Origin of the sequence: Pseudomonas sp. CCI1.1 (assembly GCF_034348165.1) — a bacterium.
GTDB lineage: Bacteria > Pseudomonadota > Gammaproteobacteria > Pseudomonadales > Pseudomonadaceae > Aquipseudomonas > Aquipseudomonas paracarnis.
The window spans coordinates 922,019-1,844,764 of the sequence record NZ_CP133780.1 but is presented as its reverse complement, the minus strand read 5'-3'; the positions used below and the strand labels follow the sequence as shown (position 1 = coordinate 1,844,764).

The following is a 922,746-nucleotide window of genomic DNA, read 5'->3' as shown; positions in this document are numbered from 1 at the left end:
CAGGGCGACGGCATGCTCGGCCACTGCGTGGGGCGAATAGGCGGGCACGCGCACGATGGTCAAGCCCAGGCGCTGGGCGGCGGGTAGGTCGACGTGGTTGTAGCCCGCCGAGCGCAGGGCAATCAGGCGTGTGCCGCCCTTGGCCAAGTGCTCCAGCACCGGGGCGCTGAGGTCGTCGTTGATAAAGGCACAGACCACCTCGTGGTGTTCGGCCAGGGCCACGGTATCGAGGTTGAGCCGGGCGGGTTGGAATTGCAGTTCCAGGCCAGCCGGCAGCGGTTCGCCGAGGAAACTCTCGCGGTCGTAGGTTTGGCTGCTGAAGAGAATGACGCGCATTGAGAAGGCTCCCTGCAATTTACACATTGTTGATTCGTTGCCCATGAAAACAGGGTCAGGCGCTGACTCTGGCTTCACTGGCCAGCCGCGCAATCGCCATGTCCAGTTCGTCCAGCGCGGCCATGGCCTTGGCGTCATCCTGCTTGAGCAGGGTTTCGGCGCGTTGGCAGGCTGCTCGTAATTGCGGCACGCCACAGTAGCGGGTGGCGCCGTGCAAACGGTGCACGCGCTCGATCAAGGCATGGTTGTCATTGGCTTCGCGGGCGTGGGTAATTGCCAGGCGATCAGCCTCCAGGGAGGCCAGCAGCATGGCGAGCATATCGGCGGCCAGGTCGGCCTTGTTGGCGGCCAGGCGCAGGCCTTCTTCGTGGTCGAGTACCAAGAGCTGCACGCCCTGGGCCGCACCTTCATGGGTGCGCTCCGGGCCTTGGTTACGCAGCGCCAGGCCGGTCCATTTCAATACCACCTGGGCCAATTGCCGCTCGCTGATGGGTTTGGTCAGGTAGTCGTCCATACCGCTTTGCAGCAGGGCGCGTTTTTCGTTGGCCATGGCGTGGGCCGTGAGGGCCACCACCGGCAGCGGCGTGCCGTGGCGCTCGCTTTCCCACTGGCGGATCGCCTCGGTGCTCTGGCGGCCATCCATGCCGGGCATTTGCACGTCCATCAGCACCAAATCGAACGTTTCCTGCTTCACGGCGTCGACCGCCGCGTAACCGCTTTCCACCGCCTGCACCTTGGCGCCCATGTCTTCCAACAGGGTTTGCACCAGCAACAGGTTGGCCGGGTTGTCGTCCACGCACAGCACCCGTGGCGCACGGCTGGACAACGGCTCACCGGGTTCGCTGCGCGAAGGGCGCGGGCTGATCAGGTCGGCCAGGGAACGGCGCAACTTGCGCGTACAGGCGGGCTTGGCCTGCAATTGGCTGTTGGGGTTGGGCACCGATTGGTTGAACAGCATCTGCTCGGTGGTCGGGCACAGCACCAGCACCTTGCAGCCCAGGTGTTCAAGGTCCCACAGGTGTTGGTTGAGGCGCTCGGGCGGAATGTCGTTGGCCGTGACGCCGAGCACCGCCAGGCTGATGGCCTGTTCGGTCTGGTGCGCACTGGTGATGCCGTTGGTCAGGCTTTCCAGGGTATTGAACGGCGTGACTTCCAGGCCGCAGTCTTCCAACTGATGTTGCAGGGCCTGGCGCGCCAGTTCGTGGTTTTCCAGCACGGCCACACGACGCCCCAATAGCGGCGCGGCGGGCAGGTCTTCGACGTCGTCACGGGTCTTGGGCAGGTTCAGGCTGATCCAGAATTCCGAACCTTCACCCGGCGTGCTGTCGACGCCGATTTCGCCGCCCATCTGCTCGATCAACCGCTTGGAAATCACCAGGCCCAAACCGGTGCCGCCGGGCTGGCGCGACAGCGAGTTGTCGGCCTGGCTGAATGCCTGGAACAGGGCGCGCACATCCTGGTTCGACAGGCCAATGCCGGTGTCTTGCACACTGATGCGCAATTGCACGCTGTCTTCCTGCTCGTCCTCGATCATGGCCCGGGCCACAATGGTGCCTTCGCGGGTGAACTTGATCGCATTACTGATCAGGTTGGTCAGGATCTGCTTGAGCCGCAGCGGGTCGCCCACCAACGCCAGGGGCGTGTCGCGGTAAACCAGGCTCACCAGTTCGAGCTGCTTGGCATGGGCGGCGGGAGCGAGGATGGTCAAGGTGTCTTGCAGCAAGTCGCGCAGGTTGAAAGGCACGCTGTCGAGCACCAGCTTGCCGGCTTCAATCTTCGAGAAATCGAGGATCTCGTTAATGATGCCCAGCAAGTTATCCGCAGACTTTTCGATAGTGCCCAGGTAGTCCAACTGGCGCGGCGACAGCTCGCTTTTTTGCAACAGGTGAGTAAAGCCGAGGATGCCGTTGAGCGGCGTGCGGATTTCATGGCTCATGTTGGCCAGGAACTCCGACTTGATACGGCTGGCCTCCAGGGCTTCCTTGCGCGCCAGGTCCAGCTCGATGTTCTGGATCTCGATGGTTTCCAGGTTCTGGCGCACGTCTTCGGTGGCCTGGTCGATGCTGTGTTGCAGCTCTTCCTGGGCATTTTGCAGGGTTTCGGCCATGCGGTTGATGCCCGACGCGAGTTGGTCCAGTTCCTGGCTGCCCAAGGGTGGCAGGCGTGTCTCCAGGTTGCCGTCCTTGAGCTGGGTCACGGCTTGCTTGATCTGGCCAATCGGCGAATTGATGGTGCGGCTGATACGCAGGGCGAGGGCGGCGGTGCACATCAGGCCGATGGCGATCAGCAGCAGGCTGGCGAACAGGCTGCGATAGCCGCGCAGCAACATGCCATTGTGGGACAGCTCCACTTCGACCCAACCCAGTAGACGGTCGGCCTCATCGGGAATCAACTCGCCCGCCAGGTTGCGATGGCGGCCAAACACCGGCAGTAGATAGCGAGTGGCGTCATTGCCGGTGCGCTGCAACAGGTGCGAACTGTTGCCGGTGGGCGGCTGGTTGAGCATGGTCGGACCGGCATGGGCCAGGGACGAACGGTCGGGCGCCAGGAACGACACGGCGCGCACATCCGGCTGCTCCAGGGACTGGGTCGCGATGCGCTCCAGCAGGTCGGTGTTCTTATGGCCCAGCGCGGGTGCCACCAAGGGTGCCAATTGCTCGGCGATCATTTCGCCGCGTTGCAGCAGTTGGGTCTGCAACTCCGAGAGTTGCATCCAGGTGAAATAGCCGCCCAACAACAGCGCCATCAGGCTGGTCGGTAATAAGGTCAGCAACAGTACGCGGCCTTTTATCCCCATTCTTCTAAGCACGCCACTCTCCTGCTACCACGTTGTTATCAATGATCCACGCCGGCATCCGGCCCGCGCCACCTGCGCAGTGTAGCCATTTGCACGGTCTGGAATCTTGCAAATTAATGACATGCGGCAATCTTCGGGCCATTCGGCGCCGGGTGGCGATTGCCTGTGAACGTTTAATCTTGAATAATCAGTGATTGAGAATGACTTGCAGACGCTAATGACTCCCGCAGCAGTTGGCCTACCCAGTATCCTGACCATCGAAGACGACCCGGTGTTGGGCGCCTACGTGCACGAGCAGCTTGGCCGCAGCGGCTTCCAGGTGACCTGGTGCCAGAACGGCCAGCAGGGCCTGCAACTGGCCCGCGCCCAGGCCTTCGACCTGGTGCTGATGGACATTCTGCTGCCGGGGCTGGACGGTTTGTCGATCCTCACCCATTTGCGCCAGAGCCACGCCATGCCCGTGATCCTGATGTCGGCCCTGGGCGCTGAAGCCGACCGTATCAGCGGTTTTCGCCTGGGCGCGGACGACTATTTGCCCAAGCCGTTCAGCATGGTTGAACTGTGCGTGCGAATTGAAGCGATCCTGCGCCGCGTTGCCCTGGATCGCCGGCCCGAGCCGCCGCGCGCCTCGGTACCTGAACATGCCCGGGTGCTGCACTTTGATGATGAACGCTGCGATGTGTCCTGCCAGGACCAGTGGGCCGGGCTCACGCGCAGCGAATACCGCCTGCTGGAAACCCTGCACCGCAATGCCGAAGAAGTCCTCAGCAAAGCCTTCCTGTATCAGCAGGTGTTGCAGCGCGGGTATGCGCCCCATGACCGCAGCCTCGACATGCATGTCAGCCAGATCCGCCGCAAGCTCAAGGCCATCGGTTACATCGAGCGTGAAGTACGCACCGTATGGGGCAAGGGCTACGTGCTGAGCGGTCACGATGAAGGGCTTTGAGCGATTGCCCGGCAGGCACTCGTTGTTCTGGAAGCTGGCCTGTCTGTTGATCGCCTTCTGTTTGCTGATGATCTGGCTCAGTTGGTCCTGGGGCCGCTACATGGAGCAGCAGAGCGCGTACCTGTCGGACAAGTCGCGGGAGATTCTCACTGGCTATGCCGCGGGTGCCGAGCTGGCGTGGAGCACTCAAGGCAGCGCCGGCGTGGACGCCTGGCTGCGGCGGATGGCCGAGCGCGAAAGCACTTGGGTGGGGGTGATCGGTAACGACCTACAGTCCCTGGGCAGCACGCCCTTGAGTGACAAGGAAAGCCAGCGCCTGACGTTTTTGCGCGGATTGGATTGGCCGGTCAGCCGGCATGTCATTGGCCTGCCCTGGATGAAGGTGCCGTTTCCGGTCGACCCTGGCGCGGGGTCGCTGGTGATCGAGCTGCCGCAGCGTTTTATGCCAGGGCGCTATCAACTGTTCTGGCGGGTGGTCACCAATGGTGTGATTCCCGGCCTGTTTACCCTGTTGCTGTGCATCGGCCTCTACCGGCTGTTGATCATGCCCCTCAATCAATTGCGCGAGCAGGCCAATGCCTGGCGTGCGGACCAACTCAATACGCGGATGTCTCGCGATGCCACCAGCCGCCAGGATGAACTGGGCGAGTTGGGCCGCGCCTTTGACCATATGTCCGAACGCTTGCAGGGCACCGTGCGTTTGCAGCAGCAGTTGCTGCGCGATATGTCACATGAACTGCGCACACCCTTGAGCCGCCTGCGGGTGGCCTGCGACAGCGAGCAAGACCCGGCCAAGCTGCGCGAGCGCCTGGGCCGGGAAATCGACGCCATGCAGCGCCTGGTGGAAGACAGCCTGCAACTGGCGTGGCTCGACAGCGAAACAACGCCGCTGCCCCAGGAAGACATTCAGCTCCAGGCGTTATGGGACATCTTGCGCGAGAACGCGTGTTTTGAAAGCGGTTGGCCCGCATCGCGCTTGCCGTGCCTGTTACCCGCGGACAGTTGGGTGCGTGGCAACCTCAATGCACTGGCCCAGGCCTTGGAAAATATCCTGCGCAACGCCGTACGCCACTCGCCCCAGGGCGGCTGGGTGCAACTCGACGGCTGTCGGGAGGGGGACTATTGGCATATCTGGCTGCAGGATCAGGGCGCTGGGATTGCTGAGGATGATCTGGAGCGCATCTTCGCGCCCTTTACCCGCCTGGACGGCTCGCGGCCCGGCGATGGTGGTTTCGGCCTGGGCCTGAGCATTGCCCGCAACGCCGTGCAGCGCCAGGGCGGTCGCTTATGGGCGGAAAATACCGGGCAGGGCCTGCGGGTGCATTTGCACTTGCTGGCCCGTTAGCGCTCAGCGCCTACGCAGTTTGCGTTTTTTCCACTGGTGCGCCACCCACCAGCGCCAGTACGCCATGGTCAGGCAATAGGCCAGGGCGCCCAATACTACCCCCAATACCACCGAACCCAGCAGGAACGGCTGCCAGAGTGTGCTCAACTGGCCGCTGATCCATTCCCACGTCAGGTTGTCGGGCAAGCTGCGTGGCGGCACATTCATCAGCCAGGCGCCGGTCATATAGGTGCAGATGAACACCACCGGCATGGTGATGGGGTTGGTCAACCACACCAGGCTGATGGCGATGGGCATATTGCCGCGCACCGAGATCGCGAGCACTGCGGCGAGCAACATCTGCAACGGAATCGGGATAAACGCCGCAAATAAACCCACCGCCATGGCACGAGCCACTGAGTGCCGGTTCAGGTGCCAGAGGTTGGGGTCATGCAGCAGCGTGCCAAGAAACTGTAATGACTTGTGTTCCCTGATACTGCTGGGATCAGGCATGTACCGTTTGAATAAGCGCCGGGGCATAAGGGGTCCAGGTCAATTCGAGGGGCAAGTATGCCCGGATTCTATAAACAGAAAATTCAGACTTTGTGACAAAACATCATAGACGCTGTCGTTCAGCCGGCTAAGACTGAGTGGATCACTGGAAAAGGATGATCCATGAAGACAGGGATGTTGGCGTTGGCGCTGGGGTTGCTGGCGTTGCGGTGGTTACCGGTGTTGCCGCCTGGCGCCGGGTTGTTGGCCATGCTGGTGCTGGCCTTGATGCTGTTGCCTTTTCGGTCCTATCCCGTGGCGTTCTTTCTGGTGGGCTTGAGTTGGGCCTGTTTCAGCGCGCAGCGGGCGCTGGATGATCGCCTGCAGCCGGCCCTGGAGGGGCAGACTCGCTGGGTGGAGGGACGTGTGGTGGGCTTGCCCCAGCAGACAGGTACGGGCGTGCGCTTTGAACTGGCCGACGGCCGGGCGCGCAAGGTTCGGCTGCCCAAACGTATCCGCGTGTCCTGGCACGGCGGGCCAGTGGTGAACAGCGGCGAACGCTGGCGTTTGGCGTTGACACTCAAGCGGCCTGCGGGCCTGCTCAATTTCCATGGGGTCGACCACGAAGCCTGGCTGCTGGCCCAGCGTATCGGTGCCACCGCAACGGTAAAAGACGGAGAGCGTCTTGCACCGGCCCGCAATGCCTGGCGCGATGCTGTTCGCCAGCGCCTGATGGCGGTGGATGCCCAAGGCCGTGAGGCGGGCTTGGCGGCGCTGGTATTGGGCGACGGTTCCGGCCTGGCGCCTGAGGATTGGCAGGTGTTGCAGGACACGGGCACGGTGCATCTGCTGGTGATTTCCGGGCAGCACATCGGCTTGCTGGCGGGGTTGATCTACGGCTTGGTCGCGATGCTGGCGCGCTATGGTTGCTGGCCCCGAACCTGGCCGTGGCTGCCGTGGGCGTGCGGTCTGGCATTTGGCGCGGCATTGGGTTACGGGCTGCTGGCCGGGTTCGGCGTGCCGGTGCAACGGGCCTGCATGATGGTTGGCCTGGTGCTGCTGTGGCGTCTGCGTTTCCGCCATTTGGGCGTGTGGTGGCCGTTGCTGCTGGCACTGAACGGCGTGCTGGTGCTGGAGCCCTTGGCCAGCCTGCAGGTAGGGTTCTGGTTGTCGTTTGCGGCGGTCGCGGTGTTGCTGTTGGCGTTCGGCGGGCGCCTGGGGCCCTGGAGCGCCTGGCAGGTGTGGACCCGACCCCAGTGGCTGATTGCCATTGGTTTGTTTCCAGTGTTGTTGGTGCTGGGTTTGCCCATCAGCCTCAGCGCACCTGTGGCCAATCTCCTTGCCGTGCCTTGGATCAGCCTGGTAGTGCTGCCTTTGGCGCTGCTGGGCACGGCGTTGCTGTGGGTGCCGCTGGCTGGGGAGGGGTTGCTGTGGCTGGCCGGCGGTGCGCTGGACGGATTGTTTAAAGGCCTGGGGTTGCTGGCCGCGCAATTGCCGGCCTGGGTACCCGCCGAGGTACCTTTGGGGTATTGGTTGGTTAGCCTGGCTGGCGCGGTGATTTTGTTGCTGCCCAAGGGGTTGCCGTTCCGGGCGCTGGGCTGGCCCATGCTGTTGATGGCTGTATCTGCGCCCAGGGAGTGGGTGCCCCACGGGCAGGTAGATGTGGTGCAACTGGACGTCGGCCAGGGGCAGGCACTGATCCTGCGCACCCGTCATCATACGTTGCTCTACGATGCCGGGCCGCGCTCGGGGCCTGTCGACCTCGGCGCGCGCGTCGTGTTGCCGTCGTTGAAAAAACTCGGGGTAGGGCAGTTGGACATGATGCTGCTCAGCCATGCCGACGCCGATCACGCCGGTGGTGCGGCAGCAGTGGCTCGGGGGTTGCCCGTCAAACGCGTGGTGGGCGGCGAAACCGAGGGCTTGCCAGCCTTTCTCGCCACCCAGCCCTGTACCAGCGGCGAACGATGGGAATGGGATGGTGTGTCGTTTGAGCTGTGGCAGTGGGCGGGTGGGCTTGAGGGCAATCCGAGGTCGTGCGTGCTGCACGTCCAGGCCAATGGCGAACGCCTGCTGCTCACCGGCGACATTGATCGCGCTGCCGAACAGGCGTTTCTGGCATCCCCGCTGGCGGTTCCGACCGACTGGCTGCAGGCCCCGCACCATGGCAGCCGAAGTTCTTCGTCCTGGCCTTTCGTACAACGGTTGGCGCCCACCTCTGTGCTGATTTCCCGCGGTCGCAGCAATACGTTCGGCCATCCTCATCCGCAGGTCCTCGAACGCTACCAAGCACTGGGCAGCCGGGTGTATGACAGCGCCGAACAGGGCGCTGTGCGCCTGCGCCTGGGGGCGTTTGTGCCTGCGACAGTTGCGCGCAGCGAACGTCGTTTCTGGCGCGAACCGTTACCGTAATCAGGCGTTGCCAAGGTCTCGAACCGCGACAGACGGACCTGTAGCCGGTGAACCCTTCTGTTGACCCTATATGGTAAAGTGGCGCACTTTTTCGAGGGGACATTCACTGTGTGGGAATTGGTCAAATCCGGCGGCTGGATGATGTCGCCGATCATTCTGAGCTCCATCGTCGCACTCGGCATCGTCGCCGAACGCCTGTGGACCCTGCGCGCCAGTCGCGTCACCCCCGAGCACTTGCTGGGGCAGGTCTGGGGCTGGATCAAGAACAAGCAGCTCGACAAGCAAAAGCTCAAAGAGCTGCGTGCCAATTCGCCACTGGGTGAAATCCTCGCCGCCGGCCTGGCCAATTCCAAGCATGGTCGCGAGATCATGAAGGAGTGCATCGAAGAGGCGGCCGCCCGGGTTATTCATGAACTGGAGCGCTACATCAACGCCCTCGGCACTATCGCCGCCATGGCGCCGTTGCTGGGTTTGCTCGGCACGGTATTGGGCATGATCGATATCTTCAGTGCGTTCACGGGCTCGGGCATGACCACCAACGCGTCGGTATTGGCCGGGGGCATTTCCAAGGCCCTGATCACCACTGCTGCGGGCTTGATGGTGGGTATCCCTTCGGTGTTTTTCCACCGTTTCCTGCAGCGGCGCATTGATGAACTGGTGGTCGGTATGGAACAGGAAGCCATCAAGCTGGTAGAAGTGGTGCAGGGCGACCGTGATGTAGACCTGGTCGAGGGCAAAGCGTGAAATTTCGCCGTAAGCAACGGGAAAATGTTGATATCAATCTCGCGTCGTTGATCGACGTGGTGTTTATCCTGCTGCTGTTCTTTGTCGTGACCACCACCTTCACCCGGGAAACCCAGTTGCGTGTCGACCTGCCTGAAGCGGTGAGTGGCTCGCCTGCCGAAGACCAGCAAGTCAAGCAGCTGGACATCGCTATCAGCGCCGAAGGGGTGTTTTCGGTGAATAACCAGTTGCTGGAGAAAAATGACCTTGCCAGCCTGATGGAGGCGTTGCAGAAGGAGTCTGGTGGCGACACCCAGTTGCCGCTGTCCATCAGCGCCGATGGCAAAACCCCGCACCAGGCCGTGATCACCGCCATGGACGCTGCCGGCAAGCTCGGTTTCAGCCATTTGCGCATGACCACTGTCGAGGCGGCGAGCGCGCCCTGATGGCCATCTCCGACCGTTTACTCAAGGCATGGTACGAAGGTCATCCAGCACTAATGTTGCTGCGACCGCTGGAATCGTTGTATCGCCGTGTGGTTCAACGTAAGCGTGCGCGCTTCGTGGCGGGCGAGGGCGAGATTTATCAGTCGTCTGTGCCAGTGATCGTGGTGGGTAATATTACGGTGGGAGGCACCGGCAAGACGCCTTTGATCCTGTGGTTGATCGAGCACTGCCGACGCAGCGGCTTGCGCGTAGGAGTGGTCAGTCGAGGCTACGGTGCCAATCCGCCGCAGTTGCCGTGGCGGGTCGAGGCCGGCCACAGTGCCGAGGTGGCCGGTGATGAACCCTTGCTGATCGTGCAGCGCAGCGGTGTACCGCTGATGATCGATCCTGATCGCAGTCGTGCGGTAAAGGCCCTGCTGGCCTGCGAGCCCCTGGACCTGATCCTCTCCGATGACGGCCTGCAGCACTACCGCCTGGCCCGCGATCTTGAACTGGTGCTGATCGATGCCGCCCGTGGCCTCGGTAACCGCCGGTGCCTGCCTGCCGGGCCGTTGCGCGAACCGGTGGAGCGCCTGCAGAGTGTGGACGGGGTGCTTTATAACGGTGCCCTTTCAGACCGTGAAGATGGCTTTGCCTTCCGCCTGCAGCCCACAGCGCTGGTCAACCTGCACAGCGGCGAGCGCCAGCCGGTCACCTATTTTCCGCAGGGCCAGCAGGTGCATGCGGTGGCCGGAATAGGCAATCCGCAACGTTTCTTCAATACCCTTGAAACGCTACACTGGCAGGCGTTACCCCATGCTTTTGCCGATCACGCGCTCTACAGCGCAGAGGTCTTGAATTTTACCCCGTCATTGCCGCTGGTCATGACCGAAAAGGACGCGGTGAAGTGCCGCGCCTTTGCCCAGCCCGACTGGTGGTACCTTGCGGTGGATGCGGTACCGTCGCCGGCGTTCGTCGCCTGGTTCGACATGCAGCTGATGCGTCTGCTGCCCAACCGTCTTTTGCCTTAAAACGTTTTTTTCCAGGAAACACTCATGGACACCAAACTGCTCGATATCCTCGCTTGCCCGATCTGCAAAGGCCCGCTCAAGCTCAGCGCCGACAAAACCGAGCTGATCAGCAAAGGTGCCGGCCTGGCTTACCCTATCCGCGATGGCATCCCGGTCATGCTCGAAAGCGAAGCCCGCACCCTGACCACCGATGAGCGCCTGGATAAATGACCACCGCCTTTACCGTTGTCATTCCCTCGCGCTATGCCTCGACCCGTCTGCCGGGCAAACCGTTGCAAATGATCGGCACCAAGCCGATGATCCAGCTGGTGTGGGAGCAAGCGTGCAAGAGCAGCGCCGAACGGGTGGTGGTGGCTACCGATGACCCGCGTATCATCGAGGCGTGCAAAGGCTTTGGTGCCGAAGCGGTCCTGACCCGCGAAGACCATAACTCCGGTACTGATCGCCTGGCCGAAGTCGCCACTCAGCTGGGTCTGGCACCCGACGCGATTGTAGTGAACGTGCAAGGCGACGAGCCATTGATACCGCCGGGTGTCATCGATCAGGTCGCTGCCAACCTCGCGGCCCATGGCGAGGCGCGTATGGCGACCCTGGCCGAACCGATCGAAGACATCGAGACGCTGTTCAACCCGAACGTAGTGAAAGTGGTCAGCGACATCAACGGCCTGGCACTGACGTTCAGTCGCTCCACCTTGCCGTGGGCGCGGGATGCCTTTGCCAAGAATCGCGACGTGTTGCCGGAGGGCGTGCCATATCGCCGCCATATCGGCATCTATGCCTACCGCGCCGGTTTCCTGCACGACTTCGTCAGTTGGGGCCCGTGCTGGCTCGAGAATACCGAGTCCCTGGAACAACTGCGTGCCCTCTGGCACGGCGTGCGTATCCACGTGGGCGATGCGTTGGAAGCACCGCCAGCGGGTGTCGATACCCAGGAAGACCTCGAACGCGTCCGTCGCCTGCTGGGCGCCTGATGGAAGTTCTGTTTGTATGCCTGGGCAATATCTGCCGCTCGCCAACCGCTGAAGGCATCTTGCGCCATAAGTTGCGTGAAGCAGGCTTGGCTGGCCAGGTTGAGGTGGCGTCTGCTGGCACCGGAGAATGGCATATCGGCAACCCGCCGGACCAGCGCAGCCAGCGTGCGGCGCTGGCGCGCGGCTATGACTTGTCGGGCCAGCGTGCCCAGCAGGTTTCCCGTGCTGATTTTGCCCGCTATGACCTGATCCTGGCCATGGACAACAGTAACCTGCGCAACCTCAAAGCCATGCAGCCGGGGCAGGGCAAGGCGGAGCTGGATTTGTTCCTGCGTCGCTTTGATGGCGAAGTGGACGAGGTGCCAGACCCTTACTATGAAGGTGAGCAAGGTTTCGAACGGGTCCTGGACCTGATCGAACGCGCCTGTGACTTATTGGTGATCGAATTGAAGGGGCGGTTATGACCTTGCAAGTGCGTGCGCAGGTATCGCTCAAGCCATTCAACAGCTTTGGCATCGATGTGAGCGCGCAATTATTTGCCGAGGCCCACAGTGATGCTGACGTGCGCGCGGCCATCGCCTATGCCGCCGCACAGGCGGTGCCGTTGCTGGTGATTGGAGGCGGCAGCAATTTGCTGTTGACCCAGGATGTTCCGGCGCTGGTGTTGCGTATGGCGACACAAGGCATTCGCGTGCTGAGCGACGATGGCACGCGCGTGGTGGTCGAAGCCGAAGCGGGCGAAGCCTGGCATCCGTTTGTGCTGTGGACGCTTGAGCACGGCTTCTGCGGCCTGGAAAACCTCAGCCTGATCCCGGGCACTGTCGGCGCCGCGCCGATGCAGAACATCGGTGCCTATGGCGTAGAGATCAAGGATGTGTTTGCCGGCCTCACCGCCCTGGATCGCCAGACGGGCGAACTGCGGGACTTCAGCCTGGACGAATGCAACTTTGCCTACCGTGACAGCCTGTTCAAGCACGAAGTCGGGCGCTGGCTGATCCTGCGGGTACGCTTTGCCCTTAGCCGCGCCAGTCACCTGACACTCGACTACGGCCCGGTGCAACAGCGCCTGACCGCGCAGGGCATCATCCACGCCACGCCAAGCGATGTGAGCCGCGCGATCTGCAGCATTCGCCGCGAGAAACTGCCAGACCCGGCAGAGCTGGGCAATGCGGGCAGCTTTTTCAAGAATCCGCTGGTACCCCAAGCCTTGGCTGTTGAGCTGCAACGCCAGTATCCGGACCTGGTGGCCTACCCTCAGGCCGACGGCCAAATGAAACTCGCCGCCGGCTGGCTGATCGACAAGGCCGGTTGGAAGGGCTTCCGGGAGGGCGATGCGGGCGTGCACAAGCTGCAAGCGCTGGTGCTGGTCAACTACGGCACCGCCACCGGGCAGGAGATTGCCCAGCTGGCGCTACGCATCCAGCAAGATATCTTCAAGCGCTTCAAGGTCGAGCTGGAAATGGAACCCAATCAGTACTGAGCTATCGGGCCTGAAAATGAAAATGCCCCGTATCTCGCGATACGGGGCATTTTTTATTGCGTTGGCTGATCAGTCGTCGCGGCTCATGATGCCGAAGATCTGCAACAGGCTGATGAACAGGTTGTAGATCGACACATACAGGCTGATGGTCGCCATGATGTAGTTACGCTCACCGCCGTGGATGATGGCGCTGGTCTGGAACAGGATGCACACCGAGGAAAACAGCACAAAACCCGCGCTGATCGCCAATTGCAGGCCGCTGATCTGGAAGAACATGCTGGCCACCACCGCCGCCAGCAGCACGAAGAAGCCTGCGGTGATGAAACCACCCAGGAAGCTCATGTCTTTACGGCTGATCAGCACGTAGGCCGACAGACCACCAAACACCAGGGCCGTCATGGCAAATGCCGAACTGACCACTTCCGCACCGCCGGCCATGCCCAGGTAGCGGTTGAGGATTGGGCCGAGGATAAAGCCCATGAAACCGGTCAAGGCAAACGCCGACACCAGGCCCCAGGCCGAGTCACGCAGCTTGTTGGTCAGGAAGAACAGACCATAGAAGCCGATCAACACGACAAAGATATTCGGGTAACCGACGCGCATCTGCTGGGCCACGTAAGCCATCACGCCGCTGAATGCGAGGGTAAGGGCGAGCAAGCCGTAGGTGTTGCGCAACACGCGGCTGACTTCAAGCTGCTCAGCCTGCGCGTTGCCATTCACTGCGTAATTCTGTTCGCGCATGGCGACACTCCTTCAGTTTTGAAACGTTCAGTCGCAAAGATCATAACAGACGCCTTGTAACAAGCGATGCAGAGAGTTTGACAGTGTGTTTCATTCGGGTATTATGGCGCCCGCTGACACGGGATGGGCTACTATAATCCTGTGATGCACAAGGGAAATTGGCAGAGTGGTTGAATGCACCGGTCTTGAAAACCGGCGGACGTTAATAGCGTCTCCAGGGTTCGAATCCCTGGTTTCCCGCCAAGATTTACACGAAAGCCCCGCGAAAGCGGGGCTTTTGCGTTTCTGGGGTTTGGTTATACCGGGCTATTTAGGCAGTTGGTCTAACTCGAAAGGCCAGGAACACCGGCCCGAATGGGAAGGTACTGACTTCCAGCTCATCCAGTGGATTGAGCGTGTGCGTGCGGCTTCCAGCGTTGCTGTAGATCACGTGGCTGCTGGATACGGCAATGTTGATCTTGCCGGCGGCCGCCTGGATTAGATTCACCTTGAACCCTTCAATCACATCATCACCGATTGTCAGCGTGACATCTGTATCGCTGATGACCAGCATCGACTTGCCTGAATCCGACATGGTCAAGGGCCTGCTGCCGGTGATAGAAACATTGGTGTGCACATGTCCGCCAGCGTGGTAACTGACCATTCTCGGATCAGCGAAGACCCGGGCGAAGGAGCCGACATAATTCACACTGGCGCGCATGTCGTCGAATTGCTCAACCACGTATGTACCAATGCTGCCGGAAACTTCCCCATTGGGGTCCAGAACCCATTTGCGTCCTACCATCAACCCGATCTGGGTATTGGCACGTACACCGGCACGCATTTCTTCCAGAAAGAGCTGGCTGATCTGGCCACCGCCTTTGCCCTGGACATAGGTAAATCGTGCAATGGAATGGCTGTCGCCAGTGGGGCTGCCCTGGGCAGTATCGACCTTGTAGTCGACAAAGTCTGCCGAGACGATGGTGGTCGTGGTGTTGGCGTTTGGCGCCCAGGTAAAATCCAGGACCCTGCCGGTTTTGACCTGCTCTAGAGAGGTGGTGGCTTGTGATGTAGTCGTAGAGCCTGACTGCTTCAAATCGTCATTCATGATACTCATCCGTAAGTGAAGTCGAGGGTCGAAAGTACACGAAGCAAATGACCGCCGTCATCACAGCACTTTTTCTACAAGACTATGCTGTCTTACTGGATCCGTATGGAGCTGTCATCGTGCACGTGCCCTCGCACTGCGTATTCATTACTAAGCACAGTACGGAGCTTTTAGCTTGACTGATTTATTCCTCTCCACGGCAGCCATGGCCTGCCTCATGATTTCAAGCTTGTTTGTTAGGTGAACGTCGAAACTTCTAAAACAGTGCCCTGTCCCAGCTTTCATACCGATGTTTAAGTGCAACCTGCGAAAGCGGCTGAAAAGTCAGCGAGATGGAGTCATTCGAATGAAAATACTGAGCCTTTCGATGCTGGCGGGTGCCTCCATGATGCTAGTCTCTGAAGGCGTTTGGGCTGAGCAATATCTGCCCGAGATTGCCAGCAAAGCGCCTTACAAAAAAGCCTACGCAGAGATGCTCAGTTATCCGGACTGGGTCAGTAAAGCTCAGGGCACAGCGTCGCCAGTCGAGACGGTTTCGGCGGATGGTAAGCGCTTTACGGTAGGCCACATGTGCAAGGCACATGATTGTGCAGACAATCAGCTAATAGTGGTCTTTAACGCAGATGGAACAAAGTCCTGGGGGCTACTCGCGACGCGTCCAGCCGAGGGAGAGGCATTCAGTAAGCAATTGCTGGGTGATCCCGACAGTGTCGTTCAGGGCCTACTGAATAAGTCGTTTGCTGACAACAATCCCGAAGATTGATGACCGGTGTCGCCCTGCTGCGGCAAACGGTGGGTGGGGAGAACGACCATCAGATAAGACATAGCGAACAGCCAGCTTGTTATGGTTATCGTGGATGTTAAAGTCGCACAAATTTTTTGAGGGAACGATATGCGAGGCTTAATCGGAGCATTACTGCTTGCTGCTCTTGGTGGGTGCTCCACATCGCCTATATCTGCCGACATCGCAGACCCTGTGCCATCCACAAGAATGTATGCCTTTACGGAAAAGAACGCGGCTCAGTTGGTGGTGACTAGAGACTCGGGCATCTACGGAGCTGAAGTCCGTTTTATTTTGCATATTGATGGAAAACCGGCTGCCGAGTTTCACCCTGGGGAGGTTGCCAGGTTTGGGCTGGCCCCTGGCAAGCATATTCTTGGTGTCTCGAAATACATGCTTTTCGGCACCTCAAGAATCATCGAATCAGAAATTGATATGAAGCCGGGAGACCTTGTTCGCCGCAGAATTTCTCAGCACGGCAGCAGTTTTTCTTTCACCCCGACTGCCTACTAAACGCCATTCGTCTAACGCCCGGCACTCTCAACCCTGATGCAGCCTCTCAACCCTAAGCGCGGATATCCCGAGCCTATAAACGGAGTGCCAGCATGGAAATCAACGAGAAAGCCCCAGGCAACATTTCCCAGCAAGCGGTTACCCGGGGCACCGATAACGAGACCGGCCATGACCCGCGGCGTGACGAGGACAATATCCCGCTGCCGCCGGATGACGAGGCGCCTCTTGAAGAAGATATGTCGGATGTAGATGCGGCCGATTCAGTAGCTACTGAGCATCCCAAGACCTGAAGGCGTTCAGGCCAAAGAGCCCGGCCCTGTGCCGGGCTTTGTCTGCTGGCCCCCTTGGTCTCGTTCACCTCCTTGTGGCTGTAAGCCGATGCTGATCCGACCCGCACCGCTGCACTTTTTTCCATTTTGCTGATCTACCTCTGTCCCGGCCACCCGACTCCCGCGTGCGGCCCACAGAATCAGACCCGGTGCCGATGGATCGAACGATTACGATTTTTACCACCCGATGGCCGCTGTTGCTGGCTGCGATGTTCGCGCTGTGTGCAGTGGGTTGCAGCCAGCAACAGGGCCGCGATATCGCCAGGCAGTTCAGCGACGGCAAGCCCGATGAATTCTTCCAGACCAGTGTCGACCGCATGGCCACCCTGGGCATGCGTGACAACCTGCAAAGCCTCTACCTGCTGATGAGCAAGCTCTACCTGCGCAACCCCAACCAGTGGCGTCAATCGGGCTACCCGGATGCAGTGACCGCCGCCCGGCAAATCCGCCAGGCCATCGAAAATCGCCAACCCTTGCCCGCACTGGGTGACAGGCGTGACTTGGCCGCCCTGAGCTATTCCTTGAGCCCTGACTTTCGCGGCGACCGCGTCGGCGCGTTCATCTATGCGATTGGCAGCATGCTCGTGACCGCTCACGGTGGGCGCACGCAGTTTTATGTGACCGACTCGATCAACCCGCAGTTTGTCAGCAATGCCGCGCGTAATATCGAAAAAGCCACCTGGTTGCTCAGCCAGCGTCAGGATGCCAATGGTGTGTTGCTGTTGTTTTCCAATGAAATCTCGGAGGAGGGCAGTAACCTCAGTTTTGCCGTTGAGTTCGGCAAGATCGTCGCGCGGTTGGACCTGCTGACCCAAATCCTCGATGAGCGCTACCGGCGCATTGGCCTCAATTACGCACAAAGCCTGTTGCTGATGAATTTCCTGCCGGTGCAATAAGGCCCATCGCATCGACCAATCGGTGCGGTGTTTCCCTTTCCGCTGTAGGAAGCGGCCTATCTTGCCTCTCGCGGCTTGAAACGCTTGCCTGCGGGCAATAGCCTCGGATTTTTCTTAAACACGAGGCCCTCCCTTGGGTAAACGAAAAACGGTTTGGCCCACGGATCGCGAAATACGCTTGCGGTTTATCCTCTATGCGGTAATTGACGCCGCGACCGCCCAGGGCGTGTCTGCCGAGTTATTGCTGCCGGCGCACAAGTTATTGCGTGACTCGCCCACGGAAGACCAGTTGCGCGACACCTTGGGGGCGATTCTCGCCACTGACGAAATGTATGGCTTTCGCTTTCCGCCGGGGTCGGATGCAGATGATCTGATGCGGACATTGGCAACTGCCGATGGTTAAACTGATTCACCCCTGTTTTTGATACGCCCCTGTCCGTCATTAAGGAGTGACTCGAGGGGCGTACCTGCCTTCCCATCACTGTTCGCGTGGTGGGCTCGGCCCGGCACGTTCCCGGATTCCAAGGACCTGCTCCCAATGCTGCTGCGCCACCCCCCGTTTATTTTTGCCGCCTTGACCCTCAGTTCGCTGGTACAGGCCGAAGGCCTGCAATTGGCGCCGGTTGAAGTCACTACGGCTGAGGCCAGTGCCGCAGAAATCGCCCAGGCGCAGCTCAAAAGCGTGCCCGGCGGCACCAATTACATCGATATGGACAGCGTGCAACAGGGACGGGTCAGCACCAACGAGGATGTCTTCAAGTACCAGGCTGGTGTTTACGCCAAGGCGGCCAATAACGAAGGGGTGAAGGTGTCCATTCGTGGCTCGGGCCTGAACCGCGCCCCCGGTGCCCATGCCTCCGGCCTGTATGAAATGTTCGACGGCCTGCCGCTTACCGGCCCAGGCGGCACGCCCTATGAGCTCAAGGACCCGCTGTGGCAAAGCCGGGTAGAGGTGCTGCGTGGCGCCAACGGGTTCGATCAGGGTGCATTGGCTTTGGGCGGTGCGGTCAACTACGTTACCCGCACCGGCTTGGACGCGCCCAAGCTGCAAGTGCGCTATGAGGTCGGCAGTCGCGGCTATGCCCAACGCGAAGTCAGTTCCGGGCAGGTGCTGGGGGACGCCGACTATTACATCAGCCTCACCGATTCGGAGTCCGACGGTTATCAGCACCAGAGCGCTGGTACCGGCAAGGGCATCGCCGCCAACTTTGGCTATCGCTTTAACCCGGACCTGGAAACGCGTTTCTACTTGCGTTATCGCGAAACCACCAACGATTCCCCTGGCAGACTCACGCGTGACCAGATCAGCCATGATCCGCGTGCCGCCAACAGCCTCAATGCCGCCCGCGATTCAAAGCGCTTGCAACCGGGCTCCACCTGGATCGCCAACAAGACCACCTTGCGGTTGGACGATAACGCGCGGGTCGAGGTCGGGCTGGCCTATCACGATTACCCCATGGACCTGCGCGAAGGCACTAACCGCCTCAAAGTTGCCTACACCGATATCAGCGGCACCCTGAATTACATCCGCCAGGACAGCCTGTTCGGCCACGCCAGCACTACCACTCTCGGCCTGCGTACCACCCAGGCGATGCCGAACAATGGCGCGTCGGAATACGTCCGCATCCCTACGGGCAATACCGCCATTTATGCCCCCGGCACCAAGACCCGCGACTACAGCTACCTGGGCTCCGACACCGTGCTGCATGTCGGCAACGAGCTGGAACTGGTGGAGGATCTGTGGCTGACCACCGGCCTTGCCGCGATCTACACGCGCCGTGAAACCCAGGTGACTTACCCCGACGGCCAGGCGCCGATCAGTCAGCATGATTGGGATTATGCGCCGCGCATTGGCCTGCGTTACGACTTCACCCCGCAGTTGCAGGTCTACGGCAACCTGAGCCGCTCGGTAGAGCCCCCGCATGCGTGGTCGATGATCTGGGGCTCGAACAAATACTTTGGCCCGGGCAGTGGGGCGGCCACGGGGTTGCAGCGCGAAGGCGTGAAGCTGCGTAATCAGACCGCCACCACCCTGGAAATCGGCGGGCGCGGTGAAGCCTGGCTCGGCCAATGGGACCTGGCGCTCTATCGCTCGGAAGTTCGCCACGAGCTGCTTTCTGTAGAGACCCAGGCCCAGACTGCCACCAGCAACGCGATCATCGCCGAATCCAACGCCAGCCCCACCGTGCACCAGGGCGTGGAGCTGAGCCTGCTCAGCCCGCTGTGGGACGGCGGTGGCAGCGGTAAGCTCGACCTACGCCAGGCCTACACCTTCAGCGACTTCCACTACCGCGACGACGAGCGTTTCGGCGACAACACCTTGCCCGGCATTCCCAAGCACTATTACCAGGCGCAACTGCGCTACAGCCACCCGACGGGTTTCTACACCAGCCTCAACACCGAGCATGCATCACGGGTAGCGGTGGACTACGCCAATTCCTACTATGCGGCGGCCTACACCACCCTCGGCGCCACGTTCGGCTATGACGCGCCCAAACACGACTGGCAAGCCTGGGTCGACCTGCGCAACCTGACCAACCGCCGTTATGCCAACACCGTCACGCCGGGTTATGACGACAAAGGGATGGACGCGGCGCGCTCCACCCCGGCGGATGGGCGGGGTATTTACACCGGCGTTTCCTGGAGTTGGCGTTAAATCAGCCTTCGTGCTGGCGCAGTCGCTTGTACAGGGTGTTGCGACTCACCCCCAGCTCCCGCGCCAGGTGGGAGATATTCCCGCCCACGGCTTCCAGGCGTTGGCTCAGGTCGAGGCGTTCATCCAGGTGCTCAGGTTTGGACTGCGGCACCGTCGCCTGCAAATCCACAAAAAAATCATCGGGCAGGTGTTCCGCGCGAATCGGCTGCTCCTCGGCCATCGCCAGCGCCACCTGCAACACGCTGCTCACCTGACGCAAATTGCCCGGCCACGGATGCTGCTCAAATAACCTCAGCACCTCGGCACTCAGCCCGGCCCACTGGTTCGGCTCGCGGTGTTGCTGCCACAGTTGCTGGAACAGCGCCTGCTTGTCGGTACGCTCGCGCAACGGCGGCAATTCCAGGGTCAGGCCGCCGATGCGGTAGTACAAGTCCTCGCGAAAGCGCCCGGCCTGCACCAGCTCGCGCAATGCACGGTTGGTCGCCGAGATGATGCGCAAATCCACCGGGAACACCTCGCTGCTGCCCACCGGTTGCACACAGCGCTCCTGCAACACCCGCAACAGGCGGGCCTGGGTCGGCAACGGCATATCGCCGATCTCGTCGAGAAACAGCGTGCCCTTGTCCGCCTTGCGAATCAGGCCAATGCTGCCTTTTTGGTTGGCGCCGGTGAAGGCGCCTTTTTCGTAGCCGAACAGTTCCGATTCCACCAGCTCTGCGGGAATCGCCGCACAGTTCACTGCGATCAACGCCTGTCGGCTGCGGGAACTGGCCTGGTGCAGGGCTTTGACGAATACTTCTTTGCCCACGCCGGTCTCACCGTGAATCAACAATGGAATGTCCTTTTCCAGCAGGCGCTCGGCCTGGCGCACGGCTTTCTCCACGCGCACATCGCCAAAATGCAGGGTCTGGAGGTTGATCGCGGTCGGCGCTGGCGGCGGCGGTTGGTTGAACACCCGCGCCTGCACCGGCATCTGCTTGGGCCGCTTCAACAGGCACTGGAACCGATTGCGTCCCGCCGCCTGCAACGCAAACGGCAACCCTTCGGGCTGGTTGAGCAACTCCAGCAGCGACACCTTGAACAGGCTGTCGATCATCACCCGCGAGAGGCTGATGCCCAGCAAGTTATCCGCACGCCGATTGGCCGACAGCACCTGGCCGCTTTCATCAAAGATCAGCAGGCCGGCCCATTGGCTGTCGAGGTTGCTCAAGCCGGTGTTGAAGGTCAGTTGGAAGTGTTCGCCGCGAAACAGGTTGAGGATCAGCCGATTCTCCACGGTCTGGCTCATCATCTTGACCATGCCCAGGGTGTGGGAGGGCGGCAGGTAACTGTCGCTGGACACATCCAGCACGGCGATGATTTCGCGCTGGGCATCGAAAATGGGCGCCGCGGAGCCGGTCATGAAGCGGTTGGCCTTCAGGAAGTGTTCATCGTGTTCAATATGCACGGCCTGGGCGCAGGCCAGTGCGGTGCCGATGGCATTGGTGCCACTGGCGCGTTCTATCCAGCTGGCGCCGGGGCTGAAGCCACGGGCCAGCGTGGGTTCGATAAACCGCTGGGTGCCCCACGAGGTCAGCACCTGGCCCTGATTGTCGGCCAGCATGATCAGGCAGTTTGAATTGCTGAGGATGTTCTCGTAGTAGGGCAACACTTCCTGGTGGGTGGTCTGTACCAGGGAATGCTGGCTTTCCAGGAGTTGGCGAATGCCTTCGGCGGGCAGTTGGTCAAAGCTGGGGGTGCTCTGGTGATCCAGGCCGTAGGCGCGGCAACGGCGCCAGGATTCCTGGATAAGGGTGTCGTGGGTCAAGGGTTCGGCCATCGTGCGACCTTCTTTATTATTGTTGTCGGGTCTTGCGCCATCTAACGTCAGACATCGAACAATGTGGGAGCGGGCTTGCCCGCGATGGCAATGGGTCAGGCACAGCATCTACAAACTGATGCACCGCCATCGCGGGCAAGCCCGCTCCCACATTTGATCTTCGTCGCGCATAAAGTGTTGTTCACAACTGTTCATTGTCAACCCCGGCAGTGTTCAATTGTTCAGCCGGATTGTTCACTCCCGAACATCACCATTCGACCATCTCCTTACACATCAAGCGCTTGCGGTATTGGCACGAAACTCGCTCTGACAACGGACCAGATTCATTCCAATAATAAAAAGGTCGTGTCATGTCATTGACCCTGGAACATGTCTCCCGCGTTGTCGACGGCCAAACCTGGATCGACGACGCCAACCTGCGGTTCGAAGCCGGTTCTTTCAACGTCTTGCTCGGTCGTACCCTGTCCGGCAAGACCAGCCTGATGCGCCTGATGGCCGGTCTGGACAAGCCCGACAGCGGCCGCATCCTGATGAACGGCGTGGATGTCACGCAAAAGCCGGTGCGCCTGCGCAATGTGTCGATGGTCTACCAGCAGTTCATCAACTACCCGACCATGACCGTGTTCGAGAACATCGCCTCGCCGTTGCGCCAGGCCGGTGTGTCCCAAGAGGTGATCCAGAGCAAGGTGCTGGAAACCGCCAGGATGCTGCGTATCGAGAAGTTCCTGCAACGCCATCCGCTGGAACTGTCGGGCGGCCAGCAGCAACGCACCGCCATGGCCCGCGCCCTGGTCAAAGATGCCGAACTGATCCTGTTCGATGAGCCGCTGGTCAACCTGGACTACAAACTGCGCGAAGAGCTGCGCCAGGAAATGCGCGAACTGTTCAAGGCGCGCCACACCATCGCCATTTACGCCACCACCGAGCCCAACGAAGCCCTGGCCTTGGGCGGCACCACCACCATTCTTCACGAGGGGCGGGTGATTCAGAGCGGCAAGGCCGCCGAGGTCTACCACCAGCCCCAAACCGTCCTCGCCGCTGAGCTGTTCTCCGAGCCGCCGATCAACCTGATGCCAGGGCGCATCAGCGGCAACGAAGTGAGTTTCGCCAACTTCGTGCATTTCCCACTCAATGTTGACCTGCGTCCTATCGGCGAAGGCGAATTCCGCTTTGGCGTGCGCCCCAGCCATATCAGCCTGGTACCCAGTAACGATGATGACCTGGAGCTGGCGGTGACCGTGGAAGTCGCCGAGATCAGCGGCTCGGAAACCTTTCTGCATGTGCGCAGTGAGCACTTCCTGCTGGTGCTGCACCTGCCGGGGGTGCATGAATACGATGTCGACGCGCCGATCCGTGTGTATATCCCCACCCATAAACTGTTTGTGTTCGATGGTCAGGGCCGCTTGGTCCAGGCCCCCGGACGCCGTGTCGCGAGGGTTGCCTGATGGCCGAGATCCATTTGCGCAACCTGGCCCATAGCTACAGCCCTACGCCCGCTGGGCCAGAAGACTACGCCATTCGGGAAATGAACCATGTGTGGGAGCAGGGCGGTGCCTACGCCTTGCTCGGGCCGTCAGGCTGCGGCAAGTCCACGCTGCTCAATATCATTTCCGGCCTGCTCAGCCCGTCCGAAGGCCAGGTGCTGTTCGATACCCAAGTGGTCAACGACCTTACCCCGGAGAAGCGCAATATCGCCCAGGTGTTCCAGTTCCCGGTGGTGTACGACACCATGACGGTGTTCGACAACCTGGCGTTCCCGCTACGCAACCAGGGCATGGCCGAAGCGAAAATTCACAGCAAGGTGCAGGAGATCGCCGAAGTCCTCGACCTGCAAAACCTGCTGAGCAAAAAAGCCCGCAATCTCACCGCCGACGAAAAACAGAAAGTCTCCATGGGCCGTGGCCTGGTACGCGATGACGTGTCGGCCATTCTCTTTGATGAGCCGCTGACGGTGATCGACCCGCACCTGAAGTGGAAACTGCGGCGCAAGCTCAAGCAGATTCACGAGCAGTTCAATATCACCATGGTCTACGTCACCCACGATCAACTGGAAGCCTCCACCTTCGCCGACAAGATCGCGGTGATGTATGGCGGGCAGATCGTACAGTTCGGTACGCCGCGTGAATTGTTCGAGCGGCCCAGCCACACCTTTGTCGGTTATTTCATCGGTAGCCCTGGGATGAATCTGATCGAGGTGCAGGCCAAGGCTGGCGGTGTAGGGTTCGCCACTACCCTGTTGCCACTGTCCGAAGCGTTGCAGCAACGTCTCAACGCCACCGACTACAAAAAGCTCCAGGTTGGTATCCGCCCGGAATTTATCCACGTGTGGGACGAGTACAACCCTGACGCCCTGCAAGCCGACGTCGTCCATGTGGAAGACCTCGGCACCTACAAGATCATGACCCTCAACCTCGACGGCGCCACCCTCAAGGTGCGGCTGGCCGAGGACAAGCCGGTGCCGGAAGGCAAGGCTTCCATCAGCTTCCCCGCGCAATGGCTGATGCTCTACGCCGACGATTACCTGCTGGAGGTGGCGCCATGAACAAGGTGCAGAACAACAAGGCCTGGTGGCTGGTGTTGCCGGTGTTCCTGCTGGTGGCGTTCAGTGCGGTGATCCCGATGATGACCGTGGTCAACTATTCGGTGCAGGACATTTTCGACCAGTCCAGCCGCTATTTTGTCGGGGCCGACTGGTACAAGCAGGTGCTGCTCGACCCGCGCCTGCACGACTCGCTGCTGCGCCAGTTCATCTACTCGGCCTGCGTGCTGTTGATCGAGATCCCACTGGGCATCTCCATCGCCCTGACCATGCCCACCAAGGGCCGCTGGTCCTCGCTGGTGCTGATCATCCTCGCCATTCCCTTGCTGATTCCGTGGAACGTGGTCGGCACTATCTGGCAGATTTTTGGCCGTGCCGACATCGGCCTGCTGGGCTCGACCCTCAACGCCCTGGGCATCAGCTACAACTACGCTGCCAACACCATGGACGCCTGGGTCACCGTACTGGTGATGGATGTGTGGCATTGGACCTCGCTGGTAGCGCTGCTGTGCTACTCAGGTTTAAGGGCCATTCCGGACGTGTACTACCAGGCTGCGCGGATTGATCGTGCATCGGCCTGGGCGGTGTTCCGACATATCCAGTTGCCGAAGATGAAAAGCGTGCTGCTGATCGCGGTGATGCTGCGCTTCATGGACAGCTTCATGATCTACACCGAACCCTTCGTGCTCACCGGCGGCGGGCCGGGTAATGCCACCACTTTCCTGAGCCAGACGCTTACCCAGATGGCCGTCGGCCAATTCGACCTGGGCCCGGCGGCGGCGTTTTCCCTGGTGTACTTCCTGATCATCCTGTTGGTGTCCTGGCTGTTCTACACCGCCATGACCCATTCCGACGCCAACCGCTGAGGCCGCCAACATGAGCAAGCGCAAGCTGATTCCACTACTCGTTTACATCCTGTTCCTGCTGGTGCCGATCTACTGGCTGCTGAACATGTCCTTCAAGAGCAACACCGAAATCCTCGGCGGCCTGACCCTGTTTCCGCAGGATTTCACCCTGGCCAACTACAAGGTGATCTTCACCGACCCGAGCTGGTACACCGGCTACCTCAACTCGCTGTACTACGTGAGCCTGAACACCGTGATCTCCCTGAGCGTGGCGTTACCAGCGGCGTATGCGTTCTCGCGCTATCGCTTCCTGGGTGACAAGCACCTGTTCTTCTGGCTGCTGACCAACCGCATGGCGCCGCCGGCAGTGTTCCTGCTGCCGTTCTTCCAGCTGTATTCATCCATTGGCCTGTTCGACACGCACATCGCCGTGGCCCTGGCCCATTGCCTGTTCAACGTGCCGTTGGCGGTATGGATCCTGGAAGGCTTCATGTCCGGCGTACCCAAGGAAATCGACGAAACCGCCTACATCGATGGCTATAGTTTTCCCAAGTTCTTCGTGAAGATTTTTATCCCGCTGATTGGCTCCGGTATCGGCGTCACGGCGTTTTTCTGTTTCATGTTTTCCTGGGTCGAACTGCTGCTGGCGCGCACGCTCACCTCGGTCAACGCCAAGCCCATCGCAGCGGTGATGACCCGCACGGTGTCGGCGTCCGGCATTGATTGGGGCGTGCTGGCAGCGGCGGGGGTGTTGACCATCCTGCCGGGCATGCTGGTGATCTGGTTTGTACGCAACCACGTGGCCAAGGGCTTTGCCCTGGGCCGGGTCTAGAGGAGTCGATGATGGAATGGATGGCCTGGACCACCCCCACTGCGCTGTTCTTTGGCGGCATTGCCCTGATTCTGGCGGGCATGACCACTTGGGAATTACGTTCGCCGAGTATCCCGCGGCGCGGTTTGCTGCCGATCAGCACCACCCGTGGGGATCGCTTGTTTATCGGTCTTCTCGGTAGCGCCTACCTGCATTTGCTGGTCATTGGCGTTACCGACTGGAGTATCTGGGTGGCGTCCGCGCTCTCCCTTGTTTGGCTGTTGAGTGTGATGCGTTGGGGCTAGCAAGCTCGCTCCTGCAAGCCCCGTTTGAAACTAACCTGGAGGTCTCTATGTTGAATAAAAACAATAAGCTGCGACATAGCATTTCATTGGCCGCCGTACTGGCCCTCAGTGGTTTGAGCGCTTCGGCCTGGGCTGATGCGTATGAAGATGCCGCGAAAAAATGGATCGGCAGCGAGTTCAAACCCTCGACCCTTACCGAAGCCCAGCAGTTGGAGGAGTTGAAGTGGTTTATCAAGGCGTCGGAGCCGTTCCGTGGGATGAAGATCAACGTGGTGTCTGAAACCCTCACCACCCACGAGTACGAATCCAAGGTGCTGGCCAAGGCCTTCAGTGAAATCACCGGCATCAAGCTGACCCACGACCTGCTGCAGGAAGGCGACGTGGTGGAGAAGCTGCAAACCCAGATGCAATCCGACAAGAATATCTATGACGGCTGGGTCAACGATTCCGACTTGATCGGTACGCACTTTCGCTACGGCAAGACCGAGTCCATCACCGACCTGATGGCCAACGAAGGTAAGGATTTCACCTCGCCCACCCTGGACCTCAAGGACTTTATCGGCCTGTCTTTCACCACCGCGCCGGACGGCAAGATCTACCAGTTGCCCGACCAGCAGTTCGCCAACCTCTACTGGTTCCGCGCCGACTGGTTCGAGCGGCCGGAGCTGAAGGCCAAGTTCAAGGAGAAATACGGCTACGACCTGGGCGTGCCGGTGAACTGGTCGGCTTATGAAGACATCGCCAAGTTCTTCAGCGAAGACGTCAAGGAAATCGACGGCAAGCGCATTTATGGGCACATGGACTACGGCAAGAAAGACCCGTCCCTGGGATGGCGTTTCACCGATGCCTGGTTCTCCATGGCCGGCGGCGGCGACAAAGGCTTGCCCAACGGCTTGCCGGTGGACGAGTGGGGCATCCGTGTAGAGGATTGCCACCCGGTGGGCTCCAGCGTCACCCGCGGCGGCGACACCAACGGCCCGGCGGCGGTATTCGCCACGCAGAAATACGTGGACTGGATGAAAGCCTACGCGCCACCGGAAGCGGCGGGCATGACCTTCTCCGAATCCGGCCCGGTGCCGTCCCAGGGCAACATCGCCCAGCAGATCTTCTGGTACACCGCGTTTACCGCCGACATGGTCAAGCCGGGCCTGCCGGTGGTGAATGCCGATGGTACGCCGAAATGGCGCATGGCACCGTCCCCAGTCGGGCCGTATTGGGAAAAGGGCATGAAGAAGGGCTATCAGGACGTAGGTTCCTGGACCTTCCTCAAGTCCACGCCCGAAAAGCAGAAACTCGCGGCCTGGCTCTACGCGCAATTCGTGACCTCAAAAACCGTGTCGCTGAAGAAAACCATCGTTGGCCTGACGCCGATTCGTGAGTCCGATATCAACTCCCAGGCCATGACCGACATGGCGCCCAAACTCGGTGGCCTGGTGGAGTTCTACCGCAGCCCGGCCCGCACCGAGTGGTCCCCGACGGGCACCAACGTGCCGGACTACCCGCGCCTGGCGCAACTGTGGTGGAGCAACATCGCCGCAGCGGCCAGCGGCGAGAAAACCCCGCAACAGGCGCTGGACAACCTGGCCAAGGAGCAGGATGCGATCATGACGCGCCTGGAACGCTCCAAGGTGCAACCGGTGTGCGGCCCGAAAATGAACCCCGAGCGTGACGCGCAATACTGGTTCGACCAGCCGGGTGCACCGAAGCCGAAACTGGCCAACGAAAAGCCCAAGGGCGAAACCGTGAACTACAACGACCTGCTCAAGCAGTGGGAGGCGGCGCGTAAGTAACAGCGCCATCTCAACCCCTGTAGGAGCGAGCTTGCTCGCGAAGAACTCACCGACGCCGCGTTTATTCAGGAAGCACGCGTTATCGTTGACGTTTTTCGCGAGCAAGCTCGCTCCTACAGGCATTTTTTGGTTTTGTGAGCCCTGACAAACGACCGCTTATCCCTCCCAACCCAACCTCATTTGAATTTTCCGCACGCCCCGAGGCTCTGCATTTTAGAAGCGCGTGATGTTGAGCGCTCTTGCGGGGCCACCTTGTGGGAGGCCCGTTGTAACGGACTTTGCGGAAACTGCCATCATGACACTCCTTACAGCGCTGTCAGGCCAGCCGGCCTCTCTCACCGATTCGGCCCAGGGCCGCCATCAACGGGTGTACCAACAGCTGCATGGCGAAACCCGAGACGCCGCCGAACTGGCGCGTGAATACCTGCACGATCACTTGGCCCTGGTAGAGGCAACCGATTGCGACTTGCCAGAAGCGCCTGAACAACTGCTAGCCTGGGTCGAGCAGCGCTGCGCCGAAGTCGCCCAGGCCTATGCCGACTACCTTGAGCAGCGCCGGCAAGGGGGGCCACGGCGGTATTTTCAGAACAAGGCCCATGCACTGTATTTCCTGCAATGCGTGGCACCCACCAAACAGGTCGACGGCGCCTGGCTCTATGGCTTGCTGCGCTATTGGCAAGACCAGCGCTTCGACGGCCTGCTCACCACTTACCTGGAAGAATTGGGCGACGGTGAAGCCGCGCAGAACCATGTGGTGATCTACCGCAAGTTGCTCAGCGAGCACGATGCCGACAGCGAAGCCGGCCTTGAGGATGAGCATTACCTGCAGGGCGCGCTGCAACTGGCGCTGGGTGTGTGCGCCGACGAGTTCCTGCCCGAGGTCATTGGCTTCAACCTCGGTTACGAACAGCTGCCGCTGCACCTGTTGATCACGGCCTATGAACTCAGTGAACTGGGTATCGACCCCTATTACTTCACGCTGCATGTCACCATCGACAACGCCAGCAGTGGCCATGCGAGCAAGGCGGCGCTATCGGTGCTGAACCTGTTGCCGCTGGGCGAGGGCAGGGCAGACTTCTATCGCCGTGTGGCCGCAGGCTACCGTCTGAATGATCTGGGGCCGGGTACTACGTCTGTGATCAAACAGTTCAACCTGCAGGACGAGGTGGTGGCGATGCTCGAACGCAAGCGCGCCTTCGGCCAGCACATGCATTCGGACTATTGCCGCTTCGAAGGGCAGACCGTCAACCAATGGCTGGCCCGGCCTGGGCAGATCGGCGCTTTCCTCAAGGCCCTCGAAGACAAAGGCTGGATCAAGCACAACCAGGACCCCACCAACAGTCGCTTCTGGCAATTGATCGAGGGCGCTGGCGCCGCGATGTTCGGAGTGTTCAGCGGTTTTGAAAAACAACTGATCCATGACTGGATTGCGGGTGAATGGGTTGCCAGCGAACGCGTGCCGCCCGTGCGGCCGGGACGCGGCAGCCGGTTTTCCCGCGAGCAGCATCGTCCAGCGGACCCGGATACCCAGGCTTTGGCGGAGTCATTGTGCAACTTGCCCGATGAGCAACAGCTCAATGCACTGATCCCGTGGCTGTCGGCACGCCGTCATTGCACGCCTGCCGGGCTGTATGCCACTCGCCGCTTTATCCAACTGCGTGCGCGCCTGCGCTAAGGAATGTGCCTATGTCTGCGCAACAACTGGCTGATCGTGCCTTGTTGAATCTGGGCCGGGGGTTGAAGGAGGGTGGTTATCGCTTTATCACGCCAACGCCCTTGACCCATGAGCGTGTCTATCGGCGGCTGGCGACGCCCCTGGCAATGACGCTGCGCGATGTGTTCGGTTGGTCGATGCCGTTCGATCAAGGCCTGTTGCCCGAGGCCCTGCGTGGAGAATTGCAGCAAGCGGATGTGATCGAAAAGCACGGCGCGCTATGGCGCAGCGCAGTGCGATGGTCGAGCCTCGACGAGCTGCTGTTCGCCCATTCGCCTTATCCCACCGACCAGGCGGACGCGGTGTTTTTCGGCCCCGATAGCTATCGCTTTGCCCAGGTAATCGAAGCTTACCTGCAACAACGTTTCGAGCCGCTCAAGCGCGCCGTGGACATCGGCTGTGGCGCCGGCGTCGGCGCGCTGGTGATTGCTAAAGCCCGGCATGACGCCCAGGTGCTGGCGGTGGATATCAACCCCCGTGCCCTGCGCATGACCGCGGTGAATGCCGAGCTGGCCGCGCTGAATAACGTCAGCGTGTACCACAGTGACGTGCTGGCCAGTGTGGAGGGCGAATTCGACCTGATCGTCGCCAACCCGCCGTACATGAAAGATGACCGCCAGCGCGCCTATCGCCATGGCGGCGGCGCCTTGGGGGAGCAGTTGTCGCTGCGCATCGTCAGTGAGTCCATCGGGCGCCTGGCCCTGGGCGGTAGCCTGCTGCTGTATACCGGGGTGGCGATGGTGGCCGGCAGCGACCCTTTCCTGGAGGCGGTCAAGCCACTGCTAGGCAGCGACGCCTACGGCTGGACCTACCGCGAACTGGACCCGGACGTTTTCGGTGAAGAACTGGAAAAGCCCGGCTATGAGCAGGTGGAGCGCATCGCCGTGGTCGCACTGACTGTCACCCGATTGCGCTGAATACCCGATGCTCACCTTTGGCATTGAAGAGGAATACTTCATCACCGACCTGCACAGCCGCCAGATGGTCGGCGAGCCCTCGGCGGCGGTGCTGGCAGCCTGCCGCGAAGCGATTGGCGCAGGCTTCTCGTTTGAGATGTTCCAGGGCCAGATCGAGGCGGCCTCTCCGGTGTTCACCTCCAGCGCCGAAGCGGCGGACTACTTCCGAGCAGTACGCCGCAACCTGGCGCAATCCCTGGCTGAGTTCGGCCTCGGTGTGGTGTGCGCCGGCAGCCACCCCCTGGCCGATTGGCGTGGGCAACAGCCGACCGATCAGGCGCATTTCCGGCAACTGTTCGACGATATTCAATATGTAGCGCGGCGCAGTGTGTTGTGCGGGCTGCATGTGCATGTGCAGGTGCCGCAAACGCTGGACCGTATCGCGGTGATGAACCAGGTGTCGCCGTGGCTGCCGTTGTTGCTGCTGCTCAGTTGCTCATCGCCTTTCTGGGACGGCGCGCCCAGCGGCTTCATGAGCTACCGCCAGGCCGCGTGCGACGAGTGGCCCCGCATGGGCGTGCCGGAGCACTTTAGCGACTGGGCCGAGTACCTGCGCTACCTGGCCCTTTTGCAGCGCATCGGCGCGATCAAGGCCGATGGCAATGGCTGGTGGGGCATTCGCCCGGCGGCGCGTTACCCCACCCTGGAACTGCGCATGACCGACGCCTGCCCACGGCTGGCGGACGCCTTGGCCCTCGCCACGCTGTTTCGGGTGATGGTTACCCATGCCTGCGCGATGCAGCGCCCTGGAGCCAGGTTCAGTGCCGAGGCGCGCTGGCTGCTCAAGGAGAATCGCTGGCAGGCCAAGCGTTATGGGGCCGCTGGTACCTTTGCGTTGGACGACACCGGCACCCTGGGCAGCGCTGAGCAATGGCTGCAATACGCCCGACAGACCTTTGCCGCCACCGCAGAGGCCATGGGCGAGCCGCTGTTGTTCGATACCTTGGATGCCTTGCTGCAACGCGGCAACAGCGCGACTGAGCAGTTGCGCTGGCACGCCCAGGCCCAGGCCAGCGGCGCCGATGCAATTGCCAGCGTGCGCCAGGTAGTCGACCTGCTGTTGGCCCAGACGCGCGGCGACCATTGATCGGGTGTCGCTCTACGTCGAAGGAACACTGAGGGGCTGCTCTGTCCTTAATTAGTAACCCCTCAACGGCAGGAGCGCAGAGCATGCGAGCGATGACTTACCAGGGCGCACACAAGGTGCAGGTGGATACCGTGCCCGATCCGATCATTGAACAACCCGACGACATTATTTTGCGGGTCACCGCCACTGCGATCTGTGGCTCGGACCTGCACCTGTACCGGGGCAAGATCCCGACCGTGGAGCACGGCGATATCTTCGGCCATGAGTTCATGGGTATCGTCGAAGAAACCGGCCCGGCCGTCACCGCCGTGCAACCCGGCGACCGCGTGGTGATTCCGTTCGTGATTGCCTGTGGCGATTGCTTTTTCTGCCAGCTCCAGCAATTCGCCGCCTGCGAAACCACCAACGATGGGCGCGGTGCGATCCTGAATAAAAAAGCCATCCCACCGGGCGCCGCGCTGTTCGGCTACAGCCGCCTGTATGGCGGCATTCCCGGCGGCCAGGCGGAGTGGGTGCGAGTGCCCAAGGCTAACACCGGGCCGTTCAAGGTGCCCGGCACCCTGGCGGATGAGAAGGTGTTGTTCCTCTCCGATATCCTGCCTACCGCCTGGCAGGCGGTGACCAATGCTGGCATTGGCAAAGGCTCTAGTGTGGCGATTTATGGCGCCGGGCCGGTGGGCCTGCTCAGTGCGGCTTGCGCACAAATGTTGGGCGCCGAGCAGATCTTCATGGTCGACGACCATCCGTATCGTTTGGCCTATGCGCAGAAAATGTACGGTGTGATCCCGATCAACTTCGAAGAAGACGAGGACCCGGCTGACACCATCATCCGCCAGACCGCCGGCATGCGCGGCGTCGATGGCGTGGTGGACGCGGTGGGGTTCGAGGCCAAGGGCAGCACCACGGAAACCCTGCTCACTGCCCTCAAGGTCGAAGGCAGCAGCGGCAAGGCTCTGCGCCAGTGCATCGCCGCCGTACGCCGTGGCGGCGTGGTCAGCGTCGCCGGGGTGTATGCCGGGTTTATCCATGGCTTCATGTTCGGCGATGCCTTCGACAAGGGGCTGACCTTCAAGATGGGCCAGACCCATGTGCAGCGGTTCTTACCGGAGTTGTTGGAGCACATCGAGCTGGGGCATCTGCACCCGGAGGCGATCATCACTCACCGGCTGCCCCTGGAGCAGGCGGCGCGGGGGTATGAGCTGTTTGATAAAGCCGAAGAGGAATGCCGCAAGGTGATCCTGCTACCGGGTGGGAGCGACCGGCCGCTGACCGAGCCAGTGGACGAACTGACCCCTGAGTTGCGCGTACAAGGTGTTCCCGGGTTCTAGGCCAATAACCGGAAAAATGTGGGAGCTGGTTTGCCTGCTATAGCGGTGGTTCAGTTGAATATTCAGTGAGTGACACACCGCCTTCGCGGGCAAGCCCGCTCCCACAGGGGATCTGTGCCGGACGCTGATTTTGTGGGCAATGCATGACCAATGTGGGAGCTGGCTTGCCTGCGAAGACGGCATGACAAGCAACACCTATCTACCTGACACCCCACAATCCTACTGTGGGAGCGGGCTTGCTCGCGAAGGCGGCCTGACAGTCAACACAGTTGGAATGTGTACATATCCATTGCTGCGGTAACGGCCACTGTTACTGCACTACCGCTTTCGCAGGCAAGCCAGCTCCCACATGGATCTTCTTTGCTTCAAAAGTGGTATTTCCCACATTAGCCTGTGTCAGGCCGTGGCTTGCGGCTGGATGCGCAGTTCGCCGTCGACATCCTTGACCAGCCCACTGGCCACAAACAACGGCGCCAGGCGTTTGTGCAACTGTGGCTCGACAAACTCCTTCACCGTATCCAGCGCCAACGCACCACTGAGCGGCAGCTCGGCCTTGGTGTACGACAACCATGCCTTCTTCAACGCCATCAACACATCACTGCCCGCCGTCGAAGCGAAGCGACGGTGCAGGGGCTTGGTGTCGAAGGTGAAGGTGTGTTGGAACTCATAACCGCTTTCATCGCCGCCGTTGGCCGTGCAGCGCACGCAGGTGCAAGGGCCGTCGCCGAAGGCGCTGCGCAGGTAGGCGTTGAAGTCCACCACGGGCTTGAGTGACAGGCGCTTATCAACCTCGAACAGGTCCCCGGTCATTTTTTCGTCAGTGTTCAACGTCCATTTCCTCGCAGTCGGTTGCTGTGTTTCAAAGCGCGGCACAATACCAGCCGAGCGTGGGTTTGGGGATTATTTGCGTCGTGGGAGGGTCAGCGGAAGAACTCACCGGGGGTGGAATCAAACTGCTGACGAAATGCATTGATAAAGGCTGAGGTCGATTCATAGCCACACCCCAATGCCACATCCGTCACCCGCTCGCCTTGTTCCAGGGCGGGCAGAGCGCTCAACAGGCGCAGGCGCTGGCGCCATGCGCGAAACGTCAGCCCGGTGTCACTCAGGAACACCCGACTCAGGGTCTTTTCACTCACCTCCAGCTTTCGGCTCCACTCGCCCAACGTCGTCTGCTGCTCGGGATGCAGGTTGAGGCTGCGGTAGATCTGTCGCAGCCGTGGGTCGTGAGGCAGTGGCAACATCAAATCCACCTGGGGTGCGGCGGCGAGCTGATCGAGCAGTACCTGAGCCAGGCGCCCGTCCGGCCCGTCCTCGGTATATTCCACCGGCAATTGGCTGAAGTTGCGGATCAGCTCGCGTAGCAAACTGCTCACCTCCAGCACCTGGCAACGCTCGGCGGCCCAGGCGGTGACGCTGCAATCGAGGTATAAGCTGCGCATTTCCGTATGGGGTGAACTGAACACCCGATGGGGCATGCCGGCCGGAATCCACACCGCGCGCTGCGGTGGTGCGACGAAACGGCCAACGCTGGTCTGGATCTCCAGCACTCCGGAAATCGCGTAGGACAGCTGCACCCACGGGTGGCTGTGGCGTCGCGTCAGCGCACGGTTGGGCAAGGATTCAGTACGCCCGTACACCGGCCTCGGCAGGCTGGAAAGCCCTGGGACACTGCGGCGAACGGCTTTTTCATGTCCTTTAGGCGGCATTTACTGGCTCATTGGCGTTAGTCGGTAACAGGTGGTTACGTTAGAGTCGTCGCGACGCTCTTGGCAACCCCTGGAAGAATTGCTTATGACCCGGCCCCGGTTTCTCCCCGACAACTTCACCCTCACTCTGATCGCCACGGTGATCCTCGCTTCACTGCTGCCCGCCAGCGGCCAGACCGCCGTGGCGTTCGGCTGGGTCACCAACCTGGCCATCGCGCTGCTTTTTTTCCTCCACGGCGCCAAGCTGTCGCGCAAGGCTATCGTCGCCGGTGCCGGCCACTGGCGTTTGCATTTGCTGGTGTTCAGCCTGACCTTCGTACTATTTCCGTTGTTGGGCCTGGCGCTCAAGCCAGTGCTGTCGCCGTTGATCGGCAACGAGCTGTACATGGGCATGCTCTACCTCTGCGCCTTGCCGGCCACTGTGCAATCGGCGATTGCCTTTACCTCCCTGGCCCGCGGCAACATCCCGGCGGCCATCTGCAGCGCGGCGGCGTCCAGCCTGTTCGGCATCTTCCTGACGCCGCTGCTGGTAGCGCTGCTGCTCAACGTGCATGGGGATGGCGGCTCCACAGTCGATGCGATTGTCAAAATCAGCGTGCAGTTGTTGCTGCCGTTCATTGCCGGGCAGATTGCCAGCCGATGGATCGGTGGCTGGGTCGGGCGTAACAAAGCCTGGCTGAAATTCGTCGACCAGGGCTCGATTCTGCTCGTGGTCTACGGGGCTTTCAGCGAGGCGGTCAACGAAGGCATCTGGCACCAGATCCCGCTGTGGGAATTGGGCGGCTTGGTGGTGGCCTGCTGCGTGTTGCTGGCCCTGGTGTTGGTGGCGTCTACGCTGCTAGGCAAGGCGTTTGGTTTTAACCAGGAAGACCGCATCACCATCCTGTTCTGTGGTTCGAAGAAAAGCCTGGCGACCGGCGTGCCGATGGCGCAGGTGCTGTTTGCCGGAGCGAGCATGGGCGTGTTGATTTTGCCGTTGATGCTGTTTCACCAGATCCAGTTGATGGTCTGCGCGGCGTTGGCCCAACGCTATGCCCAGCGGCCGGAGGGCATCCCCGAGTTAATGGGGCAGGTGGATCCGTGATGCACCTCTCATTCGCGGGTAAATAAGCTCAAGTTAACCGGCGTGACGACGACTTACTTCTTAACTAACCCAAGAAGGAGTGTCGGCATGAACGTTCGTCGTGTAGCGGTAATGACTGGCCTTCTGGGGCTGTGGGCAAGTACCTGCGGCGCCGCACAAACCGTGGGGCAGGGCACCATCAGGTTCAGCGGCGCCATTGTCGAGTCAGGGTGTGCGACAAATGCGCGCAGCGGTTCGGTGATGGAACTGCGCGGCTGTGCCCAATCCAGTCGTGGCAGCCGAATCGAGGTGCGCAGTGTGGCGCCGGTTGTCAGTGTCGATGCACCCCATGTGCGGCTGGTGGCGGACAGCGGCAAGGGGCGCTATTACGATCAGCGTTATGTGTTGGTAGACAGCGCCGGCAAGCTCATCCAGTCAGGCAACTACATCATTACCATGACTTCGCCGTAGGCCGCCGGGCGACGATCCGCAGCAACAGCGGTGCGAGAAACCTATAGAATGCTCGGCGGCGGCGCTTGTCCTGGGTGGCCGCTTGATCACCGTCAGAGTACCGCGCCCGTCAATGAGCCTTTCAGCCGCAACCCCACAAGCCAATTGGCAACCGGTCATCGCCCTTGCGCTGGCCGCGTTTGTGTTCAATACCACCGAATTTGTCCCCGTCGGGCTGCTCAGCGCCATTGGTGCCAGCTTTGATATGCCCGTGGCCAGCGTCGGCCTGATGCTCACCATCTACGCGTGGATCGTGTCGCTGACCTCGCTGCCGGTGATGCTACTGACCCGCAACGTCGAACGGCGCAAGCTGCTGATCGTATTGTTCGGTCTGTTTATTGCCAGCCATATTCTCTCTAGCGTCGCCACCAGCTTCGGCTTGCTGATGGTCAGTCGGGTCGGCATCGCCCTGGCCCATGCGTTGTTCTGGTCGATCACGGCTTCGCTGGCTGTACGCCTGGCGCCAGAGGGCAAGCAGGTGCAGGCCCTTGGCTTGCTGGCCACCGGCACATCCCTGGCGATGGTGTTGGGCATTCCCTTGGGCCGCCTGTTGGGCGAGGCCATGGGCTGGCGCACTACCTTCCTGGTGATCGCCGCGTTCGCCGCCGCCCTGGTGTTCTGGCTGGGGCGCACCTTGCCGCTGCTGCCCAGCCAGAACTCCGGCTCCCTGCGCAGTCTGCCGCTGCTGTTCAAGCGTCCTGCGCTGGTGGCGCTCTATGTGCTGACCACAATGACCGTTACCGCGCAATTCACCGCCTACAGCTACATCGAACCCTTCGTCGAAGGCGTCGCCGGCCTGGGCGGCAGTGCCGTGACCCTGATCCTGCTGGTGTTCGGTGGTGCTGGCATCATCGGCTCGTTGTTGTTCAGCCTAGTGCATCGCCTCAACCCCCACCTGTTCGTGATCGGCGCAGTGTCTATCCTCGCCGCGTGCCTGGCGCTGATGCTGCCGTTGAGCGGCGCCGAGTCTTACCTGGTGGGGCTGAGTATTTTCTGGGGCATGGCGATCATGGGCTTTGGCCTGGCCATGCAGTCCAAGGTGCTGGTGCTGGCACCGGACGCCACCGATGTGGCCATGGCGATGTTTTCCGGGATCTACAACATCGGCATCGGCGGTGGTGCGTTGATGGGCAGTTGGGTCGGCAGCCACTTCGGCTTCGCCTGGATCGGCGCGGCGGGCGGTTTGCTGGCGGGGTTGGCGTTGGTGGGGTATTGCCTGGCGATTCGGCGGTTTGGGCAGGGTGGTGCCCCGATGCCAAGCTGATCGCCCCGTATCCACCGGATAACTGCAGACTTAATGTGGGAGCTGGCTTGCCTGCGATGGCGGTGTGTCAGCCACTGCATCTGTTGCTGCGCGACCGCTTTCGCAGGCAAGCCAGCTCCCACATTTGATCTTCACTGCCTTGAGCAATGCGTTCGCTTAACTGACTGTCCTACGCCACCGGAATCAATGGATCCGCCGCCGCCAGTGCCACTGCTCTATCCGCCGCCGGTGGGTAGATCCACACGCTATTGATCTGCTGTTTGAGTTCCTTGGCTTCCTGGCCCACCAGCTTAAGCTGACGGTCCCAGCCTTCGGTGTACACCGCGCCCCAGGCGCCGAGGTCGAGGCAGGTCACGTATTTGGGTTGGCTGTAGGCCATGGGGGCCACGCCGATCAGATCGGCGGCGACGTTGTTGCCGGCGTAGCGGCCCAGGGCGATGGCGTGCTGGCAGGACATGGCAGCGAAGTTGCCCAGCGCGTCTGTGGCGGCGTAGGCCACGTCGCCAGCGGCGAAGATGGCAGCCTGGCCCTTGACCTTGAGGTGGGCGTCCACGTGCAGGCGGCCCTGGGGATCGCGGGTGCCCTCAACCTGTTCGGTCAGCGGGTTGGCGCGAAAGCCGATGGTCCAGATCACGGTGCTTGATTCAATCCGCTGCCCATCCGCCAGGGTCACGCCACCGGCATCCACCGAGGCGACCGAGGTGTTCAGTACCCATTCAATCCCCAGCTCGCGGCTGGCTTCGATGATCGAGGGGCGTATGCCGTCGCCCATCGACGCGGCAATCTGCGGCCCGCGGTCGACCACGATCACACGGATGTTGGCCGTTTCACCCAGCGCCGCACGCAGGCGCGCCGGCATCTCGGTGGCGGTCTCGATACCGGTAAAGCCGCCGCCGGCCACCACTACGGTATTGCGGGCCGGACTGTCGGGCAGATTTTTGAGGGCCTTGATATGGGCCTCAAGGCGCGCGGCGTCTTCGATCTGATCCACATCGAACACATGCGCGATGCCGTCCATGTCTGGGCGGTTCAAGCGGCTGCCGGCGGCCACTACCAGGCGATCGTAGGCGAGGGTGGCCGGGATGCCAGCCGCGTTGCGGTAGGTCACTTGCTTATTAGTGGCGTCGACGCTGTCGGCAGCGCCTTGCACAAAGGTCACGCCCACAGCGTCGAACAGCGCATCAAGCGGGGCCAGCATGGTATGCACATCGGGCTCGTAGAACCGCGGGCGGATACGCAGCTCCGCTTGGGGGGCGAGCAGGCTGATGCGCACATCGTTGCGGTCGTGTTTATCCAGTAGCCGAGCCGCGCTCAAGGCGCTCCACACGCCACCGAACCCGGCGCCAATGATCAGAATGTGTTGTTTCATGGGGTTGCTCCAGAGACCAGATAAGCCGCAAGGCATTGCCGGATCACTGTAAAAGCAGCAGGGCCTGTCCGAAAGGACAGATAACCCTGGATGACTGCCACCTCTGCCGGCCTAGCGGGAAAAACGCTCGCGGTAGTCGCGCGGTGAGATGGCCAGCTGGCGGTGGAAGGTGCAGCGCATGCGTTCTTCGTCGCCAAACCCGCACAGCCCGGCGATCTGCTCGATGCTGCGCTGTGAGTCTTCAAGCATGCGGCGCGCCGCTTCCATGCGAAACAGCTCAATGGCCTTGGCCGGGGTGCGACCGGTTTTTTGCTTATACACCCGGGCAAAATTGCGTGGGCTCATATGGCTCTGCGCGGCCAAGCGTTCGACGCTGAGGTCACTGTCGCGCAGGTTGTCGCTGATCCAGGCATGCAGCGCATCAAAGCCGGCGCTGTCGGCGGTTTGCGCTTGCAGCACCTGGCTGAACTGCGCCTGGCCACCGGGGCGCTTGAGGAACACCACCAGTTCGCGTGCCACTTGCAGCGCCACTTCGCGCCCGCAGTCGGCCTCCACCAGCGCGAGCGCCAGGTCGATCCCGGCACTGACGCCCGCCGAGGTCCACACCTGGCCCTGCTGCACGAAGATCGCGTCCACGTCCACCTCGATGCTCGGGAAGCGTTGCTTGAGCAGCTCGCACATGGCCCAATGCGTTGCCGCGCGGCGCCCCTCCAGCAAGCCCGCCAGCGCCAGCAAAAACGTGCCGCTGCACACCGAAGCGGTACGTCGCGCCTGACCGGAGGCGTTGCGCAGCCAGTCCACCAGCGCAGTGTTGTCCAGCATGGCTTGCTCAATGGCGGGCGCGCCGGGTACCACCAGGGTGTCGATGGCGGCTGGGTCCAACTGCGCCAAAGCCACAGTGTCGACGCTCAAGCCTTCGGCGGTTGGCATCAGCCCGCCCGCCAGGCTGGCATTGTGCAGCACATAACCTTGCAAACCGCGTTCGGCCATGGCCTTGGTGGCGGCCCAGAACACCGTCTGCGCGCCGGTCAGGTCGAGCAAACCCATCTGCGGATACGTCAGGAACACCAAGGTGCGCGGTTGGGCCAATGGGGAGAGTAGGGTCATACGCTGGCCAGTTGCTCGATCTGGCTCAAGGTGCGCAAGTGTGCACCCATGCCCCTGGTAAATGGCTTGAGTTGTTCAAGTTTGGACGTCATGACAGTGGTCTCCGGTAAAGGGGCAGGGCGCTGTTTTACCATGCCCCCCAGACAGTTTAAGCAGTCGCGCAGCGTTTGGTCTCGGTTGAATACTGTTTTGGCCAGGCCCTTCTGCAAACGTCGGTCAGGATTCACCGTTCTGATCGCCTCTGTTTGTTACTATCGCCATCCCGTCAACCGGAGTCGCCGCCCTATGCAACACCAGTGGGATGAAATGCACCGCACCCGCAAGCCCACGTTCGTCCTGTGTGGCGAGCCCCAGGGGGATGTGCTCAATCTCTATGTTCACGGTTACTCGGCGTTCTTCAACCGCCAGCAACTGGGCAACTTCAAGCAGCAGTTGGCGGGTATCGAAGGCTCGACCAACTTGATGCTGTTCTGGCCGGCGGGGCATTTTCTGGAAAACCTGTTTGCACCGTTCAAGGACGTGCTCGCCTCGCTGCTCGGCGGTGGCGGCCTGGGCGCGGCGACGGTGGGCGTGGGCAAGGCTATTGCCTATTTTCTCGACCATTACAAAAGTGTCGAGGCACGGGTGGATGAAGTGGCCAAGACCTTGTTGCCCGAACTGGCCGGCTACCTGCACAACCAGGCGCTGCCGGTGCGGCGCATCAACCTGATCGGCCATTCCCTGGGCGCACGCATTCTGGTCAAGAGCCTGCTGGCCAGCCCCGAGATCGCTCGCGAACTGCCGTTGAATAACCTGTTGTTGATGGGTGGGGCGATCTGTACCTCGAGCCCCTGGGACGAGGTGTCGGCGCCGCTGAAGGGGCGGTTGATCAACTGCCATTCCAGCAAGGACTGGGCGCTGGCCATGAAGCCCGATACCGAGCGTTGCATCGGCCGCTATGCGATTGACGTGACGCCCGCGCTCAAGGCCAAGGTCACCAATGTGCACCTGGCCAGCTTCGATCATGCCGCCTATTGGCCGCAGTTGAAGACGGTGGTGCAGTACACCGATTTGCTGCAGGAACGGCGCGGCATGATCCGTGTGGACTCGCGCAGCAGTGACGTGCGGTTTGCCGAAGCAGACGTGGACCTGTACCCGGCGTTGGTGCAAGCGCGGCCGGAGGAGCTGAAGTTTCTTGCCGAACTGATGGCGCAAAAGCGCAGTACCGCGATTGATGCCAGTGTGCGTGAGCCGTTGAAACTGGCCATTGAATTGCAGCGCATGGGCGGTGATAGCTTTATGAACCTGGCCCGTGGCCATGGCGTGGGCTATCGCCAGATTGCCGAAGATGTGGCGCAACGCCTGGGCATCAAGTTCGACCAACCACTTGAGCATGTGGCGCTTGCCGAGATCGAAGGGCAGGTCGCAGAAACACTGATCGAGCAGTACAAGGACAAACTCAGCCGCGCTGATCGTCAGGCGTTCGAGGCCGAGCTCAAGGCGGCGGCACAAAAAGAGCAGGGGTTGTTCAACCGCTTGGATGTGGGCCGTTCGGCTACCGCAGCCTTGAGCGGCACGGCGTTGGCCGGGCTGACCGGGTTTATCCTGCGGCGCGGTGCGGCCACGGCGATTCCGGTGGTGGGCCAGGCGCTGGCTGCGGCGATGTTGCTGGTCAGCGGCGTTCGGGCGTTTTCCGGCCCGGCGTATTCGATCACCACCTTGGCGGTACTGGTGGTCGGCGTGATCCGCCAACGCATGGAGCGCGAGGCGCTCAACCAGGAACTGGAGCTGGTGGTGCAAGTGGTGGAAGCGTTTGACCTGCCGCGAGACACGGTGATGCGCACCGTCGCCACCGACTGATAAGCTGCTGCCCAAGTCTTGTGTATTTGCCTGGAATACCGCGTGAAATTCAGCCTGCCGAAAATCGCCACCGCCCCGTTCTGCCCGCCGGAAGTGGCCGGCTCTGTCGCTGTTGATCCCAAGGCCTCGTTTTTTAAACGGGTGCTGATGTTCGCTGGCCCCGGCCTGTTGATCTCCATCGGCTATATGGACCCCGGCAACTGGGCAACGGCCATTGAGGCCGGTTCACGCTACGGCTATAGCCTGTTGTTTGTGGTGCTGCTGGCCAGCCTGGCGGGGATGGCGGTGCAATGCCTGTGTTCGCGGCTGGGCATCGCCACTGGCAAGGACCTGGCGCAACTGTGTCGTGAGCGCTACAGCCAGCGCTCTGCTCGTACCCAGTGGGTGTTGGCGGAAATCTCCATCATCGCCACAGACCTTGCCGAAGTGCTCGGCTGCGCCCTGGCGTTTCACCTGTTGCTGGGCGTGTCGCTGACCACCGGCATTGTCATCACTGCATTCGACACGCTGTTGATCCTGGCCCTGCAAAATCGCGGTTTTCGGCGCCTGGAAGCGATCATGCTAGCGCTGGTCGCCACCATCGGCGTGTGCTTTTTCATCGAACTGGTGCTGATCAAACCCTACTGGCCCGACGTGCTCAGCGGGTTCACCCCGTCACTGTCGGCCATCAGCGATGCGGCGCCGTTGTACCTGGCCATCGGCATCCTCGGCGCCACGGTCATGCCCCATAACCTCTACCTGCACACCTCTATCGTGCAGACCCGCCTGATCGGCAAGGACCTGGCGAGCAAGCAGGATGCAGTCAAGCTGGCGCGTATCGATACCATCGGCTCCCTGGCCTTGGCGCTGTTGGTCAACGCCGCGATCCTGGTGCTAGCCGCAGCGGCCTTCTACAAGACCGGCCATACCGATGTGGTGGAAATCCAGGACGCCTATCACCTGCTCGACCCCTTGGTCGGCGGTGCTTTCGCCAGCATCCTGTTCGGTATCGCCTTGCTGGCTTCGGGCCAGAGTTCGACCTTTACCGGCACCATCGCCGGGCAAGTGATTATGGAGGGTTACCTCAACCTGCGCATACCCTGCTGGCAGCGCCGCCTGATTACCCGTGGGCTGGCGCTGATCCCGGCGTTTCTCGGGGTGTGGCTGATGGGTGACGATGCTATCGGCAAGCTGCTGATTCTCAGCCAGGTGGTACTGAGCCTGCAATTGCCCTTTGCGTTGTACCCGTTGATCCGCATGACCGGCGACAAGCAATTGATGGGGCCGTTCGTCAACCGGTTGCCCACGCGGCTGCTGGCGTGGTTTCTGTTCGCGGTGATCAGTGGGGCGAATGCGTGGTTGATCGGGCAGTGGGTGTTCTGAGCCAGGGTTGAGTCAGTGCTCTTTTTCTCAACCCGGCCTTCGAACAGTTTGCGCTCCGTCAGGGGGCGGTCACACTCACCGATCCCAATACGGCACCGTCCCAAAACACTCCACGAAATAGTCGATCACCGTGCGCACCTTCAGCGACAACCTGCGGCTGCCCGGCCACAACGCAGCGATCTGTTGGGGCTCCAGGGTTGTCGCGACCTCGTACTCACTCAGCACCGCCTGCAAGGTACCGGCGCGCAGGCTTTCGCCAATCAGCCAGGACGGAAACACCACCAGGCCCAGGCCTTGTTCGGCGGCGTGGGTGAGGGTGTCGGCGTGGTTGCCGGTGATGGGGCCGCTGACGCTGTACGCAGTCCAGTCGCCTTGGCCGCGGCGGAAGAACCAGCGCTGCTGACCGGTGATGCCTTTGTAGGCCAGGCAATGGTGGTGGGCCAGTTCGTCAGGGTGGCGCGGCGTGCCATGTTGGGCCAGGTAAGCAGGGCTGGCCGCGATGCGAAAGCGTTGCGGCGCGAAGATGCGCGCCTGCATGCCCGAGTCATTGAGCACGCCGATACGAAACAGCAGGTCGGTGCCATCTTGCAGCGGGTCGACGAAGGTGTCGGTTTGCTGGATATCCAGCTGCAACTTCGGGTAGCGCCGGCACAGCGCTCCCAGCCAGGGTGCAAGGTGGCGCTGGCCGAACACCATGGGCGCGTTGATGCGCACCAGGCCGCTGGGCTCGCTGTCTTGCTCCTGCAGGGCCTGGTTCGCCGTCTCCAACTGCTCCAGTAGCAAGCGTGCGTGGCGGCCCAGCAGGCGGCCGGCTTCGGTGGGGCTGACGGCACGCGTATGGCGGTAGAGCAATTGCTGGCCGACGGCCTGTTCCATCAGTTGAATCTGCCGCGAAATGGAGGAGGGCGCCAGGCTTTCGCGGCGGGCCACTTCGGAAAAGCTGCCTTGGTCCAGCACGGCCACAAACAGGCGTAGCGCCTTGAAACTCAGTTCATTCAAGCCCTGCATCATCTCTCCAGGCTGTGCGTTTTACGCAAAGGTGTTGTCCACATACTCCCATTTATCGCACAGCGCGGCCACCGGATAATGCGCGCCATGTTTTTCCTTTTTTGATACACGGGTGATGTATGCAGGCACGTTCTACCGAAGGCCTGGCGCAGGCCAGGCCGAGCAACAACCTTTTACGGCTGCTGCTGTTGCCGTTGGTGATTCTGGCGGGCATGGGCCTGTCGGTGGAGGCCGGGTTGCTCGGGCCATTGGGCGCGCAGGTCGGGCATTTGTGGGCGACGTTGAGCATCTTTGGCGTTGGCACGGCGATTCTGTTTTTACTGCTGCTGTTCAGCGGCCCGCAAAAGGGCCCGGCATTCACGCAGCTGCCGCGCTGGCAGTTGATCGGCGGGTTTCTGGGGCCGATGTATGTAGTGGTGTTGACCCTGGCTACACCGCACATCGGCATCGCGATGACCATGATCGCGATTCTCTCGGGCCAGGTGGGCAAGAGTGTGTTGATCGACCACTTCGGCTGGTTCGGCACCGCGCGCAAACGGGTCAATGGCGAGCGCTGGATCGCGTTGGCGTTGATTGTGGCGGCACTGGTTCTGATTGCACGAGGCTAAGGCGATGAATCTATTTATGTTGTTGGTGATGGTGATTGCGGCGGGGGCGGTGCTGAGTGTGCAGGCCGCTATCAATGGGCGTCTGGGCCAGACTGTGGGAGTGTTGCGCAGCAGTCTGTTGACTTTCGCGGTGGGCGCGCTGACCACGGCGTTGTTGATATTTTTCTTCGAGCCGGCCCAGGCCGTCAGCCTGCTGGAGGTGCCAAAGTGGCAATTGACCGGTGCCCTGTTTGGCGTGGTGTACATGATGGTGATGGTCGGCGCGGTGCCGGTGGTCGGTACGGCCGTCGCCACGGTGGCCGTGATTGTCGGGCAACTGGGCATGGGCATGTTGATCGACAACTTTGGCTGGCTGGGCAACCCGGCGATCGAGCTGTCGGGCAGTCGTATCCTCGCGATGCTGTTGCTCGCCCTGGCGTTGGTGTTCATGTACCGCAGTAATAGCCGCCGGGCCGACTGACGGCGCTGAACCATGCTTGCTTGCCCAGGGTCACTGCTTAAGGTGCGGCGCTCGCCGCATCGGACGACCATGAACAAGGAGTCTGACCATGCCAGATCAAACCTGTGCTTGCCCTCACTGCAAATGTGTACTGGGCGCTGACGCAATAATGAAAGACGGCAAGGGCTATTGCTGCCAGGGCTGTGCCGAGCACCATGCTCACGGTGAACCCTGCGCGGCGGCGACGGGATGCGAATGCGCCAAGTCGGCCCACGGTTGACAGGATTGACCTGCAGGCCCGGGCACCCGGTGCCTGCAGGATGAGTAAAAACAGTTCGCTTGCCGGCGACCAGTCTTTACCATGGTCGCCCGTCCTTGTTTGATGTGTACCGCCATGGCCCTGGCCGCGCCCCCCGACCTTAGTGATCACGCCGTTCCCGTGCAGCCGTTGGCGCGTACCTACCCGCGTGGGTTGTACGTAGAACCGCACAGCCACGATTGGGGCCAGTTGCTCTACGCCATGAGCGGTGTGATGTGGGTCGAGACGCCCCGCGAAGCCCTGGTAGTGCCGCCCCAGCGTGCAGTGTGGTTGCCGCCGGGGGTGGAGCACGGGATCCGTGTGGTCTCCGATTTGCAGATGCGCAATATCTACCTGCGCCCGGCGTTGGCGGCGACGCTGGACAGCCAGGTGCAGGTCATCGAAGTGGGCCGCTTGTTGCGGGAGTTGATCGTGACCTTGGTCGAGCAGGGTGATCACGGTGATGCGGTTTACTATGACGCTGTGGTGGGCCTGGCTCTGTTGGAGTTGCAACGCGCACGGCGCTCGCCTATTCGCATCGCCATGCCGGTGGCGGCGGATCGTCGGCTGATCAATGCGTGCCAGGCGGTCATGGCTGCGCCTTCCCTGGACATCCCGTTCGAACAGCACGCCGAGGCAGCGGGCGCCAGCGTGCGCACCCTGGCGCGGCTGTTCCAGCAGCACCTGGGCATGGGGTTTGCCCAGTGGCGCCGTCAGGTGCAGTTGGCCACGGCGGCTGCGGAGTTGATCCAAGGCCAGTCGGTGAGCGGCATAGCGCGCACCCTGGGTTACTCGCCCAGCAGCTTCAGCGACATGTTCCGACGCGAATTGGGCGTGTCGCCGTCGCAGTACCGGAGTTGGCCGAAATCCTGAAGCACTTGGCCGATACCCACGGTAGGTGCGCCCTAGACTGAGCCCATCAATCCACCGGGCGCAGCCTTCATGAGCTATTTGATTTCCTTGGCCATCGGCCTGTTTGTCGGCGTGATCTACGGCGCGCTGGACTTCCGCTCGCCTGCACCGCCCGCTATCGCACTGGTCGGCCTGATGGGCATGCTGCTCGGCGAAAAGCTCTGGCCCATGGCGCGGCAGTTGGTCAGTGGTTGGTTGTCCTGATCCCTTTTCCCTTCCACGGATGCCCTCTATGAACGCACTGCAATTTACCGACACCGGCGACCTCGCCCACCTGCGCCTGGTGGAGGTGCCCATGCCGGTACCGTCTGCCGACGAAGTGTTGGTCAAGGTCAACGCGGCGGGCCTGAACCCCAGCGACGTCAAAAACGTGCTTGGCCGTTTCCCCTACACCACGCTGCCACGCATCCCTGGGCGTGACTTCGCAGGCGTGGTGGTGGAAGGCCCGCAGGCATTGCTCGGCCAGGAGGTTTGGGGCACCGGTCGTGACCTGGGGTTTTTCGCTGACGGTTCCCATGCCCAATACCTGCGCGTGTCAGCCAAGGGCGTAGCGCACAAACCCACGCACTTGAGCTTTGCCCAGGCGGCCAGCCTCGGTGTGCCCTTTACCACCGCCTGGGACGCCCTGGAGCGCAGCGGCGTTGGCAAGGGCACGCGCTTGCTGGTGATCGGCGCCAACGGCGCGGTCGGCAGTGCGGCGTTGGCGCTGGCGAAGATACGCGGTGCGCAGGTATTGGCGGCCGTGCGCAAGGCCGATCAGCTCGAGTTGTTGCAGGCCCAAGGGCTGGAGGCGATTGCCTTGGGCAAGCCGGAGGAACTGGGCGCGCAAGTGCAGGCCGTGTTCAATGGCGGCGCCGACGTGATCTTTGACACTACCGGTTTCTGGCTGCCTGCCGCGGTGGCGGGGCTGGCACCGTTCGGCCGCATCGCCATCATCGCCGCCCCGGTTGACGGCCACGTGCAGTTACCGGCCCTGGCGCTGTACCGTAAGGGCGGGTCGGTGGTGGGGATCAACTCTTTGCTCTATAGCTGCGAACAATGCGCGGTGATGCTGGAGGCGTTTGGGCGCTTCTTTGATGAAGGCCTGTTGCCGCTGCCTACGGGGTTGCGTGAAGTGGCGTTGGTGGAGGGTGTTCAGTGCTATGCAGAAGTGAACAACGGCAGCCCAGACAAAATCATTTTCCTGCCCTGATGGGATAGAAATGTGGGAGCGGGCTTGCTGTGGCGAGGAAGCTTGCTCCCGCTCGACAGCGCAGCTGGAGCCGGCTTTTTTGGGGGCGCTACGCACCCCAGCGCAAGCAAGCTTGCTCGCCACAGCAAGCCCGCTCCCACAATGTTGATCTTTATTCGGTTTCGGGAACGCCTTTTTCCCACGCCGACCAGTTCTTCACAATCGCTTGGACCAACGGGTTGCCCGTGCGGTACAGGTTTTCCAGCGCCGGTACAAACCCACCCTGATCGGCATACTTGAGCAGGTTGTCCACTTCGCTGTAGCCAGGGTAAGGCCGGTCAAAGTCAGAGCCTGCGCGCACCACGGCCAGACGCTGGATATCCACCAAGCCTTCGCGGCTGGCGCGCAGCAGCGCTTCGTAGGTGGAGTTGTCCTCCTGTTGGGTGGTGCAGTATTCGCCTTTATTGTCGGTGAGCAACTGGGTCCAGACTTCGGCACGTTCGCTCAACCGCGTGCCGGAAAACCAAGTGTTGCCCGCCAGGGTGTCGCAGCGGGTGACTTGCGGCGGCTGGTTGGCCGGGGCGGCGGGGTAGTGTTTGCGCCAGGCGGCGGACTCTGTGCTTTCTGTCAGCTCCACCTTGTGCGACAAGGCAAACGCCTTGGCTTGCAGCTTTTGGTTGAGCTCAAACACTTCGGTCTTGTAGTCCAGCGGAGGTTTTTCGTTGGGCCCCTTGGTGTTGATCCCGATATAGCCCGTCGGCCAGTCCTTGGGCGCATCCCGTGAATCCAGCTCCCACTGCGTGCCGAACTCCACCAGGTAATGGGCCCAGGCGGCGGTACCGATGGTGCCGTGCTTGGGGTTGATGCCGGCGATCCCGGCGATCAGGAAGTAGCTCTGGCGCAGGTCGAACTTGGGCGACAAGGCCAGGGCCAGGGTAGATGCGGCAGCGTTGGTCTGGCCCATGCCGGTCACCAGCAGGCACACGTCCTGGTTGTTGCAGCGAATCACTGGATATTCGGCGGACAAGCCTGGAACGCGTACTTCTTGTTTAAGTTCGAGGCGGTCGATCCAGGTTTGCGCCTCGGGGGCAAACATGGTGATCAGCATCACCTTGGGTTTGATCGGTGCTGGGCTATCCGCCAGCACCATGTGGGGCAATAGGGCCAGGCCGAAGGCCAGCGAGACACGGGTCAATGCGTTCATCTACAGCTCCTTGATCAGAATTGATAGCCCACGCCGGCGTAGTAACCCCAGCCGTCTGAGCGTGCGCGGAAGTTGCCTTCGCCGAAATTCAACTCGCTGCCGTCCTCCCAGTTGCCGCCGTTGTGAAAGTAACGGCCGACCAGGGTAAAGCGCAGATGGGTAAACGAGTACAGCAACACGTTGGTGGCCACCAGGGAGTTGGCGGTGCGCGCCGGGTTGTCCTTGTGCAGGTCCGAGCCGAAATCGTAGTTGGTGAAACCGATGTAGGTCAGCGAGGCGCCGTTGTCGAACTTGCCGATGGGCACGATGTACTTCATCTGCGCTCGGTAGCCGTCCCAGGAATACTCATTGCTGGCGCCGTAGTTTTCCCACTGGTAGCGCCCGTAGAAATTGGCCGACAGGTTGACCCTCGAATGGGTGTCGATATCGGTACCCAGGCCGCTGTACAGGGTGTTGGCGCGGTTTTCCTTGCGGCTGCCGTGGTCGTAGATCCAGTCAAAGGCCACATACCATTCCTTGAATGGGCCAATTGCCAGGCTGCGTCCTGCGAGGTAGTCGATGGAGATCCGCGGTTCATGCTCCATGAACACCGGCGAGCCATGGTCCCACACACCTTTGTCATTACTGTTACCGATGGTGAGGATCTTCGGTACATCGATATAGCCGTACAACTCAAAGGGGCCCTTGCGCCCGAAGTACTCGTATTCCAGGTAGACGTCATCTTGAGGCTTGGGGCCGAAACTGATGTCTTTGCTGCCGATCAGCGTGAGGTCCTGGTTGAACCACTCGGACAGATACACGCCTTTTTTCGCCGGGGGGTTGGCTTCAGGGCTGAGGGTTTCGCCCTGTGCTGAGTCATCCACGGGCTTTTCCTGCGCCAAAATGGGTGCACTGAGTACTCCCGTAACGGCGGCCAGTAGCAACGAAACGCCAAGACCGGCACGAGGCTTTGAGGTGGGGTGCATTGAAAGTCCTTATTCTTACGCGGTTTAAACCCGATTCGACGGGGAGGAGTGAACTTGGCGGTCAAGTTCGTTCCGCAAACGTTTGCACAGGTTGTACCAACTTGGGTCAATGGCTTGAACTGTTTAGAAAAAAGAGCAATTAGCCGACGCTTTGGTCAGGAAAACACTGGGATTTCTGTCATCCTGATGCGTCACCCCTGTGGAGGAACCTTGATGTTCGAACACTACCTGCGTGCCTGGGAGCTGAGTGCTGATGGACAGCCTATCGTCACACCCGGCAGCGACCTGTTGCCGGTCCGCTGGAAAGGCGTGCCGGCGATGTTGAAAATTGCTCATACCCCTGAGGAAAAACTCGGCGGCCGCCTGCTGAGCTGGTGGGCAGGTGACGGCGCGGCACGGGTGTTCTCCCATGACCACACTGCAGTGTTAATGGAACGCGCAACGGGCTCAGGTTCCTTGATGCGCATGGCCCTCAATGGTCAGGACGACGAAGCCAGCCAGATCGCCTGCGCAACTCTGGCCCGGCTGCATGCGCCTCGTGTGTCGCCGCCCGAAGGGTTGGTTGGGCTGGATGAGTGGTTCCGATCCTTGTGGCACGCCGCCGAACAGGAGGGCGGTGTCTTACGCGACTGCGCGGCGACGGCCCGGATATTGCTGGCTGCGCAACAGGAGGTTGTGGTACTGCACGGTGATTGCCATCACGACAATATCCTCGACTTTGGCTCTCGTGGCTGGCTGGCGATTGATCCAAAGCGGGTGATGGGCGAGCGCGGTTACGATTACGCCAATTTGATCTGCAATCCGGACTTGCCGACCAGTAGCGATCCACTGCGTTTCAGCCGCCAGGTTGGGGTTATCGCCCTGGCGGCCGGCCTCTCACGTCCGCGTTTGTTGCAATGGGTGGTGGCTCATGCCGGGTTGTCTGCCGCCTGGTTTCTGGAAGACCAGGAGCGCGAGCGTGCCATGATTGAGTTGCAGGTTGCCCGTCTGGCACAGCAGGCACTGGCTCAAGGGGCGGACGAGTAGGGCGGCGGGTGATGGGCAACCGGGGTGAATAATTGAAGTGCGGCCTGTCGCCGGTACTCACTCGGCGTCTGGTGCATTTCGATACGAAAGTGGCGATTGAAATTCGACAGGTTGGCGTAGCCCACCTCAAAGCAGATGTCCGCCACTGACATCTGGCTGTGCAACAGCAAGCGGCAGGCACGCTGCACGCGGAACTTGCGCATCAGGTCGATAAAGCCGTGGCCAGTGTTGCGTTTGAAAAACCGCGAAAAGCCCGGTTCGCTCATGTCCAGTTGCCGGGCGATGTCCGACAGGCGTACATCGCCGGTCAGTTCCCGCATCAGGTAGTCAAGCGCCTTGTTGATACGTTCGGCGCTGCGCGCATCCAGGGTCGGTGCGTAGCACGGGCTGGCCAGGGTCTTGGCCTGTGAGGGCGGGGCGTTCTTCAGCGTATCGAGCAGTTGCAGAAATAGGGTCAGGCGTTGCAGACCATGGGCATTGCCGATGGCCTCCATCAGCCTGGCGGCGTGTGTGGCGGTTGCTCCGGTGAATTCGAGGCCGCGTCGCGCCTGTTCAAACAACGCCTGTAACTCGCCCAGTTCCGGCAGGGTGGTGCGCAGAGCGAGCAGGGCGGCGCCGTCGAATTGGAGCACCACATCACGCCCGTGCAGGTATTCGCCGGGGGCCAGGTCGCCGATCCAGTCGTGAGGCAGGTCAGGGCCGATCAGTGCGACATGCCCGGCGCTGAACGCACCGATATAGTCGCCCGCCACCAGCTTGCCGCTGCCTTGGCGGATCAGGTGGATTTCGAATTCAGGGTGGTGGTTCCAGCGTGCCAGTTCATAGGGATAGTCATGTTCGAACCAGCGAAAACCATGTTCCGGTTCGGTCAGGATCACCTCAAGCTCCGCAGGGCGATGCTCGAACAGGGTGGCGGGGCTGACGGGCATGATGCTGCCTCTTGTGGTGGTGCAATTTTCCCAAAATACCCGCACTGGCAATCGGTGCGCTAGCCCTGGTTTCGCCTGAGGCTGATACTTTTTTGATCCTGTGCCTCAGGTTAAAAAAGTATCAGCCGCGCATTCGCCAGCCGTTTGTGAGGCGGCAGGCCAAGCTGCTGTAATCGAGGCTCAACAACAAAGGTCGGCAAGCTGTTCTCGGCGGTGTTCACCGGCTACCGGCAATAACCTTCACAGGAGCCCCCATGAAACGACTCGAAAGTAAAAGCGCGCTGATCACCGGATCGGCGCGAGGCATTGGCCGTGCGTTCGCCCAAGCCTACATCGCTGAAGGCGCCACCGTGGCCATCGCCGACATCAACCTGCAACAGGCCCAGGCCACCGCCGCCGAACTGGGGCCCCAGGCTTACGCCGTGGCGATGGACGTCACCGACCAGGCCTCCATCGACGCGGCGATCGCCACAGTGGTGAGCCACGCTGGCAAGCTCGATATCCTGATCAACAACGCCGCCCTGTTCGACCTGGCCCCCATCGTCGACATCACCCGCGACAGCTTTGAACGGCTGTTCTCGATCAACGTCGCCGGCACCCTGTTCACCCTGCAGGCCGCAGCCCGACAGATGATCAGCCAAGGGCATGGCGGCAAGATCATCAACATGGCCAGCCAGGCCGGGCGGCGAGGCGAGCCGTTGGTGGCAGTTTATTGTGCGAGCAAGGCGGCGGTGATCAGCCTGACGCAATCGGCGGGGTTGAACCTGATCAAGCAGGGCATCAATGTCAATGCCATCGCCCCCGGTGTGGTGGACGGCGAGCATTGGGACGCAGTGGATGCGTTGTTCGCCAGGCATGAAGGGCTGGCGCCTGGCGAGAAGAAAAAGCGCGTAGGGGATGAGGTGCCGTTTGGGCGGATGGGCACGGCTGAAGACCTGACCGGCATGGCGATCTTCCTGGCGTCGACGGACGCCGATTATGTGGTGGCCCAGACCTATAACGTCGATGGCGGCAATTGGATGAACTAGCGGTTGACGCTGATCTAACTGTGGGAGCTGGCTTGCCTGCGATAGCGTTGGTGGATTCACTCGCCTCATCGCAGGCAAGCCCCACCTTTGAACTTCAGCGTTCTTGAGAATAGGGTAAGTCAGCAACGCATCGATCCCCGCAGTAAACTGTCCCATACTTCAAGATTTCTACGCTCGCCCGGAGGCGGTCGTACGTGCAGACCACCCGAGAACGACCATGAGCCTTTCGAAAGCTGCCATCGCTTCATTCGACGTCGACGCCCAGAAGAGCTTCACGCCTTTGTGTCCCAACGAGTTGCCAGTGGCCGGTGGCGACGGCATTGGTGCCGAACTCAATTACATGGCCAGTCTCGCCGGCCACCGCATCGGCAGCAAGGACGCCCACACCCCCCACGCACCCTGGGTGGTCGGGCAGCACAGCGAGATGCTGCAACCCACCGGCCTGGCCCATGCCGATGTGACCTGGGTCAGCCACTGCGTGCCCGGCACCGAAGGGTTCACCCTGCTCGATGAGTTGCCCACCCCCTATGACTACGACTACTTCATCTGGAAAGGGGTCGAGCCCGACCTGCACCCCTACGGCGCCTGTTACCACGACCTGCACGACAAACTGTCCACCGGCGTCATCGAGTACCTCAAGGCCCACGGCGTGGCCCGCGTGATCGTCGGCGGCCTGGCGCTGGACTATTGCGTCAAGACTACCGCGTTGCAATTGCTCAAGGCCGGCTTGCAAGTGATCCTGCATTTGCCGGCGTGCCGAGGCATCAGCGAGGAGGGCGGTGTACAGGCTGTCGACGAATTGCTCAAGGCCGGTGCATACATCAGTCGCACCCGCGAAGAACTGGCCCTGATTGCGCAGGGCTGAGCCTCAACGCTCAATCGACCGACTCCACCGCGCATTCCACTGCGGCCGTGCCTGGTTGACCTGGTCCCAATCAATCGAAATGGCGGTCTGCAGATAACTCTGCATGGCCTCCACCCGCGCGCGGGTTTTGTCGGTGGTGGGGGTGGTCGGGTTCGACGGGATCTGGTCACCTTCTTCCAACGCCGGCGCCTGGGCCTCGGCAGTCAGCAAGAACGCTGCGAGCTTCTGCGCCAGTTCCGGCTGGTCATTGCGGGCGATCACGCATTCGGCCACGTTGAGCACCACCGCACCTTCTTTGGGCTGCGCGTACTCCATCGGTATGCCGAGCAGTTTTTGCGTGGCGACCTGGGTCGGGGTCAGGGGGAAGATCGCGGCTTCGTCGGTCTGCACCATCTCGGAGATCTTTGCTGAGCTGGCGATGTATTCCAGCACGTTGGGGCCCACGGTCGTAGACCAGGCCTTGAAACCCGGTTCCACATTGCTTTCATCGCCACCCTGGATGCGGTTGAACATCAGGAAACCATGCAGGCCGAAGGTGGAGGAGGCCAGGGATTGGAACACCACTTTGTCCTTGAAGCGCGGGTCGGCCAGGTCCATCCATGAGGTGGGCGCGGCCCAGCCTTTGTCTTTGAACATCTTGGCGTTGTAGCCAAGACCGGTGACGCCCAGGGTCACGGCCACGGCTTCGTCCTTGATTCGGGCCTTGGCCGGGATCTGTTCCAGTGGCGGGCTCGGCGCGAGCTTGTCGCACAGGCCCATGGAGATGGCGCGGTACATGATGCCGTCGTCGAGGAACATCACATGCATCTGCGGGTTGGCCTGGTTGGCCTGGACCTTGGCAAGAATGTCCGATGAGGTGCCGGGTACGATCACGACCTTGGCGTTATTGGCCTTTTCGAAGGCGGGCAGCACCTTGTCGGCGTACACCCGTTCCATGGTACCGCCGTTCATGCCCAGGTACAGCGTGGGGGCGGCATGGGCCGTGCTGGTGAGCAAGGCGAGGGACAAGCAGGACAACGCGAGACGTGATTGCATGGGTTTTTTCCTCTCAGGCTTGGAAACGACGGATGGAAAACGCTTCGATGGGTTGGCGGCTGGCGCCGTCGCAGACGATCTCTGCCAGGGCTTCACCAACCGCGGGGCCGAGCTGGAACCCGGCGCCGGCAAAGCCGAAGCCGTGGAGCAGGCCGGGTTGGGTACTGCTGGGGCCGATCACCGGTTCGTGGTCGGGCAGGTAACCTTCGGTGCCGCTCCAGGTGCGAATGGCCTGGGCTCCCTGGAGAAACGGGTAGAGTTCGCCGGCATTGCGCAGGATCTCCAGCACCGCCGCCTGGCCCGGCCGGGCTTGCTGTGGGCCGAGGGCAAAGCCGCGCCCGCCGCCGAGGATGCAATTGCCACGGGCGACTTGCCTGGCATAGATGCCGCCGCCCTCGACGCCGGTGCTGACGGTCATCACTCCCCGCAGCGGCTCGGTGACCAGCATTGCCGGGTGCGCCGAGATAATCGGCACCGGCTCGCCCGATTGCGCGGCGACCTTGCCAGCCCAGGCGCCGGCGCAGTTGAGCAGCCAGGGCGCTTGCAAGTGCAGGCCGTTGGCGCAGTGCACCTGGAACAGTCGGCTGTCGTGCGCGATGCGGATCACCTCGGCTTGCTCGTACACCGCAGCGCCATGGCGTTGGGCGGCACGGGCAAAGGCTGGGGACACCAGTCGCGGGTTGGCATGCCCATCATCCGGGCACAACGAGGCGCCCACTGCCACGTCGCCCACCCAGGGAAAACGCTTGCGCAACTCGCTGCGGTCCAACAGCTGCAAGCCCAGGCCAAAGCCACGGGTCTGATCGGCGTAGGCTTGCAGTGCGGCAAAATCCCCGGGGCTGCGCGCCAGCTTCAAATGCCCGCAGCGCACGTATTCACCCTCAATACCAATCAACCCAGGCAGGTCGGCCCACAGTTGGTGAGCGCGCTGGGACAGCGGTAACTGATGCAAGGGCCGCCCCTGGCGCCGCACGCCGCCGTAATTGACGCCGCTTGAGTGCGAGCCACAAAAATCCCGTTCTACCAGTGCCACCCGCTGGCCTTTTCGCGCGAGCACCAAGGCCGCCGAAGCCCCGACGATGCCACCCCCCAAGACGATGACGTCGATCATGGCTGCACCTGCACGCCAAACGGCAGCGGCTTGATCGGCGCCTGGCCACGCAGACGCCCGATCTGTGGGAGGTCGCGGCCGCTGCGCTCTGCTACGATTTCCGCCGCCGCCAACCCGCACATCCGCCCTTGGCAGCGGCCCATGCCGACGCGGCAATGGGCTTTGACCCGGTTGATTTCCCAGTGGCCTTCATCCACCACGGCGCGCACCTCGCCGACGCTGACCTCTTCGCAGCGGCACAGGACCAGTTCGTCCGGCGCCTGCGCGGCCCAGTGCTCGGGGAAGGGGAACGCGGTTTCCAGGCCCTGGCGAAAGCGCTGGATACGCGCCAACTGCCGCTCCAGTGTGGCCCGGCGGTGCGGGTCGACCGCGACGCCGGTATCTTCCAGCAACGCCAGCGCGGCACATTCGCCGGCCATTTGCGCGGCATCGGCGCCCATGATCCCGGCGCCGTCGCCCGCCAGGTACACCCCTTCGACACTGCTGCGCCCGGCGCTGTCACGTTGCGGCAGCCAGGCGCGATTGAGCGGGTTCCAGGCAAACTCACAGCCGAGCAGATCGGCCAATTGCGTTTCGCTGCGCAGGGCGTGGGCGAAGGCCACCGCATCGCATGGCAGGGTCTGTTCGCCGAAGCGAATGCCACGCACCCGTTGGTCGCCGTCGATCTGCTTGAGCATTGCGCCCTGATGCACGGCAATCCCGTGGGCGGTCAGCCAGGCGCGGTAATACATGCCTTTGGCCAGGGTCGCCGGTTGCCTGAGCAGCGCTGGCAAGGCCCGGCATTGGGCGCTCAGCGGCGCACTGTCAAGCACCGCCAGCACCTTGGCACCGGCCTTTGCGTATTGGTACGCGACTAAATAGAGCAACGGCCCGGAGCCACAAAACACCACGCGTTCGCCAATCGCGCAACCTTGGTACTTCAAGGCGATTTGTGCCGCGCCCAGGCTGTAGACACCGGGCAATGTCCAGCCCGGCACAGGCAGGATGCGGTCGGTGGCGCCGGTGGCGACTATCACCTGCGCGTATTCGAGGCTGTCGGCGCGCCCGTTATTGAGCATGTCCAGGCGACCGTCCTCGGCGTTCCACACCAAGGTATCGGGCCGATAGTCGATCAAGGCTGCCAGTTCATCCATGGTGCGGTGCACGGCTTGGGCCTTGCGCGCTTCAAACCCGTAGACCTGCCTGGCGGTGCGTTGAAACCCTGGAGGTTGGCGGCGATAAATCTGCCCGCCACCGCGCGGGCTCTCATCCACCAGGCAAGGTGTGATGCCGTGGTCGAGTAACGTGCGCGCCGCGCTGATCCCCGCCGGGCCTGCACCCACAATCACCACCGGCTTCATGGCTGGCGCCCCGGGTCACGGCTGATCGCCTGGCCGTCTTCAAGCAGGGTCGAACAGGCGCGCACCCGCCGCCCATCGGCCAGCCGCACCCAACAATCCTGGCACGCGCCCATCAGGCAAAACCCGGCGCGGCGCTCGGCACTGAAATCGCTGCCGCGCAGGTGCTCGGCACAGGTCAGCATGGCGGTCAGCAGGGTGTCGCCGAGCAACCCCGTGGCGGGTTGGCCGTCGAGGGTAAAGGCCAGGGCAGGGCGTTGGGTTTCGCTCAGTCGCTTGAACAAGGCCATCAGTGTTTCCCCACCAGTACGCGGTCCAGGCCGTAGACCCGGTCGAGCACAATCATGGTCGCTGCCGTCAGTGCGATGACCAGCGCCGAAACGGCGGCCATCATCGGGTCGATAGACTCGGTGGCGTACACATACATGCGCACCGGCAGGGTTTGCGTGGCCGGCGAGCTGACGAAAATCGACAGGGTCACTTCATCGAAACTGTTGATGAACGCCAGCAACCACCCACCGGCCACGCCAGGCAAAATCATTGGCAGGGTGATCTGCCGGAACAGCGTAAAGCGCCCGGCGCCGAGTGATTCGGCGGCCTGCTCGGCACTGCGATCAATGCCGATGGCCGCCGCCAATACCAGGCGCAGCACGTAGGGGGTGATGATCACCACGTGCGCGAGCATCAGCCAGGTAAAGCTGCCGTTTACGCCCATCAGCGCAAACAGGCGCAGCATGGCCACCCCTAGCACCAGGTGCGGAATGATGATGGGCGACAGGAACAGCGCGCTGAAGAAATTGCGCCCCGGGAACGCATAGCGACTGATCGCCAGGGCCGCCGGCACCGCAATCAGGGTCGCCAGCGTGGCGGCGGTGAAGGCCAGGATAAGGCTGTTGTAGAACGCCTGGATAAAGTCAGCGCGTTCGAACACTGCGCGAAACCAGCGCAGGGAGAAGCCCGACGTGGGCAGGCTCAAGGTGTTCTCTGGCGTGAATGCCACCAGGCACACCACCACCAGCGGCGCCATCATGAACAGCACCACCACCGCATGAAAGCCGAGGGCCAAAGGACCGTTTCTGGACATGCGCTTAAACCCCCAGGGACTTTTTGTAGCGGCCTTCGACCATGCGATTCCAGCTCAGCATGATCAGCAGATTGACCAACAGCAGCGCCACCGCGAGGGTCGCGCCCATGGGCCAGTTGAGTTCCGAGAGGTACTGGTCGTACACCACGGTGGCGACCATCTTCAGGCGTCGCCCGCCCAGCAGACCGGGGATCGCAAAGGAGCTGGCGGCCAGGCCGAACACGATCAATGTGCCGGACAGCACACCGGGCATCACTTGGGGCAATACGATCTTGCGCATCACCGTCGCTTGGCTGGCGCCCAGGGACAACGCCGCCTGTTCGGCTGACGGATCGAGCTTTTGCAGGGAGGTCCACACCGGGATGATCATGAACGGCAGCATCACGTGCACCAACGCGATGATCACGGCGAAGGGCGTATACAGCAGCTTCATCGGACTGCCGCCGAGAGCCTGGATCATTTGGTTAATCAGCCCGTCGGCACCCAGCAGCAGGCTCCAGCCAAACGCGCGTACCACCACCGAGATCAGCAGCGGTGTGAGGATCACTATCAGGAAAATCGAGCGCCACGGCGTGCCCATGCGGCTGAGGATGTAAGCCTCCGGCACGCCGATCACCACGCACAGTAGCGTCACCAGGGCACTGATCCAGAACGTGCGCCAGAAAATCTCGTAGAAGTAGGCGTCGCTCAACAGCGCCCAATAATGGGCCAAGGTCCACTCATCGACCTTCACGCCCACTTGGTAGTCGAACACATTGAACGACAGCACCAGGGTCAAGCCCAGCGGCACGATCAGCAGCCCGGCAAACAGCACCAGCGCTGGCAGCGAGAGCAGGTAACCGCGACTCATGGATGCACCTCATCGGCGGCCAGTACCCGCAGCAAATCGGCCTGCCATTGCAGGCCCACTGCCGCGCCGCCAGCCAAAGGTGCGCTGCCGTCGTTACTGCGCACCACAGTGATTTCGCCCAGGGCGGTGTGTACGCGGTACAGCCATTGGCTGCCGAAAAAGTAGCGGTCCAGCACTTTGCCTTGCATGCGCCCGGTTCCAGGCTCCACCAGTTGGATTTTTTCCGGGCGCAGGCTCAGGGTCAGTTCGCCTGCGCCGCCGTCGTGACGCACTTGGGGTGCGCCGAGCGCATCGTAGTCGCCGGCCAGCAGGTTGGCCTTGCCGACGAAGTCCGAGATAAACCGCGTGCGCGGGTGCTCATAGAGCTTGTACGGCGCGTCGATCTGGGTCACACGCCCGGCCTGCATCACCACCACACGGTCGCTGATGGACAGGGCTTCGGCCTGGTCATGGGTGACCATCAGGGTGGTGATGCCCACCGCGCACTGGATACGACGGATTTCAAATTGCATCTCTTCGCGCAGGTTGGCGTCGAGGTTGGACAGCGGCTCATCGAGCAACAACACCGGCGGTTCGATCACTAGCGCACGGGCCAGGGCCACGCGCTGGCGCTGGCCGCCGGACAGCTCACGAGGGTAGCGCTGCGCATGCTGGGCCAGGCGCACCAGCTCCAGCACGGTATTGACGCGGGTGGCGATATCGGCCGCAGGCACCTTGCGCATCTTCAGGCCGAAGGCCACGTTGTCGCGCACGCTCATATGCGGGAACAGCGCGTAGCTCTGGAACACCACGCCCAGGCCACGGCTGGCGGGTTTCGCGTGGGTAATGTCGCGACCGTCGAGCAGGATCTGGCCTCCGCTGACGTCGACGAAACCGGCGATCATTTGCAGGGTGGTGGTCTTGCCACAGCCTGAAGGGCCGAGCAGGGAAACGAACTCGCCTTGTTCCACCGCCAGGTCAGTGGCGACCACCGCATCGACGGCGCCATAGCGTTTGCTCAAGGCCTTGAGTTGGAGAAATGCCATGTTTGCGTTCCACCTTTATTCAGTCGCGTCTAAACGCGCTTTCTTGTTTTGGGCAGATGCGAAAAGTGCGGTGCCGGTGCGTTGGCGCTCGATCTCAAGTCGGCTGCCGGTTGTTGTTCAATTCGCCCCTGTGGACGCAGATTAGGACGAAGACTAGGATGGGTGGAAGGTAGAATTTCACTCAACGGACTACTATTTTGCGATTTATTCATTGAGCAGAATTACTAACGAGATTAGGTGTTATGGATTCCACTGAGCGAATTGATGGCGGCAAAGAAGTCGGTGCGGGCAGCGTCTCCCGGTTGTTTGCTGTGCTGCGAGCCCTGGGGGAGGTACCCGAGGGCGGCGAGCGGGTCACCCAGCTCGCCCAACAGGTGGGCTTGTCCCAACCCACCACCCATCGTCTGCTGCGCAGCCTGATGGACGAAGGCATGGTTGAGCAGGATGCACGCAGCAAACGCTATCGCTTGAGTCTGGAGTTCTTCGCGTTGGCGGCCAACGCGGGCAAGACCGGCAACCTGCGCGACCTGGTGCGCCCCAGCCTGTTGCGCCTGAGCGCGTCGCTGGGGGACTCGCTGTTCCTGCTGGCGCGCAGCGGCTTCGACGCCATTTGCCTGGACCGCAGCGAGGGTCCGTACCCGATTCGTACCTTCACCGGCGATATCGGTGGGCGCGTGGCCTTGGGTGTGGGGCAGGGCAGCCTGGCGATCCTGGCGTTTCTGCCGGAAGAAGAGCGCGAGACGGTGATCCGCTACAACCTGCCACGGCTCAAGGACTTCCACCTGTACGACGAAGTGCTGCTGCGCTCCGAAGTGGAGAACGTGCGCAAGCTGGGTTATGCAGCACGCAACACCGGTGTGCTGGAAGGTATGGCAGGGCTGGCGGTGCCCATCCTCAACCGCGACGGGTACGCGGTCGCGGCGTTGAGCGTGGCGACCATCAGCGACCGCCTGGGGCCGAGCCGCTTGCCGATGGTGGTGGAGTTGTTGAAGCGCGAGGCGGCGGCCATCGGGCCGCGGCTCAATCCGTTTGACCCGACGTTGCGCAGGCCGTCGCAGACCTTTGGGGGTTAACCCGGGCCTTCACAACAGCATATTGGATCCAGTTACGGTATAACCCTGAGACGCTTTCGTGATTCGAGGCCCCATTTTTCATGCAAAACCCTTTGCAACGTCCGCTGTGGCAAATCTATCTGTTGTTCCTGGCACCGATGGTGCTGTCCAATTTCCTGCAGAGCTTTTCCGGCACCCTCAACGGCATTTACGTCGGCCAGATGCTGGGCACCCAGGCCTTGGCCGCGGTGTCGGGGATGTTTCCCATCGTGTTTTTCTTTATCGCCCTGGTGATCGGCCTGGGGGCGGGCGCCTCGGTGTTGATCGGCCAGGCATGGGGCGCCCAAGAGACCGGAATGGTCAAGGCGATTACCGGTGCCACCCTGACCCTGGGCGCGTTGGTGGGCCTGGTGGCCGCCGTGATGGGCAGCCTGTTTGCGCGCCCGGCATTGCAGGCGTTGGGCACGCCGGTGGATGTGCTCGACGATGCGGTGGGCTACGCCCAGATGATGATGTTGATCATGCCGTTGCTGCTGGTGTTCATCCTCTATACCCAACTGCTGCGTGGCGTCAGCGACACGATTTCGCCGTTGCTGGCATTGATGGTCTCCACCCTGGTGGGCTTGCTGCTCACGCCTGCGCTGATTCGCGGCTGGATCGGCCTGCCACCCATGGGCATCCAGAGTGCGGTGTATGCCGGGCTGGTGGGTAACGCCTTGGCGATGCTGTTTCTGATCCTGCGCCTGCGCCACAAAAACCACGTGATGGCGCCAGACCGCGAGCTGCTTGCCGCCTTGCGCCTGGACCGCGTTATCCTCGGCAAAGTCCTGCGCATCGGCCTGCCGACGGGCTTGCAGATGGTGGTGCTATCGCTGTCAGAGCTGGTCATCCTGGCTTTGGTCAACGGCCACGGTTCCCAGGCCACGGCGGCCTATGGCGCGGTGACGCAGATCGTCAACTATGTGCAGTTCCCGGCGCTGTCGATCGCCATTACCGCCTCGATCCTCGGCGCCCAGGCGATTGGCGCCGGGCGCCTGGAGCGCATCGGGCCGATCCTGCGCACGGGGCTTGTAATCAACCTGTGCCTCACCGGTGGCTTGATCGTGCTCGGCTATGGGCTATCCCACTGGTTGCTGGGCCTGTTCATCACCGACGACAGCGCACGGGTACGGGCCGAACACCTGCTGCACATCATGCTCTGGAGCATTCTGGTATTTGGCTTCCAGGCGGTGATTGGCGGCATCATGCGCGCCAGCGGGGTGGTGCTGATGCCGGTGGCGATCTCGATCTTCTGCGTGCTCTGCGTGGAACTGCCAATGGCCTATCTGTTCAACGCCCACTTCGGATTGGAAGGAGTGTGGATGGCATTTCCGGTGACCTACCTGGCGATGCTGGTGTTGCAGATCGCCTATTACCGCTTGGTGTGGCGGCATAAGCAGATCAAGCGGTTGGTGTGAGGCTCAGCCCGCGCAAAAGCAGCTCCAGGCCTTGCAAGCCTTCCTCCAGCCGTGTACTCGGGTGCTCATCGCGGGCAATCCACAATGCGGTATTGACCAGGCTGCCGTTGATCAACTGCGCCAGTGCGTGGCTGGGGGCCGTAGGCATCAGGCCCGCTTGCATCAGGGCCTCCAGCAATTGGCGCAAGGACTCCACGCAGTGTTGCTGGGAGCCGGTGTCGCCCAGTACCGCCGGGGCATCCTGCAATACAATGCGCTGGATTTCCGGGTCCTGGGCCATGCGCAGATAGGCGCGACAGCGCTCGCAAAAACCACTCCAAGGCTCTACGGCCTGCTCCGAGATGCGTTGCAAGCGCACGTCCATCTCGCTGTCGAGTTGAGCGACCACCGCTGCCAGCAGCCCTTTCTTGTCACCAAAGTGGTGATACAGCGCACCGCGCGTCAGGCCGGCACGGGCAGTAAAGTCATCCATCGAGGTATTGGCATAGCCTTGGGTGGCGAAGGCCCGGCGTGCGCTCGCTATCAGGCGGGCGCGGGTGTCTTCGATCATTTCAGCTCGGGCTCGGCTCATGGGCGTCTCTTGGCTAAGTGATTGACATACGCTGCGTATGCGAAGCATGATCTACCACATACGCGTCGTATGTATTTTGCCCTGATGGATTCAGATAGCAAGCCCAGGGCGTCGAGCAAGAGGTCAAGCAGGATGGCAAACCCCTACGCTGAGTTATTCCAGGTCCCCGGTGCCCGGGCCTTTGTGCTCGCGGGCATGCTGGCGCGCATGCCGATATCCATGACCGGCATCGGCCTGATCACCATGCTGTCCCAGGTACATGGCGGCTATGGCCTGGCCGGTTCGGTGGCGGCGGTGTTTGCCCTGGCCACGGCGATTTGCGCGCCGCAAGTGTCACGTTGGGTGGACCGCTACGGCCAGGGCAGGGTGCTGCCGATTGCCGCGCTGATCGGCGGCGGGGCGCTATTGATGTTGCTGCTGTGTACGCGGTTGCACGCGCCGAATTGGACGCTGTTTCTGTTCGCCGCGCTGGCGGGCTGCATGCCCAATATGTCGGCCATGGTGCGGGCGCGCTGGACCGAGTTGTACCGTGGCCAGCCCAGGCTGCAAACCGCGTTTGCCCTGGAGTCGGTACTCGATGAGGTGTGCTTCATCATCGGCCCGCCCATTTCGGTGGGGTTGAGCGTGGCGGTGTTCCCAGAAGCCGGGCCCCTGGTGGCGGCGCTGTTGCTGGGGGTGGGCGTCACCACCTTTGTGCTGCAACGGCAAACCGAGCCACCGGTACACGCGCATCAGGGCGCGCACGGTCGTTGGCTGATTGCTTCGCCGTCGGTATTGATCCTGATGATTTTGCTGTTGGCCATGGGCGTGATCGTCGGCGTGGTGGATGTGGTCAGCGTGGCCTTCGCCCAGCATCAGGGCCAGCCGGCGGCGGCAAGTATCGTGCTGTCGGTGTATGCCATTGGTTCGTGCCTGGCCGGGTTGGCCTTCGGTGCCCTTAAACTCAAGGCACCGTTGCCACGCCAGTTCCTGTACTGCGGCGTAGCCACGGCGTTGACCACCTTGCCCTTGCTGCTGGTGAGCAATATTCCCGGCTTGGCCGCTGCCATCTTTATCTCCGGGCTGTTCTTTGCGCCCACCTTGATTGTGTCGATGGCCATGGTGGAGCAGATCGTCCCGGCCAGCCGCCTGACCGAAGGCATGACCTGGCTGATCACCGGCCTGAGCATCGGCGTGGCCATTGGCGCCGCGAGTTCGGGGTGGATGATCGACCACTTTGGCGCCACCAGCGGATTCTGGGTGGCGCTGGCGGCGGGGGCGGTGGTAGCGGGCTCGGCGGTAGGGGGGTACCGGCGGTTGGGATAGTCAGCCAATCGTCGGGCATGGCTCTGGGTAGTGATGCTGCAGAAATTCGTTCAGCGCCTGACGCGTGAGATCATTCAATGTCACTTTCTTACGGTTTGCCGCCAGGGCAGCGGCCAAATGCAAGTCATGCCCGACACGTACGTTGAATGAACCTTTGCACGGTTTCTCCGGCGTGTGCCCCAGGCTCTGGCAGGTAGCGAGATAATCATCCACCGCGCCACGGAAGGCTGCGTCCAGTTCAGCCACAGTTTTGCCTTCATAGCTCACCAATGCCTTGATGAACAGGATTTTACCAAACAGGCAGTTGTCCTCGAGGCTGGCTTCGATGGAGCCGATGTAGCCTTTGTGTTTCAGTTGGTTGTTCACTGAATCAGTTCTCCTGATTTCAATTGTTCGATGATCTGGCGCCGAATGTAGTGTTTCAGTTCGTTGCCGGGGTGAGGCTTGTGCAGGGTGATCATTGCACTGGGGTCGCCCATGTCGAACTTGACCCGGCTTCCGGCCCCTTCAATCTGTGTGTATCCCAATCGGCGTAATAACGTGACGAGCTCAGACCAGGTAAATGCCATGTGCTCATTGAGCAGTTTGGCGAGCAGCTTTTCATTCTTGGACACGGCGTTCCCTGCGTGTAACTAAATGTAGTTGCAAAAAGTGGTGTTCGTCAATGCTAGCTCAGCTTCGTGCGGCTTCGCGGGGATTGATGTAACCCCCGATGACAGCCTGTGCGGCGCCCCCCATTCCCCCGCTAATTTTTCCCCGCCCGGTTCGTTTTATAGGGACGACGTGCCTTTGTGCTTCCCGCCTATTGCCCCGGATTCCAAGAAATGAATGCTGAAGACTCCTTGAAACTTGCTCGCCGGTTTATCGGGCTGCCTCTGGAAAAACGCCAACTGTTCCTGCAAGCCTTGCAGAAAGAAGGCGTGGATTTTTCAAGGTTTCCGATTCCGGCAGGGGTGGAGGTGGAGGACCGCCAGGCGCTGTCCTACGCGCAGCAGCGCATGTGGTTTCTATGGCAGTTGGACCCGGCCAGCGGCGCCTACAATTTGCCTGGCGCAGTGCGCTTGAGGGGGGCGCTGAGCCTGCCAGCGCTGGAGCAAGCGTTCGCCAGCCTGGTGGCGCGTCACGAAACCCTGCGCACGGTGTTCCAGCGTCAGGCTGATGAGCGGCTGGCGCAGGTGGCGGTGGAGCCGTCGGTGACCGTCGAGCACCTGGACTTCACCGCCTTGGCCTTTGATGCGCGTGAGCAGGCCGTCAACGCCGCCGCCACCCGTCAATCGCTGTTGCCGTTCGACCTGGAACACGGCCCATTGCTGCGCGTGCAACTGCTCAAGCTTGCCGAGCAGGAACACGTGCTGCTGCTGACCCTGCACCACATCGTCTCCGACGGTTGGTCGATGAACGTGCTGATCGACGAATTCATCCGTTGCTATGACGCCCATGAGCGCAACGAAGCGCCCCAACTGCCAGCGCTGCCCATCCAGTACAGTGATTACGCCCTGTGGCAGCGCCGCTGGCTGGAAGCGGGCGAGCAGGCGCGCCAATTGGAATATTGGCAGGCTCGCCTGGGCGATGAACATCCGGTCCTGGAGCTGCCCACCGACCACCCGCGCCCGGCCATGCCCAGCTACCAGGGCACACGGCATAACTTCGCGATTGCGCCGGCACTGGCCGCGCAACTGCGCAGTTGCGCGCAAAAACACAACGTTACCCTGTTCATGCTGCTGCTCGGTGCCTTCAATGTGCTGTTGCACCGCTATACCGGCCAAAGCGACATCCGTGTCGGTGTGCCGATTGCCAATCGCAATCGCACCGAAGTCGAGGGGCTGATCGGGTTCTTCGTCAACACCCAGGTGTTGCGCACCGAACTGACCGGGCAAACCCGGGTTGCCGAGTTGCTGCAAGGTATCAAGGAGCATGCTCTGGGCGCCCAGGCCCATCAGGAGTTGCCCTTCGAACGGCTGGTGGAAGCGCTGAAAATCGAGCGCAGCCTGAGCCACACGCCGCTGTTCCAGGTGATGTATAACCATCAGCCGGTCGTCGCCGACATCGCCTCGGTCAGCACCGCATCGGGGCTGGAATTGGCCCTGGTGGAATGGCAAGGCCGCACCACCCAGTTCGACCTGACCCTGGACACCTATGAAAAGTCCGGCACCCTGCATGCCGCGCTGACCTACGCCAATGACTTGTTCGATACGCCCACCATCGAGCGCATGGCCCGGCACTGGACCCGCCTGCTGCAAGCCATGGTGCTCGATGGCGAACAGCGCATTGGCGAATTGCCCATGCTTGACGCGGCTGAACAGCAACGGCTGGTCCACAGCTGGAACCAGACCACCGAGGCATACCCGACCGAGCGCGGGATTCATCACCTGATCGAAGACCAGGCGCGTCGCAGCCCCGATGCACCGGCACTGGTGTTCGGTACCACCACCTTGACCTACGCCCAACTGGATGCGCGCGCCAACCAGTTGGCCCATGCCTTGGGCGAGCAGGGCGTGGGGCCCGACGTGCTGGTGGGTATCTGCATCGAGCGCTCCATCGAAATGGTGGTTGGCCTGCTGGCGATTCTCAAGGCCGGTGGCGCCTACGTGCCTCTCGACCCTGAGTATCCCCAGGAACGCCTGGCCTACATGATCGAAGACAGCGGCATACAACTGCTGCTCAGCCAGCAGAGCCTGCTGGCGTCGCTGCCCGTCGCCGGTATCCAGTTGATTGCCCTGGACCAGCCGGCGCTATGGCTCGACGGCTACAGCCGCGAATCGCCGAACGTGGCCTTGCATGCCCTTAACCTGGCCTACGTGATCTACACCTCGGGCTCCACCGGCAAGCCCAAAGGCGCCGGCAATAGCCATCGCGCCTTGGTCAACCGCTTGAGCTGGATGCAACAGGCGTATGGCCTGGGTGCCAACGACGCGGTGTTGCAGAAAACCCCGTTCAGCTTCGACGTGTCGGTGTGGGAGTTCTTCTGGCCACTGATGACCGGCGCCCGCCTGGTGGTCGCGGCGCCTGGCGAACACCGTGAACCGGCGCGCCTGATCGACACCATTGGTCGGCACGCCATTACCACCTTGCACTTCGTGCCGTCGATGTTGCAGGCGTTTATCCATGAGCCGGGCGTACAGGCGTGCGCAAGCCTTACGCGCATCGTCTGCAGCGGCGAAGCCTTGCCCCTGGATGCGCAACAGCAAGTGTTCGCCAAGTTGCCCGCTGCGGCGCTGTACAACCTCTATGGCCCGACCGAGGCGGCCATCGACGTCACGCACTGGACCTGCATCGACGAAGGCGCCGACAGCGTGCCCATCGGCCGCCCCATCGCCAACCTCGGCACCTACGTGCTGGACGCGCAACTCAACCCGGTGCCGGCCGGTGTCAGTGGCGAACTCTACCTGGGCGGCGTTGGCCTGGCGCGCAGTTACCACCGACGCCCGGCGTTGACTGCCGAACGTTTCGTGCCCAGCCCGTTCGTGACGGGCGAGCGCCTGTATCGCACCGGTGACCGCGTGCGCCAACGCGCCGATGGGGTGATCGAATACCTCGGCCGCCTCGATCATCAGGTCAAATTGCGCGGCTTGCGTATCGAGCTGGGCGAAATCGAAGCACGCCTGATGCAGCATCCACACGTGCGCGAAGCCGTGGTACTGGTACAGGGCGGCAAGCAGTTGATCGCCTATCTGGTGCACGCAGGCGAGGCGCCAACGGACCTCAAGGCCTGGTTGCTCGGCAGCTTGCCGGAATACATGGTGCCGACGCATTTCATTGCGCTGCCCAAGCTGCCGGTGACCGCCAACGGCAAGCTCGACCGCAAGGCGTTGCCAGCGCCGGATGCGGCTCAGCCGCAGGCATTTGTCGCCCCCCAAGGCGACCTGCAAACAGCCCTGGCCGCCATCTGGAGCGACGTGCTGGGCGTTGAGCAGGTCGGCCAGGACGATAACTTTTTCGAGCTGGGCGGCGATTCGATCATCTCCATCCAGGTGGTCAGCCGCGCCCGTCAGGCCGGCATTCGCCTGAGCCCGCGTGACCTGTTCCAGTACCAGAGCATCCGCAGCCTGGCCCTGGTGGCGCGCTTCGAGCAGGTCAGCCTGATCGACCAGGGCCCGGTCAGTGGCGAGGTGATGCTGACGCCCGTGCAACACAGTTTTTTCGCCCAACCGATCCCGGCGCGGCATCACTGGAATCAATCTTTGTTGCTTGTGCCCGGTGAGGTGCTTGAGCCTGCACGGTTGGAGGCCGCGCTGGCGCGGTTGATCCAGCATCACGACGCTCTGCGCCTGCGCTTTGTGCAGCAGGCTGACGGCTGGCAGCAGAGCCATGCCGCCGATGTCAGCGAATCGCTGTTGTGGCAATGCCAGGCCAGCACCGACGCTGAACTGGCGGTGTTGTGTGATGAAGCCCAGCGCAGCCTTGACCTTGCCCAAGGCCCGCTGCTGCGCGCCGCGTTGGTGAATTGGGCCGATGGCAGCCAACGTCTGCTGCTGGTGATCCATCACTTGGTGGTGGATGGCGTGTCTTGGCGCATCCTGCTTGAAGACTTGCAACAGGCTTACCGAGAACAGGTGCTGCCGGCAAAAACCAGTGCCTACCAGCGCTGGGCGCAACAGCTGCACCGCCACGCGCAGACCGTCGAGGAGCAACTGTCGTACTGGCAAGCCCAATCCATCGACGCCGAACTGCCGTGTGATCACCCCGAAGGCGGCCTGCAAAACCGCCTGGGTGCCAAGCTGGAAACACGCCTCGACGTCGAGCACACCCGCCGACTGCTGCAAGACGCGCCAGCGGCCTATCGCACCCAGGTCAACGACCTGCTGTTGACCGCCCTGGCGCGGGTGATCAGCCGTTGGAGCGAGCAACCTGCTGCGCTCATTCAATTGGAAGGCCATGGTCGCGAAGACCTCTTCGACGACATCGACCTGAGTCGCACCGTCGGCTGGTTCACCAGCCTGTACCCGGTGCGCCTGCATGCCAAAGGCGAGTTGCCCGAGGCGATCAAAGCGGTCAAGGAACAACTGCGCGCCGTGCCCGACAAAGGCCTGGGTTACGGCCTGTTGCGCTACCTGGGCGCGCCACACGCGCAGGAAAGCCTGGCGAACCTTACCGCGCCGCGCATCACGTTCAACTACCTGGGCCAGTTCGACCGTCAGTTCAACGAGTCGGCACTGTTCGTGCCGGCCAGTCAGGGCAGTGGCCAGGCCCAGGATCCAGAGGCGCCGCTGGCCAACTGGCTGACGCTGGAAGGTCAGGTGTATGGCGGCGAGCTGTCGTTGCAATGGGGGTTCAGTCGGGAGATGTTCGAGGCGGCGACTGTGCAGCGGTTGGCGGATGAGTACGCAGCCGAACTCAAGGCGTTGATCGAGCATTGCTGTGCCACGCCGGCAGGCCAGGTGAGCCCCTCGGATTTCCCGCTGGCACGCCTCACCCAGCAGCAACTGGATGCCTTGTCCGTGGCCGGGCCGGCGATTGCCGACCTTTATCCGCTGTCGCCGATGCAGCAAGGCATGCTGTTCCACACCCTGTTGGAACCCGAGGCACAGGCCTATATCAACCAGTTGCGCCTCGACATCGAGGGCCTTGATTTGCTCGCCTTCGGACGTGCCTGGCAGGCCGCACTGGATCGTCACGACATCCTGCGCAGCAGCTTCCATTGGCTGGGCCTGGACAGTGCTCATCAGTTGATCCAGCGTCAGGTCGACCTGCAACTGCAAGTGATCGAAGACCCCGACGCCGATTTCGACACGCTGGCCCAGGCCGAACGCGAACGCGGTTTTGCCCTGAATGCCGCGCCGCTGTTTCGCCTGACGCTGGTGCGCGGTGCTGGTGCGGCCTGGCACTTTATCTTCACCAGCCACCACATCCTCATGGACGGCTGGAGTAACGCGCAGTTGCTCGGTGAAGTCATCGCTCACTATGCGGGGCAGGCAGTGCTGGCGCCGCTCGGGCAGTTCCGCGATTACCTCGCCTGGCTGCAACAACAGTCCTCGGGCGAAGCGTTCTGGAAAACAGCCCTGGCGGCATTGCCGGCGCCGACTCTGCTGGCGCAAGCGCTGCGCACGCCGGTAGCCGGGGTGGGCATGGCTGACCATCACGTAGCACTGGAGAGCGACTTTACCCGCCGCCTCGCTGAGTTCGCACGCCAGCACAAAGTCACCCTCAATACCCTGTTGCAAGGGGCTTGGAGCCTGTTGCTGCAACGCTACACCGGCCAGGACTGCGTCGCCTTCGGTGCCACCGTGGCCGGGCGTTCCGCACCGCTGCCGGGGATCGAGCAGCAACTGGGCCTGTTCATCAACACCTTGCCGATCATCAGCGCAGCCTCGCCAGCCCAGTCGGCCGCGACGTGGCTCAGCGAACTGCAAGCGCTCAACCTCAGCCTGCGCGACCATGAACATGTGCCGCTCTATGACATCCAGGGCTGGGCCGGCCAGCAGGGCGCGCTGTTCGACACCTTGCTGGTGTTCGAGAACTTCCCGGTCGCCGAGGCGCTCAAGCAAGGCGCGCCGGCCGGCCTGACTTTCGGTCGCCTGCACAACCATGAGCGCACGCACTACCCATTAACCCTGGGCATCGAACTGGGCGCCAGCCTGCGCCTGGAATTCAGTTATGACCGTGCCCAGTTCAGCGAGGCGCACGTGGCGCAGTTGAGCGCCAACCTGCAACACCTGCTGGCGCAATTGCTCGCAGACGCTCACATGCCGCTGGGCAACCTGCGTCTTCTCGACGCCCCTGCGCAACGGCAGATGCTCGCTCTGAGCCGCTCAGCCGCAGCGCCCCAGACCAACGAACGCGTGCACCAGCGTATTGCAGCCCAGGCCGAGGCGACGCCAGACGCCCTGGCTGTACAGGCCGGTGACGCCAGCTTGAGCTACGCCCAGTTGAACCAGCGCGCCAACCGCCTGGCCCATCGCCTGTTGGCGCTTGGTGTCGGCCCCGGCCAACGGGTGGGCCTGGCTTCGCGGCGTGGCCCGCAGTTGATCGTCAGCCTGCTGGCAGTGCTCAAAAGCGGGGCGGCCTACGTACCGCTGGACCCTGAATACCCAGCAGAACGTTTGGCCTATATGCTCGCCGACAGCCGCCTGGACGTGCTGCTCAGCGAAACCGGCTTGCTCGCCGACTTGCCTTTGCCCCGCGGCCTGACCCGCGTGGATTTCAGCGCCAGTGGCGACGAACTGACCGGCTACCCGACGACCAATCCGCCCAATCACGCGGCGGCGGCTGACCTGGCCTATGTGATCTACACCTCTGGCTCCACCGGCCAGCCCAAGGGCGTGGCCATCGACCATGCCGCCCTCGGCCAGTTTTGTGACAGCGCCACGCTGTACAGCCGACTGAGCGCCGAAGACCGCGTGTTGCAGTTTGCGACCTTCAGTTTCGATGGTTTTGTCGAACAGTGCTTCCCGCCCCTGTGTGCGGGCGCGGCGTTGATCATGCGTGGCGATGAACTCTGGGATGCCGGGCAACTGGCGCAAGAGATTGTCGAGCAGGGCGTGACCCTGGCCGATTTGCCCGCCGCCTACTGGTACCTGTTGGCGCAAGAGTGCGCCGAGCACCGTCGCTTCCTGGGCAAGCTGCGCCAGGTGCATGTGGGCGGTGAAGCCATGTCAGTGGAGGGCGTGCGTGCGTGGTACGCCGCAGGCTTGGGCAATGTGCGCCTGGTCAACACCTACGGGCCGACCGAAGCCACGGTGGTCTCCAGCGTGCATGAGTGCCAATTGGCCGATGCCAACGACGCCTACGGCGTGCCAATCGGGCAGGCGATTGCCGGGCGCGGCCTGTATGTACTCGACAGCGGTTTCGAACTGTTGGCCACCGATGGCGTGGGCGAGCTGTGCATTGGTGCTGAGGTTGGCTTGGCGCAACGCTATTTCGACCGCCCGGCGCTGACCGCCGAGCGCTTCTTGCCGGACCCGTTTTGCGCCACGCCCGGTGCGCGGCTTTATCGAAGTGGCGACCTGGCCCGGTATAACCCGGCGGGTGCGCTGGAGTACGTCGGGCGTATCGACCATCAAGTGAAAATTCGTGGCCTGCGTATCGAAATGGGCGAAATCGAAGCCAGCCTGCAAGCCTTGCCCAACGTGCGGGAAGCCGCCGTGCTTGCGCAGCCGAGCGCGACCGGCGTGCAGTTGGTGGCGTACGTGGTGCCAGCCGAAGGCCAAGCGCTGGAGCCCCAGGCACTGGCGGCGCGCTTGCGCCAGACGTTGCCGGACTACATGGTGCCGGGCCATTGGGTGGTCCTCGATGCCTTGCCGTTGAACCACAACGGCAAGCTCGACCGCCGTGCGCTGCCCACACCCGACCTGAACCAGGCCAGCGCCGCCTACGTGGCGCCGCAGAGTCCATTGCAAATCCAGTTGGCGGCGATCTGGCAAGCAGTGTTGCAGGTCGAGCAGGTTGGCCTGGAAGATCACTTCTTCGAACGCGGCGGCCACTCCTTGCTGGCCACCCAAGTGATCTCCCGGGTGCGCCACGATCTCAAGCTGGAAGTGCCGTTGCGGGCCCTGTTCGAGCAGCCGACGCTGGCCGCTTTCGCAGCGGCGTGCGCAGGCGTGCAGGCCGATACCGCGCCCGTGATGCAGGCGGTTGGCCGTGAGCAGCCGCTGGCGTTGTCCTTTGCCCAGGAGCGGCAGTGGTTTCTCTGGCAATTGGACCCCACCAGCGCGGCCTATCATGTGCCCACCGCCTTGCACCTGCGCGGTGAACTTGACGTCGCGGCGCTGGAGCGCGCCGTCGAGGCCCTGGTGCAGCGCCATGAACCGCTGCGCACCACCTTTGTGGAGGCGGGCGAGCACAGTGTGCAAGTCATCCACCCAGGCCTGGCAGTGCCGGTTGAACAACAAGAGGTCGACGCCGGCGCTATCGAGCAGGCTGTCACCGAAGAGATCCAGCGCCCGTTCGACCTGCGCAACGGCCCGCTGATGCGCGTCAAGTTGCTGATCGTCGCGCCTGATCACCATGTGCTGGTCATCACCCAGCACCACATCATCTCTGACGGCTGGTCGATGCAAGTGATGATCGACGAGTGGGTGGCGCTGTACCAAGGCGACGCAGGGTTGCCGGCCTTGCCGATCCAGTACGCCGACTACGCCCAGTGGCAGCGCGACTGGATGGCGGCTGGGGAACAACAACGCCAGCTCGATTACTGGTGCGCTCGTCTGGGGCGCGAGCATTCGTTGCTGGACCTGCCGCTGGGCTATCCACGCCCCGCAGTGCAGAGCCATCGTGGCGCGCGCCGCCAGATTCATCTGGAGCGTGCGCTGCTGACTGAACTCAAGGCCCTGGCCCAGCGTCAGGACGTGACGCTGTTCATGCTGTTGCTGGCGTCGTTCCAGACCTTGCTGCACCGCTACAGCGGCCAGGCACAGGTGCGTGTCGGCGTGCCGGTCGCCAACCGTAATCGCTTCGAAACCGAGCGACTGCTGGGCTTTTTCGTCAATACCCAGGTGCTGCAAGCTGACGTGCACGGGCACATGCCGTTCGACCAGTTGCTGGCCCAGGTCAAGCAACGTGCCCTGGAAGCGCAGGCCCATCAGGACCTGCCGTTCGAGCAGCTCGTGCAAATGTTGCAGCCCGAGCGCAGCCTCAGCCATAACCCGCTGTTCCAGGTGATGTTCAACCATCAGGACAGCCTGCGTTCAGCCCCGGTGCAATTGCCCGGCCTGGCTTTGCAGCCAGTGGATTGGGCCGGTCACAGCACTCAGTTCGACCTGAACCTGGAAACCGAGGAATCGGTGGACGGTCTCTGGGCCTCGCTGACTTACGCCACGGACCTGTTTGACGCGGCGACCGCGGAACGCCTGGCCGAGCATTGGCAAAACCTGCTGCGCGCGGTCCTGCAGGATGCCTCGATGGCCTTGGACGACCTGGCGATGCTCAGCCCGTCGCAATCGCAGCAAATGGTGCACGACTGGAACCGCAGCGACACCGACTACCCACGCGAACGCTGCGTACACCAGTTGTTTGAGGCCCAGGCCGCGGCGCAACCCGACGCCATCGCGCTGCACTTCAATGACGAGCACCTGAGCTACGGCGAACTCAACCGTCGCGCCAATCGGCTGGCCCATCGTCTGATCGACATGGGCGTCGGCCCGGACGTGCTGGTGGCAGTACACGTGGAGCGTTCCCTGGACATGGTGGTTGGCTTGCTCGCGACCCTCAAGGCCGGTGGCGCCTATGTGCCGCTCGACCCGCAATTCCCGGCAGAGCGCCTGGGCTACATGCTTGAAGACAGCCGCGCCCGGGTATTGCTGACGCAACCGCACCTGCTGGGGCACCTGGCGCAGCCGCACGGCGTGCAGGTGCTGATGGTGGAGGAGGCCGGCACAGCGCAGCACAATCCCCAGGTTGCCGTGACACCGGAGCATCTGGCCTACGTGATCTACACCTCTGGCTCCACTGGCAAGCCCAAAGGGGTGATGGTTCGTCACAAGGCGCTGTGCAGCTTCACCAGCGGCATGGCCGGTACGTTGAGTATCGGCCAGGATGCGCGGCTGTTGTCGCTGACCACCTTCTCGTTCGACATCTTCGCCCTGGAGCTGTATGTGCCGCTGAGTGTCGGCGGTACCGTGTTGCTGAGCGCCCAGGCAACGGCCCTCGACCCCGAGGCGATCCTCGATCTGGCCCAGCGTCAGGCGGCGAATGTGCTGCAAGCCACGCCTTCGACCTGGCGCATGTTGCTCGACAGCCCACGGGCTCATTCACTGCGTGGCATCGCCTGCCTGTGCGGTGGCGAAGCGCTGCCCGTCGATTTGGCCCAGCGCATGCTCGACCTGCAAGGCCCGCTGTGGAACCTCTATGGCCCGACGGAAACCACCATCTGGTCGGCGGCTCATCGTTTGCACCAGGCATTGCCGTTCGTTGGACGGCCCATCGCCAATACCGGCTTGTTCATTCTCAATGCCGGTCTCACGCCATGCCCCCAAGGTGTGTCCGGTGAGCTGCTGATCGGTGGTGTCGGCCTGGCGCGCGGTTACCACGGGCAGCCGGCGCTGACCGCCGAACGCTTCGTGCCCAACCCGTTTGGGGCTCCGGGCGAACGCCTGTACCGTACCGGCGACCTGGCACGCTATCAGGCGGACGGCGTGGTGGAATACATCGGCCGTGTCGACCATCAGGTCAAGGTCCGGGGTTTCCGTATCGAGCTGGGTGAAATCGAAGCCTGCCTGCGTGAGTTCGACGGCGTACGCGAAGCCGTGGTGCTGGCCGATAACGACCGGCTGATCGCTTACCTGGTCAGCGCCGCACCGCAGGCGCCGCAGGTCTATAAAACCGCGCTGCGCGAGCGCTTGCCGGACTACATGGTGCCCGCGCAGTGGCTGTTCCTTGACAGCCTGCCGCTGACCCCCAACGGCAAGCTCGACCGCAAGGCACTGCCCAAACCGGATGCCAGCCTGTCGCTCAAGGGCCATGTAGCGCCCGTCACCCCGCGCGAGCAGCAGGTGGCGGCGATCTGGGCCGAGGTACTGGAATTGCCCCGTGTGGGCCTCGACGATCATTTCTTCGAGTTGGGCGGGCATTCATTGCTGGCCACGCGGGTGGTGTCACGGGTGCGTCAGGCCCTGGCGCTGGAGGTCCCACTCAAGGCCTTGTTCGAACAGCCGCTGCTGGGTGATTTCGTGCAGGCCTTGGGCGAGGAGGGCGTCACCGCGCCGGCGCTGATCAAGGCCGATCGCACGCAGCCTCTGCCGCTGTCTTATGCCCAGGAGCGCCAGTGGTTCCTCTGGCAACTGGACCCGGCCGGCGCCGCGTATCACATCCCCAGCGCCTTGCGTTTGCACGGGCCGTTGGACCTGACCGCGCTGCAAGAGAGCTTTGATAGCTTGCTGGCTCGCCATGAAAGCCTGCGCACGTATTTCCGTCAGGACGCCACCGGCGCGGTTCAAGTCGTTGACGCCCAGGGCCGGGTCGATATCGAGCAGGTCGACAGCGACTATGCCGGCCTCAAGGCGCGGGTCGCGCAGGTGGTCGCCCAGCCTTTCGACCTGCTGCGTGGGCCGCTGCTGCGGGTTACCTTGCTGCGCCTGGCCGAGGACGACCACGTGCTGGTGCTGGTGCAGCATCACATCGTCTCTGACGGCTGGTCGATGCAGTTGATGGTCGAGGAGTTGGTGCAGGCGTATGCCGCTAACAGCCAAGGCCAGGACGTGCAATTGCCGGCGCTGCCGATCCAGTACGGCGATTATGCCGTGTGGCAGCGCGGTTGGATGGAGGCGGGGCAGCAGGCGCGTCAACTGGCCTACTGGCGCGAGCAGTTGAGCGGCGAGCAACCGGTGCTGGAGTTGCCGTTCGACCATCCGCGCCCGGCACAGCCAAGCCATCGCGGCGCACGCTTGGGTATCGAGTTGCATCCGGAGTTGTTGGGCAGTTTGCGCACACTGGCGCAGCACGCTGGCGTCACGCTGCCGATGCTGCTGTTGGCGTCTTACCAAGCGTTGCTGCATCGCTACAGCGGCCAGGAAGATGTGCGCGTGGGCGTGCCGATTGCCAACCGCAATCGCCTGGAAACCGAGGGGTTGATCGGCTTCTTCGTCAACACCCAAGTGCTCAAGGCCGATATCCACGGGCAAATGAGCAGCGAGCAATTGCTGCACCAGGTGCGTCAGCGTTCCCTGGAGGCCCAGGCTCACCAGGACCTGCCGTTCGAACAGTTGGTGCAGGCATTGCAACCGGAGCGCAGCCTTAGCCTGAGCCCGTTATTCCAAGTGTTGTTCAACCACCGTGTGAGCGCTGCCGACAGCCATCTGCATCGCTTGGCCGACCTGCACGTCGAAGTCCTGGATCTGGACGAAGGCGTGGCCCAGTTCGACCTGGCGCTGGATGTGGAAGAAAGCTCGACGGCCCTGCGTGCCTCCCTGAGTTATGCCACCGACTTGTTCGCCGTGGCGACCATCGAGCGCATGGCCGGGCATTGGCAGAACCTGTTGCGGGCGATGGTGGTCGACCCACAGCAGCCCATCAGCCAATTGAGCCTGCTGGGCGAGGATGAGCAGCAGCAGATTCTTGAGCTGTGGGACCAGACCGACGCCGGTTTTTCAGCCGAGCGCCTGGTGCACGAATTGGTCGGCGATCGCGCCCGGCAAACCCCGGACGCAGTGGCGGTTAAATTCGACGCGCAAACCCTGACTTACGGTGAACTGGATCGCCAGGCCAACCGCCTGGCCCATGCCTTGATCGCCCGTGGCGTCGGCCCGGAAGTGCGGGTGGCCATCGCCATGCCGCGCAGTGCCGAGATCATGGTGGCGTTCCTGGCGGTGATGAAAGCCGGTGGCGTGTATGTGCCGCTGGATATCGAATACCCACGTGATCGCCTGCTGTACATGATGCAAGACAGCCGTGCGCAACTGCTGCTGACTCACAGCCGGGCGTTGCAGCAACTGCCAGTCCCCGAGGGTCTGGATACCCTGGCGATTGATCGCACCGAAGAGTGGGCCGGTTACAGCGATACGGCACCGGATGTGGCGCTGGACGGCGACAACCTCGCCTACGTGATCTACACCTCCGGTTCCACCGGTTTGCCCAAGGGCGTGGCGGTGGCTCATGGGCCGTTGGTGGCGCATATCATCGCCACTGGCGAGCGTTATGAAACCTCACCGGCCGATTGCGAACTGCACTTCATGTCGTTTGCTTTCGACGGCTCCCACGAAGGCTGGATGCACCCGCTGATCAACGGCGCCAGCGTGTTGATCCGGGACGACAGCCTGTGGCTGCCGGAATACACCTACGAGCAGATGCATCGCCATAACGTGACCATGGCGGTGTTCCCACCGGTGTACCTGCAACAGTTGGCCGAACATGCCGAGCGCGACGGCAACCCGCCGGCGGTGCGGGTGTACTGCTTTGGCGGTGATGCCGTGGCTCAAGCCAGCTACGACCTGGCGTGGCGCGCGCTGAAACCCAAATACCTGTTCAACGGCTACGGCCCGACCGAAACCGTGGTCACGCCGCTGCTGTGGAAGGCACGCAAGGGCGACCCCTGTGGCGCCGTCTACGCGCCCATCGGCACTTTGTTGGGTAACCGCAGTGGCTACGTGTTGGATGCGCAACTGAACCTGCAACCCATCGGCGTAGCCGGCGAGTTGTACCTGGGCGGCGAGGGCGTGGCCCGGGGTTATCTGGAGCGTCCGGCGTTAACCGCCGAACGCTTCGTGCCGGACCCGTTCGGCAAGCCTGGCAGTCGCGTGTATCGCAGCGGCGACCTGACCCGTGGGCGTCCGGATGGCGTGGTGGATTACCTGGGGCGTGTGGACCATCAGGTGAAGATCCGCGGTTTCCGTATCGAACTGGGGGAAATCGAAGCGCGCTTGCGTGAGCAAACCAGTGTCGGTGAAACCGTGGTGGTGGCCCAGGAGGGGCCGACCGGCAAACAACTGGTGGCCTATGTGGTACCGGCCGACGCCAGCCTGGCCGACCAGGTTGAGTTCCGTGACACCCTGCGTCGTGCCCTGAAAGCCGACCTACCGGACTATATGGTGCCCAGCCACTTCGTATTCCTGGCGCAGATGCCGCTGACCCCCAACGGCAAGCTCGACCGCAAGGGCTTGCCGCTGCCGGATGCGAGCCAGATGCAGCAGCAGTACCTGGCCCCGCAAACCGAGCTTGAGCAGCAGATCGCCACGATCTGGGCCGACATCCTGCACCTGCCGCAAGTGGGCCTGAACGACAACTTCTTTGATGTCGGTGGCCACTCCTTGCTGGCGATCCAGATTACCTCGCGGGTGCAGGCCGAGCTCGGCCTGGACGTACCGTTGATGGAACTGTTCCAGACTGAATCGCTGCGCGCCTACGTGCAGGCCGCAGCCACTTTCCGCGCCGGCAGCGTGGAAGATTTTGATGACCTTCGTGACTTTTTGAGCGAACTAGAGGCGATTTGAACCATGCTTTCCAACCCTAATATCGACCTGGTGTCGCGCTTTCTTCGCTTGCCTCTGGAGCAGCGCCAGCAGTTTTACCAGCGCCTGCAAAGCCGGGGCATGAGTTTCGCTCAACTGCCGATTGCTCCCACCCGCCACGACAGCGACACACCGACGTTGTCTTACGCCCAGGAACGCCAGTGGTTCCTTTGGCAACTGGACAAGGACAGCACCGCCTATCACATCCCAGGCGCCCTGCGTTTGCACGGGCACTTGGACCTGGCAGCGTTGCAACGCAGTTTCGACAGCCTGCTAGCCCGGCATGAAAGCTTGCGCACGCAATTGGTCGATGACGGTCAACGCCTGTGGCAGGCAGTGATGCCGCAGGCACGGGTGCAGATCCAGCAGGCGCACGTCGACCAAGCGCAGTTGATGGCGCGGGTGGAAGAGGAGGTGGCGCGGCCGTTCGATTTGCACCAGGCCCCGTTGTTGCGTGTGACGCTGTTGCAACTGGCCGAGGATGAGCATGTGCTGGTGATGGTGCAGCACCACATCGTCTCCGATGGCTGGTCGATGCAGGTGATGGTGGAGGAACTGGTGCAGCTCTACGCCGCCCATAACCAGGGCCATGACCTGCAACTCCCGGAGCTGCCGATCCAGTACGCCGACTACGCGCTGTGGCAACGCGGCTGGATGGAAGCCGGGGAACAGGCGCGCCAACTCGCATATTGGCAGGCCCTGCTGGGCGGCGAGCAACCGGTGCTGGAATTGCCGCTGGACCGTCCGCGCCCGGCGCAGCAAAGCCATCGCGGTGCAAGCCTGCAGGTGCATCTGCAACCGACGCTGGTGGCGGGGCTCAAGCGCCTGGCGCAGCAAGAGGGTGTGACCGCGTTCATGCTGCTGCTGGCGTCGTTCCAAGCCCTGTTGTATCGCTACAGCGGGCAGTCGGATATCCGCATTGGCGTGCCGAACGCCAACCGTAACCGTGTCGAAACCGAGCGGCTGATCGGCTTCTTCGTCAACACCCAGGTACTCAAGGCTGACCTTGACGGGCAGATGCGCTTTGCCGAGCTGCTGCAACAAACCAAACGCCGAGCCCTGGAGGCCCAGGCCCATCAGGACCTGCCGTTCGAACAACTGGTGGTGGCGTTGCAGCCCGAGCGCAGCTTGAGCCACAACCCATTGTTCCAGGTGATGTTCAACCACCAGACCGATGCCCAAGGCGGCCGCGAAGGCCAGCAGTTACCGGGCCTGCGTGTGGTGGAACTGGACTGGGACAGCCAGACCACCCATTTTGACCTGAGCCTGGACACCCATGAATCCGCCGACGGGCTTTGGGCCGCGCTGACCTACGCCGCCGACCTGTTCGACGCCGCCACCATCGAGCGCTTGGCGCAACATTGGCAACACCTGCTGCAGGCGGTGGTGAGCGCACCCCGCAGCCGCCTCTGTGAACTGCCAATAGTGGGTGCCGCTGAGCAACACAGGATGCTCCAGGACTGGAACACCCCCGCCGGTGTCACCCCCTTTGAGGCTGTACACCGGCTGTTTGAAGCCCAGGCTGATCAGCAGCCGGAACGTCAAGCCCTGGCCCTGGATGAGCAGACCCTCAGCTATGGGGAACTGAACCGTCAGGCCAACCGCCTGGCGCATTATTTGCTGGCTCAGGGCGTCGGCCCTCAAGGGCTGGTGGGGATCGCCGTGGAGCGCTCCTTTGCCATGGTGGTCAGCTTGCTCGCGGTGCTCAAGACAGGAGCGGCCTATGTGCCGCTGGACCCTGAGTACCCCCGCGAACGCCTGGCGCATATGCTTGAGGACAGTGGTGTGGGCCTGGTGTTGACCCAATCGCACCTGCATGGGCGCCTGCCGTTACCGGCCCAGGTGCTGGCGGTGGACATCGACCGGGTCCAGGCGCAGTTGGCGTTGCGTGCCGACGATAATTTGCCGGTTGAGGTCGAGCCCCAGAGCCTGGCGTATGTGATCTATACCTCCGGCTCCACAGGCAAGCCCAAGGGGGTTGCCATCAGCCATGCAGCACTGAGTGAGTTCGCTGGCATCGCGGCGGATTACTCGCAGCTGGTTGCCCAGGACCGAGTGTTGCAGTTTGCCACCTTGAACTTCGACGGTTTCGTCGAGCAGCTGTACCCGGCGCTGACCCTTGGGGCCACCGTGGTACTGCGTGGCCCGCAGTTGTGGGACGGTGCCGAGCTGTATCGGCAGATCATTGCCCAGGGCATTACCCTGGCCGACTTGCCCACGGCCTACTGGAAGCTGTTCCTGCAAGATTGCCTCGCAGCAGGCCCAAGGACCTATGGTGCCTTGCGCCAGATCCATATCGGCGGCGAAGCCATGCCGTTGGACGGCCCGCTGTTGTGGCAGCGCGCCGGGCTCGGCCATGTGCGCTTGCTCAATACCTACGGGCCTACCGAGGCCACCGTGGTTTCCAGCGTGCTGGACTGCACTGACCCGAGCGCCGTCAGCGCCGGCGGTGCCAGCCCCATTGGCCGGGCGCTACCAGGGCGTGGCCTGTATGTGCTGGACCGTGACCTGAACCTGCTACCGCTGGGCGCCGTGGGTGAACTCTATATCGCCAGCGCCAATGGCTTGGCCCGTGCGTATTTGCAGCGGCCGGGCCTGACCGCCGAGCGCTTTGTCGCTGACCCGTTCAGCCCATCCGGCGAGCGCCTGTACCGCACCGGCGACCTGGCGCGCTATCGCGCCGATGGTGTGGTGGAGTATGTCGGGCGGGTCGATCATCAGGTCAAGGTCCGTGGTTTTCGCATAGAACTGGGTGAGATCGAAACTGTGCTGCTGGCCCAGGACAGCGTGCGTGAAGCGCTGTTGCTGGCTGCCGACAACCAACTGCTGGCCTATCTGGTACCTGCGCAGACGCTGTCTGAAACCGAGCGCGCCGAGGTGGGCGAACAGCTGATGGCCACCTTGCGCGACCACCTGCCGGACTACATGGTGCCGGCGCACCTGATCTTCCTCGAGCGCATGCCGCTCAACCCCAACGGCAAGCTGGATCGCCAGGCCCTGCCCAAGCCAGATGCCAGCGTGGAACAACAGGATTGGCGGGTGCCGGTCACCCCGTTGCAACAACAGGTGGCGGCGATCTGGGCGGCTATTCTGGGGGCCGAACGGGTGGGCTTGAACCAGCACTTCTTCGAACTGGGCGGGCATTCCTTGCTGGCGATGCAGGTGGTGTCACGCATCCGCCAGACGCTGAGCCTGGAAGTGCCGCTCAAAGCCGTGTTCGAACACCCGCGGCTGGAGGCGTTTGTCGCGGCCATGCAAGCCCAGGAGAGCCCATCGCCAACGGCGCCGGCCCTGCTGTCGGCCGGGCGCGTGCAGCCGTTGCCGCTGTCTTACGCCCAGGAGCGACAATGGTTTCTCTGGCAACTGGAACCCCACAGTGCGGCGTATCACATTCCCAGCGCGCTGCGCCTGAAAGGGCAATTGGACCTGGCTGCGTTGCAACGCAGTTTCGATAGCTTGCTGGCGCGTCATGAAAGCCTGCGCACCCATATCCGCCAGGATCACGACGGCGCGGTGCAAGTGATTGAGCCGCCAATGTCCTTGCCGATCACCCAGGCCGATGCCGATGAAGCCCAGCTCAACGCCAGGGTGCAAGCGCTGATCGCCCAGCCGTTCGACCTGCAAGAAGGCCCGTTGCTGCGTGTCACGCTGTTGCGCCTGGCCGCCGACGAGCATGTGTTGGTGTTGGTGCAGCATCACATCGTCTCTGATGGTTGGTCGATGCAGTTGGTGGTCGAGGAACTGGTGCAGTTGTATGCCGGTTACAGCCAGGGCCAGGACGTGCAGTTGCCGGCGCTGCCGATCCAGTATGCCGACTATGCCGTATGGCAGCGCAGCTGGATGGACGCCGGTGAGAAGCAACGTCAACTGGCCTACTGGCGTGAGCTGTTGGGCGGTGAGCAGAGCGTGCTGGAGTTACCGTTCGATCACCAGCGCCCGGCTGTGCAGAGCCACCGCGGCGCACGCCTGGCATTCGAGCTGACGCCGGAACTCACTCAGGGGCTCAAGGCTTTGGCCCAACAGCAGGGCGTGACCCTGTTCATGTTGTTGCTGGCATCGTTCCAGACCTTGTTGCACCGCTACAGCGGCCAGGAAGAAATACGTGTCGGCGTGCCGATTGCCAACCGCAATCGCAGCGAGACCGAGCGCTTGATTGGTTTCTTCGTCAACACCCAGGTGCTCAAGGCCGATGTGCATGGGCAGATGAGTGTCGAGCAGTTGCTGCAGCACGTTCGGCAACGCGCCCTGCAAGCCCAGGCCCACCAGGATTTACCGTTCGAACAACTGGTCGAAGCCCTGCAACCTGAGCGTAGCCTGAGCCACAACCCGCTGTTCCAGGTCATGTTCAATCATCAGACTGACGTCGGCCAGGCTCAGGTTCAGCACCAATTGCCAGGGCTGCGGGTAGAAGGGCTGGACTGGGACAGCAAGACCGCACATTTCGACCTGGACCTGGATATTCAGGAGTCCACCGAAGGTATATGGGCCACCTTGGGTTATGCCCAGGACCTGTTCGAAGCCAGCACCGTGCAACGCATGGCGCGTCACTGGCAGAACCTGCTGCAAGGTATGGTCGCCAACCCACGACAGCAGCTCAGCCAGTTAAGCCTGCTGGACGCGACCGAACAACAACAGATCCTGCAACTGTGGAACCGCACGGAGTCTGGCTTTTCGGCCGAGCGCCTGGTGCACGAATTGGTCGGCGATCGCGCCCGCGAAACTCCGGACGCAGTGGCGGTGAAATTCGATGCTCAAACCCTGACTTACGGCGAGCTGGATCGCCAGGCCAACCGCCTGGCCCATGCCTTGATCGCCCGTGGCGTCGGCCCGGAAGTGCGGGTGGCTATCGCCATGCCGCGCAGTGCCGAGATCATGGTGGCGTTCCTGGCGGTGATGAAAGCCGGCGGTGTGTATGTGCCGCTGGATATCGAATACCCACATGATCGCCTGCTGTACATGATGCAAGACAGCCGCTCGAAATTGCTGTTGACCCATTCGGCCGTGCAACACCGGTTGCCGATCCCGGACGGCCTCGAAGCCTTGGCGGTGGATCAGGTGCAAGCCTGGTCGGATTACAGCGATGCGGCCCCGGATGTGGCGCTGGACGGCGACAACCTTGCCTACGTGATCTACACCTCCGGTTCCACCGGTTTGCCCAAGGGCGTGGCGGTGTCACACGGCCCGCTGGTGGCGCATATCATCGCTACCGGCGAGCGCTATGAAACCTCGCCGGCCGATTGCGAGCTGCACTTCATGTCGTTCGCTTTCGACGGCTCCCACGAAGGCTGGATGCACCCGCTGATCAACGGCGCCAGCGTGTTGATCCGTGACGACAGCCTGTGGCTGCCGGAATACACCTACGAGCAGATGCATCGCCATAACGTGACCATGGCGGTGTTCCCACCGGTGTACCTGCAACAGTTGGCCGAACATGCCGAGCGCGACGGCAACCCGCCGGCGGTGCGGGTGTACTGCTTTGGCGGTGATGCCGTGGCTCAAGCCAGCTACGACCTGGCGTGGCGCGCGCTGAAACCCAAATACCTGTTCAACGGCTACGGCCCGACCGAAACCGTGGTCACGCCGCTGCTGTGGAAGGCACGCAAGGGCGACCCCTGTGGCGCCGTCTACGCGCCCATCGGCACTTTGTTGGGTAACCGCAGTGGCTACGTGTTGGACGCGCAGCTGAACCTGCAACCTATCGGCGTGGCCGGCGAGTTGTACCTGGGCGGCGAGGGCGTGGCCCGGGGTTATCTGGAGCGTCCGGCGTTAACCGCCGAACGCTTCGTGCCGGACCCGTTCGGCAAGCCCGGCAGTCGCGTGTATCGCAGCGGCGACCTGACCCGTGGGCGTCCGGATGGCGTGGTGGATTACCTGGGGCGTGTGGACCATCAGGTGAAGATCCGCGGTTTCCGTATCGAACTGGGGGAAATCGAAGCGCGCTTGCGTGAGCAAACCAGTGTCGGTGAAACCGTGGTGGTGGCCCAAGAGGGGCCGACCGGTAAGCAACTGGTGGCCTATGTCGTACCACTGGACCGGACGCTCCTGGATGATGCTGTCGCTCAATCCACCGGTCGCGAAACCTTGCGGCGCGCCTTGAAAACCCGCTTGCCGGACTACATGGTCCCGACGCATTTGATGTTCCTTGAGCGTATGCCGCTGACCCCCAACGGCAAGCTCGACCGCAAGGGCTTGCCGCTGCCGGATGTGAGTCAGATGCAGCAGGTGTATGTGGCGCCCGAGAGCGAGTTGGAGCAACAGGTGGCGGCCATCTGGGCCCAGATCCTGGGCGTGGAGCGTGTCGGTCTGGCCGATCACTTTTTTGAATCGGGGGGGCATTCATTATTGGCGATGCAGGTAATTTCGCGCCTGCGTCAACTGTTGGGTCGGGAAGTACCCCTCAGAACAATGTTTGAGCAACCGCGACTGCAGGGGTTTGTCGAGACCCTGTGCAACTCCCATGAATCACAGGCAAGTGTGCTTCAGATCCTGCCGGTCAGCCGTCAACAGCCGTTGGCGCTGTCTTATGCCCAGGAGCGCCAGTGGTTTCTCTGGCAATTGGATCCGCACAGTGCGGCCTACCATGTACCCAGCACCTTGCGCTTGCGTGGCTGGCTGGATCATGCGGCTTTGCAACGCAGTTTCGACAGTCTGGTAGCCCGTCATGAAAGCCTGCGAACGCAGGTACATCAGGACGAAGGGCAGGCCTTCCAGATAATCCGTGAAAACGGCACTGTGGCCATCCTTCATGAGCAGGTCAATGAGGCGGACCTGCAGCGTCGGGTAGAGACCGAGATCGCGCAACCTTTCGATCTGCAGCAAGGGCCGTTGCTGCGCGTAACCTTGTTGCGCCTGGCCGAAGACGACCATGTGTTGGTGCTCGTGCAGCACCATATCGTTTCCGATGGCTGGTCAATGCAGGTGATGGTGGATGAGTTGGTGCAACTTTATGCCGCCTACAGCCAGGGCCAGGACCTGCAACTGCCGGCATTGCCGATTCAATATGCTGACTATGCCCAGTGGCAGCGTGACTGGATGACGGGTGGTGAACGCGATCGGCAAATGGGTTACTGGCAGGCTCTGCTTGGCGGTGAGCCGTCAGTGTTGGAGCTACCCCTTGATCGGCCGCGACCTTCGGTGCAGAGCTTTCGTGGTGCAAGCCTGGAGATCAAGCTTGCACCGGCATTAGTGGAGGGGCTCAAGGCCCTGGCGCAGCGTGAGGATGTCACGCTGTTCATTGTTTTGTTGGCGTCGTTCCAGGCTCTACTGCACCGCTACAGCGGGCAGCAGGATATTCGCGTGGGTGTGCCTATTGCCAATCGTAACCGGGTCGAAACCGAGCGCCTGGTAGGTTTTTTCGTCAACACCCAAGTGCTAAAGGGCGATTTCGATGCGCAGCTGACGGTCACCCAGCTGTTGCAGCAGGCCAAGCACCGGGCGTTGGACGCCCAAAGCCATCAGGACTTGCCGTTCGAGCAATTGGTCGAAGCCCTGCAACCTGAACGCAGCTTGAGCCGCAATCCGTTGTTTCAGGTGCTTTTCAATCATCAGAGTCAAGCGCGTCTAGCCAGTACGAGCCAGCAACTACCCGACCTGAGGATTGAAAGCTTGGAGTGGGGCACGCAAACCGCTCAGTTCGATTTGAGCCTGGACACACAGGAAACCGTCGATGGGCTATGGGCAACCCTGACTTATGCGACCGACCTGTTCGATGCCGCCACGCCCAATCGCATGGCGCGCCATTGGCAGAACCTGTTGCAGGCCATGTTGGATGACCCTCACCAACGTGTCGCTCAGCTACCGCTATTGGAACCTCTTGAGCATCAGGTGATAGTCGAACAGTGGAACGACACGGCGCAGGATTATCGGTTGGAAGACAGCGTGCAGAGGCAGATCGAAGCGCAAGTGCGGCGCACACCGAATGCCCAGGCTTTGGTGTTTGGCGCTCAGACACTGAGTTATACGCAGTTGAATGCACGAGCCAATCGATTGGCGCACCGCTTGATCCAGGCCGGTGTCGCGCCTGATGTGTTGGTAGGTGTGGCGATGGAACGCTCCATTGAAATGGTGGTAGCACTTCTGGCTGTGCTTAAGGCAGGTGGCGCCTATGTGCCGCTGGACCCGGACTACCCGCGCGAACGCCTGGCCTACATGCTGCAAGACAGCAACGTACCGCTGCTGCTGACGCAGGCGCATTTGTTACAGGCCTTACCGGTCAGCGCGCCCTCGCACTGTCTGGTGGTCGAGCCCGACGATCACTGGCTGAGCGAGTATGCCGATACCGATCCTGATGTGGCCGTAGACGCGGAAAATCTCGCTTACGTCATTTACACCTCCGGTTCCACCGGCCAGCCGAAAGGGGCGGGTAACCGCCACTGTGCGTTGACCAATCGGCTGCTATGGATGCAACAGGCTTATACGCTCGGCGCCGAAGATACGGTGTTGCAAAAGACACCGTTCAGTTTTGACGTATCGGTATGGGAGTTTTTCTGGCCCTTGATGACCGGTGCACGGCTGGTGGTAGCGGCTCCTGGAGATCATCGAGATCCATCGAAGTTGGTGGAGTTGATCAATCGGCACCAAGTGACCACCCTGCATTTCGTGCCTTCCATGCTGCACGCATTCCTGCAGGATTCACAAGTGGCCAGCTGTCAGGGGTTGCGCCGTATCATCTGTAGTGGCGAAGCCTTGCCGGTGGGGGTGCAGCAACACGTATTCGCCCAGCTGCCGAATACGGGCTTGTTCAACCTGTATGGACCGACTGAGGCTGCGATTGATGTGACTCACTGGACGTGCGTCGATGAGCATCGTGACAGCGTGCCGATTGGCAGACCCATTTCCAATCTGCGCACTTACGTGCTGGATGCGCAGTTGCAGCCAGTCGCGGTGGGCGTTGCGGGCGAGTTGTACCTGGGGGGCGTCGGGCTGGCACGCAGTTACCATCGACGTCCCAGCCTGACCGCAGAGCGGTTTGTACCGTGCCCGTTCCAGCCTGGCACGCGGTTGTATCGTACCGGCGACCGGGTGCGACAGCGCAGGGATGGCGTGATCGAATACATTGGGCGCCTGGATCATCAAGTAAAACTACGCGGTTTGCGCATAGAGCTGGGTGAGATCGAGGCGCGCTTGCTGGAGCATCCACTGGTGCGCGACGCCTCGGTGCAAGTGCATGAAGGCAAGTATCTCGTTGGGTATGTGGTGCTGCAGGATTCGACACTCGCCTGGCGTGATGCACTGAGCACTCATTTATTGGCACATGTGCCGGACTACATGGTGCCTGCGCAGTGGGTACTGCTGGACCATATGCCACTGAGCCCCAACGGCAAACTGGATCGCAAGGCATTGCCTGCGCCGGATTCAAACTTGCACGAACGGCACTTCGTCGCAGCGCGCAATACGCTGGAGCAAGCACTTGTAGCCATTTGGCGCGAAGTCCTGGAGCTTGAGCAGGTGAGTGTCGAAGATAACTTCTTCGAGTTGGGCGGGCATTCGTTGCTGGTCCTGATGCTCAAGGAGCGCATCCGCAAAGCTGTTGGCGTGGAGCTGTCGGTGAGTCAGTTGATGCTCAATCCGAGCGTCGCAGGGCAGGCGGCTTGCCTTGAGGGAAGCGCTGGCAGTTCGTTGATCGTGAGGCTCAACAGTCAAAGCCGTGGAACACCGTTGTACCTGTTCCATCCCAGCTATGGCTCGGTGCATTGTTACAAGGCGATTGCCCTTGCGTTGCGTGAGCACAGGCCGGTGATGGGGGTGATGTGTCGCGCCTTGGCCGAGGAGGGCAGCGAGGTGCCAGCCTGGGCTGCAATGGTCGAGGACTACACGACGCAATTGTTGAAGGCTCAGCCCGAGGGTCCGTTCCGTTTGGCCGGTTGGTCGCTGGGGGGCAACCTGGCGATGGAAGTCGCCTATGGCCTGGAGCAGGCGGGCCGACAGGTCGAGTGTGTTGGCTGGATCGACGCATCCCCGCCGCAGTGGGTCAAGCCGTTTTGGGATACGGCGGTGATGGTTGACGAAAGAGATATTTCTGCCAATGAACGGCGTGTGGAACTGTTGGAGGTGATGTTCCCTGAGTTCTCCCAGCAGATTCATGCCCACTGGTCCGAGCTGCAATGCTTAGAGGCTGCAGAAGGCGAGCAATGGACTGCATTCAGCCACTGGGCCGAGGAAACCCTGGGCTCGCGTTTTGGCGAGCTCAAGGATGAGTTGCTCAGTGGCCACGAAGCGCAGATTTCCTGGGAGGTTGACCGCATTCTCGGGCAGCGCCTGCACGATGCCGACTTCAAGGCGATCAAGGCACCGATAAGTTGCTGGTGGGCGACCTTGAGTCGTACTGGGGTACATCATCAATTGATTGAGGCGAGCATGCTGGAAGTTGCCGTGCAATCAACGATCGAGCGCTCAGTGTTGATCGAGACCAGCCATGACCGATTAATCGATAACGCAGAGTTCGTCCATAGCTTCGCTGCCGCGATGAGCTGACCAGAGGCCAATATGAAAAGCCCCCAGTCACCTTGAGCGACTGGGGGCTTTTTTATGGCCCTATCTATAATTCGGACAAACAAACCGCCCCGGGCAGTCATTGCCTCGGGGCGTCTGATCCTGCTTTAGAAGTCCCAGCGAGTGCTGAGCATGAAGTTACGGGGTTCACCATAAGCGGCAGAATTGTAGAAGCCGATGTTGGTGTAATAGGACTTGTCGAAAACGTTGTTGATGTTCAGCGTCGCCGACACGTTTTTAGTGAATTGATAACGGGTCATCAGGTCCACCAACCAGTACGCTTCTTGAGAGAACTCCTCGTAGCCACCACGGGGAGAGTTATAGATATTCTGCCAGCCAACGCTCTGCCAGCGAGCGCCACCGCCAACGGTCAACTTGTCAAGATTACCCTTGAGCTTGTAAGTGGTGTACAGGCTGACCTGGTCTTCGGGTTCGAAAGTGGAAATCTTGACGTCTTTGTCGTCACGCACAATCTTGTGGGTATAGCCAGCCTGGAGCTGCCAGCCCGGAGCCAGTTCGCCGGACATCTCCAGCTCGTACCCCTTCGTCACGGCCTGGGTGCCTTTGAACGCGTAGTTCGAGGGGGTAGGTTTCAAGTTGTTGTAGTCATCGTCCGAAACGGAACGGTTGTCTTCATGGATCTCGAAGTAGGCCGCACTGGCGTTTACACGACCATCCAGGAAGTCGGCCTTTACACCCAGCTCCCAATTCTGGCCTTCGTCCGGCTCAAGCAGCTTGTTGTCCCTGTCGCGGTTATAGCTTTCCTGGGGCATGAAAATATCGGTGTAGCTGGCGTAAACCGAGTAGGTGTCATTCAGGTCGTACACCGCACCGACATAAGGTACAAAGCGTCCTGACTCGCGATAGGTAGGGTTGTAGCCGGTCACCGTGTAGTTGACTACCCGGCCACCGAGCAGCAGCTTCAGGTCGTCAGCAAGGTTCAGCCGTGTTGTCATGTACATGCCGGTCTGGCGGACGGTGTCGTCGATTTTCGATTGTGGTTTGCCCCAATCAGGTTGCGGTGCGTTGCCGTGCCAGTTATTGAAGTCCACCAGGTTGGGGGCGAGGTTCCAGTAACCATTGCCATTCCATTCCGAAGCGCTGATGGAACCGCCGAATACCAGTTCATGCTCCCTGCCTCCCAGGCTGAAGGGGCCGCTCACATACAGATCGGCGGAGTCACTGACGGTTTCACCGGTGTATTTGCCCGAAGTCAGCTGTGACTTACCATCCAATCCCGGGGTGTCACCCTGAATGGAACCCATGAGTGCGTGGTAGCCGTTGATCTTGTGATCCAGTTGCAGTTTGGTTATCCAGCCATCCCCCAGGTCGTGCTCCAACATGGCGAAGACGGTGCGGGTGTATTGCTCCCAACTGCTCCAGTCGGCCGCGTTGTTGAACGAGCGCTTGACGTCGTTGCGATTACCCTGGGCGTCGATCAATGGGAAACTGCCCGACCAGGATGAGCCTTTCGGCAGGCTGTCCTGATAATCGCCGCCGACTGTCAGCAGGGTATCGGGAGACAGGTCGAACTCCATGATGCCGTAGTAAGTCGGGCTTTTGCGCTCGTAGCGGTCCATGAACGAGTGTTTGTCCTGATAGGCGGCGACGGCCCGGCCACGGATATTGCCGGTCTCGGTCAGCGGGCCACTCACATCCAACTCGCTGCGGTAGTTGTCCCACGAACCGGCACCCAGCGTGGCATGACCTTGGAACTCAGAGGTCGGCTTTTTGCGTACCAGGTTGATAGTGGCCCCCAGTGAACCAGCACCGGTCAGCAGGCCAGTCGCGCCCTTGAGTACTTCAACACGGTCGTAGATCGCCATGTCGCTCAGCGTGTTCCCCGCCGAGTAAGCCACGTTGCGTGCGGTGGAAGGGATCCCGTCATATTGGAAGTTGTTGATAGAGAAACCACGAGCGTAGTAGTTGCTGCGCTCAGTATCGAAGGCTGAAACGGTAATGCCCGGCGTGTGGCGCATCACGTCGTCGACACTGTTCAGGCCAAAGTCGTCCATGTGCTGACGCGTGACCACGGTCACCGATTGCGGGGTTTCCTTGGGTGTCAGGACCAGGCGCGTTGCGGTGGCAATCGAGCCTGGCGTATAGGAGCCGGTATTCTCGGTGACGTTACCCAGCATGTTGCCAGTGACTTGCGTCGGGCTCAGCTCCAGCCCACCACCACTACCAGCAGCAGTGACAGTCAAGGTATTGCCATTGAGGTTATAGGTGGTCTGGCTACCGGCCAGCAATGCATTGATGGCCTGCTGTGGCTGCATCTTGCCCTTGACGGCGGGGCTGTTCTTGCCCTGCACATCGCCCGGGCTGTAGAGCACTTGCACATTGGTCTGGCGGCCAAATTCCTGCAGTGCGCTCCCCAGCGACTGTGCAGGAATATTCAACTCGATCTCCTGGGCCTGCACATAGCCTGCAATCGGCATCGACACAGCCAACGCCAGGGTACTGGGCAAGAGGTTGATGTTCAGGGCCCGGCGCATGGATAGCGCTTTGCTCAGGGGGCTGAGACCGAGTCGTGCTGGCATGGATGCTTTCTCTTCTATGTTTTAAGTGGGCAATTCTAAGTGTTTATTGAGTTTAGTTCTCATTACCACTAGTGAGACGTTCCTACTTCGCAAAACCGGAAAAAATTATTCCGGTACTTCATGCAGGCTCCATCTCATGCACCACCTGACCGGCGCGCAGGCGCACCAAATGATCGGCGATGTCGAAATAACGGTCGTCGTGGCTGATCACGATGATGGTCTTGCCCAGGCGTTTGAGGTCCGGCAGCAGCTCGGTGTAGAAGATGCGGCGGAAGGCCGGGTCCTGGTCGGCGGCCCATTCGTCGAATACCAGTACCGGGCGCTCCTCCAGCCAGGCATTGACCAGGGCCAGGCGCTTGCGTTGGCCGGTGGACAGGTCAGTGGTGCTGAACACACCGTCCTTGACGCTGACCTTGTGCGCGATTTCCAGGCGCTCAAGGTATTGGGTGGCGCTGTCCAGGGACTGGGTGGCACTGCCTTGTACCAGGTCATCGAACAGGTAATAGTCGGAAAACACCGTGGTGAACAACTGGCGATAATCGTCGCGCGCTGGGTCGGTCACCGCTGTACCGTTGAGCAGGATCTCACCCGCCTGAGGCGGATACAGGCCCAGCAGCAATTTGATCAGGGTGGTCTTGCCGCTGCCGTTCTCGCCGACGACAAACACGATATCGCCTTGTTTGATGCTCAGGTTGATCGGCCCCAGGTGGAACGGTTGGCTGCCTTCAACCGCTGGCGGGCTGTAGCTGACGCCGCGCAGTTCGAGGCTGTTGACCACCGGCTTCGGCGCTTCACTGTCGTCCATCAACAAGTGGGGCTCGGGCGAAGAAAAGCGCTCCGACAGTTCGCTGATGCGCCCAAAGGCAATCTTCGCCTTGCCAACGACGGGCAAATAGCCCAGCAGGTGTTCCAGCGGGCCTTTCATATACAGCAGTACCAGCACGAAGCCGGTAATCACGGTGGGATCGGGGTTGGGATTGTAGGCCTGCATCGCCAGGGCCAGGCCAATGACCACGAAGAACAGCATCGAGCCAAAGGTCTTGGCCAGGATATAGATGTTGACCGAACGCACCTGGATATCGCTGATGCGGTCTGCGGTTTCCTGAATGCGGTGGGTGTTCATGCGAAACCGCCGTGGGCGGTGCATGCGCAGTTCCTTGGCGCCAGAAGCAATCGCATTGTAGTAACGCTGCAATTCATCTTCGTGGCTGCGGGCCAGATCGAAGCCTTGGATGCCTTTGCCACCGGCGATGAATTGCACGGCGCTGCCGATGATGATTGCGACCACCATCATCAGGAACATCGGCACGGACAGGTAAGCCAGGTAACCCAGGCATCCCAGGGTAACGGTGGCGGCGATGGCCAGGGGCGTGAAGGCAAAGGAAAAATCGCTGATGGTGTCCACGTCGTGGGTCAGCACCGGGATCAGGCGGTGAGAGCGATATTGCTCGATCTGCCCGATGGGCGCTGACAGCACTTTTTCACCCAGGTCCTTGCGCAGGGCGGCAATGATCCGTTGCCCGACGTAGTTGGTGCCGATGTCGGAAATGATCGAGCTGACCAGCGCCACCACGCACAATGCGGCGAAGGTCAACACCACACCCTGGGTCATGCCCCCCGCCGAATGCAGGGCATTGTTAATCGTCGCCAACAGCAAGGTAATGGCCAGGCCGCCCGCCATGCCAAGGGCGACGGACACCGTCACGATGGTGCGAAAGGGCCTGAGCAATGCGAGCAAACCTTTGAAGGCGCCGCGCTTGGGGTCGGTCATAAATACTTCCCGGAAAGTGAAAAAGAGGGGGCTGGGCACACAGACCCTTACCCATGACAAACGAAGCTGTGGCGTGACTATTTAGCGCGGCGTGCCGGGCGGTGGCAGTGGGCGATAAATTGCCCGGGGCCTGGTTCGTTCTTGTTCTGTAGGCGCACGTGTATCAATGCCGTGCGTGGCCCTTTGAGCGAGAGCGAAACACATGACGAAAAAGAACCTGGTGTATGTCTGGTCCCTGAGAAACGCCGCCGCCGACAAGGCGGGGCAACCGGTGGCCTATAAAGACCACGAGCGCTATATGAAATCGGTGCTGGAGTTTCTGGTGGGCTCGCTCAACGACACGTCGCTGGGCGAGGCTTACAACCTCGTAGGCGTGGTGTATGACGACGATGAGCACAACCCGCGGGACCAGCAGTTGGTGGCGGACTATGGCTTTGCTTACCAGCCGGGTCGCCAGTGGTTGTACCCGGCGGATTTGCGTGTGCAAGGCACGTTGGTCAATGACCTGCTGCTCAGCGTGCCGTCGACCTATCGTCGCCTGCCACGGGGCAGCGCCGAACATGTCGCCGGCAAGCAGGATTTCGAGCGTCGGCTGCATGACACCCTGGTGGAGTTGAAGGCTGACATCGTGGTGCTGGATGGTTTGCTGGTGATCCTCGACGAACTGGTGCGCCCGGGTGCGCCGTTTGCACGGCGCATCATGAACATTCATCCGGGCATCACCCGCCTCGAGTCGCCTTACGAACGCCGTGGGGCGTACGCCACCTGGAATGCGCTGTACGGCGCACGTGGGCAGGCGATTACCGACTGGGCAACCAAGGCGACTCAGGCGTGCGAGCCGTTGTATTGGACCGGTGCGTCATTCCACTACGTGGATAACGGCATCGACTCGGGAGAGGTGTTCCACGACGTGCTCAAGACCGAGATTTCGCCCGAGGACACCATCCTTGAGTTGCGCTGGAACAACTTCAACAACAGCCTGTTCCCGGCATTGCATGAAGGCTTGGAGCTGTTGGCCAAACAAGGCTGAACCCTGTAGGAGCGAGCAAGAACTAGGCGTCCCCCTCGCTCCTACAAGGTATTAGAGTTCGCGTACTACCCGGAACCCAATCCAATCCCCCCGTGTTTGCGGGTAGATGTTGTTGCGATTGCCCGAGCGTGAAAACACCGGCGCCTCGCCCCAGTCATTGCCGCGAATCTGGTAGGCCTCGCAGTTGGGCTCCACCCAGGCACTGCCATCAGTTGGCGCGCCGACGTAGTTCGGATGCTCGCAATCAGCCACCCGCTCATACACATTGCCGTGCATGTCATACATGCCAAAGGCATTCGGTGGGTAGCTGCCCACGGGCGACGAATAGCTGTAGCCGTCCGCCGGGCCGTAGGTGTTGGCGTGCTGGGCGATGCTGTAGCCCTTGCCTTCGTCGAACGGGAAGGGGAACGGGCCGGTGGTGCCGGCGCGGGCGGCGTATTCGCGTTGGGCTTCGCTGACCATCTGGTACGTGTGCCCGGTCTTCTTCGACAGCCAGCTCACGTACTGCTTGATGTCGTCCATGTCCATGCACACCGCCGGCTGACGTGGCCCCTGGGGGTAGCGCGGCTTGCTGGCGATGCATTCGCGGCCGGGGCGGTCGTCGCCATTGGCGATCTTGACTCCGGTCTGGCGCACGTAGCTGTCCCATTCGCCGGCGGTGATGTGGAAGCGGCTCATGGCGAACGGCTTGGCGAAGGTCACGGCATGCATGGGGCCTTCGTCGGGCTCGCGGCCCACTTCGTCTTCCGGGGTACCCATGGTGAAGGTGCCGGCGGGCAGCACCACCATTTCCGGGCAGTCCTTGCAGTCTTTGAAGACCTTGCCCGGTTGTGGGGCGGCGGCATGGGCCAGGCCGGGCAGCAGGGCGCCGCACAGGGCGGTGAGTGCCAGTGCGGTGAGCGGTTTGAGTCGGGATGGCGTCATGGAGGCGTCTCGTTCAAAGGGAAAAGGGGTCATAACCGCTGGCTCAGCAGGGTCATGAAGCGCTGGATCTCATCGGAGTTGTTAAGCAGGCCCGGCGAGGTGCGAATCACCGGGCCAACGTCACGGTCCACCGCGTCCACCACCACGCGGTTTTTCATCAGGTAGGCCGCGACGGCATCGCTGTCCTGGTTCTTGACCCGAAAGAAGGTGAAACCTGCTGACAGCTCGGGGCTGCGCGGCGTGACCAGTTCGATCTGCGGGTGGGCCAGCAGTTGGTCCTTGAGTTCGGTGTTGAGGGCATGGATGCGTGCCTGCACCGCTGCCTTGCCCAGTTGCAGGTGCAACTTGAAGGCTTCGTCGGCGGCCCAGCGATGTTCGAAGGCGTGGTAGCCGCCTGGCGTCATGGTCGTGGCGAAGTTTTTGTCTTCGGAGAAGGTCGGAATCATCGGCGTGACGTATTTGTTTTCGGTCTCGCGGGCGCACACCAGGCCGGTGCCCCGCGGGCCGAACATCCACTTGTGGGTGCCAGCGATGAAGAAGTCGCAGTGCATAGCGGGGAAGTCGAGGTCTTCCACGCCGAAGCCGTGCACACCATCGACGATATAAAGCAGTCGGTCCGGCTCGTCGCGGTTGCGGTTGTGTTCGTCCACCAGCTTGCCGATCTCACCGATGGGCAGTTTTACGCCGCTGCCGGATTGCACCCAGGTCATGCCCAGTACACGGGTGTTGGGGCGAATGTTGCGCTGGATATTGCCCAGCACTTCATCGGCCGAGACCTGATTGGGGTTTTTGAACAGGCGTATCTTGCGAACCTGGGTCTGCTCCTTGCGTACCCGGAAGTCCAGGCTGAACTCGGTAGCGTAATGCTCATGCACCGTGGTGAGGATTTCCTGGTCGGCGCGCACCTTGATCCCGCCATAGATCATCGCCAGCCCTTCGGACGTGCTGCCGGTCAGGGCGATCTGCGCTGGCGTGGCGTTCAGGTAGCGGCCGGCCCACTCGCGTACCTGGCCCTCACGCTTCCAGGTTTCCTGCAGGTCCCAGTCCATGGCCAGGCCAGGGTTGCGGTCGATCTGTTGGCGGTAGCGTTCGATGGCCTCGCGCACGGGCCTGGGGTGCGAGGCCACCAGGAAGTTGGAAAAATGCAGGTAATTGGGGTCCTGGTTGAACAGTTGTTTCAATCCCGTCCATGGGTCGTTCGTGGCGGCGGCGACTGCCTGAGGCAGCAACGCGGTGCCCAGCGGCAGGCTCGCGGCAAAGACGCCGGCCTGCTTGAGAAATGTACGGCGGTCGGTCATGGACTTACTTCGTGGTGGTTAGCGGTTGGCCAAGGGTTTGGCGGCTTTTTGGACCTGGTCCCACACCCGCAGGAAGTTGCCTCCCCACAGCTTGGCGATATCGGCTTCGGAGTAGCCGCGCTGGATCAGTTCGGCAGTGACGTTGCGCACCTCGCCGACGTTCTCCCAGCCCTGGAGGCCGCCGCCGTCGTTGAAGTCCGAGGCAATGCCGACATGATCGATGCCGATCTTGCGCACGGTGTAGTCGATGGCGTCGCCGAGGTCCTTGAGGGTGGCCTTGGGCTCTTCCTCGAGAATGCCGTACAGCGCGCTGGCGTATTGGCCGAAGCGTTGCTCGGGCCAGGCGGCAATGATTGCATCGCCGGGCATCAGGGCCATGGCCAGATTCGGCAGTGGCGGCAGGTCGAACCGTGCGCGCAAGGTATTGAGCTTGTCCTGGGTCGGCTGGCTCAAGGGGCGCAGGTAGGCGGGGAAGCCCACCACCTGCACCACGCCGCCACTGTTCTTGATCAGTTGCAGTTCCTTGTCGCTGAGGTTGCGCGGGATATCCACTGACGCCCGAGGCGCCGAATGGGACGCCACCATCGGCGTGCGGCTCAACTGCGCGACCTGCTCCAGGGCCTTGGTCGACATCTGCGACACGTCGATGATCACCCCCAGGTCATTGAGGCGATGCACCGCTTGCTGGCCGATCGGCGACAGGCCTTCAAGGGCGTCGGGGGAGTCATTGAAAAACGGCAGCGGGCGCGACGAGTCGGACCAGGCGTTATTGCCGATGTAGCTGAACCCGAACATGCGCATGCCGCGTGCGGCCCACAGGTCCAGCTGGTTCAGGTCATTGCCCAGGGGGTAGGCGTTGAGCATGCTGATAAAAATCGCGAACTTGCCTTCGCCGTGCAAGCGGCGCATATCGTCCGGGGTGTAGGCGATGCCCACCTGGTTGGGAAAGTCGCGCACCATGCCGGAGATGATCTTATAGCGCACCTCCTGCTCGTGGCGGGCCTCTTCGACAAAACCATCGGTGGGTTTGTGCGGAGCGTTATCGCCGTTCCAGATTTCCGGCCAGCCGAAGATCGTCAGCGCGGCGCCCGACAATCGGCCGCGGGCGGCCTTGGCCAGGTCGAACTGGCCGCTGCCATCCTTGTCGGCCTCATTGCCCGCCGTGCCGAAATCCAGGGGCAGGGTGATGTGGCTGTCAAATGACAACAGGCGGTCCTGCATTTCATTGGCCTGCTTGATCACCTCCAGCGAGTAGCCGGCGTTGCCCTTGAACCACTGATCCCAGACCAGCAAGCCAGCCCCGGCGCCGATAGCCAGGGCCAGCGGCAGGCCGATATACAGCGCCTTTTTCGAACGTGATTTTGTCATTGCCATCTCAGTCAGTTGAGGCCTTTGCTATCAGGGAAGGACGAGCGATGACGGGGGAAATTTAGGTGGCGGGGGCAGGGCGGTAAATTTCATCGGGTTGCAAACGTTCTAGCTCTGATCAAGCCGTTTCCTAAGGTAGCCAATGACAATCTCTCGACGTGGGTTCATCGCAGGCCTGGCGCTGACCGGTGCAGCGGTGCCTGCGGCCTTTTATGCCCATCGCGAGTTGACGCGGGAAGACGAGTTTCCCATCACCCCCGGCGAAGCTACGGTCGACCTCGCTGACACCCAGGGCCAGCACCTGGCGAACACCCTGCGGGGCGTCTGGAGCCTGCGCCTGGAAGGCCGCGATGCGGGCCTTGCGCGCCTGCCGCTGCAAGGCCTGGAGTTGCTGCTGGACATCGCTCCCCGTGGGCGTGGCCTGCGCGGTTACCTGGACACCGCCGAGCAGCTGCGTGCGGACGGCGAGCCGCGCTACCGCGTCTTGGGTGATGTGCTGACGGGCGAGGGCGCCGTGCTCTATTGGCGCTTGATCGACCGCGATTCCGCCGGCGGTGTGCCGGCCTATGAATTCAAAATGACCCTAGATGAAGTCTGGGCCGATTTCAGCAATGCCGGCAGCGCCACCCTCAGCGGGCACATCCTCGATCTTGAGCGGCCCTTGGCGCTGACCGAACGCGACAACCGTTTTATCGCCCACAAACAACTGTTCCCCGAAGCCCGCCAGCGCATCGGTCTCAACCCGACCTTGCTGGCCTGGCTGGTTTCCCCCGAGCATCGGCTGTTTCACCAACTGTGGCACGCCACCCGCGACCAGTGGCACAAGCTCTCCGAAGAAAAACGCGAGGCCCTGCGTGGCATCGGCTGGCAACCCGGGCCCCGTGGCCAGGAGCGCGACGCTCGCGGCAAGCGCAAGGACCGCAATGGGTCGGGCATCGACTTCTTCTTCATGCACCGCCATATGCTTGGCACCGCACGCTCCATGCAGGACTTGCCGTCCTGGCCGCAATTTCCCGAGCCGCAACCGCCGTTGGAGCGTGATCGCCTGGGCTTTGTGCGCTACTTCGACAACCACGACGGTTTCGCGCTGCCGCCCTGTTGGTCAGCGCCGGATGATGCCGACTACACCCAGTGGGTCAGCGATATCAAGGCCGCCCAGACCTACCACAGCAATTTCCAGGTGTGGGAATCCCAATACCGCGACCCGCGTTACCTGGCCAAGTTGACCCTGGGCCAGTTGGGCTCGGAAATGGAACTGGGCCTGCACGACTGGCTGCATATGCGTTGGGCCTCGGTGCCCCGCGACCCGTCCAACGGCGCCCCGGTACCCTTCGCCCGTGACCCCGCGGACTTTGCCCCACGTTGGTATGCGCCGGAGAACGACTTTCTGGGCGACCCGTTTTCATCCCATGTAAACCCGGTGTTCTGGCATTTCCACGGCTGGATCGATGACCGCATCGAAGACTGGTTTCGCGCCCACGAACGCTTCAACCCAGGCGAGGTGAGCCGCCTGGAAGTCAACGGCGTAGCCTGGTTTGCACAGGGCCGCTGGGTTGAAGTAGGCGACCCTTGGCTGGGACCGGACACCCATGGCTGCAGTACCACACCGGGGCTGCAACGAGGGCGTTCGATGGAAATGGATCCGGAAGTCATGAAGCTGGCCCTGCGCATTACCTTCGGCGCCGATGAGGACGTGCTCAAGGGGTTGTTCAAGCGCGTGCCGCGGCGGCCGTGGTATGCCCGACATTTGAAGGTCACGCACACGCTTTAAAACGTGTTGCAGGCGCTCTAGGTCACCGATATCGCTGCCGAATACAGCCCGCTGACACTTCGAGGATCCCCTATCTTGTTGATCAGGTATAACTCGTTGAATTCAGACACCGTGTACCCATCGGCCTTTTTGAGCGGCTGGAACAAATGGCTGGTCTGGCCACTATTGAGTGCACGCTCCATACCGCTGCGCATGTCCGCCTCCTTGGAGAATTTGACGAGCCCGAAGTTGGGGTCATAGTAAAACCAGATCTTTTGGTCCTTCGTGATTTTGACGCCAGCGGTAACACCGTGCTTTGAATTGCTGATAAGAAAGGCTTTGGAGGTGGTGGCCGTTGCCAAATCCGAGATGATCCTGTCGCAGGTCGCACTGCGGGTGAGCTGCCCAGAGTGAAAATCATCTCTGAGGGTGTTTTGAAATCTCTCCAGGCTGTCGCGGAACCTTTCAGTATTAGGGTGTTTGGGGTGCGCCAGACTGAGGAAGAAGTTGCTGATCAAGGTGTTTTCCGAGCCATCGAGCATGGCCATAGCCATGGTATTCGCCAACGCGGCGCAGCCGCCCTCGGATGCAACGTTGACCTGGCTCAGGTAATACCCTTGCGGCATGGCGATCAAAGTGCCATGGGCGGCGGTCATGTCATCAGCGAATTTTCTGCTTAGCTCTAAGCTGGTTTCCATTGCTCGTTTTTGCAAATGCTTGAACAGAGCCCCGACTTCGGCAGACGTCAGCTTCGGGTCCAGTATCAGTTCGCGCAATTGATGCATTTTCATTGTCGGTGAGAAGCCGTTGATCCCGTCCGGAGCCCCCCTTGCGAGCGCCTCTTCGAACTGCAATTGTTCTGGCGTCGCGGGCTTGCCGGGCAATGGCTTTGTGGGCGGAATGAGCTTTTCGTAGAGTGTTTTGACTTTGCCTGGCAGCGCCTCCAGCTCGTCGATACGCCTGGACAGGCTACCCAGTACCTCGGGTGACGCGGTGGCGTCCGTGGCCAGTTTTTTCAACTGAGTGATGCCCAGCTCTGCTGAATAGCCAGAAATGCTGGCCGGGGCGAGCGTGTTGTACCCCTGATTGAATGCCGCGTGGCCTGTGGTGGTTGCTTTTGCTGCGTCAACTGCGTCGTTGAAGGCCTCCGGTATGGGTATGCCGGGTTTTGCCGGGTTGAACCAGTTGGCGACCCACTCGCTGAGGGTGCCGTTGATTTCACCCTGGGTTGCCAGGACTCTCGGCGTGAAGCCATTCACCGGCGTGCCGTAGGGTTGACGGGTGATGGGGTCGTAGTGGTGCCACTGATCGTTTTTGAATACCACAACACTATCAACCGAGCGCCCGCCGGAGGTGATCGAACCGAGCAGTGCATTGCCATGCTCCTGGCTGATAGCCTTCAACCAATCATGGGCTTTATCCGTGTTTCGTATGTTGGCCAGCCACGCGGTGCTTTTGGTCAACCCTTTGCTCAGCAGGTTTGCGCCGCCAATGGCCAGGTCAGCCAGCCCGTCCAGAGGGTTGAAGTTGCTCAAGGTGACCATGCCGATGACTTTGCCCGTTCGCGCGACCTTGGTGGCAAGGGATGCGGCACTGCCGGCGACCTTGGTGAGTTTGCCGATATTGGCCGCGCCCGCTGTGAGAAAGCCAAACACATCCAGGGCCAAGTCAAACCCGCCCTCGACGTTGTTGCCTTTTTTAAAGTTTTCAATTGCCGAGCGGAAAGGAATCAAGTTCATGAAGAAATCGTTTACCTGATTGATTTTCTCGTTCGCCAGGTCCTGGGTCGTCTGCCCTCTGGCGTATTTCTTGATATCCGGGTCATCGAGATTGAAATGCTCAACGAAGGCATCAGCAATGTCTTGCGTGCGGTCGGTAGCAAAACTATCAATAGCTGCGTCAGTTGCGCCGGCGCGTTCGTTTGCGTGGTCGGCACTGACGCTTTTGGGGACGAACACGCTGGTGTTGAACGCTACATTCGCCTCCCTGGATTCACGTTCTTTCAGCGCCCACATTTCAATGGGCACGATTTCGCCTTTGGTCGGGTCGATACGGTAGCCGCTGGATTGCCCGTCGCGTTCAATTTTCACCAGCAGGTTTTTTTCATACACCGGGTCGGACTTGCTCCAGAAACCCAACTCAGTGGATGAGTTTCGATAATACGTAACTTTGCCGTACTCAAAGTTTCTACGGTCTTCCAGGGGGAGCTGCGCGATCAGGTGTTTGACCGTCGTGGCGAGGGCGATCTTTTTCTTCTTGATTGTTTCCTCAAAGCGCTTTTCGAAGTTATCGCTCACACCAAATCGGTAGCGGGCGTTCAAGTCGTTGATCGGTACACGTTTGTTCGCGGCTTCAAAGAGATAGGGCAATCTCAGATCCATCATTGCGATGTCGAGCATCGAATGCAGGCCGGGTAGCCATGTGTGTGCCTTGTTCTGCCCTCTGCGCGGAATGTTGCTGGTCTTGATCAGTTTTTGTTTGAACAGATCACCCAGGTCGCCATACCGTTCCACCAGTACGGCCATGGCCATCTTTTCTCGGGTGGGCAATTCCAGATCCAAGGCGGCAGAGGCGCCTAGCATGTCCTGCTGTCGGGCTGTGAAGGTGGTTTTCAGGGTTTCCAGCTCTTGCACGGTGTATTGCGTGTCGTCCTTGCGGGCAATTACGTTATGGCAAACCCCCCAATCTACCAGCGCTGCTGTACGAGCTTGCGCAGCCGCCTCGGGTTGCGCCACCCTTGCATGTTCGCCTTCCTGCATCACTTGGGCAAACGTCATGTTCGGGACTTTCCCCGGCGTACTCGCTTCAATGCTCGCCACGGTAATGACCAGGTTCAGCCAGGCTGGGCTGCCGTGCCTCACGGAGGGCGGTATGTCTTTGATCAGGTAAACAGGGGCCTTCTTGGCCAGCAACACATACGCAGCCACTTTGGACAGCACAGGGCTGATCCTGCCACTGTCGACCAAATGCTTGCTCAACGTATCCAGCACTGTAGACGCGGGTTTGCCCCAGTGGCGCGCGTGCGCCAGGTCAAACCCCGCCACGTTATTACGTTGAGGGGCGGTAATGGATTCGGGGTCCAGTTGCAACTGAATGGCAGCCATCAGGTAGTCGGTGGCGCTGTTGGCAGTGGCGATACCGCCGGATTGCTCCTGCAGGTGTTTACCCAGCGTTTGGCCTGCGGAGGAACTGAGCAGGGCCTCCAGTGCTTGCGCGGGGTCACTTTGTACCTCGGGGGTTAGCGGGTGCTGGGCCAGCAAGGCATCCAGGGCGTTCAGGTAGTCAGACCTCATGGAGATAATGCGTAGTCGGCTCTGCTCAGCCTGGCTCAGGGGTATTGACCACGACAACGCGCCACCAAAATTACCCATCGGCTGCGTCAGGGCTTCCTGTTTCACCGTCTTTATCAGCTCGGTCAGCGAAAGTTGGGTGGTAGGTATCGGCCAGCCCTTGGCCCTGATAAAGCTCTCCAGTGTCGCGCCTTCACTGGGGCGCACAGGGAACGATGAGTCAGGATGAATATCCAGGGGGGCTCTCAAGGCAGCCAGTATCGCTTGAGGCGTGGTGTTCACATCCAATTGCTTCGCGATGTCTCCGAGTTTCGTGGTCAGCGTTTGCAGGTCGTGTCTGTCGCCGAACCCTTCCTTGTAGGTTTTCGGTGCAGGCGCGTGCGTCGCGCCAGCCAAGGCAGGGGGAGTGGTTAGCGGCTCGATCAGCGGTGGCTGGCGAGGTGGCCCATCGGGCTTGGTAGAGTGGAAAGGGACGTCATACCAGTGGGGGTTGGCTTGCTTGGTCGTACTGAGCATGGGCGGGGACCTGTAAGGCGAATATCCAATAGGCAAGTTTCCTGAGGAGTGCGTCTGAATTTCAGACGCATTGTTGGGTGAAGGAAAAAGCTGCGAGAGTTCCGCTCGGGCAAAGGATGGAGTGTGACCAATAGCGACATGCGGTTAGTCGCGTTTCGGTGGTCTGGACACCCTTCAGGCTCGCTCTTGTTCCCGTAATTGCGCACTCATCTCATCGCAACTGCATGACCAGTCGCTGAGCCATTGCGGCATCGGCGGCGAGGTGTCGTCCAACCCCAGCTCGCGGACGAACTCGGAAGGGGGCAGGGTGCCCTTGGCGGAGCGAAACAACCCACGCATCACCACCACGCCGACCACTCGCCCATTGCTGACGAAACGGTGCTCCATCAGGTTCCACTTGTGGTCCCAGCCGAGAATGCGAGTGTGCACTTCGAATGCTTCGAACAGCTTCAATTCCCGGCGAAACTTGCCCCAGGTATCGCCGACTATCGGCATGGCCTTGTGGCGCAGGGCCACGCGAAAGGCGCCGGTGCGCAGCACAAAATCCATGCGCGCCACGTCGGCCAGCGTGAAATATCGGCCATTGGTGACATGCCGGTTCAGGTCCAGATCCAGGGGCCAGACCCGCATGCGCACCACTGTGGTGGCCAGGCCATGGACCGGTTTGCGCCAGGGGCGGCGCAACAGCATATGCAGTAATCGAAACCAGAGATTCATAAAGACGCCAGACAGTTGATCAATGGCTGCACTGTACGGAGCCGGAATCGGCTAAGGTAGATGCGTAAATGACTTATTACATGCGAAAAGTGCAAGCTGGAGTTTTTACATGCACGTCACCTTGCTCCTGGCGGACCAATGCTCCGCTGCCAGTGCCACCCTGGCCATGGAAATGCTCAGCGCGGCCAATCTCTTCGCCGACAGCCCGCCCTTCGAGGTGACGCTGGCGTCCCTGGACGGCCTGCCGGTGACGGCGTGGGGCGGGCAATGCCTGCAAGTGCAGGGTTCACTGGCGCAGATCGCGCATACCGACCTGGTGCTGATTCCCGGTTTTCTCTTTACCCTCAAAGAAGCCATGCCGACGTTCGCCACCTACGGCCCCTGGTTGCGTGAGCAGCATGGGCAAGGCGCTGTGTTGGCTTCGATGTGCACGGCGGCGTTCATGCTGGCCGAGACGGGGTTATTGCACGGCTTGCGTGCGACGACCCACTGGGCATTTGCCGGGTTCTTCCGGCGTCGATATGCCCAGGTCAGCCTGGATGAGCGGCAGATCCTCTGCGAAGAGAATCGGCTGGTCACGTGCGGTGGCGCCACGGCGGCGATGGATTTGATGCTGCACCTGATCCGCCGTTTCGGCTCGCCGGAGCTGGCTCATACCTGCGGCAAGTACTTGCTGATCGATGCCGGGCGCACCGAACAGTCGGCCTATGCGATGTGGTCGTTGCCCAAGAGCCACGGTGATGCGCAGATCCTGCGTGTGCAACATTGGTTGGAGCAGCACTTTGCGCAGTCGTTGGTGATCGACGAGGTTGCCCAGCGCTTTGGCTTTGGCGTGCGTAATTTCAAGCGGCGCTTCAAGGACGCCACGGGCTCTACACCGATTGGTTATCTGCAGAGCCTGCGTCTGGAGCGAGCCAAGCAGATGCTTGAGTCGACACGTATGACGCTCGATAGCATCACGTATGCGGTGGGTTATGAAGACAGTAATTCGTTTAGGCGGTTGTTTCAGCAGCGGGTGGGGATGCTGCCGGCGGCGTATCGCAAGAAGTTCCTGATCGCCCAGGGTGTGAAGACGACCTGATACACCCACGATCCCAATGTGGGCGTTGGCTTGCCTGCGATGGCGGCCTGACGGCGTGTGATGTAGAGACTTTGCAAATCGAAGACGAAAAAAAACCGGCTGATCAGGCCGGTTTGGGGTGTCCCGCCAACAGTGCGGGGTTATACGTGGGTGCTCAGCAGACGCTCGGCACCCCCTTCAGCGAGACCACGTTCCTGCAAGCGATCAGCACCGCCTTCAGCCAGGCCACGTTCCTGCAAGCGATCAGCACCGCCTTCAGCCAGGCCACGTTCCTGCAAGCGATCAGCGCCGCCTTCAGCCAGACCACGTTCTTGCAGGCGATCCGCGCCACCTTCGGCAACACGGGTTTCTATCAGGCGATCCGCGCCGCCTTCAGCGACAACCGGGTGGGCAAAAGCGTTTGCAGCGAGTACCGAGAAAGCGAGGCTAAGCAGGATTTGGCGTTTCATGATGGTGTGCTCCGAGTATTTAAGTTGGGTGCCGTTTGGCATGGGTTTGATGTTACGCGTTGCATTTTTTAAGAGAACTTCATTGCGCTGATGGTGACTATCGATGCCAACGATGGTCCCGCTGGCGGGACCATCACTGCGACCGTCATGGCATTTGCGGCAGTTCGTTGGGGCGCAGGTCAAACACCAGCACTTCGGCGTCTTCGCCATGGCTCAAGCGGATCTGGCGTTCGTCCCGTACGCGTACACCGTCGCCTTCCTGCAAGCGCTGGCCGTTAAGCTCAATGCTGCCGCGCGCCACATGGATGTAGGCGTAGCGATCCGGTGCCAGTTCCAGGCGGGCACTTTCGTCAGCGTCGAACAGGCCGGCATACACCCGTGCGTCCTGGCGCACTTTCAGCGAACCGTTGGCACCCTCTGGCGAGATGATCAACTGCAAGCGCCCACGTTTTTGCGCTTCAGTGAAATGCTCTTGCTGATAGCGCGGTTTGGCGCCGGCTTCGTTGGGCACGATCCAGATTTGCAGGAAGTGCACGCCGTGACGCTGGCTGTGGTTGAACTCGCTGTGGGCCACGCCGCTGCCCGCGCTCATCAGTTGCACATCGCCGGGGCGGATCACCGAGCCGGTGCCCAGGGTGTCTTTGTGCTCCAGCGCACCTTCGAGCACGTAGGAGAAGATCTCCATGTCGCGGTGCGGGTGCTGGCCGAAGCCTTTGCCTGCGGCGACGCGGTCATCATTGATCACCAGCAGGTCGGAAAAACCCTGTTCCTTGGGGTTCCAGTAGTTGGCGAATGAGAAGGTATGAAACGACTTCAACCAACCGTGATTGGCGGCGCCGCGTTCGGAAGCTTTGCGAAGGGTCAGCATGGTCCAGTCCTCAAGTGAGCGCGGGCTGCGAGATGCAGGGCGCTTGCGTTGAGAAGAAGGTTAATGGTTAACGAATGATTGATTAAGAAGATGAAAATAGAATAACTGTCGCTTTCAGGTTGACAGTTAAAGTCGTGCCATAATGCTCGCCGCACTCCTTCTCGATGGACATTTCCCGCTTATGAAAACCGTGGCCATGGCGCTGTTCCCGGACTTCCTGCTGCTCGACATGGCCGGGCCGCTGGAAGTGTTTTCGATTGCCAACCGCTACCTGCCAGCGGCCGATCACTACCAGATCCTGACCATCGGCACTGAGCCCGGCCCGTTGCAGGCCTCCAATGGCGTGAGCGTGCAGACCGACCTGCTGTTGGAACAGGCCCAGGCGGCTTATGACTTGCTGTTGGTGCCGGGCGGCCCCGGCGCCTATAACGAATGCCACCCCGCGCTGTTACCGTGGCTCAAAGCTGCGGCGCCACGGGCTCGGCGTATTGGCTCGATCTGCACCGGCGCTTTTGTGCTCGGCCACGCAGGCTTGCTCGACGGGCACCGCGTGACCACCCATTGGCACTACACCGAGCGGTTGATCAAGGCGTTTCCCAACGCCATCGTCGAAACCGACCGCATCTATTTGCAGGACGGGCGCCTGATCACCTCTGGGGGCGTCACTGCGGGTATCGACCTGGCCCTGTCGGTCGTGGCCCAGGACCATGGCAAGCAAGTGGCGGTGGACGTAGCCAAGGTGCTGCTGGTGGTGATGAAACGCCAGGGCGGCCAGGCCCAGTTCAGCCCGATGACTGCCGCCGTGGCGCCCCAGGAAACCCCGATCACCCGTGTGCAGAACCACGTCCTGGCGCATCTGGATCAACCCTTTACCATCGAGTCCATGGCTGAGTTGGCCGGGATGAGCGCGCGCCACTTTGCGCGGCTGTTCGCCAAGGACGTGCAGATGACGCCCATGGCGTTCCTGCAGGGCGCGCGTATCGACCGGGCCCGGCACCTGCTGGAAACCACCGACCTGCCGCTCAAGACCGTGGCCTTCCACGCCGGCTTTGGCAGCGTGCGGCATATGCGCTTTCTGTTCAGCGAAAAGCTCGGGCTGAACCCTACCCAATACCGACAACAGTTCAGTTAACGACACCCTGTCCGTCTCAGGCACCCGATTGTCCGTATTGCTCCCCGTGCCAGCATTGTCCTGTCATCGCCAACTGGCAAGATAGCGTCGAGCCCATGGAAAAGGATGCGCAGGCACTCAAGCACGGGTGTTTCAGCGCTGTGACGGACATGCAAAATGGTACGGCGGTGAGCTTTGGCCCCTACACCTTTCATCGGCAGCAGCGCCTGGTCAGCAAGGCGGGTTGGCCGGTGCCGCTGGGCGGGCGAGCCTTGGATATTCTCGCGGTACTGCTTGAAGCGCCCGGGCACTTCATCAGCAAGGCGACCTTGATCGAACGGGTGTGGCCCAACAGCGTCGTCGAGGACAGCAACCTGCGCGTGCACATCGCCGCGCTGCGTCGTGCGCTGGACGGCCAACGCTGGATCCTCAATCACCCCCAGCGCGGTTACTGCTTCGCTGCGCCTGCGCAGGACGCGCTGCCGACGCTGCTGCCTCAGCACAACCTGGCTGCACGGCTCAGCCCGGTGAGGGGGCGTGATGAACTGGTGGGCGTGCTGGCGCGACGGTTGGCCGCGCAGCGGTTGCTGACCCTCACCGGTGTGGCCGGCATTGGCAAGAGCACGCTGGCCCTGGCCCTGGCCGAGCGGGTATTGCCGCGTTATCGCGACGGCGTATGGTGGGTCGATATGGCCGCTGTGCAAGCGCCAAGCGAGCTGCTCGATAACCTGGCCAGGGTCTTGCTGTTGCATTCGGCGCCCGCCAGCCTCAACGAACTGGGCCGGCGTCTGGCATCGCGTCAGTTACTGCTGATACTCGATGGCGCCGACCTGCTGCTGGGCGCGTGTCGACAGCTACTGCGTGCGCTGCGTGAGATGGCGCCTGGCATCAGCGTGCTGATCACCAGTCGTGAAGCCTTGTTGGCCCCTGGCGAGTGGGTGGTGCGCGTGCCTCGGCTGGCGATGCCGGCGCCGTCGGCCAATGTCGAACAGGCGATGGCCTGTCCTGCGGTGCAACTGTTCGTGGCGCGCGCGCGTGCCAATCAGCAGGGGTTTGATTTGCGGCCTCAGGATGTGGCGCCGCTGCGCGACCTGTGTCGGCGCCTGGATGGCCTGCCGTTGGCCCTGGAATTGGCGGCGGCCCAGGTGGATGCGTTGGGCATCGGCGGTGTGCAGATGCAAGTACGCACGGGCTTGCAAGTGCTGGCCCGTGGGCGCCGCACGGCGGTGGCGCGCCATCGATCACTGACCGCGGCCCTGGATTGGAGCTACGAGCGCTTGAGCCTGCCGCAGTGCTGGCTGTTTCTGCAATTGAGTCTGTTCAAGATGGCAGTCACCTTACCCACCCTGAGTGACCTGGTGGCCGGTACCGAGCTCGAACATGCCGACCTGTCTTACCTGCTGGCGCGCCTGGTCAACGTCTCGCTGCTGAATGTCGAGCCCGGCCTGGGCCCGCCGCGCTATCGCCTGCTCAACTGCGTGCGCAGCTACGCCTTGGGGCAACTGCGGGACCCGCGCCAGGTCGAGCGTTTGCAACAAGGCTATGCGCCTTGCCTGGGCGCGTTCTCAGGCCGGCCGCTTGTCCTGCAACTCGTCGAGCAGGCAGCGCACGCGCAGTAGATCCCGGGTGGCGAAGCCTTCGCTGAAGCGTGCATGGATTGAACTGAGCAAGTCCCTGGCGAGCTGAATGCGCCCTTGCTGTTGCCACAGTAGCGCCAGGGATGCGCCGCAGCGTAGCTCCCAGGCCAGAGCGCCTTGCTGGTGCGCCAGGCCCAGCGCCTCCAGCAGCAGGGTTTGCGCGGCGTGCTCATCCTCTAGCTGCAAGGCGTACACCCGCAGAATCTCCGGGGCGCACCAGCCCGCAGCGCCACTGCGCGCGCGTTCCAGGGTTGGCACATCCACAGCATGGGTGCCGAAGGTGATCAAGGTGTCTTGGATCAGGCCCAGGCCCTGCCAATCCGGTTGGCCAAGAATACCGGCGTAATGCCCGGCCCAGGTCTGGAACAACTGCACAGAATGCTTGTGCGACTGCTCCAGCAGCAGCCTTTGCAGGGCTTGGGCGTCGTCTTCGGCGCCGTTGTAGCGGGCGATCACCACTCCAGCCAGGGCCAGGGTGTAGCAGATCGAGGTGCCGTGGTTGATCTGTAGCGCAAGCTCCAGCGCCTGGCTGGCGGTGCGCCAGGCGCGCTCGGGAAAACCCTGTAACCACAGGATTCGCGCCAGCACGGTCAAGGAGGCGACGCTCTGGTCGTATTGCACGCCAACCCCGAGGGCAAAGCGGTTCACGTGACCACTTTGGGACATACGCTGCAGCACCTGCTCGGCGTGGTGCCTGGCAAGAGCCTGGTTCCCGGTGTAATGCTGGCCCAGCGCACGCAGCCGCTGGGCGCTCAGGTCCAGCAACGGCTCGGTGCGTGGGTCCAGGCGATCAAACTGCAGGCTCAGCTCCTGCGCAGGGCCATAGCGCCCGGCGCACAGGTTCACCGCCATCAGCCCGGAGACCGAGCGCAACTGGCCTGCACGGTCCTGGTGCATCTCGGCCAGGCGCGCAGCCCCCTCAAACGCCGCGATGGTCCGAGGCGCAGCGCCCATGGCGTGATAGGACAGGCTGCCCAGCGCCAATTGCAGTTGCAGGGTCAATTGCGTGCAGGGCGCGCTGACCTGGCCGATCAGCGCCAGCGCCTGGTCCACATAGCCGCCGTGCTCACGCAGCAACGACAATTCTTGCCACAGCGGCATCGCGCTGACCGTCAGGCGGATAGCCAGCAACTGCGCACCGCCCTCGGCAAAGCCCCAGTCGAGGGCGGCACGCACGTCTTCGCGCAGCGGTGCGTAACGGTCGATCCACGGCTGTGTGGCGATCAAATCCCAATCGCCCTGGGCCTGTTCCATCAGTGCCAGGCAGCGGGCGGCGTGGCGCTCTCGCGTGGCATGCAGCTCGCAGGCCTGGCTGAGCTTTTCCAGGGCATAGGTGCGGGTGATGTCCAGCAGGCGATAGACCATCTCGTCATCGCTGGCCTCCACATTCAACAACGACTTGGCCACCAGTTGCGTAATCGAGCCCAGCACTTCGGCGGGGGCCACCTGCTCTCCGGCGATTACCGCCGCTGCGCTGGCCAGGCTGAAGCCGCCACGAAAGACCGCCAGGCGGCGCAGGCAGATTTGTTCGCACGCGGTGAGCAGGTCAAAGCTCCAATCGAGCGTGGCGCGCAGGGTCTGCTGGCGAGGCAGGGCACTGCGTCGCCCACGGGTCAGCAGGCGAAAGTTGTCTTCCATCTGCACCAGCAGGCCCGGCAAGCCAAACCGTTCGATTTGCGCGGCCACCAGTTCTATCGCCAGGGGAATGCCGTCCAGGCGCTGGCAGATATCAATCGCCAGGGGCAGTTCAGCGTCGCTGAGGGCAAAGCTTTCCTGGTGGGACATGGCGCGCTCGATCAGCAATTGCATGGCCGGGTAACCCAGGGCCTGGGCGCGGTTGCCGGTGGCGGGCGGGCAGGCCAGCGGTTCAAGGCGCTGCACATGCTCACCTTCGGCGCGCAGGGCTTCGCGGCTGGTGGTGAGGATGTGCAGGTGCGGTGCATGGCGCAACAGGGTTTCACTGATGAGGGCAATGTCGTCGAGCAGGTGCTCGCAGTTGTCGATCACCAGCAGCATCTGGCGTGCCTGCAGGCTGCGGGCGAGGCTTGCCAGGGACGCATTCTCGCCCGGCGTCAGGCCGAGCAGGGCGGCCAGGTTGGGCAGGATCATGGACGCTGCACTGAGCGGCGCCAGGTCCAGCAGGTGAATACCGTCGCGGTAATGCCCAATCAGCAATTCCGCGACGCGCAGGGCGACGGTGGTCTTGCCGATGCCACCGGCGCCGGTCAGCGTGATGAAGCGTTGCTGCGGCAGTTGTTGTACCAGGGCGTCGATCAGCGCTTGGCGGCCGATCATGCGTGTGCGGCGCAAGGGCAGGTTATGGCTGGGGCGTTGGGGCGCGCCGTCGGTGGGCAGCGTCATGGGTTCGATGCTCAGTGGCGCAACAAAACTGTAGCCGCGCTGGGCGACCGTGACGATATAACGCTGCCCGGCCTGGCCGTCCCCCAGTGCCTTGCGCAACGCCGCCATGTGCACCCGCAGGTTGCCGTCTTCCACCACGCTTTTGGGCCAGACTCGCGCGATCAACTCCTGTTTGCTCACCACATTGCCGGCGTGCTCCAGCAGGATCAGCAGAATGTCCACCGCCCGCCGCCCCAGGCGCAGCGGCCGGCCGGCCTCAAGCACCAGGCGTTGGCGCGGGTGGATGCGGTAGGGGCCGAAATGCACGGCCTGGTCGCTCAAGTCATTCATGGCTGCCCAGGTTCTGGAGGAAGGGAGCGGCCAGCATATTCCAGGTACGTGCAGACCACTAGGCAGCGATCACATCAGGTTTGCTACGCGAGTGGTGGTTTCGCCAGGTCATCGGGTTGACGCCTTCGCTGCGGGTGAACATATGGCAAAAGTGCGCCTGGTCGCAAAAGCCACATTCCAGGCTGATCTGCGTGAGGCTCAGGGACGAGCCGGTAATCAATTCCTTGGCGCGCTGGATGCGTTGCTGGCGAATCCATTCCTGGGGCGACAGCCCGGTGGTGCACTTGAAGGCGCGGGAAAAATGGCTGCGCGACAAGGCGCAGGCCTGGGCCAGGTCGGCAATCGCCAGGCTTTCGCCGAGGTTGGCGAGGATCAGTTGCTTGGCGATACGCTCACGCCGGGGGCACAGGCCGCCGGTGGGAGATAACCGGGGGGCATATTGCTCGAGTCGGGCCATGACAAATATCCGCAGTCGATGGGAACGTTCCCGGTGGATGGGTGCAGTGTAGACGCGCTTTATCTTGTTGCCCGAGTGCCTGGCTGACGAGTTAATCGTTGTTAATTTCGCCAGGTGCGGTGCTGGAAAAGACAGCACAGCTATGCAATCCCAGGCGTGCAGTGCATGCTTCCCTGGCCCTCTGGAAAACGTTTGGATAGCACCCATGAACCGCAACGATCTGCGCCGCGTCGATATGAACCTGCTGGTGATTTTCGAAGCCTTGATGTTCGAGAAAAACCTGACCCGGGTCGCCGAAAAACTGTTTATCGGCCAACCGGCAGTGAGCGCTGCATTGGGCCGCTTGCGCGATTTGTTCGATGACCCGTTGCTGCTGCGCAACGGCCGTGCCATGGAACCCACGGCGCGTGCACTGGCGATACTCAAGGAGCTGCAACCGGCCATGGACACCATCTCGGGCGCCGTCAGCCGTGCCAAGGATTTCGACCCCTCCACCAGCTGCGCGGTGTTTCGCATCGGTTTGTCCGATGATGCGGAGTTCGGGCTGTTTCCGTCGTCACTCAGCCGCCTGCGCGAAGAAGCGCCGGGCATCATTGTGGTGGTGCGCCGGGCCAATTACCTGTTGATGCCTTCGCTGCTGGCCAGCGGAGAAATTTCCGTGGGGGTCAGCTACACCACCGACCTGCCGGCCAATGCCAAGCGCAAGAAGCTGCGCGATATCCCCTGCAAGGTCCTGCGCGGGGATGACGGCGAGGCGCCGCTGACCCTGGATGATTACTGCGCAAGGCCCCATGCGATGGTGTCGTTCTCTGGCGACCTGAGCGGCAATATCGACCTGGACCTGGCCCGCATCGGCCGCTCGCGTCGGGTGGTGCTGGCGGTGCCGCAGTTCAGTGGGTTGCGGGCGTTGCTGGCGGGGACGCAGATTATCGCGACCGTGCCCGATTACGCCGCGTGCGCATTGACCGAAGGCACACGCCTGCGCGCCGAGGACCCGCCGTTTGCGATTGATGCGGCGGAGCTGTCGATGGTGTGGAGCGGGGTGCATGACAACGACCCGGCGGAGCGTTGGTTGAGGGGCAGGATTGCGGAGCATATGGCGCGGGACGTGTGATGGAGCTGACTCCTCTCCACCTGACACCTCACAGGGCTATGTACTGCCCGCAGAATCAGCGCCAGACGAAGTCCTTGTGGGAGCGGGCTTGCCCGCGAAGGCGGCCTGATGGTCGACACAGTTATACCGAGTACATGCCCCCACCACTCGGCTCCCCGCCTGCGTTCGGCCAGCGTGGTTTAACGGGGCGCCTGAGATCAAGCTCAAAAGCAGCTCGCTTACGCGGGAGAAAAGGCCGTAGGTTTAATCGCCTACTCAATGCATCTTGCTATGGTCCATTTTGCTATGGTCCATGCCATCCAACCCACGGGCTGTCGCTTTCACTTCGACAGCCTGCTTTTCCCCCTTGGCATCTTGCACCGTCAGGGTCAGCGGTACCTGGTCGCCTTCCTTGATCTGGCCGGTCAGGCCCATCAGCATCACGTGGTAGCCGTTCGGGTCGAGCTTGACGGTTTTGCCGGCAGGCAGGGCCACCGAGTCCACTGGGCCCATGCGCATCACGTCGTCCTTCATGCTCATCTCATGAATCTGTACGTCTTTGGCGACCGGCGAGGCGACGCTCAGCAGTTTGCTGTCGCTGTCGGCGGTGAGGGTCATGAAGGCGCCGCTGGAAGGCTGGCCGGGTACGGAAGCGCGTACCCAGGCGTCGGTTACTTGTACTTGGGCGCTGGCGTGGGCGGCGAGGCCCAGCAGGGTGAGGCCGAGGGTGAGACGCTTGAGGTGTTGAACGGCAGTCATTAGCAGACCTCCATGACGGTGAGCAGATCTTCTGCGCACTCTTGAGCGGTAAGGGATGCCTGCAAGCCAAGGCGCAGGTTGCCACGGGTGTCGAACACGAAACTGGTGGCGGTGTGGGAGAGGGTATAGGTGTCGCCGGCGGGGATCTTTTCATAAAAGATCCCGAACTCCTTGGCGGCCACGGCGATTTCTTCCGGGGTGCCGTAGAGCGCTTCGAAGCTGGGGTCGAAGGCCTTGACGTAATTGTTGAGAATCTCGGGGGTGTCGCGCTCGGGGTCCAGGGTGATAAACACCACCTGCATGATCTTGCCATCGCGGCCCATCAGTTTCTTGGCTTGGGCGGCGCGGGCCAGGGCGGTCGGGCAGACGGCCGGGCACTGGGTGAAGCCGAAGAACACCACCGGCATCAGGCCGCGGTACGAGCTCAGGGTGACGGTTTCGCCGTCGGTGTTCTTGAGCTTGAAGGTACGGCCCATGATCTTGTCACTGAGGTCCTTGCCGTACTTGAAGTTCAGCTTGGGGCTGTAGTCACAGCCGCCCAGCAGGCTGCCCAGGCCCAATAGGCCCATGCCGGTCAGCACTTTGCGGCGGGTGAATAACGTACTCATCAACTGTGCATCCTGTGAAACGCCTGTAGGGCCGTGGAGCTGCTCCGCCAGGCTTTGAAAAGGAGTAACGAGAAGGGGACAGAGTCTAGCAACCCTGGCCGGCGCGCGTAATCTGCGACGTTCTGCCACAGGGGCGCGGCGCATTTCGTCCTTTTATGGCTTCGGTGGTAGAGTCGCCGCCATGAAATTGCGCCACTCTGACCGCTCACTGATCGCCTGGGCCCTGTACTTCTGTGTGCTGATGAACCTGTTCGCCTGCGGTTTGGGGCATGGCCAGATGATGGGGCAGCAGCTCAACGGCATCGGCGGGCTGTTCTGTTCGGTGGACGGCGGGCAGTCGCCCATTTCCGACAAAGGGTTGGCAAACCCGTCTTCCAGCAACATCTCGAACTACTTTGCCTGCCCGGTGTGCAACGCGGTTACCGTCGCCCTGGTGTTCCTGATCGGCCTGGCCTGGCTGCTCGGTCTTACGCAAACCCCACGTGTCGCCCATGAGCGGCGCAACAAGGCGCCTCCGCGCTATTCCTGGCCCTCGGCCAACCCCCGCGCTTCTCCCGCATCCTGACGTGTGCCTTGGGCTTCCTGTGACCAGGAGGCATTCTCTCGTCACGATTGTGAGAACACTCTATGAACCCTCAATTGCCTGCCGGCGCCAGCCGCCTGGTCAGTAAGGCGTCGCGGCGCCTGCGTGCGCAACCGGCGCTGCCTGATTACCCGAGTAATTCGCGCTGCTTCGTGCACCTGGATGCACGCCTGCTGCCTCACTGGCATACCTTGTTCGACATCTGTCCGGCGTTGCTCAAGCTCGACCCACCGGAGGGCTTGAACCTGTTTCGCGCCTTCATGACCTGGGCCTATCGCAACCAGCCGCCGCTGGACTGGACCTACCATCTGAACGTATGCCGCTGGTTGCTGAGTTCGGCGTACCGCACACAGATTGATGAGGAACCGATCGAAGCCTTCATGGCCGCCGCTGCTGCGCGCTGGGTGCTGACGGACGACAGCCCGTCGGCAGGCATTGTCCTGAGCTGGCGCGATTGCACGCTGTTCGACTGGAAGCATCACCCTTCGATAGCCGCGCCGCGACCGGCATTGCCGCCGCCCGCCTGGGACTTTGCCTGGTGCCCGTTGGATGCCCAAGGCGCTTTCAGCGGTTGGCTGCCGGTGCCATGAAGCGCCGCGTCCGGTAAGCCTCACGACACCCTCGGAAGCGCCGCACACGGCGCAGCGTGCGGGGCCCGCAGGCTGGCACCGACTTGATGACTAGGCTCTAGGCTTCTTTGGTTTTCAGGTCATCAGGTTATGTCTTCTTTGCATCACAACACGCCCACGCTGACGGTGGTCGACCCGCGAGGGTTGACCGTGCGCAGCGTGGCGTACCCTCGCAATACCGCGCAGCAATCACCCAGCGCGCAGGTCACGCGGCAGGTGTTCGACGCTCGCGGCCTGTTGCAGCAACAGTGGGACCCCAGGTTGTTTGAGTTGCACGCTGCCGACCCCGACGTGCCGCCCAATCTGTCTCATCGTTATAGTTTGGGCGGGCAAGTGCTAAGCACCGACAGCGTGGATGCGGGCCGTCAGACGCGCTTGCTCGGCAGTGGCGGCCAGGTCGTGCAACAGTGGGACAGTCGAGGCACGCGCCAGCGGTTCGAATACGACCCGTTGCTGCGCCCCGTGGCGGTATTCGAGCGCACGGAGGAGGTGGCGGTTGAACGCTGTGTCGAGCGCATGACCTACGCGGGCATGACGTCTACGGAGGCGGCGCGCAATCGTTGTGGGCGCATGATTCGTCACGATGACCCGGCAGGCACTTTGCTCGTTGAGCGCTACGACGTGCAAGGCAACATCACCGAGCAAACCCGGCGCCTTTGCACGTCGCACACCGCGCCCGACTGGCCGCTGCCCATGAGTGAGCGGGATGCACAGTTGCAAGCCCAGACCTTCACCACCACTTGGCAGCACGATGCGCTGGGGCAACGTCTGGAGCAGGTCGACGCGCGCGGCAATCGCCAGCAATCTCAATACGGTGTCGACGGCCAATTGACGAAAAGCGAGATTCTGTTCAAAAGCGGAGCGCGCAAGACCCTGGTGGATCAACGCAGCGTCAACGCCTCGGGCCAGGTGTTGAGCGAACGCCTGGGTAATGGCGTGGTCAGCGTTGCCGAGTATTCGGACACCGATGGACGTTTGACACGCTTGAGCGCCCACCTCAAGGATTCGGCAGGCAAGCGCCTGCAAGACCTCTTCTACAGCTACGACCGGGTCGGCAATGTGTTGCGCATCCGCGATGCGGCGCAGCCGACCCGCTGGGCCAGCAACGTGCAGGTGGAGGCAGTAAGCACATTCGAATACGACAGCCTGTCGCGATTGATCAAGGCCACTGGCCGTGAAAACGCGCGCAATACTGGCGCATCCGCACTGCCGGGCCGAATCACGTTCGGCGCCACAGACGACAGTCTCTGGGGCAGCTACACCCGCTACTATGCCTACGACTCGGCCGGTAATCTGACGCAGATGCGCCATGTGCCCAGCACCGGCAGCGGTTATACCCAACGGATGCAGGTGGGCGAACACAGTAATCACAGCGTGATTGCCCGCGAGGGCGCAAAGGCGCCGGGCCTGGGTAACGGCTTTGACCAACGTGGCAATCTCCAGGCTCTGGCGCCTGGTCAGGCATTGACCTGGAATGGGCGCAACCAGTTGGTTCGCGTCGCGCAGGTGCTGCGTGACAATGGCGAACATGACGATGAGGTGTATCTGTACGACGGCGCCGGCCAGCGAGTCATCAAGCGTCGCGTGGCTCATGGCAAGACGCAGGCTCACACCCATGAAGTGCTTTATCTGCCAGGGCTGGAGCTGCATCGCCACGGGCCGGATGGCGAGTGGTTGAACGTGATGCTCGCGCCGGGCGGGCGCTATTCGGTCAGAGGGTTACAGTGGGAACGGCAGCGTCCCGAGGAAATGCCGGATGAGCAACTGCGCTTCAGTCTCGACGACCATTTGGGCAGCAGTACCCTGGAGCTGGACGAGGCAGCCGGCCTGTTGAGCCAGGAAAGTTATTACCCTTTCGGCGCAACCGCCTGGTGGGCGGCAAAAAGCGCCTTGGAGGCGAACTATAAAACCCGACGTTATTCGGGCAAGGAGCGCGACGCCAGCGGGTTGTATTACTACGGCTTCAGGTACTACGCGCCGTGGTTGTTGCGGTGGATCAGCGCTGACCCGGCGGGGGATGTGGATGGGTTGAACCTGTATGCGATGGTGGGGAACAACCCCATGGGTTATGTAGACGAAGACGGTTTACAGCGCCGCTCGATGCTTGAGGTGGTGACGGTTCTGCTCCTGGTGTTGTTGATCGGGCATGGGATTGGTATAGAGGTTGGATACAGGGTTGAGCTGGCTTACTTTGGGCTGATTTCAGGAGTGGTGGGTGTCGCCTTTTACGCGCATCAACGGCTCAGCACTACTGAAGTTCGGCGCAGAGCGTTCTATGCGCAGTCCGCATTGGCCGGTGCGCAAGAGCTGGGCCATCGGCATGGCGCTACCGAACATGAAGTCAGCGAGTTGGCGGACTTTTTTCTGGAACACCGACTGGCCACCGCAGACACTAAGCGCCTGTCCTACGGACTGACGCCGGCAGCGCGGGGCGGGCTCTATGGGTACATTGGGCCCACCGAGCACCGGGAGCAGGCTGAAATAGCCTCACAAACGGAGCGTAACCCTAGTTTTACGCTTGCGAGGTTGGGGTTTGTCGGGATAGAGCTTCGTGCCCCGGCACGCAAGGTGGGCGCCGGCCCGCGTCCAGCGGCTGGGCTGACCCACACCGAAGTACAACCGCAAACCAGGGTCACGAGCGTGGGTCGCCGAGGCTCCGCTTCTGAAGAGCCCGCCGCGCCACCGGTAAGCTCAGGACCTTCCTCCGGGCTGGAACCTGAGCGACTCGTGATTGACGTTGAGCCTGTTCTCAATGAGCTGCGTGGCGTAGGGGGAGGGATTATCAGGAATGTGATCAACCGCCTGGAAGCCCGCACCCTGGACTTTCATACCGGGCATGCCATGGCGGGCGGGCAGAATGTCCGTAGTTTTGACTTGCCGGGCTATCGCGGGCAGCGCGGTCGTGGCGCCTATCGGGTGATGATCCAGCACGTCAGTGGGCTTAACTATCGGGCGGTCAGGGTGATGAACCCTCACCGCCGTTAATACGCTTAACGTCAGGCCAAAGAGCACGGGCCGTGTAACGGCCCGGCTCTGTTGTCAGTCCGGCGCGTGGGTGTCGTTTTCGTCCTCAGCGATACTGTACCAGGCGCAGTAGGTCTGGCGCCGTGTGTCGCCGTTGGCATTGACCACGCGCACCGGGCGTCCCAACGCGTCATGAAAATGTTGCTCGCTGGGGCGCAAGGTGTTGAAGGCCGCATCGTCGATATAGCCAGCACGGTCGGCAAAGTAAGGTCGCCAGGTGCGCGCCAGGCAACCTTGATTGTCATACTCCACACGGCCGCTGATCCGCCAACGGCGAGTGGCGTCGATTGGCTCGGCACCCGCGCTCAACATACCGGCGTCATCGACTGCAAAGGCCGGGCCTGGTTGCGCCTTTTCCTGGGTTTGCCGCACGCGGCCAAAGCCGTCGCTGAAGGCGAGAGCGACCTGAATCTGCGGGGTTGGCGACGTGCCTTGCCAACGGTCGGCGTGCAGTACCACGACGTGCACCGGCACTTGCCTGGCCGCCTGAATCAGGCGCTTGAGGGTTTGATGATGGGGGAGCGCAGCGCTCAGGCTGTTCAGGCGTGCCAACGCCGAGGCACGAATGTGCCCGCTGGGCAGCAGGTAACCGTTGCTTACCCATTGCGCCTGGATGCTGGCGGGTGGAATGTGCCCCATCCAACTGAACACGTCGTAGAAACACGCGCTTTGAGCGTTGAACAACGCCGCTTTCGGATCAGCCAGAGCCTGCGCCGGGCCCGTATCGGGCGTGCGGATGAAGGGCGTTTGGGCGTCATGGCCGACGGGCTTTCCTTGCTCCTCTCCCTTGAGGCCGGTCGCCAGCAGCTGCCCGTGGGCGTCGTAGTGCGCGTAGCGTTGCGTACGCTGTGCGTCAGTCACCGTCACCGGCAGGCCAAGACGGTAGTCGTACTGCGCCTGGGTCGTGCAGCCGTCCGCCAATTGCACCTTGATGATGTACAGCGCATAGCGGTCGTACTCGGACTGCGTGAACCCATGGCTCAGGCTCGCCTGATGCCGACGAGGCCGATAGAACATTTCAGCCTGGCCGTAACGGGTGTACCCCTGGCCGAGCGACCACAGGGTGATAGCCTCGCCCTGCCCGGGGGCCGGTGACAGGAACGCGGCCATGGCCCGATAGTGCTGTGCACTCAGCGTGGCAGCGACAGGGCGGCCCTCATACACCTCCAGCGCTTGCTGATCGAGTTCGGCTGTCTCGATATAGGCGGGCAGCGCCTGAAAACTTGCGGTGCCGGCCGGCAAGGGGGCGGTGTGCTCCGCCACGCAGTAATGCTGCACCGACAGCCCCCCCAGCTTGCGTTCGGCCGCTGTTCCCAGTGGAGCGGACGGGCCCTGCGCAATGAAGTGTTCATAGCTTATTTTTTCAATTGCTAACGCCTCTTTGCTCAGGACCAGCACGTTGCGTCGTTGCTGGTAGGGCAAGTGCAAGCGCCAGCGCTGCGCGGCGTCAAGGTGAATGAAGCGGGCGCGGGTTTCGTTGAGGTAATACGCCTGCTGCGCCGAATCATGCGCGTCACGCCACCACTGCTGCTCGTGGGCCGGCCCCGGCGGTGGGGCGTCGCTGGCTGTCTTGCGACGAGCGTAGTCGACCACCACGCTGTGCAGATTGCCGGCGTAGCAGTCCCAGCGCAGATTGAGGATATGCCGACAGCATGGGTCGCCCGGTTGGCGCTCGTAGCGACAGGTCAGCGACTCCAGCAACAGTGGCAGCAGCACCGCCGGTTCGCCGGCCTTGGCCGACGGGCTTAGTTGGCGTATGAAATAGCGCTGTTGCTGCACCGAATACGGCACTGCTTGTGGTGGCGAGTCGGCGGCTGCATATACCTCTTCACGCAGCAGGCTACCCGCCAATGCACGCTGCATCGCGCGGCGGGTGGTTGCGCCGGGCGTAGCGATCAGCGTATCTCCTGTGCGCCCGGCCTCCAACTGGCCCAGCAGGGTTGGCCCCAGCGCGGGCGCCTGCGGGTCGCCCGGGTAAAAAGCCTCCTGCGAGGGCTCAAAGGTGTGGAACCAGCGTTTGGTCAACACCCCAGGCGGCGCATCGGCCGTAGGAGGTTGTTCGGTGTGCAACACCAGGCCAAAGCCGATGAACTGGCGTTCCTCACGGTCGTAGCAGGCTTGCCGGTAACGAAAATACTGGGTGGAGCGGTTACGGCTGACCAGATCCTTTTGCTGTTGCCGCTTGACCACCTGTACCGGGAACGCAAGGCTACTGCCTCGAGGCACTCCCAGGGTTTGCCCGTGCTGTTTTTCGTCGAGCCATTCCTGGGCGCTGCTGCGGTAGCTCAGTTGGGTGGTGGCCCCCCGGTTGTTGAGCGTGGCGGTTAACAAATACGGTTTGAGACTGACGAAGTCATACCGCCAGTGCTGGGGTGTCATGTGCGGCACGCTCAGGATCAGGCTGGAACAGCCCAGGCCTTGAAGGTCGGCAAAGCTGACCTGGCATGTCGCGTCATGGCGCACGCCCTCGGGCCAACGCAGTGTCAGTGGCTCCGATGCCAGCCCGCTGCCGGCGCGGTTCATATAGATCTGTATGTGTTCAGGCGCCAGGTAAATCAGGTCCACCGCGCCTGAGCCGTCCAGGTCGGCGAGGCGAATATGCTCGGCATCGAAGCTGGCGTGGTCGAACGCCAGCGTGGCGAAGACAAACCCTTTGCCGAAGCGTCCACGGCCGAGGTTGGGCCAGCACTTGATTTCGTTATGGCGGATGCGCAACAGGTGTTGTTGGCCGCTGCCCAGGGGGTCGCAAAAGGCGATCAATTCGGCCGGCGAATGGCTGAGGGTTGGCAGTCCCTCATCGTCGGGCGCATGGCGCACCTGCTGGCCAGGATCAAACCCGCCGTCCTGGCGCTGAGCGTACAGGCGCACGCTGCGGCTGCCGATCAGAACCAGGTCCAGCCTTCCGCTGCCCATCAGGTCGGCCAGTTGCCCGTGGGGATGGAAAAACTCCTGGGGCATCGCCGCAAAAGGCACGAAACCCGACCATTGCCGCTGCGAGTCGAGGCTGAAAAAACCGCTCAGCCCTGGTTGCGCCACCACCCATTCCAGATGCCCATCGCCGTCAAGATCCGCCAGTGCCTGGCGCGTGGCTTGGGCGGTATCGGCGAGGGGGATGCGTGGCAGGGCCTGCCATGGACCATAGATCAGCGCATTGCTGCTGGCCCGGCCGGGGGCCCTGAGCGGCTCGCGGTAGTACCAGCTTTTATCGGTGCGGTGCAGGATGCCCGGCAAACCGTCGCGGTACAGGTCGACCAGTTGATAATGCTGCCCGTCGTTGATGCCCGCCATGGCGTCGAACGCTTGGTAGCGCGCGGCGTCCAGCGTCGGCACGAAGGCGCTGTAGGCCAGCTCCAGAGGCGGCCAGGCACTGGCGTCCCCTTGGGCGTCAAAGGCCTGGTTGTGCACAGCGTTCAGGCAACTGCCGATGGCGTGGCGATGGGTGTACTCCAGCAATAGACGCCGCGTCAGCACCGGCTCGACGCCCAGGCTCGGCTCGTCGGGGAAGTAATGAAACATCAGCACTTGCTGACACCGCCGCAGGGTGCCGAGCTCAAAGCCATAGGCATAGCTGCTGATCGGGTCGTTGCGGATCGGCCAGGCATGTTGTTCGGCATAGGTCGGCACTTGGCTCAGGCCGGTGTGGCGTTCGCCATAATCCAGCAGCAGTTCGAAGTGCCATTGCTTGTCAGCGAGGGTGTCCGCACGCCACAGCGCCAGATGCTCAAGGGGCTTGAGGTTGCCGTAGCACACCCGCGCCAGATAACGCTGGGCGCGATAGTCCCTGGCGGCGCTTGGCGGCTGGTCGTCTGGTTTGTAGTGGTAATAGATCTGCTCACCCAAAGGGTTGAGGCTTTCCTGCAACAGCCATTGGGCAACACGTAGGCCGTCGTTTGGGTCTGCACAGCGCGCGATCAGAGTCTTGCCGAACAGGTGCACGCAGCCGTCGGCCCCCTGAACCAGCCAGAACCCGGCCTTGTCGCTGTCACAAGACCAATGCTCGATACGGTCGAAGCGCGCTTCTATCACCGGAAAATAGCGCACCACTCGGTGGGGTTCATCCAGGGCCAGGCCGTTATAGTGGTCCCAGGTGATGGCCTGAATTGCGCCGTCGGCATCACGCTCAGGGATCATGTCGATGCCTTGGGGGCTGATGAAACGGTCGTCATCACCGTAGGCCGGTACGCCTTTGCGGGTATCACGGCTGATGGCGCCTGCCGACATCGCCCAGCCGAGGCCGAAGGGCCCGTTGCCTAGGGCGCTGCGATAACCCAGGCTCAGGGCCGGCGTGAAGCCACGGCCCGGCGAAATGGGCAAGGGCACCTCCAGGCACGCCTCACCCCGTGTGCCCACGGCACCCCATTGCGCGCCGGGGCCCTGGATGGCGCCACCGCCCTTGGGCAGCGCAGGAATCTTCGGTTCCAAGAGTTCGGGCGGCCGCACGCTCATCGTTGACCTCCGGTGTTTTTAGCGGTGTAGCGCAGGTGCACGATGATATCGGTGAGGGATTCGAGCAGGGCGTTTTGCCGGGCATGGTTGGGAAAGATCAGTTGCCAGGTGGAGATCGCTCCTGTGTATTCGAACGGCAGGTAACGCTCGTCGCTGTCGAAGTTCAAGGTAAACAGGCCGCTGTCGTTGAGCCCGCTGGACAGGGCGATTTGCTGTTTGGCGCGCAGGTCTTTTTTTACCGCAGCGTCGGTGTGTCTGGCCGCGGGGGTGAGGTACGTGGTATTGGCGGTTTGGGTCAGGATGGCCTTGATGTCTTCATAGGGGCCCAGCGTGGCGGGCAGGGACACACTGACGTGCTTGATACGCCGCAGGTAATGGCCTGGGTAGTCGTCGTCAAACAGCTTGAGGGTCAGTTCAAAGGTCAAGGCGCCGGTTTTTACCAGGTCGGCTTTAAGCGCGGCCCAGGGCATGTCGCGCGTGGCCACAGGGTCTTGGCTGTGCAGATGGCGCAACGACACGGTTTTAGTGATTTCCAGCAAACGTTCGTTGTGGGTGAGGTAGGCGTTACTCATGCTCAGTAGGTTTTGCTTGAGCGCTTCCCCGGCGCTGAAGCCGCGATATTGATGGGTCCAATGCTGGGTTTGAATGAAGTGCTTGTCCCACTGAGCCCGTTCTTCCTGCCAGCAGGCCTCGGCCGCCAGGCACAGCGACAGGGTCGAGTCATAGGCTTGGTAGTAGAAAGTGGAAAGTTGGCCATTGAGCCATTGATACAGTTGGGCGTTGGTAAAGCGTTTGCCGAGCTGGTCGTACAGGCTTCGTGCTTGGGCCAGGCTGGTCTGGGCCAGGCCCAGTTGCAAGCGGGTATGGGCTTGCTGTTCGGTGTAAGCCTGCAGCTGGGCGTCGACCTGGGCCAGCTCAAGGCGTGCCTGTTCCAACGAATGGGCCCACTCGGCGGCGCGTCGGGCAAACAGGTCGGTGCGGTCCAGGTGGGCAGCGTTGGCGCGCTTGTCATTGGCAATGCCTTGGGCCGTCGCGTGCAGGGCGTGAAAAGCGCCCTCGTAGCGCACGCCGCCGTTGGAGGTGCCAAAAATATTCGGTATCAGCATCGCCAGCCCCGCGCCGGCTTGTGCCACGGCGGCGGCGGTGTCCCAGCGCGCACTGTCCTGGTACTCCTGGGTGGCCTGGGCCTCGGCCGGGCTGATGCCTCGCTTGAGCTGCTGTTCGAAGAACGTCACCCGCGCTTCGACCATGCGGCGTCCTGCCAGCAGCGCTTGCTGGTTCCTCGCATCGAACTGTACGGCCTGGGCCTGTTGCTCGACGGCCAGCCTCGCCAAGTCCCAGGCTTGCTGCTGCTGGGTTTCCAGGTACTGGGCCTGCTCTTTGCGTTCGAACAACGACAGTAAGGTCGCCCCCAACTGGATCAGGTTGTCGACCGCTTGCAAGGCGTGTCCCAGCAATACCTGGAAGCGGTAGTGCGCGGCCTGGGCGGTGCGCAGCGACGGGCGCAGGCTGGCGCCGACCGAACCTTGCTGGTACGCGGCAAGCAGCGTTTGAGGCGTCAGGGTCGCGGCGTACAGCGGCAGGCTCAAGGGTTTGCCGGTCAGGTCCAGGTGATGGCGCAGGTTGTGCAGGCGAGATTCGATTTTGTCCCAGCGCAGCAGCAGATCAGGGCTCAGGGATCGACACAGCCGCGAGGTGCCCGCAGGTACTGTCGTGCTGTCGAGCGTGGAAGGGTTTTGCAGTTTGTCCAGGGTCGTGGCTGCCCAGGGATCGACCGGGTTGAGCGGCGGTCTTGGCCCGAGCAAGCCCTTGGCGCGGATGTACCACAACTTGGCGTCGGCCAGGCCGTCACGGGTCATTTGCCGGTACGCCGCATCCCCGCGATTGAGCAGGATGTCGACGTACAACAGGTACAGCGCCTGACGAAAATGTACCGCGCTGCTTGTCGCCAATGGGTGGGGCAGGGCAGAGGCGTTGTGGCGTTGTGGCGCACTGGCAAGCAGCGCGGGCAGGCGCCAAACGTCAGATGGGTGGACGGGATCGAACACGTAGCGTATCCACGTTTCGGCCTCGGCGTATTGCTGCTCCTGGTTCAGGCGTTGTGCCAACAGCCAGGGCAGGTAAAGAAACAACTCCCAGTAATAGGTGCCATGGGGGCCGTGGAAGTCCAGTGGGCTGGGCTTTTCCTCGCCTGGCAATGGCGGCTCGCGCCAGGCATCCGGGGCCAAGGCAAACAGCTCATGCAAACCTGCGCCCGCGGTTTTTGCCAGCAGCCCGGCCACGCAGGTGTTGGTGCGTATGGGCGCTCGTTTGTTTTCAGGCTTATCGATCGACTCGATCGTGGACCCGTCGAAGTCAATGAATTCTGCCGCGCCATAGGGCGGGGTTGCGAGTCGCCGGATAAACGGAGCCAGTGGAATGATGGGGGTGCTGTTATCGGGCGGCAGGGTGAAGGTCGCGGTTTTCAGCGCGTAGCCCAGGATGATGGGGTCGGGGTAATGCACATCGCTTTCCAGCAGCAACACGCCGTGAATCAGCGTCAATGTGGAAGCCGTCGTGTCAGTGGAGTCCTCGTCGTAGGGGTGCAAGGTCGTGGGGGAGAGTTCGATCTGCGCCTCAAGCGTGTGCGTTTCGGAGAGTTCAGTGAACGTGTCGCGCAGGGTGCGCCGAGAAGCGTCTGCCAGGCCGACGAGTACCGTGTTATTGCGGTGAGGGCTTTCCGGTAAAGCGCTGTGTCCTTGTTTGGGATACATCAACACGGGTTTGTACAGGCGTTGTTTCTGCTGGACCTGGACCTTGTCCAGTACTAAGTCGTAGGCATGGCTGCTGGTCTGCGCCTGATTGTTGTAGAACGACAGGGTGACGGTATAGGTGGCGTCTGGCGTATTGAAAAAATAGTCGAAGGCTTCTTGGCTAATGCGTTGGTCGCGCAGATTGAATGTCGTGCTTTTCGGGTTTTCTTCATCTTTTTCAATTTGCGGCAGGGTAAAGGTCGTCGGCTGATTCGCAGCATTTTTTATAAGTTGGGCATAGCTGACGCCGGTCTCATTGCACTTGAGGGTCAAGTCGATGCGCACGTTGGAGAAGGTTGCCAGCTTGGCGCCCTCCAGGAAAATCTCGGCGGTGGGGCCTAACGCCAGCGTCTCGTTCTGGGCAGGACCGCTGCTGCTGAGGGTGATGGTCAAATTGACCAGTGCGTCTGCCTTGCTGAACCTGACAGTGCGGTGCGGTTCGAAGCGTTTCGCCAGGCGGGTGGTGACCTCCAGTACTGACGTTGTTCGGTTGAACCGAATATCGCTCTCAGCCGAAAGACTGCGGATATGCTGTTGATTGTCTTCGTAGTTCCAGCCATGGGTGGTGCCATGGGGCGCGTCGTTGGTCAGGGAGTGGACTTTGACCTGGACCGTGTCGGGCGCCCTGAATTGAAATCTGGCCCTGTTGTGGTGCCCGAACAGGGCCAGGTACCGCCCGGCCAGTTCAGCCTCTTTATGCCAGTAGAACATCCGCCGAGTGCTGCCCTGGGTTTCAAGCCAATGGACGTTGAAGTGCTGATCCAGCCGTACGGCTTGAAAGAAATGCCGATGCACGCCGTTGTGCGGGGAAGCCGTTTGATGGTTCGGCTGTGCGCTCAGGCCCAGGAACAGTGACGGCGGTTGGCTTTTTGAATCGAGTACGGCGATGGACGCAGTGGCGCTCATCAGGTCTTCCGAGCTCAAGTCATCCAGGCCCTGTGCCAGGCTGTATTCCTGAATGCAGGCCTGCGGCACGCTCCAACTGTCATCCAGTTTTTTATAGGAAAAGTACAAGCGCAACTGTAGATAGGTGGTCTTTATCCGGGTTTCCAGCCGTTGCTGGTATTCCTTCTCCGATTCAACATCACCGCGCCCGATCCGGGTGATGTCCCTCGACGACGACGTCGGGTTGATGCATTGGGCCCACACCACGAAGAGGCGCCCGTTGAACACCACCGGGCGAATCGTCTGTTCGGGGACGTTATCGTCAATCGACAGCGGGATCTTTTGCCAGGAGGACCAGGCTGGCGGAGTGGTCGCGTCGCCCGAGGCCATTTTCAGCGTGCGCCAGTAATAGGTGTTTTCCGGACTGGACTTGCCGGTGAAGTAATAAGTGCTGCTGGCAAAGCTGTCTTTATCACCATCGATATAACCATTGAGGGTCTTGATGTTGGCAAGTGCTTCGAAGCGGCTGAGGTAACTGTGGACGGCTGTCTGCAGCGGCGCAGGCTCGATACGAAATTGGTTGAGCTGGTTCTCCAGTTGCCTGAAGTTGTCGCTTTTGCCATGGCGCAATGTAGGGCTCAGGTAGGTGGCCGGGTAGTGCTGAAGTTGCTGGTGGGCACGCCACAGTGAATAGGACAGCAACTGGTCTCGCCACTCGATCTGCTCGACAGCGCTCATGCCCTGTTCGTCGTAGCCGGGCTCCAGGCCCAGGTAAATGCCAGTGATGTACTGCTGCAGGCTGGCAATGGCGCTGGCGACACGGGTGGTGGGCACCGTATGGCGGACCTGGGGGTCGAGCAGCCAATAGGTATAGACATCGTCGACGGTCTTGACGGTATCGGCCACTGCCGTGTCTTCAGGCAGCACGCTGTTGAGGTAGAACCCCAGCATCGCGTCGCGCAGGTGTTCGTTGAGGTGGTGGGTGAGGGTGTCAGACATGGTCATTCCTTGAACCAGGCGAAATACAACGGGGTTAGGGGGCTGTGGCGATCAATGCCGAGCCAACGTGTTGCCAGTCTTCATTCATCAAGGTGGCATGCAGGTCGGCAGCCTTGAGCAAGGCGTTGGCGGAGAGGCCGGTGAGCCTGACGGCTTCATGGCAACGCAGGAGCCAGTCCAGGTCGGCCAGGGTCTTCACCTGTTTGGCAGGCAGGGATTCAACGAGCAGGTTGATTTCATCGACATCCCACTTGAGCAATGCGGCCAGTTGCGAAGTGCAAGCCCCATCGTGAGATACGGCGGAGCCTTCAACGGAGGATGAATTGGCGCGCTGCAAATAAGCGAGCACGCTGTCCTGGGCCAGTCCGTAGGTACTGAGGCAATGGGCAAAGCGTTGCAGCAGGTACAGCGTGCTCAGCGTCAGCTTGAGCAGCGAGGCCGCGGTGTGGTCCGGGCTCAGCCAGTGCGGATGGAGCACAAAGGCCTGCAAGGCCTCACGGCTCACTGCCAGACCCAAGGACACTTCGGCATCCGGCAGGCTCAGCAGTACATTTTTGTGCAGCTCCGTGGTGGATTCGGCAGTGGCGGTTCGGGCAATTTGTCGAACCACGAGTTTGCGCCATTGCAGGTACGCGGAGGCGTCACCGGCAAGGTGTGAGGGGGCGTTGAGCAGCGTGTCGATGTTTGCTTTAAGCGGCTGCATTTGTTGGTAGAACGCGCCGAGCTTCTTGGTCACTGCCTGTCTGGCATCGCTGTGCAGAGCCGTGTTGCGTTCTGGGTTGAGGCTCAGCGTCTGGGCTTCGATAAGCTGCACCAGCCCATTGGGCAGTTCTTTGGGCGGCGCGGGCTTGAGCAGCGGTTGGCTGTGCAGCAGCCCTTGTACGATGAGGGCATGCCAGGCAATGGGCGCCGCTTTGGTGTCAGGCTCGGGCTGGGGCAATGACAGGTCAGCGAGGTCTTCTTGCGCCAACAGGCCATGCCGAGTCAGTTCGACCACCTCATCGAGTTGGGTGATGTACGTCTGCACGTGGGGCGGTGGAGATTGGGCATCCAATAGCAATTGACGGCGAAGTTGATCGACCGTTTGACCCGTGTCGTTGAGCCAGCGGACCAGCCAGTCCATTTGCATCAGCACATCGAGCAGGTCGGCAGGTGCATTCACGCCCGAGCGACGCAGGCTCGGGTTGACCAGTTGGCCGGTGTAATCCTTACCGCCCAGCAGCGCCGCCACATGGTAGCTATCGAGCACTGACAGCCCGAACAACTGCGCGATCCGAGCTTGGCGATACAGCGCGCTATAAAACGTCATCGTCGGGCAAGCAGCGGGTAGATGCTGGCGGGCCTGCTTGATCAGCCAGTGCAACGAATCCGGGGTATCGCTCAGGTGCAGGCCGGTGCAGAGCTGGTGGCGCAGGGTTGTCGGGATTTCCTCCCTCAGCGCCAGGGTCGGCCTGTCCAGCGTCAATGCCTGGCCTGGCAACGGGCCGGGGTTGAACAACTGGTCGTACAGCGACAGGCGAGTACCGGGTGCCCACACCGGTATCTCATCCAGCACGGCCGCAAAGGCTTGCAATGACAGGCTGTAGCGGCGCTCCAGATAGCGATAGACGCCCAGTGCGCGCAGGGTATTGTCGTTGGCGGGCCGCGCCGGGTCGCCCTCGTGTTCACGCCGCACGACGCTCGTTGACAGGGCGTCGAGTGCGTCGAAGGGCAATTGCGTCCAGCGTTGCAGGCGGATCATTCGGTGCAGGCGCTGGTAACGTTCCCATGAGGTATTGCGCAGGCGCGCAGCACCCTTGTCCTGTGTAGTGATCGACAGGGGCGACTGGGTCGCGCCAGCCTCGGTGATCGGCCCGTTCACGTACGCAGCACCGTCGTGCAGGCGCAGCTTGGCCGGCGGCGTTGGCAGGGCGCTTGCCAGAACATTGCTCGACAGCACCGGCACATACTTGCCGCAGGCCAGTAGCGCTTCGGTCTGATCGGCGGTGAGTCCGGTTTTTTGCAACCAGTGGGGCAACTCCTCAAGGGGCTGCTGCTGGGTGCCATAGTGCTGGGTAAAAAAATCCTCTGCCTGTACGTCTCCTGATCTTTTTAAAAAAGGCTCGGTCAATAACACCTGCTGGGCAGGGCTCAGCCCGGACAGCAAACGTTGCGCTTCATAGGCCTCGTGCCTGACCACGCCGTAAGTGTTTTGCGCGCGCTGGCTGGTGGGCAGCTTGAGGCTGATGCGGTAACTGAGTTCGCCCAATTGTGGCTTGTTGCCGGACAAACCGAGCCAGCACTGGCGATGCGCACGTTCGAACGGCAGCACGAAGGGGAAACGTTGCTTGCCGAGCACCTCATCAAGTGAGCGACCGCGGTATTCACGACGGGTTTGTTTGAGGTGAACGTCAATCTGGCGGGACAGGGTTTCGTTGATCATCGAGAGTTGAGGAATCACAGCGCTGAGGCTGCGTTCGTCCAGGGGCAGCGTCTTGAGTTCGGGGCGTCGCTGGTCGAGGGTGACCTTGGGCTGTTTGCCTTTACCGCTTTTTTCCAGCGCTTGGGCAAACAGGTATAACGCCTTCAGGTAGGCGATCGGGGAGTCGATTGCCGCCATGGAAGAGGCCGAACACAGCAGGTGCCAGTCCTCTTTGAACAGGTGGGTATAGGTGGGGGAGTGCGTGTCCATTGTGATGAATCTCCTGAAAGCCCCCGGCCACTGCCAAGGGCAATGGCACGCTAGCATGGGGCGCCAGGCCGGCTCGGTCGGCCGGATCGCTGAGTGAGCGAGGAGAAATCATCGGTGCAAATCGATAGCGCGACAGGGCCTGTGGGTCACTGTCGCGCGAACTTTGCTGCGAGGAGGTAGCCGTTACGCGGCCAGCGGTTTTTTCACCATGGCTTTTTTGTGCGCGGCCTTCATCGCTTCCATCTCGGCCCCCAGCTCTTCGAGCAGCGCTTTACCCAGCAGTTTCTTGGCCTGGGGGAACATCTCGGTTTCTTCTTCTTCGATATGGTGCTCAAGCAGCTCCTTGACCACTTTGACGCGACCGGAAAACTCGGTGGAAGATGGGTCGGTCTTTTTCAAGTCCGGCAGGACCAGCGAGTCGACGGTACGGTGCTCTTCCTTGGCTTCGTGGTACATGATGTCCTGTTCCTTGCCACCCGCTTTCCTGAACGCGGGGTAGAGGATTTCTTCTTCAAGTTGGGTGTGCAGGGTGATTTCCATTTCAAGTTTGGCCAGCAACTCGGTGCGCTTTTTCACCCCGCGTTCAGTGGATTCGCTCAACTGGGTCAGCAGGGTCTTGACGCGTTCATGGTCGGCTTTGAGCAGGTCGATGGCATTCATAGGTAACCTCACGGGGGTGTGCGGGCGTGTCGAAGTGCACGCCTCGTGGTGAGGAAGGTTGCATCAGGCGTACCAACTTTTATGGTTATAAATCATCTTTAAAATCAGATGGTTATATTTTCATGTGCGCTTGTCGGTCGTGCAGCTTGCATGGTCGGGCCGCGTTGAGGTTGCACAACGCACAGCCGGTTGCTGACACTCCAGCGCAACGGGGGGCCATAAAGTGGGGCCAGGAAAATTCTAATGGAACCCTTGGGGCATCTGCTTGACCTAACGCTTAGACTTCAGGAGGTGAATCATGCAAATTGAATATATCTGGATCGTATTGGCGGTGGTTCTGCTGCTCTTGGAACTCTGGGCGATCAATATCGTTTTGCGCAGCACTGGCGGATGGGAGACCAAGGGGTTGTGGGTCGTGGTGCTGGTGTTCGTGCCGCTGCTGGGGTTGATTGCGTGGGCAATGTTCGGACCCAAGCGTGAAATGGCGCAGCAGCGTAAGAGCTGAAGCGGTGAGTGATAAAAAACAGGCGCCCATGGGGCGCCTGTTTTCATTGCGCTAAGCCGATCAGCCGCCGATGGCCTTGGCAATCGCCTGATTGAACGCCGGTAGGTCGTCCGGCGTGCGCGAGGTGATCAAGGTCCAGCCATTGGCCTGGCACTCTTTAACCTCGGCATCCACTACGCTGGCCGCGCCGGCGTTTTCAAGGTCGATGCGCACGCTTTTATAGGCGGTCAGGGTTTTGCCCTTGACCACGCCAGCGTCGATCAGGGTCCATGGCCCGTGGCAGATCGCCGCGATGGTCTTGCCGGCCTGTACAAATTCATTGATCAGGCGCAGTGCGGCAGTATCCTGGCGCAGCGTATCGGCATTCACTGTGCCGCCCGGGATGACCAGCGCATCGAAGTCGGCGCTGACAACATCCGACAGTTGCACGTCTGATTCCACGGTCTGGTCCTTTTCCGTGTCGCCGACAAATGTCTGGGTAGTGCCGCCTTTGCTGGAGGCGTGCGTCACGGTCGCGCCGTAGCCACGCAGCGTTTCCAGAGGCTTGAGCAACTCGTCGCGCTCGATGCCGGTGTTGGAGGTGATGACGAGGATGTGCTTGCCGTTGAGTTGCGAGCTCATGGTCGAGTGTCTCCTTGGGTCATGGATGGTTTAATGGGCGTATTTGGTTTGCAGTTCCTTGGCCATTTTCAGGTGGGCTTCAAGGGTGGGCAGGGTCTTGGTGGCGAAGGCTTTCAGCTCGGGATTGTCCGAGGAGGCCGCTTCTTTCTTGAACAGTTCGACGGTTTTTTCATGGGCCGCTACCTGGTTGTTGGCATAGGCCTTGTCGAAGGATTCATCGCGCATTTCCAGGATGGCTTTCTTCGCCTGGTCGGTGAGCGCGGCGTCATCGGGTACTTCGATATCGAGTTTTTTCGCCAGGGCCATCAGTTCCTGATTGGCCTTGGTGTGGTCTGTGACCATATGCTGGGCGAAGGTCTTTACGTCCGCCGAGCTGCTTTTTTCCAGGGCCAGCTTGCCCGCTTCCACCTCGGTGATACCGCCCTCGGCGGCGTTGTCGACAAAGTCGTTGGAGGTCGCCGCCATCGCGGTGGAAATCGAGCCTGCAATCAGCATGAAGGTAAGGCCCATCGGTTTCATCAGTCGAGTTTTCATGGTGTCTCTCCTTGGAAATGGCGGGATGCCGTTACCTGACTGTTGAATCGAGAGGCGGGTAAAAGGTTTAAAATTTTTTGCGCTTTTTTGCCCAGCGGTGAGGCGAGGCAATTGACTTGAACCAATTCGGATTCCCAGGGTTCTGCTGCATAGGGCCGCCATCTCAGGGGCCTGCCACTGCCAGGAGGATTGCACTGTGACTGATCATAAAACCGCCGATAAAACCCCCGACCCCGTCAGCTCTGAAGACGCGCAAAAAGGTAATGCCCAGGCCACCAAAGGGCAGACGCTTGAACCTGCAAACCCCAAGACTGACACCATCGACAAAGTCGTGACGCCGACCTCGATCAAGGACATTGAACGGCAAACGGATGCAATCAACGAAAAGCTCAACAACGGGCGTTGAACCTGCTGAGTTGATTGGCGGCGAAGGAGCTTGCTCCCGTGGTGGCCTGAACGCTGCCATTGCTGCTTTTTATAAATAAATATAATAATTAGCTTAGATTAAAATGTGATTTTTATTATTTTTGACCATCCCCTAGCCTTGCCTGGAAGTCCCCTTAGGCCATCCAGGAAGATTTGCCATGAGTAGCGTCACGCCGATTTCCAGTGTCTTGAGCAATGTGCGCCAGCGGGTAACACCGCAAGAGTGGGAGGTGCGGGTCAAGTTGGCCGCGGCCTACCGACTGGCGGCGTTGTACAAGTGGACCGATCATATCTACACGCATTTCTCAGCGCGGGTGCCAGGGCCCGAGGCGCATTTCCTGATCAATGCTTTCGGGCTGTTGTTCGACGAAATCAGCGCCTCCAACCTGGTCAAGGTCGATCTGGACGGCACCATCGTCGATGACCCAACGGGCCTGGGGATCAACTACGCCGGCTATGTGATCCACAGCGCCATCCACGGCGCACGCCATGATTTGCAAGCGGTGCTGCACACCCACACCCGCGACGGTATTGCGGTGTCGGCGCAGAAGCAGGGGTTGTTGCCGATCTCCCAGCACGCTATCGCATTCTCGGGGCGTGTGGCTTACCACGGTTACGAAGGGGTGGCGCTGGACCTGGACGAGCGTGAACGGCTGGTGGCGGATTTGGGCGACAAGAGTGTGATGATCCTGCGCAACCACGGCTTGTTGACGGGTGGCGTCAGCGTCGAGCATGCCTTCCAGCAACTACAAAGCCTGGAGCGGGCCTGCAACATCCAGATTGCGGCACAGGCAGCGGGGAATGCCGAGTTGATCTTCCCACCCGCAGAGGTGGTGGCCAAAGTCGAGCAGCAGGCCAAGGTGTTCAGCAATGGCGAAGGCCCGGGCGTGGCGCGGCATTGGAATGCGCTGGTGCGCCAGCTTGAGCGTACCGATACCGACTACAAGAACTGAGTCGGATGTGGATTGGATTGTTCCCACGCTCTGCGTGGGAACACAGCCCAGGACGCTCTGCGTCCCTAAGCGTGACGCGGAGCGGCACACGAGGCATTCCCACGCAGAGCGTGGGAACGATCATCAAAACCTCACGTCAAGGCGATAGTTGACGCGTTGCTGTGCGGCCCGACGGTACTGGCACGGTCCGCCAGGTAACGCGCCGGCGGTTGGCCCATGGCCTTGCGGAACATGGTGATAAACCCGCTGGCATTTTCATAACCCAGGTCCAGCGCCACGCTCTGCACACTTTCGCCGTTGGCCAGGCGCTGCAGTGAAAGGATTACATGCAACTGCCGGCGCCAGCGACCGAAGCTCAGGCCGATCTCTTCCAACAACAGGCGGGTCATGCTGCGTTCGCTCATGCCGATGCGCACGGCCCATTCGCCCAGGGTGGATTTATCGCCGGGGTTGGCCAATAAGCTGTTGGCCAGCCGATGCAAGCGGGGGTCTTGGGGCATCGGCAAATGCAGGGCTTCGATGGGGGCCTGGGCCAGTTCGTCGAGTAACGTCGCCACCAGGCGGCCCTGGGCGCCGTCTTCGTCGTAGAGCTGCGGGAAGCTGACCGCCTTGCCGATCAATTCGTGCAGCAATGGCGACACCGACAGCGTGCAACATTGCCGGGGCAGGGCGCTGGCGGCGTTCGGGTTGATCAACAGGCAGTACACATCCGCTTCGCCGGCACCGCGTGCCGCGTGGGTTACTCCGCCGGGAATCCACAACGCGCATTGCGGCGGCACGATCCAGATACCCGCCTCGATCACACAATGCACCACGCCGCGCAAGGTGTAGATCAATTGCCCGTGTTGATGGTGGTGAGGGGTATGTTCCCAGCGTTCGGACGTACTCGAGGCGCCCACTGCAACAATCGAGCGAGGGATCGCGGCGGCGTCGCGGACCCGGCAGGGGTCGTACTGGTCGAGGCGGTGATGAACCATGGTGAGAACTGCCTTGGCTGGATTGCGAAACATTCTGGCTATTCTGTGCAATGCTGTCCAGCGCCAGGCGCCCTATGATGAGAATCAATCTCATCAAAGGAGCTTTGCCATGCGACTCGACAGTTCAACTTTCCCGGTGGTGAAAATCTTTTTCGACGCGCCTAGCGAAGGTGCGCCGGAAGACGCCTTCCTGACCTTCGAACGTCTGCTGGCCCGTGAGCAGCCCTTCTTGCTGCTGCACGAAAAAGCCGTGGATGAGAACAATCACGAACACGCCCACGAAGAGCGCAAGCGCGCGTCTATCTGGATGAAGAAAAACAAGGCTGCCTTGCGTGCCTACGTCAAAGGCATGATCCAAGTGGAGCCCAGCGCTGCCAAGCGCCTGGCCCTCAAGCCCTTTGCCGTGACGTTCGGCAAGGCCTGGGGTTACCCGCTGCTGGTGGTGGAGTCCAAGGATCGCGCCTGGGCGTTGGCCCAGGATGTGCTGGATACAGAAGTGTCGGATGTGGCGCATTTCTGAGCCTGGCCAAAGCTCGACAGCGTCCACAATTGAACTACCTTGATTGACGAGCCTTCCCACTCGGTATTCAAGCATGCGCACTTTATGGACGCGGTACCTGGCGTTGCTGGAAAACGACCTGAGCACGCAGATTTTCGACAATGTTAAAAATCTGTTGGTCTGCGCATTGTTGTTTGCGGCGGGGACCAACGCGCTGGTGGGACCGCGCGAGTTGCTGATCGGTATCTTCGCCTCCAGCGTCGCGGGCTGGGGCTTGATTGTGCTGTCGACGGTGCTGATGCTGTTGAACGTCAGCGACGGCATTCGCCGCCTGGCCAAATTGCGTTATCACTTGGCGTTGCAACTGTTGTTGATCCTGATCTACGTGGTGATTGCCGAGCGGGTGGTAGAGATTGTGTGGGTGTTGCGCGCCCATTGACGTATCCTCCGCGCCTCGTTTACCACTGATTCGAACAAAGATGACAGGACAAGCTATGCAGGCGCTGCTGGAGTCGATCCTCGACGAAGTGCGCCCCTTGATCGGCCTCGGCAAAGTCGCCGATTACATTCCCGCGCTGGCCGACGTGCCCGCCAACCAACTCGGCATCGCGGTATACGGCAACGACGGCACGGCCTACTGCGCTGGAGATGCAGACACGCTGTTTTCGGTGCAGAGCATTTCCAAGGTCTTCAGCCTGGTGCAGGCCATCGACCATGGCGGCGAATCCATCTGGGAACGCCTGGGCCACGAGCCCTCGGGGCAGCCGTTCAACTCCATGGTGCAGCTGGAATTCGAACGTGGCCGCCCGCGCAACCCTTTTATCAACGCTGGCGCGCTGGTGATCTGCGACATCAACCAGTCACGCTTCGCCGTGCCGATTCTGTCGATGCGCGACTTTGTACGGCGCCTGTCGGGCAACCCGCAGATCCTGGTCAATAGCGTTGTGGCCGAGTCGGAAGCCCAGCACGGTGCGCGCAATGCGGCCATGGCCTACCTGATGAAGTCTTTTGGCAACTTCCACAATGATGTGGACGCGGTGCTGCACAGCTACTTCAACTATTGCGCGTTGCAGATGAGCTGCCTGGACCTGGCCCGAGCATTCAGCTTTCTGGCCAATGAAGGCGTGAGTGCCCACAGTGGCGAGCAGGTGCTGACGGCGCGCCAGACCAAGCAGGTAAACTCGATCATGGCCACCAGCGGCTTGTACGACGAGGCGGGCAACTTTGCCTACCGCGTGGGCCTGCCGGGCAAGAGCGGGGTCGGCGGCGGAATTGTCGCGGTGGTGCCGGGGCAGTTTACGGTGTGCGTATGGTCGCCGGAGTTGAACGCAGCGGGCAACTCGCTGGCGGGGATGAAGGCGTTGGAATTGTTGAGTGAGCGGATTGGGTGGTCGGTGTTTTGAGATCGTTCTCTCTGTGGGAGTTGGCTTGCCTGCGAAAGCGGTGGTTCAGTTGAAGAATCATTGACTGACAGGTCGCCATCGCGGGCAAGCCCGCTCCCACAGGGATCTATGCCTGGCGCCAATTCTGTGGGCAACCCACAACCAGTGTGGGAGCTGGCTTGCCTGCGAAAGCGGTGGTTCAGTTGAAGAATCATTGACTGACAGGTCGCCATCGCGGGCAAGCCCGCTCCTACAGGGATCTATGCCTGGCGCCAATTCTGTGGGCAACCCACAACCAGTGTGGGAGCTGGCTTGCCTGCGATAGCGGTGGCTCAGTTGAAGAATCATTGACTGACTGGTCGCCATCGCGGGCAAGCCCGCTCCTACAGGGATCTATGCCTGGCGCCAATTCTGTGGGCAACCCACAACCAGTGTGGGAGCTAGCTTGCCTGCGATAGCGGTGGCTCAGTTGAAGAATCATTGACTGACAGGTCGCCATCGCGGGCAAGCCCGCTCCCACAGGGTTCTATGCCGGGTGCCGATTCTGTGGGCAACCCACAACCAGTGTGGGAGCTGGCTTGCCTGCGATAGCGGTGGCTCAGTTGAAGAATCATTGACTGACAGGTCGCCATCGCGGGCAAGCCCGCTCCCACAGGGATCTATGCCTGGCGCCAATTCCGTGGGCAACCCACAACCAGTGTGGGAGTTGGCTTGCCTGCGAAAGCGGTGGTTCAGTTGAAGAATCATTGACTGACAGGTCGCCATCGCGGGCAAGCCCGCTCCCACAGGGATCTATGCCTGGCGCCAATTCTGTGGGCAACCCACAACCAGTGTGGGAGCTGGCTTGCCTGCGAAAGCGGTGGTTCAGTTGAAGAATCATTGACTGACAGGTCGCCATCGCGGGCAAGCCCGCTCCTACAGGGATCTATGCCTGGCGCCAATTCTGTGGGCAACCCACAACCAGTGTGGGAGCTGGCTTGCCTGCGATAGCGGTGGCTCAGTTGAAGAATCATTGACTGACTGGTCGCCATCGCAGGCAAGCCAGCTCCCACATTTTGATCCTCATTGTTCTTCGAATTGTAGGTGAGCCAAAACAAAAAATGCGCCCCTTGGGGCGCATTTTTTGCTCGGTCAGCTATGGCCTATCAGGCCGTCGCATCCCAGGCCCGATCACCGTTCTCGTCTTTGATCCGAGTCGGCAAGCCCATCACATCCAGCGCCTTGAGGAACGGCTCAGCTGGCAGTTCCTCGACGTTGGCCATGTGCTTCACATCCCACTCGCCACGCGCCACCAGCAGTGCAGCGGCTACCGGTGGTACGCCTGCGGTGTAGGAGATGCCCTGGCTGTCAGTCTCGGCATAGGCCTCTTCATGATCAGCCACGTTGTAGATGAACATCTCACGCGGTTGGCCATCCTTGGTGCCTTTGACCAGGTCGCCGATGCAGGTCTTGCCGGTGTAGCCCGGGGCGAGCGAAGACGGGTCGGGCAGCACGGCCTTGACCACTTTCAACGGCACCACTTCCAGGCCTTCGGCGGTCTTGACCGGCTGTTCGGAGAGCAGGCCGAGGTTTTTCAGCACGGTGAACACGTTGATGTAGTGTTCGCCGAAGCTCATCCAGAAACGCACGTTGGGCACGTCGAGGTTTTTCGACAGCGAGTGCACTTCATCGTGGCCGGTGAGGTAGAGGTTCTGCGAGCCAACTACCGGCAGGTCGTCGGTGCGTTTGACTTCGAACATGGTGTTGCTGGTCCACTGGCTGTTCTGCCAGCTCCACACCTGCCCGGTAAATTCGCGGAAGTTGATTTCCGGATCGAAATTGGTGGCGAAGTATTTGCCATGGGAGCCGGCATTGACGTCGAGAATGTCGATCGAATCAATGCGGTCGAAATGCTGTTGCTGCGCCAGCGCGGCATACGCGTTGACGACACCTGGGTCGAAGCCCACGCCAAGGATGGCGGTGATGTTCTTCTGTTTGCATTCTTCCAGGTGGTTCCACTCGTAGTTGCCGTACCACGGCGGGGTCTCGCAGACCTTGCCCGGCTCTTCGTGGATGGCGGTATCGAGGTAAGCCACGCCCGTGTCGATGCAGGCACGCAGTACCGACATGTTGAGGAAGGCGGAGCCGACGTTGATGACGATCTGCGAATCGGTCTCGCGGATCAGGGCCTTGGTCGCTTCCACGTCCAGGGCGTTCAGCGCGAAGGCCTGGATATCGGCGGGAACCTTGAGGCTACCCTTGGCCTTGACGCTGTCGATGATGGCCTGGCATTTGGAGATGTTGCGCGACGCGATAGCAATACGACCGAGTTCGTCGTTGTGCTGCGCGCACTTGTGGGCCACCACCTTGGCGACACCTCCTGCACCAATGATAAGAACGTTCTTTTTCAATTGCTTTATCTCTCCTTTATCCGCCAGCTCAGGACAGGCTGGACAGGTAGTCGTCGTAACCAAATTCACGAACCACCTCGACTGTACCGTCGAGTTGTTTCACTACGATGGACGGCATTTTCAGGCCGTTGAACCAGTTTTTCTTGACCATGGTGTAGCCTGCGGTGTCGATGAACGACAGCCGATCGCCGATGGCCAGCGGACGATCAAATTGATACTCGCCGAAGATGTCCCCGGCCAGGCAGGATTTGCCGCACACCATGTAGGTGTGTTCACCCTCGCTCGGCGCCAGTTTGGCGTTGAGGCGATAGATCAGCAGGTCCAGCAGGTGGGCTTCGATGGAGCTGTCGACCACGGCGAGATTCTTGCCGTTGTAGAGGGTGTCGAGCACGGTGACTTCCAGGGAGGCGCTGTTGGTGATCGCCGCTTCGCCGGGTTCCAGGTAGACCTGCACGCCGTACTTCTCGGAGAACGCTTTGAGCCGTGCGCAGAATGCATCCAGTGCATAGCCTTCACCGGTGAAATGGATGCCGCCGCCGAGGCTGACCCACTTGACCTTGTGCAGCAGCGCACCGAAGCGTTCTTCGATGGTGCCGAGCATCTTGTCGAACAGGCTGAAGTCGCCGTTCTCGCAGTTGTTGTGGAACATGAAGCCGGAGATCTGATCGATCACGCCATCGATCTTCACCGGGTCCCACTCGCCCAGGCGGCTGAACGGGCGCGCCGGGTCGGCCAGCAGGTAGTCAGAGCTGCTCACCTGCGGGTTCACACGCAGGCCGCGGATCTTGCCTTCGCTGCGTTCGGCAAAACGCTGCAGTTGGCTGATGGAGTTGAAGATGATCTTGTCGCAGTTCTCCAGCATCTCTTCGATTTCATCGTCGGCCCAGGCCACGCTGTAGGCATGCGCTTCACCTTCGAACTTCTGGCGGCCGAGCTTGAGCTCATACAGCGACGACGAGGTGGTGCCGTCCATGTATTGCTGCATCAAGTCGAATACCGACCAGGTGGCAAAGCACTTGAGCGCCAGCAGAGCCTTGGCGCCGGACTGTTCGCGCACGTAGGCAATCTTCTGCATGTTGACCAGAAGCTTCTGTTTATCGATGAGGTAGTACGGCGTTTTGATCATTTTTGAGAGCCTGCGGCGGTGCCTGCCAAAAAAGGACACGCATTGTGCCCGCACTTGGAACAGATCGAAAGGTTAGCCGGCGGATTTTGCGTGCCACGTTAAGCATAGGGCGTAAGTATGACCGTTCATAAGAATCACCCCGCCCCCTGTGGGAGCGCTCGAGCCTCAGCGAGGCCGCGATGACGCCGGCTCTGGCACCACAAACACCCACAGTAGCGCCGCTAATATCATGCCCACCTAAACATGAGTGAATCTTGTGATGATCTAGAGCAAAATGAGTTTGTCTCAAGACATCCCTCTGCCGACAATGACCGCCATCAATTAGACCATCGGAGTTGTAAGTCATGGCAGTCGCTCATTCCCTCGGGTTTCCACGCATTGGACGCGATCGTGAACTGAAAAAAGCGCAGGAAGCGTTCTGGAAGGGTGAGCTCGACGAAGCCGGCCTGCGCGCCGTTGGCAGTAACTTGCGCAGCACCCACTGGGCGCTGCAACAGCAAGCCGGTATCGAACTGTTGCCGGTCGGTGATTTCGCCTGGTACGACCAGGTGCTGACCCATTCGTTGATGTTCGGTGTGGTCCCTGAGCGGTTCCGCCCGGTCGATGGCCAGGCCACGTTGCATACCTTGTTCGCCATGGCCCGTGGCGTCAGTGACAGCTGCTGCGGCGGTGCCCATGCCCAGGAGATGACTAAGTGGTTCGACTCCAACTATCACTACCTGGTGCCGGAGTTCAGCGTCGATCAGCAATTCCACCTGGCGTGGGATCAACTCTTCGAAGAGGTCCAGGAAGCCCTCGACCTGGGGCACAGCGTCAAGCCCGTGGTGATCGGCCCGCTGACCTATTTGTGGCTGGGCAAGGCCAAGGGCGCTGACTTCGACAGGCTCGACCTGCTCGAGCGACTGCTGCCGCTGTATGGCCAGATATTCCAACGCCTGGCCGAATTGGGCGTGGAATGGGTGCAGATCGACGAGCCAATCCTGGCGCTCGATCTGCCCCAGGACTGGAAGAACGCTTTTGAGCGCGCCTATAACCTGATCCAGCGCGACCCGCTGAAAAAATTGGTGGCCACTTACTTCGGCGGCCTGGAAGAAAACCTTGGCCTGGCTGCCAATCTTCCGGTGGATGGCCTGCATATCGACCTGGTGCGTGCACCGGACCAGTACCCGACCATCCTCGACCGTCTGCCAGCGTACAAGGTGCTGTCCCTGGGCGTGGTCAACGGCCGAAACGTGTGGCGTTGCGACCTGGAAAAAACCCTGGCCATCTTGCAGCATGCCCATGAGAAGTTGGGCGATCGCCTGTGGGTCGCGCCGTCCTGCTCGCTGCTGCACAGCCCGGTGGACCTGGAACGGGAAGACCAGTTGGATGCCGAATTGAAAAGCTGGCTGGCCTTCGCCGTGCAGAAGTGTGCGGAAGTGGCGCTACTGGCCAAGGCCGTTGATCAGCCCGAAGCCCCTGGCGTACTCACCGCCCTGGCTGAGAGCCGCGCGGTGCAGGCAGCTCGCGCCGCATCGTCACGCATTCACAAACCTGCCGTTCAAGCTCGTGTGGCCGCCATCACGGCGCAGGACAGCCAGCGCCAGTCGCCGTTTGCCCAGCGCATCGAAAAGCAACGGGCCGGCCTTAACCTGCCGCTGTTCCCGACCACCACCATCGGCTCGTTCCCACAGACCGCGTCGATCCGCCTGGCGCGCCAATCGTACAAGGCCGGCAAGTTGAGCCACGCCGAATACGTCGATGCCATGCACAGTGAGATCAAGCACGCTGTCGAGGTGCAGGAAAACCTCGGCCTGGACGTGTTGGTGCACGGTGAAGCCGAGCGTAACGACATGGTCGAGTACTTCGCCGAACAACTGGATGGCTACGTGTTTACCCGGTTCGGTTGGGTGCAGAGTTACGGTTCGCGTTGCGTGAAACCCGCAGTGATTGTCGGCGACCTGAGCCGCCCGAACGCCATGACCGTGGAATGGATTCGCTATGCCCAAGGCCTTACCGACAAGGTGATGAAGGGCATGCTGACGGGCCCGGTGACCATGTTGATGTGGTCGTTCCCACGGGAAGACGTGAGCCGAGAAGTGCAAGCCCGGCAACTGGCCCTGGCGATTCGTGACGAAGTGGTCGATCTGGAAGCCGCCGGCATCAAGATCGTGCAGATCGACGAAGCGGCTTTTCGTGAGGGCTTGCCGTTGCGCCAGGCGCAGTGGCAACCCTACCTCGACTGGGCGACTGAAGTGTTTCGTTTGTGTGCGAGTGGCGTGAGCGATGAAACCCAGATCCACACTCACATGTGCTACAGCGAGTTCAACGATGTGATCGAGTCCATCGCCGCCATGGATGCCGACGTGATCACCATCGAAACCTCCCGCTCGGACATGGAGCTGCTCGACGCGTTCGAAGCCTTCGCCTACCCGAATGAGATCGGCCCGGGGGTCTACGACATCCACTCGCCGCGGGTGCCGGATGCCTCGGAAATGGCCAACTTGCTGCGCAAGGCCGCCAAGCGGATTCCGGCAGAGCGCTTATGGGTGAACCCCGATTGCGGCTTGAAGACGCGGGGCTGGCCGGAGACCGAGGCGGCGCTCATTCATATGGTCACCGCCGCTCGCCAACTGCGTGCTGAACTGGCCTGATTCCTGAGCCCGGGCGCGGTTAAAAACTGTGGGAGATTCTATGGTTGAGGGGCAACCCTCAACCAACCTTTGGCTGATATTCGCTTTGCCCTTTCAGTAGAGCGAATACCACCCGAGCAAGCTTGCGAGCCAATATTACCAACGCTTGAGTGGTGCTATAGCCTCGTGCCCTCTGTGCTTGATAAAACGCTTTCCATGTCTCTGTTCGGCTAGCCGCCATCGCGGCGTTATGCAGCAGGCGCCGGGCCTCTGAGTCGCCGCGCTTACTTAAACTACGACGACCATCTTTCTGTCCTGACTTGTTGACGCGCAAATCCATACCAAGAAAGGCGATAAACGCGTCTGAATTCCTGAATTCTCCCCGTTGGAAGGTGGCAATCAAGCGCGCGCCAGTCAAAAAGCCGATGCCTTCGACCTTCAAGCAACGCTTCAACTGCCCCAGCAAACCTGCCTCTTTCAGGCAATCACTGATCATCTTTTCAATTAACCCTTCAAGTCTCTGCATCGACTTCACCTGCTCGGCAAACGAGGCCTTAAGCAGTGGTTCATTCGCCCAGCTTTGCGTCAGGCTGACGCGCGCCTGAACCAAGGCTGCGCGCCGACGAAACAGGCTTAGAAGGTGGCGATACAGCGGCGATGGCGGTGTCCAGGGACGCAGTTCGTCTGCCTCCTTTCTCAAATAGCGGGCGAGCAACTGGGCATCCAAAGCATCGGTCTTGGCCCGGATCTTCAAACTTTCGCGGTAATGCTTGAGCTCATAACCTCCAACCATGTAAACCACGCAACCAGCTTCATGGGCTAGATCGGCAAACTCCAAGTGGTAGATGTTGGTGGCTTCAATTGCGATGGCCACTTTGCAGGACAGCGTTTTCAGCCATTTTTTGATAGCAGCTTTGTTGTTTGCGATCGTTTCCAGTAGATCGGCTTCAGCGTGATAAATCACCAGCTCATTCTTAGCGACATCAACGCCTACGATCGGCTTTGAGACAGAAACTGGCATTGCCATGGGGGCTTCCTCCGGGCTATGTTTTTGAGCACTTGAAGGGCTCACCCAGAGGCGCAGGCTTGTTCCTATCGTCGGTCATAGCCAGATGCATTCTTTATCGGCGCTTGGGTGAAAGGAGGAGGGGTGAAATCTCCCACGGTCTGTACTGCGTCAACAGTCAGAATCGGGCTTCGTCCCTTCTCCTCCCTTCAAGTCCTAGCATACAAGCGGGCTTGCTCGCGAATGCGGTCTTCCAGTCACCGCAGCAGTGGCTGACACACCGTATTCGCGAGCAAGCCCGCTCCCACAGGGGATCTGTGGCAGGCGCTGATTATGTGGGCGATGCGTAACCAGTGTGGGAGCTGGCTTGCCTGCGAAAGCGGTGGTTCAGTTGAATATTTAGTAGCTGACACACCGCCCCGCACAATTAGCCTGCATCAGGTCAGAGGTATTTGAGCCACGCCAGGTCCCGCCGCCGTGCTTTCAGGCCGGCGAACCAACGTACCGGCAAGTACAGGGCAATCGGCAACAGCAGCGCTGCCAGCCACACCGCACCGATACCGTCGAAGCCAAAGTAATTGCCATGGTTGAGGCCAAACAGCGCAACGCAGGCCACATAGAGGATTTTCAGTACATAAAGGTGCAACAGATAAAAGAACATCGGCGCCGCGCCGAACACCGCCAGCACGCCGATCCAGCGCTTATGCCCCGCGCGTTCAAACGCCAGCAGCAACAGCAAGCCAATCCCCAGGGTCAACGCCAGAAACAACAGCGAAGGCGGATACTTGGTGATGTTGAAAAAGCTCATCAGCGTCAGCACGCTGCTGTCATACACCTGCCAAGGCTGCTCGCCATAGCCGTTGAGCGCGCGCAGCAACCCAAAGCCCACCAACGCGCCCACCCCCGCGACCCGTAAATAACGCTGGCGCACAGCCGGCAGCGTGGCATCGGCAAACCATGGCCCGAGGCCGTAACCCAGGGCAATCACACCGATCCATGGCAGCACCGGGTAGGTGGTGCGCAGGCGCAGGTTTTCAGAGACTTCAATCCAGTTGCGTTCATGCAAGATCGTCCACGGCACATGCAACATCGAGCCCGCTGCAATGTGCAACCCATCGAGCAGGTTGTGCCCGGCGATAATCACCAGCGCCAAGCCGATCAGCCAGGCACGCGGTAGCCAGACCAAAGCGGCGAGGGCGATCATGCTGATGCCGATGGCCCAGATGACTTGCATATAGATCACGCTGGGTGGCAGTTGGAAGGTCCACGCGAAGTTGACCAGGGTGAATTCCAGCACCACCAGGAACAGCCCGCGCTTGAACAAGAATGCCGACACGTCGCGACGGCCCTGATATTTCTGGCCGTACAGCCAAGCCGACAATCCGGTGAGCAGCACAAACACCGGCGCGCACAAGTGGGCCAGGGTGCGGCTGAAAAACAACGCAGGCTCGGTGCTGTCTATGCTCATGGGGTCGCTGACCTGGCGGTGCAGCAAGAAGGTTTCACGCACGTGGTCCAGCAACATAAACAGGATCACCAGGCCGCGCAGGGCGTCGATGGACAGCAGGCGTTTGCGTAAAGTCATAGCGTCAGTCATAAGTTAAGGGTCACACGCAGGCAAAATATTGACGTTATTCTATAACATTAAGCGAGGCGCTGATGACAAGCATGACCCCACACTCGGCCGAAGCCGTAATCGCGTTCTGGAAACAGGCGGGGCCCAAGCGTTGGTTCGCCAAGGACGACGAGTTCGATGCGACCTTTCGCGACAGCTTCCACGCCACTCATATGCAGGCGGCGCGGCGTGAACTCGAAGACTGGTTGACCACGGCGGATGGCGCGCTGGCGTTACTGATCCTGCTGGACCAGTACCCGCGCAACGCCTTTCGCGGCACGGCGCATATGTTCGCCACCGACCCGCTGGCGCGGTTGTATGCGCGAAAGATGGTGGACGCAGGATTGGATCAACAGGTTGAACCTCAGTTGCGTGCGTTCTGCTATTTGCCTTTTGAACATTCGGAAGACCCCCAGGACCAGCAACGCTCCCTGGCCCTGAACCAGCAGTTGGATGCCAGCACCTACCACTGGGCCAAGGAGCATGCCGACATCATCGAGCGGTTCGGGCGGTTTCCCCATCGTAATGGGGTGTTGGGCAGGACGAGCACCGACGAAGAACGCGCCTTCCTCAAGGCCGGTGGCTTCGCCGGTTAGGCGTGCTCTGGCGCCAGGCTTCGCTGGGCGCCAACGCGGCGAAACCGCCGCACACCCTTGAGGTCAATTGCCCATCGCAACGCTTCAGTGGCCGAAGGACGCGGGCCCTGGTTGATCGCCTGTTCATCCTTGCCCAGTGCGCTGAGGTAACCCTGCGTACCGCCGCGTTCGCTCCAATAGTGAGTGTGGCTCAACCAGGATTTGGCCAGCCAGCCTTTGCCATTGCCCACGGTCACCGGCAAGTCCAGCACGCCGCCGCCCATCACGGGCTTGACCGGGCCGCCGACGATGTCGCCGAACAGGCCGAAGGGGGCAGGGAAGTACAGGTTGGTCCAGCGCGTGACGGCAAAGGCTGCGGCGTGGTGCAGGTAGTGCGGGGTGAAGGGCTTTTGGCCGAGCATCAGCGGTTGGCGGGCGTTGTAGCCGTAGCCTTGGGTGTCTTCGGTGGGCGGGCAGGCCGGGGCTTCGCGGCGTTCCATACGCTGCTGTAAGTCACTGACGCTGCGGCCCAGCAACAGGCTGGCGTGGGCCATTGGGCTGCCGACCGTGACCAGGTCGGTGATGCGCCAGGGGTTGCCCAGGCCGCGCTGTTCGGCAAAAGCTTCGGTCTGTTGCTGACGAAAATTCAACAGGCTGCTCAGGCTGCCGTCCAGCAAGGCGCCGGCGGCGGGCAGGGCATCCTTGACCACCGGTTGCAGCGGTTCGCGGTTGGCATAACGGGCCGCCAGCTCACGGTTGCTGGGGGTCAGTTGGGTCAGTTGGTCGTGGTATTCATGCCAGAGGTAGCCGACGATGTCATAGGCAATCACGCTGCCCAGGCTGTGACCCACGACGATGATGCGCTCGTAGTCGCCCTGGTTGTGCAGGGCACGCAGCAGGTCTACACCGTCGGCACGGATCTGCTCGCGCACCCTCACGTTCTGCGGGTTGGGGCTGAGGTAGCGTGCGGCGTCTCCCAGGTACGCCAGCGCCGAATAGCGCAGCCCCAGTCCCATGGCCACGAGCAGCAGCGGGATCAGCGCGAAGGGGTTGTCGCTGGGGGGCAATTGGCCCCAGGCCGTGGCCAATGTACCGCTGGCAACCAGCAGCAATAACACCAGCACCGTCCAGCGCGTGCTGCGCCAGATCGGCACGATGGCCTCGGGAATGTCGCGACGCGGGCGCTTGAAGATGTCCCACAGCCAGCCCAGCAGATGGCCGAACTTGGTGCCCTGCATCTTGTGGGCCCAGTAGTACTCATAGAAATCCGTCGAGGTACGGCCCGAGGCCTTCAGTACGCGCAGGTCGAAGTTGCGCGATAGCCGATCCGGCTTGCTCCAGTACAGAGGTTTGCCATCGGGGGTGTCCGTGGGGATCATCGCTTCGACAAAGCCGCGCAAGGTGTCCATTGGGCGCTGCTCGCCGATGCCGTGGATAACCACAACTGCTTGTTTCATGTGCTGTTCCTTCCTTGAAAATCAGCGGTAGCCATAATATTGCCACTAGCCGCGCTATTCCCGCCAGGAATGCCCCCATAAAAACCCTGCATTGTCTTTATCGGCCGGGATCTCGTAGCGTGACGCCTCACCCCAGGAGATTGCCCATGAGCCAAGGCCCGCTGCACCTCTACGTTGATTCGCTGTTTACCAGCCCCTATGCCATGTCGGTGTTTGTCGCCTTGCGCGAAAAAGGCCTGGCGTTCGAGACCCTCACCCTGGACCTCGATGCCGGGCAAACCCAGGCGGCAGATTACGCCCAACGCTCCCTGACCCAGCGAGTGCCGACCTTGGTAGACGGTGATTTTGCGCTGTCGGAGTCTTCGGCCATCACCGAGTACCTGGACCAGGCCTACCCCGAAACCCGCGTGTACCCGGCGGATGTGCAACAGCGGGCGAGGGCGCGACAGGTTCAAGCGTGGTTGCGCAGCGACTTGCTGCCGATTCGCCAGGAGCGCTCGACCCTGGTGGTGTTCTGCGGGCAGAAGAGGCCGCCGTTGTCAGCAGAGGCTCAAGCCGCCGCGACCAAGTTGATCAGCGCGGCGCAAGCCTTGCTGGCGGATAACCGCGAGTACCTGTGCGGCCAGTGGTCGATTGCCGATGTGGACCTGGCGGTGATGCTCAATCGCCTGATCCTCAACGGTGACGCCATGCCAGCGCAGCTGGTGGCCTACGCGCAACGCCAGTGGCAGCGGCCGTCAGTGCGCGAGTGGGTCGAGCTGCGACGGCCCGCGCTCTAGTTGTGCCTGCTGGGCAACACGCCGGTCGAGGTCTTCCCAGTCGGCCATGCCCAGCACGCGCATGGTGTTCAAACCGCGCAAATAACCGCGCAATTGCTCGGCGCTGGCGCTGCTTTTCGCGGCGTCGGCGTGTGAGTTCAGCAACACGGTTTCGTACTCAACCAGGTAGTCGGCGACTCGCTCGCGAAACTCTGGCAGTACCGCCTCGCGGATACGATCGAAGATTTTCTGGTAGGGCTTCATGGCGGGGTCCTTATAGATTTTATGGGCGGCCTGACACTATCGGTTCAAATGATAGTCACCATCAAGGATCACAAGTTCTGTTTTTTCGCCAAACGCGCAGAATCTGCACATCGAGACGCAGCCCAAGGAAAATGCGCGATGAGGACGATTATCCAATTGGCTTTGATGGCCCTGATGCTGGGCACCGCGGTCATGACCACCCCGGCGATGGCCGATGAAGTGCGTACAGGCCATTTGCTGCCACTGGTGGGTAGCGTAGACTCCCTGCAGCGTGCCCAGTCGGTGGGGGTATTGTTCAGTGAAAACACCCGCGACAACCTCAGCTACCTCGAACGCTACCACGCCATGGCGCAGAACGGCGCCAAGGATGCCCTGGATGGGCGGATTCGCGAGGCGTTCGTCAACAGCTCCGACCCGGAACTGGCGATCGACTGGTTGATGCACTCGTTGCAGGGCACTTTTCTCTCGGTGACGGTCTATAGCAGCCTGGATGAGTTGGTGCAGGCGCACCCGGATGTGGTGGTGGTGCTCGATACCCATAACCAATTGCTCACCCAGCGTAATGACCGGGTCGAAGCACGCTTTGTCGCACGCTTCTACGACGCGAACCTGCAATTTATCGCCAAGGCCGAAGGCTCGGTGGATAAGCACGTGCCGTCAGTGTGGGTGCACGACAAGGCGGCGCCGGAGATTGCTGCACTGATCGAGCAACAACGCGATGTACAGCAAGATGCCCTGAAGCAGTTCGATGCGTCGCTCAAGGCCCTGGTTCGCGCAGGTTGATCCGCGATGGTTGTGAACCCTATTTGGTTATTTTCAGGAATGTTTATGCGCTCTTTCTTCGCCTCGGCCCTGGCTTGTGCTTCGTTGCTGCTGACCGGTTGTATCACGGCGCCCAACGCCCCATCGCTGACCCTGCAAACCAACAAGACCCCCGATGGCTATGTGCAATGCGTATTGCCCAAGCTGGAAAAGCACGGCATCACCTCGACCGTCACCCAGAACTCGCGCCACGCCAAGGTGCTGTTGACCAGCAAGATTGCCGCCGATGATGTGCTGGAGGCCTACAAGTCCCAGGACGGCACCAAAGTGTTCCTGTATGAGCGCAAGCCGTTGGCTTCGGCGATCAAACCATCGCGGCTGGAGCAGGCCGCGCAGGATTGCAAATAAACCCGCACACACATAACGCAACCCACCCTGTAACCAATGTGGGAGCTGGCTTGCCTGCGAAAGCGGTGGTTCAGTTAAATATTCAGTGACTGACACGCCGCCTTCGCGGGCAAGCCCGCTCCCACAGGGGATCTGCGCTAGGCGCTGATTCTGTGGGCAATACATAGGAGCGAGCTTGCTCGCGAAAAACTCATAGGCGCCGCGTTTATTCGGGAGCGCGCGTAATCGTTGACTTCTTTCGCGAGCAAGCTCGCTCCTACAGGGTATTGGCCCCATTTGGATCAGGGTTTGGCTTCGTTGCTGAAGCTGTCGACAGTCTTGACCAATCCCTGCGCCGCCAACGCCACCAACTCACCGCCTTTCTCCACAGTAGCCAACGCTGGGTCCGAGCCCATGCGGCCGTCAGGGAAGCGCGCACGGAAGTCCAGGGCTTCACGGATCGGACCAGTGTTGGCGATTTGCGGTGAGTACTCGGCAGACTTGATCGCATCCGGATACGCCCACTGCGTCACGGCAATTTCCGATGGCGTGGCGTGGCTGCCATGCCCCACCGGGAATTGACGCTGGGCCAGGTCAGTGACGCCTTCCAGGTCCCACCAGTTCACCAGTTTCAGCGCAAACCCGGCCGGGCGGCGGGCGAAGCTGGCTTCGGCGTACAGCTCGGAGAACGCCGCTTCAATCGTGGCGATGTTGCCGCCGTGACCGTTCAGGAACAGGATCTTTTCGAAACCATGCCCGGCCAGCGAGCGCACCCAGTCGCCAATCGCGGCGATAAAGGTGGAAGGGCGCAGGGAGATGGTGCCGGGAAAGCCCAGGTGGTGTTGGGCCATGCCGATATTGAAGGTCGGGCCGACCAGGATGTCGGCGTGCTTCTGGGCGTGGTGGGCGATGATCTCCGGGCACATCCAGTCAGTGCCCAGCAGGCCGGTGGGGCCATGTTGCTCGTTGGAACCGATGGGAATCACCACCGTGCGGCTGCGTTCCAGGAACTGCCCGATTTCGATCCAGGTGGAGGTGTGTAGAAGCATGCGACGTTCTCTTTTATCAGTGGGGACAGGCTATCCGCCACGGATTGTACGACTACTCGCCACCTGTTGGGGTTTGCAATTGAGGTAGGTCGATGACTTCAGCCAGCGCTGGTCGGGGTACCACGAAAACATGAACTGCCCGTCCTTGAGCTTGTCCACCACTTGGCGGGCGACTTGCGGACGCACGGCCGGGCAACCCTGGCTGCGGCCGATACGGCCTTCGCGCTTGCTCCACAATGGGCTGACGTAGTCGGCAGCATGAATCACGATGGCGCGGTCGCGGGCCTGGTCATTGAAGCCGGGTTCCAGACCGTCCATGCGTAGCGAGTAGCCATGGGCGCCCAGGTAGCTTTCCTGGGTGCGGAACAAGCCCAGGCTCGACTGGTGGCTGCCCTCGAGATTGGAGAACTGGGTAGCGAAGTTTTCCCCGGACTTGGCACCGTGAGCCACCAGGTCGCGTAGAACCAAGGTCTTTTTGCGCAGGTCGAAGATCCATAGGCGACGGGCGGTCGAGGGCTGGGAGTAGTCAATAACCGCAAGGCGATCGGAACGCTCCTCGCCGTTATTGACCGCGCACTGCACGGCGCTCAGGGCGCTTTTCAGCACGGTGGGATTGAGTTCTGGAGCCGAGCGCGCCAGGCTGCTATACAGGGAAGGAGAGGTGCCATTGGCGGCGAGCGCAACATTGCTCAATAAAGCCAGGCACCCAGTGATCAAGCCCAGGCTGGTTAGCCTGAGCAGGCGTATAAAAGTCAGCATCTACAGTCGAGTCCCCGCTGTGGAGTGGAGCTAAGTCAATTGTTCAAAAAACACGCATGTTACTTGAGCATTTGCCTGCTCGTTGCACCATTGGTCGCTACAGCCGAAACGCTGCCGGTGGAGCCATTACCCGTCACCACCCCTGCACCGGTCGCGCTGGCGCCACTGCAACAGGCGTTGGCGCAGTTGACCAGTGTCTGCCCGCACCTTGCGCCGCGCATAGATGCCGCCGCGTTGGTGCGCCTGCAAGCCTTTTACCAGCAGCAGGGCGATGCGCCGCTATGGTCGGCTGATGAACGCCGGCAAGCCTTGCACAGCCAGTTGCTGATGCTTGCCGACGATGGCCTGGACCCCACCCACTATAGCTTGCCCGCGGCGGATGCCACGGCCAACGTGCTGTGCAGCGATATCGCCAACAGCCAGCAGTACCTGCAAGCCCTGCAGGATTTGCATTACGGGCGTCTACAGCAATCGCGCTTTGAGCCTCTATGGCATTCACAGCCGCCCAGTGGCGATCCTAATGCCGAGGTACTGGCGTTCGCCGCCACCGGCCTGCAAGACATGGCCCAAGCCTTCGATCAGGCGCGGCCCAGCGCCGATTTGTACCGCAGCCTGCGCAATGCCTACGCCAGCGTGCGCCAGCAACCGCTGCCCCACTGGGACCCGGTCGCCGAGGGCGCGTTGTTGCGCCCGGGCATGAATGACGCCCGAGTGCCGGAATTGGCGCGGCGCCTGCACAGCGGTGGCTACCTGGCCCAGTTGCCCAGCGGCAACGGCAAGCAATACCAGGGCGAACTGGTCAAGGCGGTGAAAGCCTTCCAGCTCAGCCACTCGTTGCAGGCCGACGGTGTGATCGGCGCCGGCACCGTGGCCGAACTCAATATCAGCCCGGCGGTGCGTCGTGAACAGCTGCGCATCAACCTGGAGCGCTTCCGCTGGCTGGCCCAAGACCTGGAGCCTGAAGGCGTCGTGGTCAATGTGGCCGCTGCGCAACTGAGCGTGTATCAGAGTGGCATCCCGGTGTGGCAAACCCGCCTTCAAGTGGGCCGGGCCGAACGCCAGACGCCATTGCTCAAGTCGCGTATTACCCGGCTGACCCTCAACCCCACCTGGACCATCCCACCGACCATCATGCGCGAGGACAAACTGCCCGCCATCCGGCTCAACCCTGAATACCTGCGCCAGCAAAACCTGCAAGTGCTCGACGCCGAAGGTCACCCCTTGACGCCCGACCAGGTCGACTGGGCACGCCCCGGCAATATCCTGCTGCGCCAGCAGGCCGGTCCGCGTAACCCGCTGGGCAAGATTGTGATGCGCTTTCCCAATCCGTATTCGGTGTACCTGCATGACACCCCCAGCCAACCCTTGTTCACCAAGGGCCCACGGGCGTTCAGTTCGGGATGCGTGCGGGTCGAGCAACCGTTGTTATTGCGCGACCTGCTGGTAACGCCCGCCGAACGCACCCGCACCGATGAGCTGCTGGCGACCGGCGAAACCCATGAATTCAGGCTGGCCACGCCGGTGCCGGTGCTGTTGGGGTATTGGACGGTAGAAGTGGATCGTCAGGGCGAGTTGGTGTACGCGCCGGATATTTATGCGCGTGACCCGGTGTTGATCAAGGCCATGGGCAGCGTGCTCTAGGGCGCGCTTATTCCGGCATCAGTTGCTGGCGGCATTCCAGCACCAGGCGGGCGCCGCCCAACTCACTGGTGCCCACCTCCAGCTTGAACCCATGCAAGTTGATGATCGCCGCCACAATCGACAGGCCCAGCCCAAAGCCGCCTTGCTGATCACTCTCATCGACCCGATAGAAACGCTGGAACACCGACGCGCGCTCGGCAGCCGGAATGCCTGGCCCGGAGTCGAGCACTTCGATGCGCGTACTGCCCAGGTCGTTGACTGCTCGCAGGATCACCTTGCCCTTGGGCGGGGTGAACTTGATCGAGTTACTCAGCAGGTTGGCCAGGGCTTCGAATAGCAGCGCACGGTCACCGGTAATCCACGGCAGTGAATCAGGCGCTTGTAACACCAGCTCCAGTTCGCCTTCTTCGGCCAGGGGCAGATAGAAGTCATGCAGCTCGCGCAGCAACGGCAGCGGGTCCAGCACCAGGAAGCCAGAGCGACGCTGGTGGTCTTCCAGTTCCGAGATGCGCAGCAGCCCGCGAAAACGTGCCATCAGCGTGTCGGTTTCGGCGATGGCGTCATCGAGCTTTACCGCGTGGGCCGAGTCTTCCTCGGCTTGTTGCTTGATGCGGTAAAGCTGGGCGCGCAAGCGGGTGAGCGGGGTGCGCAGGTCGTGGGCGATGTTGTCGCACACGCCCTTGACCTCGTTCATCAGTTTTTCGATGCGGTCGAGCATGGCATTGACGATGGCGGCAAGCATGTCCAGCTCGTCGCGCCGGTTGGACAGCGGCAACCGGTGCGTGAGGTCGCCGGCGACAATGGCCTCGGCGCTGGCCTGGATCCCGCGAATACGCCGCAACGGGCGACGGCGCAGCAGGTGCCAGCCGGCAGCGCCGGGGATGATGGTCAAGGACAGCGCCCACAGTAGGGCGTGCCAGATAATCCGCGTTACCCCGAACAACGAGCCGTTGGCGCGCACCAACACCAGCCAGCGGCCGTCTTCGGTGTGGGTGGCCACGGCGTCGCAGCTGTCCTTGGGCAGCTTGGGATCATCGGATTGCACGCAATTGGTCAGGGCGTAGATCTTGCCATCCAGCGGCAAGTCGGGTGGCACGGCGCGGATCGGCCCGCTCAAGGGGCGAAATTGCTCATCGAACAGGCCATAGGCGTCCACGCCCTTCATGTCGAAGGTCATGCTGGTGGTCAGCGCTTCCACCAGCTCTTCGCCGTCGAAACGCTGGAAAAGATGCTGGCGCTGCAACAGGGAATGGCGCGACAAGTCGCTGAGGTAGCCTGAGACCTCGTAGTACAGCACCCCCATGAGGATGCAACTCCACGCCACGAACAACGAACTGTACAGCGCCAGCAAGCGGCTGCTGGAAGAGCGCCAGCCTTTAGAGGGGTTCAGCAATGACATAACCCGAGCCTCGTACCGTGCGGATCAGCGGCGTGAGGCCCGGTGGGTCGATTTTCTTGCGCAAACGGCCGATGTGCACGTCGATCAGGTTGGTGCCGGGGTCGAAGTGATAGCCCCAGACTTCCTCGAAAATCATCATCCGCGACAGGATCTGCCCGGTGTTGCGCATCAGGAATTCAAGCAGTTTGTATTCAGTGGGCAGCAGGGTCAGCGGTTGATCGGCGCGGCTGGCTTCGCGGCTGATCAGGTTCAGTTCCAGGTCGGCCACGCGCAGGGCGGTTTCGAATTCCTGGACCGTACTTTTACGCCGCAGCAGCACTTCGACACGGGCGGCCATTTCATCCGAGGCGAACGGCTTGGTCAGGTAATCGTCGCCGCCGGCACGCAGGCCGCGCACGCGCTCGTCGACATCGGAGAGGGCGCTGATCATCAGGATCGGCGTAGACACCCCAATGGTGCGCAACGTGGTGACGATGGCCAGGCCATCCAGCTCAGGCAGCATGCGGTCGAGGGTGATCAGGTCGTAATCACCACTTACGGCACGGACCAGGCCCTCGCGGCCGTTGTCCACCCAATCTACGTCCAGTCCATGGCTACTCAGCTCGGCGACAATCTCGCGGGCCGTTACGGCGTCATCCTCGATGGTCAAAATGCGGGTCATAGGATTACCTGGTGAGCGTTCACACTAGAAGTGACGACATTTTGCCAAGAAGTTGCTGAATGTTTCCTAAATAAAACTTCATCTTCTTAAAGCCGACATCGCACTGTGGGAGCTGGCTTGCCTGCGATGGCGGCTTACCTGCTGGCATATTCGTTGGCTGCCATGCCGCTATTGCAGGCAAGCCAGCTCCCACAGGGGAGTGCATTACGCCCGCCTAATATCGCCGTTTATTGCAACCTGCATGATCTGGCTAAGTTCAATTTAAATAAATCATTGAAATTAAAGGAATTTAATTTTAATCGCAGCTGGCACGCTGCCTGCACTGTCCGTTTTGAGACTTGTAACATCATTTTTCGTGCCTGGAGCAAAACAACAATGATCACATCCTCATCCACGCTGCAAGAGTCAAGCACGCTCTCCGGGGTTTCCTGGGGGGCGATTTTCGCCGGTGCTGCTGCGGCGGCCGCCTTGTCATTGATCCTGGTGTTGCTGGGCTTCGGCCTGGGCTTTTCGGCGGTGTCGCCTTGGGCTGACAGCGGTATCAGCGCCAAGGGCCTTGGCATTTCCACGATTGTCTGGCTGGCGTTCACCCAGATTGTCGCTTCTGGCCTGGGCGGCTATATCGCCGGTCGTTTGCGGGTGAAGTGGGCCAATATGCACGGCGACGAGGTGTACTTTCGCGACACCGCCCATGGCTTCCTGGCGTGGGCAGTGGCCACATTGATCACGGCGATGTTGGTGGTCGGTTCGGTCAGCAGTGTGGTCAGCGGCGGCGTGAAAGCTGGCGCCAGCGTGGCATCGGGTGCCGCCAGCGGCCTCACCCAAGCTGCGGGCAGCGCGGCAAAGGGTGCCGACAGTGGTGACTTCGGTTACTACGTCGACAGCCTGTTTCGCGATGATCGCCCAGCGGCGGTCAGCGATGATGCAGCCCACGCCGTGGTCGGTCGTATCCTGACGCGTACGTTGAGCAACGACGGCCAACTGGCAGCGGAAGATCGCGCCTACCTGGCCCAACTGATCAGCCAGCGCACCAACCTGAGCCAGGCCGATGCCGAAGCCCGTATCGACAAGGTGTATGGCGATGCGCGCAAAGCCGTCGAAGACGCCAAGCTCAAAGCCAAGCAAGCTGCTGAAACCGCAGCGAAAGTGGCGGCCTACACATCCCTGTGGACCTTCGTGGCCTTGCTCATCGGTGCGTTCTTCGCCAGCTTCGCCGCTACCTTTGGCGGTCGCCGCCGGGATGCCGTGGTGTACGTCGAAACCGAAAACTACGTTCGTTAATTCAAGGAGAACATGATGCGCTCATTACTGCTGTGGTTCCTCGGCGTGCCGATTCCGGTGATCATTCTGATCGCGATTTTCATGCACTAATTGTAGGAGCGAGCTTGCTCGCGAAGAACTGCCGGGCGCCGCGTTCATTCAAAATGGCCGCGGCGTTCTTGCGTTTTGCGCGAGCAAGCTCGCTCTTACAGGGGCAGGGGTAGGGCAAGCCCCGTCAGTCGTCGAACCCGACCTGCTCATGAATTTCATCCACCTTCAATTCCAACCGATACGCCACCGCAATGAACAACGCCTGGCACAGGCACAGCGTGGCGCTCAGCGAGCGGAAAGCAAACGAGGAGCCTTCATTGACCAACAGCACCGCATTCGCGCGCTTGGCCAGGGGCGACAGGTTGCTGTCGGTGATGATCAGGGTCTTGGCCTGGTGATGCTGCGCGATGCGCAGGCAGTGCTGGGTCTCTTTGCCGTAGGGCGTGAAGCTGATGGCTATCACCAGATCATTGGCGCGCACGCTGCGCATCTGCTCGCGATAACTGCCGCCTAGCCCCGAGATCAGGTGGATGCGCTTGTTTGTGTGCTGCAGGTTGTAGACCAGGTAGTCGGCCACCGCAAAGGAGCGGCGCACGCCGACCACGTAGATGTTGTCGGCATTGACCACCAGGTCCACGGCTTTCTCGAAGGCCGCATCGTCCAACTCCAGCCCCAAGCGTTCGATGCCCGAGAGGGTGGCGTTGACGCACTCGCGCGCCAGGTCGCCGCCACTGGCCTTCTGGGACTTGTTGGCGATCATGCTGCGGATGCGCTGCTGGTAGTTCTGTACCGGCGTGGTCTTGTGGGTATACGCCTCGCGAAACAGCGCCTGCATCTCACTGAACCCGCTGAAGCCGAAGCGCTGGGAAAACCGCACAATGGCCGAGGGGTGCACTTCGCATTCCCGGGCGATGTCGCTGATGCGGTCGACCATGATCCGGTCGCTCTGCTGGCTCATGTAGCTGGCGATACGCTTGAGCTGGCGCGGCAGGCTCTCGTATTCGTCGGTGATCAGCTGCAACAGGCGTTCGGCATTGATCGGAGGGCTGGCGACAGTTTCTTCCAGGGTGGTCTCGGGATCGGTGCGGGACATGGGCAATCCTTCTGGCGTGTTCGTCTGATGCGCTGATAGGTGGCGCAAGTCTACAGGGTAGGCGCAAAAAAATACCCCGGCATCACGGCCCGCGTGGCCTGCTGAAACGATGCATGGGCGCTGGCGTGCCGCTATCCTGAGGTATTGGAAAAAATATTCCACTAAAAATAATTATGGAATAAATATTGATTGCTGCCACCGGACGTTCTAGTCTGCTCCCACAAAGAGCGTTTGCCGTCGCCACGGCGGCACAGCGCAGGCTGATAAAAATAACAGGAGCCAGCATGGGCCAGACTCGTTTTGCCAGTGGGCGTCAATTGGATCTGATTTGCCTCGGGCGCCTGGGCGTCGATCTCTATGCGCAGCAAGTCGGTGCGCGGCTTGAGGATGTGTCCAGCTTCGCCAAGTATCTGGGCGGATCTTCCGCCAACATCGCTTTCGGCACCGCCAGGCTGGGGCTGAAGTCGGCGATGCTGAGCCGGGTCGGCGATGACCACATGGGCCGTTTCCTGGTGGAATCCCTGGCCCGCGAAGGCTGTGATGTCAGTGGCATCAAGGTCGACCCTGAGCGCCTCACCGCCCTCGTCCTGCTGGGCCTCAAGGACCGCGAAACCTTCCCCCTGGTGTTCTACCGCGAAAACTGCGCCGACATGGCCCTGCGCGCCGAAGACATCAGCGAAGCCTTTATCGCCTCCAGCAAAGCGTTGTTGATCACCGGTACGCATTTCTCCACCGACGGCGTGTACAAGGCCAGCCTCCAGGCCCTGGATTACGCGGCCAGGCACAACGTCAAGCGCGTGCTGGACATCGACTACCGCCCCGTGTTGTGGGGCCTGGCCGGCAAGGCCGATGGCGAAACCCGTTTCGTCGCCGACCAGAATGTCAGCCAGCATGTGCAGAAGATCCTGCCGCGTTTCGACCTGATCGTCGGCACCGAAGAGGAATTCCTGATTGCCGGCGGCAGTGAAGACCTGCTCTCGGCCCTGCGCACCGTGCGGGAACTGACCCCGGCCACCCTGGTGGTCAAGCTCGGCCCCCAGGGCTGCACGGTGATCCACGGCGCAATCCCGGCGCGCCTGGAAGACGGGGCCATCTATCCTGGCGTGCGGGTTGAAGTGCTCAACGTGCTGGGCGCAGGCGATGCTTTTATGTCGGGCTTTCTCAGCGGCTGGATCAATGACGCCAGCGATGAGCGTTGCAGCCAGTTGGCCAATGCCTGTGGCGGCCTGGTGGTATCGCGCCACGCCTGTGCGCCAGCGATGCCGACCCCCGCCGAACTCGATTACCTGTTCAACAGCCCCGTGCCCATCACCCGGCCGGACCAGGACGTGACCCTGCAACGCCTGCACCGTGTCACGGTGCCGCGCAAAGTCTGGAAGCAACTGTTCGTCTTTGCCTTCGACCACCGCTGGCAATTGGTGGAGTTGGCGCAAAAAGGCGGCCAGGCCCCTGAGCGTATCAGCGACATCAAGCAGTTGTTTATCCAGGCCATCGAACGCGTGGAGCGCAAACTCAGCGAGCAGGGCGTCGAGGCGGATGTGGGCCTGCTCGCCGACCAACGCTTTGGCCAGGATGCACTCAACGCCGCCAGCGGTCGCGGCTGGTGGATCGCTCGCCCGGTGGAAGTGCAGAACTCGCGGCCCCTGGCGTTCGAGCACGGGCGTTCGATCGGCAGCAACCTGATTGCCTGGCCCCAGGAACACATCATCAAGTGCCTGGTGCAGTTTCACCCCGATGACGAGCCGATGCTGCGCCTGGAACAGGAAGCGCAACTCAAGGCGGTGTACGAGGCGTCGCTGGTCAGTGGTCACGAACTGCTGCTGGAAGTCATCCCACCCAAGGATCACCCGTCCACCTACCCGGACGTGCTCTACCGCAGCCTTAAACGCCTGTACAACCTTGGCATTTACCCGGCCTGGTGGAAGATCGAAACCCAATCGGCCGAAGACTGGAAAAAGCTCGACGAACTGATCCAGGAACGCGACCCCTACTGCCGTGGCGTGGTGTTGCTGGGCCTGAATGCTTCCCCCGAGTTTCTCGCCGATGGCTTCAAGCAAGCCAGCCAGAGCAGCACCTGCCGTGGGTTTGCCGTGGGCCGCACGATCTTCCACGAGCCGAGCCGGGCGTGGATGGCGGGGGAGATTGATGATGAAACGCTGATCCAGCAGGTGCAGGCGACCTTCGAACAGCTCATCAATGCCTGGCTCAGCGCCCGACAGTAAATACGATCAAATGTGGGAGCTGACTTGCCTGCGATAGCAATCTATCCGTTGCAAATGTACTGCCTGACACACTGCTATCGCAGGCAAGCCAGCTCCCACACAAAGCAGATCCCAGTGAATTCTGAAGATAAAACAAAAGGTGCAGCCATGCCCGCAATCCGAATTGGCATCAACCCGATCTCCTGGAGCAACGACGACCTCCCGGCCCTCGGCGGTGAGACCCCGCTGAGCACGGCCCTGAGCGAAGGCAAGGACATCGGCTACGAAGGTTTTGAACTCAACGGTAAATTCCCCAAGGATGCCAAGGGCGTCGCTGACGTGCTGCGTCCTTATGACCTGGCGCTGGTGTCCGGTTGGTACTCCAGCCGTCTGGCCCACCGTTCGGTGGCTGAAGAAATCGAGGCGATTGCCGCCCATGTCGAACTACTCAAACACAACGGCGCCTCGGTACTGGTATACGGCGAAGTGGCTGACTCGATCCAGGGCTCGCGCATCCGCCTGATCGAGCGCCCGCGTTTTCACAGTGAACAGGCCTGGCAGGCTTACGCCGACAAGCTTACCGAGCTGGCGCGTTTCACCCTGTCCCAGGGCGTGCGCCTGGCCTATCACCACCATATGGGCGCGTACGTCGAATCCCCCGAGGACATCGACCAGTTGATGAAACGCACGGGCCCGGAAGTCGGCTTGCTGTTCGATTCGGGCCACTGCTACATGGGCGGCGGCGAACCCATCGAGGTGCTGCGCAAGCATATCGACCGCGTCTGCCATGTGCATTTCAAGGATGTACGCAAACCCGTGGTGCAACTGGCGCGTAACCAGATGTGGAGCTTCCCGGACTGCATCGTCAACGGCACTTTTACCGTGCCCGGCGATGGTGATATCGACTTCGCACCGTTGCTGGATGTGTTGCTCGCGGCGAACTACAAGGGCTGGCTGGTGGTGGAAGCCGAGCAGGACCCGGCCGTGGCGCCCAGCTATATCTACGCCAAGAAGGGTTACGACACCCTGCGTGCGCTTCTCAACCAGAGGACTTGAGTGATGAGCTTGTTGGTCAAAAGCAGCAAACGCGGGCAAACCATGGTGGCGCTGGAAGCCGGGCGCCTGGAATACGTGGGCTTTGCCGCCTACCGCCTGAGCCTGGGTGAAACCCTGCCGGTCAGTGCGGGCGATCAGGAACTGTGCCTGGTGCTGCTCAGCGGTCGGGTGAATATTGAAGGCGAAGGCTTCCTGAATTCATAGAATAAGCGCAACGCTTGAAACGAGAGGCAGAGAGCCAGCCACCGGTAGAATCCAGGCTCTCACACCGAAGGATTCAAGCGCAGATGACTACGCATTACCGGCAGCTGACTCAGGGACAACGTTACCAGATTGAGGCTGGCTTGAGCGCCGCAGAGAGCCAGGCGAGCATTGCAAAGCGGGTCGGCGTGCATCCCTCGACGATCAGTCGCGAGGTTCGCCGCAACAGCACCCAGAATATCTACAAGGCTGTTTCTGCGGCCCATGAAAGTGATGCTCGTCGAGCGGGTGCGCGCAAGTTTTGCAAGCCGGCGACATGGCTCAGCCATCATCTCCCGGTGTGGCTCAAGCATGGCATGAGTCCGGAGCAGATCGCCCAGCGGTTGAAGCAGGAGCAGCCAAGCCGGGCGGTCAGCCATGAGTGGATTTATCGGTTCATTGCCGCCGAACAGCGCGCCGGTGGTGAGCTTTATACCTATCTGCGACATCGCCGAAAGCGCTACCGGAAACGCTATGGAAGCCACGATCGGCGCGGGCAGCTGCGTAATCGCGTGTCAATCAGTGAACGCCCAGCCGAGGTCGAAAGCCGCGAGCGCCTGGGGGACTGGGAGGGCGATACGGTACATGGACTGGGCGGTAACCTGGTGACCCTGGTTGATCGCAAAAGCGGCTATCTGAGCGCCTATCCGGTCAAGCGCAGAACGCGCCGGCAGGTAACGCGGGCGATCAATCTGATGCTTCAGGGCCATGCCGCTCACACGCTGACGCTGGATAACGGAAGGGAGTTTGCCGGGCATGAACGCATCGCGCTACGGAGCCAGTGCCAGGTCTTTTTTGCAGACCCCTATTCATCCTGGCAACGTGGCACCAATGAAAACACCAACGGTCTGCTCCGCCAGTATTTCCCCAAGGGCAGCGACTTCAGCAAGCTGACCGTCGAAGCCGTCAATCGGACAGTAGCGAGGATCAATCTACGCCCGCGCAAGCGCTTGGGCTGGAAGACGCCGTACGAAGTGCATACAGGGGTGAGCGTTGCACTTATGTGTTGAATTCAGGCTTCAATTGGCAGAACCTGGGGGATCGCCAGTCGGTGTTCGAAGACAAGTCACCGTTCGCCGCCTATTTGCCGCCGGGCACTGACGCCCGAGTCACGGCCCTGAGCGACGTGCAGATTGCCGTCTGCGCAGCGCCGGGTGCTACGGGTTTTGCCCCGCGCTTGATCCGCCCCGAGCAGTGCAAGCGCAGTGTGCGCGGCAAAGGCGCCAATACCCGTTACGTGTGCGACATCCTGCCCGACAGCGAGCCGGCTCATTCGCTGCTGGTGGTGGAAGTGCGCACGCCGTCGGGGCATTCCTCCAGCTACCCGCCGCACAAGCACGACACTGACGACCTGCCGCACCAGAGCTTTCTGGAAGAGACCTACTATCACCAGGTCAACCCGCCCCAGGGCTTCGTGTTCCAGCGTGTGTACACGGATGATCGCAGCATCGACCAGGCCATGGCCGTGGAAAACAGCGACCTGGTGGTGGTGCCCAAGGGGTATCACCCGGTCAGCGTGCCGTATGGCTACGAGTCTTATTACCTCAACGTCATGGCCGGCCCCAAGCGCGCCTGGCATTTCCATAACGACCCGCAGCACAGCTGGCTGCTGGACCTTTAAACGGTTTTGGACGGAGAACAACAACAATGAAGTCGCCGCTACGTTTTGCCCTTAACCGTATGGTCGCGCCTGATTTGCCCCTGGCGGATTTTATCCAGTTGGCCAAAGCCCTTCAGTGCGATGCCATCGAGATCCGCAACGACCTCAAGAACCGCGAGATCGAATACGGCATGTCCGCCAGCCGCGTGCGTGAGTTGTGCGCCGCGCAGGGCATCAAGGTGTTGTCGATCAACGCGCTGTACCCCTTTGATGTGTGGAACGACGAACGCCGTGCCCAGGCAATCGAACTGGCCACCTACGCCCGTGAGTGCGGGGCCCAGGGCCTGGTGATGTGCCCGTTCAATCAGCCTGGTGATACGCGCAACGACGCGCAGCGCGCCGCCGGTTTGCGCACGGCGTTGAGCGAGCTGGCGTTGATCCTGCGCGAGTACGGGATTCTGGGTTTCATCGAGCCTCTGGGCTTCACCGTATCCGCCCTGCGCCGCAAGCGCGTGGCAGTGGATGCCATCAAGGCCATCGGTGGCCTGGATGTGTTTCGTGTGGTGCACGACACCTTTCACCATCACCTGGCCGGCGAGCATGAGTTCTTCCCGGAGCTGACCGGGCTGGTGCACATCTCCGGGGTGGAAGACCGCGAGGCGCCGCTCGACTCGATCCGCGACGGCCACCGCGTGCTGGTGGGCGAGGACGATATCCTCGGGAATGCGGCGCAGATCGACACCTTGCTCAGCACTGGCTACAGCGGCTATTTGTCGTTTGAGCCGTTTGCCGAAAGCGTGCATGGGTTGGCGGATATCCGGCAGGCATTGGGCAGCAGCATGGCGTATTTGCAAAAGCCCTTGCCATAACGCGATCAAAAATATGGGAGCTGGCTTGCCTGCGATAGCGGTGTGTCAGGCAATACATGTGCAACTGATAGACCGCTATCGCAGGCAAGCCAGCTCCCACAGTGGATCGGTGTTGAACACTTCAATTGCAGTCACACAAGGTGCAAGTGATGACCACAACAAGATTGACCATGGCCCAGGCCCTGGTGAAGTTTCTGGATAATCAATACATCGAGGTCGATGGCGTACAGAGTAAGTTCGTCGCCGGGGTATTCACTATTTTCGGGCATGGCAATGTGTTGGGCCTCGGCCAGGCCCTGGAGCAGGACAGCGGCGACTTGGTGGTGCACCAGGGCCGCAACGAACAAGGCATGGCCCATGCCGCCATCGGGTTTGCCAAGCAGCACCTGCGCCGCAAGATCTATGCATGCACGGCCTCGGTCGGGCCGGGCGCGGCCAATATGCTCACCGCCGCAGCCACCGCCACCGCTAACCGCATCCCGTTGCTGTTGCTGCCCGGTGATGTCTATGCCAGCCGCCAGCCCGACCCGGTGTTGCAGCAGATCGAGCAATTCCACGACCTGAGCATCAGTACCAACGACGCCTTCCGCTCCGTAAGCAAATACTGGGACCGCATCAACCGCCCGGAGCAACTGATGACCGCGGCGATCCATGCCATGCGCGTGCTGACCGACCCGGCTGAAACCGGCGCGGTGACCCTGGCCTTGCCCCAGGATGTACAAGCCGAAGCCTGGGACTACCCCGACTATTTCCTGCAAAAACGCGTGCACCGCATCGACCGACGCCCGGCCACCAGCGCCATGATCGGTGACGCGCTGGCTGCGTTTCGCGGCAAGCGCAAGCCGCTGATCATTTGCGGCGGCGGGGTCAAGTACTCCGGCGCCAACCAGGCACTGCAAGCCTTTGCCGAGCGTTTCGATATTCCTTTCGCGGAAACTCAGGCGGGCAAGAGCGTCGTGGTTTCCAGCCATCCGTTGAACGTCGGCGGCATCGGCGAAACCGGCTGCCTGGCGGCTAACCTGCTGGCGCCTGAGGCCGACCTGATTATTGGCATCGGCACTCGTTATACCGACTTCACCACCTCGTCAAAATCGCTGTTCAAGCACCCCGAGGTGAAGTTTCTCAACCTCAATATCAGCCCCTGCGATGCGTTGAAGCTGGACGGTGTGCAAGTGCTGGCCGATGCGAAAGTTGCGCTTGAAGCACTGGCCGATGCCCTGGGCGATTACCGTTCGGGCTGGGGCGGACAGGTCGCTGACGCGAAGGCGCAACTCGACGCCGAAGTGGACCGCGTGCATCAGGTGCACTACCAGGGCGATGAGTTTGTCCCCGAAGTCGACGACCACCTGGACCGTGCCGTCCTGCGGGAATTCATCGAGCTGACCGGTTCGTGCCTGACCCAAAGCGCGGTGCTCGGCGTGCTCAATGCACGCCTGGCCGATGACGCAATCATCGTGGCTGCCGCCGGCAGCCTGCCCGGCGATTTGCAGCGTGCCTGGCGCAGCAAGGGCGTCAACACCTACCACGTCGAATATGGCTATTCATGCATGGGCTACGAGATCAACGCTGCCCTGGGCGTGAAGCTGGCCGAGCCAAGCAAGGAGGTGTACGCCCTGGTTGGCGATGGCTCCTACATGATGCTGCACTCGGAGCTGGCCACCTCGATCCAGGAGCGCCGCAAGATCAACGTGGTGCTGTTGGACAACATGGCGTTCGGATGCATCAACAACCTGCAGATCGGCAACGGCATGGACAGCTTCGGTACCGAGTTCCGCTTTCGTAACCCCGAGAGCGGCAAGCTCGACGGCGGCCTGGTGCCGGTGGATTTCGCCATGAGTGCGGCGGCCTATGGCTGCAAGACCTACAAGGTCAGCACGGTAGAGCAGCTGGAAGCGGCCCTGGCCGATGCGCGCACGCAAACCGTCTCGACCCTGATCGATATCAAGGTGCTGCCCAAGACCATGATCCACGGCTACCTGTCGTGGTGGCGGGTGGGTGTGGCGCAAGTGTCCACCAGTGAACGCACGAATGCAGCGGCAAAAAAACTCAATGAACACCTGGCCAAGGCCCGGCAGTACTAACAACAAGAGGAGTGTTTGCATGTCTTTGAAGCTTGGAGTGATTGGTACGGGCGCCATTGGCCGGGACCATATTCGTCGTTGCAGCCAGACCCTGCTCAACAGCCAGGTGGTGGCCGTCACCGACATCAACCTTGAGCAGGCGGCCCAGGTGGTGGCGGACTTGAAGCTGGACGCCGAGGTATACCCGGACGGCCATGCGTTGATCAACTCGCCAGAGGTCGAAGCGGTACTGGTGACGTCCTGGGGGCCGAGCCACGAAGAATTTGTGCTGGCCGCGATTGCCGCCGGCAAACCGGTATTCTGTGAAAAACCCCTGGCGGTGACGGCCCAGGGCTGCCGCAACATTGTCGAGGCCGAAGTGGCACACGGTAAGCGCCTGGTCCAGGTGGGTTTCATGCGCCCGTACGACCAAGGCTATCGTGCCCTCAAGTCTGTGATCGACAGTGGCCAGATCGGCGAGCCCTTAATGCTGCACTGCGCGCACCGTAACCCCACGGTGGGCGAGAACTACAACACCGGCATGGCGATCACCGACACCCTGATCCATGAGCTGGACGTGCTGCGTTGGCTGCTCAACGACGACTACGTGTCCGTGCAGGTGGTGTTCCCGCGCAAGACCAGCAAGGCGCTGGCGCACCTGCGCGACCCGCAGATCGTGCTGCTGGAAACTGCCAAAGGCACGCGTATCGATGTTGAAGTGTTTGTGAACTGCCAATACGGCTACGACATCCAGTGTGAAGTGGTGGGGGAGAGCGGTATCGCCAGGTTGCCGGAACCATCTCAGGTGCAACTGCGCAGCGACGCGAAGCTGTCCAACGCGATCCTGATGGATTGGAAGGATAGGTTTATCGGTGCTTATGACGTGGAGTTGCAGGCATTTATCGACAGCGCGCTGGCCGGGCAGGTCGGCGGGCCGTCGGCCTGGGATGGGTTTGCGGCGGCGGTGGCGGCGGATGCGTGTATTGAAGCCCAGGGCAGTGGGCAGATTGTGAAAGTCAGCCTGCCGGATCGCCCACACTTCTACGGCTAACTCACTGAAGAAATGTGGTTAACACTGTGGGAGCTGGCTTGCCTGCGATAGCGGTCTATCAGTGGCAGATTCAGTGCCTGACACACTGCTATCGCGGGCAAGCCAGCTCCCACAGTTGCTTGGGTTCCCAAATCAATTCTGGAGTTGAGCATGCGAATCGGACTAGTGGGCTACGGCCACGGTGGGCGCTTTTTTCATGCGCCGCTGATCGCCACCCTGCCTGGCGCCACCTTTGTCGGCGTGGTGACGCGTTCACCCGAACGTCGCCAGCAATTGAGTACTGATCTTCCAGGTGTCAAAGCCTTCGACTCCATCGGCCAGATCGTCGAAGCCGGCGTCGATGCCCTGGTGATTTCCACCACCCTCAAAGGTCGCCCGGCCCTGGTGCTGGAAGCCATCGAGCACGGGGTGGCGGTGGTCAGCGACAAGCCCTTTGCCGCCAACGCCGAACAAGCCCAGGCCCTGATTACCGCTGCCGAGCGTCAGGGCTCGTTGCTCAGTGTTTATCAGAATCGGCGCTGGGATTCGGATTACCTGACCCTGCGCAAACTGATCGACGCTGGCGCCCTGGGCACCATCACCCGCTTTGAATCCCGCGTGGAACGTTACAGTCCGCAGGCCGTGGGCAATGCCAGTGGTGGCGGCTGGCTGCGCGACCTGGGCAGCCATCTGGTGGACCAGGCGTTGCAACTGTTCGGCCCGGTGGAGCGGGTGTTCGCTCAATTGCACTACACACCAGAACATCCCACGGTGGACCACGGCTTCTTTGTCTCCCTCACCCATGCCAATGGCGTGATTTCGCACCTGTGGGGCAACGCGTTGCAGAACAGCCAGGCACCGCGATTTCGCGTCAGTGGCAGCCTGGGTTGCTACACCATCGACGGCCTGGACGGCCAAGAAGAAGTGCTGCTGGCCGGCAAGTCACCGAAAACCGAAGGTGAACACTGGGGCGCCGAGGAGCATCGACGCTGGGGCTGGTTTGAGCAAGGGCCGGAGCGTGAGCGGGTGCCGTCGGAGAAGGGCTGCTGGCCCCAATTCTATCGGCAGTTGCAAGCGGCCGTGGTGGGGCAGGGACCGCTGCCGGTCAATGCCTATGACGCCCTGGAAACCACCCGTATATTGGACGCCGCGCGCCTGAGTGCCGAGCGCCAGCAGGTGGTTTCGACGAAAATAGAATAAAATTCTAAAACAGGTTGATATGGAAATTATTTTCTAATACAGTCTTTTCCAGGTTGCATAAAGTACGTCCCGGAACCTACGGGCGACTCAACAAAAACAAGATCAAAAACAACCAGGTACCGTCAGATGAAAATCTTCAACGCTGTACTGCGAGTTTTACGCCCCCTCCAAGCGCCACGCGGACTGCCCCGCGCTCGGCCGTTCTACTTCTCCTTCCTGAATGTGCTGTGCGTCGAAAACCAGGGCGCGCTGGTGTGCTGCATTCCAGGTGCGCCGGTGGTGCGACTGACAGCCGAGTCCTGATCAACGCAACGTCGAAAAAAACCAACAAGAAAGTGGAGACAGACCGTTCATGAAGACCCCGATCCGTTTTACCGCCCTGGCCTTGTCCATGCTACTGGCCAGTGGTGTGGCCGGCGCCGCCGATCTCAAGGTGGGCGTGACGATGTCCGCGTTCGATGACACCTTCCTCACTTACCTGCGCGAGGACATGGACAAGCAAGCCAAGTCCTATCCAAAAGGCGATGGCGTGCAACTGCAGTTCGAAGATGCCCGCGCCGATGTGGTCAAGCAGTTGAGCCAGGTCGAGAACTTCATCAGCCAGAAGGTCGACGCGATTATCGTCAACCCGGTCGATACCGCGTCGACCAAGAACATCATCAGTGCCGCCACAAAGGCGGGTATCCCGCTGGTGTTCGTCAACCGCCGCCCCGACCAGAAAGACCTGCCCAAGGACGTGGTGGCCGTGACCTCCGATGACGTCGAGGCCGGCCGCCTGCAAATGCAGTACATCGCCGAAAAGCTCGGCGGCAAGGGCAAGATCGTGATTCTTTTGGGCGACCTGGCGAACAACTCCACCACCAACCGCACCAAGGGCGTGAAGGAAGTGCTGGCCAAGTACCCGGACATCAAGATCGAGCAGGAGCAAACCGGCATTTGGTTGCGTGACAGGGGCATGACCCTGGTCAACGACTGGCTGACCCAGGGCCGGGAGTTCAATGCGGTGCTGGCTAACAACGATGAGATGGCGATCGGTGCATCCATGGCCCTGAGATCGGCCGGCAAGGAAAAAGGCAGCGTATTGATTGCCGGTGTCGACGGCACGCCCGATGGCTTGAACGCGATCACCAAGGGCGACATGACCGTGTCGGCCTTCCAGGACGCCAAGGGCCAGGCGGTAGGTTCGGTAGAGGCAGCGCGCAAGATGGCCAAGAAGGAGCCGGTCGAGCAGAACGTGGTGATCCCGTTCCAGTTGATCACCCCGGACAACGTCAAAGACTTCAAGTAGCCCCGACATAACAACAAAAGCTGGCAGGGCGGTCACGGCCGCCCTGCAGATGGAGTACCTCCCTATGCTTGCTCAAGCCGCCACGTCTCAGCCCGCCGCCCACCCGGCGCTGGCGCTGGACGAACCCTACCTGCTGGAAATCCTCAACATCAGCAAAGGCTTTCCCGGTGTCGTGGCCCTGGACGATGTGCAGCTGCGGGTGCGCCCCGGCACGGTGCTGGCGTTGATGGGCGAGAACGGTGCGGGCAAGTCGACGCTGATGAAGATCATCGCCGGCATCTACCAGCCCGACGCCGGCGAGATTCGCCTGCGTGGCAAGCCGATCACCTTTGAAACGCCGCTGGCCGCGCAAAAGGCCGGGATCGCGATGATCCACCAGGAGCTCAACCTGATGCCCCATATGAGCATCGCCGAGAACATCTGGATCGGCCGCGAACAGCTCAATAGCCTGCACATGGTCAACCACCGCGAAATGCACCGCTGCACCGCCGAGTTGCTGGCGCGCCTGCGCATCAACCTCGACCCCGAAGAACAGGTCGGCAACCTGAGCATTGCCGAACGGCAGATGGTCGAGATTGCCAAGGCAGTGTCCTACGACTCCGACATCCTGATCATGGATGAACCCACCTCGGCCATTACCGACAAGGAAGTGGCCCACCTGTTTTCGATCATTGCCGACCTCAAGTCCCAGGGCAAAGGCATCGTCTATATCACCCACAAGATGAACGAAGTGTTCGCCATCGCCGATGAAGTGGCGGTGTTCCGCGACGGCCAATACATCGGCTTGCAACGGGCCGACAGCATGAACAGCGACAGCCTCATCTCGATGATGGTCGGGCGTGAACTGAGCCAGCTGTTTCCGGTGCGCGAAACGCCTATTGGCGAGCTGCTGCTGTCGGTGCGCGACCTGAGCCTGGACGGCGTGTTCAAGGACGTATCGTTCGACCTGCACGCCGGGGAGATCCTCGGTATCGCCGGGCTGATGGGCTCCGGGCGCACCAATGTGGCGGAAACTATTTTTGGCATCACCCCAAGCTCCAGCGGGCAAATCACCCTGGACGGCAAGGCGGTGCGCATTACCGACCCGCATATGGCCATCGAAAAAGGCTTTGCGCTGTTGACCGAGGACCGCAAGCTCAGCGGCCTGTTCCCGTGCCTGTCGGTGCTGGAGAACATGGAGATGGCGGTGCTGCCGCACTATTCGGGCAACGGTTTTATCCAGCAGAAGGCCTTGCGTGCCCTGTGTGAAGACATGTGCAAGAAGCTGCGGGTGAAAACCCCGTCCCTGGAGCAATGCATCGACACCTTGTCCGGTGGCAACCAGCAAAAGGCCTTGCTGGCGCGCTGGCTGATGACCAACCCACGCTTGCTGATCCTGGATGAGCCGACGCGTGGTATCGATGTGGGCGCCAAGGCTGAGATCTATCGCTTGATCGCCTTCCTCGCCAGCGAGGGCATGGCGGTGATCATGATTTCTTCCGAACTGCCCGAAGTGCTCGGCATGAGCGACCGGGTGATGGTAATGCACGAAGGTGAACTGATGGGCACCCTGGATCGCGCCGAGGCGACCCAGGAAAAAGTCATGCAGTTGGCTTCCGGGATGACCGCAGTCCACTGATCTACAGAATAAGAAGGTGATGGGTTATGAACGCAATAACAGACAACAAGCCGGCAACCGCACCGGTCAAGAACCGTCGACGCATGCCCACCGAGCTGAGTATCTTCCTGGTGCTGATCGGTATCGGCCTGGTGTTTGAACTGTTTGGCTGGATCGTGCGCGACCAGAGCTTTCTAATGAACTCCCAGCGTCTGGTGCTGATGATCCTGCAGGTGTCGATCATCGGCCTGCTGGCCATCGGTGTGACCCAGGTGATTATCACCACGGGCATCGACTTGTCGTCCGGCTCGGTGCTGGCCTTGTCAGCGATGATCGCCGCCAGCCTGGCGCAGACCTCCGACTTTTCCCGGGCGGTGTTTCCGTCCCTCACCGACTTGCCGGTGTGGATCCCGGTGGCGATGGGTTTGGGCGTGGGGCTGCTGGCGGGGGCGATCAACGGCAGCATCATCGCGGTCACCGGCATCCCGCCATTTATCGCAACCCTGGGCATGATGGTCTCGGCCCGTGGCCTGGCGCGCTACTACACCGAAGGCCAGCCGGTGAGCATGCTCTCGGACTCCTATACAGCGATTGGCCATGGCGCGATGCCGGTGATTATCTTCCTGGTGGTGGCGGTGATCTTCCACATTGCCCTGCGTTACACCAAGTATGGCAAGTACACCTATGCCATCGGCGGCAACATGCAAGCGGCGCGCACTTCGGGGATCAACGTCAAGCGTCACTTGATCATCGTCTATAGCATCGCCGGTCTCCTGGCGGGCCTGGCCGGCGTGGTGGCCTCGGCACGTGCAGCGACGGGGCAGGCCGGCATGGGCATGTCTTACGAGCTGGACGCGATTGCCGCCGCAGTGATCGGCGGTACCAGCCTGGCCGGTGGAGTAGGGCGCATCACCGGCACGGTGATCGGCGCGCTGATCCTCGGCGTCATGGCCAGCGGGTTTACCTTTGTCGGGGTGGATGCGTATATCCAGGACATCATCAAGGGCCTGATCATCGTGGTGGCGGTGGTGATCGATCAATACCGCAACAAGCGCAAGCTCAAGCGCTGAGTACCTGCCCTTGTAGGAGCGAGCTTGCGTGGGGCGAAGCACCCCCAATAAAAGCCGGAGACTGCTGCGCAGTCGGCGGGAGCAAGCTCCCTCGCCACAGCAAGCTCGCGCCTACAGGGGATCAGGCACTTTCAACCGTTTGTCTCCTATATAGCTCCACAACACTGAATTTCTTGCTATAAACGCACTCCGATGACCGTTCGCCAAGCCCGTCCTGGTGCTTTTGGGGGTTGATCGGGAAAAAATGCCTGTCTTTTCAGTTGCTGCGCCCTCAAGTCGGCCTTAGACTGCCGCCCCTCGTAAATTGAGTGCCGGGTGGCGCTTGGAATGGATGGCGCCCTTCCGAGACCTGCACAGGTCGGCCGGAACGCTCCCTAATTCGCCTTAATGCACGTATTTTTTATAGAGAAATCAATGACAAAGGAAAAGTTGCTGGCCATGCCGGCGGATGACTACATGAATGCCGAACAGCACGCTTTTTTCGAGAAGTTGCTGCAAGACATGAAGGTGGAGCACCACGAGCGCATTGAGCAGAACCGTATCGCCATTGAGAGCCTGGATACCCCGGCCGACCCGGCTGACGCGGCTTCTGTCGAAGAAGAGCGCACCTGGCTGGTAAACGCCATTGACCGCGACCAGCGCATGCTGCCGCAACTTGAGCGTGCCCTGGAACGCATCAAGGAAGATTCCTTTGGCTGGTGTGACGACAGCGGCGAGCCTATCGGCCTCAAGCGCCTGCTGATCAGTCCTACCACCAAGTACTGCATCGAAGCGCAAGAGCGCCACGAGCAGATCGACAAGCACCAGCGTCAAGCCTGATGCGGTGAAGGGGGCGGCTCTCTAGCTGGCCGCCCTGGATCGGCATTGTTGCTGTTTATGCAATGAAGCTATTCCGTGGATAGCTTTTTCCAACTGGAATAAAGCCGTAGCATGGCCAACATTGTTAGCCAGCTAACTAATGCTGCGGAGAAGCTCCATGCAAAACAAAGTCGATGTGGCCGTAATGATCGGCAGTGGCGTACCCCAAACCCTGCGAGCCCTGGGCCAGCGAGCCTGCTGGGTGGTGTTGCTCAACGGTGAGCAGCGCGGCACTGCATTCGCCAGCCGGGACGAGGCGCAGGAATGCCAGGCTGCCTGGCAAGCGCTATTGCGCAGGGAAGCGTCAGACAGCCTGCATTGATCAAGCGCGGGGAGGCTCATGCAGCAGCGCATTGAGGTCATCCACTGCGGGAGCCCATTCTGCGTCGACCTGCAATTGTTCCCTGAGGAAGTTCGCCTGCTGTTCGCTCCAGAATGGCGCGTCGATGAGTTTTACATCATCGGGCAGTCGATGTTCGGCGGTAAAACGTTCGATGGCTTCCTGGCTGGAATCCAGCCCCAGTTGTTCGAACAGGGTTTCAAGGGTTGGGGTGGTGGTGTCCATAGCGTTCTCCATGCGGGCTTATCGTCATGCATGTGAGGGGCAGGGCACGCCAGAGTTCTATCGGATTGTCAGGTATTGAGCGCGCCGCAATCCACGGCAGTTTTCAGTGCCTTGGCCGCCTCTTTGCCAGCCACGGCCGCTGCGTCGGCGGTTTTGAACCAGCGGTCTTTCTCCACCTGGTGCGCGGTGACCTTGTTCAGCGGTGGTTTGGCTCGCATGATGATGACCGCTTGAAACTCACCGTCTACTTCCCTCGCATCGCCGTGGATAATAAATTCGCCAATATCAAATTCCGTCACGTATGGCTTTCCCTTCAAGGTAACTGCGTTGATGAAACCTGACCCGCGGGGGGCAAACTTCCATGGACAGGCCAGTATGGCAGTTGTTGAGGGGCAGTGGCGCGGTAAAGTCATCCAGGCGACGAAACGATTCCGCCGCCTGAGGCGTATAGCTTGGCTTCAAGGGACTTGGCCAGTTCGCAGGCTTTGATGTGATCGCTGCGAAACCCCTTGATCTTGCCGCTGGGCACTTCAAGAATATGAAAAAAGTTCTTTCCTGCGGGTACAACTTGGTAAAGCACCGAATTGGAGTACCCATTCAGGTTCAGCAGGCAGTAGTATTGCTGTTCGTCGGGACATGGTGAACGAGTGTGGAAAGACGTAGCGTCGTGTTGACGTCGTTGCATGCTCAGCTCCTGTCGATCGATCCGGTTAGCTTGTCTGCGTTGTTTCGGGTGGTTTTCACCCTGGTTGCTGTTCTAGTATTGTCGTCGGTAGTTCGTGACTGGTTCCATGCCCAGATGTTTTTTTGTGTTGGGGTGTCGGAAAACTGCATTTTTAATTGGGTTATTCTCTGAAGTCGGCAGACCCGTATTCTCGGGTCGTTGAACCTGTGATTTGCTGTATCGCGGTTGACTTCCCATGAGGTCCGCCGTTGAGGTTTGTACTAGCCTTACGAGTTCTCTTCAGTTTTTTAATGACTCTGTATCGTGTCGTAACGGCCATTTTTTGTGCTGTTCGCTTTCGCGGCCAGTACTTTTTTGATGTGGGGGCGTTTCCTTGGCAGTCAGTAATCTGGATATGCACGCGTTATTCGTGCTGGGTGATTTGCGCGCAAAGTTGGTCAAGCAGTTTCAATCTCGGTTTGTCTACGTCACTGAACAGACGCCGGAAGGTATTTATATCGCCGAAATCGATACCGAAACGGCGCTGGTCGTGGATGACAAGCCACGTCTGGAACTCAAAGTAGGTGACCATTTTCGCGCAGCGGTATTGCCCAGCCGCGAAGGTGGCAAGTTCGAATTGAGGTTTCGCGATATCAAGTTGACCGTCTACGGCCTCGGCGACTATGCCTTTGTGTCGTCGAACGAAGGCCAGGGTATTGTGTTCAAGGAAGGCCACAGCGTGATGCTGGTATTCGCCGCCCATGAGCAATTGCAGGAAGGGTTGACCAAAACCCTGAAAGCCGTGACGGGCAAAGCCGCCAAATGGCGCAAGGGTGAGCTGGTGACCTTCAAGGCCAGCGAGTAGGCGCTGAACACGTTGTGCCTCTTTGTCTTTTGGAACCTCTACTACAGTTGAGTTGACTTAACTATTCAGAGGCTTCGCGCATTTGCAGCAAAGCCGTTCGCCATGACTGCGAAAACGCGAGGTGCAAAGGCATGAAAGGATTGAAGTCACTGCTGGCGATGGGCCTGACGACCCTGAGTCTGTCATTGCCGGTATCGGCCGCCCAGGCGCCGGTGCATTTTGCCGACCTGAACTGGGAAAGCGGCAGCCTGATCACAGAAGTACTGCGTTTTATCGTCGAGAAGGGCTATGACCTGCCCACCGACACGTTGCCTGGCACCACCATCACCCTGGAAACCGCCCTGGCCAAGAATGATATCCAGGTGATCGGCGAGGAGTGGGCAGGCCGCAGCCCTGTGTGGGTCAAGGCGCAAGCCGAAGGCAAGGTGGCGGGCCTGGGCGATATCGTCAAAGGCGCTACCGAAGGCTGGTGGGTGCCGGAATACGTGGTCAAGGGTGACCCCTCTAAAGGACTCAAGCCCCTGGCACCAGATTTGAAAAGCGTACAGGACCTGGCGCGCTACAAGGACGTGTTCAAAGACCCGGAGTCCCCAGGCAAGGGGCGCTTTCTCAACAGCCCCATCGGCTGGACCTCCGAGGTGGTCAACAAACAGAAGCTCAAGGCTTATGGGCTGGACGACAGCTACGTGAACTTCCGCAGCGGGTCGGGCGCGGCGCTGGATGCGGAGATTGCCTCGTCGATTCGCCGGGGCAAGCCCGTGCTGTTCTATTACTGGTCGCCGACCCCGTTGATGGGGCGCTATAAATTGATCCAGCTGGAAGAACCGCCATTTGATGCAGATGCGTGGAAGACCCTGACTGACGCAGACAACCCGAACCCGAAGCCGACACGCTCATTGGCTTCCAAGCTGAGCATTGGCGTGTCGACGCCGTTCCAGCAGGAACATCCACAGATTGCCCAGTTCTTCGAGAAGGTCGAGTTTCCCATCGAGCCGCTTAACAAAGCCTTGGCGACGATGAGCGAGCACCACACGCCGCCTCGGGAGGTGGCCCAGGCGTTTCTCAAGGAACATCCGCAGGTATGGAAGGCCTGGTTGACGGACGATGTGGCGCAGAAGATCGAGGCGAGCCTCAAGTAACCGGCGGTCTTTGTATCGAGCGAAGATCAAGATGTGGGAGCTGGCTTGCCTGCGATGACTGAGTGTCAGACAACATATTTTTATGCTGACCCACCGCTATCGCAGGCAAGCCAGCTCCCACATTCAATTGCATTTCAAGTCAGCGGTCGTTGCAGCGTTAGAACTTGGTGTGTACGGCCAGCTCAAAGGTCCTCGGTGACCCCAGATAATACGCCGGCGACACATGGGCAAACTCCGCGTACACCTCGTTAGTCAGGTTACGCACGCGCCCGGTTACCGTGGTATGCGCATCCAGCTTATAACGCAGGAAGGTGCCGAACAGCGTATAGGCCGGTACGGTCTGGGTATTGGCATTGTCCGCGTACACCTGGGCGACATACCGCGCATCCACCCCACCTTGCCAATCCTCGGCAAAATCGTAGGTCAGCCATAGGTTACCCACGCGCTTGGGCACGTTGGTCGGCGTATTGCCCTTACGCGACACCACCGAGCCGCTGGCGATTTTCTCGTTGAACTCATCGTACTGCGCGTCTACCCAGGCGAAGTTGCCTTCGGCCAATAGCTTCGGCGTGATGCGCAACGAGCTGGCCAGTTCGATGCCCTTGGACGACTGCGCGCCCACCGGGATGCTGTTGGTCGGGTCCAGCGGGTCGGTGACGGCAAAGTCCTTGCGTTCGATCTTGTAGGCGGCGACCGTGGCGGAGCCCCGACCTTCCAGGTAATCGAACTTGCTGCCGATTTCCCATTGCTTGCCCGTGGACACGTCGAACACTTGGGTGGTGGTATTGGGCTGTTCGACGGCGGTGCTGTATTGCACATAGACGTTGGCGGACGGGATGAACTGATAGGTCAGGCCCACCCGGCCCGTTAGCGGCTCCCAACTGCGCTTGAAGTGCCGTGGGTTGGTGGCGGTGATGGTGCGGTGGTTGGTCACGTCCAGGTCGATGGCGTCATAGCGCAGGCCGGTCAGCAGCGAGAGCTTATCCGTCAGTCCCAGACGGTTTTCCACGAACAGTGCCTTGGTGGTTACTTGGTTGGTCTTGTCCTTGACGAAACCTGGCTGGGTACCGGGAATATCATAGAAGTGCCCTGGGTCGTAGTGGTTAGGGTCCACGGTACTTTTGCCCGGCACGTTCAAGGGGCTGTTGGTGGTGCTGTTGACCTTGTACTCAAAACCACCCGACCAGGTGGTGGCAAGGCCGAACACGCTCGTGTCATGGCGCAGTTCGAACTGGTTGCCGTTCTGCTCGCCCTGATGCCGCACCTGATAGGCCGTCGAGCGGTTCACCGCGCTGTTGTCGGCGTTGTACTGGGAGGTCTCCAGGTTGCGGTAGTCGCGCTGGCTGTCGAGGTGGTAGAGGGTATTTTTCAGTGTGGTGCTGTCGTTGATCCGGTAGTCGATGATCGAGCGTGCCCAGATCGTACGTTGCTCATAACGGCCGTCGGCAACGTTGTAGTTATTGAAGCGGTTGTGCTTGTCGATCTTCAGCTCACCGGCCTTGGGGTTGAGTACCGGCGTGCCCCAATACTGGCTGTCTTCATGCTCGTCCTGATACTCCAGCGCCAGGGTGTGGGACAGGTTCGGGGTGAGGTCGCTGAGCAGGGAAAACGCCACGCTCCAGGCATCGCGCTGGTCGCGGTCGATGTAGCTGTGGTTGGTGTTGCGGCTCACATCCAGGCGGGCGTAATGCTGCACCTCGGCACCGGGTTCGGTCAGCGCATGGTTGAGGCCGAACGCCAGACCGGCGGTGTCGTAGCTGCCATAGCTCAGTTGGCCTTCGATGGCCTGTTCCTCGCGGTTTGCCAGCTTGGTCACGTAGTTCAGCGAGCCACCCACTGAGCCTGCGCCGTTGATCAAGGAGGAGGGGCCGCCTACCAGTTCGACGCGGTCATAGATCCACGCATCCACCGGCCGCGCCAGGCCCGTGGCGACATTGATGCCGTTGAACATCTGGGTGATCTGGCTACTGGTAAACCCTCGGTACGAGACAAAACCGCCAAAACCGGGCGGGGCGCTGGCGTTGACACCGGGCAGGGTATTGGCCGCATCGCGGAAGGTCTTGGCGCCGTGGCGCTCGATATCGTTGCGGTTGGCGATGGCCACTGACGCCGGGGTTTCCCGCACGCTCAGGCCCAGGCGCGAGGCCATGCCGCTGGATTGGTCCAGGGCCAGCCCAGGCTCGGCACTTTGCTCGCCGTCAATGGTGGTCGGGGCCAACTCAAGGGCCGAGGCGCAAACAGGCAGGCAGCCGAACAGGCCCGCCAGCAGGGGTAAATGTTTCATGGTTGGAATCCTGAAAACTTGGCTCGAAAACAACGCACTGCTACCCGTACTCCTGACGGAAACGGGGCGATGCAGATCAGTAAGCGCAGGGATCAGGCAAGGGCAGGTGGCGCGCGCGGATTAGCCGCAGGCCAGGTGAAGCGGGCAGGGATGTCAGCGGCAAGCACCACCGCAGCAGGCGGTGCATGGGGTTGCGGCAGGACCGCCACATTCAGGTGGGAGTTGAGCGTCGGGCCCATGCCGCCGGTAGAACACAGCGGGCAACCAAACGCCTTCGACAGCGTTGGCAGGTTCTCGTCCGTCGAGTTGCTGGGCAGCGGCGCCTGGGTACGTGGGTCGACCGTACAGAACTGGCCGCTGATGCCGTTGAGCTGCATCCCCACCCTTTGCCCATGACCAATACTGCAGGCGAACACATTGAACAGGACGCAGCAGTAGAGCATCCAGGCAATGAGTGAACGGTCGGCACGGGCAAGTTTCATGGGGCGGCACTTTATCATCAGCGACCGACGAAATGCCTGCAAAAAAACTCAGGGCGGCTATCCTCATTCGCACATTTTTGTGGAGCGCCGACCATGAGCTTTGTGATTGCGCGGTGGATCGTCGGGGTATTTACCTTCATCAGCATGGTGCATCTGTATTGGGCTGCGGGTGGCAAGCTCGGCAGCCTGGCCGCAATCCCGCAACTGCCCGGAGAGTTTGCCAGCGGGCCCAGGCCGGCGTTCAAACCGTCGGCGCTGGGCACTTTTCTGGTGGCGATGGGGCTGGTGGCGATTGCCTTGCTTGTGTGCCTGCGCGCCGGGCTGTATTTCTCGCCGGTGTCCCATGGGGCGTTGCAGTGGGGCATCAGCGCGATTGCCGTGCTGATGTTTGCCCGAGCGATAGGGGATTCGGAGCTGGTGGGGTTCTTCAAGAAGGTCGGCGGGTCGCGGTTCGCTCGTCTGGACACCTACTTCTATTCGCCGTTGTGCCTGGTGTTGGGCGCCGGCTTGCTGGTAGTCGCCTGGACCTGAGCCTGAGCCCACAGATACCAGGCTGACACCGCGCAATCCAAAGGTGGGAGCTGGCTTGCCTGCGATGCAGGCACCTCGGTCTATCAACCAAACCGGGTCGATCCCTTCGCAGGCAAGCCAGCTCCCACCTTCAGCCGCGTTCGACAGGTAACCCCGAGCGCCACCAAGCCACGCTGGCCGCCATTTGATTCACCTCCAAGTATTTCCCAGACAAAACACACCCCCGGTTTTATAGCGCTTGACCTTCCCAGTATGGCAAGCCGGATAAAAACCCACGTGTCGGTTTGTCTTGAAAATTCCAAGGAGGGTGAACGATGTACACCAAACCAGTCAGCCTGATCACCGGGGTGTTGGCCGTAGCGTTGACGCTGGGCGGATGCTCAGACAATTCACCGCCAGCCGCGGCCGCCAAGCCCCCTGGCGTGCCGGTAGCCCAGGTGGTGGCGCGTGCGGTGACGCCGTTTGTGGAGTACACCGGTTCGTTGACCGCGATCGACCAGGTTCAATTGCGCCCGCGAGTCAGTGGCTATCTGCAAAGTGTCAGCGTGCCTGAAGGGCAGTTCGTGGCCAAGGGCAGTCCATTGTTTGTGATCGATCCGCGTATGTTCCAGGCGGCAGTGAACGCAGCCAAGGCACGTCTGCGCGAGGCCGAGGCCAATGCGTTGCTGGCCCAGGCCGAGCATGGCCGTGCCGAGCAGTTATATGCCAAGAAGGTGGTGGCACGTGATCGTCTCGACACCGCCGTTGCTTCGTTGAACGCCGGCAGAGCGCAGGTGGAGGCCGCCAGGGCTGCGCTGGATACGGCCCAACTGGACCTGAGTTACACCCGCGTCACCGCACCTATCAGCGGGCGTATCGACCGCGCCCTGGTGACGGAAGGCAACTATGTCACCCGTGGGGAAACAGCGCTGACCACGATTGTTTCCATCGACCCCTTGCATGTGTATTTCGATGTGGATGAACGCACCTACCTGCATTCGTTGGCAGCGACGCGGCAACACGCCGGGGCCAAGGGCGAACAAGCCGCCAAGGTCATGGTGGCGATGCTCAACGACACCACCTATGCACGGGCCGGTCGCGTGGATTTTCTGGCCAACTCGGCTGACCGCAAGACCGGCACGGTGCGCGTGCGTGCGGTGGTGGAAAACCCGGATGGGCGCTTGACGCCGGGGCTGTTCGCCAAGGTCAAGCTGGACACCGGCGCGGCGCAACCCCGGGTGTTGATTGCCGACCATTCCATCGGCACCGACCAGGGCCGTCGCTATGTGCTGGTAGTCGGTGAAGGTGATAAAACCGAATATCGCCCGGTGGAACTGGGCCCAGTGGTCGACGGCCTGCGGGTCATCGAACAGGGGCTGCAACCGGGCGAGCGCATTGTCGTCAAAGGGCTGGTGCGCCCCGGCATGCAGGTGACACCGCTGGCCGCCAGCATCGAGGGCAAGCCGCTTGAGGCGCCGCTGGCGGTGGGGGGCGTGCAATGAGCTTCCCACGCTTTTTCATTGACCGACCGATCTTCGCCATTGTCCTCTCGGTGTTGATGATGATCGGCGGCATCGTGGCCTTCTTCCATTTGCCGTTGAGCGAATACCCGGCCGTCACGCCGCCCACGGTGCAAGTGACCGCGTCGTATCCGGGGGCCAACCCGCAGGTGATTGCCGAGACGGTGGCAGCGCCGCTGGAACAGGTGATCACCGGGGTCGAGGGCATGCTTTACATGACCTCGCAGTCGGCCACCGATGGCCGCATGATCCTGACCGCGACCTTCGCCCAGGGCACCAACGCGGACATGGCGCAGATCCAGGTGCAGAACCGTGTTTCGCGAGCTTTGCCGCGTTTGCCCGAAGAGGTGCAGCGCCTGGGCGTGGTCACGCAGAAGACCTCGCCGGACATCCTCATGGTGGTCCACCTGCTGTCCCCCGACCAACGTTATGATCCGCTCTATATCTCCAACTATGCCTACCTGCAGGTGCGCGATGAGTTGTCGCGCCTGCCGGGGATCAACGATGTGCTGGTGTGGGGCGCGGGTGAATACAGCATGCGCCTGTGGCTCGACCCGGACCTGATCGCCGCCCGTGGCTTGACCGCCGGTGATGTGATTGCTGCCGTGCGCGAGCAGAACGTGCAAGTGGCCGCCGGCTCGGTCGGCCAGGCGCCGGACTCTACTGCGGCGTTCCAAGTCACGGTCAATACCCTCGGGCGCCTGACGGACGAAGAGCAGTTCGGCGATATCATCATCCGCACCGGCGATAACGGCCAGGTCACGCGCCTGCGTGATGTGGCCCGTATCGAGATGGGCGCCGATGCCTACGCGCTGCGCAGCCTGTTGGACGGCGAGCCGGCGGTGGCCTTGCAGATCATCCAGAGCCCAGGGGCCAATGCCCTCGATGTGGCGCAGTCGGTGCGCGAGACCATGCAGCGTCTGCAAACCAACTTCCCCGAGGGGCTGGTGTCGCGGATTGCCTATGACCCCACCGTGTTTGTGCGCGCTTCGCTGGAGTCGGTGGCCATCACGCTGATGGAAGCGATCCTGCTGGTGGTGATCGTGGTGGTGGTGTTCCTGCGCAACTGGCGTGCGTCGCTGATTCCTTTGATGGCCGTGCCGGTGTCGATCATTGGCACCTTTGCGGTCATGCACCTCATGGGCTTCTCCCTCAATACCTTGTCGCTGTTTGGCCTGGTGCTGTCGATTGGCATCGTGGTCGACGATGCCATCGTGGTGGTGGAGAACGTCGAGCGGCATATCGAGAACGGCGAGGAGCCGATGCAGGCTGCGCGACGGGCGATGGGCGAGGTCACCGGCCCTATCATTGCGATCACCTCGGTGCTGGCGGCCGTGTTCATTCCCACCGCGTTTCTCAGTGGCCTGCAAGGCGAGTTCTATCGGCAATTTGCGCTGACCATCGCGATTTCCACTATCCTCTCGGCGGTCAACTCGTTGACCCTCAGCCCGGCGCTGGCTGGCCTGTTGCTGCGGCCACGGCATGCGGCCTTGGTGCATGACCCGCGCAGCCTGCGTGGTCGCGCCATGCGGCTGCTTGAGGTGCTGGGCCGGCCGTTTCAGCGAGCGCCACAAGCCTATGGCAATACCGTGCGCAAGGTCGTCGGCCGTCGCGGCGTGGCGCTGTTGGCCTACGGCGGTTTGCTCGCGTTGACCTGGTTCGGCTTCAACGCGGTACCGGCCGGCTTCGTGCCGATGCAAGACAAATACTACCTGGTCGGCATCGCCCAACTGCCGAACGCGGCCTCGTTGGAGCGTACCGATGCGGTGGTGCGACAAATGTCGAAAATCGCCCTGGATGAGCCGGGGGTCGAGAGCGTCGTGGCGTTCCCGGGGCTGTCGGTCAACGGCTTCGTCAACGTCCCGAATGCGGCGGTGATGTTCGTGATGCTTGATCCGTTCAAAGAACGCACCTCGCCGGATATGACAGCGGTCGCCATCGCCGGGCGCCTGCAAGCCAAGTTCGCGAGCATCCCCGACGGCTTCCTCGGCGTGTTCCCGCCGCCACCGGTGCCGGGGCTCGGGGTCACCGGGGGCTTCAAGCTGCAGGTCGAGGACCGTGGCGGCGTCGGGCTGGAGGCGCTGGTGCAGCAGACCCAGGTACTGATGACCAAAGCCACTGAGTCAGGCCAAGTGGCCGGGCTGATGACCAGCCTGGACGTCAACGCGCCGCAACTGAATGTCGACATCGACCGCACCCAGGTCAAGAGCCAGGGCGTGCGCCTGGCGGATGTGTTCGAGTCGCTGCAGGTCTATCTGGGGTCGCTGTACGTCAACGACTTCAACCGGTTTGGCCGCACCTACAAAGTCACGGCCCAGGCCGATGCGGACCACCGCATGCAGGCCGAAGCCATTGGCCGCCTGCAGGTGCGCAATGCCGCCGGGGACATGCTGCCGTTATCAGCGTTTGTCACGGTCACGCCGAGCTCCGGGCCTGACCGGGTGATTCACTACAACGGCTATCCCTCGGCGGATATCTCTGGCGGCGCGATGCCTGGGGTCAGCTCCGGGCAGGCGGTTGCGCTCATGGAGCGCCTGGCCCAGGAGGTACTGCCCGAGGGCGTGACCTATGAATGGACAGATTTGACCTACCAGCAAAAGCTCGCCGGGTCATCGGCCCTGTTTATTTTCCCGCTGTGTGTGTTGCTGGCGTATCTGATCCTTGCCGCGCAGTACAACAGTTGGCTGCTGCCGTTGGCGGTGTTGCTGATCGTGCCCATGTGCCTGCTCAGCGCAATCCTCGGCGTGTGGCTGGTGGAGGGCGACAACAACGTGTTCGTGCAGATCGGGTTGGTGGTGCTGGTGGGCTTGGCGGCGAAGAACGCCATCCTGATCGTCGAGTTTGCCCGCAGCCTCGAAGCCGAAGGCGCCAGCCCATTGGAAGCGGTGATCCACGCCTGTCAATTGCGCCTGCGCCCGATCCTGATGACGTCCCTGGCGTTTATCGCCGGCGTAGTCCCGTTGGTATTTGCCAGTGGGGCAGGCGCCGAGATGCGCCATGCCATGGGGGTTGCGGTGTTTGCCGGGATGTTGGGCGTGACGCTGTTCGGTCTGTTCCTGACGCCCGTGTTCTATGTGGTGATGCGCAGCCTGGCGCTGCGCGTGCAGCGCCAGGGGGCGAGTCCGAAGGTGCAGCTAAAGGAGAGCGCATCATGAAACAGGCGTATCCAGCTTTTCTGTTGTCGTTGACCCTGCTGGCCGGTTGCGGCTCGGTTGGGCCTGATTACTCCGCGCCGGTGCTGCCTGCTGCGCAGCGGGCGACGAGCTTCGGCGCGCCCATCGCCGGGCTTGGTCCGGGCGAGGTAGAGGTGCAGTGGTGGCAAGTGTTCGACGAGCCAGCACTGAGCCAATTGATCCAACGGGCACTGGCGGCCAACCACGACATCGGCATCGCCGCCGCGCGCCTGGACGAAGCCAAGGCGTTGCTGCGCGAAAGCCGCCAAGGCTTCCTGCCCAGCGGCGGCGCTGCCCTGGGCTACGAGCACCGCCAGCGTAGCGAGGTCGAGACTCCCTTCGGCGAGCAGCGCTCTATTGAAACCACCCGCGCGGCGGTGGATGCAGCCTGGGAAATCGACTTGTTTGGCCGCGTGCGTCGCTCGGTGGAGGCGGCCCAGGCCCAGGCGGGGTCGCGTCAGGCATTGCTGCGCAGCGTGCAAGCGAGCGTCGCGGCGACGGTCGCGGCAACCTGGTTCGAGTTACAAGGGATCGAAGCCGAACAGGCGGTGGTCGCGGATATCAGCCAGAGCCAGCGCGACAGCCTGGGCCTGGTGGGGCAGATGGTCAGCGTCGGCGCCGCCACCGAATTCGACCGGCTGCGGGCCGAGGCCTTGTTGCGCAATGTCGAGGCGGTAGCGCCTGACCTGGAGCGACGTCGCGCCAAGTCAACCAACGCGCTGGCGGTGCTGCTGGGGCAAGCGCCCCAGGGGTTCAAGCCACCGCTGGCCCGGCCTGGGCGTGAAACCTTGAACCTGCGCACGTTGCAGGTGGGAGACCCGGCCGGCCTGCTGGCGCGTCGCGCCGATATTGCCGCGGCCGAACGCACGCTGGCGGCTGCGACCGCGCAGATTGGCGTGGAAACCGCTGGCTTGTATCCGGACATCCAGGTGCAGGGTTCCATCGGTTTACTGGCCGGAAGTCTCAGCGCCCTGGGCGATGCGGGCATGCAGTCGAACTTTATCGCGCCGGTGATTCGCTGGTCACTGCTGGACACCGGGCGCGTACGAGCGCGGATTGCCGCCAGCGAGGCACGCACCCAGGCGGCATTGATCGCTTATGACCAGACCGTGTTGCGGGCCCTGCAGGAAACCGATGATGCGTTCCAGGCCAACCGTACGGCCGGCAACGCCCTGGGCTTGCGGTTGTTGGAGGCGGCCGCCAACCGTGAGGCAGCCAGCTTTGCGCGCGAGCGGTTTGCGCAAGGTGAGGGTGTGTACCTGGATGTGCTTGAGGCCGAACGCGCGGACTTCACCAGCCGCCGGGCATTGACGGCGGCGCGCACGGAACAGCGCTTGGCGGTGGTGGGGATCTATAAGGCGCTGGGTGGTGGGTGGGAGATCTGTGAGAGGGCGGGGCAGGCGTGCAAGGGGGCCACGGTGTTGCGCTAACGTGGACCTGTGGGAGCTGGCTTGCCTGCGATAGCGGCCTGACAGTCGTTACAGTTATACCGAGTACATATCCATTCCTGCGGTAACGGCCACTTAGGGTTCCGCTTTTACAGCCAGCCCTTTCAAGGTCTTTTCGTCTTGGCAGCCTTGATTATCCGGTCCGTTGAAACATGCGCATTCACCGCGGTGCCTTTAACCCATGTTTTGGGCTTGGGTACCTTGGGGCCACGGGGGCTTTTCGCAACTTGTTTAGGTTGGATATTTCTGGCAAGCGCCAATAAGTGCTGAGCCAGTTTTTCCAACGGAATGACAGGAAAATGTTCCGAGGGCAGCGCAATCTGCATTCCCTCATATCCACTCCTGACCTGAACCGCTAAATGGTAAATCGAGGCTTCCCATCCTTCAGGCTGGGTATCCCGATGAGCTTGTTCAACACTGCGTTTGAGAACAGCCAGGACGTTGTAAGCCAATACCGCCGTTGCAAACCCCAGTAAGGCAGCCTTTGGGCTGCCAAGGGTTTCGATCTCACTTTCCAGGATCGCTTCCAGTCGCTGGAACATACCTTCAATGCTCCAGCGGCGGCGATACAGTTCGGCGATCTGTTGCGCACTGACGCTCTCAGGCAGGTTGCTCCAGAACATCAAGCTGCTGTCGCCGGAGTCCGTTGGCGAATGAAGCGTCAGTTCGACACGCCGACATTGGTAACCGCCTTTGACCTGGATGATCTGCTCACGCACAGTGCCAGTTTCCACAGGTACTGGCTCTTGCCACTCACCCTCTTGAATCAAGCGTAGATGCTTGGCTTGCTGACGAATGACAAAGCAAGTTTGGACTTGCTCACAAGCCTCCATAACCGGGAGCGTGCAATAAAGCCGGTCAGCCAGCCACACTTGGCCTGGCTCGGCATTGGCCAATAAAGGCAGCACACAAACGCGCTCGCTTGCGTAGGCATCCTCACACGCCTGAAGGTCGACGACCTGATCCAGATCGGGATCGTATGCAACAACCGAAAAACCGGGACGAGCGGCGCCGCGCTCGTTGCGTAAAGCTCCCAGACGTTTTTCAGTGGATGCCAGGTGATTACCGTCCACTACCCGAACCTGCCAACCCGGCAGCATCGCCGTGCAGCCCAGCTCCCGGATGGTTGGAGCCAGGCGCTGTGCACAGCCCGTAATCAGGGCGCGCAACAGAGCAGGCTCGGTACGACTGATCTTGTCGTAGAGAGCCGCCAGGCTGACCGGAAGGTCCTCCAGTTGTCGCGCGGCGGCGTGCAGAGATGGCTTCAAGCCCAATGAAACAAGGGACATTAGCTTGATGATGGTCGAGAACAATAGCTCACGAGAATACTGCCGTTGCCGGTGTTCTTCGAAAACCTGATCAATCCACTCGGGGGCAATAGCCTGCTGCAGCGCCAGTTTGGCCATGACACTGGCAGGTGCTTTTTTTTCGAAACGCGCTAGAACTTCCGCCCACATCGTTTAGGTACCCCCTGAATGAATTTCAGGGGATTTTACAGAAGACCTTGAAAGGGCTGGCTTTTACAGCGGCTCACTTTTGAAAAGCCGGAATGCCGGCCCAGACAAAAGTAAGCAAAACGCTCTTGCCCCACCACTCGGCACCTCGCCTGGGCTCGGTGTGCCCGTAATCCGCCAGTGATTTGGGGGGCCGCCGCCACGCGCCATCCATGGCGCGGGGCGGCTAAACCGGCATCCCTGCCGGTTTACCCCCCAAATCCCTGTCGAATTCCGGCCAGCGTGGTTTGACGGGGCGCCTAACATCAAGATCAAAAGCAGATCAAGATCACAAGCAGATCAAGAGCGACTCGCTTCGCATCGTGGTTACCGTCAAGGCCGTGACGCTTGGCGTTCGGTCTTGCATCCAGTCATTTCAACAGCGTTTCAACACATATATCCATGGAACGCTGCTGCGTCTGCTCATACAACTGCAGCTCATCAATCGTGCTGCGCCCCAGCGCCTGCTCGAAGGCTGCCCGGTTGGAGTTGCCCGCGTAGTGACTCTGCGCCCCATCCCCCAGGTTTGACTGGAAGATTCCCGCCGCACTGACCGGCAGAAAATCCTCGTACACCAGCGGTTCCACCGCCACATGACCGGCGTTGACCAGCGTCTGCAACGTGCGTGGCTGGTCTACCTGGCCGCGTGCCGCCAAGCCCTTGTCGGTGACGAAGTAGCGAAAATACGCCAAGCCCTGCTCGCGCATTTGCGGGTAGTTATCGGGGAAGGCATGGAAGTGCTGTTCCATCAATTGCACATAGCGTTCGGCGTTGGCTTCATTGGGGAATGTGCCGAGTTCGTCGCGGGCGGCGTTCAGCAGTTGGTCGTACAGGGCGCGGCCTTTAGGCGTAAGCGCGACACCGCGTTGTTCGATTTCGCCGAAGCGCGCGCTGTGGCTGCCGTGGGCATCGGTGAAGGCGATGGGTTCGTCCAAGGCCTTGAAGCTGGTCTGGCGTAGCAGGATCGGGCACTGGCGCCGAGGTGGGCCTTCGATCACGGCTTTGGGGGTGATGCCTTTGCCAGGCATCGCCGCCTGCACCTGGTCGATGTCCAGGGTGCGTGGCGTCAGGTGGTTGATGTGCGGGCCTTTGAACGCGACGACGTCGGCGATCAGGCGGTGCTGGTCGCTCAGTTGCTGATATTGGGCGCCGGTGACCGTGGCAGTGTGGTGCCAGCGGAACGTCTCCAGGGCCTGGCGGATAAAGGCCTCGGCATCGCTGGCATTCAAGCCGCCTTGGGTCTCTGCCTGGTCGATCAATGCCAACGCCTCGGCGGTAAAGATCGAGCGTTTGGCCAGGGCGCTTTCGGCGAAGGCACGCAGGTCGGGGTTTTCGATCAGTTCCAGGCGCAGCAATGAGGTGAACACGCGAAACGGGCTGGTTTGCAGCGCATGTTCATGCACGGCGCGAAAGGCGGTGGAGTGAACAGGCACGCCAGCGGGGGTGAGGTCGTAGTAGCCCACCGGTTGCATGCCCATCACCGCGAATAAACGGCTGATGGTTGCCAGTTCCGCAGCGGTGCCCAGGCGGATGGCGCCGTGGCGTTCCATGTCCAGGCGCTGGATTTCGCCGGTACGTTGCAGTTGATGCGCCAGGCCCGGTTCGCTGTCGAGCACGCGGGCATTGGTCTGGGCCACCAGCTCAAGCAGCGCGCCGTACAAGGGCACTTCATCTCGATACATGTCGGACATGGCCTTGGAAAAGCCCTTGCGGATCTCGTCGGGGCTGACATGGGCGGTGGCGTGCATAGAAAAATTCCTGATGACTGGAGCGATGATCGTGGCCTTTGCCCGATTTTGTTGAGCGGCCGGCCGGCTTGCAAACGAAGATTCCTCTGGACTTCATTCTGCAAATGAATGAGTTGACCTTGCGTCCAAGTCTTCATGTGCATGCGGGCGTCATTGCGCTCTACACTGCGCCTCACTGTGTAGGTGAAGGAGGACCCGATGACGGCCAAACCCGCAACCAACCTGCTGGGCACCATTGAAGGCCAGCGCCTGGCAACGCAACACGCCGAACGTTGGCGCGAGTGGGGGCCGTACCTGAGTGAACGCCAGTGGGGCACGGTGCGCGAAGACTACAGCGCCGACGGTGACGCCTGGGCCTACTTCCCTCATGAACACGCTCGCAGCCGCGCCTATCGATGGGGCGAGGACGGGTTGGCCGGTTTCAGTGACAAGGCCCAACGCTGGTGCCTGGGCCTGGCGCTGTGGAACGAGCGCGATGCAATCCTCAAGGAGCGTCTGTTCGGCCTCGACAACGCCGAAGGCAACCACGGTGAAGACGTCAAGGAGCTGTACTTTTTCGTCGATGGCGTACCGAGCCATGCCTACATGCGCATGCTCTACAAATACCCCCATGCGGCGTTTCCCTACGCCGACCTGATCGCCGAAAACGCCCGTCGTGGGCTGGATGATGCCGAGTATGAAATCCTTGATACCGGTGTGTTTGCAGATAACCATTACTGCGATGTCAGTGTCGAATACGCCAAGCATCAACCCGACGATATTTTCATGCGCGTCACCGTGCATAACCGTTCGGACCAACCCACACGCCTGCAGGTGCTGCCCCAGCTCTGGGCGCGCAATGACTGGAGCTGGACCTTCGATGCACCCAAGCCCAGCTTGAGGCTGGACGGCGAGCGGGTTCTGGCGCGTCATCATGAACTCGATGATCGCCACCTCAGTGCCTGGGGCCAGGACGGGTTGCAGTGGCTGTTCTGCGAAAACCAAACCAATCGGCCCAAACTGGACGGGCAACCGGCGCCGGGGCCATTCAAGGATGGCATTAACGATTACGTGGTGGGCGCGGTTGAGTCGGCCGTTCGCCGGGACGCCGGTACCAAGGTGGCCGCGCATTTCACCCTTGAGCTGGCAGGCCAGGAAAGCAAAACCCTTTACCTGCGTTTTGCGCCGGTGGGCGCGCCCGATGTCAATGCGCGCAAACTGTTCGAACAGCGCCGCCAGGAGGCCGATGACTTCTACTCGGTGTTGCAACAGGGCCTTGCCGATGAGGATGTGCGCACTGTGCAACGCCAGGCCCTGGCCGGCCTGCTGTGGTCCAAGCAGCTGTACTATTTCGACGTGAACCAGTGGCTTGACGGCGACCCGGCCCAGCCCGCGCCACCGCCCGAGCGCCTGCACATCCGCAATACTCATTGGCGGCACCTGTGCAACTTCGACATCCTGTCGATGCCAGACACCTGGGAATACCCGTGGTACGCCTCCTGGGATCAAGGCTTCCAGGCGGTGGCCATCGCGCTGATCGACCCTGGTTACGCCAAGCAACAGTTGTTGTTGCTGGTAAAGGACCGCTTCATGCACCCCAACGGCCAATTGCCGGCCTACGAATGGCGCTTTGACGACGCCAACCCGCCCGTGCATGCCTGGGCCAGCTGGCGCGTATATCAGCAGGACAAGGCGCTGACCGGCGTGGGCGATATGGATTTCCTGGAGCGGATCTTTCACAAGCTGCTGTTGAATTTTTCTTGGTGGGTCAACCGCAAGGACGCCGAGGGCCGCAACCTGTTCCAGGGCGGTTTTCTGGGCCTGGACAATATCGCCTTGTTCGACCGCTCGGCCCCGTTGCCGACGGGTTACCAGTTGGACCAGGCCGACGGCACCGCCTGGGTGGCGGCCTATGCCCTGGACCTGATGCGCATCGGCCTGGAGTTGGCCAAGCGTAATGGGGTGTACGTGGATATTGCTGTGAAGTTTTTCGAGCATTTCCTCTACATCGCCGGCGCTATCAACCGCGTCGATGACAGCGCCGAAGGCTTGTGGGATGAGCAGGACCAGTTTTTCTATGACGTGCTGCACCGCCCTGATGGCCAGAGCGAGCCGGTGCGCCTGCGCTCCATCGTCGGGTTAATGCCGCTGTTCGCGGTGCTGGTGCTGGAGCAGCGCGAGCATGAAGGCCTGGAAGGCTTGCGCGAGCGCCTGCTGGGCTTTATGCATCATCGGCCGGACCTGGCCAAGCTGGTTTCGCGCTGGACCGAGCCGGGGCAGGGCAACCGCCTGTTGCTGGCGTTGCTGCGTGGTGAGCGCACCAAGGATTTGCTGCGGCGCATGCTGGATGATCAGGAGTTCTTGTCGGCCTTTGGCGTGCGCGCCCTGTCCAAGGCGTTCGCCGAGCAGCCCCTGGCGTTGAAGATGAATGGCGACACCTTGTGCGCCAGTTACCAGCCCGGTGAGTCCGACTCACGCTTGTACGGCGGCAACTCCAATTGGCGCGGGCCACTGTGGATGCCGGTCAATTACATGCTGATTGAATCGTTGCGCGAGTTTCACCGCTACTACGCCGATAACTTTTCCGTGGAGTACCCGGCGGGCAGTGGGTATCTGGCGTCTCTGGAGGAGGTGGCTGACAGCCTCAGCGAGCGGCTGACGCGGTTGTTTCTAAGAGATGAAAACGGGGTGCGGCCGTCGATGGCGGGCTATGCACAGTTGCAGGAGGACCCGGCCAGTCGTGACCTGGTGTTGTTCCATGAGTATTTTCATGGAGAGACAGGGCGAGGGCTGGGGGCTTCACACCAGACCGGGTGGAGCGCGTTGGTGGCGTTACTGCTGCAACCCAAAAACTGAGCAACCTTGCGGATTTGCTTTTCTGTGGGAGCTGGCTTGCCTGCGATACAGGCACCGCGTTGCGTCCGGCAAATGGAGTAGATGCCATCGCAGGCAAGCCAGCTCCCACAAGGGGTCTTCATTCTCCGCGAGAATGCAGGATCGAGTAGGAGGCGGATTCACATCCGCCGTCCTCTCACACCACCGTACGTACGGTTCCGTATACGGCGGTTCAGGTTATACGGTTAAGTCGGTTTATCGTATCCAGTATCGAGACCAGCCCGAGGCGGTCCCACAGCTTCTTCGGCAACGCCTGATTCATATGGGGCGCTCCCGAGTTCCACCATGGGCCTCGGCCATTGACTGCCGATTTCCACGCCCGCGCCGCATTAAGTCCCAAGCGTATCAAGTTGCGCGCCCTCGTAGAGGGCCGCTTCCATTGACGCCAGACGATACAGCGAAGCTTGTGACGCACCCAGCCGTCCAATTCCTCAAGTGGCCGTCTGCTCTGGCTCAGCTTGAAGTAGCCCGCCCATCCGCGCAGCACGGGGTTTATCCGCTCGATGACAGTCGCCACCTTGTGGCCCCGCGCTTTACGTAGCAGCTCTCTGAGCCGGTCGCGCAAGCGACCCAGGCTCATCGTCGCCACTCTCAGTCTCGGTTGCTGATGCCAGCTCATCCCGTAACCCAAGTAATCACACATCCAAGACCCGGCTACTCGGCTCTTATCCCGATTCAGCGTTAGTTTCAGGCGCTGATTCAGGAAGCGCTCAACACTGGCCATCACTCGTTCGCCAGCACGAGGGCTGCGCACATAGATGTTCGCATCGTCGGCATAACGCACGAAGCGATGACCCCGCCGTTCCAGCTCGCGGTCGAGTTCGTTGAGCAGGATGTTCGACAGCAACGGCGAGAGCGGGCCGCCTTGCGGCGTCCCTTCCTGCCGTCGGCTGGCGATCCCACCCGACATCTCACCGGCTTGGAGGTACCGCCGGATCAGTCTGAGCACGCGTTTATCTACGATTTGGCGCGCCACGTACGCCATCAGGAGATCGTGGTTGACCCGGTCAAAGAATTTCTCAAGATCGAGTTCCACGCACCAGCGATGCCCTGCCGCCACATGGGCGCGGGCTGTCTCGATGGCTTGGTGGGCGCTTCTGCCCGGACGGAAGCCGTAGCTGTAATCCGAAAACAGCGGGTCGAAGATCGGCGTGAGCTGTTGCAGCAGTGCCTGTTGGATCAGGCGATCCACGACGCAGGGAATGCCCAGTTGTCGGGTGCCGCCTTTGGGTTTGGGGATGTCGACGGCGCGTACACCTTGCGGGTGGTATTCGCCGGCCAGCAACCTCCTCTGGAGGATCGGCCAATACTGATTCACGTAGTCCGCCAAGTCGTCGACCGTCATGCCATCGGCACCCGGCGCGCCCTTGTTGCTGACCACGCGCTGATACGCACGTCTGAGGTTGGCCGGTGCAAGCACCCGCGCCATCAGCGTGTCCGGCTCCGCGTTCGTCCACGTCACAGATGCCGTCGATACCTTTGCGCTGTCAGCCGTCATCCTCGGATTCTGTCCGGGACTCGGAGTCACAGTCTTCTCTTGGAGAAATTTCTGCATTTCGGTATTCAACGAGACTCTGACGCCTACTGGCGGCATAACCTGTTCGGCCCTTGGTGGCGCGGTTATTCGCCACTTACTACGGCTTCGGCTGACTTCTGCACGCTCATCCCATCGCCTCTCGACGCTCGGTAGCACACTGGCAAACGTGCAGATCTCCCAGGGTAATTCGCGCGACCTTCCTGCTTATGCCTGTCGGATCTACGTCACAGCGTTCCGTGCAAGTATTGGGCTTTGAAGATTTTGGCCTTCTTACCCCGCTGCGCCGCCTCTATCCGCTTCCTGTTCGTCAGGCCAGCATTTTGCCTCGGGCTTCCTTCAGATTCGCAGTCACCCGCGACACCCTTGCCTCTGGCTAACACTTCCCCTTGCCGGGTGTGTAGAGGACTTTCACCTCCCAGTCACCAGCGTGGCCACCACAGCCAAGCTGGTTGCGCTTGCGCGCAACGCGCCATGCCTGGCGCACCAAAAAAATCCCGCCGGGGAGGCGGGATCAGGATTCAGGGTTACCCGTGAATCAGGAAGGGAACAGCTCGCTCAGCTTCATCGCCAGCATCATGTCGCCTTCGGTGCGCAGCTTGCCGCCCATGAACGCCTGCATGCCGTCGGTGGAGCCGTCGACGATGCCTTCCAGGGTCTCGCTGTCCATCACCAGGGTGACCTGAGCGTCAGGGTTTTCGCCTTCTTTGAGTTCGCAGGTCTTGTCCTTGACCACCAGCGAGAAATTCTTGGTGTCGTCGATACGGAAACCGAACACCAGGTCCAAGCCTTCGGCAGCGCTTGGGTTGAATTTGGCTTTCATTGCTTCTACGGCTTTAGCTACGTCAGTCATGGTTTCGATCCTTAAGGGTAGAGTCCAGTGACCTTGGGGTCACGGTTGGCCACAGTTCATCGGAAAGTGATGAGCTGCGGCGCCTTCAACAGTTGCAAGTGGGCGTGACTGTTGAAGGAAGCCAGTGCCACCTCGCGACCACGGAACTTGAGTTGGTTGAGCGAGGTGTTAACAATTTGCCAGTTCATTTCGAAGGCCTGGGCGGCAGGCATTCGGGTAATCAGGTGGAGCAGGGCGGTGATGGTGCCGCCGGAGGTGAATACGGCGATTTTGTCGGTGTGGTTCGCGGCTTCCAGGATACGCTGCAAGCCACCCTGGACCCGCTCGACAAACCCCAGCCAGCTTTCCAGCCCTGGTGGGTCATAGGTGCCGGCCAGCCAGCGCTCGATGATCAGGGCGAAAATGCGTTGGAACTCGCTGCGGTTCTGCGGGCCGTTGCGCAGGATGTGCACGGCATCCGGTTCACTGCTGAGCAGGTCGGGCAACAGGCCGCGAATGATCGCTTCGCCGTCGAACTCGTTGAACGCGCTATCTGTTTCCAGCGCCGGAACCGGCAAGCCCAAGGCGCTGTACTGATCGAACGTGGCGCTGGCAGTGTGCTGCTGGCGACGCAGGTCGCCGGCGATGCAGCGGTCAAACGCAATGCCCAGGTCTGCCAGGTGGCGACCGAGCACTTGCGCTTGTTCCACGCCAACGGGCGAGAGGACGTCATAGTCGTCTGCACCGAAGGAGGCCTGGCCATGTCGAATCAGATAAATGCTGCCCACGTCCGTTTTCCCGGTACGTTGAAAGTCTGGCGAGGTTATGAGGATGCCTGCGAGCTGTCAATGAAAAAACATACGCTTGTTTTAAAAGCGCGTTGGAGCCCGCCTGCTGGCGGTTTGATCACTGGCTCCTTCGCAGTGGCGTCGGTATGCTGGGGCCATCCGCGCCCGGCGCAGTGCATTTTTTAAGGAGACATATGGATTTTTTGGCCGAATACGCGAGCTTTCTGGCGAAGACCGTCACCCTGGTGGTCGCTATTCTGGTGGTACTGATCAGCTTTGCAGCACTGCGCAGCAAAGGTCGTCGTAAGTCCGCCGGCCAATTGCAGGTCAGCAAGCTGAATGATTTTTACAAGGGCTTGCGCGAGCGTCTGGAGTCGAGCCTGCTCGACAAGGACCAGCTCAAGGCCCTGCGCAAGTCCGAAAGCAAAGCTGAAAAGAAAAAAGACAAGAAGAAGCCCGAGCCCAAGCCGAGGGTGTTCGTGCTGGATTTTGACGGTGACATCAAGGCCTCGGCCACCGAAAGCCTGCGCCATGAAATCACCGCACTGCTGAGCCTGGCCACGCCCAAGGATGAAGTGGTGCTGCGCCTGGAAAGCGGCGGCGGCATGGTGCACAGCTATGGCCTGGCCTCTTCGCAACTGGCGCGTATCCGCCAGGCCGGCGTGCCGTTGACCGTGTGCATCGACAAAGTGGCGGCCAGCGGCGGCTACATGATGGCCTGCATCGGCGAGAAGATCATCAGTGCACCCTTCGCCATCCTCGGTTCCATTGGCGTGGTGGCGCAGTTGCCCAACGTCAATCGCCTGCTTAAAAAGCACGACATCGACTTTGAAGTGCTGACCGCCGGTGAATACAAGCGCACGCTCACAGTGTTCGGCGAAAACACCGAGAAGGGCCGGGAGAAGTTCCAGGAGGACCTGGACATCACCCACCAGCTGTTCAAGAACTTCGTCTCGCGTTACCGCCCGCAGTTGGCGATTGACGAGGTGGCCACCGGTGAAGTGTGGTTGGGCGTCGCTGCCCTCGACAAGCAACTGGTCGATGAGCTGCAAACCAGCGACGAATACCTGGCTACCAAGGCCAAGACCGCCGAAGTGTTCCACTTGCACTATGCCGAGCGTAAGAGCCTGCAAGAGCGCGTGGGCCTGGCGGCCAGCGGTTCGGTGGACCGGGTGCTGTTGACCTGGTGGAGCCGCTTGACCCAGCAGCGGTTCTGGTAAGCCAGTACTGAAAACCAGATAATCCCTTGTGGGAGCGGGCTTGCTCGCGAATGCGGTATATCAGTCAATAGATTTGCTGGCTGACACTCCGCATTCGCGAGCAAGCCCGCTCCCACATTGGTTTTCGGTCATGTCAGGTTAAACGGGGTTTAATCGAGTCCGCCAACTGCGTAAGGATCAGGCAGCACGACACGGCCCCGGCATCCAGAACGCCGAGGGAGCGCTCACCCAAACGACTGGCCCGGCCAATCTTGGCCACCAGGTCCTTGGTCGAATCCCGCCCTTGGGAGGCGGCCGTTTTCATCGCATCGAGTGCATCGCTGAAAGAACGCCCCGACGCCTGCGCCCGTTCAAAGGCTTCTACCGCCGGAATCAATGTATCCATCAAGCACTTGTCGCCCACGCCCGCTTCGGTGATGTCCTGCAGCGAGGTCAAGCCGCCGCGCAGCAGGCGGGCGAAGGTGGCGGCGTCGATGTCTTCACTGCCGCGCACTTCGTCGGCCATGCCGATAAACAGGCTGCCATACAAGGGCCCCATGGAGCCGCCGATGCCTTCCATCAGGCTCAGGGTCAGTTCATCCAGAGCTTCGGCCAGGGTCAGTTGGCGGCCTTCGATCGTGCGGCCGCAATGGGCAAAGCCTTTGGCCATGTTGATGCCATGGTCGCCATCGCCTATAGCGCCGTCGACTTCGCTGAGGTACTCCCGGTTGGCCACGATCACGCTGACCAGGTCGGCGACGATGGCGCTACCCTCATGGGTGGAAAAATGCTGGCTCATGGTTCACTCCGCCTGGGTCATGCCGATGGAGCGGCAGGGTTGGTCGATCAGGGTTTTCAGCTCGGCGTCGAGGCCGAGCAGGGTCAAGGTCACGCCCATCATCTCCAGGGAAGTGAAGTAGTTGCCCACGTAGCAACGGTGAATCTTCAAACCTTTGGCCTTGAGCTGTTTTTCCACCTCGGCGTAGAAAATATACAACTCCATCACCGGGGTGGCGCCGAGGCCAGAGACCAGCACCACCACGCTGTCGTCCTGGCTGAAATCGCGGTCGGCGAGGATCGGCGCCAGCATGCGCTTGGCCATGGCGGCGGCCGGTTCAATCGGGATGACTTCGATGCCCGGCTCGCCATGATGGCCAATACCTAATTCCATCTGCCCGTCGGGAATCTGGAAGTTCGGCTTGCCCACCGCGGCGATGGTGCAGGGCGTAAGGCCGATACCAATCGAGCGGCAGTGGTCGACGGTTTTCTGCGCCACCCGAATCACGCCGTCCAGGTCGTAATGCTGGGCAGCGGCGGCACCGCCGATCTTCCACATGAAGATCTCCCCGGCTACACCGCGACGCTTGGCGATGTCGGCCTTGGGCGCGGACGCCACGTCGTCGTTGGCGACCACCGTGCGGATGCGCATGTCTTTGCTGGCGGCCATTTTCATCGCCAGCTTCACGTTCATGTTGTCGCCCGCGTAGTTGCCATACAGGCATGCCACGCCTGCGCCATGGTCGGCGGCGCGGAAGGCGTCGAAAAAGCTTTTGGCGGTGGGCGAGGAAAAAATCTCGCCAACGGCCACCGCATCCACCAGGCCTGGGCCAACATAACCGAGGAACGCCGGCTCATGCCCGGAGCCGCCGCCGGTGACAATGCCAACGCGGCCTTGGGCTGAGGGCTTGGCCTTGACGATGACCCGTGGGTTGCTTTCGTACTGGCGCAGCTCGGGGTGCGCGACCAGGATGCCGCGCAGCATGTCTTCGACCACTTGGTCGGGATCGTTGATGACTCGATTCATAACGCGGGTTCCTGTGTTCTTGTTCTAAGGGGCGGCACTATTCCACTGTGGGAGCTGGCTTGCCTGCGATGGCGGTGTGTCAGCTGGGGATTTTTTACTGATGCACCGTCATCGCAGGCAAGCCAGCTCCCACAGGGTTTTGTGTTGTTACTCAGATCAGGGTTCGAGCACAACCTTGAGCGATTTATCGCCGCGCTCCATCACTGCAAACGCTTCCTTGAAATCCGCCAGCGCAAACTTGTGGGTCACCACGTCGCGCATGTCGATCTTGCGGTTGCCGATAAAGTCGATGGCCCTTGGGTACATATACGGTCCCAGGTGTGAGCCGAGGATATCCAGCTCCTTGCGGTCGCCAATGATCGACCAATCCACCGTGGCCTCGTCATTGAACACGCTGAATTCGACAAAGCGTCCCAGCTTGCGCAGCATCGCCAGGCCCTGGTTCACCGCCTTGTGGTGCCCGGTGGCTTCGATATAGATGTCGCAGCCGTAGCCATCGGTGATTTCGCGGATTTTCGCCAGCACATCCACCTCGGCCGGGTTCCACACTTCATCGGCGCCCAGGCGCAGGGCGAGGGCGGCGCGTTCGGTTTTCATGTCCAGCACGATGAGTTTTTTAGGGTTGCGCAACCGCACCGCGCCGATGATGCCCAGGCCCAGGGTGCCAGCGCCGGCGACCACCACGATGTCGTCATGGTCGACATTGGCGCGTTCCGCCGCGTGCAGCGAGCAGGCCAAGGGTTCGATCAGGATCGCTTCATCGGGGGCGATGGATTCCGGTACTTTGTGGATGATGCCTTCCTTGGTGAAGATCATGTATTGGGCCATGGCGCCCTGCACATTGTTCTGGAAGCCATACAGGTCGTGCTTTTGGCACATCCAGTACTGGCCGTGGTTGCAAAAGCGGCAGCCCCAGCACGGCACGATCTGCTCGGAGATCACCCGGTCGCCCACGGCCACGCCGCGCTTCTCGGCGCCTGGGCCAAGGGCGACCACGCGGCACACGAACTCATGCCCGGGGATCATCGGTGGCTTCACGTAGCGCGGTTGTTCGGCATCGCCCCAGAACGACGGCGCGCCGCGATAGGTCTTGATATCGCCCATGCAAATGCCGCACAGCTCGACTTTGGTCAGGATCTCGTCGGGGCCGGGGGTGGGCACGTCGACGGTTTCCAGGCGGTAGTCTTCCGGGCCGTGGCAGACCACAGCCTGCATGGTTTTCGGGATGCTCGGGGCGAGTTGTTCAGGTGTGCGTTCGGTGACAGTGGACATGACAAAACCTCACGACATAACGATGAATTACTGAATGCTGTAACCGCCGTCGATCACCATGTTGGCGCCGGTGATCATCTGCGCGGCATCGCTGAGCAGGTACAGCGCCAGCCCGGCGATTTCTTCCGGCTGGGCAAAGCGACCTGCCGGGATCTGCAATTTGGCCCGCTCACCCACCTCGCCGGCCCAGGCTTTTTTACCCAGGGCGGTTTCGACGATGGTGGGGGAGATAGCATTGACGTTCACCTGCGGCGCCCACTCCATGGCCAATACTTTGGTCATGCCGACGATGGCGGCTTTGCTGGCGCAGTAGGCGACGTGACGGTCCAGGCCAATCACGGCGGCCTGGGACGCCAGGTTGACGATGCGCCCGCTGCCCTGGGCGATCATGTGCCTGGCGCAGGCCTGAGCCATGAAAAAGCTGGCCTTGAGGTTGATGTCCAAGGTGGTGTCCCAGGCGCTTTCGCTGACGTCGATGGCCTTGTCCAGCAGCACCACGCCTGCGCTGTTGATCAGGTAATCCAGGCGCTGGAAATGTGCGAACACCTTGTCGACGGTCGGTTGTATCTGGTCGATCTTCCCGAGGTCGACGGCAATGCCCAGGTGCCCGGCACCCAGGCTGGCGGCCACCTCGACCACGGCCGGATCGCGGTCCAGCAGCGCCACCCTTGCGCCGCGTTCCGCCAGCAAGGTAGCGCAGGCCAGGCCGATGCCGGCGGCGCCACCGGTGATCACCGCGCAACGGCCGCTGAGGTCGAAGGCTTGGTTCCAGAAACCAGACATGAATGACTCCCGATACAGATCAAAAGGTAGAACTCGGTCCAATGTGGGAGCTGGCTTGCCTGCGATTGCATCAACCCGGTCTACCTGATGCACCGAGGTGCCTGCATCGCAGGCAAGCCAGCTCCCACAGTTGACTGTGTTTCAAGCCACTGACTACTTACCGCCGCTGACTTGCTTGTACAGCGCATCCGCATTGGCATTGGTCACCGGCACCCAGGGCAGGATGTAGTTCTTGGCTGTGCCGTCGGCCCATTTCACGTCCTTGGCGTAGCGCTCCCAGATCGCCGATTGCGGCTTGTAGTCCTCGCCTGCCAGGGCGCGCAGGGCCACGTCCAGTGCGCCTTGGGATTGGGCCTGGGCATCCTGGAGGAAGGTGGTGACTTCGTCCTTTTTCGCCGCCTGGATCGCATCCGGCATGCCGTCGATAGAGGTAACGGGCACATCCTTGGCGGTGAGGCCATGGGACTTCAAGGCTTGCACGGCGCCCAGGGCCATGTCGTCGTTCTGAGCGATCACGCCATTGATGCCCTTGGGGTGGGCGTTGAGCCAGTCTTCGGTGAGGGTCATGGCCTGGGCGCGGTCCCAGTTGGCGGTTTTCTTTTCGATGATCTTGATGTCCGGGTGTTTGCCCAGCACTTCCAGCTCGCCTTTTTCCCGGTCGATCTGCGCCGACTGGCCAATCGGGCCCTGGATGATCACCACGTTGCCCTTGCCGTTGAGCTTGTCGACCATGGCCTGGGCCTGCAGGCGGCCGCCTTCCACGTCGTCGTTACCCACATACGGCACGCTGGCATCGGCTACTTTCGTATTGGAGGCGATGACCACCACGTCGTTGCTCATGGCGGCCTTGACGGTGCCGACGCCGGCCTTGGTATCAATCGGCACGAACAGAATCGCGTCGTAGCGTTGGGTCACCATGTTTTCGATCTGGTTGTTCTGGGTCAGGGCGTCGTAGTTGCCGTCGAACACGGTCAACTGCACGGTGCCATCCTTGACGGCCGGATGCTCCTTGAGCTCACGAACCCAGTTCTGCATGAACTGCCCCTTGAGGCCATAGACGGCTGCGCCGATCTTGTAGGTCTTGCCGTCGGCGGCCAGGGCGATACTGCTGGCGAGCAGGGAGAGGGCCGCCGCGGCGGCCAGGGTGGTACCCAGTTTCATAAGTAGAACTCCGGTTATTGTTATGGGTCGTTCTTCAGCGTTTCTTCTTGCGCCACACGTCGATCAGTACTGCGAACACAATGATCAGGCCCTTGGCGACCTGCTGGTAATAGGAGGACACGCCGAGCAGGTTCAGGCCGTTGTTGATCACGCCGATCAACAGGGCCCCGAACAAGGTGCCGACAATGCTGCCGGTACCGCCCGACAGGCTGGTGCCGCCGATCACCACCGCGGCAATCGCGTCCAGCTCATAGGAAACCCCGGCCTGGGGCAGCGCAGAGGTAGTGCGTGCCGACAGCACCACGCCGGCCAACCCGGCGAGCAGGCCCGAGACCACGTACACCGAGAACATCACCTTGCGCACGCCAATGCCGGAGGTGCGTGCGCTTTTTTCATTGCCGCCCACCGCATACACATAACGGCCGTAGGTGGTGTAGCGCAGCACCATCCAGAAAATAAGCGCGACCACGGCGAAGATGATGATCGGCACGCCCACCGGGCCGACCTTGCCGATGCCGAGGGCCAGGTAGGCGTCGGGCAGGTCGGTGATCGGGCTGCCGTCGTTGAGAATAAAGGTCATGCCCCGCGCGATGCTGAGCATGCCGAGGGTGGCCACGAACGGCGGGATCGACAGGTTGGCGATCATGAAACCATTGACCACCCCGAGCATCGCGCCGGCAAACATCCCTGCGCTGACCGCCGCCAACAGGCCATAACCCTGGGTGGCGACCATGGCGCTGCACAACCCGGCGAACGCCAGGATCGACCCCACCGACAGGTCGATACCCTTGGTCAGGATCACATAGGTCATGCCCACGGCGAGAATGCCGTTGATGGAGGTCTGGCGCAGGATGTCCATCCAGTTGCGCCAGGTCATGAAGTACTCACTGGAAAACGCCATTACCACGCACAGCAGGATAAACACCAGCGGCAGGCCGAAGCGGTCGAGGGACAGGCGCAGGCGGTTGCGCGGCGCGGCGGTAACGGGGGCAACGATGGTTTTGGCATTCATGAGGCAAGACTCAACAAGGCTTCCTGGGAAAGGGCGGTGTCGGTGCTGATAGTGACCAGCCGGCCACCTTTGAAGACGGCGATGCGGTCGCTCAAGTGCAGCAGTTCCGGTGCTTCTGACGACACCACAATGGCTGCGCCACCGGCCCGCACAAACTGGTCGAGCAGGTGGTAGATCTCCTGTTTGGCGCCTTCGTCGATGCCGCGGGTGGGTTCATCGCAGAGCAGGCACACCGGTTCCGTGGACAGGCATTTGGCGAGCACCACCTTTTGCTGGTTGCCGCCGCTCATGGACGCCACCGGCAGCTCCAGGGAACTGGTCTTGATCTGCAGGCGCTTGACCATCTCCTCGGCCAGTTGCGCCTCTTTGCGTGCGTTGATCAGCGACCAACTCGACAAGCGCTTATAGGCCGACAGTGCAATGTTCGACAGGATGCTGCCGGTCAGCACCAGGCCGCTGTCCTTGCGGTCTTCGGTGACCAGCGACATGCCGGCGTCGATGGTCGCCTTGGGCTGCCCGATGGGCATGGGCTTGCCTTGCAAGGTAACGCTGCCGGCATCCGCCACGGTCAGGCCGTAGATGCAATTGAGGAATTCACTGCGCCCGGAGCCCATCAACCCATAAATGCCGAGGATCTCGCCACGGCGCAGTTGCAGGCTGATGTCGTGGAACTCACCGTTGCGGCTCAGGTTGTCGACCTGCAGGCAGGTGCTGGCCGCGCATTCGCGGCCCACCTTGTGGTCGATGCGCGTCAGTTCCTGGCCGACAATGCCGCGCACCAGGTGGTCGCGGTCGATATCGGCCATGCGCCCGCTTTCCACAAAGGCGCCATCACGGAAGATGCTGTAGTCATCGGCGATCTGCGCCAGTTCGCTCAGTCGATGGGACACGTACACGATGCCGGCACCGCGTGCGGTAAGGCGGCGAATCGCCTTGAACAGGGTTTCGGCCTCGCGCTCGCCGATGGCCGAGGTGGGCTCGTCCATGATCATCACCTGGCAGTCATGGCTGAACGCCTTGGCGATTTCCACCAGTTGCATCTGCGCCACGCTCAAGCGGTGCATGGGGCTGGTGGCGTCGACGTCGAACTCCAGGCTTTCGAGCAGTTCGCGGGTGCGGCGATTGAGGGCCTTGCTGTCGACGATGCAACCGGCGCGGCGCGGTTCGCGGCCCAGCCAGATGTTTTCGGCGACGGTCATGTAGGGGATGGGTTCGAGCTCCTGGGTGATCATTGCGATCCCCGCGGCCAAGGCTTCACTCGGGCGATTGAACTGCACCGGTGCGCCGTTGAGCACAATGCTGCCGGCGTCACGCTGGGTGATGCCCATCAGGATGCTCAGGAAGGTCGACTTGCCGGCACCGTTGCCGCCGCACAGGGCGTGGACGCTGCCGGCGCGCAGAGAAAGGCGCCCGTCGCGCAGGGCTGGCACCCCGGCGTAAGCCTTGGCGACATGTTCAGCCTGGAGCAGTAATGGCGTGGCCATCGGCGTGTCCTCGTGCTGTGAATTCTTATTAGGTCGCACAGTCATGTTTCGCTGTGATCATATGTGTATCAAATGAAATTCTGATCAGTCAATCTCTTTCAATTAAAAGGTGTGATTCTCATCTTTGACGCGGTTATTGCCTTGGTATAGGGCTTTGACTGGCAGGTCAGTTAAATCTCGCTTGACAGTAAGGGGTGAATGCTTGCGAAATGAGTGAGAGATATTTCACTAAGTGATCATTTGATCAGTGGAGTTTGGCGCCATGAACACACCTTTCCCGGTGGCTATCGGATGCGATGAAGCAGGTTTTGAGCTCAAAGAGTTGTTGAAGCGCCATATCGAGGCGTTGGGGTACCCGGTCACCGACTTCGGTACGCATTCAACGGCGCCGGTGCTGTACCCGGACATCGCTCTGGCCGTGGCCACCGCCATCAATGCCGGGCAACAGCGCCTCGGCGTGCTGGTATGCGGCACCGGCATAGGCATGGCCATCTCGGCCAACAAAGTTCTGGGCATCCGTGCGGCCCAGGCCCATGACACCTACTCTGCGGAGCGGGCGCGCAAGAGCAACGATGCGCAAATCCTCTCCATCGGTGCGCGGGTCATCGGTGCGGAGTTGGCCAAAAGCATCGTCAGTGCGTTTTTGGCCTCGGAGTTCGAAGCGGCGCGGTCCGGGGCCAAGGTCGAGCGCATCAATGCGATCGAGCGCGATGGGCATCAGTAGTGGACGGCGCAGGGCAAGAGTCGGGAGAATGCGCCTTTGACGCCGAAACGGAAGCCCGTCCCCATGAGTGACAGTACCCAGCGCATGGCCAGTGATATCGATCAGATGACCGAAGTGGCGATGCTCTATTACCTTGAGAACGTCACTCAGGAGGCCATTGCCAAGCGTTTTGACCTGTCGCGGGCAAAAGTCAGCCGCCTGCTCAAGCGTGCGCGCGATGAAGGGATTGTCGAGGTGCGCGTGCTGCAGCACCCGGCAATGAACAACGAGCTGGAACGGGCACTGGTGGAGCGCTTCAAGCTCGACCGCGCCTTGATCGCGGTCGACCACAGCGACCCCGACACCCAGCGCTCGGCGGTCGCCAGCCTGGTCGCCAACTACCTCAACAAGACCCTGAGTGATGGGATGATCGTTGCCGTGGGCATGGGGCGTAACGTCGGCGCGGTGGCCGATAACGTGTTTCTGCCGGTGACCCGCAACTGCACCTTTGTGTGTGCCATCGGCGGTTCGCTCAAGGCCGGCGAATACATGAACCCTGACCACATCTGCCGGCGCCTGGCCCTGCGCTTTGGGGGCGAAAGTGAAAGCCTCTACGCCCCAGCGCTGGTGGCCAACCCCGAGCTGCGCGGGGTGCTGATCAACAACGACACGGTGCGCTCCACCCTTGACCGCGCACGCCGCGCTGACATTGCCTTGATCGGCATCGGCGACATGAGCGAGAACAGCAACATGGTGCGCATGGGCTGGTTCTCGCCCCAGGAAATCGCCCAGGCGCGCCTGTCTGGCACTGTGGGCGACATGATGGGCTATGACTTTATCGACATTCACGGCCAGCCGGCGGTCAACGCCATCCAGGGGCGCGTGATCGGGTTGACGGTGCAGGAGCTGTTTCGCATCCCGGACGTGGTGGCGATTGCCAGTGAGAACACCAAGGCGGCGGCGACCTTGGGGGCGTTGCGCTCGGGAGTGATCAATACGCTGGCGACCACCGTCACCAACGCCCACACCATCCTGGCGCTGGACGATGCCACTCGTAAAACCTGATACAGATCGTTCCCACGCTCCAGCGTGGGAACGCATCCTGTGACGCTCCGCGTCACCCTTGCGCGGGTGGGACGCGGAGCGTCAAAGGCGGCATTCCCACGCGGAGCGTGGGAACGATCAACACCGAGGTGCCTGCATCGCAGGCAAGCCAGCTCCCACAAGTATTGGTGTGCTTCTGATAGGGGGCTACAGGTTTTGTAATAGTTTTGCGCTGTAGGAAATTTGTATTTCAAATGTAGGATTCAAGTCCTTTTGTCATTTCAGGACTTGCATGAACACCCTCTCGGAGCCTCCCAGTCGTCTTTCCCCAAGACAACCGCTGTCGCTGTTCCCGCTGAAGCACCCCGTATTCCGTCAACTAACCTTGTCTCGGTCGTATGACCGCACTTTGCCGTGCCCGGCGTTCTGAACACTTTAAAGACAGAGAATTTATAAATGGAATGGTTAGCGGATCCTACGGCCTGGCTCGGCCTTGCGACCTTGATTGTGCTGGAACTGGTGCTGGGTATCGACAACCTGGTGTTTATCGCGATCCTGGCGGACAAGCTGCCACCGGAGCAGCGTGACCGTGCACGTTTGATCGGTTTATCCCTGGCGCTGCTGATGCGCCTGGGCCTGTTGGCGAGTATTTCCTGGTTGGTGACCCTGACCCAGCCGCTGTTCGAGGTGTTCGACAAGAGCTTCTCGGGCCGTGACCTGATCATGCTGTTCGGCGGTATATTCCTGCTGTTCAAGGCCACCATGGAATTGCATGAGCGCCTTGAAGGCCATGTGGCGCAGCACAAGGGCAATGTGGCTTACGCGATGTTCTGGCCGATCGTCGCGCAAATCGTGGTGCTGGATGCGGTGTTCTCCCTCGATGCGGTGATTACCGCCGTGGGCATGGTCGACGAGCTGGCGGTGATGATGATCGCGGTGATCGTGTCCATCGGCCTGATGATCGTGGCGAGCAAGCCGCTGACCCGTTTCGTCAATGCGCACCCCACCGTGATCATGCTGTGCCTGGGCTTCCTGATGATGATCGGTTTCGCCCTGACCGCCGAAGGCCTGGGTTTCCATATTCCCAAGGGCTACCTGTACGCGGCCATTGGCTTCTCGATTCTGATCGAGGTGTTCAACCAGATCGCCCGAGCCCGTCGCAAGAAATCGGCGCAGGGCGTGTTGCCGGTGCGTGAGCGTACCGCCCATGCGGTGATGCGCTTGTTGGGCGGCCGCAGCCTGGCGGTGGAAGAAGTGGGTGAAGACGTGGCTGACCTGCTGGGCGAGCCGGATGCTGCGCAGGGGCCGCTGTTTGATCGACGCGAACGGGTGATGATCAGCGGTGTGCTGCAACTGGCCGAGCGGCCGATTCGCACCCTGATGACCCCAAGGGCCAAGGTTGACTGTATCGACCTGGCGGACGAGCCCGAGACGACGCGTCTGAAACTGATGCACTCGTCCTACTCGCGTCTGCCGTTGATCCGTAACGGTGCAGTGGATGAGCCTTTGGGCTTTGTGCACAAGAAAGAGCTGCTCAAGGAATACCTGGCTGGCAACGAGCCGAACCTTGCGCACTTGGCGCGTCGGGCGATCAACCTGCTGGAAAGCTTTTCGATCCTCAACGCCCTGGAGCAGATGCGCCAGGAGTCTACCCACATCGCTTTCGTGATCAACGAATTCGGCGACTTCATGGGTGTATTGAGCATGACGGATATTCTGGAATCCATCGCCGGTGAATTGCCCGATGCCAGCGAAATCGAAGGGCCGGACATAGTCGAGGACGGCGATGGTTTCCGTGCCAATGGTGCCTTGAACCTCAACCTGCTGCGTCAGCGAACGGGCTTCAAGGCTGCGGCTACTGAGGACTATCAAACCTTGGCGGGGTTGGTGATGAGCCTGCTCGACCGCCTGCCGGCGGTGGGCGATAGCCTGGAGCATGAAGGCTGGCGTTTGACCGTGGCTGAAGTGGAAGAGCGCCGGGTGACGCAAGTGCACTTGCGCCCTTGCTCAGGTCATAACGGCTGAAGATGTCTTTTACGCACTGTTCTTGACTTTCCCAAGGGCCGAAGCCTTTGAATATGTCTGCCAGGACGCCGTCCACGTAGACTAAAAGCGTCGGGGTGCCTGTAACGTCAGGGTGCTTCGGCGTATTTGCACAATCCAGTACCAGGCTGACTATCCAGGGATGCTTCCAGGCGGCCTGCTCGAAGAAGTCGCAGGCCTGCGCGCAAGCGGGGCAGTGCTCTGAAAAAAAAAGAATAAACACCGGGCGCGGTGTGTTCAGTACCCGATTGAACCCTTGGGCGCTGGAAATTCTGCGCGTGGCGACTCCCATGTTGATCCTCCTGCCTGCCGTGTTGGTTTTTGCTCACGCTAAGCCGGAGGGTCGTCACCGTCTACTGTCAACCTTCACAGGTGCGCGTCACTTGCACTCGACCCGTCTAGGTGCGCTGTAACACCGTTGTGGGGCGTTGCGTAGCACTGCCATGCGACGACGGCGCAACGCTGTTTATCTCTGCAATCGCTATCACGCTGATCCATAACGCATTTATTACCCCCATAGGTTTCCTCCAGCGTCTGTGGCACACTTTCTGCTGTCTATTCCGTTGTTACATACCAAGTTCCGGTATAGCGGAATACACAATCCCTGGAGTGCTTGTCATGCATCACCGACCTTCCGTATTCAAAGCGTGTGTTTTTCTCGTCGCTGCATCGGCTTCCTTCGCCAGCCTGGTGCAGGCGGCGGACAGCAAGCTCGATGATGTGCTCAAGCGTGGGCACTTGATCGTAGGTACAGGCAGTACCAATGCGCCGTGGCACTTCCAGGGAGCGGATGGCAAGTTGCAGGGATTTGATATCGACATCGGCCGCATCGTGGCCAAAGGCTTGTTCAATGACCCGAGCAAGGTGGAGTTTGTGGTGCAGTCGTCCGATGCACGTATTCCCAACCTGCTCACCGACAAGGTCGACATGAGCTGCCAGTTCATCACCGTCACCGCCAGCCGTGCGCAGCAGGTGGCCTTCACCCTGCCGTACTACCGGGAAGGCGTCGGCCTGCTGCTGCCGGACAACAGCAAGTACAAGGAAATCGAAGATCTCCAAGCCGCAGGTGATGACGTTACCGTGGCAGTGCTGCAAAACGTATACGCCGAAGAGTTGGTGCACCAGGCGCTGCCCAAGGCCAAGGTCGACCAGTACGACAGTGTCGACTTGATGTACCAGGCCGTGAACTCAGGTCGCGCCGATGCCGCCGCCACCGATCAGTCCTCGGTCAAATACCTGATGGTGCAGAACCCTGGCCGCTACCGCAGCCCCACCTACGCCTGGAGCCCGCAAACCTACGCCTGCGCGGTCAAGCGCGGCGACCAGGACTGGTTGAACTTCGTCAATACCGCGCTGCACGAAGCCATGACCGGTGTGGAGTTCCCCACCTATAAAGCCTCGTTCAAGCAGTGGTTTGGCGTGGATCTGCCAGAACCGGCGATTGGTTTTCCCGTGGAATTCAAGTGACCCGCAACAATAGGGGCGTGCCTGAACACGCCCCCTTCAGGTGCTGCTGACCATGAACTATCAGTTGAACTTTGCCGCCGTCTGGCGTGATTTCGACACCTTGCTGGCGGGGCTCGGCCTGGGGTTGCAGTTGGCGTTGCTGTCGATCGCCATCGGCTGCGTGATCGGCCTGTTGATGGCGTTTGCCATGCTCTCCAGGCACCGTGCGTTGCGTATTCTTGCCTCGGTGTATGTGACGGTGGTGCGCAACACCCCCATCCTGGTGTTGATCCTGTTGATCTACTTCGCCTTGCCCTCCCTGGGCATTCGGCTGGATAAGATTCCCTCGTTCATCATCACCCTGTCGCTGTATGCCGGCGCCTATCTCACCGAGGTATTCCGCGCAGGCCTGGTGAATATTCCCAAGGGTTTGCGGGAAGCCGGCCTGGCCATCGGCCTGGGCGAGTGGCGAATTCGCGCTTACATCACCGTGCCGGTAATGCTGCGCAACGTGCTGCCGGCGCTGTCGAACAACTTTATCTCGCTGTTCAAGGACACCTCCCTGGCCGCTGCGATCGCGGTGCCGGAGCTGACCTATTACGCCCGCAAGATCAACGTCGAAAGCTATCGGGTGATTGAAACCTGGCTGGTCACGACCGCGCTCTACGTGGCTGCCTGTTACCTGATTGCCATGCTGCTCCGTTACCTGGAACAGCGTTTGGCTATCCGTCGTTAAGGAAGGGTCCCATGTACGAATCCCCCAGTTGGCTGCATGAATTGTGGATCGCCCGCGAGACCCTTTGGGCTGGCTTTCAGGCAAGCGTGGCGGTCTCGGCGCTGGCGATTGTCTTTGGCACCCTGATCGGCATCGTCGCCGGGTTGATCCTCACCTACGGCAAATTCTGGATGCGCGCGCCGTTCCGTCTGTATGTCGATTTGATCCGTGGCACGCCGGTGTTTGTACTGGTGTTGGCGTGTTTCTACATGCTGCCGGCCCTTGGCTGGCAAATCAGTGCGTTCCAGGCCGGTGCGGTCGGGCTCACCTTGTTCTGTGGCTCCCATGTATCGGAAATCGTGCGCGGCGCGCTGCAAGCCATTCCCCGTGGGCAAATGGAAGCGGGTAAGGCGATTGGCCTGACGTTTTATCAGTCCCTGGGCTACGTGCTGTTGCCCCAGGCGCTGCGGCAGATTTTGCCGACCTGGGTCAATTCCTCCACGGAAATTGTCAAGGCTTCCACCTTGCTGTCGGTGATCGGCGTGGCCGAATTGCTGCTCAGTACTCAGCAGGTGATCGCGCGCACCTTCATGACCCTGGAGTTCTACCTGTTCGCCGGTTTTCTGTTCTTTGTCATCAACTACGCCATCGAATTATTCGGGCGCTACATTGAAAAACGGGTGGCCTTGCCATGAACCAAGCTCAAACCAACCCAGCGCTGCTGGACATTCGTGGCCTGCGTAAACAATACGGCCAGGTGGAAGTGCTCAAGGGCGTCGACCTGTCCATGCAGCGCGGCAATGTGGTGACGTTGATCGGCTCCAGCGGCTCGGGCAAGACCACCTTGCTGCGCTGCGTGAACCTGCTGGAGGAGTTCCAGGGCGGGCAGATCACCCTGGATGGCGAGTCCATTGGTTACAGCGATGTTGGCGGCAAGCGCGTACGCCACCCGGAGCGGGTGATCGCCCAGCACCGCGCAATGACCGGCATGGCATTCCAGCAATTCAACCTGTTCCCGCACCTGACTGCGCTGCAGAACGTTACCCTCGGCTTGCTCAAGGTCAAGAAGGTGGGCAAGGATGAAGCGGTAGCCCTGGCCGAAAAATGGTTGGACCGTGTCGGCCTGCTGGAGCGCCGCAATCACTTTCCCGGCCAATTGTCCGGCGGCCAGCAACAACGTGTGGCCATTGCCCGGGCCATTGCCATGAACCCCAGCCTGATGCTGTTCGATGAAGTCACCTCGGCCCTCGACCCGGAGTTGGTGGGCGAAGTGCTCAGCGTGATCAAGGGGCTGGCGGAGGAGGGCATGACCATGTTGTTGGTCACCCACGAGATGCGCTTTGCCTATGAAGTTTCGGACCAGATCGTGTTCATGAACCAGGGCCGCATTGAAGAGCAGGGCAGCGCGAAAGATATATTCGAGCGGCCGCAGTCGCCGCGCCTGGCGGAATTTCTCAAGAACATTCGTTTTTAACAAGGAGCAACTATATGAGCATTACTCGTTACGGCACCGGCAGCACCGCAGGTGGCGGCCAGCCACGCCCGTTCGCCCGCGCTGTGGAAGCCGATGGCTGGCTGTACATGTCGGGCCAGGTACCTGCGGTGGACGGTGAAATCATCAATGGCGGCATCATCGAGCAAACCCGCCAGACGATGCGCAACGTGGTGGCGATCCTCGAAGAAGCCGGCTACGAGCTCAAGGATGTGGTTCGGGTGGGCGTATGGTTGGAAGACCCACGGGACTTCTGGAGCTTCAACAAGGTGTTCGGCGAATACTTCACCCCGGAACACGCCCCGGCGCGTGCCTGTGTGCAGGCCAATATGATGGTCGATTGCAAGGTCGAGATTGATTGCGTGGCCTACAAGAAAAAGGCCTAACTGATCATTCCCACGCTCTGCGTGGGAATACCGCCTTGGACGCTCTGCGTCCGCGCTTGTGACGCAGAGCGTCACCGCATGCATGCCCACGCAGAGCGTGGGAACGATCATCTGGAACGGGACCGAGTACTGCCATGACCGAAGATACCATCAAACGCCGCGCCAAAGGCCTGGACCGTGCGTTCGATATCCTCGATTTTCTCAAGGAAATCGGCCAGCCCCTGCGCCCGAATGATATTGCCAGCGGCATCGGCAGCCCCAAATCCACGGTCTACGAACTGGTGGCGTCGTTGCTGGAGCGGCGCATCCTGGAGACCGTGGGCAAGGAAGGCCACGTGTACCTGGGGCGTCAGCTGTATTTCCTTGGCCAGGCACACTTGCGTCACTTTGACCTGACCCGCGAGGCCGACCACGCCTTGCAGGAGATCGTCAGCCAGACCCACGAAACCGCACAGATGTGCCTGCTCAACGGGCGCAAATACACGGTAGCGCTGATGCGCGAGGGCCAGCGGCATTTCCGTATTTCTTCGGATATCGGTGAAAACGCCCCCATTCCCTGGACCGCCTCGGGGCGCTTGTTGCTGGGGCATTTGAGCGATCAGCAGATCGTCGACCTGATCGATCCCGACGACTTCATCCTGCCGGACGGCCTGCGCCTGCCGCTGGACACTTTCCTGGCGCAGATCCGCCAGGCCAGCCTGGATGGGTTCTTCTCCTTCGACAGTGTGGCCGACACCTTCACCCATTGTTTTGCCGCCCCGGTGCGCGATGCCCAGGGCATCAGCATCGCGACTCTGTGCATCGTCGCCCCCCGGGCTGATGCGAGTAAAAACTACCACGACTATCGCCGGGTACTGATCGACAGTGCCAACAGCCTGGCCCGGCGCATCAACGAATAGGAGTTTTCCATGTCTGCCCTCAACGCCGTTGAAAAAGGTGCCGCTGCCGTCGGTGCCCATTTGGTTCGCGATGTCAGCCTGCCGGCCCTGGTGCTGCACCGTGACGCCCTGGAACATAACATCCGCTGGATGCAGGACTTTGTCCGCAGCAGCGGCGCCGAGCTGGCGCCCCACGGCAAGACCAGCATGATGCCCGCGCTGTTCCAGCGCCAGATCACCGCCGGTGCCTGGGGCATCACCCTGGCTACCGCCGTGCAGACCCGCGCCGCCTACGCCAGCGGCGTGCGTCGCGTGCTGATGGCCAACCAACTGGTGGGCGCAGCGAACATGGCCTTGATCGCGGACCTGCTGGCCGACAAGGATTTTGACTTTCATTGCATGGTCGATCACCCGGACAACGTTGCCGACCTGGGCCTGTTCTTCGCCGCCCGTGGTCAGCGCCTCAATGTGATGATCGAGTATGGCGTGGTCGGTGGCCGGTGCGGCTGTCGCAGCGAGCAGCAAGTGCGCGACCTGGCCAAGGCGGTCCAGGCCCAGCCGGCCTTGGCCCTCACCGGTATCGAGGGTTACGAAGGCGTGATCCACGGCGAGCACGCCATCAGTGGTATCCGCGCCTTCGCCGCCAGCCTGGTGAGCCTGGCGGTCGAGCTGCAAGACAGCGGCCTGTTCGACCTGCCCACGCCGATCATCACCGCATCGGGCTCGGCCTGGTACGACCTGATCGCCGAGTCGTTCGAAACGCAGAACGCCGCCGGTCGTTTCCTCAGCGTGTTGCGCCCAGGCAGTTACGTGGCCCACGACCATGGCATCTACAAAGAGGCGCAGTGCTGTGTACTCGAACGCCGCAGCGACCTCAACGAGGGCCTGCGCCCGGCAATGGAAGTCTGGGCGCATGTGCAGTCGTTGCCGGAGCCTGGTTTTGCGGTGGTTGCCCTGGGCAAGCGCGACGTGGCCTACGACGCCGGTTTGCCGGTGCCACTCAAGCGCTACAAGGCCGGGATCGTGCCGGCGCAAGGTGATGATGTGAGCGGGTGCAAGGTCACGGCGGTAATGGACCAGCATGCGTTCATGACCGTGGCGCCCGGGGTTGAATTGCGTATTGGCGACATCATTTCCTTTGGTACGTCCCACCCTTGCCTGACCTTTGATAAATGGCAGGTGGGGTGCCTGGTGGATGAGCAGTTGCAGGTGGTTGAGTCTCTGCGTACCTGCTTCTAGACCGAGTCGCGGCTATCGCAGCGATGCGGCGACCCGACAAGCCAGCTCCCACAGTGACCGCGTTTTAACTGAAGGAATGCAGTCAAATGTGGGAGTCGGGCTTGCCCGCGATGGGGCCCTCCAGCACACCTGAGAACTTTGCCATGAACACCCACCCCCGCATCGCCCTCATCGGCGAATGCATGATCGAACTGCAACACCGCGCCGACGGCAGCCTGCACCAGAGCTTCGGCGGCGACACCCTGAACACTGCGGTGTACCTGCGTCGCGAGCTGGGCGATGCCGGCAGCGTTGACTACGTCACCGCCCTGGGCGATGACAGCTTCAGCGATGCCATGTGTGAGCATTGGCACGCCGAAGGCCTTGGCCTGGGCAGGGTCCAGCGTCTGCCTGGGCGCCTGCCGGGCTTGTATTGCATCCAGACTGATGCCCAGGGCGAACGTAAATTCCTCTACTGGCGCAACGAAGCGGCCGTGCGCGACTGCTTCACCACGCCTGCCGCCGAGCCGGTCCTGGCGGCATTGCCGGGCTATGACGTGGTGTATTTCAGTGGCATTACCCTGGCGGTGCTGGGAGACATCGGGCGTGAGCGCTTACTGCAGGCGCTGATCGAAGCCCGCCAGCGTGGCGCCAAGGTGGTGTTCGATAACAACTACCGGCCCAGGCTGTGGGCCGATGTGCAAACGGCCCGTGAGGCGTATCGCAGGGTGTTGGCCGCAGTGGACATTGCCTTGCTCACCGAGGATGACGAACGCGCGTTGTTCGGCTATGAGGATAGCGAGCAGGTGTTTGCGGCGTATCCCTCGATTGCAGAAGTGGTGCTCAAGCGGGGAGCGGATGCGTGCCTGATTCGTTGCGCGGGCGAGCGCTTTGCGGTGCCGGCGTTGAAAGTGGAGAAGGTGGTGGACACCACGGCGGCGGGGGATTCGTTCAGTGCGGCGTATCTGGCCAGTCGGCTCAACGGTGGTTCGCCCCAAGACGCCGCACTGGCGGGGCATCGGTTGGCGAGCCGGGTGATTCAGGTGCCGGGGGCGCTGATACCGAGATGATCACTGATCGTTCCCACGCTCTGCGTGGGAGCGCAGCCCGGGACGCTCCGCGTCCCAGAAACGGACGCAGAGCGTCCAGTGAGGCATTCCCACGCAGAGCGTGGGAACGATCGGATGTGGGAGCTGGCTTGCCTGCGATAGCGGACTGAAGCCATCCACTCAATCGCGGTAAAACACCTGCACCAGGTGATAGCCAAACTTGCTCTTGATCGGCCCGTGCACCACCTTCACCGGTTTCTTGAAGATCACCGCATCAATCGCCCCCACCATCTGCCCGGGCCGCACTTCGCCCAGGTCACCACCGCGTTTGCCCGACGGGCAGGTGGAGTACTTCTTGGCCAGCACATCAAAGGCTTCGCCTTTGGCAATACGCTGCTTGAGTTGTTCGGCTTCTTCGCTGGTTTTCACCAGGATATGACGGGCTTGGGCTTTCATGGGGCTCTACCAGCTGTGCGACGGCGCGCGATTATGCCTGAACTCAGGCCTCGACGCCGATCATGCTACGGATTTTGTTGGCCAACAGGTCAATGGAAAAAGGCTTGGCGACCATGTCCATGCCGTCCTCCAGGAACCCCTGGCGTTCGGCGGCTTTCTCGGCATAACCGGTCATGAACAGCACGCGCAGGCCGGGGCGATGCTGGCGGGCGATTTCCGCCAGTTGCCGGCCGTTCATGCCGGGCAAGCCAACGTCGGTCACCAGCAAGTCCACGCGCAAATCCGATTCCAGCAACGGCAGCGCCGCACGCGCATCCGCCGCCTGGTGAGCGGTATAGCCCAGTTCGTCGAGTACATTGACCACCAGCATACGCACCGCCGGGTCGTCCTCGACCACCACCACCGCTTCACCGGCCAGGGCCACGGGGGCTTCGGTCAGGCTGGTAGGCAGGCTGCTTTCCAGTGCGGTGCCATACAACCGCGGCAGGTACAGGCGCACGCAGGTGCCCTGGCCCGGTTCGCTCTGGATGGTCACGTGGCCGCCGGATTGCTGGGCAAAACCGTAGATCATCGACAACCCAAGGCCAGTGCCTTGGCCGATGGGTTTGGTGGTGAAGAACGGGTCGAACGCCTTGGCGAGGATTTTCGGCGCCATGCCGCTGCCGTTGTCGCTCACGCCAAGCATCACATAGTCGCCGGCCTTGACCGGTTCCAGGGTGGTGATGTCGGTGCCGTCCAGGTAACTGTTGGCGGTTTCGATCAGCAGCTCGCCGCCGTCGGGCATGGCGTCGCGGGCGTTGATCACCAGGTTGAGCAGGGCGTTTTCCAATTGGCTGGCATCGGTGTTCACCGGCCAGGTGTCCTTGCCCAGTTTTACCTTGAGTTCGATATGCGCGCCCTTGGTGCGCCGGAACAGGTCTTCCAGGGACGCCACCAGTTGGTTGGGGTCGGTGGGGCGACGGTCCAGCGACTGGCGTCGCGAGAACGCCAGCAGCCGGTGGGTGAGGGCGGCGGCGCGGTGGGCGGAGGACACGGCGGCATCGGCAAAACGGCCGATATCGTCGCTGCGTCCGGCGGCAATGTAACGCTGCATCAGGTCGAGGCTGCCGATGATGCCGGTGAGCATGTTGTTGAAGTCATGGGCGATACCGCCGGTGAGCTGGCCGACCGCTTCCATCTTCTGCGCATGGCGCAGGGCATCTTCGGCACGCTCGCGCTCGAACATCTCGTTTTGCAGGCGCTGGTTGGCTTCGGCCAGCGCCTGGGTGCGCTGGGCCACGCGTTCTTCAAGGTTCTCGTTGAGGTGGCGCAGGGCTTCTTCGGTGAGCTTGCGTTCGGTCTCGTCGATCACAAAGATGTAGAAACCATTCACTGAGCCGTCACTGCTAAAGCGCGGCAGGTACTTCATCAGTGCATGGCGCGGGCGGCCATCGCGATGAGGCGTCACCGTCATGAAGCTGCACGCCTTGCCCTTGAGCGCGGCGGCAATCTTGTCTGCGCGCCCGGCATACACCTCGTCGCCAAGTACTTCGCGGATGGTTTTGCCGTACAGCTCCTGGGGCGTCTTGCCGTACCAGTCCAGGTAAGCGCTGTTGTTGAGGCGAAAGCGCTGGTCGTGGTCAACGTAGCCGATCAACACCGGCATGGCGTTGATGATCAGTTGCAGCTCGGTCTGGCTCTGGCGCAGGGCTTGCTCGGTGTTTTTACGCTCGGTGAGGTCCAGCGCGGCGCCGAGGAAACGCGCAGGCCGGCCCTGTTGATCCTTGTAGCAGCGGCCACGGGCGAACACCCAGCGCACCTGGCCGTCGGCTTGCAGCAAGCGATACTCCTCGGCGTATTCGGTGCCATGGGTAATGCAATGCTTGATGCTGCGCGTCACCGTTCCCCGGTCCTCAGGGTGCACACCATGCAGGTAGGCGCTGATGGGCAGCAGGCTCGAATCGTTGGGGTCGACGCCATGCAGGTAGGCGAAATGGGCGTCGGCGATGAAACGGTCTTCGCCGATATCCCAGTCCCAGGTGCCTACCGCGTCGGTGGCCGCCAGTGCCAGTTGCAGGCGCTGCTCGGTGTTGTGCTGGGCCTTGAGGCTGGCTTCGGAGCGCTGTTGCAGTTCGAGGGTTTTGCTGCGCCGCTCATTGGTTTCAATGGCCGTGACCAGGATGCCGGCCACCCGGCAGCTTTCATCGCGCACCGGGCTGTAGGTCAGGTCGAGCCATATCTCGGTGTCGCGGCCCTCGCGTTGCAGCACAAAGCGTTGCTCGCTGAAGGTGCGCACCTGGCCGCCGAGCACGGCGTCGTAGACCGGCGCGGCGAAGCTTTCCAGTTCGGGCCAAGTGTGGTGCGCCGGCTGGCCCAGAGCGCCGGGGTGCTTGCCGCCTATCAGGTGGGCAAAGCCATCGTTATAGAGTTGTATGAGGTGTGGGCCCCACAGCAGCACCATGGGCATGGGTGAATGCACGACGATATCGACAGCAGTGCGCAGGCTTTGCGGCCACTCACTGGCCTCACCGAGGGGGCTTTGCGCCCAGTCCAGCCGCCTGATCAATGCAGCGGCTTCGCTACCGGTGGATGTTCCATTCATAAAAAGCCCTGAGCCTGACGCTTTGAAAAATGACAACACCCATTGTCCCAAGGAACGACAACGGGTGGCTACCCCGGAAAAATAGCATGCCTTGAGGGTTTTTCTTCAAAACGCTGTGTCAGCGCTGAAACCTTTCATCTAATCGGCCAGTTCAGCTCTGTGGCGAAATTGCTCCAGTGCCTGGGGGTTGGCCAGGGCATCGGTGTTTTTCACCGGCTCGCCATGCACCACATTGCGCACCGCCAATTCGACGATTTTGCCGCTGATGGTGCGGGGGATATCCGTGACAGCGAGGATCTTCGCCGGCACGTGCCGCGGTGTGGTGTTGGCGCGAATCACCTGGCGGATCTGCTGTTGCAGCGCCTCGTCCAGTTCAATTCCATCATCCAGGCGCACAAACAGCACCACGCGCACGTCGTCCTGCCAGCGTTGACCGATGGCGAGGCTTTCCAGCACCTGCGGGACCTTTTCCACCTGGCGATAAATCTCGGCGGTGCCAATGCGCACGCCGCCGGGGTTGAGCACCGCATCGGAACGCCCGTGGATCAACAGGCTGCCGTTGGCGCGTTGCTCGGCATAGTCACCCTGTGCCCACACGCCGGGGAACTGGCTGAAATACGAGGCGCGCAGTTTTTGCTGTTGCGGGTCATTCCACAGCCCGATGGGCATGGCAGGGAAGTGCCGGGTGCACACCAGTTCGCCTTTCTCCCCGATCAGGGGCCGGCCCTGGTCGTCCCACACTTCGATGGCCATGGCCAGGCTCTTGCACTGCATTTCACCGCGCCGTACCGGCAGCACCGGGTTGCCGATCACAAAGCAGGAGACAATGTCGGTGCCACCGGACATCGAGGACAGGCACAGCTCAGCCTTGATCTCGCGGTACACGTAGTCGTAACTCTGGGGCGACAACGGCGAGCCGGTCGAAATCAGACCCTTGAGGCTGCCCAGGTCGTGGCTCAGGCGCGGCTGCAACCCGGATTTTTCCAGGGTGGCGAGGAATTTGGGGCTGGTGCCGAACACGCTGATTTTTTCCGCATCGATCAGGTCGATCAAGCGTTCGGGGCCGGGATGGAACGGCGAGCCGTCGTACAGCACCGCGGTGGCGCCGATCGCCAGCACCGACACCAGCCAGTTCCACATCATCCAGCCGCAGGTGGTGTAGTAGAACAGGCAGTCCTCGCGGTTCAGGTCGGCATGCAGGCCGTGTTCCTTGAGGTGCGTCAGCAATACGCCGCCAGTGCCGTGGATGATGCACTTGGGGATGCCGGTGGTGCCGCTGGAATAGAGGATATACAGCGGGTGATCGAACGGCACCGCGACAAATTCCGGTTCGCCGCCGGCTTGATAGAAGTCGTCCCACAGCGCGACGTGGGCGTGGGTGGCGTAGTCCCCAGCCTGCGCCTCGGGCTTGGTGTAAGGCACGATGATCAGCTGTTGCAGGGAGGGCAGGCGTTCAAGGATTTCATTGAGCTTGGCGCTCTGGTCGATGCGCTTGCCGGCATAGCGGTAGCCTGCGCAGGTGATCAGCACCTTGGGCTCGATTTGGCCGAAGCGGTCGATGACGCCCTGGGTGCCGAAATCTGGCGAGGAGCACGACCAGATCGCACCGAGGCTGGTGGTGGCGAGCATGCCGACCAGGGTTTGCCAGGTGTTGGGCATGCACGCGGCCACTCGGTCACCTATGCCGACCCCGGCCGCCCGCAGGCTTTTTTGCAGGCCGGCCACGTGTTCCGCCAGCTGCGCATAGCTCAATTGTTCACGTCGGCCGTCTTCGCTGACAGCCACCACAGCAGGATGATCGTCGCGGCGGCGCAACAGGTGTTCGGCAAAGTTCAGGGTGGCGCCGGGAAACCATTGGGCGCTGGGCATCTCCACGTCTTCGATCAGGGTGACGCTGGGCGGGCTGCGAAACTGCACGTCAAAGAACGCGACAATCGCCTGCCAGAAGTCCGGGCGTTGGTCGATGCTCCATTGGTGCAGGGCGGGGTAGTCGTGGAGCTGCACGCCGTGGCGTTGGTTGATGAAGCGGCGGAACTGATCCATGCGCGTGTTGGCGATGCGTTCCGGGGACGGTTGCCAGAGGATGTCGGACATAAGCTGCCTCTTCTCGTTCCCACGCTTCGCGTGGGAATGCCTGACTGGACGCTCTGCGTCCACTTTTGGGGCGCGGAGCGCCCCGGTCTGCGTGCCCACGCAGAGCGTGGGAACGATCATCACGGGTTTACTGGGCCAGCCAGCCACCATCGATGTTCCAGGCCGCGCCGCGCACCTGGGCGCCGGCTTCGCTGCACAAAAACAACACCAGCTCGCCCAACTGCGACGGCGTCACAAACTCCAGCGACGGCTGTTTCTCCGCCAGGAGATCCTGCTGCGCTTGCTGTGGGTCGACCCCGGTAGCCACGCGATCATCAATCTGCTTCTGCACCAGCGGCGTCAGCACCCAGCCCGGGCAGATGGCGTTGCAGGTGACATTGCTGGTGGCGGTTTCCAGGCCCACCACCTTGGTGAGGCCGATCACCCCATGTTTGGCCGCCACATACGCCGCCTTGCCCACTGAGCCGACTTGCCCATGCACCGAGGCGATATTGACGATGCGCCCCCAGCCCTTGGCCTTCATGCCCGGCAAACTGAGGCGTGTGCTGTGGAACACCGAGGACAGGTTGATGGCGATGATCGAATCCCAGCGCTCCACAGGGAAGTCTTCCACCGCTGCCACATGCTGGATACCGGCATTGTTGACCAGGATGTCCACGCCACCGAACTCGTGCTCGGCGTAGGCGAGCATGTCGGCAATTTGCGCGGGGTCGCTGACGTCTGCCGGGTGATGCCCGACCTTGCCGCCAAACGCCTGTACCTGGGCGATCACCGCGCTGGCGTCGCCGAAGCCGTTGAGAATCAGGTTGGCGCCGGCCTTGGCCAGGCTCAGGGCAATCCCTAAGCCGATGCCGCTGGTGGAGCCGGTGACCAGGGCGGTCTTGCCATTCAAAGTTGTCATGAAAACCTCACACAATGCCGGTGGCGTAGAAAGTGCCGATCACCACGAACACCGCAAGGGTCTTGATGATCGTGATGCCAAAAATGTCCTTGTAGGCTTCGCGGTGGGTCAGCCCGGTGACGGCCAGCAGGGTGATCACTGCGCCGTTGTGGGGCAAGGTGTCCATGCCGCCGCTGGCCATGGCCGCGACCCGGTGCAGCACCTCAAGGGGGATATTGGCCGCGTGGGCGGCTGCAATGAAGCTCTCGGACATCGCGGCGAGGGCGATGCTCATGCCGCCGGAAGCGGAGCCGGTGATACCGGCCAGCAAGGTCACGGTGATCGCTTCGTTGACCAGCGGGTTGGGGATGCCCTTGAGCCAGTCCGCCAGTACCAGAAAGCCTGGCAGCGAGGCGATTACTGCGCCAAAGCCGTATTCCGAGGCGGTGTTCATTGCCGCTAGCAGCGCACCGCTGACCGCACTTTTACTGCCTTCGGCCAGCTTGCTCCTGATCGCCGAGAAGCCGAATACCAGCACCACGATAATCCCCACCAGCAACGCCGCCTGCACCGCCCAGATCGCGGTGAGCTTGGCGATTTCGGTGGTCACCGGCGCGCTCATGCCCGGCAGGCTGAGGCTGTGGGTCTTGCCGTACCACTGCGGGATCCAGTGGGTGAACAACAGGTTCATCACCCCCACCAGGATCAGCGGCGACAACGCGAGCCACGGGTTGGGCAGGCTCAGGTTGTCGGCGGTTTCGGGCTCATTGCGCAACTCGGTGCCATAACCTTCACCGGCGCGCTGGGCCTTGTTGCGCTGGCGTGCGAGGTAGAGCATACCGGCGCAAAACACGAAGATCGTGCCGATCAGCCCTAGCCACGGCGCCGCCCAGGCGGTGGTGTTGAAGAAGGTGCTGGGGATGATGTTCTGGATCTGCGGCGTACCGGGTAGGGCGTCCATGGTGAACGAGAACGCACCGAGGGCGATGGTCGCCGGGATCAGGCGCTTGGGGATATTGCTTTGGCGGAACATCTCGGCGGCAAACGGGTACACCGCAAACACCACCACGAACAGCGATACGCCACCGTAGGTGAGCAGGGCGCAGACCAGCACAATCACCAGCATCGCCTGGCGCGTGCCGAGCAAGCGGATCGCGGCGGCGACGATCGAGCGCGAAAACCCCGACAGCTCAATGAGCTTGCCGAACACCGCACCGAGCAGGAATACCGGGAAATACAGCTTGATAAAACCGACCATCTTTTCCATGAACACCCCGGTAAAGGCAGGGGCGACAGCGGACGGGTCGGTGAGCAGCACCGCGCCAAGGGCGGCGATGGGGGCGAACAGGATAACGCTATAGCCACGGTAGGCGGCCAGCATCAGCAGCGCGAGCGCGGCCAGGGCAATGATCACACTCATGGTGTGTCTCCATCGGATTGTTATTGTTGTGGGGTAACACTGGGAAACGCTATAGCTAAATGCGTGCCAAGCGTCTAACTGTTTGAAAAATAACGATTTAATGGATGTTAATTCAGGCGCTGTCTCCATTGTGAGACTGTGTGCTGGCGGGGTGTGATCAAACCAACTCGATTTCCAAAGCACGCGCTGCGGCGCCGTCTGTGACAACGCACAGTCTCTTTTATGAGGCTTTAGTCTCTAGATAGAGAGTTTTTGCGTTTGCGCCGTAGATCGCCATAGCGGATAGACGTCAGACAGGTAGATGGGGGTGCGGTAGTAAGTATAAAGGTGAAAAGGGTGGTCAAGCGTCAATGGCTCAGTGTGTGCCAAGCGTCGCGCCAGGGCAGCACGCAACTCTGGGCGATTGGAGTTAGAGTTCCAGAGGCCGTTCTGGTGTGCAACGCACACCATGGCGTAGGCATTTTCGGCAGCAAGGTCAGTGGCGCAGGCGATGATGCAATCGAGGAGTTCATCGACGAGTGCGTTGGTCGCGTAATGCTTGATCGGGTTGATGCCGCGAATCAGCAGAGCAGGCTCGTTGCCAATGGTCAGGGTATACAGTTGTACATTGCCCACCAGGCGCCCCCGTCGCTCGCTGAAAATATTCAGGTGAAAGTGATCGTCTCTTTCGAACAGCCCGCGGTTGATGTCGGTACAGATACCCGTCGTTGATTTGGCAAAAAAAGACGCTGCATTTTTTGAAAGATAAATTCGGAGGCGGTCATAAGGCTTGCGCTCTTGATTGATGAAATAGCGATAGCCTTGCAAATGCGGTACGAAGCCTCGGTTGAATCGTTTCAAGCCTGCACGCTCTACGTGCCCGCAATGATCCCGTAACTCGCACAGCGTTTGTTGCAGATCACTGATGCCGGCGGTAATTGGCCTGAACAGGGTATAGATCGTCTCTGCGAGCGACGGTTGGGTATCACCTTCATTCCCCGTCGACGAGGGCAATAGCGGATGGTTGCCCAATACGCGCTGGCTGGCTTTTAGATTGTTCAGGTACAGCTCATTTACGAGGGACGAAGGGTCGTCGCAGTCCAGGCATCGTGACAGCCAGTAAGGCGTAGTCAGACCATGTTTCACCGCGTTTTCGAGTTTTTTGGTCTGTGCGATGGCGGCGATTGCGTCAGCGGGGGACATCGCGCCCAGGGTCGTCAGTAAAGTGGCGAGTTCAGTCGGGGTTCTGGCAATTACACTGCGCAGAAGTGTGCGAAGGCGCCCCAGGGTATCTTTGTCGCGTATGTGTTCAAACAGGCTTCCCAGTGCGTCAATTGCGCCGGGGTGGATAAACACGAGCTGGCGAACGTCCGTCAGGATTCTTTGATCGACGAATACCGCCAGTAGACGATCACGGTGGGCGTTGCTGTCAAGCAGGCGCTTGGCTGATGGGTTGCCCAGTACGGTCCACAGCAATTGGAACAATTCCACAGGGCAAGCGGGGCCGCTGGAGTCTGGATGCAGTTGTGCCTGGAGCGAGAGAAAGCGTTGCGCCATGCCCGGGTCGATACCGTAGTGATCCAGGGCCGGTTCCATGTAGCGCAACGCTGCCTGGGCTGAGGTGCGGGCAGTTGCAATGTGCTGCGAGGGGTTGAACCCCTGCAGGGATTGCTCGACCAACAGCATCTGGTGTTCGGATTCCAGTTTTGAATATGCCTCATAGGACTCGGCGTGTTCGGGGTGGGAGCCCGGCTGAAGCTCTTGTGCGAGTACTTTGCCTCGTTTGGGCGGACAGGCCGCCTCCAGGTTCTGCCTGAGTGCGTCCAGTGACACGCTCAAGGTTGAAGCCATGTCGTCCAAGGGGGGCAGGGCACTCTTGAGGCGTCTGCGCATGGCGATCCGTTGTCCTGCAGCCCATTGCCCAGAGGGTTCGAGGGATTGCCGGTCGCCAGTGTGGCCTGTGATGTGCATCGAAGGCTGGGTCTGCAGCATCAGTGCAGGCCAGTGTGGCCGGGCCGCATCCAGTCGCCAAGGCGTGTCGGGGGCGAGCAACTCCACGACCTGCCGGGCGATGGCGCTCAATATCCCTTCATAGCCGTCAGGACCGCATTGGTGATGAGCAATCACAACGTGTAGCAGGTCAGGCAGGTTGCCGGCGCCGTCGATAAAGAAGTAGAACCGCTGGGTGCCAAACATTAATTGTTCGGTCGTATAGGCACTGAACAACGGCGAATCACATTCGCTGCTGTCGCAGAGGGCGACCAACTCGCGAACCCGTTGCTGTTCATGAAAGCCCAGTGACGCGGGCGGTGGCAGTTGCACAAAACCCTGGCGTTCCAGGTGCAGCTTGATCAGTGCAACGAGTTGACTGTTCTGGTGCCGGCGATGCCGGTGAAAGTGATGGTTTTTTGCTTTCGAGCTCGGCACGAAGTCGATTTTTTGCGCTGGCAAAAGAATCGAAAATTGCTCCAGAACCACCTCGTACTGATTCGGATGAGTTCGCGGGTCGACGCTCTCCTTGAGCACATCCGGTCTGATTCTCAAGCGGCCACTGACTGAAATGATGTCTGCCTGGCGAATCTGCGCCGTGGCATCCCGCAGCGCCGCATCCAGGACAATCACTTGTAATGAAAAATAGTGGCTGGCCACGCGCAAGAAGGTCATGCCGCCCAGCTGCCGTACCGCTTCGCAGCGCCCATTAAGGGAAATGACCCGGTCTTTATGCTCAGGCAGCTCATCCGGGTATAAAACCAGCGAAGCGTCAGGTCTGTCAGCGGTTTCAGTAAAGTGGCCCATTACAATGATCGTCCCTGTAAAAAGGTGCATCGACACGGCGACAGTGCCGGTTGCCACTAGGCGATGGTCAGCAATTGATCCAATGCTTGGTGGAAATCCGCCAACAACGCCTGGGCATTCACCTGCGAGATCCCATCGCGGTAATAGGACAGACTGCCGATCAGCCCGCTGTCGGTGCGCACCGTGTTAAGGGACACATCGGTCTTGATGCCTGTGGACGGCACGCCGATCCCCCGCAACGGCGCGTCACCCAATTGGCGCTGCCTTGACGGGTAGTTATGGTGGTTGTACCAGTAGGGAAACCGGGACCCATAGGCACTGGAGCGTGGTGAGCAGTTGGCTTCAAATAAGTGTGGAGGCAACAACGCATGGCCGTAGGCATCGAGCACGCAGTGATTGATCTGCTCAAGAAGGTGCAGGGAAGGTGACCAGTGGCTAAGCTTGGGTCTGATCACCATGGGATGAACGAAGTACCCCACCACCGATTCAAGGGCCGCATCGATCCGATTGGCGACTGGTGAGCGCACATACAGATCCTCGGTGTCGGTGTTTCGGGCCAGTGCCACCAGGAATGCGCTCAGGATGATGGTGTACAGGCTGAATCCGCTGCGATTGCACAGGCGTTCTATAGCGGCGTACTGCGCATCCAGGTTCAATGGGATGACCGCGCTGCGAAACGTAAACGCGTCCGGTCGCTGGCCCGCTCCGCGCAAGGCAAAAGGTTCGGGTAAATGTTCGAGTGCCTGTCGCCAGAAATCCAGATGCTTGTCCAGCAACTTCTCGGTAAAGCGTTGATGCTGGGCATCCGTATAGTCTGAGTAGCTGAGGCAATGCACGATCTGCTCAGGTGCGACGCTGCCCATGGGTGCCTGATAGTGTGCGCATAGCTGGTCCATCAGCACCGCGCCTGACCAGCCATCGAAGGCAATGTGGTGAGCAGTGATAATCAGCACATCATTGGCCTCAGGGCACTGAATATAAGTGGCCCGGATCAACGGGGGGCTGCTCAAGTCGAAGGCGGTCAGTGAAGCTTGCACCACTAGGTCTGTAACGGTGTCGTCGGACTGGTTTTGCGGCTCAAGGTTGATGACGTGAAACGGCAATGGGAAATCATCGATAACGTGCTGCGTGCGACGCCACTGGCCGTGTGTGTTTAGCGTGAAGCTGCAGCGCAGTGCCGGTTGCTGTGCCAGTACCGTAGCAAATGCCTCGCGCACCCTGATCGCTGAACAAGTGCCCTTAATGTAGAACGCCAGCACTACATTTTCCAAGTAGGCCGGGGTTTGCGCGGGTTTATCCAGTATCTCCAACTGAGCCAGCCCGGGCGTCTGTTCACCCACTCGTCGGCGCCAGGCATAAGCGTCGAGCAACATAGCGTTTTCAGCGCCATGGCTGGCACCTTCGCCGAGTAGCGTCACTTGTTGAGCCAGAACCGGATGATCGAAAATATCCTTGGGGCTCAGATAGACGTTGAACAGGTTCGCAATCCTGCCCAGCAGCATCATCACCGAGAGGGAGGTCGCCCCGCGTTCAAAAAAGTGGCTGTCAGAGGAAATCGTTTGCTGATTGAGTACTTCCGTCCAGATGGACTGCAATTGCACGGCCGTCGAGGTTTGCGCGTCGATTTCGGTGGGGCCGGTATCCGGTTGAAAAGCCAGTTCACGCAAAGTGTTATGGTTGATTTTGCCATTGGGCAACAGTGGCAGTTCGCTCAGTGCCTGGATTCGGCTGGGGTGCATATAGGACGGGAGCTGAAGGGAGAGGGCCTGCCTGATGCGTTGCTCAACGGCGTGTGTATCCGTATCGCCCTGTGGCACAAACGCCACGCAAATCTGTTTTTCTGCGCTGACGAGCGTATCAATGTAGGCGGCGGCGCTGTGCACGCCGGGCGTCTGCTGCACGATTTCCTCTATAGCCAGAAGCTCTACTCGGTGCCCGTTGATTTTGTACTGGCTATCGCGACGTCCCAGGTAGTGAAGATCGCCTGTGGTGGAAAAAAAGCCAATATCGCCCGTTTTGTAAGTTCGCAGAGCGTGTCCATCAAGGTTAAGCGATGTAAAGCGCAGCTCATTTTCATGAGGGCTGTTGACGTAGCCAATGGCGACACCCGGTCCCGCAATGACTATTTCGCCTTCTTGATGCGGTAGAGCAACAGGTTTCCCCTGCTCATCCAGCAGGTATACCTGCATACCGCGAATGGGCTGGCCGATGGGGGCAGGCAACGCCCTGTCGGCATCTGGGTTCACCCGCCAGAAGGTCGCGTCTATAGTGGTCTCGGTAGGCCCATACAGGTTGACCAACGGGGTGCGGGTTTTCGCCAGGAACAGGTCCGCCAACTCCCAGGTCAATGACTCACCACCACAAAATACCAGCCGGCAGGGGATGTGTTCGAATTGCCTCAGCCTCACCAGCTCGCGCAGCAGTGTAGGTACAAACTGGGCGATGGTTATATGTTCTCTCTGCAGTGTCAGCAAAATCCCCAGCGGATGCTTGGCATAAGCTGCGGGGAGCATGACGGTACATGCGCCGGCCGCCAGCCCCGTCCATAGCTCCCAGACCGACGCATCAAACGCTATCGAAGTGCGTTGCAAGATGATGTCAGCCTCGTTGACAGCGAACGCTTCTATGAACCAATGCGTATGGTTCAATAACGCGCCGTGGCTGATCAGTACGCCTTTGGGGGCGCCGGTGGAGCCAGAGGTGTAAATACAGTAGGCGCACGTACTGGGTCGTGGCCCGCTGATGTTTTTACGAGGGTAGGCTTGGCTGAAAATTGTGTGTGGGTTGACGGTCGTGGCGCAAAAGCCCTGACGAGGGAATGACTCTGCATCGCTGAAAATACATTCAACCCCGGCGTTATCCAGAATGTTGTTGATTCTGTGCTCAGGGTTGTCGATGTCAATGGGTAGATAGGCACAGCCATGCTTCATTATCCCCAGGCAGACAGCCATTAGCTGGACGGTTCTTTCCATGGCGACTGCAACAATAGCATTGCGTGGAACGTCGTTATGCTCCAGGTAACCGGCAATCAGATCTGCCTGCTGGTCCAACTGTCGATAGGTCAAGTGCTGCGCACCGCATTTGACGGCGATACGATCAGGCGTGGAGTTCACGTGATATAAGATCATGTCTAAGATACTGTCGTAAGTGCCATGATTCATATCAACTTTCTCCTAGGGTAGATAATAGCCGGTGGCGATATTTATCCTGCTGAATAGGCTCTCGCCCTGCAACTACCAAGTTTTGTAGTTGCGCTGACTTCGTTGCGAAGTATGCTTTGTCCATTAGCGCCGCAGCACGGCAGTTTAAGCTGGCGCGGCCTCACTAGAGTGATAAACCATGTTTGCAAGTTATCTGAGCGTTGCCAAAAGCATCTCTTATATGTCAGTGCCCATTGCCGTCGGCATCGTTATCCAATCGTTATATTTGCTTATCGATTTGTTCTTTGTCAGCCACTTGGGGGCAAATGCAGTCGCAGGCGTCACGTCGACTGCCACTGCCGCGCTGCTCACCGGCATGCTTGGGCAACTCTTGGGTATCGGGGCGGTCGCGTTGATTGGTCAGGCACTGGGGGCCGGCCAATTTGCACTGGCGCGACGGATCTTTGTCCATGCGGGCCTGATGGCTGTTCTTTGCAGTTGCGCTGTGGTCGCTGCCGGATACATGGGCGGGGCTCACATGCTTTCCAGGTTGGCCTCGGGCGCGGCGGCCCAAGAGCTTGGCGAGTCCTACTTGAACGGGTACATACCAGGATTGGCCCTGCAGATAGTCATGACTGTCGCGACTTTCGGGTTACGTGCCGCCGGCGAACCCTATGGGCCTTTGATCGCTCAATGTGTTTCGGTCCCCATCAATCTTGTCCTGGCGCCTTTGTTGATTTTCGGCGTGCCGGGTGTCAATGGCTTGGGCACCTTCGGCGCCGGCCTGGCTACAACGGTCGCCACCGGGGTTGCTGTGTTGATAATTCTTCGCAGAGCATTTGATCGCTACCGTCAGTTTGCCCAACCACCAATGGCGTTTCGGTGGGAATACTCGACTGCCAGAAGGATCTTTTCAGTCGGGCTGCCTGCCGGTCTGGAAACCCTCGTTATTTATATGTACACCGCGCTGATGTATTGGGCCGCTGCAAAGTTAGGTGCGCCTGTGCAAGCGGCGATCGGTATAAGCCTGATGCTCATCCAGGCACTTTTTATTCCGTCTGTTTCCGTGGCGCACGGTTGCGTGCCAGTCGCTGCGTACTATATCGGCGCGGGTAACAGGCGAAAGGTCAAAGAAATATACGTTGTCGCATTCGCGCTGGTGACCAGCGTGATGGGCTGCCTGACGTGGGTATGTAACCTATGGGGACATAGCCTGGTGTCGTTTTTTTCCAGCGACCTTCAGGTTCTCGATGACGCAACTTATGTGCTGGCGTGCCTGGCCTTGAATTTCGTCACATCGGGATTAAGCCATATCAATAGTTCCATATTGCAAGCGGCCGGGCGAACCATCTGGTCGCTGCTGGCGATTTGCACGCGTTTGGCAATATTCATCGTGCCGTTGTATCTGCTGATCGACGCTGGCCAAGTGACCTTGCAGCGTTTGTGCCTGTTATCCAATCTGGCGTTTTTGTCCCAGGCACTGGTCAGCAGTTACGCGGCCTACCTTGTTATTAAATATCCTGTTTTCACAGCATCAGTGCCTGAGGCGGCTACTTCACGAGGGTTTGATTCGTTGTTAATGAACAAGGAGCAATAGGACTCATGAGCAACCCAACAAACTTTGAAAACAGATGGCATTCAGCGTCTGAACTAAAGCAATTCGAAAATCGCTACGCGATCAGCTCAACACTCTTGAGAGAGTACAAGATTTTTTTATCGTGTGATGTCATGTTCGACTCATCTGAATTACTCGGATCACTCATTGATACACGCTGCGCCATGGTTATATATACGCCAACTGTAAATGCATTATATGGCGAGGCCACTCGTCGAAAGTTTTCCCAACTCGAGTGTGGCGAGCGGGTGTGTTTTTTCGAACTTGCCGTTACCGAGGAAAATAAAGATATCACTATGTCGCTCGAGGTCTGTCGATTAGCCAAACAGATCAATTTGCCCCGCCATGGCCAGATTATCGCAATTGGCGGCGGCGTATGCCTGGATATTGTCGGCTTTGCCGCGTCCATTTACAGGCGTGGGGTCAGGTGCATAAAAATACCGACGACATTCATTGGCATGATTGACGCAGCAGTCGGCATCAAGAACGGCATTAACTATGAAGGGAAAAAAAGTGTCCTCGGTTCGTTTTATCCGGCGGAGTACACCATTGTGTGTCCCAGCTTTTTAAAAACGCTAGCGGTAGAGCATTTGAAAGCAGGGTTTGCCGAAGCGATCAAGATAGCCGTCATCAAGGATCCAGTACTGTTCCGGCAGTTGGTCAACGTCTCAACGACCCTGCATGAGGAAAAGCTTCAGGGCGGTGTGGGCTGGGACGCGATTGATCGGTCGGTAGCGGGCATGCTGACGGAGCTGTCGGAGAATCTGTATGAGCTTGACAGCTATCAGCGCTATGTCGACTTCGGCCACACATTCAGCCCTCATATCGAGGCAGCGACTGCCTATAAAATCAGCCATGGTGAAGCGGTCGCAATCGATATTGCGTTGTCGGCTGTCATCAGTGCCCAACGCTCGATACTTGCCTGGCAAACCTGCGATCTGATCGTCAATACCCTTAAGAGCGTAGGGCTGCGCGTCAGCGTCCCGGCTGAAGTGAATACCCCGGCACTTTATGATTCCCTGGCCGCGGTGGTTGCCCATCGTGCTGGTGCGCTGAATCTGGTTATTCCCGTCGCGATTGGCGCGGTCGGCTACTTGGAGCAGTGGCAAGAGCTGACGTTTGAGCAACTGCAACAGGCTGTCACTTACCTGGCTGTCAATAATGACTGATCTGGGCTGCGCAACCTGGAGTTTGCCCCAATCCTGCCAGCCTGCTGTGTTGCCCCAACAACTGGTGCTGCATGCTGGCGTTCAGACATTGGCGCAACTGCGTCTTTTGAGGGCATGTCCAGTCAATAATGAACAAGCCCTGAATGTAGGCCTGGGTGGCTACAGCGGTAGCCATAAAGTCAGTGCCATCGGCTTGAACCTGGTTGAGGCGTTCGGACTGAACGAGCAGGGCGCACGCAGGTTTCAAACCGAGTTTTTTGAAAGTGCCGTGCATATTGTCAAGCAAGCGGCGTTTCTGGAAGTGCCTGCCGTTTATATTCCCAGCTTCAACAAAAATGAAATAGTGCAGGCGAGTGACTTCGCCGCGACCGCTACGTTTTTCCGGCGACTGTGCCGCGCCGTTCGGGGACTGCCGGTGATGATCGCCAGCGAAAACAGTCTGTCCGCGGGGCATCAATCAGCACTAGTGCATCAGGTAGATGAACCAAACTTCAGAATCTTGCTGGATATCTTCAACCCGTTGCGTTGGGGACATTCGGTTGAAGAAATTCTTTGTTCAGTCCATCCCTATCTGCTTGATCAAGTGCATGTGAAGGACGGTATCTTGCCAGCGTATGACAATGTTCCCCTTGGGCGGGGTGAGGGCAATGTCGCAGGAATTATCGACACTATTGAACGTCTTGGATTTTGCAATACCTACATTCTGGAAAATAACTACTCCTTGCTGTCCATTGCTGGATTGAATGCGGACATCGCGTTTGTGCGCTCGCGTTTATCTGGTGTGCAAAGAACACCGTAACCGGGGTGAAAGACAAGAGATGTTTGAACAAAAGAAACTGCGTCAGCTGTTAGAACACTCAACGCCAATGGCCAGGGTTTCATCTTGCCTGTCTGTCGACTGGGAGGACCGCTATTGCGTGTTCGTCAATCGCTTGGCCGCTGCGCCGCAAGGCCAGACGTCCCGCCCTAATTCGTCAGCTCCCGGGAGCGGGCCACTGGCCGGCGTAGGGTTTGTTGTCAAAGATAGCATTGACGTTCTTGGGTTTGCGACAACCAACGGCACCGCGGCTCTGAACAACAATTATCCGACGTCTGATCATCAACTGGTCGCTCGTCTTAGATCCATGGGCGGCATCTGTGTCGGTAAAGCCAACCTCGATGAAATGAGCTATGGCTGGGCGTCAGACAACGCCTATTACGGGCAGGTGATCAACCCGACCTTTCCCGAGCATTCTCCCGGCGGCAGCAGCGGTGGATGTGCTGCCGCAGTGGCGGGCGGTGCTGCCTGTTTTGCGGTGGGCGAAGATACCGTGGGGTCTGTACGGATTCCCGCGGCGTTCTGTGGGCTCAGCGCTTATAGAGCGCTTTGCGCGCAGCCGGCCAGCCATGAGGTTTGTCCGTTAACGTCCTCTGGCTACGATCAATTAGGCCTGATCGCCCCCTCGATCGATGATATCTCCAAGCTGGAAAGCCTTATTCATGACTATGAAGAGTTGCCCGTCTTAGCGCCTGGGGAACTTTCTATTGCTGTCGCCGCCAATTTCTCGCTGTCGGCGCTGGCGCCAGAGGTTGAAGCCAGTATGCATGACGCGATCTTCAAGCTTGCCGGCGCCGGCGCCACGTTGGTGATGCATGAGGTGCCAGACTCATTTGGCTCGGCCGCCTGCGCATTAACCACGATTGTTAACTACGAATTTTTACCCGCGTTCAATAGTTATCTGGAGAGCCGGGCAGGTGAACCTGCGACGCTGGAACGACTGCTCGACCACCGACACACCCTGGCCGCCCGCCGCATCAGATCATTGGCACTCCCAACGGGTAGACCAGTACAAGCGGTATATGAGCGTGCCCGGCTCACTGCAAATCAAATAGAACAGGATGTGGTTGATTATTTCCAGCAGACCCAGTGCCAAGTGCTCATCCATCCTACAGTCGCAATCAATGTGGCCACGTCGGACATTCACAGTCACGCGTCGACAGACCCTCTTGCGCTGGCCCGGCATGTATCGGTCGCGACCTGTGCCCGGACCATTGCGATGAACTTTTCCATGACCAGTCCGAAAGGGCTGCCGGTCGGCATTGAAATGTTATGCGCGCCGACAATTGATTCAAAACAGGCACTGGCAATCTGCCGCACTATCGAAACTATCGTTAAAGACTGAACCAGCACGAGGGACAGTAGTAAGCCCTGTCATCCACGTTACGAGGCGAAGTTTTATGAGACTTTTAAATGTTGAAATTGAAATAAATTCGCGGTGTAACCGTAAATGCAGCTATTGCCCCGTATCGATTATGCCGTTTCCGCAAGTGCCACGCTTGATTCAAGAGCACGTGCTATCTGCCTTTATCGAGCGGCTGGTTGAAATAGACTTTGATGGCCGGATCTCATTTCATTTCTACAATGAACCGTTAATCCATAAAGGACTGGAAGAGATAATCCGCCGTATTTTGGCGGCAGTGCCAAAATGCCGTCCTGTATTGTTTACCAATGGAGACCTGCTGACCCAGCAGCGCTATGACTCGTTGATCGAAGCTGGCCTGCAAATGATCGTTATCACCTCGCACAGCGGTAAATCCCACCCGCCCCGGCCCAAACAAGTTGTTCAGTTTTCAGACGATCTGGTGCTGACCAATCGCGGTGGAACCATGGAAGACCTGCCCAAGGCCACCGGCGAGGACGTTTCGCAGCGCTGCTTTGCGCCGACAGAGATGCTAATCGTTACCATCACCGGCGACGTGGTCCTTTGCTATGAGGACGCTCATCGCAGCCATGTCATGGGCAATATCTGCGAGCAATCCATTACCCAGATTTGGAATAGCCACGATTACTCGCGCATCCGCGCTGCGTTGGAAGCCGGCAATCGTCAAGGCGCCTGTGAAATGTGCACGCACTGTACAAACCGCGCGCATACCACGGTGGGTATGTCAGACCGATCCGAACCTTTTTGGGACCTAATTTCCTGAGCACTTGCTCGCAACCAGGCACTTTTCAGTCAACAGGTAAAACCCATGAGTATTCACATCGACGCAACGAGCCGTTCTCTCCACACTCCGGCAGGGGCGACTGTTAGCTGGCCTAAATGGCCTTCACACGACAGTGACACGCTGAAGATCGTCAATGAGGTTCTGGAATCGACACGGTGGACAATCAGTGGCGCCTACACAGGGCAGGAGGCGTACGAACGACGCTTTGCCCGAGCGTTTGCCGACTACTGCGGCACGTTGTATTGCACACCTGTCACCAGCGGCACCTCCGCGCTCACCATTTCGCTGCTGGCGCTTGGGGTCGGGGCGGGGGATGAAGTCCTCGTGCCTGGATTGACCTGGGTCGCTTGCGCCTCCGCCACCTGCAGCGTTGGTGCGGTGCCGGTGTTGGTCGATATTGATCCGATGTCCCTGTCGATGTCGCCGCAAGCCGCCCAGGCGCGGATCAACGCCAAGACCAAGGCGATCCTGCTGGTGCATCCTTATTGCCGAACAGCGGACATCGATGCCTTCCTGGACATTTCCGAGCGCTACGCCATTCCATTGATCGAGGATTGCTCTCAAGCCCACGGTGCAATGTGGCGTGGCCGCAAGGTCGGATCGTTTGGTGCGTTGGGCTGTTTCAGTATGCAACAAGCCAAGGTGCTGACCTCGGGCGAGGGCGGTGCAGTGGTGACCTCGGACCCTGTGCTGGCAGAAAAGCTTGAGCAGTTGAGGGCCGACGGGCGGCTATTTTCCGGTACGCCTGTGGAGAGTCGCTTGGAGTTGGTCGAACGGGGTGCGGTACAAGGACAGAACTTTTGCCTGACGGAGTTTCAGTCGGCCATATTGCTGGACAGGTTGCAGCATCTGGACCAGCAGAATACGCAACGTGAAGCATGCGCAGAAACCTTGCGAGCGTTGTTCGAAGGAGAGGAGGACTTCATTACCTTCCTGCGCCGTGATCCACGCAATACGCGCTGTACCTATTACAACCTGGTGATGAAAGTTGGCCTGAAAAAATATTTCCCGGGCTGCACGATCGATGCCCTCGCCCTTGCCATGACCCAAGCGTTGAATGTTCAGGTAAGCCCGCTTTATCAACCAATGAATTCGTTCAGGCTGTACAACCCGCTATCAAGTCCGAGAATCAAAAACTTTTCCAACAGGCTTGATTTCGAGCCCGCGCGCTATCCATTGCCCCAGGCTGAGTCCGCCCGGCTGGATCACATCACCCTGCCGAACTGGGTCTTGCTTGGCGGCGCCGACTCAGCGCACCGCATCGCGATGGCTCTCAGGGACCTGGCCGCGCAGCCGCACAAGGTGCTCGCCGCTCGGCAGGCTCCGACGGCTGACGCTTTTTAAATTACACCCAAGAGGGTACAGGTCATGAAGACCGTGAGCGTCACCATTGTCGGGCTCGGACCCCGTGGGCTTTGCGTGCTGGAGCGTATCCTGTCGCTGGCGGCGCGACGCCCGCAGCAGCAGGTTCAAATTGTGATTGTGAACAAAGGGCTACCGGGCCAGGGGGTACATGGCCAGACGCTGTCCGACAGGTTCTTGCTCAATACGGTGGCGGGCTTGTTGACCCTGATCCCAGGCGACGAATTCCAACCGTCATTGGTCAAAGACATGTTCGCGGATTTTCTGCCCTGGTTGAAACAGCAGGGCGTAGCGGCGCAAAGTGGCGCCTATGTGCCACGACGCTGGTTTGGTGCCTACTGTCACGCGCTGTACCAGTTGTTGTTGGAGCATTGCCCGGCCAATTGCCAAGTCGAATATGTCGATGACGAGGCCGTCGATATACAACAGGATGGCCCGCAAGAGATCACTCGTCTGCTGAGTGATCGCAGCATTGTCAGCGACTACGTGGTCATTGCCGTCGGCCATTTGCTGCCGGCTGCCAATTGCGCCGAAACGATCACGGACATCTACCAGGCCGGGCTTGATCGCCAGGACATACCGGCCGGTAGCACCGTCGGAATCCAGGGGTTTGGCTTGACGGCCATGGATGCGATCGCTGAGTTGACCCGAGGCAGGGGCGGTGTATTTGCCGACGGTGTTTATAAGGCAGCAGGTACCGAACCTGCCATTGTCCTTTTTTCGCGCAGCGGGTTGCCGTCGCGAGCACGACCGGTCGATGACGGACTCGCTGAGTTCGAACCCCAACTGCGCTTCGATGAGCGAGCTGCATTGGCAATGCGCGAGCAGCATGGTTGCGGAACGATTAATTTCATGACGCAAATTTATCCCTTGCTTGCTCAGGACGTCGCACGGGTCGCACTTGAACAAGATGTACCGGCCGAAACGGCAACGGCGTTGATGAGTCGCCTGCTATGGGCTGAGCTCCCTCAGGCAAGTAGCGAAGAATATGCCGCCGGTGTCGTTCAGTTCATCACCAATGATTTGCACCAAGCCCGCCTTGGCCTGGCGGGCAGCGCGCAAAAGCGCGCCCTTGAAGTATTGATGAGCGCCCGGGAATCGATCAGGGCCATCGTTAATCATGGGGGGCTGGCGCCATCCTCCCATAATTGGTTCTACAACCACTTTGCCTCTGCAATCAATCGCAATGTGATCGGCCCGCAGTATGATCGACAGGAAGAGTTGCTGATGTTGATCAACGCAGGGGTTGTCTCAACGCCACTGGGGCCCGCACCTGAGTTGCATTGGGTATCGGAAAAACGATGCTGGAATGTGCAGTCGACGGTATTTGCCGATCCGGTAAGCATCGACCTGGATCACCTTCTGCAAGGTTACACGGCCCAACCGACATTGAAGAACACAACCAGCGTCCTGTTCGCCGGGCTGATGGAAGGCGGGCGTGTGCACTCACGCAATGGATCTTGGCTCGCCACCCCGGGGGTTGCGGTCAGTGCCGGATCACACTGCATATCGGCCCAAGGCATAGCACAAGCACGGTTGTTCGCTACCGGCGTAATGAGTGAGGGCAGCACCTATTACAACTGGTATGTGCCCACCATCGAGAGTCAATCCAGGCCGTTCGTAGAGGCGCAAAGCATCGCCTGTGCGATATTGGGAGGTGGCGGTCTATGAGCGCAACTGAGCGTAAGATCGCCTGGGTAACGGGTGCCAGCTATGGCATTGGCCTGGCGATCGCCGATGCCTTGAGACAGGCAGGCTACGCTGTCGTGACCCTGCAGCGCAGCGGTGGTGATGTTGACTGCGATTTCTATCAGGCTGGCGATATAGGTCAGGCTTGGAGTGCGGCCGAAAAACTCTCCGGCCCCCCGGACCTGATGGTATTGAACGCTGGCGCCTGTGTTGATGACGATTTCGTCAACACCCACCTATCCACACTGGAGTCGACCTTTGCATTGAACGTCTTCAGCCCCATGTTACTTGCCCGGTTGGCTATTCGCAGCTGGCAGTCGCGGAGCAAGATGGGGCATATCATTTTCATTGGTTCCCAGGCGGCCCTGCCAGGGGCCAGGCAGACGGGCAATACCCTTTACACTGCCGCCAAAGGTGCCCTGCATGCGCTGATCGGGCCGCTGGCCTGGGAGTGTGGCCCGGCCATCAGGATTAACTGCATTGCGCCGGGTGATGTGATGACTCCGGGAGAAGAAAGGAGCCTGCAGGCGAGGTCGGACAAGACTGGAACGCAAGTGGCCGCATTGGTCGATCTGATAGCGGAAAATACGGCACTCAAACGATGGGTGAGGCCTGAAGAGGTGGCCCAGGCGGTCGTGTTTCTCGAACAATGTGGCGCAATGACCGGTACGCTGTTGAACCTGAGTGCCGGCTCTTGCATCCATTGAACGTTCCGATCACAAGCGCGTTACGTGGGGCGATTGCACGGCGATTGCATAACCGCTGCAAGTGGCGTCATTGTGAAGGGTCCTGTGATATCTACCATTTTTGAAGTGCAACGCAATGCCGTCATCGACGGCGTAGGCGGGATGAATGCGTTGGTTGCAAATCAGTTCGACAAAGGACGTTTCTCGCCCCTCTTCAGAATTGAAGTGCGGGCACAGCGCACCGGGCAGCAAGCCCAGTCCATCGATCAGCGCAAAAGCCCCCCCGGAATCCGAGTGGCCGAAATCGAACCAGCATATGGCACCCGCGCTGACGCCACACAGGACCTTGCCCTGGTCCCCGGCGGCTTTCAAAAGATCAATAACACCAAACTCGCGCCAGACCGCCAACATCGCACGGGTGTTACCACCGGCGACGTAAACGATGTCAGCCTTCTCGAACATCGATGAAATCTGCTGCGCATGAGGGAAGGGCGGGGTGAAGAATGCGAGCGGGATGACGGGGCAGCCGACCGCAGCATACTTGTTCGAGAAATCTGAGATTTTCTCCGGGTCATCGCCATTGGCGGTGGAGATATAAAGGACCACGGGCGCTGCTTTTCCGGTCAACGAAATAATGTATTCATCAATCGGTGTCATGCACTTCACATCGTCATCGGACTCGCCTCCAATGACAATAATATTTTTATTCGACATATATTCTGTCCCGCTGTTTTAAAGATATTGTGATTATGTTTACTTCGAATAGAGACTTGTCAAGTCAAGGCCGCGAATTGACTACAATTTACCATAAAAATATCGCATTTAACCATTTGGTTCATAGGCTATTTCTATATCAGATGAGCACCGTATATCGGATTCTCCATTTATTATTAATTTGCAATACAGTCTCTGCGCCGAGAGATAAGGGCTTTTGTAAGACTTTTCCCTATGATCTTGGGCGCTAGGTTTTGTCGAGAACAGCAAGAACCACTGGCGCTGCACAGCATCTACACTTATATTTCACTTGAAATGCGTTCCACGCACGACAAAGTATATGCCATGTTGTCAATGGCGTTTCCGCTTTAAACTCTAATCTTGGTAAAGACTAGGAAACTGACCAGTGTGATCACATTTAATACAGGAGGTGGAGTGTGTATGCATGGATCAGCAGTTTGAGTCAGCGATTTAAGACATGTGCGTGTGAAGAACATGCAACTGAAACCATGCAGGACGTCATCGGTGATTTGGGATTTTACTATTTTTCCTTCGCTGTTCGGTCGGCGACGCCATTCGTAAAGCCGATGACTAAAATTTCCGGGACTTATCCCTTACATTGGGTAACGCGATACCTGGACTTTCATCATTCTAGCAAGAACGAGCTTATTGCGAAGCACTCGAAATCGTCATCGCTGGTCATCTGGGATCATCGCTTACTCGCGGGCGTCGATAAGACACTGTCCGATGAGGCTGTTCGGCACGGCTTAAAGTACGGTTGCACCCTGACCTTACGTGACTTTAATAACTCATTGTTGACCTTTTCTGTGGCTAGGCCCCTGAAAGCGATCAGCGCGAGTGAAGCGCAGGAGCTGGCTTTGAAGCTCAGGGTATTGATTGAAGTTTTCAGTGAAGGGATTGACGTGAAGGAAACCGGTGAGACTAGCGCTAGGGAACCGTTGTTGACGGAACGCGAACGCCAAATATTGCAGTGGACTGCCGAAGGCAAGAGTTCGGCAGAGGTGGCAATAATCCTGAGCATTTGCGCTGATACGGTAAATTACCATTTAAATAACGTTAAAAATAAGCTCGGCGTTTCGAACAAGACCTCAGCAGTTGCCTATGGTGTTGCGCTCGGCCTGCTTTGAGCTTGAGCAGGTATGGGCATGTACTGGATGTCGTCTACTAAGATGTCATGCCCAATGCGACAATTTTTTTGTATAGCGTAGATCGACCAATCTTCAGGCGTCTGGCCGCCTCCACCACATTCCCCGCGCACGCCTGCAACGCCGTGCCAATTACCTGCCGATCAAATCGTTCCCTTGCTGCCGTATAGGTTTCGCCCTCGACCGCCGCCACCTGCCCCCGTCGCACCGGCCTGAACGTGCCAATCGCTGCGCGAATCTCTTCGACGTTCAACACCAGGTCATCACTCAACAGCGCCGCACGCTCCAGCACATTGCGCAGCTCGCGGATATTGCCCGGCCAGGCATGTTGGGCCAACAGCGCCAGGGCATCGCGGTCCAGTTCGTGCTGGCTGCGCAACTCCTCAAGGATCGCCTCGCTCAATGCCGGAATATCCTCCAGCCGCTCACGCAACGGCGGCACCTGGATCGGCAGCACATTGAGGCGGTAATACAGATCGGCACGAAACTCGCCACGCTTGATCGCTGCCTCCAGGTCCATGGACGTCGCGGCAATCACCCGCACATCACTGTGCAGCATCTCGTTGGAGCCCACCGGTTCGAATTCCTTTTCCTGCAACACCCGCAGCAATTTGCTTTGCAGTGGCAGCGGCATGTCGCCGATTTCATCGAGAAACAACGTGCCGCCCTGGGCGATCTGGAATTTGCCGGGGCGACCCTTGCGGTCGGCACCGGTAAAGGCGCCGGGCGCAGTGCCGAAGAACTCGGCTTCAAGCAGGTCATGGGGAATCGCCGCGCTATTGATGCTCACAAAAGCTTTGTGCGCCCGGGGCGATGCGCCGTGGATGGCCTGGGCGAGCAACTCCTTGCCGGTGCCGGTTTCCCCGAGCAGCAATACCGGCGACTCGGCACTCGCACTGCGCCGCGCCCGGCGCTTGACCTCAAGGCTGGCGGCGCTGGTGCCGATAAAGTGCGCAAAGTTGTATTTGCTTTGCCGCGAACGCAGCAGCGAGCGCGTGGAGGCCAGCTCCTGCTGCATGCTCAGGTAGCGCTCGATCAGCGGCGACAGGTTGCGCAGTTCATCGAACAGCGCAAACCCGATCGCCCCGATCACCGCCCCGGCCTCGTCGTGGATCGGCAGGCGCATCACCACCAGTGGGCCTTTGGGAGTGTCCTGGATATCCAGCAGGATCGGCCGGTCGTTGCGCACCACCTGGCGCAGCAGGCTGTTGGAAATCACCTGCTCGCAAGGCTGGCCAATGGCTTGGTCGGCGCTCTTGAGGCCAAAGCGCTTGGCGTAACGCTCGTTCATCCACACGATATTTGCATCGCGGTCGACGATGACCGTGCCCTCGCTGGACTGCTCGATGATCTCGAACAGCGACTGGATGGCCAGGCCGCGAACCTGTTGGTAGTCCTTGAGGCTGGTACTCATGGGTACAGAATCCTGTTAATGATCGTTCCCACGCTCTGCGTGGGAATGCCTACCGTGACGCTCTGCGTCACTTGGCGTAGGGCCAAGACACGACGCGGAGCGTCTCGGGTTGTGTTCCCACGCAGAGCGTGGGAACAATCTCACCTCACAAAGGGATGTGCGCTGCTGCCAGCAGTTCTTTGGTGTACGGGTGTTGGGGCGATTCGAACACCTCATGGCTCGCGCCACGCTCCACCACCTTGCCATCCTTGACCACGATCATGTCATGGGCCATGGCGCGCACCACCGCCAGGTCATGGCTGATGAACAGGTAGGTCAGGCCGTATTTGTCCTGCAGTTCGCGCAGCAGCGCCACCACTTGTTTCTGCACCGTACGGTCCAGGGCCGAGGTGGGTTCGTCGAGCAGCATCAGCGCTGGCTTGAGTACCAGGGCGCGGGCAATGGCGATGCGTTGGCGCTGGCCACCGGAAAACTCATGGGGGTAGCGATGTCGGCTGGCAGGGTCGAGGCCCACGTCCTTGAGCACCTGGACCACTTGCGCATCGCGGTCGGCCAGGCTGCACGGGGCATGCACTTCCAGGCCCTCGCTGATGATCTGCTGCACCGACATGCGCGGGCTGAGGCTGCCATAGGGGTCCTGGAACACCACCTGCATCTGCTTGCGCCATGGGCGCATCTGCTGATGGTTGAGCGGGTCCAGAGCTTCACCCTGAAAGCGGATGCTGCCGCTGGAGTCGAGCAAGCGCAGGATCGCCTGGCCCAGGGTGGACTTGCCGGAGCCGGACTCGCCGACAATCCCCAGGGTCTTGCCGCGCTGCACGCTGAGGCTGATGCCGTCCACTGCGCGCAGGTAGGTCTTGGCCCGGAACAGTCCGCCACCGAGAGGGAATTGCACGCTCAGGTCGTCCACTTCCAGTACCGTGTCACGCGGCTCGCTGCACAGCACGTCGCCCGAGGGCTCGGCATCCAGCAGCAGGCGGCTGTAGGGATGCTGGGGGGCGGTGAACAAGGCCTGGCAGTCGGCCTGCTCGACGATTTCCCCGGCACGCATCACGCAGACCCGCTGGGCGATACTGCGTACCAGGTTGAGGTCATGGCTGATCAGCAGCAGCGACATGCCCAGGCGTTGTTGCAAGGACTTGAGCAGCAGCAGGATCTTGCGCTGCACCGTCACGTCCAGCGCCGTGGTGGGCTCGTCGGCAATCAGCAGTTCGGGCTCGCAGGCCAGGGCCATGGCGATCATCACCCGCTGGCGCTGGCCGCCGGACAATTGATGGGGGTAGGCCTTGAGCCGTTCCTGGGGCTTCTGGATGCCCACCAGTTCCAGCAGTTCGAGGATGCGCGCCTGCGCCGCCTTGCCGCCCAGGCCCTTGTGCAGCAGCAGGGTTTCGCCGATCTGCTTTTCGATGCTGTGCAGGGGGTTCAGGGAGGTCATCGGCTCCTGGAAGATCATGGCAATGCGGTTGCCGCGCAATTTTTGCAAGGTACTCGGTGAGGCGCCGATCAGTTCCTGGCCGCGATACTTGATCGAACCCAGGGTTTGGGTGCCGGCTTGTGGCAGCAGTTGCAGGATAGAGTGGGCCGTCACCGACTTGCCCGAGCCCGACTCGCCCACCAGCGCCAGGCACTCGCCAGGGCGCACGTCCAGGCTCAGGTTGCGCACGACGGTCTGGCCGTTGAAGGCGACGCACAGGTCGCGGATTTCGATCAGGTTCATACGCGGTCACTCATGAGCGGGGGTCGAAGGCATCACGCAATGCCTCGCCGATAAACACCAGCAACGACAGAATCAGCGCCAGGGTGAAAAACGCCGTCAAGCCCAGCCACGGCGCTTGCAGGTTCTGCTTGCCCTGGCCGATCAGCTCGCCCAGGGACGCGCTGCCGGCGGGCATGCCGAAGCCAAGGAAATCCAGGGCGCTCAAGGTGGATATCGCCCCGGTCAAAATGAACGGCAAATAGCTGAGGGTCGCGGTCATGGCGTTGGGCAGGATGTGCCGACGAATGATCTTGCCGTCGCCCAGGCCCAGGGCGCGCGCGGCCTTGACGTATTCCAGGTTGCGCCCGCGCAGGAACTCGGCGCGCACCACGTCCACCAGGGCCAGCCAGGAAAACAGCGCCATGATCCCCAGCAACCACCAGAAATTCGGCTCCACAAACCCCGACAGGATAATCAGCAGGTACAGCACCGGCAGGCCAGACCACACCTCCAGGATGCGCTGGCCGAGCAAGTCTACCCAGCCACCGTAGTATCCCTGCAACGCCCCGGCGGCAATGCCAATGACGGCGCTGATGGCGGTCAGGGCCAGGGCAAACAGGATCGACACCCGTGCACCAAAGATCACCCGGGCCAACACATCGCGGGACTGGTCATCGGTGCCCAGCCAGTTCACCGCCGACGGCGGGCTCGGGGCAGGGCGGGTGAGTTCGTAGTTGGGCGTGTCATCGCTGAAAGGAATTGGCGGAAACAGCATCCAGCCGCCCTCCTGCTTGATCAGCTTTTGCACGTAGTCACTGCGGTAGTCCGCCTGGAACGGCAACTGCCCACCGAACTGCTGCTCGGTGTAGCGCTTGAACACCGGAAAATACAGCTCGTTCTTGAAACTGAGCACCAGCGGCTTGTCATTGGCGATCAACTCGCCGCCCAGGGTCAGGATAAACAGGCCGATAAACAGCCACAGCGACCACCAGCCACGGCGGTTTTTCTTGAAGCGCTCGAAGCGTCGGCGGGCCACGGGGGAGAGGTTGAGCATCAGGCGTTCCTCGCGGCGAAGTCGATACGCGGGTCCACCAGGGTGTAGCAGAGGTCACCGATGAGTTTTATCAAGAGGCCGAACAGGGTGAAGATAAACAGCGAGCCGAACACCACCGGGTAGTCGCGGGACACGGCCGCCTCGTAGCTCATGCGGCCCAGGCCATCGAGGGAGAAGATCACCTCGATCAGCAGCGAACCGGCAAAGAACACGCTGATAAACGCTTGGGGAATCCCCGAGATCACCAGCAACATCGCATTGCGGAACACGTGACCGTACAGCACCCGGCGTTCGCTCAAACCCTTGGCGCGGGCGGTGACCACGTACTGGCGGGTAATTTCATTGAGGAACGAGTTCTTGGTGAGGATGGTCAAGGTGGCGAACCCGCCGATCACCAACGCGGTTACCGGCAATACCAGGTGCCAGAAGTAGTCGGCGATTTTGCCCACGGTGCTCAGTTCGGCGAAGTTTTCCGAGACCAGCCCGCGTACCGGGAACCAGTTCAGCGAGGTACCGCCAGCGAACACCACGATCAGGAACATTGCAAACAGGAACGCCGGCATCGCGTAACCGATGACGATGGCCGTGCTGCTCCACATATCAAAGCTGCTGCCATGGCGCACGGCCTTGCGTATGCCCAACGGGATCGACACCAGGTAGGTGATCAGCGTGGCCCACAGGCCGAGGGAAATGGTGACGGGCATCTTTTCCAGGATCAGGTCAGTTACCGTTGCGCCGCGAAAGAAGCTGTTGCCGAAGTCCAGTTGGGCGTAATTCTTGAGCATCAACCACAGGCGTTCCGGCGCGGATTTGTCGAAGCCGTATTGTTTCTCGATGTCCTTGATCAGCTTTGGGTCCAGACCGCGGCTGGCTCGCGAGCCGCTGATGCCTTCGCCGGATGCGCCGGCTACACCACCGCCGCCAATGCCTTGCAAGTGGGCGATAGCTTGCTCCACCGGCCCGCCGGGCGCGGCCTGCACGATCACGAAGTTCACCAACAGGATGATCACCAGCGTCGGGATGATCAGCAGCAGGCGCCGTACGATATAGGCAAACATCAGTGGGCCTCTCCGCGTTTTTTCAACTCAGCCTGCATTTGTTCGTTCGTCAGCGGGGTGGGGCTGACTTCCCACCAGGTTTCCAGGGCTTCGTCGTTCTTCGCCTCGATGGCCGGGCGACCGAAACGGTTCCACCATGCGGCGGAGGTGCCCGGTGGGTAATAGTTGGGGATCCACAGGTAATTCCATTGCAGCACGCGGTCCAGGGCGTGGGCATAGGTGAGCATCTTCGCCTGGGTATCAGCCTTGACCAGGCCATGGATCAGGGTATCGACGGCCGGGTCCTTGAGCACGATGTAGTTGTTGGCGCCCGAATCGAACGCGGCGGCAGAGCCGAAATAGTTGTACAGCTCCATGCCGGGCGAGGTGGTGACCGGGAAACCCGTGACGATCATGTCGTAGTCGCGGGCCATCAGTCGGTTGACGTATTGCGAGGAGTCGATGCGGCGGATATTCAGGGTGATGCCGATCTGCGCCAGGTTACGTTTGTAGGGCAGCAACAGGCGCTCAAGGCCGTTCTGGACGTTGAGGAAGGTGAATTCCAGTGGCTCGCCCTGGGCATTGACGAGTTTGTCGCCCACAGGTTTCCAGCCGGCGTCTTCCAGCAGGGCCAAGGCTTGCAGCTGTTTGTCGCGGATCATGCCACTGCCATCGGTGACCGGGGCCTTGAACACCTGGGTAAACACCTCGTCGGGAACCTGACCGCGCAGGGGTTCGAGGATCGCCAGTTCTTCCGGGGTCGGTAACTGGCTGGCGGCCAGCGGGCTATTGGAGAAATAGCTCTGCTGGCGGATGTACAGGTTGCGCATCATTTGGCGGTTGGCCCATTCAAAGTCCCACAGCATCGCCAGGGCCTGGCGCACGCGGCGATCCTTGAACATCGGTTTTTGCACATTGAACACATAGCCCTGGGCCGGCTGCGGCATCTCCTTGGCCAGGTGCGCGCGCTGCAGACGGCCATCGTCCAGGGCCGGGCCGTTGTAGCCGATGGAGTAACCGGTGGCGGAGAATTCACGGTTGAAATCATAGGCGCCGCCGCGTAGCACTTGGCGCGCTACTTCGGTGTCGCCGAAGTACTCCAGGCTCAGGTGATCGAAGTTGTACAAGCCGCGGCTGACCGGCAAGTCCTTGCCCCACCAGTCGGGGTCGCGGGTGAAGGTGATGGTACTGCCGGAGTCGATCTTGCTGACCTTGTAAGGGCCGCTGCCCAGTGGCGCTTCGTAGCCGCCGCCGTTGGCAAAGTCGCGGGTCTTCCACCAGTGCTCGGGGAACACCGGCAAAGTGGCGAGATCCAGAGGGAGGGTGCGGTTTTCGTTGCTGGAAAAATCAAAGCGCACCTGTCGTTCGCCTTCGATTTCGACGTGTTTGACGTCTGCAAATAACGTGCGATAGCGCAGGCTGCCTTGGGTCATCAACACGTCAAAGCTGTAGCGCACGTCTTGCGCGGTAATGGGCGTGCCATCGGCAAAGCGCGCCTTGGGGTTCAGGTAGAAGCGCAGCGACAGGCCGTCGTCGGCCCGTTCCATCTTTTGCGCCACCAGGCCATAGACGGTGTAAGGCTCATCCAGCGAGCGCAACGCCAAGGGTGCATACACCCAGCCGTCGACCTGGGACACGCCGATGCCTTTGTCGATATAGGGCAGCACATGGTCAAACCGCCCCACCTCCAGCGCTGAGCGCCGCAGGCTGCCGCCCTTGGGGGCGTTGGGGTTGGCATAGTCGAAATGGCTGAAACCTTCGGCGTACTTGGCGGGCTCGCCGTACACCGTCAGGTAGGTTTGCGGGGCTGCGATCACCGCAGTGCTGGCCATTAGAAAGGCCAGGGTGGAGCAGAGCAGAGATGAAAAAGCCAATCGCATTATCAGCCTTGAGCGCCGGGTAAAGAATAATAAGGATTTGTACGCTAACGGCCTGGGCATCGCCAGTCATCAGATGCACAACGGCCCACCAAAGGGCGGGCCGTTGTTTATAGCATCAGCGCAGATTGAATCAATCCTGGCGGCTGGTGACTTCCAGCAGGTGATAGCCGAACTGGGTCTTCACCGGGCCTTGCACGGTGTTGACCGGGGCACTGAAGACCACGGTGTCGAATTCCTTGACCATCTGGCCTGGGCCGAACGAACCGAGGTCACCGCCCTGACGGCTGGATGGGCAGCTGGAGTTGGCTTTAGCGACTTCTGCGAAATCAGCGCCGCCTTCGATTTGGGCCTTGAGTTCGTTGCACTTGTCTTCAGAGGCAACGAGGATGTGACGGGCGGTGGCTTTGGCCATGGTGAGTAACTCCTAGAGTAAAAAACGGTGAGCGTACCGGATTCAGGCGGTTATTTCTCGGCAAAGTTCCACTGGGTTTTCAGTCGCCGCTGTTTAGGTCATGCCGGTTCAAGGCAGTACGAGATAGTCGTTGCGCTGCACGATCGCTTGGTGCGCTGCTTGCACCAGGTGGATATAGCGGCCGTCCACCAGGTCGATGGGCAGGCAATCGTCGATATCCAGCACCGTGTCGGTGTGGGCCTGGGACCAGTGGCTGAGCATCTGCTGCTTACCTTTGCGCATGGCCTCCTGTTTGTTACGGGCGACCACCAGCAGGTAGTGGTGGGCTTCGCCAAAGCTATTGGCCTCGTAGCCGCCGAGGTTGATGAAGTACAGGCGCGGCGCATCGCCGTGGGGCGCCAGGTGGCTCAGTTCAACCTTCCAGCCGTCGACGCCATCGACGGCCATCCATGAATCGATGTGTACGCCTTTGGGGCTGCCAAACCAGGCGTCGCGTAATTGTGGGTAGGTGGCTTGCAGGGTATCGGCCACTGCGAATACCACATCGTGTACTTCGATCCTGGCTCGCGGGTGCTTTCCCCCGAGCATGACGACAAACAGCATTACCGGTGTTTCCTGGGGAGTGGTTAGAGGGCAACCATACTGCGATTGAGCTGGTTTGTCCGGTTGTGATGAGGCCTGTGTGTCGCGACGCTGAACCTGTGGGAGCTGGCTTGCCTGCGATAACGCCCTGACAAGCAATACCTATCTATCTGACACCCCAGGATCCAACTGTGGGAGCTGGCTTGCCTGCGATAACGCCCTGACAAGCAATACCTATCTACCTGACACCCCACAATCCAACTGTGGGAGCTGGCTTGCTAGCGAAGGCGGCCTGGCAGTCAACACAGTTGGATTGTGTACATATCCATTTCTGCGGTAACGGCCACCTAGGGTTCCGCCCAACGGCGGCTCACTTTCGAAAAGCGCGAAAGTAAGCAAAGCGCTCTTGCCCCACCACTCGGCACCTCGCTTGGGCTCGGTGTGCCCGAACGCAGGCTTGAATCCGTGGGCCGCCGCCACGCGCCATCCATGGCGCGGGGCGGCTAACCCGGCGTCCTGCCGGGTTAGCCACGAATTCAAGCCTGCGTTCGGCCAGCGTGGTTTAACGGGGCGCCTGAGATCAAGATCAAAAGCAGATCAAGATCAACAGCGGCTCGCTTCGCATCGTGGTTACCGTCTTTACTGCTCGCGTTAACCCGTCACTGGGCTGCGCCAGTCATCCGAGCCGAACGTCCCGGCCACTTCGTGAGTCCAGATAATCTTGCGATAGGTGAAGTGCACATCCTCCAGGTGGGTAAAGTGGGCGTTGTCTGGGTCTTGGCAGTTGGGCATGCGAGATTGGATGTCAACGATGGTGGCGCCTTCCAGTTCAATCGTGAAGTAGTGCTCCTGGGTTCCGGCCGAGGAGGTGCGCAGCCACTCCAGGCGGCAGGACACTTCTTCGCCGGTGGTCAGGGCGCTGAACAGCAAGGGTGAGGATTTATCGAAAACCTTGCTGATCATCAGGGGTTTATGCACGCGCTGACCGGTCGGCTGGCCCGATTGCGGGTCGCGGGGAATGATCACCTGATGAGCAAACGCCTGCACCAGAATCTGGTCCTCATGGCCTTCCTGATAAATGTTGCCTACCGAGTCCTGGGTAAATGTGCCTGCCGTAATCAAACCTTGTTTGACACCAGTGATGGAGAGGTACGCGGGTGTGGGCATGACGGGTTTCCTTGCCTGATTGAGTAGGTATTGCCGGGCAGCGAGAGCGCTGAGCGGTCAAGTGCCTTTAACAAGAAGCGTGCCTGAAAGTGTGAGGCTCAATGAAATAAGGGCGAAGAAGACTCAGTGGCCGTTATTGAGAATTTGTTGTAGGGCTGTGGGTGAGTTTTTAGCGCTATTAGTTGCACGCCTATGCGCACTTAGTTGCTCATGTCATGTGTTTTTGTAAATGCAAGGCTGTGGGCGCTTGAGAGTGTTTTCTAGTTGGATAGACTGCGCAAATAACTGCGCATGTCTTTATTTTCAAGCTGCGTAGGATGTTTCTTAAGTTCCGTTCCGTTACTTGCTGATTGTTTTTTTCGTGGCTAAGGTTCGTTCACTTCGATGTGTTTTGAACGGAAGTTAAAAGGTTTTTAACAACGACGTTAATTTTGCCTATTTTGCCTTGGATGGTTGTGTGCAGCCCAAAATAGTTTATTCAGAACAGCTATATGCCTATTGCCAGGAACTTGCCCGGACAGCGTGTTCGCCAAGCAGTTTTGTTGGTAGCGACATGCGTTTTTCAAGCGAGTTTGAGGTGCTGGAAACCGAGTTGGGCAAGGCTCACTCCATTCATGGTGCGGGGCTGCCGGATTGGCAGAAGATCAGCGAGATCAGCGAGTGCATTTTGCGTGAGCATTCCAAGGATCTCCGCGTTGCCGCCTGGTTGACCTGGGCCCTGTATCAGCGTGATTCATTCGCTGGGTTGCTGGCTGGTCTCGGTGTGCTGCGCGAACTCTGCGAGCACCATTGGTCGCAGGTCTATCCAGTTAAGCTGCGTACCCGCGTTGCGGCGTTTGGCTGGTTGGTGTTGCGCCTTGAGCAAGCGTGCGCGCACAACCTGCCGCTCAGTGATCAACGGCCTTTATTCCAGGCGCTGTTGGAACACCTCGAATGTCTCGATCAGATATGGGGTGAACAGCTTGGCAGCGAGGCGCCGCTGCTGTTGCCGGTTCGCCGGCAGCTGTCGGCGCGCTTGGCCCAGGCTGCTGCCGAACCTGGCGACGTCGCGGGCGTCATTGCCCGGGTCAAACCTGCGCCAAGCCCGCTGCCGGCCCCCGAGCAACCGCTCAATAACGAAAAAGACGCGCACAAACGGCTGCGCGCATTGCAGGAGCAGGCTCGGCCTTTATGTACCTGGTGGTTGCGTCAGGATGCGGCCGACCCGCGCGCCTTGCGCCTGGGCCGAACCTTGGCCTGGCTGATGCTCGTCAATTATCCCGACGCCAATAATGAGCGCGTCACGGCGCTGCGCCCATTGGCTACCGACAAGCGCAAGCGCTATCAAGACCGCTTCAGCCAAGGCCATTACGCCGATCTGTTGCTTGAACTCGAGGTCAGCCTGGCCGGTGCAATGTTCTGGTTCGATGGTTTGCGCATGGTCTGGGAGTGCCTGGAGGCCTTGCACGCAGACCTCGCCATGACCGAACTGGAAATGCAATTTGCTCTGCTGCTGCATCGCCTGCCGAACCTGCCTGAGTATCGGTTCGAGGACGGCACGCCCTTTGCCGACTCCGCGACAGGTGAGTGGATCGCATTTCACGTCATGCGTCACCTGCACAAGCCTGAGCCCTCCAATGTCGTCGTCGACAGCGCTGCTCAGCCCTGGGAAGCCGCGTTGCAGGCGGTGATGCCCTGCCTGCGCAAAGACGGGCTCAAGGCCGCGGTGAGTGTGCTCAAGCAAGGGCTGCGGGCGGCGTGTGGTGATCGAGCGCGTTTTCACTGGCACCTGGCGCTGGCCAGGTTGTGTGTGGCGGCCGGCAAGCATGACCTGGCCAGGTTCCAGCTGGAACAACTCGACCTGCAATTACAGCGCACGGGCCTGGAAAGTTGGGAGCCGGAGCTGGCCGTGCAAGTGGGCCAACTGCTGTATCGCTGCTACGACCTGTTGCCACAAAACCAAGCCGTACAAGACGGAAAAGACACCCTGCATCGCCGGTTATGCCATTTCGACCTGGAAGCAGTACTTGAATAGCGCCTCATCAAAAGGAGAAGCACCATGGCCAAAGACGGTTCGGTAGCCCCCAAGGAACGTATCAATATTACCTTCAAACCCGCGGTCGGTAGCGCTCAGGAAGATGTCGAACTGCCGTTGAAGCTGCTGGTGCTGGGGGATTTTTCCCAGCGCGCGGACCCACGCAAACTCGAAGATCGCAAGCCCATCGGTATCGACAAGCACACCTTTGACGAGGTGTTGGCCAAGCAAGCATTGAGCCTGACGCTGAGCGTTCCCAACCGCCTCCAGGATGCAGCCGACGTGGAAGAACTGCCGGTTCAGGTGCGAATTAACACCATGAAGGACTTCAACCCCGCGAACCTGGTGGAGCAGATCCCGCAATTGCAAAAGTTGATGGCATTGCGTGAGGCATTAGTGGCGCTCAAGGGACCGCTGGGCAATACGCCCAGCTTTCGCAACGCTATCGAGCGGGCGTTGGCCAATGGTGACTCTCGCGCACGAGTGCTCGCCGAACTGGGCCTGGATAGGCCTCAAGCCTGACGTTTTCAGTAAAAGGACACTGACACCATGACCACCATTCAACACGGCACGCAACCCGTACAGGTTATCGAAAGCGGTAGCATCCTCGATAACATCATTTCCCAGACATTGCTCAGCGCCGACGACGAGGCTTATGGCATCGCCAAGCGCGGCGTGTCGGCGTTTATCGCAGAGCTGGTCAAGCCACATAATTGTGACGAACCCGTAAAGAAACGCCTGGTCGACCGGATGATCGCCGAGATCGACACCAAGCTCAGCGAACAAATGGATGAGATCCTTCACCATCCGGACTTCCAGGCGTTGGAGGCTTCGTGGCGAGGCTTGCAGTTGCTGGTCGATCGCACCAATTTTCGCGAGAACATCAAGATCGAACTGCTGAATGTTTCGCGCGAGGACCTGTTGGATGATTTCGAAGATTCATCGGAAATTACCCAGTCCGGGTTATACAAGCACGTCTATAGCGCCGAATACGGTCAGTTCGGCGGTCAGCCAGTGGGCGCGATCATTGCCAATTACTTTCTTTCGCCCAGTGCGCCCGATGTGAAACTGATGCAATACGCATCCAGCGTCGCCGGCATGGCCCACGCGCCCTTTATCGCTGCAGCGGGGCCAAGTTTCTTCGGCTTGGAAAGCTTCACCGGGTTGCCCGACCTGAAGGATCTGCGGGACCATTTCGAAGGCCCGCAGTTTGCCAAATGGCAAAGTTTCCGGCAGAGCGAAGACGCACGATATATTGGCCTCACCGTGCCGCGCTTTTTGCTGCGCACCCCGTATGACCCCCTTGAGTGCCCGGTCAAGACCTTCGCCTACCAGGAGAACGTGGTTAACAGCCACGAGCATTACTTGTGGGGCAATACCGCCTATGCCTTTGCCACTCGCCTGACCGACAGCTTCGCGCGCTTTCGCTGGTGCCCCAACATTATTGGCCCGCAAAGCGGCGGGGCGGTCGAAGACCTGCCGCTGCATCACTTCCAGAGCATGGGCGAGATTGAAACCAAGATTCCTACGGAGGTGCTGATTTCGGACCGACGTGAGTACGAGCTGGCACAAGAAGGTTTCATCGCCTTGACCATGCGCAAGGGCAGCGATAACGCAGCGTTTTTTTCCGCCAGCTCCGTGCAGAAGCCCAAATCGTTCGGCATCAGTGAGGAGGGCAAGGCGGCAGAGCTGAATTACCGCTTGGGCACCCAATTGCCCTACATGATGGTGGTCAACCGCCTGGCTCATTACCTCAAAGTGCTGCAACGGGAGCAGTTGGGCGCGTGGAAAGAGCGGACGGACCTGGAGTTGGAGCTCAACAAATGGGTTCGCCAATACGTGGCGGACCAGGAAAATCCCAGTGCCGAGGTGCGCGGGCGGCGCCCTTTGCGCGCTGCGCGCATTGTCGTCAGCGATGTCGAGGGCGAGCCTGGCTGGTACCGGGTCAACGTTACGGTACGCCCGCATTTCAAATACATGGGGGCAGACTTCACGTTGTCCCTGGTCGGGAAGCTCGATAAAGAATGAGCAGAAGCCAGGGCATGCTTGAGCACAACAGCCTTTTCGAACGCCTCGAGCAGGGGGCGTCTAACCCGGGTGCCACCGTGGCGTCCATCGCCGCACATTTGGGGAAAATGCTCAGCACTCGTGCGGGCAGTGTCCAGACGCTGCCTGATTATGGCTTGCCTGACCTCAATGACATGCGGCTCAGCTTGCATGAGTCCTTGAGCCAGTCGCGGCTGCATATCGAACGTTTTATCCAGGCCTATGAGCCGCGGCTGACGAACGTACGTGTCAGGCTGTTGCCGGTTGTGCGTGACTCCTTGTCCCTGGCATTCGCCATTGAGGCTGAGCGGATGATTGCGGGCGTACTGCATCCTGTAGTGTTCCACGCGCGCCTCACGGATACCGGGCGGGTTGAGGTCTGTGCCAATGACGCTTAACCGTTATTTTCAAAGCGAACTCAGTGCGTTGCGCCAACTGGGGCGACGTTTTTCCGAACGTAATCCCGCCCTGGCGCCGTTTCTCGGCGAAGCGGGCCAGGACCCGGATGTCGAGCGCTTGCTGGAGGGCTTTGCATTCCTGACCGGGCGCTTGCGTCAGAAGCTGGATGACGAACTGCCGGAGTTGACGCACTCGTTGATGCACTTGCTCTGGCCCCATTACATGCGCCCGATACCGGCCTTCAGCATCTTGCAATTCGACCCGTTGAAACGCGCCGGCCCAAGCGTTCGGGTGGCTCGGGATACCGCCGTGCAAAGCGCTCCCATCCACGGTGAGCGTTGCCAGTTCCGTACATGCTATCCCACCGATGTCATGCCATTGCAACTCACTGACCTGGAATACAAATGCCAGGGCGAAGGGGCCTGGTTGGATTTGCGCCTGTGCATGAGTGTCGACGGCAGCTTCAGTGAGTTGGAATTCGATTCGCTGCGACTGCACCTGGCCGGCGACCACTACATCAGTCAGGGCCTGTACTTGGGCCTATTGCGTCATCTGGCGGGAATCAGCCTGCAGCTCGTGGATCACGATGGCCTGCCGATCAGCGCCGGCGATGACCAACCCCTGACGCTGCGGCTCAATGCCAACCAGGTCCGGCCAGTGGGGTTTTCCCAGGAACAGGCGCTGATTCCTTATCCGCAGAACACGCTGGAGGGCTATCGGCACCTGCAGGAGTACTTCGCGTTTCCCGAGAAGTACCTGTTTGTCGATGTCGAAGGCTTGGAGGTGTTGCACACGTTGTCTCACGAGTTGCTCCGGCAGGCGCACGGCCTGGTGATGCGTTTCGAGCTCCGCAGTCAGGGCCGCGAGCCCCTGCGTCCTACCTTGGATAACGTAAAGCTGTATTGCACGCCCATCGTCAACCTGTTTACTCAGGATGCAATTCCCATTCGCCTGGACGGTAAACAGGACGAGTACCTTTTGGTACCTGGGGAATACACGCCGGGCAATGCCAGCGTGTATTCAGTGGACCGGGTCACCGGCTGGCGCCCCGGTGGCTTGGGCTATCAAACCTACGTGCGGTTCGAGTCGTTTGAACATGACTGCCACAGCGAGCCTGTGGCGGCACCGCCCAGCTACAGCATTCGCCAACGTTCGTCGGTTCAACATGGTGGACTCGACACCTGGATGGGGTTCGGCAATCGCCGCAAACAGGGCCAGGAAACCCTGTCGGTCGAACTGACCTGTACCAATTGCAACCTGCCACGGCAATTACGTGCAGGCGATATCAACCAGCCCGGCGAACACACACCGGAGTCGTTGACGTTTCGCAATATCACCGCGCCAACGGCGAGCTACGCACCGCCCCTGGACCAGGATTTCCTGTGGAATCTCATCAGCAATATGTCGCTCAACTACTTGTCGTTGATCGACATCAACGCCTTGAAGGCGATTCTCGCAACCTACGACCTGCCGCGTTATTACGACCGCCAGGCGCTGAAGGTCAGCCAGAAAAGACTGGCGGCTTTGCGCGCCATCCATCATGAGGCGACGGATCGCCTGCATCGTGGGTTGCCCGTGCGAGGGGTGCGGGTCGATCTGACGGTCGATTCCCAAGGCTTTGTCGGCCAGGGCGACTTATTTGTATTCGCTTCGGTCCTCAATCAGTTCTTTGCGCTTTATGCCAGCCTCAATTCCCATCACGAGTTGCGTGTCATCAGCACACAAGGAGACGTGTATTTATGGCCATCCCTGACGGGACAACAGCCCCTGCTCTGAATCAACTTTGCCGTGGTATCCGTGAATACACGTTGTTCCAGGCGGTTTTGCAGGTGATCGAGCGATTGCGTGAGGCTCATCCGCTGCTGGATGAGGACGCGTTGTACGACCAGTTGGAGTTCCAGGCCAACCCTGGCTTGGGCTTTGCCGCGCACGATATCGACCGAGTGGAGTTCTTTATGGAGCATGGACATTTGCGCGCACGCCTGCGCCTCAATGTACTGGGGTTATTTGGCGCCGGGTCCCCACTGCCTGCGTTTTATGGTGAGCAGGCATTTGCCGAGCAGCCAGGCGGCAACCCGACTCGAGATTTCCTGGATATGTTCCATCATCGCTTGCACCGGCTGATGCTCCCGATCTGGCGCAAGTACCGCTATCGGGCGTGTTTCCGGGCAGGCGCCAGTGATGGTTTTTCCGAGCAGATGTTTGCCTTGACGGGTCTGGGCGGCACCGCAATCCGTGGCGCTTCCCAGCTCGATTGCAAACGCCTGCTGCCCTACCTGGGCCTGCTGAGTGTGCGTGTGCACTCGGCGGCGTTGATCGAGTCGGTCCTGCGCTACTACTTCAAGCACGACGCGTTGTTTATCGAGCAGTGGGTTGAACGCCAGGTCGAGATCAGCCCGGTCCAGCGCAATGACCTGGGGCGGGCCAACAGTGTGCTTGGCGAGGACCTGGTGCTGGGGCGCCGCGTCGCTGACCGCAGTGGCAAGTTCAGGGTGCATGTCCGCGCGTTGGGGTGGCAGCGTTTTCACGACTTCCTGCCCACGGGAAAGGCCTATCAGCCGCTGCGTTCGCTGGTGCGCCTGACCCTGCGCGACCCATTGGAATACGACCTGCGTCTGGTACTGGCGCAGGGTCAGATCAGGGCTCTGCACATTGGCGAAAACACGGTTTGCCGCCTGGGTTGGACCACCTGGCTGGGGCACGAGCGGGCCGATGGCGTAGTCACGCTAACCCGTAATTTTCATTAGGGATGAATGGACATGATGAACAGGGATTTGCAACGCATGATCGGCGCACTGTCAGCACGGCTGGAAACAGCGTCGGCCCTGGTGGATTTCTGCGGGTGCAACCAATGACCGATAACCTGCCCGGTGGCGGGGCCGACGCGCTGAGGTATGCCGACGCGTTGTCTGCCTGTTTCGCACGCTTGGGGTTCGAGCGTGATGAACACGCGTTACCTGACGGATGTGTCAGCACGGCGGCCCGGCTGAGCCAATCTGACGTCAGCCAATTGTATCTGCTCGATGAAGTGACCGGCCGGCTTGAACTGATCGCCCAACATCTAGCCCAAGTGTCGTCGCTCACCGTCATGCCTCCACGGCCTGGTCAGCATTCCCAACAGTTGCTGCACGACGCCTTGACCCAAGGCACTGGGTTGAGCCTGGAGGATGTGCAAGGCAGCGGCCATGACACAGGTTTTCTGCCCGCATTGGCGACACCATGGCGTGCGCTATTAATCGTGCCGCTGTTCAATCAATGTGAGCGGATAACTGGGGTGCTGGTGTGCGCCCGCCAACAGCCGGCCCAGCTGCAAGGCTACGCCCCCTCGTTGGGGCATTTGGGCAGCTACGCCGTGAACCGGTTACGCGTACTGCGCGGTAGGCAGCCCAACGTCGGCCCAAAGCCCGCAGGCCACAAACCCTTGGCTGGCGCATACGGCCTGATTGGCACCAGCGCGGCAATGGAGCAGGCCTGTCGTTTGATCAGTAAAGTCCTGCACACCCCTTACACCGTGCTGTTGCAGGGTGAGACCGGCACAGGCAAGGAAGTGGTGGCCCGGGCCATACACACGGCCGGGCCGCGCAAGGCCAAGGCCTTTGTCGTGCAGAACTGCGCGGCGTTCCCGGAAGGATTGCTTGAAAGTGAGCTGTTCGGCTACCGCAAAGGTGCGTTCACTGGTGCCGATCGCAATCACGGGGGGCTGTTCGACGCCGCACATGGCGGTACGTTGCTGTTGGATGAGATCGGCGATATGCCGCTGCCCTTGCAAGCCAAGTTGCTGCGGGTATTACAGGAGGGTGAGGTTCGCCCGCTGGGTGCCAGTGCGGCACATAAGGTCGACGTACGCATCATTGCCGCGACCCACCGCGACCTCGCGGCGATGGTCGCCGAAGGGCGCTTTCGCGAAGACCTCTATTACCGACTGGCTCAGTTCCCCATCACCTTACCGGCCCTGCGCGAGCGGGACGGCGATGTGCTGCAACTGGCGCGCCATTTCACAGGCAAGGTGTGCGCGGCGCTGGGGAGGCCACCTGTCGAATGGGCGAATACCGCCCTCGATCAACTGTCCAGCCATGGTTTTCCCGGCAACGTACGCGAGCTCAAATGCCTGGTGGAACGCGCCGTGTTGTTGTGTGACGACAGCGTGATTCGGCCCGAGCACCTGGCACTGCCGCTGGCACCAGAGCCGGCCACTCCCGATGACGTGACGCTGCGCCAGCGGATGGAGCGAGTGGAGCGTACGTTCCTGCTCGACTGCCTGCACAAGAACCATGGCAATCGCACCCGCACCGCGCGGGAGCTGGGGGTCGCCCGGCGCACCCTGCTTTACCGTCTTGCCCGTTTGAACATTCCCTTTGGCGATGCCCGGGAGGAACGGTGAATGGTGCACTTGATTTTTACTGTGGGAGAAACCTGATGCCTGATCGTCCATGGCACGTCGTCGTGCTGGTGATGTGTTTGCTGGGAGGCTGTAACGCTAACTATGTGTTCGATGATGCCGAGTACCATTCCATGGGTGACCCGCAGGCGATCATTCGTGGCCGCTGAAAGGAGGGGGCATGAAGCTGCAGCTTGTGTTTGAGGTCTGCGCGTGCGAAAGCGACCAGAGCCTACTTTTGGCCCGCAAAGTATTTGACGGTACAGGCGGCGTGATCGGGCGTGGTCCTGGATGTGACTGGGTGATCCCTGACGCCAGCCGCGTACTCTCCAGCCATCATGGATTGATCGGTTACCGTGAAGGACGTTATTTCCTCACGGATATCAGCCGCAACGGTATCGGGATGGCCAAGAGTCCTGAGCGCCTGCGCAAGGGGCAGGCACGATTGATCAGTGACGGCGACGTATTCGAGCTGGGGGTGTTGACGATACGTGCGCGATTGCTGGAATCGCCGCGACCTTCCGACGAGCTGCTGGCGCCAGCGGCGGTGCCGATCCCCGATGACGCTTTCCTGTCGCTGGACCCGTTGCATGGCTTGGATCTTGATCGGCAGATGCGGGCCACGTCGGATGATCTGGAGGCCTTGAACAAGAGCGCCGATGAGCAAGCGGTATGGGCAGATCACTATGGGGCCGATTGCGAGCACGTGGTATTGCCGCGGCGGCAAGACCCTTCGATGGAGGTTACCGCGGTACCCGCTGTCGCGTCGACGCTGTCGACCGACGAGGTGTTCTGGTCGCAATTTGCAGCGGTCCTGGGTATGGACCTGACGACCCTCGACACACCGGCCCGGGAGGCATTGGCGATCAAGGTGGCACGCTTGTTTCGGGTGACGATCGAAGGGCTGCAACAAGGTTTGCGCACCCGTGAAGAACTGAATAACGAACTGGGTATGGCGCCGTTCGCCAGTCAGGGCTCCGGCCAGAATCCCTTGAAAGTGTATAGCGACACCGATGCTGCTTTATCCGCGATGCTCGATACCCGGGAGTTGGGTCAACTGCCCGCGGTGCGCGCCATTGCCCAGGTGCACCTGGAACTACAGGTGCATCAGGTTGCGTTGCTGGCCGCTTGTCGAAGCGCCATGCGTAATGCCCGCGCTGTCTTTGAACCCAGCCATCTGTTGGGGTGTTTTGCGTCCCAGGGCAAGCCTGCCGGTTTTTTCTCCGATGGCGGGCGGTGGCGTGCCTACCAGCGTTACTACCAGCGTGTGGTGGCGCAAGAACAGTTGAGTGATCGCCCGTTGGCCGGCGACTTCGCCAAGGCCTATGAGGAGCAGGTGCGCCTGATCTCCAGCCTGCACATTGATTTTCCAGGATGATAATCATGTATCGAGCCACCCTTGTTTCGTTGTTGCTCTTGTGCGGGCTGTTGGCGGGTTGCAGCGCCGTCTCGCCATTTTCCACGCTGACCAAGCTGGACGTGGTGCTGACTGCCAGCGAGCACGTCAACCCGGACTTGCACGGTCGTCCTTCTCCCGTGGTGGTGCAGTTGATCGAACTGCGCCATGGCGTTGCCTTTGAACATGCCGACTTCTTCAGCCTGTATGGCAATGCGCAGCAGACGCTGCCAAAGGACTGGGTCGGCAGCGAGGAGGTTGAGCTGCGCCCGGGTGACCGGCTGGCGCTCAAACTGCGCATCGCTCCCGATAGTCGTTTTGTGGGAGTACTGGCCGCTTTTCGAGACTTGCCCCATGTCCAGTGGCGGCTGCTGGTGCCCTTGACGGTACAGCAACGCAACCGTGTCGAGCTGGTGCTGGACCAGGGCGGTATACGTGTTGCTGACCCGCTCGCCGGTGTGGAGGCGCAATAACATGCAGGTTCATAAAGTTATCTGGCAGGAAGGCATGCTGTTGCGGCCACAGCACTTGCAACACAACGACCGTTATTACCACCAGCAGCTCAATCAGACCCGCCTGCTGGGCAGTGACACCTGGGGTTTGCTCACGTTCGAACTCAATACGCAGTACCTCAAGTTGGGCAAGCTGGTGGTCAACCAGGCCAGCGGCGTGTTGCCGGACGGCAGCCTGTTTGACTTGAATGCTGCCATGGAGCCGCTGGTGGTGCAGGTGCCAGAGGGTTCGGGCGCGCAAGGGGTTTACCTGGCGCTGCCGCTGGTCAGCGGCAGTCACCTTGAAGCCCGCCGGCCTGAGCAAAGTGACGTGTTGGCGCGCTACCTCAGCTGTGAAGTGGAAGTGGGGGATTCCAACGTGGGGGCGGATACGCGTTGCCGAATCCACTGCGCGCGCCCGGACTTACGTCTTCTGTTGGGTGAACAGCCGGGTGACCAGCACTTCATCAAGCTCAAGGTGGCCCAGGTACTCGACGCCAGCGGTGAAGGCGGTGTGAACCTGGATACGGCGTTCATCCCGACGTTTATCTTCGTGCAGGAGCATGGGTACGTGGCGTCGTGTCTCAAGGAGGTGATTGGCCTGCTTGCCAGTCGGGGCGATGCCATCGCGGCGCGCATTCGTGGCGAGAGCACGACCCAAGGCACACAAATCGCCGATTTCCTGATGCTGCAAGTGATCAATCGTAGTGAGCTGGAGCTGCGCCACTGCCTGAGCCAGACGCGGGTGCGGCCTGAAGCGGTGTTCCGTGCGCTGGTGTCGCTGCTCGGGGAGCTATCAACCTTCACCACTGAAAGTAAGCGCGCGCAGTTGGATGTTCACTATCAACACGGCGATCAGGGCGCCAGTTTTCGCGGGCTGATGGCGCAGGTGCGTACGGCACTGTCGGTGGTGCTGGAGCAACAGGCGATCAAGTTGGCATTGCAGCCTCGCCAGTACGGGGTGCTGGTATGCCCGGTCAGCGAGTTGAAACTGCTTGGCACAGCCACCTTCATCCTGGCGGCCACCGCGCAGTGTGAGGCGCAGGAATTGCGCCAGCGCCTGCCAGCCCACCTGAAAGTCGCGCCGGTTGAGCGCATACGCGAGTTGGTCAACCTGCACTTGGCCGGTATCAAGGTCAAGCCTTTGCCAGTGGCGCCGCGACAGATTCCTTTCCATGCCGGCAAGACCTATTTCGTGCTCGATATGAGCCCCCGTGATATCGCACAGCTGGAACAGTCGGGTGGTTTCGCTTTCCACGTAGGGGGTGAATTCACCGGGCTTGAACTCGACTTCTGGGCCATCAGGAACTGAATGCCATGGACAGTGAATACACCCAGGATGAAAAAACCGTCCTGCTCGACCGGGAGACTCATGAGCCTGCCCAGGGGCCGTTGACGGATTTCCCATCGCCGCCGCGCTACGAACAGTTGGAAGACCGCATGATCTACGCCGGCCACAGGCTCGATACGCATAGCTTTCAGACAGGGCTCAACCCGCTGGTAGCCGCAGCCTTGGCGGTATTGTTCGAGGTTATTGGGATCAGGGTCTGCTCCGGCCGTGAAAACCTGGGCACGCTCAACGACCGATTAGTGTTGGCGGTGACTCAGTTCGAAACCCGCGCCTTGCAGGGCGGCGTGGAGAACAGCCAGGTCATGTCGGCGCGCTATGTGTTGTGCAGCGTGATCGACGAGGCGGTGGTGACGACACCGTGGGGGGCGCAAAGCGAATGGTCGAAGATGAGCCTGTTGAGCCGCTTCCATAACGAAACCTTTGGCGGCGAAAAAGTATTCCAGTTGCTGGAGCGCCTCACGCGCGACCCGGTGAAGCACCTGGCGATGCTGGAGTTGCTGTATCTGTGCCTGTCCCTGGGGTTCGAAGGCAAATACCGGGTGATGGAGCGGGGCGTGACGCAACTTGAGGCTGTCCGCGATGCCTTGTATCGCCAGATCAGGCACGTACGTGGGGAGCCGGCGGCGCAAGCGCTACTGCCTGCCCAGCAGCGGACCGACCGGCGCAAGCAGGTGCGGGTCATCCCTGCCACTTGGTGGGTCGGCCTCACCTTGGTGTGTGTGTTGGCGATGTACACAGGGTTTGCCTGGGTGCTGAGCAACGAGCGTACAAACGCGCTGCACCCCCTTCAACTTTCGGCGTCGGATCTGGTCCGCACGCCCTTGTAAACGCTGGGAGCAATGAATGATCGCATTCTTCAAGGGGGTGGGCACCGTGCTGGGCAGGGTTTGGGTGTGGAGCCTGTTGCTGGTGCTTTCCTGCGCGGCAATGGTGTGGTTCTTGGGGCCGCTGCTGGCAGTGGATGATCACCGTATCTGGGCCGGGGCGACTGCTCGGTTGGTCACCATCAGCGGTGTGTTCTTGCTATGGGGACTGGCGATGGCGTTTGTGGGCCCAGGTTTTGCCGCCTGGCGCCAAAGACCAGAACGCGAGGTGCGCCGACAGCCGATGACGGGGGTGGAGGACGAACGCCGGCACCTGCGCAGTCGGTTCAAGAAAGCCGTGCACCTGCTCAAGATATCCCGCCATTATGGAGAGCGTAACGCGCGTTGGCGTCATGAGTTGCCCTGGTACCTGTTGATCGGTGAGCCGGGCAGTGGCAAGACACAGCTGCTGGCGGCAGCGGGCTTGCCGCTGGCGCTGGACCACGCGCAAACGCGGCCGATCGGTAGCAGTGCCCATTGTGACTGGTATTTCGGCGACGAAGGCGTGCTGATCGACACCCCGGGACGCTACCTTACCCAGCCCGACTCTTCAGTGGACGCCGCAGGCTGGATCACCTTGCTGCATCTGCTCCGGTGGCGCCGTCGAGTGCGGCCGCTCAGCGGTGTGGTGGTGACGCTATCGGTCGACATGCTGTCGAGCACCAACGAATACGACTTGGATCATCACGCACGCCATGTACACTCGCGCCTGCAAGAGATCCAACAGACGTTGCATGTGGATGTGCCGATTTACCTGGTGTTGACCCACGCCGACCGATTGCCGGGATTCGCTGAATTCTTCGACTCACCCATTGGAGAAAGTGCCGACAGCGTGTTGGGTCAGCACCTGCAAGGTTGCGCCGACGGTACTGACACAACACAGGTTCGTCAGGCGGTCGAGCAATTATTGCAGCGCTTGAACAGTGAGCTGATTGGGCGACTGCATCAGGAGCGCAATGTCGAGCGACGTGGGCAGATGCTGGAGTTTCCCCAGCAGGCAGCACGAATGGGGGAGCGCGTCAGCCTGTTCGTTGACATGGCGTTTTGCGCACATCGCTACCAACCCATCAACGGTTTGCGAGGGTTCTTCTTGACCTGCGCCGATGGCAGGCACCCGCGCTTTGTGCAGGGTCTGTTCAGCCAGGTGATCTTCGCCGAGGCCGACCTTGCGGGTTTGCAGGCTCAGGAACAACAACGTCTGCGTTGGCGCCAGGGCGCGCAGGCGGTGGCTGCAGCGCTGGTTATTGGCGGTGTCGGCGGGCTATGGGGGCACAGTTACTCAGTCAACCACCAACGCTTGGCGCAATTGTCGGCGCTGACCTCACACCCGCCGCTCGCCCTTGCGGCCGACGATGAAAGCACGGCGCTGTTGGCGCTGTTGGACGCGCGACTGGCGGCGACCCAGGTTTTTCCTGGGCCGGCAGATGTACGCCTGGTGGAGCGCACCGGGCTGTATCAGGGCGAACTGAGCCGTCCCAGCGTCGATCAAGCCTATGATCACGCGCTGCAAAAGCCATTTCTGGCCTGGACAGCCGCCCAGTTGGAAGAACAGGTAATTGCCAGCCTCGGGGACCGGGAGCGGCTGCTCGACGACCTGCGTGCCTACCTGATGCTCAATCTGCGCGAACGCCGTGACACGACCTGGCTGGCAGAACATATTGCAAGCCTTTGGTCGGTGCGGTTTGCCGGGGATATGCCAACACAGAAGCGCCTCAATGTGCACCTTGCGCGGCTGCTGGAGCAACCTTTTGTGGTGTCACTCAACGCGGAGCGGGTGGCCCAGGCCCGTGAAGCGCTGAGGGGCGAATCGTTGGCCGATGGGGTCTATCGGGTATTGCGCGAACAAGCGCGCAGCCTGGAGCCGTTGCGGCTGGCCGAGGGTAAGGTGTTCGCCGCTATCGATCCGCCTGTGCCGGGGTTCTATACCAAACGCTATGTGCAGTACTTTGAGGCGCAGGGCCCGCGGTTGGTAAACGCCATCACCCAGGACAACTGGGTGCTCGGCGAGGGTACCGACCTGGGGACCGAGGACTTGCGGCGCCTGATGGCGGAACTGCAGCAACGTTATTTCAGCGAGTATGCCGATGCCTGGAGCGATGCGCTTGGCCGAGTCAGGCTGCAAGAGACTGACAACCTGCGCCAGGATGCCGAGCAACTGATGAACCTGACGTCGGCGCAATCGCCTTTGATTCGTCTCTTGCAACAGGTGCGTGAAAATACGCGTTTGTTGCCAAGCCATGGACTGCTGGACAAAGTGGCCCAGCAGTCGGCAGACCTGGGCGAGATGGCCAAGTCGAGGTTGACGGCGGGGCAGGCGGGTATTGTCGAGGCTCCGCGGCGCGCCTTGCAGCGCCGCTTTGAGCCTTTGCATCAATTGCTGGATGAGCAGCAGAACCCCGGCGTAGAGCTGACTCAGGCCTTGCGTCTGCTGGATGAAGTGCACCTGCATTTGACGGCCTTGAACCGGGACAGCGCACCCGAGCAGGCCGCCTTCCTGCGTGCCAGGCAGCGCATGGAGGGCCAGCAGGATGCATTGGGCCATCTGCGAGACGCCGCCGCTCGCCTGCCGCTGCCCGTTGCCGGCTGGCTCGAAAGTATGGCGGATGACAGTTGGCGGCATTTGCTGGAACAGGCCTATGTGCACGTCAACCAACGTTATCAGAGCGAGGTGCATAGCCTTTATGCCAAGGCCATTGGCCGACGTTACCCATTCAATGCGCACGCCAGCAGTGAGGTCGCCCTTCACGATTTTCAGGAGTTCTTCAAGCCACGCGGGGTGATGGCGCGCTTTTATGAGGGCTACCTGCGGCCTTTTATCAGTGCCGACGGCAGCCGCTACCGATTGCGTGGGCTGGATGGCCAGAGTTTGCCGGTTTCCCGTGCGCTGCTGGAGCAATTGATGAAGATCCAGGTCATCCGCCGCGGCTTTTTTACCGAAGACGCGGGGGAGTTGTCCGTGCGATTCACCTTGGCACCCTACAGCCTGGACCCATCGGTCAGCCGAGCGATCCTGCGGTTTGGCGACCAGCAATTGGAGTATCGCCACGGTCCGATCGTACCCATGACGTTCCATTGGCCCACCGACGCAGACAATGGGCGCAGCAGCCTCGTCTTGGAGAGAGGCGCGGAGCAGCGCCCCTTGGGCATCGAAAAAGACACTGGAGCGTGGTCGTTGTTCCGGTTTCTGGACCTGCTGCAGAAAGAGCCCGCCAGCGGCCGTAATATACAGATCCTCAAGGCAGACCTCGCCGGCCTGCGCGCCAATTACCGGCTCACCAGCCAGCGTACGCCCGGTCCGTTTGACATGGACACATGGCGCACCTTTCGCCTGCCGGAGCAGCTGTGACCCCGATGGAAGCCCCGTGGCGCAGCGCCGGGCGCACGCAGCGAGGCCTGGCGCGGTTGCGCAATGAGGATGCATTCCTGGACAACCCGAGCACGGGTTGCTGGGCGGTGGCGGACGGCATGGGCGGGTATCGGCACGGGGATGTCGCCAGCCAGTGGATAGTCAGCCACTTGGCTTCAGTGTCGGCTGACGGCAACCTTGACCAGCGTATTCAGGCGGTTCGCAACAAATTGCAGGACGTCAACCAAGGAGTACGACGCGCATGGACAGAACCTGGCGCAACCAATGAAGTGACGATGGGCAGTACCGTGGTCGCCCTGTTGTTGGAGAAGGGCCGGGCGGCCTGCCTATGGGCGGGAGACAGTCGCTGCTATTTATGGCGCGACCAGAGCCTCTACCAATTGTCGAAGGACCACTCGCTGCTGCAGCGCCTCATGGACGAGCGTCAGTTGAGTGTGGCGCAAGCCCAGGCTTACCCGGGTGCCAGGGCCTTGACCCGGGCCGTTGGCGCGCGTTCGCGGTTGCATCTGGAGGTACTGGAACTGCGTACCCGCCCTGGGGATGTATTTTTGTTGTGCAGTGATGGCTTGTATCAGGCCCTCAGCCACGTTGACCTGGGGCGGGCGTTGAGCATGGGCACGCCTCAACGGGCAGTGGAACGGCTATTTGCAGCGGCGTTGCGCCGGCCGATACGCGATGACCTGACTGCGGTTGTGGTGCAGCCATGAACTCGGCAGCTCAAGCCTGCCGTTTACTGTCTGGGCGCTATCACCTTGAACGTGTCTTGGGCAGAGGTGGCATGGGCAGGGTGTACCGCGCGCGCGACCTGTTGCACGAGCAATTGGGCGAACCCTGTTCCAAGGTCGCGATCAAGCTACTCGACGAACCCATTTCCCAGTGCCCCGACGCGCATGTGTTGTTGTACAGCGAGTTTGCGTTGACCCGCAGCCTGAGGCACGCGCATGTGGTACGGGCGTTTTCGTTTGAGGTCGATACACACAGTCAAGTCGCGTTTTTCACCATGGAGTTGCTGCAAGGAGTGACGCTGGACCGCCTGCTGCTGGAGTGCCCCTATGGCTTGCCCTGGCGGGAGTTGCGACCCATCGCCGTGCAGTTGCTGGATGCGCTGGTCTACACCCACCAGCAAGACGTTCTGCACGGTGATGTCAAACCAGCCAATGTCATGGTGGGCGAGGAGGGCGTGCGCTTGTTCGATTTCGGCCTGGGCCAGGCTCAAGCAGGCGCCGCAATGGGTTTGCCGAGTGTCAGCCGCAGTCGTTTCAATGCCTGGACACCTGCCTACGCCGCCCCGGAACTGTTGGCCGGCGGTGCGCTGACCGCCGCTGCCGACCTGTACGGCGTGGCCTGCGTCCTGTACGAACTGGCCCACGGCAAGCGCGTTGGGGAGCGCGCCTCCACGGTCTGTCTGCCCCGGCCCGCGCAGTTGCCCAGGCATTGCTGGGTGGCGTTACAGGCAGCGTTGGCGATAGACCCGCAGCACCGAAGCATAACGGTCGCCGAGTTGCGTCACGTCATGGGGCGCAACCGAGCACGCTGGTGCTTGTAGGGCAAAGGTCAAACGGCCAAGCCGTGCAACTGGCAGTACTGCGCCCAGTCCATACCTGCCATCTGTGCGACTTCTTTATGCACTTCGCGCCGCTGGGCCTCGAAGGCTTCGGTCGAATCGGCCGTCAGCTTGAGGGTCAATTCCCAGGCGAATAATTTTTGCTGTTCAGCGTGTGCTTCGAAAGCCTCATGCAGGCGTTCGGCGCGATACTGCGCCAGGGTTTCGCCCCTGGCCTGGGCTACCAGCGGGTTGAGGCTGTCCAGCTCGGCAGCGACCTGCGGTTGTTCGCGCAGGAATCTGTCCAGCGCAAGTTGGTGCGTATCGTTGGGTGCCGACACAGGTAGACACCTTAATGAGAAGGGTGAGAGTTGCTATCGGACGCGCGTGCGTTGAGGTGATGGCGGGCACGCTTGCGCGACCTGCGCTGCATCCAGTTTTGCAACGGCGCCAGCAAGAAAAACATCAGGTAAGCGACCAGCACCAGGGTCAGGTCTACCCAGGTTTCAGCCACAGGCCCAGTGAACAACTCAATGAGGTTCTTGATTACAAACAGCAACACCACGCTGCACAACCACAGCAGGATGGTGACAAACAGAGGACGCATGTGACTTGAGCGTTTGTCTTGCATAGTGAGGTTCTCTCCTTTGGCCTGTTGTCGTTCCAGGCAAGATTCCCTGAGTGCGTACCCATTATCAGACAGGTTGTAACATCCTTTAACACGCACAAACCGTGCGGATGATACCGACTCAGACAGCCTTAGGGGATGATTCAAGTCAGAAAGTTCGATAAATCTGTAGGGATTTAGTCTAGCAACCCGGCATTCACTGGTAAAAAAGCCGGGCAGGGACGGGGATAAAGGCTTTCGCTTCGGCTATCAGGCCGTGTAGCGTTAGCGGGTGTTTCCGGCCCTGATCTTCAGCGGCAGTCGGTGACAGGCAGAGGACGGCCCATGGCGCACACCCTGTTCAAACTTTTCCTGACACAGCGCCTGGCGGTCCTGGCCAGCACGGAGTCGCTGCGTGCGATTCGGGAGGGGCTGCTGTGGATACTGCCGTGCCTGTTGGTGTCCGCTGGTTTCCTGATCCTGTCCGAATGCGCCCTGGCGCTGGGGTTCGATGCGCAGGTGGTGAGTTTCCTGGCCGGGTTGCATAAACAGATCAGCTCGGTGATCCCGTTGCTGGTGGCGGCCTCCATCGGTTACATGTTGGCGATTCAACACCGTCTGCCACAACTGCCGGTCGCCTTCCTGTGCCTGGCCCATGTAGTGGTCGCAACCTTCGTGCTGCGTGAGTACCCGCGTGCTTCGGCCACGTTCCTACTCTTTATTGCCATTGCTTCGCCCTTGATCAATGTGCCGGCCATCGCCTGGCTGCACCGCTTTCGCTGGACGCGCCTGGTCAACCAGGACCTGGTCGGCCATAACCTCAAGGGCACCATCAACATGGTGATACCCGGCGCACTCACGGCCTTGTCGTTGGTGGCGGTGTTGTCGTTGCTGCTGTTGATCCCCCATGTGGCGCAAATCCAGGGGCCGCAGGTGCTTGATGCGTTGCAGACGCCTTACGGCAGCGGGTTGTTTGTCACCCTGATGAATTCGCTGCTGTGGTTCTTCGGGATTCACGGCGTGTATGCCATGCAGCCGTTATTCGATGCATTGGACCAGGCGGTGGCGCTCAATGGCGCAGCGTTGGCGGCGGGGGAGCCGGTGCTGTACCTGCTCAACAACGGCTTGCTGGGCAGTTTTGCGTTTATCGGTGGCTCGGGCGCAACCTTATGCCTGTTATTGGCGATCCTGCTGTTTTCCAAGAGCCAGTCCATGCGCTTGCTGGCGGTGGCCAGTTTGCCGCTGTCATTATTCAATGTCAGCGAAGTGCTGTTGTTCGGTTTGCCGATCATCCTCAACCCGCGCCTGTTCATACCGTTTCTATTGGTGCCGGCGTTCAACGCGATGGTGGCGTTGATGGTGGTGCAACTGGGCTGGGTCTCACCGGCGGTGGCCAGCGTGCCCTTTACCGCCCCGGTGCTGCTCAACGCGTACCTCAGCACCCATGGCGATGTGGCGGCGGTGGTGTTGCAGATCGTTCTGTTGGGCGCCGGTACCCTGGTGTATGCGCCCTACGTCAGGGCGATTCATCGCCAGTCCAGCGATGGCGGCACGGTGTACCTCAAATCCCTTGACATGACCTTTCGCGGTCTCGAGGAGAAAGGCCGTCTGCTGGAGTTCGATCCGGTGCTGGCCACTCACCAGACATTGGCCCGTCAGGCCGCTGAGTTGAACCGTATTCAACAGATCAGCGATTACGAGTTCTACCTTGAGTTTCAACCCCAAATCTCCACCCGCACCGGTTTGTGCACCGGGTGCGAGGCGCTGATGCGCGCCCGGGACAGCCAGGGCACGGTGCATTCGCCCTGGGAGTTCCTGCAATGGCTGGCGCACGCCAGGCTGATGCCGGACGTAGACGTGTGGGTGGCATCCCAGGCTGTGCGCCAGTATCAGAAATGGCAGAAGGTGGGTTTTGAACTGCCGATGACCATCAATATTTCCAGCACCACGCTCAAGGACGCCGCCTATGGCGACCGCCTGGTGGAAATTCTTCGCCAGGCCCGTGGGCAAGTTTCAGTGGAAATTACCGAAGACGCGCTGGTCAGCGACATCCCGGCCACCCGCCAGACCATCCAGAAGTTGCAGGCCATGGGCGCCAAGGTCTATCTGGATGATTTTGGCACTGGGTTTTCTGCGTTGAGCTATCTGCACCAGTTTCCTGTGGATTTCATCAAGATCGACCGCAGTTTTGTGGTTGCCCAGCATGACCCTAAAGGCGCCCAGGTGCTCACAGGTATGTTGCGGTTCTGCGAGGCCTTGGACCTGGGCGTGGTAGTGGAAGGGGTTGAGACGGCTGAGCAATTGGCCTTTTTGAGTAACGGGCCTGAGTTGTTTATCCAGGGCTGGTATTTCAGCAAGGCACTGCCTGGGGATCAGTTGCCGCGCTTTGTGCTTGAGCGCAGGGCGTTGGTCTGATGGCCGACGCTTATCTAACTGACGCCCTGCGGTCCAACTGTGGGAGCTGGCTTGCCTGCGATGACGGCCTGCCAGTCGACGCCTATCTACCTGACACCCCGCAGTCCAACTGTGGGAGCTGGCTTGCCTGCGATGACGCCCTGACAGCCGACGCTGTTATACCGTGTACATATCCATTCCTGCGGTCACGACCACTTAGGGTTCCGCTCTGACAGCGGGGCACTTTGGAAAAGAGCCGGAATGCCGGCCCAGCCCAAAGTAACCAAAGGGCTCTTGCCCCACCACTCGGAACCTCGCTTGGGCTCGGTGTGCCCGTAATCCGCCAGTGATTTGGGGGGGCGCTTCAGATCAAGAGCAAGATCAAGAGCGACTCGCTTCGCATCGTGGTTACCGCTGGCTGCTACGGAGTTGTGTAATACCTATTGTTTGGTGGCGCCAACCCCCCATCTCCAAGCCTTTGAAAGAATTTTCCTACAGGTGTTGACCTTGCCACTACGGGAACCTTTAGGCTTTTTTCCGAGTACGCCCAACCACAAAAACAAGATTCAGGGGTTATCAATGGATACTGCTGCCCTGCAACAACGCTCGGATTCCGATCTCTTCACCAACGCCTCGCGGCTGATGGTGAATGCCTTGGAACCCAGCGCCAACTACGCCCAAGTCACCCGCGCGCTGGAAGCGCTGCTCGCACTGACCCGGCAAGGCCTGGCGGGAGACGCCCAAGCTTATGCGCACTATCAGTCAGCCCTGCTGCAACTGCACCTCCCCGGTGACCCGCGCACCGAGCCGACCCGGCGCTGGATGGCCAGCGAGGTCTACCGCGTCGAAGATGAGTTCGCCGCCGACGTGCCGGGCTTTAAAGCGTTGCCGGCGGACGAGTTCCGTCAACAGGTCGACGCTGAAATCGCCGCACGCAGCCGGGTCAACCACCCGATGTCGGTGCACCTGTTCCAAGGTACGCCGCCGGTGCAGGATGTGCGCTTTTTCCTGGAGCATCACTGGACCCGTTCCTACAACTTCTACAGCCTGCTGGCCGAGTTGGCCTTTCGCTTCGAAGCGATCGAAGACGCCTCGGTGTTTTACCGCAACTTGTACGGCGAAGCAGGCGCTGAGACACCGGAGCGTTCGCACCCGGCGATGCTCGCCCATCTGATGGAGTATTTCGATATTCCGCTGGCCATCGATTTCCCCGCGCTGCATCCGCTGGAAAAGGCCTACCTGAATAATCGCATTCGCTGTGTGCGCCACACCGATGTCGCCTGGGGCCTTGCGCTGCTCTATGCGGTGGAGTCTGTCAGCTGCGTCAACCATCGGCGCATCTACGAGTTGTTGCAGCGCCTGGATGTACCGGCGCAGCCCAGCGAATTCCACCGCTTGCATGGCACCCAGGATGAGATCGACACCGAAGAAATGTGGGCACTGATTGCCAAGTTCGCCAGCGAGGAAGGCTTTCAACGCACGTTCATGCGCGCACTCAAGCGCCACTTCGAGATCAACAAGGCCTACTTCGACAGCCTGTGGCAGCAGATGCAGGCCCAACGCCTGTCTGCCTGAACGACCTGCGATCCAAAAACAAAAATAATGGAGCACATGATGAGCCCACGTAATTTTTCCCTGTCGCAATTGCAGAATATTCACACGGCCGAAGCCCGTCTGCTGGCGGAAGCCTTGAAACCGGACGCGACGTTCAATCGCATCGAAATTGCCGCCAATATGCTGCGCGCCCTGTGCGAGACCGGCCAACGTGGCGACGCCGCGAATGCAGCGCAGTGCCAGCAATTGCTGTACATCCTCTCGTTGAGCGACGACGTGGCCACCGCCTCGACCCGGCGCTGGCTGGCCAATGCCGTCTATAGCGTGCAAGAGCGTTTCATGCCGTCAGCCGACTTGGCATCGCCCTTGTCCGAGGCCGGTTTCCAGCAACGCCTGGAAGAGCAGATTGCCGCGCAGTCGCGGGAAAACCATCCGATGTCGCAGTATGTGTTTGAAGGCAAAGCCTCTCACGAGCAACTGCAGGTGTTTTTGCGCCACCAATGGTTCCGTACTTATCGCCTTTACCGGGACGCCGCCGACCTGCTGGTCAACCTGACTGACGTGGACGAGGCGGCTGCCCTGGCGCGTTATCTCTACGGCGAGTTGGGCGAAGAGGATGAGCAGCGTTCCCACCCGAAGCTGTTGGCCAAGCTGCTCGCCGCCGTGGGCCTGAATGCCGATTTCGAGGCCCTCTCGACGATGCCCGAGGAAATCGCCTACCTCAACAACCGCGCACGCTGTTTCCGCAACCCCGATGTCGGCTGGGGCCTGGCGGTGTTCTACATCACCGAACTGGTGGTGCCCGGTAACCACGGCAAGCTGTACAACGCCCTGCGCAACGCGGGCTTGAGCCAGGATGACGCGGAGTACTACGAAGTGCACATCAGCCTGGTGCCGCCGCGGGCCAAGCGTGAATGGGCACTGATCTCACGGCGTATTCCGGACCTGGGGTTCCAGAATGCGTTCCTGACGTCTCTGGCCGAGCACTTCCGGCTGGAGCGGGCTTATTACGATGCAGTCTGGGAAGAAGTACAACGCGTGAAGTAGCCCTCCCTGGACAACCCGAGTAACCCGACATGCCAAGTCATATCACTGAATCCCGTATCCACGGGGGCGCTTACTCGTCCCCGGAATTTGCTGCAATCTTCTCTGATGCCAATCAGGTGCAGAAGTGGCTCGATGTTGAAACAGCGCTGGCGGCGACCCAGGCGCAGATGGGCCTCATCCCCCACGAGGCCGCCCGGGAGATTGCCCGGGTAGCCAGCGTGGAACTGCTGGACCTCGATGCGTTGGGGCGCGAGGGCCTGGAAACCGGGCACATCCTGGTGCCGACCCTGCGCGCCTTGCAGGGGTTATGCGCCGATGGGCTGGGCGAATACGTGCATTACGGCGTGACCACCCAGGACATCCTCGACACCGGCCTCATCCTGCAAATCCGCGATGCCTGGGGCCTGGTAGTGCAGCGTTTGCGCGGGATCCGCGGGCATCTGCTCACGCTCGCCCTGCGCCATAAGCACACGGCGATGGTCGCCAGAACCCATGGCCAACACGCATTGCCCACCACGTTCGGCTACAAGGTGGCGGTGTGGGTCGATGAGATTGATCGACACCTTGAACGCTTTGACGAAGCCTACGCCCGGGTGATGGTCGGCAACCTGACCGGCGCCGTGGGCACCCTGGCCGGGCTTGGCCCGCAGGGTTTGGACGTGCAGCGCCGCACCCTGGAAAGCCTCGGCCTGGCGGCGCCGTTGACCAGTTGGCACAGCGCCCGCGACCGCATCCTGGAAGCGGCGTGGCTGCTGGTGCAGGCGTCGGCGACGTTGGGGCGTGTCGCCAATGAGATCTACCACCTGCAGCGCACCGAGATCGACGAAGTGCGCGAGGGGCGGCGAGCCGGGCAAGTGGGGAGTAGCACCATGCCCCACAAGCAAAACCCGTCGACGGTGGACTTGATCAGCGCGCTGTCACGGCTGGTACGTGCGCAGATGGTTGCGCTGACCGATGCGGCTTTCCAGATGCACGAGCGTGACGGCACCACCTGGCGCATCGAATGGGCGGCCTTACCCGAGCTGTTCATTTACGCCGGTGCGTTGCTCGCTCGTATGGAAGGCTTGCTGCTGGCGGGGTTGGAGGTGCGTGAAGCGCGCATGCGCAGCAACCTGGACTTGTTGGGCGGGCTGATCCTGTCGGAGCGCGTGATGCTTGCGCTGGCGCCTCGGTGTGGCAAGCAGACGGCCCATCACCTGGTGCACGACATCGCCCTGCAGGCCCAAGACGCGGGCGTTTGCTTTCGCGACGCGCTGCTTGGCGACCCTCGGCTGCGCGGTTGTTTCAGCCCACAAATGCTCGATGACTTGCTTGACCCGACGGCCTACACAGGGCTGGCGGCCGAAATGGTCGATCTGGTGGCAACTAAAGCACGACCTCGCGCTTCAGGCGATGGCGCTGAAGCACTGATGGCAACCCAAGGCAATACCAATCAGTCCCTGTACGCTACGGAGGGTATGTGATGGATGCGCAAACTTTGGAAACGACAGCTCGTGCGTCTTGCACCGCACGTTCGGACCACCCAGGTTTTGATCATGACGGCGAGCAATGCCGCCACGAACACAGCCACATCCTCGATTCGAAAACCCACGGTTCGGGTTATGCCGGCCCGCAGAGCCGCAAGATTTTTTGCAGTCATTGTCGCCTGCAACGCTGGCTGGACGTGGAAGCCGCGCTGGCCATGGCGCAGGCCGATGTCAACATCATCCCGCGCGAGGCGGCCCTGGAGATCGAAAAGGCCGCGTTGCTATCGGGCATCAATGTGCGCCAACTGGCCGAGGGTGTGGTTGCCACTGGGCATTCGCTGATGCCATTGCTGAGCGCCCTGCAAAAAAATTGCAGCCCCAGTGCCCGTGAATACGTGCATTACGGCGCTACCACCCAAGACATACAGGACACCGCCCAGTCCCTGGAGATGCGCGATGTGCTTGATGCGATGGACCAGGCCCTGGAGACTTTGCTGGGTAAGTTGTCGACCCTGGCCGATGCGCACCGTGACTCGCTGATGGTCGCCAGGACCCACTCGATTCCCGCCTTGCCGACCACCTTCGGGCTGAAGGTCGCTGGCTGGATCGATGAGCTGTTGCGCCACCAGCAGCGCTTGGCCGAAGCCCGCCAGCGTGTACTGGTGGTGCAACTGTTCGGCGGGGTCGGCACCATGGCGGCGTTCGGCCCGGACGCCATGCCGATGCTGGAGCGTTTTGCCCAGCGCTTGTCGCTGCAAGTGCCCCTGACGGGCTGGCATGTGTCCCGTGACCGCGTTGCGGAGTTCGTCAGCACCCTGGCCATGGTTACCGCCTCGTTGGCCCGCGTAGCCGATGAAATCCGTACGCTCAATCGCTGGGAAATCGCTGAAGTGGAAGTGGGCTGGAGCGACCAGCAGATCGGCAGCAGCACCATGCCGCACAAACGCAACCCCGAAGGCTGCGAGCAGGTGGTGGTGTTGGCGCGGCTGGCCAAGGCCCAGGTCATGCTCGCGCTGGACGCGATGATTCTTGAGCATGAGCGCGATTACCGCGGTACGCGGCTGGAGTGGTGCGCGGTCGCGGACGTTTCCCACTACGCATTGATGGCGCTCTCGATTCTGACCGAGACCATCGACGGGCTCACCGTGAATGTGCAGAAGATGGAAGGCACCGCCCAGGCGTATGGCGATGCCATCTGCACCGAAGCGGTGGTGTTCGAAATGGCGCGCAAGCTGGGCAAGAGCAGCGCCTACCAGATCATCTTCGAAGTATCCCAGGCCAGCCAGCGCAATCACGTGTCGATCCGCGAGGCAATCGAGGCCGATGCGCGGGTGCTTGCTGTCATGAGTGACGGCGCCCTGGCACGGTTGTTCGAGCCCAGGACCCACCTGGGCATGTCCGAGCGCATCGTTGACAACGTGCTGGCCAAACTCGCCGGCCACTGATCCCTTAACAGACTTGCAAATTCATCAAGGAGCGACAGATGTCCAACGTTATGGAAGTTGATAAAGCCAAGGTCCAACAGTTCTCGGCGCGGATCATGGAGGATTACGGCAACACGCTGCGCGGTGCCATGCTCTACATCGGCGACCAACTCGGCTTGTTCAAGGCATTGGCCGACGGCCAGGCGGTGACCCTGGAAGAGTTGGCGCACAAGACTGGCTACAACGCGCGTTACTTGCGCGAATGGCTGGGCAGCATGGCCACCGGCAATTATGTGACCTACGACGCGCAAACCCGCCGCTACCAGATGCCGGCTGAATTTGTGCCCGTGCTGGCCGATGAAGACTCGCCGTATTTCGCCGGCGGCATCATTCAGCTGAGCGTGCCGTTCGTGAGCATGGCACCCAAGGTCATCGAAGCCTTCCGCCATGGTGGTGGCTGCGCTGAAGAGGCGTTCCCGCTGGAAACCTGGAAAGGCATGGAGCGCATGACCATGCCCTGGTACAAGCATTACCTGGTCCAGCACTGGATTCCATCCCTGGATGGCGTCGAAGAGAAGCTCAAGACCGGCGGCAGTGTCCTGGATTTTGGCTGCGGTGCGGGCCTGGCGGCGATCACCATGGCCAAGGCCTATCCTGAGGCGCGCATTGTCGGCTGCGATTTCCACCTGCCTTCCATCGAGTTGGCGCGGGCCAACGCCGAGGCGGCCGGCGTGGGTGACCGGGTGCAATTCGAGGTGAACGACTCCGATGCCTTGCGCGGCCAGCAATTCGACTTCGTGACCACCTTTGTGGTGATCCACGATGCCACCGACCCTCAGCAGATGCTCAAGGATTTGCGCGCCGCCACGGCCGAAGACGGTACCTACCTGATGGTGGAGCTCAACCTGTCCGAGGAACTGCACGAGAACATGAACCTGTTCGGGCGCGTCATGTACCCGCAGAGCACCCTCTATTGCATGACCTGTTCGCTGTCCCACGGTGGGGCAGGGCTGGGGGCGTTCATGGGCGAGAAGCGTGCCCGCCAGATGGCTGAGGCAGCCGGGTTCAGCCGCTTTCGTAAAGTGCCTTCGCAGTGGCCACCGATGCCGGCGCTGTTCGAACTCAAGCCTTGATAGAAAGCATCCGCGAGTCGCTTTGCGCAGTAAGGCAATTTAATGGCCCCTTTGTAACAAAATCCTCGCCAAAATCACTTTTATTTTCAGGTGGTTAGGTGAGGATGCAAATGCGCTCTGTGGGAATGATGCTGATTGCCTGCTCCCTGGCCGGCGGCGCGACTGTCGCGCAGGCCAGGGAATTGCGCGAGGGTGACAAGTACATGTGCAGTTGGGGCGCAGGCACGGCCGCCAGGGCCCAGGAACTCAAGTTATCCGGCGTTTCGCTGTACGCGGCCCGGCAGAAGATCCAGACCCTCAAGTTCAGCAAATCGTGGATGCGCATGATGGCCATGGGGATCACCGAGCAGACCTATGACAGCCGCTCAAGGCTCAAGCCCGAGGCGATTCGTCAGAGCTTTTATCAGGATTGCCTGCGCTACAAGGTGGCGCGCAAGTAATTTGTAGCCGACTCACAGGGAGTGAGCGTGGATCACCCTTTGTCTGAAAAACCCTTCTACCTAGTAGTTTTGACAGTAGACGGCATGAAATCTGGGGGAGCTCAATACGGGAGCACATCAACACAGGAGCACCTCATGAGCATACTTAAGATCAAAGCCACAAGTCGGCGCATCACCCATACCTCGGGGTTACTGTTACTGGCGTTGCTGGTGAGCGCGTGCAGTACCGAAATAAATCCCGAGCAACGTGGCGTAAGTTCCGCAAAGAACGTGCCTGACCCTCCCTGTACGGTCGCAGGATATTTCAAGAGTAATGAACCTGGAAAATACTACCAGTGCATATACAGCTCAGCGCAGGGAAGATGGCTTAAAAAGCTTTTTTCATGTCCTTCAGGGCAAAACTTTGATGAAGTCGCGCAAAAGTGCAAATAGCACTTCGCACTCGGTTATCCCACCGCTACACCTTCACCCGCATCGTTGGTGCTGTGGTGATGGTCGGTTTGTTTCCCGCGCCGTACTCACGCAAACACGTTAACGTCCAAAGACCACAAAAAGCAGATCCGCTTAATACGGATCTGCTTTGTCGACCAGCGCCTCTTCTGGCTATACACTTATTTTTTGGACACGAATAGAGTCAAGCTGGGTATTGCCACCATCAAACCTTATATCCAGCTGTATGTTTTCCCCAGCATAAACCGGCCCTATCACTTGCGTCACCCAACTACTCGACGCAGAGGTGGTGAAATATTGAGAGGTGCCGCCAGGGCCACGTAACCATACATAGTTGGTAGTTGCCGCAGTCGCATGACGATACCTAACCGTTATCTGGTATCCCCCCGCACCTGCGCCAGGAAACGCTTTTGTGCAACCCAAATAATATCGAGTCGGCGCGACCAGATAAAACTCCGTACCCGATACCTGCACCTGAATAGGCACACCGCTATTCAATGGCTCCCAACCATTGCGATTAAAATTATCGAAGTCAGTCATATCGTCCAATATAGGGGGGGCGTTCTCAACAATGTAGTTGGTTGAACGCAGGGGTATGCTTTTAGAACGATCAATGTCGCCGCTATACGCCACATCGCACGATATTGTTATGTTATGACCACGAGGCACAGCCTGTAGCCAGCTGCGCACTACCGATTTGTTCCTCAACCCATTGGCAGCTTCCTGCTGGGTGATGACTTCTCCGCTCGCGGTGAGAACATCGAGCGGCGCCATCTGTGCACTGCGACAAGTGATCCATACACGTTGCCTGGCAGCGCTTAACGCCCATTTAATAATTGAGGCCAGCCCATCGCCGACAAAAGTTCTCAAGTCTAGGACATCACCGGGCGCAATATTATTGATCAATGGCTGTGGTAAATCGGCGGGCTGTATCGTATCGACCCTCACCGTCTGCACCTGTGACGGAATCGGGACCGTCACACCCGGCCGTTCTACCGAATACTTCAAGCACACGGTACTGTTCACACTGCGGTGCAAGACCTTGACCGAGGTCAGGTTGAACACCACCGTGCCCCCATCCAACCCATTCTCGACCGCCGTATGGTGGGTACCATCGGCAAAAATCCATTCAAACGTTATGCGATCCCGATTGCTCATACCGGTGTAGCGAACAGTGACCGTCGTATTGTGCTCAATCGGCAGCGGGTCCACCGTCACGTTCGGCCCGGTGTCGGTGGTGCCATTGATAAACGGGTGGGGCAACACGCCCGGCAGGGACTGGATGGTGTAGTGGCGCTCGCGGAACAACACCGCATTGGCCTTGTTGAAACTGCGGTCAAAGCAGACCCAGAAACGGACGGTTAATAGCGTTCCATCCTTGAGCTTGCGCAGTTCGTCCACGGGGGTCGGTGGCAGGATCCCAGTGCGTTCGCCTTCTTCGGTCACGAGGTTGTTGGTGTAGGTGGCCTCGAAGTATGGCGTCTCTGGAACGGTATCATAGGTGCCGCTGTACTCCATCCAGATGCGCTGAGCCCGATGAATGAAGTGCCAGATATTGATCATCGTGCGCTCGGTTCCATTCAACTTGGAGGTCTCGAGCACCGGGGCGTCTCCAATCCCTTCGATGGTCGGGATCGGCAAGGTGGTCAGGTTGAGCAGCAGCAGGTCGAGGATTGGAGAAGGTGTTTCTCGTCCGTTACGTATGAGGAAGTATTGCACGTTGATCCGTTGGCCAAATGGCGCAATATTGGCGCCCACGACTTCAGGCGGGACGGTGAAGTCCACGGTTTTACGGGGGTTGCCGTCTTGGGTTTCACAGTGGCTGCCGATGTCGGGAATGCCGGTCCAGCACGCTCGGATACGGTCGGTCGGTAGCATCTGCGCGAAGGTGACCCGAATGGTCGCACCGGCGGTAACCGCTTCCGGTGCCAATTGGTCGGGGGCTTTGGATGCTTCGAGGACTTCCGGGCAAGGCAGGTCACCCAGCGCCTTACCGACAGTCACTTCGAGTATTTCAGAGCGCAGGGTGCGCCCACCATTCGCGGGGATCATTGAATAGCTCAAGCGAATCACGCCGCCCAGGTTGGTGTCGGCGTAGTGCCGATCCAGCGAAAAGTGCACTGGACTTCCTGCGGTGGCGGGATTCAGGCGGATGTCACCCTGGGTGCTGCCGTCCACAGCCGTCCCTGTCAGGCGCCATGTAAAGACATCGCCATCGTAAGTTTCAGCGTAGGGCAGCGTGATGTCGAGCTGGCCAAACAAGTCATCTGGGTCTAGGTTGTCGTCCTCATCGACCCGGTCGATTTCCGGCCTTGGCATTTCGGCAATACGCTCGCCGAACCGCACATACGTCGACTCCGACTCGCGGATGGCCTGCGTCCCTGTACCCAATGCCCGCATGAGGCCGTCGTCTACCGTGTAGAAAACCCGCACATCGCCCAGCCCGATAAATCGAGCGAAGTTGGCTTGGGTTACGGTACGAAAACGGGTGGGCGGTGGTGGAGCGCCTGCGTTATGGCGTTGTTCGTATTCAACGAGCCCGCCACCCGGTAGAACAGCCTCCAGCCGCAGCCTGACCAGATTATCCGGATCGTAGGGCGTATAGGCCGGGTTCGGATAATTAATGGTGATGTAAGGCTCTTCGGGGTCAATCAAGCCGGCATCGGCCTGCACCACCGTGACTGCCGGCATGTCCGCAATCGTGCCAGAGATCAGGATCGTCAGGGATTGGGACTTGGCCAGTAAGGTGCCCAGCGGGAACTCAAGCCGCCAGGTGATCTTCATCGAGCCTTGGATCAATTGTTTGATGGTGTCGTCATCGACAGGAAACGAAGTCGGCCAACCCGGGTCCGCGCGCTGATCGGTCAGATCGAGTTCAAACGTTGACTCATCGGCGTGAGTACCACTCAAGGTTGCAATGACGCGAGTATTCGCCGGGACAAAACGGCCATCCGGAAGCTGAAAAGGCGTGACTACCTGAACAGCAAAGAATTTCCCTGCATCCTGATCATAATTGACCGAGGTGACCGAGGTGGAGCCGACGAGGAAGCGCGCCCGCCTGAGCAGGCTGGGGTCAAGCTCGGCCTGTACATGCACGGCCTGAGAAAAGTGCTCGACATGCCCGGAGCGGTTTTCCACTTCATCGAGCACCTGATAACGTATCGGTAGGAGGCCGCTGCCGGTGCCGATGACGCTTGCCGGAACTTCCACTTCAATCGGCTTTGCCCCGCTGGCGTGGTCGTCATCGAGTTGGAAAACCACCACCTGCGCGATCGTGTCCCAATACAAAAGAATCTTGTCTCGCACACGTTTACCGGGGTAATCGAGCGTGAACACTACGCCTTGGGCGGCGCGCTCCGGAGTCAAGACTGCGCCGGGCGCTGCGAGGTCGTCCGGCAAGCTGAGCAGCAATTTGTCGTGGTACCCCAGCCCGGGCTGTTCATCCAGGCCAGGTCGCGTGTCCTTGACGAAGACAGTCAGCTCATCTGATGTACTTGGCGTGCCAGGGCCATTACGGACAACGCGTACAAACACAGGAAAGGATAGCCCCCGCGGTATACTTTCCTCGTTGATGGCCAGTTGAAAAAAGTTTTTGCCTGTTTCCTCTGGTTTGACGGTGTGAAAGCCCAGGCGCAACGTACGGCTGCCGTGGAAGTACTCGCAGGTATCACCCGCTTGCAAATTAATCCAGCGCAAAATGGTTACATATAGATAAGTATCGAGATGCCGCACGCCTAGGCCCCTGTCAGCCCCAACCACGTTGAGCACCGGGTTCGAGTAGGCCGGCGGGTCGAGATCATTGCGGGGAGTGGATGAGCTTCGCGCTACCGGAAAGCGCTCCTCGGGGGCATGTAATTTGGACATGGCTGAACTCCTTGGCTGGGGCCTGGACGGCTATGGAACAAGGAAATCAGACGCTTGAAGGGGATGGGCGTCTAGCTGTCAGAATTGACAGTGGCGACAAACGGTAACGCACTGATAGTTTGAAGGTCGTCCATGCCACGAACAGGGGGCATGGTGAATCCCGTTAAAAAAGATATGGAGGTGGTGAGGGTAGTGTCAATCGCAGCTCTTCAAAGAGCTGTTTACAAAACCACGACAAACCCCGTGTGAGTATTTGCATACAATTGCGCACTTCTTCATGGAGGCCGGTATGCAAGTACTGATTCGAACGGCAACACCTGATGACGTCGACACGCTGTGCGCGATTCGCACCTCGGTGGTGCAAAACCACCTGAGCCTTGAACAGATGGCTGGCCTGGGGATTACCCCGCAGGTATTGAGCGACACGTTGCGCGCAGCACCTTGTGGCTGGATCGCGGAAGTGGACGGCCAGGCGGCGGGGTTTTCCATGGTCGACCTGGATGAAGGTGAAGTGTTCGCGATGTTCGTGCTGCCATCCCACGAGAAGCTTGGCCTGGGCCGTCAACTGATGGCGGTGGCCGAGGCGGCCCTGTTTGAGCGCCACGACACGGCGTACCTGGTGACTGATGGGCGTGATGAGATCCGGGCCAATGGGTTCTATCAGCGCCTGGGCTGGTCTGTCGTGGGCCCGGTCGATGGAGATGATGTGCGTTATGAAAAGAGCAGGGCGCCATAAGGCCATGAATGCCCCAGCGCCTTCATCGTCCAACAGCTTGCGCTACTTCGCGGCGGGCGTGCTGGTTGTCGCCGTGTTACTGGGGTTCTATTTTGTTCAGCTCAACGCCAAGGTCGACCGCCAACGTGAAGAAGCCGCTGAACGTTTGGCGCTGTGTCGTCACCTGGAGGCTGTGGTGGGCGCCACCGCTTCGAGTCGTGAGGCCCTTCAAGAAACGTGCAAGCAATTAAGTGAACAATTACTTAAAAGTACGGCACCGGATTAATAACCCTTTTTTAAACGTGGGTTTATGCCCGTTACTTGCACCAAAAAGTAGCACGACTGCCGCCTTCCACCTTAAAAAACATGTGGTTATTGAATGACTTACGACGCTTTCAATCCGACGAAAGGATTAAAATAATCTTGTTACATGTTTTTACAATCGCTACTATAGCCGGGCGTTCACCTCCCACGGTTTATGCATTTTTAAATCCCAAGTTTCCATCAGCTACTTGGGATTTTTTTTGCCCGCGATTTAATCTCGGCCTGTCGTTCATGGCCGGTTACGCCCGACAAAGTGAGGGCTGGTTAACACTGTTGCATTAAATGTCCGGTGGCCGGCAAAACCTTATCTATGCTGCTTGCATCGCCTCAATCGGGTAGAACCCAGGGACGGGGGGCTGATCATGATTTCCATCACCGAATTCAACCGCATCATGGCTTCAGGCTTCCTGCCGCTTGCGTGTGAGTGCTGCCTTAACAGCGACGGCTCACTGCGCATCAGCGTGTTCGAGCCTGCGTCCGGTCGTGTCGACTTGCTGCTGACCCGCGTATCGCCCGAGGGCCTGGACAGCATCCGTGCCATCGCCAACCTGATTGGTGAGTTGCGTGCCGAGATAAAGGCCGGGCGCCGCGGGTTCGCGGCGGTGGGTTAGCGGCTGTCCAGGGCGTCAGAGGCGCCGCAGGAAGGATTTGACGATGTGGCGGGTGGCGTCTGTGGTGTCCAGCTCGTCCAGGGCGCTGTAGGCATACCACTGGCAATCGACAATCTCATTGCACGGCCGTGCCTCGTCGATATTGACCACCGAGGCCTCAAACACATGGTGGACGGTGTCGCGGGCCTTGAGCTCTTGCAGGTACAGCAAGCCGTCCACGTTTAACCCGGTTTCTTCTTCCAGTTCGCGTTCCGCCGCGCCGACAGGGCGCTCGTGCGCTTCGACTTTCCCGCCGGGCAATGCCCATTTTGATCTGGCCTTGCGCACGAAGAGGATATGCCCCTCATGTTCGCAAATGACGGTTGCCCTAATTTTCATCGAATGTGCCCCCGCGCCGAATGAGTGTCATAAAAGTGTAATGCAATTGTCATGCTAAGTGGTTATGGCGCGCCAGGGCCGGTATGTGGATACTGCCCGATTGACGAATACGACCGAGGACATTAGATGAAGACCATACGCTGGGGCATGATCGGCTGTGGCAGTGTCACTGAATTGAAGAGTGGACCGGCTTTCTATAAAGCGCCAGGTTCGGCCTTGGTCGCCGTGATGGGGCGGCGTGCCGAGGCGGTGCGCGATTACGCGGCGCGCCATGGTATTGCCCGTTGTTATACCGATGCCCAGGCCTTGATCGACGACCCCGAGGTGGATGCGGTCTACATCGCCACGCCACCCGACAGCCATCTTGAATACGCCTTGAGGGTGGCGGCGGCGGGCAAGCATTGCTGCGTCGAAAAGCCGATGTCGCTGAATGCTGAACAGAGCGCGTTGATGCAGCGCACATTCGAGCGCGCCGGGCTGCATCTGTTTGTCTCCTACTACCGGCGTTCATTGCCACGCTTTCAGCAAGTGCGCACCTGGCTGCAGGAAGGCCGTATCGGTGAGTTGCGTCACCTGACCTGGACCTTGTGCAAACCCGCTGCCGTTACAGACACCGACGCCAGCAATTGGCGCACCGACCCGGCCATTGCCGGTGGCGGCTACTTTGCCGACCTGGCCAGCCATGGGTTCGACCTGTTCCAGTACCTGGCCGGGGACATCGTCGAGGTCTCAGGCTTTTCCGCACGACAGGCAGGACGCTACGCGGCAGAAGACGCAGTGACGGCCTGCTGGACATTTGCCAGCGGTGCATTGGGCATGGGCTGCTGGAATTTTGTGGCGGACCGCCGCGAAGACCGGGTCGAACTGATCGGCAGTCGCGGCCGTATTCAATTTTCGGTGTTCGACGACCAGCCGCTGCGTCTTGAAGGCGAGACCACCGAGGTGTTGGAAGTGCCGTGTCACACCCATATTCAATGGCACCACGTCCTGAACATGAACGCGCATATTCGTGGCGAGGCCGAGCATCCGTCGCTGGCCATCGAAGCGCTGAAGACCGATATCATCCTGGACAAGGTGTTACACCGTTATTCCCAGCATCCCTAGCCGTGGCAATAGCGTAAGGCTTCACTCTTTTAAAGGAATACCGGGATGAAATACTGGATGGTGGTGTGGCTGCTGATCGCCACCGCGACAACGGCGGCGCCACGCAGCCAAGGGCAGGCGGGTGAGTTTGATTTCTATGTGCTATCGCTCTCGTGGTCACCCACGTTTTGCCTCACGCACCCAGGCAACGAGCAATGCTCAGGTAAAGGCTACGGCTTTGTGCTGCATGGCTTGTGGCCGCAATACGCGCGGGGAGGGTGGCCGGCGTCCTGTACACCGCAGGTGCGCTTGAGCGAGGCAGAAATGGACAAGGGCGCGGCGCTGTTTCCTACCCGCGCGCTGCTCAAGCATGAGTGGGCCAAGCATGGCACCTGCAGTGGGCTGGAGCCGTTGGAATATCTGGAGAAGACCGATGTGGCGCTCGGTGCGGTTGCCATTCCGCAGCAACTGCAGCCGTTCAATACGCCGCCTTCATTGCCGGCCAGTGAGATCGAGGCGCTGTTTCGCGCGAGCAACCCGCGTATGGGTAACCACGGGATGGCGGTGATCTGCAAGGGAAAGGTGTTGTCGGAGGTACGGGTGTGCCTGACCAAGGACCTGGCCTTTGCCGGTTGCCCGCGCAGTGTGAAAAGCCAATGCCGTGGGGGCGGTATTCGTATTCCCGCGCAGCGTTGAGCCGTGCAATCGCCTAGAACTCGCCGGAATACTTCACCGCAGCTGCAGCGCGCGAGGGGACATTCAGGCTGCGCAACAATGACGACACATGGATACGTACGGTAAACGGCGAGATATTCAGGGCCTTGGCAATTTCCTTGTTGGTCTTGCCCTGGGCAATCAGGCGCAGCACTTCCTGCTGGCGGGTGGTGAGGGTGTGGGTGTCGAGGGGCAGCAGGCCTGAAGGGGCGAATTTGACCAGCACTTCGCCTTCGCGGATCGCCAGCAGCGCCTGGCCGATCTCGTCCGGGGCGATGTTCTTGCCGATAAAACCGTCGGCGCCCAAGGCCATGACCTGTTCGATCAGCGCGGGGTCATCGACCATCGACACCAGGACCAAGGTGGTGCGCTTCAGTTGCTGGCGCAGTTCGGCCAGTTGGCTGATGCAGGTCAGGCCGGGAAAGCGCAAATCGAGGATCAAGGTATCGACCTCGCCCGCTTCGCACAGCAACGCATTCACCGTGGCCAGGTCGCCGGCCTCCTGCACCACCGCGCCCGGCAGCAGGCGCTGCACGGTGCGCGTCATGCCTTCGCGAAACATGGGGTGGTCGTCGGCGATGATGATTCGGCCGGTCATGGCGAGCTCCTTCCTGGGGCAAGGTTGTGTCGAGGCATGCTAATTTATTTACCGCCGATGTAGGAGCGAGCTTGCTCGTGAAGCACGCACAGGCACCGCGTACTCCCAGGTCAAACGCGTTATCGTTGACGTTTTTCGCGAGCAAGCTCGCTCCTTCAGATGATAGGTCAAGGATATGACGATGAGCCCCGAGACTAACTCCGAACTCGATCAGGCTAACCTGCGCATCGTGGTGGCCAGCATCGCTATCGTTTACATCGGCGTGCTGGGCTTTTTGCCTGGGCAGTCGCTGGACACTTATCTGCCGGTGATCCTGTATATCTTGCTGTTCCTGCTGGCGTCCATCGTGCTTCGCCAAGTGATCGCACGCTGGCCCGGGCATTATCCGGCGCGGCGGATCTTTGGCATGATCCACGACTACACGGGCACTTCGTTCGGCCTGGTGGTAGGCGGTGAGGCGGCATTGCCGCTGTATGCGGTGATGGTCTGGGTGAACCTGGGCAACGGCATGCGCTACGGTTCGCGCTACCTGGCAATTGCGACGGGGCTGGCGTTGCTGGCGCTGTTGATCGTGTACCAACTCACGCCGCTGTGGCAGGCACAACCATTCATGGTGCTGATGCTGATGATCACCAGCACGGTGATCCCGGTGTATGCCCATATCCTGTTGGAGCGCACGCGCAAGGCCTCCGAGCAGGCGATCGCCGCCAACCTGGAAAAATCCCGTTTTCTCGCCCAGGCCAGCCATGACCTGCGCCAGCCGATCCACTCCATTGGCCTGTTTACCGCCTGCCTGCGCGAAGCCCGTTTGGGCGAGGACGAACAGCGCTTGGTGGACAATATCGACCGCTCGCTGCTTAACGTCTCGCAATTGTTCCGCTCGATTCTCGACCTCTACACCCTCGACAACGGGCGCCTGTTGCCCAAATACCAAGTGATCCACCTGGGCGACTTCCTTGCCGACCTCGTGCGCCAGAACGCCGAGGCTGCTCGCTGGGCGGGCGTGGAGCTGCGCCTGCGCCCCTGTGCCCACTGGGTGCTGGTTGATCCGGCCATGCTGGCGACCATGGTGCAGAACCTGCTCTCCAATTGCTTCAAGTACGGGGCGCAACGACCGGTGCTGATTGGCGTGCGCATGCGTGATGACGGCGTGGTGGTGCAGGTGCACGACCAGGGGCGGGGGATTGCCAAGGAGCATCTGTCAAAGGTCTTCGAAGAGTTTTATCGCGTGCGCCAACTGCGTGACAAGGACGTCGAAGGTGTGGGCCTTGGGCTGTCCATCGTCAAGCGCCTGGGGCAATTGATGGGGTTGCAGGTGAGCCTGCGTTCGCGGGTCGGCCATGGCACCTCAGTAAGCCTGCATGGCCTAGCCTTGGCCACCGCGCCGCGTCAACCGGCCTTGCGCGACGATGCACGCCAAGCCGGGCTGCTCACCGGCCTTAAGGTGTGCCTGGTGGAAGATGACTACAACGTGCTGCTCGCCACCCAGGCCCTGCTGGAGCGCTGGGGGTGCCAAGTGCAGGCCGAGTCCACGGGGCAGGGTTTGGTCAGTGACTGCGACATCATCGTTGCCGACTATGACCTGGGCAACCACGCCACGGGCATCGAATGCATCGACCAGTTACGCCAGCAACGCGGCTGGGCGGTGCCAGCGCTGATCCTTACCGGGCACGACGTGGAGAAAATCCAGGCCGCGTTGCACGATCGTCAGATCGCTATTTTGTCCAAACCGGTACGCCCTGCGGAACTGCGCGGCACTCTGCGAGCGCTCAGCCAGGAAAATATTACTGCATGAACGGCGTCAACCCATTGCCTTTGGCGCCCTTGGGCATGCAGTAGGCCGCGGGCTTCATCAGGCCGAAGCTGGCAATCGCGAACGCGCCGCCGCTGGCACCACTGGGCACGGAGCAGTTGTACTCGCCGGAGGCTGTGTTAGCGACGTAGTAGGTGGTCATGGAGTCGCTGCGCACATTGGAGATACGTTTTACCGGCTCGCCCAGATTGGTTTCCGACAGCTTCTTGAGATGATCTTCGGTGGGCTTGATATTGCTGCAACCGGCGACGCCGATGATCAAGGCGCCCAGCAGGGCAAAGCGAGTGACAGGGGAGTAGAGTTTCATGGTGCTTCTTCCTTGGGGTTGTTTTGGTTTTTCCAACGCGCAACGAACCCGCGCGCACGGAATGCGCGGTGTGGGTTAGAGCGTTGGAAGTGCCGCGGAATATAGCGCTGCCGTGAGGTAGGGTCGATTAGCACAAATGGGCTAATGGCAGTTTGAGGTCACGGAAGGAGCTTGCGATGCTGGAGATAAAACGTGCCACGCCGGACGACGCCGAGCGTGCGTTTGAGATTCGTCGCGAGGCCATTCGCGGCCAATGCATTGGCGCCTATAGCGCTGAACAAATGGCGCTCTGGACCCGAGGTCGCGCCAGTGATGGCTACGGCGCGCTGATGGAAAAACAGTTCTACATGGGATGGTTCAATGGCAAACCAGTCGTCACTGGCATGCTGGATCTTGCCAGCCATGAAATCGGAGCCTTGTTTGTATTGCCCCTATTCAGCGGGCGAGGGTTTGGCAAAGTGATGCTTGCTCACTTGGAGCGTATGGCGCAGCAGCGGGCGATTGAACAGGTTGTGCTGGATGCGACACTGAACGCGGTGAGTTTTTATAGAGCGTGCGGGTATGTGGGCGATGAGCAGGCGGTGTACCGCTCGCCGTCCGGGTTGGTGCTGGCGTGTGTACCGATGGTGAAGCGGTTGCGGGTTATGAGTCCCGTTTGAATGCAGCGCGCAATTGCTCGATCACAGGCTCTATCCCTGGCCCTTGAATCGGCGGCGGGGTGAGGCTCTCGCCAAACTCGCGCCATACGAACAGGGTCAGTTCAGCGCCATCGGTCATGGGTTCGAGGGGGGGCGTCCCGAAAGCGTTCAGCGAGCGATAGCGTTCGTCCCGCCAGAACGCTTGCTCTACCCAGTCATAGACGGGGATGCAATGAAAATGCAGCGGTAAGCCCGGCACATGGCCGTAACGGCTGATATACAGCCATTTTGGCTGGAGCTGGGTTTGCATCACCCGCTGGATATTGGCGAGCAGGCCGCCCAGTTCGGCCAGAGCGGCTTCAGGCATGTCGGGGAGGGCGTCAATCGGCGCCCTGGCGCCCAGCATCAGGTAACCGGGCAGCTTTGAGGTCAGGTGGTGGTTGAGCTGCCAGTGCTCGGTCTGGTGAAGGATAAAGGCTGGGTTGATTTGCATGCGCACGGGTCCCTGTGGGTTGGAGTGGCAGGATACCAAGGGTGAGGCGGTGTCATCCCCTCCAAGTGGCCACGCGCTGTACCTGTGGCGAGGGCGCTTGCTCCCGTGACGCCCCACGATCCAAATGTGGGAGCTGGCTTGCCTGCGAAAGCGGTGGTTCAGTTAAAGATGCAGTGGCTGACACGCCGCCTTCGCGGGCAAGCCCGCTCCCACTGGGGACCGGTGCCAGGCGTAGATCCTTTGGGCGATGCATGACCAATGTGGAAGCCAGCTCCCATAGTTTGATCGTGGGGGCATCCATCAGATCAGCGTTCGTTTCTGAAGCGCCCAGGGGCATTTTGTTCAATACGCTCATCGCCCGGCGCGTTACCGTGATCTCAGCATCGTTGGCATCACACAAGGAACTGTAATGAGCTTGATCCTCTCCATGGCCGCTTTTGCCCTGGCCACGTCCATCACGCCCGGCCCCGTCAATGTGGTTGCTTTAAGTGCCGGCGCGCGTTTCGGTTTTGTCGCCAGCCAGAAACATGTGTTGGGCGCCGCCGTAGGTTTCACCTTGTTATTGATACTGATCGGCCTGGGGCTGCATGAAGTGCTGGTGCGCTGGCCGATACTGATCCAATTGATCCGCTGGGGCGGAGTCGCGTTCCTGTTGTACATGGCGTGGAAACTCGCCGTGGACGATGGTCGGCTGGACGCTGACGGTGCCGACACCGCGCCGTCGATGCTGTATGGCGCGATCATGCAGTGGCTCAACCCGAAAGCCTGGCTGGCGTGTGTGGCAGGCATGGGGTTGTTTGTGGCTGATGGCGATGCGGCGCAGGTGTGGTTGTTTGCCGCGCTTTACCTGGTGATCTGCTACCTGTCGGTGGCGTGCTGGGTGTATGCGGGGACGTTTTTACGCCGCTACTTGAACAACCCCAAAGGTGTACGGCTGTTCAACCGCTCGATGGCCGCGTTGCTGGTGGCCAGTGTGGGTTATTTGCTGATGGCTTGAGGTTCTCGCGGTATTGCCCCGGCGTGGCCGCGAAGTGTTGTTTGAAGGTGCGCTGGAAGTGCGCCTGGTCGGCAAAGCCCGCGGCCAGGGCGACGTCGGCAATCAGTGCGCCATTGCGCAGTTGGCTGCGGGCAAACTGGATGCGTCGGTTGACCATGAAGGCGTGGGGCGTCAAGCCGTAATACTGCTTGAACGCGCGGATCAGGTAAGACGGCGACAGGTCGGCCGCCTGGCAGATGTCTTCGAGTTTCAAGGCCAGAGTGCAGTAAGCGCGGATGTAGTCGGCGGCGCGTTCGAGTTTGTGGTTGACCTCGCGTACCGGTGCCAACGAAGGGTTCAGACGCTGTTGCACCTCGGTGAAGTAACTCACCAGCGTGCTCTGTTTTTGCAGCAGTTCGGCCTGTTCATCCACTAGCGTGCGGTACAGGTCGAGCAAGCCGTGGTACAGCGTGGTGTCGCGGGTATGGGGCGTGTCGAATGGCCGGTAGCCCTGGTCGGTACTGAACCCCAGCTGGTATTGCAGGTCGGTCAGCCAGGGCGTGTCCAGGTACAGCATGTGGTAGGACCAGGGCTGGTCATGGATGGGGTTGCACGCATGCACATCGCCTGGGTTCATCAGCACCACGGTGCCGGCGCTGATTTCGAAGGTGCGCGCGCCATAGTGGTAATAGCTGCAGCCGGTGGTGATCGCACCGATGGAAAAATGCTCATGGGCGTGCCGGGTGTAGGTGACCTTGCGCCCGTCGGCGATGGTGCGCGCTTCGATGAACGGCAGGCGTTCGTCGCGCCAGAAGCGCGGCGTGTCTGCGGGACGGGCGATTGGGCTGAGCGACATGGCGTTATTTCTCCTGCATTTGCACCCGCGTGCCGTCAGGCCGGCACCAAAAAAGCCGCCTTGAGCAACTGCCGGGTATAGGCATGTTGCGGGTCAGCAAAAATAGCCTGGGCATCGCCTTGCTCCACCACCTGGCCTTGCTTGACCACCATCAACTGGTGACTCAGCGCCTTCACCACTGCCAGGTCATGGCTGATAAACAGGTAGGTCAGGTTGTACTTGGCCTGCAAACCGCGCAGCAACTCTACCACCTGGCGCTGTACCGTGCGGTCTAGGGCCGAGGTGGGTTCGTCCAGCAGGATCAGGCGCGGCTTGAGCACCAGCGCTCGGGCGATAGCGATGCGTTGGCGCTGGCCGCCGGAAAATTCATGGGGGTAGCGATGCCGGGATTCGGGGTCCAGGCCCACTTCCTTGAGCGCCGCGATAATCGCCGCTTCCTGTTCGGCGGGCGTGCCCATCTTGTGGATACGCAGGCCTTCGCCAACGATCTCGCTGACGCACATGCGCGGGCTCAGGCTGCCGAACGGGTCCTGGAACACCACCTGCATTTCCCGGCGCAACGGGCGCACCTGCTGTTGGCTGAGGCGGTCCAGTTGCTGGCCTTCGAAGCGAATCCCGCCCTGGCTGCCGATCAGGCGCAAAATTGCCAGGCCCAAGGTGGACTTGCCCGAGCCACTTTCGCCAACGATGCCCAGGGTTTGGCCCTGGGGCAGGCTGAAGTTGATGCCGTCCACAGCCTTGACGTAATCGACGGTATTGCGCAAAAAGCCTTTCTTGATCGGAAACCAGACTTTCAGGTCGTCCACTTCCAGCAGCGGAGGGCCGACATCATTGTTGGCTGGCCCACCACTGGGCTCCGCCGCGAGCAATTCCTGGGTGTAGGGATGCTGGGGCGACTGGAACAGTGTCTCGCAATCGGCCTGTTCAACGATGCAACCTTGCTGCATCACACACACACGATGGGCGATGCGCCGTACCAGGTTGAGGTCGTGGCTGATCAGCAGCAGGGCCATGCCCAGCCGCGCCTGCAGCTCCTTGAGCAATTCCAGGATCTTCAACTGCACGGTGACATCCAGCGCCGTGGTCGGCTCGTCGGCAATCAACAACTCCGGCTCGTTGGCCAGGGCCATGGCGATCATCACCCGCTGGCGCTGGCCGCCGGACAGCTCATGGGGCAGGGCCTTGAGGCGTTTGTGCGGTTCGGGGATACCCACCAGCTCCAGCAATTCCAACGTGCGCTGGGTGGCGACCGTGCCGGTCAGGCCCTTGTGCAGGCCGAGCACCTCGTTGATCTGTTTTTCGATGGAGTGCAGCGGGTTCAACGAGGTCATCGGCTCCTGGAAGATCATCGCAATCCGATTGCCGCGTATATGCCGCAGGGTCTTCTCTTTAAGCGTCAGCAGGTCTTGCCCTGAATACTCGATAGTGCCCGACGGATGCCTGGCCAACGGGTAGGGCAGCAGGCGCAGGATCGAATGGGCGGTGACCGATTTGCCCGAACCGCTTTCACCCACCAGCGCCAGGGTTTCGCCGCGCTTAATGTCGAAGCTGACGTGGTTGACCACCCGGTGGTGGTGCTCGCCGGTGACGAATTCGACACTGAGGTCGCGGATTTCGATCAGATTGTCCGGATTCATCTCATTTCCTCGGGTCGAACGCATCGCGAGCGGACTCGCCGATAAACACCAGCAGGCTCAACATGATCGCCAGCACCGCAAAGGCACTCATGCCCAGCCACGGCGCTTGCAGGTTGGACTTGCCCTGGGCCACCAGCTCACCCAGCGACGGCGAACCTGCCGGCAGCCCGAAGCCGAGAAAGTCCAGGGCGGTGAGGGTGCCAATGGCGCCGGTGAGGATGAAGGGCAGGAAGGTCATGGTCGAGACCATCGCATTGGGCAGGATGTGACGAAACATGATCGCGCCGTTCTGCATGCCCAGCGCCCGCGCCGCGCGCACGTACTCCAGGTTGCGCCCGCGCAGGAACTCGGCGCGCACCACATCCACCAGGCTCATCCAGGAAAACAGCAGCATGATTCCCAGCAGCCACCAGAAGTTGGGTTGCACGAAGCTGGCCAGGATGATCAGCAGGTAGAGCACCGGCAAGCCGGACCAGATCTCCAGGAAACGTTGCCCGGCCAGGTCGACCCAGCCGCCATAAAAGCCCTGCAAGGCGCCGGCAATCACGCCGATGATCGAGCTGAGTATGGTCAGGGTCAGGGCGAAGAGCACCGATACACGAAAGCCGTAGATCACCCGCGCGAGCACATCGCGCCCCTGGTCATCGGTGCCCAGCAGGTTGACCGAGGACGGCGGCGCCGGGGCCGGGACTTTCAGGTCGTAATTGATGCTCTGGTAGCTGAACGGAATCGGCGCCCACAAGGTCCAGGCGTCCTTGGCCTTGAGCAGTTCCTGGATATACGGGCTCTTGTAGTTGGCTTCCAGCGGGAATTCACCGCCGAAGGTAGTCTCCGGGTAGCGCTTGAGCGCCGGGAAGTACCAGCCGCCGTCGAAGTGCACCGCCAGGGGCTTGTCGTTGGCGATCAACTCGGCGCCCAGGCTCAGCACGAACAGCACCAGAAACAGCCACAGCGACCACCAGCCACGCTTGTTGGCCTTGAACCGCTCGAACCGGCGGCGATTGAGGGGGGACAGGTTCATCTCAATGCTCCCGGCTGGCAAAGTCGATTCGCGGATCGACCAGGGTGTAGGTGAGGTCGCCGATCAGTTTCACGATCAGCCCCAGCAGGGTGAAGATAAACAGCGTGCCGAACACCACTGGGTAGTCACGGTTGATCGCCGCTTCAAAGCTCATCAGGCCCAGGCCGTCGAGGGAGAAGATCACCTCCACCAACAACGAGCCGGTAAAGAAGATGCCAATGAAGGCCGAAGGGAAACCGGCGATCACCAGCAGCATGGCGTTGCGGAACACGTGGCCATACAGCACGCGGCGGTTGGTCAGGCCCTTGGCCTTGGCGGTGACCACGTACTGCTTGTTGATCTCGTCGAGAAAGCTGTTCTTGGTCAGCAGGGTCATGGTCGCGAAGTTGCCGATCACCAGGGCGGTGACGGGCAGCGCCAGGTGCCAGAAGTAATCGAGGATCTTGGCGCCCCAGCTCAACTCCTCGAAGTTGTTGGAGGTGAGCCCGCGCAAGGGGAACCAGTCGAAATAACTACCACCGGCAAACACCACGATCAGCAGAATCGCAAACAGGAATGCCGGTATCGCGTAGCCGACGATGATCGCCGAGCTGGTCCACACATCGAAATGGCTGCCGTGGCGCGTGGCCTTGGCGATCCCCAGGGGGATGGACACCAGGTACATGATCAGGGTGCTCCACAACCCGAGGGAAATGGACACCGGCATCTTCTCCTTGATCAGGTCGATGACCTTGGCGTCCCGGAAAAAGCTGTCACCGAAGTCCAGCTGGGCGTAGTTCTTGACCATGATCCACAAGCGTTCCGGCGCCGATTTGTCGAAGCCGTACATCTTTTCGATTTCCTTGATCAGCGCCGGGTCCAGGCCCTGGGCGCCACGGTAGCTGGAACCGGCCACCGCAACTTCGGCCCCGCCGCCAGCAATGCGGCTGGTGGCGCCGTCGAAGCCTTCGAGTTTGGCGATCATTTGCTCCACCGGGCCGCCGGGAGCGGCCTGGATGATGACAAAGTTGATCAGCAAGATCCCGAACAGCGTGGGGATGATCAGCAACAGGCGGCGAACAATATAGGCCAGCATTCAATCGCCTCCGCTCGCCGCATCGGCGCGTGTGTCCAGGGGGACGGCAGGGGTGACGTCTGGTTTGCTCCACCAGGTCGCGGTGCCGACGTCGTAGCGTGGCGAGATCTTGGGATGGCCCAGGTGGTCCCAGTACGCCACGCGGAAGGTCTTGATGTGCCAGTTGGGAATCACGTAGTAGCCGAACTGCAGCACGCGATCCAGCGCCCTGGCGTGGGCGATCAGGCTTTGCCGCGAACCGGCGTCGATCAACTCTTCCACCAACTGGTCGACGGCGGGGTCCTTGAGGCCCATGTAGTTGCGGCTGCCGGGCTTGTCGGCGCTGGAGGATTTCCAGAACTCGCGCTGCTCGTTACCCGGCGAGGTGGATTGCGGGAAGCTGCCCACCAGCATGTCGAAGTCGCGGGAGCGCAGGCGGTTGACGAACTGCGAGACGTCCACCCGACGAATCACCAGGTCGATGCCCAGGTCCGCCAGGTTGCGCTTGAACGGCAGCAGGATGCGCTCGAACTCGGTCTGGGCCAGCAGGAACTCGATGGTCACCGGTTTGCCGGTATTGTCGACCATTTTGTCGTCAACGATCTTCCAGCCCGCTTCTTGCAGCAGTTGGTAGGCCTCGCGCTGTTGGGTGCGAATCATGCCGCTGCCGTCGGTGTGGGACGGTTCGAATGCCTGGGTGAAGACTTCGCCAGGGATCTTGTCGCGCAGCGGCTCGAGAATCGCCAGCTCGTCCGGACCGGGTAGGCCGGTGGCGGCCATTTCCGAGTTTTCGAAATAGCTGCGGGTACGGGTGTAGGCACCGTTGAACAGCTGTTTGTTGCTCCATTCGAAATCCAGCAACAGGCTGATGGCCTTGCGCACCCGCACGTCCTGGAACATCGGCTTTCGCATGTTGAACACGAAGCCCTGCATGCCGGTGGGGTTGCCGTTGGGGATTTCTTCCTTGATCAAACGGCCTTCTTTCACCGCTGGAATATTGTAGGCATTGGCCCAGTTCTTGGCGCTGAACTCCAACCAGTAGTCGAACTGCCCGGCCTTCAAGGCTTCCAGGGAGACGGTGCTGTCGCGGTAGTAATCGGTGATGCGGGTATCGAAGTTGTAGAAGCCCTTATTGACCGGCAGGTCCTTGGCCCAATAATCCTTGACCCGCTCGTAGCGAATCATACGGCCTGGCTTGACCTCCGCCACTTGGTAAGGCCCGCTGCCCAAGGGGACTTCCAGATTGCCCTTGGAAAAATCCCGGGTCGCCCACCAGTGTTTAGGCAGCACTGGCAACTGCCCCAGGATCAGCGGCAATTCGCGGTTGTTGGTGCGCTTGAACTTGAACAGCACGCGCAACGGGTCTTCAGCCACGACTTCATCGACGTCGGCGTAGTAGTTGCGGTACAGCGGGTTGCCTTCCTTGATCAGGGTCTGGAAGGTGAACACCACGTCTTCAGCGCGGATCGGGTGGCCATCATGGAAGCGCGCTTCGGGGCGCAGGTAGAAGCGCACCCAGCTGTTGTCCGGGGCTTTTTCGATTTTGCCAGCCACCAGGCCGTATTCGGTGATGGGTTCGTCCAGGCTTTGCATGGCCAAGGTGTCGTAGATCAGCGGCAGGTTGTCTGCCGGCACGCCCTTGCTGATATAGGGGTTGAGGCTGTCGAAGCCGCCCATGGCCGATTCGCGGAAGGTCCCGCCCTTGGGTGCGTCGGGGTTTACGTAGTCAAAATGCTTGAAGTCGGCGGGGTACTTGGGGGGCTCGTTGTAGAGGGTCAGCGCATGTTGCGGCGCGGCGTGCGCCGCGGTGCACAGCAACAGGCTGGCGAGCAGGGTAGTACGCAAGGACATCATTGGGCTTTCTCCGAAGCTTTCAGCCACCACGCGCTCAGGCCCAGGCTGTAGGGCGGCGTGGTGACGAAGGCGAACCGGTTGCGGTACGCCAGGCGATGATAGTTGAGGTACCAGTTGGGAATGCTGTAGTGCTGCCACAGCAGCACCCGGTCCAGGGCGCGGCCGGCAGCCAGTTGTTCGTCGCGGGTCTGCGCCGCCAGCAGTTGGTCCAGCAGGTGGTCGACCACCGGGTTGGCGATACCGGCGTAATTCTTGCTGCCCTTGATTGCGGCCTGGCTGGAGTGGAAGTACTGCCACTGCTCAAGACCGGGGCTCAAGGTCTGGTTGAGAGTCATCAGAATCATGTCGAAATCGAATTGATCGAGGCGCTGTTTGTACTGTGCGCGGTCAACGGTGCGCAAGCGGGCGTCGATGCCGATGCGGGTCAGATTTTCGACATAAGGTTGCAGGATGCGCTCAAGGTTCGGGTTGACCAACAGGATTTCCAGGCGCAGCGGTTGCCCGCCCTTGTCCAGCAGGCGCTGCCCCGACAGTTTCCAGCCGGCCTCGCTGAGCAGGGCCAGGGCCTGGCGCAGGGTTTCGCGGGGGATGCCGCGGCCATCGGTGTGCGGCAGGCTGAACGGTTGGGTAAACAGCGCGGCCGGCAGTTGGTCGCGGTAGGGCGAGAGCATCAACCACTCATGGCCCACGGGCAGACCGGTGGCCGAGAATTCACTGTTGGGGTAATAGCTCACCGAACGCTTGTAGGCGCTGCTGAACAGCGTGCGGTTGGTCCATTCAAAATCGAACATCAACCCCAGGGCTTCACGCACCTTGGCCTGGCTGAACGCCGGTCGCCGGGTATTCATGAACAGGCCCTGGCTCTGGGTGGGGATCTGATGGGCGATCTGCGCCTTGATCACATCGCCGCGGTTGACCGCCGGGAAGTTGTAACCGGTGGCCCAGTTCTTGGCCTGATGCTCGATGTAAATATCGAATTCACCGGCCTTGAAGGCTTCAAAGGCCACGTCGCTGTCGCGATAGAATTCCACTTCAACCTTGTCGTAGTTATAGAAACCCTGGTTGACCGGCAGGTCTTTGCCCCAGTAATCCTTGACCCGTTCAAACACCAGTTGCCGCCCAGGCGCAACCTTGGTGATGCGATAAGGCCCGCTGCCCAGGGGCGGCTCGAAGGTGGTGGCCTTGAAATCACGGTTTTTCCAATAGTGCTGGGGCAGCACCGGCAACTCGCCCAGGCGCAGGATCAGCAAGGGGTTGCCGGCGCGCTTGAACACAAAGCGGATACGGTGAGGGTTGAGGATATCGACCCGTGCCACTTCTTGCAGATTGGTGCGGTACTGCGGGTGGCCTTCGGTCAGTAGGGTGCGATAGGAGAACGCCACGTCATCGGCGGTGATCGGCTTGCCGTCGTGAAAGCGTGCTTCGGGGCGCAGGTTGAACACCACCCAACTGCGGTCCTCGCTGTATTCCACCGACTGGGCAATCAGGCCATAACTGGAGGTGGGTTCATCGCCCGACGGCGCGTATTGCCCGGTGCCCACCATCAAGGGCTCATTGAGCTCGTTGACGCCGTACTGCAGGAAGTTGGCGGTGGAAACCGGGCTTGAACCCTTGAAGGTGTAGGGGTTGAGCGTATCGAAGGTGCCAAATGCCATCACCCGCAGCGTCCCGCCTTTGGGCGCTGCAGGGTTTACCCAATCGTAATGGGTGAATTTGGCCGGGTACTTGAGTGTGCCGAACTGCGCATAACCGTGGCTCTCGGTGATCGTCGCGTTCGCCGCAAAGCTCAAGGCCAGGCTTATTAGTAGAAGGAGGGGACGCTTCAAGTCAGAGATCCGATCCAGGCGGCTTGGGCTTTATGATCGGTACAGTAACAGCTTGTTCCGGTTGGAAAAAGGCTGTCGGGAAGGCCATGTTGCGCACTGCGAGCTATTGGACGGTGTGAAGGTCAAATGTGGGAGCTGGCTTGCCTGCGATAGCATCACTGCGGTCTGACTGATAGACCGAGGTGCCTGCATCGCAGGCAAGCCAGCTCCCACACAAGCCAGCTCTCCCCGAGGTATTAGCGCGGCCCGGAAACCACCAGCATCTGCCCTGGCTTCAATGCCTGGCCGGTGCGCGGGTTCCAACGCTTGAGGTGTTGCATCTCAACGTTGAAGCGCTTGGCCACCATGTACAGCGAGTCACCTTTCTTGACCTTGTACTGCACCGGTTTTTTCGCCGCGACTTTACGCGTGTCCTGCATCACCAGGGTCTGGCCGACCTTGAGCGCCTGGCCGTTGAGCTTGTTCCAGCGCTGCAGGTCATGCACGTCAACCTTGTTGGCCTTGGCGATCAGCGTGAGGTTATCGCCACTGCGTACCTTGTAGCTGCGGGTACGCCCGGCAACCGCCTTGGTCTCGACTTCGTCGAACACCGGCTTCTTGGGGCGCATGCTCAGCAATTCTTCCGGCTTCATCGTCGAAAGGGTGCTGGTCAGCAGTTGGGCCTTGGAGGTTGGTACCAGCAGATGCTGGGGGCCATCCAGAGTGGTGCGTTGTTTCAAGGCCGGGTTGAGCTGGAACAGTTCGTCTTCGTCGATCTCGGCCAGCGCGGCAACCCGTGACAGGTCCATGCTTTGCTTGACTTCAACTACTTCGAAGTACGGTGTGTTGGCAATCGGGTTCAGGTTGACGCCATAGGCCTCGGGCGCCAGTACCACCTGGGACAAGGCCAGGAATTTGGGCACATAGTCCTTGGTTTCCTGAGGCAGGGGCAGGTTCCAGTAGTCAGTGGGCAGGCCGAGCTTTTCGTTGCGCTCGATTGCCCGGCTGACCGTGCCTTCGCCGGCGTTATAGGCCGCCAGGGCCAGCAGCCAGTCGCCGTTGAACATGTCATGCAGACGCGTCAGATAGTCCAGGGCGGCGGTGGTGGAGGCCGTGATGTCGCGGCGGCCATCGTAGGCGCGGGTCTGGCGCAGGTTGAAGTAGCGCCCGGTGGAGGGAATGAATTGCCACAAGCCCACCGCATCGCTGCGCGAATAGGCCATTGGGTTGTAGGCACTTTCAATCACTGGCAGCAGCGCCAGTTCCAGGGGCATGTTGCGTTCTTCAAGGCGTTCGACGATGTAATGAATGTAGAGGCTGCCGCGTTCGCCGGCATTCTCCAGAAAGGAGGGGTTACTGGCGAACCACAGGCGCTGCTGCTCGATGCGCGGGTTGACGCCGACACCGTCCTGCAATTGAAAGCCCCGACGCATGCGTTCCCAGACGTCCTGGGGTATTTCGGGGCTGGGCTTCTCTGATAGCCAAATAGGTTTTTGCTTGATCTTGGCAGCAAGATTCGGTTTGGGTTGCACGGTGGATTGTGCAGCGTAATTGGTCGATTGGCAGCCCGCCAGAGTCGCGGAAACGGCCACCGCCACGGCTTGAGCCAGGCGGGTCAATGCGTCTGAAGAAATGGATTTACGAATAGATGACGACATTGGCTGGAAGTAAGTTCCGGGCAAAAATGTCGGGCGATTCTAGAAAGCGCTTTGGTTCCGGTCAACCATTCAGAAATTACGTATCAGATTGCATCTGGTTAGAACTTATCTTTCCAAGCCCTCAAGCTAGCAAACACCTCGGCCCCAGAGCGGTTGTCGCGGCCGTTCCGTTCGTCCGCTTTTTGTTTAACGGATGTTTCAGCGGTGCGCAGAAAAGGGTTAGTACGTTTTTCCAGGGCCAGGTTGGAGGGCAGCGTCATCTGGCCACGGGCGCGAAGTTGGGCGACATTTTCCACCCGTTCGGCGATGTCGGCGTTGTGCGGTTCCACGGCCTGGGCAAATTTCAAGTTACTTTGCGTGTATTCGTGGGTGCAGTACACCTGCGTATCGGCGGGCAGGGCGGCCAGGCGTTCCAGAGAGTTGTACATCTGTTCGGGTGTGCCTTCGAACAGGCGACCGCAACCCGCGGCGAACAAGGTATCGCCACACAGCAATACGCCCTGGTGGTAAAAGGCGATGTGGCCGAGGGTGTGGCCAGGCACGGCGTACACGTCGAAGTCCCAGCCCAGCACGCTGATACGGTCGTTATCCTGCAAGGCGACATCCCGCGCCGGGATCTTTTCGTTGGCCGGGCCGTAGACCGTGGCGCCGGTGACAGTTTTCAGTTGCTCCACACCGCCCACATGATCATGGTGATGATGGGTGACCAGAATGTCGCTGAGGCGCCACTCGGCATTCTGCTTGAGCCATGCCAGTACTGGCGCGGCATCGCCGGGGTCGACCACGGCGCAGCGCCGGGTCGTGGGGTCTTGTAACAACCAGATGTAGTTGTCGGTGAAGGCGGGTAGGGCACTGATCTGTATCATTCTTCGATTCGCCAAGCTGAACACATTGGTGCATCTTAGAACGTCTAGGCGAGTTGGAGAATGCAATGACTGATAAAGCGTTCGCCCAGGCCGATCCTGAGTGGCTGGCCCTGATCAGCGCCGCCCGCGAATGGTTGTCCGGGCCGATTGGGCAGTTTTTGCTGGAAGAAGAGCGGCGCATGCTCGAAGACGAGCTGGGCCGGTTCTTTGGGGGCTACCTGGTGCATTACGGGCCGTCGGCCGACACGCCGCCCTCGGCACCGCAGGTGCAACGCAATGTGCGCCTGGGTGCACCGTTGCCGGGCGTGGAGATCGTCTGCGAGGAACAGGCCTGGCCCTTGAGCGAACACGCCGCCGATGTAGTGGTGTTGCAGCACGGCCTGGATTTCTGCCTGTCGCCCCACGGTTTGTTGCGCGAAGCGGCGAGCAGCGTGCGCCCTGGTGGCCATTTGCTGATTGTCGGCATCAACCCCTGGAGCAGTTGGGGCCTGCGCCGTGTGTTCGCCCATGACGGACTGCGTCAGGCGCGTTGCATCGCGCCATCACGGGTGGGCGACTGGCTCAACCTGCTGGGCTTCGCGCTGGAGAAACGCCGCTTCGGGTGCTATCGTCCGCCGCTTGCGACGGCCAAGTGGCAGGGCCGCCTGGCCGGTTGGGAACGCCGCGCAGGGGCCTGGCAGCTGTCGGGTGGTGGCTTCTATTTGCTGGTTGCACGCAAGATCGTGGTCGGGCTGCGACCGGTGCAACAAGTGCGCCGCGAGCCGATCGGCAAGCTCGTGCCGATGCCGTTGGCCAAGGTCAACCGCGAACAACGCGAACCGTAAAACCTCTTTTTGATTTCAGGCCGAATAACCGATGACCGATAGCGTAGAACTCTTCACCGATGGCGCCTGCAAGGGCAACCCCGGCCCGGGCGGCTGGGGCGCCTTGCTGGTGTGCAAGGGCGTGGAGAAGGAACTGTGGGGCGGCGAAGCCAATACCACCAATAACCGTATGGAACTGATGGGCGCGATTCGCGGCCTCGAAGAACTCAAGCGGCGCTGCAACGTACTCCTGGTGACCGACTCGCAGTATGTGATGAAGGGCATCAACGAGTGGATGGTCAACTGGAAAAAACGCGGCTGGAAGACAGCGGCCAAGGAACCGGTCAAGAACGCCGACCTGTGGCAATTGCTCGATGAACAGTGCAACCGTCACGACATCACCTGGAAATGGGTACGCGGGCACATTGGGCACCCTGGCAACGAGCGCGCCGACCAGTTGGCCAACCGTGGCGTGGATGAAGTGCGCGGCTACAAGCAGAGCTGAGTCAGCGACACCGCAGCGGCCGCTCGAGCCGCTGCTTCACCGCCGCCATCGCGTGTGGCGAATCTACCAGCACGGCATTGAGCTTCAGGCAGGCAGACGTTGGCCTGATCACAAACATCCCGTGATTGTTGTCGCTTACAGAGCCAGGATCGCACGGGCGAGTTGTTCGTCCGTGTATCGCAGATCCACTCTCGTCTGGCGAATATGCCGCAAGGCTGACTCTAGTTGAGCACCGCGTATTGCACCTTCGCTTGCGACAAACGATGCGGCATCGGCCTTGGCCGCCAGCACAATCTTGTCGTCCTTGAAGCTGCTGCTGGTGCCGCCCGTGGCACTCATCGACAGGCTCACCAAGGCGTCAGTGGTCATCACGAAACTGGTGGCTTGCGCACCGGCAGCGCTGAGCAGGCAGGGGATGAACAGCCATTTCAGGTTGAACATGAGTCAGGGAATTCCGTATCTGGAGGAGGCGCGCAGGTTAGCGATGAGGGGCGTAGCAATCCGCAGCAAGTTTGCGAAATCTTGTAAATAACTGTTGGGTGTCCACCGGTGGCTGGGTGCCATGGGCGCTTCGTTTACAGAGCGTGCTAATATCCCGCCCCTTGAACTGTACCGAACCGTTGAGAGCTGAACCCTGATGGCCATCCGATCTGTTGTACTCGATACCGAAACCACCGGCATGCCGGTGACCGATGGTCACCGGATCATCGAAATCGGCTGTGTCGAACTGATGGGGCGCCGCCTGACCGGCCGCCACTTCCACGTCTACCTGCAACCGGACCGCGACAGTGATGAGGGCGCGATTGGCGTCCACGGCATCACCGACGAATTCCTCAAGGGCAAGCCGCGCTTCGCCGAAGTGGCCGATGAGTTCTTCGAATTCATTAATGGCGCCCAGTTGATCATCCATAACGCGGCGTTCGACATCGGCTTCATCAATAACGAATTTGCCCTGATGGGGCAGACCGACCGTGCGGACATCTCCCAGCACTGTACGATCCTCGATACCTTGATGATGGCCCGCGAGCGTCACCCGGGCCAACGCAACAGCCTCGATGCCTTGTGCAAGCGCTATGGCGTCGACAACTCCGGCCGTGAACTCCACGGCGCCTTGCTCGACTCCGAGATCCTGGCCGACGTTTACCTGACCATGACCGGCGGGCAGACCAGCCTGTCCCTGGCCGGTAATGCGTCCGATGGCAGCGGTTCGGCGGAAGGCTCGGGCAACCGCCCTTCGGAAATCCGCCGCTTGCCAGCTGATCGCAAACCGACGCCGATCATCCGTGCCAGCGAGCAGGACCTGGCCGAGCATGCGGCACGCTTGGAAGCGATCGCCAAGGCAGCCGGTGCGCCGGCGTTGTGGACTCAACTCACTCAGCAATAACCGCTCATGTAGGAGCAGGCTTTCAGCCATGGGTACTTACACAGTTGCATCTGTGGCGAGGGAGCTTGCTCCCGTGACGGCCTGCCAGCCAACGCCTATCTACCTGACGCTGCGCGATCAAACTGGGGGAGCTGGCTTGCCTGCGATAGCGGCCTGCCAGCCAACGCCTATCGACCTGACGCCCCGCGATCAAATTGTGGGAGCGGGCTTGCTCGCGAATGCGGCCTGACAGTCAACACGGTTGGATTGGGTACATCTCCATTCCTGCGGTGACGGCCACTTAGCGTTCCGCTCTGACAGCCAGCCCTTTCAAGGTCTTCTGTAAAATCCCCTGAAATTCATTCAGGGGGTACCTAAACGATGTGGGCGGAAGTTCTAGCGCGTTTCGAGAAAAAAGCACCTGCCAGTGTCATGGCCAAACTGGCGCTGCAGCAGGCTATTGCCCCCGAGTGGATTGATCAGGTTTTCGAAGAACACCGGCAACGGCAGTATTCTCGTGAGCTATTGTTCTCGACCATCATCAAGCTAATGTCCCTTGTTTCATTGGGCTTGAAGCCATCTCTGCACGCCGCCGCGCGACAACTGGAGGACCTTCCGGTCAGCCTGGCGGCTCTCTACGACAAGATCAGTCGTACCGAGCCTGCTCTGTTGCGCGCCCTGATTACGGGCTGTGCACAGCGCCTGGCTCCAACCATCCGGGAGCTGGGCTGCACGGCGATGCTGCCGGGTTGGCAGGTTCGGGTAGTGGACGGTAATCACCTGGCATCCACTGAAAAACGTCTGGGAGCTTTACGCAACGAGCGCGGCGCCGCTCGTCCCGGTTTTTCGGTTGTTGCATACGATCCCGATCTGGATCAGGTCGTCGACCTTCAGGCGTGTGAGGATGCCTACGCAAGCGAGCGCGTTTGTGTGCTGCCTTTATTGGCCAATGCCGAGCCAGGCCAAGTGTGGCTGGCTGACCGGCTTTATTGCACGCTCCCGGTTATGGAGGCTTGTGAGCAAGTCCAAACTTGCTTTGTCATTCGTCAGCAAGCCAAGCATCCACGCTTGATTCAAGAGGGTGAGTGGCAAGAGCCAGTACCTGTGGAAACTGGCACTGTGCGTGAGCAGATCATCCAGGTCAAAGGCGGTTACCAATGTCGGCGTGTCGAACTGACGCTTCATTCGCCAACGGACTCCGGCGACAGCAGCTTGATGTTCTGGAGCAACCTGCCTGAGAGCGTCAGTGCGCAACAGATCGCCGAACTGTATCGCCGCCGCTGGAGCATTGAAGGTATGTTCCAGCGACTGGAAGCGATCCTGGAAAGTGAGATCGAAACCCTTGGCAGCCCAAAGGCTGCCTTACTGGGGTTTGCAACGGCGGTATTGGCTTACAACGTCCTGGCTGTTCTCAAACGCAGTGTTGAACAAGCTCATCGGGATACCCAGCCTGAAGGATGGGAAGCCTCGATTTACCATTTAGCGGTTCAGGTCAGGAGTGGATATGAGGGAATGCAGATTGCGCTGCCCTCGGAACATTTTCCTGTCATTCCGTTGGAAAAACTGGCTCAGCACTTATTGGCGCTTGCCAGAAATATCCAACCTAAACAAGTTGCGAAAAGCCCCCGTGGCCCCAAGGTACCCAAGCCCAAAACATGGGTTAAAGGCACCGCGGTGAATGCGCATGTTTCAACGGACCGGATAATCAAGGCTGCCAAGACGAAAAGACCTTGAAAGGGCTGGCTCTGACAGCGGGTCACTTTGGAAAAGCCGGAATGCCGGCCCAGCCCACCCACATTTGGATTGCGGAGCCTCAGGTAGATAAGTGTCGGCTGGCAGGCCGCATTCGCAGGCAAGCCAGCTCCCACAGTTTGATCGCGGGGTGTCAGGCAGGTATGGCCCGGCAGGCGGGCCGTCACGGGAGCAAGCTCTCTCGCGACTTATGTAGATACCTCTCGACCACCTGTGAAATCTTCATTCGCCACATCTGCTTCCAGCTTCTACCCTTTGTGCAAAGCCTCCGGAGTAAGAGTGCTCATGTACAAGGACCTGAAGTTCCCCGTTCTGATCGTGCACCGTGACATCAAGGCCGACACCGTTGCCGGTGACCGGGTTCGAGGCATCGCCAGGGAGTTGGAACAGGAGGGCTTCAGTATTTTTTCTGCGGTGGACTACGCCGAGGGGCGGCTAGTGGCCGCTACCCATCACGGCCTGGCCTGCATGCTGATCGCCGCCGAAGGCGCTGGGGAAAACACCCATCTGTTGCAGAACATGGTGGAGTTGATTCGCCTGGCGCGCCTGCGCGCACCCAACCTGCCGATCTTTGCGCTGGGCGAGCAAGTCACGCTAGAAAACGCACCCGCCGATGCCATGAGCGAGCTCAACCAGCTGCGCGGCATCCTATATCTGTTCGAAGACACCGTGCCGTTTCTGGCGCGCCAAGTCGCCCGCGCCGCACGCACGTACCTGGATGGCCTGTTGCCGCCGTTCTTCAAGGCGCTGGTGCAACACACCGCCGACTCCAATTATTCCTGGCACACCCCCGGTCATGGCGGTGGCGTGGCCTATCGCAAAAGCCCGGTGGGGCAGGCCTTTCATCAGTTCTTTGGGGAAAACACCCTGCGCTCTGACTTGTCGGTGTCGGTGCCCGAACTGGGCTCGCTGCTCGATCACACCGGGCCTTTGGCCGAAGCCGAGGCCCGCGCCGCGCGCAACTTTGGCGCCGACCATACGTTCTTTGTGATCAACGGCACGTCCACCGCCAACAAGATCGTCTGGCATTCCATGGTGGGGCGCGATGACCTGGTGCTGGTGGACCGCAATTGCCACAAGTCGGTGTTGCATTCGATCATCATGACCGGCGCGATCCCGCTGTACCTGTGCCCGGAGCGCAACGAGCTGGGGATCATCGGCCCGATCCCCCTGAGCGAATTCAGCCCTGAGTCGATCCGCGCCAAGATCGACGCCAGCCCCTTGACCCGTGGGCGACCACCGAAAGTGAAATTGGCGGTGGTGACCAACTCCACCTATGACGGCCTGTGTTACAACGCCGAACTGATCAAGCAGCAACTGGGCAACAGTGTCGAGGTGCTGCACTTTGATGAGGCCTGGTATGCCTATGCTGCCTTTCACGAGTTCTTCGCCGGGCGCTATGGCATGGGCACCTCGCGCACGCCGGACAGCCCCTTGGTGTTCACCACCCACAGTACGCATAAATTGCTGGCCGCATTCAGCCAGGCGTCGATGATCCACGTGCAGGACGGCGGCGCACGGCAACTGGACCGTGACCGCTTCAATGAAGCCTTCATGATGCATATCTCCACCTCGCCGCAATACAGCATCATCGCGTCGCTGGATGTGGCCTCGGCAATGATGGAGGGCCCGGCCGGACGCTCGCTGCTTCAGGAAATGTTCGACGAGGCCTTGAGTTTTCGCCGTGCCCTGGCCAACTTGCGCCAGCATATAGCGGCCCAAGACTGGTGGTTCTCTATCTGGCAGCCACCCTCGGTCGCGGGCATCGACCGGGTCGCCACGGCGGATTGGTTGTTGCACCCTGGGGATGAATGGCATGGCTTTGGCGACGTGGTCGAAGACTACGTATTGCTGGACCCGATCAAAGTCACGCTGGTGATGCCTGGCCTCAACGCCGGAGGGGCCTTGAGCGATTGCGGGATTCCCGCCGCAGTGGTCAGCAAGTTCCTCTGGGAGCGCGGTCTGGTAGTGGAGAAGACTGGGCTGTATTCGTTCCTCGTGCTGTTTTCCATGGGCATTACCAAAGGCAAATGGAGCACCTTGCTCACTGAGTTGCTGGAGTTCAAGCGTAGCTACGATGCCAATGTCAGCCTGGCCAGTTGCTTGCCGTCGGTGTATGCCCAAGGCCCGGCGCGTTATCAAGGCCTGGGGCTGCGCGACCTTTGCGACCAGTTGCACAGCTGTTACCGTAGTAATGCCACGGCCAGGCACCTCAAACGTATGTATACGGTATTGCCGCAAATCGCGATGAAACCCGCCGATGCCTACGACCAACTGGTCAGGGGCGAGGTGGAGGCGGTCTGCATCGATGCCTTGGCCGGACGCATCGCCGCCGTGATGCTGGTGCCTTACCCGCCGGGCATACCTCTGATCATGCCCGGCGAACGCTTCACCGAGTCAACCCGTTCAATCATCGATTACCTGGCATTTGCCCGCACGTTCGATAGCAGTTTCCCCGGTTTTGTCGCGGATGTGCATGGGCTGCAACACGAAGATGACGGCAGTGGCCGTCGTTACACCGTCGATTGCATCAAGGGTTAAGGAAGTTTATGCAAGCTGTGATGAACCCGAAGTATCCAGGGCTCAGTGTGCGAGTCGCCGACGAAGGTTTTGACGCCTATGTGTGGGGCAACGATTTCAGCTTTGAAGTCAGCGCCTATGGGGTGCCGCAAATGGGCCAGCGCGTCGACCAATGGCCGGTGGAAAAAGTGCTGCCGTACCGCAAGTGCTATGGCATCGACCCGGAAGAATTCGCCAGTTTTCGTGATGCCGCCGACAGCTCGATCTTCATGGCGTACCTGGATGACCGCGCAGTGGGGCATATCGTGGTCAGCACCAACTGGAACGGTTTCGCCCATGTTGACGAGTTGGCTGTGGCGTTACCGGCGCGTCGACATGGCGTGGCCAAGTCGTTGTTGGACGTGGCGCAGTTCTGGGCTCGCAAGAAGAACCTTCCGGGCATGATGCTTGAGACCCAGAACAACAACCTCGGCGCCTGTCGCCTGTATGAGCGTTGTGGCTATGTAATGGGCGGCATCGATCAACTGCGTTATCGCGGGATTGACCCGCAAACCCGCGAGGTGGCGATTTTCTGGTATCGGTTGTTCAAGGCGCAAGTGGAGGCGGTCTGACCTCCTACAGGGGCTTGGTGTCGTTACCAAGCAGGCTTTCGGCTTTCTGGATGACGATCTCCAGCAGCGCATTCAATGCAGGGGAGGCCGCAGCGTCTTTCAAGGTCAGCGCATACAGGCTGACCACTATCGGTGGTGACACCGGGCACGCATCAAGCCCGGACTCGCGTGCACCCAAGGCGGTGAACGGGTCGACAATCGCCAGGCCTTCCCCGGCTTCCACCAGGCCGCGCATCATCGGGTAGGTTTGTACGCGCGTCTGCACCACGGGCACTGGCCGCAGGGCATGCAGCTTGGCGTCCAGCAAACGGCTGAGCGGATCATGGCCTTCAAGGCCGATCAACGATTGGCCGGCCAACTCCTGCAGCGCAATGTACTTTTGCTTGGGCTTGAGCCAGCCATGGGGGGCCAGCAACTGCAATTTGCCTTGGGCCAGCACCGTGCTCTGGATATGGGGGTGTTCTGGGTCATGCAGGCTCAGGCCCACATCGGCTTCATGCAACAGCAGGCTGTTGATGATCTGGCCAACTGGCCGGCTCGACAGGTTGCACGGCATGTCCTGGAAGCGTCGACGCAGCGCGGCAATGCTCTGCGGCAACAGTTGGTTGGCCAACGGCGGTGTGCAGAGGGCGCGCAGGGGCGGAGCATGATGGTGTTTCAAGCGGCTAGCAAGGCGTTGCAACGGCTCCAGGGCTTCATACAGAGTTGTGATTTGTGCCTGCAACTCCAGGGTTTCCCGCGTGGCCTGCAAGCGCCCGCGCACGCTGGCGAACAGCATGAAGCCCAGTTGCTGCTCGGCATCCTTGAGGGTGGCGTCTACATCGCCCACGGGGAGTTGCAACCACTCGGCGGCGGTGCCGAGGTGGCCGGTCTGCAAGATGGCCTGAATCACTTCGATATGACGTAAACGCATGGCCGGAGTCTATGTGCAGTGCGCAGGGGATTCAATGGCGCAGGCCTTCGTGCGCAAAAAAGACTGCCGGGGTCGTCCCGGCCTATGGCGCTCAGCCAGGACCCCATTAGAATGGCGGGTCTGATCAGCAACGACCCCTGCCGGTTTGCCGGTACTTAAAATAAAAAACAGGTCTGGTCTCATATGCCTCTACCCTCGACTTTCTTCGGGGTAACGGCCAAGCAACTCGTGGTCCTGGTGACCGTGGGAGGCCTGGCGGCTTACTTCTTCAATCATCAGGATGAACCGACGCCGGACAATCTCGCACTGGAAGCCTTTATTCGCTCCCAGCAACAGGTGGGCGAGCAGGTGGGCGCAGTCGTGGGGATCAGCCTGATCAGGGAGGTGGAGGCTTACCCCGCGTACAACGCAGCAGGTTACAAGCGCTCGATGTTTACCGTGCAAGGGGAGCACGGCCAGGTGCTGGTGACGCTCAAGCAAGACGAACAGGGCATAGAGATGACGCAGATCCGCCGCCCATGAGCTTCCCCAGCCCAGCCCCCAGGACTGAGCAGGTGAACAAGGCAAGCGCTTACGATGCCAGAGTGGTTTCGGACTCGCGCACGAGAATGGTGCCCGACTGGATCAGTTTGAATTCATCACCTTCCAGCTTTTCTACACGGTCGCCAATGGCCAGCTTGTAGGTCGTGGTGGGCGTCGATCCGGCCAGGTCGCCTTGCGCCGGGTTGGATTCCTGAAACTCATGCACCGAATAAACGCGGCCTTCCGCGTCTCTGGCATGAAACTGTCCAACAAGTACTGCAGCCATCTGTTTAGAACCTCTGGAGATAAACACTCGATTTGCGGTTCTGTAGACCGTCAGGGAGCGGGGTAGTTTACCTATAAGAAAAAAATACTATTCGCTGATATTTTCAGACGCTTCCTACGCGAGTGCTTGCAAGGAAAACGTCGAGGGAATCCGCACAACCCTCTGGTGAACGCGCCGCGAAGCCTCTATAACTACAAGCTCCTTTATTCAGAAGTCGGGAAACCTCAATGAGCAAGGTCTACACGATTGCCGTCCTGGTGGGCAGCTTGAGAAAAGAGTCGATCAACCGCAAGGTCGCCCTGGCCCTGGCCGAACTGGCCCCTGCCAATCTCAAGTTGAACATTGTTGAAATCGGCGACTTGCCGCTCTACAACGAGGACATCGACGGTGCAACACCGCCCGCAGCCTACAGTACTTTCCGCAAACAAGTGGGTTCATCCGACGCGGTGCTGTTCGTCACCCCCGAATACAACCGCTCCGTGCCGGCGGCCTTGAAAAATGCCATTGACGTGGGCTCGCGCCCATACGGGCAGAGCGCCTGGAGTGGCAAGCCCGGGGCGATCATCAGCGTGTCGCCGGGTGCCATTGGCGGTTTTGGCGCCAACCACCATTTGCGCCAGTCCCTGGTGTTCCTGGATGTGTGGTGCATGCAACAGCCGGAAGCCTACCTGGGCGGGGCGGGCAATGTGTTCGATGAGGCGGGGAAGGTGTCGGAAAAGACCAAGCCGTTCCTGCAGGCATTCATCGATGCCTACGGTAAGTGGGTAGAAAAACAGAAGGATTGATTTGGCAATGCGCTCAAATGTGGGAGCGGGCTTGCTCGCGAAGGCGGTGGTTCAGCAGAGACATCATCGGCTGATACACCGCCTTCGCGAGCAAGCCCGCTCCCACAATGGGGTTATCGCAACCAGTTGGTGCGTGCCAGTTCGATAACCTCATCGCCACGCCCGCTCATCACCGCCTTGAGCATGTACAGGCTGAACCCCTTGGCCTGTTCCAGCTTGATGCTCGGCGGCATCACCAGTTCCTGAGTCGCGGTCACCACATCCACCAACACCGGGCCATCGTGGGCCAGGGCACGGCGCAGTGCCGGCTCCAGGTCTTCGGATTGCTCCACACGTATGCCCAAAATGCCCATGGCATTGGACATGGCCGCGAAGTCCGGGTTTTTCAGCTCGGTGCCGGTGTCCAGGTAACCCGCAGCCTTCATCTCCATGGCGACGAAGCCCAGGGACGAATTGTTGAACACCACGAGTTTGACCGGCAATTGCAGTTGCGCCAGGGAAATGAAATCCCCCATCAACATGGTGAAACCACCGTCCCCGGACATCGAGATCACCTGCCGTCCAGGGAACGCCGCCTGGGCGCCGATAGCCTGAGGCATGGCGTTGGCCATCGAGCCATGGTTGAACGAGCCGATCAGCCGGCGCTTGCCGTTCATCTTCAGATAACGCGCTGCCCACACGGTGGGTGAGCCGACATCGGCGGTAAAGATCGCATCATCATCGGCCAGTTCGCTGAGCAAGCGCGCCACATACTGGGGATGGATTGGCCGGCCGGCCTTGGACGGTTGCGCCAGGTCATCCAGGCCTTGGCGGGCCTTTTCGTAGTGCTTCAGGGAGGTATCGAGGAAGCTGCGATCGGTCTTGCGGGTCAGGCGCGGCAACAGCGCGTCGATGGTTTCACTGACGTCGGCGGCGATGCCCAAATCCAGGGTCGCACGACGCCCCAGGGCTTGGGGGTTGCGGTCCACCTGGATGATCCTGGCGTCGGTCGGGTAGAACTGGCGATAAGGGAAGTCGGTGCCGAGCATGACCAAGGTGTCGCAATCGAGCATGGCGTGGTAGCCGGAGCTAAAACCGATCAGGCCGGTCATGCCGACGTCGAACGGGTTATCCCACTCCACATGCTCCTTGCCCCTCAGTGCGTGCACCACCGGCGCGCCGAGGGCGTCGGCCAGCGCCACCACTTGATCGTGGGCACCGGCACAGCCGCTGCCACACAGCAGAGTGACTTTCTCGCTGCTCTGGAGCATGTCGGTGAGGCGCTGCAAGTCCTGCTCAACCGGCAGGGTGCGCGGTGCGTGCAAGGCCGGCCACGGCTTGAGCTTATCTTCCACCTCCAGCAGCGATACATCTCCCGGAATCACCACCACCGCCACGCCTCGGTTGAGGATCGCCGAACGCATGGCACGGTGCAGCACCTGAGGCATCTGCTCGGGGTTGCTCACCAGCTCGATAAAATGGCTGCACTCCTTGAACAGTTCCTGGGGATGGGTTTCCTGAAAGTAATTCAGGCCAACCTCCGATGACGGAATCTGCGCGGCAATCGCTAGCACCGGCACATGGTTGCGATGGCAATCGAACAAACCATTGATCAAATGCAGGTTGCCCGGCCCGCAACTGCCGGCGCACACCGTCAACTCGCCGGTGGCCGCCGCTTCGGCACCGGCAGCGAAGGCGGCGACCTCCTCGTGGCGCACATGCATCCACTCGATGCTGTCCATGCTGCGCAGGGCGTCGGTCAGGCCATTGAGGCTGTCGCCGGTGAGCCCCCAGATACGCTTGATACCCGCTTGTTCCAGGGTGGTCGCCAACTGCTGGGCCAGGTTGATTTTCGCCATGAGGAACTCCAATCGTCAGTGAGGTTGAAAAACTGCTGATCAGTAGGGGACAGTTCAATCACGGCGAATGCTCCGCCTTTAATGTGAAGATTGCGTCATGCTTGCGCGGTATTGCCGCGTACGCCGCGCGATAAACCACTGGTCACAGGCCAATGCCAGCCAGGGCGCAACGTTGGGGTTGGGCAGGCGGCCGCGGCTCAGACGGCGCATCTGGTCGCGCACCACGGCGAGGGTGGCGAGGGCGGCCAGGGGTTTGCGCTTCCATTCCATGGGCCGCAGTTGTGGGTTGAGGTCGCGACCTTCACGCCACTGTTTGATCAGTTGCGGCTCCAGGGTCAGGGCGGTGGCGATGCCGGCCATGGCGATGCCGCTGTCCAATACTTGCTGAACCACCGGCAAGCGGCGAATACCTCCGGTCACCATCAGTGGCATGGTGGCGATGCTCGCCATTTGTGTGGCGAAATCCAAAAAGTAGGCTTCACGGGCCAAGGTGCGGCCGTCCCGCGCCTCACCTTGCATGGCCGGCGCTTCATAGCTGCCGCCGGACAACTCAAGCAAATCGATCGGCAGTGTATTGAGCATCTCCACTACTGCGCGCGCATCGGTCTCATCGAAGCCGCCGCGCTGGAAGTCTGCGGAATTGAGCTTTACCGACACACAAAATGAAGGGCTGACGCTGGCACGTACGGCACGGACGACCTCCAGCAACAGGCGTGCGCGGTTTTCCAAGGGGCCGCCCCAGCGGTCGGTGCGATGGTTGCTCAAGGGCGAGAGAAATTGGCTCAACAAATAACCATGGGCGCCGTGGATCTGTACGCCGGTGAACCCGGCTTGCTCGGCCAGGCGGGCGCTGGTGGCGAAGCGCTTGATGACGTCCTGGATGTCGTCTTCGGTCATGGCCTTGGGTTTGGCGAACATCTTGGAAAAACTGCCCACATCCAGCGCAATAGCCGAGGGGGCCAACGCTTGTTGACCGAGGTTGGCCATGGTCTGGCGGCCCGGATGGCTGAGCTGTACCCAGAAGTGCACACCTTTGGCCCGGGCTACGTCGGCCCATTCACGAAAACTGGCCAGGTGTTGCTCGTTTTCCAGAGCGACACCGCCAGGGCCGGTCATGGCGCGGCGGTCGATCATCACATTACCGGTCAGCAGCAGGCCGGGTTCGCCGTCGGCCCAGGTCTTGTACAGCTGCTTCAAGGCTTTGGACGGTGCCTGATGCAGGTCCGCCATGTTCTCTTCCATCGCGGCCTTGGCGATGCGATTGGCGATGACTTGGCCGTTAGGCAGTTGCAGCGATTCGAACGGTGACATGGGTTAACTCCTGAGCAGGGGAGGTCTCAGGCTAAGCTTAAAGTGAACTTTAATGTCAAGCGGGAGTCGATCACACAGGATTGACGGGCGATGGAACGGTAGGAGCGAGGCGTTCCCCTCGCTCCTGCAGAGTGTCAGCGGCGGCGGAACAGCGGCAAAGGTTCATCGGTGGCCGCTTGATAGGTCACCGAGAAATCCTTGAGGCTTTCCAGCGCTTCGTACGGGTCTTTGTCCGCGCGCAAGGCGAAGGCATCGAACCCGCAGCGGTGCAGGTAGAACAGTTGGTCACGCAGCACGTCGCCAATGGCCCGCAGTTCACCCTTGTAGCCATAACGGTCACGCAGCAGGCGGGCATTGGAGTAGTTGCGCCCGTCGGTGAAGGCCGGGAAGTTAAGGGCGATGACCTGAAAATGCTGCACGTCATCACCGATTTCTTCGGCTTCTTCATCGGCGTCCAGCCACACGCCCAGGCCGCCATCGCGGGCCTTGAGGGCATGGCCGTGCTCGCGCCACAGTGCCAGCGGCACGATCAGGTCGTCGCAGTTGGAGATGCCGTCGAAGCTCGCGTCCTTGGGCAGCAGGTGCCAGGTTTCGTCGACGACTGCGTTGTTCTTAATGATTCGCTGCATAGACACGCTCCTTGAACAGGTCGATGCCGATGCGCTGGTAGGTGTCGATGAAGCGCTCATCTTCGGTACGCTGTTCGATATACACGTCGATCAGCTTGCCGATCACCTCTGGCATGGCTTCCTGGGCGAAGGATGGGCCGAGGATCTTGCCCAGGCTCGCATCGCGGCTGGCGCTGCCACCCAGGGACACTTGGTAGAATTCTTCGCCTTTCTTGTCCACGCCCAGGATGCCGATGTGGCCGACGTGGTGGTGACCACAGGCGTTCATGCAACCGGAGATGTTCAGGTCTAGCTCGCCGATGTCGAACAGGTAATCCAGGTCGTCGAAACGGCGTTGGATCGACTCGGCAATCGGGATCGACTTGGCGTTGGCCAGGGAGCAGAAGTCGCCGCCCGGGCAGCAGATGATATCGGTCAGCAGGCCGATGTTCGGCGTAGCAAAGCCGCCTTCGCGCAGTTCGCCCCACAGGGTGAACAATTGGCTTTGTTCAACGTCCGCAAGAATGATGTTCTGCTCGTGGGAGGTGCGCAGTTGGCCAAAGCTGTAGCGCTCGGCCAGGTCGGCGACGGCATCCAGCTGCTTGTCGGTGATATCGCCAGGGGCAACACCGGTGGGCTTGAGCGACAGGGTCACTGCCACGTAGCCGGGCTTCTTGTGCGCCAGGGTATTGCGCGTGCGCCAGCGGGCGAAACCTGGGTGTTGCTGGTCGAGTGCGGCCAGCTCGGCGTCCTGATTGCTCAGGGCCTGGTACTCCGGGTCGACGAAGTGCTTGGCGACGCGGTGCACTTCGGCTTCGGTCAGGGTGGTCTGGCCGCCGCGCAGGTGTTCCATTTCGGCATCGACTTTCTGGGCAAACACCTCAGGGGTCAACGCCTTGACCAGGATCTTGATCCGGGCCTTGTACTTGTTGTCGCGACGGCCATAGCGGTTGTAAACCCGCAGGATGGCGTCGAGGTAGCTCAGCAGGTCCTGCCACGGCAGGAACTCGTTGATAAAGGCGCCGACCACCGGGGTACGGCCCAGGCCACCGCCGACCAATACGCGAAAACCCAGCTCGCCGGCGGCGTTGTACACCGGCTCCAGGCCGATGTCGTGCACTTCGATGGCGGCACGGTCCGAGGTCGAGCCATTGATGGCGATCTTGAACTTGCGCGGCAGGTAGGCGAATTCGGGGTGGAAGGTGGTCCACTGACGCACAATTTCACACCACGGCCGCGGGTCGATCAACTCGTCGGCAGCGACGCCGGCAAATTGGTCGGTGGTCACGTTGCGCAGGCAGTTACCGCTGGTCTGAATGGCGTGCATCTGCACGGTAGCCAGTTCAGCCAGGATGTCCGGCACATCTTCCAGGGCCGGCCAGTTGAACTGCACGTTCTGGCGGGTGCTGATGTGGGCGTAGCCTTTGTCGAAGTCGCGGGCGATCTTGGCCATCATTCGCGTCTGGCGCGACGTCAGTTGGCCATAGGGCACGGCCACCCTCAGCATCGGCGCAAAGCGCTGCACATAAAGGCCATTTTGCAGGCGCAGAGGGCGGAACTCTTCTTCGCTCAGTTCACCTGCTAAGTAGCGTCGGGTCTGATCACGGAACTGCTTGACGCGGTCCTCGATGATGCGCTGATCGTATTCGTCGTATACGTACATATAGGTCCTGTTCTCGGCAAATCTGCGCGCACGGCCGCGCACTCCCAACGGAGCCGGCGCACGATACCAGTTTGCGTATATGCGCAAAAGTGATGTTTGGGTATATGTAAATAACCAAACTGACTAATGAGAACCGTTATCGCCATACCCACATTTGTCATAGGGAAAACTCTGGTCTTTACTGTGATCGAGTCTTAGTGCAGTCACCTATAAAACCGACAAGAGGCGATGCGATGAGCAATTCCACCAAAGCCCGTAAACCCGACAGTACCGTGGATGCCTGGGCCATTTTATTTTTGATCATCCTGGTGGTGGGAACCGCCGTGTTCTGGGTTAGCCACCAGTAAAGCAGCGGGTTGATTGAACCTCGATTGAATATCTAATTGCCACTATCATGGCGCTCTATGTTCAAGGTTCAGACAACCATGTTGAAGGTTCTGATGGCGTGTGTGTGGTTGCTGGGGTCGGCGTACGGGGCAATCGCCCAGGCTGCGTCGGTGGTGTTTCTCAACCCTGGCCGGTCTTCGGAAACCTTCTGGGTCAGTTATGCGCAATTCATGCAGGCCGGCGCCAAGGACCTCGGCCTGGATTTGCGTGTGCGCTATTCCGAGCGTGACAACCAAGTCACCCTGGCCCATGCGCGAGAGGCATTGCTGGGCACTGAACGACCTGATTACCTGGTGCTGGTGAATGAGCAATACGTTGCCCCGCAAATCATGCGCATGGCCCAGGGCAGCGGGGTGAAATTACTGATCGTCAACAACGCCCTGACGCCCGACCAGACGCAGCTCTTGGACGCCTACCACGACACCCGGTTGATCGGCAGCATGGTCGCGGACGACGAGCAGGCCGGCTACCTGATGTTGACCGACTTGTTGCGCCAACACGGGCCGATCGCTTCTGGCGCAACGCTGGACCTGCTGGCATTTTCCGGTGCCAAGACCACACCGGCGGCGCAGTTGCGTGAACAGGGCCTGCGCCGCGCCCTGGCCGAACATCCGCAAGTGCGCCTGCGCCAGTTGGTCTACGGTGAATGGAACCGCCAGCGCGCCTACGAACAAGCCACGCAGATGCTCAAGCGCTATCCACAATCGGCCCTGGTGTGGTCGGCCAATGATGAGATGGCATTGGGCGCCATGCAGGCCCTGCAAGACAGCGGTCGGGTACCGGGCAAGGATGTGTTGTTCAGTGCGGTCAACAGTTCGCCGCAGATCCTTGCAGCACGCCTGGACGGGCGCCTGAGTACGCTGGTGGCGGGGCACTTCACCCTGGGCGGCTGGGCAATGGTGTTGATCCATGATGAGGCCAAGGGTGTCGATATCGGCGCCCGTGGCGGTCGCAACCGCCAGCAAGCGTTGTTCCAGTTGATCGACTCCGCCCAGGCACGCCGGCTATCGGGCCCCCTGCCATCGGTGGATTTTCGCGCATTGTCAGCGGTGGGCAAGCCCGCATCCTACCGTTACCCATTCAGCCTGCAACTGTTGCTGCGTTAAACCCCGGCCAGGTGCAGCACCAGCTTGACGATGCCAAACAGGGTCAAGGCAAACACCGCCGTGAACACAATACCCAGGATCACGAAATGGCTAGGCTTGCCGTGGGTAAAATCGCGGGCGCGGTTCTTGCCGCTTTGCACACCAAAAGCCGCCGCCATCACGCTGTGCAGCATCTGCCAGAAGGTCGGCGGCTTGTTATCGATTGGGTCGTCCATACAGCCCTCGTCAACGGGGTCATCGTACAGAGCATAGACAATCGGTTACGGCTTATCTTGGGCTGAGCACCTCCAGACCCAGGAATAGCTGTTGGTCCAGCGGCGGCTTGATCTCGGCTTTCTCCAGGTTGACCACGGCCCGGTTGTCGGCACGTGCCCGCTCGATCAGGTCCTTGCGGGTATACAGCCGTTCAGCTTTGGTTTTCAGATGCCCGAAGTCAGGGCTGGCAGGCGGCTTGTCGGCCGTCGCGTAGTGGAAGTGGGCGTACCACAGCACGGCGTCCTCACCTTGTTTGCCTTCCCTGATTTTGCTTTTATCGCGTATCGCATACTCGGTCAGGTAGTCCCCCGCTTTTAACGGGACACGGCTGCGGACCAGGTTGATGTCGACAAAACCGTGTCGCCATAAATAGGCCACATGGGCTGCCCTGGGGCGCTGCAACTTGTAACCGAGGCTGCATGCCTCGCGTGCTTGCCGGGTGGCGGCGGCGGCCTCTTCCTGGTAACGGTCGATCAGCTCGGTGGCACGGGCGTCTGTGGCATGGTCGCGCTTGAGTTCTTCAGCCAGGGTTGTGAATTTTTGCGCATGTTGCGTCAGCATGACATCCCATTCATGGGGGGCCAGGCTTTCCAGTCGGCTGGGGTCGTTGAGTTTGCGTTGTTGAAAATGAATACTGCGATCAATTCCCGCGCGCTCGTCTTTGACCGTTTGTGCCTGTGCCTCTATTGCCCTCAGTGGGCGCTTAAGCGCCACCTCAGCAGGCGGTGCGGCGTGGGCTGGCTCTACGACATTCCAGAACCCCTCACTGGCGTGTTCAAGGTAGGTGGCGAGCGTCTTGCCGGTCAGCGGGTCTTTGATATCGACGAAATTGCCTGGCGCATCCGGCTGGCCGACACGCAAGTCTCCTACCAGGGTCCTCCTGTCGCGGGTGGTGATGACTCTGCGACTCGAGGCTTTGAGTCGCGTGGCGCTGTCGGGGGGCGTGACAGGGGCAAAACCCTCCTCGACCAGAATCGAATGGGCCAGTTGGGTTTCAAGGCTGCTGCGGGCTTGGGCCAGATGTTGCAGGAAGGGCTCGCGGTATTCTTCGCGAATAAACCCTGAACCCATTTCAGTCAATGAGTTGACGGCGTTTTCCAATTGCTCATAGCGCTCCAGGACACTCTTGAGTACATCGATCTGCTCTAGGGTCGAGTAGCCGCTGGTCGTCATCATTTCCGTATGCGCCGACAGGCTGGTTGCCGTGCGTGGGTCGGTCAGTTCACTGACGAAAGGATACTCCGCCAGCTCCCTTGAGCCGTGCGCACGGTTTAATACCAAGTCGATAAACACCAGCAGCGCATGTTGCTTGATGATCACTGAGTGGATGTTTTGATCGGTGGGTCTGTCTTGCAGTAAAAACTGACGTGTTGCCGGGGTAGCTTCCTTGAGCAGCGTCTCGATTTTTTCTGCGGGCTCGATCATGTGTTCGAGCGCCTGGACCTGGCGTTTCTGCAGGTTGATGTAGTCGTCGTAGGCGTCGGTGATGTCATTGGGCAACTCCTGCTTAGTGCGCGCATTCAGCTCGTCATAACTTTCGCCGCGCTCGGTCTCAAGGGTGTCTGACATTCGTTGGGAGAGAGACTCATAAAGCCCGCCCCAGAAGCTGTAAAGGGTTTTGATGGCCCTGTCCCGCGCGCGCTCGTGGGCCGGGTCAGTCCTATCCAGGCTCATCAGCTCGTTGGCCTTGGCCTGGATTTTTTTCATCAGTTCGACAACGGGTAGCCCGTGTCGGCGCTGGTTGTCCAGGGCAATATCCCACTGGATCCTGGCCTGTGCGGTTGCAATGCGGCGTTGCTCATGACGCTTGACCACTTCGGCGTGCAGTTTCGGAATGCTCTTGGAACTGGCCAGCAGCAACCAATCCTTGCGCAGGTTCTTACTCTGTTCGACCAGATTGGTACGGGCGATCGTCAGGGCTCTTTCAGAGGTAAAAGAGGCACCCATCAAGGAAAACATCGTGGCGTTGAGCGCAGTGAGCTCTGAATTCAGAGTCCGCAGGCGTTCGGCACGTTCCTTTTGCCAGGTACTCAATCGGTCACGGGGCATGCCGCCGTTGAGCCTCGCGTGGCGGTCAAGGCGCCAATGTCCTTGGCCGTCGCTTATCAGCCTGAAGCCTGGATGTTGAGGATGTTTGGGGTGCACCAGGTAGACCTCGCCGAACCCCGGTGTCACGCTGACCTGGAACAGCAGCCCGCCAAGGCTGGCGTGCCAGACGCCGTCGATGCGGTAGAGGCCCTTGAGTGCACCGCTCGCTTGCGGGGCCGGCAGTGACGAGGGCCAGGGCACCTGAATATCGAGCATCGCTCTGAGCCGTTCACTGGCTTGAGGGCTGGCCAGGGACCGGCTGAAGTCCAGCACCGTATCACCCGTCGCCGGCGGCTCACCGGGCAGCGACACCACGCCCTCGCGTATCGCTGGCATTTGTTCCGCTTCCGGCGTGCCCGGGGCACGGCGCCAGACTGCCAGTCGCAAACCACGGGCCTCTGTATCAGCTTCCAGTAACGGCCTGCCAGACGCGGATGCGCCATGCAGCAACACCATGGCGGTATTGAGTAGCAGATCGATCAATGCCGATTCACGCGTAATCGGGTCCGTGCTGTCCAACCCCGCCAGATCCTGCTCCAGGCTGGCGACCAGCACCAGGAACCAGCCCGCCAACATGGCTGGGCCGCGTACCAGCGGCAGCAACAAGGTGTTGAACAGCAACCACGCACCTTCCATCAAGACGGCCCAGCGGCTTTCGGTGTTGGAGACTGATTCACGGTCCGCCAAATCGACCAGCGCCCGCGCTGTACTGCCGAACAGATGATTAAGCAGTTGGCCGTTGACCTGCGATTGCAGCCATTCACCGGCACCCTCATCAACCGCCAGGGTCGCCGGGGCGGGTTTCTCGGCCAGGCTGTATTCATCGCCGGGCAGGAAACGAATGATGTGCGGTTCCTTGATACCGCCGTGGGCATAGATGGGGCGGGCTTTCTCCGATAACCAGTCCAGCACGCTGTTTTGCAACTCGCCTGGCTGGGCAATGGCCTCCAACAGCGCCTGGCGGCTGGGGTATTGATGCAGGGCGTCGGCATACAACGGTCGATACAGCAAATGTGGACCCGCACTGATATCGCGTGGCTCGATGATGAACATGTTGTTTGCCTGATCCGGCGAAGCCCCGGCTTTGCGGCACAGAGCCAGCGGGCGCAAGACGATTTCCTGGCCATCAACCACTCTGTCGGCGGGCATTTGCGCCATCAGCGCCTTGACGTACCGATAACCGGTGACGGTCATGCCGTGTTGCTGGCGGATCTTGTATTCCAGTGCCTGCATCGGCAGATGAACCTTGAGTTCACGAGTAAACAGCGACTCCCTGCGCTGGGCATCGGCGGTGTCGGATAACAACAGCTCTTTGAGAGCGTCAGGGTAGGTAGTGCCAATATCAACGCGCTGGATCAGGCCGCTGCTGCCCAACAAGTAATCTTCGTTCAACCAGCCTGGCAACGGTGTTGTCGTGCTGGAGGATAGCTTCAGCGTGCCAGAGGGCTTGCCAGCGAGGTTCTTCAGAGCCAGGTCCGTCAGCGACATGCGCACATGCTCGACAATTCCGGCTCCCCCTGGATAACCGGCGGCCACAGTGAAATCCAACAGCACGGCATCGGGGTCGACGTCGCCGTGATCAGCCTGCATCTGCTTGCGTAGCGCGGCCCGGCTGAACGTGTGGATGTTTTCAATGCCTTCGTTGAACGCGCGGCCCTGGTTTTTTTGCAGCACCTGCGCCATGTCCTGCAGATGGCGATGGTAGGCAAATCGATCAGCGCTGCTGGCTTGTGCGAGCCATGCCGGCAGTCGCTGGCTCACGGCATCGAGCCGTTCGGCGGCGGCGATCGGGACGTCGGTGAAATAGCGTGCCGGATCGGTGATCTTCTCCAGGTGCTGCTCAAGGGTTTTTTCGTCTTGACCCTGGAAAGACAGGGTCTCCAGGTCTTCCAGGTGTGTATTGAGGATCAGCCCCGCCTGTTGCTCAAACACATTGGCGACCGGCTCGTTGCGCCGCCAGGTCAGGCTGTCGAATCGGAACTGCTCCTGCATCTTCGCGCCCCAGGCCTGGCTGAACGCCGCCAGTGAGTCGAACGTGTCGATCTTGCCGGCCACGCTGTACAGCAGCAGCTGTTTTTCACGTACCAGCAGCAGATCTGGGGTGAGTACGCGCACGGTTTCGCCGGCGTCGGCGAGCGTGGTTTCTATGAAATACACATAGGTGGCCGGTGAGGAGCGGGGCAGGCGCTCACGTTGTGCCGGCCAGGCGGCGACCACCGCCAACATGTCACGCTGCGTGTCGGTCAGGGTTGAAGGACCCGCCGCCGCGGCGGTCATCCGACCGTTGAGGAACTCGCTGAGCCACTGCCAGCGACTGTTGCCATGCTCGTCAACCTGGCTCCAGTAGTCGGCCAGTTCATGCTGCATGTACAGATAAAGCGAGGCTGGCAGCTCGTCGATGATCTGTGCGATGACTTGCATGTCGAGACCCGGCAGGCCCTCGGGCTTGATCACTTCGGGTGGCGTCTGGGTGAGGAAGTAGGGACGCTCGCGCACGGAGTGCAGGTCAAGCGTCCGCGGGTTCAGCACATGGGCGATAGCCACTTCCATCAATGCAGGATAGGCGTAACCGCCGGATGGCTGAGGGCTTGCCAGTTTGACCGTCTGCCAGTCCAGCTTCAACGACGGGTAGCGTTCCAGAATACGCTCGCGCAGGGCGTTCAACAGCACTGAATACAAGGCTGGGCGGGTGGTGAAACGCGCATGTACGGCCTGGGCGGGTAATTGGCGAAAGGCCAGGGTTGACGCGGGGGTAATGGGTTCGGGCATGACGAAATCCGTTTCCTGTGTAAAACCGGTTGTTCTGAGCTGCCGGCCCAGCGGACCGGGAATCGGTCCGGCACAGGAAATCGCATTTGGTCATTGCGGGTGCGGTAGGTGATTACCGCGAGCCTATCAATTGCGGTGCTAACGACCCTGCACCGTATATATTCACCACCGAGCAGCGTCTGGAGGGTGATGTTCTGTCATTCCCAATCACAGGAATGACCGAATGTCTGATCTACCCACCCAGCGCTTCGTTGACAAGCAACCGGCAGCAACTTCAGGTTATGTGCGGGAATGAGCCTGATGAAAATCAGGCTGACAGGCTGTGTGTATTTTGCCATTGGCGACAAGTACAGCGACCACCGCAGGACCTGGCCGTCCCCAGGCGGCAGTTATGGCAACAACTGGCCGATGAGCCGGGGCATGAGCGGTTTTTCCATCTGCTCGAACCACTGCACGATACCGAGGCGTACCGGTATGCGACGGCTGATCAAGGGCCAGCGTTTGCTGGGGCTGTCCCGACAATTGTTAAGGAGGTGCAGGCATTACAGGCAACTGTCACCGTAGCGCCACGACCCGGTCCGGCATCGCCGCAACCGGGGCCGTCGACACGGCGGTAACGAGCCGGGCAGGCCTTCAGTTGTCGTAACCCAGGTTCGGCGCCAGCCAGCGCTCTGTGACGCTCAGGTCCTGGCCTTTGCGTGCGGTGTAGCTGGTCACCTGATCCTTGTCGACTTTGCCCACCGCAAAATACTGCGCCTGTGGGTGGGCAAAGTACCAGCCACTGACCGCCGCCGCCGGGAACATCGCGTAGTGCTCGGTCAGGAATACGCCGCTGCGCCCGGCGTGCATTTCACGCGTCTCTGGGTCCAGTAGTTGAAACAGCTGGGCCTTTTCTGTGTGGTCCGGGCACGCCGGGTAGCCGGGGGCAGGGCGTATGCCGCTGTACTGCTCCTTGATCAGTGCTTCGTTGTCCAGTTGCTCGTCCTTGGCATAGCCCCAGTGCTCTTTACGCACTTGCTGGTGCAGCCATTCGGCGCAGGCTTCGGCGAGACGGTCGGCGAGGGCCTTGACCATGATCGAGTTGTAGTCATCGCCGGCGTCCTGGTAAGCCTTGGCCACTTCTTCGGCACCGATGCCGGCGGTGGTGATGAAACCACCGATATAGTCGGTCACGCCGCTGTCCTTGGGCGCGACGAAGTCGGCCAGGGAAAAGTTCGGCTTGCCGTCGGTCTTGATGATTTGCTGGCGCAAGTGATGCAGTTTGGCGATGGGCTGGCCGTCGTCACCGTAGACTTCCAGATCATCGTCCTGCACCTGGTTGGTCGGCCAGAAACCGAACACCGCACGGGCGCTGATGAGTTTTTCGTCGATCAGTTTCTTGAGCATTTCCCGGGCATCGGCATACAGCGCGGTTGCCGCTTCACCCACCACTTCATCGGTGAGGATGCGCGGGAACTTGCCGGCCAGGTCCCAGGAGATGAAGAACGGCGTCCAGTCGATGTATTCGGCGAGGACGTTGAGGTCGATATTGTCCAGCACCCTGGCGCCGGTAAAGGTTGGCACCACCGGGGTGTAGCTGCTCCAGTCGAACTGCGGCTTCTTGGCGATGGCCGCCGGGTAGCTCAGGCGCTCGGTGCGTGCACTACGGTTGGAGGTGCGCTCACGTACGTCGATGTATTCCAGACGGGTCTTTTCGACGAAGCCGGCCTTCAACTCCTTGGACAGCAACTGGGTGGCCACGCCCACGGCGCGGGAGGCGTCGGTGACGTAGATCACCGCGTCGTTGCTGTACTTGGGCTCGATCTTCACCGCCGTGTGCGCCTTGGAGGTGGTGGCGCCCCCGATCATCAGCGGCAGGTGGAAATCCTGGCGCTGCATCTCGCGGGCCACATGCACCATTTCATCCAGAGACGGGGTGATCAGGCCGGATAGACCGATGATGTCGCACTTCTGCTCCTTGGCCACCTGCAGGATCTTCTCCGCCGGTACCATCACCCCCAGGTCGACGATGTCATAGCCGTTGCAACCCAGCACCACGCCGACAATGTTCTTGCCGATGTCATGCACGTCGCCCTTGACCGTGGCCATCAGGATCTTGCCCTTGGCTTCAGGCTTGTCGCCTTTTTCCAGCTCGATGAACGGGATCAAGTGGGCCACCGCCTGCTTCATCACCCGGGCGGATTTCACCACTTGGGGCAGGAACATCTTACCGGCGCCGAACAGGTCGCCGACGATGTTCATGCCGGACATCAGCGGACCTTCGATCACTTCGATCGGGCGCGCAAACGACAGGCGCGATTCTTCGGTGTCTTCGACAATGTGCGTGGTGATGCCCTTGACCAGCGCGTGTTCCAGACGTTTGTTGACCTCCCAGCCACGCCATTCCTCGGTCTCGGCTTCCTTGACGCTGCCGTCGCCCTTGTACTTGTCGGCAATCGCCAGCAGGGCGTCGGTGCCGTCCGGCGTACGGTTGAGTACCACGTCTTCGACGGCGTCACGCAGCTCGGCGGGGATCTGGTCGTAGATCTCCAACTGGCCGGCGTTGACGATACCCATGGTCAGGCCCGCACGGATCGCATGCAGCAGGAACACCGAGTGGATCGCTTCGCGAACCGGGTTGTTGCCCCGGAACGAGAACGACACGTTGGACACGCCACCGGAGGTCAGCGCGTAGGGCAACTCATCACGGATATAGGCACAGGCGTTGATGAAATCGACGGCATAGTTGTTGTGCTCTTCGATACCGGTGGCGACCGCGAAGATGTTCGGGTCGAAGATGATGTCTTCCGGCGGGAAACCGACATCATTGACCAGGATGTCGTAGGAGCGTTTGCAGATTTCTTTCTTGCGCGCTTCGGTGTCAGCCTGGCCGGCTTCGTCGAACGCCATCACCACCACCGCCGCGCCGTAGCGCTTGCACAGCTTGGCGTGGTGAATGAACTGCTCTACGCCTTCCTTCATGCTGATGGAGTTGACGATGCCCTTGCCCTGGATGCACTTGAGCCCGGCTTCGATCACTTCCCACTTGGAAGAGTCGATCATGATCGGTACGCGGGAGATGTCTGGCTCACCGGCGATCAGATTGAGGAAGGTCACCATGGCCTTCTTCGAATCCAGCATGCCCTCGTCCATGTTGATATCGATCACCTGGGCGCCGGCTTCCACCTGCTGCAGGGCGACTTCCAGGGCTTCGGTGTAGTTGTCTTCGCGGATCAGGCGGGCGAACTTGGCTGAGCCTGTGATGTTGGTACGTTCGCCGACGTTGACGAACAGCGAACGGCGATCAATGGTGAACGGCTCCAGGCCTGATAGGCGGCAGGCCTTGGGAATGTCCGGGATCGGGCGCGGCGCGTAACCGGCCACGGCCTTGGCGATGGCTTCGATATGCCCCGGCGTGGTGCCGCAGCAACCGCCGACGATGTTCAGGAAGCCGCTTTGGGCGAATTCTTCGATGACCTTGGCGGTTTCTGACGGCAGTTCGTCGTACTCGCCGAATTCGTTGGGTAGGCCAGCATTAGGGTGCGCCGAAACGTGGGTGTTGGCCTTGTTCGACAACTCCTCCAGGTACGGGCGCAGCTCGCTGGCGCCGAGGGCGCAGTTCAAACCGACCGAGATCGGCTTGGCGTGTGCCACGGAGTTCCAGAACGCTTCGGTGGTCTGGCCCGACAGGGTTCGGCCGGAGGCGTCGGTGATGGTGCCGGAGATCATGATCGGCAGTTCCACGCACAGTTCCTCGAACACCCCTTGCACGGCGAAGATCGCGGCCTTGGCGTTAAGGGTGTCGAAGATGGTTTCGATCAGGATCAGGTCGGCGCCGCCTTCGATCAGGCCCTTGGTGGCTTCGGTGTAGTTTTCCACCAGCTCATCGAAGGTCACGTTGCGGTAGCCGGGGTTGTTGACGTCTGGCGACAGCGAGCAGGTGCGGCTGGTCGGGCCCAGTACACCGGCGACAAAACGCGGCTTGGCCGGGTTCTCGTGGGTTTTGGCGTCGGCCACCTTGCGCGCCAGGCGTGCGCCTTCCACGTTCAGTTCATAGGCCAGTTCTTCCATGCCGTAATCGGCCATGGAGATTCGCGTGGCGTTGAAGGTGTTGGTTTCAAGGATGTCGGCGCCGGCGTCCAGGTAGGCTTTTTCAATGCCGCCGATCACGTCCGGGCGGGTCAGCACCAGCAGGTCGTTGTTGCCCTTGACGTCGTTTGGCCAATCGGCGAAGCGTTTGCCACGGTAGTCCTGCTCCTCGAGTTTATAGCTCTGGATCATCGTGCCCATGCCACCATCAAGGATCAGGATGCGTTCCTTGAGGGCTTGGTGAAGGGCTTGCAGGCGAGCGCTACGATCGGGCATGGGACTACTCTGGTCAGGCATTACGGAGGGCGTGAATCATAGCAAACCTGTGCCGATTTGGAGCATGTCCGGGTTGTGCATGAATATCGCTCATGTTGCTGGCGGTCATGGCCCGGTAGAATCACCGCCATTTCACAGACCGCACGCCTTGAATCGGGACCCGATACATGTCACTTCGTTTGATCGTCAGCGCCGTCCTGGCCTTGATAGCCAGTACTGCGCAGGCAGAGGGTCCCGCTTCGGCGATCTCCTACACCCGCGATATCCAACCGATCTTCACCGAGAAATGCGTGGCCTGCCACGCCTGCTACGACTCCGCCTGCCAGCTCAACCTGGGGAGCGCCGAGGGCGCCGCACGCGGGGCAAGCAAAATGCCGGTGTATGACGGCGAGCGCAGCCAGGCCACGCCAACTACGCGGTTGTTTTATGACGCATTCGGGAAGCAGGCGTGGCAGCAAAAGGGCTTCTATTCGGTGCTGGACGCCCAGGGCAGCCAGGCTGCGCTGATGGCGCGCATGCTGGAGCTGGGGCACAACGCGCCGCTGGCGCCCAATGCCAAGCTGCCCGACAACATTGTGCTGGGGCTCAACCGCGAAAATATGTGCGCAACGCCCGGCGAGTTCGGTGCCTATGCCGGCGCTCACCCCAAGGAAGGTATGCCGCTGGCGGTCACCGGCCTGACCGATCAGCAATACCAGACTTTGCAACGCTGGCTGGCCTCCGGCGCGCCGATTGACGAGCAGGGCCTGGCGCCGAGTGCCAGGGAAGCGTTGCAAGTGCAACAGTGGGAAAACCTGTTCAACCAGCCGGGCGCCCGGGAAAGCCTGGTGGCGCGCTGGCTGTTCGAGCATTTGTTCCTGGCGCATATCTATTTCGAGAACGGCGAGCCGGGGCATTACTTCCAGTGGGTGCGTTCGCGTACGCCCAGTGGCCAGCCGATTGACCTGATCGCCACACGTCGCCCCAACGACGACCCAGGCACCCAGGTGTACTACCGCCTGTGGCCGGTGCAGGGTGTGATCGTGCATAAAACTCACATCACTTACCCCTTCAGCGCGGCGAAGATGGCGCGGATCAAGGCGTTGTTCTACGCCGGCGACTGGCAAGTCACGGCCTTGCCAGGCTATGGCCCCGGCAGCCGGGCCAATCCGTTCGCGACATTCGAAGCCATCCCGGCTAAAGCGCGCTACCAATTCATGCTCGATAACGCTGAGTACTTCGTGCGTACCTTCATTCGCGGGCCGGTGTGCCGTGGGCAGATCGCTACGGACGTGATCCGCGATAACTTCTGGACGCTGTTCCAGGACCCCGACCACGATCTGTACATCACCGATGCGCGTTATCGCGGCCAGGCCACGCCGTTGCTGGCCATGCCCGGGCAGAATGACGACGTGGGCAGTGTGCTGAGCCTGTGGCTGGCCTATCGTGACAAGCGCAACCAGTATGAAGCCTTGCGCCGTGACAACTATGCAGACCTGCCGGCGCCGAGCTGGTCGACATTGTGGGCGGGCAATGACAACGCCTTGTTGAGCATTTTCCGCCATTTCGACAGCGCCTCGGTGACCAAGGGCCTGATTGGCGAGGTTCCGCAGACGATGTGGCTGTTCGACTACCCACTGCTGGAACGCACCTATTACCAGCTGGCGGTGAATTTCGATGTGTTTGGCAACGTCTCGCACCAGGCCCAGACCCGCCTGTATTTCGACCTGATCCGTAACGGCGCCGAGCAGAACTTCCTGCGCTTGATGCCTGCCGACACCCGCGAAGACTTCATGGACGACTGGTACCAGAACAGCGGCAAGCTCAAGCTGTGGCTGGACTATGAAGCGATTGACGATGACAAGGCCAGTGGTTTGCACCTGAGCGAGAAGGACCCCAAGCGTGACTTTGCCAACCAGTTGCTGACCCGCTACGGCCATTTGAACGCCAGCCCCGACCCGATCAACCGCTGCAGCGGCGCGTTCTGCTCCCGCGACGGCATTGACCCGGCCTTGCAGGATGCCGAGCAAGCCCTGAGCCGCCTGACCTCGCGGCCGGCGGCGGGGCTCAAGGTGATCGAGCAATTGCCCGAAGCCACCATGCTGCGCATCGAAACCGCCAGCGGCAAGCGCGAGGTCTACAGCCTGCTGCGCAACCGTGCCCACAGTAACGTGGCGTTCCTGCTGGGAGAGGCGTATCGCTATCAGCCGGGGCTGGACACGGTGACGATCTACCCAGGCGTGCTCAGCAGCTACCCGAACTTCATGTTCAATATCCCGGCCCGGCAAGTGCCTGAGTTTGTCGCGCAGATGGAGCAGGCCAAGGACGCCAAGAGCTTCGAGAAAATCGTCGACCGCTGGGGTGTGCGCCGCAGTCACCCGCTGTTCTGGCAGTACTTCCATGACTTGTCGCGGTACATTCACGAAACCACGCCGGTGGAAGAGGGCGTATTGGACATGAACCGCTATGAGAACCTATAACGAAGTGCATTGATCCGGTCATTTCTGCATGCGGGGCTGAAGCAGTCGGATATTTACCTACATATTGGAAAGGGTATGCCGATGCTGATTTCAGTGCAGTTGTTGCGCGCGTTGGCTGCATGGGTAGTGGTGGGTCACCACGTCATGCAGCTGTTTTTCAACTTCGAGGCCCACAACGCCTTGGAGGACCTGTTGGTCGAAAAGGGCGGCGCCGGGGTGGACGTATTCTTCGTCATCAGCGGCTTGGTGATTTTCCTCGCGAGCGCCGATAAAGCGCTGACACCCTGGCGCTTCATGCTGATGCGCGTGGCCAGGATTGCTCCGGCGTACTGGTTCTATACCGTGCTTTTGGCTGTGCTGGTCACGGCCATGCCCTGGATGTTTCCAGACGTTCAGCTAGAACTGGGTCATGTGCTCCTGTCGATGCTCTTTATCCCCGCGCAAAACCCGGCGGGCTACGGCGTGTATCCACTGCTGGATGTGGGCTGGACGTTGAATTTCGAGATGCTGTTCTACTGCCTGTTCGCTGTTGCGCTGCTGGTGCGTGAAGCCTGTCGGCTGTGGGTGGTGGCGGCGCTGTTGTATCTGCTGTGCTACGTCATTGGCCCCGCCTTTGACTTGGCCGACGGGTTTTACCGTAATGACATTGTCCTGGAGTTTCTCATGGGCGTGGCGATCGGCATGCTCTACCGCCGCGGTCTGTGCCGGTCCAGGCCGTGGCTGGCGTTGCTGGGCGTCGTCGCGGCATTGGCGGCGATCTACCATGGCGTGGATGCCCCGCGCGCGTTGGAATGGGGAGTGCCCAGCGCCGTGCTGGTGATCAGTTGTGTGGCGCTGGAGCCTTACTTCCATGGTTCGCGCTTGATAAAACTGCTAGGAGACTGCTCCTACTCGGTGTATCTGCTTCACGTACTGGTGCTATGCGCTGGGCGCTGGGCCATCGAGCACAGGGCAATAGACCCCTACGCAATGATACCGGTGTGCATCGCTGTCATTGCGCTGGGCGCATGGGCCAGTTACCAGGTGTTGGAGAAGGCTACGCATCGCAGGCTCAAACATTGGTTTGGCATTGATGATGCGTTACCCATCAGGCAAAAGCATTAGGACCGCCGTTTGGCGGCTCAGGGCCTCACGTACTTCCAGTAGGCTTTACCATAGTCCATCAGCAACTCGGTCCCGGCAGGGATATCCCGCCAAGCGACTATGAACACCATGTATTTGCCTACATACACGGCGCCGACATTTTCGATGCCAACGTCGGGCAGATTGGGCACCTTGACCGCATTGATCAGGCTTAGCGTGTTGCTGTTACCGTGGCCGCTGATAGTCGCGCCATGAGTGTGGGTCTGGAATAAATACGTGCCGACGGCCGCTTCACCTTTTTCCAGTATCTCGGTATTGATCGAGGCTTGATCCAAGTGCAGCTTGCCGGTATACGGCCCAAGGACATCGAAGCGTTTTATATCGGTTCTGGCGACGACCGACAGGCCACGCTCTGGGCCCTCCTGCAGTTTCTTGACCTCCAAAAGGCGATCAAGCCGGCGATGATGATTGCCTTCCTTGGCGATCCATTCACGGATACTCTTGGTTGCAGCCTCTTTGACTTCGACGTATTGCAGGCCGGTGAACTCGTCAAAAAACTGGTTGGCGTCGGTGATCTCTATTTTTTGCAACGGACCTTCAAGTTCAAGGGTCAAGCTGCGCCTGACGTCGTTGGGGTCTTGCAGAATTGGCGCATTATTGTTGATTTTATGATCAAAAGACGCCGTGATTGAAGTGGATCGGCGCCGCGTGGGTGTGGCGTCATCGTCCAGCCGCGGACGTTTTGAGCTACCTGCCGTGGGGGGCGCAGGCCGCTTCCTGGCCACGGGCTCGTCCACCGGGCTTCGTTGTCCGAACAGCCACCTTTCTCTACCGGCGCGGGTCATGCTGCCATTGTCATTGACGTAGTCACTCCAGATAACCGGGTTGAGGTTGTTCTGCTCGACAAATGCGTGCATGGACACCCTTGAGTTGGTGGCGTTGTAGTGCTTGTTCCACTCTTGCAGGTGTTCGGGTTTCAGGTCGTCGAATTGTTCACCTCTGGCGTATTTGGCGAGTACTTTGCCTGCCGCTCGATAGGTGCCATCAATGTTTACATGCTCGGCAAAGGCCACCGGGTCCAGGTTATGGTCGGCGGCGAAGCCTTCAAGGGTGAGGCTGTTGCGCTCGCGCTGGGACGCCTTGCTCCAGTGCTCCATATGCTCGTAAGTGACGCAGGTGCGGGCGGTCCCTGCACGGTCCAGCATCTTTCGCCCTCGGGGTGTCAGGGTGTTGCGGCTGTTGACGAACTGCCGAAAGGCGCTGGGGTCCAGGTTGTAAGTGCTGACGAAGTTGTCCATGGTTTTTTTCAGGGCGTCTTCACTGGCCTCGGTCCATTTCAACAGCACTGAGGGCGTTACCACGCTTGGCGCATCCGGCGCGCCGCCCGCGAGCTTGATCGGGCCTGAATACCAATGACCAGGCTCCACCGACGACAGCGTGATCGACAAATCGCGATTGCTCCTCGGATTGACCAGTACGATAGAAAAGCTGGTGTCGGCGCCCGCGGCGGCCTCCTGAATGAACCCATAGGAATTGTCGCGGACCTGGTACACCGCGATTTTGCCCTTGTCATCAACATTACAGATGAACTTCTGGTTGTAGTCCGCTCGGGAGAAGATACCGCGTGCGTCGGGCTTGAGGCCTCTGATCAACTCCGGGTCAACCGCGTACTGACGAATCAACGGGCTGCTGTTGCTGATGACCGTGATCGGCTCTCTAAAGCGCGGCCCGAAGGCTTTATTGGAGGCGGTATCGATCAAGCGATAATCCGGCGCCTCGAGGCTGCCGACGTTGCGCATCGGGACATTGGCGAAGCCGTCCACGGTAAATAGTTGATCGCCCGCCTGCAGCGGCTTCCAGCTGTCAGGGTCAACCGAGCGTATGTGCCTTGCGGCGATCGTCCCATCGCGCAGCTGGGCAATACCCCGTTTTGCCTGGCGCATCAATTTATGTCCCAGCTTGAGCAAACCAAAGCGCGCGAGCCTGAGCAGGCTGGGCAGGGCGGCCAGGGGGTTGAGTTCGTGGAGCGTGGCAATTACCAGCTTCCCGGTCAGTTTCGCGAGCTTAGGCAGCGCCAGGCGCAGCCCGGTCTTGCCTGCGTGGATGAGCAGGCGGGTGGAGCCGGCCACATACCGCCCTACCGGCAACGCGAAAGCTACGATGTCAATGAACAGGCCGGCGACGCCTGACTTGATGCGCTGGGGATCACCGGAGGCGATGTCGTCGATACCGCCCCAAAACGGGATAAAAATCTTGCCCCAGAACGCCAAGTCTTCGAGTACCTCAGCGGGAATGTCTACCTCCCGCGTGTCTTTGCGGGTTTTTTCCAGGAGGGCTTGCTCATCGCAGAAAAACAGCTCGCGGGCAATCATGCTTGCCAGGGTTTCACTGCGCGGCGCATACAGCGTGTTGGGCGCGAACGATGGGATGCGCGGCCCTGCGTCGATGCCAGGCAGTGTCTCGCCGACTTGTTCAACGATCAACTCAGCTTTTTTGCCTGGTCTGGGCGCTTTGTTCTCGCGGTAAGCCTCTCGATCAAACGGTACTTCGGTGGCCAGCCTGTACTTGTCCCAGCTCATGGCGTCGCGTAGCTCTACCACTTTGCCGTTTAGCGGTAGGCTTTGCAGGTCTTTGCGTCGACGCAGCAGGCCGGCGAAGGGGAATACCTCGATGTAGATGGCATGGAGGGGCGAGCGGGGCTTGGCGATGCGTAGGATAAAACCTGTCCGGTAACGAACGGCATCGGTCTTGGCTTTGGTTTCATATTCGATGGGCACCTTGTCCAGGGCTTCTCTTAATGAATACACGGTGATCTCGTCCTGATCCACATCCAGGGTCGCATTGCCCAGGTGCGCAAGCAGTGACTGGATTAAGGTCTTGTAGGCGTTTCTCGGCATCTCAAGGGCGTCGCGAAAGGCTTTGTCGTACTCCATGTCCGAGACAAAGCGCCAACGGCTGGGCAGTTTGAGTTTGAGGTTCTGAATTGCGTTGAACATCTCATATTCATGCTGCTCCAGGGCGGTGACGGCCTGGGTGAGCTCATCCCGTGAGTGGCCCGACGATCGGCTGGCGATCAGGCCGTTGGCCTGTGCCCATTGCACGGTGGGGCCCAACTTGGCCGCTGCGACCAGTGCCTGTTGTTTAATGTCATCGCCGCTGGCGCGAAAGTGTTCCGCCGCCAGGTTGAGCAATTGTTCGAAACTCATGTGGCGCGATGAACCCGGTGCAATCGTTTCGGCCAGCAGAAAGCCGCTTCTGAAATTGACCCAGGTACTGGTGGCAGCGTAGGGGAGGTCATCGGGAATATCGGCCACCCAGACTTCGCTGGCAACATTGGCCTTGAGGACGCACACCGCCAATTGTGCCGCGTCAGCGCTGATCGACAAGCTATGTTCATAGCGGCTGATCAAGGATTGGCGGACCGACGAATAAGACGCGCCAGGCGCGATGAATAGTTTCAATTCGTTGTCGATCAGCGAGTCGGTGCTGGGAATGATCGTCAGCCACAACGCGCGCCACAGTAATTTCACCCGTACCGGGTCTGGGCAGATTTCGTCCTTCTGGCTGCCATACCAGTCCAAGGCCTTGGCAATCCGTTCGCCCAGTGCCAGGTTATCGGGGCTATTGAGCAATTGATCGAGCAGCACGGTGGGGGTGGTGGTGAGCATGTCCTGTTGTGAGGCGGTGAATGTTTCGGGCAATACATGACGGAACAGCGATTGACGGGTTTGTGTTTCGATCTGGCGGATAATCTCCTTGATTTTCTGGTCGGCAGGCGCATCCAGCAAGTGCTGCAAATCGCTGAGGTTGCCTTCGTGTCCGAGTTTTTTCAGGGTGTGATGTTCCTGCAAGACAGCGAGAACCGCTTTCCACTGCTCGCGGGTTTTGGGCTGTGCCGGGATGATCGAGTAATACTTGAGCACCAGATCAAACCGCACCGAACCGTCGCTTTTGAGGCCGTTACCCACACGCCGGTTGATATCCAGCAACACGTCGGCGTCGATGTACCAATAGGTGGGCATATGGCGCAGGATGACCGAATGGTCGGCAATGCTGAACGTTTCGGCAGGGTCGGGTATCGGTGAGCGCGTGCTGCTGAACAAGGTGGAGAGCAGGTCGTAAAGGAAGTCCCGGCCGATAATGGAATCATCCGGTTCGGGCTTTTCCCGCAGGAAGCGCTGAAAGTCTTCATCGGCTTCCAGCTTTGCCAAGACTCGAAAGGCTTCCTTGCACTCGCGATGCAGTTCGCTGTTGTGCGGGGGGCAGTAGTACACCTCGGCGGCGGATGCCGTCAGCGAGCCTTGTGTCGTCACGAAATCAATCAGATGGTCCAAATGCACTTGCTGTTCCGGCAAGCCCTTGAAATAGAAGCTCTGCAATGCGTTATTCATTCAATCCTCACAATCCGTAGTCGAAGAGGATTCACTCTATTGAGCCGGGGTTTGCGGGGGGGGCTATATAGGTAGGCACAGGTTTTCGCAGAAATGGCCAGGTGTCACGATGCGTCAGGCCAACAGGAACAGGTCTTTCCCGACAAAAATACTCGGACTTTGTACCTGCGTAATAATTTGGCGTAAACTGCGGGCAAGCCTGTGAGGAGTTTCCATGACTGCCATAACCATTACCGACGCCGCCCACGATTACCTGGCTGACCTGCTGTCCAAGCAGAACACCCCGGGTATCGGCATCCGCGTCTTTATCACCCAGCCCGGCACCCAGTATGCCGAGACTTGCATTGCCTACTGCAAGCCCGGCGAAGAGAAGCCTGAAGACACCGCCCTGGGGCTCAAAAGCTTCACCGCGTACATCGATGCCTTCAGCGAAGCCTTCCTGGACGACGCCGTGGTCGACTACGCCACCGACCGTATGGGCGGCCAGTTGACCATCAAAGCGCCCAACGCCAAGGTGCCGAACGTCAACGCCGACAGCCCGGTCAACGAGCGCATCAATTATTACCTGCAAACCGAGATCAACCCGGGGTTGGCCAGCCACGGCGGCCAGGTGAGTCTGATCGACGTGGTGGATGACGGTATCGCCGTGCTGAAATTCGGCGGCGGCTGCCAGGGCTGCGGCCAGGCGGACGTGACCTTGCGTGAGGGCATCGAGCGCACGCTGCTGGAACGTATTCCTGAACTCAAGGGTGTACGTGACGTGACTGATCACACGCAGAAAGAAAACGCCTACTACTGAGTAAGGTGTTCACTGCGAACATAAAAGACGGCGCCTCGTGAGCGCCGTTTTTTATTATTTAAATTCATAGAGTTGCAAAATATATCTGATAAAGCAGATCAAGTGTGGGAGCTGGCTTCAGGGGCGATAGAGGTGCGCATGCCCTGCGCGGTACAGCGACGACTCGCTGAAGCTGTCACTGGCCAACACCTGCCCCACCACAATCAACGCTGTCCGCCGAAACCCCTTCGCCGCAACTTTCTCGGCAATGTCACTCAGCGTACCGACCACCCAATCCTGATCCGGCCAGGTGGCACGGTGTACCACGGCAATCGGGCAGTCCGAACCGTAATGCGGCAGCAGCTCGGCAACGATTTTCTCCAGATGATTGACCCCCAGATGAATCGCCATCGTGGTGCCATGTCGCGCCAGGCTGTCGAAGTCTTCACCGGGGGGCATGCTGGTTTTATCGGCGTAACGGGTCAGGATCACGCTTTGGGCGATGTCCGGCAGGGTCAGTTCGGTCTCCAGCAGGGCCGCGCACGCGGCGACCGCCGTGACCCCTGGAATGATCTGGAAAGGGATGCCCAGCTCACGCAAATGGCGTATTTGTTCACCAATCGCCCCATACAGGCTGGGATCACCGGAGTGCACCCGCGCCACGTCCTGGCCTTGGGCATGGGCCGTCTTGATCAGCTCGATGATCTGCTCCAGGTGCAGTTCGGCGCTGTTGACCACCTGGAGCGCCTGATGACCTTCCAGCACGGCGGCGGGCACCAGCGAGCCGGCGTAGATGATCACCGGGCAACTGCGGATCAGCCGCTGGCCCTTGACGGTGATCAATTCCGGGTCACCGGGGCCGGCGCCGATAAAGTAGACGGTCATGGAGAAATCCTGTTGAAAAACGGGCGAGCATGAACACGGCTCATGCTCAAGAGCGGAAATTATCGGGTTTTTAGCCCGCGCAGGCTAACGCAAAGGTGGCCTGCGCGCTTTTTTGACGGGTGATCAGCAGGCGGGCAGGGCTGTCGGACAGCTGTTCGGCGAGGGCCAGGGCGGCGCTTTCGGCCACGCCGTAACAGCCGGTGTGAGCAAAAGCCAGCGCTGAGCGATGGCTCAGCCGATGTTCATAGCCCGCCAGGTGCTCGGCGCTGAAGCACTGCAAGGGCAGGTTCAATCGCTGGGCCAGTGCCAGCAGCCCAGGTTCATCGCGTTTGTGGTCAATGCTTGCCAGCGCGGTCACGCGTGAGCGATCAATGCCGGCCTCGGCCAGGGCGCTGTCGAGCAACGCCAGCAGGCTGTGAACCTCACAGCCCCGCTGGCAGCCCAAGCCGACAACCAGGATCATGCCGAGTATTGGTCGTCGCGGTTGCGGCGGAACAACCAGGCGCTGATCAGGCCCAAGGCCAGCCAGAAAGCGACGTTGGTCAATTGCGAGGCGATCTTGAACTGCGCTTCGAGCGCCTCCGGGGCCAGCATCGAATGTGCCTCAGGTTGCGGCGCGCCGATGACGTGGGGCACGGCAAGAATCGCCAGCCCAAGGCCTTTCAACAGCCAGTTGCGGCCGAACACGATCAGCGCCAGGCCGGCGGCGGTGGAGGCTGCGGTGCCGATCCACCAGGTCTGGCGCAGTGTCAGGTCCGCCGCCGCAGTGCCCGGCAGTTCCGGTGGCAGGCCCAGGGTGGGGGCCAGTACAAAGGTCGCGTAGCCGGCCAGGCCCCAGAGCAGGCCTTGCGCGGTGCGGGTCGGCGCACGCAGCGTGTAGAGGCCGGCGAGCATCAGTGCAAAGCCTACGGCCACCACCAGGTTGCCTCCAGTGGTGGACAACACCCGCTGCCAGCCATCTTCCGGCTCCCAGGCTTGGGCATCGTGGCTGTGGGCTGCAGCGCCAGCGGCGTGCTCATGCACCATTTCGGAGTCTGGCGGGGCTTTTTCAAAGCTTTCCGCCTGCAGAATCAGCGGTGCCACCCAGAAACTTTGCAGCAGGGTCAGCAGCAAGGCAGCCAATAGCCCAGTGAAACCTGCGGTTTGCGCAATACGCTTGATCATGTCGGCAGCTCTCAATGGCACGGGAACGCGGCGCTGTGGCGGGTATCGTGGGCGGCGTTGTGCACTGCCTCGATATGCGAGAACCCGGCGAAATACACCAGGCACGCGCCAAGGATCGACGCACCGATGGCGGCGGTCAGGCGTTGGCTGAGGGTGGCGGTGCTAGTGGCGGTGTGCGAAGTGCTGCTGATGATCGACATGGCGCGTCCCTTTCAGGTGTCAGGGTGAAACGAGCGCATGAAAACCCCACGCGCCAGGCACGCAGGGTTCGAACAGCGCCCGCCCACCGCGGGTTTGTTATCTGAATTTTTCGGGCCGGTCTCCGGGCTTGCGAGGGGCGGCTCATCAAAGAGTCCTCCTGAAAGCATCGCCTTCCCATGCAAAAGCACAGTGGCCATGACGCTTCGCTCGCTTACCGTTGCGGGGGCAGCACCGGACTTGTCATTGGATTTGACGCACCGGTTTCCCGTTTCACCCTGTGAAGGGCACCCGAAACAAGGTGTGTAGGAGAGCATGGTGTGCAGGTCAGCGTCAATTGGATGAGGACACCTACGAAGTGCACGGCGATGAAGTATTTGCAGACGCAATAGGCAGACACGCGATGTATGAAGTGTTTGGGAACGCCTGCGCTTTTTTCGATAACTCAGAAGGAAACCCGGTTTATCTCCCCGCGCAACATTGAAATTAACGGTGGGCTTTATGCGACTTTCCAATACGCTGCAAAGTTTTCATGCGCCGCTTGCTGGCGATCAGCAATCAGCGGTGGCCGATGCGACCCTCAGGCCCAACGACCCCTCTGAATCGAACGTTGATAAACCCTCTTTCACGGTTGATCAGGCCGCGCGTCAAATCACTCGAACCGGCCATCGTTGGTTTGACGCCAATCGCGACGGCATCACGCAGATCTCCTATTCATTCAACAAGCACGCAAGAGGGCACACGGCGTTCAATGCGACCCAGAAAGAGCAGGCCCGGCGCTCGATGCAATCGTGGGAGGATGTCGCGAATGTTTCATTCCAGGAAGGCAGTCGTCGCCCCGAGGGGCTTCTAGCGTTCTCCAATAGCACGGACTACGAGGTCGCCTTCGGCCAGTATCCGGGCCAGGAAGGTAAAGTGCTGATCAATCCCCGATTTGGCACCAATACTAATCCAGCCTTGCACAACCATGGGCGAATGACCCTGACCCATGAAATTGGGCACAACCTGGGCCTGTTACACCCAGGCACCTATAATTTTGGTAATCCCAATTACCGCGATCACGCCTTATATGCTCAGGATACGCGGGCTTACAGCGTGATGAGCTACTTCGATGCACCTGAAGCGGGTAAACACTTCAATGGAAAGTTACCGTCGGCGCCGATGATGGATGATATCGCCGCTGCGCAGCGGGTTTATGGTGCCAATAACACGACGCGCAATTCAGATACCACCTATGGCTTCAACTCCAATGCGGGACGAGACTATCTGGAGTTGAACTCGCGTCACGATACGGCCTTGTTTTGTGTATGGGACGGTGGTGGTGTCGATACGTTGGACTTTTCCAAGTATCACCAAAACCAGACTATCAATTTGCGGGCGGAGTCCTTTTCGGATGTTGGCGGCCTGGTGGGGAATGTTTCCATTGCCAAGGGGGTTACGCTGGAGAATGCAATCGGCGGCTCCGGGCATGACTCGATCATTGGTAACCAAGCAAACAACGTGCTTAAAGGTGGGGCGGGTGCGGATCGACTCCGAGGTGCGGGGGGCGCTGACACCTTCGCTTACGACAATGCCAGCGACTCCACGCCGGAATATCCCGATCAGATTATGGATTTTGTCACGGGTGTGGACAGAATCGATCTGTCGAACCTGCTGGGCAACGCGGGGGTTGATGCCCTGAGGTTCGTCAGGCGGCTGACGGGCAAACCAGGTGAAGCGATTCTGGATTACAACCGTACGACTAACCTGTCTAGGCTGGCCATCGACCTCACAGGGAATGGCCGATTTGATTTTTTCCTCAAGGCTTACGGCCCGATCAATGTGCCCGACATCATCACCGCCAATCCTGGCAGGCAGCGCTACGCCTAGTTGGCCGCTGCCTGGACCGACTTGCCGGTAGGTGCTTGAGCATTGACCGCCTGCCGTGCACTGCGTAGCCTTGCACCCTCGAGGTTCTTCGGCCCAGGCCGAAGCTAAGAAGGGAACGCGGTTCAAGCCGCGGCTGCCCCCGCAACTGTGAAGGGTTCAGTTGACTGCCACGCCACTGCCGATAGGGCGGGAAGGCGCAGTCAGCGTTGGTCGCAAGACCTGCACACCCCAAGCCAGGAGACCTGCCTCGCAACCGATTTTCCAATTCAACCGGGCGGGGTGATCCGGTGACGAAATCCGCTGCTGCGCGCCGCCGCAGGGCCTGTCGTCCCGTATGCCCGCCCCAAAGGGCATTCGATGAAAACACTGGCCAAACTTCCCGTCACCATCGTTACCGGCTTCCTTGGCTCGGGCAAAACCACGCTGTTGCGCCATATGCTCGACAACGCCCAGGGCCGTCGCATTGCGGTGATCGTCAACGAGTTCGGCGAGCTGGGCATCGACGGTGAAATCCTCAAGCAGTGTTCTATCGGTTGCACCGAAGAAGAAGCCAATGGCCGCGTCTACGAACTGGCCAACGGTTGCCTGTGCTGCACGGTGCAGGAAGAGTTCTTTCCGGTGATGCGCGAATTGGTCGCCCGTCGCGGTGACCTGGACCATATCCTCATCGAAACCTCGGGCCTGGCCCTGCCCAAGCCGTTGGTGCAAGCCTTCCAGTGGCCGGAAATCCGCAGCGCCTGCACCGTTGACGCGGTGATCACCGTGGTCGACAGCCCGGCCGTGGCCGCCGGTACCTTTGCCGCCTTCCCGGACCAGGTCGACGCCCAGCGCAAACTTGACCCGAACCTGGACCACGAGTCGCCGTTGCATGAGTTGTTCGCCGACCAACTGGCCAGCGCCGACCTGGTGATCCTCAACAAAAGCGACCTGATCAGCGCCGAAGACCTGGCCCGCGTGCGCCTGGAGGTCGCCGAAGAACTGCCGGCCGCGGTGAAGATCATCGAAGCCAGCAGCGGTCGCCTGCCTCTGGACGTGCTGATCGGCCTGGGCGCCGGTTCCGAGGAACATATCGACGGGCGTCACAGCCATCACGACCATCACCACGAAGGTGAAGACGACCACGATCACGATGCCTTTGACTCCATCTCCATCGACTTGCCCCAAGCCGATGAGGCGCTGCTGCTCGACGCCCTGACCCAATTGGTGGTGCAGCACGGCATCCTGCGGGTGAAAGGGTTTGCCGCGATCCCCAACAAACCGATGCGCCTGCTGATCCAGGGCGTGGGCACGCGCTTTGACAAGCACTTCGACCGTGCCTGGGGCGCTGACGAAGCACGCACCACGCGCCTGGTGCTGATCGGCCAGGAACTGGACGCCGCCGGCCTCGAAGCGCAATTGCGCGCTGCCCTCAGCGTTTAACCATGCACCTGCTCAGGACCCAACCCGGTGGTTTCGTCGCGGACGACAATATAGCCGACCTTGGCCAGACCCCCGCTGAACTGGTGATCCTGTGCAGCGGCGATTCCAGCCTGGCGCTGCTCGCCGAAGCCGCCCAGCAATTGCCCGAGGATTACCCCAGCCTGCGCCTGGCCAACCCGATGCAGGTGCAGAACCATGCCTCGGTCGACCTGTACGTTGACGAGGTATTGCGCCACGCCAAGGTCATCCTGCTGTCATTGCACGGCGGCATCGGGTATTGGCGCTACGGCATCGAGCGCCTGGTGGAGTTGGCCGAACGCGGCGTCACCCTGATCCTGGTGCCGGGTGACGACCGTCCAGACCCGGAACTCAGCGGCCTGAGCACCGTTGCGGCCGAACACCGCGAGCGCCTGTGGCACTTCCTGCGCCAAGGTGGCCTGGGCAATGCCCTGGATTTTTACCACTGCCTGGCCAGTGCCCACCTGGGCCGCGACTATGCCTGGGCCGAGCCGCAAGCGCTGCCGCGCACGGCGATCTATCACCCGCACAACGCCAATGCCCGCCTCAATGACTGGCAGGCCGATTGGCACGCTGATTGGCCGGTGGCTGCGGTGCTGTTCTACCGCTCCCATTTACAGGCGGCCAATACCGGTTTTATTGATGTGTTCTGCCAGCGCTTACAGGCGGCGGGCCTCAACCCCTTGCCTGTCGCGGTGGCCAGTTTGAAAGAACCCGGCTGCCTCACGGTGGTCGAGGACCTGCTGGATGACGTGCAAGCCGCGGTAATTCTGAACACCACCGGCTTTGCCCAATCGAGCCCGGAAGCGCCGCATTTGCGCCCGTTTCGCCGCAATATCCCGGTGATCCAGGCGATCTGCGCCCAGGACAACCAGCCCGGCTGGCAGGCCAGCGAACAAGGCCTGGGGCCCCGCGACCTGGCGATGCACATTGCCTTGCCGGAGTTGGACGGGCGCATCATCAGCCGGCCGATCAGTTTCAAGGACCTGGCCTGGCGCAGCGAGCGCAGCCAGTCGGACGTGGTGTGCTACCGCGCAGCGCCCGAACGCATGGATTTTGTCGCTGAGCTGGCACGCCGTTGGGTCGAGTTGGCGCGGGTGCCCAATGCCGAGAAACGGATTGCGTTGATCCTCGCCAACTACCCGACCCGCGACGGTCGCATCGGCAACGGCGTAGGCCTGGACACCCCTGCGGCAGCGCTGAATATCCTGCGCGCCTTGCAAGCCGAGGGCTACCCGGTGGCGGAGCGGCTACCCGACAGCGGCACCGCGCTGATCCACGAACTGCTCGGCGGCGTCACCAACGATCTCGACAGCCTCGACCTGCGCCCCTGCCATCAAAGCCTGAGCCTTGTGGAATACCAGGCGATGTTTGATCGTTTGCCGGCCTCCAATCGCCAGGCCGTGCTGGAGCGTTGGGGCGCGCCGCAAAACGATCCGATGTGCCGCGATGGCCGCTTGATGGTCGCCGGCCTGCGCCTGGGCCTGACCTTTGTCGGCATCCAGCCGGCCCGGGGTTACCAGGTAGATGCCAGCGCGGTGTACCACGACCCGGACCTGGTGCCGCCCCATGGCTACCTGGCGTTCTATTTCTGGCTACGCCATACCTACGGCGCCCACGGCGTGATCCATGTGGGCAAGCACGGCAACCTGGAGTGGCTGCCCGGCAAAGGCGTGGGCCTGTCGGAGCACTGCTGGCCGGATGCATTGCTGGGGCCGCTGCCGAATATCTACCCGTTTATCGTCAACGACCCGGGTGAGGGCGCCCAGGCCAAGCGGCGCACCCAGGCGGTGATCATCGACCACCTGATGCCACCGCTGACCCGCGCCGAAACCTACGGCCCGTTGCGTGACCTTGAGTTATTGGCCGACGAATATTACGAGGCGCAATTGCTTGACCCGCGCCGTGCGCTGGAGCTGCAAAAAGACATCCTCAAACTGGTGCGCGAAACCCGTATCGACCAGGAGCTTGAACTGGGCAGTGAGGCGGACGCGGCGGTGTGGCTGCCGCGCCTGGATACCTACCTGTGCGACTTGAAGGAATCGCAGATCCGCGATGGCCTGCATATCTTTGGCGAGTCGCCCGAGGGCCGCTTGCGTATCGACACCTTGCTGGCGCTGTTGCGCATTCCCCGTGGCGATGGCCGGGGCCCGCAGTCGAGCCTGCTGCGAGTGTTGGCCAAGGCATTCGACCTGGGGTTTGATCCGCTCGATTGCGCACTGGCCGAGCCCTGGACGGGGCGGCGCCCGTTGGTGTTGCAGAAGATTGACGATCAGCTGTGGCGTACGGCCGGGGATACCCGTGAACGTCTGGAGTTGTACGCGGCGCGCTTGATCGAGCAGGCACTGGAAGGCCCCATCGAACAGTTGGAAGAGCCCGGCTGGCAGGAGGTGAAGGCGGTGATCGAAGGCCTGCGCATCGTCGTAGCGCCACGCCTGGATGCCTGCGGCCCCGCAGAGATGCGTGGCTTGCTCGATGCCTTGAGTGGGCGTTTTGTCCCGGCGGGGCCCAGCGGTGCGCCGAGTCGCGGTCGGCTGGATGTGCTGCCTACGGGGCGTAACTTCTTTACCGTGGACGTACGCAACCTGCCAACCACCACGGCCTGGCGTCTCGGATTCCAGTCGGCCAACCTGATTCTTGAGCGGCACCTGCAAGACCACGGTGACCACCTGCGTCAGCTCGGCCTGTCGGTATGGGGCACTGCCACCATGCGCACTGGCGGGGACGATATCGCCCAAGCCATGGCGCTGATGGGCGTGCGCCCGGTATGGGCCACCGGCAGCCAGCGGGTGGACGATTTCGAGATCCTGCCGATCAGCTTATTGGACCGTCCGCGCGTGGACGTGACCCTGCGCGTGTCCGGGTTCTTCCGCGATGCGTTTGCCAACCTGATCCGCCTGTTCGATGCGGCGGTGCAGGCGGTGGCGGCCCTGGATGAACCCGACGACATGAACCCGCTGGCCGCCAAAGTGCGCAGTGAACGCCAAGCATTGCTTGAGGCGGGCCTGGATGAAGGTGCCGCGGCCAAGCAAGCCGGCTGGCGCATTTTCGGCGCCAAACCGGGTGCCTATGGCGCGGGCGTGCAGGGCGCGATTGACGGGCGCTTGTGGCAGAGCCGCGAGGACTTGGCCGAGGTCTACCTGAACTGGGGTGGCTACGCTTACGGGGGGGCTGACGAAGGCACTGCGGCCCGCGAGCAATTTGCCCAGCGGTTGAGCCAGGTGCAGGCGGTGTTGCAGAACCAGGACAATCGCGAGCACGACTTGCTCGACTCCAACGACTACTACCAATTCCAGGGCGGCATGCTGGCCGCCGTGGAAACCCTGAGCGGCGAAAAGGCCGCCAGCTACCATGGCGACCACAGCCAGCCGGACGTGCCGAAAATCCGCACCTTGAAGGAAGAGCTCAACCGGGTGATCCGTTCCCGTGCGGCCAACCCCAAGTGGATCGAAGGCGTGAAGCGCCATGGCTATAAAGGCGCGTTTGAAATGGCCGCGACCGTGGACAACCTGTTCGCCTTCGACGCTACCACCGCGCTGATTGACGATCACCAATACGCCTTGCTCGCCGATGCCTACCTGCTGGACCCTGATACCCGTGCCTTTGTGCAACAGCACAACCCAGATGCCCTGCGCGACATGACCGAGCGCATGCTCGAAGCCCAGCAACGTGGCTTGTGGCAGGCACCGGGGGCGTACCGCGAAGCCTTGGAAAACCTGTTGCTGGACATAGAAGAAGACAGCTGAGTGATCGTTCCCACGCTCCGCGTGGGAATGCAGCCCGTGACGCTCTGCGTCACAAGAACGGACGCCGAGCGTCCAGCGAAGCGTTCCCACGCGGGAGCGTTGGAACGAGCTATTAAGAGTTGACTATGACTGATACTCCCCATTTCCCGCTGTCCGCCGTGGTCGGCGCCGATGACTTGAAGCTCGCGCTGTGCCTGGCGGCCATCGACCCGAAGATCGGCGGCGTGCTGATCGAAGGGCCACGGGGTATGGCCAAGTCGACCCTGGCCCGTGGGTTGGCGGACCTGCTGGCCAGCGGGCAGTTTGTCACTTTGCCCCTGGGCGCAACCGAAGAGCGCCTGGTCGGCACCCTGGACCTGGATGCCGCGCTGGGCGAAGGCCGCGCGCAATTCTCCCCCGGCGTGTTGGCCAAGGCCGACGGCGGGGTGTTGTACGTGGATGAAGTCAACCTGCTGGCCGACCACTTGGTGGACCTGCTGCTGGACGTAGCCGCCAGCGGCACCAACCTGATCGAACGCGACGGGATTTCCCATCGCCATGCGGCGCGCTTTGTGTTGATCGGCACCATGAACCCGGAGGAGGGCGAGCTGCGCCCGCAGTTGCTCGACCGCTTCGGCTTCAACGTGGCATTGAGCGGGCAAACCTTGCCCGCCGAGCGCGGGCACATCATCCGTCGTCGCCTGGATTTCGACACTGACCCGGCGGCGTTCTGCGCGCAGTGGGCGCCAGCGCAAGCTGCCTTGCGCGAACGCTGCACCCTGGCGCGGGCACGGCTAGACAGTATCGCCCTGGATGACCAGGCGTTGGCCCACATCACCGAGCGCTGCTTTGCCGCTGGAGTCGACGGCCTGCGTGCCGACCTGGTCTGGTTGCGTGGCGCCCGTGCCCATGCGGCGTGGCGTGGCGCTGTCGCTATTGAGCAGGAAGATATCGACGCGGTGGCGGAGTTCGCCTTGCGCCATCGACGTCAGCAGCAAGCGCCTGCAGGCGCGCCGCCCCCGCCGAATGACGGGCCGTCATCGTCACCCTCCGACACCTCGCCCGGCCAAGGCCAGTGGGGCGATATGCCCGCACCCGCCTTGCCCACGGGCGCCCGCCGCGATGTACCCACCTGGCCAAAAAAGCCCTAGGCATCCGCCCCCGAGCTGACACGGGGGCGGATGCCCGGCCCCAGGCGGGGCGATTGAACACCGGCCGGCAGGGCAAGGCCCGCAGCGCACAGCGCGGGGCGATCAATTGGCCGGGCACGTTGCTGGGTGGGCGGCCGCAATGCCGTGAGGACCTGCTGTTCCACCTGCGCAGCCGGTCGGCTCCTGAACTGTGGCTGGTGATTGTCGATGCCTCGGCGTCCACGCGGCGCCATCGGGCGTTGACCGATGCCAAGGGTTTGTTGGCTCAGCTGTTTGACGATGCTTATCGGCAACGGGCGCGCATGGCGTTATTGACGGCCAGCGGGCAATCGCCGAAGTGGCAGGTGCAAGGCTTGAAGGCGGCGAAAGGCTTGGCCGATTGGTTGGGGCAGTTGGGAGCAGGCGGCGGGACGCCGTTGCTGGCTGCGCTGACGGAGGCGGGGCATTGGTTGGCGGCACGGCGCAAGCGCTATCGGGCCGAGCAACAGAAGCTGCTGGTGGTGACCGATGGGCGGCTCAAGGCGACGGGCGCGCTGCCGCGGTTGGAGTGTCCAGGCATGCTGATTGACATCGAACGTGGGCCTATCAGGTTGGGGCGTGCTGAGGAATTGGCGGTCGGATTGCAGTTGGAGTATCAGCACATCGATAAGTTGTAGCGCCTGGGCTATCGCCATCGCAGGCAAGCCAGCTCCCACATTGTGGCGGCGCCGCCGGTTCCATGTGGGAGCTGGCTTGCCTGCGATGAGGCCCTCAATTACACCGCACACCTATCAGCCTGTCCCCGGTACATTCGGCCAAAGATCGGCCACCAGAAACAACCGCTCTGCTTCTTCCCACTCCTCACCGTTCGGCACCATGCGCACCAGCAACTGCGCCGGGGCCATCGGGTCCAGGTCTGCCAGCCAGCCTTTCATCTGCACTTCACTCCACACTTCATCGGCCGGGTAATGCGCGGGCGCCAGCCAGGCATGGCGGGGCAGGGGTTGCCAACGGCCCTCTGGGCGGGTGCTGACAAAGTCTGTCCAGTCGCGCTGATGCAACCAGCGCCCACGCAGATGCTGCGGGTGTGCGCCGAGGGGGGAGTGCGCCGCGCCGGGCCAGGGGTAGAGCAGATAGCCGCCGAGCCACAAATGCGCATCGAACGCTTGGATATCCAGCGCCGCCAAGGCCTCGCGGCTTTCTGCCCGCGCAGAGATTGGCAATTGATGCTCGGCCAGGTGTGCCAGCTTGCGGTCCAGCCGATCATGGCAGCCAGGCCCCAGCCATTGCGTAGCGTCCTGGCCGTTGCCGTCCTGCGGGCCCAGGTAGAGTTTGATCGCCAGTTCCAGGTGGTGCACCCCCTCGCGGTCGCGCAGCAGCATGTCCAACTCGCCCAGCGTGTGCCCGGCACGGCGGATCGGCAGGTTGGCGGCCAGCAACTCCACGCCCGGCGCATGCTGCACCGCAAATTGCCACAAGCGCTCGTAGTACAGGCCCAGGCGCCGGGTACGTGCCAGGCTCAACCACTGCTGCAACGCGCTGCTGTCCTGGTCCAGCTGGCGCAGCCAGGCTTCGAGTTGGTGAGGGGCTTGCACCCAGTCACTGCCCGCCAGCGGATGGCGCTGCGGCCAAGGCGTCTGCGCCAGCATCGGTGGTGCGAGCATCACCCACGCCAGGTCGCGCACCTCGGGGTGGCGCAGTTGGCGGGGCAGGGTGTGCAAGTCGGGGAATGGCGTCATGGTCCGAGCATAGCCTTTTCAGCGCGCAGAAGGTGCCTGAGAACCATTGTCATCAAGGCGTGGCGGCGACAAAGGATTTTGCCTGAGACGGCCTTTCGCCCATAATCGCTCTTTTTGCCTCACCCCAGATCCCGCAGGAGCCCCATGGAGCAATTTCGCAATATCGGCATTATCGGTCGCCTGGGCAGTACCCAGGTGTTGGACACCGTCCGCCGGCTGAAGAAGTTTCTGCTCGAGCGCCACCTGCATGTGATCCTCGAAGACACCATCGCTGAAATCCTCCCTGGCCACGGCCTGCAAACCTCGTCGCGCAAGATGCTCGGCGAGGTGTGCGACATGGTCATCGTGGTCGGTGGCGATGGCAGCCTGCTCGGCGCTGCCCGGGCGCTGGCGCGGCATAACGTGCCGGTGCTGGGGATCAACCGCGGCAGCCTGGGGTTCCTCACCGACATCCGCCCCGATGAGCTGGAAGTCGAAGTGGCCAAGGTGCTCGACGGCCATTACCTGGTGGAGAACCGCTTCCTACTGCAGGCCGAAGTGCGCCGCCATGGCGAGGCGATCGGCCAGGGCGATGCCCTTAACGACGTGGTGCTGCACCCCGGCAAATCCACGCGCATGATCGAGTTCGAGCTGTATATCGACGGCCAGTTCGTCTGCAGCCAGAAGGCCGACGGCCTGATCGTCGCCACACCCACCGGTTCTACCGCCTACGCGCTGTCGGCCGGCGGCCCGATCATGCACCCCAAGCTCGATGCCATTGTGATCGTGCCGATGTACCCCCATATGTTGTCCAGTCGGCCAATTGTGGTCGATGGCAACAGTGAGCTGAAAATCGTGGTGTCCAAAGACATGCAAATCTACCCGCAAGTCTCCTGCGACGGGCAGAACCATTTCACCTGCGCCCCCGGTGACACCATCACCGTGAGCAAGAAGGCACAGAAGTTGCGCTTGATCCACCCGCTGGATCACAACTACTACGAAGTGTGCCGCACCAAGTTGGGCTGGGGCAGCCGCTTGGGAGGTGGAGGCGACTGATGCTCGATCCCGCGCGTAGCTACGACCTGATTGGTGACGTGCACGGTTGCGCTCATACCCTTGAGCACTTGCTCGACCAATTGGGTTACCACAAGCAGGGCGGCACTTGGCGCCATCCGTCACGCATGGCGGTGTTCCTGGGCGATATCATCGACCGTGGCCCGCGCATCCGTGAGGCGCTGCATATCGTCCACGATATGACCGAGGCCGGCCAGGCGCTGTGCATCATGGGCAACCACGAGTTCAATGCGCTGGGCTGGACCACGCCGGCCCCGCCGGGCAGCGGCAAGCAGTTTGTGCGTGAGCACAACCCGCGCCACGCCCGCTTGATCCAAGAGACCCTGACCCAGTTCGAACACCACCCGGCTGATTGGCACGACTTCCTCGGCTGGTTCTACGACATGCCGCTGTTTGTCGATGCCGGGCGTTTCCGCGTGGTGCACGCGTGCTGGGACGACAGTTTTATCCAGCCGCTGCGCGCGACCTTCCCGGATGGCTGCATCGACCCGCACTTCCTGCAAGCCGCCGCCGTACCGGGCAGTTTCGCCTGCAATGCATTCGACCGCCTGTTGCGCGGCACCGATATGCGCCTGCCCGATGGGCTCACCCTGACCGGTGGCGATGGCCTGACGCGTTCGTTCTTTCGCACCAAGTTCTGGGAAGACGACCCCAAGACCTACGGCGACATCGTGTTCCAGCCCGACGCCTTGCCGGAGCCGGTGGCACGCACGCCGTTGTCGTCCACACAAAAGAATTCTTTGCTGCGCTATGGCGTCGATGAACCGCTGTTGTTCGTCGGCCACTACTGGCGCAGCGGCAAACCCGCGCCGATCCGCCCGAACCTGGCCTGCCTGGACTACAGCGCGGTGCTGTACGGCAAGCTGGTGGCGTATCGACTGGACCAGGAAACCCAGCTGGATCCGCGTAAATTCGTATGGGTCGACGTTGAGCGACCAGAGGCCATTCCATGAGTACCGTAGCTGTATTGCGCTTGCCCCTGAGCGTCGACCTGGGTGGTTTCGTCAAGTTGCTGCACCGCATGCAGGTGCCGCACCGCGTCAGCGAGGAGGCCGGTGAACAGGTGCTGTGGGTGCCCGAGGCCATCAGCGACGACGTGCGCGTGCTGTATCAACGTTTCCCCGCTGGCGACCCGGACCAGCAACTGGATATTCCCGAGCAGGCGCCGGTTGCGCGGCCGGGCTTTGTCCAGCAAGTGCGCCATAGCCCGGTCACCGCGCTGGTTTTGCTGGCCAGCCTTATCGTCGCGGCCGTGACGTTGCTCGGCGCTAACCTGCAAACCATGGCCTGGCTGACCTTCCTGCCATTCCGGGTGCTGGGCGAGTACATCCAGTTCACGCCGTTGGCCGACACCCTGGCCTCGGGGCAGTGGTGGCGCTTGGTCACGCCGATGCTGATCCACTTCGGCATCCTGCATCTGGCGATGAACGGCATGTGGTACTGGGAGCTGGGTCGGCGCATTGAAGCGCGCCAGGGCAGCATCAACCTGCTGGGCCTGACCCTGTTGTTCAGCCTGGTCTCCAACTACGCGCAATACGCCTACGGTGGCCCCGGCTTGTTTGGCGGCTTGTCTGGCGTGTTGTACGGCCTGCTCGGGCACTGCTGGATCTTTCAATTATTGTCGCCCAACCCGGCCTATCGCCTGCCCCGTGGGGTGCTGGTGATGATGCTGGTGTGGTTGTTGCTCTGCCTGTCGGGGCTGGTCTCGATGATCGGTTTCGGCGAAATCGCCAACGCGGCCCATGTGGGCGGGTTGGTCATCGGTTGCTTGACGGGTTTGCTCGGCGGTTTGTACAACCGTCGCAAAGCGTCTCTTTGATAAGGAAGAGCCTTATGTCCTCTTTTGCTGAAATGATCGAAAACATCACCCCGGACATCTACGAGAGCCTCAAGCTCGCGGTAGAGATCGGCAAATGGTCCGATGGCCGCAAGCTCACCGCCGAGCAGCGCGAATTGTCGTTGCAAGCGATGATCGCCTGGGAGATCCAGAACCTGCCCGAAGAGCAGCGCACCGGCTATATGGGCCCGCAGGAGTGCGCGTCCAAATCCGCGCCAGTACCGAATATCCTGTTCAAGTCGGATGCGATCCATTGATTGAAATTGGTCGCGGTGCAGTCAGCAAAATGTCGGCGCAGCTCGGTGAGCCGACCGTTCAATACGCCTTTCGCTTAGGAAGCACCGAGGTGCCGGTCAATCCGCTGATCGGTACCCATATCCGCCTGGAATACCTGGGCGCGATTCATTGCAGCCATTGCGGGCGCAAGACCAAGACCAGCTTCAGCCAGGGCTACTGCTACCCCTGCATGACCAAGCTGGCCCAGTGTGACCTGTGCATCATGAGCCCCGAGCGTTGCCATTACGACGCCGGTACCTGCCGCGATCCGGGCTGGGGCGAGACATTCTGCATGACCGACCACGTGGTGTACCTGGCCAACTCGTCGGGCATCAAGGTCGGCATTACGCGTGCTACGCAGTTGCCCACCCGTTGGCTGGACCAGGGCGCCAGCCAGGCGCTGCCGATCATGCGCGTGGCGACACGTCAGCAATCGGGCTTCGTCGAAGACCTGTTCCGCAGCCAGGTGGCCGACAAGACCAACTGGCGCGCCTTGCTCAAGGGCGACGCGCAAGCGGTGGACCTCAAGCAGGTGCGTGATGAGCTGTTCGCCTCTTGCGCCGAGGGCTTGCTGGGTTTGCAGGAACGCTTTGGCCTGCAAGCCATCCAAACCATTGCCGACATCGAGCCGATTGAAATCCGCTACCCGGTCGAGCAGTATCCGACCAAGATCGTCAGCTTCAACCTGGACAAGAACCCGATTGCCGAAGGCACGCTGCTGGGGATCAAGGGCCAATACCTGATCTTCGACACCGGCGTCATCAACATTCGTAAATACACGGCCTATCAGCTCGCCGTGCATCAGTAGAAGGATCCCCAGCATGCGCACCGAACAACCGAAGATGATTTACCTTAAGGACTATCAGGCGCCGGACTACCTGATCGACGAGACGCACCTGACCTTCGAGTTGTTCGAGGACCACAGCCTGGTCCACGCGCAGCTGGTGATGCGCCGCAACCCCGAGCGCGGCGCCGGTTTGCCGCCATTGGTGCTCGATGGCCAGCAACTTGAGCTGTTGAGTGTCAACCTGGCCGACCAGCCGTTGACGGACGCTGACTACCAGCTGACCGACAGCCACCTGACCGTGCAGCCCAACAGTGAGACCTTCACCCTCGACACCACCGTCAAGATCCACCCAGAAACCAACACCGCCCTGGAAGGCTTGTACAAATCCAGCGGTATGTTCTGCACCCAGTGCGAGGCCGAAGGTTTCCGCAAGATCACCTATTACCTCGACCGCCCGGACGTGATGAGCGTGTTCACCACCACGGTGATCGCCGAGCAGCACAGCTATCCGGTGCTGTTGTCCAACGGCAACCCGATCGCCAGCGGCCCCGGTGAAGACGGCCGGCACTGGGCGACCTGGGAAGACCCGTTCAAGAAACCGGCCTACCTGTTTGCCTTGGTGGCCGGTGACCTGTGGTGCGTTGAAGACAGCTTCACCACCATGACCAACCGCGAAGTCGCGCTACGCATCTACGTCGAGCCGGAAAATATCGACAAGTGCCAGCACGCCATGACCAGCCTGAAAAAATCCATGCGCTGGGACGAAGAGACCTACGGCCGCGAGTACGACCTGGACATCTTCATGATCGTCGCGGTCAACGACTTCAACATGGGCGCCATGGAGAACAAGGGCCTTAACATCTTCAACTCCAGCGCCGTGCTGGCCCGCGCCGAAACCGCTACAGACGCCGCTCACCAGCGCGTCGAAGCCATCGTTGCCCACGAATACTTCCATAACTGGTCGGGCAACCGCGTGACCTGCCGCGACTGGTTCCAACTGTCGCTCAAGGAAGGCTTCACCGTGTTCCGTGACTCGGGCTTCTCTGCCGACATGAACTCGGCCACAGTCAAACGCATCCAGGACGTGGCGTACCTGCGTACCCACCAGTTCGCTGAAGATGCCGGCCCCATGGCCCACGCCGTGCGCCCGGACAGCTTTATCGAGATCTCCAACTTCTACACCCTGACCGTGTATGAAAAGGGCTCGGAAGTGGTCGGCATGATCCACACCTTGCTCGGTGCCGAGGGCTTTCGCAAAGGCAGCGACCTGTATTTCGAACGCCATGACGGCCAGGCCGTGACCTGCGATGACTTCATCAAGGCCATGGAAGACGCCAACGGCGCCGACCTCAGCCAGTTCAAGCGCTGGTACAGCCAGGCAGGTACCCCGCGCCTGGCGGTAAGCGAGGCCTACGATGCGGCGGCCAAGACCTACAGCCTGACCTTCCGCCAGAGCTGCCCACCCACTCCGGATAAGGTCGAGAAGTTGCCCTTCGTGATCCCGGTGGCGCTGGGCTTGCTGGACGGGCAGGGCGCCGGCATTGCCTTGCGCCTGGCCGGTGAAGCGACGGCGGGCGACACTTCGCGGGTAATTTCGGTAACCGAAGCGGAACAGACCTTTACCTTCGTCGACATCGCTGAAAAACCCTTGCCTTCGTTGCTGCGTGGTTTCTCGGCGCCGGTGAAGCTCAGCTTCCCCTACAGCCGCGATCAACTGATGTTCCTGATGCAGCACGACAGCGACGGTTTCAACCGCTGGGATGCCGGCCAGCAGTTGGCCGTGCAGGTGTTGCAGGAGCTGATCGGCCAGCATCAGGCGGGCCAGCCGCTGAAGCTTGATCAACGCTTGATCGACGCGCTGCGCACGGTGTTGAGTGATGAAAGCCTGGACCAGGCCATGGTCGCCGAAATGCTCTCGTTGCCGAGCGAAGCCTACCTCACGGAAATCAGCGAGGTGGCGGATGTGGACGCTATCCACGCTGCCCGCGAGTTTGCCCGCAAGCAACTGGCCGACAACCTGTTCGAAGGCTTGTGGCTGCGCTACCAGGCCAACCGCGAGCTGTCCAAGCAAACGCCTTACGTGGCAGAAGCCGAGCACTTCGCCCGGCGTGCGCTGCAGAACATCGCGCTGTCGTACCTGATGCTCAGCGGCAAGCCAGAAGTGTTGGCGGCCACCCTGGATCAGTTCGACACCAGCGATAACATGACCGAACGCCTGACGGCGTTGGCGGTGTTGGTGAACTCGCCGTTTGAAGCAGAGAAAGCCCAGGCCTTGGCGGTGTTTGCCGAAAACTTCAAGGACAACCCGCTGGTCATGGACCAATGGTTCAGCGTACAGGCCGGCAGCACCTTGCCGGGCGGGCTGGCGCGGGTCAAGGCGTTGATGGAGCACCCGGCGTTCACCATCAAGAACCCCAACAAGGTGCGCGCACTGGTGGGCGCATTTGCCGGGCAGAACCTGATCAACTTCCATGCGGCGGATGGCTCGGGCTACCGCTTCCTGGCCGACCTGGTAATCCAGCTCAATACCTTGAACCCGCAGATCGCCTCGCGCCAACTGGCGCCGCTGACACGCTGGCGTAAATACGACAGCGCACGGCAGGCGCTGATGAAAGCGGAGCTGGAGCGCATCCTGGGTGCGGGTGAACTGTCCAGCGATGTGTTTGAGGTGGTCAGCAAGAGCCTGGCGTAACCCTCACTGCCTTAACGCGATCCCCCTGTGGGAGCGGGCTTGCTCGCGAAGGCGGCGTGTCAGTCGACATCAATATGACTGACCCACCGCTTTCGCGAGCAAGCCCGCTCCCGCATTTAGGTCAGGAGGCGTCAGTTTGATAAGCGTCGTAGCTGCGGCGCGTGCGCTCTATCTCTTCGACCAACCGGTCAATGCCCGCCAATCGTGCCCGGTTGTCATGATCCCAGGGATGAAAGCCCGGCTTGAAGTAATGCAGCCACGGCCGGCACATCCGTGGAAACACACCCTTGGGCCCATACAAGAACTTCACCATGCGCCACAAGCCCTTCAGCGTGCCGCCCGAAGTGCGGTCGGCGATCAACAGGCGCACGTGAAAATCCAGCACCACCACCCAGAACAGCACGCTGGTGGTCAGCATGGTGCCGGTGCGCAGCAGGTAACGTGCAGGCCCTGGCTTGATCACCCTGTTCCACACATCGAACGCCACGGCTTTGTGTTCGGTTTCTTCCAGGGCGTGCCAGTACCACATCTGCTGGTAACCCTTGAGTGAGTCGCCAAAGCGCGAAGGGTCGCTCAGCAGGATTTCCGCGAGCATGGCGGTGTAGTGTTCCAGGGCGATGGTCACCGCCAGGTTGAACGACGCCGGCAGGTGTTTTTTCTGCAGGTCGAGGAAGAACTTCAAGCGTCGGTCAAGGGTGTGCGCCGGCAGGCCGGCCGCTTGCAGCAAGTCGTTATACGCCACGTGTTCACGGCTGTGCATGGCCTCCTGGCCGATAAACCCCTGGATCTCTTTTTTCAGTTCGGCATCGTCGATCTGCCCACGGTAGTGGCGCACGCTGTCCATGAAGAACAGCTCGCCCTGGGGAAACAGCAGCGACAGGGCATTGAAGAAATGGCTGACCACAGGCCCTTGTTCGTGCCAGTTCTTGATGCGCTCGGCAGGCAAGGCAAAACGGATATCGCGACGGATCGGCAGCATGGTGCGTGCTCCTGTTCAGAGTCGAGGCTCGTCGTTGGTTTCAAACACGGGCGTGCGCGGCTTGGGCGCCATGCGCTTGCTGGCAAACACCACCAGGGCCTGATAGGCCGCCGGCAGGCAACGGGCGAGCAGGTCGAAGAAATAGGCATCGCGGCCAATCAGCACGCGACGCTTGTTTTTGCGTACGCCTTGCAGGATCACTTTGGCGGCCTGGTCGGCGTCGGTGATGAAGAGTTTTTCGAAATCGGCGCGGGCTTGTTGCTCGCTGTGGATGAGAAAGCCGGTCATGTTCGCGTCGATGCGGCTGCTGCGGCAGATGTCGGTACGAATGCCACCGGGGTGCACACAGGTGGCCGACACGCCGCAGCGTTGCAGGTCGAGTTCCTGGCGCAAAGCTTCGGTGAAGCCGCGTACCGCGAACTTTGTAGCGTTGTAGCCGCTCATGCCGGGCTGGGCGAACAGGCCGAACACGCTGGACGTATTGATGATATGCCCGTCGCCGCTGGCCTTGAGGTACGGCAGGAATGCCTTGGTGCCATGCACCACTCCCCAGAAGTTGATGCCGACGATCCATTCCAGGTCGGCGTAATCCACGCCTTCGACGGTGCTCGACAGCGCCACCCCGGCATTATTGAAGACCAGGTTGACCTTGCCGTGCTCGGCCACGCAGCGTGCTGCCCAATCGTGCATGGCCTGGCGGTCGGACACGTCCAGCACTTGGGTGGTGACAGTGACGGGCGACAAGGTCGAGGTGCGGATCAGCGCCAGGGTCTGTTCCAGGCCCTGGCTGTTTTTGTCTGCCAGCGCCAAGTGACACCCTTCCCGCGCCAGGGCCAGGGCCAATGAGCGGCCCATGCCGGAAGCCGCGCCGGTGATCGCCGCAACGCGGCCGTTGAATGACTTCATGACAGGCTGCCTTCTGTGGTGGAGTGGGGCGTTGCAACCGCTCGCGGCAGGGCGGGCGCCGGCGCCTGGCTGACGCTGTAGTCTTTGAGGGCAAAATGCCGGGTGACCTGCTTGAAGTGCCAGGTCGAGCCGGGCCACAGCGTGGTGTTCTTGCCGGTGCGCGGGTCGAGGTACCAGCTCTGGCAGCCGCCGGTGTTCCAGATGGTGCGCTTGAGCTTGTCCTGCAACTGCTGGTTGTAGGCGTGCTCCACGGCGGGCTTGACCTCTACCGTGGTAAGGCGCTGGCGCTGCATGTGTTTCAGGGCGTCGAGAATGTACGCGACCTGAGCCTCGATCATCAGGATCATCGAGTTATGCCCCAGGCCGGTGTTGGGGCCCACGATCAGAAACAGGTTCGGGTAGCCCGGCACGGTGGTGCCTTTGTAGGCATGGGCGCCATCGCGCCAGGCATCCATCAGGTCGATGCCGTCACGGCCGATGATGCAGCCACGGGGCAACGGGTCGCTGGCCTGGAAACCCGTGCCGAAGATCAGGCAATCGGCGGGGTGCTTGATACCGTCGGCGGTGATCACGCCGTCGGCTTCGATGCGCAGCACGTTGTCGGTGACCACCTCGACATTGCTGCGCGAGAGTGCCGGGTAGTAATCGTTGGAAATCAGCACGCGCTTGCAGCCGATGGTGTAGTCCGGCGTCAGTGTTTTGCGCAGGGAAGGGCGGGCCACCTGTTTGCGCAGGTGACGCAGGGCGATTTTCTGCACCATTTTCATCAGGCGTGGATGCAGGGCAAAGCCCACCACGCGGCCTTCCAGTGCCCAGTAAAGCGCAGCACGCACCAGCTTCTGGGTGAGCGGTACATGCTTGAACAACCAGCGCTCGGCAGCGGAAATCGGCCGATCAGGCTTGGGCATGATCCACGGCGGTGTGCGCTGGAACAGGTCCAGGTGCGCCACCTGCGGGGCGATCTGCGGCACGAACTGGATGGCGCTGGCACCGGTGCCGATTACCGCCACGCGCTTGCCCTTCAAGGAGTACTCGTGATCCCACTGCTGGGAGTGGAAGCGCTTGCCCTTGAAACTGTCCAGCCCTGGGATATCTGGCATTGCCGGGCGCGACAAGCCCCCCATTCCCGACACCAGCACCCGTGCGCTGACGTGGCGGCCGTTAGTGAAGGTCAGTTGCCAGCGCTGCTGTTGTTCATCAAACAGCGCCCGTTGCAGGCCCATGCCAAAGCGCAGGTAGGGCGCCAGCTCGAAGTGCCTGGCGCAGTCTTCCAGATAGGCACGGATCTCGGGTTGCGCCGCGAACTGTCGCGTCCAGTTCGGGTTGGGCGCAAAGGAAAACGAATACACATGGGACTGCACGTCGCAGGCGCAACCTGGGTAGTGGTTGTCGCGCCATGTACCGCCGAGGGTCTGGGCCTGTTCGGCGATAAAGAAGTCGGTGAGCCCGGCTTCCTTGAGTTTGATCGCCATGCACAGGCCCGCGAACCCGGAGCCAATGATGGCGATGTCGATTGAGTCACTGGGGGCATTCATAGGGCTGCCTCGTCAATAAAGCGCTTGGGCATCGGATGTGCTCCTGTTTTTGTTTTGTCTTTTAGATAGAACACCATTGCAAAGGAAAATTGAATTAATTATTTTAAAAAAGATTTTAAATAATCTACCTGAAAAATTCGCCTACGCTAGGGCCTTGTTGCGCATGAGCGATTTGTCCGACGGACGAACGTGGTATGCATGAAGTCTAGGTCCAGGGTGTGGACGATGGCTGGGGCCAGATCAATTCCGGTCGGGTCGCCAGCAGCAGGGAAGCAGAGGACCGAGCTATGGCTGTCGAATGGGTTGTCGCTGCGGGTGTGCTGGCGGGCGCCAGTGCGGCGTTATGGGGCTTGAGTGCCTGGATGACGCGGCGCATTGAAGCGACCGTGCCGATCAACGGGCGTTTCGTCGAGGTGGATGGCGAGCGCTTTCATTATGTCGAAGAGGGCAAGGGCCCGCCGCTGGTGATGATTCACGGGCTGATGGGCAGCAGTCGCAACCTGACCTATGCCTTGTCCGGCCAGTTGCGTGAGCATTTTCGGGTCATCAGCCTCGACCGGCCGGGCTCAGGCTATTCCACCCGGCACAGCGGCACGCCGGCAGACTTGCCGGCCCAGGCGCGACAAATCGCGGCCTTCATCAAGGCGCTGGATCTGGGCAAACCGCTGATACTGGGGCACTCCCTGGGCGGAGCGATTGCCCTGGCGCTGGCCCTCGACCATCCTCATGCGGTGTCCGGGTTGGTGCTGGTTGCGCCCTTGACTCACCCCCAACGCATGCTGCCGCTGGTGTTTCTGTCTCTGGCCGTGCGCCCGGCCTGGCTGCGGCGCTGGGTGGCGCACACCTTGACCCTGCCCATCGGCCTGCTGACCAAAGACTCGGTGGTGAAGGGCGTATTTGCCCCCGATCCTGCGCCGCCGGACTTTGCCACCCGTGGCGGCGGTTTGCTGGGCATGCGCCCCGACAATTTCTACGCCGCGTCCACCGAGATCAACCGGGTCAACGACCACCTGCCGGAGATGGTCAAGCGCTACTCCCGATTGACCCTGCCCATCGGCCTGATCTACGGCGCGCAGGACAAGGTGCTCGACTTCCAGAAACACGGCCAGGCCCTGGCCAGCAAGGTGCCAGGGCTGAAAATGCAAGTGATCGAAGGCCGTGGGCATATGTTGCCGATCACCGCCACCGAGCGCGTGGCGGCGCTGGTGGAGCAGGTGGCCAAGCGGGCTCGACCCGGCGAGAGCGTCCGGCCGTTAAACCCACCTGTCGCCCTGGCGAGCCAGTAACAGTGCCACCTGACTGCGGCGCCTGGCGTTGACGCCTGCCCCTGAGCACCTGACCAGATGGCTGAAAAGAGACTGCTCGGTCACGGAAAAAAGGGCTGGAGAAACTAGTTGACGACCTAACGATTCCGCGCTATTTATTTAAAAAAATTATTTCAATGTGTAATTTGAAATTATTTTTGAAATGCCTAAGAGCGAATAAAATAATGAAAAAAACGCCTTTTATCGCATGCATGATTTCTCGCAGCAGTCAGCGCACCGCTGCCGCATTGCCTACCGAATGTGTGCGGAGGCTGCCATGAACCAGACTCTGGCAGCTGCGACCGTGTGGGCCGACGGCAAACGCCACCTGTGGTGGCTGGGCATTATGCCGCTGGCGACGCCCTTGCTCTCCGGCGCCCTTGCCATCACCACAGGCGTGCAACAACTGTGGTGGGTGGGCGTGCTGGTGATCTTCGGCTTGATCCCGCTGATTGACGGCCTGCTCGGCGAAGACGTCAGCAACCCGCCCGAATCTGCGGTCAGCCACCTTGAATCCCAACGCTACTACCGCTGGATCGTCTACACCGGCGTGCTGTTTGTGATTGCCTCGGTGGTGATCACCGGTTGGCTCGCTGCGGGCGGTATCGACTGGATCATCAACGGCGGCCTGTTGCGGGCCACGGCCACCCTGGAACCCTCGAACTGGCTGGCCAGGACCGCCGCGTTCATCACCGCACGCACTGAACTTCACGGTGCAGTCAGCTGGTTGACGTATGTGGGCATGGCCATGTCCACCGGGGCCGCCACCGGCATTGCCATCAACACCGCCCATGAGCTGGGGCACAAACCCAAGCCCTTGGAAGTGTTCCTGGCCAAGGTCACCCTGGCGCCGACCTTCTATGGCCACTTTTACACCGAACATAACCGTGGCCATCACGTGCGGGTCGCCACGCCGGAAGACCCGGCCAGCTCGCGCCTGGGTGAAAGTTTCTGGGCATTCCTGCCGCGTTCGGTGTGGTTCAGCGCTGTGTCGGCCTGGAACCTGGAGCGCGAACGCCTGCGCAAACTCGGCCTGCCGGCCCTGCACTGGAAGAACGCGGTGCTCAGCGCCTGGATGTATAGCGTGGTGTTGTGGGGCGCAATGATTGCCTGGCTGGGGGCGGCGGTAATTCCGTTCCTGATTATCCAGGGCATCTACGGGTTCTCGTTGCTGGAAGTGGTGAACTATGTCGAGCATTACGGCCTCAAGCGTCAGAAGTTGCCCAATGGTCGTTATGAACGCTGCTCGCCGCGTCACTCGTGGAACAGTAATCGGATTGTCACCAATATCTTTCTGTTCCAGTTGCAACGGCACTCCGATCACCATGCCAACCCCACGCGCAGTTATCAGTCGCTGCGTCATTTTGATGAGTCACCGCAACTTCCCTATGGCTACGCCAGCATGATTGTCTGGGCTTATGTGCCGTACTTGTGGCGGCGTCGCATGGACCATCGTGTACTGAATCACTATGCCGGCGATATCAACCTGACCAATCTTCAGCCGTCAAAGCGTTTGAAGTATCTGGAGAAGTACAGCGGTAGTGCCAAGCCGTTTTGAGATGAAGTAAGCCTTCAGGGTGTACTCGGGATCTGTGTATCGCGCAGGTCCTTGTCGCCCGGCGTTTTGAGTGCAAGAACCTGGTTTGACCCTACAACAATAATTTCAAGGGAAGGACGTACACCATGCAAAGTTCTGCCAAGTTCACCGCCCACATCCTGTTGGCGGCCATGGGTTTGATTGCTTACCACCAGGCTCAGGCTGCGCGTATCGAACCTGCTGGCAGTGCCTTCACTGCCCAAGGACCTATCAGCTTTTCCAAAGGCAAGCTCATCAGTGCCGACTGCACCATCAAGGTAGCCGGCAAGGTTGCAGCCGATGGTTCATCGGTGAATGTCGACAAAGTCGAGTTCGACGGTGGCCTCAAGTGCAGCCGTGTCGAAGCCATCAACTTGCCTTGGGTGTTAATCGCCAAAGATACAAAAAGCGGCTCCATGTCGAAGATCAGCGTAGACGTGCATGCCTTTGGCCTGGGTGGCAAGTGTGGGCCGTCGACGGCCGACGGTACTTGGGATAACGCCACCGGCAAGTTGGAAGCCGCCGATGTTGCGATTGGCGAAGACTGCAAGATCAAGACGGTGTCGATCAAGATGCCGCCCAACTTCAAAGTTGTCGAATAACACGTTCCGACAGTTGTAGCGGTAAATGCATTGAAATTTGGCTGGAAAGGGAAGTTCTGCAGTTTCACCGTGACCTCTCGATCATGGCCATTACCCCTGGCGAAATGAATCGCCATAACATGTGAGGAAAAACAATGAAAAGCTTGAAAACCCTCGTTTGTGCAACTTCGTTTGCTCTGTGCTTTGGTGCCGCCTCCATGGCGAGCGCGGCGTCCGTTTCTCCAGACGGTCCGTTCTCGACTAATGCCGGTACCATCGTGGTGAAGTCGCCCTCATCCTTCGGTGCGGCAGTGACTTGCGGCATTACCTTTACCGGCAACGTTAGCGGTGGCGTGGCTTCTATCAACGGTGCGTCCTTGACCGGCGGCGGCCTGTGCGCACTGCCCACGCTGACTAACCTGCCTTGGGTTCTTACCGCAGCGACGGGCACCACCGGCACCGTGACCAACGTAGGCTACAAAATCTCCTCGATTCCGGCCACTAACTGCGGCCCTACCACCATTGCCGTGGCGTGGACTCCTGGTACCAAAACACTTTCGGCCACCAATCAGTCGCTGACCGGCAACTGCACCGTCGTATCGCTGAATGTTGTTGCCCCGACGCTGACGGTTAACCCGTAAGCATGTGACTCCAGAGGGCTGATCACCCGTGAAAGGCCGATGCCTCATGCGAGGCATCGGTTGGGCAGGGTACTTACGGTGTGCCTGCGGCCACACGACCCACCGGCAGGGGCCGGGCGAAATAATAATAAGGAGCAGCGCATGAATAATAAGAAACAACACGCTCACACGTTACTGGGGTTGGCGCTGTTGGGAGGTTTGATGACCACGGGACATGTGCAGGCGGGCGGCTTCTCCACGCCAACCTACGGTGCGCCTGGCTGGGGCCGTGCGTTTGGCGGCGGTTCATTGTTCAAGAACGACCCCAGTGCCGCGTACAACAACCCGGCGGCCATGGCGTTCATCGATTCAACTATCGCGCAGCAGACTGTCGATTATGCCCGGGTCAAGATCAAATATTCGGGTCAGGCTTTTGACCACAACGGTAATCCTGTGACCAATACGCCGGTATTGGATGATCAGGGCAGCATGGGCGATCCGACGCTCAATAACAATAACGGGGGGCAAGGTGGCTTTACCGCGTGGCTGCCAACCGGTTTCCTGGTGATCCCAATCGGCGACCGCTTTGCGTTTGGCTTGAGCCAGGTGGTCCCCCAGGGCATGAGAACAACTTGGAACGAAGACTCCAAGCTGCGGGATTTTGCAGTCGACACCAAAATTGAGACCGTTGGCCTGACAGGCTCACTGTCGTTCAAGGTCAATGACCAGTTTTCGGTCGGCGGTGGCGCCATCGTCCAGCGCAGCCAGGGATTTGTCAGCCAGAACGTCGACTTGCTGGCAGCGGCGGACGTCTCTCCCGGACTCGGCGGGACCGGCTTTCCGACCGGTGTAGGGCATTCGTTGATGCGTGTGAAAGTCGATAATATCTCGGTCGGTTGGTTTGGCGGTGTGGTATGGAAGCCGACGGCGCAAGACACACTGGGCTTGAACTATCACGCCAAAATCAAAAACAAGATGACCGGCAAATACAATGTCTATACGGATGCTATCGGTCGCAACGCGATGACCAATCCTATTGGACCGAACGGCGAAACATTGGTTGAAATGGCGTATCCGGGGCTGAAGCTTTTCCCGGACGGGGCGCATGCCAGCACTCAGTTGGATATTCCGGCTACTGCGGCGATTGACTGGGTCCACCAGTTCAATGATCGCTGGACATTAGGTGTCAGCGCCCAGTGGACTGAATGGTCTTCGTTCAAAGACCTGACACTCAAGTCGCAAGGCTCGACTATTGTTGCCATCCCGTACAACTACAAGAACGCCTGGATGACCTCGATCGGTGGCGACTATAAAGCCACTGACGAACTTACCCTGCGTGCCGGTGTAGCTTACGACCAGACACCTACCCGTAACTCCACGCGTGACCCCCGGATCCCCGACGGCGACCGCTATTTCTTGGCGTTTGGTGCCGGTTATGACATCAAGGCTGTGCCTGGTCTGTCAGTGGATGCCGCGTATTCGCACCAATTCGTCCAGAAGGTCAATCTGAAGACCAAGAACGTTGATCGTCTCGGAGCCGCCCAACTGGACGGCAAAGCCGAATCGTCAGGTGATGTGGTCAGTCTGTCGGCTACCTACAAGTTCTAAAGGGCACGTGGAGCAGTTGTCGAGCAGGGTTCCCAGTGCACCTGGAGACCCTGCCGGGGCTGTTTAGGCTGTTCTGGTTTCTTATTCCACAAGGCTGAGTCGTTCAGCCTGATTTTTTTCGTCAACACACTAAATAAAAATTTCAAAACATTATTTGAATTTATGATTTGAAGTTTGTAGTGTGGTTTTACGCCCTGAATCAAGTAGAGGTATCCCCATGCTTATCTGGTTATTGGTGGGTCTCGCCGCCGCGATTGCCCTGGCGTATCGACAAGCCGCCGCCACCCTCTGGCTGGGCGCTGGCCTGGTCTGGTTAGCGGCGGGTTATCTGTTCAACGCGGTGGCCGTGCCGGGCATTACCCTGGCGGCGGTATTGGTGGTGGTGCCCGCCTTGGTGCTGGCAATCAAACCCCTGCGCCGCAAGTTGCTGACTACCAAGGCCTTGGGCCTGTTTCGTACGATCATGCCGGCAATGTCCGATACCGAGCGTGCGGCCATCGAGTCCGGCACGGTGTGGTGGGATGCCGAGCTGTTCAGCGGCAAACCCGACTGGCAGCGCCTGCTGCAAGCCGCGCCGGCCAGCCTGAGCGCCGAGGAGCAAGCTTTCCTCGACAACGAAGTCGAAACCCTGTGCGACATCGCCAACGACTGGGAAACCACGCAAGTCTGGCAGGACATGTCCCCCGAGGGCTGGCAGTACACCAAGGAGGCCGGGTTCCTCGGCATGATCATTCCCAAGCAGTACGGCGGCAAAGGCTTCTCCCACTACGCCCATTCTCAAGTGGTGATGAAGCTGTCGACACGTTGCTCGGCGGCAGCTATTTCGGTGATGGTGCCTAACTCCCTGGGGCCGGCCGAGCTGCTGCTGCATTACGGCACCGACGCTCAGCGCAACTACTACCTGCCGCGCCTGGCACGCGGTGACGATATTCCGTGTTTCGCCCTGACCAGCCCGTATGCCGGCTCCGATGCCGGCGCGATCCCTGACCTGGGCATCGTCTGCAAAGGCATGCATGAGGGCGAGGAAGTACTGGGTTTCAAAGTGACCTGGGACAAGCGCTACATCACCCTCGGCCCGATTGCCACGGTGCTGGGCCTGGCGTTCCGCGCCGAAGACCCGCAGGGCTTGCTTGGCGCGCCAGGTTCCCTGGGCATTACCTGTGCGTTGATCCCCACCTCCCATCCAGGGGTAAACAGCGGCCGGCGTCACTGGCCGTTGAATGCGGTTTTCCAGAACGGTCCTACTACCGGCAAGGATGTGTTCATTCCCTTGGAGTGGGTGATCGGTGGTCGCGAACAAATCGGCAACGGCTGGCGCATGTTGATGGAATGCCTGGCGGCAGGCCGGGCGATTTCCCTGCCATCGGCCAACGTCGGCCTGGGTAAAGTGGCGGTGCGCGGTACCACAGCCTATGCGGCGATGCGCAAGCAATTCGGCCTGCCCATCGGCAAGTTCGAAGGTGTACAGGCGCCGCTGGCGCGCATGGCCGGGCATCTGTATGCCTGTGATGCGGTGCGCAAGGTGTCGGTGGCATCCCTGGACGCCGGCGAGAAACCGTCGGTGATCTCGGCCATTGCCAAGTACCACGTCACCGAGCGGGCGCGCATCATCGTCAACGACGGCATGGACATCGTCGCCGGCAAAGGCATCTGCATGGGCCCCAATAACTTCCTCGCCCGTGCCTACCAGCAAAGCCCCATCGCCATTACGGTGGAAGGTGCGAACATCATGACCCGCTGCCTGATCATCTTTGGCCAGGGCTTGATTCGTTGCCATCCCTACGTGTTCCGCGAGATGGAAGCGGCGCGCAACCCCGACCGGCGCAAGGCCCTGGAAGACTTCGACAGCGCAATGTTTGGCCATGTGAGTTTTGTCGTGGCCAACACTGTACGCGCAGCGGTGCATGCCCTAACCGGCGGACGCCTGATTGCGGCCCCGGCCAAGACCGACTCGGCGCTGGCTGCCTACTACCGCCAGGCCAATCGGCTGTCGGTGGTGCTGGCGCTGATCTCGGATATTTCCATGGGCGTGCTGGGCGGTGCCCTCAAGCGCAAGGAAAGTATTACCGGGCGCCTGGGGGATATTTTGTCGCAGTTGTACATCTTGTCTTGCGTGCTCAAGCGCTTCGAGGATGACGGCAGGCCCCAGGCGGACTTGCCGCTGGTGCACTGGGCGGCCCAGGACGCCTTGTTGCGCGCCCACGAAGCCTTGGCCGAAGTGCTCGACAACTACCCTTCAAAGCCCGCAGCAGCAGTGGTGCGGGCGTTGAGTTTTCCGTTTGGCATCCCGCAGCGCAAACCGTCGGATCGCCTGTTGGCGCAGGTGGCGGAGGTGGTGCAGACCCCTGGCGAAACCCGCGACCGTTTGCTGGCCAACTCCTACATTCCCCGTCCGGAAGTCGACAAGCTGGCCTACGGCGAATTGGGTTTCCGTTTGCTGCCCCAAGTGGAGCTGATCGAGGCGCGGCTCAAGCCCGCCATCAAGCAAGGTCTGCTCGGTCCGCTGCCGATCTCTGCCACGGCCTTCACCGACTGGCGCGTGAAGGCGCGGGCGCTGGATTTGATCAGCGACGACGAAGACGCCTTGCTGGCGCGCTATGTGGAATACGCCGACCACGGTATCCAGGTGGACGACTTTCCCCAGGACTTTGGTTTGCTGGAGGCCCTGCAGCAGCGTAAGCAGGCGCTCGAGCCGGTGGCCAAACGGCGCAGCGCTCCGGTCAATTAAGAGAACCCCGGTCCACCTGTGGGAGCTGGCTTGCCTGCGATGGCATCACCTCGGTTTGACTGATACACCGAGTCGTCGGCATCGCAGGCAAGCCAGCTCCCCCATTCGATCGGGTTTACAAGACAGCCATTGTGTTGTGAGTGGAACCTCTATGAGTGACAGCTACCTTTCGTTCGTCAATTCCCCCTGGGGCCGGCGTCTGGCCCAGGCGGTCGGCTTGCCGCAACCCTTGCCCCTGCAACGGCATCGCAGCGGCCAAGCCGGCCTGGCTAATCCTGTGATCATCGCCGGGGCAGGGCGCCTGGTGGCCTCGGTGCAGCGCGTGTTCAGCGCCACCGACACCGTCGCCGCGACCCCGGCGACGCTCAAGGCACCGTCCACGGTCAAGGTGCAAGGCGCGGTGTTCGACGCCAGCGGCGTGACCGACCTGCAGCAGCTGGATGAGCTCTACCTGTTCTTTCACAGCAACGCCAAGCGCCTCGGCCAGCATGGCCGGGTGGTGATACTCGGCACGGCACCCGAGCATTGCGACGACTTGCCCCAGGCCATCGCCCAACGCGCCCTTGAAGGCTTGGTGCGGTCGCTGGCCAAGGAACTGCGCCGCGCGATTACCGTGCAACTGCTGTACGTGGCGCCGGGCGAGGAAGACGCGCTGGACAGCAGCCTGGGGTTTTTCCTGTCGCGCCGCTCCGCCTATGTCTCGGGGCAGGTGGTGCGCCTGGAAAAACCGGTCGATGGCCACGCCGCCATCAACTGGGACAAACCCTTTGCCGGCAAACGTGCCCTGGTCACCGGCGCCTCCCGTGGCATCGGCCTGGCGATTGCCCAGGTGCTGGCGCGCGACGGTGCCCATGTGGTGTGTGTGGACGTGCCCCAGGCCCAGGAAGCCTTGCAGCAGGCGGCGACCAGCGTGAGCGGTTCGGCGTTGCCCCTGGATATCACCGCCGCCGACACCGCCTCACTGTTGCAAACCCACGTCAGCCAATACGGCGCCTTTGATGTGGTGGTGCACAACGCCGGCATCACCCGCGACAAGACCATCGCCAAAATGACCGAGGCCGCCTGGCGCAGTGTCCTGGCGGTCAATCTCGAAGCGCCGTGGCAGCTCAGTGAGGCTTTGCTCGACAGTCAGGGTTTGAACCCTGGTGGGCGCATTGTGTGCGTGTCGTCGATTTCCGGTATCGCCGGCAACCTGGGGCAGAGCAACTACGCGACGTCCAAGGCCGGGGTGATCGGCCTGGTACAGGGCCTGGCGCCGCGTGCGGCAGCCCGGCAGGTCACGGTGAACGCGGTGGCACCCGGCTTTATCGAGACCCAGATGACCGCGAAGATCCCGCTGATGATCCGCGAAGCGGGGCGGCGCATGAATTCGTTGTCCCAGGGCGGGCAACCCATCGACGTGGCCGAGACCATCGCCTGGCTGGCGCATCCGGCGTCGGGCGGCGTCAATGGCCAGGTGGTGCGGGTGTGCGGCCAAAGCCTGTTGGGAGCCTGACCGATGGACTACGTGACACAGATCATCGACCCACCGCCGTCGCGCACGCAGTTGTTGCTCGACGGCCTGCGCGCCTTGCGCAAACCCAAGCCCGACGGTGCGCCGCCATTGCCCACCGCACGCCTGGTGCGCAGCGCGGTGGAGCTTTCGTCGGCCGGTATCGCCGCTTACTCACGGGCGTGTGGTTTTCGTCGCGAGCAGGGCGTGCCATTGTCCTATCCCCATGTGCTGGCGCTCCCACTGCACCTCATGCTGCTGACTCGGCCAAGCTTTCCGTACCCGGCCAGTGGCATGGTGCACCTGGCCAATCGTATTCGTCAGCACCAGCGCTTGCACGAGGGCCAGGCGTTGCGCCTGGAGGTGTATTGCGAGCGCTGGGTGGCCCATCCCAAAGGGCAGGCGTTGAGCATTGCTACCCGTGCCTACAGCCAGGAAACCCTGGTGTGGGAAAGCGATAGCCTGTATTTGCGCCGTGACGTCAGCAATCCGGTGGGTGAACCCTGGAATGACCCTCTGCCACTGCAGGAAGACGGTCTGTTACGCACCCAGCGCTGGGTACTGCCCGCCGACCTGGGGCGACGCTTTGCCAAGGTCTCGGGGGATTTCAATCCCATTCACACGTCGGTCATCGGTGCCAGGCTCTTCGGCTTTCGTCGCGCCATCGCCCATGGCATGTGGACCCTGGGCCGCGCATTGGCAGCGCAACAGCCGCCCGGTGGCCTGGACCAGGCCGAGGCACATTGCGACTTCAAATTGCCGATCTTCCTGCCCGGCCAGGTCGCCCTGTGGCGCCACCCGGCGAGCGGGCCACGGCGCGAGTTCGAAGTGCGCAATTTTGTCGGGGACAGGCCCCATATGCGCGGGCTATTCATTTGGAAAGAGAGCCAGCAATGAGTGACTACAGTTTTACCCCGGCCCCGACCCGCCGCGTGGCGATTATCGGCGGCAACCGTATTCCATTTGCGCGCTCCAACACGGTGTATGCCCACGACAGTAACCAGGACCTGCTGGTCGCCGCCCTGCAAGGGTTGGTGGAGCGCTACAACCTGCACGGCCAACGCCTGGGCGAGTTTGCCGCCGGGGCGGTGATCAAGCACTCGCGGGATTTCAACCTGGCGCGCGAGGCGCTGTTGTCCACCACGTTGTCTGCGCAAACCCCTGCCTATGATGTGCAACAAGCCTGTGGCACGGGCCTGGAAGCCGCGCTGCTGGTGGCGAATAAAATCGCCCTCGGCCAGATCGAGGTGGGCATTGCCGGTGGCGCCGATACCACTTCCGACGCGCCCATTGGCATCAACGAATCCTTGCGCCATACCTTGCTCGCGGCCAATCGCGCCAAAAGCCTGGGCGACAAGCTCAAGGCCTTGATGAAAGTGCGCCCATCGATGCTGTTCAAACCATTGCTGCCGCGCAATGGCGAGCCGCGCACCGGGCTGTCCATGGGCGAGCACTGCGAAGAAATGGCCAAGCGCTGGCAGATCAAGCGCCTGGCCCAGGACGAGCTGACCCTCACCAGCCACCAGCGCCTGGATGCGGCTTATAAACGTGGCTTCTTCGACGACCTGATCAGCCCCCACCGCGGCTTGGCCCGTGACAACAACTTGCGTGCCGATATCAGCCTGGAAAAGCTCGCCGGCTTGTCGCCGGCCTTCGACCGCCAGAACGGCACGCTCACCGCCGGCAACTCCACGCCCCTGACCGATGGCGCCTCGGTGGTGCTGCTGGCCAGTGAAGAATGGGCAGCCGCCCATGGCTGGCCGGTGTTGGCCTACTTGCGCACGGGCGAAACGGCTGCGGTGAATTTTGTCGACGGCACCGAGGGCCTGCTGATGGCGCCGGCTTACGCCGTGCCACGCATGCTTGCGCGGGAAGGCTTGAGGTTTGCCGACTTCGATTTCTTCGAGATCCACGAAGCGTTCGCCGCCCAGGTGCTGTGCACGCTCAAGGCCTGGGAAGACCCGCAGTATTGCCGCGAGCGACTCGGCCTTGACGCCCCCCTGGGCGCCATCGACCGGGCCAAGATGAACGTCAACGGCGGCTCACTGGGTTGCGGCCATCCCTTTGCGGCCACCGGTGGCCGGCAGCTGGCGGCGCTGGCCAAGGCTATCCATGAACGCGGTGGCGGTCGCGGCCTGATCTCGATCTGCGCGGCGGGTGGGTTGGGCATCACCGCCATCGTCGAAAAGTAGCGCTATCAAAAACAACAATAAGGACACTGCGATGAACGCGATCAGCCTGGAACACACCGAACGCATCTGGTTGAACACATACCTGCCTGGCGTGCCGGCGGATATAGAGGCCGGGATCGAGGACTACCCGTCGTTGCGCGAAGTGTTCCTTGAGCACCTGGAAAAATTCCGTGAGCGGGTGGCCTACGTCAGCATCGGTACTGAAATGACCTATGCCGATTGGCGCACCCAGGGCATTGCCTTTGCCGCCTGGCTGCAGGACCAGGGCGTGAAGAAGGGCGATCGCGTGGCCCTGATGATGCCCAACTGCTTGCAGTACCCGATCTGCCTGCTGGGCACGATCCTGGCCGGGGCGGTGGTGGTCAACGTCAACCCGTTGTATACCGCCCACGAGCTCAAGCACCTGCTCAAGGACAGTGGCGCCGAAACCGTGGTGATCTTCGAAAATTTCGCACATACCCTGGAAAAAGCCATGGTCGGCAGCAGCGTCAAGCGTGTGGTGGTCGCGGCCATTGGCGACTTGCTGGGCACCTTCAAGGGCGCGGCAATGAACTTCATCCTGCGCAGCGTGCAGAAGCAGGTACCAGCCTTCAGGCTGCCCGGCTCGCTGCGTTTCAACCAAGTGCTCAAACAGGGCAGGGCCATGCACCATTTACCGGTCAGCCTGCACCGCGATGAACTGGCCTTCCTGCAATACACCGGCGGCACCACCGGTGATGCCAAGGGCGTGATGCTCAGCCACCGCAATATCATCGCCAACCTGCTGCAAGCCAAGGCCTGGGTCGGTGATCAGTTAAACCTGCACAAGCAGGAAACCAACGTGACCTTGCTGCCGCTGTACCACATCTTCTCCCTGACGGTGAACTGCCTGATGTTCATGTGCCTGGGCGGGCGCAATATCCTCATCGCCAACCCTCGGGACGTGAAGCGCGTGCAGATGATCCTGCGCAAGGAACGCTTCAATGGCATCGCCGGGGTGAACACGCTGTTCAATGGCTTGCTGGAAAACAAGGAGTTCTGTGCACGGGACTTTTCCGACCTGCGCCTGGTGATTGCTGGCGGCATGGCCACCCACACCGCGGTGGCCAAGCGCTGGAAGGAAGTAACCGGGCTGCCGATCATCGAAGGTTACGGGCTGACCGAGTGCTCGCCCGTGGTGAGCATCAGCCCCATCGATATTTCGCGCATGCGCGAAATGGAATTCACCGGCAGCATTGGCGTGCCGTTGCCCTCGACCTGGGTGCGCTTTTTACGCGAAGACGGCGAACTGGCGAATATCGGCGAGCAGGGCGAGTTGCAAGTACGTGGCCCGCAAGTGATGCAGGGCTACTGGCAACGGCCGAAGGAAACCGCCGAGGTGCTGGATGCCGAGGGCTGGCTGTCTACCGGGGATATCGGCGTGATGGACGCACGCGGGTATATCCGCCTGGTGGACCGCAAGAAGGACATGATCCTGGTCTCGGGCTTCAACGTGTACCCCAATGAAATCGAGGACGTGGTGGCCATGCACCCTGGGGTCGCCGAAGTGGCCGCCATTGGTGTGGAAGATGCGGTGACCGGGGAGAAAGTCAAGATCATCGTCGTGCGCAAGGACCCGAGCCTGACACAGGAGCAGATTCTTGCGCACTGCCGAGAGTACTTGACGGGGTACAAGCTGCCTAAATATGTGGAGTTCCGCACCATGGAATTGCCCAAGACCACGGTGGGCAAAGTGCTGCGCCGGGCCTTGCGCTGATTGAATGGTTCAGATGACCAAATGTGGGAGCGGGCTTGCTCGCGAAAGCGGCGGTTCAGGCACTGAATGTGCCGACTGACACAGCGTATTCGCGAGCAAGCCCGCTCCCACATTTTAAACCGTGCCCACTTTCACCCAGCGTTCCTCAAGGGCGGCCACTCGAATCGCCGTCGCCAGCCGCTCCACCTCCCAGGCCGCCTCAAAGTCCGTCCCCAGCGCCCCTTGGCCGGCCAGCGCCATGATCAACTCGTGCACTTCCAACGTCTTCAATTCGTTGTAACCCAACTGATGCCCCGCCGCCGGGCTGAATGCCGCATAGCCGGGCAGGGCAGGGCCAGCCAGCACGCGCTGGAAGCCGTCCTGGCCGATGCGATACAGGCGCAGTTCATTCAAGCGTTCCTGGTCAAACGCCAGCGTGCCTTGGGTGCCGCTGATCTCGAAACTCAGATGGTTTTTGTAGCCGTGCTTGAGCCAACTGCTGCTCACCGTGCCACGGGCGCCGTTGGCGAAGCGCAACAGGGCATGCACCTGGTCATCCACGGCAATGGCTTTTGAGGTTGGGCTGCCGGCAGTGGCGGGGCGCTGGCCGTGCACGGTCTGGGTGTCGGCACAGACATGAGTGACCTCGCCCACCAGATAGCGGGCCATCGACAGCAAATGGCTGCCCAGGTCAGCCAGGGCGCCGCCAGCGTGCTCCACTTCGCAGCGCCACGACCAAGGGGAGGCCGGGTCGGCCATGAAGTCTTCGCTGAACTCACCCTGGAAGCTGATGAGTTGGCCCAGTTCGCCTTGGGCGATCATCTGCCGCGCCAACACGATCATCGGGTTGTGCTGGTAGTTGTAACCCACCCGCGTTACCACTCCGGCGGTATGGGCGGCGCGGCGCATAGCGTCGGCTTGTTCAAGGCTGACGGCCAGGGGTTTCTCGCAATACACCGCTTTACCCACCGCAATCGCGGCCATGGCCATGGGGTAATGCAAGTGGTTGGGGGTGGTGATAGCCACGACATCGACCTTGGGGTCAGTGATCAACGCTTGCCAGTCGCCATGAGCCTGGGCAAACCCCCAGGCGCTGGCGCAACGCTGGGCGCGTTCGGTGTCGGCATCGGCCAGGGCGGCCAGCTTGAGCTGCACGGGCAGTTCAAATACCGCCCGAGCGTTGTTGAACGCCAGCGCGTGGGCGCGGCCCATGAAGCCTGTGCCGATCAAGCCGATTCCGAGTTCACGCATCGTCGTGGTCCTTTGGATTATTGTTTTCAGGAACGCCATTAATGGAATAAAAATTCACTAAATTCAATAGATGGAATAAAAATTCATTTCTCCTGATCGTTCCCACGCTCCGCGTGGGAATGCCGCCCGGGGCGCTCTGCGCCCCGCTGTTTGCGCGGTGAGGACGCAGAGCGTCAGGGGATGCATTCCCACGCGGAGCGTGGGAACGATCACGTGGGGCCATCATTTCAGCTGATGTAGCTATATTCAGCACATGGCCAAACGCCGCCAGTTAACAAAAGATAACGTAGCGCCGATTGTCAGACGATTCCAAAGCCCGATAGGATGGCCCCTGCTTCCTCCAGGCGCTCTAGATTGCAGGTTTCAAGGTCCTGGAACAGAAGACGACCTAACAATAATAAATGGGAGAAAGGTCTATGAGTGAGCCTGTCATGGGTTGGGTTGTTTGCCGCCCACGCGCCGCACGCAGGGTTGCGTTGCTGGCCACAGCGCTCTCGCTGCTTGCTGGCAGCGCATTGTCGCTGCCGGTTCTGGCTGCCAGCGATACCCCCGCCGCCGCAGTCTTTGCAATTGAATCCCCCAGGGCCGCCAAAGGCTTGATGATCGACGTGGTTCACGCAGGCAAGCGCCTGGTGGCGGTCGGTGATCGTGGGCATATCCTCTATTCCGATGACCAGGGCAACACCTGGACCCAAGCCAAAGTGCCCACTCGGCAACTGCTCACGGCGGTGTTTTTCGTCGATGACCAGCACGGCTGGGCCGTCGGCCATGATGCGCAGATTCTTGCCAGTACCGATGGCGGCGCCACGTGGACCCAGCAATATCAAGACCTCAAGCGCGAAGCACCGTTGCTCGATGTGTGGTTCAACGACGCCAACCACGGCCTGGCCGTGGGCGCCTACGGTGCGCTGATCGAAACCACCGACGGCGGCAAAACCTGGAACGATGTCAGCGAGCGTCTCGACAACGAAGACCAGTACCACCTCAACGCCATCGCCCAGGTCAAGGGCGCCGGCCTGTTTATTGTCGGTGAGCAAGGCAGCATGTTTCGCTCAAGCGACGACGGCCAGACCTGGGAAAAACTCGAAGGCCCCTACGAGGGTTCGCTGTTTGGCGTGATCAGCACCGCACAGCCGCAAACCCTGCTGGCGTATGGGTTGCGCGGCAACCTCTACCGCTCCACCGATTTCGGCAGCACCTGGGAGCAGGTCCAGTTGAACGCGGCGCGTGGCGCGTTGGAGTTTGGCCTGTCGGGGGCGACCTTGCTGGAGGACGGTTCCATTGTTGTGGTCGGCAACGGCGGCAGCGTGGTGGTCAGCCATGACGACGGCCAGACCTTCAGTGTGTTCAATCGCCCGGACCGCATTTCACTCTCAGCGGTCACGGCAGCAGGCAATGGCAATTTGATCCTCGCGGGGCAGGGTGGCGTGCGGGTTGCCACATCGGCCGGCGCAGAGCTCTCAAAATAATAAGAAGGCGGGGATCCAATGAGCAGTCATCACAACGATAAAGCGACCTTTCTTGAGCGTCTGATCTTCAACAATCGCCCGGCGGTGATCGTCATCTGCCTGTTGGTGAGTATCTTCCTGTTCTGGCAGGCGACCTTGATTCGCCCGTCCACCAGCTTTGAAAAGATGATCCCGCTCAAGCACCCCTTCATCGAAAAAATGATGGAGCACCGCAACGATTTGGCCAACCTGGGCAACACCGTGCGTATTTCGGTGGAAGCCAAGGACGGCGACATCTTCACTAAGGAGTACATGGAGACCCTGCGCCAGATCCACGACGAGGTGTTCTACATCTCCGGTGTGGACCGCTCGGGCCTCAAGTCGCTGTGGAGCCCCAGCGTGCGCTGGACCGAGGTGACCGAAGAAGGGTTTGCCGGCGGGGAAGTGATCCCGCAGAGCTACAACGGTTCGCCGCAGAGCCTCGACCAGTTGCGCAATAACGTGCTCAAGTCCGGCCAGGTCGGGCGGCTGGTGGCCAATGACTTCAAGTCGAGCATCGTTGATATCCCGCTGTTGGAGTCCTACCCGGACCCGCAGGACCAGGGCAAGTTGCTGGCCCTGGACTACCGCAAGTTCTCCCATGAACTGGAAGACAAGATCCGCGACAAGTTCGAAACCCAGAACCCCAACGTCAAGATTCATATTGTCGGCTTTGCCAAAAAGGTCGGCGACCTGATCGATGGCCTGGTGATGGTGGTGCTGTTCTTCGGCGTTGCGTTCGTCATCACCCTGATTCTGCTGCTGTGGTTCACCAACTGCCTGCGCAGCACCATCGCGGTGTTGAGCACGACATTGGTGGCGGTGGTCTGGCAACTCGGGCTGATGCACTTCTTCGGTTTCGGACTGGACCCGTATTCAATGCTGGTGCCGTTCCTGATCTTCGCCATTGGCATTTCCCATGGCGTGCAAAAGATCAACGGCATTGCCCTGCAATCCAGCGAGGCAGACAACGCCCTGACCGCTGCGCGGCGCACCTTCCGGCAACTGTTCCTGCCGGGGATGATCGCCATTCTGGCGGATGCGGTGGGCTTCATCACGCTGCTGATCATCGACATCGGCGTGATCCGCGAACTGGCTATTGGCGCGTCCATCGGCGTGGCGGTGATCGTGTTCACTAACCTGATCCTGCTGCCGGTCGCGATTTCCTACGTGGGCATCAGCAAGCGTGCCATCGCCAAGAGCAAGAAAGACGCGAACCGCGAACACAGCTTCTGGCGCCTACTGTCCAAATTTGCCAGCCCGAAAGTCGCGCCGGTGTCGGTGTTCCTCGCCTTGATCGCCTTTGGTGGTGGCCTCTGGTACAGCCAGAACCTGAAGATCGGCGACCTGGACCAAGGCGCACCGGAATTGCGCCCGGATTCGCGCTACAACAAGGACAACAACTTCATCATCAACAATTACTCCACCAGCTCCGACGTGCTGGTGGTGATGGTCAAGACCAAGGCCGAAGGCTGCTCGCGCTATGAAGCCATGGCGCCCATCGACCAGTTGATGTGGAAGATGCAGAACACCGAGGGCGTGCAGTCGGCGATCTCGTTGGTGACCGTGTCCAAGCAAATGATCAAGGGCATGAACGAGGGCAACCTGAAATGGGAAACCCTGTCGCGCAACCCGGATGTGCTGAACAACTCCATCGCCCGTGCCGATGGCTTGTACAACAACAATTGCTCCCTGGCGCCAGTGTTGGTGTTCCTCAACGACCACAAGGCCGAAACCCTCGACCGTGCCGTGCATGCGGTGCAGGACTTCGCGAAGGAAAACAACAAGGACGGCCTGGAATTCATCCTCGCAGCGGGTAATGCCGGGATCGAAGCGGCCACCAACGAGGTGATCAAGGAGTCGGAGCTGATCATCCTGATCCTGGTGTACCTGTGCGTGGCGACCATGTGCATGATCACCTTCCGCTCCTGGGCGGCGACCCTGTGCATCGTGTTGCCGCTGGTGCTGACCTCGGTACTGGGCAACGCACTGATGGCGTTCATGGGCATTGGCGTCAAGGTCGCGACCTTGCCGGTGGTGGCCCTGGGTGTGGGGATTGGCGTGGACTACGGCATCTACATCTACAGCCGCCTGGAAAGCTTCCTGCGCGCCGGCCTGCCGCTACAAGAGGCGTACTACCAGACGCTGAAATCCACCGGCAAGGCCGTGCTGTTTACCGGCCTGTGCCTGGCCATCGGCGTGTGCACCTGGATCTTCTCGGCCATCAAGTTCCAGGCCGACATGGGGTTGATGTTGACCTTCATGTTGCTGTGGAACATGTTCGGCGCGCTGTGGCTGTTGCCGGCGCTGGCGCGATTCCTGATCAAGCCTGAGAAGCTGGCAGGGCAGAAGGGCAACTCGTTGTTCGCGCACTGATCCTGCTCCCAAATGGCGAGATCGGGCTTGTGTGGGAGCGGGCTTGCCTGCGATAGCATCGCCGCGGTGTCACTGATACACCTCGGCATCTGCATCGCGGGCAAGCCCGGCTCCCACACATCGCTCCCACATGGGTGCGGTGTTCAACCTCTAGGCTACAGCCTGGGCTATCATTGCGGCTTTCCCCAAAATGATTGACTGCCATGACTGCCGACACCCTGACTCGCGTCCTTGCTACCAGCGATATGCTGATCATCAATGGGCTGCACGCCTTTGACTTCGAGCTTGATCAGCAACTGCAGATCCAAAGCATGGATGGCCGGGAACTCAAGCGCTGGACCTTCAGTCCAGAACAGTTGGAGGCGGCTACCTTTGACGAGAGCTTGCAAAGCTGGTTGCTGATCAACGACGACGGTGAACACCGTCTGGTCTGCTTGAGCGCCATCCAGGGCGACAACAATAACGACGAGGACGAAGCAGATGATGCGTAAATTCTGGCCCCTGCTGATGGCAGGCAGTGTCGGTGCGATGTCGGTGCAGGCCGCACCGGCCGATATCCATGAACTGTTGGTCGGCAGCTATACGGCCGGCACCAGTGAAGGGATCTACCGCCTGCAATTCGACAGTAGCACCGGGCAGTTCAGCGGCAAGCCGGTGCTGGCGGCGAAAACCGCCAACCCTTCCTGGCTGACGATTTCCAAAGACCAGAAGCAGTTGTTTGTGGTCAATGAAAACGGGCCCGGCCAGGAAGACCCGGTGGGGCGTGTCAGCAGCTATAGCATCGACCCCCAGAACCACCAGTTGACCCTGATCAACCAGGTGCAGAGCCTGGGCAATGAGCCGACCCATTCCAGTGTGGCCGCCGATGGGCGCTACCTGTTCGTCGCCAACTACTCGGTGGTGGAAGACCCGGGTGGCAGCCTCGCGATCCTGCCGGTGGATGCCAGCGGCAAGCTGTCGGCACCGGTGCAGTTGAGCGGGCACCCGGCCAGCCGTGTGAACCCGGAGCGCCAGGCGTCCAATCATGTGCATTCGGTAGTGTCGTCGCCGGACGGCAAGTATGTATTTGTGCAGGACCTGGGGGCGGACAAGGTGTTTGCCTACCGCTACGACCCCAAGGCCAATCATGAGCTGCCACTGACGGCGGCCGCCCCGGCGTCGGTGCAGTTGCCACCGGGCAGCGGCCCGCGTCACTTGCTGTTCAGCGCGGACGGCAAGCACGCCTGGCTGACCACTGAGATGAGCGCCCAGGTAGCCGTGTTCGATTACAACGACGGCAAGCTGACGCAAACCCAGTTGCTCGACTATGCCGCCGGCCAACCGGTGTCCGACAAAGCCGGTGCGGCGTTGCATGCGTCAAACGACGGCAAATTCCTGTACGTGAGCAACCGTGGCACGGCCAATCAGATGCTGGTGTTCAGCATCGACCCGGCCACCGCGCACCTCAAGGAAATCCAGCGCCGCTCTGTCGAAGGCGACCATCCGCGTGAGTTCAGCCTCGACCCTAGCGGCAAATTCCTGCTGATCGCCAACCAGAAAAGCAATGAAATTGTCGTCGTCGAGCGCGACCCCAAGACCGGCCTGCTGGGTAAAACCGTGCAGAAATTGCCGATTGATGCCCCCAGTGACCTCAAGTTCCTGGTGCGTCAATAAGCCACAGGCCCCGCACTGCGGGGCCTGAGCCTTTGTATTAATCGCAGTGATAACGGCTACTGTTTCAAAGCATTTCTAAGGTTCAACCCTCGGGCGTAAGTTGGGTTCCAAGGCCTTCCCAGGCCACCCAACCAAACGCACACAAGGGTTACCGCCATGAATTTCAATCTCTTCTCGATCATTGCTGCTTCTGCTGTTTCCGCCACCGTGGCATTGCCTGCCGCCGCCAGCGTGGAAGTCACCGGCAAAAAATCCAATGTCACGGCCTATACCCAGAAATACCTGCAACAGAGCGCCAATTTCTATGCGGCGCTGGATCACAAGACCCAGCACTGAGCCACGGTCCAATGTGGGAGCTGGCTTGCCTGCGATGCGGACCATTCGGTATAGCTGATGTACCGAGTCGATGCCATCGCAGGCAAGCCAGCTCCCACATTGGATTGGCCTCAGGGTTTTGCCATCACCGCGATAAACAACGGTGAATCCAGAAACCGCTGTAACCAGGCCTGCAAACGCCGATAGGGCGTGCCCGCAAACCACTCCCGATTCACATGGGCAAACTGGCGCACAAACGGCGCCAGCGCTGCATCTGCCAAGCTCAGGTGATCGGCGAGTAGATACTCACGGTCTGCCAGCAAATCTTCCAGCTTGCGCAAGAACACCTCGCCCTCGGCCCGATAGTGTTCCATCGGTTGCTCCGGGTAGCGCTCGGCGTACTTGTATCGATTCAAATGATGTTTGAACACCTGGTCATTTTCTTCAATCAGCGCATACACCGCCGGATCGCCCTGTAGCCGCCAGTTTTCGGGGTCGTGCTGGGCCAGCGCCCACTGCATGATCTCCAGGCTTTCCTCGATCACTCGCCCTTCGACGCTCAACACCGGCACCGTGCCCTTGGGCGACAGTGCGAGCATCTCGGCCGGCTTGGCTTTCAGGCTGACTTCGACGATGCTCACCGCAACGCCGGAATAACGCAGCGCCAGTCGCGCGCGCATTGCATAGGGGCAGCGCCGGAACGAATAAAGCAGCGCTTCGCTCACTTGACCTCCAACGTGCTCAGGCCATTGCCCTGGCGCTGTACCTGGATCTGCACCGGGATGCGTTCATGCATTTCCTGTACGTGGGAGATCACCGCCACCTTGCGACCCTGGGCCTGCAAACCATCCAGAGCGTCCATCGCCAATTGCAAGGACTCCGGATCAAGGCTGCCAAAACCTTCGTCGATAAACAGCGACTCGATCTTCAAGGTGCTCGACGCCATCGAGGCCAGCCCCAACGCCAGTGCCAACGACACCAGGAAGGTTTCGCCACCGGACAGGGAATGCACCGAGCGCAGTTCATCGCCCATCTCTGTGTCCATCACCAGCAGCCCCAGCATGCTGCCGCCGCGTTTAAGCCGGTAGCGGCGCACCAGTTGGCGCAGTTGCACGTTGGCATGGTGCACCAGCAAGTCGAGGTTGTAGGCCTGGGCGATCTTGCGGAAGGTGTCGCCGGTGGCCGAGCCGATCAGCGCATTCAGGCGTGCCCAGCGCTGCCACTGCTCGTAAGCCTTGGCAATCTGTTCGGCCAGGGCCTGGTTGGCATTCTGGCGGCGCTGGTCTTCGGACTGGCGTGCGCGCAGTTCGGCGCAGTGTTTCTCACCCTCAAGCAATTGCTGCTCAAGCGTTGCCAGGGTGGCGGCCAACTGCTCGGCCTCCAGGTTGCCATTGTGCAGGGCCTGGTGTTCGGCCAGGCGCTGTTCGCGCTCGTGCAGCAGAACCTTGGCTTGCTCGACGGCCTTTTCGCTGCTGTGCAGGTGCTGGCGCAACTGCGCGACCTGGGCTTCATCAAGGGCCAACAGGCGTGCCAGGCCCTGATCATCCAGGTCTGGGTGCAGGGCGCGCCATTCGCCGATGCGTGTCGCAAGGGCTTGCTGCTCCGCCTCCAATGCCTGCTGGTGGTGCTGTTGGGCCTTGAGGTCGGCGGCCAGCTGTACCTGGGCCGTGTGCACGGCGTGCAGTTCCTGGTTGGCGTCCGTCTCGCTTTGGCGCGACTGCGTGACGGCTTGCTCCAGCTGCTGTTGCCACTGCTCGGCGCTGGGGTGGTCCCCTAGCAAGGCGCGGAGTTTTTCCTGGACGGCGTGTTGCTGGTCGGCCAGCTCGGCGACTTGCAGATTCAAGGCGTCGAGTCGCTGCTGACGATGCTGTTGGTGAGTGTGTTGTTTCTCGATGGCCTGTTGGCGCTCCTGCTGCTCGGCCTGCTCATCGCGTTGATGGCCCAACTGCTCAAGGCGCTGGCTGACCTGCTGGTCGAGCTGCATGAAGGTCGCCGCAGGCGCGCTGCGCAAGCCTTCCAGCGTTTCGCTGGGCAACAGGCTGGCGAAGGCGCTGATTTCCGCCTCCAGGCGTTCGCGGTCGCCGGCCAGTTGCCGTTGTTGGTCCACCAGCAATTGCCGGGCTTGCTGGCTGGCGTCCTGGGCCGCTTGCAATTGTTGCTGCAAGCGCCCGGCGTTCTGTTGCAGGTTGAGCAGGGCGCCTTGGCGTTGTTCGTCCTGGCTGATGCTTTGGGTCAATTGGGCCAATTGCTGGGCCAGCCAAGGGCTGCGCTTGGCGGCGTCCTGGGCGAGCAGCGAGGCCGACAGTGGGTGGGCTTGCAGGCTCGGTGCCAAACTCTGCTGCTGCATGGCCAACTGTTCCTGTTGTTGCAGGAACTCTTTTTGCTGAGCGATCAGGCCGCCCACTTCACCGCGCAGTTCGGTAAGTTGTTCCTTGAGGCTGTCGACGGCTTTCTGCGCAGCCGCCTCTTCACTTTCATCATGGCGACCCAGGCTCTTTAGCAGAGCCTCGGGCTGGTGATAGGGGTGTTCGTGGCTACCGCACACCGGGCAGGGTTGGTCATCCTGCAACTGCTCGCGTAATTCCTCGACGCTGGCACTGCGGGCCAGGCGTTGGCGCTCAAGCAGTTGCTTGGTCACCGTCAGGGTTTGTTCGGCAACGGTGAGTTCGGCCTTGGTTTGCAGGCCGGTCTGGTTCAGTTGTTCGCGTTTTTGCGCGGCCTCGGCGAGCCTTTGCGTGAGCGCAGAGGCCTGTTGATCCAACTGTTGCTGGCTGTCCCACAAGCGGGCCAGGTCTTCGAAGGCGCGCTGTTGCTTGCGATTGTCTTGCAGCAGGCTGGCCAGTAACTGGATTTGTTCGGCCACCGCGTGCGGTTCGGCACCGGCCTCGTGGTAGAGCAAATCCAGGGCTTCGCGCTGTTGGGTGAACTGTTCAATGGCGGCGCTGGCGCGCTGTTCGAGCTGCCCCAGCTCGGCCTGGCCTTGGTTGAGGCGATTGCCGATCAACACCAACTGTTGCAGGCGGTCACGGTAGGCGTTCCAGGCATCGCTCAGCGGCGCGAGGGCGGCGCTGTGCTCAAGCTCGGTGGCTAGGCGTTGCAGGCGCTCGGTGCCTTGGGCCTGCGTGTGTTGCAAACCGTCGAGCAGGGCCTGGCCTTCGGTGCAGGCGCTTTCGTGCTGGTGTTTTTCCTCGTTGCGCTTGGCCAGTTCGCGGCTCACGTGGGCGAGGGTGTTTTGCTCTTCGATGGCCTGGCGCAGCAGGGGCGCGGCGTCGGCCTGGTGTTTCAGGGCCGCGGCCAGTGCTGCCTGGGCGGCCACTTGCTGGTGTTGCGCCTGTTCCTGGCGGGTGTGCAGGGCGGTTTGTTGCTCGAGGTGCTGGGCAATCTGCGCCGCCAGGGGCGTCAGCAAGGTGGCGAGTTCTGCCTGGCGCAGGAAGTGATGGCGTTGCGGTGCCAACTGCTCCAGAAGGCTCAGGTCCTGGCGTTGCTGACCTTGGTCGGCCCAGGTCTGCTCGTCGCGTTGCAGTTGCTCCACAGCATGCTGATGGCGCTCCTGCCATTCACGCAGCTCCTTGAGCCAGGTGTGCTGCAACTCCAGCTGCTTGAGCTGGGCTTGCTGGCTCTTGAGCTGCTGCTGGGCTTGGGCCAACTGTTGATCCAGCTCGGCGCGGGCTTCGGGGGCCAGGGGCACCACGCCGGTGGCTTGGTCCTGTAGCTGTTTGTGGGCGTCCTTGGCCTCTTTGGCCTTGTCGAACGCACGGCGGCCGAGCTGGGTGTAGAGCGCGGTGTCGGTGAGCTTTTCCAGCAGTTCGCTGCGCTCATTGTCATTGGCCTTGAGGAAGGCGCTGAACTCGCTTTGCGCCAGCAGCACCGCACGGGTGAACTGTTCGAAGTTCAGGCCCAGGGCCAATTCCAGCTGGGTCTTGTATTCGGTTTTCTGGCTGGCCAGCAGTTGGTCGCTGTCCAGGTCGATCAGGCTTTGTCGGCTGTTCTGTAACTTGCCGCTGGCCTTGTCGCGGGCGCGGTTGGCTTCCCAGCGGGCGCGGTAGCGACGGCCACTGACACCGACAAAATCCACCTCGGCATAGCCGCCGCCAGTGCCGCGGCGAATCAGGGTGCGCGGGTCGCCGATGGAAATGTCCGTGTCGGCATCCGGCATTTTGGCCTGGCCGGTATCACCCAGGCGCGGCACCGCGCCAAACAGCGCCAGGCACAACGCATCGAGCAGGGTGCTTTTCCCCGCGCCAGTCGGCCCGGTGATGGCGAACAGGCCAGCACTGGCCAGGGGCTCGGCGGTAAAGTCGATTTCGAACGGGCCCGCCAGGGAGGCGAGGTTTTTCAAGCGGATGGCGAGGATCTTCATGGCTGTTCGCCCTCCTGTTGCACTTCCTGGAGCAGCACGGCGAAGTCCTTCAAGGTCTGTTCATCCACGTCACTGCCGTAGCTGTCCTGCCAGGCGCGGCTGAACAACTCCTGGGGCGTGAGCTGGTCGAGTTCGATCAGTTGCGCATCGTCTGCCTCTGCGCTGCCGCGTGTGCCGGCATAGTCGGCGGCGATCCGCACCAGGCGCACGGCCTTGCCTTGCAACGCGGTTTCGATCTGCTGGCGCAGGTCCGGTTGCGGCTCGTCGAGGCGCACGCGCACTTCCAGCCAAGGGTGGCGCTGGGTTTCGGCGAGCAGGTCGATGTCGGGCAGTTCACCCAGTTGCTTGAGAATATCGGCCAGGGGCGCAGCTTCCAGGCGTTGCAGGTTGACGGAGCGGGGAATCAGGATCGGTTCACAGCCCACCAGCCGTTCGCCCTGGAACGTCACGTCGAGAATCTGGTGCTTGTAGCCGATTTCGGAGAACGACAGGGGGATTGGCGAGCCGCTGTAGCGAATGCGCTCCTCGCCATTGACCTTTTGCGGCTTGTGCAAATGGCCGAGGGCCACATATGCCACGCTTCGGTCGAACAGTGTGGCGGGCAGCGCCTCGGCATTGCCGATGATCAGGCTGCGTTCGGAGTCTTCGGATATCGACCCACCGGCCATGTGCGCATGGCTGATGGCTATCAATGCCTGGCCTTTGTTGCGCTTGGCATTGGCGGCCGCGATCAGCCATTCATGCACTTGGCCGATGCCGCGCAGGTAATCATCGCCCAGCTGTGCGCCGGTGACTTCCGCCGGGCGCAGGAAGGGCAGCGCCAGGCACCAGGCGGCGATCTTGCCTTTGGCATTGGGCAGCGGGATCAGCAGGCGGTCGGCATCCAGTTGCCCGTCATCCAGCCACAGCACTCGGCCCAGGGCATGGGTGCGCAAGCGGCGCATCAGAGGCGCAGGCAGCTCAATGCGCGAACCGGAGTCATGGTTGCCGGCAATCATCACAATGGTCAGTGTCGGCTGTTGTTCGTGGGCGCTGATGATGAAGTCATACAAGCGCTCCTGGGCCTTGAGCGGCGGGTTGACCGTGTCGAAGATATCGCCGGCGATCAACAGCACGTCCGGGCGCTGTGCCTTGAGTTGGCCCAGCAGCCACTCAAGGAAACAGGCGTGTTCGAAGTCGCGTTCCTGGCCGTGGAGGTTTTGGCCCAAGTGCCAGTCGGAGGTATGAAACAGACGCAAGGCGAACTCCGTGGAGAAGATGAAAAGGAGGGGAGTTTACCTGTTCTGCGTACCGGCTGCTCCAGGCGACGCAGATGTGGGAGAGGACTTGCCGTCGATGGTGCTGGGTCAGCCAGCATCCCTGGCACTGAACCACCGCCATCGGGGGCAAGCCCCCTCCCACAGGGGTTATGGGGTGTTAGTGGGGTTGGGTTGCAGGCAATCCAGCGCACGGTCGGCGAGGGTGCGGGCCATGTCGATCAGGTGAGCGGTGGAACAGGCCATGTCGCGCCGGGTGCCTTTGAGGCCCTCGGCGGTTTCGGTGGCGGTGGTGGCGGCGCAACGCAGTAGCGAGGAGATGCTGGCGATAGCGTCTTCGAAACTCAGGTCTTCGTGGGCGACGAAAATCGGAAAGGGTGGGTCGGGGATAAGTTTGTTCATGGATAAAGCTCCTGCTTGGATTGGGAGCCATTCTTTTGCCGATCTCACACGTCAAAAGGTGGCAGCTATGTGCGGGGTGAGATACCGGAAAACAGGACCCGGCCAGACCGAAGTCTGCCCGCACACAGCCGCCATTGACGGTTGTAGCGCAGTGCACCTGCTGATAACGGGATCTCACACCCGATCGCTGATTTGCAGCGACGAAGCGAAGGCTAGCCAGCGAAATGAGCAGGCGCAAGGCCAAAGGATTGTCTAGGAAACGTCCTGCAAATTAAAGGGATATGGATTGCTGGCCTTTAACAATGCATGTCGAGCGGGCGTGACGAACGAAGTGGAACCACAGGGCGAGTGGCGACCACGCACAACGTGGATTTCTCAATCAACCCCTGAATGAATCAGAGGCCCACCATGTCTTTTTCAGTAAACCCACCTTCCACTAGCGCTTTCACCGCTCTACCAGAGCAACTGGATGCTGAAAGTCGCTCAACCCAAGCTAACCATCGTCAGGCACGAAGCACTCAAACCCAGGCCAGCGCCCCGGACCTGCGCCCGTACGCAAGCGTGAGTGACCGGCAACTAATAGGGTTGATCCGCGATCACTTCCGTGAATTCGCCGCAGGGGCGACAGACAGCTATGTGAACTTCAATGAATTGAAAGAGGCCGCCGGCCTGATCGCCACCGACAGGACGTTCTCACCCGAGGCGCACCACGCGGCCAAGGAGCTACTCTCACGCCCTAAACTGCTGCGCAAGCTGGATATCGGCATCAGCTTCTTCGGTGGCCCCGGCAAGGAGGATGGCCGGTTCGATATGGATAACCTGAACTATCTGTACAAGTTCCCCCATCGGGAATGGAAGGTGCCGCGTCGTAATCACTGAGTGCAAGCAGGCGTCCGAGCAGGCGATGCAGATCAACTGTGGGAGCTGGCTTGCCTGCGATGGCGGAGTATCAGCCAGCACATCTGCCGCCTGTTACACCGCCATCGCAGGCAAGCTAGCTCCCACAGGGGTTTTGTGGTGTTGGTTGAGGCTGGGTTACTTGGGGTAGAGCGGCAGCAAGCTGGTGGTGTCGGTGGCCAGGTCTTGCTCGCGTTCGGCCACGGGGATGGCCTTGATCGCTCGCCATTGATCGTTCCCACGCTCTGCGTGGTAATGCATCCCGTGACGCTCTGCGTCACCGTTGCACAGGGCGTAAAACCTGGACGCGGAGCGTCCGGGGCGGCATTCCCACGCAGAGCGTGGGAACGAGCAGGCTCGGGGGTTACTTGGGGTAGAGCGGCGGCAAACTGGTGGTATCAGTGGTCGGGTCTTGTTCGCGTTCGGCAACGGGGATGGCCTTGATCGCTCGCCATTGATCGTTCCCACGCTCTGCGTGGTAATGCATCCCGTGACGCTCTGCGTCACCGCTGCACAGGGCGTAAAACCAGGACGCGGAGCGTCCGGGGCGGCATTCCCACGCAGAGCGTGGGAACGAGCGGGCTCGGGGGTTACTTGGGGTAGAGCGGCGGCAAACTGGTGGTATCAGTGGTCGGGTCTTGTTCGCGTTCGGCCACGGGGATGGCCTTGATCGCTCGCCATTGATCGTTCCCACGCTCTGCGTGGTAATGCATCCCGTGACGCTCTGCGTCACCGTTGCACAGGGCGTAAAACCTGGACGCGGAGCGTCCGGGGCGGCATTCCCACGCAGAGCGTGGGAACGAGCAGGCTCGGGGGTTACTTGGGGTAGAGCGGCGGCAAACTGGTGGTATCAGTGGTCGGGTCTTGTTCGCGTTCGGCAACGGGGATGGCCTTGATCGCTCGCCATTGATCGTTCCCACGCTCTGCGTGGTAATGCATCCCGTGACGCTCTGCGTCACCGCTGCACAGGGCGTAAAACCAGGACGCGGAGCGTCCGGGGCGGCATTCCCACGCAGAGCGTGGGAACGAGCGGGCTCGGGGGTTACTTGGGGTAGAGCGGCGGCAAACTGGTGGTATCAGTGGTCGGGTCTTGTTCGCGTTCGGCCACGGGGATGGCCTTGATCGCTCGCCATTGATCGTTCCCACGCTCTGCGTGGTAATGCATCCCGTGACGCTCTGCGTCACCGTTGCACAGGGCGTAAAACCTGGACGCGGAGCGTCCGGGGCGGCATTCCCACGCAGAGCGTGGGAACGAGCAGGCTCGGGGGTTACTTGGGGTAGAGCGGCGGCAAACTGGTGGTATCAGTGGTCGGGTCTTGTTCGCGTTCGGCAACGGGGATGGCCTTGATCGCTCGCCATTGATCGTTCCCACGCTCTGCGTGGTAATGCATCCCGTGACGCTCTGCGTCACCGCTGCACAGGGCGTAAAACCAGGACGCGGAGCGTCCGGGGCGGCATTCCCACGCAGAGCGGGGGAACGAGCAGGCTCGGGGGTTACTTGGGGTAGAGCGGCGGCAAACTGGTGGTATCAGTGGTCGGGTCTTGTTCGCGTTCGGCCACGGGGATGGCCTTGATCGCTCGCCATTGATCGTTCCCACGCTCTGCGTGGTAATGCATCCCGTGACGCTCTGCGTCACCGTTGCACAGGGCGTAAAACCTGGACGCGGAGCGTCCGGGGCGGCATTCCCACGCAGAGCGGGGGAACGAGCAGGCTCGGGGGTTACTTGGGGTAGAGCGGCGGCAAGCTGGTGGTATCAGTGGTCGGGTCTTGTTCGCGTTCGGCAACGGGGATGGCCTTGATCGCTCGCCATTGATCGTTCCCACGCTCTGCGTGGTAATGCATCCCGTGACGCTCTGCGTCACCGTTGCACAGGGCGTAAAACCTGGACGCGGAGCGTCCGGGGCGGCATTCCCACGCAGAGCGGGGGAACGAGCAGGCTCGGGGGTTACTTGGGGTAGAGCGGCGGCAAACTGGTGGTATCAGTGGTCGGGTCTTGTTCGCGTTCGGCAACGGGGATGGCCTTGATCGCTCGCCATTGATCGTTCCCACGCTCTGCGTGGTAATGCATCCCGTGACGCTCTGCGTCACCGTTGCACAGGGCGTAAAACCTGGACGCGGAGCGTCCGGGGCGGCATTCCCACGCAGAGCGTGGGAACGAGCAGGCTCGGGGGTTACTTGGGGTAGAGCGGCGGCAAGCTGGTGGTATCAGTGGTCGGGTCTTGTTCGCGTTCGGCAACGGGGATTGCCTTGATCGCTCGCCATTGATCGTTCCCACGCTCTGCGTGGTAATGCATCCCGTGACGCCCTGCGTCACCGTTGCACAGGGCGTAAAACCAGGACGCGGAGCGTCCGGGGCGGCATTCCCACGCAGAGCGTGGGAACGAGCAGGCTCGGGGGTTACTTGGGGTAGAGCGGCGGCAAGCTGGTGGTGTCGGTGGCCGGGTCTTGCTCGCGTTCGGCCACGGGGATGGCTTTGATCGCTCGCCACAGGTCATCACCCAACCAGTATTGACCGCTTTCGCTGTACAGCGCGCCATTCAGGCCATCCAGGGCATCTGACAGCGGCACAAACCGTGCGGCCATGTCGGCCAGGGTTTCGGGTTGTTGCCGCGCCCAGGCGTCGAGGGCCTGGCGGGTGGCGTGGGGGTCGTTGGCCTGGGTGGCGCGCTTGAGGTCGTCGAGCAGGGTGCGTGGGCTGGGACCGGTTTGCGCGGCGCGTTGTACCGCCGGTTGCCGGCGTGCGCGCCACCACAGGCCAAAGCCCAGCAGGGTGGTGCAGGCCAGTATCAGTGTGCTCAGTTGCCACAGCCACAGGCGGTCATCGTCGGGGGCGGTGATGATCGTCGGTGTCGCCGGTGTGTCCACCACCAGGCTGGGGTTCACCGCCACGTGCACGGTGCGCGCCGGCAGGCTGGTGCGTTCCAGATGATCTTCGTGAGTGTTCCACCACACCACTTCCACGGCGGGCAGTTCCAGTTCGCCGGCGCGGGTCGGCACCAGGGCTTCGCGGTCTTCACGGCTGCCGGTCAGGCCGCGGTCGCTGGTACGGTTAGCCATCACTGGTTGGTCGGGGTAGCGGCGCAGGCCGTTGACCTCGGTGCCGGGCAGCGCCGGCAGTTGTGCGCTGGACAGGCCTTCGGCCTCCACGGTAAGGCTGCGGGTCAGAGAGTCGCCGACTTGCACGTGGTCCGGCGTGGGGTTCCAGCCTTCGCTCAAGGTCAGGCTGCGCGCGGGCAACCAGGGGGTGTCGGCGGGGTAGGCGTCCGGTTTGGGTTTGACCGTCAAGGGCAGGGGCGCTGAGCTAACGTGAATCATCTTGCCCGGCTTGGTGCCCTGCAGAGTGTTTTCCTGGGGCGGTCGCGATTCCACCAGGGTAGCGCTGAAGGTCTGCGCCGGAATCACCACAGCGCCGCTGTGTTGCGGGTAGAGGGCGTAGCGGGTTTCGATCACGCCATGGCGAATGCTGTTGATGACCTTTTCATAGGTGCGTGATTCGCCCAGTTGTTCGACACGTGCATCCGGTATCTGCAAGGGCGTGAGGCTGCTGTCGTCATACAGCGACACCGAGTGGTAGACGCGCACGGTCAACAGGGCCTGGGCCTGCACGTACACGCTGGTCTGGTCGAGGCTGGCTTCGATGAACACCGGGGCCAGTTCGGCGCTGGTGTTCTGGCTGGCGCTTTCCACCACTTGCAGGGTGATCGGCTGGGTCTTGAGTGCGCCCACCTGCAGCGGCGGGATCACCACGTTGCCGTTTACCTTGGGCAACAGGGTGATGATCCAGCGGGTGGTGGCGTGGTTGTCGCCGTCCAGCGTGGTGAGTTGGTTGATCTGGCGGGTGCCGCTGACTTCGAACTGCGCGTCCAGGGGCGACAGGTCCGGTTTGCCAAACTGGGTTACATCACTGGATTGCACCGTCAGCTCCACCGTTTCCCCGGAGTTGAGGCGGCTGCGGTCTACGCTGGCGACCAGGTCCGCCGCCTGGGCGTGGCCTGCCGACAACGCGAGCAGGAGCAAAAGGGTAGTGCGGCGGCTCATCGAGTGGTGTCCTGATGTTGTTGCTGTTCGTACCAGAATTTGCGGCGCAACAGCTCGCCGGGGTTGTCCGGGATTTCCTGCAACCATTGCTCCAGCGCTTGGCGGCGCTCGCCTTCCAGGCGCGTGTCGGCAGGGCGCAGTGGCGGCGTGGTGGTCTGCTCGTCACCCAGTTCGCTGCCTGGCACTTCATTGCCACCGGCCTGTGGCGGGGCGTTGGCCTGGGTCTCACCCGTGCCGGCTTCGCCCTGGCCGTGGGACGATTGCTCGCCGCCCTGGGCCGTTTGCGCGCTGGTGCCCGGTTGCGCAGTTTGGCCGGGTTGGGCGGTTTCGTCATCTGCGTTTTTTGCGGGCGGGTCCGGCTCGGGCTGCGCTTGCTCCTGCATCAGCGCTTCAACCAGGGCCTTGTTTTTCAGCGCGGGCTGCAAATCGGGCTGGGCTTCCAGGGCTTGTTCATACGCATCAAGGGCCGCTTCAAGTTCACCGGCCTTGGCCAGGGCATTGCCGCGGTTGTAGTGAGAATAGGCGTCGCTGCCTTGGGCAAACCGCTTGATGGCCTCGGCGTAATTGCCGGCTTCATACAGCGCCACGCCTTGCCATTGCGGGTCCTGGAAGTGTTCGGCGGCTTCGGCCGGGCGTTTGTGCTTGAGCAGGTACTGGCCTTGTTGGTCGGGGCGCAGCCACAGGTCCTGCAGCCCAAAGGCGTAGCTGGGTTGCGGCGCGCCCATCAGCAACAAGGGCAGGCAGAACAGCCAGCCGCGACGCCCGGCGCACGCGGCCAGCAGCAACAACGGCAAGAGCAGCCAGTAACCCTGGTCGGCCCAGCTGTCCAGGCGCAGCCGTTGGCCGTCGTCGCGCAGGGCCTGGGCGCTGTCGAGCATGCCGAGTTGGCGCAGGTCCTTGTCATCCAGGCGTGCCGCACGGTAGCGGCCGCCCATTTCGCTGGCGAACGCCTTGAGGGTCGGGCTGTCGAGACGCGGCACCAGGATCGCGCCCTGGTCGTCCTTGAGGAATTCGCCGCTCTCCTGCGTCACCGGCGTGCCTTCGCGACTGCCGATGCCGAGGATCGACAACGTTGGTGCCTGGGCATTTTGCAGTTGCAGGCGGATGCCTTGGCGCTCTTGTTTGGACAGTGAGGAACCGACCAGCAGTAGGCGCCCCTGGCCGAGGCCGCCTTGCTTGAGCAGGCCCAGGGCTTTTTCCACGGCCAGATCGGCACGATGGCCGGGCTCGGGCATGATCGATGGGCGCAGGGCTTCCAACAGGTTGCGGCTGGTAGCCAGGTCATCGGACAGCGGCACCAAGGTATGGGCGCTGCCGGCATACACGATGATGGCTGTTTGAGCATCGGTGCGTGCTTGCAGCAAGTCATACAGCTTGCGCCGCGCCTGTTCCAGGCGGTTGGGCGGGCTGTCGGTGGCGAGCATTTCCGGGGTCAGTTCCAGCAGCACCACCAGGGGGTCGGAAGGTTTCTGGCTGGCCTGTTCAACCCGTTGCCAACTGGGGCCCAGCAACGCGAGCACGGCCAACAGCCAGGCGATGCCGAGCACCACCCATGGCGATCTACTCTCGCGGCCATTGCCACCACTGAGCAACTCGGCATGGAACGCCGGCGGCAGGATCATCTGCCAGCGCCCGGCGCGCTTTTGCCGATGCCATAGCTGCCACAGCAACCAGCCAAGCAGGGGCAGCAGCAATAGCCACCAGGGGCGCAACCAGTGCGGCCACAGCGCGATCATCGACGCCTCCGCAAGCGCAGGCGCTGTAGGCGCTGGCGCCATTCAGGGTGTTGCTGCAAAAAGATGCCCCTGCTCGATAGCCTATTGAAGGCTCGTTGCAAAGCGTTGTTCGGCCAGCGTTCCTGGATCACCAGCAGCAGGCTCAACACCAACGCCAAGGCCAACGGGCCGCTGTACAGCGCCTGGGCCGGGCGGGCCTGGGTGGGTTGTTGTTCCACGGGCTCGAGGGTGTCGAGGGTGTCCTTGATCTTCAGCAGTTCCTCGCCGTCCCGGGCGCGGAAATACTGGCCGCCGGTGGCCTCGGCCAGTGCCTTGAGCGCCGGTTCGTCGAGGTCCAGGCTCGGGTTTACGCCAAGGATGCCCAGGGAGCCGGTTTGCTCGGGGTCGGCACCGATGCCGATGGGGTAGATTTTTACGCCTTCCTCGGCCGCCAGGCGCGCGGCGGTCAACGGGTCGATCTGCCCGGCGTTGTTGGCGCCGTCGGTGACCAGGATCAGCACGCGGCTTTGCGCCGGGCGTTGGCGCAGACGCTTGAGGGCCAGGCCGATGGCGTCGCCGATGGCGGTGTTCTTGCCGGCAATGCCGATGCGCGCTTCATCCAGCCAGGTGCGCACGGTGCGGCGGTCAAAGGTCAGGGGCGCTTGCAGGTAGGCTTGGCTGCCGAACAGGATCAGGCCCACGCGGTCACCTTCACGCTCCTCCAGAAAGTCTCCCAGCAGGTGCTTGACCAGGGCCAGGCGGCTGACGTCTTCGTCCTGCCAATGCATGTCGGGAAAGTCCATGGAGCCGGAGACATCCACCGCCACCAGCAAATCCCGGCCGCTGGCAGCAATCGGCAAGGGTTCGCCCAGCCATTGCGGGCGGGCGGCGGCGGTCAACAGCAGCAGCCACAGCACCACGAATGGGGCTTGCTGGCGCCAGCCGGGCAGGTTGACCCGGGCACGACGCCGGGCCAAGCCTTCCAGGTCACTGAGGTAACTGACTTTGAGCGCCGGTTCGCCGCTGTCGGCCACGGGCAGCACCAGGCGCATGATCCAGGGCAGTGGCAACAGGACGAAGATCCACGGCCAGGCGAACTCAAACATGTTTGCGAATCCAGGTGTCGACGGCTTGGGTGAGACCGGCGATGGCTTTGTCGTCGAGCTTGCATTCGGGCTTGTAGGCGCCTTCCACCAACACCATCCAGCGCGTCAGGCCGGCGGCGGGGCAGCGGTTATCCAGGAAGGCCAGCCATTTGCGCCCGTTGAGGGTGTGGCTCTGGCTATAAGGGTAGTCATTACGGCAAAGGCGCTTGAGCAGGCCGTTGAGTTGCTGCAACCAGGCGCCCGCTGGCGCTCCGTCGTAGGGCTTGGGCATCAACGCCAACTCGGCCAGGGCGGCGATACGCAACGGGTCCAGCGGTTGTTCGGCACGGGCCACGGGGCGGCGGGCCGGCAGGAAACGACGCAGCCACCACAAGCCCCAACCGAGCAGTGGGATCACCAGCAGCAACAGCCACCAGCCCGGCGCAGGTGGCCAGAAGCCAATGGCGGGTGGGGCAATCAGCGGTTGCAGTTGGTCCAGGCTGCTCATGGTTTTTTAACCGGGCGTTGCGGGTTGAGGTATTCGCGCAGTTGCTCGACCATTTCACTCTGGGTGCTCAAGGGCATCAACAACAGCCGCAGTTTCTGCGCGAGCAGTTCCCAGCGGGCGATACGCGCTTCGGCTTGGGCCTTGTAGGCCTGGCGCAGGTCGATGTTCAGTGTGTCCAGTTCCAGTTGCGCACCTCTTTGTGCGAAACGCAGCAGCCCGGCGGCGGGCAGGGCGTGGTCCAACGGGTCGGAGATTGGCAACAACAGCAGGTCGCAATGGCGCGCCAGCAGGCTCAGCTGTTGCTCGGCGCCTTCGGTGAGGGCGCGTTCATCACAGATCACCACCACCAGGCTGCCCGGGCGCAGTACCTCGCGGCCACGGCGCAAGGCCATGCCCAGGGCATCCGCTTCCGGCTGACGCTCGGTATCCAGGCTCTGGTTGACCCGCACCAGCCGGTTAAGCAGTTGCAATAGGCTTTGCTTGCTGCGCCGTGGCTTGATCTCGTAGTGCTCATTGTCGCCGAACACCAGCCCGCCCACCCGGTCGTTATGGCCCAGGGCGGCCCAGCCGATCAGGCTGGCGGCCTGGGCGGCGAGCACCGACTTGAACATTTGCCCCGAGCCGAAAAACAGCCGGCAACTTTGCTCGACCATGATGAAAATCGGCCGTTCGCGCTCTTCGTGGAACAGCTTGGTGTGCGGCTCCTGGGTACGCGCCGTCACGCGCCAGTCGATGGTGCGCACGTCGTCGCCGGCCTGGTACACGCGCACCTGGTCGAAATCGACGCCACGCCCGCGCAGCTTGGAGTGATGCAGGCCCACCAGCGGGCTACGCTGGCCAGGCGTGGAGAACAACTGCACTTCACGCACGCGGTGGCGCATCTCAATCAATTCACTGAGGGTTACGCGGATACCATCGCTTGCGTTCATCGACTTCAAGCGACGGCAACGACGTCGAGAATGCGTTGCACCACGCGGTCCTGGTCGACACCGGCGGCTTCGGCCTCGAACGACAGGATGATGCGGTGACGCAGCACGTCGAACAGCACCGCCTGGATATCTTCCGGGCTGACAAAATCGCGACCGGCCAACCAGGCATGGGCTCGGGCACAACGGTCCAGGGCGATGGAACCACGGGGGCTGGCGCCATAGGCGATCCACTCGGCCATTTCCGGGTCGAACTTGGCAGGGGTGCGCGTGGCCATCACCAGTTGCACCAGGTATTCCTCCACGGCATCGGCCATGTACAGGCCGAGGATTTCCTTACGCGCAGCAAAGATGGCCTGCTGACTGACCCGGCGCTCGGGCTTGGTTTCGCCATTGAGTGCTTCGCCGCGGGCTTGCTGCAGGATGCGGCGCTCGACGGCGGCGTCCGGGAAGCCGATCTTGACGTGCATCAGGAACCGGTCGAGCTGCGCTTCGGGCAGCGGGTAGGTGCCTTCCTGTTCGATGGGGTTCTGCGTGGCCATCACCAAAAACAGCGGCGACAGCTCATAGGTGCTGCGGCCTACGCTGACCTGACGCTCGGCCATCGCTTCAAGCAAGGCCGACTGGACCTTGGCCGGGGCACGGTTGATTTCGTCGGCCAGTACCAGATTGTGGAAGATCGGCCCCTGCTGGAACACGAAACTGCCGGTTTCCGGGCGATAGATCTCAGTGCCGGTGATGTCGGCGGGCAGCAGGTCGGGGGTGAACTGAATACGATGGAACTGCGCTTCGATCCCTTCGGCCAACTCCTTGATCGCCTTGGTCTTGGCCAGCCCCGGTGCGCCTTCGACCAGCATATGGCCGTCGGCGAGCAGGGCGATCAGCAGGCGATCGATGAGTTTTTCCTGGCCGAGAATCTGCGTAGAAAGAAAGGTTCGCAGCGCAAGCAGCGCTTCACGATGTTCCATCGATGACGGTTCCTGGAAAGATGAGCCTGGGTGTCGTGACAGAACACCGGGCCTGGGGCGTTTACTTTAATGCATCGCGGGGTGCGGCGACTAACGGCTTGATGGGTATTTTTAGCAAAACCCATGGGATAGCAAGCGTCTGGGCAGGTAAAGCACGGTCACTGTGGGAGCTGGCTTGCCTGCGATGGCCTCAACTCGGTCTGGCTGAAAGACCCCACCGCCTGCATCGCAGGCAAGCCAGCTCCCACATGGGGTCTTCGGTGCATTCAGATCCGAATGAAAGTGCCGGTGCCTGTGAGGATGTTCTGCAGCGTTTCCTGCACTTCGGCCATGTCTGCCGCAGCGGTGCTGTGGGTGATCTCCAACTGGTCCTTGCCGCCCAGGGCATCGGCATCGCCGGCCGCCAGTTCGATCAATAAGGTGGTGTCGCCCAGCGTCACTTTCAGCCCATCGAGGGTCGAAGGCTCGTAATCCCAGGTCAGCTCCACTTCATCTTCATCCGGGTAACGGGTGAGCATGAACATTTCGCCGTTCTTGCCGTGACAGCAAAGCATGGCCATGTTGTCTTCTTCGTCGTCGCACGGAGTGGCCATCAGGGCGTCGGTTTTCAGCTGCAGCATGGGGCAATCCTGTGTTGGGGAGGGCAATTGTGCCACTGCGGCGAATTTTGTGCTTCATCCTGTGTCGGAAGTCAGGCATGACCTGACGGGCCGGATCGGTCATTTCTGGTACTGATGGTGTGCAAAGTAGCAAGATTTTCTACCGAAAATCCGAGGTTGCCCAAGTTGCAACCGACACCCTGCTTACCGATGACCGAATATGTCGCAGCGTCGCAAGCAGCGTTCTTCCTACACTCGTTAAGCTGCGCAACGGATGTGCCCTGTGCCAGGCGCCTGACCTGCCCGTCGTATCGTCATCTGGCCAACGGCATGCCGTATGGAAGTTGTATGTGACCTGACTGTCCTGTCCAGCTTCACCCACCTGTCACCCTGATTCGTTTAAGGTGCTTGTCAGCACACCAGCGAACAGAGCTGACGGTCTCCCCGCAAGGGGATAACACGCGACGCTTTCATCAATAACAAGCCCAAGCGGAGTACCACAGATGGCGTTCTTCACCGCAGCCAGCAAGGCCGACTTCCAGCACCAACTGCAAGCGGCACTGGCGCAGCACATCAGCGAACAGGCACTGCCACAAGTGGCGCTGTTCGCTGAGCAATTCTTCGGCATCATTTCTCTGGACGAACTGACCCAGCGTCGCCTTTCCGACCTGGCCGGTTGCACCCTGTCTGCCTGGCGCCTGCTTGAGCGCTTTGATCACACCCAACCGCAAGTGCGGGTCTACAACCCCGATTATGAGCGTCATGGCTGGCAATCGACCCACACTGCGGTCGAAGTGCTGCACCATGACCTGCCGTTTCTGGTCGATTCGGTACGCACCGAACTGAACCGCCGTGGCTACAGCATCCATACCTTGCAAACCACCGTGCTCAGCGTGCGTCGTGGCAGCAAGGGCGAGCTGCTGGAAATCCTGCCCAAGGGCACCCAGGGCGACGGCATCCTGCAAGAATCGCTGATGTACCTGGAGATTGACCGCTGCGCCAATGCCGCCGAACTGAACGTGCTGAGCAAAGAGCTTGAGCAGGTACTGGGCGAAGTGCGCGTAGCCGTGGCCGATTTCGAACCGATGAAAGCCAAGGTCCAGGACCTGCTCGCCGGTATCGACGCCAGCGCGTTCGCCATCGACGGCGAAGAAAAAGCCGAGATCAAGAACTTCCTCGAATGGCTGGTGGGCAACCACTTCACCTTCCTGGGCTACGAAGAGTTCGTGGTACGTGACGAGGCGGACGGCGGTCATATCGAATATGACGCCAGCTCCTTCCTCGGTCTGACCAAGCTGCTGCGCGCCGGCCTCACCGCCGAAGACCTGCGCATCGAAGACTACGCCGTGGCCTACCTGCGCGAGCCGACCGTACTGTCGTTCGCCAAGGCCGCCCACCCAAGCCGCGTGCACCGTCCGGCTTACCCGGACTACGTGTCGATCCGTGAGATCAGCGCCGACGGCAAGGTCATCAAGGAACACCGTTTCATGGGCCTGTACACCTCCTCGGTGTACGGCGAAAGCGTGCGGGTGATCCCTTACATCCGCCGCAAGGTCGCGGAAATCGAACGTCGTTCGGGCTTCCAGGCCAAGGCGCACCTGGGTAAAGAGCTTGCCCAGGTGGTGGAAGTATTGCCCCGTGACGACCTGTTCCAGACTCCAGTCGACGAGCTGTTCAACACCGTGATGTCCATCGTGCAGATCCAGGAGCGCAACAAGATCCGCGTGTTCCTGCGCAAAGACCCCTACGGTCGTTTCTGCTACTGCCTGGCGTACGTGCCACGCGACATCTACTCCACCGAAGTGCGCCAGAAGATCCAGCAAGTGCTGATGGACCGTCTGAAGGCCTCGGACTGCGAGTTCTGGACCTTCTTCTCCGAGTCCGTCCTTGCCCGTGTGCAACTGATTCTGCGAGTTGACCCGAAGAACCGCCTGGACATCGACCCGCTGCAACTGGAAAAAGAAGTGGTGCAGGCCTGCCGCAGCTGGCAGGACGACTACGCCAGTCTGGTCGTGGAAAGCTTCGGCGAAGCCCAGGGCACCAACGTGCTGGCGGACTTCCCTAAGGGCTTCCCGGCCGGCTACCGCGAGCGTTTCGCTGCGCATTCGGCTGTGGTCGACATGCAGCACCTCAACAGCCTGACCGAAGCCAACCCGCTGGTGATGAGCTTCTATCAGCCGCTGGGCCAGGTCTCCGGTCAGCGTGAGCTGCATTGCAAGCTCTACCACGCTGACACCCCGCTGGCGCTGTCCGACGTACTGCCGATCCTGGAAAACCTCGGCCTGCGCGTGCTGGGTGAGTTTCCGTATCGCCTGCGCCATGCCAATGGCCGTGAGTTCTGGATCCATGACTTTGCGTTCATCGCCGCCGAAGGCGTGAACCTGGATATCCAACAGCTCAACGACACCCTGCAGGATGCGTTCGTGCACATCGTGCATGGCGATGCCGAGAACGATGCGTTCAACCGCCTGGTCCTCACCGCCGGCCTGCCATGGCGCGACGTGGCGCTGCTGCGTGCCTATGCCCGTTACCTGAAGCAGATTCGCCTGGGCTTCGACCTGGGTTACATCGCCAGCACCCTGAACAACCACACCGACATCGCCCGCGAGTTGACCCGGTTGTTCAAGACCCGCTTCTACCTGGCGCGCAAGCTCACTGCCGACGACCTGGAAGACAAGCAGCAACGCCTGGAACAAGCGATTCTCACGGCTCTGGACGACGTTCAGGTGCTCAACGAAGACCGCATCCTGCGTCGCTACCTGGACCTGATCAAGGCCACCCTGCGCACCAACTTCTACCAGACCGATGCCAACGGCCAGAACAAGTCGTACTTCAGCTTCAAGTTCGACCCGCGTGCCATCCCCGAGCTGCCCAAGCCAGTGCCGAAGTTTGAAATCTTCGTGTACTCGCCACGGGTCGAGGGCGTGCACCTGCGCTTCGGCAACGTCGCTCGTGGCGGCCTGCGCTGGTCTGACCGTGAAGAAGACTTCCGCACCGAAGTGCTTGGCCTGGTAAAAGCCCAGCAAGTGAAGAACTCGGTAATCGTGCCGGTGGGCGCCAAGGGCGGCTTCCTGCCGCGTCGCCTGCCATTGGGCGGCAGCCGGGACGAGATCGCGGCCGAAGGCATCGCCTGCTACCGCATCTTCATCTCCGGCCTGTTGGACATCAGCGACAACCTGAAAGACGGCGCCCTGGTGCCGCCGGCCAACGTCGTGCGTCATGACGACGATGACCCGTACCTGGTGGTAGCGGCGGACAAGGGCACTGCAACCTTCTCCGACATCGCCAACGGCATTGCCATCGACTACGGCTTCTGGCTGGGCGATGCGTTCGCCTCCGGTGGTTCGGCTGGTTACGACCACAAGAAAATGGGCATCACCGCCAAGGGCGCATGGGTAGGTGTACAGCGTCACTTCCGTGAGCGCGGCATCAACGTGCAGGAAGACAGCATCACAGTGGTAGGCGTCGGCGATATGGCCGGTGACGTGTTCGGTAACGGCTTGTTGATGTCGGACAAACTGCAACTGGTCGCAGCCTTCAACCACCTGCATATCTTCGTCGACCCGAACCCGAACCCGGCCACCAGCTTCGTCGAGCGCAAGCGTTTGTTCGAACTGCCGCGTTCGGCCTGGACCGACTACGACACCAGCATCATGTCCGAAGGTGGCGGTATCTTCTCGCGCAGCGCGAAAAGCATTGCCATCTCGCCACAGATGAAAGAACGCTTCGACATCCAGGCCGATAAGCTGACCCCGACCGAACTGCTCAACGCCTTGCTCAAGGCGCCGGTGGACCTGTTGTGGAACGGCGGTATCGGTACCTACGTCAAGGCCAGCACCGAAAGCCATGCCGACGTGGGCGACAAGGCCAACGACGCGCTGCGCGTGAACGGCAACGAACTGCGCTGCAAGGTGGTGGGCGAGGGCGGCAACCTGGGCATGACCCAACTGGGCCGTGTGGAATTCGGCCTCAATGGCGGCGGTTCCAACACCGACTTCATCGACAACGCCGGTGGCGTGGATTGCTCCGACCACGAAGTGAACATCAAGATCCTGCTCAACGAAGTGGTGCAGGCCGGTGACATGACCGACAAGCAGCGCAACCAGTTGCTGGCGAGCATGACCGACGAAGTTGGCAACCTGGTGTTGGGCAACAACTACAAGCAGACCCAGGCCCTGTCCCTGGCTGCGCGCAAGGCTTACGAGCGTGCTGCCGAGTACAAGCGCCTGATGAGCGACCTGGAAGGCCGTGGCAAGCTGGACCGTGCCATCGAGTACCTGCCGACCGAGGAACAGCTTACTGAACGCGCCTCTGCCGGCAAGGGCCTGACCCGCCCGGAACTGTCGGTACTGATCTCGTACAGCAAGATCGACCTCAAGGAAGCACTGCTCAAGTCGCTGGTACCGGATGACGAGTACCTGACCCGTGACATGGAGACCGCGTTCCCACCGAGCCTGGTGGCCAAGTTCGGCGAAGCCATGCGTCGCCATCGTCTGAAGCGCGAGATCGTCAGCACCCAGATCGCCAACGACCTGGTCAACCACATGGGCATCACCTTCGTGCAGCGACTCAAAGAGTCGACCGGTATGAGCCCAGCGAACGTGGCGGGCGCGTATGTGATCGTGCGGGACATCTTCCATCTCCCGCACTGGTTCCGTCAGATTGAAGCCCTGGACCACCAGGTTTCCGCTGACGTGCAACTGGAGCTCATGGATGAACTGATGCGCCTGGGCCGTCGTGCTACGCGCTGGTTCTTGCGCAGCCGTCGCAACGAGCAAGACGCCGGGCGCGACACCGCGCACTTCGGTCCGCACCTGGCGGCGCTGGGCCTCAAGCTCGACGAACTGCTGGAAGGCCCGACCCGCGAAGGCTGGCAGAACCGCTACCAGGCCTACACCCAGGCCGGCGTACCAGAGTTGTTGGCGCGCATGGTTGCAGGCACTACCCACCTGTACACCTTGCTGCCGATCATCGAAGCCGCCGACGTGACCGGGCATGACGCCGCCGAAGTGGCCAAGGCCTACTTCGCCGTCGGCAGCGCCCTGGACCTGCCTTGGTACCTGCAGCAGATCAGCGATCTGCCAGTGGCCAACAACTGGCAAGCCCAGGCCCGCGAAGCCTTCCGCGACGACGTGGACTGGCAGCAACGGGCGATCACCATTTCGGTCCTGCAAATGGCCGATGCGCCACAAGACATGGAAGCCCGCGTGGCCCTGTGGCTTGAGCAGCATCAGGACATGGCGGATCGCTGGCGTGCCATGATGGTGGAAATTCGTGCCGCAGTGGGCACGGACTACGCCATGTACGCGGTGGCCAACCGTGAGTTGCTGGACCTGGCGTTGAGTGGCCAGTCGGTGTTGCAACCGGCTTGATGCCTCGCTAAACCAAAGGCCCCCGCATCGTGAGATGCGGGGGCTTTTTGTTTGATCTGGAATGCGATCAATGTGGGAGCTGGCTTGCCTGCGATAGCGGCGGGTCAGTTAATAATTTGGTCACTGGTACACCGCTATCGCAGGCAAGCCAGCTCCCACAGTTTTAACTTTACTCACTTGGCGTCAGTGGTGTTTGAGTAGTCGGGTTTCCAGGTGATCCAGGTGCTGGGTCATCAGGGCGACGGCCGTGTGAGCGTCGCGCTGTTCCACGGCATCCACAATCGCCACATGCTCCTGCCACGCGCAATAGGTGCAGGCTTTTACTTCAAATTGCGCAATGATCAACGACGTCAACGGCACCAGGCTGTTGAGAAACTGCGCCAACGGCGCATTGCCTGCCATGTGCGCCAGTTGCAGATGAAACTCTCCCGAAAACCGGATCGCCGGCCCCCGTTGGTCACGCTCAATGGCGTCGCGCTCCTGTGCAATCAGCTCGCGCAGTTGGCGAATCTGCATCGCTGTGGCTTGGGCGCAGGCCAGTTGCACCACGGTCATTTCGGTGAGACGCCGTGCTTCCAGAATCTGCCGTGTGTGCTGGGCATCCGGCGCGGCGACCTGGGCGCGCTGGTTGGGGCGCAGGATGACCACTTGCTGATGGGACAGCTTGGCGAGCACTCGGCGAATCACGCTGCGGCTCACGCCAAAGAGTTCGCCCAGGCCTTCTTCGGTGAAGCGGCTGGCGGGCGCAATGCGTTGCTCAAGGATGGCGTCGAACAAGCGTGGGTAGATATCGTCCACCGAGGGCTTTTTTTCGGGCGTCCAGCGTAGGGACGTGAGGGTGGAGTCGCGTTGCAGGGCGTGAGCGTTCATGGCCGGTCTCCGAAAATCAACTGCCCAGATGGTCGTCCGGGATATTCAAGCGAATGCCCATGCGCAGGCCTTCCTGCAGGATGTGCCGACGCATTTCGGCACTGGCCAGGGCGCTGTTCTTGTTGCGGATGGCGCGTACCACGGCCTCGTTCTCTTGCAGGCGTTCGGCCAGGTGTTCAGGCGAGTTGCGCAGTACCTGGGCGCTTTGTTTGAGCGCGGTGCTGGTTTGCTGCACCACGTTCTGGAAGATCGGGTTGGAGGTCAGGGCGAACAATTCTTCATGGAAGTCGATATAGGCGTTCATGCCGGCTTCGGCATCGCCGGCATCGAGGGCCTCGCGCATGTCCATCAGGGTCAGGCGCAGTTGGCCGATTTCCTTGCTGCTGATGGACTGGGCCACCAGGCCGACGATGAAGGGTTCGAGGGTGTAGCGCAGTTGCAGGATGTCCTCGAGGCTGGCATCGGCCACGGCGTCGCTCGATTGCGGCTCGCTGACGCTGGTTTCCAGCACGACCACGCCTTTGCCGGGCATGGAGCGCACCAGGCCGAGGGTCTCCAGCACGATTACCGCTTCGCGCAGGCTCGGGCGGCTGATACCTAGCTGTTCGGCCAGTTCGCGTTGACCGGGCAGCATTTCACCGCGGCGCCACTGGCCTCGCGCCAAGGCGGCGCGCAGTTTTTCTACCACTGAATTGACGACGGTTGAAGTGCTGATCACGTCGAAGGCTCCTTGATGTTGCTCATACAGTATTCAGTCTGGCGAAGGTCCAAAGTGGGAGCTGGCTTGCCTGCGATGACTGAGTGTCAGGCACTACAGTTGACGCTGACCCACCGCTATCGCAGGCAAGCCAGCTCCCACATTGGATGGGTGTTGTCCTAGAACTCCTGATGCGCCGGCAGTACCGGCTTCTTGGCCTGGAAGGCATAGCCTTGCTGGCCGTCGAGCACCTTGTTGGCGCGCTGGATATCAATGTCTTTTTCCCAGCGTGCAATCGCCACGGTGGCCACGCAGTTGCCGATCAGGTTGGTCAGCGCACGGCCGATGCCCATGAACCAGTCCACGGCCAGCACCAACACCAGGCCGACCACCGGAATCGCCGGAATCGCTGTGAGCGTTGCCGCCAGAATCACCAATGCCGAGCCTGGAATGCCATGGGCGCCCTTGGAGGTGATCAACGATACCAGGAGGATGGTCAGCAAGTCGGTCATCGACAGCGGTGTGCCGGTGGCGTTGGCGATAAACACGATAGCCAGGGTCAGGTAGATGGAAAAACCGTCGAGGTTGAACGAATAGCCGGTGGGAATCACCAGGCCCACGGTGGAGCTGCCGATGCCCAGGTGTTCCAGTTTACGCATGATCTGCGGCAACACCGCGTCGGACGACGCGGTGCCCATCACGATCAGCAGTTCTTCGCGCAGGTACTTGAGCAGCGGCAACATGCGCAGGCCCGACAGGCGCATCACCAGCCCGAGGATCACCGCCACGAAGGCAAAACAGGTCAGGTAGAAAAGCCCCACCAGACTGCCCAGGTGTTGCAGTGAATCGAGGCCATAGGTGCTGGTGGTGAACGCGATGGCACCGAATACGCCAATTGGCGCCAGGCGCACGATCATGCCCATGATGCGGAAGATCACATGGCTCAATTCGTTGATCAGTCGCGAAATCCCGCTGGCCGCTTCGCCCACCAGGTTCAGCGCGCTGCCGAACAACACCGAAAACAACAGCACTTGCAGCACGTTATTATCGGCAAAGGCGCCGACTACCGAGTTGGGGATCAACTCCATCAGAAACTGGCTGGTGCCGCGGATGTGCTGGCCCTTGTCCGCCAGTTCATTCAAACCGGCGGAAGAGAGTTGCTCCAGGTGAATATTGGCGCCGCTGCCGATGCCGGTGCTGAAGGCCATGATCAGGCCGAGCACCAGGGCGACGGTGGTCAGCATCTCAAAATAGATCACCGACTTGAGGCCGATGCGTCCGACCTTCTTCAAGTCGCCCGCGCCGGAAATACCGCTGACCACTACGCAGAACACGATCAGGCCGATCAGCATTTTGATCAGCTTGATAAAGCCGTCACCCAAAGGTTTGAGTTGCGAGGAGAATTCGGGAAGGGCCAGGCCGCAGACGATGCCGAGTATCAGGCCAATCACGACTTGCAGGAAAATCGAACGCGAGCACCATCTGAGCATGGGAGGGATCTCTATTCGGTGCCCTGGTGGTTCCAGGGCTTAATTGTTGTGGTCTTACCGGTAAGTCCAGTGCGGGGCCAGTCTACGCTGGGGTTTTTTCAAATCACAAGTAAATATTTGGCGGTTGGCAGGTCCCGGTCTGACCAGTTGGTCGGTAAGTACGATGCTTGAGCGGTTGGCGGGGATTAATTTTTTTTGCGTATCATCGCCTTGGGCATACGAGGTGATGGATGGATCAATCAGGGCTGACAACCGACGAAGCAGGGCGCATGTATTGCGCCTGGCGCACTGCAGCGCCTGCGTACCTGCATTACCACGACCATGAGTGGGGTGTGCCGGTGGCGGATGACATCGCGTTGTACGAGAAGATCTGCCTGGAGGGGTTTCAGACGGGGATGGCGTGGATCACCATCCTGCGCAAGCGCGAAAACTTTCGGCAGGCGTTCGAGGGTTTTGATTTTCGCCGGGTGGCGCAGTACGGCGAGACGGACATCGAGCGGTTGATGAGCGAGCCGGGCATCGTGCGCAATCGGGCGAAAATCATCTCGGCCATCAACAACGCACGCCGGGCCTGTGAGCTGGTGGAGGAGACCGGTTCGCTGGCGCGCTGGCTGTGGGCGTTCGAACCCGGCGCGCAAGAGCGGCCGGCAGTGGTGGACATGGCTTACTGGACGGCCAATCCGACCTCAGCGGCTTCGGTGCGCTTGTCCAAGGCCCTGAAGAAACGCGGCTGGACCTTCGTCGGCCCGACCACGATGTATGCGTTGATGCAGGCGATGGGAATGGTCAATGATCATCTGGAGGGTTGTGAGTGCCGCCAGCGCATTGAACACCAGCGCAACCTGTTCAAACGTCCCTGACCAGATACGGTTAAAACTGTGGGAGCTGGCTTGCCTGCGATAACGGTGGGCCAGTAAAAGATGAGCTGGCGGGTCCACCGCTATCGCAGGCAAGCCAGCTCCCACATGGGTTTTGTGGTGTTGCTGATTACTTGGGAAGCGGGGTGAGTACCTCAGCTTTGTCATCCAGCACCATCACCACCAGCAGCTTGGCCGGTTGGGTCTGGCTGGCATTGCTTGACTCAAAATGCCGCGAGCCGGCCGGCTCGTAGAACGATTGCCCGGCTTTGTAGGTGATCGCCTTTTCATCATTGACCCGCGAGGTGATCTCGCCTTCGAGCACATAAGCCACGGCGGTGCCGGTGTGGCTGTGGGGCACGGTGGCCTGGCCGGGGGCGTAGTCCACGGTGAGCATGATGGTTTTCTTGCCCGGCACGTTGGTCAAGGCGTGCTCTTGCAGCACCTTGAGCGTTTCCTGGTTGTAGACCGGGTCGTGGGCAAATGCACTGAGGGAGGCGAGCATCAGGGTGGCAGCGAATAAGCGTTTCATGATGAGGGTTCCATCGGGTGAAAGACCGCTTCACCCTACGCCGCCGAGGGCTTGCCACCAATGACCAATGCGCCGGAAAACTGCCTAGCCAATCTGCAGGAGAATATCGCGGACCTTGTCCAGCGCCGGGTCGATGTCCAGGGTCTCGATGGCGCCGAACCCCAGAATCAGCCCCGAGCGCACCGGCTTGTCGTGAAAAAACACGTCCAAGGGATATAAACCCACCTCAACCTGGCGCGCCCGTTCCATCAGCAATGGAATATTCACCGGCACCTTGCACAGGGCCGCCAGGTGAAAGCCCGCCACCGTCGGTACTGCCTCGAACCACGGCGACAGATCGCCCGCCAGACGCTGCAGGATGCGTTCGCGACGCCCCGCATAGACCCCGTGACAGCGGCGAATATGCTTGAGCAGGTAGCCTTCGCTGATGAACTTGGCCAGTGCCCACTGCGGCAAGGTAGCGCTGTGCTGGTCGGTCAATTGCTTGGCCTTGAGCACCGCACCATAAATGGCCGGCGGCAGCACCGCGTAGCCCAGGCGCAACTCCGGCGACAGGGTTTTGGAAAAGGTGCCGACGTAGGTGACCACGCCTCGGGTATCCATGCTTTGCAGGGAGTCGGTGGGGCGGCCTTCGTAGCGGAATTCGCTGTCGTAATCGTCTTCGATGATGATCGCGCCGAGCGCAATGGCGCGGTCCAGCAGGGCCTCGCGCCGCGCCTGGCTCATGGGCATGCCGAGGGGGAACTGGTGGGACGGCGTCACATAGATCAGGCGCGTGCCATCCGGGATCTGGTCGACCTGCAGGCCCTGTTCGTCGACGGCAACACTGGCGACGCGGGCGCCCATCGCGACGAACAATTGGCGTGCGGGGCTATAGCCGGGGTCTTCCATCGCGACCAGGCTGCCGGGTTCAAGCACCACGCGGGCAAGCAGGTCCAGCGCCTGCTGTGCGCCGTTGGTGACTACGATATCGCGGGCGCTGCATTTGACCCCGCGGGAAAACGCGATATGCCCGGCGATGGCATCGCGCAGGGCGGGCACGCCTTCTGGCTGGCTGTAAAAACCACTGTTCTGGGCGATGCGACGCAACGCATCCTGGGTGCAACGCCGCCATTCATCCTGTGGGAATTGGTGGCGTGTCGTCGCGCCACCGATAAATTCGTAGCGCAGGATCTCCTCGCGGGCGGGGTGGCCCATGGGTGAGGGCAGTGCCGCCCATTTGCCCAGGTTGGCGGCACACGCCAGGTCGGTGGCGGTTTGCACGCGGTCGGGCTGTGGCGCCCAGGCATTGACGAAAGTACCGCGGCCGATCTTGCCAATCAGCAGGCCCTCGTAGGTCAAGGTGGCGTAGGTGTCCGACACGGTCTTGCGCGAGATGCCCAGTTGTTCGGCGAGCAGTCGGCTGGGGGGCAGCTGTGCGCCTGCCGACAGCCGCCCGGTGGCGATGGCTTCGCGCAACTGCTGGTAGAGCTGTTCGGCCAGGTCCTTGCGGCCATTGATTACCACGTGCAGTTCCATGTTTCATCCCAAGGCTTCACTCCGCGCCAAGATTACTCGCTTGCGCTATGGGCTCAAACTATCTGTGCGTCAATTGCCGGTACGCATAAGCATCTACCGTTGCCTGGGTCCTGTTGGCCGCCACTATCCCTGTTTACGTCGTGGCATAGGGAGGCGGACGCATGGCGACAATCGAAACACCTGCGAAAAAAAGGCAAGCAGCATTGCTTGCCCTGGATCAGAGCCTGGGGCCATTGGTTGTGGGCGAGCTGACTGTCCAGCGTAGAGACCTTGCCGCCATGGGGGCCTATATGGCGGGAAAACCGGTAAAGGCCCATCACCTGGCGGTACGCGAAGCAGACCAGACGCTGCTTGATGCGATCCGATTCTCGGCATCCAGACTGCATCGGTGTCTGCGCAGGAATGACTCGGTCAGTGACAACAGTGCCGCGCTGTTATTCGAGTTCGCGGCATTGCGTTCGCTACAGGCACCACCTCTGCTGTTGGCGAAGCCGGGAGACGAACATCCTGGTGCAGTCGGCAAGCTCGATAACCTGTTGCGTTCAGTACAGAAAACCAATCTCAACCAAGCGGCGCAGCTGGAGGGAATGCCTCGCTGGGTCGAGCCGAAGAAAAGCCGAAGCCTGGCGGTCATGGGCGCGGGGCTTGCAGCTTACGGGTATTACAGCGCAATCAGCGCCTTGGCCGAGGCGATCAAAACTGGCGACATCAATAGGTCGGTGGTCACCGGCGCTGAGTTATTGGCCAACCTCACAGGGGCTGCACTGGAGCTGGCGCTGGAAAAACTCGGCAGACGGCTGCTGGAAAACGGTCGCAAGGTATTTGCAGGTTTCAGCACCAGTTGCCTTGGCCAGGCCCTGCGACGGGGGGCCAGCCTGTTTGCGTTGGTGCTGACGTTGCCCTTTGATTATCTCAATGCCAAGGAGTCGTTCGCCAAGGCAGCGAAGAGTACCGGCAAGGAAGCCATGGACCATTACGTCAATGCCGGCTTCAGTATTGTGAGCGCCAGCGTGGCTGTGGCCCTGAGTGCCGCTGCGTTGGCCGGATTCAGCGTGGCCGGCCCGCTGGGCATTGCCGCCGCTGCCGTACTGATCTTTGGCACGCAACTCTATGCTGCGGTTCGTCAGGTGGATGACATTGATGATTACATCGAACTGAGTATCTTCGAGCGCCTGCACGCGGGCTGGTTGGCCTTTCAAGGCAAGGAGCAGGAGAGGGCCATACGCGATCGGTACGTCGTGGCCCGGATGGAACAACAGTATGCGCAGCAACTGGAGGAGCAGGCCGATGCCTGGCTTAAAGGCGCGCTCAAAGGCACCGTGCAGGCGGTGGTCAATGGCGGGTTTGAGGTGCGGTTGAGGCCAGTCCGCTATTGGAAGCGCCGCTGGAACGAGGCCGAGGGTGAAGATCCGTACATCGATACCACAGAGCCCACGGTGATTGACCAAGATGATGAAGTCGATGCGTCCAATACCCCGGTTGACCGTCTGCCGGGTGCGGTGTTTGAGAGTACTGCCGTGGATGCGGCTGTGCTCTGGCAACTGGGGGGAGGTAATGACAAGGTCAAAGGTTCGACTGGCAACCCGAACATTTTCCGCTTCGGTGAAGGCCACAAGCAGCTCACCGGGGGCGCCAAGAACGACCTGTTCAGGTATGACATGCCGACGGCCATACTGGACGAAACCGATGCGAATAGCCCGGCCAGCGAGCTGCGTGGCGAGGAGGGCAGCGATACGCTTTACCTGGCCAACTCGACAATTTATGAGGACGGGACGGCAGGTTATGCCATCGACCTGCAGGCGGGCACTGTGGTGCGGCGCAAGGATATCGACAAGTCGCCGCCTTATCCTTCGATCAGCCTGGACTCGATAGAAAATATCTACACCCCAACCGGGCTTGCCAACCATCTCAAGGGTTCAGCACAGGCCAATACCCTGGTCGCCGCCGGTCACAACGATCGGATCGAAGCCGCAGAGGGGAACGATACAGTGATTGTGCTGGGCGCTGGCGCCTGGGTGGACGGTGGGGCGGGCAAGGATCGTTATGTGATTGCCAGCAACCCTGGCGCGGTGACATTGCATGAGCAGGACTGGGCCGAGGGCTCTGTGATTGAGATGCGCTGGCCGTTGGCGTCTATCAGCAGTTGGCGTATCCAGGGCTGTGCGCTGGTCATCGTGGCGTGGAGGGGCGTGGACGGCGAACTGCCGGAGCAAGTCATCAAGCTTGAGCGGCTCTATACGTCCAGTGATGAGCAGCGCCGCTTGAACACGCACAACCTGCTGTTTCTCACGGAGGACGGCTATACGCTTGAGCCGATCCTTGAACCGGTGTTGATGGGCAGCGAGGACACTAACGTCACCGTTGCCGTGAGAGCGGGCGGCCAGGACGTCAGCCTGGACAAGGTGTTGGGCGCTGGCACGTTCGTGGTGCCCCATGGGCGTTCTACGCGTGGGTTCGTCGAACGCGGGCCAGGTGCAAAGGTGCTCGATGTTCGCCTCAAGGGCGACACCACCGCGTGCGTGCTGTACGTGGACTATTCGTCGCGGGAGATTCTCCAGGCCTTGGCCCATTACCGCGTGACCCTGCGCAGGAGGGGACACTTCGATTCGCTGACCTACAGCGACGTGAGATTGACCATCAGGTTCATCGACGGCAGCCAATTGGTCCTCGCCCACTATGCCAGCGATCGTTCTTCGGCGCGCACCAACGTGACCTCAAACATCATCGCGGTGGCTTTGACGCTGGACTGCCGATTCGTGCTGGTCATGAATGACGGCGTCTCATACCGCGTGCAGGCGGCCCAGCAATCCTATATCCAAGACCGTGCCTCGCCCGGGTTCAAGACCTTCGACGGCAGCTCTGCCTTGATAGAAAAGCCCGGCGTGCGCGGTTTTTTTCGACCGCACAGCGCCAAGGGCATCTGGTTGCAATCGGTGCAACAGAAAGTCGTTATTCCTGTACCGCCCCATTACCAGAGGCCTTATGCGCTGATGGGGCGCTCATCGACCTACGAGGTCGTGCCCAGCGCAGGCTCAACGATTGCCCTGTCCACGCCGGGGGCGTTGGCCAAAACGGCGGACGCGTCGTTCTGGCGGATCAATACCGCCGGTCTTGGCGAGTTGATTGAGCGGGCGCATATCGCCCTGATCAACGACACGCTGACCGTTGGCAGCGTGACAGTGTTGCTGCCTCCCGTGACAGACCCTTCGATACCGCTGGAACAGGTCAGCGTACACACCCTGCAGGGCGAGCAGTACGACATTCGCCAGGACCTGGGCGCGATCTGCCTCGTGCAACTGGATGCTTGCCGTTATTCGAGCATCGATGAGGTACTGGGTGCGCTGCGCCGTTCTCGCCAGTGGACGACCGTGATGGTGCGTCAGTTGCGTATCGTCGGCCTTGAGCTGGAGGACGGTACGGTGTCAGGTATTCATTACGATGCAGGTCGCGATTGCTGGGGAGCGGACGCTGATCCCCAGCGCACTGTGACGTCTGCGCAACTGCGGTTTATCGGTGCCGATTCAGTTTGATAGATCATTGAAAAGGGATTTTTTATGCAGCAAAAACCTCAATCACCCAGGACCGCGCATGTATCACCCTCACGTATCGGCTTGGGTGCCGACACCGTCATGGTCAGGGACTATGGCCGTCAGGTTCCTTCCCTTCAACCTGTGAATCAAGGCGTGCAGCGCACCGGGCACGGCGACGCGCTTGGGGTCGCGCACATAAGTGCGCTGGATCTGCCTGGGCCGCTGCCGCCGCAGGCAGTGTGGGTAACGGGCGATGCGCTTGGGCCCGCAAATGCCGAGGGTATTCGTCAGGCTGCCGGCCGCAGTTACATTGATCTGGATACCGGGCAGACAGTGCAAGTGGACTATCACCCGGCCAGCGGCACTTATCACCCGCGCTTGGCTCATCAACTGGCGGCCAGCCCATCTGCTGTCAGCAGAGTGGGGGGCACTTGGACCTGGACCGGCGTGACGACGGCGGCTCATGCCAGTGCACCGGTGTCGATGCCGATGGCCGCCCCCGTGCCGCGGGATCCACGGTTGGATCTGCAGCTTTACGATGCACGAGGTGGGGGCGCAACGACGGGGCCGGCTATCCAGGGGAAAAGACAGTACGTCATGGCCGGGCAGAGCTACTACGGCGATGCCCGGTTCTCGTTGGCGTCCTTCAAAGCGGGCGATAACAAACTTTACGTACCTGACGCGCGTGGGGTGTGGCAGCAAAGCGGGGCCATCACCGAAGACGGCATCATTCAGATCTCTGGTGACTCAATCGCCAGCTATCTGGAGGTGGGGGGCGTAGTGGTTCGCGTCGATCTTGATAGCACGAGAAATAAATACCAGATGATTCCCAATGCACACAGCCATGCGCCGGGTGTCTACCTGGATACCGGTGGCAGCCGTGCTTCGTGGGTGCCCGAGATGCGCTTGGGCAGCATCGGCGCCATCATTCGCGCGGCCCGCAAGGTTCTGGGCTACACCACTGTTACCAGTGATATGAGCCAGGGCGTGATGTCGACGCAGGACAGGCAAACGTACTGCTACATGCGCCAGTATGCGCGGCAGATGATTGCATTCGATAACCCGGCTATCCGCAATGCACCCGCGCACCTGCAAGATCGCAAGATTGATACGCACATCTGGACCCATGGTTATCCCTATGGTCGGCTGTTACAGGGGATACAGGCCAAGGCCGACGGCCTCGCTCTACCCATGGGCATTGTGCAGTTTGATCCGTTTCAAGGCATGGCCACCGTTGCGGTACGCCGTGAGGGCTCGTTCAATGTCGACGCAGTGGCCGCCAACGACCAGTTTCATTATCCCCATCGGCAAAGGCGCGCGGATGAAATAGCGTTGTTTGATCATTGGAAGACGCTGAGTATTCAGGATGCAAAGGGCCGTGGGCTTGCCAATGAGAAGATGTACCGCGCACTACTGGTCAATGATGGCTATCAAATCATCCCTGGTGGAACCTACGGTGGCGGTCAAAACGGTTTCGATCTGGTGTTCAAAGGGCCCGCGGGCGATGTCTACGTGCTTGAGGTCAAGCATGCCAAACCGCGCAATGTCAGCATGCAGAGGGTCTATGAGCATTTCCAGATGGAGGATGGCTGGGTTAGACGCGTGTTGAAGAAGTTGGACCGCAGTGATCCAGGGGCCAGGCAACAGGTAGCGGATGCGCTGGACCGTCAGCGGCTGTTCAAGGTGATTGGCGCGACCCTGCCAGACGGCAAACTGGTGCTATTCAAGATCGATATGAGCGGCGTGCGAGTCTGAGTCTGATGGCAGACGGCTCAGCACCGTCTGCCACCGATGGCGCCTGGGGCGTCAGGACAAGAAACCACCGTCCACATTCAGCGAAACCCCAGTGGTATAGCTCGACGCATCACTGGCCAGGTACAGCACCGCGCCAGCCATTTCGCTGGGGTCGGCCACGCGCTTGAGCGGGATCTGGGCCAGGGCCATTTTCAGGATGGAATCATTCTTGACCAGCGCCGAGGCAAACTTGGTATCGGTCAGGCCCGGCAGCAGCGCGTTGCAACGGATTCCAAAGGCCGCACATTCCTTGGCAAACACCTTGGTCATGTTGATTACGGCGGCCTTGGTCACCGAGTAGATGCCCTGGAACACGCCCGGCGAGATGCCGTTGATCGAGGCCACGTTGATGATGCTGCCGCCGCCGTTCTCGCGCATCAGCTTGCCGGCTTCCACCGACATGAAGAAGTAACCACGGATATTCACGTCAACGGTCTTCTGGAATGCGCCCAGGTCGGTGTCCAGTACATTACAGAACTGCGGGTTGGTGGCGGCGTTGTTGACCAGGATATCCAGGCGGCCGAACTGTTCACGAATGCCGGCGAACACCTGGGTGATCTGCTCCATTTCACCAATATGGCAGGCAATGGCCGTGGCTTTGCCGCCCTCGGCGATGATCGCATCGGCCACGTGCTGGCAACCCTCCAGCTTACGGCTGGAGACAATCACATGGGCGCCTTGCTGGGCCAGCAACTTGGCGATGGCTTCACCGATGCCACGGCTGGCGCCGGAAACAAACGCAATCTTGCCATCGAGGTCGAACAGGTTGGTCTTGGACATGAGGGTTCCTTGTAGTTGCACTCAGAGCGCTGATTTGCCGATGACATTCAGGCTCATCTGCTCCAGCAGTTTGTTCATGTGGATGAACTGCGCGAAGCGTTTGTCCTGGGTCTGGCCATGGAAGAAGCGGTAGTAGATCTGCTGCACAATCCCGGCCAGGCGGAACAGGCCGTAGGTGTAATAGAAATCGAAATTGTCGATCTGGATGCCGGAGCGCTCGGCGTAGTAGTCGACAAACTGGCGGCGGGTGAGCATACCGGGGGCGTTGCTCGGCTGGCGGCGCATCAGTTGCACCGGCGCCGGGTCCGCGGCCTCGATCCAGTAGGCGAGGGTGTTGCCCAGGTCCATCAACGGGTCGCCCAGGGTGGTCAGCTCCCAGTCCAGCACGCCGATGATCTGCATCGGGTTGTGCGGGTCGAGGATCACGTTGTCAAAGCGGTAGTCGTTGTGCACGATGCTGGAGGTGGAGTGATCGGCAGGCATCTTGTCGTTGAGCCAGGCGCGTACCGCCTCCCATTTTGGCGCATCGGGCGTCAGGGCTTTTTCATAGCGTTCGCCCCAGCCGCGAATCTGCCGCGCCACGTAGCCTTCGGGCTTGCCCAGGTCGGCCAGGCCGCAGGCGTGGTAGTCGACCTGGTGCAGTTCGACGAATTTGTCGATAAAGCTCTTGCACAAGGCCTCGGTGCGGGTGGCGTCCAGGCCCAGCTCAGCCGGCAGGTCGGAGCGCAGGATGATGCCGTTGACGCGCTCCATCACATAGAACTCGGCGCCGATCACCGATTCATCGGTGCAGTGCACATAAGCCTTGGGGCAGTACGGAAAGCCATCTTTGAGCTGGTTGAGAATGCGGTATTCGCGGCCCATGTCGTGGGCAGACTTGGCTTTGTGACCAAACGGCGGGCGACGCAGCACAAATTCCTGGTCGGGGTATTCCAGCAGGTAAGTCAGGTTCGACGCGCCACCAGGGAACTGGCTGATTTTGACGGTACCGCTCAGGCCCGGAATATGAGCTTTGAGGTAGGGATCGATCAGGCTGGCATCAAGTTCTTCGCCTGGGCGAATCTGGGTCGATTGGTCGTTCAGCGCCATGCTTATCCCTTCTGCTTATTCTAAAGGCCTTGGACTATTTCCTAATCTAATGCGCACAGCCGCCCAGCGACAAGGCCGGGGCGGCTTAATAGGTTAGCGTGTTGAAGGGTGATCAGCGTGCCTGATCGGTCATTTTGCAGGCGCTGGCAAGGCCACCGGTGTAAGCACGGGGCGGCCGGCAAAGTATTCCACCAGGTTATCAGCGACGCGCTGCACCGTGTCATGGGCCGCTTCCGGGGACAGGCCGGCCACGTGGGACGTCAGCACGGTATTGCTCAGGCGCTTGAGGGCATCGGGCACTGCAGGCTCATCGTCAAACACGTCCAGCGCGGCGCCGCCGATGCGGCGCTGCTCCAGCGCGGCGACCAGGTCGGCGGTCACCACTACGCTGCCGCGGCCAATGTTCACCAGATAGCCATTGGGCCCCAACGCATCCAGCGCATGTTTATCGATCAGATGGCGAGTGCCGGCCCCACCGGGCGTGGCCAGGATCAGGAAGTCCGAAGTGCGCGCCAGTTCGACGGCCGTTGAGCAGTAGGTGTAATCCACGTCATCGCGAGGTTGGCGGTTGTGATAGCTCACTTCCATGCCAAACCCGAGGGCGGCGCGCTTGGCGATTTCCATGCCCACGGCCCCCAGCCCGAGAATGCCCAGTTGTTTGCCGGCCAGGGAAGGGCGCATGACCTTCGGCCACTCGCTGCGGCGAACAGCGGCGTCGGTCTGAGGAATCCCGCGCACCAGTGACAACAGCAACGCCATGGCGTGATCAGCCACCGAGGGTGCGTTCACGCCGGCACCGTTAGTCACCACTATCCCGCGGTTGCTTGCCGCTTGCAGGTCCACATGTTCGTAGCCGGCGCCAATCACGCAGATGATCTCCAGTAATGGCAACGCGGCGATCTCTTCGGCATACAACCCAAGCGGCCCGCGGGTCAGCACGGCCTGAATCTGCCCCCCATGGGTCTTGATCGCTTGGGCGCGTTCAGTAGGCGTCGGCGCCAGGATCACATGAAAGTCGTTGCTCTCGATGATTTGCAGGTATTCGTTGATGGTTTCAACCAGGACCAGAACAGTGGTGGGCATCGCAAGGCTCTTCCTGAAGGGTTTGAGAGCATGAGTATGCGCCGAACCTACCCGTTATTGCGCTGACCTCCTGCAAGATTTCCGGATACGTCAAACCTGGCTGCGCAACCCAAACCCGCGCACCCAGGCTCCTTCGCTGTCGCGCCAGCTACTGAGTAGTCCCCGGTTGCCGTGCCTGGGCCCGCTCTCTTTGTGCGATCGGCATGAAATCGTAGGTCGGGAAGAATTCCGTCTTGTAGACACCCCACGCCGTGTTCTCGATGGCCAGGTTGACTTGAGCCAGGCGAGACGCCGGTAAACGCAGCACGATGACTTGCCCGATGCCCATGGTGATATTCCAACTGACGACTTCGACACCTTCCGGCGGGAAGACCTTGTGAAATTCCTGCTTGGCCAGTTGGGCTTTCAATTCGCCCAGCGGGCGTGATTGATCGTGTTTAAGAAACACGGTCAACATGACGGTGTTATCGGACGTGGCGGCGATGCTTTTGGTGGGCAGTGTCGTGTTGGCCTGTACCGTGGTTGCGCTGGGCAACAGTACGGCTACCAGCAGTGCAGGCATGAGTAGATATCTGAATGAAGCGTATGGATTCATCACAAGTGCCTCGTTTGTTATTGGTTTTTTATGGCTGGATATAAATTGGGTGTTTAACTAGTTTGACATCTGAGTCTTTATTGGTCCCGTGTAAGGCGCATGTACCACATAGATTCTAACGGGAGGGTTGGTCGCTACCATGTCGCGAGGGACTTCACGAGAATAGGTGAATTCGGTGTTGTCCAATTTTTCCAGCCTTCTGACGATGGTGCGATGCGGGCCAAGGTCGGGCACCAGGATGTGGGTCTGCTTGTCGTCAGTGACCAGGAAATAACCGCCCCCGCCATCAGGGTGTTTCGAGCGCCCTGTATCGGTGTAGAAAAATTCGTAACGATTGCGTTGCGGGTCCCACATTGAGATTCCGACCACGCCGGGGTATTTGGCCTTGACGTCGTTTTCTGGCTCGCCCTCTATATAAACCTTGGTGGTCAACCATTGAGGCGAAGAGGCCAGGGCACGAACATCAGCCTCAACCGGTTTCGCGTAACTTGACGGCGCGCCTAATAAACCCGCGAAAAACAGGCCGGTAAAAGCAAGGGTGAATCTTCGCATTATCAAACTCCTTACTGGTTGGTTAAGTGTTGTTATCGTCTTTGTCGGTCAGTGCGCGAAGATATTAGTGTGTGAATTTACGCGTGCTCAATAGCTATGTATGGTCCTGTAACAGTTGAGGGGTTGTATGACTAAGAATATGATTTTGAAGCGGGCTGCTTCTGAACTTGTTGTCGGACTCTTCTCGCAATAGGTGGCCTATTAAAACTTAGACGTAATGTTTGTACGACGTTTCAGCCATCCAAAACCTTCACGGGGGCGGCCACATGAACAGCTGCTCCGCCTAACCATTCCTCAGCTAAGTCTTTGCTTCTCCAAGAGAATCCCGGACAATCCGGCCCTTGTTTCGGCCAGGGCGCTGCCTGTCAGGTTTTTCTGACTCGTGCTGGCCGTGTGAATGCGGAGATCCCACCGGATGAATGATCAGGCCAATAGCGTCGACGAACGCTATGCAACGACACCTGCAACGCTCACAAGCTGGAGCCGCCAGGACACTACCTGGATGCTCGGGCTATTCGGTACCGCCATTGGCGCCGGTACTTTGTTCCTGCCTATCAACGCGGGCCTGGGGGGCTTCTGGCCGCTGGTGATCCTGGCGTTGCTGGCGTTCCCGATGACGTTCTTTGCCCACCGTGGGCTGACCCGTTTCGTGCTGTCCGGCCGTGAAGGTTCCGACATTACCGACGTGGTTGAAGAGCATTTCGGTATCAAGGCCGGTGCACTGATCACCTTGTTGTACTTCTTTGCGATCTTCCCGATCCTGCTGATCTACAGCGTGGCGCTGACCAATACCGTCAGCAGCTTCATGGAGCACCAGCTGCATATCCTGCCGCCGCCCCGGGCCATCCTGGCGTTTGTGTTGATCTTGGGTCTGCTGGCCGTGGTGCGTTGCGGTGAGCAAGTGATCGTCAAGGCCATGAGCTTGATGGTGTACCCGTTTATTGTGGCCTTGCTGTTCCTGGCGGTGTACCTGGTACCGCACTGGAATGGCGGCATTCTCAGCACCGCCAGCGAAGTGCCGGCACCCTCGGCGCTGCTCAACACGCTGTGGCTGGCGATTCCGGTGATGGTGTTCTCGTTCAACCATTCACCGATCATCTCGGCCTTCGCGGTGGACCAGAAGCGCCAGTACGGCGCACACGCCGACGAGCGCAGCTCGCAGATCCTGTCCCGCGCGCACTTGCTGATGGTGGCGATGGTGCTGTTCTTCGTGTTCAGTTGCGTGCTGACCCTGTCGCCCGCGCAGTTGGCCGAAGCGAAAGCGCAGAACCTGTCGATCCTGTCGTACCTGGCCAACCACTTCGATAACCCGACGATTGCCTTTGCCGCACCGTTGATTGCGTTCGTGGCGATTGCCAAGTCGTTCCTGGGCCACTACATCGGCGCCAGCGAGGGCCTCAAGGGCCTGGTGGTCAAGACTGGCCGCCGCCCGGCACCCAAGACCCTGGACCGCATGACCGCCGCCTTCATGTTGGTGGTGTGCTGGATCGTCGCCACGCTCAACCCGAGCATTCTTGGCATGATCGAGACCCTGGGCGGGCCGATCATCGCGTCGATATTGTTCCTGATGCCGATGTACGCGATCCGCAAGGTCCCGGCCATGGCCAAGTACCGGGGGCAGGCCTCGAATGTGTTCGTGACGCTGGTCGGTCTGGTGGCCATTTCCTCACTGATTTACTCGCTGATTCCCTGAGGCGTTCGCAGCCGATGCCCCGGCTTTAAGCACAGGTGGGGATCACCCATCGCTAGGCAACGGCCGACTCTGCGTGTAACGCGATTTGGCCGTTTTTCTGCCAGGCCGGAAAACTCAGCGCTACCACATGGTCTTTATTCACGCGTTGCGGAGAACCGAGGCGGCTCAACTGCACGCCATGCCTGAGAAAATAACGTTCCAGCGCGGGTGTGGTCACCGCCACTACCCGATTGGCGCCCTGGCTCCAGGCATGGTTCAGGCTGTTCCACCAGACGCGCATCGGTAAGGTGCCTTCCTCCAGGGCGCGCGCGGCAAAACGCGACACCTCCCAGGTGTCGCTGCTTCGCGGGGTTGGCTGGTCGCACAGAAAACCGAACACTTGCGCCAGCAGATAAGGTTGCGTGGTCGGCAAGAGTCGCGCGCAACCGCAGACTTGGTGCTCGGCATCCAGGGCGAGGATATGACGAGCATCCGCGTGGTCGAACTGGTCGAATTCGCGTTGGGGCCGGGCGTGCGTGGAATCCAGTTGCCAGCCCAATTGCTGGATGAAAACTTCGTGTCGGTAGCGGCCCAGGTCGTCCTCAAGCGTTGCAGACAGTTCATGGTGACGACGGGTGATGATGCTGATCATTGGACGTCCTTATCGCAATTGTCGGGCCCTAGATAAGGCCCTGTGCAGCGGCGTAGGCTGCCGCCAGTGTTTTGTTGCCAGCCCCGAATTTCTTCTGAATGGCTTTGAGGTGAAAGTTTACGGTGTTGACGGAAATAGTGAGGATCAGCGCGATTTCTCCTGAACTCTTGCCGTCGGCGGTCCACTGCAGGATCTCCCGCTCACGCCGGCTCAGGCAGACCAATTGGTGGGCGCGTTCGCTATCACCCAGGTCTGTCAGGCGCAGTGTCACCCGTTCAAGGATGCAGCGCAGGCGCACTTGAATTTCGTTGTTTTCAGCCTGCGAAATAATGTCTTGGCGCCGAGCCACGGACAGTACCCGCAGTGAACGGTCGTGGCTTCGAATCGGCAGTGTGGCGCCGATGCACAAGCCCCAGTCCCGAGCTTCCTGCCACAGCGTGCGGCTGTTATCAAACAGTGCGTCGTTCCATACCACCATCTCGGTAGAGCGCAAGCCACTAAGGATTGACGGATCGACAGCCGCGTAGTTTTGTTTCTCGTAATGTGCCAGCCAGCTTGCGGGGTAGGACCCGCATATCTCGGTTCTGGGGCGTGTAAAAGGGGTCAGGTGACGTACGCCATAGGCGTAGTACTCGAACCCCAGTTGCAACACTTCACGCTCCAGAAGCGCTAACACTTGAGTCTCATCCTGTTGCTTGCACATCTCGATGCGCAAGCAATCCCACCAACGAATGAGGTCGTTTTCCTTCTCCATGGACAGTCGCCTCGATTACTGCATTCTTGGCAATCTAGCCCACAAGCTATTTCTGTCAAACTTTGCCGAGGCTTCCCGACCGCTCTGGCACGGTGCTTACACTTGGACGTTCGTGGTTTATGAGGCCTGGCGCAGGCGAGGCATTGAATGCCGCGCGTGGCACTGCTCAATGGCGTTGACCGCTGTTTCACAAGAGGCAGCGTCGCAGGGCATCAGGCTGCTCGCTCGACGACAGGCCGTTTGCAGCCGGCTGTCGTGCAAGAGCGTTGTGATCGCATCGTCCAGGTCCTGTTTGTTTAACGGTAGGGCAAGGCGTATGCCGCATCCCATGCGCACCAGGCGTTCGGCGTTATCGAACTGGTCATGAGCGATAGGCAGCACAATCTGCGCAATGCCGGCCGCCAGCGCCTGGCTCATGGCGCCAATGCCGCCGGGGTGGGCCAGACCGGCCGCGTGGGGCAACAGCGAACTCATCGGCAAAAACGGACGCTGTATCACGGTGGGCGGCAGGTCCGTGAAGAGCGGTCGATCACCGGTCAGAAAAATGCCGCGGGCACCGACCCTGTGCAGCGCTGCCAGGGCGAAACGATAAAACTGCTGGTCAAAGTGCTCAGTGGAGCCTTGAGTGAAGACAATAGGGGGCGCTCCGGCAACCAGAAAGGCTCGTGTGGGCTCATCGAGCCCAGGGGCGCCACCGTCGAACAGAGGGAAACCGGCCATGTGCAAAGGCTGTGGCCAGTCTTTCTGTGCGGGGGCGAACCATTCGGGGAACAGGCATATCACCCCTTGGGGCGCATGCATCCATTGACTGAAGATGTTCTTCACCACGCCTGGTAGCCCATGTTTGTGGCGTAGTGCGTTGATTTGGGGAGCACAGGTACGGTCCAGGCTCAGGTATTCGATCCCGCGCCAGAGCAGCTTGCGCAGAGTCAATGGCAAGCGCCGCGACACATTGAAGGTGGGGTGCACGGGCGGCAAATGTGCAGAAAGCAACGTGGATGGCGACACTTGGACGGACAGATAAGGGATGCCGTATTTTTCATGGGCGATACGTGCACCCAAGGCCCATAGTGAGCCGACAACCACCGTATCGTCGGTATTGTGAGTGGTTACATAGTCGTAGACGGGTTCCAGCAGGCCGGCGATGGCTTGCCACAATACGGCGAATGAGGTCTTCGGGTCCCACAATAGGGGATCGCCCATGGCGGCGCTGTAGGTCGCCTCATCGCATAACGGCACGAAGTTCAGCCCCTGCGCCTCAATGGCGCGCTGAAACGTCGGCATGCTGCACAAGGTGACCTGATGACCGCGCACAGTCAGGGCAGCCCCCAGGCCGATAAAGGGAAAAACGTCACCGGCCGAGCCGATGGCAACCATGATTACTCGCATCATCCACGTCCTTGTTGAAAAGTATTTAGGCAAAGCTCAGCCGCGCTCGTTGAGCCGATTGCTCGCAAAACGCCCCTGGCTGGGCATCGCATGCCCTCAGCAAATGCCCGAGCAACGCGCGGTGCACGCCGTTGGCCGCGGCCTTGGACTCCAGGTCCAGAAAATGTCCGCTGCTCTGGGCAATGGAGAAGCTGCAATCGCGGATGTACTGCTTGAAGGACTGCACGTCCATGGCGCTGGTGTATTCGTCCCAGGCGCCATTCAGGAAGTGCACATGACTGTCAATGTTCAAGAGTTGCGGCAAGTAGGCCCCTTCATTGAGCTTGAGTGCCTGTTCGATATGGAAGCGCGCTTGATGCTGCTCGGCGTTGATCAACTGCGCCATATGCTGTTGATTGGCGGTCTTGAGTCGAGCCGGGAGATGCTTGCCCAGCGTCTGGTTGAGCAAATGGCCGATCCCTGCGTTGTCATCCCGGGCCATGAGTGCCTGCGCCCCGCTGACGTAATCGAGCATCGGCGCGTTGAGGCCAGGCGCAAACGACATCACCACTGAGCTTTCAACGCTGTCTGGATTTTTGGCAAGTGCCAGCAGGGTGGACAGGCCACCCCAGGACACGGAAACCAAGTGGTGAATGTTGAAGCGCTCGATCAATGCCAGCAGGATTTGGACTTCGTCGTCCTTGGTCACCAGGCACCGGTCAGGGTTGTGAGCGCGGGAGTTTCCAGCGAACGGCAAGTCAAACAGCACCACGTTGAAGTGTTCGGCCAGGCATTTACTGGTACGGGCAAAGGCCGACGTCGTGGCCATGGCGCCGTTGACCAACAGGACGTTCTTTCTATCAGGCGCATCGCCGATGTGTTCCACCGACACCGAATAATGCTTGAAGATTTTCTTGATCACATATTGGCTACGCGACATAACACACCTCCAGTCAGCACAAAAAACAGGCGAGAGCGCCCCTGGCACCGGGCTTGGGTGTCGAGGGCAGGGTTTGTTTTTTTTATTAAGGGGTACGGCTTACAGCGCGAAGTACATCCAGAGCTGGTGGGTTCCGTGATACAGGCGTCAGGGTGTAGAGAGTTTTAGCCTTCAAGGCGTAGAGGGACAACTACCTGATCTGGTAGGTCGTCGTGCAAAGGCTGTCGGCGGCCAGTACTTTTCAGTCTGATACAACTCTTTAAGGGGGAGCGGGAGCCTGGATTGACATCCGTTACCCTTTTGGCGCACGCAAAAAAACGCCGCGTACCTTGCGATACGCGGCGCCTTTCACATCAACACACCGTTAGGCTTGAATCACCGGGATGTTGGCGCTTGCTGCGATCTTGCGGAACTCAGCGATCTGGTCGAAGTTCAGGTAGCGGTAGACGTCACTGGCCATGGTGTCCAGTTTCGCTGCGTAGCCCATGTACTCTTCGACGGTTGGCAGGCGGCCCAGGGTAGAGGCCACGGCAGCCAGCTCAGCCGATGCCAGGTAGACGTTTGCACCATCACCCAGGCGGTTCGGGAAGTTACGGGTCGAGGTCGACACGACGGTGGAGTTCGGCTCAACGCGTGCCTGGTTACCCATGCACAGCGAGCAGCCTGGCATTTCCATACGTGCGCCAGCCTTGCCGTAGATGCCGTAGTAGCCTTCTTCGGTCAGTTGGTGAGCGTCCATCTTGGTCGGCGGCGACAGCCACAGACGAGTCGGCAACTGGCCCTTGACCTGCTCCAGCAGCTTACCGGCAGCGCGGAAGTGACCGATGTTGGTCATGCACGAACCGATGAACACTTCGTCGATCTTCTCGCCAGCGACGCTGGACAGCAGACGGGCGTCGTCCGGGTCGTTTGGCGCGCAGAGGATCGGCTCGTTGATTTCCGACAGGTCGATTTCGATGATTTCGGCGTATTCGGCGTCGGCATCGGCTTCCATCAGCTCCGGGTTGGCAACCCAGGCTTCCATCGCTTGGGCGCGACGTTCCAGGGTGCGTGCATCGCCGTAGCCTTCGCCGATCATCCAGCGCAGCAGGGTGATGTTGGAGTTCAGGTACTCGGTGACGGACTCTTTGGACAGCTTGATGGTGCAACCGGCAGCCGAACGTTCAGCCGAGGCGTCGGACAGCTCGAAAGCCTGTTCCAGCGTCAGGTCGTTCAGGCCTTCGATTTCCAGGATGCGGCCAGAGAAGGCGTTCTTCTTGCCTTTCTTCTCTACGGTCAGCAGGCCAGCCTGGATCGCGTAGTAAGGAATGGCATGCACCAGGTCACGCAGGGTGATGCCAGGTTTCATCTTGCCTTTGAAGCGCACCAGAATCGATTCCGGCATGTCCAGTGGCATTACGCCAGTGGCGGCGGCAAACGCGACCAGGCCAGAACCGGCTGGGAACGAGATGCCCATCGGGAAACGGGTGTGGGAGTCACCACCGGTACCGACGGTGTCCGGCAGCAGCATGCGGTTCAGCCAACTGTGGATGATGCCGTCGCCTGGACGCAGCGATACACCGCCACGGGTCATGATGAAGTCAGGCAGGGTGTGGTGGGTGGTCACGTCGATCGGCTTGGGGTAAGCCGCGGTGTGGCAGAAGGACTGCATCACCAGGTCGGTCGAGAAGCCCAGGCACGCCAGGTCTTTGAGTTCATCACGGGTCATTGGGCCGGTGGTGTCCTGGGACCCCACGGTGGTCATCTTCGGCTCGCAGTAGGTGCCTGGACGAACGCCTTTGCCTTCTGGCAGGCCACAGGCCTTGCCGACCATTTTCTGCGCCAGGGTGAAGCCCTTGCCGGTGTCGACAGGCGCTTCAGGCAGCTTGAACAGGTCGGTCGGGCCAAGGCCCAGCTCAGCGCGAGCCTTGTCGGTCAGGCCGCGACCGATGATCAGCGGGATACGACCGCCAGCGCGAACTTCGTCCAACAGCACCGGGGTCTTCATTTCGAAGGTGGTCAGGACTTCGTCGGTGCCGTGCTTGCAGACTTTGCCAGCATGCGGGTACAGGTCGATCACGTCGCCCATGTTCATGTTGGTGACGTCGAATTCGATTGGCAGTGCGCCGGCATCTTCCATGGTGTTGTAGAAGATCGGAGCGATCTTGCTGCCGAAGCAGAAACCGCCAGCACGCTTGTTCGGCACGTAAGGCACGTCGTCACCGAAGAACCACAGCACCGAGTTGGTTGCCGATTTACGCGACGAACCGGTACCGACCACGTCACCGACGTAGGCGATCGGGAAGCCTTGGCCGCGCATCTCTTCGATCTGCTTCATCGGGCCGGTCTTGCCTTGCTCGTCCGGCACGATGCCTTCACGCGCCATTTTCAGCATGGCCAGGGCGTGCAGCGGGATGTCAGGGCGGGACCAGGCATCAGGCGCAGGCGACAGGTCGTCGGTGTTGGTTTCGCCGGTGACCTTGAAGACGCGCAGGCTGATCTTGTCGGCCAGGGTAGGGCGGTTGCGGAACCACTCGCCGTCAGCCCAGGACTGGATCACGCCTTTGGCGTGCTCGTTGCCGTTGCGGGCTTTTTCGGCGACGTCGTGGAACGCATCGAACATCAGCAGGGTGTGCTTGAGTTGGGCGGCCGCGACGGGTGCCAGTTCGGCGTCGTCCAGCAGCTCGACCAACGTCACGATGTTGTAGCCGCCTTGCATGGTGCCGAGCAGTTCAACAGCGCGTTTCTTGTCGATCAGGGGGGAAGTGGCTTCGCCCTTGGCCAGGGCAGACAGGAAACCGGCCTTGACGTAAGCGGCTTCGTCAACGCCTGGTGGAATGCGGTTGGTGATCAGGTCAACGAGGAATTCTTCTTCGCCAGCCGGAGGATTTTTCAGCAGCTCGACCAGGCCTGCGGTTTGTTCGGCGTTAAGCGGCTGGGGAACGATACCCAGTGCGGCACGCTCTTCGATATGTTTGCGGTAGGCTTCAAGCACAGTTATTACCCTCATCAGTGGTCCCACGGGACGCTCATCCAGAAATGAACGGCACGCATGCGCTCGGGGGCTTTTTGGGCCGCAAAGCCAGCGCTGCCGCCATTTCTTACAGAAGCTGCTTTCAAAGTTTTACGCCTGCAGAACGGAGCTGATGAGGGTTGGCGCGGGCTCTGACCTACCGGGTCGAACCTGCGCCAACACCGTTCTGAAGGAACGACTGTGCTCGTGACGCTTTGAAAACAGCTTCCAGCGGATTATTGGCGCCTTACAAGGCCGGGTGATTCTACGGCAAAAAAAATCTAAAGGTAAGTTGCCTACTCAAGTTTGCTGGGTGATCAACCTTAGACAAAGGGCTAACATGGCGCACTGTTTCGCTGATTTGCGTGTTGCTGCCCATGCCCAACCAAACCATCAAGACCCCCTGCGTCGGCCTGTGCTCTACGGTCTACGGCGATCTCGTGTGCCGTGGATGCAAGCGCTTTCACCATGAAGTGATCCAGTGGAACGGCTATAACGAAGAAGAAAAGCGTGCGGTCTGGCTCAGGCTTGAGCAGCTGTTGGTGCAGGTCATGGCCGGCAAAGTGGAGGTTTTCGACCCCAAGACACTGCGCGGGCAGTTGGAGCAACGCAAGATTCGCTTTGTGCCACACCAGTCCGAGTATTGTTGGGCCTACCAGTTGATCGCCCGTGGGGCCCGGGTGATCAATAACCTGGAGGCGTACGGCATGGTGCTGTTGCCGGAGTTTCGCGACTGGGCGCTGCCTGAACTGCGCGATGCCATTGATCGCGAGTTCTTTATCTTGTCCGAGGCGCATTACCAGCGCTATATCGCGCCTGGGTTCTTGAAAGATGCGCTGGGTTAATTGACTGGCGAGGTCAATGTGGGAGCTGGCTTGCCTGCGATAGCGGTGTATCAGGAGCAAATGCGCCAGCTGACCCACCGCAATCGCAGGCAAGCCAGCTCCCACATTTGATCCACATTGCCTGAAGGTCGGTGTCAGGGCTTGGTCGCCAGCTCTTGCAGATGGTCCATGAGCGTCTGCGGTTTAAGCACCAGCACATCGCTTTGCACCGCATCCAGCACCACCTCCGCCGTATTGCCGATCAACGCGCCGGAAATCCCCGTGCGTGCCACCGTGCCGATAATGGTCACCGCCGCCTGCAAGCGATGGGCAATATGGGGGATCAGCACATCGGCGGGGCCTTCCTCGATATGCAGGTGCCTGTCGTCCACGTCGAACTCGGCCTGGAAGGCCTTGCATTGCTCGCGATAGCGCGCCTCGATGGTTTCCTTGAGCTGAAAGGTCGGGTCTGCCGCCGACAGCATGGGCGAGGGGTGAGCACTGATCACATGCAACTGCGCTTTGGCGAGGCTGGCGATATCAAAGCCATGGTCGATGATCGAATTATGCAGCGAGCGGTGTTCGCCGTCGGCGTTGCCCACATCGATGGCCGCCAGGATCACGCCGCCTGCCCAAGGGGTGGCGGTCTTGACCAGCAACACCGGCGTCGGGCAATAGCGCAGCAACTTCCAGTCCGCCGGGGTCAGCAGGGCTTTTTTCAGAGGGTTGTCGGGGAAGTGCTGTTTGATCACCAGGCCACAGCCTTCGGCTTGCTGCACATCGATGATGGTTTCATGCAGGCTGTCGTTCCAGGCCTGCTCGGTGGTGACGCTGTAGCCGTCTTCTTTCAAGCCTTCCTTGAGCAGGCTCAGCAGCGCCGAATGCTCGTGCTTCTTGTCACAGACCAGCAAGTGCAGGTGCGCGTCGGTCACTTTGGCAATCAGCTTGGCACGCTTGAGGGCCAGGCTTTCCGAATGCTCGGGTTCGATGACCACCAGGATGCTGCGGATGGCTTGCATGGTCGGGATCTCCAAAAGGGCGGGGCGTTGGATAACTATAGTTGCTGGCCGGCAGCCGTCATGTTGATACACATCAAGGCCGGTGGCTGGTGGTCTGCGACGGGGTCGGTATAATCGGCGCCCTTTTGTGATCCTTTGCCCGTGAGCCCGATGAACCTGCCCGAAATCCATGAATTCCTCGGCTGCCGCACCCCCGATGCCTGGGTCCAGGCCGCGTTGGCCGATCAGGAAACCCTGCTGATCGACCACAAGAACTGCGAATTCAAAGCCGCCAGCACCGCCTTGAGCCTGATGGCCAAGTACTACGGTCACGTTGACCTGATCAACATGATGTCGCGCCTGGCCCGCGAAGAGTTGGTGCACCACGAGCAGGTCATGCGCCTGATGAAAAAGCGCAAGGTCGAACTGCGTCAACTGCACGCCGGCCGTTATGCCTCGGGTTTGCGCAAGGTGGTGCGCAGCCATGAGCCGGTCAAGCTGGTAGACACCCTGGTGGTGGGCGCCTTTATCGAAGCGCGCAGTTGCGAGCGTTTCGAAGCGCTGGTGCCGCATTTGGACGAAGAACTCGGCAAGTTCTACTTCGGCTTGCTCAAAAGCGAGGCGCGGCACTTCCAGGGTTACTTGAAGCTGGCTTACCAGTACGGCGACGCCAAGGACATCGCCCAGGTGATCGACCGGGTGCGAGCCACCGAGCAGGACCTGATCGAATCACCCGACGTCGAGTTCCGCTTTCACAGTGGCGTGCCAGCCTGAAGCCACGGCCACACCGATCAACGCGGTGATCCCCGCCAGCAGCAGGATCACCGTTGACGTGCCCAAGGGTGCTGCCAGCACGGCAATCATCAAGCCCGCCAAGGGCTGGGCCAGGTTGTTGAGCAAGGTCATCACGCCGACTGTCTTGCCGAAGTCCTGCACCGGAATCACCCGTTGTCGGGTGCTGCGCAGGTACACGTTGAACATCTTGTCAAAGCCGGTCAGCAGCAGGAACCCCACCGCGTAGGCCCACACGCCGGGGCTGAGCGCTGTGATCAGCGCGCCGACGGTGATCATCGAGTACGACAACCCGCCCAGTACCTTCAGCTTCAGTGATGAATGCGCCAGGTAGAACAGAATCGCGATGGTCACCAGCGCCCCGGCGGCTTGCAGCAGGGCATAGGTGTCTTTGCCCGCTGCGTAGTGGCCGGTGACCATGGCAGCCGAGGTGGCCAGCGTCACGCCGACCATCAGGTTCACACCGACCGCCAGGACGATGATGCGTTTCAACTCCACCCGGTTGAGGATGTGGCCAAAAGCGGTGCGCAGGGGTTGCAGCCAGTTACCCGGCTGTTGTTCATGGATGTGCAGGTCCACCGTGGTGTGGCGCTGCCAGATCAGCATCGCCAGGTCCGCCAGCACAAACAGCACGGCGACCCCCAGCACCACCCAAGGCCACGCCCAGACTTCCAGCATCAGCGCCGCCACCAATGGCCCGAGCACCAGCCCGCTCTGGTCGGCGATCTGCGAATAGGACAAGGTCTTGGCGTAGGTGTAATGCTCGAAGATATGCGGCATCACCACTTCCCGCGCCATGATGCCCTGGGTGGTCAACACGCCGCATACCGCGGACAGCATGACCAGCCAATGGATACCGTCGAACAGCGCATACAGCGCCATCGCCACCACGCAGGCCACGGCCCGATACACCTGGCTGATATGCAGGATACGCACCGGTGAAAACCTGTCGCACAATGCCCCGCACACCGGAAAAGCCAGGTAGCGCGGCAGTGACTCGACAAAAAACGCCAGCCCCGCCCACGACACGCTTTGAGTGGTCTGGAATACGATCAGGGGCACGATAAACAGCAAAACCTGGTCGGCCAGCCGTGAAAGGAACAGCGAAATGAAGAACGCCAGGTAATCCTTGCGCATAGAACTCCCTGTCAATGGCGTTAAAAAGTGCAGGCTATTTGTTAAAAACTCTTAAAAGCATGAAGCTTCGTCGCTGTGGACTGGTCAGCCACATCTGTCGGCCAGCTTGCCACCTATAATGGCCCCATTTCAATCCGCGCATCCACACTGAGAACTTATGGAAAACCTGGGTCTGGGCAAGGTCTTGCTCGTTGAGGACGATGAAAAGCTGGCAGGGCTGGTCTCGCATTTTCTGTCGCAGCATGGTTTCGAGGTACGGGTGGTGTACCGGGGTGATGAAGCCTTGGCGGCGTTCCTGGATTTCAAGCCGAAGATCGTCGTGCTCGATCTGATGCTGCCGGGTCAGAGCGGGCTGCATGTCTGCCGCGAGATTCGCAACGTGTCGGACACGCCCATCGTGATCCTCACCGCCAAGGAAGATGACCTGGACCATATCCTTGGCCTTGAATCCGGTGCTGACGACTACGTGATCAAGCCAATCAAACCGCCGGTGTTGTTGGCGCGCCTGCGTGCGCTGCAGCGCCGTCAAGTGCCCGAGCCCACCGTGCGCGGTGCCCTGGAATTTGGCCGCTTGTCGATTGATCGCAGTTGCCGGGTGGTCCGCCTGGGCGGCGAGACCATTGACCTCACCACCATGGAATTCGAGTTGCTGTGGTTGCTGGCCAGTAGCGCGGGCAAGATTCTCTCTCGCGACGACATCCTCAACCGCATGCGCGGCATCGCTTTTGACGGCCTGAACCGCAGCGTAGACGTGTACATCAGCAAACTGCGCGGCAAGCTCAATGACAACCCCCGCGAGCCGGTGTGCATCAAGACCATCTGGGGCAAGGGCTACCTGTTCAATCCGTTCGCGTGGGAGGTGTAGATGCTGCGCTTGTATCTGCGGCTCTATCTGATTCTCGCGCTCGGTCTGGCCGGGTCGATCTGGTTGGTCAACTACGGCCTGGACGCCTACATGCCCGAGTCCAACGAAACCTATAACCGTGAAGCCCTGCGCGGCCCGGCCTGGGCCCTGGTGGAGCAACTGCGCCCCGTGCAGGCAGAGGCACGCCAGGCACGCCTGGACGAGCTGCAACCGCATTACGGCTTGCGGCTCGAACTGGTGCAGCGCGACACCCAGGATTTGAGCGAACGGGAACAGAAACTCCTGGCGGCTGACCAGGTGGTGGTGCGCGAAGACTTCATGAAATTTCTCGCGCCTATCGACGACGGCCCGCAACTGCTCGAAATCAGATTGCCGGAAGAACCCAAGTGGTTATACCTGTGGGCCTATGGCTTCCTGGGCGTGAGCCTGGCCATCGTCCTGTATTTCTGGGTGCGTCCACACTGGCGCGACTTGGAGCACATCCGCCTGGCAGCGCAACGTTTCGGTGACAATGACCTGGGCTCGCGCATCTTGCTGCCGAGTCGCTCCACCGTGCGCTCACTGGCCGGGCACTTCAACCAGATGGCCGAGCGCATCGAAGGTTTGATCGCCAACCAGCGCGAACTCACCAACGCGGTCTCCCACGAATTGCGCACGCCGATTGCGCGGCTGTCATTCGAGCTGGACCAGCTCAAGCAGCAGAGTGACCCACGGCAAAGCCGAGCGTTGATCAACGACATGTACGCCGACCTCGGTGAACTGGAAGAAATGGTCTCCGAGCTGTTGACCTATGCCAGCCTTGAGCCAGGCGCTACCCAGGTCACCCGCGAGCAAATCGAGGCCCACAGTTGGCTCGACAGTGTGATCGGCAGCGTGGCCCTGGAGGCCGAAGCAGAAGGGGTGCAGTTGTCGTTGCGCACCTGCGAGGTGGACGTTATCCAGATCGAGCCACGCTTTATGGCGCGGGCCGTGATCAACCTGCTGCGCAACGCGATTCGTTATGCCGATCGTCGCGTGGAAGTGTCGCTGGTCAAGTTTGGCAGCGGTTACGAAGTGCGGGTCAACGACGATGGGCCGGGGGTACCGCTGGAGGGTCGCACCAAGATATTCGAACCCTTCCTGCGCCTTGACGCCAGCCGCGACCGCCGCACAGGCGGATTTGGCCTGGGCCTGGCGCTGGTCAAGCGTGTCAGCCAGTGGCATGGCGGGCAGGTGGAAGTGCAGGATTCGGAGTGGGGCGGGGCGTCGTTTCGAATGACGTGGGCCTATGCAGAGTAAGGCGGCTTGCCCCATGCCATCCTGTAGGAGCGAGCTTGCTCGCGAAGAACCTCAACGATAACGCGTGTTTTCTGGATAAACGCGGCGCCTGCGAGTTTTTCGCGAGCAAGCTCGCTCCTACAGAGGGCAAGTCAGATCAGAAGGTGTACTGCAGCTCCCCCAACACCGACGCCTGCAGCCGCTGCTCCACAATCGGGCTCTTGCCTGCTTCATTCGCCAGGTATTGCACATCGAGCAAGGTCGAGAACTGCGTGTGTTCGTTGATCGGCACGCTCCATGAGAGGTTCATGCCATTGCTGATATTGCCGGCACTTGCCTTGTATTCCTTGAAGCGGCTGCGGGTGGCCTGGTCGGCAGTCACGCCGTACCAGGTTTGCAGGTAGTTGCGGTCACCGAAGTGGCTGTTGATGGCGGCATCGACGGAGCCGTAGCGGCCTTCATAGAGATGGGTACCCAGGCTCAACTCCAGGTGGGTAAAAGCCTTGCCGGTTTCCTTGTGTTTATCTTCTTCAAGCGCATGTTCCAGAGTGGCGCCGATGATCACACCGCCGAGGTTGTAGGCGGTACTTACCCCCAATTGCGGACGTGACTTGATCTCGCCCATGCCTTTGAGGCGTTTGGAGCCGGCATGCATGCTTTCATTTTTATCCTTGCGCGAATCGCTTGCGCCAACGTATGCGCTGAAGCTCAGGGCATCACCTTCGTAACCCCAGCCCAAGCCCGTATCAGTGTCGAGGAAGACGCCCCAGGGGCTGATGATTTTGCCGCCGAGCACAGGCGCCGTCATACGTTCGTCGCTGCCACTGTAGCGGGGTGCGTTGGCCATGCCGGCCTTGAGGCTGTATTGCCAGTCTTCGGCAAGCGCCGTATCGGCGGCGGCGATCAGGCACAGTGAGGTCAATGACAGGCACAGGTTTTTTGAGTGCATCAGGGTGTTTTCCTGGTTAGAGGTTCAAGGGTGTGTGGGGTGAATGGGTGCGTTTGAACGAGTAGCCCGAAGCACTCAGGCCGTTGACCTGGCGGCTGACGGTATCGCCCAGGCCGTAGCCGTTGCCGGCCAGCACCGCATGGGCGTTGTCGATGGGCAGCAGGATGTAGTCGGTCAGCGGCTCGCCGTTTAATTGGCCGCGAATCACCAGGAAACCGTCCTCCTGGCGCACGCTGATGCCACTCAATGGCGCGTCGGGTTCATGGCTGCTGAGCACCTGGTAGGTGCCGACCGTGTTGGCCCACGCGGCGGACAAGGGCGGCGGCTCGATGCGCTCGCCGATGGCAATGCGTTGGCCGTGGCTGCGGGCGGTGAGCATTTGGCGGCCTTGTACCGTGAGCACATCCAGCTGCACGCGGCCCAAATCGCCGAGGTCCTTGCGCCAGAACCCCAGTATCTTTTTCTGCGCCCGCAGCCAGCCTTGCTCATCACGCAATAGCTGGAAATCGTAGCCGGCCAGTTCACCGCTCAAACGGGCATGCTCATCCCTGATGCGGAACACGCCCCAGGCGGTCGCGTAGAAGCCGGCCAGGCGCTTGCGATCCACCGCCGCCGGTACATGGCGCAGCTTGAGGCCGTGGCTGGGGGCCTGGCAGTCGTCGGCGCATACGGGCTTGCCGGTCTGAGCCTGGAGCATCAGGCGCAGGCTGTCGGTGGTCAGCGACACCACCATGTCTTCGGCGTTGCTGTCGTTGGCCATGATGACCACGGCCAGTTGCTGATCCGGCAGCAGGGTCAACTGGGCCACGAAGTCGTCGCCGCCACCGCTGTGCTGGTAGGTGCGCACACCGGGGCCGATGGGCTCGTCACCACAGGGCGCCAAGAACCAGCCCAAGCCCATCTGGCAGTCGAAATCCAAGGCGTTGCCGGTGTTTTGCTGGGTAAACATGGCATCGATAGAAGCGCTGCCGAGGATCTGACGGCCCTTGTAGGTGCCCTTGGCAAACAGCATGCGCACGTAGCGGCTGAGGTCTTTGGGGCTGGTCCACAGGCCACCGGCGGCGAGGTCACGCACCTGGGGGTCGGTGCTGGCCTTGCCATCCTCGTAGCCGTGGGCGCGATAGCTCATTTGCGCACCGGTACCCAGGAAACTGGACTGGTTCATTCGCAAGGGTGTGAGCAGGCTGCTTTGTAACTGGGCTTCGAAGCTTTTGCCGCTGCTACGCTCAATGGCGGCGCCCACCAAGGCATAGCCAAGGTTGGAATACGCCACCTGGGAGCCCGGTAGGCTGCTCAGCCACACACCCGACACACGCATCGGCATTTGCCCCATGGCATAGGTGCTGCGCAGGTCGCGCAGGTGCTCGCTGGGCAAACCGGATTGATGGCTGAGCAAGCGCCGCAAGGTGATCGCTCGATCCGCCTCGGCCTGGTCGCTGTGAAAGCGGGAGCGTACGTAGAACTCACGCAGGGTCTGCTGGATCGGCGCATCCAGCGCCAGGTGTTGCTGCTCCACCAGTTGCAGCGCCGCCGTGGCGGTCAGCAGCTTGGAGATGCCACCGGCGCGAAACGCGGTATTGGGCGTGACCGGCACCCCCAGGTCTTTGTCAGCCAGGCCAAAGCCGCGGGCCCAGATCAGCTCCTGGCCATTGACCAGGGCAATCGACAATCCCGCCACATTGTCCCGCGCCATCTCCTGGGGAATGCGGGTTTGCAGGTAGCGGATGATTGCGCCGTAATCACCTTTTTGAATCGGCGGCGGGGCAGGCGGTTGCGAGTGGCAACCGATACTGCCCAACAGGCAACCCAATAGCGGAATACCGCGCAGTCTGCGAAACATCAAGAGCACCCGAATGATGATTTGGATGCTGGAATGCTAGGGCGGCGGGTGCTGAGAATCTTTGAGTGCTTTGTCGGGAAACTGTCAAAGACTGTTAACGGCCGCTTATAAAAACATCAGGATTTGCCCAGGGGGGCAGGCATCAACGTGGCGATCAGGGCGCGTATGGTCCCCGGCAGCGCTTCCAGCTCGCGTACCAGGATGCTGCGCTCGCGAATCGCCCAGGGCTCGTCCAGTTTCACCGTCACCAGCTGCATGGTGCGGCTGTGACGCAGGGCGGCGGACTCTGGAATGATGCCAATGCCCACGCCGGCCTCGACCATCCGGCAGATCGCCTCGAAGCTCGAGACCTGGATACGCAGCGACAATTGCTTGCCCAGACGCTCGACGTGTTCACGCAGGAAACTCAACAGCGTGCTGCCTTCATGCAGGCCGATATGCTGATACGCCAGGGTCTGCTCGAGGGTGACCGAAGGCAGTTCGGCCAAGGCATGCCCGACGGGCACCATCAGCACCAGTTCATCGGTGCTGAAATGCAACACTTGCAGGCCGGAGGCTTCCACGGGGCCGGCGATGATACCCATGTCACTGGTGCCATCGAGCACCCCGCGCACGATGTCTCGTGACAGGCGTTCCTGCAGGTCGACGGTGACGCCCGGGCGCTGTGACAGAAAGCCTGCCAGGACTTCCGGCAAAAACTCGGTGACCGCCGTGGTGTTGGCGAAGATACGGATATGCCCGGCCGAATCCACGCCGTATTGGGTGAACTCGCTTTTGAGGTAATCCACCTGGCGCATGATCAACCGCGCATGGTGTAACAGGCGCTCGCCTGCCGGAGTGATTTCCACGCCCCGGCTGTCGCGGTACAACAGGCGCGTGTCGAGCTGTCCTTCCAGGGCCTTGATCCGCGCACTGGCGGCAGCCGGCGACAGGAAGGCGCGCTTGGCACCCTGAGTGAGGCTGGGGGATTCGGCGATATGGATAAACAGGCGCAGGTCGGCGAGATCGAAGTGCATGCAAGGCTCCCGGTATAAACACCAAACCTCATCACAATGAAGACCCAAATGTGGGAGCGGGCTTGCTCGCGAAAGCGGTGTATCAGGCAATGTATTCAGTGACTGACACTGCGCTTTCGCGAGCAAGCCCGCTCCCACAGGGATGTACGGTGTTTTCCAATTAAATTGGCGTTCAGCATAACCGAACGCTGGTTTATTGAAATGCAAATTCTCAGAACGGGCTGGCCCTTGCATGATCCTCGGCAGACACCCACTGCCTGAGGACCTGCACCCGATGAGCACCACTGATTGGATCGGCCGAAGTGAGACCGCCTACGACCACCTGAGCCATAACCTGCTCAAGCGCATCGCCGCCACATTAGGTGAAGAGGTGCCTGCCGACGGCGATGCTGTGCCTGCGTTGTGGCAATGGTGCTTTTTCCAGGACCCGCTGCCGGAGGTGGCGTTGGGCAGCGACGGCCACCCGGCACGCGGCGGGTTTCTGCCGCCGGCCGATAACCGCAATCGCATGTGGGCCGGTGGGCGTCTTGAATTTCTGCACCCACTGCGGGCTGGCGAGGCGGCTACGCGCGTGTCGACCATCACCCAGGTCGAAGAAAAGACCGGGCGCACCGGCTCACTGCTATTTGTCACCGTGCGTCATGACTACTCCCAGGAAGGGCGCCTGGCCATCCGCGAGGAGCAGGACATCGTCTACCGCGAACCCACGCCACCCAAGCCTGGCAGCGGCGACGCGCTGGCCCGGGGCGAATGGACAGAGGCCGTCGAGCCGACGCCGACCCTGTTGTTCCGCTACAGCGCCGTCACGTTCAACGGCCACCGCATCCACTACGACTACCCCTATGTCACCGGCACCGAAGGCTATGCCGGCCTGGTGGTGCATGGCCCGCTGATCGCCACCTTGAACCTGCGTGCGTTCTGCCGAGCGCACCCTGAGGCGACCTTGCGCCGCTTTGCCTATCGCGGCGTGCGCCCACTGATTGCGCCACAGCCTTTTGAGGTCGGCGGGCGCATCACCGCCACCGGCGTCGCAGAACTCTGGGCTGGCGACACTGAAGGCCTGGCGCAGACCGCCCAAGTGCATTTCGAATAACCCGATAACAACAGGCGGAGAGCCGTAAATGAATGCCCATGACAACGAAGAACTCAATGCGATCCGCGACGGCGTGCGCGCCTTGTGCGCCGAGTTCGATGCCGCTTACTGGCGCAAGATCGATGAAGAAAAAGGCTTCCCCGAAGCCTTCGTCAAGGCCCTGACCGATGCTGGCTGGCTGTCGGCAATGATCCCCGAGGAATACGGCGGTTCCGGCCTGGGCCTGGCCGAAGCCTCGGTGATCCTTGAGGAAGTCAACCGCTGCGGCGGCAACTCGGGCACCGTGCACGGCCAGATGTACAACATGTTCACCCTGCTGCGTCATGGCAGCGAGGCGCAAAAACGCTACTACCTGCCCAAGCTGGCCAGCGGTGAATTGCGCTTGCAGTCGATGGCCGTCACCGAACCCACTACCGGCACCGACACCACCAAGATCATGACCACGGCGATCAAGCGCGGCGACAAGTACGTGATCAACGGCCAGAAAGTCTGGATCTCACGGGTACAGCATTCCGACCTGATGATTCTGCTGGCACGCACCACGTCCTTGGCCGACGTAAAGAAAAAATCCGAAGGCATGTCGATCTTCCTGGTGGACCTGCGCCAGGCCATCGGTAACGGCCTGACCGTGCAGCCCATCGCCAATATGGTCAACCATGAGACCAACGAGCTGTTCTTCGACAACCTGGAGCTGCCCCTGGACAGCCTGATTGGCGAGGAGGGCAAGGGCTTCAAGTACATCCTTGATGGCCTGAATGCCGAGCGCACGCTGATTGCCGCCGAGTGCATCGGTGACGGCCGCTGGTTCATCGAAAAGGCCAGCGCCTATGCCCGCGACCGTGTGGTGTTTGGCCGGCCCATCGGGCAGAACCAGGGCGTGCAGTTCCCGATTGCCGAGGCGCATATCGAGATCGAAGCGGCCGACCTGATGCGCTGGCGTGCCTGTGAGGAATACGACAGCGGCAAGAACGCCGGGGCCAGTGCCAACATGGCCAAGTACCTGGCGGCCAAGGCGTCCTGGGAAGCGGCCAATGCCTGCCTGCAAACCCACGGCGGCTTCGGCTTTGCCTGCGAGTACGACGTGGAGCGCAAATTCCGCGAGACCCGCCTGTACCAGGTGGCGCCGATCTCCACCAACCTGATCCTGTCCTACGTGGCCGAGCATTTGCTCGAACTGCCACGCAGCTTCTGAGGGCCTGAGCATGAGCCCTACCCAAGCCCTTTGCCGGTTCCTGGCCGAGCTGACGTACTCACAATTGCCCGAGCCCGTGCTGGCGCGCACCGAAGAACTGTACCTGGATTGGCTCGCATCCGCCTTGGCCAGCCAAGGCGCGCACCCGATCCCCCTGTTTGAACGCTACGCGCAGAAGATGGGCCCGAGCAGCGGCCCGGCCCAGGTGATCGTCAACGGCACCGGCACCAGCGCGTATTTTGCCGCACTGGTCAACGCCGCTTCCTCACATCTGGTAGAGCAGGATGACCTGCACAACAGCTCCGTGCTGCACCCGGCCACCGTGGTGTTTCCCGCTGCATTGGCGGCTGCCCAGGACCTCGGCAAGTCTGGCCGTGAGCTGTTGCTGGCTTCTGTAGCCGGCTATGAGGCCGGGATTCGCATCGGTGAGTTCATGGGCCGCTCCCACTACCGCATCTTCCACACCACGGCCACGGTCGGCACCCTGGCGGCGGCGGTCGCGGTGGGCAAGTTGCTCGACTTCAACGAAGAACAATTCATCAACCTGCTCGGCAGCGCCGGCACCCAGGCTGCCGGGCTGTGGGAGTTTCTGCGCGATGCCGCCGACTCCAAGCAACTGCACACGGCCAAGGCGGCGGCGGACGGCTTGCTGGCGGCTTACCTTACGGCCGATGGGCTGACCGGCGCGCGCAATATCCTTGAAGGTGAGCAAGGTTTGGCGGCCGGTATGTCCAGTGATGCCCAACCGGGCAAATTGTCTTCCGAGCTAGGCAGCCGTTGGGCGCTGGTGGAAACCTCGTTCAAATTCCACGCCTCCTGTCGCCACACCCATCCTGCTGCCGATGCGCTGCTGGACGTGATGCAGCGTGAAGGCCTGAGCGCTGCGCAGATCTCCCAGGTGCAAACCCACGTGCACCAAGGCGCCATTGACGTACTCGGCCGAGTGACGGTGCCGACCACCGTGCACCAGGCCAAATTTTCCATGGGCACGGTGCTTGGGCTGATCGCTGTGCATGGCAAAGCCGGTTTGCCTGAATTCCATGAGCTGGCGTTGACCGATCCTGCGGTCGCGGCGTTTCGCGACAAGGTCTGCATGAGCCTGGACCCCGAAGTCGACAACGCCTACCCGCAACGCTGGCTGGGCCGCGTTACCGTCACCACCACCGATGGCCGCACGCTGCACGGTGCCATTGATGAACCCAAGGGCGACCCGGGCAACACCCTGAGCCGTGCCGAGCTGGCGGACAAGTTCCAGCGCCTGGCCGACTTCAGTGGCGCCCGCACCCCGGCCCAGGCCAACCGCCTGATCGAGCAGGTGTGGAACCTGCGAACTACCGAGTCCATGGCCCATTGGCTTTGAGGGATTTGTCATGACTGAACAACGACCGCTGGACGGCATCACCGTCGTCAGCCTGGAACACGCGATTGCCGCGCCGTTCTGTACGCGCCAACTGGCCGACCTCGGTGCCCGGGTCATCAAGGTAGAGCGCCCCGGCACCGGCGATTTCGCCCGTGGCTATGACGAGCGGGTGCGTGGCCTGGCGTCACATTTCGTCTGGACCAACCGCTCCAAGGAAAGCCTGACCCTGGACCTCAAGCAGGACGAGGCGGGCGCCATTCTGGATGCGCTGCTGGCCGATGCCGATGTGCTGGTGCAGAACCTTGCCCCCGGCGCGGCGGCGCGCATGGGCTTATCGTTCGAGGCGCTGCACGTACGTTTTCCACGCCTGATCGTCTGCGATATTTCCGGCTATGGCGAAGGCGGGCCCTACGAGAAAAAGAAAGCCTACGACCTGCTGATCCAGAGCGAGGGCGGCTTCCTCTCGGTGACCGGAGGCCCAGAAGAAGAACAGATGGCCAAGGCCGGTTGCTCCATCGCGGATATCTCCGCCGGCATGTACGCCTACAGCGGCATTCTGTCGGCGCTGCTGCTACGCGGCAAAACCGGCCAGGGCAGCCGCATCGATGTAAGCATGCTCGAAAGCCTGGTGGAGTGGATGGGCTACCCGATGTATTACGCCTTCGACGGCGCGGCGCCGCCACCGCGTGCGGGTGCCGCGCATTCGACGATTTACCCCTATGGGCCGTTTCCCACCGGGGGCGGCGGCACCGTGATGCTCGGCTTGCAGAACGAGCGCGAATGGGCGGCGTTCTGCGACAAAGTGCTGCTCACCCCGGCGCTGGCCATGGACGAACGCTTCAGCGCCAATTTCAAGCGCTCGGCCAACCGCGAGGTGCTGCGCCAGATCATCGTGGAGCGCTTTGCCCAACTGGGCGTCGAGGCGGTGATCCAGCGCCTGGAAGACGCGCAAATTGCCAGCGCCCGGGTCAACGATATGCAAGGCGTGTGGGACCACCCGCAACTCAAGGCCCGCGACAGCTGGCGCGACGTCGACAGCCCGGCGGGGCCGTTGCCGTCGCTGCTGCCACCGGCCCGTAACGCCGCGTTTACCCCGCGCATGGACGGCGTGCCAGCGCTGGGGCAACACAGCCAAGGCATCCTCGATCAGTTGGGTTACTCCGTTGAGGCCATTAACCACCTGCGCGAGCGCGGCGTTATCTAATCAGGAATCAAGTGATGCCAAAGCCTTTAGTACGTTCTGCGCTGTTTGTGCCGGGCAGCCGCCCGGAGCGGTTTGCCAAGGCCCTGGCCAGCGGCGCCGACGCAGTGATTGTGGATTTTGAAGACGCGGTGGAAGAACCGCTCAAACGTCAGGCCCGGGATAATCTGGGGGCATTCCTGTGCGCCCATCCCGAGGCCCAGGTGTGGGTGCGCATCAACGCGCCGCAACATGCCGAACATTTTGAGGACGTGGCCTTCTGCAAGGCCCATGCAAATGTCGCCGGGATATTGCTGCCCAAGGTCGAAAGCGCGGCCCAGGTGGCTGTGGTGGCCGCTACCGGCAAGGCTATCTGGCCGATTATCGAAAGCGCACGCGGTTTGCTGGCACTGGCGCAGATTGCCCAGGCGCCCCAGGTAGAGCGCCTGTCGTTCGGTGGCTTGGACCTGGCGCTGGACCTGAACCTGAGCAGTCACTCCCGCGCGGCCGAATTGGCCCTCGATCAGGCGCGCCTGGCGCTGATCGTGCATTCGCGCGCGGCGGGCCTGGCGGCGCCGCTGGACGGCGTGCACCCGGCCATCGACGACCCCGAAGGCCTGCACCGCTCGATCCGGCACGCTTATGAAATGGGCTTTGCCGGGGCATTGTGCATTCACCCCAAGCAAGTCGCGGTGATCCATGCCGCGCTGGCGCCGAGCGCTGAAGAGCTGGCCTGGGCCAGGCGGGTGGTGGAGGCGGGTGCTGATGGGGCAGGGGCTTATCAGATTGATGGGCAGATGGTGGATGCGCCGGTACTGCTGCGCGCGCAACGGCTGCTGGCCGCGCAACTGTAACTGACAAAACCGGGAACGAAGTGTGGGAGCTGGCTTGCCTGCGATAGCGGCAGAACAGTCAATGTCTGTGTTGCCTGACACACCGCTATCGCAGGCAAGCCAGCTCCCACAGTGGGCGCGTTCGGCCAGGCCGAACGCAGGTATCTAAAATTCGAAATTCACGACACGCGTTACATCAGGCACCTTGCCTTAAACACAACAATAAGAAGGTGATTCCCATGCTCAAGCTTTCCCGGGCGCTGCTGTGCGCCGCCACCTTGTTTACCGCTGGCCTGGCCCAGGCGGCAGACCCGATTGTGATCAAGTTCGCCCACGTGGTCGCCGAAAACACCCCCAAAGGCCAGGGCGCGCTGCTGTTCAAAAAACTTGCTGAAGAGCGCCTGCCCGGCAAGGTCAAGGTTGAGGTGTACCCGAACTCGTCGCTGTTTGGCGATGGCAAGGAAATGGAAGCATTGCTGTTGGGTGACGTGCAAATGCTGGCGCCGTCCCTGGCCAAATTCGAGCACTACACCAAGCAAGTGCAGATCTACGACCTGCCGTTCCTGTTCAACGACCTGGCCGCCGTCGACCGTTTCCAGGCCGCTCAGGGCAAGCAACTGCTGACCTCGATGCAGGATAAGAACATCCTCGGCCTGGCCTATTGGCACAACGGCCTCAAGCAACTCTCCGCCAACAAGGCCCTGCATGAACCCAAGGACGCCCGTGGCCTGAAGTTCCGCGTGCAGGCTTCCAGTGTGCTCGAAGAACAGTTCAAGGCGATCCGCGCCAACCCGCGCAAGATGAGCTTTGCCGAGGTTTACCAGGGCCTGCAGACCGGTACCGTGAATGGCACCGAGAACACCTGGTCGAACTATGAAAGCCAGAAGGTCAATGAAGTGCAGAAGTACTTCACCGAGTCCAACCATGGCCTGATCGACTACATGGTGATCACCAACGCGAAGTTCTGGAATGGCCTGGCGCCGGATGTGCGCAGCACCCTGGAGCAGATCATGGCCGAGGTCACCGTGGAGGTGAACAAGCAGGCCGAAGCGCTGAACCAGTCGGCCAAGCAGAAGATCGTCGACGCCAAGACCAGCGAAATCATCGAACTGACCCCCGAGCAACGTGCGCTGTGGCGCGAAGCCATGCGCCCGGTGTGGCAGAAGTTCGAGGGCGAGATTGGGGCTGACCTGATCAAGGCGGCGGACGCTTCCAACCAGTAATCCTCTGTGGGAGCGGGCTTGCCCGCGACTGATCGTTCCCACGCTCCGCGTGGTAATGCATCCCGTGACGCTCCGCGTCGCCTTACGCACGGCGTGATACAGGACGTGGAACGTCCGGGGCGGCATTACCACGCGGAGCGTGGGAACGATCTAGCAGGTTGACCTGGCTTTTTACCTATCTCTGCCACGCGAGGTTTTGCCATGCAAACGCTAAGGCGCGTCTGGGAGCACCTGGAGGAAGGCTTCATTGCTTTCCTGCTGGCCGCCATGACCCTGGTGACATTCGTCTACGTCATGCTCAACAACGTCTACACCCTGTTTTTTGCCCTGGCCGACAAATGGGCCTGGAGCAGCGCCTTCTTCAATGCCCTGGGCGACGGCACCATGGCCTGGGCCCAAGAGATGACCTGGAGTGTGGCGCTGACCAAGGCCATGTTCGGCTGGTTGATTTTCTTCGGCATTTCCTACGGGGTGCGCACCGCTGGCCACCTGGGCGTGGACGCGCTGGTGCGGCTGACCCGGCGCCCGGTGCAACGCCTGCTCGGCATGCTCGCCTGCCTGTGCTGCCTGGCCTATGCCGGGCTGTTCATGGTGGCCAGCTACAAGTGGGTGAGTGCGGTGATGACCGCGCATATTGGCGCCGAAGACCTCGACCAGTTCGGAATCGATGTCGGCGACATCGTGGTGATCGTGCCCATTGGCTTTGCCTTGGTCTTGATCCGCTACCTGGAAATTTTCTACCGCATCTTTACCCACCGCCAGGTCGGGTTGGGCCTGGCCGACGAGGCCGGCGAGGCCAGCAAGTTGGCCGGCAGCCATGAGGAGCGTCACTGATGGCCGTGCTCTGTCTGTTTCTCCTGTTGTTCGTGTTCATGTTTCTGGGCGTGCCAATTGCGATTGCCCTGGGGTTGTCCGGTGCGGTGTCGATCCTGATGTTCAGCCAGGACTCTGTGAGTTCCCTGGCGATCAAACTGTTTGAAACCAGCGACGCCTATACCTTTCTGGCGATTCCGTTTTTTCTGTTATCCGGCGCCTTCATGACCACCGGCGGCGTGGCCCAGCGGCTGATCGACTTTGCCAACGCCTGTGTCGGGCATATCCGCGGTGGCCTGGCGATTGCGGCGGTGCTGGCGTGCATGCTGTTTGCGGCGCTGTCCGGCTCATCACCGGCCACGGTGGCAGCGGTGGGCTCGATTGCCGTGGCGGGCATGGTGCGTTCCGGTTACCCCAAGGAGTTTGGGGCGGGCATCATCTGCAACGCCGGGACCTTGGGCATTCTGATTCCGCCGTCGATCGTGATGGTGGTGTATTCGGCGGCGACCGAAACCTCAGTAGGCAAATTGTTCATGGCCGGGGTGATTCCGGGCTTGCTGCTGGGCCTGATGTTGATGGTCGCGATCTACATCGTCGCCCGTATCAAGAAGCTGCCGGCGCAACCCCGGGCGACATTCCGTGAGTGGCTGAGTTGTGCACGCCGAGCGTTCTGGGGGCTGTTGCTGCTGGTGATCATCCTCGGCGGCATTTACAGCGGCATGTTCACCCCGACCGAAGCGGCGGCAGTGGCAGCCGTGTATTCAGCATTCGTCGCGCTGTTCGTCTACAAGGACATGAAGCTGCGCGACTGCCCCAAGGTGCTGCTGGAGTCGGGGCGCTTGTCGATCATGCTGATGTTCATCATCGCCAACGCCATGCTGTTTGCCCACGTGCTGACCACCGAACAGATCCCCCAGCAAATTACCGCGTGGGTAATCTCGGAAGGGCTGACGCCGATTGGCTTTTTGATCATGGTCAACGTGGTGCTGCTGATTGCCGGCAGCTTTATGGAGCCTTCGGCCATTGTGCTGATCCTGGCGCCGATCTTTTTCCCGATTGCGATGAAGCTCGGGATTGACCCGATTCATCTGGGGATTGTGATGGTGGTGAACATGGAAATCGGCCTGGTGCACCCGCCGGTGGGGCTGAACCTGTTCGTGACCTCGGCGGTGACGGGGCTGACTCTAGGGCAGACCATTCGCGCCGCGATGCCGTGGCTGATGATTCTGTTGGTGTTCCTGATCATGGTCACCTACCTGCCGTTCATTTCCCTCGCGCTGCCGCAGTGGCTGGGGATGTGAGGCCGCTAGACGGTGGGAGAGGGCAGCCCTCCCACCGCTGAGGGATGTCAGACCTTGAACTGACGCAAAAGCCCATCAAGCTGTTCACTCAAGCCACGCAACTGTGCACTCGCCACGCTCGATTGCTCCGCTGCCAGCGCGGTGCTGTGGGACAGCCCGGCCGCTTGGGTGACGTTCTGGTTGATGTCTTCCACCACGTGGGCCTGTTGCAGGGTGGCGCTGGCAATCGAGGCGTTCAGGCCGTTGAGGTTGTGCAGCGCCTGGCCGATGGCGGTGAGGCTTGCGCCCGCCTGGCCGGCTTGTTCAATGGTCAGTTGCGAGGCGCTGTGGCTGTCGCTGATGACCTTGACCGCCGCTTCGGAGTGGCCTTGCAGGCGCTCGATCATCACCTGGATCTCGGCGGTGGATTTCTGCGTGCGCTGGGCCAGCAGGCGCACCTCATCGGCGACCACCGCAAACCCGCGGCCTTGCTCGCCCGCACGGGCGGCTTCGATGGCGGCGTTGAGGGCGAGCAGGTTGGTCTGGTCGGCGATGGAGCGGATCACCTCCAGTACCCCGCCGATCTGCGTGCTCTCGCTGGAGAGCGTGCGGATCACCTCCACGGCCTGGCTGATAGTGGTGGAGAGCTGGTCGATCTGCTGCAAGCTGCCGTCGATATTGACCTGGCCCTGCTGTGCCTGGGCCTGTGCATCGCGCATTTCGCTGGCGGCGTGCTCGGCATTCTTGGCCACGTCCTGCACGCCGTAGGTGACTTCGTTGATGGCGGTGGCCACCAGTTCCATCTGCTGGGACTGCTGCTGGCTGCGGTCGTGGGCCTGGCTGGCGTTGTGGCCCAGCTCGCTGGACGACTGGCCCAGGGCGTTTGCGCACACCTGCAACTGGCCGACCACCTGGCGCAGCTTGGCGGTGAAGCTATTGAAGTGCTGGGCCAGTTGCGTCAATTCGTCACGGCCGTGGGTATCGAGGCTGTGGGTCAGGTCACTTTCGCCACTGGCAATATTGCCCATGGCATTCACCGCGGCCTGCAACGGCTGCACGATGCTGCGGGCAATCAGCACCACCAGCACGGCCATCATCAGCGCAATGCCCAGGCCAATGGCCGAGGCTTTCCACACCTGGCCCCTGAATTCGGCCTGCACATCGTCCACGTAGACCCCCGAGCCGATAATCCAGCCCCAGGGTTCGAACAGTTGGATGTACGAGGTTTTCTCTACCGGCGCTTCGGCGCCGGGCTTCGGCCAGCGGTAGTTGACGATGCCGGCGCCCTTGGCCTTGGCCAGGCTCACGAATTCGTTGAACACGGCGAAACCGTCCGGGTCGCGAATCGCCGAAAGGTTCTGGCCGTCGAGCTTGGGGTTGGCCGCGTGCATGATCATCACGGGGGTGAGGTCGTTGATCCAGAAGTAGTCATCGTGGTCATAACGCAGCCCGCGCACCGCGCTCAGGGCCTGTTGTTGCGCGGCGTCGCGAGTCAGTACGCCGGTTTTTTCCAGGCTCTGGTAATAGCTGAGTACGCCACTGGCGGTCTGCACCACGTGCTGGGTCTGCTGGCGCTTGGCCTGGTAGAGGTCGCCGTGGATCTGGTTGAGCATTAACAGCCCCAAGGCCAGCAGCATCAACACGGCGACTATCAGGATCAGCCAAAGGCGGCGGCTGATCGACATGCTGCGCAAACTGTTCATCGTCCTGTCACTCCCTGCTCTTTATAATTGTGGTGCTGCTTCGAGATTTCCGGCGTGTCTGATAGGCTTTCGGCCCGGAATCGAAAAACCTGAGTACTGCCTGATTTTTCACGGAATTTTTGCAGACCGGCGTTGAGAATCAACTGCGGGCGCTTGTGTGCGCTCGTCGTCAGTGAACTTAAAAAAGACTAAGAGGCATGCCACGCGCATGACCTTTGGAGACAGCATGGATTTTTGGACCGCCATACAGGCATTGATTCTCGGCATCGTCGAGGGGCTTACGGAGTTCTTGCCGATCTCCAGCACTGGCCACCAGATCATCGTCGCCGACCTGATCAATTTTGGCGGCGAGCGTTTCGAAGCCTTCAACATCATCATCCAGCTGGGCGCGATCCTGGCGGTAGTCTGGGAGTTTCGGCGCAAGATCTTTGACGTGGTCATCGGCCTGCCGACCCAGCCCAAGGCCCGGCGCTTTACCGTCAACCTGATCATCGCCGTGTTGCCGGCGGTGGTATTGGGGGTGATTTTTGCCGACCTGATCAAGCACTACCTGTTTAACCCGATCACTGTAGCGACTGCCCTGGTAGTGGGTGGCGTGATCATGTTGTGGGCCGAGCGCCGCCAACATGCAGTGCGGGCTGAAACCGTCGACGACATCACCTGGAAAGACGCCCTCAAGGTCGGCCTGGCCCAGTGCCTGGCGATGATCCCGGGCACTTCGCGCTCCGGTGCAACGATCATCGGCGGCCTGTTGTTCGGCCTGTCGCGCAAGACGGCCACCGAATTTTCATTCTTCCTGGCCATGCCGACCATGGTTGGGGCGGCGGTGTACTCGGGTTACAAGTACCGCGATCTGTTCCAGCCGGCGGATTTTCCAGTGTTCGCCATTGGTTTTGTCACCTCGTTCATCTTCGCGATGATTGCGGTCAAGGGCTTGCTCAAATTCATCGCCAGCCACAGCTACGCGGTGTTTGCCTGGTACCGGATTGCCTTTGGCCTGGTCATCCTGGCGACCTGGCAGTTCGGCTGGATCGACTGGACTGCGGTCAAGCCATGACTATCCAACACCCACGCCTGAAGGCGCTGATCTTTGTACTGCTGTGTGCCGCGCCGCTGCTGGGCTCGGCCTTGCTGTGGTATCGCGGCGAAACGGCGATTCCGTTGATGGCCTACGGCGTGGTCAGTGTGGTGGCGTTCTTTCTTTATTGGAGCGACAAGCGCAAGGCGCAGACCGAAGGCTGGCGCACCCCGGAAAACATCCTGCATGCGGTGGAGCTGGCGGGCGGTTGGCCGGGGGCGTTGATTGCCCAGCAGGTGTTCCGGCACAAGACGCGCAAGGTGTCTTACCAGGTGCTGTTCTGGGTAATTGTGCTGTTGCACCAGGTGTTCTGGCTGGACCAGCTGTTTCTTGGCGGCACCTTGCTGTCAATCCTCTAGCCGCAAGCCAATCTGTGTGCGCTTGGGCAGCTTGCTCACCACCAACTGGTGGGAGCGCTGCAACAAGCCACGCAGTTCCTCTGCGCCCAAAGGGTAGGGCGTGTTCATGATGACCCACTGCGCCCTCGCCAGGTAAGGCGCCGGGTGAATGCCCGGGCGGTCGACGTGACCCAGGAACAGTTCTTTGTCGACCTTGAAGGCCAGCGACTCACCGCGCAGGTTCTGCAAGGCGAACATCTTGTTGCCAGCAACCGAGAACACCCGCACGCCGCCCCATTTATAGTCTTCCCGTGCGCCTGGCAGGCTCAGGCAAAAACGTGCGACTTGTTCTTCCGTCATGCTCATAACAGCCGATCTCCACAGCCTTTGAAGCCTTCTTCCAGGTAGTCGATCCAGGCCCGGATGGCCGGCAGCACGCCGCGCCGGTGCGGGTAGACCGCTTGCAGCCAGCCGCCTGGTAATGACCATTGCGGCAGCAGTTGCACCAGGCGGCCGCTGGCCAGTTCTTCTTCGCAGTACATCATTGGCAGCACCGTAAAACCCACGCCCATCATTGCGCTGGCCTTGCGCACGATAAAGTCTTCGATGCCCAGGCGCGCCTCCATCACTAGCTCGTGCATGTTGCCCTGGGGGTCGATGATGCGTTGGTGCACCATTCGGTCCGCCTCGAGTGCGCCAAGGATTGGCAACTGCTTGAGGTCTTCCAGGGTTTCGACCCGCCGCTCACGCATGAAAACGGGGCTGGCCACCAGCACGGTATGCGCCTGGCGCAGGCGTTTGGTGACCAGTAACGGGTCTTCGTCGCCCAGTTCGCGTACGCGCAGCGCTACATCAATGCCTTCGGCTACCAGGTCGACGCGGCGATTCACCAGGGTCATGTCCAACTGCACCAACGGGTGCGCGGCCAGAAAACCGGCTACCAGCTCTGGCAGAATCTGCTGGGCCAGCCCCACCGGGCAACTGACCCGCAAGCGCCCCCGTGGCTCGCTGGACATGCTGGCCACGGCCTCGTCGGCCATTTCCGCCTCCAACAGCATGGCCTGGCAGTGGCGCAAGTAGCGCTCGCCCACGGCGGTGAGCGTCAGTTGTCGGGTAGTGCGTTGCAGCAGGCGTGCACCCAGGCGGTCTTCCAGCTCGGCAATGCGCCGCGACAGCCTGGATTTGGGAATGCCGAGTAGCCGGCCAGCCGCAGCAAAACCGCCGGCTTCGACGACTTTGGCGAAATAGTAGAGGTCGTTGAGGTCTTGCATGGTGGGCCTATTGTCCTGTCAGTGGGACAAACTATCGCATTTCAGGTGGCTTATCGACCATTGGTTTCATGCGTAGCATCACTACCATCTGATCGCCACTGTCGATCCCACCTCGGAGATCCATCATGAAACTGTTGCACATCGATTCCAGCATCCTCGGCGACAACTCGGCCTCCCGCCAGCTCAGCGCGGGTGTGGTCAAGGCATGGCAAGCCGCCCAACCGGGCGTGGAAGTGACTTACCGTGACCTCGCCAGCGAAGGCATCAACCATTTCTCCGGCGCTACCCTGGGCGCCTTGGGCACTGCCGCTGAACTGCGTGATGCGGCGCAAAAGCACGAGGCTGAACTGAGTGCATCGTCCCTGGCTGAGTTCCTCGCCGCCGATGCCGTGGTCGTCGGTGCGCCGATGTACAACTTCACCATCCCCACCCAGTTGAAAGCCTGGATCGACCGCATCGCGGTGGCCGGCCAGACCTTCCGCTACACCGAAGCCGGCCCTGAAGGCCTGTGCGGCAACAAGAAAGTCATTATTGTTTCCACCGCCGGTGGCCTGCATGCCGACCAGGCCTCGGGCGCTGCTCACGAAGGCTACTTGAAGCTGCTGTTCGGTTTCCTCGGCATCACCGACATCGAGATCGTGCGCGCTGAAGGCCTGGCCTACGGTGACGAAGTGCGCAGCAAAGCCATGAGCGACGCCAACGTGCGCATCAACGAGCAACTGTTCGCCGCTGCGTAAGGCTTATGTAAATGTGCCCTGTCCTCGGTTTCATTCTGAAACCGAGCGCCTAAACTCTGTATTCTGATCGCCTGAACGCGAGCGGAGTACGGAGTTTTTTCGTTGTGGCCCAGGTTATGCAGACATCCATTCGATACCCTGGACTTTTTATTCGACAGGCCGGTTCTTATGCAGCAAAGGTGGACATCCCCATGATGCGTCTTTGTGCTGTTTTGGTTCTTTCGCTGTTGGGCGGCGTGGTTTCAGTGCACGCCGCACCGGCACCGCACCCCCATTGGAGTGTGGGGTTTCATCGCATGAGTTTTCTCGACCCGCTGGATGCGCAGCCGATGAAAGCCATCGCCTTCTATCCCTCTACCGATGCCGAGCGCACTACCGCGCTGGGCGCCTACCATGTGGCGGCCAGCGAAGATGCCAAGGTGGCGATCGGGCGTTTTCCGATGTTGATGTTGTCCCACGGCAATACCGGCACGCCGCTGGCCCTGCATGACCTGGCCACCGCCTTGGCGCGCAAGGGGTTTGTGGTGGTGGCGGTTCTGCATCCTGGCGACAACTATAAGGACCACAGCCGCCTGGGCACCGTGAGTAATCTGTATGGCCGGCCGATCCAGATCTCCCAGGCGATCACCGCCGCCTTGGCCGAGCCGATGCTGTCGCCCTTTGTGGATATTGATCAGATCGGCGTCATCGGTTATTCAGCCGGTGGCGAAACGGCATTGATCCTGGCGGGCGCCAAGCCGGATTTCGAACGCCTGCGCCGCTACTGCCAAGAGCGCCCCGAAGACCGCGACGCGTGCACCACCAAGGGCGAGTTGGTGGTCGATCGCGACGACTTGCAACCCCAGGCTGACCCGCGTATCCATGCTTTGATGCTGATGGCGCCGCTGAGCTTGATGTTCGGCCGCCACACTCTGGCGGATGTGCATGTGCCGGTGCTGCTCTACAGTGGCGATGGCGACCAGTTGGTGGCAGTGGACAAAAACGCCGCCGCCCTGGCGCGCAAACTGCCAGAGCCGCCGGACTTCAAGCTGTTGGCCGGGGCAGGGCACTTTGTATTCATGGCCCCGTGCGACAGTGATCAGCTGGCGACAATGCCAGGCATCTGCACCGATGCCGATGGTGTCGACCGTGAAGGGATTCACCGCGATATGGTCTCCGAGGCCGGGCGCTTTTTCAGTCGCACCCTCGGTGAGGCAACGCGTGCCGGCCTGCAGACGGCTGATCAGTAGGCGCGGCGCCTGAGCAGTACGGTCAGGCCGAGCGCGCTGACCGACAGCAACGCGGCGCAGAAGAATATCCAGCCGTAGCCAAGATTCAACGCCACGGCGCCCATCAACGGCCCGGCAATCGCCAGGGCCAGGTCGAAAAACACCGCATATGCGCTCAGCCCCGCGCCGCGGCTGCTGTCCGGCACTTGCTTGATGGCTTCCACGCCAAGCGCCGGGTAAACCAGCGACAAACCAAAACCGGTCAACCCGGCGCCGATCAACGCCACGCCGGTAGACGGTGCCAGCCACAACAGCGTCAGGCCCAGGGTTTCAATGAGCATGCAGGCGATGGCGGCGGTGAACCCGCCAAACCGGCTGATGGCTGAGATAAACACCAGGCGCGAGAGAATAAAGCACACACCAAATACCGTCAGGCAATACGCCGCACCGGCCCAGCCACGATTCAGGTAATACAGGGTGATAAAGGTCGTCAGCGTGCCGTAGCCAATCGAGGCCAGGCACAGGCTGGCGCCGAACGGCGCGATACGTCCAAACACAGCCCAGAACGGCAGCCGTTCGCCGCGTACCACCGGCACCGAGGGTTTATTACGGATCAGCACCAGGCCCAACGCCGCCAGCACCGCCAGTGCAAGGCCGAGGCTGGCGTAGCCATAATCAGCCACCATCACCACGCCAAGTGGCGCACCAATGGCAATGGCGCCATAGGAGGCGATGCCATTCCAGGAAATCGAGCGTGCGGTGTGTTCGGCGCCCACTGCGCCCATGCACCAACTGATGGTCCCCACGCCAATCAGGCCCTGGGCCACCCCGAGCAACAGGCGACCGGCGATCAGAATACCCAGGCTCAAGCTCGGCAGGCTGTCCAGCAGCGTGGCGATAAAGGTCAGCACACCGCTGATCAGAATACCGGCCAGGCCCAGCACGATCGCGCGTTTGGTGCCGACGTTATCCGACATTCGCCCGGCCATCGGGCGGCTGAGCAGCGTGGCGAGGTACTGCGAACCGATGGTCACCCCGGCCACCACGGCGCTGAAGCCCAGTTGCTCGTGCACATAGCCTGGAATCACCGCTATCGGCAGGCCGATGCAGATAAAGGCTATGAAGGTGTAGAACACGATGGAAACGATCTGCAGGGTGATCGACAGGGAGGAGGGGGCGGCAGGCATGAATACTCAATCGCTGGCGGGCGGTGAAGCATCATGGCATATCCCGCACGACTGTAGGAGCGAGGGGACGCCTACAAAGGCCCCTGGGGGAGCGCGCTTGCCCGCGAAGGTGGTGTGTCAGTCACTGAATCTGTAGCTGAACTACCGCTATCGCAGGCAAGCCAGCTCCCACACGGGTTATGTATTGCCTATAAAATCAGCGCCTGGCACCGATTCCCTGTGGGAGCGGGCTTGCCCGCGAAGGCTGCCTGTCAGTCACTGCATCTTTAACTGAACCACCGCTATCGCAGGCAAGCCAGCTCCCACACTGGTTATGCATGGCCCATAAAATCAGCGCCCGGCACAGTGCGGATGCAAAAAGCCCTGTCACAGGGACAGGGCTTTTTTTGGTGCGCCAGGCATGGCGCGTTGCGCGCAAGCGCAACCAGCTTGGCTGTGGTGGCCACGCTGGTGACTGGGAGGTGAAAGTCCTCTACACACCCGGCAAGGGGAAGTGTTAGCCAGAGGCAAGGGTGTCGCGGGTGACTGCGAATCTGAAGGAAGCCCGAGGCAAAATGCTGGCCTGACGAACAGGAAGCGGATAGAGGCGGCGCAGCGGGGTAAGAAGGCCAAAATCTTCAAAGCCCAATACTTGCACGGAACGCTGTGACGTAGATCCGACAGGCATAAGCAGGAAGGTCGCGCGAATTACCCTGGGAGATCTGCACGTTTGCCAGTGTGCTACCGAGCGTCGAGAGGCGATGGGATGAGCGTGCAGAAGTCAGCCGAAGCCGTAGTAAGTGGCGAATAACCGCGCCACCAAGGGCCGAACAGGTTATGCCGCCAGTAGGCGTCAGAGTCTCGTTGAATACCGAAATGCAGAAATTTCTCCAAGAGAAGACTGTGACTCCGAGTCCCGGACAGAATCCGAGGATGACGGCTGACAGCGCAAAGGTATCGACGGCATCTGTGACGTGGACGAACGCGGAGCCGGACACGCTGATGGCGCGGGTGCTTGCACCGGCCAACCTCAGACGTGCGTATCAGCGCGTGGTCAGCAACAAGGGCGCGCCGGGTGCCGATGGCATGACGGTCGACGACTTGGCGGACTACGTGAATCAGTATTGGCCGATCCTCCAGAGGAGGTTGCTGGCCGGCGAATACCACCCGCAAGGTGTACGCGCCGTCGACATCCCCAAACCCAAAGGCGGCACCCGACAACTGGGCATTCCCTGCGTCGTGGATCGCCTGATCCAACAGGCACTGCTGCAACAGCTCACGCCGATCTTCGACCCGCTGTTTTCGGATTACAGCTACGGCTTCCGTCCGGGCAGAAGCGCCCACCAAGCCATCGAGACAGCCCGCGCCCATGTGGCGGCAGGGCATCGCTGGTGCGTGGAACTCGATCTTGAGAAATTCTTTGACCGGGTCAACCACGATCTCCTGATGGCGTACGTGGCGCGCCAAATCGTAGATAAACGCGTGCTCAGACTGATCCGGCGGTACCTCCAAGCCGGTGAGATGTCGGGTGGGATCGCCAGCCGACGGCAGGAAGGGACGCCGCAAGGCGGCCCGCTCTCGCCGTTGCTGTCGAACATCCTGCTCAACGAACTCGACCGCGAGCTGGAACGGCGGGGTCATCGCTTCGTGCGTTATGCCGACGATGCGAACATCTATGTGCGCAGCCCTCGTGCTGGCGAACGAGTGATGGCCAGTGTTGAGCGCTTCCTGAATCAGCGCCTGAAACTAACGCTGAATCGGGATAAGAGCCGAGTAGCCGGGTCTTGGATGTGTGATTACTTGGGTTACGGGATGAGCTGGCATCAGCAACCGAGACTGAGAGTGGCGACGATGAGCCTGGGTCGCTTGCGCGACCGGCTCAGAGAGCTGCTACGTAAAGCGCGGGGCCACAAGGTGGCGACTGTCATCGAGCGGATAAACCCCGTGCTGCGCGGATGGGCGGGCTACTTCAAGCTGAGCCAGAGCAGACGGCCACTTGAGGAATTGGACGGCTGGGTGCGTCACAAGCTTCGCTGTATCGTCTGGCGTCAATGGAAGCGGCCCTCTACGAGGGCGCGCAACTTGATACGCTTGGGACTTAATGCGGCGCGGGCGTGGAAATCGGCAGTCAATGGCCGAGGCCCATGGTGGAACTCGGGAGCGCCCCATATGAATCAGGCGTTGCCGAAGAAGCTGTGGGACCGCCTCGGGCTGGTCTCGATACTGGATACGATAAACCGACTTAACCGTATAACCTGAACCGCCGTATACGGAACCGTACGTACGGTGGTGTGAGAGGACGGCGGATGTGAATCCGCCTCCTACTCGATCAGCTTGTAGCTTGCAGCTCAGTGCTGCTCTTAGAACACCACACCCTGGCTACGCAGGTAGTCGTCATAGGTGCCGCTGAAGTCGATCACGCCGCTAGGGCTCAACTCGATAATGCGGGTGGCCAGGGACGATACGAACTCACGGTCGTGGCTGACGAAGATCAGCGTGCCCGGGTAGTTCTCCAGCGCCAGGTTCAGCGCTTCGATGGATTCCATGTCCAGGTGGTTGGTCGGTTCGTCCATGATCAACACGTTCGGCTTTTGCAGGATCAGCTTGCCGAACAGCATGCGACCTTGTTCACCACCGGAGATCACTTTGACCGACTTCTGGATCTCGTCGTTGGAGAACAACATGCGGCCCAGGGTGCCGCGAATCATTTGCTCGCCTTGGGTCCATTGGCCCATCCAGTCGAACAGGCTCACGTCGTCTTCGAAGTCGTGGGCGTGGTCCTGGGCGTAGTAGCCCAGCTCGGCGGCGTCGGTCCACTTGATGCTACCGGCGTCCGGGGTCAGTTCGTTGACCAGGGTGCGCAGCAGGGTGGTCTTGCCGATACCGTTGGGGCCGATGATCGCCACGCGCTCGCCGGCTTCAACCTGGAAGCTGAAGTCCTTGAACAACGGCTTGCCGTCGAAACCTTTGGCCATTTTTTCGACCATGACCGCCTGGCGGTGCAGCTTTTTGTTCTGCTCGAAACGGATGAACGGGCTCACACGGCTCGACGGCTTGACTTCGGCCAGCTGGATCTTGTCGATCGCCTTGGCACGGGAGGTCGCCTGCTTGGCTTTCGAGGCGTTGGCCGAGAAGCGGCTGACGAAGGATTGCAGTTCGGAAATCTGCGCTTTCTTCTTGGCGTTGTCCGACAGCAATTGCTCGCGGGACTGGGTCGCCACGGTCATGTACTCGTCGTAGTTGCCCGGGAACAGGCGCAGCTCGCCGTAGTCCAGGTCAGCCATGTGGGTGCATACGCTGTTCAGGAAGTGACGGTCGTGAGAGATGATGATCATCAGGCTGGAGCGCTGGGTCAGGATGTTTTCCAGCCAGCGGATGGTGTTGATGTCCAAGTGGTTGGTCGGTTCGTCGAGCAACAGCACTTCCGGGTCGGAGAACAGCGCCTGGGCCAGCAGTACGCGCAGCTTCCAGCCTGGGGACACTTCGCTCATCGGGCCGAAATGCTGTTCCAGGGGAATACCCAGGCCCAGCAGCAGCTCGCCGGCGCGGGATTCGGCGGTGTAGCCGTCCATCTCGGCGAACTCGGTTTCCAGCTCGGCCACGGCCATGCCATCTTCTTCGCTCATTTCCGGCAGCGAGTAGATGCGGTCGCGCTCGGCCTTGACCTTCCACAGCTCCTCGTGGCCCATGATCACGGTGTCGAGCACGGTGAATTCTTCGTAGGCGAACTGGTCCTGGCGCAGTTTACCCAGGCGCACATTCGGCTCGAGCATGACCTGCCCGCCGGACGGGTCGAGGTCGCCACCGAGGATTTTCATGAAGGTCGACTTGCCGCAACCGTTGGCACCGATCAAACCATAGCGGTTGCCGGCGCCGAACTTGACCGAGACGTTCTCGAAGAGCGGCTTGGCGCCGAACTGCATGGTGATGTTAGCTGTGGAGATCAATTACTTTACCTATCAATGGGTTGCGAGCGTGACGGCAGGTGCCTTCAGGCATGCGTCAACAGCGACATCAAGGCGCGAAACCCGGTCGCTGAACACAAAATTTGGAATGTGTGTTGGAATTTGGCGCGCATTGTCGCATATGTCAGGCGACAGTTGTATGGCGAGCGAAGGATGGTTTTGCCAAGGTCTCCGGCATCGCCAGCCACAACAGCATCAAGGCAGCGGCTGCAACTGCCGCCAACGTCAGGAACGCCGCGTTGTAGCCAGCCTGCTGCACCACGAAACCGGCCAGGCTGCTACTGAGCGCCGCGCCGAGGCCGAATACGGTGGAGAGGGCGCCCAGGCTGACGTTGAAGCGCCCGGTGCCTTGGGTCAGGTCTTTGACGATCACCGGGAACAGGGCGCCGAAAATGCCGGCACCGATACCGTCGAGCATCTGCACGGCTACCAACCAATATGGGTCGCTGGATAGGGTATAGAGCACGCCACGCAACGGCAGTATCAGGAAACCGGCAAGCAGCAGTGGCTTGCGCCCCCAGATATCGGCCTTGAGCCCGACCAGCCAGGCCATCGGCACCATCACCAACTGTGCGGCGACAATGCAGGCTGAAGTCAGCGGGGTAGCCATCTGCAGATTGATCTGCGCCAGTTTCTGACTGACCAACGGCAGCATCGCGGCGTTGGCCAGGTGAAACAGTGCGCAGCAGATGGCGAACAGTAGCAGCGGTTGGTTGGTGAGCAGCGCGTTAAGCCCCGAGGGCTGTTCGTGGTCGGTGTGATGGGCCGGATCAAAACCACGGGCGACCTCATGGTCAATCGCCTTGGCCGGCACGCAACTGACCGCAATGACACTGGCGACGGCCATGAACGCCATCAGGTAGAACACCACCACCGGCCCGAACAGGTAGGCCAGCCCGCCGGCCAGCAATGCGGCCACGGCATTGCCGGCATGGTTGAAAGTCTCGTTGCGCCCGGTACGCCGGGTGAAGGCACGCGGCCCGGTGATTCCCAGCGAAATGGCGGAAATTGCCGGGGCAAAGACAGAGGCAGCTACGGCGCTGGCAGCTTGGGTCAGCGCCACCCAGCCAAATGAACTGACGAAGGGCAGCATCAGGCAACTGCCCGTCACCAACAGCGCGGCCAGGGCGACCACCGCACGTTTGCTGCGAGTGCGGTCGATCAACGCACCCGCGGGGCCTTGGGTCAGCAAGGCAGCGATGCCTGCGAGGGTCATGACCACGCCAATGCTGGCCGGCTCCCATTGATGCACGGCCAGCAGGTAGATCGCCAGGTACGGTCCGAGACCGTCGCGTACATCGGCGAGAAAGAAGTTCAGGCTGTCCAGGGATAAAGCGATACGCAGGTTTGAATGACGGGCCACGATGCGACCTTCAAGAGCGGCGTTCAGGGGCTGAACACGCGTTGGGTTAATGACCGGTGGGCTGGGTGATAAGTTTCGCGGTGGGCCAGGGTTTCCTCCTGCGCGCATTTAATTTACTTTCCGAAGCCCACTGGAATGAATTTCTGGAGAAGCAATGGACATGCCCTCAGCGCAAGAGGCGATCGCCAGCAATAGAAATGCCTGGGACGAATCCGCCGGGTTGCATAAAGACACCGCGACCTGGGCGGCACTGCTGGACTCGGTAGCCGAGCCTGATTTTTCCTGCCTGGACCCGACCATCACCACCTTGCTGCAAGAGGTAGGCGTGGTGGGCAAGGACGTGGTGCAATTGTGCTGCAACAACGGGCGCGAAAGCCTTTCGTTGTATGGCTTGGGCGCCCGTTCGGTGGTGGGGGTTGATCAATCCCGGGCGTTTCTTGAACAGGCGCGGGAGTTGGCTGAGGCCTCGCCACACAGCCCTGAGTTCATTGAGACCGATATCCACCATTTGCCCGAGCGTTTGCAGGCACGGTTCGATATTGCCCTGGTGACCATCGGCGTGCTGGGCTGGATGCCGGATGTGGCGTTGTTCATGCGCCAGGTTGCCAGTGTGCTGAAGCCCGGCGGTACGTTGGTCATGTACGAAACCCATCCCTTTCTTGAGATGTTTGACCCCTGTGGGGCCAACCCTATGCTGCCTGCCAGTTCTTACTTCCAGCGTGAACCCTTTGTGCTGCAGGAGGCAATTGTCTATGAAGGGAAGGATGAGCGGCCCGGGCCGACCTCCTATTGGTATGTACATACCCTGGGCAATGTAGTCAGCGGGGCTATCGCAGCGCGGTTGCAGATCGCTCATTTGCAGGAATACCCGCATTCAAACCGGGAAGAACTCTACGATCAATATGAGCATCAGGCCGCGCAACTGCCCCTGTGCTTTACCATGACAGCGATCAGGCGTGATGGCTGATCAAGGTTTGCGCACGCAAAAAAAAGGCCCGCGAGGAGAGGGCGGGCCAAGTGATTCACTGGAGTAGGTAGGCCTGACCTTATAGGTCGAAAAGTGAAGTCCTTGTGAAAATGCCGTGATCAAATCGGATAATCACGGCTTATGTGTCCACCTGTGGCGAGGGAGCTTGCTCCCCTAACGGCCTGCCAGCCACCGCCTGTCTGCCTGACGCCCCGCGTTCAAGCCAGCTCCCACATTTGATCAAGAGCGCCGTACGAAGGTGCGCATGGTTTGCCCTGGGCCAGTGCTGAATACAGTGGGCCTGGGCATGCCTTCATCCACTGCGATAAATACGAAATCATCGCCGTCGAGCCGGTAACTGGCGGGGAGTTGCTTGCCTGCATCATCGCCCATGTCGTCCGTCCAGGTAATGCTTTTGGGCGTGGTACTGGCGTCCAGTACGAAGCGTCCTGCCAATAATACTTCGCCACTGACCGTGGTCACTTCGAAGCGATCCCCCGCAATTGTCGTCGTTGCTCCCGGCGCGCTGTGGGCATCCACGGGGTTAAGCACGCCACTGTCTTCAAGGGCTGTTTGTTCCCAAGTGCCTTGCAGTGCGCGAAAGTCCGAAGCGGAAAGGGTTGACATGCAAACTCCTTATTGCTGTTCAAAAAAATGTTCAATTGTATTGAGGCTGACACTGTTCCGCCTGTAGGCGAAATTTTTTTCTTTATAAGACAGCTATTTGACAGCTTTTTCATGTTGTATTGACTACGCTTGCAACCAGATCAGTCTGACATGGCTGTGTCATTTGGCTTACTCACCGAAATGAAACCGAAATAATCCCTAAGTTTGTGGGATATTTCAGGGGACTGAGTGGTCACATCGCCATTGGTCTGCCGTATCCAGGGCGTTGTCCCTGATTTTTGAAGTCTTTTAGACTTCTGAGAATGATGGCCTTTTAGTATTATTTTAAGGTGTTCTTATTTTGAATCGTACTTCCCCGCTTCCGCCTTCCGCAGCGTCTGATGAAATTGATTTATTTGAATTGTTTCACGCCATCTGGCGACAAAAAAAGCTGGTGATCGGGTGTACGCTTCTGGCCGGGGTATTAGGCGCAGGTTATGCCTTCCTGGCACCCAAGACCTATGAAGTCAGCAGTGTGTTGCGGCCTGCTGCAATCAACGAGCTAGACGCCTTGAACCGTTCGGAAGTGTATAAGTTGCCGCCTGCCGATGCGCTGCTCAAAGTGGGCGCGCAGTTGGACTCTTATGATGCACGCCTGGGGTTCTTCAAGGATCATGAGGAGTTGTTCAAGGCGTTCAAGAAACCGGGGCAAACCCTTGAGCAGAGCTTTGAGGCGTTCAACCGCAATTCGGTCAATCTGATTTTGCCTGACCCCAAGAAATCCGATTCGTTGAGCAGCTATATCCGTCTGGAACTGCAATACCCGACCGACGTCGATGGTGTTGCGATCCTCAACGGTTTTGTGGACTACGCCATTGCCGCCGAGCGCCAGCAAGTGGGGGCCGACCTCAAGGTGATCGTCAATAACCGCTTGAGCGAGCTCAAGGGCAAGATCGACGCCGCCCGCGCCAACTACGATACCGATAAAGAATCGAAAATCGCCAAGCTGCTGGAAGCGGACCGGCTCAAGCGTGCCCAACTGCAGGATGAACTCAGCGCCCTGCGCCTGCAGATGAAGATGGAACGCACCAACCGCCTCGCCGAGTTGGCCGAAGCCATCAGCATTGCCAAGTCCATGGGCATTCGTACACCAACAACGCCGTCCTCAATGGCCGACTCCACCCGCACGGGTTCGAGCCAGGTCATGCGGACCGAGGTGAACAACCAGAAGATCCCGCTGTATTTCATGGGGACCGAGGCGTTGGAAGCCGAACGCGCTGCATTGCAGCAGCGTACCAGCGACGATTTCACCAACCCGCGCATTGCCGAGATCGGCAAAGAGCTGCAACTGCTGGAAAGCAACCGCGAGGTTGAGGTGCTGCGCAAGCGTGGCAATGAAGACATTTTCTTGCAAGACGTCGAGCCGCTTCGCGCTGAAGTCGCCAGGTTGCGTGGTTTGAATATCGATATGAGCAACCTCAAGCTGGTGACCATTGACCGTCGAGCCCAGGAGCCTCTGTCGCCGATCAAGCCGAAAAAGCCGCTGGTTATCGCGTTGAGCCTTGTTGGCGGCCTGTTGCTGGGCCTGATGATTGCGCTGATCCGCTACTTCGTTCGCAGCCGCACTCAGGCCGTGCCCTATACGGCATTAGGGGATCGCCGCGAGGGTAACGACTCGCCGCTGTAACCCTTCCAGCGCCCTCAAACAGGCAGGCTCAAGGGCCTGCCTGCTCCTACCCCCAGCACACTCAGTAGACAGCTTTTCACAATTCTTAGTTAACCTTTGGTTACAAAGTGTGGCTAAATAACTGCCAATGGTCGCACGCAGGCGGTTATCCGCCGGCCGTGTCACCTGTATGTGAATTGTGATTTCAGGTGCTGCTTATCCATCCTCGGCCGTTGTGGGCCCGCAGGAGCAGCCTGTTCTCTCCCTGACGTGTGACGAATCCCTTGAAACTCATCATTGTTGCTCTCTACGTTGCTTCCATTGCGTATGTACACCTGCGCGGTCGGGTGCGACACAAGCTGGGTCGCCAGCTTAGCGATCACTCGACGTTCCTGGCGCCGATCAACTGTTTCCTGTACCTGTTCTCCAAGCAGCCCAGCCGTCCCTACCTCTCGCCCAGCGACTTTCCAGACCTGAGCCCATTGCAGGAGCACTGGGAAGAGATCCGCGAAGAAGGCCAGAATCTGATGCGGGCGGGTGAGATCAAACGCTCGGAGCAATACAACGACGTAGGGTTCAACTCGTTTTTCAAGACCGGCTGGAAGCGGTTCTACCTCAAGTGGTACGGCGACAGTCACCCCTCGGCGATGAAGCTGTGCCCACGCACCACCGAGCTGGTGCAAAGCATCGGCTCGATCAAGGCGGCCATGTTCGCCGAGCTGCCACCGGGCTCCAAGCTGGTACGTCACCGTGACCCGTATGCGGGCTCGTACCGCTATCACCTGGGGCTGGATACCCCTAACGATCCAGGTTGCTACATCAATGTGGATGGCGAAAGCTATTACTGGCGCGATGGCGAGCCGGTGATGTTCGACGAGACCTACATTCACTACGCGGAAAACACCACCCAACAGAACCGCATCATTCTGTTCTGTGATATCGAACGGCCGATGAAGTACCGCTGGGCAGCTGCGTTCAACCGCTGGTTCAGCCGCAATGTGATGGCGGCCGCAGGTTCGCCCAACGATGAGGGTGACAAGACCGGCGGCCTCAACCGTGCCTTTACCCGTCTGTACAAGATTCGCCTGCGTGGCAAAGAGCTCAAGAAGCGCAATCGCACGCGCTACTACCTGGAAAAGTGGGCGATCTTTGCCGGTCTGGCGCTGATCTTCATTCTTATCTGACCTGGCTCAAGGCGCGGATCACCCAGGGGGTTGCGCGCCCAGCTTGTCCCACATTTTTTTGCTGATCTTCTGTCGATTGGCATACCCCGCCCAGGGGTCATCCTTCAACGTTTGCAGCCGCTGATGCAGGTTCGCCACTGTCCACTGCTGGGCGCCACGCAATCCTTTCAACTCCTCTCGACCCACCGGCACCGACACTGGCAGGCCCGGGCGGGCCCGCACGGAATACGCCGCTACGGTACTGGCGCCACGGGCGTTGCGCAGGTAATCGATAAATATCTTGCCGACGCGGTTCTTGGGGCCACTGGTGGCGGTAAAGCGTTCGGGCAGTTGCCGGGTCATGAATTGGGCAATGGCTTTGGCGAACGCCTTCACGGTGTCCCAGCCGTCGCGCCGGGCCAACGGCACGATCAAGTGCAGGCCCTTGCCGCCGCTGGTTTTGACGAAAGCTTGCAAGCCCAGCTCATCGAGTACCGACAGGGTCAGTTGGGCCGCTTCCAGCATGGCTTTCCAGGGCAGGGCCGGGTCCGGGTCGAGATCGAGAACAAACAGGTCAGGCGTTTCAATCTTGTCTGCAGTGGCGCCCCAGGTGTGAAATTCGACGGTACCCATTTGCACCGCGCCGACCAGGGCCTCCACGCTGTCTATTTCCATCAGGCGCGCATGGCCTGGGTCCAGCGCCTGGTCCAATTGCTTGATGTGGGGGATGGCCATACGCTCTGAGTGCTTCTGGAAGAACTGCTCACCTTCGATCCCTTCCGGCGCCCGCAGCAATGACACGGCACGTGCGCGCAGGAAGGGCAGGATCCATTCGCTGATATCGGTGTAGAACTGCGCCAGTTGCTGTTTTTGCGTGCCGCTGTGCTTGTCGATAATGCGCTCGGGGTGAGTGATTTTCACGCTCTTCACCGTTGCCTGCGCTTTACCGGCTTTCGACGTTTCGGGTGCCTTGACCGACTTGGCCGCGCGCGGCTGTTCATGAATGATCTGCGAGGCTGGCTTGTCGGTGCGCAGGCCCACAAACGCGGCTTGGCGCACCACGCCTTCGCGGGTCCATTCGGCAAATTGCACCTCGCCGACCAGGCTCGGCTCAACCCAATGCACGCCACGGGCCTGGGCACTGGTCAATGGTTTTTGCAGGGGCGAGTCCTTGCGCTCAAGCGGGGTGAGCTTGGCATAGATACTTTTCAGCGCCGCCTGGTCAAAGCCTGTGCCCACGCGCCCGGCATATACCAGGCCGGTGTCATCGTTGACCGCCAACAGCAGCGCCCCAAAGCCGCTGCGCGAACCTTGGGGGCGGGTGTAGCCGACAATCACGAACTCTTGGCGCAGGCGGCATTTGAGCTTGATCCAGTCGGCACTGCGCCGCGACACGTAGGGGCTGCCGGCGCGCTTGCCGATCACGCCTTCGAGCGCCAGGTCACAGGCGCTCTCGAAAATATCGCGCTGGCTGGCGGCAAAGGCTTCGGAGAAGCGCAGCAGTTTGCTTCGGCTGGCGGACAGCGCAGATTTAAGCGCAGCCCGACGCTCTTCGACCGGGTCTTCACGCTGGTCGCGGCCGTTCAAAAACGGTGCGTCGAACAGGTAATAGACAATGTCCAGGCTGCGGCCGATATCGAACGCGTTTTGCAGCGCCTGGAAATCCGGCAGCCCGTCGCCATTGAGGCTGACCACTTCGCCATCCAGCCAACTGTCCTTGAGCTTGAGGGCTTGCAAGGCTTTGCACTGACGTGGCAGGCGTTCGGTCCAGTCGTGGCCGTTACGGGTGAACAGGCGCACTTCGCCGTCGCGAATACGCGCCATGATGCGGTAGCCGTCGAACTTGATCTCGTAGCGCCAATCACCTTCGGGCGCCCGGTCCACCAAGGTTGCCAATTGGGGGGCAAACTCATCCGGCAGGGCAGCGATGCGCTTGGGCGTTTTGGCTTTTGGCGCGGCCTTGGGTTTGGCCTTGGCCTTTGGCTTACCCACCACCGCATCGCTGAGCACGCTGGCGGGCTCGGCCTGGACGATATCGAACTCAGCGGCCGGGCGCGCCTGCTGATCGTTTTCCTTGATCAACAGCCATTGCTCCTTGTCGCCGCTGCCCTTGAGCCGGGTGCGTACCAGCGCCCAGTCACCGGAGAGTTTTTCACCGACCAGGGTGAATTTGAGCTTGCCCGCCGCGTAGGCTTTGCGCGGATCATCGTGGGGCTGCCAAATGCCTCGGTCCCATACGATCACATCCCCCGCACCGTATTGGCCGGCGGGAATGCTGCCCTCGAAACTGCCATAGCTCAGTGGGTGGTCTTCAACATGCACCGCCAGGCGTTTTTGGCTCGGGTCCAGGCTTGGGCCCTTGGGCACCGCCCAGCTCAGCAGCACGCCATCGAGTTCCAGGCGAAAGTCGTAGTGCAGGTTGCGCGCATCGTGCTTTTGAATCACGAAGCTGAGGGCCGAGACGTTGCGTTTGCTGGCGGGTGAGCTGCCGGCGGGTTCGGCGGTGATCTTGAAATCGCGCTTGCGATTGTACTCACTCAGGGGCTTTGCCATGTCATTCTCCCGTCAATGGCAGGCTCAAGAGGCCTTGTTATTGGACTTTTTCGCGGTGCTTTTTTTCGCCGCAGGTTTACCCGCCAGGCTGCGTTTGAGCAGTTCGGTCAGGTCGATGACATCCGCGGATTTTCGCTCTTCGCCGCCTTCGACCGTTTCCACATCTTCGATCTTGCCGGCCTTGGCCTTCTTCGCCACCAGCGCCCTGATCTTGTCCTGGAAGCTGTCACGGTATTCATCGGGCTGCCAATCGGCGCTCATGTCTTCCACCAGGCGCTTGGCCATGTCCAACTCACCTTTGGCCAGGGTCGGCTTTGTCACATCGCTGCCCAGTTCCAACTCATCCAGGCTGCGCACTTCAGCGGGCCAGCGCAGCATGACCAGCACCAGAGCCGATTCCAGCGGCATCAACGCGGCCAGGTGTTGCTTGGTGTGCAGTACCACATTGGCCAGGGCCACCTTGCCGGTTTTTTTCAGCGCTTCGCGCAGCAGTGCATAGACCTTGCCGCCGCGTTTATCCGGAGCGAGGAAGTAGGGCGTGTCGATGTTTTGCAGGGGGATCTGGTCGCTGGCGACGAAGGCGATGATTTCGATGGTCTGGGTGGACTTGGGGTGGGCCGAGCGAATTTCGTCTTCGCTGAGCACCACGTAGCGTCCTTTTTCAAAGGCCACGCCCTTGACGATATTTTCCTTGGTGACTTCCTTGCCGGTGGTTTTGTTGATGCGCTTATAGCCCACCGGGTCCATGCTGCGCTTGTCCAACCAGTCAAAGTCGACGCCTTGTGAAGAGGTCGCCGAAACCAGCGATACCGGGATGTGAACCAAGCCGAAACTGATGGCGCCTTTCCAGATTGCCCGTGGCATAGGTGTGATTCCTCAACGAAGAGCTTGTGTGCTGGTGACTCACAGGGCAGGGCAAAAGTTTCGGCGGATAGATGCTCGGACAGATCGTGTTACACCTGATGAGAAACTATTTAGTGTCACAACGCGAACCCGCGGCGTAGCGTGTTATCGAAAGCACGTAGTACTTGGCATAGAGAGGTTTGGCCATGAACCGTTGTGTACGTCATCTCGCAGCACTGGCGCTGGGCCTGGCCCTTGCGCCATTGGCCCAGGCGCAAAACCTGCCGGGGCGTAGCGACCACGGCCCTATTCACCGGGCCAACCCCAATAGCATGCAGGGCACCCAGCCCAATGCACCGGCTGTTCGCAGTATCCAGCCCGTCCCGGCCAACCCGCGGCCAACGCTGGAAAACGGTGGCATCGGCAACCGCTACCCCAAGCAGGAGGCGGCCCCCAGCCGCCCGGCCACCGCACCCAAAGCGCCCACCTATGATGCCAACGGCAATCGCCGCTGAGGATTTCGCCTTATGTTTGTACGTAAAACCCTGCTAGCCGCCCTGTGCGCCACCGCGTTGCTGCCGTTGAGCGCGGCGTATGCCGTCGTTAGCCAACAGTTCCCCACTGAGCAAGGCAGCATCACCGCCACGCCGGTCGCCAAGGGCCTGGACCATCCATGGGCGCTGGCGTTTTTGCCGGACCAGCAAGGTTTCCTGGTGACCGAGTTACCTGGGCACCTGCGGTTTGTCAGCCCGGACGGCAAGCTGTCTGCGCCCTTGAAGGGCGTGCCGCAGGTATGGGCCAAAGGGCAGGGCGGGTTGCTGGATGTGGTGCTGTCGCCAGACTTCAAGCAGGACCGCCTGGTGTACCTGTCGTACGCCGAAGGCGGTGGCGAGGGTGGCAAGGCCGGCACAGCCGTAGGGCGTGGTCGCTTGGCCGCTGACTTGAGCGGCTTGGAGGACTTCAAGGTGATCCTGCGCCAGGAGCCCAAGCTGTCTACCGGCAACCACTTCGGCTCGCGCCTGGCCTTCGACCGTGATGGCTACCTGTTCGTGACTCTTGGAGAGAACAACGACCGCCCCACGGCCCAGGATTTGGACAAGTTGCAAGGCAAAGTGGTGCGCATCTACCCGGATGGGCGCGTGCCGGATGACAACCCTTTCGTCGGTCAACCCGGCGTGCGTCCCGAGATCTGGTCCTATGGGCAGCGTAACCCGCAAGGGCTGGCCTTGAATCCCTGGAGCGGCACGATCTGGGAAAATGAACACGGGCCCCGTGGCGGTGATGAAGTCAATATCATCGAGCGCGGCAAGAACTACGGCTGGCCGTTGGCAACCCATGGCATCAACTATTCCCTGCTGCCGATTCCCGAAGCCAAGGGCAAAACGGCAGAGGGCACAGTGGCGCCCCACCATGTGTGGGAGAAGTCGCCGGGTGTCAGTGGCATGGCGTTCTATGACGGCGACCGGTTCAAGGCATGGCAGCACAACCTGTTTGTCGGTGCGCTGGTGAGTCAGGAGCTGATTCGGTTGCAGTTCGAGGGTGACAAATTGGTCCACGAGGAACGCTTGTTGGGCGAATTGAAAGCGCGGATCCGCGATGTGCGACAGGGGCCGGATGGCTTTCTGTATGTGCTGACCGATGAGGATGATGGTGTGTTGTATCGCGTTGGGCTGAATCAGGACTAAACGTGTGGGAGGGGGCTGGCAGCAGACGCAGATCCAATTGACGCCCCGCGATCCAAGTGTGGGAGCTGGCTTGCCTGCGAAGGCGGTGTGTCAGGCGCTGAATCTGTTACTGCACGACCGCTTTCGCGGGCAAGCCAGCTCCCACATTGGATCTCATTCGGTCTGCAGAGTCGGGGTTATAGCCCCAGCTCTGACAGGCCGGGATGCTCATCCGGGCGCCGCCCCAGCGGCCAATGGAACTTGCGCTCGCTCTCCTTGATTGGCATATCGTTGATGCAGGCAAAGCGGTTGGCCATCAAGCCGTTCTCGTCGAACTCCCAGTTTTCGTTGCCGTACGAGCGAAACCAGTTACCCGAATCATCGTGCCATTCATAGGCATAGCGCACGGCGATGCGGTTATCAGTAAAGGCCCACAATTCCTTGATCAGTCGATAATCCAGTTCCTTGGCCCATTTACGGCTCAGGAACTGCTTGGCTTCTTCGCGGTTATGGGCAAACTCGGCGCGGTTACGCCAGTTCGTGTCCAGGGTGTAGGCCAGGGATACACGTTGCGGGTCGCGGGAGTTCCAGCCATCTTCGGCCAGGCGGACTTTTTCGATGGCAGAGGTGCGGGTAAACGGCGGCCGGGGCGGGCGGACTTCTTCTTGGGCTGACATGGGCGACTCCTCAATGCAATAAAGGTTGGGTCGAAAGTTGCCTGGGCTGTGGGTTCAAAGTTGCAGTAAGGTCCGCGCCATGCATTGCGCATTATCGGCAGCTGTTGAATCACCCATGACCAGGGCAACGGTAATGGCTCCATCGATCAGGATCAGCAGTTGCGCGGCCTGCTGCTCCGGGTCGGGGGTGCCATGTGCTTGGCACAGTTCAAGTGCGTACTCGAACAGTTTGCGTTTATGGGCCTTGGCCAGCAGGCGCACCGGGTTTTGGGCATCGCCGGTTTCACCGCTGGTGTTGATAAAGGCGCAACCGCGAAAGTCTGCCGAGCCGAACCAGCGCTTGAGCGCGCTGAACAGCCCCAGCAGGCGTTCGCCGCTGTCGTCGCTGCGTTCCACTTCGCTGCGCAGCCATTGCATCCAGCGCTCGTCGCGGCGTTGCAAGGCGGCCACCACCAACTCATCTTTGTTGGCGAAGTAGCGATAGATACTTTTTCTCGACACGCCAGCGGTTTTTACCAGTAAGTCCATACCGGTGGCAGCGATGCCGTGGCGATAGATCAACTTCTCGGTGACGTCGAGAATAATGTCGCGGGTTTCATTCTGGGTTATATCGTTCATGTCGAGTACAGTAGAACGATCGTTCTTCATGGTCAACAGTCTTTTTCGATTGCCCGTTGCGAGACCTGAGCAGCCTCATGGTGTAAGCTTTGGACCTCTTCGGATTCGACCCATTGCGAGCCCTATGCCGTCGTTCTTCAAACGCTCCCTGTTGCCCAAGCTGCGCGGTTTTGCGCTGTCCAACGAGGCCCTTGAGGTGCTGCCCAGCGCCGATGCCTATCGTCGCTGCCTGCTGGAGAAAATCGCCCAGGCCACGCGGCGTATCTACATCGTTGCCTTGTACTTGCAGCAGGACGAGGCGGGGCAGGAAATCTACGACGCGCTACACGCCGCCAAGGCCGCACGGCCCGAACTGGACATCGTGGTGATGGTGGATTGGCTGCGCGCCCAGCGCGGGCTGATCGGCGCGGGCAAGCAACCGGGCAACAGCGCCTGGTACCAGGCCATGACCCAGCGCCACGCCAGCGAAGTGCCGGTGTACGGCGTGCCGGTGCAAACCCGCGAGCTGTTCGGCGTGTTGCACCTCAAGGGTTTCGTGATCGATGACAGCGTGCTGTACAGCGGCGCCAGCCTGAACAATGTGTACCTGCACAAGTTCGACAAATACCGCTTCGACCGTTATCACCTGATCCATAGCCAACCCTTGGCCGATTCGATGCAGCACCTGGTGGAACACGGCCTGGTGGCGTCCAAGGCCGTGCATCGCCTGGACCTGCCAAACCCGCCCACCACTCGCAGCCTGCGCAACGACATCGGCGACCTGCGCAGCCGTCTCAAGCATGCGACCTACGACACCACAGCCGGGCAGTTGCCCAATGGCCATCTGTCGGTCAGCCCCTTGCTGGGCGTCGGCAAGAACAACCCGTTGAGCCGGGTGATCCTCGAACTCATCGCCAGCGCCCAGCAGCAACTGACCATCTGCACGCCGTATTTCAACCTGCCATTGCCGGTGACCCGCGAGATCAACCGTGCCCTGGCACGCGGTGTGAAGATCGACATCGTGGTGGGCGACAAGACCGCCAACGACTTCTATATTCCGCCCACTGAACCCTTCAAGGTGATTGCGGCGTTGCCGTACCTGTACGAGATCAGCCTGCGGCGCTTTGCCAAACGGCACCAGCCGATGATCAACAGCGGCCAGTTGAACCTGCACCTATGGCGCGACGGCGATAACACCTATCACCTCAAGGGCATGTGGGTGGATGAGCGCTACACCTTGCTCACCGGCAACAACCTCAACCCGCGGGCGTTTCGCCTCGACCTGGAAAACGGCTTGCTGATCGACGACCCTCAAGGCCAATGGCTAGGGCCGCGAGGCGCTGAGCTTGCGAATATTTTCCAACACACCACGCGTATCCAGGGTTACCAGCAATTTCAGACGCTGGTGGATTACCCGCCCGATGTCGGCAAGTTCCTGCGGCGTGTCAGCCGGGTGCGGATCGAGCGCTTGCTGTACCGCATTCTCTAACTGAGCAACGTGCCGGCAAAAAAACACCCAGGCCCCTCGACAGGGACTGGGTGTTTTTTTGTGCGCGGCAGTTAGTTCAAACCCAGCTTGCCGCGCAGGGTCGAGAGGTCTTCGGCCAGGGTGTTGACCGGGCCGACCAGGGCCTTGCGGTCGTTGTCCTTGACCTTGTCATAGGTCTCGAAGCCGCCATCCTTGGTTTTGTACTTGGCCAGGATCTTGTCGACGCTGGCAAAGTTCTTGTCGACTTTTGCCAGGAAGGCCTGGTCCTGCTGCCCGATCTGGCCACGGAACAGGTCAACGATTTTCTTCGCGCCGTCGATGTTGCCCTGGAAGTCGTACAGGTCGGTGTGGCTGTAGCGGTCTTCTTCACCGGAGATCTTGGTGGCCGCGACTTCTTCAAGCAACGCAGCGGCACCACCGACGACTTTTTCCGGCGGGAAGGTCAGGCCGTCGACGCGGGTCTTGAGGTCATTCACGTCCGCGTTGAGCTTGGCCGTCAGTGCTTGCAGGCCCTGGGTCGAGTTCTGCGAGAACAGCGCGTATTCGATCCGGTGAAAGCCCGTGAAGTCTTCGGCCGTCACGCCTTTTTCATGGTCGTCGACACGCGAATCGATGGACGCGTCGAGGTCGCTGAACAGCTCGGCGATCGGCTCAATGGACTCATAGTGCACGCGGGTTGGCGCATAGAGTTTCTTGGCCGTGGCCAGGTCGCCTTTATTGATAGCGTCGGTGAACGCCTGGGTCTGGGTGACCAGTTCGCCGATTTCTTCGGTGACGTAGATCTTGTAATCCGACACCGGGCCCACCAGGTCCAACGGCGCAGTAGCGGCGAAGCTTGCCAGTGGCGAAAGGCTGAGTAACAACAACGCAATAGACGACTTCTTCATGGGAGACATTCCGCTCTGGTGTGTTTTAGGTCTTGGCAGGAGTTTGAGAGTGCGTTGCCGCGAGCAGCGTGCGCCCGATGAAATCCTTGGGGCCGGTGACCCCTGGCAAGGTGAAGAAATACCCGCCACCCACGGGCTTGAGGTACTCCTCCAGCGGCTCGCCGTTGAGCCGGGTTTGCACGCTGATAAAGCCTTTCTCCAGGTCAGCCTGGTAGCAGATGAACAACAAGCCCATGTCCAGTTGACCATTTTTGTTGACGCCGTTGGAGTAGTTGAACGGCCGCCGCAGGATCAGGTTGGCCTGGGTCTGCGGGGTGCGCGGGTTGGCCAGGCGGATGTGGGCATCGAGCTTGGTCAACTTGCCTTCAGGGTCCTTGCTGTAGTCCGGGACCTGGGTTTCATGCTGGCCGTCCATGGGCGCGCCCGTGGGTTTGACGCGGCCGATGATGCTTTCCTGTTCTTGCAACGGGGTGCGATCCCAGCGCTCGACAAAGTTACGGATGATGCGCACGGCCTGGTAACTGCCATGGGCGGCCCAGGCCGGTTCGTCGCTGGTGGGCTGTACCCAGACGATCTGGTCCATGGCCTTGTCATCGTTGGAGTCGGGGTTGGCCGAGCCATCGCGAAAGCCCAGGAAATTGCGCGCACTCTGCGCCGGCTCACCGGGTTTGGTCGGTGCCTGGGGCGGCACGCTGCCTTCTTGCTTCCAGCGCACCAGCAGCAGGTCGGGCAGGTTTTTGACGATGTCGCGCAGCGCGTGGATATTGGTGTCTGGCGTGTTGGAGCTGAACTGCAGGCTCAGGTCGCCGTGGCACTGCGCCGGTTCCAGCGCATCGTTGGGGAAACCGACCATGCGGCTCAGGCGCTTGGGTTTGGCCGCCGCGAGGCCGAAGCGTTCGTCGAACAACGACTCGCCGACCGATACGGTAATGGTCAGGTTATCCGGCGTGACCACCGGGCCAAGGATGCCGGAATCGGTAGGCGGCAATTTCGGGTCGACCTGGGGCACGGTGCCGCCGGTCATCAGGAACGCGATGCGCTCGTTGAGGGTGCGGAACAGGCGTTCCAGGTCTTCGCGGTCGCTGGCCAGTACATCGAACGCCACGACCATGCCGCAGGCCGGGCGCGGGGTGACGATGCCGCTTTGGTGCTTGCCGAAAAACGCTTGGTGGTCCTGGGTCTTGTCGCTACGCGGGGCCGTGGTGACTTGCTCGGCCGCTGCCGCCATCGCCGGGCAGCTCAGGCTGCTGCCGGCAATCGCAGCGCCGGTGGCCGCCATGCCCAACAGGACGCGGCGACGTTGGAGGTCAAACTGTTCTGTATCACTCATGTGTGCGGTCGTCTTCACTGCAGGCCGGAAAGGCCAAGGGCGGGGTCGATTCCATCGAGTGCAACGGCCAGTGCCTTGGCCTTATCGGCGATCTGCTTGCGCTGATCGGCTGTAACCTTGTCGTAGGTTGGGTAGCGGTCATTCACCTTGAGCCCGTCGAGTTCGGTGTCGAAGGCGTTGAGCGCGCTGTCGATAGCGGGCAACAGGTCGGCGGCGGACTTGCCCAGTAACGGGCGCATCAGGTCGACCACTTTGCGGGCCACCTCAAGATTGGCGGCAAAGCCGTTCAAGTCGATGTGGCTGTAGCGTTCCTCTTCACCGCTCGCCGCGCGAACGTCTGCCAGGCTGTCGAGGTTGCGTACCACAATGCTCACCAGTTGCTCTGGTGGCAGGGACTGGGCCAGTAACTGTTGCTTGAGCGTGGTGACGTCGGTAACCAGGCGTTGGGCGACCGGCGCCAGGCCATCAAGGCTGTGTTGCTGGAACAGGCTGTATTCCAGGCGATGGAAGCCGCTGAAGGCGGGGTCTTGCTCGCGCTTTTCAAAGTAATCGGCGCGGGCGTTGATCGCGTTATCCAATTCGGCCAGGCGCTGGGACGCCGGCGCCAGGCGCTGATACGCCTCACGGGCCGGCACATACAGTGCCTGTGCCTGGGCCAGATCACCGGCGGCGATGGCCTGTTGCAGGGCCGTCACCGCCTTGACCAGCGCACCGCTCTGGCCGCTCAGGTACACGCGAAACTCCGACAACGGGCCAATAAAGGCCACCATCGACGGCTTGGCCTTGGCTTGGGCGTCAGACTCTGCCGTGGGCGTGACATGCAAGGTGCCGCGCGGGTTGCTCAACAGGCCACAGGTAATGGCGTAGTCACCGGGCAACAGGTTGGCATTGATCACCTGGCTCAGGCCCGGGGCAATATTCTCCCGTTCTTCGACCACCAGCACGCCGTCGAGGATTTCCCACTCCACCGCACGGTCGGAGCGGTTGATGATACGAAAGCTTGCGCGCCCGGCCGGCACGGTGAGAGCGTTGGGCTCGCAGGCGTGACTGTGAATCGTGACCGCGATTTCATTGTGGTTGGTCTGGCGCTTGGTCGCGGCCAATTGCGAGGCGTAGTAGAACAGGCCACCGGCGGCGATCATCACCACCACCGAGCCGGCCACGCCCCAGCGCAAGGCGCGGGATGGCGGGGCCGATTGAGGGGTTGGGTTGGACAAGAGACGGTCCTTACTGGCTGGAAACGGAAGAGGTATTGGCAACGGGCTGGGTAGGGGCCGAGGGCAGGAAGAACATCACCAGGGCCACCACCAGGTAAATCAGATAGGCGCCCAGGGTGCTGACGGTCGGCGCCTCCTGGTAACCGAACATGCCGGCCAGTACCGAGCCGAGCGGGCTGTCCATGGGTAATGCAGCGCTGAAATCGAACAGCACGGTCTGCCAGTGGTTCCACACGCCGGCCTCGTGCAGGGCCTGCACCGAGTTGGCGAGAATGCCGGCCGCAACCACCAGGATGAACAGGCCAGTCCAGCGGAAAAATGCACCGAGGTTCAGGCGCATGCTGCCGGAATAAATCAGCAAGCCGACGACAATGGCCAGGACCAGGCCGAGCAGGGCGCCTATCGGAGCGCCTGGGCCTTCACTCTGCTGAAACACCGCCAACAGGAAGAACACCGTCTCCAGTCCTTCGCGGGCCACGGCAAAAAACACCATGGCGATCAGGGCAAACACCTGGTGCCTGGAGCCGGCCAACGCATGGTCGAGAGATTCATGCAGCGAGTGTTTAATCGAGCGCGCCACTTTGCGCATCCAGAACACCATGGAACTGAGAATACCCACGGCGACCAGGCCGACGACACCTTCAAACAATTCCTGCTGCTTTTGCGGGAACTCCGCACTGACCAATTCCAGGCCGCCGCCCACCAGCAGCGCCAGCGCGGCCGCCAGGAACACGCCGATCCACACCGCAGGCATCCACTGGCCACGCCCGGTCTGTTGCAGGTAACTGGCGATAATGCCAACGATCAATGCCGCTTCAATGCCTTCGCGCAGCATGATTAAAAAAGGAACGAGCATCGGGCACCCGGGCGCAACTAGTTAGGGAGCTAAGTTGTAACATAATGATACTCATTGCTAAACAAGAAATATTGACCTTTGCTGAACGTGGGCTGAACAGTGGTGGCGAAGCGCAACCGCCTTTATGATGCGGGGCAATCAGACCGCAGCCGGATAGCTCAACGCCCCATGTCGGAAAAAGACACCATCTCCATCCACCTCGTGCGCGAAGCGCTGTTGCAGAGTTGCGCGCCGGGAGCGGCCACCGTTGAGGCATTGAGCAAAGTCGGGATTGATCCGGCGTTGCTTGAGCAGCCCGACGCTCGCGTGGCGGCCACGGCCTATGCACGCCTGTGGCGCTTGCTGGCGCGGCGCAGGGACGATGAGTTCTTTGGCATGGACCCGCGCAAGCTCAAGTCCGGCAGCTTGGCGTTCCTGTGTCGCGCCGCCGTGGCGCAACCCAGCCTGGCAGCGGGCCTGGAAACCGGCCTGGGGTTTCTGTCGTTGATGCTGGAGCACATGCCAGCCCAGCTGGTGCGTCAACAGAGCCTGGCGGAAATCGTCCTGCTCGAACCTGAGCATGATCCCAAGCGTGCGTTTACCTACTTCACCTATTGGATGATCGTCCACGGCGTCGCCTGCTGGCTGGCAGGGCGGCGCATTCCGATCCTCGCCATCGAGTTGCGTTGCGCGCAGCCGGACTTCTGTGACGATTATCAGGTGATGTTTTCTGACAACCTGCGCTTTGATCGGCCACGCACCCGCATGATTTTTTCTGCCGACTGCCTGGACCTGCCGATCAAGCGCAGCCCGCAGGAGCTCCAACGTTTCCTGGCTCATGCACCGGCTAACATCCTGGTGAAATACCGCGACCCGGAAAGCCTCGCCACGCGCATCAAGCACGACTTGCGGCAGATGCCCCCCGACACCTGGCCGGAAACCGAGGGGCTTGCCGCCAGGTTGTGTATTTCTGCGTCCACACTACGCCGTCGCTTGGCGGAAGAGGGGCAGACCTATCAGGGCCTCAAGGACAGCGTGCGCAAGGAACTGGCGATTGTGTGGTTGGCCGAGCCGCAGATCAGTTTTGCCGAGATCGCCACGCGGTTGGGGTTTGCCGATGCGAGTTCGTTTTATAAGGCGTTTCGTAAGTGGGTGGGATCGAATCCGGGGCATTACCGTAGCCTGATTCTGGGTGAGGCCAGCTAAATCCCACACGAAAAAAAGCCCCGCGACCGAATGGACCGCAGGGCTAAAAATTGGCTGGATGCGACCAACCAAAGGAGCTCTTTACCTCACCGGTTGCTGGCGACCACCGTATCCGGCTGCCAGCCACCACCCAAGGCCTTGTAGATCGCCACGATGCCGCGATACAGATCCACTTCGGCCTGGGCCTGGGCGTCTTCGGCGGCCAGGCGTTCGCGCTGGGCGTCGAGCAGTACCAGGAAGTCCACGGTGCCTTCGCGATAGCGGATCGCCGCGAGGTCGGCGGCGGCGCGGCTGGATTCGCTTTGGCGGATCAGCGAGACCAGGCGTTGCTGGCGCTTGCCGTAATCGCTGAAGGCGTTCTCGGACTCTTCCAATGCCAGCAACACTTGCTGTTCATAGGTCGCCAACGCGCCATCGGCTTCGGCATTCGCGCCACGCAGACGCGCACGCACGCTGCCCAGGTCAAACGCGGCCCACGTGATGCTCGGGCCCAGGGACCAGGCATTCGCCGCGGCGGAGCCGATCTGCGAACCGCGCCCGGCGGTGAACCCGAGGAAACCGCTGAGGCTCACCCGTGGGAACAGGTCGGCCTTGGCCACGCCGATACGTGCGGTGGCGGCGGCCAGTTTGCGTTCGGCGCTGAGGATGTCCGGGCGTCGTTGCAGCAGTTGCCCCGGGTCGCCAATCGGCAACGCCTTGGCAATCGCTGGTAGGTCTTTCGGGCTCAGGTCCACGCTCAGTTTGTCGGGGCGCTGGCCGAGGAGGGTGGCGATGCGGTTGCGCTCGCGCACTTGTTCGGCCTGCAGTTGCGGCACGCTGGCTTCAACTGCTGCCAGGCGCGCGTCGGCACGTTCCACGTCGAGCTGATCACCGACGCCGGCATCACGCAGGCTGACGGTGATGGTGCGCGATTCCTGCTGGTTCTTCAGGTTGTCCAGGGCAATGCGTTCACGCAGTTGCGCTCCACGCAGTTGACCGTAGGCATCCACCAGTTCGGCAATCATGGTGACTTGCAGTTGGTACAGGTCGGCTTCGGCCACCTGTTGGTCGGCGTCGCTGGCTTCCAGGTTGCGGCGGATGCGTCCGAACAAATCCACTTCCCAGGCCATGTCCAGGCCCAGGTCGTAGCGCTCGCTGTTGACACGCTTGGTGGTCTGCCCGGGAATCTGGCCCTTGCCCACATCGCTGCTGGCGCGAGAGGTGACCACCGGCATGATGTCGTTGGCCGCGTCATCACGGATAGCCCGTGCCGCCCGCAGGCGGGCAAAGGCTACGCGCAAATCACGGTTGCCGCTCAGCGACTGGGTTACCAGCTGGTTGAGCGTGGGGTCTTCGAACTGCTGCCACCAGATGCCTTCGTACTTGGCATGGTCGTAGCTTTTGCTGTCGGCGGCGGCCGTGATATTGGCCGCCTCCAGTGGCTGGGTCTTGTAGTCCGGGCCTACGGCACAGGCGGCGAGCGCCAGCACCAACAGGCTCGGCAGGAATACTTTCACACTCATTGCTGTGTCTCCAGCTTCAAGGCCTTGGCCGCTTTGCGCGCTTCACTGCGCTCGACATAGCGACGGATCAGTACGTAGAACACTGGTGTCAGCAACAGACCGAAGAAGGTCACACCGATCATCCCGGAGAACACCGCCACGCCCATGGCATGGCGCATCTCGGCGCCGGCACCGCTGGAGAGCACCAACGGCACCACACCCATGATGAACGCGAACGAGGTCATCAGGATCGGCCGCAGACGCAGGCGGCAGGCTTCCAGTACTGCGGCGAGCGGGTCGAGGCCTTCCTGCTGTTTATCCTTGGCGAACTCGACGATCAGAATCGCGTTCTTGCACGCCAGGCCCACCAGTACGATCAGGCCGATCTGGGTGAAGATGTTGTTGTCGCCGCCCGAGATGATCACCCCGGTAATGGCCGACAGCAGTGTCATCGGTACGATCAGGATCACCGCCAGCGGCAGGCTCCAGCTTTCGTATTGGGCGGCGAGCACCAGGAACGCCAGCAGTACGCAGAGCGGGAATACGAACAGCGCGGTATTGCCCGAGAGGATTTGCTGATAGGTCAGGTCGGTCCACTCGTAGGTCATGCCGTTGGGCAGTTCATCTTTGAGCAGCTTTTCAATCGCGGCCTGGGCCTGGCCAGAGCTGTAGCCCGGCGCGGCGTTGCCGTTGATTTCTGCGGTGATGAAGCCGTTGTAGTGCATCACACGGTCCGGGCCCGAGGTGTCGCTGACCTTGATAAAGGTCGCCAGCGGGATCATCTCGCCTCTGTTATTGCGCACTTTCAATTGGCCGATCTGGTCGGAGTCCTGGCGGAACTGCTGCTCGGCCTGCACGTTGACCTGATAGGTACGCCCGAAACGGTTGAAGTCGTTGGCATACAACGAACCCAGGTAGACCTGCAGGGTGTCGAAGATGTCGCTGATCGCCACGCCGTGAGTCTTGGCCTTTTCGCGGTCGATGGCCGCGTCCACTTGCGGCACGTTCACCGTGTAGCTGGTGAACAGGCCGAACAGTTCAGGCACGCTGTGACTCTTGGCAATCACGTTCTGCACTTCTTTGTACAGCTCGTCATAGCCGAGGTTGCCACGGTCTTCGATCTGCAGGCGGAAGCCCCCGATGGTGCCCAGGCCTTGTACCGGCGGCGGCGGGAAGATCGCCATGTAGGCCTCTTCGATATTGGCGTATTGGCCGTTCAGTGCACCGGCAATCGCACCGGCGGACATGCTCGGGTCTTTACGCTCATCGAACGGCTTCAAGGTCACGAACACGATGCCGCTGTTCGGGCTGTTGGTGAACCCGTTGATCGACAGGCCCGGGAAGGCAATCGCAGCTTCCACGCCGGGTTGTTTCAGGGCGATCTCCGACATGCGCTTCATCACGTTTTCGGTGCGGTCCAGGCTTGCGGCGTCGGGCAGTTGGGCGAAGGCCACCAGGTATTGCTTGTCCTGGGCCGGTACGAAACCGGTCGGCGTGTGGGCAAACCCGAAGAACGTCAGCACCATCAAACCTGCGTAGACGAACAAGGCGATACCGCTGCCGCGAATCACTCGGCGCACGGTGCCTACATAGCCATGGCTGGCCTTTTCGAAAAAGCGGTTGAAGGGACGGAACAGCCAGCCCCCGAAGACCTTGTCGAGGAACTTGGAGAAACGGTCCTTTGGCGCGTCGTGGCCGCGCAGCAGCACAGCGGCCAGGGCAGGGGACAGGGTCAGGGAGTTGAACGCCGAGATCACGGTTGAGATCGCGATGGTCAAGGCGAACTGCTTGTAGAACTGCCCGGTCAAGCCACTGATAAAGGCGGCCGGAATGAACACCGCACACAGCACCAGCGCCGTGGCGATGATGGGGCCGGTCACTTCACTCATGGCTTTTTCGGTCGCCGGGAACGGCTCAAGCCCCAACTCGATATTACGCTCGACGTTTTCCACCACCACGATGGCGTCGTCCACCACAATACCGATCGCCAGCACCAGGCCAAACAATGACAGGGCATTGAGTGAGAACCCGAACAGGTGCATCACCGCAAAGGTACCGATCAATGAAACCGGCACCGCCACCAACGGGATGATCGAGGCGCGCCAGGTCTGCAGGAACAGGATCACCACCAGCACCACAAGGATCAGTGCTTCAAACAGGGTATGCACCACCGCTTCGATGGAGCCGCGTACAAAGATGGTCGGGTCATAGGCGATGCGATAATCCATGCCCGCCGGAAAGCTCTTTTTCAGCTCGGCCATCTTGCTGCGCACATCGTTGGAGATGTCGATGGCATTGGAGCCGGGACGCTGGAAAATCGGAATCGCAACGGCCGGCTGGTTATCGATCAGCGAGCGCAGCGCGTATTGGCTGGAGCCCAGTTCGACCCTGGCGATGTCCTTGAGGCGCGTGATTTCACCGTTGGCGCCGGCGCGAATCACGATGTTCTCGAACTCTTCTTCAGTGACCAGGCGGCCCTGGGTATTGACCGACAACTGGAAGCTGGTGTCACTCGGCGCAGGCTGGGCGCCCAGGGCACCGGCTGCCACCTGGCGGTTCTGCTCGCGGATCGCCGTGACCACATCGGTGGCGGTCAGGTTGCGCGAAGCGGTTTTGTTCGGGTCCAGCCAGACGCGCAGGGAGTAGTCGCCCATGCCGAACAACTGCACGTCACCGACGCCGCCCAGGCGGGCCAGTTCATCCTTGATATTGAGGATCGCGTAGTTGGACAGGTACAGCATGTCATAACGCTGATCCGGGGAGGTCAAGTGCACCACCATGGTCAGGTCGGGAGAGGCCTTGTCCACGGTAATACCGATGCGTGTCACTTCCTCCGGCAGCTTGGGCTGGGTACGCGTCACACGGTTTTGCACCTGCACCTGCGCGTTGTCCAGGTCGGTGCCCAGGGCGAAGGTGATGGTCAGGGTCAGCTTGCCGTCGGCGGTAGATTGCGAGGACATGTACAGCATGTTCTCAACGCCAGTGATGGCTTGCTCCAACGGCGCGGCCACGGTTTCACCGATGACTTTGGGGTTGGCGCCCGGGAAGTTGGCGCGCACCACCACGGTCGGCGGTACCACTTCCGGGTATTCGCTGATCGGCAGTTGGAACAGCGAGATTGCACCGGCAATCAGGATCAACAGCGACAGCACCGCTGCGAAGATCGGCCGTGAAATGAAGAACTTGGAAAAATTCATCTTGAGTCGTATCCCTTAACCGCGTGGAGTCGCGACGCTTGCGAGCTTGGGCGCGGGTTTTTCCGGCGCCACTTGCTCCAGGTTGCTGGCTTCAAGCGCTTGTCGTTGTTGGGCCAAGGCGGCGAGGGTTTCCTTGCTGGCCATCGGAATGGTTTCCGGTGCGACCGGCGAGCCAGGGCGCACGCGTTGCAGGCCCTTGACGATCACGGTGTCATCCTTGGTCAGGCCGCTGCGCACGATGCGCAAGCCTTCGATTTTCGGCCCCAGTTCCACCGCGCGATAAGCCGGCTTGTCGCCGTCCATCACCAGCACGAATTTCTTGCCCAGGTCGGTGCCGACGGCTTCGTCATTGATCAACACCGCCGAATAGGTGCCGCTGCCGACCAGCTTCAAACGCGCATACAGGCCAGGGGTGTATTCGCCCTTGCTGTTGTCGAACACCGCGCGGCCACGGATGGTGCCGGTGGCCGGGTTGACCTGGTTGTCGACGAAGTTCATCTGGCCCAGGTGCGGGTTGCCGGTTTCGTTGGACAGGCCCAGATACACCGGGGTGGTGGCGCCACGCCGGCCTTCACGGGCCAGTTCGGTGTACTTGAGGAATACACGCTCATCGGCGTCGAAGTAGGCGTAAACCTTGTCGGTGGAGACCACGCTGGTCAGCGCGGTGGTATCGGCGGTCACCAGGTTGCCGGCGGTGATTTCGGCACGGCTGACGCGGCCACTGATGGGCGAGGTCACGCGCGTAAAACTCAGGTTCAGCTTGGCCAGGTCCAACTGCGCCTGGATCCCGGCCATCGCGGCGCGGGCTTCCTGGGCGGCGGTGGTGCGCGAGTCGGCCAGTTCGGCAGAGATCGCATTGCTCTGGCGCAGGCGTTCGCCACGTTGCGCTTCGTTTTCGCTGCGGGTGGCGGCGGCTTTGGTCTGAGCCAGTTGAGCCTCCAGGCGGCGCACTTCGGCCTGGAACGGGCGCGGGTCGATCTGGAACAGCAGGTCGCCTTTCTTGACCAAAGCGCCTTCAGTAAAAGCGACTTGGTCAATCTGGCCGGACACCCGCGGACGAATCTGCACGGTTTCCGGCGCTTCAAGGCGCCCGGTGAACTCGTCCCACTCGTTGACCGGCTGTTCCAGCACCTTGGCCACGCTGACCTTGGCTGGGGGCATGGCGGCCGCTTGTTCGGGAGACTTGCCGCACGCGCTCATCACCACCACGGCCAAGATCGCCAAGGGGAAGCGCAAAAGTTTGAGTGACTGTTCCATGAGGTGCATCCGCCAATGTATTTGAGATGGGCGGATCATGCGCGGGGAGGTGCTAGGTCACGAATCGAATGAAGCAAAGGTAACTATCATTCGGAATGATATAAGCGCGGAGTCAGCCCTCTAGCATGGGGCTTTTGTTAGGGAGCTATCAATGTGATTGATGACAAAAGACTGTTGCAGCGAATGCATGGATGCAGCCCGAGTAGGTATCGATGGGCAGTGGTGTCGCTGATTCGGCCAGAAGCTAATGCGCATCACATGGCGCAGCTGTCAACTGAGAAGTCTGACAGTAGTTTGATTAATGGCGTTTGCGTAGGCTGATATTCATGCCCGGAGGGCTCTCGAAATGCCGAGCGTAGATTAATCAATCAGTTCAAGGAATTGAGCCATGAATAACACTAAACCCAGCGAGTCTTCTGGCGCAGCGAAGAATTCAAAGGTCGGCGCTGATTATTTTAACTTCATGTTTGCTCCTCCCTTTCCTATGGTAGAGGAATTTTGGAGGGCATTAGAGTTCCGCTATTATGAGTCGGACGATGGCGTTCTTATTCTTCGTGGGAGCCTTAATGAAGAGGAGACGGGGCGATTTGAGCTGCTCACCTTCAAGATGCCGCCACCTATAAAAGATGGCGAGCATGACGTAAGCAGGGATGAGGCAGGTGTTAATGCTACTTTTGCTTTACCGTCGCTCATCAAGGCGGACAGTGGGAAATTGAATATAAAAAGATTCAAGGACGGTGACAAAGATACCATCCAGGCTCAATTTTACCTGGCATTTGAATATGACAGTGTGGTCTATGATGTAGCCGGCCTAGCTTTGGTTCATGCAACGGCGGCTAGTTAAGATCACGGCGCCTCGAACGCATCGCCCAGAAAGTCGATCAAGGACCGCACCGACGGCATCAGCCCGCGCCTGGAGGGGAACACGGCGGTGATCACGCCTTCAGCGGGTTGCCATTCAGGCAATACGGCAATCAGGCGGCCATCGGCCAACTCGTCTTTCACGACGACTTGGGGCAGGTTGGCGATGCCCACGCCCGCCAGTGCTGCATTTTTCAGGGTCGACATGTCATCACTGACCAGGCGCGGCGTGTGCGCGACCTGGGCCGTCGCGCCGTCCGGCCCGGTCAGGTCCCACAGGTATTGAAGCAACGGGTTGCCCCAATGGATAGTCGCCAGCCCGGCAAGGTCAGCCGGTAGCGAGGGCAGGGGAGCGTCCTGCAAAAAAGTCGCGCTCGCCACCAGTACCTGAGGACTTTTAGCCAGTACCTTCATGACCAGCTCACTGCTTTCCAGCGGTGGGAAACACAGGTTCAAGGCCATGTCATAGCCTTCGCTGATGATGTCGACCTTGCGGTTGAAGCTCTTCACGTTCAGTTCGACGCTGGCGCATTGCGCCATGAATTGGGCGAGCATCGGCGCCACCCAGTAGTTGAGCAATGCGGTGGTGCAGCTCAAGCGGATCACGCCCCGCGGCTCTGATTTGTTGAAGGCAATCACATCTTCTGCTGACTCGGCTTCGGCAATCATCGCCACGCAATGGCGGTAATAGGCATGGCCGATATCGGTCACCTGGAATTGGCGCGTCGAACGCTGTATCAGCCGTGCCCCCAGCCTGGCTTCAAGCTGGCTGACCCTGCGGCTCAAGGTCGATTTGGGCAGGTTCAACGCTCGACCCGCCGCCGCAAACCCGCCGTGCTCGACCACCTTGGCGTAGAGGAAGAGTTCGTTGAGGTCGAACATGGGCAGTGTTCCATTTTTGAGATGCCCAAGCTTAATCCAAATCAGCCCTCACGTTGAGCGAATGTCAGCGCATTACTGATCAGTGCGTCAGTTCAGCGTATGACTGATATCCCGCAGGCGCGCGTCGCTCAGGTTGCCGGTGGATGCCAACAGGTGCAACTGGGCCATCAGGATCGCATAACGTTGTTGGGCCAGGCGTTGCTGGGTATCGGTGACTTTTTGTTGGGCATCCAGCACGTCGGTGTTGATGCGGGAACCGGCTTCGAAGCCGTGGGTCACGGCGGCAAGGTTGATCTGGCTAGAGTTCAAGGCCTGCTTGAGTGCCTGGTATTGGCTCATGCCGTTGGTGACTTGCAGGTAAGCCTGGCGCGCCTTCAGCCCGGCGTTGCGACGTGCATCTTCGACTTCGTCCGCCGCCTTGCTTTGCAGTGCATGGGCTTCGCGCACGCGACTGCTGGTGCGGCCACCGCTGTAGAGAGGAACGCTCAGTTTGACCCCGACCACGGTCTGGTTATAGCGGTTTTCCGGCAACGTCACATCGTAGACATCACCGCCGACAGAGGCGAAGCGGCCATGGGCGGCGATCAGATCCAGGGTCGGCAAATGGCCGGCCCGTTCCTTGTCGATGTCCATTTCGGCCAGGCGCTGGGCAATCTGCGCCGCCTGTACGGCAAGGTTGCCTTGTTGCGCGGTCGTGGCCCAATCATCGATGGCAGCGGGCACCGGGGCACTGAACTGCGGCTCTTTGCCTGACCACGGGCCTGCCTGTGCGGCAGTTAATTGGGTGAGCGTTTCGTTGGCAATGTCCAGTGCGCCACGGGCCGCCACCTGTTCGGCGAATGCCTGGTCGTACTTGGCCTGCACCTGGGCGAGCGCATTAGCGGTGGTGGCGCCGTCGGCCAGCAGTCGCTGGCTGCGCGTCTGGCTCTCGCGCAAGGTTTGTAGCTGTTGTGTGCGGGTGTTCAACAGTTCCTGATTGAGCAGTACGTCGAAATAAGCGCGGGCGACGCGCAGCATCAGCGCTTGGCGCGCCTGTTCGGTGTGCAGTTCACTGGCGCTGATCAACAGTTTGCTTTGGTCGTGTGCGATCACATTCTGCCAACGCAGCAGCGGCTGTGTGAGGACCACGGCGTAGGCGTTGGTGTTATTGCGGTTGCGATGATAGTCGGAGGAATCCTCGGCATCGACCCAGGCCGCGCCGCCGGTGACAGACAGGTCCGGCAGCAGGTTGGCACGGCTTTGCGGTTCCTTTTCTGCCGTGGCCAATTGCTGGGCCTGGGCGGCGGCGAACTGCATGTCGTGGGTCAACGCCTTCTGGTACAGCTGGTACAAGTCATCTGCCAACACCTGAGTGGGCGCGCAGGCGAGTGCCAGCCAATACAGCGGCATGAGCAGCGGGGTGGTGTTCAGATGCAGGCCTGGAATACGCAAGGGGTGTGCTCCACTGAAAGATTTATCGACTGATGTGGCTTCTGCGCATCATCAGCACCATGGGAATCCCGATGGCCATCACCGCTCCCAAGGTGCCGAACAGCATGCTGAACGCCAGCATTTGCCCTTGTTCGCGCGCTTGCAGGTAAGGCATCAGGGCCAGGGCTTGTTGATGGCTCGCCAAGCCCAGGGAAAGAAACAACGGGTCGGTTTCCACACCTCCCCAACCACTGGCCACCAGGCTCGATTCGGTGACATGCTCGGAGAGCAGGCGATAGCGTTCCCACGAGAACCGTGTGAGCAAGGTGGCTGCGATGGCGATGCCCACGCTGCCCCCCAACTGGCGCATCAGGTTGAGTACGCCTGAGGCGCCGGAGATCAATGTCAGCGGCAGGCGACGCATCGCCAGGTTGGTCAGCGGCACGAAGATCATGCCCAGCCCCAGGCCGCGGATCACCAAGGGCCAGTACAGCGAGTCGGGGTTACTGTCGAGAGTGAACTGGGTGTGCAGGAACATCGCATAGCAGTACATGACAATGCCCAGGGTGACGAACACACGCTCGTCGATCTTGTTTTCCTGGGACAGCTTGCCGATCACCAAGGTGCTGATGGCGCTGGCCACCGCCCCAGGGAAAATCACCAACCCGCTCTGGTAAGCGCTCTGCGCCAGCAGGGTCTGCAAGAACAGCGGCACCATGAACAACGTGCTGTACAGCCCGAAGCCCACGCAGAACGCGCAGATGCACCCCATCAGGAATTCGCGGTTCTGGAACAGCGCGACGTTGACGATCGGGTTGGCCACACGCCGCTCCCACCAGAAGAAACCCACCAGGCTGAAGCTGCTGAGCAACAGGCAGGCCACGGTCCAGTTGGACGCCATCCAGTCCCAGTGCTCGCCGCGCTCCAGCAGGATCTGCAGGCTGCCCACGCCTAGCGCCAGCAAACAAAAGCCGCTGTAGTCGACACTGGAAGGTTTTTGTTCGTTGGGCGAGTCGTTGATGCACAGCCAGCACAACAACAAGGCCACGGCACCGATCGGCAAGTTGATCAGGAAGATCCAATGCCACGACAACGTGTCGATCAGGTAGCCGCCGACGGTCGGACCCAAGGTGGGCCCCATCATCACGCCCACGCCGTAAAGCGCCATGCCGCTGCTGACCTTTTCCTTGGGGAACACGTCGTAGATGATTGCCTGGGAAATCCCCAGCAACCCGCCGCCCGCCAGGCCTTGCAGCACCCGGAACGCGACCAGTTGCCAAAGTTCGGCAGACATCGCGCAACCCAACGATGCCAGCACGAACAGCGCGGTAGAGACCAGGTAATAAGTCCGCCGGCCGAACCACGCCGACAGCCAGCCACTGACCGGCAGAATCACCACGTTGGCCACCACATAACCGGTGGAGACCCAGGAGATTTCATCCACCGACGCCCCGTAGGTGCCCATCAGGCTGGGAATCGCTACGTTGACGATGGTGACATCGAGCAGCTCCATCATCGACACCAGCGTGACGGTCAGCGCAATCAGATAGGGCGACTTCATAGCGTGTGGCCGGTGTCGTCAGGTGCGGCCACTTCGACAAACGCGCTCATGCCCGGGCTCAACAGCGGCTTGTAGTCATCCGGCACATCGTGGAGCGCGATGCGTACCTGCACGCGCTGCACCACCTTGGTGAAGTTGCCCGTGGCATTCTCCTGGGGCAACAATGAGAACTTGGCTCCGGTGGCCGGTGCCAGGCTTTCGACGACGCCGTCGAAGGCGTGCCCGGGGAAGGCGTCCACGGTGACACGGGCAGTCTGGCCCACGCGCACGCGGCCCACCTGGGTCTCCTTGAAGTTGGCGGTAATCCACAGTGCGTCGGTGGCGATCAGGCTCATGAGTTTTTGGCCAGCGACCACAAACTGGCCGGGTTCCACCTCTTTTTTCGAGACAATGCTGCGCATCGGCGCGGTCTGGCGGGTGTCGTTGAGCTGGATCCTGGATTGTTCCAGCTCCGCTTGCGCGGCCGCGATCCGATAGTCCTGCACCTTGAGTTCGGCTTTGTTGGCCAAGGTACTTTGAGCGGCGGCCTGGGCGTTGCTGCGCGCCACTCCCTGGGCGTGGCTGAGGGCGTCGAAACGCGCCTTGGCCACTTCCAGGTCCTGGGTGCTCAGCACGCCTTGGGCGCCGAGGCGACGGGCACGCTGGTAGTCGTTGCGCGCTTGCTCAAGGTTGGCGCTTGCTTGAGCCAGGGCCGCCTGCGCGGCCTCGCGCATGGCCACCGCGCCGAGCACCTGACTGTCCAGCGCGCCCGGCACGCCTGCGCGCCCGGCGGCGGCGAGCAATGCTTGCCACTGTGCTTCGCGCTGCTGCAACTGATAGCGGTACTCGCTGTCGCGGATCTGAAACAGCAGGTCGCCGCTTTGTACCCTGACGTTGTCCACCACCGGCACACTGATCACCACGCCCGAAAGCTTGGCCCGTACCGGGATGATCACCCCGTCGAGTTCGGCGTTGTCGGTACTCACGTAAGTGCTGGAATACTGCCAGCGCTGCCAGCCCAGAATCAGCAACCCGCCGACCACGACGCCACACAGCGTCAGTTTTATCAACTTGCCTTTGGTCATGTGGTACTCCCTGTCGATGCGCGTTGAGGTCAAGCAGGCTCAGAAACGGTGTGGACCTCCCGCGCAGGACGGCTCACCGTCGGCTGAGCCTTGTCCAGCAGGAACTGATGCACGCCATTCCACAGGTCAATCCGTGAGTTGATTGCGGTTTTCGCACTCTCGACCATGTGCAGGTGTTGCGCGGGGCTGGTGACGATTTCGGCGATGATGCGTTTGGCCGCCGGGCCGTGATCGTCACCATCCATCTCGATGTGGCGCTTCAAGTAATACGTGAGCATCGGTACATCGCGTTCACTGACCGACCATTGCGACAGCAGGCGACCAAACATGTCGGGGATAATGTCTTCACGCCCGAAGAAGAAGTACGCCAGGACCGCTTCGGTGCTGCCGTGTTGTGCAACATCGAGGGTCTGGCACATGAACACTTTGGCGGCCGTCGGAATCTGCGCGTCGTTGAGCGCCTTAGCCAGAGGCACCTTGGCCTGGATGGCGGCCAGGAAGCAGCGGAATACGCTGCTGTCGGCGCCGATTTCATCCATGGCGGCGAGGTACAGGTCCAGGTGGCTGATAAAACCGCCCGCGGGGTGCTCGTCGGTCTCTTCACCCACCACGATTTCGTTGATCAGGCGCGCGGCGGTGATGTGGACCGGCGGTACCCAGGGCAACTCCACGCACGTGAGGTCGCGCTGGATACGCTTGAGCAAGGTCATGAAGTCCCAGACGGCGAACACGTGAAACTCCATCAGGGTGCGTACATCTTCTACGCTGCGGATACTGCCGAACAGTGGGTGACTGAACAGCTGTTCGCGCTCGGTTTCAATGTGGCTGTCGATATCAAAAGGCATGCGTGCTCCTGCGGCCTGAAGGGTCAGGCCCAAAATCCATCGGAAATTAAGGGTGTGTGTCGTTTACCGTGTTTGTACGATAAGGATGGCGACCGGTGGCGTACCGGAAGGAGCGCACAAAGTGCTTTTCCAGCAGGTATTGCCGGCTTTCGTACCATCCCGCTTCCAGCAGTTGACGGTGTACCTTGGGCAGTCGCCAGCAAGGCACCGCGGGGTAAAAATGATGTTCCAGGTGAAAGTTCGAGCCCGCGTGCAGCCAGGTGTTGAGACGCGAAGTGCGTGAACGCGCTGGCGGCAACAGATGGCCTGTGTCGAAAGCATGTTCCTGATAAGCGTTGACCGCCGACAGCAGGAACGCCACCGCCAGGCTCAAGGAAAACCCCAACAACAGGCCGTCGACTAGCCAGATAGCCAGCCCATACAGGCTGAGCCATACAACCTGGCAGGCGATATTGCAGCGGGCCAGCCATTGCACTTGCGCCGAACTCAACGGCAGCGCCGAAGGATTGACCAATGGCCCGAACGCCAGGCGCCAGGTGGTCTGCAGATAACGCAGGGTGGCAATCAAGCGCGACAGGGTGATGCGGCTCGCCAGTGTGTGATAACGCGAAAAGAGCTGGTAGTCCGGGTCTTTCGCGCTGTTGCTGTACCGGTGGTGTTGCCAATGGTCGACGAAGTAACCGGTCACACAGAACCCCGGCAGCAGCGAACTGGTAGCAATGCCCAGGTAGCAACTGCGCATGGGGTTCGCGCTCAGGTTGAAGTGGAAGCCTTCATGCCCAAGGATCGCTTGCAGAAATAACCCATATCCCGCCAATACCACCAATGGCAAACACACCAGCGTCCACAGGGTGGAGGCTGTGTTGGCCACCCACACAAACAGCGCGAGTGGCAGCAGGTACAGGCTCAAGGTGTAGGCGATGATCAGCAAGGATTCCCTCGATCGGGCCTTGAACAAGGCACGGTCGAGTCGGACCTGGGGCTTGGGGTGTAAATGGCTGGCCATTGGCGAGGGCTTACTCGATCAGTTCAGGGTTGAGCACCAGATGACCGCCACGCGTGAGCGTACGCAGGCGCATGGCGATAAAGGCATCGACCACGCTCGGCACGCTGCGCGCGGTGTACATGGCCAGCGTGCCCATGAACGTCAGCCCCCGGTTGCGCAGGCCATTTTTCTGGCAGGCGCGCACCAGGCCGTTCGCGGCGGCATCCAGTTTTTCTTCCAGGGACAGCAGGGTCTTGTCACCCCACTTGAAGGTCACCAGGCGTTTGACCGACAGGCCCACACGCTGCGCGGGCAAGTGGATCGCCGTGTCGATGAACCCCGGGTACACCGTGACCACGTCAAGCTTCCCGCGATACTGCATGCGCAGCACATCCGAATAAGCGCTCAGCGCCCGTTTGCTCGCAGCATAGGCGGCCACGTAGGGCGCATTCACCAGCGCGAACAATGAGGACACGTTGACCACTTTGCCGCGCTTTCGCAGTAGCCCCGGCAGGAACCCCGAAGTCAGTTGCCAAGGCGCGAACAGGTTGACGTCCACTGCGCGGGTCACCTCATCGGTGACCCCGGTTTCGCCGCGTTCCAGTGTCAGGGTGCCGGCGTTATTGACCAGAATGTCGATGTCGCCGAAATCGGTGCTGATAGCGCTGATCACGTTGGCCACGGCGTGGCGGTCACACAGGTCGACTTGATAAAACGCGTCCAGCAGGCCGCTGTCTTGCGGTGCGAGGATATCGAGGCCAATCACGGTGGCGCCCAGTCGCTTGAGCTTGCTGGCCGCGGCGAAACCCAGGCCGCGCGCGGTACCGGTGATAACAATGGTTTTTCCGAGCAGGTTCATGAGTGCGCTCCGGTCATGCTGAAGGTTGATGCGGACAGGTAGGTGTCAAGGTTGGTCGCCATCGAGATCCTGGCCGGTGGATGAAATTGCAAGCCGCGGCAGGCCATCAGTCCGTTGGAACTCAGGTTGCTGGTGATGAACGCCATCCCGCCCAACATGGCGTGGGCCTGGTCGGAGAGCTGGGCAAGCCGTTGCTCGATGCCATAACGCACCAGCAGCAGACGGGCCAACACGTTAGGCAAGTCCTGTGGGTTACGCTCGATATCCAGGGCCGCGCCTTCCAGGGCACTGATCGCCAATTGCAGGTCGGCTGCCAGGTCCACGCGGTGATGCGCGGTCCAGCGAGCGGCGTCTGTGACCGACTCGATCAGGCTGGCGCAGGCACCCACATAAGATGCGCAGATCAACAGTTCGAACCAGATGAAACCCACGGTTTGCACGTCGCCCAGTTGGTGCGTGTAACCGGCGGAAAACACCATGCGCTCGGGCACCAGCACTTCGTTGAGGCGTACTTCGATGCTTTCTGCGCCGGCCAGGGCGCTGTTCTGCCAGAAAGGATTACGGCTGATGCCCGCTGCAGTGGCCGGAATCAATGCGACCATCAGCTCTTCGCCACCAGGGGTTTGGCGGATATAGCTGGCGGTGAGCAAGTCCATCGACTGCCCAAGGCAGCAGGGCTTCTTGCTGCCGCTGAGTAACACCCCGTCTGGGGTGTGCACTGCCTGCATGGCCGAGTCGAGAATGCCCGCTCCGGAGGTGCCCTCGGCAAACCCCGAAGACAGCAGCAAGCGGTTTTGCGCGACGGCGGCCAGCAACAGGCCTTCGGCGCCGCCGCCGTTTTGCGTGAGTGCCAATAGGCTCGCCACGGAAAACTGGTGCATGGTGCTGGCCACCGCCAGCGAGGGCGAGCGGGCGCCCAGGGCGATCTGCACATGCACCGCGTCAAGGATGTTCGCGCCCAGCCCGCCGGCTTCACGGTTGACCAGCAGACCTACCGGGCCATGTTGCTTGAACAGGGCGATGACCTCGCTCTGTGGCGCTTCGCGCTGGGCACTCGGAATGGCCGCCAAACGCTCGTCAAAACCCGGGGCGTAGCGTTCAAGCAAATCGCGTGAGCGATTGAGTAACGACAGTGACATGGTTCAGGCCTTCAAGTAGCTCGCCGGAAACAGGCCGGTGATGATCGAGTGGATGTTGTCCCGGATAGCTTGTTTAGCCACAGGGTCGAGCATGTCCGCGAGCATCGGCAGGCCCAGGTCGAAGCGTGATTTAAAGGTGATGATCGCGTCTTTGCCATCCGGCAAGACGTGCCAGGTGCCGGAGAAGTGATCGACGTCGCCGGCCATCTGCTCGAAATGAATCTCTCGGGTGTCGGCATTGAAGGTGTCACGCTCCTGCCACTTGAGAATGCCGCTGTGGAAGTTGACCTCCCAGGACGTGAACGACACCTGGTCGCTGACCTTGTTGATGCTGATATTGCGCACCGATTCGCAGAGCTCGACGTAGTTGCTGAAATCGCTGATCACCGCAAATACTTCATCAGCGCAGGCATGGGGGATATGGGCCTGCACGTTGACTTCTTGCATGGGGGAAAACTCCATTTAAAGGGATGGCATCGAAGTGGTCAGCGCCTGGGCGAAGCCTTCGATCAGCCAGTTGCAATCCTGGGCCGTCAGCAGTGGCGACGGCGTGAGCCTTAGCACCCGGTGGTCATTGAGCGAGTGGCACACAATGATGCGTTGCTCGATCAGCGCCATGACCATGTTGGCGGCGATTGAGGCCTCGGCGAATTCAAAGCCCAGCAGCAAGCCCGCGCTGCGCAGTTGCACGCGTTCGGCCAAGCCCTGTTGCTGCAACAGCGCGCTGAAGCGGGCGTGCAGGTCCTGGCCGAGCAGGCGGGCACGCGTGACCAGGTCTTCTTGCACCATCACTTGCAGCGTGGCCTGCACAGCCGCCATGGCCAGCGGGTTGGCGCCGAAGGTCGAGGTATGGACCGTAGGGTTGCGATTGAACGGCGCGTAGATCTCGGCGCGGGCCACCATGGCGCTCACCGGTACGCAGCCGCCGGACAGGCTTTTACCCACCAGCATGATGTCGGGCACCACCTGTTCCTGATCGCAGCCCCACCAATAGCCGGTGCGACCCAGGCCAGACTGAATTTCGTCGATAATCAGCACGGCGCCATATTGATCGCACAGTTGGCGCACGCGCCTGAGGTAGCCGGATGGCGGCAGGATCACCCCCGCTTCGGCCTGGATCGGTTCGAGGATCACACAGGCCTTATCCGGCGATGCGCGCAGTTGCTGCTCCAGCGCGACGCTGTCGCCAAACGGCACGAACTCGCTGTTGCTGAGCAACCCGCTGAAAGGCTCTCGGTAGCTCTCGCGGCCAGTGACCGCAAGGGCGCCGAGGGTCTTGCCGTGGAAGCCTCCGAGCGTCGACAGCGTGCGGCGGCAACCGTTGAGGCGGGCGAGTTTCAAGCCGGCTTCGGTGGCCTCGGCGCCCGAGTTGCAAAAGAACACATAGTCAAGGTCACCCGGGCACAGTGCCGCCAGAGCGTGGGCAGCAAAGGCCTGTTGTGGGTTGAGCAACAACTTGCTGGCCAAAGCGTTTTGCTGCAGTTGCCGAGTAACCGCTTCCACGACGACCGGGTGGCCGTGCCCGAGGAAAAACACGCCATAGCCGCCTGCATCCAGGTATTGGCGGCCTTGCTCGTCGTAGATGTAGACGCCACGGCTGGACTGCTCGATTGGCAGGTTCATCAGCGACGCGAGGCGTGCGTAGCCTGAGTTGACGTGCTGGCGTAGGTATTGGTCGACCTGTGCGGCGTCGAGAGTAGGTTCGATAACAGTGTGGTTCATGCCACGCTCGCTTCTGTGGGCGTTGTCACCGGCTGCTTGAGCATGCGCGTCAGAGCCCCCAGCTTGGGCGCCAGGTGGTTGAGCGAGAGCAGCAACTCACGGCTGACATCGCGTTGGCTGAATGCCGGCTCGCCGAGTAACTGCGGCAATGAAGTGGGCAGTGGCGTGCGCAGGCAGGCATAGCGGCACAACTGGGTGGCACGGGTCAGGGCGGCCTGGATATTGCCGCTCAGCGCCGGTAGAAATACCGGGCGGATCAACCGTTCATAAATGTCCGGCGCCATGCAGCGTGGCCGTGTGAAGGGTTGTTTCTGGGTGTCCATGGACTGGCACATCAGGTCCAGCAGACCCGTCAGATCCAGGGCCTGCGGGCCGCTTGTGAGAAAATAATCGTCGCCGATCAAACGCTGGTGCAGCGCGTTGGCGATCGCTCGCGCCGCGACGTCACGGGCGATCAGGTCGACATAGCCAGCAGGCGGGCAGGGCACGATGGGCAGCACGCCAGACATCATCAGCCCCATGGTCATATGGAAACCCTGGAAGTTGGGCATATGCCCGGTGCTGGCGTCGCCAATAATGATGGACGGACGAAAGATCGACACGTCGATGCCGGCCGAGCGCACCAGGGTTTCGGCCTGGCGCTTGGCGACTTCGTAAGGCGTTTCTGCTTGTACGCCTTCGTAATAGTCGCAGGGGTGAGTAAAGGCGGTGCTGATGTGATACAGCGGCACCTTGGCGTGCTGCACAAAGGCCACGACGTTTTCGGTGCCGAGGTAGTTCACCGAAAAGATCTGGTCGATATCACCGTCCAGGCGCGTCACCGCCGCGGCGTGGATCACCCAGTCGACACGCTCAACCAGCGCCGCATAAACGTCGCTGGCCAAGCCCAGGTCAGCGCTGCAAATATCACCCTTGAGCACTTCCACTCGGGGATCGCGGATACGGCTTTTGCGCGCCAGGCAGACCAAGTGAAAGTCCTCTGCCAGGCAGTCGATCAGTGACTCACCGAGCACCCCTGAGCCTCCAGTGAGAAGGACGGTTAATTTTTGCTGTGCTGACATGTAGGGCGCATCCTGCGGATTCATCGAAAGAATTCATGGTGCGTTTCGCCGAATCGCAGGCACAGGTGCCCCGGGCGAACACTCTTCTATTCACTTTCGGTGGCGCTGAGGTGCTCTGGGAGCCTGTGCTCAGCGCTTAACGTGGTCGCGAATAAGATGCGATTGATATTGGCGTTTTGATATCAGCGCGTCTTGAACGAAACGCTTGTCTTACGCAAAACCTCGGCGGCGGTGCGCGGCGTCATGCCAATCATGCGGCGCATCATGCGAGCCAGATGCGCCTGGTCGGAGAAGCCGCCGTCGGCAGCGGCGTCCGACAACGTCGACCCACCGGCGAGGGATTTGGAGGCGCGCTCCAATTTGTTCCAGATGATCCATTGGGAGAGGGAAACACCCATCTGGTGGGTGGCGACGCAGCGCAAGCGCGGGCTGGACAACCCCACCGCTTGGGCTGCGCGACTGACGCAACCAGGGCCGTCGCGGTCAAGGCGCAAAATATTCAGCGCTTTGTAGAGCCTGTGGTCGATCGGCGGGGTAATTGCCAGCAGCCGCGAGAGGGCGTCGACAAAGTGCGACAGGGACGTGCTACGGCGAAAACACTCCAGCAGTTCGTCACTGGCCAGGGCGATGCCATCGTCTTGCAGCAACGCATTGAGCGCACGGCCCAACGCCGTGTCCGGGCTGACATACAAAAATGCCACCGGATGACTTTCGGCCACGGCACGGTGTTCGACGTTGGGACCGATGATCACGCCTGCCGCACGGATCACTTTTCCCGGCAGCTCCAGGGTGGCGGGTTGGCCTACGCCGATGCACAGTTGGATGGCGACATGGGAGTGAGCAGTGTTTTGATCCGCACGGCCAATGTAACCGGCCCATGAGTCGCCAAAAGTAACGCTGCCATCCCACATTTGAAGTCTTCCTTGACGTGTTGGGTGATTGTTCGACGCGTGCAGGGTAGGCCTGCGAAGGGCTGGATTCAAGCGTCACGCGCGGTGCCCTGCGCTTTTAGGATCTCAAGCATCCGATGAACCTAAAATCGCTCAGGCCGGCCTTGAAAATCTATCGTCGCGAACCGATGATAAGAAAATGGCAATTCGCCATCAATGATCAAGGATAGTCATCATGTCGGATAACAAACACATCACCCACCCTGCGGATGCCAAGCGGATCGACGTCAATGATCCAGACGAGATCAGAAACTGGTGTGCTTCGTTCAAATGCACAGAAACGCAGCTCAAGAACGCGGTTGCGGCGGTCGGCACGTGGTCGCACCACGTACGAGACTATTTGAACAAGTAAAAGAACGGGCGAGCCCGAGCAAGGCTCGCCATCTTTTCGTTGCACAGTGAGTGCATATCAAGCCAACGGTTGCCTCACAGCGCAAACCCTTTCCTCGCTTTCACTTTGCATGGACATCACTGCATCAACGCCTATGCGCTTGAAGTTCCGGTTAGGTCGTTGAAAAGTTACCGTAGTGTAAATTCAGAATTTTCTATAGAGGGTGCCCCTCCGTGGTATCAGTAAATAAATCAACCCGCCCAACAACACTCTATCGATATCGCCCACTGGGTTCAGACCTAGTCAAAAGAGAGCTGGACGCTATCTTCAGCAGCTATTTGTATGCTCCCCGCTTTGATCAAATGAATGATCCAATGGAGGCGATGATCGAGTACCCTGCTGAAGATCGATTCGCGTTCTTGATGCCAAAAGATTTTTTAGAGTTTTCAAAGAAAACGCTCAGCGGCACGGCTGCGACCGCAAAAAAATCAAGCTTAATATCCATGTCAAGCACCCATTTGGATTACCCCCTGTGGGCGTACTATGCAAGCAATTTTGCAGGCTTTTGTCTGGAGTTTGATACGCAGGAATTAGCCCTCGGCGATCTGCAAGAAACCCCACTGCTGCCTGTTGTATATGACTCAAGCGCTCCTCCTCAGTTGACATTTGAACTGATTGCCATTTCTGAAACAATGGATTTGATCACTAAACGATTAATGCAAAAGAGACAGGAGTGGCAGCATGAAAAAGAGTGGCGGTATCTTGCTGGAAAAGAGGGCCGAAAGCTTTATACCGATCCTGCACTGAAACGAATTTACCTAGGGCCGCGCATTACGCAAAAAACGAAGGCTCGGATTCTTCATAAGATGAAGAATCGCCCAGTGGAAATTTACCAAGGCTCTGTGCAGGGCCTCGAGGTTGAGTTCAAGTGCATCCAGGAAAGCGCTCCCTGGAGTGAGTGCGAAAGAACCGGAGCCGGTAAATTCGACCCCCAATTAATCCGTTCATGCGAGGATGAGTTGCGTGCTGTTCTTGGTGATAAATTCAATGTTCTTGAGAAAAAATGTCGGGAACTCAGCGAACATCCAAACCTAGAACAAATAGATGAAATCCGTGTGACCGATGGAAAAACCATCGTCTGCGTAACCGGAACATATCGCTTAAGAGGCGGGCATGATGTCTCTGCCAGCCACTGGTTTGATGCAGATATGAATCGACTGCCTTAAGCACGAAACCCGCGCCTCAAGGCTGCACATTTATTGGGGCGCGGTGAGTCAGAGTAGGGCTAACATGCGCGGATGAGACTGCTCCTAGCTGCGTTAGCCAGATATCAGGGGCTACCGAGAAAATCTGTTTAGGTTCGCAATTTATTCCGCATCCGAGCCATCTAAAAAACTGCTCTAACAGGTTTAGCAAGGGGCTACAGGGCGGCTCAGGATGGATAATAGCGCTTAAAGCGGTGGAGCATATGCGAAACCCCGATGGACTAATATTTAAGAAAGGAGAAATATGATGTCAGAGCTTGGAAGGCTAAAAGCTAAATTTAAAGCTATGAGCTGGTCAGGGCGTTTCTATAGTCTTTCTTGCGGGGTTACAGTGCTGGGAGTACTGTTGTCAGCGGTAATGGGTGTTGCAATATTAAATAATGCCATTTTGATTGCCTCTCTAGGGTTTGTTGTTGGTTTTATGTTTGTATGTTTGCGCATCTATCTCTGGTTTATCTCTGTGTGGGATAAGCCGTTTGGTAAAACCCCTATTGTCCTGCTGCACCTGTTAGTATTGCTGATGTCAACCGTCATTTCAAGATTGATTGTGGCGGAAGCCTTGGGTGTGCCACCGCAATCATTTGATATTACGGTCGGCTTTCTAGTGCTTGTCTTTTATATGCCTGCATGGCTGCTCTTGGGAGCCTTTATATTTACGCTGCTTGGTGGCCTTCTTTTAATCGGTGTCGGGCTGGGAGCGTTGCTTTTATTTCCTCTGTCTATTATTGCAAATCTGTTGAATGCTTTTAATCTGCAGCCGTACCTGCGCAATGCATGGAGTAAAGTAGCGCCAGCCAGGCTCAGCTTTATCGATGTACAGGGGCATTCGGTGGGCGCACTGTTGAGCGGTGTCATTCTGATTAACCTATATGGAACGCTCGTTTCTGATGCCCAGCCGTGGGTTTACTCCTCGGTCAGACTGATAGCGTTTCTTAGTGACTTTCAGCCTGCCGTCAACTATCCCGGCATACAAGCGGGTGAACGTGCCCATCCGTTAGATAACGGTTTCATCGCCATAGCCAAGGAATTGGCTGATAAGAGTATTGAAATCGAAGTAAAAAAACAGATTGAAGACTTCGAGCATCCGCAAAGCCACCCTGTCACCATTTCCATTCCTTCGATGAAACAGCTGACTGATCCCTTTATCCATCGCGTGGAGGACTATTTAACCACATCGCCTAGGCCCGGACGGCCCGGCTGACCGTTAGACGACGTTAAAGCTGACACGGATCTTGTCTGCCAGCACCATTAACAGGCCGGCGTAACATGATTAGCAAAGGCTATCCGGATGCCCAAAAGCATTTTGACTGGGCTCTAGGACAATGTTTTCAGGTCGATAACACGTTTGTTTGCCCCCACTTTTGCCCCCATTCATACCGAGTGTGCGAGTGATCGCAAGTGGCGATCTCCGACGGACTTCGCTATTCCTGGCCAGTTAAGCCGTTGGGCCAGGTCGCTGATCAGTCGTTAGGCAAGTGCAACTGCACTTCCATGGCGTCATGAAGGAGTCTGACGACCTCGATCACGTCGTCGTTTGTCACACGATAGAACACGATATGGCGTGGGCTTTTGACTGTTCCATGGGGGTGTTTGGTCTGCTGGCGTGAATAGATGAGGTGATAGCTGCGAAGGCCCGGTGCAAGTTCATCGCGGTCGTGGCTGCCAATGGGATAAGGCGTGTCGGCAAGCGCTTGCAGCGCCGCGAGGATCAGCGCCTGGTAGCGCTGGCGTGCTTGATCGCCGAACTGCGTCTGGGAGAGCCTAAGGATGTCGACAATGTCGGCACGAGCCGCGTTGGAGATCCTATACTGCGGCATGCTCAGTGTTTCTCTCTCGCTGGGAGGGTTGCCTCCAGGCTCAAGCTCTCGAGGTAGTGCTCCAGATCACCCTCGTTCACCTGAGTAAAGCGCCCGTGCTCAAGATCCATGATGCCGATCGAGGTCGCCTGACGCAGTGCCTCAATTTTGGCGGTGTCTTCGGCGACGCGCTGCTCCAATAAACGTAAACCTTCTCGCATCACTTCGCTGGCATTCTGATAACGGCCGGACTGCACCAAGTCATGGATAACCTGTTCCTGGTGAGGGGTGAGCACAACGTTTCGCGTCGCCATAACTAGCTCCAGTTCTGTGCAAACAGGTACTTTTGATGTTGGCATATTATGCCAATTTCGCTCAGGAGAATAGCTTGGGGCCGACATCCGGCGATCAGGTGACGGCTGACTCGGCGCCAATCAGCAAGGTTCAAAGTCATCCTTCCATAATGAAAGCAACCGGCAGATTGATTTGAAGATTGATATGCCTGACTGTGCGTGGGAGGAGGCGTGCGATGTGTGCTTCTCGATCCGCCCTGAAATCGATCGGCATGTTCGATGCCCATCAATATTTGCGTTTAGAGGCATCAAGAGAGGTTCCAATGCCCTACGAGTTAGAAAATCGCCTAGTGATCGGCGTCGCTTCCAGCGCTGTGTTTGATTTGCTGGCATCGGACGCAGTGTTTCAGAGTCAGGGGGAGGAGGAATACCGCAAGTTTCAGCAAAAAAATCTTCACGTCCCGCTTCCTAAGGGGATAGCGTTCCCCTTCATCAAGCGCTTGCTGTCAGTGAATGACCTGAGCGTCGATCCTACGGATCCGCTCGTCGAGGTGATACTTCTTTCGCGCAATGATCCCGACACTGGGCTGCGCGTACTGAAGACTATCGAGCACTACGGGCTTGGGATGACAAGGGCGATTTTCATGCAGGGAAAATCTCCTTATGAATACATACCAGCACTGAATATCGCTTTATTTTTGTCGGGTGACAAAAAAGACGTGGAAGCGGCTATCAGGGCCGGGTATCCGGCTGGCCAAGTTCTCGATTCAAAATTTGAAGACGACGAGACTGATAAAACCCTACGCATCGCATTCGACTTTGACGGCGTGCTCGCTGGCGATGAGTCCGAAACAATCATGCAGGCCTCTGGATTGTCTGAATTCCATGCGCACGAAGTGAAGAATGTCATGCAGCCCCATAACCCTGGGCCGCTGAAGGAATTCATGGTGCGGATATCCAAAATCCAGTCGGTCGAGGAGAAGCACAAAAAGCTCAATCCTGAATACGAAAACCGCATACGCGTCTCGATCGTCACAGCCCGCAATGCTCCGTCTCATGAGCGTGCGATGAATACACTTAAGAGTTGGGGGGTCATGGCCAATGACGCATTCTTCCTAGGCGGCATCGAGAAAGGAAAAATTTTAGGTGTATTGAAACCACACATCTTTTTCGATGACCAATCAGGGCACCTTAGATCGACTAGCGCAGTTGCTCCATCCGTGCACATTCCTTTCGGTATCACCAACAATGTCGCTACTGTGGATGCGCTAGAGCCTGAAGCGGATCAGGTCCAGCAGGTGGTGTAACACGGTGGCTTGAGCGCGTAGTGCCACAGGAATTCGTATCGGTTCTGTGCTTGAACTGGCCTAATGATCCCGGACACCTCTTACGGGCGATATGATTCGCCCAATCAGGAGGTTTGCAAGAGCGATAGACCTACACCCGCGAGTTCAAGCAACGTGCTGCAAGCATGGTGCTTGATGATAGCTGCTCAGTTCCGACGTCTGTGCATCTATGGACGTTGGGCCTACGGCTCTGCGCCGCTGGAGTGGTCAGGTCCAATCGTTGTGTAGATACCTATGCCGATCAATGGGCCGATCAATGGGTTAAAACACGTGGCTACCAGCCACCGGGAAACCATTGCCGGGCGAGCTGCACCGTTACGCGCAAGGTGTGCTGGCTTTGTTCGCACGCAAGCGCCTGTTCTTCAGGCGACGCCGGTTTGCTCCACTTTGGCAGGGTTGCCAAGCGCTGTGCATAGCTAGCTTTAAACGCAGGGCTGGCCTCGCCAGTCAGCCGCATCGCTTTAGCATAGTCCGCCTCGAGATCGTCGGGGAGCGGACCACAGGCCAGTTTGGCTTGCTGATAGCGCACGGCATACATGAAGCCATCGGTGGGGGGGGCGTCGTAGGAGTAGAGGGGGGGTTCTGCGGCCATGGCAGTACCGGTGAAGAATAGCGCGATGAGGAGGGGGCGTCCGTGCATGGGCGGGAAAGTCTCGGGTGATTGACAGTGCGTTTGACCTAAACACGTGTTGTATAGCATTGAACAGGTCACTCGTTAACTATACGTACCCGGCTTGAATTGCAGTGATCAAGGCAAGCGGCCATCATTGTTGGCCGCTACGAGCCATTCTTCGTATGCCGTTCGGATTTAAAGGGTGTAAGAAATGTTTAGGCGTCTCATGGACTTGAGCAAGCGGTTGCGCAAGGATTTTGCTGCTGTAGCGGTCTCCAAGGAACAGGTTCTGCACTCGATGGAGGTGGACCCTCAGGCAGGACCCGTCGGGAGTTTGCCCGCGAATGTGCTGGACTACTGGCACAGAGCGTTGATTGCCGATGACTTGGGTGGCCTCCAAGCCACCGATGTCCGCATCCCGGTGACAAATTTCGCGGGGCTGGCCTGGCCCAACTTCAATCTCGGTTTTGGCAAGCGTCGGGCGCTGGCACTGGGCATTCTCACTGAGCGTGCCGCAGAGGCCCGGCGAAAACAGCAGGCGCAGGCGCTTGAGGCCTCAGAGGACGACGCAGAGGGTGCGCAGGAGGCGGACGAGCCGGATGACGATCCGCGTATTCCTATGGCGCTGGTGTTCCATCAAACCACCTCATCAAGCGAAGAGGTCCAGGTCACGTGGCCCGACCCGGATAAAAAGCCTGCGCCGGGCGCGAAAAAAAACCGCCTCAAGCCCGACCGGCTGAATATCGCGTTCTGGTTTCCTTTCGACCTGAACGACAAAAACCAAATATGCCTACCACGCGACCCCAACGATTGCCGGCCGCGTGTGGTCCGCCAATGGCTTGAACCGCAGCCATTGATGGCGGCCAACGACCTGCCGCCGGCCATTGGCCACTTCGATTGCTATCGCGACGAGCTCAAGCTATTTCTCGCGACGTTGAGCCAAAGCGCCAATTTGAGCAGTTATGTCGACGCCTGTTTTGCCTTGTTCGCCCGCGTTCAAGCGGATGGGGTTGAGACGGGAATGGCGCCGATCACGGGGCAATGGATTGCGGTGCCGCGACAGCCTGGCTATGCAACACGTGCGCTCGCCAACGTGTATGAAGCGATCCCCAATGCGCCGTCCATCGGCGCACTGGAGCAGCTTATAGGCGCCGGACGACACCGTTCGGCTGTCCAGGCAGGCGGCATGGCAGCGCCGCAGGTGACGATGCGGCACGTGGCCATGGTCGATAAGGCCACACACCTCGACAAGCCAGACGTCAATCGCGGCGCAGACCCTTTGAACGAATCGCAGCGCCGCGCATTGCACGCCCTCGGCCGGTTGGGTGAGCAGGTCGGGGTGGTTGCAGTCAGTGGGCCGCCGGGCACAGGGAAGACGGCCATGCTGCGTGCGATGATCGCCAACCAATGGGTGTTGGCGGCTTACGATAACCGCAAACATTGCCCCGTCACGTTTGTGTGCGGGGCGACCAACCAGAGTGTCGAGAATGTGATGGGCACGTTCAATGGTGCCGTAGGCAGGAAGCATGCCCTGGCACGTCGTTGGTTGGACCCTACGGGCAAGCCACTATTGGGTTTCACCGCCAGCGCACCGTCCAAGGCCAAGGGGAAAACCCATCGCAGCAAGTTCACCACGCTTGAAATCCGGCAAAAGCAGTTGCGCATCTTGGGCGTCGGGACCTCCAGCCTCAAGCAATCATACGAAGATGGTGTTGCGGCAGCCCTTGCTTTGGCGCGGCACTTTGAAAATGCCTTCCGCGAGCTGCCAGAGTTGTTCAATGCGTTGTTTAGCGTTGAGCAGAAACATCAGGTCAGTGATGCCACGCGTTTTATCTATCTCATGCAGAAGAGTGCTTCGACAACGCCTACGGCGTCGACCCTCTGCGAGCACTTGAACACGCTGACCCAGGTATTGCACAGTGGGTTGGCCTCGGCAATCGAGCGTCAGGCTGACATCGACGCGTTGATCGAGCCCGGTGAATTGGCTGCGCGCTTTCCCAGTGAGGCATGGGCATCTTCCTGGGCCATCGACATCCTCGCGGATTTGCGCGTGGCCGCAACCCCCGAGGCGCGCCAGGCGCAGCAGCAGAAATTGCTGGACGTGGTGTGGCGGCCGATTATTTTCCAGTTGGCCGCGCGTTACTGGGAGACGCGTTGGCTGGCCAGTGTGATCGCAACCCCCGAGCCTGGCAGCCGAAGGAACGCACTCAGGCACGCAGCCATGCTGTTTCCGTGCATTGTCGCCACCTTGCATAGCGCTCCACGGTTACTGGGAGAGGGCCGTAGGCCGCTGTTCGCGTTCCTGGATTTGTTGATTATCGATGAGGCGGGGCAGGCTGCGCCGGAGCTGGGTGTGCCGGTGCTTAGCCTGGCTAAAAAAGCCGTGGTGGTCGGCGATATGAAGCAGCTCTCCCCCGTGTCTTCGGTAACACCCGAGGTCGATACGCGCCAGGTGCAGGACCGTTGGGCCGATCCGTCGTCTTTGGGCGCCTTGCTCGTGCGTGGCGCGGACTCCGCCACGGGTTCAATCATGAAGCTTGCCGCAACCGGGGCATCGTTTGCCGAGGCCATGCCGGACGGACGGCTACGGGACGGGCTGCTCCTGCGGGAGCACTACCGTTGTGCAGAGTCGATCATCAATGTGTGTATTGATTTGCTGTACCACGATCACGACCGTGATGCCGAGGGCAGGTTGCTCTGCAAAGAGTTGGAGCCCAAAGTGCCTAACCCGCTGGCAGGGCTGTTCGCGGATGCCGAGTTGCCCTTGCTCGAGGGCGAAGCTGAAATGCAGTTGCGCAAACGCATGAAGGCAACGTTCCCGCTACCGCCGCTCGGGTTCTATCAGACCGGTGGCCCGAACGATGAGCCCTGCAAAGGCGACTCATGGTCCAACCCTGGAGAAGCCAAGGCCATCGTGGACTGGCTTAAAGAGCACGGACCGCGCCTGGCGAAGTGGGCCGCCAGGCTCGAAGGCCACCCGGAGCAGCCGATAGGGTTGGAAAAACTTGTCGCGGTCGTCACGCCATTTCGAGGCCAGGTCGAAGCGATAAAGCGTCGGGTGCGCGAAGAACTCGATCCTGATGACGCTGACCTGAGTGAGCGTTTGACCATCGGCACGGTTCATACCCTTCAAGGAGCGGAGAAACCTGTGGTGTTATTCAGTGCCGTGAATCGGGAAAGCCGCGCCAGCCGTCGAACTGATACCAATCATCGTGAGCGGGTGTTTATCGATCGTGACGATGGGCGCCTGCTCAACGTAGCGATCAGTCGTGCGCAGAAAAGCTTCATTATGTTTGGCCATTCCGATCTGTTTTTTTCCCAGCAGGCGATGGACCCGAACAATGATTTGCCTTCGGCTGTGGTAGGACGATGCTTGGCCGGTGTGCGTGAGCCAGTGCATGAGCGGCTCACCTGCGCCCCGCGGGTGCCAGCGTGCAAGCTCGGTCCCGCTACGCTTATGGTTGTCGAGTCCTTGCACAAGGCGAAAATCATTCAAGAACTGGTACCTGGCGGTACTCAGGTGTTCGGCTGTGGCGGTCATATTCGTGATCTCCCAGGCCCCGGTGCGATCAGTTGGCGTGATGGGCTCAAACCGCACTGGCAATTGAGCGAGCGCGAGGGCAGTGACCTGGCGGCGTCCCTACGCAATACCGGCAGCCGTTTACTGCAATGCACTGAACTGGTGTTGGGGACGGACGATGATGCCCAAGGCGAAGCGATCGCCTGGCACATGATCCAAGTACTCAAGGAAGCACCGTGGTTCATGCATATCCAGAGGGTGCGCCGGGTAAGGTTTCATGCATTGACCACCCCCGAAATGGCCCGATCATTTGAGGAGGGTCGGTGTGTACAGGTCGAGGGCGCTACCGCCGACGAGCGAGCTGGCAGCGCTTGCCGGGCCTTGAATATGGGCTTGGCATATGGAGCCATTGCCCAGCGGGTGCTGGACAACCTCATCGGCTCGGTCTACATGCGTCACGGTATTGTCGGAGGCGGACGGGTCAAGGGGCCCTTGCTCAGGGTACTGGCGGGCCATGGTGACTCCCCAGGGTTGCCCGGTAAACGGTTGGGTGTCGCGATAAACCTGAAAGTGAACGATACCCTCGTGCCGGCTCGCTTGATGGTGCGGCGCGGCAGCGAAGCCTGGCGCGCGTGGGGCAGTGACCGCACAGAGAACGTTCATACCTTGATCGGCCAACTGAGCGACGCGGTGGTTTCATCGACACCTTGCCTGCTCGAGCATGAGGACTTGCTGCTGGCACCTGCTCAAAGCCTGGGCACTAACCTGGTCCTGCAAGAGGCGTTCAGGCGATTTGGCTGGATGCCGTCGAGCACCATGAGCACGTTGCAAAAACTGTATGAGATGCGCGAGGGGCAGGACGAGCCCGAGTCAGCACCGAACGACAATGGTTGGGCTGCATTGGATGCGCAGGGGCGCCTGTTCCTGACCGAGTCCGGACGGCGCCAGGCAGATAAGGTGCTGAACAACCCTTGGCTGAACACAATCAGCGCCAATGCGCTGTTGATGGCCTTTGATGATGCGCTGACTCACCTGTCCCAATTGCCCGATGCAGGGGAGGCGGACTACCTTGCGTTCGTGCACACCTGGGCGGCGCAGTTTGATGATCAGTGCGGCGCGCATCCGGTTGCGGGCCCTTATGCACCAACGGTCGATGCACAAGGCGCTGAGGTCGCACTGTTTTCCCTGCAGCCCGCCGTCGAGCTGAATACGTGGCGCGCGCCTGCCGGTTCTCCTCCACCCGCTGTGGCCGAGCAGCACGACGATGATCCCGTGCCTGGCGCGCAAACCCACCCGGTTTCGGGCGGCGGCCGCAGCGGTGCCCACGGAGCACTGGTGCCTCTGGACATCAGCCTGGAGGGCGACAGCCCCAAGATGGCCGCGCTTACCCCGAGGCAGCGGCAACTTTACGACCTGATGTCCAAACTGATGTTGGCCTCTTCCCTGCGAGATGGACAGTTTCAGACTGTACGCCGGATTTACCCTCTGACGTGGCCGGGTAAACCGGCTATCCGGCAGGTTGAAATTGGTGTCGAGGTGATAACAGGCAAACCGGGCCGCTACCCAGGTTGGTTTGCGCTGGACCCCGATGGCCTGCACCAGCACACGCGCAATTGGGCGTCGGCAGAGATGGAAGCAGTGCTCGATGAGCAAAGCCCTCGCTTGCAAGTGATAGTGCAAGACCACGGCATGCGCACCCGCTCGCTGCTTGAGCCGACAGTCGATCATTTATTGGCGTGGATGCAAGCGCGTGGACATGGTAGGCCCTCGACATTCGGCAAGCACATCGATGATCTGGTACGTGGCAATACGTCGACCACGCGCGCGGAGGGCACTGCCGATGAATAGCAGTTTTGCCGCCATGGCCCTGATGCGAAACGCTTATGAGGCCGCGTTGCGCGACCCCTCGGACGCCGTTGCCCAAGCAGCGTTCGTCGCTGCGCACCAAGCGCAACAGCATACGTTCGTTGACTCATTCGACGTCGCGGGCATTACCTACCCGCGTACTGATGGGCACACACTGAGTGAGCGTGAAGCGCGCGAGGTGATTTCCAGAATCCTGTCCAACCCGGCGTACAGCGTATCGGACCTGCGGCCCAGCGTCATTGAAGCGGCCTACCCGCTACAGGCAGACGTGCTGCGTGCGGAAATCGAAGCCACGGTCGCGTTGGCCAATAAAATCAATGGGCTCGAATGGCGCACCGATGCGCTCGATGCGAGCACCAAGCAAGCGATGCGTGAACTGCTACGCATGCCCACCTTGGCGGGCGGCTACAAAATCATTTCCCAGGTCAAGTCCGCGGCCAACGCCCAGGTGTTGAATATCTATCGTGGCTACGATGCCGATCACTTGATCCCCGACAAGGCACTGCGAGGGTCACTGCACAGGGGACAGTCTTTCAGCCTTGACCAGAGCTACGCGACGTTTATGCAGGATTCACAGAATAGAGGATCGCAGCATAAATTTGTGACGGACGCCCAGAAACACACACGCAAACGGCTGCGCGGCGATCCGACACTGCCCGCGAAAAACCCAACGACTGGCGAGTACCTGGAGCATGTGCTTGAGTGGATGACCCATGTCTACACCACCGCGGATCTGGGGGTGGATGTGGCCGTCAGGAACAGTGGCCTTGCCAACTCGGATGAATTCAAACGTTTCAACGTCAAAGGTTTTGCCTTGGCGCAGGCAGGGTTCATGACGTGGAATGAACGCAAAAGTGTCGGCCGCGCTGTCGCCATGGTGCTCCTGATTGAGGCGCGTGAGTTCTACACGGCGGCCGGCTGGCCAATGGACAGGGAGTTGCCTTTGTTCTACGACGTACCTTCTACAGTGACCCAACAACCGGTGCCTGTGACATGAGCGACAACATAAACCCATCACCCGCCCATGGCGCCCGGCGCTACCAGCTTGCCGACCTGACAATGGCCGCCGGGGTGCCCTGGTTTGCCGTGCACGTGTCGGACGAAAGCGGTCATACATCGTCCTGGATTATCAGGGGGGAACTGGGCGGTGAGCATTTACGCCTGCAACCACAGGTTTGGGTTCCAGATGCCATCCAGGCCATCGTCAGTGATAGCGACGGCCAAGTCTGGGCGATCACTAGCGAAGATGAGCTGATCACTAACACCAGCCTTGGACAGGTGGCTGGATGGCGGCAGGTTACGCCCCATCCACAGCTCAACGCGCGCGATAAGTGGTACTCCCGCACACTGGGTTATGTGACCACGGATGGCCAGAACGTCGAGCTTGCTGAATGCCTGTGTTGGGCGAACGATGGCTTGTTGATCGGTACGTTCAGCCGCCGGTTGTATCGTTGGACATCGGGCGATGTTGCTCGCCTTGAACACGACGATCATGTTGTCGGAACGCTGGGTGGTGTCAATAACATGGTCCAGACGCAAGACGCAATATACGCGCTGGGGTATGCGGGCCTGATCCTGCGTCGGCCGGTGGGCAAGACTTGGCAGCGAATTGATGGACCATGGCCGACTGAGGCCGGCGCGTTCATCAATATGATTGCCGGTGTCGAAGGTCCTAGAGGGGAATTGTGGGCCATTGCGGCGGGCGGTTCGGTCGTCAGCGTTGCGGGTGACGTGACCCGCACCATTGCACATGTACCCGGTGAGCCTCTGGGCATCACCCGGTTCCAGCGCCAGTGGTTCGTGTCGACCCTCGACGGTTGCTACGAACTACCGGGGGATGGTGACACGCTCCTGATCAAACGCGATATTTTGATGGGTAAATCGATTGATGCCGGGAACTGCCTGATTGCCGTAGATGCCGAGCCACAACACGCCGATCATGCGCAGGTCCACCTGTGGTTGCGCACCAGAAACCGCGATGCTTGGCTGCGCCCAATCATTTGCCGGGCCTGATTGAGGCGTTAAGGCGCAAGCGCGAGGGGATACGGGCTTGCTTTCGAGGCGCAAGCCCGTGGTTTAACCTTGAGCTAGCCGGTTGCAGGTTATTCACTCTGCTGCTTATCGGCCATCCCAACCTGGGTAGCACCCAGCCCAGGCCATCGATACACCCGGCCAAGTGATGGATGAGCCCATCGAAGGCATAAGGGGGGCTGCGGTCCTTTTGGACGCGTTTCAGTGGCAGTACGACCCGGCTGATGTAGCAATCCACTGGAAGTGAATGGAGCTCCATGGTTTGTGGAAAGGCAGAAATGATCAGCCGAACAGCCTGCCAGACGACGCCTAAAGACTGTCAGGGTCGCCAAAAAACATCTGAATCCGCGACCTCAACCACCGCTCCCCCGGGTCATTATCCTGCGAACCCCGCCACGCCATATGCAGCTCAAACGAGCGCACCGGCAACGGCGGGTCTTCGGCACGCAACCCACCCGCCGAGGTCAGCGCTTCCGCCGCATAATCCGGCACAGTGGCCAGAATGTCCGTACCCGCCAGCAACGTACCCAGGCCGTTGAACTGCGGCACCGCGAGTACAACGTGGCGCTTGCGGCCGAGTTTTTCCAGCTCTTCATCGATAAACCCGCTCAAGTCGCCGGCAAAGGACACCAGCGCGTGGGGCCGTGAGCAGAAGTCATCCAGGCTCAGCGAGCCCGGTACGCTGTCGGCGCGCAGCAGTTTGGGCAGGCTGCGGCGCAGCACCTTGCGCTTGGCGTTGGCGGGCAGGTCGGCGGTGTAGCTGACGCCAATGGAGATTTCACCGGAGGCCAGCAGGCCGGGCATCAGGATGTAGTTGACGCGGCGTACCACCAGCACGATGCCGGGGGCTTCGGAGCGCAGGCGTTTGAGCAGTTGCGGGAGCAGGGCGAATTCCACGTCGTCGGACAGGCCAATGCGAAACACGGCGGTGCTGGTGGCCGGGTCGAATTCGGCGGCGCGGCTGACGGCGGTGGAGATCGAGTCCAGGGCCGGGGAGAGCAGGGCGAAGATTTCCACGGCGCGGGCCGAGGGTTCCATGCTGCGCCCGGTGCGCACGAACAGGGGGTCATCGAACAACCCGCGCAGGCGTGACAACGCTGCGCTGATGGCCGGCTGGCCGAGGAACAATTTCTCGGCGGCGCGGGTCACACTGCGCTCATGCATCAAGGTTTCGAATACGATCAAGAGGTTAAGGTCGACACGACGCAGGTCGTTACGGTTCATCTTGTGTCCTGGAAGAGTCAGCAAACTTGATGTGAGCGGTCACGTAGCAACCCCTGAGGTTCGATTCAGAGGGATGACCGGCATGAATCTTACGGGGAAAGGCTGGTACTCTGCACCGGCTAATTGATTTTTCCTACGATAGTTGAGGGGTGTTCCTCCTTCGCGGAATCAATGACAGGCATGTCGACTATTAATGGTGACCGGTGGTCTTACCCCCAAAGCCCAGATAAAGTTCATGGCATTAGAGGTTACTTTGACGAGGTTTGCGATGTCCCGCACGATCCGTTTTCACAAGTTTGGTCCGGCCGAGGTGCTCAAATGCGAAGAGCATGCGGCCGCGCAGCCCGCACCGGGCGAAGTGCAGGTGCGTGTCGACGCGATCGGCATCAGTTGGTACGACATCCTGTGGCGCCAGAACCTGGCGTCTTCCCATGCACGCCTGCCTTCTGGCCTGGGCCATGAGATGGCCGGGGTTGTGGTTGCCCTCGGCGACGGCGTGGATGACCTGGCGGTGGGCGATAAAGTGGCCAGTTTTCCGGCCGAGAGCCCCAATGATTACCCGGTGTATGGCGAGCAGATCGTCTTGCCCCGTTCGGCCCTGACCCGTTATCCGGATGTCTTGAGTCCGATTGAAGCGAGCGTGCACTACACGCCACTGCTGATTGCGTACTTTGCCTACATGGACCTGGCGCGGGTCAAACCCGGCCAGTTCGCTTTGGTGACCGATGCCAGCCACTGTGCCGGCCCTTCGTTTGTGCAGTTGGGCAAGGCCCTGGGTGTGCGGGTGATTGCCGCCACCAAAGACAGTGCTGAACGTGAATACCTGCTGTCCCTCGGGGCAGAAAAAGTCATCGTGACCGAAGAACAAGACCTGCTGATGCAGATCAACAAGTTCACCGACAACCGGGGCGTCGACGTAGTGTTCGATGGCCTGGGTGGCCCGCAGATGTCGCTGCTCGGGGACGTCCTGGCGCCGCGCGGCAGCCTGGTGCTGTATGGCCTGCAAGGTGGCAACCAGACGCCATTCCCGGCCTGTGCGGCGTTCCAGAAGAACATTCAGTTCTTTGTGCACTGTATCGGCAACTTCACCGGCAAGCCGGAGTTGGGCATTATCCAGGATCACGTGGCGTTGCAGCGCGCGTTGCGCGATATCAACCAGCTGACAGCCGACCGGGTGCTTGTCCCACTGAAGACTACGGTATTTCCATTCAGTCAGTTCGTCGAAGCGCACCGATACATGGACGAATGCCCGTGCCGCGAACGGGTGGCGTTGCAGGTTGAAGCTGTTTGAGCTGTAGGAGTATTCGCAAATGAATACGCTGGCGCCTGAGCTGATGAGGCAAATGCGCCATTTGACAGGGCTTAACCCGCACCGGGGTTGAGCCGCCGCAGGGGCGTTCTGCCCCGTAAACAATACTGTTATTGCCTTGCGCCGCCCTGAAATCCAGTGCGGCGCTTGTGTGTGGGCGTCATTTAAGTTGGGCAGGCAGCTCATCTGAGCTGCTTTTTGACGCTGTTCTGTATCTGTTAATCATTATTTGAGTGCCGATAATTGAGTCTTCATTGTTATCTCAAGGATTGAGCCATGATTGATTACACGGCAGTTGCGTCACGCACCTTCAGAACTAACGAGGCTCGGATTGTTTTTCCCGGCAAGTGCAAAACGAATGCCCTTTTGCTTTACGCGCACCCAAGGTGCGCAGGTGATTAATATTTGTCGGACAATTCTCTAATTGCTTAGTTAAAACAGTGTAGGACGTTGTCGGAACATTCCTAAGGCTAATAGCTATTTCGCTAGAGCCCGCGCAGGCGCTGGATTCTCCGGCGGGGCGGCCATAGGCCCCCTCAATGCTCTCACCTGCGCTTTTGTTGCAAGGTGCTAATGTTGACTCAAACTTGTGCTGCGCACTGGATGACAAGCCTACAGATGTAATAAGTCGAGCAACGCTGTTTGGTAGTTGCTTGAAACTGATATTTCAACTCGGGTAGTAGAACGATGAGCACTATTCATGAACAAGCCATGAGCTATGTTTACCAGCAAGTTCTGCAACGTTTAATCGGGCACTTTACGCGTGCCGAACGAACGTCACTTCAATTGCTCGTTCAGCGCATCGTGGTGGCCGCAGGCGGCATGGAACAAGTGGGCAATTACAAAGTACTGATCGCCCACGGTGGCGGCGAAGTGAGCAGCTACACCCTCGCGTTGCTGCGTGCGGCGCAACTGACCATTGCCGGCCGCTCGCCCAAGACTTTTCAGATACGGGTGGCAACATTGCGGCATGCGGGTATGACTCAAGCAACGCTCGACTGCCTGAATCAGGGCTACGCAGCGCTGTTCTTCCATGACGACCCACGGGTAGAGCTGTTGATGGTGGAAAACCATGAGGTGCTGCCGTTCAACCATCAGCGCCCGGCGTCCAGTGCCGCTCGGGAAATCAGCCAGCGTAACAAACTGATGATTGGGCACCTGACGTCCGGCGATATCCGCGCCGCCCTGTGCGATGACACGCTCCTGGCCCTGGGCGATTTCTACCAGCGGGTCGCTACCTGGAACGGCGGCGTGCATGCCCTGGTCAGCGGTGATTCAGTGCGCAAGCAAAGCCAATACATCGCGTGGCTGAAAAAAAATGCGCTGGCGACCGGCCTTGCATTTGCGCCCGGCAAGCCATCGTCGCTCAATGGGTGGTTTGCACGCATGGAGGAATGGAGCGTGGGGTGCTACCGCGACCTCTATGGCGAGCACTATGCCGGCAACGAAAGTCCGGGCCGGGGCGGGCATCGTCATTTGGCCTATATCGGCATCGCTGATCTGCTCAAGGACGCCGATGTCGCCCATGCGCCACTGCTCACCGGGTTCCTCGCCTACAAACGGGACCCGTTCGAGTTCCATTTCAGCCATCCCGCCTATCCCAACCCATTGCTCATGGCGCATTTGCACGGCGTGCAGGCCCAGTGTCTGCGTGAGCTGTCCTACGAACATGGCGTCGCGGGGTTTGTTCGGCGTGCGGCAGACTTCCTGCACCGCAGGCAAGTACCGGTCGCGCTGATCAAAGAAGCGTCAGGGCCAGAGGGGCAGTTGCTGTCCACCGCCTACATTCAGGAGTTCTCCGGCCTGGACGACAGCCAGTTGACGTGCCTGTTGTTTGCGCCCTTCGTTCAACATGGCGAACGGTTGGAGAGCTTCTTGCGTCAATGCCATCCCGGCATGCTGGTGGCACTTCCTGAACTGCACAAGGCACTACAGGGCAAACCCGCTGCGGACATCCTGCACCAGTGGCTAGTGGATACCAGTGGGCTGCCGCTGCCGCTGTTGCAGCACCTGTATCGTAAGCGCCCGCTGCTGGGAGGGCGCGGCATGCGGGTATGCAAACAAACGCTGGCGCGGCCCAAGGTGCGCATCGCCCAAGTGTCGGGGCGTTAGCAGCGTGTATTCGCCAATCAAAGCCGGTGATCAACAATGAACCTTCGGGGGGAGCGGCAAGTAGACTTTGCCTATCAGGCGGTGTACCGCTACATGATCAATCTGATCAACGAAGTCAGCCGGGAAACGCCAGTGAAACTGCCTTCCCTGCGGCAGTTATCGACGCGCATGAATGTGTCGATCTCGACGATTCAGTACGCCTATTCGTTGCTGGAAAAGGAAGGACGAGTGTACTCGGTGGCCAAGTCCGGCTACTTCGCCTGGCCCGTGGCTGCAAACGCGCCCCTTATGGCGGGTACAGACTTGCTCGAGCGTTTGTACACGGCCGCCCGGCGCCCGGCGATGGTGGTGCTCAGTGGCGATGAACCGGCGCTGTTGGGGTCGCTGGATGGCGCGTTGCTGGCGCTGGAACGTCAACTGGTACGCCGGTATCCCCATCACCTGCAACCTTCGCAACCCTGTGGTGTGTGGGAGTTGCGCGCCGCCTTGGCCGCACGCTATACCTCGTCGCCCACCCGTTGTTGGCAAGCGGATGAGGTGTATGTGGGGGCCGACCTTCAAGGTGTACTGGACATCTTGATTGATGCCCTGGGCCTTAAAGGCACCGTGGTGGTGGTTGAATCTCCCTGCGATTACCTGGTGTTGCGCCTGCTACAGGCCGCAGGTGTGCGGGTCATTGAATGGCCTTGGCGCGCCGACGGCCGCCCCGATTTGGCCACTTTTGAGCACCTGCTGCGCCATGAGCCGGTGCACTTGGTGCTGCTCTCGTCCGTGGTCAGCATGCCCTCGGGGAACGCCATGACCGAGCCCGAGCGGCTGCACGTAGCGCGTCTGCTCGACCAGCACGGCTGCTGGTTGCTGGAGAACGATACCTTTGGTGACCTGAGCTTTGCGCCGCCCGGATCGGCCTTGCGCGGCCTGGTCAACCCAGAGCGGCTGATTGTGTTTTCTTCGTTCGAAAAGGTGTTGGGCCCGGAGGCGCCCTTTGGTTACCTGCTGGCGCAGCAGATGAGCAGTGAATTGCAGCGCCAATTCTTACTGCGTTCGTTTCGATTGTCCGCTATCCGACAACGCGCCATTGCCCGGCTGTACGAAAGCGGTCGGTTCGACCAGCACCTGCAGACGTTGCGCCAGCGCCTCCATGAGCAGGCGCACGCCATGAGTCACCGCTTGGATGCGCGTATGCAAGGGCGTGTGCACTACCGCATGCCCGTGGCCGGGGCGAGTTTCTGGTTGCAGTCCATGGCGCCGGTGGACATGCGCCTGGTATTCCAGCGCATGCTCGCCCAGCAGGTAGTGATTGCCCCCGGCGAGCTGTTCAGCCTCAGTGGTTTACATCACCAGCATATGCGCTTGAGCCATACCTTCAGCGGCCATCCCAACCTGGACATCGCCCTGGATACGCTGGCGCAGTCACTACGGCAGGCGCAGACTGAGTAGTGTGTGAAATTTCTCTTTAGATCGTCGGATCGATACCGTCGCGCAGTAGTCCAAGTCCCAGTAAACTGTCATTTTTTCCGAATCCTTCTTTTCGAGGTTTATGCATGACTATCAGTCCTTTTGCGGGCAAACCGGCGCCAGCCCAGTTGCTGGTGGATATCCCGCGACTGGTCACGGCCTACTACACCGGCCAGCCTGATGCAGCGATCTCCACTCAGCGTGTGGCTTTTGGTACTTCCGGGCACCGCGGTAGCTCGTTTGAACTGAGTTTCAACGAGTGGCATGTGCTGGCTATCAGCCAGGCCATCTGCCTGTACCGCGAAGCGCAGGGCATCACTGGCCCTTTGTTTGTCGGCCTGGATACCCATGCATTGTCGACGCCAGCCGGTGCCAGCGCCTTGGAAGTACTGGCGGCCAACGGCGTGCATGTGATGCTGGCCGAGGGCGACGAGTACACGCCGACGCCGGCGATTTCCCACGCCATCATCTGCTACAACCGCGGCCGTACCAGCGGCCTGGCGGACGGCATTGTGATTACACCGTCCCACAATCCGCCGCAAAGTGGCGGCTACAAGTACAACCCGCCTAACGGTGGCCCGGCTGATACCCATGTCACCAAGTGGATCGAAGCCAAGGCCAACGAACTGCTCGCCAACAAGCTGGCCGGGGTCAAGCGCATCACTCACGCCCAGGCGCTCAAGGCCGACACCACCCATCGCCATGACTACCTCAACAGCTATGTGGCCGACCTGATCAATGTGATCGACATGGACGCGATCCGCAGCGCCGACCTGCGCTTGGGCGTGGACCCACTGGGCGGAGCAGGGGTGCGCTACTGGTCGGCGATTGCCGAGCACTACCGCTTGAACCTGGAGGTGGTGAATACCGAGGTCGACGCAACCTTCCGCTTCATGAGCGTCGACTGGGACGGCCAGATTCGCATGGACCCGTCTTCCAGCTACGCCATGCAAAGTCTGATCGGGCTCAAGGAGCGTTTCGACGTTGCCTTCGCCTGCGACCCGGACCACGACCGCCACGGCATTGTCACGCCTTCCGGAGGTTTACTGGCGCCCAACAACTACCTGGCGGTGTCCATCGACTACCTGTTCCAGAACCGTCCGGACTGGCGCGCCGATGCAGCCGTAGGCAAGACCGTGGTGAGCAGCGGCCTGATCGACCGCGTCGCAGCGCGTATTGGTCGTCGCCTGTACGAAGTGCCAGTGGGCTTCAAATGGTTTGCCGATGGCTTGTTTGAAGGGTCGTTGGGGTTTGGCGGCGAAGAAAGCGCCGGTGCCTCGTTCCTGCGCAAGGACGGCAGCGTGTGGAGCACCGACAAGGACGGCCTTATCCCGGCCTTACTGGCCGCCGAAATGACCTCGCGCAAAGGTCAGGACCCCAGCCAGATCTACCGCGGCCTGACCGATGCCCTCGGTGAGCCGTTCGCTATCCGTGTGGATGCCAAAGCCACTCCAGCGCAAAAAGCCCTGCTGGGCAAACTGTCGCCGGAGCAGGTCACGTCGACGCAATTGGCCGGGGAGACCATTCAGCAGATCCTCAGCCATGCGCCGGGCAACAACCAGGCGATTGGCGGCTTGAAAGTCATGACCGAAAACGGCTGGTTTGCCGCACGGCCCTCGGGCACTGAGGACATCTACAAGATCTACGCCGAGAGTTTCGTTGGCGAAGAGCACCTCAAGCAACTGGTGGAGGAGGCGCAGGTGTTGGTTGATGGTGCAATCAGCCAATAACTGACACTCATGCGGTAGAAGTGTGGGAGGGAGCAAGCCGCCTCCCACATTAGATAGCAACAAGAGTTGAGATCAGGCCAGGTCCACCAGCACGATTTCGCTGTCCTCAATCGCCGTTACCCGCAATACCTGTTCATCCTCAACCGCCACACCATCTCGCGCCTTTGCCTGCACGCCATTGACGTCAATCACGCCCGTGGCGGGCACCAGGTACGCCCGGCGGCCACTGTCCAGCCGGTACTCCGCGCTTTCTCCAGCTTTCAGGTTAGCTGCCACCAAGCGTGCATCCGCACGAATTCGCAAGCTTTCACTGTCGCCAGCCTTGCCGCTGGCCAGGGTTACAAAGCCCTCGCGGTTGCCTTGTGGAAACGGTTTGGCGCCCCAGGACGGTGGCAAGCCGGCTTCATTGGGGATGATCCAGATCTGGAAGATTTTGGTCGGCGTGGCCTCCAGGTTGTACTCGCTGTGGGCAATGCCGGTGCCCGCGCTCATTACTTGCACGTCGCCGGCTTCGGTGCGGCCTTTGTTACCCAGGTTGTCGGCATGGCTGATGGCCCCTTCGCGCACATAGGTGATGATTTCCATGTCGCGGTGCGGGTGCTGGGGAAAGCCGCTGCCGGGGGCGATGATGTCGTCGTTCCACACCCGCAAGTTGCCCCAGTGCATGCGCTGGGGGTCGTGGTATTCGGCAAAGGAAAAGTGGTGATGAGCGTCAAGCCAGCCATGGTGGGCGCCGCCCAGTGTGTTGAAAGGTCGAAGTTCAAGCATGATCGTCTCCTGTTGATGAACCTATCATCCAGCAGCGCATGATCGAGAAAAAGCGTAAAAAATGCCTGTTTATGATTCATTTATTCGATGTTTAACCCCGGTGTTCACTTTCACTTCATCGCCTAACTGCATGACAACAAAGCATTTGGCTGGAACTGAGCGGCGTTTCCGGCGACCATGACGGCTTGGTCAAAACAAGCTCACCGCAGGAGTCCGCGTGTCGCAACAACAGCCTGATCTACCCCCCGAACTGCGCCCCTTGGCTGAAATGCCGCTGTTGAAGCGGCTTGCCGCGCGCCTGTTCGGCCATGGCCTCACCCGTTTGCGTGCGCAGCACAGGTTTTCCTGGTTGCATGGCCAGGCCGACGGCTTTCGCAGTGGGCATGAGGCGGGCGTTGAGTACGGTTACCGTGAGGGTAGGGCTGATGGCATCGAGGAGGGCCGACAAGTCCTGCTGATTCGTGACTTTCGCCCCGATGAGCACCGTGCGCCAGGCATAGATGACAGCCTGTTCGACGATTGGCGATTGCCGCTCACCGCAGAGGTGAAGAAGCGCATGAAGGCCGATGTCGCGCGCCTGCTGCCAGCCCATGCGCAGCCAAGCGCGGCGCAATGGAAGATGATCTTCAGCGACACCCCCTCGACCTCAGTGATTGCGGGGGCCGGCGCTGGCAAGTCGACGTCCCTGGTGCTGCGCATCCTGCTGCTCAGCCATTACCTGGGCTTTGAACTGAGTTCGATGACTGTGGTGACGTTCACCCGCGAGTCGCGCAAGGACTTTATCAACAAACTCATGGAAATTCTCAACCTGTGGGGCCAACCCCTTGGCAGCAAGGAAGCCCAGGCGCTGGTGCGCACCTTTCATTCGCGCATCCTGCCGATGGTGCGCAGCCTGCCGGGTTTTGAGCGGCTGCAGGCCTTTGAGAACCTCAGCGGTGGTTTTGAAGACGCCGACAGCAACGCCTTCGACCTGCGTATCAGTGACGCCCAGCGCCAGCAGATGAACGCTTGTTATCACCGCTTGTATGGCCGCCATCAGCGTTTTCGCGAGTTGATTGCACCCTTGGCCCGCCATAGCCTTCAGCTCAAGGAGCTGGAGCGCGATCATCCTGACGTGCAAAAGCGTATGGCCGTGACTGAATTGGCCGCCAAGCGCGATGAAGAACTCTGTGATGTGATTGAGGACCTGTGGTTTCGCGCCGGTGCCTGGCCGATCAAAGGTATCGAACCCAGCCGTCAGACCTTTGAAATCAACGGCGCGCGATTTCATTGCCACGGCTACATCCCGGAGCTGGACGCCTGGGTGGTACTGGGGTTCGATGGGCGTGAAAACCCGCAGATCAGTCGGCCGAATTCGAAACTCTCGGTGCGTGCAGAATGGGCAGTAAAGCGCACGTTGTTTCAAGCTTTCTGTAATAAGCCACTGATATGGCTGGATAATTACGAATCTTCAAAGCGCCTTTTGAGCAGTCTGGGCGGCGATGCCACGGCCGGGCCAGGCTTCGATTACAAGGTTAAAGGCGAACTCGCCTCGGCGCCCCTGTTGGACAGTTTTGTCATGGCAGCCGGGTTTATCGAGAACCTCGGCCTGGATGTCCCCACGGCGGTTGGCCAGATGAGTTTTGCCAAGGACGACCCGGATCGGCTGTTCTTCGAGGCCCTGAGCATTTTCTGGAAGGCGCTGGAAGATCACCTGCTGAAACAATCGCCGCCGATCATGACCTACAACCGGATGTTCTCGCTGTTTGGCGAAAACACCCCGGAGAACCTCAAGCTGCTGAGTGATCCCTTGTTGCGGCCGATGTCGCACTTGATGATCGATGAATTCCAGGACGTATCGCCGCAGATCGTGTCCTGGATCCGCGCCAGCCTGCGCGAAATCCGCAGCCGTGGGCCGGCCATGCACGTCGGGCGCGCAGCCCAACGCTCATCCTTGCTGTGCGTGGGGGATGACTGGCAATCCATCTATGGCTGGCGCGGCAGCTCGCCCAAGTACTTCATGGAGTTCAACAAGGAGTTTGTTTCGCCCAGCACCACCCGCGTGATGTTGGGCGAGAACTACCGCAGCCACCAGCACATCATCGACGCTGCCGAACATATCGTCCGTAGCGCGCCGGCCATCCCGGGCAAGAAGGCCAAGGCCAGTGGCGAGCCCAAGGCATTGGTGCCCGTCACGGTGTTGGAACGTGACGACGCGGCACTGGGGCAGCGGTTGCTCGAGCACTATCAGCGGGGCGATTCAATCCTGATGCTTTATCGAAAAAGTAGCGATAAGTTATTGATTCAAGAGCATATTCAGTCTGTAGTTAATGTGGATTCTAGCTCGGCGCCTCAGGCGCGCAGGCTTAAACAGCTGACTTATCACAGTGCCAAGGGCTTGCAGGCGGATGCGGTGTTTTTGCTGGGCGATTGTCAGCATGTCACCAGCTCGCCGTACAAGAATCAGGTCTATCGCATGGCGGGCTTGGGTAAGGATGGCGACAGTGAGCCTTATGACAATGCCCAGAGAGACGAGGTGTTGCGCCTGGCCTATGTGGGGATCACCCGGGCGGTCAGCCATTGCTATTGGTATGTGGAGAAGCCGGAAGGCCAAGGCGTGAATGTGCCCAGGGCGTCTGAGCGGGTGGATGGCAGGAAGGTGTTTTTTGATGATCAGCGTGCGCCGAAGGGGGCTGGCTGACCTGCGATAAAAGCCCGACAGCCGACGCGTCTCTACCTGACAACACGGGATCGAACATGTGGGAGCTGGCTTGCCTGCGATGGCGGCCTGACAGCCGACGCCTATCTACCTGACACTCCACGATCCAACTGTGAGAGCGGGCTTGCTCGCGACGGCGGCCTGACAGGCGACACAGTTGGAACGGGGCGCCTGAGATCAAAAGCAGATCAAGAGCGACTCGCTTCGCATCGTGGTTACCGTCAGAGTGGGGCGGTTAGCCCCGCCTCACGCCCGCAACGAAACCGGCGGCACGAAACTCTCCAATTCATCCTCCACGGCCTCGATGATGCGCTCCACATCAGCCGCGTTCATCACCGTAGCGCACGGAATCCCCGCGATAGCGATCAACGTCTCGCCGCTGGCCCGGTCGAACAGGCGGGCGATCATGCTGCCGGGGGCGTCCATGCTGCCCTCGAAGCCCATCGGGTGAAAATGCCAGCGCATCAGCTGGCAGGCGTTGGGAAATGTTACTTTGTTCATGTTGCCCACCTTGTTCATTGAGCGCTTCCTTTAGCTCGCGGCAGGGGCCAGGACCTTCGCTGGTCATGACATCTAGGGCTTAAAAATAGCATTCGTTCGCAACTGCAAGGTGACTTTTTTGCGCCCGTTCGGCGGTTCTTTCGCCTGGTTTTGATATAGATCATGTCCTACAGAGGAATAGGCAAAAGGCCATTAGTCAGGCGCTCGATTTGACCATTGAAGGGGCGGGTAAACTTCGGCACTCTCAAATATTTTCTCCCGTCGTAGAGCCCAATATGCCCGACATCGCCCCAGACGATGAGTGTCAGAATTCCCACGCTACCGGCCAGTTGGTGCTGCGCCATCACCTGTGCTGGCGTCATCGCGATCTGGACGGGGTGATGGCTTACTACCATCCCGAGATCCAGTACCACGATTTTTTCCAGAACCGTGTGGTGGGCTATGCCGAGTTGCGCGAGTACTTGCAAGCCAGCATGCCCCGTGAGGCGGATGAGGCCATTGAACACACTGACCGCATCCGCGCCGATGGCGATACGGCGTTTATCCAGTACCGCATCACCTTGCGTGGCGGCCAGGGCCTGGTGTCGTTTCGTACCAGTGAGGCCATTACGGTGCGCGACGGGTTGATTTGGCGGGTGAATGAATATGCGTCCCTGGTGCACGAGCAACCAGCCCAGGCCTTGCGCCCTACGGTCAGCCGCCTGGGCCTGTCGCCCCAGCAGTTGGGTTATATGGCCAATGACCTGCAACAATATTTTGAGCGTCAGCAGCCGTATCTGGACCCGGAGCTGGATCTGCAGCGGGTCGCCAAGGCCTGTGGCTACAGTCGCAACCAGATGTCCTACCTGCTGAACCAAGTGCTGGGGCAGAGCTTCTATCGCTACGTCAACCAGGCGCGACTCCAGCATTTACTGGCCGCGCTGGATCACGCCACCGCGCCGGTCAAAGTTGATGAGTTGGCCTTTGCGGCCGGTTTCAATTCACTCTCGGCGTTTTACAGCGCTTTTCGCCAGCACACCGGGCAATCGCCCAAGGCGTACCTCAAACAAATTTCCCTGCGTGCACGCGCGCAAGACAGCCCCTGACACTGCACTCTAGGATCGGCCCTATCGAACCGAGGTAGGGGAAGCTGGCATGCCGGCATGGCGCAATATCAGTTTATGGATGGACCAGTTGGACGACCCGCTGTTAGCGCGTCCATCGCTGGAGCACGACCTGGACGTCAATGTGGCGATTATCGGCGCCGGCTACACCGGCCTGTGGACCGCCTATTACCTGAAGCGCCAGGCCCCCGAGCTGAAAATCGCGATCATCGAGGCACAGACTGCTGGGTTTGGCGCATCCGGTCGCAATGGTGGCTGGTTGATGGGCAACCTCTTGGGGGAAGACCGACTGCTGGCTGAGCTTGCCCCTCAGCACCGGCGCGCTTCGTTTGACCTGCTGCACGGTATCCCTGATGAAGTGGCCCAGGTGCTGGCCCGCGAAGGCATTGACTGCGACTACCGCAAAGGCGGCGCCTTGTATTGCGCCGCACGCTACCCCGAGCAGGAAGTCAGCCTGCGCCGCTATCTGGACAAGCTGTACGCCCAGGGCCTCACCGAAGACGACTACCGCTGGCTCAGCCCGCAGCAATTGGCCGAGCAGGTCCGCATTGCCAAGCCTTATGGCGGCATCTATGCCCCCCACGTCGTGACGATCAACCCGGCAAAGCTGGTGCGTGGCCTAGCGCGGGCGGTTGAGAACCTGGGCGTGACCATTTACGAAAACAGCCCCGTGACCCATTGGCAGTCCGGCGGCCTGCGCACCGCCAAGGCCAGCGTGCGCGCCGCCTGGGTGGTGCCTGCTGTCGAGGGTTACGCCAATACCTTGCCCCCATTGGGCCGCTACCAGTTACCGGTGCAGAGCTTGATCGTCGCCACCGAACCGCTGCCGGCCAGTACCTGGGCAGACATCGGGCTCAGTCAGGGTCAGGCCTTTGGCGAGAGCAGCCGACAGGTCACCTACGGCCAGCGTACGGCCGACAATCGTCTGGTCTTCGGCGCCCGTGGTGGCTATCAATTTGCCGGCAAGTTGCGGCACAACTTCGACCTGACCGACAGCGAAGTGGAGTTGCGTCGCTACCTGTTTGGCGAACTCTTCCCACAGCTGAAAAAGGCCAGGATTACCCATTCCTGGGGCGGCAACCTCGGCATGTCGCGCCGTTTTCGTCCGCACATGCTCTGTGACCACGCCACTGGCATCGCACTGTCCGGCGGTTATGGCGGGGAGGGCGTGGGCGCCACCCACCTCGGCGGCCGCACCCTGGCCGATTTGATCCTCGGCCGCGACACCTTGCTGACCCAACAACCCTGGGTGATTCGCGAAGGCGGGCTCAAAGCACTCAAGGCCTGGGAGCCGGAGCCGTGCCGCTGGCTGGGTTACAACGCGATCATTCGTAGTTTTGTCCATGAAGACCAGGTCTTGGCCAACCCCAACACTGCGCCCTGGCGCCGCAAGCTGGCGACCGGCATTGCCGGTTTCATGGAAGGTTTCATGCACTGACTCGTCACCCCACAGGGAAAAACCATGAGCATTACCCAATTCAAAGACACGCTGAACACCCCTCTGCCAGATTCATCACCGGTGGCGGTGCCCCTGGGCGAGCCCATCGCCGTGGCCTCCACCTTGAGCGTGGAGCGCAACGACGGGGTCGAGACCGGCATCTGGGCCTGCACCCCGGGGCGCTGGCGTCGGCAGATCACGTCCCAGGAGTTTTGCCATTTCATCCAGGGGCGCTGCACCTTCACGCCTGACAATGGGGAAACCCTGCACATACAAGCCGGTGACGCACTGATGTTGCCAGCCAATAGCACCGGTATCTGGGATATCCAGGAAACCGTGCGCAAGACCTATGTCCTGATTCTGTAACGCTTTGATCCTTGATCGCCTGCCATAAAAACAGCCCTAAAACCGCCAGGAAATCGAACCATGAAAGCCATTGCCCTGTTGCCCTTGATGTTGGTGGCCTCTATCAGCCAGGCCGCCGAGACCGTGAAGATCTATAACTGGTCGGACTACATCGCGCCGGACACCACCAGGAATTTCCAGAAAGACACTGGCATCGGTTTCACCTATGACGTGTACGACAGCAACGAAACCCTCGACGGCAAGCTGATGACCGGTAAATCGGGCTATGACGTGGTGTTCCCCTCCAACCATTTCATGGCGCGACAGATCCAGGGCGGCGCCCTGAAAAAACTCGACAGGAGCCAGTTGCCCAACTGGAAAAATCTCAACCCCGTGCTGCTCAAGGCCCTGGAAGACAACGACCCCGGCAATGCCCACGGTTTCCCGTACCTGTGGGGCAGCACCGGTATCGGCTACAACATCGACAAGGTCAAGGCGGTACTCGGCGACAACGCCCCGGTGGATTCCTGGGACTTGATCTTCAAACCGGAAAACATGGCCAAGCTGCAAAAATGCGGCGTCGCCATTCTCGACAACGGCCCCGAACTGCTGCCAGCCGCGCTGAATTACCTGGGCTTGCCGCACCACAGCAAAAAAGCCGAAGACTACAAGAAGGCCGAGGCCTTGCTGATGAAAGTGCGACCTTACGTGGCGTATTTCCATTCCTCGAAATACACCGCCGATCTGGCCAATGGTGACATCTGTGTCGCCGTCGGTTTCTCCGGCGACATCCTGCAGGCCGAAAGCCGCGCCAAAGAAGCCAAAAACGGCGTGAGTATCGGCTACAACATTCCCAAGGAAGGCGCGGCAATCTGGTTCGACATGGTCGCCATGCCTGTCGACGCACCGAATGAGAAAGCCGGCTATGCGTTCATGAACTACCTGCTGCGCCCGGACGTGATGGCGAGTATCACCAACTACGTGCATTACGCTAACGGCAACGCGGCGGCCGACAGCCTGGTAGACCCGGCGATCAAGGCCGATACCAAGGTGTATCCCAGCGCGGAAATGATGGGCAAGTTATTTGCACTGCAAGCCATGCCGTTGAACATCGACCGGGTGCGTACTCGGGTTTGGAATACCATTCGTACGGGGCGTTAAATAACAGGAAAACAGCGCCACCAGGAAGGCCGATAAGTCATCGGTACTGGGTGGGATAAATAATCACGTCATAGTTAAGACATGTGATGTCAATTATTTGGAGTGGAAAGTGTTATTGCCTGCGTGAGAGATTTCAATCCGCAACGCGTAACACTTTCACATACACTCATGATCTGACAGGTGACTTATATGTCTTCCATACAAAGCCTTCCCACTGGCGGCACGTGGACCCACCCGGAAAACAGCCCGCCCACCTTGCGCGGCACAGACCAGCGTGAGCGCCTCGAAGCCAGGCGTGGCGAGCCCTCGGTCCTCATCGGCGGTGGCGGTGGCGACCAGCTGGTGGGGCGCCAGGGTGAAAACACATTCAAATATGAAAAAAGTACCGACTCCCTTAGCGATGACCCTGACACCCTATTGAATTTCAACCCCAAGGAGGATGAAATCGATGTGGCCGGGGTATTAAAAGACCACAACATCTCAGCTATTAATATTCAGCCAGGCCCGCCCGTGGAAGTGGGGGATGTGCAACTGACTCATGAGTTTGGCGTGAGCACTTTGACTATCAAGGTCAACCCTGAAGGGCCGAACTTTTCTATACGCGTTGATGGCGTAAATCTTTTGCCGCAGCATATTAATTTCTTTCATTCGGACTAAGCCTATGGATTCTCCAAGTCATGCCCCAACGACTGAATGAATAACGAAAACAACTCGGGTTGCGACGAAATGTCCAGCTTGGCGTACAAATGCCTGCGGTGCACCTTGACGGTGTCCGGCGAGATCTTCAGGCGTTCGGCCATGGCCTTGGAGGAGAACCCCCGCAACACCAGCCGGGCGATTTCCAGTTCGCGGTCCGACAGTACACCGCTGCCGAAATGACTCAGGGCATCGCGAATCTGGCTGTCCATGGCCGGTGCCCGCTCGGTGCTTTGCTGCCAATGCTGCTGCATGAGCGGCAACACCCAGGCCGACAGCGTGGTCAACAGCCCGGTTTCTTCAAAGCTGAAGCGCCGTTGCATGCCCAGTGACAACGACAGGGTGCCGGCGCCAGGCAATTGCAGGATCAATTGCACTTCGTCTTCCAGCACATTGTCATGGAAATAATTGAGGAAGTACTCACTCTGGCGAAAATGGTCCGGCGCCACTTCCTCCAGGCGGTATACGCCGCTGGCGTAGTTTTCGCGGCAGGCCTGGTAAAACGGGTCGAGCAGGTACAAGCCGTTGAGGTACACCAGCATCGACGCCGGCTTGCTGCTGGGCTGGGCGTCGTACTCTTCCAGGGCCTGGGGCGGGCCATCCAGCGGATAGAAAATCGCCAGGGCATTATCGAAGGGCAGGCATTGGTGCAATAACAGCACCAATTGCTTCCAGAACCGCTCCGTGCCGATCTGAGACAGGGTGCGGCCCAACCCCGCGTGCATACCGATTTCCCGGAACAGGTTCATCTCAACATCCCCACCCTCAAATGATCAGCCAAGGGTTAGGCTTCTGGGGGGCACCGTCAAGGGGAGTACGCCAATAGGGGAATTGGCCGACAGCCCCGCCAGCCGATAACGTCGTCACTGTCCAACGGGAAGCATATCCCGAGGAAAAATCATGTTTCGTTTCTGCCTCACACCAAAAACAACGACAGAGGATAACGATATGAGTGCTTCCCCCGCGCCCGATGGCGTGCTCAAGCCCACCCTGAGCGTCTTCGATGTAGTGGCCATTACCGTTTCAGCGGTAACGCCGGCCAGTTCCGTCTTCGTGATCGCCCCGTTTGCCATCCAGCAGGCGGGCAGTGGCGTGTTCCTGGCGTTTGTGATGGCGGCGTTGCTCGCGTTGATGTTTGCCTTCTGTTACGCCGAGCTCGGCCGCGCCCATAACAGCGCCGGTGGCGAGTACGTGTATGCCAAGCGCGTGTTTGGTGGCATGGCCGGTTACGCCACCTTCCTGACGGTTCTGGTGATGTTGCTGTTTATTCCGCCGGTATTGGCGACCGGTGCGGCGACTTATCTGAATAACGCTCTGGGCACGACATTCGACGCGCAAACTGTCGCCCTGGTGATCGTGGTATGCAGCTACGCCCTGGGCATCCTCAATATCAAGCTCAACGCCTGGATCACCGGCACCTGCCTGCTATTGGAAGTGGCGGCGTTACTGGTGATTGTGGTGATCGGCTTCGGTAATCCGGTGCAGCCGGCCAGTGTGTTGCTGCAGCCGCAAATCGTCGAAAACGGCGTGTTGCACCTGGCGCCCTGGGCGTTGGTGATCGGCGCCGTCGGCATCGGCCTGTTCTCGTTCAACGGCTACGGCCCGGCGGTGTTGCTGGCCGAAGACATGAAGTGCGGCGGCAAGGGCGTGCACAAGGCGGTGCTCTGGTCGTTGGGGTTGGTGGTGGTGATTGAGTTGGTGCCGATCACCGCGCTGTTGATCGGCGCGCCGTCCCTGAGCGAGATGATCAGCAGCCCCGACCCGATCGGCTACCTGTTGACCAGCCATGGCAATGAAACCCTGTCGCGGTTGGTGAGCGCCGGGATCTTCCTGTCGGTGTTCAACGCCATCGTTGCCATCGTGATCCAGATTGGCCGGGTGGTGTTCAGCAGCGGCCGCGATGCGTTGTGGACGCCTGGCATCAACAAGCTGTTCACGCGTATTCACCCGCGCTGGGACTCACCGTGGCTGGCGACGCTGTTTCTGGCGATCCCTTCGGCGCTGTTGAGCTTCAGCTCCAACCTGGCCGACCTGACCTCGTTCAGCGTTCTGCTGATCATGCTGGTGTACCTGGTGGTGGCGCTGAGCGCGCTGATGAGCCGGGTGCTGCTGCGTGATCGCGAGCATCCCTATCGCATGCCGTTATGGCCGCTGCCGGCATTGCTGGCGGTGCTCGGTGCCGGTTACCTGCTGGTCACCTTGATTCTTGAGGCCTCGGTACGCGACATCATGATCATCATCGGCTTGCTGGCCCTGTCGGTGATTTTGTATTGCATCAGTGGCCGGTTGAGTCCGGCGTTTCAGAAATTGTAAGGAGTGGGTATGCGTGCACGTCAATTGGGCATCACGTTGGGGCTGGGCATGCCCGGCGAATTGAATGCCATCACCGATGTTCCCGGGGTTCGCGTCGGCCATGCCACGCTCAAGGCACAGGTCGACGGCAAGCAGGTGCGCACCGGCGTTACGCTGATCCAGCCGCGTGCCGGGGAAGCGCGACATCAACCGTGTTTTGCCGGCTATCACGTGCTCAACGGCAATGGCGACGCCACGGGGCTTGAATGGATCAGCGAGGCGGGGCTGCTGACCACGCCGATGGCCATTACCAACACCCACAGTATCGGGGTGGTGCGCGACAGCCTGATCGCCCTGGAGCGCGAGCGTATGGCGGACCCGGCGGTGTACTGGTGCATGCCGGTGGTCATGGAAACTTATGACGGCCTGCTCAACGACATCTGGGGCCAGCATGTTCGCCCTGAGCATGTGCGCCAGGCCCTGGACCAGGCTGAAAGCGGCCCGGTGCAGGAAGGCGCGATAGGCGGTGGCACCGGCATGATTTGTCACGAATTCAAGGGCGGCATCGGCACTGCGTCACGGCGCTTGCCAACGGAGCAGGGCGGCTGGACCGTGGGCGTACTGGTGCAGGCCAACCATGGCAAGCGCCAGGAGCTGCGGGTCGATGGCTACCCGGTGGGCCGTCATTTGATGGACATTGCTTCGCCCTTTGCCGAGCGTGGCACTCCCGGCATGGGCTCCATCGTGGTGATCATCGCCACGGACGCCCCGTTGCTGCCGCACCAATGCCAGCGCCTGGCACAGCGCGCGTCCATTGGCATTGCGCGCACCGGTGGCGGTACCGAGGATTCCAGCGGCGACCTGTTCCTGGCGTTTGCCACCGGTAACCGTGATTTGCCGCCGGCCGACTATGGGCGCAAGGACCTGCCGCTCAGCACCGGCTTGCAGATGGTCAACAACGACCATATTTCGCCGCTGTTCAGCGCGGCGGCAGAGGCGGTGGAGGAGGCGATCATCAATGCCATTCTGGCAGGTGAAGACATGACCACTCAAGACGGCGTCAAGGTGCCGGGCCTGGCTGGCGAAACCCTCTTGGCAGCCATGCAACAGTGTGGCTGGAGTATGTCCCGGTAATGGGGGGCAGCGCACTTTAATAGTGCGAATAGTGGCTCTTTAATGTTGCTAATGACACCGTGACAATATATTGGATCCATTAATCAAGTGGGCCGCTCACTTAGAGTGGCTTTACTTGTATTTAATATTTAAATAGTGGTGTGCGCCGATTCGGCCGCACAAACGCAACGGCCCCCAATAAACACTGCGTGCGTCTTCTTCAACTTGAACCTGCGTCACAAGTGTGCGATGGAAATAGATGTAGACGAAAGATTTCAAGTTGTGTCAGTTTTCTTACGCCTTCAAAAGAGGTGAGTGATAGGACTATCCTCGCCCGCGAGGTTCCTATCGAACAAAGACTGATGCACTTGCAAACAAGGAAGTACGTTTATGTCAAAAGTAAAAGACAAAGCTATTGTATCTGCCGCGCAAGCCAGCACTGCTTACTCGCAAATCGATAGCTTCAGCCATTTGTATGACCGTGGCGGCAACCTCACGGTCAATGGCAAACCGTCCTACACCGTAGACCAGGCAGCGACCCAGCTGCTGCGGGATGGTGCTGCGTACCGGGACTTTGATGGCAACGGCAAGATCGATCTGACCTACACCTTCCTCACCTCGGCTACCCAGAGCACCATGAACAAACATGGCATCTCAGGGTTCAGCCAATTCAACACCCAGCAGAAAGCACAGGCCGCACTGGCCATGCAATCCTGGGCGGATGTCGCCAACGTGACCTTTACTGAAAAGGCTTCCGGCGGTGACGGCCATATGACCTTCGGCAACTACAGCAGCGGCCAGGACGGCGCCGCGGCCTTCGCTTACCTGCCCGGCACCGGTGCGGGCTACGATGGCACCTCGTGGTACCTGACCAACAACAGCTACACGCCGAACAAGACCCCGGACCTGAACAACTATGGCCGGCAGACCCTGACCCACGAAATCGGCCACACCCTGGGCCTGGCTCACCCTGGCGACTACAACGCCGGGAACGGCAACCCGACCTATAACGACGCCACCTATGGACAGGACACGCGTGGCTATAGCCTCATGAGTTACTGGAGCGAGAGCAACACCAACCAGAACTTCAGCAAAGGCGGTGTCGAGGCTTACGCTTCCGGCCCGCTGATCGACGACATCGCCGCGATCCAGAAGCTCTACGGTGCCAACCTCAGCACCCGCGCCACGGACACCACCTACGGGTTCAACTCCAACACCGGGCGTGATTTCCTCAGCGCCAGTTCCAATGCCGACAAGCTGGTGTTCTCGGTATGGGACGGTGGCGGCAACGACACCCTGGACTTCTCCGGTTTTACCCAGAACCAGAAGATCAACCTCACTGCCACCTCGTTCTCTGATGTGGGCGGCCTGGTGGGCAATGTATCCATCGCCAAGGGCGTCACCATCGAGAACGCGTTCGGCGGTTCGGGCAACGACCTGATCATTGGTAACCAAGTCGCCAACACCATCAAGGGCGGGGCCGGCAACGACCTCATCTACGGCGGCGGCGGTGCGGACCAGCTGTGGGGCGGCACTGGCAGCGACACTTTCGTGTACGGTGCCAGTTCCGACTCCAGGCCAGGGGCTGCGGACAAGATCTTCGACTTCACCTCCGGTTCGGACAAGATCGACCTGTCCGGTATCACCAAGGGTGCGGGCGTGACCTTCGTCAACGCCTTTACCGGGCATGCCGGCGATGCTGTACTGACCTATGCCTCAGGTACCAACCTGGGCACCTTGGCGGTGGACTTCTCCGGGCACGGCGTGGCGGATTTCCTCGTCACCACCGTTGGCCAGGCGGCTGCCAGTGACATCGTAGCCTGATGTAAAGCGCGCGGTGCTTCGGCGCCGCGCTCCAGGCCGGAGTTGGATATGCCACGTTTTTCCCATTTGATCGCCTGTGTTGTGCAGGTGTTGTTCGTGTCGGCAGGAGCCCACGCAATGGCTAGCAGTCTTGTATTACCCACCTCCGCGCAGCTTGCCGGGCAGTGGGAGCTGAAGCAGCAGGATCAGGTGTGCGCGCTCAAGTTAGTGGAGCAAGCCAACGCCCTGGAGGGCGATATCGCCTGTGCCGAGCAATGGCTGGGCGACAAGCCGCTGACGTGGTCGCCCACCCCGGATGGTATTTGGCTGTTTAACGCTGAAGGCTCAGGGATCACCCATTTGAATCGCCAGAAAGAGGGCGACTATCAAGCCCGCACTAAAGCAGGCGAAGTTGTAAGGCTGCAACGAAAACATTAATTAAAAGTTATAAGCATATAACTCGATTTGTTAGGCGGCCGTACCCTACTTGGTAGGGGTGACCCTTTTGCGTAATTCGCTGCAAGGAAAAACAATTAATATGGCGAAGTCCCATGGGGTGGCGCCCTTATTCAGGGCGCTGGGTGAATACAAGAGTATTTTGATCAGCGTTGGCTGTTTCACGGCATTGATTAACCTATTAATGCTGGTGCCCTCGATTTACATGCTGCAAGTGTATGACCGTGTGTTGTCCTCCCAGAATGAAACCACCCTGGTGATGTTGACGCTGATGGTCGTGGGCTTCTTTGCGTTTATCGGCCTGCTGGAAGTGGTGCGCAGCTTTATCGTGATCCGCATTGGCAGCCAGTTGGAGCGACGTTTCAACTTGCGCGTGTACAAAGCCGCGTTCGAACGCAACCTGCAGCGCGGCCAAGGGCACGCCGGGCAATCCTTGGGCGACCTGACCGCTCTGCGCCAATTCATCACGGGGCCAGCGCTGTTCGCGTTTTTCGATGCGCCCTGGTTCCCGATCTACCTGTTCGTGATTTTCCTGTTCAATGTGTGGCTCGGCGTGCTGGCCACGGCCGGCGCGGTGCTGTTGATTGGCCTGGCGTGCCTTAACGAATACCTGACCAAAAAGCCATTGGGCGAGGCCAGCGGTTATTCGCAGCAGTCCACCCAACTGGCCACCAGCCATTTGCACAACGCCGAAACCATCCAGGCCATGGGCATGCTCGGTGCGCTGCGCCAACGCTGGTTTGGCGTGCATTCGCAGTTCCTGGGCTTGCAGAACCAGGCCAGCGACACCGGTTCGATCATCACCTCCTTAAGCAAATCCTTGCGCCTGTGCCTGCAATCCTTGGTGCTGGGCCTGGGCGCCTACCTGGTGATCAAGGGCGACATGACCGCCGGGATGATGATCGCAGGCTCCATCTTGATGGGCCGCGTACTCAGCCCCATCGACCAACTGATTGCAGTGTGGAAGCAATGGAGTTCGGCCAAGCTGGCCTATCAGCGCCTCGACGAACTGCTGCGCGAATTCCCGCCAGAGGTCGAGCACATGGCCTTGCCTGCGCCCAACGGCCAAGTCAGTTTCGAGCAGGTCAGCGCCGGCCCGCCGGGGCGGCGCATGGCGACCCTGCATCAGGTCAGCTTTAACCTGGCTGCCGGTGAAGTGCTGGGCGTGCTCGGCGCGTCCGGTTCCGGCAAGTCCACCCTGGCTCGCGTGCTGGTGGGCGTGTGGCCAACCCTGGCCGGTACCGTACGCCTGGACGGCGCGGATATTCACCGCTGGAACCGCGACGACCTCGGCCCGCATATCGGCTATTTGCCCCAGGACATCGAGCTGTTTAGTGGCAGCATCGCCGACAACATCGCGCGCTTTCGCGAGGCCGACCCGGAACTGGTGGTCAAGGCCGCGCAACAGGCCGGCGTGCATGAACTGATCCTGCGCCTGCCCCAAGGCTACGACACCGTGCTGGGCGACAACGGCGGTGGCTTGTCCGGCGGCCAGAAACAACGCGTGGCTCTGGCCCGCGCCCTGTACGGCGGGCCGCGCCTGATCGTGCTGGACGAACCCAACTCCAACCTCGACACCGTCGGCGAAGCCGCATTGGCCAGCGCCATCATGCAGATGAAAGCCCAGGGCAGCAGCGTGGTGCTGGTCACCCATCGTTCCTCGGCATTGGCCCAGGCCGATAAGTTGCTAGTGCTCGGCGAAGGCCAACTGCAAGCGTTCGGGCCCAGTCAGGAGGTGCTGCGGGCGTTGTCCGGGCAGCAGGAAGCGCCGAAAGAAAAAACCGGTGTCAGCTTCAGCCGTCACTACCAGGCCGGAAGGAATCCAGGCGCATGAGCAGCCTTACTGTTGAACCTCAAATCAAAGAACGCGATGCCGGCTTTTTCGTAAAAATGGGCTGGGTGATGACTATCGTCGGTGCCGGCGGGTTTTTCCTCTGGGCCAGCCTCGCACCGTTGGACCAAGGCATTCCGGTCCAAGGCACCGTGGTGGTGTCTGGCAAGCGCAAGGCGGTACAAACCTTCAGCCCCGGCGTGGTCAGCCGCATCCTGGTGAAAGAGGGCGAGTTGGTCAAGCAAGGCCAGCTGCTGTTTCGTCTCGACCAGACCCAGAACCAGGCCGATGTGCAATCGCTGCAAGCCCAGTACCGCATGGCCTGGGCCAGCGTGGCGCGCTGGCAGAGCGAGCGTGACAACCTCTCCAGCATCACCTTTCCTGCAGAACTGAGTGCCAACCCCGATCCGGCCTTGATGCTGGTGCTAGAAGGTCAGCGCCAACTGTTCAGCAGCCGTCGCGACGCGTTTGCCCGTGAACAAGCCGGGATCCGCGCCAGCATCGAGGGCGCCAACTCTCAGCTAAGTGGTATGCGCCGTGCCCGCAGTGACTTGACCGCCCAGGCCCAATCTCTGCGCGCGCAACTGAGCAACCTGCAACCCTTGGCCGACAACGGCTACATCCCGCGCAACCGCCTGATGGACTACCAGCGCCAGTTATCCCAGGTGCAGCAGGACCTGGCGCAAAACGCCGGTGAAAGCGGCCGGATAGAGCAGGGCATTGTTGAGTCGCGGCTCAAATTGCAGCAGCACAGCGAGGAATATCAAAAAGAGGTGCGCAGCCAATTGGCCGACGCGCAACTGCGCAGCCTGACCCTTGAACAGCAACTGACCTCCGCCGGCTTCAACCTGCAACACAGCGAGATCAACGCGCCGGCCGATGGCATCGCGGTCAACCTCAGCGTGCACACCGAAGGCGCCGTGGTGCGTGCCGGTGAAACCCTGTTGGAGATCGTGCCCCAGGGCACACGCCTGGAAGTGGAAGGGCACCTGCCGGTGCATTTGGTGGACAAGGTCGGCACACACTTGCCTGTCGACATCCTCTTCACCGCCTTCAACCAAAGCCGCACGCCACGGGTGCCGGGCGAAGTCAGCCTGATCTCCGCCGACCAGATGCTCGATGAAAAGACCGGTGCGCCGTACTACGTGCTGCGCACCAGCGTCAGCGAGGCGGCGATGGAAAAACTCAACGGCCTGGTGATCAAGCCCGGCATGCCCGCCGAGATGTTCGTGCGCACCGGCGAGCGTTCACTGCTCAACTATCTGTTCAAGCCGCTGCTGGACCGCGCCGGCTCTGCGTTGACTGAGGAATGAGCATGAAGCCAGTGTTCATTTCGCTGTTGCTGGTGTGTGGCAGTGCCCAGGCCGCGATGGGGCCCTTCGATGTGTACGAGCAGGCGCTGCGCAACGACCCGGTGTTCCTCGGCGCCATCAAGGAGCGCGACGCCGGCCTGGAAAACCGCACCATTGGCCGTGCCGGCTTGCTGCCGCGGCTGTCCTACAACTACAACAAGGGCCGCAACAATTCCGAAGCGCACCTGCCCGACGGGCGCGGCGGTAGTTACCGCGACGACCGTAACTACAACAGCTATGGCTCGACCTTCAGCCTGCAACAGCCGTTGTTCGACTACGAAGCCTATGCCAACTACCGCAAGGGCGTGGCCCAGGCGCTGTTCGCCGATGAAAGCTTTCGCGACAAGAGCCAGGCGTTGCTGGTGCGGGTGTTGAGCTATTACACCCAGGCGCTGTTTGCCCAGGACCAGATCGACATCGCCAGGGCCAAGAAGAAGGCGTTCGAACAACAGTTCCAGCAGAACCGGCATTTGTTCCAGCAAGGCGAGGGCACCCGCACCGATATCCTTGAAGCTGAGTCGCGCTACGAGTTGGCCACCGCCGAAGAGATCCAGGCCCTGGATGAGCAGGACGCCTCGCTCCGGGAGTTGGGCGCATTGATCGGTGTGCAAAGCGTCAACATCAACGACCTGGCACCGCTGAACCAGAGCTTTGCCGCGTTCACCCTGACCCCGGCCAACTACGACACCTGGCATGAGTTGGCGCTGACCAACAACCCTGTGCTGGCTTCGCAGCGCCAGTCCCTGGAAGTGGCGCGCTATGAAGTGGAACGCAACCGTGCCGGGCATTTGCCCAGAATCACCGCGTATGCCACCTCGCGCAAGCAGGAGTCCGACAGCGGCAACACCTATAACCAGCGCTACGACACCAACACCATCGGCGTCGAAGTGAGCATGCCGCTGTATGCCGGTGGCGGTATCTCGGCCTCCACCCGCCAGGCCAGCCGCGCGATGGAGCAGGCGGAGCACGAGTTGGAAGGCAAGACCCGGGAAACCCTGATCGAATTGCGTCGCCAGTTCAGTGCGTGCCTGTCGGGCGTGAGTAAGTTGCGCGCCTATCAGAAAGCGCTGGCATCCGCCGAGGCGCTGGTGGTGTCGACCAAGCAGAGCATTCTCGGCGGCGAGCGCGTCAACCTCGATGCCTTGAACGCCGAACAGCAGCTGTACAGCACCCGCCGCGACCTGGCCCAGGCGCGTTATGACTACTTGATGGCCTGGACCAAATTGCACTACTACGCGGGCAACTTGCGTGACACCGACTTGGCCAAAGTGGACGAAGCCTTCGGCCCGGATGGAAAACTGTAGGAGCGAGCTTGCTCGCGAAAAACGTCAACGATGACGTGGACATCCTGGCTACACGCGGTGCCAGTGAGTTCTTCGCGAGCAAGCTCGCTCCTACAGGGGGAATAACAATAAAAGGGAGTGTGCACATGATCACCGATTCACCACGTTTCAAACCCTTCACCGCAGGTTCCTTGCTCTTGCTGTCCGTTGCGGCACAGGCGCAATACACCGAGACCGGCCAACCGGGTAACCCCGCCAGTTGGCGCTCCGCCGAGTACCAGAGCGACTGGGGACTGGGCCGCATGAAGGCCGATGAAGCCTACGCCGCCGGGATCAGCGGCCAAGGCGTGAAAATCGGTGCGCTGGACTCAGGGTTCGATACCAATCACCCGGAAGCTTCCAAAGACCGTTTCCACCCGGTCACCGCCACGGGCACCTATGTCGATGGCAGCGCCTTCAGCACCACGGGCGCGCTCAACCCGAACAATGATTCCCACGGCACCCACGTCACCGGCACCATGGGCGCCGCCCGCGACGGCGTGGGTATGCATGGCGTTGCTTACAACGCGCAGGTCTATGTGGGCAACACCAACGCCAACGACAGCTTCCTGTTCGGCCCCACGCCAGACCCCAAATACTTCAAGACCGTGTACACCGCACTGGTGGATTCCGGCGTGCGCGCCATCAACAACAGCTGGGGCAGCCAGCCCAAGGACGTCAGCTACCAGACCTTGGACAATATGCACGCGGCGTACGCCCAGCATTACAACCGTGGCACCTGGCTGGACGCGGCCGCGGACGTGGCCAAGGCCGGTGTGATCAACGTGTTCAGCGCCGGCAACAGCGGCTATGCCAACGCCAGCGTGCGCTCGGCCTTGCCGTATTTCCAGCCGGAACTGGAAGGCCACTGGCTGGCCGTGTCCGGGTTGGATAAGGCCAATAACCAGAAATACAACAAATGCGGCGTCGCCAAGTACTGGTGTATTTCTACCCCCGGCGCGCTGATCAACAGCACCATTCCTGACGGGGGGTATGGGGTGAAGTCCGGCACCTCGATGTCAGCGCCCCATGCCACCGGCGCGTTGGCGCTGGTGATGGAACGTTATCCCTACATGACCAACGAGCAAGCCTTGCAGGTGCTGCTGACCACCGCCACGCAGCTCGACGGCTCGATCACCCAGGCGCCCAACGCCATTGTCGGCTGGGGCGTGCCTGACCTGGGCCGGGCGATGCACGGTCCTGGGCAACTGCTCGGGCCCATGGAGGTCAACCTGGCCGCCGGGCAGGGCGATGTGTGGAGCAACGGCATCTCCGACCAGGCGCTCATCCAGCGCCAGGCCGAGGACCGCGCCGAGCACACGGCCTGGCAGCAAACCCTGATCGACAAGGGTTGGCAAAACGGCGTGGGTGCCTCTGCCAGCCAGCAGGACCAGACTGATTACGCCATCGGCAGTGCCCGCGACCAAGCGGCGGCCCAGCGTGTGTACGAGGGCAGCCTGATCAAGGCCGGTGCCGGCAGTCTGGTGCTCAGCGGCGACAGCACCTATCGCGGTGCGACCCTGGTCAACGGCGGACTGTTGGCCGTCAATGGCTCGCTGACTTCGGCAGTGACGGTCAATGACAGCGGCACCCTCGGCGGTTCCGGGCGTATCGCCGCGTTGTCGGTAAACAACGGCGGCCGTGTGGCCCCGGGTAATTCCGTGGGCACCTTGCAAGTGGCAGGGGACGTAAACCTCGGCGCCGGCTCGACCTATGCCGTGGAGCTGACGCCCACCAGCAGTGACCGCATTGTCGCCGGTGGCCAGGCGATTCTTGGCGGCGGCACCGTCACACTGGCGCTGGAAAACAGCCCGACCTTGCTCAGCCAGAGCGAGGCCCAAAGCCTGATCGGCCGGCAGTACTCGATTCTCAAGGCGGCGGGCGGCATTCAGGGCCAGTTCGGGCAAGTGCTGCCCAACTACCTGTTCCTCGGTGGCACCCTCGACTACGCCGCCAATGCCGTGCAACTGAACGTGGGGCGCAACGACGCCAGCTTCGCCAGCGTCGGCGCGACCCGCAACCAGCGCAACGTCGCGGTGGCTGCTGAGCAATTGGGCGCCGGCAACCCGGTGTATGAAAGCCTGCTGCAGTCGCAATCGGTTGCCGTGGCCCAGCAGGGCTTGCAGCAACTGTCCGGGGAAATCTACCCGGCTGTGGGTGCGATGCTGATCAACGACAGCCTGCAACTGCGTAACGCCGTGGGCGAGCGCCTGCGCCATGTGCCAGTGGCCGGTGAAAGCAACCTGTGGTTCAAAGCACTGGGCGCCTGGGGCAAGACTGATAGCCGCACTGAAACGGCGGGGTCCACCACCTCCATCGGCGGCCTGTTGGCGGGTGTGGACGGCGCGCTGGATGAGCAGACCCGCGTGGGTGTGGTTGCCGGCTACAGCGACAGCTCCTTGAACATGGGCAGCGGTACCCATTCATCGGCGTCCATCGACAGCTACCACTTTGGCGCGTACGCCGGGCGCGAGCTGGGTGACTGGCGCCTGAGCGTCGGCGGTGCCTACAGCTGGCATCGCGGCGACGTGAAGCGCGACCTGCAATGGGGGGATGTCAGCGGCAAGCAAAAAACCAAGCTGGACGCGACCACGGCGCAGGTCTTCACCGAAGCCGCGTACCGCATCCGCCTGCAAGCGGTGGCCCTGGAGCCGTTCGCCAACCTGGCCTATGTGCATCTGAACAGCGAGTCCTTCCACGAAAAAGGTGATGCCGCTGCCCTGGAACGCGGCAGCGACCGGCGTGATGCGGTGCTCAGCACCCTCGGTGTGCGCGCCCTGAAAACCCTGGCCCTCAATGACCACCAGCAACTGGACCTGTCCGGTTCGTTGGGCTGGCAACACAGCCTGACGGCGGTGGAGTCAGAGGAACACCTGGCGTTTGTCGCCGGCGGGCCTTCATTTGCGGTGCGCAGTGCGCCATTGCTGCGCGACGCTGCCCTGGTGGGCGTGCAGGCCAGCCTGGCGTTGAATGCGTCGACGCGGGTCAACCTGGATTACAACGGCCAGCTGGGTGGGCGCGCGAAAACCCAGGGCGTGGGCTTGAGCCTGAACTGGCAGTTCTGAAGACACCGCGAACCTGATCGTTCCCACGCTCCGCTGATCGTTCCCACGCTCCGCGTGGTAACGCCTCTTGTGACGCTCCGCGTCACGCTTTGGGACGCAGAGCGTCCGGGGCCGCATTCCCACGCGGAGCGTGGGAATGATCAGCGGCGGTGTTCTGGAGAAAGTGATTTACACACGTGCAATAAGAAAACTAAGGAAGGTCACCGTGAAAAAAAGCAAGTCAGGGTTAACTACCGCCATCCACACAGGCCCGGGCTATCCGCTCAAGGCGCTGAGCTGCGTGCCATACGGCGCGTTACTGTGTTGCCTGGCAAGCCTGGGGACCGCCCAGGCTGCACCCTATGTGGAAAGCGGCAAACTGGGCGACGCCGCCAGCTGGCGCAGCAATGAGTTCAAGGCCGACTGGGGCCTGGGCGCCGTGCACGCCGACACCGCCTATGCGGCTGGCTATACCGGCAAGGGCGTCAAACTGGGGATCTTCGACCAGCCGGTGTACGCCCAGCACCCGGAGTTTGCCAGCCCCGACAAGGTGGTGACGATTGTCACCGAGGGCATTCGCCAATACACCGACCCGTATATCCCAGTGAAGGCCGGCGACGCGTTCCGCTACGACGGCACGCCGTCCAAGGACTCCAACGGCAAGCTGGGTAACCACGGCACCCATGTCGGCGGCATTGCGGCCGGTAACCGCGATGGCGGGCCGATGCACGGCGTGGCGTTCAACGCACAAATCCTCACCGCCGAAAACGGTGACCCGGGCCCGGAAGACGGGATCATCCTCGGCAACGACGGCGCCGTGTACAAGGCCGGCTGGGATGGGCTGGTCGCCAGTGGCGCGCGTATCATCAACAACAGCTGGGGCATCGGCATCGGTGATCAGTACGCCAAGGGCGGCCGCGATCCGGCGTTCCCCAATTTCACCGTCAACGAAGCCCAGGCGCAGTTCAATACCATCAGGCCGATCCTTGGCACCCTAGCAGGTGGCGCGTACCAAGGCGCCATCGACGCGGCCCGCAGCGGTGTGCTGACCATCTTTGCTGCAGGCAATGACTACAACCTCAACAACCCGGATGCGATTTCCGGCCTTGCGTATTTTGTGCCAGAGATCGCGCCTAACTGGCTGTCCGTCGCGGCCCTCCAGCAGAACTCGAATACGGCAAGCCCCGATCCGTATGTGATCAGTACTTTCTCCTCGCGTTGTGGCTATGCGGCGAGCTTTTGCGTGTCGGCACCCGGCACCAAGATCTACAGTTCGATCATCAACGGTACCGACCTGAGCAACCTCACCACCGACTGGGCCAACAAAAATGGTACCTCCATGGCCGCACCTCACGTGGCAGGCGCCGCAGCGGTGCTGATGGAGCGCTTCCAATACATGAGCGGCGACCAGATCTCCACCGTGCTCAAGACCACCGCCACCGACCTCGGCGCGCCGGGCATCGATTCGCTGTATGGCTGGGGCATGATCAACCTGGGCAAGGCGGTCAACGGCCCCGGGATGTTTATCACCGCTGAGGATATCCCGGCCGAGTTCCGTATCGACGGCGCCTACGGCAGCGGCCAGTTCGTCGCGGACCTGCCGGGTGTCGGCGCGGTGGTGGATGCCGGCAAACCCACCCAGCGTGTGTGCGATGACCTGCACTGCGGGCGGGATGTGTGGAGCAACGACATCTCGGGCCATGGCGGCCTGACCAAGCAAGGCATCGGTACCTTGGTGCTCACCGGCGCCAATACTTACAGCGGGCCGACGCTGGTCAACCAGGGCTTGCTGGCAATCAACGGTTCGGTCACCTCCGACGTTACCGTCAGCCAGAGCGGTGTGGTCGGTGGTTCGGGGCGTATCGGTTCGCTGAGCGCGAAAAGCGGCGGCACCGTGGCGCCGGGCAATTCCATCGGCACCTTGAACGTGGCGGGCAACGTCAACTTTGAACCGGGTTCGACCTACGCGGTAGAACTGTCGCCCACCAGCAGCGATCGCATCGTCGCCGGCGGCACGGCCACCCTCAACGGCGGCACCGTGACTCTTGCCCTGGAAAACAGCCCGACCTTGCTGAGCGCCACCCAGGCCCAAAGCCTGATCGGCCGTCAGTACAACATCCTGCAAGCGGCAGGCGGCGTCACCGGTAGCTTCGCGGCAGTGGTGCCCAATTACCTGTTTGTCGGCGGCACCTTGAACTACGCCGCCAACGGTGTGCAGCTGGATGTGGCACGCACCAACAGCTTCGCCAGCGTGGCGGCTACGCCGAACCAGCGCGCCGTGGCCGCCGCCGCCGAGCAATTGGGCGCAGGCAATGGCGTGTATGAAAGCTTGCTGCTGGCACCCACGGCCGCTTCGGCTCAAGGCGCGTTCCAGCAACTGAGCGGGGAGGTTTACCCGGCGCTGGAAACCGCACTGGTCAATGACAGCCGCTACGTACGCGAAGCGGTGGGCGAACGCCTGCGCAATGGCGAGATGGGCGCTACCAGCCAAGCCATCGACAGCCGTGGCAACGTGTGGGTCAAGGCACTGGGTGCATGGGGCAAGACCGACAGCCGCAACGACACGGCGGGCTACACCACCTCTATCGGCGGCATGCTCGCCGGTGTGGACGGCGCCCTCGATGAGGCCACACGCATCGGCCTGGTGGCCGGCTACAGCGACACGTCGCTGAACATGGGCAGCGGCACCCACAGCCGCGCCTCGGTCGACAGCTATCATTTCGGCGCCTATGCCGGGCATGAAATCGGCGCCTGGCGCCTGAGTGGCGGCGCGACCTACAGCTGGCACCGCGCCGATGTCAAACGCGACCTGCAATACGGCGACGTCAGCGGCAAGCAAAAAGCCAAGGTCGATGCCCACAGCACTCAGGTGTTCACCGAAGCTGCGTACCGCATCAACCTGCAACCGCTGGCCCTGGAGCCGTTCGCCAATCTGGCCTACGTGCACCTGGACACTGACAGCTTCAAAGAGAAGGGCGACGCCGCCGCGCTGAGAAGTGGCGACGACAGCCGTGACCTGGTGCTCAGCACCCTGGGTATGCGTGCCTTGAAGACCTTCAATATCAACGACCATCAGCAACTGGAAGTCTCCGGCACCCTGGGCTGGCAGCACAACCTGAGCAGCACCGATTCGGAGCAGCACCTGGCGTTTGCCTCGGGCGGCCCGTCGTTCACGGTGGAAAGTGCGCCAATGGTGCGCGATGCCGCGTTGGTCGGAGCACGGGTCAGCCTGGCATTGAGCAAGGATGCGCGGGTGAACTTCGATTACAACGGCTTGCTGGCCAGCAAGGAGAAGGTGCACGGCGTCGGCTTGAGCCTGGACTGGGCGTTCTAAAGGCCAGATGCAGTGGGTTGTGGCGAGGGAGCAAGCTCCCTCGCCACACAAGCTCGCTCCTACAGGTGGTAACGGATAACAGGTGTTTTGGCTTTCTCTACAAATCCAACAACAGAGAGGCACTACCAATGGGTATCTTTGACTATAAAAACCTCGGTACCGAGGACTCCAAGGCGTTGTTCGCCGATGCCATGGCGATCACGCTGTATTCCTACCACAACCTGGATAACGGCTTTGCCGTCGGTTACCAGAACAACGGCCTCGGGCTGGGCTTGCCTGCCACCCTGGTCAGCGCGCTGATTGGCGGCAGCAATGCCCAAGGGGTCATCCCCGGCATCCCCTGGAACCCCGACTCGGAAAAAGCCGCCCTGGAGGCGGTGCAAGCAGCCGGCTGGAAGCCTATCAGCGCCAGTACCCTGGGCTACAGCGGCAAGGTTGATGAACGCGGCACCTTCTTTGGCGAAAAATTCGGCTACGGCACGGCGCAGGCCGAGGTGCTGGGCAAGTACGATGACGCGGGCAAGCTGCTGGAGCTCGGCATCAGTTTTCGCGGCACTTCGGGGCCTCGGGAAAGTGTGATCACCGACTCCATCGGCGATGTGATCAGCGACCTGCTCGCCGCCTTCGGGCCCAAGGATTATGCCAAGAACTACGCGGGGGAAGCCTTCGGCGGCTTGCTCAAAAACGTGGCGGACTACGCCAGTGCCCAGGGCCTGGGCGGCAACGACGTAGTGGTCAGCGGCCACAGCCTTGGGGGCCTCGCGGTCAACAGCATGGCCGACTTGAGCGACAACAGCTGGTCGGGGTTCTATAAGGACTCCAACTACGTGGCCTACGCGTCGCCGACCCAGAGCGCCGGCGACAAGGTGCTTAACGTCGGCTATGAAAACGACCCGGTGTTCCGCGCCCTGGATGGCTCGTCATTCAACCTGTCGTCCCTGGGCGTGCACGACAAGCCCCACGAGTCGAGCACCGACAACATCGTCAGCTTCAACGACCACTACGCTTCATCCCTGTGGAACCTGCTGCCATTTTCCATTCTCAACCTGCCCACCTGGGTCTCGCACTTGCCCACCGGTTACGGCGACGGCATGACCCGCATCCTCGACTCGGGCTTCTACGAACAGATGACCCGCGACTCGACGGTGATCGTCGCCAACCTGTCCGATCCGGCACGGGCCACCACCTGGGTGCAAGACCTCAACCGCAATGCCGAGGCGCACAAGGGCAATACCTTCATCATTGGCAGTGACGGCGACGACTTGATCAAAGGCGGCAGGGGCGCGGACTTTATCGAAGGTGGCAAGGGCAATGACACCATCCGTGACAGCAGCGGGCATAACACGTTTTTGTTTAGCGGGCAGTTTGGCAATGACCGGGTGATTGGCTACCAGACGACGGACAAGCTGGTGTTCAACGACGTGGCGGGCAGCACCGATTACCGCGATCACGTCAAGGTGGTGGGCGCGGATACCGTCATTAGCTTTGGTACGGATTCGGTGACGCTGGTGGGTGTGAGCAGTCTGTCGGGGGAGGGGATAGTCATCAGCTAACGTATTCGGTGTGGGAGCTTGCTTGCCTGCGATGGCGGCGGTCGAGACAGCCATGCGGTGACTGACAAATCGCTATCGCAGGCAAGCCAGCTCCCACATTTGATGGGGTGTTGCTAGAAGATCACTTTTCCTTACGCACCGTGGCCACATCATCGGCCTTGATACGAATACGCTTGCCGGCAATATCGGTGAACTCGTAGAAGCCGTCGGCGGTCTTGGCGTTGGGCGTGTCCTTGGTCAAATACTGCGTGCCGTTCTGCAAGGTCACCACGGTTTGCGTGGAGCAACCGGCCAATACCAGAAAAGTGAGTGCAACCAGTGGCAGCCCCAAATTCTTCATGTTCATAACCCTTACCTTTAACCCTGAAAAGTCCCGCAGCGTCTGGCTGCGCGGCCATAAATATTACTTGATCAACCCCCTCATCAGATTGTTTTTTTGCAAAAAGTTGCAGGCGCCATTTATCTATTACTGATTGCAACAACCGCTTTGCCCCGGCACTCTGTATGCATAACCAGTATTTGATTGCTCTGCGCCATGGCCAACCCCCTCGAAGATCCCTTGTATTACCTGCATAACTTCCGCCAAGTGCTGGTTTGGTTGGGGCAGCGCTATGCCGATTTGCTCGATGCGCACGAACAGCATTTCATTCAGCAATTTGACAGGTTGCCTCTGGCGTCCCAGGCGTTGTTGGTGCGGATGGTGATGCGCAAGGGCGTGCATTTTCGCGCCACCAAGCTCCATTACCTGGAAATCGGTTGCCCTCATGCGGCGGCGGGGCCACTGCGTGAGTTGGGGTGGGTGGAGGATCAAAGCCCGCTGCCGTTTGCCACCCTGTTCGCCCTGCTGCAAAAAAGTGAATTGCTCGGCGCCTTCAGGCCCTGGATCGACCAACCCAAGGGCAACAAGGCCGACTGGCTTGAACCCTTGGCGGCGCAATTTACCGAACCGCGCAGCTTTACCCAGTGGTGTCCCGACGTGGGCGATGTGCTGTATAGCCTGACAGTGATGGAGTTGTGTGATCGCCTGCGCCTGATGTTCTTCGGCAACCTGCACCAGGACTGGTCGGAATTCGTGTTGGCAGATCTGGGCATCTATACCTATGAAAAAGTCGAGTTCTGCGCCGAGTCTCGTGGTTTACGCAGCCGTGACGACGTGCATGGGTTTTTATTCCTGCACCAGTGTCAGCAAGCCTTTGAAACCGGTGAGGCACTGGATACGGTGTTGGCGCAGGTCGCCACGTTGTGTACCGACAACCCGTGGCTGGAAAAGCGTCGTGCCAAGCTGCTGTTCCAGATCGGCCAGTATTGCGAACGGTGCGCCGAGCTGGCACTGGCCGAACAGATCTACCGCAATTGCACTCATCCCGGCGCGCGAGCGCGGCTGATCCGCGTACTGGAACGTCAGGAGGATTACGCCCAAGCCATGGCCCTGGCGACCGAGGCGCAACAGGCCCCACACAGCGCAGCGGAACACCAACACCTGCTTCGCGTAGTGCCGCGTCTGCGGCGCAAACTCGGCGGGCCGGCGCTGCCCAGGGCCAAGCCCCAAGCGGTGGCACGCCTGGACCTTTCGCTGGTGCAGGAACCGCTGCTGTCGGTGGAATCCTGCGTGCTGGCGCACCTGAGCGAACCGGATGCACCGGTGCATTACGTCGAGAATGGCCTGATCAATTCGCTGTTTGGCTTGCTGTGCTGGGAGGCGATTTTTGCGCCGTTGCCGGGGGCGTTCTTCCACCCGTTCCAGCGCGGGCCGGCGGACCTGCACAGCGAGGACTTTTATCAACGCCGAGAAGCTTTGTTTGCCGCGTGCTTTGCGCAATTGAAGGACGGTCGCTACAAGGCAAGCATCCGCCAACGCTACGTGGATAAATGGGGCATCCAGTCGCCCTTTGTGTTCTGGAACCTGCTCAGTGAAGACCTGCTGGAGCAAGCCCTGGCCTGCCTGCCCGCCGAGCATTTGCGCCATTGGTTCACGCGCCTGTTGCAGGATATCCGTGCCAACCGGGCCGGGATGCCGGACCTCATCCAGTTCTGGCCGGCGCAAAACACCTATCGCATGATCGAGGTCAAGGGGCCCGGCGACCGCCTGCAAGACAACCAGTTGCGTTGGCTGGCGTTCTGCGGCGAGTACCAGATGCCGGTCACCGTCTGCTACGTGCGTTGGGCGGAGCAACCCGCTTGAGTTACAGCGTGGCCGTGCGGGCGCTGTGTGAGTTCACGGCCAAGGTCGGTGACCTCGACCTGCGCTTTACGCCGTCGCCCAGCGCCCAGGAAGGCATCGTCGGCCATCGCACGGTGGCATCCCGGCGCAGCGCGCACTATCAGCACGAGGTCACCCTGGAGGGCGATTACCAGCAGCTCAAGGTGCGGGGCAGGGCGGACGGCTACGACCCGGACGCCAACCGCCTGGAAGAAGTCAAAACCTACCGTGGCGACCTCGCTGCCCAGCCCGCCAACCATCGGCAACTGCACTGGGCCCAGGTCAAGGTGTATGGCTGGCTGATGTGCCAGAAACTCGGGCTCGATCATATCGACCTGGCGCTGGTGTACTTCGACATCGTCGGCGAAGGCGAAACCGTGCTGAACCAGCGGTTCGATGCACCCGACCTTGAGCAGTTCTTCAATCAGCAATGCGCGCTGTTCCTGGACTGGGCCCGGCAGGAGATGCAGCACCGTGCGGCACGCAACGCTGGCGCGCAGAGCCTGGCGTTTCCCCATGTCGACTTCCGTACCGGGCAGCGCGACTTGGCCGAGTCGGTCTACAAAGCGGTGACTACGGGCCGGTGCCTGATGGCCCAGGCGCCCACGGGTATTGGCAAGACCATCGGCACCATCTTCCCGCTGCTCAAGGCCCTGGCGCCGCAGCAACTGGACAAGCTGTTCTTCCTCACCGCCAAGACGCCCGGGCGCAAGCTGGCGCTGGATGCCGCCCAGGTGCTGTACGACAGCAGCCCCGAGCTGTCACTGCGTGTGCTTGAACTGGTGGCCCGGGACAAGGCGTGCGAACACTTGGACAAAGCCTGCCACGGTGATTCCTGCCCATTGGCCAAGGGCTTTTACGACCGCCTGCCTGCCGCCCGCCAGGCCGCGTCCAAGGTGCGCCTGCTCGATCAACAAAGCCTGCGCAACGTGGCGCTGGCCCATCAGGTATGCCCGTACTACCTGAGCCAGGAAATGGCGCGCTGGAGCGACCTGATCGTCGCCGACTACAACTATTACTTCGACTTTGGCGCCATGCTGTTCGGCCTGGCCCAGTTCAACCAGTGGCGTGTCGCGGTGCTGGTGGACGAGGCGCACAACCTGGTCGAACGCGCGCGCTCGATGTACAGCGCCAGCCTGGACCAGTACAGCCTCAAGACCTTGCGCGATAACGCGCCCGAGCCCCTGAACAAACCCTTGCAGCGCTTGAACCGTGAGTGGAATGCCTTGCACAAGGACCAACTCGCACCGTATCAGGCGTACGCCGCCAAACCTGACAAACTGCTCCAGGCCCTGAGCCTGTGCACCAGCGCCATGGGCGACTACTTCAACGACCACCCCGAAGCCCTCAGCGGTGACCTGCAAGCCTTCTACTTCGACGCGCTGCAATGGGCCAAAGTGGCCGAGCTGTTCAATGAGCACTTTATCTTCGATATCACCAAGCGCTCGTTCAGCGGCAAGCGCAATAGCTCGACTCTGTGCCTGCGCAACGTGGTGCCGGCCGAGTTCATCCGGCCCAGGCTGACCGCCGCGCGCAGCAGTGTGCTGTTTTCCGCGACCTTGAGCCCGCGCCATTATTACGCGGACTTGCTGGGCCTGCCGGCGGATACCGCCTGGGTTGATGTGGCATCACCGTTCAAGGCCGAGCAATTGCAGGTCAGCATCGTTGACCGCATCTCTACGCGGTTTGTGCATCGCCAGGCGTCGCTGGAACCTATCGTGGAACTGCTCGCGCGGCAATTCGCTGCGCAACCGGGTAACTACCTGGCGTTTTTCTCAAGCTTCGATTACCTGCAACAGGTGGCCCAGTTAATGGCCGAACGGCACCCGCAGATTGCGTTGTGGTTGCAGGCGCGGGGCATGGCCGAGGCCGAGCGCCAAGCCTTTTTGGAGCAGTTCACCCACCACAGCCAGGGCATTGGCTTTGCGGTGCTGGGCGGTGCGTTTGGCGAAGGTATCGACCTGCCCGGAGCGCGCCTGATCGGGGCGTTTATCGCCACCCTGGGTTTGCCGCAGCTCAACCCGGTGAATGAGCAGATCAAGGCACGTATGGGCGCTGTTTTCGGCGCGGGGTATGACTACACCTACCTGTATCCCGGTATTCAGAAAGTTGTGCAGGCGGCGGGGAGGGTGATCCGCAGCCAGCAGGATCGCGGGGTGGTGATGCTGATCGATGACCGCTTTGGCGAATCGCGGGTGCAGCAGTTGTTGCCGCGTTGGTGGGCGATCAAGCCCCTGTAGGAGCGAGCAAGCTCGCTCCTACAGGTTTGGGCTACACCACTTCCAGGTAGGAGCTCTGTATCTCCCGGGCCAACTCACGCACGGTGTCGATGAATTCTGTCAGCCGAGTGTGCAGCCCATCTTCCAGAATCTCATCAATCCCCGTGTACCGCAGCCGCGCCTCGAACTCCGCCGCCAGGCGTTGCGCCGTGCGCCCGTAACTGCCGGGCAGGTCGGCCAGGATATGGCTCAACTCCTCGATGCAGGCATGCAGCGAACGCGGCACATCGCTGCGCAACAGCAGCAACTCTGACACCGAGCGTGCATTCAAGGCATTCGGATACAGCTCGGTATAGGCCTCGAACGACGACAACGCGCGCAGCAGGGCGCTCCACTGGTAATAACCGCGTGCCGATACGTCGCTGACTTCTTCCGACTCCTCGCCGAACATCTCATAGCGCGCATCCAGCAGGCGCAAGGTGTTGTCAGCACGTTCGACAAAGGTGCCCAGGCGAATGAAGCGGTACGCGTCATTGCGCATGATGGTGCCCGAGGTTGCGCCCCGAAACAGGTGCGAGCGTTGCTTGACCCAATCACAGAAGTGGCTGATGCCATGCCGTGCCAGGCCACCGGCGGCGATGCTGCGCATTTCCAGCCAGGTGGCGTTGAGGTTTTCCCACATGTCGGCGGTGATGCGCCCGCGTACCGCATGGGCATTGCCTCGGGCGGCACGCAGGCAGTTGTAGATGCTCGCGGGGTTTTGCGCGTCGAGCGCAAAGAAGTGCAACATGCGTTCGGCATCCAGGGTCTGGTGCCGCTCCAGGTAGCTGTCCAGGGTGCCGCTGCTGAGCAACGACATCGCCAGTTCATCCAGGCCATCGCTGCGCCCGGCCTGGGGCATCAAGGACAACGAATAACTGACTTCCAGCATGCGTGCCAGGTTCTCGGCGCGCTCCAGGTAACGCGACATCCAATACAGATCTGCAGCTGTTCTACTCAGCATACTCAGCCCTCCACCACCCAGGTGTCCTTGGTTCCACCGCCTTGCGACGAGTTGACGACCAGCGAGCCTTCCTTCAGCGCCACGCGGGTCAAGCCACCGGGCACCAGGCGGGTTTCCTTGCCCGAGAGCACGAAGGGTCGCAAGTCGATGTGCCGGGGCGCGATGCCGTTTTCGACAAAGGTCGGGCAGGTGGACAGGCTCAAGGTGGGTTGGGCGATATAGGCATGGGGGCGGGCCTTGATGCGCTGGCGGAAGTCTTCGATCTCGGCGGCCGTCGACGCCGGGCCCACCAGCATGCCGTAGCCGCCGGAGCCCTGGGTTTCCTTGACCACCAACTGCTCCAGGTTGGCCAGCACATGGGACAGCTCATCGGGCTTGCGGCATTGGAAGGTCGGCACGTTCTGCAGGACCGGTTCCTCGTCCAGGTAGAAGCGGATCATCGCGGGTACGTAGGGGTAGATCGACTTGTCGTCAGCCACCCCGGTGCCGATGGCATTGGCCAGCACCACATTGCCGGCGCAGTAAGCCGCCACCAGCCCCGGCACGCCGAGCATCGACTCGGGATTGAACGCCTGGGGGTCGAGGAAAGCGTCGTCGATGCGTCGGTAGATCACGTCCACGGCCTTGGGGCCGTCGGTGGTGCGCATGAACACCTTGAGGTCCTGCACGAACAGGTCGGCGCCTTCCACCAGCTCCACGCCCATTTCCCGGGCAAGGAACGCGTGTTCGAAGAAAGCGCTGTTGAAGCGCCCAGGGGTCAACACCACCACATTCGGGTTATCGAGGCGGCTGGCGCTCTTGAGGGTCTTGAGCAAGAGGTTGGGGTAGTGGTCCACCGGGGCAATGCGCTGCTTGGCGAACACTTCCGGGAACAGGCGCATCATCATCTTGCGGTCTTCGAGCATGTAGCTCACGCCGCTGGGGGTGCGCAGGTTGTCTTCCAGCACGTAGTAGGTACCGTCGCCGTCGCGCACCAGGTCGACGCCCGAGATGTGCGAATAGATGCCGCGGTGCAGGTCGAGACCGACCATGGCTTTCTGATAGCCCTCATTGCCCAGGACCTGATCGGCGGGAATGATCCCGGCCTTGATAATGCGCTGGTCGTGGTAGATGTCGGCCAAAAACAGGTTCAGCGCGTTGACCCGTTGGATACAGCCGCGTTCGATCAGGCTCCACTCACTGGCGGGGATGCTGCGGGGAATGATGTCGAAGGGGATCAGGCGTTCGGTGTCTTGCTCGTCGCCATACAGGGTGAAGGTGATCCCGGCGCGATGGAACAGTAAATCCGCTTCACGGCGACGCTGGGCCAGCAGTTCCGGCGGCGTGTGGGCCAGCCAGCGAGAGAAGTCCTGATAATGCGCACGGCATACGCCGTTTGCGTCATTCATTTCATCAAAGAAAGATCGAGCCATTCCAGTACCTTGTCAGTGCCCAGTGTGGCTTTGGGTGGCACTGCCGCTTAAAAAAACGCATGTTTTTATGAGCCCGTGGCTGAAGGTGCCAACAGACCTGGTCCTTACTTTCTTATGGGGGCGGCTCTGGGTCGGGGGGTAACGCATGCTCCTGTTTTCGGGATGGTGAATGGATAAAGCAATGCCTGTGCCGGAATGCCGTTAATCCCCTGTAGGAGCGAGCTTGCTCGCGAAAAACTCACCGGCACCGCGTTTAATCAGGCAGCCCGCGTTAGCGTTGACGTATTTCGCGAGCTAACTCGCCCCTACAGAGGGCGGCGGTCGCCCTGAATTGGTGCGCGAACCTACTTGAACTTCACAAGGCCCCGATTCTTCTAAGGAGTTTCGTCACCTTGTGGAGCACCGTCGTGTCCAGAATCATCTCCCCCCACACTCCGGAAGCGGCCCTGAACGACCACAGCGAACACAACGCAAAGATATTCGGCTCGCCCAAGGACCGCCTCGACTTTTACCGGCGCGAGATCCAGTACGAAACCAGCATCCTGGCCAACCGCACCGACGCCTACCTGACCGCGCAATCCTTCCTGGTGATTGCCTTTGTCTCCGGCATGGGCAACCTCAACCCGGAATGGGGCAAGCTGTTCACGCTGGTGGTGCCGATCTTCCTGGTTTCGCTGGGTATTCTCAGTTCGCTGAATGCCTGGCCCGGTATCCGTGCGGCGTATGAAATCATCGACCACTGGCACTACAAGCAAAGCGAATTGCTGCGCAGCGAGCCAGTGATGGGCATGGCCTACGATGAGTCGCCCCTGTTTTCCGAAGTGGAGTCGAGCCACAAGGGCTATCGCAAGTCGTTGTTGTTTTCCATGCGTGCGCCGTGGTTGTTCATGGTGTTCTGGCTGGTGTTGGGCATCTATGCGTTCTATATCCAGGTGGACAATCCACTGCGCTGACCACGCGAACGGAACTTCAGCCGTGGCCGTGACGCCTTAGCTCTATGCGGTTCAGATTTTTCACCGGCCTGCAAAGAGGTGCCTCATGACCCAGCCTAAAGATCCCCAGACCCACAATCGCAACGACCCCGCCATCGACGGCGGCGAGCCTGCCCCTGGCACCGCCGCCGATGCGCCCAAGGATCCAACGCCTGCGAGCGACCCAAAGGCCAAGGAAAACGACTACAGTCCAGACTTCAAGCCCGAGCGCGAGCACAAGCCTGAAACCGATGCCGATATCGATACCCAAGGCGGTTAGAGGAGACGCACATGTCAAAAGAACTGGACGATGAACTCAACGATCCCGGCAATGAAGACCCGGGTTCGTTGATGGACGATGCCGAGGTGCCGCTGAACGACCTGGATGAAGCGGCGGACGTTGGCAACACTGAAAATCAGGACTGATCCGGCGGCGGGCCAGAGGGATTGCTGAGCTTGAAGTAGACGTCTTCCTCGGCCCCGCCGTCCAGCGACACCTCCTGGCCCACCACGCGGTTATCGATCAGCGTCTGCGCCTGATCGCGGCTGATATTGACCACCGTGCTGCGCTTGCCAGTGATCACATACACCACATCCACCCCATGCTCGGCCAGAGCTGCCAGGTAGTTGGCATGGGGCAGGTCTTCGCCCAGTTCATATTGACGTTGCTCGCGTGTGGTCACGCCGCCTGCCTGCGCCAGGTATTGCTGCGAATATCCCAGGCGTTGGCGTTCCTCAAGCAATCGTTGGGCGATCTTTTTCATTAGCTGACTCGCAGTGTGGGTCTTGGCTGTTTGAAACCCCGGCGTGGTGCAGGATTCAATTTTTTTGCGCAGCCTGACGCTCATACCATGCCAGCATGGGCTGGGTAGTCAGGCCATGGGCCAGGATGCTCAATGCGATGACCGACAACGTCAGGTTGACCGCCACCGCACTGCTGGTGCCCACCAGACCGTGGTTGAGCGCATAGAACAGGTAGTAAATGCTGCCGATCCCACGGATGCCGAACCAACTGACCAGGCTGCGTTGGCGATGGTCCAGCAGGCGGCCCCAAGGCATGGCGAATACACTGGCGGGGCGAATCACACAGAACAGTAACGGCGCCACCGCCAACGCGGCCCACTCCCAGTGGCTGACCAGCACGATGCCCAAGACGGTCACCAGGAACACCTCCATGGCCCGCTCCACCAGGCTGCCGAAGGCCAGCATGTCACCCATCATCACGCCTGCCGCGATCTGGGTGTCCTTCAACTGGCTGACGTCGCCGTGCAAGGCTTGCTCGGGCTCGATTTCGAGGTGGCCCACCACCGGTTGCGCCAGGTGCTCGGCGGGTGTCTGGGCGTTGCCGGTGGACTTCACCTCGGCCTGACGCAACCCCAGGCCCGCCGCGAATACCGACAGGAAGCCATAGCCGCCCACGGCTTCGGCGGTCACATAGGCAAGGGCGATCAATGCCAGTGTCAGGTAATCATTGGGCGAGAGGGTGCTGTCGGCATTGATCAGGCGCAGGCGCAACGTCACACGGCCGATACCTCGGCCCATCCAGTAGCCGATCAATAGCCCGACCGGCACCGCCCATACCAGGTTTTTCAGCACCCAACCGCCGACCCAGTCGCCATCGAAGCCGCCGTGTTGCATGAACAGCAAGCCGAAGATCACAAACGGAAAGGCGCTGCCATCGTTCAGCCCCGCTTCGCCGGACAGACCGAAGCGCAGCGCGTCGTAGTCCTGGGCATTGTTGACCTGAACCAGACCCGCCAGCACCGGATCGGTCGGCGCCAGGATCGCGCCCACCAACAAAGACACCCCCCACGACAGATCAAGCAGGTAATGCAGCAACAGCCCGGTGCCGAGGATGGTCAACAGCATGACCGGGCCGGCCAGGCCGAAGGCGATGCGCCAGGTGCGATGCTTGAGCGGCAGGCGCAATTTAAGGCCGCTGACAAACAGCGAAAACAGCACTGCCACTTCGGTCAGGTGCTCCATCCAGCGCGCCGACCCCTTGATGTCCAGGTGCAGCAGGTCCACACCGAGGGGGCCGATGGCGATGCCGAGCAACAGGCACACCGCCGAAGTGGTGACCGGCATCCAGCGCAGGTAGGAGGACGTGAGGGCGAGGGTGAGCAGCACCGCGCCCAATACGGCCAACCATAGAATGAAAGTCATAGTGCGTGCACCCGGCCGTGGTTCATTCAGGTTGGAGGGCGGTGGCCAAGTGCGGGTTCAAACAATCACCGGGTTGAAGTGGCATTCTGTGGGAGCGGGCTTGCCCGCGAATGCGGTATACCCGTCAACAGAGTCGGTGTCTGACACCCTGTATTCGCGAGCAAGCCCGCTCCCACATTTGACTGTGTTTGGTCATGACACTCCCTTGGCATGACACCTCAGCGAGCCCCCAGCGGCGGCAAGCGCCGTTTCACCGGGGTTTTCTTCACAATCGCAGTATTGGTTTCGGCATACCCATTGATCCGGTCCAGCAGGCTGTCCAACTGATCCATGGTGCGCACATGCAGGCGGGCGATGAAGCAGTCCTCGCCGGTGACCTTGTCGCATTCGGTGAACTCAGGGATCGCCTGGATCTGGCGCTCCACTTCCTGCAGTTTGCCGGGCAGGGGGCGGATGCGCACGATGGCTTGCAGCAGGTAACCGAAGTGTTTGGGGTCGATGTCGACGGTGTAGTGGGTCAGCACGCCGCGTTCTTCCAGGCGCCGCAGACGTTCGCTGACGCTGGGTGACGACAGCCCGGTGATGCCTGCCAGGGCCTTGAGGGACAACCGCGAGTCGTCCATCAAAGCGGCGATCAATTGCTGGTCGATGGTGTCGATCATGGTCTGTGCCTAATAAGAAAAGGTGATTTCGGGCTTTTGCCTTTTTTAGTCGCTGTAGCCGTCGCCGACAGATTGCCATACTGGAGCCTCACTTGAGGAGCCTCAATCATGGATTCATCCATCCGTCGCGGGTCGTGGGAAATGGTCGCCGCCATGCTGATCTCGGGCAGCATTGGCTGGTTTGTGCTGGTGTCTGGCGTGTCGGTGATCGAGGTGGTGTTCTGGCGCTGCGTGATCGGTGCGCTGACGCTGGTGCTGGTGTGCGCCTGGCTGGGTTACCTGCGCCTGGACCTGCTCAGTTGGGCAAAACTGGGGCTGGCCGTGCTCAGCGGTGTGGCCATTGTCGGCAACTGGTTGCTGCTGTTCGAATCCTACTCCCGTGCCTCCATCGCGATCAGCACCGCGGTGTACAACGTGCAGCCGTTTATTCTGGTAATGCTGGCGGCGGTGTTTCTCGGTGAAAAAATCACCGTGCAGAAACTGGCGTGGTTGAGCGTGGCGTTCCTGGGCATGTTGGCGATTGTTACCGCCCATGGCGAGCAAACGGGTGGAGGAGATTACCTGGTAGGCATCGCGCTGGCCCTGGGCGCGGCATTTTTGTATGCGGTCGCGGCGTTGATCATCAAGCGCCTCAAGGAAGTACCGCCGCATTTGATGGCATTGATCCAGGTGGCCACTGGCGCGCTATTGCTGGCGCCGCTGGTGCCCTGGAATGGCCTGCCGGCATCCACCACGACGTGGGCGGCCTTGGTCACCTTGGGGGTGGTGCACACGGGTTTGATGTATGTACTGCTGTATGGCGCGATCCAGAAACTGCCGACGGCCATTACCGGCGCACTGTCGTTCATCTACCCGATTGCGGCGATCTTTGTGGATTGGATTGCGTTCGGGCATCGCCTGGGGTGGCTGCAATGGCTGGGTGTGGCGGCGATTCTGCTGGCAGCGGCAGGGTTGCAGCGGGGCTGGTGGTGGCCCCGCAACCTCGGTAGGCGCGAGCTTGCTCGCGAAGAAGGCTAACGATGACGCAGCGCATCGGGTTGAAACGCGGCGTCCTCGAGCTTTTCGCGAGCAAGCTCGCTCCTACAGATGAGGGTTAGTGCGTGCCCTGATAGATGAGGTTTTCCGGATTGAAATGCTCCACCGCGCTGCCAGGCTGCGGCAGGCCGAGGATATGCCCCTTGATCTTGCCCACCACATGCATCTCGCAGGGTTTGCAGTCGAACTTGAGGGTCAGCACTTCGTCACCGTGGATCAATTGCATCGGCGCCACCTTGGTCTTTACCCCGGTCACACCCTTGGCCTGTTTAGGGCACAGGTTGAACGAGAAACGCAGGCAGTGCTTGGTGATCATCACCGGCACTTCGCCGGTTTCTTCGTGGGCTTCGAAGGCCGCGTCGATCAGCTTCACGCCGTGACGATGGTAGAAGTCCCGGGCCTTCTGGTTGTAGACGTTGGCCAGGAACGACAGGTGCGCCTCAGGGTAAACCGGCGGCGGCGAGGTTTCAGCCTTGCGCCCGCCCCGCGGATGCGCGGCGACGCGTGCGGCGGTCAGTGCTTCGATCACTTCACGGCGCAAGGCCTTGAGCTGCGAATTGGGAATGAAGAACGCCTGCGGCGCATCCAGTTCGATGCGGGTGGCATGGTACTCGGTGGTGCCGAGTTGGCCGAGCAGGTCGCGCAGGGTGTCCAGCGCCTGTTCCGGCTTGTTGGCCACGCCAAACGGGCCGGGCAGGGTGACGCTGGCGCTGATGCCTTCTTCGCTGGTCGCGGTGATTTGCAGCTGCTCTTCACGCAGGCACGCGACCCATGACAAGCCGATACGGCGCTCGGCCGAGGTCTTGAGCAGGGCCTGTTGCCAGTTGTGGTCCAGGTTGCGATTGAGCGGGTGATGGGGGCGCAGTTGATGCAGGCCGGCCGGCATTTCGTTGGGCTCGACGCGGTAGCGGTAGCGCTTTTCACCGTCTTCCTCGAACTCACCCTTGGGCTCGGCGATGTTGGCGCGAAAACCCACCACTTCACGCTTGATCAGCACATTGAGGCCGTCGCCGTTGGACAGCGGCTCATGGGTGACCACCTGCAAGTCGCGCTTGCCAGCTTTTTCCACGGTGCCCACGGGCAGGCCGGTAAAGGTCGGGGTGTCAAACGCGCCGATGTCGATCTTGCGGTCGCTGACAAAGTAATCGGTGCTGCCCCGGTGGAAGGTTTTTTCCGGGTCGGGCAGGAAGAAGTGCGCGGTACGCCCGCTGGAAGCGCGGGCCAGGTCCGGGCGGTCTTCGAGGATCTCGTCGAGGCGCTGTCGGTAGTAGGCGGTGATGTTCTTCACATAGCCCATGTCCTTGTAGCGGCCTTCGATCTTGAACGAACGCACACCCGCTTCGACCAGGGCGCGCAGGTTGGCGCTCTGATTGTTGTCTTTCATCGACAGCAGGTGCTTTTCAAAGGCCACCACGCGGCCTTGGTCATCTTTCAGGGTGTAGGGCAGGCGGCAGGCCTGGGAGCAGTCGCCACGGTTGGCGCTGCGGCCATTTTGCGCGTGGGAGATATTGCACTGCCCGGAGAACGCTACGCACAGGGCGCCGTGGATAAAGAACTCGATGGCGGCATCGGTCTCGTCGGCAATGGCGCGGATCTCTTGCAGGTTCAACTCGCGGGCCAGTACCAACTGCGAGAAACCGGCCTGGTCGAGAAACCTGGCCCGGCCCAGGGTGCGGATGTCGGTCTGGGTGCTGGCGTGCAACTCGATCGGCGGAATATCCAGCTCCATCACGCCCAGGTCTTGCACGATCAGCGCATCCACACCGGCATCGTAGAGCTGATGGATCAGCTTGCGCGCGGGCTCCAGCTCGTTGTCATGCAAAATGGTGTTGATGGTGGTGAAGACGCGGGCGTGGTAACGGCGGGCGAATTCCACCAGTTGGGCGATATCGCTCACCTCGTTACACGCATTATGGCGGGCGCCAAAGCTCGGCCCGCCGATGTAAACGGCGTCGGCGCCGTGCAGGATAGCCTCGCGCGCAATGGCGACATCGCGGGCAGGGCTGAGCAATTCCAGGTGATGCTTGGGCAAGGACATAGTTTTTTTAGTCAGGCTTGTCACGGTTGAGGCGCGCATTGTAGCTGTGAAATGCCTGGGCGGCATCTACCGCAGGGCTGTCGGGCCTAATGCAAGTTCGTTAAGCAAACGCAATGCTCAACGCAACGAAGCCCCAATGTGGGAGCTGGCTTGCCTGCGATGGCGATTGAACATTCACCACCGCTATCGCAGGCAAGCCAGCTCCCACCTTTTTGACCGCGTTCGACATTCCGATCAGATCGGCGCTAACGGCGTCACAGATTCAAGCCTTGGCAGCCATCGCCGTCACTTCCACCCGCATACCTTCTACCGCCAAGGCGGCAACGCCCACTGCTGCCCGCACTGGCCAGGGCTTGGCGAAAAAGCGCTTGTAGACCTCGTTGAACGCCGCGCGGTCGGCCATGTCGGTGAGGTAGATGGTCAGGTGCATGACCCGGTCCATGGAGCTGCCGGCTTTTTCCAGCGCAACTTTAAGCGCTTGCAGGGTGCACTCGCTTTGCAGGGTGATATCGCCCAGCTCCAGGCTGCCATCGGCATGGGTGGGAATCTGGGTGGAGACCAGGATGCCGTTGAAGCCGATCACGTCGGAGGAGATGGAATCGGCGTCCGGGTCAGGGGTATAGGACAGGTCGTGGTTGGCCATGGGCACCTCGTGTTGGCAGGAACAGAAAGGCGCCATGGTCGGTGAAATTCAGCCCAGGGGCAAACCCCGGCTTATATCCAGCGTCGGAACAGTACGCTGGCGTTCACGCCGCCAAAGCCGAAGCCATTGGACAGCGCATATTCAATCGGCATGGGACGCGCCTCATCGCGCACCATGTCCAGGCCGTCGGCGAGGGCGTCCGGGTTTTCCAGGTTGAGTGTCATTGGCGCGATCTGGTCACGCAGGGCAAGCACGGTAAAGACGGCTTCGATGCCCCCCGCAGCACCGAGCAAGTGGCCGGTGGCGGATTTTGTCGAGCTGATCGCCGGGCTGCCGCCGGTACCGAATACCGTCCTGATCGCCGCCAGCTCGCCTTTGTCGCCCACAGGCGTGGAGGTCGCGTGGGCATTCAGGTACTGCACCTGCGATGCCTCGATGCCCGCCTGGCGCAACGCTTGAGTCATTGCCCGGCGCGCACCGTCACCGTCTTCAGGCCCTGCGGTCATGTGATAGGCGTCTGCACTGGTGCCATAGCCCACCAGTTCGGCAATCGGCTGTGCGCCCCGCGCCAGGGCATGCTCCAGTTCTTCAATTACCAGAATGCCGGCGCCTTCGCCCATCACAAAGCCGTCGCGCGCCTGATCGAAGGGGCGCGAAGCGCGCTGCGGCGTGGCATTGAAATCGCTGGACAACGCTCGCGCTGCGGCGAAACCGGCCAGGCTGACGCGATGAATCGCCGCTTCGGCACCGCCGCATACCGCGACGTCGACTTCCCCGGCGCGGATCATTCGCGCTGCGTCGCCGATAGCCTGAACCCCGGCTGCACACGCGGTTACTGGCGCACCCAGCGGGCCTTTCAAGCCATAGTTGATCGACACATGCCCGGCGGCCATGTTGCTCAGAAACGATGGAATGGTGAAGGGCGACAGACGACGCGGGCCCTTGCTGTCCGTGGTGCGCACTGCATCGGCAATGGCCGGGAAACCACCGACACCGGAGGCGATGATGGTCGCCGTGCGCGCCTGCTCCTCAGGTGTTTTGGGGGCCCAATTGGCCTGCTTCAGGGCTTCATCCGCCGCCGCCAGGGCGAACAGGATAAAGCGGTCCATCTTGCGCTGTTCCTTGGCCGCCAACAGTCGATCAGGATCAAAACCGGCTTCGGGGTCTTGCAACGCACTTTGCACCTGGCCGCCGATGCTGACCGCCAGATCACCGATCATCTCTTGCGGCAAACAGCGGATGCCCGACTGCCCGTCCAGCAAGCGCTGCCAAGTGGATTCCACGCTCGACCCCAGCGGCGTCAGCGCGCCCATGCCCGTCACGACGATACGTTTACTCATGCTCAATCGACTCCTGTTGCTTGAAGGATACACAGCGTATGGACGTCACTATCATCATGAAAGTAACATGGTGTCCTACAAGTTTGTACTCGCACACAGGAATACTTATGCAGCGCAAATCCCTCATCAGTGCCGAATGCCCCATCGCCCGTAGCCTTGAACGGGTAGGGGAGTGGTGGAGCATGCTGATCATGCGCGACGCCTTGCACGGCTTGCGCCGTTTTGACGAGTTCTCGCGCAGCCTGGGCATCGCGCCCAACATGCTGACGCGCCGCCTTAATGGCTTGGTAGAAGCGGGGATGCTGGAGCGCCGCGCCTACAGCGAGCGGCCGCCACGCTACGAATACGTGCCGACGGCCAGGGGCGAAGACTTTCGTATGGTGCTGATGGCGTTGGTGGCGTGGGGCAATCGGCATTACGCCGAGGAGGGCATCAGTGTCGAGGTGGTGGAACGCGAGACGGGCCGGCCGGTGCAGCCGATGATGGCGACGGAGGAAGGTGCGTGGGTGGCGATGGATCAGTGCGTGGTACAGCCCGGCCCGGCCGCCAGCGCAGGGATGCGCCAACGGCTGAGCCGTGAGTGATTGATTACTCTTTTACATCCATGAACTCTTCGGCCCACGCCACATAGCTCTCAGGCAAGGTGTAAGTGTGGGTCAACTCCGTCGCACTGAGGTTCGAGGTGCTGTGGGTCAGTTGGCGCTGGGCACGCAGGCTGTCGTAAGTGGCCTTGATCGCGGCGAAGTAGGCGCCATGCCCGGCCACCACGATGCGCACGCCCAGGCTGGCCAGGCGCTCGCTGTCGTGCAGTTGCGGGTTGCCGTAGGTCACCAGCATCAGCGGAACGCTGAGGTTCTCCGCGATTTGCTCCAGGTGGTCGAAGTCCTTGACGCCGACCATGCAGATGCCGTCAGCACCGGCCTTTTCGTAGGCCTTGGTCCGCGCAATCACGTCGCTGGTGGGCAGCACGCCGGCATTGGTGCGCGCAATGATCGACAGCGCCGGGTCGACACGTGCCTCCAGCGCGGCCTTGACCTTGCCGATGCCTTCTTCGACGGAAATCAGGTCCGTGGATTTACGCCCGAATTGCGCGGGCAAGAGGGTGTCTTCGATGGTCAGCGCAGCGACGCCGGCGCGTTCCAGTTCTTCGACGGTGCGCATCACGTTCAGGGCGTTGCCGTAGCCATGGTCGGCATCGGCGATGAAGGGCAACTGGGCCACACGGCCGATGCGGGTGGCTTGCTCGACGAACTCACTCAGGGTAATCAACGCAAAATCGGGGGCCGCCAGCACCTGCAGGGAGGCGACTGAACCGCCCAGGATTCCCACTTCAAACCCCAGGTCGGCCGCGATGCGGGCAGACATGGGGTCGAATACGGAGGCGGTTTCAACGCACAGGGGCGTTGCCAGCAGGTCACGGAAGTTACGGCGTAGCGCTGAGTGAGAAATCTTGGGCATGGTCTTTCCTGGCTTTGGTCATCGTCAAGTGACGATCAATGTCTATTCGTGGTGCCGGGAGATTACCACGCAGATGCCCCTGTGATTATGACGTTTGAGCAGGCGTGCTAACGAGCGCCGGGGCTGTATGCCGGGCCGGCCTGAGGTCAGCGACGAGGGGCCGGGGATTCCCGAAGCGGACCGGGAGCGTGTATTCGACCCGTTCTTTCGCCTTCGGCGTGGTTCGGGCTTGATGGCCCGGATTGAATTTGCGCGCTAGCGTGATGCGATATACGCATTTTTATTGAATTAGGTTATGCGTAATCAGTATTTTACATCTTACCTTCAGCCCGCAAAAATAGCCCTCACACCCCATAGCTATAAACAATAACCTTTTAAACCGAGACCGTGCGTGCGGATCGACTTGCATGCCCCACAAGGCATCTGGAGACGAACGTGCGTTACCTCAAAATCCTGGCGGCCGGGTTCGCCGCCTCATTTCTGTGCCTGACGGCGCAAGCGCAAACCCTGGTGGTCGGCGACCAGAGCTACAACGCCCAGGCCGTGATGGAAGCGGCGGGGGTGCTGGATGACTTGCCCTACACGCTGGACTGGAAACAGTTCACGGCCGGCTCACCAGTGGCCGAAGCGCTCAACGTCGGCAGCCTGGACCTGGGCCTGCTCGGGGATGCCCCGGTGTTGTTCCTGGGCGCCTTGGGTGCACCGATCAAGGTGATTGCCGTCAGCCGGCAGAATCTCGACGGCGTAGCCATCCTGGTAAAAAAAGACTCGTCGATCCGCAGCCTGGCCGATCTGGCAGGCAAACGCGCCGCGATCTGGAAGGGCTCCTGGAGCCAGCAACTGTTGCTAACCGCGCTGGACAAGGCCGGGGTTGCGCGGGATTCGCTGCAATGGCGTTACCTCAGCGCCCTGGACGCCTCCCACGCGCTGGAAGGCGGTGCCGTTGACGTGATCGCCACTTGGGAACCCTACGTCACGCAACAGGAACGCCAAGGTGCGCGGGTGCTGGCAACCGCTGAAGACTTGATCCCGGCCCAGAGTTTCATTGCCGCCAACGCCAGTGCTGTGGAGGCCAAGCGTGAACCCATCAGTGACTTTCTCCAGCGCCTGAAAACAGCCCGCGACTGGGCGCGCCAGAGCCCGGCCAACGCCAACGCGTATGCCGATGCCTGGGCCAAGCGCACCCGCGCTGATGCCGACATCGCCCGCGTCTGGTTTGCCCGCGCACGCACCACCGTCGAGCCGCTGACGCCTCAGGCGCCCATCGAGGCGCAAAAGACCGTGGACTTTTTTGCCGGCCTGGGTCTGGTCAAGTCTTACTCGGCCGCCACGTTGTTTGACCCTTCATTCGCGGCCGCCTTGCAACCCGCCGTCGTCACCACCCAGCCCTGACCGCTTGAAGGACTAGTGCGCAATGACTAAAAGACAGCTCAAACTTGGCGCCCTGACCATGGGCTGCGGTGGGCCGGGCCGCCATAACCTGTGGCTTGACCCGCAATTGCCGGCCGATGCCAGCGTCAACGTCGATTGGTACATCGAGATAGCGCGCCAGGCCGAGGCGGCGCTGTTCGACCTGCTGTTCATCGTCGACAGCCAGTTCATCACCGAAGGCTCGCCCTCCCATTACCTCAATCGCCTGGAGCCGCTGACGTTGCTGTCGGCACTGGCCGTGAGCACGCGGCATATCGGCCTGGTCGGTACGCTGACCACCTCGTATAACTCGCCGTATAACGTCGCCCGGCGCCTGGCCTCCCTGGACCTGATCAGCAAAGGCCGCGCCGGCTGGAACGTGGTGACCAGTGGCGATGCCGGTACCGCCGGCAATTACAGCCGCGACGAACACTACGACTACGCCACGCGCTATGGGCGTGCCGCCGAACACGTTCAGGTGGTACAGGGGCTGTGGAATTCTTACGAAGACGATGCGTTTGTGCGCAACCGTGCCACTGGGCAGTTTCTCGACCCGAGCAAGCTGCACAGCCTGAACCACCAGGGCGAACACTTTTCGGTGGTGGGCCCGCTGAATATCCAGCGCTCCCCCCAGGGCCAACCGGTGATATTCCAGGCTGGCGACTCCGAACAAGGCCGCGACCTGGGCGCCGCCACCGCCGATGTGATCTTCACCCACGCAGCCACTATCGAGCAGGGCCAGGCGTTTTACCGGGATATCAAGGGTAGGGCGGCACAACGGGGGCGCGATCCGGAACAGGTACTGATCATGCCCGGTGCGGAAATTTACGTGGGCGACACCGATGCCCATGCCCGGGAAATCGAGCAGCACTATCATCAGCTCGACCACAGTTTCGCGCTGGCGCTCAAGGAGTTCGGGCGCAATTTTGGTTGGCATGATTTCAGCCAATACGACCTGGACGCGCCGTTCCCGCAAGAGAGCCTGGAGGCCGCGCGCAGCAGTTTTTTCACCGCAGCCAAACGCATCGCAGACCAGGCCCGGGAAAAGGGCTTTACCCTGCGCCAGGCCGTCGAGTTTGGCCGGCAATTGCGCCCAGGCGCGTTCGTGGGCAGCGCCGCCACGGTGGCGCAGAAACTGGCGGATTGGTTCGAGGCACGGGCGGTGGACGGGTTCAATATCTACATCGGGCACCCTGGGCAATTTGATCGCTTTACTCAGGAGGTGATCCCTTTGCTGCAAGAGCGCGGTGTTTATCGCACGGCCTACGAGGGCTCGACCTTGCGCGAAAGCCTGGGCTTGGCGATTCCGAGGTTCCAGCGCACCCCCTCACCCTAAGGGGTGATTTCGATGACTTTGCGGGTGTGGGACTATCACTTCAGTCCCCGGCGCCAGTGACCTGGTGTCGCACCCAACCGTTATGACGGCGAGTCTTCGAAGTGGATAATGATCGACTGTCTTCAGCCCAGTGGTTCGAACAGATAGCCAGGGTGACCGAGAGCATCGGGCACGCGGGGTTTGCCGCCACGTTGTTCGATGCCCTGGGGTGTATCCGCCCCATTCAGGCCACGACCTTGTACCTGTACCCCCACGACGGCATGCCCAGCGCAGTGTTCGAACTGGACGGGCCATGGCTGCCCCAGGGCAATGTGCGCCAGTACCTCTCCGGGTTTTACTTGCTCGACCCGTTCTACGGCGCCTGCGTGGAGGGGGCGGCTTCCGGCTGCTACGACCTCGCCGACGTAGCCCCCGATCACTTCGAGCACAGCGAGTACTACCAGTCGTTTTACCGGCATTCGCACCTGGAGGATGAGCTCAACTACATCCTGCAGGCGAGCAACGGCTTGAGCCTGGCGGTGTCGCTGGCCTTTACGCAAAAGCTCGACGCGGCCACCACCGAGCAATTCAAGCGCATAGCACCTTGGGTACTGGCGGTGCTGGGCAAGCACTTCGCCGGCCTGGAGACTCAGGGCGCGCGCTTCGAAAGCCTGTTGGAACAGCGTATTCACTCGGCACTCAACAACTTCGGCTCGTCGCTGCTCACCGAACGCGAATGCCGGATCACCCAGTTGATCCTGCGCGGCCACTCCACACGTTCGCTGGCCGAGCGCCTCGGAGTCTCCGAAGACACTATCAAGTCCCACCGCAAGCACATCTACAGCAAGCTCGACATCGGCACGCAATCGGAACTGTTTTCCCTGTTTATCGACTCGTTGGCCGAGGCCCAGGGCGGGCTGAGCAAAGACCCCCTCGAACGCTACATGAGCAAAAGCCGTTGACCGGCTGCATGACCACCCACAACAAGAGAAAAAGCCATGAACCTACCCTTTGAACCGCAACGCCAGACCCAGGACTACCAGGCCTCGGACGCGGCGCACCATATCCATGCCTTTGTGGATCAAAAGGCGCTGAATGCCGAAGGCCCACGCGTAATGGTCCGCGGTGAGGGCCTGTACCTGTGGGACAGCGAGGGTAAGCGTTACCTGGACGGGATGTCGGGCCTGTGGTGTACGCAGCTGGGTTATGGCCGCAAGGACCTGACCGCTGCGGCGGCTGCGCAGATGGATCAGTTGGCGTACTACAACATGTTCTTTCACACCACCCATCCGGCGGTGATCGAGCTGTCCGAGTTGCTGTTCAGCCTGTTGCCAAAGCACTACAGCCATGTGATCTACACCAACTCCGGTTCCGAAGCCAACGAGGTGCTGATCCGCACCGTACGCCGCTACTGGCAAGTGCTCGGCAAGCCGCAGAAGAAGATCATGATCGGTCGCTGGAATGGCTATCACGGCTCCACCCTGGCGGCGTCTGCCCTGGGCGGCATGAAATTCATGCATGAAATGGGCGGCTTGATCCCGGACGTCGCGCACATTGACGAGCCTTATTGGTACGCCCAGGGCGGTGAGTTGACCCCGGCCGAGTTCGGAAGGCGCTGCGCTCTACAACTGGAAGAAAAGATCCTGGAGTTGGGCGCGCAAAACGTCGCCGGTTTTATCGCTGAACCTTTCCAGGGCGCCGGCGGCATGATTTTCCCCCCAGAAAGCTACTGGCCAGAGATCCAGCGCATCTGTCGCCAATACGATGTGCTGCTGTGCGCTGATGAAGTGATTGGCGGTTTCGGCCGTACCGGTGAATGGTTTGCCCATCAGCATTTCGGCTTCGAACCCGACACGTTGTCGATCGCCAAGGGCCTGACCTCCGGTTACCTGCCCATGGGCGGTTTGGTATTGAGCAAGCGCATGGCCGAAGCCCTGGTGGAGCGGGGCGGGGTGTTTGCCCATGGACTGACGTATTCCGGGCACCCGGTTGCGGCGGCGGTGGCCCTGGCCAACCTCAAGGCGCTGCGTGACGAAGGGATCGTGCGCCAGGTGAAGGACGACACCGGGCCGTATTTGCACACGCTCCTGCATGAAGTCTTTGGTAACCACCCGCTGATCGGCGAGATCCAGGGTACCGGCCTGCTGGCAGCCTTGCAGTTTGTCGAGGACAAGGGCACGCGCAAACGCTTTGCCAATGAAAACGACCTGGCCTGGCAATGCCGCACGTTTGGCTTCGAAGAAGGCGTGATTATTCGCTCGACCCTGGGCCGTATGATCATGGCGCCGGCTCTGGTGGCCAGCCGCGCGGAGCTTGATGAGCTGGTCGACAAAACCCGCATCGCGGTGGACCGCACCGCACGGATCGCGGGAAAACTGTGAAGGGCTAAGCCCCTGCATGCCGCTCGGTTGAACAGGGTGGGCGCCCCATAGCGGCCTGCCCACCGCTCCCAATGGATGACTCATCAACGGTGTCGATTTGATCGAACGCCGCGGTGCCCTGCATTCCACTTTCCAGGAGTCAGCAATGAATACAATAACAAACGTAGCCGATACTCCCGCCCATCAAACCTCAACCCAACTGACCTCATCGCGCCGCTTTCGACAACCCCTGGGCCTTGTCGGGCTTGTACTGTTCGGCCTGGCGTATATGGTGCCGCTGGCGGTGTTCACCACCTACGGCCTGGTCACCCAGATGACCAAAGGGCATCTGGCCACCGCCTACCTGTTGACCCTGGCTGCCATGCTGCTGACGGCCTACAGCTATGGGTGCATGGTCAAGGCGCACCCCTTTTCGGGCTCGGTCTACACCTATACGCGCAAGGCGTTTGGCGCCTCCTTCGGCTTTATCGCCGGCTGGACCTTGCTGCTGGACTACATCTTCCTGCCGCTGCTCAGCTATTTGCTGATCGGCATCTACTTGTCCGAATACTTTCCTACCGTGCCCACCGCCGTATGGGTATTGGGCTCCATTGCCCTGGTGACGGCGCTGAATCTGGTGGGTATCGAGTCGATTACCCGGGTCAATTGGGTGCTGATCGTGGCCCAACTGGTGTTCATCGTGGTGTTCGTGGCGTTGTCGATCCACAACCTCAGCGGGCAAGCCGAGCCGGTGCCGCTGCTCAAGCCGTTTTACCATGAAGGTTTCAGTGTGCCGCTGATCATGACCGGTGCGGCGGTGCTGTGCCTGTCGTTCCTGGGGTTTGATGCGGTATCGACCATGGCCGAGGAGACGCCGGACCCGCGCCGTACCATTCCGCAGGCGATCATGGCGGTGTCGCTGATCGGTGGGCTGCTGTTTCTGGTGGTGTCGTATTGCGCCCAGATGGTCTTCCCGGAATGGAACAGTTTCGCCGATCCCGACGCGGCTTCGGTGGATGTGATGCGTCGGGTCGGCGGTGAGCTGCTGGTGAGTGCATTTACCGCCACCTACGTGGCGGGTTGTTTCGCTTCCGCGATGGTCTCCCAGGCCAGCGTGTCACGGGTGCTGTTCGCCATGGGCCGCGACGGCGCATTGCCCAGGGTATTCGGCAAGCTGGTGACGAAAAAACGCGTCCCGGCCAACGCGATCATGCTGGTCAGCCTGTTTTCGCTGATTGCGCTGTTTATCAGCCTGGACACCGTGGCCAACATGATTAGCTTTGGCGCGCTGTTCGCGTTTTCGGCGGTGAACCTGGCCGTGATCAAGCATTACCTGGGCGACCAGAAGCTGCGCGGTACACGCAACTATCTGCTGTACGCCGCCCTGCCAGGCCTGGGGTTTCTCAGCACGCTGTGGTTGTGGACGAGCCTGTCGGGCCTGTCGTTCACCATCGGCCTGGGCTGGATGGGCCTGGGGCTGCTGTGTTTGCTGTGCCTCACCCGAGGGTTCCGGGTGGGGATGCCGGAATTGCACATGGCCGAATAAGAAAAAAAACGGGCGTTCCCTAATGCCAATCAGTCAAGCGCAGGCCCCCTGTGGGAGCGGGCTTGCTCGCGAAGACGTCGGCCCAGCAAACATTGATATTGACTGATACACCGCCTTCGCGAGCAAGCCCGCTCCCACATTGGCACTGCGTTGCCTTGAGCATTGCGTTCGGCGTCGGGCTTGCCGCCGCGTGGATTAGACCCAATTACATAGGAGTACAGCATGTTCAACCTCGACTACTGGCAGCAACGCGCTGCCCGTCAAACCTTCATCAACACCGCCTTGATCGACGGCCAGGCCGTCGCCGCACTGTCCGGGGCGACCTTTGACGCCATCAACCCTGCGACCAACCAGCTCCTTGCACGTGTCGCCGCCTGCGGTGAGGTTGAAGTGGACTTGGCAGTGCGCTCCGCACGCCGCGCCTTTGAGAACGGCCCGTGGCGGCGCATGCCTCCAGGCGAACGCAAAAAAGTCCTGATCAAACTCGCCGACCTGTTGATGACCCACCGCGAAGAACTCGCATTGCTGGACTCCCTGAACATGGGCAAGCCGGTAATGGACGCCTATAACGTCGACGTGCCCGGCGCGGCCCATGTGTTCGCCTGGTACGGTGAAGCCCTGGACAAGCTCTACGATCAGGTCGCGCCGACTGCCCACAACGCGTTGGCGACCATCACCCGCGAAGCCCAGGGTGTGATTGCCGCGGTGGTGCCGTGGAATTTTCCGCTGGACATGGCCGCCTGGAAACTGGCACCCGCCTTGGCGGCCGGCAATAGCGTGGTGCTCAAGCCCGCTGAGCAATCGCCGTTTTCCGCCCTGCGCCTGGCCCAACTGGCGCTGGAGGCAGGCATCCCCGAAGGCGTGCTAAACGTGGTGCCAGGTATGGGCGAGGGCGCCGGCAAGGCACTGGGGTTGCACCTGGACGTTGATTGCCTGGTGTTTACCGGCTCCACCCAGGTGGGCAAATACTTCATGCAGTACGCCGCCCAGTCCAACCTCAAACAGGTGTGGCTGGAGTGTGGTGGCAAGAGCCCGAACCTGGTGTTTGCAGACTGTCAGGACCTGGACCTGGCGGCGGAGAAGGCGGCCTTTGGGATTTTCTTCAACCAGGGCGAGGTGTGTTCGGCCAATTCGCGCCTCTACGTGCAACGCTGCATCCACGACGAGTTCATCGAGCGCCTGATCGATAAATCCCGCGCCTGGATGCCCGGCAACCCACTTAATCCCGCCAGCGCCGCCGGTGCAATTGTCGACAGCGGGCAAACCGCACGCATCATGCAAGCCATCGGCCGGGCGCACGCAGACGGTGCCACGCTGTTGACCGGTGGCCAACAGTTGAACATCGAGGGTTGTTCAAACTTCATCCAGCCGACGATATTCGCCAACGTCACCGCTGACATGCGCCTTTCCCAGGAGGAGGTGTTTGGGCCTGTGCTGGCGGTGAGCGCTTTCGATACCGAAGAACAGGCCATTCAGCAAGCCAACGACAGCCTTTATGGCCTGGCGGCCTCGGTGTGGAGTGATGACCTGAACCGTGCGCATCGCGTGGCCCGTGCCCTGAACGCCGGCACCGTGTCGGTCAACACCATTGATGCGCTGGATGTGACCGTGCCGTTTGGCGGCGGCAAACAGTCGGGGTTCGGGCGCGATTTGTCGCTGCATTCGTTCGATAAGTACACGCAACTGAAAACCACCTGGTTCCAGTTGCGTTAACTGCCCCGTTTCGCATAACTGCTGTGCCGTCACAGGCATTCATCCGCCAGTGGGCAATGCCTATAGTCCACTCACCCCGTGCAGCGCTTCAACCGCGCTGCGCGATCCAGCCCAAGACTGAGGTGAGCCTGATGAACCGTGAATTGGACCCCGCACTGACGGATATCAACCAAGTGGACGCCGAGTACTTCGAGTACAGCAAGGCGGCGAACCCCATCAGTGCCAACCTGATTTCCCGCATTCCCTACCACAGCTTTCCCGCCTCGCTGTATGACAATGGCCCCTCCCGCGTGGTACCGCTGGACCTCAGCGAGGCTTTGGGCTGCGAAGGCCCCGCCACCGGCCCCGGGTTATGCGCAAACTTCATGCGCCTTAACCGTGGTGACACACTGACCCTGCAACCCAACGCCACTTCCCAGGTGTTCTACGTGATTGCCGGGCAAGGCAGCGTGGTTCAGGGGGAGTATGAGATTCAATGGTCCAAGGGCTGCTTTATTGCCCTGCCGGGATTACAGCAGGCGCACTTCAGTGCCCGCGAGGATGCACGTCTTTACTATGTTCACGATGAGCCGTTGCTGCGTTACCTGGGGGTGACACCCCGCGCCGATCGCTTTGCGCCGACCCTGTACCCAGCAGCGCTGGCCAACGCGAAGTTGCGTGAAGCGGCCGATGATCCCAGGGCACAGGACCGCAGCCGCATCAGCATCCTGCTGGGCAACCGCCGCTTCCCGCAGACGCGCACGGTGACTCACGTGCTGTGGGCCATGTACGGAATTCTGCCGGCGGGATCGGTGCAGAAACCCCATCGGCATCAGTCGATTGCACTGGACTTCATTATTGATTGCCCCAAGGGCTGTTATTCATTGGTGGGCACCGAGCTGGACGCGGATGGGCAAATTCGTAACCCGCAGCGGGTCGACTGGTCGCCCGGCCTGGCGTTTGTCACACCACCCGGTTACTGGCATGCGCACTTTAATGAATCGGATAGCGAGGCGTTCCTGATCCCGATTCAGGATGCGGGGCTGCAAACCTACCTGCGTGCGTTGGATATCCGCTTCAGTTGAGTCACTTCCAGTCCGGTGTTTCGCCCAGTCGTTCAACGATAAAGTCGATAAAACACCGGACCTTCGATGACACGATGCGCTTGGGCGGGTACACAAACCACACCGCAAACGCCCGCTCCACGCCCTGGATGTGCCATTCGGGCAGCCACACTGCCAACTCGCCGGCCTCGATACTTCGTGCCACCAGCCAGTCCGGCAACAGCCCAAAGCCCAAGCCTTGGCGCACGGCGATGAGTTGCGCGTCCAGGTCATTGATTCGAATCACGCCGTCATGCTGCAACGGGAGCGCGCGGCCGGCGGATACAAAACTGATATCGCCGGTGGTCGCCGTGCCCAGCACCGCAGGCACACCGGCCAAGTCCGTGGGCGTGGACGGAGGAGGGTGCTGCGTGCCAAACGCCGGGCTGACCACAAAGCGGTAGTGGCCGTCGCTGAGCTTGCGTGCCTTGAGCGTCGAATCGGCCAGCTCGCCAATGCGGATGGCCAAGTCGACGCCGGCATGAATCAAATTGACCTTGTTGTTATCCAGCACCAGTTCGACGCTGATCTGCGGGTAGCGCGCCAGAAAGTCATTCAACGCCGGCAGGATGTGATGGCGAGCAAACGCCGGTGGCAGGTTGAGTTTCAACACGCCCCGGGGATGCTGGTTCAGCGCAGACGTGGCTGCCTTGGCGTGTTCCAGTTCATCCAATACTCTGCGTGCGTGTATCAGGAAGGTCTGGCCGCCTTCGGTCAGATGCAGCGTGCGTGTGGAGCGGTTGAACAGCGCGATGCCCAGGTCTTGCTCAAGGTCCTTCACATAGCGTGAAACCGTTGAGGCCTTGATCCCCAAGCGCTCGGCGGCACGCGAGAAGTTGTTGCCTTCGGCGGCTTCGATGAAGGCGGTGAGCGCGGTGAAATAGTCCAAGGGCAGCCTCAGGGCAGGGCGGTGAGACGTGCAGGTTGTTGATTTTTGCCGGGGGCTGTCAACTGCTAGACCCTAGAGCCACGATGCAACCCCCGTTTTCCTAGTGGGGCTGAATGATCAAGGCGATATGGGATCGCTTGCAGGAAAGGTTTCTTCGATCGCCTCGTCGAGCTGGCTATCGCTGACGGAGCGGTCTCGCACCTTCACATTCGACTCGCAATGGCAATCGGCACTGGGGCACGCTTGACCCTGTGGGTGCAAGTCGGCGCATGCCTGGCTGCAGTAGGCTTTGCCGTTGCGCTGGTGACGCGTGTCATGGGTCACCTGGCAGGTGCAGCCTGGGCAGGCGCAGGGCAAACCTTGAGTTGTCGGGTTCATAGGTCCTCCGAATATTCAGTGATTGATAAACGGGCAGCGCTTTTCTGATACGCAAATCAGGGCTGCTGGTAATGCCCTGGGATGTCATGGCCTTCATCGGCGGGCTTGTTGCGCTTTTGCACCTGGACGTCGCTCAATTTCGCGTCCTTGAGCTCTGCAAAGCGCTGCCTGAGCAGGGACTCGGCCCATTGAGGGTCCAGCGTGTCGGCATCGTGCTCAAGCGTGCGGCTTTGTGGCTGGTTGTCGAGGATGAAACTGATGAGGTAATGCGGTTTCTCGAACATGAACGTGGCTCCGTTACGGTTAACAAGGCGTACCCGAGCAGGGCATGTTCATTTGATGAGTAGGTTGCGCGGTGATTCAGAAAAAATAAGCCGCTTTCATCTATTGATCTCGATCAGGTGGGGAGGCTGGCTCGCTCTATAACCTTGGGCGCTTATCGATGGCCAGGGACGGCTCAACGGGCTGCTCTGGTCGCATATTCTCAAGGAAGAGTCAGCCATGCGATCACTGAAGATCCTGTTGTTATCATCGGCATTCAACGGTTTAACCCAACGGGCCTGGCTGGATCTGCGCCAAGCGGGTCACGACCCCAGCGTTGTGGTGTTCACCGATCAAGCCACGGTATGCCAGCAGGTCGAGGCGTCTGGCGCCGGCCTGGTGATCTGCCCATTTTTGAAGGACCGTGTGCCGCATCAACTGTGGAGCCATCCGCAGCGCCCGGTGGTGATCATCCATCCGGGCATCGTCGGCGACCGTGGCGCCAGTGCGCTGGACTGGGCCATCACCCAGCAGGCCCGCCGTTGGGGCGTCACCGCCTTGCAAGCGGTGGAGGAAATGGACGCCGGGCCAATCTGGTCCACCTGTGAGTTCGACATGCCCGCCCAGGTGCGCAAATCCGAGCTGTACAACGGCCTGGTGAGCGACGCCGCGATGGTTTGCATTCGTGATGTAGTGGCGAAATTCGCCAAAGGCTTCGTCCCGACACCGCTCGATTACACCCAACCCAGCGTCATCGGACGCTTGCAGCCGAACATGACCCAGGCCGACCGCACCTTCAGTTGGTTCGATTGCGCAGGCTTTATCAAGCGCAGCATCGACGCTGCCGATGGCCAGCCCGGCGTGTTGGCCAGCCTGTTGGGCGGGCAATATTACCTCTACGACGCGCACTTGGACGCTCGCCAGGGCACCCCGGGAGAAATCCTCGCAGTGCAGGACGATGCCGTGCTGGTAGCGGCTGGAGATCACAGCCTGTGGATCGGCTCGCTCAAACCCAAAGGCCCAGAGACCTTCAAGCGACCGGCACGGCACGTTCTGGCTGAGCAGTTGGCCGGGGTGCCGGTGCTGGACAGTTCAATCGTCTGCCAGGCGTTCAACGAGCGGGTCTATCAACCCATTCGCTACCAAGAGTTCGGCCACATCGGCGAACTGACGTTCGAGTTCTACAACGGCGCCATGAGCACCGAACAATGCCAGCGGCTGGTCGCAGCGTTGCGCTGGGCCAAGGCGCGAGATACCCAAGTGTTGCTGATCAAGGGCGGGCGCGGCAGCTTTTCCAATGGGGTGCACCTAAACGTCATCCAGGCCGCCGACGTGCCGGGGCTGGAAGCCTGGGCCAACATTCAAGCCATCGACGATGTGTGCCTGGAGCTGCTCACTGCCAGGCAGCTGGTGATCAGCGGCCTGACCGGCAGCGCAGGCGCAGGCGGCGTGATGCTGGCGCTGGCCGCCGACATTGTATTGGCCCGCGAAGGTGTGGTGCTCAACCCGCACTACAAGACCATGGGACTCTACGGCTCCGAATACTGGACCTACAGCCTGCCACGGGCCGTGGGCAGCGAAATCGCGCATAAGCTTACCGAAGAATGCCTGCCCATCAGCGCCATCCAGGCCCAGCAGTACGGCATGGTTCAGGCCATCGGCCCGCGTTGCCCACAAGCATTTGGCTTGTGGCTTTTGCAACAGGCCGACAGTGCGTTGACCGATGATAAGTACCTTCATGCACGCACACGTAAAGCCACGCTGGATACTCAGCAAGTTGAACGCTGTCGCGAGCAGGAACTGACACAGATGCGATTCGACATGGTGGGAAATCGCCAGCAGTTTGCCGAGAAATGCCGCAACTTCGTGTTTAAACGCAAAACCTGCCAGACCCCGCAGCGGTTGATTGCGCCGTGGGCGTTGAGCTACGAGGCTGGCGTGCCGCAAAGCCGGATGCTGAATGACTGACCGTCGACGCGGGGAGGGCGCGGCGGCCAGCCCAGCCTCGCGTTGGGCGATAGGGTTCCCCATAATGAAGTCCAATTTGCCCAAACGCTCAAACTAGAGGCCCCATGGAACTGTACAACCTTAACGATGACGCAGCGCTCGTATGACTCGGGCGCTGTTTATTTCGTTGGATGGGCCCAAGGGTACCGGCAAAACCACGCTGTTGGAGGCCGTTACGACAGCGTTGAGGGCCGACAATAAAAAGGTCGTCCGACTGTGCGAGCGCAAGAGCGATCCCTATCGAGCGCAAACGATGGCGCTGGTTAACAAATTCGCCAGAGACCCCAGCCGGGATCTGGAACTTGAGGTGTGTGAGCGCTTTGCTGACAGCCGCAGCTGGATTACCCAGCACGTACTGGCCGCACAGCCACCTGACAGCATCATCCTGATGGATCGCTGGTACCCGTCTGATGCTGCGTTTCGTCGATTGATACCCTTTGCAGACATTCTTGAGCTGAACATTGATCGACAGGTGCAAGTGCCGGATCTGCATGTGGGGGTTGTCACCGCGGCGCAAATATCCTGGGCACGGGCGGCAGCACGACGGCGCGGGCTGAGCAGTACGGTGATGTTTAAGCTGGAGGAGCAAGTTGTGTGTACCGAGGCGTTTGAACGAGCGGCGGTGGGGCAGGGGTGGGTGATCTGTCGCAATGAAGGGACGATTGAGGAGGCGATGAGGCGGGTGGTTTCGCAGATATATAAAGTCCTTTGATCGAATTCAAGATGAAGAGCGCAAAGGCAACGAGAGTTAGCGGCGCTTGAGCAAAACATAGAAGCGTTGAAACGCCAGGGTGGTGACGCCGCCATTATTGACTGCGAGGGACGCCCGTGCGTGCGCACGCGATGTGTCCCGGGCGAAAACCCCTATCACGATGCCGCTACAGGGAAGAAGACTTATCGGTTGATCTAGACTAAGTGAGGCTCATCAACTTTGAACTAATCAATAAGCCTGTCCACCTAACGCTTTGCACGTTGCCTCAAACCCAGGTTTTTCCTGGGTTACCCAATCACACACGAAGGTTTGGTTAATCATGAAGAGCGAACAGGTAGAAGGCGTTGTAGAAAAGGTTGCTGGCAAAGCGCAGAGCGCAGTCGGGAAGCTTTTTGGTGATTCGAAGTTGGAAGCTGAGGGCGCTGGACGCCAGGCTGCGGGTCAACTGACGCAAACCTATGGTGACGCACTGGACAGCGTTTCTACATTCGTCAAAGAAAAACCGGTTGCTGCACTGGCAATCGGGGCTGTTGCTCTACTGGTGCTGAAGAGATTGCTTGGTCGCTGAACAGCAGTAGCTTCAATAAGATTGCTAACGCGGTAGAAACGATGGTGAACGCTAACCAGAATCAGGGGCAAATTTCTGAAGTTTCTTGCAGGCGTGGAAGGGCGTGAAGTGGAGCGGGGTATCTGCCTGTTCCTTGGGTAACCAAGTCATGCTGCCTGGCAATCGACGCGGTCTCTATGCCCTTTGCCGAGCTTGATGGGCTGAAAAGCCCTTATGTTTTCCAGGTCCCAGAAAAGCCAATGCCCCGACAAGTCGGGGCATTGGCTTTTTTATGAGCGAGTGGTCGGTTTGTATCGTTTTGTATCTGCGCTTTGGATAGATACACAGCGATTCCTTTTAAGTCGGTTGATGACACATATGGGATACCCGCGGGGCTTTAAATGAACCCATCGAGAAGGCGCAAACCTTTTCCAATGGATGACTCATTTAACTCGCGGTTATCCCTGCGCGTTTCGTGACGTTGTCGACCAATGACTTATAGGAAATTCAAAATGCCTGCAGCTACGTTCGGTTTCACCTGGCGCCATTGTCTGGCTTCTTCCGTGAGAATGGGCGCTTTGGGGTTGGCCCTGATAGCCGGCAGCGGTGCTGCCTGGGCTGCTGGCCCGGCCGTCGATGCGTCAGTTGCCAGCTCGGCCTCGACCCATCCCGAATCGATTAGACCTTACCGAATTCACGTCGATGAAGCTCAATTGGCCGATCTGAAAAAGCGCATTGCGGCGACCCGCTGGCCGGACAAAGAGACCGTCAACGACGTTTCCCAAGGTGTGCAGTTGGCCCAGGTCCAGGCGCTGGTGAAGTATTGGGGCAGCGGCTATGACTGGCGCAAGGCCGAAGCGAAGCTCAATGCGCTGCCTGAATTCATCACGGCTATCGACGGCGTGGACATTCAATTCATCCATGTTCGCTCGCCAAACCCCAACGCGATGCCGCTGCTTCTGACACACGGATGGCCTGGCTCACAGTTTGAGTTCCTGAAGACGATCGGCCCGCTGACGGATCCCGTTGCTTACGGCGGTAAGGTTGAAGATTCGTTCGACGTGATCATTCCATCGATTCCGGGACACGGTTTTTCCGGTAAGCCAACTGAATTGGGCTGGGGGCCGGATCGAGTCGCGAAGGCTTGGGATGTGCTCATCAAGCGTCTGGGTTATACCCACTATGTTTCCCAGGGCGGAGATCACGGTTCGGTCATATCGGATGCATTGGGCCGCCTGAATCCGCCGGGGCTGTTGGGCATTCACTTGAACATGCCGGCCACCATCCCGCCCGAATTGGTCAAGCCGATCAATAGTGGTGACCCGGCCCCTGACGGGCTCACTGAGCCTGAACGCAAGGCGTTTGATTCCTTGAGCACCTTCTTCGGCCGCAATGCAGCATACGGCGCGATGATGGTTACGCGCCCGCAGACTATCGGTTACCTGCTGGCCGATTCGCCTACCGGAACTGCGGCATGGATGTACGAAAAAATCGCCGCGTGGACGGACAGTGAGGGCCAGCCTGAACGGGTATTGACCCGTGACGAGATGCTGGACGATATCAGCCTGTACTGGCTGACGAACGCAGGCGCATCGTCATCGCGTTTCTACTGGGAAAACAACAACAACAATTTCAGCGCTGCCGCGCAGAACACCGCAAGCATCAAGGTGCCGGTGGCGATCACGGTCTTCCCGCACGAGATCTATCAGGCGCCAAAAAGCTGGGCGCAACGCGCTTACCCATCACTTTCCTACTACAACCAGGTTAACAAGGGCGGCCACTTCGCTTCCTGGGAGCAACCTCAATTATTCAGCGAAGAGTTGCGGGAGGCCTTCCGGCCGCTGCGCGCCAAGCTGAGCGCAACGAAGACAGGCCAGTAGCTCACACGCAATCGAGCCAACACACCGGGCCGCTATTCGGCGGCTCGCTACGGAGAAATACCATGGAGATGACCTTGCTGAACAATCAAAATAAATCCAGCCGCCTGCGGGGTCTTGCCCCATCGCTGTTGGCAGCAGCAGTGCTGCAATTCGCGGCGGTGGCTGTCGGTTTTTCCCAAGCCAACGCGGCTGATGTACCCGCGTCCACCATTGGGGCGATCAACCCGGGAGCTCACACCTCTCTCGGTGCACTTAAGCATGTGAAAGCGGGGTTGCTGAACGTTTCTTACGCGGAACTCGGCCCAGCCGATGGCCCTGTGGTCATTTTGTTGCACGGCTGGCCCTACGATATCAACGCATACGCTGATGTCGCGCCTGCTTTGGCGGACAAGGGATATCGAGTGTTGATCCCTTCTGCGCGTGGTTATGGCGATACGCATTTTCTCTCGGCCAAGACCATTCGCAATGGTCAACCTGCTGCGCTGGCGACCGACCTGATCGACTTCATGGACGCGCTGAAGATCAAGACCGCGGTGCTGGGTGGGTTTGACTGGGGCGCCCGCACTGCGGATATCGTTGCCGCACTGTGGCCGGAAAGAGTGAAAGCCCTGGTCGCTGTGAGCGGTTACCTGATAGGCAGCCAAGAGGCGGGCAAGGCGCCATTGCCGCCAGCCGCCGAGCTGCAGTGGTGGTACCAGTTCTACTTCGCGACCGAGCGCGGGCGCCTGGGCTACGAAAAAAACACCCATGACTTCGCCAAGCTCATCTGGAAGCTGGCGTCGCCACAGTGGAATTTCGACGACGCCACTTATGAGCGCAGCGCGGCGTCCTTGCAAAACCCTGATCACGTGGCCGTGTCGATTTTCAACTATCGCTGGCGCCTGGGGTTGGTCAAGGGCGAGGCCAGATACGACGCGCTGGAGAAGAAACTCGCGGCATTTCCATCCATCAGTGTGCCCACCATCACCCTGGAAGGTGATGCGAACGGCGCACCGCACCCACCTGCCGAAGCGTACGCCAAGCGCTTCACTGGCAAGTATGAGTACCGATTGATCACCGGTGGTGTAGGCCACAACTTGCCGCAGGAAGCGCCGAAAGCCTTCGCCCAGGCGGTGATCGACGCCGATCATCTTTGAAAACCGGCTGAGAGGATGGCGATGATGAAGCTGAAATTTCTGGCCGCGATGTCGGCTGCCATTGCAATCGCAGCGTTGAGCGCTGCCGGTGTGGCCTCGGGCGACGCCAGTACTGGCGACGCCTCACCAATCTATGGCGTGAAATTGCCGGAAAACTACCGCCTATGGCCGCTGATTGCGCCGGCGCAGGAAGCGGCCCCCTTGAACGAACTGCGAGCCGTGCTGGGCAATGACTTGGCCATCAAGGCTTATCAGGATTCAACGCTGCCATTCCCTGATGGCACGGTGCTGGTAAAGCTGGCCTGGAAACATGTGCAGTCCCCGGAATTCGAGCCGGCGTCCATCCCGGGGCCGGCCACGACCGTGCAGGTGATGGTCAAGGACTCGAAAAAATATGCAGCAACCGGTGGTTGGGGATTCGGGCGGTTTATCAACGGTAAACCGGCCGATGAAGCCCAACACCAAACCTGCTTCGCCTGTCACCAGGCGCGAGTGCGTAATCACGATTTTGTCTTCACTCGCTTCGCTCCCTGATTTCCCGTCAAACCTGGAGTCAACAATGAAAAAAGTAGTAACCGCACTGGCCGTCGCCGTCAGCCTGAGCATGGCGACACACGCCTGGTCGCAAACTGAAAAACCCACGATTGTGCTCGTACATGGCGCCTTTGCCGATGCATCGAGTTGGAATGGGGTCGTGAAGATTCTCGAGAAGGACGGTTATCCAGTGGTTGCCGCTGCCAACCCATTGCGCAGTGTAAAGAGCGATGGTTCGGCAATCTCGGCATTGTTGACGAACATTCATTCGCCGGTGGTGCTGGTCGGCCACTCCTATGGCGGCAACGTTATCAGTGATGCGGCCTACGATCATGCAAACGTCAAAGCCCTGGTTTACGTCAGTGCGTTTGCACCTGAGGCCGGGGAAACCGTCGCCGGGCTGGCCGGCAAATTCCCGGGCAGTACGCTGGGCCCAACGCTGGCTGCGCCTGTACCGCTGGCCGATGGGGGCAAGGACTTGTACATCCAGCAGGACAAGTTTCACAACCAGTTCGCCGCTGACGTCCCCGCTAAAGAGGCGGCATTGATGGCCGCCACCCAACGCCCGGTAACGGAAGCGGCGCTCAACGAAGCGTCCGGCAGCCCTGCCTGGAAGCATATACCGTCCTGGTACATCTACGGCGACAAGGACAAGAACATTCCCCCGCAAGCCATGGCATTCATGGCCAAGCGCGCCGCTGCCAAAGCCGTGGAAGTGGTCAAGGGCGCTTCACATGTGGTGATGGTTTCGAACCCGGAACCGGTTGCCCGCCTCATCGAAAAAGCCGCCACGGCGAAATGACACGCCAGGGGCGAAGGGGCGTTTTCAGCGCTCTACGCCGAGGCGAGTTTTGCACGTCGCCCGGCGGGTTTCGTTTTGAAGTTGTGCAACGCTGAAACGCGGGAGAGGGGGATTCGACGCGGCCAACGCCTGGGCATACCGGGCGTTGTGCTTATCGCGGGCAACCGGACCGTGCCCAACACCTGGCGGCCCAACTGCAGGCCGGCTCGGTGTTGATCAACAGAATTTCGCCAGAGTTGCTGGCGCCGTTCGGCGGGGTAAAGCAGTCCGGTGTCGGCCGGGAGTTTGGAGTCTTTGGGCTGCAAGCATTTCTTGAGGCCAAAAGCATCGTGTCGGATTAGCCTGGGGTTGGCGGGAGAGGGTGGTCGCGCAACCCAGGCCGCAGGAGAAAAAGCTAATGGCCCACAGCACGTTGCCTGTGGGCCATGGATTTTCAAGGGTTACGCGGGTGGAGCTTTCGCCTCCTGCAGCAGTTGCTGAATCATCTTTTCCTGCGTCTCGTAGCGTCCTTCTCCGAAGTGGGTGAAACGCACTTGCCCTTTGGCGTCGATCAGGTAGTGCGCGGGCCAGTACTGGTTATCGAAGTTGCGCCAGATCGCGTAGTTGTTATCGATGGCTACCGGGTAAGTGATGCCGAGCTTTTTCACCTCATCCCTGACATTGCTGATGATGCGTTCAAAACCGTATTCCGGGGTGTGGACGCCGATTACCACCAAGCCATCCTTCTCGTACTTCTGCGCCCAGTCCTTCACGTACGGCAGGGTATGCTGGCAATTGATGCAGTCGTAAGTCCAGAAATCGACGAGCACCACCTTGCCTCTGAGCGATTCACTGGTCAGTGCGGGCGAATTGAGCCATTCCACCGCGCCAGACAGCGACGGCATCGGGCCTCGGGCGTTGTCGAGGGTGGGTTCGGCCTTGGCCTTGCTTACCAGGTATTCGACGACTTTGGGGACGCTTTGCAGCACCCCGTTTTCCAGCACGCTGACGCCTTCGGACGACGCCCCGGCCAACAGCGTCTTGTCGGCACCGGTAGAAATCATCAGCGCTGCGGCCAGGACCGCAAAACCGGTGGCGCGCCGCAGCCAACCAGTAACCGGAATCGAGGCCTTCAGGCGATTGACTAAACCGCGTCCGGCGAAAATCAGCGTACCCAACGACAGTGCACTGCCCAGGCCGTAGGCCACCAGCAGCAGGCTGGTTTGCGCATTGGCGCCTTGCAGCATGGCGCCGGTAAGGATCACCCCGAGAATAGGCCCGGCGCACGGCGCCCAGAGCAGGCCGGTGGCGACGCCGATCATCAGTGAACCCAGCGGCCCGGACATTTTGCGCGTCTGGGGGTCGAGGCAATTGCCCAGTAACACGAACGGGCTGGCCAGCCAGCCACTGATTCGCGCCGAGATCAGCGACAAGGCAAACAGCGCCATCACCACCAGTGCCACATGACGCCCGGTGTTGTTGGCCTGAATCACCCATTCACTGCTGACCACGGCCAGGCTGGAAACCAGCGCGAAGGTCAGGACCATGCCACCAAGGGTAAGCAGGATCGATGAGCGTGTGCGGTCGATACCCGCGAACAGAAATGGCACGACCGGCAGGATACAAGGGCTGAGGACGGTCAATAAGCCGCCCAGGAATGCGATGAGGAACATAAGGGTCTCCTGATGAAATGTGGGCCGGGCTCAGTTATCGCTGTGGCACTCGGCAAATTTGCGGTAGTTCAGGATCTCGGTCTTGCCCTGCGAATTCAGGTAGGTCAGTTGGGCATCGACAATGCCGCAGGCCGCCCCGGCATCCTGTGTCAATGCCACGACTTTCTGGATGTCCAGATGCGTGCCGTAGGTGTAGGTTTGCGGCGTGACGTCGGCTTCGGCGCGGGCCGAGAAGGTGCAGATATTCAGGGCGGCAAACAGGCAAGTGGCATAGAGGGTATTGGTGTTCATGGTCGTTTCCTCAAGGCTTCAAGGGTTGGGTCGTTCGGTTGAGCCGAGGCGCTAGGGTTGGCCTCGATGTGGCTCATTAGAAGCCCGCGAGGTATCTCGCCTGTGTCAAAAACAGGCGCGGATAAATCGGTTCGTATCAGGACCCCGTCCCGATACACAGCCATACAAAGCCTAGAAAATTGTGGTTTTTGCCTCTGCATGTATCCTTCGCCACAGCAGATACACTGCAATACAAACCGCCGCGGGCGAACGGGCTCAGCCTCTATAGACTGAGCCGCAATTCCCATTGACAGAGGCTTGGCCCATGGAACACGTTGATCACATCCTCATCGTGGACGATGACCGTGAGATTCGAGAGATGGTAGGCAACTACCTGAAGAAGAACGGCCTGCGCACCACCGTGGTTGCCGATGGCCGCCAGATGCGCTCGTTTCTCGAGGCCACGCCGGTAGACCTGATCGTGCTTGACATCATGATGCCCGGCGACGATGGCCTGGTACTCTGCCGCGACATTCGCGCCGGCAAACACAAGGCCACGCCGGTGCTGATGCTGACCGCCCGCAACGACGAAACCGATCGCATCATCGGCTTGGAAATGGGCGCCGACGATTACCTGGTCAAGCCGTTCGCCGCCCGTGAATTGCTGGCACGCATCAACGCTGTGCTGCGCCGTACGCGCATGCTGCCGCCCAACCTGGTCGTTACCGAAACCGGAAGGTGGCTGGGGTTCGGGCGCTGGCGCCTGGACACCTCCGCCCGCCATCTGCTTGATGAAGACGGCACCATGGTCGCCCTCAGCGGCGCTGAATATCGCCTGCTGCGGGTGTTCCTCGACCATCCGCAACGGGTACTCAATCGCGACCAGTTGCTCAATCTGACCCAGGGCCGTGACGCCGACCTGTTCGACCGTTCCATTGATCTGCTGGTCAGCCGCCTGCGCCAACGCCTGCTTGACGATGCGCGCGAGCCGGCTTACATCAAAACCGTACGCAGCGAGGGGTATGTCTTCTCGCTGCCGGTGCAAGTGCTTGGAGCACCGGCATGAAGCCTTCGCTGCATTGGCCTCGTACCCTCATCTCGCGGCTGTCGCTGATCTTTCTGGTAGGGCTGACCCTGGCGCAGGCCTTGTCCTTCGGCGTGCAGTATTACGAGCGTTACGAAACCGCGAAAAACACCATGCTCGGTAACCTGGAAACCGATGTATCGACGTCCATTGCCATCCTTGACCGCTTGCCCGCCGAGGAACGCATGAGTTGGTTGAAACAACTGGATCGACGCAATTACCGCTATTTGCTCGACGAAGGCTCGCCAGGCGTCGCTCTGCGTGACACGCCGATTGCAGTGACCTCGATCAAGGAGGCCATCGGTAAGGATTACCCGATGACCGTGACAGACATTCCCGGGCCTATCAAACATTTCCAGGTCCATCTGAAACTGGCCGACGGCAGCCCGGTGACCATCGACGTGCGCCCCTCGATGGTGCCGTTGTCGCCGTGGCTGCCGGTGGTTTTGCTGGGCCAGTTGGCCTTGATGATTCTATGCACGTGGCTGGCCGTTCGCATTGCCATAAGCCCGCTGACCCGCCTGGCCCAGGCCGTGGAAAACCTCGATCCCAACACTCACCCGGTGCATCTGGATGAACAAGGCCCGACCGAAGTCGCACACGCTGCCATCGCCTTCAATGCCATGCAGGCGCGCATCGCGGCCTATCTGAGAGAACGCATGCAACTGCTGGCGGCGATTTCCCACGACCTGCAAACCCCAATCACGCGCATGAAGCTGCGTGCCGAATTGATGGACGACTGCGGTGACAAAGACAAATTGTGGAATGACCTCGGCGAGATGGAACATCTGGTGCGTGAAGGCGTTGCCTATGCCCGCAGCGTGCATGGCGCCACCGAGGAAAGCCGCCGTACCGATCTTGATTCATTCCTCGACAGCCTCGTGTTCGACTACCAGGACATGGGCAAGGACGTGCAGCTCAGCGGCAAAAGCAACGCGGTGATTCACACTCGGCCCCACGCGCTGCGCCGAGTGCTGGTAAACCTCACGGATAACGCGCTCAAATTCGCCGGTGCCGCGCAGCTGCGGGTCGAGCCGGAGGAGGGCGACAGCCTGTCGGTGACCGTGATGGATCGTGGTCCCGGCATTGCCGAAGAGGAGCTGGCCCGTGTGATTGAGCCATTTTACCGCGTGGAAAATTCGCGCAACCGCAGCACCGGCGGCACGGGCCTGGGCCTGGCTATCGCCCAGCAACTGGCACAAGCACTCGGCGGCACCCTGACCTTGAGAAATCGCGAAGGCGGCGGACTGTGCGCTGAACTGAGATTACCGACGCGCTCATCGTAGGAGGAGCGAAGCGTCGCTAGTCAACTGTGCTTTGAATCTGGATGTGGAAGAGTTGATCAACGCGAGTTTCATCAAGCGCTTTCGCCAGCGCCCGCGTCAAACCGAGTCGACATCGAGGGCTTCAAGGTACTCGCCGCCAGGCATCATTGAAAGCGCGGTTCCTGAGTCTGAGTGGACGTACATGAACGGGACGAGCCTGGGCAACGGCGCCGCGTCACCAGTTTGCACGAACAGCGGTAGTCGTTGACCTGAAGAGAAACGGCATTATGGACATGGCCCGTTGAGAGAGTAGGCCTGAATTCAACACATAAGTGCAACGCTCACCCCTGTATGCACTTCGTACGGCGTCTTCCAGCCCAAGCGCTTGCGCGGGCGTAGATTGATCCTCGCTACTGTCCGATTGACGGCTTCGACGGTCAGCTTGCTGAAGTCGCTGCCCTTGGGGAAATACTGGCGGAGCAGACCGTTGGTGTTTTCATTGGTGCCACGTTGCCAGGATGAATAGGGGTCTGCAAAAAAGACCTGGCACTGGCTCCGTAGCGCGATGCGTTCATGCCCGGCAAACTCCCTTCCGTTATCCAGCGTCAGCGTGTGAGCGGCATGGCCCTGAAGCATCAGATTGATCGCCCGCGTTACCTGCCGGCGCGTTCTGCGCTTGACCGGATAGGCGCTCAGATAGCCGCTTTTGCGATCAACCAGGGTCACCAGGTTACCGCCCAGTCCATGTACCGTATCGCCCTCCCAGTCCCCCAGGCGCTCGCGGCTTTCGACCTCGGCTGGGCGTTCACTGATTGACACGCGATTACGCAGCTGCCCGCGCCGATCGTGGCTTCCATAGCGTTTCCGGTAGCGCTTTCGGCGATGTCGCAGATAGGTATAAAGCTCACCACCGGCGCGCTGTTCGGCGGCAATGAACCGATAAATCCACTCATGGCTGACCGCCCGGCTTGGCTGCTCCTGCTTCAACCGCTGGGCGATCTGCTCCGGACTCATGCCATGCTTGAGCCACACCGGGAGATGATGGCTGAGCCATGTCGCCGGCTTGCAAAACTTGCGCGCACCCGCTCGACGAGCATCACTTTCATGGGCCGCAGAAACAGCCTTGTAGATATTCTGGGTGCTGTTGCGGCGAACCTCGCGACTGATCGTCGAGGGATGCACGCCGACCCGCTTTGCAATGCTCGCCTGGCTCTCTGCGGCGCTCAAGCCAGCCTCAATCTGGTAACGTTGTCCCTGAGTCAGCTGCCGGTAATGCGTAGTCATCTGCGCTTGAATCCTTCGGTGTGAGAGCCTGGATTCTACCGGTGGCTGGCTCTCTGCCTCTCGTTTCAAGCGTTGCGCTTATTCTATGAATTCAGGAGGCGTAAAAACGAATTCGTCGAATCAGTTGTGATGCCCGATCAAAAAAAAGAATATCATTTATCTCTAATAATCAATCACATACCTTGATTAACTTTTAAAAAATAGACTGACGCGGCAGAAAAGCTAGCAATAGTCTATTTTTTGAACGTGACGTCGTATCGTGTTCGGCAGCCAATTTCGATCGTTGATAGAGACTGATGTAAGTCGCCGCTCGGCAGACTTCGCCTAGATTAGCGTTGTGGAGAGTACATCCATGGCAAATCAGCTAACCCCTGGGGAACTCATTGTCGCCAAGGGAAAAGTTGCGAAAGTCAAACAGGTATTTAGTGACAAAACGATAAGGGTAACAATTGTCGACTCTGGTGAAGTAATACTGGTGTCGGCGCGCGACATTCAGCGAATCCCTAGTGTTACGGCAATTAATGGTAGTGATCATGGGGAGGGTTTGAATGTCAATGATTACACCGTTGATCAACTTTCATTGGCAGCTGAGCGTTTTGAAATTATCAGAAAGTGGAAGGTTGAGGGAGGGGTAGTCACTAAGTACTGTTCTTTACTGGGTGTATCAAAGAGTTACTTCTATCGTTTGGCTAAAATTTTTGACGCTGACGTAGGCCCACTATCTTTAATTGCGCAGACACGGGGTGTCAAGAAAGGCGTTACGAGACTGGATGAGTCGGTTGAGGTCATAATTTTCAAGGCTGCTAAAAAATTCAAGTCGAAAGGAGCCAGCTACAGCAAAGTGTGGAGCGAGGTGGATGTTGCATGTAAGGAGCAAGGTTTTTCATGCCCTTCCAAAGATACGGTATTGAGGCGTGTACGCTTAATCCTCTCAGAAAAAACAAGAATGAGAATTAAAGAAGGTCCTGATGCCGCGACGCAAGAATTTTCAGCTCGCCCGGGTAAAAAAAATCTTGAAAGGCCGCTGCAATGGGTACAGATGGATCACACCCTCGTCGATATAATTCTGTTGGCTGATGATCGCATAAATATTATTGGACGCCCGTGGCTGACAATTGTAATTGATGTCTATACCAGGGTTATTCTTGGTTACTATCTTAGCCTTTACGTCCCGTCTACTGTTTCAGTGGCTTGCGCTCTTAGTCATTCTGTCCTTCCTAAAGTAAACTTTTCGGCAAGTGTTGGCTTGGATCCAGAAGACTACCCCTACTATGGAAAGCCTGAAGTCCTTCATATGGACAATGCCGCAGAGTTCACCAGCCCAAAATTTAAAGTAGGGTGTGAATCTTTTGGGATTTCCCCCGAATACCGACCTGTAGGAAGAAAACATTTTGGCGGTCATGTTGAACGGCTGATAGGCACGTTCATGACTACTAAGGTGCATTTCTTGCCGGGGACTACAATGTCAAATTCTGTTGCGCGCAGAGGACTTAACAGCGAAAGAAATGCAACCATGACCTTCTCTGATTTTTTTCGCTGGTTCTCTCGCGAAGTAGTTGTCTATCACTCAACAGTTCATAGCGCATTAAAGTGTAGCCCGCGACAAGCGTGGACAAACTATTTCGCGCCCAACGGAGGGCTTCCTTACCCCCCGGCAGGCTTGAATTCCGAGCAATTAAAGATTTGGTTCATGCCTCAAGAAGACCGAAAAATTAATCCTGGTGGCATTAATTTGCATGGCCAAGTTTATTGGGATCCTATATTGGGGTCTCATGTGGGGACTAGAAATGTCATAGTCAAATATGACCCGTACGATATGAATGTTGTATGGGTGAAATTGGATGGCCAATTTTGCCCAATACACCTGTCTGACGTAACCGTTGAGGCTCCTACCTATGAGGAATATCGTGCCGGCAAGCTCTATCGTCACCCAGTCCGCATCGGAGCCATAGATAGTGATGGCGGGTTAAAAGCCTACAGAGGGAAGCAAAAAATTGAAGAGGAAAGTAAAAAGTTAACGCAGAAGGAAAGACGCCGAGAGGCCGCTGAAAAAGTCTATACTGAGGCAAATCCAAATCCTAGAAGTAGTAGCTTTAACGCTGACAGGGAACATATCAAGCCAAATTATTCAGCCTCTCCAAAAAAATTTCGACCTGGGGATGAGTCATGAGTGATGAGCACGTCCGGTCGGACATCAGAAAATATTTGTCTTCTAATATTGATACGCGAATAGCCTTAATTCATCAAGAAATATGGGTGAACAATAACTCTAGTGCAGCTGTTTTTCGCATGATGAATAATATCGCGGATGTACCAGATCGTATGAGTGCGCCTGCTTTGCTTGTGGTTGGCCCAGGTGGCTCTGGAAAGACGGCTATAATATCTAAGATTCCAAACCATGTAAAAAGGAGTGCAGGGTTGATTTTTGTCTCCTTGGCTGCATCCCCAGAAATAGATACCAAAAAAAGCCTTAAAGATGAGATAGCTTTAGCGCTCGGAATACCAGTTGGCTCTGGCTCAAGTCGCCGAAGTAGCTCTGACCTGCCAAGCGAGATTAGAGAGGTTATTAGGCTGAGGCAAATTTGGGGGCTGGTGATCGACGAGTTTCATGATGCACTGCTACGCTCGAAGCAAGAGCAGCGTTTTAACATGTCTATTCTTAAAAAGCTGCTCGGCCCTGAATATGGATTGAAACTATTTTGCTTTGGCACTGCTAGTGCGCGCAACGCACTTAAATCCAATTATGAATTTAAGAGACGTTTTCACGAAGTTGCTCTTGATGACTGGATAGAGAGTGAGGAGTTCAGGTCATTCCTCTTGGAGGTAGAGGAGTCCCTACCGCTAAAACAGCCATCACATTTGTACTCTGAGGAGATGGTAGGCACTATTTTATCTATGTCGAATGGGCGCATGGACAAAACACTCGAATTGATAAGGGCGGCTGCCTGTTATGCCATAAAAATGGGGGGGGAGAAGGTGGATGTTGATATGCTGCGGCGAGCAAACAAGAATCCTTGGGGCTATTAGTAGTGAGTTTCTCTGGCTTGCCAACACCAAGTTCTGAAGAAACACTTTCATCTTGGTTGTTTCGATGCAGCATTAATCCAAACGCCGCTGGCTTCCCTCGATTATCATCAACAGAACGCCCAGCGTATTGGTGGGAGGGTGTGGAGATCAAATATTCGGACCCAGACTCAGAATTCTTATCCGCCAGCCAGCGATTAAGTTGTGTAGCCGGGGACATTACCCCTGAACTATTACGAAATTTTTTTTGCCTTCGAGGCGATAAATTAGTCGAATGGAGGTATCGCCGTTTTTTTTGCCCTGATTGCTTACGCGATGATGTGGCGAATGGTCGTTTGCCTATATGGCGGAAGGACTGGTGTTACATTTATTCTTGTGTCTGCGCTGCCCATGATCGAGAGTTGGTGAGACTAGTTGATACACCGCGTTACTCAAGGGCATGGGATGCGTTTGTCCAAAGCTGCAATTCGATATCAAACAATGCCTCCATAGAGGAAACTCTATTCTTTCGTTTTTGCTCAAGTACCTTCACAAAGATTGAGCATGCTCTGATCAGTAGAGACAATCAACAACCTACATTGCACGATTTATTTTATAGGCTATTCAATATTTTCCTTCAATGTCCCTTTCGTGGTAGTAGAGGCGGAATCGCTAGAATCCACTTGCAAACGAGGAAAGATGCACGAGCACCCGACGCAAGCTCTTTTGAGCAGAGTATATTATTGGGGGCGTCCACGGCCGATCCATCAAGTAGATTTGGTAGTTTGGTCTTAACCGCATCACTACTGGAGATTATCCCCTACTCAAGGTTTTTGATATTTACTAAACTGTGTGAGAAAAGAAGGGGCGGGATGCTGATCCCAAGAGACCTGCATAAGGCAGCGATTTTTCCATATATCAACAGGGCAGGCTATGAAACCTTGTACCGTTTTTTAGGGGGTTTCCCTAGGAAAGATTTTCCGTTGCTAGATCGCCATCTTCAACTTCAAGAACATTCGTATGTTCAAGATGGTGTCCTTGGCAAGCGTCTATTCGGATACTCACAATGAGCTATTAAATGCGCATGCCTATCGTTGCCGGCTGGCTGCAAGGAGAAAAACTCCACATGCTAGATGCACGCAGGGCTTTTAACATTTAATTTCCTGCTAGTTAATGTAAGGATTATGCCGAGATTAAGGAAAATCAGGACATAAGACCTGTATATTATTGATATAAAGCAGTTTATATATTTGCGCCTTGCCCCTCCTGCGTCATACCTGCGAGCGTCTATGCTGATCTTTTTGCATGCTTGGGTGCTAAGCGATGGCTGCTTTGGAGAGAACGGCATACCCACGACTCCGCAGCTATTCGTTTCCTCAGAAGAGCTTGGCTGGATTTCCAGAACAGCGCAATCCTGCTCTTTCGCTTGGGCTGACGGTTCAGTTCAAGGTATTTCAATGACACCGGCGAGAGCGAGGCGACGACCTTGTTTGATGCAGCCTTCAATTACCAGATTGCCAAGGACACGGATCTGGCGGTCAATGTCAGTAATCTTTTGGATGAGCAGCATGTCGTGGGCTCCGGAACTGCGGATTACTACAATCCGGGCCGAGAACTCACCGCCAAGCTGAGCTACAGCTGGTGAGCCTGTCAGTAATGGCTCCTGTTGTGGTGGTATCTCGTGTTCTGGCCGCGATCTTCGGCTGCTATGCATTCGTCTAGGGCGTGGCGGCGCTGAATGGGGTTGGGGTCGATTACCATGCCGCCGAGCAGGCGATGATGATGCTGGCCTTCGTCCTGTATCTCGCGCTGTTTCCGCAGCCAGTCTGTGGCGGGTCTCGATGGTACTGGCGCTCGGCAGCGTCTTGATGCTGGCTGTTGCCTGGCAGCTGCAGCGCATGATCATCGGATAGGAGCAGAGCCATGCTGAACAACTTTCGCCAATCCATGGCCTGGGTACACACCTGGTTCGGTTTGGTGCTGGGCTTCGTGCTGATGGTCGTCTTCTTTTTCGGTGCACTGTCGGTGTTCGACCGCGAGATCGATCGTTGGGCGATCCCCGATACGCGCTTCGAGCCGCAGCCTATGCCGTCCTACAACAACCTGCTGAAACAGGTATTTGCCGATCTCAAACCGCATCCGGTGGATATGGCGGCAACCAAAGGGCGGGTAATCGGCGACCTGCCGGCGCCGGAAACCATGCCCATGGTCTCGCTCTATGCCTACACCACCCACCGAGATCCCGTGCTGAGCATTGGTGGCGAGTTTGGTATCCCCAACCAGCCAAAGGACCCAGCGGATGATCAATCGTAAGATCTTCAAGGAGTTTTTCACCTTCCGTCCGCGCAAGCGGACCCAGCGCAGCGCGCTGGACCTGCATAACATGACTGGCGTGGTGGCGTTGCCGTTCCACTTCTTTTTTGCCTTCACCGGTTGGTGATCTTCGCGTCGATGTACTACTTCCCGGTCTCCGGGACCTTGCTCAAACCGCTGCATAATCGGCATGAGGTGATCGAGGCGGCGCATACCGGCTTGCCCCATGATGAGGCCGGTGTGCCCGCGAAGATGGCCTCCGCCAATGCCATGGTGGCCGAGGCCAAGCGCATCTGGGCTACGCGCGATATGCCGGGAGAGGTCGGGCTGCTGACTATCGAGCATCTAAATGACGCCAACGGCTACGTCAGCATCTACCGCGCCGGCAGTGATCGTGTGGCGCTGGTCGGGGAGGGCATTCACTTCAAGGCCAGTACCGGCGAGCTACTGCGCAACGACCCGCCGAGTGACCCGGTTGGTTCCGTCAATCAATTTCTCACCGGCTTGCACCTGCAGCACTTCGAACACTGGGCGCTGCGCTGGCTGTACGTGGCGGGCGGTCTGCTCGGCTGTGTGTGCATCGCCAGCGGTTTTGTGTTCTTCGTCGAGATACGCAAGCAGGAGCACGCCCGACTCGGGCTGCAGGGCTGTCGGTTGGTTGACGCCATGGCAGTCACCACGGTTACCGGCATGCTGCTGGCAGCGGTCGCCATGCTGGCGGCCAACCGGCTGCTGCCTGAGCCCATGCCTGGCCGTGGCGAATGGGAAAAGTGGGTGTTCTGGGGTGCCTGGCTGCTGAGTTTGCTGCATGCGCTGTTGCGTAGTGCACCAGTGGCCCAGGCGCGGCACAATCCGGCCTGGCGCTGCTCTGCGTCGCTGCGGTGCTGCTCAACTGGATCACCACGGGGGACCACCTGGTCAAAAGGATGCTGCTTGAACCCTACTGGGCCGTGGCCGGCGTCGATCTGAGCCTGTTGGCCTGCGCGCTGATAGCGCTACTCACCGCGCGTCGTCTGGCAAGGCCGGTTGAGGGTAAGCGTCCGGCGAACTCACCTTCCGAACTCCAGCATTAAGGGCGATGGTGTCCGCGTATTTTTAAGCGGACGCGATCACCCTTATCGCCAGGATTTCCATGCGCCAACGAAGCTCTTATCCCAAACCATTCAAAGCCCAGGTCGTTCAGGAATGCCTGCAACCTGGCGCAACCGTGTCCAGTGTCGCCATCAGCCACGGCATCAATGCCAACGTCATCCGCAAATGGCTGCCGCTCTATCGAGATCAGCCCGCAGCGGCTTCACTACCGGCTTTCGTCCCGCTAAAAGCCCCACCTAAACGGTCAGTCGAAACGTCAGTGATCATCGAGTTGCCCGTGGCCGGGCAAGTGATTACGGTGAAATGGCCAGCCTCGGATCCCGAGGGTTGTGCGCAATTTATTCGGGCTGTCGCTCAATGATCCGCATCGATGCCATCTGGCTGGCCACCGAGCCGATGGACATGCGCGCTGGCACCGAGACGGCATTAGCCCGGGTGATTGCGGTGTTCGGTGCGGCGAAGCCGCACTGCGCTTATCTGTTCGCCAATCGCCGGGCTAATCGAATGAAAGTGCTGGTGCACGATGGCGTCGGCGTCTGGCTCGCAGCGAGACGACTGAACCAAGGCAAGTTCCATTGGCCCGGCATTCGCCACGGCGGCGAGGTCGAACTCGACAGCGAACAACTCCAGGCATTGGTGCTGGGCCTGCCGTGGCAGCGCGTCGGTGCAGGCGGTGTGATTAGCGTGCTGTAAACGCCGGCCATTTGGCCGGTCTGCTTGTCGTCGCCCCGTGCCTGCTCTGGCACAATTGGCGGCATGACTTTCTCGCCCAGCCTCGACCAGATGACCCCGGAACAGCTTCGTGCCTTGGCGGCACAGGCGTTGCAGTTGCAGTCCCAGGTCGAGGCGATGAGCAGGAAGATTCAGAACGATGAAATCCTCATCGAACAGTTCATGTTCGAAATCGCCCTGCTCAAACGGCACAAGTTCGCCAAGCGCAGCGAACAAATCAGCCCGGCGCAAAGCAGCTTGCTGGATGACCTGCTCGACACCGACCTTGAGGCTATCGAGGCCGAGCTGAAACAGCTTCTTCCCGCTGCGCCACAGGTCGAACCACGGCAATCGCCGAAACGTGCGCCATTGCCGCCACAGTTTCCACGCACGGTGATTCGTCACGAACCCGAAAACACCCAGTGCGCCTGTGGCTGTCAACTTCAACGCATCGGCGAAGACGTCAGCGAGAAGCTGGATTACACGCCGGGCGTGTTTACCGTCGAGCAACATGTGCGGGGCAAATGGGCCTGTCGCCAGTGCGAAACCCTGATCCAGGCGCCGGTGCCGGCGCAGGTTATCGACAAAGGTATACCGACCGCAGGCCTACTGGCCCACGTGATGGTGGCCAAGTTTGCCGATCACTTGCCGCTGTACCGGCAGGAGAAAATCTTTGGTCGCGCCGGACTGGCAATTGCGCGCTCGACCTTGGCGCAATGGGTCGGAGAAACTGGCGTGAGACTTCAACCGCTAGTTGATGCTCTGCGTGAGGCGGTGTTGAACCAGCGTGTGATTCACGCCGATGAAACACCGGTGCAAATGCTTGCGCCAGGCGAGAAGAAAACCCACCGGGCCTACGTCTGGGCCTACAGCACGACGCCGTTTTCGGCGCTCAACGCGGTGGTTTACGACTTCAGCCCAAGCCGTGCCGGACAACATGCACGCAACTTCCTGGGCGACTGGAACGGTAAGCTGGTTTGCGATGACTTCGCTGGCTACAAGGCCGGATTTGAGCAAGGCATCACTGAAATCGGCTGCATGGCTCACGCCCGTCGCAAGTTTTTCGATCTGCACGTGGCGAACAAAAGTCAGCTGGCCGAACAAGCGCTGCACTCGATCAGCGGCTTGTACGAAGTCGAACGCCAAGCGCGGGAAATGAGTGATGAAGATCGGTGGCGAATACGTCAGGAACTGGCGGTACCGATCCTCAAAAAACTGCATGACTGGATGTTGGCCCAGCGCGACCTGGTGCCCAACGGATCAGCCACGGCCAAAGCCCTCGACTACAGCCTGAAACGCTGGGTAGCGCTGACGCGCTACCTGGACGATGGAGCTGTGCCGATCGACAACAATCAAGTCGAGAACCAGATACGGCCCTGGGCACTCGGGCGCTCGAACTGGCTGTTTGCCGGGTCGCTACGCAGTGGTAAACGGGCTGCGGCAATCATGAGCCTGATCCAGTCGGCGCGTATGAATGGGCATGATCCGTATGCCTATCTCAAAGATGTGCTGACTCGGTTGCCAACACAGAGGGCCAGTGAGATCGGGCAGCTGCTGCCACATCAGTGGGTGCCTGCCTAACTTACGCAAGGTGAGTTGGGCGGACGCTTACGGTTGAGGTCGCGGACCGGACTCGCATCGGTGGGGTGGCCTATGAGTAATGCAGGTCTGTGGTTGCTGGGTGCCGCCGCCAGCATGGGCTTGGCGACCAGTTGGTTGGCGTTGTCCCTGCCGGCGCACTGGCGCCAGGTGTTCAGCGCCGACGAGGTTGCGCCGGACTATCTACGCAGCCTGGGCTGGCTGGCGCTGATGGTATCGGCTGTGTGCTGCTTCAAGGCTGACCATCCGTCGATGGCGGTGCTGGTCTGGCTCACCCTGTTGCCGGTCGCCGCCGTAGCAACGGCCATAACGCTGAGCTACCGGCTGGGGCTGCTGCGCCTGTTTTGCCCGTTATTTCTGCGCACTCGATAAGAGTGCGCGGCTTCTGTATCTGCAACATTGTGGTTGATCCGATCGTACTGCTCACCTCAAACCGGGCGAGCTTGTTCACACTGGATACGCCGACCATCCCATGTCACCTCGTTGTGGGATGCTTGCAGGATCGAGCGACGCGAACTCTTACCAACGTATTTGCGCTCTAGCGTCGGCAACAGTTGGCTGACCTCGGTTCGTTTCCGGCTAACACCCGCCCCCAACGTTTAAAGGCGCTAGACGCGATGCAGGTCGAGCCGAACGACATTCTGGCAGGAACTGTGTTGAAGTCGCAATCCGGGTTGTACCGTCCGCTTCTGGCCGTTTGCGGAAGCTAGAGGTATTTAGCCCGACAGTAGGATCACTGTTACGGTGAAAAGTGTTCGTAGGCGTCAGAGCGTCCCTTGGGCAGATCTGCCTGCTGGAGCACCCGCCGCAATCGGGAAAGAATGTTCCGTTCAATACCCTGTTCCCTGCGGCAAAATGGCCGACATCACACCTTACCATTCAGAACGGCGGTACCGAACACTTCCCATATCAAGAGCAGATGGTCGGCGTGTCGCTATCTCAGGCGCCCTCGAAGGGTTAGACATCGCATGTGCACAGGCCCTCCGGAACAGCATGGAACGCCTGCCGAAGGTCCCTTGGGGAGTAGCCTTGCCGGATCAGTGGAGGCGTGACTCTTCAAGGCTTGCGTCACGCTAAGCACGTGTCATCGATGTTTGTTGCGATGGGCGAGGTCTATCACTCGAATTCATGCAGTGGCTATTCGCGACTGAATTCATGCTCGCTGTTGATTGCGAGCAAGAAAGCCCGCGCGCCGGGCAGCAGAGCAACTGGCGACGTTGCGATCAAATGCTTTTTGGGATCGGTTGCCGATTCGATTCCATGTCGAACCTACTCAAGTCTCAGGCAACCCTTCAAGCTCGTGATTTCTCGATGGATTTTTTTCAGTAAGTCTTCGGGTTTTAGTTCGGGTGTTTGCCTTTGATAAGCCAGGAACAGAAGCGTTAGGGGATGAATGCCAATGATCTCAGCAATCTGCTCAACCTTTTCAATCGATGGTTTCCATTTGCCGCGCTCGATCGCACTGATATAGCTCTGACTAGGCCCAAGCCCTTCCTGAGGCATATCCTTCGAAATACGTAGATTCCTGATCACCAAACCAAGCGCTTCATTCAGTTCCATTTGCTGTCTCGCAAAAGGAACGATGAAGCCTTTTTAGTGCTTCTGGAGCTATGCTATATACAGCTTAAAAGAGGGTGTGCTGATGTTTATTACGTACAAGCGCGCTGAAATCATGTATCCAGCGCTGTTTGGAGACGACTCCCAGATGTGGCGATTCGTCGAGCTCGATGATCATCGCCCTTGGTTTTACGTGATGATTAACCGCCGCCAGAAGGCAGCCGCATGGAGGACGATGCTCTTGATTCCAACGGAGGATGAGTTCGAGCAGATGCTAGTGAAACGCGCTGAAGGAACACTGATTGAGGCAGTTCAGGTGGTGTTGCCATCGCGGCTGAATGGATCCGGTAATTGGACGATGGAGATGCTCATAGAGCTCGTTAGGGTCTATGATCAGGACGAGCGAGTCATGGGTTACGACTTTAAGACGGCCTCGGGCCATACCTACTCTCAAAGAGACTGCCGCCACACCTTGGCTGCAGCAAAGCAACAAATTTACTGCTCTTCGATGCGTCTTGTTTGAAGGAGGGGTCGCTGACTGGAGCAAGCCTTGAAGGAGTGCTAAAGACGCCCACGTCAGCGCCATGGCATCAGTGGCGCGCATCGCGCACATGCAATTTGCTAGTTCGTCCAGAACGGATAGCTTGGATCGTCTGTCGCCGATCAGCACTGCCCCAAGTGCGGTCTTATCTGCGCCGCAAATGCTGCACAAAATGGCGTCCGCCATTAACTCGATCTGCCGACCGTACAACAGGCCATGCCGAAAGGTACGCATGGCGAGATAGGGCGGGATCCGGGCTCATTGTGGTCCGCCTGTGCCAGGCGTTGGCGACGCCTGACCGTACAGGCGGTTACCGGAGTGATGCTGGCGGGTCGCAGGCTCGCTGCAGCAAGCTGATTCACTGGACCCAAAGGAGCCTCTCAATGAAAATCACAGCGGCGGAACAGTTCGAATGCGTCAGTGACGTCCTTTGTGATGTTTGCGGCGATAGTACGCGTGTTGAAGGATATGGGTTGCAATTTGGGACCCTTCAGGGCAGTTGGGGATTCGGCTCGGTTCATGATGGTGAGCGTTATGAGGTCCATCTCTGCGAACCCTTTTTTTCAGAACAATGGCCGACCTGAAGAGCGCGCGGATGGTGAATACCATGTTCATCGACGTCGACGAAGACTTAGGCAATTTCGGACGGGTCGCTCGCGATGATTTTTTTCAATGACGGAGGCAGCTTGGCTTGATAGGTAACTCCAGCTGGACCAACATTTGCCGAGTCTCGGGTATGCAGGTGATGGCGGGGTGAAAAGCTTGGATTTAGCTGTTTATCGGCCCATTCCCGCTGTTCGCTATTCCTATTAACGCGGGTGCATATGGACCCCGTCTGCAATCCGTACTCCCCTGGCGCTGGTACGCCTCCACCTGAGCTGGCAGGTCGCGATCAACTGCGCGAGCGGGTCCGTCAGTCGATCGGGGGAATTCGCGTGGGCCGACCTGCCAAAAGCGTAATCCTGGTTGGGGTGCGGGGTGTCGGCAAAACAGTACTGTTGAACCAGATGCTGCGAGATGCCGAAGCCTCGGGCAATCTCGCCGTCTACGTTGAGTCATCCGAGTATCGCTCTCTGCCAGCGATACTCGCGCCACAGCTCCGTCTCGCCTTGCTGCGGCTGAGCTGTATCGTACCTGCCAAGAACGCAGCGATAACTGGACTGCGAGCCTTAGCCGGTTTTGCCAAGGCTTTGGAGCCGAAGTTCAGCGATCTCAAGGTCGGTATTGACTACGAAGCCGAGGCAGCTCTGGCGGGCAAAGGTGATCTCGAGGAGGAATTTACAACCCTGCTGACTAAACTCGGTGAAGCCGCCAAAGCAGCTCACACCGTCCTTGTTATTTTCGTGGATGAGCTGCAAAACGTAGCAGAAGAACAGCTCGCCGCGCTTATCGCAGCGCTGCATCGCGTCTCGCGATTGATCTTGCCGGTTGCCCTCGTCGGTGCAGGCCTCCCACAACTCCGACACCCTGCTGGACATGTGAAAAACCACGCGAAGCGCCTCTTCGACTACCTAGAGGTCGGTTCGCTGGAGCCACACCAGACGCGTCTGGCCTTTGTAAAACCAGCGGAGGCCGAGGGCGTGACTGTAGACTCAGAAGCGGCCGACATGGTTGCTCACCTCACACGCGGCTACCCTTATTTCATTCAAGAGTGGGGCAGTCATGTCTGGGACGCAGGGCAGAATAACCACATCACGCTTGCAGACGTCCAGAAGGCGTCCGGGCACGTTATTGCTGCTCTGGACGAAGGTTTTTTTAGGGTAAGACTCGACCGAATGACCGTGGCAGAACACATTTATTTGCGCGCCATGGCTTCGCTTGGGGAGGGGCCTCATCGTTCGGGCGACATTGCGGCATCCCTGGGCCGTACAAGCCGATCTCTCACCTCAATTCGCAACTCCCTGATTAGCAAAGGGATGATCTGGTCGCCGCCCCACAACGGCGCCGCTTTTACCGCGCCGCTGTTCGATCTGTACATGTGCCGGATCATGCCCGGTGACAGCTGGCGGTCTAGCCTTCCAAGGGCTGACGGCATTTTTTGTCCACCTGAAGAGGGCTCAGATGCTTAGAAGCGAATGCACTCATCTTGCTACGGCTACGATGGTTTGTTCACATCAAGGCTGCTGTCACATCGACTCGAATTTGCACGTACGCTGTGGAGTGCTGAGCGGCTAAGTCGAGGCTTCACTGTGTGCGTCAAAAATGGGATCGACTTACCTGTGATCGGGGCGTAGGGTCGCTCATGGATATCTTTTCTACGGGCAGCATCGACATCAGGCTGGCAGGAGCAGAGAACAGAGCATGAGCGAACTCAGTGATGATGAAATAGACCGACTAGAGGCAATGATTCCTAAGCTGGCCGCCGTCGCCACTAATGCTGCGTATCTGCGTGCGGTTGCCGCAGGGCATTCACTGATAATGGCGAAGGATGGCGTGCTCGTACAAATTCATCCTGACGGTTCGGAAAAAAAGCTTCGCGACTTGTGCAGCAAGCACAGGGTCGAGTCTGGTAAGACTTTCAGTGTGGGTATTTGAAGCGCACCTGCCGACCAGGCGTATTCATAAGGCGAGCGCAGGCCACAGCGACTGGTAAGCACTTGACTATCTTGCCCCTGCGACGGAGCCTTCGCTGTCTAGCGCAGGGCCGCCAGCTGTTTGCTTAACTACCCGAGTAGACGAAGCATGCTGAGATGCTGGCTGCTTGGGCGTCGCCATGCGGTCATGTATTGGTTACACCCGGAGTTGCGAGTGCCCAGCTGGGGTTGCGCATCAATTCCGCTACCGTGCAATGGACTCATAACCAGGAGCTCCACCTCTCAATAGGACACGCGTGCGCGGCATTTTCCGACGCGGTGCGTCGACCGCTAGTCAGGCTGGTTGGTTGGGCCTGATGGGGCGGGCAGGGGTTGAAGCAACATCGAGGCGCGGCTGCTCAGCAGCACTCCGGCTTGGAAGTAGCCCATAACGGTTTCGACACTGCGATGTTCAGTCATGGCCATCACTTCACCCAATGGGGCCCCCTGGCGACCCGCTTCCGTTACAAAGCCCGAGCGTAAGCTGTGCGCGGCCCAGTCGCCGTCGAGGCCAGCCAATTTGGCGCGGCGCTGAACGATCCGTGCTACCTGATCAGACGATAGTCCGAACGGGCTGACTTTGCCGCCCTTGTAGAGGCGCCGAAAAAGCGGACCGGTATCGGCGGGCGCGGCGATGAGCCAAGCCGTCAACGCGTGTGCAGCGCGACCCAGCAGAGGTTTTTCGCGACGGGATCCCGTGGTGTCTGTTTTGGTGACGCCCAGCGTATAGAGCCAAGTGTCTTCATCCAGTTTGCGCACATCGTCGACCTGCAGGCCGGTCACCTCGGATCGACGACGCCCGCCGCCACTCCACGCCATCAGGAGGAGGGCGCTATCACGAGTACCGCGAATGCCATCCGTACAGGTCGCCAACATGGCCTCCAGAGCCTCCACCACAGCTGCCGTCTTTTTGCGGACAACTACCCCCTGGCGCGCCTGGGCTTTTCGCGCATCTCGCAGCAGCGTTTTCACTGCCAGTGCTTCAGTTGGGCTTTCCCAGTTGTTGAAGCGATGCCACCTGCCCAGTGCCGAAAGCCGATGACATACCGTGTTGTAGCTCAGAGGTCCCGGCTTTGCCTTCACACGTGCCGCGACTAACGCGGCATCGATGGTCGGCGGTAGCAGATAGGTCCATGCACCATTTGCCAGTGGGCGCGCCAGGTGATCCACCACGAACTGAATGACTACAGTCGACTGTACAGGCGCATCGCCCATCGCAACGCCGTAGCGCAGGTGCAGCCAAGCCGACCAGTAGGCGAGGGCGCTGCGATAGCTCCGTACCGTGTTTTCGGCGGTGCCGCTGGCAACAAAGCCTGCGGCCGCCTCCTGAGCCTTCAACGCCAATCTACTGGGGTCTAGGGTGGGCTCGTCGATCAACGGCATCTGATCAGTAATATATGATACGTCCAACGTATTATATTTCCACTATCCAATAAATAAGGTCGGATAATCTTTAATTATCCAAGGTGAGGCGATTTTTTCGTCGTTTGGCAGTCGCTCACCAGTACATCAAGGGGATGTGCGTCGATGAGCCACGAGATCGAGCGGTACCTGCAGGCCGGTACCCGCCCCAACACCCGGCGCAGCTACCGGCAAGCGCTCGAGCACTTCGAGGTCGCCTGGGGCGGCTTTCTGCCGGCGACCAGCGATGCCATCGTGCGTTACTTGGTCGATCACGCCGCCACGTTGTCCAGCAACACCCTCAAGCTGCGCCTGGCGGCCTTGGCGCAGTGGCATGTCAGCCAGGGCTTCCCGGATCCGACCAAGACCCCGCTGGTTCGTCAGATCCTCAAGGGCATTCGTACCTTGCACCCGAAGCCGGAGAAGCAGGCCGAACCGCTGCAGCTGCGCGAACTGGAGCAGTGCGTGGCGTGGCTGGAGCGGGCGGGCGAGAAAGCACTGGACGAGGGCGACCTGCCGCAGCTGTTGCGCTGCTGGCGTAATCGCGCATTGCTGCTGATCGGCTTCTGGCGCGCCTTTCGCAGCGACGAACTGTGCCGCCTGCAGGTCGAGCACATCCAGGTACGGCCGGGGGAGGGCATGCAGCTGTTCCTGCCGTGGAGCAAGGGCGACCGTGACAACCAGGGACAGACCTACAGTGCGCCGGCGCTGGCCCGCCTCTGCCCGGTGCAGGCCTACAACGACTGGATCTGTGTCGCCGGCATCGCCCGCGGTCCGGTGTTCCGCGGCATTGACCGCTGGGGTCACCTGCGCGAGCAGGGCCTGCACCCGCACAGCGTCATCCCGCTGCTGCGGGCGGTACTGAAAGCGGCCGGATTGCCCGCCGAGTTGTATAGCAGCCACTCCCTACGCCGTGGCTTTGCCACCTGGGCCACGCGCAGTGGCTGGGACCAGAAGGCGTTGATGGGCTATGTCGGTTGGCGCGATGCCAAGTCGGTACTGCTCTATGTGGACAGCACCGGCTTTTTCCCCGGGCAACTGCGGCCGATGGTGCCAGGCCTGGAGGCGGAGGCTTTGTCGAGTTTGCCTCGTCCAATTGCACTGCCGGGCAGTTGACCGCCTCAAGCCATTCAGCACTTCCGGTGATGGCTGCTTTGTTTCCGCGGAGCAATTACACCCAATGCTGGGCTTTGGCCTTGATGTGGCTGGTGTTATTGATACGTATCGAAAGGGCGACGGTAAACCATGAGAGTTCGCCATCAGATGATTGCTCAATTACAGACAGGAATGTTCAGCTTGCGTCGGCATAACATGATGCCACCAGCGACATAGACTCCAGTCATCTGTCAGTCCACCTGACACCGCCAGTCATGAGAGGTTAGAGCAGGCCAATAGTGCTCTGCTGCAAAGAGGATTATCTAAAGTTCGATGCTAGTGTGGCTGTAATCAGTCTCATCGCTGGACATAATTCAGAAGCAATTTTTTTCGCTTTCGGTGTTGCCACAATACCCCTGCCCGAACGAGTAAAGAGCGGATCATTAAATTTGTCACGTAGCTTGACCAGCGAATTGCTTACGGCTGGCTGTGTTACGCCAAGACTCTTGGCTGCTAACGTTATACTTTGTTCCTTGTAAATACACATAAAAACCACCAATAAATTGAGATCGATGGATGCAAATGTGTCCTCGCGAATAGTCATGGCAGAGCTCTCAAATCCCCTTTACAGCATCGCTTTCAATGTTTTCACCAGCATTTCGATGGTGTATTCGCAGCGTTTGAAAAAAATGGATCGGGCCGAGCTTTTGGCAAGTAATCAATCCTGTGCGATGCAGCGTGCGCAAGTGATCGGACACGGTCGATTGGGCCAACTTGCACTTGCGCTCAATCTGGCCGGCACACACACCGAGCAGGAATGCATGTTCCTGCTGCGGAAAGTGTTTCTCTGGGTCACGGAGCCACTCAAGGATCAACCGGCGCTGGGGGCTGGCTAACGCTTTAAGAAGTAGATCCACTTCCGTAAGTTTACTGCGGGAGTTCACCATCAAGGTCGCTCAGGCGATGTTCAATACAGGCTTCAGCCACTGAATGAAATCTTCCACTTCTTCATTGGTGATTTCGTGGCCCATGTCGTACAGGTATGTTTCATGATGCACGTTCAGTTGGTGCAACCAGGCATCCGCTTTTTGTGCCCAAGACACGGGGAGCTTGTTATCACCATAGCCATGAGCAATAAACGCCGATAGCGAACTCAATGCTTGAGCGCTGGCAATGTGTGGTGCCAGCTCAGGGAGAATTCTGCCGCTGAACAAGCCAAAGCCTAGCACGCAATGAGGGGCGCTAAGCCCGACGCTTGCACTGAGAATACCGCCCTGGCTAAAGCCAGCTATCACTGTAGGCATTTGTGGTAAGGCAGTTACAAGCTCCACTAGTTTCTGGCGGCTGGTTTCCGCTTGCTCTTCAACGATCACCGGGCCTTCGTTGGTGAAATTTACCTGAAACCAGGCAAAGCCCTCAGCTGCGATTTGCAGGCGGCTGCGTACCAGCAATATTTCAATTCCTTCTGGGATAAAGCCGGAAAGGCCTGCCAGATTGGTTTCATTACCGCCTACACCATGCAATAGCAGGAGACGTGCACGAGGGGCAGCAGCACGGATTACCCGACGATAGACAAGGCCGGATTGCGGTTCTTGCTGCAGTTCTGAAATGGCTAGTGGCAGGTTCATGCTTGAGTAATCTCCTGAGTGGCGGTTGGGCTTTTGAACAGGTAGCTGTCCATAGCCAGTACGCCGTCGGCGACACCGCCCTCTAGCACATCCACGGCGTAGTGCTCGCCTGCGGCACCGAGCGCCAGAAATAGCGGCAACAAATGTTCTTCACTGGGGTGCGCACGCTCGGCCTCCGGGGCATTGCGGCGGTAGGCGAGCAGCGCTGGCAGGTCACCGGCTTGCAGGGCGTCACGGATCCAGTCGGAAAAACGCGCTACGTACTCAGCCGGGTCGCCGTAGTTGCTACGGAACTCATAAAGGTTATGGGTCAGACTGCCGGAGCCAATGATCAGCACGCCCTGATCGCGCAGCGGCTTGAGTGCCTGGCCAAGCTGCCAGGCACCCAATGGATTGAGCGGGTGGGGCATGGACACTTGGACCACCGGGATATCCGCAGTGGGCAATAGGTGCAGCAACGGCACCCAGGCGCCGTGGTCCAGGCCTCGATTCGATTCGGTAGTTGCGGCAATCCCATTGCGGGAAAGCAGGTTGCAGATTTGCTCGGCCAATGCAGGATTGCCGGTTGCAGGGTATTGCAGGCGATACAGTGCTTGCGGAAAGCCTCCGAAGTCGTGAATGGTTTCCGGCGCCTTGCTGCTGCCTACACGCACGCTCCCACGGGTCATCCAGTGAGGAGAGACGATTACGATGGCGCTAGGCCGTGGCAGCGCTCGGCCTAGCTCAGCCAGGCGTGCCCCGGCCTGGCCGGGTTCGATGGCAAAGGTTGGTGCTCCGTGGGACACGAACAACACTGGATAGGCCAGACTCATGGTTGAAATCCTGCTTAGATATTGGGGCCGCAGCAGCAAGAGGTGGACTGATCGGCGTTGCAAAGCGTGTGCGCCGCTCACTGACCTGCCTACCCACAGCGCACTGATTGGCTGGGGATGGCTCAAAGTTTATAGATTCGATTTTGGAGATAAACTCAGATATTGGTGAATAACTATCTCGAAAACCGGGATAATTGGCGGTCACTTGTCGACTCTTCAGGCCGCTGCCAGCCGGAGCGCTGAGCTACACATCAAGGTGCCAATATTGCCCCCTGCGCCTGGCCAGAACGCAGGTTGGTGAGTAGATCCCTGGTCGGCGGGCTCTAGTATTTGGGGGCTCCCTGGCTTTGTTACAGATCAGTCCGCGCTCATCGCTATGGCTGCTGAGTGGCACCCTGAGTTAATGGGGCTGGCGTTGATCAACCCCGCGCCAAGGTCGCGCAGTAGCTGTCCGTTCTGCCGTTAGCTGTGGCCATACAGCTTCAATAACTCGTCGACCAGGTAACGAATTTTGGGCCGCAGATGATTGCTCTTCGACCATAGTGCGTGGACCTCGACAGGCGCCGGTTCAAAGGGCTCGAGTACCGTAACAACAACCTGCTGGGCGATGTCCTTTTCAAATAGACAGAGCGGCATCTGGCAAATACCGAGGCCGGCTCGCGTGGCTTCAATCATCGCTTCGGCATCGTCAAACTGATAGGTCGGTGGTGGCGAGAACTTCAAGGATTGCCCGGCCTGGGCCATTTTCCAGGGCATTAGGCTGCCGCGGCGATAGCCGACGATGCTGCGGTGCTGGCCCATGTCCTCGAGCGTCAACGGCGTACCATATTCTTCCAGATAACCCGGCGCTGCACAGGTTACCCAGCGGTGTGACGTCAGGCGTCTGGCCACCAGGCCGGGGACGTTGTCGACGCTGCCAAAACGAATGGCCAGGTCGATACCTTCTTCCGTCAGGTCCACCAGTTGGTCGCTAAAGGTCAAGGTCAGTTGCAACTGCGGGAAGCGTTTGCTCATCTCCAGTAGCACCGGCAGTACCACCTGTTTACCGAACGCGACCGGCATGTCCACCCGCAAGCGCCCTGTGGGCACGCCTAACTTGTTGCCGAGGTTGCTCTCGGTGGCCTTGATCTCCTCCAGCGCATTGGACCACACGGTGAAGTAGGCCTCGCCATCCGGAGACAGGGACAAGCGGCGGGTCGAGCGATAAAACAGGCTGGTACCCACCCGTGCCTCCAGCCGTGCAATCGCCTTACCTACGGCCGACTTGGACAGCCCCAGGCGCTCGGCTGCCTCTGTGAAGGTCGCAGAGCGGGCGGTGGCGAGAAAAATATGGATGCCGCTGAAGGAATCTTCGGAGGTCATTGCCGTTTTCCTAGGCGCAAGAGTTGGTAGCAAATTACGCTACCTATCTGTGATTTCAAGGTTGTTTATCAGCTTGCTGCTCTACCTTAGCATGGCTGCTGACTCAGCAACCCTCTGCATCTATCGCATGGGGTTGGTCATTTACTTCTGTGAGGACGCCCCATGAAAGACGAAGTCATCAGCATTTTTACCCTAAGCCTGGCTCCGGAAGACTTCCCTGAATTTAAAACGCTGGTTGCCAAGATTGTCGCCGCTACGAGCGAAGAGCCTGGCACCTTGATGTACGAATACAGCGTCAACGAGGCTCGCACTGAGGTGCACATTATCGAGCGTTACCGTGCCGATGCTGTCGTTAACCATATTGAAGAAACCTTCGCGCCGTTCGGCGAAAAGTTTCTCGAGCTGGTGAAAATCACCAGCCTGCTAGTTTATGGCAACCCAGACGCGCCGACGCGCAAGCACCTGGATGCCTTTGGCGCGGTGTACATGAATCCGTTTGATGGGTTTACCCGGACCTGACACCGCCAGTCAGTAGCCGGCGGACAAGACCGCTGACTATTCAGCAACCGATCTAACCTGCCGGGTACTACCTGGCGCTAGAGGGTCAATACGCATGCACATCAATCTTGCCGGCAAGACCGCTTTGGTTACTGCCTCCACAGGCGGCATCGGCTTCGCCATTGCCCATGGCCTGGCGCTCACCGGCGCTATCGTGATCATCAACGGGCGGAGTGACAGCTCGGTCGAAAAAGCCCTGGCACGTTTGAGCGAAGCGGTACCGCAGGCCACCTTCAGCGGAGTCGCGGCTGATCTGGGCAATGCCGACGGCGTTGGCGTTCTTACAGCTGCGCTTCCCACCATCGACATTCTGGTCAACAACGCCGGCATCTATGGTTTGGCCGATTTCTTCGAGGCCGATGACGACTGCTGGGAAGACTATTGGCAAACTAACGTAATGTCCGGTGTTCGCCTGAGCCGCGCGTTGGTTCCAGCCATGGTCCAACGAGGTTGGGGTAGGGTGGTGTTTATCTCCTCGGAGTCAGCCCGAAATATCCCGGCCGATATGGTTCATTACGGCGTAACCAAGACGGCGCAACTGGCGTTGTCGCGTGGCTTGGCCAAACGTGTGGCCGGCAGCGGCGTAACCGTTAACAGCGTGCTGCCAGGCCCGACACTGTCTGATGGCTTGGCTGAGCTGCTCAAAGGAGAGTCTGCCCGCTCCGGCAAATCCTTGGAGGCCGTCGCTGCCGAATTCGTCATGACCCACCGTCCCACCTCGTTGATTCAACGTGCGGCCACGGTCGATGAGGTCGCCAATATGGTCGTCTATATCTGCTCCACCCAGGCGTCAGCCACCAGCGGCGCTGCGCTGCGGGTCGATGGCGGCGTGGTGGACGATATCCTCTGAACCCTTGACTACCTGGCACGTGTGTTCCGCACGGGTGACCTGAAGGTCACCGGCGCGCACGCTGTCAGTGAGTGAGCAGATCTCCAATCGATTCCGCTGCCAGTTGATACGAACGGCAACGCGCCGTCGGGTCGTAGATGCGCGCATCAATCATCAGTTCGTCTACGCCGGTGGTAGCACTAAACAACCACCGACTGAAGTCGGTGGGTTAGTGAATTACGGATTGAAAGTCCGGATACGCGTCGGCTGAACGACGCGTCGCATTAGTCCGGCTCCATCTTGAAATTATCGTTCGGGCTCGGCTCTGGCATCAAGTGACCCTCCACGATCCGGCACTCACGCTGCCTCGCCAACTCATGTAGCACCTCCCCCCAGGTGCTTGCGGATCGCTCCGAAGATCGCCTTCTTACGCCTCTTCGGGATGAATACAACGTGGTACTTACAGTCCCACTTCGTGTGAGCAAGGCTTTGGTAATCTCTCATTGGGTACCCCTATCTCTTGGTCGAGATAGAAGGTTCCTGATGACCGCATCACACGGTCAACCTCAAGGAGTCCCTCGGCTAAGCCGGGGGATTACCTTGTTTATTTAAGACTTGAAAGCCAAGCGGATAGATCGTCCAACTGCCTCGATATCCCATGCCCACTCGACCCTTTCATGTGCTGCGTACGCCGGACCGGGGCATGACACCAAGGCTGAAAAGCTTTCTGGATTTTACCCTTGCCAAGTTTGGCGAGAACCCGGCAAAGGCAACCTGGCCGAAAGCAGCGAGCGGTTAGTTACGTGCTGAACGTTTCAAGGCGAAGGCTCCGTCATCCAGCAGCGCCAAGGCCAGTGCAGTGAATGCCAGAAAGACCGGGTATTCCCAGCCACCATTGGCGTTGGTGAAGCTCCAGCCATTACCGAAGTGCACGCTTGCTGCCACCAGCAGTTGCACGGTGGCTAGGGCCGCTACCCAGCGAGCGAGTACACCAAGGATCAGGAACAGGCCGCCGACCACTTCAAAGGCAATGACCGGATAGGCAAGAAAGCCGGAGAAGCCAACGGACTCAAAGAAACCTGCTGTGCCGGCCGGGGTGAACACCAGCAGCTTGGTCAGGCCATGAGCGAGAAACATCACGCCAAGGATTAGGCGTAGTACCAGGGCGGCATAGGGGAGGGTGCGGCTAGCGGCGGTCATGGGTGTTTTCCAATACGGGGAGTGTGGGTTGCCCGGGGCCACAGCTGTTTCGGCCGTGGCGCCAGGCATTGGGTAAGTGGGAATTAACGATTGAGCCAGACCGGCGCGATCTGCGTGCCGAGCCCTGCGCCATAGCCGAGGTAGATGTTCAACCCGGCCAACGCTTCCAGATAACGCGCGTTTACCAAACCGCCGGCATCCACGGTTTTCCAACCCAGGCTTTGCGCAAGAGCAACGGCGGTTTGTTTGGCTCGTGCGCTATCGCTGGCCAGGAACACGCTGCCTTGCTGCTCGTTGGCAAATGTGGGACCGCTGGCCAGCACTTGGGCGAACAGGGTGTTGAAGCCCTTGACCAGCTCCACACCTGGCAGCGCCTTGGCGATTTCCTCCGCTGCACTGGTGCTGTGGCCGATGGTCAGACCCATGTAGTCGGCTGTCAGCGGGTTGGTGATGTCGATGACCACTTTGCCTTCGAGACTGCCCAGACTTTTCAGCGCGGTTAAGGCGTCCTGGTAAGCAGTGGCGACGATCACCACTTCGTTCTGGCCAAGGGCCTGATCAGCGGCGAATGCTTCGACGTTTTGATGCTGCGCGGCGAGGGCGTGCGCCTTGTCCAGATCACGGCCGGTGATACGAACATGGTGTCCAAACTGGGACAACTGTTGAGCGAAAGCCGAGCCCATGTTGCCGGTACCGATAAGGGTAATGTTCATGTCTTTTGCCTCGTGCTGTGTGTGATGGGATCCAGTTTAAAGATTCGATTTACGAGATAAACATGATTTAATGTGACTTATAGTTCCGATAAGTGAGGCAATAATGGATCGCGCGTTGGAGATGCAGGTGTTTTGCGCCGTGGTCGACAAGGGCAGCTTTGTCGGTGCCGTCGATGCGCTGGAAATGTCCAAGGCCGCCGTTTCCAGGCATGTAAATGCGCTGGAGGAACGCCTGGGCGTACGCCTGCTGCAACGCACCACGCGACGCTTATCACTGACCGAAGAAGGACGGGTTTTCTACCAGCAAGCGCGGGAAGTGCTGGCGTTGATGGGGGAGGCGGAAAGCGCTGTTTCTTCGGGCAACCATGAGCCTGCCGGCGTGCTGCGGGTCAATGCGCCGGTGAGTTTTGGTGTGTTGCACCTGGCGCCGCTGTGGACTGCCTTTTTGGAGCAAAACCCGAAGATTGAGCTGGATATCAGCCTGAACGATCGCCAGGTCGATTTGGTGGAGGAGGGGTATGACGTCGCGGTGCGCATCGCCCGGTTGGAAAGCTCTTCACTGGTGGGGCGCCGGTTTGCCAGCACGCGGATGCGCCTGTGTGCAGCCCCGAGCTACATCAAAAGCCATGCACCAGTAGAAGTGCCGCAAGACCTGGCCGAGCACCGGGTGATTGCCTATAGCAACTTTTCCAGTGGGAACGAATGGAGTTTTACCGGGCCCGATGGCGAGCATAAGGTCAACACGCGTTCGGTCATTCGCTGCAATAACGGTGATACATGCCGATCTATTGCGTTGACTGCTGGCGGCATTTTGCTGCAGCCAAGCTTTATGGTAAGTGAGGATCTTCGGCGGGGTGATCTGGTGGAGTTGCTACCGGAGTATCGCTCGGTAGAACTGGGTATTTATGCCGTCTACCCAACCCGCAAACACCTGGCATCCAAGGTGCGGGCATTTATCAATTTTCTGGTCGAACAGTTTGAGCAGGTCGACTGGGAGTCCGGCTACCCAGCACAAAAGAGCCAAGCCCGGGCTGCAAAGAAGATGTAACACTCCTTGCAGCCCACTGGCCATTAACGCCGAATGACCTTAGGTCTTCTTCGGATCGTCGCCGAACAGCTTGCCTGCACCGGCCCAATCCGATGGCGCCACGTCTTCAAAAATGACGTAGATGTAATTGGCATCGGTACCGGTGTTTTTCACGATGCTCTGGGTGATTTCTGCAGCGACAGCTTCCTTCGCGGCGTGGTCTTTTCCTTCGAACCAGCTGACTCGTACAACGGGCATGGAGTGATCCTCTATTCAGGTTGGGTTTAGCGCGATTAGGGCTAACCATGCGGTCAGTCCGGGCTCAGCCAATCAATGCAGCAGAGCAGTCGAGAGAGAATAGGAGAGATACAGAAGGCGATAAACACGCTGTAAATCGCCTATATGTAGAAATTATTTCTCCAATCAGCCCGCCATTTACCGGCGCACCGGCGATCAACAGTTGCTAAGTACCGCTAGGGGCTGTTGCCATTTCACATGGGTAGCCATAGGAAGGCACAGGCCATGGCCACCACGCTCTCGTAATTTCTCTTGAGCTTGTCGAATCGAGATGCCACCGCCCGGTAATGCTTCAGCCGGGCAAAGGCGTTTTCCACCAGGTGCCGATTGCGGTAAAGACCTCTGTCCAGATCCGCGTTGCCTTTCACGGAGTTACGCTTTCTCGGGATCACGGCCTTGGCCCCTTGTAGCTCAACCTGCTCCCGGATTCTCTCGCTGTCATAGCCCTTATCCGCGACGATGGTTTCTGCCGCCGGGAGCTTGGAAATCAACGCGGGTGCCTGAGTGCAGTCATTGATTTGGCCACCTGTGATTTCAAACTCGATGGGCAAGCCGTGGGCGTCCACCGCCAGGTGAATCTTGCTGGTATTGCCAGCTCGACTTTTCCCTATAGCCTCATCGTTGCCGCTGGCAGCGCCTGCACTGTGCTGTGCGACCTACTGTGGCGTAGTTGGAATTCCAGTTTCGTGCAGCTACCCCGCAGTTCATCTGGGGGTAGGTTGACGGGAAGCTCGCAGGCTGAGGCTTTCGGGACCACACCAGTGGAACACGCACTCATGTCGAACAACTACCTTGAAGCCAGGATGTGGCGCTATTGAGTCTCGGCGCGACTGGAGCCCAACTGGTGTCAGAGCAGGTGCCGTGTCACCGCTGCGCTTCGCGGATCATGTTACGGGCGATAACCACCTGCTGAATCTGTGTGGTGCCTTCGTAGATACGGAACAGCCGCACGTCACGGTAGAAGCGCTCAATGGCGTACTCGCTGACGTAGCCGGCGCCACCGTGGATCTGCACGCAGCGGTCGGCGACACGACCGCACATCTCGGTGGAGAACATCTTCGCGCAGGAGGCTTCGGTACTGACGTTCTTGCCCTCGTCGCGCTTGCGCGCGGCATCCAGCACCATGCAGCGGGCCGCGTAGATTTCGGCTTTGCTATCAGCCAGCATCGCCTGGATCAGTTGGAACTCCGCGATGGGCTGGCCGAACTGTTTGCGGTCCAGCGCATAGTGCAGGGCATCGTCCAGCATGCGTTCGGCTGCGCCGACACTCAGTGCAGCGATATGCAGGCGGCCCTTATCCAGCACCTTCATCGCGGTCTTGAAACCAACGCCTTCGACGCCGCCTATCAACTGGCTGGCGGGCACTCGCGCATTTTCAAAGATCACGTCGCAGGTATGGGCGCCTTTGTGGCCCATCTTGTGGTCCGTCTTGCCCAGCGACACGCCGGGTGTGCCGCGCTCAACGATAAAGGCGCTGATACCGGAGGCGCCTTTGATTTCCGGGTTGGTACGGGCCATCACCGTGTAAATGCCCGCGTGTGGCGCGTTGGTGATGTAACGTTTGGTACCGTTGAGGATGTAGCTGTCAGCGTCACGCACAGCATTGGTTTTCAACGAGCCCGCATCGGAGCCGGCATCTGGCTCGGTCAGGCAGAACGAGCTGAGCAGCTCGCCGCTTGCCAGTTGCGGCAGGTACTGGTTGCGCTGCTCCTCTGTACCGTCAAGCAAAATGCCGATTGAGCCAATGCCGTTGTTGGTGCCGATGTAGGAACGGAAAGCCGGTGAGGTGCGACCCAACTCGAAGGCGATGTTTACCTCTTCCTCCATAGTCACGCCCAGGCCGCCATAGGCTTCCGGAATCGTTAACCCGAACAGGCCCATCTCGCGCATCTGATCGACGATGTCCTTAGGGATCGCATCCGTTTCAGCCACCTCGTTTTCCCGAGGAATCAGTACCTCACCGACGAACTGGCGAAGAGAATCCAGCAGAATCTGCAGGGTTTCGGTATCACGGATCATGTGCGCTCCTCTGGGCCCGGAAGTGGGCCGATGTAGTACGGTGCACCGTCACCCTGAAGGGTTACCGAGCGGCGGCGCCGATGTTGTTAACCATGTTGATCAGGCGAGGCCCGATATCGTCAGTGAGCTTGTCCCGTGGAAGCTGGAAGCTCGGTCCACCGCAGTTGAAGGTCAGTAACCCGAACTGCGGGTGTAACAGCGGCACGGCGACTGAGTTGACGTCGCGGTGCCACTCGCCGATCGATAGGCAAAAGCCGTAATCGGTGTAATCGCGAAACGCGCGATCCAGGCCCTTGCGGATCACCGGCCACTGTGCTGCTTCGCGTTGGCGCATGTGGTCGAGGAGAAACTCTCGCTCGCTCTCTGGCATCGCCGCCAGGCATGCGCGTCCCGCCGAGCTTTGCGCCAGTGGCAAGTAGCTGCCGATCTGCCGCCGCATCGTGGTATTGCCTTGGCCCTGAACGACGTCCAGGTAAACCATCTGCAGGCGATCCCGGGCCGCCATTGCCACTGCGGCTTGAGCGTGATTGGCCAGCTCTTCCATCAGCGGGTGCGCCACCGAGCGAATCGACAGATTCGACAGCATGGCGTAGCCGAACCCCAGCACACCGACATCCAGCTGGTACTTGCCCGAGTGCACCTCACGCTTGAGGCAGCCAAGGCGCATCAGGGTGTTGGTCAAGCGCGTCACGGTCGGCTTGGGTAGCCCGGTCATCCGCGCCAGTTCCTGATTGCCCAGCACGTTGTCGCGCGGGGTAAAGCACCGCATCAGCTCCAGCCCACGTGCCAGCGCAGTCACGAACTGGCCGCTGGTTTCGTCCTCACTCGACGCACTGGCCGGGTCGAGCATGCCCATCTTCAGTAAAGCGATTTCATCCGCTCCAGTGCTGCTCTCAGCCTTCTGCTGATCCGCTTTGTTGCGTGCCATGGTAGAACCTCATTTTTGGAAATTGCAAGCAAATAAAAGTACGTTTCGTCAGGCGAAATTATATTTGAGCCGAGATGAAATGCAAAACGCTCATTTTTAGATAGATAATATATTGATTAATAAAGAAATAATAAAATAGTTCAGATTTCTGATTTACATGAATTCGCGACCCTACCTATGATATCTCGTAAATACGAAATGCAATTTCGTATAGCGAAACGTGTTTAGAGGTGGGTATGAGTCACGAACCTGAATCTGTAGTGAACCTGGAAATTCGAGAAGACGGCGTTGCCGTCGTACGCATCGACCGGCCAGAAGCCAAGAACGCGCTCAATAGCGCGGTGCGTGAACAACTCGCCGAGCACTTTCGGGCACTGGCTCGCAATGGGCAGGTGCGGGCGATTGTACTTACCGGCGGTGACACCTGTTTTGTGGCCGGAGCCGATATCCGCGAGTTTGCCCAAGCGCGCCCGATTGAAATGTACCTGCGCCATACCGAGCTGCTGTGGGAAGCCATCTCCCGCTGCCCCAAGCCGGTCATCGCTGCAGTGAATGGTTTCGCCCTTGGCGGCGGCTGTGAGCTGGCCATGCACTGCGACATCATCGTCGCCGGCGAGTCGGCGCGCTTTGGCCAGCCAGAAGTCAAACTCGGCCTGATGCCGGGCGCCGGCGGTACTCAGCGTCTGATCCGCGCGGTCGGCAAGTTCCAGGCAATGCGCATTGCCCTTACCGGGTGCTTGGTCTCGGCCCAGCAAGCCTTGGCCATGGGCATGCTGAGTGAAGTGGTGGGCGACGAGCAGACCATTGTCCGTGCACTAGAGCTGGCCACTGAAATCGCCGCCTTGCCGCCGCTAGCCGTCGCGCAGATCAAAGAAGTGATGCTGGCCGGTGCTGACCTGCCGCTGGAGAGCGCGCTGGTGTTGGAGCGCAAGGCCTTCCAATTGCTATTCGATTCGAGCGACCAGAAAGAGGGCGCTCAAGCCTTCCTGGAAAAACGCAAAGCGATCTTCTCAGGAGAATGAGCGATGACACGTGAAATTAACCGGATGGCGGTTGTTGGCGCCGGAGTCATGGGTACAGGTATTGCTCAGATCGCCGCTCAGGCGGGCATTCGCGTCACGCTGTTTGATAGTCGCGAAGGCGCTGCGCAGGGCGCCCGCGAAAGCTTGAAAGGCACGTTGGACAAGCTGGTCGACAAAGGCAAGATTGCCAACGCCGATGCGCTGGCCACGCTCTCCCGCGTGCAAGTGGCGAGCGCCCTTACGGAACTGAGCGACGTCGACCTGGTAGTGGAAGCCATTATCGAGCGCCTCGACGCCAAGCAGGGCTTGCTCGCCGAGTTGGAAGCCGTGGTTGCCGATGACTGCATTCTGGCTACCAACACCTCATCGCTCTCCGTCACCAGCATTGCTCGCAATTGCCGACTTCCCCAACGCATCGCTGGCTTTCATTTTTTTAACCCTGTGCCGCTGATGAAAGTGGTGGAAGTCATCGATGGTCTGGCGACTGACCCGCAGGTAGGCGACAGCCTCCGAGCCCTGGCTGCCCGCATGGGGCATAGGGGTATTCGGGCGAAGGACACACCAGGGTTCATCATCAATCACGCCGGCCGTGCATATAGCACTGAGGCTTTGCAAATTCTCAAGGAAGGCGTAGCCGAACCCGCCGAGGTAGACCGTATCCTGCGCGAGGGTCTGGGTTTTCGCATGGGGCCCTTGGAGCTGTTTGATCTGACGGCTCTTGATGTTTCCCATCCAGTCATTGAGTCGATCTACAACCAGTTCTACCAGGAACCGCGGTATCGGCCTGCAGCGCTAACACGCCAGATGCTGGATGCCGGCTACGTCGGGCGCAAGGTCGGGCGTGGGTTTTACCGATACGCCGACGGCCAGATGATCGATCCACCCGCCGCACAGGCAGTACCTGCGCTGGAAGCATTTCCGCCGGTTTGGCTTGGCACTGAAAACCCCGAGGATCGTGCACGTTTCACCGAGCTTCTTCAGCAGGTGGGCGCGCGGGTCGAAGAGGGCACGGTCCCAAGCAGCGAGGCCCTGTGTTTGCTGGCACCTTACGGTCTGGATGCCACCGGCGCCGTCGGCCTGTTTGGCACCGATCCTGAGCGCACGGTGTGCATCGACCCGCTGCTGGATATCGCCCGCTACCGCACGCTGATGCTAAATCCCGCTACCCATGCCGACATGCGCGATGCCGCCCATGCGCTGTTGGGCCGCGATGGCGTGGGCGTCAGTGTGATCAATGACAGTGTCGGCTTTGTGGCCCAAAGGGTACTGGCCATGATCGTCAACCTGGCGGGCGATATCGTTCAGCAGCGTATCGCCAGTGTCGATGACCTGGATGAAGGCGTGCGCCGTGGTCTTGGTTATCCGCAAGGTCCGCTGGCCTGGGGCGATAGTGTCGGGCCCAAGCGTTTGCTCACCACTCTTGAACGCATGACCGAACTGACGGGCGATCCCCGTTATCGGCCGGGTCCCTGGCTGCGGCGACGGGCCGCCTTGGGCCTTTCATTGCGTCACAACGAACCACTCCCGACTGAACCTCAACGCTAGGATTTTCCCATGCTCGACGCCTACATCTTCGCGGGACTGCGCACGCCATTTGGCCGCCACGGCGGCGCACTCGCTTCGGTACGCCCAGACGACCTCGCCGCCCATGTGATCCACGAATTGCTCGCTCGCCACGCCATCCCTGGCGAAGCCATCGAGGACGTGATTCTGGGCAATACCAACCAGGCAGGGGAGGACAGCCGCAACATCGCGCGTCACGCCGCACTGCTTGCAGGCTTGCCCGTGACCGTACCTGGGCAGACAGTTAACCGCCTGTGCGCCAGTGGTCTGGCGGCGGTGATCGATGCCGCCCGCGCAGTGACCTGTAACGAAGGCGAACTGTTTGTCGCCGGCGGGGTGGAGAGTATGTCCCGTGCACCCTTTGTCATGGCTAAAGCAGAAGCGGCCTATAGCCGCGAACTGACGGTGTTCGACAGTACCATTGGCGCCCGTTTTCCCAACCCGAAGATCGTCGCCGAGTTTGGCAACGACAGCATGCCGCAAACGGGCGATAACGTGGCTCAGGAGTACGGCATCTCCCGTGCTGAGGCCGACGTCTTTGCTGCCGGCTCTCAGGCCCGTTATGAAGCCGCACGTAGCGCAGGTTTCTTTCAGGAAGAACTGCTCGCGGTCAGCGTGCCCACCGGGCGCAAGACGCCACCCAATGTGGTGGAGCAGGACGAGCACCCGCGCCCGCAATCGGACCTGATCGCTTTGGCTCGCCTGAATCCTCTCTCCGAAGGTGGTGTGGTTACCGCCGGCAACGCATCAGGCGTCAACGATGGCGCGGCGGCATTGCTGATTGGCTCGGCCGCGGCGGGCGAACGGCACGGCTTGGTTCCGATGGCGCGCATTCTGTCGGCCGCCGCCGTGGGTGTGGCCCCGCGCATTATGGGCGTCGGCCCGGTGGAGGCTATTCATAAGGCATTGGCTCGCGCGCAGCTCAGCCTGGCGGATATGGACATTATCGAGATCAACGAAGCGTTCGCCAGCCAGGTGCTGGGCTGCCTGAAAGGTCTGGGTGTTGCGTTCAACGACCCGCGGGTAAACCCACACGGTGGCGCCATCGCCGTCGGCCACCCATTAGGTGCATCCGGTGCGCGCCTGGCCCTGAGCACCGCTCGCGCGCTGCAACAGAGCGGCAAACGCTACGCTGTGGTGAGCCTATGCATCGGCGTGGGCCAAGGCCTCGCCATGGTGATGGAGCGTGTGTAAGTGCGCGCAAGCAAAGGTGAAATGAAATGGGTGCTTTGACTGGGTATCGCGTGCTCGACTTGAGCCGCATTCTGGCTGGTCCCTGGTGCGGCCAAACTCTGGCCGATCTGGGTGCCGAAGTGATCAAAATCGAACGGCCGGGCGCGGGTGATGACACCCGTGGCTGGGGGCCGCCATGGATGAAGGGGCAGAACGCCGAGTCCACCGGCGAGGCTTCTTATTACCAGTCCACCAATCGCGGCAAGTTGTCGGTGGCGCTAAACATCGCCAGCCCCGAGGGGCAGGAAATGGTGCGGGCCCTGGCTACCAGTTGCGACGTACTGATCGAGAACTACAAGGCCGGTTCCTTGGCCAAGTACGGGCTGGATTACGCTAGCCTCGCTGCGCTCAATCCACGCCTGGTGTATTGCTCGGTGACGGGTTTCGGCCAGACCGGGCCGCGCGCCGCAGAACCGGGTTACGACTTCATCATTCAGGGTATGGGTGGAATGATGAGCATCACCGGCGAGCGCGACGATCTGCCCGGTGGCGGCCCGCAAAAGGTAGGCGTTGCCTTCGCGGACCTGATGACCGGCCTGTACTCGACGGTGGCTATCCAAGCTGCGCTGCTCAGCCGAGAAAAGACCGGGCTTGGTCAACATATCGATATGGCGTTGCTGGATGTTCAGGTCGCCACACTGTGCAACCAGAGCCAGAACTATCTGGCTTCCGGCAAGCCGCCCGGGCGTTATGGCAACGCCCACGCCAACATTGTGCCGTACCAGGTGTTTCGCGCCAGTGATCGCGACTTCATCATTGCCTGCGGCAACGACTCACAGTTCGTCGCACTGTGCGACGCCATCGGCCTGCCAGAGCTGCCGAAAGATCCGCGTTTCGCGCGCAACGCCGACCGAGTCAGCAACCGCGAGGAGATCGTTGCCATCCTGTCGCGTCACTTTCTCGGAGGGCTCGCCGATGAGTGGGTAGGGCGCATTCACCCGCAGGGCGTACCGGTAGGGGCCATCAACAGCATTGCCCAGGCGCTGGACGAACCACAGATACTGGCGCGCAACATGCTGGTCAACATTCCCCATCCCTTGAAAGCCGACTTCGTCACGGTCGGCAGTCCGATCAAGTTGTCTCGCACACCGGTCGAGTACCTGCGCCCCGCGCCGATGCTGGGTGAGCATACCGATGAGGTGCTCAAGCGCCAGTTGGGTCTCGATGATGAGCGCCTGGCCGAGTTGAAGGCACAAGGCATCATCGAACAGCTTGGTGAACGCTGAACCTGCCATGCCCCGGCCAGCCAGCTTGCCGGGGCAATTTTTCCCATGGAGCCTTTATGAAAGTCCTCGTAGCGATCAAGCGTGTGGTCGATTACAACGTCAAGGTTCGCGTCAAGGCGGACAACAGCGGCGTCGATCTCGCCAACGTTAAGATGTCGATGAACCCCTTCTGCGAAATCGCCGTGGAAGAAGCCGTACGCCTGAAAGAGAAGGGCGTTGCCAGTGAAATCGTCGTGGTGTCGATCGGCCCGACGGCGGCGCAAGAGCAGCTGCGTACTGCTTTGGCCCTCGGTGCCGACCGCGCCATCCTGGTCGAGGCTGTCAAGGAAGAGGGTGCTGACGAGCTGAACTCCCTGGCCGTGGCCAAGCTGCTCAAGGCCGTGGTCGACAAGGAGCAGCCGCAGCTGGTGATCCTCGGCAAGCAGGCCATCGACAGCGACAACAACCAGACCGGCCAGATGCTCGGCGCGCTGACCGGCTTCGGCCAAGGCACCTTCGCCTCCAAGGTCGAAGTGGCGGGCGACAAGGTCAACGTGACCCGCGAGATCGACGGCGGCCTGCAGACCGTGGCGTTGAACCTGCCGGCGATCGTCACCACCGACCTGCGTCTGAACGAGCCGCGCTACGCCTCCTTGCCGAACATCATGAAGGCCAAGAAGAAGCCGCTGGAGGTGCTCACCCCGGACGCCCTGGGCGTTGCCACCGCGTCCACCGTGAAGACCCTGAAAGTCGAAGCGCCGGCTGCCCGCCAGGCCGGCATCAAGGTCAAGTCGGTGGCGGAACTGGTCGAGAAACTGAAGAACGAGGCGAAGGTAATCTAAATGACTATCCTGGTTATCGCTGAACACACCAATGCCGCCCTGGCGCCGGCCACTCTCAACACCGTGGCCGCTGCGCAGAAGATCGGTGGCGACATCCACCTCCTGGTTGCCGGTGCCGCCTGTGGCGCCGCCGCCGAAGCGGCTGCCAAGCTCGCCGGCGTGGCCAAGGTGCTGGTGGCCGACAACGCCGCCTTCGCCCATCAGCTGCCGGAAAACGTTGCGCCGCTGGTAGCTGCTCTTGTTCAAGAAGCAGGGGGCAAGGGTTACAGCCACATCCTCGCCGCCGCCACCAGCAACGGCAAGAACATCCTGCCGCGCGTCGCCGCCCAGCTGGACGTCGACCAGATCTCCGAAATCATCGCCGTGGAAAGCGCCGACACTTTCAAGCGGCCGATCTACGCCGGTAACGCCATCGCCACCGTGCAGTCTTCGGCGGCGGTGAAGGTGATCACCGTGCGTGCCACCGGTTTCGATCCGGTGGCCGGCGAAGGCGGCAGTGCTGTCGTGGAAGCCGTGGCCGTTGGCGGCGACGCCGGCATCTCGGCCTTCGTCTTTGAGGCGCTGGCCAAGTCCGATCGTCCGGAACTGACCGCGGCCAAGATCGTCGTCTCCGGCGGTCGCGGCATGCAGAACGGCGACAACTTCAAGCACCTGTATGCCCTGGCCGACAAGCTCGGCGCCGCCGTCGGTGCTTCGCGCGCTGCGGTCGACGCCGGTTTCGTGCCCAACGACATGCAGGTTGGCCAGACCGGCAAGATCGTCGCGCCGCAGCTGTACATCGCCGTCGGCATCAGCGGTGCCATCCAGCACCTGGCCGGGATGAAAGACTCCAAGGTCATCGTGGCAATCAACAAGGACGAAGAGGCGCCGATTTTTCAGGTGGCGGATTACGGTCTAGTGGGTGACTTGTTCGAGGTCGTGCCGCAGTTGCAGCAAGTGATCTGAAGCCCTAAAGGAATGTGTTGCAATACCTATAGAATTGTGCTATGCGTGCATACTCAAGTGGCGTGCGGGTTTCAGGGCTAATGCATTTGAAACATAGAGTTGACGTGCGGGAAAGACAATTTTTTGACTTACACGTTATGCGGTAAGTCTGATGCTTGAGCGTTTGAGCTTAGGCATTCTGGTTGTTTTCGTTATTCTTTGTACCCGGTTTTGTACCCGGTTTTGACTTCTTGTAGCATGTAGTGCTGGTTGCTGGCTTAGGGTGGTTGTGCCGAGATTGAATCGGCCTCGAGCCCGTCATTGAGTGCTTTGCTTGTAGTCCTACTGGCTTGAAACGTTTAAGCGCTATGTTGTCTGTCTGGCTATCACGCTGAGTGTAGGTGTTGTTAGGTGACTCGCTCGCTAATAACGCTCTCTCGGAAAGAGATGTAAGCCATAGCGTCATTGAGGTCTTTTATTCTGACTTGGACAGCCTGAGAGATTTTCTCATCGCTTTCCGCTGGAGGAGTTTCGTCTGGGTGGGCCATCTTCCAGAGAGCAAGAAGCTTCAGGTATGACAAAAGAGAGTGCGCTCAGCAGCAAGTGGTCGCCCGCCTGAAGTACTTATGATCATGACTCCACTCATTACAAAAACAAGAGAAGAGCCATGGCCGGAAACATCAAAAAACAGGTCGATAGTATCGACTACAGCACCGTCGCGGTTCCGGAAGAACACCGCATGAGCAAAGGCTCACTGACGATGGCTTGGTGGGCCATCTGCAGTGCTATGTTTTGGCTGGTGGTGTCCGCCACCCTGGCAATGAGCTTTGGTACGATGAATGCCATAATCGGCTTACTCTTGTCGGTCGTAACTTATGCGGCCATCAACGGGGTCATTGCCCGCTACGCCATTAAGACCGGATTATCGGTCGCACTCTTCTCCCGGGTGCTATTCGGACGCGCCGGCGCAGCACTGGCCACCCTGATTTTCTTCGCCACGGCGATCTACTACAGCGTGTTTGAAGGCTCGGTGATCGCCATTGCTATCCAACACTACGTGTCCGACATCACGCTCAATCAAGCCTACCTAATAGTGGTGCTATACAGCGTGCCACTGGTGTTCGGTAGCGTGCAGACCTGGCTGGATAAGTTCAATGGCGTGCTGCTGCCGCTCTACCTGATTGGTCTGATTGCCGTAGTAGCGATGGCCGTCGGTGAATACGGCTACAGTTCTGCCTGGTTGGAAATGGGGCCTGAGAGCGGGCCAGTAAGTAATGGCTGGTGGGACTGTTTCACCTATTTCATGGGAGTGTGGATTCTCATGATGTACACCTGGGACTACGCACGCTTCGGTCGTAAGCAGGACGCCAGCTACCACGCTAAATTTAACTTCGGCCTACCATTCTATATCTTCACCTTTCTTATTAACGGTCTGGTCGGCATCTTTCTCGCCGCCACCATTCCCGCAGAGGGCGGCCTGTCTGAGGTCTCGGTGGTGCTGGCCATTGTCGAGCTGATGGGTATCTGGGGGTTGTTGTTCGTTTGGGTCAGCCAGACCCGTATCAATACCGCAAATTTCTTCATGGCCGCTAGCAACATGCATGCGTTCTTCGGCCGTTTTGGCTTGGCGGCTGTGCCTTATATGGCATGGGCCGTAGTAGTTGGCATCGTGGTCTACACAATGATGTTGCTCAATGTGTTCAGCTACATTCTGCAAGCCCTGGCATACCAGAGCATCTTTGTAGTGGCTTGGGTAGCGATCGCTTTGGCGCATATTTTCTCGCCGAAATATACCCAGCTGTTCGAGGGCAATATTGAATTCGCTCTCGAACGAGTCAACGCCTTCAACCCGTGCGGCTTGATCGCCTGGTTCTTTGCCGCTGGCCTGGGGATAGTGCTGCTGAATTTCGGCGGAGCAACGCTGGCGACCTTCTCAGCGCCGGTGACCTTTGTCTGCGCGTTCGCCAGCTACTGGCTGCTACTCAACAGCGCCAAACGCAGCTGGTTTGTCCGCACCAGCTGCAGCTGAAACCAATATCGGCGCCCACCGGGCCGATGTATTCGGCTCCGGCAACTTGCTGCAGCTACCAAACCCGATCCAAAACTAAGCCGCAACACCGCAGCGGCTTAGTGCTGCGTAGCTGAAAAAAAGACTAACAATGCTAAGAGCCAATTCATGAAAATGATCAACCTGCACCCACAAGCAACTCTCATATTACTTCCATTGTTGGCATCGCTCGCGCTACCCGCAGGTGCGGTGGCTATCAATGACAACTTGGACATTGGCGGCGCCGTGCGTGCGCGTATCGACTACGACCCCGACCGGGATATCGAGAAGCTGAGTTTCGATACTGCCTTTCTCACCGCTACCTACAACTCCGATAGTTGGATCGGCGCGGCTAAATACCGTTTCTATGGCGACGCTTACCCTTTCGACTATACCGACAAGATCGGTGACATCGCCTTCGCCGAATATGCATGGATCGGCTACAAGTTCGATGAGTCGCGTCAGATTCAGGTGGGACTAAACAAGATTCCGTTCGGCCTGCTGCCCTATGCCGGCAGCACTTTCTTCTTGACCTTGGGCAGCGTGATCGGCCTGGAAGACATTGCGAACCTTGGTGTTAAATACATCCAGCAGCAGGATGACTGGAACTTCCAACTCGCTTACTACCTAAGCCCGGCTGATCAGGGTCAAGGTACAAGCCGCGGCGGGCGGACCTATGCAACCAGTGTTGCTACGGCAGATGACTACGTCGTCGACGGCAGCGATAACCACGAGCGCGACATCTTAGTCGGGCGTCTGGCCCGCAACCTAAAGCTTGGGAGCTGGCAGTCGGAGATCGGCGCCTCGGCATTGACCTCGACGCTGCAGAACCAGGACAGTCGTGATAGCGGCCGCCGAAATGCCCTAGCAGTCCACTACTCGGGCAAGAATGGCCCCTGGGGCGTGCAACTGCAAGCCACTCGCCAGGACATGAGCCCGGAGAATCCCGGCAGAGACAAGCTGGTTAGCTTCGGCAGCTTCGACGGCACCTTTAACGTTGCCGCCAAGGGTAACCTCTATGTAGCCGACCTCAGCTATGACATTCCTGGCTCACTCGGGTGGCTCTCTGGTGTCAAGGTTTACGGTAACTACAGCCTGTTCGACAAGGATGAGTCCAGCTTCGAGGATTCCCAGCGCTTCATCCTTGGCACATCTTTCTCGCTGAAAGACCTATGGATCGCCGTCGAGTGGTTGCACGGCAAGCACGATCCCTACATCGGTGGCGGTAGCTACACCCAGAGCCTGGGCGCCGGCGGTAGCGAACGCTGGGAAAACCAGTTGTATACCAATATCGGTTACTACTTCTGAGGCAATAAGCGCCCCTAGCAACCACTCACGCTCCTATTTTCGCCAGCCATGTGCTGGCGTTTTTTTATGGTGCGCCAGGCATGGCGCGTAGCGCCGTGACTGGCGCTGTCGGGTTCACTGTGGTGGTGAGCCTGGCGACTTGGAGGTGAAAGTCCTCTACACACCCGGCAAGGGGAAGTGTTAGCTGAAGGCAAGGGTGTCGCGGGCGACTGCGAATCTGAAGGAAGCCCGAGACAAAATGCTGGCCTGACGAACAGGAAGCGGATGAGGCGGCGCAGCGGGGTGAGGTGGCCATAATCGCCAAAGCCCGATACTTGCACGGAACGCTGCGACGTAGATCCGACAGGCATAAGCAGGAAGGTCGCGCGAATTACCCTGGGAGATCTGTACGCTTGCCATTGTGCTACCGATTGTCGAGAGGCGACGGGATGGGCGTGCAGAAGTCAGCCGAGGCCGTAGTAAGTGGCGGTCAACCACGCCATCAAGGGCCGAACAGGTCATGCCGCCAGTAGGCGTCAGCGTCTCGTCGATAACCGAAATGCAGAAATTTCTCCAAGAGAAGACTGTCACCCCGAGTCCCGGCCAGAGGCCGAGGATGACGCCTGACAGCGCAGAGGTATCGGCGGCGTCGGTGACGTGGATGAACGCGGAGCCGGACACGCTGATGGAGCGGGTGCTTGCGCCGCTCAATCTCAAGCGTGCGTATCAGCGCGTGGTCAGCAACAAGGGGGCGCCGGGTGCCGATGGCATGACGGTCGCCGACTTGGCAGGCTACGTGAAACAGTATTGGCCCATCCTGAAGGTCAGGCTGCTGGCAGGTGAATACCATCCCCAGGCAGTGCGGGCGGTCGAAATTCCCAAACCGCAGGGCGGTATGCGGCAACTGGGCATTCCCAGTGTCGTGGATCGCCTGATCCAGCAAGCCCTGCTGCAACAGCTCACGCCGATCTTCGATCCGCTGTTCTCGGACTATAGCTACGGCTTCCGTCCGGGCAGAAGCGCTCACCAGGCTGTCGAGATGGCCCGCACCCATGTGGCGGCGGGTCATAGGTGTTGCGTGGAACTCGATCTGGAGAAGTTCTTTGATCGGGTCAACCACGACATCCTGATGTTCTGTGTTGAGCGCCATGTCGAAGACAAACAGGTGCTCAGACTCATCCGCCGTTACCTCGAAGCGGGCGTCATGTCGGGCGGGGTTGTCAGCCATCGGCAGGAGGGGGCGCCGCAAGGCGGCCCGCTTTCGCCGCTGCTGTCGAACATCCTGCTCGATGAACTCGACCGTGAGTTGGAGCGGCGAGGCCATCGCTTCGTGCGCTATGCCGATGACGCGAACATTTATGTCCGTAGTCCGCGTGCTGGCGAACGAGTGCTGGCCAGTGTCGAGCGGTTCCTGAATCACCGTCTGAAACTGAGACTGAATCGGGACAAGAGTCGCGTGGCTGGGTCGTGGAAATGCGACTACCTGGGGTATGGGATGAGTTGGCACTCGCAGCCTAGACTGCGAGTGGCAACCATGAGCCTGCGCCGTGTGCGCGACCGTCTCAGGGAACTGCTGCGAGGGGTGCGGGGCCACAAGATGGCGAATGTCATCGAGCGGGTAAACCCGGTGCTGCGAGGCTGGGCAGGCTACTTCAAGCTCAGCCAGAGCAAGCGTCCACTGGAAGAGCTGGATGGCTGGGTCAGGCACAAACTTCGCTGTGTCATCTGGCGGCAATGGAAGCAGCCCTCTACGAGGGCGCGCAACCTGATGCGCCTGGGATTGAGCGAGGAGCGTGCCTGCAAGTCGGCCTTCAATGGCCGAGGCCCGTGGTGGAACTCAGGAGCGCCGCATATGAATCAGGCGCTGCCGAAGAAGCTATGGGACAGACTTTGACTGGTCTCGATACTGGATACGATCAATCGGCTTAACCGCATGGCCTGAACCGCCGTGTACGGAACCGTACGCACGGTGGTGTGGGAGGACGGCGGCCGTGAGGCCGCCTCCTACCCGATCGCAGCGTTCCGGCCTCCCGGCATTAGATCTTGAGTAGATGCACCAGTAGAAACAGTTCACTTCAGGCCAAAAAACGGTGCGCTTGAAGACAAGCCAGCCGCTAGGCCCGCGCGTAGCTTAGCGATGTGGGCAAGACATCCGTCACGCCTCCCCAGACAAAAACAAGATTTGTGGTGACCCATGAACATAGTAGACCCGATCACCCTGGCAGTCGTGCGCGGTGCGCTCGAAACAGCCCAGCGAGAAATGACCCTGACGCTGGAAAAGACCAGTCGCTCGAGCGTGTTCAACCTCGCCCACGACTATTCCAACGCACTCTTCGATCACCTCCCGGAAATGATCCTGCAAGGCCAGGACCTTCCTATTCATCTCGGTTCGCTTATCCCAGCGATGAAATGCGTTGCTGGCTTCTTCGGTGATGAGATTGCCGAGGGCGATGTTATTTATCATAACGATCCAGCCTACATGGGCAGTCATATCCTCGACTGCTGCATGTACAAACCGGTGTTCTATAAGGGCGAGCTGGTGTTCTGGACGGTCTGCAAGGGCCACCTGACCGATATTGGCGGCCCGGTACCGGCCGGCTACAACCCGGACGCAAAAGAAATCTACGCAGAGGGCCTGCGCATCCCGCCTGTCAAGTTGTGGGCCCAGGGCCAGCGCCGGGAAGACGTAATCAACCTGCTGCTGACCAACATGCGCGCCCGCGCCTATCAAGAAGGCGATCTGAATGCCCAGTACGGTGCTTGCAGCGTGGGCGAGCGTCACCTGATCGAGTTGCTCGATCGCTATGGCGTCGACCAGGTCCGAGCGTGCATTACCGAGCTGAAAGATATGGCAGACCGTCATATGCGCGCATTGTTGCGTGATGTGCCAGACGGTTTCTACAGCGGCACTGCCATTCTCGAAGACTCCGGTCATGGTCTGGGAGAATTGTCGATCACTGCCCAGGTGGAAATTCGCGGCGACGAGGCGCACGTTCTGATAGAGAGCCCGCCGCAGGTGCCTTACTTCATCAACTCCTACGCGGGCAATTCGATCTCCGGGGTTTACCTCGGACTGATGATGTTCGCCCAGGTGCCACCGCCCTACAATGAAGGCCTCTATCGCTGCGTGAGTGTAGACCTTGGCCCGTCCGGTACTCTGTGCAACGCCCAGGAGCCGGCACCGCACGTCAACTGCACCACTACTCCGATGGAAACCCTCGCCGATGCCGTGCGTCTGGCCCTTGAACAGGCGGCTCCGGAGCGTGTGACCGCCTCCTGGGGGCATGCCAGCGGGATCAATATCGCTGGGCACGACCCACGCAACAACAACGATGAATATGTGACCATGGTGCTGGCCTCGGTCATCTCCGGCGCTGGCGCTAACAAGGCTATGGATGGTTGGCCTGCTTGCGGCCCGCTGTGCTGCTTCGGCGCGCTGACGTCCGGCGATATCGAACTGCTTGAGTACTCCTATCCGGTACTGATACACCGCTACAGCCTGATGACCGACAGTGGTGGCGCCGGTGAATTCCGCGGTGGCTCTGGTACTCGCCTGGAGCTCGAGCCGCTGAAGCACGCCATGACCGTGGTCGGTTTCGGTGAGGGCCGGCAGCTGCCTACCGCCGGTGCGGCAGGGGCGAAGAATGTTCTGCTCGAGCCCAAGCTCGGCCGCTTGATCCATAGACATGTCGACGGTGAGGAAGACCATTACATCCAGAACACTCTGCTGACCGCACAACCAGGTGAGCGCGTAATCAACGTCAACCCGGGCGGTGGTGGCTATGGCGACCCACTACGTCGTCCGCTGGCCACGGTTCTAGCCGATGTGCGCAACGGCTTGGTCTCGATTGACGGCGCGCGCCTTGAATACGGCGTAGTGATTGACGGCAACGGCCAACTCGATGAAGCCGCAACCCACGCACACCGAGCCGCGCACTGAGCACAGCCCCTTTGAGCAATGCAGAGAATTCGAAAATGAGCAAACAACAATATCGCCTGGGCATCGATGCCGGCGGCACCTTCACTGATTTCATCCTCGCCGACCATCAGGGCAACGTGCAGTTGTTCAAGGCGCCGTCCACCCCACATGACGGCACCCTGGCCATACGCAACGGTCTGGCGCAAATCGCCGATGCCCTCGGCCGTACACCAGCCGAGATCATTGCCGACTGCGATCTGTGCATCAACGGGACGACTGTGGCGCTCAACGCACTGATCGAAAAGACCGGGGTCAAGGTGGGCCTGCTGTGTACCGATGGCCATGAAGACAGCCTGGAAATTCGCCTTGGCCACAAAGAAGATGGCCATCGCTATGACGCCACTTATCCACCGGCGCATATGTTAGTGCCGCGCCACCTGCGCCGTCCAATCGGCGGGCGTATTATCAGTGACGGCAGCGAGTTCAGCCCGCTAGACGAGGCGGCGATTCATGCCGCCATCGACTACTTCCGCGAACAACAGGTGCAGGCGGTGGCGATCTCCTTCGTCTGGTCGGTGCGCAACCCTAGTCACGAGCAGCGCGCTATGGCTATGGTGCGTGCGGCTTTACCTGACGTATTTGTCTGCAGCGGCCACGAGGTGTTCCCGCAGATTCGCGAATACACACGCACCTCGACAACCGTGGTCAACGCCTACCTTAGCCCAGTGATGGGTCGTTATATCGAACGCATCGACGCGCTGTTCGAGGAGCTGGGCGCGCAGCAGCCTACCCGCTATTTCCAGTCCAACGGAGGTCTGGCTCCTGGCGTGGTAATGCGTGAGCGGGCGGTCAACGCGATCAACTCCGGTCCGGCATCTGCCCCGCAAGCCGGCTTGTGCGTGGCCCAGCCATTCGGTATCGACAACGTAATCACCGTCGATATGGGTGGTACCTCGTTCGACATCACTCTTAGCAAAGGCGGTCGCACCAACTTCAGCAAAGACAGCGACTTCCTCCGTTACCGTATCGGCGTGCCAATGATTCAGGTGGAATCCCTTGGCGCCGGCGGTGGCTCGATCGCCCACCTTGACGACTTCGGCATGCTCCAGGTCGGTCCACGCAGTGCCGGGGCTAACCCCGGGCCTGTGTGTTATGGAAAGGGTGGGGTCGAGCCGACTGTAACCGATGCTAACCTGGCGCTCGGTTATCTGGCTGATGGTGCACTGCTCGGTGGCAGCATCCGTCTAAATCGACAAGCCGCGATCGATGCGATCCGCAGTAAAATTGCCGAACCGCTGGGTATCAGTGTCGAGCGCGCGGCCGTCGGTATCATTACCCTGGTTAACCTGAGCATGGTTAGTGGTATCCGCCGCGTGTCCATTGAGCGTGGTTATGATCCCCGTGACTTCGCCCTGATCGGTGCCGGTGGTGCAGCGGGCATGCACGTGATGCGACTAGCTGAGGAAATCGGCAGCAAGGTTGTGCTGATTCCCAAGGTGGCTTCGGGGCTGTGCGCCTTCGGCCAGATTCTCTCTGACATCCGCTATGATCAGCTGACTACTTTGCCGATGCGTTTGGATGACGAGTTCGTCGATTTGGAGCAACTAAACCAGGCCCTGCAGCAGTTACGCGAGCGTGGTATGACGAACCTGCGAGACGATGGTTTCGGTGGTGACAATCGTATTGAATGCCAGTACAGCCTGGAGATTCGTTACCTCGGACAGATCCACGAGTGCAGCGTCGAACTGAGCTGCGACCGGCTCGACCGTAGCAGCCTGGCGGCCCTGCGCGAATCCTTCCACCAGCGGCACAAGGCGCTGTTTTCCTTCAGTGAGCCTAACAGCCCGGTCGAACTAGTTAATCTAGAGTGCTCGGTGATCGCGCGGTTACAGCGTCCACCAATGCCTGAACTTGCAACCCCGCTCAAGGCAACGGCCGCGATTCCGGCTGGTCATCGTCCGATGCTGTTCAATGCGCAAGACGATTGGCAGGACACGCCTGTGTACAACGGCGACCGCATAGAAGTAGGGCAGATTATTCAAGGTCCCTGTGTGATTGAGGAAGCGACCACAAACATCGTTGTTCCACCGGGCTGGCGGGTCAGTCTGGATCCCTCGGCCACATATGAACTGACTCCCGGTCATTGACCGTCAGGGATTTTTAACAAAGGATTGTGTAACAACGGCACCGACGGCATTCACCGTTGGTGCCGCCCTCATAATAACTACAAATTGAGGACCTTTCATGACAGATCAATTGTCTACGCGGTATTGGCCTGAGGGAGAAAGGCAATCGCGTTGGGCCGAAGCCATCGGCAATACATATTTTCCATTGTCGTTGGAGTTCAATTCCAGCGCCATTTTCCAAGGCAGCCTGAAAATTTGGAAAACGGGCAGTACGCCGTTGGCGTTATCGCGCCTGCGCTCCAGTCAGCTAGGCTATTCGCGCAGCGAGAGCCAGGTTAGCGAAGATACTGAACCCTGTTACCTTGTAACAGTGCCGCGCCTTACCGAAGTACACTTCGAGCAAGACGGTCGTGAGCTCCATTGTAAGCCAGGTGGGTTCATCTTCGAGCGAGGCGATGCGCCTTATCGTTTTCACTACTCCTGCGACAACGACCTTTGGGTATTCAAGCTGCCTGAGCGCGCGCTACATGGACAGATACGTGGAGCCGAGCGCTACACCCGTTTCTGTTTCGAGGCTCGGCGTGGATTGGGACGAATTTTTGTTGATCAACTGGCGATGTGTGCCGCGCGCTTCGACGAATGCGATGCGGATGCCCGTCATATGCTGCTGGAACAGGTGCTTTCGACGTTGTTAATGGCTCTGCGCCAAGATGAGCGCGTCCTTAATAGTGAGAGTTCGAGTCTAGCTGCCCTGCATTTGCAGCGTATCGAGCACTACATCGACCGAAACTTGTGTTCAGCTGAACTAAACCCGCAGCATATTGCTCAGGCCTGCGGCTTATCGGTTCGCTATTTGCATAAATTATTTTTCAGTACGCCCTACAGTCTCGGTGAATGGATTCGCCTGAAACGATTGGAGGCTGTATATCAACGCCTACGTGATCCCCACTGCCACCTATCAATCGGTGAGCTGGCATATCGTTGGGGGTTCAGTGATCAGGCACAATTTTCCCGGCATTTTCGCCAGCACTTTAGTTGTACTGCCAGTGAAGCCCGAGCCGTTTCGTTAAAGCCGTAGCCGGTTACTTTATTGTCAATGTGCTCTGGGGGATTAGAAGTCACTCGGCGTAGCTCCCCATAAAGGCTCCACGCCTTTTCACCGTTGCGGGAGTACCAGTTATATATCGGCGTCTGATATTCCATACGGGCGCTAACTTGGGTAAGCCTTTGTCGTCTGCATTGGCAAACTCATGCGTAGCTGGTGTTGCTGATCAAGCCAAGCTTATTGTTTTAGGTTCACGCGAGCGGGCTGAGAGCGGCGCAGGCTTCACAAGCGTAAGACGGAACCATGCTAGGTGCAAAGCTATGGTGTTGGGTAGTAATTGCTTCAGGTCTGTCCTGCAAAAAACATGCTGAAATTCCGCAGGCACCCCCTCTAAGGGCGAGACACGGTAACTATCCCATGATTTCAGGGGCGGACTGGGATGCTCTCAGGTTGCTGTTGCGCATGATCCCTTCGATGATCGGTACTGGTGTCATCAGATGAGCCTGCATCATGGCGCTTGCTCGCGTTGCGTCACGGGCAAGGATAGCTTCTACCAGTTCGCTGTGCTCTTGACGTTTCAGGGACAAGGCCTCCTCGGATAGCACCGTGCGCCGCAGCCACAGCTGGCGATAGCGCTCGGCCTGATCGAACAGATAGGCGCGCGCCTGCAGCAGGTGTCTAGACCCACAGCCGGAGGCTATAGCTGTATGGAAGGCCTTGTGTCGGGCATCCCATATTTCCAGCATCTGCTCCTGGGTCTTGACCTCCATTACCTTGGCCAATGTATGCGAATAGGCCAACACCTGGGCCTCCCAGGCGTCATCGCCGCGTTCGATGGCGAGCTTAAGTACCAGCGCTTCGAGATTGGCCCGTGCGTCATAGATGTCCTGCATTTCGCTCAGCGACATAGGAGCGACGCGGTAGCCACGCTGACTGATAGCTACTACCAGATTTTCCGCAATCAGATGCGATAGCGCTTCACGCAGAGGGCCTACGCCTAGGTCGTAGCGCTCCTTAAGCGCAGTCATTCGCAGTTTTTCTCCGGGCTTGAACATGCCCTGAATTATGTCCCGCTTGAGCCACTCATAGCCGCTGACTGCTGAGTTTTGGCGGGGGGCGAGCGTATCCATAAACCATGCTCCTCAACGGGTTTTATCCATCATACGCAACTGCAGAAATATTTACTAAGTGGAGATGCAGTTGCCGAGTGTCGCTATTTTATAAAAGCGTAGACATTTTTATAAAATAGCTATATTTTTAGTCCGGCTGTTCTGGTAAATCTCGGGGCGGCGTACAGACAATTTTTTCGTCAGGACTCTGCCATGAATGCCTTTACCCAGCTCAAAGATCTTGTGATGCCGCTACCGACCGCCGTTAAGGGGTTTTCTCTTTCACCCTCCGCTCAGTCGCCCCGTTTGTTCGAGCTGACCTTCACTAAGGCGACGATAGAGGCTTTCTGTGTAGCAGTGGCCGAGTGGCCGGTGCAGGCGCTGGAATACAAGTCCTTCTTGCGATTTCGCTTCGCCAAAATTCTTGACGATCTCTGCGGTAACAGCCTGCGCCCGGTGCTACTCAACGCCCTAATGGATCGTGCCACCGGAGGGCTGTTAATCAAGCAGGAGGCCCTGAATGATGTGGCACAAGCTGATGATATGGTCAAATTCTCGACTGCTGTGGCCCACCTGCTGGGGCGGTCGAACTTTGATGCGATGAGCGGCCAGTTCTACGCACGCTTCGTGGTCGAGAACGTCGATAATTCGGACAGCTACCTGCGCCAACCTCACCGGGTAATGGAGTTGCACAACGATGGTACTTTCGTCGATCAGATCACCGACTACGTGCTGATGATGAAGATCGATGAGCAGAATATCGAAGGTGGCAACTCGCTGATCCTGCATCTGGACGACTGGGAGGATCGCCATGCTTTCTTCCATCATCCGCTAGCACGGCGCGTCATGCGCTGGACCGCGCCGCCGAGTAAAAGGGTCGATACGGACGTGTTCCATTCGATCTTTGATGTCGACGCCGAAGGGCGGCCGACTATTCGCTATATCGATCAATTTGTTCAGCCCAAAGACTTCGACGAGGGCAACTGGCTGACCGACCTGTCTATCTCCCTGGAGGGCAGTAAACAGAAGCTTTCCGTGCCGGTGCCAGTTGGCTGCTTCCTGCTGATTAATAACCTGTATTGGCTGCATGGCCGCGATCGTTTCACCCCTCACCCTGGGCTGCGCCGTGAACTGATGCGCCAGCGCGGTTACTTCAGTTACCCCAAACTCGGCCATCAGCAAGGCCAATAATTGCCATTAATTGAACAGGGGCTGCGCGGTTTAGCCCTTGTCGTTTGTCCACGGGGCAAAACAGATCGAGTAGAGGTGATAGCGGTGTACGATTTTGTGATCATCGGGGGCGGCATTATCGGCATGTCGACTGCCATGCAATTAATCAAGGCCTACCCAGAGTCGAAAATCTTGTTGCTCGAGAAAGAGTCCGGGCCAGCTAAGCATCAGACGGGGCACAATAGCGGGGTCATCCACGCCGGCGTCTACTACACGCCGGGTAGCTTGAAGGCGAAGTTCTGCCTGGAAGGCAACCGTGCTACCAAATCGTTCTGTAACGAGCACGGCATTATCTACGATGAGTGCGGTAAGTTGCTGGTCGCCACCAATGAGGTGGAAATGCAGCGCATGCGCGCGCTTTGGGAGCGCACTGCAGCCAATGGTCTGGAGCGCGAGTGGCTGTCTGCGGAGCAACTGAAGGAACGCGAACCGAACATCACCGGAATCGGCGGGATCTTCGTGCCCTCCAGTGGTATCGTTAACTATGCCGAGGTCACCGCTGCCATGGCTCGCGAGTTCCAGAGGCACGGTGGCGAGATTCGCTACGACAGCGAAGTCATCGGCCTGGAAGAGCGCGCCACGGAGATGCGGGTTAAAACCCAGCATGAAGAAGTCATTGCACGCTTTTTGGTGACCTGCTCGGGTCTGATGGCCGACCGCATTGTATGTCTACTGGGCTTAGATCCTGGCTTTAGCATTTGCCCGTTCCGTGGCGAATACTATTTGCTGCCTGAGCAGCACAACCGGATCGTCAATCACCTGATCTACCCGATTCCCGATCCCTCCATGCCGTTCCTCGGCGTGCACCTGACGCGAATGATCGACGGCAGTGTGACAGTCGGTCCCAATGCTGTGCTGGCACTCAAGCGTGAGGGCTATCGCAAGCGTGACATATCTTTGTCCGACACGTTCGCAATGCTCACCAATCCGGGCATTCTTAAAGTGCTCAAGGACAATCTGCGGCCCGGCCTGATCGAGATGAAAAACTCGCTGTTCAAGCGTGGTTATCTACAGCAAGTACGCAAGTACTGCCCCAGCTTAACGCTGCAGGATCTCAAGCCTTACCCGGCCGGCGTCCGCGCCCAAGCGGTTTCAGCGGACGGCAAGTTGATCGAGGACTTCCTGTTCCGCAATACCCGCCGTAGCGTCAACGTCTGCAATGCACCATCGCCGGCGGCTACCTCTGCAATTCCCATAGGCGCCTACATCATCAAGCAGATTGATGCACAGCTGCAGGGGCTACCCAGGTTTGTAAAAAACCAACATCCCGCATGAGGCAGTGCGGGGCGAATTCGGCAGTGCACTGGAACGAACAAGACTGTGCGCAAGACGACAAGCCCCGCACCGGCTCAGTCTAATAGGCTATCGGCTAGTGCACTTAACGTCCCCGAGCCAAGTCATCGTTACTGAACTCGTTACCGAATTGAAGTGTGTGATTGTGATCAAAAGCCGGATGCCTACTTATAAGGCTACTCCCAGAAACCATGCTTGTTAGTCATATTGAGAGCGCCCCATGAACCAGTCAGTATCCTCGCTGCCAGAAAAAGACATTCAGTATCAACTGCACCCCTACACCAATGCTCGCCTTCATCAGGAGCTTGGCCCGCTGATCATCGAGCGCGGGGAGGGTATCTATGTTTATGACGATCAGGGCAAGGGTTATATCGAGGCGATGGCTGGGTTGTGGAGCGCCGCGCTTGGCTTTAGCAATCAACGTCTGATCAAGGCAGCTGAGCAGCAATTCAACACCCTGCCGTTTTATCACCTGTTCAGTCACAAATCGCATCGCCCGAGTATCGAGTTAGCCGAAAAGCTGATCGAGATGGCGCCGGTGCCTATGAGTAAGGTGTTCTTCACCAACTCCGGTTCCGAGGCTAACGATACTGTAGTGAAGATGGTCTGGTACCTCAATAACGCTCTAGGCAAACCAGCCAAGAAGAAGTTCATCAGTCGGGTCAACGGCTACCACGGCATCACCGTCGCCAGCGCAAGCTTGACTGGCCTTCCAGGCAACCAGCGCGGTTTCGACCTGCCGCTTCCAGGCTTCCTGCATGTCGGCTGCCCGCACCATTATCGTTTCGCCCTTGCCGGTGAAAGTGAAGAGCATTTCGCTGACCGCCTTGCCGTCGAGCTCGAGCAGAAGATTCTCGCCGAAGGCCCGGAGACTATCGCAGCGTTCATTGGCGAGCCATTGATGGGCGCTGGCGGTGTCATAGTGCCGCCTCGTACCTACTGGGAGAAGATCCAGAAAGTTTGCCGTAAGTACGACATCCTGGTTATCGCCGATGAGGTAATCTGTGGATTTGGGCGTACCGGGCAGATGTTTGGCAGCCAGACCTTTGGTATCCAGCCGGACATCATGGTGTTATCCAAGCAACTGTCATCTTCTTATCAGCCGATAGCGGCGATTCTGATCAATGCCCCAGTATTTGAGGGCATCGCTGATCAGAGCCAAGCGCTTGGCGCGCTTGGGCATGGGTTCACCGGCAGCGGTCATCCGGTAGCTACTGCCGTGGCCTTGGAGAACCTGAAGATTATTGAAGAGGAGAGCCTGGTCGAGCATGCGGCGCAAATGGGCCAGTTGTTGCGCAGCGGCCTACAGCATTTCATCGATCATCCCTTGGTGGGCGAAATTCGCGGTTGTGGACTGATCGCTGCGGTAGAACTAGTTGGCGATCGCGTGAGCAAGGCGCCGTATCAGGCGCTAGGCACCCTCGGACGCTACATGGCCGGCAGAGCCCAGGAACACGGCATGATTACTCGCGCCATGGGTGATGCCGTGGCCTTCTGCCCGCCGTTAATCGTCAACGAACAGGAAGTCGGAATGATTGTAGAGCGCTTTGCCAGGGCGCTGGACGACACCACTCAGTGGGTTGGTTAGATCAATCCGGGGGAGGAGAGAATTGCTTTTATGTGGCTCTCCTCGGCTTAAATTCATAGCTTGGAAAATAGCTGAGCAGCACTGAATGCAGTCTGCGAAGGAGCACGCCATGCAACTCAAAGATACCCAATTGTTCCGCCAACAGGCTTATATCGACGGAACCTGGTTGGACGCGGACAGCGGCCAGACCATTCAGGTCACCAATCCGGCCACCAACGAAGTTATGGGTAGTGTGCCGAAGATGGGGGCAGCGGAAACCCGTCGAGCCATCGAAGCAGCAGATCATGCCCTGCCAGCCTGGCGTGCACTGACAGCTAAAGACCGCGCCAACAAACTGCGCCGCTGGTTTGAACTGATGATTGAAAACCAGGACGACCTGGGTCGTCTCATGACCATGGAGCAAGGTAAGCCACTTGCCGAAGCCAAGGGCGAAATTGCTTTCGCGGCGTCCTTCCTTGAGTGGTTCGCCGAAGAAGCCAAGCGCGTGTATGGCGACGTAATTCCCGGCCACCAACCGGACAAACGCCTGATCGTGATCAAACAGCCCATCGGCGTAACGGCAGCGATTACACCCTGGAACTTCCCGGCAGCCATGATCACCCGTAAAGCCGGCCCGGCCCTGGCCGCCGGTTGTACCATGGTGCTCAAGCCAGCGTCGCAAACGCCTTATTCGGCGCTGGCGTTGGCAGTGCTGGCCGAGCGTGCCGGGATCCCCAAAGGCGTGTTCAGTGTAATCACTGGCAGTGCTGGCGAAGTCGGCAGCGAACTGACTAGCAACCCGATCGTGCGCAAGTTGAGCTTTACTGGCTCCACCGAAATTGGTCGCCAGCTAATGGCCGAATGTGCCAAGGACATTAAAAAGGTGTCGCTAGAACTGGGCGGAAACGCGCCGTTCATCGTATTCGATGATGCCGACCTTGATAAGGCAGTGGAAGGCGCACTGATCTCCAAATACCGCAACAATGGCCAGACCTGCGTGTGCGCCAACCGCCTGTATATCCAAGACGGCGTATACGATGCCTTCGCCGAGAAGCTGAAAATCGCGGTAGCTAAGTTGCAGATTGGTAACGGTTTGGACGAAGGTATCACCACCGGCCCTCTGATCGATGCCAAGGCGGTGGCCAAGGTCCAGGAGCACATTGCCGACGCCATTAGCAAGGGTGCCAAGCTACTCGCTGGTGGTAAGCCGCACGCCCTCGGTGGCACTTTCTTCGAGCCGAGCATCCTCATTGACGTACCGAATAACGCCGCCGTAGCCAAGGAAGAAACCTTCGGTCCGCTGGCGCCGCTGTTCCGTTTTAAGGACGAGGCCGACGTGATCGCGATGTCCAATGACACCGAGTTCGGCCTGGCCTCGTACTTCTATGCCCGCGATATGGGGCGCGTGTTCCGTGTGGCCGAAGCCCTAGAATACGGTATGGTCGGCGTCAATACTGGGCTGATCTCCAATGAAGTTGCGCCTTTCGGTGGTATCAAGGCATCCGGCCTGGGTCGCGAAGGATCCAAGTACGGCATTGAGGATTACCTGGAGATCAAGTACCTCTGCCTGGGTGGTATCTAAGAGCCCGGCGAATAGGCACGTGATTCTCGCTCAGGCCCCACTTGGCGAGCATCATTAATCTTGGCCCGGTCTATAAAACCCGGGCATGCTACATCGGTTGTGGCGCAGACAAAGATTGACGCGGGCTATTTCTACGTCACCGTCTACTTCTCACGGCTGTTGCCGCGCAACCAGAGTCTGGAGGCCTGTATCCGCGTCGACAGCGCCCCCTGTTCGAGCTAGGTGCCTAACATTTCTAACGATTGAGCGTTGCGCGGAGTCCTACACCTAGGCTCTGCGCCTTTTTAATCCCGCCGCGCTAGATTAGGCGAAGTAATGCTGCCTTCACAGCCAGTCCTGCTGGTATGGATAAAGGTGATATCCATCACCTATGCCATGTTAGGGGCGACGGTGAACTCTCTCTAAGATGGTTTGGTGCGATGATTTAAGGCGCCCCAGCGACCGTTGATTGCATCCAATGTGCTCATTAGCTTTTCTGTTCGAGCTGGCTGTTCCTGTGCGAATAGATCCTGTGTGTACTCATCACGCTTACACAGGTCTAGCAGCAACACTTGGGCTTTGGCATAGCTGAAACCCTCTCGTTACAGCCTTTTGATTCCCTCCTGTGCCGCTGCAATGATCAAACGCGTGTCATCGGTCGGGTAGGGCAGTTGGCAAAGCAGGCCGTTGGCGTACTTACCATCATTGAATTCGCTCGGTCGCAATCAGGCGAGCATTCGGGGCTTGGATCACGATCCCTCCAGTCGTAATAGCCACTGGCAGAAATCTTCAAGCAGAGGCACATAAGGTCGTAAGAACTGCGTAGCTGGTGACCCCGTCTTCCGTGCCATGAAAGTTGACCTGACCAACCGCTATCCGTCAGTCGGTGAGGCGAAGCAACTTCCTTTATGGCATGGTGCCACAGTCCCTTATTACGGAACGTGTAGTACCCGCATTGATTTCGTAGGGCGAGCAGCAGTGCCGCGTGATGAAGTGAAAGGCTTGGTCGCTTGCCCGACCTTCTACACGTAGGATCGCTATGGCATGTCCATGTCCTGTCAGCAACAGCAACAGCAACAGCAACAGCAATTGCTTATGGCTTGGGATCGACAGTATCCTTCCACCTGCAGCAACTGACCCACATCATGATTCTCGCCCTGGTCGCTCTCAGCCTCGACCTGTTGGTGGGCGTGACCGGCATGGTCAGCCTGGCCCAGGCGGCCTTCTTCGGCATCGCCGGCTACAGCCTGGTGTTGTTCGCCCCGGAGTTCGAGGCGGTGAACTTCTGGCTGGCGCTGCTGCTGTGCCTGGGCGTCAGCGCCGCAGCTGCGCTGCTGATGGGCCTGCTGATCATCCGCACCTCGGGCATCTTCTTCATCATGGCGACCATCGCCTTCTCGCAGATGCTCTATTACCTGTTCCACGACTCGGCCTTCGCCGGCGGCTCGGACGGCATCTACCTGTTCCTCAAGCCCGAGGTGGCCATCGCCGGGGTGCATCTGCTCGACCTGGAGAACCCGCGCAGCCTGTTCTACCTGGTGCTCGGCTCCCTGGTGCTGGTCTATCTGCTGCTGCGCACCTTCCTGCGCGCGCCGTTCGGCCGGGTGCTGCTGGGCATCAAGCACAACGAGGAACGGGTCCGTTCCATGGGCTACAACCCGCTGTTCTACAAGCTGGCGGCCTTCGTCATTGCCGGCACCATCGCCGGCTACGCCGGCATGCTCTCGGCCACCCAATACGGTTTCGTCAGCCCCGACCAGGTCGGCTGGCAGCTCTCGGCCCACGCCCTGGTGATGGTCATCCTCGGTGGCATGGGCAGCCTGTTCGGCGCCATCTTCGGCGCCTTCGCCTTCGAGGGCCTGCACCATCTGTTCGCCGGCCTGACCCCGCACTGGGAGCTGCCCATGGGGCTGGTGGTCATCGCCATGGTTCTGTTGCTGCCGCGCGGTCTCGCCGGGTTGCTGCTGCAGCTCTGCGACCGGCGCACAGCCACGGCCTGCGACGCAAGTACGGTATCCACCCCCGACGCGATGAAGAAGGAGGCCGGCGTATGACCGCCCATGTTCTAGAAACCCGCGGACTGAGCAAGGCCTTCGGCGGCCTGCGTGCGGTCAACGACATTTCCCTGAGCGTGGCGCCCTGCGAGGTACACGCGATCATCGGCCCCAACGGCGCCGGCAAGAGCACCATGGTCAATCTGCTGTCCGGCCATCTTCAGCCCAGCGCCGGGCAGATCCTCTTTCACGGCCGCGACATCACCGGCTTGGCGCCCAACCGGGTGTCGCACCTGGGCATCGGCCGCAGCTTCCAGCGCACCAACATCTTTCCCAGCTTCACCTGCCTGGAAAACTGCTGGCTGGCGGCGCAGTCGCGGCTGAAGAACTCCTTTCGTTTCTTCCGCCGCTGCGAGGCCTATGTCGAGGTACGCGAGCGCGCCGAACGGGCGCTGGAGCTTTGCGGCCTGGCCGCCCACCGCGACACCCTGGCCGATGCCCTGAGTTATGGCGAGCAACGCCAACTGGAGATCGGCATGGTACTGGCCACCGAGCCGAGCTTCCTGCTGCTCGACGAACCCATGGCCGGCATGGGCAAGGACGAATCGGCGCGGGTGGTCGAACTGCTCGCCAGACTGTCGCAGCAGTACGCCATGGTCCTGGTCGAGCACGACATGGATGCGGTGTTCAGCATCGCCCACCGTCTCACCGTGATGGTCAACGGCGAGCTGCTGGCCAGTGGCCCGCTGGACCAGGTGCGCAACGATCCGGCGGTACAGCAGGCCTATCTGGGCGACGGCGAGGAGCAATTCTGATGAGCGCACAAGCCCTGGTGCAGGCCACCGGCCTGCACACCTATTACGGCAACAGTCATGTGCTGCATGGCGTCGACCTGCAGATCCAGCCGGGCGAGACCCTGGCGCTGATGGGCCGCAACGGCATGGGCAAGAGCACCACCATTCGCTCGTTGCTCGGCCTGACGCCGGCGCGCCGCGGCGAGGTGCTGATCCGCGGCGAGCGCTGCAGCGGCCGCGCCACCCACCAGATCATCCGCCGCGGTATCGGCTATGTGCCAGAGGGCCGCGGCATGTTCCCCAACCTGAGCGTGCGCGAGAGCCTGATCATGGCCGCCCGCCCGGGCCTGGACGGGCGCCGCGACTGGAACCTGGAGCGGGTGCTGGCGACCTTCCCGCGCCTGGCCGAGCGCTTCTCCCACCTGAGCGGCAACCTTTCCGGCGGCGAGCAGCAGATGGTCGCCATCGGCCGCGCGTTGCTGACCAACCCCGAACTGATGATCCTCGACGAGGCCACCGAGGGCCTGGCGCCCTTGATCCGCAAGGAGATCTGGGACGTGATCCGCCTGATCAAGGCCAGCGGTATCGCCACTCTGGTGGTGGACAAGAACGTCAACGTGCTGCTCGACCTGACCGACCGCAGCATGATCATGGTCAAGGGACGGGTGGTGTTCGACGGGCCCAGCGTCGAGCTGAAGTGCCAGCCGCAGATCCTCCAGGAACATATTGGCCTGTGACGCCGGGGAGACTGACGATGAACGAGAAGACCGACGCCCCTGCCCGAAACTGGCAGAAGCCGCTGGCGGCGTTGCTGCAAGCGACGGCGGCGCTGGCCGCAGCCGGCCTGCTGCTGTTGGACAGCGGCCTGCACGGCCCACTGGCGGCCCTGGCGCTGGCCGGCGTCGCCCTGGCCGGCCTGCTCTACCACAGGTTGCCGCCGATCCTGGTCGAGTTGCCGCCACCAGCGCCAGCGCCAGCGCCGCCACCGGCGCCTGAGCCTGAACCGCCGGTGCTGCTGGCGGCGCCTGCTCCCGAGCCGCCTTCCGACCCTGGCCTGCCGCTACGCGCACCCCTGGCGAAGTTGCTCGAGAGCATCCTGCGCACCGAGCAGGACATGCTCTTCGCCACTGAACTGGCGCGCGCGGGCGGAGAAAAGGTGCAGTTCAGCGCCGCCAGCATCCAGGCCTGCGAGGCGGCGATCCGCGAGCTGGCCGGCTACATGGGCACCATCGATCAGGTATTCGACGAACTGTCGCAACAGTCGATGCGCATCGGCGCCATCGTCGGCAGCATCCAGGACATCGCCAAGCAGACCAACCTGCTGGCGCTCAACGCGGCCATCGAGGCGGCCCGCGCCGGTGAGCATGGCCGCGGCTTCGCCGTAGTCGCCGACGAAGTGCGTCACCTGGCCCAGCGCGCCAACGAGTCCAGCGGCGAGATCCAGCAGATCGCCGGCAGCCTGCAGAAGTCGGCGCAGGAGGCGCGGACGGGAGTCGAACACATCGGCCAGTCCACCAGCACCGGCCTGGAGAAGTCCGCCGCGGCCCTGGGCGCCATGGCAGAGATGCGTGCCGGCGCCGCGGTGCGGCTGGAGACGGTCGAGCGCATCGTTCGGCGCCTGAATGAGCAGCGCACCTTGACCCAGGACATGGTCGAGCTGCTGGGTTAGCGGGCTATCGCTGAAGTGGGCACCTTGCGACCCCATCGTTGTGACGCAGTCTTCGTCAGCCGATTCGACTGGCTGTGGAATCACGATCTGCAGCAAGACCTGAACTTGGCCTACAGCCGTTTAGGCTGGAAAGCGGCCCTGGCCGCATGACTCCGCCATTGCCGTGGACGTGATGCCTTCTCGCCTGGAGTTGGCTCGCAGGGTGGGCACAACGCCCATCTTCAATAGCCGGGTAGCAGATCCGGCTACGCGTAGTCGCGCAATCACTGACGCAGCTGCGCAGCGCAGTCCCATTCTGCGTATGCCCGGAGCTGCCGACTGAATGCGGTCGCGTCACACAATTTTCCTACTGTCTAAAAGGTCTAGAAATGAGTGCACAACTGGTAATCGACAATATCAAGCTGGACGCTACCGGAGGCAAGACGATCCAACGGCTTGACCCTGTGTCCGCCAAACTGGTCAGCACTGCGGCTGCCTGCACCCTGGAAGACGCAAAACGGCTCGCGGCCTCATCCGAGCGAGCATTCCGCAAATGGTCCAAGACCGGACCGACCGAGCGGCGTCGTCTCCTGCTCGCAGCAGCGGATGTCCTCGAGGCCAAGATGTCGGAATTCTGCCGGATCATGGCTGAGGAAATTGGCGCATCGCAGCTCTGGGCGCAGTTCAACGTAGGTGCATCGGCGAATCTGCTGCGCGAGGCTGCAGCGCTCACTACTCAAATCAAGGGTGAGACGATTCCAACCGATAAGCTTGGCGCTTTCTCGTTGACGCTTCGCCAGCCGGTGGGCACCGTGCTGAGCATTGTGCCGTGGAATGGGCCGGTGATCCTGGGGGCTCGCGCTATCGCGTATCCGCTGGCGTGCGGCAATACCGTGATCTTCAAAGGCTCGGAAAACAGTCCTCGCACTCATGCCCTTGTGGCCGATGCCTTCATTGAGGCAGGCCTGCCGGCGGGTGTGCTCAATTTCCTGATTACCGCGCCCGAAGACGCATCGGCTGTCACCGAAGCGTTGGTGGCCCACGATACCGTGCGCCGGGTCAACTTCACGGGCTCCACCAAGGTCGGCCGCATGATCGCCGAAACCTGTGCGTCCCATCTCAAGCGCTGTTTGTTGGAGTTGGGTGGCAAGGCTCCTTTCGTAGTGCTGGAGGATGCCGATATCGACGGCGCAGTGAATGCCGCAGTATTCGGCTCGTTCCTGTATCAAGGGCAAATCTGCATGTCGACCGAGCGTTTCGTGGTCGATCAGCGTGTTGCCGACGAATTCGTGAGTAAGTTTTCCGAGCGAATCGGCAAACTGGAGCTTGGCGACCCCACCGCATCTCCGACCTGCGTAGTCGGACCGGTCATCGCCCAGGGCTCGGTAAAGCGGATCAACCATCTGATCGAAGATGCGCTCGGCAAAGGGGCTGTCATCGCCGCGGGCGGTATCGCCGACAGTGCCTTGATGCAGCCCACGCTAGTCGACCGCGTGACCAAGGACATGGAAATCTACGACGAGGAAACCTTTGGTCCTATTACCACGATCGTTCGTGTCGACGGGGCAGAGGAGGCGTTGGAAGTGGCCAATGACACGGCTTATGGCCTCTCATCTGCAATTTTCAGCGCCAATGTCTCCAAAGCGCTTGAGCTGGCAAGTCGGTTGGATGCAGGTTGTGTCCACATCAACGGCGCCACCGTACAAAACGAAGCGCAGGCCCCCTATGGTGGTATGAAGCAGAGTGGATACGGCCGTTTCGATGGAAGCGCTGTGATTGACGAGTTCACAGAAATCAAGTGGGTCACTGTTGAGCCATCTGATCAGCCTTATCCCTTCTGATGTTTCGGGGCCGGCGGAGCAAGTGGATTCGCCGGTTCACGCGCGTTCGCATCATTTCTCCCAGATGATCGTAAAACGCTCGGATCCACGGCCAAGCGCGTCTTGCCGCGAAAGTGTTGCACGCGTGATAACAAATTGTAGCGGTGCGCGGTCGCCGGCTTTGTGTACGAGCAGGAAAAACGCGCGCTGATCTGACAATCGCCGTGGCCGCAGCTGTTGGCTTCAATGGCTGCTGTGGCGAGTAGTGACAAAGCGGTTGAGCAAGCGGTGCACCATGAACACGACGAACAGGGTCAACAGCACCGAGACACACACCGAACTCAGCCGGTAGAGGGTCGCAAATATGATGTCGTGGCTGGGCGTAAGCGACTGGCCGAACAGGATGGCCAGGGTGGTCAAAGCGCCGAAGCCGACGCCGGGCACCCCCTTTTCCAGCATGTGCCAGCGCGCGCAGACCATGGCGGCGATCCATAGCAGCAGGGCGACCAGCGGCAGTAGGTCGTGGTGATCATAGAGCAGCAGCATGATCAGCAGGGCAATCACGCAGCCGAGCAGGGTGCCATGCGCACGGGTACGGCCGGCGAAGCGTGAGCCGTTCCAGTGCATGGGAAACAACAGCAGGATGCTGGCGACCTGAGCCGACAGCGAGTCCTGCAGATCCAGGCACTGGAATACGCTGAACGACAGCGTCGCCACCGTTGCCCCGAGCAGTGCCTCGTGGCGCCGACTGGCGCGGTCTTTGGGCGGCGGCGTGCGTGCGGGGCGCGGCTCGCAGTCGGGAAACAGGTAGAACATCAGCACGGCGATCGCTGCGGCCAGCACGATGGCCAGGCCATTGCTCCCAAGCATGGCGATGACGTCGGTGTGCGGGTAGCTGGCGAAGTTCAGCTGGATCGACAGAAATACTGCGCCGAGGGCGCCGAACAGGAAGTTCGGGCCGCTGGCCATCAGCGCGAAACGGTAGAGAAACAGCAAGAACACCAGCGGAATCATCAGCAGCGGTCGGCCGCCGAACAGACCGTAGAGCAACGCGACCTCCAGGCTGACGACCAGTCCCTGGGTGAAGAACTGGCGCATCAGGTGGGCAGTCAGGCGCGGCACCAGGCCGAGCAGTAGCATCGGATAGACGCAGAAGAAGGCACCGTACTGCAGGTCGAACAGCTTGCACAGGACAAAGGCCAGACTGCCGCCAGTGGCGATGCGCAGACACTGGCGCAGGTCGTTCTTGCCCAGTGACAAACGGGGCGCTGTGGCCCTTTCGGCAAGTGTGTGTGCCGCCGCGGAGGGTTCAGTAGACATAGTGCAACCAACTGATCAGGCGGATCTGCAGCGTAGCGGCGAGGTTCACCAGCGGGTTGTCGAAGGGCTTCAGCTGAACCGTGGCCTTAGCCCCGGTGGGCAGCAGGAACGGCAGCTCTTCATCGAGTGCCAGGTGCACGCGTTGTCGTTGCGCGTCGCGAACCCAGCGCTCGGATTGCGCGGGCGTTGCCAGCTCGCCGTTGGCATCGATCTGGCCTTCCCGGACTCCGGCGTCGAAATGACTGACCCGGGCGCTGAACAGCTCGCCTGGACGGGCGTCGAATACGACCACGGCTGGGGTGTCGACGCCGATGTAGCGCAGGGACTTCTCGCGGAAGTCGGCGATGATGTCCAGGCGGTCCTCGACCAGAGCGGCCACCGGCGTTCCTGCCGCGACGAAGGTGCCGGGGGTGAGCTGCAGGTTGCTGAGCACGCCGCCACGTTCGGCGCGAACCTCGCTGTAGTCCCGCTGCAGGTGCGCCCGGAGCAGTGCATTGCGGGCTTGGCGTAGCCGTAGATTGGCACCGTCGGCGCCGCCGCGACGGGCCTGCAGTTCACGGACTCTGGCCTGCGCCGTACGCAGTTGGGCCTGGGCCATCAGATGCTGCGCTTCGGCCGCATCGTAGGCCTGGCGCGAGACATGCTGGCGTTCGAGCAGGCGCGACAGGCGTAGGGCCTGAGCGCCCGACTCGTTCGACTTGGCTTGGGCCGCGCTGACCTCGGCACGGGCGGCGGCCAGCAGGGCATCGAGTTCAGTGTTGTCCTGGTGTGCCTGTTCGAGCGCCAACTCGGCCCGCTGCACCTCCAGCTCGAATGGCTGCGGATCGAGGCGAAACAGTAACTGGCCAGGTTGTACGTACTGGTTATTGCTCACCGCCAGCTCACTGACCTGGCCTGCGACCCGCGGCGCGACCTTCAGTACCGGTCGGGTCAACTGCGCCTGTGGTGTCAACGGCATGCTCAGGTCGGCGGTTAGGAAGTAGATGAAGCAACAGGCTAGGGCCGAGATAGCGATTTGAACCCAGCGGGCAAATCGTTGATCGGGAGTCATGAATACCTCGGTTAAGCAAAGCGTCGGGGGACGGGCGCACGCTGGAAAGTCCGGGCCGGCCCGCGAAGGCGGCAGTATATTTCCCATGCTTTCATGCAAAAATAGCCGTCTTATGCAAAGAACACTTACTAAATAGGTAACAGTCAGATGGATGTTTTTCAGGCAATGCGGGTGTTTACTCGCGTGGTGGACGCGGGCACCTTCACGGCTGCTGCACAGACGCTGGGCTTGTCCACCGCGCAGGTGTCGCGGCAGGTGTCCGAACTCGAAAGTCATCTGCAGGCACGCCTACTGCAACGTACCACCCGCCGGCTGGGGCTGACCGAGGTAGGCAGCCGTTACCTGGAGCGCTGTCGGCATATTCTCAGCGAGCTGGAAGACGCTGGCGCCGAGGCCGGTGGTGCCTACCTGATGCCCAGGGGGCGCCTGCGGGTGCACGCGATCACCGGTTTGGGCACCCATCTACTTGCACCCTTGGCCGCCCGCTATAGCGAGCTCTACCCGGAAGTGAACCTTGAGCTGACGCTCTCCCAGCGCCACCCTGACCTGCTCGAGGAGGGGCAGGATGTGGTCATTACTCTGGCCCGGGAGTTGCCCGACTCCGAACTGGTCGCTCAACTGCTCGGCACTACCTACAGCGTGGTCTGTGCGGCGCCGAGCTACCTGGGGCAGCACGGTATTCCGATGACTCTCGACGAGCTGAGCCAGCATCGCTGCCTGCGCCTGCTCGACCCGGTTTTTGGCGACAGCTGGACCTTTACCGACAACGGCGTCGAGCGGGCGATCCGTCTGGGAGAAACATTTCAGGTCAACGTCGCCGAGGCGATGGCCCAGGCGGCAGGAGAGGGTATGGGTATTTGCGTACTGCCGGACCTGATAGCGGCCAAGGCCTTCGCACAGGGCCGACTGGTACGCCTGCTGGCCGAACATCGCCTGCACGAGCGGGGTATCTATGCGCTGTACCCGTCGCGGCGCTTTCTCGATGCCAAGGTGAGAACCTGGGTGGAGTTCCTCAAGGAGCAATTACCCCTGGTATTCCGCGGTAATCGAACCCTGGTGGAAAACCCCACCTATTGGGCGTGACCCTGGGAGCAAACCGGTGTGGCCAGGGTTGATGCCCTGTCGCTTAGCGCTCTTCGATTATTACGCTAAAGGCAAAACTACCTTGCCTGGAGTTCGCTGTTTCTTGCCGGAACCACTCCTTAAGCTGATGCTCATCGAGTCATTACGAGGTGCAGCATGAAAGCAAGATACTGGATGATCGGCGTGACACTTGTCGCTCAGTGGGCAGTCGCCGACGATGCGCAGCCATACCATTATGGCCAGGCCATGGATGTCGCCAGGGTCATTTCGATCGAGATGCCTCAGGGCTGTGAGGTGGGCGAGGCGACCATGGTCTATGAGGATTCACACGGCGAGATCCATACCCTGGTGTATCTGCGCCAGGGCGAGAGCTGCGTGTATTGAGTCCGTCGCAGGACTCGGCAGTCAGCCCGATCCCTCATGGCAGGCAATGGGCTGTCAGGCACTTCGGGCGCCGTCAGTCCGCAAATAGCTCGAACATCAGTTGCCTGAGCCAGCGGTTGGCGGAGTCTCGGTGATACTTGGCGTGCCAGAACAGGTTGATATCGATTTCCGGTAGCTGCACGGGGTGGGGCAGGGCCACCAAACCGAAGGGCTGGACGCAGCACTCGGCAAAGCGCTCGGGTACCGTGGCCAGCAGATCGGTGCGCTGGAGAATATGGCCCACAGCGACGAAGTGCGGCACTTCGAGACGGATGTCCCGCTCTATCCCCAGACGCGCCATGTGTGCGTCCACTTCGCCGTGGCCGGTGGTGGCGGCGATGACCCGCACATGACCGTGAGCGCAGAAGCGCTCCAGCGTGAGCGGCTCGCTGGTGACGGGGTGGTCCTTGCGACACATGCATACGTAACGATGATGGAACAGACGGCGAGTGAAGAAGCCTGCCTGCAGGTGTGGCAGCAGGCCTACGGCGAGGTCGACGGTGCCGCTCTGCAGCGCCTCGATCAGGGATACGGAGGTGTTGCGCACGGTACTGATGCGGCAGCCTGGTGCCAGGCGGGAGAGGGCATCCATCAGGCGCGGGGTGAAGTAGATTTCACCGATATCGGTCATCGCGATGGTGAAGGTGCGTTCGCTGGTTAGCGGGTCGAAACTGTCTTGGCGACTCAGCGCCTCGCGCAGGGTATGGATGGCCAGCGACACTGGCTCAGCAAGTTGCTGGGCGTAGGGGGTAGGCTCCATACCCTGATAGGTACGCACGAACAGGTCGTCCTGCAGGGCTGTACGCAGGCGCCTGAGGGCGTTGCTCACGGTGGGCTGGGTCAGACCCAGGCTTTCCGCGGCGGTGGAGACGCGGCGGTCGATCAGCAACTGGTTGAACACCACTAGCAGGTTCAGATCCAGGTCGCGCAGGTCCATGGTCTGCCTCATAGGTTGGTAGGAATATTCAGGTTTGAAATAGTTTGTATGCAGGCTGCGGTATTTATCAATATTTCTCGTGCGCCCATGATGACTTCACTCCAACAACAACATCATGGGTACAAACATGATCACCAAGCCTGCCCTGCGTATCGGCATCATCGGCGGCGGTATTTCCGGCGTCGCCCTGGCACTGGATCTGTGCCGCCATTCCCATCTCGACGTCCAGCTCTTCGAATCCGCACCGGCCTTCGGTGAGGTGGGAGCGGGCGTTTCCTTCGGTGCTAACGCGGTGCGAGCCATTGCCGGTCTCGGCATTGCAGAGCCTTACGCCCAGGTTGCCGATCGCACCCCCGAGCCCTGGCAGGACGTGTGGTTCGAATGGCGCCGCAGCGTCGACGCCGGTTACATTGGCGCGAGCGTGGCTCCTGGCGTGGGGCAGTCTTCGGTGCACCGGGCGGATTTCCTCGACGTGCTCGCCAGCCGACTGCCGGAGGGCATTGCCCGATTCAATAAGCGCGCCGTGGGCGTGGAGCAGCACGGCGATGAGGCCTGTGTGCGCTTTACCGACGGTAGTGAATATCGCGGTGACTTGCTGATCGCCGCCGATGGCATCAAATCGGCTATTCGTGGCCATGTCCTCGAGGGTATCGGGGCCCCGCCCGCCGTGCCGCGCTTCAGTGGTACCTGCGCCTACCGTGGCATGATCGATAGCCTGCACCTGCGCGAGGCCTACCGTGCCGCTGGCGTTGACGAGCACTTGGTGGACGTGCCGCAGATGTACCTGGGCCTGGATGGCCACATCCTTACCTTTCCGGTTAAGCGGGGGCGCATCATCAACGTGGTGGCCTTCGTATCTGACCGCAGTCAGCCCGCGCCCACCTGGCCCGAGAATTCGCCCTGGGTTCGTCAGGCCAGCCAGCGTGAGATGCTCGACGCCTTCGTCGGCTGGGGCGATGCTGCGCGAATCCTGCTGGAGTGCATTCCCTCGCCAACCTACTGGGCTCTGCACGACCTCGCCGAGCTACCTGGTTATGTCCACGGCCGTGTGGCGCTGATCGGCGATGCCGCCCACGCGATGCTGCCGCACCAGGGCGCCGGGGCAGGGCAGGGGCTCGAGGACGCCTACTTCCTCGCCCGCCTGCTGGGAGATGTTCAGGTGAGTCGCGGCAACCTCGATGAGTTGCTGGCTGCCTACGACGCCTTGCGCCGCCCGCGTGCCTGCCGCGTGCAGCGTACCTCCTGGGAAGCCGGTGAACTTTACGAACTGCGTGACCCGGCAGTGGGTGATGACAAACAGGCGCTGGGAGCTACCTTGGCTAGCCGCTTCGACTGGTTGTGGAACCACGACCTCGACGCTGACGTGCGAGATGCCCGCGCTCGACTAGGTTGGACAGCCCTGAGCCACTGCGCCTAGTTGCGCGTCGTTCTACCGGAATCGGCCTCGATGCCGGTTCCGGCTCTATAACAATGACAAGAAGAGCTATGCCATGCGTGATATCGACGTTTCCGCCCTGCTTGACGGGGCCCGCTTCAATACCTTTCACGGGCGCGTGCTGTTCTGGTGCGCGCTGATCATTATCTTCGATGGCTATGATCTGGTTATCTACGGCGTGGTGCTGCCGTCGCTGATGCAAGCCTGGAACCTCTCTGCGCTGCAGGCCGGTCTGCTAGGCAGCTGCGCATTGGTGGGCATGATGCTCGGTGCACTGTTCTTCGGCCCACTGTCGGACCGGATCGGGCGCCGCAAGACCATCATGACCTGTGTGGTCCTGTTCAGCGGTTTTACCGTGATCAACGGATTCGCGCGCACTCCCGAGGAGTTTGCCATTTGCCGCTTTTTCGCCGGGCTTGGTATCGGTGGGGTGATGCCCAATGTGGTGGCGCTGATGAACGAGTACGCGCCGAAGAAAATCCGCAGCACCCTGGTGGCGATCATGTTCAGCGGTTACTCGGTGGGGGGCATGCTCTCTGCGGGTCTGGGCATGGCGTTGATGCCCAGCTGGGGCTGGCAATCGGTGTTCTTCGTGGCGGTTGTACCGCTGCTGGTGCTGCCGTTGCTGGTGCGCCAGCTGCCGGAGTCGTTGAACTTCCTGCTGCGCCAGGGGGAGGTCGAACGCGCCAAAGAGCTGCTGGCCAGGGCAGAGCCCGACTACGTGCCCAAAATGCACGACCGGCTCAATCTGGCAAAGGGGCAGGCGGGCAAGGTGGCCATCTCCCAGTTGTTCCAGGATGGTCGCGCACTGAAAACGCTGATGCTCTGGGTGGCCTTCTTCTGCTGCCTGCTGATGGTCTACGCCCTGAGTTCCTGGCTGCCGAAGCTTATGAACGCTGCCGGCTACGGCCTCAACTCCAGCCTGGCGTTCCTGCTGGTGCTGAACTTCGGCGCCATCTTCGGGGCAATCGGCGGCGGCTGGCTGGGAGATCGCATAGGCCTGGGTCGGGTACTCCTGGCGTTCTTCGCCACCGGTGCGCTGTCGCTGAGTCTATTGGCGCTGAAGTCACCGCTGCCGGTGCTCTACCTGCTGATCGGCGTGGCCGGGGCCTGCACTATCGGTACGCAGATCCTCGCCAATGCCTGCGCCGTGCAATTTTACCCCGCGCATATCCGCTCCACTGGTCTGGGCTGGGCGATGGGAATTGGCCGTATTGGCGCCATCATCGGCCCGTTGCTGGGCGGAGCTTTGCACGCCGCGCAACTGCCGTTGCAGGCGAGCTTTCTGGCGTTCGCGCTGCCGGGGCTGGTGGGCGCCGCCGCCATTATGGGTTTTCTCTGGCACCGGCCGGGTCAGGTCTGCACGCTGATGGAGAAACCTCTGGAATCGACTGCCGGCTGATCCACTGCTATCAGGAACTGAGCACCGCACCCATGTCGGGTGTGGTGCTCTGGTTGACCGCTCGCAACCGGCATATGGAACCACCATGGTCTCGGCTGCTATAGATGCCGATCCGCTGTGCGTAGTCGGATCCTAGGCTAGGCGTTGGATCATGAGAAAGCCTTGAGACTCGAAGCGGCTGCCAACTCGATGGTTAGCAGGTGCTGAGGCGCCGGTCATCACATCCATACTTTTCAATGAACGTGACGGTTGCGCTGCACGTAGCCGTACTGACAGATCTTGAGCAGATTAGCCGGATCATAATCAGGACGCCCCGTACGATGAGACCGGGCCTTGTCGAACCCCAACGCCTGAAGATCGCAGCCTGCGAAATGGGTGGGTGAAGTCCTGCACGGGATTATCAAAGCACAGAGAGTCATCGCTGCCGGCCACCAGTTCTTCACTGCCGCGAACATCGAGAGGCTGGTACATCTCGGAGCCAAGTACAGCACGAAGGCTGCAATGATCGACGATCTTCGAGACGGTCGCTGAAGACCAGTAAGACCAAGACCTCAGCGATTTCGGACGCATCTCCCGTGATGACTTTTTCAATGACGACGGAAGCGCGACCTCCTGATTTCTTGCTGGCGCAGAAACGCGCCAGCAAGCAGATGGCATGTCCGCGAGTCGAGGTCGAGCATGCGCTGGTTGCATAACTCACCCATCACCTGAGCCAAGGAAAATTTTCTCGTTCTCAAGCTATGCGCGATGGCTAAACAAGTGTGTGTTTAATGGGCGTCTAACGTCTGATTGGAAGGCTTTTCACCGAGTGTGCCCGTTGTTCGTCCAGCGAGTTGTAGTACGTATTTTGGGTAGTGCTGAGACTATTGTGACGAAGGTCAGCCTGGAGGTCCTTCATCTCTCGATATGGTGCATCAAAGGTTGCGGAGGTGTGGCGTAACCAATGCAGTGAAGCTGAACGCAACTGGTCTATTTCGTCATCGCTCCAGCCTTCCTCAGCCATACGCCCCATAGCGCGATCAAATAGCCCTTGGAGCAGCAGGCGAATATGTCGATCAGATAGCCCACCACGCCCCTTCAGGGAACTGATCAACGGTGTTTTCTCGTGGGCAGATGGCTGGGGGGAGAGCTGTAAATGCTGGCGATAGCGTATCAGGTAGTTCTGGATGTATTCGTCGCGGATGCTGATCTTGGCGGCCTTGTTGCCTTTGCCCACCACATGAAACCACCAGTTGCCCATGCTATCGCGGCGGATGTCGCCCATGGTAGGCGTCCAGTTGTCACGCCCGACCAGATCGGAGACTCGCAGGTACATGGAGAACAGAGTCGCAACGATGAACAGAGTGCGTTCGTGTGTCGGGTCGGTCGCGGCCATCTGCTCGGCAGTCTCGATCACGTAGCTCCACTGCAGCGGAGTCAGGGAACGTGACGCCACATCCAAGGTGTTGCGTTGCTTGTAGATGGATTTCTGTTTTACCGCCCGGAAGGGGTTCACCTCGGTGAGACCCTCATCAATCGCGTGTTGGAAGAAGCTGCCGCAGACTGCGAATACCTGAGCCACCGATCCCTGGGACAAGCGGTAGGGACGGGAGGGAAGGGCGGCAACGGCCTCTTCGGCAATCTTGCGTTCGCGCTTGGCCACAGTGTGACTGAAAGGTCGCCATTGCAAATTGACGATGTAGGTGTCCGTGTCGAGCTTCTTGCGACCACCCACGCGCAGGAAGCGGGACTTTACGACCGGACCTATCCAGTCGGCGGGCGGGTTGAGGCAGAACTCCATGAAGGCCTCGGCGTCCCGGCGACGCAGTTCAACAAGGGGCTTGACAGCCACCAGTAGGGACCAGAGCAGCAGCCGCTCGACGTGGGTTCGATAGGAGTTGAACGTGGCTTCGTTGCCGGCGTAGGACTTCAGAAATCCCCGAACGGCGCGATAGCCCTCGACGGCCTGGAGCTCATCGGCACAACCATGGAGGAAGTCCCGAACCGCTGGAAGCTCGCCATTGAGGTGAAGAAAGTTGAGTTCGTGGAAGCGATCAAAGGTCTCGAAAAGCGGCTGGGGATGCTGCGACATGAAGTGGTTCAACCTGGGCGAATGCGTCTATATCGGTCTTTCAGCGTAGTATAGAGCAATATCCGGGTCTGGTGATTATCGGATATTGCTTAGATTTCTCCGATCAATCCTCGCTGTCCTTCTTAAAATCTGTAACCCCATGATCCTTACAAATAATACGTTTAATAACATGCAGTTACGATTGGAGTCGGATTTTTAAATGGGAGAAATGAGTCTGCCGGGCGTCCCGCCAGAGAAGCTTATAGGCCAGGAATTTAAGCTAGCGGGGAACGCTCTATCAACCATAATACCTTCCATAGGTATAAGCCAAGCTGAAAATGCCTAGATATTTCTGCAACTCGGCAGGGCGGAAGCTTTGCGCACGAATCTTTGCGCCGCTTTCTTTCAAAAAACGCATACTGCCACCAAGCAGGATATTCCAGTGCTCACCGCCTTTGTCTGTAGAAGTAATGCTTGCATGAGCTTTCATAAGCGCTTCTTTAACAATGCTTCGTATTTGTCGCACGGAAAGACCGGGGCGCCCGTGACTAGCCTCCAAGATAGGGATTTCTTCGTTCTGCTCTGGGAACGGGGGTAGTCCTCGGCTTTTTCGATAGCGTCTCAAGTAGGGCAGGAACTCTGGAGTGACTTCAACTTTCCTTAGCAGCCGACCTGGCGCCTCTAGTATCAACCACCATCTGGCATCGTCTAGAACAAAGCAATTCATGCATGGGCAGTAGTTATCAGCATTTGCAAGGTCTGCAGCATGCAAACACATAAGAGTCGTTGCTGCTATTATAAAAAGAGCACGCTCACCAGCAGGATCACCCAGCGCATGAAATTCTAGCGCTTGCAGAACCTGACCTAATTGCTCGGAAGTTAAATATCGTTCCACAGGGTAAGTAGCGCGCATTCCTCTTCCATAGAAAGTTCGTGATGATATAGCTGGATTTATCGCTATCACATCTTCCTCGCAGAGAAAACCATAAAATGAACTACAAACGCTACGAATGAAACGCAAGGTTTCCACTTTAGGGCTGCGCGCCCCTACATCTTTAGATGCTCGAATATTGAAAGGCCGCCATGATTCATTGAAAACCGAATTACCATCGACTTGAGCGAATCTAGCGGTTGTAGAAAATCCAACCCAATTTGAAGGTGGCATCTTGCAAAAAGTAATAAAATTCGTAAACGTCTCTTTATCTAGTGTCAGTACAGTTTTTTCGGCGACAATCCAGCTCCATAGGAGCAAACGTTCAACGAATGTTCGGTAATTATTAAAGGTTCCAAGCGGGTGACTATGATATGCAAGAAAGCGGATAGCGCATTTTAAGTCCGTTTCTACATCAAGATTAGCGGAGAGACTACTGAGGAAGGCTTCGATGCAGGGGTAGCGAGCGTAGTACAGCCCGAGATCGAGAGACATACTTTCGGGACCAGCAAGGACAGGCCGAGGGTCTATGACTTTTGACATTGACGATCCCATTGGTCTAAAAGGAAGTCACGAGTACTCTTGAAAAATAGCACAGTATTTAGTCTTCTTTTTAGGCTTTTTAAACAGGCAAAAGCCTCATCAGGATTCTCCTTTTTTAACCGTTAACGAGGGGGGGCAAGGGAAACCTTGACAGCGGAGAATGCTGCATCTCACTGATATCTTGGTATTTTTTTTAATCAGTCATTTTCTACTTTTTCATCAGGCGTCACATCAGTGACTTACGTAGCTCATGAACCTATAAGGCATAACACTTCATTTAACATAATATACATTATGCGAACCGTCCTATATCTGGTGATCAGATTTGAAGCCTGGCACTAGCTGGTTCACGAGCTCTCGGAAGTAATCTCCTTTCATTTCGAGAACTAAATTCCTTGCATAGCCGTTTTGCCGCCTGGAAAAGAATTTACATCTACAGATGATCTGCACTGATGGGTTCACGACGTATTCTTTTTTGGTCTCCATTGGCCCTCGTGGTCTCCGTTTAAGGATTTCACTAACCAGGCCGGCGTGTCCCTTGCGGGCTTCGTCGCGACTGATTTTACTTCGTGAATCGCAGGTCCACCTCCAAGCACGGCGCTGTGTGAAATCTGCAGCTTTCGGCATGGAGTTGGTGCACGGATTTCACGGGCTGCCATTCGCGCAATGACCAACGCCGGCTGAGTTACATTCAGATAAGGTCGTGGAGCTTTTGCAGCCACCTAATACCCTGGTAGCTGCTCCAGAATTTGGTTCGCTCAAAAGCGCAGTGATGTGCTAGTGCGTTATCGTTGTAAACCAAATTTTTTACTTGTTAACCACGGTGGTTAACAGATCAGAAAACAGGTTTACAGTACGCCACGACTTGTTCAGGGCGTTTACTTTTGCGTTGGCGGCGATTGCGGTCTCTTCGCAGGCCTGAAACTGCTTGCCAACGGGCATTGCTTTCGTGAGTGTTGAACTGCTAAAGCCCTTATGCCATAACGAAAAATGCTCCGCATCTTTTGATACGGAGCATTTTCTTTTCTGCTAATGAGCCCATCTGTATTCGGGTAAAGCAGATCCGGTCACCACTTCGCCTTATAAGGCATCGGCCCGCCTTGCGCGAGCACCCTCTCGGGCTAGGGGACGTTCGAATCTCAACCGGTTAGTCGTCCCGCAGTTGCATTGCTACAGTAGAGAGAGGTTGACGCCTGTGTCAATCACATTGACAGCGCCTACCCCTACACGCCCGGGTCAACTGCCCCCAGCTGCGCAGTAATTCTTTAATTTCGTTCGCTGCGGCGAAAGCGCGAATGATTACCTCCAGCGCTCCGCTACCTGATCGACATGTAATATCCGATGACTGTCAGAATCTGAAATCTGCAATGCAGTATCCCGTAAAGGATAACAAGATGCCGGCCCCGTATCCGCTGTTTAACACCTACAAAGAATTCGTCAATCACACTAGCGATGAACCTGACCCGTGCCTACCGCTGGTGATGAACTATCTGGCGAACTTTGATGCATATCTCAAACCCATGGACGGTTTCGAAGCCGTCCGTGGTTTTCTGCGTTCGTACTCCAACGTCGGTATGTCAGGTCGTCTTGATAGGCTTATCGAGAGCGGATGCGTGGTCTCGCCGGACTCAGGGTTCCGTAAAGCGAGTCTGCTCTGGTTGCGAGAAACAAGTATGCACCACAGCGCAAGGACGTTGAGGATGGATGACGTAACCAGACTTGTGCGAAAATCAAACGCCGAAACTGCCTACCAACGTTTCTGTGCGTGGCGTGGTTAGAATCTAGCAGGTCTGCCCTACTCTTTCTGGGGGTGGTTTCTAGCAAGCCTTTTTTAACTCAACTAAACATCTATTTAGTTGAGCTAATAGTCATCCTGTTTTGGTGTCATCCTTCCAAGCCCTATTTTGCCATATCCGATAACTGTCAGACTTGGATATTGGGCAGCCTTCTAGGCCACGATGGGTGCTGAACCAGGCATGGTTTCCGTTCCAGCCCTCAAATTTGCTGCCAGACACATTCTTGTCGACCTCGCGGAGGTGAAGTCGCTGGCGAAGGCGACCGGCGCACCCTGGCTGCGGCTGGTCGACGTCGGCCCTGCGCGGGCGGAGTTCGTGTTGCCCACTTTCACAGCGCCAGCGCCGCTACGGCGAGTCCTCGATACACCGATTGCCTCAGGGCATATCGGTACCACCAAGACCCTGAAGCCGCAGACCCTGGCTACAGCAAAAATATGGGATTACTCGGCGACCTATTCAATGCCTGGACATGGATTGCAGCCAGGTACAGATGCGGTATACGCCCGAGTGACCTCGCCTATAGCCGGTCAGTCTCTCACTCGAACAAGATTTTCCGAACAAAGTTTGCTTGTCGCGGCCGATAATTTCATCGCAACTGCCGGAGAATGCATCGGTGGAATGGCCGTCATCAGCGATCTGCAAGCCTCTGCTGCCCGCCTCGAGCACGAGCTCGCCAACTACGCACCGATCAGTAGCTTTGGCTTAGGTAAAGTAGTGATCGTATCGGCGCGCATCGCGCACAACGGAAAGAAATGGGAGTCCAGTAACGCTGATCTTGAAGTTGATGTCGATAAGGATGGGGCGTCGCTCAAGCTGGGCGTAAAAAGCCTCGAAGCTTGCCGTTACCCCTGTGCCACTACTGACCTTTATGCAACCCGAAACGAACAACTCGCCGGCGGTTTTGGAGCGCGTCCCCAGAAGAGGCCCGTCTTCCAGGAGTTTATTTATGCAACGCCTTCAGTCGGGTTTAAAAGCGAGGCCCTGCCAATCATCGAAGTCGCGGAAATGCTCACCGGCGGCACGGCTTCTAATGATCCGCAGAAATGGCTCACCCAAGTAATTAATGAGCTTCTTGGCGGCGCAACCACCGAACAGCTACAGCAACTGCTCGTGCAATGCACGCTCGGATTTTATCCAAACAACGTGTACTCATTGACAGGGCAGAATAGCGAGCCCACCGCATGTCACCATGCTGACATCGAGAGGAGATAGCGCCAGCACTGATATACCTGCAGGCGCCTCAAGCGCGGCAACTATGTGGCTTAGCGAGGTCGGCGGTTCCGCAGCACTAGGGTTCTGGAGTGCGGAAGTGATTGTATTTAGAAATGGAGCGGGCTCGGCGCCGGAAAGATTCCTTGCACTGCACAGAGTCCGTGGCGAACTTGCCAAAAATGGCAATGCCAGTGAGAAGAAAAAGCTCGCGAATGGGAAGCAGACGGGAGCGAAGGCGAAACCCTAACTCAATGCGACCGGCCAATTGCCGCAAGCGTTTCCTCGCCGCCAGCTTCCAAGGCTCAACGGCCCAGCGCTCAGCAGCTGGGCGCTGACGTCAATGACATCAACTTCAGAGCCGCTCGGATGCAGCCCTGAAGTTGCGCAAGCACTTGCCGTCGCGCGTTATCCCGCTCCCCTTCGTCAACTATGGGAACTCCCTGCCCCTAGCCAAAATTTTGACAATAGTCGCAGAGTGCTATAACTCTTTAACTCCGCGATCTTGGCGAAATCGGGCTCATAAGATAAGATCTCTCTTTCGCCAAGGGTTTTAAATATGAGCAGTGGGATGCCGGAATATAAGAAGAGCTTAGATGACGAGCTAGACTGGTCCTCGGTTGAGCAATACCATGAATCAACAATGCAAATTAGCAATCAATGCTTTGAATACAAAAAATTATGCGTGGGTGCCTTGGGCATTATTATCGCGGCCATGCTGAAGCTCGGAACGGATACAACTCCATTATTGCTTTCGCTAACCTGCCTATTCATTAGCACCGGGTTCTGGATGTGCGATACCACAGCCTATTACTATCAAAGAGTGAATCGACAGAAAATTTTGAATCTTCAAACTAAAATCTCAAACCGAAACACTGGAGAATCTATCGCCCCACCTATACTGCCTAATTCATGGAATGCAGCGATTTTTAACAAATCCATGCTGCTATACATTTACTGCTCAACCATTTTCGTACTCATCATGCTCGCAACCATCATCATGCATATTGTCAAGCATTTCGCCTCTGGCCAGTAAAAATGAAGATATTTATCAGCTACACCACCAGAGACAAAATAATAACGAGAGACTTTCTTAGTATCTTGGAGTTCGAATTATCTGACTTGGGGGATATCTATATCGATCTTCTTCACAATCACTCAAAAAATAAGCAAGCAAGAGTGGCAAATGAGTTGCAGCAGGCAGATATTTTTATGCTGCTGAGCACTGATTCCATAAAAAACTCACCGTGGGTAAAATGGGAAATAGATACTGCGAAGGCAATTGATCTTCATGGCGTCACCATACATGCGGACGCTTCCACAAACGAATTTTCCATAGATGAAATTCGCCTGACCATCTCTGGTGCTATCGATAAGTTAGTTGCAGCCCGAAAAGCTCCCCCATTAAGTCTCTGAAAAACCAGAGACAAAAAATTATCACCCCGATGGTTATATCTGCCACCCACTAAAGGTAATAGGATAGTTATGAGTGAGCTCTCAAAGCGGGAACGATTGCTGATTTTTATGGAACAGCTTGGGTCCGCTGGATGTGTGGGAACGAAAAGCGAGGCCTTCAAGCTTGTAGAAACGATTTTGGATAAAGTAGAAGATGATCACAGCGGACAGCCTAAAAATTATAAAGATACAGGGCAACGTATGTATTTATGGGATTTTACCAAATGGGTTCACGATGACTCAGGGCTCTCATCTATAGTGCTAAAAAACCATATGCTATCTTTGTACGAAGACGGCAGCATCAAAATAGAAATTCTCTTGGGGAGTGGTCCGATCACTGTATTCTCCAAGTCGGGCATGACGGCGACCATTTAATACCCCTCGCACGACTTGAAGCTACCCCTTCAGGGCCTCTAGATCGGCCAGGTATCTTTTGAGTTGACGGAACTATGCGAACTTTGACATAAGTAATTCTTGAGTAGTAATTTCCCAACGAGACTATAAATGGAAATTCACATCTAGGGATTACCAACGTCCCATCGCCATTGTCTGCGACGCCCCCGCCAAGGCTGTTCAGAAAAAATACAGTCGGAAGTATCATTAAAAATATGACACCCCAGTGCCGCTTGACTTTGCGTGACATGGCCTCCATGAGCAACATCATTCCCACCATACACCTGCAACTACGATACCGATCTCACTCCCGCCCAGAAAAATCCGAACATCACAATGAGCGAGGAAACAGCTATAACCCCATAAGTGGCCCAACCATATCTAGCAAAGAGAACAACAAATCTAAGAAGCGAGAAAGATGTAATTGTGATCGCAAGGACTATTAGAGCAAAGCAATAAATTCCTGCGATCGCAGCCCCAAAATTGGAAAAAACCCCGTGCGTCGTCAGCATGAGCACGCTGCCTAAAAAGCCGCCCAACGCTTGTTCACCCAGAAAAGCCGATACCACCGGAAACGTAATAGGTACCTCATTGTCAGGTAAGGCCAGGAAATTTGAGAATCGGGTTTCTCCGGCCGCTTCGATCCGTCTCCTTGCGAACGGAAGCCACAATATAAAGCCCCCCAAGGCGCTGATCATAACCGCCGAGAATACATATACCGGTTCGCGACCAGAAAGATAGAGTTGAAGATAGGCGACATCCAGCAGGGCCACAACAACCAAGACCACACCCGCAATAAGGAGCTCCCACCCTCCATAGACACCATTCAGATGTTGCTCGCCTCCACTATTCAACTCCGACTTCGTTTCGTTCATTTTTTCTACCCACTATTCCCGTTGACGGTTACTAGCATTAAAGATGTACGGATTAGGTAAAGTTCAAAACTCAAATTTTTAACTATGCGCGGCGCAATGGATTACCTGAGATCACTGCCATAATAGAAGCCAATCTCCCCTTGTGCTCTTGATGCCTGGTATCCAATTGAACGACTTGTACTGGGCAGCGCTCCATGCCAAGCAGGCATTTAAGGTGGACGATCATGTCAGCAACGCTTGCGGCCTAAAGCAACGCTGCTAAAGAGCTAAATCGTACTTCCATCGCAGCCTAATATTGGCCAAGCCCACACCTATATAGATGCCCAACCGGTCAAGTCGTCTACCCACTAGCGTCCTGCCGCAGGGTGGACGTGAGTGAACTTGCAGCACGTTCTAATGTTTAACGTTATTGCTTAACAACTATGTTTATCTCATGCTCCGAAACGATGACCATAACCGCAGGCAAGCCATCAGCACTCATTCTTTGATGCAAGGTCGCTATCAACTTTTCGTCGTCAACACTCGCCCTTGCCGAAGAGCCTGGCGGATGGGAATGCCAGTCGCCTACGTAATCAACCACCCGCGCAGTCAATTGCTGCACCCTTTCTAATGCCTCCCGTTGTCCTTCCTTGCCGCGGATGAAATGAGTAGGGCTGGATTCGCTGTCGGATGGCGCAGGTAGCACATCAACAAGAGTGATGGTCCTGTTCTTGAAATCGGTGACACCGAGAATGGCACCACCGGTTTCATTTGGCAGCGCGCCCCTTCTGATGTCCTTAAGCTTCAGCCGAAGACCGTGGTCATACGTGACGGTCCAGCCCGCGGTAATTTCGCGCGTCACTGCAAACAGTTCCACCTCGTGCGCGTGAACGGCCCCTGAAGCCTCATCGGATGACCAAATACAGAGCCGGGCCTCCTCTTTAAGCACTGCCTGGCGAAGTTGGCGCGACAAGATCCCGGCATGTGCATGAATGCACTCATTGGACATGCGCACCGATATGTCCCGGCAACCGCCTCCCACCCAGCGGTCGCCGTAATGATGCTCGAGATGAGATTGCCCCCACTCACTGTTCAGGATCGCGCGGTAATACTGCCCCTCCAGGGCGTCGATTCGCTGCGTCCTGCTGGCGTCCTCCATGAGCATGACACTGGAGAGCCCCGAGGGAGTGAGGAACAAACTGATGGTTCGAGGTGCATCATCGCGAACTGCCAAGCTACGAGGCGCTTCAAAGGTGGTGGTGACATCCACCACTAGCTGCGCGTCTCGAAGCGCCTGAACCACATCCCCATCTTCCTCGACAACGCTCTTGGCGATGGCAGTCGGGGCGGGCTCATGCGGATAGATGTACGTCGCCAGCTCCTGCACAACCGCGGTCTTCGACAGACCCAGGTGGCCATCGAACCCCCATTGCCGGACCAGATTGTGCGGCATCAACTGATCAGGATCGATAAATGTCCATTGCCCCCAGCCCGAGCGCACCCAGATATCAGCCAAGGTGCTTCCCAAGGCCCCGACACCGGCCAATACGCCTTTAAAAACGGCGGTGTCATGGTCAATTGCAGACAGATCCCGCGCATTCTTGGCGTCCATCCCGGGACGAATTTCCACAGGTAACAGCGGAAGCTTCTGCCAGCCCGCACCGACCTGGCCATCCAGTGGCTGGAAGCGGAACTGCAGCCCCTCCCCGTCCTTTGGCCCTAAGATATCGAATGCACAGGCGAGCTCGTAGAGTGAAGTGCCTACTACATACCCCATAACATTAGGGCGCTCGTCGCGCCCATTGCGTAAGCGCGGTACCCACACCAGAATCAGCAGTGCCTCCCCTTTCCCACTCGGCGGTTTGATGCCATTTGGTATGGCGTCGAAGGTGGTCTTTAGCAGCCGATCGGCCAACTCACTGCCCCACGACACCAGGTGTTCGTGCAGTGCGCCCAAGGTCTCGGGAAACATCACCACTGACTTGGCCTCGACTGGAAGGACCTCGATCGTCAGCATGCGGATGGCCTTCACCGACGATCCATCACTCTCAGGTACCGCCCTCCAAGTGATAGGCGGCCCTTTCTGGACCTCTTGAATCATCAACTTGCGGTCGACCGAGTTCGCATATTCGTATTGATTGGCGGGTAGAATCAGCTGGTACGGGCTGAGATAAAAGAGCTGTTCCAGCGGTTGATCCTCCCGGTGAAGGCGCAGCTCGGATGACTCCTTAAGCCACCAGAATATCCGACGGAGGAATCGCTCTGCGGTCCAGCTGCGCTCTTCGGCACTCCACGCCGTTTCGTACAGGCAAAGTGTCCTTGGTGTGCCGGGCACCCAGGCATGTTGGTGTGACAGACTCGGAAAGTCTTTGCGCAATGTGCGAGCGACAATGGGGACCCTCCGCTCGGGATTGATCTCTATCGCCAACCGTTCTTTGCGCCGAATCCGCCCTGGGTTGCCCGCGTTGACTTCACCGTCACCCGCATCAATGACGATGTATTCCGAACGATCGTCGCCCTGCTCCGCAATACGCAATTCACGGATCGCAATGTGAGGATGTTTCTCACAGGCTTTTATCAGAGCCACGGTCGCTGGGTAGAGCGGCGCACTGGTCAGAGTGTCGGGTAACTCCCCCAGTTCGAAATATTCGATCATCGTTCAGGTGCACCCGCGCGCGGTGCCGCAGCTGCGGCGGTACTTGCGGCAGCAGAAGCGATACCTACCGCGGCGATCCGGCTCACACTCCCATTGCTCGCGACCTCCAATTCGAGGACTGCGGCATCCTTCAAGTCCCCGGTACAGCCGAACCAGCCGTCCACCTCGTCGGTGATTTCGTCATACTCACGCTTGGCGCGGATGCTCGGTGGATCAACGGCATCGTCGAGAATTTTGTTGCTACTGGAAATGATGGTCGCACCGCCGCGTGCCTGACCGAGTGCCTTGCGCGCAGCATCGCAGAGTTGGGCGTTCTCCCGGAGGTCCGACCAGCTGTCGTACGAGAGCGATCGCCAAGAGCAGTGATGCGGTGCCAGCAGGAGATCGTACTCCAACACTTCCGGTGTATCTTGGAAGCGCTCCCACATACGCTCCCAAATCAGCACCCGCGCATCACCGCCTGTCAGAAAGCGCGTCTTGCGGCTCGAAAAAATGGAAGGCGAAATTTCCATGTTCATGACGATGCTGGAGTCATTTTTAGACAGCAGAGTCTCCAGCTCCTGATCATCTTCATGCGGCGCTGGCGCTAATAGGCGAGCGGAAAACAGCGATGAATACTCACCGTCAATTTTGTTGAAAGTATCGCCCGACCTTATCAGGATGGCGCCTAAATCATCGGTTTTGTCGTCGTTGTCTTCACCCATGATGAGAATGCGATTGCCGCTGGTGGCATAACCATTTGCACGCCAGTGCGCCACGCGCCGGCGAGCTTCCGAATTGAAGGCGCGCGCATCGTCACACAAGGTGTGGTTCACTGAACGACGGCGGAAAATCAGCGGAGACGACCACAGTTCACGGATGATAATGCGCCGTTCTGAGCGCTCAAGATGGTCATCCGGATAGTCCTCCGGACGCCCCAGCCAGAAATGCTTGCGCAGGCCGCGGCAATGGTCCTGATCCGGATGGCTAAGCATAAAGGCGTCAACAAACGGACGCTGATCCTTGTCATACATCAACCGCTGACGCAGTGCGCCTGCAACGTCAGGCATGTCATCGTCGGGATCATCCGCTGAACTACGAATGTTGATGTCGGTCAGGATAGTTGTCACGCGTGTGTCCGCGAGCCGAACCAGAGTCATGTCGCCATTACCGACCTGAAAGAACGTAATTTTTGCTGCCATTGACGCCTCCTGGGCGGTTACGCACGATTGAGTTCTGGCACCGCGAAGGCTAAGATACGTATAGAAAAACTACCCGTCTAGTAGTTATGCGGATAATTTTTATACGCATATAAAAAAGCATGGAAAATCAATAACATGACCGAGCAGATCACCCGTACTGGCCGATGGGGTCAAGACCGAAGACTGGAGTTCATCGATTTCCGTCTGCTGTGGGAGGGACGATTGAATCGCTCCGACCTAACGACCTTTTTCAGAATCTCTGTTCCCCAAGCATCCTTGGATTTGTCCAGGTACCAGGAGCTTGCACCGGACAACCTGATCTACGATCGCACCCTCAAGGCCTACGTCGCCTCACCCTTCTTTAAGCCGATTCTGGCCAGTTTTGACAGCAGTCAATATTTGAACGAACTGTTGTTGCGTGAGCACGGCACCGTTGCCCCGGGTGATAGCTTCATCGGTTGGGCGCCGCCCGTTGCGAGCCTCCCCTCGCCTACTCGCAAGGTCGAGCCTCACATACTTGTGAGTATGATTAGAGCGCTGCAAAAACAGCAGGCAGTAGTCTGCGATTACCGGTCTCTGACAAGTTTTGACGAAGCCGCGACCCGCACAATTTACCCCACTTCATTTGCCCATGATGGGTTTCGATGGCACATACGTGCTTATTGTTTTAAATCGTCAAAATACAAGGATTACGTGCTCGGTCGCATCATGCAGATCACAGAATCAATCGCTCCACCTGGCGAAGTTCCTCAGGATGTTGAATGGGAAACTTTCATTGATATCGTGATCGGCCCAAATCCTAATTATTCCAACCCCAAAAGATTAGCCATTGAACACGATTACCAAATGATCAACGGCGAGACAAAGATCCGCGCTCGTAAGGCCCAGTTGTATTATTTAACCCGGCGCCTAAATTTGGATATAAAGCCTGATGAACCCCTTAAGGATTCGCAGCAAATCGTAATGTTACGAATTGAAGAATGCTCCGCATCCGGACAGTAGGGCAATAATGATGAGCCCTGCTCGGTGGCGAGACCGCACCACGCCGAGACTGAATACTCCCTGAAGAGGTGGATAACGCAATCCCCGCGGTGTTGAAGGCAGAAATGCCCTTCGATGCGCCGGTGACCAATGCCACCCTTCCTGACAGTTCAAGACCCATCGGGTGTCTTCATTTTTAAGAATTGATCCAAGCCCGAAGTGCTTCGGTGGCTCAATTTATCAATTCTCCGGCGCGAGCCTTAGACCGCAAAAATGGATACCATCCATTCCGAGTTGGAACAGGCCTGTCCTCCTGATCCCCCCCTGTCATGCCCAGCCGCAGCGGGGGTGAGGCACTTGGGCGTCAGCTGGTGCGCGTTGACTGGCGACGGCGTGAACACCCTGCAGATCATTGAGGATCCTGTGACGTTGCAGGGGGGGGGCGCAGCGTACCTTGCCCCTCCTGTGCCTTACCTGGTCTCACCTGGTCGCGTGGTGTTTCGCGATGGCTTGGATGGCCTTCTTCGCCGAGAACTCTTTATCGGCTTTCGCGTCGGAATTGAACCGAACGACAAAAGCTTGTGTTGTTCCCCCCTTACCACCCACACCCCTTCCGACATTGCGCACGCAAAAAGCTATGGGTGAGGCTGGTACTGGCCAATCCGTGTACTCACAATATTTGAGGTAAAGCTCACGCAGCAATTCGAACTCCTGCGGCTGGGTGATATCGGCCGCAGAGGCGCTGTATTTGTCGCGCAGGGCATAAAAGTAAGCTTCCGCTTCCTTCTGTGACTCAAATGTGTGATCAAGCAAGGCAAGTTCGTTGGCCACCTTAACTCCTTAGAAACATTGAAGGATTCCTGGGAAACACCTCAAACGGGCCGGTCGGACCAGAGGGCCACGGGCCCTATGCGGGAAGGGCCCGGCGTGTGCCTTACTGCCGGTCGCCTGCAGAGGTATCGTCCTTGCGCACCTCGGAAGCTCTCGACTTATCGATGCCCCAGACGGCTTTGGCCACCTCTTCGATTTTGGCGACAAACTTGTCGACATTCAGTCCCGCAATGAATGCCAGGGCAAAAAAACCGATTTCACTGGCATCACTTTTAGCGCTGGATTCAAGGACCAACAATCCAGCCTTTAAAAACAGGTAGCTGACTGCGCCGGCCACAATGCTGGTGATCGGTCGAATGAAATACCAAACATGCCAATCGGGATCCCAACGTTTGTGCATACATTTGTTGAGATACACCGCTCTTAAGCAGTACAGACATCCCCCAACGCATGCAATGGCCCCACACATCAGCGGCACCCTCAGCACCTCGTAGGGTTGGCTCAGCCAACCCAATGCCATCGCGCCAATGGAATACGTCGCCAGAAACAACAGCAGTACCAGATAAAGAGGGATAATGAACAGCATGAGATTGGTCGTGACTCTCGAAGTAGGATCGGTCAATTTTCTTGCTCTTCTGGAAAAGCCGTCTGGGGCACCGCCGACCACCCTACTCGCTGATTGCCGTTGAACCACAGAATGTCGGTGCCCTCCAGGGCTGCGAAATGCGCGCCCCGGTGCATCATCGCACGCACTACCGACTTTCGCGGATGGTCTTCATCCGCCTTTGCGGAACTGCAGATCGCCGACCACACCGGCTCATCCGGCAGCGATGGTAGTCGTTCCCCCAGCCACCGATCTAACACCTCGGTGGACACATTATGCCGGCCACCGTGATGCGGCACCTGAAACAACTCGAGCCCGGGCAACGCCAAACCGACATGGGGGGCGAAGTCCGCTGCTTCGGTCAGCCCTTCGCGGCCGGTGTCGCCGGTCAACAGGATTTTCGATTCATTGATTTTTGCGTATTGAACGACGCTCATTTCATTTTCACTGCTCGTACCGGCAGCTGGAAAGTACTCATTGCCCCAAACCGATTTCACCAGGTTTGTCAATGCTCGAAACGCTTTGGCAATGCCCTCGAAAGACTCGCCGATCACCGAGGCCTCCTCGGCTTCCGGCGTTTTTTCGGACTCCACGATCAAGTCCAAATATCGGCGGCGAGAAGGCGCCAGCACGTGGAAGGCACCGATACGCTGGCCCTGTAGTGGGCTGTAGATCGGGATATTTCGCGCTAGGGCAATCGCTTCGAGCGTTGCGCTGGCGGAATACACCGACCTCAACTTTCGCTCCAGTGCGTCGGCAGAGGTATAAGTCGCGAAACGGGGCAGCAGCTCTGCGGCGTACTGCCAGGGTCGATTGAGCCATAGTGCTCCCACACTGCAATTTTCAAGCACCGCTCTCAGGCCATTGGCGTGGTCACGATCGGGGTGGGTTAGCACGACATGGTCGATCCGCGTTGTTCCATAATGCTGTTGAAGGTGTTCGATAATCTGGGGGCCAGTGTCGATATAGCCCCCGTCCACCACGTGTATTTGGGTGGTGCCATTGATGGTGTAACGCACCGTAATGGCATCGCCGCTTTTCGAGGTTTCGACGCCGATAAAGTCAATCTCAACACTGTCCGCCACGTCCTTGTGCTCCCTTCGTGCTTAATTGAGGTCGAGCCACATGCCAAGCATACTGGCCCTTTGACACGCTGCATCAGATTGGCCCAGCCCGTCAAGCCAATCGTCGTGCTGTACCCCCCCCAGCCTTGCCAGCCATGGGCTGGCTCATCCCGTTGTCTCCGCGTGCAGCGGACCACCCCATCGCCAATTTATCGCTGCGCCCGCCGGACAAAATAATTTCCGTGACCGCCCTTGAAGAAGTTGGATCCAACCCTATGTTGTGCATGAGCTAGTGGCCAGTGGCCGCCACCCAGTCAATGCCCCGCACTTAGATGTACCGGCTTGCAATCGAAAACGGCCGTGCTCGCAATCAGCGCAATTTCCGGCTCAGATTAACTGCGACTGACGGAGCCGTCTGGCTCAGATTATTTGCGAGCGAGCTTGCATTCAGCCGCGCCGGCTTGCATTCCATCGTTCCCTACTCACATTAACTGCAACTAGCCCCGTCTTTAGAGGTGGTAAAGATGCCGATGATGGCCATGGTGTTCTCCTTTCGGATTCATGGTCGCGCCCATCGCGTCCTTGTTGTGAGCCGATCGGCGGGTGAGGGCCGAACGCACTGCCAATGCAGCCGAAACGTAGAGAAGGACCTTGAGCTCCGAACAATTTGTTGCGCGAGAAAGCCGCTCGCCGGCGGGGAAAATGTTCGGTGGGAACGGTTGTGGGCCCAGGTCCGATCCCGCCAGGATTCACGACGACTCAAGGACGCATGGCTGACCGGCCGGACAGGAGTATTGGCCGACTCTAAACACCAGTCGTAGGCGCTGGAATCTCGCGACATGCGTAGCCCTTGCTTGGCGAAAAATATTCCCGATCGCCGAGCGCTCGATCTGACATTCGTCGTTCGGTATAGTAAAGAGTGCAGACCAGGCAGATAGGGGCGCCGGTAGCTTAAGGCCAAACCAGAGACGAGCCGCGCGAATGCTCGCCGAGGACCCGGTTTTCAAGCGCATGAGCTTATTTGACCGCGACGGAAACTTGGTCTCCTCAAGCCACGCGGATGAACCGCAAAAACTCCCTGCGGGTTGGCTGTCGCAACTGCGCGAACACACGGGTAGAAGTGCCCCGGCCAGGCGCGGAGGCTTCGATGAGCGCGGATCGGACATCTTGTCCTAACGGTCGACCCCGCCAGCGGGGGCTTCGTCAGCACCGCGCTGCAATTGCCGGCAGGGCTCTGGGACAACCATCTGCGTCTGGTCTGAAAGCGTTCAAGTATCGCAGCGGTACGCCGACATAAGGGGGCGAACGAACGGTCATTTGGCTGACCGCTCGCTCAATCTTGCGTATGACTCAAGCGCCCCCCTTTCGATACGAGACCGCCCAGATGCTCTTGAAAAAATCCCTGCGCGCTCAGCTGCTCACACTGATCGGCGGCAGCCTGTTGGTGATATTGCTGATCGCCTTCGCCAGTTTTTCCTTCTTGTCGGATGACATTTCCAAGTATCAACAACTACTCAAGGGTCCGATCGAAACGTCGCGCCTGATCGACGAAGCCAACGTGGAATTCAAAGTGCAGGTGCAGGAGTGGAAGAACGTCTTGCTGCGTGGCAAATCACCTGAAGCCTTGAGCAAGTACTGGCAAAGCTTCGAGAACCAGGAACGAAAGGTCCAGGACATCCTGGGCAGACTCGTTGAGCGAAGCGAGCACAACCCTGCCCTGTCAAAGCAGCTCCGCGACCTGCACGAGGAGCACCGGCGCCTCGGCGCCGCCTACCGCGCGGGCCGTGCGGCCTACATCGCCGGCGGAAACGATCCATTCGCCGGCGACGAGGCGGTTCAAGGCATCGACCGTGCCACCAGCGAACAGCTCAGTGGTTTGGTCATCCAGCAGCGCGATTCGGCGCTGCATCGTTCGGAAACCATCAGCGAAGCCGCAGATCGTAAAATAGTCGTCGGCTCGTTGGTAATGCTAGCCGCTGGCGTTTTCATCGCCTTGCTCAGCCTATGGTTGGTAAACCGCAATCTGATCGCCCCCATCCGTCACCTGATCGACCACATCGCCAAGCTCAGCCAGGGCGACTTTGCACAGCGCGTCGATGCGTCCCGTGCTGACGAATTGGGACGTCTGGCAGTTGCCGCGAATATCCTGCGTGACTTCCTTGCCGATACGTTCACCCTCCTGCAACGCAACACCTCGGACCTGGACAGCGCCAGTGGTGAATTGAGCGCCATCGCCGCACTGATGGGCCAAGGCACTCGCGAGCAGTTCTCGCGCACCGATCAGGTCGCTACCGCCATGCATGAAATGTCCGCTACGGCGCAGGAAGTCGCCCGTCACGCCGCCGAAGCCGCGCGTGCAGCGGATGCGGCCGATCATTCGGCGCAGCAGGGTGAGACCATGATGCGTTCGACTATCCAGACCATTACCCACATGCGCGGCGAGATCAGCAACACCGCCGAGGTAATACGCCGTCTGGAGACCGATAGCGGTCGCATTGGCAAGGTGCTGGAAGTTATTCGCGGCATCGCCGACCAGACCAATCTGCTGGCGCTAAACGCAGCCATCGAAGCCGCCCGCGCGGGCGATGCCGGACGCGGGTTTGCCGTCGTTGCCGACGAGGTGCGCACGCTGGCCAGGCGCACCGCCGACTCCACCGCTGAAATTCATCAGATTATCGACACGGTGCAGACCGGCGCGGTGGATGCGGTGCGTGCGATTGAAAATGGACAAACCCGCAGCAACGAAGGTGTCGAACAGGTTACGGAAGCGGGCAGCATGCTTCAGCGCATCACCCAAGAAGTCGAAGCGATCCGCGACATGAACCGTCAGATCGCTACCGCTGCCGAAGAGCAGACGTCCGTGGCGGAAGATATCTCGCGCAATCTGACCGAAATTACCGCCATCGCCACCACCAACCAGGACAATGTCGAGCGTACCGAGGCAGCCAGCCAGAACCTGCATACGCTGTCGGCCCAGCTCAGCGAAGTGACGCACCGCCTCGCGGGCTGACACAGGCTCTGCTCCGGCCCTAGATGATCGGTGTCACCACGTTGCTAGGTCCGACTCATCCGAGTTCGAGGGAGTTGGGGCAGGGCCGATCAACATGGCTTGTCTCGTGCTTGGTCGATTCGTTCCTGCATCGCCTGCATGACTTCTCGTGGGTGTACGACTTGGCGTTGGGGTCGTCGGCCTCACGGAGAGCTTCTTCGACCTCGCGGGTCATCCGCTCATATTCTTCTGGCCACAGCGCTTGCTCCATGCGCAGCGACGCCTGCCCCAGTAGGTGCAGACCGAACAGACGCATGTCATTGGTGGCGATGACGTGCTCTCGAATCCGCACCTGGATCACCTCATCGCCAGTTGATGCAGCTTCAACAGGTCGGTGCGCAGTTGCGGAGGCCCGCCGTCTGCGTTGTCACTCAATCGCCGCGCAGCTCGTCCACGGCATCGACTGCCCGCAGCAGTGCGGTGGTATCGAAACTCTCGGGAGTCAGTTCGTTCCAATCGTCGTCGGTGATGCTGATTGTCATGTAGCTTCTTTCCTTGTCCTGGGCAGACCCCGGCGTTACAGGCCAAGCTCGCTATGCGATCCGAGACGCACGAGTTGCAGCACGGCGTCATCCGGCTTGCGGTAAATCAACACCAGGTCGGGCTTGATGTGACAGTCCCGGTGGTCTTTCCAGTCGCCGGTGAGGGCGTGGTCACGGTGCTTCTCGGCCAGAGGCTGGTTATTCGCCAGGGCTGTGACGACGGCAATGAAATCGCTCGCCAGCGTCTGACGATGCGGGCCTTTGGCTTCGCGTTTATAATCGCGTTTGAACCGGCTGGTCTGTTCAATCGTCCGCATTCAGATCCGCCATCAGATCCTCGACGGAAGCGAACGACTTCAAGCCGCCACGGCGCGCTTCCTTCATCGCCTCGATGGTGGTGGCGTTCGGAATCAGCGGCTCGAACGGCAAGGCTTTCTCGCGGGCGACTCGGGTCAACATGATGCGGAAGGCGTCAGACACGGTGAGTCCCATCGCTGCCAGCACGACGGTCGCCTCTTCCTTGATGTGCTCGTCGATACGGGCACGGACTACAGCATTTGCGGACATGGTTTGATCCTCCAGATTGATGAGCTACATTGTAGCTCAATCCTTCCAGGAGTGCACCCAGCACACCTCGCCAGAGGCGTCTATCAAACGAAGGTTTATTGGACTGTCCGTACCATTGATGTTGGGGTTTGGGGAGCAATGGAACCAAAAACCAACATAAGCCCTACCACCTCCGCTCAGAGCCCTCTTCCCAAGCATCTGCCTCGATAAAGCAATTACGCATCTCGGCCTCTTGGCTGATCTCGGTCAGCAGATCATGTACCGTCTTATCCAGTGCCTCATCGTTGCGATAGGGAATGCTCAGCGCGTAGTTGCCCGACTCAAGCAGCTTCATGCCGTAAGGTTCCAGGCAGTAACGCTCGATATTCTCCAGTGCCCGTTTTTTACCACGCACGAACTTGCTGTTGTTCTCGACGGCCAGGCGCAATATGACCGTCGCGATCCGTTCGGCATTGTCCACTGCCGGTGGGACCGTGATGTTGAGATGCTGGGTGATTTTTGCGGGTACGCCGATCGTTATGCCGCGATGCCGGAGGTAGCGGTAAAGCGTGCTTTTGGAAATGTGCAGTTTCTTGCCAATGGCGCTCACACTTAACCGACCCTCTCGGTACAGCGTTTCTGCGGCCATAGCGGTCGCTTCCGCCTGAGCGGGCAGCCCCTTCGGGCGGCCACCGACTCGACCACGTGACCGTGCAGCGGACAAGCCTGCCTGTGTGCGCTCACGAATCAACTCACGTTCGAACTCTGCCAATGAAGCGAACAGGTTGAACACAAAGCGGCCTTGCGCGTGGGTGGTATCGATGGGGTCATTCAGACTTTGCAGGCCAACGTTACGAGCGGCCAATTCACCGACCAGTTCGACCAGGTGCTTGAGCGAGCGCCCTAGACGATCCAGCTTCCAAATCACCACAGCATCACCGGCCCGTACATGAACCAATAATTTGTCCAGTTCCGGACGTGCGCTTTTTGAGCCGCTGGCAACGTCTTGATAGATCCGCTCGCACCCTGCCTTTGTCAGAGCATCGATCTGGAGGTCGGCGTTCTGATCCCGAGTACTCACCCGCGCATAGCCAATTTTCATCAAAAGTACCGTTTACTCAACAGAGAAATTGAAAATAGAACCTTGATTAACGATACCAGTATTTAAAACCATAATATGGGCTAACTCGGAGCTGGGCAGGTCTTCCGTTAAAGTTCTATAAAACGAGGGTTTTATCGAACCGTTGCGGCGCAGTGAGGATCGAGTGTATAAACACATAAACACCTAACATTGGAAAAAGTCATGAATACCACTCGCTGGAACGTCGCCGTCTCCACCGACACCGACCAATCGCTTCGCATGTTTCTGGCCAGCCAAGGCGGTGGCCGTAAGGGCGACCTGTCGCGCTTCATCGAAGAAGCGGTGCGGGCACACATCCTGGAGCTGAGCGCCGAACAGGCCAAGGTTTCCAATGCCCATCTGAGTGAGGCCGAACTGACCGAAGCGGTTGAAGAAGCGCTCGACTGGGCGCGTAAGCGCTGATGCGGGTTGTATTGGATACCAACATTCTGTTCAGTGCGCTGATCTCACCGCATGGGTCTCCTGATGCGATCTATCGGGCCTGGCGTTCAGCTCGCTTCGAGGTGGTGACTTCACGGGCACAGCTCGACGAAATTCGTCGCGCCAGTCGTTACCCCAAGCTTCAGGCCATCCTTCAGCCTGCCAAAGTGGGGGCCATGATCAATAACCTGCAACGCGCCGTGGTATTGGAGCGGTTGACCATTGAGGTTGAAGCCGATGATCCGGATGACTCTTTTCTGCTGGCCATGGCTTTGGCGGGCAATGCGGACTACCTAGTAACCGGTGATCGACGCGCAGGCCTCTTGCAGCGCGGACATATCGAACGCACGCGGATTGTCACCCCCGCCGTGTTCTGCGCCGAGGTACTGTGATCGATGCCGGTTGGTTTTCTGACTCAGGAGCAACGCGACGGCTTTGGTCGCTACATCGATGCGCCCAGCCGTGATGAACTGGAGCGCTACTTCCACCTGAGCGATGAAGACCGTGAAGCCGTCCAGGTACTACGGGGCAACCATAACCGCTTGGGCTATGCCGTTCTGCTGACTACCGTTCGCTTCGTCGGTGTTTTGCCGGACAAACCCACGGCTGTGCCGGTGGAAGTCCTGCTTGTGCTTTGTCGGCAATTGGCAATCGCCGACCCTGACTGTCTTGTACGTTATAGCGATCATCGTCGCTGGATACATGCGGCCGATATTCAAGAGCGCTATGGCTATCGCCACTTTACTGACCCAGGCATCGGCTTTCGTTTGAGCCGATGGCTGTATGCCCTTTGCTGGACTGGTACTGATCGTCCTGGCGTGCTGTTCGAACGAGCTACCTCATGGCTGCTCACACAGAAAGTCCTATTGCCCGGAATTTCCCAGTTAGAGCGCTTCATTGCCCAACTGCGTAGCCGGGTTGAAGAACGCCTCTGGTACACCTTGGGCCGCAGCGTGACCGAGGAGCAAAGACAGCACCTACAAGACTTGCTTCTGGTGGCCGAAGGCAACCGTAGTTCCCGACTGGATCAACTACGCTCCGGCCCGGTGATGGTCAGTGGCCCTGCACTGGTTCGGGCGCTGCGTCGGCTGGATGATGTACGCGGGTTGGGTATCGCCTTACCGGCAGCTGCGCATATCCCTCCCAGCCGCATTGCCGCCCTGGCTCGCTTTGCCAACACCGCGAAGGTCACGGCCATCAATCGACTGCCGGCGTCGCGCCGGTTGGCGACGTTGGTGGCATTCGCGGTTTCCTTGGAAGCCAGTGCGCACGACGATGCTCTGGAAGTTCTGGAAGCGCTACTGCGTGATATCTTCAACAACGCAGAGAAGGCTGACAAGAAGGCTCGGTTGCGTAGTCTAAAAGACCTGGATCGCTCGGCGGCAATGCTCGCCGCTGCGTGCAAGGTCGTGCTGGATAGCTCGATCAGCGATGACAATGTCCGTGCCCGGCTGTTCAACGACCTGCCACGTGTCACGCTGGAGAAAGCCCTGGAAGAGGTCAATGCGTTGATCCGTCCGGCCAACGATGTGTTTTACCTCGCTCTGGAGGAGCGCTACCGCAGCGTGCGCCGTTTCCTTCCTGACTTATTGAAACATATTCGCTTCGGCTTCAGCCCGGCGGGTAAGGGTGTGGCGGCTAGTTTGGACTGGTTGCAACTGAACTTGCCTCGCAGGAAGCCGGAGGATGACGTGCCGCAGGAGATCGTGGCCAAGGCTTGGCAGAACCACATCACTCGCGAAGATGGCTCCCTCGACATGGGCGCCTATGTCTTCTGCACGCTTGATGCACTACGCACGGCCCTACGCCGCCGCGATGTCTTTGTTGCACCCAGTTGGCGCTATGCCGACCCGCGTATCGGTCTGCTCGATGGTGCAGAATGGCTGTCGGCGCGACCGATCATCTGTCGCTCACTGGGCCTGACTGTGAACGCCAAAACCACCTTGGACGCCTTGTCTGCCGAGCTGGATGCGACTTGGTACGCAGTCGCCGCTCGCCTGCCCGACAATCCTGCGATCCAGTTGAGTGAGAATACAGAGGGCAAAACCGAGCTGTCCCTCGGAGCGCTGGAGAAGCTGGAAGAGCCCAACTCGTTGCTGCAACTGCGTGCAGCCGTGGCCGACTTGATGCCGCGTGTCGATTTGCCGGAAATCCTGTTAGAAATCGCCGCTCGTACCGGCTTCACTGAAGCCTTCACCCATGTGTCCGAACGCAATGCGCGGGCCGACAACTTGGTGACGAGTTTGTGCGCAGTGCTCTTGGGAGGAGCCTGTAACACCGGCCTGGAGCCCTTGACTCGCAACGACAACCAAGCGCTGCGCCGTGACCGAATGTCCTGGGTGAGCCAGAACTATCTCCGTGACGATACCCTGTCGGCAGCCAATGCCATTTTGGTGGCTGCGCAGAGTCAACTGGAGCTGGCTCAGGTCTGGGGCGGCGGCGAGGTGGCCTCCGCCGATGGCATGCGTTTTGTCGTACCTGTGCGTACCGTACATGCCGGCCCTAACCCGAAGTATTTCGGTACCGGCCGGGGCGTCACCTGGTACAACCTGATCTCCGACCAGTTTTCCGGTCTTAACGCCATTACGGTGCCCGGCACCCTGCGCGACAGCCTAGTATTGCTCGCGGTTGTGCTGGAACAACAGACCGAATTGCAGCCCACACAAATCATGACCGATACCGGTGCTTACAGCGATGTGGTGTTCGGGTTATTCCGTCTGCTCGGTTATCACTTCTGCCCGCGCCTGGCTGATGTCGGCGGTACCCGCTTCTGGCGCACCCGCCCGGACGCGGATTACGGCAAGCTCAACGGACTTGCTCGCCAGTCAGTCAAGCTCGACCTGATCGCCGAGCACTGGGATGACCTGTTGCGTTTGGCTGGCTCACTCAAACTTGGCCGAGTGCCGGCGACAGGCATCATGCGCACCCTACAAACGGGAGATCGTCCGACCCGTCTGGCCCAGGCGTTGGCAGAGTTCGGACGGATCGAGAAAACCCTGCATACGTTGACCTACATTGATGATGAGTCCAAGCGCCGCGCCACCCTGACCCAACTGAATCGCGGCGAAGGCCGACACAGCCTGGCTCGCGCCGTGTTCCATGGCAAACGAGGCGAGCTTCGCCAGCGCTACCGAGAAGGCCAGGAGGATCAACTCGGTGCCCTGGGCCTGGTGGTAAATATCATTGTGCTATGGAATACCCTCTACATGACGGCTGCCGTGGAGCGGTTAAAGCAGCACGGCTACCCGGTACAGGACGAAGACCTGGCTCGTTTGTCGCCGCTGATCTTCGAGCACATCAATATGTTGGGACGGTACTCCTTCGCGGTACCAGAAGAGGTCGCCCGAGGTGAGCTACGGCCACTGCGTAATCCAGACGACGATATTTAGGTGCGCAGGTCGAACTCAGTGGGCTATGTTGTCAGATAGCTTAGATGGGATTGACCACAGCATTTCTCAATAAGTAGAAACACTGTGGCTTAGAGAGTTATCTCAGCGCAGCAGCAATACAGGCATGGTGGCTGTTCGAAGCATCGTCGTAGTCGTGCTTCCTACCAAAAACTGCCTGATGCGTGAATGCCCATAGGCACCCATGACCAGCAGATCAATGCCGTGCTCTGTCTGATAATCGTGCAGAGCCGACTCCACCTCACCTTGTCTGATTTCAGCTTGGACTAGGAAGCCAGCCGAGAGAAGCATGCTTTGTGCTTTTCCCAGTGCCTCGTGATTGCTCACCGAATCTGCACCGACCGTAACAAGATGAATGGGCAAGTCTTTGCAAAGCGAACTGGCGGCAAACATTTGGATGGTTTTGTAGGCTGTGGAGCTGCCGTCAAATGCGAGCATCACCTTTTCGGGCTTTTTATAGCTGTTGGCTGTGATCAGGATAGGCCGGTGAATTGTTCGCACTACAGCTTCTATCTGGCTGCCAAGGCTGTGCGCGTTGCGTGAGTTGTCTTCACCCACTCTTCCTATCACCAACAGTCGAATATCCTCCTGAAGGTCGCTCAGACTTTCTACCAAGTGTCCGTGGCGCTGCTTCAGCTCAGGAAACGCAGCGCCGGAAATGACCGTTCGCTCCCTGGCCTTTTCCAGCATGTGTTGGCCCTGTTCCAGAGCGAGTCTGGCGCATTGGGCATCCAATGTAGCCAGCTCCTCCAGCAGATGCTCTCGACTGCCGAGACCAATATTTCCACTTAGGTCAGCTGCTGCTGGGTATTTCTCTTCATCCAATACGTGAAGCAAGGTAAGAGGCGCGTTGAGTCGCTGCGACGCCCATGCTGCGTAGTCGCAGACCGCCAATGAGGATTGTGAGTTATCAATACATGCCATTACGTGGGTCATTGTCGATCTCCTTAGTGGCTCATGAGCTTGTCGATGGCGCCAGGTTTGTCATGCACGCCAAAGCGGTCAACGATTGTGGCGCTGGCCTCATTTAGACCCAGCACTTCAACCTCGGCGCCCTCGCGACGGAACTTGATTACCACTTTATCCAGCGCGGCGACGGCGGTGATATCCCAGAAATGCGCCTGTGTCAGATCGATGGTGACCTTGTTGAGCGCTTCCTTGAAGTCAAAAACTTCGGTGAACTTGTCTGCCGAGCTGAAGAACACCTGGCCTACCACGCGGTAAGTCCGATGCGACTCCGTCTCTTCAAGACTGCTCTTGATATCGAGGTAATGTCCGACCTTGTTCGCAAAGAACAACGAAGCCAGCAGTACGCCGACCAACACGCCGTAAGCCAGATTATGCGTTGCCACGACCACCACAACGGTCGCGACCATGACGAGGTTGGTCGACAGTGGGTGCTCTTTCAGATTGCGCAAGGAATCCCAGCTAAAGGTGCCGATGGATACCATGATCATCACAGCAACCAATGCAGCCATCGGGATCTTGGAGAGCCATTCGCCGAGGAAAACGACCATCAGCAGCAAGAAAATGCCCGCGCACAATGTGGAGAGACGGGTACGTCCACCGGATTTCACGTTGATGATCGACTGGCCGATCATGGCGCAGCCTGCCATACCGCCGAGCATCCCGGCAGCGATGTTGGCAATGCCTTGACCCTTGCATTCACGGTTTTTGTTGCTGGTGGTATCGGTCAAATCGTCGACGATGGTCGCGGTCATCATGGACTCAAGCAGACCTACTACGGCCAAGGCGGCTGAGTACGGGAAGATGATGCGCAGAGTTTCAACGTTCAGCGGGACTTCAGGCCACAGGAAAATCGGCAGCGTGTCCGGCAGTTCGCCCATGTCACCCACAGTGCGGATATCCAGACCGAGGTAAATAGCAATGGCCGTCAGGGCCAGGATGCACACCAGCGGCGAGGGAATCAGCTTGCCGATCTTCGGTACATACGGAAACAGATAGATTATTCCGAGGCCCACTACGGTCATGGCGTAAACGTGCCAGGTCACGTTGGTCAATTCAGGTAACTGCGCCATGAAAATCAGAATCGCCAATGCATTCACAAAGCCTGTGACTACCGAGCGCGAAACAAAGCGCATCAGAGAGCCCAGTTTCAGGTATCCAGCGAGGATTTGAAGCGCCCCGCAGAGCAAGGTGGCTGCCAGCAAATACTGAAGCCCGTGATCTTTTACCAGGGTGACCATCAGCAGTGCCATCGCACCGGTAGCTGCCGAGATCATGCCGGGTCGACCGCCGACGAAGGCGATGACAGCACAGATACAGAAGGAGGCGTAGAGACCGACCTTGGGGTCGACGCCGGCAATGATAGAGAAAGCAATGGCCTCCGGGATCAGCGCGAGCGCGACCACGATCCCCGCGAGCACGTCTCCACGGACGTTGGAAAACCACGTTTGTTTGAGCGATTGCAGCATCAGAATATCCAAGGCAATGCACCACACGCACACCAGGCAGATGGCGAGCGCGTCGATACGAATTCAAGTTGTGAGGATTATTTGGCTGTGTGCCTTGGGTGTAAAAACCGGGCATACAGCAGTACGCGACCGCGAGCGAAACTAGCGGAAGCGAGATGTTGCGAGGGGGCGTAGCGCTAAGGCGGCGTAGGCTGCCAGTAGATCGTTTGGAGTACAGTCATGCTGGTGTTCCTGTAGCTCAAGAGGTATGGCTGAGCGATAAAGTATACAGTGAAGATATCGTCAAATGCGACCTGCTGCCTCGTTTGGGTCAGTTCTTCCAGCCGTGCTGATCTCCCTAGGGCAAGTCTTTCTAGATTAAACCGCGACGAACTCCGCTGTCAGGCAGTGTACACATGGTGGAGAGATCAATTCAGATCCTCCTGGGGTCGATAGAGAAATCGGAAAAAATCGTACGCTAAGCATTCGGCCTGTCAGGTTGAGGCCATAGAGATTGACGCCTTGGCGTCAGAAAATGCAGAAAGCGGCCCTAGTCTGACGCGGTGCCAGTGAACCGCCTGACGCCGAGTTGAAGCCGTAAACTCAGCAACCTTCGATCAACTCGCCGAACAGTTCCTTAACCTTTGCACGTGCCTCGACCAGCGCAACTTGGCCTTGCTCAGTGATCTCATAGACACGCCGTTCACGTCGCCCGGTGCGTTCGTGGCGTGAGGTCAAATAGCCCTTCTTTTCCAGCCCGTGCAGCATTGGGTATACCGTCCCGGCGCTCAGCTCGTAGCCGTGTCGTTGCAGTTCTTCGATGATTCCCAGTCCGAAGACGGGCTTCTCGGCTGCATGGTGAAGTATGTGCAGGCGGATCAACCCGCCGTACAGGTCTTTATCTGTCATTTTTCGTGCCTCACAGCGCGATACTCAACAGCCAACCCGCTGCACCGCTGCCGACGACAACTAGCCACGGCGGGAGCTTCCAGAACATCAGTGCGACAAGGGCGACCAGGGCCAAGACAAAGTCTTGCGGCTGAAATATGGCGCTAGTCCATACAGGGTGATAGAACGCGGCCAGCAGCAGGCCAACCACCGCCGCATTGACCCCAGCCAGCGCGGCTTGCATGCCTGTATTGCGACGCAGACGCTCCCAAAATGGCATGGCTCCCACAACCAGCAGAAAAGAGGGTGCGAAGATAGCCAGTAGGCACACAATACCGCCGACCCAGCCAGAGGGAGCGGTGCTCATCGAAGCACCAAGGAACGCGGCGAATGTGAACAATGGGCCGGGCACCGCTTGAGCCGCCCCGTACCCCGCGAGGAAGGATTCATTACTGACCCAGCCGGAGGACACCACTTCGGCTTGCAGCAGCGGCAACACAACGTGGCCACCACCGAACACTAGTGACCCCACACGATAGAAGGCGTCCACTACCACCATCGTTGGACTTGGCAGCAATTTTGCCAAGATCGGTAGGCCAATCAGCAGGGCAAAAAATAACGATAGCCAAAGTGCGCCGGCCCGGTGACTGACCGTGATAGGTAGTGGGTCGTGCTCAACAGTATGTGCTGGCTTGAACAATAGTCGGCCTATGATGCCTGCGGCAGCAATCACACCAACCTGCCCCCACGCGGACGGTACGAGCAGGACAGCACAGGCGGCAATCGCCATTATTGTGACTCTCAGCCCATCCGTACACAGGTTGCGCGCCATGCCCCATACCGCTTGGGCGACTACGGCAACGGCCACCACTTTTAGGCCATGCAACGCGCCCGGCGAAACGGAATCCCCATAGTTGGAAATGCCCAGCGCGAACAGGATTAAAGCTACGGCCGAAGGCAGCGTAAAGCCTGTCCAAGCAGCCAGCGCCCCGCTATATCCAGCCCGTGATAGCCCCAACGCTATGCCGACCTGGCTGCTTGCTGGGCCTGGAAGAAATTGGCACAGCGCCACTAAATCAGCATAGCTGCGTTCAGACAACCAGCGCCGTCGTGTGACGAACTCGTCACGGAAATAGCCTAAGTGCACGATGGGGCCGCCGAAGGAGGTCAATCCAAGTCGTAGAAAAATAAGAAAAACCGACCATGGGCTGCGGTCATCGGTGGAGGTATTAGTCATGCGTTGGCCTACCTGATTTTCCACAGATTAATCCATAATAATCGAACTTCGATAACGAAATTCGATTTTATAGCTGCCCAAAACGACTGGAGTACCGTGCAATTCGTACTGGGTGTCGCAATGCAAGTAATCGATGTTGTGCTAGCCGCTGGTTTTGTCTGCTAGCACAGTTCATTAGCAAAACACGCTTGGCCTTAGCGTACGATTTTTTCCGTTTTCTCTATTGCCCCCCTCCTGGTCACTCCGAATGCAAATAACTGGTCAAGAATGCAGCCGGCTGGTCAATAACGGCGCCAATGGGTGGTCAAGTTGCGCAATGGTTTTATCGAGTCGGATGCCTGGGAAGAGGGCTCTGAACGGAGCTAGTCGGGCTTACGTTGGTTTTTGGTTCCATTGCTCCCCAAACCCCATCTATTGATCTGCTGCGGCCGATCGTGGATGCCCAGACCGACAATGTTCTGCGCAGCCGGGTGTTGGCGATGGATGAGACGCCGATTAAAGCTGGCCACCAGGGTCGGGCAGGCCCACAAAAAGGCAAGATGAAATCCGGCTGGTTCTGGCCGTTATACGGCGATGCCGATGAAGTGGTGTTCACTTACTCGAACAGTCGAGGCCGAGCCCATATCGAGCAGGTACTGAACGAACAGTTCAGCGGAACTCTGATCAGTGACGGCTATGCTGCTTATGCCCGCTATGCCGCCGCACAGCAGAACATCATCCACGCGCAGTGCTGGGTGCACAGTCGTCGTTACTTCATTGAGGCGCAGAAGGACCACCCGATAACTGCCACCGAAGCCCTTCAGCAGATTGCCAAGCTATACACCAACGAAGAAGAGATCCGCGTCCAGCAACTGACCGGCGAAAAGAAACGCCAGTACCGGCTGCTCCACTCAAAGCCGGTGGTCAGCGACTTCTTCCAATGGTGCCGGGATCAACTGGCACAGGGCGGTCTGCTGCCCAGTGATTTATTGACCAAAGCACTGAACTACGTGCTCAGCCGTGAAGCCAGCCTGACCGTCTTCCTGGAAGACCCAGACGTCCAGCCAGACACCAACCACCTGGAACGGGCCCTGCGCCCCATTCCCATGGGACGCAAGAACTGGCTGTTCTGCTGGACTGAACTCGGCGCGGAACACGTGGGCATCATCCAGAGCCTGATCACTACGTGCAAACTGCACGACATCAACCCGTACACCTATCTGGTGGACGTGCTGCAGCGCATCAGTCAGCACCCGGCCAGCAAGGTCGCTGACCTGACGCCTCGGCTCTGGAAGACCCGGTTCGCCGATAATCCGTTACGCTCGCTGATCGATCCGCGCCATTCTGATCGACAGACCGCACAGCCAAAGGGCACCCTCCATGCGCATTGAAGACATGAGCATCGATCAGCTATTGGAGCTGAACCGAATGATCTGCCGGCGCATTGATGAACTGCAAGATCAAGAAAACCTGCAGGCGCTGAGTCGGCTGCACGTGGGGCTGAAGGTGACCTTCGAAAGCCGAACTGGCTTGACTATGGGGATCGTCACCAAGATCAACCGCAAGAGCGTGATCGTCCTGGCCGAGAACGGCACGAAACAGTACAAGGTCTCACCGGAATTGCTAAGGCCCCTTCGGGACGTAAAGTAAGTCCAGTACGTCGTGGAATGAACGCTTACGGTTTGGGTGAGCTCGGCCAGCGGATATCTAGGCCTTTTCTGCTAGCAAGTCAGCTGGCTTAGCTTCAACTGCACATGCTGGGATATAAGGTCATTCCGGCGAAGCTGCTCTGGCAACGAGATGACGAGCTTTGCCAGAGCAGCAAGTCGCGAATGTTACGCAGCCATGCGCTCGCATTCTTCAGCGCACTTCATGCACGCTTTGGCACACTCTTGGCAGTGATCCACTTGATGTTTCGCGCATTCCTCTCCGCATGCACGGCAGATCTTGGCGCAAAGGGCACAAAATTCTTTAGCGTAATCACTTTCGCGACTCATCAGTATGGCGGCCAACCTACAAATGTCCGCGCAGTCGCGGTCAAGCTCGATGCAGCGTGCCATCATTTTTACGTCATCCTCACGCAGGCAAGCAGAGGCGCACGTTTCGCACACAAGGGCACAGTTCGAACAAGCTTGGATACAGGAAGCGAACATTGAGTTTGTCATTGCGTTCTCCAGGGTTCGATAGTTGTATGTCGTCGGTGCCTACTGACCGATACGGCTCATCAGCCTGTTAGCAGGCACTGAATTATGACACGCTCCTACCGAGCCCGTTTCGAAAAACTTCATTACAATGTTGTAAGGTAAATCCAACCGCACCGGGGCTCTGCGGGCGCAGTTGGTGGCGATGTGGCAGTCAGTAGCTTGGCGGCCCAGGCCAAGATCAAATCACGGGAGCGAAAGCGTAAGGGCAGCCAGGAACCGGAGGACGATGAGCCGTTCTGATTTCATGGCGACGACGGCCTGCTACATGGCTGCGTGTGGCAGGTCTTAAACAACTGAACTGGGCTAGCGAAGGAGTGGGGGCAACAGCAGCTGCGCTGGTAGACTTATCCACAGTTGCTGGTAACAAAATCAGCAATCCGCCCTGGGTCAAATTTCAATCGGCAGGGTGGGTCAATTTTCCATCAGCGCCAACAATGATCAGCCCACCAGCAAGCTGGCCATGGGCAATTAGTAGCCCACCAGCTTTGACATAGGTCGTCCCGGTAATCTGGCCGGTGGTTTCTCTCTGATCGTTGACTATCAAATCGCCTTTGTGCTGCATACCGAGCCCTCGATTCAATGAAGCGAAGATCGCTTCACTCCTACAGCCCCGGCCCTACAGATGCAGGGCTAGAGCCTTGCCGTTTTCCATGATCAGTTTGAGGTGCCGACAGCGACCCAGCATTTGGCTCCGTCGTACTCATTGCCGCCTTCTGCAATGAAAACGTGACCGTCTTCGTCCACTGCATAAGCGCCAGGCTGCTCGTGACCCGCATCTCGCAAGCAGTTTTTCCAGCCGTAAACCTTGTCCTGAAAAACCAGCACAATGCCTCCTTGGCGCTCGGGATTGGCGTCACGGTATCGCCTAGCGGCGATCCGTACCCTGCTTAGTAGATCGACCATCACGTTTTCCTTAGCCATACGGCTTGAACTGCTCAGCCCAAATCTCGACCTTAGCGCATTGCCTACTCTTAGGTTCGCCTCAAGGTACCCTACAAGTCCTTCCGACATATCAAAAAAAAGCCCCCTTACGGGGGCTAGCTATAACGATGACTTAACAAGCTACCAGTTGCCTGGCCAACGCCATTTCAACCGAATCGCCATCCTGGTTCAGCGAATCGAGCCCAGACTCAGGCACGTCACCAGACGTGGATTGCGCTACTGCGATCTTCTTGGCCATCAGCTCCAGGCAAGCGATCTGCGATGTTTTGGCGTAGCCCAGAAACACCACCCGTACCGCCTGCTTTTGTCCGATCCGCCAAGACCGGCGCGCAGCCTGCTGTAGCGTGTAGACGTTCCAGCCCGTCTGCATGAAGCAGATGGTTGGAAAGTCCAGAAGATCCAAACCCGTCTTTACCAGCTCGGGATTTGTGATCAACACGTCAACGCCTTTATCCACCTGGTCGAGGATCCAGTCTTCACGGCGAGCCGTGTCTACCGATGCGCGCAACACCGCGACCTTCAAGCCGCCCTGTTCGAGGATGGCCTTCAATCGCGAGGTTGTGTCACGCGTTCCCGTGTATACCGAGTAGGCCAGAACCCTGCGCCCCTTGGCTTTTTCCTCCCGACAGAGCTCAAGCAGCTTTCGCTCCTTGGGCATCAGCTCTCCATCAGGAAAGATCGTTGGCACAAATGCCAACAGGGCCTTGGAGCGAGGATGCTTCACTGTTTCGGCCCGGAAACAACAGTCGGGCCATGCCAATAGGACGTTCAACACAACGCCTAGAAGCGTTGTGTCCCTACGAGCCAGTGCCTGTCTCAGTTCAGCTGTCAGGGTTGCAGCCAGCCTGGCGTATGCCGCGGCTTGCTCATCAGCCATGTCCACCTCGACGAACTCCTCATCGTAGGGTGGCAGCACGTTTCCACCGATGTCCTTGAGTTTCAGGAAAACGGTGAATGGCAGCACGTAGGGGATGTAAGCCGGAACCCCAGAAATTTCCGTCACCCTAGTTGGGTGGGCTCAACACTCGTGTCACCAGCTACCTTCTGGAGAATCGAGCTCGGCCATCCCTCCCTGGACGGGCATCGCTCGACGATGTTCAACGGCTCCCTCACGGGGCCGTCGTTTTGTGGGGGCTATTCCATCCACAAGTCGTCGAGGTTCTTGAAGTTCCAGAGCGTCGGGTCTTCGGGGCCAGTGATACTGTCCTTGCAACTCGTGGCCGCCAGGTCGATGGTCTGCATCGGGATCGGCTCTCTCGAGCGTAGCGAGAAGAACACGCGAACCTTGGGAGTCAGCAGTGATTCCATTCCCGGCTCAACGACAACGGCCAGACGCTGAGAGGACAGGCGAACCAAGGAGCCGACGGGGTAGATGCCCACGGCCTTGACGAAGGCGTGGAAGATGCGTTTGTCGAAATGGCCCTCCCACTTGGCCATCTGCCGCATCGCCGCGGACGGGTCCCACGGCTTTTTGTAGGCTCGCTCCGACGTCACGGCATCATAGACGTCGCAGATTGCGCCCATGCGGGCCAGGAGTGAAATGGCGTCACCGGCCAAGCGATCCGGGTAGCCGGTTCCGTCGATCTTCTCGTGATGGTGCAGGGCAATGTCCACCACCCCGGGCTCGGCCCCGCCTGCGCGCAGCATCTTTGCGCCCTCCACAGGGTGGCGCTTCATGATGGCGAACTCGGCATCGGTGAGCTTGCCTGGTTTGTTAAGCACTTCCAGCGGCATCGCGGCCTTGCCTAGGTCGTGCATCAGTCCGCCGATGCCAGCCAGGCGCGTTTGCTCCTCGTCTAGATCGAGATGCCGGGCCAGCGATAGCATCAGGGCGCAGACGGCAACCGAGTGCAGGTAGGTGTAATCGTCGTGCGTTTTGATGCGTGCGACGCTGATGAGGGCATGAGGTTGGCGCAGCACCGAGGCAGCGATTTCTCCGACCAGCGGCAACGTCGTGCTTGGGTCGACGGCCTTGCCAAGCCGGGCTTCCTGGAACATGTCCATGACTTGGGACTTGGCCGCAAGACAGAGTTTCCGTGCATAACACATTTCGCTCTCCATTGAGGTTGCGCCGTCACTTTTCTTGCTTAGTGGACTAGACGGCAGAGATTGCTCCTCCGACAATTCTCTGGGCTCTGGGCTCTGGGCTCTGGGCTCTGGGCTCTGGGCTCTGGGCTCTCTGGGCTCTCTGGGCTCTCTGGGCTCTCTGGGCTCTCTGGGTCGACTTGGCTTTTGGCCAAGTCGACCCAGACCTCCCCGACGCCACATTCTCGAATGGCAGAGAGATCCTGAGGCTCGGTCAGCAGGAAGCTGCCGCGCCAGAATGGGTGTCGAACCCAAGAGCCGGCGAGCTTGTGGATGTACATGCCGAGACGAAGCTCGGATACGGGAATGCGTTTTACCAACTTATTTTCCTTTCTGAGTTGGGTGGTTAGGCGTGCGCCGAGGCTGGCACCCAGCGGTAGAGCGGAGGTAAGGTCACGCCAAGATTCTTGGATCAGCCGGAACCGCCGAAATTTCCGTCAGCCGATCAACATGGCTTTGTCTCGCGCTCGGTCGATGCGTTCCTGCATCGCCTGCATGACTTCTTCGTGGGTGTACGACTTGGCGTTGGGGTCGTCGGCCTCTCGGAGAGCTTCCTCGACCTCGCGGGTCATCCGCGCATATTCTTCCGGCCACAGCGCTTGCTCCATGCGCAGCGACGCCTGCCCAAGCAGGTGCAGCAGGCCGAACAGCCGCATGTCATTGGTGGCGACGACGTGCTCTCGAATCCGCTCCTGGATCACCTCGCAGGCCCGATGCGCCTCTGGCGTCGCCGTGCCCTCGTAGCCGGCTGGGAGTTCTGCTTCTTCAGCGATTCGCGCCCAAGCGATAGCCAGCGCCTCGATGGTGGACAGGTTCATTTGCTCATCCACTTGCGCAGCAGACGCTTTTTCAGGGAGGCGCGCTCTTGCGGATTGCGTCCCTTGTGGTTGGCAATGCGATCCGCCGTGGCGGCCTGGCGCTTGATGGGCCAGTAGGAGCGGCCATCCTTACCCATCGACCAGACGTTGCTGACCTGGTTTTCCAGTAGAGGCAGATGGGCGCATAGAGCTTCCGGCGACGCGCTGGCCAGCGCGGTGCGCTCGTGGGTTCGCCAGCGCTGATGCCAGAGTTTCTTGTCCTCGCGCTCGCTACGGCAGGTCGTGTGCCCAACGATGGGCGTTTTGCGGCGGCTGCGGCTCATGATGTGGTTGTCTCCAAGAACATTCAGGACAGGCTTTCTGGGTAGAGCGCCGTCAACCGGGACAGGGTTTCTTGCACTTGTTCCAGCGAGGTCATCAGATGATCAACCTGATCCTGAAGATCCACGGCGAGATCAAATAGCTCAGCCACTCGGCTGCGTGATCCCTCGTTGAACGCGGCCATTGCCAGTTGATGCAGCTTCAACAGGTCGGTGCGCAGTTGCGGAGGTGCGCCGTCTGCGCTGTCATTCAAATCGCCGCGCAGCACGTCCACGGCATCGACTGCACGCAGCAGTGCCGTGGTATCGAAATTCTCGGGAGTCAGTTCGTCCCATTCGTCGTCGGTGATGCGGGCTGCCATCAGGAGGGCTCCGATTAAGCGGTTGCGAGCGTTAGATGCCCGATCGGCTCGGCTGCTGGCCGTACCTTGATTTCGATGTCGTAGCCGAGGCGATTCAGACAATCCATCAGCTTGCGTTCGGATAGATTGGTGAAGTCGCCGCGCATCATGCCCGACACCTTCGGTTGCGGGATGCCCATGCGTTTGGCCGCCGCTTGTTGAGTCAGCCCAAGGGCGCGCATGGCCCTCCTGATCTCGACCACCAGGCCGGTCTTGATCTTGAGCTTTTCAGCGTCAGGCAGTCCAAGGTCGGCAAAGACGTTGCCCGAGCTGCGCTGAACCTCGACGCCTTCAATGATTCGTTTTTGCATTTCGTAGCTCCTGTGCCAATACCTCGGCCACCTTCAGCCGAGCGCGGATGATGTCCATGTCGGCCTTTGGCGTGGCGATTCCGCTCTTGCTCTTCTTCTGGAAGCAGTGCAGGACGAACACCGCTTCCGCAAACTTGACCGTGTATACCGCTCGATAGGTGCCGCCGGCATCGTCTTCGACGACCTCCAGCACGCCGGCACCACCGAACCCCTTGAGCACCTTTGCTGCGTCATCCTGATCGCCTATCTGCGCCAACGAGAGCGCGTAACCGAAACGGCGACGCACGTCGGACGTGCAACGCCATCAAATCCTTGTGGCTGCTCGCGATCCATTCGAGCGGTTTTTCTTTGTTTGTCATGACGGAATTTTATACCTGTTCAGGTAATGATGTAAACGCGGCAACCTCAAGGAGGTGTCGTAAAACATTAGCGTACGATTTTTTCCGAATTCTGCGGGCACCCCTAAACCATGTTTTGTCGCGTATTCCCTCCCAGGCTGTGGATAGCCCGTCTATTAGGAACCGAGTTCCGTCTATTAGGAACCGAGTTCCGTCTATTAGGAACCGGCCACATCCGTAAGACCTTGATTTCAAAAGATAAAAAGCCGTTTTTTCCTCCTAAATCTTTTAAATCTTTTAAATCTTCTTAAAACCTCTCAGCCTGTGGGCAACTCGCAGCCCTGCAAGCAACATACAAGCCGCCGTTAGCGCCCTATGGGCGCGCCTACCCTTCGGTCGCTTCGCTCCCTTCGCCCCGCCGCTTCGCGTCGGCCTGTCGCGGCCTGCGCCCGCTCAAAAATGCCTGGCCTACGGCCAGCAACGTTTACCAAGGGCGCGGCAAGCCGCGCCGGCGTCAACCCAACCACCTCGAACTGAACCAAACCTATGCGCCGCCTGAAGGCTCGCTAAGGGTTGGACAGTATGGATCGAGGCGATCCGACCGCCTGTACTCATCCTGGACGACTGCCGCCGCCTGCAAGTCCGTAAGGGTTGAACGCCAAAGAGGGGGCGGGAGCGCTGCAACCGGAGCAGCGTCAGAGCCTCCAGAATCGCCCACACAACGCGGAAGCTGTCAGTCAGGGGGCAAGCCTACCTTAGCACCAGAAACGCGCCCAGGGGGCCGCAGGGGGCCGCAGGGGGCCGATTTTGGGGACGATAGAGAAATCGGGTAGGAGGCGGGGTCGCCCCCGCCGTCCTCCCACACCACCGTACATACGGTTCCGTATACGGCGGTTCCTGCCTACTGACAGACTGCGTCAGCGAGCTTGGTTCCGTTGATGTGTCGCCTGTGGTAACTAAGCGCCCAGACCGGCCCTCGGAGTTTCCGACTCCTACCTCCTGATGGTCTCGACCGCCGCTGTTCACGACGTTTCTGCCTTACGCTCCAACAGAGAGCACACCTGACTATCCACTCATGACAGGTTCAGCCCTTCATCGCTCCGGTTCCGAGCAACTACTACGGCCTCTGCTGACTTCTGTTCGCCCATCCCGCCACCTCTCGGTGCCGGTAGCACGTGGCAGGCCAAACAGATCTCCCAGGGTAATTCGCGCGCCCTTCCTGCTTATGCCTGTCGGATTTACGTCGTAGCGTTCCGTGCAAGTATCGGGCTTTGGCAATCGTTGCTACCTCACCCCGCTACGCCGCCTCTATCCGCTTCCTATACCTCAAATTGACACTGCGTATTCCAGAGAACGTGATGACGGAAGGTTGAACCTTCCGTCATAGCGCATCTGGTTTGGCCTCCCGTCAGCCAACCACGGGAAACACTGACTCGATCATTGGAGAATGGTCAGCTTGGCCTTGAGATCAATGGCTCTCGCGAAGTTGTGGTAATTCGGCGATGTTCGCTGCACCTGCGCGTGCAATGCTTTCAGCGCCGCCGAATCCGCCGACGACTCCATTTCGACCTCATACTCGACCTGGTCGTACCCTGGATTGATCCCAGGATCGATTCCAAGAAAACCTCTCAGATCGAGGCTTCCCTTCGTGCGGATAGTCAGCGATTGCAACTCGATGTTCATTGCCGCCGCATTTGCCGCGTAGGTTGCAGTCATGCATGCGTTCAACGCAGCCAGGATCAATTCTTGTGGATTAGCGGCCGTGTCGGTACCGAGCAATTCTGCCGGTTCGTCCGCGTCGATGACAAAGCCGCGCGCCAAGGCCGTGTCACCTAGTACGAGCGGCATGGTTCGCGCACGCGTCCGGGTGCCACCCTCCCAGGTTGTCACGACGCCGAACGTCGCGATGCCTGCGGCGGGCTTTGCTGCGACCTGATCTGCAAACTCACGCAATGCGCCGACGTTGATCCCGTTGCCGGGAGTTCCTTTAATGTTTGTGTTCATTTCTCGTTCCCCCATTATGTGTTACGCCCGGCCATCACGCCGCCGTCAACGTCCCAGATTGCGCCCGTCACCCATGCTGCCTTGTCCGACAACAGGAAGAGGATGACCTCGGCGACGTCTTGTGGCGTCCCAACCCTGCCGATTGGGTGGAAGCTGTTGAATCCCTGTAAGGCGCCATGAACCTCGGCCTTGGGTATGAATCCCTCGTAAATCGGCGTTTCGACAACCGCCGGAGAAACGGCATTGACCCTGATTTGTTTGGATGCCAGCTCCATCGCAAGGTGCTGGGTCAGCGAATGCAAACCTGCTTTTGCCATCGAATACGCGGACGACGGCGTAGCCGCAATCGCCTGCTTGCCCCACATCGAGCCGATGTTCACAATGGCGCCGGGACGCTCGCTGGCCACGAGATTGGCCACGACTTTTTGTGTGATGAAGAAGAACGCTTTATTCAACGTCAAATATTGTTCGTAATCACTTTCCGTGTGCTCAAGAAACGCCTTCGGGAAGAACACCCCAGCCGCGTTGACCAGAAGATTGATGTCCTTGTGGTGTTCATCGATGGTATGCAGGAGTCGCTTCACATCTTCGGCTCGCGAGAGATCGGCAGTCAGGGCGGTCACGGTGCCCAACGACGACAGCGCCTTGCGGGCCTCTTCGGCCTTGTCTTCACGGTGACCGACGATGACGACGCTTCCGCCTTGCTCAAGAACCATGCGGGCAGTTTGCAGTCCCATCCCGCTAGTGCCGCCGATGACCAACAACTTCTTGCCATTAAATTCAGTACTCATAATAATCTCCTTAACTACCAACTAAATGGTAGGGTTGTGTTGCAAAAAAAGTGCCGACCTCAGGTCAACACGGTGGAAAGAAAAGTGTTTCCAACTTCGGCCGGTCCGCGTGACGACCGCATGCCACGGCCCACCATCATCGAGCCTTCCAACGCGCACAAGAATGCCTCTGCGAGAGCCTCTGGGGTGGAATTCGAGGTGATCAGCGCGGCACGCTGACCATCGGCAACGACAAGAGTCAACCAGTCGAGATTGACTTTAAAGAATCGCTCGACCTCGCTCACAACGGCGTCCGGCAGCGAGTCCGACTCGGCACCCAACATGCCGCAGACACAAAGGCGCCGGTCCTTGGCGAAGGTGCGTTCGAAAAGTGCCGCATACGCAGTTAGCCTGTCAGGCGCTTTCGCATGCTGCCCTTCGATGCTCAGCAACTCCTCACGAAACCGGTGCGTGTAGCGCTGTGCGACCACGGCCACGAGTTCACCCTTCTTGGGAAAGTGGTGGTGGATACTTGGTTTTTTGATGCCTACCAACTGGGCCACGTCGTCGTATGAGAAGCCGTTGTAGCCGTGCTGCTGTACCAACCCTTCAGCGGCATCGACCACCCGCTCGGCGGTCGGCGAGATTTCGGAGAAATGCTTCATGCAAGCGCCTCATTTGATTCGGCGACTGGCAGGTGGCCTGTCTTGACCAGGATGGTGCAGCCTGTATTGCTGAAGGGACGGTGAGCACTCAAATGCGGACTGCGCATCCATGTGCCGGTAGGGTAGCTTCCGAACTCATCCTCAAAGACGCCTTCCAACACATAGATTTCTTCACCGCCGTAGTGACGATGCGAATTGAATCGTGTCCCCGGGGCCCAGCGCACCAAAGCCGTATGTTGTGTGTCGAACTCAGAAAGTGGCATCACCGACAGACCCGGCACGAGGCCTGGAAACCAGGGGCCGTTACGGGTGTCGACCACGGTGCGTTGGCTGTCGGCTAGATCAAGATGGCGCAGCTTGACGAACAACGTGCAACCCGTCGCGGAGCTCGGTGCATGCGAAGAACCTGGTGGATTCTTGATGTAAGTCCCAGGCCCGAAGGTCCCGGATTCGTCGCTGAATTCGCCGTCCAGGACCAGAATCTCCTCGCCCAAGTCGTGCTTATGATTTTCAAAAGCGGAGCCCGGCGCGTATCGCACGATCGAGGTGGCACGCGCCACTTCGTCGCCATCACGCTCCAGTAACTGGCGTTGAATCCCGGTCGCTGGCGAATCGACCCACTGTAAGCTTGAAGGCTCGACGACAACACGCTGCGAAAGATCTGAATTGAGTTTCATGGCTTTATTTCATCTACCGACTACTTGGTAGGTAAGTTATAAGATCCCGATTTGTTTGTCAAATAGCTTTCGCCATTTTCTTTCATCCATTGAAAAAACAATGAATTGGTTACAAGAACTCGCGAAGCTTAGCGTACGATTTTTTCCGAATTCTCTATCGTCCCCGAGTACATCCACTGGCTGCTGGAAACCTGCACTGCGGGGAAGGTCGAACCCGAGTCGATCCTGAGTGAAGACGCCATCGACCTGCTCGCCACCAAGCTGCGCACACCATTGCAAATCCAACTGCACCTCAGCATGGCATTGGAAGCCGGCTACCTGACTGGCGAGAAACCGGTCTCGGCGGAGCTGGTGGAATCAGTGCTGTCGCGTCAACTGGATGATCTGGAACCGACCCTGACGCGCCACGGTTACCGCATCAAGGATCTGGTAGATCAGTTCGACGCCAGACCCAATGAGATCAAGGCGCTGTTTAGCAACGCGCTCGATCCGGCGCGCGCCGCTGAGCTGCGGGACAAGATGCTGGCAGCGGGGTTGCCGATCTGAGTCTGGGGGCTGAGGAGCAACGGATCAGAAAGTGCACTTAAGCCCTGCCCTCTCCTCTCAGCGCAATAGTCCAGGTACTCCAACTCTATCCTCTGCTTGATTCCGTACTTAACTACGGAGATAGAGTCGACTCGTGGGTAGAAAACCCGAGAGGAGGCTGTTATGAAATACCTAAGACTGCTACTGATAGTGGGTTCGACTCTGCTGTCATCCACCATATGGGCCGAGGGCGGGAGCGATCGTTCGATTGAGCGGGCCGCTTCTATGCACGACAAGGCTGAGGCGGCCTTGGTGGTGAAGATTGAGCAACAAGGGGCCACGGCGGCTAGCCGTGTCGAAGAGCAGCCCGCCTGTTCACCTGCAAGGTAGTACATGAGCGACCGCTCCACGCTCCGCTCGACCAGACTCAGCGTGAGTTTGTCCTGATAAGGCGTGAGCGTAAATGTCAGATTACCCATCTGTGGCCTCTGCAAGTGCTCCTTTGGCCATTCAGCGGTGCTCATTGAGCGCCGCTTTTTTTTAAGCTCCAGCCGACAAACAGGGGTGCCTTACGAAACTGCTGATCGTAGGTCAGCGCGGCTCTTTGTTCCTATGCAGCGAAACGATCAGCGGACAGGAGACAGTCCCGTGGCTCGCACAACAGTCGTGAACCAGTTGCTCCAAAACTGACTCGATCCGTCGCAGATCTGCGAGCTTGCCGCGCACGTCCTCGAGCTTCTGCTCGGCGAGCACGCGCGCTTCATCACAGTGAGCGCCGTCATCCAGCCTCAATAGCCCGGCCACTTCTTCGAGGCTAAAGCCCAGCCGTTGCGCGGATTTTACGAATTTCACCCGTGCGACATCCGCCTCGCCGTAGCGGCGAATGCTGCCGTAGGGCTTGTCCGGTTCGGGCAACAGCTCCTTGCGTTGATAGAACCGGATGGTTTCCACGTTGACCCCGGCCGCCTTGGCGAAGGCGCCGATGGTCAGGCTTTCCAAATTTTTTTTCATACCGCTTGATTCCGTACTTGACTACGGGATTAACCTTAAACCATCGATCAAATGCTCGAAAGGAGAAATGCATGTCTGAACCATCAAACGGGCGCGCCCCTCTTGTCGTCGGGGGGCTTGCTGCGATTCTCGCCTCGACTTGCTGTCTTGGGCCGTTGGTACTGATCGCACTGGGATTCAGCGGGGCCTGGATCGGCAACCTGACCGTGCTGGAACCTTATCGCCCGATCTTTATCGGCGGGGCGTTGATCGCGCTGTTTTTTGCCTACCGGCGCATTTTTCGACCCCAACAAGTTTGTAAGCCGGGCGATGTCTGCGCCATCCCTCAGGTACGCACCACCTACAAGCTGCTCTTCTGGGTGGTGACGGCATTGGCGCTGGTCGCGCTCGGCTTCCCCTACATCCTTCCCTTGTTCTACTGATCAGGAGTTCGCCATGAAAAAACTGCTCGCATCCTTCGCCCTTGCCACTCTCGTCGCCACACCTGTCTGGGCGGCCATCCAGACCGTTACCCTGTCGGTGCCCGGCATGACCTGCGCCGCCTGCCCGATTACGGTGAAGAAGGCGTTGACCAAGGTCGATGGCGTGACCAAGGCTGAGGTGAGCTTCGAGAACCGCGAGGCCACCGTCACCTTCGACGATACCAAGACCAATGCCCCGGCGCTGACCAAGGCGACCGAGGACGCCGGCTACCCGTCCAGCGTCAAGCAATAGGCGGGAGTTCCGATGGCAAATTCTTTCAATCTGTTCACGCGGATCGGTGACAAAGCCGGTTCTGTCGGCGTGCTGGTTTCCGCCATAGGTTGCGCCTCGTGTTTTCCCGCCCTTGCCAGCCTGGGGGCCGCGATCGGTCTGGGCTTTTTGAGCCAGTGGGAAGGCCTGTTCATCACCACGCTGCTGCCTCTTTTTGCTGGACTGGCTCTGCTCGTTAATGCCCTTGGCTGGCTCAATCATCGGCAGTGGCGACGGACTGCGCTCAGTCTGATCGGCCCTGTCCTGGTGCTGGCAGCGGTGTTTTTGATGCTGGCTCACGGCTGGCGGAGTGGCTGGTTGCTCTACATCGGCCTGGCTCTCATGTTTGGGGTGTCCATCTGGGATCTGGTGTCGCCCGCTCACCGCCGTTGCGTACCGAATGCCTGTCCGACGCCGCCAAAACCGTGATACCGCCACTAACCCCTCCGAGGAAACAAAGAATATGACCACCTTACGAATCCGCGGTATGACCTGCGCCTCCTGTGCCGAGCATGTCAGAGAGGCCTTGGAGCAAATTCCCGGTGTGCACCGGGCGGATGTCTCCTATGCCAGCGGCAAAGCCGAATTGAAGGCCGACGAGGGCGTAAGCCGAGAGCAAATGCAGGCCGCCGTCGAGGCTCTGGGGTATCGAGCGGCGTTCGAAGATTCCACGATACAAGCCCGTCCTGGCCTGCTCGACAAGGCGCGGGGCTGGTTGAGCGGCAGCATTGGCGCCGGGAAAGAAGACGGTAGGCTCCACATTGCGGTCATCGGCAGCGGTGGCGCGGCGATGGCGGCCGCGCTCAAGGCGGTGGAAGGCGGTGCCCGCGTTACCCTCATCGAGCGCGGTCTCATCGGCGGCACCTGCGTCAACGTGGGCTGCGTGCCCTCCAAGATCATGATTCGTGCCGCGCATGTGGCCCATCTGCGCCGCGAGAGTCCGTTCGACACTGGATTGTCCGCCACGACGCCGACGGTCCTGCGCGAGCGACTGCTCGCGCAGCAGCAAGGCCGTGTCGACGAACTGCGCCACGCCAAATACGAAGGTATTCTGGAGAGCACCCCAGCCATCAGCGTGCTGCGTGGCACCGCCCGTTTCCAGGACGGCCACACGCTCAGCGTGGAACTGGCCGAGGGGGGCGAGCGCATCGTAGCCTTCGACCGCTGCCTGGTCGCCACCGGCGCAAGCGCGGCCGTTCCGCCGATTCCCGGTCTCAAGGACACGCCCTACTGGACCTCGGACGAGGCGCTGGCGAGCGATACAGTCCCTAAGCGGCTCGCCGTGATCGGCGCCTCCGTAGTGGCGGTGGAACTGGCGCAGGCCTTCGCCCGGCTGGGTAGCGAGGTCACGATCCTGGCACGCAGTGCGATGTTCTTCCACGAAGACCCGGCCATCGGCGCGGCGGTGACGGAGGCCTTCCGTATGGAGGGCATCGAAGTGCTGGAGCAAACGCAAGCCAGCCAGGTGTCCCACGCCAACGGCGAGTTCGTACTGGCCACCAACCATGGTGAGTTACGTGCCGACAAACTGCTGATTGCCACCGGGCGCTTGCCGAACACCCAGGGCATGAATCTGGACGGCGCCGGCGTGAAGCTGGACGAGCGCGGTGGAATCCAGATCGATCAGGGTATGCGCACCAGCGCAGCGGATATCTATGCGGCCGGCGACTGCACCGACCAACCACAGTTCGTCTATGTGGCGGCGGCGGCGGGCACCCGCGCGGCAATCAACATGACCGGCGGCGAGGCAAAGCTCAATCTCGACGTCATGCCGGCCGTGGTGTTCACCGATCCGCAAGTGGCCACCGTCGGCTACAGCGAAGCCGAAGCGCAGCACGCCGGCCTCGAAACCGACAGCCGCACCTTGACCCTGGACAACGTGCCACGAGCGTTGGCTAACTTCGACACGCGGGGTTTCATCAAGTTGGTCGCCGAAGCGGGCTCCGGCCGGCTGCTGGGCGTGCAGGCGGTGACTCCGGAAGCGGGGGAAATCATCCAGACCGCCGCCATTGCCATCCGCGCCCGGATGACGGTGCAGGAACTGGCCGATCAGTTGTTCCCCTACCTGACGATGGTCGAGGGGCTGAAGCTCGCCGCACAGACCTTTAACAAGGACGTCAAACAATTGTCCTGCTGCGCCGGGTAATGAGAGAGGGAGGTTGAAACATGAGCAACACGGCAGGCGAACTCGGTAGGTGCGACAGCCTACGCAAGACATGGCAGGTGGTCAGCTTCTGGGGGCTGCCTGCCGTCGTGGCGACGATAGCGATTGTTCTGTCAGATCGACGCCCCGCGTTGTTCCTGGCAGCGGGCGCCGCGCTGGCCGTGATGGGCGGCGCCTGCCTGGTCAACGCCACGCGTTGTCACCGCCTTCACTGCTACATCACGGGGCCTTACTTCCTGTTGCTCGCGGTTGGTGCGCTACTGGCTTATGTGTTTGACCAAAACGGCGAGCATCTCTCCAGGCTTTGGCTGCTACTGGCTCTGGGTGCTGCACCGTTGCTCATCTGGCTACCTGAGCGCCTAGCCGGAAGGAAATATCTGAGCGCCCCAGTTTGCGGTGAAGATCGGGTGTGTCGGCGATGAATGCCTACTCCATATCCAGATTGGCCGAGGACGCGGGCGTTAGTGTCCATATCGTCCGAGATTATGTGCTGCGCGGCTTGCTGCAGCCCGCGCGGCGCACGGAAAGCGGTTACGGCATTTTCGATGAGCGGTCCCTGGCGCGGCTGTGCTTCGTGCGTGCCGCCTTCGAGTCCGGTATCGGGCTCGACGAATTGGCGCGGCTCTGTCGAGCGCTCGATGCGCACGATAGTACCGATGTGATCGGGTGTATCGAGCGCTTGCTTCGGCAAATCGCGACACGGCAGGCGGCTTTAGCCGCAGTGAAAACGGAGTTGGCCGGGCTGACCCATTGCGCCGTCGAAGGTCACGCCCATGCGTAACACCAACCAATCCGAATCAATCAAGATACCCCGCTGGCGCGCCTACACGTGGGGTGCGCTCGCCGCGCTCACTTGCCCCTGCCATTTGCCGGTGCTGGCATTGCTGCTTTCGGGGACTGCGGCCGGGGCCTTCGTCAGCGAACATTGGAGCCTCGCTGCGCTCGTGCTGGCGGTTCTCTTCATCCTCTTCCTGAGAGCGGCACTGCGGGCCTTTCGGGAGCGGCCGTGATCCGCTCAGACCACTGCGCGGTCTCCGCTGCCGAGTTGCGGCAGAGTTGGGAGCGCCGGGAATTCTTCTGCACTACCGGCCGCAGGTCGATCTGCGCACAGGTTCGATCACGGGTGCGGAAGCGTTACTAGGTTTTCTTGGACGACGGAGGAACCCCATCATGAACGCAAACAACACCCCTACCATCAGCTGCTGCGAATGTTGCAAGGACATTCCCCTTGACGCCGCGCTTACGCCGGAAGGTTCCGAGTACGTCGTGCACTTCTGTGGCCTGGAGTGCTATCAACGCTTTATGTCTCGCGCGGATAAGAGGGCGGCATTCGAGCCTGATAGCCCCTGCACACAAAAGGTCAGTACCCGTCACGACGACTAATTCGCTTTGCCTCTGGAAAGTGGCTCTGGTTAATTGCAGAAAGCGTGAGCCCACGATGATGGAATGCAAGCCGACGCATCTGAATGCAAGCTCACTCGCAGTGAATGTGAGCCCGGCTGCTCCGTCAGTTGCAGTTAATCTGAGCCGGGAATCGCATTGATTGCGAGCGCGGCCGATTTCAAACGCGAGCCGTTACACTTAGACGGCCATTCCTCGTGAGCGCTGGTCGGCGGCAGAGACAACAACAAAAATTTGGAGCGCTTAAAATGGTGAACGGTATCGAAATTGACTTCTTGCCCGTGGGGGAAGGTAAACACAGTGGCGACGCGATCGCAGTTCGTTGGCGCGAGGATGATCAATACAAAATCCTGATTTATGACGGTGGCACCAAGGCCTACGGCGCTGACCTGGTCGAGCATGTCAAAAAACACTTCAACTCGCATTACGTCGATTACGTGGTCAATTCGCATCCGGACAATGACCATGCGGGGGGATTGCTGCACGTCCTGGAGAACCTGACGGTAGGCCAACTGTGGATGCACCGCCCTTGGGCGTACAGCAACGAGATTCGCCATTATTTCCACGATGGTCGGATCACCAACGACAGCCTTGCCGAGCGCCTGAAGCAAAAAATGTCGGCCGCGAATGCCCTGGAAAAAGCCGCGCTGGAGCGAGACATTCCGATCCACGAACCGTTCGCCGGCAGCCAGATCGGGATTTTTACGGTGTTGTCACCCACCCGAGACCATTATGTCCACGGACTAGTCCCCCAGTTTGAAAAATCCCCTGAGCTCAAGAAAGAAGAGAGTACCGCGGCCTCTTTCTTCGACATGATCAAGGAAGCGGCCGGGTATGTTGCCGACCTGTGGGACAAGGAATATCTGCCCGATACGGTAACGACCTCGGCTGAAAATGAAAGCAGCGCAATCCTGTTTGCCACCGTCGGGAAAGGCGGTTACCTGCTGACCGGGGATGCGGGCATCGAGGCCCTGCGCGCCTGCGCGGACTTTGCCAGCAGCATTGGCATTGATTTGCCCCAGCGTGTCAGCTTTGTGCAGATTCCCCACCATGGCGGTCGGCACAACGTGTCCACCGAGACCTTGAATATGATCGTGGGCGAGCCGCTGCAGAACACTCCGGATCAACCCTCACGGACGGCCTATGTGTCAGCGGCCGCTAACGCCCCGCGGCACCCGAAGAAGGTTGTTACCAATGCATTCCTTCGTCGCGGCTTTCGCGTTGGCCAGACCAAGGGGCGGGCAATTTCTCATTTCACCCAGGGCACACCGAAGCGTGAAGGCTGGGGGCCGATCACCTATCTGCCGTTTTATGAGGAAGTCGAAGAATGACGGTCAGTACGGGGGCATCCATTGCCAAGGCCATCGGTCAGTTCTCCGATCCCTACGAACGACAGGCACGTCTGTACCCTGCGCTCCTGACCCTGTCGCCGGTGATCGTGCTGGTGTTCTCGCTGTACAGCGAGAAGCTCGGGGTGCTCAGCACATTGGTTTCCGCGTTGATCGTCTGCGGTCTGCTGTATCTGCTGGCTGATTTTGCCCGACGTGGCGGAAAAGCCAAGGAGCCCGCGCTGTGGAAGAAGTGGGGGGGCATGCCCAGTACCCAGGTATTGCGCCATCGGGAAAACACCACCTTCGACGTGGCCTCTCTCCAGCGTTATCACGCCATTCTTGCGAAGAAGATGGGCGCTCGCTTCCCCAACGCAGGTGAGGAAGCCGCCGATCCGCAAGCGGCGGACGCCCTCTATACTTCCGCGGGAAATATGCTGCGCAATGCCACACGTGATACCAAGCAATTCGGCCTGTTGTACAAGGACAACATCTCCTACGGCTTCCGCCGCAATGCTTTCGGATTGCGGTGTGTCGCGATCAGCCTGTGTTTGGGCAGTCTGGTCTGGGTGGGGGTTCGACACGGCCTGAATAGTTGGGTAATCCGCTTCCAGGCGGCGGCGACACCGGAATCGTTGCTCAATGGTGGGGAGCTGACATCGGTTGCAGTGTCGCTGGCCATGCTGTTTTTGTGGCTGAGGTATTTCACCGAACAGTCCGTACGTGAGGCTGCTTTCTCCTACGCACGCACTCTTGTCCTGACCTGCGAAGCCTGGGCGCCGAAGCCACGAGCGGCACGCGCCACTGCAGAAAAATCCGCATAGACCCGGGCACTCCCTTTAGCAGGGGGCGAAAGCCGCTTGCTAAAGCTGAGCAATGCCACAGACGTGTTGTCCCGACACAGGGCGCCGGCCCGGCAGCCTTCCCCCTTCCGGTTACAATCCGCGAACACCTGTCCCCTGCCCCAAGCGGAAAAAGCCGCCCCCCGCACCGGCCGTGCGGGTTTGCACTTGCACGCCCCGCGACACCGACAGTAGGTCTTGTTGGCGACCCGGATTAGAGTGGGAGCTGGAGCCGTGGATCCTTTTTAACATTGGCCTGCTCGAGGAGCTGCTGCAAACCTGCGATCCGGGCGATCCCAGGCGCGAAACGGCGATCCAGCTCCACTCAGCCATGTTGAGTTCAAGCATTGAGCATTAACACCGAGGTGATGCTGAAGCGAAACTACGCGGCTACAACCCCACACCACGCAGGGGGCGGCGTAGATCAAATGAATCGCTGCCGTGCCCAAAGGTGTGCAGACAGCAGGCCGACAACGGTCAGAATGTCCGAACGACAAAATGTCAAAAGCCGCACAAATATGTTGCAGCGGCCAAAGCCGTTGAGCGAGCATCCGGGCGTTTGTCCTGGCTTGGCCGAGACGGCCGCGAGCACATTCGATCCTGCATAAAATGGACGAAATGCCCTGGCTCGAGGCCGGGCCGGCAATGCGTTATTCGATGCCTTCCTCGGCAACCGAGGGTGTGAAATTCCGCATCTGATACATCATGTTCGCGTGCAAGCGGGCTGCTTCGTCGATGCTCAGCAAATCGATTCTGCCGTTGGGCAAACACCGCACTTGGGTAAGGCTTTCAGTGCCTCGTAGCCCTTTGGCAAAGTGTATAAGTCCCATGCGGCACTGTTCCGCCGAGTAGCCCACACGCGCTTCAAAATCCGCCCGCGTCAGCGGTGTCGCATAAGATGTCAGCATGTCATCGCCCTCTAAACATCGTGCAGAATTGCCCGCACATTCCCGTTGACTCGCAGCGCCCAGACGATGTTCCAGCCTGGAGGAAGCGCGAGTGCTCCCCGCTGTACGGCGAGCAGTGCGGCCTCGTATCGACGACTGCAGCCGGTGCCCGTAACGCTGCTGCCATCGCGCCAATGGTACCTGATGGTTGCAGAGGGGCTGGCCCCGATCAGTTGGGTGAAACTGTGAGTAGGCACCGCCGGACTGAGCGAGGCAAAGTACGCGACAACTGGCTGAGCCCTGACACTGATCGCCATTTGCTGATCAGGGGTATCGGGTGGCAGCTCCGTTGATTTAAATCCATAGCCTGAGCGATACGGCGTTTGTCTGGGATCAGGAGAAACCAGATGCGGGACAAGTTCAATGAACGCGGTTTCCCCTTCCAACTCCACGAAGCACTGGAGATCCAGAAACACCAAATCGTCGCAAGCGGGTCGATAGTCCTGCTCGTCACCATTTTCCAGTGCGGTCACGAGGCCAGAGAGCAATCGGTTACCGTCCTTGGGCGCGGCAATGGTGCTCGGATTGTAGGTGCGCAGCGCCGCTTCGATGGAGAGCAGCCTGTCCACAGGCATGGGGCGAAACAATGCCGCGTTCAAGGCATAGCGCAGTTTACCAGCCCAACGATCCGTGGAGAGATGGTCCGGCTCTCGAAAACTCTGCGCAGTTTTCATTTCCAGCTGCTGTGCCATATCAATAGAGAGCGGTCGACAGGTATCGGCTAGCACCGTGCCAAGCTGCGTCAGCGACGCTTCCGTGAGGGCACCGAGCTCTGCCAGTGTATGCCAGAGTTCGTGGAGCTCCTGTGGAAAGAACTCAGGTACTGCAGGCGACTGGGCAGACGCTGGAACAGGGCCGTCAGCGCAACTTGCGCGCATCGCCGACGCCACGCTAGCTGCAGTCGCGCAGCCCTGCTCACTCGCCCGCTGGGCGATACGCAGAAGCGTGGCAAACCGTGCTACGTGACGACATTCTGCTACAACCTCAGCGATGATGAGGTGTGGTGCTAAGCGTTGCCACAACACCGCCGGATTGCGGCAGGACAGCACGTCGAGAACGGCAGCAGCGATGTCCGCCCGGTTGCGCGGATCCATTGAAAAGGCAAGTTTCACCACTTGGGCAAACCAGGTGTCATCCCTTGAGGACAGCCAGAGCAGCATGGCCGCGCCGCTGTCGCGGCGTTCCCAGACCGGATGATCAAGGGTCCAGAGCAACAGTTCAAAAAGCGCTTCGTTGGCCTCGATCTCGCAGCGGTCAAGGTAGTCGAACGCTTCAGTCGACGCCTCTCCCACCATTTGTCCGACATGCTCAATGGCGATGTCAAGCAAGGCAACCTGTTGTGGCGCCGCTACCTTGTTGGCCACGACGTCAATGAGGTGCGATGCGATGCGCCATCGCTGCACGTGGCGCTCCTCGAGCAACAGCGGGCCATAAAGACGGGCCAACTCGTTGCCGTCTTGTACCTCGGCGATGATCAGCCGCTCCGCCGCGGTACCGGTATGGTTGTTCGACCAGATGGACCATCCTCCCGCTTGGAGGTTGCGCAGGACTTCGATACAGGCGTTGACTGCCGCGTTCGAATTACCTCGGCGCAGGAGCGAGCGCGCCGCCGCTAGATCTTTGCGGGCCTGCTCTTCAACCGACACTTTGCCGAACAGACCTGGGCGGTAGAGCTCGTCCGCAAGGGAATCAACCTGATCTGGCTGTATCTCAGGGCTACCCGTCGCTTTTTCTGCCGCCCGAGGTTGCTCAGACTCAAAACCAAACATGGAGGCGAGTTGCGCAAGGCGCTCCTGCCCTACGCGCGCCTCGGTCTCTTCCAGCAAGCGGGCAAGGTCAGCGTTGATAGCGGCGGACAAGGGGAGGACCGACTCCCTCAACAGCATCCACGCCCGTTCAGCGCGCATGCCTTGAACCAGGACCCGGATTCGCCGTGTCGCCCAGGCCACATCGTCTGGCTCAACTTCCAGTGCAGTGATAATGAGCGCGTACTCTCGTCCCCAGTCGCCCAGGTGTCGCTCATCACCATGCAGGTACACCTCAAGCAGCGCCCAGCGCAGCCGCCAGTCCGCCTTGCTCGGCACCTGGCGAAGCAAGGCGAGCATGGCCGCCTGCTCCTCCAGCGCGCCGCCCGGGAATCGCATGCCAACCAGCGGTGATACCCTGTCCAGATCACCGGCCGCCGCTTGTGCCAATAGTTGCGCCAGCGACCCGCAAGACTGATGCTTGAAATACTGAACGGCACCAGCGTACAACGAACGCCGGCAGAGTTGAGAGATGAAGCTGCCCTTGTCTGCCCGAACATACCGCTGAAACGTCATATCCCCGCTGGCTCGTTCCAGGTAAGCCGCAATTTGTGCCTGCGCTGTCGGGGGCACCTTCAGCTCGATCGGGAGGGATTCAAGCGTACTGGACATCAGGGACAACTGATCCTCCTTGTACCAGCTTGGGCCCATCGAAAAACGCAGTGCCAACTGATACGTTTGGAAGGCCTGTTCGGTCGCGTCCAATCGCGTCAGCAGGGGGACAATGCGCAATAGCTCGGGTATCAGCTCGTATCGGTTCTCGACATTTGCCGCGACGTAGTCTCGCCAGCGGATGATCAGGTTGAAGAGCGCGTCCGCCGTGTCCACCGTTAACTCGGCGCTGACGAACTGCTCCGCGACACCCGCGAGCGCCTGGCGGAAACCTTCGTTGTAGAGGCCGAACTGGTGATCAAACGCCGCTTCAAGCACCTGAATGAACACACCTGACCGCTGGGGAAAGCAGTCCAGTATCAGTTTTGCTAAACGCTCGTACAGAACAGGGATGATGGTCTCCGGAATGCTGTAGGCGCCTTGCCACAGGATCCGAGAAGCGAGGGGGATGGCCCAAGCCGGTAAAATCACATCAGTTACGCAGGACCATACCTGATCAACAGTGGCGTGATCCGCCTCGGCCGTGGCCCTGCGCGCGGTACCATCAGCCCAGGCGATGGCCGCAGCAATCGAGCGCAATGGGCCTTCCCAGTCATGCGGCTGGACCGGGTGGACCACCGGCTGTAGCTGGGTGTCATCGAGGAAATACCGGGCACGCAGCTGCCGATACGACTCGTGGAAACCCTCCCGATCGGGGTCGGCACGGTTGGTTTTATACAAGGCCAGCGGTTGCGGGGTGTCGGCAATGCCCACTGTGCACCTTCGTACCAGCGGCCGAGTGGCCCCCGCCTCAATCAGCGTATCGACAACGACGACGCGCAGATCCTGGGGTTGCTGTAGTGTCTGGCTGACCGCTTCCAAATCCTCCAACAGCAAGTTGATACTCTCCCGGGCCAGGCGAACACCATACAGACGGGAGTTCATTTCGGCGAAGACCAGCGTGTGGAGCAGCGAGTGCAGGATCTGCTCGGGATCGGTGTTAGGGAGTTTGAGCTGCAGGAGCGACGTAAACTGTCCGCGCAGACAAAGCAGCGCGCCGCTCAGGTTACCTGTGAGCTGTAACAGAACTTCATTTTGCTCTTCGACGGAAAACGGACTATGCGGGGCGCGCACGAATTGATGCACGATCGCGTTAAGGAAGCGCTTCACTGGCGGCTGTCCACCCGCTGCTACGGCTAAAGCAAAGCCGTGCAAGCGCAGTTGGATCGTCTCGATGAGCCGATCAGTCTCGATGCTACCCTCGGATTGCCACTGTTCAAATACCGCATTCAGCGACAGCTGAACCTTATCCAGCAGGATTTGCGCTTCGCGCTGGCGGCCCTTGCGCGTCAGCGCATGGACGACTGTAAACGCTTCGTGCGCGCTCACAATCACGCGACCATTGCGAATGACATGGCGCAGTGCTTCATCGGTTTTGTCGAGCGCCAGCAGAGCCAGCGCCACCCGCTCGGCTGACTGGGTAAACAGGGTGTCGTAGCGAAAGGTCAATCGTTGTGACAGCAGCAGCAAACGGACCATGTCGGTGGCCATACCGATACGCGTCGCGGCGGCGAGCGCATGATCGATGTCGCCAAGGAGTACATCGGGCTCTGAGCCCAGCACAACGGCGGCGTCCACCCATGTTTGCTGACATTCTCCGATGGCCAGCAGTTGCGCCTGCTTTCCACCCAGCAGGCCGTGATAGACCCTGTTCAGCTGTCCGTAGTCGCCACTCTCCGCAGTGACGCAGAAAGTCGCCAGCCGCTCCTGCAGGCGCTGGTTCATGGCTGAGGTCTTGTGCGCCACAAACTCCGAAAAGGATGGATGATAGATCTCGGTGTTACCCGTTCGAGAAAGCAAGTGCTGGATCCGGGCCAGTGTGGCGATGTAGACGGCACTCTCGGCGGGCAGCAGCATGACGGTCAGGTCTGCTGTGGAAATCCCCCAACGGAGCCGGGCAATGATCCCCAGCAGATTGACCGCGTCGGGGTCCGGCAGGAGTTGTCCCCAGAGCGTCTCGTAATAATCCTGAATGGCGCCACTGAAGGCGGGCAATCGAGCAATATCGGCTTCGCTAGCGCCACCGTTCACCAGATCCGCCAGGTAATGGAGGTACAGCGGGTGGCCCACGGCCCGCTCACACAGCAGGGCCACCAGCGTCGACGTCGCTACGCCCGGGTCGAGCAACTCGATGCACAACGCGTGCTGACTGTCGTGATCAAGGGCCGGCAGGGTCAAGCGCCCCGCGCTCTGCAGCAGGGGGCCGATGCTGCTGGCATGCGCTTCCAAGCCAACCCCGGTAATGACGATCACGAGCCCGCGAGGCAAAACCGAGGGAAGTAAGCCGACAAAACGCTGCAGACTATCCGTGCTCACCCCGACAGCTTCGTTCAGGCCGTCGATAAACAGCACCCCGACCTTGTCGGCAGCGGCGTGCCGATGGGCCAGCGCGTTGAGCACTTCATGGGTCTGCTGGATCAGATCAGGGTAGGACAGCTCCCGCAACCTGGCCGGCTTCCCGCTCACTTGCAGCGACAATAACGAGTTGATCCAGTCAAAGAATACTTCCGGCTGAGCCTGGTGCGCGGGCGTTATTCCTCGACCTCGCTCCGAAAGCGCGTACACCCCGAGCACTTCGAGTGGCTGGGTGCGCGGTGCAAACTGCCTGCAGTAGGTCGACTTGCCAATACCGTGCGCGCCCTCCACCCAGAGGTAACCGCCGTTCAGGCTCGCCAGGCGGCTTTCAAAAAGCTCGTCAAACTCCGGGCGAGCGCCATGCGGCGCGCTCTGCTCGGCGTCGACAAGGAGTTCAGGCAGCACGCCGTGGGCCTCAAGGAATGGACGCAACTGGTCGATGCTCAGCGCAGCGAGCGCCGTGTCGACATTCAGCCGCAGCATGCCGCGACAAACGCGGCCGGTCATGAGCGCCGCGCCTGACAGGCCTTGATAATCGGAGAGGTGGGATCCTGGAGCGACCGACAGGTCGAGGTCCACTCCGTGCACCCGTTCGCTCAATATCTGCTGGACTTCACCGTTGAGGGCATGACCAATATCAACCTTGGTCGTCGGATAGCCGAACGCGTACCACTTTGCACCCACCCGGGGCAGGCTGCCGTCCAGTGGAATCGGCTCAATGTCCAAGGGCGCAGGCAGGCGCAGCAGGCATACATCGAGATCGTCGTCCAGCGCTTCAACCACCACAGCATACTGAGTCGCAGCAGTACCAGTCCCGAAGCGGGCTGTGAGGGGGCCGCCTGCCGCCGCAGTGGCTTTCACGCAATGCAGCGCCGTTAGCACGAGCGAGGGTGTAATCAGCCAACCGGTCCCTACATCCTCGCTACCGATAATCATGCAGGTGGCTTGTTTGACAGCTTCATCCATCACAGCTGGGCTTCTCCAAGGTCAATCCATTCGCCTTCAACCACGTGAACGCTAAAACGCGCTCCGGATTTCGATGAGTAGTTGCGCAACCGTCGTGAGGCTGCGGTTTCATAGTTGAAATACAGCGTGCGTTCGAAAGACGCTGGCCGGTCGACGATTTCTTTCAGTACTTCGAAATGCGGATGACCATGCCTTCCCTTGCCATTGGTGGAAATCAGAAAGCATGGGGCGTCCACCAAAGCCAACAGCTCCACACTGGTGTTGTGATAACTCCCATGGTGAGCGATCTTGATGGCGTCAAACAACAAGGGCCCCGACTCTGGCTGCCGGCATTTCAGTTCTTCGACCATGTCTTCGGCCCAGGCATCACCTAACAACAGCACGGTTGACCGCCCCGCCGTCAACAACAGTGCAATGGAACTGCCATTGGCAATCCACGTGTCGGCTTTGTACACCTGCGCCAACGACAGCTCCTGATTTGCAGCAATCGGTTGAATGCCCGCAGAAACTGGTTGTTGAGCAGCATGGGCACACCACATCTCATAGGCATCGTCCACCAGATCGCTGCTTTGCGCTGCACCTCGATAGCCGAACTTCTGCATGTCTTTGAGCCAGAAGGTGCGAAGACTTTCCAGCCGCGCGACACTAGGGCCCAGCACGGCAAGCTGTACTGTATGCGGCAGGTCGAGTGTCGCGCAGCGGCGGTCTATGCAGCGAGATCCGTCACCGAAATTCCAGTGATAACCCTGGCTTCTGAGGAGATTGGCTAGCGAGCTGCCCTGGCGCGCACTGATCGGATCGGCCGCCTGCTCGGGAGGTATGGGGAAACCTCGTCGCTTTATGGCTTCAAGCACCGTGGCATCTTCAGTCAGGCTTGGCCCGGTGGCAGGGCACGGTAAGGAGCGCAGACTGTTATGCCAGACCTCGTCGACGTCGATGCCTCGGTTGCCGGGACCGCCATTGGTCGAAAAGAAGGTCAGCAGCCCACCGATGTGATCGGCGTCGATATGGGTGCATACCACCAGGCTGAGACGCCCGCCCTGTCGTGACAATTCCGCCAGATCCTGAGCGATGTAGTCGGTGTAGGTACTGGCATACCCGCCATCAATCAGCAAGTGATTGCCATTGGCATTGACCAGAAACGCATCACCTTTATTTGCCGGATACATCTTCAGTTTCAGCATACTGCCCAACAGACGTCCGATTAGGGCTGCACAGTCTAAGGGACGGCGGCTGGCAAGGCGAAGAATTCGCGCCCCAACACTTCACCCTTTCTTGATTCTGGGCTTGCGCGGGTTCGGCGCCTGCTGCTGGGCCAGTTGCTGCTCCAGCGTGTCAGCACGCGCCTGTTGGGCCACGGCCGTATGCCGCACTGCGTCAAGCGCTTGCTGCGTGGCATGCAGGCGGCCTTCAAGCGCTTGCAGCTGTTGCTCGCCCTGCTCCGCTGCCACTTCGGCCCGCGCTTGCTGAGCGGCTGCCTGTCGCTGCGTCTCGCTCAAGGCATGACGGTCTTGCTCCAATCGTTGCTGCAGTTGGTCGAGCTGGCGCTGTAGCTCTCGGCGTTCAACCTGATGTGTCTTGCTCTCCTCGCGTGCCCGATCAATTTCGCGGTAGCCACGGTCCTCGACGCCCCGCACGTAGGCATCCTGCTCCAGCCGTGCGTGCTCGGCCTGGTGCTGGGTGTCGTGCAGCTCGGCTTGCAGAGCCTGCAACTGCTGTTGCAAGGCGTCGCGGTCCAGTTGCAAGGCGCCACGTTGTTGCTGCAGGTCCTCGATCTGCGCCCGGCGCTGGGCCAGCAGTTGGTCCAAATCAGCCAACCGAGTTTCTGCTGTCTGCCGCCCAGCCAGAGCCTCTGCCGTCTGCTGCCGAAACTGCGCCGCATCCTGGCGCGCCTGGCCTTCAATCACGGCCACGCGCTCGCGCTCGGCGGCCAGCACCTGGCGATGCTGGTCCAGGGACTGCTCGGCGACGCCTTGCGCCAGATGAATCGCCTGCTGCCAGATGGCAACAAAGGCCTGCGCCACTTCGGCTGGCAACGCTGGCAGACGTGTCTCACCGTTCAGCCGTTCGGCCAGGCGCGCCCACCATTGATCGAGCAGGCCGCCAACCCGCGCCGGGCTGCCGCGCCCGAGTTCCAGGCGCACGCGTTCGACCGTTGGCCGTTCGCCGCGAGCCAACACCGCGTCCGCGGCAGCAAATACCTCGTTTTCTGGCACCCCTACTGCCATGGACTATCTCCCGGTATATTAGGTCTGATAATAGAATGTTATACGACATTATAAAATCGAAACTCAATTAATAATACGTTGAACGTAATGAATAATACAGATGCCCGCACCGACATCATTCTTGGACTATTTGCCCATTTTTTAGCTATAAGAACTGTCTTAAGACACAAAGCCTGGACTTTTTGTCGTGTCAGGATAGCGTTCGTGTAATTTTCGTCGGATGCGTCACAAGGAATGGACTTTTAGTCGTGAGTAACTTCGCTGCAGCTGCCGGCAGCAATACGATTTTGTGAGAACACCTCGCTTATCCGATCGCGCAACCGAATCAGTCCTACATCAGGCGGACGGTAACTGAGGAGCTGGGAGTAATAACTTGAACGGGGGACTTCGGCAAGCATCAGAATTGAGAGATGAGGTTCACTAGCCTGTTGGCGCCAACGCCAAATTGCCCCACGTGTTGACGCAAGTCTGACCCACCTCCAATCTGCCAAAATTCAGCAAAGGCAATGTTTTTGCGAGGAGACGAATGGGGCAGCCACATATCGGCAACTGGGTCAATTCGACTTCGGCTCCAACACCGAGGTGGCGTAAGCTATAACCTCCCCACTTTTTACTACCGCAACTCTGGTATTGGTAAATCCTGCATCAACCGCAATATAGAAACTCATGATAGATACGCCACCAATTAAATGTAATGAATTCTTGATTCAAGCCTAAACAGTCAAGAAGGATCAAGCAAAGTCGGTGAAAGCAAACCATTAGGGACAACGGGGCGCCCTTCACGCCGATTGAGTTGAATAGCATCGGCTTGCGTATAATCACTCCGGATAAATTTTCCACACAGATGCCGGAAGCGATCAGGCCTAATAGCGTCCGCGCTCCTAACTATATAACCCTCACTCTGCGGTGAGCACTGCTCACGCCAGGCCTCGTGTATTGCCTGTTGCTCAAACACCCCATCATATAGCACAGGGACAGTAGAGACTCCCAGTCGCGAGAACAGTTGCACTGAATCATCCCACGACAAGCACTCATCAAGTGCCGTCCAAGCAGAAAAACTGAGAAAATAACTTTCCAGATCGCGATATTCTATAGCGTGACGTGCAAACAAATACTCTCCACAGACCCTGACGCCCGTAGGGATACGAATGGATAATTGATTCAAAAACTCTCTTAACCAATTCCGACTAGGATGAGATGGGCCGTCGACACTCCGACCATGAAAATAGTCGCGATAAATCGTAATATTCTCGCCGTCCATTTTCTCGGTAACGATGACTCTTTTGCCGTGTAGCGCCTTCGTGTCGGTCATTATTCTATCGCCCTCGGAGACCGCATCCACCCAAGGAAGAAGGAATGTGCGAGGGTATTTTGCCCATTGTACAAAGCTATCGCTCTTCCCCGTTTTCGCCAAAATATCCTGGACGTCCGAAGCATGAAAGAGCTCACCTCTGACTCGCTCCCCACTGCTGAGAATCTGATTTCCCCAACGATCATAAGTGAAGGTTTGATAGCACTGCGCGGGCACGAGTATCGAGTCAATACGGGCTAAACTTCTTAATTCAGCGGGATGAAACAATCCATTTTTTACGGCGGCCGCATGGGTGGCGCATAGAGACACCCAATTGTGGGCATCAAATGTAAATGTGTCCCAAAGACGAAGATCGAGTATAGAACACACCTCATCTGCCGTGCCTTCGCAGACGACGCACCTTTGATTGTCACGTGCAAGAACGACGCCTTGCTTATCCGGGGATAAATACATGCCATTCATACTTCACTAGGCCCTGCCATTGAATTGGAAACCACAGATGAGCGGCGTTGACCTTCAGACTCAACAAAACGCCCATCACTGTAATGAAATACTCGATTTGCCGCCGTCAGTGGTTGTTGGTGATGCGAAACAATAATTCGAGTGATATCAAGCGCTGTTAGTCGCTCAGTAAAATGACGTTCTCGCGTCGGATCCAGGTGACTTGTCGCCTCGTCGAGAAATAGAAATTTAGGACGTCTATAAAGTGCACGAGCAAGCAAAATCCTCTGTCGTTGACCCGACGACAAAATCGAGCCACTGTCCTTTATCTTTGTCTGCAAACCTTCAGAAAGCTTTACAACGTCATCGTAAATATCTACGGCACGAGCCACCTCGATGACGTACTCCATATCATAGTACTTTTCGAAGAAAGTAATATTTTCGAGAATACTTCCTGTGAACAGACGATCTTCCTGCATCACTGTCGCCAAATTTGACCTATAGTCTGCTGGACTCAGCTTATGTAAGTCACACCCTGCGATCAAGATCTGCCCTCTTTGCGGCACTGCCAGCCCTAGCATAAGGCGTAGCAACGTTGTCTTTCCACAACCCGACGGCCCCGTAAATGCAACACACTCCCCGGGGTGGATTTTCAACGAAAAATCTTCTAACACGTGGGTTCTGCTGCCAGGATGACTGAAATAAACATTACGAAATTCAATACTTGCAGAGCCGCCCTGAATATCAAAGCTATCCTCTTTCGCGACCGACGCCTCGGGCTCGTGTAAAGCGATGTCCGCCACCTTGTCACGATGTCCATCAAGCAAGGCTATCTCGGCCAACTTATTAGTTAACGTGAAGGAGCGATTAAGAAAAAGCTCGTTATAGGCTAGAAACACTATTAGTTGAGCAATAGTGATCGTTTGCTGCATCGTCATCCAGGCACCTAGCGCTATAACTATTACCCGCTCGATAGCCATCAGCGCTGTAAAATTCGTTCTCAAACTTGCCTCAACCTCTTGGTAACTTCTATCTCCATCAAACAGTTGAGAAACGTGCGCCAACCAGCCCTCCAGCCGGTTGTTCTCTCTCTGGAATAGCTTAACAGACTGGATACCCGAAATAGTTTCCCAAATGTGAGACTGCTGGACGACTGAATATTGGGAACGTTCATGCTCCGCCTTTCTCTGCCGTTTTAAACAGCGCCAACGCAGGATGATGTAGAACAGTAGGGCTGCCGCAGGCAATCCTGCTAACTGAGGAACAATAACGACCAGGACCAGTGCAGTAACCAATGCCATCAAACCGTCAAGAGCACCTTCGATAAAACCGACCGCCAGGGTACGCTGTATGTGCGCAACTGACCAAAACTTGGAGGCGACATCTCCTACTGAGCGTTGCTCAAAAAAACTGATCGGTAAACGGACAAGGTGCGTAAAGAGGTTGCTCAGCCAGCGCAAGTTTATGCGCTGGCTAAACTTTATCAACGCTTGGCTGCGAACATCGTGTAACAACATCTGCAACGCAACCAGTATAAAAAAAAATATAGCAGAGGTGGCCAAAAGTGGCCCATCTACGGCCGGCAGTACTCGATCAAGAACTAACTTCATGAACAGAGGAGACACAATCAAGCATAGTTCAATCCCTACCGCCAACACTCCAATACGGATTGTGGCCCCTGTCAAATCACCTAGATTCCCGGTTAGCCTGCTCAATGGGACCCTTACTTTTTTAGGCGGACGCGTATAGCCCATAGGCGAAACCTTTACGACGACACCGGAAAATATCTTCGCCAAATCGTCCCATTTAATATGCTCCGCCTCCGAACCTGACGATGTAACGAACATCGCACCCTGTTTACCGCGAGCAACCATCACGATGAAGCGACCATCAATCTGCCGAACCAATGTCGGCGACTGAAGTAAAGGCAATTCATCCAGTACTGCATTATGAGACTGAGCCACCAATCCACGCTGGCGTGCCTTTTCGTACACACCTTCTGCCTTTTCACCAACCGAATCCGGAGTGACATGATTCATTTCACAGCGATAATGTTCTGCAATAAAATCCAAACACCAGTCAACGTCATCCTGAATGGCCACTTTTTGCGCGCAAAAATGTATATTTGTATATTCATTGCTTCGCATATTAATTATCACTTCCTAACGAAAATCGAATAAACCCAATCAACAATCCATTCGTTGGCGATTTCAATATTGGCATCAACCGGCGTGCCTGCTGGAATAGGGAGATCAAGACCATCTTGACGAATAGCCTGCACATCCGGATGTACGATCACCCGATAGAACCCACGAATCGCTGGACGCTCATGACCATTTGCATCAGTTTGAACGGGCGCCCCTGAAATACTCGTTATGTTTCCCGTCTGAATTCCATATTTTTGATAGGGAAATGCCGCGTAGCGAAGTTTGACGTGCTGACCAACCTCCAAGCGAGCGGTGGCTTCAGCGGGTACATTAAGGCGTACAGATATTTTTGCGCCTTCGGGCGCCACCATAAAGAGGCTGTCACCACGGTTGACATATTGCCCTAGCCGAACACTAGAGACGACAACACGCCCCCCCACCCCTGCCGTAACCAGAGAGTTACTCTGAAACTTAGCTAGCTCGATCGCCTGGTTAGTTTTCTCGAGTTCCATTTGAAAGGACAGTTTATCGCTATTGGCCTGCTGCTCGAAATCAGCACTCTCCACGCGCAACTCTACATTCTGACGTTCTAGTTGCTGAACCTGTTGAGTCGCGGTAAGTACCCGTGACTGCAGTGTCGTGAAATCAGAGAGCTTTTCAGAAACGACCGTATGCGACACAAACCCCTCACGCTCTAGCTCGCGGTAACGCTCAATCATGTCCTTTGCTTGAACCACAGCAGGCTCCAACGACTTCAAGCCGATGCGGGCTTCATCGGTCTGATGATCGTTCATCCTCAACCGTTCGCTTAACCACTGCTTTTTCTGAGTTAAGCGAGAGTCTACTTGCTTAATTTTCTCTAAGATGAGATCCCGTTGTTGTCGCAATATCTCGATCGTCATTTTACTGAAGTCGTTGCCGTCTGCCCCTAACCGCTGCGGCGCCACTTCAGCCAGCGCTGTGTTGGCATTGATGCTGGAGCCCTCCTCAGTTATTAACCGAATAATCGTTCCGCTTTGTTCGGCAACAACAGAAACATATCCTCCTTCAGGTTCAGCTACTCCCGTGGCGACCGCCGTCTCGGTATACTCTCCGAAGATGATCACCGCCGCTAAAGCGCTTATTAGAAAAAAGATCACCGCACTTTTCTTACTCATATTTCTCTTGTCCCGCGCATAAAACGCGACACCCAAAGTTGCCGAGTAGGCTTAAATTTTTTTAGCCGAGCAGTAATGCACTGTATCAGCTGTATCAGCTATGCGTTTTTGGGTTTCGGGAGAAGGCGTAAAACCTTTATTCCGGTGAAATTGGATTCAGCATACTCCTGCACCGTGCGCAGACGAGACATGTCCATCGCAAAGTAGGTATCCGAGTCTTTTTTGATAATGTATTCGTCACCTGCATAGGCGCCACAGAAGTCGACACCCAGCTGTTCGCAACGCCGGTCATCGTCATAGAAAATGCCGGTATGTGAAGGTCGAGCTTCGTTCGTAGCGTGCTCACGTCGAGCAAAATGTCTGGAGGAGTGAATAAAGTATGCGGCGCCGGCTTGCTTCTTTACAATCCCAAGATGCCTGACCAAGATATGACGAAGATCCCCTTGCGCTGTTGTAGGATCCTTAGCAAATACAATAATGTCGCCATCTTGAAGCAGTTTGACATCCATTTTTTGCAAATCTACGGCACGAATGAATGTGTGACTGATGGCGCGCTCGCCACGTACAGGTGCTACAAGCTGCTCACGAAAATCAAAAGCCGCGGGTCGACGAATGACACGAAGATCGACTGCCATCGGAATAATGCATTCCGCCGTTACAAGTGTTGAGGTGACGTCGGTAAGCCAACCTTGCTCGATCGCCCGTTCGAGCAACGACTCCTCAACAAAGTGAAGAAATGAACCTGAAGCCGCATGACGACCTGACGCGGCCTCAACGTCGGGTACATCGTAACGCAGCACTTTAAGTTGCCTTACGAATTGCTCGAATGAGTCCGCGCGGCTCAGAGCAATGACAACGTAAATAAAAGTGATGCAATCCAGATTGGCCAAGTTCACGCGCAACATGTCCTCCGAAAGGATAGGAAGGTTGCTTTCAAACTCAAACGGCGTACCAATTAACCGCTCAGCCCAAACCGCCAATCGCTGACCTGGAGGCAATTCGGAGAATTCAAAGAGCAGGTCTTCGATCTCTTGCCGACTAATGAGATCACCCAGCGAAACGGCGCATGGGATACCGCCAATAACCTCTTGTAAATGAGAATTAGAAGACAAGTCGACCTCCTTGCAACTGGGCGTTATGGCCGTATGGCCAGGCATAGTTATCTCGCCCATGACCAAAACCCGCGCCTCTCACTACACGAACACCTAGAGGTTGTAATAAATTCTCCATCAATTCGTCCGCCGTGTAGTCAGCACCGGCCGGTAAATAGCACCGTACATATTCGCCCAGCACGATAGCTTTAACCCCGTCCAGAGCACCGCTGTCACGCAATTGAAGGACCATGCGATCCAAGCGAAACGCATGTTCTGTAACATCCTCAAGCATGAGAATGGCTCCTCGAGTGTTGATTTGCTGAGGAGTGCCGCACATGCTCGCGAGCATTGTCAGATTTCCACCTATCAGCTTCCCTTCAAGCGCGGCCTGGTTTGATGAGCTCACAGGCATTTCGCCATGAAAGTTACCAGTCAAAATATGCCGTACACGGGCTCTCGTTTCATCGGTCACGCCAGATGCTAGCGTATCAATCATCGGCCCGTGTACAAGCCGCGTATGCCCCTGGAGAGACAAGTAATGCAGCAGTGCTGTCGCATCTGAACAACCAATGACTATCCGATCATCATTCATACCCACAGGCAAGGCCTTGAGACAATGCTGAACCCCAAATCCTCCTCGAGCAATCCATACCACATCGATGCCGGTGGTTTCGAAGGCCCATCGCAAATCGGCGGAGCGCTGATCGTTATCTCCCGCCATATATCGCCACTTTGCTCCGACGTGAGGGCCGGTTATAACTTCATGCCCCCAACTACGTATAAGAGACAGTCCTTGCTCCAGGCCCGCTGGATCAGGTATCCCCGCAGGAGAGATGACCGCTATCGTAAGACGTTTATGGCTCATAATCATTTTTCTCTGGCAATCGAAGTACGGCTGACAATACCGTACTGTCCTCTAGCAAACACTCTTTCAGCGATGCAGGCACACCTGATTCAAGTGCGTATGCAGTGCGGGTACCAACAGCGAATGTAGCCGCATTTTTTTTACGGCGTCGACGCAAGCCGACACCAAGTTGCGCGCACCGTTGTTCGGTGTCATAGAAGACGTTGACGCCGGACTTGCCTTCGGGCAAATGTTCATAGTCTATTACGGATTGCAATACATACGCCTGGGTACGATCCACGAATAGGATCCCCACGTCATATGTCTGATGTGAGGTATTTGCGCGGTTTCTAAAAACAGCAATGTCTCCCGTACACAAACCAAGACTCGAATTTCCCTCAGCAAGGTCAGACTTTTCATCTAGGTCGCCTGCGATCAGAACCAACATGTTGCGCTCTATCGCTTGTTGCAATATTGACATAGTGTTGCGCCGCTGATCATCTGCGAGAGCCCTAGCGCGCAACGCTTGAAAACGCCGAACAAATGATGTCATGTCCTTGGCATCGGCCATCGCAATCGCTATCGCTGCAAGCGCTTCAGAGTCTAGTGCGCCGAGAGATAGAGATAAGCTGGTATCACCGGCCGAAAATCCAGATGACTTTAGACTGACAGGCGTCCCCATAAATGACTCCGCCGCCAGCCATAGGCGATTACCGCTCCCAGAGCGCACACTATTCACGCTTGCAATACGGGCAGCAAGAGAATCTCTTGTCCAGACTCCAAGTTCCAAGCGAACAGAAATGTCCCCGACGTGGAGGCTATCTGCTGAAGGTCGAGATATCACGACAGGGGAAGCAACGGCCGAGCGACGAACACATGCAGACATTTGCTCCATCCGGGTGTTTTGACGCAACTCCTTGAGCGGAATCCGGGCCCCAAGATCTTGCTGGATTCGCCAGGAGAGTTGCGTCAGAAGTAAAGAATACCCCCCCATTAACATAAAGTCGTCTTTCCAACTCAATGGCCGAAGACGGAGCAAGTCATACCAAATGTCGGCGAGACGATGATCTACATCATCGAACGGTCGTTGCTCTACCAACGCCTCTGAAATCTGAGCCTGCTCATTCAGATTCGTTCTTTGAGTATCGATAGCCATCGTACGCATCACGGCCGTCGGAAAGTGCCCCTCTGGTAATTTATCACCCTCTTCGTCAATTTTTTCTATCAGGGTGTAGAAGTCCGACGCAAGCGTGGCGATCGTTTCCTGTTTAAAGGCATCGACTTCGTATTCGAAATGTCCTGTGAATACGTCTCCACGGTCAGAAATGTTCAGCATCAGAGGAAATTTTGCCCGCCCATTGAAAACATTTAAATTTGGGGCGAACCGTCCACCTGCTTGATGAGCAACAGCTATTGACCGCGGTTGAAATTGTAAATACGCATTGATGAGATCCTCGCCTAAAGCTGGATTGGATTTTCGTGCCTGCTCCACAAGGCGCTCATACGTAAATGCACTATGATCAAAGGCATCGAGAAGCTGCTCGCGCACATGCGCTGCCATGCTATTGATTGTCGCGCCCGCTCCAAAATCAATACGGATTGCTAATGTGTTGATAAAACACCCTAATGCTCGACCAAAACGCCGCTGCTCACGGAAAGCTGTCGTCGTGCCCAGCAATAACTGGCGTCCCCCCGACACCGAGTGCAGCAAGATCGACCAGATGCACAGTATGCCGCCGAACTCGGTCAACCGATGCCGACGACACCACGCACGAAATCGATTCACGGCAGAAGGTGGTAATTCGATGGGGTACTCTGCACCACGCCGGTCGCGTCTCGGATCTGTTGGAGCGCAGAGATAGGGAAGTTCTAGCATGGGGAACTCGCCTATGAGTTGCTGATGCCAATACTCGACTAACCGCTGGCGGTCACGCTCGAACCTAGATCGCTCAAAATCAACGTACTCCCGGTATTGTGTTGCTACGGGTAACTGTTCATGACGTTCTCCGTTGCATGCTCGATATAAAACGTCGAGTTCTTCACAGAGCGTATTTATCGTTCGCTGGTCAACAGCAATGTGATGGGTCAAGAGAATCAAGAGATAATCTGACGGCCCCAAAGACCAAAGAAACGCACGAAAAACGGCACCATGTTCAAGATCAATATGTAATGACGCAATTTCCGCGCCCAACACTTCGCAGCGCTTGAGGCGTTGTTCCTCGGGGACCTCAATACTTCCCATCCACTCCAAATTCCATTTTTCGGGTGGAGAGACTTTTTGCCAAGCCACGCCTGCGACGATGGGATAGCTCGTGCGAAGGATTTCATGGCGCGCTACCAGTTGGCGTAATGATTCTGCAAGAACGTCTTGGTTCAAGTCGAAGCTCAGCCGCATTGCCAAAGTAACGTTATAGTGTGGATCATCCGGCGACAATTGAGACATATACCACATGCGCTTTTGGGCAGCTGAAGTAGGATACAAACCAGCAACCGGGATCGTCGCATTATCCGTCGCCATCGTCCGGAGAGAGTGCGGAGTCATTTCGGAGAGGTCACCGCTGTACATTCAACTTAGCCTGCATTGAAGCCACCTCGACAAGTGAAGGCAGTACGTGCTCTCGAGGAACACCAAAGTCGACCAGACATGCAATCTCGTCCACGCCAATTTCTTTTAGTGATCGAGCCATCGCTTCACAGTGAGACGGTGTCCCAATAAGTGAGCCGCCGTTCAGATAACGGCCCACTGCATGGTCGACCAGGGCGCCGCGATCGGCTGCAGCCAAACCACGCACTCTCTCGTAGCTTACTCGCGCGGAAGCAAAGTCCAGATGCGTATCCAGATATTCATAGAGAGCCCCTGCGCCGATCTGCGCTACAACCGTCGGATCTTGATGCACAAAGGTGTGCAACATGACCGTGACTCGCCCAGGACGGCCATTAAGCGCTTTGCGATAGATGGCAATGCGTTGACGCAACCCATCAAGGTCCAATGACAACATTGCAGTCAATACGTTGGATCCGCTGGCACCTGCACTCTCAAAACTCGACTCGCTGTCGGCAGCAGTAATCCACACAGGAAGCTCGCTTTGAACAGGCCGCGGTAGCACGGTGACGTTCTCATTTTCCCCTAAGCCGTTTATTCCGTTATAAGGCTCACCACGCCACATTGCGCGCAACACTCGAGTGCTGTCCGCGAAATGCTCTCGTCGTTTTTCATAACGCGTCGGATTGAGCACGAAATCGGTTGGATGAAAGCCCGGGGCAAGAGCCAGGCCTATGCGTCCATTAGAAATATTGTCGACAACGGACCACTGCTCTGCGATTTCGACTGGATTATGCAGCGGCAACACAATGCTGCCGGCTCTGATTTTTACGCGATGTGTTATAGCCGCAATCGCACTGGCTAACACAGCGGGAGCTGGGAAGAGCCCGCCGAATCGGTGAAAGTGCCTCTCTGGAATCCATATCGCCTCAAAATCGCTTTCATCGGCCAAGCGAGCGGCATCGAGTACAAGCCCATATAAGTTTGGCTGTGCGTGCTGAGAGGTCTCTCCAGAGAAGAAAAACACACTGAATCGCGGGAGGTGCTCGTGGACAGCATTTCCCATTGAGTCTGTATGTGCAGTTGCTGCAAGACCAAACTCAACAGGTCTAGCAGGTGAGGCAAGCGCTGAAGAGGTGATCGTGTCGACCGATAAAGCGCCGTCCATCTCTTCGCTATTCCGCACTAACAGCAATTCAAGCGAGCGGATTGTTGGCTCATGCAAGAACTCACGCAGGGAGATGCGCACTTCGGCTACGCCATTGACACGCTCAAGTACATCGAGTGCGGTAAGCGAGCATCCACCCAGTTCGAAAAAGTTAGTGTCTATATCAATGTCTTCAAGCTGAAGCGCATCGCAAAACGCCTGCTTCGCATAAGCTCGCATTTCTGCAGGGACCGGCTTGGAAACTTGAGTCAATTCGGAGGGTGCGGTAACCGCGGTCGCTTGCTGCACACGAACCATAGCAGGCGGATAGTAGGCCCTTCTCCGGTCCTCAAGTAGCTCGCTTGCATAATCATGTGCTTGCTGCCCTTCAAAGACTAATGGCCAATTGATAGTGGCGCCTAAACACCATGCTTGCCCGATGGCGCGTGTCATGTGCGCCGATGCCCGTTGATCAACTGTGTCAATGAAGTGGATATGAGGCGTCTCAATCGACAAGCTCACCTTAGTCGCTATCGCACCAACAATGACGTGCATCACACTGCCCGTCTCAGACATTAAGGTCCCCACAGCATCATCATCCTCTTCGAACACCACGTGCCAGAAATCACTGTTGTGCAGGTCATCTGACGAGGTATGCCGCGCAAGAGTTGCGGAGTACCAACTGATACCCTCGCGTATTTGTGCCATTTCCAGCGCGTCTTGGAGTTCGCTGGCAGATTCGGCCAACACCAATGCGGCTGCAACGTCCAAGGTTAATGCACCGCTTACGCAAGCAGCCGCGGCCTCACCGAAACCATAACCAGCGACTCGAAGAACAGGAACGCCCATTGCCGCCAGAGTGCGAGCAAGGGCGACTTGTACACAGAGACCCGCCAAACGATCTTGCGATGGCAGAGCAGTCGTATGTTCCCCCACCGTATTCGCAGTACCTTCGGAGCGCCCTACTCTTGAAACGATTGCCGCTAGATTGCGCCGGAAAACGGGGAAGCATCGGCTGAGATCACGGGCAACAGCTGCGGCCCCTCGCAGTTCACCGAAAACAAACAGAGTGCCAAGCCGCTCGCGTTCGACCAGTGAGAAAGCGACTACGGTGGTTGGATCAATTACTCGAACTGCATCGACAGAAGAAACGAAGATAGCGGCGCGCGCGCCTACTCCATTGCTATGGCTCGCCAAGGTAAAAGCCACATCAACGTAACGTAGACCAAGCGTTGCAGCGCGCTTGCATAACGATGCGTATCGAGCACGCAAAGTCTTTTCGTCAGTGCTGACTAAGGGCACAACCACCGGCCACGCATCACTCTCCAATGGATTCGACTGGCTGCGGTCCTCTGGTTGACTTTGAATGATCAGATGGGCATTTGTTCCCCCGAGGCCGAACGAGCTGATAGCAGCAGTAAGGGCTCCCACACTCGTCCAGGGAACAACCTTTTCTGCAAAAGAGAACTGTTCCTGGTGGCGGCGACTCTCGTCATGCAATCGCTCAAACGCTGCTTGCGGCACTATTTTCCGATGCTGCAACTGCAGGATAAGCTTGATCATCCCCGCGATTCCGGCAGCCGCATCAAGATGTCCGATGTTGGCTTTTACGCTACCTAGATAGACACGATGCTCAGGGCTATCGTCCAAGTGCAGCGCCTCGGATAGCGCAGCCAGTTCGATCGCATCTCCGACAGCGGTCCCGGTCCCGTGAGTTTCAACATAAGAAATGTCGCTCACCGACACCGTGGACCTCTCGAACGCTTGGCGAATAACTCGAACCTGGCCTTGCGTCGAAGGTGTCGAGAAGCCCATGCGATGACGGCCATCATTATTTACTGCACTGCCACAGATAACAGCGCGTATGGCTCGCTCAGCGGCCTGTGCGTCCGATAACCGTTGCAAGACCAGAATACCGACACCTTCACCGCGAACCGTGCCTGATGCACCCGCGTCGAAAGGTCGACATTGGCCGTCACGGGACATAATTCCATCCGGCACATATTTGTATCCGACATGTTGCGGCCACCCAATTGCAACGCCGCCGACGATTGCAAGGTCGCATTCACCCGCATGTAAAGCCTGGCATGCCAGGTGAACCGCAACGAGAGAGCTGGAGCACGCCGTCTGCACTGTCAGTGCAGCGCCCTCCGCACCAAGCCGATAGGCTACGCTTGTCGCCAGGTGAGCTGCACCGTTGAGTACATCAGCGCTGAATGAAGCAATCTCGCTTGCACCCGATAGGCAAGCTGTTCTGTATTCGTTATGGCTTTGCGCGGCAAATACGGCTGTACGCGTAAGATCTCGGCCGTCGATGCCAGCATCCTGTAGAGCAAGTCTGGCGCATTCGAGAAACTGCCTGTGCTGGGGATCGGTAAGAGCTGCCTCAGCCGGAGACATTCCGAACGAAGCCGGGTCGAACATTAGCGCGTCGTCCAAAAGGCCTCGGTACGGGACATAATCTGGATGGTCCAGATCTGAAGGTGCGACGCCATCGGCGATCATGGCCTCACGCTCTAGGCGCTGAATCGTGACCTTGCCCGAGCAGAGGTTTTCCCAAAAAGCGGCAGGAGAATTTGCACCGGGGAATCGACACCACATTCCAACTACTGCAATTTTGTTTTGCGAACTGTCCATAGTCATTTCTAATTCGAATAGTTAACTTGCTTATTGATTTGAGCCCCGCGCGAGACGAGGAGCGCCACCTGGGAGGGAACTGTCGAGTGCCTGAAAAGATCGGCGATACTGACCGTGACCCCTAGCCTTTCAACTAAGCGCCGCCGTAACCCGAGCATCAGTAATGAGTGCCCTCCGACATCAAAGAATGTCGCAGTTGCTGGGATGTGATTGGTGTGTTTTAGAAGCTCGCGCCAAATCTGCCGTACGCAGCCACCCAAATCAGAGCTGTCAGTCACTTCAACGGTACGGTTCACCTTCACCCTGGATAGCAAGTCCTGCGTATCGAGCTTGCCGGAAATGTGGCGCGGAATTGCGTCTATAACTTCAGTCATTCCGGGCACCCATCCAGCGGGCAAACGCTCACGGAGCCACAGATCCAGTTCAGATGTCTGCAACACATATCCACTTTTTGGTTTCACGAACGCGACCAGTTCGTCTTGCGGGTTGCTTTCCTCACCGGGGACAACAAGAAGCTCTACCTCCTGAACCCCCGGGTAGCTGTATATAACTTTTTCAACGCCTGACGGCTCGATCCGTATGCCACGGATCTTTAATTGAGAGTCGATACGCCCGTAATATTCGAGTTCTCCCTGCTCGTTCCAGCGCACAAGATCGCCTGTACGATAAGCTCGGGCGTCTGTACCTTCTGCGAACGGTACCGTACAAAATCCATTAGCCGTGGTCTGTCCCAAATAACCAATACCGACACAATCACCCGATACCACCAACTCGCCGACAGCACCACGTGGGAGGAGCCAGCCGTCCTTACCGGTCACATAGGCTTGTACGTTGGGCAGTGGTCGTCCAATGGGAACAATGGCGCCTGTGTCGCCAGATATCTCATGATAAATGCATCCGATTGTGGCCTCGGTCGGGCCATAAAGATTGACAATTCTGGCGGCTGGCAAGAGTGCTGAAAGGCGACGCGCTGTTTCAGCGCGAAGGCGCTCCGCTCCGAGTATCACCCAGCGCAGACCTTGCAATCGACCGACTGCCGAGTTTGCACTCTCGAACTCTGGCAACAACGATTGAAGAACCGAAGGCACGAAATCCGCAACCGTGACCTGTTCTCGTGCAACGAGTGTGGCGAGCGCCTCTACGTCAAATAGTTCGTGCCGCTCCGGCAACACACAGGTGCCACCTCTCGTGAGAGGCCAAAGCACTTGCCATACAGCACTGTCGAAGGCAAGGGGTGTTGTCTGAAGCGTGTTGGGCATTTCATCGCCAAAGAAACTAGTCATCCAGGCGAACCTGTTAAGCAATCCTCGTTGGGCAATGGCGACTGCTTTCGGCCGAGCGGTCGAACCTGAGGTAAAAATGACGTAGACAGCCGCCTCCCCGGTTAGGGTTTCTGATTTCTTGCGTCCAACTTCCTGCCCGCGCGGGCGCAATGCCACACTTGCCCCGTCCTGCTCGATCAAGATGGAGGCCCCCACGTCATCAAGTGCTGCCTCTCGAACTGAGGACGGCCACGCAGGATCAATCGGCAGAAATGCGGCGTCTGCCATGAGAATGCCTAAGGCCACAGCCGCAGGGTTAATGTCATCGTTCGCGATGAAAGGAACTATCGAGCCCTTACTAACCCCATGCTCAACCAACCGCTCTGCCAGATGTTGTGCGGCCATTGCCAGCTCAGCGTAAGTCTGCATATGCCGACCGCGTAATGCCCACGCCCCAGGGCGTCTGCGCGCATTTTGAAGAAATTGCTCCACGATCGAGTCTTGCTGCCTTGGCATGTTACCGCCAGAGGCCAATGCATACACGATCTCGTCTCGCTCCTTTTTCGGAACAATCACCATAGATTCCAGTGCGGCGTGCTCACTCGCAATGCCATTGGTCATCACGGTACAAATCTGCTCACACACACGCCCAAGCCATCTAGGGTGGAGACGACCGCCTATCCCATCAAGTGATAAAACGACCTCCTCCGCGCGCAACTCCACGGTTAGGGCCAAGTCACAACTCAATGTTGAGGAGTTCGTATCAACCGGCGCCAACGTTCGCAAGCGGCCGGTTTCCACTCTCAAATAATGAACTGACAGCACCGCCTGAAAGAGTGGATGTCGTCCTGACGCTCTCACAGGGTTAACAAGCGCGAGAATATCTTCAAAGGGCAAGTCAGCGTGGTCGAGCGCGCCGGCAATCGCTAAGGTGGCGTGGCGGCACAGCGCCAAGAAATCTCCTTCAGCAGGCAACCGACAACGCACCGGCAGAACATTCAGTAAAGGCGCGACAAGCTCATCATCTTCACCTGCCTCGCGCAACGATGTCGGCATGCCAATAGTGACGTCATTCTCTCCAACGTGTCGACAGAGGACGAGCGAGTAAGCGGCGAGAAACACGGCCGTCGGTGAGAATCCTTTCAAACTGCAAAACTCGAACAGCGACTTCCGCAACGGCTCATTTAGTTTCAAAGATTTCCGTATGCTGGTGACCGTGCGCGAAGGCTCCAATACTGACAATCCAGGAAGATTGAGCACGGTGACCGAGCCATCAAGCGCTTTGCGCCAATAACTGGATGCGTCCTCTCGCACCTGGTCACTCGCCGTCTGCAGGCGCGTAACAGCCTGGGCGAAAGAAGGAGGAGCATCCAGTTGGGGTTGGGCGCCATCGAGGACTATCGATGCGTAAGCACGATCGAAGTCGTGCAGGATCACCTCACAGGATCTCGCATCGGCGATGATGTGGTGGCAAACCATGACTAGTCTGTCATCTTCTGGTCCCGATAAAATCGCAGCTCGTAGCAAAGGGCCATCACAAAGGTCAAACGGCTCACGCAGGCTGGCAGGAAGATGCTGCGGCGTTAATACCTCCGGCAAACGTGCCACCGATTCAAATGCTAGAGGTGCTGCGACGAAATTGGCGATGGTGATTGATGGTGGATCGCTATCGACCATTTTGGCCCGCAGCATTTCATGACGATCGAATACACAACGCATGGCGGCAACAGCTGCCTCTAAATTGACGCGCCCATGCAGACGGGCTGCCCAGAGAATGTGATTCCCATCGTCAGCGCCACGCAGTTGCACGTTAAACCAGAAGCGTAACTGCTGCGGTAGAAGGGCTAATGATTCGGTTACAGTATTTGAAAGGCTCGTCTGTGAGGGGCTGCTTTCAGCGGCAAAGCATTCTAACGTAGGGTCTAGCAACAACGATGAGGGCAATATTCGACGTCCAATGAGGCGTCCGACGGCGGCGCATACCGACATAGCCATCAATGAGTTTCCACCCAGTCGCATGAAAGTATCGGCCGGACCTATTGGGTGCTCCAAGCGAAGCACTTTGGACCACGTCGCGGCTATCGCCTGCTCATGCTCGGTCAGACTGCGTCCTTGATAGGCCCCAGTCAAACCGGGCAATGGCAGTTGGTTCCAGTCGATTTTTCCATTCGAAAGTCGGGGCAACAACGGCACTGTCATCACGATCGGCAGCATCGCTGAAGGCAAGCGTGTGGCCAGAACACTTCGCCATTGCTCTGGTGTTCTGGTGCCGGCATCAGCTACCTGTACCACATAGGCAACCAACGCTGCATTACCTACTTCTCGCTGCCAAAACCGCAAGCATGCTTGTGCAACACCGTCTAGGCGATGCAATGCAGCCTCCACTTCTGCAGGCTCTATACGCACCCCAGCGACTTTGATTTGGTGATCTCGCCTTCCAATGTGAACAAGGCGACCATCGGGTAAAAAGCGACCTATGTCCCCCGTTCGATGAGCACGTGGTCTGGTGGCCGTATCGAGCAAAATTAATGCAGCAAGATCGTCCGGATGGTGTACATAGCCAAGTTTGACGTACGGGCTTCTAATCTCGATCTCTCCCGTCATCGTCGATTCGCCTATTTCATCGCTAATGAGCGCGATATCGGTACCGGTGACAGCTGTACCGATAGGCAATGAGGGCAAGTCACAGGCTTCACCGTGACGAAAGTGTGCCTGGAGTGCCATCGTGGACTCAGTCGGGCCGAAACCGTTGATCAGGATTGCCTCAGGCGGACAGCGGCGATTGAACAACGCAAGATCTTCGGACAGAGCCGCTTCGCCCCCAAGGACGATGCATCGAATCAACGGCAAGGAAAGGGGACCGGCGCTTGTGAATACCTCCCGAAATACCGACGGTGTTCCATGAAAGATGGTGATGGTCTCTTGAGAAAACCATCCGAGCAGGCCCGCGATACCACTCCTGGATAGATTCCAGGCAACCAAACGTGCGCCACTTGCCAATGCGCCAAATATATCCATCAGGGCTGCGTCGTAGCAGACATCAGCGATAAGACTAATGTGGTCGCTCTGCGTCATACCGACACTACGTACGTAGGTCATGATGTGGTAATTCAACGCGTCGGCGTCTTGTGCCACCCCCTTGGGGCGTCCTGTGGTGCCGGAAGTGAATAATACATACGCCGGCGCAGACGCCCCGGGGACAGGACCTCTTGCCACTATTGATATCGGACCAGAGTCTTTTGGGTCTGCAACATTGATAATGGATGAAATAGGGACTTCTGCCGATGGCCACAAAGAAGCCGTGTCGACTATGGCCACTTGTGCACCGACCGAACTAACAATATCACCTAATCGGCTTACCGGTTCCTTCTGGCTGACAGGGACAAAAACACATCGGTTCTGCAGGCAAGCAAGCATGGCTGCTACAGAGGAAATCACACTGCCACACCAAATGATGACCGGGGCTCCAGGTGCTGCAACCCGGTTGAGGTGCGCGCCAATGTTACGAGAAAGCTCGTGTAGAGCTTTTCTCGATATCGACATACCGTCAGCAGAGATTGCACAAGCATCCGGGTGTCGCTGTACGTGCTCTTCGAAGCAATCCACAACGGATCGCGTATCGACTGAATGCACCGCAGGAGCGCATGCGGAAGGTGATAGCGAGAACGGAGTACCTTTAACTGACGCTTCAATTGACGCAACCCAGCCGCTCAGCAACCAATCTAGGGTCTCACCACGAAAAGAGGCGGTGCGGCCATCAACGTAAAGCTCTGCACCTGTCTTGTGAACCCGCACTTGGAAATCCAGAAGCGCGTCAGACACCCCCAGATTGACTTCCTCAGCAATGAAGTCAGATTTTTCCAAACGCCGCGCTGGGGCATCGATCATGCCGAAACGCACGGGGAGAAGGTCCTTCCCTGCGTAGAGAGCACGCGCGAGCCCCTGCAACTGAATCGCAGATGCGTGGGCATGTAAGTGGCTACTGCGCACGGCGTCACGCACAACGCCAAGAACATCCGCCCACGGGGCTGTTTGGCTCATCTCAATAATAAGCGGCACAAGTGCAGCTTCGAAGCCTATCTGCGGGTCTAGGAATGGCGAACGCGTCGACATCATGGTGCCCAAGACTACATGTGACTGCCCGCTCCAAATCGAAAGCAAACGCGACAGTGACGCAACAAGAAATTCGTATCGCGTCAAGCCTCGAATTGAAGCGACCTCTCCAATTTTTGCCCAAGTGGTGGCCCCAAAAAGGTGACGTCTCCTCTCGCAATCAAGTTGTCCATGGGAAGCCGTACTTGCGGTGAAATCAAGAGGAATCGAAATGGGTGGTACCCGTTCAACTTTGCATTTCCACCAAGCGATATCTTTTTCGTCAGTTATCTCATCGTGCGGCATGAACTCAGGTTGTGCCGTTTGTGGCTCCCCAGAAACACCTTCGAGCGCTTTCTGAAACTGCCGCATGATGATGTCGACCGACACTTCATCTACCAACAGATGGTGCAGGGTCAGCAGAAGCCAAGGAGCGAGATCTGGTCGAAGGAAGAGCTGCCCTTGCCATCCGTACCCGTCCCGAGGGTCGATGGGCGTGCGCGCTGCGGCGACTACTTTCGCGTAGAGCACTTTATCGTCGGCAGCAATCGACTCGATCAACAGAGGCAGCTCAAGGTCAGAAAATACCCATTCCCCGTCCTCACTGGCACGAGCAGACAAGAGTGGGTTGTTCTTTTGAACCTGCTTCAGTGCCGCCTCAATTTCGGAAAGCGATACCCGACTAACGAACTTCAAGCAAAAGGCAACGTTGGCAACGGGCGCTGGCGCCATGAGCATTGAGAAACTCAGCATCTGGCGTTGCGCAGACGTCATCGGTAGCGCTTTCACGTGTACAAGGCCACCGAAAGGCAAAGCATCGATTTTTTTGTTCAGCGCAACTCGTTGACTAAATTCAGTTAGTTTCGGTGACTCGAACAACGTTGAAACTGGAACGGCCACGCACAGAGTCTTAGCCAGACGATGAGCAACCACGTGCGCCGCTCTGGAGTCGCCTCCGATTTCAAAGAAGTGATCGTTGCGCCCTACTGCCGCGATGCCAATAACATCAGACCATATGCCTGCAATCACCTTCTCAAGCGAAGAGACCGGCTCCTCCTCACGTGTAAGCGGCTCACCGATCTCCTGCACGGGGGCTGGTAGATTTCTTCTGTCTACTTTGCCATTGGCGTTAAGCGGCAGAGACTCCATCACCACCCAAACGCTTGGAAGCATGTAGACAGGTAGCGTAGCCGCCAATGCTTCGCGCAATGCACCTCTATCGATCTTTTGATTCTTCGTCGCCACGTAAGCAACCAGTTGCTGCGAATGCGGCGTGGGCTCATGCAGCAACACCGCTGTCGCGTAAACGCCGGGCTGTTGAGCAATCAAATGCTCAATCTCGCCAAGCTCAATACGTACACCGCGTAATTTGATCTGTGTGTCTAGTCGGCCGAGGTACTCCAATGCGCCATCGACACGATAACGCACACGGTCGCCCGTACGGTACATACGGGAACCTGGGGAACCGAATGGATTGTTTATAAAGACCTGCTCAGTCAGTTCTGGCTTTCCCAGGTAACCGCGAGCGAGCCCCGCCCCTGCAATGAACAGCTCTCCAACTACACCTGCCGGAACAGGTTGTAAGCAGGAGTCCAGCACATATAGCTGTGTGTTTGCGATAGGACGCCCAATGGGTATGCTGAGCGACGTATCGCCCGGTAAGCACGTCCAAGACGACACATCCACCGAGGCCTCGGTTGGACCATACAGATTGTGCAGGCTCGTATCAGACAAGCACTGGTGAAAAGCCCTGGCGAGCGCGACAGGTAATTCTTGACCGCTACAAAAGACATGGCGCAACGAACCGCACTGCCCCTCTACAACCTCATTGAGAAACGGCTCCAGCATGGGGGGAACAAAGTGCATTACGGTAATGCCCTTTTGTTCGACTAGCGAATAAAGGTATTGCGCATCCTGGTGGCCACCGGGTTTAGCCATAATCAGCATGGCTCCTTGGGTCAGCGGCCAGAAAAATTCCCACAGGGAGACATCAAATGAGAACGGCGTCTTTTGCAGGATTCGATCATCTCCAGAGATCGGATAGGCACGCTGCATCCAGAGAATCCGGTTCACAATTCCCGCATGAGTAATGCAGACCGCTTTGGGTTGGCCTGTGGAGCCAGAGGTGTACAAGACGTAAGCTAGATGACTGGTTGCCACCGGTGGCAGATTAATGTCGTTGTTATTCCCATGCTCATCTTCCAACCAGCAAACAGGCTGGGACAGCACGGGCAGGCGGTTCTGCAAATGACGTTGAGCTAAGATGATCGCCACTTTAGCGTCGTCTGCCATGAACCGAATGCGATCGGCGGGCAGCGTGGGATCAAGGGGGAGATAGGCACCTCCCGCCTTAAGGGTGGCCAATAACGCAACGACCATGTCGATGGACCGCTCGGCAAATACTCCGACAATGCAGTCAGGACCCACTCCAAGCGAACGCAAGTGTCGAGCTACATCCGTGGCCCGAGCGTCCAGTTCTGCATAGCTGGTGCACTCATCCTCAAATGCGATGGCAAGCGCGTTCGGGGTCCGCATGACTTGCTCTTCAACTAGGCCGACCAACGTCTCATGGCCAGGGATCTCTTCGTCGGTCGCATTCGATTGCTGAACTAACCTGATGTACTCATCGGCCCCCAGAAGCGGCAAGTCCCTTAGGAGACTCATTGGCTCGCTTACAATCCGTTGCAGTACAGCACTCAAACTATCGGCGACGTTAACGTGTTCGATCTTCCGTTGCACATCGCTGCTGTAAGTCCATTTAGCGACTGCTCCCTCCCCCAAAACAAGCCGAACCTCAGCATCATTGGCCTCATATAAAGCAGCGCTGCTTGCCCAACTGGCGAACGTAGCCTCACCGTCAAAAACGAATTTTAGCCCCTCGGCTGAGGCACCAATGAGCATGACATGAACAACATCGAGTTGGGCGACGCGGGCCACGGCCACCGCCAAAGCTGCCGAAATGACGTGCTCCAGAGGGGATTTAATGGGGTGGAGCAATACGTTCAGGATGCCCTCCGGCAAGGCCTCCAGCTGTTGGTAGGAAGGCCAAGCAAGCGGCGACAACTGTCTATCGACATCGTCCATCGTCCTCAGGCGTACCCGGTCTACCTTGCCGTTCGGCAAACGCGGGATCAGAGGGCACGTCTTCCATTCAGTTGGAACCATGTAGCGCGGAAGACGCTGCATTAATGTCGAACGAGCACCCTCGATGATTTTTTCGCTTACGCTGTCCGTAGAGAGATGGGCGACTAGGCGCAATGGCTCGCCAGCGACAGCAACCGCTACCACGGCAGCGTCGATCACTCCAGGACACTGCCGAAGCAGATCTTCTACTTGCGCCGGCTCAACTCTGAACCCGCGTATCTTGATTTGATCATCACTCCGTCCCAAACACTCTAGGTTCCCATCTGCTCGCCAGCGGCCAAGGTCACCCGTCCGGTATCCACGTACGGTTCTTCCCCCAATTTCCTTGGTGAAGAACCTGGCCCGCATATCATCCGGACGCCCTAGATATCCGGCAGCAACACCGGCCCCCAAAATGACAATTTCCCCTACATCACCGGCATTCACTTCATCTCCATTCTCTCCCTCCAAGCGAATGGACGTTTCACGAATGGGACGGCCAATGGTAGGCGATGAGTCTTTGGACGTTAGCTCGCAGAAGGTGGAGTAAACGGTCGTTTCAGTCGGGCCATAAAGATTGCATACGCGGCTCACCCCAGGTTGCGCGTGAAGGTCACGAACGAGATCGGCGTTTACCGGCTCGCCCGCGACGTTTATCGTACGCGCCGTCGTCGGTATGGCATTCATGCGCAGCAATTCGCGCATGACGCTTGGTACCGTATTGATCAATGAGATCGGGAGTGATGGCGTATCATCGACGAGAGACAAGGCATCGCTAACGACATATACCGTACCGCCGCAAGAGAGGGGCAAAAACATCTCAAACACCGATATATCAAAGCAAATCGATGTCGAGAACAGAACGCACTTTGTCTCTTCGTGAGTGTAGCGATCAAGCGCCCATTGAATTAGATTGACGACGTTGTTATGACCGACCAGCACGCCCTTGGACTTTCCTGTCGATCCCGATGTGTAGATGAGGTAGGCAATTGAGCCATCGTCGATCTGGGCATTCGGCTGATCCTCTGACACTGAGGGCAAATCTTCAGCCGTGCAGATTTTAACTTGATGCTGAGCCTGTGGCACGTCGCTCGCGTCGTCGCACAATACGACGCGCGCCGCTGAATCCTCAAGAACAAATTCCCGATAAGCTGCCGGGTAAGCAGGATCAAGCGGCACATAGGTGCAACCAGCTCGCAATATGCCGAGCAAAGCACAGATAAGGTCCGGGGTGCGATGAAGAGCAACAGCAATGCGCTCTCCTGGCTTCGTGCCAAGTTGTACAAGCGCTGCCATCCATTGGTTTGAGCGAGCGACTAACTCCTGATAAGTCAGCGCTTGCGCTCCGTCTCCAGCAATGGCGCAAGCAAGTGGCGTAAGTTCCGCTTGCTCCAGGACGAAGTCGTGGAGAGTCTTTTTCGATGAAACGTCATATTGAACGTCGTACGCCTCAGGGTCTAAATACATCTCACTTCCTTACTGGGCTTTATCCACAACTGCACACGGAGTTGACTTCCCCGCCGTACTCACGAAACAACTCAACCCATTCAATGAGTATCGCGTGATCCCGTGGAGACAAAGGAGTAAGGCTGTGCTCAAGTGTTATCTCTCCATGACGGGCATGAAGAACACGATCAGCCATTTGCGCAATGATCGGTTGCGAGACAATGCTAAAAGCAAGCTCCCCACAATCAACTCGTACTGCCTCACCAGTAGCTTCGTAAACCTGAGGGTATAAATTACACAACGGACGTTTCGAAGAAACTGCCAATATGCGTTCTGCTGCCTGGATTGCAAAGCTGATTTCTGAGGTCATAATTTTCGTATGCGTTCTGGATGATATTATGGCGCAAGCACAATGGCTGCATACTGAAGATCTTTGGAGGGATCACGCATTGCGTCCCTGCGATAACTATGAAATCGCGGAGAAGCGCCCTCTACACGTTCGGTACCGCAAATGGTGCATTCACCACTATTGGAGTGCCTCGCAACCCCAATACAATTCAGTTGTGTTTGCACAATAATGGTCAGCGACAATTTGCGGGGCTGCGGAGAAAACGCAGCACGGGGAATTTTGACCTTCTGCTCGAAGTCGTCAATTAGCTGCTCCGACACTTCATAGCAGCACCCTTGAGCACACGGCCCCAAGGCAGCAACCCAGCGGCTGAGATCTTCCCCAACACCAGCTAGGACACCGCCAAACTCGTGCACAATCCCCTCGTACGCACCTCGCCATCCGATGTGCAGTGCAGCTATTGCACCACCATCAACGCGCGCCAATAGCACGGGAATACAGTCTGCAGTTGGAATAGAAAGCACGAGCCCGGGCTGATAGGTGATAAGACCATCAGCGTCGCCCACATCTTCGCAATACTCTGACACCTGTACTACTCGCGCGCCGTGCACTTGCCGCTTAGTTGCACGCTGCTCCCAATAAGGAGCAACACTTGGTGGCACGTTTTTCTTTCGACAACCAAAACCGTGCTGAATACCGGGGATCGTCGCGAGTAAAGGGCTAATGATTGCTTCATCCATTGAGGCACCTGCAGAATTATCATTCATGAATGCAATGGCTCTTGGAGAGCTTGCACCTAGCAGCTATTAGTCGTTCGAAATACCGAAGAGACGATTATCGGCCAATCACTTTGTCAGACGATTTAACACGAGAAAGCTTTGTCCTATCCCTTGAAACTATTGGCTCTACCGGTATGACTGGCAGTCATCACCTGCGCCATCAAACCCCTATGCAGTTGCTAGGCACAGTAACGACAGTTCATGACAGTCTCATTACATCCGGTACTAGTTCATTGGAATCGGCGCGCACCAAAACTAAAGGAGCTGACGATGGACTTAAAAGCAGAAAAAGCACCGGACATTGGATGCAAGCACGGAGGCTGCCGACTTGCGAAGCGCATTGGCCCCATCCCTAGGCCTTACCGGCGCCGACCATCAAGTCGGGCTTGTAGTGATGCGCCCTCTTATACCGCCCTCCGCACACTAGCAAAAGCCTGTAGCAGTAGCAGTCATCGAAACCACGGCCCTCCAACGTCACTGGGAAACGTGAACTACGCGAAGCTCAAATCGTTGGCACAACTGTGAAAGTCTCTGCCGAGTACGGATACGGCACCGAATGCTCCACCTGCCACCTGGTGAATCCACCCGATACAGCGTTTTGTCCTTACTGCTCACACGACCAGAGTCACATGCAGCCGATCTCTATCGCGACGGACTATGCGGCCACGTTCCACCTGCGTATGCGCAGCTCCGCCAAGCCCGGCCGCTCCCTCGGTGCCGTACCGACGTTGACGGTCGAGCCGGATCTATAGCGATGCCTCTTTTGCTCGCCTTCTCAGCCCGGCAAAAGCTTGTAGCAGTTGAGTTTTGACAACCCCGACACGCATTTCCCATGCTGTGGCCGTGTCTCGCTGACGTTGTCAGGCTCCCGAGCACTGACGTCGAGTGACCGGCTAATTCGGCCACCACTTGAGCCGCTGTATACGTGCCCGCAACCAGCCGACAAGAGACGCCGAGGATGGGGCTGGGTCAGCTGCGTGCGTTATTGGTGCAACCCTCACTCCCCGTTTATAGCTGGTGGTCAGGGATCCAACCGATTCGGCAGCGAAAGTTCCTTCAACGACATCGAGGCCGTGCAACAAACCGCATTTGCTCGACAGTTGAAAGCCGTGAGCCATATAAAACTTGTTTCGGTTCTTCCTTGCCTCATCCTCAATGGCATGCGCCTCCGCCAAGCTTCCGGGGGCAACGCAGTAGCTCGTCAGGTGTTGGCCTTGCAGCCACTCGATAACAGCCCCCATCAGGGCGCTGCCAATGCCAATTTTGTCAGGGCTCGCCTTGATGGCATTGACAGGGCCAAAGCGCACGGTCTTTGTCGTGTGGCAAATGGTGGCCGAAAATGTATTGGTGGTCGGCTTGTACTGGAAGGGCGGCAAAAACCCCAATTTTTTATGTGGGGTAGGTGCACTGATTTGAAAGTATTCGAACTCGTAGCCAGCAGTTTCAGTCTCGCCATCCGCGGCGAAGACGCCTTGCAATACAGTAGTCTTTACGGCTAACCGACGGAGAGCTCCTGCAACAACCACCTCCATTGTATGCGTTAGCACCATGTCCTCAGGCTGGACGCGGGTCCGGAATTTTTTCTCAATACTTTGAAAATCTATGTGCACCAAAACCTCTAGAACTGTCCGACGGTGATGAAAGAACATGTTACCGCGCTTATTGGCTACCGCGCCAAACTCGCCGCGACCCAGCTCGACAGGCCTACGGTGCGCGCCAAGCCAGCGCTAGTCGCCGGGGAACGCTGCGCTGCGTGGTGCGTACTGACAAGGCGTCGCCTGGGCGATCGAGGTGCGCCAGCCAGCGACGGGCACAGCCCGCTGCGACGCATGCCCTGCCATCGAAGCCATGGAACGTGGGGCTGGCCGTTGCCGCGGTACCGGCACCCGGAGCCGGGTGGCCCCCAGTCGCTCCGGTCCTCTTCAGGGGGCGCTCTTCGACACCAGAGGTTTTCGCGGCCGCGGCTTACGTTTGACGGCCGGCGCCTGATGCCCCGGCGTCAGATGCGGCTCCAGCGTGTCGGCCCGGGCTCGCTCTGCCGCGGCGTATTGCTGGGCTTGGCTCAGTTCGGTCTGGATCGTCTCCACCCGCTGTTTAAGGTGTTCCAACTGCCGTCCGACCTCCTTGAACTGCAGGTCATGGCTTTGCCCTCCTCCCGGGCGCGGTCGACCTCGCGGTGCGCGCGATCCTCGACACCGCGCACGTAGCTCTCCTGCGCGACGCGCTCCTGCTCGGCCTTGAGTCGCAGCGCCTGCAACTCCTGTTGTAACGCCAGGCTGTGCTGTTGCGCCTCACGGCGCTCGCGCAGCCAGCCTTCACGCCGCTGCTGCAGGTCCTCAATCTGCGTCTGGCGCTGGGACAGCAGCAGCTCCAGGTCGGTGAGGCGCAACTCGACCGCATGGCGCCCCGCCACCGCGTCCGCCGCCAGTTGGCGACACTGCGCAGCGTCTTGGCGCGCCTGGTCCTCAACCGCCGCAACCCGCTCGCGCTCGCCGGCCAGCACTTGGCGCTGCTCGACCAGCGCCTGCTCGGCGGCAACCTGTGCCAGATGCATGGCCTGCTGCCACACTGCGACAAAGGCCCGCGCCACCTCGGCCGGCAGTGCTGGCAGGCGGGTCTCGCCGTTCAGCCGCTCAGTCAGCGCGCCCACCATTGATCGAGCAGACCGCCGACCCGGGCCGGACTGCCGCGGCCTAGCTCGATACGCACGCGCTCGACCGTCGGCCGCTCACCGCGAGCCAGCACCGCATCCGCGGCGGCGAACACCTCATTTTCCGGGACGCCTATCGCCATGCCATGCTCCTTTACGAATAAGGTCTGATAATGAAAGATTATCCGACGTTATTTTCTGAATAATGGAATTATCATACGTTGAACGTATTAAATATTACAGATCAGTTAACCCTAGTCGACGAAACCCCGCTGGATCCGCATGTCTTGGCCATGAACGCGCAGCACGCAGCAGCGGCGTTTATCGCCGCCGGCACGGCGGCCAACACCGTGCGCAGCTATCGCAGCGCCCTCGCCTATTGGTCCGCCTGGCTGCATCTGCGCTATCGCCAGACGCTGGGCGACGCCCCTCTGCCGGCAACGATGGCGGTACAGTTCGTCCTGGATCACCTGGCCCGACCGCTGGGCGACGGCACGTGGGCGCACCTGCTACCGCCAGCGATCGATGCCGCCTTGGTGGCCGCACGGGTCAAGGGCGGATTGGGGACGCTGGCCTATAACACGGTCAGTCATCGCCTCTCGGTGCTCGGCAAATGGCACCGCTTGCAGGGCTGGGACAGCCCCACCGAAGCGCCAGCCCTGAAAACCCTGCTGCGTGACGCACGCAAGGCCCAGTCGCGCCAGGGTGTGACCGTGCGCAAGAAAACCGCGATTGTGCTTGAGCCGCTGCAGGCACTGCTGGCCACCTGCACCGATGGCGTACGCGGGAAGCGTGACCGCGCCCTGCTCCTATTGGCCTGGAGTGGTGGTGGTCGACGGCGTTCCGAGGTGGTTGGCTTGCAGATCGGCGATGTGCGTCGCCTGGATGCTGACACCTGGCTGTATGCCTTAGGCACCACCAAGACCGACACCAGCGGCACCCGTCGTGAAATACCGTTGCGCGGCCCCGCCGCTCAAGCGCTGAGCGAATGGCTGAAGGCTGCGCCTGCAGCGTCGGGGCCGCTGTTTCGGCGCCTGTATAAGGGTGACAACGTGGGCACGGCAGGCTTATCAGCTGACCAGGTGGCCCGCATCGTTCAGCGTCGTGCAAAACTCGCGGGCTTGGACGGCGACTGGGCGGCGCACAGTTTGCGCTCAGGGTTCGTAACCGAGGCCGGCCGTCAGGGGGTGCCACTGGGTGAAGTCATGGCGATGACCGAGCACCGCAGCGTGAATACGGTCATGGGCTACTTTCAAGCCGGTGCACTGCTCGAAAGTCGAGCCACGACTCTGCTTAAGTCATCGACCGTTGATGACCAAGAACCCCCGAAGGGCAAGCAAATTGGGGCAACCGAAGCTACCGAGCCACCTTAGTTGCTGGGTATGCGCGCACTGCGCGCGGGTCGATTTGAGTTTGAGTGTGTGTCGAATGCTCGCGCAGCACCACGGTTCATCGCCTGGCCGCCCGCTAGAAGCCGCTCGCCTTGTGCCTTCACCCGACGCGCTTCAAGCAGGATGCGACCGATCAAAAAAAGAGACGGCCGCCACTGCAATGGCGGTGACTCACCCTTCGTCTGAGACCGGTCATCTATCAGCGCTAAGACGCTGGCAGCGGCCACAATCTTAAAGCGCGCCAGCGTGATCCCCTTTTTCCAGCGGGGTGAGGTAACAATCGCAACCCTGGCACCTAAAATCCGCCTCGATCACACCGGGCAGCTTTTTAACGATGCGGCGATACGCAGTTACATCGACTTGACCGATACCACCTCCACGTACCGGAATTTCTTCCGCGCCGCCTTGATTGCCTCTTGCTCTGCGAGCAGAGAGCTCAGCGTGTCGGCCTCATGCACCAGCTCGTGCATTTGACCCTCAAAATCGTTCCCCACACGCAGCGTGACCCTCAACCTGGGCGTAAAACCTTTTGAGATTGAGGCCTTCTTCTTTGCACGCGTAACAGGCAGCACCGGTACATCATCCGGGGCGATATTTTGCTGATGCACAATGGCGCCTGGCGCAGGCGGCTCGACGTCGCCGAACAATGCTCGACGTATCTCTTCTTCTGTAAGTTCTGTATTCATCATTTTTCTCGTTGAGCCTGATCTATCAAGTGACCGACTCTAACCCGTGCCACTGCTATGCTTGTGTTTTCTCAATAGGAATTTAAACGAAATGGCGATGGAGTACTCACTTTCAGACTTGCTGGAAAGGCTGTATGAAAACCAATTGGCCTTGGAGGGGGCGCTGATGGAGTTGGTAATCCACGCCGAGGACCAGGGATCACGCGACGTCGGCGAAAATGTCCGCGGTGCGTTATATGTTTTGGGAGAAAATGCCGGCCACATCAAGCAGGGCTTGGCAAAGCTCAGATCTAGAAATCTTTGATCGTCGTGGTGCTGAACAACCAAATATTCGCACTTTGAAGACGTCTTATCCGCCTAGAGCTATCATTCAGGGGGGGGCAGCTATCAGCCAAGAGCGCAGCACCAAAAGTGCCTACGAAACTCGGGGCGATTCAAACATCTGCTTCACCATAACACTCATCGGGGATCTGGCTGCCAGGACTCACCCGACGCTATGATCAAGAGCCCTGCCAAACAGATTATTCAGATCCGACGGAAAAACCTTTTCATGGCAAGCCGCAAGCTCTCCTGAAGACCACCACCTCACTTCACATACCGCTTCGCGCTCCCGGTCACTCCACTGGGCGCAGGAGCACTGCTCGGTACCTGTGTACACCGTAAAGTAATTTTCGACCGCAAGCACATGCTCGCCATCAGGCATCTGCCACAGAAACTCCCTGTGTGCGATACAGCGACCTACGAAAGGTACCTCAATGCCAGTCTCCTCGTAGAGTTCACGTATTGCCGCCGCTTCAAACGACTCTTCATCCTTGAGCTTTCCACCGGGCGTCGCCCAATAGCTCATGCCCGCCAAAACACCAGCCTGATAGTGAATCTTAAAAAGCAGCAGTCGGTCGCTTGGACTGATCACCAATAAACGAGCGGCTAAACGCTTTCGCGGCATACTTCCCCGCTCCATGGATGACAACTAACCAATGACGCCCAATACCTCGCTGCCCTGCATCCTGCGAACTTCCACCACATAATCCGCGATGTTGGGAACGGCGTAATCGACAACTAGCTCGACGACGTTTTTCACGGGCTTGCCAGAACGCTTCACCGGGTAGTCCCCAATCTTGCAGAAGATGTCCGTGCTGCGACGGTGTGGCATCGGCCAGGTATTACCCGAATTCATATGGCACAGCCAGATGGCCTCGGCATATGCGGGGATGAAAATCGACGAGTTGAGAGTCAGGACGTCATGTTCCAGCTTGCGATAATCGCGAGCTCCGAGCAGACCGTGGAGGCGCTTTTCCTCGGCCCAGAAGAAAACTTTGCCGTTGATCAATTCATACCACTGGCGTGGCGTTGTTCCCCCCGTAAGCGCTCTAACCAACCGGCCTTCAGGCATCGGTTTCTGATCACGAAGTACGATATTGGAGGGGTCGCCTGCCTTCACATCCATCTTCTGTCCACGATGCTCACTCTCATATCGGGCGCGCTCACCTTCTCCCACTGCGAGGTGATCCAGAACTGCAGTGGCACTCATCAATCCGCGTGTGCGAATACTGTCCCAAGCGCCGCGTTCGGCCATGTGATAAACCCGAGGGTAAAGCTCGATCAGCTTGTCCAGATCCATCTATTATCTCCTGTCAGAACGTGCAGTCCAATTCCGCCGATCAATCAGAGAGCGTAAATCGCTCGCGTGGGGGTCTCTGGAAAAGCGGGTGTTGATAAGCGAGACAGGCGCCTGAGAAACGCGCTCGAGTTCCTCGACGAATTTGATCGTGTCCGGATCGAGCTGCTCGAACCTGCGCGCCTTGCTATTGGATGACTTCAAGTAATCGGCAAACGTCAGAACAATATCCGTCGGAGCGTTCAGGGCGCATGCTTTTCTGAATTGATCCCATTCGAACCATCCGACTCGCCTGCTGCGTTTGGTGGTGGAGGTTTTCTCTGCGGTGTTCAACGCCTGCGCTTCAAGGCCCGCAAACGCTGCGATGTCATCAAAGGTCGTCGCATGTTTGAGCGTCCCGGAGGTATGTCCATCCTCACCGTCGGGGTCGCCTACACGAATAGGCATGGGGCGAATGACCATCAGGATTTTGCGGATCCTGCTGGGCGATATACCAGCCTCAGCCAAGCATCCCGCAACATTCGTGTCCCTGGACGTCACGTGAGGATAATCTCCATGAAAAATACTCAGCCCGCTGCCCTGCGTTCCCTCCAGCAATATGGAATGGCCGCTGCGGTAGGCCTCTTCCAAACGGTCTGACGTGCAACCGTGATAGTTCCCAGGAGTACCGACGTATGGACGAAGCTCATCAACATCTCGTGCGAGCCGGATCTCTTTACCCCTGCTCAAAATACGCCGAGCAGCGGCTGCTCCACTACCGCTCCCTGTTGATGCAATTGTTGAGACCAGATGCCCGCCCCTCTCTGTCCCGATATCTTCTTCCTCAATGATGGTGGCCCGGGGATCAATGAATAGTCGATCGTTGCCGATACCGCACTCCTCGATTTCTTTCAAAAGCCCTGGCAAATGAATCGTCATGCCCGGGCCGAGAAGCAGTCGTCCTGTCACGTCCCGCGACCCAGAAGGCAGATGGTGGTAAATGTAAGGGCCGGCAGAACTGGCTACCGTATGTCCGGCATTGGGCCCGCCGACGCGAATCATCACGTCGTACTCGCGCGCGAGATAAGCGACGATGTTACCCTTCCCCTCGCTTCCATACTGCCCGCCAATCAGCACATCCACGCATCTGATTTCAGGCGGTGTGTACAGATGCAACCGAGCGGCAACCCGCACCAGCGTGTCATTTGAGTCCGAGCGTTCGGTGTAAATGCGGACGTCGGCATCATCCTTGAGCGCCTGGATCTCTGCCTGATCCTTGAGCTGATTGACCTCGCCATAAGACAAAGGATTGGCTTCACCCTCTATTCGCTTTGCATAACGGCCATGGAGCGTAGGGTCACTTGCGTAAAGGTGTACATGCACCAGGTTTGCACCGAAGACCTGTCGAAACTGCAGCACCTGCGCAAGCGTATTCAGGTGATCCACCACTAACGGTCGGCCATCTTTCTCCGCCTCGCACGCTGCCTGGGTTTCCCGAAGCATCCACTGGTCAGCGTCTTTCGCTTCGTGACGACGATCAGGTATGTCGGGTTGCGCCACGCGAAGGCGCCACTCGGAATCATCAATGGCTCGACGATCGCAAACCACGGCGAAGCCAAATTCCCTCTCCAACAAACTGGCCAAACCACTCTTGCCGCTACAGGTCTTGCCACTGATCACTACGATCTGACGAGTTTCCATGAGCTACATCTCCCAGATTCCTAATATTTGATCCGCAATTTGAAACGGGGTGTACGTGGATGTATCGAGAACTTTGTCCGCAAAACCTGAGAGCGAACGGGCACTCTGCTCGTTGGAATGCAACACGCTGGCGTTATATTCATCGAGATGGGAAGCGCTTCGTGCAGCGTACCTCTGTTGCAGGACAGCCTCGGGCGCAATGATGTGCAGGTGCCTCACCGCACTGCCGAAACGGAGTCGGAACAGTTCAACCTGCCGGGGCTTGCGGACAGCATCCAGGAGCCAGTTTTCGACGTCTGGCCGAGCTTGGATGGCTGGGTTTGCTACAGAGTCTATGAGCCAAGAGAAGTCGGTGGCCTTGTCGAGAGAGTCGCCGAGTTCTTGGAGGTTATGACGATCAAGTGGCTCACTCCGGGTAGCCAGGTGCGCACGCAGAAAGGAGCCGCTGCTGATCGGAACAAATCCATGGAGTTTTTGGAGGACGGCGGAAACCGACGTCTTGCCACTGGCCATCGGGCCACTTAGGAGAAGTAGTCGCTTCATGCTTTGACGATCCCTGTCTTGCGAAACCAATATAACGATAAAGTGTAGATTAGTTGGTGAATTTAGCCGGGATTTTCGTGAAACCGAAGCTAGGCACCAACTAGCTGAAATTTGCAGTAAATACCGCTGCTGCCGATGATAGATACCCAATGCCATAGCCTAAACTCAGATTAAGCGTATAGAAGCGATTGAGTACTGTTAGAGATTGAGTGCCCGAGTACCATTGCCATGGACGCGGAATGCCGCTTCTAAAATCATGCCTGAAGGGACGGTACCAATGAGTGACCAGACTGTAATCGCGATCCGCTTCACTCTTTTTAAGCACAGTAGGGATTCTTTTCTTGCGGCGTTAGACGATGCCTCCATTCGCCATTCCAGCGTGATGCAGTTTTCAGGACAGCCGCAGGCTTCGGGATTTGCCGAGATGATCTCAGCGCTGAGCGATGCTATGCCTTGGAACGGCATTGCTAAAGTGATCATCTCTTGGGTCGAGGCTCGGAAAAGCCGACGCGTAATGGTCCAAGTAAAAGATGGCTCGGTTGTCATTGAAGCCAATGGATACAGCGCAAAGGATGTGGAGCGCTTATTAAAAGCATGCACGAGCGTAAGCGTCATTGATACGCTGCCGGGGGAAGCAGAAGCCAAGGCCCTTGAATCAGATACTGACGACTGACCTCGGCCTGTCAGGCCTGGGCCTTTTTGCAACTAACTGCATAGCTCCGACCACTCACGCTCCAGTACTGCTTTTTGCCTGCTTGACGCAGCGTTTCTCGGCCCGCCTGATCAGGGTGTGTGCGCTGACCATAAATATAGTGAGCGCGATTTCGAGCAGGATGTGGTAGTTAGCCGAAACCCTACGCCGACAAATGCACGACAGGCGGCTATCGATCCACCGCTGCCTCTGGAGAACGGCAGCAGCCGGCCGAGGCTGTGTAAAAACAGTTTTGAGCGCGACAGCTACTCAAAACTGGACTGAAAATCGCGTTTCTACGCGAAATCCATATCTGCTGACGTGCCGATAAATTTCAGATTTAACGTAGACGCGCACACTTCAATTTTGGCGAAGCGTTTTTACACACTCTGGGCCAAAAGCGGTCAGTAGACGCACCAGCTCGCTTTGTAGTCTGCCCCAATAGCCGCGTCACACGAATTGAGTTTCGGCCTCCGGCGGCCATGCTCGACCCGTTGCTATATCCGGATGCCGCGGCTCGCCGTTAATTCGCCCTTTTTCGTCTCGGTATTCTTCAATTGCCAGTAAGCATTGTTTGGCCAACCGTGCGCGTGCATCGTTGGCAGGCAACATTGCGAAAAGTCGTGCGCGAATCCCTTTAAGGGGCAATCCAAACTCTTCAAAAGCGCCCCTCCATTGCTCCGAGGGCCGCCGGGAAATAGCTAGGTTTCTTAACGCCCTACCCAGATGTTGAAAAGGATGAGGGGCTTGGACATTACCTTCAAAAAGCGCCATGAAGTTATCCTCACCAGGTAAATCATCCATTGCCATTTCAAGAACACGGCGAGTGTTTCCGGGGGGCAGTGCAAGGTAGCGCTCGATCAGAATCCTATGGAAATCAGGGAGCGAAATGGCAAGCCTCGTTAACTCAGACGATAGGTGGAAGCCATCCCCTCCTGGGATTCGGCCCTCGCTAAGGTGCTCAAGCACCGCAACAGCCGCCTCCAGAGTGTTCAACTTCAACACCGCGCTTGTCCATTGGGAATCACCCAAAAATGCGGGGATGTCAGCGGCCAGACGTTCTAGCATGACAAACGCAGTATCGGCGGGGCTTTGGGGAATGGTCTCCAACAGACGCCGTAAAGCGTATGGGCTGCGGTGCTGATCCGACAACATAAATATGGCATCGTGTACCCGTTCTGGACCGTCGGAAAAAGGGAACAGGTCAATCCATCCCATCAACTCTCCACGATTTTCGTCAAGTCGCCATCTTTGTTCCTGGGCTTCGGAGAGTAGCGCCTGCACACCTTCCATCAATATCGCAGAGGGAATAACTTCTCCGGCGCGAGCAGCATTTACCAATAAACGATGCTTACACGGTGTCGGCTGAGGAAGCGACAGAAGCAAATCTATTTCTGGTCGCTTTGCTCCGTGCGGTAAAGCAAGACCTACACCGACAAGTACGAGAGCATGCTTCTGCTCTGCACCAGACTTTGAAGCAACTCCGAAATCCATCGCCACAGCAAAGATCGCCTCCGCAAAATCTGAAGTCACGGGGCGTTGCGTCACGCGCTCCGCTCTCCGAATCAGATGATGCGAATAATCGGTCGACCGACTGAAGTTCGGTTTTTTTGAAGGGGAATGATCGGCCAGCCAGATATCCAGCAACGCCCCTGCTGCCTCCTTACCCCAACGTAAGTCACTCAACCCTCGAATAAGGACTGCGACGGCGGGTGCATCATGCATAGCTGCCAAGGCCCGGGAGTACGTCAACGAATGCCCCGCTGGGATCACACCTCCACGTCCCCCAGCTTGAAGCCAACCAGAACGTTCAATCTCATATTCGACCAAGTCACGCTCAATGAGATTAAGCAATGGTTCCGCCAGCGCTGCATCCGCAACTCTTTCAGCGGCTCGAGCCACCTCGGAAGCAACATTACGGGGTAGTTGAGGCATAGCTTGTAATGTGTCCATCCAAGTGCCAACGACGAGAGACAAATTCGAGCGATGTTCATCGTCAAACGGAGGCTTCGTATCGCCACCACCATGACGGGCTAGGACGTCAGCTAGCAAGCCGATGCGACGATAGTTAGCTTCCTCGGATTTGGACACAAGCACCTGCGCGAAGACGTTTTGCCGTGTACTGGATAGCGCGTCTACCAATCGATTATAGGCTTTCGACAATGGCTCATCGTATCGACCGAGAAGAGCCTCTAGTTGACTATCTATCACAAACAACTGGTCGAAGAGCACAGCGATGGTGACCGGGCCAATGACAGCCGCCGCAGCATTTAAACGGCGCCCCGAGGTGAGCGGGTCGAAAGCAGCCTCAGCGACTGGTCCTGTATCGATCAGTGGCGTCTCATTGAGATAGTCTTCTATGTGATAGGGAAGTGGTAAATCCGCGGCGATTCTGGCAACGAGCCCAGCAGCAACGGCGAGCGGATATTTTGAGAATGAGGTCATCACTGCTTGTTCGATCCGGCTGCCATTGGGCTCGAACTCGACCGCCCCTATAAGCTGCGTAATTTGGAACTCCGTATCCTGTGGGCGCTCTTGCAAGATCCAGTCAAGCAATTGCCCTGGCGTAGCGTCAGCATTGCGTGCCGTTCCGCGCTGAGCAATAAGACGAGCATTAAGCTCCACATCAGTGAGATGATCAGGGAAACCCGCGTGCGCTATTACTTCCCAAACCGCGTCCGAAGCAGTCTCTAGAATTAGGTTCACATGGCGGTCAGCTCGGCGGAACGCCAGTGCAGTTACGACGGCGGCAACTACGTCCGGATCAGGATCGGAAGCAGCCAGTTCAACCGCTAGTTCTAAGCCATCGAATCCACTATTGCGTGCGATCTCAGGGAAAGCTATTAATCGCTGGGCCGTAGGCATCTCACCCAAATGGATCGCACAATCGACTCCGAGGACACTGGGGTGAAAACGATCAATTAATCCGAATAGGTCGAACTGAGTTTGACGTTCTGTGCTTGACACAAACGGCCAAATTGCTTGCACGAAATCGGGCTTGCCAGAGGCAACCATAAATCTCACAGCTCTATCAAGTTCTCCCGGACGGTGCCAGCACTCAATAAAAGCAAGAACTCCATCGCGCACCTTCCGCCATACCAAATCATCGGCTCTCTCGAGCATTACCGCAGCCAAAACCGGGTCAATTTTAAGCGCCTCATTAATCGCAACTGCGACTGACCACACGCCTTCTTCGCCTTCACGTGAAACTCTGTCGCATGCGAAGAGGACCGAATCCTCCCAGCTCGGCCAATTGAGCATTTGTTCGCGCAGCACGCTGAGCGCATCCGCATCCCCTGCTGACGCCTCAAGCATCACACGCTCTACTTCCAAAGACGCATACCAGTCTTGGAACAACTGATGTTGGAAACTCACTGCTCCGTCGATGCCAGTCGAGCGAACCAGCAAGTGCGCGGCAACTAACCCATCAACAATCGCACGGGGTTGCGGTGCTGAGCCAATTTGTCCCCCTGCAATAAGACACTTCGTGACATCTGAAATGATGCGGTTAGCGCTGGTGTCGGCGACTATAGTATTCGCGCCACGGATTGCTTCGACCGCAAGCCCAATCAAAAAGGCTTTATGCTGACCAACAGCATCTCTCTGCAAACGTTCGACTTTCTCAGGTGCGCTCTCATTTTGCTGCACAAACATGCGCAACACCGCTTCCTTCGTCACCGGGAATTCCGCACCTGTGGGCAACGTCAGCAAAGCATTTAAATAAAGTGGATTGCTCACTAACTCGCGCACTCCACGCGTTCGCCATGCCCTATCCACAAAACCAACGCCCTCATCCCCCCTCACCGCTTGCGCGATCTCTAGCTGTTGCTCATCGGAAAGGGGATCGATCACGATAATCGGCCGAATGTCCGGTAGAGCCTGACGTCGTGAGCTGATGACAATGCCGAGTTGCGGGTAGTCGCGCTGTAACGCCGTCAGGTCACGAGTTGCTCGCAACCGAGCATCGGCTGGTAGTTCATTCCAGCCATCCAACAGCAGAGCAAGATTCCCGTGGTAGGCCAGCTGCATCAAGTGTTCTCGCCGGATGCCATAGAAAGCGCTACGACGCAGGACGAAATCAAAAAAATCTTCCAGTCGGTCAGACCACTCACCGAGGGGGACAAGCATAGGAATCAAACCTTCCTGATTTCCCATGCATTCTGCAAGCTGTAAAAGTGTGGTCGATTTCCCGGTGCCGCCTACCGCGACAACGCCAACTGGCTCAGCAAGCGAAACAAGTCGTGCAAAGCTCTCAAACGTCACTGGGGGTGTGGAACTACCTTCAAGTCTTAGCGTTAGCGCAATGGTTCGCGCGGGTTGACCGGGTGCAGCACGGAAACCTTGAATGTCTCTTAGTGTCGCCGCACGAAGTCGTCCTCCGACAGCATCGATCGCTTCAACGGTTGGAAGGTTGAGCCCCCGAAGGAAATCCTGGTCTGCATCATCGAGCAGTTCAGCAGGCCTAATAGAACCTAGCTGTTCGCCACCGGCGATCGCACCCAACGCCCGTTGTATTGCCGTGTCTTTCCATTCTTGCAGCAGTGCGACCGTAAAGCGCGAATCGTCGGAATCGATGAGTTTTGAACAGCTTTGGCACATCCAGATACCATTCATGGGGCTGCTGCGCTCGGCGGAACTCATGTTGGGGTCGTAACGCTTTCCTCCGGGTGCCGCTGCTGCTATGTGCGCACCGACACCGATGTTGACCGTCCCTTCTTCAGCTAATGCTGGGCCGGAAGTCGAGCGCATACAGGAAGGATTCGAGCAGTGATAGCCCACACGAGCGGCAAGATTACGAATGGTTTGGGCCCGGAAATCGTCGCGCATAGACATTCAAAATTCTGTAGTGAAAATTTACAGCTCTACCAAATGTGATATAGCCAACGGTCTTGAGACTTACAAACTCAGTGTGTTCCCAGTTGCATTCAGTTTCAACGAGCAGAGTGAAACACTAAAATTGGCCAATTGGAGTCGTTCCCAATGGACTGCAATCGGCCATTAACTGACGAGCTGCGGGCCAGTGGCAGTTAATCCAGGTCTAGTACTCCGCGCGTTCGAACTCGTTCGATGGGGACCATCGTCCAATCGTAAGGGTCGCGAATGTATATTTAGGGGCCCTTATCATCTACTCGGAAATAATGATGGTTGACCAAGAATACGACGAGATGATTGCCCGTTATTTCACGGAAATGGAAAAGCAGTCCCGCAAACGGCTTGCCGAAGCAAATGACCTGATTTCGAAGTTCACGGCTTTAGCCGCATCCAAAGGTGTAATCCTCGGTGCGGAGTCATTCGAGTACATCCAGACCATCGGCATCGTTGCCAAGGCGCAGGGCATCGCAAGGACGCTATTGGGGCCAATCAGGGCCGAGCGCGATGGACTGCTGCCATTTAACGAGATCGCAAACCGACTCCCTCCTAGCCTCCATCACGAAGGATGCTTTGCCGGCCCCGACTTTATTTTGATGGCCCACCCTTGTTACCGGCGAGGAATGCACCCAGTCAACAACTGGGCCCCGAGGTTCGTAGATCTGTTCTGGCGATTCGACGGTCCCGGCATAGAAAAATACATTGCCCTCGACGAAGACCGGGTCCGGGTCGACGTCGGCGGGTTAGGCTATTTCGAGGCCGACACCTGGTATGGCGCTCCATTCGGCGAGGACATAAGAAACATCAAAACCGGAATCGCCAAGCTGCGCCCGCCACTGGATCTGGACGCTCGGAATATCTCTTTCTTCTTCGCCGACGCGTACTGTCTAGACATCAAGTGGAGCGAGTTAAATGGCATCAAGTCGTTCCAGGCCTTGGAAATGAAGACAGAGGACATTCAGATTGAGGTCGGGGGGCAATACTTCTTCCCCGCCCGCTACTTGCACGCCGAGTTCGATCTCGCGGCCAACTGTTTCAGGCACTTTGACGGCGCGATCCAGCTTTTCACGAAAGAAGAATATTTCCAGCGGCGGGATTCCGACTTCAACATGACGATGAAGAACCCTGCACACATTAAAGCCAGATCGAGCAAGCTCTTCAAGATCAATGGCCCGCTGAAAACGGAAGACTGGGTCGATCTATGCTGCCACTTCTATACAGCCAACCCCCTTACCTTCGAGTACTTCAGCGGTGAATATCCGAAGCACGTCACTGAGACTCTCGAAAGGATCAGGGGCCAAGCATCGAAACTCGCTGGCGAGACCTAACATCGCTGCTGGGTGGGTTTGTGAAGGGTAAGCTTTGGGTCGGATAGCGACTTCCAGCCATTGTGACTGATCCACCCTTGTCATCCCTCAACGTGGAGGGCGAGCCATGAACACCATAGCTAAATGCAGCCATCAGCCTTGGAACAAGGAAAAGTTTGTCGGGCAGAAAGCCCCGCTCCGAATCAGAGATATCTGGTCCATACGGGTCAGACTCCAGCTCGCGGAGAAGACACGGGATTTGGCGCTGTTCAACTTGGCCATCGATAGCAAATTGCGTGCCTGTGACTTAACCAAACTGCGAGTCCGAGACATAACCCATGGGGAGCATGTATTGTCACAGGCCATCGTGATGCAACAGAAAACTCAGCATCCAGTGTAATTTGAAATCACTGAGCAAACCCGAACGGTTCTTGAGGCTTGGATGCATCAGGCCCGTCTCCGCAGCGAGGACTTCTTGTTTCCGACCCGGTTGCACGACTCAGACCATCTCTCCACCAGACAATACGCTCGAATAGTCAAAGCGTGGGTGACAGCCATTGGCCTTGACCCAGCTATGTACGGTCCTCACACGCTACGGAGAACTAAGGCATCGCTAATCTATCGCAGGACAAAGAACCTGAGAGCTGTCCAACTCCTGCTTGGTCATACAAAGCTTGAAAGCACCGTCAGATACCTGGGAATCGAGGTCGATGATGCCCTGGAAATGGCAGAGCAGACAGAAGTTTGACCATCACTGCGACGGTCGATGCTAGGCCGTTGCTATCCGGCCAAAAGCGGACTTTCTCTGATGCACGCTAACATCTCAAAGTAGCCTCTACCTCAGCCCAGTATGGACTGAAAGTAATCAGAGCGATTATTCGAGCGTCCTCGTCCCCCCTTGTGCAGCATTTACGGCCCGGTCATATCGTCGTGCGATAACATCACCTTTCTGCGGCTGCTACCGCTGACTGTCTGAACACGGCAATTGAGCGGCAGACATGGCATTTATTGATGGTCAAATCATGCTGAAAAAGACGATTGATTGGGATCTAGTAAGAACACGAGCCAAGCTGGTTGAGCTCATGGAGCCAGGCGTACTGGGTTTTTACAACAGCGTCGAGATCACCGAAATTCTAGGCTTTGAGGACAAAAAAATCTTCAATGTGCTAACACTCGCCGTAGCGGAGCCGGGCGAAGCACCGAGTGAAATTGATTGGAACGCTGTTCGTTTGAACCAAGAGCGGATTCAGCTCCCAAAAGTCAGCTGCTCGTTCGGCGTTATGCGATATCGACTTTCTGTTTCCGCTTTCTTAAGAAAGTTCGCAGAGTGTGAGGTGGGTGGTCACTGGAAGACATCACCCGCTGATATCAAGTTCGGCGCTCTTGCCGCCACCCCGCCTCAGTTCATCCCCCCCGATGCAGACCAACCAACCCCTTGGAACGGTGTTCTAAAGAACAACTTCTTCGAAGGCTCCCATACGCTGGAGCTGTTTGATACGACTAAGGAGCATCTCAGATTCCTGCTCGAGGACACCCGCCGACTGACTCAGCTTGCGAACGTCGTAGGGCAAATAGTGCCGATAAAACTGGACGGTATGTCTGATCGTCTCGGAAATATCATCATCCAGCTACCCGTGACAGTGTTTTCTACTGTCGTTCGTAACTCCCCCGGCGGAGAGCATCGGCTAGGCATTGCCTGGCACCCCGACGTTACTCCCAGACAGGTCCAGATCACCGCCGAGATTCTAGACAACGCAGCCTTAAGTAGTTTTGATTCGGCAGTCATCACTACCGGCGAAGCGACCCTTGAGCTCAACGCTCGCGGGGGCGGTGGACGAATACGTATTTGGGACTTGGAAAAACGGGTCCTTTTATGCGCCACACCAGCGATGAGGTTTTTCACGTCTCTCCGGATGTCGACGAGGGCCGTTGGCGAAGGAGCCAGCGCAAAAAGTCGCAAGTTTCGGTTCACTGATTTTGATGGAAATGAATGCCAAAAAACGATTTGCCTGAAAGAACCGTCTGAACTAGGGCGGCTCATTGGGAGCCCTCCCGAAAGACCGCGGGAGCCCTGGGTTGCGCAACGAGTGTTCCGCGATTCCATCTCAAGCCTAAGGGCACGCAAGGAGTTCGTGCAATACGGCCTCGACGCAGATCCAAACCCACCGCATGCCTCTGAGACATCATCAGACGTTCAGGCTGCTGGTATTGGCCAAGAAGGGCCGCTAGTTTACGCCCCGCCGAAGCACAAAAGAAAGACAGCCGCACTTGAGGACCTGCACGAGCTTATTTGCGAACATGGTGATGAAGGTGTGTGGTTGTGGGATCCCTACCTCAATGCGGATGACGTGCTACGCACACTTTTCTATTGCCCACATGATGGCGTTCGACTTCTTGCCTTGACTGCCGGTAAGACTATCAGTGACTCCACAAAAACTGGGGAGGCCCCTAAACCGACTAATGACCGGGAAAGTCGAATAAAGGCACGTAAGAAAGCAAAACACTTGAAACGTTTGCTAGCTGAAAAGCTGGAGTCGGCGAAAGGCAACTGTCTTGGACTTGAGCTTGAGTTTCGCATTCGCGAAGGAGGCGCAGGCTGGGCATTCCACGACCGCTTCATCATTTTCCCAAGAACTCAGGGTTCCGCTTTGGTCTGGTCGCTGGGGACCTCGATCAACAGCTTCGGTGCTGAACACCACATACTGCAGAAAGTCACGCACGGCGAAGCAATTGCACAGGCCTTCCAAGACTTGTGGGGACAGCTTCAAAAGGAAAAATACTTAATATGGAAAAGCGTTCCCGACACGGAGCGCACGGTATGAAAGAACAGTCGTTACAACTTATTAATATGCCCGAGGCTGTTTCCACCGCATTAGGGGACAGCCAAGTGACGCTCCTCGCTGCTAGCCCAAGTGAGGTAAAGGCCTTCAATCGGGCGCTCAATCGACTTCTTTGGCACGGAACCGAGTCTGGCACTCCGGAAGAGCAGGCATTGCATCGAACTCATGCTCAACAATGGGCGCTTCGGCAACTTGAAGTGCTGTCCTTAGACCCTGACCAAAGCCTCAGTCCCCTTCGAATTGTCTTGACTACTCTGTACATTGCCTCACCCTCAGCCTCAGAGGCTGCGCAGATCGTTCCACAAGCGCTCTCGCACGCTAATTTCATAAAAGGTCTGGTCACCCTGGTGGAAGAATCGTCCCCGGATATCCGTATGATATCCCGGCACCAATCTCAGCAGGAGTTGCGCGAAGCACTTCAAACAGCCGATCGCGATGCCAACTACCATCGGCTTCGACATTTGACACGTCATCAGGAAGCAGACATAGCGCCGGATGCTTGCGTCGCGATCTTGCTGCTAACGGCATTTGCGCCTGCCGAAGTTTCGCGCTTAATTCAGGAAAAGCGAGATGTGCTTTTTTCGTTTGCAGTCCAACGTCTACTTGGATCGCAATCCGTTCAACTCGCGTTGTCAGTCAACAACGTTACATTCAAATACTTCAGCGTTTGTTCCCTCGCTGATTGCCCAGCAGCACAGGTACCAGAAGCGACAGTGGCGGACATTGCCACGCTGCATGTTCAGGTCGCCCAGACCGAGAGGTGGCGAGGGTGGATCATGGACTTGGCTCGCTATCCACATGAAGACACGGTGACAGAGATGGCGCTCCCGATTGCGCTGGCCCAGCTAAACGCCATGCACTGGGCCGCCTTCATCGATGCTGTAGAGCTCTGGACACTACCCAGCACCGCTAACGCGGTTGCAAGGCTTCTCGTTCCTTTCATCCAGACGAAGGGGGTAGAGGATTCGAGGGAAATGTGGCGTCTTGCCTTCACGCGCTGGGATAATTGGGATTACGGCCATAAGGAAGCTGGAACGGGCCTGACAGCACCTTCGACTTGCTCCTTCGACTTTCCAGTGGCCGTTTACTACGCAAGCCTTCCTGAGGTTGAGATAAAAGCTGAAATTGAGAAACTGCAGGTCGAAATTGCGTGCGTCGAGCAGACCTGGTTTCCAGCCAAGAGCTCGCTCTTGAATGAGCGAAATCGTCTTTCCTCTCGAGTACGCCTCGTGAAACACGCGCTAACACTGCTGCATCCACCCAGTGAAGGTCTTCATGCACTCCCTCCTGCCATAAATCCCGAGAGCGAATTCGCTGGCGTTCGTTACGAGTTTTATGACGCCCATGCACGTTAGCGTTTAACACCGGTAGCAACAGAAGTGCGGCTTCGCCGCACAAAAAAAGGTAACCACTTTGGCGAGCACGGTTTCGGTACCGGCGAAGCATATCCATGGGCTCGGTGGCGAGCCAGATGCCGTCAAAGGCGGCTATCGGCCAAAAGCTGCCCTTCGCTATGACCCCTCCTCCCGGCACACCTTGAATCGTGGTCTGATCCATTTTTTTGGCGGGGCCTAAATGAAACGGGCGGTCTCAGATGTATCGGCTGTGTCGCTCAATAAGCAATTGCCTGTCATGAAATACCATCCAAGGCATCAGTGATTCGAACGCCGCATCACGTATTCGTGGATCAACCCATCCGTCGTCCTCGCCGATTGCCTCAAGGATGGCGCGCATCACATATTCTACGCTAGCCGGTTCGGTGATGATCGTCCCGCACCTCATTTGTTCGGCGAGGTGGGTTCTGAGCTCAGCGTGGTCCTGACAGCTAGCTCGTAGTCCCAGGTTAGCTCCCATGTAAGGCGCATTCCCACGCCCGCCCTCAAGCAAGCAGAGCAGCGTGCGATAAAGCCCCATACAAGCTTCGAGACTAAAATGCGCCCGACTACAGCGTCCTGCGATGTTGTAGAAGCTTTGAAGGCGACTTAATGTCAGAAAAAGCCCAAGGCTACGGAAGGCGTCTCCTGGCAACAGATGCACACTTCGGACTTCACTCACTATCCAAGCGCTGGTCCAAGTTTCTACGATCCGTGCCATCTCGTTTTGCGTTGCTTTCGGATGCAACCAACGCTGCAATCGCGTGAAGCGACTCGCGGAAATCCACCTACCGATGGCGGGTAGCAGTTCCTCATAAATCCAGGTGTAGGTATCAATGCAGGACCAGACGGCTCGGCGGTCCGCGCGCCCGTCAAGAAAGGACGGGTCCCAAAGAATAGCTATTTCCGATTCATCGCAAAGATCGGGGATATTTACCCCCCAGAAAATACCCCTGTAGCCCAACTCACAGAATGGCATCAGCCGATCCTGAGCCTCATGGAAAATATGCCACTCAGTCGTGCCTTTACGTACGTCATGATGATTGGCGAACGCGAGAATCCATTCCCAGACCCGCCTATCCACTTTGCAGAGTGCCACCTGCGGCCCGTTCCAAGTTACGACTGGAAAACCCACTGACTCCCAATCAGACTCTTGCTGCCGCAACGCACCGAGGTATACGTCAGAAAGCGCATCCGAAGCTTTGATGATCTCCTTGAGGGCCTCAGGAGGGATTATGAAACGGCAATGATTGAGATCGACGATTTCGCCAATTTTGTCCGAGGCCAGGGGCCCCTTGAAGAATGGCCTAGCTTCAGAAGATACAGGGCTCTCAGAATGGCCCAGAAAGTTCCTTAACATCCACTTTTGATCCAGAACCACATCCACACCCGCGGTATCGGGAAGCTTCAGCGAAACGATGGCAGATCCCGGATACTGAAACTCTTTGCCTCGAGGCAGCAGCGCCGAAATTTCGATCCAAGGCCTCCTCATGAACCAGCCTCGGTCTGTGCCGTGGCAGGTAATCAGCTCCTCGTTCGCGCCTCGCTCCTGACCTATAAAGTCATGAGCCAGCCTCGATACGTGCGGTCGCGGGTCTTCAAGCGCCTGAAGCAGCGCGTCGTGAAAAGCGACCCGTCGCATCCACCCTGCCCCCCACCCCGCCGCCGCCATTTCACCGAAGAATCGACTGATCACGTCAGGTGCTGCTTGCAGCTTCTCTGAAAGATGCTCGGCGGTCCAAATCACCCCTTCGATGCCTCGGTCGGCTAGTTTTCTGCGAGCCTCAATCCACTCGCCTCCCAACCCCTGCACGCCACTGCTGGAAAGAACCAAGGTAAATACGCGCGCGGTGTCGGCCCATCGTCCAGAGAGAAAACGATCCACCGTGTCCCTTAACGCACCGGGAGTAAATCGTTTCCAGCATTTGCATTCATAGACCCGCAATACGTCCGGCTGCGAACGATGGAAGGCAAACAAATCGATTCCGCCCTGAGGTTTTGCTCCCTGTTTGCCCAGCACCTGGCACCCAACTAGGTCATGATCCTTTCTAAGTAGCCACCAACAGAACTGCTCGAATTGCTCCCCGCTCATGTCGCTGAACGAAAATGGAGATGCCCCCAATGGAGTGTGCTGCGAATGTACGGTTGCAGAAGCCAAGTCATGCAGGTGTGCGCCCCATTGTTGCGGGAAAATAGGTCTGCCCAGCGCGTCCTGTTCCTGTGTTTCTAGCCCAAGCGTTCCCCAGTTCACGTTCAAATCTACCTCGTCAAATTGGCCTCACTGCCTAGCATTCACGATGCCAGAGTCGGGCGCTGTCTGCATGAGGGCGATGCTGACTTGATCGACCAGTAGAACCAAACGTTTTCAGAAGTTTGCTAGATCGAGTAGGAGGCGGATTCACATCCGCCGTCCTCTCACACCACCGTACGTACGGTTCCGTATACGGCGGTTCAGGTTATACGGTTAAGTCGGTTTATCGTATCCAGTATCGAGACCAGCCCGAGGCGGTCCCACAGCTTCTTCGGCAACGCCTGATTCATATGGGGCGCTCCCGAGTTCCACCATGGGCCTCGGCCATTGACTGCCGATTTCCACGCCCGCGCCGCATTAAGTCCCAAGCGTATCAAGTTGCGCGCCCTCGTAGAGGGCCGCTTCCATTGACGCCAGACGATACAGCGAAGCTTGTGACGCACCCAGCCGTCCAATTCCTCAAGTGGCCGTCTGCTCTGGCTCAGCTTGAAGTAGCCCGCCCATCCGCGCAGCACGGGGTTTATCCGCTCGATGACAGTCGCCACCTTGTGGCCCCGCGCTTTACGTAGCAGCTCTCTGAGCCGGTCGCGCAAGCGACCCAGGCTCATCGTCGCCACTCTCAGTCTCGGTTGCTGATGCCAGCTCATCCCGTAACCCAAGTAATCACACATCCAAGACCCGGCTACTCGGCTCTTATCCCGATTCAGCGTTAGTTTCAGGCGCTGATTCAGGAAGCGCTCAACACTGGCCATCACTCGTTCGCCAGCACGAGGGCTGCGCACATAGATGTTCGCATCGTCGGCATAACGCACGAAGCGATGACCCCGCCGTTCCAGCTCGCGGTCGAGTTCGTTGAGCAGGATGTTCGACAGCAACGGCGAGAGCGGGCCGCCTTGCGGCGTCCCTTCCTGCCGTCGGCTGGCGATCCCACCCGACATCTCACCGGCTTGGAGGTACCGCCGGATCAGTCTGAGCACGCGTTTATCTACGATTTGGCGCGCCACGTACGCCATCAGGAGATCGTGGTTGACCCGGTCAAAGAATTTCTCAAGATCGAGTTCCACGCACCAGCGATGCCCTGCCGCCACATGGGCGCGGGCTGTCTCGATGGCTTGGTGGGCGCTTCTGCCCGGACGGAAGCCGTAGCTGTAATCCGAAAACAGCGGGTCGAAGATCGGCGTGAGCTGTTGCAGCAGTGCCTGTTGGATCAGGCGATCCACGACGCAGGGAATGCCCAGTTGTCGGGTGCCGCCTTTGGGTTTGGGGATGTCGACGGCGCGTACACCTTGCGGGTGGTATTCGCCGGCCAGCAACCTCCTCTGGAGGATCGGCCAATACTGATTCACGTAGTCCGCCAAGTCGTCGACCGTCATGCCATCGGCACCCGGCGCGCCCTTGTTGCTGACCACGCGCTGATACGCACGTCTGAGGTTGGCCGGTGCAAGCACCCGCGCCATCAGCGTGTCCGGCTCCGCGTTCGTCCACGTCACAGATGCCGTCGATACCTTTGCGCTGTCAGCCGTCATCCTCGGATTCTGTCCGGGACTCGGAGTCACAGTCTTCTCTTGGAGAAATTTCTGCATTTCGGTATTCAACGAGACTCTGACGCCTACTGGCGGCATAACCTGTTCGGCCCTTGGTGGCGCGGTTATTCGCCACTTACTACGGCTTCGGCTGACTTCTGCACGCTCATCCCATCGCCTCTCGACGCTCGGTAGCACACTGGCAAACGTGCAGATCTCCCAGGGTAATTCGCGCGACCTTCCTGCTTATGCCTGTCGGATCTACGTCACAGCGTTCCGTGCAAGTATTGGGCTTTGAAGATTTTGGCCTTCTTACCCCGCTGCGCCGCCTCTATCCGCTTCCTGTTCGTCAGGCCAGCATTTTGCCTCGGGCTTCCTTCAGATTCGCAGTCACCCGCGACACCCTTGCCTCTGGCTAACACTTCCCCTTGCCGGGTGTGTAGAGGACTTTCACCTCCCAGTCACCAGCGTGGCCACCACAGCCAAGCTGGTTGCGCTTGCGCGCAACGCGCCATGCCTGGCGCACCAAAAAAAAAGCCCATCGGGTGATGGGCTTTTTCATTTCAAGTGTCTCCGAGAGGAGGTTTTCACCCACGAACCTCAGAGCGAGCCCTTCAAGCTTATTGATTTGGATATGCCTAGTCAAATTTTGACGTTGATACCTGACTTCAGAGCTCTCTAGACTTGGATAGGGCGACTTAAAACCCCGCTGCGATGTCAAATGTCACGAAGTACAGCAATGATGCTTTGCCATTAGAAATGTGCGCTGGATGGTTGTTTTAGCAAGAGAAAATAGGCACAGGAACTCTTAAATCATAAGATCGTATTCCTCCACATAAATAAATATGCTTTGGCGGAACCAAGCCTTAAGGCTTGGCGGCATGGGCTCTCGCCCGAAGGCTTCACCGGCATGCGCGCTCCACGGGGCAAGTGCATCCATATCGGCTCGCCCCACACAACCTCATGCTAGGCACCGACCTACTCCGCATGCAGGAGCGTCGCCATTGACTTAGTCCTGATCCGTCGCCTCGCTCAACCTTCAGATGCGAGCGCCGTTAGCTCACCGTAGACCTGAGCAAGCATTCCTTCAAGACTGAGCGTTTCATCGCGTAGCAAATAGGCATACGCGAGCAGCGTCAGCGGTTGGATTTCCATCACGGAGGCCAGCTCCCCTACTTTCTCCAGCGTAGGGCTCTTGAGACCGCGCTCCAAGGTGCTGAGATACGTACGACTGCTGACGGTCGAAAAGTCCTCTTGAGTAAGCCCGCTGCTTTTCCTGAGACGCTGCAGCGCCAGTCCGAATGCTTGGTTTAGCTCCATTTTGCACAACTCGCAAAAGGAACTATAAGGCAGCAACGACCACTTTAGAGCTACAATCTATAGTGTTCATTTTCGCTAGGGTTTCGGTGGTATGTTTAGAACGACACGGGATGCGGCAATACCCAGGCCGGCATTTCTATGCGAGGACGTACAGCTATGGTCGTACATCGAGCATGGCTTGCATGTGCCTTGGTTCTACGTACGATTGGTTCATCATGAGGATGGCCTGCAGATGAGCCAAATGTTGATGCTGTCCAAGGTAGAGACCTTGCAGAACGTCTTGACTGAGAAAACATCTACAGCATGGGTGGAAGACGTTCAGTTGGTCAGCCCAAGTTATGTCAACAAATCCGATCGATGGCTGATGGAGCCTCTCCTGGAATTGACGGAGGTGGGGAACGGCCCAGGCAAAGCGAAATCCTACATCTATAGAGTGCTAGGTGACCGCCTCTACACCCAAGGGCAAACAGACGACGTGACAGATCAGGTTGTGTGTACCATCTACTTAGCGAAGGGCTAAAAGACACTGCAAAGAAACACTCAGCGTGAAATACGTACTCCTCAAAAAGACCAGTGTAGGGGGTAAAGCCTAATGGGAAGTCTAAAGGAACCGAGCACTATACAATCGCTAGTACGGTACATATTGGATTGCTGGAAGCTATATTGGGCACCGTTGATTTGGCTAACCAGGCAGTTATCGATCAGTCGTCGCCCCAAAAAACACAGCGCTAAGCACTAACCCCGCTCTGCGGTTAAAAGTGAAAAAAGTCTCCTAGACTAGCGAGGCTGGCATCGTTGTGCAAATGACTATGCTAGAGCCATAGGTGAGAAATGGTATGCAGTTTTGAAGGCATTTCATAACAACCGTCACACCTGCTTGCCGCCACCCTTATCGGATGAACGACAAACGTCTTTTAAAGCAGGTGAATCTACGTCAACCTGCGGCTACAAATGGCGATGGGCGCCCTATTTTGTTGTGTTTGCCATACCAAAAGCGTAGAAAAGTCTTCGGTTCGGGTGTGTAGGACCAGCTGTTGACGGCTTCAGTTGCGTGAAAATTACTCTGGTCGCTAACGCGTAACCTCATACTGCATCGCTTATCGCTTTGCCGAGATAGCCAGTCGGAGCAAACGTGCAAGCAGGTCACATCAGAACTTTTATCTACGTCAACACTGGTAATGCTGATGACATCCGCCCCCAACATAAGGGAATCTCCACCCGACAGCTCAACCGAAAAACGGTCCCGGTCTCGGTTGCAATTTGCGCATCTGGATTCAATGCCGGTCCAGATAGCATAAAACTGCGTTATCCAGAGAGTCATAATTTGACGTGGAGAGGTCGGACGGAAACGCCAACTCGGTGTAGTAAGATTGATCGCGCGCCCATCAGCAGGAAATCGATAGTGCAACGCTAAACGCCAAGCCAAAAACGCTGCAGACACCGTACAGGCGCACCGGCAGTCGAGACCATGTCGACTCTGAGCATCTAGGGAACTCAGATATTTATAGCACTCCAAATGCGGTTTCACATACGTCTTGTACAAGTATCGACGAACACACCGGTATCGAACGTATACTTCTCGCGCGCTGAGATCAAAATCTGTAGCCTCTTGATGACTGTATGTAGCGCCGATCTTTCTATAAGGAGGGATGGGTCGAGTAGTGATTGCGTTAGGAAAGGGGAATCCTCGTAATTCGGTGATCGCGAAATTGAGACCGATATTGACGAACTGCGCTTGCTCGTTAAAGTCTGTGCTTTCTACTTTGGCGGCGTGAAGCAGAGACACTGCGTAGTCGACTACAGGATCTTTCATTGCACTCGCAGCATGAAGCCATGCTTCGATCCTTAAGCCAACTTCCACATACTTATTCCGCTGCTCTGGAGTAGTGCTATTCAGGTAGACGGACCCGGAAGAATCAAAAACAAAATGATCGCAGCGCGTCTTGGCGACGAATCCTCCAGGTGATGGAGAAAAAAATAGTCCTAGCCTCATGGCATTGCTGCAGGGCACGCATAGCTCAAGTGGTAGGTTATGCCAAGGGCACCGCTTTATCATTTGGAGAAGAAAGAACACTGAGTGGTAACCTAGAGCGATACATTTTGCGCAGTGTCGTATATAAACCACCGAATTGAATGGCGTACATTCCACCAGGTTATCGATAAAAGCCCGCCTGACTGCAGGATATGGCAGGGAAAGCGCTTCGGCCAGCTTGGAGTCATCAATGGCACGCCCCCTCCAGTACTGAACAGGACGACTGGACTGCTGAAATCGTGAAATCTCGTTGAGTAGTTGTAACGGGCGAGTGAAGTTTAATGCGCTTGCTTTTAGCAGGATCCCCCACGATGACTCAAATGGAATATAGTTAAAGTGTCCATATGTGAGTTTCATGGGCTACTTCCTTTCTGCCTGTCGCATCAACGATACAAATTCAGCGATTAAACTTGCGCCCACTGCCTCCTTAACAATCCCTTCCGTGACTTGAAACTCTGAGCTATCCATATGGCGGGAACGCATTAAAATCCTTTCGATAACGCGGAAAATATGTTCAAGAGGTAATACGCGGGGGCCATTTTCCCCTGCTACATTCATTAACTCGGCCCAAATAAGTTTTTTGTAACTGGTCAATCGGAAATTTGCTGCAAAGGCCTTAGGCAAAAAGAAATCGGTATATGTGCACCCCGAGTCAAGCGGATATTCTTTATTCAAATCGTACTCATTGAGTATGCTTTCGAAATCAGCTTCTGACAAACATCCGTCAAAATGAATTGGCTCACTTAAAAACCGAGCCACTAAGTTGGTTGCTCCAACACCGAATAATAAATTTCTTCTTTGAAGTATCTCCTCCTGTCCGAATCCTAGCGTCGTCATGCTAATGCCATGCTCCTCCAAACGATTATGAATGACAAGTAACTCATTCCAACTGTCTATCGACAAAAGTTGATTTTCATCAATAATTATTACAAAGTGCCTACCACCTCTTGATTCCACTTCAACACGTACATGAAGGATAAATTTTTCAATCAAAGCGCTGTATGACTCTTTTGGATTTTTGTACAACCCTGCTCCAAAAACCAAATCGCGAGTCAAGTGAGCTGACTTGTTTCCATCTGCTGTATGATACAGGACATATTTTTTTGGAAATTCGGTGGCCAGTAGGTCTCTAACGGCATTAGCGCACCTTGTCTTACCCATTCTCGGCTGAGCATACAAGAAGGTCCCAGTATGTCTTGAGAATACTCTTTCTCGAAAAATGGAATAGACCTTTTCGATCATCGGCGTAATCAGCGTGTAAAAAGTACTTACAATCGGGTGACTCTCTAAATAAGCCTCCCTATCAAACTCTTGTTTGGATTCCATTATTTTAGCCTTCTTTTTCTGAGCAGTTCATTCAGGTCAGGAATCTTTCTACCAATGATTAATGAGTCCGAAAACTCCAACGGTTTCCCTTCCAGCGCCGGAATTGAATTATTAGCGGATCCGGAAACTACTAATGGCGCTCCCGCCTCACTCGCTACACGCTTCGCCTCGGTTGCCGAGTCGGCCGAAATAGCTATGGATTTTTTGCTCTTCGACTTACTTAAAAAAGCCAGATAAGCTAGAACTGGATCTTGTTCAAAGCTGACTTGCAACGTTCTATCCGCCACCTTTGAGTTGATGGCTTTACGGGTTCGCAAATCATGCTTGGTATCTGCCCATTTTCCAACTGCAACAAGCTTTCCAAGCAAAAAACCTTCCATCGTGAATGCTGTTACAAATCTTAAGTCGTTTTCATCAATGTGCAGTACGACCTTCGATCCAATCATTGCCCACGCATCGTGCAAATAGCTTGACGTGTAACGAACTTTCATAAATTGAATATAAGGATGGCGGCCATTTTTTTTGCTACCTCGAACATTAACTGTTTTTTTCATCTGCAATATAGTATCCCCCATAGCACTGGCATCCGGTAACGTTCTCACCATGAAGTGCTGGTGATCTTTCTCCAGTTTTTGCCTGATAAAGTCTAACGGTGACAAGAAAAACAGGCCTTCACTCATCCTTGTATTATGCTGAGCTATTTCAACATCAAGTAGATGAAGCAAATGCTCAACAAGAATCGGGGCTTGCGTCGCAACTTCCTCACAGTTTTCCGCACGCCCATTGTTAGGGCCGTGGCCCGTCGTACTTAAAAGTCGGCAAAATACATTATTGGAGAGCAAGCCAAATACATGCTCTACACATGGTCGCCTTTCAAAGTGCGCAGGTGCACCAACCGTCCAGAAATAGCCCAACTCTTTTCTTGCAGCATTTGTAACTTTTACCGATAGGTGAGCCAGTGCCCCATCGAATTTTACAACCGTAAATAAGGCTCCTTTACACTGCGGAATAACGTCATTAGGCAATCCGCTGCCTTCGGGATATATCAGTCCTTCAATACCGGGCTCTGGTTTTTGCTGCCCTACAACAGAATAACGCATGACATCAACCACGTCCGTAGCTGAAATCTCTGATCGAAAAACACACTTATAGGACAGCACCGCCCCCGATGCACAATCAATCATGAGTACGACCCATATCCGGCTAATCCTTTTGGGGATATAAGTTCCATTCGGCGCCTTCATTAAAACTGAAGAGTGACAATCAATTTTATAACCATCAATCTCAACAGCTTCGAATGGTTCAGTGTAGACCAATCCAGGTCTTGGTCCCTTTCCGACCGCCATATGTGCTTTCGCCTCGCGCGTCCCTTCAAGGCGAATCATGCGACTAAAATTGCTTTCTCTTATATTTTTAATGTAATCATATATCGTACGCTGCCCTTGATACAAAGTATTAAACGGCCATTCATCTTCCTTAACACCGAACTCCTTAAGCGAAGCAAGAAATATCTTATGTAGTGTTTTTGAACTGATGGCATACTCGCTTTCAGACTCCGGATCTGAATAAGAAAGAACTTTCCTAATAAATCTACTCTCTAAATCTGGATACTTTTTTAAGACTGCGCCCAAGAGCCCAGAGTACCCGCCTTGAGCTTCAGGAAGTTTTGGAGCCGCTTGCTTGGATCTGCTATACTTCTTTGTATGCAAATACGGCAACAGTGCGCGGCATCCCCAACATAAGCCGTCAGGAGCCAACTGCATGCACCGTGACGCGTAATAATTTATACACTGCCTATTTATACCTGTTGCAGCAACGATGCTGTTTAATGGTAGGCCTTCACAGTAGAGTTTCATTGCCAAAAACTTTAGCTGAAATTTCTCTATCTCTTGGTCAGTCAATCCCACCAATTCAGGCTTTGGCCAGTCATGAAAAGTGCCTAGCGCTATCGCTCGCTTGCTTAAGCTTTCGACCCAATTGTTAGTCTCATTATTTATCGTAGTCATGACCGACATTTCCATTGGGTGTGATACCCGAATGAGGGTTTACCCGCAAAATCAATTTCGATATGCCCCGCGATAAAGTGACGTACTAAAACACCGCAAACTATCGGAGGTGCGACAAGCGGAGCCTTCGAAAGTACACTCTTTATGTCCCCCTCCCCAAGCGACACCTCAATTGCACGTATGGCATTCGAAGCTGCTACACAATCGAGCGATCTGATAGCCGCGGCAAATGCCAAAGCTTTCATAATTTTTATCGCGAAAGGCGCCTCCTTCATAACTTGCACTGATGGAACTCGAACACTTTTCTCACTACTGTTATCCGCAGGCTCACCCAAGTTCGAGAGTTCAACTTCAACTAGATCTCCTGATCTTTTTTGCACTAAAAAATCAAAAGTTTCGCTTCCCTCAGACTGCCGAAATGACACCACATCTAGATTAATCTCAAGAAATACTAGCCAGTAGACTAACGCTAGATCAGAAGACAACACCAAGTCCTGTTTTAGCTTGACGCTGTACACATACCATAGATTTCTATTACTGTGACCGCGCGCTCTTACCTCTCGAATAATTCGCTTCCTATGCGCTTGCTTGAGAGATTGCTTGCCCGAAGCCATACCAGCTCTCCGTTTTCATTAGGCTTTAATCTACCCCCAGAATATTTTTCTTGTTATATCAATTAATCATAAATTTCTATCGCTTAATTGCCATATAGTGGCTCTACAAACCAAGTCAGCCTGCGGTCAAATAGGTATTCTTCAAATTATTACAGCTACGTGTTTAGTATCGTATTAATGCAACGGCTTGCAGTCCTATCATATGCATACGTGTAGTGTATTAAATATTCAGAGCTTCCGCATTTTAGAGATTGTCAACCTGAGATCCCCCCTCGTATGCTGACCTATAAGAAATAGGCAAAGCCCCTTACCTTTTCAGCGAGACCCAATTAAAAAATAAGCAAATTGGTGCGCGTAATTTTTGCTCGTGATTAACGCGTTATCACCAAACCCAATAACACACTGACCGGGACAAAACGGCCCTTGGTCAAATACGTCACCCTTTTCATAATCTGTATTTACTGAGGTCGAAGGAGGCAAACTCAGATTGGGTGGCCACACTTGTAGCCATCCATCCAACAATAGCCTCTGTGACCTATACGCAGTGGGTAATGAACTCCCCTTTAAGCCGGCGTTCGGGCTCCTATAGTGTTGCTGCAGCACCGACAGTAATTTAGTTCCTACGCATTCTTAGAAAAATAATCACTTCCAAAGCCGGGACTAATTTCTTTTCATATCTTGGCACCACGCCGATGCTAGATTTTGCTAACGATCTGTTTTTTTTGCTATTTTTAGGTGGTAAAAATGTCAATACTTTAGTTCTGGGGACTTCACGGGTCATTTCCTCCAACACCTGATCTAGGTGCGGCGCGAGCTTCAACATATCCAAGTCAATGCCTTGAACCGAATTCGCTTCATATGGATATCGAGTGCCAACGAAAAGCTTGGAGCAAGCTGTGATCCATTTTTCCAGTTGGAATTCTGGAGCCAATCTCTCTGACGTTTCACGCAGCTGGTTGGCCATCTCAATAGGAATGGCGTTGTACAGATCGATCAGGCCATGCCTGTTTCCAGGCAAGCCGGCGACCAAACGCAAATGTCCTTCAGGATCATATTCAGACCTTGGAAATCTAGGGTCAGCCTCAACAAGGAATGACTTAAGAAGCAGCTCAGACGCAAGCGCGGAATTCATCACGGCTGGCCAGTAGAGATTGGAATCGCCATTTGAGGCAAATTGTTCGAGGATCTGTGCGGCCCTCAAAAAAGTACGCGCTTCTTCGATAACCCAGGTACTCGGCAAACGCTCATAGTCCATAATCCATTGCCCTTTATAGTGAATATATCGGCGGCTTTCGCGCTTTTGTATCTGCGTCAATTCGCATTTAGGTACGTGATTCCCTGGAGGAAAAAGTGAATCCAAAACCCAAAGCTAAAAGTAAAAACTGGAGAGTCAAATGCCAGGATACCGCCGATGGAACTGGCGATTTGATCATTCCACTGAGTGTCGATCTTCTGTCGACCATTAAGGTGGCCAACGGTGACAAACTCGACCTGGAAGTAAAACCTAACGGCACGATAATTCTGACTCCAGTTCGTACGTAGCATCAATTGCCTGAGAGATAACGTTCAAATTTGGAAGATAACGAGCAATGATGACCTACCCCTAGGTCATCTGATGAGCTACCCTTCTCCTTTTTAATATCCTTTATACATAACTAAACTAAATGACTATTTAGTTGAGTTATAAGCTGTTACCCCAGATCAAAGCCTAAACCGATCCACCGACTGCGAAAGCTTCCCCGCCAAACTCGACAATTCATCCGTCGTCGACGCCGTCTCGCCAATCACCCGACTGTTACTTTCCGACATCCCCGCAATTCTCTCCACCTGATGAGCGATCTCATTACTGGCCAGGCTCTGCTCACTAATCGTGCGTGAAATATCGTTGACCAATTCAGTGGTACTCAGCGTAGCCTGGAGGATCTCGCGAATGGCGCGCTCCACCTCGGCAGTCACCGCCATGCCCTTGTCCACTTGGGCAACGCCCTCCTCCATGCTGATCACCGCTTCACGGGTGTTCTGCTGGATACTCCCGACCATGCTGGCGATTTCCTGGGTGGAGGCGCTGGTGCGTCCGGCCAGGCTGCGCACTTCGTCGGCCACGACCGCAAAGCCGCGCCCTTGTTCACCGGCGCGAGCGGCTTCGATGGCGGCGTTCAGGGCCAGCAGGTTGGTCTGGTCGGCAATCCCCTTGATCACCTGGATAATGCTGTAGATCGCCTCGGACTCCTTGTCCAGCGTGCGGATCACTTGGGCTGACTGTTGGGCAGAACGGGCGATGCCATCCATGTCGCTGACCACCTGGTGGATAACCCGGCCGCCGTCCTTGGCCAGGGTTTCAGCCTGGCTGGCCATGTCCAGGGCACGTTGGGCGTGACGGGTGATTTCTTCGATGCTGGCTGTCATTTCGCTCGCGGCGGCGGCCATGGTGCTGGCGGCGACGCTTTGTTGCTGGCTGCTGCCTGCCACTTCATGGCAACCCTGGCTGAGGCGCTCGCTCATGCCATTGACGCCGTGGGCGTTGCTGCGAACCACTTCGATCATGCCGCGCAAATCCCGCTGCATCGTCGCCAGGCTGCGAATCAGTGCACTGGCTTCGTCCTGATTCTTGGGTTCGGCAATCGGCTCGCTCAGGTTGCCATGGGCAATGCTCTGGGCAATACGGCTGGCGGTGCGCAACGGCCCCATGATGCTCAGGGTCACCCAACGTCCTTGTGCCAGCAGCAACAGCAGGCTCGCCCCCAATACAATAATCAAGGTCCAGTTAGCGTTACTGATGGTTTGCCGGGTACCGGTGCTGGTGAGTTGGGTATTGTTTTCGATCAGTTCGCTCAACGCCGCCATTTGTTCTTCCAACTGGCTGAACGCGGCATTGAAGGTCTGCAGTTCGCCTCGTGCGGCCTCGGGATTGTCCAGGGCCAGCGCGACGATGCGCTCGCCGGCACTGATGTAGGTGTCCAGGCTGGGTTTGATTTTTTCCAGGCTGGCCTTGATCGAGGCGTCCAACGGCAGCTTGAGATTGTCCGCCAGCACCTCGCGAAAGTGCTCGGCATGCTCCTTGATCGAGCTGTTGACCTCGGCCGGCGTACTGGTGCTTTTGCCCAGCCCGACCAACATCGCCGACAGTACATCCGCACGCAGGGCGTCGTGCATCATGTCGGCTTCCATGTGGTTGCGCAGTACCGTCATGCTGACGTCGTTGTCCTGTACCGCATCGGCCATCCGCGTATTGCCCAGGTAGCCAGCCAGGCTCATGATCAAAGCGGTGAGCAACCCGGTCGCAATCAACAGCACCAAGCGTAATTTGATCGTCATAGTGGTACCCCGTGCCAGGACCGCCGGTTGGGAGCCCAACCGTTTCAGTGTCGTTGCTAGCTGTATCGGCAGCTGTTGCTTGTTAGTGAAGCCTAAGTTTGCGGATCTGCGCGGTTCCCTTAAGCTGACCGTCCGTTGCTCTACCTGGATCTGCCAAATGCCTCAACGTATCGCCCGCCTCGCCCTGTTGCTGGGCTTGATCACCGCCGTCGGCCCGTTTGCCATCGACATCTACCTGCCGGCGCTGCCGACCCTGGGCGCCAGCCTCCAGGCCTCGCCGGCGGCCGTGCAGATGAGTTTGACGGTGTTCTTCATGATTATCGGCGTGTGCCAGTTGTTCTACGGCCCCCTCAGCGACGTGTTCGGGCGTAAACCACCGATTTATGCGGGTTTGGTGATCTTTGCCATTGGCAGCGTCGGCTGCGCGCTGGCACCGACCATCGAAGTGTTGATTGGTTTTCGTGCGGTGCAGGCGTTCGGTGCTTGTGCGGGCATGGTGATCCCACGGGCGATTGTCCGTGACCTGTATACCGGCCATGAAGCGGCGCGTCTGATGGCTTTGTTGATGCTGGTGATGAGTGTTTCGCCGATCCTCGCGCCGCTGGCCGGTAGCCTGGTGATTTCGATCTGGAGCTGGCGCGAAGTGTTTGCCGTGTTGGCGGTGGTGGCCGTGCTGTGTCTGGTGATGACCGCCGTACAACTGCCAGAAACCCACCCGGCCGAGCGCCGCCTGGGCAAGACACTGGGCCAGGCGTTCGGCAGTTATGGCGCCCTCCTCCGCGACCCGGTCTTTACGGGTTTGTCGGTGGTGTGCGGGTTTGGCCTGGCCACCTTTTTCGTGTTCATCGGCAGCGCGCCCTTCGTGTACATCGAATTTTTTGGCCTGACACCGACCCAGTTCAGCCTGTGCTTTGCGCTCAACGCGGCTTCGTTTTTTGCCATGAGCCAATTGACCGCCCGCCTCAGCGCCCGCTTTGGCCTGGCGCCGTTGATTCGCTGGTCGGTGGTGGGCGTGGCGGCGGTCATGAGCTTGCTGGCGGCTACTACACTGTGGGGTGACAGCCTGGGCTTGATGATGGGGCTGTTGTTTATCGGTTTTGGCTTTCTTGGCCTGCTATTGCCGGCGGCCGGGGTACTGTCGCTGGAGGATCATGGTGCGGTGGCGGGTTCTGCGTCTGCACTGCTGGGCGCGATCCAGATGGTCACGGCGGCTGTGGCGATGACCTTGGTGGGGATCTTTGCCGACCATACACCGGCGCCGATGTTGATCGGCATTGCGCTGTGTGCGCTTGCCGCGATGCTGACCACCTTGTGGACGTTGCGGCGCTTGCCGGCTCACCTGGTTCCAAGCGTCCCGCCTTCCTCCTGAGCAGAGGAGCAGGCAGATTCAACATTCTGGTTGCCTGTGAGGCCCTCTTCGCAGGCAAGCCAGCTCCCACATTTGAATCGTGGTGTATCCACAAGCCTACAAATCAAATCGATCCACCGCCCGCCGCCGCTCATTGTCGTCACGCACGTCATAGCTGGCGGTGGTCTGGATATTGGTGTGATGCGCCAGTTTCTGCGCAATCGACAAATCATGCTCCTCGATCACCCGCGTGATAAACGAACGACGGAAATCATGGGGCATGATCTTGACCCCCACTTGATCGCCGCGCTGGCGCGCGATGTAGTAAATCGCATGCTTGGTGATGCGTTCCCGGGTGATATGGCTGCCTCGCCGGATACGGTTGAACAAGAAGCTGTCGTCCTGCTCGCCTTCCTTGAGGTGCTCGCGGCGGAACGCCAGCCAGGCCTGCAGCTTGGCAAACGCCCAGTCCGGCGCGTACTTGACCAGCTCTTTGTTGCCCTTGCCGATCACGCGCAAGCTGCGCTCGTCAAAGTTGATCTGTGCCAGGTCCAGGTTCACCGACTCCGACTTGCGCATGCCCGAGCCATATAACAGACCGATCACTGCGGCATCCCGCAGGCCCTGAGGCCGAGGGTCGGCGGCGCAGACGTCGAGCATCTCGCGGATCAAGGTGCGGCGCAGATTGCGGCCCTGGCCCAGGCGCGTACCGGGCGTGGCCTTGACCGAGCGCATCTTCAACAGGTGGTCCTGGCTGATCAAGCTCATGCGCCACGCTTCATTCATGACCCCGCGCACCGCATTCACATACAGCGACGAAGTGTTCGGCGCTAAGCCGTCCTCGCGCAAGGCAGCCACCAGTGCGATGACGTGTTCGGGCTGCAGCAGGTGCCAGTCAATCTCTTCGAGGTTGAGATCTTCGAAACCCAGGCGGTCGGCGGCATCCTGCAGCACGTAGCGCATGGTCAACTGGCTGGAAGGCGCCAGGCGGGTGAGGTAAAGGGTCAGCGGGTTGCGAATGGACTCGGTCAAGGTAGATCAGCCTTTGGATTAAATACATCGACCAACTATTTGATTAGTCGATGTATTTAGTGGGTTGGCGAAGGCCGAGTCTAACCCAGGAGCGGCCCTGGCACAAAATCACGGGGCTGTATCGTCGTCCTCACTGGCTGCCTGGGGCTGGGCCTGGGACTGGCTCCAGTCGGCGTCCTGTTGCTGCATCAGCGCGAACCACTGCTGGCGCATAAAAGCGAGGTAACTGTCCGGCGCTTTGGCAAAGTCCTTCTCGTCGCCATAGCAGCCTGGCAGGGGCAGTTCGGTGCCCTGCTCCTTGTACTGGCTCACCAACGCTTGCTGCGCTACGACGCTGCAGTCAGTAGGCAGTGGCATACCGCGCAAGGCGCCCGCGTCCTCATCCCACCAACTTGCGCCCACGCGGTCGAGGCCGCGCAGACGATACTTCTCGGACTTGCCGGCATGCATGATCAGCTTGAATTCGTTGGGGCTGACATCACTGGTGCAGGCCCGCGAATAACCGACTGTAGCCTGGGTATTGCCGTCGCCCAGCAGGTCGGTGACCTTGGTGGCAGCCCGGTCAAAGCGCAGCCCGGCGTCGAATTCGCAGTGCTGTACATCGTCGTACAGCATCCACACGCGCTTGGGGCGCTCGCCTCCCAGCACGTATTGCGCCGCGTAGACAAAGGCCGACTGGGTACCATCGTCATCGCGCTCACCGACTTGCTCGGCGAGTACCAGCAGGTTTTTGCCTTGGCGGTCATCCCAGGTATAGGCGGCGACCTGCTTGCCGCGCACTTCCACCCCGTCCGGCACCTGGTCCAGTGGGGTCAGCGCGACGCCCTGATCAGCCCGCACGCTGGTGACACAGGCCACCGTCATCAACAATCCCATCAGCGCTGGCCGCAACTGGCCGCGTAAAAGCTGCACGCTATTCATCCGAGTACCCTGGCAAGAGAGGGCTTACTTTACCGGCACTTGAGCGCCAATGCAGAGAAGATTGTTGAAGGGCAAACATTGGGCTGATCGCCTCGCTCAGATTGAACCAAGCGTCTTGTATGAAGCTCCGATGTCGCCCTGTGAGACCTACATGTAACGCCTTGATTACTTAGCTGAACCCTAGCTGTCTGCCTGTCAAATAAACGAGTTTTTCATCCGCCTTTCATATTCGTTGCACATTTTTGCGCTTAACCTTGTAGGCAACACTTGAGAGCAATCCGTGGATTATCGACTAACCTATTGAAAACGCATCATCTTTAGCCCCGTTTTGTAATCTGCGGGGCTGTAGTTTTGCCCAATGAACGCTGCCGTTTTCACGCTTGAAGTCGCTTTAGCCCGAGGTCATGAATCTTTGAAACCCTACCCTATTCATTGCGTGTCGATCGTTATCCCGGTCTACAACGAACAAGAAAGCCTGCCTGAGTTGCTGCGCCGCACCACGGCAGCCTGCAAGCAATTGGCTTACGAATACGAAATCATCCTGGTGGATGACGGTAGCCGCGACAATTCGGCCCAACTGCTCGAAGACGCCGCCGCCGAAGACGGCAGCAATGTGGTGGCGGTGATCCTTAACCGCAACTACGGCCAGCACGCGGCGATCATGGCCGGCTTTGAACAGTGCCGTGGCGAAGTGGTGATCACCCTTGACGCCGACCTGCAGAACCCGCCGGAAGAAATCCCGCGCCTGGTCGAGCAAGCCGCCCTGGGCTACGACGTGGTCGCCACCGTGCGTAATAACCGCCAGGACTCGGCCTTCCGCCGCTGGCCCTCGCGCTTGATCAACCTTGCCGTGCAGCGCTCTACCGGCGTGGCCATGACCGACTACGGCTGCATGTTGCGCGCCTACCGCCGCACCATCGTCGACGCCATGCTCGCCTGCCGTGAGCGCAGCACGTTCATTCCTATCCTGGCCAACGGCTTCGCCCGCCACACCACGGAAATCCTGGTGCACCACGCCGAACGTGAGCACGGCGAATCCAAATACAGCGCCATGCGCCTGATCAGCCTGATGTTCGACCTGCTGACCTGCATGACCACCACGCCCTTGCGCCTGCTGTCCATCGTCGGTTTCAGCCTGGCGGCACTGGGCGTGCTGTTTGCCTTTGCCCTGATCGTCATGCGCCTGGCCTTCGGCGCCGACTGGGCCGGTGATGGCCTGTTCGTGCTGTTTGCGGTGCTGTTTGTGTTCACCGGTGGCCAGTTCATCGGCATGGGTCTTTTGGGCGAATACCTGGGCCGCATGTACAGCGATGTCCGCGCCCGCCCACGCTTCTTTATTGAAAAAGTGCTGCGCAACCAACCGGCAGCACCGGCTCCAGTCGTCGTGGTCGACGGCCTGGTGTCTTCCCATACTTCTACTTCTTCTTCGGATCAGGTCCAGTCATGAGTTCAAAAGCTGTTGTATTCGCCTACCACGATATTGGCTGCGCAGGCATTGAAGCGCTGCTCAGCGCCGGTTACGACATTGCCGCCGTATTCACCCATGCCGATGACCCCAAGGAAAACAACTTCTACGGTTCCGTCGCCCAACTCTGCGCCCGCAATGGCATCCCGGTGCATGCACCGGAAGACGCCAACCACCCGCTGTGGATCGAACGCATCGCCAAGCTGAACCCGGAGTACATCTTCTCGTTCTACTACCGCAACCTGCTGAGCGAGCCGCTGTTGGCCACCGCCCGCAAAGGCGCGTTCAACCTGCACGGCTCGTTGCTGCCCAAGTACCGTGGCCGCGCCCCGGCCAACTGGGTGCTGGTCAACGGCGAAACCGAAACCGGCGTGACCCTGCATCGCATGGTCAAGCGTGCCGATGCCGGCGCCATCCTGGCCCAGCAGAAAGTCACCATCGAGCGCACCGATACCGGCCTGAGCCTGCACGCCAAGCTGCGTGAGGCGGCCACGGCGCTGCTGCGTGATGCCCTGCCACAGCTGGCCCAGGGCAAGCTGATCGAAACCGCCCAGGATGACAGCAAAGCCACCTACTTCGGTCGTCGCACCGCCGCCGATGGCAAGCTGGACTGGAAAAAACCTGCCGAGCAACTGTTCAACCTGGTACGCGCAGTGACCCAGCCGTACCCGGGCGCCTTCTGCGCCGTGGGCGAGCACAAGCTGATCGTGTGGCAAGCCGACGTGGTCAAGGGCAACGAAGGTCTGGCGCCTGGCCGTGTAATCAGCGTCAACCCGCTGCGCATTGCCTGCGGTGAAGATTCCCTGGTGGTCAAGTTCGGCCAGCGCAACGAAAACGGCCTGTACCTGGCCGGCCCGTCCCTGGCCGATGAGTTGGGCCTGGTAGACGGTTCCGTGCTGCGCGGCGCCGAGTCGGGCCGCAAGCCGCGCCGTACCCGTGTGCTGATCCTGGGCGTGAACGGTTTTATCGGTAACCACCTGTCCGAGCGCCTGCTGCGTGACGACCGCTACGAAGTCTATGGCCTGGACATCGGCTCAGACGCCATCGAGCGCCTGCGCAGCCACCCCAACTTCCATTACGTGGAAGGCGACATCAGCATCCACACCGAATGGATCGAGTACCACATCAAGAAATGCGACGTGGTGCTGCCGCTGGTGGCCATCGCCACGCCGATCGAATACACCCGTAACCCGCTGCGCGTATTCGAACTGGACTTCGAAGAAAACCTCAAGCTGGTGCGCTACTGCGTCAAGTACAACAAGCGCGTGATTTTCCCGTCGACCTCCGAAGTCTATGGCATGTGCCAAGACCAGTATTTCGACGAAGACACCTCCAACCTGGTAGTGGGCCCGGTCAACAAGCAACGCTGGATCTACTCCGTCTCCAAGCAACTGCTGGACCGCGTGATCTGGGCCTACGGCGACAAGGGCCTGAAGTTCACCCTGTTCCGGCCATTCAACTGGATGGGCCCGCGCCTGGACCGCCTGGACTCGGCGCGTATCGGCAGCTCCCGCGCCATTACCCAGCTGATCCTGAACCTGGTGGAAGGCACGCCGATCCGTCTGTTCGACGGCGGTGAGCAGAAGCGTTGCTTCACCGACATTGCCGACGGCATCGAAGCCCTGGCGCGCATCATTGATAACGACAATGGCGTCTGCGACGGGCAGATCATCAACATCGGCAACCCCGAAAACGAAGCCAGCATTCGCCAGTTGGGCGAAGAACTGCTGCGTCAGTTCGAGGCTCACCCACTGCGCCACAACTTCCCGCCGTTCGCCGGTTTCCGCGACGTCGAGAGCAAGGCGTTCTACGGCACAGGCTACCAGGACGTGGCGCACCGCAAGCCGAGCATCGACAACGCCAAGCGCCTGCTGAACTGGGAGCCGAGCGTAGAGATGAGCGAAACCATCGGCAACACGCTCGATTTCTTCCTGCGTGAAGCCATGCTTGAAATTGCGGATAAAAAGTAATGCAGGCAGGTCTTCGCATCGACGTCGACACCTACCGCGGCACCCGTGAAGGTGTGCCGCGGTTGCTCGACTCCCTGGCCGAAGCCGGGGTCAAGGCGACGTTCTTCTTCAGTGTCGGGCCGGACAATATGGGGCGTCACTTGTGGCGCCTGATCCGCCCGCAGTTTTTGTGGAAGATGCTGCGCTCCAACGCGGCCGGCCTGTATGGCTGGGACATCTTGTTGGCCGGCACTGCCTGGCCAGGCAAGCCGATTGGCCGAGACCTGGGGCATTTGATGCGCCAGGCCAAGGCGGCCGGGCATGAAGTCGGCCTGCACGCCTGGGACCACCATGGCTGGCAGGCCAACACCGGGCGTTGGAGCGAGGCACAACTGGTCGAGCAGATTCGACGCGGCGTAGACACCTTGAGCGACATTCTCGGCGAGCGCATCGACTGTTCAGCGGCCGCCGGCTGGCGTGCCGATGAGCGTGTGGTGCAAGCCAAGCAAGGCTTCAACTTTCGCTACAACAGCGATTGCCGGGGCTCCAGTCTGTTTCGACCAACCCTGGCCGATGGCAGCGCGGGCACCCCACAAATTCCGGTAGACCTGCCGACCTTCGACGAAGTCGTCGGGCCGGCGGTGGCTGCCAACGATTTCAACCGCTTCATTCTTGATCGGTTCAACGCGTCAAAGCTGAACGTCTACACGATCCACGCGGAAGTAGAAGGGATTCTGATGGCCAATGATTTTCGCCAGTTGCTCGCCCAGGCCGGGCAGCGCGGCATCGAGTTCAAACCCTTGGGCGAGCTGTTGCCCGCGGATGTGACCACCCTGCCCCAGCAACAGCTGGTGCGCGGCGCCTTGAGCGGCCGCGAGGGTTGGCTGGGAGTGCAGCAGGCATGATCCGCCGCTGGGCTTTGCCCCTGCTCCTGCTGGCGTTCGCCGTGTTCTACCTGCTGCCGTTGGCCACCCATGGCCTGTGGATTCCCGATGAGACCCGCTATGCGCAAATCAGCCAGGAGATGCTGCTGACCGGCAAGTGGGCCGCGCCGCACTTCATGGGCATTCGCTACTTCGAAAAGCCCGCCGCAGGCTATTGGATGATCGCGCTGGGCCAGGCGATCTTCGGGCAGAACCTGTTCGGCGTGCGGTTTGCCTCGGCGTTGAGCACCGGTTTGAGCATTTTGCTGGTGTACCTGGTCTCTCGTCGGTTGTGGAATGATCCGCAAAAAAGCCTGGTCAGCACGTTGCTCTACATGAGCTTCGTCAGCGTGGCCGCGCTGGGCGGCTATGCCAACCTGGACCCGCAGTTCACCTTCTGGGTCAACCTGACGGGCGTGGCCTTGTGGTTCTGTTTCGACAGCACCACGCGGCGTGCGCGCTTGTGGTCCTGGGCCTTGCTGGGCCTGGCATGCGGCATGGGCTTCATGACCAAGGGCTTTCTGGCCTGGTTGCTGCCGGTACTGGTCGCCCTGCCCTACGCCGTCTGGCAAAAACGTTTTGTCGAGTTGTGCAAATTTGGCCCTGTTGCCGTGGTGGTGGCGATTGCTGTCAGCGTGCCGTGGGCGTTGGCTGTGCACCTGCAAGAGCCGGACTACTGGCATTTCTTTTTCTGGCACGAGCACATCCAACGCTTTGCCGGTGAAGACGCCCAGCACGCCGAACCCTTCTGGTATTACCTGCCGCTGCTGGTAGGGTTCGCACTGCCGTGGGTCGCGCTGTTGCCGTCCGCGCTCAAGCAGGCCTGGCTGCAGCGGCGCGTGCCGAAAACCGCGTTCCTGCTACTGTGGCTGTTGATGCCCCTGGCCTTTTTCAGCCTGGCCAAAGGCAAGCTGCCCTCCTACATCATGCCGTGCATGCTCCCCCTGGCCTTGCTGATGGGCTCGGCCCTGAGCGACAAACTGGCTCAAGGTCGCGGCCGTGTGCTGCGCATCAATGGCTGGTTGAACCTGGTGATGGGTGTGCTGGTGTTGCTGGCCCTCAGCTGGTTCCAGTTGAAGAAGCCGGTCTACGAACCGGGTGAGGAAACCGTCAGCCTGGTGCTGGTGTTCATCTTTTTGTTCGGCTGGATCGTGGTCAATCTGCTGCAAGCAGCACGCCCCTTGGCATTGTGGGCCACGCCGCTGATCGGCAGTGGATTTCTGGTGCTGCTGGTGCCTGCGGCGTTGCCCCATTCGGTGGTTTACAACAAGACCCCGGACCAGTTCATCATTGATCACATCGACGAGTTGCAGCCCAGCGTTGCCCTGCTGAGCAACGACCTGGGCGCCGCGTCGGCGCTGTCCTGGCGCCTCAAACGCCCGGATATCACGCTGTACAACACCTCGGGTGAGGTCAAGTACGGCCTGGCTTACGAGGACACGGCCCCGCGTCTGGTCGACCGTAACCGCATCCAGACGTGGATGGCCGAAACCCGTCGTACCGGTGCGGTGGGCGTGGTGATGCGCGTCAATAGCACCGGCGAAAAGGAAGAACTCGCGCTGCTGCCTACTGACGGCAAGCGTTATGCGCAAGGCAAGATCGTGATCCTGATTTTCCCGCAGGTCGCGCCATGATCACCCTGCTGCTACTGCTCACGGCCTGCCTGCTCACCTGCATGGGCCAGGTCTCGCAAAAATTCGCCGTGGAGAGCTGGCGCGGCGTGCCGGACGGCTGGGTACCGAAACTGCGCTCGCCGTGGTTGTGGTCGGCGCTGGTGTGCCTAGGCGTGGGCTTGCTGGTGTGGCTGCTGGTGTTGCAGCGCCTGGAAGTCGGCATTGCCTACCCCATGCTCAGCCTGAATTTTGTGCTGGTCACGCTGATGGCGCGCTTTGTGTTTCACGAACCCATTGATGCCCGTCATTGGCTGGGTGTGGGGCTGGTGATTGCCGGCGTGGTCTTGCTGGGGCGCCAGGTATGAGCCGCATGCGGGGTTTCGCCCTGGCCCTGGGCAGTGTCGGTCTGGTGAGTGGCGCCCAATTGGGCATGCGCTGGAGCATGACGCGCCTGCCGCTGCCCACCCAATGGCTGGCTGCCTTCACGGATAACAGCATCGACCTCGGCGCCCTGGGCGTGGTGATCCTGGCGATCATCGCCTATGCGCTGTCGATGCTGTGCTGGCTCGGCGCACTGAAGCACTTACCCCTGGGCCGCGCCTATTCGCTGCTCAGCATCAGTTACGCGCTGGTGTATTTGCTGGCCGCCAGCCTGCCGGTGTTCAACGAAAATTTTTCGCTTTCAAAAACCCTGGGGGTGGCCTTGGTCATCCTCGGCGTACTGGTTATCAACTCTCGTCGTGCTAGCACCTCAAGTCCCAGGAATACCCCATGAAAATCAGTGTATTTGGTAGTGGTTACGTTGGTCTGGTTCAGGCCACGGTATTAGCCGAAGTCGGTCACGATGTCATTTGCATGGACGTTGACAAGCACAAAGTCGAGTCGCTGCAGAAGGGGCATGTGACCATCTTCGAGCCGGGCCTGGCAGCCATGGTCAAGGACAACCTGGAAAGCGGACGCCTGCGCTTTACCCACGACGAAAAACTCGCCGTCGAGCACGGTGAAGTCTTGTTTATTGCTGTGGGCACGCCGTCGGATGAAGACGGTTCGGCCGACTTGAAATACGTGCTGTCGGTGGGTGATGCAGTTGCCCGCCATCGCGTGGCGCCGGTGATCCTGGTGGAGAAATCCACCGTACCGGTAGGCACCGGCGACACGTTGCGTGACCACATCCTCAATAACCTGCGTGCCGCCGGCCGTGAGCTGCAGTTCGATATCGTCTCCAACCCGGAATTCCTCAAGGAAGGCTCCGCCGTTGCCGACTGCCGCCGCCCGGACCGGATCATCATCGGCTGCGAGCGTGAAGAGGTGCGCGACGTGATGCGCGACCTTTACGCACCGTTCAACCGCAACCACGACCGCATCATCTTCATGGACCTGCGCAGCGCAGAACTGACCAAGTACGCCGCCAACTGCATGCTGGCCACCAAGATCAGCTTCATCAACCAGATCGCCGAGTTGGCTGAACACCTGGGTGCCGACATTGAGTCGGTGCGCCTGGGCATCGGTGCCGACTCACGCATCGGCTACCACTTTATCTACCCCGGCTGCGGTTATGGCGGCTCGTGCTTCCCCAAAGACATGCGCGCCCTGATCCACAGCGCCAAGCAGGCCAACTGCTCCAGCGACCTGCTCGAAGCCGTGGAAGCCATCAACCAGCGCCAGAAGAGCAAGTTGTTCGAGCGCATCAACGCGTTCTTCCAGGGCAACCTCAAGGGCAAGACGTTTGCCCTGTGGGGCCTGGCCTTCAAGCCCAACACCGATGACATGCGTGATGCCCCCAGCCGCGTGCTGATGGAAGCGCTGTGGGCTGCGGGCGCCAATGTGCGCGCCTTTGACCCTGAAGCCATGCAGGAAACCCAACGCATCTACGGCGATGACCCGCGCCTGATGCTGATGGGCACCCCGGAATCCACCTTGGGCGGCGCCGATGCGTTGATCGTGTGCACCGAATGGCAGCAATTCAAGGCGCCGGACTTTGACCTGATTCACCAGCGCCTGAAAACCCCGGTGATCTTCGACGGCCGTAACCTGTACGACGGCGAGCGCCTGGCGCGCAAAGGCTTCAAATACTTCCCCATCGGCCGCGGCGATTCCTGCGAGTTGCCGATCCCCCAGCAAAACTGGGTGGAACAGGTCAAGGACGCTTGCTAGGTGAACATCGCCTTACCGTCCGCGCAGCGCGCAACGATCCGCCACCAGTCGCTGGGGCTTGGGCTCTTGGCGCTGGTGCTGTTTATCGTCGGCAACTGGCACCAGGCGATCATCGGCTTTGATTCGCGCTTTGTGCTGTTTGCCCAGGAAATGCTGCGTCACGGGCCGAGTTTCTTTCCCACCACCTATGGTCAGCCGTATGCCGATTACCTGGCGACGTCGACCCTGTTGACGTGGCTGCTGTCGGTGCCCTTGGGCCAGGTCACCAGCCTGACGGCGTGGCTGCCCACTGCGGTCGCGTCGGCGCTGATTGTGGGGCTGGTCTATCGCCTCACTGCACCCTACTCGCCACGTTGGGGCCTGCTGAGTATTGCGATGCTGCTGCTCAGCAGTACGTTCATCAGCGAAACCCGTGCAGTCTCCCTCGACCAGATGCTCGCCGCCGTGGCGTTGGCGGTGTTCTACCTGGGCTACGCCCATGATCATTTCGCCGCAGCCAAGCGCCTGCATTGGGTGTTTTTGCTGGTGCTGCTGGGGTTTGCCATTCGCGGCCCGATAGGCCTGGTGATCCCTACGGGCGTGTTGTGCAGCTACTACCTGATCAACCGCCAGTGGCGCCAACTGTTCAGCTTCGGCCTGCTGGCACTGGCGCTGCTGGCGGCGTGCGTCGGCCTGTTGCTGCTGCTGGCCAAGCTCAGCGGCGGCGAAGATTTTATGCATGACGTGATTCGCATGCAGTTCCTGGGGCGCATGGATGGCAGCGAAGGTTCCGGTGGCGTGCTGTATTACTTCACCAGCTCCCTGGGCAACTACGCCCTGGCCTATCCAATCGCGTTGTTGGTGCTGCTGGCGGTGCTGATGGGCGGTCGACGTGCGCCGGACCCGGCATTGAAGCTGGTGCTCTACTGCGCGGCAGCCGGTGTGTTGGTGATGCTGGGGCTGTCGGTGCCCCAAGCCAAGAAAGCGCGCTATATCCTGCCGATGTTGCCGATGGCCGCGATCATTGCCGCGTATCCCTTCGCGGTCACACAAGGGCGACTGTTTGCGTGGCTGCGCGCCTTGATGCTGGGCATCTGGACGCTGTTGCCAACGCTGTTGGCCATTGGCTTGGTGGTGGCGCGGCGGCGCTACCCGGAACCGCTGGCCGACCTTGAGCTGATCTTCGTCGTGCTTGGCTTGCTACAGGTGCTGGCCCTGCTGGCATTGTTCCGCTCGCGGCTGCGCACCTACGGTCCCGCCTTGGCCGCCGTACTCGCCCTCTGGACCACCTACATCATGGTGGTTGAACCCCTGGAGCGTCAGGTATATGACACCCGCACATTCAGCCTCGCCGTCAAGGCGCAGGTTCAACAGCAACCGGCGCCGCTGGTGTTGCACGCACTGGGCAAAGACGCGAAAGCCATCAAATTCATGGTCAACTTCGATTGCGACAAGGTTCCGCTGTTTACCCAATTGCCCGCCGAATTGAAACCGGTCCAGGCGCCGGCATGGCTGGTCATGAGCCAGGCTGATTTCCAGGCGCTGGACGATCCGCGCCTGCGTTCAATCACGCCAACGCTTACCGCAGCGTTCGACAAAACCCCCTATGTGTTGCTGCATTTGGCAAAAGCCTCGACGCCTTGAGTGCTTTTCCGGCTGCACTGTAAGAAGAACGCCCACTCCCTCCACGAGTGGGCGACTTTCATCATAGGTACCAAGAAAACACCTACATTTGTTTGCGTAATGGCTGGTGCACTTTCCCTTCCGGTGCTCGGAGCCCAACTGTAGACTCGCTGCCACGTGCACTTACTATCTACCACCCGATCGTCAGGACTGCCCTGAAACGCTTGGGTCAGGGCACTTCACAACAAGGACGTTGTAGGCTGCCCGCGCGCGATGGCTTACTTCATTGAGAGGACAATGCCGTGCGAGAAGACCTGTTAACCGTACCCTTACCCAGGCTAGATCGTTTGATGGCATTGCGTGACGCACTGGTGGCGTTAAAGGGGCCGTTGGCCGACGACCCCAGGCTGCGCGAAGACTTGCAAGCGCGCCTGTTCAACGAAGAAACCCATAGTCGCGTGCTGGGCAAAATCAACCCCGCTGCATCCGCGTCCACCGGGCAGATAACCTATGGCGAAGCCGGTTAACTGCATTTATTTTGCATTCAATGTTCATTAATATGCAGTGGCGCCACCAGATCAAGCGCGGCACACTGCGCAGGTTCCTTCCCCCAATGTTGGAACCTTCAAAGGGCTGTTCCGGGAAACCAGGCAGGCCTTTTTTTTCGCCCGCTGTTTATGGACCGTCTTTCAATGCTCGCTCGCTGGTTACCCGCTGCAATCAACACCCGTCCCGCCGAATGGAGCCGTGCAGCCATCGGCATGGCCCTGGGCACGCTGTTCAGTGTCTGGGCCTGTGCCCAGGTGTTCGGCATGGAGGTGGCCCTGCACCTGCTCGGCCCTCTTGGCGCATCGGCCGTATTGCTGTTTGCCGTGTCGTCGGGGGCGCTGGCCCAACCCTGGTCGATAATCGGCAGTTACCTGTGTGCAGGCGTCGTCGCGTTGCTGGTCGCCCGCGTCCTGGGGCGCACCTTGGGCAGCGCCTGCCTGGCGGCAGGCATGACGGTGATCCTCATCTGCTGGCTGCGCTGCCTGCACCCGCCGGCCGGCGGCCTGGCCATGACCCTGGTGCTGGCCGATCCGGCATCGGTCGGCCTCGGCTGGTACGAGCTTGCGCCGGTGATGCTAGGGGCCGGCGCCCTGCTCGCCTGCGCGCTGGCCTATAACAATGCCACGCGCACGCGTTATCCCAAGGGGCTTGCCGAGCCTGCCCCGGTTATCCTGGGCACTGCCACCGCCGTGAGCGAGCCGAGCATCACGGCAGCCGACCTCAAGCTAGCGTTGGCCGAGATGGAGCAGTTCTACGATGTCGAACCGACAGAGCTTGAACAACTGATCCACGCCGCCGAGGGCCATGCCCGGCGTCGCAGTATCGGTGAGGTTCTGGCCAGCCGGGTGGTTTGAGCGACACTGCATAAATGCAACAACGACCTGCATGATTCCAAGTTGTACGAGGCAAATTTGCACTGGTACGATCACGAGAGAGTTCGCCCGCGAACGTCTTGATAAAGAACAATAAAAGCAGGGAGTTAGAGATGACTGCTCAGGTTTCATCCCAAGCAAGCCACGCCGAGATCCAGCAGGATGCAGTTCTTGCACAGGTGCGTAACCATATCGGCCACCTCACCCTCAACCGCCCCGCAGGCCTTAACGCCATCACCCTGAACATGGTCCGCCAATTGGCCGCGCACTTGCAGGTCTGGGCCGACGACCCTGAGGTCTATGCCGTCGTCCTGCGCGGCGCCGGTGAGAAGGCCTTTTGCGCCGGTGGCGACATCCGTTCGCTGTACGACAGCTTCAAGCAAGGCGACACCCTGCATCAGGATTTCTTCGTCGAGGAATATGCCCTCGACCTGGCCATCCACCATTACCGTAAACCCGTACTGGCATTGATGGACGGCTTCGTACTCGGCGGTGGCATGGGCCTGGTGCAAGGCGCGGACCTGCGGGTGGTCACCGAACGCAGCCGCCTGGCGATGCCGGAAGTGGCCATCGGGTACTTCCCGGATGTGGGCGGCAGTTATTTCCTCTCGCGTATTCCTGGCGAACTGGGCACCTACCTTGGGGTGACCGGCGTGCAAATCCGCGCGGCGGATGCCTTGTATTGCGGGCTGGCGGACTGGTACATCGACAGCGCCAAGCTGGTTGAACTGGATCAGAAGCTCGACCGTCTGCAATGGAGCGAGTCTCCCCTCAAGGACTTGCAAGGCGCACTTGCCAGGCTGGCCGTGCAGCAATTGCCCGACGCCCCGCTGGCGGCCTTGCGCCCGGCCATTGACCACTTTTTCGGGTTGCCGGACGTGCCCAGCATCGTCGAGCAACTGCAACAAGTCACCGTGGCCGATAGCCATGACTGGGCGCTGACCACCGCCAACCTCATGCAGACCCGCTCGCCCCTGGCCATGGCCGTGACCCTGGAGATGCTGCGCCGTGGCCGCCACCTGCCACTGGAACACTGCTTTGCCCTCGAACTGCACCTGGACCGCCAATGGTTCGAGCGCGGCGACCTGATCGAAGGGGTTCGCGCCCTGATCATCGACAAGGACAAGACGCCGAAGTGGAACCCGCCCACCCTCCATGCGCTGGATGCCAGCCATGTGGAGAGCTTCTTCCGCGACTTCGCGCAGATTGAGAAATAAGCCATGCAAGATCTTGAATACACTGAAGAACAAGTGATGATCCGCGACATGGCGCGGGATTTTGCCCGTGGCGAAATCGCCCCCTACGCCCAAGCCTGGGAAAAAGCCGGCTGGATCGACGACGCCCTGGTGGCGAAGATGGGGGAGCTGGGCCTGCTGGGCATGGTGGTCCCGGAAGAATGGGGTGGCACCTATGTCGATTACGTGGCCTACGCCCTGGCCGTGGAGGAAATATCCGCCGGTGACGGCGCCACTGGCGCCTTGATGAGCATCCATAATTCAGTCGGTTGCGGGCCTATCCTCAACTACGGCACCACCGAACAGAAACACACCTGGCTGGCCGAACTCGCCAGCGGCCAGGCCATCGGTTGCTTCTGCCTGACCGAGCCCCAGGCCGGCTCCGAAGCCCATAACCTGCGCACACGCGCCGAACTGCGTGATGGCCAATGGGTCATCAATGGCGCCAAACAGTTCGTCAGCAACGGCAAGCGCGCCAAATTGGCCATCGTGTTCGCCGTGACCGACCCGGAACTGGGCAAGAAAGGCATTTCGGCGTTCCTGGTGCCGACCGACACCCCAGGTTTCGTGGTCGACCGCACCGAGCACAAGATGGGCATTCGTGCGTCAGACACCTGCGCCGTCACCCTCAACCAATGCAAGGTTCCCGAAGCCAACCTGCTGGGTGAGCGCGGCAAGGGGCTGGCCATCGCCCTCTCCAACCTGGAAGGCGGCCGCATTGGTATCGCCGCCCAGGCCCTGGGCATCGCCCGCGCCGCGTTTGAAGCCGCGCTGGCCTACGCCCGTGATCGGGTGCAGTTCGACAAGGCAATCATCGAACACCAGAGCGTGGCCAACCTGCTGGCCGACATGCAAACCCAGCTCAACGCTGCGCGCCTGCTGATCCTCCACGCCGCGCGCCTGCGCACCGCCGGCAAACCGTGCTTGTCCGAAGCCTCCCAGGCCAAGCTGTTCGCCTCGGAAATGGCCGAGCGGGTCTGCTCCAAGGCAATGCAGATTCATGGAGGGTATGGGTATCTGGAGGATTACCCGGTGGAGCGTTACTACCGGGACGCACGGATCACGCAGATTTACGAAGGCACCAGCGAGATTCAGCGGATGGTGATTGCCAGGGAGTTGAAAAACTACCAGCTCTGATGGGCATGACCCAAAGCCCTGTGGGAGCTGGCTTGCCTGCGATGCAGACACCTCGGTACATCAGTTAAACCGAGGCGATGCCATCGCAGGCATGCCAGCTCCCACCTTTGCTTTGCGGCGTTTGGCAGGGGTTACTTATCCTTGAATTGCGGCGCCCGCTTGGCCACAAACGCGGCCATGCCTTCTTTCTGGTCCTGGGTCGCGAACGCCGCATGGAACACCCGGCGCTCAAAGCGCACGCCTTCGGACAGGCTGACTTCAAACGCACGGTTCACGCTTTCCTTGACCATCATGCTGATCGGTACGGATTTACCGGCGATCAGGGCGGCCACTTTCAGCGCTTCTTCCAGCAATTCATCGGCGGGCACGATGCGCGCCACGATCCCGCAGCGCTCGGCCTCTACCGCGTCGATAAAACGCCCGGTCAAGCACATCTCCATGGCCTTGGCCTTGCCCACTGCACGGGTCAGGCGCTGGGTGCCGCCCATGCCTGGCAGCACGCCCAGGTTGATTTCCGGCTGGCCGAACTTGGCAGTGTCGCCGGCGAGGATAAAGTCGCACATCAAGGCCAGTTCGCAGCCGCCGCCCAGGGCGAAGCCATTCACGGCGGCGATGATCGGCTTGCGGCGGTTGGCCACGCGGTCGCTGTCGCTGAACAAGTCGTCCATGTAGATCTGCGGGTAGGTCAGCTCGGCCATTTCCTTGATGTCGGCACCGGCCGCGAAGGCTTTTTTCGAGCCAGTCAGCACGATGCAGCCAATTTCAGGGTTGGCTTCCAGGCTGTCCAGCGCCTGGTTCAGCTCACTGACCAGTTGTGCATTCAAAGCGTTCAGGGCGTTGGGGCGGTTAAGCGTGATCAGCCCCACACGGCCCTGGACGTCAAGCAGGATGGTTTCGTAACTCATGTATCGGCTCCTTAAAGATTGCGTGAGATGACCATGCGTTGAATATCGCTGGTGCCTTCGTAAATCTGGCAGACCCGCACATCGCGGTAGATCCGCTCCAGGGGAAAGTCGTTCAGGTAACCGTAACCGCCCAGGGTTTGCAAGGCGGCCGAGCAGACTTTCTCGGCCATTTCGGACGCAAACAGCTTGGCCATGGACGCTTCCACCAGCGCCGGCTTGCCACTGTCACGCAGGGCGGCGGCGTAATGCACCATCTGCCGGGCGACGGCGATCTGGGTGGCCATGTCGGCCAGGCGAAAGGCCACGGCCTGGTGTTCGACCAACGGCTTGCCAAAGCTTTCACGCTCACGGGCATAGTCGCGGGCCGCTTCGAAGGCGGCACGGGCCATGCCCACCGACTGGGAGGCGATGCCCACGCGGCCACCTTCCAGGTTGGCCAAGGCGATTTTGTAGCCCTCGCCCTCCTCGCCCAGACGGTTGGCCACCGGTACTTTCACGTCTTCAAACAGGATCTGGCAAGTGTCCGAGGCATGCTGCCCCAGCTTGTCTTCCACCCGTGCCACGGTATAACCGGGCGAATCGGTGGGCACGATAAACGCGCTGATCCCACGCTTGCCTGCGGCGGGGTCGGTGACCGCAAACACAATCACGATCCCGGCGTTTTGCCCGGAGGTGATGAACTGTTTGCAGCCGTTGAGTACATAGTGGTCGCCTTCAAGGCGCGCACGGGTTTTCAGGCTGCTGGCATCGGAGCCTGCCTGGGGTTCGGTCAGCGCGAAGGCACCGAGCATGGCGCCACTGGCCAGGGGCGTGAGGAACTGCTCTTTCTGCTGGTCATTGCCAAACTTGAGGATCGGCACACAACCCACCGAGTTGTGCACGCTCATGATCGTGGAGCAGGCACCGTCGCCGGCGGCGATTTCTTCCAGGGCCATGGCGTAGGCCAGGTAGCCAGTGTCGCAACCGCCCCACTGTTCCGGGACCAGCATGCCGAAAAAGCCCAGTTCGGCCATTTGCGCAATGGCCTCCTTGGGAAAACGATGCTCGCGGTCCCACTCGGCGGCGAAGGGTTTCAAACGTTCCTGGGCAAATTGCCGGGCGGCGTCGCTGATCTGCAGTTGTTCGTCATTGGGCAACATAGGTCATCCTCAATACAAGCATTCAACGGCCATGGCCGTGGCTTCACCGCCGCCAATGCAGATAGCGGCGACGCCACGCTTGAGGCCCTTCTGGCGCAGGGCCGCGAGCAACGTCACCAGGATGCGTGCGCCGGAGGCACCAATGGGGTGGCCTAATGCACAGGCACCACCATGCACGTTGACCTTGTCATGGGGAATCTCCAGCTTGCTCATGGTCACCAGGCTGACCACGGCGAAGGCCTCGTTGATTTCGAACAGGTCCACCTCGTCGAGGCTCCAGCCGGTCTTGCTCATCAGTTTGCGAATCGCCCCCACCGGCGCCACCGGAAATAGCCCAGGCTCATCGGCAAACGCGGCGTGCCCGTGGATCACTGCTAACGGCTTGAGGCCGCGCTTGAGCGCCTCGGACTCACGCATCAGCAACAACGCCGCGGCGCCATCGGAGATCGAGCTGGAGTTGGCTGCTGTCACTGTACCGCCGTCACGGAACGCCGGTTTCAGGCTGGCAATCTTGTCCAGCCTGGCTTTCGGCGGTTGCTCATCGTGCAGAATGGTTTTTTGTTCTTTGCCCACGGTGACCTGCACCGGGACGATTTCACTGGCAAAGCTGCCGTGGGTGATAGCCTCTTGTGCGCGGGTCAGGGAAGCGATGGCAAACGCGTCCTGAGCTTCACGGGTAAAACCATTGTGCTCGGCGCAGTCCTCGGCAAAGGTGCCCATCAGGCGCCCCTTGTCGTAGGCATCTTCAAGGCCGTCGAGGAACATATGGTCCAGCACCTTGCCGTGGCCCATGCGGTAGCCGCTGCGCGCACGGTCCAGCAGGTACGGGGCGTTGGACATGCTTTCCATGCCGCCCGCGATCACCACATCGACACTGCCAGCGCGCAGCGAATCGTGGGCCAGAATCGTCGCTTCCATGCCGGAACCGCACATTTTGTTGAGGGTGGTGCAGCGCGTGCCCTTGTCCAGCCCGGCGCCCAAGGCAGCCTGGCGAGCAGGCGCTTGCCCAAGCCCGGCGGGCAGTACACAGCCAAACAGCACTTCGTCGACGGCATCGGTGGCGATACCGGCACGCTCGACCGCCGCACGAATGGCGGCTGCGCCCAGTTGCGGCGCGGTCAGGCTTTTGAGGTCGCCCTGGAACCCGCCCATGGGCGTGCGCACGGCGCTGACAATAACAATTGGATCGTTCATAGCCATTGCTCCTATTTGGCGGCCATGCGCAAGGCACCGTCGAGACGGATCACCTCACCATTAAGCATGCTGTTTTCAATGATGTGGCGTACCAGCGCGGCATATTCGGCGGGTTTGCCCAGGCGTGGCGGGAACGGCACGCCGGCAGCCAGGGAGTTGCGGACTTCGTCGGTCATGCCGGCCATCATCGGGGTTTCGAAAATGCCGGGTGCAATGGTCATCACCCGGATACCAAAGCGCGCCAGTTCCCGCGCGGCAGGCAAGGTGAGGCTGGCGATCGCGCCCTTGGACGCGGCGTACGCAGCCTGGCCGATCTGCCCATCGAATGCCGCCACCGAGGCGGTATTAATGATGATGCCCCGCTCGCCGTCGGCATTCGCCTCGGTTTCAGCGATCGCCGCAGCGGCCAGGCGCAGCAGGTTGAAACTGCCGATCAAGTTGACGTTGATGACTTGGGCAAAGCTCGCCAGGCCGTGCGGGCCGTTCTTGCCGAGGATCTTCTCGCCACGCACGACACCCGCGCAGTTGACCAGGCCGTGCAAGCCCCCAAAGGCCTCGACCGCCGCCGTCACGGCCGCTTCTGCAGCGGCTTCCTGGCTGATGTCCGCCACGGCGCTGCGGGCATTGTCGCCCAGTTGCTTGGCCTTGGCAGTCACGGCGTCGGCGTTCAAGTCCACCAGCATCACCTTGGCACCCGCGGCGACCAGCATTTCGGCCGTGGCCGCGCCGAGGCCCGACGCGCCGCCGCTGACCAGGAATACCTTGTTTTCAATCTGCATCGTTGTTTCCTTTTAAAAGGGTCAAGCCACGGCCGCCTGGGCCTTGGCTATTTCCTGATTGCGCAAAATAAAGCGTTGCAGCTTGCCGCTCGGGGTCTTGGGCAAGTCGCTGACAAATTCGATTTCCCGCGGGTACGCATGGGCGGCCAGGCGCTGGCGCACATGCAGGCGCAGCTCTTCAGCCAGCTCCGGGGTGGCGCGGTATTGCTCGCTGATCACCACAAAGGCTTTGACCAGCTCAGTGCGCTCCGGGCAAGGCTTGCCGACCACGGCAGCCTCGACCACCGCCGGGTGTTCGACCAACGCGCTTTCCACGTCGAAGGGGCCCACGCGGTAGCCGGATGTAGTGATCACGTCGTCGCTGCGTCCGACAAAGCTGATGCTGCCGTCCGGGTTCAGCTCCACGGTATCGCCGCTGAGGTAGTACTTGCCGACGAACGCCTTGGTTTTCACGCCGTCGTACCCGGCAAACCAGCACATAGGCGATTGCTCGCGGTCGATGGCCAGGATGCCGGGTTGGCCGGCTGGCAGCTCCTGATGGTTGTCATCCAGCACCACGATGCGATGCCCTGGCGAGGCAAAACCCGCCGAGCCCACATGCACCGGATGCGCCAAACCATGGTGATTGCACAGCACCATGCCCAGCTCGGTCTGGCCGTAATGGTCGTGGATGGTCACGCCCAGGTGGTCGGCGAACCAGCGGATCACCTCCGGGTTCAAAGGCTCACCGGCGCTGCTGACGATGCGCAGCTTGCCCTTGATCGAACCGGCGAACTGTTCGCCACCGGCAATCAACAGCCGATACGCCGTGGGCGAACCGGTCAGGTTGGTGATGGCGTATTTATTGATGACCCGGCAGGTGCTTTCCAGGGTGAACGGGCCATCGTAGAAGGTGATCGGGTGCCCCATGGACAACGGCCCGGTCACGCCGAAATAGATGCCATAGGCCCAGCCAGGGTCGGCAACGTTCCAGAATGCGTCCTCGGGGCGCAAGTCCACGGCGTCGCGCATGTAGCCCTGGAACGCGACGATGGCCTTGAGCGGTACCGACAGCGCCTTGGACGGGCCGGTGGTGCCGGAGGTGAACATCAGCAGGAACGGCTCCTCTGCGCCCAGCAGCACCGGCTCGCAGTGAGAAGAGTAGCTGGGCAGTTCGGCCCAGAAGCTGTAGTCGCCCCGCACGATACCTTCGCCCTTGGCCCCGGCGACCGTGACGATGGTCGGGCAGTCGGCGACTTCCGCCAGCTTGGGACGGTTCACTGCATCGGTGACCACCAGCGCTGCGCCCGAGCTGTTCAAGCGATGTTCAATTGCCTTAGGTCCGAACGCGGTAAACAGCGGCTGATAGACCGCGCCGATGCGCCACGTCGCCAGCACGACCACCAACAATTCGGCAGTACGGGGCAACAGGCCCGCCACCTTGTCACCGCGCTTGACGCCCTGGGCCAAGAGGAAGTTGGCGAAACGCGCGGCCTGCTCTTGCAGTTCGGTAAAGGTTGACGTGGCGCTGCGTCCGTCCTTGCCCTCCCAGAACAACGCGATGCGCCCCGGCAACGCGTGACGGTCACAGCATTCCACGCAGGCATTGAGCGCTTGCAGGTTGCCGGCCAGTGCGGCGTCGACGGTGTGCTGGTAATCAAACTCGGTGGTGGCAGCCAAATACTCACGCATCGCTTCCTATCCTTCTGTGTTTTTATTTTCAGGACGTTTTCAACTCGAGAAAAGCGCTGAAATAGTCGCTCCAGAGCGGCGCAGCGGCAATGGTCAAAGCTTTCAACTTGGCTGACTGGTTTGGCCAGTCCGTAGCGAAACGCGGGGGGCTTTTTCGCTTTTCGGTGGGAGCGGGCTTGCCCGCGAAGGCGGTGGGTCAGTCACCACAGCTGTCACTGCACCACCGCTTTCGCAGGCAAGCCAGCTCCCACAGGGTTATGTACTGCCCGGCTCCCACGTTAGTCATTGAGTCGACTGATCAGGCGGTCGATCCAAGTGATTGGACGCGATGCATAGCAGCTTCTAATCTGACCGCCTGCACGCCACAGAAGCCCTCCATGATCGTTCGCCCTAAACCCAACGTCCTGGGTATCCTGTTCTCCCTCAAAGGCTCCATTGCCAAGCGCATTGCCTGGCGCAGCCTGCTGGTCACGCTGTTGGCCTCGGTCATCGTGCTGGTGGAAACCCTGCACCCCGCCTATTTTTCCAAGGTCAACGCTACGCCCTTCACCTTGTTGGGCCTGTCACTGTCGATCTTCATGAGTTTTCGCAACAACGCCTGCTACGACCGTTGGTGGGAGGGCCGCAAGCAACTGGGGCAAATGGTCATTGACGTGCGCTCGCTGATTCGCGAGACCCAGGTGCTGGGGGACACCGCCGAGCGTGCTGGCCTGCTGCGCGGCCTGTGCGGTTTTGCCCATGGCTTGGTCGCGCATTTGCGCCATGAAGATCAAGCCCGGGCGATACACCCTTGGATCAGCATGCCAGTGGGCCACCCCAACTTGCCGGACAGCGTGCTGCAAACGGTCGGTGCGCGCTTTTCGGTCCTGGCACAACAGGGCGTGATCAGCGAATGGCGCTACACCCAACTGGAAGCCCGGCTAGTCAGCCTGAGCCAGGTGCAGGCGGCATGCGAGCGCATCAAGACCACGCCACTGCCCTTTCCCTACACCCTGCTGTTGCACCGCACCATTTACCTGTTCTGCATCTTGCTGCCATTCGCCATGGCTGAGCCACTTGGCTGGTTGACGCCAGTGTTCACCGCGATTGTCAGCTACACCTTCTTTGGCCTGGATGCGATTGGCGACGAATTGGAAGACCCCTTCGGCTTCGACGAAAACGACTTGCCGTGTGATGCTATCCTGCGGACATTGGAGCGCGAGATCCTCGCCGCCCTTGGTGAAGTCAACCTGCCGCCAGCGTTGGAGCCAGCGGACTACGTGCTGACCTGACGCGGGTTTGACACTCGCCTCGCACTGACCGAAGCTTGGAACTTTGCTGCCCAAGCTTTCGGACGCCTGCATGTCAAAGTCACGCCGTTACTCCATCATCGGCCTGTGCGCCCTGTTGTTGATCGTACTGATCACCTGGTTTTTCTCCCGCACCCCTGCAGTGGCCGTACCCCCAGCCATCGCCCATGGCTATTCCAAGGCCTTGAAGCAGGCGCATAACGGCGAGCCCGGCGCCGCACGTGTGTTGTACCAACAGTTGGGCCGGCCGGACCTGTCGCCCGAGCGCCGCGCCGCCTTGCATGCTGAGCTGCCCAATTACCCCAGCCCCCAGGCGCTGAAGCTGGCCGATAAAGACCTCGCCAATGAGTCGGCGCTGGTGCGCGAAGCCGCTATTCACAGCATCGTCGGCCTGGTGCCCACTGGCCAGCGCACCTTACTGCTCGGCCCGGTGCTGGACGATCCGGAACAATCGGTGCGCTTTGCCGCCGCCAACGCCTTGCTGGGCCTGTCGCCCGATACACTGGGTTTGTACTTTGGCCCACTGCAGCAGGTGCTCGATGAATTCGTGACAACGCTCAAGGCCCAGCCCGAAACCGCTGAAGGCTGGATTCAATTGGCGCGCCTGTACATCCACAGCGCCCTGCTGCCGGAGGCGCAAAACGCCCTGGAGCAGGCAATGCGCTTGCAGCCGGACAACCTGCAAGCGGTGGTATCGCAAATCGAACTGCTGGACAAGCAAGGCAAGACCGACGAGTCGCGCCAACTGCTGGCCCGGCAACTGGCGGCGCATCCGGAGTCGGCCTACCTGCAACATGCCTTGGGCATGTGGCTGTTGCACCATGGCGAGCGCCCCTACGCCCTGCTCGGCCTGTCCAAGGCGGTGGAGCTTGCGCCAGACAACCCGGATTATCGCTATGACCTGGCCACCACCCTGCACGCCCAGGACGAAGTAGAGGCGGCCCAGCGCCAGTTGGAAGAAATCGTCCAGCGGCATCCCGCCAATCGCAAAGCCCGCGTGTTGCTGGTCAATTACTGGAAAGAGACCGGGCAGTTGCAGAACGTTCAGGTGCTGCTCGCCCAACTGGAGCAACAGAACCCGGATGATCCGGCGCTACAACAGGGCCTCTGATAGGCGATCAGCTCAGCACCGCAAAAACGTGTAAAGCGACCTCTCTTCGTACAATTCATCCAAAACGTTGAACCGCTAGTGGCCACTACGGTCAAGTGAATATGGCGCGTCCCAGTCGGCGTGCCCCTCTACTTGTACGTGACCTGAGGGCACTTCTTGAGTACATCCAAACAGCTGTTGAGTGAAAAGGCGGCCACCGGCGTCGAAGGTCTTGATGACATTCTTGCCGGGGGGCTATCGCGAAGCCACGTGTTTTTGCTCGAAGGCGAACCCGGCACCGGTAAAACCACCGTGGCCCTGCATTTTCTGCGGGCCGGTGCGCAGAACGGCGAACGTTGCTTATATATCACCCTGTCCGAAACCGAGCACGAACTGCGCCAGGGTGCCAAATCCCACGGCTGGGACTTGGATGAACATATTCATATCTTCGAGCTGACCCCACCGGAAAGCCTGCTCAACGCCGATCACCAGCAAAGCCTGCTGTACTCCTCTGACCTGGAGCTGGGTGAAGCCACCCGCCAGATCTTTGAAGTGGTAGAGCGGGTCAAGCCGACCCGCGTGGTGGTCGACAGCCTGTCTGAGATCCGCCTTCTGGCGCAAAGCTCGTTGCGCTATCGCCGGCAGATCCTGGCGATCAAGCACTACTTCGTGCGTTATGACGCCACCGTGTTACTGCTGGATGACTTGACCACCGAATCCCTGGATAAGACCGTGCACAGCGTTGCGCACGGGGTGATTCGCCTGGAGGAGCTGACGCCCAACTATGGCGCCGAGCGTCGGCGTATCCGTGTGGTCAAGTACCGGGGCCAGAAATACCGTGGCGGCTTCCACGACTTCACCATCATGGGCGACGGCATTCACGTATTCCCGCGCCTGGTGGCGGCCGAACATCGCGGCGGTTACAACCGTCAAACCTTGAGCAGCGGTATCGAGGAGTTGGATTCTCTGCTCGGCGGGGGGATCGAGACCGGCTCCAGCAGCCTGATTCTCGGCCCGGCCGGTACCGGCAAGTCTTTGATCTCGATGATCTTCGCTGCCGCCGCCGTGGCCCGTGGCGAAAAGGCTGCGCTGTTCATCTTCGATGAAGAGCTGGGCCTGCTGTTCGAGCGCATGAAGAACATGGGCATCGACCTCGCCGCCTTACGAGACACCGGAAACCTGCTGATCGAACAGGTCGACGCGGCCGAACTCTCCCCCGGCGAATTTTCCCACCGGGTTCGCCGCTGCGTGGATGAGCGCGGTATCAAGACCGTGGTCATCGACAGTATCAACGGCTACCAAGCGGCCATGCCCGAAGAAAACGCGCTGATCCTGCATATGCATGAACTGCTGCTATACCTTAACCGCCGTGGTGCAGCCACCTTCATGACGGTGGCCCAGCACGGCCTGGTCGGCGACATGCAGACGCCGGTCGACATCACCTACCTGGCCGACACCGTGATCTTGCTGCGTTATTTCGAGGCCCTGGGTAAAGTTCGCCGGGCCATTTCGGTCATCAAAAAAAGAACGGGCTCCCACGAGTCGACCATTCGTGAATATCGCATCGGCAGCCGCGGTATGACGGTAGGTGTACCCCTGGATAACTTCCAGGGTGTGCTGCGGGGCATTCCAACCTATATGGGTGCCGGCTCCCCTCTGCTCAAGGATGAGGGCTAGTGCCGGCCCTGTCTCCCGTCTACGAGCGTGCCATCGTGCTGGCGCCCATGGGCCGCGATGGCTCATTGGCGCTGATGATGCTTAACGAAGCCGGTTACAGCGGGATTGTCGCCAACAGCCTGGCCGCTCTGTGCGAAGAGCTGACGCAAGGCGCCGGGCTGCTCATCATTGCGGCTGAGGCACTGCGTGGCGTCGACCTTGAGCCGTTACTCGAGCTGTTGCATCAGCAACCGGCCTGGTCCGACCTGCCTATCGTGCTGATGACCCAGCATGGCGGCAAAGAGCAGAACGGCTCGACGCGGCTGAGCGGCTTGCTGGGCAACGTCACGTTTCTGGAGCGGCCGTTCCATCCCATCACCTTGATCAGTCTGGTGAGCGCGGCCCTGCGCGGTCGACGGCGCCAGTACGAAGCGCGGGACCGGTTGATTGACTTGAGCGAGAGTGAGTTGCGTCTCCAGCGCACTTTGGAAACGCTTGAGCAGCAAGTGGAGGAACGCACCGCCCAACTGCGTCACAATGAAGAAGCCCTGCGTCAATCGCAGAAAATGGAAGCCGTTGGCCAGTTGACCGGTGGTATCGCCCATGACTTCAACAATATGCTTACCGGCATTATCGGTAGCCTGGAACTGCTACGCCGACGTGTGTCCCGGGGCAAACTGGATGACCTGGACAGCCTGATCGACCTGGGCGTGACCTCGGCCAACCGCGCGGCGAGCCTCACCCATCGACTGTTGGCGTTCTCCCGTCGACAATCACTGGACTCCAAGCCTGTGCAGATCAACCAGTTGGTCACGTCCATGGGCGAATTATTGCAACGCAGCATCAACGAAAGTATCAACCTGGACATGCGCCTGAGCGACGCCTTGTGGACGGCCGAGGCCGACCCGAACCAGCTCGAAAGCGCCCTGCTCAACCTGGTGATCAACGCGCGCGACGCCATGCCCACGGGTGGCACGCTGACCGTGGAGACCACCAATCGTCACCTCGACAGTGTCTTTACCGCCGCCTACGGCACCTTGACCCCGGGCGACTACGTAGAACTGAGTGTCAGCGACAACGGTTGCGGCATACCGCAACACCTGATGGATCGCGTGTTTGATCCGTTTTTTACCACCAAACCCATCGGCCAAGGCACCGGTCTTGGGCTGTCGATGATCTACGGCTTCGCTCGCCAGTCTCGTGGGCATGTGACCATCCACAGCGAAGTCGGCAAAGGTACGACGGTCAGTTTGTTCCTGCCGCGCTTTATCGGTGAGCCCCAAGCTCAGGAGCCGCTCAACCCGACATTGCTGCCGTTTGCCAATGCAGGGGAAACGGTTTTGATCGTCGAGGATGATCCCGCAGTTCGGGTGTTGGTCAGCGCGGTGCTCAAAGAACTGGGTTACGGGTTTATCGAGGCTGGGGACGCGAATGCGGCGGTGCCGATCATTGAATCCGAACAGCGCATCGACCTGATGATAAGCGACGTCGGTTTGCCGGGGATGAACGGCCGACAACTAGCGGAAATCGGCCGGCAGATTCGTCCGGAACTCAAAGTATTGTTTATTACCGGATACGCCGAGCACGCCGCGGTGCGGGGTGGCTTCCTGGACCCGGGGATGCAACTGATCACCAAGCCTTTTACGTTTGATTTGTTGACGGCCAAGGTGCGGGAGATGATCCAGGCGTAGAGCGGCCACATGTGGCAATAAGTCGTCACGGTTTAGCAGGCAGCAGATGGAATCGATGTGAGTTTTTTTCCACATACGTTGGCGAATAACGCACTACCCACATCGACCAGGAATATTTCTGATGACTGCCATTTCCAATTCACGCTTTTCCGAGCTTTATACGCCCCAACTGGCAAGCGCCGTTCCACAACCGCAATCTGCCCGCCTCGAGGTCGCGACAGAGCTTCCGGGAACAAGACAAACCTCTCTGCAAGATAAGGATCAGTGGTTAGCCAGCATATACGGTGGTACGTTGCGAGATTTGTTGGGTGACAATCAAGACTATCGCGAAGTTGAAGTTGACAGAATCCCGTGGAATTCGTCCTTAGGGCAGACGCGTGCGCTGATGCTTAAACTACTTGGAAGCCCTGCGTTCAAGGACTGGGCCAAGCAGAATGATGTAGACCTATCAAAGCCGCTTACTATCAATGTCGACAGCGGTACCCTCGACGTCACTACCACGGGGGCCAAACAGCGAAACCCCTTCGACTTTTCACCGCCCACGCCCACCGCCAAATCCTTGGATATTCACAGCTTTACGGGTTGGCCCCTGCTCATGAGTGTTGCCAAAACGCTGGCAGGCCCCGGCAATGTCGTAAGTTTCGATACCGCATCCACCGCGACCACCGCAACGATCGCAGACATCGCACGGTTTCATGGTCATGCCGTGCCCTCCGACCGCATACTATCGCCTTCTCAGCGACAGGCATCCATCCAGCAGCTACTTGATAAACTGCAGGATCCGGATTCTGACACCTACAATGAGAGGTTTAATTTCCCTCCCCAGCAATACCTGAATAATCAAGTGTCGGAGTTGGGGGATCTGAACAATCGAAATGCCGTGATTGGGGTAATATCAAACGTCGTAAACGAAAAAGCTAAGGACCTTGAGGACCTGGAGGCCGAGCTCCAATTCTGGCAAAAAAGATCTGGTTACGAAGAAACTATCGAAAAGCTCCAGCTAACCATTAAGCAACGGTTGCAAAATGTTCTGGATACGCCAGTTGAGATAGATCCCACCTCTTCCTACTTCCGGGACCACAATCTGAAACCGGATGTGGCGGTGACACTGCGCGACTACCTCGTAGGGCATGGCATAGTACTTCCAACTAATGCGTCGGAGTTAAAGAACATTGCGCAGTCGTTGGCAAGCCCTCCCATTGAAAAACCGGCGCATGGCAATCTAGGTGGGGCGCACTCATGGCCAACGCCGATGAGCAATGATGATCGGCGTGCACTTGCCGCCATGACCAGTAAGTTTTTGGAAGGTCAGCCAGAAAACACCCTGCTCGCCTATTTGACTCGCGGGGTTGAATATCGACAGAATTTCGGTGCAAGCTTTCTGGAAGATCGTAGCCGCGGCATTGACAACGTCCTGGAGTTTCCCAATGTTAAAAAATTCGCCCTTGCGGCGGAGCGCGAATTTGGCGAAATTGCATCGCCTAACGTGATCGCTGATTGGATGTTGACAGCGCTCTACGACTCGTTGGACCCCCTCAGCATCAACGCAACTTCACCCGATTCGAACAGGACTAAAGTTGCAGGCTTCGACCTCGCCAACATGAACCTCTCCGGAATGAACGCCCAAGACATATACGCAACGCTGTCTGATCACTTGCGCGAAACCGGAGTGACGAACCATTACAACGGCGTGCTGGCCATGGAAGTTCTATTGGCCCGCAAGGCTCCGGAACTCCTGGTCAAAGACATACCCGAAACATTGACCAAGGGTACCCACTCTTGGGTCAGTTTCGTTACGGCAGTAGCCCGTATAGAGGCTGAGGCTCCTGGCTCGACCAGCCGAATGACGTATGCCCAAGTCATGATGCGACATGAACTGGCGCCAATAACGCTGGCAGACAAACTGGTTGAGCAGCAGGCTCAAACGGACGCCCTGAAAGACTGGGGCGTTTACAATGGTGTGCTGACCAGGAGCAGCACAGATCAATACTCAGAAGAAGATATGGCAAAGGTGCGCGCTGCATTCAATGAGCAGATGCATCAGTTGAATGAGTCTTCCAAGACGTTTGCAACGCCGTTCCCTGTGCTGCATGAAATGGCAGTGGCCAGCATCAAAGAACAAAATCCGCACTTGTCGGAAGAGCAAATCAAACGAAAAGTGCTGACACCAAAGGACTCTGGCTTTTTGGAATTTCCAGGGCCCTACTCATTGGTGGATATATTGATTAACGCGGAGCGACACCATAAGGATGTCGCTTTGGATAGCTATACATCCAGCGATAAAGATATCGACCTTAGCACCATCGCCTTGCGAAAATTTACAAACAGCTTCGTAGTGTCTACCTTCGAAGCACAGCTTTCTGTTTTATTCGATCGCTTTGAACGAGCCACGCAAACGCAAGTCAAGAACTTGATTTCCAAACTCCCTGTTGAAGACCGAAATATAATTGAGCATGGGAAAATCACTGTATCCAGAGAAGTTGACGTTACCTACTCTGGCGCTTCTAGCACACCAGTAGGGTTAGAACCTTCGCCCCACAGCATCATTGTGCAAAGCGAGTTTGTAGATGCAAGCGGCCGTAAAGGCATTCATACTTATGAAATAGATGGGCCAAATAATATTATTCGCAAACGTGAGGATTTGAATGATAAAACACCCGCAACCATCCCTGGCATACCTGACAAGTCGACCGGCCCCCTCCCTCCCGTAGGTGACAGTGTGGTCCGCACACGGAGCCTTATTCCTATCGTCCCGGATGGCGACTACAAGGAAGATGTCCTAGCGCCTCGGTCAAACGACAACGTCAACAACGCGCCCAACAGCTTCGCCAGCGAAAAGACACAGTACATCGCTGACGCCTTGGTAAAAAAAATCAGTATTCGGGATAACGCAGAGTCACTGCGGGGCACCACTGCATTCGATGGTGAAGTCCCTTTCTGGCAAAAAATCGAAGATTTTGTAGTAGGGCTTATTCCGGGTTATAACGCCGTCAAAAACTTTATCGCAGGAAACTGGCGCGAGGGCCTCATCGATGTGGCGTTTGATGTTTTTGGCTTTCTTCTTGCCGGCGCCGGTGGGGCGGTGCGGGCCGCTGGCGCTGGTGCCAGAGCGGGCTCGTCTGCGTTTGGAAGTACCGCAAAAAGATTGGTGCGTGGCGCCATAGGCGCACTCAACCCTATCGATCCAAAGGGTATTGCGCAAGGCTTCGTGCAAGAAGGTATAACTTACTTGGCGACCAGTGGTCCCGGACGGAATAATCAACCTTCGTTTAAAATCAAGTATGACCCTGTAAAGATCTTCAGGAACGTTGAGAACGCCACAATAGGCAACGCCAACATGCAAGGGACAACAACAGCAATCGCTGCCACCCAGAAAAACGGCAAATGGTATGCCCTTGACCCTGTCAGTAAACAGCCGTTTGGTCTTCCCTTGAAGGATTTCGTGCCTTCGGCATAAAGGATGTCGTCAAGCGGGAAAAACGCGCAATACCTCAAAAAGGTTCTTCTCGGTGGTTCGAGAAGAACTTTTGCTATCGCACAAAACTTGCGCGTCTCGTTTGAATCATCACGCCAATAAACGCTGGATATGCTCCTGCAGCGTATCCAGATCAAACGGCTTGGCCAAAATCGGCGCGTTGCGCGTGATCGGGCTGTTGCAGTCGAGAATTTCCTGCGGATAGCCGCTGATAAAGATCACTTTCAGTTCCGGTCGCAGCTTGAGCGCCGGCTCAGCGATCTGCACCCCGGAAATTCCACCCGGCAGGCGGTAATCGGTGACCATCAAGTCCAGGTGCGGTTTGGTCGCAAGGATTTCGAAGGCCTGCTCCCCGTCGATCGCCTTCAAGACCCGGTAGCCCAAGCCTGCCAGGTACTCACCCAGCACAAACATAATGGATTCGTCGTCCTCGACGATCAGTACGACATCTTGTGCATCTTCACTCATGGGAAGCCTTTGTCCGGTCAATTGCTGCAGTTACGACCATGGGGTCACGCAGAGGTTGCGTCGAGCTGACGATTGATTTCACGCGGTCGCCTCAAGGGGCAAGCACACACGAAACAAGGCGCCCTCGCCTATCTGGCTCTCCACCTCGATGGTGCCGCCATGGGCCGCTACTATCTGCTCGGAAATAAACAATCCCAGGCCCAGGCCGGCGGCGGCATGATTGGCGGAAACCCGTTCGAACTGCTGGAAAATACGCTTCTGGTTGTCTTCACTGATACCAATGCCACGGTCGCGCACTTCCACGCGCGCCTCGCCATGCTCGGTATACACCCGTACATCCACCGGGCTTTTAGCCCCGTAGCGCAGGGCATTGGTCAGCAGGTTGGTGATCACCTGCTCGATACGGAATTCATCCCAGTGGCCCTCTACAGGCTCGTCTGCCGCCAACTGCATCGACGATTCAGCCGCGGCGACCTGTGGCTCGAAGTTGTGCACGAGGTTGCGCACCAACTGCGCCAGGTCAAAACGCGCCGGGCGTATGGACAGCTTGCCGGTACGGATGCGTGACACGTCAAGCATGTCTTCGATCAGACGGATCAGGCTTTTGATCTGGCGCTCATCGCGGTCAACCATGGCGTGCATCTTGTCCAGAGTGAACGCGGCGGCGTTGTCCCGCGCCAGGTGCATCTTGCGCAACTGGGTCTCCAGAATCAGCCCGTTCAGGGGTGTACGCACTTCGTGGGCGACAATCGACATGAAGTCGTCACGCATGCGCACCGCTTGTTCCAGTTCGGCCTGAGTGGCCTGCAGGCGCGTGAGCAACAGTTCCTGCTCGCGGCGGCTACGCTCCAGCTCTTCGACTTGCAGCTTCATCGCCTTGCTCTGGCGATACAGGTCGACGAACACATTGACCTTGCTCTTGACCGCATGGATATCCAAGGGCTTATGCAGGAAGTCCACCGCGCCGCTCTCATAACCCTTGAAGGCGTAGTTGAGTTCGCGCCCGGCGGCGCTGACGAACACGATGGGGATGTTCTTGGTCTTTTCGGTGCCGCGCATCAGTTCGGCCAGCTCGAACCCGTTCATGCCAGGCATCTGCACGTCGAGGATCGCCATGGCGAATTCATGTTCCAGCAACAGGGACAACGCCTCATCGGCACTCAATGCCTTGAAGACCTGGCGATCCTCACGCTTGATCAGCGCCTCTAGGGCCAGCAGGTTTTCCGGCAGATCGTCGACGATCAGCAGTTTGGCCTGGACAGTACTTAACATGGGAAGGGTTCCAGGGAAGCCAGCAATGAGCCGATTCGGCTCAAGGAAAGAATATGGTCAGGTGTGTGCAAGGCCAGGGCCGCCAGGGGCATGACGGCAATGCGTGCCTCTTGTGGGTCCTGCACGATGGTGATGCCACCCGATTGCTTGACGTGGGCCAGCCCACTTGCGCCGTCCTGGTTGGCGCCAGTCAACAAAATGGCGAGCAGGCGAGGCCCATACACATCGGCCGCCGAGGAAAACAGGTAGTCGATGGCGGGTCTGGAATGGTGCACCCGGTCTTCCTGGCTCAGGGACAGGCTGCGGTCCTGCTCTACCGACAGGTGATAACCAGGTCCGGCAAAGTACAAGGTGCCGGCCTCCAGCGCTTCTTTGTCCCTCGCCTCCTTGACCGGGATGTTCAGGCGCCGGGCAAAGACTTCCGCCAATTGGCTGCGGCGCTCGTCCGGCAGGTGCAGCACGGCAATGATCGGCAGGCCGAAGGTACTGGGCAACTGGCCGAAAATACTCAGCAACGCCTCGACGCCGCCGGCGGACGCGCCGACGACGATGGCTTCGATCCCCGAAATCGGGGTGTCCGGCGCGTCGCTCATGATTTTCGGTAGATCCGTTCCTGCTTGACCAAGGGTTCGAATTGCTTGCTGTAGGCGGAAAAATCCAGGGTTTCCTTGCTGCCCAGCACCAAAAAGCCGCGATGACACAGCGACTCATGAAACAAGCCAAACGCTCGATCTTGCAATTTTTTATTGAAATAAATCAATACGTTACGGCATGAAATTAATTGCGTTTCTGAAAATACGCTGTCGGTCGCCAGGCTGTGATCGGCAAAGGTCACGTTCTCGCGCAATGTCTTGTCAAAGATCGCGTAATCGTAAGCTGCTGTGTAGTAGTCGGCAAATGAACGTTGCCCGCCGGCCTGCTGATAATTGGCGGTATAGGCGCGCACGTTCTCCAGGGAAAAGATGCCCTGCTTGGCTTTATCCAGCGACGCCGGGTTGATGTCCGTGGCGTAGATGATGGTGCGTTCCAGCAAGCCTTCTTCACGCAGCAGGATGGCCATGGAGTACACCTCCTCGCCTGTGCTGCAGCCGGCGATCCAGATCTTGATCGACGGGTAGGTCTTGAGCAGCGGCACGACTTCCTGGCGAATCGCGAGGAAGTGCGACGGGTCGCGAAACATCTCGCTCACCGGGATGGTCAAGAATTGCAGCAACTGCATGAACGCTGCAGGGTCGTGCAACACGCGCTCTTGCAGTGCGGAAATGGTCGCGCAGTCGAACTGACGCAAGGCATGGGCCACACGGCGTTTGACCGACGCGCCCGAATAGTCGCGAAAGTCGTAGCTGTACTTGAGGTAAATCGCCTCGATCAACAGGCGCAGCTCAATATCGCTGCTCTTATCCAAGAAACACTGCTCCACTTAAATGCGTTCCATCTTCGGTAGCCATACGCGAATCAGTGAGAACAGGCGGTCCAGATCAATCGGCTTGGCCAGGTAATCGTTTGAGCCTGCTGCCAGGCAACGCTCCTGATCGTCCTTCATGGCCTTGGCCGTCACGGCAATGATTGGCAGTTTTTTCCAGCGTGGGTCCTGGCGGATCAAGGCGGTGGCCTCGTAACCGTCCATCTCCGGCATCATCACGTCCATCAGCACCAGGTCGATATCTTCGACTTCATTGAGTTTATCGATAGCCTCCTGGCCGTTACGCCCGATCACCACCACAGCACCTTTGTGCTCCAGGGCGCTGGTCAGGGCGAAGATATTGCGCACGTCGTCGTCCACCAAGAGGATTTTGCGCCCCTCGAACACCTTGTCGCGGCTGCGGGCGGTCTTGAGCATCTTCTGGCGGTCATGGGACAACTGGGATTCGACTTTGTGCAGAAACAGCGTGACTTCATCCAGCAGACGCTCGGGCGAGCGCGCGCCCTTGATGATGATCGAGCGTGAATACTTGCGCAGTTCGGCCTCTTCGTCCCGGGTTAGGTTGCGCCCGGTGTAGACGATCACCGGCGGGAACGAGCAGATGTCCTCGGTGGCCATGCGCTTGAGCAGCTCGTTGCCGAGCATGTCCGGCAGCTTGAGGTCGATGATCATGCAGTCGTAGATGGTGGTGCGCAACAGGTCGAGGGCCTCTTGGGCGAAGCCTACGGCAGTGATCTCGATGTCATCGTCGCCGATCAGGCGGGCAATGCTGTCGCGCTGCAGGTCATCGTCTTCCACCAGCAGGATGCGCTTGACCTTCTGGGTCAACTTGGCTTCCAGGCGCGCGAACACGTCCTTGAGCTCTTCGCGGGTGGTGGGCTTGACCGCATAACCGATGGCACCCATGTGCATGGCGGCTTCGACACGGTCTTCCACAGAGATCACGTGCACCGGGATGTGGCGCGTGTTGGCGTGTTCCTTGAGGCGTTGCAGCACAGTCAGTCCTGAGTGGTCGGGCAAGCGCATGTCCAGCAGAATCGCGTCGGGGATGTATTGCTCGGCGAGGCTGTAGCCCTCGTCGGCACCGTGGGCGACCAGGCAGTGGTAACCCAGCTCGTGGGCAAGATCGAACAGAATGCGCGCAAAATTCGGCTCGTCTTCCACTACCAGGATGCAGCGAGTGCTGAACGGCGCTTTTTCGCGGTCATCGGCAAAGCGCGGGATCAACTCGGCGTCAGCCACCGGCAGCGGCGATACCTTGACGGGCGTTGGTGCCGGCGCGACCACCACTTGGCGCGGTGGCTCGATCGGCGCCGCGGCCTCGTCGCGTTCCACATACTGTTCAGGCAATACGAGCGTGAAAATACTGCCTTTGCCCGGTTCGCTGGTCACACTGATATAGCCGCCCAGCAAGGTGGCCAGGTCACGGGAAATCGACAAGCCCAGGCCAGTACCGCCGTAACGGCGATTGGTGGTGCCGTCGGCCTGGCGGAAAGCTTCGAAGATGCTTTCCTGTTGATCCGGGGCGATACCAATGCCGGAATCGCGCACGGTAAAGGCAATGCCCTCCCCCGGCGCGCGGGACACCGACAGGCTGACCTCGCCCTGTTCAGTAAACTTGATGGCGTTGGACAACAGGTTCTTGAGGATCTGCTCCAGGCGTTGGCGATCAGTAAACAGCAGGGTTGGCGAGCCTTGTTGCACGTCCACCTGGAAGCCCAGTTTGCGGTCCATTGCCAGCGGCTCGAACATGCCACGCAGGCCATCCACCAGGCGCTCGACGCTGGCGTTTTCCGGGCGCACTTCCAGCTTGCCGGCTTCGACCTTGGAAATATCCAGGATGTCGTTGATCAGGTTGAGCAAGTCATTGCCGGCCGAATAGATCGACTCGGCAAACTTGACCTGCTCGGCACTGAGGTTTTCCTGCGGGTTATCCGCCAGCAGTTTGGCCAGGATCAGCGAACTGTTGAGCGGTGTGCGCAGCTCATGGGACATGTTGGCAAGAAATTCGGATTTGTACTTGCTGGAGCGCTGCAACTCATCGGCGCGGTCTTCCAGCTCAAGCTGGGCCTGGTTCAGCTCGATGTTCTTGCGGTCCATGGCGTCGCGCTGTTCGGCCAGGGTCTGGGTCTGTTCGGCGAGTTGCTCGTTGGTCTGTTCAAGCTCAGCCTGTTGGGTTTCCAGGTGAGCCTGGGACTCCTTGAGGATGCGCGATTGCTCTTCGAGCTCTTCGTTGGCGGTCTTGAGCTCTTCCTGCTGCACTTGCAGCTCTTCGTTGAGTTGCTGGGTCTCGGCCAGCACTTCCTGCAAGCGCTGGCGATAGCGCGCGGCTTCGATGGAGGTGCCGATATTGCCGGCGATCAGTTCCAGCAGTTCGATATCACGCTCATCCAGAGGGCGCAGGAAGCCCAGCTCGACTACGCCGTTGACACGGTCATCATCGCTGGTCGGCATCACCAGGATGCTGCGAGTGGCCCCTTCGCCAAGACCGGAACTGACCTTGAAGTAATCCACCGGCACATCGTCCAGGCGAATCAGACGATTGAGCTGAGCGGCCTGCCCGACGATGCCTTCGTCGCTGTAGATCGACTGTTCTTGCTGTTCCTGCTCGCGGGAGAAACCATACGTGGCCACGCGCTTGAGGCCGCCGTGTTCTTCACGCACGTACAGCGCGGCGACCGCAGAGCCCATGTACTGGGCGAAGAATTGCAGGATATTGCGTCCCAGCATGTTCAGGGTCAGTTGGCCGAGTACTTGCTCGGCCAGCTCGGTCTGGCCATTGCGCAGCCAGGCGGTTTGCTCGAGGCGCCGTGCAATCTTCTGTTGTGACGCGAGGTTTGCGCTGTAACTCTTTGAAAGTGAGATTAAATTCTTCCTGCCGATGTAGGCCAGAAAACCACTCAACCCCAGTACAAACACCAAGTACAGCGTGACACTGATCACCGTCGTGCGGGTGACCTCTGCGTTACGGGTGATACGGAACTGCTGCTCCATCGCCACCGCGTCTTCGTATTCCTTGCGAATTTCATCAGTGAGCCGCTTGCCCCGGCCCGCCTTGACCGCGCCACGGTAATCACCGCTGTTGCGCTGCAGCTCAATCATCGACTGCGCGTAGGTGTTCCATTCGGTCTGCAAGGTTTCCAAGCGCTTGAGCCGGTCAACCTGCTGCGGATTGTCGGCTACCAGGTCTTGCAGATTGCGCAGGTCGGCAATGATCCGCGGCTTGGCCACTTCGTACGGATCAAGGAAGTGCTCGTCACCGGTGATCAGGAACCCGCGCATCCCTGTTTCCAGGTCAACCGTCAGTTTGGACGTCTCATTGAGGTTGTTAATGACGCGGTCGGTGTGCTCCACCCACTGGATCACCGAGAGCAAATAGGTAATCAGGCAGACGAAAAACACCGCGCTGAGCACGCCCACGCCCAAGGGCAGGGCCACGTTCCGGCTCAGCAGGGTACGAAAGCTTTTTTCATCGACGGACGACGCGGGTGTCATGGGCATGCCTTGGCCAAATGCGGGAAAACCGCAAGTTTGCCCGAATAACATCGCTCAACGCTATGTTTGTGCGTTGATTGGCAGCGGATGCGGTCAAGCGCATGGCGCCGGTACCTTGGCGAGTCAGCACGCAAGCGGACGGGACTTTTTGCGCCGCTAAGGTCACAATGCCAGCAATTGCTTCGGAACTTGCTGGCATTGTTATTACTCACAATCTAGTTGCCTTTAAGCCCAGCGCTCTCACTGTTCAGGAAAGTTCACTATGTCCCACACCTCCACCATCCTTGTAGTCGAAGACGACGCCATCGTGCGCATGCTGATCGTCGATGTCCTCGAAGAGTTGGAGTTCACGGTGCTCGAAGCCGCGGATGCTGGGGAAGCACTGGCGCAGGTGCAAAATACCGACCAGATCATCGACCTGATGATGACCGACGTCGGCCTGCCCGACATGGACGGCAAACAACTGGCAACCAAAGTCCGCGAACTGCGCGCTACCCTGCCTATCCTGTTTGCCAGCGGCTATGCCGAAAACATTGATGTGCCCGCCGGTATGCAGGTGATTGGCAAGCCGTTCTCCATTGATCAATTGCGTGACAAAGTCAAATCCATGCTCTAACGCCCCTTCCTCATCGTCCTTTGCAGAGATTAACGTGACGACCGGCCAATAAAACAGGAAACTCAGCGCCTTCACGCCACGCTCTCAGATAGCACTCAGGAAGGACGCAACAACATGATTGGAAAACCGACGCGCCTGCTGTTGGCGAGCCTCTGGATACTCATGAGCTCCGGCGCCTGGGCTGACTTCACCGCAAGCCCCAGCGAAGCCAGGGCCATTGCCAAGGAAGCCTACTTGTACGGCTTCCCGGTGGTGCAGATGTACAAGACGCTCTACACCCAGGCCGTTGATAAAGGCGGTGCCCACTTCAAGGCGCCGTTTAACCGTATCGACAACGGCGCCCAGGTGCTCACCCCCAAGGACAACGCGGTTACCACCCCCAACGTCGACACGCCCTACTCGTTCGTGTGGATGGACCTGCGTAAAGAGCCGCTGGTGCTGACCCTGCCCAAGATTGAAGACAAGCGCTATTACTCGGTGCAGTTGATCGACCTCTATACACAGAATTTTGCCTACCTGGGCACCCGCAGTACTGGCAATAACGGCGGCCACTACATGATCGCCGGGCCAGACTGGAAAGGTCAGCAGCCGGTGGACATCGACCGTGTGGTCTACAGCGAAAGCAACATCGCCTACGCCCTTTACCGCACGCAGCTGTTTGATGACAAAGACCTGGGCAAGGTCAAGCAGGTCCAGAGTGGCTACAAGGTGCAGGCGCTGAGCAGTTATGTGAAGCAACCCGCGCCTGCCAATGTGCCGAAGATCCAATGGCCCAAGCCGATGGCAACCATGACCGAAGGCCCGCAGCTGTTTCACTACCTGAACTTCATGCTGGCCTTCGCCGCGCCCCAGGACAGCGAAAAAGATCTGCTGGCACGCTTTGCCAAGATCGGTATCGCCCCAGGCGCGCCGTTCAAGGTCAAGCAGTTGACTACCGAGCAGCGCAAGGCCCTGGAGGACGGCATCGCCGATGGCCGCGCCGAATTCGCCGCGTTCAAGAAGGCCAAGGTGGATACCCACCAAGTGACCGACGCAGACCTGTACGGCAGCCGCGACCACCTGCAAAACAACTACCTGTACCGCTACGCCGGTGCCGAGCTGGGGATGTTCGGCAACTCCAGTGATGAAGCCGCGCACTTGAGCTACGTCATCGACAGCGAGGGCAAGCCGGCTAATGGTGCACGCCACAGCTACACCGTGCATTTTGCCAAGGACCAGCTACCGCCGGCCGATGCGTTCTGGTCACTGACGATGTATGACGCAAAGACCAAATTGCTGGTGCCGAATCACAAGAAGCGCTACCTGATCAATTCGCAGATGCTGCCGACCCTCAAGCTCGATGCCGATGGTGGCTTGACCCTGGCGCTGCAGCACCACGAACCTCCCAAGGCTGAGCAGAGCAACTGGTTGCCGGCCCCGCCCGGCCCGTTCTACGCGGTGTTGCGCATTTACCTGCCCAAGCCTGAAGTCGCTGGCGGCCAGTGGAAGCTACCAGCGTTGACGCCGCTTAAATAAGCTCGGCGAAAAAAAAAGCACGGCGGGCGATGACCCACCGTGCTTTTTTTGACTCAGTGTTTTTTCAGCTTCACGTAGGACTGGTGCAGGTCCGACGCCCAACCATCGATGACGCTTTTCACATCGTCGGTCTTCATCACTTGGGAGTCATTAGCCAGCGGCTTGCCGGTGCCTTTGCGCACCACTTGGGCCAGCACTTTATGAGTGGCGCCGTCGAGAAACTGCGCCTCGGTGCCCAGGGTGGTCTCCTGGTCGCGAATGCCGGTGCCGGTGCTCACTGCCGCAGCCACTAGGGCGACGGGGATAAACTCATAAGGCTTGAGGCTCTCGGTCTTGCTGCTCACGGCGGTAATCGCCGCCCTTACCACGATCACTCCAGGGCCAGGGGCATTGGCCACGGGCAATGACTGAGCCAGCTCGCGCTTGAGCGCCTGGTTGTAATAGTCGTTGATTCCCCGCAACGTGCTCTCTGGAATGCGGGAAGTGGCCTGGGGCTTGGGGTAAAACTGGGTGGGCTCGATGTACACCGCCGTGTAACGGTTCAAATCCAGTTGTGGATCAACCCAGCGCATCACCTCAGCCCCCGAGGGTGACTTGGCCTCCTTGAGCTGGCTGTAGTTGGAAAGAAACCCTGAATACTCATTCGGTTGCACCACCTTGCTGGCGCAACCGGCCATACCGAGCGAAGCGACGCACAGTGTGCCGATCATTAGCCTTAATTTCATTATTGAACTCCCTGGCGAGCATCATCGTAAGAACGAGTGGTAGGTATAGCCAATGTTGAGGCATCGCACCTTAATTTAGCGCCGGGTATTGATCAGAAGTGATCGTTGATCAAGGTTATTTGAACTGCTCCGGTGAATTGGCTGGCAACTGCGTATGACTCATCCGCCTTCAATGGGTAAGGTGAAGCCACACTTTTTGTCCGGAGCACCACATGCGCACCATCGGCCTTATCGGCGGCATGAGCTGGGAGTCCAGCGCCGAGTATTACCGCCTTATCAACCAGCGTGTGCGCGACCAGCTCGGCCCGCTGCGGTCGGCGCAAGTGTTGATGTACAGCGTGGATTTCGGCCCGGTGGAACAGGCTCAGCATGCCGGGCGTTGGGACGATACCGCGCTGATCCTGGAAGATGCCGCGCGACGCTTGCAGGCCGGGGGGGCTGATTGTGTGGTGCTGTGTACCAACACCATGCATTTAGTGGCACCGCGCATTGAGGCGGCAGTGTCGATTCCCTTCCTGCATATTGCCGATGCCACGGCGGCTGCGGCCCTGGAGGCCGGGACCTTGACGGTAGGCTTGTTGGGTACCGCGTTCACCATGGAGCAGGATTTCCTTAAATCGCGCCTCGCCGGCCAGGGGCTCACCGTGCTGGTGCCAGACGCGGATGAACGCAAGGCGGTGCACCGAATCATCTATGAAGAGTTGTGCGTGGGCGTCATCAGCGACGCCTCGCGCCAGGTGTATCAGCAGGCGATCCAGACTCTCGCCGCACGCGGCGCTCAGGCGATTATTCTTGGCTGCACGGAAATCTGCCTGCTGATCCAGCCCGAACACAGCGCACTGCCGCTGCTGGACACCACCGCGTTGCACGCGCAGGCCGCGGTGGGGTTTGCCTTGCAGGGCATCTGTACCGGGCGCTGACTCTGTGGGCAATGCATGACCCGTGTGGGAGCTGGCTTGCCTGCGATAGCGGTGGTTCAGTTGAAGATTCAGTGACTGATACTCCGCCTTCGCGGGCAAGCCCGCTCCCACAGTTTTACAGGATCAAGCCGACGTGCGCAGGCGCGCCATGCTCAGGGTGTCGACAAACATACCGTCGCGCAGGGCGTAATCGCGCAGCCGCCCTTCCACTTCGAAGCCGAACTTGCGGTACAGGTTGTGCGCAGGCTCGTTGTCGGCGTAGACCGTCAGCTCCACACGGCGCAGGTTCATCCAGTTGTCGGCCACCTCCAGCGCGGCCGCCAACAGCCGCGAACCGACACCCTTGCCCTGCCAGGCGGGCGCCACGCCCATACCCAACGAACCAACGTGGCTCTGGCGTACGCGCAGGTACTGCTCAAGCCCTAATTGGCCAATCACCTCACTGCCATGCAACGCCACCAGTTGCAGGCGCCGCTCGTTATCCATCACCAGGCGCTTGCGCCACATCTCAACCGACTGAAAAGGCATTTGCAGCACCTGACGGCAAACAGCCGGTTCGTTGTATAGCGAGGCGACGCCCTCCAGGTGGGCCTCGGTAAAACGCTGGATCACGATAGACGGTTCAGGTGGGTGCATTGCATTTCATCCTTTGAAAGACAAGTGGCGGACCAGTTTAGAGGCTAAGCGCCTGGCTGACGAGTCGGGCGTTTTCTTACCAGCCAACCAGCACCATCCTGCATCTGAACGATGGCGATCCCTATGCGCAGCGCCGATACTCAGCTCAGGCCCTGCCCCGTCAACCCGACACTTCGGCCTTCACCCTGTGACGAGAACAACAAAAAAAGTCCCACAGAGGAATACCCATGAGCCGTCTTGATTACTCGGGCCTGTTGCAGGCCTTCAGCACCCTGACCCTGGACCTGCAACGCTTGGCCCAACACCAGGACATCGAACACTTCCAGTGCCATGCCGTGGCACGCGTCAGCCAATTGCTGGCCTTCGACAGTGCCTGGTGGGGGCGCTCGGCTGTCATCAACGGTCTGCCGCAAGAGCACAACAGCTACCTCTACCAGTTGCCGCCCGACTACCTGGCGGACTGGCAGTCAATCCGCCATCTGGACGTGACCGTTGCACGGGTGCATGCCTCGCCTGGCGAGGCAGTAATTATCGATATGCGCGACCCCGCCAGCGGCAGCGCCTTGAACTGGCTAGCGCATCGCCACGGCCTAGGTGAATTGCTGTGTGTCATCCATATCGACCCGCAAACCCACCTCAGCCACCACCTGACGCTCTACCGCCAGCCCACTGCGCCCACGTTCAACGCGCAGGATTGCCAGTTGCTCAATAACCTGATGCTGCATCTGGTGGCGGCGGTCTCGGCAAACCAGATACGCACCTTGGTGGCCATGCGTGAAACCCTGGCCAGCCCGCGCAATCTGGCCCTGGCGGTGTGCGACCCTCGGGGTGTGTTGCAATGCGCCGAGCGCGGTTTTGTCGACCTGCTGCTCAGCGAATGGCCGCAATGGTGTGGCCCCACCCTGCCGGTGCCGCTTGATGAGCGCGGGTATGACGGCAAGCGCATCCACATCCAGGCGTCCCCAGTGGGCGACCAATTGCTGTTGGCCGCGCGCCTCAACCGTGCCCTGCCCCAGCTCAGCCCACGGGAAAACGACGTGGCCCAAGGCTTCGGCGAGGGCAAGACCTACAAGGAAGTGGCCCGCGACCTTGGCCTTTCGCCCAATACCGTGCGCCACCATATTCGCGCCATCTACGCCAAGCTCGGCGTCAAGGACAAGGCGCGCATAGCGCACCTGGTGCACGCCCCGCCCGACTGACCCTGCCCGCTTCTCCCACGGTTTTGCCACGGTCGTTTTTTACGGTCACGGGCTGCTGTTGCCCATTTTCCGGCCTCCTCTAACACGAGACGCTTCGCCATGACTTCAACGCGCCTACGTAACCTGACAGTGCTGTGCGCCAGCCTGTTCAGCCTCGACAGCCAGGCTGCCGACCTCAACGCCCACGATTTTTTCGCCGCCCCACCGGGCACCCGCCTGGGTGTGCTGTACCTGCCCGCCACCCGCGCCAGCGATTTCCATGGCCCCGCCGACAGCACCGGCAAGGCCGACCTCAGGGTCAACGCCGTGGCCTACCGTCAGGTGTATTTCACCGACGCCTGCGGCACGTTGTGCACGCCGCAATTCATCCTGCCCTTTGCCGACATCAGCGCACGCCTTCCCGGCGCCAACCAGCGCAGCCGCGAGCGCGGCCTGGGCGATCCACAGGTGGGCGGCACGCTGTTTTTCGTCAACGACCCGGTGACGCGCACTTACAGCGGCTTGTTGAGCCTGATCACTGTGCCGATAGGTGAGTACCACAGCCAAAACCCGGACGTGTCCCCCGGTGCCAATCGCTGGGGCGCCACTTTTGTCTACAACTACACCCACGGTATCGGTGAGAAATGGGTGCTGGAAGCCAACCTGGAAGCCCAGCTCTATGGCCGCAATAACGATTACTTCGGCAGCGAACTCAAGCAAGCCCCGCTGTATCGCCTGCAGGCTTTTGCCTCGTATGACTTCAGCGCCGCCACTTACGGCACATTGCGCCTGATCCAGGCCGACGGTGGCGCCCTGCGCCTCAACAACCGTCGCCTCGACGATACCCACAAGCGCTACACCCAAGTCGGCTTCGAACTCGGGCACTGGCTCGACCGGCAGAACCAACTGATGGTCAGCCTTTCGCAACACGTTGCGGCTTCCAATGGTTATGCCGGCACCGAAGCGCTGTTGCGCCTCGTGCATGTGTTCTGACCCCTTTCCCTGGAGCTTGAAAATGCCCATTTCCAACCCTGCGATAACGGCACGGCTGGCGGCGATCGTACTGTTTGCCGCCATCACTCCGACCCTCCTGATGACTGCTCCCGCCGTGGCCGCGCAGTTGGCCAGCCAATGGCAACTGAGCCCGGCGCGGATTGGCGACTTGTTTTCCGTGGAACTGGGCGCCATGAGCCTGGCGACCTTGCCCGCCTGGTGGTGGCTCAAGCGGGTTGACTGGCGCACTGCCGCCCGGGTCGCCGCGCTGTTGTTCATTGCGGCCAACCTGCTGTCGATGCTCGCCGACACCTACGCCGTGCTGCTGGTGTTGCGCGGGGCCAGCGCCCTGGCCGGCGGTTCGTTGATGATCCTCTGCCTGGCCAGTGCCGCCACCACCGCCAATCCCAGCCGAGTCTATGGTTTGTGGGTGATGGGGCAGTTGATCGTCGGTGCCGTCGGCCTGGTGGTGCTGCCTGGTTTGTTCGAACGGTTTGGTTTGAATGCCTGCTACCTGATCCTGGCAGGGTTGATGGCTCTGCTGCTGCCATTGGCGCGGGCTTTTCCCGCCGGTAGCCGTGCGTTGCCCGCCAGCCGCACCCCGGTCTTGCCCGGTTCACGCTGGAAAGCCGCCCTGGGGGTTGGCGCGGTCCTGGCCTTTTATATCAGCTTGGGAGGGGTCTGGACCTTTATCGGTGCCTTGGGCGCCAGTGCCGGGATTTCGGCGCAGCACAGCGGCGACATCCTCGCCATCGCCACCGTGATGGGCATTGCCGGGGCCGCGAGCGCTTCACTGATCGGGACCCGCTTGCCGCGTGGAGTGCTGTTGTTGCTGGGCTACCTGTTGATGGCGGCAGCGGTGCTTCTGTTGTTCGGCCAGCCCGCATTGCTGCGATTTGCTTTGGCGGCGCTGCTGTTCAAATTCACCTGGACCTTCATTCTGCCGCTGATCCTGGCCTGCCTGGCCGACCTTGATCACAGCGGCAAGCTGATGAACGCCTCCAACTTGGTCATCGGCGGCGGCCTGGCCATCGGCCCGGCGCTCGCTGGCCGCCTGATCGAGGCCAGCGGCGGTTTCAGCCTGTTGCTGCTTGGTGCAGCCGCTATCACCTTGCTGTCTCTGGTGATGATCGCCGCCAGCCGTCCCCATTCCCCCACTGAACTGGAACCGGTATGAACCCAACCACCGCATTTTTTTTCGACGAAATGAGCCTGTGGCACAGCGCCGGCGCCCATGCGCTGACCCTGCCCGTGGGCGGCTGGGTGCAGCCGCCGGCCGGCAGCGGGCATGCCGAGTCACCGGAGACCAAGCGCCGCCTGAAAAGCCTGTTGGATGTCTCCGGACTGAGCCGCCAACTACAACTGCATAGCGCGCCGCCCGCCAGTGAAGAGGATCTGCTGCGGGTCCACAGCCGCGCTTACCTGCAGCGTTTCAAGGCCTTGAGCGATGCGGGTGGCGGTGAGCTTGGCCCCCAGGCACCGATTGGGCCAGGCAGCTTCGAAATTGCGCAACTGTCCGCCGGACTGACCCTGGCCGCCGTGGACATGGTACTCAACGGCCAGGCGCACAACGCCTATTCGCTGTCGCGGCCACCGGGGCATCACTGCCTGGCAGACAGCGCCATGGGCTTTTGCTTTCTCGCCAACATTGCCATTGCCATCGAGGCCGCCAAGGCCCGCAGCGGACTGAACAAAGTTGCCGTGATCGACTGGGATGTGCACCACGGCAACGGCACGCAGTCGATCTTCGAAGAACGGGCCGATGTGTTGACGATTTCCCTGCATCAGGACGGCTGCTACCCGCCCGGTTACAGCGGCGAGCAGGATCGAGGCCGCGGGGCGGGCGTGGGGGCCAACATCAATATCCCCTTGCCGCCAGGCAGTGGCCACGCCACCTATCTACACGCCATGGAACGCATCGTAGTGCCCGCGCTGGAGCGCTTCGAGCCGGAGTTGATCATCGTCGCCTGTGGTTATGACGCCAACGCCGTCGACCCGTTGGCGCGCATGCTGTTGCACAGTGAATCGTTCCGGCTGCTGACCCGCGCCCTGCGCCTGGCCGCCGAGCGTCTGTGCCAGGGCCGCCTGGTGCTGGTACATGAAGGCGGCTACAGCGAAGCCTATGTGCCGTTCTGCGGCTTGGCGACCCTGGAGGAACTGAGCGGAGTGCGCACGGCGGTGCAAGACCCGATGCTTGAATTTGTGCAGTTGCAGCAACCCGGTGCGCAGCTACAGGGGTTTCAAGAGCAGTGGGTGGAGCGGCTGGCGCGCGGGGTCAGCGAGTAGCTGCCAGGCGCCATACCCGTGCAACGTCCGAGGCCCGCTCACGCAACAGGCGCGGCGCCTCGTGACAGGCTTGCTCCAGAGACATCGGCCCCGACGGCAAGGCGAACGCTGCATCCACACCGTGGGCGTACATCTGCTCGTAGCCGTCGCCCAAGGTGCCCGCGATCACGACCACCGGCACGCCGTGTCGCCGGGCAATGCGCGCCACGCCAAACGGAGTTTTTCCCCGCAGCGTCTGGGCGTCGAAGCGACCTTCACCGGTGATTACCAGGTCGGCGCCACGCACCGCTTCATCGAGGCCAACCAGTTCAGCGACTACCTCAACCCCTGGACGAAACTGGGCAGCGAGAAACGCCTTGGCAGCAAAGCCCAGGCCACCGGCGGCGCCGCTGCCAGGTTCGTCGCGCACATCCTTGGGCAGCACCTGAGCGCAATGGTCAGCGAAGTGCCCAAGGGCCGCGTCCAGGTGTGCCACTTGCTCGGGACTCGCGCCTTTTTGCGGGCCGAAAATCGACGAGGCACCGTGGGGGCCGCACAGGGGATTGTTGACGTCGGCGGCGATTTCAAAACGCACCTGCGCCAGGCGCGGGTCGAGTTGTTCAAGGCTGATATGGGCCAGGCGTGCCAATGCCAACCCACCCGCCGGCAGTGGCTGACGTTCGCTATCCAATAGCTGCACGCCAAGGGCCTGCATCGCTCCCGCCCCGCCATCGTTGGTGGCACTGCCGCCAATCGCCAGGATGATGCGCTGCGCCCCGGCATCCAGCGCGGCGCGGATCAACTCGCCGGTGCCATAGGTGGTACTGGAACAGGCGTCGCGCTGCCCCGGCGCGACGAGTTGCAGGCCGCTGGCCTCGGCCATCTCGATCATCGCGGTATGGCTGTCGGCCAACCAGCCCCAACGTGCTTCGACGCTGTCGCCCAGCGGGCCTCGGACTGTTTGCCGACGTAATTGCCCCTTACACGCGGCGAGCACCGCATCCACCGTGCCTTCACCGCCATCGGCCATCGGGCATTGAAGCACGTGCGCATCCGGCCAGACCTCGGCCCACCCCTCGGCAATCGCCTGGGCGACGCCTGCGGCACTCAGGCTGTCTTTGAACGAGTCAGGGGCGATCACGATTTTCATGGACGTTCTCCGGTTTTTATAACGCCCATGCTGCCAGTTGGCAGGGGCGATGACGCGGGGCCGATGCACAAGTGTGGGGCGGGTTTGTTGTTCATTTCTACAATGCCCGTTGTAGGAGCGAGCTTGCTCGCGCCTACAGGGGGTGGGGCAGCAGTTGTACGCCCAGGTACAAGGCAAGCATCCCATCTAGCGTCAGCGGGTCTACGCCGCTGAGTTCGGCTATGCGTTCCATGCGGTAGCGCAGGCTGTTGCGGTGAATGCCCAAGGCGTCGGCACACGCCTGGCTTTGCCCGTCGTGCTCGCACCAACTGCGCAACGTGGCGAGCAGTTGCCCGTTGCTGTCCTTGGCCAACACCTTGCGCAACGGGTTGAGCAATTCGTCCAGGGCGTCGTCGTTGCGATGACGCCAAAGCATGACCGGCAGGCGATAACGGTTGAGGGTCAACAGGCGGGATTGCGGCAGGATATCGCGGCCATAAGCCAGCAGATCTCCTACCCGGCGGTAACAGCGGCGCAGCCCCGCCAAGCCCTCCGCTTGCCCGCCGATGGCAATGCGCTGGATGTTCCAACCCAGGCCCTCGAGCTTTTCCAGCAAGCGGGGGTTATCGACCTGCACCGCAGCAGGTCGACACCACAGCAAGGAGAACTGCGCAGAGCTGACGCACCAACTGTCCGGGTAGCGGCTGGCGAGCCAGGCGCTCAGGGCCTCCGCCGTTTGGCCCGGGCCCAGTTCAAACAGGTACGGCGTGCGCGCCAGTTGTGGCTTGAGCCCCAATTGCTGGGCTTCGTCCACCAGGCGCGGGGAGTCGCCGCTGTCGGCCAACAGCAGGGCCAGCAGATCATCGCAACGCTGGCGCCGCCATTGTTGCTCGGCTTGCTGGTGGCGTTGGCTGACCAGCATTTCGGCGGTCATACGCACCAGTTCGGCGTAGGTGCGTAACCCATCTGGTTCTCCGGTGATACCCAGCACGCCAATCAGGCGCTGATCATGCAACAGCGGGAGGTTGATGCCGGGTTGCACACCCTTGAGATGCTTGGCGGTCTGCCCGTCGATTTCCACCACACGCCCATTGGCCAACACCAATTGCGCACCTTCATGGCGTGTGTTGATACGCTCCGGCTCGCCGCTGCCCAGGATCAAGCCCTGGCTGTCCATGACATTGACGTTATAGGGCAGGATTGCCATGGTGCGATCGACAATCTCCTGCGCCAGGGCATGATCCAGCTCGAACATGGGGCTAATTTCCTAAAAAAGGTTGTTCACCGGCACAGCGCAAAGGCAGCTTGACTGTGCGCCAGCACAAAGACAGCTGCCCGTCACGTCACCGAGACTGTCAGGGCGGTCAACGTTACCCTCGCACCGCGAAAAATCATAATAAAGAGAGAATCCCATGTCACAGAGCGCCACTGCCGCACTGGCCAGCGATGACGATAAGAACGCCATCTACAAGCGCATCACCCTGCGCCTGATCCCCTTCATCTTTATCTGCTATCTGTTCAATTACCTCGACCGGGTAAACGTTGGCTTTGCCAAGCTGCAGATGCTCGATGCGTTGAAATTCAGTGAAACCGTGTACGGCCTGGGGGCCGGGATTTTCTTTATCGGCTACGTGCTGTGCGGCGTGCCGAGTAACCTGGCGCTGACCCGGTTTGGCCCGCGGCGCTGGATCGCATTGATGATGATCGTGTGGGGTACGCTCTCCACATGCCTGCTGTTTGTGACCACACCCACGCATTTCTACGCCCTGCGCCTGCTCACCGGTGCCGCTGAAGCCGGCTTCTTCCCCGGTGTGGTGTTGTACCTTTCGCAGTGGTTCCCGACCTTCCGCCGTGGGCGAATCATGGCACTGTTCATGTCGGCGATCCCGGTGTCCGGTTTGCTCGGCAGCCCGTTTTCCGGCTGGATTCTCAATCACTTTGCCGCAGGCCAAGGTGGCTTGGCGGGCTGGCAGTGGATGTTCCTGCTGCAAGGCATCCCGACCGTGATCCTCGGCGCCCTCGCCTATTTCCTGCTCAGTGACAGTTTCGCCAACGCCAAGTGGCTCAAGCCCCATGAGCGTGCGGTACTGGAAGCTGACCAGGCCACAGACCTGGCAAACAAGCCGAAAACCACCAGCGACTCCCTGGCCCAAGTGTTCAAGAACCCGGCGATCTGGGCATTCGGCCTGATCTACTTCTGCATCCAGAGTGGCGTGTATGCGATCAACTTCTGGCTGCCGTCGATCATCAAGAACATGGGTTTCAGCGACAACCTGGTGATTGGCTGGCTCAGCGCGATTCCGTATCTGTTGGCGGCAGTGTTCATGCTGCTGGTGGGCCGCTCTGCCGATTTGCGCAAGGAGCGCCGCTGGCATTTGGTGGTACCGATGTTGATGGGCGCCATTGGCCTGGTGATCGCCGTTAACTTCGCCACCACCCCCGCTATCGCCATTCTCGGCCTGACCATCGCCACCATGGGCGCCCTCACCGGCCTGCCGATGTTCTGGCCGGTGCCCACCGCGATGCTCAGCGCGGGTGCGGCGGCGGGTGGCTTGGCGTTGATCAACTCCATGGGGCAGATGGCGGGGTTTCTCAGCCCGTATATCGTGGGTTTTGTGAAGGATGCTACCGGCTCTACGGATGTGGCGTTGTACCTGCTGGCGGCGGTGATTGTGAGCGGCAGTGTTCTGGCATTGCGGATGACGCGCACGCTCAAGGCCTGACGCCTTCAACGTGGGAGGGATCTGCTCCCTCCCACTTGGGCCATGTATTTACAACAGGCCGCCACCGTCGATATCAACCACCGCACCGGTCATAAAGCCATTTTCCATGGCCAGTACATACCCCGCCGCCACTTCTTCAGCCTGCCCCACCCGCCCAACCGGCAACCCTTGGCCCGCCTTGGCAAACATTGCCAAACGTTGCTCTTGGCCAAGCCCTGCATAGGCCGGTGTGTCTATCACCCCTGGGCTGATCACATTGACTCGACGCGGCGCCAGTTCTTTGGCCAGTTGCTTGCCCAAGGCCTCGGTCGCAGCGTTAATGCCCGTCTTGATGAACTGCCCTGCCGCCAACTTGCGCCCCAACTGGCCCGAGGTCAGGGTGATGCTGCCCTGCTCGTGCAAAAACGGCAGCGCGTGTTGAATGGCGCGTAGTGCGCCCCAGAGCTTTACATCGAAGTTGTCCCGGGCTTCATCCAGGTCTGTTTCGATCAAAGGCTTGGCCCGCACCGAAGGCCCCGAGGTGTAGACCAGATGGTCAAAGCGCCCCACGGTTTCGAACAACTGCTTTAACGAGGCGCTGTCGGTGACGTCCACCGGCTCGTTGCGCAGCCCGCTATCGGAACCTGGCGCCAAGCGGCGCCCGGCCACGATCACATGCGCGCCTCGCGCCAAGGCTGCCTGGGCAACTGCCGCGCCGATACCGCTGCTGCCACCGATGACGATGATGGTTTTACCGCTCAGAGAAGAGGTCATGAGAAAACTACCTGGGTCAGAAAGTGAACGTTCATCTTCCCAGCTTGGTAATCGATGAAAAATCCGGGTAAAACGACAAGATCTTTAAAGGATTTTTATCAATGAGCTCGATTCTCGACCTTGAAGTCTTCGTGCGCAGCGCCGACACCGGTAGCCTGACGGCCGCCGCCCGTGGCCTGGGCCTCACGCCAGCGGCCGCGAGTATCGCCCTCAAGCGCCTTGAAACCCGTCTCGGCATCCGCCTGCTTGCCCGCTCCACCCGCAGCATGCGCCTGACCGAAGAAGGCCGGCGTTATCTGGACAGCGTGCGGGTAGCGCTGGAAGCCCTGTCCGAAGGCGAACATGCCATCAAGCAACAAGGCCAAAGCCTCAGTGGTTTATTGCAATTGGCCGCTCCCTCGGACTTCGGTCGCAATGTGCTGTTGGGCTGGTTGGATGAGTTCAAGCTGGAGCACCCCACTATCCGTCTGCAACTGTTGCTCAACGACAGCAATGCCGATTTGTTTCGCGACACTGTCGACATCGCCTTGCGCTTTGGCGTGCCGAGAGACTCCAGCCTGGTGGCCCTGCCGGTGGTACCCGATCACCATCGCATTGCCTGCGCCAGCCCCGACTACTTGGCGCGCCACGGCACCCCGCATACGCCCGAAGACTTGGCCCACCACAGCACGCTGCGCTACATGCGCCGGGGCCAGGCCAATAGCACCTGGTATTTCCGCCAGGGGACCTTGCTCCAGGAGGTTGAAGTGAGCGGTGACTATCTCAGCGACGATGGCGAGATTGTCCGCCGCTGGGCGTTGGCGGGGCATGGCATTGCCTATAAAGCCAACCTGGACGTGGCCCGTGATATCCAGGCTGGGCGGCTGGTGCCCCTGCTACTCGACTGGCAAGGCGAACCCACGCCATTCAACCTGATGTGCCCTCACCGCCTGCAAGTGTCAGAACGCGTGAAAGTGCTGCATCGTTTTTTACAGGCCCGTTGCGAGACTTTGCTACGCGCATGAACAAATCCGCTCAGGGCTTGTTCCAGAGCGCTCGGGTCTGGTATTGCATGACTCACGTTTACCTGCCATGAGGAGCTTTGCATGATTTACCGTACATTGGGTCAGTCCGGGTTAAAGGTCAGCGCTCTGACCCTCGGCACCATGATGTTTGGCGAGCAGACCGGTACCGAAGACTCGCTGCGCATCATCGACAAGGCCTGGGACCAGGGCATCAACTTCATCGATACAGCTGACGTGTATACAGGCGGACGCTCCGAGGAAATCGTCGGCGAGGCGATTGCACGCAACCGCCAGGATTGGGTGGTGGCCTCCAAGGTCGGCTTCGGCCCTACCGACGGCGTGCCCAACCGCAGCGGTTTGAGCCGCAAGCGTCTGTTCAACGCGCTGGACGCCAGCCTGGCACGCCTGGATACCGACTACCTGGACATCTACTACCTGCACCGCGAAGACCACCACACGCCGTTGGAAGTGACCGTATCCGCCATCGGCGACCTGATCCGCCAGGGCAAAGTCCGCTACTGGGGCCTGTCCAACTACCGAGGCTGGCGCATCGCTGAAGTGATTCGCGTGGCTGAACGCCTGGGCGTGGATAAACCCATTATCAGCCAGCCGCTGTACAACATCGTCAACCGTCAGGCCGAGGTCGAACAGATCACCGCTGCAGCGGCCTACGGCCTGGGTGTGGTGCCTTACAGCCCGCTGGCCCGAGGGGTTCTTAGCGGCAAGTACGCCCCGGACGTCACGCCCGAGCCCGGCAGCCGTGCCGCGCGCCAGGACAAGCGCATCCTGGAAACCGAGTGGCGGGTTGAATCACTGCGCATTGCCCAGCAGATCCAGCAATACACTCAAGGGCGTGGCGTGGGGATCGTCGAGTTCGCAATCGCCTGGGTGCTGAACAATGCGGCGGTGAGCTCGGCGATTGTCGGGCCGCGAACCGAGGCGCAGTGGGACGCCTACACCGGAGCGCTGGCGGTGAAGATCAGCGCTGAGGACGAGGCGTTCATTGATTCGTTGGTTACGCCAGGGCATTCGTCCTCGCCGGGGTTCAACGATGTCGGGCATTTTGTATCCGGTCGATTGGCACGCCTGTAGACTACCCGCGCAATAATTGGCTTTCGCGAGGGCAGCGTGTCTAAAGGTGTTGTGTTATCGGTCTTGGCCTCGGTGTTGTTCGCCGTGATGTATTACTTCACATCACTGCTTACGCCCCTGAGTGGCCTGGAGATTTTCGGCTGGCGCATGCTGCTCACCGTGCCCTGCATGACGGTGTTCATGCTCGTCAGCGGCGAGTGGCGCAGGGTCTGGGAACTGCTGCGCATGCTGGCGGCCAAGCCACGGCTGGTCGGCGGCGTACTGGTGTCGTCGGCCTTGCTCGGCGTGCAGTTGTGGTTGTTCATGTGGGCGCCGCTCAATGGGCGCAGCCTGGACGTGTCCGTGGGATATTTTCTGCTGCCGTTGACCATGGTGCTCACCGGGCGCCTGGTCTACGGCGAGCGCCTGTCGCGGCTGCAACAGATTGCTGTGGTGTTTGCCGCGCTGGGTGTGCTGAATGAGCTGTATCAGGCCGGTGGTTTTTCCTGGGCAACACTGGTAGTGATCATCGGCTACCCGGTGTACTTCGTGGTGCGTAAATACCTGACCACTGATCATCTGGGAGGGCTGTGGCTGGATATGGCGTTGATGCTGCCGGTGGCCTGGTGGTTTGTACAAAGCGGCGAACAAGGCTTTGCCGTACTGGATGGGCATCCAAAGCTCTATGCATTGATTCCCATGCTGGGCCTTATCAGTGCCTCGGCGCTGGTGAGTTACATCATTGCCAGTCGCTTGTTGGCGTTCAGCCTGTTCGGGCTGCTGAGCTATGTGGAGCCGGTATTGCTGCTCGCGGTGGCGTTGCTGTTGGGCGAAGGGATCGAGGGCGGACAGTGGCTGACCTATATTCCGATCTGGCTGGCGGTGATGGTGCTGGTGTATGAGGGATTCAAGCATTTGGTGCGTCAGCGCCGGGCTTGATGGGAGGCTGAGAGTGGATGTCGGCTGTGGGGGCGTCCGTACCCCTCTGTCAATTGAGTCAGGTCCTGACTTCGGTTGTCGGCACATCAGGTGTGCCGGCAACTTGTTCAATGACGTTGGCGGTATCTTCCAACCTCTCTCGCCACTTACCGTAATAGGGGATGTTGTGTTGAGCTTGGTTGCCTGCGCTTTCCAGCTTGGCATCCATCTCTTGCTGATCGACACCAAACAGCTTGCCGATACGGTTGTCGCGGTTCAATTCAAGCAACGTTCCTTTGACGGGGTCTTTCGCGATGGTTTCGATGGAGTGGGCTATGTCTTCAGGAACACCCAGCGCTTTCAACGCGGTGGCGAGGCCATGCCCAGGACTTCTGAGTTGCTTCAGGAATTCGTCGTAAAGACCGTTTAGATTATTGGCATCCACATTGTCCAAGGAAACACTGGCTATTTTTTTGCGGAACGCATTGAACGTCATGGGTTCAAGCGGTTTGTTTTCGTTCAACCCATTTTGAACGAAATAAAATCTGCGCTTCTTGGCGTCCTTTTTTTGTCCCTCGCCGTACAAGTTTCCATAAGCGTCGTAACTATAGACGATGGCTTCTCCATCTGGCCGATATCCGACATAAAACGCCTTGCCATCAGGTTCCAGTTTATAGAGCTGTGTTCGCACCAGCCCGTCGACCTGAACCGGAGGGATCGAAGTGTCCTTGTTTAAACGCTCGAAGATATTCCCCTTCTCATAACCAAAACTTCCTACCACTGCATTGCTATCGCCATCAGCGAACATGCCAAATTTCTGGTTGACCCGCTCCTCCTGCTTGGGCGCTTGATCATTGGCAAAATGCTTCGTAAATCGCTTGCGCTCAATCGGATCATTGGCCACGTCTTTGAGCCAGTCTGTCATCTGCTGCGCATTATCGAACTCATGAAACGAGGTCACGTCGTCTTCCGGCATGTACAGGACGAAATTAGGCCCCTCTTCTGTAAGTGGCACCCGCTTGATCATTATCAGGTCGTTGGACTGAACACCATCAACGGCAAATGTCGAGACCTGCACCCCTGGACTTCCCGGTTTGTTGGGTGACAGCGCGGCCTCCGTCAGTTGATGCGCTTTGGCGGTGAGTGTGTTGCCCACATACTCGGTTTCACTGTCATCGAGAAACTTTTTACGCGCCTGATCGACTGGGTCTGCATTACCGGCTGAGCGAACATTGCGCACAGGCCCTATCTGCTCGGTTGATGTAGATGGGCCAATCGGGCGTTGAAGGGGAGGAGAATTCACATTCATAAGAGGGCCTCTTGATATTGGACACGCAGAAATTGTCTGCGCCCTACCCTCTGAGTGATATTTCAAGAAGCGTCTGTTCCCAATAAACCACAGGCCATTTGCAACACGCTGCATCAGGCACAAAACAGCCCGGTAAAAACCGGGCTGTTTTGCTTTAGCCTGTCGATCAATCGGCGGTCAGCACACCACGACGCACCTGGTCGCGCTCGATCGACTCGAACAGCGCCTTGAAGTTGCCCTCTCCAAACCCATCGTCGCCTTTACGCTGGATGAATTCGAAGAACACCGGGCCCATCAGGGTTTCCGAGAAGATCTGCAGCAGCAGGCGCTTGTCACCGGCAGCCGACGAGCCATCCAGCAGGATACCGCGCGATTGCAATTGATCCACTGGCTCGCCATGGTTCGGCAGGCGACCTTCGAGCATTTCGTAGTAAGTGTCTGGCGGCGCGGTCATAAAGCGCATGCCGATCTTCTTCAGCGCGTCCCAGGTCTTGATCAGGTCGTCGGTGAGGAACGCTACGTGCTGGATCCCCTCGCCATTGAACTGCATCAGGAACTCTTCGATCTGCCCGGCGCCCTTGGACGACTCTTCGTTCAACGGGATCCGGATCTGGCCGTCCGGCGCGCTCATGGCCTTGGAGGTCAGGCCGGTGTACTCGCCCTTGATATCGAAATAACGCGCTTCACGGAAGTTGAACAGCTTCTCGTAGAAATTGGCCCAATAGATCATGCGCCCGCGATAGACGTTGTGGGTCAGGTGGTCGATGACCTTCAGGCCAGCGCCTACCGGATGGCGGTCAACGCCTTCAAGGTAGACGAAGTCGATGTCGTAGATCGAGTTGCCTTCGCCGAAACGGTCGATCAGGTACAACGGCGAACCGCCAATGCCTTTGATCGCCGGCAGGTTCAATTCCATCGGGCCGGTGTCGATGTGGATCGGCTGGGCGCCCAGTTCCAGGGCGCGCTTGTAAGCCTGCTGCGAGTCCTTGACCCGGAACGCCATGCCGCACACCGACGGGCCGTGCTCGGCCGCGAAGTAGGAAGCGAGGCTGTCAGGTTCGTTGTTGAGGATCAGGTTGATCTCGCCCTGGCGATACAGGTGCACGTTCTTGGAACGGTGGGTGGCCACTTTGGTGAAGCCCATGATCTCGAAGATCGGCTCCAGTGTGCCCGGGGTCGGCGAGGCGAATTCGATGAATTCAAAGCCCATCAGGCCCATTGGGTTTGCATGTTGGTCGGTCATGTTCGGTGCCTCATCATTCTTGTAGGTAGCAATTGTTTAGTTGCGAGCAAGGATGAGGCTGGAGGGTGGCGCACAAGAAAGGCCTCGCACGCTGCGGGCGAGAAAGTCACCAAAGATGAGGGGGGAGCCAAGTAGCTTCATGGTGTCATCAGTCTCTGACGGCCGAGGCTTGCGTGAGCGCAAGTCCATATTCTTGTATGCGTAAACTGATTCTACACAGCGTAACCGGGTTTGTCCGTAGTCTTATCAAATCCCCATTACCCTGCCCTGCGCAAGGGGTTTGTTACACAGGTAGATGCCCAGCAGGATGACCGCCCCCCCCACCCACATCGCCATCGTCAGCGGTTCGTCCAGCAGCACCGCGCCGCAAATGACCGCCGTCAATGGGTTGAGCGCGATGAACACCCCGGACCGTGTGGCGCCTATGCGACGAATGCCATCGTAATAGCCGATATACGCCAGCGCCGACCCCATCACGCCCAGGTACATCAGGCTGAGCAGTTGCGGCAGATCAATAGCGTGCAGCCCTGCCATGGTCACGCTGGGTGAAACCAGCGCCGTAACGCTTAGCATCAGCGTGCCCAGCAGCACCGACCAGGTCACGGTCTGCAACGGCCCCAGGCTCTGATTGAGCCCACGGGAGAACAGCGTGTAAACGCCCCACCCCGCCACGCAACCGAGGATCAGCAGGTCACCGGCCCAGGCCATGGTCGCGCCCTGCAATGCCTGGGGATTGCGACTGATGATGACGGTCGCCGCGCCTGCCAGGCACAACGCGATACCGATACATTTGATGCGGCCCAGGCGCTCCTTGAACAACCACCAGGACGCCAGGCCGATCACCGCCGGGTTCAACGCGACAATCAACGAGGCGCGTGACGCATTGGTGTACTGCAGCCCATAAAAGAAGCACAGGTTGTAAAAGAAAATCCCGAAGAACCCCAACACCGCCAATTGGCCCCATTGGCGCGTGCTGGGGCGCACCAGGGCCGTGCGCGAAACGACCATGTACAGCAGCAATGCTGCGCTGGCCAAGGTGAAGCGCAGAGTGGCGGCCAGCAGCGGGTGGACCTGATCAGCCAGGTAGCGCCCTGCGACAAAGGTGCCGCCCCAGATCATGGTGACAGCGGCAAGCTTCAGATAAGTGAGGCCATCGGCGACGTGACGCATAAGGCGGTGCTCAGGTGAGGGACGAATGGGCGTATTCTTTGGCTAATCACTCCTCATCGTAAAATGAGCCTTTACTCATGACCCTGACCCAACTGGAAATCTTTTCTCTGGTGGCCGAACTGCAAGGTTTTACCAGTGCGGCGCATCGCCTGGGTATCAGCCAGTCGGCGGTGTCCCACGCGATCAAGGCCTTGGAGCAGGAACTGGGGGTGGAGTTGTTTCGGCGCCATCAGACGGCGGTGGAACTGAGCGAAATCGGCGCACAATTGCTGGGACGCGCCCGGGCCATGCTGGGGCTGGCCAACACCTTGCAGCAGGAAGCGGCGGATGCACGCGGCATGAAGCGTGGCACGCTGCGTATCGGCTCGTTCGGGCCGACGGCGTCGGTTCGGTTGTTGCCGCCTCTCCTCAGGCGCTTTCGCCAGGTTTATCCGGGTATTGAAGTGCATGTGGATGAAGGGCCTGATCGCCAGGTCATTCAGTGGCTGGATGAGCGCCGGGTGGATATCGGTTTTGTGGTGCTGGAGCAGGAACGCTTCGATACGGTCGCGTTGCTGGAAGATCAACTGGTGGCGCTGCTACCGGCCGGGCACCGGTTGGCCGCCCTTGAGGCCGTGCCCCTGCAAGCGCTCTGCGATGAACCCTTTATTCTGACTGAAGCCGGCTCGTCGGAGCTGGTGATGCGCTTGTTCAGTCAAGCCCGATTGCAGCCCAAAGTCCGGTACCGCTGTGCGCAGTTGCTCAGTACGTTGGAGGCGGTCAGTCGGGGCGATGGTTTGAGTGTGGTTGCGCAGGCCTCCTTGCCGGAACATAGCGACTGGCGTTATGTGGCGTTGCCATTGGCGCCGCAGGTCCCACGCCGGATCGGACTGGCGGTGCTGGATCGACGACAGTCCTCCCCGGCTACCCTGGCATTCATCGAGCTGGCGCAAGGGTTGTACCCCTCGCTCACTTAGTGACCTGGCTATGCGCAGCGTCCTCTCATGCGTCGCACCCTACATAGTCACCCAATGTAGTGAAACGCAGCGTCGGCGACACCCTCCACACTCTGTACTTCAACGGACTTTGCGGGTTCGGGCGGGGGCGGTGCCTGATCCCCGCCACCACTGACCGAACGGCGAGGTCAACCCGCTTGAAACAAGTGAGCAGGCCTGCGTAATGCCATCTATCATCGGCTTATCTCACTCTTTTTCTCGCGACTGACTGCCCCTATGCCCCTGACTGTCAAAGGCCCACGAAGCCGAGCCGCACGCTATTTCATCAGTGCAACCAGCGGCGTGTTGCCCATCTTGCTGGGGGTTGTGATTCTGTACTGGCAAGCCGAGCGCACCCTTGAGCAAAGCACGGCGCAAACCGCTCAAGAAGCGGTCCGCCAGTTCGACCTGATGCTCGACAATACCGCCATCGCTGCCCAGGCTTTGCTGCCGCTGGCCGGTAAACCTTGTGACAGCAGCGCCAAGTTGGCGCTACGTGAACAAGTCACGCGCCGGCCGTTTGTGCGGGCCACGACGCTGTCCTGGCAGAAAAACATCTATTGCAGCTCGTTGTTTGGCGGTCGCTACCAATCGCCCGTCAACCCGGACGACTATGTGGATGGGCGCCTGTGGTTGATGAAAGGTAACCCCGTTACACCCGATACCGCCCTGCTGGTGTACCGCCTGGTGGAAGGCGATCAAGGCGCGTTTGCCTCGGTTGACGGTTACCACCTCACCAACGCCTTGCGCTTGATCAGCCGTTACGCGTACTTGGTATTGCAAGTCGGCCCGAACTGGCTGGGGGCCGACGGCAAGGTGCATCAAGGCGCGTTGCCGGTATTTGCCGTGGCCCCACAACGCCTGGCTTCCGAGCGCTATCGCTACAGTGTCGAAGCCGGGATGCCCGAGGGTGAAGTCTGGCGCTACATGCAGGCGCGGTATCCGGCGCTGTTCAGCCTGGTGGTGTTTTTCGGCATATTGGCGGGGCTGCTCGCTCACTGGCTGCAAAAACGCTCGTCCGCGCCAACCCACGAGTTACAACGCGCCTTGGGCGCCAATGAGTTCATCCCGTATTTCCAACCGGTGGTACGGGGTGACACACGCCAATGGGCCGGCTGTGAGGTGCTGATGCGCTGGAGGCATCCCAAAGAAGGCCTGGTGCGCCCGGACCTGTTTATTCCCCTGGCCGAAGACTCTGGCCTGATCGTGCCGATGACCCGCGCCCTGCTGCGCCAGACCGCCGCGCAACTGGCGCCCCATGCCGCACGTTTCAGCCCCGGCTTTCATATCGGCGTGAACATCACTGCACGCCATTGCCATGACATGGCGCTGGTGCAGGACTGCCAGGAATTTCTGGCCGCGTTCCCACCCGGCCAGGTCACCCTGGTGCTGGAGCTGACTGAGCGGGAGCTGATCGAACCCACCGAGACCACCCGCCGGCTGTTCGAGGCCCTGCATCAACTGGGCGTCATGATCGCCATTGATGACTTCGGCACCGGCCACTCCAGCTTGGGCTATTTGCGCAATTTCAATGTCGACTACTTGAAGATCGATCAAAGCTTTGTCGCCATGATCGGTGCAGATGCGCTGTCGCGGCATATTCTCGACAGCATCATAGAGTTGTCGGTCAAGCTGGATCTAGGCATTGTTGCCGAAGGTGTAGAAACAGCCCAACAGTGTGAATACCTCGTGGCCCAAGGCGTGGATTTCCTACAGGGTTACCTGTTTGGCCGACCATTACCCTGCGATGAATTCATTAAATCCTTGGGGATCGTTGAATAGCCTTGCGCGGTCTACGATGAAAGATTGGTCTTTCTTTAAAAGACATGATTTACTCGGAATGAATTAACTACTACAATTTTTTCTGCCTGTGCAGAACTCGCAGAAGGGTCTTTTTCGTTGACGTGGCTTAACGTTCTTGGCTTATAGCTTTGTCTGCAGTTGATATCCGCAACTACATTATTGGAGTACAGATTTTGTCCAGACTCGCCGAATTTCGCGCAGCAGAAAAAGCCCTTCAAGAGCAGCTTGCACAGCTGGAATCTTTGAAGAATGACGCTGGCTTGAAGAAAGAAATCGAATTCGAAGAAAAGCTCAAGACGCTGATGGGCAAATACGACAAAAGCTTGCGCGACGTGATCGCTATCCTCGACCCAGCGCCACGCAAAGGCGGCGCACCGGCCGCCGCCGCGCCAAAACAGCGCCGCGCACGGGTGGTCAAGGTTTACCACAACCCGCATACCGGCGAGCTGATCGAGACCAAAGGTGGCAACCACCGCGGCCTTAAAGCCTGGAAAGAACAGTACGGCGCTGCCACTGTAGATTCCTGGCTTCGCGGCTGAAACATGTACTAAAAAAAAGCCCCGCATACGCGGGGCTTTTTTTGCTCTAGCGGTTCGGAATCGAATTTAACTTAGCGTTCACATTGTTCACATTCGCTCAGCTTGAGCGGGTCAAAGTTTCAGACTGTTACGCACCGAACTGATTTCCTCCTTGCTCGCCTCGTACGCTTGCGCTTGGCCCGCGTATGAAAATACATAGGCCTTATCGACATCCAGCGCACCGACTAATGTTTGCGACAATACGTGTCGACCGTTCTCGGTAATCACACAGGTAGTTTCCAGCGCGTCAAGCCGACTCAATGTCGTGGGGTGCATTTTGCTGCACACGCTTTGATAACCGCCACGGGCAAAGTCTTTCTGGATCGACTTGCGCATCTCCAGCAACACGCCGGGAAGATTAACTTTATGGCCGGTTTCAATCGGCGTCCCGGTCAACTCCATCACCATCAACGTGGCGCCATTTTCATCATTCTTGATCGCTCGCTGCCGGGACACTGCTTGGGGTTTGGCAGGGAGTTCGTCGTCAGGCACGACTTCTTCGACCTGCCAACCGCTGGGCCAATGGACCTGCGGGTCAGCTGCCAGCACAAACGGGCTGCCCAACAACACGCACACAGCACTCAACAGCGGCCTACGAAACTCGATCATTGCAAAAAACACCCAAGGTTCCAGCCGCAAAGTGTGCGGCCCGGCGCGCGCTGACCGCAAGGGTTTAGCGCGCTTTTTCATTTGGCGCAGCCGGTGCGCCTTGCGTATCATGGCCCGCCTGCATGGAGGCAGGCCGCAAGCCAATGGACCGCTCATCTCACATTTTTTCTGGAGGGCCCATGAGCCTGCACGAATTGAACACCTTCCCGGGCGTCACTGCCCAACCCGACAACGCTACGGCAAACTTCGTGTTCAACCACACCATGTTGCGGGTCAAGGACATCACCAAGTCGCTGGACTTCTACACGCGCATCCTGGGTTTCTCCCTGGTCGAGAAACGTGACTTCCCGGAAGCCGAATTCAGCCTGTACTTCCTGGCCCTGGTGGACAAGGCCCAGATCCCGGCCGACGCCGCCGAGCGTACCCAATGGATGAAATCGATTCCGGGCATCCTCGAACTGACCCACAACCACGGCACCGAAAACGATGCCGACTTTGCCTACCACAACGGCAACACCGACCCACGCGGCTTTGGCCATATCTGCATCTCGGTGCCGGACATTGTGGCGGCGTGCGAACGTTTCGAAGCCTTGGGCTGTGATTTCCAGAAACGCCTGACGGATGGCCGCATGAAGAGCCTCGCGTTCATCAAGGACCCGGATGCCTATTGGGTTGAGATCATCCAGCCGGCGCCGATGTAATAAGCACTGCGTGACGCGGAGCGTCACCGGATGCATTCCCCCGCGGAGCGTGGGAACGAGAATCCCGCGCCGGGCGTGGGAACGAGAAAAACCCCATGATCGCTCATGGGGTTTTTCATTTTCAGCCCAGGATTACGCCGGAGCAGAGGTGCGGATCAAGTGATCGAACGCGCTCAACGAAGCCTTGGCGCCCTCGCCTACTGCAATCACGATCTGCTTGTACGGCACGGTGGTTACGTCACCGGCGGCGAACACGCCAGGCAGTGAAGTCTCGCCACGGGCATCGACAATGATCTCGCCGCGCGGCGACAGCTCTACCGTGCCTTTGAGCCAGTCGGTGTTGGGCAGCAAGCCAATCTGCACGAAGATGCCTTCCAGGTCGATGGTCTTGAACTCACCGCTGTCGCGGTCCTTGTAGGCAAGGCCGGTGACTTTCTGGCCATCGCCTTTGACCTCACTGGTCAATGCACTGGTAATCACATCCACGTTCGGCAGGCTGTAGAGCTTGCGTTGCAACACGGCGTCGGCGCGCAGCTTGCTGTCGAACTCAAGCAAGGTGACATGGCTGACGATACCGGCCAGGTCAATGGCCGCTTCCACGCCGGAGTTACCGCCGCCGATCACCGCCACACGCTTGCCTTTGAACAGCGGGCCATCGCAGTGCGGGCAGAAGCACACGCCGCGGGCTTTGTATTCCTGCTCACCGGGCACACCCATCTCTCTCCAGCGGGCGCCTGTGGCCAGGATCACGGTCTTGGACTTGAGGGTCGCACCGCTTTCGAAGCGAATTTCGTGCAGCTCCCCGGCATTTTTCGCCGGTACCAGGCTGCTAGCGCGTTGCAGGTTCATGATGTCCACATCGTACTGACGCACATGGGCTTCCAGCGCACTAGCCAGTTTCGGCCCTTCGGTTTCCTGTACCGAGATAAAATTCTCGATGGACATGGTGTCCAGTACCTGGCCACCAAAGCGTTCAGCCGCCACACCGGTACGAATACCTTTACGTGCCGCGTAAATGGCAGCCGAGGACCCGGCGGGGCCACCGCCAACCACCAGGACGTCGAAGGCGTCCTTGGCGCTGATTTTTTCCGCGGCTTTCTCGATACCGCTGGTGTCGAGCTTGGCGAGGATTTCTTCGAGGCCCATGCGGCCCTGGCCAAAGTTGACTCCGTTCAAGTAGACACTCGGGACCGCCATGATCTGGCGCTCATCGACTTCAGCCTGGAACAGCGCGCCATCAATCGCAACGTGGCGAATGTTCGGGTTCAGCACGGCCATCAGATTCAGCGCCTGGACCACGTCCGGGCAGTTCTGGCACGACAGCGAGAAGTACGTCTCGAAGCTGAACTCGCCTTTGAGAGCGCGGATCTGTTCAATTACTTCGACACTGGCTTTCGACGGGTGGCCACCCACTTGCAACAGGGCCAGCACCAACGAAGTGAATTCATGGCCCATAGGGATGCCGGCGAAACGCAAGCTGATCTCAGCACCCGGGCGGTTGATGGAGAACGATGGCTTGCGCGCATCATTGCCATCGGTGTTCAGGGTAATCAGCGTTGAGAGGCTGGTTACGTCCTGCAAAAGAGCAAGCATTTCCTGGGATTTCGCACCGTCGTCGAGGGAGGCGATGATCTCGATCGGCTGGGTGACCCGTTCCAGGTATGACTTCAACTGAGCTTTAAGATTGGCGTCCAACATACGGGCGATTTCCTGTTCATTCGGTTTATTGCAGACAAAAAAACGCCCGAGCGACTCTCGCCCGGGCGTTTTGAGGGCGGATGCAGCTTACTTAAGTGCGGATACCCGCCCTTGATACGCGTTCACAGACTTAGATCTTGCCGACCAGGTCCAGAGACGGCGCCAGAGTGGCCTCGCCTTCTTTCCATTTGGCTGGGCAGACTTCACCCGGGTGGGCAGCGACGTACTGAGCGGCCTTGATCTTGCGCAGCAGCTCGGAAGCGTCACGACCTACACCGCCGTCGTTCAGCTCAACGATCTTGATCTGACCTTCCGGGTTGATCACGAAGGTGCCGCGGTCTGCCAGCCCAGCCTCTTCGATCAGCACGTCGAAGTTGCGGGAGATGGTCAGGGTTGGGTCGCCAATCATGGTGTACTGGATTTTGCCGATGGCTGGCGACGTGTTGTGCCAGGCAGCGTGGGCAAAGTGGGTGTCGGTAGAAACGCTGTAGATTTCGACGCCCAGCTTCTGGAATTCGGCATAGTTGTCAGCCAGGTCTTCCAGTTCGGTTGGGCAAACGAAGGTGAAGTCGGCTGGGTAGAAGAAGACAACCGACCACTTGCCTTTCAGGTCAGCGTCGGTCACATCGACGAAGCTGCCGTTTTTGAAAGCGGTGGCTTTAAACGGTTTTACTTGGCTGTTGATGATAGGCATCGTTGACTCTCCGTCAGGGGTTAAGAAGTTGATGAGGTGAATCCTACCGGCTCTTACGGTCGATGGCTCATTGGCAAACCTGATGCTGACGATTGGGTTTCTCTATCAGGTGACGCTATTAATAGAAAAAATCTCAAATCAGCGGTTGGGTTGCCAGGGTCATGCCCAGAAACGGCGTCGCTTCAACATAGCGCATCGCAGATTTCATGTCGTTCCAGCCGACGTAACTCATCAGGGACTTCAAATCCCAACCACTGCGATGCGCCCAAGTGGCAAAGCCCCGACGCAGGGAGTGGCTGGTGTATTGATCGGCGGGGATGCCTGCGCGCTCAAGGGCCTGGCGCAATAACGGGATCACACTGTTGGGATGCAAGCCCTCCTCACCCAGGTTGCCCCAGCGGTCGATGCCGCGAAACACCGGGCCGCGCACCAAAGCCGAGGCGCTGAGCCACTCGCTATAAGCCTGCACCGGGCACAGCCGGAGCAACGCTGGGGTCTGGTAGGTTTTGCCGAGGTTGTCCCGGTCACTTTTGCTGCGTGGCAAGTACAGGCTAATGCCTGCGCCTGGCACGGCCTGCACGTGCTCAATGCTTAATCGGCACAGCTCATCACTGCGAAAGCCCCGCCAGAAGCCCAGCAGAATCAGCGCAGCGTCGCGCTTGGCCCGTAGCAAGCGCGGCTGGTCGTGATGCTCGCTGGCCTGTTTGGCTTCAATGTCCAGGGCGGCGATTACTTGCTCCAACTGCGTGAGCTGCAGAGGCTCGGCCTGCCGCTCCCGCGCCGGGTGCACGGCGCGGATGCCCTTGAGCACCTTGCGTACCACCGGCGCCTTCGTCGGGTCGGCAAACCCTTGGCTGGTATGCCATTGCGCCAAGGCCGAGAGCCGCAGTTTCAAGGTGTTGACTGCCAACACCCCGGCATGCGCCACGAGGTAGCGCGCCACGCTGTCGCTGGTGGCCGGCAGGAACCCTCCCCAACTGACTTCGAAATGCTCGATGGCCGCGCGGTAGCTGCGGCGCGTGTTGTCGCGGGTGGCAGCGTTGAGATATCGGTCCAGGTCGCTCATAGGCGTCTTTTCGTACCGCTGACGGGTGAATGGCTGATGAAAATGCTTATGACACGGGATAATACGCCAATATCCCATCTGTTAAATCATGAATTTCAACGAGTTTTTAATCGTGTTACAGTATGTACACACATACTCTGTACCACAGTACTAAATCGACGGAGACCCCATGGCTCGCGGCGGCATAAACAAAGCAGTAGTGCAAACGGCACGCCTGGCGATCCTCGCCCGTGGCGAAAACCCCAGTATCGATGCGGTGCGTATCGAAATGGGTAATACCGGCTCGAAAACCACCATTCATCGCTATTTGAAAGAGCTGGACGAAAGTGAGACGCGCCAGACCATCACCCAAGCGCCGATCGACGATGAGCTTGGTGAACTGGTCGCACGCCTGTCCCAACGCCTGAAAGAGAAGGCCCAAGAGCCGATCGACCTGGCCCTGGCGCAATTCGAGCAACAAAAAGCCGCCCTGCTCGCCCAGGTAGAAACCCTGGAAGAAGCGCACACCCAGCTCAAACAGCAATTTGATATCCAGGCCGCTGCCCTCGCTGAAGAAAGCGCGGCGCTGCAAACTGCCAGCACCAGCCTGCAGACCGAGCAAACCCGTAACGCCGGGCTGAGCCAGGCGTGCAGCGACTACGAGCTAAGGCTCAACGACAAAGACGAGCAGATTCGCTCACTGGAAGAAAAACACCTGCACGCCCGCGATGCGCTTGAGCATTACCGCACTGCCATCAAGGAGCAGCGTGAACAGGAACAGCGTCGCCATGAGGGCCAGTTGCAACAGGTACAGGCCGAATTGCGTCAGGCCCAGCAAAGCGCTCTGGTGCGCCAGGACGAAATCACCCAACTGCATCGCGACAACGAGCGCCTGCTGAGTGAGCAGCGAGTGACAACCAAGGAATTGAATACGCTGCAGGAGCACGCTCGCCAGGACCAGGCGCTACAGTTGAAACTCAAGGAACAGCTCAGCCAGATCGACAGCGAGCGCACCCTGCTCCAGGAGCGCCTACGGGTTGCCGTGCTGGACAGCCAATCGCGCCAAGCGTCACTGCTTGAATATCAGCAGCACAACAAGGCGCTTGAGCTGGACCTGATCAAGGCCCAGGCAAGCATCGAAGCCCTGCGCCTGGCGACCGTCGTTGCAACGGTGCCAGAGGCAGCAGAGCCAAGCTGATCAGGGCGCCACAGGCGTGCGCATGGTGACGAATTCTTCCGCCGCCGTAGGATGCACGCCGATGGTTTCGTCGAAATGCTGCTTGGTCGCGCCCGCCTTGAGCGCGATCGCCAGCCCTTGCACGATCTCACCCGCATCCGGGCCGACCATGTGGCAACCCAATACTTTGTCGGTGTCGGCGTCGACCACCAGCTTCATCAGGGTCTTTTCCTGGCAATCGGTCAGGGTCAGCTTCATCGGCCGGAACCGGCTTTCAAAGATCTGCACGTTGTGGCCATTTTTGCGTGCATCCTCTTCAGTCAGGCCGACTGTGCCGATATTCGGCAGGCTGAACACCGCCGTCGCGATATTGGCGTAATCCACCGGGCGGTATTGCTCGGGCTTGAACAACCGCCGCGCCACGGCCATGCCTTCAGCCAGGGCAACCGGCGTCAGCTGCACACGACCAATCACATCGCCAATCGCCAGGATCGACGGCTCGGCGGTCTGGTAGAGATCATCCACCGCGACGAAACCGCGCTCGTCCAGTTTGACCCCGGTATTTTCCAGGCCCAGGTTATCCAGCATTGGACGGCGGCCAGTGGCGTAGAACACGCAATCGGCTTCCAGCACGCGGCCATCCTTCAAAGTGGCCTTAAGGCTGCCGTCGGCCTGCTTGTCGATACGCTCGATGTCGGCATTGAACCGCAAGTCCAGGCCGCGCTTGGTCAGCTCTTCTTGCAGGTGTTTGCGCACCGAACCGTCAAAGCCGCGCAAGAACAGATCGCCGCGATACAGCAATGACGTTTGGGCGCCCAAGCCGTGGAAGATGCCGGCGAACTCAACGGCGATATAACCACCACCCACTACCAGCACGCGCTTGGGCAGCTCTTTAAGAAAGAATGCCTCATTGGAGCCAATGGCGTGCTCGCGCCCTGGAATCTCAGGGATCTGCGGCCAGCCGCCGGTGGCGATCAGGATGTGCTTGGCAGTGAAGCGCTCACCGTTGATCTCCACCTGATGGGCATCGACCAGGCGTGCATGCCCTTCATGCAGGGTCACGCCGCTGTTGACCAACAGGTTGCGATAGATACCGTTGAGGCGGCTGATCTCACGATCCTTGTTGGCGATCAGGGTCGCCCAATCAAAGTTCGCCTCACCCAGGGACCAGCCAAAGCCGCTGGCCTGTTCAAAGTCTTCGGCAAAATGCGCGCCGTACACCAACAGCTTCTTTGGCACGCAGCCGACGTTCACACAGGTGCCACCCAGGTAGCGGCTCTCGGCCACCGCCACCTTGGCGCCAAAGCCTGCGGCAAAGCGCGCCGCGCGAACACCGCCGGAACCGGCGCCAATTACATACAGGTCAAAATCGTAGGCCATTTCACTCTCCTCGGCAGGACACCAGCATACCGACTTACATGGGGCTAAAAAACGAAAAAGCCACCCGAAGGTGGCTTTCGCTTAAAACGTACCGGCAAGCGTGAATCAGTAAGCCTTGCCCGTCTTGTAGAAATGCTCGTAGCAGAAGTTGGTCGCTTCGATGTAGCCCTCAGCGCCGCCGCAGTCGAAACGCTGGCCCTTGAACTTGTAGGCAATCACGCAACCATCTTTGGCTTGCTTGAGCAGAGCGTCGGTGATCTGGATCTCGCCGCCCTTGCCTGGCTCGGTTTCTTCGATCAGCTTGAAGATGTCCGGCGTGAGGATGTAACGACCGATAATCGCCAGGTTCGATGGCGCGTCTTCCGGTGCTGGTTTTTCGACCATGTCGCGTACGCGGATCAGGCCATCGCCAATATCGTCGCCGGCGATAACACCGTACTTATTGGTTTCGGTTGGGTTGACTTCCATTACCGCAACGATGGTGCAACGGTATTTCTGGTAGAGCTTGACCATCTGGGTCAGCACACCGTCGCCCTCCAGGTTGACGCACAGGTCGTCCGCCAGGACCACGGCGAAGGGTTCATCACCGATCAGCGGGCGGCCGGTGAGGATGGCGTGGCCGAGGCCTTTCATCTGAGTCTGACGGGTGTAGGAGAACGAGCACTCGTCGAGCAGTTTACGGATACCGACCAGGTATTTTTCCTTGTCGGTGCCCTTGATCTGGTTTTCCAGCTCATAGCTGATGTCGAAGTGGTCTTCCAGCGCGCGCTTACCACGACCCGTGACGATGGAGATCTCGTTCAAACCGGCATCCAGTGCCTCTTCCACACCGTACTGAATCAGTGGCTTGTTCACCACTGGCAGCATTTCTTTGGGCATGGCTTTGGTCGCTGGCAAGAAGCGAGTGCCGTAACCGGCTGCTGGGAACAAGCATTTCTTGATCATATGAGTCCTTACAAAGGGCTGTGCGTACGGAATTCGGCGCAGTCTAATCAGGCCGCAGTCACCTTACAATGGGGTCCTGCTGGCGTTGCAATGTCATCATAGAGAAAAAATGTCGGCGTAAGTTCCGCTGATGCTGCATAGCGCATCACCAACGGTCGGCCAGAATCCGACTTGGCCCCTTGTTGAGAAGGGCTGCATTGGTTTTAGCACGCTTTTGCGCCCCTGGCACTGACCCGCAACAACTTGCGCCCCGCCCCGGCATTTGGCGCTATCATGGGCGCCTTGAACCAAGACCACGAGATTGCCAACAGATGTCAGAACCAAAAGGTGTAAACGGCTACCTGATCACGAAGCGAGCGGACGGCTGGCACTTGATCAATTTTCACGGTGACAGCGTTGCCGGCGTATTCGAGACCGAAAGCATGGCGATCGCCGTCGCCGAAGTGTTTGTAGATGAGGCAGGCCATGCATCGAGCAAGCGGCCGAAAACCAAGTAAGCCTCGTTGCACCGCTTTGAAAGCCCCGTTAAGCGGGGCTTTTTTGTTTGTCTGTACCTAGATGGCAGTTCGCTATAACCTTCAGCAACGCCACGACAGTGTCAGCGCGCCCTTCCAATACCCTCGATGACGAACCTTTATGAAAAAAATCCTGGCACTGACCGCAGTACTGGCACTCGCCGGCTGCACCACCGCTTCCGACACCTTGCTGAAAAATGGTGAACAAGGTTTGACCATCGACTGCTCGGGTGAGGCCAATTCATGGGCCAGTTGCTACGAAAAGGCGGACGCATCCTGCGCCGGCACCGGTTACCGCATCGTTGGCACCAATGGCACGCCGGCACTCAAGGAAAGCGACAAGACCCTGGGCCAGGACGTGGGCAACTTCAAAGGCCGTAGCGTGGTGGTGGTCTGCAAGTAACGCTGCTACAGGTGCACTTCAGCGAACTTGATCCCCAGGCCACGCAGGGTTTCGATCAAGTCATCCAGGCGAGCAAATGACTCGACCTCATCCTGTTCGTCCACCAGGAAGTAGCTGCGCCCGCCGCTCTTCTTGAAAAACACGATCCACTCGCCCAGATCGGCGGGGTTCTGGATGACATGGGTGGCCGAGATCTGCCCTTCGGCATGGCGGGCTTTGACGTGTTCTCGTTTCATAACGGGCTTTCCAGAAAAACAAATGCCGCTCAAACCCAGGGTTTGAGCGGCATCTTTGTAGTGAATGCCCGGCAGTTTAACGGATGCAGGCCGTCCCTGCAGGGTGATGGCTTTTTTATCGGGTTTGAGGGGTGGGCCTGTGGCTCAACCGGAAATGCACTCTTCCCCTGCCTTCTTCACGTCGCCCGGGCGGATGGGCACATTGGACATGCTTTCATAAAGCTTGATGCTGCTACCGCTGGAGCGGTCTTCAATTTCAAAGATCGCCGACGGGTCTGCCGAGAACTTCTGCGGCACGATCACCTGAATGCCGTCTTTATGGGGCTCGATCTGCGGCGGCCGACGGGTCGCCTCCAATTTGCGCACCACGCACGCCGCATATTCCTGCGGCTTCTTCCCTGAGATGACCACCAATGTTGGCGGGGTCTGCTTGATATCTGCAACCGAAGCACACCCACCTATTGCCAAGGCCAGCACCAACACACTCCACTTCATACAAAAACCTCCGATAAAGACCCTACGACAGCGGGGATGGTAATTTTCTCCCACCAACGTAGGATTTATCTGTGATAACTCGGTAAATAACTGTTTTAAATTGTCGAAGTCGTCGACGACGGCCCGATAATAAACGCGCTGGGGCTGATAAACTCCATCTTAACCTACGTATCGTTCTGATTTTTCAGAAAAAGCCCTTCTGGAGACACCCCATGAAATTCATCCACCAGCGTGAGCACCTCAACGAGGGAGACATTGTCGTCATCGAATGCTCGCAGACCTGCAATATTCGCCTGATGAGCGATGCGAACTTTCGCAGCTTCAAAAATGGCGGCCGCCATACCTACCACGGCGGCGCATTTGATAAATTCCCGGCCAAGATCACCGCGCCCAGCACCGGCTTCTGGAACATCACCCTGGATGTGGTGACCCGTCGCGCCATCAGCGTGACCCGCAAGCCTGCGTTGTCCCACAAGATTCGTATCGTTCGTCGTACCAGCAGCAAGCTGAGCTGACCCGAACACCTGACAGGAAAAAAGCTGTGACCACCACAACCAAATACGTCATCAAGTACAAGCTCAACGGCGAACGCCGCTTTGAATTTGCCCAGTTGCAAAACAACAGCGTCGAAGAAGCCAAGCAAGCCTTGGCAAAAATTCATGATGCCAGCGACGAAATCACCGACATCAACGTGAGCAAGGCGCTGTAAGCCATGCCAGGCCCTACCGCCGATTTGTTTGCCGATGAGGCCCTGCAACAGCCTGCCGGGCGCGAGCAAATTGGCGAAGAGTCGTATGTACTGAGGGGCTATGCCTTGCCCTGGATCGAGCGGTTATTGCCTGAACTGCGGCGTGTCCTGGCTCAATCACCGTTTCGGCAGATGGTCACCCCCGGCGGCTTTACCATGTCGGCGGCGCTGAGCAGTTGCGGCGAGCTGGGCTGGACCACCGACGCCCGTGGCTATCGCTATAGCCCATTCGACCCGCGCAGCCAGCAACCCTGGCCCGTCATGCCCGACACATTGCGCCAACTGGCGGTGGCTGCGGCTACCGAGGCCGGCTTTGGCGGTTTTCAACCCGATGCCTGCCTGATCAACCGTTACGTACCGGGGGCGAAGATGTCCCTGCACCAGGACAAGAACGAGCGCAACTACAGCGCGCCCGTGGTCTCGGTGTCCCTGGGGCTGCCGGCGATTTTCCTGTTCGGTGGGCATGCGCGCAGCGACAACACCCAAAAGGTCTCGCTGTTTCATGGTGATGTGGTCGTGTGGGGCGGCGTTGATCGCCTGCGCTTTCATGGCGTGATGCCGATCAAAGACGGCCTGCATTCGATCATGGGCCCGCAGCGCATCAACCTGACCTTTCGCACCGCGGGCTAATTTGACCGCAAGCTTCGGAGTGTCGATGACGAGCGGCAGGCTTAATCTGCTCCTGAACCGTCAAGAGTGCAGGCCATGAACAACGAACACGATCCGCGCTGGGCTGCCATTATTGCCCGTGATGCCAAGGCTGACGCCTTGTTTGTCTACGGCGTGAAAACCACCGGCGTGTATTGCCGTCCCAGCAGCGCTTCGCGTTTGCCGCGCCCGGAGAATGTCGAATTTTTCGACACGCCGGCGCAGGCCGAAGCCGCCGGTTATCGTCCCAGTAAACGCGCTGCCGGCGACCAGACGCAGTTGGCTGCACACCATGGGCAGTTAGTGGCCGAAGCCTGCCGGCAAATCGAACAAGCCGAAACCCCGCCTAGCCTGGACGCGCTCGCCCGATCCGCCGGGCTGAGTCCGTTTCACTTCCACCGCGTATTCAAAGCCAACACCGGGTTGACCCCCAAGGGTTACGCCAGCGCCCTGCGTTCGCGCAGAGTGCGCGACGGCCTCAAGGGCCAGCATTCGGTGACAGACACCCTGTACGACGCGGGCTTTAATTCCAATAGCCGCTTTTATGAAGCCGCCGACCAGGTGCTCGGCATGAAACCGCGAGATTACAAAGGCGGCGGCGCCAATAACACCATCCGCTTTGCCGTTGGCCAGTGCTCGCTGGGGGCGATTCTGGTGGCGCGAAGCCAACGTGGCGTGTGTGCGATTTTATTGGGTGATGATCCGGACAAACTGGTGCGCGACCTGCAAGACCAGTTTCCCAAGGCTGAGTTGATCGGCGCGGATCAGGGGTTCGAACAACTGGTGGCCCAGGTCGTTGGCTTTGTCGAGGCCCCTGCCGTGGGCCTGGATTTGCCCTTGGACCTGCGCGGCACGGCCTTTCAGGAGCGGGTGTGGCAGGCGTTGCGCGAAATCCCTGCGGGCAGCACCGCCAGCTATGCGCAGATTGCCGAGCGTATCGGCGCACCCTCCTCCTTTCGCGCCGTGGCCCAGGCGTGTGGTGCCAACCACCTGGCGGTGGCGATTCCCTGTCATCGCGTGGTGCGCAGCAATGGCGAGCTGTCGGGCTACCGCTGGGGCGTAGAGCGCAAGCGCCAGTTACTTGAGCGCGAAACCCAGTCCCACAAAAGGCCGCTCCCGTCCAGTGAATAAAACAGACTGGCCGGGTGCTGATGGCCCTGCTAAAACAGCGAAAAGCCCTACCAACGCTGGAGAAGCAACCCATGAGCACCTGGCCAGACACTCGCATTCTTGACCTGTTGGGCATTGAGGTGCCGATCATCCAGGCGCCGATGGCTGGCGCGACGACCACCGCCATGGTCATCGCCGCTCAGCAAGCCGGCGCCCTGGGCTCCATGCCTGCGGCGGCGCTGAGCCTGGAGCAACTGCGCGAGGCCTTGGCCTTCATTCGCCAGGCCAATCATGCGCCGCTAAACGTCAACTTCTTCTGCCATCAACCGTCCGATGCCGATGAAGCGCGGGATCAGGCTTGGAAGGCCTTGCTGCAACCTTACTACCATGAGCTGGGCGCCGACTTTGATGCGCCAACCCCGGTGTCCAACCGTGCGCCGTTCAATGACGCAGCCTGCCAGGTGGTGGAAGCGTTTCGGCCAGAAGTGGTGAGCTTTCATTTTGGCCTGCCAGAGAAGTCTTTGCTGGACCGGGTAAAAGCCACCGGTGCCAAGGTGCTGTCATCGGCCACCACCGTCGAGGAAGCCGTGTGGCTGGAACAGCACGGCTGCGACGCGATCATCGCCATGGGCATCGAAGCGGGTGGGCACCGTGGCCTGTTTCTCAGCGATGACCTCAATAGCCAGATCGGCTTGATGGCGCTGCTGCCACAGATCGTCGACGCGGTCAGCGTGCCGGTGATTGCTGCGGGCGGAATCGCCGATGCACGCGGCATCGTTGCGGCCTTTGCCCTCGGCGCTTCGGCGGTGCAGATCGGCACGGCGTACCTGTTCACGCCCGAAGCCACTGTAAGCGCCGCCCATCACCATGCGCTGCGCCATGCCCAGGCCAGCGAAACCGCGCTGACCAACCTGTTCACCGGCCGCCCGGCGCGGGGCATCGTCAACCGGGTGATGCGTGAACTCGGCGCAATCAACCCAGCGGCGCCGGCGTTCCCCAAAGCCGGAGGCGCATTAATGCCACTCAAGGCCAAGGATGAAGCCGGTTTCAGCAACCTGTGGGCGGGCCAGGCCCTGAGGCTGGGCAAAGACCTGTCCACCTATGACCTGACCCGCGAATTGGCCGAGCACGCGATAGCCAGATTCACCCGCCACTGACCTGCGCAACAACTTGGTGCTGTACCGGCAATAGCCTACCGCTATATATTCCCATACATAGCGGTAAGCCTTTTTACCTACAACCTGCCGTACACCTTCAAGGAGTTGCTTCATGATGACCCGCGTTTCGCGCCTGGCCCCCCTGCTTGCCGCCTTTGCCTTGGGTACGGCCCATGCCGATGAAGTGCAGGTGGCCGTGGCCGCCAACTTCACCGCCCCGATCCAGGCGATTGCCGCCGACTTCGAGAAAGACACCGGCCATAAACTGGTCGCGGCCTACGGTGCCACCGGGCAGTTCTACACCCAGATCAAGAATGGCGCGCCGTTTGAAGTGTTCCTCAGCGCCGATGACACCACCGCGCAAAAACTCGAAAGCGAAGGCGCTACCGTCAAGGGTTCACGCTTCACCTACGCGGTCGGCACCCTGGCGCTGTGGTCGGCCAAAGAAGGCTATGTGGATGCCAACGGTGATGTGCTGAAGAAAAACCAATTCAAGCACTTGTCCATCGCCAACCCCAAAACAGCGCCCTACGGCCTGGCCGCCACCCAGGTACTGGCCAGGGAAGGCTTGACTGACAAGGTCAAGGACAAGCTCGTCGAGGGCCAGAACATCACCCAGGCTTATCAGTTTGTGTCTACCGGCAACGCCGAGCTGGGTTTTGTGGCCTTGTCGCAAATCTACAAAGACGGCAAAGTCACCGGCGGTTCGGCGTGGATTGTTCCGGCCTCCCTGCATGACCCGATCAAACAGGACGCCGTGATCCTCAACAAGGGCAAGGACAGCGCCGCCGCCAAGGCGCTGGTGGACTACCTCAAAGGCCCGAAAGCGGCTGCCGTTATCAAATCCTACGGTTACGAGCTGTAAATGCCCCTGACAAGTGCTGATGTTTCTGCGATCTGGTTGACCCTCAAACTGGCCTCGCTGACCACCCTGATCCTGTTGATCATCGGCACACCGATCGCCCTGTGGCTGTCGCGCACCCGTTCCAAGTGGCGCGGCCCCATCGGCGCAGTGGTCGCACTGCCGTTGGTGTTGCCGCCAACGGTCATCGGCTTTTACTTGCTGTTGGCCATGGGGCCCAATGGGTACGTCGGCCAATTCACGCAGTGGCTGGGCCTGGGCACCCTCACCTTCAGTTTCGCCGGGCTGGTGATTGGCTCGGTGATCTACTCCATGCCCTTCGTGGTGCAGCCGTTGCAGAATGCGTTTTCTGCCATCGGCACGCGCCCGCTGGAAGTGGCCGCGACCTTGCGCGCCAACCCGTGGGACACGTTTTTCACGGTGATCCTGCCGCTGGCACGCCCTGGGTTTATCACCGCCTCGATTCTGGGCTTCGCCCATACCGTTGGTGAGTTCGGCGTGGTGCTGATGATCGGCGGCAATATCCCGGACAAGACCCGTGTCGTCTCGGTGCAAATCTACGACCACGTCGAAGCCATGGAATATGCCCAGGCCCATTGGCTGGCTGGGGCCATGGTGGTATTCGCCTTCCTCGTGTTGCTGGTGCTCTATTCCAGCCGTAAAACCAAGATGGGCTGGAGTTGATCGCGATGATGGATATACGCCTGCACCTGAAATACTCCGCCTTCGCACTGGATGTGGACCTGCAATTGCCCGGCCGTGGCGTGAGCGCGCTGTACGGACATTCCGGTTCAGGCAAGACCACCTGCCTGCGCTGCATCGCCGGTCTGGAACGCGCCGAACACGGTTTTGTGCACATCAACGACGAGGTGTGGCAAGACAGCCGCAAAGGGCTGTTTGTGCCGCCGCATAAACGCGCCCTGGGCTATGTGTTCCAAGAGGCGAGCCTGTTTCCTCACCTGTCGGTGCTCGCCAATCTGGAGTTCGGCCTCAAACGTATCCCACGCCCGCAACGGCGCGTGGACATGGCCCAGGCCACCGAACTGTTGGGTATCGGGCACTTGCTTGAGCGTCATCCGCAACACTTGTCCGGCGGCGAGCGCCAGCGCATCGGCATCGCCCGCGCCTTGCTCACCAGCCCCAAGTTGTTGTTGATGGATGAACCGCTGGCGGCCCTGGACAGCCAGCGCAAAAGCGAGATATTGCCTTACCTGGAACGCCTGCACGACGAGCTGGATATCCCGGTGCTCTACGTCAGCCATGCCCAGGACGAAGTGGCGCGACTGGCCGACCATATCGTTCTGCTCAGCGACGGCAAGGCCCTGGCCAGTGGCCCGATCGGCGAGACCCTGGCGCGCCTCGACCTGCCCCTGGCGCTGGGCGACGATGCCGGCGTGGTGATCGCCGGCAGCGTCGTTGCCTACGACGCGCACTATCAGTTGCTCACTCTGCAGTTGCCCGATTGCCCGTTGCAGATGCGCGTGGCCCATGTCCCGCTGGCGGTGGGCAACCCGCTGCGGGTCAAGGTCCAGGCGCGGGATGTAAGCCTGAGCCTGCAGGCCCAAGAACACAGCAGCATCCTCAACCGCTTGCCGGTGACCGTCACCCAGACTATCGGCGCGGACAACAGCGCCCATGTGCTGGTGCGCCTGGACGCCGGCGGCACGCCGTTACTGGCGCGCATCACGCGTTTCTCCCGCGACCAATTGCAACTGCATCCGGGCCAGACGTTGTGGGCGCAAATCAAGGCGGTGGCCGTACTGGCTTAAGCATTTGGCACGACCGCAGGGCGCTGCGGTCAATCAGACATACCGGCCTGATTTGTTGCCAAGGAACCCGCCCCATGCCTGACTCTTCGTTACCCGCCGACCTGCCTCGCGACCTGCATTATGTGGATGACACCCAGCCCGGCATCCGCCGTAAAAAAGTGCGAGGCAAGTTCCAGTATCTGAACGCCAAAGGCGAGCGCATTACCGACGCGGACGAAATCAAACGCCTGAACGCCTTGGCGGTGCCACCCGCCTACACCGATGTGTGGATCTGCGCCGACCCTCGCGGCCACCTGCAAGCCACCGGCCGCGACGCCCGTGGCCGTAAGCAGTACCGTTACCACCCACGCTGGCGCGAGGTGCGCGACAGCGACAAGTACTCGCGCTTACAGGCTTTTGGCGCCGCTTTGCCCAGATTGCGCAAACAGCTCGAAGCACAAATCGCCGAGCCGGGGTTTACCCGCGAAAAGGTGTTGGCCACGGTGGTGATGTTGCTGGACGCCACGCTGATCCGCGTCGGCAATACCCAATATGCCCGTGAAAACAAATCCTACGGCCTGACCACCCTGCGCAACCGCCATGTGGACATCAAGGGCAGCGAGATCCAGTTCCAGTTTCGTGGCAAGAGTGGCGTGGAGCACCAAGTCAGCGTCAAGGATCGGCGCCTGGCCCGGGTGGTCAAGCGTTGCATGGAATTGCCAGGGCAAAACCTGTTCCAGTACCTGGACGAAGACGGTGAGCGGCATACCGTCAGCTCCCAGGACGTCAACGACTACCTGCACCGCCTGACCGGCGAAGACTTTACCGCCAAGGACTACCGCACCTGGGCCGGCACAGCAATGGCGCTGGCGGTGTTGCGCGAGTTGGCGTGGCAGCCCGAATCCGACGCCAAGCGGCATGTGGTGGCGATGGTCAAGGATGTCGCCCGGCAGCTGGGCAACACGCCGGCGGTGTGCCGCAAGTGCTATATCCACCCGGCGGTGCTTGAGCATTTCAGCCTCGGTGAATTGTCGAAGCTGCCCAAGCCGCGAGTGCGCAAAGGCCTGAAAGCCGAAGAAGTCGCGCTGGCAATGTTCCTGGAAAAACTGGCCGAAGACTTGCCGCACAAAGTTAAGGTGGGTTAGGCTCTGCCTCCCTTCTGACTCACGGGATGACCGCCGACGTGAACAACTAAGCCTTCCAAAATGTATCTGCAACGAGCCGCCTGGCGCGCTTGTTGGCCTGTTCGACATTTTTTTGGAGGTGCTGATGACTGACGTCAAACGGCTGCCCGCACTTGTTTCCACTGCAACACCTGTCTTTCCAGTTCGCCAATGGCGAAACCTTGCTGGCCGACGTGAACCTGTCCATTGATCAAACGCCTACCGGTATCGTCGGGCGCAATGGACGGGGCAAAAGTATCCTGGCCAAGTTGATGGCCGGCGTGCTGCTGCCCTCCTGCGGCACGCTGAAAAAACCCGCCAATGTTGCCTATGTGCCCCAGGCCATCGCGGTTCAAGCAGGGCAAACCATCGCCGATATCACCGCAACTGCCGCGGCCCTGGCTGCCCTTGAGCGCATGGCCCAGGGCGATGCACGTCTCGGTGACCTGGAGCTGATCGACGACCGCTGGGACCTCGCCGAACGCCTGCGCCAGGCGCTGGATGCAGCAGGTTTGCCGACCCTCAGCGCCAGTACCCCGGCCGATCAACTCAGCGGCGGCCAACTTGCCAGGGTCGCGCTGATCGGGGCGTTGTTGGCGGCGCCGCAGTTGCTGATTCTGGATGAGCCCAGCAACCATCTTGATGCTGACGGGCGCGACTGGCTGTTGCGTGTGTTGCGCGATTGGCGCGGTGGCCTGGTGGTGGTCAGCCATGATCGACAGTTGCTCAATGCCATGGGCCGCATCATCGAGCTGTCGCCCCTGGGCATTCAAGTGTATGGCGGCAACTACGATGCCTATCGCCAGCAACGCGACACTCATCAGCAGGCCGCGATTGCTGCGTGGGAACAGGCGCGTCTGGCCCGCAGCCGCGAGCGTCGGCGCCTGCAAAAAGATCACGACGACCTGCAGCGCCACGCCGCACGCGCACGTAAACAGGCCGAGACCGCCAACGTCGACCGTTTTACCAAGGCCCGCTGGAAAAGCGCAGCCAAGGAGATTGTCAGCACGGTACGCAGTGCCCATCACGATCACAAAAACCAACTCGACGCCCAAGTGCGCCAAGCTTACGAGCGCGTGGCGGATGAGACGCCCACACTGCTCGCATTACCAGGCTCAACCGTCCCGAATGGCCGCCAGGTGCTGGTGCTGGAACAGGCGCAATTACCCTGGCTTGATCCCCAAGCACCCGCCAGCTACCTGACGCTCAACCTGACAGGCCCGGCTCGCGTTGCCGTACGCGGGCCGAACGGTTGCGGCAAATCGACCTTGCTCAAACTGCTTGCGGGCCATCGGCGCGCGGTCAGTGGCAAGTGCAGCGTCGCGGTGCCCAGCGCCTATATCGATCAGCACCTGGCGCTGCTGGACGACCGTCGCAGCCTTGTCGAGCAACTCAACCTGCTCGACACGCCCCTGGCCGAAGCCGAACTGCGCACACGTCTGGCGTTGTTGCAGCTGGACGCGCTGCGGGTTACGCAGCCGGCAGGGCAACTCAGCGGCGGCGAGCGCTTGAAAGCCGCGATGGCCGTAGCCTTGTGGCGTGAGACACCGGCGCAATTACTGTTATTGGATGAACCCACCAATCACCTGGACCTGGAGTCGGTGCTGGCGTTTGAGCAGGCATTGAAGGGGTTTGCCGGCGCGCTGCTGGCCGTATCACACGATGAGGCATTCTTGCAGGCGATCGAGCCGACTCACCATCTGACGTGGCACGCCACCGGCTGGCAACTTGAGCGTGTCTGAGGTCATTGCGCAGACAGGCAAAGCGTCCTACGGTAGTGGCCGGATAATCTCACCGAGGAAACCGGCCCCATGCTGCCTTCGTCTCGCAAGCCTTACACCAATGCCACGCTCGCCCATCGACAGCGCTGGCGCGGGCGGGTGGGCTTGATGCTGGTGGCTTGTCTGTCGGTGGTGGCGGGTATGACCGATGCCATCGGTTTTATGGCCAGCGGCGATTTCGTCTCGTTCATGAGCGGTAACACCACGCGCCTGGCGGTGGCCATCAGTGCGGGCGACCTGGGGCTCACGGGGCGGCTGGTGCTGCTGGTCGCCACCTTCGTGGTCGGTAATGCCTTGGGCGTGCTGGTCAGCCGTTTCAGCAAGCGCCATGCGTTGCCCTTATTGCTGTGCATCGGCGCCTTGCTCTGTGCTGCGGCGTTGTGGCCATCGACCGACACCTTGCCCGCGTTGCTCGCAGCGATCATTGCCATGGGCATGCTCAACGCGGCCGTCGAGGAGGTGAACGGGTTACCGGTGGGGCTGACCTACGTCACCGGAGCGCTGTCACGCTTTGGTCGCGGGCTGGGCCGTTGGTTATTGGGCGAGCGCCGCAATGGCTGGCGCGTGCAATTGATTCCGTGGGGCGGGATGTTCATTGGCGCTGTGATCGGTGCACTGCTGGAACAGCAGATGGGACTGCGCGCATTGTGGGTCAGTGGTGCGTTGGCTGGGGCCTTGGGGGTGGCGACACTGTTGATTCCGCGACGCTGGCACTTGGGTTTCATGCCCCGTTGAGGTGGGGTGGAGGAGCTCGTTCGACGTTTAAGCCTCGACATCCGTGTACCGGTAAAGAGCCATCACGTCGAACGAGCGAGTGAATCATAAGCCAATGCCCGGCGGCTGTCCCGCCAGGCGTTTCGGAATATGACTAAGGCAACCGACTTACAGACAAGTGGCCAGTGCTGCCAGGCGACGTTTGGCTGGCATCGTGTCCTGAGCGGCGTAGTAGTTGACCGTAGAACCCGCGCCGGTGCTGAGTACATCGACAAAGTAATCGCCACCGGTGGTGTACACCGTAAAACCACCCGCCTCGGTCGCTTCCTTGAAGCCGCCGGCATCGATGCCGAACACGCTTTCATCCTGCCAACCGAACTGGATGCATTGGGCAACCACCAGAGTGGCCTTGTCCGATGCCAGGGTCTTGTAGGGGCTGCCTGCGCGCGCCTCTTTCATCTTGGAACCTGCACAACCGGCCAGTGCCGCCAGTATCAATGCGCCTATTACCACTTTGTGCATGCCATTGCTTCCTTGGAAAAACCGTGACTCTACCACTGTGCGAAAGCCAACTGACGCGCCCATGAACTTTGTTTCACTGTGAAAGGCAAACACGCCGCCTATAGTGGCCAGGCTCATTTTTTGGAAGTCTCCCTTCTGCCCGCCACCCCGCGGGCTTTTTTTTGCCTGGGTATCAAAACCACCAACGGAACAGATAGAACAGCGCCATGCTCAATAGCACGGTGGTCAATACGCTGCGCGTCCAATACATCAACGCCACGGCGCAGATGCCGGCCAGCAGATAAGGGTTGCTCGGGCTCAGGTTAAGCCGATGGTCAGCCAGAAAAATAATCGGCCCGCAGATCGCCGTGAGCATGCCCGGCACGGCGAAGCCCAAAAATTCACGCGCGCCGCGATTGAGCCGTACCGGCAAGCGTGGCTCGATAAACAGGTAACGGTTGAAGAACACCACCAGGCCCATGGCCACAATCATCAGGTAAATCATCGTTGCCCCACTCCCAGCCGTTTACAAGCAAACCCCGCGCTCATCCCCAACACACCCGAGACCACCACCGCCGACTCCCAATGCAGATAACTCAACCAGACCGAGCTCAGCAGTGCCACGGCAACGCATACCACCGTGGGCACGTCGCGCACCACGGGGGTGATCAAGGCGATAAAGGTGGCGGCAATCGAAAACTCCAGCCCCAATTGATCAAGGCCGGGAATGCTCTTGCCCAGCACAATGCCGGCAAGGGTGAAGAGGTTCCAGATCAGGTAAAACGTCAGGCCGACGCCCAGGGCGTACCAGCGATTGAAGGTCTGGCGGTCATAGTGGTTGACCAGGGCAAAGAATTCATCGGTCAACAAAAAACCCAGGCTCATGCGCCAACGGGTGTTGAGCGAAGACAACGTAGGACGCATATGCATGCCATAGAGCAGGTGCTGGGAGGTCAGTAGCAAGGTGGTCAGCACGATGGAAATCAGGCTGGCACCGCTCTTGACCATGCCGATGGCCACCAGTTGTGCGGCACCGGCAAACACAATGGCAGACAAGCCTTGGGCTTGCAGCGGGGTAAATTGCGCGTCGATGGCCATGGAGCCGGCCAGCAACCCCCAGGGCGCACAGGCCAGGGATAAGGGAATGACGGCGATGGCGCCGCGGGTGAAGGCGTAATGAGGCAATGCAGTGGGCATGGAAAACGGCTCATCGACAGACAGTCGACAAGCATGCCAGCACGAACGAAGGCTTGTCTTGAACGATCTTGCTCAGGCGAGCTTGACTGATACCTGCTCCACCGAATCCCGCGCTTCGCGCAATTCATACGCATCCTGGTTCAGCCGGTGGATGGTATTGAGCAGGCGCTGGCGCAGCACTTCATCGCCGAGTTTTTCCACGGCGCGCATCAGGTCAAAGGCCGCGGTTTCGTTATTTTCCGCGACGGAATCCAGGGTCTTGCGCAGGTTGCGGGTGGCTCGGGTCACGCGGGGTCTTCCTTCATCAGCAATGGGCAGGCACGTTAGGACATTTGTGTTTCATTTTAATTTCAAACAGTTGTGGCGGTTTCAAAGGCCTTTGATCCATATCAATTGAAACAAGATTTGACCGGGACATAGAGAAATACGTATAGACGCACTGCGTCTGAACGCAATGGGCGACAGACCACAACGGGCCAGCAACTGCTGCTGAGCCATCGGAGCTTTTATTCATGCTTGTCGCAATTGCGATTTTTCTCGTCACCATCGTGCTGGTCATCTGGCAACCCAAGGGCCTGGGCGTCGGCTGGAGTGCCACGCTGGGCGCGATCCTGGCGCTGGCCTGTGGGGTGATCAGCCTGGCGGACATCCCAGTGGTGTGGCACATCATCTGGAACGCCACCGGTACCTTTGTCGCGCTGATCATCATCAGCCTGTTGCTGGACGAAGCCGGCTTCTTCGCCTGGACGGCCCTGCATGTGGCGCGCTGGGGCCGTGGCCGCGGCCGGCGGTTGTTTGCTTATATGGTGCTGCTGGGTGCGCTGGTATCGGCGCTGTTTGCCAACGACGGTGCGGCGTTGATCCTGACGCCTATCGTGATGTCGATGCTGTTGGCCTTGCGCTTTTCCCCGGCGGCGACCCTGGCCTTCGTCATGGGCGCCGGGTTTATCGCCGATACGGCGAGCCTGCCATTGGTGGTGTCGAACCTGGTGAATATCGTTTCGGCGGACTATTTCAAGATCGGCTTCAACGAATATGCTGCCGTGATGGTGCCGGTGAACCTGGTCAGCGTGGCCGCGACCCTGGCAGTGCTGCTGTGGTTTTTTCGCCGGGACATTCCTCAAACCTACGACCCGGCTGACCTGGAAGACCCCAACAGTGCCATCCATGACCCTGCGACGTTCCGCGCCGGTTGGTGGGTACTGGGTATTCTGCTCATCGGCTGTTTCGCCTTGGAGCCTCTGGGTATTCCCATCAGTGCGATTTCCGCCGTCTGCGCCGTGCTGCTGCTGGTGATTGCCGCCAAGGGCCATAAGATTTCCACGCGCAAAGTCCTCAAGGAAGCGCCTTGGCAGATCGTGATTTTTTCCTTGGGCATGTACCTGGTGGTGTACGGCCTGCGTAACGCCGGCCTGACCGACTATCTGGCCACCTGGCTCGACACCTTCGCCACCTATGGTGTGTGGGGCGCGGCCATGGGCACCGGGTTGCTGACGGCGCTGCTCTCATCGGCGATGAATAACCTGCCGACGGTACTGATTGGCGCATTGTCCATCGAGTCCAGCCATGCTGTGGGCGTGGTCAAGGACGCGATGATCTACGCCAACGTGATTGGCAGCGACCTGGGCCCGAAAATCACCCCCATAGGCAGTTTGGCCACTTTGCTGTGGCTGCATATCCTGGCGCGCAAAGGCATCACTATCACCTGGGGTTACTACTTCAAGGTCGGGATCGTGCTGACCTTGCCCGTGCTGCTGATCACCCTGGCCGCCCTCGCCTTGCGCTTGAGTTTCTAAAGGAACGCGCCATGAAAGTCCTGTTCATGTGTACCGCCAACAGTTGCCGCAGCATCTTGTCCGAAGCGATGTTCAATCACTTGGCGCCAGAGGGTTTCGAGGCGGTCAGCTCGGGCAGTTTTCCCAAGGGCCAGGTGTTGCCCCGTAGCCTGAGCACGCTGCAGGCGGCGGGCATCAGCATCGAAGGTTTGTACAGCAAGGGCAATGACGCCTTTCAAGGCTGCCCGCCGGATGTGGTCATCACCGTGTGCGATAAAGCAGCCGGTGAAGCGTGCCCGGTGTATTTTGGCCCGGCGGTGAAGGCCCATTGGGGCTTGGAAGACCCCTCCGAGATGCAGGGTGATGAGGCGCAAGTAGAGGCAGCATTCAAGGCCACCCTCGACATTATCACCGCACGCTGCGAAGTGTTTTTTGCGCTGCCCTTTGCACGTCTATCGCCGGATGAATTGAAGGCTGAACTCCACCGCATTGCCTCAACGCCGCTCCTACAGGGTCCTGTGACAGGCGCTGACTCTCTGGGCAATGCATGACCAGTGTGGGAGCTGGCTTGCCTGCGAAAGCGTTGGTTCAGTAAAAGATTCAGTGGCTGACACACCGCCTTCGCGAGCAAGCCCGCTCCCACAGGAGATCTGCGCCGGGCGTTGATTCTGTGGGCAGTACATAACCAATGTGGGAGCTGGCTTGCCTGCGAAAGCGTTGGTTCAGTAAAAGATTCAGTGGCTGACACACCGCCTTCGCGAGCAAGCCCGCTCCCACAGGAGATCTGCGCCGGGCGTTGATTCTGTGGGCAGTACATAACCAATGTGGGAGCTGGCTTGCCTGCGAAAGCGTTGGTTCAGTAAAAGATTCAGTGGCTGACACACCGCCATCGCGGGCAAGCCCGCTCCCACAGGGGATCTGCGCCGGGCGTTGATTCTGTGGGCAGTACATAACCAATGTGGGAGCTGGCTTGCCTGCGAAAGCGCTGGTTCAGTAAAAAATTCAGTGGCTGACACACCGCCATCGCGGGCAAGCCCGCTCCCCCAGGGGATCTGCGCCGGGCGTTGATTCTGTGGGCAGTACATAACCAATGTGGGAGCTGGCTTGCCTGCGAAAGCGTTGGTTCAGTAAAAGATTCAGTGGCTGACACACCGCCTTCGCGAGCAAGCCCGCTCCCACAGGAGATCTGCGCCGGGCGTTGATTCTGTGGGCAGTACATAACCAATGTGGGAGCTGGCTTGCCTGCGAAAGCGTTGGTTCAGTAAAAAATTCAGTGGCTGACACACCGCCATCGCGGGCAAGCCCGCTCCCCCAGGGGATCTGCGCCGGGCGTTGATTCTGTGGGCAGTACATAACCAATGTGGGAGCTGGCTTGCCTGCGAAAGCGTTGGTTCAGTAAAAGATTCAGTGGCTGACACACCGCCATCGCGGGCAAGCCCGCTCCCCCAGGGGATCTGCGCCGGGCGCTGATTCTGTGGGGAATGCTTGACCAGTGTGGGAGCTGGCTTGCCTGCGATGGCGGTGGTTCAGTTGAAGATTGAGTGGCTGACATACCGCCATCGCGAACGTTCCTACAGAGGACGTGGTATCCCTCTCTCGGACTGACGTATGCTCTGGCACTTTCTCGAAAGGAACTGAGCATGCTGTCGATCTTTGTCTATGCGCTGGTATTCGGTTTTGTATTTTGCCTTTCTCCCGGCGCCGTGCTGGCAGAGACTCTGCGCCGCGGCTTGCTCCATGGCTTCACGCCGGCGTTGCTGGTGCAGTTCGGCTCACTGGTGGGCGACGCCGTCTGGGCCGTGATTGGCCTCACCGGTATCGCACTGCTGATTCAGCATGATGCAGTGCGGGTTCCACTTACAATCGTCTGTGCGCTCTACCTGGCCTGGCTGGGCATCCGCAGCCTGATTGATGCCTGGCAGTTACCCGCAACCGACAACGCCCCTGCCAGCTCAGGCAAAAATGCGTTGGCGGTGGGCGCGGCGATTTCCTTGGCTAATCCGAAAAACATCGTCTACTGGGGCGCCTTGGGCAGCGCACTGTCGGGGATTGTCGGCACCACCCCCAGTCACGGGCAGACCCTGATGTTTTTTGCCGGCTTCATGCTGGCGTCGGTACTCTCGTGTTTTCTTACCGCCGCCTTGGTGAACCTGCTACGCAAGAACGCATCACCTAGCTGGCAACGTGTGAGTTATGCGGCGTGCGGTTTAGTATTGATTTATCTGGCGATACTCGCCGCGCACGGTATATAAAGTTATCCAGCCAATAACTTGCATGCCTCTTGTCTGAACAAACTCTGAACACGGGCTAATTTAATTAATCATGCGTTGACATTCTGTGACGCCCTGAGTAGATTGCCCGTGCCCGCAACTGGGGCCTTTTTTAAACCTCACAAAAGAAGCCAATGGACACAGTATCTAGTCGCTGTCCGAGCACCGCCTCTGCGGGCATCGGGCGCCAAACCCAGAATATGACAGGACTCGCGTTCCAGGTCCGGTAAGCTGCGCTAGAGCTTGATGCTCCATCGTAACTGCCTCACCGGTCGCCCGTCCGGTCCCGAGGTGTGTTATGACCTTCCAACTCCTTGTTTTGCCTGATACACGCACACTGGTCGCCGCCCTGCGCGCCAAGCTGTGCCGAGCGCCGGCGGGCTTTTCGCCAACCCGCTCGACCTTTGTCACACCCTCCCCTCAAGTGCGCCCGGCACCGCCGCTGGCGCACTGGCGCATCTGCCCTGAAAGCGGCCACCTGGTGCAGCATTGGGATCATGCTGACCCTCAAGACCCGCAGAGACCCAAGGTTTCCCGCCTGGCGCAAGCGCGCCTGATGCTCGGTCTTTACCTGAGCACTCGCGCCGCCTGAGCTAGCTGGAAACAGCAACTTTCTTATTGATGACCCTGGAGTTCTTTATGAACAAATCCAGTAGTAGCCCGCTGCACGCTCGTTAACTAACGCGCTGTTAGCGGGCCCTTCAGAAGTTATGTGAACACCTTATTTAAACCGATCGCAAAGTTTGCGGCTCGGCATGCTTTCGCTCGCCTGTATTCAGGTAAGTACCGGGTATGTTTTGTCGAGAATTGGCGACAGGAGTACAGACAATGAGCGCCGTAAAAAACACGCCTCTGCACAAAAAAAATGGCACCGCTGCCGACACCAAGCTGTCGATGCGTGCCGCCCGTGAAGCCCACAATGGCCTGGCGGCCACCCTCGCCAATGTACGGGCCACCCAGGACGGCCTGACCGAACTGGACGCTTCTGCGCGTCTGCAACGAGAAGGCTATAACGAAGTCGCCCACGACAAGCCGCCACACGCTATCGTCCAGTTCCTGCAGGCTCTGAACAACCCGTTCATCTACGTGCTGCTGACCCTGGGTGGCATCAGCTTTGTGACTGACTGCTGGCTGCCGATGCAGGAAGGCGAAGAAGCCGACCCGACCAAGGTCGTCATTATCATGACCATGGTGTTGCTCAGCAGCCTGCTGCGTTTCTGGCAGGAACACCGTTCGGCCAAATCCGCCGAGGCCCTCAAGGCCATGGTACGCACCACCGCCACCGTGCTGCGCCGCGAGCAGGTTGGTGCTCAGCCCACCTTGCGCGAAGTGCCGATGCGTGACCTGGTGGCCGGCGATATCGTGCAATTGTCCGCTGGCGACATGATCCCCGCCGATATCCGCCTGATCGAGTCCCGCGACCTGTTTATCAGCCAGGCTGTGCTGACCGGTGAAGCCTTGCCGGTGGAGAAGTACGACACCCTGGGCGATGTCACGCAAAAATCCGCCTCTACCCTGGCCGCCGACCAGGGCAACTTGCTGGACTTGCCGAACATCTGCTTCATGGGCACCAACGTGGTCAGCGGCCGCGCTAAAGCAGTGGTGGTGGCAACGGGGCCGCGCACCTACTTTGGCTCCCTGGCCAAGGCGATTGTCGGCTCGCGGGTGCAAACCGCCTTCGACCGGGGCGTGAACAGTGTCAGTTGGCTGCTGATCCGCTTCATGCTGGTGATGGTGCCCATCGTGTTCCTCCTCAATGGCTTCTCCAAGGGCGATTGGGGTGATGCCTTCCTGTTTGCCCTGGCGGTCGCCGTCGGCCTTACCCCGGAAATGCTGCCGATGATCGTCAGCGCCAACCTGGCCAAGGGCGCCACGGCCATGGCCAAGCGCAAAGTAGTGGTCAAGCGCCTCAATGCGATCCAGAACTTCGGTTCGATGGACGTGCTGTGCACCGACAAGACCGGCACCCTCACCCAGGACAAGATCATCCTCGAACATCACGTCAATGCCTTCGGCCAGCGCGATGACGCCGTGCTGTCCCTGGCCTGGCTCAACAGCTTTCATCAGAGCGGCATGAAAAACCTGATGGACCAGGCAGTGGTGCAGTTCTCGGAACAAAACCCCAAGTTCCAGGTGCCGTTTGCCTACAGCAAGGTCGATGAATTGCCGTTCGACTTTGTCCGTCGTCGCCTGTCGATCGTGGTCAAGGATGCCGCCGATGACCAGTTGCTGGTGTGCAAGGGCGCGGTGGAAGAGATGCTGAGCATTTCTACCCATGTCATGGAGGCCGGCGAAGCCTTGCCTCTGGATGACGGCCGTCGTGACGCCCTGCTGGCGCTCGCCAATGACTACAACGAAGACGGTTTCCGCGTGCTGGTGGTAGCGACCCGCAATATTCCTAAAGCGCTGGCACGCCAGCAGTACACCACCAGCGACGAACGCAACCTGGTGATCCAGGGCTTCTTGACCTTCCTCGACCCACCGAAAGAAACCGCAGGCCCGGCGATTGCGGCGCTGCAACAGATTGGTGTGGCGATCAAGGTGTTGACCGGTGACAACGCCGTGGTCACCAGTAAGATCTGCCGCCAGGTTGGCCTGGAACCCGGCCAGCCGCTGCTGGGCGTGGAAATCGAAGCCATGGACGACGCCACCTTGCTGCGTCGCGTGGAAGAACGCACGGTGTTCGCCAAGCTCACGCCGCTGCAAAAATCCCGCGTGCTCAAGGCCCTGCAAGCTAACGGGCACACCGTCGGCTTCCTCGGCGACGGCATCAACGATGCACCGGCGCTGCGGGATGCCGATGTGGGTATTTCGGTGGACAGCGGTACCGACATCGCTAAGGAATCGGCCGACATCATCCTGCTGGAAAAGAGCCTGATGGTGCTGGAAGAAGGCGTGCTCAAGGGCCGCGAAACCTTCGGCAATATCATGAAGTACCTGAACATGACCGCCAGCTCCAACTTCGGCAACGTGTTCTCGGTGCTGGTGGCCAGTGCGTTCATCCCGTTCATGCCGATGCTGGCGATCCATCTGCTGCTGCAGAACCTGATGTATGACATCTCCCAACTGGCCCTGCCGTGGGACAAGATGGACAAGGAATACCTGGCCAAGCCACGCAAGTGGGATGCGAAAAACATCGGCCGCTTCATGATCTGGATTGGCCCTACCTCGTCGATCTTTGACATCACCACCTTTGCGCTGATGTGGTACGTGTTCTCGGCCAACAGTGTGGAAATGCAGACCCTGTTCCAGTCCGGCTGGTTTATCGAGGGGCTGCTTTCGCAAACCCTGGTGGTGCATATGCTGCGCACCCGCAAGATCCCGTTCTTCCAGAGCACGGCCGCCTGGCCGGTGTTGATGATGACCTGCATCGTGATCGCCCTGGGCATCTACGTACCGTTCTCGCCACTGGGCACCCTGGTGGGCCTGCAACCGCTGCCGCTGGCGTACTTCCCATGGCTGGTGGGCACCTTGCTGGCTTACTGCTGCGTCGCCCAACTGATGAAGACGATCTACATCCGCCGCTTCAAACAGTGGTACTGACCCTCCCCGCCGTTCAAACGCAGGCGGCTGCCTGGTCGCCTGCGTGCAATACAAGGATTTGCTCATGCGCGTGTTGATCTGTGCAGGTCGTCATTACGCCGACACCAAAAAGTCCCGCCATGTGCTGGACGCTTACCACCGCCTGCGCCCGGTGCAGGTACTGATTCACGGCGGCAACCAGTTCCTGGGCAGTGAGATCGAGGAATGGGCGCGGGAAATCGGTATCGACGTGGTGCGTTATCCACCCAATTGGCAGCGCCATGGCAAACAGGCGGAACGCCAGCGCAACCACTTCATGCTGGCCGACAGCCGCCCCGACCTGATCATTGCCCTGCCGGGTGGTGACGATACCTCGGAGCTGGTTTGCCAGGCCAAAGCCAGCGGCATTTCGGTGCTGACCGTAGAAAGCTGAATTCAAGCGAGGTGCATCATGCACAAAAAATACACGCCGGCACGCCGCGACGGATTTACCAAATATCGCGCGCGCCACTCTCGTCACACCCTGCTGTTACTGCCGCCAGCAAAGCGCCGTGCATTGCAGCGCAACTTGATCTTTATCGGCATGACCCTGGGCCTGGTCTTTGTCGTCGCGTTGATTTCAAAAGCCCAAGCCGCAGGCGGCGCTTATGTGGTTGATGACGGTGCGATCAACGCGCCGGGGGAATGCAACGTCGACGCATGGTACAGCGCCCATCGGCACGCGAGCAGCACCCACAACAGCAGCTTGTCGCCCGCGTGCACGTTCAGCGCTATGCCTGCCGTGCAATGGGGCGCCGCGTTGTCACGGGCCGTGGATGCAGGCAAAGGCGAGACGCAGATCAACCCGCAAGCCAAGGTGCAGGTGCTGTCACGACAAGAGTTGGGCTTGGAACTGGCGATTGCGGTCGGGGCGCATGTCGCGCTGGATCGCCATCACGGGTTCGACGGCGCAGATCTGAACATCCCACTCACATGGCAACCCCTGGCACCCTTGCGCCTGAACCTTAACGCCGGCTGGAGCCACGCCTACAACGACGGTGATCAACAGCATCGCCTGACTTGGGGCACGGGGTTCGAATATCAGTTGGCAGAGAAGCTCACGCTGATTGGCGAGCGTTATGGCCAGGAAGGCGGCGAACAGGCCTGGCAGGCTGGGCCGCGTTTGCACATTGGTGAATGTGTCGACGTGGACCTGCTGGTCGGGCGCAGCCTGATTGGCGATCGCGCCCAGTGGCTGACCACTGGGGCGACGCTGAGGTTCTAGGCGTTGGCCTGCTGCTCCAGATGCACCTGCAATTGCGGATCGATGTGCAACTGACCAGCCAGGTCGTCAAGGTAATTGCGCTCGGCGTCCTGCTGATCATCGACCAGCATCACGCTCGCCAGGTAAATCTCCGCAGCAAGTGCCCGGTCATTGGCATACTCGGCAAAATCGGCGGCATCCAGGGGCTTGGCGACTTCGGCGTCGAGCCACTGCTGCAACTGAGGGTCGTCGGTGTGACGGCCAATCTCGGCAGAAATCATTTGCTGCTCTTGCGCATCGATTTTGCCATCGGCCTTGGCCGCCGCGATCAACGCACGCAGTACGCCGTGGCTATGGGCTTCGGCTTCAGGCCCTTCAAGCTGGTCAACGGTCTGGATAGCTTGCTGCGGGGCCGAAGCCTGTTGGCGTTGCCACGCTTGGTACGCTTGGAACGCCGCCATGCCCAGGGACGCCAGCGCCGCGTAGTTCATCCCACCGCCGCTACGCGTTTGGGTGGCCCCACCCGCCGGCGCGCCGCCTAACAAGCCACCCAGGCCACCTAATAAACCACCCAAACCGCCGCCCGCCGCAGACGCATTGCCGGTGCCGGCGCCCTTCAACAACCCTCCAAGCAACCCGCCCAGGCCGCCGCCCGCAGCTCCGCCGCCTTGCTGCCCTGCACGCAACAGTTGTTCCAGTAGATCGCTGGTATTCATGGTGTCGCCCTCCGGGGCGCAATAGTGGCGTTGATCAAACATAGTCCTCCCCTGATGGAACACCATGACCGTCGGGCGGGCAAGCTTTATGATGACGCCATCACGCCGAAAAGGGAGAACAGCGGTGAATCGCATCGAGCATATTGCGTTGATGGCCACTTACAACCAATGGATGAACCGCAAGGTCTACGACACCGCCGGCACCCTCACGCACGCACAATTGACCCTGGACCGCCAGGCGTTTTTCGGCTCGATCCTCGGCACTTTGAACCACCTGATGCTGGGCGACACCGTCTGGCTCAAACGCTTTGCCGAACACCCGGCCCACTTTGCGGCCTTGGCGCCACTCAACGGCATTGCTACGCCCGGTGACCTCAAGCAATTGGCCTTCGCCAGCCTTGCTGAATTATCGGCCCATCGCGCCTGGCTGGATCAACTGATCATCGATTGGGCCAACAGCCTGCACGAGTCCCACCTTGATCAACACCTGCGCTATCACAACATGCGCGGCGTGGCCGCCGAGAAACCCTTTTTCGGCCTGCTGGTGCACTTTTTCAACCACCAGACCCACCACCGCGGCCAAGTGACGACACTGCTGAGCCAGGCGGGTGTGGATGTGGGGATTACCGACTTGCTGGCACTGATTGACTAAATACAGACACGATCAATGTGAGAGCTGGCTTGCCTGCGATGGCGGTGTAACGGGTTCAATACCTGTGACTGACACATCGCTATCGCAGGCAAGCCAGCTCCCACAGTTGCGCTATATTGCCCACAGCATCAGTGCTGTCACTTCACCTTGCTGCTCAAGTTTTCCACACTGCGCTTCACATCATCCAGGCTTCGCTTGAGGCCGTCGATTTCGCTTTTCTGCCGCTCTATCGTGCTCTTCTGCTCATCCACCGTACGCTTGAGACTCGACAGCTGGCTGTCACTGCTACTGGCACTCGAGCCGTCCTTGCGCTTGAACTCATCAAACGCCCGCTCCTGGCCCTCCACTTTGCTTTTCAAGCTTTGCAATTCGCTTTGACTCTGTTTTTGCCCAGCCTGCAGCGCCTCGACATCACCAACGGAAACACCCGAGGGCTTCAACACATAGGCGCCGCCCACATCCATCGAGCCGGCCGTCAACTTGTCTGAAGACGACGCACTGAACTCCCCCCACTGCACCGCACTCCCCGCCTGCGCCAGACTGAATACGCCAGTGCCCAACAACCCCGCGACACCTGCGGCCATGATCCAAGCCTGCTTACGGATACTGAGCATCAAACGACTCCCTGCGAAAATGCCGAAATGGCCTATCGCTATGACTGTCATTTATGGGGCTTGTTCCTGGGTGGCTTGCGTTCATCAGGACTTGACACAAAGGCCCTGTAGATCACTGATCTGCCACGCTTTTTCCTGCGCATCTTTATGCGGGAAAACCGGCTTGGAGGTTGCGCTGAAGCGGCTGGATCTATATATTCCCAACCCTGTTACACCGCGCTACCGCCCGAATGGCGAAACTGGTAGACGCATGGGACTTAAAATCCCCCGCTCGTAAGGGCGTCCCGGTTCGATTCCGGGTTCGGGCACCATCTCCTGTTCCACTGACGGCCAGCACTGTTTGTGGAACCCTTGAAAACCCGCCGTTTGGCGGGTTTTTTCGTTTATGGCGTTTCGTCGGTTTCCGTATGTTTGCAGACTTTCGTGTTTCCGAACTCTGCCAGCGAGGAAGCGCTCAGCCTGTATGAACGCTGGCTTGGCATTCCTCGCCAGGGTCCAGTGCTTTTGGACTTGCAAACCCTCAGAAATCTACCGTACCCGAGAGCAATACCGTGCGCGGCGCGCCCAAGCCGCCAGAAAGGCCGCTGCCATCCCCGCCGTTCCACGAACCAAGCCAGTACGCCTTATTGGTGACGTTCTGCACGGTGGCGCGCAAGGTCACAGGCTTGGTCTCGACCTTGAAGGCATAGCGAGCCCCCACATCGTAGGTGGTGTACGAGTCCAGCGACACCCGATGATCGTTGGTCGCGTATTGTTTGCCCGTGTGGTTGATGTTGCCGGTCAGGGTCAACCCAGGGACGTCGAGGAGGTCATACTCCGTGCCTAGCTTGGCAATCACCTTGGGCACGCCTGTCACTTGCTTGTCTTTGACACCACCGGTGACCACCTTGGTCATTTCTGCCTGGGTATAGGTCGCACCGCCCATCAGGCGCAATCTTGGTTGCCACTCGCCAAAGAACGACCATTCCACGCCACGGTTTTGTTGCTCGCCGTAGACGCCGAAGACATTGGTGAGCGGATCGGTAAAGGCACTGGGCTTCTCAATCTGGAACAGGCTGACGGTATGGGCGAAAGAGCCCAGGTCTACCTTGGTCCCCAGTTCGTATTGCTTGGTCTGGTACGGCTGCATGACCGCACCTGCGTTCTCTGCCGAGTCAGGGGCCGACGCGCCTTGGCTGAGGCCCTCGATGTAGTTGGCATAGAGCGACACCTCATCCGTCACCTTGACCAGAAGTGCGGTGGCGGGCGAGACACGGCTTTCGTCATAGCTGGTTTTCGAAGCCCTGGGGCCGAAAGCGTCGGTGGTGTTTTGCACGCGCTGACGACGGGCGCCTACGGTCCATTGCACACGGCCTTCGGCGAAGGACAGCGTATCGGCAATCGCATAGCTGCCCAGGTTGGCCCTGGTTTGCGAGGTGGTTGCACCATAGCCCGGGAAGGTCGGCGCGTTGCCAAAGTCGAGGTTGTCGTAATTTGTGGTGCCGGGGATGGCGGCTCTCGCGTCCTTGAAACTGTTGTCGGAGGTAAAACGGGTCGCGGCGATGGTCCAGGCATGATCCACGGGGCCCGTCTGGAATTTGCCCTTCAACCCGACCTCACCCGATTGCTGGGTGCCACTGCGAATCGAACGAATGGCCGAAGAGCTGATGCCACCCACATTGTTCACCAGGGTGCTTGAGTTGATCATCGCGTTGTAACCACCATCGCGCTGCCCCCACGCCGCGTAGGCAGTAAGCGAATCCGTCAGGTCGTATTCGCCCCGCACCATCGTGGTAGTGGTGTTGTTGATGGTGTAGGCCCACTTGGGTGCCAACGCATAATCGCCCTTCTTGGGGCTTGGCAAGTGGGTGACGTTGGGGGCAATTGTGTTGATCCCGAAGTAGTTGAGACCATCAATGCGTTCACGCTGTTTGTAGAAATCGAGCGATATCCGAGCCCGCTCGCCACGCCAATCCAGCCCGAGGGAAGACAGTGCCATTTTGTGTTGCTGATTATCCACGGGGGTATCGCCGTCACGGTAAACGCCGTTGAAGCGCACACCAAACTGCTTCTGATCACCAAAACGTTGCCCCAGGTCCGCGTGCACACCCCCTAGGCCCCGGGACTCATAAGTGGTGGTCAAGCGTGCCAACGGTTCGTCGCCGGCGCGCTTGGGTACCAGATTGATGCTGCCACCTACACTGCCGCTTGGCGGCATGCCGTTGAGCAGCGCCGAAGGGCCCTTGAGCACTTCGATGCGCTCCGCCAATTCGGTAGAGCCGCGCATATTCGGCGCCATGCCGACCAGGCCGTTAAAGGTGATGTCATCGGCGTTGCTGTAGAAGCCGCGGATGAAAAAGGTTTCAAAGTTGCTGCGTTTGGTGGGCACGTACACCGAGGGGTCGGTCGCACCGATCACCGAGCCGATATCCTGCGCCTGACGGTTCTGTATGTATTCATCGGTATAGCTGATGGTATTGAAAGGCGTCTCCATGAAATCCTTGTTGCCCAACAGCCCAACGCGGCTGCCGGAGGCAACCTGCCCGCCAGCATAAGCCGGCGGCAGTCCTGTAGCGGGGTCCATGACGCCCTCCACCACCGTTTCCGACAATTCCAGGCTGGCGCTGCTTGTGCCTGCTTGCGGGGCAGCGCTCGCGGCGGTGGGCGCCGCCGTCAGCCCCAGTACCAGCGCCATCTGCACAGCCGTGAACATATGACTCAAAGTAAAGCGTTGCGCAGCCTGCGGTGAATCAGGGGTAGCGCGATGTTGGCGACAGCGTTCCGACATGCTGAATTCCTTTTGATTCGGAGAATGTGTATGTGCTCACTAGGCTTTCCGAACCAGAAGGCAAAACCCTCAATAACAATCATTAGCATTTGTGTTTTTGAAAATAAAGGCGAGTGCCCGCTCGGCACCCGCCCTTGCGCCCCCAAGCACAGCGGGTCAGCCCTTGTAGCCTTGAACCACCTCGTCGGCCATGCGACCCAGGCACGTTGCACTGACGGTACACAGGTACCAGGTCTGGGCGTCGACAAAGATCACACGTCCGTTGGTCCAGGCCTTGGTTTTGCGCAGCAGCGGGTTATCCAGGCTCTTCATGTCCAGCGCCGGCCGCCGTTCCATCACTGCGGTACGGTCGATCACGTAGAGAATGTCGGGATCGGCCTGCTGGATGAATTCATTGGAGATGGGCTGGCCATGTAAGCCAGCCTCGATGTCGGTGCTGGCGGGTTTTACGCCCAGGGTGTCGAAGATGAAACCGTAGCGCGACTTCACGCCATAGGAGGTGAATGCGCCGTTGTTATGCAAAACGATCAGCGCTTTCTCCGGGCGCCCATCGGTGACGCGCCGAGTCTGTTCAACCTTGGCGTCCATTTGCGCAACCTTCTGACGAGCCAACGCTTCTTTGCCTAGAATGCGCCCCAGGTTCATGAGGTGATCCTTGGCGGTGGCGAAGAGATTGCCGTGTTGGTTGGTCAGGTCCACATCGTCATAGAGCGTCGGTGCGATCTGGCTCAGTTCTGGGTAACTTTGCGCCTGGAGCGGCGAGATCAGGATCAGGTCGGGCTTGAGGGCATGCAACCGCTCAAGGTTGGGTTGGATGGTGGACCCCACGTCCATGATGTTCGGATTGTCACGGTACTTGATAAGGAAACTCGCGACATAGTCCTTGGCGATACCCACCACCGGCGCGTCCAGCTGGTCGAGTGTATCGAGTTCACTCATATCGAACGCCACCACACGTTGGGGGAGCTGGGTGATCATCGTGCTACCCAGTGGATGCTCGATCTTGATCGGCTCGTAGTGCGTATGCGCAGCGACTGGCGCGGACGCCTGTGCCGAGGGTTTGTCACAGCCCTGCAGGCCGGCCGCCACCGCGACCGCCAGCAGTGCCCCACGGATTGTTTTTGCCTTACCAATACTCATATCTGCTCCCTTGATAATGATGGGTTGAAGTAGTTGCAGACGAACCCCTGCTCGCTCTGCAGAATCTCGAAATCCAAATCAAAGAGATCGCGCAGGTGCGCCTCGGTGACAACCTCCGCTACCGGGCCACGCAAGTGCACCGCGCCGTTTTTCATGGCCACGATATGATCGGAGTAGTTGGCCGCGAAGTTGATGTCATGCACCACCAGAATCACGGTGCGACCTTGTTCGTCACATAAGCGGCGCAGCGCACGCATGATTTGTACGGCATGCTTCATGTCCAGGTTATTGAGCGGCTCGTCCAACAGTAGGTAATCGGTTTGCTGGGCAATGGTCATTGCCAGGAACGCCATTTGCCGCTGCCCGCCGCTCAGCTCGTCGATGTAAGAAAGGCGTAATGGTTGCAACGACAGAAACTCGATGGCTTCGTCAATGACCTGGCGATCCTGGACGGTGAGCGCCCCTCGGCTATAAGGGAAACGCCCGAAAGCCACCAATTCTTCAACGGTCAGCCGCAGGTTGAAATCGGGTGTCTGGCGTAAGGTGGCGACACGCCTGGCATATTCGCGGATGGGCACATCCGCAATGCTACGCCCGCCAATCAGCAGTTCGCCGCGGGTCGGCGCCAGCAGACGTGCGATCAACATCAGCAAGGTAGTCTTGCCTGCCCCGTTGGGTCCAATCAGCGAAGTCACCTGCCCTGGCGGGAACTGAACGCTGACGTCACTCAGGACGTGCTTGGTGCCGTAGGTCTTATAGACGTGACGAAGGGAAATCATGAAGCGCCTCGGGTTCGAATCATCAGCGCGAGGAAATACCCGCCGCACACCAGGTTGATGAGAATGCTGACGGAGGTGTTGTAGTTGAACATCTGCTCGACCACGTACTGGGCGACGATGAAAATGCCAATGGCAATGGCGCAACTCATGGGCAATGTAATCCGGTGCCGGGCGGTGCGGGCAAGCGCATAGGTGATGTTTGCCACAAACACGCCCATGAAAGCCGTCGGCCCGACAAGACTGGTTGAGACAGCCACCAGAATCGCGATCAGCGCAAGTTGCAGGCGCACGCTGCGTTGAAAATCGACACCCAGGGAAATCGCCTGGTCACGCCCCAGCGACAACACATCGAGCACCGGCAGGCTTCTTTGCGCGATAAAGCACGCCGCCGCCACCAGCAGCCCCGAATAGATCACTTGCGTGGGTTGCGCCTTGTTAAAGGAGGCGTAGTTGAAACCCTGGAAGATCGAGAACTCACCAGGGCTGATCTTCAGTTGGATAAACTGGGTAAAGGTGCCCATCACCATGCTCAGTACCAGCCCAAGCAGGAGCAGCAGGTACACGTTGTTGCGTCCGTCATGGAACAGCCAACGGTGAATGAGCCCTGAATAAGCGAGCATCAACAGGATCGACAACAATACGTTACCGTTACGCCCCAACAGCACCAGGCTCTGGGTACCCAGCACCAGGATCAGCAAGGCCTGGAACAACAGGTAGATTGCCTCATACCCCATGATCGCCGGCGTCAGTATTCGGTTGCCGGCAAGGGTCTGGAAAATCACCGAAGAATAAGCAACGCATACTCCGGCAATAACCATCGCGGCCAAACGGGTCATTCGCTTGGGAATGACGTACTCGAAGTCAAAGCCTGAGCCCAAGAACAGGAACGCTATCGCCAGGACCAGCACCAGTGCCCATAGACCATAGCGGGTAGCCACACGCCTCATGCGTATTTCCTGATCAGCAACACCAGGAACAACACACCGCCTACGCTTCCCGCGGTGAGACCGATGGGCACTTCGAAGGGATAGATCAACAAGCGGCCGAGAATGTCGCACGCCAGCAACAGCGACGCGCCGCACAACGCGACGATGGGCAATGTTCGCTCCAGGTTCTCGCCGTAGTGCAACGCCACCAGGTTGGGAATAACCAGCCCGACAAAGGGAATGGCCCCTACGGTAATGACCGTGGCGGAAACGGTGACCGCCACCAGCATCAGCCCCAACGCCGCATTTGCCGTGTAGTTCAGGCCCAAGCTGCCGGCCATGCCCTCGCCCATGCCGAGTACAGTAAAGCGGTGCGCGAACAGATAGGTGAGCACGACTATCGGCAAGATCAGGTAGATGATCTCGTAATTGCCCTGGACGATCTTCGAGAAGTCTCCGAGCATCCAGCCCTGCATGCTCTGCAAGATATTGTGACGATAGGCGTAGAACTCGGCGATAGCGCTCAATACGCTGCCGTACATCAGGCCGATGACCGGAACCATCACGGTGTTCTTGAACTTGATGCGGCGGATGATCGCGACATAAAGCAGGCTCGCCGCAAAGCAAAACGCCAAGGCAAACAGCATACGGCCGGCCGCACCGGCAGCGGGGGCCACCGTCAATGAAATCAGAATGCCCAGCTTTGCTGCATCCAGCCCGCCGGAAGTTGCCGGTTCGACGAAGCGGTTGCGCACGATCTGCTGCAGAATCACGCCGCACACGGCCAGCCCCACCCCCGTGAGAATCAGGGCGGCCAGGCGAGGAAGGCGGCTGGCAGTCAGTGTCAGCCAAGCGTCATCGGATAACGTGAACAGTGCCGTCCAGGAAACCTCTTTGACCCCCACCATCAACGAAAGGCAACAAAGCACGGCAAACACGCAGAGTAAGATTGCACGGCTCAAGAACCGCCCTCACCGTCTGATTCTCCAGCAATCCGCCAGCCTTTCGCGGCTTGGCGTTGGGCGAGAAAGTGCGCGTAGAGCCCTGGCTTGGCATTCAACTGCGCATGGGAGCCCTGCTCGCTGATCTGGCCGTGATCGAGCACTAGAATCTGGTCGGCCATGACCACTGTCGACAGCTGGTGCGCGATGACAATCAGCGTGCGCGTGCCGCGTAAACGCGCCAACGCTTGCGCGATCGCCGCTTGGTTCTCGGCGTCGAGAGCGGCGGTGGCCTCATCGACCAACAAAATCGGCGCCTCTTTGATCAGCGCACGGGCGATGGAGATTCGCTGTCGCTCTCCCCCGGACAGGCGTGCACCGCCCTCGCCTACTGGCGTGTCCAGGCCTTGGGGCAAGCGTTCGATGATCTCCAGGACGCCAGCCTGTGTTGCTGCTTGCATCACTTGGGCATCAGTGGCATCGGGTTTACCGATGCGAATGTTGTCGGCGATGCTGCCCTGGAACAGGTAAGCATCCTGAAAGATCTGGCTGATCTGACCGGCCAGCTGCCCACTGGACATCTGCCGAACATCTACACCTCCCACCATCACGCGGCCTTGCGTCACATCGAAAAAGCGCGCAATCAGCCGCACCAGGGTGGTCTTGCCCGAGCCAGAAGCACCGACCAGCGCCGTCATGCTGCCGGGCTCGATACGCAGGCTGACATCGCGCAACACATCGGCCTGATCCTCGGCATAGCAAAAGCTCACGTTTTCCAATACGACCGATCCATCGACCGGCGCTTGCGGGGCCTGCGGCTCCGGCAAAGGGTCGACCTCGAAGATTTCGCGCACGGCATCAAGCTGACCGCGCGCGCCACGTAGCACTTCGCTATAACCTGCGACCTCCAGAAGCGGGTCGATAAAGCGGCTGACCAACAGCAACGACACGATCACAGCGATGACCGAAGACGGTGCCAGGCTTGCGCTCAACTGATCACCCAGCCATAGCGTGGCAGCCACCAGCAAGACGGCGAAGCCGGCCTGCACCGCCCAGGCATTGAACACCACCGACATCGCCGAGACGTGGATCAGCCGCTTTGCAGACTGCTGCTGGCGCCCGATGGCCTGCTCGAGAAACTGGGTGCCGCCGTCCTCGCCATTAAAGGCGCGGAGCACCGATTGTGCCTGGGCAAACTCGACCATGCGCTGGCTGGTCTGCGCGGCGCTGTGCTGAAAGCGTTGGTCGGCGCGCTGCCCCAGATGAGCGGTCAGCGCAAAGATACCCAACAAGAGGGGTAAAGCCAGTAGCGCGATCAATCCTATTTGCCAATGTAAGTTGAACAACGCGGCAACGATTACAACCGGTGTGACCACCCCTGTGATCAACGGCGTGAAAACGTGGGCCGGAAGCTGAGCCAATTCCATCATGCCCTGGGAGGCCAAATGGCTCAGTCGTGCGGTATTTTGTGCGCTGAACCAACCGACCGGCAAACGCGCCACATGGTCGCCGAGCCGATGACGACCACGCTGCAGAACAGCGATACCGACGCGGATACCCGCCTTCTCCACCGTCCGTCGCAAGGCCCAGCAAACCAGCACCCCGATCACGAGCGCAGTCAGCCATTGCCCTGCTGAGCGCACATCACCGTTCAGCAGACGAGTGAGCACCGGTACCAGAGTGACAATCGTCAGCCCGCAGAGCAGGCCGTAGACGAGCGTCATCCAAAGGTAGCGGCGCAATACGCGGGCATCTTCGCCCAGCAGTTGATTAAAGGTTTTCAGCATGACGATACCGCCTGTTCCTTGGCCTGTTCGTAGCCGCCCAGCGCCCACATTCGAGCGTAGCGGCCGTTGCGGGCGAGCAGTTCGTGGTGGCGTCCCTGCTCGCAGATCGTGCCGTTGTCGATCAGGATGATTTGGTCAGCATGCATCACCGTATCGAGGCGGTGCGCGATCACCATCAAGGTTCGGCCCCGGGCGAAGCGCGACAGTGCTTGTTGAAGCTTCACCTCGTTCTCGGCATCGGCCGCCGCCGTGGCTTCGTCGAGCACCAGCAGTGGTGGGTCCAACAATATGGCGCGGGCAATACTCACGCGCTGCAACTCGCCGCCGGAAAGCTGTACATCCTCCCCGATCACCGAGTCGTAACCTCGCGGCAAGGCGCAGATGCGCTCATGGATATTGGCAGTGCGGGCTGCGTCTTCGATTTCCTGCTGACTGGCCGAGGGGCGGCCCAGGGCGATGTTGTCGCGCAGGCTGGCATGGATAAGGCGTACCTCCTGCAACACAAAACCGATGCGCCGGTACAACTGCGCGCTCTCGATCCGCCTGAGGTCGACGCCGCCCAAGGTGATTCGCCCTTCACTCGGGTCGAAGAAGCGCAGCAACAGACGGGCCAGGGTCGACTTGCCGGAGCCCGAAGCACCGACAATCGCGGTCACCGTGCCCGGCTTGAGGGTGAAGTTGACGTTCTTGAGCACCGGGGTCTGGCCGTCGTAGCTGTAGCCGAGCTGCTCGACACGTATTTCGGCATTTTCCGGCAACGCTGGCGCGGCAGCTGCCAAGGTTTCCAGCACGGGCGTTTGCAACAGCGTATGAACGCGCTGCGCTGCGCCCGTAGCATTGTTCAAGTCATGAGTAACGTAGCTCAGCAGCAACAGCGGCGCACAGATTCCCGGCGCCACCAAGGCAAAGGGCAACACGTCTACCGGTGTGATCCAGCCCAGGCTCACCCAAAGCGTGCCAAACGTCAGCACTACGCCGAGCACCGCCACCGGGGCAATCATCGCGTGAGCGTTGGCCATCGCGCTGACCAGCGGGCGGGTGAAGTCGGTAAAGGCCTCAGCGAAGCCATCAACCGCCTTGCGGTAGCTGCCATGGGCCTTGCCCTCGACCCCGAAAGCCTTGACTACAGGAATGCCATTGACGAACTCAACCACTGCATTATTGATGCGTGCCATTCCGGCGCCAAATGACTGCATGTTCGCCCCACTGGCCTTGGTGGCCCTGGAGAAAAACAGGAAGAACAGCGGGAACGGCAACAGCGAAACAATCGCCATGCGCCAGTCCATGACGAATAGGTAGAGAACCGAAACAAGAATTGCGCCGATGGTACGACCCAAGGTGGTAAAGAAGTGCGCGGTCAGGCTGTGCAACGTGCCAATGTCGTCTTGCATCGCTTGCTTGACCTCGCCGGAAGCCCGACTGGTAAACCATCCCAATGGCACCTTGGCCAGACGGCGGGTAATCGCCCGACGCAAATGGCCGGTGATGCGGTTGTCGGCCAGGTGCGCAGCCATTTCGCCCAGCGAAATCAAGGTCATCCCGAGAAACAGGCAGGCCAGACTGATGATGACAACCCGCCAGACTTGATCCTGCATCTGGCTCCAGGCTGTCGCCACCTCATCTTGGGCCATTGCAAGCTGTGCGATATGGGCGATACCGGCCAGGGGTACCAGCGTCAGCATGGTACCGATGGCGGCCAATACCGCCGCGACTATCAGTTGCCCACGTATGGGTCTGAGTATCTGAGATACCGTGCCGGCAACGCCGGGTTCATCTGTAGCACTCATGAGTTCTCCTGAATAACCACTGCAGGTAGCCTGAAGGCCACCTGGCTTCCTTTAGGTTTGAGTGGTATGCGCTGCGTACTTTGTATTCCGAACGGCAACGCAAAATCCTCAATCGAGACGTTCATTAATCGATGAGGCGGTGCCAGGCACCAGCCCGGGCACGAATGGGTAGCAGGCTCGCAGGCCAGACGCGATGTACTTCTCGACGGAAGACACCGACACTTTCAACTCGCAGGCAATGTCGCGGTGGCCCATACCATGCAACTTGCACAGCAGCAGCGCTTGGCGGGTTTTGGCTGGCTTGCGGCGCAATGCGTCATCGATCTGAGCCAGCGCTTCACTCACGAGGGCACGTCGCTCCTCTGACGGGACCAACAGTTCGGCCTGCAACTTGAGCGCCTCCAGATGGCGGGCCTCAAGATGACGTCGGCGATAAAGATCGATCACCATGCCTTTGGCGATTTGGGTCAGGTGGGCGCGAGAATCCTCGGTGGAAGGAACCCGGCCTTTCTTGATGAGATTGAGATAGACATCGTGAGCGAGATCAGCGGCATCGACCGAGCTGCCCAACTTGCGGCGCAACAGGCTGCATAGCCAACCGTGATGGTCGACATAGAGCTTTTCAAATTGCTGCGTGGACGCGAACGCTCCGTTGTTCACAACACCTCTCCTGAGACGGTCAATTCGCGATCAGCTTTTGACTAATGCGAATAGGTATGATTATTATTTAACATCATACGGCGTTCATTGACCCCCTGCAAATGTGAGTTGCTTGCACCTTCTCTTGCGCCTGGATTTCTGAGCGTTGCAGCAGACCGAGGATCGGCCTGTCGGCACTGCGGTGCCCTCTCTACTTCTTACTGTTCAGTTTGATAAGGCGGGAAATTTCCATGATGGAACTCAATCCAGACTCGTTACCGAAACTGTCTGTCACTGATAACGAAGAGCATTTCTGGCTCTTGCAGCAGCAATATCCCGAACGCGTGCTCAAGCACTTCAGCGCCTGGCGATTCGACGCCGACATTGACCTTTCACGACTTACGTCAGCGATCAGGAGCGTTATCGAAACACTCCCCGATCTGAATGCGCGCTACCTGTTCAACGACGATGGTGAAGTGCACAAAGTGCACGCCGCTGACTGGCAGTCCTGCTTTGAACTCATGCATCTACACTCGGACGTAGAGGCCACCGAGCATTTGCGCGCGCAGCAAATGGCACCCTGGGACGCGCAAAGCCAGCCGCCATTCAAGGCGTTGATTATCCAAACCGGGCAAGACACTATCCTTGGCTTCATACTCCATCAGGTCCTCGATCAGAGTTGCCAGGAAGACCATTTGTATCACCAGGTATTGAGCGCCTATATCGGCCATTCGGCCAGCAATACGCCTTGGTTGCACGGCTTGGCGAATGGTGAAGCGCTATCGTCACCCATCAGTGCGCCCACCGCCCAGCCTGCGGCCAACGACGACGTTGCGTCGATTATTCTTGATGAGTTTCGAGCGGCCCTGGTAGAGCCTGACATGCAACTCACTGATGATTTTTTTGATTTCGGCGGTCATTCGCTACTGGCCACACGCATCATTGGCAAGCTGCTGAGCGGCCATGGCATTGAAGTCCAGTTCAATGATTTTTTCAGCGCGCCGTCGGCCGCCGCCTTGGCTGCACACGCCCATATCATCGAGCAAAACGATGCAACTGCTGTTGCCATGGACCGCCAGCAAGACGTACAGAGGGCACCTTTCGCGCTGGCCCAAGCCTCCCTTGGGCGGGCTTACGCAGCCTTTGAGTTCGGGACAATTTTCAACCTGCCCTTTGCCCTGGACTTCCTCGACCAGGTGGATGAAGCACTGTTCGAGCAAGCTTTCCGTGACCTGCTAAAGCGTCACGCCAGCCTGCGTTCAACCTTCCACTTCGAGGGCTCTGAGGCGTACCAGCAGATCGTGCCGTTCGAGCAGCTGTCCGAATACAAGTGGTTCTGGCCAAGCCAGGAAAGCCGGGGTGCAACGCTCAAAAGCGAAGCCACCTATCAGTTCGACCTGACCCGCGAGCTACCCCTACGGGTTCGTTTCATTTACGACCCGCAACGCCAACGCCAAACCCTGTCATTGCTGATCCACCACATGGCCATTGATGAATGGTCACTCAACGTGATGATGGAGGAACTGGCTCAGGCCTACCTCGCCCGTGCAGCAGACAAAGCACCCACCTGGTCAGCGCCTGCACCGTCATTCCATGAGTTCGCCCTACGACAACAGGCCACTGGCATCAATCAACAACATCTCGACTACTGGACGAGCATGTTGCGCGGCGCAACCCAGGGCCTGGCACTGCCCTGCCCTGACTATCAGGCCAGCGTGCCGGCCAGCGAAGTGTCGACGAACGCGCAATGGTTCGAAATCAAACCCGACCAGGCGCTCACCGATAACCTGTATGCCTTCGCCAGACGGAATAACGCTTCGCTGTTCGGTGTGGTCTATACGGCGATTGCGTTATCCCTGCATAAGCTCGGTAATTTGAAAGACCTTGTGATCGGCACGTCCGCCTCCGGCCGCACCGACCCAGGGTTTTATGAAACGGTCGGTTACTTCACCACGATGGTGGCGCATCGGGTGCAGTTCGATCCCCAGCAGGCTGTTGGCGCACTGATTGAAAACACCACTCGCCTGATCAATGATTCCATGGCTTATGCCGATATTCCGATGGAGCAGATCCAACAGGCCCTCGGCATGACGCCCGCAGACGGCCTGCTGTTCGACGTGTACATTCAAATACACGCCAACAACGCCTTGAATGGCACCCTGAGCACACCGGACGCCGGGACGATCCGCTACCGGCAGATTGACCCGGACAAGAACCAATCGATGTTCGGTATTCAGTTCGAAATCATGGAGAACACGATCGACGGCAAACGCTCGCTGCGCCTGGTCATTACTTACCGTTCGGACCGCTACAGCGCAGCACAGATGGCGCGCCTGAGCACGACCATAGATCAGGTGTTCGCGCTGTTTACGACGCCCGACGCAGCCCGCACCGCCCTTAACCATATCCACCTATAACCTGATCAGGGTCTTGGTAATGCTACCAAGACCCTCAACCCTCGGCTCTACGCTTCATGCATCCCGTAGCGCTGGAACGATGACCGTTTGGGCAAGCGGTAGTAAGGCTGGCCAAGCAACTGGTTGATAATCGTTGCATTGCGAATCGCCGCAATCCCCAAGTCCGGCGAACCAACACCATGCTGGAAGATCTCCGCATTCTGCACGAAGACACGGCCCGTGCCTGCATCGCAGCGGCGTGCGGTGAAATCGTCCTGGACGATACAGTCACCATACTCATCGGTTTCAAGCACCACGCCCTTGAGCCTTTCAAACCACTGCGGCCATGTATGCCCGTAGCCTGTCGCCGCCACAATGGCATCAGCTTCAAGAGTGCCGGTCTGGTTCAATTCACGGTGCCGGTAAGCGATTTTCAGCATGCCATCAATCTCTTCCACGGCCTGCACCTCGCAATTGGATAGCAACGTCAGGCCCGGATCACTGCCGCCAATCGAGCGTTCATAGATCAGGTCGTAGATATCAGCGATGGTCGAGAAGCTAATGCCTTTGTACAGCAGCCCTTGCCCTGCAACGATGGCACGGCGTCGCTCCCTCGGAATGCTGTGGAAGTACTCCATGTAGGACGGCGTAAAACACTCCTGCCCCAGTTTCGAATACTCCATGGGATGAAAACCCGCTGAGCGTGTGATCCAGCGAATCGACGCCCCTGCTGCAATCCGCTCGGGTGTCAACTCGCTGAACAAGGCCAACACACATTCGGCCGCACTTTGGCCGGAGCCAATGACCGTGACCCGCTGGCATTTCGACAACTGTTGCTGACGCTTGCCGAACTCCGCCGAGTGCATCACCGGCGCGGTGCTCTTGACCTGTGCCCACTGGGGCAATACAGGCGCCGTACCGACACCAATCGCCAGGTCCCGACTGTGATAATAGCGCTTGAAGCCTGACACTGATTGGCTCTCTACCAGAAACTGGCCAGCGTTGGCGTCATACGTCACATCACAGATCTCCTCGCCGAAATGGCAGGCTGGCAGCTGCTGCGACGCCCAGCGGCAGTAGTGATCGTATTCACGGCGAGGCACCTGAAAGTTTTCGTAATAGTAGAACGGGTACAGGCGATCGTGCTGATGCAGGTAGTTCAGATAACTGAGCTGATGGGTGGGATCCGCCATCGTCACCAGGTCGGCCAGAAACGGAACCTGAAGCGTTGTGCCTGGTAACAAAAGCCCTTCATGCCAGCGAAATTCCGCTTTCCGGTCAAGGAAAACACCGGTCACGCCAGGATGCTTGGACAGTAACGCGGCCAAACCCAGATTAAAGGGGCCAATGCCAACGCCGGTAATATCAACACTTTGTACATCCATCATCCAATCCATCTCCCTAGGCCCAACTGTTTGGTTATTGCAGTTGACGTGCGCGCAGGCGCGCCACCGCGCTTATATCAACATCCGTTACACGCTCAGGAACCCTCAGCCATGAGCAGGCGTTCAACGTCTTGTGCATTGCGACAGCGCAGGAGCTGCCCTGGCGAAAGGCGCACCGAGAAATCCTCTTGGACCCGCGCCGAAATCGCCTTCAAATGCTGGGGCCGTAGCCCAAGGCTAATAAAGTCCACGCTGGCATTCGCCCCATCCGCCAGCGGTCGCCCCAGTACGCTCAAGTAGATATCCAATACCTTGTTGCGTGGCGTCGAGCGCCTCATCGCAGCGGGCTCACTTGCGTCATTTACCGAAGCCGTAAGCAGGCTGCGGGCCCGTTGACGATCAGGCTTGCCGTTCTGCGACAGCGGCAACGCGTCCACCCTGAGCAAACGCGTGGGCACATGGGAGTGCGGCAGGTGCTGACGGGCGAAGTTGCGGAGTTCGGTGGTGGTCGGCTCTTCGCCGCCCTGCTGACAGACATACAAAGCGCCAATGCAGACCTCGCCTTGGCGCTGCTCGCCGTAATCCACGACCAACACGTGCCTGAGCGACGGATGATTGATCAGCGCTATCTCGATATCCGGAAGCGATACCCGCACACCGCGAACTTTCACGTAGCCATTTACCCGACTGTCGAAGATCAAGGTACCGTCGCGGCGGTAACGCCCGCAGTCACCGGTCCGGAACGCCCGAACGGCTTGGCCATGTTCATCAGTGACGGTCACGAACTCGCTTTGAGCCAACTCGCCGTTTTCGAGGTACCCCAGCGCGAGATTGACGCCGGCGGTGTGAATTCGGCCAACTACGCCTGCCGGGCAATGCTCGCCTCGTGGGTCTAGGACGAAGTAGCTATTTCCGGGCAAGGGCCTTCCATAAGGAATCAGCGCACGGTCATCGTCCGTAATTTCATGCCAGATACTCCAGATGGTGGTCTCCGTCGGCCCCCCCAGGGAAATCAACCGAGATGACGGCAGCAGTTCACGCAACTCGGCGATCACGGCCGGCTTGATGTAATCACCGCCCTGAGCAATCAAACGCAGGCTCTTCAAATCATGGCTGGTGCGGCATGAAAGGAGCATTTCCAAAATAGCGGGCACAGAGCACCACAACGTCACCTGATGTTGGGCGATCAACTGGTTCCAGCGTACGGCGTCCTTTTCCTCGCCACCCCCGGTAAGCACCAGTGTTGCCCCTGCCGTCAGGCATCCGAAAACGTCGAACACCGACATGTCATGGTGAAGTGGAGTCACGGACATGAACACATCGCGCTCGGTGACAGCCCAACGTTCAAGGGTGCTGCCGACGACATTGGCGGTGGCTCGGTTGTTCAGAACCACGCATTTGGGTTTACCAGTGGTGCCCGAGGTATAAAGGTAATAGGCCGGGGCGTCGCTTAACGACAGGTCATCCAGCACGGGCATCGCCTGGGTCTGCACAGCCAAGAGTTCCGCCGGTGTAGCCGTGACTGAGCCGACAGACTCATGCTGGGCAATCACCACAAGATCGGGCTGACAGTTTTCCAGCAGGTAACGCAACCGCTCGGCCGGCGCTGAAACGTCGATGGGAACCCAGATTACGCCTGTCAGAGCACACGCCAACGTCACCATCGTATGTTCCGGGCTGCGAGGCAGGCAGATGGCGACGACTTGCCCACGTGATAATCCGCGCGCTTTCAATGCCCCGATGATGCAGCACACGCTGTGGCCGAGTTCGGCATAGCTGATTAGCCGATCACCACTGATAAGAGCAGTTTTGGTATTGCTCCGATCAAAGATGTTGGTCGCGATCCTGTCGAGAAACCCTTCGCGGCACGCTTCAGTGACCCGACTATTGAAACGGTAGTGGCCTTTTTCGATTATCGCCTTGGCATCAACGGCCAAAACCCCGCTTGTGGTGGCTTGGTCGACCGCTTTTTCGATTGCGTTCAAAACGGCGCTGACAAGCTCCGGCTCCAGCACTGCGCGTGCATAGTCGATATCGAACACCAATTCGCCGTCGGCATTGGCCGAGAAGCGAATATCCATCGCCACCTGTGGCGTCTGGGTCAGACCGCCGTGCAGGCTCATCGGGCTGCCCTGCGCCGAGACTGGCCAGGAAAACCCGTTGGTGATCACCACCGGAAGCACCGGGCCGGGACCATGGGACTCGAACAGCAAACGAGCAAGGTCCACCCCTGAAAAGCTCAGGTGCTGCAACCCTTCCAGCACATCTACTTGCAGCTTGGCAGCGCGTTCGGCAAAACCATCTGGCTCGGCGCTCCAATTGATCGCGATAAAGCTTGAGCGATTCGCAAAGGCACCGACCGTTTGCGGGGCAACAGGCACCGCAACACACAAACCACCCTCATCGAGCCAGTGCGAGAGCACTTCCAGCACCAGTGCCATTAGCGTGGTGTTTTTAAACAGCCGCTGCCGCGCGCCCAACTTGCAATAGGCGCCGAACGTAGGCTTGGGGATCAGCAGGCTCTGTCGCTCGTAGCGTGAAGCGCCCACCCGATCCAGCGCAGTGATCCACGGCAGCCGCGGTGCCCCGCTGACCGCAGCAAGCTTGGCTTTCCAATAAACGGAATCTGCCTTGCGCTTACTGTCCAAATCCTCTGGCTCGGATGCCGTCTGCGGGAACGACTCCTCGCCAGTTGTGCCGTCGAACAGCTCGACCATGAGGGTGGCGATTGAGCGCCCATCGAGAATCAAGGCGTCGAGGCGTACGAAGACGCTCAACTGGCCCTCCGGAAGCTTGAAGATCGTGACGTTCCAGGGCGAACGGTCCAGCTCGAACAACGCATGCGCATACGCCTCGCGGCGCGCCTCGACGTAGTTGAGCGCCTCTTCTGGCGATAAGGTCGTAAGGTCGACTTCGTCCAGGTTCAACTGCACCTCATCGCTGACGAACTGCACGAGTTTCTGCGCGTCGATGCGTACTCTCAGGCTTTCGTGGCGCTGGACCATCTCGACCAGCCGGCTCCGCAGCAGTGCCGGATCCATAGCGCCGCGGTACTCGCGAAACTCTTGCATGGCCACACCACCCAGCGGCATCTGCGCGCTGCGCCCAAGCAAATAAGCCTGCTGTAAAGCGGTCAGTGGTTTTGCGACAACCGCTGGCTGGGAGAGTGGCTGGTCCAGAACAGCGGAGCAAGCGGCCACCTCGCGCACCATCAGCACGAAACGGTCGAAAAACTCCGACACCCAGGCGGGTGGTAACGCATCCAGACGGATATCCCAATTGATCAAGATGCCGCCGTCGGCGCAGACAACCTGCGCGTCTAGCGCAACCTGAGGCCCTTGGGAAACCACCCAGTTCATGGGGCCCAACACTCGCCGCACCCGCTCAGAAAGAAGGTCTGCGCCAGACAGATCCAGCCCGGCGGTAAACACAACAGGGGCCAGTTGCGCAGCGCCATGATGACGCGACAGGTCGCGCATCAGGTTCACCCCGGGATAAGCGCAATGCTCGAGCAAATCCACCATATTGCCTGCCAGTTGCCTGCACAGCTCGGCCAGGCTCCGGGCCGCCTCCAGATCGATATCCAGAATCAGCATGTTGGCAAAATCGCCGACGATCCGCTCAACCTCGCCCACCAGCGCAGGTCGCCAGAACGTAGGGACATTGAGGCGAAATCGCTTGTCTCCCGTTTGGGCGCCGAGGGCCGCTGCAAACACCCCCATCATCAAGGTAGACAGCGTTATTCTGCGTTCGCGGGCGAGACGCTGTAACGCCTGGCGCTCTTCTGGACCCAGCCATGTGCTGAGTCGATCGCTGTGCGGCTGGTCAGGCGGGGTTTCAAGAAAAGGTAACGTCGGCGCCGGCGCGATATCAGGCAGACGCTCGCGCCACCAGCGACGGTCCCGGTCGCGGGCCGTTTTAAGTGCGCTATCGGTGCGCGCTTTGTCATACCAGTCGAAGAACGATGGCGTGTGTGGCAGAGCGGCCTCTGGATGTTCATAGAGCTCTGCCAGGTCTTCTATCAACGTGCGAAAACTGGATGGGTCAATGGCGATCATGTCCGTATCGACATGCAGCCGAAACGCATCATTGGCCAGCAGGCTCACACAAAACCGTGCTGCGGGCCCTTGACACAGATCAAGCTGCTGATGAGTCCATTCCTCACGCTTGCAGAGCAGGCGCTGCGCAACCTCCTCTTCACTCATCCAACGTAAATCCTCCACCTCCAATAGCGGTGACTGGTCCATCGCAGCAATGGATTGAAGCCCTTCTGCATTCAGCCTGACTCGCAGCATGGGGTGCACCCGACATACCTGCTCAAGTGCCTTGCGCAGCCGCTCCAGCTCAATGCAATGGCCATCGAATTCGGCATACAGATGAGCTGAAACTTTCCCTAAAAACGCATGAGCAGTCCGCCCGATCCAACAGGCGGCTTGCATTGAAGTTAACTCTCTCATGGCTCACTCATGTGATTGACAAATCGTAATGATTAGCATCACATATTAGAAACGATAATGATTCTATTTCAAGATTTCTTTTTATCCCTAGGCCACGGAGGCTTCCCCCAATGAGAACGGGCACCCTAAGAACGACCGAGATGGAAGAGGTGCAACTCGCAGAGGTACAACGTAGTTTTTCGTTCACATCCGGCGATCGCGAGTTAGCGGTCACCGGGATGCTGCAGAGAATTGAAACACCTGCCATTGGCGGCGATGACGCCAATAGCCTGTTCCAGCAGACAATTGCGCAAGCGCTTGATCGGGCGCGCGAAGCTGGCCAGAGCAACCCAATCATCGTTGGCGCCATCCCTTTCGACCCTGCTGAACCTTCCTGCCTCTACATTCCCGAACACGCGCAATGGCGGACCCGAGACATCCACGCGAAAACGGGTATGTCGACGCTGCCTGAGTTGATCGAACAGAAAAACATTCCGGACGAACAGGCCTTCAAACGGGCGGTGGAACACGCCGTCGTCAACTTCCGCCACAGCGACGTACGCAAGGCTGTGCTCTCGGTTCAACGCGAGCTGATATTTGCAAACGATGTGGATGTGAGTGCCCTGCAGCACAACCTGAAAACCCAGAACCCGAGCGGCTACCACTTCCGTGTGCCAATGCCTGATGGCACCACGCTGATCGGTGTCAGTCCCGAACTTCTGGTCCGCAAGGAAGGCCTGAGCTTTCTGTCCAACCCGCTGGCAGGGTCAGCCAAGCGCATGGCCGATCCAGAAGCCGACCGGCGCAATGCAGACTGGTTGCTGACATCGGAAAAAGATCACTACGAACACGGGTTCGTGACCCAGGACATCGTCAGCCAACTGGGGAAACTGTGCCCGCAGCTGAATGTGCCGCAACGCCCCTCCCTCATCAGCACGCCCGCGCTCTGGCACCTCTCGACCCGCATCGAAGGTACGCTGGCAGACCCGGCTGTATCGGCCTTGCAGCTTGCCTGCCGCTTGCACCCCACACCGGCTGTGTGCGGCTTCCCCACCGAGCGCGCCCGGCGCCTGATTCGCTTCGTCGAACCCTTCGAGCGCGGCCTGTTCACCGGCATGGTGGGTTGGTGCGATGCCCAGGGCAATGGCGAATGGGTCGTAACGATTCGTTGCGGCACGGTCAGGCGAAACAAGGTCCGCCTGTTCGCCGGCGCAGGCATCGTTGAAGCCTCAAGCCCCGACTCCGAATGGGCAGAAGTCCAGACCAAACTTGGCACCATGCTGCGCGCCTGCGGATTGGCCCACTAACTCGAATTTTTTCACACGTGAATACTATGACTATTGAATTTAACCACTGGCCTCTGGAAAGCGCACAGCGTTATCGGGACAAAGGCTATTGGCTCGACAAACCGCTCACCCACCTCCTTCAGGAACGCAGCCAGTCGCAACCCGACGCCCCCGCGATTATTTGCGGCGATCGCCACTTCAGCTATGCCGAGTTGGACCAATTGTCTTCCAACCTGGCCTCGCGACTGGCCGCCAGCGGGCTTGGCAACGGTGACACTGCACTGGTGCAGTTGCCCAATATCGCGGAGTTTTACATTGTCCTTTTTGCCCTGCTCAAGTCAGGAATCGCACCCCTCAACGCGCTCTACAGCCATCGCAAACTTGAACTCAAGAGTTACGCCAAACAAATCGCGCCAACGTTGTTGATTGCCTCCCGCGAACATGAAGTCTTCCGTGACGACAGCTATATCGCCGACTTCAAGGAGGTGGGTTCAAGTCCAGACATCATCTTGCTGTTGGGCGAGCAACGTCACGAAAACAACCTCGCCGACTGGATCAATACGCCGAGCGAGAGCAACGTGAACGTCTCCCCCTCGGGGCCCGGCGAGGTCGCATTGTTCCAACTGTCAGGCGGCAGCACGGGCACCCCCAAACTCATCCCCCGCACTCACAACGACTATTACTACAACGCCAGGGCAAGCGCGCAAGTATGCGAACTTACGCCACGCACGCGCTTTCTATGCGCGCTACCTGCCGCCCATAACTTCTTGCTCAGCTCCCCCGGCGCCCTCGGTGTTCTACATGCTGGCGGCTGCATCATCATGGCGCCCAGCCCGGAGCCCTTGACCTGTTTTTCGATCATCCAGCGCCAAGAAGTCAATACTGTGGCCTTGGTGCCAAGTGCAGTCGCCTTGTGGCTGCAGGCAGCGCCGGAGCATAAAGAACAACTGCAATCGCTTGAGTTCCTCCAGGTCGGTGGCGCCTGTTTTGCCGACTCGCTGGCACGCCAGGTGCCCGGCGTGCTCGGTTGTAAGCTGCAACAGGTATTCGGGATGGCCGAAGGCCTGATCAACTACACCCGGCTAAATGACTCCGACGAACAGATTTTTACTACCCAGGGCCGTCCGATCAGCCCCGACGATGAAATCAAAATCGTTGACGAACAAGGCCTCCCCGTCCCGGACGGAGAACCTGGCATGCTCGCCACACGTGGCCCTTACACTTTTTGCGGGTACTACCAAAGCCCCGAACAAAATGCCCAGGCGTTCGATAACGAGGGGTACTACTACTCCGGCGACCTCGTCCAACTCATGCCCAGCGGCGATTTGCGCGTGGTCGGCAGGGTCAAGGACCAGATCAACCGTGGCGGTGAAAAAGTCGCCTCGGAGGAAATCGAAAACCTCATCGTCCTCCATCCTGATGTGACTCACGCGGGCTTGGTGGCCATGCCCGATGACAGGCTGGGAGAAAAAAGCTGCGCGTTCGTCGTCTCACGCAACCCGAGCCTGAAGCCGCCCGCGCTCAGACGTCACCTGATGGAACTCGGCATCGCCGAATACAAACTGCCCGACCGCATCCGGTTAATCGAAACCATGCCGCTGACCCCCGTGGGCAAGATTGACAAGAAGCACCTGCGTCAGCTTCTGGCAGCGGAAACCACCCGCGCCTGGTTGCAGACTCGCGTGCGGCAACTCGTCGAGGACTGTGAAGACCTGGACCCCGAGGAAAACCTGATTTTCTATGGCCTCGACTCCTTGCAAGTGATGAGACTCGCTGCCGAACTCAAGGAGCGTGGCATTGCCGTCAGCTTCGAAGAACTGGCGGATTCGCCCACGCTCAGCAGCTGGTGGTCATTGGTAGACGCGAGGCAGATAGCCGCCTGACCGGGCGGCGTCACCCAGTCGTTTTAAAAGGAGTTAGACATGACTTTATCCCCTGCCGACCAAAGCAAGCTTGAAGGCTTCTGGCAGCACTGCGTGACACATCAGTATTTCAACATTGGGTATCCCGAATCAGCCGATTTTGATTACTCCCAGCTGCACCGTTTCTTGCAGTTTTCAATTAACAACTGCGGGGACTGGAACGAGTACAGCAACTACCTGTTGAACTCGTTCGACTTTGAAAAAGACGTCATGACGTATTTCGCCGAGCTGTTCAACATTGCCCTTGAAGACAGTTGGGGTTACGTCACCAATGGCGGGACGGAAGGCAATATGTTTGGCTGCTACCTGGGACGCGAACTGTTTCCGGACGGCACCCTGTACTACTCGAAAGACACCCACTACTCCGTGGCAAAGATCGTCAAATTATTGCGGATCAAATGCCGTGCGGTCGAATCGCTGCCCAATGGCGAAATCGACTACGACGACCTGATGGCAAAAATAACCGCCGACCAGGAGCGTCACCCCATCATCTTCGCCAACATCGGCACCACGATGCGTGGAGCCGTGGATAATATCGTGACCATCCAGCAACGCCTGCAACAGGCAGGCATTGCCCGCCACGACTACTACCTGCACGCTGATGCGGCCTTGAGCGGGATGATCCTGCCCTTCGTCGATCACCCACAACCCTTCTCGTTTGCCGACGGCATCGACTCGATCTGCGTCTCCGGCCACAAGATGATCGGCTCGCCCATTCCTTGCGGAATTGTCGTGGCCAAACGCAACAACGTCGCGCGCATTTCAGTGGAAGTGGACTATATCCGCGCCCATGACAAGACCATCAGCGGCTCGCGCAACGGCCACACACCCCTGATGATGTGGGCGGCACTGCGCAGCTACTCATGGGCTGAATGGCGCCATCGAATCAAACACAGCCTGGACACGGCACAGTACGCCGTCGACCGCTTCCAGGCCTCGGGCATTGATGCCTGGCGCAACGAAAACTCCATCACCGTCGTGTTCCCTTGCCCATCAGAAAGAATTGCGACGAAATACTGCCTGGCCACCTCCGGTAATTCGGCACACCTGATCACCACACCTCATCATCACGACTGCAGCATGATCGACGCCTTGATCGACGAAGTGGTTGCCGAAGCTCAACTGAATACCCTTCGATCCAAGCGAGCATTCACTGAACAAACGGTCGTCGAGCGATTGCCCGCGGCGTCATTCAACTTGCGTACCCATTATTGAAAGAGACCAGCCTCATGCTGCCGCTAAAACCGCCACAAGCCTGCGAGAACCTCAATGACATTCGAGCGGGCATCGACTTTTTTGACCGCCAGATCCTTGACTCGCTACAAAAACGCCTGCGTTACGTAAAGGCTGCGGCGCAGTTCAAAGCCAACGAACAGGACATTCCAGCACCTGAACGCGTCGCGGCCATGCTTGAGGAGCGGCGACTATGGGCGGTAGAAGCCGAACTTGATGTCGCTTTCGTCGAGAAGCTCTACGAGCAGATTATTCACTGGAATATTCAACAGCAAATCCTGCATTGGCGGGCCACCCGACAACCAACGTACTCGGCGCAGGCCAAGTCATGACGATGGCGGGTGGATGCCTGACGACTTGAGGTCTGCGATTCACGCGGGCTGTCCTTGTTCGAGTGGTGTGTGTTCACAACTATCACCGTAGACCAAGGGCGGCCTTTTCTTCATTTTTTTGTAATCAGATCAGCCTGTTAGCTGTTAATTAAGTGCCATTCAAATCTGTCCCCTTTTTGTTTCGCCATAATGCTGATATCGAATTCTTTGCATTTGACCTTGCCCGTAATTCGATTGGCCGCAGTGTCGGGTAGAGTCACCGTAGCCCCATCTATTCTGCTCTACGCCCCCCGGCACTACCATAGCCCGCGTTAAAAATCCGACTCGCAATTAAATAAAACACAGACACCATCTTCCTTCCCAACCAAGCTGATTGGCTTTTTACTTACGCCACCGTCAACTGAAATCTCAACCATAAGAGTTTGATCCTCAAATGAGCGTAATTCTTCAATTAATTCAGAAATGGTCTTCCCACGTGTAATCCAATCCGGCATCTCAGTTTTTTTCATTTCAATCACCAATACGTTTCATATTCACGTCAAAAGTACCCAGTCTCGTATCTTTCGAGCCAAGCGCTTTAACCGATTTAGCTGCTTTCCATGCTCCTCCGTTATGTCCGTAAAGGTCCCTAGTGATATACAAATTCCCCTGTTTGAAAACAGCCTGCCCATCATGAACTGTTTCGTTGATTTTTTTATACCCCAACGCTTCTGCAGCCTGCTTGGCCTCCTTATTTGTCCTATAGACAGGTTCGGCAAGAGGACGAGGATTTGCCTCGGTGGGCCTGTCCCCCGGCAGCGTACGCCATGAAGCTGGTTATCCAGTCTTCTGCCTCAAGCTCTTTGCATATTCGTTCGGAGAACGATACCCCAGAGCTGAGTGCAGTCGACTGCTGTTGTAAACCCCATGCACATAGCTGGCGATCGATAGCTGTGCCTGTTTTTTGGTGGGGTAGACCCCAAAAGCCTCCTCTCTTTTCAGCGTAGCGAAAAAACTCTCCGCCACTGCGTTATCCCAGCAATTTCCCTTTCGACTCATGCTCTGTTTGAAGTCCTTCTTAGCTAACGCTAGACGGAACTTACTGCTTGCGTACTGACGGCCCTGATCGGAGTGAAATACTGCTCCGCTAGTGCCAGAACAGGCGCTCCAGGCATTCAGAAACGCACTTTCCACCAGGCCATCTGGCATGCGGTCTGACAAGCTGTAGCCCAAGATCTGGCGGGTCTGGATGCTCAACACTACGGCCAGATACAGCCAACCCTCTCTGGTTGGGAGATAGGTGATATCACTGACCCAAGTCGGAGTGGGGTTATCGATGGCAAACTGCCGCGCCACCACATTGTTCGCGACCGGCAAGTAATGGTTGCTGTCAGTGGTACAGGGCCTGAAACCGCGTTTGGACTTGCCGTGAATACCCTCCTCCTGCATCAACCGGCTGACTCGCTTGTGGCCCACTGCATACGATTTCTGGCGTAAGGCTGCGACCAACCTTGGCCGACCGTAGGTGTGTCGACTGGCCGCATAGACGCTGCGCAACTCAATGCGAATCTGAGCGTCAGGATCAGGGCGAGGCTGCCTGTGCGTGTAATCGTAGAAACCTGAAGTTGAGACTTCCATCACCCGGCACAACATACGTACCGGGTATTGAGTCCGTTCAGCAGCGACGAAGGCGTATCTCACCTGGACTCTCTGGCGAAGAATACCGCCGCCTTTTTTAGGATTTCACGCTCCATTTTTAGCTCGGCAACCTCGGCTCGCAGGCGGGCAAGCTCGCTGTCCTCCTTAGTGATGGGCTTGCGCTCGGGCGAGCTCAACGGTTGACCCTTGCGCGTGGCGTTCACCCAGTTATCGAGCGTTTTGACGGACATCTCTAGCTGGCGGGCAGCTTCGGTTCTGCCAACGCTTTCAGCTAACGCAACCGCTTGAGTCTTGAACTCATCGGTGTAGTTACGGCGAGTGGATGGATACATGGCAACCTCCAAGAGAACGATTTAAGTATCGCTTCTTGGCGTCCGTTGTCACGGGACAGGCCCAAGATTTATTTTCCAGAGACTGTTAAGGGGCGAAAAATCATGTTCAAAAAGGGCGTATTGAGCAGCTAGACCGTAGGTCGTCAGGGTGGGTGCAAAAGGGATGCAACTTGACTGCAGAAAGGATGCAAGAAGGCGGCAAAAAGGGTGCAGATTGGGTGCAAAAACACCGGCGCTAAGCCGGCGTCAGATCACATCTAGGCCCCTACAATTAACAAAAGACATTCAAACCACAAGCAGAGATAAAATCACGTATCGGTATATCAAGAAAGCTACTCTCTCCAGCGGAAAGAACATCTTGCAATGTGACGATGCCTTTTTCAAAGTCCAAAGAAACGTCAAAGCAATTAAACTCTAACTCCCTGAACAGAACGCTCTTTGAGCAAATCCGCTCATCAAAGGCATCTTTCAAAATAGAGCGAACGCTGTCGTCCAACTCTTGGGCGACAAATCGTTCTATTATTGTGCCGCCACTGCTCATAACCACTCCTAACTAGTACGGGAATGCAGTCTGAATCACACCATCCCGAACATTTATTTTGATTGTCGATGTTGGAGCGCCTGAGACGTTAGGAAAAAAAGGGGACAGATTTATTTTCCAGAGACTCATTCCTTATATCTGAAAGGACTCGTCAAACCTATAAATAAATCTGCCCCCTTTTTTTCAAAGTTATTGGCAGTTCGCCTGTCGCCTTTGCACAAATTAACTATTAAGAAGGCGCTTTAACTCCTTTTTTGCCAAGTGCCGATTACTTTGTGAGACAGCCTTATCTGTTGACAATCTTTTCAGATCATCCACAAAGGAAGAGGCCTCTTGGACCGAACTGTGCGCGATCCAAGAAATGGCGAGTTTTATCCAATAGTCAGAGTCGTGCTTCAGCCCTATCTCTGCCACACTCATGCAGGGAAAGTCGAGACCTAACGCTTGCCTAACACTTTCAATAGGCATCTCAAGCAATGAGATAATCCGCCTAAAGTCTGACGAACTAACTAGAGGAAGTACAATCTCATTACTTACAAGTTTCCAGCAACCAGACTCATCTCTGTAAATTATGAAATCGCTACCCAAGATAGTTTTTTCAGAATCAGTCATAAATTACATTCCAGGATGATGTTTGACATTGAGATCGTACTGCTTAAGAGTCTGCTCAAATTTAGCTCTGACCTCAGGCGTCCAGTTCTTCCAGTAGTGCCCACTAAATTCATTAGTGATTACCTCCCCGTTGGGCCCTCGCCGAAACATACCACCAACGAGAGTCGACCCATCGGACTTTATTGTCTCTGCCAACTGTTGATGAGGAGAGACTCCAAGGTTATTGGTTGGTTTACCGACAGCAAAAGTATTCGTTTTAGGATCAAAAACAAACTCAATGGAACCGTTTTTTGTGCTAGGAAAATAATTCTGTATAGCCTTAGATGATACCGAACCCGGCTCCAAGCCTAATACTCCAGGTGCAGGGCCTGAACCCTGCCAGCTCGTGGTTGCTTTTGCACCAACTAATCAGCGACTATTTTTTGCAGCAAGCTTGCGACTTCAACTCTAAGTCTTTCATCGTCAAATTCATACTCTTCCCTTGATTCTTTTGGTTCGTACATATCCGCAGCACAAAAGATACTGGACAAGCACTCGCTCAACGAAGGCTCATCAAGCTGAAGGACATTGCTATCCCGCTCAATTTTCCAAAGCTCAATATACGCTTCAGAAAAAATTTCGGCTTTCAGCCTTCCCGCTACATACGATCTTGCAAATTCCAAGATAGTAAGACTCATCGCAGAACTCCATTTTTAATAAAGTTTTCAAACTGCTGAGTTCCCGGTGAGAGCTTAAAGCCCGTCACAAAATTTCCTGACGCATCGAGCACAACAGCGTTGTTGGTAGTCGAATTAAAGAACACTTTGGAGTCTTTTACAAATCCGTATGTGCCTTGCTGAGTCGTAGAAGGGGACCCCATGTGAGTTTTGATTGCAGACTCATACTGAGCAAGAGTTTCAGGATTTTTCTTTGTAGTCACCACACCAAAATCAGAAGCATGCTTGAATTTTTTATCGAGCTGCTTCTGGGTAACGCTAGTTAATGACTCAGCAACGCTATTACCTTTTGCACCGTTCTCCTCACTGTACATGTTTCCCGGATCAAGTCGATGCTCCGGCGTCACATACTTGCCATCATCCTGTCGCCCGTCCAGCGGCGTCCCACCGGTATGAACCGTCGGAGCAACCACACTGCCATCACCAAATCCGCCACTGCTCGGATGCACGGCGATGTCAGTCAGGATCGGATTGACCAGACTGCGATTGCTAGGATCAAGCAGGTGGATCGGGAATGCCGTACCGACAATCACATCCCAGATCAGTATGCTGCTTTTCATGCTTTGCGCAGCATTCTCTCCAGTTTTGGCTGCTGCCTCAACCATGGAGTTTGCCGCAATACGCAAGTTTTCCTGAGTGGTTGGGTTAGCTGCAACTAACGCGCCTCCTATGGCTGTGATGCCCGCCATAGCGAGAGGTATCGCCGGTAAGAAGTTATTTTCTCCATGACCGCTTTTATTCAAGCTCGTTAGCAACGTCAACACTTGCTGAGCTTTTTGCGGGTCGTCTCCTGCTATCTGAGTGATCTTATCTGCCAGTGCTTGAGTTTCAGGAGAGTGGTCGTTATTTGTGATATTGCCAAGCACTCGGTTGACGATAGCGGACCGTTCGTCTACGTGGCGACTACCTAGCTGCCTAAAAGCAGCCTTGCCTTCCATCATGCGGCCAACCCAATCAGGGTTTGTGCCTTGCGCAATCTCCGAACCAGCGCCGAGCAGGTCCACCATCTGGAAAATCGTCTCTTCGGTTCTGTCACCTAACTTGGCGGCGTCGGTTTTCCATTGTTCTAATGTTGCCTTTGGGGATGTCACCGCTTTCAACGAAGAGTCAGTTACATACAGATCCGTACGTTTTTCCTGGTCCTTGGTAACTTCGTAAGCCTTATCAACATCGCGATTGAGCCCCGTCACTGCAGATGTAGCATCGCCCACATCCCGCACAACGATCTCACCCGCGCCCACTGTCGCGCGGACTGATTGCTCGCGGTCCTTATCGTACTTCCAGCCAGTAACACTCCACCCCGTCTGCCCCGTCTTGCCTTTACCGACCTGGCTCGGATCCTGGGTAGTGCTTTCACCGTTTTTATAGGTGCCACCGACGTTCAAGTAATACCCTTGCTCTTTATCTTCTCCAGAGATGTCTCTGAACCCCAGCGTGCCGGTGTCCAGTTTCAAGTTGCCATTGTCCGAAGCGATTAAAGCGCCATCGAGTTGTGTGTGCTTCTCCGTACGGATATCCAGCTTGTCGCTGGCGGTGATCCGCGTCTGGTCTTCGACCCAATTGGTTTTTCCAGAGGTCTGACCGTAACCAACCGAACCGCTGACACCGGCGCCCGGCCCGATGGTGACGGTGACACTTACATCAAATTCTTTGCCTTTGACTTTGCCGGTGTCTGGGACAGAAGAAACATTCAGGTCACCGCCGACCCGGCCAATGACTTTATCTCCCCGTAAGTCGGCACCTGCGACCTGGGTATCGCGGCCGCTCTCGAAGCCCAAACGATCTGCAGCATAGAGATAGGCATCCTGTTGACGCTGCCCTTCCCGGTCCAGGTTCCCTTTGCCCATGCTGACGCTGGCATAAACGCCGACCCCCTCATTACCAAAGGTAAACCCGACTTCGCCACCACCACTGTTTCTATTACTGTCGCTTGAACTGTCGTTCTGCGCAGCACGGATGCTCAAGTCGTTTCCTGCCTTGAGATCGATGTCGCGACCAGCCTTGGCTTGCGTACCTACCAGGCTCAGGTCATTGCTCGCGTTCAGGTTAATATCGCGCCCGGCCTGAGCTGTCGTGACGGTAGAAGTACCGTTACTACCCTTCTCACTAGCAACGCCATGGCTCCCACCTACGCCTAACTTTATGCCACCACTGGTACCGCCATGGATGCCACCCCAGCTCTGACTCTCACTGTCATTTTGGTTAATGCTGCCCTTCGCTACATCAAGCGAAACATCCCGACCTTTGATGTTGATATCACGGCTGGCATTCAACTGGCCGCCGCTGATGGCCACATCATTCCCGGCGACCAAGTTGAGATCTTTACCGGCCTTCAGGGTCGATGAGCGATTGGTCTCTTCAATCAGCTGCGTGCTGGTGCTGTGCTTGCTATTGCCGAATTTTACGTCCCCAGTAGGACCAGCAAGGAATTGGCCGACTGCATCAACACCTTTCAGCGTACTGGAGCCCTTGCTGATGTTGTCCTCTCCCTTCCCGGCCCCGCTCACCGCATCCTTGGTGTTGCCATAGTTGTGGTTGATAGCCACACTCAACCCGTTACGCTCCGTCTCCCGCTGCTGCTCCATCAGCAAACGCTCACGCGCCGCATCGATGTTGATATCCCGCCCGGCCGTCAGCTCAGCATCATTGGCAGCCGATATATCCGACCCACGCTGGTTGATATCGCGCTTGGCATTGATCGCCAAATCTTGCCCTGCATTGATCTGGCTGGCGGCTGCTGTTTGCTGCTCAAGTCTATTTTTCTCTGCACTTTTATCAGCGCCCACAAACAAGGTCACACCATTGGCGTCACTCGATACGCCAATACCGGTCTGTTTGCTTTTTTGCCAATCGCGCTCACTGGTACTGCTTTGGGCCGCAAGTACATTGACATCGCGCCCCGCATTGAGACTGACATCACGCCCGGCGCTGACCCCACTGCCCACCAAGTTAATATCTCGCTCGGCGTGCAAGTTCGCATCACGATCCGCGGACACCTGGCTCCCCACGCTGGTGCTGCTTTGGGCTTCCTGACCAGCTTTTTTGGCCGAGGAGATCGCAATAAACCCACCGGAGATCGTGCCGGTTTTCTTCTCGTATTTTTCACTACGGCTATAGGCGGTGTCGTTAGCAGAGACGAGGTTGATATCGCCCGTTTCCTTGACCAGTCCAGACCTCAACTCGACATCATTTTCTGCACTTATCTCACTGGCCCGCACCCGTACATCATTACCCGCCGCCACCACAACATCATTGCCCGCCTCCAACTCACTGCCCACTTGGCTGGCAGTGGTCTTCAACTGGCTCTTGCCGCTTTTGGACAGCCCCAGGAATCCAGACTTGGTCTTCTTGCTGTAAGAGCCATGCTCCTCGACACCCGACAGCACCGCGATGTCACCGGTGGCACCCAGCAACATGTCGCCACCCGCCTTCAACTGGCTGCCGATCACGGTGACGTCACGCCCGGCGTCGATGCTCATCCCGCCACCAGTCTTCTTGGTGGCATTGATGGTCAGGTCTTTGCCGGCTTCGACGACCGAGGCCACGTTGGTGCTGTCATAACTTTCCCGCTGTTGGCTTTTGCTGCGTCCGAACGAGCCCTTGCTCTTTTTCGAGTAGAACGAGGCGTCTTCGTCCAGTGCCGACAGGATGCTCACATCGCGCTGTGCATCGAGGGCCACGTTGCCGCCGCCGGCGATTCGGCTGGCGGTGAATTCCAGGTCTTTACCGGCATTGAGCGACACGTCGCCGCCGGCCGTCAGCACGCTGGAAACCTGACTGATGTGGTCCTTGGACTGGGTGACCTTCTTGGACTTGCTGGAGGAATGCTGTTCGTCGGCAGCCGACGAAATACTCAGGTTCTCAGTCGTCGTGATGCTCAAGTCGCGCTTGGCGTCGATACGGCTGGCAATGGCGCTGAAGTCTCGCCCTGCCGATACCTTGAGGTCGCGGCCGGCCTCCACACTGGCGCCGTTTTGCGTCACGGTTTCGGTACGCAGGCGGTTGCCCAGGTCCAAACCATTGCGTTGCTCAACGGCATCGATGTGCACATCGCGGCCAGCGACCAATGTGGTGTCACGCCCGCTTTGCAGCACGCCACCGGTATTGGCGATGTCACGGCCTGCATTCATCGTCAGGTCATTAGCTGCCTCGATGCGTGACGCACTGTCGAGATAGTCGCGGCGCTCAGCGGTACCGTTGCCGGTACGGGTTACTGCACGGTCGTTGATCACATCACCCTTGATCGCCGTCAGCGTGACATCGCGTCCGGCGATGATGCCGCCGGACTTGTTGACGATGTTGTTACCCGCCAGCAGGTCGAGGCGGTTGCCGGCTTCGATCAAGCCGCTGTTGATCAGGTCATTGCCCGCTTTGGCGGACAGGTTGTTGGTGGCACGCAGGGTCCCGGCGTTCTCCAGGTTTTCGCCGGCGATCAGGTTAAGGTCGTTGCCTGCGATCAATGCGCCATTGGGTGCAAGACGATTGTCGGCCTGGGCCATGTACAGCACCGGCACCAGCACCTTTTCACCGTTCACTTCGTGCTGTTCGAGCCAGACGATGTCATGGGTCAGCGCCGCGACCTGTTGCGAGGTCAAGGTAACGCCCACTGCCAGGTTCAGTTGCTGCTTGCTCTGGATCGCATTGTCCATCAGGTACTTGAACAGCTTTTCGTCGGTGTTCTGGCCGTCGATAAAACGCTGCCCTGTGCGCGCTTGCACGGCCTGCTGGATCAAGCGTTGCTCATAGAGCCCGTCGCCCAGGCGCTTGGCACTTTCGTCCGGGTTGTAACCCAGCCCTGCGAGCAAGTAGTCGGAGCTCATGAACTGCTTGAGGTCCGTGAGCACCGGGTTGGTTTCGATCAGGTATTTATGTGGTTGCGACTTTGGCGCGGTAGGCGTGAAGCCTTGCACGCGGTTGATGGTCTGGCTGGCGACCGGAGTGGTTTGCGCCAGCGCATTGACCGGCTGGGCAATCACCTCCGCGACCTGGGTTGGGCTGCTGCCCGCACCTTGTGCGACGGGTGTGTTCACCACCGGCTGCACGCCTGGCATAACCGGCGTCACGCCAGGGATGTTCAACGTCGGCCGAGCGGGCTCGCCCGGAGTGGCGACCTGAACGTGGGTGTCCCTTTGGGTCAGCGCCAGGTCTGGCTGATCCGCAGGCCCTGTGACCTTCGCCACTGGCGGCGTTGAACCGCTGGACGGATCTTGGGCGTTGATACCGTCGCCCCGGGCGATTTCACCTGGGGTGATCTGGCTGGGCGTCCAGCCACTGCCGTTGGCCACATCGCCGGCCCCGGCAACGTTAAGTGTTCTGGTGGTGGCGGTGACACCACTGACCTGACGTGCAGTGAAGTCCACCTGACGAGTAGCTGCGCCCTGTTGAGTGACGCTTTTGAAATCGAAGGTGCGCGTTTCAAGCGCCGTCTGTGCATCCTGGCGTTGAGCCAGGCCGAGGGTCGCACCGCCCATGGTCCAGCTTTGTGGGCCACTGGTGGCTTGGGTGGCCTGGGTATCCTCCCCCGCCCGGCTACTGAGGCGGAACAGTCCGTGAGTGCCCGTGGGCAAGGTGAACCCGCGTAGCGTCAAGGGGTTGACTTGTTGTTGGGCCAAGTCCGGTGGCAGCTGTGGCGCGAGTTGCACGACCACCGTTGTCGGGGCGCTGGCAACACCCGTGTCCTCATTGCGCGCAGCGCGCCCGGCCAAGGCGGTAAAGGATGTCTCGATGCTGTTGATTAAGGATTTGGTGGCCGTGATGTTCACGGTACCGGCTGCCTGGATGATCGCGGGTGCCAATGACGCGCCAGCGGTCGATACCAAGGTATCGCCAATCAGCCTGAAGGCTGACAACGCACTGACCGGCAGGTTTTTGGGTCCGGGCTGAGCGTTGTAGGGGTCCATGATGTTACGTTTGAAACGCCAGTAAGTACCATTGGATGATTCCATCCGCCAAGTCCGGGTACGCGTTCCGGAGCCAGACGCTGCTCCTTTGTTAGTCAGCGTATCAGCGTTGATATTCATGTCCGCGCCGGAAGCGATGACACTGTATTCATTGAGCACATTATTTGCGGCGACATCCATACGGCCGCCCGCCTGGATAGTCGAAGCAGCCGATGTTTTCAGCAGCTCACTTTGATAGTTCTCGGTACCAATAAAATCGACGACAAAACTGCCCCCGCTACAGTCCCAGCAGATATTTGTAAGCGACCCGCCACTACCGGGTGTTTCTTTGGTCGAAAATTCATCCCGACGGTTAGTCAGGCTGGCAACCTTGAGGGACATGTCTCGGCTGGACTCAATGCTCCCCGATATGTTCTCCAGGCTGACCGCCTTACTCGTACCATCAAGACCGCTTACATCCAGGCGCCCTAGGCTGTAGATATCACCGTACTGGTTCGTGATTGCGTTGCTATGCAAGGTCATGTCGTTGCCGCTGAACAACAAACCATGATCGTTCAACAAGGCGGCACCGGTGACTGTCACATTTTGTGCGCCACCCAATGTCCCGTAGTTGTTCAGCGTACCTGCCGAGAGTTCGAGGTTGGTCGCAGAGGTCAGCCGTCCATAGTTGTTCAATTGACTATCAACGTTGACGTGGGTATCGCCACCGCCAGTAATTTTGGCGCTATTGCTCAGATCCAACTGACTCGCATGCAGGTTGAGCCCCCGCTGACTGGTGACTCGTCCATTACCGCTATAAGCGCCCGCGAGGTCGATATTTAAACTGCCATCACTGGCAATCAATCCGTTATTCACCCAACTGCCACCCTTACCTTCCAGGTGCGTCGAAGCCAGCAATTGCCCGGTTTCCGTCTGGGTAAAGTGATTGACGTTGACGTTCAATCGCCCTGCCTGAATGACACTGGTGTTGGTCCAGGTATCCGCGTTCAGAGTCAGGCCACCACGAGTTACAACAGTGCCGCCCGCGCCGGTTACGTTGGGCAACGAGATGTCGAATGTGCCCTCACCCACATGCAGCAATTGGCCGCCGTTGTTCTGGAAGCTGGCGGCCGCCAGGGTCAGGTCCTGGTTGGCGGTTTCCACGGCGCCGTTACGGTTGTCGAACACGCTGCCGATCTGGAACTCTGTCTTGCCGGCGCGTCCCAGGGCGCGCAACTTGCCGCCCTGGTTATCGATGGCGTTGGCGGCCACGGTCAGGTTGTTGGTGCTTTCGATCAGGCCGTTGTGGTTGGTCAGTTGGCCATCGAGGCCAAGCGCGATCTGGTCACCGGCAATCTGGCCGGCGCTGTTTTCCAGGGCGCTGCCATTGATGCGCATCAGGCCCTTGGCATACAACGCGCCCTGCTGGTTATTGAGGGTGGCAACCGTCAGCCATGCATCGCTGGTTTGCGCGCCGAGATAGCCGCCCTGATTATCGAATTGACCGGCATTGAGTAGAAGGCGCTGGCCTTGAATCAAGCCGCCCTTGGGGCTGCCATTGAGGTCATGGCCATTGCGAAGCACTCCCACCACACCGGCTTCAATGGCGCCCTTGAGACTGGCGAGCACACCGCTACGGTTGTCGAGGTTCCCGGCCTTGAGGTGCACGTCACCGGTCTGGCTGATGATATTGCCGCCTTGGTTGTCGAGATCGCCATTGACCTCGACACGCAGGCCGTTCTGCCCCTGCAACTTGCCCTGCGCGTTCGTCAGGCCAAAGGCGTTGATGCGCAGGTCGCCGTCCTGGCTGTAGATCAAACCGTCAGCGTTGTTTTGAACGATGGCGCTGGCATCGATGGCCAGCGGACCTTTGGCCGCGACGGTGCCGCCTTGGCTGTTGTTCAGGCCGCCCATGGCCAATGACAGGCGTCCCTGGCTGGCCAGTTGGCCGCCTCGGTTATCCACCTCGATGGCGCGCTGGAGTACCAACGACCCAGTGCCTGCGATCTTGCCGTTGACGTTGCCAAGGTTGCCTTGCAGGTTGAGCACCAGATGGTCGTTACCCATCAGCGAGCCACCGGTGTTGAGCAAGTTGCCACCCAGGAAGTTCAGGTTGCGCAGGGCCGTGATATTACCGGCACTGTTGTCGAGGTCGGCCGCGCTCAGATCCAGCGTCGAGCCGCTGTCGATCAACCCACCTTGGGTGTTGTTCAATGCGCCAATCACGTTCAAGGTCTGCTGCGCGCCGCTGGAGATAACACCTTTGTTGCTGTTATCCAGGCTCGCGGCGCTGACACTCAACTGCCCTTGGCTGGCCAACGCCCCTTCGCCACTGTTGAGCAAGCTGCCACTGAGGCGCACGTCAAGGTCGCCGTTGCGACTGGACAGCGTGCCTTTGTCACGGTTATTCAAGTGAGTGCCGATCAGGTTGAGGCCCTGCCAACCCGATATCAGGCCGCCGCGGTTAACCACGTCGCCTGCATTGAGCGTGAGTAACTGTTGGCTGATAAGCGTGCCGGCGCTGTTGTCCAGGCTGCGCCCCGTCAAGCTAAGTGCATTTTGGCTGGACAGTTCGCCGCCCTGGTTTTGCAGGTCGCGTAGGCGTTTTAAGGTCAACGGGCCTTTGGCAAAGATCAGGCCCTTGCGGTTATCCAGATCACCGTTTGCCAAGTCGACGCTCAGGCGCTGCTCACCTATCAACCTGCCGCCACGCAAGGCCATGGACGTGAGCGTGAGGTCCATATCACCCTTGGCCGATACCTCGCCGGCGTCACTGGCGTCTAAACTCAGGGCATTGAGTTCCAGGCTGCCCTGGCTGTTGATCAGGCCTTTGGCGCTGTTGTCCACGGCCAACGCATTGAGCGTCAGCGCGCTGGTACCCAGCAGGCTGCCGCCCTGGTTATTGAAGTTGCCCGCGTTGACTGTCAATGCCTGCGCGGCGTTGATCAAACCATGTTGCCCGTTGTTCAGCAGCCCAGTGCTGGTCAATTCAAGGCCACCACGGCTGGTGAGCGTACCGCCGCTGTTATCGACCACGGCCACTTGCGCACTCAGGCTTGCACCTGCAACCAAACCCTTGATGTTAGTGAGTACCTGGTCGATACGCAGTGTCAGGCCCTGGTTGCTGAGCAGGCGACCACCGCGGTTATTCAGGTTGCGCGCCACGATATTGAAGGCCTGGCCACTGGAGATTTCACCGGCCTGGTTGTTCACACCATTGAGATGGTTGAGCACCAGCGGCCCGGTCGCGTTGATGAGGCCCTGCTGGTTGTTGAGCTGGCCATTGTTCAGGTCCAGGGTCAGGCCCGCGTTGCTGAACAGCTTGCCACCTTGTTGATCAAGCCCATCGACGCTGGCCGTCAGGGCCTGGGCACTGCCGATGTTGCCGGCGCTGTTGTTCAGTAGCCCAGCCTTCAGCTCCAAGGTGTCGCCACTGGTGAGACGGCCCCCAGTGTTATCCAGCGCGCCAGTGGTTACACTGACCGCCCCTTTGCCACTGAGCACGCCCTTCTGGTTCCCCAGGCTAGCGCTGCGCAGTTGCAGCGTGCTGTCAGTCACGAGCTCACCGCCCTCGTTGTCCAGAGCCCCCTGCGAACCCAGCACCAACGCGTCGGCGCTGGAAATCCGCCCCTGACGGTTGACTACGCTCGCCGCATCGACGCGCAGGCGCCCTTCACTGTTGAGCACGCCTTGAGTGTTATTCAGCTCCCCTTTCAGCTCAAGTTGCAGAAGCTGCTGGGCGAGCAGTTTGCCGTTGCTGTTGTCCAGGTCCTGAGCGCTCAGCATCAGCCGCTGAGTGTTGAGCTGGCCTTGGTTGCGATTAAGCAGCTGGGTGAGCGTAAGGTTCAAGGATTGCCCGGCCAGCACACGACCCGCATCGCTGTTATCCAAGGTGTGCCCTGTAACGGTCAGGTCGGCGTTGGTCGATAGTTCGCCACCACGGTTGTCGACCCGATCGACCAGCAGTTTCACCGCCTTATCGGCGCCAACCAGGCCTTTGCGGTTGTCCAGGACCGCACCACGCACATCCACGGCTGTGGTGCTGATGAGTTGACCGCCGCGGTTATCGACCTGATCGATATCAACCGTCACCAAGGCTTTGCCCGATACATCACCGTCACGGTTGTCGAGTCGAGCGGAAGACAGCCGCATGGCGCCGTCGGCAATCAGCGTTCCGCGCTGGTTATCCAGCGCCTGGGTGGCAGAGACGTCCATGACGCCACGACTGTTGAGCAAACCATCAGTGTTGTCCAAGCGAGCACTGTTGGCGTTGAGGGCGGCTGCGCTGATCGCACCTTTGGCGTTGCCCAAAGCGTCTTGAATCTGCAGGATCAGGCCCTGGTTACTGATCAGCTTGCCACCGCCGTTATCCAGGTTGCGAGCCGCCAGCACGAAGGCTTGCTGGCTGGAAATTTCGCCGCGCTGGTTATTGATATCAGCCAGGTTTTTCAACATCAGCAGCGGACTATTGATCAGGCCACCCACGTTGCTCAGTCGGCCGTGGTTCAGGTCCAGGTCGAGCTGGGTGTTGCTGAACAGTTCACCGCCCTGTTGATTCAGGCCGTTGATCGCGGCGGTAAGATTTTTCCTGCTGGCGATACGTCCGCTGTTGGCCACCTGGGTGGCTGCCAGGTCCAGGCGATCAGCGCTGGTGATACGGCCATTGTTGTTCAGCGTGCCGGTGGCCAGGGTCAGCGCGCCACGGCTGTTGAGCAGGCCTTTGGGGCCGTTGTCCAGGCTCGCGCTGGTGAGCGTCAGGGCGGCATCGGTCTCCATGACGCCGCCCTGGTTGGTGATAGCACCGCTGGCAGCAAGTGTGAGCGCACCCGCCGAAGAGACGGCACCCGCGTCGTTGTTGAGCGTCGCGCTGCTCACCTGCAGGGTACCTTCGCTGCTGATTTTGCCCAGCTGGTTATCCAGCCGACCATCCAGTTCAGTGCCGGGAATGGCGACCAGCGACATGCTCAGCGATTGCTGGCCCGCGAAAGTGCCTTGGCCGTTATCCAGGCGCGCGCCGTTGAAGCGGTTGTCCCGGGCGAAAATCATCCCTTGGGCCTGGTTGATCACATGGGCCACGGCCAGTTGCAATGCGGTACCGGCGATCAGTTTGCCCGCGCTGTTATCCAGGTGCTGCGCCTTGAAGTCGATGCTGCTCTGGCTGGAAATCTCGCCCGCACGGTTATCAATGGCGTCGACCGTCAGTTTCAGCGCTTTTGTGGCGCCTACCAGGCCGCCATCGCGATTGTCCAGGGAGGCCCCGCTCAAGCTCAGCTCGTCCTGGGCAACCAGTTCACCGCCCTGTTGGGCCAGTACACCGATAGTTGCCTGTAGATCCGCCTGGCTGGCGATTCGGCCAGCCGCGTTTTGCACATTATCGGCAGTCAGTCGCAGGGGCCCTGCTGCACTCACCAGCCCCTTCTGATTACGCAATTGTTGTCCGGAGAAGCTCAGGGCCGCTTTGCTGCTGAGCGAACCTTGCTGATTGTCCAACTCACCCACATTGAGCTGAAGGTCCTTCTGGGCAAGGATCACACCACCACGGTTGTCGACGTTGGCGCTGTGCAGCGTCAACAGGTCCTGCCCGGTCAGCCGCCCTTCGCGGTTATCCAGACGACCGGCACGCAGTTCCATCGCGCCTTTGGCCAACACTTGCCCTTTGGCCTGATTGTCCAGTAACCCATCAATCGTGGCCTTGAGTTGGCCGTCGCTGCCCAGTTTCCCGGCCTGGCGGTTATCCAGACTGGCGGCCTGCACGTTCAACGAGGTGCCGGCCCCGAGCGTGCCGGCCTGATTATTCAGCGCGCCCTTGACCTTCACATCCAGGCTGACATCACCGAGCACCTGCCCGGCAGTGTTATCCAAACTGGCCGCCTTCAGCTGCGTGTGGCCTGCGCTGACGATTTCGCCCTGGTCGTTAAGCAGGTCCTCATTGACCACCAGGCGCGCATCCAGAGCGCTGCTGACCTTGCCTTCACGGTTGTCCAGGCGCGAGGCACCCAGCTCGACACCGGCGGCTGAAATCAGCCCTTTGACGTTAAGCAACGCCTGTTCGATTTTGAGGGTCAAGCCTTGGTCGCTGAGTAAGTTGCCGCCGCTGTTGTCCAGGGTGTCGGCACGCAAGGCAAAGGCCTTGGCGCTGGAAATTTCACCGTTACGGTTGTCGACGCTTTTGAGGTTTTTGAGCAACAACTGCCCTGGCGCGTTGATAAAGCCATCGGCGTTATTCAAGTGCCCCTGGTTCATGTCCAGGGTCAGTTCGCTGTTGCTGTAAAACTCACCGGCTCCACGCTGGTCGAGGCTGGTGAGGCTGGCGTTGAGCGCCTGCCCACTGGCGATACGCCCCTCGAAACGGTTATCTACGTCGGTGGCTGCGAGGTTGAGGCGGTCAGCGCTGGTGACACGGCCTTGATGCTGGTTAAGCAATACGCCTGTGGTCAGTTGCAGCGCACCGTCAGCCACAATGCGCCCTTGGCTGTTGTCGACACTGCCTGCATTTACCGTCGCCGTATCAGCGCTGAGCACTTCGCCGTTCTGATTGGCAAGGGCATTGGCGGCGCTCAACAGTAACGCCCCGCCGCTGCTGATACGCCCGCCGTTGTTGCCAAAGCTGGCGCTGCGCAGTTGCAAGGCGGCGTCGCTGCGCATGACGCCTTGGCTGTTGTCAGCCTGCCCGGCCAGGGTCACGTCCAGGTTGCGTTTGGCGTAGACACTGCCTTGGGCGCTGTTATCCAGGCTGGTTGCCTTGAGGTTGGCATCCTGCTGCGCAGAAATCAGGCCCTTGAGCTGGTTGTTCAGCCTGTCGAGCGTCAGCTGGAGCGTACTATTGGCCAGTACGCGACCGGCATTGCTGTTGTCCAGCTCACGGCCCATCATCGTCAGTTCGGTAACGCTGGAAACTTCACCCCCTCGGTTGTCCAGCTTGCCGATGGACAGGTTCATGGCTTTACCCGAATTGAGCAACCCGGCCTGACGGTTATCCAACTGATCGCCCGTGACCTGCAACTGCCCGACCGAGGTGATGCTGCCGCCGCGGTTATCCACACTCCCCACCACCAGGTGCGCGTCACCCTTGCTGGTCAGACGGCCCTTGGACTGGTTGTCCAGGCTGGCAGCATTGACCGTCAGCATCTGACCGGCAGCTAGCGTGCCTTTGTCATTGTTGACCGCGCCGTGGCTGGTCAAGGTCAAGCGGTTATCGCCCTGGATGCGCCCTTGACTGTTGTTCAGCGCAGCCACTTCGACTGTCGAGTGCTGACCCAGCAATTCACCGTTGCGATTGTCCAGCACACCTTCTACGCCGAGGTTCAGGTCGGAAACGGCACTCAGTTTGCCGCTCTGGTTGCCCAGGCTGGCGCTGCTGACCTGCAAGGCTGCCGCGGAAATCAGGCCACGGGTGTTATCCAGTGCCTGGGCGATTCGCAGGGTCAAGGCTTGTTGGCTGAGTATCTTGCCGCCCGTCGTATTCAAGGCAGTCGCCGCCAGCTCAAAGGCGCGCACACTGGAAATTTCACCGCCCTGGTTATCAACGCTGCCCAGTTGCTTGAGCAGCAATTGCCCCGGCGCGTTGATCAAACCACCGTTATTGTTTAGGTAACCACCTTGCATATCCAGGCTTGCATCGGCTTGGCTTGCGACATGCCCGTTACGGCTGTTGTCCAGTGCAGTAACGGTCATCCCCAACTGAGTGGCACTGCGCAGGTCTCCGCCTTGGTTGCTCAGGTTGCCCGTTGCAATCTTCAGCTCGCCAGCACTCGATAGCGTTGCGTCATCGTTGGTTAAACCACCGGCATTGATGGTCAGGCGAGCATCGCTGCGCAGCGTGCCTTGGGCGTTGTTCAACTGACCGCCAACATCGACGCCCAGTTGGTGTTTGGCGTACAGGCTACCGCCCGCGCGGTTATCGATGCCTTGTGCACTGATCTGTACCTGCTCAGCGGCAATACGACCGTTGAGCGAGTTGTTCAAGTCAGCAACGTTCACCTGCAAGTCAGTGCCGGCGCTCACCAGCCCCGCTTGGTTGAGCATATTCGCGGCTATACGCGCCGTCAGCGACGCATCGCTGGTCAGGGTGCCCTGACGGTTATCCAGGCTGGCGCTGTTGACGGTCACGCTTTGCCCGGCGGCCAATGTGCCTGCCTGGTTGCTGATCGCGCCACCCGCTTGGAGCACCAGCGTTCCATCACCCTGCACTAGGCCCTGGTCGTTATTGAGCGTCCCAACCCCAAGCACCAGGTGCTTGCCTAGCACCTTCGCGCTGCGGTTATCCAGCTCGCCATCGACTTGCAGGTTGAGGCCCTCCACCGCAGCGAGTCGACCGGCCTGGTTAATCAGTGTGCCCGCACGTACCTCCAGGGCCTTGGCGGTTAACCCACCTTTGGTATTGTCCAGGGCGCGGGCAATGCGCACGCTCAAGGCTTGCTCGCTGAGCAACTTGCCGGCGCTGTTATTGAGTTGATCCGCATTCAGATCGAAGGCTTGGGTGCTGGAGATTTCGCCGCCCTGGTTATCGACGCTGTTCAGTTGAGTCAGCAACAACTGGCCTGGGGAGTTGATCAAGCCGCCTTGGTTGTTGAGGTGACCCCGATTGAGGTTCAGGCTCAAATCGCCTTGGCTGAAGAGTTGGCCGCCATTGCTGTTGTCCAGGTGACCTACGGTCAACTGTGCGCCTGAATCGGCACTGAAACTTCCGCTTTGATTGGCGAGCAAACCACCCACCCGGGCGTTAAGCCGATCACGGCTGTGAACTCGACCGCGTTGGTCGTTGAGCAAACTGGCAACGTCAATATCCAGGCCGCTGGCTGCAATCTGACCGGCACCATTGTTCAGTGCCTGGGCGATACGCAAGCCCAAGGCTTGATCACTGAGCAGCTTGCCAGCGCGGTTGTCGAGGCTGTTCGCCGCGACGCTAAACCCACGGGCACTGGAAATCTCGCCACTGCGGTTGTCGACGCTATTGAGATTATTCAGCGCCAGCTGGCCACTGGCATTGATCAAACCTGCATCGTGGTTGTCGAGGTGGCCGTTGCTCAGGTCCAGGGTTAGGTCGCTATTGCTGTAAATGCGCCCTTGGTCATGCTGGTCGAGGCTGGTGACACGGGCATTGAGAGCCTTGGCGCTGTAGATTGATCCACCTTGGCTGTTATTGACCGGGCCGGCCGCCAGTTCAAGGGCGCCACCACTGGCGAGCACGCCATGTTGTTGGTTATTGAAGTTCCCGGCATTGACCTGTGCAGCGGCCCCCGATTCGATGCGGCCCTGCTGCTGATTATCCAACGTGCCGGCGATATTCAGCCCCAGCTCGCCCTGGCTGGTGAGGATGCCTGACTGGCTATTATCCAGTTGCCCCGCGTTGACCCGCACCATCTGCCCGGCCACCAGGCGACCGTTTTGATTGTTCACCGCCGCGCTGGCATTCAAGCGCAGCGCCTGGCCCGCAGATATCAGGCCGGCGACGTTGTCCAGGCTGTCGACCTGCAAGGTGACGTCAGCAAGGCTTGAGAGCTCGCCCTTGCGATTGACCAACTGCCCGATGCGGCCACTGAGCCCTCGGTCGCCCACCACCAGGCCTGCGTCAGTATTGAGCAACTGCCCGGCATTGAGCTCAAGGCGTGCGGCGCTCAACACGCGGCCTTGCTGTTGGTTATCTAGCGTTTGGGCACTCACTTTGAGCTGGTTCTGCGCGCTAAGGGTGCCGCTGCGGTTGTCGACAGTGCCATCCACATTCACGGCTAGGTCACGACTGGCGATGACGGTCTTGCCGTTGTTATTCAACTGGGCGGCAGTGACGTGGATATCGCCCTGAGCATTGCGCGTCTGATCAGCGTTGACACCCGCTTCGATGACGCCGTTGTTGGTCAACACCCCACCGCTTTGCAGCGCCACGCGATCACGCGCAGCCAGGCTTTTTTGATTGAGCAGGTCGCCTTGCGTCTTCATCTCAAGCACACTGCCCGCCGCGACCACGCCCTGGGCTTCAACGCTGCGGGCCTTCACGTCAATGGCGCCGGCCGCCGTTGTCTGGCCCATGACCACATGGCCACCGGCATCAATCTGAATATCACCGCCAGCGACCATGTCCCCCGACAACTTCACGCCGACACCCGCCTCGGTCCCCACCAGCTTGACTGCGCCCACATACATGCCGCCCAGTGCCGACGAGTCAATCGCCAGATCCGGCGCCTGGCTGCCATCCGCTGCCCGCGCCGTGGCATTCAGGGTGCGAGCGTCGACGTCGTTACGACCGGCGACGATGGTGAGTTTTTTCGCTTGGATCTGCGCGTTGATGGTGGCGGCGCGGGTGATGATTTCGAACTGGTCGACGTTGCTGGCATTCAGGCCGGCGCCTTCGATAGCCACACTGCCCTGGTCCACTTGGTAACGATTGATCTGGCCGTTTTCAATCACGGCTTTACCGGTGGTGAGCGTCGCTTGCGGGGTGTTGATAAAGCCGCAACCGTTACAGCTGATGCCATACGGGTTGGCAACGATCACATGGGCCGACTGCCCGGCCACTTCGGTGTAGCCGCGCAGTTGGCTGGGGCTGCCGCCGTTGACTTCGTTGAGAATGATATTGGCCGCGGTGCCGTGGAGGTTGGGGTTGCCGACAATGATGCCGCCCAGTTGGGTGGACTGGGTACGGTCGGTGGCGTTATTGAGGATGACCCCGTTGGCGCCAACGTTGTAGTCATGAAATTGGTTGTGCGAGAGGCCGTTGGCGTTCGGCGTGGCGATGTTGACGATGGGCACGCCATTGCCCGCTTGTCCGAGCGAAGTACCTGGAGCATTCACCACAATGCCGTCTGCCTGGGCCAGCAACGGGTGCCAGAACATGGCGTTGGCCAAAATCAATGCCAACCCACGTTTAGGCAGCCCCAGGAAATGGGCGCGGCTTTTTACGGCAGCAGAAGGCTGGCGCGCGAGGAATGCGTACTGGCGAACGTCCATGTCATGTCTCGAAGCCCGAAGGCGGTCAAAAATTTAAAGGAAAAAGTCCAGACGGAAATAGATCGGCGCTTCACGGTCCGTGATCGCTTCCGGTCGTTCCAAAGAGTGTGCAAAGGTCACGCTGGCCGCGACGTTCTTGCCGCGCGCAAACAACTCCACCGAGTTGCTGCTCATGCGCCCATGCTGCTCGGCGTTGTAGCGGCCATGGCTGATGACGCCCTGGTCGTAGCCCAGGCTGGTGCCGTATTCAGTGAGCACCGGCTGCATCCAGGCCCAAGTCACCGGCCGACTCCAGCGCAGGTCGTTGCGCCAGTAGCCGCCGCTGTCGCCGGCAAGCATTTGGTCTTTGTAGCCACGAATCGACGACTGCCCGCCGAGGCTCATGCGCTGTGGGCTGAACAACACGTCTTCGCTGTGCTGACCGGTCATCAAACTGCTGAAACTGAGGGACTCACCCCACAGTTTGAATGGATACAGATAGCTCACCGTGGCGGTGTACTTGCGGTAGCGCGCATCCGGCTGCCCAGGCTTTGGATCGTGATTGGCCTGGGCATCGAATGCGCCGATGCCGTTTTGCATGCCAAGGTCAATGTTGAGGAATGAACCGCCGATACGCCGACCATGGTTGATACCCACTTGCGCTTCGCTGAGGCGGTTGCTGCTCAAGGCAAGCTTGCTGTCTTCAATGAAATTATTGGTACGAAGATAGGCGATGCCAGTGTTCAGAGATGTTTTGCTCAACGCATCACGATGGATAACCCGCTCCAGGCGCAACTGGTGATTCTGACTGTCGCCGGTCTGCTTGAACTTGAAGTGGTTGGCCTCGGCCTGGGAGCGGTACTCACTTTCGATGTAGCTGTACGAGAGGTTCCACCAACCGAACGGCAGGCTGTAACTGAGCATCGAATTGCGCGAGGTTTTCTGGTGATCGCTGACGGCATCGTGGCCGCCACGTAGCGAAAGCTGGTCGGCCAGGCCCAACGGATTGTCCCAATCCAGGCTGGCGCCCCACTGCTGCTCACCGGTGCTGCGCTGGCCGCCGTTGTGCCGCGACAGGCCAACACGCCAGGGCTTTTGCGAGGTGTTTTTGACCAGTACATCACTGCCCCCCACGGCCTTGCCCGGCGCCAATTCCATCTGCGCCTGGTTCGACGGCAAGCGGTTCAACTGATCGACCATCTGCTCGATTTCGCGCAGATTGAGCAGTTCGCCCTGCTTGCCGGGGAAGCTCATGGTCAATTGACGGTCAGTGATTCCGCTGCCTTCGGCAGCCTTCAGGCTCTCCAGCTTACCTTCGACCACTTGGATCTTGAGATTGCCGCTGGAAAGGTCCTGCTGCAGCAAATACGCGCGACTGGTGACCAGGCCTTTGGCCAGATAACGGTCGGTGATCACCTTGAGCACTGCGTTGAGTTGCGGCACACCAAGACATTGGCCGAGGTAGGGGTTGATCAGATGAGCTCGCTCACCTTCAGTCAGCGCATCCGCGCCGCCCAGCTCGATGGTTTTGATCGGGAAGCAGCGGGTATCGACAGGTGTTGCCGAGGTTGCCGGCGCGGCGGCTTTACCCGGCAAGTCTTTGAGCTCCTCAAGGCGCCGTTGCTGCTCTTCGAGCAGGCGGTCCTGGCGGTCACGGATCAGGTCGGTGATGCCGGGGGCGTTCTGCGGCGTGGCCGCTTGCGCCCATCCGGAGGTGCCCAGGCAAAAAAAAGCGGACAGCAGGCTTAACCTGGTCCGACGCGGTAAACGCCACACTGTATAGATCCCTCTATATGGCTTTATGCCATCCAATGTGGCGATGATAAGATGTCATTTTGATGGCGTCAATTAACAGTGCAAACTCGTTCAACCCTTCACGCAGAGCGGCTCAGGCGTGAAAATGAAGAGTTTTTGCCCGTTTGAGTCCGACCGCTAGGCACTGACGCTGCGTGTGGGACCGAGCCATTGCGTCAAACAGCAGGCCATAAAAAACCCCACAGCTTCGGGGAGCCTGTGAGGTTTTTACCTTCCGTTTCGCAGGTGTCGCATCACACCACGCTGATCATCTCTGCACTCAACTGCGCCGCATTGAACCCCACCAAGGTGACACTGCTGTCCCCCGCCAGAATTACGCTGTCACTGCCATGCTGGGTAGTGGCACCGAGCACGGCATCGGCGCTGGCAAACAGCGACTTGGCGAACACCAGCAAGTCCTGCCCATTCTGGTGAATGTTGAAGTCGCTGATCACGTCGTGGCCAAACCCGCGTTGATCGAAAACAAACAGGTCGCTGCCCACGCCACCGCTGAGTTGGTCATTGCCCAACCCGCCGATCAGGACGTCATTGCCGCTGGCGCCATACAGCGCGTCGTTACCCGTGCCGCCCAGCAGTGTGTCGTTGCCGTCGCCGCCGTGCAGCAGGTCATTGCCAGCGCCACCGTCGAGCCGGTCATTGCCGTTCTGGCCGAATATCAGGTCGCGCGCGGCGGTGCTTTTGAGGGTGTCGGCCAATTGGCTGCCTTCGATGGATTTGGCATACGCCTTATCGGCGCCGAACAGGCCTTCGAAGTCGAGTTTGCCACTGGTCACCGTATAGGCCGGCGTGAGGACCTCGCCAATGCCACCGAAGAGCCCGCCGAACACGGGCACATGGCCGAGGCTATTGGCCAGGCCGGTTTCGAACTCCACATGCTCTACGCCGTGCAATTCCTTGAGGCCGTATTGGCCGCTGCTGTCGTTCAAAAACAACGTGCCATCGCTGAGTTTCACCGCTTCGTAGGAAGATGCAGTGCCTTTGAGGAAGACTTTGTCGTTGCCTTCACCGCCGGCGACAATATCGGTACCGGTACTCACGCGGAAACTGTCGTCACCCTTGAACCCGTCGAGGAAGTCATCGCTGCGCCCGTCCTGCAGCTTGTCCGCACTGTCGGTGCCCAGCAGGAAGGCCGGTGTGCCGTAATGGTTGGAGGTGGCGGTCTGTTTGTCGCTGACCCAGGTAAAGCTGCGGCTGATGGCGTCGAGATTGCTGATGATGATGGTGCTGTCGCGTTCGATGTAATCGTAGAAGGTCGATTGGGCGATACGCTGGATAGGGTTGATGAAAATGCCTTCCAGATGCGCGGCCCAGCCTGACAGGTTGGCAATCGAGAACGGACCATTGGGCCAGGTTGGCAGCGCGTAGATCGTGTCGAACAGCACGATGTTGTCAGTCGTCGAAGTGTAACTGGCGTCACTGCCTTGAAGCGCATCGATAATGGCGCTGCCCACGTTGGTCTCTTGCCCCGTGAGGCGGTGGACCACATCGTTTTCAAAACCGAAGTTGAAGATTCCGTCGCTGTTGCTGGACTTGGGCGACTCCATGCCAAAGTAGTCCGAATCCTTGAAAAAACCGTCTGCCAAAGTGTCCTTGCCGATATACATGCTGTTGGTGACAGAACCACCCTGGCTGTAGCCGGTGACCAGAACATCTTTGCCGCTCAGGTTGTGGTCGGTGGCGTAATCCTTGATTGAATTGAGCAGGTAGTCGTAGCCGTTGATATAAGAGTTATCGATCATCGCCGGCCAACCCAGCAGATCAATGGGTGAGTTAGTACCGGCAATGGAAAAACCCATTTTGACTAATTGGCCGCTGTCATCGTATTGACCAAACACCCTGGCCTGGGAGCCGAACACGCCGTCACCGGTAAAACTTCCAGTGATGTCGGTGTGACTGCTATCCACCTGCAGTTCGCTCGCGCCGATTTCACGCCAGCCCTTGGGCAGCGCGAAGGTGTTGCCCTCGCCCAGCACAAGCCCCGGAATATTGTAGAGCGCGCCGACGGTCGCGACACCACTGGTATAAGTGGCGAGGGTCCAGGCATCTGAAATCAGGACGCGGGCATCTTGCCCCTTGTAATCGAATATAGCCATGTCAGTACTCCTTGAGCCCAGCGATCAACACCGAAAGTCAACGGTAATACCTGATGCGTCGGGCTAAACAATATGCATTGAAGTTGTTGTTGTGCATTCTGTTCAGGCTGCTTCGTTGCTTAATATCGAGGTTGACCATTAAGGAAGCTCGTCAACACTAGCCTAGAAGTGCCGCGTTAAAGTGACCGACTATCGGATGATAAGGGTATGTACTTAGGGAGATAGACGACAAAAGCGCCATAAGCGCTGTTTGACGAACACGAGGTGAAGTTCTGTGTTGTTCGTGACTGGCGAGTCAAAGAAAATTAAACCCTTATAGCAAGTTGTGAACTGCAATAAGTGCTCAAGAAGTTCAGGTTTCTCTGGAACTCAGGAAGAATAAACCTCAGCACCTTGGCATACAGGCTGCTTGAACCTGGGTAATTGCTGCCGGGCCAGTTGCGCCTGCACGCCCGCGACGGCTTCAAGCACTCGTTGTGCCCAGTGCTCATCCTGCGGGTCGACCACCACCACGCGAAAGCCGTGGTCGTTGCCTTCAAGGCGCACGCCCTCGGAATCATCCACGTGCAAATCAATGTCGAAGGCCGGCGGAAATTTCGAGGGGGTGTTCGACAGCCCATGCACCGTGAGGGCGTGGTTATGCCGCTCGCTATTGACTACGCCGTCGACACGAATGCCGTACAGCATCAGCCAACGCCTGATGTAGGAAGGCGCCCTTCCCGATGAGGTATAGACCCAGATACTGCAACCCTGGCGCCGCAGCTGCCGCGTCAGCGAACGAGTGCCGATACGCAGCGGCTCTCCCCACCAACGATGAGCACAAGCCGGTAGCCAGCTGCTCTCGACGTCAGCGTGGTGGAGCTGGCAAGCCAATGTGTCGTCGATATCAAAGGAGATGCGTACGCGCGGGCGCTTGGCGGCACGCGTGAGAAGCGCCTGCTGGATGGCTTGCACGGCTCGGCTGGCGAGTGTTGGATACCGGCGCATTAATGGCCTCCCTGATAAATAGGCTGTGGTGCGTCGTTCAAGAAAAACGCCTTGGGATCCGGCGCCTGTTCCTCCAGGAAGGCGGCGTACTTTTTCTTGATCTTGGGCAATTCATACAACGCCTTGACCCCATGTTTGGCCGAGTTGCGGATTACCGAGGAAGGATTGAAGTAACCCTCGGCATTTTCCAGCGTCAGCACGAACGGTGGCAACCCGGCCCGCATCAGCAGATAACTGACGATCAGCGAACCACTGCGGTTGTTGCCTTCGATGAACAACTGCGGCTTGCTGAGGATGCGCACATACACACCGGCCGCACGCTTCCACACCGATTCACTGCGATACGCGCAGTACCAATTGAACAAGTCCTTGATACCGCCTTCAACGTTGTTGAAGAAGTGCTCCTCGGTGGCGGCCAGGTGCTGCGCGTATTCCACGCGGCGCGCCGGGTCGCTACCGCAGAGCACCGTGGCGTTGATCTCCAGCATCAGGTCCAGATGATGAAGGTCAAACAGGTCAACGCCCCGTGCGACATAGTCGTCAACCAGCGCATAGCCTTCAAGCACGTTGTGCAGCACTTCGTCGGTCAAGGGGTCGCGCGGCTCGGTAAATTGCGTGCTGAGCTCGGCAAAGCGGCTCTGCACTTTACGGAGCGCGCGTTCAATCGCTGACAAATCAAGACGATGCGTTGCAGACATTGGCATTCCTGGGCTGACGGTGGCGCACCTGTGGTTTCTATCGAACATGGAGTTACTCAGCTGAACTTGCCACTGATGTAATCCTCGGTCATCTGTTCACGCGGGCTGCCAAAAATCTGCGCGGTCGGGCCCATTTCCACCAGGTAGCCGGTACGCGTGCCCTGGGAAATATCCACCGAGAAAAACGCCGTGGTGTCCGCCACGCGAATGGCCTGCTGCATGTTGTGGGTGACCAGGGCGATGGTGTAATCCTTCTTCAGTTCCACCATCAGCTCCTCTACCCGGCGAGTCGCAATCGGGTCGAGTGCCGAGCACGGCTCATCGAGCAACAGCACTTCCGGCTCGGTGGCGATAGCGCGGGCAATACACAGCCGTTGCTGCTGGCCGCCGGAGAGCGACAGGCCGCTGACCTTGAGCTTGTCCTTGACTTCGTCCCACAGCGCAGCGCCTTGCAGGGCGTGTTTGACGCGATCGCCCAAGTCGCCTTTGTAGCGGTTCAGGCGCAGGCCGAAGGCAACGTTGTCGAAGATGCTCATGGAGAACGGGTTAGGCTGTTGAAACACCATGCCGATGTAACGGCGCACCACCACCGGGTCTACACCCTTGCCATACACGTCCTGCCCCAGGAAATGCACGTGGCCTTCGAAACGAAAACCCTTCACCAGGTCGTTCATGCGGTTGAGGCTGCGCAGTACTGTACTTTTGCCGCAGCCGGACGGGCCGATAAAACCGGTGATCTTGTTTTTCTCGATCGGCACATGGCTGTCACGCACCGCCATGAAGTTGCCGTAGAAAATCCGGTCCAGCTTGCAGTCCATGACCACAGGCGATTGGGTGACAAACGGAGCGGCTATTTGCGCAGTTGAGACGTTCAAGATTCAGATGCTCCCGTTCTTAATACTTAGGCTTGCCGAAGATACGGCTCACAATATTCACGACCAGCACGATCATCACCAACACCAACGAGGCCGCCCAGGCGAGCTCCAGCTGGTTGTCGAAGGGCATGCCGGAAAAGTTGTAGATCAGCACGGCAAGGGAGGCCGTCGGGTTCATCACCGCCAGGTCGCCGTCGTGGTAGATCCAGTAGTTGCTGAACAGCGCGGTAAACAGCAACGGCGCGGTTTCGCCTGCGGCACGAGCCACAGCAAGCATTACGCCGGTGAGGATCGCCGGCAGGCCGGTCGGCAAGATGATCTTCCAGATCACCTGCGAGCGGGTGCACCCCATGCCGTAGGCAGCGTCCTTCATGATCTTGGGCACCATGCGCATCGACTCTTCAGCCGTCAGCACCACGATGGGCAGCATCAGTACCGCCAGGGCTACGCCGCCTGCCGGTGCCGAGTAGGTGCCGGTGGTCATCACCACCAAGGCATAGGCAAACACGCCGGCCAGGATCGAAGGCAAGCCGGTGAGCATCTTGGCGGCAAAGCGTGCAGCGTTGGCCAATTTGCTGTCCGGCCCCAGTTCGGCCAGGAAGATCGCGGCCATGATGCCGACCGGCACCGCAATCGCCGCAGCGATACCGACCATCACAAAGGTGCCTGCCATGGCGTTGCCGAAACCGCCGCCCGTCTCGAAGCCGGTGGGCGGCAGTTCGGTGAACACCTCCAGGCTCAGGCGTGCGCCGCCACGGGTGATCAGCATGTAGAGCACGGAAATCAGCGGCACACTGGCCAGCAGCGCGCCAAACCATACCAATGTGGTCAACACCAGGCTGCGCAAGGCGCGGCCTTCGAACTTGCGCTGCAAGCTCGGTACAGCGGTGATAGGGGATGTGAGATTCGTCATCATCGGTTACCCCGTTGGGCGTAGAGCATGATCATGGAACCGATGACATTCACCAGCAGCGTGATGAACATCAAGACGAGAGCGGCGTACATCAATACCTCCACCTCGTTGGGCCCGGCTTCGGGGAAGTTCAGCGCCAACAAGGCTGCCAACGTATTGGCCGGCGCGAACAGCGACAGGGAAATGTTGTTGGCGTTGCCCACCAGCATCGCCAGCGCCATGGTTTCGCCCAGCGCACGGCCGAGGCCAAGTACCAGGGAGCCAAAAATACCGGTGGCGGCGGATGGCACCATCACCTTGAGAATCGCCTCCCAATGGGTGGTGCCCATGCCGTAGGCGGCCTGCTTGGTCTTCATCGGCACGCTGGTGAGCGCGTCCTGGGACACGGCGGCAATCGTCGGCAGAATCATGATGGCCAACACCAGCGCCGCCGGCAGCAACCCCGGCCCGCTCAAGGACGTGCCGAAAAACGGGATCCAACCCAGTTCGCTGTTCAACCAGGTGGTCAGTGGCCGAATGGCCGGGATCACCACGTAGATGCCCCACAGGCCGTACACTACGCTGGGGATAGCAGCGAGCAGTTCAACGATGGTGCGAAACACAGCGGCCAGCTTGGCCGGCAGAAAATCCTGAGTCAGGAAAATCGCCATGCTGACACCGAAAAAGCCTGCAATCAGCAGCGCGATGAAAGCGCTGTAGAGCGTGCCCCAAATGGCCGGCAAGATCCCGTACTTGCCCTGATTAACGTCCCAGACGCTGCCAAAAAGCACATCGAACCCGTGCTTTTCCATGCCCGGCAAGGCCTTGCGTCCCACCTCGAATACCAAGGCTGCGACCAACGCCAGAATCAGTACCACCCCGATTCGCGCGAGCCCACGGAAGGTGCGATCAACCAGGAAGTCCTTGGCGGAGGGAGGTTGGCAGGCAGAATCCCGGTTAACCGGTACGACGAAAGGTTTGTTCATTGGCTAATTCCGGAACAGGGGGGAAACGCCCCCGGCGCGGCAAACAGCCCACACCGAGAGCGGCCTCACAGGTGTTACTGAATGTTGGCGGAGGCTTTGCGTACCTGCTCCACCACCGATGGCGGCAGCGGGATGTACCCCATCGAGTCGGCGATTTTCTGCCCCTCGGTCAGGCTGTACTCAACCATTTCGCGCATGGCCTTGGCCTTGGCAGGGTTGCCGTTGTCCTTGCGGAAAATCATCCAGGTGTACGAGGTGATCGGGTAAGACTTGGCACCGTCCGGGTCCGGCAACCAGGCCACCAGGCTTTCCGGCATCTTCACGGCGGCCAGGGCCTCGGCGCCGCTTTCGGCGTTCGGCACTACGTACTGGCCGGCCTTGTTCTGCAACTGGGCGAAGTCAACCTTGGCCAGTTTGGCGAAGCCGTATTCGATGTAGCCAATCGCGCCTGGGGTCTGGCGTACGGTGGCAGTCACACCATCGTTCTTGGGCGACTTGATGAATTTGTCGCTAGCCGGCCAGTTGACGGTGTTGCCCTCCCCCAGTGCCGTTTTGAATTCAGGGTTGATGGTCGCCAGGTGTTTGGTGAATACCGCCGTGGTGCCGCTGGAGTCTGCGCGCACCACCACGGTGATCGGCGTGTCGCCAAGCTTCAGGTCCGGGTTGGCGGCGACGATCTGTGGGTCGTTCCACTTGGTGATCTTGCCCAGGAAGATATTGGAGTAAACATCGCGTGGCAGCTTGAGGCCCTTGGGATTGCCCGGCAGGTTATAGGCCAGCACGATTTCACCGGCGGTCATTGGCAGCAGTTGCACGCCCTCGGCGACCTTGGCGATGTCTTCGTCTTTCATGGCCGAGTCACTGGCGGCGAAGTCGACGGTTTTATTCAGGAAGTCCTGCACACCTGCGCCGCTGCCCTTGGATTGATAATCCACGGTGACGCCAGCGGTCTTCTTGCTGAAATCCTTGAACCAGGTGAGGTAGATAGGTGCAGGGAAGCTGGCGCCAGAGCCGGTGAGGCGCACGTTTTCGGCGGCGAAGGTCACGGAGGAGGCACACAGGGATACCGTAATGGCGAGTGCTGCGGACTTCATCAAGCTTTTCATTAAAAGGAACTCGTTGTGGTGACGGGCTCCCGAACTGTGAAGCAGGGTTGTTACATTTTTATGAAAATTGAATGGCGAGAGGGTGTTTTGTCCTGCTTTGCCGCCGCAGGCCTGAATTTTTAGGGCATTGGTTAGTAACAAAATAAGACTAAGAACCTGCACGCGCCGCTTTTTTGACGCCTTTTTTGGACAGCGTGAGGTGAGCTTGAAGACATACAGCTCACCTCGCCCTGTCACAATCGGGTTTAAACTTCAGAAGTGCCACTCAAGGTGGAACGTCGGCGCATGCGTATCGGTACCCGGTTTATTGATCGCGCCATACTTGTGTTTCCAGTACTCATAGCCCGGACCGACCAATAGGGTATTTTTGCGACCCCATGCCAGTTGCCCGACATCGACCATCAATGACGCGCGCACCAGGCTTTCCTCGGCCGTATCCTGCTTGAAGTAATCCTTGCCCTTCTCGGTCTTGTAGCTGGCAAAACCCTGGAATTTGAGGGGCACGCCGGCCACCTGGAACGGGATGCCCCAGACCATGTGCAACACATAGTACGGGTCGAACTGGATGTTTTCGGCCTGGCACGCATTCAACCCGCAGTGGTTCCATTCCATGGCATACAGCAGGCTGATATCCAGGTAACCGGGCACGTCGAACTTGAGCGTCGGACCGGCCACCAACATGCGCTTGCGGGTAGCGAACTCGGTGTTCTTGTAGTTGAGCTCAACTCCGCCGCTCAGGGCCACCTCCTTGACCGGACCAAAGGCCATCGACCGCTCGAACACCTGGCTGAGGAACAGTTGATGGCGGTACACCAGATAGGCCTCGGTCGCACCCGAATCGCTGTCTTTCTTTGGATCGTTACTGTCGGACTTGAGTACGTCCAGGTTGAAGAAATTGGAACCGGTCTCATTGCCGCTGGCATGGCCCAGTTGGTAGATCTCCTTCTGGACCTTGCCACGGATGCTGGGTTCGGTGAAGTCGGTACCGTAGCGAAAACCGATGAAGGTATCGCTCCAGTCCTTGGCCTGTGCCGGGCTTGAGATCAGACTCATTGCACCCGCGGTTATCAAAAGAGCCTTGCAATACGTTTTTTGTAATTGTTGTACGTACATGTTCAGGATTCCATCACGTCAAAGTTCCAGCCATCCCGGTTTCCAGGCATGCGCAAGCCTTGCCCGGACGACCACGAGGGCCGGGTTCAAGTTGCCAGGGGTGCTATGGCTTAGCGGACGTTAGCCATGGGTATGACGAGTGGATTGCCAGGCAATCATTTGCCAGCCGTTATTGCCCGCCTTCCACACGCTGATGTACCGCGAGTTGAGAACCATGGGTTCGCCACGGATCACCACGTCCATGTCGATCAGCCCGGTAACGACCACGCATTCCCCTACCCTGCGCATCTGCTCGTCACGGCTGGTGAAGCCGCGATAGCGCCAGACGCCCTCTCGCATGCCCTGCAGGTAGCTGCTCTTGCTGTCGCTCTTGCCGTCCGAGTGGCTGTAGGTCAAGTCGCGGGTATAGATACTTTCCAGGAAGTCCATATCGCCCTCGACCATGGCCTGGCGGCGGCGCAATTCCAGGGTTTGGATCTGTTGTTCTACGCGTTGCTCTGACATCGTTTGATACTCCAGTGTTGATCTCAAACTTCAGGAATCCGTGGTTTTCAGCGCCCCTCCCGCGCGAGCGGGCACGTCTGACTCCACCTGGGGCATAAACAACAGCGTGACAGTGGCCAAGGCAAAAAAACCGGCGCACACCAACAGGCCCCACGCCAGGCTGTAGTGGGTGGCGATACCACTCAGCAGGAGCGGCGCAAAAGCCGCCAGGCCCCGGCCAAAGTTGAAGCAGAAGCCCGCGCCGAGAGTGCGTACCCGCGTGGGGTACAACGCACTGAAGTAGGAGGCAAACAAACTGGCAAAGGCATAGAAGAAGGCATAGATCGGCCCTAGCCAGAACAGAATGGCGTTATCGGTGGTGAGTGCATAAATCGATAACATCAGCGCGCTGCCGAGCAATGACAGGAGCGTGGCGTTGCGTTTACCGATGTGGTCAGCGATGAAGCCGAAGGCATTGATACCGATAAAGGCGCCGATGTTGAGGATCGCCATGAAGTTGGCCATCATCCCAATGTCCAGTCCGCGCTCCTTGATCAAGTAGGTGGGCAACCAAGTGCTCGCCCCCCAGAAGCCAATCACCGCAAAACTCGCCGCCAGGGTACCCAGCAGGGTCAGGCGCAGCAGTTCGGGGGAAAATATTTCGCGTATCGAGACATGCTTGTGCTGTCTGGGGCCGGCCATGTTGTGGATTTTCTGCGCGGTCCATTCCGGTGACTCAGGCACAAAGAAAAACAGATACGCCAGCGGGATCAAGGTGGAGATCCCCGCCACCATGAACAGGGTTTGCCAGTCTGGCAGGTAGCTGGCCGCCACCATTGCCGCGATGGCGGCGCCAATCGGGAATGAACTCAACACGAACCCGATCGCTCGTGCCCGTTGATGGGCAGGCCAGGTTTCCGTTACATAGGCTGAGACAATCCCCCACACCCCGCCCAAGCCCAGCCCGGACAGAAACCGCAGGAGCAGGAGCAAGCCCCAGTTGTGCATGGTAGCGACCAGCGTGGTCAACACGCCGAACACGATCAACGAGATCAGCAGGGCTTTGCGTCGACCGTAGTTGTCGCAATACCACCCAGTGGTAATGCCGCTCAAACCGATCCCCAGCAAGGTTGCCGAGGCGAGCATGCCAGCTTCATTGAACGTCAGGCCCAGGTCCTGGCGGATCACCGGGAGCGCAATGGTGAGTAGGATGATCTCCATGGCGTCAAACAGATACGCAAGGAAACCGCCGATAAGTACATGCCATTTGGATAGAGCTCGCATTGCAGGTTTTCCTTATTGTTGTTGTTTTGCCAGGCCGATCGACAGACGTGATGCATCGCAGCACGCTTGATCGGCCTGGAGGATTTACGGGTGCGGTTAGTCAGTTACAGCAGGGCGCAGGCCTCGTCGAAGCCCAGCCGCGGGTTACGGGCAAAGAGTTTTGCGGGGTCGCCATAGCCGAGGTTGCACAGGAAGTTCGTCTTGATCTTCATCCCGGCAAAGGCCTGCATGCCCTCGGCCCCTGGAGCAAAGAACGTCTGGTCGACCTGTGCGTGGTCAAACCCGGACATCGGCCCGCAGTCAAGGCCCAGAGCCCGGGCCGCGAGAATGAAGTAGCCGCCCTGCAGCGAACTGTTGCGAAACGCGGTGGACTCAAGCAAATCCGGCTGGTCGGCAAACCAGTCGCGTACTGTGGGGTTGTGCGCAAACAACCTGGGCAACTGCGTATGGAACTGCGTGTCGTAGCCAATGATTGCCGTCACCGGGGCGCCCAGGGTCTTCTCGACATTGCCGGCGCTCAGGGCTGGCAGCAAACGCTGCCGGGATTGGGCACTGCGTAAAAACACAATGCGCGCAGGGCAGCCGTTGGCGCTGGTCGGGCCCCAGCGCATCAGGTCGTAGAGTGCCTTGAGGGTTTGATCATCCACCGGTTTATCCAGCCAGCCGTTCTGGCTACGGGCCTGGCGAAACAACTTATCGAGCACCTGCTCGCTGATTACCTGACTCATGGCATCTGTCCTCAACTGCGTCGTTGACGGTCTGAAGTCGACCGGGGCAAGGTCTGTTCAGCGGCACACTCGCCGCCTAGGAAGAACTCCACCGACATCGGCGGGCCCCACTGGTAGAGGCTGGCGTCGCACGCCTGGGTGTAACCCGAGGGCGAGTCCTGGTTGAACAGGTCGCCATCGGTGAAGTGCTCGATAAGGTTGCCGGACGGGTCCCGCCAATAATCGAAGATCTGGCTGCCCAGCATGTGCCGGCCTACCCCCCAGAACGGCGACCAACCTTGCAGGGTCATCCACTCGTGGCCCAGGCACTGCGCGTCAAAATCCTGCACCTCGAAGGACACGTGATGGACGAAGTCCTTCGGTGCCTGGAACAGGGCGATGGTGTGATGGTCAGTCCAGGCGCTGCCACGGTTCAACCGCAGGAAGGCCGCGCTCGGGCGGTCCCGGTCAGGCTCCTGAACCACAAGGTCCGAAGGCAGCATGCCGAGCACTTGCTGGTACCAGGCCAGGTGCTGCGGCATGTCCTGCACGCCAATCGCCGCATGACCCAGGCGCAGGACTTGTGCCGCGCCCTTGCCGGGCCGCTGCACATCGCCAAAGCGTTGCTTGTGATGGGCCGAGTTGAGGGTCAACGCAGCACGCTGGGGCAGCGTGCCCACGGCTTCGATACCGTGGGCCAGCTCGATGCGCCGCCCCGAGGGATCATGCAAGGCGACGTACTGCCCTCCTCCGGGGCCTTCCAGCGGCCGGATCGCCGAGGCCCCCGGCAACCGGGTAGCCTGGTGCAAGTCATCGAGGCTTTCGACGGCGAACGCGATGGCGCCAAAGCTGGCTTCAACAGCCTTCTCGGCGATGTACACATAGGGCAGTGAGCAGGTACCGCGAAAATACAGGCGTTGCTCGGTACGGTGCATAACCACCAGGCCGAAATCGGTCAGGAAACGTTCGACCACTCCAAGGTCGGGATGACGGTAGAGCACATGGTTGATGTCTTTGATCTGCAGCACGGTAGTTGCTCCTGGGCATTCAATGGGCAGGACAACCGGTGGTCAAAACCAGGGCAGCCGGGATCGCTGCCCACCGTAGTGACGGTGGGTCGGTTGTGCTGCGCGCTCGAAAAAACTGAGGCGTGGACTCAGGCCGCTGAAGGCTCGTCGGCGATCAGGTTGCTCAAAGTGCCAAGGCCTTCGATCTCCACGGTGCAGAGGTCGCCAGGCTTCATGAACAGTGGCGGACGTCGCGCCCAGCCAATCCCTGCCGGGGTGCCGGTGACGATCACGTCACCGGGTTCCAGGGTCACCGCTTCACTGAGCACGGCGATCAGTTCGGCGACCCCAAAGATCATGTCGGCGGTATTGCCCTGCTGCACCACCGTGCCATTGAGGCGGGTCACCAGGTTGAGACCGACTGCCCCCGCTGGCAGTTCGTCTGCACTGACGAAGGTCGGACCAAACGCGCCAGTGGCGTCGAAGTTTTTGCCAATGGTCCATTGCGGCGATTTGAACTGGTAATCGCGTACCGAGGCTTCATTGAAGATCGCGTAGCCCGCCACATGCTCCAGGGCCTGCGCGCGCGCGATATGCCGGCCACCGGTGCCGATCACTACCGCCAGCTCTCCTTCGTAGTCCAGTTGTTCGGAGACACGCGGGCGCAGGATGGGTTCGCCATGGCCGATCAGGCTGGTGCTGAAACGCGGAAAAAAGGTCGGATAGGTCGGCTGTTCATAAGGGCTTTCCTTGGTGTGATCGGCGTAATTCAGGCCGACACACACAATCTTGCCCGGGCGCTCCAGCGGGGGCAGGTAACGCAGCTTCGATGGATCGAGCAAACGGGCGTCGCTCAAGCGCTGATGGGCCGCTTGCAGCGCGTTCGGACCGGCCTTGAGCAAGCTCTCCAGGGCACCCGGATAACCACTTTCCTGTTCGGTCAAACCTCGCAGCGCGCCTGCTTTTTCAATGGCCAGACCTTTGGTGGAGCCTTCCAAAAAGTGTACGAAACGCATGATCACTACCTCTGTTGTTGTTATAGTTCGGTACGGTACGTTACCGTACCCTTTTGTCGAAAATGCGCCCAAATAAATAACTCGTCAAGGGTCATCAAAGTGTTTTTACAAAAAAATTCCGGGGCAATCGCTTGATTCGTCCCTCTGCGCGGCTGGAAGGCTTGTGCAGAGCGGCGTAGGCTAGGAGAACTTTTGAATTGTTCTTTTCAGGAATAGCCGAGCCACATGCAAACCCCTACCCCGAGGCAAGCAGCAAAGCGTCAAAGTATTCTCCAGGCTGCGACTGATATGTTTCTCGCAGAAGGCTATTCAGGGGTCAGTGTTGACGGGATCATCGCCAACATTGGCGGCTCCAAACGCACGCTCTATGCCTACTTCGGCGGCAAGGAAGGGTTGTTCGCCGCGATTATCGAGCAACTGTGCGCAGAAAACGTCAGCCCGCTGACTCACATGACCCTCGCTCAGAAGCCTCTACAGGAGGCACTGACGACCATTGCACGGGTCTTTCTCGATGTGGTGCTGTCGCCTCGCACCCTGGCCCTGCATCGCCTAATCGTGTCCGAGGCCCTGCGCGCGCCGGAGGCTGCAAAGTCGTTCTTCGAGGCTGCCCCCGCAACGGCCTATAGCTGCCTGGCCGATTACTTTACCTGGGCCGAGGAAGCCGGGCTGGTCATGCCGGGCAACCCGCAGACCCGCGCGAAGATCTTCCTTGATGCGCTGACCGGCGACATGCAGTTGCGCTGCCTGCTCGGGCTTAGCTCATGCCCTGGAAAAGCCGCGCGCGAGCACCTGATCAGTGAGACCACAGCGATTTTCATCAACGGGTTGTCAACTGACAGGCACTAGAACCCATGAAGGTAACGTAGCGTCAATTGGGTGCCCTGCGCGCGGTTTTCAGCGCCACTTTCAAAATACAGATTGGCGAAGAATGTCTGGCTTCCCTGCTGGTACATCACCCCTGGCCCGATCCCTGTCACCTGTTCCCTGGAGTCACGCTGGCGATGCCCATCAATGCGGTCATCGCTGATCTGATTGAGTTGATAGCCTGCAACGCCGATACGCCACTTCTCGGCAACGGCATAAGAAACCGACAGGTTGCTATGAAACGCCTCTCCCGGCTGGATACTGCCGGCTTGCAGGACTGACGCCGGATCGTTATTGCGGCTTGACCACGCATAATTGAAACGACCACTGACCTCCAGGCGGTCAGTCAACTCCCAGGTGAACACGTAATGGGGGTTGAACACCCAGACATTGCTCCCGGTATTGAGGCTCGAATCCTTGTTATAGGAACCCGTCGGCAAGGAGAACACGAAATTCAAGCGCTGCCAGTACGGGCGGCTGAAGAACGACACCGGGGCCCACTGCAACAGAAACGGACTGACGATCATGTCACCCTGGCGAGTCCGTCGTCCCTTGGGGCCCTGATCGATCTCTATCTCCAGGTTCACCAGTGGCAATAGCACTTCGGCGCCATAGTTCGCTCCCAGCAGAGTCTTGTCGCTGAAGTAAGCCAGGTGCGGCAGTACCGTGGTGCTGTGCACCTGCTGCCGCCCCGGCAACGCATGTCCATGGGCATCGTAGGCCGAGTTGCTGCGGTAATACTGCACCGGTAACTCGAACAACGCACCGGGGCCGGCGACCCCATCCATGAAACTGGCATTGCCCAGGGCCAGAGGTGGCAGGCTGATGCTGTCAGCCTCGCTCGTGGCGCAGGCCAGTGCCGAGCTGATGCCCAGCACCCGAATCCATTGGGTTTGACTCATACAACACCTTCATTGAATAACGACTAGAAAACACTGAATGGGTAATCGACAATCACCCGGTACTCATCGGCGTTTGAATTGCCACGGGTGTTGCCCGGTGCGGTATACCCCTGTGCCGAACGGTGTGCGGCCCAGCGCAAGGTGATATTCAAGCCTTTGGCCTTGCCGTCTGGCACGGCATAGCGCAGGGCAACGTCCCGCTCCCAATGGTGTGCATCTTTGCCGGCGGCGTTATAGATGTAGCCGTAGCCCGTGCTATTGGGATCGACCCGGGTCAGGTCCGCTTCACCGCGAGTGTATGAAGTGCTGAGCTGGAAATCCGGCGCGTTGATAAACGCCAGGCTGGTCTGGTATTGAATCTTCCAGGACTTTTCGCCAGGTGCATTGAAGTCTGCGTATTGCTGGGAGTTGCCCAGGTAAAGGAAGGTCCGGTCGTCCTGGACCATGTAGTCGAACGGCGTGTCGCCGTCCACCTTCTGCAGCCCCAGGGTCAGGCTCTGGCCTGCGCCGGACAGCGTCAGGCCACCGCTATAAGTGTTGTTGTCGATATGGCCCAACTGGCGCTGGCCCTGATCGCGGGTTTTGAAGTAACGCAGGTACGGTGTCAGCGTAAGCCCAGGCGTCAGCTTGAATGGCTGGCTGACCCCGGCGTAGTACTGGTTCCAGATATCACTCAATTGGCCGCCATACAGGGTCACTGTTATTGCGCCGGGCACCGCGTAGACGCCGCCCAGCCAACTCATGGACGCGCTTTCACGATCAGCGGCCACCCCAGCCTTGTTGCCGGTGCCGTAACTGGTGGTCAAGTGGCTTTGGCCGCTCTGGTTGCGCTGGCGTGTTGAGTCGATCCAGCCAGTGTCCAGTGTCAGGTGTTCCAGGCTGTAGTTCTTGAGCGTGACACCACGAAATGTCTGGGGAAAGACTCGGCTGACGCCACTGGCGATCAGCGGGTTTTCTAGGTACTGATCACCTGCCTGCATCAGGCTGTCAAACCCGCGCAACTTGAGCGCCGCGCCCGCAGCCGAGAAGTCAGACTCCGACGCGCCTTTTGAGTCCAGCGGCAGCAAGCCAGCCCCGCCGCTGCCCCCTCCTCCATCCAGCTTGAGCCCATAAAAACCATGCACGTCGAGCCCGACACCAATGGGTGTGTCGGTGTATCCCGAACGAAAGGACAAGTACACGCCCTGCACCCATTCGCGCTGGTCACGCCTGGACGGTGTGTTGTGATTATCGCGGCCCAGGTAGTAATTGCGCAGCAAGCCGTTAAGAGACGAGCCGCTGACAAATCCCGGCGTGACCGACAGCTCAGCCTTTTGGCGCTCATTGATACCGGTGCTGAGGTTATCTCTCTGGTCCATGGAGTTATCGGCATAGGCCCCTGTCGCCGACAACGAGACAGTCAGCGAGATTGAGACCCTTATAAGCCGGCGCAATGACACACTCATCAGCGTTGCTCCTGTTGTTCAAGCACCGTCACCGTCGCCGTAGTGCCTGCGCGCAAGCGGTCCTTGGCGGCATAGGCAGGATCGATCCTGATTCTTACGGGGACCCGCTGGGCCAGCTTGACCCAGGTGTAGCTGGGGTTGATGTTGGCCAGCAAGCGACTGCCAGGCGCGTTCTCCCGGTCGGTGATGGCGAAGGCGATGCTCTGCACGGTTCCGCTAAAGGTCTCGCCGCTCATCAACTGGATCCGCACTGGGTTACCTTGTGCGATACGCGGTAACTTGGTTTCCTCAAAGTAGCCACTGACATAAAACGAATCGCTGTCCACCAACGCCAGCAAGGCACCGCCGGCACTGGCGTAATCGCCTTGGCGGGTCAGCAGGTTGGTCACATAACCACTGACGGGTGCCACCACCCGGGTGCGCTGCAGGTCGAGTTCGGCCTGGGTCAAGGCAGCCTTTGCCAGCTGCACATTGGCTT

General features: G+C 59.5%; 749 protein-coding genes, 2 tRNA genes, 23 pseudogenes and 2 riboswitches (2 of these 776 only partly in view). Of the genes and pseudogenes, 406 read left to right on the top strand and 368 right to left on the bottom strand.

The window, feature by feature from the left end; genetic code table 11:
- Positions 1 to 336, bottom strand: the start of a protein-coding gene (locus tag RHM69_RS07870; protein ID WP_200599901.1) for a 2-hydroxyacid dehydrogenase. Its footprint begins 654 nt before the window's first position; 336 of the gene's 990 nt are visible here — the first part of the coding sequence; the start codon lies at positions 334 to 336; the stop codon falls past the left edge of the window.
- A gap of 55 nt (positions 337 to 391) precedes the next feature.
- Positions 392 to 3,145: a response regulator gene (locus RHM69_RS07865; RefSeq protein WP_019816717.1), complete on the bottom strand. Its 2,754-nt coding sequence runs from the start codon at positions 3,143 to 3,145 to the stop codon at positions 392 to 394.
- 205 nt (positions 3,146 to 3,350) lie between these two features.
- Here RHM69_RS07865 and RHM69_RS07860 point away from each other — a divergent pair, with 205 nt between their 5' ends.
- Positions 3,351 to 4,079 carry a response regulator transcription factor gene (locus RHM69_RS07860; RefSeq protein ID WP_014718880.1) on the top strand — a complete coding sequence of 243 codons (729 nt, stop codon included), beginning with the start codon at positions 3,351 to 3,353 and terminating at the stop codon, positions 4,077 to 4,079.
- The gene (locus RHM69_RS07855) at positions 4,066 to 5,424 is read left to right on the top strand and encodes a sensor histidine kinase (RefSeq protein ID WP_014718879.1); all 1,359 of its coding nucleotides are present in this window, start codon (positions 4,066 to 4,068) and stop codon (positions 5,422 to 5,424) included. Before RHM69_RS07860 ends, RHM69_RS07855 begins: the two co-directional genes overlap by 14 nt.
- 3 nt (positions 5,425 to 5,427) lie before the next feature.
- On the opposite strand, the gene RHM69_RS07850 is transcribed toward RHM69_RS07855, so the two are convergent.
- Positions 5,428 to 5,943 carry a DUF2062 domain-containing protein gene (locus tag RHM69_RS07850; protein WP_003192045.1) on the bottom strand — a complete coding sequence of 172 codons (516 nt, stop codon included), beginning with the start codon at positions 5,941 to 5,943 and terminating at the stop codon, positions 5,428 to 5,430.
- A 135-nt stretch (positions 5,944 to 6,078) separates the two neighbouring features.
- Here RHM69_RS07850 and RHM69_RS07845 point away from each other — a divergent pair, with 135 nt between their 5' ends.
- From RHM69_RS07845 to murB, 8 genes are all read left to right on the top strand, one after another.
- Entirely contained in the window at positions 6,079 to 8,304 is a 2,226-nt protein-coding gene (locus tag RHM69_RS07845) for a ComEC/Rec2 family competence protein (RefSeq protein WP_234452797.1), read from the top strand.
- 108 nt (positions 8,305 to 8,412) lie between these two features.
- Positions 8,413 to 9,048, top strand: coding sequence for a MotA/TolQ/ExbB proton channel family protein (locus RHM69_RS07840; protein WP_200599899.1), 636 nt, complete (start codon positions 8,413 to 8,415; stop codon positions 9,046 to 9,048).
- Entirely contained in the window at positions 9,045 to 9,473 is a 429-nt protein-coding gene (locus RHM69_RS07835; RefSeq protein WP_060766997.1) for an ExbD/TolR family protein, read from the top strand. Before RHM69_RS07840 ends, RHM69_RS07835 begins: the two co-directional genes overlap by 4 nt.
- Positions 9,473 to 10,483 (top strand): tetraacyldisaccharide 4'-kinase, encoded by a 1,011-nt coding sequence (gene lpxK, locus RHM69_RS07830; RefSeq protein ID WP_200599897.1) that lies wholly within the window; start codon positions 9,473 to 9,475, stop codon positions 10,481 to 10,483. The genes RHM69_RS07835 and lpxK overlap by 1 nt, the downstream gene beginning before the upstream one ends.
- A gap of 24 nt (positions 10,484 to 10,507) precedes the next feature.
- Positions 10,508 to 10,693, top strand: coding sequence for a Trm112 family protein (locus RHM69_RS07825; protein ID WP_003174668.1), 186 nt, complete (start codon positions 10,508 to 10,510; stop codon positions 10,691 to 10,693).
- Entirely contained in the window at positions 10,690 to 11,454 is a 765-nt protein-coding gene (gene kdsB, locus RHM69_RS07820) for a 3-deoxy-manno-octulosonate cytidylyltransferase (RefSeq protein ID WP_054898278.1), read from the top strand. The genes RHM69_RS07825 and kdsB overlap by 4 nt, the downstream gene beginning before the upstream one ends.
- Positions 11,454 to 11,918 carry a low molecular weight protein-tyrosine-phosphatase gene (locus RHM69_RS07815; RefSeq protein ID WP_054917236.1) on the top strand — a complete coding sequence of 155 codons (465 nt, stop codon included), beginning with the start codon at positions 11,454 to 11,456 and terminating at the stop codon, positions 11,916 to 11,918. Before kdsB ends, RHM69_RS07815 begins: the two co-directional genes overlap by 1 nt.
- Complete coding sequence (gene murB, locus RHM69_RS07810) at positions 11,915 to 12,934, top strand: UDP-N-acetylmuramate dehydrogenase (RefSeq protein ID WP_020303087.1); 1,020 nt, start codon at positions 11,915 to 11,917, stop codon at positions 12,932 to 12,934. The genes RHM69_RS07815 and murB overlap by 4 nt, the downstream gene beginning before the upstream one ends.
- Before the next feature lie 69 nt (positions 12,935 to 13,003).
- Here murB and RHM69_RS07805 read toward each other — a convergent pair whose 3' ends face one another.
- The gene (locus RHM69_RS07805) at positions 13,004 to 13,675 is read right to left on the bottom strand and encodes a Bax inhibitor-1/YccA family protein (RefSeq protein WP_003192030.1); all 672 of its coding nucleotides are present in this window, start codon (positions 13,673 to 13,675) and stop codon (positions 13,004 to 13,006) included.
- A gap of 152 nt (positions 13,676 to 13,827) precedes the next feature.
- On the opposite strand from RHM69_RS07805, the gene RHM69_RS07800 reads away from it, so the two are divergent.
- Positions 13,828 to 13,918, top strand: a tRNA-Ser gene (locus RHM69_RS07800).
- A 67-nt stretch (positions 13,919 to 13,985) separates the two neighbouring features.
- Here RHM69_RS07800 and RHM69_RS07795 read toward each other — a convergent pair.
- Positions 13,986 to 14,762 (bottom strand): hypothetical protein, encoded by a 777-nt coding sequence (locus RHM69_RS07795; RefSeq protein ID WP_019816803.1) that lies wholly within the window; start codon positions 14,760 to 14,762, stop codon positions 13,986 to 13,988.
- 346 nt (positions 14,763 to 15,108) lie between these two features.
- Between RHM69_RS07795 and RHM69_RS07790 the strand changes: the two genes are divergently transcribed.
- The 6 genes from RHM69_RS07790 (at position 15,109) to RHM69_RS07765 (ending at position 19,937) form a co-directional block, all read left to right on the top strand.
- Positions 15,109 to 15,525, top strand: a complete 417-nt coding sequence (locus RHM69_RS07790; RefSeq protein ID WP_014718872.1) for an Ivy family c-type lysozyme inhibitor — start codon at positions 15,109 to 15,111, stop codon at positions 15,523 to 15,525.
- 129 nt (positions 15,526 to 15,654) lie between these two features.
- Positions 15,655 to 16,056: a hypothetical protein gene (locus RHM69_RS07785; RefSeq protein WP_014718871.1), complete on the top strand. Its 402-nt coding sequence runs from the start codon at positions 15,655 to 15,657 to the stop codon at positions 16,054 to 16,056.
- Between the two features lie 92 nt (positions 16,057 to 16,148).
- Positions 16,149 to 16,346, top strand: a complete 198-nt coding sequence (locus RHM69_RS07780) for a hypothetical protein (RefSeq protein WP_014718870.1) — start codon at positions 16,149 to 16,151, stop codon at positions 16,344 to 16,346.
- Positions 16,347 to 16,540: 194 nt separating this feature from the next.
- Positions 16,541 to 17,281 carry a hypothetical protein gene (locus RHM69_RS07775; protein WP_200599895.1) on the top strand — a complete coding sequence of 247 codons (741 nt, stop codon included), beginning with the start codon at positions 16,541 to 16,543 and terminating at the stop codon, positions 17,279 to 17,281.
- A gap of 133 nt (positions 17,282 to 17,414) precedes the next feature.
- Positions 17,415 to 17,684, top strand: coding sequence for a hypothetical protein (locus RHM69_RS07770; protein WP_019816804.1), 270 nt, complete (start codon positions 17,415 to 17,417; stop codon positions 17,682 to 17,684).
- Between the two features lie 135 nt (positions 17,685 to 17,819).
- Complete coding sequence (locus RHM69_RS07765) at positions 17,820 to 19,937, top strand: TonB-dependent receptor family protein (protein WP_102666268.1); 2,118 nt, start codon at positions 17,820 to 17,822, stop codon at positions 19,935 to 19,937.
- Position 19,938: 1 nt separating this feature from the next.
- Here RHM69_RS07765 and RHM69_RS07760 read toward each other — a convergent pair whose 3' ends face one another.
- The gene (locus tag RHM69_RS07760; RefSeq protein ID WP_014718866.1) at positions 19,939 to 21,756 is read right to left on the bottom strand and encodes a sigma-54-dependent Fis family transcriptional regulator; all 1,818 of its coding nucleotides are present in this window, start codon (positions 21,754 to 21,756) and stop codon (positions 19,939 to 19,941) included.
- A gap of 350 nt (positions 21,757 to 22,106) precedes the next feature.
- Between RHM69_RS07760 and RHM69_RS07755 the strand changes: the two genes are divergently transcribed.
- From RHM69_RS07755 to RHM69_RS07710, 10 genes are all read left to right on the top strand, one after another.
- Positions 22,107 to 23,201 (top strand): ABC transporter ATP-binding protein, encoded by a 1,095-nt coding sequence (locus RHM69_RS07755; protein ID WP_200599893.1) that lies wholly within the window; start codon positions 22,107 to 22,109, stop codon positions 23,199 to 23,201.
- Positions 23,201 to 24,298: an ABC transporter ATP-binding protein gene (locus RHM69_RS07750; protein ID WP_056783757.1), complete on the top strand. Its 1,098-nt coding sequence runs from the start codon at positions 23,201 to 23,203 to the stop codon at positions 24,296 to 24,298. Before RHM69_RS07755 ends, RHM69_RS07750 begins: the two co-directional genes overlap by 1 nt.
- On the top strand, positions 24,295 to 25,161 hold the full coding sequence (locus RHM69_RS07745; protein ID WP_130175100.1) for a carbohydrate ABC transporter permease: 867 nt from the start codon (positions 24,295 to 24,297) through the stop codon (positions 25,159 to 25,161). Before RHM69_RS07750 ends, RHM69_RS07745 begins: the two co-directional genes overlap by 4 nt.
- 10 nt (positions 25,162 to 25,171) lie before the next feature.
- Complete coding sequence (locus RHM69_RS07740; protein WP_003192012.1) at positions 25,172 to 25,972, top strand: carbohydrate ABC transporter permease; 801 nt, start codon at positions 25,172 to 25,174, stop codon at positions 25,970 to 25,972.
- Between the two features lie 11 nt (positions 25,973 to 25,983).
- A complete protein-coding gene (locus tag RHM69_RS07735; RefSeq protein ID WP_014718862.1) occupies positions 25,984 to 26,256 on the top strand; it encodes a DUF2160 domain-containing protein in 273 nt (90 codons plus the stop codon).
- Between the two features lie 47 nt (positions 26,257 to 26,303).
- The gene (locus RHM69_RS07730) at positions 26,304 to 28,046 is read left to right on the top strand and encodes an ABC transporter substrate-binding protein (RefSeq protein WP_003192009.1); all 1,743 of its coding nucleotides are present in this window, start codon (positions 26,304 to 26,306) and stop codon (positions 28,044 to 28,046) included.
- 295 nt (positions 28,047 to 28,341) lie between these two features.
- A complete protein-coding gene (locus RHM69_RS07725; protein WP_197865195.1) occupies positions 28,342 to 29,721 on the top strand; it encodes an iron-containing redox enzyme family protein in 1,380 nt (459 codons plus the stop codon).
- Between the two features lie 11 nt (positions 29,722 to 29,732).
- A complete protein-coding gene (locus RHM69_RS07720; RefSeq protein ID WP_073452240.1) occupies positions 29,733 to 30,677 on the top strand; it encodes a methyltransferase in 945 nt (314 codons plus the stop codon).
- Between the two features lie 7 nt (positions 30,678 to 30,684).
- Positions 30,685 to 31,803, top strand: a complete 1,119-nt coding sequence (locus RHM69_RS07715; protein ID WP_060766988.1) for a carboxylate-amine ligase — start codon at positions 30,685 to 30,687, stop codon at positions 31,801 to 31,803.
- 83 nt (positions 31,804 to 31,886) lie between these two features.
- Complete coding sequence (locus RHM69_RS07710) at positions 31,887 to 33,131, top strand: zinc-dependent alcohol dehydrogenase (RefSeq protein ID WP_200599891.1); 1,245 nt, start codon at positions 31,887 to 31,889, stop codon at positions 33,129 to 33,131.
- A 396-nt stretch (positions 33,132 to 33,527) separates the two neighbouring features.
- On the opposite strand, the gene RHM69_RS07705 is transcribed toward RHM69_RS07710, so the two are convergent.
- Positions 33,528 to 33,959, bottom strand: a complete 432-nt coding sequence (locus tag RHM69_RS07705; RefSeq protein ID WP_106111276.1) for a hypothetical protein — start codon at positions 33,957 to 33,959, stop codon at positions 33,528 to 33,530.
- Between the two features lie 92 nt (positions 33,960 to 34,051).
- Complete coding sequence (locus tag RHM69_RS07700) at positions 34,052 to 34,840, bottom strand: AraC family transcriptional regulator (protein ID WP_014718855.1); 789 nt, start codon at positions 34,838 to 34,840, stop codon at positions 34,052 to 34,054.
- Positions 34,841 to 34,925: 85 nt separating this feature from the next.
- On the opposite strand from RHM69_RS07700, the gene RHM69_RS07695 reads away from it, so the two are divergent.
- The 3 genes from RHM69_RS07695 to RHM69_RS07685 all read left to right on the top strand — a co-directional run bounded on the left by RHM69_RS07695 (position 34,926) and on the right by RHM69_RS07685 (position 37,677).
- The gene (locus tag RHM69_RS07695; protein ID WP_200599887.1) at positions 34,926 to 35,924 is read left to right on the top strand and encodes a bile acid:sodium symporter family protein; all 999 of its coding nucleotides are present in this window, start codon (positions 34,926 to 34,928) and stop codon (positions 35,922 to 35,924) included.
- Between the two features lie 87 nt (positions 35,925 to 36,011).
- Entirely contained in the window at positions 36,012 to 36,374 is a 363-nt protein-coding gene (locus RHM69_RS07690) for a type 1 fimbrial protein (RefSeq protein WP_014718853.1), read from the top strand.
- A 112-nt stretch (positions 36,375 to 36,486) separates the two neighbouring features.
- Positions 36,487 to 37,677, top strand: coding sequence for a sugar transporter (locus tag RHM69_RS07685; protein WP_200599885.1), 1,191 nt, complete (start codon positions 36,487 to 36,489; stop codon positions 37,675 to 37,677).
- Positions 37,678 to 37,846: 169 nt separating this feature from the next.
- On the opposite strand, the gene RHM69_RS07680 is transcribed toward RHM69_RS07685, so the two are convergent.
- Together RHM69_RS07680 and RHM69_RS07675 are read right to left on the bottom strand one after the other, a co-directional pair.
- Positions 37,847 to 39,046 carry an NAD(P)/FAD-dependent oxidoreductase gene (locus RHM69_RS07680; RefSeq protein WP_014718851.1) on the bottom strand — a complete coding sequence of 400 codons (1,200 nt, stop codon included), beginning with the start codon at positions 39,044 to 39,046 and terminating at the stop codon, positions 37,847 to 37,849.
- A 111-nt stretch (positions 39,047 to 39,157) separates the two neighbouring features.
- Positions 39,158 to 40,153 carry a GlxA family transcriptional regulator gene (locus tag RHM69_RS07675; protein ID WP_014718850.1) on the bottom strand — a complete coding sequence of 332 codons (996 nt, stop codon included), beginning with the start codon at positions 40,151 to 40,153 and terminating at the stop codon, positions 39,158 to 39,160.
- A gap of 285 nt (positions 40,154 to 40,438) precedes the next feature.
- Between RHM69_RS07675 and RHM69_RS07670 the strand changes: the two genes are divergently transcribed.
- Both RHM69_RS07670 and RHM69_RS07665 read left to right on the top strand, forming a co-directional pair.
- Positions 40,439 to 41,992, top strand: a complete 1,554-nt coding sequence (locus tag RHM69_RS07670) for a DUF726 domain-containing protein (RefSeq protein WP_200599883.1) — start codon at positions 40,439 to 40,441, stop codon at positions 41,990 to 41,992.
- A 42-nt stretch (positions 41,993 to 42,034) separates the two neighbouring features.
- Complete coding sequence (locus RHM69_RS07665) at positions 42,035 to 43,354, top strand: Nramp family divalent metal transporter (protein ID WP_054918680.1); 1,320 nt, start codon at positions 42,035 to 42,037, stop codon at positions 43,352 to 43,354.
- Between the two features lie 75 nt (positions 43,355 to 43,429).
- Here the strand turns inward: RHM69_RS07665 and RHM69_RS07660 are convergent, their stop codons facing one another.
- Entirely contained in the window at positions 43,430 to 44,362 is a 933-nt protein-coding gene (locus tag RHM69_RS07660) for a LysR family transcriptional regulator (protein WP_014718847.1), read from the bottom strand.
- 119 nt (positions 44,363 to 44,481) lie between these two features.
- Between RHM69_RS07660 and RHM69_RS07655 the strand changes: the two genes are divergently transcribed.
- From RHM69_RS07655 to RHM69_RS07630, 6 genes are all read left to right on the top strand, one after another.
- Positions 44,482 to 44,970 (top strand): DMT family transporter, encoded by a 489-nt coding sequence (locus RHM69_RS07655; RefSeq protein WP_014718846.1) that lies wholly within the window; start codon positions 44,482 to 44,484, stop codon positions 44,968 to 44,970.
- Between the two features lie 4 nt (positions 44,971 to 44,974).
- On the top strand, positions 44,975 to 45,430 hold the full coding sequence (locus tag RHM69_RS07650; protein WP_014718845.1) for a DMT family transporter: 456 nt from the start codon (positions 44,975 to 44,977) through the stop codon (positions 45,428 to 45,430).
- Between the two features lie 88 nt (positions 45,431 to 45,518).
- The gene (locus RHM69_RS07645) at positions 45,519 to 45,689 is read left to right on the top strand and encodes a putative metallothionein (RefSeq protein WP_019816816.1); all 171 of its coding nucleotides are present in this window, start codon (positions 45,519 to 45,521) and stop codon (positions 45,687 to 45,689) included.
- Positions 45,690 to 45,803: 114 nt separating this feature from the next.
- Positions 45,804 to 46,580 (top strand): AraC family transcriptional regulator, encoded by a 777-nt coding sequence (locus RHM69_RS07640; RefSeq protein WP_019816817.1) that lies wholly within the window; start codon positions 45,804 to 45,806, stop codon positions 46,578 to 46,580.
- Between the two features lie 69 nt (positions 46,581 to 46,649).
- Positions 46,650 to 46,823, top strand: coding sequence for a DUF1427 family protein (locus RHM69_RS07635; protein ID WP_014718843.1), 174 nt, complete (start codon positions 46,650 to 46,652; stop codon positions 46,821 to 46,823).
- Positions 46,824 to 46,851: 28 nt separating this feature from the next.
- The gene (locus RHM69_RS07630) at positions 46,852 to 47,811 is read left to right on the top strand and encodes a quinone oxidoreductase family protein (protein WP_014718842.1); all 960 of its coding nucleotides are present in this window, start codon (positions 46,852 to 46,854) and stop codon (positions 47,809 to 47,811) included.
- A gap of 151 nt (positions 47,812 to 47,962) precedes the next feature.
- Here the strand turns inward: RHM69_RS07630 and RHM69_RS07625 are convergent, their stop codons facing one another.
- Both RHM69_RS07625 and RHM69_RS07620 read right to left on the bottom strand, forming a co-directional pair.
- Entirely contained in the window at positions 47,963 to 48,994 is a 1,032-nt protein-coding gene (locus tag RHM69_RS07625) for a purine-nucleoside phosphorylase (RefSeq protein ID WP_014718841.1), read from the bottom strand.
- A 14-nt stretch (positions 48,995 to 49,008) separates the two neighbouring features.
- Positions 49,009 to 49,959, bottom strand: a complete 951-nt coding sequence (locus tag RHM69_RS07620) for a nucleoside-specific channel-forming protein Tsx (protein WP_032872109.1) — start codon at positions 49,957 to 49,959, stop codon at positions 49,009 to 49,011.
- Positions 49,960 to 50,172: 213 nt separating this feature from the next.
- Between RHM69_RS07620 and RHM69_RS07615 the strand changes: the two genes are divergently transcribed.
- Positions 50,173 to 50,985, top strand: coding sequence for an aminoglycoside phosphotransferase family protein (locus RHM69_RS07615; protein ID WP_200599917.1), 813 nt, complete (start codon positions 50,173 to 50,175; stop codon positions 50,983 to 50,985).
- Here the strand turns inward: RHM69_RS07615 and RHM69_RS07610 are convergent.
- The gene (locus RHM69_RS07610) at positions 50,967 to 51,914 is read right to left on the bottom strand and encodes an AraC family transcriptional regulator (protein WP_014718838.1); all 948 of its coding nucleotides are present in this window, start codon (positions 51,912 to 51,914) and stop codon (positions 50,967 to 50,969) included. The two genes, RHM69_RS07615 and RHM69_RS07610, sit on opposite strands and share 19 nt — an antisense overlap.
- 254 nt (positions 51,915 to 52,168) lie before the next feature.
- Here RHM69_RS07610 and RHM69_RS07605 point away from each other — a divergent pair, with 254 nt between their 5' ends.
- Both RHM69_RS07605 and RHM69_RS07600 read left to right on the top strand, forming a co-directional pair.
- A complete protein-coding gene (locus RHM69_RS07605; protein WP_014718837.1) occupies positions 52,169 to 52,942 on the top strand; it encodes an L-iditol 2-dehydrogenase in 774 nt (257 codons plus the stop codon).
- A 217-nt stretch (positions 52,943 to 53,159) separates the two neighbouring features.
- Positions 53,160 to 53,807, top strand: coding sequence for a nicotinamidase (locus RHM69_RS07600; RefSeq protein ID WP_014718836.1), 648 nt, complete (start codon positions 53,160 to 53,162; stop codon positions 53,805 to 53,807).
- 3 nt (positions 53,808 to 53,810) lie between these two features.
- Here the strand turns inward: RHM69_RS07600 and RHM69_RS07595 are convergent, their stop codons facing one another.
- Genes RHM69_RS07595 through RHM69_RS07565 form a run of 7 tightly spaced genes read right to left on the bottom strand, consistent with a single transcriptional unit; the run spans position 53,811 to position 60,249 of the window.
- Positions 53,811 to 54,842, bottom strand: coding sequence for an ABC transporter substrate-binding protein (locus RHM69_RS07595; RefSeq protein WP_038450466.1), 1,032 nt, complete (start codon positions 54,840 to 54,842; stop codon positions 53,811 to 53,813).
- A gap of 13 nt (positions 54,843 to 54,855) precedes the next feature.
- The gene (locus RHM69_RS07590; RefSeq protein WP_200599881.1) at positions 54,856 to 55,953 is read right to left on the bottom strand and encodes an NAD(P)/FAD-dependent oxidoreductase; all 1,098 of its coding nucleotides are present in this window, start codon (positions 55,951 to 55,953) and stop codon (positions 54,856 to 54,858) included.
- Positions 55,950 to 57,293, bottom strand: a complete 1,344-nt coding sequence (locus RHM69_RS07585; RefSeq protein ID WP_014718833.1) for an FAD-dependent oxidoreductase — start codon at positions 57,291 to 57,293, stop codon at positions 55,950 to 55,952. The genes RHM69_RS07590 and RHM69_RS07585 overlap by 4 nt, the downstream gene beginning before the upstream one ends.
- The gene (locus RHM69_RS07580; RefSeq protein WP_014718832.1) at positions 57,290 to 57,580 is read right to left on the bottom strand and encodes a (2Fe-2S)-binding protein; all 291 of its coding nucleotides are present in this window, start codon (positions 57,578 to 57,580) and stop codon (positions 57,290 to 57,292) included. The genes RHM69_RS07585 and RHM69_RS07580 overlap by 4 nt, the downstream gene beginning before the upstream one ends.
- A complete protein-coding gene (locus tag RHM69_RS07575; RefSeq protein ID WP_014718831.1) occupies positions 57,580 to 58,374 on the bottom strand; it encodes an ABC transporter permease in 795 nt (264 codons plus the stop codon). Before RHM69_RS07575 ends, RHM69_RS07580 begins: the two co-directional genes overlap by 1 nt.
- Before the next feature lie 4 nt (positions 58,375 to 58,378).
- The gene (locus RHM69_RS07570) at positions 58,379 to 59,224 is read right to left on the bottom strand and encodes an ABC transporter permease (protein ID WP_014718830.1); all 846 of its coding nucleotides are present in this window, start codon (positions 59,222 to 59,224) and stop codon (positions 58,379 to 58,381) included.
- Positions 59,221 to 60,249: an ABC transporter ATP-binding protein gene (locus RHM69_RS07565; protein WP_014718829.1), complete on the bottom strand. Its 1,029-nt coding sequence runs from the start codon at positions 60,247 to 60,249 to the stop codon at positions 59,221 to 59,223. Before RHM69_RS07565 ends, RHM69_RS07570 begins: the two co-directional genes overlap by 4 nt.
- A 242-nt stretch (positions 60,250 to 60,491) precedes the next feature.
- On the opposite strand from RHM69_RS07565, the gene RHM69_RS07560 reads away from it, so the two are divergent.
- Positions 60,492 to 61,322: an IclR family transcriptional regulator gene (locus tag RHM69_RS07560; protein ID WP_019816829.1), complete on the top strand. Its 831-nt coding sequence runs from the start codon at positions 60,492 to 60,494 to the stop codon at positions 61,320 to 61,322.
- An 80-nt stretch (positions 61,323 to 61,402) separates the two neighbouring features.
- Entirely contained in the window at positions 61,403 to 62,758 is a 1,356-nt protein-coding gene (locus RHM69_RS07555; protein WP_200599879.1) for an MATE family efflux transporter, read from the top strand.
- On the opposite strand, the gene RHM69_RS07550 is transcribed toward RHM69_RS07555, so the two are convergent.
- Positions 62,742 to 63,329 (bottom strand): TetR/AcrR family transcriptional regulator, encoded by a 588-nt coding sequence (locus tag RHM69_RS07550; RefSeq protein WP_094774097.1) that lies wholly within the window; start codon positions 63,327 to 63,329, stop codon positions 62,742 to 62,744. The genes RHM69_RS07555 and RHM69_RS07550 overlap by 17 nt on opposite strands.
- A gap of 132 nt (positions 63,330 to 63,461) precedes the next feature.
- On the opposite strand from RHM69_RS07550, the gene RHM69_RS07545 reads away from it, so the two are divergent.
- Positions 63,462 to 64,634, top strand: a complete 1,173-nt coding sequence (locus tag RHM69_RS07545) for an MFS transporter (RefSeq protein WP_122365675.1) — start codon at positions 63,462 to 63,464, stop codon at positions 64,632 to 64,634.
- Here RHM69_RS07545 and RHM69_RS07540 read toward each other — a convergent pair whose 3' ends face one another.
- Together RHM69_RS07540 and RHM69_RS07535 are read right to left on the bottom strand one after the other, a co-directional pair.
- Positions 64,635 to 65,000 carry a type II toxin-antitoxin system HicB family antitoxin gene (locus tag RHM69_RS07540; protein WP_014718824.1) on the bottom strand — a complete coding sequence of 122 codons (366 nt, stop codon included), beginning with the start codon at positions 64,998 to 65,000 and terminating at the stop codon, positions 64,635 to 64,637.
- The gene (locus RHM69_RS07535) at positions 64,997 to 65,248 is read right to left on the bottom strand and encodes a type II toxin-antitoxin system HicA family toxin (RefSeq protein WP_014718823.1); all 252 of its coding nucleotides are present in this window, start codon (positions 65,246 to 65,248) and stop codon (positions 64,997 to 64,999) included. Before RHM69_RS07535 ends, RHM69_RS07540 begins: the two co-directional genes overlap by 4 nt.
- A gap of 210 nt (positions 65,249 to 65,458) precedes the next feature.
- On the opposite strand from RHM69_RS07535, the gene RHM69_RS07530 reads away from it, so the two are divergent.
- Positions 65,459 to 79,492: a non-ribosomal peptide synthase/polyketide synthase gene (locus tag RHM69_RS07530; RefSeq protein ID WP_200601013.1), complete on the top strand. Its 14,034-nt coding sequence runs from the start codon at positions 65,459 to 65,461 to the stop codon at positions 79,490 to 79,492.
- Positions 79,493 to 79,495: 3 nt separating this feature from the next.
- Positions 79,496 to 89,983 (top strand): amino acid adenylation domain-containing protein, encoded by a 10,488-nt coding sequence (locus tag RHM69_RS07525; RefSeq protein WP_200601014.1) that lies wholly within the window; start codon positions 79,496 to 79,498, stop codon positions 89,981 to 89,983.
- Positions 89,984 to 90,108: 125 nt separating this feature from the next.
- Here the strand turns inward: RHM69_RS07525 and RHM69_RS07520 are convergent, their stop codons facing one another.
- Together RHM69_RS07520 and RHM69_RS07515 are read right to left on the bottom strand one after the other, a co-directional pair.
- The gene (locus RHM69_RS07520; RefSeq protein WP_173877515.1) at positions 90,109 to 92,541 is read right to left on the bottom strand and encodes a TonB-dependent siderophore receptor; all 2,433 of its coding nucleotides are present in this window, start codon (positions 92,539 to 92,541) and stop codon (positions 90,109 to 90,111) included.
- 118 nt (positions 92,542 to 92,659) lie between these two features.
- The gene (locus RHM69_RS07515) at positions 92,660 to 94,312 is read right to left on the bottom strand and encodes a cyclic peptide export ABC transporter (RefSeq protein WP_014718819.1); all 1,653 of its coding nucleotides are present in this window, start codon (positions 94,310 to 94,312) and stop codon (positions 92,660 to 92,662) included.
- A 202-nt stretch (positions 94,313 to 94,514) separates the two neighbouring features.
- Here RHM69_RS07515 and RHM69_RS07510 point away from each other — a divergent pair, with 202 nt between their 5' ends.
- Positions 94,515 to 95,342 (top strand): N(5)-hydroxyornithine transformylase PvdF, encoded by an 828-nt coding sequence (locus RHM69_RS07510; RefSeq protein WP_014718818.1) that lies wholly within the window; start codon positions 94,515 to 94,517, stop codon positions 95,340 to 95,342.
- Between the two features lie 51 nt (positions 95,343 to 95,393).
- Here the strand turns inward: RHM69_RS07510 and RHM69_RS07505 are convergent, their stop codons facing one another.
- Genes RHM69_RS07505 through pvdM form a run of 3 tightly spaced genes read right to left on the bottom strand, consistent with a single transcriptional unit; the run spans position 95,394 to position 98,932 of the window.
- Positions 95,394 to 96,266, bottom strand: coding sequence for a formylglycine-generating enzyme family protein (locus tag RHM69_RS07505; protein ID WP_014718817.1), 873 nt, complete (start codon positions 96,264 to 96,266; stop codon positions 95,394 to 95,396).
- A 29-nt stretch (positions 96,267 to 96,295) separates the two neighbouring features.
- Positions 96,296 to 97,564, bottom strand: coding sequence for an aminotransferase class V-fold PLP-dependent enzyme (locus RHM69_RS07500; protein WP_020303054.1), 1,269 nt, complete (start codon positions 97,562 to 97,564; stop codon positions 96,296 to 96,298).
- An 18-nt stretch (positions 97,565 to 97,582) separates the two neighbouring features.
- Positions 97,583 to 98,932, bottom strand: coding sequence for a pyoverdine-tailoring dipeptidase-like protein PvdM (gene pvdM / locus RHM69_RS07495; protein ID WP_020303053.1), 1,350 nt, complete (start codon positions 98,930 to 98,932; stop codon positions 97,583 to 97,585).
- Positions 98,933 to 99,074: 142 nt separating this feature from the next.
- On the opposite strand from pvdM, the gene RHM69_RS07490 reads away from it, so the two are divergent.
- On the top strand, positions 99,075 to 100,703 hold the full coding sequence (locus tag RHM69_RS07490; RefSeq protein ID WP_058410536.1) for a hypothetical protein: 1,629 nt from the start codon (positions 99,075 to 99,077) through the stop codon (positions 100,701 to 100,703).
- Between the two features lie 17 nt (positions 100,704 to 100,720).
- Here the strand turns inward: RHM69_RS07490 and RHM69_RS07485 are convergent, their stop codons facing one another.
- Both RHM69_RS07485 and RHM69_RS07480 read right to left on the bottom strand, forming a co-directional pair.
- Complete coding sequence (locus RHM69_RS07485; RefSeq protein ID WP_019816838.1) at positions 100,721 to 104,488, bottom strand: hypothetical protein; 3,768 nt, start codon at positions 104,486 to 104,488, stop codon at positions 100,721 to 100,723.
- Between the two features lie 174 nt (positions 104,489 to 104,662).
- Positions 104,663 to 105,205, bottom strand: coding sequence for a thioesterase family protein (locus tag RHM69_RS07480; RefSeq protein WP_014718812.1), 543 nt, complete (start codon positions 105,203 to 105,205; stop codon positions 104,663 to 104,665).
- 109 nt (positions 105,206 to 105,314) lie between these two features.
- Between RHM69_RS07480 and RHM69_RS07475 the strand changes: the two genes are divergently transcribed.
- On the top strand, positions 105,315 to 106,286 hold the full coding sequence (locus tag RHM69_RS07475; protein ID WP_014718811.1) for a GlxA family transcriptional regulator: 972 nt from the start codon (positions 105,315 to 105,317) through the stop codon (positions 106,284 to 106,286).
- Positions 106,287 to 106,426: 140 nt separating this feature from the next.
- On the opposite strand, the gene RHM69_RS07470 is transcribed toward RHM69_RS07475, so the two are convergent.
- Together RHM69_RS07470 and RHM69_RS07465 are read right to left on the bottom strand one after the other, a co-directional pair.
- Complete coding sequence (locus RHM69_RS07470) at positions 106,427 to 106,735, bottom strand: hypothetical protein (RefSeq protein ID WP_072434039.1); 309 nt, start codon at positions 106,733 to 106,735, stop codon at positions 106,427 to 106,429.
- A gap of 145 nt (positions 106,736 to 106,880) precedes the next feature.
- Entirely contained in the window at positions 106,881 to 107,603 is a 723-nt protein-coding gene (locus RHM69_RS07465) for a pirin family protein (RefSeq protein WP_014718809.1), read from the bottom strand.
- 181 nt (positions 107,604 to 107,784) lie between these two features.
- Between RHM69_RS07465 and RHM69_RS07460 the strand changes: the two genes are divergently transcribed.
- Positions 107,785 to 108,735 (top strand): GlxA family transcriptional regulator, encoded by a 951-nt coding sequence (locus RHM69_RS07460; protein ID WP_019816841.1) that lies wholly within the window; start codon positions 107,785 to 107,787, stop codon positions 108,733 to 108,735.
- A gap of 95 nt (positions 108,736 to 108,830) precedes the next feature.
- Positions 108,831 to 110,333, top strand: coding sequence for a winged helix-turn-helix domain-containing protein (locus RHM69_RS07455; RefSeq protein ID WP_322255488.1), 1,503 nt, complete (start codon positions 108,831 to 108,833; stop codon positions 110,331 to 110,333).
- Here RHM69_RS07455 and RHM69_RS07450 read toward each other — a convergent pair.
- Together RHM69_RS07450 and RHM69_RS07445 are read right to left on the bottom strand one after the other, a co-directional pair.
- Complete coding sequence (locus RHM69_RS07450) at positions 110,280 to 113,042, bottom strand: ATP-binding protein (protein WP_168224288.1); 2,763 nt, start codon at positions 113,040 to 113,042, stop codon at positions 110,280 to 110,282. The genes RHM69_RS07455 and RHM69_RS07450 overlap by 54 nt on opposite strands.
- 58 nt (positions 113,043 to 113,100) lie before the next feature.
- Positions 113,101 to 113,499: a helix-turn-helix domain-containing protein gene (locus tag RHM69_RS07445; protein ID WP_014718805.1), complete on the bottom strand. Its 399-nt coding sequence runs from the start codon at positions 113,497 to 113,499 to the stop codon at positions 113,101 to 113,103.
- A 205-nt stretch (positions 113,500 to 113,704) separates the two neighbouring features.
- On the opposite strand from RHM69_RS07445, the gene RHM69_RS07440 reads away from it, so the two are divergent.
- Positions 113,705 to 114,613, top strand: a complete 909-nt coding sequence (locus tag RHM69_RS07440; protein ID WP_322255487.1) for a LysR substrate-binding domain-containing protein — start codon at positions 113,705 to 113,707, stop codon at positions 114,611 to 114,613.
- Between the two features lie 255 nt (positions 114,614 to 114,868).
- Here RHM69_RS07440 and RHM69_RS07435 read toward each other — a convergent pair whose 3' ends face one another.
- Both RHM69_RS07435 and RHM69_RS07430 read right to left on the bottom strand, forming a co-directional pair.
- Positions 114,869 to 115,351 (bottom strand): copper chaperone PCu(A)C, encoded by a 483-nt coding sequence (locus RHM69_RS07435; protein ID WP_014718803.1) that lies wholly within the window; start codon positions 115,349 to 115,351, stop codon positions 114,869 to 114,871.
- Positions 115,351 to 115,959, bottom strand: a complete 609-nt coding sequence (locus RHM69_RS07430; protein WP_003191741.1) for an SCO family protein — start codon at positions 115,957 to 115,959, stop codon at positions 115,351 to 115,353. Before RHM69_RS07430 ends, RHM69_RS07435 begins: the two co-directional genes overlap by 1 nt.
- Before the next feature lie 181 nt (positions 115,960 to 116,140).
- On the opposite strand from RHM69_RS07430, the gene RHM69_RS07425 reads away from it, so the two are divergent.
- The 3 genes from RHM69_RS07425 (at position 116,141) to RHM69_RS07415 (ending at position 120,156) form a co-directional block, all read left to right on the top strand.
- Positions 116,141 to 116,524 (top strand): DUF2946 domain-containing protein, encoded by a 384-nt coding sequence (locus tag RHM69_RS07425; protein WP_003191740.1) that lies wholly within the window; start codon positions 116,141 to 116,143, stop codon positions 116,522 to 116,524.
- A 62-nt stretch (positions 116,525 to 116,586) separates the two neighbouring features.
- Entirely contained in the window at positions 116,587 to 117,132 is a 546-nt protein-coding gene (locus tag RHM69_RS07420; RefSeq protein ID WP_014718802.1) for a putative natural product biosynthesis protein, read from the top strand.
- Between the two features lie 129 nt (positions 117,133 to 117,261).
- A complete protein-coding gene (locus RHM69_RS07415; protein WP_200600956.1) occupies positions 117,262 to 120,156 on the top strand; it encodes an RHS repeat-associated core domain-containing protein in 2,895 nt (964 codons plus the stop codon).
- A gap of 54 nt (positions 120,157 to 120,210) precedes the next feature.
- On the opposite strand, the gene RHM69_RS07410 is transcribed toward RHM69_RS07415, so the two are convergent.
- From RHM69_RS07410 to RHM69_RS07395, 4 genes are all read right to left on the bottom strand, one after another.
- On the bottom strand, positions 120,211 to 124,641 hold the full coding sequence (locus RHM69_RS07410) for a SpvB/TcaC N-terminal domain-containing protein (RefSeq protein WP_200600958.1): 4,431 nt from the start codon (positions 124,639 to 124,641) through the stop codon (positions 120,211 to 120,213).
- Positions 124,638 to 129,317: a neuraminidase-like domain-containing protein gene (locus tag RHM69_RS07405; RefSeq protein WP_200600960.1), complete on the bottom strand. Its 4,680-nt coding sequence runs from the start codon at positions 129,315 to 129,317 to the stop codon at positions 124,638 to 124,640. The genes RHM69_RS07410 and RHM69_RS07405 overlap by 4 nt, the downstream gene beginning before the upstream one ends.
- A gap of 34 nt (positions 129,318 to 129,351) precedes the next feature.
- Positions 129,352 to 131,988, bottom strand: coding sequence for a Tc toxin subunit A (locus RHM69_RS07400; RefSeq protein ID WP_200600962.1), 2,637 nt, complete (start codon positions 131,986 to 131,988; stop codon positions 129,352 to 129,354).
- Positions 131,989 to 132,171: 183 nt separating this feature from the next.
- The gene (locus RHM69_RS07395; protein WP_056787383.1) at positions 132,172 to 132,648 is read right to left on the bottom strand and encodes a hemerythrin domain-containing protein; all 477 of its coding nucleotides are present in this window, start codon (positions 132,646 to 132,648) and stop codon (positions 132,172 to 132,174) included.
- A gap of 298 nt (positions 132,649 to 132,946) precedes the next feature.
- Between RHM69_RS07395 and RHM69_RS07390 the strand changes: the two genes are divergently transcribed.
- On the top strand, positions 132,947 to 133,153 hold the full coding sequence (locus tag RHM69_RS07390; protein WP_003191730.1) for a hypothetical protein: 207 nt from the start codon (positions 132,947 to 132,949) through the stop codon (positions 133,151 to 133,153).
- Positions 133,154 to 133,213: 60 nt separating this feature from the next.
- Here RHM69_RS07390 and RHM69_RS07385 read toward each other — a convergent pair whose 3' ends face one another.
- A complete protein-coding gene (locus tag RHM69_RS07385) occupies positions 133,214 to 133,774 on the bottom strand; it encodes a type 1 glutamine amidotransferase domain-containing protein (RefSeq protein ID WP_014718796.1) in 561 nt (186 codons plus the stop codon).
- Between the two features lie 30 nt (positions 133,775 to 133,804).
- Positions 133,805 to 134,308: a DUF4142 domain-containing protein gene (locus tag RHM69_RS07380; RefSeq protein ID WP_020303039.1), complete on the bottom strand. Its 504-nt coding sequence runs from the start codon at positions 134,306 to 134,308 to the stop codon at positions 133,805 to 133,807.
- 196 nt (positions 134,309 to 134,504) lie between these two features.
- On the opposite strand from RHM69_RS07380, the gene RHM69_RS07375 reads away from it, so the two are divergent.
- Both RHM69_RS07375 and RHM69_RS07370 read left to right on the top strand, forming a co-directional pair.
- Positions 134,505 to 134,714 carry a hypothetical protein gene (locus RHM69_RS07375; protein ID WP_014718794.1) on the top strand — a complete coding sequence of 70 codons (210 nt, stop codon included), beginning with the start codon at positions 134,505 to 134,507 and terminating at the stop codon, positions 134,712 to 134,714.
- A gap of 178 nt (positions 134,715 to 134,892) precedes the next feature.
- A complete protein-coding gene (locus tag RHM69_RS07370) occupies positions 134,893 to 135,687 on the top strand; it encodes a class II aldolase/adducin family protein (RefSeq protein ID WP_058410543.1) in 795 nt (264 codons plus the stop codon).
- Positions 135,688 to 135,818: 131 nt separating this feature from the next.
- On the opposite strand, the gene RHM69_RS07365 is transcribed toward RHM69_RS07370, so the two are convergent.
- Positions 135,819 to 136,664: an AraC family transcriptional regulator gene (locus RHM69_RS07365; RefSeq protein ID WP_038452182.1), complete on the bottom strand. Its 846-nt coding sequence runs from the start codon at positions 136,662 to 136,664 to the stop codon at positions 135,819 to 135,821.
- Positions 136,665 to 136,773: 109 nt separating this feature from the next.
- Here RHM69_RS07365 and RHM69_RS07360 point away from each other — a divergent pair, with 109 nt between their 5' ends.
- The 3 genes from RHM69_RS07360 (at position 136,774) to glsB (ending at position 138,566) form a co-directional block, all read left to right on the top strand.
- Positions 136,774 to 137,184, top strand: coding sequence for a hypothetical protein (locus RHM69_RS07360; protein WP_038450419.1), 411 nt, complete (start codon positions 136,774 to 136,776; stop codon positions 137,182 to 137,184).
- A gap of 73 nt (positions 137,185 to 137,257) precedes the next feature.
- A complete protein-coding gene (locus RHM69_RS07355; protein WP_014718790.1) occupies positions 137,258 to 137,602 on the top strand; it encodes a hypothetical protein in 345 nt (114 codons plus the stop codon).
- Between the two features lie 55 nt (positions 137,603 to 137,657).
- Positions 137,658 to 138,566, top strand: coding sequence for a glutaminase B (gene glsB, locus RHM69_RS07350; RefSeq protein WP_014718789.1), 909 nt, complete (start codon positions 137,658 to 137,660; stop codon positions 138,564 to 138,566).
- A 1,124-nt stretch (positions 138,567 to 139,690) separates the two neighbouring features.
- Here the strand turns inward: glsB and RHM69_RS07345 are convergent.
- Both RHM69_RS07345 and RHM69_RS07340 read right to left on the bottom strand, forming a co-directional pair.
- On the bottom strand, positions 139,691 to 140,935 hold the full coding sequence (locus RHM69_RS07345) for a saccharopine dehydrogenase family protein (RefSeq protein WP_019817179.1): 1,245 nt from the start codon (positions 140,933 to 140,935) through the stop codon (positions 139,691 to 139,693).
- Positions 140,936 to 140,963: 28 nt separating this feature from the next.
- Positions 140,964 to 142,061: a carboxynorspermidine decarboxylase gene (locus RHM69_RS07340; protein ID WP_019817180.1), complete on the bottom strand. Its 1,098-nt coding sequence runs from the start codon at positions 142,059 to 142,061 to the stop codon at positions 140,964 to 140,966.
- A gap of 344 nt (positions 142,062 to 142,405) precedes the next feature.
- Between RHM69_RS07340 and metE the strand changes: the two genes are divergently transcribed.
- Positions 142,406 to 144,694, top strand: a complete 2,289-nt coding sequence (metE, locus tag RHM69_RS07335) for a 5-methyltetrahydropteroyltriglutamate--homocysteine S-methyltransferase (RefSeq protein WP_200600964.1) — start codon at positions 142,406 to 142,408, stop codon at positions 144,692 to 144,694.
- 58 nt (positions 144,695 to 144,752) lie between these two features.
- Here the strand turns inward: metE and RHM69_RS07330 are convergent, their stop codons facing one another.
- Both RHM69_RS07330 and RHM69_RS07325 read right to left on the bottom strand, forming a co-directional pair.
- The gene (locus tag RHM69_RS07330) at positions 144,753 to 145,694 is read right to left on the bottom strand and encodes an IS110 family transposase (protein WP_397388902.1); all 942 of its coding nucleotides are present in this window, start codon (positions 145,692 to 145,694) and stop codon (positions 144,753 to 144,755) included.
- 427 nt (positions 145,695 to 146,121) lie between these two features.
- On the bottom strand, positions 146,122 to 147,276 hold the full coding sequence (locus RHM69_RS07325; RefSeq protein WP_200601180.1) for a DUF1624 domain-containing protein: 1,155 nt from the start codon (positions 147,274 to 147,276) through the stop codon (positions 146,122 to 146,124).
- 71 nt (positions 147,277 to 147,347) lie between these two features.
- On the opposite strand from RHM69_RS07325, the gene RHM69_RS07320 reads away from it, so the two are divergent.
- Positions 147,348 to 147,890 carry a DUF924 family protein gene (locus RHM69_RS07320; RefSeq protein ID WP_019817183.1) on the top strand — a complete coding sequence of 181 codons (543 nt, stop codon included), beginning with the start codon at positions 147,348 to 147,350 and terminating at the stop codon, positions 147,888 to 147,890.
- On the opposite strand, the gene RHM69_RS07315 is transcribed toward RHM69_RS07320, so the two are convergent.
- Entirely contained in the window at positions 147,887 to 149,326 is a 1,440-nt protein-coding gene (locus tag RHM69_RS07315) for a hypothetical protein (RefSeq protein WP_200601181.1), read from the bottom strand. The genes RHM69_RS07320 and RHM69_RS07315 overlap by 4 nt on opposite strands.
- Before the next feature lie 146 nt (positions 149,327 to 149,472).
- On the opposite strand from RHM69_RS07315, the gene yfcF reads away from it, so the two are divergent.
- The gene (gene yfcF / locus RHM69_RS07310) at positions 149,473 to 150,105 is read left to right on the top strand and encodes a glutathione transferase (RefSeq protein WP_058410523.1); all 633 of its coding nucleotides are present in this window, start codon (positions 149,473 to 149,475) and stop codon (positions 150,103 to 150,105) included.
- Here the strand turns inward: yfcF and RHM69_RS07305 are convergent.
- A complete protein-coding gene (locus tag RHM69_RS07305; RefSeq protein WP_014718781.1) occupies positions 150,064 to 150,348 on the bottom strand; it encodes a hypothetical protein in 285 nt (94 codons plus the stop codon). The two genes, yfcF and RHM69_RS07305, sit on opposite strands and share 42 nt — an antisense overlap.
- Before the next feature lie 138 nt (positions 150,349 to 150,486).
- Here RHM69_RS07305 and RHM69_RS07300 point away from each other — a divergent pair, with 138 nt between their 5' ends.
- Positions 150,487 to 151,131, top strand: coding sequence for a hypothetical protein (locus tag RHM69_RS07300; protein WP_014718780.1), 645 nt, complete (start codon positions 150,487 to 150,489; stop codon positions 151,129 to 151,131).
- Between the two features lie 45 nt (positions 151,132 to 151,176).
- Entirely contained in the window at positions 151,177 to 151,518 is a 342-nt protein-coding gene (locus RHM69_RS07295) for a hypothetical protein (protein WP_014718779.1), read from the top strand.
- A 281-nt stretch (positions 151,519 to 151,799) separates the two neighbouring features.
- Here RHM69_RS07295 and RHM69_RS07290 read toward each other — a convergent pair whose 3' ends face one another.
- Together RHM69_RS07290 and RHM69_RS07285 are read right to left on the bottom strand one after the other, a co-directional pair.
- Entirely contained in the window at positions 151,800 to 152,546 is a 747-nt protein-coding gene (locus RHM69_RS07290; protein ID WP_014718778.1) for a creatininase family protein, read from the bottom strand.
- Positions 152,547 to 152,576: 30 nt separating this feature from the next.
- Positions 152,577 to 153,305: a murein L,D-transpeptidase catalytic domain family protein gene (locus tag RHM69_RS07285; protein WP_019817186.1), complete on the bottom strand. Its 729-nt coding sequence runs from the start codon at positions 153,303 to 153,305 to the stop codon at positions 152,577 to 152,579.
- A 39-nt stretch (positions 153,306 to 153,344) separates the two neighbouring features.
- Here RHM69_RS07285 and RHM69_RS07280 point away from each other — a divergent pair, with 39 nt between their 5' ends.
- The gene (locus RHM69_RS07280) at positions 153,345 to 154,946 is read left to right on the top strand and encodes a L,D-transpeptidase family protein (RefSeq protein ID WP_197901366.1); all 1,602 of its coding nucleotides are present in this window, start codon (positions 153,345 to 153,347) and stop codon (positions 154,944 to 154,946) included.
- A gap of 7 nt (positions 154,947 to 154,953) precedes the next feature.
- On the opposite strand, the gene RHM69_RS07275 is transcribed toward RHM69_RS07280, so the two are convergent.
- Positions 154,954 to 156,345 carry a sensor histidine kinase gene (locus tag RHM69_RS07275; RefSeq protein ID WP_014718775.1) on the bottom strand — a complete coding sequence of 464 codons (1,392 nt, stop codon included), beginning with the start codon at positions 156,343 to 156,345 and terminating at the stop codon, positions 154,954 to 154,956.
- Positions 156,323 to 157,006 (bottom strand): response regulator transcription factor, encoded by a 684-nt coding sequence (locus RHM69_RS07270; RefSeq protein ID WP_003191687.1) that lies wholly within the window; start codon positions 157,004 to 157,006, stop codon positions 156,323 to 156,325. The genes RHM69_RS07275 and RHM69_RS07270 overlap by 23 nt, the downstream gene beginning before the upstream one ends.
- A 375-nt stretch (positions 157,007 to 157,381) precedes the next feature.
- Here RHM69_RS07270 and RHM69_RS07265 point away from each other — a divergent pair, with 375 nt between their 5' ends.
- Positions 157,382 to 158,287, top strand: a complete 906-nt coding sequence (locus RHM69_RS07265; protein WP_014718774.1) for a hypothetical protein — start codon at positions 157,382 to 157,384, stop codon at positions 158,285 to 158,287.
- Positions 158,288 to 158,501: 214 nt separating this feature from the next.
- Here RHM69_RS07265 and RHM69_RS07260 read toward each other — a convergent pair whose 3' ends face one another.
- Entirely contained in the window at positions 158,502 to 159,410 is a 909-nt protein-coding gene (locus tag RHM69_RS07260; RefSeq protein WP_005787722.1) for a MurR/RpiR family transcriptional regulator, read from the bottom strand.
- Between the two features lie 284 nt (positions 159,411 to 159,694).
- Here RHM69_RS07260 and RHM69_RS07255 point away from each other — a divergent pair, with 284 nt between their 5' ends.
- The 15 genes and pseudogenes from RHM69_RS07255 to RHM69_RS07185 all read left to right on the top strand — a co-directional run bounded on the left by RHM69_RS07255 (position 159,695) and on the right by RHM69_RS07185 (position 174,801).
- Entirely contained in the window at positions 159,695 to 161,632 is a 1,938-nt protein-coding gene (locus RHM69_RS07255; protein ID WP_019817188.1) for a bifunctional 5-dehydro-2-deoxygluconokinase/5-dehydro-2-deoxyphosphogluconate aldolase, read from the top strand.
- Between the two features lie 147 nt (positions 161,633 to 161,779).
- Positions 161,780 to 162,667 (top strand): myo-inosose-2 dehydratase, encoded by an 888-nt coding sequence (gene iolE / locus RHM69_RS07250; protein ID WP_019817189.1) that lies wholly within the window; start codon positions 161,780 to 161,782, stop codon positions 162,665 to 162,667.
- 3 nt (positions 162,668 to 162,670) lie between these two features.
- A pseudogene (locus RHM69_RS07245) lies at positions 162,671 to 162,853 on the top strand (5-deoxy-glucuronate isomerase); the annotation flags it as partial.
- Positions 162,854 to 162,954: 101 nt separating this feature from the next.
- Positions 162,955 to 163,917: an IS30-like element ISPpu17 family transposase gene (locus RHM69_RS07240; protein WP_004577240.1), complete on the top strand. Its 963-nt coding sequence runs from the start codon at positions 162,955 to 162,957 to the stop codon at positions 163,915 to 163,917.
- An 8-nt stretch (positions 163,918 to 163,925) separates the two neighbouring features.
- Positions 163,926 to 164,528, top strand: a pseudogene (iolB, locus tag RHM69_RS07235) (5-deoxy-glucuronate isomerase); the annotation flags it as partial.
- 26 nt (positions 164,529 to 164,554) lie between these two features.
- On the top strand, positions 164,555 to 165,376 hold the full coding sequence (locus RHM69_RS07230; protein ID WP_014718770.1) for a TIM barrel protein: 822 nt from the start codon (positions 164,555 to 164,557) through the stop codon (positions 165,374 to 165,376).
- Between the two features lie 149 nt (positions 165,377 to 165,525).
- A complete protein-coding gene (gene iolD / locus RHM69_RS07225; protein WP_014718769.1) occupies positions 165,526 to 167,457 on the top strand; it encodes a 3D-(3,5/4)-trihydroxycyclohexane-1,2-dione acylhydrolase (decyclizing) in 1,932 nt (643 codons plus the stop codon).
- A 19-nt stretch (positions 167,458 to 167,476) separates the two neighbouring features.
- Positions 167,477 to 168,487: a Gfo/Idh/MocA family protein gene (locus RHM69_RS07220; protein WP_200646046.1), complete on the top strand. Its 1,011-nt coding sequence runs from the start codon at positions 167,477 to 167,479 to the stop codon at positions 168,485 to 168,487.
- Positions 168,488 to 168,637: 150 nt separating this feature from the next.
- Positions 168,638 to 169,666 (top strand): Gfo/Idh/MocA family oxidoreductase, encoded by a 1,029-nt coding sequence (locus RHM69_RS07215; protein WP_200601186.1) that lies wholly within the window; start codon positions 168,638 to 168,640, stop codon positions 169,664 to 169,666.
- Between the two features lie 126 nt (positions 169,667 to 169,792).
- Positions 169,793 to 169,969: a hypothetical protein gene (locus RHM69_RS07210; protein ID WP_003191673.1), complete on the top strand. Its 177-nt coding sequence runs from the start codon at positions 169,793 to 169,795 to the stop codon at positions 169,967 to 169,969.
- Positions 169,970 to 170,018: 49 nt separating this feature from the next.
- Positions 170,019 to 170,954: a sugar ABC transporter substrate-binding protein gene (locus RHM69_RS07205; RefSeq protein ID WP_197883295.1), complete on the top strand. Its 936-nt coding sequence runs from the start codon at positions 170,019 to 170,021 to the stop codon at positions 170,952 to 170,954.
- A 64-nt stretch (positions 170,955 to 171,018) separates the two neighbouring features.
- On the top strand, positions 171,019 to 172,572 hold the full coding sequence (locus RHM69_RS07200; RefSeq protein ID WP_034125691.1) for a sugar ABC transporter ATP-binding protein: 1,554 nt from the start codon (positions 171,019 to 171,021) through the stop codon (positions 172,570 to 172,572).
- A 26-nt stretch (positions 172,573 to 172,598) separates the two neighbouring features.
- Complete coding sequence (locus RHM69_RS07195; RefSeq protein WP_003191668.1) at positions 172,599 to 173,621, top strand: ABC transporter permease; 1,023 nt, start codon at positions 172,599 to 172,601, stop codon at positions 173,619 to 173,621.
- A gap of 414 nt (positions 173,622 to 174,035) precedes the next feature.
- Positions 174,036 to 174,440 carry a TraR/DksA family transcriptional regulator gene (locus RHM69_RS07190; protein ID WP_003191666.1) on the top strand — a complete coding sequence of 135 codons (405 nt, stop codon included), beginning with the start codon at positions 174,036 to 174,038 and terminating at the stop codon, positions 174,438 to 174,440.
- A 157-nt stretch (positions 174,441 to 174,597) separates the two neighbouring features.
- Complete coding sequence (locus RHM69_RS07185; protein WP_034125690.1) at positions 174,598 to 174,801, top strand: hypothetical protein; 204 nt, start codon at positions 174,598 to 174,600, stop codon at positions 174,799 to 174,801.
- Here RHM69_RS07185 and RHM69_RS07180 read toward each other — a convergent pair whose 3' ends face one another.
- The 3 genes from RHM69_RS07180 to RHM69_RS07170 form a co-directional block, all read right to left on the bottom strand.
- Positions 174,802 to 175,044, bottom strand: coding sequence for a DUF2789 domain-containing protein (locus RHM69_RS07180; RefSeq protein WP_034125689.1), 243 nt, complete (start codon positions 175,042 to 175,044; stop codon positions 174,802 to 174,804).
- Positions 175,045 to 175,112: 68 nt separating this feature from the next.
- Positions 175,113 to 175,343, bottom strand: coding sequence for a hypothetical protein (locus tag RHM69_RS07175; protein WP_034125688.1), 231 nt, complete (start codon positions 175,341 to 175,343; stop codon positions 175,113 to 175,115).
- Between the two features lie 110 nt (positions 175,344 to 175,453).
- A complete protein-coding gene (locus RHM69_RS07170) occupies positions 175,454 to 175,729 on the bottom strand; it encodes a hypothetical protein (protein WP_032872432.1) in 276 nt (91 codons plus the stop codon).
- A gap of 394 nt (positions 175,730 to 176,123) precedes the next feature.
- On the opposite strand from RHM69_RS07170, the gene RHM69_RS07165 reads away from it, so the two are divergent.
- Positions 176,124 to 176,573, top strand: a complete 450-nt coding sequence (locus RHM69_RS07165; RefSeq protein WP_052199932.1) for a hypothetical protein — start codon at positions 176,124 to 176,126, stop codon at positions 176,571 to 176,573.
- A 131-nt stretch (positions 176,574 to 176,704) separates the two neighbouring features.
- Positions 176,705 to 177,712, top strand: coding sequence for an ABC transporter substrate-binding protein (locus tag RHM69_RS07160; RefSeq protein WP_200601188.1), 1,008 nt, complete (start codon positions 176,705 to 176,707; stop codon positions 177,710 to 177,712).
- Positions 177,713 to 177,869: 157 nt separating this feature from the next.
- On the opposite strand, the gene RHM69_RS07155 is transcribed toward RHM69_RS07160, so the two are convergent.
- Positions 177,870 to 179,996, bottom strand: coding sequence for a TonB-dependent receptor (locus tag RHM69_RS07155; RefSeq protein WP_200601189.1), 2,127 nt, complete (start codon positions 179,994 to 179,996; stop codon positions 177,870 to 177,872).
- A gap of 92 nt (positions 179,997 to 180,088) precedes the next feature.
- The gene (locus tag RHM69_RS07150) at positions 180,089 to 180,478 is read right to left on the bottom strand and encodes a DUF2946 domain-containing protein (protein ID WP_200601191.1); all 390 of its coding nucleotides are present in this window, start codon (positions 180,476 to 180,478) and stop codon (positions 180,089 to 180,091) included.
- Positions 180,479 to 180,571: 93 nt separating this feature from the next.
- Between RHM69_RS07150 and RHM69_RS07145 the strand changes: the two genes are divergently transcribed.
- From RHM69_RS07145 to RHM69_RS07130, 4 genes are all read left to right on the top strand, one after another.
- The gene (locus tag RHM69_RS07145; RefSeq protein WP_014718756.1) at positions 180,572 to 181,009 is read left to right on the top strand and encodes a DUF3995 domain-containing protein; all 438 of its coding nucleotides are present in this window, start codon (positions 180,572 to 180,574) and stop codon (positions 181,007 to 181,009) included.
- A 314-nt stretch (positions 181,010 to 181,323) separates the two neighbouring features.
- Complete coding sequence (locus RHM69_RS07140; protein ID WP_014718755.1) at positions 181,324 to 182,490, top strand: efflux RND transporter periplasmic adaptor subunit; 1,167 nt, start codon at positions 181,324 to 181,326, stop codon at positions 182,488 to 182,490.
- Positions 182,487 to 185,663: an efflux RND transporter permease subunit gene (locus tag RHM69_RS07135; RefSeq protein ID WP_200601193.1), complete on the top strand. Its 3,177-nt coding sequence runs from the start codon at positions 182,487 to 182,489 to the stop codon at positions 185,661 to 185,663. The genes RHM69_RS07140 and RHM69_RS07135 overlap by 4 nt, the downstream gene beginning before the upstream one ends.
- Positions 185,660 to 187,111, top strand: coding sequence for an efflux transporter outer membrane subunit (locus RHM69_RS07130; RefSeq protein WP_200601195.1), 1,452 nt, complete (start codon positions 185,660 to 185,662; stop codon positions 187,109 to 187,111). The genes RHM69_RS07135 and RHM69_RS07130 overlap by 4 nt, the downstream gene beginning before the upstream one ends.
- A 122-nt stretch (positions 187,112 to 187,233) precedes the next feature.
- On the opposite strand, the gene RHM69_RS07125 is transcribed toward RHM69_RS07130, so the two are convergent.
- The gene (locus RHM69_RS07125; RefSeq protein ID WP_322255506.1) at positions 187,234 to 188,535 is read right to left on the bottom strand and encodes an IS4 family transposase; all 1,302 of its coding nucleotides are present in this window, start codon (positions 188,533 to 188,535) and stop codon (positions 187,234 to 187,236) included.
- A gap of 458 nt (positions 188,536 to 188,993) precedes the next feature.
- A complete protein-coding gene (locus RHM69_RS07120) occupies positions 188,994 to 190,370 on the bottom strand; it encodes a VOC family protein (protein ID WP_014718183.1) in 1,377 nt (458 codons plus the stop codon).
- 198 nt (positions 190,371 to 190,568) lie between these two features.
- Between RHM69_RS07120 and RHM69_RS07115 the strand changes: the two genes are divergently transcribed.
- Positions 190,569 to 193,205: an MGH1-like glycoside hydrolase domain-containing protein gene (locus RHM69_RS07115; RefSeq protein ID WP_200600848.1), complete on the top strand. Its 2,637-nt coding sequence runs from the start codon at positions 190,569 to 190,571 to the stop codon at positions 193,203 to 193,205.
- 211 nt (positions 193,206 to 193,416) lie between these two features.
- On the opposite strand, the gene ltrA (RHM69_RS07110) is transcribed toward RHM69_RS07115, so the two are convergent.
- The 3 genes from ltrA (RHM69_RS07110) to RHM69_RS07100 all read right to left on the bottom strand — a co-directional run bounded on the left by ltrA (RHM69_RS07110) (position 193,417) and on the right by RHM69_RS07100 (position 196,398).
- The gene (ltrA, locus tag RHM69_RS07110) at positions 193,417 to 194,838 is read right to left on the bottom strand and encodes a group II intron reverse transcriptase/maturase (protein WP_011805433.1); all 1,422 of its coding nucleotides are present in this window, start codon (positions 194,836 to 194,838) and stop codon (positions 193,417 to 193,419) included.
- A gap of 478 nt (positions 194,839 to 195,316) precedes the next feature.
- On the bottom strand, positions 195,317 to 195,631 hold the full coding sequence (locus RHM69_RS07105) for an SCP2 sterol-binding domain-containing protein (protein ID WP_014718185.1): 315 nt from the start codon (positions 195,629 to 195,631) through the stop codon (positions 195,317 to 195,319).
- 56 nt (positions 195,632 to 195,687) lie between these two features.
- Entirely contained in the window at positions 195,688 to 196,398 is a 711-nt protein-coding gene (locus tag RHM69_RS07100) for a histidine phosphatase family protein (RefSeq protein ID WP_014718186.1), read from the bottom strand.
- Positions 196,399 to 196,592: 194 nt separating this feature from the next.
- On the opposite strand from RHM69_RS07100, the gene sohB reads away from it, so the two are divergent.
- Entirely contained in the window at positions 196,593 to 197,618 is a 1,026-nt protein-coding gene (gene sohB / locus RHM69_RS07095) for a protease SohB (RefSeq protein WP_014718187.1), read from the top strand.
- Between the two features lie 133 nt (positions 197,619 to 197,751).
- Here sohB and dhaL read toward each other — a convergent pair whose 3' ends face one another.
- The 7 genes from dhaL to RHM69_RS07060 form a co-directional block, all read right to left on the bottom strand.
- On the bottom strand, positions 197,752 to 198,396 hold the full coding sequence (dhaL, locus tag RHM69_RS07090; RefSeq protein WP_102666901.1) for a dihydroxyacetone kinase subunit DhaL: 645 nt from the start codon (positions 198,394 to 198,396) through the stop codon (positions 197,752 to 197,754).
- Between the two features lie 3 nt (positions 198,397 to 198,399).
- On the bottom strand, positions 198,400 to 199,401 hold the full coding sequence (locus RHM69_RS07085) for a dihydroxyacetone kinase subunit DhaK (protein ID WP_072434463.1): 1,002 nt from the start codon (positions 199,399 to 199,401) through the stop codon (positions 198,400 to 198,402).
- Positions 199,402 to 199,557: 156 nt separating this feature from the next.
- A complete protein-coding gene (locus tag RHM69_RS07080) occupies positions 199,558 to 200,673 on the bottom strand; it encodes an erythritol/L-threitol dehydrogenase (protein ID WP_020301589.1) in 1,116 nt (371 codons plus the stop codon).
- A gap of 27 nt (positions 200,674 to 200,700) precedes the next feature.
- Entirely contained in the window at positions 200,701 to 201,456 is a 756-nt protein-coding gene (locus RHM69_RS07075) for an SDR family oxidoreductase (protein WP_020301588.1), read from the bottom strand.
- 153 nt (positions 201,457 to 201,609) lie between these two features.
- A complete protein-coding gene (locus RHM69_RS07070; RefSeq protein ID WP_200600850.1) occupies positions 201,610 to 202,617 on the bottom strand; it encodes a substrate-binding domain-containing protein in 1,008 nt (335 codons plus the stop codon).
- A 34-nt stretch (positions 202,618 to 202,651) separates the two neighbouring features.
- Complete coding sequence (locus tag RHM69_RS07065) at positions 202,652 to 203,629, bottom strand: ABC transporter permease (RefSeq protein WP_014718193.1); 978 nt, start codon at positions 203,627 to 203,629, stop codon at positions 202,652 to 202,654.
- Positions 203,626 to 205,113, bottom strand: a complete 1,488-nt coding sequence (locus RHM69_RS07060; protein ID WP_014718194.1) for a sugar ABC transporter ATP-binding protein — start codon at positions 205,111 to 205,113, stop codon at positions 203,626 to 203,628. Before RHM69_RS07060 ends, RHM69_RS07065 begins: the two co-directional genes overlap by 4 nt.
- A 262-nt stretch (positions 205,114 to 205,375) precedes the next feature.
- On the opposite strand from RHM69_RS07060, the gene rpiB reads away from it, so the two are divergent.
- From rpiB to RHM69_RS07045, 3 genes are all read left to right on the top strand, one after another.
- Positions 205,376 to 205,837: a ribose 5-phosphate isomerase B gene (rpiB, locus tag RHM69_RS07055; RefSeq protein ID WP_019817614.1), complete on the top strand. Its 462-nt coding sequence runs from the start codon at positions 205,376 to 205,378 to the stop codon at positions 205,835 to 205,837.
- A gap of 63 nt (positions 205,838 to 205,900) precedes the next feature.
- Complete coding sequence (locus RHM69_RS07050; RefSeq protein ID WP_034125745.1) at positions 205,901 to 206,881, top strand: sugar-binding transcriptional regulator; 981 nt, start codon at positions 205,901 to 205,903, stop codon at positions 206,879 to 206,881.
- A 435-nt stretch (positions 206,882 to 207,316) separates the two neighbouring features.
- On the top strand, positions 207,317 to 208,885 hold the full coding sequence (locus tag RHM69_RS07045; protein ID WP_200600852.1) for a TerC family protein: 1,569 nt from the start codon (positions 207,317 to 207,319) through the stop codon (positions 208,883 to 208,885).
- Positions 208,886 to 208,934: 49 nt separating this feature from the next.
- Here RHM69_RS07045 and RHM69_RS07040 read toward each other — a convergent pair.
- Positions 208,935 to 209,195: pseudogene (locus RHM69_RS07040) on the bottom strand (thioredoxin family protein); the annotation flags it as partial.
- A 326-nt stretch (positions 209,196 to 209,521) separates the two neighbouring features.
- On the opposite strand from RHM69_RS07040, the gene RHM69_RS07035 reads away from it, so the two are divergent.
- From RHM69_RS07035 to RHM69_RS07000, 8 genes are all read left to right on the top strand, one after another.
- Positions 209,522 to 210,370, top strand: coding sequence for a transporter substrate-binding domain-containing protein (locus tag RHM69_RS07035; protein ID WP_122301220.1), 849 nt, complete (start codon positions 209,522 to 209,524; stop codon positions 210,368 to 210,370).
- Positions 210,371 to 210,422: 52 nt separating this feature from the next.
- The gene (locus tag RHM69_RS07030; protein ID WP_019817612.1) at positions 210,423 to 211,085 is read left to right on the top strand and encodes an amino acid ABC transporter permease; all 663 of its coding nucleotides are present in this window, start codon (positions 210,423 to 210,425) and stop codon (positions 211,083 to 211,085) included.
- 11 nt (positions 211,086 to 211,096) lie between these two features.
- Positions 211,097 to 211,759: an amino acid ABC transporter permease gene (locus RHM69_RS07025; RefSeq protein WP_014718199.1), complete on the top strand. Its 663-nt coding sequence runs from the start codon at positions 211,097 to 211,099 to the stop codon at positions 211,757 to 211,759.
- Positions 211,756 to 212,538: an amino acid ABC transporter ATP-binding protein gene (locus RHM69_RS07020; RefSeq protein WP_014718200.1), complete on the top strand. Its 783-nt coding sequence runs from the start codon at positions 211,756 to 211,758 to the stop codon at positions 212,536 to 212,538. The genes RHM69_RS07025 and RHM69_RS07020 overlap by 4 nt, the downstream gene beginning before the upstream one ends.
- A gap of 14 nt (positions 212,539 to 212,552) precedes the next feature.
- Positions 212,553 to 212,942 carry a RidA family protein gene (locus RHM69_RS07015; protein WP_200600854.1) on the top strand — a complete coding sequence of 130 codons (390 nt, stop codon included), beginning with the start codon at positions 212,553 to 212,555 and terminating at the stop codon, positions 212,940 to 212,942.
- A gap of 134 nt (positions 212,943 to 213,076) precedes the next feature.
- Positions 213,077 to 213,841: an IclR family transcriptional regulator gene (locus RHM69_RS07010; RefSeq protein WP_014718201.1), complete on the top strand. Its 765-nt coding sequence runs from the start codon at positions 213,077 to 213,079 to the stop codon at positions 213,839 to 213,841.
- A 9-nt stretch (positions 213,842 to 213,850) separates the two neighbouring features.
- Entirely contained in the window at positions 213,851 to 215,059 is a 1,209-nt protein-coding gene (locus tag RHM69_RS07005) for an amino acid deaminase (RefSeq protein ID WP_014718202.1), read from the top strand.
- A 143-nt stretch (positions 215,060 to 215,202) separates the two neighbouring features.
- Positions 215,203 to 216,108 carry a sugar kinase gene (locus tag RHM69_RS07000; protein WP_014718203.1) on the top strand — a complete coding sequence of 302 codons (906 nt, stop codon included), beginning with the start codon at positions 215,203 to 215,205 and terminating at the stop codon, positions 216,106 to 216,108.
- 159 nt (positions 216,109 to 216,267) lie between these two features.
- Here RHM69_RS07000 and RHM69_RS06995 read toward each other — a convergent pair whose 3' ends face one another.
- The 7 genes from RHM69_RS06995 to RHM69_RS06965 all read right to left on the bottom strand — a co-directional run bounded on the left by RHM69_RS06995 (position 216,268) and on the right by RHM69_RS06965 (position 229,454).
- On the bottom strand, positions 216,268 to 216,543 hold the full coding sequence (locus tag RHM69_RS06995; protein WP_003174397.1) for a peptidylprolyl isomerase: 276 nt from the start codon (positions 216,541 to 216,543) through the stop codon (positions 216,268 to 216,270).
- A 43-nt stretch (positions 216,544 to 216,586) separates the two neighbouring features.
- Positions 216,587 to 219,124: a PAS domain-containing protein gene (locus tag RHM69_RS06990; protein ID WP_014718204.1), complete on the bottom strand. Its 2,538-nt coding sequence runs from the start codon at positions 219,122 to 219,124 to the stop codon at positions 216,587 to 216,589.
- Between the two features lie 138 nt (positions 219,125 to 219,262).
- Positions 219,263 to 221,218 (bottom strand): acetoacetate--CoA ligase, encoded by a 1,956-nt coding sequence (locus tag RHM69_RS06985; protein WP_122301221.1) that lies wholly within the window; start codon positions 221,216 to 221,218, stop codon positions 219,263 to 219,265.
- Between the two features lie 127 nt (positions 221,219 to 221,345).
- Positions 221,346 to 222,119, bottom strand: a complete 774-nt coding sequence (locus RHM69_RS06980) for a 3-hydroxybutyrate dehydrogenase (RefSeq protein WP_014718206.1) — start codon at positions 222,117 to 222,119, stop codon at positions 221,346 to 221,348.
- A gap of 7 nt (positions 222,120 to 222,126) precedes the next feature.
- Positions 222,127 to 223,518, bottom strand: a complete 1,392-nt coding sequence (locus tag RHM69_RS06975) for a GntP family permease (RefSeq protein WP_014718207.1) — start codon at positions 223,516 to 223,518, stop codon at positions 222,127 to 222,129.
- A 237-nt stretch (positions 223,519 to 223,755) separates the two neighbouring features.
- On the bottom strand, positions 223,756 to 226,329 hold the full coding sequence (locus RHM69_RS06970; protein WP_133244208.1) for a hypothetical protein: 2,574 nt from the start codon (positions 226,327 to 226,329) through the stop codon (positions 223,756 to 223,758).
- A gap of 20 nt (positions 226,330 to 226,349) precedes the next feature.
- Positions 226,350 to 229,454 carry a non-ribosomal peptide synthetase gene (locus RHM69_RS06965; protein WP_200600856.1) on the bottom strand — a complete coding sequence of 1,035 codons (3,105 nt, stop codon included), beginning with the start codon at positions 229,452 to 229,454 and terminating at the stop codon, positions 226,350 to 226,352.
- Positions 229,455 to 229,632: 178 nt separating this feature from the next.
- On the opposite strand from RHM69_RS06965, the gene RHM69_RS06960 reads away from it, so the two are divergent.
- Genes RHM69_RS06960 through RHM69_RS06925 form a run of 8 tightly spaced genes read left to right on the top strand, consistent with a single transcriptional unit; the run spans position 229,633 to position 238,960 of the window.
- Positions 229,633 to 231,030 (top strand): MATE family efflux transporter, encoded by a 1,398-nt coding sequence (locus RHM69_RS06960; protein ID WP_200600858.1) that lies wholly within the window; start codon positions 229,633 to 229,635, stop codon positions 231,028 to 231,030.
- Between the two features lie 5 nt (positions 231,031 to 231,035).
- Positions 231,036 to 232,217 (top strand): hypothetical protein, encoded by a 1,182-nt coding sequence (locus RHM69_RS06955; protein WP_200600860.1) that lies wholly within the window; start codon positions 231,036 to 231,038, stop codon positions 232,215 to 232,217.
- Entirely contained in the window at positions 232,210 to 233,016 is an 807-nt protein-coding gene (locus RHM69_RS06950; RefSeq protein WP_050587249.1) for a sugar phosphate isomerase/epimerase family protein, read from the top strand. The genes RHM69_RS06955 and RHM69_RS06950 overlap by 8 nt, the downstream gene beginning before the upstream one ends.
- Positions 233,017 to 233,035: 19 nt before the next feature.
- Entirely contained in the window at positions 233,036 to 234,379 is a 1,344-nt protein-coding gene (locus RHM69_RS06945) for an amidase family protein (RefSeq protein ID WP_200600861.1), read from the top strand.
- A gap of 55 nt (positions 234,380 to 234,434) precedes the next feature.
- Entirely contained in the window at positions 234,435 to 235,181 is a 747-nt protein-coding gene (locus tag RHM69_RS06940) for a radical SAM/SPASM domain-containing protein (RefSeq protein ID WP_200600863.1), read from the top strand.
- 45 nt (positions 235,182 to 235,226) lie between these two features.
- Positions 235,227 to 236,546: a DegT/DnrJ/EryC1/StrS family aminotransferase gene (locus RHM69_RS06935; protein ID WP_200600865.1), complete on the top strand. Its 1,320-nt coding sequence runs from the start codon at positions 235,227 to 235,229 to the stop codon at positions 236,544 to 236,546.
- A gap of 24 nt (positions 236,547 to 236,570) precedes the next feature.
- Complete coding sequence (locus RHM69_RS06930; RefSeq protein WP_200600867.1) at positions 236,571 to 238,235, top strand: FAD/NAD(P)-binding protein; 1,665 nt, start codon at positions 236,571 to 236,573, stop codon at positions 238,233 to 238,235.
- A complete protein-coding gene (locus RHM69_RS06925; RefSeq protein WP_200600869.1) occupies positions 238,232 to 238,960 on the top strand; it encodes an SDR family NAD(P)-dependent oxidoreductase in 729 nt (242 codons plus the stop codon). The genes RHM69_RS06930 and RHM69_RS06925 overlap by 4 nt, the downstream gene beginning before the upstream one ends.
- A 9-nt stretch (positions 238,961 to 238,969) precedes the next feature.
- Here RHM69_RS06925 and RHM69_RS06920 read toward each other — a convergent pair whose 3' ends face one another.
- On the bottom strand, positions 238,970 to 239,653 hold the full coding sequence (locus tag RHM69_RS06920; protein ID WP_032903861.1) for a peptidase E: 684 nt from the start codon (positions 239,651 to 239,653) through the stop codon (positions 238,970 to 238,972).
- Between the two features lie 437 nt (positions 239,654 to 240,090).
- Between RHM69_RS06920 and RHM69_RS06915 the strand changes: the two genes are divergently transcribed.
- Positions 240,091 to 240,801, top strand: coding sequence for a LuxR C-terminal-related transcriptional regulator (locus tag RHM69_RS06915; protein WP_200645966.1), 711 nt, complete (start codon positions 240,091 to 240,093; stop codon positions 240,799 to 240,801).
- A gap of 37 nt (positions 240,802 to 240,838) precedes the next feature.
- On the opposite strand, the gene RHM69_RS06910 is transcribed toward RHM69_RS06915, so the two are convergent.
- The 8 genes from RHM69_RS06910 to RHM69_RS06875 form a co-directional block, all read right to left on the bottom strand.
- On the bottom strand, positions 240,839 to 242,233 hold the full coding sequence (locus RHM69_RS06910) for a sigma-54 interaction domain-containing protein (protein ID WP_200600989.1): 1,395 nt from the start codon (positions 242,231 to 242,233) through the stop codon (positions 240,839 to 240,841).
- A 145-nt stretch (positions 242,234 to 242,378) separates the two neighbouring features.
- Positions 242,379 to 243,950: an ABC transporter ATP-binding protein gene (locus tag RHM69_RS06905; protein ID WP_019817606.1), complete on the bottom strand. Its 1,572-nt coding sequence runs from the start codon at positions 243,948 to 243,950 to the stop codon at positions 242,379 to 242,381.
- Positions 243,951 to 243,960: 10 nt separating this feature from the next.
- Positions 243,961 to 244,983: an ABC transporter permease gene (locus RHM69_RS06900; RefSeq protein ID WP_014718210.1), complete on the bottom strand. Its 1,023-nt coding sequence runs from the start codon at positions 244,981 to 244,983 to the stop codon at positions 243,961 to 243,963.
- Entirely contained in the window at positions 244,983 to 246,041 is a 1,059-nt protein-coding gene (locus RHM69_RS06895) for a microcin C ABC transporter permease YejB (RefSeq protein ID WP_005788805.1), read from the bottom strand. The genes RHM69_RS06900 and RHM69_RS06895 overlap by 1 nt, the downstream gene beginning before the upstream one ends.
- Positions 246,041 to 247,900, bottom strand: coding sequence for an extracellular solute-binding protein (locus tag RHM69_RS06890; RefSeq protein WP_014718211.1), 1,860 nt, complete (start codon positions 247,898 to 247,900; stop codon positions 246,041 to 246,043). Before RHM69_RS06890 ends, RHM69_RS06895 begins: the two co-directional genes overlap by 1 nt.
- A 130-nt stretch (positions 247,901 to 248,030) precedes the next feature.
- The gene (locus tag RHM69_RS06885) at positions 248,031 to 248,312 is read right to left on the bottom strand and encodes a peptidylprolyl isomerase (protein ID WP_014718212.1); all 282 of its coding nucleotides are present in this window, start codon (positions 248,310 to 248,312) and stop codon (positions 248,031 to 248,033) included.
- 108 nt (positions 248,313 to 248,420) lie between these two features.
- Positions 248,421 to 248,915 (bottom strand): DUF1543 domain-containing protein, encoded by a 495-nt coding sequence (locus RHM69_RS06880; protein WP_014718213.1) that lies wholly within the window; start codon positions 248,913 to 248,915, stop codon positions 248,421 to 248,423.
- A gap of 630 nt (positions 248,916 to 249,545) precedes the next feature.
- Complete coding sequence (locus tag RHM69_RS06875; RefSeq protein WP_200600991.1) at positions 249,546 to 250,061, bottom strand: Hcp family type VI secretion system effector; 516 nt, start codon at positions 250,059 to 250,061, stop codon at positions 249,546 to 249,548.
- Positions 250,062 to 250,530: 469 nt separating this feature from the next.
- Here RHM69_RS06875 and tssA point away from each other — a divergent pair, with 469 nt between their 5' ends.
- From tssA to RHM69_RS06800, 15 genes are all read left to right on the top strand, one after another.
- Positions 250,531 to 252,075 carry a type VI secretion system protein TssA gene (gene tssA, locus RHM69_RS06870; RefSeq protein WP_200601012.1) on the top strand — a complete coding sequence of 515 codons (1,545 nt, stop codon included), beginning with the start codon at positions 250,531 to 250,533 and terminating at the stop codon, positions 252,073 to 252,075.
- A 24-nt stretch (positions 252,076 to 252,099) separates the two neighbouring features.
- The gene (gene tssB, locus RHM69_RS06865) at positions 252,100 to 252,597 is read left to right on the top strand and encodes a type VI secretion system contractile sheath small subunit (protein WP_014718216.1); all 498 of its coding nucleotides are present in this window, start codon (positions 252,100 to 252,102) and stop codon (positions 252,595 to 252,597) included.
- Positions 252,598 to 252,624: 27 nt separating this feature from the next.
- The gene (tssC, locus tag RHM69_RS06860) at positions 252,625 to 254,103 is read left to right on the top strand and encodes a type VI secretion system contractile sheath large subunit (protein ID WP_014718217.1); all 1,479 of its coding nucleotides are present in this window, start codon (positions 252,625 to 252,627) and stop codon (positions 254,101 to 254,103) included.
- A 14-nt stretch (positions 254,104 to 254,117) separates the two neighbouring features.
- Positions 254,118 to 254,519, top strand: a complete 402-nt coding sequence (gene tssE, locus RHM69_RS06855) for a type VI secretion system baseplate subunit TssE (RefSeq protein ID WP_019817601.1) — start codon at positions 254,118 to 254,120, stop codon at positions 254,517 to 254,519.
- Positions 254,509 to 256,296: a type VI secretion system baseplate subunit TssF gene (tssF, locus tag RHM69_RS06850; RefSeq protein ID WP_019817600.1), complete on the top strand. Its 1,788-nt coding sequence runs from the start codon at positions 254,509 to 254,511 to the stop codon at positions 256,294 to 256,296. Before tssE ends, tssF begins: the two co-directional genes overlap by 11 nt.
- On the top strand, positions 256,260 to 257,267 hold the full coding sequence (gene tssG / locus RHM69_RS06845) for a type VI secretion system baseplate subunit TssG (RefSeq protein WP_014718220.1): 1,008 nt from the start codon (positions 256,260 to 256,262) through the stop codon (positions 257,265 to 257,267). The genes tssF and tssG overlap by 37 nt, the downstream gene beginning before the upstream one ends.
- Positions 257,268 to 257,371: 104 nt before the next feature.
- Positions 257,372 to 258,901: a sigma-54 interaction domain-containing protein gene (locus RHM69_RS06840; RefSeq protein ID WP_038449941.1), complete on the top strand. Its 1,530-nt coding sequence runs from the start codon at positions 257,372 to 257,374 to the stop codon at positions 258,899 to 258,901.
- 35 nt (positions 258,902 to 258,936) lie between these two features.
- On the top strand, positions 258,937 to 259,068 hold the full coding sequence (locus RHM69_RS06835) for a type VI secretion protein (protein WP_197865647.1): 132 nt from the start codon (positions 258,937 to 258,939) through the stop codon (positions 259,066 to 259,068).
- An 11-nt stretch (positions 259,069 to 259,079) separates the two neighbouring features.
- Positions 259,080 to 260,276 (top strand): type VI secretion system-associated FHA domain protein TagH, encoded by a 1,197-nt coding sequence (tagH, locus tag RHM69_RS06830; protein WP_200600999.1) that lies wholly within the window; start codon positions 259,080 to 259,082, stop codon positions 260,274 to 260,276.
- Positions 260,277 to 260,281: 5 nt separating this feature from the next.
- Positions 260,282 to 260,767, top strand: coding sequence for a type VI secretion system lipoprotein TssJ (gene tssJ / locus RHM69_RS06825; RefSeq protein WP_019817596.1), 486 nt, complete (start codon positions 260,282 to 260,284; stop codon positions 260,765 to 260,767).
- A gap of 1 nt (position 260,768) precedes the next feature.
- A complete protein-coding gene (gene tssK / locus RHM69_RS06820) occupies positions 260,769 to 262,097 on the top strand; it encodes a type VI secretion system baseplate subunit TssK (protein WP_020301576.1) in 1,329 nt (442 codons plus the stop codon).
- Between the two features lie 5 nt (positions 262,098 to 262,102).
- Positions 262,103 to 262,963, top strand: coding sequence for a type IVB secretion system protein IcmH/DotU (icmH, locus tag RHM69_RS06815; protein WP_014718226.1), 861 nt, complete (start codon positions 262,103 to 262,105; stop codon positions 262,961 to 262,963).
- A 16-nt stretch (positions 262,964 to 262,979) separates the two neighbouring features.
- Positions 262,980 to 266,345: a type VI secretion system membrane subunit TssM gene (gene tssM, locus RHM69_RS06810; protein WP_200601006.1), complete on the top strand. Its 3,366-nt coding sequence runs from the start codon at positions 262,980 to 262,982 to the stop codon at positions 266,343 to 266,345.
- Between the two features lie 5 nt (positions 266,346 to 266,350).
- Complete coding sequence (locus RHM69_RS06805) at positions 266,351 to 267,073, top strand: PP2C family protein-serine/threonine phosphatase (protein WP_019817593.1); 723 nt, start codon at positions 266,351 to 266,353, stop codon at positions 267,071 to 267,073.
- Positions 267,070 to 267,912, top strand: coding sequence for a serine/threonine-protein kinase (locus RHM69_RS06800; RefSeq protein ID WP_072434478.1), 843 nt, complete (start codon positions 267,070 to 267,072; stop codon positions 267,910 to 267,912). Before RHM69_RS06805 ends, RHM69_RS06800 begins: the two co-directional genes overlap by 4 nt.
- An 8-nt stretch (positions 267,913 to 267,920) precedes the next feature.
- On the opposite strand, the gene RHM69_RS06795 is transcribed toward RHM69_RS06800, so the two are convergent.
- Both RHM69_RS06795 and RHM69_RS06790 read right to left on the bottom strand, forming a co-directional pair.
- Positions 267,921 to 268,250, bottom strand: coding sequence for a DUF6388 family protein (locus RHM69_RS06795; protein ID WP_014718230.1), 330 nt, complete (start codon positions 268,248 to 268,250; stop codon positions 267,921 to 267,923).
- An 11-nt stretch (positions 268,251 to 268,261) separates the two neighbouring features.
- Positions 268,262 to 268,516: a hypothetical protein gene (locus tag RHM69_RS06790; RefSeq protein WP_224797013.1), complete on the bottom strand. Its 255-nt coding sequence runs from the start codon at positions 268,514 to 268,516 to the stop codon at positions 268,262 to 268,264.
- Positions 268,517 to 268,861: 345 nt separating this feature from the next.
- Between RHM69_RS06790 and RHM69_RS06785 the strand changes: the two genes are divergently transcribed.
- The 8 genes from RHM69_RS06785 (at position 268,862) to RHM69_RS31060 (ending at position 278,406) form a co-directional block, all read left to right on the top strand.
- On the top strand, positions 268,862 to 270,931 hold the full coding sequence (locus RHM69_RS06785; protein WP_200601008.1) for an EAL domain-containing protein: 2,070 nt from the start codon (positions 268,862 to 268,864) through the stop codon (positions 270,929 to 270,931).
- A gap of 558 nt (positions 270,932 to 271,489) precedes the next feature.
- Positions 271,490 to 272,485, top strand: a complete 996-nt coding sequence (locus tag RHM69_RS06780) for an HOASN domain-containing protein (protein ID WP_014718233.1) — start codon at positions 271,490 to 271,492, stop codon at positions 272,483 to 272,485.
- Between the two features lie 39 nt (positions 272,486 to 272,524).
- Positions 272,525 to 273,511: an HOASN domain-containing protein gene (locus tag RHM69_RS06775; protein WP_014718234.1), complete on the top strand. Its 987-nt coding sequence runs from the start codon at positions 272,525 to 272,527 to the stop codon at positions 273,509 to 273,511.
- 29 nt (positions 273,512 to 273,540) lie between these two features.
- Positions 273,541 to 274,974 (top strand): adenylosuccinate lyase, encoded by a 1,434-nt coding sequence (gene purB, locus RHM69_RS06770; RefSeq protein WP_019817591.1) that lies wholly within the window; start codon positions 273,541 to 273,543, stop codon positions 274,972 to 274,974.
- Positions 274,974 to 276,422 carry a class-II fumarase/aspartase family protein gene (locus tag RHM69_RS06765; protein ID WP_014718236.1) on the top strand — a complete coding sequence of 483 codons (1,449 nt, stop codon included), beginning with the start codon at positions 274,974 to 274,976 and terminating at the stop codon, positions 276,420 to 276,422. Before purB ends, RHM69_RS06765 begins: the two co-directional genes overlap by 1 nt.
- Before the next feature lie 38 nt (positions 276,423 to 276,460).
- Positions 276,461 to 277,534: a class I SAM-dependent methyltransferase gene (locus RHM69_RS06760; RefSeq protein ID WP_014718237.1), complete on the top strand. Its 1,074-nt coding sequence runs from the start codon at positions 276,461 to 276,463 to the stop codon at positions 277,532 to 277,534.
- Positions 277,535 to 277,644: 110 nt separating this feature from the next.
- Positions 277,645 to 277,974, top strand: coding sequence for a hypothetical protein (locus RHM69_RS06755; protein ID WP_003191756.1), 330 nt, complete (start codon positions 277,645 to 277,647; stop codon positions 277,972 to 277,974).
- A gap of 84 nt (positions 277,975 to 278,058) precedes the next feature.
- Complete coding sequence (locus RHM69_RS31060; RefSeq protein WP_353956204.1) at positions 278,059 to 278,406, top strand: chitin binding peritrophin-A domain-containing protein; 348 nt, start codon at positions 278,059 to 278,061, stop codon at positions 278,404 to 278,406.
- A gap of 171 nt (positions 278,407 to 278,577) precedes the next feature.
- Here the strand turns inward: RHM69_RS31060 and RHM69_RS06750 are convergent, their stop codons facing one another.
- Positions 278,578 to 282,288 (bottom strand): hypothetical protein, encoded by a 3,711-nt coding sequence (locus tag RHM69_RS06750; protein WP_322255486.1) that lies wholly within the window; start codon positions 282,286 to 282,288, stop codon positions 278,578 to 278,580.
- Positions 282,289 to 282,577: 289 nt separating this feature from the next.
- Between RHM69_RS06750 and RHM69_RS06745 the strand changes: the two genes are divergently transcribed.
- The 3 genes from RHM69_RS06745 to RHM69_RS06735 all read left to right on the top strand — a co-directional run bounded on the left by RHM69_RS06745 (position 282,578) and on the right by RHM69_RS06735 (position 283,938).
- Positions 282,578 to 283,024, top strand: a complete 447-nt coding sequence (locus RHM69_RS06745) for a GNAT family N-acetyltransferase (RefSeq protein ID WP_014718240.1) — start codon at positions 282,578 to 282,580, stop codon at positions 283,022 to 283,024.
- 4 nt (positions 283,025 to 283,028) lie between these two features.
- Positions 283,029 to 283,289, top strand: a complete 261-nt coding sequence (locus RHM69_RS06740) for a hypothetical protein (RefSeq protein WP_019820299.1) — start codon at positions 283,029 to 283,031, stop codon at positions 283,287 to 283,289.
- Between the two features lie 400 nt (positions 283,290 to 283,689).
- Positions 283,690 to 283,938, top strand: a complete 249-nt coding sequence (locus tag RHM69_RS06735; protein ID WP_014718242.1) for a DUF1652 domain-containing protein — start codon at positions 283,690 to 283,692, stop codon at positions 283,936 to 283,938.
- 15 nt (positions 283,939 to 283,953) lie between these two features.
- Here the strand turns inward: RHM69_RS06735 and RHM69_RS06730 are convergent, their stop codons facing one another.
- The gene (locus tag RHM69_RS06730; RefSeq protein WP_014718243.1) at positions 283,954 to 284,316 is read right to left on the bottom strand and encodes an NUDIX hydrolase; all 363 of its coding nucleotides are present in this window, start codon (positions 284,314 to 284,316) and stop codon (positions 283,954 to 283,956) included.
- A gap of 126 nt (positions 284,317 to 284,442) precedes the next feature.
- On the opposite strand from RHM69_RS06730, the gene RHM69_RS06725 reads away from it, so the two are divergent.
- Both RHM69_RS06725 and RHM69_RS06720 read left to right on the top strand, forming a co-directional pair.
- Positions 284,443 to 285,420, top strand: coding sequence for a Gfo/Idh/MocA family protein (locus tag RHM69_RS06725; RefSeq protein WP_014718244.1), 978 nt, complete (start codon positions 284,443 to 284,445; stop codon positions 285,418 to 285,420).
- A 45-nt stretch (positions 285,421 to 285,465) separates the two neighbouring features.
- Positions 285,466 to 286,095 carry a ribonuclease T2 family protein gene (locus RHM69_RS06720; protein ID WP_019820296.1) on the top strand — a complete coding sequence of 210 codons (630 nt, stop codon included), beginning with the start codon at positions 285,466 to 285,468 and terminating at the stop codon, positions 286,093 to 286,095.
- Positions 286,096 to 286,108: 13 nt separating this feature from the next.
- Here RHM69_RS06720 and RHM69_RS06715 read toward each other — a convergent pair whose 3' ends face one another.
- Positions 286,109 to 286,711, bottom strand: coding sequence for a LuxR C-terminal-related transcriptional regulator (locus RHM69_RS06715; RefSeq protein ID WP_014718246.1), 603 nt, complete (start codon positions 286,709 to 286,711; stop codon positions 286,109 to 286,111).
- A gap of 181 nt (positions 286,712 to 286,892) precedes the next feature.
- Between RHM69_RS06715 and RHM69_RS06710 the strand changes: the two genes are divergently transcribed.
- Complete coding sequence (locus RHM69_RS06710; protein ID WP_032903839.1) at positions 286,893 to 288,506, top strand: hybrid sensor histidine kinase/response regulator; 1,614 nt, start codon at positions 286,893 to 286,895, stop codon at positions 288,504 to 288,506.
- On the opposite strand, the gene RHM69_RS06705 is transcribed toward RHM69_RS06710, so the two are convergent.
- Positions 288,496 to 288,831, bottom strand: a complete 336-nt coding sequence (locus tag RHM69_RS06705; protein WP_014718248.1) for a hypothetical protein — start codon at positions 288,829 to 288,831, stop codon at positions 288,496 to 288,498. The two genes, RHM69_RS06710 and RHM69_RS06705, sit on opposite strands and share 11 nt — an antisense overlap.
- A 176-nt stretch (positions 288,832 to 289,007) precedes the next feature.
- Between RHM69_RS06705 and RHM69_RS06700 the strand changes: the two genes are divergently transcribed.
- Positions 289,008 to 289,490, top strand: a complete 483-nt coding sequence (locus RHM69_RS06700) for a GNAT family N-acetyltransferase (RefSeq protein WP_014718249.1) — start codon at positions 289,008 to 289,010, stop codon at positions 289,488 to 289,490.
- On the opposite strand, the gene RHM69_RS06695 is transcribed toward RHM69_RS06700, so the two are convergent.
- Entirely contained in the window at positions 289,474 to 289,962 is a 489-nt protein-coding gene (locus tag RHM69_RS06695) for a hydrolase (protein ID WP_014718250.1), read from the bottom strand. The two genes, RHM69_RS06700 and RHM69_RS06695, sit on opposite strands and share 17 nt — an antisense overlap.
- A gap of 409 nt (positions 289,963 to 290,371) precedes the next feature.
- On the opposite strand from RHM69_RS06695, the gene RHM69_RS06690 reads away from it, so the two are divergent.
- The gene (locus RHM69_RS06690; RefSeq protein ID WP_069868411.1) at positions 290,372 to 290,959 is read left to right on the top strand and encodes a LysE family translocator; all 588 of its coding nucleotides are present in this window, start codon (positions 290,372 to 290,374) and stop codon (positions 290,957 to 290,959) included.
- Here the strand turns inward: RHM69_RS06690 and RHM69_RS06685 are convergent.
- The 8 genes from RHM69_RS06685 to gloB all read right to left on the bottom strand — a co-directional run bounded on the left by RHM69_RS06685 (position 290,901) and on the right by gloB (position 301,689).
- Positions 290,901 to 291,794 (bottom strand): AraC family transcriptional regulator, encoded by an 894-nt coding sequence (locus tag RHM69_RS06685; RefSeq protein WP_200601179.1) that lies wholly within the window; start codon positions 291,792 to 291,794, stop codon positions 290,901 to 290,903. The genes RHM69_RS06690 and RHM69_RS06685 overlap by 59 nt on opposite strands.
- Positions 291,795 to 291,829: 35 nt before the next feature.
- The gene (locus tag RHM69_RS06680) at positions 291,830 to 293,431 is read right to left on the bottom strand and encodes an ABC transporter ATP-binding protein (protein WP_020301569.1); all 1,602 of its coding nucleotides are present in this window, start codon (positions 293,429 to 293,431) and stop codon (positions 291,830 to 291,832) included.
- A 1-nt stretch (position 293,432) separates the two neighbouring features.
- Complete coding sequence (locus tag RHM69_RS06675; protein WP_003190688.1) at positions 293,433 to 294,452, bottom strand: ABC transporter permease; 1,020 nt, start codon at positions 294,450 to 294,452, stop codon at positions 293,433 to 293,435.
- Position 294,453: 1 nt separating this feature from the next.
- Positions 294,454 to 295,527, bottom strand: coding sequence for a microcin C ABC transporter permease YejB (locus tag RHM69_RS06670; protein WP_014718253.1), 1,074 nt, complete (start codon positions 295,525 to 295,527; stop codon positions 294,454 to 294,456).
- Positions 295,528 to 297,360 carry an extracellular solute-binding protein gene (locus tag RHM69_RS06665; protein ID WP_072434484.1) on the bottom strand — a complete coding sequence of 611 codons (1,833 nt, stop codon included), beginning with the start codon at positions 297,358 to 297,360 and terminating at the stop codon, positions 295,528 to 295,530. It lies immediately after the preceding gene.
- Positions 297,357 to 299,186, bottom strand: a complete 1,830-nt coding sequence (locus tag RHM69_RS06660) for an extracellular solute-binding protein (RefSeq protein ID WP_014718255.1) — start codon at positions 299,184 to 299,186, stop codon at positions 297,357 to 297,359. Before RHM69_RS06660 ends, RHM69_RS06665 begins: the two co-directional genes overlap by 4 nt.
- A 236-nt stretch (positions 299,187 to 299,422) precedes the next feature.
- The gene (locus RHM69_RS06655) at positions 299,423 to 300,823 is read right to left on the bottom strand and encodes a transglycosylase SLT domain-containing protein (RefSeq protein WP_014718256.1); all 1,401 of its coding nucleotides are present in this window, start codon (positions 300,821 to 300,823) and stop codon (positions 299,423 to 299,425) included.
- Positions 300,824 to 300,921: 98 nt separating this feature from the next.
- Positions 300,922 to 301,689, bottom strand: a complete 768-nt coding sequence (gloB, locus tag RHM69_RS06650; protein WP_020301566.1) for a hydroxyacylglutathione hydrolase — start codon at positions 301,687 to 301,689, stop codon at positions 300,922 to 300,924.
- A gap of 65 nt (positions 301,690 to 301,754) precedes the next feature.
- Between gloB and RHM69_RS06645 the strand changes: the two genes are divergently transcribed.
- Positions 301,755 to 302,513: a class I SAM-dependent methyltransferase gene (locus tag RHM69_RS06645; protein WP_003190694.1), complete on the top strand. Its 759-nt coding sequence runs from the start codon at positions 301,755 to 301,757 to the stop codon at positions 302,511 to 302,513.
- A 31-nt stretch (positions 302,514 to 302,544) separates the two neighbouring features.
- Positions 302,545 to 302,997, top strand: coding sequence for a ribonuclease HI (gene rnhA / locus RHM69_RS06640; protein ID WP_003173571.1), 453 nt, complete (start codon positions 302,545 to 302,547; stop codon positions 302,995 to 302,997).
- A 135-nt stretch (positions 302,998 to 303,132) separates the two neighbouring features.
- Here rnhA and RHM69_RS06635 read toward each other — a convergent pair whose 3' ends face one another.
- A complete protein-coding gene (locus RHM69_RS06635; RefSeq protein WP_003190695.1) occupies positions 303,133 to 303,438 on the bottom strand; it encodes a DUF2388 domain-containing protein in 306 nt (101 codons plus the stop codon).
- Positions 303,439 to 303,640: 202 nt separating this feature from the next.
- On the opposite strand from RHM69_RS06635, the gene dnaQ reads away from it, so the two are divergent.
- From dnaQ to RHM69_RS06615, 4 genes are all read left to right on the top strand, one after another.
- Positions 303,641 to 304,381 (top strand): DNA polymerase III subunit epsilon, encoded by a 741-nt coding sequence (gene dnaQ / locus RHM69_RS06630; protein WP_164692278.1) that lies wholly within the window; start codon positions 303,641 to 303,643, stop codon positions 304,379 to 304,381.
- Positions 304,382 to 304,792: 411 nt separating this feature from the next.
- A complete protein-coding gene (locus RHM69_RS06625) occupies positions 304,793 to 306,094 on the top strand; it encodes an IS4 family transposase (protein WP_074059269.1) in 1,302 nt (433 codons plus the stop codon).
- 303 nt (positions 306,095 to 306,397) lie between these two features.
- The gene (locus tag RHM69_RS06620; RefSeq protein WP_073843189.1) at positions 306,398 to 308,653 is read left to right on the top strand and encodes an Orn/Lys/Arg decarboxylase N-terminal domain-containing protein; all 2,256 of its coding nucleotides are present in this window, start codon (positions 306,398 to 306,400) and stop codon (positions 308,651 to 308,653) included.
- 20 nt (positions 308,654 to 308,673) lie between these two features.
- The gene (locus tag RHM69_RS06615; protein ID WP_032903567.1) at positions 308,674 to 309,243 is read left to right on the top strand and encodes a GNAT family N-acetyltransferase; all 570 of its coding nucleotides are present in this window, start codon (positions 308,674 to 308,676) and stop codon (positions 309,241 to 309,243) included.
- Positions 309,244 to 309,247: 4 nt separating this feature from the next.
- Here the strand turns inward: RHM69_RS06615 and RHM69_RS06610 are convergent, their stop codons facing one another.
- Entirely contained in the window at positions 309,248 to 310,156 is a 909-nt protein-coding gene (locus RHM69_RS06610) for a LysR substrate-binding domain-containing protein (protein ID WP_014718261.1), read from the bottom strand.
- Positions 310,157 to 310,339: 183 nt separating this feature from the next.
- On the opposite strand from RHM69_RS06610, the gene RHM69_RS06605 reads away from it, so the two are divergent.
- Positions 310,340 to 310,678, top strand: coding sequence for a hypothetical protein (locus RHM69_RS06605; RefSeq protein ID WP_020301563.1), 339 nt, complete (start codon positions 310,340 to 310,342; stop codon positions 310,676 to 310,678).
- A 49-nt stretch (positions 310,679 to 310,727) separates the two neighbouring features.
- Here RHM69_RS06605 and RHM69_RS06600 read toward each other — a convergent pair whose 3' ends face one another.
- The gene (locus RHM69_RS06600) at positions 310,728 to 310,964 is read right to left on the bottom strand and encodes a hypothetical protein (protein ID WP_032874044.1); all 237 of its coding nucleotides are present in this window, start codon (positions 310,962 to 310,964) and stop codon (positions 310,728 to 310,730) included.
- A gap of 227 nt (positions 310,965 to 311,191) precedes the next feature.
- On the opposite strand from RHM69_RS06600, the gene RHM69_RS06595 reads away from it, so the two are divergent.
- On the top strand, positions 311,192 to 311,749 hold the full coding sequence (locus RHM69_RS06595; protein WP_191948535.1) for an NADPH-dependent FMN reductase: 558 nt from the start codon (positions 311,192 to 311,194) through the stop codon (positions 311,747 to 311,749).
- Between the two features lie 113 nt (positions 311,750 to 311,862).
- Here RHM69_RS06595 and poxB read toward each other — a convergent pair whose 3' ends face one another.
- The 4 genes from poxB to RHM69_RS06575 all read right to left on the bottom strand — a co-directional run bounded on the left by poxB (position 311,863) and on the right by RHM69_RS06575 (position 317,169).
- The gene (gene poxB, locus RHM69_RS06590; RefSeq protein ID WP_122301057.1) at positions 311,863 to 313,587 is read right to left on the bottom strand and encodes a ubiquinone-dependent pyruvate dehydrogenase; all 1,725 of its coding nucleotides are present in this window, start codon (positions 313,585 to 313,587) and stop codon (positions 311,863 to 311,865) included.
- A gap of 78 nt (positions 313,588 to 313,665) precedes the next feature.
- Positions 313,666 to 314,898 carry an NADH:flavin oxidoreductase/NADH oxidase family protein gene (locus RHM69_RS06585; RefSeq protein ID WP_058410574.1) on the bottom strand — a complete coding sequence of 411 codons (1,233 nt, stop codon included), beginning with the start codon at positions 314,896 to 314,898 and terminating at the stop codon, positions 313,666 to 313,668.
- 134 nt (positions 314,899 to 315,032) lie between these two features.
- Positions 315,033 to 315,527, bottom strand: coding sequence for a DUF934 domain-containing protein (locus RHM69_RS06580; RefSeq protein WP_003190711.1), 495 nt, complete (start codon positions 315,525 to 315,527; stop codon positions 315,033 to 315,035).
- Complete coding sequence (locus tag RHM69_RS06575; RefSeq protein ID WP_032903543.1) at positions 315,511 to 317,169, bottom strand: nitrite/sulfite reductase; 1,659 nt, start codon at positions 317,167 to 317,169, stop codon at positions 315,511 to 315,513. The genes RHM69_RS06580 and RHM69_RS06575 overlap by 17 nt, the downstream gene beginning before the upstream one ends.
- Before the next feature lie 425 nt (positions 317,170 to 317,594).
- On the opposite strand from RHM69_RS06575, the gene RHM69_RS06570 reads away from it, so the two are divergent.
- Entirely contained in the window at positions 317,595 to 318,662 is a 1,068-nt protein-coding gene (locus RHM69_RS06570) for an ABC transporter substrate-binding protein (protein ID WP_014718268.1), read from the top strand.
- Here RHM69_RS06570 and RHM69_RS06565 read toward each other — a convergent pair.
- Both RHM69_RS06565 and RHM69_RS06560 read right to left on the bottom strand, forming a co-directional pair.
- Positions 318,659 to 318,877, bottom strand: coding sequence for a DUF2970 domain-containing protein (locus RHM69_RS06565; RefSeq protein WP_014718269.1), 219 nt, complete (start codon positions 318,875 to 318,877; stop codon positions 318,659 to 318,661). The genes RHM69_RS06570 and RHM69_RS06565 overlap by 4 nt on opposite strands.
- A gap of 52 nt (positions 318,878 to 318,929) precedes the next feature.
- The gene (locus RHM69_RS06560) at positions 318,930 to 323,774 is read right to left on the bottom strand and encodes a dermonecrotic toxin domain-containing protein (protein ID WP_200600421.1); all 4,845 of its coding nucleotides are present in this window, start codon (positions 323,772 to 323,774) and stop codon (positions 318,930 to 318,932) included.
- Between the two features lie 300 nt (positions 323,775 to 324,074).
- Between RHM69_RS06560 and RHM69_RS06555 the strand changes: the two genes are divergently transcribed.
- A complete protein-coding gene (locus tag RHM69_RS06555) occupies positions 324,075 to 324,338 on the top strand; it encodes a hypothetical protein (protein ID WP_322255485.1) in 264 nt (87 codons plus the stop codon).
- Positions 324,339 to 324,407: 69 nt separating this feature from the next.
- Here RHM69_RS06555 and metH read toward each other — a convergent pair whose 3' ends face one another.
- Positions 324,408 to 328,118, bottom strand: a complete 3,711-nt coding sequence (gene metH, locus RHM69_RS06550) for a methionine synthase (protein WP_200600419.1) — start codon at positions 328,116 to 328,118, stop codon at positions 324,408 to 324,410.
- Between the two features lie 167 nt (positions 328,119 to 328,285).
- On the opposite strand from metH, the gene RHM69_RS06545 reads away from it, so the two are divergent.
- The gene (locus RHM69_RS06545; protein ID WP_200600411.1) at positions 328,286 to 330,577 is read left to right on the top strand and encodes a fatty acid cis/trans isomerase; all 2,292 of its coding nucleotides are present in this window, start codon (positions 328,286 to 328,288) and stop codon (positions 330,575 to 330,577) included.
- A gap of 81 nt (positions 330,578 to 330,658) precedes the next feature.
- Positions 330,659 to 331,681 (top strand): acyltransferase family protein, encoded by a 1,023-nt coding sequence (locus tag RHM69_RS06540; RefSeq protein ID WP_019820255.1) that lies wholly within the window; start codon positions 330,659 to 330,661, stop codon positions 331,679 to 331,681.
- Positions 331,682 to 331,698: 17 nt separating this feature from the next.
- Here the strand turns inward: RHM69_RS06540 and RHM69_RS06535 are convergent, their stop codons facing one another.
- Entirely contained in the window at positions 331,699 to 336,051 is a 4,353-nt protein-coding gene (locus RHM69_RS06535) for an SET domain-containing protein (protein WP_060767532.1), read from the bottom strand.
- A 214-nt stretch (positions 336,052 to 336,265) separates the two neighbouring features.
- Here RHM69_RS06535 and nfuA point away from each other — a divergent pair, with 214 nt between their 5' ends.
- Positions 336,266 to 336,850 carry a Fe-S biogenesis protein NfuA gene (gene nfuA, locus RHM69_RS06530; RefSeq protein ID WP_003190728.1) on the top strand — a complete coding sequence of 195 codons (585 nt, stop codon included), beginning with the start codon at positions 336,266 to 336,268 and terminating at the stop codon, positions 336,848 to 336,850.
- A gap of 117 nt (positions 336,851 to 336,967) precedes the next feature.
- Here nfuA and cobM read toward each other — a convergent pair whose 3' ends face one another.
- The 4 genes from cobM to RHM69_RS06510 all read right to left on the bottom strand — a co-directional run bounded on the left by cobM (position 336,968) and on the right by RHM69_RS06510 (position 339,078).
- Positions 336,968 to 337,714 (bottom strand): precorrin-4 C(11)-methyltransferase, encoded by a 747-nt coding sequence (gene cobM, locus RHM69_RS06525; protein ID WP_020301554.1) that lies wholly within the window; start codon positions 337,712 to 337,714, stop codon positions 336,968 to 336,970.
- Between the two features lie 70 nt (positions 337,715 to 337,784).
- A complete protein-coding gene (locus tag RHM69_RS06520) occupies positions 337,785 to 338,177 on the bottom strand; it encodes a cobalamin biosynthesis protein (protein ID WP_060767534.1) in 393 nt (130 codons plus the stop codon).
- Positions 338,174 to 338,878, bottom strand: a complete 705-nt coding sequence (locus RHM69_RS06515) for a CbtA family protein (protein WP_102666566.1) — start codon at positions 338,876 to 338,878, stop codon at positions 338,174 to 338,176. Before RHM69_RS06515 ends, RHM69_RS06520 begins: the two co-directional genes overlap by 4 nt.
- An 11-nt stretch (positions 338,879 to 338,889) precedes the next feature.
- The gene (locus RHM69_RS06510; RefSeq protein ID WP_003190735.1) at positions 338,890 to 339,078 is read right to left on the bottom strand and encodes a CbtB domain-containing protein; all 189 of its coding nucleotides are present in this window, start codon (positions 339,076 to 339,078) and stop codon (positions 338,890 to 338,892) included.
- 95 nt (positions 339,079 to 339,173) lie between these two features.
- Positions 339,174 to 339,386: riboswitch (cobalamin riboswitch) on the bottom strand.
- A 191-nt stretch (positions 339,387 to 339,577) separates the two neighbouring features.
- Between RHM69_RS06510 and RHM69_RS06505 the strand changes: the two genes are divergently transcribed.
- The 5 genes from RHM69_RS06505 to RHM69_RS06485 all read left to right on the top strand — a co-directional run bounded on the left by RHM69_RS06505 (position 339,578) and on the right by RHM69_RS06485 (position 347,914).
- Positions 339,578 to 340,945: a M10 family metallopeptidase C-terminal domain-containing protein gene (locus RHM69_RS06505; RefSeq protein WP_003190737.1), complete on the top strand. Its 1,368-nt coding sequence runs from the start codon at positions 339,578 to 339,580 to the stop codon at positions 340,943 to 340,945.
- Positions 340,946 to 341,009: 64 nt separating this feature from the next.
- Positions 341,010 to 341,210, top strand: a riboswitch (cobalamin riboswitch).
- A 92-nt stretch (positions 341,211 to 341,302) separates the two neighbouring features.
- Positions 341,303 to 342,364, top strand: a complete 1,062-nt coding sequence (cobW, locus tag RHM69_RS06500) for a cobalamin biosynthesis protein CobW (protein ID WP_014718278.1) — start codon at positions 341,303 to 341,305, stop codon at positions 342,362 to 342,364.
- A 2-nt stretch (positions 342,365 to 342,366) separates the two neighbouring features.
- Positions 342,367 to 346,128 (top strand): cobaltochelatase subunit CobN, encoded by a 3,762-nt coding sequence (gene cobN, locus RHM69_RS06495; RefSeq protein ID WP_014718279.1) that lies wholly within the window; start codon positions 342,367 to 342,369, stop codon positions 346,126 to 346,128.
- A 125-nt stretch (positions 346,129 to 346,253) separates the two neighbouring features.
- A complete protein-coding gene (locus tag RHM69_RS06490; protein ID WP_073452323.1) occupies positions 346,254 to 347,258 on the top strand; it encodes an ATP-binding protein in 1,005 nt (334 codons plus the stop codon).
- A gap of 53 nt (positions 347,259 to 347,311) precedes the next feature.
- Positions 347,312 to 347,914: a vWA domain-containing protein gene (locus RHM69_RS06485; protein ID WP_019820242.1), complete on the top strand. Its 603-nt coding sequence runs from the start codon at positions 347,312 to 347,314 to the stop codon at positions 347,912 to 347,914.
- Positions 347,915 to 348,028: 114 nt separating this feature from the next.
- On the opposite strand, the gene RHM69_RS06480 is transcribed toward RHM69_RS06485, so the two are convergent.
- Entirely contained in the window at positions 348,029 to 348,976 is a 948-nt protein-coding gene (locus RHM69_RS06480) for a DUF1853 family protein (protein ID WP_073452327.1), read from the bottom strand.
- Between the two features lie 144 nt (positions 348,977 to 349,120).
- On the opposite strand from RHM69_RS06480, the gene RHM69_RS06475 reads away from it, so the two are divergent.
- Genes RHM69_RS06475 through pepN form a run of 6 tightly spaced genes read left to right on the top strand, consistent with a single transcriptional unit; the run spans position 349,121 to position 355,621 of the window.
- Positions 349,121 to 350,011, top strand: a complete 891-nt coding sequence (locus RHM69_RS06475) for an NAD(+) kinase (RefSeq protein ID WP_003217892.1) — start codon at positions 349,121 to 349,123, stop codon at positions 350,009 to 350,011.
- Positions 350,008 to 350,982, top strand: coding sequence for a metallophosphoesterase (locus RHM69_RS06470; RefSeq protein WP_162471688.1), 975 nt, complete (start codon positions 350,008 to 350,010; stop codon positions 350,980 to 350,982). Before RHM69_RS06475 ends, RHM69_RS06470 begins: the two co-directional genes overlap by 4 nt.
- Positions 350,979 to 351,848, top strand: a complete 870-nt coding sequence (locus RHM69_RS06465) for a rhomboid family intramembrane serine protease (RefSeq protein WP_072434500.1) — start codon at positions 350,979 to 350,981, stop codon at positions 351,846 to 351,848. The genes RHM69_RS06470 and RHM69_RS06465 overlap by 4 nt, the downstream gene beginning before the upstream one ends.
- 14 nt (positions 351,849 to 351,862) lie before the next feature.
- Positions 351,863 to 352,123, top strand: coding sequence for a YeaC family protein (locus RHM69_RS06460; protein WP_003190750.1), 261 nt, complete (start codon positions 351,863 to 351,865; stop codon positions 352,121 to 352,123).
- On the top strand, positions 352,120 to 352,950 hold the full coding sequence (locus RHM69_RS06455) for a DUF2797 domain-containing protein (RefSeq protein WP_014718285.1): 831 nt from the start codon (positions 352,120 to 352,122) through the stop codon (positions 352,948 to 352,950). The genes RHM69_RS06460 and RHM69_RS06455 overlap by 4 nt, the downstream gene beginning before the upstream one ends.
- Before the next feature lie 13 nt (positions 352,951 to 352,963).
- Positions 352,964 to 355,621, top strand: coding sequence for an aminopeptidase N (gene pepN, locus RHM69_RS06450; protein ID WP_073452330.1), 2,658 nt, complete (start codon positions 352,964 to 352,966; stop codon positions 355,619 to 355,621).
- Between the two features lie 121 nt (positions 355,622 to 355,742).
- Here pepN and RHM69_RS06445 read toward each other — a convergent pair whose 3' ends face one another.
- Genes RHM69_RS06445 through RHM69_RS06435 form a run of 3 tightly spaced genes read right to left on the bottom strand, consistent with a single transcriptional unit; the run spans position 355,743 to position 359,041 of the window.
- Positions 355,743 to 356,600 carry a metal-dependent hydrolase gene (locus RHM69_RS06445; RefSeq protein WP_073452332.1) on the bottom strand — a complete coding sequence of 286 codons (858 nt, stop codon included), beginning with the start codon at positions 356,598 to 356,600 and terminating at the stop codon, positions 355,743 to 355,745.
- A gap of 15 nt (positions 356,601 to 356,615) precedes the next feature.
- On the bottom strand, positions 356,616 to 357,506 hold the full coding sequence (locus RHM69_RS06440) for an SDR family NAD(P)-dependent oxidoreductase (RefSeq protein ID WP_073452335.1): 891 nt from the start codon (positions 357,504 to 357,506) through the stop codon (positions 356,616 to 356,618).
- Positions 357,503 to 359,041 (bottom strand): flavin-containing monooxygenase, encoded by a 1,539-nt coding sequence (locus RHM69_RS06435; RefSeq protein WP_073452337.1) that lies wholly within the window; start codon positions 359,039 to 359,041, stop codon positions 357,503 to 357,505. The genes RHM69_RS06440 and RHM69_RS06435 overlap by 4 nt, the downstream gene beginning before the upstream one ends.
- Positions 359,042 to 359,328: 287 nt before the next feature.
- Here RHM69_RS06435 and RHM69_RS06430 point away from each other — a divergent pair, with 287 nt between their 5' ends.
- The 10 genes from RHM69_RS06430 to RHM69_RS06385 all read left to right on the top strand — a co-directional run bounded on the left by RHM69_RS06430 (position 359,329) and on the right by RHM69_RS06385 (position 372,877).
- The gene (locus RHM69_RS06430) at positions 359,329 to 360,327 is read left to right on the top strand and encodes an alpha/beta fold hydrolase (protein WP_014718290.1); all 999 of its coding nucleotides are present in this window, start codon (positions 359,329 to 359,331) and stop codon (positions 360,325 to 360,327) included.
- A 295-nt stretch (positions 360,328 to 360,622) separates the two neighbouring features.
- Entirely contained in the window at positions 360,623 to 361,903 is a 1,281-nt protein-coding gene (locus RHM69_RS06425; protein ID WP_014718291.1) for an alkane 1-monooxygenase, read from the top strand.
- A gap of 125 nt (positions 361,904 to 362,028) precedes the next feature.
- Positions 362,029 to 362,523, top strand: a complete 495-nt coding sequence (praA, locus tag RHM69_RS06420) for an alkane oxidation protein activator PraA (protein ID WP_014718292.1) — start codon at positions 362,029 to 362,031, stop codon at positions 362,521 to 362,523.
- Between the two features lie 134 nt (positions 362,524 to 362,657).
- Entirely contained in the window at positions 362,658 to 363,143 is a 486-nt protein-coding gene (gene praB, locus RHM69_RS06415; protein ID WP_014718293.1) for an alkane oxidation protein activator PraB, read from the top strand.
- A gap of 141 nt (positions 363,144 to 363,284) precedes the next feature.
- A complete protein-coding gene (locus RHM69_RS06410) occupies positions 363,285 to 364,730 on the top strand; it encodes an outer membrane protein transport protein (protein ID WP_014718294.1) in 1,446 nt (481 codons plus the stop codon).
- Positions 364,731 to 364,947: 217 nt separating this feature from the next.
- Positions 364,948 to 367,458 (top strand): acyl-CoA dehydrogenase, encoded by a 2,511-nt coding sequence (locus RHM69_RS06405; RefSeq protein WP_137270549.1) that lies wholly within the window; start codon positions 364,948 to 364,950, stop codon positions 367,456 to 367,458.
- 151 nt (positions 367,459 to 367,609) lie between these two features.
- On the top strand, positions 367,610 to 368,953 hold the full coding sequence (locus tag RHM69_RS06400; protein ID WP_200600409.1) for a 3-oxoacyl-ACP reductase: 1,344 nt from the start codon (positions 367,610 to 367,612) through the stop codon (positions 368,951 to 368,953).
- A 3-nt stretch (positions 368,954 to 368,956) separates the two neighbouring features.
- On the top strand, positions 368,957 to 369,847 hold the full coding sequence (locus tag RHM69_RS06395; protein WP_200600407.1) for a MaoC/PaaZ C-terminal domain-containing protein: 891 nt from the start codon (positions 368,957 to 368,959) through the stop codon (positions 369,845 to 369,847).
- Positions 369,844 to 371,142, top strand: a complete 1,299-nt coding sequence (locus RHM69_RS06390) for an acetyl-CoA C-acetyltransferase (RefSeq protein WP_038450000.1) — start codon at positions 369,844 to 369,846, stop codon at positions 371,140 to 371,142. Before RHM69_RS06395 ends, RHM69_RS06390 begins: the two co-directional genes overlap by 4 nt.
- Positions 371,143 to 371,173: 31 nt before the next feature.
- Complete coding sequence (locus RHM69_RS06385) at positions 371,174 to 372,877, top strand: AMP-binding protein (RefSeq protein WP_032903188.1); 1,704 nt, start codon at positions 371,174 to 371,176, stop codon at positions 372,875 to 372,877.
- Positions 372,878 to 372,991: 114 nt separating this feature from the next.
- On the opposite strand, the gene RHM69_RS06380 is transcribed toward RHM69_RS06385, so the two are convergent.
- Complete coding sequence (locus tag RHM69_RS06380) at positions 372,992 to 374,107, bottom strand: Gfo/Idh/MocA family protein (protein ID WP_200600405.1); 1,116 nt, start codon at positions 374,105 to 374,107, stop codon at positions 372,992 to 372,994.
- 431 nt (positions 374,108 to 374,538) lie between these two features.
- Here RHM69_RS06380 and RHM69_RS06375 point away from each other — a divergent pair, with 431 nt between their 5' ends.
- The 5 genes from RHM69_RS06375 to RHM69_RS06355 all read left to right on the top strand — a co-directional run bounded on the left by RHM69_RS06375 (position 374,539) and on the right by RHM69_RS06355 (position 379,959).
- Positions 374,539 to 375,576, top strand: a complete 1,038-nt coding sequence (locus RHM69_RS06375; RefSeq protein ID WP_032903191.1) for a WD40/YVTN/BNR-like repeat-containing protein — start codon at positions 374,539 to 374,541, stop codon at positions 375,574 to 375,576.
- 18 nt (positions 375,577 to 375,594) lie between these two features.
- Complete coding sequence (locus tag RHM69_RS06370) at positions 375,595 to 377,970, top strand: efflux RND transporter permease subunit (protein ID WP_032903192.1); 2,376 nt, start codon at positions 375,595 to 375,597, stop codon at positions 377,968 to 377,970.
- Positions 377,971 to 378,173: 203 nt separating this feature from the next.
- Positions 378,174 to 378,461, top strand: a complete 288-nt coding sequence (locus tag RHM69_RS06365; RefSeq protein ID WP_014718303.1) for a DUF5629 family protein — start codon at positions 378,174 to 378,176, stop codon at positions 378,459 to 378,461.
- Positions 378,451 to 379,623 (top strand): lactonase family protein, encoded by a 1,173-nt coding sequence (locus RHM69_RS06360; protein ID WP_200600403.1) that lies wholly within the window; start codon positions 378,451 to 378,453, stop codon positions 379,621 to 379,623. Before RHM69_RS06365 ends, RHM69_RS06360 begins: the two co-directional genes overlap by 11 nt.
- Before the next feature lie 156 nt (positions 379,624 to 379,779).
- Positions 379,780 to 379,959: a hypothetical protein gene (locus tag RHM69_RS06355; RefSeq protein ID WP_003190784.1), complete on the top strand. Its 180-nt coding sequence runs from the start codon at positions 379,780 to 379,782 to the stop codon at positions 379,957 to 379,959.
- A 110-nt stretch (positions 379,960 to 380,069) separates the two neighbouring features.
- Here the strand turns inward: RHM69_RS06355 and RHM69_RS06350 are convergent, their stop codons facing one another.
- The 4 genes from RHM69_RS06350 to RHM69_RS06335 form a co-directional block, all read right to left on the bottom strand.
- On the bottom strand, positions 380,070 to 380,663 hold the full coding sequence (locus RHM69_RS06350; protein ID WP_019820206.1) for a glutathione S-transferase: 594 nt from the start codon (positions 380,661 to 380,663) through the stop codon (positions 380,070 to 380,072).
- Complete coding sequence (locus RHM69_RS06345) at positions 380,660 to 384,298, bottom strand: AAA family ATPase (RefSeq protein ID WP_200600401.1); 3,639 nt, start codon at positions 384,296 to 384,298, stop codon at positions 380,660 to 380,662. Before RHM69_RS06345 ends, RHM69_RS06350 begins: the two co-directional genes overlap by 4 nt.
- Entirely contained in the window at positions 384,295 to 385,536 is a 1,242-nt protein-coding gene (locus tag RHM69_RS06340; protein ID WP_200600399.1) for an exonuclease SbcCD subunit D C-terminal domain-containing protein, read from the bottom strand. The genes RHM69_RS06345 and RHM69_RS06340 overlap by 4 nt, the downstream gene beginning before the upstream one ends.
- 168 nt (positions 385,537 to 385,704) lie before the next feature.
- A complete protein-coding gene (locus tag RHM69_RS06335; RefSeq protein ID WP_014718308.1) occupies positions 385,705 to 385,956 on the bottom strand; it encodes a DUF6124 family protein in 252 nt (83 codons plus the stop codon).
- A gap of 408 nt (positions 385,957 to 386,364) precedes the next feature.
- Between RHM69_RS06335 and RHM69_RS06330 the strand changes: the two genes are divergently transcribed.
- Positions 386,365 to 386,835, top strand: a complete 471-nt coding sequence (locus tag RHM69_RS06330; RefSeq protein ID WP_173877528.1) for a hypothetical protein — start codon at positions 386,365 to 386,367, stop codon at positions 386,833 to 386,835.
- A 156-nt stretch (positions 386,836 to 386,991) separates the two neighbouring features.
- On the opposite strand, the gene RHM69_RS06325 is transcribed toward RHM69_RS06330, so the two are convergent.
- From RHM69_RS06325 to RHM69_RS06245, 17 genes are all read right to left on the bottom strand, one after another.
- Positions 386,992 to 387,114 (bottom strand): hypothetical protein, encoded by a 123-nt coding sequence (locus RHM69_RS06325; RefSeq protein WP_020301528.1) that lies wholly within the window; start codon positions 387,112 to 387,114, stop codon positions 386,992 to 386,994.
- A gap of 103 nt (positions 387,115 to 387,217) precedes the next feature.
- Positions 387,218 to 387,340: a hypothetical protein gene (locus RHM69_RS06320; protein ID WP_020301527.1), complete on the bottom strand. Its 123-nt coding sequence runs from the start codon at positions 387,338 to 387,340 to the stop codon at positions 387,218 to 387,220.
- A 103-nt stretch (positions 387,341 to 387,443) separates the two neighbouring features.
- Positions 387,444 to 387,566, bottom strand: a complete 123-nt coding sequence (locus RHM69_RS06315) for a hypothetical protein (RefSeq protein WP_020301527.1) — start codon at positions 387,564 to 387,566, stop codon at positions 387,444 to 387,446.
- Positions 387,567 to 387,669: 103 nt separating this feature from the next.
- Entirely contained in the window at positions 387,670 to 387,792 is a 123-nt protein-coding gene (locus tag RHM69_RS06310) for a hypothetical protein (RefSeq protein WP_020301527.1), read from the bottom strand.
- A gap of 103 nt (positions 387,793 to 387,895) precedes the next feature.
- Positions 387,896 to 388,018 (bottom strand): hypothetical protein, encoded by a 123-nt coding sequence (locus RHM69_RS06305; RefSeq protein WP_020301527.1) that lies wholly within the window; start codon positions 388,016 to 388,018, stop codon positions 387,896 to 387,898.
- Positions 388,019 to 388,121: 103 nt separating this feature from the next.
- Positions 388,122 to 388,244: a hypothetical protein gene (locus RHM69_RS06300; protein ID WP_020301527.1), complete on the bottom strand. Its 123-nt coding sequence runs from the start codon at positions 388,242 to 388,244 to the stop codon at positions 388,122 to 388,124.
- A gap of 103 nt (positions 388,245 to 388,347) precedes the next feature.
- Complete coding sequence (locus tag RHM69_RS06295; RefSeq protein WP_020301527.1) at positions 388,348 to 388,470, bottom strand: hypothetical protein; 123 nt, start codon at positions 388,468 to 388,470, stop codon at positions 388,348 to 388,350.
- Between the two features lie 103 nt (positions 388,471 to 388,573).
- Positions 388,574 to 388,696, bottom strand: coding sequence for a hypothetical protein (locus RHM69_RS06290; protein ID WP_020301527.1), 123 nt, complete (start codon positions 388,694 to 388,696; stop codon positions 388,574 to 388,576).
- 103 nt (positions 388,697 to 388,799) lie between these two features.
- Entirely contained in the window at positions 388,800 to 388,922 is a 123-nt protein-coding gene (locus tag RHM69_RS06285) for a hypothetical protein (protein WP_020301527.1), read from the bottom strand.
- Between the two features lie 103 nt (positions 388,923 to 389,025).
- Positions 389,026 to 389,148 carry a hypothetical protein gene (locus RHM69_RS06280; RefSeq protein ID WP_020301527.1) on the bottom strand — a complete coding sequence of 41 codons (123 nt, stop codon included), beginning with the start codon at positions 389,146 to 389,148 and terminating at the stop codon, positions 389,026 to 389,028.
- 103 nt (positions 389,149 to 389,251) lie between these two features.
- The gene (locus RHM69_RS06275) at positions 389,252 to 390,892 is read right to left on the bottom strand and encodes a BatD family protein (RefSeq protein WP_019820202.1); all 1,641 of its coding nucleotides are present in this window, start codon (positions 390,890 to 390,892) and stop codon (positions 389,252 to 389,254) included.
- Positions 390,889 to 392,628 (bottom strand): tetratricopeptide repeat protein, encoded by a 1,740-nt coding sequence (locus RHM69_RS06270; protein ID WP_200599204.1) that lies wholly within the window; start codon positions 392,626 to 392,628, stop codon positions 390,889 to 390,891. The genes RHM69_RS06275 and RHM69_RS06270 overlap by 4 nt, the downstream gene beginning before the upstream one ends.
- A complete protein-coding gene (locus RHM69_RS06265) occupies positions 392,625 to 393,713 on the bottom strand; it encodes a vWA domain-containing protein (protein ID WP_122365615.1) in 1,089 nt (362 codons plus the stop codon). Before RHM69_RS06265 ends, RHM69_RS06270 begins: the two co-directional genes overlap by 4 nt.
- A complete protein-coding gene (locus RHM69_RS06260) occupies positions 393,706 to 394,200 on the bottom strand; it encodes a DUF4381 domain-containing protein (RefSeq protein WP_003190798.1) in 495 nt (164 codons plus the stop codon). Before RHM69_RS06260 ends, RHM69_RS06265 begins: the two co-directional genes overlap by 8 nt.
- Positions 394,197 to 395,129: a DUF58 domain-containing protein gene (locus RHM69_RS06255; protein WP_014718313.1), complete on the bottom strand. Its 933-nt coding sequence runs from the start codon at positions 395,127 to 395,129 to the stop codon at positions 394,197 to 394,199. The genes RHM69_RS06260 and RHM69_RS06255 overlap by 4 nt, the downstream gene beginning before the upstream one ends.
- A 5-nt stretch (positions 395,130 to 395,134) precedes the next feature.
- The gene (locus tag RHM69_RS06250; protein WP_020301524.1) at positions 395,135 to 396,094 is read right to left on the bottom strand and encodes an AAA family ATPase; all 960 of its coding nucleotides are present in this window, start codon (positions 396,092 to 396,094) and stop codon (positions 395,135 to 395,137) included.
- Positions 396,095 to 396,360: 266 nt separating this feature from the next.
- On the bottom strand, positions 396,361 to 396,714 hold the full coding sequence (locus RHM69_RS06245; protein ID WP_003190803.1) for a hypothetical protein: 354 nt from the start codon (positions 396,712 to 396,714) through the stop codon (positions 396,361 to 396,363).
- 482 nt (positions 396,715 to 397,196) lie between these two features.
- Here RHM69_RS06245 and RHM69_RS06240 point away from each other — a divergent pair, with 482 nt between their 5' ends.
- A complete protein-coding gene (locus tag RHM69_RS06240; RefSeq protein ID WP_200599203.1) occupies positions 397,197 to 402,065 on the top strand; it encodes an NAD-glutamate dehydrogenase in 4,869 nt (1,622 codons plus the stop codon).
- 183 nt (positions 402,066 to 402,248) lie between these two features.
- Here RHM69_RS06240 and RHM69_RS06235 read toward each other — a convergent pair whose 3' ends face one another.
- From RHM69_RS06235 to RHM69_RS06225, 3 genes are all read right to left on the bottom strand, one after another.
- Positions 402,249 to 402,935 carry a GntR family transcriptional regulator gene (locus tag RHM69_RS06235; RefSeq protein ID WP_014718316.1) on the bottom strand — a complete coding sequence of 229 codons (687 nt, stop codon included), beginning with the start codon at positions 402,933 to 402,935 and terminating at the stop codon, positions 402,249 to 402,251.
- Positions 402,936 to 402,951: 16 nt separating this feature from the next.
- On the bottom strand, positions 402,952 to 403,653 hold the full coding sequence (locus RHM69_RS06230; protein WP_014718317.1) for a FadR/GntR family transcriptional regulator: 702 nt from the start codon (positions 403,651 to 403,653) through the stop codon (positions 402,952 to 402,954).
- Between the two features lie 158 nt (positions 403,654 to 403,811).
- Positions 403,812 to 405,137 carry a C4-dicarboxylate transporter DctA gene (locus tag RHM69_RS06225; protein ID WP_172832684.1) on the bottom strand — a complete coding sequence of 442 codons (1,326 nt, stop codon included), beginning with the start codon at positions 405,135 to 405,137 and terminating at the stop codon, positions 403,812 to 403,814.
- Positions 405,138 to 405,352: 215 nt separating this feature from the next.
- Here RHM69_RS06225 and RHM69_RS06220 point away from each other — a divergent pair, with 215 nt between their 5' ends.
- Entirely contained in the window at positions 405,353 to 405,982 is a 630-nt protein-coding gene (locus RHM69_RS06220; RefSeq protein WP_200599202.1) for a DNA-3-methyladenine glycosylase I, read from the top strand.
- A gap of 127 nt (positions 405,983 to 406,109) precedes the next feature.
- Here the strand turns inward: RHM69_RS06220 and RHM69_RS06215 are convergent, their stop codons facing one another.
- Positions 406,110 to 406,511 carry a cupin domain-containing protein gene (locus RHM69_RS06215; RefSeq protein ID WP_014718320.1) on the bottom strand — a complete coding sequence of 134 codons (402 nt, stop codon included), beginning with the start codon at positions 406,509 to 406,511 and terminating at the stop codon, positions 406,110 to 406,112.
- Positions 406,512 to 406,595: 84 nt separating this feature from the next.
- Positions 406,596 to 408,029, bottom strand: coding sequence for a PLP-dependent aminotransferase family protein (locus RHM69_RS06210; RefSeq protein WP_019820194.1), 1,434 nt, complete (start codon positions 408,027 to 408,029; stop codon positions 406,596 to 406,598).
- A gap of 161 nt (positions 408,030 to 408,190) precedes the next feature.
- On the opposite strand from RHM69_RS06210, the gene RHM69_RS06205 reads away from it, so the two are divergent.
- Both RHM69_RS06205 and RHM69_RS06200 read left to right on the top strand, forming a co-directional pair.
- The gene (locus RHM69_RS06205) at positions 408,191 to 411,559 is read left to right on the top strand and encodes a calcium-binding protein (RefSeq protein ID WP_200599201.1); all 3,369 of its coding nucleotides are present in this window, start codon (positions 408,191 to 408,193) and stop codon (positions 411,557 to 411,559) included.
- 24 nt (positions 411,560 to 411,583) lie between these two features.
- Complete coding sequence (locus RHM69_RS06200; RefSeq protein WP_200599200.1) at positions 411,584 to 413,314, top strand: hypothetical protein; 1,731 nt, start codon at positions 411,584 to 411,586, stop codon at positions 413,312 to 413,314.
- Positions 413,315 to 413,365: 51 nt separating this feature from the next.
- Here RHM69_RS06200 and RHM69_RS06195 read toward each other — a convergent pair whose 3' ends face one another.
- The 5 genes from RHM69_RS06195 to RHM69_RS06175 all read right to left on the bottom strand — a co-directional run bounded on the left by RHM69_RS06195 (position 413,366) and on the right by RHM69_RS06175 (position 417,452).
- Positions 413,366 to 414,133 (bottom strand): SDR family oxidoreductase, encoded by a 768-nt coding sequence (locus tag RHM69_RS06195; RefSeq protein WP_014718324.1) that lies wholly within the window; start codon positions 414,131 to 414,133, stop codon positions 413,366 to 413,368.
- Between the two features lie 21 nt (positions 414,134 to 414,154).
- On the bottom strand, positions 414,155 to 415,222 hold the full coding sequence (locus RHM69_RS06190) for a phosphotransferase family protein (RefSeq protein ID WP_020301516.1): 1,068 nt from the start codon (positions 415,220 to 415,222) through the stop codon (positions 414,155 to 414,157).
- Positions 415,223 to 415,351: 129 nt separating this feature from the next.
- Positions 415,352 to 416,305 carry a 2-hydroxyacid dehydrogenase gene (locus RHM69_RS06185; protein ID WP_014718326.1) on the bottom strand — a complete coding sequence of 318 codons (954 nt, stop codon included), beginning with the start codon at positions 416,303 to 416,305 and terminating at the stop codon, positions 415,352 to 415,354.
- Positions 416,306 to 416,453: 148 nt separating this feature from the next.
- Positions 416,454 to 416,867 carry a hypothetical protein gene (locus tag RHM69_RS06180; RefSeq protein WP_020301515.1) on the bottom strand — a complete coding sequence of 138 codons (414 nt, stop codon included), beginning with the start codon at positions 416,865 to 416,867 and terminating at the stop codon, positions 416,454 to 416,456.
- 90 nt (positions 416,868 to 416,957) lie between these two features.
- On the bottom strand, positions 416,958 to 417,452 hold the full coding sequence (locus tag RHM69_RS06175) for a DUF4822 domain-containing protein (protein ID WP_038450016.1): 495 nt from the start codon (positions 417,450 to 417,452) through the stop codon (positions 416,958 to 416,960).
- Between the two features lie 415 nt (positions 417,453 to 417,867).
- On the opposite strand from RHM69_RS06175, the gene RHM69_RS06170 reads away from it, so the two are divergent.
- Positions 417,868 to 419,145 carry a serine/threonine transporter gene (locus RHM69_RS06170; RefSeq protein WP_014718329.1) on the top strand — a complete coding sequence of 426 codons (1,278 nt, stop codon included), beginning with the start codon at positions 417,868 to 417,870 and terminating at the stop codon, positions 419,143 to 419,145.
- Positions 419,146 to 419,197: 52 nt separating this feature from the next.
- Here the strand turns inward: RHM69_RS06170 and RHM69_RS06165 are convergent, their stop codons facing one another.
- From RHM69_RS06165 to acnB, 5 genes are all read right to left on the bottom strand, one after another.
- Positions 419,198 to 419,776: an acyl-homoserine-lactone synthase gene (locus RHM69_RS06165; protein WP_014718330.1), complete on the bottom strand. Its 579-nt coding sequence runs from the start codon at positions 419,774 to 419,776 to the stop codon at positions 419,198 to 419,200.
- A 28-nt stretch (positions 419,777 to 419,804) separates the two neighbouring features.
- Positions 419,805 to 420,530, bottom strand: a complete 726-nt coding sequence (locus tag RHM69_RS06160) for an autoinducer binding domain-containing protein (RefSeq protein ID WP_073844818.1) — start codon at positions 420,528 to 420,530, stop codon at positions 419,805 to 419,807.
- 117 nt (positions 420,531 to 420,647) lie between these two features.
- Positions 420,648 to 421,919 (bottom strand): glycosyltransferase, encoded by a 1,272-nt coding sequence (locus RHM69_RS06155; RefSeq protein ID WP_200599206.1) that lies wholly within the window; start codon positions 421,917 to 421,919, stop codon positions 420,648 to 420,650.
- A gap of 25 nt (positions 421,920 to 421,944) precedes the next feature.
- Positions 421,945 to 422,838, bottom strand: coding sequence for an alpha/beta fold hydrolase (locus tag RHM69_RS06150; protein WP_014718333.1), 894 nt, complete (start codon positions 422,836 to 422,838; stop codon positions 421,945 to 421,947).
- Between the two features lie 364 nt (positions 422,839 to 423,202).
- On the bottom strand, positions 423,203 to 425,812 hold the full coding sequence (acnB, locus tag RHM69_RS06145; protein ID WP_003190828.1) for a bifunctional aconitate hydratase 2/2-methylisocitrate dehydratase: 2,610 nt from the start codon (positions 425,810 to 425,812) through the stop codon (positions 423,203 to 423,205).
- 395 nt (positions 425,813 to 426,207) lie between these two features.
- Between acnB and RHM69_RS06140 the strand changes: the two genes are divergently transcribed.
- On the top strand, positions 426,208 to 426,675 hold the full coding sequence (locus RHM69_RS06140; RefSeq protein WP_003190830.1) for a DUF1289 domain-containing protein: 468 nt from the start codon (positions 426,208 to 426,210) through the stop codon (positions 426,673 to 426,675).
- Positions 426,676 to 426,809: 134 nt separating this feature from the next.
- Here RHM69_RS06140 and RHM69_RS06135 read toward each other — a convergent pair whose 3' ends face one another.
- Positions 426,810 to 427,673, bottom strand: a complete 864-nt coding sequence (locus RHM69_RS06135) for a universal stress protein (protein ID WP_014718336.1) — start codon at positions 427,671 to 427,673, stop codon at positions 426,810 to 426,812.
- Between the two features lie 150 nt (positions 427,674 to 427,823).
- Between RHM69_RS06135 and RHM69_RS06130 the strand changes: the two genes are divergently transcribed.
- The gene (locus tag RHM69_RS06130) at positions 427,824 to 428,426 is read left to right on the top strand and encodes a tRNA-(ms[2]io[6]A)-hydroxylase (protein ID WP_014718337.1); all 603 of its coding nucleotides are present in this window, start codon (positions 427,824 to 427,826) and stop codon (positions 428,424 to 428,426) included.
- Here RHM69_RS06130 and RHM69_RS06125 read toward each other — a convergent pair.
- The gene (locus RHM69_RS06125; protein ID WP_200599197.1) at positions 428,382 to 429,581 is read right to left on the bottom strand and encodes an MFS transporter; all 1,200 of its coding nucleotides are present in this window, start codon (positions 429,579 to 429,581) and stop codon (positions 428,382 to 428,384) included. The genes RHM69_RS06130 and RHM69_RS06125 overlap by 45 nt on opposite strands.
- A 157-nt stretch (positions 429,582 to 429,738) precedes the next feature.
- On the opposite strand from RHM69_RS06125, the gene RHM69_RS06120 reads away from it, so the two are divergent.
- Together RHM69_RS06120 and RHM69_RS06115 are read left to right on the top strand one after the other, a co-directional pair.
- On the top strand, positions 429,739 to 430,446 hold the full coding sequence (locus RHM69_RS06120; RefSeq protein WP_014718339.1) for a response regulator: 708 nt from the start codon (positions 429,739 to 429,741) through the stop codon (positions 430,444 to 430,446).
- Positions 430,447 to 431,724, top strand: coding sequence for an ATP-binding protein (locus RHM69_RS06115; RefSeq protein WP_200599196.1), 1,278 nt, complete (start codon positions 430,447 to 430,449; stop codon positions 431,722 to 431,724).
- Between the two features lie 136 nt (positions 431,725 to 431,860).
- Here RHM69_RS06115 and RHM69_RS06110 read toward each other — a convergent pair whose 3' ends face one another.
- The 3 genes from RHM69_RS06110 to RHM69_RS06100 all read right to left on the bottom strand — a co-directional run bounded on the left by RHM69_RS06110 (position 431,861) and on the right by RHM69_RS06100 (position 435,508).
- A complete protein-coding gene (locus tag RHM69_RS06110) occupies positions 431,861 to 432,652 on the bottom strand; it encodes a MipA/OmpV family protein (protein ID WP_014718341.1) in 792 nt (263 codons plus the stop codon).
- 16 nt (positions 432,653 to 432,668) lie between these two features.
- Positions 432,669 to 434,492: a serine hydrolase domain-containing protein gene (locus tag RHM69_RS06105; RefSeq protein ID WP_019820164.1), complete on the bottom strand. Its 1,824-nt coding sequence runs from the start codon at positions 434,490 to 434,492 to the stop codon at positions 432,669 to 432,671.
- A gap of 116 nt (positions 434,493 to 434,608) precedes the next feature.
- Positions 434,609 to 435,508 (bottom strand): LysR family transcriptional regulator, encoded by a 900-nt coding sequence (locus RHM69_RS06100; RefSeq protein ID WP_014718343.1) that lies wholly within the window; start codon positions 435,506 to 435,508, stop codon positions 434,609 to 434,611.
- 274 nt (positions 435,509 to 435,782) lie between these two features.
- Between RHM69_RS06100 and RHM69_RS06095 the strand changes: the two genes are divergently transcribed.
- The 8 genes from RHM69_RS06095 to dctM all read left to right on the top strand — a co-directional run bounded on the left by RHM69_RS06095 (position 435,783) and on the right by dctM (position 444,503).
- Entirely contained in the window at positions 435,783 to 436,601 is an 819-nt protein-coding gene (locus RHM69_RS06095) for an FAS1-like dehydratase domain-containing protein (RefSeq protein ID WP_200599195.1), read from the top strand.
- Between the two features lie 28 nt (positions 436,602 to 436,629).
- Positions 436,630 to 437,793: an acyl-CoA dehydrogenase family protein gene (locus tag RHM69_RS06090; RefSeq protein ID WP_020301504.1), complete on the top strand. Its 1,164-nt coding sequence runs from the start codon at positions 436,630 to 436,632 to the stop codon at positions 437,791 to 437,793.
- Between the two features lie 10 nt (positions 437,794 to 437,803).
- Positions 437,804 to 439,153: an MmgE/PrpD family protein gene (locus RHM69_RS06085; protein WP_103452314.1), complete on the top strand. Its 1,350-nt coding sequence runs from the start codon at positions 437,804 to 437,806 to the stop codon at positions 439,151 to 439,153.
- Between the two features lie 10 nt (positions 439,154 to 439,163).
- On the top strand, positions 439,164 to 440,357 hold the full coding sequence (locus RHM69_RS06080; protein WP_019820157.1) for a CaiB/BaiF CoA transferase family protein: 1,194 nt from the start codon (positions 439,164 to 439,166) through the stop codon (positions 440,355 to 440,357).
- 14 nt (positions 440,358 to 440,371) lie between these two features.
- Positions 440,372 to 441,187, top strand: coding sequence for an HpcH/HpaI aldolase/citrate lyase family protein (locus RHM69_RS06075; protein WP_200599194.1), 816 nt, complete (start codon positions 440,372 to 440,374; stop codon positions 441,185 to 441,187).
- A gap of 218 nt (positions 441,188 to 441,405) precedes the next feature.
- Positions 441,406 to 442,389 carry a C4-dicarboxylate TRAP substrate-binding protein DctP gene (dctP, locus tag RHM69_RS06070; protein WP_014718349.1) on the top strand — a complete coding sequence of 328 codons (984 nt, stop codon included), beginning with the start codon at positions 441,406 to 441,408 and terminating at the stop codon, positions 442,387 to 442,389.
- 201 nt (positions 442,390 to 442,590) lie between these two features.
- A complete protein-coding gene (locus RHM69_RS06065) occupies positions 442,591 to 443,223 on the top strand; it encodes a TRAP transporter small permease (RefSeq protein WP_019820154.1) in 633 nt (210 codons plus the stop codon).
- On the top strand, positions 443,223 to 444,503 hold the full coding sequence (gene dctM, locus RHM69_RS06060) for a C4-dicarboxylate TRAP transporter large permease protein DctM (protein ID WP_014718351.1): 1,281 nt from the start codon (positions 443,223 to 443,225) through the stop codon (positions 444,501 to 444,503). The genes RHM69_RS06065 and dctM overlap by 1 nt, the downstream gene beginning before the upstream one ends.
- A 47-nt stretch (positions 444,504 to 444,550) precedes the next feature.
- Here the strand turns inward: dctM and RHM69_RS06055 are convergent, their stop codons facing one another.
- Positions 444,551 to 446,185 carry a methyl-accepting chemotaxis protein gene (locus RHM69_RS06055; protein WP_019820153.1) on the bottom strand — a complete coding sequence of 545 codons (1,635 nt, stop codon included), beginning with the start codon at positions 446,183 to 446,185 and terminating at the stop codon, positions 444,551 to 444,553.
- Between the two features lie 226 nt (positions 446,186 to 446,411).
- Here RHM69_RS06055 and RHM69_RS06050 point away from each other — a divergent pair, with 226 nt between their 5' ends.
- The gene (locus RHM69_RS06050) at positions 446,412 to 447,242 is read left to right on the top strand and encodes an undecaprenyl-diphosphate phosphatase (RefSeq protein WP_014718352.1); all 831 of its coding nucleotides are present in this window, start codon (positions 446,412 to 446,414) and stop codon (positions 447,240 to 447,242) included.
- On the top strand, positions 447,239 to 447,622 hold the full coding sequence (locus RHM69_RS06045) for a DUF1294 domain-containing protein (RefSeq protein WP_014718353.1): 384 nt from the start codon (positions 447,239 to 447,241) through the stop codon (positions 447,620 to 447,622). The genes RHM69_RS06050 and RHM69_RS06045 overlap by 4 nt, the downstream gene beginning before the upstream one ends.
- On the opposite strand, the gene RHM69_RS06040 is transcribed toward RHM69_RS06045, so the two are convergent.
- Both RHM69_RS06040 and RHM69_RS06035 read right to left on the bottom strand, forming a co-directional pair.
- A complete protein-coding gene (locus RHM69_RS06040) occupies positions 447,611 to 447,967 on the bottom strand; it encodes an MmcQ/YjbR family DNA-binding protein (protein ID WP_054895937.1) in 357 nt (118 codons plus the stop codon). The two genes, RHM69_RS06045 and RHM69_RS06040, sit on opposite strands and share 12 nt — an antisense overlap.
- The gene (locus RHM69_RS06035) at positions 447,964 to 448,872 is read right to left on the bottom strand and encodes a LysR substrate-binding domain-containing protein (RefSeq protein WP_014718355.1); all 909 of its coding nucleotides are present in this window, start codon (positions 448,870 to 448,872) and stop codon (positions 447,964 to 447,966) included. Before RHM69_RS06035 ends, RHM69_RS06040 begins: the two co-directional genes overlap by 4 nt.
- A gap of 125 nt (positions 448,873 to 448,997) precedes the next feature.
- Between RHM69_RS06035 and RHM69_RS06030 the strand changes: the two genes are divergently transcribed.
- Together RHM69_RS06030 and RHM69_RS06025 are read left to right on the top strand one after the other, a co-directional pair.
- Positions 448,998 to 449,609, top strand: a complete 612-nt coding sequence (locus tag RHM69_RS06030; protein WP_003191051.1) for an FMN-dependent NADH-azoreductase — start codon at positions 448,998 to 449,000, stop codon at positions 449,607 to 449,609.
- 191 nt (positions 449,610 to 449,800) lie between these two features.
- Positions 449,801 to 450,838, top strand: coding sequence for an alpha/beta hydrolase family protein (locus RHM69_RS06025; RefSeq protein WP_032874017.1), 1,038 nt, complete (start codon positions 449,801 to 449,803; stop codon positions 450,836 to 450,838).
- Here RHM69_RS06025 and RHM69_RS06020 read toward each other — a convergent pair.
- Entirely contained in the window at positions 450,832 to 452,004 is a 1,173-nt protein-coding gene (locus tag RHM69_RS06020; protein WP_019820141.1) for an MFS transporter, read from the bottom strand. The genes RHM69_RS06025 and RHM69_RS06020 overlap by 7 nt on opposite strands.
- An 816-nt stretch (positions 452,005 to 452,820) precedes the next feature.
- On the opposite strand from RHM69_RS06020, the gene ltrA (RHM69_RS06015) reads away from it, so the two are divergent.
- Positions 452,821 to 454,242 (top strand): group II intron reverse transcriptase/maturase, encoded by a 1,422-nt coding sequence (gene ltrA, locus RHM69_RS06015; protein WP_011805433.1) that lies wholly within the window; start codon positions 452,821 to 452,823, stop codon positions 454,240 to 454,242.
- A gap of 101 nt (positions 454,243 to 454,343) precedes the next feature.
- Here ltrA (RHM69_RS06015) and RHM69_RS06010 read toward each other — a convergent pair whose 3' ends face one another.
- On the bottom strand, positions 454,344 to 455,930 hold the full coding sequence (locus RHM69_RS06010; protein WP_003191057.1) for an ABC-F family ATPase: 1,587 nt from the start codon (positions 455,928 to 455,930) through the stop codon (positions 454,344 to 454,346).
- A 142-nt stretch (positions 455,931 to 456,072) separates the two neighbouring features.
- Positions 456,073 to 457,311: an MFS transporter gene (locus RHM69_RS06005; RefSeq protein WP_200599193.1), complete on the bottom strand. Its 1,239-nt coding sequence runs from the start codon at positions 457,309 to 457,311 to the stop codon at positions 456,073 to 456,075.
- 154 nt (positions 457,312 to 457,465) lie between these two features.
- On the opposite strand from RHM69_RS06005, the gene RHM69_RS06000 reads away from it, so the two are divergent.
- Positions 457,466 to 458,278, top strand: coding sequence for a class I SAM-dependent methyltransferase (locus RHM69_RS06000; protein WP_014718359.1), 813 nt, complete (start codon positions 457,466 to 457,468; stop codon positions 458,276 to 458,278).
- Positions 458,279 to 458,518: 240 nt separating this feature from the next.
- Here RHM69_RS06000 and RHM69_RS05995 read toward each other — a convergent pair whose 3' ends face one another.
- Positions 458,519 to 458,905 (bottom strand): TIGR03067 domain-containing protein, encoded by a 387-nt coding sequence (locus tag RHM69_RS05995; RefSeq protein WP_200599192.1) that lies wholly within the window; start codon positions 458,903 to 458,905, stop codon positions 458,519 to 458,521.
- Between the two features lie 340 nt (positions 458,906 to 459,245).
- Here RHM69_RS05995 and RHM69_RS05990 point away from each other — a divergent pair, with 340 nt between their 5' ends.
- Together RHM69_RS05990 and lpxO are read left to right on the top strand one after the other, a co-directional pair.
- Positions 459,246 to 460,571: a Wzz/FepE/Etk N-terminal domain-containing protein gene (locus RHM69_RS05990; protein ID WP_014718361.1), complete on the top strand. Its 1,326-nt coding sequence runs from the start codon at positions 459,246 to 459,248 to the stop codon at positions 460,569 to 460,571.
- A 263-nt stretch (positions 460,572 to 460,834) separates the two neighbouring features.
- Positions 460,835 to 461,734 (top strand): lipid A hydroxylase LpxO, encoded by a 900-nt coding sequence (gene lpxO, locus RHM69_RS05985; protein WP_014718362.1) that lies wholly within the window; start codon positions 460,835 to 460,837, stop codon positions 461,732 to 461,734.
- 18 nt (positions 461,735 to 461,752) lie between these two features.
- Here lpxO and ligD read toward each other — a convergent pair whose 3' ends face one another.
- Positions 461,753 to 464,266, bottom strand: a complete 2,514-nt coding sequence (ligD, locus tag RHM69_RS05980) for a DNA ligase D (RefSeq protein WP_200599191.1) — start codon at positions 464,264 to 464,266, stop codon at positions 461,753 to 461,755.
- 24 nt (positions 464,267 to 464,290) lie between these two features.
- Positions 464,291 to 465,130 carry a Ku protein gene (locus RHM69_RS05975; RefSeq protein WP_014718364.1) on the bottom strand — a complete coding sequence of 280 codons (840 nt, stop codon included), beginning with the start codon at positions 465,128 to 465,130 and terminating at the stop codon, positions 464,291 to 464,293.
- Positions 465,131 to 465,315: 185 nt separating this feature from the next.
- Here RHM69_RS05975 and RHM69_RS05970 point away from each other — a divergent pair, with 185 nt between their 5' ends.
- Together RHM69_RS05970 and RHM69_RS05965 are read left to right on the top strand one after the other, a co-directional pair.
- A complete protein-coding gene (locus RHM69_RS05970) occupies positions 465,316 to 465,624 on the top strand; it encodes a hypothetical protein (protein WP_014718365.1) in 309 nt (102 codons plus the stop codon).
- A 12-nt stretch (positions 465,625 to 465,636) separates the two neighbouring features.
- Positions 465,637 to 466,794: a PQQ-dependent sugar dehydrogenase gene (locus RHM69_RS05965; protein WP_200599190.1), complete on the top strand. Its 1,158-nt coding sequence runs from the start codon at positions 465,637 to 465,639 to the stop codon at positions 466,792 to 466,794.
- Positions 466,795 to 466,970: 176 nt separating this feature from the next.
- Here RHM69_RS05965 and RHM69_RS05960 read toward each other — a convergent pair whose 3' ends face one another.
- Positions 466,971 to 467,450, bottom strand: coding sequence for a DUF1348 family protein (locus RHM69_RS05960; protein WP_130174951.1), 480 nt, complete (start codon positions 467,448 to 467,450; stop codon positions 466,971 to 466,973).
- Between the two features lie 54 nt (positions 467,451 to 467,504).
- Positions 467,505 to 468,068, bottom strand: a complete 564-nt coding sequence (locus RHM69_RS05955; RefSeq protein WP_014718368.1) for a TetR/AcrR family transcriptional regulator — start codon at positions 468,066 to 468,068, stop codon at positions 467,505 to 467,507.
- Between the two features lie 124 nt (positions 468,069 to 468,192).
- Here RHM69_RS05955 and pssA point away from each other — a divergent pair, with 124 nt between their 5' ends.
- Positions 468,193 to 469,536, top strand: coding sequence for a CDP-diacylglycerol--serine O-phosphatidyltransferase (pssA, locus tag RHM69_RS05950; RefSeq protein WP_200599189.1), 1,344 nt, complete (start codon positions 468,193 to 468,195; stop codon positions 469,534 to 469,536).
- A gap of 71 nt (positions 469,537 to 469,607) precedes the next feature.
- Here the strand turns inward: pssA and efeO (RHM69_RS05945) are convergent, their stop codons facing one another.
- Genes efeO (RHM69_RS05945) through efeU form a run of 4 tightly spaced genes read right to left on the bottom strand, consistent with a single transcriptional unit; the run spans position 469,608 to position 473,826 of the window.
- Positions 469,608 to 470,423 carry an iron uptake system protein EfeO gene (efeO, locus tag RHM69_RS05945; protein WP_014718370.1) on the bottom strand — a complete coding sequence of 272 codons (816 nt, stop codon included), beginning with the start codon at positions 470,421 to 470,423 and terminating at the stop codon, positions 469,608 to 469,610.
- Between the two features lie 25 nt (positions 470,424 to 470,448).
- The gene (gene efeB, locus RHM69_RS05940; protein WP_060766477.1) at positions 470,449 to 471,753 is read right to left on the bottom strand and encodes an iron uptake transporter deferrochelatase/peroxidase subunit; all 1,305 of its coding nucleotides are present in this window, start codon (positions 471,751 to 471,753) and stop codon (positions 470,449 to 470,451) included.
- A 14-nt stretch (positions 471,754 to 471,767) separates the two neighbouring features.
- Positions 471,768 to 472,970, bottom strand: coding sequence for an iron uptake system protein EfeO (efeO, locus tag RHM69_RS05935; RefSeq protein WP_019820120.1), 1,203 nt, complete (start codon positions 472,968 to 472,970; stop codon positions 471,768 to 471,770).
- Between the two features lie 10 nt (positions 472,971 to 472,980).
- A complete protein-coding gene (gene efeU / locus RHM69_RS05930) occupies positions 472,981 to 473,826 on the bottom strand; it encodes an iron uptake transporter permease EfeU (protein WP_014718373.1) in 846 nt (281 codons plus the stop codon).
- 168 nt (positions 473,827 to 473,994) lie between these two features.
- Here efeU and RHM69_RS05925 point away from each other — a divergent pair, with 168 nt between their 5' ends.
- Positions 473,995 to 475,011 (top strand): AraC family transcriptional regulator, encoded by a 1,017-nt coding sequence (locus RHM69_RS05925; RefSeq protein ID WP_019820116.1) that lies wholly within the window; start codon positions 473,995 to 473,997, stop codon positions 475,009 to 475,011.
- An 86-nt stretch (positions 475,012 to 475,097) separates the two neighbouring features.
- Here RHM69_RS05925 and RHM69_RS05920 read toward each other — a convergent pair whose 3' ends face one another.
- The 3 genes from RHM69_RS05920 to mexE are packed head-to-tail and all read right to left on the bottom strand — an operon-like array spanning position 475,098 to position 480,946.
- A complete protein-coding gene (locus RHM69_RS05920; protein WP_014718375.1) occupies positions 475,098 to 476,513 on the bottom strand; it encodes an efflux transporter outer membrane subunit in 1,416 nt (471 codons plus the stop codon).
- Positions 476,510 to 479,689, bottom strand: a complete 3,180-nt coding sequence (locus tag RHM69_RS05915) for an efflux RND transporter permease subunit (protein WP_003191086.1) — start codon at positions 479,687 to 479,689, stop codon at positions 476,510 to 476,512. The genes RHM69_RS05920 and RHM69_RS05915 overlap by 4 nt, the downstream gene beginning before the upstream one ends.
- A 15-nt stretch (positions 479,690 to 479,704) precedes the next feature.
- Positions 479,705 to 480,946 (bottom strand): multidrug efflux RND transporter periplasmic adaptor subunit MexE, encoded by a 1,242-nt coding sequence (gene mexE / locus RHM69_RS05910; RefSeq protein WP_038452140.1) that lies wholly within the window; start codon positions 480,944 to 480,946, stop codon positions 479,705 to 479,707.
- Between the two features lie 388 nt (positions 480,947 to 481,334).
- Between mexE and RHM69_RS05905 the strand changes: the two genes are divergently transcribed.
- Entirely contained in the window at positions 481,335 to 481,790 is a 456-nt protein-coding gene (locus tag RHM69_RS05905) for a hypothetical protein (protein WP_019820112.1), read from the top strand.
- Between the two features lie 2 nt (positions 481,791 to 481,792).
- Here the strand turns inward: RHM69_RS05905 and RHM69_RS05900 are convergent, their stop codons facing one another.
- The 12 genes from RHM69_RS05900 to RHM69_RS05845 form a co-directional block, all read right to left on the bottom strand.
- Positions 481,793 to 482,689 carry a LysR substrate-binding domain-containing protein gene (locus tag RHM69_RS05900; RefSeq protein WP_019820111.1) on the bottom strand — a complete coding sequence of 299 codons (897 nt, stop codon included), beginning with the start codon at positions 482,687 to 482,689 and terminating at the stop codon, positions 481,793 to 481,795.
- Positions 482,690 to 482,776: 87 nt separating this feature from the next.
- Positions 482,777 to 484,120 (bottom strand): TolC family outer membrane protein, encoded by a 1,344-nt coding sequence (locus RHM69_RS05895; RefSeq protein ID WP_014718378.1) that lies wholly within the window; start codon positions 484,118 to 484,120, stop codon positions 482,777 to 482,779.
- 22 nt (positions 484,121 to 484,142) lie between these two features.
- A complete protein-coding gene (locus RHM69_RS05890; RefSeq protein WP_014718379.1) occupies positions 484,143 to 485,660 on the bottom strand; it encodes a DHA2 family efflux MFS transporter permease subunit in 1,518 nt (505 codons plus the stop codon).
- A complete protein-coding gene (locus RHM69_RS05885; RefSeq protein WP_032902184.1) occupies positions 485,657 to 486,724 on the bottom strand; it encodes an HlyD family secretion protein in 1,068 nt (355 codons plus the stop codon). Before RHM69_RS05885 ends, RHM69_RS05890 begins: the two co-directional genes overlap by 4 nt.
- Before the next feature lie 29 nt (positions 486,725 to 486,753).
- Positions 486,754 to 487,569, bottom strand: a complete 816-nt coding sequence (locus RHM69_RS05880) for a DUF3050 domain-containing protein (RefSeq protein ID WP_103451302.1) — start codon at positions 487,567 to 487,569, stop codon at positions 486,754 to 486,756.
- A gap of 46 nt (positions 487,570 to 487,615) precedes the next feature.
- A complete protein-coding gene (locus tag RHM69_RS05875; protein WP_014718382.1) occupies positions 487,616 to 488,575 on the bottom strand; it encodes a fatty acid desaturase family protein in 960 nt (319 codons plus the stop codon).
- A 10-nt stretch (positions 488,576 to 488,585) separates the two neighbouring features.
- Entirely contained in the window at positions 488,586 to 489,413 is an 828-nt protein-coding gene (locus tag RHM69_RS05870) for an SDR family NAD(P)-dependent oxidoreductase (RefSeq protein ID WP_106111139.1), read from the bottom strand.
- The gene (locus tag RHM69_RS05865) at positions 489,410 to 490,552 is read right to left on the bottom strand and encodes an acyl-CoA/acyl-ACP dehydrogenase (RefSeq protein ID WP_014718384.1); all 1,143 of its coding nucleotides are present in this window, start codon (positions 490,550 to 490,552) and stop codon (positions 489,410 to 489,412) included. The genes RHM69_RS05870 and RHM69_RS05865 overlap by 4 nt, the downstream gene beginning before the upstream one ends.
- Positions 490,553 to 490,555: 3 nt before the next feature.
- On the bottom strand, positions 490,556 to 490,999 hold the full coding sequence (locus RHM69_RS05860) for a type II toxin-antitoxin system RatA family toxin (protein ID WP_019820107.1): 444 nt from the start codon (positions 490,997 to 490,999) through the stop codon (positions 490,556 to 490,558).
- Positions 491,000 to 491,014: 15 nt separating this feature from the next.
- Positions 491,015 to 492,274: an aspartate aminotransferase family protein gene (locus tag RHM69_RS05855; protein ID WP_014718386.1), complete on the bottom strand. Its 1,260-nt coding sequence runs from the start codon at positions 492,272 to 492,274 to the stop codon at positions 491,015 to 491,017.
- On the bottom strand, positions 492,271 to 493,335 hold the full coding sequence (locus tag RHM69_RS05850) for an SDR family oxidoreductase (RefSeq protein ID WP_073844838.1): 1,065 nt from the start codon (positions 493,333 to 493,335) through the stop codon (positions 492,271 to 492,273). Before RHM69_RS05850 ends, RHM69_RS05855 begins: the two co-directional genes overlap by 4 nt.
- A gap of 182 nt (positions 493,336 to 493,517) precedes the next feature.
- Positions 493,518 to 494,246, bottom strand: coding sequence for an AraC family transcriptional regulator (locus RHM69_RS05845; RefSeq protein ID WP_019820103.1), 729 nt, complete (start codon positions 494,244 to 494,246; stop codon positions 493,518 to 493,520).
- Positions 494,247 to 494,460: 214 nt separating this feature from the next.
- Here RHM69_RS05845 and RHM69_RS05840 point away from each other — a divergent pair, with 214 nt between their 5' ends.
- From RHM69_RS05840 to RHM69_RS05830, 3 genes are all read left to right on the top strand, one after another.
- Positions 494,461 to 494,637: a DUF3606 domain-containing protein gene (locus RHM69_RS05840; RefSeq protein WP_005788478.1), complete on the top strand. Its 177-nt coding sequence runs from the start codon at positions 494,461 to 494,463 to the stop codon at positions 494,635 to 494,637.
- 212 nt (positions 494,638 to 494,849) lie between these two features.
- Entirely contained in the window at positions 494,850 to 495,842 is a 993-nt protein-coding gene (locus RHM69_RS05835) for a DUF2971 domain-containing protein (RefSeq protein WP_224796987.1), read from the top strand.
- Between the two features lie 286 nt (positions 495,843 to 496,128).
- A complete protein-coding gene (locus RHM69_RS05830; protein ID WP_102666173.1) occupies positions 496,129 to 497,082 on the top strand; it encodes a hypothetical protein in 954 nt (317 codons plus the stop codon).
- A gap of 259 nt (positions 497,083 to 497,341) precedes the next feature.
- Here RHM69_RS05830 and RHM69_RS05825 read toward each other — a convergent pair whose 3' ends face one another.
- Entirely contained in the window at positions 497,342 to 497,698 is a 357-nt protein-coding gene (locus tag RHM69_RS05825; RefSeq protein WP_102666174.1) for a type II toxin-antitoxin system RelE/ParE family toxin, read from the bottom strand.
- A gap of 2 nt (positions 497,699 to 497,700) precedes the next feature.
- The gene (locus RHM69_RS05820) at positions 497,701 to 497,991 is read right to left on the bottom strand and encodes a type II toxin-antitoxin system ParD family antitoxin (protein WP_032891975.1); all 291 of its coding nucleotides are present in this window, start codon (positions 497,989 to 497,991) and stop codon (positions 497,701 to 497,703) included.
- 302 nt (positions 497,992 to 498,293) lie between these two features.
- Here RHM69_RS05820 and RHM69_RS05815 point away from each other — a divergent pair, with 302 nt between their 5' ends.
- Positions 498,294 to 499,277, top strand: a complete 984-nt coding sequence (locus RHM69_RS05815; RefSeq protein ID WP_166406210.1) for a 5'-nucleotidase — start codon at positions 498,294 to 498,296, stop codon at positions 499,275 to 499,277.
- 313 nt (positions 499,278 to 499,590) lie between these two features.
- On the opposite strand, the gene RHM69_RS05810 is transcribed toward RHM69_RS05815, so the two are convergent.
- Positions 499,591 to 499,908, bottom strand: coding sequence for a hypothetical protein (locus RHM69_RS05810; RefSeq protein ID WP_200599188.1), 318 nt, complete (start codon positions 499,906 to 499,908; stop codon positions 499,591 to 499,593).
- Positions 499,909 to 500,140: 232 nt separating this feature from the next.
- On the opposite strand from RHM69_RS05810, the gene RHM69_RS05805 reads away from it, so the two are divergent.
- Genes RHM69_RS05805 through RHM69_RS05795 form a run of 3 tightly spaced genes read left to right on the top strand, consistent with a single transcriptional unit; the run spans position 500,141 to position 507,328 of the window.
- The gene (locus RHM69_RS05805; protein ID WP_200599187.1) at positions 500,141 to 505,297 is read left to right on the top strand and encodes an AAA domain-containing protein; all 5,157 of its coding nucleotides are present in this window, start codon (positions 500,141 to 500,143) and stop codon (positions 505,295 to 505,297) included.
- Positions 505,290 to 506,312 (top strand): hypothetical protein, encoded by a 1,023-nt coding sequence (locus tag RHM69_RS05800; RefSeq protein ID WP_102666177.1) that lies wholly within the window; start codon positions 505,290 to 505,292, stop codon positions 506,310 to 506,312. Before RHM69_RS05805 ends, RHM69_RS05800 begins: the two co-directional genes overlap by 8 nt.
- Positions 506,309 to 507,328 carry a hypothetical protein gene (locus tag RHM69_RS05795; protein ID WP_102666178.1) on the top strand — a complete coding sequence of 340 codons (1,020 nt, stop codon included), beginning with the start codon at positions 506,309 to 506,311 and terminating at the stop codon, positions 507,326 to 507,328. Before RHM69_RS05800 ends, RHM69_RS05795 begins: the two co-directional genes overlap by 4 nt.
- Before the next feature lie 327 nt (positions 507,329 to 507,655).
- Here RHM69_RS05795 and RHM69_RS05790 read toward each other — a convergent pair whose 3' ends face one another.
- Positions 507,656 to 508,570, bottom strand: a complete 915-nt coding sequence (locus RHM69_RS05790; RefSeq protein ID WP_014718389.1) for a LysR family transcriptional regulator — start codon at positions 508,568 to 508,570, stop codon at positions 507,656 to 507,658.
- 268 nt (positions 508,571 to 508,838) lie between these two features.
- Here RHM69_RS05790 and RHM69_RS05785 point away from each other — a divergent pair, with 268 nt between their 5' ends.
- The 4 genes from RHM69_RS05785 (at position 508,839) to pgm (ending at position 515,179) form a co-directional block, all read left to right on the top strand.
- Positions 508,839 to 509,861, top strand: a complete 1,023-nt coding sequence (locus RHM69_RS05785) for a zinc-dependent alcohol dehydrogenase family protein (RefSeq protein ID WP_014718390.1) — start codon at positions 508,839 to 508,841, stop codon at positions 509,859 to 509,861.
- A gap of 705 nt (positions 509,862 to 510,566) precedes the next feature.
- Positions 510,567 to 511,991 (top strand): hypothetical protein, encoded by a 1,425-nt coding sequence (locus RHM69_RS05780; RefSeq protein ID WP_172832665.1) that lies wholly within the window; start codon positions 510,567 to 510,569, stop codon positions 511,989 to 511,991.
- 36 nt (positions 511,992 to 512,027) lie between these two features.
- Positions 512,028 to 513,431 (top strand): PLP-dependent aminotransferase family protein, encoded by a 1,404-nt coding sequence (locus RHM69_RS05775; protein ID WP_014718391.1) that lies wholly within the window; start codon positions 512,028 to 512,030, stop codon positions 513,429 to 513,431.
- A gap of 104 nt (positions 513,432 to 513,535) precedes the next feature.
- On the top strand, positions 513,536 to 515,179 hold the full coding sequence (gene pgm / locus RHM69_RS05770) for a phosphoglucomutase (alpha-D-glucose-1,6-bisphosphate-dependent) (protein WP_014718392.1): 1,644 nt from the start codon (positions 513,536 to 513,538) through the stop codon (positions 515,177 to 515,179).
- Between the two features lie 72 nt (positions 515,180 to 515,251).
- Here the strand turns inward: pgm and RHM69_RS05765 are convergent, their stop codons facing one another.
- Positions 515,252 to 515,947, bottom strand: a complete 696-nt coding sequence (locus tag RHM69_RS05765; RefSeq protein WP_014718393.1) for a pirin family protein — start codon at positions 515,945 to 515,947, stop codon at positions 515,252 to 515,254.
- Positions 515,948 to 516,164: 217 nt separating this feature from the next.
- Here RHM69_RS05765 and RHM69_RS05760 point away from each other — a divergent pair, with 217 nt between their 5' ends.
- Positions 516,165 to 518,627 carry a UvrD-helicase domain-containing protein gene (locus RHM69_RS05760; RefSeq protein ID WP_200599186.1) on the top strand — a complete coding sequence of 821 codons (2,463 nt, stop codon included), beginning with the start codon at positions 516,165 to 516,167 and terminating at the stop codon, positions 518,625 to 518,627.
- 264 nt (positions 518,628 to 518,891) lie between these two features.
- Here RHM69_RS05760 and RHM69_RS05755 read toward each other — a convergent pair whose 3' ends face one another.
- Positions 518,892 to 519,164: a DUF1652 domain-containing protein gene (locus RHM69_RS05755; RefSeq protein ID WP_014718395.1), complete on the bottom strand. Its 273-nt coding sequence runs from the start codon at positions 519,162 to 519,164 to the stop codon at positions 518,892 to 518,894.
- 257 nt (positions 519,165 to 519,421) lie between these two features.
- Between RHM69_RS05755 and RHM69_RS05750 the strand changes: the two genes are divergently transcribed.
- From RHM69_RS05750 to RHM69_RS05730, 5 genes are all read left to right on the top strand, one after another.
- Complete coding sequence (locus RHM69_RS05750) at positions 519,422 to 520,231, top strand: helix-turn-helix transcriptional regulator (protein ID WP_014718396.1); 810 nt, start codon at positions 519,422 to 519,424, stop codon at positions 520,229 to 520,231.
- Between the two features lie 49 nt (positions 520,232 to 520,280).
- Positions 520,281 to 521,687 carry an FAD-dependent oxidoreductase gene (locus RHM69_RS05745; RefSeq protein ID WP_322255484.1) on the top strand — a complete coding sequence of 469 codons (1,407 nt, stop codon included), beginning with the start codon at positions 520,281 to 520,283 and terminating at the stop codon, positions 521,685 to 521,687.
- A 24-nt stretch (positions 521,688 to 521,711) separates the two neighbouring features.
- Positions 521,712 to 522,053: a cupin domain-containing protein gene (locus tag RHM69_RS05740; protein ID WP_200599185.1), complete on the top strand. Its 342-nt coding sequence runs from the start codon at positions 521,712 to 521,714 to the stop codon at positions 522,051 to 522,053.
- Positions 522,054 to 522,113: 60 nt separating this feature from the next.
- Positions 522,114 to 523,193 carry a polyamine ABC transporter substrate-binding protein gene (locus RHM69_RS05735; RefSeq protein WP_200599184.1) on the top strand — a complete coding sequence of 360 codons (1,080 nt, stop codon included), beginning with the start codon at positions 522,114 to 522,116 and terminating at the stop codon, positions 523,191 to 523,193.
- 189 nt (positions 523,194 to 523,382) lie between these two features.
- The gene (locus RHM69_RS05730) at positions 523,383 to 523,850 is read left to right on the top strand and encodes a M10 family metallopeptidase C-terminal domain-containing protein (RefSeq protein ID WP_019820090.1); all 468 of its coding nucleotides are present in this window, start codon (positions 523,383 to 523,385) and stop codon (positions 523,848 to 523,850) included.
- Between the two features lie 2 nt (positions 523,851 to 523,852).
- Here RHM69_RS05730 and RHM69_RS05725 read toward each other — a convergent pair whose 3' ends face one another.
- Positions 523,853 to 524,638 carry a helix-turn-helix transcriptional regulator gene (locus RHM69_RS05725; protein WP_014718401.1) on the bottom strand — a complete coding sequence of 262 codons (786 nt, stop codon included), beginning with the start codon at positions 524,636 to 524,638 and terminating at the stop codon, positions 523,853 to 523,855.
- A gap of 199 nt (positions 524,639 to 524,837) precedes the next feature.
- Here RHM69_RS05725 and RHM69_RS05720 point away from each other — a divergent pair, with 199 nt between their 5' ends.
- The 10 genes from RHM69_RS05720 to RHM69_RS05675 all read left to right on the top strand — a co-directional run bounded on the left by RHM69_RS05720 (position 524,838) and on the right by RHM69_RS05675 (position 541,989).
- Positions 524,838 to 526,202, top strand: coding sequence for an APC family permease (locus RHM69_RS05720; RefSeq protein ID WP_014718402.1), 1,365 nt, complete (start codon positions 524,838 to 524,840; stop codon positions 526,200 to 526,202).
- Positions 526,203 to 526,211: 9 nt separating this feature from the next.
- Entirely contained in the window at positions 526,212 to 527,315 is a 1,104-nt protein-coding gene (locus RHM69_RS05715) for a P1 family peptidase (RefSeq protein ID WP_060766475.1), read from the top strand.
- Between the two features lie 369 nt (positions 527,316 to 527,684).
- Positions 527,685 to 529,118 carry a serralysin family metalloprotease gene (locus RHM69_RS05710; RefSeq protein WP_014718404.1) on the top strand — a complete coding sequence of 478 codons (1,434 nt, stop codon included), beginning with the start codon at positions 527,685 to 527,687 and terminating at the stop codon, positions 529,116 to 529,118.
- A gap of 48 nt (positions 529,119 to 529,166) precedes the next feature.
- On the top strand, positions 529,167 to 529,535 hold the full coding sequence (locus RHM69_RS05705; RefSeq protein ID WP_102666184.1) for an AprI/Inh family metalloprotease inhibitor: 369 nt from the start codon (positions 529,167 to 529,169) through the stop codon (positions 529,533 to 529,535).
- Positions 529,536 to 529,635: 100 nt separating this feature from the next.
- Positions 529,636 to 531,387 carry a type I secretion system permease/ATPase gene (locus RHM69_RS05700; RefSeq protein WP_014718406.1) on the top strand — a complete coding sequence of 584 codons (1,752 nt, stop codon included), beginning with the start codon at positions 529,636 to 529,638 and terminating at the stop codon, positions 531,385 to 531,387.
- Positions 531,384 to 532,697, top strand: coding sequence for an HlyD family type I secretion periplasmic adaptor subunit (locus RHM69_RS05695; RefSeq protein WP_200599183.1), 1,314 nt, complete (start codon positions 531,384 to 531,386; stop codon positions 532,695 to 532,697). The genes RHM69_RS05700 and RHM69_RS05695 overlap by 4 nt, the downstream gene beginning before the upstream one ends.
- Before the next feature lie 2 nt (positions 532,698 to 532,699).
- Entirely contained in the window at positions 532,700 to 534,040 is a 1,341-nt protein-coding gene (locus RHM69_RS05690; RefSeq protein ID WP_200599182.1) for a TolC family outer membrane protein, read from the top strand.
- Positions 534,041 to 534,165: 125 nt separating this feature from the next.
- Positions 534,166 to 537,123 (top strand): autotransporter serine protease, encoded by a 2,958-nt coding sequence (locus RHM69_RS05685; RefSeq protein WP_200599181.1) that lies wholly within the window; start codon positions 534,166 to 534,168, stop codon positions 537,121 to 537,123.
- 205 nt (positions 537,124 to 537,328) lie between these two features.
- Positions 537,329 to 540,436 (top strand): autotransporter outer membrane beta-barrel domain-containing protein, encoded by a 3,108-nt coding sequence (locus RHM69_RS05680; RefSeq protein WP_200599180.1) that lies wholly within the window; start codon positions 537,329 to 537,331, stop codon positions 540,434 to 540,436.
- A 128-nt stretch (positions 540,437 to 540,564) separates the two neighbouring features.
- Positions 540,565 to 541,989: a lipase gene (locus tag RHM69_RS05675; RefSeq protein WP_060767318.1), complete on the top strand. Its 1,425-nt coding sequence runs from the start codon at positions 540,565 to 540,567 to the stop codon at positions 541,987 to 541,989.
- A gap of 121 nt (positions 541,990 to 542,110) precedes the next feature.
- Here the strand turns inward: RHM69_RS05675 and RHM69_RS05670 are convergent, their stop codons facing one another.
- A complete protein-coding gene (locus tag RHM69_RS05670; RefSeq protein WP_003191162.1) occupies positions 542,111 to 542,335 on the bottom strand; it encodes a YgdI/YgdR family lipoprotein in 225 nt (74 codons plus the stop codon).
- A gap of 189 nt (positions 542,336 to 542,524) precedes the next feature.
- On the opposite strand from RHM69_RS05670, the gene RHM69_RS05665 reads away from it, so the two are divergent.
- Together RHM69_RS05665 and RHM69_RS05660 are read left to right on the top strand one after the other, a co-directional pair.
- On the top strand, positions 542,525 to 544,171 hold the full coding sequence (locus RHM69_RS05665; protein ID WP_200599179.1) for a VRR-NUC domain-containing protein: 1,647 nt from the start codon (positions 542,525 to 542,527) through the stop codon (positions 544,169 to 544,171).
- Positions 544,168 to 546,429 carry an ATP-dependent DNA helicase gene (locus RHM69_RS05660; protein ID WP_200599178.1) on the top strand — a complete coding sequence of 754 codons (2,262 nt, stop codon included), beginning with the start codon at positions 544,168 to 544,170 and terminating at the stop codon, positions 546,427 to 546,429. Before RHM69_RS05665 ends, RHM69_RS05660 begins: the two co-directional genes overlap by 4 nt.
- A 31-nt stretch (positions 546,430 to 546,460) precedes the next feature.
- Here the strand turns inward: RHM69_RS05660 and RHM69_RS05655 are convergent, their stop codons facing one another.
- Complete coding sequence (locus tag RHM69_RS05655) at positions 546,461 to 547,411, bottom strand: alpha-E domain-containing protein (RefSeq protein WP_014718413.1); 951 nt, start codon at positions 547,409 to 547,411, stop codon at positions 546,461 to 546,463.
- 2 nt (positions 547,412 to 547,413) lie between these two features.
- Entirely contained in the window at positions 547,414 to 548,823 is a 1,410-nt protein-coding gene (locus RHM69_RS05650; RefSeq protein ID WP_014718414.1) for a circularly permuted type 2 ATP-grasp protein, read from the bottom strand.
- Positions 548,824 to 549,230: 407 nt separating this feature from the next.
- Between RHM69_RS05650 and RHM69_RS05645 the strand changes: the two genes are divergently transcribed.
- From RHM69_RS05645 to RHM69_RS05635, 3 genes are all read left to right on the top strand, one after another.
- The gene (locus RHM69_RS05645; RefSeq protein ID WP_014718415.1) at positions 549,231 to 549,776 is read left to right on the top strand and encodes a hypothetical protein; all 546 of its coding nucleotides are present in this window, start codon (positions 549,231 to 549,233) and stop codon (positions 549,774 to 549,776) included.
- A gap of 85 nt (positions 549,777 to 549,861) precedes the next feature.
- Complete coding sequence (locus RHM69_RS05640; protein WP_072434553.1) at positions 549,862 to 550,074, top strand: hypothetical protein; 213 nt, start codon at positions 549,862 to 549,864, stop codon at positions 550,072 to 550,074.
- A gap of 11 nt (positions 550,075 to 550,085) precedes the next feature.
- A complete protein-coding gene (locus RHM69_RS05635) occupies positions 550,086 to 550,220 on the top strand; it encodes a hypothetical protein (protein ID WP_014718417.1) in 135 nt (44 codons plus the stop codon).
- On the opposite strand, the gene RHM69_RS05630 is transcribed toward RHM69_RS05635, so the two are convergent.
- The 3 genes from RHM69_RS05630 to RHM69_RS05620 all read right to left on the bottom strand — a co-directional run bounded on the left by RHM69_RS05630 (position 550,211) and on the right by RHM69_RS05620 (position 552,622).
- The gene (locus RHM69_RS05630) at positions 550,211 to 550,558 is read right to left on the bottom strand and encodes a helix-turn-helix domain-containing protein (protein WP_014718418.1); all 348 of its coding nucleotides are present in this window, start codon (positions 550,556 to 550,558) and stop codon (positions 550,211 to 550,213) included. The genes RHM69_RS05635 and RHM69_RS05630 overlap by 10 nt on opposite strands.
- Before the next feature lie 55 nt (positions 550,559 to 550,613).
- Positions 550,614 to 551,960 (bottom strand): cation:proton antiporter, encoded by a 1,347-nt coding sequence (locus RHM69_RS05625; RefSeq protein WP_019820078.1) that lies wholly within the window; start codon positions 551,958 to 551,960, stop codon positions 550,614 to 550,616.
- A 218-nt stretch (positions 551,961 to 552,178) separates the two neighbouring features.
- A complete protein-coding gene (locus tag RHM69_RS05620; RefSeq protein WP_014718420.1) occupies positions 552,179 to 552,622 on the bottom strand; it encodes an Lrp/AsnC family transcriptional regulator in 444 nt (147 codons plus the stop codon).
- A gap of 108 nt (positions 552,623 to 552,730) precedes the next feature.
- Between RHM69_RS05620 and RHM69_RS05615 the strand changes: the two genes are divergently transcribed.
- Positions 552,731 to 553,639 (top strand): DMT family transporter, encoded by a 909-nt coding sequence (locus RHM69_RS05615; RefSeq protein WP_032903427.1) that lies wholly within the window; start codon positions 552,731 to 552,733, stop codon positions 553,637 to 553,639.
- Between the two features lie 76 nt (positions 553,640 to 553,715).
- Here RHM69_RS05615 and RHM69_RS05610 read toward each other — a convergent pair whose 3' ends face one another.
- The 3 genes from RHM69_RS05610 to fabF form a co-directional block, all read right to left on the bottom strand.
- Positions 553,716 to 555,695, bottom strand: a complete 1,980-nt coding sequence (locus RHM69_RS05610) for a peptidase U32 family protein (protein WP_014718422.1) — start codon at positions 555,693 to 555,695, stop codon at positions 553,716 to 553,718.
- 262 nt (positions 555,696 to 555,957) lie between these two features.
- The gene (locus RHM69_RS05605) at positions 555,958 to 556,338 is read right to left on the bottom strand and encodes a RidA family protein (protein ID WP_014718423.1); all 381 of its coding nucleotides are present in this window, start codon (positions 556,336 to 556,338) and stop codon (positions 555,958 to 555,960) included.
- A 71-nt stretch (positions 556,339 to 556,409) separates the two neighbouring features.
- On the bottom strand, positions 556,410 to 557,678 hold the full coding sequence (gene fabF, locus RHM69_RS05600) for a beta-ketoacyl-ACP synthase II (RefSeq protein WP_019820073.1): 1,269 nt from the start codon (positions 557,676 to 557,678) through the stop codon (positions 556,410 to 556,412).
- A gap of 107 nt (positions 557,679 to 557,785) precedes the next feature.
- Between fabF and RHM69_RS05595 the strand changes: the two genes are divergently transcribed.
- Positions 557,786 to 558,262, top strand: coding sequence for a winged helix-turn-helix transcriptional regulator (locus RHM69_RS05595; protein WP_032873990.1), 477 nt, complete (start codon positions 557,786 to 557,788; stop codon positions 558,260 to 558,262).
- Positions 558,263 to 558,266: 4 nt separating this feature from the next.
- Here RHM69_RS05595 and RHM69_RS05590 read toward each other — a convergent pair whose 3' ends face one another.
- The gene (locus RHM69_RS05590) at positions 558,267 to 559,136 is read right to left on the bottom strand and encodes an isocitrate lyase/PEP mutase family protein (protein WP_014718426.1); all 870 of its coding nucleotides are present in this window, start codon (positions 559,134 to 559,136) and stop codon (positions 558,267 to 558,269) included.
- Positions 559,137 to 559,266: 130 nt separating this feature from the next.
- Here RHM69_RS05590 and RHM69_RS31055 point away from each other — a divergent pair.
- From RHM69_RS31055 to RHM69_RS05555, 8 genes and pseudogenes are all read left to right on the top strand, one after another.
- A pseudogene (locus RHM69_RS31055) lies at positions 559,267 to 559,395 on the top strand (ATP-binding protein); the annotation flags it as partial.
- 176 nt (positions 559,396 to 559,571) lie between these two features.
- Positions 559,572 to 560,528 (top strand): ABC transporter substrate-binding protein, encoded by a 957-nt coding sequence (locus tag RHM69_RS05585; RefSeq protein WP_073453686.1) that lies wholly within the window; start codon positions 559,572 to 559,574, stop codon positions 560,526 to 560,528.
- A gap of 22 nt (positions 560,529 to 560,550) precedes the next feature.
- Positions 560,551 to 561,882 carry an LLM class flavin-dependent oxidoreductase gene (locus RHM69_RS05580; RefSeq protein ID WP_200599177.1) on the top strand — a complete coding sequence of 444 codons (1,332 nt, stop codon included), beginning with the start codon at positions 560,551 to 560,553 and terminating at the stop codon, positions 561,880 to 561,882.
- 101 nt (positions 561,883 to 561,983) lie between these two features.
- Positions 561,984 to 562,823 (top strand): helix-turn-helix transcriptional regulator, encoded by an 840-nt coding sequence (locus RHM69_RS05575; RefSeq protein WP_032873985.1) that lies wholly within the window; start codon positions 561,984 to 561,986, stop codon positions 562,821 to 562,823.
- Between the two features lie 36 nt (positions 562,824 to 562,859).
- Positions 562,860 to 564,242 carry an aspartate aminotransferase family protein gene (locus RHM69_RS05570; RefSeq protein ID WP_014718431.1) on the top strand — a complete coding sequence of 461 codons (1,383 nt, stop codon included), beginning with the start codon at positions 562,860 to 562,862 and terminating at the stop codon, positions 564,240 to 564,242.
- A gap of 145 nt (positions 564,243 to 564,387) precedes the next feature.
- Positions 564,388 to 565,767 carry an APC family permease gene (locus tag RHM69_RS05565; protein ID WP_200599176.1) on the top strand — a complete coding sequence of 460 codons (1,380 nt, stop codon included), beginning with the start codon at positions 564,388 to 564,390 and terminating at the stop codon, positions 565,765 to 565,767.
- Between the two features lie 222 nt (positions 565,768 to 565,989).
- A complete protein-coding gene (locus RHM69_RS05560) occupies positions 565,990 to 567,480 on the top strand; it encodes an aldehyde dehydrogenase (RefSeq protein WP_200599175.1) in 1,491 nt (496 codons plus the stop codon).
- Positions 567,481 to 567,611: 131 nt separating this feature from the next.
- Complete coding sequence (locus tag RHM69_RS05555; RefSeq protein ID WP_020301499.1) at positions 567,612 to 568,544, top strand: hypothetical protein; 933 nt, start codon at positions 567,612 to 567,614, stop codon at positions 568,542 to 568,544.
- 1 nt (position 568,545) lies between these two features.
- Here the strand turns inward: RHM69_RS05555 and RHM69_RS05550 are convergent, their stop codons facing one another.
- The 3 genes from RHM69_RS05550 to RHM69_RS05540 form a co-directional block, all read right to left on the bottom strand.
- Positions 568,546 to 569,451: a LysR family transcriptional regulator gene (locus RHM69_RS05550; RefSeq protein WP_197865058.1), complete on the bottom strand. Its 906-nt coding sequence runs from the start codon at positions 569,449 to 569,451 to the stop codon at positions 568,546 to 568,548.
- Positions 569,452 to 569,568: 117 nt separating this feature from the next.
- On the bottom strand, positions 569,569 to 569,829 hold the full coding sequence (locus RHM69_RS05545) for a metallothionein (protein WP_014718436.1): 261 nt from the start codon (positions 569,827 to 569,829) through the stop codon (positions 569,569 to 569,571).
- A gap of 56 nt (positions 569,830 to 569,885) precedes the next feature.
- Complete coding sequence (locus RHM69_RS05540) at positions 569,886 to 570,113, bottom strand: hypothetical protein (protein ID WP_003191203.1); 228 nt, start codon at positions 570,111 to 570,113, stop codon at positions 569,886 to 569,888.
- 217 nt (positions 570,114 to 570,330) lie between these two features.
- Here RHM69_RS05540 and RHM69_RS05535 point away from each other — a divergent pair, with 217 nt between their 5' ends.
- From RHM69_RS05535 to RHM69_RS05495, 9 genes and pseudogenes are all read left to right on the top strand, one after another.
- Positions 570,331 to 572,058, top strand: coding sequence for a hydrogenase maturation protein (locus RHM69_RS05535; protein WP_322255483.1), 1,728 nt, complete (start codon positions 570,331 to 570,333; stop codon positions 572,056 to 572,058).
- Between the two features lie 142 nt (positions 572,059 to 572,200).
- On the top strand, positions 572,201 to 572,809 hold the full coding sequence (locus tag RHM69_RS05530; RefSeq protein WP_014718438.1) for a dTMP kinase: 609 nt from the start codon (positions 572,201 to 572,203) through the stop codon (positions 572,807 to 572,809).
- Positions 572,810 to 573,128: 319 nt separating this feature from the next.
- Positions 573,129 to 573,377, top strand: coding sequence for a CsbD family protein (locus RHM69_RS05525; RefSeq protein WP_014718439.1), 249 nt, complete (start codon positions 573,129 to 573,131; stop codon positions 573,375 to 573,377).
- 491 nt (positions 573,378 to 573,868) lie between these two features.
- A complete protein-coding gene (locus tag RHM69_RS05520; protein ID WP_200599173.1) occupies positions 573,869 to 575,236 on the top strand; it encodes an epoxide hydrolase family protein in 1,368 nt (455 codons plus the stop codon).
- 62 nt (positions 575,237 to 575,298) lie between these two features.
- The gene (locus RHM69_RS05515; RefSeq protein WP_198833131.1) at positions 575,299 to 576,372 is read left to right on the top strand and encodes an alpha/beta fold hydrolase; all 1,074 of its coding nucleotides are present in this window, start codon (positions 575,299 to 575,301) and stop codon (positions 576,370 to 576,372) included.
- A gap of 24 nt (positions 576,373 to 576,396) precedes the next feature.
- The gene (locus RHM69_RS05510) at positions 576,397 to 576,906 is read left to right on the top strand and encodes a cytochrome P460 family protein (protein ID WP_032902606.1); all 510 of its coding nucleotides are present in this window, start codon (positions 576,397 to 576,399) and stop codon (positions 576,904 to 576,906) included.
- Between the two features lie 25 nt (positions 576,907 to 576,931).
- Positions 576,932 to 577,708, top strand: coding sequence for an alpha/beta fold hydrolase (locus RHM69_RS05505; protein WP_200599172.1), 777 nt, complete (start codon positions 576,932 to 576,934; stop codon positions 577,706 to 577,708).
- Between the two features lie 12 nt (positions 577,709 to 577,720).
- Positions 577,721 to 577,798, top strand: a pseudogene (locus RHM69_RS05500) (creatininase family protein); the annotation flags it as partial.
- A gap of 74 nt (positions 577,799 to 577,872) precedes the next feature.
- A pseudogene (locus RHM69_RS05495) lies at positions 577,873 to 578,049 on the top strand (aldehyde dehydrogenase family protein); the annotation flags it as partial.
- 99 nt (positions 578,050 to 578,148) lie between these two features.
- Here the strand turns inward: RHM69_RS05495 and RHM69_RS05490 are convergent.
- Positions 578,149 to 579,360: a cytochrome c biogenesis protein DipZ gene (locus tag RHM69_RS05490; RefSeq protein ID WP_200599171.1), complete on the bottom strand. Its 1,212-nt coding sequence runs from the start codon at positions 579,358 to 579,360 to the stop codon at positions 578,149 to 578,151.
- A 30-nt stretch (positions 579,361 to 579,390) separates the two neighbouring features.
- Positions 579,391 to 579,651, bottom strand: a complete 261-nt coding sequence (locus RHM69_RS05485; protein WP_014718446.1) for a DUF2790 domain-containing protein — start codon at positions 579,649 to 579,651, stop codon at positions 579,391 to 579,393.
- A gap of 304 nt (positions 579,652 to 579,955) precedes the next feature.
- Here RHM69_RS05485 and RHM69_RS05480 point away from each other — a divergent pair, with 304 nt between their 5' ends.
- Complete coding sequence (locus tag RHM69_RS05480; RefSeq protein ID WP_014718447.1) at positions 579,956 to 580,696, top strand: response regulator; 741 nt, start codon at positions 579,956 to 579,958, stop codon at positions 580,694 to 580,696.
- The gene (locus tag RHM69_RS05475) at positions 580,693 to 582,000 is read left to right on the top strand and encodes a sensor histidine kinase (RefSeq protein WP_058410424.1); all 1,308 of its coding nucleotides are present in this window, start codon (positions 580,693 to 580,695) and stop codon (positions 581,998 to 582,000) included. The genes RHM69_RS05480 and RHM69_RS05475 overlap by 4 nt, the downstream gene beginning before the upstream one ends.
- A 300-nt stretch (positions 582,001 to 582,300) precedes the next feature.
- Here the strand turns inward: RHM69_RS05475 and RHM69_RS05470 are convergent, their stop codons facing one another.
- Positions 582,301 to 583,263, bottom strand: a complete 963-nt coding sequence (locus RHM69_RS05470) for an IS30-like element ISPpu17 family transposase (protein ID WP_004577240.1) — start codon at positions 583,261 to 583,263, stop codon at positions 582,301 to 582,303.
- Positions 583,264 to 583,615: 352 nt separating this feature from the next.
- Here RHM69_RS05470 and RHM69_RS05465 point away from each other — a divergent pair, with 352 nt between their 5' ends.
- The 10 genes from RHM69_RS05465 to RHM69_RS05420 all read left to right on the top strand — a co-directional run bounded on the left by RHM69_RS05465 (position 583,616) and on the right by RHM69_RS05420 (position 592,353).
- Positions 583,616 to 585,433, top strand: coding sequence for a Mu transposase C-terminal domain-containing protein (locus RHM69_RS05465; protein WP_024075432.1), 1,818 nt, complete (start codon positions 583,616 to 583,618; stop codon positions 585,431 to 585,433).
- Positions 585,430 to 586,290 (top strand): TniB family NTP-binding protein, encoded by an 861-nt coding sequence (locus RHM69_RS05460; protein WP_024075431.1) that lies wholly within the window; start codon positions 585,430 to 585,432, stop codon positions 586,288 to 586,290. The genes RHM69_RS05465 and RHM69_RS05460 overlap by 4 nt, the downstream gene beginning before the upstream one ends.
- Before the next feature lie 1,462 nt (positions 586,291 to 587,752).
- Entirely contained in the window at positions 587,753 to 587,911 is a 159-nt protein-coding gene (locus tag RHM69_RS05455) for a TonB-dependent receptor (RefSeq protein ID WP_023628987.1), read from the top strand.
- A gap of 278 nt (positions 587,912 to 588,189) precedes the next feature.
- Positions 588,190 to 588,579 carry a PepSY-associated TM helix domain-containing protein gene (locus tag RHM69_RS05450; RefSeq protein WP_090515957.1) on the top strand — a complete coding sequence of 130 codons (390 nt, stop codon included), beginning with the start codon at positions 588,190 to 588,192 and terminating at the stop codon, positions 588,577 to 588,579.
- A complete protein-coding gene (locus tag RHM69_RS05445; protein ID WP_196448528.1) occupies positions 588,566 to 588,706 on the top strand; it encodes a PepSY domain-containing protein in 141 nt (46 codons plus the stop codon). Before RHM69_RS05450 ends, RHM69_RS05445 begins: the two co-directional genes overlap by 14 nt.
- Before the next feature lie 11 nt (positions 588,707 to 588,717).
- Positions 588,718 to 589,548, top strand: coding sequence for a PepSY-associated TM helix domain-containing protein (locus RHM69_RS05440; RefSeq protein ID WP_196448527.1), 831 nt, complete (start codon positions 588,718 to 588,720; stop codon positions 589,546 to 589,548).
- Between the two features lie 163 nt (positions 589,549 to 589,711).
- Complete coding sequence (tnpA, locus tag RHM69_RS05435) at positions 589,712 to 590,032, top strand: IS66-like element accessory protein TnpA (RefSeq protein WP_071576116.1); 321 nt, start codon at positions 589,712 to 589,714, stop codon at positions 590,030 to 590,032.
- Positions 590,029 to 590,364, top strand: a complete 336-nt coding sequence (gene tnpB, locus RHM69_RS05430) for an IS66 family insertion sequence element accessory protein TnpB (RefSeq protein ID WP_033902865.1) — start codon at positions 590,029 to 590,031, stop codon at positions 590,362 to 590,364. The genes tnpA and tnpB overlap by 4 nt, the downstream gene beginning before the upstream one ends.
- A gap of 63 nt (positions 590,365 to 590,427) precedes the next feature.
- On the top strand, positions 590,428 to 591,963 hold the full coding sequence (tnpC, locus tag RHM69_RS05425; protein WP_033902866.1) for an IS66 family transposase: 1,536 nt from the start codon (positions 590,428 to 590,430) through the stop codon (positions 591,961 to 591,963).
- A 72-nt stretch (positions 591,964 to 592,035) separates the two neighbouring features.
- The gene (locus RHM69_RS05420) at positions 592,036 to 592,353 is read left to right on the top strand and encodes a DUF3325 family protein (protein ID WP_024075430.1); all 318 of its coding nucleotides are present in this window, start codon (positions 592,036 to 592,038) and stop codon (positions 592,351 to 592,353) included.
- Between the two features lie 897 nt (positions 592,354 to 593,250).
- On the opposite strand, the gene RHM69_RS05415 is transcribed toward RHM69_RS05420, so the two are convergent.
- Positions 593,251 to 593,541, bottom strand: a complete 291-nt coding sequence (locus RHM69_RS05415) for a helix-turn-helix domain-containing protein (RefSeq protein WP_023628984.1) — start codon at positions 593,539 to 593,541, stop codon at positions 593,251 to 593,253.
- A gap of 82 nt (positions 593,542 to 593,623) precedes the next feature.
- Between RHM69_RS05415 and RHM69_RS05410 the strand changes: the two genes are divergently transcribed.
- From RHM69_RS05410 to RHM69_RS05395, 4 genes are all read left to right on the top strand, one after another.
- Entirely contained in the window at positions 593,624 to 594,061 is a 438-nt protein-coding gene (locus RHM69_RS05410) for a hypothetical protein (protein WP_023628983.1), read from the top strand.
- Between the two features lie 401 nt (positions 594,062 to 594,462).
- On the top strand, positions 594,463 to 594,663 hold the full coding sequence (locus tag RHM69_RS05405; RefSeq protein ID WP_370694611.1) for a hypothetical protein: 201 nt from the start codon (positions 594,463 to 594,465) through the stop codon (positions 594,661 to 594,663).
- Between the two features lie 240 nt (positions 594,664 to 594,903).
- On the top strand, positions 594,904 to 596,148 hold the full coding sequence (locus RHM69_RS05400) for an ATP-binding protein (RefSeq protein WP_023628980.1): 1,245 nt from the start codon (positions 594,904 to 594,906) through the stop codon (positions 596,146 to 596,148).
- A 232-nt stretch (positions 596,149 to 596,380) separates the two neighbouring features.
- The gene (locus RHM69_RS05395; RefSeq protein ID WP_023048074.1) at positions 596,381 to 596,614 is read left to right on the top strand and encodes a hypothetical protein; all 234 of its coding nucleotides are present in this window, start codon (positions 596,381 to 596,383) and stop codon (positions 596,612 to 596,614) included.
- A 329-nt stretch (positions 596,615 to 596,943) separates the two neighbouring features.
- On the opposite strand, the gene RHM69_RS05390 is transcribed toward RHM69_RS05395, so the two are convergent.
- A complete protein-coding gene (locus tag RHM69_RS05390; protein ID WP_028688847.1) occupies positions 596,944 to 598,062 on the bottom strand; it encodes a site-specific integrase in 1,119 nt (372 codons plus the stop codon).
- 117 nt (positions 598,063 to 598,179) lie between these two features.
- On the opposite strand from RHM69_RS05390, the gene RHM69_RS05385 reads away from it, so the two are divergent.
- On the top strand, positions 598,180 to 599,169 hold the full coding sequence (locus RHM69_RS05385) for a site-specific integrase (RefSeq protein WP_023628979.1): 990 nt from the start codon (positions 598,180 to 598,182) through the stop codon (positions 599,167 to 599,169).
- Positions 599,170 to 599,467: 298 nt separating this feature from the next.
- Here the strand turns inward: RHM69_RS05385 and RHM69_RS05380 are convergent, their stop codons facing one another.
- The 5 genes from RHM69_RS05380 to RHM69_RS05360 all read right to left on the bottom strand — a co-directional run bounded on the left by RHM69_RS05380 (position 599,468) and on the right by RHM69_RS05360 (position 602,950).
- A complete protein-coding gene (locus RHM69_RS05380) occupies positions 599,468 to 599,752 on the bottom strand; it encodes a LysR family transcriptional regulator (RefSeq protein ID WP_071576115.1) in 285 nt (94 codons plus the stop codon).
- Positions 599,753 to 599,762: 10 nt separating this feature from the next.
- Positions 599,763 to 600,095 (bottom strand): ArsR/SmtB family transcription factor, encoded by a 333-nt coding sequence (locus tag RHM69_RS05375; protein ID WP_223194054.1) that lies wholly within the window; start codon positions 600,093 to 600,095, stop codon positions 599,763 to 599,765.
- 9 nt (positions 600,096 to 600,104) lie between these two features.
- Positions 600,105 to 600,776, bottom strand: a complete 672-nt coding sequence (locus tag RHM69_RS05370) for an alpha/beta hydrolase (RefSeq protein WP_023048077.1) — start codon at positions 600,774 to 600,776, stop codon at positions 600,105 to 600,107.
- Entirely contained in the window at positions 600,773 to 601,588 is an 816-nt protein-coding gene (locus RHM69_RS05365) for a DODA-type extradiol aromatic ring-opening family dioxygenase (RefSeq protein ID WP_023048078.1), read from the bottom strand. The genes RHM69_RS05370 and RHM69_RS05365 overlap by 4 nt, the downstream gene beginning before the upstream one ends.
- Before the next feature lie 462 nt (positions 601,589 to 602,050).
- Positions 602,051 to 602,950: a LysR substrate-binding domain-containing protein gene (locus RHM69_RS05360; RefSeq protein WP_023048079.1), complete on the bottom strand. Its 900-nt coding sequence runs from the start codon at positions 602,948 to 602,950 to the stop codon at positions 602,051 to 602,053.
- A gap of 162 nt (positions 602,951 to 603,112) precedes the next feature.
- On the opposite strand from RHM69_RS05360, the gene RHM69_RS05355 reads away from it, so the two are divergent.
- Positions 603,113 to 603,469 carry a putative quinol monooxygenase gene (locus tag RHM69_RS05355; RefSeq protein WP_023048080.1) on the top strand — a complete coding sequence of 119 codons (357 nt, stop codon included), beginning with the start codon at positions 603,113 to 603,115 and terminating at the stop codon, positions 603,467 to 603,469.
- A 94-nt stretch (positions 603,470 to 603,563) separates the two neighbouring features.
- Complete coding sequence (locus RHM69_RS05350; protein ID WP_023628975.1) at positions 603,564 to 604,358, top strand: SDR family NAD(P)-dependent oxidoreductase; 795 nt, start codon at positions 603,564 to 603,566, stop codon at positions 604,356 to 604,358.
- A gap of 308 nt (positions 604,359 to 604,666) precedes the next feature.
- On the opposite strand, the pseudogene RHM69_RS05345 reads toward RHM69_RS05350, so the two are convergent.
- From RHM69_RS05345 to RHM69_RS05335, 3 genes and pseudogenes are all read right to left on the bottom strand, one after another.
- Positions 604,667 to 604,841: pseudogene (locus RHM69_RS05345) on the bottom strand (transposase); the annotation flags it as partial.
- Positions 604,842 to 605,132: 291 nt separating this feature from the next.
- The gene (locus RHM69_RS05340) at positions 605,133 to 605,537 is read right to left on the bottom strand and encodes a DoxX family protein (RefSeq protein WP_023048084.1); all 405 of its coding nucleotides are present in this window, start codon (positions 605,535 to 605,537) and stop codon (positions 605,133 to 605,135) included.
- Positions 605,538 to 605,620: 83 nt separating this feature from the next.
- A pseudogene (locus tag RHM69_RS05335) lies at positions 605,621 to 606,265 on the bottom strand (NADPH-dependent F420 reductase); the annotation flags it as partial.
- 88 nt (positions 606,266 to 606,353) lie between these two features.
- On the opposite strand from RHM69_RS05335, the gene RHM69_RS05330 reads away from it, so the two are divergent.
- Entirely contained in the window at positions 606,354 to 607,298 is a 945-nt protein-coding gene (locus RHM69_RS05330; RefSeq protein WP_023048086.1) for a LysR family transcriptional regulator, read from the top strand.
- A gap of 39 nt (positions 607,299 to 607,337) precedes the next feature.
- On the opposite strand, the gene RHM69_RS05325 is transcribed toward RHM69_RS05330, so the two are convergent.
- From RHM69_RS05325 to RHM69_RS05310, 4 genes and pseudogenes are all read right to left on the bottom strand, one after another.
- Positions 607,338 to 607,535, bottom strand: coding sequence for a tautomerase family protein (locus tag RHM69_RS05325; protein ID WP_023048087.1), 198 nt, complete (start codon positions 607,533 to 607,535; stop codon positions 607,338 to 607,340).
- A 233-nt stretch (positions 607,536 to 607,768) separates the two neighbouring features.
- Positions 607,769 to 608,224 (bottom strand): annotated as a pseudogene (locus tag RHM69_RS05320) (IS5 family transposase); the annotation flags it as partial.
- A 214-nt stretch (positions 608,225 to 608,438) separates the two neighbouring features.
- Positions 608,439 to 609,593: an acyl-CoA dehydrogenase family protein gene (locus RHM69_RS05315; protein ID WP_023048089.1), complete on the bottom strand. Its 1,155-nt coding sequence runs from the start codon at positions 609,591 to 609,593 to the stop codon at positions 608,439 to 608,441.
- A 61-nt stretch (positions 609,594 to 609,654) separates the two neighbouring features.
- The gene (locus RHM69_RS05310; protein ID WP_023048090.1) at positions 609,655 to 610,521 is read right to left on the bottom strand and encodes an IclR family transcriptional regulator; all 867 of its coding nucleotides are present in this window, start codon (positions 610,519 to 610,521) and stop codon (positions 609,655 to 609,657) included.
- Between the two features lie 236 nt (positions 610,522 to 610,757).
- Between RHM69_RS05310 and RHM69_RS05305 the strand changes: the two genes are divergently transcribed.
- The 12 genes from RHM69_RS05305 (at position 610,758) to RHM69_RS05250 (ending at position 627,767) form a co-directional block, all read left to right on the top strand.
- Positions 610,758 to 611,543: an enoyl-CoA hydratase gene (locus RHM69_RS05305; RefSeq protein ID WP_023628973.1), complete on the top strand. Its 786-nt coding sequence runs from the start codon at positions 610,758 to 610,760 to the stop codon at positions 611,541 to 611,543.
- 3 nt (positions 611,544 to 611,546) lie between these two features.
- The gene (locus RHM69_RS05300) at positions 611,547 to 613,088 is read left to right on the top strand and encodes a 3-hydroxyacyl-CoA dehydrogenase (protein WP_023048092.1); all 1,542 of its coding nucleotides are present in this window, start codon (positions 611,547 to 611,549) and stop codon (positions 613,086 to 613,088) included.
- Positions 613,089 to 613,097: 9 nt separating this feature from the next.
- Positions 613,098 to 614,300, top strand: a complete 1,203-nt coding sequence (locus tag RHM69_RS05295) for a 3-oxoadipyl-CoA thiolase (RefSeq protein WP_023048093.1) — start codon at positions 613,098 to 613,100, stop codon at positions 614,298 to 614,300.
- Positions 614,301 to 614,326: 26 nt separating this feature from the next.
- Entirely contained in the window at positions 614,327 to 615,565 is a 1,239-nt protein-coding gene (locus RHM69_RS05290; RefSeq protein ID WP_023048094.1) for a CaiB/BaiF CoA transferase family protein, read from the top strand.
- 56 nt (positions 615,566 to 615,621) lie between these two features.
- Positions 615,622 to 616,386: an electron transfer flavoprotein subunit beta/FixA family protein gene (locus RHM69_RS05285; RefSeq protein ID WP_023048095.1), complete on the top strand. Its 765-nt coding sequence runs from the start codon at positions 615,622 to 615,624 to the stop codon at positions 616,384 to 616,386.
- The gene (locus RHM69_RS05280) at positions 616,387 to 617,331 is read left to right on the top strand and encodes an electron transfer flavoprotein subunit alpha/FixB family protein (protein ID WP_023662939.1); all 945 of its coding nucleotides are present in this window, start codon (positions 616,387 to 616,389) and stop codon (positions 617,329 to 617,331) included.
- A 646-nt stretch (positions 617,332 to 617,977) separates the two neighbouring features.
- On the top strand, positions 617,978 to 619,339 hold the full coding sequence (locus RHM69_RS05275; protein ID WP_033902867.1) for a purine-cytosine permease family protein: 1,362 nt from the start codon (positions 617,978 to 617,980) through the stop codon (positions 619,337 to 619,339).
- Between the two features lie 153 nt (positions 619,340 to 619,492).
- Positions 619,493 to 620,665 (top strand): porin, encoded by a 1,173-nt coding sequence (locus tag RHM69_RS05270; protein WP_031637015.1) that lies wholly within the window; start codon positions 619,493 to 619,495, stop codon positions 620,663 to 620,665.
- Between the two features lie 499 nt (positions 620,666 to 621,164).
- Positions 621,165 to 622,538 (top strand): group II intron reverse transcriptase/maturase, encoded by a 1,374-nt coding sequence (ltrA, locus tag RHM69_RS05265; protein WP_049950174.1) that lies wholly within the window; start codon positions 621,165 to 621,167, stop codon positions 622,536 to 622,538.
- 300 nt (positions 622,539 to 622,838) lie between these two features.
- Positions 622,839 to 624,584 (top strand): hydantoinase B/oxoprolinase family protein, encoded by a 1,746-nt coding sequence (locus RHM69_RS05260; protein WP_033902868.1) that lies wholly within the window; start codon positions 622,839 to 622,841, stop codon positions 624,582 to 624,584.
- Positions 624,585 to 624,619: 35 nt separating this feature from the next.
- Positions 624,620 to 626,710 (top strand): hydantoinase/oxoprolinase family protein, encoded by a 2,091-nt coding sequence (locus tag RHM69_RS05255; RefSeq protein WP_033902869.1) that lies wholly within the window; start codon positions 624,620 to 624,622, stop codon positions 626,708 to 626,710.
- Positions 626,711 to 626,807: 97 nt separating this feature from the next.
- Positions 626,808 to 627,767 (top strand): helix-turn-helix domain-containing protein, encoded by a 960-nt coding sequence (locus RHM69_RS05250; RefSeq protein ID WP_033902870.1) that lies wholly within the window; start codon positions 626,808 to 626,810, stop codon positions 627,765 to 627,767.
- Positions 627,768 to 628,144: 377 nt separating this feature from the next.
- On the opposite strand, the gene csiR is transcribed toward RHM69_RS05250, so the two are convergent.
- The gene (gene csiR, locus RHM69_RS05245) at positions 628,145 to 628,864 is read right to left on the bottom strand and encodes a DNA-binding transcriptional regulator CsiR (RefSeq protein ID WP_023048102.1); all 720 of its coding nucleotides are present in this window, start codon (positions 628,862 to 628,864) and stop codon (positions 628,145 to 628,147) included.
- Positions 628,865 to 629,056: 192 nt separating this feature from the next.
- On the opposite strand from csiR, the gene glaH reads away from it, so the two are divergent.
- The 10 genes and pseudogenes from glaH (at position 629,057) to RHM69_RS05195 (ending at position 640,771) form a co-directional block, all read left to right on the top strand.
- Complete coding sequence (glaH, locus tag RHM69_RS05240; RefSeq protein WP_023628647.1) at positions 629,057 to 630,034, top strand: glutarate dioxygenase GlaH; 978 nt, start codon at positions 629,057 to 629,059, stop codon at positions 630,032 to 630,034.
- Between the two features lie 84 nt (positions 630,035 to 630,118).
- On the top strand, positions 630,119 to 631,348 hold the full coding sequence (gene lhgO, locus RHM69_RS05235; protein WP_023048104.1) for an L-2-hydroxyglutarate oxidase: 1,230 nt from the start codon (positions 630,119 to 630,121) through the stop codon (positions 631,346 to 631,348).
- Positions 631,349 to 631,586: 238 nt separating this feature from the next.
- Positions 631,587 to 632,954: an aspartate aminotransferase family protein gene (locus tag RHM69_RS05230; protein WP_023048105.1), complete on the top strand. Its 1,368-nt coding sequence runs from the start codon at positions 631,587 to 631,589 to the stop codon at positions 632,952 to 632,954.
- A gap of 109 nt (positions 632,955 to 633,063) precedes the next feature.
- Positions 633,064 to 634,515 (top strand): NADP-dependent succinate-semialdehyde dehydrogenase, encoded by a 1,452-nt coding sequence (gene gabD / locus RHM69_RS05225; RefSeq protein ID WP_024075423.1) that lies wholly within the window; start codon positions 633,064 to 633,066, stop codon positions 634,513 to 634,515.
- Positions 634,516 to 635,301: 786 nt separating this feature from the next.
- Positions 635,302 to 635,613: pseudogene (locus tag RHM69_RS05220) on the top strand (endonuclease); the annotation flags it as partial.
- Entirely contained in the window at positions 635,595 to 636,548 is a 954-nt protein-coding gene (locus tag RHM69_RS05215; protein WP_024075422.1) for a branched-chain amino acid ABC transporter permease, read from the top strand. The pseudogene RHM69_RS05220 and the gene RHM69_RS05215, both read left to right, overlap by 19 nt.
- Positions 636,545 to 637,303 (top strand): ABC transporter ATP-binding protein, encoded by a 759-nt coding sequence (locus RHM69_RS05210; RefSeq protein WP_023048108.1) that lies wholly within the window; start codon positions 636,545 to 636,547, stop codon positions 637,301 to 637,303. Before RHM69_RS05215 ends, RHM69_RS05210 begins: the two co-directional genes overlap by 4 nt.
- Positions 637,303 to 638,019 (top strand): ABC transporter ATP-binding protein, encoded by a 717-nt coding sequence (locus RHM69_RS05205; RefSeq protein ID WP_024075421.1) that lies wholly within the window; start codon positions 637,303 to 637,305, stop codon positions 638,017 to 638,019. Before RHM69_RS05210 ends, RHM69_RS05205 begins: the two co-directional genes overlap by 1 nt.
- A 539-nt stretch (positions 638,020 to 638,558) precedes the next feature.
- Positions 638,559 to 638,951, top strand: a pseudogene (locus RHM69_RS31050) (methyl-accepting chemotaxis protein); the annotation flags it as partial.
- A 368-nt stretch (positions 638,952 to 639,319) separates the two neighbouring features.
- Positions 639,320 to 640,771 carry an aldehyde dehydrogenase gene (locus RHM69_RS05195; protein WP_023630205.1) on the top strand — a complete coding sequence of 484 codons (1,452 nt, stop codon included), beginning with the start codon at positions 639,320 to 639,322 and terminating at the stop codon, positions 640,769 to 640,771.
- A 222-nt stretch (positions 640,772 to 640,993) separates the two neighbouring features.
- Here the strand turns inward: RHM69_RS05195 and RHM69_RS05190 are convergent, their stop codons facing one another.
- Together RHM69_RS05190 and RHM69_RS05185 are read right to left on the bottom strand one after the other, a co-directional pair.
- A complete protein-coding gene (locus RHM69_RS05190; RefSeq protein WP_078451698.1) occupies positions 640,994 to 642,070 on the bottom strand; it encodes a DUF2955 domain-containing protein in 1,077 nt (358 codons plus the stop codon).
- Complete coding sequence (locus RHM69_RS05185; protein ID WP_023663266.1) at positions 642,060 to 643,121, bottom strand: HlyD family secretion protein; 1,062 nt, start codon at positions 643,119 to 643,121, stop codon at positions 642,060 to 642,062. The genes RHM69_RS05190 and RHM69_RS05185 overlap by 11 nt, the downstream gene beginning before the upstream one ends.
- Positions 643,122 to 643,268: 147 nt before the next feature.
- Here RHM69_RS05185 and RHM69_RS05180 point away from each other — a divergent pair, with 147 nt between their 5' ends.
- Positions 643,269 to 644,204, top strand: a complete 936-nt coding sequence (locus RHM69_RS05180; RefSeq protein WP_023629250.1) for a LysR family transcriptional regulator — start codon at positions 643,269 to 643,271, stop codon at positions 644,202 to 644,204.
- Between the two features lie 156 nt (positions 644,205 to 644,360).
- Positions 644,361 to 644,588 (top strand): DUF2790 domain-containing protein, encoded by a 228-nt coding sequence (locus RHM69_RS05175; protein WP_023629249.1) that lies wholly within the window; start codon positions 644,361 to 644,363, stop codon positions 644,586 to 644,588.
- A gap of 73 nt (positions 644,589 to 644,661) precedes the next feature.
- On the opposite strand, the gene RHM69_RS05170 is transcribed toward RHM69_RS05175, so the two are convergent.
- Positions 644,662 to 645,564 carry a LysR family transcriptional regulator gene (locus tag RHM69_RS05170; RefSeq protein ID WP_023629248.1) on the bottom strand — a complete coding sequence of 301 codons (903 nt, stop codon included), beginning with the start codon at positions 645,562 to 645,564 and terminating at the stop codon, positions 644,662 to 644,664.
- Between the two features lie 127 nt (positions 645,565 to 645,691).
- On the opposite strand from RHM69_RS05170, the gene salA reads away from it, so the two are divergent.
- Together salA and RHM69_RS05160 are read left to right on the top strand one after the other, a co-directional pair.
- Positions 645,692 to 646,981: a salicylate 1-monooxygenase gene (gene salA / locus RHM69_RS05165; protein WP_024075419.1), complete on the top strand. Its 1,290-nt coding sequence runs from the start codon at positions 645,692 to 645,694 to the stop codon at positions 646,979 to 646,981.
- A gap of 73 nt (positions 646,982 to 647,054) precedes the next feature.
- On the top strand, positions 647,055 to 648,401 hold the full coding sequence (locus tag RHM69_RS05160) for an MFS transporter (RefSeq protein ID WP_023629719.1): 1,347 nt from the start codon (positions 647,055 to 647,057) through the stop codon (positions 648,399 to 648,401).
- Positions 648,402 to 649,179: 778 nt separating this feature from the next.
- Here RHM69_RS05160 and RHM69_RS05155 read toward each other — a convergent pair.
- Together RHM69_RS05155 and RHM69_RS05150 are read right to left on the bottom strand one after the other, a co-directional pair.
- Positions 649,180 to 650,472 carry a tyrosine-type recombinase/integrase gene (locus tag RHM69_RS05155; protein ID WP_028688854.1) on the bottom strand — a complete coding sequence of 431 codons (1,293 nt, stop codon included), beginning with the start codon at positions 650,470 to 650,472 and terminating at the stop codon, positions 649,180 to 649,182.
- A gap of 277 nt (positions 650,473 to 650,749) precedes the next feature.
- Positions 650,750 to 651,877 (bottom strand): integrase, encoded by a 1,128-nt coding sequence (locus RHM69_RS05150; protein WP_073663301.1) that lies wholly within the window; start codon positions 651,875 to 651,877, stop codon positions 650,750 to 650,752.
- A 2,024-nt stretch (positions 651,878 to 653,901) separates the two neighbouring features.
- Here RHM69_RS05150 and RHM69_RS05145 point away from each other — a divergent pair.
- From RHM69_RS05145 to RHM69_RS05130, 4 genes are all read left to right on the top strand, one after another.
- The gene (locus tag RHM69_RS05145) at positions 653,902 to 654,933 is read left to right on the top strand and encodes a hypothetical protein (RefSeq protein ID WP_020302107.1); all 1,032 of its coding nucleotides are present in this window, start codon (positions 653,902 to 653,904) and stop codon (positions 654,931 to 654,933) included.
- Positions 654,934 to 655,489: 556 nt separating this feature from the next.
- On the top strand, positions 655,490 to 655,966 hold the full coding sequence (locus RHM69_RS05140; protein ID WP_139129447.1) for a hypothetical protein: 477 nt from the start codon (positions 655,490 to 655,492) through the stop codon (positions 655,964 to 655,966).
- A gap of 2 nt (positions 655,967 to 655,968) precedes the next feature.
- Positions 655,969 to 656,346, top strand: coding sequence for a TIR domain-containing protein (locus tag RHM69_RS05135; RefSeq protein ID WP_020302109.1), 378 nt, complete (start codon positions 655,969 to 655,971; stop codon positions 656,344 to 656,346).
- A 69-nt stretch (positions 656,347 to 656,415) separates the two neighbouring features.
- Positions 656,416 to 656,760 carry a hypothetical protein gene (locus RHM69_RS05130; RefSeq protein WP_020302110.1) on the top strand — a complete coding sequence of 115 codons (345 nt, stop codon included), beginning with the start codon at positions 656,416 to 656,418 and terminating at the stop codon, positions 656,758 to 656,760.
- Positions 656,761 to 657,068: 308 nt separating this feature from the next.
- Here RHM69_RS05130 and RHM69_RS05125 read toward each other — a convergent pair whose 3' ends face one another.
- The 3 genes from RHM69_RS05125 to RHM69_RS05115 all read right to left on the bottom strand — a co-directional run bounded on the left by RHM69_RS05125 (position 657,069) and on the right by RHM69_RS05115 (position 661,469).
- Positions 657,069 to 657,653 (bottom strand): hypothetical protein, encoded by a 585-nt coding sequence (locus RHM69_RS05125; RefSeq protein ID WP_020302111.1) that lies wholly within the window; start codon positions 657,651 to 657,653, stop codon positions 657,069 to 657,071.
- Positions 657,654 to 658,059: 406 nt separating this feature from the next.
- Positions 658,060 to 660,288: a ThiF family adenylyltransferase gene (locus RHM69_RS05120; protein WP_020302112.1), complete on the bottom strand. Its 2,229-nt coding sequence runs from the start codon at positions 660,286 to 660,288 to the stop codon at positions 658,060 to 658,062.
- Positions 660,285 to 661,469: a hypothetical protein gene (locus tag RHM69_RS05115; protein WP_020302113.1), complete on the bottom strand. Its 1,185-nt coding sequence runs from the start codon at positions 661,467 to 661,469 to the stop codon at positions 660,285 to 660,287. Before RHM69_RS05115 ends, RHM69_RS05120 begins: the two co-directional genes overlap by 4 nt.
- A gap of 135 nt (positions 661,470 to 661,604) precedes the next feature.
- Here RHM69_RS05115 and RHM69_RS05110 point away from each other — a divergent pair, with 135 nt between their 5' ends.
- Positions 661,605 to 662,471 (top strand): WYL domain-containing protein, encoded by an 867-nt coding sequence (locus RHM69_RS05110; RefSeq protein WP_020302114.1) that lies wholly within the window; start codon positions 661,605 to 661,607, stop codon positions 662,469 to 662,471.
- Positions 662,472 to 662,930: 459 nt separating this feature from the next.
- Here RHM69_RS05110 and RHM69_RS05105 read toward each other — a convergent pair whose 3' ends face one another.
- The 3 genes from RHM69_RS05105 to RHM69_RS05095 form a co-directional block, all read right to left on the bottom strand.
- Positions 662,931 to 663,281, bottom strand: coding sequence for a hypothetical protein (locus tag RHM69_RS05105; RefSeq protein WP_020302115.1), 351 nt, complete (start codon positions 663,279 to 663,281; stop codon positions 662,931 to 662,933).
- Positions 663,282 to 663,384: 103 nt separating this feature from the next.
- Positions 663,385 to 663,867: a hypothetical protein gene (locus RHM69_RS05100; protein WP_032904893.1), complete on the bottom strand. Its 483-nt coding sequence runs from the start codon at positions 663,865 to 663,867 to the stop codon at positions 663,385 to 663,387.
- Positions 663,868 to 663,899: 32 nt separating this feature from the next.
- Complete coding sequence (locus RHM69_RS05095) at positions 663,900 to 664,970, bottom strand: ComEC/Rec2 family competence protein (RefSeq protein WP_020302117.1); 1,071 nt, start codon at positions 664,968 to 664,970, stop codon at positions 663,900 to 663,902.
- Between the two features lie 1,324 nt (positions 664,971 to 666,294).
- Here RHM69_RS05095 and RHM69_RS31045 point away from each other — a divergent pair.
- Positions 666,295 to 667,026, top strand: a pseudogene (locus tag RHM69_RS31045) (methyl-accepting chemotaxis protein); the annotation flags it as partial.
- Between the two features lie 165 nt (positions 667,027 to 667,191).
- On the top strand, positions 667,192 to 667,959 hold the full coding sequence (locus tag RHM69_RS31040) for a methyl-accepting chemotaxis protein (RefSeq protein ID WP_370588396.1): 768 nt from the start codon (positions 667,192 to 667,194) through the stop codon (positions 667,957 to 667,959).
- Between the two features lie 89 nt (positions 667,960 to 668,048).
- Here RHM69_RS31040 and RHM69_RS05085 read toward each other — a convergent pair.
- The 4 genes and pseudogenes from RHM69_RS05085 to RHM69_RS05070 all read right to left on the bottom strand — a co-directional run.
- Positions 668,049 to 668,350: pseudogene (locus tag RHM69_RS05085) on the bottom strand (hypothetical protein); the annotation flags it as partial.
- Between the two features lie 165 nt (positions 668,351 to 668,515).
- Positions 668,516 to 668,797, bottom strand: coding sequence for a type II toxin-antitoxin system YafQ family toxin (locus RHM69_RS05080; RefSeq protein WP_011282522.1), 282 nt, complete (start codon positions 668,795 to 668,797; stop codon positions 668,516 to 668,518).
- Entirely contained in the window at positions 668,784 to 669,047 is a 264-nt protein-coding gene (locus tag RHM69_RS05075; protein WP_020303033.1) for a type II toxin-antitoxin system RelB/DinJ family antitoxin, read from the bottom strand. Before RHM69_RS05075 ends, RHM69_RS05080 begins: the two co-directional genes overlap by 14 nt.
- A gap of 163 nt (positions 669,048 to 669,210) precedes the next feature.
- The gene (locus tag RHM69_RS05070; RefSeq protein ID WP_017335988.1) at positions 669,211 to 670,128 is read right to left on the bottom strand and encodes a recombinase family protein; all 918 of its coding nucleotides are present in this window, start codon (positions 670,126 to 670,128) and stop codon (positions 669,211 to 669,213) included.
- Between the two features lie 201 nt (positions 670,129 to 670,329).
- Here RHM69_RS05070 and RHM69_RS05065 point away from each other — a divergent pair, with 201 nt between their 5' ends.
- The 3 genes from RHM69_RS05065 to RHM69_RS05055 are packed head-to-tail and all read left to right on the top strand — an operon-like array spanning position 670,330 to position 673,976.
- Positions 670,330 to 670,569, top strand: coding sequence for a ribbon-helix-helix domain-containing protein (locus RHM69_RS05065; protein ID WP_017335987.1), 240 nt, complete (start codon positions 670,330 to 670,332; stop codon positions 670,567 to 670,569).
- On the top strand, positions 670,569 to 670,979 hold the full coding sequence (locus tag RHM69_RS05060; RefSeq protein WP_017335986.1) for a putative toxin-antitoxin system toxin component, PIN family: 411 nt from the start codon (positions 670,569 to 670,571) through the stop codon (positions 670,977 to 670,979). Before RHM69_RS05065 ends, RHM69_RS05060 begins: the two co-directional genes overlap by 1 nt.
- Positions 670,980 to 670,982: 3 nt before the next feature.
- Positions 670,983 to 673,976: a Tn3 family transposase gene (locus RHM69_RS05055; protein ID WP_019334756.1), complete on the top strand. Its 2,994-nt coding sequence runs from the start codon at positions 670,983 to 670,985 to the stop codon at positions 673,974 to 673,976.
- Between the two features lie 102 nt (positions 673,977 to 674,078).
- Here the strand turns inward: RHM69_RS05055 and RHM69_RS05050 are convergent, their stop codons facing one another.
- The 4 genes from RHM69_RS05050 to chrA all read right to left on the bottom strand — a co-directional run bounded on the left by RHM69_RS05050 (position 674,079) and on the right by chrA (position 678,533).
- Positions 674,079 to 674,930, bottom strand: a complete 852-nt coding sequence (locus tag RHM69_RS05050; protein ID WP_020302552.1) for a universal stress protein — start codon at positions 674,928 to 674,930, stop codon at positions 674,079 to 674,081.
- An 11-nt stretch (positions 674,931 to 674,941) separates the two neighbouring features.
- Positions 674,942 to 676,429 carry a SulP family inorganic anion transporter gene (locus RHM69_RS05045; protein WP_017735063.1) on the bottom strand — a complete coding sequence of 496 codons (1,488 nt, stop codon included), beginning with the start codon at positions 676,427 to 676,429 and terminating at the stop codon, positions 674,942 to 674,944.
- Positions 676,430 to 677,011: 582 nt separating this feature from the next.
- Complete coding sequence (locus RHM69_RS05040) at positions 677,012 to 677,317, bottom strand: PadR family transcriptional regulator (RefSeq protein ID WP_017335982.1); 306 nt, start codon at positions 677,315 to 677,317, stop codon at positions 677,012 to 677,014.
- Positions 677,318 to 677,327: 10 nt separating this feature from the next.
- Positions 677,328 to 678,533 (bottom strand): chromate efflux transporter, encoded by a 1,206-nt coding sequence (chrA, locus tag RHM69_RS05035; RefSeq protein ID WP_017735062.1) that lies wholly within the window; start codon positions 678,531 to 678,533, stop codon positions 677,328 to 677,330.
- 368 nt (positions 678,534 to 678,901) lie between these two features.
- On the opposite strand from chrA, the pseudogene tnpC (RHM69_RS05030) reads away from it, so the two are divergent.
- Both tnpC (RHM69_RS05030) and RHM69_RS05025 read left to right on the top strand, forming a co-directional pair.
- Positions 678,902 to 679,903, top strand: a pseudogene (gene tnpC, locus RHM69_RS05030) (IS66 family transposase); the annotation flags it as partial.
- Positions 679,893 to 680,162 carry a hypothetical protein gene (locus tag RHM69_RS05025; RefSeq protein WP_003458515.1) on the top strand — a complete coding sequence of 90 codons (270 nt, stop codon included), beginning with the start codon at positions 679,893 to 679,895 and terminating at the stop codon, positions 680,160 to 680,162. The pseudogene tnpC (RHM69_RS05030) and the gene RHM69_RS05025, both read left to right, overlap by 11 nt.
- Positions 680,163 to 680,347: 185 nt before the next feature.
- On the opposite strand, the gene RHM69_RS05020 is transcribed toward RHM69_RS05025, so the two are convergent.
- Positions 680,348 to 680,677: a four-helix bundle copper-binding protein gene (locus RHM69_RS05020; protein WP_032489165.1), complete on the bottom strand. Its 330-nt coding sequence runs from the start codon at positions 680,675 to 680,677 to the stop codon at positions 680,348 to 680,350.
- Positions 680,678 to 680,869: 192 nt separating this feature from the next.
- Between RHM69_RS05020 and RHM69_RS05015 the strand changes: the two are divergent.
- Positions 680,870 to 680,956: pseudogene (locus RHM69_RS05015) on the top strand (AAA family ATPase); the annotation flags it as partial.
- A 154-nt stretch (positions 680,957 to 681,110) separates the two neighbouring features.
- Here RHM69_RS05015 and RHM69_RS05010 read toward each other — a convergent pair.
- The 14 genes and pseudogenes from RHM69_RS05010 to RHM69_RS04945 form a co-directional block, all read right to left on the bottom strand.
- Positions 681,111 to 681,278, bottom strand: a complete 168-nt coding sequence (locus RHM69_RS05010) for a hypothetical protein (RefSeq protein WP_020302555.1) — start codon at positions 681,276 to 681,278, stop codon at positions 681,111 to 681,113.
- 92 nt (positions 681,279 to 681,370) lie between these two features.
- Positions 681,371 to 681,619, bottom strand: coding sequence for a hypothetical protein (locus RHM69_RS05005; RefSeq protein ID WP_020302556.1), 249 nt, complete (start codon positions 681,617 to 681,619; stop codon positions 681,371 to 681,373).
- Between the two features lie 151 nt (positions 681,620 to 681,770).
- Positions 681,771 to 682,625: pseudogene (locus RHM69_RS05000) on the bottom strand (helicase-related protein); the annotation flags it as partial.
- 167 nt (positions 682,626 to 682,792) lie between these two features.
- The gene (locus RHM69_RS04995; protein ID WP_223198360.1) at positions 682,793 to 683,662 is read right to left on the bottom strand and encodes an HD-GYP domain-containing protein; all 870 of its coding nucleotides are present in this window, start codon (positions 683,660 to 683,662) and stop codon (positions 682,793 to 682,795) included.
- An 83-nt stretch (positions 683,663 to 683,745) separates the two neighbouring features.
- Positions 683,746 to 684,024: a DUF3391 domain-containing protein gene (locus RHM69_RS04990; protein WP_237113910.1), complete on the bottom strand. Its 279-nt coding sequence runs from the start codon at positions 684,022 to 684,024 to the stop codon at positions 683,746 to 683,748.
- 156 nt (positions 684,025 to 684,180) lie between these two features.
- A complete protein-coding gene (locus tag RHM69_RS04985) occupies positions 684,181 to 684,561 on the bottom strand; it encodes a hypothetical protein (protein WP_001054412.1) in 381 nt (126 codons plus the stop codon).
- A complete protein-coding gene (locus tag RHM69_RS04980) occupies positions 684,558 to 684,884 on the bottom strand; it encodes a hypothetical protein (RefSeq protein WP_000091614.1) in 327 nt (108 codons plus the stop codon). Before RHM69_RS04980 ends, RHM69_RS04985 begins: the two co-directional genes overlap by 4 nt.
- A gap of 23 nt (positions 684,885 to 684,907) precedes the next feature.
- Entirely contained in the window at positions 684,908 to 685,243 is a 336-nt protein-coding gene (locus tag RHM69_RS04975; RefSeq protein WP_000741275.1) for a hypothetical protein, read from the bottom strand.
- Between the two features lie 14 nt (positions 685,244 to 685,257).
- Complete coding sequence (locus tag RHM69_RS04970; protein ID WP_001172026.1) at positions 685,258 to 685,593, bottom strand: helix-turn-helix domain-containing protein; 336 nt, start codon at positions 685,591 to 685,593, stop codon at positions 685,258 to 685,260.
- Positions 685,574 to 685,952: pseudogene (locus RHM69_RS04965) on the bottom strand (type II toxin-antitoxin system RelE/ParE family toxin). The gene RHM69_RS04970 and the pseudogene RHM69_RS04965 overlap by 20 nt, the downstream one beginning before the upstream one ends.
- Positions 685,953 to 687,368: 1,416 nt before the next feature.
- Entirely contained in the window at positions 687,369 to 687,935 is a 567-nt protein-coding gene (locus RHM69_RS04960) for an OsmC family protein (RefSeq protein ID WP_004574805.1), read from the bottom strand.
- 14 nt (positions 687,936 to 687,949) lie between these two features.
- Complete coding sequence (locus RHM69_RS04955; protein WP_004574804.1) at positions 687,950 to 688,726, bottom strand: SDR family NAD(P)-dependent oxidoreductase; 777 nt, start codon at positions 688,724 to 688,726, stop codon at positions 687,950 to 687,952.
- Positions 688,727 to 688,785: 59 nt separating this feature from the next.
- A complete protein-coding gene (locus RHM69_RS04950) occupies positions 688,786 to 689,370 on the bottom strand; it encodes a TetR/AcrR family transcriptional regulator (protein WP_004574803.1) in 585 nt (194 codons plus the stop codon).
- Positions 689,367 to 690,047, bottom strand: a complete 681-nt coding sequence (locus tag RHM69_RS04945; RefSeq protein ID WP_004574802.1) for a cupin domain-containing protein — start codon at positions 690,045 to 690,047, stop codon at positions 689,367 to 689,369. Before RHM69_RS04945 ends, RHM69_RS04950 begins: the two co-directional genes overlap by 4 nt.
- 297 nt (positions 690,048 to 690,344) lie before the next feature.
- Here RHM69_RS04945 and RHM69_RS04940 point away from each other — a divergent pair, with 297 nt between their 5' ends.
- On the top strand, positions 690,345 to 690,593 hold the full coding sequence (locus RHM69_RS04940) for a phosphoribulokinase (RefSeq protein WP_200645650.1): 249 nt from the start codon (positions 690,345 to 690,347) through the stop codon (positions 690,591 to 690,593).
- 162 nt (positions 690,594 to 690,755) lie between these two features.
- Positions 690,756 to 690,962, top strand: a complete 207-nt coding sequence (locus RHM69_RS04935) for a co-regulatory protein PtrA N-terminal domain-containing protein (protein WP_019819709.1) — start codon at positions 690,756 to 690,758, stop codon at positions 690,960 to 690,962.
- Positions 690,963 to 691,163: 201 nt separating this feature from the next.
- Here the strand turns inward: RHM69_RS04935 and merR are convergent, their stop codons facing one another.
- Positions 691,164 to 691,583 carry an Hg(II)-responsive transcriptional regulator gene (gene merR, locus RHM69_RS04930; RefSeq protein WP_019819711.1) on the bottom strand — a complete coding sequence of 140 codons (420 nt, stop codon included), beginning with the start codon at positions 691,581 to 691,583 and terminating at the stop codon, positions 691,164 to 691,166.
- Positions 691,584 to 691,654: 71 nt separating this feature from the next.
- Between merR and merT the strand changes: the two genes are divergently transcribed.
- The 10 genes and pseudogenes from merT (at position 691,655) to RHM69_RS04880 (ending at position 698,032) form a co-directional block, all read left to right on the top strand.
- Positions 691,655 to 692,005 carry a mercuric ion transporter MerT gene (gene merT / locus RHM69_RS04925; RefSeq protein ID WP_019819713.1) on the top strand — a complete coding sequence of 117 codons (351 nt, stop codon included), beginning with the start codon at positions 691,655 to 691,657 and terminating at the stop codon, positions 692,003 to 692,005.
- Between the two features lie 13 nt (positions 692,006 to 692,018).
- Entirely contained in the window at positions 692,019 to 692,297 is a 279-nt protein-coding gene (gene merP, locus RHM69_RS04920; protein WP_019819715.1) for a mercury resistance system periplasmic binding protein MerP, read from the top strand.
- 12 nt (positions 692,298 to 692,309) lie between these two features.
- A complete protein-coding gene (gene merC / locus RHM69_RS04915; protein WP_019819717.1) occupies positions 692,310 to 692,744 on the top strand; it encodes an organomercurial transporter MerC in 435 nt (144 codons plus the stop codon).
- Positions 692,745 to 692,778: 34 nt separating this feature from the next.
- Positions 692,779 to 694,461, top strand: coding sequence for a mercury(II) reductase (gene merA / locus RHM69_RS04910; protein ID WP_019819719.1), 1,683 nt, complete (start codon positions 692,779 to 692,781; stop codon positions 694,459 to 694,461).
- Positions 694,462 to 694,481: 20 nt separating this feature from the next.
- The gene (locus RHM69_RS04905; RefSeq protein ID WP_019819725.1) at positions 694,482 to 694,901 is read left to right on the top strand and encodes a hypothetical protein; all 420 of its coding nucleotides are present in this window, start codon (positions 694,482 to 694,484) and stop codon (positions 694,899 to 694,901) included.
- The gene (merD, locus tag RHM69_RS04900; protein WP_019819727.1) at positions 694,898 to 695,260 is read left to right on the top strand and encodes a mercuric resistance transcriptional repressor MerD; all 363 of its coding nucleotides are present in this window, start codon (positions 694,898 to 694,900) and stop codon (positions 695,258 to 695,260) included. Before RHM69_RS04905 ends, merD begins: the two co-directional genes overlap by 4 nt.
- The gene (gene merE, locus RHM69_RS04895; protein ID WP_019819729.1) at positions 695,253 to 695,489 is read left to right on the top strand and encodes a broad-spectrum mercury transporter MerE; all 237 of its coding nucleotides are present in this window, start codon (positions 695,253 to 695,255) and stop codon (positions 695,487 to 695,489) included. The genes merD and merE overlap by 8 nt, the downstream gene beginning before the upstream one ends.
- Positions 695,490 to 695,604: 115 nt before the next feature.
- Positions 695,605 to 695,862: pseudogene (locus RHM69_RS04890) on the top strand (DUF3330 domain-containing protein); the annotation flags it as partial.
- 266 nt (positions 695,863 to 696,128) lie between these two features.
- Positions 696,129 to 697,211 (top strand): ComEC/Rec2 family competence protein, encoded by a 1,083-nt coding sequence (locus RHM69_RS04885; RefSeq protein WP_019819732.1) that lies wholly within the window; start codon positions 696,129 to 696,131, stop codon positions 697,209 to 697,211.
- Complete coding sequence (locus RHM69_RS04880; protein ID WP_019819733.1) at positions 697,208 to 698,032, top strand: hypothetical protein; 825 nt, start codon at positions 697,208 to 697,210, stop codon at positions 698,030 to 698,032. Before RHM69_RS04885 ends, RHM69_RS04880 begins: the two co-directional genes overlap by 4 nt.
- Positions 698,033 to 698,700: 668 nt before the next feature.
- Here the strand turns inward: RHM69_RS04880 and avs1c are convergent.
- From avs1c to RHM69_RS04815, 13 genes are all read right to left on the bottom strand, one after another.
- Positions 698,701 to 698,958: an AVAST type 1 anti-phage system protein Avs1c gene (avs1c, locus tag RHM69_RS04875; RefSeq protein ID WP_019819734.1), complete on the bottom strand. Its 258-nt coding sequence runs from the start codon at positions 698,956 to 698,958 to the stop codon at positions 698,701 to 698,703.
- Between the two features lie 11 nt (positions 698,959 to 698,969).
- Positions 698,970 to 704,774 (bottom strand): AVAST type 1 anti-phage system protease Avs1b, encoded by a 5,805-nt coding sequence (gene avs1b, locus RHM69_RS04870; protein WP_019819735.1) that lies wholly within the window; start codon positions 704,772 to 704,774, stop codon positions 698,970 to 698,972.
- On the bottom strand, positions 704,774 to 705,958 hold the full coding sequence (avs1a, locus tag RHM69_RS04865; protein WP_019819738.1) for an AVAST type 1 anti-phage system MBL fold metallo-hydrolase Avs1a: 1,185 nt from the start codon (positions 705,956 to 705,958) through the stop codon (positions 704,774 to 704,776). The genes avs1b and avs1a overlap by 1 nt, the downstream gene beginning before the upstream one ends.
- A gap of 81 nt (positions 705,959 to 706,039) precedes the next feature.
- Positions 706,040 to 707,002 (bottom strand): DNA-binding protein, encoded by a 963-nt coding sequence (locus RHM69_RS04860; protein ID WP_019819740.1) that lies wholly within the window; start codon positions 707,000 to 707,002, stop codon positions 706,040 to 706,042.
- A 721-nt stretch (positions 707,003 to 707,723) separates the two neighbouring features.
- Complete coding sequence (locus tag RHM69_RS04855; protein ID WP_177324619.1) at positions 707,724 to 708,767, bottom strand: RNA ligase family protein; 1,044 nt, start codon at positions 708,765 to 708,767, stop codon at positions 707,724 to 707,726.
- Between the two features lie 5 nt (positions 708,768 to 708,772).
- On the bottom strand, positions 708,773 to 710,902 hold the full coding sequence (locus tag RHM69_RS04850; protein WP_019819753.1) for a peptidase domain-containing ABC transporter: 2,130 nt from the start codon (positions 710,900 to 710,902) through the stop codon (positions 708,773 to 708,775).
- Between the two features lie 8 nt (positions 710,903 to 710,910).
- On the bottom strand, positions 710,911 to 712,059 hold the full coding sequence (locus RHM69_RS04845; protein WP_019819755.1) for an HlyD family secretion protein: 1,149 nt from the start codon (positions 712,057 to 712,059) through the stop codon (positions 710,911 to 710,913).
- 98 nt (positions 712,060 to 712,157) lie between these two features.
- A complete protein-coding gene (locus RHM69_RS04840) occupies positions 712,158 to 713,171 on the bottom strand; it encodes an N-acetylmuramoyl-L-alanine amidase-like domain-containing protein (protein ID WP_019819757.1) in 1,014 nt (337 codons plus the stop codon).
- A complete protein-coding gene (locus RHM69_RS04835) occupies positions 713,161 to 714,018 on the bottom strand; it encodes a S66 peptidase family protein (protein ID WP_032873860.1) in 858 nt (285 codons plus the stop codon). The genes RHM69_RS04840 and RHM69_RS04835 overlap by 11 nt, the downstream gene beginning before the upstream one ends.
- A complete protein-coding gene (locus tag RHM69_RS04830; protein WP_019819761.1) occupies positions 714,008 to 716,563 on the bottom strand; it encodes a condensation domain-containing protein in 2,556 nt (851 codons plus the stop codon). Before RHM69_RS04830 ends, RHM69_RS04835 begins: the two co-directional genes overlap by 11 nt.
- Positions 716,550 to 720,323, bottom strand: a complete 3,774-nt coding sequence (locus tag RHM69_RS04825) for a MupA/Atu3671 family FMN-dependent luciferase-like monooxygenase (protein ID WP_074059239.1) — start codon at positions 720,321 to 720,323, stop codon at positions 716,550 to 716,552. Before RHM69_RS04825 ends, RHM69_RS04830 begins: the two co-directional genes overlap by 14 nt.
- 8 nt (positions 720,324 to 720,331) lie before the next feature.
- A complete protein-coding gene (locus RHM69_RS04820) occupies positions 720,332 to 730,267 on the bottom strand; it encodes a non-ribosomal peptide synthetase (protein ID WP_019819764.1) in 9,936 nt (3,311 codons plus the stop codon).
- Positions 730,268 to 730,642: 375 nt separating this feature from the next.
- Positions 730,643 to 731,362 (bottom strand): polyphenol oxidase family protein, encoded by a 720-nt coding sequence (locus RHM69_RS04815; RefSeq protein WP_171905452.1) that lies wholly within the window; start codon positions 731,360 to 731,362, stop codon positions 730,643 to 730,645.
- A 641-nt stretch (positions 731,363 to 732,003) separates the two neighbouring features.
- Here RHM69_RS04815 and RHM69_RS04810 point away from each other — a divergent pair.
- A complete protein-coding gene (locus RHM69_RS04810; protein ID WP_256203228.1) occupies positions 732,004 to 732,126 on the top strand; it encodes a hypothetical protein in 123 nt (40 codons plus the stop codon).
- Positions 732,127 to 732,267: 141 nt separating this feature from the next.
- Here the strand turns inward: RHM69_RS04810 and RHM69_RS04805 are convergent, their stop codons facing one another.
- Positions 732,268 to 733,023 (bottom strand): GNAT family N-acetyltransferase, encoded by a 756-nt coding sequence (locus RHM69_RS04805; protein ID WP_019819770.1) that lies wholly within the window; start codon positions 733,021 to 733,023, stop codon positions 732,268 to 732,270.
- A gap of 273 nt (positions 733,024 to 733,296) precedes the next feature.
- Positions 733,297 to 734,167: pseudogene (locus tag RHM69_RS04800) on the bottom strand (DNA-binding protein).
- Positions 734,168 to 734,245: 78 nt separating this feature from the next.
- Between RHM69_RS04800 and RHM69_RS04795 the strand changes: the two are divergent.
- Positions 734,246 to 735,397, top strand: a complete 1,152-nt coding sequence (locus RHM69_RS04795) for a site-specific integrase (protein ID WP_069556926.1) — start codon at positions 734,246 to 734,248, stop codon at positions 735,395 to 735,397.
- A gap of 368 nt (positions 735,398 to 735,765) precedes the next feature.
- Here RHM69_RS04795 and RHM69_RS04790 read toward each other — a convergent pair whose 3' ends face one another.
- Entirely contained in the window at positions 735,766 to 736,101 is a 336-nt protein-coding gene (locus RHM69_RS04790) for a hypothetical protein (RefSeq protein WP_069556927.1), read from the bottom strand.
- A 91-nt stretch (positions 736,102 to 736,192) separates the two neighbouring features.
- Here RHM69_RS04790 and RHM69_RS04785 point away from each other — a divergent pair, with 91 nt between their 5' ends.
- The gene (locus RHM69_RS04785) at positions 736,193 to 736,405 is read left to right on the top strand and encodes a hypothetical protein (protein WP_069556928.1); all 213 of its coding nucleotides are present in this window, start codon (positions 736,193 to 736,195) and stop codon (positions 736,403 to 736,405) included.
- A gap of 180 nt (positions 736,406 to 736,585) precedes the next feature.
- On the opposite strand, the gene RHM69_RS04780 is transcribed toward RHM69_RS04785, so the two are convergent.
- The 4 genes from RHM69_RS04780 to RHM69_RS04765 are packed head-to-tail and all read right to left on the bottom strand — an operon-like array spanning position 736,586 to position 739,942.
- Positions 736,586 to 737,047 carry an NUDIX hydrolase gene (locus tag RHM69_RS04780; protein WP_069556929.1) on the bottom strand — a complete coding sequence of 154 codons (462 nt, stop codon included), beginning with the start codon at positions 737,045 to 737,047 and terminating at the stop codon, positions 736,586 to 736,588.
- A gap of 24 nt (positions 737,048 to 737,071) precedes the next feature.
- Entirely contained in the window at positions 737,072 to 737,722 is a 651-nt protein-coding gene (locus RHM69_RS04775; RefSeq protein ID WP_069556930.1) for a DUF7002 family protein, read from the bottom strand.
- A 3-nt stretch (positions 737,723 to 737,725) separates the two neighbouring features.
- Entirely contained in the window at positions 737,726 to 739,399 is a 1,674-nt protein-coding gene (locus tag RHM69_RS04770) for an adenylosuccinate synthetase (protein WP_322255482.1), read from the bottom strand.
- A gap of 3 nt (positions 739,400 to 739,402) precedes the next feature.
- A complete protein-coding gene (locus RHM69_RS04765) occupies positions 739,403 to 739,942 on the bottom strand; it encodes an AAA family ATPase (RefSeq protein WP_069556932.1) in 540 nt (179 codons plus the stop codon).
- A gap of 277 nt (positions 739,943 to 740,219) precedes the next feature.
- Here RHM69_RS04765 and RHM69_RS04760 point away from each other — a divergent pair, with 277 nt between their 5' ends.
- Positions 740,220 to 740,615 (top strand): hypothetical protein, encoded by a 396-nt coding sequence (locus RHM69_RS04760; protein WP_069556933.1) that lies wholly within the window; start codon positions 740,220 to 740,222, stop codon positions 740,613 to 740,615.
- Between the two features lie 468 nt (positions 740,616 to 741,083).
- Here RHM69_RS04760 and RHM69_RS04755 read toward each other — a convergent pair whose 3' ends face one another.
- Entirely contained in the window at positions 741,084 to 745,466 is a 4,383-nt protein-coding gene (locus tag RHM69_RS04755; RefSeq protein WP_139129451.1) for an NACHT domain-containing protein, read from the bottom strand.
- A 308-nt stretch (positions 745,467 to 745,774) separates the two neighbouring features.
- Here RHM69_RS04755 and RHM69_RS04750 point away from each other — a divergent pair, with 308 nt between their 5' ends.
- The 4 genes and pseudogenes from RHM69_RS04750 (at position 745,775) to RHM69_RS04735 (ending at position 751,004) form a co-directional block, all read left to right on the top strand.
- Complete coding sequence (locus RHM69_RS04750) at positions 745,775 to 746,830, top strand: hypothetical protein (protein WP_019817036.1); 1,056 nt, start codon at positions 745,775 to 745,777, stop codon at positions 746,828 to 746,830.
- A 106-nt stretch (positions 746,831 to 746,936) separates the two neighbouring features.
- Positions 746,937 to 747,557 (top strand): annotated as a pseudogene (locus RHM69_RS04745) (tyrosine-type recombinase/integrase).
- Positions 747,558 to 747,807: 250 nt separating this feature from the next.
- Positions 747,808 to 749,631: a VPA1262 family N-terminal domain-containing protein gene (locus RHM69_RS04740; RefSeq protein ID WP_019817037.1), complete on the top strand. Its 1,824-nt coding sequence runs from the start codon at positions 747,808 to 747,810 to the stop codon at positions 749,629 to 749,631.
- Complete coding sequence (locus RHM69_RS04735) at positions 749,628 to 751,004, top strand: hypothetical protein (protein ID WP_019817038.1); 1,377 nt, start codon at positions 749,628 to 749,630, stop codon at positions 751,002 to 751,004. The genes RHM69_RS04740 and RHM69_RS04735 overlap by 4 nt, the downstream gene beginning before the upstream one ends.
- Positions 751,005 to 751,239: 235 nt before the next feature.
- Here the strand turns inward: RHM69_RS04735 and RHM69_RS04730 are convergent, their stop codons facing one another.
- The 3 genes from RHM69_RS04730 to RHM69_RS04720 all read right to left on the bottom strand — a co-directional run bounded on the left by RHM69_RS04730 (position 751,240) and on the right by RHM69_RS04720 (position 756,116).
- Positions 751,240 to 753,279, bottom strand: coding sequence for a hypothetical protein (locus RHM69_RS04730; RefSeq protein WP_019817039.1), 2,040 nt, complete (start codon positions 753,277 to 753,279; stop codon positions 751,240 to 751,242).
- 194 nt (positions 753,280 to 753,473) lie between these two features.
- Positions 753,474 to 754,895 carry a group II intron reverse transcriptase/maturase gene (gene ltrA, locus RHM69_RS04725; protein ID WP_011805433.1) on the bottom strand — a complete coding sequence of 474 codons (1,422 nt, stop codon included), beginning with the start codon at positions 754,893 to 754,895 and terminating at the stop codon, positions 753,474 to 753,476.
- A 933-nt stretch (positions 754,896 to 755,828) separates the two neighbouring features.
- Positions 755,829 to 756,116: a helix-turn-helix domain-containing protein gene (locus RHM69_RS04720; protein ID WP_019817042.1), complete on the bottom strand. Its 288-nt coding sequence runs from the start codon at positions 756,114 to 756,116 to the stop codon at positions 755,829 to 755,831.
- Positions 756,117 to 756,348: 232 nt separating this feature from the next.
- Between RHM69_RS04720 and RHM69_RS04715 the strand changes: the two genes are divergently transcribed.
- Entirely contained in the window at positions 756,349 to 756,636 is a 288-nt protein-coding gene (locus RHM69_RS04715) for a hypothetical protein (protein ID WP_171905453.1), read from the top strand.
- Positions 756,637 to 757,050: 414 nt separating this feature from the next.
- Here RHM69_RS04715 and RHM69_RS04710 read toward each other — a convergent pair whose 3' ends face one another.
- The 5 genes from RHM69_RS04710 to RHM69_RS04690 all read right to left on the bottom strand — a co-directional run bounded on the left by RHM69_RS04710 (position 757,051) and on the right by RHM69_RS04690 (position 763,349).
- Positions 757,051 to 758,505 carry a hypothetical protein gene (locus tag RHM69_RS04710; RefSeq protein WP_139129452.1) on the bottom strand — a complete coding sequence of 485 codons (1,455 nt, stop codon included), beginning with the start codon at positions 758,503 to 758,505 and terminating at the stop codon, positions 757,051 to 757,053.
- Positions 758,506 to 758,508: 3 nt separating this feature from the next.
- Entirely contained in the window at positions 758,509 to 759,474 is a 966-nt protein-coding gene (locus tag RHM69_RS04705) for an ATP-binding protein (RefSeq protein ID WP_019817044.1), read from the bottom strand.
- Positions 759,474 to 761,480 carry a hypothetical protein gene (locus tag RHM69_RS04700; protein ID WP_019817045.1) on the bottom strand — a complete coding sequence of 669 codons (2,007 nt, stop codon included), beginning with the start codon at positions 761,478 to 761,480 and terminating at the stop codon, positions 759,474 to 759,476. Before RHM69_RS04700 ends, RHM69_RS04705 begins: the two co-directional genes overlap by 1 nt.
- Positions 761,477 to 762,094, bottom strand: a complete 618-nt coding sequence (locus RHM69_RS04695) for a hypothetical protein (RefSeq protein WP_019817046.1) — start codon at positions 762,092 to 762,094, stop codon at positions 761,477 to 761,479. Before RHM69_RS04695 ends, RHM69_RS04700 begins: the two co-directional genes overlap by 4 nt.
- A 613-nt stretch (positions 762,095 to 762,707) precedes the next feature.
- Entirely contained in the window at positions 762,708 to 763,349 is a 642-nt protein-coding gene (locus tag RHM69_RS04690; protein ID WP_322255481.1) for a hypothetical protein, read from the bottom strand.
- Positions 763,350 to 763,444: 95 nt separating this feature from the next.
- Between RHM69_RS04690 and RHM69_RS04685 the strand changes: the two genes are divergently transcribed.
- Positions 763,445 to 763,636: a hypothetical protein gene (locus RHM69_RS04685; protein WP_082239759.1), complete on the top strand. Its 192-nt coding sequence runs from the start codon at positions 763,445 to 763,447 to the stop codon at positions 763,634 to 763,636.
- 159 nt (positions 763,637 to 763,795) lie between these two features.
- Here the strand turns inward: RHM69_RS04685 and RHM69_RS31035 are convergent, their stop codons facing one another.
- Both RHM69_RS31035 and RHM69_RS31030 read right to left on the bottom strand, forming a co-directional pair.
- Positions 763,796 to 764,521: a methyl-accepting chemotaxis protein gene (locus RHM69_RS31035; protein ID WP_370712708.1), complete on the bottom strand. Its 726-nt coding sequence runs from the start codon at positions 764,519 to 764,521 to the stop codon at positions 763,796 to 763,798.
- Positions 764,522 to 764,653: 132 nt separating this feature from the next.
- A pseudogene (locus RHM69_RS31030) lies at positions 764,654 to 765,409 on the bottom strand (MCP four helix bundle domain-containing protein); the annotation flags it as partial.
- A gap of 157 nt (positions 765,410 to 765,566) precedes the next feature.
- Between RHM69_RS31030 and RHM69_RS04675 the strand changes: the two are divergent.
- On the top strand, positions 765,567 to 766,778 hold the full coding sequence (locus RHM69_RS04675; protein ID WP_200599170.1) for a multidrug effflux MFS transporter: 1,212 nt from the start codon (positions 765,567 to 765,569) through the stop codon (positions 766,776 to 766,778).
- Between the two features lie 96 nt (positions 766,779 to 766,874).
- Here RHM69_RS04675 and RHM69_RS04670 read toward each other — a convergent pair whose 3' ends face one another.
- Both RHM69_RS04670 and RHM69_RS04665 read right to left on the bottom strand, forming a co-directional pair.
- On the bottom strand, positions 766,875 to 767,789 hold the full coding sequence (locus RHM69_RS04670; protein ID WP_019817050.1) for a site-specific integrase: 915 nt from the start codon (positions 767,787 to 767,789) through the stop codon (positions 766,875 to 766,877).
- Between the two features lie 108 nt (positions 767,790 to 767,897).
- Positions 767,898 to 768,710 (bottom strand): M949_RS01915 family surface polysaccharide biosynthesis protein, encoded by an 813-nt coding sequence (locus RHM69_RS04665; RefSeq protein ID WP_032902545.1) that lies wholly within the window; start codon positions 768,708 to 768,710, stop codon positions 767,898 to 767,900.
- 412 nt (positions 768,711 to 769,122) lie between these two features.
- Here RHM69_RS04665 and arnC point away from each other — a divergent pair, with 412 nt between their 5' ends.
- From arnC to RHM69_RS04605, 12 genes are all read left to right on the top strand, one after another.
- Positions 769,123 to 770,157, top strand: a complete 1,035-nt coding sequence (gene arnC / locus RHM69_RS04660) for an undecaprenyl-phosphate 4-deoxy-4-formamido-L-arabinose transferase (protein ID WP_003191219.1) — start codon at positions 769,123 to 769,125, stop codon at positions 770,155 to 770,157.
- Positions 770,154 to 772,145, top strand: a complete 1,992-nt coding sequence (gene arnA, locus RHM69_RS04655) for a bifunctional UDP-4-amino-4-deoxy-L-arabinose formyltransferase/UDP-glucuronic acid oxidase ArnA (RefSeq protein WP_038450150.1) — start codon at positions 770,154 to 770,156, stop codon at positions 772,143 to 772,145. Before arnC ends, arnA begins: the two co-directional genes overlap by 4 nt.
- Entirely contained in the window at positions 772,145 to 773,029 is an 885-nt protein-coding gene (gene arnD, locus RHM69_RS04650; protein ID WP_038450152.1) for a 4-deoxy-4-formamido-L-arabinose-phosphoundecaprenol deformylase, read from the top strand. Before arnA ends, arnD begins: the two co-directional genes overlap by 1 nt.
- The gene (gene arnT / locus RHM69_RS04645) at positions 773,026 to 774,681 is read left to right on the top strand and encodes a lipid IV(A) 4-amino-4-deoxy-L-arabinosyltransferase (RefSeq protein ID WP_038450154.1); all 1,656 of its coding nucleotides are present in this window, start codon (positions 773,026 to 773,028) and stop codon (positions 774,679 to 774,681) included. The genes arnD and arnT overlap by 4 nt, the downstream gene beginning before the upstream one ends.
- A complete protein-coding gene (arnE, locus tag RHM69_RS04640; protein ID WP_038450156.1) occupies positions 774,678 to 775,025 on the top strand; it encodes a 4-amino-4-deoxy-L-arabinose-phosphoundecaprenol flippase subunit ArnE in 348 nt (115 codons plus the stop codon). The genes arnT and arnE overlap by 4 nt, the downstream gene beginning before the upstream one ends.
- On the top strand, positions 775,022 to 775,435 hold the full coding sequence (gene arnF, locus RHM69_RS04635; RefSeq protein WP_058409910.1) for a 4-amino-4-deoxy-L-arabinose-phosphoundecaprenol flippase subunit ArnF: 414 nt from the start codon (positions 775,022 to 775,024) through the stop codon (positions 775,433 to 775,435). Before arnE ends, arnF begins: the two co-directional genes overlap by 4 nt.
- Positions 775,432 to 776,814 carry a UDP-glucose dehydrogenase family protein gene (locus tag RHM69_RS04630; protein ID WP_014718468.1) on the top strand — a complete coding sequence of 461 codons (1,383 nt, stop codon included), beginning with the start codon at positions 775,432 to 775,434 and terminating at the stop codon, positions 776,812 to 776,814. Before arnF ends, RHM69_RS04630 begins: the two co-directional genes overlap by 4 nt.
- On the top strand, positions 776,815 to 778,437 hold the full coding sequence (locus RHM69_RS04625; RefSeq protein WP_200645925.1) for an ArnT family glycosyltransferase: 1,623 nt from the start codon (positions 776,815 to 776,817) through the stop codon (positions 778,435 to 778,437).
- Positions 778,438 to 778,730: 293 nt separating this feature from the next.
- Entirely contained in the window at positions 778,731 to 778,943 is a 213-nt protein-coding gene (locus RHM69_RS04620; protein WP_267911848.1) for a type VI secretion system contractile sheath small subunit, read from the top strand.
- A gap of 165 nt (positions 778,944 to 779,108) precedes the next feature.
- Positions 779,109 to 779,819 (top strand): HPP family protein, encoded by a 711-nt coding sequence (locus RHM69_RS04615; RefSeq protein ID WP_019817055.1) that lies wholly within the window; start codon positions 779,109 to 779,111, stop codon positions 779,817 to 779,819.
- A gap of 131 nt (positions 779,820 to 779,950) precedes the next feature.
- Positions 779,951 to 781,054, top strand: a complete 1,104-nt coding sequence (locus RHM69_RS04610) for an enoyl-CoA hydratase/isomerase family protein (protein WP_014718472.1) — start codon at positions 779,951 to 779,953, stop codon at positions 781,052 to 781,054.
- Between the two features lie 3 nt (positions 781,055 to 781,057).
- A complete protein-coding gene (locus tag RHM69_RS04605) occupies positions 781,058 to 782,209 on the top strand; it encodes an acyl-CoA dehydrogenase family protein (RefSeq protein ID WP_014718473.1) in 1,152 nt (383 codons plus the stop codon).
- A gap of 131 nt (positions 782,210 to 782,340) precedes the next feature.
- On the opposite strand, the gene RHM69_RS04600 is transcribed toward RHM69_RS04605, so the two are convergent.
- Genes RHM69_RS04600 through RHM69_RS04580 form a run of 5 tightly spaced genes read right to left on the bottom strand, consistent with a single transcriptional unit; the run spans position 782,341 to position 787,897 of the window.
- Complete coding sequence (locus RHM69_RS04600) at positions 782,341 to 783,114, bottom strand: enoyl-CoA hydratase (RefSeq protein WP_014718474.1); 774 nt, start codon at positions 783,112 to 783,114, stop codon at positions 782,341 to 782,343.
- A gap of 11 nt (positions 783,115 to 783,125) precedes the next feature.
- Positions 783,126 to 784,253, bottom strand: a complete 1,128-nt coding sequence (locus RHM69_RS04595; RefSeq protein ID WP_019817058.1) for an acyl-CoA dehydrogenase — start codon at positions 784,251 to 784,253, stop codon at positions 783,126 to 783,128.
- A 9-nt stretch (positions 784,254 to 784,262) separates the two neighbouring features.
- On the bottom strand, positions 784,263 to 785,447 hold the full coding sequence (locus tag RHM69_RS04590) for an acetyl-CoA C-acyltransferase (RefSeq protein WP_014718476.1): 1,185 nt from the start codon (positions 785,445 to 785,447) through the stop codon (positions 784,263 to 784,265).
- Positions 785,448 to 785,458: 11 nt separating this feature from the next.
- On the bottom strand, positions 785,459 to 786,226 hold the full coding sequence (locus RHM69_RS04585; RefSeq protein ID WP_060767419.1) for an SDR family NAD(P)-dependent oxidoreductase: 768 nt from the start codon (positions 786,224 to 786,226) through the stop codon (positions 785,459 to 785,461).
- 21 nt (positions 786,227 to 786,247) lie between these two features.
- Positions 786,248 to 787,897: an AMP-binding protein gene (locus tag RHM69_RS04580; protein WP_014718478.1), complete on the bottom strand. Its 1,650-nt coding sequence runs from the start codon at positions 787,895 to 787,897 to the stop codon at positions 786,248 to 786,250.
- Positions 787,898 to 788,274: 377 nt separating this feature from the next.
- Between RHM69_RS04580 and RHM69_RS04575 the strand changes: the two genes are divergently transcribed.
- The 5 genes from RHM69_RS04575 (at position 788,275) to RHM69_RS04555 (ending at position 797,080) form a co-directional block, all read left to right on the top strand.
- The gene (locus tag RHM69_RS04575; protein WP_014718479.1) at positions 788,275 to 789,168 is read left to right on the top strand and encodes a bestrophin family protein; all 894 of its coding nucleotides are present in this window, start codon (positions 788,275 to 788,277) and stop codon (positions 789,166 to 789,168) included.
- Between the two features lie 70 nt (positions 789,169 to 789,238).
- A complete protein-coding gene (locus tag RHM69_RS04570) occupies positions 789,239 to 790,297 on the top strand; it encodes a tetratricopeptide repeat protein (protein ID WP_003191245.1) in 1,059 nt (352 codons plus the stop codon).
- A 156-nt stretch (positions 790,298 to 790,453) separates the two neighbouring features.
- Positions 790,454 to 791,953 (top strand): ATPase domain-containing protein, encoded by a 1,500-nt coding sequence (locus tag RHM69_RS04565; RefSeq protein ID WP_014718480.1) that lies wholly within the window; start codon positions 790,454 to 790,456, stop codon positions 791,951 to 791,953.
- Positions 791,953 to 793,623 (top strand): ATP-binding protein, encoded by a 1,671-nt coding sequence (locus tag RHM69_RS04560; protein ID WP_020302775.1) that lies wholly within the window; start codon positions 791,953 to 791,955, stop codon positions 793,621 to 793,623. The genes RHM69_RS04565 and RHM69_RS04560 overlap by 1 nt, the downstream gene beginning before the upstream one ends.
- Positions 793,624 to 793,744: 121 nt before the next feature.
- On the top strand, positions 793,745 to 797,080 hold the full coding sequence (locus RHM69_RS04555) for a hypothetical protein (RefSeq protein ID WP_060767420.1): 3,336 nt from the start codon (positions 793,745 to 793,747) through the stop codon (positions 797,078 to 797,080).
- A 108-nt stretch (positions 797,081 to 797,188) separates the two neighbouring features.
- On the opposite strand, the gene RHM69_RS04550 is transcribed toward RHM69_RS04555, so the two are convergent.
- The 5 genes from RHM69_RS04550 to RHM69_RS04530 all read right to left on the bottom strand — a co-directional run bounded on the left by RHM69_RS04550 (position 797,189) and on the right by RHM69_RS04530 (position 803,756).
- Positions 797,189 to 797,566 (bottom strand): response regulator, encoded by a 378-nt coding sequence (locus RHM69_RS04550; protein WP_005788286.1) that lies wholly within the window; start codon positions 797,564 to 797,566, stop codon positions 797,189 to 797,191.
- A gap of 78 nt (positions 797,567 to 797,644) precedes the next feature.
- Positions 797,645 to 798,838 carry a hybrid sensor histidine kinase/response regulator gene (locus RHM69_RS04545; protein WP_014718483.1) on the bottom strand — a complete coding sequence of 398 codons (1,194 nt, stop codon included), beginning with the start codon at positions 798,836 to 798,838 and terminating at the stop codon, positions 797,645 to 797,647.
- Positions 798,832 to 799,431, bottom strand: a complete 600-nt coding sequence (locus RHM69_RS04540) for a chemotaxis protein CheB (RefSeq protein ID WP_020302772.1) — start codon at positions 799,429 to 799,431, stop codon at positions 798,832 to 798,834. The genes RHM69_RS04545 and RHM69_RS04540 overlap by 7 nt, the downstream gene beginning before the upstream one ends.
- The gene (locus RHM69_RS04535; RefSeq protein WP_019817062.1) at positions 799,428 to 800,258 is read right to left on the bottom strand and encodes a CheR family methyltransferase; all 831 of its coding nucleotides are present in this window, start codon (positions 800,256 to 800,258) and stop codon (positions 799,428 to 799,430) included. The genes RHM69_RS04540 and RHM69_RS04535 overlap by 4 nt, the downstream gene beginning before the upstream one ends.
- Positions 800,259 to 803,756: a response regulator gene (locus RHM69_RS04530; protein WP_020302771.1), complete on the bottom strand. Its 3,498-nt coding sequence runs from the start codon at positions 803,754 to 803,756 to the stop codon at positions 800,259 to 800,261.
- A gap of 262 nt (positions 803,757 to 804,018) precedes the next feature.
- Between RHM69_RS04530 and RHM69_RS04525 the strand changes: the two genes are divergently transcribed.
- Together RHM69_RS04525 and RHM69_RS04520 are read left to right on the top strand one after the other, a co-directional pair.
- Complete coding sequence (locus tag RHM69_RS04525) at positions 804,019 to 804,372, top strand: response regulator (protein WP_014718487.1); 354 nt, start codon at positions 804,019 to 804,021, stop codon at positions 804,370 to 804,372.
- A gap of 114 nt (positions 804,373 to 804,486) precedes the next feature.
- The gene (locus tag RHM69_RS04520; protein ID WP_200599168.1) at positions 804,487 to 805,887 is read left to right on the top strand and encodes a DUF1254 domain-containing protein; all 1,401 of its coding nucleotides are present in this window, start codon (positions 804,487 to 804,489) and stop codon (positions 805,885 to 805,887) included.
- Between the two features lie 53 nt (positions 805,888 to 805,940).
- Here the strand turns inward: RHM69_RS04520 and RHM69_RS04515 are convergent, their stop codons facing one another.
- Positions 805,941 to 806,612, bottom strand: coding sequence for a DUF3313 domain-containing protein (locus RHM69_RS04515; RefSeq protein WP_038450173.1), 672 nt, complete (start codon positions 806,610 to 806,612; stop codon positions 805,941 to 805,943).
- 212 nt (positions 806,613 to 806,824) lie between these two features.
- Between RHM69_RS04515 and RHM69_RS04510 the strand changes: the two genes are divergently transcribed.
- On the top strand, positions 806,825 to 807,532 hold the full coding sequence (locus tag RHM69_RS04510; RefSeq protein WP_032903051.1) for an aspartate/glutamate racemase family protein: 708 nt from the start codon (positions 806,825 to 806,827) through the stop codon (positions 807,530 to 807,532).
- Between the two features lie 123 nt (positions 807,533 to 807,655).
- Here the strand turns inward: RHM69_RS04510 and RHM69_RS04505 are convergent, their stop codons facing one another.
- Positions 807,656 to 808,168 (bottom strand): GNAT family N-acetyltransferase, encoded by a 513-nt coding sequence (locus RHM69_RS04505; protein WP_014718491.1) that lies wholly within the window; start codon positions 808,166 to 808,168, stop codon positions 807,656 to 807,658.
- Between the two features lie 227 nt (positions 808,169 to 808,395).
- On the opposite strand from RHM69_RS04505, the gene RHM69_RS04500 reads away from it, so the two are divergent.
- The 4 genes from RHM69_RS04500 (at position 808,396) to RHM69_RS04485 (ending at position 812,625) form a co-directional block, all read left to right on the top strand.
- Positions 808,396 to 809,367, top strand: coding sequence for a helix-turn-helix transcriptional regulator (locus RHM69_RS04500; protein ID WP_200599167.1), 972 nt, complete (start codon positions 808,396 to 808,398; stop codon positions 809,365 to 809,367).
- Positions 809,368 to 809,466: 99 nt separating this feature from the next.
- Complete coding sequence (locus tag RHM69_RS04495) at positions 809,467 to 810,339, top strand: transporter (RefSeq protein WP_200599166.1); 873 nt, start codon at positions 809,467 to 809,469, stop codon at positions 810,337 to 810,339.
- A gap of 22 nt (positions 810,340 to 810,361) precedes the next feature.
- Positions 810,362 to 811,516, top strand: coding sequence for an MFS transporter (locus RHM69_RS04490; RefSeq protein WP_200599165.1), 1,155 nt, complete (start codon positions 810,362 to 810,364; stop codon positions 811,514 to 811,516).
- Positions 811,513 to 812,625: a class II histone deacetylase gene (locus tag RHM69_RS04485; RefSeq protein WP_200599164.1), complete on the top strand. Its 1,113-nt coding sequence runs from the start codon at positions 811,513 to 811,515 to the stop codon at positions 812,623 to 812,625. The genes RHM69_RS04490 and RHM69_RS04485 overlap by 4 nt, the downstream gene beginning before the upstream one ends.
- Here the strand turns inward: RHM69_RS04485 and RHM69_RS04480 are convergent.
- Together RHM69_RS04480 and RHM69_RS04475 are read right to left on the bottom strand one after the other, a co-directional pair.
- Positions 812,615 to 813,754: a glycerate kinase gene (locus RHM69_RS04480; protein WP_019817067.1), complete on the bottom strand. Its 1,140-nt coding sequence runs from the start codon at positions 813,752 to 813,754 to the stop codon at positions 812,615 to 812,617. The two genes, RHM69_RS04485 and RHM69_RS04480, sit on opposite strands and share 11 nt — an antisense overlap.
- Before the next feature lie 133 nt (positions 813,755 to 813,887).
- Entirely contained in the window at positions 813,888 to 814,988 is a 1,101-nt protein-coding gene (locus tag RHM69_RS04475; RefSeq protein ID WP_073844687.1) for a sugar diacid recognition domain-containing protein, read from the bottom strand.
- A 157-nt stretch (positions 814,989 to 815,145) separates the two neighbouring features.
- On the opposite strand from RHM69_RS04475, the gene RHM69_RS04470 reads away from it, so the two are divergent.
- Complete coding sequence (locus tag RHM69_RS04470; protein WP_032903042.1) at positions 815,146 to 816,456, top strand: MFS transporter; 1,311 nt, start codon at positions 815,146 to 815,148, stop codon at positions 816,454 to 816,456.
- Between the two features lie 48 nt (positions 816,457 to 816,504).
- Here the strand turns inward: RHM69_RS04470 and RHM69_RS04465 are convergent, their stop codons facing one another.
- Positions 816,505 to 817,209 carry an SDR family oxidoreductase gene (locus RHM69_RS04465; RefSeq protein ID WP_014718499.1) on the bottom strand — a complete coding sequence of 235 codons (705 nt, stop codon included), beginning with the start codon at positions 817,207 to 817,209 and terminating at the stop codon, positions 816,505 to 816,507.
- A 101-nt stretch (positions 817,210 to 817,310) separates the two neighbouring features.
- Here RHM69_RS04465 and RHM69_RS04460 point away from each other — a divergent pair, with 101 nt between their 5' ends.
- From RHM69_RS04460 to rarD, 3 genes are all read left to right on the top strand, one after another.
- Complete coding sequence (locus RHM69_RS04460) at positions 817,311 to 818,213, top strand: LysR family transcriptional regulator (protein WP_014718500.1); 903 nt, start codon at positions 817,311 to 817,313, stop codon at positions 818,211 to 818,213.
- A gap of 81 nt (positions 818,214 to 818,294) precedes the next feature.
- On the top strand, positions 818,295 to 819,305 hold the full coding sequence (locus RHM69_RS04455) for an aldo/keto reductase (protein ID WP_032903041.1): 1,011 nt from the start codon (positions 818,295 to 818,297) through the stop codon (positions 819,303 to 819,305).
- Positions 819,306 to 819,341: 36 nt separating this feature from the next.
- Complete coding sequence (rarD, locus tag RHM69_RS04450; protein ID WP_014718502.1) at positions 819,342 to 820,223, top strand: EamA family transporter RarD; 882 nt, start codon at positions 819,342 to 819,344, stop codon at positions 820,221 to 820,223.
- 58 nt (positions 820,224 to 820,281) lie between these two features.
- Here rarD and RHM69_RS04445 read toward each other — a convergent pair whose 3' ends face one another.
- From RHM69_RS04445 to RHM69_RS04435, 3 genes are all read right to left on the bottom strand, one after another.
- On the bottom strand, positions 820,282 to 821,442 hold the full coding sequence (locus RHM69_RS04445) for a dermonecrotic toxin domain-containing protein (protein ID WP_200599205.1): 1,161 nt from the start codon (positions 821,440 to 821,442) through the stop codon (positions 820,282 to 820,284).
- A 235-nt stretch (positions 821,443 to 821,677) separates the two neighbouring features.
- Positions 821,678 to 822,754, bottom strand: a complete 1,077-nt coding sequence (gene hppD, locus RHM69_RS04440; protein ID WP_200599163.1) for a 4-hydroxyphenylpyruvate dioxygenase — start codon at positions 822,752 to 822,754, stop codon at positions 821,678 to 821,680.
- A 246-nt stretch (positions 822,755 to 823,000) separates the two neighbouring features.
- On the bottom strand, positions 823,001 to 823,924 hold the full coding sequence (locus tag RHM69_RS04435; RefSeq protein ID WP_019817072.1) for a DMT family transporter: 924 nt from the start codon (positions 823,922 to 823,924) through the stop codon (positions 823,001 to 823,003).
- 77 nt (positions 823,925 to 824,001) lie between these two features.
- Here RHM69_RS04435 and RHM69_RS04430 point away from each other — a divergent pair, with 77 nt between their 5' ends.
- The 3 genes from RHM69_RS04430 to RHM69_RS04420 all read left to right on the top strand — a co-directional run bounded on the left by RHM69_RS04430 (position 824,002) and on the right by RHM69_RS04420 (position 827,240).
- Positions 824,002 to 824,880 (top strand): LysR family transcriptional regulator, encoded by an 879-nt coding sequence (locus tag RHM69_RS04430; RefSeq protein ID WP_122300861.1) that lies wholly within the window; start codon positions 824,002 to 824,004, stop codon positions 824,878 to 824,880.
- A 255-nt stretch (positions 824,881 to 825,135) separates the two neighbouring features.
- Positions 825,136 to 826,680, top strand: a complete 1,545-nt coding sequence (locus tag RHM69_RS04425) for an EAL domain-containing protein (RefSeq protein WP_200599162.1) — start codon at positions 825,136 to 825,138, stop codon at positions 826,678 to 826,680.
- Between the two features lie 194 nt (positions 826,681 to 826,874).
- Positions 826,875 to 827,240 (top strand): histone-like nucleoid-structuring protein, MvaT/MvaU family, encoded by a 366-nt coding sequence (locus tag RHM69_RS04420; RefSeq protein ID WP_014718508.1) that lies wholly within the window; start codon positions 826,875 to 826,877, stop codon positions 827,238 to 827,240.
- A 111-nt stretch (positions 827,241 to 827,351) separates the two neighbouring features.
- Here RHM69_RS04420 and RHM69_RS04415 read toward each other — a convergent pair whose 3' ends face one another.
- Positions 827,352 to 827,888: a DUF4946 domain-containing protein gene (locus tag RHM69_RS04415; RefSeq protein WP_014718509.1), complete on the bottom strand. Its 537-nt coding sequence runs from the start codon at positions 827,886 to 827,888 to the stop codon at positions 827,352 to 827,354.
- A gap of 179 nt (positions 827,889 to 828,067) precedes the next feature.
- On the opposite strand from RHM69_RS04415, the gene gloA reads away from it, so the two are divergent.
- On the top strand, positions 828,068 to 828,589 hold the full coding sequence (gene gloA / locus RHM69_RS04410; RefSeq protein ID WP_003191301.1) for a lactoylglutathione lyase: 522 nt from the start codon (positions 828,068 to 828,070) through the stop codon (positions 828,587 to 828,589).
- A gap of 132 nt (positions 828,590 to 828,721) precedes the next feature.
- On the opposite strand, the gene ahpF is transcribed toward gloA, so the two are convergent.
- The 3 genes from ahpF to RHM69_RS04395 form a co-directional block, all read right to left on the bottom strand.
- Positions 828,722 to 830,287, bottom strand: coding sequence for an alkyl hydroperoxide reductase subunit F (gene ahpF, locus RHM69_RS04405; RefSeq protein ID WP_020302758.1), 1,566 nt, complete (start codon positions 830,285 to 830,287; stop codon positions 828,722 to 828,724).
- Between the two features lie 130 nt (positions 830,288 to 830,417).
- Positions 830,418 to 830,981 (bottom strand): alkyl hydroperoxide reductase subunit C, encoded by a 564-nt coding sequence (gene ahpC / locus RHM69_RS04400; RefSeq protein WP_003191303.1) that lies wholly within the window; start codon positions 830,979 to 830,981, stop codon positions 830,418 to 830,420.
- A gap of 133 nt (positions 830,982 to 831,114) precedes the next feature.
- On the bottom strand, positions 831,115 to 832,047 hold the full coding sequence (locus RHM69_RS04395) for a site-specific integrase (RefSeq protein ID WP_038450197.1): 933 nt from the start codon (positions 832,045 to 832,047) through the stop codon (positions 831,115 to 831,117).
- A gap of 169 nt (positions 832,048 to 832,216) precedes the next feature.
- On the opposite strand from RHM69_RS04395, the gene RHM69_RS04390 reads away from it, so the two are divergent.
- Complete coding sequence (locus RHM69_RS04390) at positions 832,217 to 833,224, top strand: DNA-binding protein (protein WP_019817078.1); 1,008 nt, start codon at positions 832,217 to 832,219, stop codon at positions 833,222 to 833,224.
- Here RHM69_RS04390 and gorA read toward each other — a convergent pair whose 3' ends face one another.
- Positions 833,225 to 834,583, bottom strand: coding sequence for a glutathione-disulfide reductase (gene gorA, locus RHM69_RS04385; RefSeq protein WP_200599161.1), 1,359 nt, complete (start codon positions 834,581 to 834,583; stop codon positions 833,225 to 833,227).
- A gap of 105 nt (positions 834,584 to 834,688) precedes the next feature.
- Positions 834,689 to 835,528 (bottom strand): UTP--glucose-1-phosphate uridylyltransferase GalU, encoded by an 840-nt coding sequence (gene galU, locus RHM69_RS04380; protein WP_003173830.1) that lies wholly within the window; start codon positions 835,526 to 835,528, stop codon positions 834,689 to 834,691.
- 311 nt (positions 835,529 to 835,839) lie between these two features.
- Between galU and RHM69_RS04375 the strand changes: the two genes are divergently transcribed.
- The gene (locus RHM69_RS04375) at positions 835,840 to 836,025 is read left to right on the top strand and encodes a hypothetical protein (protein ID WP_003191311.1); all 186 of its coding nucleotides are present in this window, start codon (positions 835,840 to 835,842) and stop codon (positions 836,023 to 836,025) included.
- Between the two features lie 139 nt (positions 836,026 to 836,164).
- Positions 836,165 to 836,446, top strand: coding sequence for a hypothetical protein (locus RHM69_RS04370; RefSeq protein ID WP_003191312.1), 282 nt, complete (start codon positions 836,165 to 836,167; stop codon positions 836,444 to 836,446).
- Positions 836,447 to 836,451: 5 nt separating this feature from the next.
- Here the strand turns inward: RHM69_RS04370 and RHM69_RS04365 are convergent, their stop codons facing one another.
- Positions 836,452 to 836,682, bottom strand: coding sequence for a hypothetical protein (locus RHM69_RS04365; protein ID WP_003191314.1), 231 nt, complete (start codon positions 836,680 to 836,682; stop codon positions 836,452 to 836,454).
- 144 nt (positions 836,683 to 836,826) lie between these two features.
- Positions 836,827 to 837,177: a hypothetical protein gene (locus RHM69_RS04360; protein WP_003191317.1), complete on the bottom strand. Its 351-nt coding sequence runs from the start codon at positions 837,175 to 837,177 to the stop codon at positions 836,827 to 836,829.
- 212 nt (positions 837,178 to 837,389) lie between these two features.
- Between RHM69_RS04360 and RHM69_RS04355 the strand changes: the two genes are divergently transcribed.
- The 11 genes and pseudogenes from RHM69_RS04355 (at position 837,390) to RHM69_RS04305 (ending at position 847,129) form a co-directional block, all read left to right on the top strand.
- Positions 837,390 to 837,692: a DUF1883 domain-containing protein gene (locus tag RHM69_RS04355; protein ID WP_003191319.1), complete on the top strand. Its 303-nt coding sequence runs from the start codon at positions 837,390 to 837,392 to the stop codon at positions 837,690 to 837,692.
- A gap of 26 nt (positions 837,693 to 837,718) precedes the next feature.
- The gene (locus RHM69_RS04350; RefSeq protein WP_014718516.1) at positions 837,719 to 837,886 is read left to right on the top strand and encodes a hypothetical protein; all 168 of its coding nucleotides are present in this window, start codon (positions 837,719 to 837,721) and stop codon (positions 837,884 to 837,886) included.
- Between the two features lie 3 nt (positions 837,887 to 837,889).
- Positions 837,890 to 838,555 carry a DNA oxidative demethylase AlkB gene (gene alkB / locus RHM69_RS04345; RefSeq protein WP_200599160.1) on the top strand — a complete coding sequence of 222 codons (666 nt, stop codon included), beginning with the start codon at positions 837,890 to 837,892 and terminating at the stop codon, positions 838,553 to 838,555.
- Positions 838,556 to 838,630: 75 nt separating this feature from the next.
- The gene (gene ada / locus RHM69_RS04340) at positions 838,631 to 839,704 is read left to right on the top strand and encodes a bifunctional DNA-binding transcriptional regulator/O6-methylguanine-DNA methyltransferase Ada (protein ID WP_322255480.1); all 1,074 of its coding nucleotides are present in this window, start codon (positions 838,631 to 838,633) and stop codon (positions 839,702 to 839,704) included.
- A 71-nt stretch (positions 839,705 to 839,775) separates the two neighbouring features.
- The gene (locus tag RHM69_RS04335; protein WP_200599158.1) at positions 839,776 to 840,840 is read left to right on the top strand and encodes an NAD(P)H-dependent flavin oxidoreductase; all 1,065 of its coding nucleotides are present in this window, start codon (positions 839,776 to 839,778) and stop codon (positions 840,838 to 840,840) included.
- A gap of 112 nt (positions 840,841 to 840,952) precedes the next feature.
- A complete protein-coding gene (gene modA, locus RHM69_RS04330; protein ID WP_032903034.1) occupies positions 840,953 to 841,705 on the top strand; it encodes a molybdate ABC transporter substrate-binding protein in 753 nt (250 codons plus the stop codon).
- Positions 841,706 to 842,386 carry a molybdate ABC transporter permease subunit gene (gene modB, locus RHM69_RS04325; RefSeq protein ID WP_019817081.1) on the top strand — a complete coding sequence of 227 codons (681 nt, stop codon included), beginning with the start codon at positions 841,706 to 841,708 and terminating at the stop codon, positions 842,384 to 842,386.
- A gap of 5 nt (positions 842,387 to 842,391) precedes the next feature.
- Positions 842,392 to 843,471 (top strand): molybdenum ABC transporter ATP-binding protein, encoded by a 1,080-nt coding sequence (gene modC, locus RHM69_RS04320; RefSeq protein WP_032903032.1) that lies wholly within the window; start codon positions 842,392 to 842,394, stop codon positions 843,469 to 843,471.
- A 74-nt stretch (positions 843,472 to 843,545) separates the two neighbouring features.
- Positions 843,546 to 844,595: a DNA topoisomerase IB gene (locus RHM69_RS04315; protein ID WP_020302751.1), complete on the top strand. Its 1,050-nt coding sequence runs from the start codon at positions 843,546 to 843,548 to the stop codon at positions 844,593 to 844,595.
- 124 nt (positions 844,596 to 844,719) lie between these two features.
- A pseudogene (locus tag RHM69_RS04310) lies at positions 844,720 to 846,355 on the top strand (ABC-F family ATP-binding cassette domain-containing protein).
- 69 nt (positions 846,356 to 846,424) lie between these two features.
- Positions 846,425 to 847,129 (top strand): YoaK family protein, encoded by a 705-nt coding sequence (locus RHM69_RS04305; protein ID WP_020302749.1) that lies wholly within the window; start codon positions 846,425 to 846,427, stop codon positions 847,127 to 847,129.
- Between the two features lie 147 nt (positions 847,130 to 847,276).
- Here RHM69_RS04305 and RHM69_RS04300 read toward each other — a convergent pair whose 3' ends face one another.
- The 4 genes from RHM69_RS04300 to RHM69_RS04285 form a co-directional block, all read right to left on the bottom strand.
- A complete protein-coding gene (locus RHM69_RS04300) occupies positions 847,277 to 847,630 on the bottom strand; it encodes a hypothetical protein (protein ID WP_032903026.1) in 354 nt (117 codons plus the stop codon).
- A gap of 172 nt (positions 847,631 to 847,802) precedes the next feature.
- Positions 847,803 to 848,114 carry an AzlD domain-containing protein gene (locus RHM69_RS04295; RefSeq protein WP_014718527.1) on the bottom strand — a complete coding sequence of 104 codons (312 nt, stop codon included), beginning with the start codon at positions 848,112 to 848,114 and terminating at the stop codon, positions 847,803 to 847,805.
- Entirely contained in the window at positions 848,111 to 848,806 is a 696-nt protein-coding gene (locus tag RHM69_RS04290; protein ID WP_014718528.1) for an AzlC family ABC transporter permease, read from the bottom strand. The genes RHM69_RS04295 and RHM69_RS04290 overlap by 4 nt, the downstream gene beginning before the upstream one ends.
- 72 nt (positions 848,807 to 848,878) lie before the next feature.
- Complete coding sequence (locus RHM69_RS04285; RefSeq protein ID WP_003191339.1) at positions 848,879 to 849,094, bottom strand: hypothetical protein; 216 nt, start codon at positions 849,092 to 849,094, stop codon at positions 848,879 to 848,881.
- A 224-nt stretch (positions 849,095 to 849,318) separates the two neighbouring features.
- Between RHM69_RS04285 and RHM69_RS04280 the strand changes: the two genes are divergently transcribed.
- From RHM69_RS04280 to RHM69_RS04250, 7 genes are all read left to right on the top strand, one after another.
- Complete coding sequence (locus tag RHM69_RS04280) at positions 849,319 to 850,602, top strand: arsenic transporter (RefSeq protein ID WP_073452436.1); 1,284 nt, start codon at positions 849,319 to 849,321, stop codon at positions 850,600 to 850,602.
- Between the two features lie 11 nt (positions 850,603 to 850,613).
- Complete coding sequence (locus RHM69_RS04275; RefSeq protein WP_051661083.1) at positions 850,614 to 851,132, top strand: arsenate reductase ArsC; 519 nt, start codon at positions 850,614 to 850,616, stop codon at positions 851,130 to 851,132.
- Between the two features lie 1,089 nt (positions 851,133 to 852,221).
- Entirely contained in the window at positions 852,222 to 852,833 is a 612-nt protein-coding gene (locus RHM69_RS04270; RefSeq protein WP_014718532.1) for a LysE family transporter, read from the top strand.
- 316 nt (positions 852,834 to 853,149) lie between these two features.
- Positions 853,150 to 853,443, top strand: coding sequence for a hypothetical protein (locus tag RHM69_RS04265; RefSeq protein WP_014718533.1), 294 nt, complete (start codon positions 853,150 to 853,152; stop codon positions 853,441 to 853,443).
- A 236-nt stretch (positions 853,444 to 853,679) separates the two neighbouring features.
- A complete protein-coding gene (mgtA, locus tag RHM69_RS04260; protein WP_073844665.1) occupies positions 853,680 to 856,394 on the top strand; it encodes a magnesium-translocating P-type ATPase in 2,715 nt (904 codons plus the stop codon).
- Between the two features lie 64 nt (positions 856,395 to 856,458).
- Positions 856,459 to 856,806: a DUF2493 domain-containing protein gene (locus RHM69_RS04255; protein WP_003191350.1), complete on the top strand. Its 348-nt coding sequence runs from the start codon at positions 856,459 to 856,461 to the stop codon at positions 856,804 to 856,806.
- Between the two features lie 18 nt (positions 856,807 to 856,824).
- On the top strand, positions 856,825 to 857,637 hold the full coding sequence (locus tag RHM69_RS04250) for a hypothetical protein (RefSeq protein ID WP_200601030.1): 813 nt from the start codon (positions 856,825 to 856,827) through the stop codon (positions 857,635 to 857,637).
- On the opposite strand, the gene RHM69_RS04245 is transcribed toward RHM69_RS04250, so the two are convergent.
- Complete coding sequence (locus tag RHM69_RS04245) at positions 857,634 to 858,332, bottom strand: tellurite resistance TerB family protein (protein WP_032903063.1); 699 nt, start codon at positions 858,330 to 858,332, stop codon at positions 857,634 to 857,636. The two genes, RHM69_RS04250 and RHM69_RS04245, sit on opposite strands and share 4 nt — an antisense overlap.
- A gap of 124 nt (positions 858,333 to 858,456) precedes the next feature.
- On the opposite strand from RHM69_RS04245, the gene RHM69_RS04240 reads away from it, so the two are divergent.
- Complete coding sequence (locus RHM69_RS04240; RefSeq protein WP_014718538.1) at positions 858,457 to 858,984, top strand: DinB family protein; 528 nt, start codon at positions 858,457 to 858,459, stop codon at positions 858,982 to 858,984.
- A gap of 137 nt (positions 858,985 to 859,121) precedes the next feature.
- On the opposite strand, the gene RHM69_RS04235 is transcribed toward RHM69_RS04240, so the two are convergent.
- Positions 859,122 to 859,598 carry a hypothetical protein gene (locus RHM69_RS04235; protein WP_019817088.1) on the bottom strand — a complete coding sequence of 159 codons (477 nt, stop codon included), beginning with the start codon at positions 859,596 to 859,598 and terminating at the stop codon, positions 859,122 to 859,124.
- Positions 859,599 to 859,822: 224 nt separating this feature from the next.
- Between RHM69_RS04235 and RHM69_RS04230 the strand changes: the two genes are divergently transcribed.
- Positions 859,823 to 859,909 (top strand) — tRNA-Leu (locus tag RHM69_RS04230).
- A gap of 209 nt (positions 859,910 to 860,118) precedes the next feature.
- On the opposite strand, the gene RHM69_RS04225 is transcribed toward RHM69_RS04230, so the two are convergent.
- From RHM69_RS04225 to RHM69_RS04190, 8 genes are all read right to left on the bottom strand, one after another.
- The gene (locus RHM69_RS04225; RefSeq protein WP_322255479.1) at positions 860,119 to 862,365 is read right to left on the bottom strand and encodes a TonB-dependent receptor; all 2,247 of its coding nucleotides are present in this window, start codon (positions 862,363 to 862,365) and stop codon (positions 860,119 to 860,121) included.
- A 156-nt stretch (positions 862,366 to 862,521) separates the two neighbouring features.
- Positions 862,522 to 863,505 (bottom strand): siderophore ABC transporter substrate-binding protein, encoded by a 984-nt coding sequence (locus RHM69_RS04220; RefSeq protein ID WP_200645928.1) that lies wholly within the window; start codon positions 863,503 to 863,505, stop codon positions 862,522 to 862,524.
- Entirely contained in the window at positions 863,502 to 864,284 is a 783-nt protein-coding gene (locus RHM69_RS04215; RefSeq protein WP_019817091.1) for an ABC transporter ATP-binding protein, read from the bottom strand. The genes RHM69_RS04220 and RHM69_RS04215 overlap by 4 nt, the downstream gene beginning before the upstream one ends.
- Positions 864,281 to 865,231: an iron chelate uptake ABC transporter family permease subunit gene (locus RHM69_RS04210; protein WP_014718543.1), complete on the bottom strand. Its 951-nt coding sequence runs from the start codon at positions 865,229 to 865,231 to the stop codon at positions 864,281 to 864,283. Before RHM69_RS04210 ends, RHM69_RS04215 begins: the two co-directional genes overlap by 4 nt.
- Positions 865,228 to 866,172 carry an ABC transporter permease gene (locus tag RHM69_RS04205; protein ID WP_014718544.1) on the bottom strand — a complete coding sequence of 315 codons (945 nt, stop codon included), beginning with the start codon at positions 866,170 to 866,172 and terminating at the stop codon, positions 865,228 to 865,230. The genes RHM69_RS04210 and RHM69_RS04205 overlap by 4 nt, the downstream gene beginning before the upstream one ends.
- Complete coding sequence (locus RHM69_RS04200) at positions 866,169 to 867,938, bottom strand: ABC transporter ATP-binding protein (protein ID WP_032903020.1); 1,770 nt, start codon at positions 867,936 to 867,938, stop codon at positions 866,169 to 866,171. Before RHM69_RS04200 ends, RHM69_RS04205 begins: the two co-directional genes overlap by 4 nt.
- Entirely contained in the window at positions 867,932 to 869,725 is a 1,794-nt protein-coding gene (locus RHM69_RS04195; protein WP_200601027.1) for an ABC transporter ATP-binding protein, read from the bottom strand. Before RHM69_RS04195 ends, RHM69_RS04200 begins: the two co-directional genes overlap by 7 nt.
- Positions 869,726 to 869,833: 108 nt before the next feature.
- Positions 869,834 to 870,385: a sigma-70 family RNA polymerase sigma factor gene (locus tag RHM69_RS04190; protein WP_014718547.1), complete on the bottom strand. Its 552-nt coding sequence runs from the start codon at positions 870,383 to 870,385 to the stop codon at positions 869,834 to 869,836.
- Positions 870,386 to 870,615: 230 nt separating this feature from the next.
- Between RHM69_RS04190 and RHM69_RS04185 the strand changes: the two genes are divergently transcribed.
- Positions 870,616 to 872,781, top strand: a complete 2,166-nt coding sequence (locus tag RHM69_RS04185; protein WP_200601025.1) for a condensation domain-containing protein — start codon at positions 870,616 to 870,618, stop codon at positions 872,779 to 872,781.
- Positions 872,782 to 872,828: 47 nt separating this feature from the next.
- Here the strand turns inward: RHM69_RS04185 and basC are convergent, their stop codons facing one another.
- On the bottom strand, positions 872,829 to 874,148 hold the full coding sequence (gene basC, locus RHM69_RS04180) for a putative histamine N-monooxygenase (RefSeq protein WP_014718549.1): 1,320 nt from the start codon (positions 874,146 to 874,148) through the stop codon (positions 872,829 to 872,831).
- Between the two features lie 92 nt (positions 874,149 to 874,240).
- The gene (locus tag RHM69_RS04175; RefSeq protein ID WP_200601023.1) at positions 874,241 to 878,602 is read right to left on the bottom strand and encodes an amino acid adenylation domain-containing protein; all 4,362 of its coding nucleotides are present in this window, start codon (positions 878,600 to 878,602) and stop codon (positions 874,241 to 874,243) included.
- Between the two features lie 140 nt (positions 878,603 to 878,742).
- Between RHM69_RS04175 and RHM69_RS04170 the strand changes: the two genes are divergently transcribed.
- Genes RHM69_RS04170 through RHM69_RS04155 form a run of 4 tightly spaced genes read left to right on the top strand, consistent with a single transcriptional unit; the run spans position 878,743 to position 883,354 of the window.
- Positions 878,743 to 879,888, top strand: coding sequence for an isochorismate synthase (locus RHM69_RS04170; protein ID WP_106111176.1), 1,146 nt, complete (start codon positions 878,743 to 878,745; stop codon positions 879,886 to 879,888).
- A gap of 26 nt (positions 879,889 to 879,914) precedes the next feature.
- A complete protein-coding gene (locus tag RHM69_RS04165; RefSeq protein WP_019817101.1) occupies positions 879,915 to 881,750 on the top strand; it encodes a (2,3-dihydroxybenzoyl)adenylate synthase in 1,836 nt (611 codons plus the stop codon).
- A gap of 39 nt (positions 881,751 to 881,789) precedes the next feature.
- Positions 881,790 to 883,004 carry a histidine decarboxylase gene (locus tag RHM69_RS04160; protein WP_014718553.1) on the top strand — a complete coding sequence of 405 codons (1,215 nt, stop codon included), beginning with the start codon at positions 881,790 to 881,792 and terminating at the stop codon, positions 883,002 to 883,004.
- Positions 883,005 to 883,018: 14 nt separating this feature from the next.
- The gene (locus RHM69_RS04155; RefSeq protein WP_014718554.1) at positions 883,019 to 883,354 is read left to right on the top strand and encodes an isochorismate lyase; all 336 of its coding nucleotides are present in this window, start codon (positions 883,019 to 883,021) and stop codon (positions 883,352 to 883,354) included.
- Between the two features lie 311 nt (positions 883,355 to 883,665).
- Here the strand turns inward: RHM69_RS04155 and RHM69_RS04150 are convergent, their stop codons facing one another.
- From RHM69_RS04150 to RHM69_RS04050, 22 genes and pseudogenes are all read right to left on the bottom strand, one after another.
- A complete protein-coding gene (locus RHM69_RS04150) occupies positions 883,666 to 883,863 on the bottom strand; it encodes a hypothetical protein (RefSeq protein WP_032872340.1) in 198 nt (65 codons plus the stop codon).
- A gap of 1 nt (position 883,864) precedes the next feature.
- Entirely contained in the window at positions 883,865 to 884,059 is a 195-nt protein-coding gene (locus RHM69_RS04145; RefSeq protein ID WP_234452052.1) for a toxin C-terminal domain-containing protein, read from the bottom strand.
- Between the two features lie 111 nt (positions 884,060 to 884,170).
- The gene (locus RHM69_RS04140; protein ID WP_200601021.1) at positions 884,171 to 885,034 is read right to left on the bottom strand and encodes an IS3 family transposase; all 864 of its coding nucleotides are present in this window, start codon (positions 885,032 to 885,034) and stop codon (positions 884,171 to 884,173) included.
- Positions 885,031 to 885,324 carry a transposase gene (locus RHM69_RS04135; RefSeq protein WP_020300742.1) on the bottom strand — a complete coding sequence of 98 codons (294 nt, stop codon included), beginning with the start codon at positions 885,322 to 885,324 and terminating at the stop codon, positions 885,031 to 885,033. Before RHM69_RS04135 ends, RHM69_RS04140 begins: the two co-directional genes overlap by 4 nt.
- A 271-nt stretch (positions 885,325 to 885,595) precedes the next feature.
- Positions 885,596 to 885,865 (bottom strand): hypothetical protein, encoded by a 270-nt coding sequence (locus RHM69_RS04130; protein ID WP_200645930.1) that lies wholly within the window; start codon positions 885,863 to 885,865, stop codon positions 885,596 to 885,598.
- Between the two features lie 615 nt (positions 885,866 to 886,480).
- A pseudogene (locus RHM69_RS31025) lies at positions 886,481 to 886,855 on the bottom strand (polymorphic toxin type 43 domain-containing protein); the annotation flags it as partial.
- A 26-nt stretch (positions 886,856 to 886,881) separates the two neighbouring features.
- Positions 886,882 to 887,154: a colicin immunity domain-containing protein gene (locus tag RHM69_RS04125; protein WP_032902389.1), complete on the bottom strand. Its 273-nt coding sequence runs from the start codon at positions 887,152 to 887,154 to the stop codon at positions 886,882 to 886,884.
- Complete coding sequence (locus tag RHM69_RS04120) at positions 887,151 to 904,016, bottom strand: hemagglutinin repeat-containing protein (RefSeq protein WP_200599614.1); 16,866 nt, start codon at positions 904,014 to 904,016, stop codon at positions 887,151 to 887,153. The genes RHM69_RS04125 and RHM69_RS04120 overlap by 4 nt, the downstream gene beginning before the upstream one ends.
- 33 nt (positions 904,017 to 904,049) lie before the next feature.
- Positions 904,050 to 905,771, bottom strand: coding sequence for a ShlB/FhaC/HecB family hemolysin secretion/activation protein (locus RHM69_RS04115; protein ID WP_019817108.1), 1,722 nt, complete (start codon positions 905,769 to 905,771; stop codon positions 904,050 to 904,052).
- A gap of 272 nt (positions 905,772 to 906,043) precedes the next feature.
- Entirely contained in the window at positions 906,044 to 907,903 is a 1,860-nt protein-coding gene (locus tag RHM69_RS04110; protein ID WP_019817109.1) for a calcium-binding protein, read from the bottom strand.
- Positions 907,904 to 908,272: 369 nt separating this feature from the next.
- Positions 908,273 to 908,890 (bottom strand): hypothetical protein, encoded by a 618-nt coding sequence (locus RHM69_RS04105; RefSeq protein ID WP_020302730.1) that lies wholly within the window; start codon positions 908,888 to 908,890, stop codon positions 908,273 to 908,275.
- Positions 908,890 to 909,588: a hypothetical protein gene (locus RHM69_RS04100; RefSeq protein ID WP_019817111.1), complete on the bottom strand. Its 699-nt coding sequence runs from the start codon at positions 909,586 to 909,588 to the stop codon at positions 908,890 to 908,892. The genes RHM69_RS04105 and RHM69_RS04100 overlap by 1 nt, the downstream gene beginning before the upstream one ends.
- A 56-nt stretch (positions 909,589 to 909,644) precedes the next feature.
- The gene (pstB, locus tag RHM69_RS04095; RefSeq protein ID WP_019817112.1) at positions 909,645 to 910,406 is read right to left on the bottom strand and encodes a phosphate ABC transporter ATP-binding protein PstB; all 762 of its coding nucleotides are present in this window, start codon (positions 910,404 to 910,406) and stop codon (positions 909,645 to 909,647) included.
- 76 nt (positions 910,407 to 910,482) lie between these two features.
- Positions 910,483 to 911,376 carry a phosphate ABC transporter permease PstA gene (gene pstA, locus RHM69_RS04090; protein WP_014718563.1) on the bottom strand — a complete coding sequence of 298 codons (894 nt, stop codon included), beginning with the start codon at positions 911,374 to 911,376 and terminating at the stop codon, positions 910,483 to 910,485.
- On the bottom strand, positions 911,376 to 912,341 hold the full coding sequence (gene pstC, locus RHM69_RS04085; protein WP_003191517.1) for a phosphate ABC transporter permease subunit PstC: 966 nt from the start codon (positions 912,339 to 912,341) through the stop codon (positions 911,376 to 911,378). Before pstC ends, pstA begins: the two co-directional genes overlap by 1 nt.
- Positions 912,342 to 912,415: 74 nt before the next feature.
- On the bottom strand, positions 912,416 to 913,447 hold the full coding sequence (gene pstS / locus RHM69_RS04080; RefSeq protein WP_014718564.1) for a phosphate ABC transporter substrate-binding protein PstS: 1,032 nt from the start codon (positions 913,445 to 913,447) through the stop codon (positions 912,416 to 912,418).
- A gap of 252 nt (positions 913,448 to 913,699) precedes the next feature.
- Positions 913,700 to 914,500, bottom strand: coding sequence for a hypothetical protein (locus RHM69_RS04075; RefSeq protein WP_019817113.1), 801 nt, complete (start codon positions 914,498 to 914,500; stop codon positions 913,700 to 913,702).
- 180 nt (positions 914,501 to 914,680) lie between these two features.
- Positions 914,681 to 915,064 (bottom strand): nuclear transport factor 2 family protein, encoded by a 384-nt coding sequence (locus RHM69_RS04070; protein ID WP_014718565.1) that lies wholly within the window; start codon positions 915,062 to 915,064, stop codon positions 914,681 to 914,683.
- Between the two features lie 30 nt (positions 915,065 to 915,094).
- Positions 915,095 to 916,327, bottom strand: a complete 1,233-nt coding sequence (locus RHM69_RS04065; RefSeq protein ID WP_019817114.1) for an MFS transporter — start codon at positions 916,325 to 916,327, stop codon at positions 915,095 to 915,097.
- A 104-nt stretch (positions 916,328 to 916,431) separates the two neighbouring features.
- Positions 916,432 to 917,055, bottom strand: a complete 624-nt coding sequence (locus tag RHM69_RS04060) for a malonic semialdehyde reductase (protein WP_003191526.1) — start codon at positions 917,053 to 917,055, stop codon at positions 916,432 to 916,434.
- Positions 917,056 to 917,066: 11 nt separating this feature from the next.
- Entirely contained in the window at positions 917,067 to 918,062 is a 996-nt protein-coding gene (locus RHM69_RS04055) for a VOC family protein (RefSeq protein ID WP_003191528.1), read from the bottom strand.
- 128 nt (positions 918,063 to 918,190) lie between these two features.
- Complete coding sequence (locus tag RHM69_RS04050) at positions 918,191 to 919,057, bottom strand: fumarylacetoacetate hydrolase family protein (protein ID WP_003191529.1); 867 nt, start codon at positions 919,055 to 919,057, stop codon at positions 918,191 to 918,193.
- A 225-nt stretch (positions 919,058 to 919,282) separates the two neighbouring features.
- Between RHM69_RS04050 and RHM69_RS04045 the strand changes: the two genes are divergently transcribed.
- Positions 919,283 to 919,903 (top strand): TetR/AcrR family transcriptional regulator, encoded by a 621-nt coding sequence (locus tag RHM69_RS04045; RefSeq protein WP_014718568.1) that lies wholly within the window; start codon positions 919,283 to 919,285, stop codon positions 919,901 to 919,903.
- Here RHM69_RS04045 and RHM69_RS04040 read toward each other — a convergent pair.
- The 3 genes in view from RHM69_RS04040 to RHM69_RS04030 are tightly spaced (at most 23 nt apart) and all read right to left on the bottom strand, a layout consistent with a single transcriptional unit that may run on beyond the window.
- Complete coding sequence (locus tag RHM69_RS04040; protein WP_014718569.1) at positions 919,900 to 920,823, bottom strand: SphA family protein; 924 nt, start codon at positions 920,821 to 920,823, stop codon at positions 919,900 to 919,902. The two genes, RHM69_RS04045 and RHM69_RS04040, sit on opposite strands and share 4 nt — an antisense overlap.
- Before the next feature lie 23 nt (positions 920,824 to 920,846).
- A complete protein-coding gene (locus RHM69_RS04035) occupies positions 920,847 to 922,268 on the bottom strand; it encodes an OprD family outer membrane porin (protein ID WP_014718570.1) in 1,422 nt (473 codons plus the stop codon).
- On the bottom strand, positions 922,268 to 922,746 hold the 3' portion of the coding sequence (locus tag RHM69_RS04030) for an HlyD family secretion protein (protein ID WP_003191534.1). 478 nt of this gene lie beyond the right edge of the window; 479 of the gene's 957 nt are visible here — the last part of the coding sequence; its start codon lies beyond the right edge, outside the window; it ends in the stop codon at positions 922,268 to 922,270. Before RHM69_RS04030 ends, RHM69_RS04035 begins: the two co-directional genes overlap by 1 nt.

Bases quoted from the DNA above. Each gene is read 5' to 3' on its own strand.
- RHM69_RS05370 (WP_023048077.1), bottom strand. From the start codon at position 600,776: ATGAACCTGCCACTAGCCATTTCAGAACTGCAGCAAGAACCGCAATCC.
- RHM69_RS07745 (WP_130175100.1), top strand. From the start codon at position 24,295: ATGAACAAGGTGCAGAACAACAAGGCCTGGTGGCTGGTGTTGCCGGTG.
- RHM69_RS05825 (WP_102666174.1), bottom strand. From the start codon at position 497,698: ATGCCGCAGTATAGGATCTCCAACGCGGCTCGTGCCGACATTGTCGAC.
- RHM69_RS04200 (WP_032903020.1), bottom strand. From the start codon at position 867,938: ATGCTGAAAACCTTTAATCAACTGCTGGGCGAAGATGCCCGCGTATTG.
- RHM69_RS04785 (WP_069556928.1), top strand. From the start codon at position 736,193: ATGGCGATGGAGTACTCACTTTCAGACTTGCTGGAAAGGCTGTATGAA.
- RHM69_RS06435 (WP_073452337.1), bottom strand. From the start codon at position 359,041: ATGAATGCCCCCAGTGACTCAATCGACATCGCCATCATTGGCTCCGGG.
- RHM69_RS07125 (WP_322255506.1), bottom strand. From the start codon at position 188,535: ATGGCCAAACTGGCGCTGCAGCAGGCTATTGCCCCCGAGTGGATTGAT.
- RHM69_RS06980 (WP_014718206.1), bottom strand. From the start codon at position 222,119: ATGACAACTTTGAATGGCAAGACCGCCCTGGTCACCGGCTCCACCAGC.
- RHM69_RS06700 (WP_014718249.1), top strand. From the start codon at position 289,008: ATGCTGGAGATAAAACGTGCCACGCCGGACGACGCCGAGCGTGCGTTT.
- RHM69_RS04470 (WP_032903042.1), top strand. From the start codon at position 815,146: ATGTCACAGAGCGCCACTGCCGCACTGGCCAGCGATGACGATAAGAAC.
- RHM69_RS06515 (WP_102666566.1), bottom strand. From the start codon at position 338,878: ATGATCAAGCGTATTGCGCAAACCGCAGGTTTCACTGGGCTATTGGCT.
- RHM69_RS05280 (WP_023662939.1), top strand. From the start codon at position 616,387: ATGACTATCCTGGTTATCGCTGAACACACCAATGCCGCCCTGGCGCCG.
- RHM69_RS05470 (WP_004577240.1), bottom strand. From the start codon at position 583,263: ATGACTACGCATTACCGGCAGCTGACTCAGGGACAACGTTACCAGATT.
- pstA (WP_014718563.1), bottom strand. From the start codon at position 911,376: ATGACGAATCTCACATCCCCTATCACCGCTGTACCGAGCTTGCAGCGC.
- RHM69_RS06990 (WP_014718204.1), bottom strand. From the start codon at position 219,124: ATGAATGGAACATCCACCGGTAGCGAAGCCGCTGCATTGATCAGGCGG.
- arnD (WP_038450152.1), top strand. From the start codon at position 772,145: ATGCAGGCAGGTCTTCGCATCGACGTCGACACCTACCGCGGCACCCGT.
- RHM69_RS04110 (WP_019817109.1), bottom strand. From the start codon at position 907,903: ATGGCTATATTCGATTACAAGGGGCAAGATGCCCGCGTCCTGATTTCA.
- tssM (WP_200601006.1), top strand. From the start codon at position 262,980: ATGATCGCATTCTTCAAGGGGGTGGGCACCGTGCTGGGCAGGGTTTGG.
- RHM69_RS05490 (WP_200599171.1), bottom strand. From the start codon at position 579,360: ATGTTCCTCATCGCATTCCTGGGCGGCTTATTGACCGTCCTCAGCCCT.
- yfcF (WP_058410523.1), top strand. From the start codon at position 149,473: ATGAGCCAAGGCCCGCTGCACCTCTACGTTGATTCGCTGTTTACCAGC.
- tssC (WP_014718217.1), top strand. From the start codon at position 252,625: ATGACCACCATTCAACACGGCACGCAACCCGTACAGGTTATCGAAAGC.
- RHM69_RS07070 (WP_200600850.1), bottom strand. From the start codon at position 202,617: ATGAAACTGGGTACCACCCTGGCCGCCGCGGCGGCCCTCTCCCTGCTC.
- RHM69_RS04755 (WP_139129451.1), bottom strand. From the start codon at position 745,466: ATGTCTATGCGCGACGATTTCCGGGCCCAAACCATTCGTAATCTTGCC.
- merT (WP_019819713.1), top strand. From the start codon at position 691,655: ATGTCTGAACCATCAAACGGGCGCGCCCCTCTTGTCGTCGGGGGGCTT.
- RHM69_RS07550 (WP_094774097.1), bottom strand. From the start codon at position 63,329: ATGAGCCGAGCCCGAGCTGAAATGATCGAAGACACCCGCGCCCGCCTG.
- RHM69_RS04270 (WP_014718532.1), top strand. From the start codon at position 852,222: ATGCTGTCGATCTTTGTCTATGCGCTGGTATTCGGTTTTGTATTTTGC.
- RHM69_RS06585 (WP_058410574.1), bottom strand. From the start codon at position 314,898: ATGTCACCGTTCGAATCGCTGCAACTGCCTAACGGCCAAGTCATCGCC.
- RHM69_RS06730 (WP_014718243.1), bottom strand. From the start codon at position 284,316: ATGAAAATTAGGGCAACCGTCATTTGCGAACATGAGGGGCATATCCTC.
- RHM69_RS07545 (WP_122365675.1), top strand. From the start codon at position 63,462: ATGGCAAACCCCTACGCTGAGTTATTCCAGGTCCCCGGTGCCCGGGCC.
- RHM69_RS07605 (WP_014718837.1), top strand. From the start codon at position 52,169: ATGAAACGACTCGAAAGTAAAAGCGCGCTGATCACCGGATCGGCGCGA.
- RHM69_RS05650 (WP_014718414.1), bottom strand. From the start codon at position 548,823: ATGGCTCGATCTTTCTTTGATGAAATGAATGACGCAAACGGCGTATGC.
- RHM69_RS04590 (WP_014718476.1), bottom strand. From the start codon at position 785,447: ATGAACGATCCAATTGTTATTGTCAGCGCCGTGCGCACGCCCATGGGC.
- mgtA (WP_073844665.1), top strand. From the start codon at position 853,680: ATGAGCGCCGTAAAAAACACGCCTCTGCACAAAAAAAATGGCACCGCT.
- RHM69_RS07580 (WP_014718832.1), bottom strand. From the start codon at position 57,580: ATGGCCTTGTTCAAGCGACTGAGCGAAACCCAACGCCCTGCCCTGGCC.
- RHM69_RS05955 (WP_014718368.1), bottom strand. From the start codon at position 468,068: ATGAACGATATAACCCAGAATGAAACCCGCGACATTATTCTCGACGTC.
- RHM69_RS07680 (WP_014718851.1), bottom strand. From the start codon at position 39,046: ATGAAACAACACATTCTGATCATTGGCGCCGGGTTCGGTGGCGTGTGG.
- RHM69_RS07255 (WP_019817188.1), top strand. From the start codon at position 159,695: ATGGGCCAGACTCGTTTTGCCAGTGGGCGTCAATTGGATCTGATTTGC.
- RHM69_RS04880 (WP_019819733.1), top strand. From the start codon at position 697,208: ATGACGGTCAGTACGGGGGCATCCATTGCCAAGGCCATCGGTCAGTTC.
- RHM69_RS06040 (WP_054895937.1), bottom strand. From the start codon at position 447,967: ATGAGCATGACGGAAGAACAAGTCGCACGTTTTTGCCTGAGCCTGCCA.
- RHM69_RS07565 (WP_014718829.1), bottom strand. From the start codon at position 60,249: ATGGCATTTCTCCAACTCAAGGCCTTGAGCAAACGCTATGGCGCCGTC.
- RHM69_RS05530 (WP_014718438.1), top strand. From the start codon at position 572,201: ATGACTCGGGCGCTGTTTATTTCGTTGGATGGGCCCAAGGGTACCGGC.
- RHM69_RS06645 (WP_003190694.1), top strand. From the start codon at position 301,755: ATGACTGATAAAGCGTTCGCCCAGGCCGATCCTGAGTGGCTGGCCCTG.
- RHM69_RS05545 (WP_014718436.1), bottom strand. From the start codon at position 569,829: ATGAACCCGACAACTCAAGGTTTGCCCTGCGCCTGCCCAGGCTGCACC.
- RHM69_RS07555 (WP_200599879.1), top strand. From the start codon at position 61,403: ATGCAAAACCCTTTGCAACGTCCGCTGTGGCAAATCTATCTGTTGTTC.
- RHM69_RS05140 (WP_139129447.1), top strand. From the start codon at position 655,490: ATGAGCAGTGGGATGCCGGAATATAAGAAGAGCTTAGATGACGAGCTA.
- RHM69_RS06690 (WP_069868411.1), top strand. From the start codon at position 290,372: ATGAGCTTGATCCTCTCCATGGCCGCTTTTGCCCTGGCCACGTCCATC.
- RHM69_RS06275 (WP_019820202.1), bottom strand. From the start codon at position 390,892: ATGAGCCGCCGCACTACCCTTTTGCTCCTGCTCGCGTTGTCGGCAGGC.
- RHM69_RS05620 (WP_014718420.1), bottom strand. From the start codon at position 552,622: ATGATCGACACCATCGACCAGCAATTGATCGCCGCTTTGATGGACGAC.
- RHM69_RS05815 (WP_166406210.1), top strand. From the start codon at position 498,294: ATGCCCTACGAGTTAGAAAATCGCCTAGTGATCGGCGTCGCTTCCAGC.
- RHM69_RS06780 (WP_014718233.1), top strand. From the start codon at position 271,490: ATGGATACTGCTGCCCTGCAACAACGCTCGGATTCCGATCTCTTCACC.
- RHM69_RS06125 (WP_200599197.1), bottom strand. From the start codon at position 429,581: ATGCGCAAGGATTACCTGGCGTTCTTCATTTCGCTGTTCCTTTCACGG.
- RHM69_RS07045 (WP_200600852.1), top strand. From the start codon at position 207,317: ATGGAATGGTTAGCGGATCCTACGGCCTGGCTCGGCCTTGCGACCTTG.
- RHM69_RS04105 (WP_020302730.1), bottom strand. From the start codon at position 908,890: ATGCGCCGGTATCCAACACTCGCCAGCCGAGCCGTGCAAGCCATCCAG.
- RHM69_RS06235 (WP_014718316.1), bottom strand. From the start codon at position 402,935: ATGAACGCTCACGCCCTGCAACGCGACTCCACCCTCACGTCCCTACGC.
- RHM69_RS07030 (WP_019817612.1), top strand. From the start codon at position 210,423: ATGAACTATCAGTTGAACTTTGCCGCCGTCTGGCGTGATTTCGACACC.
- RHM69_RS07085 (WP_072434463.1), bottom strand. From the start codon at position 199,401: ATGAATCGAGTCATCAACGATCCCGACCAAGTGGTCGAAGACATGCTG.
- RHM69_RS07265 (WP_014718774.1), top strand. From the start codon at position 157,382: ATGATCACATCCTCATCCACGCTGCAAGAGTCAAGCACGCTCTCCGGG.
- RHM69_RS05870 (WP_106111139.1), bottom strand. From the start codon at position 489,413: ATGAACCTGCTCGGAAAAACCATTGTTATCACCGGTACCGCGCGCGGC.
- poxB (WP_122301057.1), bottom strand. From the start codon at position 313,587: ATGGCGAAAATCAACCTGGCCCAGCAGTTGGCGACCACCCTGGAACAA.
- RHM69_RS06800 (WP_072434478.1), top strand. From the start codon at position 267,070: ATGAACTCGGCAGCTCAAGCCTGCCGTTTACTGTCTGGGCGCTATCAC.
- RHM69_RS05485 (WP_014718446.1), bottom strand. From the start codon at position 579,651: ATGAACACCAATACCCTCTATGCCACTTGCCTGTTTGCCGCCCTGAAT.
- RHM69_RS06290 (WP_020301527.1), bottom strand. From the start codon at position 388,696: ATGCATTACCACGCAGAGCGTGGGAACGATCAATGGCGAGCGATCAAG.
- dctM (WP_014718351.1), top strand. From the start codon at position 443,223: ATGGCCGTGCTCTGTCTGTTTCTCCTGTTGTTCGTGTTCATGTTTCTG.
- RHM69_RS06195 (WP_014718324.1), bottom strand. From the start codon at position 414,133: ATGTCCAAGACCAACCTGTTCGACCTCGATGGCAAGATTGCGTTTGTT.
- RHM69_RS05865 (WP_014718384.1), bottom strand. From the start codon at position 490,552: ATGTCACTGTCGTTACTCAATCGCTCACGCGATTTGCTTGAACGCTAC.
- RHM69_RS05605 (WP_014718423.1), bottom strand. From the start codon at position 556,338: ATGGCCAACCACGACCTGTCCTATACCCCTGACCCGGACGCCGATTCC.
- RHM69_RS05060 (WP_017335986.1), top strand. From the start codon at position 670,569: ATGCGGGTTGTATTGGATACCAACATTCTGTTCAGTGCGCTGATCTCA.
- RHM69_RS04835 (WP_032873860.1), bottom strand. From the start codon at position 714,018: ATGAGCCATAAACGTCTTACGATAGCGGTCATCTCTCCTGCGGGGATA.
- RHM69_RS05795 (WP_102666178.1), top strand. From the start codon at position 506,309: ATGAGCGACAACATAAACCCATCACCCGCCCATGGCGCCCGGCGCTAC.
- RHM69_RS05995 (WP_200599192.1), bottom strand. From the start codon at position 458,905: ATGTCAACCCTTTCCGCTTCGGACTTTCGCGCACTGCAAGGCACTTGG.
- RHM69_RS07195 (WP_003191668.1), top strand. From the start codon at position 172,599: ATGAACGCAATAACAGACAACAAGCCGGCAACCGCACCGGTCAAGAAC.
- RHM69_RS06960 (WP_200600858.1), top strand. From the start codon at position 229,633: ATGTTTGCAAGTTATCTGAGCGTTGCCAAAAGCATCTCTTATATGTCA.
- RHM69_RS31040 (WP_370588396.1), top strand. From the start codon at position 667,192: ATGGGCCAAGGCACTCGCGAGCAGTTCTCGCGCACCGATCAGGTCGCT.
- RHM69_RS06325 (WP_020301528.1), bottom strand. From the start codon at position 387,114: ATGCATTACCACGCAGAGCGTGGGAACGATCAATGGCGAGCGATCAAG.
- RHM69_RS06355 (WP_003190784.1), top strand. From the start codon at position 379,780: ATGAATTTCAATCTCTTCTCGATCATTGCTGCTTCTGCTGTTTCCGCC.
- RHM69_RS06595 (WP_191948535.1), top strand. From the start codon at position 311,192: ATGAGCAAGGTCTACACGATTGCCGTCCTGGTGGGCAGCTTGAGAAAA.
- RHM69_RS07635 (WP_014718843.1), top strand. From the start codon at position 46,650: ATGAGCTATTTGATTTCCTTGGCCATCGGCCTGTTTGTCGGCGTGATC.
- merP (WP_019819715.1), top strand. From the start codon at position 692,019: ATGAAAAAACTGCTCGCATCCTTCGCCCTTGCCACTCTCGTCGCCACA.
- RHM69_RS05720 (WP_014718402.1), top strand. From the start codon at position 524,838: ATGAGTGCTTCCCCCGCGCCCGATGGCGTGCTCAAGCCCACCCTGAGC.
- RHM69_RS07700 (WP_014718855.1), bottom strand. From the start codon at position 34,840: ATGCCGCCTAAAGGACATGAAAAAGCCGTTCGCCGCAGTGTCCCAGGG.
- modB (WP_019817081.1), top strand. From the start codon at position 841,706: ATGCCCCTGACAAGTGCTGATGTTTCTGCGATCTGGTTGACCCTCAAA.
- RHM69_RS06205 (WP_200599201.1), top strand. From the start codon at position 408,191: ATGGCGACAATCGAAACACCTGCGAAAAAAAGGCAAGCAGCATTGCTT.
- RHM69_RS06385 (WP_032903188.1), top strand. From the start codon at position 371,174: ATGAACGCGATCAGCCTGGAACACACCGAACGCATCTGGTTGAACACA.
- RHM69_RS07035 (WP_122301220.1), top strand. From the start codon at position 209,522: ATGCATCACCGACCTTCCGTATTCAAAGCGTGTGTTTTTCTCGTCGCT.
- RHM69_RS05700 (WP_014718406.1), top strand. From the start codon at position 529,636: ATGGCGAAGTCCCATGGGGTGGCGCCCTTATTCAGGGCGCTGGGTGAA.
- ltrA (WP_011805433.1), top strand. From the start codon at position 452,821: ATGCCGCCAGTAGGCGTCAGAGTCTCGTTGAATACCGAAATGCAGAAA.
- RHM69_RS06475 (WP_003217892.1), top strand. From the start codon at position 349,121: ATGGAGCAATTTCGCAATATCGGCATTATCGGTCGCCTGGGCAGTACC.
- RHM69_RS04250 (WP_200601030.1), top strand. From the start codon at position 856,825: ATGCACAAAAAATACACGCCGGCACGCCGCGACGGATTTACCAAATAT.
- RHM69_RS07365 (WP_038452182.1), bottom strand. From the start codon at position 136,664: ATGGTTCATCACCGCCTCGACCAGTACGACCCCTGCCGGGTCCGCGAC.
- RHM69_RS04060 (WP_003191526.1), bottom strand. From the start codon at position 917,055: ATGAGTCAGGTAATCAGCGAGCAGGTGCTCGATAAGTTGTTTCGCCAG.
- RHM69_RS05885 (WP_032902184.1), bottom strand. From the start codon at position 486,724: ATGACCAAAGGCAAGTTGATAAAACTGACGCTGTGTGGCGTCGTGGTC.
- gloA (WP_003191301.1), top strand. From the start codon at position 828,068: ATGAGCCTGCACGAATTGAACACCTTCCCGGGCGTCACTGCCCAACCC.
- RHM69_RS06620 (WP_073843189.1), top strand. From the start codon at position 306,398: ATGTACAAGGACCTGAAGTTCCCCGTTCTGATCGTGCACCGTGACATC.
- RHM69_RS05535 (WP_322255483.1), top strand. From the start codon at position 570,331: ATGCGATCACTGAAGATCCTGTTGTTATCATCGGCATTCAACGGTTTA.
- RHM69_RS07240 (WP_004577240.1), top strand. From the start codon at position 162,955: ATGACTACGCATTACCGGCAGCTGACTCAGGGACAACGTTACCAGATT.
- ltrA (WP_011805433.1), bottom strand. From the start codon at position 754,895: ATGCCGCCAGTAGGCGTCAGAGTCTCGTTGAATACCGAAATGCAGAAA.
- RHM69_RS04675 (WP_200599170.1), top strand. From the start codon at position 765,567: ATGCCTCAACGTATCGCCCGCCTCGCCCTGTTGCTGGGCTTGATCACC.
- RHM69_RS05275 (WP_033902867.1), top strand. From the start codon at position 617,978: ATGGCCGGAAACATCAAAAAACAGGTCGATAGTATCGACTACAGCACC.
- RHM69_RS05875 (WP_014718382.1), bottom strand. From the start codon at position 488,575: ATGGCCAGCCATTTACACCCCAAGCCCCAGGTCCGACTCGACCGTGCC.
- RHM69_RS07230 (WP_014718770.1), top strand. From the start codon at position 164,555: ATGAAGTCGCCGCTACGTTTTGCCCTTAACCGTATGGTCGCGCCTGAT.
- cobM (WP_020301554.1), bottom strand. From the start codon at position 337,714: ATGACCGTCTACTTTATCGGCGCCGGCCCCGGTGACCCGGAATTGATC.
- RHM69_RS05970 (WP_014718365.1), top strand. From the start codon at position 465,316: ATGAACCGTTGTGTACGTCATCTCGCAGCACTGGCGCTGGGCCTGGCC.
- tssG (WP_014718220.1), top strand. From the start codon at position 256,260: ATGGCCATCCCTGACGGGACAACAGCCCCTGCTCTGAATCAACTTTGC.
- RHM69_RS06410 (WP_014718294.1), top strand. From the start codon at position 363,285: ATGAATAATAAGAAACAACACGCTCACACGTTACTGGGGTTGGCGCTG.
- RHM69_RS06760 (WP_014718237.1), top strand. From the start codon at position 276,461: ATGTCCAACGTTATGGAAGTTGATAAAGCCAAGGTCCAACAGTTCTCG.
- RHM69_RS06405 (WP_137270549.1), top strand. From the start codon at position 364,948: ATGCTTATCTGGTTATTGGTGGGTCTCGCCGCCGCGATTGCCCTGGCG.
- RHM69_RS05020 (WP_032489165.1), bottom strand. From the start codon at position 680,677: ATGACAAACTCAATGTTCGCTTCCTGTATCCAAGCTTGTTCGAACTGT.
- RHM69_RS07325 (WP_200601180.1), bottom strand. From the start codon at position 147,276: ATGACTGACGCTATGACTTTACGCAAACGCCTGCTGTCCATCGACGCC.
- RHM69_RS05465 (WP_024075432.1), top strand. From the start codon at position 583,616: ATGGCAAATCAGCTAACCCCTGGGGAACTCATTGTCGCCAAGGGAAAA.
- RHM69_RS04245 (WP_032903063.1), bottom strand. From the start codon at position 858,332: ATGAATACCAGCGATCTACTGGAACAACTGTTGCGTGCAGGGCAGCAA.
- RHM69_RS04570 (WP_003191245.1), top strand. From the start codon at position 789,239: ATGTCAAAGTCACGCCGTTACTCCATCATCGGCCTGTGCGCCCTGTTG.
- RHM69_RS05855 (WP_014718386.1), bottom strand. From the start codon at position 492,274: ATGAACCACACTGTTATCGAACCTACTCTCGACGCCGCACAGGTCGAC.
- RHM69_RS05785 (WP_014718390.1), top strand. From the start codon at position 508,839: ATGTCCCGCACGATCCGTTTTCACAAGTTTGGTCCGGCCGAGGTGCTC.
- RHM69_RS07790 (WP_014718872.1), top strand. From the start codon at position 15,109: ATGAAAATACTGAGCCTTTCGATGCTGGCGGGTGCCTCCATGATGCTA.
- RHM69_RS07655 (WP_014718846.1), top strand. From the start codon at position 44,482: ATGCAGGCACGTTCTACCGAAGGCCTGGCGCAGGCCAGGCCGAGCAAC.
- RHM69_RS05385 (WP_023628979.1), top strand. From the start codon at position 598,180: ATGAGCCACGAGATCGAGCGGTACCTGCAGGCCGGTACCCGCCCCAAC.
- tssJ (WP_019817596.1), top strand. From the start codon at position 260,282: ATGTATCGAGCCACCCTTGTTTCGTTGTTGCTCTTGTGCGGGCTGTTG.
- RHM69_RS05310 (WP_023048090.1), bottom strand. From the start codon at position 610,521: ATGGCACGCAACAAAGCGGATCAGCAGAAGGCTGAGAGCAGCACTGGA.
- RHM69_RS07300 (WP_014718780.1), top strand. From the start codon at position 150,487: ATGAGGACGATTATCCAATTGGCTTTGATGGCCCTGATGCTGGGCACC.
- tnpC (WP_033902866.1), top strand. From the start codon at position 590,428: ATGACTTTCTCGCCCAGCCTCGACCAGATGACCCCGGAACAGCTTCGT.
- RHM69_RS04615 (WP_019817055.1), top strand. From the start codon at position 779,109: ATGCTCGCTCGCTGGTTACCCGCTGCAATCAACACCCGTCCCGCCGAA.
- RHM69_RS04235 (WP_019817088.1), bottom strand. From the start codon at position 859,598: ATGCTCAGTATCCGTAAGCAGGCTTGGATCATGGCCGCAGGTGTCGCG.
- RHM69_RS06580 (WP_003190711.1), bottom strand. From the start codon at position 315,527: ATGCAGCGAATCATTAAGAACAACGCAGTCGTCGACGAAACCTGGCAC.
- efeU (WP_014718373.1), bottom strand. From the start codon at position 473,826: ATGCTCGTTCCTTTTTTAATCATGCTGCGCGAAGGCATTGAAGCGGCA.
- RHM69_RS05965 (WP_200599190.1), top strand. From the start codon at position 465,637: ATGTTTGTACGTAAAACCCTGCTAGCCGCCCTGTGCGCCACCGCGTTG.
- RHM69_RS06155 (WP_200599206.1), bottom strand. From the start codon at position 421,919: ATGCGAGTAATCATGGTTGCCATCGGCTCGGCCGGTGACGTTTTTCCC.
- RHM69_RS04855 (WP_177324619.1), bottom strand. From the start codon at position 708,767: ATGTATTTATCCCCGGATAAGCAAGGCGTCGTTCTTGCACGTGACAAT.
- purB (WP_019817591.1), top strand. From the start codon at position 273,541: ATGCCAAGTCATATCACTGAATCCCGTATCCACGGGGGCGCTTACTCG.
- RHM69_RS06945 (WP_200600861.1), top strand. From the start codon at position 233,036: ATGTTTGAACAAAAGAAACTGCGTCAGCTGTTAGAACACTCAACGCCA.
- RHM69_RS06365 (WP_014718303.1), top strand. From the start codon at position 378,174: ATGACTGCCGACACCCTGACTCGCGTCCTTGCTACCAGCGATATGCTG.
- RHM69_RS05850 (WP_073844838.1), bottom strand. From the start codon at position 493,335: ATGTCAGCACAGCAAAAATTAACCGTCCTTCTCACTGGAGGCTCAGGG.
- RHM69_RS04960 (WP_004574805.1), bottom strand. From the start codon at position 687,935: ATGAACACAAACATTAAAGGAACTCCCGGCAACGGGATCAACGTCGGC.
- RHM69_RS06295 (WP_020301527.1), bottom strand. From the start codon at position 388,470: ATGCATTACCACGCAGAGCGTGGGAACGATCAATGGCGAGCGATCAAG.
- RHM69_RS07740 (WP_003192012.1), top strand. From the start codon at position 25,172: ATGAGCAAGCGCAAGCTGATTCCACTACTCGTTTACATCCTGTTCCTG.
- RHM69_RS07285 (WP_019817186.1), bottom strand. From the start codon at position 153,305: ATGCTGACTTTTATACGCCTGCTCAGGCTAACCAGCCTGGGCTTGATC.
- RHM69_RS07470 (WP_072434039.1), bottom strand. From the start codon at position 106,735: ATGAAACGCCAAATCCTGCTTAGCCTCGCTTTCTCGGTACTCGCTGCA.
- RHM69_RS05890 (WP_014718379.1), bottom strand. From the start codon at position 485,660: ATGAAGTCGCCCTATCTGATTGCGCTGACCGTCACGCTGGTGTCGATG.
- RHM69_RS04775 (WP_069556930.1), bottom strand. From the start codon at position 737,722: ATGGATCTGGACAAGCTGATCGAGCTTTACCCTCGGGTTTATCACATG.
- RHM69_RS04770 (WP_322255482.1), bottom strand. From the start codon at position 739,399: ATGGAAACTCGTCAGATCGTAGTGATCAGTGGCAAGACCTGTAGCGGC.
- RHM69_RS05380 (WP_071576115.1), bottom strand. From the start codon at position 599,752: ATGACTATTCGCGAGGACACATTTGCATCCATCGATCTCAATTTATTG.
- RHM69_RS07730 (WP_003192009.1), top strand. From the start codon at position 26,304: ATGTTGAATAAAAACAATAAGCTGCGACATAGCATTTCATTGGCCGCC.
- RHM69_RS06675 (WP_003190688.1), bottom strand. From the start codon at position 294,452: ATGAACCTGTCCCCCCTCAATCGCCGCCGGTTCGAGCGGTTCAAGGCC.
- RHM69_RS06520 (WP_060767534.1), bottom strand. From the start codon at position 338,177: ATGATCCTGGTTGTCGGCTTGGGCTGCCAGCGGGGCTGTGAGGTTCAC.
- RHM69_RS05180 (WP_023629250.1), top strand. From the start codon at position 643,269: ATGGATGTTTTTCAGGCAATGCGGGTGTTTACTCGCGTGGTGGACGCG.
- RHM69_RS04495 (WP_200599166.1), top strand. From the start codon at position 809,467: ATGACTTCAACGCGCCTACGTAACCTGACAGTGCTGTGCGCCAGCCTG.
- RHM69_RS06080 (WP_019820157.1), top strand. From the start codon at position 439,164: ATGACTGAACAACGACCGCTGGACGGCATCACCGTCGTCAGCCTGGAA.
- pgm (WP_014718392.1), top strand. From the start codon at position 513,536: ATGACTATCAGTCCTTTTGCGGGCAAACCGGCGCCAGCCCAGTTGCTG.
- RHM69_RS06880 (WP_014718213.1), bottom strand. From the start codon at position 248,915: ATGCTGTTTGTCGTCATGCTCGGGGGAAAGCACCCGCGAGCCAGGATC.
- RHM69_RS07135 (WP_200601193.1), top strand. From the start codon at position 182,487: ATGAGCTTCCCACGCTTTTTCATTGACCGACCGATCTTCGCCATTGTC.
- RHM69_RS05915 (WP_003191086.1), bottom strand. From the start codon at position 479,689: ATGAATTTTTCCAAGTTCTTCATTTCACGGCCGATCTTCGCAGCGGTG.
- RHM69_RS04715 (WP_171905453.1), top strand. From the start codon at position 756,349: ATGAGCCAAATGTTGATGCTGTCCAAGGTAGAGACCTTGCAGAACGTC.
- arnE (WP_038450156.1), top strand. From the start codon at position 774,678: ATGATCACCCTGCTGCTACTGCTCACGGCCTGCCTGCTCACCTGCATG.
- RHM69_RS05745 (WP_322255484.1), top strand. From the start codon at position 520,281: ATGCCGGCATGGCGCAATATCAGTTTATGGATGGACCAGTTGGACGAC.
- RHM69_RS06805 (WP_019817593.1), top strand. From the start codon at position 266,351: ATGGAAGCCCCGTGGCGCAGCGCCGGGCGCACGCAGCGAGGCCTGGCG.
- RHM69_RS04790 (WP_069556927.1), bottom strand. From the start codon at position 736,101: ATGAATACAGAACTTACAGAAGAAGAGATACGTCGAGCATTGTTCGGC.
- RHM69_RS07590 (WP_200599881.1), bottom strand. From the start codon at position 55,953: ATGATCGACGTCATCGTCTTGGGGGGTGGCATCGTCGGGGCTTCGGCG.
- RHM69_RS06075 (WP_200599194.1), top strand. From the start codon at position 440,372: ATGCCAAAGCCTTTAGTACGTTCTGCGCTGTTTGTGCCGGGCAGCCGC.
- RHM69_RS06610 (WP_014718261.1), bottom strand. From the start codon at position 310,156: ATGCGTTTACGTCATATCGAAGTGATTCAGGCCATCTTGCAGACCGGC.
- RHM69_RS06305 (WP_020301527.1), bottom strand. From the start codon at position 388,018: ATGCATTACCACGCAGAGCGTGGGAACGATCAATGGCGAGCGATCAAG.
- RHM69_RS04370 (WP_003191312.1), top strand. From the start codon at position 836,165: ATGAAAAAAATCCTGGCACTGACCGCAGTACTGGCACTCGCCGGCTGC.
- RHM69_RS05145 (WP_020302107.1), top strand. From the start codon at position 653,902: ATGGTTTCCGTTCCAGCCCTCAAATTTGCTGCCAGACACATTCTTGTC.
- RHM69_RS06935 (WP_200600865.1), top strand. From the start codon at position 235,227: ATGAGTATTCACATCGACGCAACGAGCCGTTCTCTCCACACTCCGGCA.
- RHM69_RS07575 (WP_014718831.1), bottom strand. From the start codon at position 58,374: ATGTCCAGAAACGGTCCTTTGGCCCTCGGCTTTCATGCGGTGGTGGTG.
- rpiB (WP_019817614.1), top strand. From the start codon at position 205,376: ATGAACACACCTTTCCCGGTGGCTATCGGATGCGATGAAGCAGGTTTT.
- RHM69_RS06875 (WP_200600991.1), bottom strand. From the start codon at position 250,061: ATGCCCACACCCGCGTACCTCTCCATCACTGGTGTCAAACAAGGTTTG.
- RHM69_RS04610 (WP_014718472.1), top strand. From the start codon at position 779,951: ATGACTGCTCAGGTTTCATCCCAAGCAAGCCACGCCGAGATCCAGCAG.
- RHM69_RS05590 (WP_014718426.1), bottom strand. From the start codon at position 559,136: ATGCCCAAGATTTCTCACTCAGCGCTACGCCGTAACTTCCGTGACCTG.
- ahpF (WP_020302758.1), bottom strand. From the start codon at position 830,287: ATGTTGGACGCCAATCTTAAAGCTCAGTTGAAGTCATACCTGGAACGG.
- RHM69_RS05640 (WP_072434553.1), top strand. From the start codon at position 549,862: ATGACCCAGCCTAAAGATCCCCAGACCCACAATCGCAACGACCCCGCC.
- ltrA (WP_049950174.1), top strand. From the start codon at position 621,165: ATGCCGCCAGTAGGCGTCAGCGTCTCGTCGATAACCGAAATGCAGAAA.
- RHM69_RS05925 (WP_019820116.1), top strand. From the start codon at position 473,995: ATGTCGGAAAAAGACACCATCTCCATCCACCTCGTGCGCGAAGCGCTG.
- RHM69_RS06765 (WP_014718236.1), top strand. From the start codon at position 274,974: ATGGATGCGCAAACTTTGGAAACGACAGCTCGTGCGTCTTGCACCGCA.
- RHM69_RS04125 (WP_032902389.1), bottom strand. From the start codon at position 887,154: ATGAGTCTTACTATCTTGGAATTTGCAAGATCGTATGTAGCGGGAAGG.
- RHM69_RS04945 (WP_004574802.1), bottom strand. From the start codon at position 690,047: ATGAAACTCAATTCAGATCTTTCGCAGCGTGTTGTCGTCGAGCCTTCA.
- RHM69_RS05405 (WP_370694611.1), top strand. From the start codon at position 594,463: ATGAAAATCACAGCGGCGGAACAGTTCGAATGCGTCAGTGACGTCCTT.
- lpxK (WP_200599897.1), top strand. From the start codon at position 9,473: ATGGCCATCTCCGACCGTTTACTCAAGGCATGGTACGAAGGTCATCCA.
- RHM69_RS06710 (WP_032903839.1), top strand. From the start codon at position 286,893: ATGAGCCCCGAGACTAACTCCGAACTCGATCAGGCTAACCTGCGCATC.
- RHM69_RS07340 (WP_019817180.1), bottom strand. From the start codon at position 142,061: ATGATCAAAACGCCGTACTACCTCATCGATAAACAGAAGCTTCTGGTC.
- RHM69_RS04515 (WP_038450173.1), bottom strand. From the start codon at position 806,612: ATGAAATTAAGGCTAATGATCGGCACACTGTGCGTCGCTTCGCTCGGT.
- RHM69_RS04365 (WP_003191314.1), bottom strand. From the start codon at position 836,682: ATGAAACGAGAACACGTCAAAGCCCGCCATGCCGAAGGGCAGATCTCG.
- RHM69_RS07295 (WP_014718779.1), top strand. From the start codon at position 151,177: ATGCGCTCTTTCTTCGCCTCGGCCCTGGCTTGTGCTTCGTTGCTGCTG.
- RHM69_RS04595 (WP_019817058.1), bottom strand. From the start codon at position 784,253: ATGTTGCCCAATGACGAACAACTGCAGATCAGCGACGCCGCCCGGCAA.
- nfuA (WP_003190728.1), top strand. From the start codon at position 336,266: ATGACTGCCATAACCATTACCGACGCCGCCCACGATTACCTGGCTGAC.
- RHM69_RS04040 (WP_014718569.1), bottom strand. From the start codon at position 920,823: ATGAGTCAAACCCAATGGATTCGGGTGCTGGGCATCAGCTCGGCACTG.
- RHM69_RS07750 (WP_056783757.1), top strand. From the start codon at position 23,201: ATGGCCGAGATCCATTTGCGCAACCTGGCCCATAGCTACAGCCCTACG.
- RHM69_RS06180 (WP_020301515.1), bottom strand. From the start codon at position 416,867: ATGCCTGCACTGCTGGTAGCCGTACTGTTGCCCAGCGCAACCACGGTA.
- tssK (WP_020301576.1), top strand. From the start codon at position 260,769: ATGCAGGTTCATAAAGTTATCTGGCAGGAAGGCATGCTGTTGCGGCCA.
- RHM69_RS04830 (WP_019819761.1), bottom strand. From the start codon at position 716,563: ATGTACAGCGGTGACCTCTCCGAAATGACTCCGCACTCTCTCCGGACG.
- RHM69_RS07215 (WP_200601186.1), top strand. From the start codon at position 168,638: ATGCGAATCGGACTAGTGGGCTACGGCCACGGTGGGCGCTTTTTTCAT.
- RHM69_RS07860 (WP_014718880.1), top strand. From the start codon at position 3,351: ATGACTCCCGCAGCAGTTGGCCTACCCAGTATCCTGACCATCGAAGAC.
- RHM69_RS05080 (WP_011282522.1), bottom strand. From the start codon at position 668,797: ATGCGGACGATTGAACAGACCAGCCGGTTCAAACGCGATTATAAACGC.
- RHM69_RS07330 (WP_397388902.1), bottom strand. From the start codon at position 145,694: ATGCCAGTTTCTGTCTCAAAGCCGATCGTAGGCGTTGATGTCGCTAAG.
- RHM69_RS06400 (WP_200600409.1), top strand. From the start codon at position 367,610: ATGAGTGACAGCTACCTTTCGTTCGTCAATTCCCCCTGGGGCCGGCGT.
- RHM69_RS05610 (WP_014718422.1), bottom strand. From the start codon at position 555,695: ATGTCCTTGCCCAAGCATCACCTGGAATTGCTCAGCCCTGCCCGCGAT.
- RHM69_RS06170 (WP_014718329.1), top strand. From the start codon at position 417,868: ATGAATGATCAGGCCAATAGCGTCGACGAACGCTATGCAACGACACCT.
- RHM69_RS07650 (WP_014718845.1), top strand. From the start codon at position 44,975: ATGAATCTATTTATGTTGTTGGTGATGGTGATTGCGGCGGGGGCGGTG.
- RHM69_RS06050 (WP_014718352.1), top strand. From the start codon at position 446,412: ATGGATTTTTGGACCGCCATACAGGCATTGATTCTCGGCATCGTCGAG.
- ltrA (WP_011805433.1), bottom strand. From the start codon at position 194,838: ATGCCGCCAGTAGGCGTCAGAGTCTCGTTGAATACCGAAATGCAGAAA.
- RHM69_RS07000 (WP_014718203.1), top strand. From the start codon at position 215,203: ATGAACACCCACCCCCGCATCGCCCTCATCGGCGAATGCATGATCGAA.
- RHM69_RS07275 (WP_014718775.1), bottom strand. From the start codon at position 156,345: ATGTCATTGCTGAACCCCTCTAAAGGCTGGCGCTCTTCCAGCAGCCGC.
- RHM69_RS06790 (WP_224797013.1), bottom strand. From the start codon at position 268,516: ATGCGTCCTCTGTTTGTCACCATCCTGCTGTGGTTGTGCAGCGTGGTG.
- RHM69_RS04135 (WP_020300742.1), bottom strand. From the start codon at position 885,324: ATGTATCCATCCACTCGCCGTAACTACACCGATGAGTTCAAGACTCAA.
- RHM69_RS05285 (WP_023048095.1), top strand. From the start codon at position 615,622: ATGAAAGTCCTCGTAGCGATCAAGCGTGTGGTCGATTACAACGTCAAG.
- tnpB (WP_033902865.1), top strand. From the start codon at position 590,029: ATGATCCGCATCGATGCCATCTGGCTGGCCACCGAGCCGATGGACATG.
- RHM69_RS05360 (WP_023048079.1), bottom strand. From the start codon at position 602,950: ATGACCTCCGAAGATTCCTTCAGCGGCATCCATATTTTTCTCGCCACC.
- RHM69_RS05730 (WP_019820090.1), top strand. From the start codon at position 523,383: ATGTCTTCCATACAAAGCCTTCCCACTGGCGGCACGTGGACCCACCCG.
- RHM69_RS06030 (WP_003191051.1), top strand. From the start codon at position 448,998: ATGAAACTGTTGCACATCGATTCCAGCATCCTCGGCGACAACTCGGCC.
- RHM69_RS07115 (WP_200600848.1), top strand. From the start codon at position 190,569: ATGACGGCCAAACCCGCAACCAACCTGCTGGGCACCATTGAAGGCCAG.
- RHM69_RS04740 (WP_019817037.1), top strand. From the start codon at position 747,808: ATGGCATTTATTGATGGTCAAATCATGCTGAAAAAGACGATTGATTGG.
- RHM69_RS04120 (WP_200599614.1), bottom strand. From the start codon at position 904,016: ATGGACGTTCGCCAGTACGCATTCCTCGCGCGCCAGCCTTCTGCTGCC.
- RHM69_RS07370 (WP_058410543.1), top strand. From the start codon at position 134,893: ATGAGTAGCGTCACGCCGATTTCCAGTGTCTTGAGCAATGTGCGCCAG.
- RHM69_RS06545 (WP_200600411.1), top strand. From the start codon at position 328,286: ATGTCACTTCGTTTGATCGTCAGCGCCGTCCTGGCCTTGATAGCCAGT.
- RHM69_RS04690 (WP_322255481.1), bottom strand. From the start codon at position 763,349: ATGGACTATGAGCGTTTGCCGAGTACCTGGGTTATCGAAGAAGCGCGT.
- RHM69_RS05415 (WP_023628984.1), bottom strand. From the start codon at position 593,541: ATGGAACTGAATGAAGCGCTTGGTTTGGTGATCAGGAATCTACGTATT.
- RHM69_RS06505 (WP_003190737.1), top strand. From the start codon at position 339,578: ATGCGACTTTCCAATACGCTGCAAAGTTTTCATGCGCCGCTTGCTGGC.
- RHM69_RS05400 (WP_023628980.1), top strand. From the start codon at position 594,904: ATGGACCCCGTCTGCAATCCGTACTCCCCTGGCGCTGGTACGCCTCCA.
- gabD (WP_024075423.1), top strand. From the start codon at position 633,064: ATGCAACTCAAAGATACCCAATTGTTCCGCCAACAGGCTTATATCGAC.
- RHM69_RS04580 (WP_014718478.1), bottom strand. From the start codon at position 787,897: ATGCGTGAGTATTTGGCTGCCACCACCGAGTTTGATTACCAGCACACC.
- RHM69_RS05880 (WP_103451302.1), bottom strand. From the start codon at position 487,569: ATGCCTTTTGATATCGACAGCCACATTGAAACCGAGCGCGAACAGCTG.
- RHM69_RS05710 (WP_014718404.1), top strand. From the start codon at position 527,685: ATGTCAAAAGTAAAAGACAAAGCTATTGTATCTGCCGCGCAAGCCAGC.
- gorA (WP_200599161.1), bottom strand. From the start codon at position 834,583: ATGGCCTACGATTTTGACCTGTATGTAATTGGCGCCGGTTCCGGCGGT.
- ahpC (WP_003191303.1), bottom strand. From the start codon at position 830,981: ATGCCTATCATCAACAGCCAAGTAAAACCGTTTAAAGCCACCGCTTTC.
- RHM69_RS04995 (WP_223198360.1), bottom strand. From the start codon at position 683,662: ATGGACATGTTCCAGGAAGCCCGGCTTGGCAAGGCCGTCGACCCAAGC.
- RHM69_RS05520 (WP_200599173.1), top strand. From the start codon at position 573,869: ATGCCTGCAGCTACGTTCGGTTTCACCTGGCGCCATTGTCTGGCTTCT.
- RHM69_RS05830 (WP_102666173.1), top strand. From the start codon at position 496,129: ATGTCAGAGCTTGGAAGGCTAAAAGCTAAATTTAAAGCTATGAGCTGG.
- RHM69_RS05160 (WP_023629719.1), top strand. From the start codon at position 647,055: ATGCGTGATATCGACGTTTCCGCCCTGCTTGACGGGGCCCGCTTCAAT.
- RHM69_RS06260 (WP_003190798.1), bottom strand. From the start codon at position 394,200: ATGAGCAGCCTGGACCAACTGCAACCGCTGATTGCCCCACCCGCCATT.
- RHM69_RS07130 (WP_200601195.1), top strand. From the start codon at position 185,660: ATGAAACAGGCGTATCCAGCTTTTCTGTTGTCGTTGACCCTGCTGGCC.
- RHM69_RS04305 (WP_020302749.1), top strand. From the start codon at position 846,425: ATGCTGCCTTCGTCTCGCAAGCCTTACACCAATGCCACGCTCGCCCAT.
- RHM69_RS06375 (WP_032903191.1), top strand. From the start codon at position 374,539: ATGGGTTGGGTTGTTTGCCGCCCACGCGCCGCACGCAGGGTTGCGTTG.
- RHM69_RS07415 (WP_200600956.1), top strand. From the start codon at position 117,262: ATGTCTTCTTTGCATCACAACACGCCCACGCTGACGGTGGTCGACCCG.
- RHM69_RS06255 (WP_014718313.1), bottom strand. From the start codon at position 395,129: ATGAACGCAAGCGATGGTATCCGCGTAACCCTCAGTGAATTGATTGAG.
- RHM69_RS07560 (WP_019816829.1), top strand. From the start codon at position 60,492: ATGGATTCCACTGAGCGAATTGATGGCGGCAAAGAAGTCGGTGCGGGC.
- RHM69_RS05195 (WP_023630205.1), top strand. From the start codon at position 639,320: ATGAGTGCACAACTGGTAATCGACAATATCAAGCTGGACGCTACCGGA.
- RHM69_RS06285 (WP_020301527.1), bottom strand. From the start codon at position 388,922: ATGCATTACCACGCAGAGCGTGGGAACGATCAATGGCGAGCGATCAAG.
- tnpA (WP_071576116.1), top strand. From the start codon at position 589,712: ATGCGCCAACGAAGCTCTTATCCCAAACCATTCAAAGCCCAGGTCGTT.
- RHM69_RS07025 (WP_014718199.1), top strand. From the start codon at position 211,097: ATGTACGAATCCCCCAGTTGGCTGCATGAATTGTGGATCGCCCGCGAG.
- RHM69_RS07715 (WP_060766988.1), top strand. From the start codon at position 30,685: ATGCTCACCTTTGGCATTGAAGAGGAATACTTCATCACCGACCTGCAC.
- RHM69_RS07780 (WP_014718870.1), top strand. From the start codon at position 16,149: ATGGAAATCAACGAGAAAGCCCCAGGCAACATTTCCCAGCAAGCGGTT.
- RHM69_RS04175 (WP_200601023.1), bottom strand. From the start codon at position 878,602: ATGAGAGAGTTAACTTCAATGCAAGCCGCCTGTTGGATCGGGCGGACT.
- RHM69_RS06045 (WP_014718353.1), top strand. From the start codon at position 447,239: ATGACTATCCAACACCCACGCCTGAAGGCGCTGATCTTTGTACTGCTG.
- RHM69_RS04415 (WP_014718509.1), bottom strand. From the start codon at position 827,888: ATGATCGAGTTTCGTAGGCCGCTGTTGAGTGCTGTGTGCGTGTTGTTG.
- iolD (WP_014718769.1), top strand. From the start codon at position 165,526: ATGACCACAACAAGATTGACCATGGCCCAGGCCCTGGTGAAGTTTCTG.
- RHM69_RS06065 (WP_019820154.1), top strand. From the start codon at position 442,591: ATGCAAACGCTAAGGCGCGTCTGGGAGCACCTGGAGGAAGGCTTCATT.
- RHM69_RS05625 (WP_019820078.1), bottom strand. From the start codon at position 551,960: ATGACTTTCATTCTATGGTTGGCCGTATTGGGCGCGGTGCTGCTCACC.
- RHM69_RS07755 (WP_200599893.1), top strand. From the start codon at position 22,107: ATGTCATTGACCCTGGAACATGTCTCCCGCGTTGTCGACGGCCAAACC.
- RHM69_RS05480 (WP_014718447.1), top strand. From the start codon at position 579,956: ATGGAACACGTTGATCACATCCTCATCGTGGACGATGACCGTGAGATT.
- RHM69_RS04255 (WP_003191350.1), top strand. From the start codon at position 856,459: ATGCGCGTGTTGATCTGTGCAGGTCGTCATTACGCCGACACCAAAAAG.
- RHM69_RS06615 (WP_032903567.1), top strand. From the start codon at position 308,674: ATGAACCCGAAGTATCCAGGGCTCAGTGTGCGAGTCGCCGACGAAGGT.
- RHM69_RS04430 (WP_122300861.1), top strand. From the start codon at position 824,002: ATGACCCTGACCCAACTGGAAATCTTTTCTCTGGTGGCCGAACTGCAA.
- RHM69_RS04605 (WP_014718473.1), top strand. From the start codon at position 781,058: ATGCAAGATCTTGAATACACTGAAGAACAAGTGATGATCCGCGACATG.
- pvdM (WP_020303053.1), bottom strand. From the start codon at position 98,932: ATGACAAAATCACGTTCGAAAAAGGCGCTGTATATCGGCCTGCCGCTG.
- RHM69_RS05515 (WP_198833131.1), top strand. From the start codon at position 575,299: ATGGAGATGACCTTGCTGAACAATCAAAATAAATCCAGCCGCCTGCGG.
- RHM69_RS05525 (WP_014718439.1), top strand. From the start codon at position 573,129: ATGAAGAGCGAACAGGTAGAAGGCGTTGTAGAAAAGGTTGCTGGCAAA.
- RHM69_RS05615 (WP_032903427.1), top strand. From the start codon at position 552,731: ATGGATTCATCCATCCGTCGCGGGTCGTGGGAAATGGTCGCCGCCATG.
- RHM69_RS05780 (WP_172832665.1), top strand. From the start codon at position 510,567: ATGAGCACTATTCATGAACAAGCCATGAGCTATGTTTACCAGCAAGTT.
- RHM69_RS05920 (WP_014718375.1), bottom strand. From the start codon at position 476,513: ATGAGTGTGAAAGTATTCCTGCCGAGCCTGTTGGTGCTGGCGCTCGCC.
- RHM69_RS06095 (WP_200599195.1), top strand. From the start codon at position 435,783: ATGAGCACCACTGATTGGATCGGCCGAAGTGAGACCGCCTACGACCAC.
- RHM69_RS05300 (WP_023048092.1), top strand. From the start codon at position 611,547: ATGACACGTGAAATTAACCGGATGGCGGTTGTTGGCGCCGGAGTCATG.
- RHM69_RS05810 (WP_200599188.1), bottom strand. From the start codon at position 499,908: ATGGCCGCAGAACCCCCCCTCTACTCCTACGACGCCCCCCCCACCGAT.
- RHM69_RS04700 (WP_019817045.1), bottom strand. From the start codon at position 761,480: ATGACTACGATAAATAATGAGACTAACAATTGGGTCGAAAGCTTAAGC.
- RHM69_RS06440 (WP_073452335.1), bottom strand. From the start codon at position 357,506: ATGAAGTCATTCAACGGCCGCGTTGCGGCGATCACCGGCGCGGCTTCC.
- RHM69_RS06055 (WP_019820153.1), bottom strand. From the start codon at position 446,185: ATGAACAGTTTGCGCAGCATGTCGATCAGCCGCCGCCTTTGGCTGATC.
- RHM69_RS04665 (WP_032902545.1), bottom strand. From the start codon at position 768,710: ATGAATAGCGTGCAGCTTTTACGCGGCCAGTTGCGGCCAGCGCTGATG.
- RHM69_RS04845 (WP_019819755.1), bottom strand. From the start codon at position 712,059: ATGAGTAAGAAAAGTGCGGTGATCTTTTTTCTAATAAGCGCTTTAGCG.
- RHM69_RS05190 (WP_078451698.1), bottom strand. From the start codon at position 642,070: ATGTCTACTGAACCCTCCGCGGCGGCACACACACTTGCCGAAAGGGCC.
- RHM69_RS04510 (WP_032903051.1), top strand. From the start codon at position 806,825: ATGCGCACCATCGGCCTTATCGGCGGCATGAGCTGGGAGTCCAGCGCC.
- fabF (WP_019820073.1), bottom strand. From the start codon at position 557,678: ATGAGTAAACGTATCGTCGTGACGGGCATGGGCGCGCTGACGCCGCTG.
- RHM69_RS07710 (WP_200599891.1), top strand. From the start codon at position 31,887: ATGCGAGCGATGACTTACCAGGGCGCACACAAGGTGCAGGTGGATACC.
- RHM69_RS05130 (WP_020302110.1), top strand. From the start codon at position 656,416: ATGAGTGAGCTCTCAAAGCGGGAACGATTGCTGATTTTTATGGAACAG.
- efeO (WP_014718370.1), bottom strand. From the start codon at position 470,423: ATGAAGAAGTCGTCTATTGCGTTGTTGTTACTCAGCCTTTCGCCACTG.
- RHM69_RS06330 (WP_173877528.1), top strand. From the start codon at position 386,365: ATGTCTTTTTCAGTAAACCCACCTTCCACTAGCGCTTTCACCGCTCTA.
- RHM69_RS06755 (WP_003191756.1), top strand. From the start codon at position 277,645: ATGCGCTCTGTGGGAATGATGCTGATTGCCTGCTCCCTGGCCGGCGGC.
- modA (WP_032903034.1), top strand. From the start codon at position 840,953: ATGATGACCCGCGTTTCGCGCCTGGCCCCCCTGCTTGCCGCCTTTGCC.
- RHM69_RS06625 (WP_074059269.1), top strand. From the start codon at position 304,793: ATGGCCAAACTGGCGCTGCAGCAGGCTATTGCCCCCGAGTGGATTGAT.
- RHM69_RS05010 (WP_020302555.1), bottom strand. From the start codon at position 681,278: ATGCAGCACAAAGGCGATTTGATAGTCAACGATCAGAGAGAAACCACC.
- RHM69_RS07385 (WP_014718796.1), bottom strand. From the start codon at position 133,774: ATGAGCTCGCAACTCAACGGCAAGCACATCCTCGTCATCACCTCCAAC.
- RHM69_RS07725 (WP_197865195.1), top strand. From the start codon at position 28,342: ATGACACTCCTTACAGCGCTGTCAGGCCAGCCGGCCTCTCTCACCGAT.
- RHM69_RS05040 (WP_017335982.1), bottom strand. From the start codon at position 677,317: ATGACAGATAAAGACCTGTACGGCGGGTTGATCCGCCTGCACATACTT.
- RHM69_RS06965 (WP_200600856.1), bottom strand. From the start codon at position 229,454: ATGAATCATGGCACTTACGACAGTATCTTAGACATGATCTTATATCAC.
- RHM69_RS04630 (WP_014718468.1), top strand. From the start codon at position 775,432: ATGAAAATCAGTGTATTTGGTAGTGGTTACGTTGGTCTGGTTCAGGCC.
- RHM69_RS04475 (WP_073844687.1), bottom strand. From the start codon at position 814,988: ATGTTCGAGCTGGATCATGCCCTGGCGCAGGAGATTGTCGATCGCACC.
- RHM69_RS07050 (WP_034125745.1), top strand. From the start codon at position 205,901: ATGAGTGACAGTACCCAGCGCATGGCCAGTGATATCGATCAGATGACC.
- sohB (WP_014718187.1), top strand. From the start codon at position 196,593: ATGGATTTTTTGGCCGAATACGCGAGCTTTCTGGCGAAGACCGTCACC.
- RHM69_RS07205 (WP_197883295.1), top strand. From the start codon at position 170,019: ATGAAGACCCCGATCCGTTTTACCGCCCTGGCCTTGTCCATGCTACTG.
- RHM69_RS06565 (WP_014718269.1), bottom strand. From the start codon at position 318,877: ATGGACGACCCAATCGATAACAAGCCGCCGACCTTCTGGCAGATGCTG.
- pstS (WP_014718564.1), bottom strand. From the start codon at position 913,447: ATGAAAAGCTTGATGAAGTCCGCAGCACTCGCCATTACGGTATCCCTG.
- RHM69_RS05960 (WP_130174951.1), bottom strand. From the start codon at position 467,450: ATGTCAGCCCAAGAAGAAGTCCGCCCGCCCCGGCCGCCGTTTACCCGC.
- RHM69_RS06635 (WP_003190695.1), bottom strand. From the start codon at position 303,438: ATGTTCAACCTGAAATGGCTGTTCATCCCCTGCCTGCTCAGCGCTGCC.
- RHM69_RS06840 (WP_038449941.1), top strand. From the start codon at position 257,372: ATGACCGATAACCTGCCCGGTGGCGGGGCCGACGCGCTGAGGTATGCC.
- RHM69_RS06240 (WP_200599203.1), top strand. From the start codon at position 397,197: ATGGCGTTCTTCACCGCAGCCAGCAAGGCCGACTTCCAGCACCAACTG.
- RHM69_RS06130 (WP_014718337.1), top strand. From the start codon at position 427,824: ATGAACCTGCCCGAAATCCATGAATTCCTCGGCTGCCGCACCCCCGAT.
- RHM69_RS07455 (WP_322255488.1), top strand. From the start codon at position 108,831: ATGGAAAAGGATGCGCAGGCACTCAAGCACGGGTGTTTCAGCGCTGTG.
- RHM69_RS07595 (WP_038450466.1), bottom strand. From the start codon at position 54,842: ATGCAATCACGTCTCGCGTTGTCCTGCTTGTCCCTCGCCTTGCTCACC.
- RHM69_RS07155 (WP_200601189.1), bottom strand. From the start codon at position 179,996: ATGAAACATTTACCCCTGCTGGCGGGCCTGTTCGGCTGCCTGCCTGTT.
- RHM69_RS07480 (WP_014718812.1), bottom strand. From the start codon at position 105,205: ATGAATCTCTGGTTTCGATTACTGCATATGCTGTTGCGCCGCCCCTGG.
- RHM69_RS06135 (WP_014718336.1), bottom strand. From the start codon at position 427,673: ATGCAAGCCATCCGCAGCATCCTGGTGGTCATCGAACCCGAGCATTCG.
- RHM69_RS04765 (WP_069556932.1), bottom strand. From the start codon at position 739,942: ATGAAGCGACTACTTCTCCTAAGTGGCCCGATGGCCAGTGGCAAGACG.
- RHM69_RS07625 (WP_014718841.1), bottom strand. From the start codon at position 48,994: ATGAACGCATTGACCCGTGTCTCGCTGGCCTTCGGCCTGGCCCTATTG.
- RHM69_RS04975 (WP_000741275.1), bottom strand. From the start codon at position 685,243: ATGGCAGCCCGCATCACCGACGACGAATGGGACGAACTGACTCCCGAG.
- RHM69_RS07270 (WP_003191687.1), bottom strand. From the start codon at position 157,006: ATGACCCGCATTTTGACCATCGAGGATGACGCCGTAACGGCCCGCGAG.
- RHM69_RS07855 (WP_014718879.1), top strand. From the start codon at position 4,066: ATGAAGGGCTTTGAGCGATTGCCCGGCAGGCACTCGTTGTTCTGGAAG.
- RHM69_RS05075 (WP_020303033.1), bottom strand. From the start codon at position 669,047: ATGTCCGCAAATGCTGTAGTCCGTGCCCGTATCGACGAGCACATCAAG.
- RHM69_RS07850 (WP_003192045.1), bottom strand. From the start codon at position 5,943: ATGCCCCGGCGCTTATTCAAACGGTACATGCCTGATCCCAGCAGTATC.
- RHM69_RS07585 (WP_014718833.1), bottom strand. From the start codon at position 57,293: ATGAAGCCGGTGGTGATTGTGGGTGCAGGCCCGGCGGGGATCAGCGCG.
- RHM69_RS07760 (WP_014718866.1), bottom strand. From the start codon at position 21,756: ATGGCCGAACCCTTGACCCACGACACCCTTATCCAGGAATCCTGGCGC.
- mexE (WP_038452140.1), bottom strand. From the start codon at position 480,946: ATGGAACAGTCACTCAAACTTTTGCGCTTCCCCTTGGCGATCTTGGCC.
- RHM69_RS05750 (WP_014718396.1), top strand. From the start codon at position 519,422: ATGCCCGACATCGCCCCAGACGATGAGTGTCAGAATTCCCACGCTACC.
- csiR (WP_023048102.1), bottom strand. From the start codon at position 628,864: ATGGATACGCTCGCCCCCCGCCAAAACTCAGCAGTCAGCGGCTATGAG.
- RHM69_RS04170 (WP_106111176.1), top strand. From the start codon at position 878,743: ATGGAAGAGGTGCAACTCGCAGAGGTACAACGTAGTTTTTCGTTCACA.
- RHM69_RS07140 (WP_014718755.1), top strand. From the start codon at position 181,324: ATGTACACCAAACCAGTCAGCCTGATCACCGGGGTGTTGGCCGTAGCG.
- RHM69_RS06920 (WP_032903861.1), bottom strand. From the start codon at position 239,653: ATGTCGAATAAAAATATTATTGTCATTGGAGGCGAGTCCGATGACGAT.
- RHM69_RS06705 (WP_014718248.1), bottom strand. From the start codon at position 288,831: ATGAAACTCTACTCCCCTGTCACTCGCTTTGCCCTGCTGGGCGCCTTG.
- RHM69_RS07190 (WP_003191666.1), top strand. From the start codon at position 174,036: ATGACAAAGGAAAAGTTGCTGGCCATGCCGGCGGATGACTACATGAAT.
- basC (WP_014718549.1), bottom strand. From the start codon at position 874,148: ATGATGGATGTACAAAGTGTTGATATTACCGGCGTTGGCATTGGCCCC.
- RHM69_RS06025 (WP_032874017.1), top strand. From the start codon at position 449,801: ATGATGCGTCTTTGTGCTGTTTTGGTTCTTTCGCTGTTGGGCGGCGTG.
- RHM69_RS06490 (WP_073452323.1), top strand. From the start codon at position 346,254: ATGACTGATACTCCCCATTTCCCGCTGTCCGCCGTGGTCGGCGCCGAT.
- RHM69_RS04195 (WP_200601027.1), bottom strand. From the start codon at position 869,725: ATGAGTGCTACAGATGAACCCGGCGTTGCCGGCACGGTATCTCAGATA.
- RHM69_RS04810 (WP_256203228.1), top strand. From the start codon at position 732,004: ATGCAGCCGATCTCTATCGCGACGGACTATGCGGCCACGTTCCACCTG.
- praA (WP_014718292.1), top strand. From the start codon at position 362,029: ATGCAAAGTTCTGCCAAGTTCACCGCCCACATCCTGTTGGCGGCCATG.
- RHM69_RS04375 (WP_003191311.1), top strand. From the start codon at position 835,840: ATGTCAGAACCAAAAGGTGTAAACGGCTACCTGATCACGAAGCGAGCG.
- RHM69_RS05325 (WP_023048087.1), bottom strand. From the start codon at position 607,535: ATGCCCGTTGTACGAGTCAGCTGGTTCGAAGGAAAAGACCACGCCGCG.
- RHM69_RS06000 (WP_014718359.1), top strand. From the start codon at position 457,466: ATGGACATGCCCTCAGCGCAAGAGGCGATCGCCAGCAATAGAAATGCC.
- RHM69_RS07530 (WP_200601013.1), top strand. From the start codon at position 65,459: ATGAATGCTGAAGACTCCTTGAAACTTGCTCGCCGGTTTATCGGGCTG.
- tssF (WP_019817600.1), top strand. From the start codon at position 254,509: ATGACGCTTAACCGTTATTTTCAAAGCGAACTCAGTGCGTTGCGCCAA.
- RHM69_RS04860 (WP_019819740.1), bottom strand. From the start codon at position 707,002: ATGGCAGTAGGGGTGCCAGAAAACGAGGTATTTGCTGCCGCGGACGCG.
- RHM69_RS06165 (WP_014718330.1), bottom strand. From the start codon at position 419,776: ATGATCAGCATCATCACCCGTCGTCACCATGAACTGTCTGCAACGCTT.
- RHM69_RS07685 (WP_200599885.1), top strand. From the start codon at position 36,487: ATGAGCCTTTCAGCCGCAACCCCACAAGCCAATTGGCAACCGGTCATC.
- praB (WP_014718293.1), top strand. From the start codon at position 362,658: ATGAAAAGCTTGAAAACCCTCGTTTGTGCAACTTCGTTTGCTCTGTGC.
- RHM69_RS06460 (WP_003190750.1), top strand. From the start codon at position 351,863: ATGTCCTCTTTTGCTGAAATGATCGAAAACATCACCCCGGACATCTAC.
- ada (WP_322255480.1), top strand. From the start codon at position 838,631: ATGAACAACGAACACGATCCGCGCTGGGCTGCCATTATTGCCCGTGAT.
- RHM69_RS07690 (WP_014718853.1), top strand. From the start codon at position 36,012: ATGAACGTTCGTCGTGTAGCGGTAATGACTGGCCTTCTGGGGCTGTGG.
- RHM69_RS07445 (WP_014718805.1), bottom strand. From the start codon at position 113,499: ATGGCCCGACTCGAGCAATATGCCCCCCGGTTATCTCCCACCGGCGGC.
- RHM69_RS07160 (WP_200601188.1), top strand. From the start codon at position 176,705: ATGAAAGGATTGAAGTCACTGCTGGCGATGGGCCTGACGACCCTGAGT.
- RHM69_RS05790 (WP_014718389.1), bottom strand. From the start codon at position 508,570: ATGAACCGTAACGACCTGCGTCGTGTCGACCTTAACCTCTTGATCGTA.
- RHM69_RS05230 (WP_023048105.1), top strand. From the start codon at position 631,587: ATGAACCAGTCAGTATCCTCGCTGCCAGAAAAAGACATTCAGTATCAA.
- RHM69_RS06785 (WP_200601008.1), top strand. From the start codon at position 268,862: ATGGCGCACACCCTGTTCAAACTTTTCCTGACACAGCGCCTGGCGGTC.
- RHM69_RS05270 (WP_031637015.1), top strand. From the start codon at position 619,493: ATGATCAACCTGCACCCACAAGCAACTCTCATATTACTTCCATTGTTG.
- RHM69_RS05025 (WP_003458515.1), top strand. From the start codon at position 679,893: ATGCGCATTGAAGACATGAGCATCGATCAGCTATTGGAGCTGAACCGA.
- RHM69_RS06115 (WP_200599196.1), top strand. From the start codon at position 430,447: ATGCTGCGCTTGTATCTGCGGCTCTATCTGATTCTCGCGCTCGGTCTG.
- metH (WP_200600419.1), bottom strand. From the start codon at position 328,118: ATGCCCGATCGTAGCGCTCGCCTGCAAGCCCTTCACCAAGCCCTCAAG.
- RHM69_RS05655 (WP_014718413.1), bottom strand. From the start codon at position 547,411: ATGCTGAGTAGAACAGCTGCAGATCTGTATTGGATGTCGCGTTACCTG.
- RHM69_RS05395 (WP_023048074.1), top strand. From the start codon at position 596,381: ATGAGCGAACTCAGTGATGATGAAATAGACCGACTAGAGGCAATGATT.
- RHM69_RS07410 (WP_200600958.1), bottom strand. From the start codon at position 124,641: ATGAGCGTGCGGCCGCCCGAACTCTTGGAACCGAAGATTCCTGCGCTG.
- RHM69_RS06535 (WP_060767532.1), bottom strand. From the start codon at position 336,051: ATGAATAACGCATTGCAGAGCTTCTATTTCAAGGGCTTGCCGGAACAG.
- RHM69_RS07465 (WP_014718809.1), bottom strand. From the start codon at position 107,603: ATGCTGACCCTTCGCAAAGCTTCCGAACGCGGCGCCGCCAATCACGGT.
- RHM69_RS31035 (WP_370712708.1), bottom strand. From the start codon at position 764,521: ATGGCCGCCGCCGCGAGCGAAATGACAGCCAGCATCGAAGAAATCACC.
- RHM69_RS07420 (WP_014718802.1), top strand. From the start codon at position 116,587: ATGAACCCTCAATTGCCTGCCGGCGCCAGCCGCCTGGTCAGTAAGGCG.
- RHM69_RS06890 (WP_014718211.1), bottom strand. From the start codon at position 247,900: ATGCGATTGGCTTTTTCATCTCTGCTCTGCTCCACCCTGGCCTTTCTA.
- tagH (WP_200600999.1), top strand. From the start codon at position 259,080: ATGAAGCTGCAGCTTGTGTTTGAGGTCTGCGCGTGCGAAAGCGACCAG.
- RHM69_RS04435 (WP_019817072.1), bottom strand. From the start codon at position 823,924: ATGCGTCACGTCGCCGATGGCCTCACTTATCTGAAGCTTGCCGCTGTC.
- RHM69_RS06575 (WP_032903543.1), bottom strand. From the start codon at position 317,169: ATGTACGTATACGACGAATACGATCAGCGCATCATCGAGGACCGCGTC.
- RHM69_RS04980 (WP_000091614.1), bottom strand. From the start codon at position 684,884: ATGAGCCGCAGCCGCCGCAAAACGCCCATCGTTGGGCACACGACCTGC.
- RHM69_RS04520 (WP_200599168.1), top strand. From the start codon at position 804,487: ATGATTGGAAAACCGACGCGCCTGCTGTTGGCGAGCCTCTGGATACTC.
- RHM69_RS06925 (WP_200600869.1), top strand. From the start codon at position 238,232: ATGAGCGCAACTGAGCGTAAGATCGCCTGGGTAACGGGTGCCAGCTAT.
- RHM69_RS07520 (WP_173877515.1), bottom strand. From the start codon at position 92,541: ATGCCAGCACGACTCGGTCTCAGCCCCCTGAGCAAAGCGCTATCCATG.
- RHM69_RS05665 (WP_200599179.1), top strand. From the start codon at position 542,525: ATGGCCAACCCCCTCGAAGATCCCTTGTATTACCTGCATAACTTCCGC.
- RHM69_RS05860 (WP_019820107.1), bottom strand. From the start codon at position 490,999: ATGCAAGAAGTCAACGTGCAGGCCCATATCCCCCATGCCTGCGCTGAT.
- icmH (WP_014718226.1), top strand. From the start codon at position 262,103: ATGGACAGTGAATACACCCAGGATGAAAAAACCGTCCTGCTCGACCGG.
- RHM69_RS05100 (WP_032904893.1), bottom strand. From the start codon at position 663,867: ATGCTGTTCATTATCCCTCTTTATCTGGTACTGCTGTTGTTTCTGGCG.
- kdsB (WP_054898278.1), top strand. From the start codon at position 10,690: ATGACCACCGCCTTTACCGTTGTCATTCCCTCGCGCTATGCCTCGACC.
- RHM69_RS05670 (WP_003191162.1), bottom strand. From the start codon at position 542,335: ATGAACATGAAGAATTTGGGGCTGCCACTGGTTGCACTCACTTTTCTG.
- RHM69_RS04575 (WP_014718479.1), top strand. From the start codon at position 788,275: ATGATCGTTCGCCCTAAACCCAACGTCCTGGGTATCCTGTTCTCCCTC.
- RHM69_RS06480 (WP_073452327.1), bottom strand. From the start codon at position 348,976: ATGACGCCATTCCCCGACTTGCACACCCTGCCCCGCCAACTGCGCCAC.
- RHM69_RS07675 (WP_014718850.1), bottom strand. From the start codon at position 40,153: ATGACCCTACTCTCCCCATTGGCCCAACCGCGCACCTTGGTGTTCCTG.
- RHM69_RS04395 (WP_038450197.1), bottom strand. From the start codon at position 832,047: ATGAGCGACCTGGACCGATATCTCAACGCTGCCACCCGCGACAACACG.
- RHM69_RS05410 (WP_023628983.1), top strand. From the start codon at position 593,624: ATGTTTATTACGTACAAGCGCGCTGAAATCATGTATCCAGCGCTGTTT.
- RHM69_RS06215 (WP_014718320.1), bottom strand. From the start codon at position 406,511: ATGAAACGCTTATTCGCTGCCACCCTGATGCTCGCCTCCCTCAGTGCA.
- RHM69_RS06105 (WP_019820164.1), bottom strand. From the start codon at position 434,492: ATGTTTCGCAGACTGCGCGGTATTCCGCTATTGGGTTGCCTGTTGGGC.
- RHM69_RS05135 (WP_020302109.1), top strand. From the start codon at position 655,969: ATGAAGATATTTATCAGCTACACCACCAGAGACAAAATAATAACGAGA.
- RHM69_RS04705 (WP_019817044.1), bottom strand. From the start codon at position 759,474: ATGGAATCCAAACAAGAGTTTGATAGGGAGGCTTATTTAGAGAGTCAC.
- RHM69_RS07360 (WP_038450419.1), top strand. From the start codon at position 136,774: ATGCGACTCGACAGTTCAACTTTCCCGGTGGTGAAAATCTTTTTCGAC.
- RHM69_RS07355 (WP_014718790.1), top strand. From the start codon at position 137,258: ATGCGCACTTTATGGACGCGGTACCTGGCGTTGCTGGAAAACGACCTG.
- RHM69_RS07105 (WP_014718185.1), bottom strand. From the start codon at position 195,631: ATGACTGACGTAGCTAAAGCCGTAGAAGCAATGAAAGCCAAATTCAAC.
- cobN (WP_014718279.1), top strand. From the start codon at position 342,367: ATGCACCTGCTCAGGACCCAACCCGGTGGTTTCGTCGCGGACGACAAT.
- RHM69_RS04215 (WP_019817091.1), bottom strand. From the start codon at position 864,284: ATGATTTCCCTTCGTCACGTCTATAAGACCTACGGCACCAAGCACGTC.
- RHM69_RS05445 (WP_196448528.1), top strand. From the start codon at position 588,566: ATGATCAATCGTAAGATCTTCAAGGAGTTTTTCACCTTCCGTCCGCGC.
- RHM69_RS05110 (WP_020302114.1), top strand. From the start codon at position 661,605: ATGACCGAGCAGATCACCCGTACTGGCCGATGGGGTCAAGACCGAAGA.
- RHM69_RS06110 (WP_014718341.1), bottom strand. From the start codon at position 432,652: ATGCACTCAAAAAACCTGTGCCTGTCATTGACCTCACTGTGCCTGATC.
- merD (WP_019819727.1), top strand. From the start codon at position 694,898: ATGAATGCCTACTCCATATCCAGATTGGCCGAGGACGCGGGCGTTAGT.
- RHM69_RS06395 (WP_200600407.1), top strand. From the start codon at position 368,957: ATGGACTACGTGACACAGATCATCGACCCACCGCCGTCGCGCACGCAG.
- RHM69_RS31060 (WP_353956204.1), top strand. From the start codon at position 278,059: ATGAAATCTGGGGGAGCTCAATACGGGAGCACATCAACACAGGAGCAC.
- RHM69_RS06555 (WP_322255485.1), top strand. From the start codon at position 324,075: ATGAAAATCAGGCTGACAGGCTGTGTGTATTTTGCCATTGGCGACAAG.
- RHM69_RS07080 (WP_020301589.1), bottom strand. From the start codon at position 200,673: ATGTCCACTGTCACCGAACGCACACCTGAACAACTCGCCCCGAGCATC.
- RHM69_RS04600 (WP_014718474.1), bottom strand. From the start codon at position 783,114: ATGAGTTACGAAACCATCCTGCTTGACGTCCAGGGCCGTGTGGGGCTG.
- RHM69_RS06210 (WP_019820194.1), bottom strand. From the start codon at position 408,029: ATGGAACTGCACGTGGTAATCAATGGCCGCAAGGACCTGGCCGAACAG.
- dctP (WP_014718349.1), top strand. From the start codon at position 441,406: ATGCTCAAGCTTTCCCGGGCGCTGCTGTGCGCCGCCACCTTGTTTACC.
- RHM69_RS06995 (WP_003174397.1), bottom strand. From the start codon at position 216,543: ATGAAAGCCCAAGCCCGTCATATCCTGGTGAAAACCAGCGAAGAAGCC.
- alkB (WP_200599160.1), top strand. From the start codon at position 837,890: ATGCCAGGCCCTACCGCCGATTTGTTTGCCGATGAGGCCCTGCAACAG.
- RHM69_RS06090 (WP_020301504.1), top strand. From the start codon at position 436,630: ATGAATGCCCATGACAACGAAGAACTCAATGCGATCCGCGACGGCGTG.
- RHM69_RS04315 (WP_020302751.1), top strand. From the start codon at position 843,546: ATGCCTGACTCTTCGTTACCCGCCGACCTGCCTCGCGACCTGCATTAT.
- RHM69_RS06900 (WP_014718210.1), bottom strand. From the start codon at position 244,983: ATGCTCAACCTCTCCCCCGTGGCCCGCCGACGCTTCGAGCGCTTCAAG.
- arnF (WP_058409910.1), top strand. From the start codon at position 775,022: ATGAGCCGCATGCGGGGTTTCGCCCTGGCCCTGGGCAGTGTCGGTCTG.
- metE (WP_200600964.1), top strand. From the start codon at position 142,406: ATGGCAGTCGCTCATTCCCTCGGGTTTCCACGCATTGGACGCGATCGT.
- RHM69_RS07005 (WP_014718202.1), top strand. From the start codon at position 213,851: ATGTCTGCCCTCAACGCCGTTGAAAAAGGTGCCGCTGCCGTCGGTGCC.
- RHM69_RS04760 (WP_069556933.1), top strand. From the start codon at position 740,220: ATGAGTGACCAGACTGTAATCGCGATCCGCTTCACTCTTTTTAAGCAC.
- RHM69_RS06600 (WP_032874044.1), bottom strand. From the start codon at position 310,964: ATGGCTGCAGTACTTGTTGGACAGTTTCATGCCAGAGACGCGGAAGGC.
- RHM69_RS04210 (WP_014718543.1), bottom strand. From the start codon at position 865,231: ATGAGGCGTGTGGCTACCCGCTATGGTCTATGGGCACTGGTGCTGGTC.
- RHM69_RS07630 (WP_014718842.1), top strand. From the start codon at position 46,852: ATGAACGCACTGCAATTTACCGACACCGGCGACCTCGCCCACCTGCGC.
- RHM69_RS04850 (WP_019819753.1), bottom strand. From the start codon at position 710,902: ATGCGAAGCAATGAATATACAAATATACATTTTTGCGCGCAAAAAGTG.
- RHM69_RS07720 (WP_073452240.1), top strand. From the start codon at position 29,733: ATGTCTGCGCAACAACTGGCTGATCGTGCCTTGTTGAATCTGGGCCGG.
- RHM69_RS06835 (WP_197865647.1), top strand. From the start codon at position 258,937: ATGCCTGATCGTCCATGGCACGTCGTCGTGCTGGTGATGTGTTTGCTG.
- merA (WP_019819719.1), top strand. From the start codon at position 692,779: ATGACCACCTTACGAATCCGCGGTATGACCTGCGCCTCCTGTGCCGAG.
- RHM69_RS05820 (WP_032891975.1), bottom strand. From the start codon at position 497,991: ATGGCGACGCGAAACGTTGTGCTCACCCCTCACCAGGAACAGGTTATC.
- RHM69_RS07660 (WP_014718847.1), bottom strand. From the start codon at position 44,362: ATGCAGGGCTTGAATGAACTGAGTTTCAAGGCGCTACGCCTGTTTGTG.
- RHM69_RS07825 (WP_003174668.1), top strand. From the start codon at position 10,508: ATGGACACCAAACTGCTCGATATCCTCGCTTGCCCGATCTGCAAAGGC.
- RHM69_RS04265 (WP_014718533.1), top strand. From the start codon at position 853,150: ATGACCTTCCAACTCCTTGTTTTGCCTGATACACGCACACTGGTCGCC.
- RHM69_RS04465 (WP_014718499.1), bottom strand. From the start codon at position 817,209: ATGACCTCTTCTCTGAGCGGTAAAACCATCATCGTCATCGGTGGCAGC.
- RHM69_RS06975 (WP_014718207.1), bottom strand. From the start codon at position 223,518: ATGAGTGTGATCATTGCCCTGGCCGCGCTCGCGCTGCTGATGCTGGCC.
- RHM69_RS06930 (WP_200600867.1), top strand. From the start codon at position 236,571: ATGAAGACCGTGAGCGTCACCATTGTCGGGCTCGGACCCCGTGGGCTT.
- RHM69_RS07060 (WP_014718194.1), bottom strand. From the start codon at position 205,113: ATGGCCACGCCATTACTGCTCCAGGCTGAACATGTCGCCAAGGCTTAC.
- RHM69_RS07075 (WP_020301588.1), bottom strand. From the start codon at position 201,456: ATGTCTGGTTTCTGGAACCAAGCCTTCGACCTCAGCGGCCGTTGCGCG.
- RHM69_RS05065 (WP_017335987.1), top strand. From the start codon at position 670,330: ATGAATACCACTCGCTGGAACGTCGCCGTCTCCACCGACACCGACCAA.
- RHM69_RS05685 (WP_200599181.1), top strand. From the start codon at position 534,166: ATGATCACCGATTCACCACGTTTCAAACCCTTCACCGCAGGTTCCTTG.
- hppD (WP_200599163.1), bottom strand. From the start codon at position 822,754: ATGACCGACCAACATGCAAACCCAATGGGCCTGATGGGCTTTGAATTC.
- RHM69_RS05440 (WP_196448527.1), top strand. From the start codon at position 588,718: ATGTACTACTTCCCGGTCTCCGGGACCTTGCTCAAACCGCTGCATAAT.
- RHM69_RS06510 (WP_003190735.1), bottom strand. From the start codon at position 339,078: ATGTCGATCATCAGCAGCACTTCGCACACCGCCACTAGCACCGCCACC.
- RHM69_RS05375 (WP_223194054.1), bottom strand. From the start codon at position 600,095: ATGGTGAACTCCCGCAGTAAACTTACGGAAGTGGATCTACTTCTTAAA.
- glaH (WP_023628647.1), top strand. From the start codon at position 629,057: ATGAATGCCTTTACCCAGCTCAAAGATCTTGTGATGCCGCTACCGACC.
- RHM69_RS04100 (WP_019817111.1), bottom strand. From the start codon at position 909,588: ATGTCTGCAACGCATCGTCTTGATTTGTCAGCGATTGAACGCGCGCTC.
- RHM69_RS05570 (WP_014718431.1), top strand. From the start codon at position 562,860: ATGAACCTACCCTTTGAACCGCAACGCCAGACCCAGGACTACCAGGCC.
- RHM69_RS07015 (WP_200600854.1), top strand. From the start codon at position 212,553: ATGAGCATTACTCGTTACGGCACCGGCAGCACCGCAGGTGGCGGCCAG.
- tssB (WP_014718216.1), top strand. From the start codon at position 252,100: ATGGCCAAAGACGGTTCGGTAGCCCCCAAGGAACGTATCAATATTACC.
- RHM69_RS07525 (WP_200601014.1), top strand. From the start codon at position 79,496: ATGCTTTCCAACCCTAATATCGACCTGGTGTCGCGCTTTCTTCGCTTG.
- RHM69_RS05355 (WP_023048080.1), top strand. From the start codon at position 603,113: ATGAAAGACGAAGTCATCAGCATTTTTACCCTAAGCCTGGCTCCGGAA.
- RHM69_RS04955 (WP_004574804.1), bottom strand. From the start codon at position 688,726: ATGAGTACTGAATTTAATGGCAAGAAGTTGTTGGTCATCGGCGGCACT.
- RHM69_RS05185 (WP_023663266.1), bottom strand. From the start codon at position 643,121: ATGACTCCCGATCAACGATTTGCCCGCTGGGTTCAAATCGCTATCTCG.
- RHM69_RS04295 (WP_014718527.1), bottom strand. From the start codon at position 848,114: ATGATTTACCTGATGATTGTGGCCATGGGCCTGGTGGTGTTCTTCAAC.
- RHM69_RS06190 (WP_020301516.1), bottom strand. From the start codon at position 415,222: ATGGCGCTGAACGACCAATCGACCCAGATTCGCCCAGGCGAAGAACTT.
- arnT (WP_038450154.1), top strand. From the start codon at position 773,026: ATGATCCGCCGCTGGGCTTTGCCCCTGCTCCTGCTGGCGTTCGCCGTG.
- RHM69_RS06670 (WP_014718253.1), bottom strand. From the start codon at position 295,527: ATGCTGGCCTATATTGTTCGCCGCCTGTTGCTGATCATCCCCACGCTG.
- RHM69_RS05155 (WP_028688854.1), bottom strand. From the start codon at position 650,472: ATGTCGCAGCATCCCCAGCCGCTTTTCGAGACCTTTGATCGCTTCCAC.
- RHM69_RS05205 (WP_024075421.1), top strand. From the start codon at position 637,303: ATGAGCGCACAAGCCCTGGTGCAGGCCACCGGCCTGCACACCTATTAC.
- RHM69_RS05315 (WP_023048089.1), bottom strand. From the start codon at position 609,593: ATGATCCGTGATACCGAAACCCTGCAGATTCTGCTGGATTCTCTTCGC.
- RHM69_RS04555 (WP_060767420.1), top strand. From the start codon at position 793,745: ATGACTGCCATTTCCAATTCACGCTTTTCCGAGCTTTATACGCCCCAA.
- RHM69_RS04425 (WP_200599162.1), top strand. From the start codon at position 825,136: ATGCCCCTGACTGTCAAAGGCCCACGAAGCCGAGCCGCACGCTATTTC.
- RHM69_RS05675 (WP_060767318.1), top strand. From the start codon at position 540,565: ATGGGTATCTTTGACTATAAAAACCTCGGTACCGAGGACTCCAAGGCG.
- RHM69_RS04335 (WP_200599158.1), top strand. From the start codon at position 839,776: ATGAGCACCTGGCCAGACACTCGCATTCTTGACCTGTTGGGCATTGAG.
- RHM69_RS06020 (WP_019820141.1), bottom strand. From the start codon at position 452,004: ATGCCTGCCGCCCCCTCCTCCCTGTCGATCACCCTGCAGATCGTTTCC.
- RHM69_RS05305 (WP_023628973.1), top strand. From the start codon at position 610,758: ATGAGTCACGAACCTGAATCTGTAGTGAACCTGGAAATTCGAGAAGAC.
- RHM69_RS06910 (WP_200600989.1), bottom strand. From the start codon at position 242,233: ATGAGTACCAGCCTCAAGGACTACCAACAGGTTCGCGGCCTGGCCATC.
- RHM69_RS04035 (WP_014718570.1), bottom strand. From the start codon at position 922,268: ATGAGTGTGTCATTGCGCCGGCTTATAAGGGTCTCAATCTCGCTGACT.
- RHM69_RS05690 (WP_200599182.1), top strand. From the start codon at position 532,700: ATGAAGCCAGTGTTCATTTCGCTGTTGCTGGTGTGTGGCAGTGCCCAG.
- RHM69_RS04460 (WP_014718500.1), top strand. From the start codon at position 817,311: ATGAGCTCGATTCTCGACCTTGAAGTCTTCGTGCGCAGCGCCGACACC.
- RHM69_RS05900 (WP_019820111.1), bottom strand. From the start codon at position 482,689: ATGTTCGACCTCAACGAACTCTTCCTCTACGCCAAGGTGGTCGAGCAC.
- RHM69_RS07695 (WP_200599887.1), top strand. From the start codon at position 34,926: ATGACCCGGCCCCGGTTTCTCCCCGACAACTTCACCCTCACTCTGATC.
- RHM69_RS07515 (WP_014718819.1), bottom strand. From the start codon at position 94,312: ATGACCGACCCCAAGCGCGGCGCCTTCAAAGGTTTGCTCGCATTGCTC.
- RHM69_RS05420 (WP_024075430.1), top strand. From the start codon at position 592,036: ATGAGTAATGCAGGTCTGTGGTTGCTGGGTGCCGCCGCCAGCATGGGC.
- RHM69_RS05255 (WP_033902869.1), top strand. From the start codon at position 624,620: ATGAGCAAACAACAATATCGCCTGGGCATCGATGCCGGCGGCACCTTC.
- RHM69_RS07405 (WP_200600960.1), bottom strand. From the start codon at position 129,317: ATGTCTGACACCCTCACCCACCACCTCAACGAACACCTGCGCGACGCG.
- RHM69_RS07670 (WP_200599883.1), top strand. From the start codon at position 40,439: ATGCAACACCAGTGGGATGAAATGCACCGCACCCGCAAGCCCACGTTC.
- RHM69_RS06655 (WP_014718256.1), bottom strand. From the start codon at position 300,823: ATGTCGTCATCTATTCGTAAATCCATTTCTTCAGACGCATTGACCCGC.
- RHM69_RS07610 (WP_014718838.1), bottom strand. From the start codon at position 51,914: ATGCCCGTCAGCCCCGCCACCCTGTTCGAGCATCGCCCTGCGGAGCTT.
- RHM69_RS04485 (WP_200599164.1), top strand. From the start codon at position 811,513: ATGAACCCAACCACCGCATTTTTTTTCGACGAAATGAGCCTGTGGCAC.
- RHM69_RS05460 (WP_024075431.1), top strand. From the start codon at position 585,430: ATGAGTGATGAGCACGTCCGGTCGGACATCAGAAAATATTTGTCTTCT.
- RHM69_RS05045 (WP_017735063.1), bottom strand. From the start codon at position 676,429: ATGCTGCAATCGCTCAAACAAACGTGGTTTTCCAACGTCCGTGGAGAC.
- RHM69_RS04985 (WP_001054412.1), bottom strand. From the start codon at position 684,561: ATGAACCTGTCCACCATCGAGGCGCTGGCTATCGCTTGGGCGCGAATC.
- RHM69_RS06280 (WP_020301527.1), bottom strand. From the start codon at position 389,148: ATGCATTACCACGCAGAGCGTGGGAACGATCAATGGCGAGCGATCAAG.
- RHM69_RS04825 (WP_074059239.1), bottom strand. From the start codon at position 720,323: ATGGACAGTTCGCAAAACAAAATTGCAGTAGTTGGAATGTGGTGTCGA.
- RHM69_RS05630 (WP_014718418.1), bottom strand. From the start codon at position 550,558: ATGAAAAAGATCGCCCAACGATTGCTTGAGGAACGCCAACGCCTGGGA.
- pstB (WP_019817112.1), bottom strand. From the start codon at position 910,406: ATGGACTGCAAGCTGGACCGGATTTTCTACGGCAACTTCATGGCGGTG.
- RHM69_RS06950 (WP_050587249.1), top strand. From the start codon at position 232,210: ATGACTGATCTGGGCTGCGCAACCTGGAGTTTGCCCCAATCCTGCCAG.
- RHM69_RS06465 (WP_072434500.1), top strand. From the start codon at position 350,979: ATGAGTACCGTAGCTGTATTGCGCTTGCCCCTGAGCGTCGACCTGGGT.
- RHM69_RS05740 (WP_200599185.1), top strand. From the start codon at position 521,712: ATGAGCATTACCCAATTCAAAGACACGCTGAACACCCCTCTGCCAGAT.
- RHM69_RS06345 (WP_200600401.1), bottom strand. From the start codon at position 384,298: ATGAAGATCCTCGCCATCCGCTTGAAAAACCTCGCCTCCCTGGCGGGC.
- RHM69_RS07220 (WP_200646046.1), top strand. From the start codon at position 167,477: ATGTCTTTGAAGCTTGGAGTGATTGGTACGGGCGCCATTGGCCGGGAC.
- RHM69_RS05115 (WP_020302113.1), bottom strand. From the start codon at position 661,469: ATGGCAGCAAAAATTACGTTCTTTCAGGTCGGTAATGGCGACATGACT.
- RHM69_RS05775 (WP_014718391.1), top strand. From the start codon at position 512,028: ATGAACCTTCGGGGGGAGCGGCAAGTAGACTTTGCCTATCAGGCGGTG.
- RHM69_RS06735 (WP_014718242.1), top strand. From the start codon at position 283,690: ATGATTTCCATCACCGAATTCAACCGCATCATGGCTTCAGGCTTCCTG.
- RHM69_RS06560 (WP_200600421.1), bottom strand. From the start codon at position 323,774: ATGCCCGAACCCATTACCCCCGCGTCAACCCTGGCCTTTCGCCAATTA.
- RHM69_RS06570 (WP_014718268.1), top strand. From the start codon at position 317,595: ATGTTGAAGGTTCTGATGGCGTGTGTGTGGTTGCTGGGGTCGGCGTAC.
- RHM69_RS04750 (WP_019817036.1), top strand. From the start codon at position 745,775: ATGGTTGACCAAGAATACGACGAGATGATTGCCCGTTATTTCACGGAA.
- RHM69_RS07290 (WP_014718778.1), bottom strand. From the start codon at position 152,546: ATGCTTCTACACACCTCCACCTGGATCGAAATCGGGCAGTTCCTGGAA.
- RHM69_RS07165 (WP_052199932.1), top strand. From the start codon at position 176,124: ATGCACGCGTTATTCGTGCTGGGTGATTTGCGCGCAAAGTTGGTCAAG.
- pepN (WP_073452330.1), top strand. From the start codon at position 352,964: ATGCGCACCGAACAACCGAAGATGATTTACCTTAAGGACTATCAGGCG.
- RHM69_RS05755 (WP_014718395.1), bottom strand. From the start codon at position 519,164: ATGAACAAGGTGGGCAACATGAACAAAGTAACATTTCCCAACGCCTGC.
- RHM69_RS04490 (WP_200599165.1), top strand. From the start codon at position 810,362: ATGCCCATTTCCAACCCTGCGATAACGGCACGGCTGGCGGCGATCGTA.
- RHM69_RS04505 (WP_014718491.1), bottom strand. From the start codon at position 808,168: ATGCACCCACCTGAACCGTCTATCGTGATCCAGCGTTTTACCGAGGCC.
- RHM69_RS04150 (WP_032872340.1), bottom strand. From the start codon at position 883,863: ATGAAAAAAACTGAGATGCCGGATTGGATTACACGTGGGAAGACCATT.
- RHM69_RS04275 (WP_051661083.1), top strand. From the start codon at position 850,614: ATGAAAGTCCTGTTCATGTGTACCGCCAACAGTTGCCGCAGCATCTTG.
- RHM69_RS04550 (WP_005788286.1), bottom strand. From the start codon at position 797,566: ATGAGTGAAGATGCACAAGATGTCGTACTGATCGTCGAGGACGACGAA.
- RHM69_RS05210 (WP_023048108.1), top strand. From the start codon at position 636,545: ATGACCGCCCATGTTCTAGAAACCCGCGGACTGAGCAAGGCCTTCGGC.
- RHM69_RS06245 (WP_003190803.1), bottom strand. From the start codon at position 396,714: ATGCTGCAGCTGAAAACCGACGCCCTGATGGCCACTCCGTGCGACGAC.
- RHM69_RS05510 (WP_032902606.1), top strand. From the start codon at position 576,397: ATGAAGCTGAAATTTCTGGCCGCGATGTCGGCTGCCATTGCAATCGCA.
- RHM69_RS04160 (WP_014718553.1), top strand. From the start codon at position 881,790: ATGACTTTATCCCCTGCCGACCAAAGCAAGCTTGAAGGCTTCTGGCAG.
- RHM69_RS06985 (WP_122301221.1), bottom strand. From the start codon at position 221,218: ATGTCCGACATCCTCTGGCAACCGTCCCCGGAACGCATCGCCAACACG.
- RHM69_RS05845 (WP_019820103.1), bottom strand. From the start codon at position 494,246: ATGTGGGATGGCAGCGTTACTTTTGGCGACTCATGGGCCGGTTACATT.
- RHM69_RS06175 (WP_038450016.1), bottom strand. From the start codon at position 417,452: ATGCGAAGATTCACCCTTGCTTTTACCGGCCTGTTTTTCGCGGGTTTA.
- RHM69_RS05250 (WP_033902870.1), top strand. From the start codon at position 626,808: ATGACAGATCAATTGTCTACGCGGTATTGGCCTGAGGGAGAAAGGCAA.
- RHM69_RS04935 (WP_019819709.1), top strand. From the start codon at position 690,756: ATGAAATACCTAAGACTGCTACTGATAGTGGGTTCGACTCTGCTGTCA.
- merR (WP_019819711.1), bottom strand. From the start codon at position 691,583: ATGAAAAAAAATTTGGAAAGCCTGACCATCGGCGCCTTCGCCAAGGCG.
- RHM69_RS07845 (WP_234452797.1), top strand. From the start codon at position 6,079: ATGAAGACAGGGATGTTGGCGTTGGCGCTGGGGTTGCTGGCGTTGCGG.
- RHM69_RS05340 (WP_023048084.1), bottom strand. From the start codon at position 605,537: ATGACCGCCGCTAGCCGCACCCTCCCCTATGCCGCCCTGGTACTACGC.
- RHM69_RS07570 (WP_014718830.1), bottom strand. From the start codon at position 59,224: ATGAGTCGCGGTTACCTGCTCTCGCTGCCAGCGCTGGTGCTGTTTGCC.
- iolE (WP_019817189.1), top strand. From the start codon at position 161,780: ATGCCCGCAATCCGAATTGGCATCAACCCGATCTCCTGGAGCAACGAC.
- RHM69_RS07490 (WP_058410536.1), top strand. From the start codon at position 99,075: ATGACAATCTCTCGACGTGGGTTCATCGCAGGCCTGGCGCTGACCGGT.
- RHM69_RS05295 (WP_023048093.1), top strand. From the start codon at position 613,098: ATGCTCGACGCCTACATCTTCGCGGGACTGCGCACGCCATTTGGCCGC.
- avs1c (WP_019819734.1), bottom strand. From the start codon at position 698,958: ATGCTGACATCTTATGCGACACCGCTGACGCGGGCGGATTTTGAAGCG.
- RHM69_RS05765 (WP_014718393.1), bottom strand. From the start codon at position 515,947: ATGCTTGAACTTCGACCTTTCAACACACTGGGCGGCGCCCACCATGGC.
- tssE (WP_019817601.1), top strand. From the start codon at position 254,118: ATGCTTGAGCACAACAGCCTTTTCGAACGCCTCGAGCAGGGGGCGTCT.
- RHM69_RS05905 (WP_019820112.1), top strand. From the start codon at position 481,335: ATGAATAACACTAAACCCAGCGAGTCTTCTGGCGCAGCGAAGAATTCA.
- RHM69_RS06140 (WP_003190830.1), top strand. From the start codon at position 426,208: ATGCCCAACCAAACCATCAAGACCCCCTGCGTCGGCCTGTGCTCTACG.
- RHM69_RS05715 (WP_060766475.1), top strand. From the start codon at position 526,212: ATGCGTGCACGTCAATTGGGCATCACGTTGGGGCTGGGCATGCCCGGC.
- RHM69_RS06605 (WP_020301563.1), top strand. From the start codon at position 310,340: ATGCCTCTACCCTCGACTTTCTTCGGGGTAACGGCCAAGCAACTCGTG.
- RHM69_RS04820 (WP_019819764.1), bottom strand. From the start codon at position 730,267: ATGTATTTAGACCCTGAGGCGTACGACGTTCAATATGACGTTTCATCG.
- RHM69_RS04045 (WP_014718568.1), top strand. From the start codon at position 919,283: ATGCAAACCCCTACCCCGAGGCAAGCAGCAAAGCGTCAAAGTATTCTC.
- galU (WP_003173830.1), bottom strand. From the start codon at position 835,528: ATGATCAAGAAATGCTTGTTCCCAGCAGCCGGTTACGGCACTCGCTTC.
- RHM69_RS06750 (WP_322255486.1), bottom strand. From the start codon at position 282,288: ATGTCCAAATTACATGCCCCCGAGGAGCGCTTTCCGGTAGCGCGAAGC.
- RHM69_RS05290 (WP_023048094.1), top strand. From the start codon at position 614,327: ATGGGTGCTTTGACTGGGTATCGCGTGCTCGACTTGAGCCGCATTCTG.
- RHM69_RS07775 (WP_200599895.1), top strand. From the start codon at position 16,541: ATGGATCGAACGATTACGATTTTTACCACCCGATGGCCGCTGTTGCTG.
- RHM69_RS07390 (WP_003191730.1), top strand. From the start codon at position 132,947: ATGCAAATTGAATATATCTGGATCGTATTGGCGGTGGTTCTGCTGCTC.
- glsB (WP_014718789.1), top strand. From the start codon at position 137,658: ATGCAGGCGCTGCTGGAGTCGATCCTCGACGAAGTGCGCCCCTTGATC.
- RHM69_RS07425 (WP_003191740.1), top strand. From the start codon at position 116,141: ATGAAATTGCGCCACTCTGACCGCTCACTGATCGCCTGGGCCCTGTAC.
- RHM69_RS04735 (WP_019817038.1), top strand. From the start codon at position 749,628: ATGAAAGAACAGTCGTTACAACTTATTAATATGCCCGAGGCTGTTTCC.
- RHM69_RS04805 (WP_019819770.1), bottom strand. From the start codon at position 733,023: ATGTTCTTTCATCACCGTCGGACAGTTCTAGAGGTTTTGGTGCACATA.
- RHM69_RS05055 (WP_019334756.1), top strand. From the start codon at position 670,983: ATGCCGGTTGGTTTTCTGACTCAGGAGCAACGCGACGGCTTTGGTCGC.
- efeB (WP_060766477.1), bottom strand. From the start codon at position 471,753: ATGAGTGATACAGAACAGTTTGACCTCCAACGTCGCCGCGTCCTGTTG.
- RHM69_RS07615 (WP_200599917.1), top strand. From the start codon at position 50,173: ATGTTCGAACACTACCTGCGTGCCTGGGAGCTGAGTGCTGATGGACAG.
- RHM69_RS07805 (WP_003192030.1), bottom strand. From the start codon at position 13,675: ATGCGCGAACAGAATTACGCAGTGAATGGCAACGCGCAGGCTGAGCAG.
- RHM69_RS05005 (WP_020302556.1), bottom strand. From the start codon at position 681,619: ATGGTCGATCTACTAAGCAGGGTACGGATCGCCGCTAGGCGATACCGT.
- RHM69_RS05365 (WP_023048078.1), bottom strand. From the start codon at position 601,588: ATGAGTCTGGCCTATCCAGTGTTGTTCGTGTCCCACGGAGCACCAACC.
- RHM69_RS06315 (WP_020301527.1), bottom strand. From the start codon at position 387,566: ATGCATTACCACGCAGAGCGTGGGAACGATCAATGGCGAGCGATCAAG.
- RHM69_RS04885 (WP_019819732.1), top strand. From the start codon at position 696,129: ATGGTGAACGGTATCGAAATTGACTTCTTGCCCGTGGGGGAAGGTAAA.
- RHM69_RS06320 (WP_020301527.1), bottom strand. From the start codon at position 387,340: ATGCATTACCACGCAGAGCGTGGGAACGATCAATGGCGAGCGATCAAG.
- RHM69_RS05695 (WP_200599183.1), top strand. From the start codon at position 531,384: ATGAGCAGCCTTACTGTTGAACCTCAAATCAAAGAACGCGATGCCGGC.
- RHM69_RS06720 (WP_019820296.1), top strand. From the start codon at position 285,466: ATGAAATACTGGATGGTGGTGTGGCTGCTGATCGCCACCGCGACAACG.
- RHM69_RS05705 (WP_102666184.1), top strand. From the start codon at position 529,167: ATGCCACGTTTTTCCCATTTGATCGCCTGTGTTGTGCAGGTGTTGTTC.
- RHM69_RS06745 (WP_014718240.1), top strand. From the start codon at position 282,578: ATGCAAGTACTGATTCGAACGGCAACACCTGATGACGTCGACACGCTG.
- merE (WP_019819729.1), top strand. From the start codon at position 695,253: ATGCGTAACACCAACCAATCCGAATCAATCAAGATACCCCGCTGGCGC.
- RHM69_RS04545 (WP_014718483.1), bottom strand. From the start codon at position 798,838: ATGTTAAGTACTGTCCAGGCCAAACTGCTGATCGTCGACGATCTGCCG.
- RHM69_RS05505 (WP_200599172.1), top strand. From the start codon at position 576,932: ATGAAAAAAGTAGTAACCGCACTGGCCGTCGCCGTCAGCCTGAGCATG.
- RHM69_RS04720 (WP_019817042.1), bottom strand. From the start codon at position 756,116: ATGGAGCTAAACCAAGCATTCGGACTGGCGCTGCAGCGTCTCAGGAAA.
- RHM69_RS06200 (WP_200599200.1), top strand. From the start codon at position 411,584: ATGCAGCAAAAACCTCAATCACCCAGGACCGCGCATGTATCACCCTCA.
- RHM69_RS04220 (WP_200645928.1), bottom strand. From the start codon at position 863,505: ATGAGTATTGGTAAGGCAAAAACAATCCGTGGGGCACTGCTGGCGGTC.
- RHM69_RS06250 (WP_020301524.1), bottom strand. From the start codon at position 396,094: ATGGAACATCGTGAAGCGCTGCTTGCGCTGCGAACCTTTCTTTCTACG.
- RHM69_RS06740 (WP_019820299.1), top strand. From the start codon at position 283,029: ATGAATGCCCCAGCGCCTTCATCGTCCAACAGCTTGCGCTACTTCGCG.
- RHM69_RS05635 (WP_014718417.1), top strand. From the start codon at position 550,086: ATGTCAAAAGAACTGGACGATGAACTCAACGATCCCGGCAATGAAGAC.
- RHM69_RS05735 (WP_200599184.1), top strand. From the start codon at position 522,114: ATGAAAGCCATTGCCCTGTTGCCCTTGATGTTGGTGGCCTCTATCAGC.
- RHM69_RS06775 (WP_014718234.1), top strand. From the start codon at position 272,525: ATGAGCCCACGTAATTTTTCCCTGTCGCAATTGCAGAATATTCACACG.
- RHM69_RS04780 (WP_069556929.1), bottom strand. From the start codon at position 737,047: ATGCCGCGAAAGCGTTTAGCCGCTCGTTTATTGGTGATCAGTCCAAGC.
- RHM69_RS07440 (WP_322255487.1), top strand. From the start codon at position 113,705: ATGAACCGCAACGATCTGCGCCGCGTCGATATGAACCTGCTGGTGATT.
- RHM69_RS07150 (WP_200601191.1), bottom strand. From the start codon at position 180,478: ATGAAACTTGCCCGTGCCGACCGTTCACTCATTGCCTGGATGCTCTAC.
- RHM69_RS04540 (WP_020302772.1), bottom strand. From the start codon at position 799,431: ATGAGCGACGCGCCGGACACCCCGATTTCGGGGATCGAAGCCATCGTC.
- RHM69_RS07400 (WP_200600962.1), bottom strand. From the start codon at position 131,988: ATGGACACGCACTCCCCCACCTATACCCACCTGTTCAAAGAGGACTGG.
- RHM69_RS07120 (WP_014718183.1), bottom strand. From the start codon at position 190,370: ATGCACGCCACCGCCCATGTCAGCCCCGACGAGATCCGCAAGGGCTTT.
- RHM69_RS06695 (WP_014718250.1), bottom strand. From the start codon at position 289,962: ATGCAAATCAACCCAGCCTTTATCCTTCACCAGACCGAGCACTGGCAG.
- RHM69_RS05070 (WP_017335988.1), bottom strand. From the start codon at position 670,128: ATGAAAATTGGCTATGCGCGGGTGAGTACTCGGGATCAGAACGCCGAC.
- RHM69_RS05800 (WP_102666177.1), top strand. From the start codon at position 505,290: ATGAATAGCAGTTTTGCCGCCATGGCCCTGATGCGAAACGCTTATGAG.
- RHM69_RS07735 (WP_014718862.1), top strand. From the start codon at position 25,984: ATGGAATGGATGGCCTGGACCACCCCCACTGCGCTGTTCTTTGGCGGC.
- RHM69_RS06715 (WP_014718246.1), bottom strand. From the start codon at position 286,711: ATGACCGGCCGAATCATCATCGCCGACGACCACCCCATGTTTCGCGAA.
- RHM69_RS06885 (WP_014718212.1), bottom strand. From the start codon at position 248,312: ATGGCCAAAGCCACCGCCCGTCACATCCTCGTTGCCTCTGAAGACAAG.
- RHM69_RS06185 (WP_014718326.1), bottom strand. From the start codon at position 416,305: ATGCCCACCACTGTTCTGGTCCTGGTTGAAACCATCAACGAATACCTG.
- RHM69_RS07185 (WP_034125690.1), top strand. From the start codon at position 174,598: ATGCAAAACAAAGTCGATGTGGCCGTAATGATCGGCAGTGGCGTACCC.
- RHM69_RS05580 (WP_200599177.1), top strand. From the start codon at position 560,551: ATGACTAAAAGACAGCTCAAACTTGGCGCCCTGACCATGGGCTGCGGT.
- RHM69_RS06540 (WP_019820255.1), top strand. From the start codon at position 330,659: ATGCTGATTTCAGTGCAGTTGTTGCGCGCGTTGGCTGCATGGGTAGTG.
- avs1b (WP_019819735.1), bottom strand. From the start codon at position 704,774: ATGGATGAAGCTGTCAAACAAGCCACCTGCATGATTATCGGTAGCGAG.
- RHM69_RS04290 (WP_014718528.1), bottom strand. From the start codon at position 848,806: ATGCCCACTGCATTGCCTCATTACGCCTTCACCCGCGGCGCCATCGCC.
- RHM69_RS04815 (WP_171905452.1), bottom strand. From the start codon at position 731,362: ATGAATGATAATTCTGCAGGTGCCTCAATGGATGAAGCAATCATTAGC.
- RHM69_RS06895 (WP_005788805.1), bottom strand. From the start codon at position 246,041: ATGTTTGCCTATATCGTACGGCGCCTGCTGCTGATCATCCCGACGCTG.
- RHM69_RS06220 (WP_200599202.1), top strand. From the start codon at position 405,353: ATGGATCAATCAGGGCTGACAACCGACGAAGCAGGGCGCATGTATTGC.
- RHM69_RS04300 (WP_032903026.1), bottom strand. From the start codon at position 847,630: ATGCACAAAGTGGTAATAGGCGCATTGATACTGGCGGCACTGGCCGGT.
- RHM69_RS07500 (WP_020303054.1), bottom strand. From the start codon at position 97,564: ATGACCGACCGCCGTACATTTCTCAAGCAGGCCGGCGTCTTTGCCGCG.
- RHM69_RS04390 (WP_019817078.1), top strand. From the start codon at position 832,217: ATGGCTCGCGGCGGCATAAACAAAGCAGTAGTGCAAACGGCACGCCTG.
- RHM69_RS07485 (WP_019816838.1), bottom strand. From the start codon at position 104,488: ATGCTCAGTACGACCAAGCAAGCCAACCCCCACTGGTATGACGTCCCT.
- RHM69_RS07510 (WP_014718818.1), top strand. From the start codon at position 94,515: ATGACGAAAAAGAACCTGGTGTATGTCTGGTCCCTGAGAAACGCCGCC.
- RHM69_RS04990 (WP_237113910.1), bottom strand. From the start codon at position 684,024: ATGTACATCCACAAGCTCGCCGGCTCTTGGGTTCGACACCCATTCTGG.
- RHM69_RS07430 (WP_003191741.1), bottom strand. From the start codon at position 115,959: ATGAGTACGTTATTCACCCGCCGCAAAGTGCTGACCGGCATGGGCCTA.
- RHM69_RS05475 (WP_058410424.1), top strand. From the start codon at position 580,693: ATGAAGCCTTCGCTGCATTGGCCTCGTACCCTCATCTCGCGGCTGTCG.
- RHM69_RS06100 (WP_014718343.1), bottom strand. From the start codon at position 435,508: ATGCACTTCGATCTCGCCGACCTGCGCCTGTTTATCCATATCGCCGAA.
- murB (WP_020303087.1), top strand. From the start codon at position 11,915: ATGACCTTGCAAGTGCGTGCGCAGGTATCGCTCAAGCCATTCAACAGC.
- RHM69_RS06725 (WP_014718244.1), top strand. From the start codon at position 284,443: ATGAAGACCATACGCTGGGGCATGATCGGCTGTGGCAGTGTCACTGAA.
- RHM69_RS06685 (WP_200601179.1), bottom strand. From the start codon at position 291,794: ATGTCGCTCAGCCCAATCGCCCGTCCCGCAGACACGCCGCGCTTCTGG.
- RHM69_RS05805 (WP_200599187.1), top strand. From the start codon at position 500,141: ATGTTTAGGCGTCTCATGGACTTGAGCAAGCGGTTGCGCAAGGATTTT.
- RHM69_RS07460 (WP_019816841.1), top strand. From the start codon at position 107,785: ATGAAAACCGTGGCCATGGCGCTGTTCCCGGACTTCCTGCTGCTCGAC.
- gloB (WP_020301566.1), bottom strand. From the start codon at position 301,689: ATGATACAGATCAGTGCCCTACCCGCCTTCACCGACAACTACATCTGG.
- cobW (WP_014718278.1), top strand. From the start codon at position 341,303: ATGAAAACACTGGCCAAACTTCCCGTCACCATCGTTACCGGCTTCCTT.
- pssA (WP_200599189.1), top strand. From the start codon at position 468,193: ATGCCGTCGTTCTTCAAACGCTCCCTGTTGCCCAAGCTGCGCGGTTTT.
- RHM69_RS05975 (WP_014718364.1), bottom strand. From the start codon at position 465,130: ATGCCACGGGCAATCTGGAAAGGCGCCATCAGTTTCGGCTTGGTTCAC.
- pstC (WP_003191517.1), bottom strand. From the start codon at position 912,341: ATGAACAAACCTTTCGTCGTACCGGTTAACCGGGATTCTGCCTGCCAA.
- RHM69_RS06265 (WP_122365615.1), bottom strand. From the start codon at position 393,713: ATGTTTGAGTTCGCCTGGCCGTGGATCTTCGTCCTGTTGCCACTGCCC.
- RHM69_RS07180 (WP_034125689.1), bottom strand. From the start codon at position 175,044: ATGGACACCACCACCCCAACCCTTGAAACCCTGTTCGAACAACTGGGG.
- RHM69_RS07765 (WP_102666268.1), top strand. From the start codon at position 17,820: ATGCTGCTGCGCCACCCCCCGTTTATTTTTGCCGCCTTGACCCTCAGT.
- RHM69_RS05555 (WP_020301499.1), top strand. From the start codon at position 567,612: ATGAACCGTGAATTGGACCCCGCACTGACGGATATCAACCAAGTGGAC.
- RHM69_RS07640 (WP_019816817.1), top strand. From the start codon at position 45,804: ATGGCCCTGGCCGCGCCCCCCGACCTTAGTGATCACGCCGTTCCCGTG.
- RHM69_RS04695 (WP_019817046.1), bottom strand. From the start codon at position 762,094: ATGGCTTCGGGCAAGCAATCTCTCAAGCAAGCGCATAGGAAGCGAATT.
- RHM69_RS04950 (WP_004574803.1), bottom strand. From the start codon at position 689,370: ATGAAGCATTTCTCCGAAATCTCGCCGACCGCCGAGCGGGTGGTCGAT.
- RHM69_RS05120 (WP_020302112.1), bottom strand. From the start codon at position 660,288: ATGATCGAATATTTCGAACTGGGGGAGTTACCCGACACTCTGACCAGT.
- RHM69_RS05175 (WP_023629249.1), top strand. From the start codon at position 644,361: ATGAAAGCAAGATACTGGATGATCGGCGTGACACTTGTCGCTCAGTGG.
- RHM69_RS04530 (WP_020302771.1), bottom strand. From the start codon at position 803,756: ATGACACCCGCGTCGTCCGTCGATGAAAAAAGCTTTCGTACCCTGCTG.
- chrA (WP_017735062.1), bottom strand. From the start codon at position 678,533: ATGACTAATACCTCCACCGATGACCGCAGCCCATGGTCGGTTTTTCTT.
- avs1a (WP_019819738.1), bottom strand. From the start codon at position 705,958: ATGCTGAAACTGAAGATGTATCCGGCAAATAAAGGTGATGCGTTTCTG.
- RHM69_RS07505 (WP_014718817.1), bottom strand. From the start codon at position 96,266: ATGACGCCATCCCGACTCAAACCGCTCACCGCACTGGCACTCACCGCC.
- RHM69_RS05125 (WP_020302111.1), bottom strand. From the start codon at position 657,653: ATGAACGAAACGAAGTCGGAGTTGAATAGTGGAGGCGAGCAACATCTG.
- RHM69_RS05840 (WP_005788478.1), top strand. From the start codon at position 494,461: ATGTCGGATAACAAACACATCACCCACCCTGCGGATGCCAAGCGGATC.
- salA (WP_024075419.1), top strand. From the start codon at position 645,692: ATGATCACCAAGCCTGCCCTGCGTATCGGCATCATCGGCGGCGGTATT.
- RHM69_RS05450 (WP_090515957.1), top strand. From the start codon at position 588,190: ATGCTGAACAACTTTCGCCAATCCATGGCCTGGGTACACACCTGGTTC.
- RHM69_RS04355 (WP_003191319.1), top strand. From the start codon at position 837,390: ATGAAATTCATCCACCAGCGTGAGCACCTCAACGAGGGAGACATTGTC.
- RHM69_RS07315 (WP_200601181.1), bottom strand. From the start codon at position 149,326: ATGAAACAAGCAGTTGTGGTTATCCACGGCATCGGCGAGCAGCGCCCA.
- arnA (WP_038450150.1), top strand. From the start codon at position 770,154: ATGAGTTCAAAAGCTGTTGTATTCGCCTACCACGATATTGGCTGCGCA.
- RHM69_RS04585 (WP_060767419.1), bottom strand. From the start codon at position 786,226: ATGCAGATTGAAAACAAGGTATTCCTGGTCAGCGGCGGCGCGTCGGGC.
- RHM69_RS04500 (WP_200599167.1), top strand. From the start codon at position 808,396: ATGAGCCGTCTTGATTACTCGGGCCTGTTGCAGGCCTTCAGCACCCTG.
- RHM69_RS04155 (WP_014718554.1), top strand. From the start codon at position 883,019: ATGCTGCCGCTAAAACCGCCACAAGCCTGCGAGAACCTCAATGACATT.
- RHM69_RS04455 (WP_032903041.1), top strand. From the start codon at position 818,295: ATGATTTACCGTACATTGGGTCAGTCCGGGTTAAAGGTCAGCGCTCTG.
- RHM69_RS07380 (WP_020303039.1), bottom strand. From the start codon at position 134,308: ATGAAAACTCGACTGATGAAACCGATGGGCCTTACCTTCATGCTGATT.
- RHM69_RS06120 (WP_014718339.1), top strand. From the start codon at position 429,739: ATGGAAAACCTGGGTCTGGGCAAGGTCTTGCTCGTTGAGGACGATGAA.
- RHM69_RS04480 (WP_019817067.1), bottom strand. From the start codon at position 813,754: ATGAAAATCGTGATCGCCCCTGACTCGTTCAAAGACAGCCTGAGTGCC.
- RHM69_RS06270 (WP_200599204.1), bottom strand. From the start codon at position 392,628: ATGATCGCGCTGTGGCCGCACTGGTTGCGCCCCTGGTGGCTATTGCTG.
- RHM69_RS07620 (WP_032872109.1), bottom strand. From the start codon at position 49,959: ATGCACCCCACCTCAAAGCCTCGTGCCGGTCTTGGCGTTTCGTTGCTA.
- RHM69_RS06665 (WP_072434484.1), bottom strand. From the start codon at position 297,360: ATGATGTCCTTGCGTACTACCCTGCTCGCCAGCCTGTTGCTGTGCACC.
- RHM69_RS07785 (WP_014718871.1), top strand. From the start codon at position 15,655: ATGCGAGGCTTAATCGGAGCATTACTGCTTGCTGCTCTTGGTGGGTGC.
- ligD (WP_200599191.1), bottom strand. From the start codon at position 464,266: ATGGCAAAGCCCCTGAGTGAGTACAATCGCAAGCGCGATTTCAAGATC.
- RHM69_RS06380 (WP_200600405.1), bottom strand. From the start codon at position 374,107: ATGCGTGAACTCGGAATCGGCTTGATCGGCACAGGCTTCATGGGCCGC.
- RHM69_RS05150 (WP_073663301.1), bottom strand. From the start codon at position 651,877: ATGTCTCTCGATCTCGGGCTGTACTACGCTCGCTACCCCTGCATCGAA.
- RHM69_RS05330 (WP_023048086.1), top strand. From the start codon at position 606,354: ATGGATCGCGCGTTGGAGATGCAGGTGTTTTGCGCCGTGGTCGACAAG.
- RHM69_RS04225 (WP_322255479.1), bottom strand. From the start codon at position 862,365: ATGTCGGAACGCTGTCGCCAACATCGCGCTACCCCTGATTCACCGCAG.
- RHM69_RS04130 (WP_200645930.1), bottom strand. From the start codon at position 885,865: ATGAGCAGTGGCGGCACAATAATAGAACGATTTGTCGCCCAAGAGTTG.
- RHM69_RS07145 (WP_014718756.1), top strand. From the start codon at position 180,572: ATGAGCTTTGTGATTGCGCGGTGGATCGTCGGGGTATTTACCTTCATC.
- rnhA (WP_003173571.1), top strand. From the start codon at position 302,545: ATGACCGATAGCGTAGAACTCTTCACCGATGGCGCCTGCAAGGGCAAC.
- RHM69_RS04710 (WP_139129452.1), bottom strand. From the start codon at position 758,505: ATGAAACTCACATATGGACACTTTAACTATATTCCATTTGAGTCATCG.
- RHM69_RS07305 (WP_014718781.1), bottom strand. From the start codon at position 150,348: ATGAAGCCCTACCAGAAAATCTTCGATCGTATCCGCGAGGCGGTACTG.
- RHM69_RS05560 (WP_200599175.1), top strand. From the start codon at position 565,990: ATGTTCAACCTCGACTACTGGCAGCAACGCGCTGCCCGTCAAACCTTC.
- RHM69_RS07065 (WP_014718193.1), bottom strand. From the start codon at position 203,629: ATGAATGCCAAAACCATCGTTGCCCCCGTTACCGCCGCGCCGCGCAAC.
- RHM69_RS06360 (WP_200600403.1), top strand. From the start codon at position 378,451: ATGATGCGTAAATTCTGGCCCCTGCTGATGGCAGGCAGTGTCGGTGCG.
- modC (WP_032903032.1), top strand. From the start codon at position 842,392: ATGATGGATATACGCCTGCACCTGAAATACTCCGCCTTCGCACTGGAT.
- RHM69_RS04525 (WP_014718487.1), top strand. From the start codon at position 804,019: ATGTCCCACACCTCCACCATCCTTGTAGTCGAAGACGACGCCATCGTG.
- RHM69_RS06085 (WP_103452314.1), top strand. From the start codon at position 437,804: ATGAGCCCTACCCAAGCCCTTTGCCGGTTCCTGGCCGAGCTGACGTAC.
- RHM69_RS06955 (WP_200600860.1), top strand. From the start codon at position 231,036: ATGAGCAACCCAACAAACTTTGAAAACAGATGGCATTCAGCGTCTGAA.
- dhaL (WP_102666901.1), bottom strand. From the start codon at position 198,396: ATGAGCCAGCATTTTTCCACCCATGAGGGTAGCGCCATCGTCGCCGAC.
- RHM69_RS04050 (WP_003191529.1), bottom strand. From the start codon at position 919,057: ATGCGTTTCGTACACTTTTTGGAAGGCTCCACCAAAGGTCTGGCCATT.
- RHM69_RS06370 (WP_032903192.1), top strand. From the start codon at position 375,595: ATGAGCAGTCATCACAACGATAAAGCGACCTTTCTTGAGCGTCTGATC.
- RHM69_RS06310 (WP_020301527.1), bottom strand. From the start codon at position 387,792: ATGCATTACCACGCAGAGCGTGGGAACGATCAATGGCGAGCGATCAAG.
- RHM69_RS07435 (WP_014718803.1), bottom strand. From the start codon at position 115,351: ATGACTGCCGTTCAACACCTCAAGCGTCTCACCCTCGGCCTCACCCTG.
- RHM69_RS07200 (WP_034125691.1), top strand. From the start codon at position 171,019: ATGCTTGCTCAAGCCGCCACGTCTCAGCCCGCCGCCCACCCGGCGCTG.
- RHM69_RS04905 (WP_019819725.1), top strand. From the start codon at position 694,482: ATGAGCAACACGGCAGGCGAACTCGGTAGGTGCGACAGCCTACGCAAG.
- RHM69_RS04970 (WP_001172026.1), bottom strand. From the start codon at position 685,593: ATGCAAAAACGAATCATTGAAGGCGTCGAGGTTCAGCGCAGCTCGGGC.
- RHM69_RS07395 (WP_056787383.1), bottom strand. From the start codon at position 132,648: ATGAATGCCATCGACCTGCTCAAAGCCGACCATGAACGCGTCAAGACC.
- RHM69_RS06445 (WP_073452332.1), bottom strand. From the start codon at position 356,600: ATGCTGCCGATCCGTCGCGATATCCGTTTTGCCTTGCCTGCCGAGCGC.
- RHM69_RS07600 (WP_014718836.1), top strand. From the start codon at position 53,160: ATGAGCCTTTCGAAAGCTGCCATCGCTTCATTCGACGTCGACGCCCAG.
- RHM69_RS04075 (WP_019817113.1), bottom strand. From the start codon at position 914,500: ATGAGTCTGATCTCAAGCCCGGCACAGGCCAAGGACTGGAGCGATACC.
- RHM69_RS05170 (WP_023629248.1), bottom strand. From the start codon at position 645,564: ATGGACCTGCGCGACCTGGATCTGAACCTGCTAGTGGTGTTCAACCAG.
- RHM69_RS07210 (WP_003191673.1), top strand. From the start codon at position 169,793: ATGAAAATCTTCAACGCTGTACTGCGAGTTTTACGCCCCCTCCAAGCG.
- RHM69_RS05540 (WP_003191203.1), bottom strand. From the start codon at position 570,113: ATGTTCGAGAAACCGCATTACCTCATCAGTTTCATCCTCGACAACCAG.
- RHM69_RS07170 (WP_032872432.1), bottom strand. From the start codon at position 175,729: ATGCAACGACGTCAACACGACGCTACGTCTTTCCACACTCGTTCACCA.
- RHM69_RS06680 (WP_020301569.1), bottom strand. From the start codon at position 293,431: ATGAATCCGGACAATCTGATCGAAATCCGCGACCTCAGTGTCGAATTC.
- RHM69_RS06425 (WP_014718291.1), top strand. From the start codon at position 360,623: ATGAACCAGACTCTGGCAGCTGCGACCGTGTGGGCCGACGGCAAACGC.
- RHM69_RS06035 (WP_014718355.1), bottom strand. From the start codon at position 448,872: ATGCAAGACCTCAACGACCTCTACTATTTCGCCAAAGTCGTCGAAGCC.
- RHM69_RS06335 (WP_014718308.1), bottom strand. From the start codon at position 385,956: ATGAACAAACTTATCCCCGACCCACCCTTTCCGATTTTCGTCGCCCAC.
- RHM69_RS07475 (WP_014718811.1), top strand. From the start codon at position 105,315: ATGCACGTCACCTTGCTCCTGGCGGACCAATGCTCCGCTGCCAGTGCC.
- RHM69_RS06150 (WP_014718333.1), bottom strand. From the start codon at position 422,838: ATGTCGCGTAGCCAATATGTGATCAAGAAAATCTTCAAGCATTATTCG.
- RHM69_RS07320 (WP_019817183.1), top strand. From the start codon at position 147,348: ATGACCCCACACTCGGCCGAAGCCGTAATCGCGTTCTGGAAACAGGCG.
- RHM69_RS06430 (WP_014718290.1), top strand. From the start codon at position 359,329: ATGGCTGTCGAATGGGTTGTCGCTGCGGGTGTGCTGGCGGGCGCCAGT.
- RHM69_RS06390 (WP_038450000.1), top strand. From the start codon at position 369,844: ATGAGTGACTACAGTTTTACCCCGGCCCCGACCCGCCGCGTGGCGATT.
- RHM69_RS04280 (WP_073452436.1), top strand. From the start codon at position 849,319: ATGCTTGTCGCAATTGCGATTTTTCTCGTCACCATCGTGCTGGTCATC.
- RHM69_RS06905 (WP_019817606.1), bottom strand. From the start codon at position 243,950: ATGAACCTGATCGAAATCCGCGACCTGTGCGTCGCCTTCAACGGCCAG.
- RHM69_RS04185 (WP_200601025.1), top strand. From the start codon at position 870,616: ATGATGGAACTCAATCCAGACTCGTTACCGAAACTGTCTGTCACTGAT.
- RHM69_RS04360 (WP_003191317.1), bottom strand. From the start codon at position 837,177: ATGAAGTGGAGTGTGTTGGTGCTGGCCTTGGCAATAGGTGGGTGTGCT.
- RHM69_RS04165 (WP_019817101.1), top strand. From the start codon at position 879,915: ATGACTATTGAATTTAACCACTGGCCTCTGGAAAGCGCACAGCGTTAT.
- merC (WP_019819717.1), top strand. From the start codon at position 692,310: ATGGCAAATTCTTTCAATCTGTTCACGCGGATCGGTGACAAAGCCGGT.
- RHM69_RS05260 (WP_033902868.1), top strand. From the start codon at position 622,839: ATGAACATAGTAGACCCGATCACCCTGGCAGTCGTGCGCGGTGCGCTC.
- RHM69_RS07260 (WP_005787722.1), bottom strand. From the start codon at position 159,410: ATGTCCCGCACCGATCCCGAGACCACCCTGGAAGAAACTGTCGCCAGC.
- RHM69_RS06160 (WP_073844818.1), bottom strand. From the start codon at position 420,530: ATGGAGAAGGAAAACGACCTCATTCGTTGGTGGGATTGCTTGCGCATC.
- RHM69_RS04065 (WP_019817114.1), bottom strand. From the start codon at position 916,327: ATGCGAGCTCTATCCAAATGGCATGTACTTATCGGCGGTTTCCTTGCG.
- RHM69_RS07450 (WP_168224288.1), bottom strand. From the start codon at position 113,042: ATGAATGACTTGAGCGACCAGGCCGTGCATTTCGGCCCCTACCGCATC.
- RHM69_RS06940 (WP_200600863.1), top strand. From the start codon at position 234,435: ATGAGACTTTTAAATGTTGAAATTGAAATAAATTCGCGGTGTAACCGT.
- RHM69_RS07010 (WP_014718201.1), top strand. From the start codon at position 213,077: ATGACCGAAGATACCATCAAACGCCGCGCCAAAGGCCTGGACCGTGCG.
- RHM69_RS05565 (WP_200599176.1), top strand. From the start codon at position 564,388: ATGAATACAATAACAAACGTAGCCGATACTCCCGCCCATCAAACCTCA.
- RHM69_RS04940 (WP_200645650.1), top strand. From the start codon at position 690,345: ATGGCATTGGAAGCCGGCTACCTGACTGGCGAGAAACCGGTCTCGGCG.
- RHM69_RS05725 (WP_014718401.1), bottom strand. From the start codon at position 524,638: ATGAACCTGTTCCGGGAAATCGGTATGCACGCGGGGTTGGGCCGCACC.
- RHM69_RS07795 (WP_019816803.1), bottom strand. From the start codon at position 14,762: ATGAATGACGATTTGAAGCAGTCAGGCTCTACGACTACATCACAAGCC.
- RHM69_RS07645 (WP_019816816.1), top strand. From the start codon at position 45,519: ATGCCAGATCAAACCTGTGCTTGCCCTCACTGCAAATGTGTACTGGGC.
- RHM69_RS05350 (WP_023628975.1), top strand. From the start codon at position 603,564: ATGCACATCAATCTTGCCGGCAAGACCGCTTTGGTTACTGCCTCCACA.
- RHM69_RS06300 (WP_020301527.1), bottom strand. From the start codon at position 388,244: ATGCATTACCACGCAGAGCGTGGGAACGATCAATGGCGAGCGATCAAG.
- RHM69_RS07020 (WP_014718200.1), top strand. From the start codon at position 211,756: ATGAACCAAGCTCAAACCAACCCAGCGCTGCTGGACATTCGTGGCCTG.
- RHM69_RS05595 (WP_032873990.1), top strand. From the start codon at position 557,786: ATGCAGCGCAAATCCCTCATCAGTGCCGAATGCCCCATCGCCCGTAGC.
- RHM69_RS07815 (WP_054917236.1), top strand. From the start codon at position 11,454: ATGGAAGTTCTGTTTGTATGCCTGGGCAATATCTGCCGCTCGCCAACC.
- RHM69_RS05050 (WP_020302552.1), bottom strand. From the start codon at position 674,930: ATGACCCACGTAATGGCATGTATTGATAACTCACAATCCTCATTGGCG.
- RHM69_RS04070 (WP_014718565.1), bottom strand. From the start codon at position 915,064: ATGTCAGAGCAACGCGTAGAACAACAGATCCAAACCCTGGAATTGCGC.